The following is a 922746-nucleotide window of genomic DNA, read 5'->3' as shown; positions in this document are numbered from 1 at the left end:
GTGCGGGGACGTAGCTGGGCATCGGGGGTGTGACGACGGTGCCGATGCGGTCGGGGAATTCTTCTGGGTCGCTGGGGGTTTGGTCGTTGTCGGTGGGCTGAACGCCGGACATCGCGGGTGGCGGTGTGGAGGGTCCCGAGGTGGCATTGGAATTCGATGGTCCATGCCCGCTCGGCGGCATCGCGCCGCCCAGCGCCGTCGGCCCACTCGGCGGTACGGTGCCAGCCGGCGGGCTCAACTGGGCGTCGAGATTGCTCGGTACCGTGTCGGGGGATGGTGTGGTGTATGGCTGCTGCGGCGAGTTGGCTTGTACGCCTGGTGGATTGGAGTTCGGGGACTGGCGTGGGCCGATTTGCGGGGTCGTCGGCCGGGCGGACTCGTCGACAACTGGCGCGGAGTCGAAGAAGTCGAGATCGACGAGGGTGGCTTCGTAAGGGGCGGACGGTAGCTCGCCAGCTTCATGCGCGGCTAGTGGCTCCGCCGCGAGGTCGGTTCCGTTGTTCGTGTCGCTGAGGTCAGTGGTCGCGGCGGTATCGGCTCGGGGGGACGTCCTCGTTGTGGGCGCAGATCCCAGAGCGGTGCCGGGTTGGCCTTCAGCGGCGAGGATGGTTCCCGCGAGACCTGGCTGTTGCGTTTCGCGGCGGCTGCTGCGGAATCGGGTGGTGCCTGGGAGATCGGTTGATGACGGGCTCGCCGATGTCGTGATGGGGTCGGTCGGTGCGGGTGCGTCGTAGGTGCCCTCGGTGAGTTGTCGCAGGGCCGTGTCCCAGGCGCTCCAGCCGTGGTCGGGCGCGGGCGCGTTGCTCGGGGAGGGCGATGCTTGGGTCGAGTTCGAGGCTGATGGGGCGTCGCCGTCGTTGTCGGGTAGGCCGAGTTCCTGGAAGAGAGCACGGCTGATCGCGTCGATATCGGCAATGGTCTGTTCGTCGATTTCGGCGATGGTCTGCGCGTGTGGCCGGGGTCTGTATCCGTAGTCGGTGGTGCGCGGGTCGGACGATTCGGATTCCTGTGCGGGCAGGAGTCCGTTGCTCGAGCTGTCGTCGAGTGATCGTTCGAGCTCGGTAATAGTCGCCTCGAGGGGGCGAACCAGTGTGCCCGTGGCTCCGGTGGGGCGGACCGCCGTAGCGAGTCCGCCGCTGATCATCTGCTCGGCGAGGTTGCGGCCGCGCGGCTCGGTTCGGTTGAGCGCGGGCACGGTCATCGCACGAGGGGGGCTGGCGAGGGTGATTGCCAGGTCGCGTCCCGTTGTGCGTGCCGACTGTTTGGTCGCGGTCGAGCGCACCGGCGATGTGGCCGGCTGGGTGCGGTTGCGGCGCTCGGGAACTGGAATGGGAACCGGCGCAGGTGGTTTGACGGTCGGCTTGGGCGGTTCGGGTGGTGTCTTCGGTATGCGCTTCTTGGGCTTGACGGCCGAGGCTTGGGCCATCATCGGGACCGGGCGTGCCGGAGCCACCGGATGTGGCAAGGGCCCCGCGGGCGCGGTTGGGGGGACACCGCCTCGGGTGGGTTCGGTGGTGAGGGGTGGGATGTAGTTGGTGCTGTGGCGGTCGAGTTGCGGCGCGCCAGTGGGATCGATTGGGGCGCCCGGTGTTTCGGAGTTCGGTGTGGTGGCGTAGTGGGCAGGTGGGTTGAGTTCGGTGGGGCGGTCGGCCGGTTGGGCGGGCAGGTGCGGTGCCGGGTCGTTGGAGTGCCGGGGCAGCGGTGGTTCGGAGTCGTGGACGCGTGGCTTCTGCCCGTCCGGATTTTCTTCGGCGGGTGCGCTGGGGACAGCCGTGTCCGGGATCGGGACCTGTGGTCGGTCGGTGAGTGGTATGGCGGATCCGGTGTCGGGAATCGCCGGTGTGCTCGGGTGCGGGACGATCGGAATCGCGTTGGGGGGTGGGCCATCTGGTGCGTCCGGTTGGCCTGGAATGTTGTAAGTCGTGCCCGGTGGTTTGGTGTATTCGTCGGGTGCGTTGTTCGGGTATTCGTCGACCTGTGGTAACGCGGGGACGTAGCTGGGCATCGGGGGTTTTACGACGGTCCCGATCTCGTCCTGGTCCGGAAATTCCTTGGGATCGCTGGGACTTCGGTCGTTGTCGGTGGGCTGCCCACCGGACATCGCGGGCTGGGGTGCCGAGAGTCCCTGGGCAGCGCGGGGATCCGACGGCTCGTGCCCGCTCAGTGCCGCCGCGCCAGCCAATGCCGCAGGTGGGATCGCCTGGGCTGCAAGGTTGTTCGCCGCCGCGCCGGCAATCGGTGCTCCAGCGTGCGGTTGCTGTGGCGAGTTGGCTTGCGCGCCGTGTGGAGTGGCCTGAGGGTTCGGTGAGTTAGCGGGTGGTTGAGGTGGATTAGCTTGTGCGGCCTGCGGATTCGCGTGGGGTTGTGCGGGTGTATTGACGTGCGGTGTCGGTGTATTGGCCTGTGGTGTGGCGTGGGGTGTGGGCGTGTTCGCCTGCGGTGCGGGTGCGTTGGCCAGTGGGCTCGCGGCCGGCGCCGGAGTCGGTTGTGCTGGTGCGCCGCTGGTGCCAGCCGCTGGACCAGGTTGTGCGATAGGGCCGTTCGCCTCCGCCGAGGTGGGCGGCGCCGAACCTGGCCGGTTGCCCGGCATCGGCTCGACCGGCGTGGCGCCAGCAGTATGCGTCGCCGCGGGCGGGGTACCGGCCGGAGTGGCGGGCTCGTTGCCGACCGGCTCGGGGTCGAAATCGAGGTGCATGATGCTGGCCTCGTCGGGGTCGGGCGGCAGTTCGCCGGGCCCGCGCCCAGGTGTGTGTGAGTGCGGACCCGGTCCGCCTCCAATGGGCGAACCCCCATGTGACGCAGGTGGCCCCGCGGTGATGCCCGGACCATTTCCGCCTCCGGTGCCGCCGAGATCCTTGGCGGTGCCGAAGTGAGTGTTGTTCTCGGCGTGAGGGTTGGCGCTCATCGTCATCACCGATCCCGGTGTGGCGTTGGGCTGCCCTTCGGCGGCGAGGATGGTTCCGGCAAGGCCCATCTGCGGCGAATCGGGTCGGCTGCTGTGGAATTGGGCGGTGCCGGGAAGGTTGGTCGACGACGAGCCGCCCGGAGCGGCCATGGGATCGGCCGGTGCCGCTCCGAAGCTGCCCTCGGTGAGTTGTTGCAGCGCCATATCCCAGGAACTCCAGCCGTGGCTGGGTTCGGGTGTGCCACCGGGGGATGTCGGCGATGCGGGTGGGGTCTGGGGTGCGCCCGATGGCGGTTGGTTGGGATCCGAAGGCGGCGGGGTGCCGCCCTCATCGAGTTTGCTGAATTCTCCCTCGAGTGACTTGCCGATCCCGTCGATGGTGTCGATGGTCTCCTTGGGTGGCTGCCAGGGTGCGTGACCGTCCTCGGCGGTGTGCGGCCGGTTCGAGTAGGGCTCATGCTTCGGAAGCCCATCGCGCCCGCTGTCGTCGCGGCGCCCGCCGATCTCCGGGATGGTTTCCTCGTGGGGCCGGGGTGTATCGGCATTACTGTGCGGCCTGGCCCGATGTGGCTCTCGGGCCGGGAGGCCGTCGCGCCAGCTGTCGTCGCGGCCGCTGCGAGAGAGGCCGATATCGGGGACCGTCTCTTCGGGGGGCCGGGCGGTGCTCATCGCTCGGGTAGCACGCACCGCCGCGCCGAAACCGCTGACAGCACCACTAGTGGCACCCATCAATATCATCTGGGCGAGCTTCAGCTTGCTCTGCGTGAGCGCTGACATGGTCACCGCACCGGCGGCCCCACCCGCGGCTCCACCGGTGGCGCTGGCGAGCACGACTGCCACGGCGCGTCCCGTCGAGCGTCCCAGTTGTGTCGCGGCGTTGGCCCCGATACGGGTCAGCGCGGGCAGCACGGCACGGGTCGCCAGCGAGCCGACCAGGCCACCGGCGCCACCGGCGGCCGCCGCCACCCCCACCTGGCCCCAATCCATGCTGGTGCGGCGTCCGGGTTTGCCGTGGCCCTGGACGATTTGGGCATATTGCGCACCGGCGACGACCCCGCCCATGGAAACCGCGCCCATGATGGTCGCGCGAATGGCGAGCGCCATATGGGGGAATCGCTGCATGAAGGCGGCGGAGCGTTGGAACAGGAATGCGAGGGTGTCGCGACGGGCGGTGGTGGCGGCGACGTCAGCGGCGATGCGGTCGCTGGCGGCTTTCATCGGTACGGCGGTGTCGATGAGCAGGTTGGCGAGCAGGACCGCTCCGATACCGATGACGATGTACTGCTCGAGTTCGATCGAGTTGGCCGAGTCGTAGAGCATACCGGCCATGCCGTCGGCGAATTCGATTTGGCTGCGCGTATTGGCGACCTCGGTCTTCAGCTGTTTCTGAATCGCCTCGCCGGCCTCGCCCTCGATTGCCGAGGCAACCTCGCGCGCGAGTCGTTCCAGGTGCGCCAGTGTGACTTTGAGATGTTCAGCTGAGCGTGCCCAGGCCTCGGCGGCGGCGCGGATCTCCTCGGGTTTGCCGACCGGGAAGTGGCCGATCACCCAGCGGGTCAGCCAGTCCGGGAAATGTGGTGGGATGGTGACACTCACCGGGGCGTTGACCGCCCTCTGGCGCCCTCCACCAACAACCGATACAGCACCCGCGCCGGACCGCACGCGTCGTCGCCACGCAGTTCCACTTCGGCGAATGCCGCAACCAGTGCCGCACGCGGCTGGAACCGACCGTCGACGATGCTGCCGCCGCCCAATTGGTCTCGCCACCGCCGAAAGCCGCCGACGATGCTCGCCACAGTTTCCCCGCTGCCCCACGGGCCATCGATACGCCGATATTCGGTGATCAGGGACCGCTGCGCCATCCGCCAGACAGGCCGCCCCGCCTGCTCCGCGATGATCCGGCCGAGGTCGCCGACGATCGTCGAATACATCGGTCGCTCCTCGGATCCGGCTACAGAGTTTTCGAATTGTATTGCAGCGCGGACCTTTTCGCTGAACTGAGCGGGATTCGCGACAAGCGCGCGGTCGAGCAGGATCCACGACTCGGTGCTCACCGACTCCGACTCATCGCCGCGATTCCGGGTCACCTCGGAGATCCGGTCGCCGAGGTCGGTGATCTCGATCCCGTGGAGCTCGATGAACGGATATTTACCGAGAATGTCGTCGATGGTCGCGGCCAGTTGGGTGACCATCTCCGGTCCGATACCCGAGGTCTCGAAGCCGACGAGCCGCAGTCCGTGCCGATCGGCGAGCGCCCGCGCTGCGGCAAGCGCCGACGCATCGGTCGGCACCCGGACGAGCCCTGATCCGCGCTTCTTTTTGCGCGGCTTGTCATCTCGCTTCTGATCGGCGGGCTGCGTCGGGCCGACGCCGCCCGGGTGCGGTGCGAAGACCGATGGGCGCGCGCCTGTACGGGCTCCCGACCAGGGGGTGCCCGACGGTATCGCTGGGAACGCCGCCCCGGGTGTTCTCGACCATGGTGTGCCCGCAGGCCTGTCGGTGACGGTGGGGTCGCCGGCCTTGGGTGGCGTCGTGGCGGTCGATGGCGTCGCGCCGGGGATGGTCGGGGCTGAATCGTCAGCGAGCTGCGGTGAAGTGGCGTTCGCGCCGTCTTCGATCGAATTTTCCGCAGCGGGCTGGGTCGTGGCGTCCGGTTCGGTCGACGGTGTACCCGAATCCGGGTACCCGGGCTGCGAACCGAGAGGTATGGGCTGGCCGATCGGGTTGTAGCCCGTGGTCTCCGGCTGTGGGTAGGCGCTCGGCGCTGAGCTCGGCTGGTTGGCCGAGGTGGGAGTTGAACCGCCGGACTGTCTCGGCGTCGCGTTTGCGTTGTCCACGGTCGACCCGGAATCGGTTGTGGGCGAACTGGTTCGGGGGGCGTTGGTACCGTTCCAAGTCGTCTCCGGCGCGACGGACACCGGCTGATTCGGTCCGGTGGAGCGGATCTGTTGGCCGCCGCTGCGGTCCTGTTCGTCGAGTGCGTCGGCGACCTCGCTGACACCCTTGCTCAGCCCGCGCAGGTTGTCCACCAGGTTCTGGTACCCCTCGAGCCCCTTCTTCGCCTGTGGCTCATACACATCGCCGACCATTCGTCCCGGCTCGTCGTCACCCCATGGTTTTCCCTCGCGAGCCAGGGCGTCCTTCAGCTCGGCCAGATCGCGGTGCGCGGATTCGGCGACTGCGGCGAGTTCGGTGACGAGCGCATGGATGCGGTCGGGATCGATACGCAACGATTGGCCCATGCCCGGTCACCCTTCAACCCTCACCAGCGAAACCGAGGAGGCGATTTGCCTGCCGAAAAATATTACTGCGGCTTTACCTATACCCAGTGCTGGGAATAGATAAGGGTTATTCGTCGCGCCGCTCGACTTCGCCGTACCCGCGCAGGCTCGGCGCGCCGAGTACCAGATCGGGCAGGTCGGGCATGGTACGAACGCCCGCGGCAACCGGGTCCAGGATCTGTGCGGCCTGCTCCCGCATGCGGCGGGCCGCCTCGCGCCCCGCCTCGGTGACCGACCGGCCCAACTGTTCGGCGGTACTATGCGCGGCATTCGCGGTGAACCGCACGTCGATGAGGACACCCGAATTGTCGACGGTCACCTCCACCAGGCCGTCCGACGAGCTAGCGCTGCACCGTGCGGTATCCAACTTCCGCTTGGCCTCGGCCTGGTGGGCGCGTTGCTCGGCGAGTGCGTCGAGGATGTTCTCGACCTGATTGCGTATCCCGAAGTTGGCCGCGCGCAGGCCCTCTCGTTCCCAATGGTCCATGACTACCCCTTCGGGTCTCGGCCGTGACGCTCTGTATATCGCCGTTCGAAATCGGCGATATACGTCGGCGGATCGACGGCCGACGACGACTGTTCGAGCACACCGTCGTCGCCGAGATAGAAGATCGCCCGATCGGTCGCGACCATCCCGGCGGGCACCGGCACATGCACCATCCACCCCACGCTGAATCGCTCGGCGACCAACTGCTCGAGCGGATATCCCGTGGTGTCCAGGACGCGCCCGGTGATGTAATCACGTACCCGGGAGATCGCCTCCGCGGCGTGTATCGGCTCCGGTGTCGGCGGCGCCAATCCGGCCAGCGAATACTGGTAGAGCGCACCGTCGAGATCGAACCGGCCGTCCTCGCCGAATACAGCCACCAGCTCCCGGCGTGTGACCCGTCCGGCCTCGGCCGCCGCCAGAAGTGCGGGAATCGCTTCCCGAGTACCAGGATTCGGCTCCGTACCGAGTAGATCGGCGACGATTCCTGTCACCGTTTCCCTGGTCCAGACCCCGGGCACCGCGACGGCGCAATCCTGCGCCGACGGCGACGCTCCGCGGTACCAGCGCCCGGACTCCCACCAGTAGCAGAACGACAGCAGACCCGAGGCGGCGCGCGGGTCGAGCACGGGATCGGCCACCCAATCCGGGGCGCCCGCATAGAGATTCGGCATCGGCTCGCCGCCGTTGTAGACCGCGTTCAAGGTGGGGGCGTTCCACACCCCGCCCGAGAGCACGGCCCGTCCGGCTGGGAGCGCATGCAGCGTCGACCCGTGCAATGTCGCGCCTTCGAACACTCCCGTCCACGGCTCCATCCGCGGGCCGTGCTCGGACCGGGCGGCGACGAATGCCGCGGCGACCGTCGCCCAGCGTGCCCACATCTGTGGGAACGGGGGGAATTCGTATTCCGCCAGCGTCGCCCATACTTGACCGGATCGATCGGCGCGCGCCTGGGCGGCGGCTTGCTGCGGTGTGCGCCGTTGCCGGTCGCCGTGGCCGATGTAGGCGCCCAACCATACCGGTATCTCGGCGCGCGGATACGCCTCGAGGTCGGCGCGATAGGCCTCAGGAGCGAACAGCTGCCCGGGCGGGAACGGCTGCTCGCCGTAGTCGTAATCGATATCGATCGCGCCGGAGTCGGCCAGTACGACCAGCATGCGCCACCATGGTCCGCCGTTGGAACGGGCCGCGAGCGCCCGGATTTCCCGAACCAGAGCCAGGACCGACTCCGGAGGCGATAACGGAACAACCTGGTCGCCGACGGAGTACGCGAGCTGCCCGACCGCACCCGCGACCGTGACCGCGAATACCGCATCCGCCTGCTGCCAGCCCGCCGGTCCGAGTGCTTTCAGCGCATCGGCGAGCCGCTGTTCGGCGGCTGGTTCGCTTGGTACGTCCGCCAAACAGTCCTCCTCATGCGAGCGCGGTTCACCCGGCCCCTAATTTTGGGGTCTTCCCAGAGCTGGGACGGCGCACGAATCAGTCGGCCGAAACCTCGCTGCGGTCACCGCTCCACAGCGTGTGGTACTTGCCGGGCGCATCGATGCGCTCGTAGGTGTGCGCGCCGAAGAAGTCGCGTTGACCCTGGGTGAGGGCGGCGGGCAGCCGTTCGGCGCGCAGGGCGTCGTAGTAGGAGAGCGAGGATGCGAACGCGGGCACCGGGATGCCGAGCAGGGTGGCGGTGGCGACCACGCGTCGCCAACTGTCGATGGCCGTCTCGATCGCCGCACGGAAGTAGGGCGCGAGGATCAGGCTCGGCAGTTCCGGATTCTGGTCGTAGGCGTCTTTGATCCGGTTCAGGAAGCGGGCCCGGATGATGCAGCCGCCGCGCCAGATGGTGGCCATGTCGCCGGGACGCAGGTTCCAGTTGTATTCGGCGCTGCCCGCGGCGATCTGATCGAAACCCTGGGCGTACGCGACGATCTTCGACGCGTAGAGCGCCTGGCGGATGTCCTCGGTGAATTGTGCGACGTCTGTGGGCTTTTCGCCGAGCTTGCCAGCGGCGAGACCGACCGCGGCCTTGCGCTGCGCACGTGAGCCCGACAGTGCCCGCGCGAAGACCGCCTCGGCGATGCCGGTGACCGGGATGCCCAGATCGAGCGCGGACTTCACGGTCCAGCGACCGGTGCCCTTCTGCTCGGCCGCATCGACGATCACATCCACCAGCGGCTGACCGGTCTTCGCGTCCACCTGGTTGAGCACCTCGGCGGTGATCTCCACGAGGTAGCTCTCGAGTTCGCCGGAGTTCCACTGCGTGAACACATCGGCGATCTGCTTGGCGTCGAAGCCGAGCGCGTCGCGGAACAGGTGGTAGGCCTCGCCGATCAGCTGCATATCGGCGTACTCGATGCCGTTGTGCACCATCTTCACGAAGTGTCCGGAGCCGTCGGGGCCGATATGCGTGCAGCACGGTGTTCCGTCCACCTGCGCGGCAATGGATTCCAGCAGCGGGCCGAGGGATTCGTAGGATTCCTTGGGCCCGCCCGGCATGATCGCCGGACCGTTGAGCGCGCCCTCTTCACCACCGGAGATGCCCGCGCCGACGAAGTTCAACCCGCGCGCCTTCATGGCGGCCTCACGGCGAATGGTGTCGGTGTAGAGGGCGTTGCCGCCGTCGATGATGATGTCGCCGGGCTCCATCGCACCGGCGAGTTCCTCGATGACGGCGTCGGTCGGATCCCCCGCCTTGACCATGATCAGCACCCGGCGCGGCTTCTCCAGCGCCGCGACGAACTCCTCGATCGTTTCGGTGCGCACGAAGTTGCCGTCGCCGCCGTGTTCGGCAAGCAGTGCGTCGGTCTTGGCGATGCTGCGGTTGTGTAGTGCCACCGTGTAGCCGTGCTTGGCGAAGTTCCGGGCGATATTGCTACCCATGACCGCCAGGCCGGTAACCCCGATCTGTGCGGATGCTGTTGCGGACGCCATATATCAGCCCTCTCCGTTCGGCGTTGTCACCTTCGATGGAAGCCTAGTCCTAGTCCCGTTTCGCCTTTCGCTGGTGTTCGCGTCAGTTACTCGATATCCAGAGCGGGGACGCATCGGTCGAAGATGTGGTCGGCCATCTCGCGCACAGAGCAGAACCCCCGAGACGGTGCCGCAGCCGATCCCGCACAGTCGTCGCCGAAGCTGGTGTCGCGCGGCGCGTTCGGATTCCGGGACGGCGTAGGACAGCAGTCGCCACGCATCGCTCGAGATCATCTGGCGGAACCCGAAGATCCGTGGGTCGCCGAGGGGCTAGTTTTGTGTCATATGCCGGTCGGGCGCGACGGCGTCCGTGGCGCCGAGGCTGGCCAGCAGGCGCAGGTTGTCGTGGGATTCGCTGCCCGGTTCAGCGGACAGGACGACGAGCTCGGTGCCGGTTTCCTCCGGTAGCGCGAAGTTCTCCTGATGTAAGTCCAGGGTGCCGACCAGGGGGTGGACGAAGGCCTTGCGGCCGTGGGTTCGGGAGCGGACGTCGGCGCGCGCCCACAGCTTGCGGAAGCGGTCGCTGTGTACGGCGAGTTCGCCGATCAGCGCCGACAGTTTCGGATCGTCGGGATACTTGCCCGCCGCGAGGCGCAGGTGGCCGACGACATCGCGGGTGCAGACCTCCCACTGGGCGTAGAGCGAGCGGGCGCCGCAGTCGTCCAAGAAGATATGGCGGGCGATATTCAAGCCCTTCATGGGGCTCTGTCCGTACAGCAGTTCCGCGAGCCGGTTGCCCGCCATTACGTCGAGGCGGTGATCGACGATGAAAGCGGGTGCGTCAGGGATCAGATCCAACACCCGCCGCAATTCGGGGCGAATGCGGACATTCGGAACCGGCTTCACCGGGCGATGTGGACGGCGGGCCAGCCGGTGTAGATGCTCGCGTTCCACCTCGGCGAGGCCGAGCACCCTGGCCAGCGCATCGAGGACCTGTGCGGATGGCTGCCGGGCGCGGCCCTGCTCCAGGCGTACGTAATAGTCGACGCTTACCCCGGACAGATGCGCGACCTCCTCCCGGCGCAATCCGGCCACCCGACGGCGCGAATCGGTCGCAATGCCGACGGAGCCGGGATCCACCCGGGACCGCCGCGTGCGCAGGAAGTCGCTGAGCTCGTCCATCCCTCCAGTATTGCCACGATTTCGCGGGGCAAGGGTGGTCCTGCCGATACCAGGAAGTCCCGTCCGATGGAAAAAGCGTCCCTGAACGGCGGCCGCACAGACGCCGAATATCGAACACATCCGATCCGAAGGAGCAGCAAATGCGGACACTCATCGTTCACGCCCACCCCGAACCGCAATCACTCAACGGCACGCTCACCGACATCGCGGTGACCACCCTGCGCGAGGCCGGGCACGAGGTGCAGGTCAGCGACCTGTACGCGATGCGATGGAAGGCGACCGTCGACGCCGACGATTTCGGCGGGACGAGCGGCCCGCTGCGGGTCGCCGCGGACTCCGGCCGCGCGTACGATACCGGCACACTCACCGCCGAGATCGCGGCCGAGCAGGAGAAACTGCTCTGGGCCGATACCGTGATCTTCCAATTCCCGCTGTGGTGGTACTCGATGCCCGCGATCCTCAAAGGCTGGGTCGACCGAGTCTTCACCTACCACTTCGCCTATGGCGTCGGCGAACACAGCGACACCCGCTACGGCGACCGCTACGGGGAGGGCACCCTCGCGGGCAAGCGGGCCATGCTGTCGGTGACGATCGGCGGCCGCGAATCGCACTACACCGACCGCGGTATCAACGGCCCCATCGACGATCTCCTCTTCCCGATCCAGCACGGCATCTTCTACTACCCCGGCATGGACGTGCTGCCCCCGTTCCTGACCTACAGCACGGACCGCCTTTCGCCCGAAGACTTCACCGACACCGCCAAGGCCTGGGAGCAGCGCCTTCTGTCGATCGAACAGACCGACCCCATCGCCTTCCGCACCCAGAACGGCGGCGACTACGAAATGCCGTCCCTGCGCCTGCGTGAAGGTCTGGAAGCCAAGGGCCGCACGGGCTTCGGATTACATATTCGCGCCTGATCGGCCACGCGGCCACGGTCAAGGCGCGCCGAGAACTGCACGGGTATTGGGGGGTTGTCGGATTCGTCCATCGAAAAAGGATGCGACGTGCCGGGCGTCTTCGATCGCCGATCCCACTTGTCGAGGTGCGCCCGGGGCGCAGCCGCACCAGTGCGAAGACGCGCTCGGCATCGGCGTCGAACCCGGTTCGGGAGCTCTGCAGGCGACCCACCTTCCGCACCGAGTGAGCGGCGACTGCGGTTATGCCAAGTGGCTGAGAACTGCTGTGGCGATGTCGATTCCGAGCGCGCAGGTGTCGACGACGGGTGCCGTGTCGCTGCCCGCGCCCGCGATTGCGACCTCGACGTTGAACGATCCGCCGGTCGTTGTGGCGACGGTGATGGTGCAGCCTGCCTCCTTGCCTTGCTGGAGGGACTGGCGGATCTGGACGGCCCGATGGTCCGCGACGGTTATCGCAATCGCGCCCGGGACGGGCGGCAGCGGTGTTGTCAGATCGGAGGAGGGGTGGGGGTAGAAACTGAATCCGGTGGTGGGGGTTGTCCAGAAGCATCCGCGAGCGGCGCCGGGTTGTTCGGTGCCGGGGGCGGTGACCCCGAATCGGGTGGAATCCGCGGCATCCAAGGCGCCGCACGGGTGAGTTCCGAGATCGGCGAAGGTGTGCGGCGTGGTGCTGGTCGGGCTCACCGCCGACGAGTTGGTGCTCGGCGATGCGGGCCAGCTCGCGTCATGGGTATCACAGGCGGATGTGGCAAGCAGTATGAGCAGCCCGATGGCGGTAAGCGTTCGATAACGCGAAAGATCGAACATGATGATCGGCTCCCTCCCTGAGCGCGTACGCGACCGAATCCTATGCGAAGCAAGCCCGTGTTGGGAGGCCGTCGAAGTGGACTCACAGAGTGACCGCCGACCCACAATTGTCGATCGGTTCGATTCGGATGGCGAAGGCCAGAGCATCACCTGGCCCGGTTTTGCTGCACATCGCGGCCGGACAGACTGGACGGAGCGCAGTTGCACTGCTCGATGTCACGCATCGACCAGATGTACCGCGCGCCGCTGGGCGAAGCGCGCTATCGGCCCGATGCCGAGTCCAGCGGTCAGCAGTACGCCGCCGAGCAGAACCCATCCGGCCGGCCCGCGATCAATGCAGACCACGCTGAGCAAAGCCGGGGCGGCGGCGACGAAGACTCCCGTTCCCATGCCGAAGATTCCCTGATAGCGGCCTTGTGCATGATCCGGCGCAAGGGTGAAGCTGAGCTCGAATTCTCCTGCGGCGTGGCATATTTCGCCCAACGTGTGCACTATCACCGCGAGCGTCAGCGCCGAAGCGGCGAATACTGCCGAGCCGGTACCGCTTACGCAGAACAGCAGGCAGCTCAGCGCTAGCAGGACAGCGGCCCGACGGGTGATCGTAATCCCGTCGGCGATGGAATCGACGCGGCGGCCAGCTCGCACCTGAAGCATGACGACAAGTAGCGTGTTCGTCAGCAGCAGCGGTGAGATCAGCCAGGCCGGAGCGCGGGTATGGGAGACGATCCACAGCGGCAGCGCCACTGTGAGCACCGCATACTGCAGCGACAGCACGCCGTATACCGCGGTGACGGCCAGGAACGGCAGGTCCAACCGGCCGCGGCGCACGGTGCGGCGCTCGGGCCGTGGCAGCGGCGACTGTCGTGGAATCCGAGCGATTACCAGCGCGGTGAGCAGGAAACTCGCGGCATCGACAAGGATCAGCGCCGAATATGCTGTGCGCGTATCGGATCGGATGGCCAGACCCGCACCGGCGGCACCCAAAGCCACGCCGATATTGGTGACGGATCGCAGATAGCCACGCAGCCGCGCTCGCCTATCCCCGCCGATCCGTGCGATCAGCGCACCTCGCACGGCTCTACTGCCCTGCTCGGCAACGCCGACCGTGGCCGCGACGACCACGAAAACCGCGAAACTGTGCACCAGGACAAGACTTCCTGTGGCAAGCGCCTCGGCGGTCAGCGTGACCAGATAGATCTCGCGCGCACCGAAGCGATCGGCGAGGTGACCCACCACCGGCCCCGCGCCGAGTCCGGTCACGCCCGCCATCGTCAGTCCGATTCCCACGTCGGTGCCGCTCAGCCCGACCGAACGGGTCAGAAAGAGCACCGCACCGGCGAGATACAGACCGTTGCCGAAGGCGGTGATCAGCACTGCGCAGGCCAGTGCCCGATCGGCCCCGCTCACCACAGGACCATGGCTTGGGCAAGTCCGGGGCACGGCAGATCCGCCCATTGAACAATCGGAATCTCGGTGAGTGCGCCTATGAGTGCCAATGCCGTATTCGCGTGCGTGACCACGATGAGCCGACCGGTGCTCCGCGGCCGCCCGGCGCACTGCTCGAGCACGACGGGAACAGCCCGCCGCGCCACCGCCGCCAGTCCTTCTCTACCGTCGAATGCACCGATGTCACCAGCCAGCCAGCGGGCATAGCCGCCCGGGTTGGTGCTGGCGATTCGGCCCTGAGTGCGGCCCTCCCATGATCCGAGCGATTCTTCGCGCAGCCTGCTGCTGATCGCAATCAGGCGCGGGTCGACCCCGGCGGCTAGGGCGATTGCTTCCGCAGTCTGTCGTGCCCGGGTCAGGTCGCTGCTGACGATGCGTTCCGGTAGCGGTTGCCGCAGTGCCCTGCCGAGATCGGCGGCCCGGGTTCGCCCCTCCGCGGACAGTGGAATATCGGTATGACCGCTGAATCGCCCGGCTCGTGACCATTCGGTCGGGCCGTGCCTGGCAATGACGATCTGCCAATCAGGTACGGCCACCCGAACCGCCCGAGACATCGATGGAACTGCCGGTCACATAGGAGCAGATCGGCGAAAGCAACAGTGCTGCAACGGGAGCCACGTCCTGCGGTGTACCGAAGCGCCCCAGCAGTATCCCCCTTCGGCTCGCCTCGGACGCGCACCAGTCCTCGAAGGGCTCGGCTGTCCCGGAGGCGAGGTATCGCGCGTGCTGGCGGTCGGTCGCGATCGCACCGAGGCTGATCGCATTGACCAGAACCCCGGACGGCGCCAGTTCAATGGCGAGCGAACGGGTCAGGTTGGCCACGGCGGCCCGCGTCGCGCTGACCGCAGCCATGCCCGGCTCGGGCGCGTGCGCGGTGACACCGTTGACGACTACCACCCGTCCAGCGTCCGACTCTCGCAGCGCGGGCAGCGCCGCGGTAACGAGGTTCAGCACCGATCCCACTTTCATCTGGAACTGGTTGTGCCACTCCGATTCCGGTGTCGTCAGTACACCGCCGGGCACCCCGGCGCCCGCATTGGCCAGCACACCGTCGAGCCGTCCGAACTGTTCGAGCGCCCGCCCGACGGCCTGTTCCAGGGCCATCGCATCCCGAACGTCGGCGGTGTGTGTCAGCAGCCGGTCGGTGTGCTCAGGTGGTAGCGCGGCCCGCATCCGCTCCAGCGCCCCAGTGTCTCTGGCACAGGTCGCGACAGCGGCCCCTTCGGCGAGCAGCAGCGCAGCCACCGCTGCTCCGATGCCGCGGCTGCCACCGGTGACGTAATAGGCGCGTCCGGCGAGTCCGAGATCCATCGCGGGTCAGCACCGCCCATTCGCGGACTCGGGCAACATGTGCTCGTCCAGCCATTCGATGACGGAGTCGTACACCCGGCGCACCCCCGAATGGTCATCGTCCGCCAGCAGCGCATCGATCACATAGTCCGACACCTTCGCGGCGCGTCCGGGACGATCGTCCCGGTGGAACCGAATAACACCGGGCAGATCGCAGCGCAGACCAGCGGGCAGTGATCGCGGAGACCGCGGCACGACGATATCCCCGTAGCAGCGACCGGATTCGGGCATCGTGCGTTCCACCGGCACATCTATACCGGCCTGCCCGAGACAGGAAGCCTGGTCCAGATCGACACCGAGAGCTTCGCGCGCGATCAGGTTCACATTGCCGCCGCCCGTGCGGCAAGCGATCTCGCAGAGCATCGGGCCGTGGCGGGGATGATCGAAGAGCTCGCAATGAAAACTCATGGTCTCCTCTGGGGCAGGCAGTGCGCGCAGCAGCCGGTCGAGGTAATCGCGGGCCGAGGCGACACGCGGATCGTGGGCGTCGAGCAGCAGAATGCCATGCGGCTCCAATTCGACCAGCGAATGCAGGCAGGTCCGGGTATAGGTCCCGACCATTACGGCTTGGACCCGACCCGCTCGCATGAGTCCGTCCACCGAAAGCATTGGTGTCGCAACCCATTCTTCGACGAGGTAGTCGGCGGGGTCGTCGGATGACAGCGCGCGGGTATGTGCCCAGGCCTCGATCTCGGTTCGGCCGTGCAACACCATGACGCCGACCGAGCCCGATCCGTCGACCGGTTTGACCACGACACCATCGGGGTGGGGGTCCGCGAAGTCCATCAGGGTGGCAACCGAGTCCACGAGGCGGTGCTCCGGAATGCGCAACCCGGCTCGGCCTGCCAGCGACTTCATGACCGACTTGTTCCGGAACGCGGTGGCCGATGGCAGGATCTGCCCCGGAATACCCAGGTAATCGCGAAGTTCGGCGGCACGGACGAGATCACATTCGCTCAGCGCGATGATCCGATCGAAGGGTTGTTCGGCATGCTCAGCCGCGACCGCTTGGTCGACAGCTCGGTTGCGTTTCCAATCGCGAAAGAGGTGCCAGGTCGCGTATTGGTGTTCCCCGGACAAAAAGGTGCGACTCGCGGGCGTGTCCTCGGCGAAAAGTGTTGTCCGGAATCCCGATAGCCAGCGGTCGTACCGATGCGTGGTCAACGGCTTCTTCGACAACACCGCCACCCGGTGCGGACGCTCGCGGATCAATTCAGCCACCGCGCCTCCTCGGCCCACCAGCGCGTCGTCTCCCGGATCCGCTCGCGCACCTGTTCGGCGGTGTCGGCATGCACCGCGACCGCCGCCGCCGAGTGCGCGGCGTATTCCGGTCCTTGTGCGAAAGTACCTGCGGACATGTGCAATTCGACCTCCGCTCCGGAAACAGGGCACGCGGTTGGCGGTTCGAATCGGCCGTGTCCGGGTGGGAAGAGCACCCAGCCACCGGCGCGCCGAGGCGCGGCGGGTTGATGCGTCAGTTCGAGGCCAAGTCCACACTGTCCGCGCAGATTCTCCCGGGAAAGATGCACGCCGAACGCTTCCCGATAGGTTCGCGCAATAAGAGCACCGCCGGTCCGCGAGGCGACCTCACACAGCACCGGCCTTCCGTGCGCAGGTATCCAAGCCTCCAGATGGAAGCTCGCCGGAAACGAAGGCGTCGGCAGAGCGCGATGGACATCGGCGGCAAACTCCTGCAGCACAAAAGTTCTCGGGTCATCCGCAGCAAGCAGCACACTGGACAATTCGGACCCTGTCTGTGCGGCTTCGGCATTGCCGCTGTTGTACTGGCTCGGCCAGCAGTGCACGACTGCCGCATCGGCTATTACGCCATCCACATGGAAGAAGTCGCCGTCTATGTATTCCTCGGCGATCAACCGGCCCGAACGCTGTGGGGCCGCGGGCAATTCGCCCGATGCCAGGAATGCGGTGACATCGGATCCGTCGCGAAGGATGCGCACCCCGATGGATGCGGCGCCGCGGCGCGGCTTCACGACGACGGGAAGTCCCACCTCTTCGATGAACTCCATCAGGTCGGTTGGCCGGTCGATCGCTCGCCGCCCGGGGACCTCCACTCCGGCCCGTGCCGCCCTATCCTTCATGATCAGCTTGTCGCGGTAGGCGCACGCGGATTCCGTTGTCTGCCCGGGTAATCCGAGCCGGCCCCGCAGTCGTGCGCTGCGCAGCACATCGTCCTCGCTGGAACTGGCGACGAGTCCGACTCGGTGCTCGCGCGCCGCGCATTCGGCCGTCCATTCCGTGGACCACGACTGGTAATCCGTTACGGTCCGGCAGTCGCGAAACCGGCCTCGAACATCCGCTCCGATATCAGCCAACGCCCCGGGCACGGTGATGAGAACAGTGTCGGTCACCACCTCCGCGAGCCACTTGTGCAGTGGGCGCTCGACCAGCGGTTTACGCGAAAGGAGCAAAATCCGCTGCGGACTCATTCGGCATTGATGACAGCGAGCGGCAATAGTGACGCGGGTTTCCACTCGGGCGCGGGGTTGACCACCGCGGTGGGGGAGGACCAGTTCAGCCGGGCGGGGCACGATGCGACACCGTTGGCGTCCATGATCTTCGGATACAACTCCCGGCGGCGTTGGACGCACGCGAGCAGCCCACCGTCCTCGGGAAACCAGCTGCCGAGGTATTCGTCGGAGAAGTTGCACACCAGCGCATGGCCGCAGGGCTCACAGTAGATCTTGGCCACATTGGCGCAATCCTTGACGGTGAAGCCCAGATTCCGCGCGGGTGGATAGCAGGAGACGGTCACCTCGGGCCCCCCGGGCTGCTGGATTTCCTCGTACAGCTCTTCCATGATTCCGGTGAACCGATCGAACAGCACCGGGGGACTCAGGCTCAGCTCGGTCTGATTCGCCGCCGCGAGTCCGGACGGAATCCATGGCTTGATCTGTACGACATCGACGCCGATCTCGCGCATGATGCGATAGATCCGTGGTGCCTCGTCGAAGTTGTGCTTGCCGAGCCCGATTCGGATGAAGACCCACAGTCCGGCATCCTTGGCCAGCCGGATATTGCGCAGAATCCGTTCGGCGTCATCGGATTTCGAGCCCTTCATCAGGGCCGCCAGTCGCGCGGCATCGGCGGTGTTGTAGGTGACCTTCACTCCGGACAACTTCATATCGACAAGTCGGGCGATCCGCTTCTGGTCCAGCAACGTGCCATTGGTCACCAGGCGCGTGGTGATGCCGCGTTCGCCGAGCGGTCGGAAGACTTCCTCGACCAGATCCAGCGCCATCAGTGGCTCGCCGCCGGTGCCGTAGACCGCCTCGGGCCGCTCCGGCTCGGTGGGCGAGTCGATCCAGTCGAACAGCGACTGCGCGAAGCGACCGGTGTCCAACGGATTCAACCGTTTCCCGATGTAATCCTCGTTCACACAGAAGATGCACGACCGATTGCATCCGTCGAGAAATTTGACTTCGATGCCGTCGACGGGCAGATAGCCGGCCAAATCGGTTTGCGGGAAATTCTCGACCCTGAACTTGCGGTATCTGTCCGAGAGCGCGTCCCGCTCGCTGGTCACGATATCTCCTCTGCTGGAGTCGATTCCGCAGTCGTTGCGGCCCCACTCGGTGCTGTGACTCGTAAAGCATTGGGGTGCAAAGAAAGCGGGCCCACTTGGAGCCAGAAGAGATTGTCCGGCATCGCCCCGACAACGGCTGTTCCCTATGCTGAGAAACCAGCCGGAGATTCAGTGGGAAGCCGAGATTCGGATCACCGCCGAGTCTTCCTGGTGTTCATCGGGAGGCGCGGATCGATTTCCATATCGGTCCAGGCGCCGCGCAGCCACGTCTGCGCCGGGTCGTCGCTGATCCGCCAAGCCCGCTCCGGTCCGGGACCGGCCATGATGTTCAGGTAGTACATGTGATAGCCGGGTGCGGCGATGGATGGTCCATGATAGCCGTGCGGCACCAGCACTACATCACCGTCGCGGACCTCCTCGAGCACATCGATCGGCCGCTCGGGAGTCCCGTACACCCGGTGGTAGCCGAATCCGGGTGAATCGTCTGCGCCACGGGCGAATTCGAAGTAGTAGATCTCCTCGAGCGGAGTCTCGGTATCGGAGAGCTCATCGTGTTTGTGTGCCGGATACGACGACCAGTTACCGCTGGGAGTGATCACCTCGCAAGCGATGATCGAGTCGGCCTCGAAGGCGTCCGCGGTCGCGAAATTATGTACCTGACGGCTGCAATTGCCCGCACCGCGCAACTCCACCGCCACATCGGCGGCGGGCACGTAGCGCAGTGGCAGCTGCCGCTGCGCCCGGGCACCGCCGAGCGCGAATCGTCCACCGCTGGTGCTGGTCACGGTGTAGGAGCTGTCCCGTCCGATATACGCGAAATCTGTTGGTCCGTCGAAAACGCTATTGCGCCCGGATAATTCGTACCGCTCGCCAGCGCTGGCCACCAGGCACGAACCGGATAGCGGCACCACGACGATCTCGTCGGAACGGCTGTGCGTGCGATGCGACTGTCCCGGCGCGAGCTCGATGACGTGCAGACTGGCATGATTCCACCCGGCCGCCTCCTGGGTGAGCGCCACCGTGTACGGCGCACGGTAGGTGCGGGCGGCGGGCACGTAATGCATGCTGTGCATCGCGATCACCGCACCAGCGAAACGGCCGTATCCACCGCATCCGTGACATTGTCGTCCGGCGGATACAGCAGTGCACGACCCACGATCAGGCCCCGAACGCCTGGCAGCGCAAGGGCTTTCGCCCAGCGCGCATAGGTTTCGTCCGGGCTGGTCTGTGGGTCGCCGCCGAGCAGCAAGGTAGGCAGCGTGGTGGCATCCATGACTCGCTCCATCTCCTCGACGACGGGCAGCTTCAGCCAGGTATACGCCGAGGTGGAGCCCAATCCCTGCGCCAGATGCACGCTCTTGATGACCGCATCCGGCGACAGATCGTTGACCACCGCGGTCCCCGGCCCATCCGGCCGGTGCGATATGAACGGCTCGAGCAATGCGGTCAAACCGAGCGCGGCGAGATCATCGATGGCCGCGGCACTCGCGGTCATCATCGACAGCGTGCCCGGATCGGTGAGATCGAACCGGTTGAGCATTTTCGCGCCGTTGAGCCCGGCCGCGGCAGTGGCCCGCGCGGTATATCCGGTCATCCGGTCGTCGAGCTCGAAATCCGCACCCGCGATACCACCGCGGTTCATCGAGCTGAAGACGACCTTGTCCTCGAGTGCGCCGAGCAGCAGTAGATCCTCGAGGATGTCCGCGGTGCCCAGCACGCCGTCCACGCCCGGCCGAGCCAATGCCGTGACCAGCCGGTCCAGCAGTTCCTTGCGGCTGTTCATGGCATAGGGGTTGCCGGATGCCGACAGCGCGCCACGGGCCGGATGATCGGCGGCGATGATCATCAGCCGCCCGTCGCGGCGCACCAGACCCCGCCGGGTACGCGTCGCGAAAGCTCTGGCGATGGCGCCGGGATCGGCCGCACGCAACTCGGTCAGCTCGGCATAGGACCGCACGCTCGCCGGGGCCGAGATTGATTCGCCCTCGCCCGCCGCACGGCCACCTCTCATCGAATCGCTGCGCGGTGCTCCCTTCATTTCTGGGCCTCTCCGGTCAGTGACAGCGCGACGAGATCATCGATTTCGTCGCTGGTCGGCATGGCGGTGGAGCATTCGAGCCGGGCGGCCACGATCGCACCGGCGGCATTGGCGCGGCGCAGGATGGTCTCCAGATCCCAACCGGCCAGCAGACCGTGACACAGGCTGCCGCCGAAGGCATCGCCCGCGCCGAGGCCGTTGACCACCTCGACGGTGGCCGGTGGCACCACGACCGATTCGTGGCGGGACTTGCCGAGCACCCCGTCCGGGCCCTGTTTGACGATGGCCAGTTCGACACCCAGATCCAATAGCGCGTCGGCGGCGCGATGCGGATCGGTCTCGTCGACGGCGATGCGACACTCCTCGCGATTGCCGACCGCCACCGTCACCTGGGTCAGGGCCTCGCGTACCTGTGCGCGGGCCTGGTTCTCATCGGCCCAGAACATCGGCCGGTAGTCCAGATCGAGTACGGTCAGCGGCCGCCGTTCCCGGATCGACCAAGCATCGAAATGCGCTGCACGAGAGGGTTCTTGGGACAAGCCGGTGACCGTCGACCAGTACACGCCCGCCTCCCGGATGATGTCGGGATCTACTTGGCCGCCGGTTATCTGCAGGTCCGGTGCGCTCGGCTTGCGATAGAAGTACAGGGGGAAATCGTCCGGCGGGAAGATCTCGCAGAACGTTACCGGGGTCGGCAGGCCATCGCTGGTCTGCACGAGGGCGTCCGATACACCGAGCCGGACCAATTCGCGGCGCACATATCGGCCGAAGGGATCGTCGCCGACTCCGGACCACAGCGCGGTGCGCCGCCCGAGCCGCGCCGCCGCGACGGCCACATTGGCGGCACTGCCACCGAGGAACTTTCCGAAGGTTTCGACATCTTCCAGACCCACACCGGACTGGAGCGGATAGATATCGACACCGACCCTGCCGGTCGACACGACCTCGAATTGAGCGTTCACAGGCTGACTCCAGGGTCCGAGGGGACGGGCATCGCCGCGTATCCAGACTGTGCGCCCGTCGTATCTACTTGTCAAGACTTTGTCAGGACATACTGTTGTACAGACAATAGGCTTACTATTGTGCCTAGAAATGGACGTTGACCTGCGTCCCGCTCGCCCCGAGGAGCCGACGATGCCAGTGCCACTGGATATCGCGATCGACCGCACGAGCCCCATCCCGCTGTATTTCCAACTGGCACAAGGTATCGAGAATGCCATCCTGGAAGGTCGGCTCGCTCCGGGGGACCGCCTCGAAAATGAGCTGGACCTGGCCAAACGGCTCAGACTGTCACGGCCGACCACGCGACAGGCGATCCAGGCGCTGGTCGAAAAAGGACTCTTGATGCGTAGGCGCGGGGTGGGCACCCAGGTGGTGCAGAATCAGGTGTATCGCCCGGTCGAATTGACCAGTCTGTACGACGACCTGCTCACCGCGGGCCAGCAGCCGACCACCGAATTGCTCGACTACCAGCTCGGCGCTCCGGACCCCGATATCGCCAAGGAACTCGGTGTGCCCGAGGACGCCCGCTTCGTCACCTTCCGCAGGCTGCGCCGAGCCGGAAGTGAGCCGCTGGCCGTCATGACCAACTACGTGCCCGCCGAATTCGCGCCCGCCCCCGACCAGCTCGAACTACACGGATTCTATGAATGCCTGCGGTCCAAGGGAATTCACATCGCACTCGCGCGTCAGCGGATCGGTGCGCGCGGTGCCACCCGGGCCGAGGCGCAGCTGCTGGATGAGCGCACCAACGCGCCATTGCTGACCATGCAGCGAGTCGCCTTCGATGATTCCGGTCGTCCGATCGAAATGGGCAGGCATATGTACCGGGCCTCTAGGCATTTCTTCGACACCACCGTGCTGAGCCGCTGAGGGATCTCACCGATTTCCTTGCGTGCGCCCGGCGCGAATTTCGGCGGCAACGGTGTTACTTGATTCCCAGCAGTGAAAAGTGGGCCGCTGGTATCGACGCATAAACTCTGTCCATATGACGATGACAATGGATGCTTCGTGGCGGAACTGGTTAGCGGAAAATCTCGCACGAGGTTGTTCGGTCGAGTCGGTAATCGAATCAATGATCAGGGGCGGTTTCGACAGGGAAGTGGCCTCGGCGGCAGTGCACGGTTTGCTGGCGGGAGAGGTTCCGGCATCCTCAGGCTACGCGTACGACACGTGCCCCGTTTCGCCCGAGCGAATTATTCACGCGCACGACCGCGCGATCTACTCGGTATTGCGGGTGGAACGGCCGCAGTTGATCCTGTTCGGCAATGTGCTCTCCGCCGAGGAATGTGATCAAGTGATCGAGCTGTCTCGAGATAAATTGCAGCGGTCCACGATCGTCGACCCCGAAACCGGGCGTCCGGAGATAGTTACGAATCGCTCCAGCGAAAGCACCTCTTTTCAGTTGTCCGAGACCCCTTTGATCGACCGACTCGATCGGCGGATCTCCGCTCTGATGAACTGGCCATTGGAGAACGGTGAAGGATTGCAAATTCTGCGGTACGGGGTCGGCGGCGAGTACCGTTCCCATTTCGATTACTTTCCGCCGGATCAACCAGGCCATGCCGCTCATCTCACTCGCGGCGGCCAGCGGACGGCGACTCTCGTGGTCTACCTCAACGACGTCGAAGGCGGCGGTGACACCGTCTTTCCGGAAGCAGGCATTTCGGTTCTCCCGCGTAAAGGCCATGCGGTCTATTTCCGATACTTCAATAACCTGGGACAGCTCGACCCGGGGACAAAGCATGCCGGAGCGCCGGTCCTCGCCGGCGAAAAATGGATCATGACCAAGTGGATGCGCCGCTACCCCTACTCTGGTTGAGGTGCTCCGCACGCTCTCGCCGAAATGCCGCACGCCCTGGACGAAACGTCTTCTGCTACGGCTGCTCTCGGGTTTCGGATCGGCTCGACATGTGCACGAGGATGAGTCCGATGGCGGCGATGAGGAAGTTCTGCAGCGCCGCTGACGTGGCGTTCACCTGTTTGTTGGCCCACATCCGGAACCACTCGCCGCCGATGGTGAGGAAGCCGCCCGCGAACAGCAGCACGGCCATGGTCCAGCCGAGACTCGACAACTTCGCTGCGAGTGCGGATCTGGCCGAGTTCCGGCCGAACAGCGCCCACCAGCCGGTCGCTGCACCCGCGAGCAGCACGAAGCCGGTCAGATACTCCCAGGTAACGATAAGTATGTAGGCGATAAGGATGACCGTGCTGTTGGTGATGGCATGCCAGTCGGTACCGGAGTGGTGAATCGTGGCCTGCATCGACAGCACCGCTTGCACACCGCGCCGATTGGTATCGGTGTCGATACAGTTGGTGACCGCCACGATCAGGTAGTACAACGCGGTAATCGATGCCAGCACCGTCACGGCCGTATCCCTGCTCCCGGCCACATCCAGGAACCGCTTACCGCTCAGACCCATATCCGCCACCTCGGTCGATTGGCACAAGACTTCGATACAGCCGCCTGCGACTCCGAGCGACCGCCCGAGCCATCATACTTCACTCCCACAACTCGAAATGCCATGATCCACAAGGCCTTCGACACACCCTAAACCTCCCGCGATCAAGATCAGGTGGAATCTGCGGCGGCATCGGTCGAGAACCAACGCCACCAGTGCCACGTGATCTTGATCGGGGGTTGCCGCTGCGGGGTCGGCGGTCGCGGGATTTCGGTGGGCGGATGATTCGTCGCGACTACTCGCCGGTGCCGATGAAGGCGCGGCGGTGGGCTGTTGAGTCCATCGCCGCGCTTATGTCATCGGGGTGTGTTGGGGCGCAGGGGATTACTGGCCGGACTGGCACTGCGGTGGCGGGCCTTGCGGGTGGTCGCCGGGCGGCGGGCCCTGGTGGTCACCGGGGGGCGGGCCCTGGTGGTCGCCGGGGGGCGGGCCGTCCGGGTGGTCGCCGGGGGGCGGGCCGTCCGGGTGGTCGCCGGGAGGTGGGCCCTGCGGGTGATCGCCAGGAGGCTGGCACTGCTGTCCGGGCACCGGTTCCTGTTGTCCGTCGGCGCTCGCCGCACCGGCTCCGATGCCGAGCATGCCGAGCGCGACGGCACCGGCCGCCGCGGTCACTGCCAGCTTCGATGTGAAACTCATCTGCATTCCTCCTGTTGTCGGATCAGATCCGAAACCGTCGGCCGCTTGTCCGCGCCGACCCCGAGAATCGTTGAGGCCCAACATTTGACCATCGTTGGCGGAACTTAAGTGCCAGCTGTGAACCGACCGGTTGCCGCTTCGGCTCCGCCGACCGCCCCTGCCCGCTCCGGACGTACCATCGCCCAACTGGCGGGCCCGCCGCCTGCTCGGCTGGGGCTGCCGCTTGCCTGGCTCGGGCTGCCGCTTGCCTGGCTGGGGCTGCCGCTCATTGACCGCGGCAAGGGTCTTCTTGGTGGACCAGGTGCCCGTCTGCACGGGCTCTGGTGCGCCCCAGACCCTGTCGGGTTCCGTTGGCGGCTGTTGCGTGGGATGACTCACGGTGCTCCTTGCGGTGCGGACCGGATGAATACTCGGATCCGAACCGTGGCCCGCCTGTCTTGGAGTCGGCCATGCGCGAGTTCTGGATCGGCTGGGTATGGGCTCACAGCTGACACACAGATTCGGCACAGCTACCGCCTAGCGTCCGCGGTCATGGTAGGACGATGTCCGCGATGAGCGTCGGGAACGGCCCGGCCGAACGAGTAGTCATGTGCCGCGCCGACGGCAGCCCCATCAGCGTGCTGGTCGTCGACGACGAGCAGTGTCACCAAGGCGGGCCGGATCGGTGCCGACGGCACGCAGCGTCCGCTCTCGCATACCGCACAACAGCAGCTCGCCGCAGTACCGGCCAACGGGAAGCCGGTCGACCTCGCGCTCGACGGTCAGGGCCGCTATCGGGTGGTCGCGGATGCGGCGTGGTCGGGTGAGATCGTTGTCACCGGTATGCCGTTGACCGCTGTCGAGGCCACCCTGCTGCGCGTCTTGCTGATCCTGGGGATCGTCACGGCGATCGTGTCGATCATCGCGATCACGGTCGGCATCTGGCTCATCCGGCACGCGCTCGCGCCCCTGGATCGAGTCGCCGCGACGGCCGTGCGGGTGGCCGATCTGGAACTGGATCGCGGCGAAGTCGTACTGCCCGTTCGGGTTCCGGCCGCGGATGCCGATCCGCGCACCGAGGTCGGTCAGCTCGGTTCGGCGGTGAACCGGATGCTCGATCACATCACCAGTGCGTTGTCGGCGCGGCACGACAGCGAGACCCGGGTCCGGCAATTCCTCGCCGATGCCAGTCACGAGCTGCGCACACCGCTGGCCGCTATTCGCGGCTATGCCGAACTGGCACAACGCAAACGGGCGGAGGTGCCCGGCGAGGTGGCCTATGCCATGGGCCGCGTCGACTCCGAATCCCGGCGCATGACCGGTCTTGTCGAGGACATGCTGTTGCTCGCGCGGTTGGATTCCGGACGTGGGCTCGAACACGAGTCGGTGGATCTGACTCAGCTCACGGTGGACGCGGTGAGCGACGCGCATATCGCCGGCCCCGAACACCGCTGGGATCTGGAGTTGCCCAACGAGCCGGTCGTGACGACGGGTGACGCGGCCCGGTTGCATCAGGTGCTCGCCAATCTGCTGACCAACGCGCGCGTCCACACCGGTCCCAGCACCACGGTGCTCACGACGCTGGAATCCAATGGCGACGGGGGAGCCGTGTGGCGCGTCACCGACGACGGACCCGGCATCCCGGAAGCCTCGCAGCCGCTGGTCTTTCAGCGTTTCGCCCGCGGTGACTCGTCGCGCTCCCGACGAGCGGGCAGCACCGGTCTCGGGCTGGCGATAGTCGCGGCTGTCGTCAAGGCACACGGCGGCGATATCTGCGTCGAGAGTGCGCCCGGCCGCACCGAATTCACCGTGCGCCTGCCTGGTGCCACAGCCGCGACCTGAGTGCTGCGCCACACAGCGAACTCACAGTTACGGCAGAGCCTGCAACTACCTCCGGCCGCGACGATCGAAGCATGACAACGACATTGCTGGAAGCTCCAGCCGCCCCGGCCGTCGAGCCACTGGATGCGCGGCCAGCCGGGCGCGGCTCGCTGGCGCGGCGGGTACCGCTCGCCATGCTGCTCATAGCGACGGCACTGCTGTACATCTGGAATCTCGCTGCCAGCGGCTGGGCCAACGACTTCTACGCCGCCGCGGTGCAGGCGGGCACGCAGAGCTGGAAGGCGCTGCTGTTCGGTTCGCTGGATTCGGGCAACGCCATCACTGTCGACAAACCACCCGCATCGCTGTGGGTCATGGGCTTGTCCGGCAGGCTGCTCGGCTTCAGTTCGTTTTCCATGCTGCTGCCCCAAGCCCTGATGGGAGTCGCATCGGTCGGCTTGGTATATGCCGCGGTACGCCGCTGGACCGGCACGGCCGCCGGATTGCTCGCGGGCACCGCGCTCGCCCTGACACCCGTTGCGGCACTGATGTTCCGGTTCAACAACCCGGACGCACTGCTGGTGCTGTTGCTCGTCCTCGCGGCCTACTGCACGGTCCGCGCGACCGAGCACGGTAGTGGACGCTGGCTCGTATTGGCCGGTGCGGCAGTGGGATTCGGCTTCCTCACCAAGATGATGCAGGCCTTCCTGGTGCTGCCCGCACTCGGACTGGTGTTCCTGGTCGCCGCACCGATCGGTTTCTGGCGTCGCATGGCCAAGCTCCTCGCCGCCTTCGTGGCAATGGTGATTTCGGGTGGCTGGTTCGTCGCCCTGGTCAGCCTGTGGCCCGCTGACTCACGCCCCTACATCGGCGGCTCGACCGACAACAGCCTGCTCGACCTCGCTCTCGGCTACAACGGTCTCGGTCGTGTTCTCGGCGGTGAGGGCAATGGTGGTGGTGGCAACACCGGCTTCGGCGGCAGCACCGGGATCACCCGATTGTTCGGAGCCTCGATGGGCACCGAAATTTCCTGGCTGCTACCCGCTGCCTTGATCGGTCTGGTGGCTGGTCTGTGGTTCACCCGTCGCACCCCGCGGACCGGACGCACGCGCGCGGGCTTGGTGCTGTGGGGCGGTTGGCTGCTCGCCACCGGTGTCGTCTTCAGCTATATGCAGGGCACCATGCACCCGTACTACACCGTCGCCCTCGCTCCGGCGATCGCGGCGCTGATCGGTATCGCGGTGGTCGAGTTGTGGCGCGACCGCCAATTCGTCACGGCGCGTATCGCACTCGCGGCGATGTCCGCCTCGACCGGCATCTGGAATTTCATCCTGCTCGACCGCACACCCGACTGGTACTCGGCGCTGCGCTGGATCGTGCTGATCGGTTCGATCGTGGTCGCCGCCGTCGTCGCCGTGGGCGCACACCAACTCGGCAGGTTTACGGCAGTCGTTGCCATCGCCGGGCTGCTGTTCGGCCTCGCGGGGACCACCGCGTACGCGATCGAGACCGCGGCGACCGCGCATTCCGGTTCCATTCCGACCTCCGGCCCGGCCATTGCGGGTAAGGGGATGGGTATGGGCGGAGGGGGAGCGGCCCCTAATGGTTCCGGCGAATCAGGAACCGGTGCACCGTCATTCGATGGCGCGGTAGCTGGACAAGCGGGTGCCGAGCAAACGGGTGCCGCAGCACGGGCCGGTGCCGAGCAGGCAGGGGCCGACGCGACCGCCGAACGAGACGCCGCAGGGACGGGCGGCTCGAATTCGTCCAACACCGCACTACAGGAGTTGGTGCGCAAAACCGACACCCGCTGGGCCGCTGCGGCGGTGGGTTCGATGTCGGCGAGTGGACTCGAATTGTCCACCGGCGCTTCGATTATGGCGATCGGCGGTTTCACCGGCAGCGACAATTCGCCGACGCTGGCGCAATTCCAGCAGTATATCGCCAATGGCGATATCGCCTACTTCATCGCGGGCGGCGGTATGGGCGCAGGCCCGGGCGGCGGATCCAATAGCAGCGCAACCGAAATCACCGCATGGGTCAAGGCGCACTACACCGCCATCACGGTCGGCGGCAGCACGGTCTACGACCTGAGCCAGCCCACCTCCTGACCTTCACCACCCGAGGCGCGCCTTTCGACGGACATAGCGTGTATAATACATGTCACGTGTAGGGCGCACATTCAAGGGTGTAGCGCACGTCGTGTGTGATACACATGCGTCATAGGCGACGCGCATATCGGCAGAAGGGTCGGGATGGACAAGCCCACGCATTTGATCGAGTTCGAGACCATGCTGCTCGGCCGGTACAGCCTGGCGTCTCGGCGCGGTGCCAGTCGCATGGAACGCAGTGCCTACACCCTGCTCAATCGACTGCACGGCGAAGGTCCGATGTCCATCGGTCAGCTCAGCGAGGCGCTGGGATTGGAAGCGTCCACGCTGCGTCGGCAAACCGCCGCGATGATGCGCGCGGGTCTGATCGAACGGATCCCGGACCCCGAGGGCGGCATGGCTCGACTGTTCCGCATCACCGCCGAGGGCGGTCGCCAACTCGACTCCGACCGCACGAAGAGCGTCCGCGATCTGGACAACATCATGGCCGACTGGTCGCCCGACGATGTCGCCGCCTTCGCGGCCTATCTCGAACGGTTCAATACCGATATCGAGCGCTACCATGGCCGTCCCTGGCCGCGGCATTCCACCATCAGCCGCTGATCACGCCTCACGAAGACGCTGCCTGATCCGGTACTTCTGCACCTTGCCGCTCGGGGTGCGCGGAAAGTCCTCGACGACCAGGAGCTGCTCCGGCCATTTCTGCTTGGCCAAGCCCGCCTCGGCGAAATGCGCTTGTAGATCCGCCAGCGTCGGGGCGTTCGAACCCGGATGCAGTCGCACCACGGCGGCCACATGCTCGCCGAGCCGGGGGTCCGGCGCCGCTACAGCAACGGCCTCGGCGACCACAGGCATGGTCAGCAGGACTTCCTCGACCTCGAGGGCGCTGATGTTCTCACCGCCGCGAATGATCAGGTCGGAGGTGCGATCGGTAATGGTGAGGAACCCGTCCTCGTCGAGTACGCCGATATCCCCGGTGTGATACCAGCCTTCCTCGTCGAAAACCTTCGCGGTGAGCGCCTCATCGGTGTAGCCGAGACACAGATCCGGTCCGCGACTGAGGATTTCGCCGTCCTCGATGATCCGGATCTCGACGCCGGGCTGCGGATCGCCGTCGGTATATAGCCGCTTGGGCTCCGGGGCAGTGCAATCGGAGGCGGTGATCGAGGGGTGTTCGGTGCTGCCGTAGGAGCGATAGACGATGAGGCCGAGTTCGGTCAGCCGCTCGGTGACCGAGCTCGGCACCGATGCGCCGCCCATGCCCGCGTACTTCATGTGCAGCAGATGTTCGGCGGTGAAGTCGGGATGATCGACCAGGCTGGTGAGGTAGTAGGGCACGCCGCCCGCGACGGTGATGCCGTAGGTGGTCATCAGGGTCAGGATCTGTTCCGGATTCCAGGTGTCGACCAGGTTGACCGCGATGCCGTCCCGGATCGGAATGAGGAAGGCATTGAGCATGCCGATGAAATGGCCGACCGGCGCGGCGGTGATCTGCGGACCGAGATCGGCCGGGTAGTGCTCGGCCAGCTGGCGGGTCTCGCAGCCGAGCGTTTGATGACTGTGGATTACGCCCTTGGGTGCGCGGGTAGTGCCGGAGGTGAAGGCGATCAGCGCTGGACCGGCGGGGTCGACCTCGACGACCCCGGCGAACGGGTCCTCATCGAGCAGATTGTCGAAGGTGCGGCCTACGACGCCGACGATCGGCACATCCGCGTAGACGGCCGGGTCGTAGTCGATCGAACCGAATCGGTCGGTGGTGACGAAGACGCGCGGACGTACCGCCCCCAGGATGTAGCCGACCTCTCGAGGTCCGTAGATATGCACGATAGGAACCACGGTCGCGCCGAGAAAGGTTGCGGCCCAGAAGGTTGCCGCGGCCTCCATCCAGTTGGGCAGCTGGAAGGACACCACATCACCGGGACCGACACCCCGCTTGTGCAACCCCCTGGCCAGTCGGCGGGCGACCAGTTCCACATCACGGAAGGTTCCGGTATAGGGCCGGACCGCCGAATGCACGCGGAACCGGGCATCGGGGGCGGCGGCCAGACCGCGGGCAAGCAGGTCGCCGAGCGAATCGCGGGTCCACCACCCTTCGGCTTCGTAGCGTTCGACCAGTTCGGCGGGGATTGTGCGCATATGGACTCCAAGTACCCGGCGCGCGGGCACGAGTCGGCCACACCCGCGGCGCTGTCGGGTGGTTATGGGATGAGTGTCGGGGGCTGCCGCTCCGAATATACTATTCTCCAGAAAGTAGAATACCAATATCTGAATTGGAGAACTGACATGGTGGAGCTCGAGCTGAGCGACGGGCTTGCGGTCGTCACCATCGACCGCCCGCAGGCGCGCAATGCCATCGCGCCGGAGACGATGGAGCAGCTCGAGAAGGCGCTCGATGCGGCAGAGGGGGCTCGCGCGCTGGTCATCCGTGGCGCCGGCGACAAGGCGTTCGTCTCGGGCGGAGATCTCAAGCAGCTCGGCGCGATTCGTACCCTGGAAGCCGCCGAAGAGATGGCCTGGCGGATGCGGGGCATCTGTGATCGCCTCGCGGCCTTCCCGGCGCCGGTGATCGCCGCGATGAACGGCCACGCCTTCGGTGGTGGCGCCGAAGTCGCGGTCGCCGCGGATATCCGGGTCGCCGCCGACGACATCAAGATCGCATTCAACCAGGTTGCGCTGGCAATCATGCCCGCATGGGGTGGTGCCGAGCGGTTGAGCGCATTGGTCGGTCGCAGCCGAGCGCTGCTGCTCGCGGGTTCGGGCACTGTGCTCGACGCCGCCGACGCCGAACGCCTCGGCCTGGTGGACCGGGTGCTGCCTCGTGCGTCGTTCGAGGAGGGGTGGCTGGCGCTGGCTCGGTCGCTGGCCAACCCCTCCGCGGGTGAGATCAAGCGGGTGTTGTCCGGGGTTTCCGCCGCGGAGGCTGTGAATGCCTTTGCGCACCTGTGGGTTTCGGACGAGCACTGGGCGGCGGCGGATAAGGTGCTGAACCGGCCGCGCTGATCGCCTAAGAACCGGGAGCGCTCGTGTACGTCGCGCCGAATTCGGCGATGAAGTCGAAGGTCGCGGCGGCCTCGCGCGTGCGGCAGGAGACGACGACCCAGTCGACGCCGGCCTTGGCCAATGCCGCGAATGCCTCGCGGTGCCGGTCGGCATCGACCGCCGGGGTGCCGATGGTCGCGTCCGGATAGGAGTAGACCAGATCGATGTGCTCGCTTCGGTCTGCCTCCTGTGCCGCCGATCGCACCTCGGCCATCTTGGCGGCGAGCTGGTCGAGTGTGCCGAGTTCCGGTGTGCGCGCCGTGCTGCTCAGCTCCGCGCCGCCGGTCATCGGGATCCAGCCCTGGGCGCGCGCGGCGACCCGACGGCGGCTCAGCTTCGAATTGCCACCGATCCAGATCGGGATCGGATTCTGCACCGGCCGCGGCCGGGCGATCACATCACGGGCGCTGAAATGGCGACCCTGGTAGCTGAACGGCTCGCCGCTCCAATGCAGCGCCAGCACGTCCAGCGCTTCGTCGAATAGTGCGTTGCGCTCATCGAAATCGACTCCGAGAGCGTGGAATTCACTCTTCTGATAGCCCGTGCCGAGACCGATGATCGCCCGTCCATCCGACAGCTTGTCCAGCGTTGCCGCGGCTTTGGCCAGCAGGAACGGATTGCGGTATGGCAGGACCGCGAGATAGGTGATCAGTCGCAGGCGTTCGGTCACACCGGCGACGTAGCCGAGCGCGACGAACGGATCAAGCGTCTGATGTCCGCCGGAAGCCAGCCATCGAGCGCCCGGAATTGGATGCTCACTCAAAGACAAACCGTCGAAGCCGGACCTTTCGGCCGCGATCGCCACATCGCGCAGTGCGCCGACGTCGAGCATGTCACCGTCGTAGCCGGTGGTCTCTGGGTAATGCAGGATGAATCGCATCGGTGGGTGGTCCTCCCTGTGCCCTGCGCGCGGCGGGGTCGAGGCGTGCGAGTGCTCGCGACCGGAAAGGACCGCGCAGGCCAAGAATCACATTTCCGGTAAATGAGAACCGTACTCTTCAGCGCTGTGCACCGGCAAGCTGCTCCCCGCCGTTCGGGTCCCAGCGCTGCTCGGCCGAGAACGTCGCATGCCAGCTGCCCGATGTGGTCAGCGCGTATGTGCGCGTTCATCCTCGCCGATCGCTTCACCCCGGACCCTGTCGCCGCGGGCATGCTGCGGCGGGCGAACGATATCCGTTGGCGTAGCAGCCCGCGACCGAAAAGGCTTGTATGCCAAGGCTCGTTGCGGCGAACTGCTCAACTTCACTGGAATCGACTCACCGTATGAGACGCCGCTCGCACCTGGATGCCAGCGGTGCGTAAACCCCCGAGACGCTGGCCGATAAGGTCATCGAGCGCCTGCGACAGGCAGGCATACTCGATCCCGCCATCGGACAGTAGGGAAGTAATGGACGATCACACGCTGGCAGCGGTGCTGGCCGAGGAAGCAGGCGAACTCCTGCTCGATATCCGCTCCGAAGGCGGCGCGGTCGGCGACCGGAAGTCCAATACCCTGCTGCTGGACCGGCTGCGGGAGGCGCGTCCCGAGGACATCGTGCTGTCGGAGGAAAGTCCGGACGACCCGAGCCGCATCGAACGGTCCCGGGTGTGGATCATCGACCCGCTCGACGGCACACGGGAATACGGCGAACCGCCGCGTGTGGACTGGGCCGTGCATGTCGCCCTCGCGGTCGACGGCCGAGCCGTGGTCGGGGCGGTGGCACTGCCCGCTGCGGGACTGGTCCTACACACCGGGCAACCGCCCGCGCTGCTAGCGCCGCAATCCGGTCCCATCCGGGTGGCCGTATCGCGGAGTCGGCTCTCCGAGAACGTCGCGCATCTGATGGCCGAACTGTCGGCGACGCCGGTGCCGATGGGGTCGGCCGGCGCCAAGGCGATGGCCGTCGTGCGCGGGACCGCCGATGTCTACGCCCATTCCGGCGGTCAATACGAATGGGATTCGTGCGCCCCGGTCGCCGTCGCGGCGGCGGCCGGACTGCACGTCTCGCGCCTCGACGGCACACCGCTGCGCTACAACCGCCCCGACCCCTACCTGCCTGATCTACTCATCTGCCGCCCGGAACTGCGCGACACCGTGCTGGCTGCCATCCGTTCGAGAATGTAATTCTCTAAAATGTAAGCTATATTATCGCGGTGTTGAAGGCTCGGTTCCGCGGCATCCGGACGAGGATCCTTGTTATTGCGCTGGTGCCCAGCCTGCTACTGATCTGCCTCGGGGTGGGTACCTCGGTCTATCTGTTCAATGACGCGCGGCACGCGGAGGACTTCGCTCGCACGCTGGACAGTCATCTCACCCCGACACGCGAATTGGTCCTCGCCGTGCAACAGGAGCGACTGCTGTCGGTATCGCAGCTGGCCGGTGAGGTCGTCGATCCCGGTGCGTTGGTCGCTGCGAGGATGCGGTTCGATAGCGCGCTGAATACGCTGGCAGCCACCGAAGTCGAATTCCAACGCGTTGGCGGCAGCGCGATGGGGAACGTGGTGGCGGCCTTCGAAGAGTTGAAGACTCGGTTACCGGAGCTGCGCAGTGCGATCGACGCCGGTCGGCTTCCGGTCGCCGACACCTACGACTTTTACTGCCGACTATTGGACGGCATGGACGAGGGATCGGCGACGATCGGACAATTCGCTCCGGACGCGGCCACCGGCTCCGAACTCACCCGCAATCTCGAGCTGTTGCACGTGGTCGAATCCATGTCGCGCGCCAGCGCGCTGACCGCGGCGGCCGTCCGCCCGCGGGGCCTGCCGCCGAACCTGTCCGCCGAATACCGCAACCTGGTGAGTTACTACCACGTCGAGATGGCGCGATTGGCAACCGAACTCGACGCCGCCCACGCGCAACGCGCTGCGGACCTCACCGCTTCGCCGGCCTGGCAGCAGGTCAGCGCGGTGGAAAACGCCATTGTCGAGGTGCGGTCGACAAGTGCACCGCGGTTGCCGATCAGCGTCGCGCAGTGGCGCGCGGCCGCGGACGAGGTGAGCCAGCGGTTGGTGACTCTGTGGGTGGGGCACGCCAAACAGGGCCAACAGCACGCCGCCGACGCGGGTGCCCGGCACGCGCGCGACTCGTTGCTGGTCGCGAGTGTCGTGAGTACGGTCGCTGTGCTGGCGTTCCTGTTATCGCTGTGGCTGGCCAACCAGCTGATCGGACGCCTGAAACGCTTGCGCTCGGAAACGCTTGCGGTGGCGGAGGTTCGGTTGCCGCAAACCTTGCGTCGCCTGAACGACGGTGTGCGGATCGACCCGAAAACCGAAGCCGCACAATTGGATTTCGGTACCGACGAGATAGGTCAGGTCGCACAGGCATTCAATCGGGCGCACGGCGCCGCGGTCGCGGTCGCGGTCACCGAGGCGAATACCCGCGAGGGTGTGCGCGCGGTATTCAGCAATATCGCCCATCGCAGCCAGATCGTCGTGCACCGACAGCTGGAGATTCTCGACGCGGCCGAGCGACGACAGGAGGATCCGGCACTGCTGGAAACACTGTTCCAGCTCGACCATCTCGCCACCCGAGGACGTCGCAATGCCGAGAATCTGATCATCCTCGGTGGCGGCCGCCCTGGCCGACAGTGGCGACGTCCGGTCGCACTCGGCGATCTCGTCCGCGCCGCGATCGCCGAAACCGTTCAATACACCCGGGTGTATGCCAACGCCGGGCTGCCGTCGGTATTCGTCAACGGTGCGGTGGTAGCCGATCTCATCCATCTACTGGCCGAACTTGTCGACAATGCGACCGCGTTCTCGCCGCCGCAGTCGCGCGTGGATGTCAGCGGCACCCTGATCGACACGGGCGTTGTCGTGGTGATCAGCGATCAGGGCATGGGCATGTCGGATTCGGAACTCGAACGCGCCAACGAAATGCTCGCCGACCCACCGGGTTTCAGCGTCGCGACACTGTCGGCGGATTCTCGGCTCGGGCTGTTCGTGGTGGCGCGGTTGGGGATTCGGCACGGTATCTCGGTGCGTCTGACCGAATCCGACTACGGCGGCGTTCGCGCCATCGTCGTGATCCCGACGGCGGTGCTGGCGGCGGAGAACGCGGTCATTGCCGCGCCGACCACCGCGCAACCGTGGTGAATTCGAATCAATGGGAGCGGGCGTCGGTCATCGTGGTCAACGCCACCGGGCCGCTCCACCCGCACGGCTGCCCGCACGTGGCGACGAGTTGCGATTCGGTGGCGCCGTCGGCGAAGGTCTGGATCATCGCCGACGCGCTGGCCGGATACCCACAGCGCGGGCATTTGCCGAAGTAGTGCAGCACGTCGACGACCGAGAATCGGATGGGCGTATTCATGGATGGGCCTTAATGTTGCGCGGACTGCGCGTCCGCCCAGCGCGCGATATCGGTTTGGTCGGCGCTCGGTCCCAGGTCGGCCGCGGCGCGCGTCCACAGCTCGACGGCGCGCTCACCGAGTGCGGCCGATATACCGAGCGAAGCCGCCAGTTCGGTGGCGATGCGCATGTCCTTGAGCATGAGTCCGAGTGCGAATCCGGAATCGTAGGTTTTCGGCAGAATCGCCTGCGGGAACTTGAGTTCGGTCGCGGCACTGCGGCCGCTTGCGGAATTGATGGTCTCGATGATCACGGCGGGGTCCAGGCCGAAACGGCGTCCGGCCGCGACGCCCTCGGCGGCGGCGAGCAGGTTGACCGCGGCCAGCAGATTATTGATCGCCTTGACGGCATGACCGGCCCCCGATGCACCTATGTGGCGCAAACTGCCCAGCGGTGCCAGCACCGAATCAATGTGAGCGATAGTGTCTTTCGGGCCCCCGACCATGATGGTCAGGGTACCGTCCTTCGCCCCGCGCACACCGCCGGATACCGGCGCGTCGACCAACGTGATCCGACGCTCGGCCAGCGCCGCCGCCAGCCGCTGCGTCGACTCCGGTTCGGAGGAGCTCATATCGATCACGATCGCGTCGGGACCCAGGGCGGTCAGCACCTGTTCGTCGCCGAGTACGGATTCGACGACGGCGGAAGTGGGCAGCATGAGAATCAGGTGCGTGGCTCCGGCGGCGGCCGCGGTGGCGCTGGTCGCGACCCGTCCGCCGACAGCCGCCAAGCTCTCGCGTGCGGTGTGCGACGGATCGAATCCGACCACATCGAAACCCGCTGCTACCAACCGCCGTGACATTCGCGCGCCCATGGTGCCGAGGCCGAGGAAGGCGATGTGTCCACGTTCAGGCATCGGCGTGCTCCTCGAGAATCGGTCCGGCGATTCGGAAGGCCTCGACTCCGGCCGGGACGCCGGCATAGACCGTCGCGTGTAGCAGCACCTCCCGGATCTCATCTGGGGTGACGCCATTGGTCAAAGCGGCCCGCACATGGGTGGCGAATTCCGTGGAACGGTTCAGCGCGGTCAGCATTGCCACAGTGATCATCGACCGGTACCGGCGGTCCAGGCCGGGGCGGGTCCACACCGCGCCCCAACAGTATTCGGTCACCAGATCCTGCAGCGGCTCGGAGAATTCGGTGGCGGTGGCCAGCGCCCGGTCGACGTACTCAGCGCCGACGACCTCGCGGCGGATCTGTAACCCGGTCTCGTAGCGCGACCGTTGATCGGGATCGATTGTCATATCCGGCAATCCTTTCGGCGAATCAGTCGAGGAACAGATCAGGTGTCGGGTGCGCGCCGCCGCCGTAGCGAGACAGGTCCCGCACCCCGCCGAATCGCATCAACGCCTCGGCGTCGATGAAGCAGTTGCCGGTGATATCCCGCGCGGGCTGGGACACGATCTCCACCGCGGCATCGGCCATGATCTCCGGGCTTCGCGCGGACGCGAGTTGATTCGTACCGTCGTCGAGGTTGGCCACCGCGGAAGTGGCAATGAAGGTCTGCGGCCACAGACAGTTGAAAGCGATTGCGGCCTCGGCGAATTCGACAGCCCAGCCCTGCGAGAGCAGTGTCATTCCGTACTTCGACAGGGTGTAGACCGGGTGCGCGCCGAGCCACCGCGGGTTCATATTCACCGGCGGCGCGATGGTCAACACATGTGGGTTGGCCGAGTTGCGTAGGTGCGGCACACAGGAGTGGGTCAGCAGGAAGGTGCCGCGGATATTGATGTCCATCATCAGATCGAACGTCTTGGGCGCCAACCGCTCGGTCGGTTCGGTCGCGATGGCGCTGGCATTGTTCACGCAGATATCAATGCCGCCGAACTGTTCCAACGCGGTGCCAACGACCCGTTGCACATCCTCCTCGCGGCGCACGTCACCCACCACTGCGGCCGCCTTGCCGCCCGCGGCCTCGATTGCGGCCGCCGCGGTGTAGACGGTGCCGGGCAGTCGTGGATGCGGTTCGGCCGTCTTGGCCAGCAGCACCACGTTGGCGCCGCGCTGGGCGGCGGCGACCGCGATGGCCAGTCCGATACCGCGGCTGGCGCCGGAAATCACCATCGTGCGGTCGGTCAACGGTCGGTGCTGTTCGGGCATCGTGCTCCTCGGTGAACAGATTGTGAGAACTCACTCGCTTCAGATGGTATTGGCATTCTCTTTTTTGGCAAGTAGCGTATTCACTGATGAACGACCAAGTGCAGACCTCGTCCGGTATCCCGCTCGAACCGGTCTACGGACCGGACGACCGGCGTGCCGATCCGCCCCAGCCGGGCACATATCCCTTCACGCGTGGCAACTTCGCCTCCGGCTACCGGGGTCGGTTGTGGACGTTCCGGCAGTACTCGGGGTTCGGCACCGCCGAGGAATCCAACCGGCGCTATCGGTATCTGCTCGACCAGGGCGGTACCGGACTGTCGGTGGCATTGGATCTGCCGACTCAATGCGGCTACGACTCCGACGACCCGGAGGTGAGTGAGGAGGTCGGGCGGGTCGGCGTCGCCGTCGACACGCTCGCCGACGCCGAGGTGCTCTTCGACGGCATCCCGCTGGACAAGATCAGCACCAGCTTCACCATCAACGGCACCGCGGCGATCCTGTTGGCGTTCTACGTGGCGGCCGCGGAGAAAAAGGGGGTGCCGCGGGAAAAGCTCACCGGCACCATCCAGAACGACATCCTCAAGGAGTACGCCTCGCGCGGCACCTGGATCTGGCCACCGGAACCGTCGCTGCGATTGATCGCCGACACCATCGAGTTCTGCGCGGCCGAGGCGCCGCGATTCAACGCGATCTCGGTGGCGGGCGCGCACTTTCGCGATGCCGGGGCGACCGCGGTGCAGGAGATGGCCTTCACCCTCGCCGACGGCGTGACCTATTGCGACACCGTGGTGGAACGCGGCCGGATGACGATCGATCAATTCGCACCGCAGATTTCGTTCTTCTTCTACACCCATGGCGATTTCTTCGAGGAGATCGCGAAATACCGTGCGGGTCGGCGTCGTTGGGCCACGCTGGTGCGCGAGCGCTACGGCGCGAGTACGGACAAGGCGTCGATGTTCCGGTTCGGCTGTGTCGCCGGCGGCGCGTCGTTGTATGCGCCGCAGGCGCAGAACAATCTGGTGCGGGTCGCCTACGAGTCGATGGCCTCGGTACTCGGTGGGGTGCAGTCGATGTTCACCGCGGCGTGGGACGAGCCGTTCGCGTTGCCCAGTGAGGAGTCGGCGACGCTGGCGTTGCGCACCCAGCAGATCCTCGCCTACGAGACCGGTGTGACGCGGGTGGCCGATCCGCTGGGCGGCTCCTACTTCGTCGAGGCGCTCACCGACGCCACCGAGGAGCGCATCGTCGAGATCATGACCGATCTGGAGCGGCACGGCGGCATGGTGCGCTGCATCGAAGACGGTTATCTGCAGGGGTTGATCGCCGACGAGGCCTACCGGCTGCATCAGGAGGTCGAATCGGGTTCGCGTCCGGTGGTTGGGATGAATCGATTCGTCTCCGACGAACCCGCGCCCGATATCGGCACCTACGAACTCGACGCCAAAGGCCGGGAATTGCAGCTGAAACGCCTGGCTCGAGTGAAGGCCGAACGTGATCCGGCCGCGGTGCGCGCTTGTCTCACCGCTTTGTCGCATGCCGCCGAAGGAGACGGAAATCTGATGCACAACCTGATCGACTGCGCCAACGCGTACTGCACGGTCGGCGAGATGACCGCCGCACTGAAATCGGTATGGGGCGAATTCCAGCAGCCGGTGGTGTTCTGATGCCCGCGCGCGTACTGGTCGCCAAGCCGGGGTTGGACGGCCACGACCGCGGCGCCAAGATCGTCGCTCGCACGCTGCGCGATGCCGGATTCGAGGTCATCTACACCGGAATTCGGCAGCGCGTGGAGGACATCGTGTCGATCGCGTTGCAGGAAGACGTCGCCGTGGTCGGTTTGAGCATCCTGTCCGGCGCGCATGTGTCGATGACGACGCGCGTCGTGGACGCGCTGCGGGCCGCCGGTGCCGGGGATATCGCGGTGGTGGTCGGTGGCACCATTCCGCAGGCGGATGTGCCGCGTCTGCTGGAAGCCGGTGCGGCCGCGGTCTTTCCGACCGGTACCCCGCTGGAGACGCTGGTCACCGAGGTCCGCGCGCTGTGCTTACCCACCCCGTCGGCTCCGCCGACTGCCGTCCCCGAGTGCTTACCCACCCCGTCGGCTCCGCCGACTGCCGTCCCCGAGTGCTTACCCACCCCGTCGGCTCCGCCGACTGCCGTCCCCGAGACCGAAACCACGACACCGTCGTAATCCTGAGCGATAGCCGTCGTCTGAAAGAGCTTGGAAACTGGAGGAATCGTGCGAATCGGAGTGATGATCGGGCCGGAGAAGGGGGACTCCGCGCGCAAGCTCGCCAGGATGCTCGATGACATCGAATGGGCCGAAACCGCGGGACTGGACACCGCATGGATTCCGCAGATACCCACCGATTTCGACGCGCTGATCACCATCGCGCTGATGGGTATGAAGACCACCCGCATCGAATTGGGCACAGCGGTCGTGCCATTGCAGGCGCAGCATCCGATCGCTCTTGCCCGCCAGGCGCTTTCGGCGCAAGCCGCAGCCGGGGGTCGGCTCGCGCTCGGTGTCGGTCCCTCGCATCACTGGATCGTGCAGGACATGCTCGGGCTGCCCTATGCCAAACCGGCGGCCTACACCCGCGACTATCTGGACGTGCTGAATGCCGGTCTGCGTGGACCCGGCCAGGTCGATATCGAAAACGACAGCTTCACCGTGCACAATCCACTCGATCTCGGTCCGGTAGCGCCGGTGCCGGTGCTGATCGCCGCACTCGGGCCGGTCATGCTGCGCATCGCCGGGGAACAGGCCGACGGCACCATTCTGTGGATGGCCGACGAGCGCGCGGTGGCCGATCATGTCGTCCCGAAAATCACCAAGGCCGCCGCCGACGCCGGACGGCCCGCCCCACGCATCATCGCCGGGCTACCGGTGTGCCTGTGTGCGCCGTCGGAAGTCGACGAGGCGAAGGCGCGCGCCAACCGGATTCTCGGCGAAGCCGAGGTCTCGCCCAACTACCAGCGGCTGCTGGATCAAGGTTCGGCGCGCGATATCGGTGACATCTGCGTCGCGGGCGACGAACAGGCGATCGCGGCGGGACTGCGGCGCTTCGCCGACGCCGGTGCCACGGATCTGTCGGTGCGGTTGCTGCCCATCGGCGACACCCGCGACGAACTCATCGCCTCCAAGCGTCGAACCCGGGCGATGATCGCCGAACTGGCGAAGGAATTGCGGTGAGCGAGCCTCAGCGAGGCGCGATCGTGAGCCAGCCGGTGTCCATCGCGGCGGCCGGGCCGTTGACGGGGATCCGAATACTCGAGGTCGGCACCATGCTCGCCGGTCCCTACGCCACCATGATGCTCGCCGATCTCGGTGCCGAGGTGACCAAGATCGAACCGTCGACCGGGGAGATCTCACGCCAGGTCGGCGACTCCTATTTCGCCAGCCTCAACCGCGGCAAGCGCAGTATCCGACTCGAATTGGCCAGCACCGCCGGACAGCGTCGACTGGCCGAACTCGTCGCGCAATCCCATGCGCTGCTGGTGAATTTGAAGCCGTCGGCGATTCGTCGCCTCGGCCTGACCTACGACTCGCTGCGGCAATTCAACGAACGAATCGTGTGCGTGGCGATCACGGGATTCGGCTTGGACGGTGGTGACGACCCCGCCTTCGATTACGTGATCCAGGCGGCCGTCGGCATTGCGGCGATGACGGGCGATCCGGAGGGACCGCCCACGCTGCCTGGGTATTCCTCGGCCGACAACTCGACCGGTCTTACCGCCGCGCTCGGTTTGCTCGCTCAGATCGTCTCCGGTCGGGGCGGGCAGGTGGATGTCTCGCTGTACGAGGTGATGCTCTCGCAGCTGAACTACCATGCCTCGGCCTATCTCAACGACGGCAAACAACCGCAACGCCGAAAGTGCGGCGCACATTCGTATTACGTTCCAGCGCAGCTGTTTCCGACCGCAAACGGCCATCTTGCGCTGTTCATCACCCACGACGGTTTCTGGAAGGCCTTCGCCGCCGAGGCCGGTATCGACGGATTCCGGACGATGGCCGAGCGGGCGGCGCATCGCGACGACGTGCTCGCCGCGGTAGCCGCGGCCCTGGCCACTGATACCGCATCCAGCTGGGAATCTCGCCTGCGGCCGCTCGGCATTCCGGCGGCGGCCGTACGGACCCTGCCCGAGGCATTGGCCGCTACCCCCGAAACCGTAGTCACGGTAGGCGATTTCCGGTTGATCCGCAGTCCGATCCGGATAGCCGGATACCAGCCGCGATACAGGCCGCCGCCCGTTCTCGGGCAGCACGAGCAGTAGTCGTGCCGCTGGGCTCGGCGTGCCCGAAGGGCGGGATGAGTCAGGTTCGAAATATTGCTCACAGCTGCGGCAGCCTGCTGTGAGTTCCGTGAAATGTATCGGCCACTAATGGAAAACGGGCTGCGACCGCCGACTAACGCGACGGAAACCGACCGGTGCTGTTCTGAATACATGGAAATCATGTCATGGTTCAAGTCCAAGTCCGGCGCGGCCACGGTCGCCGAGCCCGGCACAATCTATGAGCAGATCGGGGGTCAGGAGGCGCTCGAGGCGGTAGTCGAGGACTTCTATGTCCGTGTCCTCGCCGACGAGCAGCTGGCGCCGTTCTTCACCGGTACGAATATGTCTCGGTTGAAGGGCCGTCAGGTCGAGTTCTTCTCCGCCGCGCTCGGCGGCCCGGGCCCCTACACCGGCGCCCCGATGAAGCAGGTGCATCAGGGCCGTGGCATCACGATGCACCATTTCACCCTCGTGGCCGGACATCTGACCGATGCGCTGACCGTCGCCGGGGTGCCGCCGGTGCTGGTGGAACAGATCATCGGCGCTATCGCCCCGCTGGCCGACGACATCGCATCCGGCTCGGCCTCCTAGTCATCGCGCTGACCCTGCCTCGTTGACCGCCGCCCAGGCTCGGTGAGCACAAGTTGTAGGCGTTCGGGATCGTAATGCCCTTACCTGGCAGGGAACACTGTGTGACCGGAGATGGGCAAGGGTCGCACCGCTTCGTCGGCAAGCCGAGGTATGCGACGTGGGCGATGCCTGAGAGCGACCACGACGCGGCGATCGACTGGATGATCGCGACTTTCCGAATCCGACGAATCCGGCGTGGCCGAGCTGAATTCGCCCACGAGCGGGTTCCGCGGACCGGCCCGGTGGAACCGACTGCGGCTCAGGGCAATCGCGGTGGCAGGTCGAAGAGTTGGAATACCTCCTCGACCTGGTAGGCGACCATATGCGTGATGCGGCCGCCGCCAATGGTGAAGACCTGCAAGGTGTGCAGCATGTAGCCGCTGTCGGCGTCGCGGACGTAGGCCGCCAAGGCGGGTCCGCCGTTGGCCCCGACCGGCACCAATTGCCAATCGGTGCCGCGGGTGTCGAAGACGCGGGCCATGAATCCGATGTAACCTTCGCGGCCGCGGTACCAATTGAGCATGGGCGGCATTTCCATGATCACGTCGTCGGCCAGCAGTTTCTCCAGCCCGGCCAGGTCGGCGTTCCGGAAGGCGGTGACGTAGCTGTCCAGGACGGCCCGCTGCTCCGCTCTCTCGGTGACTTCGTCCTCTCGAATTCCATTCTGGTTCAGCGCCTTCCGTGCCCGCTGCAACGCGCTGTTGACTGCCGCCGGTGTCATGTCCAGCGCCTGCGCCACCTGCGCTGTGGGCCAGTCGAGCGCCTCCCGTAGCACCAGTACCGCCCGCTGGCGCGCGGGCAACAGCTGCATGGCCGCGACCAGCGCCAGTCGCAGACTTCCCTGCGCCAGTGCGGCTTCCGATGGATCGACCAGCATGGAGTCCGGAATCGGCTGCAGCCAAGGGGTTTCCCCGCCGTGGACCAGTGCCTCGCGGGGATCGTCACCCGGTGCGTTGCCGAGGCCGGAGGGCATCGGCCTGCGCCCGCGCTGCTCCAGCGCGGTCAGGCAGGCATTGGTGGCGATCCGGTACAGCCAGGTCCGCATGCCAGCCCGGTTCTCGTCGTAGTCCGCTCGTGCCCGCCAGGCTCGCAACAGCGTCTCCTGCACCAGATCCTCGGCGTCCTGCACCGACCCGAGCATGCGATAGCAATGTGCGAGCAACTCCCGCCGATACCGGTCGGTGCCCGCCGCGAAATCCACGTCCGCCATGCCCTCAGCTCCTCGAAAACGCCCCACCGAACTTTTCTACACCGCGCGCGATGAATCGGGCACGGCCCGCCGGTAGGTACTCATGAGCCGTTCACCGCGGCCATGACCTCAGGAGGAAACCATGACCGACACCGCGATGCGCACCGACCGCGAGGCCGTCCTCGACGTGCTGAACAACCTCTACCGTGCCTGGGCGGCCAATGACGCCGATGCCTTCTTCGCCGACTACGACCCCGACGCCACCTCCATCCTGCGCGGCGTCTTCAACTCCGGCCGCGACGCCGTCCGAGACCGCATGGCCGCAGGTTTCGCCGGCCCGCTGCGCGGCTCGAAAACCGTGGACGAGCCCCAACTCGTCCGTTTCCCCACCCCCGACACCGCCATCGTGGTCAGCCGCAGCGCCGTCCTGATGGCAGGCGAAACCGAGCCACCCGCCGACCGCTGGGTCATGGCCACCTGGACGCTGATCCGCCGAGACGAGCGCTGGCTCCTCACCGCCTACCACAACTGCCCGGCCTAGTACTGCGAATGCACTGGGCGGTCCGGTGATTGGGTAGTTCGGTGCTGGCGGCGACGCCGCCAGCACCGAATCATGGCGCTCGAGCGGCTCGCGACCGGCGCGGGAGCCGCAGTCGACCTCGCCCTCTACATCGTCCGCCAGAAATGGGAGTCGATCCTAGCCGCTATCGAGACGTGTTCACCGCGCCCGAGCATCGGACACTCGGCGCTCGAACCTGGCATTGCTGGCCGGAAAGTCCGCTGTACACATGGCGCGATCTTGTTGGTGGGGGGCATTTCTGCCACTATCGCGGATGTCGAGCCAGCAGCCATGATCTTAATGTTCGCAAGAAACGCGCGAGACAAAGGAACGTACTCCATGATCGTCCGTTCACTGAAAGAGATCATGGGCACCGCACGAGAAGTGAAGGGCCCCACATGGAGCAGCCGTCGCTTGGTGCTCGCCCAGGAGAAGGTCGGGTTCTCCTTGAACGACACCGTGGTGGACGCGGGTGCCGAGATCAAGATGTGGTACGCCAACCACGTCGAGGCCGTCTACGTCATCGAGGGGCGGGGCGAACTGGTCGACGACGAGACCGGTGCAGAGCATCGTCTCGAGCCCGGGGTGATGTACTTGGTCGACGCACACCAGCATCACACTCTGCGCGCCCACACCCGGTTCCGCGCGGTCTGCGTGTTCAACCCGCCACTCACCGGCCGCGAGGTTCACGATGAGAACGGCGCCTTCCCACTGCTGACGGAAGAGGATCAGTGAGCGACACCTTTCCCGAGTCCGAGCCGCTGCGTGGTTTCGCCAGTGACAACAACGCCTCCGTGCACCCGGCCATCATGGCGGCGCTGGCCGCCGCCAACGAGGGCCACCAACCTGCCTACGGCGCGGACGTCCACACTGTTCGACTGCGCGAGCTGGTCAAGGGCCATTTCGGCGAGCGTGCCGATGTCTATCCGGTGTTCAACGGCAGTGGCGCCAATGTAGTTGGGCTGCAGGCGATGTGCGACCGGTGGAGCGCGGTGATCTGCCCGGAGTCCGCACACATCAACCTGGACGAGTGCGGCGCACCTGAGAAGGTGGCCGGGCTCAAACTGATTCCGGTATCCACCTCCGACGGCAAGCTGACGCCGGAGCTGCTCGACCGGTACGCATGGGGCTTCGGCGAGGAGCACCACGCCCAGCCGAAAGTCGTCTCGATCACCCAGAGCACCGAGCTCGGCACCCTCTACACACCCGGCGAGATCGCCGCGATCGGCGCGCTGGCGCGCGAGCGCGACATGCTCGTGCACGTGGACGGCGCCCGGCTGGCCAACGCGGCCGCCGCTCTCGACCTGCCGCTGCGCGCGTTCACCACCGACGCCGGGGTGGACGTGCTGTCGTTCGGCGGCACCAAGAATGGCTTGATGCTCGGCGAGGCGATCGTGGTGCTGAACCCGGACGCGGTGCGCGGCATGACGTACCTGCGTAAGGCGTCGATGCAGCTGGCCTCCAAGATGCGGTACGTGTCGGCCCAGCTCGTCGCCCTGCTGGAGGGCGACCTGTGGCTGCGCAACGCCCGGCACGCCAACGCGATGGCGGCCCGGCTGGCAACGGCCGTCGCCCGGGTGCCCGGCGTCGAGATCGTACGGCCGGTCCAGGCCAACGCCGTCTTCGCCATACTGCCCCCGGAAGTCACCGAGCGCCTGCAGAAACGGTTCCGCTTCCACACCTGGGACGAACGCACCGGCGAAGTCCGCTGGATGTGCTCATTCGACACCACCGCCCCCGACGTAGACGCCTTCGCCTCCGCCATAGCCCAAGAGGTCGCAGCCTGAAGGTTGCTGCTGCCGCGCACCGATTCGCGCGCCACGCATGCTTTCGACCGGCAAATTCGTGCGCGGCACCTGAAAAGGTGCGCCGCGCGGTTTCGTTGGTCGCCAAGTGTGTTCGAGGCGGCGCGGGGCTGGGGGAGGGAAGTCCCGAGCAGCGAGTCGTCGGAGGCTCGCATATTCAGCGCTTGGCGGTCAATTTGGCGATATTGGCACGGAAGTCCGCACTCTGGAACGTCAGATCCTCGGCCGCCAGGGCGTAGTCGAGCGTTGCCAGCACGGCCCGCTCTAGTTGCAGGTTGAGCACGCGCTTAGTGCTTTCCACTGCCTGCTGCGGAAGTTCGAGCATCCGCTGAGCACATGCCATCGCCTCCGCGACGGGATCTTCGACGACGTGGTTGACCAGGCCCATCTCACGTGCTCTCGCGGCGGGGATGCGCGCACCGGTGATCGCGTATTCCTTGGCCAGCAGCAGACTCGTGTGTAGTGGCCAGGTGAGCGGGCCACCGTCGGCGGCGACCAAACCGACCTGCACGTGCGGATCGGCCAGATACGCGGTTTCGGCGATGTAGACCATATCGCTCAACGCGACAAGGCTGCAGCCGAGACCAACTGCCGGGCCGTTGACCGCGGCGATCACCGGGATCCGGCAGCGGGCCATGCCGAGCACGATGTCGCGGCCGTCGGCGATGGTCTTCGTGCGCAGCGCACTGTCGCGGCTGAGTTCTTCGAGGTAGGTGAAATCGCCGCCCGCGGAGAAGGCCCGGCCGGCGCCGGTCAGCACGGCTACGCGCGCCTGCGGGTCCGCGCTGAGCCGCGGCCACAAGCGGGCCAACCCGTTGTGCAGCGGATCGTTGACGGCGTTGAGGGCATCGGGCCGGTTCAGCGTGATGATTCGGACCGGTCCTTCGGCGCGGACATCGATTTCGGCTGGCATCTCATACATTTCGAACTCCCAATCCCAGGATGCGCGCGGCGATGATGTTCTTCTGTATCTGCGAGGTGCCGCCCATGACGCTCTGTGCGCGGCTGTAGAAGTAGGACCCGAGCAGTTCCGGATCGCGAGTACCGCCGACGGCCAGCGCCGCATGGCCTACCGACTGGTCGACCCAGGTCATGAGCAGCTTGTCCAGCGACCCGTCGGGCCCGTGGGTGACGCCGTCGAGTTGTTCGGAGAGCCGGCGCCGCACGTGCAGGCGCAGCATCTCGGTCTGCACCGCCGCCCAGGCGAGTTCCTCGGGCGCCTTGCCCTCGACACGAGCGGCCAACTGGCGCACCAGCTTTCCGTATCGCGCCGCGAATCCCAAAGTGGACGGCTCGCGTTCATGTCCGACGACCGTCATCGCCAGCTGCCAGCCCGCACCGGGCGCACCGACCAGTTGATCCGCGGGCACGATAGCCCCGTCGAATTCCACCTGACCGAATTCCCGGGTCACCCCGCTGATCATCCGCAGTGGCCGCTGCCGCACACCCGGTTGCTCCATCGAGATGATGAAGGCCGAAATACCTTTGTGCCGTGGCGCATTCGGATCGGTACGCGCCAACAGCAGGCACCAGTCGGCGACATCGGAATAGCTGGTCCAGATCTTGTGGCCGTTGACCACGTAGTGATCGCCCTCGCGCGTCGCGGTGGTCGTCAGCGCGGCCAGATCCGAACCGGCCCCTGGCTCGCTGAAGCCCTGGCACCAGCGCTCGGTGCCGTTGATCATGCCGGGCAGGAACCGTTGCCGCAGTTCCTTGCTCGCGTGCCGTCCGAGGCCAGCGACCAGATAACCGAGGCTGGGCCGCGGTGGCGCGCCCGCGATCGCCAACTCCTCGTCCAGGATGACGTCGTAGATCGGCGAGAGGTCGTGGCCACCGAATTCTCGCGGCCACGACAGTCCGAAGAATCCGGCCGCGTAGAGCGCCTGGTGCCATTCGCCCTGCCGCGCCCAATATTCATCACCCGAGGTCGGAAAGGTCCCGGCCACCTCGGCCAGCCAGGCGCGCAGGCGGGCCCGGAATTCGGCCTCCTGCGGTGCGTCACGAAAGTCCAAGGTCGATCTCCTCCAGGCTGACGGGGAACAATTCGGTCGAGGTCAGGGCCCGACGCAGGTAGACGTGCGCCAGGCACTCCCAGGTATTGCCGATGCCGCCGTGCACTTGAATCGCGGTCTCGCACACCGTCCGCGCGGCCCGCGCGCAATACAGCTTCGCGATCCGCGCCGCCCGCATCGACTCGGCATGTGGCAGTTCGTCGACCGACCAAGCCGCGTGGCGTGCGACGCTGATCGATCCCTCGATCAGGGCCTGGCTCTCGGCGAGCAGGTGTGCCACCGCTTGATACGAGCCGATTGTATTGCCGTACTGCGCACGGACTTTCGCGTATTCGACGGCTAGGGACTGTGCGCCGCGGGCGACGCCCACCAGATCCGCGGTGGTTGCCACCAGCGCCAATGCCTGCCACTGAGCCACGTGCTCGGCGGACAGTTCGCCGAGGACGTCGAATCGACCGGTGAGTTCCGCATCGACCCTGGTGAGATCGGCACCGGGCAGTTCGGCACCGACGCGGCCGACAAGCAGTTGGCCGTCGTCGATCACCAGCGCGCGGTCGGCGCTGTGCGCGTCGATCGCCCGGCCCGTCACCGCCATGGTCCAGCGGTGATCGTCGTCGGCCGGGCCGCGCAGATGGTCTGCCAGGACCGGCCCCAGGAACGGCACATCGACCAAACCGCGCCCGAACTCCTCGGCCACGATCGCCACCTCGACTCCGGAGGCGCCGTCCGAACGCAGCGCCCGCCAGCCGGTCTGGTCGACCGCCTTCTCCAGCCGGGTCACCCGCGCCGCGTCGTCGAGGTCGAGCACCGAACGGGGGCCGAGGTCATCGGCTAATTTCGCGGCGGCGTCGCGCAACTGTCGTTGTTCACTCGTGAGACGAACGTCCATACTGCTCCTTGAGAATTCGGCGCAACACCTTGCCGGAGGGCAGGCGCGGGATTTCGGGGACGAAAACCACGCGGCGCGGTCGCTTGTATCCGGCCAGCCGGTCGCCGACCAGTGCGATGAGTTCGTCGGCGGTGACGGTCGCGGTGCGGGTGACTGCCGCCACGATCGCCTCCCCGTCGGCGGCGTCGGCGATGCCGAACACCGCGCAGTCGCCCACCGCGGGATGTCCGTGCAGCACGGCCTCGATTTCGGCGGGTGCCACCTGGAAGCCGCGGACCTTGATCATTTCCTTGGATCGGTCGGTCAGCTGGACCCAGCCTTCGGCGTCGATTCGGCCGATATCACCGGTCCGGTACCAGCCGTCGTCGAAGGCGTCGCCGGTCGCCTCGGCCGGTAGATAACCGGCCATCAGCGACGGCGACCGCGCCTGGATTTCACCGATCTCACCTGGACCCAAAGGTTCCCCGGTCGCCGTCGACACCACCCGCAGTTGCACGTCCGGCGCTGCTTTTCCAACGCTGTCGTACCGCACATCCCCGATCGGACTGCACGCGATGACCGGCAGCTCGGTGGTTCCGTATGCGGGCAGCCAACCGACACCGGTTCGGGCGGTGACGGTTTCGGCGACTGCGGCGGTGACCGGCGTCGCACCCCACATGATGTGGCGCAGCGAGGACAGGTCATAGGACTCGAGCTCGGGATGCGCGGCCATTGCCAAAGCGATGGGCGCGACGGCCATTTCGATGGTGATCCGGTCCTCGGCGATGCACTGCAGCATCCGTTCCAGATCGAAGCGCCGGTGCAGCCGCATCCAGGCGCCCGCTGCCAAGACGGTCACGATATTGAGCAGCCCCAGGATGTGCGAGGGCGGCGTGACGATCTGCAAGCGGTCGTAAGAGTTCAACTCCAGCACCTGGGTCCACTGCCGCACCGCCGCGGCGAGCGAGGCGTGGGTGTGCCGCACCGCCTTCGGCAATCCGGTAGTGCCCGAACTGAATACGAGCACCGCGTCGGATTCCGGATCGGGTCGCCCGAACGTGCGCGTCAGCGGGGTGATCGGGTCATCGAGGTGACGGGTCGGCAGCAGCTCGGCCAATATCGGCGAATCGCCCAGTCCGTACACCGGTTCGGTCAGCGCCAGCGCATATTCGACCTCGGCACGTTTCCAGGCCGGACTGATCAGGACCGGTGTAGCGCCCAACTGCCACGTCGCCAGCACGGCGACGACGAATTCCGGCCGGTTCGACGACATCAGCGCGACGCGATGCCCGGCGCGCACACCCCGCCCTGCCAATTCCACGGCCAGACCAGCGGCCAGCCGGTCGAGCTGCCCGTGCGTGTATTCGCGGTACTCGAAGGCCAGTGCGACCGGTTCGGTGCGCACGGTCGCGGCAGGGGCGGCACCGCGGTGGCTGTCGTTCGACCCCATTTGAGAAGATCCCGTCTCGTTGGAGAGAATACAATTCTCTTTGTACTAGAATCTTAATACCAGGAGGAGGCAGTTCATGGCGAGACCCCCGTTGTTCCAGCGCGCGACCGTAACGCGGATCGTTAAAGAGAGCGCCGACGCGCGCACGTACGTGCTCGCCCCCCATGACGGGCCGATCGCTTATCAATCCGGGCAGTTCTGCACGTTCCGAGTACACGTGGACGGTAAGGACCTGTTCCGCTCCTACTCGATGTCGAGTGCGCCGGAAACCGACCGTGAACTGATGACCACGGTCAAGCGGGTGCCCGGCGGACAGGTCTCGAACTGGCTGCACGACAATGTGGTCGAGGGCGACGAATTGGAGCTGACCAGGGCGGCAGGCCGATTCTGCTTACGACCCACCGAAGTACCGCTGCTCGGTTTCAGCGGCGGCAGCGGCATCACGCCGATCCTGTCGCTGGCCAAAAGCGCGCTGGCGAGCACCTCTAGGAGGGTGCGGCTGCTCTGCGCTGATCGCGATCGCGAGTCGGTGATCTTCGAGGCCGTGCTCGCGGAGTTGGTCGACCGCTATCCGGGGCGGCTCGAGGTGATCCGTCACCTCGATGCCGACGTGGGCTTCCTGACTCCCGACGCGATCCGCGATTTCGTCGGAGGGGACGGCAGCGGCGACAGTTATGTCTGCGGACCCGAGGCCTTCATGGAGATGGTCGAGAGTGCGGTGCTCGGACCGGGGCTGGTGTTCAGCGAGCGATTCGGCGCACCGGCTCCGGTGCTGCCCGGAGCCGTCGAAACCCCCACGGCCACAACCCGCGTCGGGACCGTCGAAACGCCCACCGTCACCCCTGGCGCGACCACTGACAACACCGTGACGATCATCCTCAACGGCAAGAAGAAATCGGTTCCACGCAAGGACGGCGAAACACTACTCGACAGCGCCCGCCGCGCCGGTCTCACGCCCCCGTTCTCCTGCGAAGCCGGTAACTGCGCCACCTGCATGGCCAAGGTGACGAAAGGCCATGCCACCCTGCGGCGCAACGACGCCCTGACCGACGACGAACTCGCCGAGGGGTATGTCCTCACTTGCCAGGCCGTACCCGACACGGACTCCATCACCGTCGACTACGAATGAGCGCTACGCACGCCCGCGCCGCCGACATTCGCCCGAAGGGGGCCTGCCGATCCGGATCGACTGCATCGTGGGTTCAACGCATATATCTGGGGCACATCATGCGTTTGGCGCGGTTCATGCCATATGGGCCATGGCGCCGATGCTTCGCCTATCTGTCGGCTGTCAGCATGTATCTCGGCCACCTGGGCCGATGGTGACCGGAGAGCCCCGAAGACCGCCCGTCTTCGGGGCTTCCCGCGCCGATCATCCCCTCGGGATCAGCACTTCCGAGCGCTGCACCGTGCCGGTGATCCCGGCCGCATCCTCGCCCGCCAACAGCACGGCGGCACGGGCGATCGTTTCCGGTGGCTCGACCATGTTCGGTGGAATTTCCTGGCCACCGCCGCCGGCTTGCCAGCCTTCGGTCAGTACGACCCGGGTCGGGCTCAGGCAGTTGACCGCGATGTTGTCGTCCTTCAGTTCCGCGGCCAGGCCGAGATAGAGGCGTTCGACGGCGGCCTTGGATACCCAGTACGCATTGGCGCCGCGGATCATATCCACGCCGGTGGTGGTGATCGCGATGAGTGAGCCACGGCCGCGGGCTTTCAGATGCGGTATGACGGCCTTGGTCGTGAGGAAGACGCCGGTCAGATTGACATTCATGCACAGCTGCCAGCGCTCGAGTGGTGTGGTCTCGATCGGGCCCAACCACATCACGCCCGCGTTGGCGACCAGGATATCGATGCCGCCGAATTCGGAAACCGTTGTGGCCACCGCGTTTTCGACCGACTCCTCGTTGGTGACATCGCACACCACGGGCAGTGCCGTTCCGCCCGCGGCAGTGATCCGGTCGGCGACCGATCCGATGGTGCCCGGCAGCTTGCCCTCGGTTTCCGAGCGCGCGGCGACGGCCACCGCCGCACCGGCACCGGCCAGTCCGGCGGCTATCGCCGCGCCGATGCCGCGACTGGCGCCGGCGACGAATGCGACCTTGCCGCTGAGTGTTTCGCCCGAACCGGGGTACGGTCGCCCGTTCATTTCGGTGGGAAGCGCAGCGCGCCGTCGAGTCGGATGATCTCACCGTTGAGGTAGTCGTTCTCGATGATCGACTGAGCCAACTGTGCGTATTCGACCGAGCGGCCCATCCGCTTGGGGAAGGGCACCTGGGGTCCCCAGTAGCCCTCCAACTGGTCGGCGGCCTTGCCGTAGGCGGGCGTATTGACCGTGCCCGGTGCGATGGTGACCACCCGGATGCCGAGCGGGGACAGGTCACGGGCCGCCACCAGAGTCATGCCGATGACGCCCCCCTTGGCCGCCGAGTAGGGGAGCTGGCCGATCTGGCCCTCGTACCCCGCGATCGAGGCGGTGTTCACGATGACGCCGCGGGCGCCCTCGTCCAGCGCCTCCGTTTTGGCGATGGCCGCGGCCGACAGGCGCAGCACATTGAATACTGCGGTCAGATAGAACTCGATGGTGGTGCGGAAACCGTCGAGTGCCAGTGGCGACCCGTCCTTGCCCACCAGGCGGCCACCGGTGGCCGGGCCACCGTGGGTGTCGACCGAAATGCGGAGCGGTCCAAGGGATTCCGCCTCGGCAATGGCGGCGAGCATCGCCTCCTCACTGGTCGCGTCGGTGTGCACGTAGCGGATGCCGAGTTCTTTCTCGAGTTCCTTGCCCTTGTCGTCGGCGACATCGGCGACCACCACCTTCGCTCCGGCGGCGTGCAGGCGACGCACGGTGGCCTCGCCGAGTCCACCGGTGCCGCCGACGACGATGGCAGCGCTCCCACTGATCTGCATATCGCAATCCTCTCTTGCAACTAACACTCTCCTATGGAGAGAATAATGTTCTCATGAATATCAGCATGATCCTAGACATGGCCGCATCGGCGGGCGATCGGACCGTGATCACGGTCGGCGATCGCTCGCTGACCGCCGCCGCCCTGCTCGGCAATGCGCGTCGCGCGGCCGTCCGGTTCCAGCGGCACCCCGCGGTGCTGTTTCTGGGGGCGAATCACCTGGCCTATCCGGTCGCGCTCTTCGGAGCGGCGCTGGCCGGGGTGCCATTCGTGCCGCTGAACTATCGACTCGGCGAACAGCAGTTGGCCACGTTGCTGGATCGTCATCCGGGGGCGCTGGTGTTGCGGCCCGAGGACCTCGACGCCTTGGTTCAGGAGGGCGACGATGTGGCTGAACTCGAGGTGCCATGGGATGGCGATGCGGTCGCCGCGATCATCTACACCAGCGGCACCACCTCCGCACCGAAGGCGGCGCTGCTGCGGCATCGGCATCTGATGGCCTACCTGCTGAACACGGTCGAGTTCGGCGCCGCGGAAGAGACGGATGCGGCGCTGGTATCGGTGCCGCCCTATCACATCGCGGGCCTGACAAATCTGCTGTCGAATCTCTACTCCGGCCGCCGCGTGGTCTATCTCGCCGCGTTCGACGCGTCCGGCTGGCTGGAAACCGTTCGGCGCGAACGAATCACCCACGCCATGCTGGTGCCGACCATGTTGGCGCGCATCGTCGCAGCCGTCGACGGCGCTGACGCGGGTGTCCCGACGCTGGCGAGCCTCGCCTACGGCGGCTCGCGCACGCCGCGCCCGGTGCTCGAGCACGCGCTGCGGGTGTTCCCGGATACCGGCTTCGTCAATGCGTACGGACTCACCGAGACCGCATCCTCGATCGCGGTACTCGGACCCGACGATCACCGCGCGGCCTTCGGCTCCGACGATCCGGCCGCCCGCGATCGACTCGGCTCGGTGGGGCAGCCGCTACCCGGGATCGAGATCCAGATCCGCGCGGAATCGGGTGAGCCGGCCATGGCGGGGGAGGTCGGGCTGGTATTCGTGCGCGGCGAGCAGATCTCCGGTGAATACGGCGCCCGCAGCGCGCTCGATGACGAAGGTTGGTTTCCCACAAGGGATCTGGGCCGCCTAGACGCCGATGGCTATCTGTTCATCGAGGGACGCGCCGACGACACCATCATCCGCGGCGGCGAGAACATCGCACCCGCCGAGATCGAGGACGTGCTGCTGGAATATCCGGGTATCACCGAAGCCGCGGTGATCGGGGTGCCGGATCCGGAGTGGGGGCAGCGCCTGGTCGCGGTGCTCGTCGGAGTCGGCGAGCCGGAGGAGATCAAACAGTGGGTCCGCACACGGCTGCGGTCGTCCAAGACGCCCGACACCATCGTGTTCCGCCGCGAACTGCCCAAGACCGAAACCGGAAAACTGCTGCGCCGCAACCTCGTCACCGAAATGGAGAACACCAATGCCTGAAGCTGTCATCGTGTCCGCCCTGCGCGCTCCGATCGGAACCGCCCGCAAGGGCACGCTGCGCGATACCAATGCCTTCGACCTGGCCAAGCATGTGGTGGCCGCGGCCGCCGATGGGCTCGACCCGGCACGTATCGATGACGTCGTTCTCGGCGAGGGCCGCTACGGCGGCGGCGTACTGGCTCGGCACGCGGCGATCACCGCTGGACTGACCAATGTCGCCGGTGTGGCGCACAACCGGCACTGCGCAGCGGGCATGGCCGCCGTGCAGACCGCGGCCGCCGGTATCCGTGCGGGGATGGACGAACTCGTCATCGCCGGTGGCGTGAATTCCGAATCCACCTCGCCGCGTGTACGTTTCCGGGTCGGCGCGGACGAATGGATCGACCCGTGGGTCGCGCCGAGCCATCCGGACCGGCCGGACGCGCCCTGCCTGGACATGTCGATCACGGTCGGGTGGAACACGGCGGTGGCGTCCGGAATCTCGCGCGCGGAGATGGATGCGTGGGCGTTGCGCTCGCACCGCAATGCCATCGCCGCCATCGACGAGGGCCGGCTCGAGGAGGAGATCGTGCCGATCGACACTCCGCACGGACTGTTCGCGGTCGATGAGCACCCGCGCAGGGACACCAGTCTGGAAAAGCTGGCCGGATTGAAGGTGCTGCACCCGGAGATCGAGGGCTTCAGCATCACCGCGGGCAATGCGTCAGGCTCCAATGACGGTGCCGCGGCCTTGGCCATTGCCAGTGACCGGCTCGGATTGCCCGCACTCGGCATCATCCGCGGGTGGGCCTCGGTCGGCGTCGATCCGCACGACACCGGGCTGGCACCGATCGAGGCGATCACCAAGGCCGTCGCGCGGGCCGGTATTTCGCTGTCGCAGGTGAGTCTGTACGAGATCAACGAGGCGTTCGCCTCGGTGCCGATCGCGGCGACCAAGGCGCTCGATATCGATCCCGATCGAGTCAACTTCAGCGGCAGCGGCTGCTCGCTCGGCCATCCGGTCGCCGCAACCGGCGCCAGGATGATCGTCACACTGGTGCACGAATTGCGTCGTCGTGGTGGCGGTTTCGGAATCGCGGCACTGTGCGCGGGTGGCGGGATGGGATCGGCCACCGTCATCGAGGTTCCGGCCCCCTAGCACGTGGGCACTATTGCGGAGCTCATCGCCGCCGCGCGGGCCGGATCGGTGCGGGCGGCGGGGCGGTTGCTGAGCGCGGTCGAGGGACCACAGCGCGCCGAGGTGCTCGCATTGCTCGACGCGGTCCCGGTTCGGGTCATCGGAGTCACCGGGCCGCCGGGCGCGGGGAAGTCGACCACGATTGCGGCGCTGGTCGCCGCCTACCGCGAGCAGGGCCTGCGGGTGGCGGTGCTCGCGGTCGATCCGTCCTCGCCGTACAGCGGCGGTGCGTTGCTCGGTGATCGAATTCGGATGGCGCAGCACATCAATGATCCCGATGTGCTGATCCGCTCGGTGGCCACGCGCGGACACCTGGGCGGTCTCGCGGCCGCGGTGCCCGCCGCCATCCAATTGCTCGGCGCGCTCGGCCATGAGCTGATCCTGCTCGAAACCGTCGGTGTCGGGCAGTCCGAAATCGAGATCGCCGCGATCGCCGACCCCACCCTGGTGATTCTGAATCCCGGTGCGGGAGACGCGATTCAGGCCGCGAAAGCGGGTCTGCTCGAGGTCGCCGACATCCTGGTCGTCAACAAGGCCGACCGGGAAGGCGCCGACCAGACGGTACGGGACCTGCATCAGGAGTCGGCCGCCCCGATCCTCGCCCTGGTCGCAGCCAAGGGCGTCGGGATCACCGAGCTGGTGGCCGCGATCGACGCGCACCACCGCGCCGACACTCTCGCCCGGCGGACCGCGCGGGCACGCGCGCAGATCCTGTCGCTGGCACAGACCCGCTTGCGGACCGATCCGGCGTTGGCGGCATTGGCGGGCTCGGTCGCGGCCGGACGGCTGGACGCCTACACCGCGGCGGAGCGACTGGTTCGCATTTCGCCGGAAATAGCGTATACATCTAATGAGAATGACATTTCCACCTGATGGAGGACGGCATGGCAAAGGCTCTCGCGCCCGATGTCTCGACGTGGCCGGCGCAGAACCCGCAGTTGATCGGCAGCCGCTGCGCCGCATGCAGCGCGGTCACCTGGCCCCGACAACCGCGCTGCCCCAGGTGCAGCGGCCCGGATATGTCCGAACGGCTGCTGCCCCGACGCGGCACGCTCGTGGCCTGGACCACCCAGGGCTTCGTCCCCAAACTGCCGTACGCGGGCAAGGAGTCGGCCGAGAACTTCGAGCCGTTCGGGATCGGTCTGGTCCAACTGGGCGATGATGTGCGGGTGGAGGCCCGGCTAACCGTGGCCGATCCGGCCGAGCTGCGCTTCGGGATGGATGTCGAGCTGGCCTTCGTCCCCCTGTATGTCGACGACGACGGAAACGACGTCGTCACTGTCGCTTTCGCACCGGCCTGACGTACGGCTACCGAGGAGAAATGACATGAACGACGTTGCCATTATCGGCGTCGGCCTGCACCCGTTCGGCCGCTTCGCCAAGTCGGCCATCGAAATGGGCGCCGACGCAATCCAATTGGCGCTCACCGACGCCGGTGTCGAATGGAAGGACATCCAGTTCGGCTTCGGCGGCAGTTATGAGGTCAGCAATCCCGATGCCGTGACCCGGCTCGTCGGGCTCACCGGAATCCCGTTCACCAATGTGTTCAATGCCTGTGCCACCGCGGCGAGTTCGATCGAACAGACCGCGGAGGCGATCCGGTCCGGACGATACGACATCGGCATCGCGGTCGGCATGGACAAACATCCCCGCGGCGCGTTCACCGACGATCCGGCCAAGCTCGGGTTGCCCGCTTGGTATGCGGAGAACGGACAGTTCGTCACCACCCAGTTCTTCGGGATCAAGGCGAACCGCTACATCCACGAGCACGGCATCTCCCAGCGCACCCTGGCCAAGGTCGCCGCCAAGAATTTCCGCAATGGCGCGCTCAATCCGAACGCCTTCCGGCGCAAGCCGATTCCGGAAGACCAGATCCTGAACTCGACGATGCTGAACTATCCGTTGACGCAGTTCATGTTCTGCTCGCCCGACGAGGGTGCCGCGGCCGTGATCATGTGCCGCGGAGATATCGCGCACCGCTACACCAGCAATCCGGTATACCTGCGCTCGACCGCGATCCGCACGCGGCGCTACGGCGCGTACGAGGTGCACAGCACCTGGGCGGCGATCGATGAGGACGTCTCGCCCACGGTGTACGCATCCAGAGCCGCCTTCGAGGCGGCCGGAATCGGGCCCGAGGATGTCGACGTGATCCAACTCCAGGACACCGACGCGGGCGCGGAGGTGATCCATATGGCCGAGAACGGTTTCTGCGCCGACGGCGACCAGGAGAAGTTGCTCGCCGAGGGCGCGACCGAGATCGGCGGACGCCTGCCGGTGAACACCGATGGCGGCCTCATCGCCAATGGCGAGCCCATCGGCGCCTCCGGTATCCGGCAGGTCTACGAACTGGTGCTGCAATTGCGCGGCCAGGCGGGCGAGCGTCAAGTGCCGGGTAATCCCCGAGTCGGCTATGCCCAGGTCTATGGGGCACCCGGTACCGCGGCGGCATCGGTTCTCAGCCTCTGACAGCGTTTCGACCCCACCCGGCAAGGAGGAGTAGCCCGATGCTGATACGTGAGGGACAGGTCGCCGTGATCACCGGCGGTGCGAGCGGCATCGGCTACGGCCTGGCCGAGGCGCTCGCCGCGCGCGGCGTACGGCTGGTCATCTCCGATATCCGTGAGGACGGCCTGATCGCGGCGGCGGCAGCATTGCGCGACGCCGAGGTCACGGCCGTGGTGGCCGATGTGAGCGATGAGACGTCGGTGCGCGCGCTGGCCGAGCGCACCATGGATGCCTACGGCCGGGTGGATCTGGTCTGCAATAACGCCGGTGTGGTGTGCCCGGCCGCGCCGCTGTGGGAGCAGGACGCGGCCACCTGGCAGCGAATGATCGGGGTCAAGATTCTCGGTGTCGTCCACGGCGTCAAGGCATTCGCGCCGTTGCTCATCGCCCAGGGCACTGGGCATTTCCTCAACACCGCCTCCTCCGGCGGCCTGGCACCGCTGCCCGGTCGCACGCCCTACACCGGCACTATGCACGCGGTAGTCGGTCTGACCGAAACGCTCGACCTCGAGCTCGAGGAGGCAGCCCCCGGGCTTGGCGCGACCGTGCTGTGCCCGGGACTGGTCGACACGCCGCTCGGGCAGAACTCCGCCGCGCTTGGCGCGATCGAACTACCGGCGGGCGCGACCCCGTCGATGCGCAGCCTCGCTGCCACCCGCGGCGGAATCCTATCCCCGCGTGAGGTCGCCGAGTCCGCGCTCGCCGCGATCGAAGCGGGCCGTGTCCACGTGGCTCCCGGCGACGGCGTGGCCGCCCGAGCGAGGGCACGGGTGGACTCGCTGCTGGCCGACATCACCGCCGCCTGACCGCGAATAGCCACTGCTGCAACACGTGCGGGCCGCCACCACTGCTCGTTGACCGCAGCGCAATGTGCAGGCATCACTGTGCCCGGTTTGCCGAATTAGTCACTGCAGCAACAGATATCACGGGCGCCCGACAACGGATCAGCCGTGTGCAGCTGTGATGTGCTCAGCCGAGCGTGACCGCGATGCGCACAATCACTGTTGCCTGTCCGCGAACTATCCACTGCGGTAATAAAACGCGTGGGCTCGACTACCGCTCAGCCGAGTGCGGCCACGAGGTACTCAGCCGAGCAGGGCCACAATGTGGCATCGCCGGTCGCTTGGCGCGCGAACTAGGGACCGCGGCAATAATTCGCATGGGCTCGACTACCGCCCAGCCGAGTGCGGCCACGAGGTACTCAGCCGAGCAGGGCCACAATGTGGCATCGCCGGTCGCCTGGCGCGCGAACTAGCGACTGCCGCAATAGATATCACGGAGCACGACAACGGCTCAGCCGAGTACGGCCGCGATATGCGGTAAGTCGAGCGTCGACCGAATCCCGGGCTCGGCGGCGCACACCGAGGGGATCGCATTGCCACCTTGTCCGCGCTGTGCACGAACAGGCCGACCAACTCCATCCGCGGATGTTCGACCACACCGCGCAGAGCGCGCGCGCCGATGGTGCCGGTGGCCCACTGCGCCACCCGGTGCTTGCGGTTTTCCTCGGCAGATCTGTCGATCACCATTCGATTCACGACCACTTCTTCACCCGACCTCGGAGGGGAAGCGCACCATGGCTTCCTGCGCGTACGAGGCGACCAATCGACCGTTCTCGGTCAGCACATCGCCGCGGCCGAAACAGCGGCTGCCCGCCATGAGCGGGCTGTGCTGACGCAGCAGCAGCCACTCGTCGGTACGGAACGGTCGATGGAACCAGATGCTGTGCGAGGTCACCGCCGAATGGAATGCGGTGCCGTTACCGCGCTGGCACACACCCTCGATCGGCCGCAGCGCCGTGCCGATGAGGTTCAGATCGGTCGCGTAGGCGGTGATCGCCGCGGCCAGTCGCGTATCGACATCCGGTGTGCGCATCCAGAACTCGAATTCGGATGGGGCGGAGGCGGTGTCGTCGAGATCGACCGCGGACCGGGTTTCCCAGGGCAGCAAGTCCCACGTCACCTTGTGCTCGGCACTCAGCAGCGCGGGCACGGCGGGCACGCTCTGATGCTCCGGCCCCGCCGCCTCCGTGTGCAGCGATACCGATGCGGTGGCCACGACCCCGTAGCTCTGCTCGGCGACGATGGTCACGGTGGCGAAGGAGCGGCCCTCGTGATGCCGGCGCACCCGATAGCGGATCGGCTCATCGGTCCTGCCCTCGCGCGGGAACAGTGCGTGCAGTGACTTGACCGATTTGTCTGGACACGTCAGATCGGCCGCGCGGATGAACTGGCCGAGTAATTGCCCACCGAAGACGCGATAGTACTCGAGCTGCTGATTGCGTCCCTCGAAGACGGATTCGTCGTCGAGGGACTGCCGAGCGGTCAGGTCGAGACAGCCGAGAAGATCATTCCAGAGGTCGGGCATACTCCCGAGTGTAAGTGAAACTCTCTCTCGCTGAGAACGATATTCTCACTCCTTGGTGAAGCCGTGCGCGCAGAAGTTCCAGACCTCGGTCGCGGTGATCGGATGCACGGTCTCCTCATCGGTGCCACCGGTGGACTGTGCGATGAACATGACCGTCTGCATGACCATCGCCCCGGTCCGTCGCGGATTCGCGTCCGAACGCAGCTGATCGGCGTCTTTGGCCTGCTCCATCAGCTCGGTGAACAGCGTGAGCAGCGGTGCGTGCGCGACCTTGACCTGCGCCGGATGGGTGACGAGCAGCTGTGGCGCGAAGTCGGTGAACAGCGGGCGCTGTGCGGCCGGATCGGGCCGGGACAACTCGAACAGCAACTCGACGGTGACTCGCAGTCGCTCCAGCGGGTCGGCCTTGGCGTCGGCGGCGGCGCGCAGTTGGTCGGCGGTGCGCACGAGCGCGTCTTCGAAAAGGGCGAGGAGTAGTTCGTGCTTGCCGTCGAACTGCAGATAGAAGCTCCGCAGCGATTGACGTGAACGATCGACGACTTCCTGCACAGTGAAGTCGGTGCTGCCCTTCTCGGTGATGATGGCCTGCGCCGCGTCGAGGAAACGCTGAACGCGCTGTTCGGCGCGCAGTTTCGCGGTTCGTAACGAGCGCTCGACGGCGCGCTGCTTCCAGGCTGGCTCTTCGCTCGGGCTGGTCACCGGCGCTCCGGTCCTCGGTCATATAGAGAGAACATGGATGCACTGTACCGGAGAACGTGGTGTCTCCGTGTTGGCTGGACGCAGTGTCAGTGAACAAAGATGAGACTATTACTTTCCGTATCCGAGAATGTTATTCTCGGATACGAGTGTGTCGGAGTGACAAGGAGGCAGGCCGGATGCTTTTGGAGTTCGACTCCGATCAACTGCTGTGGCAGCAAACCGTCCGTGAGGTGGTCGCCAAGCAGTGCCCGCCGACGCTGATCCGCGAGGTGGCCGATAAGGGCGCGGATTCGGAGGGGCTGTGGCGCACCTATGTCGAACTGGGATGGACGGAGCTGACCGACCCGGCCGACGCGGTGGAACTGGCAATCGTGCTCGAGGAGTTGGGTCGGGCCACCGACCCGACCCCCTATCTCGCTACCATGACCCAATTCACCCCTCTCGCACCGGATTTCGTACGTTCAGGGGAACCGGGTGCCGCGGTGTACGACGGGGTGTCGGCAGTGCGTGACCGGGATGGCTGGCTGCTGAGCGGCACCGCGCGTCATGTGCTCGACGGCGATCGCGCGCGGCAGTTGGCTGTGGTGACCGAGGCCGGCGTCTTCGTGGTGCCCGCCGCCGACGTGACCGTGCGGCGGGCGACCGTGTTCGATCCGGTACTGCACCTGGCAGAGGTGAGCTTTGCCGATGTGCGGGTGACCGACGATCGCTACCTGCGTGTCGATCCGAACCCCGCACGCCACCTGGCCATGACGGGACTGGCGCTGACCATGGTCGGCGCATGTCGACGGGTATTGGACATGGTGCTCGAACATGTGCGCACCCGACAGCAGTTCGGCGTGCCGATCGGCTCGTTCCAGGCGGTCAAACACAAGGCGGCCGATATGCATATCGCGATCGAAAGAGCCCGCGCCCTCGCGTATTTCGCGGCGATGACGATCCGGGAGAACGATCCGCGGCGGCGGCTGGCGGCGTCGATGGCCAAGGCCGCGGCGGGTGAATGCCAGTCGCAGGTATTCGGTCGGGGCATGCAGTTATTCGGCGCCATGAGCTTTACCTGGGAAAACGACCTGCAGTTCGCGCTCAAGCGGGCCAAAGCCGGTGAGCTGCTGCTCGGCGGCGCGGCCGAGCACCGGGCGCTGATCGCCGAGGAGTACCGTGCGTCTGACTTTTGATACCGAGGTCGAGGAGTTCCGGGCCGAATTCATCGCCTTCCTCACCGAATTCATGCCCGATGAGGCGGTGGCCGCCCAGGATCGCCCGATATCCAGTGCGGAGGTTCCGCCCTGGGCACGGGAATGGCAGCGGCTGCAGTTCGACCACGGCTGGTTGCTGCCCGGCAACGCACCGGAATTCGGCGGCCGCAATGCCGGAATCCTGCAGCAGTACGTGCATTTGGAGGAGCTGTCCAAGCGGCGCATTTATCACAGCTTCAATCCGCAGGGGCTCGGCATCATCGCCGCCTCGCTATTGTCGTTCGGCAGCGCGGAGCAGAAGAAGCAGTGGGCGGTAAGGATTTTGCGTGCCGAGATCACCGCGGCGCTCGGCATGAGCGAACCGGGTGCGGGCTCGGACCTGGCCGGGCTGCGCACCCGGGCCGTGCGCGACGGCGATTATTTCGTGGTCAACGGGCAGAAGGTATGGACCTCCGGCGCGCACGACGCCGACGTACTGCTCACCTTCGTGCGCACCGATCCGGATGCGCCCAAGCACAAGGGAATCAGCGTGCTGCTGATCCCCACCGACACTCCGGGCGTAACCCGGCGACCGTTCGCCTCCATCTGTGGGCCGCACGATCTGGACTTCAACGAGGTGTTCTTCTCCGACGTCCGGGTGCCCGCGGAAAATCTGGTCGGCCCGCTGCACGGCGGCTGGGGCGTGGCCAATGGTTCGCTCGGACATGAGCGCACCCTGCTGTGGCTCAGTTTCGCCGACCGGCTGCAGGAGCTGATCGAGGACTTCCATCCGCGCACCGTCATCGATCGCGACCGTTACGCGACGCTGGTCATGGATGCCCAGGCACTGCGGTTGCTCGGTTCGGCGGCGCTGGCGCGCGAGGCGCGAGGTCAACAGGATGTGGCCGCGCTGTCGGTGCTGAAACTGCTCGGTTCGGAGGCGGTGCAGAACGGTGCGGAACAGGCGCTGTCCGCGCAGGGGGCCGAGGGCCTGATCCATCCGGCGATGACCGCGCCGTTCAACCCGCTGAACAACGACAATTTCATCAGCAGTTGGTTCGAGCGGTATGTCCGCAGCTTCGCCGGAACCATTGCCGGCGGCACTTCCGAAATTCAGCGCAATATCGTCGCCGAGCGGGTGCTCGGACTGCCCAGGTAGCGGAGTTCGCCATGCACATCCTGTACGCCGTCGCCGATAAGATCGCGACCATCACCCTGAATCGTCCCGAGGTCGCGAACGCCCAAAACGGTGAACTGCTGGACGAACTCGATGCGGCCTGGGCGCGGGCGGCGGCCGATGACGATGTGTCGGTGATCGTTTTGCGGGCCGAAGGCAAGCATTTCTCCTCCGGTCATGATCTGCGCTCGGGCGGGCCGCTTCCGGACAAGATCACCCTGGACATGATCTACAACGTCGAATCGCGCCGCTATCTGGAATATTCGCTGCGCTGGCGAAATGTGCCGAAACCCTCCATCGCCGCGGTGCAGGGCCGCTGTATCTCCGGTGGACTGCTGCTGTGCTGGCCGTGCGACCTGATCGTCGCCGCCGAGGACGCCCTCTTCTCCGATCCGGTCGTACTGATGGGTATCGGCGGCGTCGAATATCATGGGCACACTTGGGAATTGGGGCCCCGCAAGGCCAAGGAGATCCTGTTCACCGGGCGCCCGGTCACCGCGCGCGAGGCCGAGCAGGTCGGCATGGTGAACAAGGTGGTGCCGCGCACCGAGTTGGATGCGCAGACCACCGCGCTGGCCACCCAGATCGCCAAAATGCCGCCGTTCGGACTGCGTCAGGCCAAGCGCGCGGTGAATCAAACGCTGGACGTCCAGGGCTTCTACGCCGCCATCCAGTCCGTCTTCGACGTGCACCAGACCGGTCACGGCAATGCCCTCAGCCACGCCGGGCTGCCGATTCTGGCGTATCTGGACGAGATGAAGCAAAAGATGCAGTAGGTCGACTGCGGCGTGTGCGCGTGACGGCGACCTGGGAGCTGATTCTGGTTGTGGCGGAATGGCTTTTCGCCGAATGCGGATGGTAGCGGTGTCGAATCGGCAGACAACCGAGGCGGCGAGCACTCGGCGGCGAGAACGATCTCTCGCTTGCCGATCTGGTGGCGTTGCTACCAGACGCTTGCTATCAGATCGAGCAAGAGCGGAGCAATGGCCGGGCTCGCCGCGATGGTACCTGCCGCAGTCAGGCTGTGCGGGGCCGCCATCGGAATCGGTTACGACAGCGCCACCTTCGCGTGCGATGAGAACGCCAGCGGCTTTGCCAGCCGGGACCTGTTGCGGGAGTTGGCCTCCAGTCAAAACCACTGAAAATCAGCCGGGTTCCGAGGAGATCGGTTCTACTATTTGTCATGTCTTCCACCTCCACAGTCAGCGGCCTGCCCCCGATGGTCGCCGGCCGCCTCCGGAATACCAAACATTTTGTCGTCGACCCGATCTCGTTCCTCTCCGACTCCATGACCCACCACGGTGACGTCTTTCGGTTCCAACTGATCAACGGGAGCATGGTCGGGATCACCCATCCCCACCACATCAAGTACGTCTTGCAGGAACGCATGGCGAACTTCACCCGCGAGACCCAGATGTACGACATTATCGAGCCGTTCGTGGGGCGAGGGCTGGCGACCATCGCCGACCACAACCGGTGGAGACGCAACCGGCGCCTCGTCCAACCGGCCTTCCACCACAAGAAGATCAGTGCGCTGAGCGAGATCATGGTGGCCGAGATCGACTCCATGTGTGACGAATGGGCCGAACACGCCCGCGCCGGACGGACGGTCGATATCGGTGAGCAGATGAGCCACCTCACGCTGCGGATCGTGGTGCGGGCGCTGTTCGGATTGGATCCCAACGGCCCGGAGGTCACCGGCTTCGCCCGCGCGACGCAGAAGGTGAACGCCGAGTTGGGGAAGTTCGTGCGAATGCCCTTGGTTCCCTTGAAGTTTCCGACGCCCAGCCATCGCCGTTTCTGGCGCGGGATCGCCGAAATGGATGCCATTGTCTACAAGGTGATCGACGACTTGCGCGACTCCGGCAGCGGTGGGCTGCTGTCTATGCTCATCAACTCCACGGACGCCGATACCAACGAGAAACTCACCGACCTGGAACTGCGTGACGAGGTCGTCACCATGCTCTTCGCCGGTCACGAGACCAGCTCCTCGGCGTTGACGTCGGCCATACTGCTGTTGCAACTGCATCCGGAGGTCCGCCAGCGGCTGCGCGATGACGTTGACAGCGCCTTGACCGGCAGGCATGCCACCCTGGCCGACCTGCCCACGCTGCCCTACAGCAAGCAGGTACTCGAGGAGGTGTTGCGGCTCAAACCGCCGGCATGGATGGGGCAGCGGCGCGCCGCCGAGGACGATGAGATCGGGGGCTACCACATTCCGGCAGGCACTCCGCTGATGTACAGCTTCTACCACGCGCATCGAAACCCCGAGTGTTGGGACCGGCCCGACACCTTCGACCCGGACCGCTTCGCCGCCGACGCGGTCGCCGGCCGTGACCGGAACTTGTGGCTGCCCTTCGGCGCGGGCGGACACCTCTGCATCGGCAACGCATTCGCGATGATGGAGATGCAGCTGGCGCTCTCGACCATAGTCAGCCGGTTCGAGCTGACCATCGACAACCCGGACCTCACACCGATCTCCGCGCTGACCCTCAACACCAAGTTCCCGGTCATCGCGACGGTGACCGAACGGCAATAGCCTGCTCCATCCGCGACGCTTTCCGGGCTGCACGCTGGCGGGGCTACCGGAGTTGGGTTACCGAATCCGGCACGACGGGGACTCAGCACGTGCAGAGACCGGCGTACCGTCACTGTGGGGACGTCAGGGTTATTGCTTTGCCCCGTCTAGAAATAGTCTTTGAGCATCTCGGTTGACCACGGAGCCTGGTGAATCTGTCCACGCGGCCCGAACTCCGCGAACCACGGCTTGATATCCAGCACAGGTGTTCCGTCCACCGCGTCCAACTCGGCTACGTGCAGATCCAAGCCGTCTACGCGGAGCAGTCGAGTACGCGACACCCCGAGCCAGTTGATCCGTCGCATATTGCGGTGGCCAAAGATGCCGACCTTCGGCCATGCGGGGTTGTCGCGGGCGCTGCGTGCACCGAAGTGCAGGTCAGTTGGATCGGTCAAGTGGAACCGGAAGACGATTTCGAGGTGGCTGAACGCGTCCAACCCCTGAACGGACTCTTCGGTGAACCGCGGGTCATCTATGCGGATGATCGCCTCGGTACCTCCCCAGTGATCATCTGTGGGTTCGCGACGACCGCCGACCACGTGGGCGATCGGCGTAACTTCGAACACTTCGTCTGCCATTTGACCTCTGTCCTACATTCAGCTGGCGGCTAGATAGTCTGCAGCGCGCTGATCGATCTCGCTGACTCCCGCGACCTGTCGATACGGCGCCACCGTTGCGCGTATGTCGCGGGCAATCTTGCGGGTGCGACCTGACTGGACGCCGTCCATTGCGTTGAGCGCGGATGTCCATGTGGTGCATGCCTGCTCGAGTTCGCCACTGCGGGCCTGCACGGTGCCGAGGTAGCCAAGGGTTACCGCGTGGGTTCGGGTGAACGTCGAGGCTTTGCGTTTGCGGACGCTGAGCTGGAATTGGTCGGCGGCACCGGCCAGGTCGCCCGAATCGCGTAGTGCGCAAGCGGTTTCGTGAGCAAGGCTCGCTTCGGAGAAGAAGAAGACCCGAGCGGGCTCATGATCGGAGTCGGTAGCGGCTGTGAGGTCGCGCTCGGCTTGGAGCAGGGCTTTTGCGGACTCGGCTTTCTGACCGGCTGCGCTCAATGCTTTGGCGTGCACAACCTTCAGGAGCGCGCGCTCACGTGGGCAAGCGGCTCGGTAGCGGTTGCCGCTCACTGATGCTTCGGCGAGTTGGAGCCCTTGTTGGGGGTGGCCGAGGTCGACGGCTTGGTGTGCCATGGCCCGCAGCACGTGCCCCGTCAGTGGGCCATCGTTTGCTTCGACGGAAAGTTTTGTCGCGGTGGTGAAGTAGCGCTGTGCCACTGCGTGTTCGTCGTTGTCGAACGCCATCCACCCAGCCAGATACGCCAATTCGCCGGCCGCTGTGAACATTTCACGTCGCACAGCTTCGCTGGCGAAGGAGCCGTTCAGATAGCTGGTTACCTCGTTGGTCAGATATTGGGCAACAGCCGTTCGTCCATGACCACCTCCGAGCCGTTGGTCGATCTGGGAGAACAGCGACATCACGTCTCGCACTGCGGTTACGTCGGCTTGGCCCACATGACGGAGGGCCGCGTCTTTTCTCGGTCCGATTGACGCTGCCCCGTCGAGCCATCCGGGAAGTAGCACGGACGCGCTGATAGCTGTGGAGTACCCGACACGTAGAAAAGAGCGCCGTTCCACATCAGCCCTTCCGAGGTTGAGCAAGGTTGCTACCGGGTCTTGGATGCCACCAAAACGCCTTTCGTACCACGCTATGACATCGGGTGTCAGTGAGCGCTTTCCGGTCTCGTAGTAGAAGAGCGCGGACTTGCTGTAGGGGATCTGAGCGGCCAGCGTAGCCAGAGATACCCCAGCGGCTTCGCGGGCCGCTCGGAGCTGCGCGCCGACGATAACGGCGGGACCGTCCATGCCGTCGAATCTAGCGTTTGTGAACGCAGTGTGGATGCCAACCCGTATTTCTCCCGGTACTTCCCATGGTCAGCTAGATGTGCGCCCGGAGAGACAACTCTTCTTCCCTTTCATCAGGGAGTTTGTTTCAGGGGCCGGGCGCACCTTAGCCGTCGCCGTACTGAGGGGGCACGACGTTGAACCCAGAACTACCGCATCGCACGCCGCTCGTAGGCCCGCCTGCCGCGCTCGCTGTTGATGTCCCTGCCGACGTTCTCGATCGGTACCTAGACGCCCTGCGCGAGTGGCAACCCGAGCAAACCCGTACTGACCAACCTGACCAAAGGGCCTAGAACCCATGGACCACATCCCTTTTGGCGATACTCCGGTATCGCGCTGCCACTTCTACCGGCGGGTGTGTGATCTGCCCGCGAATGTCGATCCGCCGCACCTGGGCCGCATCGTCATGAAGGCCGAACACGTGTGGGCGATGGTGCTCCCCGCCCATCTCGGCCAAGCCGTGAAAACCAATATGCAGCAGCGTGGTTCGGACATTGGTCCGATTCTGTCGCATCCGCGCTCGAACCGCTGGGCGTACTTGGTGCGGCCGGACATCCCCGATGACGTGCGCCTGTTCGCCGAAATGTTCCGGCTGAACGTGTCGGTAGTACGAACAGGCGGGACCGTGGCGTTACCGTCGCCCGCCGACCACGCCGCGCAGTTCCGGCGCTGGATCGAACCGCCCCGATGCATGTTCCGGCCGTCTGGGCTTGTGGTGGTCGACGCGATCCGCGCTTGCTCGGCACAGTATCGGCCGGTTAGGCGGTGGGCCGCTCATGTCTGAGTGTGGTTGCGGGCCGTGGATCAAGCTGTCGATGTGCGGTATCGGCAGTACTAACAGCAAGACTGGCGAATTGCCGTCGGTTCAGTGTCCGTCCCGGTTCTGCGTGACCATGGCCCCGCTGATCAACTGGAAGATCGGCGACCATGACGGCGTCATGGCCATGATGCCGCCGTTGCCGTGTGCGTGGATCGGCGTGCGGGTCGTCAATGACATTGAGCGCGATCATACGCGAAGGTGAAGCAGTTATGAACCCAAATCCCCTGGCGTCCAAAGCAATCGGCGTTCTCTCGCTCGATGTGACCGGTCCGCATCGGTTGCGGGATGAACGCGTGATCGCCGAGTTGGCGCAGCGACGCGGCTACACCCTGACCGAGCTGGTCACCATCGGCGATGACACGTTCATGCCGACCACGCTCATTGTCGTGACAGCCCACCGCAGAGGCGCGGCGGCGGTCATCGCGCCAAGCACGGCCCACTTCAACAGCCGTGTGCGGGCTATCACTGTGGTGTGTGACCTGATCACGCCGACCAAGTTCGTGGCCTGCGCGAGCACCGAAAGACGGAAGCCGGATCATGAGTGAGCGGGCTTCCCCGTTACCGGGTGATCCGGACGTGCATTTGTCGGTGTTCCTGCACGGTGCGCGGTTCGACTTCGTGGCTTGCCTCACCGCCGCGTTGATCTTCGTGCACGAGTACCAGGCGCGGCATTACGCCGATGCCGTAACGATCCACCTCGGCGACACCAGCGGTTACCAGCGGCTTCCGTGCGAGCGGCTCTACCTTGGTCCGTGAGATGAGACACTGCCCTGCGGTTTCCGACATGCCAGAGCGTCAACGGAATTTGACCGGGTCGAGAACGAGAAGCGACGGAAGCGGAGGAATCATCGTGGGCAGTGACGAGCAGTTCGGTTTGGATCTCGGCGTTCCGGTCGAGCAGACCGAATGGGGTAAATGGGTTGAGCCGGCCCGGCGCAAAGAGCAGGTCCGGAAGTTTCTGGATCGCGCCGGACTGCGCGCCATTCCGGCAAAGCCATGGCCAGAGGGCGCGCCGGAGTTGACCCAGCTCGATGGTGTTGTCGCTGAGCTGTTTCCGGATCTGGCTACCGCGATGGCTCCCGAGAACGCCGATATAGCAGACGCGTTCATTTGCTTTCTCGGTGAATGCTTCATCGAGTTCACCGGAGCGGAATGGATCGATGCCCCATGGTTCGGCCGTGAATATTCGTTCTACGACCACGTAAATCCCGCGCTGCAATACGGATTCGCTGATGCGGAGGCCGATACCGCGTGGGGTTTGATGAAAGACGTTGCCGGTGGCAACTTTTCCCGCACCGCAGGAATGCTGCGGGAGTTCGCCGACCGGTACGCAGAGGAGCGAGCCGAACGTCACTGACCGATATGTGACTAGCGGCGGCCCAACCCTCCTCTCCTGAGAAAGTCCCATATTCGGGGGTGGATACCGCCATGCCTGGCGACGGCTACGACAGAGACCGCGAAGACTTCAGGAACAACGACCGAGGACGAATCTGGGAGAACGGCACAGACAGATTCTTCCGCGACCGAGAGAACGGCTACGACAAGCCGCCGCAGTCTCGCCAATATTGGACTCCGGAAGGTTACCGCCGCTACGACAAGGAAAGAGTCGACGACAAGGGTCACGTTCGCGGAGTCGAGGATAAATCCGGATCGATGACCGGCGACAACGACAGAAAGGAACTGGAGAAGGACCGATTCCTGCTCGAGCGTGGCATTGTCGACCATCTGGTACTGAGAACCGTTGAGGGTGAACCGAAATCGAAAGAAGTGCGGGAACTGATCGACGGATTGGCCCGAGACTACCCCGACAAGTTCACGCATCAGATCATTTCGCGGTGCGACGCCCGCGAGATTTGGGCGCGGGGCTTGGAACGGGAGCCGAGTCCGCAACTCGAATTGCCTAGCGTCGGCGAGCAAGCACGCCTCCAAAAGGAGCGACAGCGGGAGGCGCGCGAACAGGCAGCACGGGAAGCGCGATTACACGTGCAACCGGCCCAGAAGAAGGAACCTCAGCAGCGGGAACGGGAGAACCCGGCGAAGAGCGAAGCGCTTGAACGAGAACCCCTGGACCCGCACGCCAGAGAAAGCGAGCGGGATAAGACGAAACCGCCCGCTGTCGCCAGCGAACGCCCCGAACCTACACCGAAAGCGAGGGAGGTGCGCGAGCGTGAGGAAGCGCAAGCGCGGGAGATGGTCGATCGCCTCGGCGGCTACCTCAGCGACCCACAGAAAGAACAAGTGCTAGCCGTACTGAGGCAAGAGCGAGACAACGAACGCAAAGACATAGCCCTCGAGCTGAAACCCCCACGCGGGCAAGAACCCCCGACGCCACCACCCATACCGCAACGAACGCCGCAGCACGAACATGAAAACGCCCTGACGCGCGCTATACAGGAACGCAACAACGCTAGAGCAGCAGCGAAAGAGGCTGGGCTGTCGCGGGAGATCATGGGCATTCTGGGGCTCAACAGCGACGACCCACCCAAGATGATCGACGTTGACCACGCGGGCATGCACGCCGAATCGGAACGGGAACACTCAATACACCAGAAGCGCGAACGCGAACGCTCCGAGCGGGAACGAGAAGGCCGACACCGGAGCGGTTAACGTGTCCACGCGAAAGTGCCGACCTCGCCGACTGGGTGACACTGCTCGCCGGTACCGGTTTACGTCGTAGTCAGGCCCTCGGATTGTTGTGGTCGGATATCGACCTGGCGGGCCGCGCGCTGCGGAGAACGGGCAAGCTTGTGCGGGTCAAGGGGCAGGGATTGGTGCGGGTTGTCGGCGACGATTATCCCAAGAATCGGCAGGGCGCTATCGCCCTGCCGACTTCGTGGTGGAGATGCGCAGCGGCGTCGCAAGGATTCGGCAGCGCGAAAACCCGCGTCACCACCGAGCAAGCCCGATCTGAGACTCCTCCGTATTCGTTCGGACAGTTTCCGATACGACGGTGATCACGGCCGTGACCTGGTCCAGTTCGCGAGGTATCACACCGCCGAAATGGATCAGGTCGGGCGCGATTACCGCGTCCGCGTTCATCTTCCGGGCCAGCGCGACAAGTTGCGTCACCGGATTGTCGGTCTTGGCGCTGAAGGCAACGGTTTTGGTGAGGTTGTAGCCGAGGCGCCCGGCTAGGCTCCGGATCTGGGTTTCGTCCCACCCTTGCCGTATTCCGGATACATCGCTGCGGAGATAGCCGATCGCGGTTGGAGCGAATTTCATGGCAGGTGCCTCGGGGGATTGGTTTACAGATGAACCAGGCGCGGTGCCGCGCCGGAGGTGCGGATACGGGTGCCCGCCTCACGGGTGAGTTCCCTTGTGCTGCCGAACAATCCGTCCAGGATCAGCACGCGGCGGATATGCCGCTGTAGGTCGTGTTCGGCGGTGAAGCCGATACCGCCGAGCGTCTGCTGACAGTGTCGAGCCGCGATCAGCGCCGCGCGTCCGGCTGCGGCTTTGGCCAGCAGGGCGCCGAAGTCGTCGTTGGCGGCCGTGAGTGTGGCCTCGGCGCCTTCGATGGCGACCAGCGTCTCGGCGAGGCGGTGTCGGATCGCTTGGAATGATGCGACTGGGCGCCCGAATTGCTTGCGGTCCAGAGCATGTCGGCGAGCCAGCGCCAGCATCGCGCGGCTACTGCCGAGCATCCACCAGGCCAGGGCGCGACGACCGGCCGCCACTCCGACAGCGTTTCCGGTTCGTACCGGGTGCAGGGGGAGTTCCTCGTCCACTGTGGTGCCGGGGTGATCGGTGCGTTCCCAGACCACCCACGTCCCGCCCGCGAATGGCAGCGGGTGCGTGGCGCCGAGCGGCTTACCGGTGGCGTGGGCGATGACGTCGTTGAGCAGCGGCGCGTGAGCGCCGGTCTCGCCCAACAGGCGGAACACCAAAGGTATTGCTACGTCCGGTATTTCGGTGAGCAGGTCGGGCCAACCGAGGTCGGTCAGCGCCCGATCGAGCTGCTGACCCGACGTCGCCGTCATCGTCTTTCGCAGTGTGTCGGTGAGCAGCTCGAGCTCGGCAGTATCGGTATCGATGCTGGTCACGGCTTACTCCTTGCCCAGGTCGAGCAGACGGCGCGCGATGATATTGCGCTGGATCTCGGCCGTGCCGCCGTAGATGGTGGCCGCGCGCGAATAGAGGAATTCGGTGCGTAATTCGGGATCGGTCAGCTCTACCGAGCCGGGCAGCACGTCGCGAATGGTGTCGAACAGTTGCTGTTCGGCGCTCGCCAGCAGCACCTTGTCGATCGAGGTTTCCGGTCCGAGGTGCGCACCGGCCGCCAGTCGCTGCTGGGTCAGCCGGGAGCGGCAGCGCAACGTATGCAATGCCAGATAAGCGGCACCGAGGTCGGCATCGTCGACCACCGTGGCCGCCGCCGCCAATCGATCGAGCCGGGTGAAAAGATAAGCGCCCCGGTGCCAGAAGCAGGTGGAGCGCTCATGCGGGAGCAGATCCATCGCGACCCGCCAGCCATCACCGGGCCGCCCGAGCATGCGGTCGCCGGGCACCACGACATCGTCGAAATACACCTCGGCGAATTCGTCGACGCCGTGCATGGTGCGCAGCGGACGTACGGTGATACCGGGGGAGTCCATATCGAGGAAGAACGCGGTGATCCCGTCGTGCCCGGGGGCGGTACGGGCCAGCAGTACACAGCGCGCCGAATACTGGGCGAGGCTGGTCCACACCTTCTGGCCGTTGACCACCCAATCAGCGCCGCGCGCGACGGCTTTCGTTGTCAGCGAGGCGAGGTCGCTGCCCGAGCCCGGCTCCGAGAAGCCCTGACACCACTGCTCACGCCCCGAAAGCAGCAACGGCACCATTTCCGCCGCCAACTCCGGGCCCGCATACGAAATCATCGTGGGCGCAAGCACTTCGACCATCGAATAGAGTCCGGGCTCGGCCAGGTCACGGGTGGCGACCTCCTCACCGAGTATCGCGCGGAGCATGGCGGGCCCGCCGAGACCACCGACCGCGGCGGGCCAGCCGTAGCGCATCCAGTCCGCGTCGAAGAGGGCTCGACGCACGCGGGCCAATTGCGCGACCTGACCGTCCAGCGAATGATCCGGACCGGGGGACAGATCGTGCTCGTCCAGCCAGGCCCGCACGCCGGACCGGAATTCGGACACGTCCATGGTCATCCGCGTGTGTTCTCGAAGGCGTGTGGGATACCCGAATCGTGCACACCGCTGCGGCGGATGAAGGTCATTCGGCGCGTTTTCAGCCGCCACCCGTCCGCGGTCCGCACGATGCTGTCGGTGTAGTAGCCGATGCGCATATCGTGAGTGCTGTGGTCGATGAAGCACAGCGTCTGGGTGCCAGCGGCCGTGTCGCCATCTATATCGAGAACCGGTGTGCCGGTGAGGAAAAGCCCCTTCGGCGCGGCCGCGACCAGATCCGGGAACAGGTCGAGGGTGTAGGTGTCACCGAATGCGCTGTAGGTGCCGTCGGGGGTGAATACCGCGAGCAGGCCATCGATATCGCCCTTGGTGATCGTCACCGCGTAGCGGGCCAGCAGCTGCTGGATCTCCAGCAGATCATCATTTCTGGACATGGACCTTGCCGCCTTTCATGACGAACCGCACGTTCTGGGTGACGGTGATATCGCGCACCGGATCTCCCGGCACGGCGATGATGTCGGCCAGTTGTCCCTCGGCCAGCCGTCCACGGTCGGTGACATCGATCAATTCGGCCGCGCGCACGGTGGCCGCCCGCAGCACATCGATCGGGCTGAGGCCGCGTTCGACCAATGCCACCAATTCGTCGGCATTGCGGCCGTGCGGAATCGCTGGTGCATCGGTGCCGACGGCGATCTTCACCCCGGCCTCGTAGGCCGCTCGCACCGACGTGCGCGCCTTCGGGAACATCTCGGCCGCCTTGGCCTGCAAGGCCGGGTCCGCCTTGGACACATCCATCGCATCGGCGAGCCGGGTGGTCGGCACCAACCAGGTGCCCGCCGCCACCATCATCTTGATCGCCTCGTCGTCGATGAGGAATCCGTGCTCGATGCAGTCGATTCCGGCCTCGACGGCATGTTTGACCGCCTCCGCCCCGTGCGTGTGCGCGGCGACCTTGAGCCCGCGCCGGTGCGCCTCGTCGACGATCGCGCGCAGCTCCTCATCCGAATAGTGTTGTGCCCCAGGGGCTCCGGTGAGCGACATGACGCCACCGGAGACACAGATCTTGATCAGCTGCGCGCCGTGCTTGATCTGGTATCGCACCGCCTTGCGCACCTCGTCGACGCCATTGGCGATGCCCTCCTCGAGGGTCAGCTTCAGCACGTCGGGCGCGAAGGCGGAGAACATGGTCGGATCCAGGTGGCCGCCGGTGGGGGTGATCGCATGTCCTGCCGGGACGACGCGCGGGCCCTCGATCCAGCCCGCGTCGATCGCCTTGCCGAGCGCGACATCCAGCAGGTAGCCGCCGGTCTTCACGAACAGTCCGAGATTGCGCACGGTGGTGAACCCGGCCCGCAGCGTGCGGCGGGCATTGCCCACCGCACGCAGCATGCGCAGTGCCGGATCGTCTTTCACACTGGAGGCCAGGCCGGTCTCGCCGCGACCGCCCATGAGGAGGTTGACCTCCATATCCATCAGGCCGGGCAGTAGCACGACGTCACCGAGATCGATGATCTCGTCGGTGTCGTCCGTGCTCGCGCCGACGCCGACGATCCGATCGCCGTCGATGCGAACGATGCCGGGTCGGATTATCTCGCCGGTGTCGATATCGAGTAGACCGGCCGCCTTCAGTGTCAGCATGGGTTAGACCACCGGCTCCTTGATGACGTCGAGGTAGGCGGCGCCGGAGTCGGGCACTCGCGGTTGCTTCCACACCTCGATCGGGAAAGACACCATCACCAGCGACTGCAGCAGGTGGAACAGGTGCCGGGCATCATCTGGCAGCTCGGACAACTCGAACTTGTCGCAGTAGTCCAGCGCCGCCTGCAGGCGCGGGAAGACGGTGTCGTACAGGTCCTGCATCTCCGCCATCGAGGAGGCCAGCCGCTTGGCGTAACGCTCGGGCTCGGTGGCCAGGATCCAGCCCGAAAACCGGTCCAGGTCGGCGAATTCGGCGGGCAGCGCCTTCTCAGTTGTTTCGGGCATCGCGGTACTCCTTGACGATCTTCTGGACGGTGAGGTGCAGGTGGCGCAGCAGCACCTCCTGGTCGTTGAGCGGGAATTCGGTGATCACACCGGTCTCGAGCATGGTCTGGGTCGCTTCGAGGGTGTTGGCGTCCTGCAGCGCGTATTCCTTGAATGTGACCGCCGCCAGCTCCTTGCCGAGGCGTTCCCGCGCGCTCTTCGACGGCACGAAGTACAGATTCGCCTCGAAGATGTGCTTGTTCACCGCGGTCGGCCAGTAGTGGTAGGTCAGATACCAACCCGGCGCCCAGATCAGGATGCCGAAGTTGGGGAAGACCTCGAATTCGTCGACGCCCCAGGCCTTGTGGCCCGCGGGATTGACACCTGACGGCAGCGGATCCAGGCCCTCGATATCGGGCCGCTCCCACGGACCGAACAGGCCGCTGCGCAGTTCCCGTTCGATCGGCTTGACCATATTGATGTCCTTCGGCGGGGCCATACCGCCCCACGAGGACACCATCGAATGCGGGGTCCAGCACTCGTAGTGCAGTGCCTCGAAGCCGACATTGAGCAGCTTATCGGCCTCGTCCTTGACCGCCTGCTTCATATGCAGCACCGGCGCGTGGTAGAACTCGGCGAAGGCATCGATGAACAGTTTCCAGTTGCTGCCGATCTCGGCCTTGTAGCTGTAGACCTCGGTCATCTCGTGGAAGGGGTAGCCCTCCAGGCCTTTCGCCCATGCACCGAGATATCCCTCCAATGGCTGGGCGTTGTCGTCGAGGTTGACGAAGATGAAGCCCTCCCACACCTCGCAGCGCACGGCCTTGAGCCCGAACTTGCTCTTGTCGAGGTCGAAGAACTCCTTCTCCTGCTGGACGAAGGTGGCCTCGCCCTCGAGGGTGTATCGCCAGGCGTGATATTTGCAGGTGAACTGTCGGCAGCTCCCGGCGGTCTCCTCGCCGGGGAAGTCGTCCCAGACCAGTTTGTTGCCGCGGTGCCTGCAGATGTTGTAGTAGGCCCGCACCTGCTGATCGTGGTCCTTGACGATGATCAGCGAAGCGTTGACGCAGGCCAGCTCCCTGGTGAAATAGCTGCCGACACGGGGCAACCGCTCGACCCGGCCGACATTGAGCCAGCTCTTTTTGAAGATGGCTTCCTGCTCGTCCTTGTAGAACTGGGGATCGGTCGAGTCGGTGAAGTCGACGACCTCGGTGCCGAGTTCGGGATAGTTTTCCGTCCAGCTGCCCGCCGTCGGTTTGGTGAAGTATGGCAAGGGATTACCTTTCAGGGTCGGGCTGTACGCCGAAGGTGTTGAGCGCGATGGCCAGCAGGATGTAGCCGCCGACCGTGAAAACCAGGTCCATGCGCTGCTTTTCATCGAGTCGTTCGGCAAGTGCCGCCCAGGTCTGGTCGGACAGTTCGGATTTGTCGTCGAGTTCGTCGACGGCGGTGAGGACGAGGCGGTCGAAGTCGTCGGCGGCCTCACCGCGGGTGACGGCCTCGATCTCGTCGAGGGTCAGTCCGGCCTCCTGGCCGAACTGCAGATGATGAGCCCACTCGTAGGCGCAGCCGCGCCGGTGGGCGACCCGCAGAATCGTCAACTCGCGCACCCGGGGCGGCAGTGTGGACCGGAACAGCAGGTAGACGCTGAATCCGAGGTAGGCCTCGGTCAGATCGGGGTGCCGGGCCAGTGGCCCCATCGCTGGGCCCGCTCCTTCCGCATTGCGGATCGCGCGCGGCAGCAGCGTCTTGAAGGCATCGCGGGTCCGATCGTCCCATTGGTCCGCGGGCAACGGCGGCAGACGCACGCCTGTCCTCCTCTCATGAGAATCAGATTCTCCAAAACTGAAGACTAGATTTCCATGGACGTCTGCGATAGTCAACGTCGGCGTGGTAACCGGGCGAAATCCCAGCTGATGATGTGGTCCGGCGTCAGTCGCAGCCAGCCGTGGCGGCCGTCGTAGCGAAATGGCCGCCCGCCCATGTACTTGTCGGCGAACAGCCGCTCCGGTTCGGTGAGGTCCTCGACCGGTGCGCCGGTGCGCGGCGTTTCGCCGACCACTTCGACGCGTCCGCGCAGTTCGACGCCGCACAACTGCAGGAAGTCGGTGCCACCGTCATCGACGATCGCGCTGATCCGTGGATCGCGGGTGATATCGGTCCATCGCTGGCTGCGCACCAGCGAGTTGAGCCATAAGGCCGTGCCGTCCCAAGCGAACCACAGGGGGCTCGTATGCGGATGTCCGCCGGGGCCGATGGTGGCGACCCGGCAGATCGGCTGGTTCTGCAGGAAGGTGTCGCGTTCGGTGGCGGTCATCGCGATGGCCCGTGCTCGTCGCTGTTCAGTCATGCCTATTTCCGATCAGATGTTGATTCTCCTATATTGAGAATATAGTTTTCAGATAGAGAGAGCGTTATGGCTGGAGAGGTCAGCCCGAGTGGAAAGGAGTCTCACCCATGACGGCGCCGATTCGTCCCGGTGAACAGTTCGCCAGCACCGTATGCGGCACGCGGGTGGTGGTGGTCCGCGCCCCGGCCGACGCTCGGCCGGACATCGCGTGCGGTGGCGCGCCGATGGTTCCCGCGGCCGCTGCCCCGCCCGCGAAATCAGCTGGGGCGGATGCGGTCACCTTGATCGGGAAGCGCTATGTCGACGCCGCGGAGACCGTTGAACTGCTGTGCACCAGTTCCGGCACCGGCGAGCTGACCTGCAATGGGGCCGCGATGACACTGAAGGCCGCCAAAGCGCTGCCTGCCTCCGACTGAAAGGGGTTGCCCCGTGCACGACGACACGAACGTCGGAGGCATGAATTTCGAACTCACCGAGGATCAGCAGCTGATTCGCGGCACGGTCGCCGAACTGTGCCGCAAGTTCGACGACCAGTACTGGATGGAAAAGGATCAGGCGCACGAATTCCCGACGGAGTTCTACAACGCCATCGCCGAGGGCGGCTGGCTGGGCATCACCATCCCCGAGGAATACGGAGGACACGGGTTGGGCATCACCGAGGCCACGCTGCTGGCCGAGGAGGTGTCACGATCGGGCGGCGGTATGAATGCCGCGAGCTCGATTCATATGTCGATCTTCGGCATGCATCCGGTGGTCGTACACGGGTCCGCGGAGTTGAAACAGCGGACGCTGCCGCGCATCGCCAGCGGTGATCTGCACGTCTGCTTCGGCGTCACCGAACCCGGCGCGGGTCTGGACACCACCCACATCACCACCTTCGCGCGTCGCGATGGCGACCACTATGTCGTCAATGGTCGCAAGGTGTGGATCTCCAAAGCGATGGAGTCGGAGAAGATCCTGCTGCTGACCCGGACCCAGCGCTATGACGAGGTCACCAAGAAGACCGACGGCATGACGCTGTTCCTCACCGACCTCGATCGCGCGCACGTCGATATCCGGCCGATCGCGAAGATGGGGCGCAATGCCGTCACCTCCAACGAGGTGTTCATCGACGGACTACACATCCCGGTTGAGGATCGAGTGGGGGAGGAGGGCAAGGGATTCAGCTATCTGCTCGACGGCCTGAATCCCGAGCGCATGCTGATCGCCGCCGAGGCACTCGGGCTCGGCAGGGTCGCGCTCGACCGGGCCACGAAATACGCCAAGGAGCGGGTGGTATTCGGCAGACCGATCGGCATGAATCAGGGCATCCAATTCCCGCTGGCCGATTCGCTGGCCCACCTGGATGCCGCGGAGTTGGTGCTGCGCAAGGCAACCTGGCTCTACGACAACGGACAGCCGTGCGGACGCGAGGCCAATACCGCCAAATACCTATGCGCCGATGCGGGATTCACCGCGGCCGACCGGGCACTGCAGACCCACGGCGGCATGGGTTACGCCGAGGAATACAACGTGGCCCGCTATTTCCGGGAGGCCCGCGTCATGCGGATCGCCCCGATCAGCCAGGAAATGATTCTGAACTACCTGGGCTCCCACACGCTGGGCCTACCCAGAAGCTATTAGCAGAGGCAGGAAATTACCGAATGGCAGCCAAGAACGGACTTTTCGAGCTGACCGGGCGGGCCGCGATGGTCACCGGCGCGGCAGGCGGCATCGGCTCCGCGGTGGCGCAGGCTCTCGCGGCGCAGGGGGCCGCGGTGCTGGTCACCGATGTCGACGCGGATGCGGCCGCGGCCGTCGCCGAGAAGATCACCGGAAACGGTGGCAGTGCGGCGAGTTTCGCCCTCGATGTGTCCGATCGGGCGGCCGCCGATGCCGCCGCGGCCAAGGCGGCCGAATTAGCCGGTGGCACCCTGCATATCGTGGTGAACAATGCCGGGGTCACCGATCCGCACATGTTCGCCGATACCAGCGTCGACTCGATGCGGCGACTGTTCGAGATCCACACGCTGGGCACCTTCAACTGCTCGCAGGCGGCCTTACCGTACCTGCCGACCGACGGCACCGGGCGCATCATCAACGTCACCTCATCGGCCGGATTGGTCGGCACGCTGGGGCAGGTCAATTACTCCGCGGCCAAGGCGGCCATCATCGGCATCACCAAATCCCTGGCTCGCGAATTGGCGCGCAAGAACATCCTGGTGAATGCGCTCGCCCCGCTGGCGGCCACGCCGATGACCGAAACCATTCGCACCGGCGACAAGTTCGCGGCGCAGATGCTGAATCGAATTCCCTTGCGGCGCTGGGCCGATCCGGCGGAGGTGGCCGGCGCCTTCGTCTTCCTCGCCTCCGATGCCGCCTCGTTCGTCACCGGGCAGGTGCTGCCGGTGGACGGCGGCATGGTGATGTGATGCCGGGTACGGCGCAGGCGGGACCGTTGGCGGGGATTACCGTCGTCACCCTGGAACAGGCGGTGTCGGCGCCGATGTGCACCCGCACACTCGCCGATTTCGGTGCCCGGGTGATCAAGATCGAAAATCCGGACGGCGGCGACTTCGCCCGGTATTACGACGATGTGGTCGAGGGACAGGCCGCGCATTTCGTCTGGGTCAACCGCGGCAAGGAATCGGTGACGCTGGATCTGAAAACGCCTGCGGGCGTCGCGATTCTGCATCGCCTGCTGGATCGGGCCGAGGTTCTGGTGTCGAATTTGGCGCCTGGTGCGACCGACCGGCTCGGTCTGGCACCGGCGGATCTGGCCGCGCGGCACCCAGAGCTGATCGCGGTATCGATCGACGGATTCGGTTCGGGCGGACCGCTGTCCCACAAACGCGCCTACGACCTGCTCGTGCAGGCCGAATCGGGAGTGTGCTCGGTCACCGGATATCCGGATGCCCCGGCGAAACCGGGCCCGCCGATGGCCGATGTCATCACGGGACAGTATGCGGCGCTGTCGATTCTGGCATCGATGTGCGGACGTCAGCGTCGGGCATCCGATGCGGGCGCGACGATCGCGGTCAGCCTGTTCGACACCATGGCCGATGTCATGGGCTATCACCTCACCTATGCCCGGCACTCCGGCATCGATATGCAACCGCTGGGGATGAGCTCCGCGGCGGTCGCACCCTACGGCGCCTACCGCACCGCGGACGGGCAGACCGTGGTGCTCGGCACCACCAACGATCGGGAGTGGCAGCGGTTGGCCCGCGACATCATCGACCGCCCCGACCTGGCCGACGACGCGGGCCTGCGCACCAATCCGGACCGTTGTCAACGGCGCGACATTCTCGATCAGGCCATCGGATCCTGGTGCGCCCGACACGATCTCGCACATATTCAGCAGCTCGCGGACGCGGCTGGAATCGGCAACTCGCGCTACAACCTGCCCAGCGAGGTCATCGCGCACCCGCAATTGTCGGCCCGCGATCGCTGGCGCACTATCGATACCCCCTCCGGTCCGATCCCGTCGCTGCTGCCACCGGCCATTGTCGACGGTTTCGACCCGCCGATGGGTGCGGTCCCCGGTCTGGGTGAGCACACCGACGCGGTGCTGTCCGAAATCGGCTGCGGTAGCGCGGAAATCGATGAGCTCCGGGCGGCGGGTGCGATCGGCCCGGCCTATCGGCAACCCGCGGAGCGGGGATGATGAGGTCGCTGCTGACCGAGGATCGTGACGGCGTACGAACCTTGATCCTGAACCGGCCACATCGCAAGAATGCGATCGATGCCGAACTGTGGCACGCGCTGGCGGATGCGCTGCGGGCGGCCGCGGCCGATCGCACTGTGCGAGCGCTGGTGCTCACCGGGGCCGGTGGCGCGTTCTGTTCCGGCGCGGACATTTCGGTGCCCGATAACGCGCATCCGGTGTATCGCATGCGCGCGTTGACCGATGTGGCGTTGCTACTGCACGAACTGCCATTGCCGACGGTCGCGAAGGTGACCGGTGTCGCCGTCGGCGGTGGATGGAATCTGGCGCTCGGCTGCGATTTGGTGGTGGCCACGCCAGAGTCCCGTTTCTCACAGATCTTCGCCCGTCGCGGGCTATCGCTGGATCTGGGTGGTTCTTCCTGGTTACTACCGAAACTGGTTGGGCTGCAACAGGCCAAGCGGTTGGCATTGCTGGGCGAGATGATTGATGCCGAACAGGCGCGAGACTTGAATCTGGTGACGTGGGTGGTGCCTGCGCACGAAATCGACACTTACGTCACCGATCTGGCCACGCGGCTGGCGGCAGGCCCACCGGTGGCCCTTGCCCAGACCAAGGCACTGCTCAATGCCGATCACACCTTGCGCGAGGCACTCGCCGGGGAGGCCGCCGCCCAGGGCCTCAATTTCGCCACCGCGGACGCCCCGGAGGCATTCGCGGCCTTCGCCGAGAAGCGGGAACCGCAGTTCGACGGTCGCTGGACCGTGCACAGACCACCGATCCGCGGCGCGGACCGGTCCGAAAAGGGGAGTACAGCAGATGCGTGAGGTAGTGATCGCCGCAGCGGTGCGGACCGCGGTCGGCAAACGCAATGGCGGATTGTCGGGTACGCATCCGGCCGATTTGTCAGCAATTGTGCTCAATGCCCTGGCGGGCCGCGCGGGCATCGACCCGGCGGTCATCGATGACGTCATCTGGGGTTGTGTCTCCCAAGTCGGCGATCAGTCCAGCAATATCGGGCGCTACGCGGTGCTCGCCGCGGGCTGGCCGGAAACCATCCCGGGCACCACGGTGAACCGGGCCTGCGGATCCAGCCAGCAGGCCCTGGATTTCGCCGCGCAGGCGGTGGCCTCCGGTGCGCAGGAGGTCGTGGTCGCGGGCGGCGTCGAGGTGATGAGTCGGGTGCCGCTGGGCGCCGCGCGCGCCGACGGCATGCCGTATGGTCCCAAAGCTATTGCGCGCTATGACGATTTCTCGTTCAACCAAGGCATCTCCGCCGAATTGATCGCGCAGAAATGGGGTTTCGACCGCACCCGGCTCGATGAGTTCTCGGTGCTCTCGCACGAACGGGCCGCCGCCGCGCGGAACCGCGGCGCGTTCGAGGAGCAGATCGTGGCCGTCGCAACCGATTCCGGGACAGTGATCGCAGACGAGGGCATCCGACCAGGCAGCAGGGTCGAGAAACTGGCCGGGTTGAAACCCGCCTTCCAAGCCGATGGCGTCATCCATGCCGGTAACTCGTCGCAGATCTCCGACGGCGCCGCCGCGCTGTTGGTGACGACTGCGGAAAAGGCGCGCGAGCTGGGGCTGACGCCGCTGGTGCGGTATCGGGCCGGTGCGGTCGCCGGTGCCGATCCGGTGCTCATGCTGACCGCTCCGATTCCGGCCACCGAGAAGGTATTGCGCAAGGCGGGTATCGGTCTGTCGGAGGTTGGTGTCTTCGAGGTGAACGAGGCATTCGCGCCGGTCCCGCTGGCCTGGCTGGCCGAAACCGGCGCCGACCCTGAGCTGCTCAATCCGCTGGGCGGCGCGATCGCCTTGGGCCACCCGCTCGGCGGCTCCGGAGCCGTATTGATGACCCGAATGATCCACCATATGCGCGACAACGGAATTCGCTACGGCCTGCAGACCATGTGTGAGGGCGGCGGCACCGCCAACGCCACCGTCGTCGAACTCGTGCACTGAAGGAGCCGACCGTGCGCCGAGACATTTTCACCCGAGACCACGAGGCGTTCCGGCAGCTGGCCCGCGAATTCATCGATAAGGAGGTGGTGCCGCACTACCCGGATTGGGAGCGGGCCGGACAGATGCCGCGCGAAATCTTCGAGCGGATGGGCGAACTCGGCTTACTCGGCACCGCGATTCCGGAGGAGTACGGGGGCGGTGGCGTACCGGACTATCGGTTCAATGCCGTGCTGCAGGAGGAGGCCTACCGCGCGCTCGTCACGCTCAGTACCGTCCGCACCCAGATCGACGTGATCCTGCCCTACTTCTTGGAGTACGCCGATGCCGAACAGCGCGATCGCTGGTTTCCGGGTCTGGCCAGCGGCAAGCTGCTGACCGCGATCGCCATGACCGAGCCGGGCACCGGCTCGGATCTGGCCGGTGTGCGGACCACGGCGGTTCGCGATGGCGAGGAGTACATACTCAACGGCGCAAAGACATTCATCACCGGTGGTCTGCTCGCGGACCTGGTGATCGTGGTGGCCCGCACCTCGTCCGATCCGGACAACCGGCGCGCGGGCCTGAGCCTGATCGTGGTGGAAAGCGGCCGAACCGGATTCACCAAGGGCCGGGTCCTGGACAAGCTGGGCTGCAAGGTGCAGGACACGGTGGAGCTGGCCTTCGACACTGTGCGTGTCCCGGTGGCGAACCGGCTCGGTGCCGAGGGACAGGCCTTCGCCTATCTCGGCCACAATCTCGCGCAGGAGCGGATCACGGTGGCCGTTGGCTCAGTGGCGCAGGCCAGGTCCGCGATCGCCGCGACCATCGAATATGTGCGCCAGCGCAAGGTTTTCGGCCAGCCGGTGGCGGCGTACCAGAACACGAAATTCGAGCTGGCCGCGCTGTCGACGGAGGTGGAGGCGGCTCAGACCATGGTCGATCGGGCGGTGCTGGAATTGGTCGAGGGGCAGCTCTCGGGTGCCGATGCCGCGCGGGTCAAGCTGTTCTGCACCGAAGTGCAGGCGCGGGTGGTGGATCGCTGCTTACAACTGTTCGGTGGTTACGGCTACATGACGGAATATCCCATCGCCCGGCTCTACGCCGATGCGCGTGTCGCTCGCATTTATGCCGGTACCAGTGAGGTGATGAAAATGATCATAGCCAAATCAATCGGGCTGTGATCCAGCGCGAAAATCGGGCGGCCTGAGACCCTTGTCACAGTCTCGAAACCAACCTACTGTGGCTTCAGTAGGTTGATCGAACGAAGGAGTTCGGTGTCCGATCCGGAAACCGGTAGCCCGCGGCCATATGAGACATTGCTGGCCAAAGGCGAGCACCGCAAGCTGCAGATTCTCGCCGTCGCACAGCGACTGCTCACGCGCAACGGCTGGCGTAATACGACGCTGGCGCGGATCGCGCGGGAGGCCGGGGTCAGTACGGCTGGGGTGCTCCATCACTTCGAGTCCAAGGAGCAGCTGCTGCATGCGGTACTCGAGGCTCGCGACACCGATGACGAACTTCACACCGACCGCCGACGCGATCTGATCGAGCAGCTCGAAAACGTCGTCGACCGGTTCCGGCGCTCGCCGGATCTGGTCGGCATGTTCACCGTGCTGCTCGTCGAGAATCTCGATCCGGATGCGCCGCTGCACGATCGCCTGCTCGGTCGGTACCGAGCCGCCGTCGCCACCATTGCCGGCGGCATCCGACGCGGCCAGCGCGCGGGCCGGTACCGCACCGATTTGGACCCTGCCGTCAAGGCTGTGGAGATAGTCGCATTTCTGAACGGGATGGAAACCTCATGGCTGCTCGACCCCTCGATACCACTGAACCGGGTCTTCACGGAGTACGTCCGCTCGCTCGAGCGCGAGCTCATGCCCGCAAGCACCCGCTGAGATATCGGCTGGCGGTGATCGCCCCCGATGTCGCCGATGTGGTGCGGTACTCAGGTGGCTGGCTGTTCGATCGGGCGATGGCCGGGTGGGAGGTGACCGTCTGCGTGGGCGACCCCACCGATATTCGACCGCTGCGCATCCTCGGGGCGACCGTGCTGGACCTGGAGAGTTCGCTGTCATCGCTATCGGATGCGGGCGTATGGCCGAACGGAATGGCCATTGCCGCAAAGGTTTTCGAATCGGATCCGCGGGTCCGCCAAGGGGTGCTGCGGAATATCGAGGATCGGTCGTTCGAGGTGACGGTCTGGGGTGCCGCCTGTCCGAGCGAACTCGACTGCCGGACAGAGGGAGTGCAGCACCGGCTGAGCGTAGCCGCGTGCGCCTTCAAGGCGCGGGCATTGGCGGCGCTGGGACAACCGGTCGACGTGCTCGAGGACGTGGAGATCTTCCGCTGCAGTGAAACTCAGGATCGCCTGGCGGCAGATCTTCTTCCCGTTGGCTGAGTGGCGCTGAAATGCATTGAGCCGCAGGGTAGTTGTGCGTCCCGTGGAATCGCCGAGAACGAACACGGGACGACACCCCGGCGAGTCGCGAGCTATTCCGGCGATTCCAGACCAGCCTCACCGTTCACCCCCTGGTGTTCGGCCCGGACAATGTCCCCGCAGTGGTCGACCTGGAGACAGCCATCAAAGACATTCCGTTGGCGACGCTCTCGGCAATCACACACGCCGCCGACGATTCCGTCATTGGTGACATAATGAGCACGCTGGCCACCGCACTGCGCGGTATCGATAAACCCGATCGCGTGATCTTTGCCGAACTCACCGCACTCGGATTGGGCAAAGGCCCGGCCGGACAGACCTGGAGGCAGTTGATGACCGTGGATACCTCGTTCTTCCGTTCCGAGTTCTGGGAAGAAGTCCGTGCTGAAGGTGAGGCCAAAGGTGAGGCCAAAGGCGAGGCCAAAGGCGAGGCCAAATCTATCTTGCGGCTGTTGGAACTGCGTGGGATCGCGGTACCCGACGACGCACGCGATCGAATAGCTGCCTGCACGGATCTCGACCAGCTGGGTGCCTGGTTCGATCGCGCCCTCGAGGCTGACACCACCGAGGACCTCTTCACGTAGGGCGCACCGACCGCTCAGGAGGTTGTTGATGACAATGCCCCCCATGTGGTTCTTCCGTTCCGAGTGGTGGCAGGCAATCCGCATTGCGGGCCGTGCTGAAAGCAGCGCTAAAGCTGCGGCCAAATGTTGGGCCCAATCCATCTTGCGAATCTTGGAACTGCGTGAGTTCGTGGTACCCGAGGATATGCGTGCCCGTATTGCAACTTGTGCCGACCTTGACCAGATGCCTATCTGGTTCGAGCGCGCCGTCGAGGCCGATTCCATCGACGAGTTCATCGCATAGGCGCCCTTGCCCACGGGTACGGCGGCTTCGGCGCAGATATCGCACCACGATGGTACGTCATGCGCGGACGTGCGACGCAGCACCATCTCCGCTGCGACTCGATCACATCGTCGATCTGGTCAGCGTGGTTCGGGTTGTGGTCAATAGGTTTTCGCTGGCTCGGACGATGCGTTCGTGCCGAGCAGAATTTTGCCGATGGCCCGCCCATCGGCGACCTGTCGTAGTGCTGCGGCGGCCTCGGTGAGTGGATACACCGCGCTGATGTGCGGGAGCACGCGGCCGGTGGTCAACAGTTCTCGCAGTTCCTCCTCGTTGCGGCGGAATTCGGCCGGTTCGAGGTCTTGGAATTGAAAGCCGAGTAGGTGAATTCCCTTGACCAGCACCAGATTCAGCGGAATCCGCGGTATCTCGCCGGAGGCGAAGCCAATGGTGACGAATCGCCCGCCGCGGCGCAGCGACCGCAGCGCGGGCTCCGACAGTCGCCCACCGACCGGGTCGATGACGGCATGGGCACCGTCGGGCAGTGCTTGCTTCAGTGCCGCGCGCAGGTCACCGCTGGTGTAGTCGATCAGCCCGGTGGCACCGTAAGCAGCTGCGGCACTCAGCTTTTCGGCGGAGGACGCGACCGCAGTGACCTCGGCACCCAAATGAACCCCGAGCTGTACCGCCGCGAGCCCAACTCCGCCACCGGCCCCTAGCACGAGCAGCCGGTCTCCGGGCTGAACCCGGGCTACCGACCGCAGTGTGTGATACGCCGTGCGGTAGGCGACACCGAACGCAGCGGCACAATGGTCGTCGACTCCGTCGGGGATGCGGCCGAGTCCGGCGGCGGGCACGGTGACCTCTTCCGCGAACGCCCCGACGATTCCGGTGCCGGTGACCCGGTCTCCGATGGCGAATTCGGTGATGTCATCGGCGGTTTCGGCTACCGTACCGGCGAATTCACTGCCCGGCACGAACGGTGTCGGCACCTTGATCTGGTATTCGCCCGCGATCAGCAGCACATCCGGGAAGTTGACCGCCGCGGCGCCGACCCGCACTCGAACCTGTCCCGATTCGAGTGCGGGCGCCGGACGGTCTTCGATGCGCACGACCTCCGGCGGCCCATAGGCCGGGCAGATCACCGCGCGCATATCACCGGCCTCGCCAATTCGGCGCGCGCTTCTCGGTGAAGGCGCGGGCCCCCTCCTTGGCGTCGTCGCTGCCGAATACCAGTGCCTGCCATTCGCCGAGCCGTTCGTTGGCTGCGGCGAAATCCGAAATAGATAGGTGGGCCAGCTCTTTCGCGGCGGCCAGTCCGAGCGGGGCATTGGCGGCGATGCGCTCGGCCATGGCCAGTGCGGTCGAGAACACGGCATCCGGTTCGGCCACTGCATTCACCAGCCCGATCCGTTCGGCGCGTTCGGCGTCGACGAGATCACCGGTCAGTAGCAGCTCGAGTGCGATGCCGAGGGGGATCCGGGTGCCGATGAAGGTACCGCCGCCGGCCGCGAAGAGTCCGCGCTTGACCTCGGGGAAGCCGAACTTCGCCGCCGCGGAGGCCACGATCACATCGCAGCCGAGCAGTAGTTCCAGTCCACCGCCGACGGCGCTGCCATTGGCCGCGCCGATCACCGGGACGCTCACCTGTCCCTTGGCCAGTCGAGCGTAGGCCTCGGCTTCCGCGCCGCTGACGAAGTCTTCGCCACTGGCGAAGGCGCGCAGGTCCATCCCCGAGCAGAAGGCGCGATCGCCGGCGCCGGTGAGCACGACGGCCCGCACCAGCGGATCGGCCTCGGCCGCGATGATCGCCGCGCCGATTCCGTGCATCATAGTGCCGGTCAACGCATTTCGCGCATCCGGACGGTTGAGCCGGACTATCATGACCGGGCCGTGCCGGTCGAGTACGAATTCCGCCTCGCTCATGACCGCATCTCGTAGGCGCTCGGCTCCGTCATGACCGACAGGTCGGCTGTGTTGATTGTTCGCTCGCTCATGACTTGTACTCCGTACTCTCGGCCAATTCGGCCGCGGCGCGCATGGTGTCGACCACGATCGGGCCGAACGCCGACAGCTTGATATCGCCCTTGGCGCGTTGGAAACCGCGCTCGAGCACGATGGCCAGCTTCCACTTGGCCAGGATCAGGTAGTAGTCGATATCGTCGACTTGACGCCCGGACACCTGCGCGTAGTGCGCGAGCATCTGCTCACGCGAGGGCATGTACTGCATATTGGCGTAGCCCTTGTCGGCCACGGCCGGGTCGCTGGTGTCCGCCGGCCACCCCTGCAGCATCCAGCCCAGATCGAGTTTCGGATCGCCGACGGTACCCATCTCCCAGTCCACCAGCGCCGCCAGCCGCGCCGGTCCGCCGTGGTGGAACATCACATTGGCGAATTGGTAGTCGCCGTGCATCAGGCCCGGGATGTAGTCGAGCGGGCGGTGGGTGCGCAGCCATTCGGTGGCCACATCCATGCCGTCGAGCGTGCGCGCGCCATCGATCTTGTCGTAGAAGCTCAGCCACCGCGACACTTGTCGCTCGTGGTACCCGTCCGGACGGCCGAGATCGTGCAGGCCCTTCGCCTGCCAATCCACCTTGGACAGCAACGCGATTCCCTCGGCCAGCTGATAGCCGAGTCCGGCCCGCGCCTGCAGGTCGGAGTCGAACGGCTCCGGCCAGACGCCGCGATGGTCCATCGGCGACCAGCCCTCGACGAAGCCCATCAGGTAGAAGGTGCGGCCGAGTATCGAGGAGTCGGTGCAGACTCCGATGGCGGCGGTATGCGGGACATCGGTGCCGTCGAGGGCCTCGATGATCCGCCACTCGCGCAAGATGCCCGCGTCCCGGTCGGCGGGCGCCTCGGCGGGTGGGATGCGCAGGACGCTGAGGTGTTCGCCGCGGCGGATCTGATAGATCTCGTTCTGGGTGCCGCCGGACAGGAACCGGGTTTCCAGGGGTTCGCTCTTACCGGGCAGGCCCTGGCCATCCATCCAATCGGCGAGCCGGGTGGTATCGATACTCACTGGTTGCCTACTTCGTGCTCGAGATATTCGGCGAACTTCGCCCGGGCGGCTTCCTGCTTTCCGGGAATCCATTCGGTGGGCCACATGCCTTCGGTGGGCTGGTAGTCGCGCAGTACCTGCTTGGCCACGGTGGTCTTGTGCACTTCGGTCGGCCCGTCGGCCAGCCCCATGACACCGGCTCCGTGGATCATCCGGAAGAACGGCATCTCGTTGGTGGTGCCCAATGCGCCGTGCACTTGCATTGCGCGCCACGCGATATCGTGCAGCACCGTCGGCATCACGATCTTTGCCGTGGCAATGTCCTTGCGGACCTTCTTGTAGTCGTTGTACTTGTCGATCTTCCAAGCGGTGTGCAGTACGAACAGTCGGAACTGGGCCAGTTGGGCGTAGGAATCGGCGATATAGCCCTGGACGAACTGCTTATCGGCCAACCGGCTGTCCGCGGTGGTACGCGACAGTGCCCGCTCGCACATCATGTCGATGGCCTTCTGCGCGAGCCCGATGGTGCGCATCGCATGGTGGATGCGGCCGCCACCGAGACGGGTCTGCGCGATGACGAAGGCTTTGCCTTCACCGCCGAGCAGGGATTCGGCAGGCACACGCACGTTTTCGTAATGGATGAGGGCGTGGCTGCCGTCGTTCATCGGCTCGCCGTAGAGGCCGACGTTGCGGACGATTTTGATACCGGGGGTGTCGGTGGGCACCAGGAACATCGACATGCCCTGGTACGGAGTCACCTCCGTATTCGTCACGGCCATGACGATCAGAAAGGAAGCTGTTCTCGCGTTGGAGGAGAAGAACTTCCAGCCGTTGATGATCCAGTCGTCACCGTCGCGCACCGCCCGGGTCTCGAACCGGGTCGGATCGGCACCGGCCTGCGGTTCGGTCATCGAATAGCTGGAGAACAGCTCACCATCGAGCAGCGGCTGCAGGTAGCGCTGCTTCTGATCGGGTGTTCCATAGTGGGCGATGATCTCGGCATTGCCGGTATCGGGCGCCTGGCAGCCGAATACTATCGGCGCCCACGAGGAACGGCCCAGAATCTCGTTGAGCAGCGCGAGTTTCAGCTGTCCGTAGCCTTGGCCGCCCAAATCCGGTCCCAGATGCGTGGCCCACAGGCCCTGTCGCCGCACCTCCTCCTTGAGCGGCTGGATCGCCTTGCGCCGCGCGCCGTCCAGCGGCACGAACTGCTCGTGCTCCCAAACGAGGTCGAGCGGTTCGACCTCCGCGCGCACGAACTCATCTGCCCAATCCAACCTCTTCTGGTACTCCGGATCGGTCTCGAAATCCCACGCCATTGCAACTCCTCTCGTCTGGTGAGAATATCCTTCTCATGATGAAGAATGCAATTCTTTCCGTGGTGGTCGCCTCATGAGGGCCGAGGATCAGTTCCACATCGGAATCGTGGCGGTGGACTTCGAGGCCACCTTGGCGACGCTGTCCGCCGTGCTCGGCAGCGAGTGGGGACCCGAAGTCGGCGGCCCCGTCGCGGTGCGGCTGCCCGACCGCGAAGCCGTCCTGGAGTTGAAATGCCGATACTCGACGACCGTGCCGCGACTGGAGGTCGTCCGCAGCGTGGCGGGCACGCTGTGGGAACCGGTGCGCGACGCCGGAATCCATCACATCGGGTACTGGTCCGATGACGTGGCCGCCGACGTCGTCGAACTCGAGAGCCACGGATACCTCATCGAGGCCACCAGGGCCGCGGACGCCGGGCGGCTGTTTTTCGCATTTCTGCGCGGCGCCAACGGGTTCCGGGTGGAGCTGGTCGATCGGTCGGCGGAATCGGGACTGTCTCGCTGCTGGGCGCACTCGGACATTCGGTAGCCACGCCGGGTTGCCGCCCGTGATCCGGCCGCGGGTGGCGGTCTCGGCGCGTCATGTGGTCAACCGCTGATTCGTGCTCCGGAGTCGAAGCCCCACAATGCCAGCGTCATCAGCAGATTGACGCAGATCATCACGGTGATGCTGGCGCGCATCGCGCGACCGGCGGCGATACCGACGCCCACCGGACCGCCCGCGGAGTAGTAGCCGAAGTAGCACTGGATGGTCGTGGTGATCACGACGAAGACGACGGCCTTCGCCAGCGAGTACACGACATCGGTCGCGCTGAGCACCATGCGGAAGTAGTGGTCGTAGGTGCCGGGTGATTGGCTGCCCGCGACGCCGATGGCGAACTCGACCGCGACGAAATTCATTGCCAGACAGACGAGATAGAGCGGGACTATGGCGGCCACCGAGGCCATGAGCCGCGTCGTCACCAGGTAGGGGATGGACCGGATGGCGAGTGTTTCCATCGCGTCGATCTCCTCGGCAATGCGCATGGCACCGAGTTGGGCGGTGAATCTGCAGCCCGCCTGTGATGCGAAGGCGATCGAGGCCATGATCGGGGCCAGTTCGCGGGTCGACGCGGTCGCCGAGACCAAACCCGTCGCCGGGCCGATGCCCAGCAATTTCAGTGCGCTGTAGCCCTCGATCCCCACCAGCGCGCCACCGCTCGCGCCGAGCACGACAATGATGCCCGCCGTACCGCCGCCGACGATGAGTGACCCGTTGCCCCAAGTGATATCGGAGATCAGACGCAGTAATTCCCTGCGGTAGTGACGCAGCACGATGGGAATGCCGGTGAGCGCGCGCAGGAAGAATATGGCCATATGCCCGAGGCGCATTGCCCCGCGCAGCGGTGCGTCCGCAACGCGGAGCACCTGCCTGATGTGCAGCGGATAGTACGGCGCGGCCATCTCAGAGCGCCTGCCGTGGGAAGAGCATCGTGTACATCTGGGTGAAGCCCACGTTCACCACCATGAGCAGCACGATCGAGGCCACCACGGTGGCATTGACCGAATTCGCCACCCCGCCGGGACCGCCCTTGGTGCTCAATCCCTTCTGGCACGAGACGACGGTCACGATGAGGCCGAACACCACCGCCTTGACCACCGCAAGATACATATCGCCGATGCGCGCGAACGAGGAGAAGGTGGCGATGAAGCTGCCGGGCGTACCGCCCTGGACATAGACATTGAACATATATCCGGCGAGGAATCCGACGAAGGCGCTCAACCCCGTCAGTCCAACCGCGACCAGCACCCCGGCGGCCACCCGCGGCACCACCAGCTTCCGCAGCACCGAAACGCCCATCACCTCGAGTGCGTCGATCTCTTCTCGGATGGTGCGTGAGCCGAGGTCGGCGCAGATCGCCGAGCCGACCGCCGCGGCCAACAGCATCGCCGTAACCACGGGTGCGGCTTGGCGGATGACCGCGAGACCGCTTGCCGCACCGGCCAGCGAGGTCGCGCCGACCTGACCCGCGATGAGCCCGAATTGAATCGAGAGGGTCGCGCTGATGGGCAATGCCACCGCGACGGTCGGCAGGTAGGAAGTCTTGATCATGAAAGCGGCCTGTCGCACGAACTCCTTGAATGCGAAACGGCCTGTGACGATGTCGATTACGAGATACTGCACGGCGCGCACACCCAGAATGAACTGGGCGCCTACCGTATCCAGCGAGGCGACGGGATGACGGTTCAGATAGCCGCGTCCCCAGTTCCTTATCCGCGTGACCGACGGTGCGGATGATTGATCGATCACATCACACCAGTTCCACTTTGCTGGCCAGCCAGCTGTCGCCGACTCGTTCCATGGTCATGACCATGCGGCTGCGGTCGATCCGCGGGTCGGGGCTCACCGAGTTGGTGACCTCCTGATCGACGAACAGCATTACCTCGACGCGGTCCTTGGTCGCCGACTTGATACTGGAGCCCACCACTTTGCCCTTGCTCACCGCGTTGTTCTGGACTAGCAGCGTCTTCAGCTGGTTACTCGACTGGGTGTAGGTGTCTTTGAATTCACCGGTCGCACCGCTGAGCACGGCCGCGAAATTCTGTTCGATGTGCTGAGAATCAATGCTGGTCAAGGTGATCGCGTAGTTCTGCGCGGTGGTCGCGGCCTGCCGGGCCGCGACATCGACCGCATCGCGATCGTGCATTTTCCAGCCGAGAATGCCCGCGACCACCGATGCCGATACCCCGACGACGGCGATGGCGCCGACCGCGGCGCGAGGTACCCAACGCCGCCAGGATGGCTGTGCGGCCTGCTCATGCACGATCGAGTCTTCGGCCACCGACTCAGAATCGGTTGTCTCGGTAGAGGTTTCCGTCTCCAGCACTGGTTGCTTCATCGAAACTCCTGGCCTTCGTTGTTATTTGCTACTTCGGCGGCACATATGCCGGAACGGGTGCACCGCCATAAGGTGCCGGGATCGACAGCGGGCCCTGCGGTGTCGGATCGGCGGTCGCCAGCGGATCGACTCCGGGCGGCGGGTGCGCGGTGTCATCGCCGGGGGGCCGTGGTGCATTGCGGGCTCCGCGCGGCACGAGCGTCGGATCCGGGTCGGTGCAGTAGGCGTACAAGTAGGGTTCGGGATGGTCGGCGACGGTCATGGGCAGGCGAGGAAGGTTGTAGTCGCACTGCTTTCGCGGATAGATGTTGGCGATCGCCCAGATCGCGCCGTCGTGGAATGCGGTGCCCAATGCGTCTGCGGCCGAACCGGCCCGGCTTGTCGGGAAGAACAGATTGTTTATGGCGGGTACGTGAACGTAGGACATCTGGGCAACGGTCGCGAGATTCCCGAGCAGTTGGACCATGGTCGGGGAGTTGTCGGCGATGATCTGGTCCATGGTCCGCAGCATCTCCGGCGCGGCGTCGAGGAGGGTTTGGAACCCGCCCGTCATCGAATTCACCCCGGCGAGCGTGTGCTCGAGATCGGCGGCGGTAATCGCGAGGCCAGGTCCGAGGTCGCGTGCGGTGCCGAGCACCACCTCGCTATGGCGCAGCAGGCTGACCGTCTGCGGAAGTACCGCACCCAGGGTGGTGATCATGAAGGCGCCGCCATCGATGATCGCCGCCAGCTTTTCCGGCGCCGCCGAACCCGCGCCCAATTCGTGCACGATCGCCTGGAGTTTGTCGGGATCGAGTTGGGCGATGGTGCCGTTGAGGTCGCCGAGCAGTTGGGCCAGTTGCACCGGCACCGTGGTGCGGTCGGCGCCGATGACCGCGCCGCCCGCGAGATACGGGCCACTGGAGGTGGCGGGCACGAAATCCAGGTATTGCTCACCGGCCGGTGACAGGCCGGCCACCCGGACCGTACTGTCGGTCGGGATCTTGGTGCCTGCCTCGATCGAGGCGACCGCGACCACTTGACCGTCCACGAGATCGACCGAAGACACCCGCCCGACACGGACACCCCGCACCGTCACATCCCGGTCGGGCAGCAGACCACCGGATTGGGCCAGGCGGACCCGGATCTGATAGGTCGAGGCGAGCGGGTTCAGCTCGAGTGAACCGAATACGACATATGTTGCGCCGACTATCAGCGTGGCCCCCAGGGCGATCAAGGAGACGACCAGCCGATGACGAGCCAACCGGTCGGTGATCGCGAGCGCCGCGCTCGCCGCCGACTCCAGGCGAACCTCGAAGGGCCGATTCGGTTCGGGGTGCTTCATCGTCCCGGCCCGATCACTCGGCCGTACAACCGGCCCAACGTGTACGCCAACGAACCGGCGAAGTTGGCCCAGTCGGTCTGGTCGGGCATCCGGGCTTCCGGATTGCCCGGGAAGTTCGGGTCGGGCACCGCGCCGAGCGCAATCTGAAAAATATCGGCGTCGACGGTGGCGGCGCTGGAGTTTCCCACCTTGCCACCGACAATGGCCATGGTGTAATTCAGCCAGTCGAGGTTGGCATTCGGATCGGTCGCGGCGGTGTTCAGTCCCGCGGCGAGATTGTTGATATCGGTGATCAGGCTGCGCCTTCCGGTGCCGTTGATCGAGGGAAACTTCATGAGCTGACCGGCGATCCGATTCAACTGGGCGGCGATATCCACGATGTTCTGCGTGCTGGCCGCCACGACATCCAGCGCCGGGCCCGCGGCGGCGACCGCGTCGTTCACCACCGACTGTTGCGCGGCCAGGGTGGCGGTGAGCGCGGCGGTGTCGTGCACTACCGCCCGGATCTGGTCCGACCGCGCCGAGAGGGTCTGGACCAAGGCGGTCGTCTGGGCGATCAGCTCACCCATGCGGTCGCCGCGCCCGCCGAATTCGGCGCCGAGACCGTTGATCACCTTCGTCAGATCGCGAATCACGCCGCCGTTGACCAGCAATGCCGCCCGCGTGAGCACCTCCTCGATGGTGGCCGCCGCCGAGGTCGACGATTGCGCAATGCTGTCACCATCGTGCAGCGCACCAGCGCCGGGAGACGGATTCGGTGGCGGATCGAGCGCGACGAACACATCGCCGAGCGGTGTGGCCGAACGCAATTCGGCGGTTGTGCCCGCCGGGAGCACGACCTCGGATCGGATCCGCAACGTGACGATGGCGGCGTAATCGCGGGCCGTCATGGACTCGACCTCCCCGACATCGGCGCCGTCGACCTTCACCTTGGCCTTGGTCGGGAGATTGAGCGCATTGGCGAAGGTGGCCGTCAGCGCGAAGCTGTGCGGGCCGACCGATGGGGCGGGCAGCGGTATCCGGTCCAGTCCGACCGAACACCCGCTCGCCGGTGCCGTGGACAGCAACATGACGGCGGCAACGGTGAATGTTGTTTTCCTCGTGGTCATTTCGGCAAACCCGCGATTCCGGCCAGCATGGCCACGATGCCGAAGTCCGGCCCCATATCCGACATCTTCCCGGTGTTGCAGCCGAGCTGTTTCAGGTCGAGCAGGTTGCACACCTGCTTCACCATTTGTCCGTCCAGGGCGACCTTGTCCACATTCACATGCACCCGACCCGCGCCCACATTCGGCTCGATCACGGCATAGGCGTTGTCGACGACCAGCGGGAACAGGTCCATGAATTCCGCGACGTTGCGGTTGTAATCCGACAGACTCTGGAAGATGACGTTCGCTCCGCTCGCCGTACCGGCCAGCGTGCCGCGGTTGCGCTGCATGAGATCGGTTGTCCGGGTGATGATTTCGTTCAGCTTTGCGCCGGTGTCGCCGGTGCCGAGGTTTTGTTCGGCGAGTAGGTCGCTCAGCTGACGGACCCCGGCGCCGAACTCGCGAATCGTCTGGTCGTTGTTCGCGGCCGCGGCGGTCAGCGTGTCCAGGTTCCGCACCAGGGTCGTTATCGCGTTCTTGGTGGCGGCGCCGTGATCGTCGCCCATACGCAGCGCTCGGGACAGTTGGTCCAGCGCGGTCTTGATCTGGTCGCCGTTATCGGTCGCCACCGCCGCGCCGACATCGACCGCATCGGCGATCGGGCCGTGCCCCTGCCCGTCGCCCTGCAGTGCGGTGGACAGCCTGTCCGCCATCGCGAGCAGACTGTCGAATTCGACCGGGGTCTTGGTCCGATCGGTACCTAACGTCGCACCCTTGGGCAGTGTCGGTCCGTCGCGGTAGACCGGAGTGAGTTCGATGTGCCGGTCGGTCAGCACCGAATCCGAAACGGTCACCGCCGTGACATCGGCCGGAATCCGTACGGAGGCATCCACATTCATCGTCACCTCGACGTATGAGCCGCGTTGCGCGACACTGGTCACCTTGCCGATCCGCATGCCGAGCACGTCCACCGGGTTTCCGACGAAGACCCCGGAGGCGCTGTCGAAATGCGCTGTGAGGGTGTTAGTTTCGCGCTTCAGCAGGGAAAGCGGAGCGCTGGCCGCACCGACGATCAGCGCGGTGGCCGCGAGCATGAGAACCAGCTTGATGGGACGGGGTAACGATCTCATCGACAGTCCTCCGAGTAGGGCGGCAGCTGGGCCTTCGCGCGGGCGACCAGCGCGCACATGAAGGAGTCGACGAACGCTCCCGAGGACGCGTTCCCATCCAGTTCGGTGCCGGAGCCGGTTGCGTCCGCCCAGCTGCGCCAGGGCACCGGAAGGATTTGCAATATGTTGCGCAGCAGATCGTCGTGCCGACTGAGCATCTGCACCAACTGGCCGAGATTATCGAGCAGGGATTGAATTTCCGGTTGGTCGTCCACGACGATCGGCTGCAGCGTTCGCACCACATTGCTGGTCGCCGCGATGAGGGCGGCGATGGCCTGCCGCTTGGCCGCGACCTCCCGCAGCAGGTCGCGGCCCTCGTCGACCAGCACGCCGAGCCCGGTCCGCTGGTTCTCGATGACCGTGGTGAGTTGGCTGGTGCTGGTCAGCAGTGTGCCGATCTGTCCGCGACGTTCGGCGATCACACCGGACAGCGTCGTGACGTTCTGCATCACCGATGGAATCAGCTGCGGTAACCCGTGCAGTTGGGTGGACAGTTCAGTGAGCGCCTGCCCGACCTTATCGGCATCGACCTGGTCGAGGGTGGTCGTGGCATCGGCAAGTGCTGACTGTAGATCGTAGGGGACATTGGTCTGCGCCAAGGGAATTCGATCATTAGGCAGTGCACCGGAGCCGGCCGGCGCCAGTTCCACGTACCGATTGCCGAGCAAGGTGGTGAGTTTGATCGTCGCGGTCGTGGCTGGGCCGAGCGCCACATTGTCGGCGATGCTCAGCGTTGCCGTCACATGGTCGCCCGCCAAGCGCAGGCCGACCACATGGCCGACCGGCACCCCCGCAACCGTCACCTGATCGCCCGCTCCGAGCTGCGCGGCCTGGGCGAAGTCCGCCTCCAGGCTTCGCTCACCGATATCGAGCGAGTTGACGGCCAGTGCGGCGACGACGGCGACGACCAGCAGGGCGATCGCGGTGAATCCGAGCCATGGTCTGTTGAGGTCTTCGAGTTGCCGACGCGGGATTCGCTTGTGGCCGTCGAGATTCCACGGTGTACGCATGTGAACTACCTGCACTTGGAGGTGTGTTGGGCTACCCCGCCGGGGGTCACCGCGTCGACTATTTGCGGAATCACCGGCGTCAGACCTGGGACGAGCGACAGGGTCACATCGCAGATGTAGGCGTCGATGTAGCCGCCCGCCTGCGATATGCGGGCCAGCCCTTTCAGGACGAACGGCAAGTTGTAGCCGAGGTACTCGAACTTGGCCTTGTTGTCCAAGAAATGCTGTGCGAATCCCGGTTCCCGATTCAGGAAGTCGACGAGGGTGGGCTGGTCGGCAGTTACGATCTCCGACGCGCGGGCGACAACCGTCGCGATCCGATCCACGGAATCGAACAATGCCTGCCGATTCTGTTGCAGGCCTTGGAAAACGGTGCGCGTCCGGTCGATCACCGTGGTCAGATTTCCGCTCTGCTGGGCGAGGTTGCCCACGATGGTTGCGAGGTTCGAGATGACCTGGCCGAGCACCTCGTCCGGCCCGGCGAACGATTCCGCCAGCCGGGTCGTCTCGGCGATCAGCGTGGTGACCGAGCCGTTGTCGCCCTGCAACGCCTTGATCAGAGCGCCGGTGATGTTGTCGACCGCGTTCCGGTCCAGTGTGCCGAACAATGGCTCGAAACCGTTGAGCAGCTTGGAGATATCGAACGACGGCTCGGTGTGGTCAACGGGGATTTCGGCGCCCGGTTTCAGTGCGGTGGGGTCGCCGTGGTTGCCCATGGCCACACCGAGATAGCGCTGACCGATCAGGTTCTGATAGGTCACCGATACGGTGGTGTTCCCAGTGAGTACCTGATCACTGTGGACACGGAAACCGACCCGCGCGAGCGCGCCCGCCAACTCGACCGATTCGACCCGGCCGACCCGCACCCCGGCCATCCGCACGTCATCGCCGACGCGTAGGCCGGATACGTTGGTGAACAGTGCGGAATATCTGGTGGTCTCGCCGCTGATGCCGCGTTCGAGGGTGACGGCGACCGACCAGCTGAGCAGTGCCGAACTGATCACGAAGACGATCAGCACGAGCAGTGAACCGCGGTAGCTCATCGCGTGCCTCCGTTCGGGTCCGGCATGATCGACACAGTGGCGCCGCGGGCCAGCGGACCGAACAGGATGTCCGCGGCCGCATTCGGTTCGCCGCCGAGGATTTCGGCGATCCGCTGCTGTTCGGCGGCACTGCCGACCGGCCCGATGTCGCTGCTCAGCAGGGAGTCCGGTGGTTGGAAGCGGCGCGGATCGAAGCCGGGCGGCAAGCCATCGGCCGGGGCGGGTGTCGCCGGAGCGCTCGCGCAGTTGGGACCGGCCAGCTCGCCGTATCGGGGGCAGTCCGCCGAGGTGTACTGCCGGTTGGGTGTCAGCTGCAGGATGACGCGTGCGTTGATCCGTTGGGTCTGCGGATTCCACAACTCGTCGAATCGGGCGATCATGCGCGTGAGCGAAACACTGATCTGTGGAAACTTGCTCGCGCCGTCACCGAGTGCGCCGAGGGCCGGTGACATGTGCGTGGTGATATCGATGATCTTGTCGGTGTTGTTGTCGAATGCGCTGCCGACGGTCCCGAGCGTGTGCAGGCCACCGGACAGCAGCGCGGTGAGTTTCGCGCGCTGCTCTGCGACCGTCTGCAGCGGCACTATCGCGTGGTGCATCGCGTCGAGTAGATCCGGTGCGGCCGAATGGAGTTCACGCATCGCGGCCGAGAGCGAGTCGAGTGTGGATGGCGCCGCATCGACAGAGACGACCTTGTCCAGTTCGACGACGATCTCCCGCAGCCGTGCCGCCGCATTCTCGATGCCCGCGCCGCGCCCCTCGGTGGCTTCGGCGAGGGTCGCCAACATGCCCACCGCATTGTCGGTTTCGTCGCGGCCGACCGCGGCGATGATCCGCCGCAGCTGGTCCAGCGAGGTCTGCAGGCGCACGGTCGCCAGGCTGTGATCCTGGCTGATCCGGGCTCCCGAAGTCAGCGCCGGTGCCGCACCGTTGTAGACGAGTTGTACCGAGGGCACCGCGAATACGTTGCTCGGCACCACCCGCGCGGTCACCGTGGCCGGAATCGTCTGCGCGAAGTGCGGACTCAGCTCGATGCGAACGTCGTTCATACCGGTTTCGGAGGCCGGGGTCACCGCCGTCACCGACCCGACGCGAAGCCCTTGGAATTTCACATCCGACTTGGTAGGCAGCCCGTCGCCCACATTCGCCATGACGGCGGTCACCGTCACGGTTTTGCGCAGTGCCCCACGGGAATTCGCGACCATCACGGTGGCGGCCGCCGCGATGACGACCGCGCAACAGAGACCGGTCAGCAGCAGGCGAACCGAGGAGGGACCTCGGCCGTCGGGTTCGAACATGATCGACACGAAACCCACTCACTGTCGCGGCGCGGATGCGTCTCGTGGCGTGAATCGGATATGCAGATCGGTGAGTCCACGCAGGATGTAGGTGGGCTCGTAGCGGTAACTGCGGTCGTCCGCGGGACCGTGCTCGTCCGCATCTATCGTGATGTCCAGCATTCGGTCGAGAATGTGTTCGAGCGAGACCCGACCTTCCACCCGGGCCAGCGGACCGCCCGGGCAGGAGTGCACACCACGTCCGAAGGCCATGTGCTCGCGGAAGTTCGCGCGATCCAAGCGGAACTCGTGCGGGTTCTCGAACCGTTTCGGGTCGCGGTTGGCCGCGCCGGGGCAGACCATGAGGGTGGATCCGGCCGGTACATCTACCCCGCCGACCTCGGTGTTCCGACGGGCGAGCCGGAAACCGCTCTTGACCGGCGCGTGCATGCGCAACGTTTCCTCGATGAATACCGGGATGCGGCTGCGATCCGCGCGCAGCGTCCGCTGCAGTTCCGGATCGTCACCGAGGACGCGCACGGCGGCCGCGAGCAGTTTGGCGGTCGTCTCCTGACCCGCGGCGAAGACGAACGTCGCCGAACGGACCACATCGAGGACCTCGGGGGTCGACCCATCCGGATATTTCGCCAGCGCCAGCGAGGTCAGCACATCATCGCGCGGCTCGCGCCGCCGATCGCTGATGTAGGCACTGAACTTCTCGTCGAGCCACTCCAAGGGATTGATGCCCATCGCTACCTTGTCCAGCGAACCGACCTGGCTGCCGGGTCGGTCAGCGCCGAGCACGGTCCGGAACTCCTGGTGGTCCTGCTCTGGAACACCGAGCAGATCGGCGATCACCAAGAGCGAGAATGGTTTCGCGTACTCGGCGACGAATTCGGAGCGGCCGTTGGCCAGGAATTCGTCGAGCTGACGGTCGGCCAACCGCCACATGAACTCCTCGTTCTCCTTCAGCCGTGCCGGTGTCAGCAGTCGGTTCAGCACCGACCTGGCATAGGTGTGCTGCGGCGGATCCATCGTGACCATGTGCTCGTACATGGGCAGCTGGGTGCGATGCTGCTCGATCTGCGCGCTGATGTCTTCGCCTTCGGGCTGGAACGGCAGTGGCGGGAACGGGCCGCCCACCGCGATGCACGAGGAGAACGTCTCGGCGTCCCGCAGTATCTCGGAGACCTCCTCGTATCCGGTCACCGCGAGGACGTCGTAGTGCGGCTCCCGGGTCACCGGGCACTTGGCGCGTAGATGGTCGTAATACGGATAGGGATCGGGCACGAGTGCCGGATCGGTGAAGTAGTCGATGGTGTCGAAATCGGTCATCGTCGGCTCCTGGGTCGGGAGGTCATGGGTATTCCACAGTGATCAAGGTGGTCTGGGGAACGGCCTGGCAGGTGAGGATGTAGCCGGCCGCGACGTCGTCGTCGGTCAGCGCGTCGTTCACCTTCATCACGACCCGCCCATCGACGAGGGTGGCCATGCAGGTTCCGCAGTTACCCGCCTCGCAGGAAGACGGTGGTGTCAGCCCGGCCCGGCGTGCGGTTTCGAGCACGGTCTCGCCGGCTCGGCGGGGCTGTGACGTCGCGGCACCGTCCAAGCGAATTGTCACAATTCCATTGGCCACCGCCGCATTGTGAGGTAGCTCCGGTTCGGCGGGCGCGGGAGTGTGCGGGATCAACATCGATCGCGAAATCACTTTCGTGGGATTATGGGGCAGCGCATGCGGAGAAAGCTGCTCGAAATCGAATCCGATTTTCCGATCCGATTTGCTACGCCGATGATTGTGCGCGTAGTCGAAGGTCGGGTCAATAGGCGCGAGCGAATATTTTCTCGGCTGTCGATTCCTTTTTTCGGCGCGCTGGAATGCACCTTCACCGCATCATAATCGGAGGGTGCCTCGTATTAGGGAACCGAAAATTTCGGTCACCCGTATAACTCAATTCTATTTCTGTTGAACGACCGGATTTCCGATCAGAAATACCACCCCCCGTTGTGGCCCGGCTGCGGTGTCGCGGTGACCCGGCCGACGGTGGGGCTGTGCTCGGGACCTGCTAGCCCGCGTTCGGTCGATGGGCGGCGTCGTCCTGCGCCGACGCGTCGGCGTCCCGGGGTCGTTCTCGTACGAAAGGTGCGGTGATCGATGGATCCAGTACTAATGGCTGCCGCTGGTCGGTGTCGCTGCGCCGCTCGCGAACGGCCCGGTCCTGATCCGTGTTGTCCGCGGTGAGGCGCCGCACGGTGCGCTCGAGTATCGGCAGGATCTCGTCGATGTCGAGGGTCTTGTCGGCGACCCGCGCGATCAGGGCGTAGATCACGTTGGTCAGTATCAGTCCGATGTCCTCGAGGTACTCGGGATCGGCACCGTCGAGGATCTGTCCGGCTACCGGCAGGACCGCGGCGAACCCGTCGACGCTCAGACGCGCCCCGCCCGGAGCCGAGTGGGCCCGGTGGAACGCCTCGAGCATCGTTGGATTCCGCTCCCACGGCTCGAACACATGTCGCAGCACGCGAATCACGCCGTCGGCGATCGATTCCTCGGGGGTGGGCGGTGCGATGTCGGGATAGGTGTTGGTGGCCATCCACTCGTGGACCGCGGCGATGATCAACGCGTCCCGGGTGGGAAACAGCTTGTACACGGTCGCGAGGGATACGTGGGCGCGCCGCGCTACCTCGCGCAGTTGAACGGCGTCGTAGCCGTCGGTCTGCAGCAGTGCGAGCACGGTTTCGATGATCTTCTTCGACGGAATCCGTACTGCTGTCCGACTCACTCGAGAACTGTAACACGGTTATCATAGTAACCGTGTTACTGTCGCGATGGAACGCTTTCGGCAGGATGGATCGGCCGATCGGTGGCGTGCGGCGGTTCGGGGCGATCCGCCGCGATGGACCGCGACGATTTCGGCTGCGATGGCGACGGCGGCCTCGCCCGAGGTCCGATCGCTCACAGGCCGGTAGGCGAGTGCGGGCGAGCCAGCTCGGTGTCGGTGAGGCCCGGTCGGGAAGCGCTTCCGGTCGCCCCGATGACGGTCGCGATCGCGTATTGCGTATCGGTCGCGTGCCAGCGCAGTAATGACGCGGTCAGTTCCCGCATGCTCGACCCTCTCGACAACATTGCGCGACGGCAGGTGCAGGTGAAAGAATCATAAGTGCCCGACAAGAGATCGTAATTTTCAGTCAAGACATATTGCGCTCTTGACACCGTTATAGATGCGGTGCTAGACAATTCATCAGCAGCGATGAGCGGCTCCGAGGGGTGTCGGGTCGCGGTGATTCGAACGGATTGCGTTGCCCTTTTTCCCTGTTTTCAGAATTTCGTTGCCGTAGTGCATATTTCTTCCGGGAGAGCGCTTCCCGACACCATTTACCCGGTGGTGGCGGAAACGCTCCGCACAGTGAATGGGAGGCCCGCCTGATGACAGATATCGGGATTCGTCAGGTGACCGAAGCGCCGCCGGCCGGATTCGTCGGCACCCGGGTCCCCAGGGTCGAAGACCTCCGGTTGGTGACCGGCGCGGGCAGTTTCGTCGACGATGTGCATCGGCCGGGCATGCTGCACGCCTGCTTCGTGCGAAGTCCGATCCCGCGTGGTCGCATCGTCGGCATCGATACCGCGGGGGCCGCGGCGCTCGACGGAGTGTATGCCGTGTTCACGGCGGCCGACCTGAATCCGGAAGTGCACGAGTTCTCGTACTCGCTGGACGCCCCCGGACTGCCGCCGGTGCCGCGGCCGCCGCTGGCCGAGGACGAGGTGCGGTTCGTCGGCGATCCGGTCGCCCTGGTGGTCGCCCTCGATCGGTATGTGGCCGAGGATGCGGTCGAGTTGGTGGTCGTCGATTACGAACCGCTCGAGCCGGTCGTCGACTACCGCACGGCACACGAAACCACCGAACTGGTGCATGCGCAGTGCCCGGGCAACCTAGCCGGCGCGCTGAGCGGTCGTCCCGCGGCAGAGCTCGACCCGATCTTCGATTCCGCCGCATATGTGGTGCGGCAGCAGATCTTTCAACAGGCGTACGCGCCGGTGCCGATAGAGACGCGGGGCTTGATCGCGCAATGGTGGGCTCCCAGCGGGGAGCTGACGGTCTGGGCATCCACCCAGGTGCCGCACGAGATCCGCGGCTTCTGCGCGCGACTGCTTGGCATCGCCGAACATTCGGTGCGGGTCATCATGCGCGATACGGGCGGCGGCTTCGGGCTCAAGGCCGCGCCATTGCGGGAGGACGTCTGCATCGTGCTGGCCGCCCGCAAGCTGCCGGTGGCGCTGAAATGGATCGAGGATCGGCAGGAAAACCTGATGGCGGGCGGTATGGCCCGGCACGAGCACGGCGATGTCAGCATGGCCTTCGATGCCGACGGCACCATTCTCGCCGCCGCCATCGACTACGTGCAGAATGTCGGCGCGTATCCGACGCCGTCACCGCTGACAGCCGCCATCCCGGTCGGCATGCTGTTCCCGGGTCCGTACCGGGTTCCTGCCGCGACTTTCGATGTGCGGCTTATGTATTCGAACACCGTGGGACGTGTCGCCTATCGCGGTCCCTGGCAGTTCGAGTCGGTGGCCCGCGAGGTGCTGTTGGATACCGCGGCGCGCCGGATGGGGATGGATCCGGTGGCGCTGAGACGACGCAATATGTTGCGCCAGGACGAATTTCCGATGTTCAACCCCAATGGCATGCCGTATTCCGATGTGTCGCCGTCCGAGACGTTCGAGCAGGCACTGGCCATGCTCGACTACGACGCCTTCCGCGATCAGCAGCGGCGCGCCCGGGCCGATGGACGCTATCTCGGGGTCGGCACCTGTACCTACCTCGAACCGACCACCGGCGGTACGCCGCTGCACAGCACCGAAGGCGCGACCATTCGGATCGAACCCTCCGGGAAGGTCAATGTGTATGTGTCGGGCGGATCGTCGGGAAACAGTCTGGAGACCACCGTCGTTCAGCTGACCGCCGATGCGCTCGGTGTGGACCTCGCCGATGTCCACACGATTCAAGGCGATACCGCACTGGCACCGTTCGGCGGCGGCACCGGCGGCAGCCGGTCGGGTTCCATGCTGGCGGGCGCGATCGCGGAGACGGCCGCCGTACTGCGTGAGCGGATGGTGGCGATCGCCGCCCACAAACTGGGCGTGCCCATCGAGGATGTGGAGTTGACGCGCGGACAGGCGCGGGTCCGTGGCGTGCCCGATGCGGCGATGACGCTGGCCGAGATAGCCGACATCGCCTATTTCAACGGATACGACCTGCCGCCGGGAGTGCCCGCGGGCTTGGAGGCCAGCGGCCGATATCGGACGCCGCACATGATGATTTGGGCCAACGCGACCCATGTGTGCACCTGCGAGGTCGATATAGAAACAGGTGCGGTGACATTGCTGCGCTACATCGTCAGCGAGGACTGCGGGCCGATGATCAACCCGGATGTGGTGGAGGGCCAGATCTTCGGCGGCACCGTCCAGGGCATCGGCGGCGCGCTGTACGAGCACCTCGCCTATGACGACAGCGGGAATCCGATCAGCACAACCTTCATGGACTACCTGCTGCCAACCGCGACCGAGGTGCCGGTCATCGAGGTCGGACATGTCGAGACACCGAGTCCCGGTCCGGGCGGTTTCAAGGGGGTCGGCGAGGGCGGCGCGATCGGGTCCGCGCCCGCCGTGATCAATGCCGTGGTCGATGCCCTGGCACCGTTCGGTGTGGAGGTCGGCCAACTGCCGCTGTCGCCCACGGCGATTGTGGCACTGGTCGACCGGGCGCGCGCCGAGGTAACCGGGACGGTGTCGGCATGAAACCCGCGCCGTTCGAATATCACGCGCCGATCTCCGCCATGGCGGCCGTCGAGCTGCTCGCCGAACTCGGTGACGATGCGAAGCTCATCGCCGGTGGACAGAGTCTGGTGCCGATGCTGGCCTTGCGGTTGGCGGTCCCCGAGCATCTGGTCGACGTGCGTCGTATCGATCGACTGTGCGGTATCGAGCCGCGCGGGGAATCGGTGTGGGTCGGGGCGGGCACCACCCACACCACGGTCGGCCGGTCCGCGGAGATCAACCGAGCGGTGCCGCTGCTGGCCCGGGCCACCCCGCTGATCGGTCATGCCCAGATCCGTAACCGCGGCACGATAGGCGGCTCGATCGCGCACGCCGATGCCGCGGCCGAATATCCGGCGGTGGCGCTGGTGCTCGACGCGCGCTTCGAGGCGGAGTCGCCGCGTGGGCGTCGCACCTTGTCCGCGTCGGATTTCTTCACCGGCATGTGGAGCACCGAACTGGCCGCCGACGAACTGCTGACCGGGATCGTCTTTCCGGCGTGGCACGGCCGGTGTGGTTTCGCGATCGAGGAATTCGCCCGCCGCAGCGGCGATTTCGCGTTGGCGGGCGCTGCCGTGGCCGTCGGCCTCGACGCCGATTCCCACATAGACCGGTGCGGTATCGGTCTTTTCGGACTCGGACCCACCCCGAGTAGGGCCACCGCCCTCGAGGCGGAACTGATCGGCCGCGACATCGCCGAAGTCGCTCCCGACGAGGTCGGTCATGCCGCAACGGAACCGTTGGACGCGGTGGCGTCCGATCTGCACGGCACGGCCGACTACCGCAAACGGGTCGGGGCGGTGATGGTGGCGCGCGCTTGGCGCCGCGCCGTTGAGGAGGCGAGCGATGACTGAGATCGATATCGAGGTGCGGGTCAACGGGCGGGGCCGGCGCCATCGGGTGCCACCTCGGCTGACGCTGGCCGACTACCTGCGCGAAATATGCGGGCTGACCGGAACCCACCTGGGCTGCGAGCACGGGGTGTGCGGTGCGTGCACGGTATTGCTGGACGGGCAGGCGGTGCGTGGCTGCCTGGTCCTGGCTGTGCAGGCCGACGGCGCGGAGGTGACGACCGTGGAGGGGATCGCATCGCCGGACGGCCGCCTGTCCCCGGTGCAGGCCGCTTTCCGTGACTGTCACGGACTCCAATGTGGTTTCTGTACACCGGGATTCATCACCAGCGTGACCGCATTCCTGCAGGAAAGCCCAGATCCATCCGATGACGAGATCCGAGAGGCATTGTCCGGCAATGTCTGTCGGTGCACGGGGTATCAGGGGATTGTGAAAGCCGTTCGTGCGGCCGCGGAATCGATCGCGAAGGAGTCCGCATGAAGTTCGAGAACACCTTCAGCATTCCCGCCCCCGCCGCACAAGCCTGGCGGGTGCTGCTCGACCTCGAGCGGATCGCCCCCTGCGTTCCCGGAGCGACCATCACCGGGCGCGACGGCGACGACTACAGCGGCAAGATCAAGGTCAAACTCGGTCCCGTCACCCTGTCCTATACCGGCACCATCAAGATCGCCTCTCAGGACGAGGCGGCCGGGATCGCGGTCCTCGAAGGCGGCGGGCGAGAGGCACGCGGCAACGGCACCGCGAAGGCGACGATTACCTGCCGACTCGTCGAATCCGATGGCGTGACAGAGGTTTTCGTCGACACCGACCTCGCCGTCACGGGTAAACCGGCCCAATTCGGCCGAGGCGCGCTCGCCGAGGTCGCCGGCACGCTCATCGCAACGTTCGCCACCAATCTCGCGGCCGAGATCACCGCGGGGAAACCCAGCGAGCCCGAATCCGCTTCGGCTGATGGGCAAGTTGGGCACAGTGCCGAATCAGGGGGTGTCGCCGAGCCTCGTGTGCCCGCCGCACCGATCGATCTGCTCGCCGCCAGCGGAATGAGCGGTGCGGCTCGCTACGGCGCGGTCACCCTCGCCGCCGTGCTGCTGACAGTTCTGCTGTTGCTGCGCCGTCGGCACCGGGCCGGCGGCCATGAATCCAGGGAGTGATACCGATGACCGGACGAGTAGAGGGCAAGGTCGCCTTCATCACGGGTGCCGCACGCGGCCAAGGTCGCAGTCATGCCGTGAAACTGGCGCAGGAAGGCGCCGACATCATCGCCGTCGATGTCTGTAAGCAGCTCGACGGTGTCACCATTCCGATGTCGACACCGGACGACCTGGCCGAAACGGTCGCGCTTGTCGAGGCTACCGGCAGGCGCATCATCGCCGTCGAGGCCGATGTGCGCGATCTGGAGACCATGCAGGCCGTGGTCGATGACGGTGTCGCGCAACTCGGTCGCCTCGACATCGTGGTGGCCAATGCCGGGTTGGCCAGCGATGGCGATGCGATGGACAAGATGAGCGAACAGACCTGGCGCGACATGATCGACGTCAATATGACCGGTGTCTGGATGACCACCCGGGTCTCGGTGCCGCATATCGTCGCGGGCGGTCGCGGCGGGTCGATCGTGCTCACCAGCTCGATCGGCGGCCTGCGCGCCGTCCCGAACATCGGCCATTACGCCGCTGCCAAGCACGGTGTCATCGGCATCATGCGCTCGCTGGCAATGGAGTTGGGAGACAAGAGCATTCGCGTGAACGCGATCTGCCCTACGAACGTGGCGACGCCGATGCTGCTGAACGAGCCCACCTTCCGCATGTTCCGACCGGATCTGGAGAATCCGACCGTCGACGACTTCATCCCGGTCGCGCAGATGTTCCACGTGCTGCCGATCGCCTGGGTGGAACCGGAAGATATCAGCAACGCGGTGCTGTTCCTTGCTTCCGAGGACGCCCGTTATATCACCGGGGTGGCATTACCGGTCGACGGCGGCATGATGCTGAAGTAGGGCAGGCCATGGACTCCACCGCGACACGGTTGTCCGTCATCCAGCGGTGGGCGCTGATGCTGTCCTGTGCGGCGGTGGCGCTTATCGTCGCGTCGATGGCCGCGCTCTACACCGCATTGCCCGAGATTGCCGCGGCGACCGGCGCTACCCAGCAGCAGCTGACCTGGATCGTCGATGGCTACACCCTCGCGCTGGCCTGTCTGGTGTTGCCCGGCGGCGCATTAGGGGACCGGTACGGACGCCGCAGGATGCTGCTCACCGGTCTGGGGGTGTTCGCGCTCTTCTCCGCTGTGCCGCTGCTGTTGGACGGTCCGATATGGCTTATCGCGGCTCGTTCGGCGGCCGGGGTCGGCGCCGCGCTGGTGATGCCGTCGACGCTGTCGCTGCTCACCGCCGGATTGCCGGAGAGCAGGCGCGGCGTCGCCGTCGGGATGTGGGCCGGTTCCGTGGGTATGGGCGCGGTGGGCGGAATCCTCGTGTCCGGTGTGCTGTTGCAGTTCTGGACCTGGCTTTCGATCATGGCGGCGATGAGCGCATCCAGCACGCTGCTTGCCGTCACCGGATGCGTCATCCCCGAATCCATCGCATCGGCACGGCCCGGTTTCGACCCGTGGGGCACACTGACTTCGGCAATCGGCGTCGGCCTGATCGTGGCGGCGGCGACCGAGACGCCTCAGCTCGGCTGGTCGCATCCGCTGGTGATCGGTGCCGCCATCGGCGGCCTCCTATCGATCGGAGCGTTCGCGCTGATCGAATTGCGGATGGCGGCGCCGCTGCTCGACGTCCGGCTCTTCGCCGACCGTCGATTCGGCACCGGGACCGCCTCCGTCGCCATTCAATTCCTGGTTTCGTTCGGCATGTTCATGCTCGTCGTGCAGTTCCTGCAATTGATTCTCGGCTACCGTCCGCTCATCTCGGCGCTGGCCATGGCGCCGATGATGATTCCGTTCGTGACCATATCGCCGATCTCGCCGTGGCTCGCCGAACGATTCGGCTTGCGGCTGCAAACCTTCTGCGGCCTCGCACTGCTGGGCGTCGGGCTCCTGGCGGTCGCCCGCTTGTCGGTTGATGGCACCTATTTCGATGTCGTCTGGCCGCTGCTGATCGTCAGTCTAGGCATCAGCCTGTCGGCGGCACCTGCCACGACCGCGATCACGGCGGGTGTACCTGCCGACCAGCACGGCGTCGCGGCAGCCGTGAACGACGTATCGCGCGAGGTCGGCGCCGCGATCGGAATAGCCTTGGCCGGAAGCATTCTCGCCGCGGGCTACGGTCACCAGATCGCGACGATCCTGCCGATGCTCCCGCAACAGATACGCGGTCCGATCTCCGGCTCACTCGTCGGCGCACTGGCCGTGGCCGAGCATCTGGGCCCGCAAGCGCAACCCCTCGCCGACGCGGCCAAGGCCGCATTCGTCCACGGCGTCCGCCAAGCAGCGGCGATCCTCGGCGCACTGACCTTGGTCGCCGCAGTTGCCATCGGCCTATTGGCTCCGGGGCGGCGCCGTGGCCGAACCCCACCCACCGCCACCACGAGTTCTCCTCAGGCGGCCGAACCCGACTAGCCTCGCCTGTGCTGCAGCGGCAGACCGAGTGAGTCGAGCTGCTGCGGGAGCGGTACGGACCTCGACGCTCATCAGCAAAGCGGCCGCCGACCCGAACCTCGGCCTCGTGCCCCACTCCCGATGGAGCGAATGAGCCACGGCCAAGGACTTACTGGATGACCGCAGGGGTCGCTACGCCGACCTCGACGCGGACTCGATCCTGATAGAAACCGATGTGTCCGCTCAATATCGCGACCTCCGGATAGGGCTCGGCGTATTCCCAGGCGATCGGATCCGGGCCATCGGACGGACGCCAGTAGCGCGCCGTGCCCTTGAACGGACAGCGCGAGGTCTGCTCATGGGGGACGAGCAGGTCGACGCGCACATCGGATGCGGGCAGATAGCACACGATGCCGTGATCCTGTTCCGCGACAAGTAGACTCGCGATCGACTCGGCGACTATCCGGTCGCCGTGGGTGACACGCACCAGATTGCGGATGCGCCGGATATCGACACGATAATCCGGCCGATCGATATAGCCCGATGGCTCCACGAGTTCTCCTGTGGGTCAGAGCAGGGTATCGGTGGTCGCGGCGCGTGGTTCGAGGCCGCGCACCATCGCGTGCACGCTGTATGAGGCGACTACGGTCCCGTCTTCGGTATGAACCCGGCCTTCGCTCTGGGCGTGGCCGCGCCCGGCGTAGGTGACGCGGGTGGCGTATAGCAGCCACCGCGTCACGTCGACATCGTCGTGGAAGGTGATGGTGGCCATGGTGATTCCGGTCGAGATCGACCGATGCGCCATCGCTTCACCGAAACCCGCGTGCGGGCGCAGCGCGGCGGCCACCGTCCAATGGGTACTGGACTGGGTCAGCAGCGCGGCATGCAGGTAGTCCTGCTCCGGTGCGTCGCGGAATCGCGTCCAGACGAACAACTCCGGCGGGCCGACCCGATTCGGATCCGGGTCGTAAGCGTCGTCGACCACCCGCATATCGCGACCGTCCACCTCGGTGCCCGGAATCGCGAGTGGGCGCAGCCGGGCAGGCGGGTCTACCCGGGGCATCGGGGCCGCCGAGCGGATCAGGTCGGGCGCGCCCGCATCGAGCAGCACGATCCCCGCGCAGCGCGGCGCATCGTGCTGGCGAATGGTGACCTGCGCGGTGGTGAAGGTGCGCCCGGACCGCAGCGCATCGACCTCGATATCGAGCGGAGCTGTATGCGCGGCCGCGCGCGAGAAGATCATCGATGCCGAGGTAACGCGCTGATGCGGCACATGTTTGGCTGCTGCCACTACCGCGTCGCCGAGCATTTGTCCGGCTTCGACTACATCGCGGGCCGTCGGACCGTGGGCCGGGGCCAGGTATCTGCCAACGGCGCGCGGCTGGACATCCATCAGGCGCTGTAGTTCCGCCTGTGTCCATGCAGGTGCCGCGATGCCTGCCCGCATATCGCTGCTCAGCATATGGCTCTCACTCAGTGGCCGCTCGGAAGATATGGAAGCAGCTCGATTTCGGGCTCGACGCCGAACGAAGGCAATGCCATAGCCACCACTGCGTAGGCGCCGACGATGAATACCACGTCCAAGCGGTATTTCGTCGAATCGCCGCGGGGCGGTGGCCTAGGTCGTACCGGACGCAACGACGGCGAGAGCTACGTATAGTTCTCCTTCTCAATTTGAGAATATCATTCTCGCCAGTCGGTATCGCCCCTAGGATGACCAGAACGAAGTCGTTCGTATCGCCGACGACAGCCCGTACGGCCTCGGGCAACGTTATGTGGGGATCTGTGGACCTGCGGTGACGCTAGCTTGCGGCATGAGTGAGGCTGTCGACTGGTCGTGGCTACGTAAACCGATCCCGGTTGTCGATATGGCCATGTACCTGGACATGCCCGAAGACGTAGCTCGGACCGTGGAAATCCGTGACGGCATGATCGTGCACCGTGAATCCCCGTCGCCGAACCATGTGGCGATCAGCGACAACATCAAGGGAGCACTGCGCGAGGCGGTGTCCAAGCGTCCCAGCGAGGCGCCATGCATGCGGGCAAGCGGCGAACTCGACATGCTGGTTTCCGAGGTGCCCTTCCATTACAAGCGGCCCGATGCGATCGTCTACCGCTGCATCGATGCGCCCCGTGGCAGATGGAAGACCAAGCCGATGGCATCGGACACGCTTTTGGTTGTCGAAGTGGTGTCTCCCAACACGGTCACAGCCGACTTGGTAGAGAAGCGAGCGGAGTACGCGCGGTTGAGCATCCCGCACTACTGGATCGTGCGCATGGTGCAAGACGATGGCCCCGTGACATCGATCGAGATGCTCCGACTCAACCACCGATGGCACCTACGTCCGGGAGAGCATGTCCCTTCGAGCCCGGGGCGATGCGGTAGCAGTCGACGTCGCCGATCCACTCGACGTGACCATCAGCTGAAATCAGCTCGACCTTGGTCTGGATTGATCTGTTCAGAAGCCGCTGCCGACGCCGGTGTGCCGCCGAGCCGTCCTCCGTCTACCGGATGGGAGCGCGTCGCTCACCGTTTTCCGGGCGGCCCGCACGGAGAGTGGAGCGCCCGCGAGAACTTCGCTGGCCGACTCGAGCGCGGTCGCCGAGACGCGGCACACCCGGTCGCGATCGTCTCCGCCGTCGAGCGTTTATTCCCCTCCGCACGGCGCAGCGACCAGGCGCCTGAGCAGTCTGCGGAAACTCAAGTACCACTATGCAATTCGCAAATGAACACACTCAACTCGGGGTGCCTACCAGATATGCGCCGGGCCGGTAGGGTCGGTTCAATGGAGTGGAGTTTTCGGTCGGCCGAACAGCTCGCGGCCGCGTTGCGTGCCGGTGAAGTGACCTCGGCGGAATTGACCGAGGAGGCGATCGCGCGGATCGAGCGGCACGACAAGGCGATCAATGCGATCTGTGTGCCGGACTTCGAACGGGCGCGTGCCGCCGCGCGTGATGCTGACGAGGCGCGTGCTCACGGCGAGGACCGGCCGCTGCTCGGTATTCCGGTGACGGTCAAAGAGTCCTACAACATGGCAGGGCTGCCCACGACCTGGGGGATGCCGCAGTTTGCGAACTATCTGCCCGCTGAGGACGCGGTGGCGGTGTCGCGGTTGAAGGCCGCGGGCGCGGTGATTCTCGGCAAGACGAATGTGCCGTTCATGCTGCAAGATTGGCAGAGCTTCAACGAGATCTACGGCACCACCAATAACCCGTGGGATCACGGTCGCACGTCGGGCGGATCCTCCGGCGGATCAGCGGCGGCGCTGGCATCGGGATTCGGCGCGCTGTCCATCGGCTCCGACCTCGCGGGTTCACTGCGCAATCCGGCGCATTTCTGCGGGGTCTACGCGCATAAGCCGACATTCGGGCTGGTCGCGAGTCGCGGTATGGTCCCCCCGCCCGCACCAGCGCTGCCGTCCGAGGGCGACCTCGGCGTCTGCGGTCCGATGGCGCGCACCGCCCGCGACCTCACATTGCTGCTGGATGTGATGGCCGGGCCGGACCCGCTGACGCTCGGCGTCGCCTACGACTTGACGCTGCCGCCCGCGCGCCATGAGCGGCTCTCCGAGTTCCGTGTCCTGGTCCTCGACGACCATCCGCTCATTCCGACCGGGTCCGCGGTGCGGGCCGCGCTGAACCGAGTCACCGACGCGCTCGTCGACGGCGGCGCCCGCGTCGAACCGCACAGTCCGCTACTACCCGACCTGACCGAAGCCGCGACGGTCTACGCACACTTGATGTTTTCGAACTTCGCCGCACGTTTTCCTGCCGAGGCATACGAGCAGCTGGTGACCCGTGCTGCTGGGCTGAGCACCGACGACCGCGGTCTCGACGCTGCGCGGCTGCGCGGCATGGTCTCGAGCCACCGCGACTGGATCGAGGCGAACCTCCGCCGCGAACTGCACCGCCAGGGCTGGCGGCAACTCTTCACCGAGTTCGATGCCGTGGTGTGTCCGATCACCCCGACTCCCGCGTTCCCACACGACCACAACCCTGGGGAACGTCGGATCGACATCGATGGTGTCGAGTACCCGTACATCGACCAGCCCGTCTGGGCGGGTCTGGCGACCATGCCCGGACTGCCCGCCACCGCCATACCGGCGGGGCGATCCCCCGAGGGCCTGCCGGTGGGCGTGCAACTCATCGGTCCGATGTTCGAGGACCGCACCCCGCTGCGGTTGGCCGAACTGCTCGAGCAGGAAATCGGGGGGTTCGAGGCACCGGAATAGGCCGCACCCCGTCGAATCCTGGTCAGTTCGCCAGTGGCGAACGGCAGCGCTCACTGTCCGGCGGCCGGTACGGCAGTCCCACAGCATTGTCGAACACCGCCGGGCGCAGCACAGCCGAGGCGCGCTCAGATCCCTTCCGGCGCAAGGATTTTATCGAGGCGGAGGGAATCCGACGGAATAATCCAGCGGTCTGAGGTGGCTTGCTCCCTCCGAACACGCTGCCGCGTCACGGGTTTCGCGGTCTACGCAGTCCCAGTATCCGGCGGCCGATGTCGAGCAGCTGTTGGTGCAGAGTCTGCTGGTCGATGTTGTTCGGTGCGCTGGACGCGGCGCCAGCCAGACCGGTCAGCACCGCGGTTGCCGCGATGACACCCGCCGGTCCTGAGGTGGGTTCTGCCAATAGCGCGACAGGGCGGTCGATCACTTCGCGCCAGTCTGCTTGCTCACGCACCACGCGAATGACGCTGGGATCGGTGGTGACGACGGCGGCGATCGATCGGCTCGCCGCGACGAGTTCGGCGTAACCGTTCAGCATCGACTCGGCGCGGGCGCGGGCGGTGCGCTGCTGTTCGGCGGTCTCGATCACCGACCGGAGTTGTTGCAGCAGTGGCTGTAACACGGCGAGGAGTAGTTGCTCGCGGGTGCGGAAGTGATAGTAGATCGCGGCCTTGGTGAAGCCCAGCTCGTCGGCGATCATTTGCAGCGAGGTTCCGGCAAAACTGTGGCGGATGAAAAGTGCCACCGCCGCGTCGATCAGGCGCTGCCGACTGTCGGCTTCACGCGCGACAACATCTGCCGTGGTCATGCCTTCCTTCCGCTGAGCTCACCGTGGTGCATACGACTGTACTTGACGATCGGCAAGGACCTTACTTTACGAACGGCTAGTGTGCTGCTATACGAACGACTAGCAATCCACTTTACGAACGACTAGCATTCACACGTGTCAGCGGCCCATTGGTCGCGGTATTCGATAGGACGGGAGCTGCAGATGCCGCATTTCGCGAAGCCCGCGGAAGGGTCGTGGACGGAGCACTATCCAGAGCTGGGCACGGGACTGGTGGCATTCGAGGATTCGATCTCGCCGGAGCACTACGAGCTCGAACGCGCGGCGATCTTCGCGCGGACCTGGCTGAATGTCGGCCGGGTGGAACAGTTGTCGCGCACGGGTAGCTACTTCACCAAAGAGCTTGCGGTGGTGAACACCTCGCTGATCATCGTCAAGGACAATGACCAGCGGATCCGCGCATTCCACAATATCTGCCGCCATCGCGGCAACAAGCTGGTCTGGGACGACTATCCGGGCCAGGAGACTGCCGGTACCTGCCGACAGTTCACGTGCAAGTACCACGCCTGGCGCTACAACCTCGCGGGCGAGGCCACCTTCGTGCAGCAGGAGCAGGAGTTCTTCGATTTCGACAAGGATCGGTTCGGCCTGAAGTCGGTGCGCTGCGAAGAATGGGAGGGCTTCATCTTCGTCAACCTCGATGACGAGGCCGCGCCGCTGAACGACTATCTCGGCAAGTTCGCCGCGGGGCTGGCGGGCTATCCGTTCACGGAGATGACCGAGGTGTACAAGTATCGGGCCGAGGTCGGTAGCAATTGGAAGCTCTATATCGACGCCTTCGCCGAGTTCTATCACGCACCGATCCTGCATGCGAAGCAGTACGTGTCCGGGGAGTCGCAGAAGCTGTCGAACGTCGGCTTCGAGGCGCTGCACTACGAACTGGACGGGCCGCACGGCATGGTGTCCTCGTGGGGTGGGATGGCCCCGCCCAAGGATCTGAATATGGTCAAGCCGATCGAAAGGGCATTGCGCAGCGGCAATTTCGGCCCCTGGGATCGCCCGGACATCCCCGCGCTGGACAATCGGCCACCCGGCCTGAATCCGGCCCGGCACCGGGCCTGGGGGCTGGACTCCTACGTCTTCTTCCCGAATTTCATGGTCGTCGTGTGGGCACCGGGCTGGTACCTGACGTATCACTACTGGCCGACCGCCTACAACAAGCACATCTTCGAGGGCACCTGTTATTTCGCCCCGGCGCGCAATGCCACCGATCGGTTGCGACAGGAACTGGCCGCCCTCACGTTCAAGGAATTCGGCCTGCAGGACTGCAATACCCTCGAGGCCACCCAGACCATGCTCGAATCACGAGTGATCGCCGAGTTCCCGCTCAATGACCAGGAGATCCTCTTGCGGCACCTGCACAAGCAGGCCGCCGATTTCGTGGCGGGGTACCAGGCGAAGTCATGATTGCTCGACCAACCGTTCGCGCAGCGAGGTGAGAGTCGAGGGCGATAATCCGGCCCGGGTACGCAGGTAGCCCTCGATACTCCCGTGTTTCTTCCGAAGTGCGGTGAACATGGCGGCCATCGCCAGGCGGGGCGCACCGAACACCGCGCGGTAGCGCGCGGGGTCGACATCTTCGGGCAGGCGGGCGAGCAGGCGGGGCAGGCGCCGCTCGGTGAAGTGGATGGCACTGAGTTCGTAGTCGTCGAGAATTGTCGTCTCGTCGACGCCGAGCGCTGCCAGCAGTAATGCGGCAGCGACACCGGTGCGATCCTTACCCGCGGTGCAATGGATGAGGGCTGGTGTACCTTGCGCATCGGCTAAGTCGGTGAGGATCCGCCCGAATATCTCGGCGTCGAAATCGACCATACGGCGGTACATTTCGGCGAGGAAGTCATCGGGAATTTCCGCGGGTCGGGTGCGGATCAGCTCGGCATTGGCCCGGGTGTGGGCTGCGGTGCCGCCGATGGTGAGCGGTATCCGACGCACGGCCGCGGGCAGCGCCGAGGGGGAGCGGTCGCGCTCTTCGTCGGTGCGCAGGTCGTAGGCGACCAGCAGTCCGAGGCGCTCGACGATGGCGAGATCCTCGAGGCTGAGCCGGTGCGGAGCGTCGGACCGATAGACCATTCCCCAGCGCGTGTATCCGCCGTCGACGGTCGGATAGCCGCCGAGATCGCGGAAGTTCGTCGCCCCTTGCAGGGTGAGGACACGCTCGGGCATTTGCGCCGACTCCTAATTCCGAGAATACTCTTCTTGTGAGTGAGAATAGCCTTGCACGTCCCGAGGTGGATGTGGTGGGCCGCATCGCAGCGCGGGCGCTCGCCAAGCGCGAGGCGACCTATGCCGATGAGGTGCGCCGCCTGCTCGATGCCGCGCTGGCTGTCATTCGCGCCAGCGGAACCGCGTCGCGACCACGCGTAGCCGATATCGTCGCGGCCGCCGGTCTATCCAATGATGCCTTCTACCGGCACTTTCCATCGAAGGACGCACTCATCTCCGCCCTGATCGAGGATGGCGCCGAGCGTCTGGTGCGCTATGCCGCCCGGCGCATGGGCACGGCCGATACGCCGGAGGACCAGGTACGCCGCTGGGTCGAGGCGGTGCTGTCCCAGGCGGCCGATGCCACGGCGACGTTGACCAGGGCGGTGCTGTGGAATGCCGGTGGATCGGCCCCGGATATCGATGCCGGCTCGCCCACGCCGAGCGGTCGGCTCGCCACACTGCTGTACCGCGCATTCGCCGACATGGGCAGCCAGGACCCGGAATTCGACGCCGGGCTCGTCGCACACGCGACCGTCGGCAGTCTGACCGATTTCCTCTGGCGCCGGGTGGAGCCCACCGCCGCCGATATCGATCGCACGACCGCCTTCTGCCTGCGCGCGATCACCCGGATCAACTCTGGAGATAGCGCAGCGGAGCGTAATTTGCCCAACCGGTTTCCGGCCAGTTGAACCAGCCCGCCGATGCCGAGGTGCCACCGTCGGGGTGCAGGGTGGTGCCGGTGAGGTAGGCCGAAAGGGCCGAGGCGAGGAAGACCACGCAATTCGAGACATCGGTGGCCTGACCGGGCCGCCCCAGTGGGATGGCGACCCGAGCCCCCGCCGGATCGGACATGGCACCGTCGCCATGTGAGAACCTGGCCAGGTTCGGCGTCGGCACGAAGTCCGGGGCCACATTGTTGACCCGTATCCCGTCCGGTGCGAGTTCGACGGCGAGGGTGCGGCCGAACTGTTCGACGGCCGCTTTCGCGGCGGCGTAGACCGCGAAACCCGGTGCGGCACGGTGCGCTTCGATGGTGGTGATATTGACGATGCTGCCACCGCGGCCACCGGCCCGCATCCGCGGCACCGCTAGTGCGCAGGCGTGGAAGACATGCAGCAGATTGGTGCGCAGCAACGCGTCCCAACCCTTCGGCGTGGTGTCGGTGAAAGGCGCACGGAAGGTGCCGCCGACCACATTGACAAGTGTGTCGAGCCGTCCCCAGCGCTCGTCGACGGCGGCGAACAGCGCCGTCAGCGTATCGGGATCGCGGGCGTCACCGACCTGCACCAGGGCGTCGTGGTCGGCGATGGCGTGCCGCAGGGCCTCGGCGGCTTCGGCATCGAGATCGAGGACCGCGGGTCGGACACCATTGGCGACCAGATCCCGCACGATCGCCTGCCCGAGACCGCCCGCGCCACCGGTGATCACGGCGACGGTGCCGTCGAGCCCGCCGCGTTGTTCGAACCAACCCATCACTCATCGACCCCGTTCGACCTTGTTGAACGGCACGTCACGGTCGGCGGCGGATTCGCGCGGCATACCGAGTACACGTTCGCTGATGATATTGCGGGCCATTTCGGTGCTGCCGCCCGCGAGGCTCCAGGCATTGCGGAACAGATAGTCGATGCCGACTTGGCCGATGCCAGGACCATCCGGATCGCCGGTCACCGCCGCCGCGCCCGCGATCGTCACGGCGGAATCGGTTTGCAGCAGGGCATTTTCGGCACTGAACAGGCGGACGATGGATCCGGCCGCAGGCGGCAGCGCACCGGTGCCGATGGCATGGGATACATGGGCGATGAGCTGATTGCGGACCACGATCATGGCCCTGGCCGCCCCGATATCCTCACGCACCCGCGGATCATCTAGTTGACCTATCGCGCGCGCCAGGTCGACAAGTGTGGTTGCTTCCGCGCCGAGATGCGGGCGCTGGCCGCTGGTGTACGGCGAGGTGCCACCCATGGCGGCCCTTTCGTGATTCAGCAGCCGCGACGCCGCCGCCCAGCCGCCGCCGACCTCGCCGATCACAGCCTCGGCGGGTAGCTGGACATCATCGAAGAACTCCTGGCAGAACTCGGTCGATCCGGTGACCTGTTTGATCCGCTGAATGGTGACCCCCGGCGTGGCGACCGGGACCAGGAATAACGTTAGCCCGTTGTGTTTCGGCACATCCCAGTCGGTGCGGGCCAGGCACAGCCCGTAGTCGGCGGCATAGGCGCCCGAACTCCAGATCTTGGAGCCGTTGAGAATCCACTCCGCACCGTCGCGATCGGCGCGGGTGGTCAGCCCCGCCAGATCCGAGCCGCCGCGCGGTTCGGACAGGAACTGGGCCAGAATTTCTTCGCCGCGCAGCACCGCTGGCAGATGTGCGCGCTTCTGCTCCGCGGTGCCCAACTCGAGCAGGGTAGCCGCGCAGATCGCGAGCGTCGGCACATTCAGCACCAGCGGCATTTCGTAGCCGAGCGACGCCTCGGTGAAAGCCTGCTGGTGGGCGGGGGTGAGTCCTTGGCCGCCATACGCTTTCGGGAAACAGATACCGGCGAAGCCGCCGTCGAAGAGGATGCGCTGCAGTTCGCGCGCGCGATTCCACACCCCGTCGTGGTCCGCGCCGGCGTAGGTCTCTGTTGCGGGCGGGAGGTTCTCCTTCAGCCAGCGGCGGGCGCGGTCGCGGAAGCTGTCGACTGGTTCTAGATCGGTGCTCATGCGGCGCCCCGGACGAGTAGGTCGGTGATGCGGCGGTGATGTTCCTGCGGGGTGCCGTACAGGGCTCGACCATAGGTGACGCGGCGTAGGAACAGATGCAGGTCGTGTTCCCAGGTGACGCCGATGCCGCCGTGGATCTGCACGCAGTCCTGGACGATCACCGGCGCTTTCGTACCGATATACGCTTTGGCGACGCTGACTAATTCGGCTGCCGTGGTGGGGTTTTCGTCGATGGCAACCGCTGCCGCGCGGGCGGTCGCGTGGCAGGCCTCCAACCAGGTCTTGTTATCGGCCATGCGATGTTTGAGTGCCTGATAGGAGGCCAGTGGGCGGCCGAAGGTGTAGCGGTCGAACATCCAGGTCATGGTCGTGTCGAAGGCGCGCCGGGTGGCCCCGACCGATTCCGCCGCGGCCAGTGCGGCGGCGACGTGTAGTTGCGATTTCGTTGCCGTACTGGCGGTTTCGCCCTTGTGGACCACGGCCTCGGCATCGATGAAGACCTTCGCGAACTCGACCCGGGCGGTACGACGCACGATGTCGAGCGTCCATGTCGGGGTGACCGTGACGCCGGGGGTATCGGCGCGCACCAGAAGCTGGATGGGCCCGTCCGGGCCGTGTGCGGTGACGAGGAACAGGTCGGCGCGGTCACCGGCTTCGACGCGGTCCTTCAGTCCGGTGAGCCGGTAGCCGGTGCCGTCGGGCTCGGCGCGGGTGCCAGGTGCACTGAGGTCCAAACCGTGGCCGGGCTCGTAGAGTGCCCAAGCGGCGATGGTGCCGCCACTGACGATCTCGGCGATCACCTCGGCGAACCGATCGCCCGCGGCCGCCAGTCCGGCGAGTACGGCGCTGGTGGGGATCAATGGGCCGGGGGCGCAAGTGCGACCGAACTCCGCGGCCACCAGCGCGAGTTCGGTCATCGGCTGGCCGGAAACCGAGCCGCCGCCGAGACTTTCGGGCACCAGCATCACCGTCCAACCCAATGCCGCACCCCGGCGCCACCACTGGTCGTCGAAACCCGTTGTGGTATAAGCCAGTTCGCGGATCGTTTCGATCGGGACGGTGCGGTCGAGGAACTCGCGGGTCGTCGTCTGGAACAACCGCTGATCGCCGGTCGGTTCGACACTCATGAATTTCGGTCCTCCGAATCACCGCTGAGTACCTGCTCACCGGGCTGAGATGCGCTGGTCGGAAACCGCGCGTCGCCGTCTCCTATTTGACGGTCTCCCGTACCGATGTGAGAATCGGATTCAACAGTTATTGAGAGTAGCATTCTCGCGTGCCGGATCGGTAGGTCGCGGGAGCGCGCGGTGGCGAAGGGAGCCATCAGTGGTGAACGACTTCGAGGAGATGGATTTCTTTCTCGGGCGGGAGCTCATAGCGGATCCGTATCCGTACTTCGACGCCATGCGCGCGCGGTGCCCGGTGGCGCGCGAGAACCACCACGGTGTGTACATGGTGACCGGCTACGACGAGGCGCTCGAGGTGCTCAACGACACCGAGCACTTCTCCTCCTGCACCTCGGTGACCGGCCCGTTCCCCGGTTTCCCGGTGCCGCTGGAGGGCGATATCGATGCGCTGATCGCCGAGCACCGCGACAAACTGCCGTTCAGCGACCAGCTGCCTACCCTGGACCCGCCGGTCCACACTCAGCACCGCGGACTGCTGATGCGGCTGATCACCCCCAAGCGCCTCAAGGAGAACGAGGACGCGATGTGGGCGCTCGCGGACCGGATGCTCGACAGCTACCTCGCACCCGGTCGCGGCGACTTCATCCGCGACTTCGCCGGTCCGTTCACGCTGTACGTCATCGCCGATCTGCTCGGTGTGCCCGAAGCCGACCAGGAGGACTTCCTACAGGCATTGCAGCGCGACCCGCACCGGGAGGGCTCGACTCTCGGTAGCACCAAGGGCGAATCCATGCACCACAACCCGATCGAATTCCTCTACGGCAAGTTCGCCGACTACATCGAGGACCGTCGCCGCGAACCGCGCGGTGATGTGCTCGGCAGCATGGCGGCCACGATGTTCCCGGATGGCTCGGAACCCACGGTGCTCGATGTCGTTCGGGTGGCCGCGAACCTGTTCTCGGCCGGTCAGGAGACGACCGTTCGACTGCTCAGCGCCGCGCTGAAACTACTCGCCGAAAAGCCCGAACTGCAGCGGTGGCTGCGCGAGGACCGTTCGCGCATACCGAATTTCCTCGAGGAGGTACTGCGCATGGAGAGCCCGGTCAAGGGTGACTTCCGCTTGTCACGGGTGCCGGTGAGCGTCGGCGGGGTCGACGTGCCCGCCGGTAGCACCCTCATGGTCGTGAACAGCGGCGCCAACCGCGATCCGCGCCGCTTCGACGACCCTTCCACCTTCGATCCCGAACGCTCGAATGCCCGGACCCACATCGCCTTCGGCCGTGGCATCCACACCTGCCCGGGCGCGCCGCTGGCCAGGGCCGAGGGCCGGGTGGCCATCGAGCGGCTGCTGGACCGCACGACCGATATCCGCATCGACGAAGCGGTGCACGGCGCCGCCGACGCGCGCGAGTACGTGTACGTGCCGACCTTTGTTCTGCGCGGGCTGACCGCGCTGCATCTGGAATTCGATATCGCGGAGGGTGGTACCCGATGAAGGTCTCGGTCGATTCCGACCGCTGCCGCGGACACGGTGTGTGCTTGTCGTTGTGCCCGGAGGTGTTCACCCTCAACGATGACGGCTACGCCGAGGTGCAGACTCCCGACGTTCCGGCCGACTTCGCCGGTGCCGTCCTGGTGGCGGTGTCGGCCTGCCCGGAGCATGCCATCACCGCGAGTTGATCGGCGCGACGCGGTCAGCTGACCGGCATCTCGAAGAAGAGCGTTATTCCATGGCCGAGAATCATATTGCCGAGCCGGGTGATCCCGTGGCGTCCGACATCGGTGTGCGGAGCACTGCGGCACCGATGACGCCCGGTTGGCACGCCGGTCGGGCACCGGATCGCCCGGCGATCGTGATGGCTTCCAGCGGTGCGGTGGTGACCTATGCGCAGCTGGAGCAGCGGTCCATCCGGTTCGCCAGGGCCCTGCGTGCGCGCGGGCTGGCGGTCGGCGACCACATCGCGATTCTCATGGAGAACAATCGCCCATTTCTCGAGATCGCATGGGCGGCGCAGCGCTGCGGTTTGTACTACACCGCGATCAACCGGCATCTGAAAGCCGGTGAGGTGCAGTACATCCTGGACGATTGCGGCGCCACCGCGCTGGTGACCAGCGAGTCCATGGCCGAGGTGGTGGCCGAGCTCGACCTGTCCGCCATCCCGGTCCGGATCGTGGCGGTGGGGCAGCTGGTCGGTTTCGAGCAGTACCAGGATGTGCTGACGGCGACATCGCCGCAGCCGCTCGGCTCCGACGAATGCGAGGGCCGGGAGATGCTGTACTCCTCGGGAACGACCGGGCAGCCCAAGGGTGTTCGCAAACCGCTGCCCGCCGCTCCGCTCGGCGATCCCGATTCGGCGCCGGTGCAGATCGCGCGAGGCCTGCTGGTGAGCGGTGCCAGCGATGATGCGGTGTATCTGTCGCCCGCACCGCTGTATCACGGTGCGCCGCTGGTGTTCTCGATGTCGTGGCAGCGAATCGGCGCGACCGTGATCGTGATGGAACGCTTCGACCCTCGGCAATGTCTGGAGCTGATCGAGCGTTATCGGGTCACCCACACGCAGATGGTGCCGACCATGTTCGTGCGCCTGCTGCGACTGCCGAAGGCTGAACGCGAACGCTATGACTTCTCCAGTCTGGTGGATGTGGTGCATTCGGCGGCGCCGTGCCCGGTGCCGGTGAAGCGGCAGATGTTGCAGTGGTGGGGACCGATCATCGGCGAGTACTACTCGGGAACCGAGGATGTCGGCAACACCTACATCAGTGCCGAGGAGTGGCAGGCACATCCGGGTTCGGTGGGCAGACCGGCGCAGGAGTGTCACATTGTCGGCACGGATGGCGAGGAGTTGCCGGTCGGCCGAGTCGGGGTGGTGTATTTCGGTGGGGGACGGCCGTTCGAATACCACCACGACGCAGCGAAAACCGCGTCGGTGACCCATCCGAAGGGGTGGCGCACCCTCGGTGATTTGGGCTATCGCGATGCCGACGGCTACCTGTATCTGACCGATCGACAAGCGCACATGATCATCTCCGGCGGCGTCAATATCTACCCGCAAGAGGCCGAGAACGTCCTCGCCGCGCACCCCGCGGTCGCTGATGTCGCCGTGCTCGGCGTACCGGACGAGGAAATGGGCGAGGCCGTGAAAGCCGTTGTCCAAGTAGTCGATCCGCCCACAGCCGGTGCCGAACTCGCGGCTGAGCTGATCGCCTACTGCCGCGCGGAACTAGCCGCCTACAAATGCCCGCGCACGGTCGACTTCGTCACCGAATTGCCACGTGACCCCAGCGGCAAACTCTACAAACGCCACCTACGCGCCCAATACTGGCAAGGCCACAACACGTTGATCAACTGACCGACCTACCCGGCGCGCATCTACTCGCCGCGCGGCGATCAAGATCAAGTGGAGCTGGTGGGGGTCCTACTCGGCCGATGCCGCCATGGTTTCCACCTGATCTTGATCGCTGGGGGCTCGAGTTGGGGCGCGCCAGGTCCGGCCGTGTAGGCGCTCGATGTCGCTGTTGAAGCGGGCTAGGTAGTGGGCGAATTCGGCGCGGTCCTCGGCGGTCCAATCCTGGGTTACCGCTGCCAGTACGTCGATGATGGCAGCGCGCTCCTGGTCGAGGCGCTCACCGCCGGCTGTGGTGACGCGGAACTTGCGCGCGATACCGCCGTCGGGGTCGGGGATGCGTTCGACAAGTCCGGTGCGCAGCAGTGTCGCCGTCTGCCGATGGAGCGTTGAAACATCCAGTCCCAGTGCGTCACTGAGCTGGCGTAGCGACATCGGGCCCTGGATTCGCAGTCGGCTCAACAGTAGATACGAGCTGCGCTCGAGCTGGTCGTCGGTGCGCCGGTGCTGCGGGCTCAGCCGGTAGTGGCCGAGTAGCAAGGTCTCGAACTCGATCAGTTGTATGCGCTTGTCCATGCCTTCCTTCCTCGGAGATGTGCATCACACACAATGCGTGTATTGTTCACGTTGAATGCATGATACACATATAGTGTACGATACACGCTAAAAGTTGTGAGTCCGAGGGAGATTTGCGTGGACAAGCCTGATTCCGCCGTTCGGCCGGGCGCCATCCTGGCGGTGCTGGCCTATACCGGCATCGTCGCGTCGCTGATGCAGACGCTCGTGGTGCCATTGCTCGGCGAGTTGCCGCAGATTCTGAATTCCTCGGCGGCCAATACATCCTGGGTGGTCACGGTCACGCTGCTGGTGGGTGCGGTCGCCACCCCGGTCGCCGGTCGCCTGGGCGATATGTTCGGTAAGCGCCGGATGGTGATCGCCTCGACGGTGCCGCTCATCGTCGGCTCGGTGGTCTGTGCCATGGCGGGTTCATTGGTGCCGATGATCATCGGCCGCGGCCTGCAGGGCCTCGGCTTCGGCACCATCCCGCTGGCCGTCGCGCTGCTGCGGGACGTGCTGCCGCCCGAGCGACTCGGCTCGGCCATCGCGCTGATCAGCTCCTCGCTCGGTATCGGTGGTGCGCTCGGTCTGCCGTTGGCGGCCGCGGTCACCGAGTACAGCAACTGGCGGGTGCTGTTCTGGGCCGCGGCGGCGTTGGTCGCGATTGCCACCGCGCTGATCACCGTGGTCGTTCCGGAGGGTATTGCCGAAGGACCGTCGGGTCGCTTCGATGGCCTCGGTGCGGTGCTGCTCGGCGGCGGTCTGGTGTCGCTGTTGCTCGCGGTGTCCAAGGGGGCGACGTGGGGTTGGACGAGCGGCAGCATTCTCGGTCTGTTCGTCGCGGCCTCAGCGCTGCTGCTGGTGTGGGGTTGGTGGGAGCTGCGTAGCGTCGAGCCGCTGGTCGACCTGCGGGTCACCGCGCGCCCGCAGGTGCTGGTCACCAATCTCGCGACGGTCGCCATCGGCGTCGGCATGTACGCGTTGCAGTTGAGTGTCCCGCAGTTGATGCAGCTGCCCAGCTCACTCGGCTACGGTCTCGGTCAGTCGATGATGGCGATGGGTCTGTGGATGGCACCCGCCGGAATCATGATGATGCTCATCTCCCCGGTCGGCGCGAAGCTCTCGGCATTGCGCGGTCCGAAGTTCACCCTTGTCGTCGGTGCCGTCGTCATGGCCATCGGCTACGGCTCCGCCCAGGTTCTGATGGGCAGCACCTGGGGTCTGCTGATCGTGAACATCGTCTGCAGCTCGGGTGTCGGTTTCGCCTACGGCGCCATGCCCGCCCTGATCATGGGTGCGGTGCCGCAGTCGGAAACCGCTGCCGCCAATGGGTTCAACACTCTGATGCGCTCGATCGGCACTTCGGTCTCCGCGGCCGTGGTCGGCGCGGTGCTCGCCCAGCTGACCGTCACCGTCGGCGGTCACAGTATCCCCACCGAGAACGGCTTCCGGGTCGCGTTCATGATCGGCTGTGGCGTATCAGTTTTGGCGGCCTTGGTCGCCATGGCGATTCCGGTTCGTCGTGCGCTGGCCGTCGAGCCGGCCGACCCGGCCGAAGCGGAAGTCCCAGCACGGGTCTGATAGCACAATCGCGCAGCGTGGCGCGTGCGAACGGCGCCCTCGAACCTGCACCGGCAGCAGGTTGGGGCGCCGCCGCATATGTGGTCGCACCGAAGTGCCGAATGATGCGGTTGTCGGCCACCGCTGCGGCGGCTCGCGCGTGTCGATCCCATTATCTGGCTTTGCGATGAACCCGGAGCCGCGTTGCGGGGGCGGCACGCATGCGCTCGACAGGCTCGGGGCGCGCGGCGGATGTGGTGTCAGTGCCGCTGGCCGATGGCAGTGTCGAGCAGGCCGAGATCGGTGCCGAGCTCGGCGGCGATCGACCGGACCGCGGCGACATCCTTACCGACGAATTCGCCTACCGATGCGCTGAATTCGGCTACCGAACCCCGACCCGCGACACCGGCCAGCGCGCGACTCGCCGCACTTCCGTGCGGCAGCGCGGCCAACAGGGTGGTCTCCGCGACGCCGAGCTGTTTTCCGAGATCCACCGCCGCGGTGAGTATTCCGAGCTGTGCGGCGAATACGGCATTGTTGACCAACTTGACGCATTGTCCTGCACCGAGCGGACCGACATGCAGAATCGGGTCCCCGTAAGCAGCCAGCACAGGCCGGATCCGGTCCACGGTCTCCGCTGGGCCACCGACGAATAGGGTGAGCCGTCCGGACGCGATATCGGGTGGTCCGCCGCTGACTGGGGCATCGAGCAGCTGGATGCCATGTGAGGCAACGGCTTCGGCGGCAATGGCCGCGGTCGTGTGCGGACTGCCGGTGGTGTGCAGGACGAGAGTCGACCCGGATGGCATGGCGGCCAGCAGCGGTGTGCCGAGACATACCGCCCGAACCTGTTCATCGGTGAAAACGCACACGATGACCAGATCGGCATTGGTCCCGACGGCCGCGTGGGCGGACACCGCGTGCGCGCCGATCTCGGTAAGGGCCTGGCGCGCTTCGAGCGACCGGCCGAGCGCGCGCACCTCATGTCCGGCGCGAACCAGCCGCTCCACCATGGGACGCCCCATCCGCCCGGCGCCGATGAATCCGACGCGCATCAGCGTGGGTGGTCGATCATCGCGAGGGTCGCGTCGGCGGCGTCGAGCACGATGCCGGGTTCGGCGCCCGCGACGGCGGCCAGATTCGCGATCAGCCCGACATCTTTGCGCAGTAGCGGCCCGGCATGTGCGGCGAGCCGGTCCAGAGTGCCGCCCGCCGAGACGATACGACCGAGGGCGAAGCTGTCGGCGGTGCCGTGCGAGATCACTTCGCCGAGGCGGATCGGATCGAGACCGACTGCCCTCCCCAGTGCGAGAGTGCTTGCCGCCGTGGCGAGATTCGCGGTGAACAGCAGGTTGTTGAGTAGTTTGGCAGTCTGTCCCGCGCCGAGCGGGCCCAGATGGACTACGGGTTCGGCGTAGGTTTCGAATACCGGGCGAGCCCGTTCGACGATATCGGTCGAGCCGCCGACCATCACCAGCAATCGGCCGTCGGCGGCCGCCGCGCCGCCACCGCTGACCGGTGCGTCGATGATCGAAACCCCCTGGGCCACCGTGATATCGGCGAGATCGCGGCAGGTGTCCGGATGCACCGTACTGTGCACGGCGAGGATCGCGCCCGCGGACAGACCCGCCAGCACGCCATCGGTACCGGTGACGACCTCGCGGACATCGGCGTCGCCGACCACACAGAGGCAGACGAGATCGCTCGCGGCGGCGAGTTCCGCGGGTGATGCGGCGACCTTCGCCGCCGTATCGGCGAACGGCTCTAGCGAAGCAGGACGCCGAGCCCACAATGTTGTCTCGTATCCGGATTCGACGATCCGGCGCGCCATCGGCCCGCCTTGGCTGCCGAGTCCGATGAATCCGACCCGCATCACACGTCGCCTTTCGCTTCGGGCCGCCAGAACACGGCGAGCAGACCCGCGGTGGCGACCAAGCCGACACCGAGGGCGATGCCGCCACCGGCCCAGCCCGTTATCTCGATATCGGCGGCGTGATCGACGGACAGCCACCCAGGGCCGAGCAGCGCCAGCGCCAGCGAAACAACCGCGAGCACGAGCACATACTCGTAACCCTCTTCGAAGACGAAGAATCCGTTGGTGCGGTGTGCGAGCAAGCCAGCGACCGTCATTACCGAGATAACCGCCGCACACGCCAGCGGGGTGAGCAGCCCGACGATCAACAACACGCCCGCACCGATTTCAGTGACGACGCTGAGCCACGCCTGCAGGGTGCCCCCGCGCAGTCCGAGGCCGCTGAACCAGCGCGCGGTGCCCGCGATCTTGCCGCCGCCCACCCAGTGATTGACTCCGTGGGCGATCATGGTGCCGCCCACGACGAGTCGCACGAGTGCCACGGCCACGTCGACGACGTCCATCAGTTCGCCTCCTGTGTGGTGCCATTGAATTGTATTGCCGGGCCGGAGAATTCGCCGAGCCCGCGGGCGACGGCGGTTTCTTCGACGAAGGCCAGCACGCCGAAGTGGTAGGCGGCGGCCGTATGTCCCATGCTGAGGTTGTGGCCGCTGTTGGGCTGGATATTGAGCACAACCCGCGGCGCGGCGGTGAACCGGGCGGCGACCGCGGCGAGTGCCTCCGGATCGTTGCGCCACACCCGTTCGTGGTCACCGACGGTGAACCGCACCGGAATCCGCACCTCGGCGGCAAGTGTGGGAAAGGTGACCGTCGGCCAGTCCTCGACCGAATTCCCTTCGTAGCGTGGACCATACGACCCGATCCGCGCACCGCCGACCAACTCGGGCGGGTACAGCCGGGCCGGATACCACAGCAGTTCGGTGACGCCGCCCGGTACGCCGTCGCGACGCAAGCGCCGTTTCCCGTGCGGATCCGGTCCCCACAGGATGTCGTAGGCCTCCTGCTGATGTTCCAGCCCGGTCCCGGCCAATTCGAGGCCGAGCAATCCGCGTCCGCGCTCGTCGGCCGCCATCCGCAGCGCCAGTTCACTACCCGCGGAATGGGCGAGCAAGAAGGTGCCCGCGCCGCGGGGCCGCGACCCGATATGCTGCTCGGCCGCCGCGTACATCAGATCGACACGGCGCTGTGGGTCGGCGAGTTCGTCCGCATGTGTATGCGAGCTGCCGTATCCCGGCCGGTCCAGGGCCAACACGGTGTATCCGGCCGCGGCGGCCAACCGCAGCAGTGACAGTCGCGGATGATCAGGGCAGTCGAAATACGCCGAGGTGGTGGCCCCGCCGTGCAGGGCGAGCAGCACCGCCCGTGGCGCCTGCGCCTCGGCCAACAAGCCCGACATCGGGATGCCGTCGACCTCGGTCACCACCGGAATCGGTTCGTCTCCGGTCAGCAGTGAGAAATCGGATTCGGTAATCGTCATGAATCGCTCCGCAGCAGCATTACCCCACCGGGCGTGAGCCCGCCGCTGGACACCACACCAACGCGGGCATCAGCAACCTGCCGCGCACCGGCTTCACCGCGCAACTGCGCAATCGCCTCGTACAGCAGGCCCATGCCGTGGGTGCGGCCGTGTGAGAGCTGGCCACCATGGGTATTCAGCGGCAGCAGACCGTCGCGGGCGATGTTCTTACCGCCGTCGAGGAAGTCCTTGGCCTCGCCGATACCGCAGAAGCCGAGTGCCTCCAGCCAGGACAGACAGTTGAAGGTGAAGCCGTCGTACAGTTCGGCGATGTCGACGTCGGTGGGGCGCAACGTGGTTCGGGTCCACAGGTGCGCGGCCGGACCGAGCACCTGTGGTTCGTGGGTGAGGGTGCTCTGATCCCATTCGATCCGCTCGATGATCTGAGTGCCGACCGCCTCCACCAGAACCGGTGGTTCGGCCAGATCGCGCGCCGCCTCCACACTGGAGACGATGACGGCGATCGCGCCGTCACAGGGCACATCGCAGTCGTAGAGGCCGAACGGGGTGGTGATCGTGCGCGCCTCGAGATAGTCCCGCATGGTCAACGGATCTCGGTAGATCGCGGTCGGCTCGAGTTCGGCATTGGCGCGCTGATTCAGTGCGATCCAGCCGAGGGTTTCGCGAGTGGTGCCATAGCGGTGGAAATGCCGTTGGGCATTCTGCGCCAGGGTATGCGCCGCCGAGGTGGCGCCGAAGGGGGCCATCCAGCCGGGTGTGCGCCCACCGGAGGGCTTGATCTTGCCCGTGCGCAGCAAGTCGTTGAAGGTGGCTTCCCACAGGGTGCGGAAACACAGCACATGCCGGGCCAGCCCGCCCGCGACCGCGAGCATGGCCGCGATGACCGCCCCACCGGGGCCGAAGGTTTCGATCCCGCCGTTGTACCAGGTCGGCCGGATGCCCAGGGCGGACTCCAGAGCGGTGACACCGCCCTCGCTGAATCCACCCATATTGCCGCCGCCGGGATAGGTCGACAGGCCGTCGATATCGTCCATCGTCAGCCCGGCGTCGGCGATCGCGCTTTCGCAGGCCTGGATCGTCAGCCGCAGCGGTGGGACCTGCAGCCGCCGCCCGATCGGTGACCTACCGATGCCGGTGAGTGCGACCCGGTCCTCGAACTTCTCCGGCCGCACCATGGGCCGCACATGCCGCCAGAACTCTTGTGGCGCGATATCGTCCACGGGCAGCGGGGCCGGTTCCGGTTGCGTTTCGACGGGCCGGAACAGCGGCAGCCAGACATCGTCGTCCTCGTGGAAGACCACTTCCAATCGCATGCCGAGGACCAGGTCGTCCGGATCGCAATCGATCACATTGGTGGTGAGCCGAACTCGCGGATCCTCCTCGATCGCGACCTGCGCCACTACATAGGGCGCGGGCAGTCCCGGCACCCCGAAACGGTGGTTGACGGTGAAGCCCGCGAGTGTGGCGAAGCCGGAGACTTCACGCACTCCCATCTGGTGTCCACGGCAGTACCGGCACACCGGCTGCGGTGGATGGATCAGTGCCGCACAGGATTCACATTCCTGTATGCGCAGCGTGCCATCGCTCCCCGAGGTCCAGAAGAACTCGTTTTCGAGGGTGAGCAATGGCAGCGGACGTCCCGATGCTTCGCCCATATCGCCTCCTCGCTGTGTCGTCAGATCTGGGCGTCGCCCTTGCGCACGGTGACCGGTTCGGCCAGCCGCTGTTCATCGCAGACGCGCTGCAGTTTCGCCAGGGTTTCGTCCAGTCCAGCGCCGAGCCGCGGTCCGGGAGTGAAGCTGGCCGGCAGATGCCGCATGCCCTGGATGACGCCGATGGTGTCGTAATGTACGGCGTCCGCGGGATCGCAACGATAGTCCGGCATCCGGTCCAGCACCGCGAGCAGCATTCTCTTGAACACCATGCGCGCCATATTGGAGCCGATGCAGCGGTGCACGCCGAGGCCGAAACTGTAGTGCCGATTGCCCCGCCGCTCCATATCGATCTCATTGGGGTTGTCGAACACCTCGGGATCCCGGTTGGCCATCGCCCAGGACAGCCACAGCCGCTCACCTTCGGCGAACCGCGTGCCCGCGACCTCGCAATCCTGGGCGAAGGTGCGACCGTCACCCGGTGCTGGGGTGAAGTAGCGCAGGAACTCCTCGGTCGCCGAATCCAGGATGAGATCGCGTTCCCGACTGAGCAATTCGCGCTGATCCGGATTCTCCGACAGCCATTCCAGCGCGTGCGCGGTGAGTGCGGTGGTGGTGTCGAAGCCGCCGCCGATAATGAGGCTGAGCATGCCGAGCGCGTCCATATCGGAGATCGGCTCGCCGTTCAGGGTGGACTCGGCGACCGCGTTCAGCATGCCAGGGCGTGGATTCTGTTTGACCTCTAAGTAATTCGTCAGCAGATCCAGGCCCATGGCGCGGTGCATTTCGGCGATGCGCGCAGTGTCCGGTGAATCGGGTGGGGTGTACACCGAGGCGTGCGCCGGTTCGTTGTAGATGGTCCACTTGTCCAGCGGGATGCCCAGCATCGCGAGGGTCAGCACGGCGGGCACGATATTGGCCAACTCGTCGACGAAATCGATGGCGCCGCTTTCGATGTGCTCGTCGATGCTGGCGCGCACGATTTCGTCGACGAACGGAATCCAACGCTGCACCGCGGCGGGGGACAGATACGGATTCAGCGCCGAGCGCAGTTCCCGCTGTTCGGGCGGGTCCATTTCCAGGATGCCGGCGCGAATGCCCTGGCCGCGTTCCGGGGTCGGAATGGAAATCCCCTTGTAGCCACGGCGTTCCCCGGTGGGGTCGTTGTCATTGGAGATGTGCGGGCAGCGGGCCAGTTCGAACACTTCGCGGTTGCCCGCGGCCACCCAATGGCCGCCGTAGGTTTCGGTCCAGGCCACCGGGCACTTGCTGTGCATCTGCTGGGTGATGTCGACGAACTGTTCGCGATATTGCGGAGTGTGTCGATCGAAATGAAATTCCGGCCGTCTGCGCTCGGCATCGGATGCGATATCGGTCATCGGCGGTTCCTCTATTCGGTGCTGGAGATCGCCCGCTCGGGGCAGGACCGGACGGCCTCGCGCACGTTGTCCTGCTGATCGGCGGGAACGTCTTCGCTGACCGGTGACGAATGTCCGTCGATTTCACTGAGCTCGAACACCTTCGGGGCGATCATCGCGCACAGCGTGTGCCCCTGACAGCGCTCGACATCGACTCGAACCTTCACGGTATTTCTTCCCTTCAGACGCGGTAGTCGTACCACTTCAGATAGCCGCCGGCATCGACGCGCAGCTGGGTGCCGGTGATGAAACGGGACTCGTCGGAGGCAAGGAACAACACCGCGTTGCTGATCTCCTCCGGCTCGACGTAGGGGACCGGCATGGCCTGCTGTACGAAGAAGGCGGGTTCGGCGTCGGCGCGGGTCGGGTGTTCGAGATCCGGGCGGAACGACCGGTACATCGGCTCGCTGTGCAGCATGGGCGTGTCGCAATTGGTCGGGTGTACGACATTGGCCCGAATACTGCTCGGCGCCAAATGGGTGGCGATCTCGTGGATATATTGCGACAGAAGGCGTTTGGCGACCATATAGGCGACACCGCCCGGATCCTTGCCCGGCTGATCTACCTTCGAAAAGTCCATCAGCGCCGCGGTCGAACCGGTGGCGATGATCGATGCGCCCGCGCCCAGATGCGGCAGCGCCGCCTGTACGGCGTTGATGACACCGAGCAGGTTGGTATCGATGACATCGGTCCAGGCCTGCCACCGCGGCTCGCCCTTCATGCCGGCGATGCCCGCCTGGGCGACGACGATGTCGAGATGGCCGAATTCGGCGATACCGCGCTCGAGAACCGCGGCGAGTTGCGGTCGGTCGCGCACGTCGGCCTGTTCGGCGATGATGCGCCGTCCGGTCTTCTCGACGAGACGGGTCGTCTCCTCCAGATCCTCCGGGCGTGATAGCGAGTATTGGATGCTCTCGATATCACGGCAGATATCGACCGCGATGATGTCGGCACCCTCTTCGGCAAGTTTTACCGCGTGGCTGCGGCCCTGGCCTCGCGCGGCTCCGGTGACGAAGGCGACTTTGCCCTGCACACGTCCCACGGGTTTTCCTTTCGGTCCTACTACTTCTGCGCGGCACGGCCTGTGCCCGGCACGGACGGGTTCAGGTATTGCGGCCTCCGTTGACGCCGAGGATCTGCCCGGTGATGTAGCCCGCATCCTCGGAAATCAGGAACGAGCACGCGGCGGCGATATCGGCGGGTCGCCCGACCCGGCGCACCGGAGTGCGTTGGATGTGGTCCTCGATGGTTCCGCCGAGCAGCTGTTTCTCCTCGGAGCGGCGCAGCATGGGGGTATCGATGAAGCCCGGCGGGACCGCGTTGACCGTGATCCCGTATGGCCCCAGTTCCAGCGCAAGGGATTTGGTGAGGCCGTTGAGTCCGGACTTGGCCGCCACGTACGCCGCCATGAACGGCTGACCGGAGTGGGTGCTCGAGGAAGAGATATTGACGATGCGACCCCAGTTCGCGGCCGTCATATCCGGCAGTACGGCCTGGACGGTGTGGAATACGCCGTGCAGGTTGACATCGATGATGTGCTGCCACTCCTGGAAGGTGAGGTTGTGGAAGCGGCGGTACTTCTCGATTCCGGCGGCATTGACCAGCACGGTGATCGGACCCAGTTTGGTGCGCACATCGGTCAGGGCCGCGGCGATCTCGTCCGGTTTCGTCACATCGGCCTGATAGGCGAAATCGTCCTCGGCGGCCGGGGTGAGGTCGAGGGTGGCGACGTTCAGGCCGTCAGCGCGCAGGCGCTCGACGATGCCGAGGCCGATGCCCGAGGCGCCTCCGGTGACCACAGCGGTTTTCACGCAAGAATCTCCCTTCCGAATGCTGAGAACCGTACTCTCGCGCTCGTCGTGTGCGCAAGACTTCCCGGGTGATGCCGGGAATCGGCATCTGAACGTCGATGTCATCCGCGCGCGTCGGGGTGTTGCCCATTTCGGAATGTTGCTACAGTCGCGCAAACATTGAACGTATGATTCTCCAATAGAGAGAATGAAGTTTCCGTTGTGCAGCCGAGGAGACCGGATGTCAGTGCAAGAACAAGTGGCCGCCCCGCCGGAAGTTCCGGCTCGGCGGCTGCTCGTCGACGGACAGTTGATCGAGACCGGGCGCACCCTCGCCTCGCTCAATCCGGCGACGGGCGAGGTGTACGGGTACGCGCCGGAGGCGGGGCTCACCGAGACGGACGCGGCCATCGCCGCGGCCCGGCGGGCCTTCGACACCACAACTTGGGCCACCGACGCCACATTCCGCGCGCACTGCCTCGAACAGCTCTACCAGGCGTTTCGCGATAACGTCGAAGAACTGCGGGCGCTGACGATCGCGGAGGTCGGCGCGACAAGGCAGCTCACGCACGGTAATCAGCTCGAGATCCCCTTCGAGATCGTCCGCTACTACGCCGAGCTGCTGCCGAAGTTCTCCTTCACCGAGGAGCTCGCCGACATCGAATTCCGCGGTCAGCGCCATCGGCGCTGGGTCGAGAAGGAGGCCGCGGGCGTGGTGGCCGCCATCGCGGCCTACAACTATCCGCACCAGCTCGCCTTGGCGAAACTCGCGCCCGCGCTCGCCGCTGGATGCACGCTGGTGCTCAAGGGCGCACCGGATACGCCGCTGGCTACTTTGGCGCTCGGTGAGATCATCGCGCGCCACACCGATATTCCCGCCGGTGTGGTCAATGTGCTCACCTCCTCGGATGTCGCTGTCGGCGAACGGATGACGACGCATCCCGATGTCGACGTGGTCACCTTCACCGGTTCGACGCCGGTGGGACGCAAGATCATGGCCGCCGCGAGCGCAACGCTGAAGCGGGTGTTCCTGGAGCTCGGCGGGAAGTCGGCGGCGATCCTGCTCGACGATGCCGACTACCGGACGGCGGCGCAGTTCGCGGCGTTCAGCATTGTCAGCCACGCGGGCCAGGGCTGCGCGCTGACCTCCCGGCTGCTGGTGCCGAGCAAGGACCACGACGCGATTGTCGAGATGGTCGCGCAGAACTTCGCCCACGTCCGCTACGGCGATCCGAGCGATCCGAAAACCTATATGGGCCCATTGATCAGTGAACGCCAGCGGGACAAGGTCGACGGTCTGGTGCAGCGTGCGGTGGCGGCGGGCGCGAAATTGGTCACCGGTGGCGAGAAGGTCGACCCGGGCTTCTTCTATCAGCCGACACTGCTGGCTGGCGTCGATCCGGACAGCGAAATCGCCCAGGAGGAGGTCTTCGGGCCCGTGCTCGCGGTGATCCCCTACGAGGACGACGACGATGCCGTACGAATCGCGAACAACTCCATCTACGGCCTGTCCGGCGGCGTATTCAGCGCCGATGAGGAGCGGGCGCTGGTAGTGGCGCGGCGCATCCGCACCGGCACCATGAGCATCAACGGCGGCAACTACTTCGCCGCCGACGCGCCCTTCGGCGGATACAAACAGTCCGGCATCGGCCGGGAGATGGGGGTCGACGGATTGACCGAATTCCTGGAGACCAAGACCTTCGCGGCGGTGGCGGTATGAGCGAGCGAACAATCAACACAGCCGGGCGACCGCTCGTGGCGGCGCCGAGCGCTAGCGAGGTGGCGGCATGAGCGAGCGGAGCGAGCGAACAATCAACACAGCCGGGCGACCGCTCGTGGCGGCGCCGAGCGCTAGCGAGGTGGCGGCATGAGCGGGCCACTCGACGGTATCCGCGTCCTCGAGGTCGCGATGTACGGGTTCGTGCCGTCCGCGGGCGCTGTGCTCTCCGACTGGGGCGCGGATGTGATCAAGGTCGAGCACGCGGTCACCGGTGACCCGCAGCGCGGCCTGCGTCAGATCGCCACCTTCAAGGTCGAGGGCGACCCCAATCCGAATGTGGAACATGCCAATCGGGGCAAGCGCAGTATCGGGATCGATATGTCGGTGCCGGAAGGCCGGGCGGTGATCCACGACCTTGCCAAGACCGCGGACGTATTCCTGACCAGTTTTCTGCCGCAGCACCGAAGCAAGTTCGGTATCGACGTCGACGACATTCGCGCGGTGAACCCGGCGATCATCTACGCCCGCGGCAGTGGTCTCGGCCCGCGCGGCGCGGAGGCCGATAAGGGCGGCTACGACATGACCGCCTACTGGTGCCGTGGCAGTGTCGCCGCGACCATCACCCCGCCCAATATCGACGGACTCATTCCCCCGCCGGGGCCGGCGTTCGGCGACACCATCTCGGGAACCAATCTGGCCGGTGGCATCGCCGCGGCGCTGCTGAAGCGGGAGCGCACGGGTGAGCCGTCGATCGTGGATGTGTCGCTGCTGAGCAGCGGGCTGTGGTCGATGGGGCACACCATCGCGCTCTCGGCGTATATGGGTGAGCCGCTGCGGGCGTTTCCGACCGGATCACACGGTTCGCCGTCGAATCCTCTGTCGGGGTTGTACGCGACCAAGGACGGTCGGTACTTGTCGCTGGTCATGTTGCAGCCCGGCAAGTTCTGGACCGACGTATGTCGTCACATCGACCGGCCGGAACTGGCCGACGATCCACGGTTCGCCGATGCCGCGGCTATCGCGACCAATACGGCTGTGGCCGTGGATATTCTGCGCGAGGTATTCGCCACCCGCACGCTCGCCGAGTGGACCGAGCGTTTCGCGACCCTGTCCGGTCCGTGGGCCCCGGTGCAGGACGCACTACAGGCCATCGACGATCCGCAGGTCCAGGCGAACGAATACGTCCGCAAAGCCGGTGAACTGCAACTGGTTTCGAATCCGGTGCAATTCGATCTCACCGCGCCCGACTTGCGTCCCTGTCCGGAATTCGCCGCCCAGACCGATGAGGTCCTGCTCGAACTGGGCCTGGACTGGGACCGCATCATCGCGCTCAAAACCGCGGGCGCGATCACGTAATTCGCTGGAGTAACCCATGACCTTCATCGCTTCGATAGGGACCTACCTGCCGTGCTGGGGCAGCCAGCGCCACCGGGTGCTCGGTGACGACGAGGACGCGATCACCCTGGCCGTGGAGGCCGGTCGTGCCGCGCTGCACGATGCCGGTCCGGTGGAACGGGTGGTCGTGGTCAGTCGCGATCTGCCGCTGGTGGAAAGCAGTAATGCCGCGGTCCTGCTGGCGGGGCTGGGTTTGGATCCGGAACTGGAGGTGATCGAGCGGCTCGGCGGCGCGCCCGCCACCCTCGACTCGCTCAGTTCCGCCCGGCCACGCACGCTGATCATCGGGGTCGATACCGAGCCCGCGGGCGCGGCCGCCGCATTGATCTCCGATCACGGCCTGCAGGTGCGCACCGCCGCACGGGTGACGCGCAGCCTACCGGTGCGTACCCGCAATACCGTTGGGGCCGTGCACGATTACGGTGATCCGCGACTGCTGCACAAGCGCGGCCTAATGGCATCGCTGGCGGCGGCCTGGTTGGACACGCCGGTGGCGGTGGCCGGCGTCGACGATAAACAGGCGGCCGCGCTGTGCCTCGGCAGCCCGCCGTCACTGCCGACGGTGGGCGCCAGCGCGGGGCTGTTCGCCTTGGCGGCCATGGCCGAATGGGGCAGTACGGGTTTGCTGGTTGGGGTAGAGCAGGCCAGTCTGTCCGGTATTACGGTGGCCGCTGGTACGGCGGTGCTGCACCGGCGGGAGTCGACGGCCAGAGACCTGCCCGAAGGTGAGCTGTGGCCCGGTTCCGAGATTCCGATCTCGCTGGCCGCCTATGAGCGCGCATTCGAGGCGAAGGTGCGCTGGGAGGCCGGAAAGCACTCCGGCAGTGACGATCTGGACTTCCCGCCGCGCTATCGGGTCGCCGCGGACGGCGGTCTGAGTACCGACTACACCCTGGTGCCGCTGCCGCGCACCGGCACGGTGTACACCGAGGCCACCGTCGCATTGCCGGTGCCGGGTCTGAAAAGTCCGTACACCCTGGTGATCGTCGAACTCGACGGTGTCGGGGTGCGGGCGCTGGCGAAGGTGACCGGCACCGATCCCGGCACTGTGGTGATCGGGGACCGCGGCCGCATGGTGCTGCGCCGGGTCGCCGTGCGGTCGGGGGTACCCGATTACGGATACGCATTCGAACCGGAGGTCGCACTATGAGGGAAGTCGCCATTGTCGGTGCGGGCATGACGCCGTTCGCCGAACATTTCGCACTCGGCGTCAAGGATCTGGTGCCGATGGCATTCGCCGAATGTGCCGCTAGCATCGATAAGGGCTTGGTCACCTCAGACCTGCAGGCGGCCTGGTTCGGTGCGATGGGGAATACCGACGGCTTCCCCGCCGGGATTGTGGCTGATGCGCTCGGCCTGCCGGATTTGCCGGTGACCCGCGTCGAAAACTCCTGTGCGACAGGTAATGACGCGGTGCGCAATGCCCTGTTCGGTATCGCCTCCGGTGCGTTCGACGTCGCCTTGGTGGTCGGTGCGGACAAACTCCGCGAAACGGCGCACAAGGACATGCTGTGGGAATGGGAGCCGATGGCGCGCGATATGGCCTGGGATTACCCCCTCGGCCTGATCGCGCCCGTCGGATTCGCGCTGCACGTAGCCCGATATCTGCACGAATCGCCGGCGACCAGAGAACATTTGGCCATGGTCGCGGTGAAGAACCACCGGCACGGTGTGCGTAATCCCAAGGCCCGCTTACGCTTCGAGATCAGTCTGGAACAGGCGCTGGCGGCGCCGATCGTCGCCGGACCGTTCGGACGCTACGACTGCGCACCACAAAGCGATGGTGCGGCGGCGCTGGTGCTCGCCGCGGCCGATGTGGTCGGCCGCTACACCGATCGCCCGGTGTGGATCCGCGGCGTCGGCCTCGGCCTGGATTCGGTGATGCACCAGCACAAGCGGGATATGACGACGTTCCCCGCCACCGTGCGCGCCGCCGAGGCGGCCTTCGCGATGGCGGGGCTGACGCCCGCCGATGTCGATGTCGCCGAGGTACACGACTTCTTCACCGGTATCGAACTGATCAGTTACGAAGATCTCGGCTTCGCCGACCGATTCGGGGCAGCGAAACTGATCGAGAGCGGGGTCACCGAGGTCGGCGGCGCGCTGCCGGTGAATCCGAGCGGCGGACTGAAGGCCAAGGGACATCCACCGGGAGCGACCGGCGTCGCCCAATGCGTCGAGTTGTTCGAGCAGCTGCGCGGCGCAGCGGTCAATCAGGTCGACGGTGCGCGGATCGGTTTGGCGCACAACCTCGGTGGGCCGACGGCGGTGTCGGCGGTGACGATCCTGGAAGGGCCCGGCGCTTGACGGCCGGGTCGGAAGCCGTCGCGCTGGTTTCGGGCAGCACGAAAAGTCGTCGTGCCGTATTGGAATGGGCCGCGCGGTGTGTCGGTCCCACCGGAACAGTGCACGTGGTCTGTGACGGGGTATCGCCGCCGGTGCTGTTCGGATCCATTGCGCTGAGCGGGCTGTTCGTCGATGCCGTCGGACTCGAGGCCATGGACTTCACCAGCACCGCCCGCATTCTCGCAGTGCACGGCTGCGGCTGGAGTTGGTGGTGGGGTCCGGTCGGCGCACATGCCGTCGCGGTGCGGCGGGCCGCGACGCTGGGCGCGGCGATGGTGTTGGCGACCCGCTCGCTGACTTTCCAGGTCCGGGTGGCCGTGCGGCTACCCGACGTCGCCCGCGACCTCGCCGCAAAGAAAGATCGGGCCAGCTAGTCCCTCGTCCAGATCTTGCTGCGCGACCGACTCCGGCTGCTCGCCCAGCGAAGTGATGGCGGTTGATGCGGAGTTGGGCGACCACCATCCGACTGCGTTCGACCGAACCGTCCCAACCGGGGCTCGATGCGGCAGAAGCTATCGGGACGTGGCACTAGTCCGGTGCGATTCCGTCTTCATGTGCCATCCAGTGCACGAAACGGTGCAGTGGATACATGGCGTCGTGTGGATTGCCGATGGTGCTCGGTCCGGCTTCGCCGAGGCGGACGATGCGCTGTGCGCCGCCGCTGGCCAGCCGGTCGCGGTAGTCGGCCATCCGGTCGAATGGAAAGAAGCCGACCGTCTGCGTTGCCACATTGACGTATCCCATCGCCGCATCGAGGCTGTCCACGCGAACCACATTGGCGGTCTTGTTGATCGGGTGGAAGTCCACCGGTTCATCGGAACGGATCACCAGTCCCGTGCCGTCGGTACGGCCCCAGACCCGGAACTCGTCGTCGAGCATTGTCAGGGTGTCGATCTGCTCGCGCAGGTCGATATCGAGCGGTCGGGAATCGCCGGATCCGGCCGCCTTGTCGACGATGTAGGCGTGCAGGCGTGCGCAGAAGCGGTCGGCGTCGTCCTGATCGGCCTCGACATAGACGAAACGGCTTGCGACACAAGCCTCCTGGTTGAGGACCATCACATCGGCGGCGGCGAGTTCGGCGGCGCGGTCGAGCGCCTCGTCCGAGGCGAAGGCCTCCCGGCCGACCATTGAGATCGAGGTCTTCGGGTCGAAGGACACCAATTGGAAGCCCGGCCCGAGGTATTTGATCACATTATCGATCGCATCACCGCCACCCCAGGCGACGATCTTGTCGAAATACTGCGGCCGATACAGCACCCGCTCGACCGTATTGTCGCCGCCGCGCCAATAGAGCGCGGACATCGACCGCACAATGGCGTGGTCGGGATCGATGTCGGCCATGGTCCGCAGTATCGCCACCGTGGTGAACGGATCACTCGAGGACATCTTGAACAGATTGACCGCCTTGACCAGTGCGCCATGGGCTATGGATTTCACCGCGACGCCGGGGGAGTTGCCGGGCAGCACATGGATCAATCGGGGTGCGAATGCCCGCACGAAACTCTGGCGGCCGGTGAAGTCGCGCTTGGGAATCCACTCGTCCAACGCCCGCGGGTCCGGAAAATTCTGTTCGACCACGGTTTCGAGCAGCCGCTTGTCGAGATAACCCGCCGCACCCATGACCTGTGCCCGCAACACGGTGCGCGGCAGCACATGGGTGGCCGACATCCGGTCGATACAGTCACGCACGAACGGGTTTTCGGGTGCGCGCAGCCGTCGACCGGTCTCGACGAGGAAATCGATGATCTCCGCGAGTGGAACGTTCAGCAGCGGCGGCACCGCGCCGCGTGGATGCACCGCACGGTCCATGGGGATGCGCGGTGTCGCGAAGGTGACGCCCAGATCGCGCGATCGGTGCGTGACGTCGTTGCCCTCGAGCACTTCGCCGCGCAGGAAAAACGGCGCGGCAGCGACGGTGTCCGCGATGGTCATGAAAGCCCCCGCACATACGCGTCGACGGTTCCGGCGCAGCCGATTTTGTCGTCGCCTTTGATATCGGCGTAGCGGACGATGTCATTGCGGACCGACGGCCCCTTGTTGCGACAGGCGCAGGGGTCGAGGTCGAGTGCGATCTTGTCGCCGGTGATGATTCCACCCCAGCGTCCGTCCAGCGAGAGGTCGAAAAATGCGGCCCGGCCTTCGATTTCGCCGGATTCGTGCGGCAACGGGTTCGCACCGTCTTCATCGAGGATGAAGGGCACGATCCATGGGGGTATGTGATACCGATCGCCCTTGCGGCACTTGGGCATTCCGGAATTCAGTTCTTGCATCGAATAGTTCTGGAAGTCTCGGTCGGGCGGGATATTGAAGGTCTGGTGGACGAATTGCTGGTAGTCCGGCGGCAACTGGGCCCGCTTGAGCCCGCCGCCGACGTAGAGGCAGTTGTCGGGGTGGAAGTCCGGGGCGGAGTAGCCCATATCCCGAACGATCGCCGCCACCTGGTAGAGCGCATTCCACATGCCCGAGATGTAGAGCTTGTCCGTGCGATAACGCACGAGCGCCTCGGCCCCGGCGATCATCGCCTTGTCGAGCGCCTCCTGCCGCTGTCGAGAGGTCCGGTCGAAATCGGCGAGTTCCTCTGGCCGGGCGGTGCCGTCGGCGATCTTCTTGCGCAGCACCACCATTGTGGTCAGCGACCCGACGGTGATCGGTGGAATGGGCAGGCGGAAACGCTCTTTGGCCGGATCACCGAACGCCGCCTGCTGAGCCGCGGCGATGACGGCGTTCTTCGGGACGGACGCGGTCGCGGCGACGCCGACCATCCGCCGGTCCTGCGCGGGCCGCACACCCGAACCCCAGGAGAAGACATTGACCGTATCCTTGCGCGACCATGCCATATCCCGCTCCGAGGCGAGCAGCATGGCGGACTTGCCTGTTGTTCCACTGGAACAGGAGACGTAGTGCCCCGCGGCCTGCAGCCGGGCGATCCAATCGTCGATGTCGGCGATGTCCGAGGTCTCGATGTGGCTGATGGGATAGGGCGATACGGTGCCGAGCCACTTGCCGAGCCGATCCCACTTCTGCTCGATCAGAAAGCCTTCCGGATAGCTCTTGTAGACCGAGTGCGGGAACAGTAGCGGGACCATATCCGCGAGGTCGCGGATCTCGGTGATACCGGCCTCCCGCGCGCGGTGCCCCAGCAGCTTGATTCGATCATGGTACTGCCGGAATTTTTCGTCGAGTGCCGCCACCTGTGTTTCGCGCAGGTCGGCGGCGGAGTGGTCGAAGCGGTCGGTGGCATCGGCCAGCCGTGTCAGGGTTTCGATGGCTGAGCTCACGGGCGAGTCCTTCCCGGTGACGTTGCCCGCTGGAAAAATGGCAACTCATGCGTATCATTATTAGCGATCGGAGGCGCGATGACGCAAGCGGCAATTCGGAGGAGGCGGGGATGACGGAGGTCGGTCCGCCGATTCGGCGCGCGGCCGGGCGGCCCACCCGGGCACAGGCCGAGGCGCGGCACGAGGAATTGCTCGATACCGCATTGGATCTGTTCCTGGAGCACGGCTACGAGCTGGCTACCATAGAGATGATCGCCGGTCGCGTGCAGATGACCAAACGCACCGTCTACGCCCGCTATCCCGAAAAGGCATCGCTATTCCTCGCCGCGGTCCGGCGCGCCATCGAGCGACAGGTCGTGCCAGCGGATGTGCTCGCTGGCTTCGACACCGGCGATCTGGCCGAGACGCTGACCGCGGTCGCCCGGCTGCGGATCGACCAGGTGATGACGCCGAATGGGCTACGCCTGCAACGCGTTATCAATACCGAGAGCTATCGCTTCCCGGAGATCTTCGTCGCCAACTACGAACTGAGCGCCGGGCCGGTGGTCGACTTCGTCGCGGGCGTCCTCGATCGCGCGATCGCCGCCGGGGCGATCGCGCCGACCAACTCCGATCAGGCCGCCCGCGCCTTCATGAGCATGGTTGTGGGTGGCCAGGTGCGCTCCATTGTGGCCGGTCGCCCACCCACTCCCGAACAGCTGGACGAGCGGGTCCACTTCACCGTCGGTCTCCTGCTGGATGGCCTGCGTCCACGCTGAAATTATCTGAGAGGCAACGATTTTGACATTCGAGGCAGACCGTCCGGTCGCGGTCGTCACCGGAGCCAGTTCCGGCATCGGTGCATCGACCGCCGAAAAGCTGGTGGCACGCGGCTGGCAGGTGATCGGTGTCGGTCGCGATCGACAGCGTTGTGCGGCCGCGCGAACGCGGATCATGGCCGCCGTGCGCGACGGCGGCAGTTTCGACATGGTGCGCGCCGACTTCACTTCGATGACGGAGGTGGCACATGTGGCCGCCGAGATCGCGAGCCGTACGGAGCGTTTGACTGTCCTGATCAATAACGCGGGTGGCGTACGGGATCGGCGGATCATCACCGCCGAAGGCACTGAGGCTACCTTCGCGACCAACCACCTCGCCCCGTTCCTGCTCACCAGGGAACTGATGCCGCTGCTGCGAAAGAGCGCGGCGGTCCTGCCGCCCGGATCGGTGCGCGTGCTCGCCGTATCGTCGAGTGCGCACCGCGCGACCGAGGGCTTCGATTGGACGGATCCGCAGGGCCTGAACGACTTTCACCCGGCGGCGGCCTACTGCCGCGCAAAACTCGCCAATATCCTGTTCACTCGCGAACTTGCGCGTCGAGCGGCCTCCGATGGCATCGTCGCGCAGGCCATGCACCCGGGTGTCGTCGCCAGTAATTTCGCCGCACACGGTGATACAGCGATGCAAGCCCATATGGCCGCCGCCGATACCGTGCCACCGGACGAACCGGCCGAGACTCTGGTGTGGCTGGCAACCGATCCCGAGGGCGGTCGAGACGGTGGGCGCTACTTCTACCGGAAGACGGTGGAAACACCGGCCCCCGTCGCCCTCGACGATGTCGCGGCCGCCCGCCTCTGGACCGAAAGCGAGCGCTTGCTCGCGGATCTCGGATTCTGACGCTTACTCCACGAGCACCGATTGCCTTGCCGCTGCGGTCAGATCGGCTCCCAGATCGTCATCCGAGTATTGGCGGGATCGATCGACGGACTGAGCCGCATCCGGCCGTCCTTGGACCGGGTCATCAGCTCCTTCATCACGATGTCGATATCGCCCTCGATGTCATAGACGGCCAGATATTCCACCGGCTGATCCCCGGTGGTCCGGAGGCGATGGCGCGTACAGGATTGCACGCCATTGATCGCGAGCATCTCGGGAACGTGGACATCGCGATACCAGGTGTTGTATTCCTCGTCCCGGCCGGGCTGTGGGCGGGAGAAAACCATCAACTTCATATCGTTCCTCGATCAGTGTGCCTGCTGGGCATAGGCTTCGGCGTACTGCTTGCGTGACTTCGTCGATATATCCCAACCCGCGGCATTCGCCCGCAGCGCGCCGACGGTGGCCTGCTCCTGCGGAATGTGCTCGAACGGATCGAAATTCAGGAAACGGCAGGCGTTCTGCCAGGTGATCTTGTTGATATCGGTGTCGTCGGCGTGGGCGGCGTTCAATTCCTGCAGCACGAATTCGGGTGCGTCGGGCCACAGCGAGTCCGAGTGCGGGTAGTCGCATTCCCAGGCGATGATGTCCATCCCGACCGCATCCCGATAGGTGAGAGCGGTCGGGTCGGTGACATAGCAGGCGATCACGTGCTCGCGGAAGACCTCGCTCGGCAGCTTGCCGCCGAAGTCACGCCGCAACCACCGCTGGTTGGTGTAATGGCGATCGGAGCGATCCAGGAAGAACGGTATCCAGCCGATGCCCCCTTCCGACAGCGCCACCTTCAGATTGGGGTAGGAGCGAAATGCGGGCCCCCACAGCAGATCCTGGACGGTGATCTGGGAGACCGTCGGCGCCAGGCACATCAGATTGTCGATCGGCGCGTCCGGCGCCAGCTTGAGGGCTCCGAATCCGGTGCCGATATGCAGGTTCATGACCAGCCCGGTTTCGTTCAGCGCCCCGAAGACGGGTCCCCAGAAGTCCTCGTCGAAATAGCTGGGGCTGCCCTGCAGGTGCGGCAGTTCCGCCATTGTGACGCCGCGGAAGCCTTTGGCGGCGACGCGATGGATCTCGGCGATGGCCAGCTGCGGATCCCACAGCGGCAGAATGGCGTTCGGGATGAACCGGCCCGGGTAGACCTCGCACCAGCCTTCGAGATGCCAGTCGTTGTATGCCTGGATCATCGCGACGGTGATCTCGTCCTTGAAGTGACTCAGGTGACCGGCACTGAATCCGGCGAAGGTGGGGAAGCACATCGAGGCCAGGATGCCGTTGGCGTCCATATCCCGTACGCGGGCGTGGATGTCGTAGACGCCTGGCCGCATTTCGGCGTAACCGGCCGGGTCATACCCCCACTCCTCCGCGGGCCAGGAAACGACCGCGTTGAGCCCGGTGACACCCGTCGGTTTCCCCCGGTAGACCCAGCGGTCGATGCCCTTGTCATCGGCGATCACCTTCGGCGCCAGATCGGCCCACTTCTTCGGTACCCGCCCGTCGAACATATCGAGCGGCTCGACGACGTGGTCGTCGATGCTCACCAGAATCATGTCGTCGATGTTCACGTGACTCCTCGCTGTTCGTGGGAACGCCGGGGGTGCGCCTCCACCCCGATCTCGACAAGCGCAGAGATGGCCAGTCTTCATTTCAGAGAATGCCACTCTCGCTGTGAGGTCGACCATACACCCCGCCTGCGGGCGCGGTCGACAAATTCCCACCGGATATCGAACGATGAGCTGTCCAAGTCGCGTGCAATCCCTGCCTGCTGCTGAACCACTACCGCCATCGGCGAGGAAGCTGTCGCCAGACGGCAACGGGATTGCGCGGCCCAGCATCCTTGTTTCCACGTCAGAATGTAATTATCGTATAAGGAGAATTACATTTCCACCTGAGTTGGTAGCGCAAACCATGACGCGGGAGTCTCCATGATCGACAACACCACCGCAGCGCCGATCGACCTGACCTGGGAGATGACCCACGCCCGCGATCTGTGCTGCATCCACTGCTCGTCCAGCACACGTGGACGCGATCCGCGCGAGCTCAGCACCGCCGAATGCAAGGCACTGATCGACGAATTCGAGCGGATGCGGATCTGCCGTGTCGATATCGGTGGCGGCGAGCCCACCGTGCGCCCCGACTTCTGGGAACTGGTCGACTATGCCACCGCCAAGCACCTCGGAGTGACGTTCTCCACCAACGGAATTCGGCTCACGCCCCATGCCGCGCGGCGGATCGCCGGGAACAGCCACATCGATGTACGGATCTGCCTCGATGGCGCAACCGAGGCGGTCAACGATGCGATGCGCGGCGCCGGGGCGTACCGGGCGGCGGTGCGTGCGATGGAGTTGCTTGCCTCGTCGGGCGTCTATGGATTCGAGCTGTCCGTCACGGTGACCAGCCAAAATGCAGGTCAGCTCGATGCTTTCAAGGCAATTGCCGATATGTTCGGTGCGCGACTTCGGCTGGCCCGGCCAACTGGCCGCGTCTCGGACGAATTGCACCCGGCGGCGGACCAGCGGCGGATGCTCGATGACTGGCTGTGCCAGCACGACGGGGATGTGCTGACCGGAGCGTTCTTCTACCGGTCCGGCTACGGTGAATCGCCGCAAGGGTCGAACTCGGAGCGGGTGATGTGTGTGATCGATCCGTTGGGCGATGTCTACTCGTGCACTGACAACAACCAGTTCCACACCGGAAACATCCGTGCCGCAGGCGGATTCGAACCCATCTGGCGGAACTCGGAACTGTTCACCGAACCGCGTAGCCAGCAGGTCAGCACGGCGTATGCGGAATATACCGAGGAATATGGTGATTCGGCGCTGGCTGGGGTCGACCGTATAGTCGCGTCGAAGCTGTCGCAGGACTCTTCGCATCGGCGGCGACCAGTTGCCGAATACCGGGCTGTTCGGAGGTCGGCGTGACTTCGCGTTCGGAGCATCGGCGAGTCGCGCTGGTCACCGGTGCGGCGCGGGGGATCGGTGCGGCAATCGTACTGGAACTGGCGTCTCGCGGCTGGTCGGTGCTCGCGGTGGATCTGGCGACCGATGATCCCGCGCTGCCCTATCCGATGGGCAGCAAACGCGAACTCGTCGCGGTGGCGACCGAGGCGAGCAGTCGAGTGAACCGGGTCGGCGCGGTGCGACCGTTTATCGCCGACGTACGCGAGCCGTCGACGCTAGAGGCCGCGGTGGCCGAGGCGGTGGGCACCTGGGGCGGGCTGGATGCGGTGGTCGCGGCGGCCGGGGTAATCGCCGGTGGAGTTCCGCTGTGGGAGATGCCGATCGAGCAGGAGCGCGCGGTGCTGGATGTCTGCCTGGGCGGGGTCGTGAACCTGGCGCGGGCGGCCGTACCGGCACTGCTGGCCCGACCCGCACCGCGATCGGGGCGGTTCCTGGCCGTCGCCTCCGCCGCCGCGACCAAGGGTCTGCCCCAGCTCGCGGTCTACTGTGCGGCGAAAGCCGGTGTGACAGGGTTGATTCGGGCACTCGGCGCGGAACTCGGCGGCACCGGGGTGACCGCGAACACGGTGAGTCCGGGCTCCGCCGATACCGCGCTGCTGGCCGAGATTGCACGCCTGTACCGAATGCCCGATCCGACGGGTTTCGCTGGCCAGCAGCCGATCGGTCGGTTGCTCGACCCGGGCGAGATCGCAAGTGTCCTGGCCTTTCTGGCCGGGCCGGACAGCAGCGCGATGACCGGTGCGACCGTCGCCGTCGATGGTGGGCTCGCGCTGTGATCAATCCAGTGCCCGAGTGGTTTTTGTTCTTGCCACAGATCAAGCTGCGCGTCGAGGACATCGTGGAACGGGCTCGCGTGGCCGAGGCCAGCGGGTTCGACGGCATCGCCTTCATCGACCATCTGGTCGCGCCCGGCGCTGAACAGTTGCCCCTGTGGGAGGCGATGACGGTAGCCGCATGGGTGGCCGCGCGGACCGAGCGGCTGCGGATCGGACATCTGGTCTTATGCGACTCGTTCCGACATCCGGCGGTGCTCGCCAAGCAGGCGGTGACACTGCAGGAGGCCTCGGGCGGCCGATTCGAACTCGGCCTCGGTGCCGGTTCGGTGCCGCACGAGCTGGCGGGATTCGAGATTACCCGGGAACGGGCGGCCGCACGCCGCGATCGGCTGCGGCGCAGTCTGGAACTGCTGCACCAGTATTGGGGCGCACCGGATACCGAGGGACCGGTGCAGGTTCCACCGCCGAGCACACCGATTCCTATTGTCATAGGCGGCACCAGCGCACCCATGCTGGACTTGGTTCGCGGCTATGCGGCCTGGTGGAATCTGCCTGCGCCGCAACTGAATCGGTTGGCGGAACTGTTGCCCGAGATCGGATCGGCGCGGGTATCCATCCAGCAGATGGTCGGATTCGTCGGCCATAACCGGGATGCCGGGGAAGTCCGTGCGCAAAGCAGTCGGCGATTCGGTCACATGGGCGAGGGCCTGGTAGCCGGTGACGCCGCGCAACTCGTCGCGCACTTCGGCGATCTCGTCGAGCGTGGCGTCGAGCGGTTCTATGTGTGGTTCACCGATTTCGCCGCACCGCGGACTTTGGCGGAATTCGGCGCGACGGTCATCCGGGAGATGCCGCGCGTCTAGCGCAGCTGATCCTTCATCACCTTCCCGGTGGCGTTCAACGGCAACGCTTCCCGGAAATCCACGAAGCGCGGAACCTTGTAACCCGCCATGCGCGTCTTGGCCCAGCTGATCAGTTCTTGTTCCGAGACGGAGCCGGTGGTCACCACGAACGCCTTGCCGACCTGCCCGAGCCGCTCATCGGGAACACCGATCACAGCAACCTGAGCGACCGCCGGATGCTCCAGCAGAACACCTTCGATCTCCGCCGGATAGGCATTGAAGCCGCCGACGATGAACATGTCCTTCTTGCGGCCGATGATCCGCAGCCGACCGGCGGAGTCGAGACTGCCGAGATCGCCGGTGTGCAGCCAACCTTCGGAGTCGATCGCCGCGGCGGTCGCCTCCGGATCATCGAGGTAGCCCTGCATGACGGAGTATCCGCGGACGAGCACCTCCTCGTCATCGGCGATGCGCACCTCGACGCCATCGCAGGCGGTCCCGACGGTCGTCGCGATCTGCTCGATGGTGTCGCCGGGGCGCGACGCCGTCGCGGTACCCGCCTCGGTGAGCCCATATCCGGTCATGATGGATCGGAACGGCAGCTCCTCGTGCACCCTGCGGATCAGTTCGATCGGAATATCGGCGGCCCCGGTGACCGCCGCCCGCAGCGACGACAGGTCGTATCGGTCCTTGGCCTGCAACAGCGAGTGATAGAGGGTCGGCGGACCGGGTAGCATCGTCACCCGCTCGCGCTCGACCAGCTCGAGCACCCGATCGACATCGAAGACCGGGACCGGCAGGATGGTCGCGCCGCGAATGAGCGACGCGATGATCCCGGCCTTGTATCCGAAGGTGTGGAAGAACGGATTGACGATCAGATAGCGGTCGCCCTCCCGCAGATCGGCCAGCTCGCACCATTCCGCATACAGCCGCAGGGTCTGCAGGTGATTCATCATGACTCCCTTGGGCTTTCCGGTTGTGCCCGAGGTGTAGATGATGTCGGCGATATCCGTGCCACGAACCCGACGTTCGAACGGCGCACCGCTGGACAGGAACTCCGACTTCACGTCGATCACCGGCACACCGCCCGCCCGCGCGTAGTCCATGCCGAGGAAACCCTGCTGGACCAGTAGCAATTTCGCGCCACTGCGGCGCACGATATCGTCGGCCTCCTCGGCCTTGAACCGGGTGTTGACCGGCACGAGCACGCCGCCCGCGCTCAGCAGACCGAACGCCGCGGTGATCCACTCGGCGGAATTGGGCGCCCAGATGGCCACCCGGTCACCGGATTCGACTCCGGCGTTCGCGAAGGCGCCCGCGGCCCGGCGGACCCGGTCGGCGAGTTCGGTGAAGCTCAACCGGAGCGGTCCGTCGACGACCGCTTCGGCCGCACCGAAGCGGTCGGCCGCGGACAGCACCATCTGCGGGATGGTCTCCCAATTCATCTGCCCAGCAGCCTCATACGCCGAGCAGACCCGCCAGGTTGCCGCCCATGATCTTGGCCTGATCCTCGACCGGCAGATGGGTGAGCATATCGGCGAAATGGGTGGGCTGGGCGAGGCCTTCGGGGTGCGGGTAGTCGGACCCGAACAGCACCCGATCAACGCCGATGAGATCGATCAGGTCGGATACGCCCTCCTCGTAGAAGGGGCTGACGAAGATCTGGTTCTTGATGGTCTCGACCGGGTTCTGCATGCCGAAGCCTTCGGGTGCCTTCTTGAAGGTTTCGGACAGTTTGTGCATCAGCGGGCCCAACCAGGCAGCACCACTTTCGATGATGGCGACCTTCAGATCCGGATGCCGCAGCAGCGCACCGTGAGTCAGCAACGAGGTCACGGCGTCCTCCACGGGACGCCATTCGTTGACCATGCTGAAGGCATTGGTGACGAAGGGCAGCATCTCGGCGTCGGCGCCGTCCCATTCCTTGGTGTAGCGGGCGTAGCCGCTGTCGGAGGTGTGCATGGTCACCGCGACGCCCAGCTCGAGCACCCGCTTCCAGAACGGATCGAATTCCGGCAGCGCGAACGAGCGCGGACCGCGGAAGCCTGGCACCGGAGCGGGGCGGATCAGAATGGCCTTGGCGCCGTGCTCGACCACCCACTCCAGTTCCTTGATGGCCTCCTCGACGATCGGCAGGGTGATCACCGGAACCGCGAAGATTCGGTCCTTGTAGTTGAACGACCACGTCTCGTGCATCCACTGGTTCAATGCGTGCACGATGGCGTGGATGGCGTCCGGATCATCGCGCAGGCGCTCCTCTACCAGGCTGGCCAGCGTGGGGAACATCAGGCTGCGGTCGACCTTCAGCTCGTCCATCAGCGCCAGGCGCGGTCCGGGTTCGCGGAAGGCGTCGATGGCCTTCATCGGCTTGCCGAAGATCTCTCGGCGGCTCTTGCCCTCCGGGTTGCCGTTCTTGAAGTAGTCCTCCATCGCGCCCGGACGCGCGACCACCTCGAAGGTGGGATTGGGGATGTACTGGCTGATCTGGCCCCGCACCGCGATCTTGGTCCGGCCGTTGACCTCGACGTACTGGATGATGCCCTCGTACCGCTTTGGCAGATAGCGGGTCAGTGCTTCTTTGGTCTCGTACAGGTGGTTGTCCGCGTCGAACAGCGGATACGGCAGCGGAGTTTGTGCCGACATGAAATCCTCCTTCGCTATTTGGGAGAATCTTATTCTCATTCGTGGTCGGTGGCAATCGTTGGTGCTGACGGCCACCTCGGATCGGCTCGGTGGTGCGGCTGCGGAAGGTCGTCGTAGACCACATTTCCCGAAACAGTGACCTTAATTCTCCTAATATGGAAAGCTGCTTTCCCAGCGGCGAGAGCGCCAGATCCGGTAGGGCGCCGCTCGATGTAGAACACGGACTCGGCTCGATCGATCTCGGATCGATGCGGCGGCGTCCATAGAGGAGGAAACGTGAAATCGCAGCGAATATTCGTTGCTCTGCTGGCAGCCGCGCTGCTGGCGGCCGGCTGTAGTCGTGGTGGTGAGGAAGTCGAGGGCACCAACACCACCAGCTCGACTGCGTCGGGCGACTTCGGTGATCTGAAGAATGTCTGCCAGGGCGGCAAGCCATCGAGTTCGCCCGCGCAGGGCGTGACCGCGGGCGAGCTCGAGGTCGGTGTCTTCAGTGACGTCGGGTTCACCAAGAACACCGAATTCGTCGATGCGGCGAACGTTTTCACCTCCTGGTGCAATGCGGCCGGCGGTATCGGCGGGCGCAAGCTGGTGGCCACCGTGCGCGATGCGAAGCTCAGAGAGGTCCGTCAGCGCATGATCGAGGCCTGCCGCGAGGACTTCGCGCTGGTCGGTGGCGGCGCCGCGCTGGATTCGCTCGGCACCGAGGATCGGTTGAAGTGCCTGCTGCCGGACTTCCCGGCGCAGGTAGTCGACGTCAAGAACACCGGGTCCGACCTGCAGGCTTCCGGGTCCGGTGCGTCGGCATCCCGCCCGTACAACCCCTACACCGGCTACCACCAGTGGCTGATCACCACCTATCCGGCCTCCGCTGGTGCGGTCGGCATCATCACCGGCGATTCGCCGTCGACCAAGGTGATGGTGCCCAAATTCCAGGAATCGATGACCGCGATGAACGCGTCGGTCGTCTACAACGAGCTCTATCCGGCCACCGGCGTCGCGGACTGGACACCGTACGCGCAGTCGATCAAGAGCAAGGGCGTCAAGGGACTGCTCTTCCTCGGCGATTTCCGCAGCCTGGCCAAGCTCGAGGATGTGCTGACCGGGATGGACTACAAGCTGGACTGGATCGACGCCAACAGCAACGCCTACAACTCGCAGTTCCTGGAGCTGGGTGGCAAGTCCCTTGCGGGACAGAATAATTTCGCCGATCTCGCCGGCATCGCGCCGGTCGAGGCGGGCGCGACGGTACCGACCGTCAAGCTGGTGAAGGACCTGTTCGCCAAGTACGCCCCCGGCAAGGACGTCACCTACCCGGTACTGCGCGCGTTCTCCGCGTGGCTGCTTTTCGCCAAATCGGCGGCGGGCTGCGGTGACCAGTTGACCCGCAAGTGCGTGTACGACGCCGCAACCAGGGAGACGGCGTGGACCGCGGGCGGTCTGCAGGCACCAGCGGATGTGCGGCCGACCGGGGGAGCACTGCCGAAGTGCTACAACATCGTGCGGGCAACACCGCAGGGCTGGCAGCAGCCCGCGGAATTCAAGCCCAATAATGGCCCTTACCGCTGCGATATGAACGCCTACGTGTACAAGAACGACTACGGCAAGGGCCTGACCCTCGCCGATGTCGGCCTCAGCATGAACGACGTCAAGTAGCGGAGTCGTTCGGCAATGGAGCAATTCCTCGCCTTCGGCATCGTCGGGCTGAGCACCGCGGCGATCTACGCGATCATCGGCAGCGGCCTGGTGCTCACCTACACCACCACCGGCGTATTCAATTTCGCGCACGGTGCGGCGGGCATGGTGTCGGCGTTCGTGTACTGGCAGTTGCATATCGGCTGGGGCGTGCCGGCGCCGTTGGCGATCGCCGCGGTACTGCTGGTATTCGCGCCGCTATTCGGCTTGGTCTTCGCGTGGGCGTTGGCCCCTACCCAGGGCCTCGGTGATGCGGAGAAGTTGGTGATGACCATTGCCCTACTGAGTGGTCTGATCCTGCTCGCCCAATGGGTGTGGGACCCCAACACGGCCCGCACCCTGCCGAAGTTCTTCGCCGAACAGCGGCCGTTGCATTTCGGCGTCATCACTCTCACCTGGCATCAGGCATTGACGATGATGGTCGCGATCGCGGTGGCCGTTGGCCTGCGGCTCCTGTTGTACCGCACCAGGACCGGGGCGGAGATGAGGGCCACGGTCGACGATCGCGCACTCGTCGGTTTGACCGGCGCCGACCCGCGGCGGGCGAACCGAGTGGCGTGGATTCTGGGTATCGAGTTGGCGGCGATCGGCGGCATCCTGGTGGCGCCGACCGTCGCGCTCGATGCGCCCCAGCTCTCGCTGCTGATCGTCAGCGCCTACACCGCGGCGATCTTCGGCCGGTTGCGCAGCCTGCCGATGACATTCCTCGGCGCGATCGTGGTCGGCTGTCTGGAGAGCTACCTCACCGGCTATCTGCCGCAGAACGAATATCTGCCGGGTCTGCGGCTGGCCGCGCCCGCGCTGCTGTTGTTCATCGCGCTGCTGCTGTTCCCGCACGGACGGCTGCGCGGCCGGGATCGGCGGCTCAGTCCGATTCCGCTGCCGACGGTTTCGGGATCGGCCGCCTTCGCGGCGGTGGTCGTGGCGCTGGGCATTCTGCTGGCCACCGTGTTGGGTGAGGCCGATCTGATCACCTACGGGCAGATCTTCGCCTTCGGCGTGATCGGGTTATCGTTCGTGCCGCTGGCCGGATACGCCGGGCAGATCTCGCTGTGCCAGCTCAGCATCGCCGGGATCGGCGCGGTCATCTATGCCCAGTACGGCGCGGACGGACAGTGGTGGGCATTGCCGCTGGCAATGGCGGTCGCCGGGGCGGTTGGTGCGGTGATCGCATTGCCCGCGCTGCGGCTGTCCGGGGTCTACCTGGCCCTGGCGACGGTGGCCTTCTCCGTCGTCCTGGACCGGTGGGTTTTCACCTTGCCGACCGTGCATATATTCGGCGTGAAGATCACCTTCTTCGAACAGGGCTCGCTGAATCTGGCCGGTCCACGACTGTTCGGCCTGCATCTCGACGGCACGGCCCAGGTGACCGTATTCGCGGCGGTATGCCTCGCGGCGGCGAGCTTCGCGATAGCGATGTTGCGGCGCAGCCGGTTCGGGCGGCGGTTGATCGCGATGCGCGACAGCGAGGCCGCCTACGCGACCCTCGGCGGCAATCTGCTGATGGCGAAGGTGCTGGTGTTCGCACTTTCGGCGGCGATCGCCGGGCTCGGCGGTGCGCTCTACGGCATGCAGTTGCGTGCGGTCACCTCCGACCACTTCAACCTGGTGTCCGGGTTGCCGATCTTCCTGATTGTCGTGATCGCCGGTCTCGGTGCGGTCGGCAGCGGCTTCTTCACCGGCGTCGCGTATGCCGGTCCGCTACTGGTGATTCCGGTGCTGTGGCCCTCGCTGCTGAACCTGTCGCAGGTGCTGCCATCACTGGGCGGTATCGCCTTCGCGGGCGGCATGCTCGGTCAGGGTGCGATTGCCACCATGCGGCAGGAATGGCTGCCGATGTTCCGCGATCGCGTAGTGCTGCCGGTGCTGCTGGTCTGCTCGGTGCTGTTGTGGGTGCTGCGACTTGTTGATGTGATCACCGGCTGGCATTTCTTCTTCGGCCTGGTGCTCGTGGTCATCGGCGCCCGCGTCTGGATCGCGAGGCAGCGGCGCGTGCCCACCGAACCCGAAGTGCCGCTCGAATGGTGGGGGATTCGGCGGCCATGGCGTAACCAGGACGAGGAGGTGCTGAGTCGTGCCACCGCTGCTGCGAGTTGACGATGTGAGCGTCATCTTCGGCGGCCACCGCGCGCTGGACGGCGCTGGGTTGGTGGCCGAAGCCGGTCGTGTCACGGGTTTGATCGGTCCGAACGGCGCCGGTAAGAGCACGTTATTCGATGTGATCTGCGGTCTGCGCAAACCGGCATCGGGGCGCGTACTGATCAATGGACGCGATGTCACCCGGCTCGGCACGGCCCGCCGTGCCCGGCTCGGGATGGCTCGCACCTTCCAGCGTCTGGAACTGTTCGGCCGGTTGAGCGTTCGTGACAATCTGCTGGTCGCCGCGGAACTCGGACCGCAGCGGCGGCACGGCGCGCGGATCGTCGACGAGATCATCGAGCGGTTGGATCTGCGCGAAGTCGCCGACAGCAGTGCCGACGCGCTACCGACGGGGACCGGCCGACTGATCGAGGTTGGCCGGGCGTTGGCCGCGCGCCCCGAGCTCATCCTGCTCGATGAACCCGCCGCCGGTCAGGACCACGCCGAGACCGAACGATTCGCGGCGCTACTGCGTTCGCTGGCCGCCGACGGCACGGCGGTGCTGCTGGTCGAACACGATATGGGGTTGGTCATGAATGTCTGTGACGAGGTCTACGTGCTCGACCTCGGTAAGGTCATCGCCTCCGGACCACCCGAAGTGATCCGGCGCGACGACACCGTGCTCGCGGCCTATCTGGGGGCGGCATGACGGTGGACAGCATCGAAACAATCACGGCGACAACGCATCCAGCCGTCGCCCCGCTATTGGAACTGCACGAGGTGCGCGCAGCCTATGACGCGATCACGGTGCTGCACGGCATTGATCTGAGCGTCGTCGCGGGCCAGGTGGTCGCTCTGCTCGGGCCGAACGGCGCGGGCAAGACCACCACACTGCAGGTCGCCGCCGGTGTCCATCCGGTCGCGTCCGGTCAACTGCGGTTGGGTGGCCGGGATATGACCGGTGCCCACCCGCGCGACCTGGCCAGGGCCGGGGTCTGCCTGATCCCGGAGGGACGCGGTGTCTTTCCCAATCTGTCGGTGCGCGACAACCTGCTGATGATGACCTTTACGGGCCGCTCACGGGAGGAGATCCAGGAGATCGCCTTCACCCGATTCCCGATTCTGGGGAAGCGGGCCGATCAGACGGCGGGCACCATGTCCGGCGGCGAACAGCAGATGCTCGCCCTGGCCCGGGGCCTGGCCACCGATCCGGCGGTACTCATGCTCGACGAGCTGTCGATGGGCTTGGCGCCGTTGGTGGTCGGCCAGCTTTACGAGCAGGTCGCGGAAATCGCCCGTCAGGGCGTGGCAGTCCTGGTCGTCGAGCAGTTCGCCGCGGCGGTGCTGGATTTCGCCGACTACGCGGCCGTGCTCGTGCGCGGTCGCATCGAGAAACATGGCCACCCCGACAGCGGTATCCGCGACGAACTGGCGGCCCTCTATTTAGGAAGTTCCGAATGACCGAAACACGTGCGGACCGCTTTGTCCGCGAACTCAGTGCGGCCAAGATTCCCGATCCGGCGGCCGGGCGGGCGGTGTTGTGGTTGCGCACCGGGGTGACCCTCATGGTGCTCGGCCTGGTGCTGGCTCTGGTGGCCTACTTCATGTCGCACGGCACCAAAGATCCCCTGGCACAACGTGATGCGATAACCCTCGCAATCGGCGGCGTGGCCGCGAGCGTGGTGGGATCGGCGCTGTTCCTGCGCTATTCGCTGACCGGATTCTTACGCTTCTGGCTGGCCAGACAGTCCTACGATCTCGCGCAGCTGGGTGACCGGCTGAACGGGACAGTGATAACCAACGACGGCGCCGCCGCACGGTAGTACGGCGGCTGCGGTCCGTAGTGCCGCGGCACCGGACGATAATGTAATTCTCATGAATGAGAGCCCGGAGCCGTTGCCCACCGAGGAGCACCACGAAGGTGGGTTTCGGCCGGCGAGGTCTCGGTCGGTGGATCGCACGCCCGATATCTCCCGTGGCGGTCCGCACTACGGCGAGTTCATCGAGCAGGTTCGGGGACTGATGGACCGTGTTCGACTGGCCTGCCCCTCCGATGACGTGGCGTTGGAGACCATCACCGCGCTGAAGGAACTCAACGGCCTGTTGGACACTGTCCTGGTCGACGAGTGGTCGGTGCCCGGTTGGGTTCGACCCGACCTGCCCGCGAACGGCAACATCACCCTGCCGCCGTTCGTCGTCGATCGCTCCGATCGCGACGGTGTGTCGGCTCGAATTACCTTCCGCCGGTTCCATCTCGGCGGCAATTCGGCGGTGCACGGCGGTTATATCGGGCTCGCCTTCGATACCGTGCTCGGCATGAGTGGGGTCGCCTATTCGGGGGCGGCGATCCGCACCGCATCACTGACCGTCGACTACCGATCCATTACCCCGCTCGACACGGAGCTGACCCTTCGTGCCAGGGTCGAGCGGCAGGAGGGGCGCAAGATCTTCTTGGGCGCGACCCTGCACGACGGCGACCGGTTGTGCGCCGAGGCGCGCGCACTATTCCTCACCTTGCTGCCCGGACAGCAGTAGTCGCCAATATTCGCAAAACCCCTCTGGCTGCCCGCATCCGTTGTAAGAATGACATTCTCCGTATGGAGAGAGAGATTCGCGCAGTGAAGAAGGAAGTTATCCCGCATGAGGAACCTCGCCGCGGTGGCCGTTCACCGGCAGAACCGCTGAGGGGCAGAAGTTGTGAACCGCCTCAGCCGACGTGTATCAGCCCGTCCGTACCCAGTGGTGCATAGCCATGCCGATCTTGCATGCGGGCATGACGCCTTTCTATTCCTTGGCCGCGCCCTTGGTCGCCTTGGCATTCTCTTTTTGTGAGATCGTGATTCTCTCTTTTTCCAGCTCGAATATCAGTGAGGCAGCAACATGCATCAGATACCCAAGGCGGCCGGATGGGCGGCCGTCGCGATTGTGGCCAGCACGATTTGCGCCGGAACCGCAACCGCCGAACCGGACCAGGCCACTACCCCATCCACCGCCGCGGTAGTCGATAGTTCCCAGCAGCAGCCCGGTGCGGCGCCCACAGATCCCGGGCAGGAGTACCTGAACGCGTTCACCTCGATCACTGGCGCCTTCGCCAACGATTCCACGGCCGGCCGGGTGGTCGGGACGACGATCGGCGTGCTGGTCGGGTGCCCGTTGGGTGCGGTGACCGGCGGGGCCCTCACGCTCCCGACGGCCGTATTGACACCGGTAGGGATCGTCGGCGGCTGCATCATCGGTGCGAGCACCCTCGGCTTCCTGGGCGGGACCGTCGGCAGCATCGTCACCGGCTCACCCGCGATGAGCAATGCCCTTGGCCAGCAATACAACTCGCTGCGTTCCAAGGGGCTGATCGCGCAAGAGATCCCGAATCCCGATTCGGCCCAGTAGCTACACCCGACCCAGGAGATATGACAATGAACCTCAAGACTCGTGGCGTGGCCGTCACCACCTTGACCGCGGCAGCGGTCGCGATCGCCGCCGGTACCGCGCGCGCCGACGCGGATACCGCGGTTGCCGTCGATGCCAAGCAGAATCAATCCGTCACCACGGATGTAGCACCCGGCGTGCATTTCAGCGACGACCTCGCCACCGGAAAGTCGGTGCTCAGTACGCCGTTCGGCACTGTAGTCATGCAACAGGGCCAATTCGATGTTCGTGATGCCACGGGCCGGACGGTCGCCGGAGCTCCCATTCAGGACGACGCCACTGCGGCACCGGCTGCCCCCGACTCGAGCACCGCACCTGCGACGCTTCCGGTCACCTCGGCCGCGGCGCCGGTCGCGGGTGACCCCATGTCGAACTTCAACCAGGCTGTCGAGGCTGCGAATCCGCATATGGGTGCCGCCTTCGCGGTGGGTTCCGCGGTGGGTTCGGTGATCGGCGCGGTGGTGGGCTGTCCGTTCGGCATGGCGACCGGCGGTACCCTGATGACGCTCATGTCGGCGGGCACGCTGACGGTCCCCGCGCTCGCGGCGACCTGCCTGATCGGTGCGGTCGCGGTGGGCGGCTTCGGAGCCACGGTCGGCGGTCTCGCCCTGGCCATCCCGGTCGGTCTCGCTGCCGGAACACAGAAGTACAACCAGCTGCAGGCTCAGCACGCCACCGATGCTCCTGCGGCTCCGGCCCATTCGTAATCGCTCATGCAGTTGCCCCAGCGGGGCGATCACCGGCTGTGCTCCGGTGATCGCCCCGCCGGTGCCGCGACCGCGCGTTGGTTCTTCGAGACCAGGGGTGTCGTCGTTCCCGGCCTCCGCGAACTCGTCGGTGCGGCGGCTCGCGGGTCGGGTCGGGTCGGTAGATCGGTTCCGGTCTGTCACCGAGACCGACGACTGAATCCGAAAAGTGCTCGCCCAGCGATCGACTCGAGCTACGGGGTGGTGGTGTATCCAGGTACACCATCATTTCGGGACCTCACTCCCTGGGCTCCCTCCTGCGGCGACCGCATTGTTGATCTCAACGAACCCGTCGGCCTCGCACCGAGCCGATATCCAGAGAGGACAGCCAGCATGGCAACGATGAAGTCGGTTCAGACCAGCACACCGGGCGCGGTTACGGTGGTCGAGCAGCAGCTCCCGACGCCCGGCCCCGCGGATGTGCTGGTGCGGATCCGGGCGTGCGGAATCTGCGGCACCGACGCGACTTTCGTGCATATGGGCGGTATGCCGAAGGTGCTCGGGCCGCAAGTCAAGGCCGAGGCTCTGACGCCGGACCAGATGCGGCCGGTGGTGCTCGGCCACGAACCCGCAGGCGAGATCGTCGAGGTCGGCGCGGACGTCACCGGACTGCGAGTGGGTGATCACGTCGTGGTCAATCCGCAGGCCGCCCCGTCGGGCATCATCGGTTGCGGCGGACCGCTGGGCGGTATGAGCGAATATCTGCTCATCGAGAATGCCGAGGTCGGTTCCAGCGTCGCCATCGTGCCGGATTCCGTGCCCTTCACCGTGTCCGCGCTCAATGAGCCGATGGCCGTATCGCGGCATGCGGTGAACCGCTCCGAGGCCGAGCCTGGAGATAAGGCGATCGTCTTCGGTGCGGGCCCGATCGGGCTGGGCGCGGTGATCTGGCTGAAGCTGCGCGGTGTCGAGCACGTCGTCGTCGCTGACGTGATCGCCTCGCGGCTCGACACCGCCCTCGCGGTCGGGGCCGACGCGGTCATCAACTCCGCCACCGAGGATGTCGCTGCCCGTCTCGGTGAACTGCACGGTCACGGTCGCAATGCCCTCGGCGCACCGCGCCCCGACACCGACATCTACATCGATGCGGCCGGCGTCGCCGCTGTCGTCAATACCGCACTCGCCAACGGCAAGTGGGGTGCCAAGCTGGTTACCGTCGCCGTGCACAAGCGACCCGAACCGATCGACCTGGGTGCCATCCTGCGCAACGAGATGACCATCATCGGCTCTCAGGGCTATCCCTCCGAGATCTTCGAAGTGACTCCCGAAATCGCCGAGCACGCCGACCGCTTCGCCCGGCTCATCAGTCACCAGGTGCCCTTCTCCGACGTGCGGAAGGCCTTCGAATTGGCCCTCACCCCGGGCGCGGCGGAAAAAGTGGTCGTCACCTACGAGTGAGCCGCGGTGTGCTCCCGCTGGACGGAAACGACGCTGGTGGGCCATCGACCTGCGAAATAGCATTCTCCAATTCGAGAGCTATTCTCCCGCCCGATCGACAAGGACTGTGAATGACCGAAGTTACGGCGCGACCGTCCGAACACGCCGAGCCCACAGTGCGCACCGCCGCGGGTTCGGTCCGTGGTCGACGGGAGCACGACGTGGTCGTCTTCCGTGGGATCCCTTTCGCGCAACCCCCGATCGGTGCCGCGCGATTCGCGGCCCCGCAGCCGGTCGCGAAGTGGGACGGTGCGCGGGACGCCTTCGAATTCGGCCCACCGCCGCCGCAGGAAACCTCGTTCGGCAACCGGTCCGGCACTGTCGCGCTGCCGGAGGGCGACGACTGGCTCACAGTGAACGTCTGGACACCCGACCCCGATCCGGCTGCACGTCGGCCGGTGCTGGTCTGGATCTACGGCGGCGCATACAAGCTCGGTTTCTCCGGCAGTCCCGGCTACGACGCGCAACACATCGCACGGGACGGCGACCTCGTTGTCGTCACGCTGAACTACCGGGTCGGTATCGAGGGCTTCGCGCGCATCGACGGCGCACCAGCCAACCGCGGTCTGCTCGACCAAGTCGCCGCCCTCGAGTGGGTGCGGGAGAACATCACCGCGTTCGGCGGGAATCCCGATCAGGTCACCGTCTGCGGGGAATCCGCTGGGGCCGGGTCCATCGCGGCGCTGCTCGCGATGCCGAAGGCCGCCGGACTGTTCCGGCGAGCGATCCTGCAGAGCATGCCGGGCACTTTTTTCTCGGATGAGCTCGGCACCGATATCGCGAGGGCCATCGCCGCGCACATCGGCCTGCGACCGACGGTGGCGGACCTGTCGGGTGTGGATCCAAGGCAGTTGACCGACGCGGGAGCCGAGGTCGGCGCATCGATGCGGCAGTACGAGCGATGGGGTGCGGTGGCCCACACTATTACCGCGTTCTCGCCCGTGGTCGACGGCGACGTACTGCCGAAGGCGCCGTGGCAAGCGCTCGCTGGCGGCTCCGCCCGCGACGTCACGGTGGTCATCGGGCACAACCGGGACGAATTCCGCCTGTTCCTCGCCCTCGGCGGCCAACTCGGCACGATCGATGACACGCAGGCAGCGGATGCGCTGCAGGTGTTCGGCCCGGGATCCGACGGCGCGGACGCGTACCGTACGGCATTCCCCTGCGCCGGACCGGAAGAACTGTTCGAACTGGTTCAGACGGACTGGCTGTTCCGGATGCCCGCGCTGCACTTGGCCGATGCCCAGGCCGCAGCCGGTGGCCGAGCCTATATGTACGAACTGACCTGGCCCGCACCCGGAAACGGCGGCGTCCTGCGCGCCTGCCATGGCCTCGACGGACCGCTGTTGTTCGCCGCCTTCGGTGCCCAGCTCGGCCCGTTGCTTCTCGGTCCCGAACCGTCGGCCGAAGCGCGGGAACTGTCGGCCTATATCCGTGCGCGGTGGAGCGGGTTCGCCAGGACGGGCGAACCTGGTTGGGCCGCTTACGATCCCGAGCAGCGTCTGACCCACATCCTCGATGTGCACCCTTCGGTCGCCCCCTATCCGGAGGAAACCTCCCGAAGTCTGTGGCGCGACCACGTCTTCTCCGCGCTGCCTCTTCATGGTCAGCGGTAGCCGACGGCGACGAGGACCGCTGGCGAGAGCGATCTCGGAGTTCGCCTGAACGGGTTGATGGTGGGTGCTCGATGGCCTGCCCCGCTCACGTCCGGCACGGCGCGGTCAGTGTGGCCCGGTGGTATCGACGGAGAAGTGGGCGAGCGGCAAATCGGGCAGGCGATCGAGATCCTCGGCCGTATATCCCTCGGGCGGTGGCACCGACCAGTCCAGCGCCGGTCGGCATCGGGTCGGCGGTCGTCGCTTCCCTCGCTCCGTTCATGGTGATCGGCTGACCGGACCAGTACTGCACCGCGAGGAAAGGCTGGATGGTGATCGCATCGTCCTCTCGGTAATCAGCGGCCGATGAAACCCGGCGCGCGTTTGGCTTTGAATGCCGCGATGCCCTCGGCGACATCAGCGGTCTCGAAGAGAGCGGACTGGCCTTCGCGCTCCAGATCGAGTGCCTGCTCCAGTTGGGCGAGGGCCATCGCATTGAACGCGCGCTTGGTGCGGGTAAATGCCGCCGTCGGCCCATCGGCGAGCTTGGTTGTCAGCCTTGCGATTTCGGCATCGTAGTCGTCATCGGGCACGAACTGGCCGATCAGGCCCCATTCGGCCGCCGCCGGTGCGGGAATGCGCTCGGCCAGCATGGCCATGCGGGCGGCGCGGGCATATCCGATCAGATTCGGGACCAGAGCGGTAGCGCCGCCATCGGGCATCAGGCCGATATTGGCGAAGGCGAGCAGGAGATAGGCGGATTCGCGGGCGACGGTGATATCCGCGGCCAAGGCCAGTGAGCAGCCGACGCCGACGGCAGGGCCGTTGATCGCGGCGAGCACGGGTTGTGGTGCTGCGCGCAGGGCGCGGATCAATCGGTTCGCCGCATCGAGGGTCGCGACCTGTGGACCGTTGCTGGCCGAGTTGGAAAGATCCGCTCCCGAACTGAAGGCCCGCCCGTTGCCGGTCAGCACGAATACCCGAACAGTCGAATCGTCGCCGAGTTTCTCGATGACCGCCGCGGCCTCGTTCATCATGTCGGTGTTGAGGGCGTTGAGCCGTTCGGGGCGGTTGAAGGTCAGCCGCACGATCGCGTCGGTTCGTTCCACGAGGACATCGGGCTGGTCGGGCATTGTCGGCCTTCCGGGTCGAGATCGGATCTGAGCTAATCTAACCAGATTAGGTATACTCTTTCCGGGCGGTTCCGGCCATCCATCAATGGAGTATCGACGCATTTTGCCGCCGTCCGCAGATGGGTCGGCGCTGACTCACACATTCGGGTGGGGGCGAAACTGGTCCTTACGCCCCTGAAAGGGCGGTGTTCACCAGCCCTCATGGGGTTGGGAGACACGCTGTAGTTTTTAGCTATGCCGCATCCGGGGATCGATCTGTTCGACGAGTTCGCGGTGGAACTCACCGCGGACGGAACTCCGGCCGCGCCCATGGCGGTGGTGCCGTTGGACGTATTCGGCACGGAAACACCGGACCGAATCGCCCGGACCGCCGAACGGATGAATCAGGCGCTACCGCTTGTGATCGGGCTGCTGCGCGGGCCTGTGACACCGGGCCTTGCACCGCTGCTGGAGGCGGCGACGCTCACCATCGCGACGGACGCCACCGCGAGTTCGCTGCCGCAGGCCGTTGTGGTGGACGATGTCGATGCCGCGCTCGATCTGCTGCGTGCGGCGGTGCGGCGTTCGCCGCGCGCGGCCGTTACCTGTGGGCAGCTGCTGCGCCAGACGGTGAGATTGCCGACCGTTCCCGCGCTGGCGGCGGAGGCGGCGGTGTACTCGATGCTCCTCGGCGGTACCGAATTCGAGCGATGGCTGGTCGAGCGTGGCGCGCCGCGCACGCTCGAACCGCCATCGCATCCATTGGTCCGGACATACCGCGGCGAAGATCGCCTGACGATCACGCTCGATCACCCGCAGCGCCGCAATGCACTCAGCATGCGGCTGCGTGAGGATCTGCTGGAGGCGGTGCGGCTGGCCGACCTCGATCCCACGCTCACCGCGGTCGAAATCAACGGGGCGGGACCGGTTTTCAGCAGCGGCGGTGATCTGGACGAATTCGGTACCGCGACGGATCTGGTGGCCGCGTATATGGTCCGGCTGGACCGGGCGCCATGGCGGATCATCGACCGCATCCGGGATCGGGTCACGGTGCGGGCCCACGGTGCCTGCATCGGTGCGGGCGCGGAGGTCGCCGCCTTCGCGGGCACGGTGATCGCCGCCCCCGATACCTACTTCGCATTCCCGGAAGTGCGAATGGGCCTGGTGCCGGGAGCGGGCGGTACCGTCAGCGTGCCGCGGCGGATCGGTCGCTGGCGCGCCGCCTGGTTGATGCTGACCGAACAGCGCTTGGCGGCGGCCGCCGCGCTGGAGTGGGGCATGGTCGATGCCGTCGAACAGACGAGGAGGTGATCGCAAACGAGTACCTCGGCTACGACGGCGGTGCTGCGGGATTGGGTGCACTCGCTGTGCCCGCCCGATGTTCTGTCGCGTGTTCTGCCGCGCCCGCTCGGAACGCAGCCGGAATGCGCGGGGCTCGGCTGGGCCGCATCCGGCGCCATGGACCTGACCGGACACCCCGACCGCGCCCCCGTCCTCTCGCCCGCCGCGGCATACGGACTGCTCCTCGAAACCACCGAGGCACTGGCACGAATCACCGCACAGCTCGGCTCCGAAGTCCGAGCCGACCCAGGACTGCTCCTGACCGGCCGAGCCGCATTCCTGAACCTTCGCCGCGGCGGTCAGCGATCAGCAGGTGGCGCCGGTCGCTTACTGCGAACCTCGGACGGCTGGTGCGCGATCACCTTGAGCCGCCAAGACGATATCGACTCGATACCCGCGATCCTGGGCGTGGATTCGATGTCCGACGATCCCTGGGAAACACTCACCACAGCTGCCCGTGAGTGGACCGCAACCGACCTCGCCGACCGAGCACAGCTACTCGGCGTTCCCGCCGCCGCGCTACCCATCGACTCGTACCCCGCCGCCGGTTACCCCGCTGGTCCACTGGCCCCCGCCGCCTCTCCTGCCGCTGCGCTGCGTGACGATGCGCCTGCCGCCGCCCCGCCTGCGGACGCTCCGCCTGCGGCCGCCCCGCCTGCGGACGCTCCGTCTGCCACTGATTCGCCCGATGATGCGGTACGCCGTGTCGTGGGGCCATCGGCCACATCGTCGGAGACGCCGGGTCCCCAATGCCCTTGGCGGACAAGTCGGATCGCCGAACCGGTCGTCGGAGCACGGCTGAACGGGGCGATGGTCGTTGACCTGTCCTCGATGTGGGCTGGGCCGCTGTGTGCGCACCTGCTCGGGCGCGCTGGGGCGCGGGTGATCAAGGTGGAGAGCACCCGACGACCGGATGGCGCACGTCGTGGTGATCCGCGCTTCTTCGATTGGCTCCACGGCGGGCACGAACAGATCGCCCTCGACTTCCATACGCCGGAAGGGCGGGAAATGCTGCGCGAGCTGGTGTCGACCGCGGATGTGGTGATCGAGGCATCTCGGCCGCGGGCGCTGGCACAACTGGGGCTCGCTCCCGGGGATCGCGTGCATCGCGACGGGCAGGTCTGGCTGAGCGTGACCGGATATGGTCGCGCCGAGCCGATGCGGGTGGCATTCGGCGATGACGCGGCGGTGGCGGGCGGGCTGGTCGGCTGGGACGGGGCTGAGCCGGTGTTCTGCGGCGACGCCATCGCTGATCCACTTACTGGAATCTGTGCCGCCCTTGCGGTGTGCTGCGCTGTTCTGGGTGGCGGGGGACAGCTGATCGATCTGTCCATGCGGGCCGCCGCCGCCGCCTTCGCCGCAGCCCCCGCACTCGCCCATGGACCGCATCGAGTGCGCGCCGATGGCGCGGATTGGGTTGTCGAGTGCCCGCGATACGGTCGTTCGCAACGGGTGCTGCGTCCGCGGGTACCGCGGCTGGGTGCCGGGACATGAACGAAATATGTTGTTCTCCATGCTGATTCGTGACGCCGAGGTATTCGATTCCGGTCGGATGGACGTGCGCACTCGCGGCGGTGTCATCGTCGAATGCGCAACCGGATTGGTTCGCCTGCCGGGTGAGGACGAGATCAACGCAGCCGGTGGCTGGTTGCTGCCCGGACTGCACGACCACCACATCCACCTGCGTTCACTCGCGGCGACCTACGAATCTGTTCCACTGGGTCCGCCGCAGGTGCGCACCGTAACGGAGCTTGCGGCGCGACTACGCGAGATTGATCGAAACCTGCAGCCGGGCAAGTGGATTCGCGGCACCGGATACCACGAGTCGGTAGCCGGACCCCTCGACCGTGCGGTGCTGGACCGGATAGTCCCGCACCGTCCGGTGCGCGTACAGCACCGCACAGGTGTGCTGTGGCAGCTCAACTCGATGGCGTGCGACCTGGTCGGACTGGACAGCAATGACGCACCGGGTGTGGAACGCGACGAGACCGGTCGGCCGACCGGGCGATTGCGCCGACTGGACTCCTGGCTAGGGGAACGAATCGGATCGCGCACAACGGATCTGGTCGCCGTCAGCGTGGCCGCGGCGGCAATGGGCATCACCGGATTCACCGACGCGACCCCGGGACTCGCACAGGCCGATATCGACCAATTGGCCGAGACGGTCGACGCCGGGCGGATCATCCAGCGCGTGCACTGCATGGCTCCTCCCGAAGTGTCCGAGCCCGACGGCGCACGTTTCACGTTGGGCCCAACCAAGATCGTGCTCGATGATTTCGATCTGCCTGCCTTCGATGAATTCGCCGACCGGCTGCGCGCGATTCATGCGGCAGGCCGGCCAGTCGCGGTGCACTGCGTCACGCGGGTGCAGTTCATCTTGACCATGGCCGCACTGGATTCGGCCGGTGTGCGCGCGGGGGACCGGATCGAACACGGCGCGGTTATCCCGCACGAATCCCTGGATTGGCTACGTGGACAGCGTATTTCGGTCGTCACCCAACCACATTTCGTGGTCGAACGAGCCGAGCAGTACCGCGCCGAGGTGCCCGCCGAGGACCTGCCGGATCTCTGGCGTCTGCGTTCGCTGCTCGATGCCGGGGTAGGGGTCGCAGCCGGATCCGATGCGCCATTCGGTGCGCCCGATCCGTGGTCGGTACTGCGTGCCGCGGTACATCGCCCGCCGGAATTCCATGCCGCGGAAGGAGTGTCGCTCCCCGCAGCGCTGTCACTGTTCTTCGGCGCACCCGACACCCCGGCGACACCGCGCCGGATCACACCAGGCGCGGTCGCTGACCTGACATTGCTGTCGGTGCCGCCGGATCAGGCCGCGCACCACCTCGATGCGGAGCTCGTATCGGCGACCATCGTGGCCGGTGGGCTGGTGTATTCGGGCCAGTAGACGCCGCACATACCCTCGATAGAGACCTCTTCGACCAGTACGTCAGCGATCCCCAAGTCGGACTCGGGCGCAGTGCCCTGTTCCGCACGCCCTTAAATCCGATATTCGTCAGTTTGTGACGAATATCGAACGTAGCGATGCCCACCAGCGGGCTCGGTTGGATCCCGGTGAGCGGGATGACCTCGAGTATGCCCGGTCTTCGCGTCGGTAACCGCTTTCCGTAATCCCGAGACAGCCTCGCCAACCTGACCCGAGCTCGGCTTTCACGACTATGATCGGCAGGTCGGGGTCGGCAGTTCAGCCTCGAGAGGTGATCGTATGTTCCGACATTGCGGCTTCGGGGGGTTCGCACACGTCGACGCCGGTCGATTAGCCGATTCGCCATGTCCGACTCCGAGAACGACCGCACTCAGCGAGATATCCAGTTCGGGATCATCGCGGAACTGACCGCCGCCGGATTCGAGGATGCCGAGGAGATCGGCCGAGGGGGTTTCGGGGTCGTCTACCGGTGTCTGGAGCGCTCGCTCGATCGCACCGTCGCGGTCAAGGTGCTGACCTCGGAGATCACCGGTGACGAACGCGAGCGCTTCGTCCGCGAGCAGCACGCGCTAGGCCGACTCTCGGGACACCCCAATATCGTTGCGGTCCACCAGGTCGATGTGACCGCCGACGGCCGCCCGTTCATCGTCATGCCGTTCCATTCGCGCGGTTCGCTGGATGCGCGATTGCGCGCGACGGGCCCGCTGCCGTGGCAGGAGTTGCTGTCGATCGGGGTGAAGATCGCCGGGGCGCTGGCCGCGGCGCATGCGGCGGGCACATTGCACCGTGATGTGAAGCCCGCGAACATCCTGGTGACCGACTACGGAGAGCCGCAACTGGCGGACTTCGGCATCGCGCATATCGGCGGTGGATTCGAAACCTCCGACGGACGCATCACCGGCACACCGGCATTCATCGCACCCGAGGTGCTGCGGGGCACCCCGCCGAGCGCGGCTGCGGACATCTACAGCCTCGGCGCCACATTGTTCACCCTGCTGACCGGGCACGCGGCCGTCGAACGCCGCACTGGTGAGGCCGTGCTCGCGCATTTCGTCCGAGTCACCTCGACTCCTGGGCCCGACCTGGGCGAAGTCGATGTTCCCGCCGAACTCCGCGCCGCGATCGAAGCGGCGATGGCCACCGATCCGGATCGAAGACCGCGTACGGCAGTCGAATTCGGATATCTGCTGCGCGATGTCCAACGCCATAGCGGACTCGATGTGGACGCCATGGCGGTGCCCGCGGACGCGCAGCAGCCGCGGTCCGGTCCGATAATGGTTCCCGCACAGCGCGGAACCGGCCCGCGCACCACGGCGCCACCGCCGGTCCCGTCGACCAAATATCGCCCGCCGACCTCGGCCCGTCCCCTGGTGGACCGGCCGCGACTGCTGCGCAAACTGCGGGAGGGCGGCAATCGTCGACTACTGCTCATCCACGCGCCGCCGGGCTTCGGCAAGAGCACGCTGGCCGCGCAGTGGCGCGATGTGCTTACCGCACAAGGGATGTCGGTCGGCTGGTTGACGATCGACCACGACGACAACAATGTCGTCTGGTTCCTCGCCCATTTGGTCGAGGCGATTCGCCGAGCGCGCCCGGATCTGGCCGGCGGGCTGGTGACAATGCTGGAGGAGCGTTCCAGCGATGCCACTCGCTACGTGCTGGCATCGCTCATCGATGAAGTGCACGACAGCGGTGCGCCGATCGCCGTCGTCATCGATGACTGGAACCTGGTCACCGATGCCGGTACCCGCGCCGCCATGGAATTCCTGCTGGATAACGGATGCCATCACCTGCGAGTGATCGTCACCGGCCGAACGCGGGCGGGATTGCCGCTCAGCCGGATGCGGGTCGGCGACGAACTGGTCGAAATAGATTCCGACGACCTGCGATTCGACGATGCCGAGTCGGCGGCGTTCTTGCTCGACATCAATCGGCTGAGGCTGGACCGATCGCAGGTCGCCGAACTGCTCGACTCGACCGAGGGCTGGATCGCGGCATTACAACTCGCCTCGCTATCGCTGCGCGGTAGCCGTGACCCCGCCGGATTCATCGATCAACTCTCTGGCCGAAATCAGGCGATCGGCGAATACCTCGTAGAAAACGTGCTCGATACGCTGGATCCGGAGCTGCTCGACTTTCTGCTGGCGACCTCGATCACCGAAAAAATCTGTGCCGGACTGGCCGAAGCGCTGTCGGGCCCTGCGGCTGCGCAGCTGTTGCAGCAGGTCAAGGCCCGAGATCTGTTCCTGCGCAATGTCGACTTCCCGGACAATATCGGCGGCGAATTCGAGTGGTTCCGCTATCACCGTATGTTCGGCGACTTCCTGCGTCGCAGGCTCGCCGAACAGGATCCCGACCGATGCCTGCGGCTGCATCGCATCGCGGCCGACTGGTTCGCCGATCACGCGATGTTGAATGATGCGGTGGATCATGCACTGGCCGCCCATGATTCGGTGGGTGCGCTGCGATTGATCGAGGATCGCGCGACGGAACTGCTCGAGAGTGCCCGCACGGCCACGCTGCTCGGGCTGGTCGCGAAACTGCCGACCGCGGTCGCGGTATCGAGTGCGCGTCTACAACTGTTCGTGGCATGGGCGAATATCTCGCTGCAGCGGCCGGTGCCTGCCGAGGCGGCGTTGGACCGGGCCGACGCGGTGCTGGGTGCCGGTCAGCCGGATGCGGACGACATCACCGATCTCCATGTCGAGGCCGCGCTGGCGCGTGCCGCGTGCCGACTCACCTCCGACCGAGTCGCGGAAATGCCGGAGCTCGTCGCGCATCGGCTCGAGACGGAGGTCAACCCGTTCATCGCGACCATCGCGGCGGGCGTTGGATCGGCGGCCGCCCTCTATCGGTTCGACTTCGACGAGGTGTACCGGTGGCAGCGGTGGGTGGCGCCGCATCGGGCCCGGGTCAAGGGACCGACCGGCTTGCTGCACAGCTACGGCTTGACCGGTGTGGCTGCCTTCGAACAACTCGATATCGCGGCGGCGCAGGCGCATCTGGAAACCGCTCGGGCGCTGGCACTGGAGACCGGCCGCTATTCCTACATCACGCGTATGACGGGCGCCTTGCTCGGTGCGCTGTGTTATTGGCGGGGCGAAATCGACGAGGCCAAGGAGCTACTAGACGAGAGCGTCAAGGCGGGGCCCGAAGGTGGTGCCGTCGAATTCATGTCGGCGACCTATGGCGTCGGCGCGCGAATCGCGGCACTGCGTGGCGATCTTGCAGCGGCGCGGGAGCGGCTTGCCGAGGGGGCGAAGATGGCGCACAATCTCGCGCTGCCCCGGTTGGCCGCGCGCATTGTCAACGAACGGATCCGCCTCGGCCTGCCCATCGCCGCGGACGAGGTCGCCGCACTCGAGCGACTGGAGCCCTACCGCGCCGAAGGCGACGGGATCACCATGCTGACCTCGGAAATCCAGTGGGATTCGGCGATCCGGCTGCTATTGGCGGATCGCTCGGCCGGAAGCATCGAAACCGCCACTGTGCTGGCCGAGCGGTTGGTGCGTGGCCTCGAACACCAGCGCCGCCCGCGGGCGCTAGTGGAGGCGCGACTGCTGTTGGCGTGCTGCCTGGCAAGCGCGGGCCGTGTGGAAGAGGCTGTCGCGGTGCTGGATCCGGTATTGGCGCAGTGCGCTGAACTCGGCCTACCCCGGTTGGCGGCTGATGCCGGAACTGCCATCGAGCCTGCCGTCGTCGCGCTCATCGGTACCGATCCGGCGCTGCGCCGGACGCCGCTGACATTTCTGACGCAGTTGCTGCCCGCCGGTTCCGGTCGGCAGTAGCCGGCGGAAGAGGTTTGTGGCGTGGATTACACTCGCCTATCTCGGGTTGGCCGCAGAGGCTATATTGAGTGCACTGAATCTGGCTGTCACTCATTCGCCGGTTATCGCGGTGCGAGGAGTGGACACATCGATGTGTTGCACGGCGAGGACACGACAATGGCTCGACACAATTCACTGACGGCGCTCGTATGCCAGCCCGAATGGCACCCGATTTCGCCGCGCCGGTCTCGCCCGTGTGGTGACGATTGCCGCATCCGAGTGCGTTTTCACGGGCACCCCACGCTGCAGTATCGCGCGGCGCGGGAGGCCGCCGAGTGTTTCGCTGCGGCCGTGCGCGGATTGGGCGTGGACGTCGACATTGATACCGAGCTCGACGAGGGGCTGCTTCCGCTGCCCTGTGCGCGGCTGTGGACCTCATAGCCGGATCCCGACAATGAGGAGTCTCTTTTCGCATGACGATGATCGATGCCGCGATCCTGGTACTCCGGCTGGTGGTCGGGCTGACCATGGCCGCGCACGGCTGTAACCACCTGTTCGGCCCGGGTGGTGTGGCCGGTACGGCGGGCTGGTTCGCCTCGATGGGACTGCGGCCGCCCCGGGTGCATGCGACATTGAGCGGTGCCGGGGAGTTGGCGGCCGGAATCGCCTTCGCGGCCGGGCTGCTCACCGCGCCCGCGGCGGCGTTCATCGTCGGCAGCATGGCGGTGGCCGCGGTCATCGCGCATCGGAAGAACGGCTTCTTCGTATTCAAGGATGGCTACGAGTATGTGCTGATGCTCGCTGTGGTAGCCGGTTGTATCGCGGCCATCGGGCCGGGTAAGGCCTCGCTCGATAGCGCGTTCGGCATCGACACGACGCTCGACGGTGGTCTCGGACTGGCCATCGCGGTAATCGGTGGCGTCGGCGGCGCGGCGATTCTGCTCGCCGTGAGTTGGCGGCCGAAAATGCAAGCAGAATAAGGGAATTCGACGGCCCCGCACCGATGGTGGTGCGGGGCTGTTCGCCAGCTCAGAACCACGCGCCCCGCTCACCCATGGCGACCAGCTCGCCGAGCGCTTCGCTGGGCAGGGCGATCCGTGGGGTGGGCGGTATATGGCGTGGTCGGTCCGGCTGCGGCGTGACGCCGAACAACTTCTCGGAAATCCCATGCGCGGAATTGGCGACCAATGGCGCCAGTCGTTCGAGTGCGGCCTGGGCGTCGCAGACGATGGATATCGCGCCGATCGGCCCGTCCGGACCGCGCACCGCCGCACCGACACAGGCGATATGCGAATAACATTCGCCGCGCTCGAAGGCCAGGCCGTTGCGCGCCCGGATCCGGCTCAATTCCTGGTGCAGAATGCCGATATCGCTGATGCTTCGGGCGGTTCGCCGCGGGATCGCGCCCTTGAATTGTTTGTCGACCCGCTCGGGTGACAACCAGGCGAGCATGCTTTTGCCGATGGCCGTGCAGTGCGCGGGAGCGCGGCCACCGACCCGCGATGGAATCTCGACCGCGGCCCGACCGCCGAACTTGTCCAGGTAGTAGACCTCGGTGCCATCCAATACGGCCAAGTGCACGACCATCTCGGTGCGCACCGCCAGCGCGTGCAGCAGGGGGAATGCCGCGGCGCGCAATGCGTTGTGGCCGTCTTCTCTACCACCGAGACCCAATGCGAGGGATCCGAGGCCGTACTCCCTGCCGTCGCGCTCGAGCCAGCGCAGTTGAACGAGATGTTTCAGGATGCGGTGGGTCGAGGACCGGGGTATGTTGGTGCGGCCGCTGACCTCCTCGAGCGTGAGGCGCGTCTGGGCGCCCCCGAACGATTCCATGATCAGTGTCATGCGTTCCACGAGCGAGGGGGATAACGCAGACTGCTCTGCGGCGTCGGCAGCTTCACTGATCCTCAACATCGAGGTCATCTCCGCGCCTCCTAACTTGGCCGGACTCGTACTTCAGCGGCCAGTCTAAGCATGCGAAGGCGCCGGATCGGCGGAAATCGCCGAAATTTATACAGATCGGTACAGAGAACTTTTTGGAACAAAGAGGATACTGATCTGCCTCCCGGCTGTTACTCGCCGCCGGGCGCTCCTGGGCTCAGCCGGAAATGGATGCTTCCGGCCGAGCCTCAGGCTACTGAATATTGCTCGTGCTCGAGCAATCTCGGGTATCGAGCCTGTCATTCGGCGGCGCCCGCGAGGTCGAGTGCCGCGAGGTAGGAGAAGACGAGAGACGACCCGACCGGTGTCCCGGCGCCCGGGTACACCCGGCCGGACATGGCGGCCATCGTGTTACCGCTCGCGTACAGGCCCGCGATCGGCTCGCCGTCCTCGCGCAGCACGCGAGCGTGCTCGTCGGTCTTCACACCACCCTTGGTGCCGATGTCGGCGAGTGCGATGGTGGCGGTGTAGTAGGGCGGAGTGTCGATCGGCGCCACGAGCGGGTTCGGGTAGCCGTTGTCGAGGGGCTGCACGTAGTTCATCACGGGTCCGGCGGGGAACCCGATGACGTACTGGGTCATCTGGTCCCAGGCGGTCTCGCCACGGTGGAACTTCTCGTCGACCCCCTTGTCGGCATAGGAATTGAACTCCTCGATCGACTTACGGAGGTTCTCGGCGGGCACGGCGATGAGATCGGCCAACTCCTCGATGGTGTCGGCCTTGCGCAGCGCACCCGATTCGAACCACTCCGGGCGGGGCGGCACGGCCGGGTCGCCACCGAAGCTGTCCCGGTCGATGTGGCGCTGATCGAAGATCCAGTGGCACGGAGTGTGCGCGACGCCGGTCTCTTTGTGCAGGCGCAGCATCTCGCGCCCGGCCCGGTCGTAGGGCAGCAGTTCGTTCATGAAGCGCTCGCCCGCGCTGTTGACCCAGATGCCGCTGCGGCTACCGGTGTGGAAGACCGGTCGTCCGCCGGGTTGCACGAGACCCGGGATGTACCACGCTTGGTCCAGCAACTCGGTGGCCGCTCCGATCGCGACGGCAGCCTGCAGCGCGTCGCCGGTGTTCCCAGGCGCGCCATCGGACCAGTCACCGTGGTACGGGGCGACCTTGTGCTTCTCGCGCAGCTCGCGATTGCGCTCGAATCCGCCGGCGGCGAGGATGACGCCGCGGGTAGCGCGAATCCGGACCCGCTCGCCCTTGCTGACCGCCTCCACGCCGACCACTCGGTCGCCCTCGACGATCAGGCTCTCGAGCGCGGTCTCGAGCTTGTAGGAGCCATTCCCGGTCTCCAGGAACGCTTTCAGCGTTCGCGCTATGAGGGCGCGGCCGCCGGTGAGCACGGACGCCGGCTCTCCGCCCCAGATCTCGATGGGCAGCTGGTCGCGGATCAGCGGGGCGAGATCACCGAGCTCGGCGGCCTCGATCTCGGCCGGGAAGATGGTGTTGCCCGCGGCCGTCGCGCCCGGCTTCTCCGCGAAGTAGTCGGGCACCGGCTGGTAGAAGAAGGACCCGAACCGCGGGTTCTGCTCGAGTTCGTCGATCAGTATCGGCCCGGTGTGCAGGTAGGCATCCTGCCTGGCTTCGCGGGACGGGTCGTCGACGATCGCGCGGAGGTAGCCGCGCACCGTTTCGACATCGTTCTCGATGCCCGCGCGGCGCAGTGGGGCACTGCCCGGAAACCACAGTCCCGCACCGGAATAGGCGGTTGTGCCGCCGAAGCGGTCGGTCTTCTCGATGACGAGTGTGCGCAGGCCACGAGATGCGGCGGCGTAGGCGCCGACCAGCCCTCCTCCGGACCCGACGACCACGACGTCGTAGGTTTCCTCGTCAGCGGGCATAACTGTCTCCTTGCTTCCGGACCGCGAATCTCCTGCCATCGCCCCGCCCAGTGACCTGGGTCACCTGGGGTGTGGACCTCCCGAGTGTGGGGGCTGTGGCAATCGGGCCGGGATCGGTTTCCGCTGTGCGGAAGCAGTGCCTCCTCCGACCAGGGCGACCGCGCGGCTCCCGGTGGGCGGAAATTCTCCTGGTGGCGCGCGCCACACGAATTAGCGTTCCTGGCCGTCAATCGATTTCAAGGAGAGCTTGCATGACTCTTTCCCACGACTACGATCCCGGCCCGCAGATCGCCCATGCCGGTGGCATCAATCTCGGCACGCCGGACCTGGAGCGTTCGCTGGGGTTCTTCCGCGACCTGCTCGGCATGGAGGTCGTCGCGCAGGCCGATGGTGTGGCCTACCTGCGCGGTTACCAGGAGCTCGTGCACCACTCGCTCGTGTTGACCCAGCAGGCCGAGGCCCGGGTGAACACCTACAGCTTCCGGGTCCAGCGCAAGCAGGATGTCGAGCTGTTCCACAAGCAGCTCGAGCAGCAGGAGATCGAGACGGTCGTGCTGCCCGCGGGTCACGAAACCGGCCGGGGCGAGGCGATCCGGTTCTTGGTGCCGGGCAGTGAGCATCCGTTCGAGCTCTACTACGACATCGACAAGCCGATCGCGCCCGAGTCGCTGCGCTCGAAGCTGCCGAGCAACAGCTCGCGCCGACGTGGCTTCGGCGTGCGCCGCCTCGACCACCTGAATGTGCAATGCAGCCCCAGCACGGTCAACGGCGCCGAGGCATGGCTGCAGAACGCGCTCGGGTTCAAGCGTCGTGAGTTCGCCATGATTCCGCAGTTCCCGGAGACACTGATGGCGTCGTGGCTGTCGGTCACACCCCAGGTGCACGACATCGCGATCGGCGTGAACGGCGAGGAGAAGAACGGCGCGTTCCACCACATCGCCTTCAATATCGAGAATTACCACGACATCCTGCGGGCGGCGGACGAGATCCGTGATCTCGACATCGATTACGGGCATGGTCCGGGCAAACACGGCATCGGTCAGGCCATGTACCTCTACATTCACGATCCGGGCTCCGGCCACCGCATCGAGCTCTACTCCGGCGGATATCACATCTTCGATCCGGACTGGCAAGCGATCGAGTGGAAGATTCCGGAGCTGCAGTACGGCCAGACGTGGTACGGAGAGGCACTCGACGTGGGCCCGGGCGGCGCATTCCTGTCCACGACACCATCGGCCGGACTGAAGCCGTGACGGCGCTTACCTATGACTCGACCCTGGTGAAGAAGGACGTCGAAGGGCTCGAGTTCGCTTACCACGAAGTGGGCGAGGGCGAGCCGCTGATCCTGTTGCACGGTTCGGGGCCCGGTGTCAGTGCCTGGTCGAACTTCCAGCACAATCTGCCCGTCTTCGGCGAACAGTTCCGGGTGATCGCGCCCGATCTGCCGGGCTTCGGCGGTAGCGCGCTGCCCGAACTCGACGAGATCTACCCGGTGGTCGCCGCGAAGTGGATCGCGCGGTTGATGGATCACCTGGGCATCGAGTCCGCGGTGTTCATCGGCAACTCCATGGGCGGGGCGGTGGTGGCGGAATTGGCCGCCCTACATCCCGAACGGGTGCGCCGGATGGCCATCATGGGCTCCGGCGGACTTTCGGTCGGCATCTTCCAGGCCGACCCGAGCGAGGGCTTTCAGCGACTGTTCGAATTCCTCGGCGATCCCACCCGCGACCGGATGATCGCCTGGATCAAGGCGATGGTGTTCAACCCCGCGCTGATCACCGACGAACTCGTCGACGAACGCATGCGCAATGCCGCCGCCGAGGGCGTGATCGACCGGATGAAGGCGATCTTCGGTTCGATGTTCGATCCGAAGCTGCGTCAGACGTATACGCCGTTGTGGACCAAGGCCGCCACCGTCACGACTCCGACGCTGATGCTGTGGGGCCGCGACGACCGGATGCTGCCCTACGACCAGGCGCACTTCGCGAACCGCTGGCTGCCCGATGTCGAACTGCACACCTTCGCCCGCTGCGGGCATTGGGTGCAGATCGAGCGCAAGCCCGATTTCGAGCGGGTGGCGATCGAATTCCTCACCCGCGAACCGTCCGCCGCATAGTCCGTCCGACTCCGGTGCACCATGCGTCTTTCCAGTGAGCGGAAAGTCCGTGGTGACCGGATGGACCAAGGAATCACAATGAGCGAATCCCCTCGCCAGATCGGCACTTTCGGTGGCCGTCGCGGCGGCACCTGTAGTTTCCCAGTAAGTAGGAGGTGTGCGTCGTGGCACACGAAGTAGTCCAACGTGTCGAGGAGCTGGGGCCGGAACTGGCCGCACTCGCCGAGGAGAACGAGAAGCTCGGCAAGCTGAGCGATAAGACCGCGGAACTGCTGCGTTCGGCCGGCGTGATCCGGCTGCTGCAGCCCAAGGAGTTCGGTGGTTATGAAGCGCACCCGCGCGACTTCGCCGAAGCCGTGATGGCGGTCGCGCAGCACGACCCCGCCGCGGGGTGGGTGTGCGGCGTCGTCGGCGTTCATCCCTGGGAGATGGCGCAGATGGATCCCCGTCTGCCGCAAGAGGTTTGGGGCGAGAACCCGGACACCTGGATCGCCTCGCCCTATATGCCGATGGGTGTCGCCGATCCGGTCGAGGGCGGCTACCGGCTCACCGGGCGCTGGCCGTTCTCCTCGGGCACCGATCACTGCGACTGGGTCTTCCTCGGCGCACTGCTCGGTGACGGCACCGGCAAGCCCGCCGGACCGCCGACCGTGCTGCACGTGGTCGTTCCCCGCGCGGACTACAAGATCATCGACGATTCCTGGGACGTGGTCGGCCTGTGCGGCACCGGCAGTAAGGACGTCGTGATCGAGGGGGCGTTCCTGCCCGACCACCGGGTGATCGTCCAGGACGAGATCATGCAGGGTGCGGCGGCGGAGAAGCGCGGGCTCACCGACACGGTGTACAAGCTGCCCTTCACCACCATGTTCCCGCTCGGGCTCACCGCCGCTGTCATCGGGATCTGCGAGGGCGGACTGGCCATTCACCTGGCCCAACAGCGCGAACGGGTCGCCGTGACCGGTGTCCAAGTGCGCGACGATCCATACACGCTCTACGCCGCGGGCGAGGCGGCTTCGGAGATCCAGGCGTCGCGGATTCAGTTGATCGAGGGCGTCAGTCGGCTCTACGACCAGGTGGAGGCCGGAAAGCCGATCACACTCGAGGACCGGTCGGATATCCGGCGCAATCAGGTCCGCTGCGCCTGGCGGGCGGTGTCGGCACTGGACGAAATCTTCGCGCGCTCAGGTGGAAACGCGGGTCGGCGCAGCAACCCGATCCAGCGGTACTGGCGCGACGCGCATATGGCACTGCAGCACATGATCCACGTTCCTGGCACGGCCTACCACGCGAATGCCTTGGTCAAGATGGGGCTCGAGCTGCCGCCGTCGATGATCGTGATGGTCTGACGTAGGTAGTCAGGAGGACGGACTGTTATGAGCAAGATCCGATCGACGCAGGAGACGGTCGTGGCGATCAATGCGCGCCACTTCCGGGATGTGCTCGGCCATTTCCCCACGAGCGTGGTCGCGATCACCACTCTCGACGACGATCAGCGCCCGCACGGGTTCATCGTCGGGACGTTCACCTCCGTTTCGCTCGACCCGCCCCTGGTGTCGTTCCTGGTGGACACGTCTTCCATGACCCTGCAACGCATCCGCGAGACCGGCCGGTTCTGCGCAAATGCGTTGGCGGGCAACCAGGAACACGTGTCGCGGCGCATGGCGTCCAGAGGACGCGACCGGTTCGAGGGCGTGCCGTGGCAGTCGTCGGCATTGGGCAATCCGGTATTGGACGGTGTTGTCGCGTGGGTGGACTGCACCGTTGCCCAGATCGTCGAAATCGGTGACCACGTCCTGGTCGTCGGGCAGGTGCACGAACTGCGGGTGGAGTCGGTGCGTACCCCGCTGCTGTTCTTCCGCGGCGGGTACGGCGACTATCTCGCCAGCGCACCGCTGGTATTGGACCGCCTCGTCGGATGGTAGTCACCTAGCCCGGTGTAACAGTGCGCAATTCGGCGACCCCGATGGCAGGGCAGGCCATGGGGGTCGCCGTCTGTTCAGACCAGCATCTCATCGACGTACAACCCGAACGAGCCGCGGCCGCACAGCGCCAGTGACGATTCGACATCGTTACCGGCGTGGATGCTGCCCGTATGCGCGTCCCGCCAGGCCCGTTCGATCGGATTGCCGCGACGTCGCGACATACCGCCCGCGGCCTGGAAAACCAGATCGATCGCGGTGATCGCGCGCTCGGTGCCGCACACCTGGTCCCGGCGGCCGCGCAGCCGTAGCTCCATCGAAATGTCTTCGCGGCGGCGCGCCCGCTCGTAGAGGTCGGTCAGGTTCCGGTGCAGCTGCAGGACGGCGGCGTCGACATCGGATTCGGCTCGTGCGACGGCGATCTGCACGGATCGGTCCGTGCTGAGACCGCCGCCGCCGAAACTCGGTCGGTTGAGATTGCGCATGCGCGTGAGGAATTTCTCCAGACAGCCTTCGGCCAGGCCGATCATCGGCGCGGTGACCGAATAGCTGTACATCGTGCCGAACGGCATGCGATACAGCGGGCCGGTATTCAGTTTCTGGCCAGGACCACGGCGATGAGTGACGTCGTAATTGCGCGTCGTTCGATAGACCGGGACGAAAATTCGATCGATGTGCAGATCATGGCTGCCCGTGCCGCGCAGGCCGACGGCGTCCCACACCCTATCGATGCGGTAGTCCGCGCGCGGTACCAGCGCGGACACGATATCCACCGGATCACCGTTGTCCGCGTAAACAGTGCCGCCGAGTACTGCCCATGACGCATGCGCGCTGCCGGATGCGAAGCGCCAATGTCCACTGAGTTCATAGCCGCCTTCGACCGGCGTCAACCGGCCGACCGGCGCATAGGACGGACAGATCAGCGCATTCGGGTTATCGGACCACACCTCGCGTTGTGCGCGTTCGTCGAAAAGCGCCATATGCCACGGAACGACTCCGAGTACCGAGGTCACCCACCCGGTGGAGCCGCAGGTGCCCGCGATCATTCGGACCACGTCGTAGAACTGATTCGGATCGGCCTCCATACCGCCGCTCCATTTCGGTTGCAGCAGCCGAAAGACCCCGGTGGCTATCAGGTCCCTCATCGTCTGTTCCGGAATTTCGCCGGTCACGTCGACCTGGGCCGCGCGTTCGGCCAATTCCGGCAGCAGCCCGCGTACCGCCTCGGCTACATCGTTGTCCATGCGGTAATCCTGCGCCTCGAGCACCGCGTACTCCAGCCGCACACCTCGGATTCGCACGCGGCTGCCGCTGAACGGGATTACCTGCCGTGGCCGTCGCAGCGGCGGTTCGGCCGTCCCGCTCTGCGGAAGTTCGCCGCCAGTCGAATGTGCGGGTCATCACACTGGGGGAGCTTTCGTCCTCAGGGGACGGAATTGATCGCGATGAGTACAGAGATCGAAGGAGATCCGTTGAAAAAATCAGTCTATTTCAGATTGCAGCGCTGGTCAGCGTGGAGCGGATTCCTGGTTCTCGTACTGATGCTCGTCGCCTACGGTGTCGGCGACTTGCTCTCGCCCATGAGTCCGACGATGTCCGCGAATGAGATTCGTGACTTCCTGGTCGAGCATCAGCACGGGATTCTGGTGTGTGTGGCCATCATGGTGCTGACCGTGCCATTCGAATATCCGTACGTCGTCGCGACCAGCATGCAGATGAGGCGGGTCGAAGGCGGCTGGGGCTGGCTGTCGATGGTCCAGCTGACCACCGGCGTCGTCGCGCCGACCGGCTTCTTCTACCCCTTGGCGATTCTGGCCGCCGCCGCATATCGGCCGGAAAGCCATTCCCCCGATGTCCTGTCCGCGATGACCGACATCTTCTGGCTGATGTATGTGGGCAACGCCTGTATTTTCGTGCTGCAGGTTTGGTCGATCGGATTCGCTTCCTACTTCGACCAGCGCGCCAAGCCGATTTTCCCGCGCTGGTACGCGCACCTGAGCATGCTGCTGGGTGTGCTGCTCATCTCGGGCGCCTTCGTCTTCCTGAACAAGACCGGCCCGTTCGCGTGGAATGGCATTCTGGCCCAGGGTATTCCAGCGATCGCCTATCTCGTCTGGAAGGTTGCCACGCCGGTGGTACTGCTGAAGGCGATCAAGGGCGAGGAAGCCGAACTCGCTGCGAAGGACGCCGTCGAGGCGGAGCCCGCGACCGCGTAGCTCTGGTGGCGCCTTTAGGGGGCCGATTCATCGACGAGCGTTGGGTGGGGTGCTGACCGAAACTGCGGCCGGGTCTCGCAATTCTCATTGCGAGACCCGGCCGCAGTCGTTGCTGCGCAGCGTAATTCGGCTAGACGGAGAGTGCGAAACCGCCTGTCACACGGAGTGTTTCACCGGTGACGAAGGACGCCTTCGACGAGACCAGATAGAGCAGTGCCTCGACGATGTCGCGTTCCTCGCCCGCACGCTGGAGAATCTGCTGACCCATGACGCGCTCGGCCTCGTCACGAGCGAGTTCGGCCCGAATGGTCTCGGTGAAGATCAAACCAGGTGCGATCGCGTTGACGCGGATGCCGTCGGGGGCGAATTCGCGGGCGAAGGACATGGTCAGGCCGCGCACGGCGAGTTTGGAGACGCCGTAGACGGTTCGGTTGCCGTATGCCGCCGACGACGAGATATTCACGATCGAGGCACCTTCGCGCCCGGTCATGGCCTTGTGCGCCGCGAGCGTGCAGTTGATCACGCCCATGACATTGACATCGAATACCCGCCGGACCTTCGCCAGGCCCAGTTCGGTGAACGGCCGGTTGTAGGCGGCGTGCAGGCCCGCATTGTTGACCAGGATGTCGATACCTCCGTGGCGTTCGGTGACGGCATCGATCATCGCCGCGACGCCGTCCTCGTCGGCGACATCGCAGGCCACGCCGGTCGCGCCGCGGCCCTGCGCGGCCAGCTCGGCGGCGGCGGATGCGGCGACCTCGCCGTCGATATCGGCGAGCACGACGTGCGCGCCCAGTTCCGACAATGCGGTGCCGAATGCCTTACCGAAGCCGCGGCCACCTCCGGTGATGACCGCGATCTTGCCATCATGTTCGGACATCGCGTCTCTCCTTCGACCAGGGCACCGTAATGCGATGCCCGACTTGAACTTTCGCGTTCGTAACTGTGATCACCTCGGGGCGAAGCGCTGGCCCGCGTCCAAGCGCAGGCACTGGCCGTTGAGCATGGGGTTGTCGATGATGGCGAGGGCGAGTTTGGCGTACTCATCCGGACGGCCGAGCCGTTTGGGGAAGGCGGCGTCCTTGACCAATTGCGCCCGCATCTCGTCCGGGATTTTGACGGTTATACCGGTGTCGAACAGGCTGGGCGCGATAGCGAGCACCCGAATGCCGAGGGAGCCGAGATCGCGGGCCATGGTGAGGCACATACCCGCGATGGCGGCCTTGGCTGCGCTATAGGCGACCTGACCGATCTGGCCTTCGAAGGCCGCGATCGACGAGGTGTTGATGATGACGCCGCGTTCGCCGGTCTCCTCGGGATCCTCCGGTTCGTTGCGGCTCATATGCGCCGCGGCGAGCCTGCTGATGTTGAAGGTCGCGACGGCGTTGAGGTCGAGCACCTGACGGAAGGTCTCGAGGTCGTGTGGACCTTCCTTGCCGAGCGTGCGCTTGGCTTTGCCGCCGCCCGCCGTGGTGATCGAGACATGCAGTCCACCAAGGGCATCCACCGCGTCGGCGAGTGCCTGCTCGGTCGCCGCGAAGTCGGTTATGTCGACGGGGTGGAAGCCGGCGCCGAGTGCGGCGGCGACCTCGGCGCCCGCCGTACCCGGGCGGTCCAGCACCGCGACATCGGCGCCGCGCGCCGCCAACAGTTCGGCACTGGCCCGGCCCATGCCGGAGGCGCCGCCGAATACGACGACCTTCTTGCCCTTGATTTCCATGAAATTCCTTCTCGCTCAGACGGATGCGGGAGACTGTTGCAGCAGGGTGCACAGCCGGTCCCGATGGACAGTGACGCCGCCGTAGAGCACAGCGTCGGTCTCGGCTCGGCGCAGGTAGAGATGCAGGTCGTGCTCCCAGGTGAAGCCGATACCACCGTGTAATTGCAGGGCGCGGGCCGTGACCTCCCCGGCGGCGGAGGAGGTATAGGAGGCGGCGACGCATGCGGCGCGCGTGGCGTCATGGGCATCGGCGGCCATCGCCGCGTAGTAGGTCGCCGCACGGGCGGCGTGCACGAACGTCGCCATATCGGCGCACGCGTGCTTTACGGCCTGGAAGGTGCCGATCGGCCGCCCGAACTGCACGCGGGCCCCGGTGTATTCGACGGTGAGTTCCAGCATGCGCGCCATGACCCCGAGGGCATCGGCACAGCGCAGCACCGAGGCGCAGTCGAGCAGCCATTGCACCTCGGCGGCTCCGACCTCGAGTCGGCGCTCGGCCGGAACGTGCACTTGCTCGAGCCGGACCTCGTAGAACGCGCGCGTCAGATCCAGGACCTGCTGACGCCGCACGGTGACCCCGGCGCTGTCCCGGTCGACGAGAAATGATGTCGGAACGCCTTCGTGCCGCGCGGTGACCAGCAGCCAGCGGGCACCGCCCGCATCCTGGACCGCGGTCTTGACCCCATCGAGGATGAACCCGTCCCCGTCGCCCCGGGCCTCGGCGTGCACTCCGTCTAGGGTCCACGGCGCCCGCGGTTCCGCGAAAGCCCAAGTGGCCCAGCTTGATCCCTCGGCGAGCGCGGGCAGCACCTCGGTCCGCAGTGCGGGCGAACCAGCGGCAGCGATCGCGGTCCCGACGACCGCGGTCGAGATGAACGGGCCGCGTCCGAGCCCGCGCCCGATCTCCTCCGCGACCAGTGTGAGCTCGACCAGGCCCTGGCCCGCACCGCCGTACTCCTCGGGTAGCGCCAGGCCGGGCCAGCCGAGCTCGGCGGTGAGCCGCCACAGCTGCGGGTCGACGTCTTCGTCGCGTTCCATCCAGGTCCGTAACGTCTCGATCGGCGCCCGGTCCGACAGTAGGTCGCGTGAGGCAGCGCACAACATCGTCTGCTCGTCGCTGAGCTCGAAGTTCATCAGTCACCACCCGATGCCGAAGACATAAACGTCATTGCGAAGGTATCCTTTTTTACATCTCGAGTCGAGATCCACCACGCTTTTCGCCTCGGATCTTTCAGGCCGCGCGCTAATAGAGTACAACGAATTATATGACTGATGCCGTTTTGCTCTCCGCCTGCCGTACCGCCATCGGCACCGCCCGCAAGGGCACCCTGCGCGATACCAGCGCCTTCGATCTCGCCACCGTCGTTGTCCGGGAGGCGGCGCAACGCAGCGGCCTGCCGCCGGACCTGATCGATGACGTCGTACTCGGCGAATCCATCGCCGGCGGCGGCGATATCGCCAGGTATGCCGCGATCGAGGCGGGACTCACCCATGTTCCCGGCTTGGCGCACAACCGCCACTGCGCCTCCGGATTGGCCAGTGTGGCGACCGCCGCGGGGAGCGTGCTGGCCGGGATGGATCGTGCGGTGATTGCCGGTGGGACACAGTCGTTCTCGACGGCGCCCGTCGCACGGCGGCGGATTCCCGGTACCGACGACTGGCAGGACCCATGGAGTTCGCCATCGCACGTGTCGACGCCCGAAGCGCCGAACAACGATATGGCGATGCTCGTCGGCTGGAATACCGCGCGGCTGGCGGGGGTGTCCCGGGAGGAGATGGACGGTTGGGCTCTCGGGTCGCACGAGCGGGCCGTCGCGGCGATCGATGCAGGCCGGTTCCTCGACGAGATCGTCCCGGTCAAGGTCACCGATCGGGACGGCGGGGTATCGGTCTTCGACGTCGATGAACATCCGCGCCGAGGTTCCAGCATGGCGAAACTCGCGGCGCTGAAGCCGCTGCACCCGGAGATCGAGGGTTTCTCGATCACCGCCGGTAACTCCAGCGGATTGAACGACGGTGCGGCCGCGGTGGTCGTCGCCAGTTCCGAACTGGCAGCCGAACACGGGCTCGCACCGCTGGCCACGGTGCGGTCGTGGGCCAGCGTCGGCGTCGATCCGGTGCGCACGGGCCTGGCACCGATCGATGCGATCCGAAAGGCGTTGGACCGGGCCGGGATCGGCATCGGCGATGTCGATCTGTTCGAGATCAACGAGGCCTTCGCGTCTGTGACCGTGGCGGCCGTGCGGGAGTTGGGTCTGGATCCCGAGCAGGTCAATCCGTTCGGCAGCGGTTGCAGCCTCGGGCATCCGATCGCGACCACCGGCACCCGAATGGTGGTGACCCTTGCCCACGAGTTGCGCCGCCGCGGTGGCGGTACGGCGGTCGCGGCGATGTGCGCGGGCGGCGGCATGGGGTCGGCACTGGTCCTGACGGTCTGACAGCGCCCTTCTCGGGCGTTGCCGGTTCACACACGAGGTGTTCGGATCTATCGCGAAGGGAAACGCAATGCCATCGGGGTAATGCGCAGCGAAGACTTGAAAGAAGGTGTTGCCGCATTCCTGGAAAAGCGCCCACCGCAGTGGCGGGGGCGCTGATCCGGTCAGGCGACGTTGGCGGGTGCCTTCTTCACGGTCTTGTCGAAGCCGACGACATCGGCCAGGGTGCCGCCCAGGATGACCGCGCGCTCGTCATCGGGAACCCCGTCGAAGTTGAAGTCGATGCATTCCTTGCTGCTGCGGAAGGTGCCTTCCGCGTGTGGGTAGTCGTTGCCCCAGATCACGGTCGACATTCCGGTGATGTGGCGGGCCTTGACGGCCACCGGATCGTCGGCGAACTGCACATGGATCTGGCGCTGGAGGTATTCGCTTGGCGCGAGCGGGTAGGGCCATTTCCCGTTGATGGCGAACAGTCGCCCCATGGTCGGCTGGTCGTTCGGCGGGCGGGTGTCGTCCCAGAACCCGAGCCACCAATCGGCGTCCTGGCCGATACCGGTCCGCCAGGATTTGTCCATCATGCCCATGAACGAGACCAGCCAACCGGCCCCGAACTCGGTCAGGTTGAAGTGCAGGTCAGGGAATCGTTCACAGACACCGCCACCGATAAGGGATGCGATGATGCCCTGCGGGCTGGCCGATGCGGTGTTCCCGCCGCCCATGGTCCGGCCCGCGACCATATCGTCGGTGAGTTGTCCCTTGCCCATATTCATGGCCGTCATCAGGCCCTTGACGGTGGTCGCCGTTTCCGACACCGACTCCTTGACCATCACCCCGCCGGTGGCGACGTGGAAGAACACCGGCAACCCGTGCGCCTGCGCGGCCGCCCACACCGGGTCGTACTCCCGCGACCAATAGGGCAGCGGTGGGATCTCCGGCAGTAGCAGGGCGCCCAACCCCATGCGCGCACATCGCTCGATCTCGGCGACCGCATCCGGAATGTCGGTGAGCGGGATCGCCGCCGTCGGGCGCATCCGATCCTTATGCGGGAGATACCGTTCGACGAGGTAGTCGTTCCACGCCCGAGCGTGCGCCATCGACAGTTCATGGTCATCGGTGAACAGGACGAACAGCGACAGGTTCGGGAACATCACCGAGGCGTCGACGCCGTCGAGATCCATATCCCGGATGATGTTCTCCGGCTCGCCGTCCGGTGTTCGCCCGCCGAGCTGGCGGTACTTGGAGATGGTCCAACCGTCGAACCCGACGGTGTGCAGCTTCTTGAACTCGGTGTGCCCGCCCGCCACGATCGGTTCGTCGAGGGTGAACTCCTCCTCCCAGAGGGCGCGGTCTCGAAGATGTTTGGGCAGCCGGGTTTTGAACAGGTCGACCGGCTCGATGATGTGCGTATCGCCCGATACGACGAAGAAATCCGACACGTTGGCACCTTGCTTTCTTGGCAGTTCCGCGCGCGGGCGCGAGTAGAGACTTTGCCTCAATACTGAGACTGAGTGTCAGAGTAGCTCGCAGTGCTCAGTTATGTCACGAAATTGCAAAGGGTAGCGTCATGCCCATGAGCGGAACCAAGCGCACGAGATTGATCGCCCGTGCCGCAGTGCGAGCCGACCTGGCACAGGTCGCCTACGAACTGACCCGTGAGCGGGGATTCCACAATGTCACCGTGGATGACATGGCCGCAGCTGCCGGGGTATCCCGCAGCACTCTCCTGCGCTATTTCGGCAGCAAGGAGGAGGCGGTGCTGAGCGCCTTCGACGCCCACGCCGACCGGTTCGCGGACGCGCTACGTGCCCGGCCCGCCGAAGAGGACGACTGGACGGCGCTGCGCCGGGCATTGGCCGGGGTCACCGAGTTCTATCTGGAGGACCCGGTTGCCGCGCTCGCCATGACGCGACTCATCTTCGACACTCCGGAGTTGTCCGGGCGGCAGTTGGAAAAACAGCACAGTTGGCGACCCGCCCTCACCGCGGCGCTGGCCGAGCGGGCGGGCGTGTCGGGACCTGTCCCCATCGCGGTGGAGATCAAGGTCGCCGCCGCGACGAGTTGCCTGAATATCGCCGTCGAGCGCTGGTCGGCGTCGAATGGCGAACTCGATCTGGCGGAGTTGCTCGATGAAGCTTTCGACGCGCTCTCTTCGGTGCGCAACGGGCGCGTCCACTAGTGAATCGGCGGGGTCGCCGGCTCAGGGGTGACCCCGCCGAAGGGTGGTCAGATGATGGAACCGACGTCTTGCGCCACGATGTGGTCGAGTGCGCGTTCGGCGACGGCGGCGATGGTCATCGATGGGTTGCAGGCAGCGCTGTTGCCCGGGATCAGCGCACCGTCGAGCACATAGAGTCCGCGCTGCCCGTGTACGCGGCCTTCCAGATCGCAGACCGGGCCCATATTCGCACCGCCGAGCGCGTGCCAGGTGGACGGGACCGCCAGGTTGGTATCGACGAGAGCGCTTGCTGGGCCGGCGATCTTCTGTACCAGCGGACCGATGGTGCCGTTCTGGATTACCGCGTCCCCTTCTTTGGGCCAGTGCAGCACGGCCTCGTCCTTGCCCGAGTCGTAGACGAAGCGTCCGCGTGCATTGCTGACGCCGTAGCCGACGAGCATGGTGGTGCGCGCATCTATGCCCGCCGGTGGGATCGATGCCTGGATGACCGTGGCCGCTTTCGTGGGATCGTCCCAGTTCAGGCTGCCGTAGACGACCGGTCCGCCTTGGGGGTAGCCGAGATCGCTGTCCAGACAGGTCCAGGTGTAGATGCGGTCGGCATTGGTGCCCCACCCGGCGCCGAGCGCGTCCGGCAGGTCCGGGATTGTTCCCTTCGCTTTGGCTCGCACCAGCAGTTTGGTGGTGTTGAGGCTTCCGGCGGCCATGACCAGCGTGCCCGCGGTGAGGATCTTGTTCTCCAGCACCGTGCCGGAGGAGTCGGTCCGGTCGACGTAGACGGTCCACCGTCCGTCCTTGGCGCGTTCGACCGCGGTGACGTGGTGGAGTATTTCGACCTGCACCTTGCCGGTCGCCTCCGCCGCGGCGATATAGGTGACGTCGACGGAGTGTTTTCCGCCGTTGTTCACGCCGAGCGCACCGTCACCGTTGGTATAGGAGGGCTTCATCTCGCCACGTAGTTCGGCGAGCGCGTAATTCCAGTCGATCGGCATCGGAATCTTCGACACCGGCAAACCGGCCTTGCGTACATGCTGTTCGAAGACCCGGACGGCCTGATAGTTCGGACTGGCGATCAGTTCGTCTGGGGCGACCGCGAGCTGCAACATCTGCGCGACGCGCGGATAGTGGACCCGGTTCATTGTCGGCCAATCCAAGCCGTCCGGGAACTGCGTGGCGAATGCAGCCTGCGATGGCTGCAGCGACATGCCTTGGTACACAAGCGATCCGCCGCCGACACCGGCCGCGCACAGCGCTGTCATATTGTCACCTGACACCGTCTCGAGGAGTCCGGCGTAGGGGTCGAACCCCACCGGCTTACCGAACAGCTCCGGCGCGGACTCGTACCAGAGAATGCGCTTATCCGGCGACGTGGCATGCGGGAACGTCTCCGCGTTCGGGCCTGTCGGCCAGCGTAATCCGCGCTCCAGCATCAAGACCGGAACTCCGGCCTGGGCTAGGCGCAGCGCGGTGACGCCGCCGCCGAATCCCGTCCCGATCACGATGACCCGATGGTCTTCGCGGACGAGCGGGACACTTCTCATATTTGTCGCGATACCGCTGCTACCGGCGGCAATTCCCGTACCCGCCAATGCGACTGCGGCACCGGCTGCGCCACCGAGAAACGACCGGCGCGTGAATGCGGACATGTTTGATCGACCTCCTGACCGCGGGGATCGGATCGGAACCCCGCGGGGATGTTGAGAGCAAGGAATACCGGCCCGCGCGGCAGTGGGTTTCGCGCGCGGGGTGTCTGGCGAGCTCCCGCGGCGAATCCCGCGGGACGTTGAGAGGAGGAAAGCTGGCCCGCGGCAGTGGGTTCGCGCGCAGGGGGTTCGAGGGACCTCCCGCGGATGTCGGTGGGTGCAGGGGGTGACGACATCCGCGGGAGGTCTGGCCCGCCGACCGGACGTGGGCTCGATGGGTGACGGCCGTCGGCGGGGGATCGGGTGTTGCGGGAGTGGGTTATTCGGCGTAGTCGGCGCCGCCACGCGCCGCTGCTCGGCCATGCCGCAGCATCACCGCCAGGACCAGTGCGACCACAGCGGTGCCCAGTGCTAGCCAGAAAGTCTGGGTGTAGCCGCTGTCGCCGAACACCTGCGGTATCGGCTGGACGGCGTGGTTGCCCATGACGTCGATGCTCGCCTTGATCGGGTTGTTGTTGAGCAAGGCAGTGACAACCGCGAGGGAGACCGACGTGCCGAGGTTGATGGTGACACCGAGCATGCCGGTACTGATGCCTTGCTGTTCCTGTGGTACCGCGTCGACGACGAGATTGGCCACGGCGGCGTAGAAGAAGCCGAACCCGATCCCGGACAGCGCGTAGAACACCGAATAGGTGGCCCAGCTGTAGTCGACCAGGAGGTAGCCGAGGCCCGCGACCACGTTGACGGCGAAGCCGAGGATCGCCGGAATGCGGGCGCCGTATCGGTGCGCCAGCCAGCCGCCGAGTGGGCCGGCGATGACGGCGACGAGCCCGGCCCAGAGTCCGACGTGCAGCGCATACTGCAACATGGTGAAGCCGTTGCCGTAGCTGTAGCTGGGATCGAGGACCACCTTCACCATGTCGACCGGGAGCGTGGCTCCGGTCATCTCATGGGCTTTGGCCACGACACCCTGTGCGACCTGGTCGCGCAGCCCGTCGGCATTCGGGGTCTGGGTCATGTACGCCAGCGTCAGCGGCTGTATCGCGATGATGCCGACACCGAAGAAGGACATCAGCAGCACCATGCTGACCTTGGGGTTCAACAACAACCGCAGGTCGACCATCGGGCGGCTCACCCGGGTTTCCACCACGAAGAAAAGTGCCAGCAGCAGCAGTCCGCCAACCAGCCAGGCGACGCTGGTCGCGCGGCCCCAACCCCAGCTTTGGCCGTTGTCCAGGTAGAGCAGAACCAGCAGCGTACCGGCGGACAGCAGCACCGCGCCGAGGGGATCGATCCGATCGCGTACCCGCAGCTTCGATTCCGGGACCACGAGCACGACCAGCAGCGTCATCACGGCGGTGAAACCGCCCAGACCCCAAAACAACGACCGCCAGGAGAAGTGGTCGAGCATCACACCGCCGATCACCGGTGCTATCGCAGCGGCAATACCGATCCCGGCGCCGACGAAGCCGAGCGCGGTCGCCACGAACCGCCGCGGCATCAGATCCCGGATCAGGCCGAAGGCAATGAACTGGCTGGCGACGGCGAACGCCTGCAGACCACGTCCGATCAGGAACAGCGTCCAGCTGTCGGTGACCGCATCGATCAACGAGCCGACGACGAACAGCACGCCGCACGCCACGAACAACCGCTTCTTGCCCCAGATGTCGCTCATCTTGCCCAGCAGCGGTGTCGCGGAGGCACCGACCAGGCCGATCAAGATGACCACCCAGTTGATGTTGGCCCCGACGTCGGGGAAGGTGGCGCTCATATCGTGCAGTGCCGGGGTGATCATCGTGTACTGCACGGGGACGACCTCGGTCATCAGCACGATGAGCGCGAGCACCGCGTAGATGCGAAGTCGCGAGGCGTTCTCGAGCCGACCGGTGTCGACGGCGACGTCGACTTCATCCGGTGGAGGAGTGGTGGTAGCGGACATAGAACGCTCCAGGGGGAGAAACGATGAGATGGGAGTCACATGAGGCGGCTCTTGGCGGCGGACGATATGAGGTCGCATCTGTCGTCCGCGCATTCGTCCTACTCACCGGAAATTCGTGCATATCCGTGCGGCGACCTTTGCTGATGCGGTCGAGACCGGGGCGCGGCGGTAGTGGTTGTCGCCCTCAGCGGTGTCGCGCCGATGAGCTACGAGCGCGCTTTGCCCGCTGAGCGGAACAACGGATATGCGATGCGTCATCGAGGGCTTTCATGTGTCTCCCAACACACCCCCTTCACAAGGACGCACCATGACCCATCTGTTCGTTCGCCGTGTACTGGCCACCGCCGGGGCCATGGCAGTGGTTTCGGCGACTGTCATCGGTTGTTCCAGCTCGAACGACGACTCCGCCAGCACCACCACGACGGCGACGAGCGCCCCGGCGGCGCAGGCCACGTCCGCGCAGGCCGATTCGAACGACCCGGCGGTCAAGGAAATCACCGACGTCTTCGTCGCATTCTTCGACGGCAAGACCCCCGCCGACACGAAAGCCGGTCTCGTGGAGAACGGTTCGACCTTCGCCGCGACGCTCGCGGCGCAGGCGAGCAGTCCGATGGCCGCCGGTTCCACGGCAACGGTGTCCACTGTGAAACTCGACGACAGCACGCATGCCTCGGTCACCTACACCGTCCTGATCAACGGCAACCCGGCCCTGCCGAATCAGGCGGGCAAGGCCATCAGCGTCGACGGGAAGTGGAAGGTCGCCGCGGCGACCTTCTGCGGTCTGCTGAAGTTGCAGGGCGGCGCTCCGGCCAGCTGCTGATCGTCGCGATACGGGTCGGTAACTCGGTTTTCTACTGAGTGAGACGGCGACCCGCGAAATTCGTGCGGTCAATAGCATCGGCCATGAGCGCAGCGCCTGGTGAAACTCGACCAGTCTGCATGGGATCCGTTGTTGTCCAAGATTTTTCGTATCACACGCCGAGTATCGGGCGGCAGCGGGTCGCCGATGCTCATTCGGCCGTCGATGAAAGGCATACACGCTGTGGTGAATGAATTAGCTGGCAAAGTCGCCATCGTTACCGGCGGTGCGGCTGGAATCGGTGCGGCCATTGTCGAGCTGTTCGCGGCCGAAGGCGCCCAGGTCGTCATCGCCGACCGGGATTCGGATGGCGGTGAACAACTGGCCGTACGCCTCGGCGCGGACGTCATCTTCACCAAGACCGATGTCGCGGATCCCGAGCAGGTCACCCAGCTGGTCGCCACCGCCGTCGAGCGATTCGGTGGTCTCGACATCATGGTCAACAACGCGGGCATTTCCGGTGCGATGCATGCCGGATTCCTCGACGACGATCTCGCCGATTTCCATCAGGTGCTCGGTGTCAACCTGCTCGGTGCGATGGCGGGAACGCGGGAAGCGGCACGCCATATGGTTGCCAACGGGGGCGGCTCGATCATCAATGTCTCTTCGATCGGCGGTATTCAGGCGGGTGCCAGCGTGATGTCGTATCGCGCATCCAAGGCGGCGGTAATACATTTCACCAAATCGGCCGCGATGGAATTCGCCGCCGCCGATATCCGAATCAATTGCATCGCACCCGGAAACATTCCGACATCCCTGCTCGCCTCGGCCGTCGCGAACATGAGTGCGGAGGAAGCCGAAAGATTTGTCGGCGCCGCCCGCGAGATCATGCGAAATACCAAACCGCTGCGGCGAGACGGCGAAGCTCGCGATGTCGCCGAGGCCGCGCTGTATTTCGGCAGCGACCGGTCGGCGTATGTGACGGGCACGATCCTGCCAGTCGACGGTGGCACCGTCGCGGGCATGAAGAGCCAGGTCAAGGACCCTCGATGAAAGTGATTGTCGACCAAGACAAATGCCTCGCCAACGGTCAGTGCGCGCTGTACGCGGGCGACGTATTCGACCAACGCGACGAGGACGGCGTCGTCGTATTGCTGAACGAACATCCGGCACCAGACCGGGCCGACGACGTCCATCAGGCAGCAGCGGCCTGCCCCGCGCGCGCCATCCATATCGAGGAATGACGGAGACCCATGTCCGAAACACCGATCGGAACCGCGACCGACGCCGCCGTGCCCCAATATCCGATGGAGCGCTCGATGCGCTGCCCCTTCGCGCCGCCACCTCAGCTGCTCGATATGGCCGCCGCGAAACCGCTCAGCAGAGTACGGATCTGGGACGGCAGCGAGCCGTGGGTAGTCACCGGATATACCGAAGCGCGGTCGCTGTTCTATGACCCGCGGGTCAGCGTCGACGATCGCCGTCCCGGATTCCCGCACTGGAACGAGGGCATGAAGGCGATGTCGCACTCGCGTCCCGCGTCGGTGTTCAACCGGGACCTGGACGAACACGCCCGGTACCGGCGCATGCTGACGAAACCCTTCGCGCTCAAGCGGGTCGAGGCATTACGGCCGGTGATCCAGAAGATCACCGACGAACATATCGACGCCATACTCGCTGGTCCGCGACCGGCCGATATCGTCGCGGCGCTGGCCCTGCCGATGCCGTCGCTGGTCATCAGTGAACTGCTTGGCGTGCCCTACGCCGACCACGAATTCTTCCAGCGTCACAGCGATGTCGGACTGGGTCGATACACCACCGCGGAGGAGTCGCAGCAGAACGTCCTCGGCCTGCTCAACTATCTGGCGGAGCTGACCGAGGTCAAGGCCGAGAATCCGGCCGAGGACGCGGTGTCGGATCTGGCGGAGCGGGTCAAGGCCGGTGAGATCGATAAGTGGGAGGCCGCGATGCAGGGCGTCGGCCTGTTGGTCGCGGGCCACGAGACCACCTCGAACATGATCGGTCTCGGTGTGCTCGCCTTGCTCGAGCATCCCGAACAACTGGCGGTCATCCGCGACACCGACGATCCGAAGGTACTCGCCAATGCCATCGAGGAACTGCTGCGGTATCTCAGCATTATCCATACCGGGCAGCGGCGAGTTGCCATGGCGGACATCGAGATCGGTGGCGAGGTGATCCGCGCCGACGAGGGCATCATTATCGACCTGGCCCCGGCGAACTGGGATCCGAACACCTTCCCCGAACCGGGCCGGCTGGATGCCGACCGCGCGAATGCCAATCAGAACATGGCATTCGGACACGGGCGGCATCAGTGCGTCGGCCAGCAGCTCGCCCGCGCGGAGCTGCAGATCGTCTTCCAGACACTGTTCCGCCGCATTCCGACGCTGCGGCTGGCGACGACCATCGATCAGATCGACTTCAAGCACGACCGGCTGGCCTTCGGGGTCTATGAGCTGCCGGTCGAGTGGTGACCAATTCCGACAAGAAATGCATGGAGGCAAGTGATGTCAAGCCCGACGAAGAACGTCTCGTTATATCCACCCGAGGGCTACGGCGCGCCGAAGGACCGGCAAGGTCACGCCACAGGTGACGTGGGTCTGCCCCCGGGGACGGAGGTGTTCTCAGCCGACAATCACATCTCGCTCTCGGACGATATTTTCTTCCAGTACCTTCCCGAGGAGCTGAAGGCTCAGGCGCCGCGGATCTGGTATGAGGAAGGTGCCTATCAGGTCGGCGCGGCCGGACATTCGTTCTTGCCGCCCGAATTCAGTGCCGTCCTGATGCAGTACGACGACCTAGTCGGCGCGGCCAGCGGCAATCTCGAGGCCCGTATTCAGCAGCTTGCCGAAGACGGCGTTTACAAGGAACTGGCGTTTCCGAACGCCGTCTTGGCGCTGTTCTTCCATTCCGACAAGGAAATGCGCGAGCGCTTGTTCCGGATCTACAACCAGTACATGGCGGGCCTGCAGGAGCGCTCCAAGGGGCGGTTCTACGCCGCGGGGCTGATCAACTGGTGGGATCCGGCCGGTACGCGTCGGACCCTGGAAGAGCTGAAGTCATTGGGGCTCAAGACTTTCCTGCTGCCACTCAACCCGGGTACGGACGCCGACGGCAACCAGATCGACTACGCCAGTACGGCGATGGACCCGGTGTGGGACGAGATCGAAGCCGCGGGCGTGCCCATTTCCCATCACATCGGGGAGACCGGGCTCAAGGCTCCCTGCGAGTTCAATACCCTCGTGGTCGGGATGATGGTCAATGTCGACTCCTTCCGGGAGATGTTTGCCAGGTACATCTTCTCCGGCATTCTGGACCGGCATCCGAAACTTCGGATCGGCTGGTTCGAGGGCGGGATTTCCTGGGTTCCGTCGGCACTGCAGGACGGCGAACATCTGTACGCGTCCTACCTGCATATGTGCGAGCCGAAACTGAAGCACGACGTCCGCTACTACTGGAACAAGCACATGAGCGCAGCGTTCATGGTGGATCCGCTCGGCTTGCAGTTGATCGACCAGATCGGCGTGGACAATGTGATGTGGTCCACCGACTATCCGCACAACGAAAGCACTTTCGGCTATTCGGAGAAGTCGCTGCAGCTGGTAATCGACGCGGTCGGCCCGGAAAAGGCAGCACAAATCGTCAGCGGCAATATCAAGAAGTTCCTGGGTATCGAATGACTAATTCTCCGACAGCGGTAGGGACGTCGATCCGGATTCCGGACGAACCGGATCGCGCCCGCATGCGGCGCGAAACCGGAGCTCGGTTACGGGCGGCGATGGCGGAGCAGGGCGTGGATGCGCTGGTTCTGCTCGAAGATCAATCCGTCATGTACGCGACCGGAGCGAGCTGGCCGCTCGGCGACGCCGGTTTGTCGCATATCGAGTGCCCGGTCGCGGTGGTTCTGGTCGATGACGAGTGGCCGCACCTGTTCCTGCCCTTCCGTGAGGGCGCGGCCACCGAAACCGAGCTGCCCGCGGGTTATGTTCACGGCCCGGTCTATCTCGAATTCGATGAAGGCGTAACCGATTTCGCGCGGATCCTGGCCGAGCTCGTCCCCAGCGGGGCACGGATGGCCGTGGACCAATCCACCGGAGCGATGCGGCGCGCGGAGCAGAGATTGTTCCGGTCCGGTCCGCCCACCGACGCGGCCCTGGTGCTCAGCGCGGCCAAATTGGTCAAGACCCAGGACGAGCTGGCCTGTATTCGCACTGCCTGCCGGATTACCGACACCGCGATGGTCGATGTCCAGGCGGCGCTGGCACCCGGAATCCGCCAGATCGACCTCTCGGCGGCATTCGTGCGGCGGGCGTTCGAGCTCGGCGCCACCGCCAATATCCTCGACCCCATCTGGCAGGTCATGCCGGAAAGCAAGCAAGCAGGCGTCTGGACCGTCCACGACGATCTTGCGCTGCCCTTGCTGACAACCGAACGGGAGCTGGCACGCGGCGATGTGCTGTGGACCGACGTGAGCATCAGCTACGGCGGCTACTGCTCCGACTTCGGCCGAACCTGGGTCGTTGGCCAGGACCCCACCCCGCGGCAGCAGGCGCAATTCACCAGATGGCGGGCGATCTTGGACGCGGTGCTCGCGGTGACTCGCGCAGGAGCCTCGCTGAATGACCTGGCCAGGGCGGCCATCGACGCCAACGGCGGCGAAAAGCCCTGGCTGCCCCACTTCTATCTGGGGCACGGTATCGGCGTCGGCCCCGCCGAGATGCCCATGATCGGCACTGACCTGGGCGAAGACTTCGACAAGAACTTCGTCCTCGCACCGGGAACGGTGGTGGTGCTGGAACCGGTGGTGTGGGAGGACGGCACCGGGGGCTATCGCAGCGAGGAGATCATCGTGATCACCGAGGAAGGCTTCATTCCGTTGACCGACTACACCTACGCCCCCTATGGCAACTGAAATCCTGGCCGACGAACGCGCACTCCGTCTCGGGCGACGGGCGCGCGTGCTGGCCCAGATGGAAGCCCACGACCTCGACCTGCTCGTACTGGGCAGGCAGGCCAATATTCGCTATGTCACCGGTACACCGCAGCTGTGGACCGCTGGGACCAGGCCGTTCGGTCCCGGATGCGTCCTCGTCCGCGAAACCGGCGACATTCACTTGTTGAGCACTTGGGACGAAGGCGTTCCCGAGGACATTCCGCACGAGAACCTGTACGGAATCATGTGGAATCCGCTCAACCTCGTGGGGGTGCTGCGCCAGATCGGCGGTGCCGCCACCGCCAGGCGGGTGGGCACCGATGCCCTGTCCCCGCTGTTCTCCCAGTTCCTGCCGATGGCATTCCCACAGGCGGAGTTGGTAGACGGCGAACAGGCTATGCGGGCCGCCCGGCGGATCAAGACTTCCGAAGAAATTGTGGTGCTTCGGGATTCGATCCGCATCGCGGAAGCGGGCCTGGCGGCGGCGGTCGCCGAACTGCGGCCCGGGGTCACCGAGAAGACCCTGACCGGAGTCATGCTGCAGGCTATGGCGGCCGGGGGCATGAGTACCCCGGCCACTCAGGACGCCGCATGGGTGACCGCAGCGGATCACCCGTGGCGGCGTGCGCCGGGTGATCGGCGTGCGCAGGCCGGTGACCTGGTTGCGTTCTCCGCGGGAGTCATCGGCAACGGTTACATCGCCCAGATCGGCCGGACCTGGCCGACGTGGGCGCCGAAAGACGGCACAACCGCGCTCTACGAGCGGTGGGATCAGCTCTGGTCGCGCCTGCTCGGTGCCTGTCGGCCGGGTCGACTCGCCAGCGAATTCCTGAGTGCTTACGAAGCCGCGGGCGAACCGCTGCCGCCGCTGCCGGTGGCCCATGCGCTGGGGCTGGGATTCGACGCACCCGTGGTATCGCCGCAACTTCCGGCAACCGCTGCCGCGGAGTATCTGGAACCCGGGATGGTGCTCGCCGTAACCGGTTATGTCTGGGAGCAGGGTATCGGTGCGGTCTTCGGGCGGGAGATGGTGCTGATCACCGCCGATGGCCCCGAGGTGCTGACCTCCGGCCCGTCGTGGAACAGCAACGCGGGCATCGCGATCGGAGCGGCGAATGAGTGAGCCCGCGCCTTCCGCGGAGGAAATCATCCTCTACGAGAAGGATCCCAAGACCAAGATCGCGACGATCACGTTCAATCGGCCCGACCACCTCAATGCGCCGACCATCGCCGCTCGGGTGCGCTATGCCGATCTGTTGCACCGCGCCAGTGTCGACGACGACGTGAAGGTACTCGTAATCCGTGGCGAGGGCGATGATCTCGGCACCGGTGCCGACCTGCCGGAGTTCATGGCGGCGCACACCAACCCCGATCAGGGGCCCAAGCTCGCCGAATTCCGTATCGGCGCGGACGAAGTCACCTATCCGCCGCAGAATTCGTTCCGGCACGGCGCCACGCTTAGCTCGTGGTATGCCAACTCCCACTCCGGAATTCGCAGTCTCCAGGATTTCAAGAAGATCAGCATCCTGGAGGTGAAGGGCTACTGCTACGGGTGGCACTTCTACCAGGCCGCCGACGCCGATCTGGTGATCTCCTCCGACGACGCGCTATTCGGCCATCCGGCCTTCCGCTATGTCGGGTGGGCGCCACGCATGTGGTGGTGGGCGCAGACCATGGGCCTGCGCAAATTCCAGGAAATGGTGTTCACCGGGCGGGCGTTCACCGCCGCGGAAATGTACCAGTGCAACTTCCTCAACAGTGTCGTCCCGCGGGACCAGCTGGAAGCGGAAGTGGACAAGTACGCACAGGCCTGTGCCAGCAACCGGCCCACGGACACCGTGTTCATGCAGAAGTCCTTCTTCGAGTTCATGAAGCAGTACCAGGGCGAATATCTGGGCAGCATGATCAGCGGACTCTTCGAGACGGTCGGCGGCTTCGCGGCACCCGACACCGACGACATGATGTTCGACCAGGCCATGAATCGCGGAATCAATAACGCGGTCAAGGACAACGACAGCAAATTCCCGCCGGAATGGCGGCTGAGCAAGCGCGCTCGGGAGCGGAAGGACTAGCTCGTGGAACCGCTCGATGGTTATGTGGTCGTCGATTTCTCCAGCGGAATCGCCGGGGCCTACTGTACGAAGCTGCTGGCCGATGCTGGTGCCGAGGTCGTCAAAGTCGAAGCGCCCGAGGGCGATCGGTTACGGAGCTGGTCGGCCTCGCACGCCGAAATCCCGTCGGGTTCCGACGGTGCGCTGTTCGGTTTCCTCGCGTGCTCCAAGCACAGTGTCGTCGCCGATCCGAACGACGCCGGTGAGATCGACTTCGTGGACCGATTGTTGGCTGGGGCGGACGCCGTGGTGTGGAGTCGCGGGTCGCGGGTGGCGGAGCATCCGTCGTTTACGCCGGAAGCCATCCACCACCGCCATCCCCATCTGACGGTCACCTCGATCACCCCATTCGGTCTGCATGGTCCCTGGCAGGACCGACCGGCGACCGAGTTCACTCTGCAGGCGTGGTCGGGCGGGATCATCGGGCTCGGCCGCGGCGCTCCCGACCGTGCCCCGGTCCACGTTGGAGGCCGAATCGGCGAATGGGTTGCCGGGGCATATGCCGCCGCCGGCACCTTGGCGTCGCGGGCACGGACCCTCGACACCGGCGTGGGCGCGCTGGTCGACCTGTCCATGCTGGAGACCCAGATCCTCAGTCTCACTTACTATTCCGTTACCTTCTTCGAGGCGCTCGGACGGCTGATGCGGCCGGGACGAGCGCTCATGGTGCCCGGGGTGGCCAGCGCCAAGGACGGCATGGTGGCCGTCGGATGCGGGACCGCCCAGCAGTGGTTCGACCTGTGCGCGATGGTCGGCCACCCGGAGTGGATCGACGAGAGCGCACCGTTTTCGATCAGTGGGCGGGCGGGCGATCTGGCAAGTGAGATCGCCCCGTGGTTTGCCGACCACACTGTCGAGGAAATCCGTGAGCTGGCAACGGCTTTCAGAATTCCGAATTCATTGGTAGCCAATGGCGAGAACATCGCGGAGATGGAGCATTACCGGGCGCGCGGGTCGTTCGTGGCCAACCCCCGCGACAGCTACATCCAACCCGCCCCGCCGTACCGCCTGGGGTCCGAACCACCGCGCGCACCCAGGCCCGCCCCGCGCCTCGACGAGCACGGGGAACGATATTCCACCACACCCCCGGCCGCTCGGCAGACGACGGCCACCGATACGGCGAAAGCATTGCCCTTCAACGGACTTCGCGTGCTGGACATGACCGCCTTCTGGGCCGGTCCGTCCTGCACACACTTGCTCGCCATGCTCGGTGCCGAAGTGATCCACGTCGAGTCGACCACCCGCCCCGACGGAACCCGGCTCATCGCCGGTGTCCCGCTCAGCGAGGAACAGTGGTGGGAACGCTCGCCGATCTTCTCGAGCCTGAACACGAATAAGAAGAGCGTCACACTGGACTTCCGGAGCGAGCGCGGACTCGAGGTGCTGCACCGGCTGATCCAGAGTTGCGATGTGATCGTCGAGAACTACACCCCGCGGGTGCTCGAGCAGATCGGGCTCGACTACGAGAAGGTGCGCGCGCTGCGCCCCGACGCGATCATGCTCCGGATGCCGGGATTCGGCCTCGACGGGCCGTGGCGGGACAACCCGGCCTTCGCCTACATCATCGAGGATGCGTCCGGACTCACCTGGTTGACCGGCCATCCCGACCAGAACCCGGTCGAGCCGTTCTCGATCGGCGATCCGAATGCCGGTCTGCACGCCCTGAATGCGCTCCTGCTCGCACTGGAACATCGGCGGCGTACCGGCGATGGCATGCTCGTCGAGGCGGCGATGGTGGATGCCGCGATGAATGTCGCTGCCGAACAGGTGATCGAGCACTCCGCATACGGGCAACTGCTTGTGCGCGACGGTAATCGGGGACCGGAAGCGGCACCGCAAAACCTCTACCGGACCGCCGATACCGACGAATACGGCGGCAACGACTCCTGGGTCGCCGTCGCGGTGGCCAGCGATGAGCAATGGTCGGCTTTGTGCGATGCGCTCGGTCGGCCCGACTGGGCGATGGAGTTGGCGCTGTCCACTGCCAGTGGGCGTCGCGAGCAGCACGACCTCATCGACAAGAACCTCGCCACTTGGTGTGGGCAGCGCAGTGCAGGAGAGATCGTCCAAATCCTTTGGGACGCAGGCGTTCCGGTGGGCAAAGTCATGCAACCGCATCGCGTCGCCGAACTGCCGCAACTCGAGTCGCGTGGCTTCTACGAGTACGTCGAGCATCCGGTGAACCCGACGGTGCGGCACAGCACGGTGCCGTTCACGCTGTCGGACGGTCCCGAACGCTGGCATACGCGCCACGCGCCCTTGTTGGGGGAGCACAACCAGGAAGTGCTGGCGGGACTCGGACTCACTGCGTCAGAGATCGCCGCACTGGAAGACGACGGTGTCATCGGGCGGGCGCCCGCAATGGGTAGGGGAAAGTGATGAACGACTGGGACCATACGACCGACTTCCTGGTCGTCGGCAGCGGCGCCGGGGTCGTTGGCGCGCTGCGTGCCCATGCCCTCGGCAAAGATGTTCTCGTCGTGGAGAAGTCCGACCTGCTCGGCGGATCGACCTGCATGTCGGGCGGTGTGATGTGGCTGCCCAACAATCCGCTGATGCAGCGCGGGGGCGTGTCCGATTCGCTCGACACCGCCTTGGCCTATTTCGACTCCGTTGTCGGTGATGCGGGCCCGGCGTCGTCTCCGGCTCGGAGACTGACCTATGTCAATTCCGGAATCGAGATGGTCGCGTTCCTCGAATCCGAGGGCCTGAAATTTCGGCGCTGCGAGGGATATAGCGACTACTACGCCGGAGTTCGGGGCATCGAAGGCGGATCCGCCCGGGGCAGATCAATCGAACCGGAGATCTTCGACAAGAAGAAACTCGGGGCGTGGTGCGATCGGATCCGGCCCGGCTTCGCTGGCAGCATGGTGATCTACACCGTGGAAGCGGCGCCGATGTCGTTGATGCGCACGCGAATCGGCATGGCAACCATCGCCAGGGTCGGACGGCGCACCGTCGGCGGACTCATTCGGGGACAGAAGTTGGCGGCCAATGGCGCGGGATTGATCGCCCGGTTGGTCGACGCGCTGCTGCGGCGCGAGGTGCCGATCTGGACCGAGTCCGCGCTCACGGATCTCGTGGTCGAGAACGGCCGGGTCGTCGGTGCCGTCATCCATCGCGAGGGCCGGGATGTGCGCGTGCGTGCCCGGGACGGAATCTTGCTCGCCGCTGGCGGTTTCGCCCGCAACGAGGCGATGCGTAAGGAGCATTCGGACGGGCTGCCGGTCGGTGCCGACTGGACCTCGGCCAATCCGGGGGATACCGGGGAGGCGATCCGGATCGCGGAGGGTCTCGGAGCCGCGACCGACATGCTGGACGAGGCGTGGTGGATGCCCTCGTGGATCATGCCCGACGGCACCCCCGGCATGTGTCTGTCCGAGCGGTGCAAGCCGGGCTCGCTCATCGTCGATGCGAAGGGCCTTCGATATTTCAACGAGGCGTGCTCGTATCAGGAGGCTGGACAGCAGATGTACGCGCGGCACCGCGAGAACGGTGCGGCGATTCCATCCTGGCTGATCATCGATTCGCGCCACCGGTCGCGCTATCCGTTCGGGATGGCACCCGCGGGCTTCACGCCTAAGCAGTTGATCATCGGCGGTACGCTGAAGCGCGCTCACACTCTGGAAGACCTTGCGCGCCAATGCGATATCCCCGCCGACACGCTCCGAGAGACGATCGACCGGTTCAATCTGTTCGCCGAAAACGGCGTCGATGAGGACTTCCATCGCGGCGAGGGCGACCACGAGCGATTCTATGGCGATCGCACTCATCGGCCGAACCCGAGCCTGGGCCCGATCGAGAAGGGGCCGTTCTATGCGGCCGCGCTGTACCCCGGAGATATCGGTACCAGCGGTGGACTGCTTTGTGATGAGTTCTCCCGGGTATTGAATACAGATTACGAGCCGATTCCCGGGCTTTATGCGACGGGCAATTGCACTGCCTCCGTAATGGGACGCAAGTATCTCGGAGCGGGAGCGAGTATCGCCGCGTCGGCGGTATTCGGTTATGTCGCAGCGGATCACGCCTCGTCGGATGCCGGGGTGTCCTAGTGCCTCGTTTGGAAACGCCTGTGCGGCACCGACCCTCGTCATTTCGGCAGGCTTTCGATCGCGGGGGTACGGTGGCGGGCCGAAAGCATGCCGGAATGCCAGGTTTCGGACCCGCCTTCGCTGCACGAGGCATCAGCGACCGGCTCGTCCCGTACCGATCCATCACCGCCCTCGATTCCGGAAGTTGTTGAAGACGTGCATCTCTCAGCGATGGTCGAGATGATCGAGTCGGGCTTCGCCGACCGTGTCCTGTTGGGCGACGCCGACCGGCGAGTGGCCGGGGCGGAACTCGGTGCGCTGGCGAGGGCCGGGGCGGCGACGCTGCGCGATTCTCCCGCGCTTGTGTATGCGGGGGAGAACCACCCGCTACTGCCGGTCGCTCTCTTGGCGGCGGCGTGCGCGGGGGTGCCGTTCGTGCCGGTGAACTACCGGTTGGACGACGCTCAACTGAACAGTTTGATCGAGCGGCAACCCGACGCTCTCGTGCTGGCGGATGCGGCGACCGCGCCGCGAGTGACGGCGCGGGCACACGTCTTCGACGACTGGCTGGCCGCTGTGCCCACCGACGTGCCACCCCTGGAGCCGCAGTTCGACGACGACGCCGTTGCGGTCGTGCTGTACACCAGCGGCACGACGGCCGCCCCGAAGTCGGCACTACTCCGGCACCGCCACCTCATGGCCTACCTGCTCAGTACTGTCGAATTCGGCAGCGCCGATCCCGAAGAGGCAGTACTGGTTTCAGTACCGCCCTACCACGTCGCAGGCGTCGCCAACATGCTGTCGAATCTGTTCGCCGGGCGACGCCTGGTGTACCTACGCGCCTTCGATCCATCGGTCTGGCTCGACACGGTCCGCGCCGAAGCCGTGACCAATGCGATGGTGGTCCCGACGATGCTGGCGCGCATCGTGGACGCGATAGGGCCCGACGGCGCGAACCTCCCGACGTTGCGCTCCCTGTCATACGGCGGTGCGAAGGTATCCGAACGCATACTGCGCGAGGCCCTTACGCGCTTCTCGGACGTCGGTTTCGTCAATGCCTACGGCTTGACCGAAACCGCATCGACAATCGCCATCCTCGGCCCCGAAGACCACCGAGCCGCCCTGCTCTCCGACGACCCGCTGATCCGAGCCCGCCTGTCCTCGGCCGGACAAGTGCTGCCCACGATCGAGATCGAGGTCCGCGACGACGACGGCCACGCACTACCACCGGGCAAATCGGGCATCATCTTCCTACGCGGCGAACAAATCTCCGGCGAATACGCCACCGGCAGCCTGCTCGACGCCGAAGGCTGGTTCTGCACCCGCGACAAAGGCCATGTGGACCCCGACGGCTACCTATTCATCGAGGGCAGAGCCGACGACACAATCATCCGAGGCGGTGAAAACATCGCCCCCGCCGAGATCGAAGAAGTCCTCCTGTCCCACCCAGCAGTAGCCCAGGCCTGCGTAGTCGGCCCCCCGAGTGACGAATGGGGCCAAACCCTCGCCGCCGCAGTAGTCCTGCGCGCAGGCGCCGTCGCGACCGACGAAGAACTACGCACCCTTGTTCGATCCCGCCTGCGCGGCTCGAAAACCCCGGAAACAATCGTCTTCCGAAACTCTCTGCCGCACACCGACACCGGAAAACTTCTCCGCAGAGTCGTCCTCGAAGACCTGAGCGCCCGTTAGAGAGGTACAACCCCATGCCCCTATCCCTGAAACCCGGTACCCGCATCTACAGTGCAGTCGACTCGACAGAACTGATCGTCGTAAAAGTCCCCACAACCCCGATCGATCTCACCATCGGCGGCGTCGCGGCAGTTCTTTCCGCCGCAGAGAAGAACGGCACCACCTCCGGCACCTCCAACGGCGGCACCGCTATCGGCAAGCGTTACACCAACGCCGATGCAACAGTCGAATTGCTGTGCACCAAGCCGGGTCCCGGTGTTCCTGCCATTGATGACGAAGTATTGGTGCTCAAGGAAGCCAGGCCCCTCCCGGCCTCGGACTGACCGAACCGCGGTCGTGGCCACTCTCGCCGCCCGAGATCTGCACGAATTCGCGGTCTCAACGCACCTACGCGCACGGTATGGCTGGGTAGCATCTTCTACGCCTTCTACCTGATCCAGCTCCCTCTAATGGCGAGCACTGCCCGTCTGGCGCGATGAATCCTGGGTGATATTCGGTTGAATGCACAGTCTGGTGACGAGGTCGGCCCACACCTCCGGATCGGTGGCCCACAGGTTGTGGTCGACTCCGGGGACTTCCTCGAACTTGCCGTTCGGGATCAAGGTTGCGAGTTGTCGCAGCGGCCAGGACGGGCGGATGTCGTGCTGCGGGGCGACGAACGTCATGGCTACGTCGGTGTCGGCCAATCGTCGCAACAGGTCGGGTTCGTGGATCCACTGCACGAATGACGCGCTCAGTGCGGTGTGAACGTCTGGTTCCCAGGCGATTTCGAGATCGGCTTCCCGATGCCGGGCCGACTCGTATGCCTGAGACCAGGTCCGGTCCTTGTGCAACCCGTGCCCGGCGACGCCGACGACGTATCTGACTCGATCGGGATGATCCAGTGCGTAACGCACCGCTAGATCCGAACCCCAGGAATGCCCGAGCGCTCCCCAGTGCCCGATGCCTTGACCACGCCGCACCGCCTCGATATCGGCGACCGCCTGAGCCAGCTCGTGCGGCCCGCCCGCCGAGCGTCCGACACCCCTTGGCTCCGGGAACCACGCCCGCATCCCACGAGGTGCCAACAAGTCGTCTTCGAGATAGTGAACGCAGCCCGGTCCACCGGACAAAACGACGACATCTGGGCCATGTCCGGTGACACCGACGTGCAGCACGGTTCCATCATCAGCTTGGACCTGCAGCGATCGCACTTTCCCCCTGGTTCGTCCCCCGACTCGACAGACGCGGCCGGATCCATTGCCCGCCCAGTCGATTTTGGCACAAACCGTTATACGCGCCACCGTAGGAATGATCTCGTGCAGGAGCGCTGAGGCGCTGATGAAGGTCCGATGGCGTTCACGGCTCGAGGTACAGGCGTTCATTCGGGAGGCGGGGTAGGCCGTCGGTGTCGCCTGGGATGATGGCTACGGCGTCGTGATAGTGGTATATGCGCCAGTCCTTCACGAACAGCAATGCCGCTGTCAGACAGGCAGCGAAATCCATTCGCACATCGTGCAAGTGGACCGACAGATGAACGTCGTCCTCGTCGGGGCGAGGTGATGTGGAACGTGCTGTCATGAAGCGCGCCTCTGGGGCGCATCACCTCCTCCACGGTTTATGGGCGAGTTGGGCACCCAACGCACGAGCGTCAGCATCGGCAGCGGTGAGGCCGTCGAGCACTTGCAGCAGCGTGTGGATGTCAGGACCGACAGTGAGCGGTGCGTCGTAATCCAGTGCGGGGAACGGCAGACCGAACACGACGGCCCACCCGAGCGCGATCATCGGTGCACCCCGCCGAGCGCTGTCCAGCGTGCGAAAGACTCACGCGGGCAAGCGCATTCGACGTCGGCAAACCCCATCAGTCGATTCAGGGTTTGCGCGTCCAGGTGCGCCGAGGACGGCAACAGCACCACGTCGACGCCTAGCCCGGCAGCCTGTTCGACCAGACCGAGCGCCGAGCCCGCGTCGGCCCAGTGCAGCACGTAGCCCAATCGCCGTGCCAGACGGCGGATCTGGGCCTCGTCCCATTCCGACGTCGGTGATGTCGGGTCTAACCACGCGAGCGCTTCCATTCCCCTGCGCCTTCCGCTGTCCGGTTGGTGTGCACCCACCGCCGAGGCAAACCGACACCCGGCGGCGGGGCTTGCACTGGAGCTTTGCAACGCAGGCACCGAACTCTGTTCCGTGATGGAACAAACGAGGTAAACAGGGACAACGCACGTATCATGTGCCTTGATGAAGCGTGGACACGCGACAGGGAAAGCGCAGGGAGCGCACATGATCGACGAACCGGGTACCTACATCGGTCAGCGGGTGCGCCAGATTCGCGCCCGGAGGGGCATCACGCAACAGGTGCTCGCCGACCGGGTCGGGATCAGCCGATCCGTGATCGCGAAGTACGAGGCAGGACTACGGCCGATCGACTCCCGCCGCACGCTGCTGGCCCTGGCCTCCGCGCTGGGGGCCACCATCGGCGACCTGACCGGTCACGAGCAAGACCGGCTCGACCCGTCAACGGCCGGTTTCCACGCGGCAGTGCCGGAACTGGAAACGGTGCTGTGGGCACGGGGCAACGTGACCGATACCCGACCGCCGTGCACTCTGGACGAGCTGGCAGCGCTCACGCGCACGGCGACCAAGCTCCGCAATGACTGCGATTACGTAGCGCTCGGGCCGATGCTCGCACCGATGCTGACCGACGCCTACCGGCATGTTCGCGATACCGATAGCGCGAACGCCGAAAGGGCATGGGACGTATTAGGAGTCGTGGCCTACGGCGTCGCATCGGCGCTGCGGGCGCGCGGCTATCATGCTCTGGCCTGGACTGCGGCACAGGAGGCCGAACGGGCAGCCGAACATGTCGGTGCACCAGCCCCGCTCGCTGCGGCTGCGTTCAGTCAAGGTCAGATCATGCTGTCGCGTCCCGGTGCGCTGCCTGCCGCATTAGCCACGACGATGGACACCGCCGAGAAGATCGCGGCCGATGTGCGCACGGTCGGCGAGATCGAGACGTACGGGATGCTGCACCTTCAGGCATCAATGGTGGCCGCGACAATGGGCGGCGACCCGGAACCTCATCTCGTGGAGGCAGCCGAACAGGCGGACAGGCTGGCCGGAGCCGAACAGAATACATCTGTGGCACACAACGATTCGTTCGTCCCGGCGAACGTCCAGCTGTGGCGCATGTCGGCCGCGATGGAACGCCGCGAGCCCGGTCAGGTACTCGCCCTCGCGCCGAGCCTTTCCCCTGTTGATCTGCCGAACGAGGGGCGGCGCGCGCAATACTTCGTAGAGATCGGCAAGGCGCACGCCATGCAGAAGAACTACCGGGATTCGCTGTACGCACTGCTGCGGGCCGAACACGCTGCGCCCCAGCATGTCCGCACTATGTCTCCAGTGCGGGAGCTCGTCGGGCACATGATGCGCACCGCGCGGCGCGATCTCACGACCGGTGATCTCGGTCGGCTGGCGCAGCGGGTCGGCGTTGTGCCCGTGTGAGGCAGTCCCACGGCCACGCTGCACACCTGGACAAATCGATGTGCACCGCATCCATTACCGCGGCCGAACGCATGCTTGATCCGGCGACCGGTGAACGCTTTGGCGAGCAGCTGTCGACGCTCATGCGATCGCCCTCCCCAGACGCCTGCATACCGGCGCTCGAGTAAATATTCGATGGTAGTCAGGCGGTTGCGGCACCCGTGTCAGCAGTTATGAGTCGGCGTTCGATCAGGATGTAGGTGTTGCCGAGAATCAGCGGCAGCGCCGCGGAACTCGGCAGTGCGGGCCCGAGCTCGTCGTCTCGAACGAGATGGGCCTGGGCGCCGTACCGCCCGAACGTCAGCGCGAGCGGTACGGCCCCCCTCTGGTCGGCGCGCCGGCTTCCCGGCGGTTCGGGGAAGCACCACTGCCAGAATCCCGCCGAGGTCGAAAAACGCAGGTCGATATAGTCGGATCGGGCCGGGCAACGATGCACGCTGTCGAGGGTGGCCGAGAGGAACGACCTTCCCGACAAGGTCGCCTGCACGGGTGCGGGTATTGGTGCCATTTCCGACTCCTTATCGCAATGCGCTGTGGCTCAGGGCAATTGGGTATTACCGGCGAGGTCGAGTGCGGCGAGATAGGCGAAGACGAGGCTCGAACCGATCGGTGTTCCGGCGCCGGGGTACGCGCCGCCCGACATGGCCGCCATGGTGTTGCCGGTCGCGTAGAGACCTTCGATCGGCGTCGCGTCCGAGCGGAGTACGCGGGCGTGCTCGTCGGTCACGAGACCGCCCTTGGTTCCGATATCGGACAGCACGACGGTGGCCGCGTAGTAGGGCGCGGTGTCGACGGGGATGAGCAGCGGGTTGGGCAGGTCGGTCGCCAGCGGCACGATGTAGTTCTGCCGGGGATCGGCCGGGTAACCGACGATGTACTGGAACATCTGGTCCCACGGCGCCTCGCCGCGATGGAAACGCTCGTCGACACCGGATTTCGCATAGCCGTTGAACTCCTCGATCGACTTGCGCAGTTTCTCCGGCGGCACGCCGATCAGATCGGCCAATTCTTCGAGAGTGTCGGCGCGGCGCAAGGCGCCCGATGCGAACCACTCCGGACGCACCGGCTGCTCCGGATCGCCCCCGAAGCCGTCACGCTCGAGCTGCCGGTGGTCGAAGACCCAGTGCGCGGTGCTGTGCGTAACGCCGGTTTCGAGTTGCAGCCGGGCCATTTCGTGCCCGGCGCGATCGTAGGGCTGCGTCTCGTTCATGAAGCGCTCGCCCTCGGCATTGACCCAGATCCCGCCGCGGGTGCCGGTATGGAAGACGGGCCGACCGTCGGGCTGCACCACCCCCGGGACGTACCAGGCCTCATCGAGCAGGTCGGTGGCCGCGCCGATCGCGCGACCGGCCAGGATCGCGTCACCGGTGTTGCCCGGCGCGCCGTGGGACCATTCGCCGGTGAGCGGCACGGGCGAATACTGCTCGCGCATCTCACGGTTGTGTTCGAAGCCGCCCGCCGCCAGGATCACGCCGCGGGTGGCGCGGAATGTACGGCGCTGGCCGCCGCTGACCGCCACCACACCGGTGACCCGGTCGTCCTCGACAACGAGGTCGGTCATGGCGGTTTCGAGCAGGTAGGAGCCGTTGCCCGTTGCCAGGAAGGCTTTCAGCGCCCGGCCGATCAGCGCGCGGCCGCCGACTAGCACCGGCCCTTCGTCGATACCCCAGCGTTCTTCCGGGACGGAGCGCCGGATGAGCGGGGCGAGTTCCTCGAGTTCGGCTACCGAGATTTCCTGCGGGAATATGGTTCGCCCGGTGGCGGTGGATCCGGGACGCCCGTAGAAGTATTCGGGCACGGGCTGGTAGGTGAAGGGCCCGAACAGCGGGTTCTGCTCGAGGTCGTCGATCAGCTGGGGCGCGGTCCGCAGATAGGCATCCTGCAGCGGTTCGCGCGAGTTGTCGGCGACAACGTCGCGCAGGTAGGTGCGGGCGGCCTCGGGATCATCTTCGATGCCCGCGCGCGCGATCGGGGCGCTGCCCGGAAACCACAGTCCCGCACCGGAATACGCGGTGGTACCGCCGATCAGCGAGGACTTTTCCAGCAGCAGTGTGCGCAGCCCGCGCGCGGCGGCCGTATAGGCGGCGATCAGGCCACCTCCTCCGGACCCCACGACCACGACGTCGTAGGTTTCCTCGTCAGCGGGCATTGCGTTCTCCTTGTCGAATCGAGGCGCTCCGGTCCCTTGCGTGGCGACGCAGGCTGACGCCGCCGAGCCCTTCGTGCACCGCGGTGTTTCGCTGATCTGCCGCAGCCGGTCGCGACGCGATATGGCCGGTGGGGTGACCTGGTTCACGGGAATTCGGATGTCGGATGAGTGTGCGACCTGCGATGTCGGGTCGAGTGCGGGATTCCGCTGAGCGGGATGGCGCCGGTCGCGGTGGGAGAGCGGTCCACGGTGGCTCGTCGGGAGCCAGCGCGTCCCAGTGTTCGGAAAGTCCGGCGTGCGCTGCCCGGTTTCCCGCTCAAACTTGCCAGCCAGCAGGACATTCCGACTCGAAGGAGAGCTCGTATGGCTGGTTCGCACGACTACGATCCCGGCCCGCAGATTGCCCACGCCGGTGGCCTGAACCTGGGGACGCCGGATCTGTGGCGTTCGATCCCCGAATCGCAGTGGGGGCAGACGTGGTACGGCGAGGCCCTCGATGTCGGTCCGGGCGGCGCGTTCCTGTCGACCACGCCGTCGGCCGGATTGTGACCAACGAGAGGAAAATCATGACGCTCGAGTCCCGAGGCGCCCACGAGGGTGTGCCCGCCTACTACTTCGACAACCGACTATCGGGCCCGCTGCTGAGCCATCACGAGCAGTGGGACCGACTCGCCAGCACCCACTCCGCATTCAGAAGCACTGTCGCACAGGGTTATTGGGTCATTACGGACGGCCAGGCGATCCAAGAGGCGCTACAGGACTGGCGGACGTTCTCCAGCACCTCGGTGACGGTGCTCGAGCCGAATCCGAAATTCCTGTGGATTCCGGAGATGCTGGATCCACCGCTGCACACCAAGTGGCGACGGCTATTGGGCAGCGAGTTCGGGCCCAAGTGGGTCGCCGCCCGCGAGCCGGAGATCCGCAAGATCGCGGCGGATATGATCGACCGGCTGCTGCCGAAGGGTGCCGCGGACGTTCTCGACGAATTCGCGCGCCGGTTCCCGACCCTGATCTTCATGCGGCTTATGGGACTGCCCGAGCAGGATCTGGACCAATTCCTGGAATGGGTCCACGAGATGCTGCACCTGCCGCACGCCGAGGATCCCGACCACCGTCGCCAGCTTGCCGCGATGACTGCTGCGTCGGCCTATTTCGAAGAGCAGATCGCGCTGCGCCGCGACGCCCCGCGCGATGATCTGCTGTCGCGCATGATGAGCTGGCGCATCGATGGCGAGCTACTCAGCGACGCCGATATGCACGCGTTCTGCATTCTGATGTTCCAGGCCGGTTTCGATACGGTCCCCATCGCCATCGGCTGGGCCATGTACCACTTCGCCGCGCATCATGAGGATCGCGCGGCCATCGTGGCCGACCCGTCGCTGATCGCCAATGGCGTCGAGGAAGTCCTCCGTGTCTATTCGTTCGTCATTCCGGCACGAAAGGCGACACGGGATACCGAGATCGGCGGCTGTCCGGTGAAGTCCGGCGACATGGTGATGCTGCCGCTCGCGGTGAGCAACCGGGATGCCGAGCGGTTCGACAATCCGCTCGAGGTGGATCTGCGGCGCGCCACGAACAACCACATCGCCTTCGGTTCGGGACCGCACCGCTGCTTGGGTTCGCACCTAGCTCGACTGGAGCTGAATGTGGCGATGGAGGAGTGGCACAAGCGGATACCGGAGTACCGGATCGCGCCCGGACAGCAGCTCGAGCAGACCGGAAACATGTATGGCCTGATGTCCTTGCGCCTCGAATGGTGAACCACGGCTCGGCACCCGATACGAAAGGCATTACCACGTGGGAATTCGTGACCGGCTGAACCGACTGCTCGCCGAGGCTCCCGCCGATGCCGAAGCGATCGAGCACGAGGAGACTTGGTGGACCTGGGGTCGGATCCAGACCACCGCGCGCTCGGTCGTGGATGCACTGGAATCCGCCGGTTTGGGCGCGGGATCCCGAGTCGGCGTGGTCCTGGAGAACCGGCCGGAACATGTCGCGGTTGTCGCCGCGCTGATCGCGACCGGTCGATGCGTCGTACTCCTCGCTCCGCTGCTACCGGCGCCGCGGCTGGCCGCCGACATCATCGCCTGTGACCTGCCCGCGGTTGTGTGCGGATCGGTGCTGCTGGCCCGCGACGGCGTACTCGATGCCGCGACGACGGCCGGTTTCGCCCTGGAACTGCGGGACGACGGTTCGGTGCGACGCGTGAGCGGCACGATCCGCGCGTCCGCCGTGACGAATCCGGGGACCGTGGTGGAAATGCTCACCTCGGGGACGACCGGCGCGCCGAAGCGCGTGCATCTACGGACCGAGCAGTTGGATCAGGCACTGACTTCCGGCGGGCAGACGGCCCGGGACGACCGATTGCTTTCCACCTCCGCGGTACTGGTGAACGCGCCGCTGGTGCACATCGGCGGCCTGTGGCGGGCACTGGCGTGCCTGGCCACCGGTCGGCGGATGATTCTCATGCCCAAGTTCGTCCTGGAACCATGGGTCAGCGCCGTGGAGCGGCATCGGTTGCGGGCCGTGAGTCTGGTGCCCGCGGCATTGCGGGCGGTGCTCGATTCCGGAGTGTCGCGGGCGCGGCTGGCGAGCCTACAGGTCGTCACCTCCGGGACAGCGCCATGCCCGAAAGAGTTGGCGGACTCGTTCTTTCGCACCTACGGCATCCCAGTGCTGATGACCTACGGTGCCACCGAATTCGCGGGCGCGGTGGCGGGTTGGACGCTGCCGCTGCACGAACAGTGGTGGGACCTGAAGGCGGGCAGCGCCGGTCGCGCCTTCCCGGGCGTCGAGTTGCGGGTGACCGGCGAGGACGGCGCCGAACTCGGCGGTTGGACGACCGGGCGGCTCGAGGTCCGCACCGCGCAGACCGCGGCGGGTGCGGGCAAGTGGGTCCAGACCAGCGATCTGGCGCGGATCGATGTCGACGGCTTCCTCTGGATTGTCGGTCGTGCGGACGACGCCATCATCCGCGGCGGCTTCAAAGTCCAGCCCGAGACCGTCAAGCGAGTTCTGGAGACACATGCGGCGGTGCGTGAGGCCGCGGTGGCCGGACTGCCCGACGCCCGCCTCGGACACGTACCCGTGGCCGCGATCGAAACCGAACCCGGACTCATACCTCCCGACAGCGACGAACTCGTCGAACTCTGTCGCGCTCACCTGCTGCCGTACGAGGTACCGGTGCACGTGGTGGTCCTGGACCAGCTACCACGCACGCCATCGAGCAAGGTGAGCAGGATGGAACTGCTCGACATCGTGCGGCAGCGAAGGAGCCGATCATGACGGCACCGACGATCGGATTCATCGGCGCCGGCCGGATCGGTGCGGCGATGGTGGAGCGATTACTGGCGGCGGGGCACCGGGTCCGGCTGTACGCGCGGCGGCCGGAGGTTCAGGACCGGCTGGGGGCACTCGGAGCGGAGCCCGTCGATCGGGCCCGGGATATCGCGGCCGCGGATGTCGTCGTCAGCTGCCTGTTCGGCGACGATCAGATATCCACGCTGCTGCCCGAGGTCGTCGGCGCGATGGGCGAGGGCACGGTACTGCTGTCGCACACCACAGGGACGCCGGAGGTGCTGGACAGTCTGGACCGGTTCGCGCCGACCGGACGGGCCGCGCTCGTGGACGCGACGTTCAGTGGCACACCGGAGGCGGTGCGCGCGGGTGAGCTGGTGGTCTTCCTCGGTGGCACGCCGGAAAACGTCGCGATCGCGCGACGGGTCGTCGAGTGCTATGCGGGAACGGTCATCGAAACCGGTGGGAGGGGGTCGGCGCTGCGGATGAAGTTGATCAACAACCTGCTCTTCGCCGCGGTCTCACAGCTCACCCTGCAAGGCCTGACTCTGGGCCGCGGGGTGGGCATAGACGAAGACGTAATGCTCGAGGCGCTCGCGGTGAGCAGTGGCGGTACGACGGCTGGACGCTATATCGCCAACCGTGGCGGATCGGAATCCTTCGCCGCCGCGGTCGCACCTTTTCTGCATAAGGACGTCGCCGCCTGCCGAGCCGCATTGACCGATTCCGGCGTAGATTTCTCGGGTCTGCTCGGCGCGGCCTGCGGCGGACCGATCGACATCGGCGATATAGCCCCTAAAGAGGAAACTTAATTCCGATATCACCATTACACAGCGGCTCTCTTTCGCTACACTCGCGCCTGAGGTTCGAGCTCCAAGAAGGAGGCTGGCCAATGGCCTCAGTGGTGAATGACAATGCGGTCGCCACCTCCGAACGGCACGAGGCGCCACCGTCGATGGTGGAGCGGATGACACTGATCATGGATTCGTTCGGTGGCCCGCAAATCCGGCTCTCGCTCGAGGATGTTGCCGGACGCACCAATCTGCCGCGCTCGACGACCCATCGCATCCTGGAACAGCTGGTTCGGCTGCGGTGGCTCGAGCGCAACGGTCGGGACTACGGCCTCGGTCAACGGGCGCTCGGGTTCGGCGGCCGGGAAGAGGGACACGGTGCATTGCGCACCGCCGCGTTCCCACTCCTGCACAACCTGTCGGTGCGCACCGAAATGGTAGTGCACTTGGCCGTGCTGGACGGCGCCGAGGCATACTACCTGGACAAGTTCGGTGGCAAGGCCGCCGTCCAGGTGCCGTCCGTCGTCGGCGGCAGGGTCCCCGCGCACTGCACGGCCGTCGGAAAGAGCATGCTGGCGTGGCTGTCGCCGGAACAGATCGACGATCTGTACCGCGATGTCCTGGTCAAGCGGACCACGCACAGCATCGGTGATCTCGAGGTCCTGCACCAAGAGTTGATTCGCATTCGTGCGCGTCGCGGTCTGGCTTTCGAGCGCGGCGAATGCTTCCAGCACATCGCCTGTGTCGGTGCGGCCGTGCGCGGTCCCAAGGGGCCGGTCGGCGGGGTTTCGCTCGTCGGCGATGTGCGAGCACCGCTCGAGCGGCTGGCACCGCTGGTCGCCAATACCGCGCACGCGATATCGGAAAAGCTGATGGGCGACACCGCGCGCAAACATTCGGCGCGCTTCGAACCAGTCGTGGTGCGGGATGAGCCGCAGCTCCCGGCACTCACCGAGACCGTCGGACGAATCGTCGCGCTCGGCGAACGTGGCGAGTGGTTCTGAGGTCCCCGCGCCTATCCGGACCGCTTTCCGCTGAGCGGAAAGAGCCCCAGGTCCACCCGGTTTCCTGACCAAACTTGCGTTCGGAGTGGGCCGTCGGCTCGATCCTTCCGCAAGAGAGGTGAGGACCCCTATGAGTCCGCTTCCGGATCCGGTGTCGATGGGCGCCAGGCGCTTCCGCGACGTGCTGGGACATTTTCCGACGAGTGTTGTCGCGATTACCACCACGGCATCCGACGGTCGTCCACACGGGTTGATCGTCGGCACCTTCACCTCGGTTTCGCTAGAGCCGCCATTGGTGTCTTTTCTGGTGAACCGATCCTCATCGACGCTGGCGATGATCCAGGAGGCGGGCGGCTTCTGCGCCAACGCGCTCGCGGGCAACCAGGAGCCGACGTCACGCCGATTGTCGGCTCGCGGATCTGACCGTTTCGAGGGCGTGGTCTGGACACCGTCACCGCTGGGCAATCCGGTGCTGGACGGCATCGTGGCATGGGTCGACTGCAAGCTCGAAAACGTGGTGGAAATCGGTGACCACTATCTGGTCGTCGGTCGGGTCAGCGATCTGAACATCGAGTCGGTGCGAACACCGCTGCTCTTCTTCCGCGGCGGGTACGGCGACTACCTCGCCAGTGCGACGCTGCTGATGGATCGTCTCGTCGGCTGGTGGTGACCGGGTCCGGATTCGGACTCACACCAACATGTCGTCGACCGGCAATCCGAATGTCCCGCGCCCGTAGAGCGTCAACGCCGTGCCGACATCGTTGGATGCGTGAATGCCCGCGATATGTGCGTCACGCCAGGCGCGCTCGATCGGATTGCGACGGCGCAGCAGCATCCCACCGGTCGCCGCGAACACCAGATCGATCGAGGTCAACGCGCGTTCGGCGCCACACGCCTGATCACGACGCGCGCGCAACCGCAGCTCCAGCGGAATCTCCTGTCGTGCACAAACGCACGCGTACAAATCGCGAAGGCTCCGGCTCATCTGCAGAATGGCCGCGTCGATTTCCGCGCTGGCCCGCGCGGCCGCGGTCGGCTGATCCGCGGTGATACTGCCGCCACCGAAACTGAGCCGGTTACTGTCGCGCATCCGGCTCAGAAAGACATCGAGGCAGCCCTGTGCCATGCCGACCATGGGTGAGCTGTTCGCGTAGGTGTACATGGTTCCGTATGGCATCCGGTAGAGCGGGCCGGGATTCGCCTTATGTCCCGGGCTCTCCAGCCGTGCGATGTCGTAGAACCGCGTTACCCGGTGTTCCGGAACGAAAATCCGCTCGGCGTACAGATCGTCGCTGCCCGCGCCGCGCAGTCCGGCCGCATCCCACACCTTCGACATCCGATAGTCGATGCAGGGCACCAGCCCGCTGACCATATCCACCGGCTGGCCGTTCTCGGCCACGATGGTGCCGCCGAGCAGCGCCCACGACGAGTGCGCACAACCGCTGGCGAATCGCCACTGGCCCGAGACTTCGTAACCTCCGGCGACCGGAACGAATCTGCCGACCGGTGCGTAGGACGAGCAGATCAATGCGTCCGGATCGTCCGACCACACATCACGTTGCGCGCGCTCGTCGAAAAGCGCCACATGCCAAGGGGTCAGGCCGAGTACCGACGTCACCCACCCGGTCGAACCGCATGCGGTGGCGACCGCACGGACCGCGTCGTAGAAGTCCAGGGGATCGGCCTCCAGCCCGCCCTGGGACTTCGGCCGCAGCAGCCGGAAGATGCCGGTACCGATCAGATCGGTCATCGTCTCGGCCGGTATCTCACCGGACTCGTCGACCCGCGCCGACCGTTCGGCCAGTGTTGGCAGCAGTTCGCTGACCGCCGCGGCTACCTCTGCGTTCATGCCGGTTCTTTCGTGTCCGCGCCCCCTACGCCAGTGGCTCCACGGCGGAGCGTAACAGGCGCCGACACTGCCCGGCCGATCAGCGGGCGGCCCAGCTGATGGCCTTGGTCTGCAGGAATTCGTCCAGCCCGAATTCGCCCCATTCCCGGCCGATTCCGCTCTGCTTATATCCGCCGAACGGCGAGCGCGGGTTGACCCCCGCACTGCCGCCGTTGATCGCTACGGCGCCCGCGCGCACGCGCGCCGCGATGTCGTAGGCGGCCTTGGTGTCGGCGCTCCAGACGGCCCCAGCCAAACCGTAGGGGCTGTCGTTCGCGATGCGGACCGCCTCGTCGTCGGTGCGGAACGGAATCACGACGCCCACCGGGCCGAAGAACTCGGTCTGGGCGATTGTCATCGAATTGTCGACATCGATGAAGAGAGTCGGCTCTACGAAGTAGCCCTTGTCCAGACCGGTCGGGCGTCCGCCACCGGCGACGATCCGCGCACCCTCCTCCTCGCCGACACGGATCAGCTTTTCGACCTTCTCACGCTGCGCCGCGGTGATCAACGGCCCCATCGTGGTGGATTCGTGGGCTGGATCGCCGACCCGAACACCGGCGAGGGCGACGCGCAGCCGCGCGACCAGTTCGTCGTGGACGGATTCGTGCACGATCGTGCGGGTCAGAATCGAGCAACCCTGGCCCGCGTGCACCGTCATGCCCATGAGTGCGGAGCGGACCGCACCGTCGAGGTCGGCATCGGCGCGGACAATATTGGCGGACTTGCCGCCGAGCTCGAGCACAACCTTCTTGATCGAGCTCGCGGCCTGCGTGTAGACCATCCGTCCGACGGTGTCCGATCCAGTGAAGCTGACCAGGTCCACCATCGGATTGGTGGTCAGCTCCCGACCCGCGTCGATATCGCCGGTCACGATATTCAGCACGCCAGGTGGCAGACCGGCGGCATCGGCGAAGTCACCGATGAGCAGGGATTCCAGCGGGGTGGTCGGCGCGGGCTTCAGGGCGGCGGTGCATCCGGCGGCAAGCGCAGGGATCACCTTCATCATGCTGAGGAAGAACGGGAAGTTGTAGGCCGCGATCAGCGCACAGACCCCGAAGCCCTCGCGCCGGATCTGCCCCTGGGAGATGCCGATACCCGGCGCGATCGTGGGTTCCATCGGGCGCTCCCACGCGAAGGTCGGCATGACGCGTTCGGCCATATCGCGCAGATGGGCAACCGGCACCCGAGTCTGCAGGGTTTCGGCCAACGAGCGGACCGAACCCGCCTCGGCGATATTGACGTCGACGAGTTCGGGCAGGCGGCGCTCCATTTCCTCGGCCATGCGCAGCAGCACCGCGGCCCGCTCGGCGGGCTTCATCCGCGGCCATGGACCTTCGTCGAATGCCTTGCGCGCGGCCGTGATCGCGCGACGCACATCCGGGATCGAGGCCTGCGGGACGTAGGCGATCGTGTCCTCCGTCGCGGGATTGCGCACATTGATGAGCTCGTCCGATTCGCCGTCGGTGCGGTGCCCGTCGATGTAGAGCTGCGTCGAGAACGAGTACGCCGTGGTCATGTTCGGTCTCCTGATTGCCGGATCTGCGTCGGACTTCTGGGCAGGCTCACCTGCGCTGCCGCCCGCACGCCGCGTCTTAAAAGTGTACTGAATAGCCGAACTGGCTGAGTCGATTGTCCAATTGCCGCTGAGTGGAAAGTGTGATTGTGTGACCCGCCGCACAGGGGTGTGCTGTCGCGTACGTCTTCGCCCCACTCCGAGCAGGGCGAACGCGATCACCAAACCAAAGCCACGGCTCGATTGCTCGGTGCGAGTCGGAAACGAGAGCTCCGTGGCAGCCCCCGAAAGGACTCGTTCTATGAGCCCTACAATGCAATTCGACGAATCGCCCGATGTCGCACGGACGCCCGATGCCGCACAGTCATGGACGCCGCGGCTGGTGCTCTCTCTGGCCTCGGTCGTGCTGACGCTCGAGATACTGACCCTCAGCTACATGATGGTGTCTATGGCGGTGCCGGAAATCTCCGTGCACTTCCAGACGACTCAGGGTGCCTGGCTGCTGACGGCATTCCTGCTGGTCGGGGCTGTGACGGGTCCGTTGCTCGGCAAGCTGGCCGATATGTACGGCAAGCGGAAGATCCTGCTGGCCTGCGTCGCCGTCTCGGTGCTCGGCTCACTGGTCTCCGCGGTCGCGACCAGCTACGCGATGCTGATCGCCGGCCGGGCGTTGATGGGGGTGCTCACGCCGTGTGTCTTCCTGGCCTACTCGCTGATTCGGGATGTGTTCCCGAAGAAGACGGTCGCGCTGGCGGTCAGCGTTACCACCAGTGGCTTGGGACTCATCGCGATACCGGCTCCGTTCATCACCGGCTGGCTGCTCGACGACTACGGTTTCCGCAGCATCTTCTGGTTGTTCGTGATCGGGCTCGCGGTCTTCGGCACCCTGATCTCGCTCACCACTGGCGAATCCACCGTGCGGGTGCGGTCGCGGATCGACTTCGCCGGTGCGCTGCTGCTCGGGTTCGGTATCGCGGGCATACTCGTCGCGGTCAGCTTCGGTCCCAGCTGGGGCTGGACGAACGGCTCGACGCTCGCGTACCTCGTCGGCGGCGCCCTCTTGGTGGTGGCCTGGTTGGTGTCGGCCGGAATCGTGCGCGACCCGCTGCTCGATCTGGATGTGGTGCGCAGGCGGCCGGTCCTGCTGATCTCCATCGGCTCTGGCATGTGCTACGGCTGCAGCGCGCTCATCACGATTCTGCTGCCGATGATGGTGATGACGCCCGCCGCAGTCGGACTGGGCTACGGATTCGGTGTCAGCGCAAAGGGATTCGCGGTCTTCCAGGCACCCATCGGCGGCATGGTCGTGGTCGGCGGTGTGGTGGTCGGCATTCTGGTCGGCCGCAATGTTCGGCCGCGGTTGCTGATGATCGCCGGCCTGCTGCTGTTCGCGCTCGCGTTCGTGCTCATCGCGGCAAAGCATGACGACAAGGCGCTGCTGCTCGTGTTCGCGGGTATGGCGGGCACCGGTATGGGGCTGGGCTACGCATCGGTTCCGAATCTCTTGATCGAGGCGGTTCCGCCGCAGTTGCAAGCCAGTACGGCGAGTGTCGCGGGTGCCGCGCAGAGTGTCATCGCTGCGGTCTTGCCGGTGGTGGCGTTCACCGTGTTGAACAATTCGTATGCCGCACCGATCCCACTCGAAATGACCCATGGCGCGGTGCTTTACACGGATAAGGGATTCCAGGTCGCGTTCCTGATCGGCGCGGTGGCCTGCGCCATCGGCGCGCTGCTCGCCGTGCTGCTGCCCCGTAAGATCGAGCAACTTCCGGCACCTGTCGCGCAGGATGCCCAGGCTCCGGCATTGGCGCACTGATCGAGTCGAGGGCGGCCGCGTGCGAACGCGGCCGTCCTTTCTCAGGGTGTGGTGCCGATCAGGGCGAGGCTGGAATGAGCATATGCCGCACGACGTTTGGGACTCACCAGATACGACGGTGGGGCGAAGTAGCCGACATCGCGGGGCAGTGCGTCGGCGCGGCGCGCGAGGGCCGCACGGGCGTCGGCGGTTGTCCCGCACAGCGCGATCTCGGCGAGCATTTCGTCGGTGACCGCCTTGACCATGCCGTCGGCATCGCCCGCCCGGAATGCCGAACGCAGTTGTGCGACATGGCTTTCCCAACCGTGATGGGCGACGTAGGGGTCGTAGGTCTTCACCGTGAGGTAGAAGGCGATCATCCGCTTCGCGTCGGCGACGGCGCGTTCCGGTGCGTTGTCATCGATGGCGGTGATGATCCAACCGTGTTCGAGTGGGCTCCGACCACTATCGGCCGCGCCGCGGTCGACCGCAGGGCGCACGATGTCGTTCCACCAGGCGCGGGTGAACAAGCCGTGGCCGATCACACCGTCGCCGACTCGGCCCGCGGTGGCGGCCATCCGGCTGTTGAATCCGGCGAGCAGCACCGGGATATCGAGGCGGCCGAGCACCGGAGCCCGGACATCGGCGTCGATCGAGTAGAACTCCCCGGCGTACTGGATCTTTTCGCCGTTTTCCGCATGCAGCCAGGCGCGCACCACATCGATGGCCTCGGCGATCCGGTCCACGGGACGATCGGCGGGGACGCCGAACCAGTCGCGGTTGATCCGGAATGCGGCGGTGCCGAGGCCGAGGAACAATCGGCCGGGCGCCTGGCGGTGCAGTTGACGCAGCGCGGTGGCGTGCGCGTACGGGGTACGCGCGAAGGCGTAGGCGATGGCCGGACCGACCAGTGCGCGTTCGGTATTGGCGACGATCTCGGCCACGGTCAGGTAGGCGTCGTGGTCGACGAAGTCTCCGGTGCAGAAGGCCTGCGCACCGGCCTGCTCGGCCTCCCTCCCGACGTCGCGGCCGGGCCACGGCATGCCGAACTTCATCGAATTCTCCTCTTGGACTTCTGTGATCGGTGATGGATGCGCGTCAGCGCAGCGTCCATTTGCTGCGCGGCACCGCTGCGCGATCGACTTCGGCCTTGCCGATGGGGTTTCCGATCTGGGTGTAGGACAGGCCGGTGCGCAGTGCCTGGGTGCGGCCGGTGTCGAGCGACTCCCAGATCGCCCGGACCGTGCCCTGGATGGCAGCGGGTGGTTTGGCGGCGATGATGCGGGCGATCTCGTCGGCGCGATCCCAGAGTTGATCGCGCGGCAGTATCTCGCTGACCAGGCCGATCTGCATGGCGCGCTCGGGGGACAGGCGCTCGTCCAGGCCGAGCAGCGCGATGCGCAACGTCTCACCCAGCGGAATGCGGCGCGCGAGCCCGATCGGTTCCAGCGCCGCGGTCAGCCCATAGCTGACATGCGGGTCGAAGAAGCTCGCATCCTCTGCGCAGATGATGATGTCGGCCTCGTTCAGCCAGTAGAACGCGCCCCCGGCCGCCATTCCGTGCACCGCGCAGACCAGCGGTTTCCACACCTGATTGAGCTTCGGCGACAACTTCTCGCCGGGATCGGTCTGCGACCAGACATTGGCATGGCGGTCGACGCCCTGCTTGACGTCCATACCGGTGCAGAATGCGCGCTCGCCCGCACCGCGCAGCACGACGACACGGATATCGTCATCGGCCTTCACCCGCTGCCAGATGCGGTCGAAGTCCTCGAGCATCTCCTGGTTGAAGCTGTTCATCGCTTCCGGTCGGTTCAGGGTGATCGTCGCGACGTGATCGGTCAGGTCGAACAGGACGGTTTTCAGCTCCATCCGGAAACTCCGATGTTCGTGGGTCGGCTGAATGCGGCGCTCCGGAGAGCGGTCGGATTAGAGTGTAACAAATTGTCCTACCTACCACGTTGGAGTGCGTGCTGGTCGCGGTTCGAATCGAACCGCTTAATATCTGGTACACAAGCAATAGCGGCAGGCCGCCCGACTCCTCGGGCTGCTGCGGATGTTACGTAAGTCGTATACTCTTCTCTGGTCTCGGTCGTTCGGATGTGTTCGTCACGCCGGCGGTCGAGGCCAGATGCACGACGAGATCCACGGAGGAAGTTGCGATGAAGCCACGCGTGGGGCAGACGCTCGCCAGCACGGTAGACACGACGACGGTCATTGTGGTGCGCGCTCCGCAGGTCGATCTGGAGATCACCTGCGGTGGTGCGGCCATGGTCGATCCGAAGGGTCCTGACGGCGTCCCCGCCGGTACCGCGGATCCCGAACAGCTCGGCGGTTCGCAGCTCGGCAAGCGCTATGCCGATGAGGAACTCGGTGTGGAATTGCTCTGCACCAAGGCGGGTCAGGGCACGCTGGCGGTGAACGGCGTCGCGCTGCCGCTCAAGAACGCCAAGCCGCTGCCAGCCTCGGACTGAAGAGCGCATCGATGAACATAGCGATGCTGTTGGATATGGCGGCCGACGGTTTCGGCGACCGAATCGTGGTCGGGCGGACCGACGATGGACTGACTCCGGTTCGGCTGCGTGAACTTGCCGCCGGTGGTGCGCGGATAGTTCGTGCGGCCGGTGCCGACGCGATCGTCTACCTCGCCGTCAACGGTCCGGCCTTCCCGGTGGCGCTGTTCGCGGCGGCCAAGGCGGGTGTGCCGTTGGTGCCGGTGAACTACCGCCTCGGTGCGGAGCAACTGGACGCGTTGTTGGCGAATCACCCACGCGCACTTGGTATCGCAGATCCTGAACAGGCCGAGGCATTGCGTCGGGCGGGGCTGTCGGTGCGCAGTCCCGAAGAGTGGATGGCTACCGCGGCCGATGCCGGTGGCGACCATGACGAGGTTGCGGCGGCTCCGGAAACACCGGCGGTATTGATCTATACGAGCGGCACGACATCCGCGCCGAAGGGTGTGGTGCTGCGGCACCACAACTTGGTGTCGTATGTGCTCGGCACGGTGGAATTCGCGGGCGCGGACGCCGACGAGGCCGCGCTGATGAGCGTGCCGCCGTACCACATCGCGGCCGTGTCGAATGTTGTGACGAACCTGTATGCCGGGCGTCGGGTGCTCACCCTCGAACAGTTCACACCGCGGCAGTGGCTCGAACTCGTGCGCGGGCAGCGGATAACGAATGCGATGGTCGTGCCGACCATGCTCGCCCGGATCATGGACGGTGACGGGCTGGACCGCTCGGTGCCGTCGTTGCGTGGGCTCGCTTACGGCGGTGCCAAGATGCCGGTACGGGTGATCGAGACCGCGCTGCGCGAGTGGCCGCATGTCGATTTCGTCAATGCCTATGGGCTGACGGAGACCTCGTCCACGATCTCGGTGCTCGGGCCCGAGGAGCATCGCGCGGCCGTCGCCAGCGATGATCCCGCGGTGCGCGCCCGCATCGGTTCGGCCGGTCGGCCGGTGCCCGGTATCGAGCTCGAGGTTCGTACCGAATCCGGTGCGCCCGCCGCACCGGAGGTGCCGGGCCAGATCTGGGTGCGTGGCGAGCAGGTTTCGGGTGAATACGCCGGGCACGGTGCCTCGGTCGACGAACGCGGTTACTTCAACACCCGTGACCACGGCCGCCTGGATGCCGACGGCTATCTCTATATCGAGGGCCGCATCGACGACACCATCATCCGCGGTGCGGAGAATATCGCGCCCGCCGAGATCGAGGATGTCCTACTGCGGCATCCCGACGTGCTCGACGCGGTGGTCGTCGGTGTGGTCGACGAGGAGTGGGGTCAGCGGATCGAGGCCGTTGTCGTGCCGCGCAGCGGGGTGGACGTCGATGCCGAGCAACTGCGCGCACAGGTGCGAAAGACGTTGCGCGGCTCCAAGACTCCCGATCGCATCACCTACTGGCCGGAACTGCCGCGCACCGTGACCGGCAAGCTGGTACGCCGGGATATCGTCGCGGCGCTGACGGCCGATCGTCAGCCGACCGCCGGGTGAGTATCAGCCATCCGGGACCGGTATCGCACGACGCCACGGTCGAGGGGGCCGTCGCATGGGTGCGGTTCGACCGGCCGGACGCACGCAACACTCTCGCCGAGATGCGCATCCGCTCGTAGGGCACCTGCAATCTGATCGCCACCGCGCCGACCGCAGTCGCGAAACACCTTCTCGCTCAGAGCCTTGTGTGGAGGCGCAGCTACGACGTCGTGAGCCTGTCGCTGAAACGCGAGCCGGCACATATGGTCCGCCGATCGTATCGACGAAAGGGTACGAGGCCGCGCATCCCGCATCGGTATCCGATGAGCCGACCGGAATACCGGGCAAGGTCGAACTGGTCGACGCCTACCAGGAGGCGCGCGGCGCCGCCCTGCGGGAACTGCCGTGGTTCGAGGCGCTCACCAAATACAAGGAGTCCGCCGCGACCGCCTTGCTGATCAAACGCGGCCGCAAGTCCGGCCAGTGGAACGACATGCACCAACGCATGCTGCCCGCCCTCCCGCTGCTGCTGGACGAGGCGATGGAACTGCTGGGCTGATACCGCCGATCTAGACGGGCGATATGGATCGGGCGCGCCGATAGCGCGAACGCGGTGAGGCACCCCCGGAACGTCGATGTCGGTCGCCGCGTTCACAATGCGGGTCGAGGGTCTCGAAATGCCCTCGGCAACTGCGTATTCCGTGGCTTTCGCTATCGCGGCCGCCAGCGTCGCCGTCGCCCGGATCCTGTCGGGCATCCTGGTGCGACGTAGGCAGCGAAGACCGCTGTCCGTGCGGTGGATCCGTCGGTTACTTTCGGGCGTGCCGGTACTCCCGGCTGAACAATTCGCGCAGCGGGGTTTTGCGCAGGTCGCCCTGGTGGGTCCGGAGGTTGGTCCAGGCCGCCGTCTCGGCGAGATTCATCCGCTGATCGTGGACCTGTCGAGGAGGGCGAGTATCTCGTCGGTGGTGCCGGTTTCCGCGATCTTGGGAAACACCTTGCGCAGCACGTAGTCGTGATCTTCCTGATCCAGATCGGTCACCGCGTCGGTGGCGATCGTGACGCTGAAGCCGTATTCGTGCGCGCCACGCGCGGTCGATTCGACGCCCATGCTGGTGGCGATACCGGTAATCACGACCTGGGTGACGTCGCGCTCGCGCAGCCACGCCGCGAGCAGGGGATCGTGGAACGCGCCCCAGACCCGTTTGATCACGGTGTGATCACCCGGGCGCGGGCCCAACTCGGACAGCAGTGCGATCGCCTCGGCCGCCGAACTAGCGGCCGCACCGCCGGACTGTCGGCCCGCCCCGCCGCCGCGGCTCGCGTCGGTACGGCCGGGTGCGACACCGGCCGCGGTGACGAGTACGACCGGGAGGTTGCGCTTCCGGAACGCGTCGGCCAGCCGGCTCGACTGCTCGACAATCGACTTCGCGGAGTGCACGGTTGGCAGCGCTACCACCGCATCCTGTAGGTCGACGACGACCAGCGCGGTGTGCGCATCTATTTCGGTCACTGGCATGTGATCACCTTTCGGTCCGAGAGCGAAGCTATTCGCCACCGGAAGTATTTATTCCGCTGTCCGGCAATCGGATCAGCGCTCAGTACAGCCCGCCGTCCACCCGAATCAGTGCGTCGGTGGTGTAGCTGGAGGCATCGCTGGCGAGGTACAGCGCGGTGCTGATGATCTCCTCCGGCTTACCCGGCCTGCCGAGCGCACTGCGGATGGTGTGTCGTTTCTCCTCCGCCCAGGCCTTGGAGATATCGGTGAGGAACGGGCCCGCCGAGATGGTGTTCACCCGCACCTTCGGGCCGTACTCCTGTGCGAAGACGGTGGTCAGCACATTAAGTGCGGCCTTGGCCCCGGCGTAAGGGCCGAATCGCGGTTGCGGCAGCAACGCCCCCGAGGAGGAGATATTGATGATCGAGCCGCCGTCGCCGTCGGCCATCCGCCGCCCGATCAGTGAGGCGAGCCGGAACGGGCCCTTGAAATTGACCCCGATCACCTTGTCGAACAGCTCTTCACTGGTCTCCTCCGAGGACGGCGCCAGCGGCGACATACCCGCATTGTTGACCAGGATGTCGACCTTGCCGAACTCCGCGTACGCCGCGTCGGTGAGTCGGCCGAGATCGTCCCAGTGACCGACGTGCGCGGCGAACGGCAGGGCGCGCCGCCCCAAATCGCGAACCTCCTCGGCGGCCGCCTCGCAGGCCTCGAGTTTGCGGCTGGTGATCACCACATCCGCGCCCGCGGTGGCGAAGGCGCGCACCATTTCCAGGCCGAGGCCGCGGCTGCCGCCGGTGACCAGCGCGACCTTGCCGGACAGGTCGAACAGCCCCGCCGTCATGCGTTCACCCCACCGCTCAGGCTGTCGTCATTGATGATGTGCGCGTAGCGCTTTCGCGCATCCTCTAGCTTCGGCGGAATGTGCTCGCTGGGGAACAGCCCCTCGGTGGGCTGGTACTTCTTCAGCATCTGCTTGGCGACCGTGGTGCGGTGCACCTCGGTCGGGCCATCGGCCAGGGCGAGATTCGGTGCGGCCATCCACCACTTGGCCAGCGGCAGTTCATTGGTGGTGCCGAGCGAGCCGTGCAGGTGCAGCGCGCGCTGGATGATGTCGTGCAGCACCTTGGCCATGGCGACCTTGCACATCGCGATCTGTGTGCGGGCGGCGCCGTGCGGCTGGGTATCGATGATCCAGGCGGTGTTGAGCACCAGTAATCGGTACTGCTGCAACTCGATCCAGGAGTCCGCGATGAACTGCTGCACGGCCTGCTTATCGGCGAGCAGAGTGCCCTGGGTGCGCCGCGAGAGCGCGCGCTCGCACATCATGTCGAAGGCGCGGGTGCATTTGCCCACCGTGCGCATGGCGTGGTGGACGCGGCCGCCGCCGAGACGCGCCTGGCCCACCTCGAAGCCCTCGCCGGGTGCGCCGAGCATGGCGTCGAGCGGAACCCGGACCTGGTGGTAGCGGATGTAGCCGTGGATGCCCTCGTCGAGGGCGTCGCGCTCATCCATGGTGCCGACATTGCGCTTGATTTCGATGCCGGGCGTCTCGGCGGGCACGATCAGCATCGACATGCGGGCGTGCGGCGGTGCGTCCGGATCGGTGACGGCCATGACGATGAGGAATGACGCGTACCTGGCATTGGAGGAGAACCACTTCTCGCCGTCGATCACCCATTCGTCCCCGTCACGCCAGGCGCGGCAGACGAACTCCTTCGGGTCCGCGCCCGCCTGTGGTTCGGTCATCGAGAAGGTGGAGACGATCTCGCCGTCGAGCAGCGGCTGCAGATAACGGGCCTTCTGCTCCTCGGTGCCGAACATGGCCAGGATCTCGGCGTTACCGGTGTCCGGTGCGGCGGTGCCGAAAACCGTTGGCGCCCAATAGGACCGGCCGAGTATCTCGTTGAGATAGGCGAGTTTGACCTGACCGTAGCCCGGCCCGCCCAGTTCGGGGCCGAGGTGACAGGCCCACAGGCCCTGCGCCCGGACCTGCTCCTGCAACGGCCGCAGGATCGCACGAGCCTTTTCATTGCCGGTGTCGTACGGGTCGCCGCCGTGCGGGAACAGCAGGTCCAGCGGCTCGACCTCCTTGCGCACGAACTCGGCGGCCCAGTCCAGCTTGGCCTGGAACTCGGGTTCGATCGTGAAATCCAGCATCTGTCCTCCGAAAGGGATCAGTGGGTGAGGTAGGTGCGGGCGGCCATGAGCAATGGCGGGATGCCGTGGCGCATCCGTTCCACTCGCTCGGTGACCTGGCCGCGGCGTACGGCGTTCTTGACCAGCAGCGCGGAGGCGGCGGCCTGTTTGTAGCGGACCAGGGCGTCGAACCAGCCGAGATCGGCGACCGGTGTGCCGGTCGCCATTTCGTACACGGCGAGCAGTTCTTCGGGTTCGAGTGTCGGGGCCGCGGGCGCGATCGCCGTCGGATGGGCGGGATCGGACATCAGTCGCAGCCACGCCAGGTCCAGGCGCGGATCGCCGACCGACCAGATCTCCCAGTCGATCACCGCCCGGATCTCGGTCCCGACGCATTGCATATTGCCCAGCCGCCAGTCGCCGTGCAGGAGTGCGGGCGGCAGTGGCTTCGGAATCGCCGCGGTGAGCAGAGTCCGGCACTTGACTTCGTCGAGCTTCGCGTCCGGTTCGCAGGTGGCGAAGGCCCGCTGCCACCGCTCGACCTCGGTGTCGAGGGTGACCGCGGGTTCGTCGATCCCCAATTCCGCGGGCCCGACGGTGTGCAGGGCCGCCAGCATGCGGGCGGCCCCTGCGGCCCGTGCGTGCACCTCGTTCGGAGCGGGGCGACGTTCGAGCGCGATATGGCGGGGTTCGTAACCTTCGCCGTCCGCGAAGGACATGACGAACAGCGGCGGGATCTCCGGCGGTGCGCCGAGGTCGGAACCGAGCACCGTCGGCACGGCTACATCGCGCACCTCGGCGAGTGCGGTGAGTGCGCGGGCTTGGCGCAGCACATCCCGATTCCGGACCGGTTCGAGACCCGGCGGGGCGACCTTGACCACGACGCGAACGCGCTCGTCGGTCACGGCCGAGTAGGTAAGGCTGGAAGTGCCGCCGGTCAGCTGGGTCAGCTCGTGCAGTGGACGGCCGATCGCCGCGGCGGCGCGCCGCGCGATATCGGCGGGATCGGCAATGCCGATTCGCGGTCCAACCACCTGTGACCCCTCGGCCATGCCCACTCCGTTCGACAGAACGCCATACCACCGTGCAAGAAAACGATTCTGGTGAATCGGTATTCGAACAGTACACTCTTTTATATGACGAGTCCACACGTCGAGGACGGCCCGGTCGATGGCGAATCCCTGGTGGCGCGGGCGGTGCGGCGGCGAACGGGGGATCGCTATGCGATCGCACGGGACGAGGTGCGCCGCCTGCTCGACGCGGGCATGGAGCTGATGCGCGATGATCCGAACGGGAATCCGCGAATCGTCGAGATCGTGCGCCGGGCAAGGGTTTCCAATGACGCCTTCTATCGTGCCTTCCGGAGCAAGGACGATCTCATGGCCGCGATCGCCGACGACGGAGCCCGGCGGTTGATTGGTCATATCCGTCGCCGATGTGCTCGATATACCGACCCGGTCGACCAGGTCAGGGCCTGTGTCCAGGTGGTTTTCCGGCAGGCGGTCGACCAGGAGGTGGCCGCGACGACCCGGGCTGTGCTGCGCAATACCTCCCGTGACGGGCGTTCGGCCTTCGGCGGAGTCGAGCTGCGTCGCCGGATCGCCGAGCTGCTCGCGGGCCCGCTCCGTGCGGCTGGGAGCCCGGATCCGGAGCGTGACGCCATGGTCGCCGCCTGTGCGATCTTCGCCGTCATGGAGCAGTTCCTGTGGACCGAGCGGGTGCCGACGGCCGCGGATGTCGAGCATCTCGTGGCCTGGATAGTGCCACCGAACCATGGGGTGGTCGATGCGGTCTGACGCCGGACAACCTTGTGATGTCCATTGAATAGCGGATACTCTTCTTCAATTACCGACGCTTAGAGGAGCTGGTTCGATGCACAAACCGATGCAGGGCGTGCGCGTACTCGAGGTCGCGCAGTTCACCTTCGTCCCGGCGGCGGGTGCGGTACTCGCGGACTGGGGCGCCGACGTGATCAAGGTCGAGCACGCGGAACGCGGCGATGCCCAGCGCGGACTGGTCCGGGTGCTCGGGTATGAGGCGAACAGTGCCGGATCGTCGTTCTTCCCGATTATGGAGGGGCCGAACCGAGGTAAACGCAGTGTCGGTCTGGCGCTGGAGAAGCCGTCCGCGCGCCGGGTGCTGGAGGAGTTGATCCGCACCAGTGACGTATTCCTGACGAACTTCCTGCCGCAGGCGCGGGCGAAACTGGGGATCGATGTCGAGGACGTGCGCGCGATCAATCCGGACATCATCTATGTGCGGGGCAGTGGGTTCGGTGTGCGCGGCGCGGAGGCGACCAAGGGCGGCTACGACAGCACCGCCTTCTGGGCGCGCGGCGGCAGCGCGGCCGGGGTAACGCCGCCAGGCGCCGACCGCATGACGCGGATGCCCGCGGGCGCCTACGGCGATTCGATCGGTGGCATGACCATCGCCGGTGGTATCGCGGCCGCGCTCTACTCGCGCAAGATGACTGGGGAACCGTCGGTCGTTGACGTCTCGCTGCTCGGCGTCGGCGCTTGGGCGACGCAGTTCACGGTGAATCTCGCATTGATGAACGGTGGTCCGCTGCCGGTGAATACGCCGCCGCGGCACGGTTCGGCCACGAATCCGCTCATCGGGGCATACCGCACTGCGGACCAGCGGTGGCTCGAATTGTCGATGCTGCAACCCGGCCGGTACTGGCCCGAATTCTGCAGGCTGGCCGGTCGCGAGGAATTGGCCGCCGACGACCGCTTCGACAGCACCGAGAAGCTGATGGCCAATGCTGCGCAGGCCGCCGAGCTCGTCGCCGAGATCATCGCGGCGCGTTCGTTCGACGAGTGGGTCGAGATTCTCGGCAGCGGGGAAGGGCAATGGGCGGCGGTGCAGAACGCGTGGGAGGTCGGTCAGGATCCGTCGCTGCGTGCCAACGATCTGATCGTTGCGGTGGTCGACGCCGACGGCGTCGACCGTGAACTGGTCGCCAACCCGGTCCAGTTCGACGAGACGCCGGTAACCCTCACGCGGGCACCGCAATTCGCCGAACATACCGACGAAATCCTGCTCGAGCTCGGTCTCACCGAGGAGGAGCTGATCGCGCTCAAGATCGACGGCGCGGTCACATAACCGGCAGGCATGCCGAGGGAACCTCTCCTCGTCAGCTGAATGTCCACCCCATGGGATAGCGCCCCGACTGGCGCTGGCTGTCAAATAGGCTGCTAATTGTGAGTTGTTTCAGGGCGCGACGGGCAAAAATCCGTCGGTATATCACAAAAGAGGTTACGGAATTAGGGTTGGCCGGTATATTGGACCAGCACAACGAGTCGAGGCATGCCGGCGTCACGGCATGCGCGTGACGTACTACGAGGCCGCGACGCGGCACGGGTGCGGCTGTAACACCCACCGGCCCGCGGAGACGCGAATACAGCGCCCGGCGCGGCGGCCTTCCAGAGAGGATCAGCGATGAGCATCGCGCTCGAGCCCGAGGGCACCTATGAGGGTGTCCCCGCGTATCACTTCGACAACCGGCTCGGCGGTCCGGTCCTGAGTCATCAGCTGCGATGGGATGAAATCGCCCGCACGCATTCCGGATTCCGGAGCACCATCGCGCGGGGGTACTGGGTCGTCACCGACGGCCGGGCGGTGCAGGAGGCGCTGCAGGACTGGCGCACCTACTCGAACACCTCGGTGACCGCACTGGAGCCGAATCCTCGATTCCTCTGGATTCCGGAGATGCTGGATCCGCCCGTGCACACGAAATGGCGGCGACTGCTCGGTAACGACTTCTCCCCGAAGACAATCGCCGCCCGTGAGGCGGAGATCCGGCAGGTCGCGATCGGGTTGATCGATCAACTGAAGGACAGCGGCAGTGGCGATGTCCTCGACGAATTCGCCCGCCGGTTCCCGACCATTATCTTCGTGCGGTTGGTCGGCCTGCCCGAGGCGGATCTGCCCATCTTCCTGGACTGGGTGCACGACATGCTGCACCTGACCTACGACGAGGATCCGGAAGGGTCCCGACAACTTGCCGCGATGCGGGCCGTTTCGGATTACTTCGACGAGCAGATCGCGCTGCGGCGCGAGGCCCCGCGTGACGATCTGCTCTCGCGGGCAATGAATTACCAGATCGATGGCGAGCCGATCAGCGATGCGGATATGCACGCGTTCTGCATTCTGCTGTTCCAGGCGGGCTTCGATACGGTCCCGATCTCCATCGGCTGGGCCCTCTATCACTTCGCCACCCATCCGGAGCAGCGCGAGGCGATCATCGCCGACCCGTCGCTGATCGCGACGAGCGTAGAGGAGATCCTGCGCGTCTACTCGTTCGTGGTGCCCGCCCGGAAAGCGATGCGCGACACCGAGATCGGTGGCTGCCCGGTCAAGGCGGGCGAGATGGTGATGCTGCCGCTGGCGGTCACCAATCGCGATCCCGAGCGGTTCGAGAATCCACTGGAGGTGGATCTACACCGCACCGCCACCAATCACATCGCATTCGGCTCCGGCCCGCACCGCTGCTTGGGCTCGCATCTGGCGCGCCTGGAGCTGAATGTGGCGGTCGAGCAGTGGCACAAGCGGATTCCGGAATATCGGATCGTGCCCGGACAGGAGCTGTCCCAGCACGGCAACATGTACGGCATCCAGTCACTGCGCTTGGAGTGGTGATCGCGGTGACGGATTCCCCTGTGACACAAATACTCCGCGCCGCGGATCTCTATCACACCGGGATAGTGGTGCCGGATATCGAGGAATGGAAAGTGCGGATGACCGAGCTCGCGGGCTACCGGTGGACCGCGACGCAAACCGCCGAAGTGCCGGTCCGGCTGGCCGACGGCGAGCGGGTGATGCGGCTGAGCTTCACCTATTCGCTCGACGCTCCGCACATCGAACTGGTGCAGGAGATTCCCGGGACACCGTGGACGGCGGCGCCGCCGCACGTCGCGACGCACCATCTCGGTTACTTCTGCGACGACGTCGCGACCACTTCGAAGCGGCTCGAGGCGGCGGGATTCGCCTTGGAGGCCTGCGCGGTGGTCGACGGCGAGCCGTCGATCTTCGCCTATCACCTGGCGCCTTCGGGTGTGCGGCTCGAGATCGTCGACCGGTCGCGGATGCCGGATTTCGATGTCTACCTGCGTTCGAAGTTGGCGCAGTGATGGCTTTTTCGTTCACGGCGGAGCAGGAAGAACTCCGCGCTACCGTGCGCCGTTTCCTGGCGGACAAATCCCCGAGTGCGGCGGTGCGGCACTGGATGGAAACCGAACCGGGCCACGATCCCGCGGTATGGAAGCAGATGGCCGAGCAACTCGGCTTGCACGGCCTGGCATTGCCAGAGGAGTACGGAGGTTCCGGCGGCGGCCCGGTCGAGTTGGGCATCGTGCTCGAGGAGATGGGGCGAGCGCTGCTGCCATCACCGTATTTCGCGACGGTCGCCTTGGGCGGCCAAGCGCTGGCAACCTGCGGTGACGACTCGGCCAAGACACGCTGGCTGCCCGCCATCGCCGACGGCTCGCTGACCGCGACTCTGGCGCTGGCCGAGGAAAGCGGCTCGTGGCGGCTCGCGGATGTCACCACTGTGGCGACGAGGGCGGAAAAGGCCTGGACGCTGTCCGGCACCAAAATGTTCGTCGTCGACGGTGACCTAGCCGATCTGCTGCTCGTGGTGGCGGTCGACGAGGCCGGACTCGGACTGTTCGCCGTGGACGCAACCGTGCCCGGGGTGACCAGAACCCGATTGGAGACGCTGGATCCGACCCGTCGACTGGCCAGGATCGACCTGAACGACGCTGTGGGGCAACGGATCAGCCCGCCTGCGGATGCGGAGGCGTACCTGCAGGGGATTGTCGATCTCGCGGTCGTCGCGCTGGCCGCCGAGCAGGTTGGTGTCGCGCAGGCATGTCTGGACGCCGCGGTCGAATACGCCAAGATCCGGGTTCAGTTCGACCGGCCGATCGGCTCGTTCCAGGCCATCAAGCACAAGTGTGCCGACATGCTGGTCGAGGTCGAGGCCGCACGCTCGGCCGCATACCATGCCGCGACCGTGGCGGCCGCCGGTTCGACCGAACTGCCGACGGCAGCCGCATTGGCGGCCGCGTACTGCTCAGCGACCGGTACCCATGCGGCCAAGGAAAACATCCAGATCCACGGTGGCATCGGATACACCTGGGAGCATGACGCGCACCTGTATCTGAAGCGCGCGAAGTCATCCGAGCAGCTTTTCGGCGGCCCGGCTTCGCATCGGGCGCGGTTGGCCGAACTCGTCGGAATCTGAGCGGCCGGACTAGGAGATGTCGACGGCGCTGGCCCGGCCCCGAATCCGCACTCTGCCAAGGCTTCCGGCGACTCGCGTGCGGAGGGCGCCGTGGTCCTGTCAGGCGCAGCATCACGCCTGGAATGCAGCGTCGGGGTGGCGGGCCAGGCCGCGTACACGCGGACATGGCGGCACGGTGTCGCCGAGATCCATGGTCTTGGTTCAGAACGGTTTCCTGGCACCGCGTGGACCGACTGCGGCAGCGGCGGGGCCCGCAGGCGTCACTCGGATGCACCGGTGTGGGATTTCGAGACCGATCCTGAGTACCAGAAGTAGTTGGATTGGGGCAGATGAGTTCGCGCGCGCTGAGGTCGAACCGCTCGACCTCGTTTGGGGCACGAGCAGTTCGTGCCGCTGGGCGGCGCGGCGCAAGGCGATCCGCGTAACCGAAGGTCGCTGTCTGCCGAGTTCGAGCTGCTGGCGCCGACCGCGCGGAGGCATCGGGGTGGGGCGGCGGGTTCGCGCGTAACCGCTGCCAGTGATCCGGTGTAGAGCCGCCGGGGATCCGCTCGGCCCTGTAACGATGTCGGCGGCGGGTGTGGGATCCGTTGATTCCGCACGGTCGGGGTATCGGTGTCCTGAAATAGGTCGGCTAGGCCAAGGTGGGCATCAGGTCCGCCGCCCTCCCTACTGGCGACGCGGTTCGTTCGCTCGCTGGAATTGGCTGGAAGATTGGAAATCTGGTGCGAACATCGGGCACCTTCATGCCGCGGGTGTGATCTATCAGGCTTCTCGGGTGTCTGTTCGAATTAATAAATCAGTGTACTCTTATTCGAGTGGTGAGCTCGTGGACTCGATCTCCGCGCAGACGGAGTGGTCCGAGCGACGGCCCGATGCGGCGCTCTCGCGCGGAGTCGAACACCCGACCGACGTTCTCGCCGAGCAGGTGCTCGGCCTTCCGAAGGGCTGATCACATGGGAATTCGCGACCGGCTGTCCCTGTTGCTGGCCGAGGCGCCCGCCGATGCCGAGGCGATCGAGCACGAGGAGCGCTGGTGGACCTGGGGAATGGTCCAACAGACCGCGCGAACCGTCGACGGTGCCCTCGATTCCGCAGGACTGCACGCAGATGCCCGTGTCGGTGTGGTGCTGGAGAACCGGCCCGAACATGTGGCGGTGGTCGCCGCGGTGATCGCCTCCGGGCGCTGTGTAGTGATGCTCAGTCCGCTGCAGCCTGCCGCCCGGCTCGCGGCCGATGTCGCCCGCTGCGAGCTCCCGATCGTTATCGCCGGGTCCGAAGCGCTCGCCCGTGCGGGCGTACTCGCCGCGGTGACCGCGCACGGTCTCGCCATGGAACTCGGCACCGACGGTGCGTTGCGTCCGACGGGTGGTACCACCGCCCCTGACGCCCCGACCAATCCCGGCGTCGCCGTCGAAATGCTCACCTCCGGCACGACCGGTCCACCGAAGCGGGTGCACCTACGCGTCGGACAGCTCGACCACGCCCTCGTTTCGGGTGGACAGACGCCGAAGCCGGGTCGGCTGCTCACACGATCGGCGGCACTCGTATCCGCGCCGCTGGTGCATATCGGCGGGCTGTGGCGGGCGCTGGCCTGTTTGGCCACCGGGCGTCGCATGATCCTCATGCCCAAATTCGCTCTGGAGCCCTGGCTGCGCGCGGTGGAACGCCACCAGTTGCGGGCGGTGAGTTTGGTGCCCGCGGCCCTGCGCACCGTGCTGGAGGCAGATGTGCCGAAGCAGCGGTTGGCGAGTCTGCAGGTGGTTACCTCCGGCACCGCGCCTTGTCCGCCCGAACTCGCCGACGCGTTCTTTCAGAAATACGGTCTGCGCGTCCTGATGACCTATGGCGCAACCGAATTCGCCGGTGCCGTCGCCGGATGGACACTGCCGATGCACGAGCAGTGGTGGGACCGCAAGGTCGGCAGTACCGGGCGCGCTTTGGACGGGGTCGAGCTGCGCGTGACCGACGAGAACGGCATCGAACTGCCGACCGGGAAGACCGGACGGCTCGAGGTCCGCACCGAGCAGACCGCGCAGGGTGCCGCGGTGTGGGTGCGCACCAGTGATCTGGCCCGAATCGACGAGGACGGCTTCCTGTGGATCGAGGGCCGCGCCGATGACGCCATCATTCGCGGCGGCTTCAAGGTGCAGCCGGAGACGGTCCAACGCGTGCTCGAAGCGCACGACGCGGTGCGGGAAGCGGCGGTGGCCGGACTGCCGGATGCGCGGCTCGGCGCGGTGCCGGTGGCGGCCGTCGAGATCGAACCCGGACGCACGCCGCCCGCGGTCGCCGAACTCGTCGCGCTCTGCCGTACTCAGCTGATGCCCTACGAGGTGCCCGCGCACATCGTCGTGCTCGACGAATTGCCGCGTACACCGTCGAGCAAGGTGAGCCGCGTGGAACTGCTGGATATCGTGCGAGCCCGACTCGCCGAACGCACGACGGCCTGACCGTAAGGATCGAGGAGGATCTGTGACGAGCACCGAGGGCAAGTCCGCCGAACAGTTCGGCGTGCTGACCGACCAGGCGATCGAGCGGTCTCGCCGCCGCCTCGGCATACCGAATCCGCAGCGCAATCCGCCGCACAACTACCAGGTGACCTGGGATGGTGTGCGCCACTTCGCATTCGGCTACGGCGACGACAATCCGCTGTACTGCGACCCGGAATACGCGCAACGCACCCGCTGGGGTTCGCTCATCGCGCCACCCACCTTCCTGTACACGATGGGCGAGGATGCCGCACCGAAGCCGGACGCCGAGACCAAGGCGCTGCTGAAGGGCGACCCCTTCGCCGGACTGGGGTCCTATCAGGCCGTAATGGAATTCGAGTGGTGGCAGCCGCTGCGCCTGGGTGACCGCAGCCGGGTCCTGCAGACACAGGTTGGCGTGCAGCCCAAGCGCAGCAGTTTCGGCGGCCGCACCGCGCACGTCACCCAGGATTACCTGTACACCAACGGGTCCGGTGAGATGCACGCGGTGCGGCGCGGTACGTGGATCAATGCCGAGCGGCACACCTCGAGTAAGCGGGCCAAGGAGAAGCTGGAGCAAACCCCTTATACGTCAGCGCAACTCGCCGAGATCGACGCGGCGTACGCGGCCGAGACCAGGCGCGGCGGCGAACCACGCTACTGGGAGGACGTGGCGATCGGCGAGGTGGTGCAACCCAAGGTGAAGGGGCCGCTGACCACCACCGATGTGGTCGTCTGGCATCTGGGCTGGGGTATGCAGCTCACCCCGCCGGGCGCATTCAAGATCGCCGCGAATATCCGGCGCAAGGCTCCGGGGCTGTACCCGGCCAACGGTTTGAACATTCCGGATACCGTGCAGCGCCTGCACTGGGAGCCCGCGCGGGCACAGGAGCTCGGCCTGCCGAACTCCTATGACTACGGCGGCATGCGCGAGACGTGGCTGTGTCATCTGCTCACCGACTGGATCGGCGACGACGGCTGGCTGTGGAAACTGCGCTGCGAACACCGCAAATTCAATTACATCGGCGATACCACCTGGGTGCGCGGCACCGTCGTCGACAAGCGACAGGCCGACGGGCGCAACGAGATTCACCTGGAGGTGCGCTGCGAGAACCAGCGAGGTGAGATCACCACCCCCGGCACCGCCGTAGTGCTGCTCCCGACGCGAGCTCACCCCGTCGAACTCCCCACGCCCCCCACCCCTGATCTGGACGGCATGGTGTCCCACGAACTGGCCCGGTTCAGCGTCACCGGCTGACCGCCCCCCGGCTCCCGATCGCCGAAGCACCCAGTGGCACGGACGAGTTTCGGTGCCATGCCGCGCATGTTCTGGCGTGACGCGCGCGAGTTTGCCCGGCGAGATCGTGCGTGGCGCGCGAATCCGTGCGCTGCACCATCACATCATGCCGAGTTGGCGGCCTGACACCGCCGTGTGGCAAGGAGGGTCAGTGCCACCAGGGGGCGAGGGCGTCGAGGTGGCGGCGCATGCGGTGCCGGGCGATTCCGGCATCACCCTGGACGATCGCGTCGAGGATGAGCTGGTGTACGTGCTCGACCTCCGCAGCGGCGGTGTCACCGGGGAGGGGCTGATCGTGTCCGGCCGCGTGGCGGCGGAAAAGCTCGGTGATAATCGACAGGAACAGCGAAAGCACCGGATTCCCAGCCAAATCGGCCAGTTCGGTGTGGAAGAGGTCGGCCTTGCGCGGGTCGTCGGCCGGACCCTCGGTCGGCCACCGGACTGCTGCCGAAAGACGTTGCGCCACTTCGTTGTCGCCGTCGGCGTAGCGCGCGGTCACCCGGGCGACGATGCCGAGTTCGATGGCATTGCGGACGATTCGCAGATCGTCTGCGGTGACGCCCTCGTATTCCAAGAACAGCGCCATCGTGTCGATACTGGCTTGCGGTTCGGGTTCGGTGACGACCAGTCCACCGCCCGGCCCGCGGCGCATCTGGGCGACCGCGTGGTATTCGAGCAGTCGGACGGCCTCGCGCAGCACCGCACGGCTGATCTCGTAGCGGGCGAGCATATCGGTCTCCGAGCCGAGCACCATGCCGACCTGCCAGCCGCGCGCGGCGATATCGTCATGAATCCTGGCGGCGACCACCTCGGCCAGCTTGGCCCTTGGCCCCTCGACCATTTCGGGTTCGATCACATTGCCAGCGACCCGCTGCCCGCGACGCACCCGATGCTTTTCGATCCAGGCGGCCACCGACTCCAGGTGTGCGGTCAGATCCGTCTGGGCTCGCGCGCCGTCGCCATCGATGACGGCCTCGATGATGGCCCGATGCGCGATACGTGAAGTCTCTTTGGAGCTCAGTATCTCGGCCTTCGAGAGCCGGCGTGAAGTATGCGCATATCGACCGGTGAGGCGGGTCAGTACATCGATGAACAAATGCAGCACCGGATTTCCGGACAATGCACCGAGCATCGGATGCAACGGATCCTGCGACTGAACCTCGGGCGCCTCGGCGTGGCGGAGTTCGTGTTCGAGTGCCGTGCGCAGAGTATCGATTCCGTCCTCGGTGATCCGCTCCGCGGCAAGCCCCGCCGCGATCGGTTCGAGCAGCAGCCGGGCCTGCAGTAGATCCGACACGCTGGTGCCGACGTATTCGAGGTAGATCACCATGGCTCGCGTCGCCGGCCCCGCATCGGGAGCGCAGACGAACAGGCCCCCATTGGGGCCGCGCCGCATCTTGGCGACCTGATGATGTTCGACCAGCCGCACCGCCTCGCGCAGCACCGCCCGGCTGACCCCGAAGCGTTCGCGCAGGTCCACCTCGGATCCCAGGGATTCGCCGACCGGCCAACCGCGGCGCATGACATCCGCCTCGATACGATGGGCTATCTGGGCCGCGAGTTTGCCGACCGGTGCGCCGGTCTCGACGGTGGTGAGGTCGGAGTCCTGCTCGCTGTCGGCGGGCTCGACGTCGACGGCAGTCACTATGGGCCAACTCCTCAATGCGGATTTTGCGGATCCTCAGTCTACTGGCCGGTTGGCCAAAAGCGCGTGCGACGTGCGGGGGGAAGTGGTGAATGACGGGATTAGGGCCACTGTTTGTCACTCACTCACCGGATCAAGCGCCCAGCATCTGCAATCCACCGCTGACCGCGATCAACTGGCCGGTCATATAGCGTGACCCCGGTCCGGCCAGGAACACCATAACGGGCCCGAGGTCGGCGTACGGATCACCGAGTTCACCACGCAGTGGGATGGTCTCGCGCAGGCGTTCGGCGAGCGCGGCCGAACCCGCGGGGCCGAGATGCTCCCGAAACCGTTCGGTGCCCGGCGTCTCGACCGCAGGTGCGAGTGCGTTCACCGTGACATCGAACTTTCCCCATGCCGCCGCCGCGGACCGGGTCCATGCCTGCACACCGGCCTTGGCCGCCGCATAGTGCGGCGCGAGCGGATTTCCGCGAATCGCTTCGCCCGAACCGAGATTGATGATTCGACCGCCGGTGTCGCGCATGCGCTCGAACGCCGCCTGATTGGTGAGGATTGTGGTCCGAAGGTTGGCGTCCAGTACGAAATCGAACTCGTCGTCGGTCAGCGTCTCGGGGGTGCTGGCCTGCCAGAGGCCCGCCGCACTCAGCAGGATATCGAGTCCGCCGAGGATCGCGGTGGCCGATTCGAAGGCGGCGGCGACGGAAGTGCGATCGCGCGCATCGCACGACAACCAGTCGCAGCGCCCCTTCAATTCATCCGGCGGGGGTGTGTGATGGAAGAGGCCGACGACATCGGCACCGGCACCGAGGAACGCGGCAACGGCCGCGGCGCCGATCCCGGTGGCCGCACCGGTCACCACGGCGCGGCGGCCGGTGAGCGGGCGGTCCGCCGCTACCTGCTCGTCCTCGGGGGTAGTGCGCATCGCAGATCCTTTCGTTAAAAAGGAGTATACTCTTTTTAATGCGTGATCAAGGTGTATCGCGGAGAATGGCGCGAATCCGTGGTTGAACCGTGGGTTAGAGTGGCCCCATCGTGGGGTGTGTGGCGCGACGATGAGGAGTAGGTAGCGATGCAGCTGGAGTCCACGCCGGAGCTCGAAGCGTTCCGAAAGAAGGTGCGGGCATTCGTCGCCGAGCACGCGCCCGGAATCAAGACCCACACCGGTGTGCGCGCGCCCGAGCCGGAACTCATGCCCGCGATCCGCGAGTGGACCGCCAAGCTGTTCGACGCGGGCTTCCTCGGCATCAACTGGCCCGCCGAATACGGCGGTCGGCCCGACGCGCATCCGCTCGAACCGTTCATTGTCGTCGAAGAGATCACCCGCGCTCGCACCTGGCAGCCCATCGGCGCGGCCGCGCTCGCCTCGGCCGCGCTGATCGAATTCGGCACCGATGAGCAGCGTGCGCGCTTTCTGCCCCGCATCCGCACCTGCGAAGACGTGTGGTGCCAGTTGTTCAGTGAGCCGGGGGCGGGCAGTGACCTGGCGGCATTGCAGACGCGCGCGCGGCTCGAGGGGGAAGGCGATGACGCCGTATTCGTCATCGACGGCCAGAAGGTCTGGACCACCAACGGCCAGCACGCGGATATGGGATATCTGCTCGCGCGCACCGACCGTGATGCGCCGAAACACAAGGGCATCACCGCATTTGCGCTCGATATGCGCAGTCCGGGCGTCGACATCCGGCCGCTGCGCGAGATCACCGGAACCACCGACTTCAACGAGGTATTCCTCGACGGTGTCCGGATTCCGGTCGCGAATGTGATCGGCCGGGTGGACGACGGCTGGCGGGTGGCGATGAGCAGCCTCGGGCACGAGCGTTCCGGCGTGGCCGCGCGTGGAGTGGAGTTGTTCGCCGCGCTCGACGATCTATTGCGACTGGCCGGGGCGACCTCGGTCGGCGGCAGGCCCGCACTCGAGGATTCGGCGACGCGGCAGGCGATCGGTGAGCTCGCCACGCGGGTCTACGTGAACGCGGCAATGGTCGGCCTCGCACAGTCCCGGATGCTGCACCACACCGAACGGCCCGCCGACGCTGGGATCGGCAAGATCTTCTTCAGCGACCTCAATTACGACCTGGTCGAATTCGGGATGCGGCTGCAGGGCACCGAGGCGCTACTGACCGAGGCCGACCCGGATGCGGTGGCGGCGGGCTGGTGGCAGGACGCGCACCTGTATTCGCGCGCCTACACCATCGCCGGTGGCGCGAACGAGATCCTGCGAACCCAAGTTGCGGAGCGGGGACTGGGGTTACCCCGAGAATCCCGGTGATGACGGTCGTCGTTCCGCGCGCGATGGAGCCGCGATAGGTAGCACACGGCCGCTCGCCGTCCGGCGCGGGCGGCCGCGCACATGCGGCATCAGAACGAGTAAGGACCGAAGCGGCCCCACGCGATCACGACGGCGAGTACGAATAGCACCACGCTGGGCGCGATTTCGGCCCACTCGCTCCGGCGCGCATGCGTCAGGGCGGCGCCGATCATGATGATCGCGGCGCCGACCGCGGCGATCGGGGTCAGTATCGGGACGATTCCGGTGAGCGCGGGCAGCACGAGGCCGAGCCCGCCGATCACTTCGACCGCGCCGATCGCCTTGACCTGCTGATCGGTGAAGCTTTCGACCCAGGACATTTTGTCGGCGAGTTTCTCGCGCGGCTGGGCCAGTTTGGTCGCGCCGGCGGCCACCAAGACCACGGCCAACAGGCCCTGCAGGATCCAGAGGAAGACGTTCATCGAGAACTCCTAGTCAATCGCTCGACCGGAGGCGGTGAGCGGGCAAACGCGAACAGAATCGAAAACGGACTTTACCCCGCTTTCATTCCCGACGGTACCTTGGAACTCGTGGAACCGACCGCCCTACACCTGGGTCTGCCGCGCAACGAACGCGGTGATGCCGCACGCAATCGACGACGTCTGCTGGATGTCGCACGGCAGTTGGTCGACGAAATCGGCGTCGAAAAAGTGACCATGGACGGACTGGCCGAACGTGCCGGACTCGGCAAGGGCACGGTATTCCGCCGATTCCGGACCAGGGCGGGCATCTTCCACGCGCTGATGGACGAGGACGAAAAAGCCTTCCAGCAATCGGTGCTGTCGGGCCCGCCGCCGCTGGGCCCCGGCGCCGACCCGATTCAGCGCTTGATCGCCTTCGGCCGCGCCCGCCTGGATTTCCTGTTCGACCACATCGCGATCGCCCGCGCATCCCTGGACGCCAACCAGCCGATCCCCGTCGGTGCGGCCACCATCTCCCAATTTCACATCCGCATGCTGCTGAACCAGGCACCCGTCGACATTCCCGACACCGATGTCCTCGCCATCCAGCTGACCGCGGCCCTGGAGGCCCCCGTCCTGCTCTATCTGCATACCGCGACCGCGGCGGATGCCGCCGCCGCGCGACATCAATTGGCTGACGGGTGGCAGCGGCTGGTCGAACGACTCACCACGCCGACCCCGTTGGACACCTGTCTCGGCGTTCCGGTAGGACGCCACGGCGGGCCTGCCGATCCTGGATAGGATTCAGGATACTCTAATAGCATCAGGGTGCGTCGGGTTCGCCTGGTCGGTCGCCCTGTGCTCAGGTCGTGACAAGTACGTGACTCGAAACTGAACCGGGACATCGGAATCGAACAATCAGGAGCGAGCGATGCGGCTCACAACGCTGGTGGCGGAGCTGGCGGATAAGCCCGCGATCGTCATGGGCGGCTCGGGGGCCCCACTCACATGCGCACGGCCCAGCCACCCCAGGCCCGGAGTTCGCCGCAACCCTGATCGCCTACTGTCGCGAAAACCTCGCCCACTACAAATGCCCGACATCGATCTCCTTCGAGGCGGTGCCTCGTCTCCCCAGCGGCAAAATCCTGCGCCGCGAACTGATGAAGGCCTACGAGGATCGGGCGTAGCTTCGACGCTGCGGTGATCGGGTGCCTACGCCCGTTTCAAAAGCATTGCCCCAGAAGGGACACCGCCTCCCGCGGTTACCACCGCGACTCGTGCGTCGTCGACCTGACGGCCGTGGGCATCACCGCGCAGTTGCAGCATCGCCTCGCGGACGAAGCCGTAGCCGTGCAGCCGACCGGCCGAGAGTTGTCCGCCGTGCGGGTTCACGGGGAGGGGGCCGTCGAGGGCGATGGTTTTGCCGCCTGCGATGAAATCGGTTGCCTCGCCAGGGCCGCAGAAGCCGAGCCCCTCGATCCAGGACAGGGCGTTGAAGGTGAAGCCGTCGTAGAGGAGGGCGACGTCGACGTCGGCGGGGGTCATGTCGGTGCGGGTCCAGAGGTGGGCCGACGGGCCGCGGGACTGTGGGGTGTGGGTGAGGGTGTCCTGGTCCCAGCTGAGCCGCTCCAGGATCGCGGTGCCGACGGCCTCGACCAGTACCGGCGGGTGCGGGCGGTCGTCGGCGGTTTCGATCGCCGAGACCACGACCGCGATCGCGCCGTCGCACGGCACATCGCAGTCGTAGAGCCCGAAGGGCGTGGTCACCATGCGGGCATCGAAGTAGTCGTCGATGGTGAGCGGGTCGCGGTAGAGGGCCTCCGGGTTGCGGACCGCGCCCGCGCGTGTGGTGACCGCGATGGCGCCGAGCGCTTCGCGTCCGACACCGTACCGGTGCAGGTAGTGCGAGGCGTTGCAGCCGATCCACTGCGCGGCCGACATGGCCCCGAATGGGGCCCGGAACTCCATCATCCCGCTCGCGCGTCCGCCGTCGGGATGCCATTCGCCCGACCGCAGCAGCGTACTGTGCGAGGACTCCCATACCGTGCGGAAGCACAGCACATGCCGACACAGCCCGGCCGTGACCGCGAGCATGGCGGCGGTGATGGAGCCGATCTGCCCCGGCACCTCGCGTGCGCCGTTGACCCAGGTCGGAGTCAGTTGCAATGCTTCGGTCAGGGCGGTGATGCCGCCTTCGCTCATCCCGCCGGGGACCGCTCCCGGATAGGTGGACAGTCCATCGATCTCGCTCAGGTCGAGCCCGGCGTCCGCCACCGCGGCCAGGCAAGCGTCGACGGTCAGCGAGATCGGGTCGACCATGAGCCGTCGACCCACTTGTGATTGCCCGACTCCGGTGAGTGCGACCTTGTCCTCGTACTTGCGCGTGGAAGCCATGGGCCGCAGCGCATTTCGTACCTCGCGCGGCTCGGGCAGCGGCCCGGGACCTTCGGCCGCTTCGGTTTTCGGGTCCGGCTCGAACAGCGGAAGGTGTACATCCTCGACCTGTTCGAAACGCACACGCACCCGCATCCCGATGTGCACGTCGTCCGGCTCACACCCCACGATATTCGTGGTCAGTCGCGCCCGATCGTCCTCGGCGAGCGCGACGACCGCAACCACATACGGCGGCGGGAACTTCGGCAACCAGGTCTGATGGTTCACACTGAACCCGACGACCACCGCCTTCCCGGAAGTCGGTGCGAGCGACACCGCGCGCCCGCGGCAGGTCGGGCATATCGGCATCGGCGGATGGAAGAACCGCCCGCAGTCGGCGCAGTGCGAAATCCTGAGCACGCCGTCGGCACCGGATCGCCAGAACTCCGCGCTCGCGAGTGTCGTTTGCGGAAGCGGACGATCCGGGGCGGAAGTCATGATGTCGGAATCCTCGAATTTCAGTGCAGCAGTTCGATAATGGTCGCGTTGGCGGTGCCGCCGCCCTCACACATGGTCTGCAATCCGTACCGCAGGTTCTCGCGTCGCAGCTGGGCCAGCAGCCGCGTCATCAGAATGGCACCCGAACCACCCAGCGGGTGGCCGACACCGATCGCGCCGCCGAGCGGATTGAGCCTTTCGGCATCGGCGCCGGTTTCGGCGAGCCAAGCCAGCGGCACCGGCGCGAAGGCCTCGTTGACCTCGAACGCACCGATATCGTCGATGGACAGTCCGGCCTTGCGCAGCACCTTCTCCGTCGCCGGGATAGGCCCGGTCAGCATCAGGATCGGGTCGGCGCCGCTCACCGCGCCGCAGTGGTAGCGCGCGATCGGGGTGAGCCCGAGTTCGCGGGCCCGTTCGCTGGTCGTGATGAGCAGCGCGGCCGCACCGTCGGCGATCTGGGACGAATTGCCCGCGTGGATCGTGCCGTCGGGCTTGAACGACGGCTTCAGCCCGGCCAACTTCTCCGCCGTGGTGCCCCGGCGCAGTCCTTCGTCCACGGTGAATTCGGTGCCGTCGACCTCGATCGGCACGATGTGGTCGTCGAACACACCGTCGTCGATCGCCGCGGCCGCCTTGGCATGCGATTGCGCAGCGAACTCGTCGAGTTGGGTTCGGGTGAAGCCCCACCGTTCGACCATCAACTCGGCACCGATGCCCTGGTTGAACTCGAAGTTGTCATAGCGGGCCAGCACCGCGGGACCGTAAGGCTGTCCCGTGGTCCGGTGCGAGCCGAGCGGAACCCGGGTCATCGTCTCCACACCACCGGCGACCACGAGGTCGTATTGCCCGGCCATGACGGCGTGCGCCGCGGAGTCGATGGCCTGCTGGCTGGAACCACAGGCCCGGTTGATCGTCACACCGGGTACATGTTCGGGCCACCCTGCCGCGAGTACCGCGAACCGCCCGATATTGCTCGACTGGTCGCCGATCTGGGTAACACAGCCCCAGACCACATCGTCCACGATGGCGGGATCGATTCCGGTGCGCTCCACCAGCGCATTGAGTACCTTCGCGGACAGATCGGCCGCGTGCACCGGCCCCAGGGTGCCGTTGCGTTTACCGATCGGGGTGCGGACCGCATCGACGATGACGGCGTCTCTCATGATGGACCTCCTCAGTCCTGTGGGTCGGCACGGTGGCGACCGGGTGTGGTGTTGGTTGCCTGCTTGGCGGCACCGCTGTGGACGAGCTCGTCGCCGCTGCCGATGCCCCAATCCTGGAATACCGCGCGGGTGTCGGCGCCGATGGTCGGTGCGGTAGCGCCTGGTCGCGCCGGGGTGGCCGAAAACCGCGGCGCCGCAGCGGGTTGGACCACACCGTCTCGAGTGATCACACTCCCGCGCGCGGCCAGATGCGGATGCGCTGCCGCCTCGGTGAGACCGAGTACGGGCGCGACGCAGGCGTCGGTCCCTTCGAACGACTGGGCCCATTCGTCGCGGGTGCGTTCGGCGAATCGTTCGGCCAACATATTTCGCAGCTTCGGCCAGGTCGAGCGGTCGTGCTGTTGTGCGGGATCGATGTCGAGGTCGAGCAGTTCGATCAGCTGCCGGTAGAACTTCGCTTCCAGCGCACCGACCGCCATGTGCCGACCGTCTTTGGTCTCGTAGACGGAATAGAACGGCCAACCACCGTCGAGTTGGTTGACTCCGCGCTCGTCGGTCCACGCGCCGCGCGCGAGTTTGGCGAAGGTGCTCGCGAGCAGATGCGCGGTGCCATCCACGATCGCCGCATCGACGACTTGGCCGCGGCCGGTTCGCTCGACGGCATACAGCGCGGCGAGCACCCCGATCACCAGATAGCAACCGCCGCCTCCGAAATCACCGACCAGATTGAGTGGGATCTGCGGTGGTCCGCCCGCTGATCCGATCGCACTCAGCGCGCCCGTGAGGGCGATATATCCGATATCGTGCCCGGCCGCGGCGGCCAGCGGGCCATCCTGACCCCATCCGGTCATCCGGCCGTACACCAGCCGGGGGTTGCGAGCCAGGCATTCGTGCGGCCCGATACCGAGGCGCTCGGTGACGCCGGGGCGAAATCCTTCGATCAAGACGTCGGCACGCTCGATCAGGTCGAGCAGCGCGGCCGGGCCCGACGGGTGCTTGAGATCGAGCACCACCGACCGCTTCCCGCGATCGGTCACATTGGTCGGGCCGCTCGCGTCCGGCTCATCGGCGCGCTCCGGTCGATCCACCCGGACCACCTCGGCGCCGAGGTCGGCGAGAAACATCCCGGCGAACGGGCCGGGGCCGATGCCGCCGAGCTCGACCACCCGGCAGCCCGCCAGCGGTCCGCCGGACATCAGCGACCTTTCCAGATCGGTGCCCTCTTTTCCGCAAAGGCGGTGGCACCTTCGACGGCGTCGGCGGAGGAGAACACCGGCTGCGCGATGTCGACCTGCTTGGCCCAGCCCTCCTCGAGGGTCCAGTCGGCGCTGGAACGGGCGATCTCTTTGGTCGCCGCGACAGCCAAAGGTCCATTCGCCGTGATCGTTTCGGCGAGCGCTAACGCGCCGTCGAGCGCGCCGCCCTCCTCGGTGAGCCGGTTGACCAGGCCGATCTCGGCCGCCCGCTCGGCGCCGATCGGATCACCGGTCAGCAACAACTCCAATGCGATAGCGAACGGCACCCGCCGCGGCAGCAGCAGTGCGGCGCCGCCACGCGCGACCAGCGACCGCTTCACCTCGGGCACACCGACGCGCGCGGTGCGGGCCGCGACCACGAGATCGCAGGCCAGCAGCAGTTCGAAGCCACCGGCCACGGCCCAACCCTCGACCGCCGCGATCAGCGGTTTGCGCGGCGGCGTCATCGTGATCCCGCAGAGGCCGCGGCCCTCGATCGCGGGACTCTCCCCGCGCAGCCACGCCTTCAAATCCATGCCGGACGAGAACGTCCCGCCGGCGCCGGTGAGCACGCCCGCCCATAACTCGTCCGACTGGTCGAGCTCATCGACCGCGGCGGCCACCCCGGCCGCGACCCCGGCATTGAGCGCGTTCTTCGCCGTCGGGCGATTGATCGTTATGACCTGGACCGCGCCACGGCGCTCCACAAGCACTTCGTCCGACACATCTTCTCCTTCGCGCACTGGCCGTCGATCGGCGCCGCTCTCGGGCCCCTCGATTCAGAACAGTATACTTAATTTGGCTAATTTTCCGAATGAATGCGTATACTGAATTCGTCGCGGCGGCCCTGGGGGGCCCTGGCGACGCGCTCGCTACGAGGAGGTAACCGGATGCGCCGGACGCTGTTCACCCAGGACCATGAGGACTTCCGCCTCCTGGTTCGCGATTACCTCGCCCGCGAGGTGGTCCCGGAGTACGAGCAGTGGCGCGAGGCGGGCCTGGTGCCCCGTGAACTGTTCACCTCGCTGGGCAAGCTCGGCATCATCGGTACCGCCGTTCCGGAGGAATTCGGCGGCGGCGGTCAGGACGACTACCGCTACAACGTGGTGCTGCAGGAGGAGTGCGCGCGGGCGGGCGTCACGCTCGGCGGCCTGCGCACCCACCTCGACATCGTCGTCCCGTACTTCCTCGGCCTAGCCGACGACGCCCAACGGTCCCGCTGGTTCCCGGGCCTGGCCTCGGGCGCGCTCTATACCGCGATCGCGATGAGCGAACCGGGAACCGGCTCGGATCTGGCGGGCGTCGCGACCAAGGCGGTTCGCGACGGCGACCACTACATTCTCAACGGAGCCAAGACCTTCATTACCGGCGGCTACCACGCCGACCTGGTCATCGTCGTCGCGCGGACCAGCACCGATCGGGACAATCGCCGCGCGGGTCTTTCGCTGCTGGTGGTGGAGAAGGGCATGCCGGGCTTCACCGTCGGGCGCAAACTCGACAAACTCGGTCTCACCGTGCAGGACACCGTCGAGCTGTCTTTCGCTGATGTGCGTGTCCCGGTGGCCAATCTGCTCGGCGCGCAAGGCGAGGCGTTCTCCTACCTCGGCCGCAATCTGGCCCAGGAGCGGCTGGCCATCTCGGTCGGCGCGGTCGCGCAGGCCAGGGCCGCGCTCGAGATGACCATCACCTACGTGCGGGACCGGACGGTATTCGGTAAGCCGGTCGCGCACTTCCAGAACACCAAGTTCGAACTCGCGGCTATCGCCGCCGAAGTCGAGGCTGCCCAGACCATGCTCGACGCGGCCATTACGGCATTGGTCGCGGGCGAATCGAGTCCCGTCGACGCGGCCAAGACCAAGCTGTTCTGCACCGAGATGCAGGGCCGGGTGGTCGACCGCTGCCTGCAACTGCACGGCGGCTACGGCTACATCCTCGAATCACCCATCGCACGGCTCTACGCCGACGCCCGGGTGAGCCGCATCTACGGCGGCACCAGCGAGGTCATGAAGACCATCATCAGTAAATCCCTCGGCTTATAAGGAGTTTGGTATGCACATCGACGGTTCCTCGGCACTGGTCACCGGTGGCGCCTCCGGGCTCGGCCTGGCCACCGCGCGTCGGATCATCGACCGCGGCGGCCGCGTCGTCCTCGCCGACATCTCCGAGGAGCAGGGCGCCAAGGCCGTCGCCGAACTCGGCGACGCGGCACAGTTCGTTCGCGCGGATGTGACCGATGAGGCCGAAATCTCCGCCGCCCTCGCTGCCGCCGAGAAGATCGGTCCGCTGCGTTTCGTCGTGCATTGCGCCGGCCGCGGCGGCGACCGGGTCCGGATCATCGACCGCGACCGCACCCCGGGCGAACTCGCGACCTTCGCCGAGGTCGTGCGGATCAACCTGATCGGCACCTACAACGTGCTGCGCTTGGCCGCCGCCCGCATGGCGGCGAACGAGATCGTCGACGGCGATCGCGGTTCCATCGTCCTCACCGCATCGGTCGCCGCATTCGACGGCCAGATCGGACAGACCTCCTACACCGCATCCAAGGCGGGCGTGCACGGCATCACCTTGGTCGCGGCTCGGGATCTGGCCAGCTGGCAGATCCGGGTGAACACCATCGCGCCGGGCATCATGGACACGCCCATGCTCGCCCGGCTGCGCGAGGACATCCGCGAAAGCCTGGCCGCCACCGTGCCGCATCCCAAGCGTCTCGGTGACGGTGATGACTACGCCCGCCTCGCCATCGAGATGTTGGAAAACCCCTACCTCAACGGCCAGACCATCCGGCTCGACGGCGCCATCCGTATGGCCCCGCGCTGAGCGCCGCATCGATCGCAACCATGGAGGAGCCAGGTGACTCTCACGTTCAGCGAGGAGCAGGTCGAGACCGATGAGCAGTTCCGGGCGCGTCTGCGGGCGTTCCTGACCGAACATCATCCCGGTCGTCGGCCCAAGGATCCGGCCGAGCGGCTGGTCTGGCAGAAAGGCTGGCTGGCAACGCTTTTCGACGCCGGATACGCCGGTCCGAGCTGGCCGCGCGAATACGGTGGGATGGGCCTGAGCTTCGGTCGGCAGGTGATCTACCAGGAGGAATACGCGCGGGCTCGGGTGCCGGGCCCGCTGGGGACCGGTCTGGGCATCGCCGCACCGACGATCATCAAATACGGCACGGCCGAGCAGAAGCAGCGCTTCCTGGTGCCCATGCTGCGCGGCGATATGGTTTGGGCGCAGGGGTATTCCGAGCCGGGCGCCGGATCGGATCTGCCCGCGCTGCGCACCTCGGCGCGGCTCGACGGCGGCGGTCCCGACGATCCCGACGCGGAGTATGTGGTCAACGGGCAGAAGGTGTGGAACAGCGCGGCCGATATCGCCGACATCATCTTCACCCTGGTCCGCACCGGCCCGCCGGGATCGCGGCAGGAGGGGATCAGCTATCTGCTCATCGATGCGCACGCACCCGGCGTGAACGTGCGACCGCTGCGTGATCTGACCGGCGACGCACACTTCTGCGAGATCTTCTTCAGCGATGTGCGGGTGCCGGTCGGCAACCGAATCGGCACGGAGAACGGCGGGTGGCCGCTGGTGCGCACCAGCCTGGGGCATGAGCGGGCGGCCGGGGCGATGAATCAGGCCGCTATGTACCGGCGCGTACTCGACGAGCTGATCGAGTTGGCGCGTGAGCGGGGGGCGACCGCGGATCCGCTGGTGCGTGATCAGTTGGCGGACTTCGAGATTCGGGTGTCGATCATGCGGCTGACCGGCATGCGCACGATCGCCGACATCATGGCCAAGGGCGAGCCGGGGCCCGCATCATCGACATCGCGATTGTTCATCGTGACCTTCGAACAGGACCTGCACGAGTTCGCCGTGGATATGCTCGGCGCCTACGGTGTGCTCGGTCGGCGCGACCCGCACGCCGTCCAGCGCGGCCGCTGGGTGTGGGGCTTTCTGCGCACCCGTGCTTCGACGATCGGTGCGGGAACCGCTGAGATCCAACGCAATACGATCGCCGAACAGGTGCTCGGCCTGCCGCGCGATCCGGCGATGCCGTCGGTTGGGCGGACCCGATGAGGGCGGCGCGCTGCACCGAATACGGTGCGCCCGCTGGACTCTCGGTCGTCGAGCTCGATGATCCCCAGCCCGGCCCCGGCGAATTGCTGATCCGGGTGCATGCCGCAGCGGTCAACTACCCGGACGTGCTGGTCATCGCGAACCGATATCAGGTATCGGCGCCGCTGCCCTTCACACCGGGCAGTGAATTCGCCGGTGTCGTCATGGCTTTGGGGTCAGGGGTAACCGGCCCGCCGGTGGGTTCGCCGGTGACCGGAGCCGCGCTGACCGGTGCGTTCGCCGAACAGATCGTGGTGCCCGCCACGGGGTTGCGCCCGATTCCGGACGGTCTCGATATGGTGCACGCCGCCGCGTTCCACGTCACCTACGCCACCGCCTACCACTCGCTGGTCACCATCGGCGAGGGGAAAGCGGGGGAGTGGGCGGTGGTACTCGGCGCGGCGGGCGGAGTCGGTTCGGCCGCGGTCGATGTCGGTACCCGGTTGGGGCTGCACGTCATCGCCGCCGCGTCGAGCGAGGATCGGCTGGTGGTCGCGCGCAAGCTCGGTGCTGAGACCGGAATCGATTATGTCCGTGAGGATCTGAAGAAGCGATTGCGCGAAGTCACCGGCGGCGAAGGTGTTCACCTGGTGATCGATCCGGTGGGTGGCGACTACTCGGAGGCCGCATTGCGTGGACTGCGGCGTGGTGGCCGGTTCGTCACGGTCGGGTACGCCGACGGGAAGATTCCCAGCATTCCATTGAATCTCGTATTGCTCAAAGAAGCCACCGTGCGGGGCTTCGAGATCCGGATGTTGCGCCAGTACGCCAAAGACGCTGTGGCATCGGGTGATCGCGCGCTCGCCGCGATGGTTCGAGACGGGATGCGTCCGCTCGTCTCCCAGGTCCATCCGCTCGCCGATATCACTACCGCGTTGACCGATGTGGCCGAACGCCGCACCACCGGAAAGATTGTCCTCGATATGACTGCTGGCTGAGAGGCGAAGCCGTCAGGCCGTGCGGGCGTCGGCGCGGGATGCCACGATATCGGCGATCGCATTCACCGCCGGGTTTCCTTTCGCGGACGGTTATTCCTGGATGGTGATGACCAGTGCTGGGCAGACCGCGGCGGCCTCTCGGACGTCGGCGGCCAGTTCCTCGGGCGGGATCGCGTCGAGCAGGATGACGATGCCGTCCTCGTCGCGCTGGTCGAAGACATCGGGGGCGACGGCGACGCACTGTCCGCAGGCGACGCACTTGTCTTCGTCGATGGTGACTTTCATGGGGAAGCTCCTTGTTTGTTGGTGCCGACGTTTGTCAGGCCCGACTGGTCGCGACCGACCGGGCGTCGACGATTTCCTGCCTGCGCAGGCGGGTCTGTTTGGGCATGTTCCAGCCGACGACGCCGGTGACTCGGCCGTCGAGGGTGTAGCGGGCGACGAACCTGCGCGTGTCGGTGGAACCGTCCACGATCTCGACCTCCGCTCCGGTCGGGAGGGTGCCGTGGACCTGGATTTTGGTATCGAACTGATCGGTCCAGAAGTAGGGGATCGGGGTGTAGCGCTGTTCGGCGCCGAGCAGATTGGCGGCGACCACGGCGGCCTGTTCGGTGGCGTTGGTGCGGTTCTCCATCCGGATCAGGCCACCCACGTGGTCGTCATACCAGCGGGCGACATCGCCCGCGGCGTAAACACCCTCGGCCACACGGCAATAGGAGTCGCACACCACGCCGTTGTCCAGCGTCAGTCCGCTGTCGATCAGCCATTCGGTCGCCGGGACCGCGCCGACCGCGACCGCGACGACATCGGCGGGCAGCTCCTCACCGGTGTCCAGCAATACGCCACTGACCCGGCCGCCGTCATTGATGAATCCGCCGACTCCGGTGCCGAGCCGCAACCGCACCCCCTGTTCGGTGTGCAGATCGCCGAGCAGGGGTGCGATCACCGGGCCGAGCTGTCCGGCCATCGGCGCCGACAGCTGGCCGACCACGGTGACGTCCAGGCCCATAGCCCTTGCGGTGGCAGCGATTTCGGAGCCGAGTACGCCTTCGCCGACGACCACGAGCCGGTTGGCACGCAGCAGATCCGCGCGCAAGACGACCGCGTCCGCGAGATTACGCAGCACGTGTACACCGGCGAGGCCGTCCGCGCCGGGCAGTGTGCGGGCGTGCACCCCCGTGGCGATCACGACGGCGTCGGCCTGCACGGCCAGTCCGGATTCGGCGTGCACGATATGGTTCACCGGGTCGAGGGCGACCGCGGTCTCGCCGAGGACCAGATCGATCGGCATCGCGGCCAGATGTGTCGTGGGGCGCAGTTGGGCCTTCTCGGGCTCCCATGCGCCCGCCAGAATCTGCTTGGACAGCGGTGGTCGGTCGTAGGGCAGTTCGGGTTCGGCGCCGAGGATGGTGATGCTGCCCTGATATCCATTGCGCAGCAAGGCTTCCGCGGTGGACAGTCCGGCCGCGGCGGCGCCGACCACCGCTATGCTGTCGGGTACATACATGGCTGACTCTCTTTCGTAGCTCTGGTGGTCGGGTCAGACGAGCTGCAGGCGCCTGCGCAGCAGGGCGGCGCCCGCACCCATCGAGACCAGGGCCATGGCGAGGCAAATGACGATCTGCTGGATACCCTCGAACCCGAGGCCCTCGGCCACCGGTTCGAAGCCGACCGCCAGCGCGATGGCGAGATTGAACAGGAACAGGAACCAGAGGGTTGGCTTCGCGGAGAGCAGCGTCTGAACGGACTTCATGGTGATTCCTTCGAGATCGGAGCCGGTTAACGTCTGGCGTAAACGATTCCGTCTCCGGCTCGTCGCAACGAGGTAGTGCGGTCCCGAAGTCGGGGTGTACCTGGCTACACCCCTCGGCGGTACCGCGCTACACCGTCAGCGGGCATCGCGTCGCATAGCCTGGTCACATGCGTAAAACGGTGCGAGGGGCGGCGCGGGCAACCGCGCAGCTGGCCAATGCCGCGGCGCTGGCCTTCGGCTCGTACCTGTTCATTGCCATGCTGTTGCTGACGCTGGTCGGTGCGCTGTCGCTGGTCGGCATCGGGATGGTGCCGGTGACGGTTCAGCTGGTGCGCCAGTTCGCGGGCAGCAAGCGGCGCCAGGTAGCGGCTTGGACCGGCCGCACCGTCCCCGAGGCGTATTCGCCGATCAGCGGCCCGCTGCGACAAAGCCTGCGCGCGGTCGTGCGCGACCCGACGACGCTCGCCGACCTGCGCTGGATGCTGGCGTATTACTGCTACGGCGCCCTGGCCTATCTGGCGATACCGCTGTGGCTGATCGGGTTGCCCATCGACGGTGTGTGGTGCGGTGTGCTCGGTCGAAAAGCGTTGGTACTGCCGTTGATCGGTCGACTCGCCGATCTGGATGCCCATTGGTCGCGGTCACTGCTGCGACCTCCGCCCAAGGCATGGCTCGTGGCACGGGTCGACGAGCTGACGCAGACCCGTGCCAGTGCGATCGCCGCACACGGCGCCGAATTACGCCGGATCGAACGTGATCTGCACGATGGCACGCAGGCACGGCTGGTATCGCTGTCCATGCGGATCGGTCTGGCGAAACGTGCCATGGACCGCGATCCCGCGAACGCGCGCAAACTGCTCGACGATGCACAGCAACTCACCGAAGAGGCGCTGACCGAACTGCGCCACATCGTGCGCGTGATCCACCCCCCGATCCTCACCGACCGCGGCCTCGCCGGCGCCATCCTGGCACTCGCGGCCGACAGTGGTCTGGACGTCACCGTAGACGTGGACGAAGTGTCGAGGGGCCCGCGCGCGCCGGCGGCGGTGGAGGCGGCGGCCTACTTCGTCGTCGCCGAGGCATTGACCAATGCGGCCAAGCACAGCGGGTCCGAGCGAGCCGATGTGCGAATCATGCGGATACCCAACCGATTACGCGTGGTCGTGCGTGACGAAGGTAAGGGTGGAGTCGAGGATATGTTGCGGGGCAACGGTTCCGAGGGGTCCGGTGTGCTCGGCATGCAACGTCGGGTCGCCGCACTCGATGGGACCTTTACTGTGACCAGCCCCGTCGGGGGTCCGACCGAAATCGAGGTGGATTTGCCGTGCGCGTGGTGATGGCCGAGGACAACGCCCTGCTACGGGAAGGGCTCGTCCTATTGCTGACCTCGGCCGGACACGAGGTCGTCGCCGTGGTGGGCAGCGGACCGGAGATTGTGCCCGCATTGCTCACTCACCGTCCGGATATCGCGGTGCTCGATGTCCGGCTGCCGCCGGCCTTCCGGGACGAGGGTCTGCGGGCTGCGCTGGCCGCACGCAAGGAGTTGCCTGGATTGCCGGTGCTCGTGCTCTCACAGTACGTCGAGGAGTCCTATGCCGCCGAATTGCTCGGCGGCGGAGCCAGCGGTGTCGGCTATCTGCTCAAGGATCGGGTGGGTCGGGTCGACGAATTCCTGGAGGCACTGGAGCGGGTCGCGGGCGGCGGCACCGCGCTCGACCCCGAGGTGGTGAGTCAACTGCTCACCCGCCGCCGGAATTCACCCCTGGACTCGCTGACGCCACGGGAGCGCGAAGTACTCGAATTGATGGCGGCCGGGCACGACAACGCCACGATCGCGGAAACACTCGTTGTCACCGAACGCGCGGTCAGCAAGCACATCGGCAATGTCTTCCACAAACTCGGGCTGCCGACGACAGATAGCGGACATCGCCGGGTGCTTGCGGTACTCGCCTACCTCAATAACGCCTAGCGGCGGGGTGGTCGAGCACGAGCGCCCCGCCCAGAGACCTGCGGCAGGTTCTCGATGAGGCGTTGAGTTCGGGCTGTTGGGGGATGAACGGTGTTACTCGATGGTGATCGCGCGCTCCGGACAGGCCATCTCACCCTCGCGCGCCGCATTCTCCAGATCCGCGGGCACTTCGCCTTCGAAAGGCAGGGCGTAGCCGTCGTCATCGAGTTCGAACAGCTCCGGGGCCGCGGCCGCGCACCGGGCGTGTCCGGAACACAGCGAACTGTCGATCGTGATCTTCATCGAACAACTCCGTTCTCGAGAGTAGAGATTTCGCCGAGATTCATCGGCCCGGCGTAGGCGATGGTCTGCAGTTCCGTCACCAACATCGCCGTCGGCGCGTGCGCCCGCCGTGATGACGGGCTCGGCATAGGCGCGCACCACCTGACGCGCCGTCGCCCCAGGAATCCGATCGTCGGGACCGCAGTCATGACCGCGCCGCGCTGCCGCTCGGCTCCGTCATGACCACGAAAGTGGCTGTGTCGGTTGTTCGCTCGCTCATGGCTTGGTGGTCGAACCCGCGTCGACGGTGAATTGCAGTCCCGTCACATACCGCGCTTCGTCGGAAGCGAGGAACAGCACGGCATTCGAGATATCCCGCGGCTCGACGTGGGTGTGCAGCGTATTCATCGCGGCCAGCGCGAACAGTGGCTCGCGTTCCTTCAGTTCCTCCATCGGCACGCCTACCGTGATGCCGGTGTCGCTGACGCCGGTGGGATGCACGGTGTTCACCCGAATCCGGTGCTTGGCAAGCTCATTGGACAACGCCTTCATCAGGCCGACCACACCGTGCTTGCTCGCCACATAGTGGGCGTAGGGCACATGGCCCCGGATACCCGCGGCCGAGCTGGTAATGATGATCGAGCCGCCCGCATCGGCGGCGATCATGCCGGGTACCGCGGCACGCACGGTATTCCATACGCCCTTGAGGTTGACGTCCATGGTGACGTCCCACTCCTCCTCGGACAATTCCCAGGCGCGACCGGCACTCATCACCCCGGCATTGGCGACAATCGTGTCGAGGTGACCGAATTCGGCCGTCGCCGCGTCCACCGCGGCCCGCATATCGCTGAACGAGCGCACGTCGGCCTGGACTACGACGCACCGCCCGCCCACGGCCTCGACCAGCTTCGCGGTCTCCTCGAGCTGTTCCTTCGTCGCCAGCGGATAGGGCAGCGCCTTGCTGATCTCCTGGCAGACATCGGTGATCACGACGGCGGCCCCCTCTTCCGCCAGCCGCACCGCATGCGAGCGGCCCTGGCCGCGCCCAGCTCCGGTGATGAGTGCGACTTTGCCCGCTACACGCCCCATACCAACCTCAGTTCCTTTGTTGTGCAATGCTTTCCGTGCCGCTGACCGACGTGATGGGTCAGCGGCCGAGCAGATCGGCGGCGGCCTCGCGCAGCGCGCGCAGCCGGGTTTCGAGCAACTCACGCTCGGCGGCGTCGGCCGCACCGAGTTCGGGCAGCCGCGCCTCGACCTCGTAGATCTCCTCCTGCAGGCGGCCGTAGGCCTGCTCGCGGGTCAGCAGATCCAGTTCCGTCCAGTCGGAGCGCTCGGACTCGGGCTTGCGGCTCATGCGGTACCTCCTGCGGCATGCTCGGGGCCGTGCGTGGCTACGCTGCGCTGCCGGCTCCAGACCCGATCGCTCATGCCGGGATGTTGTAGAGCCGACGGGTGTTCAGTTCGACCATCTGGTGCACCTCGTCGTCCGGTACCTCGGCCAGTACGTCGGCCGCGTAGGCACGGCTCTTGGGCCAGTACGAGTCGGAGTGCGGGTAATCGCATTCCCAGGTGATGCGCTCGACGCCGATGTGGTGGCGCACCTCGATGCCGAACCGGTCATCGATGAAGCAGCCGTGGAAGTGCTTCTTGAACAGCTCCGAGGGCCGAATGTCCTGATTGATGTTCTGGTAGAAGCGATGCCGCTCCCACGTGCCGTCCATGCGCTCCAGCAGATACGGCATCCAGCCGATTCCGCCTTCGGACAAACCGACCTTCAGCTTGGGGTGCCGATGGAATACCGGCGAGAACAACAGGTCCGCGGTGGCGAACATGGAGTTGCAGCCGAACAGCGAGATGGTCACCGCGAACGGGGCCTCCTCGGAGGTCTTCGGCGGTTTGCCCGAGGTGCCGAAGTGCAGGCACAGCGGCATATCGGTCTCCTCGAGCGCGGAGAACATCGGGTCCCAATAGTCGCTGTAGAACGACGGCAACCCCAGCGGCGCCGGATTCTCCGGGAAGGAGATCGCCTTCGAGCCCTTGGCGGCGACCCGGTGGATCTCCGCGACACAGGCGTGCACATCCCACAGCGGCAGAATGCTCAGCGGAATCAGGCGGTCGGCCGGACCGGCCGCGCACCACTCGTCGAGCACGAAGTCGTTCCACGCCCGCACGGACAGCAGCGCGAGTTCCTTGTCCTGGCTCTCCAGGAATACCGTGCCCGCGAAGCGCGGGAAGGAGGGGAAGCACAGCGCGCCCCAGACGCCGTCGAGGTCCATATCGCGCAGCCTGGCCTTCGGGTCATAGCAGCCCGGGATCATCTCGTCGTAGCGGGTCGGCTCGGTGCCGAACTCCTCGGGATTCTTACCCGCGACGGCATTCAGCCCGATGTAGGGATACACGCGGCCCTCGTAGGTCCACACCTCCGCGGGTGCGGCATAGCCCTCCCGAGCCTGCTCCACGATCCGCGGACCGGCCTCCCGGTACTTCGCGGGCAACCGGTCCACCCACAGCCGTGGCGGCTCGATCAGGTGGTCATCGGTCGACAGCAGCTTCATCCATGGCTGCAATGGCATCGTTGTGCTCCCTCGTCCAGATCGCGGCGCGCCGGAGCAGTCCCGCAAATGGGGCTTGCTCCGCCCTCGACATACGCAGCGCAGAGCCGAAGCCAGCTGTGTGCTGGCACACAAACTCTATATCACTCCGCTTATTGTGTACACCTGATTACTTCTCACTCAGCGGAAACTGTGCATCCGTCGACTAATCAAGCAATATTCAGTCTACCCATTTGCAGTCGAACTCACTATGCTCGTGGCACCAGCTCGCCGGGATCGTGCGGCCGCGCCGTGTCCACGGCAGCGCCGGAGTGGATCCGCGCCCGCATTCGAGCGTCCCGCCGCGCCGCGAGAGTCGATGGAAGGAAACCCACAATGGGTCGAGTACAGGACAAAGTCGTCTTCATCACCGGAGCCGCCCGCGGTCAGGGGCGCGCACACGCGCTGCGGCTCGCGGAGGAGGGCGCCGACATCATCGCCGTCGATCTGTGCGAGAACATCCCCACCAACGGTTACGCGCTGGCGAGTCAGGACGATCTCGACGAAACCGCCCGCCTGGTGGACAAGCTCGGGCGGCGCATCGTCGCCCGTAAGGCCGATGTGCGCGACCCGGCCGCATTGAAGGCCGCCGTGGCCGAGGGGGTTGCCGAGCTCGGCAGGCTCGATGGCGTTGTCGCACAAGCCGGTATCGCCCCGTTGGGTCCGCAGGACAGTGCACTGGCCTTCATCGATGCCATCACCGTAGATTTCAACGGCGTCGTCCACGCCGTCGAGGCCGCCCTGCCGCATTTGAAGGCGGGGGCCTCGATCGTCGCGACCGGATCGCTCGCCGCACTGATTCCGGCGAGCGTCGACAACCCCGCCAACGGTCCCGGCGGACTCGGTTACTCCTTTGCCAAGCGCACCGTCGCCGCCTTCATCCACGATCTCGCGACCGTGCTCGCATCCCGGCAGATCAGGGCCAATGCGGTGCACCCGACGAACGTCAATACCGACATGCTCAACAACGAGCTCATGTACCGCTCGTTCCGGCCCGATCTGGCGAGTCCGACGCGCGAGGATGCCTTGGTCTCCTTCCCCGCGACCACCGGCATGGGCAACCCCTACGTCGAACCCGAGGACATCGCCGACGCCGTGCTTTTTCTGATTTCCGAGGAATCCCGGTGGGTGACCGGCATGCAGATGCGCGTCGATGCCGGAGGTTACGTCAAGAAGCGCCCCCAGCTGCCGACTTTCTGACCGGGTGGGTGGGCAGTGGTCGGCTGCCCACCCACCGCATTCATGCTCGGGCCGAGCGCACCACATACCGTGCGATCACATTGCGCTGAATCTCGTTGGTGCCCTCGCCGATTTCGAGGATCTTGGCATCGGCATAGAAGCGCGAGATCTTCGACTCGCGCATATAGCCATAGCCGCCGTGGATCTGGACGCTGGCGCTGGCCGCCCGATTGGCCACCTCGGAGGCGTACAACTTGGCCATGGCCGCCGCCTGACCGAACGGCCTGCCCTCGTCGGCGAGCCATGCGGCGCGATAGACGAGCGCGCGTGCCGCTTCGACCTCGGTCGCCATATCGGCGAGCTTGTGCTGTACCGCCTGAAAAGCCGAGAGGGGCTTGCCGAACTGCTCGCGCTGGGACGCATGGGTGGCCGCGAGATCGAGCGCCTCTTGGGCCAGCGACAGCGCCAGTGCGGCGACGCTGATACGGCCGCCGTCGAGCACATCCAGGAACTGCCGCAAGCCGTTGCCCTCGTCGCCGATCAGGTTCTCGTCCGGGATCCAGCAATCGTCGAAGATCAGCTCCCGCGAATCCATCGCATGCCAGCCCAGCTTCTTCATCGGATGGCCGACGGTGTAGCCCGGTGTGCCGGTCGGTACGAAAAACGTTCCGTACCTTCTGTTTCCGTCATCGTCGGTACCGGTCACCGCGAGAATCGTGACACCGAGGCTGATCGCGGTGCCCGCATTGGTGATGAACATTTTGGTGCCGTTGATGAGCCATCCGGCACCGTCACGCCGAGCGGTGGTCCGGATTCCGGCCGCATCCGAGCCCGCGGTGGGTTCCGTCAGTCCGAAGGCGCCGATATGGGTGCCCTGCGCGAGCGGTGTCAGCCATGTGGCCTTCTGCTCCTCGGTGCCGAAGGTGGCCAGGGGCAGTGAGGCGATGGTGGAGTGGGCGTTCCAGCAGGCGGCCAGCGACTGATCCGCCGCGCCGATCATTTCCATGGCGGCCACATAGGAGACGAACCCGGCATCGGTGCCGCCATACTCCGGGGCGACGAGCAACCCGGTCAGGTCCAGCTCGCCCATTTTCAAGAAGACCTCGGACGGGAATCGTTCCTGCTCCGACCAGGACTCGGCGTACGGCTCGATCTCGCGTTCGGCGAAGTCACGGCACAGCTTCTGTAGCTCGATCGCCTCGGCTGGCAGGTCTAGATCCATTGCGAGTCCGTCCTGTCATCTGGTCGCAACAGCGACTCTTGTTTTTTCGAACACTCGGTATAATATTGACAGTCGGTGCCGCACGTCAACAGTCGCACCGAGCGCGAGGCCGTCGACCGATCGGTGAGAAATCCATGACAATGACTGAATCCAATTCGCGGACAACGGACTTGGGGAATGCCGCGACGCTGACCGAGCTGTACCGGAGAATGCTGACGATTCGGCGGTTCGAAGAGCACGCCGCCCGGCTCTACCGTGACAGCCGGATACCGGGTTTCCTGCATCTGTCCATCGGCCAGGAGGCATCGGCGGTCGGCGCCTGCTGGCCACTGGACGACCGGGATGTGGTGACTTCGACCCATCGCGGCCATGGCCACTGCATCGCCAAGGGCCTCGATGTCGACGGCATGTTCGCCGAGCTCATGGGCAAGGAGACCGGAACATGTAAGGGGCGCGGTGGCTCCATGCACATCGCGGATCCGCGCAAGGGAATCTTCGGCGCGAACGGCATCGTGGGCGCCGGTCTCCCGATCGCTGTGGGTGCCGGTACCGCCGCCCAACTGCACCGTAGCGGCGGCGTGGTCGTCGCATTTTTCGGCGACGGCGCCATCGCGCAGGGCGTCTTCCACGAATCGGTCAACCTGGCAGCGGTGTGGGACCTGCCCGTCATCTTCTTCTGCGAGAACAACGGCTACTCCGAATTCTCCGCGGCGGCCGACCAGCACCGGGCGACCCTGCGCGAGCGCGCGGCGGGCTATGGCGTCGAATACCACGGGGTGGACGGCAATGATGTCGTGCAGGTCGCGGCACTACAGCGCGAGCTCGTTGCTCGGCTGCGTGCCGGTGCGGGCCCGATGATCGTCGAGGCCACCACCTACCGCTGGCACGGGCACTACGAGGGCGATCCCGAAAGCTACCGGGACGCCGAAGAACTCGCCGAATGGAAGAAGCGCGATCCGCTGGTACTGCTCGGTGACACCATGCGCGGGCGCGGGATGGCCGAGCAACTGGGCGTCGTCGAGCGCGAGGTCGACGCCGTGATCGAGCACGCTATCGAGCAGGCCACCGCCGCGCCGTACCCCGCCGCCGAGACGGTCGGTGATTTTGTCACCACACCACGTGCCGACATACCGGAACCGGCCACACCGACCGGCGGATCGCTCAAGATCATGCATGCGATCACCAATGCGTTGAATCGGGAGCTCGCGGACGATCCGACCGTGTTCCTGGCGGGCATCGATGTCGGAAAGGGTGGGAATGTCTACGGATTGACGCGCGGTCTGGCCGAGAAATACCCCGGCCGCGTCCGTGACACCCCGATTTCCGAAAGCGCGATCATGGGGACAGCGGTGGGTGCGGCGATGGCGGGCTACCGCCCGGTCGTCGAACTGATGTACTTCGACTTCATCGGCGTCTGCCTGGATCAATTGATGAACCAGGCGGCCAAATTGCGATTCATGACCGGCGGTGCGGTGACCATGCCCCTGGTGGTACGCACCCAGTTCGGTGCGGGCAAATCGTCCGGCAGTCAGCATTCTCAGAGTCTGGAGGGTCTGCTCGCGCATATCCCCGGGCTGACGGTGGTGATGCCGTCGACTCCGGCCGATACCTATGGCTTGTTGCGCGCCGCGATCCAGGACCCCAATCCGGTGATCTTCATCGAGAACCGCCTGCTGTACGGCAAGAAGGGGCCCGAGCCGTCCGCGGATCACCTTGTGCCCCTTGGCAAGGCGATCGTGCGACGATCTGGCGTCGACGCGACCGTGGTTTCGTATTCGAAGATGATGTACGACTGCCTTGCCGTCGCCGACCGCCTGTCCGCCGAAGGCATCGAGGTCGAGGTCATCGATCTGCGGACCATCAGTCCGCTGGACTTCGATACCGTCCTGACCTCATTGCGCAAGACGAATCGACTGGTGGTTGTCCATCAGGCCGTCGGTGAATTCGGAGTCGGCGCCGAACTGGCCGCCCGCGCGGTCCGCGAGGGATTCTGGTACTTGGACGCGCCGGTGATCCGAGTGACGGCCGGTCCGACACCTGCGCCGTACACCCCGGCGCTGGAGCAGCTCTGGCTGCCGGACCAGGCGCGCATCGAGGCCGCGATTCGCGAATCCCTGGACGCCCATCCGTGACCGACACCGACACGGTAGTTTCTACCGACCGTTCACTCTGCGTATACTCGGTTCGCACGCGACCGCGGGAGGGATGAAATGGCTCGACCACCAGGACACGGACCTGCCTACGAGGTCAAGCGGCAGGAAATCATCGATACGGCCGCGGCGCTATTCGCGAAAAAGGGATATGCCGCGACCGGGATCATCGAGATCGGCGACACGGTCGGCCTGGCCAAGGGTGCGCTGTACTACTACATCGGCTCCAAAGAAAATCTGCTCGTTGAAATCCAGGGCAGAGTGCTCGACCCATTGTTGGTCGTCGCCGCGCGCATCCAGGAGTTGGATGCCGCGCCGCTGGTCAAACTTCGGTTGTTGTCCGAGGAATTGCTGAATGTCATATTCGAGCGCCTGGATCATATCTGGGTGTACGAACACGACTATCGCCAACTGACCGGCGAGAATCTTTCGCGCATGCTCGAGAAGCGCAAAGAAGTCGAGAATGTCGTGCGGTCCTTACTGGTCGACGCGATGGCCGACGGATCGCTGCGCAAGGCCGATCCGACCTTGGCCATGCTGCAATTTCTCAATATGCACAACCGCACCTATCAGTGGCTCGATCCGGATAAGCGGTGGGATGCGAAATTCCTGTCGAAGTCCTACTGCCACACGCTCTTCAACGGTTTCGCCGACGGCGAATGTGATCTCGAGGCGCTGGAGGCGCAGGTCGAGGCGCAGACAGTGGCGACTTAGCGCCTGGCATCTGATCGATCCGAAACGCCGCGTTCGACAACCGTGTGTTGTCCGATGCGGCGTTCGGCGTTTCCAAGGTCGGCAGGGGAGACCTTGACAGAATTGCAGTTTTAGTTTTGTATACCGAGTGTTCTAATTAATTCACCGTCCCCGACACGGGAGGCCGACATGGGTTCGAGGCTCGAAGGCAAGACCGCGGTGGTAACCGGCGCGGGTGGCGCGCTCGGCTCGGCGGTCGCGCTGCGCTGCGCCGAGGAGGGGGTTCGCGATCTCGTGCTCGCCGATCTCGATGTCGATGCCATGGCGTGGCTGGCGGATACCTTGCGCACCAAGGGAATTTCCGTGGCAACCGAACGGCTGGACGTCGCCGACGGTGACGAATTCGACGCGCTCATCCGCTCCGCCGTCGAGCGCAGCGGCACCGTCGATGTGTTGGTGAACACCGCGGGCATCGTGTCGCCGAACGCCCGCATCCACCATCTGTCCACCGAGGACTGGCAGCGCACGATGTCGGTCAACTTGACCGGCACCTTCCATGGCATCCGCGCGGTTGCCCGTGCACTGCGCAAGAAGGCGAATGTCTCCATCGTCAATATCGCCTCCGTCAGCGGGCTGACCGCTTGGGCGCATGCCGCGCCCTACTGCGCCTCGAAGGCCGGGGTGATCCACCTGACCCGCGTCGCGGCACTCGAATACGCCAAGGAGGGAATTCGGGTCAACGCGGTCTGTCCCGGCACGTTTCCGACGGCCGTGCACGAGGGCCTGCCCGCCGAAGCGATGAATGCGATCGAGGCCAAGCATCCGCTCGGATTCGGTGCGCCCGCCGACATCACCGGCGCGGTCGTCTATCTCGCCAGCGATGAATCGCGGTGGGTCACCGGGCATTCCCTTGTTGTCGACGGCGGCTACTCATTGCCGTGATGTGGCGGAACCGCCGCACATGGTTGTCTGCCGCACCGCAGTTGATTAGTCTGACCGGTACAGAAAACTTCCAGCTTCCTCTTCACAGCGAAGGCCCGTGAATGTTCAACTTCGCCGCCGTATTCGACCGGAACGCGCAACAATACGCAGCCGAAATCGCACTGTCCGAAGGCGATCGGGCCCTGACCTACGCCGAGCTGCGCACCCGAGTGCACGCGCTGGCCCTCGCACTGCGTGAGCTGGGAGTCGCACCGGGCGATATCGTCGCCGTGCTGCTGTACAACCGCACCGAATTCGTCGAAACCATGCTCGCCGCCAATCACATCGGCGCCGCGATCATGCCGCTCAACTATCGGTTGTCCCCGGCGGAATGGCAGTACATTATCGAGCATTCGAATGCCGGTGCCATCGTGACGGAGTCCGAGTTCACCACGGGCATCGACGCGTTGGCCCCTTCCTTGCCGCAGCTGCGCCACCGCGTGACGCTCGATGCCGCACCTGATTCGTCATGGCTGGAATACGACGCGCTGGTCGGAGCGAATGTCGGCCGGACGACGGACGTGGCCGATGTGGAAGCCGATGCGCTGCAACGACTTATGTACACCTCGGGCACGACCTCGCGCCCGAAGGGCGTAATGATCTCCCACCAGAACCTGACCTGGAAGAATCTCGCGCATATCCTCGAATTCTCGCTGACCCCCGCGGACAACACCCTGGTGTGCGGCCCGCTCTACCACGTAGGCGGAATGGATCTGCCGGGTCTGGCCACCTTCCATGCGGGTGGGCGGCTCAGTCTGATCCGCCGTTTCGATGCCGCCGCGGTCATCGACGCGATCGAACGGCTGCGCCCGACCAATGTCTGGCTGGCGCCGTCGATGATGAATGCCCTACTGCAACTGCCCGATATCGTCGATCGCGACACCTCATCGATTCGCTTCATCACCGGCGGTGGCGAGAAGATGCCGATTCCCTTGCTCGACCGGATCGCCGATGCGTTTACGGGTGTCTGGTTCGCCGACGCGTACGGTCTGACCGAAACCGTCTCCGGCGATACCGTCAACGATGCCGAGCACATGCGATCGAAGGTCGGCTCGGTCGGGCGGCCGGTGGCCGATGTCGAGGTCGCCATTGTCGACGAGCGTGATATTCGTGTTCCGGCCGGGCAACTCGGTGAGATCGTCATTCGCGGGCCCAAGGTGACGTCGGGCTACTGGCGTGACGAGGCAGCCACCCGCTCGGCCCTGCGCAACGGATGGTTCCACACCGGCGATATCGGCCGCCTCGATGAAGACGGCTACCTCTACATCGAGGACCGCAAGAAGGACATGATCGTCTCGGGTGGGGAGAATATCGCCACCCCGGAGGTCGAGCGGGTGCTCTACGAGAATCCGGATGTCGTCGAGGCGGCGGTGGTCGGCATACCCCACCCGCGCTGGGGCGAGGTGCCGAAGGCATTCGTGGTGCTGCGTCCCGGTAGCCACTTCGACGCCGAGGCGCTCAGGGATTTCTGTCGCACCCGCTTGGCGAAATACAAAGTGCCCGCGGAGATCGAATGCATCGACACCTTGCCGAGAACCCCTTCCGGGAAGGTACTCAAGCGCGTATTGCGCGACGGGACCGCGTGATTCGCTTACACGGCCGTCGCTATGTCGGCTCTGCGCGGAAGAGGGTGTAGTCGAGGTCTGTCGGTTTCCGAGGTCGGTCCGCACGGTTTTTCATGCTCGTCTGCACTCCTATCCGGGCGCGGCGAGACGTGCGCCGGGGAACGAGCTATGCACCGTCGTTGCCATCGCGCAGGGAATGGATCATGCTCCGCAGGATCCGGAACGCGTCTGCCTGCTCGGTCTCGGTCATCCCCGCCAGCAATCTGACCTCGACGGACCGGACCGCTACGGTCGCCTTCTCGAGGCTCCGTCGGCCGCGAGGCGTGAGCCGCGTGGGAAGAACCTTCCCGACGGGTGCCTCCGCGGGCCTGGTCACGTAGCCGTCTCGTTCCAGGGCCTGGAGCAGCACGTTCATCGTCTGCCGTGTCACGAACGCGCCCCGCGCGAGCTCGGAGTTCGACAAGCCCGGTCGTTGAGCCAGCAGCTCGAGGCAGGAATAGTGCGTCACGCTCATCCCGAGCGGCCGCAGCACCTCCTCCATGGCTGCACGCAGGGCGCTCGACGCCTCTTTCAGCAGGTAGCCCAGTGACGTCTCCAGGTCGACGCCGGCACCGTCTCGGTCTTGACTCATGTCAGCATTCTGACATAGATTGAGCCGTGTCAGAAGACTGACACGAAGAGAAGGAGCATCATCATGCCCGCCACCGGCCCCGACTTCATCTCGCTCCAAGCGCGCGACCTCGCCGCTTCGCAGGCGTTCTACGAGCAGTACCTCGGCCTCGTCCGCTCACAGACCGGACCTCCGCACGCCGTCGTTTTCGAGACCAAGCCGATCGCGTTCGCACTCCGCGACATCGTTCCCGGCACCGATCTCGCCTCCGTTGCGCAGCCCGGCATCGGTGCCGCGATCTGGCTGCACGCCACAGACGTCCAGGCCATTCACGATGCACTGGTCGCCGACGGTCACACCATCGTCTCCGCACCGATCGACGGCCCCTTCGGTCGGACTTTCACCTTCGCCGACCCCGACGGCTACCAGGTCACTCTCCACGACCGCGCCTGACAGGCCGAACGCCACCGGAGGATCACCGGCCCCGAGGACCGGGTGGCACCTAAGGCTCGAGAATCCGGGCGACACTCGTTGCCTCTCGCAGTTGACGGCCGGCGTCAGGCCCCGACTACACCCTCTATGTCCATGGAGGTCCCCTACCGGTCAGCGGCGGGCGGAGGCGACGTCCTCCCGCACACCTTTGACGCCGTCGCACAACGACTCTCCGCGCCACACGCCGCTCTGAAAACCAGAAGCTATGCGCGAACTCGGATTGACCGGGGTTGAGATCAGCGGGCGGACCCATCGTGACGTTGGGCTCGTCAGGATAGGAACGTTGTGGTGCCGGGGGGGCTCAGGCGAGGGCGAATTCTCCGTCCGTGATGCTCATGGTGAAGGCATTCCATTCGCTGGGCGTGAAGACGAACGCCGGCCCGCGTGCCCGGCGTCGGGATGGGGGCGTCGTGATGAACCCAGACGTTCTGCTCACCGCGCCGAATATCTCTGTGGCTGCGCCGAGGTCGAGTTGGCCAACGCAAAGTTGCGGCGGCACCGTGCGTGCCGCATCCAGCGGTGCGCGTGGAAGCGGGTCGCGTCCTACACACTCGTGTGGCACGGCCGGATCGTGCCATCGAAGCTGAGCCCGCCGAAAGCGCGGAATCGACTTCCCTGTCGACACCATCGACCGTGCCCTCGCCGAGGGCGCACCCGAACTCCTGACATTGCGGCAAGTGCTGGACGGGCTTGCCCAACTGGCACTGCCGCCGACTTCCCGCCGCAACGGCGGCGAGAGGTAATCGGCATTGGTGCATGGCAGATTGTGCACAGCGTCCTAGTGGTAGTCGTGTGCTGTGCGTTCGCGATGGTCGGGCGGGTCGCGTGTGGCCGATGAACCAGCCGCGCCGCGACCGACCCACCAAACGTCACTGCCGATTGCGCCCGGTCGAATGGCCGAAGGCGTGGACGTGCGGCCTGCCAGAGGAGCCGTTCACTCTCGCCGATGCCCATGCGGCGATGCAACTGCACCGCGAACACGACTGCGCCCGCGCACGCCGCCTTCGACGCACTGGTCGTAGCCGGACGCGTCCACCCCGATTCGACACGCCGACACCGATTCTGGGGCAAACCCCGGTAAACCGACACAAAAGACGCACCCCAGCAACAGCAATGCCACCCCCCCCACCCCACCGCAGATCGGATCCGAATGACGGACGGGAGTTCGCGCATACCTTCGATGCGGTCGCACATCGACTCTCCGCACGACACACCGGCCGGAAAACCAAAAGCTATGCGCAAACCCCGATTTGGCGCCCGTCCGGAGTCGGCGCCGATATCCGGCGGATACGGTCACCGGCATGAGCTGGTGGGGTTTGGTGCAGGCCAGGCTGATTCGGGACATGGTCGCACTGGTGCAGGCGGGCGTGAACATCCTCGAGGTCGCCATGTCGGTCTGCTTCGGTAGCGCGGTGCCTTCAGTCGCGCCTTCCACGCCTTCGCGGGCTGCACCTCGGTCGAGTACCGCCACCGGGTGGCCGCCCGATGAGTCGGCCATGGTGTAGCCAGGTACACCATCCATTCGGGAGCGCGCTTCCTCGCCCCGGCTTGTCGTCGTCGGCATCGTTGGGGTAGAGAACTTCCGTGTCAGACTGGAGAATATCATTCTCTTAATTTCTCGACGACGACATCGGTTTCGATGAAGCTGGTTACCTGCGTGGCGTACTTCGCACTCTCGGGCTGCCAGGCGGGGCCCGCGGCCGACAACAGGAGGATCGGATGACGACAGTAGGCATCGCGACCGGTGCGGGCCGGGGCATGGGCAATTCATGTGCGCAGCGCATGGTGGACATGGTGGACGTGCTGCTGCTCGTCGACCGGGACGAGGCGACGGTGACCGCGGCGGCCGAGGAACTGGACCAGGCCGGGCGCGCGAGCGTCGAACCGTTCGTCCTCGACATCACCGACGTCGACGGGTTGGCCCGACTCGCAGCGCGCACAAGCGAACTCGGCACACTGCGTGCGGTCGCGCACGCGGCGGGCATCTCACCGAGCATGGGGGATTGGCGCCGGATCTTCGAAGTCGACCTGATCGGCACGGCTCGGCTGGTCGAGGCGCTACGGCCGCTCGCCACGACCGGCACGGCGCTGGTGTGCTTCGCGTCCATGTCGCCGCTGCTCGATCCCAGCGTTCCCGACCCCGCCGCATTGGCGATTCTGGACGAGCCGCTCGACGAGAAGTTCCTGGAGCGCTTGCGCGAGACGCTCGGCGGATCCATCGAGAACACCGGCATCGCCTACAGTTGGGCCAAGCGCGGTGTGCACAGGTTCGTTCGGCAGGAGGCGCTGCGCCTCGGTCCGGCCGGTGCGCGCATTTGTTCGGTATCGCCCGGCATTATCGCGACTCCGCAGGGCAAACAGGAAGCCGAGAAGCATCCGATCATGGCCAGGCTGGTCGAGGGCACGCCGCTGCGGCGGATGGGCAAATCGGGTGAGGTGGCCGCCGTAGTCGCCTTCGCGCTGTCCGACCAAGCCAGCTTCCTCAATGGCATCGACCTGCTCGTCGACGGCGGCGCGTATGCCGCTGTTCAGGTCGCGGCCGAGAAATAGGTTCACTCTTTGTCGGGCTCGGCCACTCATGGCCGAGCGACCGGTACTGCTGGTATTGATTGTACCGACCGATAGGTCTAACATTCGATTGTTGCCTGGCACGAGGCAGTCGAACGGAGTCGCAGATGAGGTTTGTTCGCGAGGTAGTCGCGTGACCGCGCCGGACGGTGTGCTGGTGGTCGGTGCGTCGGCGGCCGGACTGTCGACGGTCGAATCACTGCGGCGCAAGGGTTTTCATGGCGCGATAACAGTGCTCGGCGATGAGCCGCATGCGCCCTACGATCGGCCGCCGCTGTCCAAGCAGGTGCTTTCTGGTGTGTGGGAGCCGGACCGGGCCGCGCTGCGCAAGCAGGAGGTGCTGGCGGCGTTGGATGCCGAATTCGTACTCGGGGCCGCGGCGACGGGGTTGGATCCGACGACCCGGACCGTGCGCACTGCTACCGGGCACGAATTGCGGGCGGAGGCGGTCGTACTTGCGACGGGAGTGCGTGCGCGCACCTTGCCCGGCCAGGACGGCCTGACCGGGGTGCACGTATTGCGCACACTCGACGACGCACTGGCGCTTAGGGCGGATCTACTGATCGGCTCGCGATTGGTCGTCGTCGGCGAGGGCGTCCTCGGTGCCGAAATCGCTGCCACCGCACGTACGCTCGGGCTGGACGTGACCATGACCGGCCCGCAGCCGGCCCCCATGGGTTTGCAGGTCGGGCCCATGGTGTCGAAACTGTTGGCGGACTTGCACACCGAGCGCGGTGTGCGACTGCGGCTCGGCACCGGCGTCATCGGCCTGGACGGCGTGGACGGCCGGGTTACCGGCGTGCGGCTCGGCACCGGCGAGGTGCTGCCCGCCGATGTGGTGGTGGTCGCGATCGGCGCGGCCCCGGCGACCGAGTGGCTGAAAGACAGTGGGCTGCGGCTGGATAACGGTGTGGTCTGCGATTCCCGCTGCCGCGCCGCCGAGGGAATCTACGCCGTCGGTGATCTTGCGCGGTGGCATCACGAGCTGTTCGGCGAGTTGATCCGCCTGGAGAACCGGACCAATGCCACCGAGCAGGCCGCGGCCGTCGCGGGGGTGATCATGGGGGAGGACCAGCCATACGTGCCGGTGCCCTACTTCTGGACCGATCAATTCGACGTGAAGGTCCAAGTGCACGGCAGGCTTCCCATCGGCGCCGAGGTAGACATCGTCGACGGTGACCCGGCGGGCGGAAGGTTCGTCGCGCGCTACCGCGATGCGGGTGTCGTCACCGGCGTCCTCGGCTGGAATATGCCCAAACAGACTCGCCTGCGCCGACAGGACATCGTCGATGCGCTCGCGAGTCCGGCGGCCACCAGCGCTGCGCCCTGATTGCCTTCAGCCCCAGTCCAATTCACCGAAAGACCAGGAGATACCCGATGAAGGTCGTCATCGACGAAGACAAGTGCGTCGCGGCCGGACAATGTGTCGCCGCCGCTGCCGAGGTGTTCGACCAGCGCGACGAGGACGGCATCGTGGTGCTGCTGAACGAACACCCGTCGGCCGAACAGGCCGAGGACGTCCGTCAGGCGGCGGCCGTCTGTCCCGCGATGGCGATCTCCATCGAGGAATGAAATGTCGACCCAAGGAGAGCCGATAATGGCCGAGACCGTGGATATCCCCGAGTACCCGACGCCGCGAGATGCCAAGTGCCCCTTCCTTCCGCCGCCGGAATTGCGCGAACTGCACACCGCCGGTCTGCCGCTGTCGCGGGTCCGCACCTGGGATGGCCGGACTCCATGGCTCATCGCCTCGCATGCCGCTCAGCGACAGGTCATGGCCGATCCGCGGGTCAGCGCCAACGACCATCTACCCGGATTCCCGTATATGACCCCGGCCATCGCGGAGACGATCCACGACCGGCCCAAGACGCTGTTCGACACCGACGGCGCCGAGCATGCGCGGTTGCGCCGGATGCTGACGAACTCGTTCACCCGCGGGCGGATGGAGAAGGTTCGACCGGCGATCCAGTGGGTAACCGACGAACTCATCGATAAGATGCTGGCTGGCCCGAATCCGACCGATCTGGTGGAGGCGCTCTCGCTGCCGCTGCCGTCGCTGATGATCTGTGAGCTGCTCGGTGTGCCGTATGAGGATCACGACTTCTTCGAGGAACACGCCAAGATCACCAATGGTCGGGAGGTGACCCCCGAGGAGAACAACGCCTCGAATGCGGCGCTCGGCGCTTATCTCGGCAAGCTGATCGTGGCCAAGATGGAAAACCCTGAAGAGGACGTGGTCTCCGACCTCGCGACCCGGGTCAAGGCGGGCGAGCTGGATATGCCCGGCGCCACCATCATGAGCATGATCATGCTCATCGCCGGTCACGAGACCAGCGCGAATATGATCACGCTCGCGACCGCGCTACTGCTGCAGAATCCGGATCAGCTGGCGCTGCTGCGCGAAACCGAGGATAAGAAGGTCATCGCGGGCGCGGTCGAGGAACTGCTGCGCTATCTGACCATCCCGCATCTGCTGCAGCGGCGCATCGCCACCGAAGATATCGAGGTCGAAGGCCGCAGGATCCGAGCGGGGGAGGGCATCATCAGTTCGTTGCCCGCGGCCAACTTCGACCCGAAGGCCTTCCCCGAGCCTGAGAAGCTCGATCTGCAGCGCGAGGCGCGTCATCATCACGCGTTCGGCTGGGGCCCGCACCAGTGCATCGGCCAGCAGCTCGCGCGCATCGAACTCGAGGTCGTATTCGGCACCCTCTACCGCCGTATCCCGACGCTGCGGCTGGGCGTCGACTTCGATCAGCTGCGGTTCAAGGGTGATTCGCTCGCCTACGGCATCTACGAACTGCCTGTTGCCTGGTAGCGAACAGTATCCTCATTCGACGGCGTCGATGCCGCCGTCATCTTCCCGACTCTGTCGCTGTTCGTGCTGTTCACCGACGACCACGAGTTGTCGATGGCGCACGCGTGCGTCTACAACGGTTCCATTGTCGAGCGCTCCTATACAAGGACCGGATGCGCCCGACCGCCGCCATCCCCGTCACCGATGTTCCGGAAGCGGTCGCCGAGATCGAATGCTGTGCTCGCGCCGGACTCGGGACCATCCTGCTGCCGGAGCTTCCGCCGGTGCTGCACTGGTCGCGGTATTACGACCCGATCCGGGCGGCCGCGCAGGCCAACGGCATGCCGGTGTTCTTTCATGTCGCCACCGGCAGGGTTCGGTCAAGGAGGAACCTCGCAGACAGCGGTCACCGTCAAGGCGCTGATGATGGCGGTCAATATGGGCAAGGGGCAGCTCACCGATGACATGGTGGCGGGCCGGACCATGCGCGTCGGCAATACCGCCTCGGCGATTCCACCGGGCATCATCGCCGATCTGGTCGGCGGTCGCGTGTGAACGCATTCCGAATCTGCACTTCGACCTGGTCGAGTACAGCGCGGGCCGGCTCGTCTCGTACCTGGGCGTGGTGGACCGCTCGTGGCGGTCGGGCACCGGACAGGACCCGGACTGGTGGCTCGGTTTCTGGGACGACACCCGCTCACCGAAGGATCAGCCGACCATGGGACGGCTGTTCAGCATCAATGCCAAATGGCCATGGCCGCTGAAGCCGAGTGAACACGTACAGCGCCAGATCCACGTCCAGTTCGCCGATGACCCGACCGCGGTCAAGGCCCGCCACATCACCGGGTTGTCGACGATCATGTGGGGCAACGATTACCCGCACGCCGAGGGAACTTTCCGCGGCAGCGCCGAATGCATTGCCGAGAATTTCGAAGGGATTCCCGACGACGATCGCGGCCATCCTGGGCGGCACCCTCGCCGATATCGTCGGCTTCGGCAAGTCCAAGAAGCTCGCGGAGGTTTCCGAGGGCGTCTGACCCGCGCTCGCATGCCCGGAGCGCGGCCACTCCGGGCACGTCGCGTTGTCAGTTGCCCCTCGTCGGCCGGATTCGCCGACAGGTCCACGCCATTCGGGAACCACCATGGCGCCCTTGCCGGCGAGCAGGAGTGTCGAGCACTCCCAGCAGGAGGGGGCCGCGAACCGGCTTCATCGGCGGATCCAGCTGTCAGAACAGGTAGCGTCCGCCGTTCACGCTGAGCGTCTGTCCCGTGACGTAACCGGCTTCGTCGGAGGCGAGGTAGGCGACCGCGTGGCCGATGTCCTCCGGCTGCCCGGCCCGCTTCATCGGCATATGCGCCGCCGCCGCTTCCACATCGATGGTCTGGCGGGTCAGCGGGGTGTCGATGAATCCGGGCGGAACGTGGTTGACCGTAATTCCCTGTTCGATGAACTCGACCGCCAGCGCCTTGGTCAGGCCGATCACGCCGCCCTTGGATGCCGCGTAGTGGGCCATGCCCGGGGCTCCGGTCTGCGCGGATGATGAGGAGATATTGATGATCCGGCCCCATCCGGCCGCGAGCATGTCGGGGATCAACGCCTTCGTGACCAGGAAGGGACCCTTGAGATTGATCCCGATCATCCGATCCCAAGATTCCTCGGCCAAGCTCGTGAAGGGCTCGTATGTGGTGATTCCGGCATTGTTGACCAGCACGGTGACGGGTCCGAGTTCGGCGTGGGTGCGGGCTGCCGACTCGGCGATGGCGTCGGCATTCGCCGCGTCGCCCGCCACCGCGATGGCTGTACCGGTCGCCTCGCGGATCGCGGCGGCGGTCTTCTCGGCGTTTTCGAGGTTCAGATCCCAGATCGCGACCGCGGCGCCTTTGGCCGCGAGTACCGTCGCGATGGACTTGCCGATCCCGCTACCGCCGCCGGTGACGACGGCGATTTTGCCTGCAAGTGACATTTTCGTTCCTTTGCGTCGAAATCGGTTGCCGGGCTGGGCTATTCACCCAGCGCGGCCCGGGCGGCGGTACGTGCCGCGGTCGCGCGCGGGAATCCGGCATAGCCGCTGGAGTGGTAGATGACCTCGGCGATCTCGTCCTTGGTAAGTCCGTTGGTCAAGCCGATTCGGACATGGTGGCCGAATTCGTTCTCGGCTCCGAGTGCGATCAGGATGCCGAGGGTGACCAGGCTGCGATCGCGTGGCGTGAGCCCCTCCCGGCCCCACAGCTGGGCCCAGACGCTGACCAGACCGATCTCGACGAGGTCCTCGCCGATCTGGCCGTCACGCAGGTCGATATCGCCCTCGGGAAAGACGCCGGGTAGGGCCGCGCGCATCACCGCGAGACCCTCGGTGCGCAAGTCGGTGTCCTTGGTTGTCATCAGCGACTCCCATCGCATTCTGTGGTGCTACAGGTTGCCTGCAATCTTAGAACAATCGGTCGGTACAATCAATGCTGGCGAGGCTGTTGATTCCGCTCGGATTCGCCTCTAGTCTCGTGACCAACGTCATAGACCGACCGGTCGAAACATCTTTGGCGTCGTACAGCAGGCGACCCATTCGAGAATTGGAGAACGTATGAGTGGATCGGCGAACGCCGCTGGTACGACGTCCGACGCCGTCGACGTCCTGGTGGTCGGCGCGGGCGTGACGGGCATCTATCAGCTGTACCGCGCCCGCGAGGAGGGCTTCACGGTCGAACTGCTCGAGGCGGGCGACGGCGTCGGCGGGACCTGGTACTGGAACCGCTATCCCGAGGCGCGTTTCGATTCCGAGAGCTACACCTACGGCTACCTGTTCTCCAAGGAACTGTGGGAAGAGTGGGAGTGGTCGGAGCGGTTCACCGGCCAGCCGGAGAACGAACGCTATTTCAACTTCGTGGTCGACCGATTCGATCTGCGCCGCCACATTCGATTCGGCGCTCGGGTGATCGCCGCGGAATTCGACGAGTCGGCCGGGATATGGACGGTGCGCACCGACGACGGCGCCGAGCATCACGCGCGCTTCCTCATCGCCGCGACCGGCGTGCTCTCGGTGCCGTTCATCCCGGAGGTGCCCGGATGCGAGAGCTTCGGCGGCCAACAGCATCACACCGGCCGCTGGCCCAAGACCCCGGTCGATTTCACCGGCAAGCGCGTCGCCATCATCGGCACCGGATCCAGTGGCGTGCAGATCGTTCCGGCCATCGCCGACCAGGTCGCCGCGTTGACGGTGTACCAGCGGACTCCGGACTGGTGCACGCCGCTGAACAACGCGCCGCTCACCCCGCAGGAACGGGCCGAGATCAAGGCCGACTTCGAACGCATCCGCGAGACGCTGAACACCTCGCCGAGCGGATTCCTGCATGACCTGCCCAGCCGCTTTTCCACCGACGATACGGCCGAACAGCGGCAGGCCTTCTTCGAAAAGATGTGGAACAGCCCGGGTTTCACGAAGTTGACCGAAAACTACATCGACTTCACGACCAACCCCGAAGTGAATAAGGAATTCTGCGAATTCATCGCGAACAAGATTCGCGGCATCGTCACCGATCCCGAGACCGCCGAGAAGCTCATCCCGCAGGACCACATCTACGCCGGTCGGCGTCCACCCTTCGTGACCGGCTACTTCGAGGCCTACAACAAACCGAACGTTTCGCTCGTCGCGCTCAAACAGACTCCGATCATCCGTATTACCGAGACCGGAATCGAGACGGCCGAAGGCCTGCGTGGGTTCGACATCATCATCTGGGCGACCGGCTACGACTTCGGTACCGGTGCGCTCAATCGGCTCGGCGTCCGCGGCCGCAATGGTCTTGCGCTCGAGGACTATTGGGCGGAAGGGCCCAACACCTACCTGGGCGTCGCGACGGCGGGTTTCCCGAACTTCTTCTTCCCCGGCGGACCGCACGGCGCACTCGGCAACAATCCGCGCTACGCCGGTGACCAGGTGGACTGCGTCATCGGGGCGCTGGTCCACGCGCGCGACAACGGTTACGAAGTGATCGAGGTGGACCCCGCCGCGGAGGCGGAGTGGACCGAAACGGTGAACGGCAGCGGATCGCTGTTCTTGGAGAGCAGCTATTTCTTCGGGTCGAACATTCCCGGCAAGGCGGTCAAGCAGCTGCTGAATCCGACCGGGCGGCCCAACCTGCAGCGACTGATCGCCGAACTCGCCGCGAACGATTACTCGGCATTCATCTTGTCCAAAGTCGAGGAAGCGGCCGCGTAATAGCGATCGAGCAGACAATTTGCGTTCAACGATGGAGAGAAAATGAGCGAATCCAACGAAGCCGGGATCGCGGCCGGTGTCCGTGCGGCGATCGGCGCCCATACCCAGGCGCAGGACGCGGGGCAGGCCGATGAAATCGTGGCCCTGTACGCGTCCGACGGGGTGCTAGAGATTCCGGGCATGGACCCGATCAGCGGTCACGACGCATTGCGGGCGGCATTCGAAGGCTGGGCACCGACGGCGCCGCAGCGTCACCTCGTGGCCAACACCTTGATCACCGCGGTGAGCGCGGACGAGGCGACGGCCGTCAGTGACGTGGCGTTTTTCCAACGCGGTGAGACGGGGTGGGCGGTGCAGGTCGTCGGTCGATATGAGGACACGCTGCGGCACAGCGACGGCGCCTGGCTGTTCCAGCACCGCAAGACGACATACCTGACCTAGCAGCGCCGAATCCGCCAGAAGCAGAACATCTTTGGAGAATCAATGAGCGAGTCCACCCAAGCGCAGGTCGCGCACGGGGTCCACACCGCCATCGCCGCATACGCGCATGCGCTCGACGACGGGCGAACCGACGATATCGTCGCGCTGTTCAGCCCGGATGGTGTCAGCGAGATCATGGGCGTCGGCACCTTCGAGGGCCACGAAGCCATCCGTCAGGTCTATGCCGGATTGCTGCCGACCCAACCGCAGCGGCACCTGGTGGCCAACACCGTCATCACCTCCTGGTCCGAGGATGCGGCGACCGCCAACAGCGACCTGGTCTTCCTGCAGCGCGGCGCATCGGGTTGGGCCGTGCTGATCGCGGGCCGCTACGAGGACACCCTGCGTCGCGATGACGGCGCATGGCGGTTCCAGCACCGCAAGACCACCTACGTGATGTGAGAGATAGGAGCAACCCGTGACCAAACGGTGGAAGCAACGCCCGCCCGGCTCGAACTGGGGCGATTTCGGCGACGACGATGAGTTGGGGCGGGTCAACCTGCTCACCCCGGAGAAGGTTCTGCAGGGGGTGCGCGAGGTCGAACACGGCATCACCTTCAGCCTGAGCCTACCGCTGGACTATCCGGGCGGTACCGCGCTGAACCAGCGGCGGTATCCGCCGATCCTGCGACCCACCGAGGATCTGGCGCACAACCAGGACACCTTCTACAACGTCGTCGCGCGTGACAAGATCGCCCCGAGCTTCATCGATCTGTGGAGCGACGATGTCGTGACGCTCTGGCTGCAGTATTCGACGCAGTGGGACTCGCTGGCGCATCAGGGCGCATTGTTCGACGCGGACGGTGACGGTGTCGCGGAACCGGTGTACTACAACGGTTTTCGCCCCGGGACCGATATCGTCGGTCCGCAGCAGGACGCCAAGGGTGACGGCAGCGGAAGTGTCTCCTTCGCCAAGCACCTCGGCTGCGAGCACATGGCCGCGCACGGCATGCAGGGCCGCGGCGTCCTGATCGACGTGTCGCACCTCGGGAGCGACTGGCAGCCGGTCGATTTGAAGATGCTCGAGGACATCATGGCGAAGGACAATGTCGTCGTGGAACCGGGCGACATGTTGCTGCTGCACACCGGGTTCGCCACCCAGGTTCTCGCCTGGGAGAAGAATCCGGGCCCAGAGATCCAGGCCATGTATCCCTACCTCGATGCGACGGATGAGTCGCTGTTGGAGTGGATCGCCGAATCGCAGATCTCGGCGCTCGTCTCGGACAACTACGCGGTCGAGGGCTGGGCACCGGACAGCGAGACCCCGCACACGTTGCTGCCGATCCACAACCTGTGCCTGTTCAAGCTCGGCATCCCGCTCGGTGAACTGTGGTACACCGAGGAATTGGCGACCTGGCTACGCGAACATCAGCGCAGCCGCTTCCTGCTGACTGCGCCGCCACTGCGCCTGCCCGGCACGATGGGCAGCCCGCTGACCCCGGTCGCGACCGTCTGACGCGGGCCGCCGGAATCCAGGGTTCGGTTCGGTGCGGGTGAGGCGCGAAGCCTGACCTGCACCGAACTGTTTTCGTTCGATGGAAGGGAGCGCCGCGATGCCCACCATGCGTACCGAACGCGCGAAAACCGCCCGCTACCACCGCAAGCGGGAGCAAGTGGTGGATGTGGCAGTCGAGCTCTTCTCGAAGAACGGCTATGCGAGCACCGGGGTCGCCGATATCGGCACCGCCGCCGGACTGGCCCGCGGCGCGCTGTACTACTACATCGGTTCCAAGGAAGAGTTGCTGGCCGAGATCCACGACCGCGTAATGGATCCGCTGCTCACCGAGGCTTCGGCGATCGTCCGGCTGGATATCGGTTTCCAGACCCGGCTGCGATTGCTCTCGGAATCGCTACTGCGCCAGATCGTGCACCGACAAGATCATGTGTGGGTCTTTCTGCACGAGCACCACCAACTGCAGGGTGAATACCGCACTCGATTCCGGGCCAAGCGCCAGCGTTTCGAATCGCAGATCCGCGAGGTGCTCGCCGACGGGCATCGTCAAGGCCAGCTCCGGGTGCGGGATCTGGAGCTCGCCACACTCGCGTACCTGAACCTGCACAACTACACCTATCAGTGGGTGGGTCGGCGCGCGGATCTGAAGGTGGACGAGCTCGCTCGCTTCTATTGCGAGATCTTTTCGAATGGAATCCTGGTCGAGCGGGTCGACGAGTCGGCGGCCGAAGCCGAACTGGCGCACGGCCGTTCCGTGCTCGGTGTGCTGCTCGCGAAGGGGCTCGATCACTAGCGAGCAAGCCCGTCGCTTGCCTATAGGGTGCGCCAAGCGACGGGCTGCTGCCTAGCTCTGTGTCATCTGAGCGAACTGATGCTTCAGGAATGTGGCGGACCAATTCATCAGGTCCGTCGGCACGTAGTAGTCGGTCTCGTCATTGATCGTCGCCCAGTGCGAGGCGACTTCCTCGATCGTGGCCGGGCCCGGGGCCAGGTACCCTTCGGTCGAAGCCAGGAACAGCCGCGCGAAGCGGCCCGCCCCCGCAGTGTAGATCTCGCCGTTGACCGGACAGTTTTCGTGCGCCAGGAAGGCGGCCATCGGAGCCACCGACTCCGATGGCATGACCGCTGCGGCAGCCGCGGCATTCTCGTCGCTATCGGGATCGCCACCGGCCATGCGGGTATAGGCCGCGGGCGCAAGCAGATTCACCTTGATCCCGTGCGGTTCACCCGCCAGCTTCGCGCTGCGCGCCAGGCCGATGAGGCCCGCCTTCGCCGTCGCGTACGGCAGGTTGACGTCCATGCCGAAGATGCCGCTCGAGGTGGTCAGCACGACCCGGCCATAGCTCTGATTCAGGAAATGCGGCCACGCGGCCTTCATGGTGTTGAACGAGCCGAGCAGATGCACGGCGAGGTGCCGCTCGACATTGTCCAGTTCGACATCGGGCAGGCCCGCGTACCTGACGATCCCCGCGTTGTTGATCAGAATATCGATGCGGCCGAACCGGTCCACCGCAGTGTCGATGATCGCCTGGGCTCCGGCCGGTGCCGAGACGTCGTTGCCGTCGGCCACGGCCGAACCGCCCGCCGCGATGATGCCGTCGACAACCGCCTGGGCCGGTGTGGTGTCGGCGCCTTCGCCCTCGATCGATCCGCCGAGGTCGTTCACGACGACACTGGCTCCGCGTTCGGCCAGGAGCCGGGCGTGGGCTCGCCCGATGCCGCGACCCGCGCCGGTAACCACCGCAACGCGGCCCTCGAAACTCAACTCACTCATTCGCGACTCCTGTCGTACTCCATTGTCGATCGGTGGCCCCGGTCACCGTATTTTAGACCAATCGGTCAGTACATACAATGAAAGTCAGCGACCCTGGAAGGTTGCCTTGCGCGGGCCGTCCTCGACGAAGCTGCGCAGGCCGTGCTGTCCGTCCGCGCTGGCGAAGCATCGGGTGATCAGGTCGGCCTCCAGTGCCAGCCCGTCCTCGAGCGACATGCCGAAGCCGTCATTGATCGCCTGTTTGGCGTACCTGAGTGCGAGCGGGCCGCGGGCGTAGGAGAGGCCTCGCGCTACGGCGTCGTCGAACACATCGGCGTCGTCGAGTAGTTGGTCGATGAGGCCGATGCGCAAGGCATCCTCCGCGCGCACCAGGCGTCCGGTGAGGATCAGATCCTTCGCGCCGGCTATTCCGATAGTCCGCGAAAGGCGTTGCGTTCCGCCGGAGCCGGGCATGATCCCGAGCGTGATCTCGGGCAGGCCGAGGACCGCCCCGCGACCGGCGATGCGGAAGTCGGCGGCCAGTGCCAGCTCGCAGCCGCCGCCCAGCGCGTAGCCGTTGATCGCCGCGATCGTGATCTGCGGAGCCGTCGCCAGGGCATGGAAGGCGTGTTGCAGCACGCGGTTTCGTCGACCGAACGCCGCTGGGGACAGGCCGAGCATCTCCTTCACGTCGGCACCGGCCGCGAAGTGTTCGCCGCCGGTGATCACGACCGCCCGATAGATGGTGCTGCTGTGCAGTTCCGCCGCTGCGGTTTCGAGCAGATCCCACATCTCCTGGTCGAGTGCGTTCACCGGATGGCGCTCGATGCGCAGGATGGCCAGTCGCTCGTCGACGGGGTGTGGCTCGAGCCCGACCTTTGCGGGTGCTGGATTGCTGCTCACTATTCGATGCCTCCGTTGATGTGCTACGTTCACGGTTGAGTGTACCGACCGGTCGAAGAATTTATCGGTGGATGGACGGTGAGATGCAATGGGTATGGGGCATGCCGACGTATCGGGGCGACGCGTAGTCATTACCGGCGCCGGACGCGGCCTGGGGCGGGTGCTCGCGACCGCCTTCGATGCCGCGGGGGCGCAACTGGGAGTGGTCGCGCGATCGGAAAACGCGCTGCGCGAAGTGGCCGACTCCCTGCGGGGTGAGCCTTTGGTGTGCGCGGGTGATGTCCGTGACGACGAGTTCAACGACACCGTCGCCGAACGCATGGTCGAACGCTTCGGCGGCGTCGACGTGTGGATCTGCAATGCGGGTGTGTCACCAGAGGTTTCGGAGGTGACGCAGACCAAGCCCGCCGTCTGGCGCGACATCATCGACGTGAACCTGACCGGGACCTTCCTCGGCGCGCGTGCGGCAGCGGCGGTGATGGGGGAGGGCGGCCGGATCATCGTCACGGGTTCGGTCATCGGTCAGCGGCCGCGTGCCGGACTGTCCGCATACGCGGCCTCCAAGAGCGGTTCCCATGCACTTGTCCAGGCTTTGGCACAGGAACTCGGACCGCGTGCGATCACCGTCAATGCGGTGGCGCTCGGCTGGTTCGACACCGGGATGGGAGCGCACTGGCACCGCGATGCCGAGCGCGAGAACGATATCGTCGGCCATACCGCCCTCCGGCGTTGGGGAACTCCCGCCGACTTGCCCGGCATCTATCTGTTCCTGGCCGCCGAATCCTCGGCCTACGTCACGGGCGCCACGATTACGGTCGACGGCGGATATTCACTGATGTGAGCATTGCCGCGCGCTACACGTGCTGGAACCCGCGGATATTCGGGAATCGGTACAGCATCAGCAGTCCCCTGGGGTAATAAAGTATCCTGATTTCTATCGCGGCCGCCCCGAGCAATGCATTCCCAACTACCGGCCGTGTTCGAGGAGATTCCATGAGCGTGCCGCCCGTTCTGTGTGACCGACTGCGTCTGCCCGTAATCGCGTCCCCGATGTTCATCGTGTCGAATCCGGAATTGGTGATCGCCCAGTCGACCGCGGGCATAGTCGGATCGTTCCCCTCACTCAATGCGCGCCCGGAATCCGAACTCCGACACTGGCTTACCCGGATCACCGAGGCGCTGGCCGAATTCGATGCCGAACATCCGGACACCCCGAGTGCGCCGTATGCCGTGAACCTGATCGTGCACAAGACCAACGACCGGCTCGACCACGATCTCGCAGTGGTCGAGGAATTCCGCGTCCCCATCGTGATCACCTCGCTCGGTGCTCGGCCGGAGGTCAATGACCGCATCCACGCCTACGGCGGCATCGTGCTGCACGATGTGATCAACAATGCCTTCGCCCGCAAGGCCGTCGACAAAGGCGCGGATGGACTCATCGCCGTGGCAGCGGGCGCGGGCGGTCATGCCGGAACCCAGTCGCCGTTCGCCCTGATCCAGGAGATCCGGAGTTGGTTCGATGGACCGCTGGTCCTGTCCGGATCGATCGCACATGGCAACTCGGTATTGGCCGCCCAGGCGGCGGGAGCCGACTTCGCCTATATCGGGTCGACGTTCATCGCCACCGACGAGGCGAACGCGGCGCCCGACTACAAACAGATGATCGTCGATTCGACCGCCTCGGACATCGTTTACAGCAACCTCTTCACCGGCGTGCACGGCAACTACCTGCGTGGCAGCATCATCGCCGCCGGCCTCGACCCCGACGCCCTACCCGGATCCGACTCCGCGGCAATGAATTTCGCCGGTGGCAGTGCGAAGGATGCGAAGGCGTGGCGTGATGTGTGGGGTGCCGGTCATGGCATCGGTTGCGTCGACGCGGTGCGCCCGGCGGCTGCCGTCATCGAACGCCTCATCGAGGAGTACGAGACGGCCCGGACCCGGCTTTCGGCCGTGCCCGTCCCTTCGTGACGGCGTGCGCAGGGGACTCCGCGCGCCGGTCGACCTGGTGAGTCTTTGCGTAACTGTCATGTCGCTGGGTATGGCGGGTTATGAGGGCTGGTAGCGAAGAAGGTGAGATCGTCATGATGATGGATATGTTCTGGATGGCAGTGAACTTTCTGCGTTCCATGATGGGCATGTAGTCCCGCACCACATCCAAGGCCGGTTCCTGCCGTAGCAAGGGCCGGCCGACGCCTATCCTTCCTCGGCCGCCGGTGAAAGATCTCCTCGATTCCGCGTCCGATGCCCTCGATGAGCATGGCGCCAGAACTGTCCGATGCGTCGATACAGCAACTGCGCGTCCTCTTCGGGCGAGCCCGACTCGTCCGCCGCGTCAGGCAAGGGGTGGCTCATGACGGGTCTCGAATAGTGCCGAGAGGCTATTGACAAGAATCGGCATGAGGGTGCTATACATTAGGGGAGGCTTACCTCTTTAGATGAGGCTAACCTCGTGAAGTGTCCCGCTCGCACAATGAGGCATCCGTGTACGTCTGTATCTGCAACGCCGTCTCCGAATCGGATGTGCACAGCTGTGTCGCCGCAGGCGCCAGCTCGACCGCGCAGGTCAAAAAGGCGTGCGGTTGGAAGCCCGGCTGCGGTAGCTGCACGCGCCGCCTTTCGGAGCTGGTCGGCCGGGCCTGCGCGGCCCCTGCCCAAGCCGTCGAGGTGCCCGCGGCATAGCCCGACACGATAGGCCGTCCTTACCGATTCGCCGGTTGTGAGCTGTGACACGATCACATTCATGGAAGGCGATAAGGAAATCATCTCAGTGCTCAATGAGCAGCTGACAGCGGAACTTACGGCCATCAATCAGTACTTCCTGCACGCCAAAATGCAGGAGAACTGGGGTTTCACGAAACTCGCCAAACACACCCGCCACGAGTCCATCGATGAGATGAAGCATGCGGAGGTGCTGACTGATCGCATCCTCTTTCTGGAGGGTCTGCCCAACTATCAGAAGCTGAACCCGCTGCGCATCGGCCAGACCGTCCCCGAACAGCTGCGGGCGGATCTGAAGATCGAGATGGAGGCGGTGGATCGGCTGCGCGGCGGTATCGAGCTGATGCGCTCGCGCGGTGATGTCACCTCCGCGCGCATCTTCGAGTCCATCCTCGAGGATGAGGAATCGCACGTCGATTACCTGGAGACCGAACTCGACCTGATCGAGAAGCTGGGCGAGCAACTGTACCTGCAGCGTTATACCGACATCCCCGACGGCGACTGACATCGTCACCGGTTCCGGTCGGTCGATCGTGCGCCCGGAACCGGTGCTTATCCGATGCCACCGTCAGCGGATCGGCTGCGTGACGGCCGCGTGTTCGTCGTTGACCAGATGGAATGCGATCGCGAGGTCATCGATGACCGCCTGCCACGCCGCCTGGCTGCCCTCCCCGCGGGGATCGCGGGCCAGCGCGAGCAAAGTCGTCGCGGCATCCACGGCCTGAACCGCGGCAGCCAATAGCGCTGGCACGGGAGTCGGGGCATTTCGGGAGGCGAGTGTGGCGATGTTGTGACGCAGCCACCGCGCGTCGAACTGTGCCTGCGCCGATACATCGCCCACGGCGTCTTGCTCCGCGGTCGCGGCCATCGACCAGGGGCCCATGTACTGCTCAAGCGGCGCTTGGATTACCAAGTCCCGCAGCTCACTACTGATCAAGCCGTGTAGCCGACCCGCTAGTTCGGCGCGGTCGACGGGCGGATCGGCCGACCAGCCCGGAAGCGGTTCTACGTCGGCCTGCAATACCGCCAGCACTGCTCGTAATTGCGCAGCTGTTGCCACCTACGCCCCTCTCCGTCGTTCATTCCGAGCTACCGTTGTGCGACAACACTTCGTGGACCCAAACGAACTACTTCGAACCCTCCCGGCACCATTCGCTGCGCGGCCGTTCGCGTCGAAACGCCCCTCACCCGACGGTAAGTGCAGCCATGACGATACAGAAGCAGACAATATCGAGCTACCGACAAGCGGCAGCCAATATTCGCTGTATTCGATCGAAGTGAGTGTGGGTTCCGGACCGGGCGATATCGAGGGGCCGCCGCACCGGCTCGAGATCGCCAACAACCGCTGGATCGACCAGCGTTGTGTTCGACGGATTCGTCGTCCGCAGCGCGCGGGTGCGAGGGCCGGTCGCCGATCCACAGGCTTGGCGCGGCGGTCGAGGCGAAGCGGGACATCGTCGTAGGCCGAAGTTCCGCACAGCGGTAGTGCGAACCCCCGCATGGCGTCAGGTCGGAGTGAAACCAGTGCGTTCAAGACTTGAACCGATCTGGTTGAAAACCGGGGGCGCGGTTCTCTTCCTCGGCGTGCAACCGGGCGAAATCAATTGCGCGAACGCACCTCTGATGCCTGCTGTCGTGCGGCAGGCCTGCAGGTTAATATTGGGATGATTGCTTTCACCCGAATGCGGCGCGTCCGCACGACCGAAGGCTGGTGAGTCCGCCGATGTCGGTGTCGATGTTCGATGAGGCGCTTCCGCGCGGCGAACGTGATGGGGTCGGCCTGCGCGTCGGTGCGATCATCGACCGAGGTGGGGAAGTTCTGCTACTGGAGGCCCACAGCACAGGGCCGCTCCCACTCACCCGCAAGCTTCCGGGTGCCACCGTGGAGCCGGGCGAATCGGTCTCCGCCGCACTGATTCGCGGCGTCCGTGAAGAGACCGGACTGACCGTCACCGGCATCGGCCACCACATCGGCGATTTCGACTACCTGTCGCCGGCCGGAAAGCCGGTGCGGCGCTTGCATTTCGCCGTTGAAGTGGCGGCCACCAGCCCGATCGTCTTGTCCGCCCACGCGGATTACGTATGGGCACCCCTGGACGGAGAGCTGCTCGTGACGCCATCCATCCGCGGCATCCTCGAGGCCTACAAGGATCTCCTGCTCCACTGAGTGGTCATTCGCTACTCGATATAGGTTGTGCCAGTGGGGTTCTCATGCGGTGGCCGATCGATCGAACTCGTCGTGACCACACTGAACAAGAGCTGATCTGAGAGCTCGCATACTCACGGCGCTACGAACATCAGTGGGGGACTGCCGCTAAACGTCGATTCGTCACGCGCAGTTGCCGTTGTGTGCTGTTGATCAGATCGTCGACTTGCTCCGCCGTCAACTGCCCGCACGGCTGTCCCCAGTGCAGCGCGATATCGTCCCCTGGCGCCGCATCCGGGAGCGCGGCGTAGCCGTCGGTCCACACCGGGATGGTGCGCCGTATCGTCTCCGACAGTGCCAGGTGTGCGCCGTCCCAGCGCAACCGGCGGGTCTCGACAGTGAGGTCGTCGCGGTGGCGATCGAATACTGTCGCGGCGGTGATGCGGCAGTTGTCGAGGATTTCCAAGGGCTGGTCGCCGCCGATGGCGGCCAGCAGCCTGGTCCACGGGTAGACACCGAAGACGTGGAAGCTGTGGTTCGCGGCCGCTTCCGGGGCGAGGTCGGGCCCCAGATGGGACCAGTACACACCCGCGATCGGGGCGATCAGTCGCAGCAATTCGGCAAGGAACTCGGGGCCGTCCAGCTCGGCGCCGATGCCTCCACCCAGCCAATAGGATGCGACCAGTCGCTCATCGAGCGGGTCGGCAATGCCGGTCATGCGCGACATCGCCCGTAGGTAGGGCCATGCGCCGGAGAAGCCGCGCGCCAGGACGCGCACCCGCTCGCCATCGCGTTCACGCAGGGCCGCGGTGTGCTCGGGCCCGCAGTAGCCGAGGTGGTTGGGCGCGTACGCGTAGCGCGCGAACATCTCCACACCGTCCATCAGGTCGATTCCTCCGATAGCGTCGCGCTCCAACGGCTTTCGATGTCGCCGTAATGCCAGATCGCGAATGCGGCGGCCCAGGTGAACGCGAAGAGGCCGACGATGATGAACCCCATCGTGGCGAGGTCCAGGCCGCCGATCCAGGCGAGCACCCCATTGGTGACATCGAGTTTCTCGGTGAGGATGGAGATGAGCTCCTGGACACCGATCAGCAGCGCCACCGCGACCGAGAGCCCGGTGACCACGATGTTGTAGTAGATCTTGCGGATCGGACCGGCGAAAGCCCAGCCGTAGGCGTAGTTCATGAACGCGCCGTCCAGCGCGTCGAACAGCGACATGCCCGCCGAGAACAGAACGGGCAGAACGAGAATCGCGTACCAGGGCAGCCCGGTGGCGGCCGCGCCTGCGGCGATCACCAGCAGACCCACCTCGGTGACGGTGTCGAATCCGAGCCCGAACAACACCCCTACCGGATACATCTGCCACGGCTTGCGCACCGCGCGCACGACCGGCGCCAGGACCCGGTTGAGCAGGCCACGGGAGTCCAGTGCGCGCTCGAGTTGCTCTTCGCTGTAGCCGCCGCGTCGCATAGCGCGCAAGACTTGCCAGATCCCGATCAGCGCGGTGAGGTTCAGCAGTCCGATGAGGATCAGGAAGGTGCCCGAGACCGATGTCCCGAACACCCCGGTCCACCGCTGCAATCGCGAGTCCTCGTCTTGCAGGTTCCGCGCCAACGCGGTAACTCCGAGGGCCAGCAGCCCGACGAGAACGAAGACGACGGTGGAGTGGCCCAAGGAGAACCAGAAGCCGACCGCGAGCGGTTTTTGCTTGTCCGCCACGAGTTTTCGGGTGGTGTTGTCGATCGCCGCGATATGGTCGGCGTCGAAGGCGTGTCTCATACCCAGCGTGTAGGCGGTGACGCCGAGCCCGACGCCGAATATCGCGCCGTCCACCTCGTAGCCGTCCGGTACGACCAGCGATAGCAGCGTCCCCCATCCCACGATGTGCAGTGTGACGATCGTTGCTGCCATGCCGAGGATGCTGCGACGCTGTCCGCCGTCGAGTCCGGCCCAGGTATCTCGCAGCCTCGTGGTGATTGTCGCCATCCCCACGGTCCCATCTTTCCCACTCGTTCGGCGGACCACCCGCCGTGTTCAACATATTCGCGGAAGTTGTTCTCCTGCGGGTAGGTCGACGACACGGGTACCGCCGAGGGCGGTGCGGGCCACCACCATTCCCGGATGCTCGGCAACGCAATGACCCACGATCGTCGCGCGGGCGCCGAGCGGATGCGCACGCATGGCGTCGAGGACGCGGTCGGCGTCCGCGGCGGGTACGAACGCGACGAGTTTGCCTTCATTGGCGACATACAGCGGGTCGAGACCGAGCAACCCGCAGGCATCGCGCACCCCGACGGGCACCGGAATCGCCCGTTCGTCGAGTTCGACGCCGACGCTCGCGGCGCGGGCGATCTCGTTGAGTGAGGCGGCCATTCCGCCGCGCGTGGGATCGCGCATCACGTGCACATCCGCGCCGGTGGCGAGCATCGCCGCGACCAAACCGTGCAGCGGTGCGGTATCGCTGCACAGGGTCGTGCCGAACTCGAGGCCCTCCCGGCAGCTCAGCACCGCGATACCGTGCAGTCCGATCTCACCGCTGACCAGCACGATATCGCCGGGTCTGGCCCGCTGGGGACGGATGTCGACGCCTGCTGGCACCAGTCCGATGCCCGCGGTATTGATGAAGATGCCATCGCCGTGCCCGGCGTCGACGACCTTGGTATCGCCGGTGACAAGCCGGACCTCGGCCGCGAGCGCGGCGGTGCCGACGGCTTCGGCTATGCGGGCGATCTCGGCCAGCGCGGTGCCCTCTTCGAGGATGAACGCGGTGGACAGCGCCATCGGTCGGGCACCGGACATCGCCAGATCGTTCACGGTGCCGTTCACGGCGAGGTCACCGATCGAGCCGCCGGGAAACACCAGCGGCTTGACCACGAACGAATCGGTGGAGAACGCCAGCCGCACATTGTCGAGGGTCAGCACCGCCGAATCGCCGAGTTCGGTGTCGGCGGCCGCGCCGAACGCGGGCAGGAACAGGTGCTCGATCAGCTCGCCCGACATCGCACCGCCGCCGCCGTGCCCCATCACGATATTGGGCGCGTCGCGCAGCGGCATGGGGCAAACCCAGCCGTCGATGTCGACCGGGGGCGATGTGGCTGCCCCGCTGCCGTTGGTTTCAGGCATGGGCGGCCTCCGCGGGGAGATCGAGGCGCCGGTACAGGTAGTACGCGGCACACGCGCCTTCGGAGGAAACCATTGTGGCCCCCAACGGGTTTCGCGGAGTGCACGTCGTGCCGAACGCGGCGCACTCGTGCGGTTTGATCAAACCTTGGAGCACCTCACCGGAACGACATACCGAAGACTCCGCGGTGTGCATATCCCCGACAGAGAAACGATGTTCGGCGTCATACTCCCGATAACGCGGCGACAGCCGCCACCCGCTGCGGGGGATTACGCCGATACCGCGCCACGCCCGGTCGGTGACCTCGAAGACGTCCTCGAGCATCGCCTTGGCCGCTGGATTCCCGGCTGCGGCCACCGCGCGTGGATAGGCGTTCTCGACCTCGTGGCGTCCCTGTTCGAGCTGGAGCACGGTGCGCCGGATGCCCTCGAGGATATCCAGCGGTTCGAATCCGGTGACCACCATCGGGACCTTGTATTTCTCGGCCAGCGGCGGGTATTCGCCGGTGCCCATCACCGTGCAGACATGTCCGGCGGCCAGGAATCCCTGGACTCGGCAGCTTGGCGACTCCATGATCGCCGCGATGGCGGGCGGGACGAGGACATGGGAGACCAGCAGGGAGAAATTCTCGATGCCGAGCCGTCGGGCCTGGTACACCGTCATCGCGTTGGCTGGTGCGGTGGTCTCGAATCCGATGCCGAAGAACACTACCTGCCGATCCGGATTGTTCTTGGCCAGTGCCAGCGCATCCAGTGGCGAGTAGACCACCCGCACGTCCCCGCCTTCGCTCTTGACCCGGAACAGATCCTTGCGGCTGCCGGGTACCCGCAGCATGTCGCCGAAGGAGCAGAAGATCACACCCGGCCGTGCGGCGATCTCGAGTGCCTTGTCGATCACTTCCAGCGGTGTGACGCATACCGGGCAACCCGGCCCGTGGATCATCTCGATCTGATCCGGTAACAGCTGGTCGATGCCGTGGCGGATGATCGAATGTGTCTGTCCGCCACACACTTCCATGATCGCCCACCGCTTGCTCGTGGTGGCGCGGATACGGTCGAGCAGGTGCCGTGCAAGCTCGGGATTGCTGAATTCGTCCAGGTATTTCATGACTTCGCCTCCTGGTCGTCGACGGTCGCGCCCGCTGCGGATGCGTCGGAATTGCTCGCCCCGGGCCGCGGGGCTTCGGGGTTGTCGAGACCGGCCTGCTTCGCCGCGATCGCGAAACCGTCGCCGAACTCCTCCTTCAGTACGCCGAGATGTTCGAACTCGGCCAGCGTCCGCAACGCGGATTCTTCATCCAGTCGTTGGATCGCGAACCCGACGTGCACCACGACGTAATCGCCGACCGCCACGTCCGGGATGTATTGCAGGCACACGTCTTTGTGGACGCCGCCGAAGTCGACTTCCGACATCAGCGTGCCGTCGCGTTCGTTGACGCTGAGCACCTTTCCTGGAACCGCAAGACACATCGCTCGTCTCCTTCACTCACACCGCACCGGCTACCAGGAGCTGACCGAACGCGACCCCGCCGTCGTTCGGTGGCAGTCTGCGATGACTGATGACACGGAATCCGTCGTGCCGAAGCAGACGGGTACAGCTCGACAACAACAGCGCGTTCTGGAACACGCCGCCCGACAGTGCGATCACCGACTCGGGCGCGGCGAATCGCCGAGCCGCGTCGTGCACGAGGTCGGCGACCGCGGCGTGGAATCGGGCGCCGATGACCGCGGGCGGTATGCCTACCGCGGCGTCGGCGACGACGTCGGCGAGTACCGGGGCAGGATCGATCCGAGCGGGATCGCCGTCGTGCCAGGCGAACCGGTACCGACCCGCCGCGGCATCGGCGCCGCGGGCCAGACCTTCGAGTTCGATCGCGGCCTGCGCCTCGTAGTCGACGATGTGCCGCACTCCGGTCAGGGAGGCGACCGCGTCGAACAGCCTGCCCATGCTCGAGGTCGGCGCGCAGCCGAGTCCGGTGTCGAATTGATGTGCGAGCACGGCCCGTTCGGCGTCGGGGCAGGTGTCGACCGAGGCGATGCCGGGGGACCATTCGATGCCCGCGGCGCGCAAATGCGACAGCGCCATCCGATAGGGCTTGCGGACGCTGAGGTCGCCGCCCGCCAAGGGCACATAGGACAGGTGCGCCATGCGCCGGTAGCCCTTGTATCCGGCGACGAGCACCTCACCGCCCCAGACCGCGCCGTCGGGTCCGTAGCCGGTGCCGTCGAAGGCGATGCCGAGGACCGTCTGGTTCGCATCGAGGCCGTGCTCGCCCATCACCGCGGCCAGATGCGCGTGATGGTGTTGCACCGTGTGCACCGGTCGATCGGCCGCGTGCGCACGGGCCCACGCGGTCGAACGGTAGCCGGGGTGGGCGTCGGCGGCGAGTTGGGTCGGGTGCACGCAGGTGAGTTCCTCCAGATGTGATCGCGCCGTATCGAATGCCTGCAGGGTGGCCAGATCGTCCATATCGCCGATGTGCTGACTGAGCCAGGCGTAGCGTCCGTCGGCGACGGCGCAGGTGTTCTTGAGGTCGGCGCCGACCGCCAGCGTCGGAGGAACCGGGATCGGCAGCGCCAGCGGCAGCGGCGCGTAGCCGCGGGAGCGGCGCACCGGCAGCTCGGCGCCGTCCACGACGCGCACCACCGAATCGTCGCACGGGACGAGAATGCGCCGGTTGTGGCTGAGCCAGGCGTCGGCAAGCCCGACGAGGCGGGTGCGGGCATCGGCGTCGTCGTAGCAGATCGGTTCACCGCCGAGATTGCCGGAGGTCATCACCAGCACGTCCGGGCCGGGCGGGTCACCGGGCAGGCCGAACAACAGCAGATGCAAGGGGGTGTATGCGAGCATGACTCCGAGGTCGGGGTTGCCGGGGGCGACCGCAGCGGCAACTGGCCGTGCGCCGCGCGGCAGCAGGACGATCGGCCGCTGCGGACCGCTCAGCACGGCCGCGCCGGTGGGATCGATGGTCACGATCCGCGCGGCGGTGTCCAGGTCGGCGACCATGACCGCGAACGGCTTGTCGCCGCGCCGCTTACGGCGACGCAATTCGGCCACGGCCGTTTCGTTGTCCGCGTCGCAGGCGAGGTGGTAGCCGCCAATGCCTTTGACGGCGAGAATGCCTCCGGCACAAAGTAATTCGCGCGCCGCGATGATCGGCGAGGCCGGATCGCCCGGCCCGGTGTAGGACAGGGTGGGCCCGCAGTGCGGACAGGCGACGGGCTGGGCGTGGAACCTGCGATCGGCAGGGTCGGCGTATTCGCGGGCGCAGCGCGCGCACATGGCGAAATCGGCCATGGACGTGCGCTCGCGGTCGTAGGGCAGCCCGGCGATGATGGTGAATCGTGGACCGCAATTGGTGCAGTTGACGAAGGGGTGACGGTAGCGGCGGTCGGCGGGATCGCGCAGTTCGCGCGCGCAGTCCGTGCAGATCGCCACATCGGGTGAGACCAGGGTGCGTCCGGCGCCGCCGCGCAGGGTGTCGCCGATCAGGAACCCGGTGCCGCCGCGGATTTCGACCGCGGACTGCTCGACCGAGTCGATGGCGGCCAGCGGTGGCGGGGAGTCGTGCACCCGGCGAATGAACTCGCGCACCGATGCCTCGGCGCCCTCGATCTCGATAACGACGCCGTCGCTGTCGTTGGCGACACGGCCGGTCAGTGCGAGCTCGACGGCCGTGGTGTAGACGAACGGCCGGAATCCGACGCCCTGCACCACCCCGCGCACGAGTAGGCGCCTGCGAACGCGGTCGACGCTCATGGCTGTTCTCCACTGCCCAGCAGGCGCAGCCCGGCCATCGCCCGCTCCGCACCAGCCGCGTCGGTCTTCTCGATGACGAATCCCATGTGGATGATCACCCAATCACCTGGCGCGGCGGGCTGATCCGCGTCGAGCAGACCGATATTGACCTTGCGCTTCGCACCGGACACCTCGACCACCGCGATCTGCCCGTGGTAGCCGTCCGGAATCTCCACGACCCGCCCTGGTATGCCAAGGCACATGGTCACACCTCCTGTCCAGCGCACAATTGCGCCGCGACGCGCGCGACCGCGGCTGCGGCAGGGTCGACGGCCGCGGCGACGGCGGCGCTGAGACCGATCCCCTCGGCCACCGAATCGACCTGACAACCGACGACGACGGTCGGTGGCACGACACCGCCGAGCGCGCGCACCGCGGCGAAGACCGCTTCCGGATTCATCGCGTGCCCGTCCATGGGCGTCGTCGCATCCGACTCGGGTTCGGCGCGCATGATCTGCACGCGGCCGGGCTCTCCGGTATTCGGCAGGGCGTCCACCAGTACCAGCGCATCCCACCCGTCGAGCAGGTCGAAGGCCAAGTGCAGTCCGCGGATGCCGTAGTCGACGATCCGCTGGTCCTGCGCCGACGCCGTGGGTAGCCGACGGACCACCTCGGGGCCGAATCCATCGTCGCCGAGGAAGATATTGCCGATCCCGGCAACGAGCACGCGCGTGCCCATCTCACATGTGACGAATCTTCAGATAACGCCGGAGGTCGGGGATCGACCGTATGCCGAGATACGCGCCGACCACGACAATGACGCCTACCACCGCGGTGGAGACCACGCCGACTGCTTGCATGACCGTATTCCTTTCACTCATCGCCGTTGACAATCGGTTCGAGCTCATCGGGAGCGAAATACAGGTAGCGCCCGTACCATTCGTGCAGATCGGCCGCCGGATCGTCGTCGATGACCACGCCGATATGCGTTTCGCCGTCGACGTCGGCGTGCACCGAGGTGACGCGCGCCGCCCTGCCCTCGTAGAACAGGTCGTGTGCGTCGGCGCGTCGTGTCGGGCGCAGCCGAACCCGGCTGCCCTTGCGTACCAGTACCCCGGCGATCGGAACCGCGTCGGAGTCCGGCCGCACCGCACCATCGGCTGCGGGATCCCACCAGCTCATGCCCTCCGGCACCTCGGGCACCAGGCGCGGCGCCGGCTCGCGCCACAGCCCGTGCAGGTCGTGCATGGCCTCGGGGGTCATGCGATCGCAGCGGTCGATGATTTCGGCGGCTCTCGGGTCGGTGGCGCGGGCCCGTTCCTTCTCGTCATCGGTGAGCGTCATCACGCGCAGGGTGAGGATTTCATCGATCTCGGTGGAGTCGTACAGCTGCCCCGCGCTCTGCTCGGCGATTTCGGGATGGTCGTAGAGGATGATCGGCGATACCAGGACAACGCCGTTGTGGCCGGGCGGACCGGCCAACACCGGGAAACAGCGGTGCTGGGTGCAGTGTGCGACCGCCGTCTCGGCGCCGGGTTCGGGATCGAGGAGCGAGATGAATTCTGCGCCGTCGAGTTCGGCGATCAGGTGGGCGCCGAGCATGGAGCGGGCGGTTGCGTCGTCCGAGCTGGTGGCCGCACCGCCGCTGTTGCGCAGCCGTATTCCGAGACGTCGATAGTCGCCCTCGGGGGCGACGGTCAATTCGAGTGTGCCCTCGATCGGTGCTCGGGTGCGCACCACCGTGCCCGCCATCGCTCCCGGAATCGGGTCGACCGCCTGCCGGCCAGGTACTTCGATCGGCATCATGGTATCCGCTAATGACCAAGGGCCGCAAGGGATTTCGCATTCGGTGGCCTCGTCCCAGCTGACCCATCGATGACCGTCGACGATCAGTTCGGCGCGCGCGGTCCCGTCCAGTTCGACTGTTCGGCGCTGCAATTGCAGGAACCGCGCGGTGAGCGTGATCCGCGCGGCACGGGACGCGCGGACAAGACATTCGGCGGCAAGCGAGTCGTCCTCACCGTATCCGGCCGCGGCCGCGCCGGGCGGGCCGAGCACACCGAACTGCCAGCGGGACTGGTTCTTTCGGGCGTCCGACCGGTACGGATACAGCAGGTACCCCTCATACAGCACGGCATCGGCGACGGCGCGGGCGCGGGTCATGGCGGCGTTCACGGCGCGGACTCCTCGGTGAGAAGTTTTGCGATGGCGTCGTCGAATCCGAGCAGTCCGTGCGAGGACTTGTAGGCGGCAAGTGCTTCCACATTCTCCCTGCACAACCGCACCCAGCCCGAGTTCGGATAATGCGTGTCCATGAGATCGCGCCATACGGCGACCGGCATGTCGAATTTGTCCTCGCGGTCCCATGGCACCTGCTGCACCGCGAAACCCGTTTCCCCTCTGATGAATACGGTGCCGCTGAAGAGGAAGATCAGGGGCACGGTGCCCTCGCGCAAGGCGTGCAGGTACTTCGATCCGGTGACCTCGAAGTCGTAGGTGCACGGCATCGGCAGTTCCACTTCGGCGCCGCCGGAAAAGCCGGGCACCATGGTGGCGCAGTGCATCCAGGTGAACGACTTCTGTGTTTCGTGCCAGCGTTCGCGCGGGCCGAAAAGGTCCAGCAGTCCCGCGCCCTCGGCATCGGAGTAGCCGCGCCGGAAGGGTTCGATGCGCACCTGGGCGCGCAGCGCGATCGCGTGCACCGGCTCCTCGGCCAGCGCGGCGATGCCGATGCGCGCCGACAGATTCGGGGTGACCGCGTACGGTTCGGGCCGCACCTCGAGCACCGCGAAGGTCATCGCATAGGCCGGACTCATCACGCCACCTCCGGCCGGGCTCGAGCCGACATCGTGGTGAAGAATTCCGCGATGTAGTCCCTGGCCTCCTGGCCGCCGTCGAATCCGCGCCACAGCATCCGCATCCGTCCGACGAACTCGTAGCACGCATCGATCGGCAGCAGCAGGACCGCGCCGGGACCGCCGCGCTCGGGCATCCGGATGAGCAGAGCCTCGACATCGGGCGCGAGCCGGTCGAGCTCGGGATGACGATCCAGCATCGCCCGCCAATCCCGCAGCGGCAGTTCGGATTCGGTGGCACCTGCCGGTCCCGGATAGAACGCGACAGTGCGTCCGAGCGCCGAATTGACGAAGAAGAACGCCAGGCCGACCGGGATGTCGAGGGCGTCCCATTCACTCTGACCGATCACACAGTCAGGGAAGGAGACGTAGTGGTCGGGCACCGCCCGGTAGCGCATCGCGGCATGCTGATCGGTGAACAGCAGATAGCAGCCCACGCATACGCACATCAGCTGCCTGCCTTCGATGTCCACCACATGCCGGTGCTGTGCACCGACGGGTTCGGCGCACATTTCGCATCGCTCTCCGGCCACCGCGGGCGGCGGCGGATCGGTCGCGATACGACGCAGTGCGCCCAGGCCCGGGTTCATCCGCGGACCTCCGCGGGCACCGCCACCGAGATCTCACCGGACCGCACCAGCACTGGCAGCGGCTCCAGATGTCCCTCGCCGTCCAGTCGCGTCCCGGCGTGCACCACGTCGAAATGGGCCAGGCACCTCGGACAGCGCAGCACCGCGGAGTCGGCCGGGGCCCCCATTCTTCGGTGCAGCGCGGCCCCCGCCATCGAACGTCCGCAGGCCGCGCAGCGGTCGCGATAGACGAACAGGTCCGCGCCGACCCTGCAGGCCAACACCGGCACGTCGGCCACCGTGAATCCGCCGACCTCGCCTGCCGCCAAGTCCGCGAGCTCCGGTACCGGGATCCAGCTGCCCGCGGGCGGATCACCGGTGTGCACCCGCGCGAACAGCGCTTCGGTCGGTATCACCCCTGGTTGCGCCGCCGCCGCGGCGACCACCTCGATCGCATCGACTTCCGGTGCGGCCGCGCGCACCGCGTCCTCTACCGCCAGTTCCAATGTCACCGACGACGAAGGGCAGGTGCGGCAGCTACCCGACAGTTCGAGCCGCACGACACCGTCGGCGACCTCGATGAGCGTCACATCGCCGCCGTGCGAACCCAGATAGGGGCGGACGCTCTCCAGCGCCGCCGCCACCCTCGTTCGGACGTCGTGCGGGTGCAGGCCGTGCACAAGCAGCAGGCTCGCGACCAGATCGTCGCTGGTCAACTCCTCGACGATCCGGTCGTCGAGCGCGGCCGTCATCCGGCCGAGTGCCGCGCCATAGAGGTCGACGACCTCGCGCAGGAGACGCTCGGCGCGCTCGCGCGCCACCGGGCCGCCTGCCGAACAGGCATCCAGCAGGGTGTCGATCCGATCACCCGCGCCCCGCCACTGGTTGTCCTCGGTTGGTCCGGCTCGCTGCTGCCGGCGACCATCCACGCTGTGCCTCCCGTCGTCGACCCGACCTGTCATTCCGCGATGAGCGTCTGCGTGGGTGAATGCACCTTGTCCAGGGTTAGGCCATTGCCCAGATACATGTGCACCCCACAGGGCAGGCACGGATCGAAGCTGCGCACCGTGCGCATGATGTCGATGCCTTTGAAGTGCTCCCGGTCGTTCTCCTCGAAGATCGGCTGCCCCTGTACCGCGTCCTCGTATGGCCCCGGCGTACCGAAGGAATCACGCGGATTGGCGTTCCACGGCGTCGGCGGATACGGGTGGTAGTTGGCGATCTTGCCGTCCCGGATGACCATGTGGTGCGACAGCACCCCGCGCACCGCCTCGGTGAAACCACACCCGATGCCCTCGTCGGGCACCTCGAAGTGTTCCCAGGTCTTGGTATGACCCGCCCGGATTTCCTGGAGCGCCTGCTCGGCGAAGTGCAATGCGCACGCTGCCGCATAGGCCTGGAAGTAGGTTCGCGCACGGTCGCGTTCGATCGTGTTGCTGCCGTGCGTCGGAATCTTCCATTCCAGGGTGGCCGGACCCTTCAACGCGGTCTTGGGTAGGTTGATCTGCACGCTGGATCCGGTGGATTTGACGTAGCCGATGTCCACCAGCCCGGCCAGCGCCGTCACCCACAGGCGAGCGAGCGGGCCGCCGCCGGTGTCGAGTGCGAGATGGTCTTTGCCATCGAACCAGCGCGGGGACATCACCCAGCTGTACTTGTCGTCCAGGTCGCGCTTCTGCGGTTTCGGGTTGGTGTGCTGATTCCACGGGTGGCGCCGGTCGACCGGATTTCCGAGCGGGTCGGTCGTGACGAACATTTCCTGATCGGTCCAGTCCTCGTAATACGAACTGCCCAACAGGATCCGGATGCCGAGATTGATATCGACCAGCGAGGTGGTGATCAGCTTCCCGTCCACCACGATGCCGGGGCTCACGAACATCCGCCGACCCCACTGCTCCATATCCTTGTAGTCGAAGTTGCATACCGCGGGATCCTGGAACGATCCCCAGCAGCCGAGCAGTGTGCGGCGCATACCCACCTGCTCGTAACCCGGTAGCGCCTCGTAGAAGAAGTCGAACAGGTCGTCGTGCATCGGCACGACCTTCTTCATGAACTCCACATACCGCATCAGCCGCGACATGTAGTCGGTCATCAGCTGAATCGTCGCGACCGTGCCGACCCCACCGGGATACAGCGTCGACGGGTGCACGTGCCTGCCCTCCATCAGGGAGAACATTTCGCGGGTGTACCGACTGACCTGGAGCGCTTCCCGGTAGAACTCGCCGGTGAACGGATTGAGCGCTCGCATGATGTCGGCGACTGTGCGATAGCCGTGGTCACCGGCGTGCGGCGCCTCGGAGCGCTCGGCGCGTTCGAGCACACCCGGATTGGTCTCGGCGACCATCTTCTCGCAGAAGTCCACCCCGACCAGGTTCTCCTGGAAAATGTTGTGGTCGAACATGTACTCGGCGGCCTCGCCGAGGTTGACAATCCACTCGGCGATGGCTGGTGGTTTGACCCCGTAGGCCATGTTCTGGCAGTAACACGAACAGGTCGCGTGGTTGTCGCCGCAGATGCCGCAGATGCGGCTGGTGATGAAGTGCGCGTCGCGGGGGTCCTTGCCCTTCATGAAAATCGAATAGCCCCGGAAGATCGACGAAGTGCTGTGGCACTCGACGACCTGCCGCTGGTTGAAGTCGATCTTGGTGTAGATGCCCAGGCTGCCGACGATGCGTGTGATCGGATCCCAGGCCATCTCCACCAGGGAGTCGGGTTCGATCTTGCGAAGCGACGGATCGGGAATGATCTCTGTCATCGAAATGTCTCCCTACCAGGTACGGGTCGCGCCGGTTTCGAGCTTCCCGCCCTTGTGCCGCCAGCGCGGTTCCTTGTCGACGGTGCGGCCGGTGATGTGGCGAAGGCTGCGGATCACCGACCCGTACAGCCCGGAAGCGGTCGAGGAGATCTTGCCGCCCGGTGGTTCGTCCATGAACGGCATGAACTTGTCCGGGAAGCCCGGCATCGTGCAGCCGATGCAGATGCCACCAACGTTCGGGCACCCGCCAACGCCATTGACCCAACCGCGCTTGGGTACGTTGCACTTGACGACCGGACCCCAACAGCCCAGTTTCACAATGCATTTCGGCGATCCGTACTCTTCGGCGAAATCGCCCTGTTCGTAGTAGCCCGCTCGGTCGCACCCTTCGTGCACGGTGGCGCCGAACAACCACTTCGGGCGCAACGCATCGTCGAGCGGGATCATCGGGGCTTGGCCCGTGGCCATGTAGAGCAGGTAGGTAATGGTCTCGGACAGATTGTCCGGCTGGATCGGGCAGCCGGGCACGCACACGATCGGTATGCCCGCTTTGCTCTGCCAATCCCAGCCGAGATAGTCCGGGACACCCATCGCGCCGGTCGGATTTCCCGCCATGGCGTGGATACCGCCGTACGTCGCGCAAGTGCCTGCGGCGATCACCGCGGTCGCCTTGGGCGCCAGTCGATCGAGCCATTCGCTCGTCGTTATCGGCTGACCGGTCGCAGGATTATTGCCGAAGCCGCACCAGTAACCCTCGTCGTGCAACTGCTCATTGGGGATCGACCCCTCGACGACCAGAACGAACGGATCCAGTTCGCCCCGCTCTCCTTTGAAGAACCACTCCAGAAAATCGTCCGCGCCGCCGTTCGGACCGCATTCGAAATCGATCAGCGGCCAATGCACGGCAATCTTCGGTAATCCGGGGAGTGATCCGAGTGCGATCTCTTCGATGCTCGGCTGGGTGGCGGCGGTGAGGGCCACCGAATCGCCGTCACAGCTGAGTCCGGCGTTGATCCAGAGGACGTGGATCAGGGTGTCTTCGGCTTTTACTGCTTCCTGAGTTGGCATCGGACTGCCACCTTCCGCAGCGGGGGCACGCGGACACCGCTATCGGTCAGCTACGCCGACTGGTCCGCGTGTGACTCTGATCACATGAGTCTAGGTCTGGTAGCCGACTGCTTTCAAGGTATCGGGGTGCCGACGGTTAGCTGGGCATTGAGCCAGTCGTACCAGAGGGCTAGTCCATCGCCGGTGGTCGCCGATACCGGAAGAATATTTACGTTCGGATTCACCGACAGCGCGTATTCCACGCATCGCGCGGAATCGAAGTCAACATAGGGCAGCAGATCGGTCTTATTGATCAGCACGAGTTCCGCCGCGGCAAACATGTGCGGGTATTTCAACGGTTTGTCGGTGCCCTCGGTGACCGAAATGATCACGACCTTGCCCGCCTCGCCGAGATCGAACAATGCCGGACAGACCAGATTGCCCACATTCTCCACGAACAGCAGGCTGCCCGGCGCCGGTTCCAGTGCGTCGAGAGCGCGCCGCATCATATCCGCGTCGAGATGGCAGCCCGCGCCGGTATTCACCTGTACGACTTTGCATCCGGTTGCCTCGATGCGCCGCGCGTCGAGCACGGTGGCCTGATCGCCCTCGATGACGGCCACCGGAACGGATTCGAGCTCGCGAATGGTTCGCTCGATCAGGGTCGTTTTCCCCGCCCCCGGCGAACTGGTCATATTCAGTGCCAAAATCCCGCGTTCGCGCAATCGTGCACGGTTCGCCGCGGCGAGCTCGTCGTTCTTGGCGAGCACCTTCTGTTCGAGGGTCAGTGTGGTCAGAGGGTGCTCGTGGGAATGCTCGTGTTCATGCCCGGAACCATGTTCATGGCCGCCGTGATCGTGCGGGTGATCGTGGTCCTGGTGTCCGACGGTGATCACAGCGACCCCGTCGCCCTCGCATCCGCAGGTTGCGCACATCGCTCACTCACCTCCATCGATACGATTCGAAGTTCCCGCCCCGCAGTGATCTCGACATCGGCGCTGCCGCAACGGCACAGCACTATGAGGTTCGGCAGCGGAAACTCCGTCCCGCAGCTCCGACAATGCGCCGTCCCCTCGACAACGCGCAGGTCCAGTCGCGCTCCCTGGGCGATCGTCCCCTCGGTGGCAAGCTCGAAACAGAACTGCATGGACTCGGGCACGACAGCGCACAGCGCGCCGACCTCGACCGTCACGTTGTGCACCGAGCGTCCTTGCGCCTGCGCACAGACGGCGTCGACAAGGTACTGGGTAATAGCCATTTCATGCATCCCGACCTCGCCTTTCGACAAGCCCTGAGATGGATCCTACGCCGCGCACTCCTCATGGCCGGGGTGATCGTTCAGGTGCGGCCGCCGGGCTGAGGAGATCTCGAATGCGTGCGCGGTGATGCCGGTCCGGGTTCCGGACCGGCCATGTTCGCATTCAGGACCCGTTGGTGTCGAGAAAAGTGCCGGTTCGATCGTGGTGCTCGCCCACGTGACGAACCAGGTCGGGTGGCGCACTTACAGATCCATGCGTTCAGCGTATACATCATGCCTAGCGGGCATTTCACACTGATCTGTTCGGCTCGTACGGTTCCTCGTGTGAATGATCAGCTGATCAGTGAGCGCGTGCCGAGCGCCCGGATCTCGCCGCTGCGTGGTCGGCGCGTGAGTGTGGCGGCTGCGGCCGGACTCGCCGCGGCGATGGGTGTGGGCCGGTTCGTGTTCACCCCGTTACTCCCGATCATGACCGCCTCGGCGGGCCTGAGCGCCGGCGACGGCGCGGTGATCGCGACCGGCAATTACGCCGGCTACCTGGCAGGAGCGCTGCTGCTGACGCGGATGCCGCACCTGAGCCGGCGCAGCACCTTCCTGGTGTGGTCGGTCGTGCTGATCGCCAGCGAGGCGGCCATGGCAACTACCGCACAGGTCGCGGCGCAAACCGGGCTACGGTGCGTCGCCGGCGCGGCCAGCGCGGCGATCTTCATCGCGTGCGCGGCCACGGTGGCCCACCATCGAGACGAGGGCGCCTCCCTAGGCGTGGCATTCGCCGGGGTCGGCGCCGGAATCGCCACCACCGGTGTGTACACCCTGCTCGCCGCGCCCCACCTGACATGGCAGGGCTTATGGCTCGGCTCGGCACTGTTGACCGCGCTGCTGCTGGTGCCAGCCTGGTTACTGGACATCCGCGGCGAAAAGGGCAACACCGACACCGAACTCGGCATCGACTCCGACGCCGCCCTCGCAGAAAGCCGTGCCGAAACCGCGCCAGCTGTACGACGGGTATGGCGGTTCTTGCTCGCCTGCTACTTCGTCGAGGGCGTCGGCTACATCATCGTAGGAACGTTCCTCGTCGCCGCGGTGGCGGGCCATCGCGGGTCTTCGGTGGCTGGGGCGGTTGTGTGGACGATAGTCGGGTTGGCAGCGGTTCCTGCGACTGTGGGCTGGCATGCGATCGCGCGCCGGATCAGCACCGGGCCTGCGCTCACGGCCGCCCTGATGGTGCAAGCCGTTGGTACCGCCAGCGCGGCGATATCGGGCAGTCTTGCCGCGGCAGTGGTCGCGGCGCTGGCCTTCGGCGCGACGTTCATGGGTGCGGTTGTGCTTGCCATCGATTTCGGGCATCAACTATCGGTGACCCGCGCGGCAGCGTCGCTTACCGCGGTGTACGCAGTCGGCCAAGTGATCGGTCCGCTGATCGTTGTGCCGGTCATCGGGGATTCCTTCGCCACCGCGTTCACCCTCGCCGCGGTGATCATCGCGGTCGCTGCCACGCTCGCGCTCGCCGCGACACTCCTGCACCACAATTCCGGACGAGGCGATCACCACCGCGCTTCGGCACCGAGTATTCGCGGAGGGCGCGACCGCCGCGGTAACCGACACGATGGCGATCATGCGTGAACCCGGATCAGCCGTAGACCATGTCGTGGCGGATGCGGTCCAGCATTGTGGTGCCGGTCACCGAGAGCGGACGTGGGGCTAGTGCGGAATAGAGGGCATCGAAAAATGCTCTGGGACCCGATGGATTGGACGGTATCGCTGAGATTCTCCAATTCCCTTGTGACGGAGCGTGATTGAACGGCGGAAATCGCCAGTAGTCCGGTTCCGGCCGCGGTTGACACAGCGTGGGCGGTGCGTGGAGGCAGGCAAGGCCGTCCGGAACCGCCATGCAGCCCCTGAGTTTCATCGAAACCCCAACCAGCTGATCGAGGATCGTCTGGTAACCGCCCGGCGTCCGGACCGTCTGTCATCGAAGTCGGGGATCGTGAGGTGTCCAGTTTGCGGTCGCGGACGGCGGCGTTGAATTTTTCGTCCGCGCTGTCCCGGATTCGCCGGCCTGGATGAGTTGCCGGAAAATCTGGTCAGCGGCCACTTCGGGGATACTTCATCCCAAAAGTCCACCGCGACAATGGTTCCCCGCAGTCATGCCTCGCGATGCTCGACCATCGAAAAGCGCGGGTAACGGGGAATGTATCGCTCGGGCGGCGGATCTCCCTTGCGGATCATGGCCTCCGACATTGCGTTACGGCCAATATATCGATGGCCTGTATAACTATTTCGCCAGAAACCAAGAACGCGAGCAACTTCTGGGTACCCCAGATACAAGCCGGGCTGGACCCGGAGGCACGATAAATTAAGAAGTACGACCATGCGTAGAGCAACGGCGCTCTTCGCCGCATTACTGTTGGCTATCATCCTTTCCTTCACAAACGAGATGGGACCGAAGGCGCACGCCGACAACTGTATTGGCGACTGGGCTATTGGTATCGGCGGTCTCGGCGACAACACCTCGTCGGTGTTCGTCCCCTTTGTGGATCAACCTGTCGGCTACAATTCGCTCGACCCGATGTCGGGATTGAACGAACTCGACCGCTTGTTCTGGCTGCATCGCAGCGAATGTCCGTACGACCACATCAGGTTGATCGGGCACAGTGAGGGCGCGGGCATCGTCCACGCGTGGGTCACCGCCCATCAGGATGTCGGTAATGCCAACGCTATTCTGCTGTCGGATCCCAAGCGCGCCCCCGGGCCTGGTTGGGGTGGGCTGTCGTCGACGCCCGGTAGTGGGATCGTCGGTTATCCACTGGCCGGTGTCGACGACTGGTTCGGTGACTTTCCGGTGCTGACGGTGTGCAACCACGACGACCAGATCTGCGACACCTCGGCTGGATGGTGGGGCTATCTGTTCGGTGGTGCGCATGGTCGCTACGATTTCAACGTGTGGGACTACGGTGCTTGGGATTCCGGTATCTGGTATCGGTAGCCAGCGATTCGTGGGGATCAGTAGCCTTGCGGCACTGGTCCCCATTGGCTGAACCCATGCCCCATCGATGTGCACACTGCCGCACCTAGATAGGTGATTTGGCAATTCGCTCCGGCATAAGTGATCGAATACTGTGGGTCGCGGTAATTCGCGGATGCGATGCGCGGTAGCGGCGGGTTTCCGCCTGGCACAGTGTGACTGCCGTTGGAGTTCCATTGAGGATGTGCCGGCCACATGGTCGAGTCGATGATGATGGCCGCCGCATTCGGCACCGACACCTGCATTCCGGCATACAACACATTCATGGACGGGGCCGGGACTGCGAGGTCGCAGCCCACTGTGCCGTCCGCGCCGATCGAGCAGTTCCAACCGCCCATAGCGAAATACGCTGTGTCACCGACCAGTAACGGGCCAGTTCCATCGTCGGCGTGCGCGGTGCTCACTCCGACCAGACACGCGAGAGTACCGAGAATTCCCCCGCAAACCCTTGCAGCGGTGATGTTTCCGGCCCTTAACACGACATCTCCCTCGATGCGCAGCAAGTATGAGATCTAGCCGACCATACAGAAAAACTATCACCAAACAGTCCAATGACAATAGGCCTGTCAAGGGACCTTCCACGCCGATCGGCACGCCGATCACGCGCAGCGGCATGTGGCGTCATGCCGTCCAGCTGGATGCCTTGTCGGACAATCGGTCACCGAAGGGAAGAAGCCATTCCAGCGGACTGTCGAAGCCGATCAGCGTGACAGGACGGCCGACTGCATCATCGCCAGCAGAAGGGCGCCGCCGGCCGCGAGCCGTTGATCGGCGGTGCGGGTGTCGTCGCTGGCTGTTTCGACGGTCGTCTTCAGGCCGTCGAAGGCACCGACGAGGACGGTGGCAAGCAGTGTGGCGGCGGTGTAGGACACCACGGCCGGTGTCATGATGTCGCGCAGGCCGGTGGCGTACAGGACTGGCCGGTCGAGGCGTTGCAGGTCGGTAGCCACCTGCTCGAACGGGATCGACATGTTTTTTACGATCGCGGTGATCTGGCCCTTGCCCGCTGCCTCGGACACGGCGGGCCCGCCGGTGGCTACCCGGGTGGCGACTCTGGCGAGGTATTCGTGCCCGGCGACGCGCCCTGTGTCGGTCTCGGGGAAGAACAGGTACACCAAGTCGTCGCCGGTGACCTCCGGCTTGGTCATGGTGGCCATCACATTCTGGTTCGGACCGGGTGCGCCCGGCACCTGACCGCCGGGATTGCTTGCCGCCAGCACCAGCTTGCGGACCAGGTCGGGCCGCCGCAGTGCCACCTGCTGAGCTACGGTGCCGCCCAGGGTCCAGCCGAGCAGATCGACCTGGGTCAGGCCGAGTGCTTCGATGAATTCGATTGCGCCGTCGGCGAACCCGGCGACGGAGTCACGGGGTTCACCGGTGGTGTAGCCGACGCCGATGTCGTCGAACACGATCACGTCATGCTCGGCGGCCAGGTAGTCCAGTAGCTGGGGGTCCCACCAGTCGATGGTCGCGCGAACGCGGTTCAGCAGGATCAGGGGGATACCGCCGCGGGGGCCGATGCGCCGATAGGTGAATGTGGCGGACGCGGCGTTCACGGTCAGGTTCTCGGCGGTGTCCGACAGATAGGTGCTCATGGCGAGCGTCGCTTTCTGTTGTGGTGGAAGTGTCAGGCGGGGAGCCGGTTGAGTTTGCGCAGCTGTTGGTCGAACATGCGGGTGGGCACGAGGCGGCGCATGGTGGCGACGCGAGCGGTCTGGCCGACGGGGTAGCGCAGTTTCGGCTTGGTGTCGGTGGCCGCGGTGACGATCGCCTTGGCGACAAGGGCGGGATCGTCGCCCGCCTTGACCGCCTCGGCCATGTACTCCTCGAAGACCAGTCGGTGCGTGGCATAAACGTCCAAGGGCTGGTCGGGCAGCACACTGTTCGCGTCGAAAGCGGTACTGGTCCACGCCGGTTCGATGAGCAACGCCCGGACGCCGTATTCGCGTACCTCGTGGTCGAGTGATTCGGTATAGCCCTCGATCGCGTGCTTGGACGCGGCGTAGACGGCCATATAGGGCTGCGGCATCAATCCGACGATGGAGGAGATGTTGACAATGCGTCCGCTACCGCGGGCGCGCATATGCGGAAGGACCGCGTTCGTCATTCGAATGACGCCGAAGACGTTGATATCGAAGACCTTTCGGGCCTGCGCCACCGAGCTTTCCTCGGCCGCGCCCGCCGAGCCGATGCCCGCATTGTTGACCAGGATGTCGATCCGGCCGAACTGCGCGACCACCTTCGCGACGAGGGTGGCGACCGATTCGTCACTGGTGACCTCGAGGTCGAGGAAGATCACCCCGTCGGGCGGGGTCAATGCGCTGGTGTCGCGGCCGGTTCCGATTACCTGGAATCCCGCGTCGACCAGCGCAAGGGCGGCTGACTTTCCGATACCTGAGGATGCGCCGGTGACGAGGGCTATGGGGCGTGACGTGATCATTGTGAGCTCCTGAATGTGGGGGTTTCGCTCTGCTGTCACGAGATTCGTGCGCCACCGGAGATGGCGGGGCTCCGAGCCGACTAGCTGTTCGCGACGACTTGGGGGTAGAGGATCGCCGGGTCGGCGGCGAGCCCGGCCTTGACCTGTCGTGTGAGGTCGTCGGCGATGACTTCGAGGGCGTCGGTCTCGATGCCGTCGAGGGCTTGGGTCGCGACGCTGTGCGGGGAGGTCTTGGGGGCGTCGACCCCTGCGGCCAGATCGGTGTCGACGTAGCCGACATGCAGCCCGGTGACCCCGATACCGCGCGGCCGAAGCGCGAGGCGCAGCGCGTTGGTCTGTGACCACAGTGCCGCCTTGGACGCGCCGTAGGCATCGGTGCCCGGAACCGCGATCCACGACAACGCCGAGTGAATGGTCAGGATGTGGCCGCCGCCGTTGCTTTCCAGAATCGGGGCAAGGGCGCGGGTGACGTGCAGCGCTCCGAAGAAGTTGATGTCGAACTCGCGGCGGATGTCGGTGATCGGGGAGTCGAGGAACGACGAGCCGAGCGCGGTCCCGGCATTGTTGATCAGGATCGTCACGTCGGGTGCCTGCTCGGCCAGCGCCGCGGCGGCATCCGGATCGGTGAGCTCCAACGCGAGGGGGACCGCATCCGGATGGGTGATGGTCCGCGGGTCGCGGGCGGTGGCGTAGACCTTGGCGGCGCCGCGGGCGTAGAGCTGTTCCACCAGTGCCTTGCCGATGCCCCGGCTGCCGCCGGTGACGAGTGCTACCGAATTTTTGATGCTGGTCATAGGTTGAACTCCCTGTGGAAACCGATCTGTTTCCTCAACGAAAACAGATCGGTTTCCAAAATGCAAGTGGAAGGCTAATCTGAGATCTATGCCCGACCCGACACCACCGGCGGCACTTACCGCCTCCACCCGCGACCGGTTGCTCGACGCCGCCGCGCAGCTATTCCAGCAACAGGGCGTCCACATCGGCGTCGACGCGCTGTGTAAAGCGGCGGGGGTGTCCAAGCGCTCGATGTACCAGCTGTTCAACAGTAAAGACGAGCTGGTGGCCGCGAGTCTGGAACGGATCGCGCCCGACTATCAGGCCGCCCTGCTACCGGCCGGCGATGTCGGGTCGGCGCGCGAGCGGATCTTGCACGTCTTCGAACGGTTGGAATACCTGGAACCGGCGCAAGATTTTCGCGGCTGCCCCTACGTCGCGGCGGCGGTGCAACTCAAATCACCCGAACATCCGGGCAGTCTGGTCGCTCGCCGACACAAGGACGGCCTCACCTCGTTTTTCCAATACGAGGCCGAGCGCGGCGGCGCACCCGACCCCGCCCTGCTCGCCCGGCAACTGACCCTCGTTTTCGACGGGGCCAGCGCCCGATCGGTCGTCCAAGCCCACCACCTCCACGGCCTTGCCGTGGCCACCGCCACCACACTCCTCGACGCCGCCGGTGTCGGTAATTCCCTCCCGCCCAACGGTTTCGCGCAGAACGCGACAGGCATCAACACCGGCGCGCAGGAGTGACACCGGCACCGGAGGCGGCCTCGGTGCTGCTTGCCGCGGACCGGCCTGGTGCTGGTGATCGAGCAGGCGCTCGGCGTCACCAGCAGGCACTCCGCGCGCCGTCATCGAGCGGTACATGAAGCGTTTCGCGGCCACGGACGGTCAGCTGACCCAGCCGCTGACACCCGTTGTTCACGCAGGCGGAATACCGATCGTGTCTGCGCAGCCGTGCAGACGATCACCGGGCAGCAGTGCCAGAGGTTGGACGGCGGTGCGGTGACGGTGCCTGCCCTGCCCGCGCTCCTGGCGGCGGCGAGTGCGCGATGAGAACACCAGGACGCGGGATACGCCACCTCGGCATGCACGCAATCGCCTGTGTCAGTGTGGTTTTCACCGCCACCGGATGCGACTTCCAGCCAGCTGCCCGTGCCCGGGTCCGGCGTAGGCGGGCCGACCTATCCGCTGCGGATCGAGTTCGGCAATGTGCGCGCAACCCCTCGACGGCGCGCGGACTGAAGCCTTTGGAGATGATGCGCCGGATCTTGGAGTGCTTCGGCGGATCCACGTTGACCAGCAGTGCGCTGGTGAGTTCGATCTGCTCGATGGTGATCTGCCCGGGCAGCCGGATGATGGAGCCTTTCTGCTGTGAGGAGAACAGCGCCGGATTGTGCGAGATCTCTTTAATGTCCTCGTGTTTGGTGACCACCCAGTAGCCGCCGTCGCGGACGCCTCCGGACTGCGCATCGGTCTGCGGGTTCCACCACACCGGCGCGGTGCGGCGCAACTCGGCGAATTCCTGGACGGGATTGCGGGTTTCCCAGAGCGCTGGATCGGTGAAATCGAATCCGGGGGGAATGGACGGCGCTGACACAGCTTCCTCCTGAAAGGCCGACGTCTTCGTGGACCGAAATGCGCGGGACTCACCGCCGCCGGCGGCGGTAGCGGACACGGCATGGCTGCTGCAGCTGCACCACCATCTTGGAGTGATCATTGCGATAGGTGTCCGACGGCTGTGCCAGTTCGAACTCCCAGTCCCGCAACAGAATCGAGAAGATCGCCTTGAGCTGCATGAGCGCGAACGGCGCCCCGACGCAGCGATGACGACCCGCGCCGAAAGGGATCCAGGTCCAGCGATTGATGGTGTCCTCTTGCCGAGGATCGAGGTAGCGGCTCGGATCGAAGGTGTCCGGATCCGGGAAGTCCTCCGGGATCCGGTTGGAGATCGCCGGAGTCGCGGCCACCATGTCGCCCGGCGCGATCCGGTTGCCACACACCTCGAATTCGTCGCGGGCGATGCGCATCAGGATGATCAGCGGCGGATGCAGGCGCAGCGCCTCCTTCAGCGCCGCCTCGAGATTCGGAATCTGGCGCAGCGCATTGTGGCTGACCTCCGAACCGTCCGAGTACAGCTCGTCGAGCTCGGTGACGACGCTCGCCAATGTTTCCGGGTGGCGCAACAGCTCGATGATCGTCCAGGCCGCGGTGCCGGAGGTGGTGTGGTGGCCGGCGAACATCATGGAGATGAAGATGCCGGTGATTTCGCTGGCGGAGAACCGCGGCGACCCGTTCTCGTCCTGCACCGAGATCAGGACGTCGAGCATATCGCGGTCGTCCTTGCCTGTCGGTGGGTTCGCCGCGCGCTGATCCATGATCGCCTGCACGAGTTCGACGAGCTTGACGCGGGCTTCGTCGCGGCGGCGGAAGCTCTCGATCGGCGCGTAGGGATCGACGTAGGCCAAGGCATCGGTGCCCTGCTCGAGTTCGTGATAGAGATGTGCGAAGCGGGAGTCGAGCTGATTGCGGAACTTCACCCCGATCAGGCAGGACGAGGAGGTGTAGATGGTCAGCTCGGCGAAGAATTCGAGCAGATCGATCTCGCCCTCGTCGTCCCACTGAGCCAGCATCTGGTCCACTTCGCGCGCGATGGTGACGGCGTGCCCGCGCATGTGGTCGGCACGCAGGGCCGAATTGTGCAGCATCTCTTTGCGTCGTTCGGGTGGAGCGTCGAAGACGACGCCCTCGCCGAAGATCGGCTTCATGAACGGGTATGCCGCGCCCTGATCGAGGTCCTCGTCGCTGGCGCGGAAGAAGAATTCGTTGGCCTCGGCGCCTGACAGCAGGACCACATCGCGCCCGGCGAGCACGAATGAGCCGACATCTCCGCATTCGGCGCGAACTCGCCGCATCAGCGCGATCGGATCGGTGCGGAACTCCTCCAGGTGCCCGTGCTCGTCCTCGCCTCCGGACACTCGCTGCGGCTTGACCAGCGTCATTGGAAATCCTTCCCGGGATACCTGTCCAGACAGATGGTGGACATGTGTCCGGACAGTACTATGGTTAGCGCGGTGCGACAAGGCTTCCGGTGTTTTGCCAGGCCGGTGTCACCACTGACGCTCGCTGACGACTGCCAGCGCGCTGATTTCGTCGGCCGGGGGAAGCGATGGGCAGTTGTTCGCGAAGTCCGCCCACTGCGCAGCTGCGAATGCTGTGGGTCAGCAGTACCTGTGCGATTCGCACCGCGTAGGACGGCCGCATCGTCGCGGAATGTGCCGTTGCATTGCGCATGTCCGAGGAGTCACGGGAGACGAGGGCGATGTCGGCTTGCGCCGCAGCGTATTTCAGGCGGCACGCTGCTCGAGCCGGTAAGGAGACGAAGAGAGATCCGAGGCGCCGAAGCTGCGCGGCGCAGCAGGTGATCCTATGGTCGTTGCCGCGGCATGCGGTCGACCCTCCGGCGCCAGGCGCGAGTAGGGCATCGAGACCTGACGCCGGCAACCGCACCGGACAGCGGTTCGGCCGGGCATATATCAACGTCGTCGCGTGGAGCACTCGAACACGACGAGCCGGATGCACGAAGGATCGTCGCCGTCGTCGACGATCAGTTGCCAGCGCCCGGATCGGCCAGCAGGCGCCGCGTGGAGATTTCCAGGAGGTCGGCGACCTCTTCGTAAGAGAGCAGTCCCATGCCTGCCTGCAACAGCGCGCCGGCGTAGAGCAATTCCAGCATCGAAAGACGTTCGGAGTCTTTCGATCCGAGCGCATCGGCGAGTCGGCTGCGAATCTCCCTCCCAATGCGTATCCGCAGGTGCTGTACGTCGGGATCATCGCCGAGCAGGGCATTGCTGACCGCGCTCGCCAATGCTGGTTCGTTGGCCACCAACATGGAAATCTGACGCAGGACCGCGACCACGCGTGTGGCCGGGTCGTCGTCACGAGTCTCCAGTGGTGGAGCGGCGATCAGGCGGCGCCAGTACACCTCCGAGACCAGATGTTCCTTCGAGGAGAAATACGTGTAGGCGGTGGCTGTACCGACACCCGCAGCGGCGGCGACCAGTCGTATCGTTGTGCCGGAGTATCCTTCCCGGGACAACACATCGACTGCCGCCGCGGTCAGGCGCTCGACGGTGTCGGCCTGCTTCTCCGTGAGACGCCGCCGAGTTGCTTCGATGCCGGTAGATGCGAGTTCGGACATGTGTCTGGATACTACTGTAGTCTCATGACCAGGACAATTGACGTGGGCCCGATGCCCTGTCAGGCGATTCGCTACCGATCCTCTCTTCATCCGCCCCGGTGGTCCGGGATGTGCTTGGCGGCATAGCTTTGGTCCACCGGTAGTCGGGTTTGCCGCGGGGAGAGCGGGTGATGGTTTCGGCGACCCAGATGGTGCGAGGCACCTTGCAGCCGGTGAGGTGGCTAAGCGCGTGGGCGGTCAGCGCGCCGAAGGTCCAGCGGCCCATCGCCCGCGATGGAGACCACCGCGGCGCCCCTGCTGGCCCCAGCGCTCGTGCACGATGCCGGCAACCAGAGCGTCGAACACCGGATCATGGGATTTCAGGCGTCGGTGTGCGCACCGATGGAAGCGAGGTGATCGGCCAGCCGATTGGCCCGGGCGTCGAGTTCGGCGCGGTCGAAATCCGCCATGGCAGTGGGCCTTTCAGAGAGGAACCGGCAGAGCGCGTTTCGGGATCAGGAATTACGCAGCCGGTCGTCGTAGACGCGGCGGGCCTCGCGGTCGACGCGGTCGACGAAGGTGGTGTGCACGCCGAGCCGCCTGGCGATGTACTCGCCGAGGGGGCGGGGGTGAGTTTGTTGAAGGTAGCCAGGGCACCCGCTGCGCGGGTCACCGTGACGGGTCGTCGCGGACGTGCGATGAGCGCGGTCACAGCCGCGGCGACGTCCTCTGGATCGGCCAGCAAGCCCAGCGGAGCCCGTGTCCCCGCGATGAGCTCGGTGCGGGTGAAGGTCGGCAGGACCGCCGAGAATCGAATCCCGCTGTCCCGGTGTTCCAGCCGCATCGCCTCGGTGAATCCGAGCACCGCCTGCTTGCTCGCGCAATAGGTCGCCAAGCCCGGAGTCGGGTTCTCGCCGGCCAATGAGGCGATGTTCACGATATGACCGTGTCCGCGCGCAAGCATACGAGGCAGGACCAGTTTCGTGCCGAGCATGACGCCATAGACGTTGATGCCGAGGATGCGGCGAGTGATCTCATCGGACTCCTCGGTGAACCGTCCGACCGGCATGGTTGATCAACACATCGATGGGGCCGATCGTGGATTCGACCTTGTCGAGGAAGGCCTTGAACGACAGGGGATCGGTGACATCGAGATGGTGCGCGGGGACCTGAGTCTGCTCGGTACCCGCACGGGCGACCGCGTCGCGGTCGATATCCCCGACGACGACGTGCGAGCCGGACCGTGTGAGTTCGTTCGCGATGGCGCATCCGATGCCGCCAACCGCGGCCCCTCGCGGTCATTCGGGACGCGACTGGACCACTGCGGTTCGTCGATATTGGCACTTTTCCTTGCAGGTTCGGAAATATATGGTGCATCCGTACGAGGAAAGAAATAGCGGACCGGGTGGGCGAATTCTTGTCCGACCGGGAAACAACGCCGTCCGATCCGGTGCACGACCGTATTCCGAGTACCTCGCCCGTGATGGAAAGAATAATTGTCAGGATAGAAATATGGTGGGACCCGAACAGTGGTACGGCGGCAGTAATTGTGACAGGCTTCGCGCCATTACGGCCGAAGTGCTCGAGATGAACGTCGATGCTGTCGACCTGCGGGCGCATTTCTACGAGGACCTGGGCGCTTCCTCGCTGGAAAAGGCCGAAATACTCGCCCGTATAGAACGCGAATTCTCGGTTACGCTTTCGGACGGTTCGATCGCACGCCTGGATTCACTTGGCGACGCGTTGGCGGTCGTCGAGGGCTCGGGTGGGGTGCGCCGGTGAACCTCGTCGAATTCTTCGTCGGAAGGCACCTCGATTCGCCCGGAAAAGACGCGCCCGCCTATATCGATTCCGATCTCGGTGAGATCGGTTACACAGAGCTGTTCCGGGCTGCGGGCGCATTCGCGAATCTGCTTTCCGACAATGGAGTCGTGCCGGGCAGCCGGGCCATGGTGTTGGCGGACGACTCGGTTGCCACGGTCGTGGCGGTGCTCGGGCTGTGGTGGCACGGCTGCGCAGCGGTCCCGGTGAATCCGGCGCTGTCGGACAAGGAGATCGGGTTCATCGCGGCCGACGCCGGGGTGAAGTTCGGATACGTCGACGTCCCCGGGACACGTCGCAACAGAGTTGCCGCGGTGCTGCCGGATATCGGGCAGCTCGACGGGGACCACATCCGCGAGTCGGTATTGCGGCAACGGCGCTCCGGCGCGCGGGCCGCGCTGCCGCCGCAGCAGCAGTGGCTTCCCGATCAGGAAGCCTTGGTGCAGTACACCTCCGGCAGCACCGGCGTGCCGAAGGGTGTCGCGCATCGGGCCAGCGCGCTGCAGTGGGTGCCCTCCGGGTTCGGCCGGATAGCCGCGCTGGCACCCAGCGACACCGTGCTGTCGACGGCCAAACTCTCGTTCGCGTACGGGTTCGGCAATTCCCTGTTATTGCCGCTGCGCGCGGGTGCGACGACCGTGCTGCTGAACGGCGGGGTGGACGCCCAGGTCGTCGCGAGCGCGCTGCGCCGCCACCGTCCGACCGTGCTGTTCTCGGTGCCGCGCCTCTACGCCGCGCTGGCCGAATCGTTCGAGGACCCCGACAGCAGGCTGCGCCTGGCGGTCTCGGCGGGCGAAGCGCTGCCTGCGGACCTGAGCGAACGGGTCATGCGGCGACTCGGGGTTCCGCTGGTGAACAGTCTCGGGACGACCGAAGCGCTGTACATCATGTTGGCAACGACACCCGCCGAACCGGGTCCCGGCACCATCGGTGTGCCCGTTCCCGGGGTGCGGGTCACGGTGCGCGACCAGGACGGCGAGATTCTCGACGGTGACGAGGTGCAAGGCCGCCTGCACATCGCGGGCCCATCCGTCGCGGCCGGGTATCTCGACCGGGCGGAGGCGACGCGGGAAACCTTCGCCGACGGCGGCGCGTACACCGGCGACATTGTCCGGCGCGCCCGCGGCGGTCCGATCCACTATGTCGGACGAGCCGACGACTTTCTAAATCTCGGCGGCTACAAGGTGGCGCCTGCCGAGATCGAGGGTGTCGTCCGCGCTGTCGCAGGCGTCCGCGATTGCGCCGTGGTCGGGGTGTCGGACGGCCACGGGCTGCAGGAGGCGCTGCTTTTTGTCGTCGCGGACAGTGACCGAGAGCCCGGTACCGTCCGTCGCGCTGTCATCGCATGTCTGCGTGCCGAACTCGCGTCGTTCAAGCGTCCCGGCCGCATCGAGTTGGTCGATGCCCTGCCGACGACGTGGACCGGCAAGCTCGCGCGAAACCGGCTCCGGGCGATCGGAGCGAACTGATGGCCTGGGATGTCACCGGGATGGCGGCGGTCGCGTCCGTCGGGGAGACGCCCGACGCGATCTTCGAGTCGCTGTGCGCACGGCGGAGCGGGATCTCGAAGCTGCGGGCGTTCGACGCTGCGAAATACCGGACATGCCACGCGTACGAGGTCGATGACCGCACGGCAGAGGGCGACCGGCCGTTCCGCGCTACCGAGTGGCTGCGCGCCGTGATCGAGGCGGCGCTGGCCGACGCGGGCCTCGCGGCGGCTGCCGAGCGGTATCCGGTGGTGGTCGGAACCACCCTGCGGGAACAGCGGTCCGCCGAACTCTGGTGGCGCGAAACCGGCGGAAGGACCGGGGATGTGCTCGATCCCGATCGACTCGACTTCTCTGCCGCCTTGCGGGACCTTCCCCAGGTCGGACGTGTGCACACCGTTGCCTGTGCCTGTGCGGCGTCGCTGTATGCGCTGGGAATGGCGACCGACATGATCGAACTGGGCCTCGCCGAGACCGTGGTGGTCGCGGGCACCGACTCGATCACCGAGAGCGCGTTCGGCACCATCGACCGCGTTCAGACCAGGACGCCGCAGGCGCTGCGTCCGTTCGACGCCGCACGCGCGGGCATGATCATGGGCGAAGGCGCGGTGGCAGTCGTCGTGCGCCGGGCCGGGACCGACACCGCACCACACGCACGCCTGCTCGGTGTCGGCATGAACTGCGACGCCCGCCATGCCACGGCGCCGGACCGGGAGAGCATCCGCGATGTCATCGCCGACGCCCACGAACGGGCCCGCATCGACGCCGCCGATGTAGATCTGGTGATGTTGCACGGCAGCGGAACACAACTCAACGATGCCGTCGAGGCGTCCGTGCTGACCGACGTGTTCGGCGGGCCCGCATCGACGCCGGTGATGACCGCGATCAAGTCGATGACCGGCCACACGCTCGGCGGGTCCGGGCTGCTGAGTCTGATCGTCGCGGCCATCGCCATGCGTCGCGGGCTGGTGCCACCGATTCTGGGTCTCACCGATCCGATCGCCGAGGCGGCCGGGCTGCATCTGGCTCGCGACGTCGTGCGCGCGGACCCGGCCGTCGCGCAGATCGACGCGTTCGGTTTCGGTGGCATCAATGCGGTCGCCGTCATCGGGAAGGGGACGCGATGACGACCCGGGCGACGGTGGTAACCGGAGTCGGCCTCGCCGTCACGGGCTTGCAGACCGCTGCCGATCTGCTGTCGACCGATCCGGTCGAACCGGGAGCCGGACCGGCACCCGACCTCACGGGACGGCACCTGCGACACAAGGACCGTGCGTCGCGACTGGCGCTTCGTGCGGTTGAGCAGGCGCTCGCCGACGCGAGCCTGGCCACCGACTCGACCGATCGCGCGGACACGACGACAGCCACCGTGGTCAGCTCCAACTTCGGCAACCTCGACAGCGTCTGCGAGTTCACCGACCGGATCGCCGACCAGTCCAGCGCCGCACTCAGTCCGCTGGGTCTGCCGCATGTGTCGTCCAATGCCATCGCCGGCTGGATCGCGATCCGGCACGGGCTGCGCGGACCGAATCTCACCTTGTGCAGCGGGCGGACCAGCGGGTTGGACGCGCTGTTGTGGGCCGCGACGCTCATCGGGGCGGGCCGGGCCGACGCTGCGGTCGTCGTCGGGGTCGAACCGGACACCGGACCGGTGCGCAGCTTGTTCGGACCGGGTCGGCGGGTCCTCGACGGAGCCGCAGCGGTGGTCCTCGAATCGGAAGCGCACGCGGCGAATCGGCAGGCAATCGTCCGGGCGTTGGTCGGCGGTGGTTACCACAGCGACGGTGTCGATCAGGTGGTCGCCGCCATCCGCACGGCGGCCCGGCCGCCGCGATTGTGGCTGACAGCGGCGGATGTGTCGCCGGAATTCGGTTCGCCGATTCGGATCCTGGATCTGACCCGACGGCTCGGGGAGTGCTCGGGGGCGCTCGGAGTGCTCCAGTGCGTGGTGGCGGTGGCGCAGTTCGACGGCGGCGACCGGAACCCGGTGTACGCCACCTGTGGCGATCAGCACGGCGGCGAGGTCATGACCCTACACCTGCGCGCACCGCGTGCGGCGGCATCCGTTCCGGTCGGACGCAGCGTCGGAAACCGCGAGTTCGACCTGGAGCAACGATGACCCCAAGCATCCCCGACCGGGTGGACCCGGAGGACCTGCGGCAATTGGTGGCGCGCGTGTTGGAAGTGCCCGCCACCGAAATCGGTGACCACACAAACTTCGTCGACGAATGGAACGTCGATTCGCTGCTCGAACTCGAGCTCGCGACACGCATCGAGGAGCGCTACCGCATAGCGATTCCGGAGACCGAGGTCGCTTCGCTGACATCACTGGCGAACGTCCGCGAACTCGTCGACCGCATGCTCGGTGCGGACCCGAATTCCTGAAGATGGAGAACCATGTGACCACCCCGGAATCCGTCCGAATAACAAGTGCGGTCGATCCCGTGACCGCGGTGTCGCGGTTGGCCGGCTCCGGCCGCTTCGGTGACTACGTCGTCTATGAGCGGCCCGGTCGATGGGTGTTCGCCGCCGACCCGCTCGGCCGGGTCGAGATGGACACCGATGAGCTGCGGGTGAGCGCAGCCGGAGGGTCCACTCGCGAACGCTGGACCGGCAGAGCCGTAGACGCGCTGGAGCGAGGGTTCGACTCGCTGCGGGTGGCCTGCGGCGCAGGAGCCTCGGGCACCGCCTACGGCTGGATCGCCTTCGAGTTCTGCGCCGATGCGTTCGGCGCGCAACGGCACATCACCGAGCGAACCAGCTTGGCACACATGATCATTCCGCGAATCGAGGTGACCGTCACCGAATCGGAGGTCACCGTCGACGGCGCGGCCGCCGCCGACGTCGAGGTGATCGAGCAACTGCTGCGCTCACCGGCCGAGCCGCTGCCGACACCGCATCCGGTCGACGTGCGCACGGACGTCAGCGGCTACCGTGCACGGGTCTCGACGGCTGTCGCGGAGATCGCCGCGGGCGACTACCAGAAGGTGATCCTGTCTCGCCGGGTCGAGCTGCCCTTCCTGGTCGACCTGCCTGCCAGTTACCGCCTGGGCCGGGCACACAACACACCCGCCCGGTCGTTCCTGCTGCGGCTCGGTGGGCTGGCCGCAGCTGGATTCAGCCCGGAGTTGGTGGCGTCGGTCGACGACGAGGGTGTCGTCACCACCGAACCGCTGGCGGGTACCCGGGCGCTGGGGCAGGGCGTCGCGGCAGACCTGGCCGCCCGCAATGAGCTGGAGTCGGACCCGAAGGAGATCGTGGAACACGCCGTGTCGGTGCGAACGTCGTTCACTGAGATCGCCTCCATCGCCGAACCGGGTTCCGCGGCGGTGACAGACTTCATGGCGGTCCGCGAGCGCGGCAGCGTCCAGCATCTGGCCTCCACGGTGCGCGGCAGGCTCGCCCGGCACCGGACCCGGTGGGATGCGCTGGACGCGTTGTTCCCGGCGGTCACGGCGTCCGGCATTCCGAAGCGGGCGGGTGTCGACGCCGTGTTCCGCCACGACGCTGCCCGCGGACTGTATTCCGGTGCAGTGGTGACACTTTCGGAACGCGGCGCACTGGAGGCGACCCTGGTGTTGCGGGCGGTGTACCAGGACCAGGACGCGGCGTGGCTGCGAGCGGGCGCCGGTATCGTGGCCCAGTCGCGGCCGGACCGGGAATTCGAGGAAACCTGTGAGAAGTTGGGCAGCGTGGCTCCGTATCTGGTACCCGCGGTCTCTCGTGGACCTGGGTCTACTCCGCGATCACCGATGGTGACGGGTGGCTCGCGCCACCCGCGGCGTTAGGGAATCGTCGAGTTTCGCATCCGGCGTCGTCGGTATAGCGGAGAAGTTGCGTCGCCCGTGCGTGCCTGATTACTCTCAGGCATGCTCGGCTGGATTCACCTGTGATCGCGGCACTTTCGGTTGCCCCGGGTGACGCCGGGCAGGCTTGGCGGGCTACCGGCCCTGCCCCTGTTCCATCGTCGGCCCACCGCTGAGGCCGGCTGTGGACTTGCATGTGAGCCTCACCGGTCGCGGGGACCTCGGCGGGCAGATATACCGGCAGATCAAGGACGCCGTGCTGGACGGGCGGCTGGCGCCGGGCCAGCCGTTGCCGCCTTCCCGGGAACTGGCGCGCAGGCTGGCGGTGTCGCGCAATACCGTGACCGGCGCCTACGACCGACTGGTCGCCGACGGTCTGGCCGAAAGCCGGGTCGGTGCAGGCATTTTCGTGCGCGCTATGGTCGCGCGGCAGCGGCGTCGCCCGGCCGTTCCCACATCGGTCGCGGTGGTCCACCCGTCGCCGTCGTGGGTGGACATCAAGGTGCCCACGCCCGGCTTCTTCACCGACGCGCCGCCGTACGACCTACGGCCCGGCATCCCGGACGTGCGGTTGTTTCCGTATGAGGCGTGGCGGCGGTTGACCTCGCAGGCGTTGCGGGCATCATCGATCGGCACCGGAATGCCCATCGATCCGGCGGGGCTGCCCACGCTGCGAGCGGCCATCGCCCGGCACATCGGGGTCTCGCGGGCCGTGCAGGTGACCGCGGACAACATCATCATCACGCAGGGCATCCAGCAGGCGCTGGACCTGGTGGGGCGGGTGCTGCTGCGGCCGGGCGACTGCGTGGCGATCGAGAATCCGTGCTATCCGCTTGTGCGGGAGCTGTTTCGCAGCCTCGGGGCCGACGTCGTGGGGGTCGACGTGGACTCGGAGGGCATGCGGGTCGACCTGCTGCCCGATCACACGCGGATCGTATACGTCACCCCGTCGCATCAGTTTCCGCTCGGCATGCCGATGTCGGCCCAGCGCAGGCAGGCGCTGCTGGAGTGGGCGAGTAGCCGCGATGTGGTGGTGATCGAGGACGACTACGACACCGAGTTCCGATACGGTGGCCGTCCGCTCGAGCCGCTGCACAGCATCGACCCCGCAGGCCGGGTCATCTACGTGGGAACGTTCTCCAAGGTCATGCTTCCGGTGCTGCGGATCGGTTTCGTCGCCGCTCCCGCACCGCTCTTCGCGGCATTGCGCGCCGCGAAGTACGTGACCGACTGGCATTCGCCGCAGCCAGCGCAGGCCGCGCTTCTCGGCTTCATCGAAGAAGGGATGCTGGCCAAACACATTCGGCGGATGCGCCGGGAGTACCAGGCCCGCCACGACCGGATAGTCGAACTGTTGACCACGCGCTTCGCTGACTTGCTGACGGTCATTCCGTCGGCGGTGGGCCTGCACGTGTCGGCGTGGACCCAGCCCGGTGTCGACGCGGCTGCCGTCGCGGCGCACGCGCGGGCGGACGGCGTCGGCATCTTCCCGATCTCCCGGTATCGCATGAGCGACGGTCCCGACGGCCTTATCGTCGGATACGGGGCCATCGCCGCGACCGACGTCGACCACGCGCTCGACCTGCTGCACACCGCGCTGGAGCGGAACCGGGCGACCGCGCAGCGAAGCCGGGACTGCCACGCCTAGCGGCGATTTCACTGTGCGGGTGGGCGACTATTGAACTAGTTCGGTGAGTGCCTCTTGTAGGTAGGTGGCGATGTTCCAGACGTCCGGGATGGTGTCGGTGCTGGCGAGGATGCCGAAGTCGAGGTGGCCGTTGTAGGACATGACGGTGATGTTGAGTGGGCCGGACAGGTCGGTGAGTACGGAGATGGGGTAGCTCCCGGCCACCCGAATTCCTGCGGCGTACAACGGTATCTGCGGTCCGGGCACGTTGGAAATGACCATGTTGGCCAGGGGCAGTGCGGGGGCGGCGACGCGCAGAAGTAGGCGGGTGGCCAGGCCGTGCAGGATCTGCGGTAGGGCCGCGGTGGCGTAGTGCAGCAGGGCCGGTGGGGTGGCGTGGAAGTGGTCCTTGGCAGCCAGCATGGCGGCATGGGTGAGTTTCATGCGATGTTGTGGGTCGGGTTCGCCGATCGGTAGTTCGCACAGCATGATGGAGAACTGGTTGCCCGCGGTGCCGAGTTGCTCCGGGGTGCGCACCGATACCGGGATCGCGGCCACGGCCGGGTCGGCGGCCAGCGTGTCGTGGTCGTGTAGCCAGCGGCGAAATGCGGTGGTGCACAAAGTCATTACCACGTCATTGACGGTGCCGCCGAAGCTGTTCTTGACCTGTTTGACAGTGTCGAGTGAGAGCGAGACGAAGGCGAAGGACCGGTCGGTGCCGTTGGGGCGGTTGCTCGCCAGCGTGGGATTGGCTTTGCGCATGTCGGCGAGTGCGTTCGGCAGCATCGGTCCCAGGCGCAGGGGCAGGCGCATCCGATCAGTTTGGCGGGTCATCGTGTGTGCGATGCCCCGGCCGATTATTTCGGCGGGATTGGGCGTTCGACCCAAACGCAGACCGTCGGGCGGTGGCGGTGCGGGCTGGGAGTCGGGCACGATATCGAAGAGCGCGGCCATGACCTCGGCCCCCGACACGCCATCGATCAGGGCGTGGTGGACCTTGGTGTAGATGGCTTGGCGGCCGTCGGTCAATCCCGAGACCAGGTGGCATTCCCATAGTGGTCGATCTCGGTCGAGCGGCTGCGCATGCAGACGTGCGGCGAGATCGGCCAGCGCCGTATCGGTCGAACCTTCGGGGAGGCGTGTATCGCGTACGTGATATCCGAGGTCGATGGTGTCGCTGTCTTCCCAATAGGGGAGGTCCAGCCCGAGCGGGACGGTGCGCAGTCGCCACCTCAGGGGTGCGACCAGGTGCAGTCGGCTCGCAATCAACCGCCGCAGTACGGTGATGTCCAGTGCGCGACCTGCGGTGGGTGGTTCCAACAGTGTGACCGACCCGACGTGGAGCAGCATGGTGGGTGACTCGGCATCGAGCAGTAGGACGTCGAGCGAACTGAGTTGCCGGGATGGTCCGTTCTCACCCGATAGCGGAATTCTTTGCGATGGTATCGCTGGTTCAGCGGATGTGCCGGAGGCTATTTGGCCCGGTGTCATGATGCGGACGTCGAGGTGGCGGGCGGGTTTCAGGTCGGCATGGGACATGGGGTCTCCGCGTTGTCGCTGGGTTTCAGGACAGACTGCCGATTCAGCTCAATCGGCGGCGATGGTGCCGCGCCACATTTATGGTCTGTCGATATCTGTGGGCGATGGGAACCGTTCGAGCCGCTCCGCTCTTGCGGTGACGCCGACCTCCGTGTCGAAGACGTGTCATTGAGCCTAGTGGTCGGCGAGGCGCCGTCGGCCGCGATCGTGTGCACTACACGTTAATTCTGTGCAAACGTGGGACCTCTGCTCATTACCTGCCGGTATGCCGCGTACTACTTCAGCCTTGGCGAACCACCGCAGTGGCCGCCGGAGTCCAACCAGATGCGATCGGTGGTCTCGGATTTCCGCGAAAGATATGCGACTGCTGCGGAATTCGCGCGTGTGTCGCGGCGTCGTCCCGCACGGTGCCGATGCCTTCGATGGTGACCCCCGCCTGCTGGTGAGCAACGATGGGCGCTGGGGCACACGGCAACTCGTCTCCGAGACCTATCTGCGCATGGCACGCCAGCCGTCACCCGCGAACAAGTGCTTCGGCTACCTGTTCTGGGTCGGCCTCGGATGCTCCGAGAACTCCGGCTTCCAGCCCGCCGACATGTACTTCATGGTCGGACTCGGCATGCAGAACGTTTTCATCGTGCCGAGTCTGGATTTGACGGTGGTGTGGACCGGAGTGTTCGGAAATGTCAGCAACCAGGGCATTGCGGAGGCCCTGCAGAACACCACGGAGCTGCCGCACGAATTCTTCCGCCGATTGTTCGCGGCATTCCCCGACCATCCGGTGCCCGATCCCGGTCCGTATGTCGAACCGCCGCCACGCGAGGATCCGGGCGAGTACGTGGATACGAATCTGCTGATCGCGGTCTTCGGTGTCGGGCCCGCGGCATATCCGGGCTGCGATGTCCTCAGCTGCCTGAACTACCCATTGGCACCACCATTAGCGGATAACCCGCCGGGCTGCGTCGTCCAAGTCTGCCTCGGTCCGGATCCGCGCACGCCCGGCATCCGCTGAATCAAATGCCGGAGAAAGGGATATCGCCTTCCGTCGCACCGTGCGCGAAGGGGTCCTTGGCATCGCGCAGGATCGCCGCCTGGTCCGGTCCTCCATCAGCGCGACCGTGCTCGAGGCGATCATGTTCGCGGTCGTCTCGTGTCCAGCGCTGAGCAGGATCACTGGAGTACCAACTGAGCGATCATGTCATCAGAGATGCAGCCTTCGCCGTTGTAGCAGTAGATGCCGGGACTGATTCGCGGACAACGGATTACCGCCCATACCCCGAATCCGCGAGACCTGGGACATCCCGACGGACGGATTAGTAAGATCATCGACAGACGGCTTTTCGACCGCCGACCTGCCAGGTGCAGCGGAGCCGGGCCACCGTGACAGTCGCTTGCCATGAGAACCAAGGTCGGTTGTGATATTGATGAATCCACTTTTGGCAGTTACTGATCCGTTGTTACGGCTGACCACGGGAGTATTCACTCCGGTTCCGGCCGGTGACCGATGATCGCCGTCGACACCAAAACGCAGCGCCCGGGCCCAGGTTGCTCGCACGGCAAGGTCATTACGCGCAGTGGGCAGGCGGTGATGTACCGGCCGTCGGCGATCGTACGCGCGGTCGACGAATTCCGCTGTGTCGCAACGGCACCGGGCTTCGGCGGGAGATCAGTTGTGACCGCTGATGCGAGCTGGCGCTATCCGCGCTGCCGACCTATCGCGGACACCATGCGGTCGCCGCGGTAACCACGGACTGCACCGGCTCGCGGCGCTGTCCGGATACAACGAGTCTACAAATCCTGCCGCTGACTGGCCTCCCGGAGGGCGACACCATGCAGACAACTATCGGCGGGCACGTCGCCCTACATGACGACCGCCAGCTTTTCACTGGCCCCGCAATCCTCGATCTCGGGCCAGCTGCTGCGGTTCGTCGGGTTCTGCACCGTGCCATTATCCGCCTTCCACATCCGCGCCCGAACCACCTCCAGCGTCCCCTGAGCACTGGCAAACACGCGCAGAGCCGGTGAGTGTGCCGGGCGCATTCGTATCGACACCCTGATTCGACACGGAGCTTACGATGCAGAGTAGATCACCTCTCGACCCCGCTAATATGCCCCGGCATGTCGCCTGTATTCCGGATGGAAATGGGAGATGGGCACAGCTGCGCAACGGCTCCCGTATCGGCGGGCACAACCACGGTGCACGAGTAATTCACGATCTCATAATAAGCGCATCTGATCTGGGAATCGAATGGTTCACGGTATACGCCTTCTCCGCGGAGAATTGGCAGCGTCCCGAGATCGAGGTCAGATTCATTGCAAGTACGCTCGAACGAGCCATCTACCGGTTGCTCGACGATTGCGGTCGGCATAACATACGGATCCGATGGATCGGGCGCGCGGAAATGCGCATACCGCGCGCTCTACGCAGGGCGATCGACTATGCGACATCGACGACAAAGCACAACTCCGGAATGACATTGACCATCGCATATAATTACAGTGGCCGCGATGAAATCGTCGATGCGATCCGCAAAATAATCGAGAACGGCGTGGATGCTGCGGATCTGAATAGCGAGCTGGTGAGTCGATACCTGTACGCGCCGGATATGCCCGATCCGGATCTCGTGATCCGGACATCAGGAGAGAGCAGGATCTCTAACTTCCTGCTCTGGCAGCTCGCTTACAGCGAACTGGTGTTCACACCTGCTCTCTGGCCGGATTTCACCGTTGATCACCTGTTGGATGCAATTCACGAGTATCAGCGACGAGAGCGAAAATTCGGAACCGTCGACGACGGCGATAAAAAATTGGACACGCAGCTGCGATAGACCTCTCGGTAGACATCTCACCACCGTCAATTGATTAGTTGGAGATATTTATGAGCACGGATTGGGCAGCCAAAGTCCCGAACCTACAGTTCGAGGATACCTATATCGAGGGTTCTCGCATCAGCCCCTTCTGGGAGCAGGTCGACGATAAAGCGAGGTCATTGCGCACGGAATGGTTGGGGCCGCTCACCACTACAGAAGAAGAACGGTTGCGCGGAGTAGACTGTGCAAGAGTCGCGTGTCAGATATTTCCGGACGCCGATCCCGATGACCTGGTCATACTGACGATAGTTGGCGAATGGAGCTTCTTGTTGGACGATCGAATTGGATTCGATGAATACGACTCATTGGAAGCTCTCCAAAGCGATATTTCTCGCTTCGATCGCATACTCGAAACAGCGCAGGTTGAAACAGCCGTCCCCGGACTCGAAACCACGCTCGCCAAATGTCTGCAGCGGATGTACCCCAGGCAATCGCACAGCTGGCGGAGACGAATACGGCTAAACTTTCTCGATTGCATTCTGGCCATGGGGATCGAACTCGAAAACCGGCGAGAGGGGTACGTCCCTGGTCGCCAGGAGTATATTTCGATGCGTCGAAATACGGTCGCCATGTACCTCTTTCTGGATATAGTCGAATTCATGCTCCGGATCGAATTATCAGACATGCTGTACGATAGTGGCGAAATGTGTGATTTTCGTGAAAGTTGGGTCGATATCGCAGCCTGGGTGAACGACATGGCGTCGTATCACAAGGAAGACGCGGCCGGTGAAGTGAACTTGATACACGTCGTTCGGGCAGAGAAAAATCTGTCACTCGAAGCGGCGTTCGATGAAGTGGCTGATATGATCGAATCTCGTGTGTCTGATTTTATCGAAGCTGAACGCTCATTGAAAGGCAGCGCTGTTTATAGAAACAGCACCGCCAGCGAGCGCGACGCGGTCGACATCATGGTACAAACAGTGCAGAACGCAATAGGAATGTACGTGCGCCATCACCGAGAATCGCCTAGATATGCCAGCCGGGACAGCGGGGTCTAATTAATCTATTGGTCCGAAACGGTCGAGGTGCCTACCCGAAACCCGATTACCAGCAGTAACGCTCGCCGCAGCGCAGCAACTACACGGAGCGCAAGCTGATCGCGGAGCGTCAACACAGGCTGGAGAACTCATCGCGCGGTAGATGACGGGGACGGTTTACAGGGCGGCTTGAAATAATGCCGCGTTGTTTGGCCAGTACCACGGTGGTCATGCCGATCGAGGAGGTGCCACCGCGGATCAGGATCGACTGCCCAGGTTGAGCATCCAGTCCGATCGTCAGCGATCGGTGGGAAGTTCGCGGCATCTCCGGCACCGCCCCCAGTTGCGCCCAAATCGCCTGTCGGGGTTCCTCCGGTCGTCGGTCAGGAGTGTCGGAGGGGCGGTCGGTGGTTGCCCAATGCGAGGACTTGGGCTGCGACCTCGTCGATGGCAGGCATGGTGGCCACCTCGGCCGCGACGGCGCGGGCAGCGTCGGCGAGGCGCGCGTCGGTGATCAAGGTGTGCAGGTGCGCCGCGGTGATCGTTCTTCCCGGCACCGCGATACCTGCTCCGCGGCGCTGCACCGATACCGCGTTCCACCTGCGGTCGCCTGGGGCGGGGGTCGCCAGCTGTGGGATTCCGGCGCGCAGAGCCGCTAATACCGAGCCGGCGCCGCCGTGGTTGACCATGGCGGTGCAGGTCGGGAGCACGGCGTGTAGCGCGATCCACCCGACAGTTCGGACGTTGTCGGGAAGGTTGGTGGCGCGCATGACTGTTCGGTTTGGGCGGACGATAACGATATCGGCGTCGACGTCGGGCGCGGCCCGTAGCACCGATCGGAGCATCGGGTCGGGGCCGTCGCCGAGCATGGTGCTTCGGGTTACGACGATGCGTGGTCGGCGGGGGGAGTCGAGGAGGAATGGTGGCGTGGCTGCGCCCGGTGTCGAATACGGGATGTATCGCAGGGGCCAACCCGGGACGGAGACGATGCTGGGCGGCGCGATCGATAGGGTGGCCGTGCTCGCGGGAAGGTCGGCACCGCCGAGCAGCCGCAACAGTTCCCGGCGAATCACGGTGCCGTCGTCCAGCGCGATATTGTGCAGCACTGTGGGGACGCCGAGGTGGGCCGCGGCGATGGCTGCGGCCGACGCGAAGGGTTCGTGTACCACGATGTCGGGGGCGAATCGGCCCGCCACTCGAATGAGCCTGTCGAGCATCGGTTTGTTGGTGACGGCGAACACGTGGGCGCCGCCGCGAGCGTCGGCCATTCCCGCCGCGGATCGCAGTGCGAGGACGGGGTGCAAGCCCAATCCCCGCGCGACGGCTCGGATGTGTCCGATGCGCGGTGCGACGTCGACAACCGGGACATCGGCGGAAACCGCCGTCGCGGCATCGCCGCCGGTTGCTACCAGTACCCGGTGCCCCTCCGCACGCAGATGCATAGCAAGAGGCATCATCGGGAACAGATGCCCGATCAGCGGTGTCGCTACGAACATCACCCGCATCGCAGTGCCGCCACTCCGGGGCCGACCGCGCCGGCGTTTGTCGGCGCCGCCGCTGCGACAATGCGTTGAAGTCCTTGTAGAAACTCCATCCCGTCGGCGGCCGCGTGATCGATCACCGCGTGCATCGCCACCACGGCGACCTCCACATGATCATGGTGGTTGCCTATCCCAGCAGCGCGAGAACCTGCACCGCCGGTGCGCTGCGGCAGTTCCGGCACGAGGCGCTGCAGGGTGACGCGTTCGACCCGAGCCGCCGACAACACCGCGTCATCGAAATGCCGGAAATCACCAGTGCGCACGTGAGCAACATTTCTCTCCGGGCATCAGCCGTGCCGCAAACACCCTCGTTCAACGTCAACACGTTATCAGGTGTGACCACAACAATATTCACACCCACTGCCTCATCAGTTGCAGCATCTGGATGCTGCAGACCATGCATCTGACGACCGGAAAAGGCTCCCACCAGATCAAGCGCTGGAAAGACATCCGTGATGTCACGGTCCATGATTCGCTGGCGCGACGCGCTGGTTTCTTAGGATTCTCTCAGCGGAACCCGAATTGAACCCCCGCAAGCCCTACCGGCGGTTTTGCGTCGATTTTGCCCGACACGTCATCCGCTCTACATACATAACCGCAGGTAGGCCGGGTATCGTGAAGTGCTGTCTGTGTCCGGAGGGGGACACACGCGCTAAACACACGAATCGACCTGCGGAAACAGCGCTGATGCAACCTTCACGCAGTGGCCCGTTAGCGGCACACCCCCATGCGGCGTGCTTCCCGGTAGTCGACGATCCGGTCCAAGTGGCCATTCCGGTCTCGGCCATGTGCGCTCGGTAGTTCGTGCCCTGGCAGTTGGTCTTCCGCTCCGGGGAGTGGGTTTAGCGGAGTGGCGCTTGCCAACTCAATGCTGGGATCGGCGGATTCTGCCAGCACGCGTCGAGCAACTGCGGCGCCTTCCCGAAGCACCTCAGTGGGCGTCGGGAAGGCGCCGGGCAGCGGCAGCACCCGCTCGCCGCGAGCGGGTGCTGCAGCATGTGGCGTCCGATTCTGTGGAGTAGCGGAGGAGGTTGATGCTCACCCCACCGAGTCAACCCGCGCCGGTCGACCCCGCGCTTGGACCACACGCCAAATCAAAGCCGCCGGTTTGGACTCCGATGCAATATCGATCGCGAGGGTCGGCGCGGCGGTCAGCAACTCGTGCTCGCGAGCGGATGTCATGCACGGCCACCGAATACGTGCGGTCTCGGTCGCAGCAACTGCTCGCTGGACAGTCCGGTTCAGAGCTGACGACAAGCGGTCTCGCTGCGCTCGGCTGGCATACCTGCGACGCCGAGGGCGCGGCGAGTACGCCCTCGATTGGACTATATTTTATCTGCCTCGTCCGCCGCCGCTGCGCCGTCCTCAATGCCATGCCGAAATCCCAGCAGCATTACCGAACTCCGGCAGCCGCCTGACCTCCCCGCCCAGCCCGTGGACGGGGAGCCGCATTCGCCCCGGGGGACCGGCTGGATCAGGCGTTCGAATCCTCGATACGCCGGGCCCGGGCCGGAATACCGCGCTGCCACCAATCGATAGCCTCGCCGTCATCAGCCATGCACTGAATCAGGTGCGCGGTGGCTTCCACCTGCGCTCCAGACTGGGCACAGAACGACCACAACTGACGGGCAGCCCGCTGGTACTGGTGGAACGCAACGTCGACCTCGAACGCATCCCACTCCCGGAGCGAAACCGGTGCACTGCAACATGCGCTATCAGCCCACCGACCTGCGCCTCGTGATAGTCGCCAACCGGCTTGTCCGCGGCCTCGTCCTAGTCGGGGAACGGCCACCGCGAAAGCCGTCGGCGGCCAGCCGGTTGGTGGGATGGGCTTGATGGAAAGTGGGACGGTTGTTCATGGCGATATGCAGTGAACAAGAATGAGATTGTGACCGAATCCGCGAACATGCCCGAATTGGTGCCGTCGGTGCGTAATTCCCGCGCGCTGTCGGCTGGTATCAAGCCGTTGCTGGTGTTGTCGAAGATCCGTGGGATTCTCGACGCGTTCACGTTGGCCGAGCCGGAGTTGACGTTGGCTGAGATCCGGGCGAGGACGGGGTATCCCACGTCGACGGTGCAGCGGCTGGTGGCCAATCTGGTCGCTGAGGAATTTCTGGACCGGGTCGGTGACCGGGTTCGGATCGGGGTGCGCATGGCTTATTGGGCGTCGCCGGCGACGGCCGGGTTGGATGTGCTGGATGCGGTGACGCCGGCCTTGGAGGCGCTGCGTGACCAGACCGGCGAGACCGCGTGCTTCTTTCGCAGGGAAGGCGTGTTTCGCGTCTGCGTCGCGCTGGCAGAGACATATCACGCGATCCGTCGCGAAATGCATGTCGGCAAGATTGTGCCACTGCATGTCGGTTCGGCGGGGCGGGTGTTGCTGGCTTGGGACGATACAGCGCTGAAAGAGGTTCTCGCCGAGGGTCTTCCCGGGTTCACCGACGCTACAATCACCGACCCCGAGGTGTTGCGGGCGGTGGTGGAGGACACTCGGCGTGCGGGTTTCGCGATCACGGCGGGAGAGCGTGATGAGGGAGCGTCGGGGGTGGCGGCGCCGGTGTTCGATTCGCGGGCGCGGGTGCTGGGGGCGTTGATGATCAGCGGTCCCACATTTCGGCTAACCGACGAGCGATGTCGGGAATGCGCGGAAGAGGTGGTCCGCGCCGCCGAGCAGGCGACGCGGATGCTCGGCGGCCGACTACCGTTCTGACCTCAGACTGGCGTGTGGCCCGCGGATAGATTCGTAATCGCGGCGGTGGCTGCCTCCGTGACATGGCGGCGTGTATGTGCGCCCGCGCAGCGGTCGCCGAGCCTGCCGAGTGTTCCGCGCTGGTCGCGGCCAGAAGGTCGAGGTCGCGAATTTCCCCGGCGGACAAGGTGATTCGTCCCGCCACTGCGATGGCGCGGATGTCGCCCACAGCAGGTGTCCATCCAGACCGAGGTAGTTGGCGACACGGTCGACGCCGGATGCGTAGGTGGCGTCCAGTGCCGCATGGAGACCGCCGGCGGCACCACAGTTCTCCGGTGTCGGGGTGTGATGACGCAGTCCGGACGCTTGCGCCAGCTCGATCACCGCGGTGTGACCGATCGCTGCCCGCCCTGGATCAGAATATTCATGCTGGGTTGATCTCCTCCAGGCTGCGGCGCGAGGTCCGCGGACCCAGTGTGAGCACCGCGATCACTACGATTGCCAGCGCCGCGCCCACCACCGCGAACATCGCGGTAGCGCCGTGGTCGTCGAGCACGGGAATCAGCACGAACGGCAGTGCGCCGCTGGTCAATCGTGAGAGCGAATAGGTCCAGCCGACTGCGGTGGCTCGCACCGTGGTCGGGAAGATTTCCGCCTGATAGACGTGATAGACGTTGGAGAAGATATTGCTGGTCGCAGTGGTCAGGAAGCCGAGGGCGATGATCAGCGGCACTGACGAGACCGTCGCGAAGCCCAAGCCGAACGCGGCGATCGCCACTACCGATCCGGCTACCAGGAATTTCCGTTCGATGCGGGCCAGCAGTGGGATGGCAAGCGCGGAGCCGACCGGGTATCCGATGAACGACAGCGCCGTGAACAGCATCGACGACGTGACGTTGTATCCCCGATTGACCAGCACCAGGGCGGCCAGCGTCCCGAATCCGTAGTAGCCGAAGGTCTGGAACAGGTGGAACACACCCAGCATCGCCAGCCGGCGGCGGTACGGGGCACGCCGGAGGCGGAACAGTTGGCTGCCGCTGCGCTGCGGTGTGGGGGCCTCCTGGGCCTGCTCGTCGATCGGCGCCGCCACGACGCCCGAGCCGGCGGCGAAGGTGTTCAATGTCTGCTGCGCTTCCTCGATCCTGCCCATGCCGGCCAGCCACCGTGGCGACTCCGGCAGACCTCGCCGCAGCATCAGCACGATCAGTGCTCCGACGGCGCCCAAAGCCAACAGCCAGCGCCAGCCCGCGATGCCCAGCGGTGAGCGCACGTTCAGCCAAAGCGCGAGGAACCCGACAAAGGGCACGGCCAGATACGAGCAGGTGTAGGCGTACGACGCGAGGCGCCCTCGCCGCTCCTTCGGGAGGACGTCGGAGAGGTAGGAGTCCGCCACGGGGTATTCCGCGCCCACGCCGACGCCGGCAAAGAAGCGCGCGATCACCAAGAAGGTCGGATCGGTGGCGAATGCGCCGATCAGCGACCAGGCCGAGAACCAGATCAGGTTGATCAGGAACGCACGTCGGCGCCCGATCCGGTCGGCCAGCCGCCCGAATGCGGCGGCGCCGACGAACATCCCGACGAAGGACGAGGCCAGCAGCAGCTTCAACTCGGTCCCATGCAGACCGAACTCGGTCTTCAGGGTGGTGCTGATAGTGCTGGACAGGAAGATCTCGTACATCTCGAAGAACAGGCCAAGCCCGACGGCGACGATAACCTTGCGATGCACTGCCCCAACGGGCAATCGATCTAGTTGCGCCCCAACAGAATTCGATATCTCTATGGCGACAGCCGGTGACGGGTTCATGACACGCCCTTTCGATCCGGGAACAACAGCTCGCCTACTTAGCGAGTTGAAACTCACAATGTGAGTTCGGCGACATGACTGTAGCTCTACTTGCTCGATTTGAGAAGCCCCACTTGCCACAATGTGGGTATGAATGCACTATGTGGTTATGACTAGTCCAGTTACGAACGGCGCGAACCCCGGAGGAGATCACGTGGACAACCCAGGCCGCGAGCCGCTCGATGGTGTGCGGGTACTCGAGCTCGGTAACTACATCGCCGCACCGACGGCCGGTCGGCTGCTGGCGGACTTCGGGGCCGAGGTGATCAAGGTCGAACGGCCGCATACCGGCGACGAACTGCGCAATTGGCGGCTGTACTCCGGCACGACCTCGATGCTGTTCCACACGATCAACCGTCACAAGAAGTCGGTAGTGCTGGATCTCAGGACCCAACAGGGACAGCAGGCGGTGCGGGAGTTGGCCCGCTCGTGCGACATCGTGCTGGAGAACTTCCGTCCCGGCACCCTCGAACGATGGGGTCTCGGCCCCGACGTACTCGGTGCCGACAACCCCGAACTGATCTTCGTGCGTGTGTCCGCCTTCGGGCAGACCGGTCCACGCTGTACCCAACCGGGTTTCGCCGCCGTCGCCGAGGCGATCGCGGGGTTACGGGGGCTGACCGGAGATCCCGACCGTACTCCGTCACGCACCGGCGTCTCGATCGGGGACTCGATCGCGGGACTCTATGCGGCGTTCGGTGCGATGCTGGCGCTGTTTCAGCGAGAGCGCGACCGCGCCGAACAGCGCACGACCGCGCCCGCTGACCGCACGGTAGATGTCGCCCTCACCGAGGCGATCTTCTCGATGATGGAATCGCTGGTTCCCGAATACGACGCCTACCACGTCACCCGAACTCGCTCGGGAGGCCGAATGGAGGGCATCGCGCCCTCGAACGCGTACCTGTGCGGCGATGACCGCTGGATCGTCATCGCCGGCAACGGCGACTCGATCTACCGCAGGTTCATGACCACGATCGGCCGGCCCGACCTCGCCGATGACGATCGGCTCGGCACCAATGCCCAACGCTGGCAGGCACGCGAGGAACTCGATGCCGCGATCGGCGCCTGGACCTCGACCCTGACCGCCGCCGACGCTCTGCGTGCGCTCGATGCCGCCGACGTACCCGCCGGGCCGATCAATACCGCCCCCGATATCGCGGCCGATGAGCAGTTCCTCGCCCGCGGGATGATCCAGCGGATGGACGTCTCAACCGGCACCGAGACGATCAGTGACGTGGCTTTCCCCGGGATCGTCCCGCATCTCGGCACCCGGCCGCGCCGGATCCGTTGCGTCGGGCCCGAACTCGGCGCCCACACCACCGAAGTACTTGCTGCGCTGGGCGACGGCGCCGCCGACCCGAAGGAGCTCGTCCGATGACACCTGCCACTCAACTCAGAGACGTTACGCTGCGCGATGGCCTGCAACTCACCGGGAAGCTGCTCGACACCGAGAAGAAGGTCGAACTCACCCGGTTGCTGCTCGGATGGGGAGTCGACGCGGTCGAGATCGGCGCCATGGCCCGCCCGGACCGAGTGCCGCCGATGGCCAACACGCTCGAGGTGATCGCCGCGCTGACCGCCGACGAACTGCAACACTGCTGGATCTGGGCGGCGACACCGCGCGGCATCGCGCGCGCGATCGACGCTGGCGCCCGCAACTTCGAATACTGCCTGTCGGTCAGCGACGATCACAACCTGGCCAACGTCGGGCGCAGCACGGAGGCCAGCATGGCGGCCCTGCCCGAAGCCGTAGATCGCGTCGCCGCAGTGGGCGGACAGTTGCAGTTGACTCTAGCGACCGCGTTCACCTGCCCGTATCGGGGCGTGATCGATCCGGACCGCGTGCTGGAACTGGTGACCGACCCGCGGGCAGAGGCGACCACCACCGTCGTCCTGTGCGATACCCTCGGCCAGGCCGTCCCCGACCAGGTCGAGCAGCTCGTCCGGTGGGTCCTCGGCGCGGCGCCCGGCCGCGCGGTCGTCTACCACGGTCACGACACCTGGGGCCTGGGCGTGGCGAACACCCGGGCGGCCATCGACGCCGGAGCCACCATGGTCGATGGTGCGCTCGGCGGGCTGGGCGGATGCCCGTTCGCGCCGGGCGCCAGCGGCAACACCGCCACTGAGGACCTGCTGTTCGCGCTGCGCCCGAACTGGCTCACCCCGCCGAAATTCAGCGAAATCGTTCGTGCCGCAGAACTTCTGCTCGCCGACCTCGGCGAGCCGAACCGCTCGAAGGCCGCCCAAGGCGCCCGATCCGAAGCGCGCGCGTTCGAATGGGTGATCAGCGCATGAAATTCCTCGTCACCAGAGCGATCCCCGAACCCGACACGCAGATGCTGCGCGTCGCCGGCGACGTCGTCCTTCCGTCACAGGTCGGGTCGCCGTCGTGGTTCCGCAAGAAGATCGTGGTTCCGCAAGAAGGTCGCCGGGTTGGGGCCGCACTACGTCCCCAAGACCCGGCCGACTTCCTCGGGTATCGGCCGGGTGATCAAGCGAGTGCGATCTGTGGTTCGCTCCGACGCGAATCCCGCTGGGGCCGACACCAGCATTTTTCATTGGGGGAGAAGCGGTCTCACCCGGTTTACTCACGGTGCGAGGTGAGATCGTTTCTCTCTCACGATATGTGCTCGGAACCGTTCAGCGGGCCATGTTCGGGTGGCGTTCGGGCAGCGGGGCCTCGTCGATGCGCGGCAGCACACCGGTGTCGTAGACGTCACGGCCGTCGAATATGGTGCGCAGCACCTCGGTCGCGGCCAGGTTGTCCAGGTCGGCGGTCAGCGGGTTGTGATCGACGATGGCGATGTCGGCCTGGAATCCGGGCCGCAGCGCGCCGATGCCCTCCCATTGCATGAGCCGGGCCGTGTTGACCGTCCAGCCGTCCAGCGCCTGTTGTGCGGTGATGGTGTGCGTGGCGGGGTCGTTCGGGAAGTCCGACAGCGCCAGTTCGCCGGTCTGTGCGAGCTTCATGTGCTCGAACGGGCTGAAGGGCGACCAGTCCTGGCCGAGCGAGATGGTGGCGCCGGATGCGAACTGGCTGCCCACCGGGACGACCAGATCCATGATCTCGTCGCCCATGCGCTCGCGGTACATGTCGCCCTTGCCCCAGCGGAAGCTCATGCTGATGGAGCTGTTCAGCTTCAGGTCGGCGTAGCGGCGGATGGTGTCCGGCTCGATCACCATATTGTGCTGGGTCACCCAGTCGCTCGCGCGCACCGCGTCGGCGAGACCGTCGGCGTCGACGATCTCGAGGAACTGGTTGTGGTCGAACAGGCCCGCCTGAATGAGATTCAGCCGGATCCCGTTCTCCAGGCAGTAGTGAATGACCTCGCGCTGCATCTTCTTCGTGTTGAACTCGTGGCCGGTGGTGGGGCGCCCGTACGGGTCCTTGTAGGGCTTCTCCATGCGCATCAGGCCGGCCCAGGTCGGTCCGTCGAGGCCGAAGGTCGCACCGTTGAATTGCAATATCTCATCGCCGGTGGATTGCAGCAGCGACGCGTGCGCCAGGTTCGTGCGAATACGCTCGTCGGTGAGGCTGGCGCCGAAATCCCATGGCGCGGTGGCCAATTCCAGGGATGCCACCACCCGCATCGCCAACCGGTTGTCGTCGCGCAGGCGCTTGTATCCCAGCAGGTGCGCCAGATCCATGGCGTGGCACTCGTAGGCGGCGGTGGTGCCCCAACGGTGCGCGCGGGCCTGGCCCAGCAGGCCGCCCTCGGACCACAGCTCGTCCGGCGGCGGGACGGACATGATCTTGCCTTGGATCTGCTCACGCCAGAATCGGTCCGGGTTGTAGTAGTTGACGACCGAGCCGGTGAGAATGCCGGTGGGTTCGCCGTCCTCGTCTTTCTCGATCCAGACGTCACTGACCCGGTCGGGGGTGTCGCGGTTGATCCCGAGCACCTGCAAAGCCTTGGAGTTCATCGCGACCACGTTGGGGATTACCGGGGCGAGGGCGAAGATGATGAACGGGTGGTCGGGGGCGGCGGTGTCGAGCACGCGTCGGTCGGGCAGCTTGCCTTCGGCGAGGTCCTTGTAGGAGCGGCGGACCAGGTAGTTGGGTTCACCGACGGGGGTGCCCTGGACCCATTGGCCGGCGGGTACGTGGGCGACGTGGGCGCGGATGCGAGCGACGATATCGGCGTGGTCACGCGCGTCATACAGGTTGACCGACCAGACGTCCTGCGCGCCGGTGTGCAGGAAGTGCGGGTGCGAGTCGAGGATTCCCGGCATGACGCAGGCGCCGTCGACATCGATACGCCGTGCAGTGGCGCCGCCGAGCGACGTCATGTCGTCGAGCGAGCCGGTGCCCAGTACCCGGTTCCCCTCCAGAACGATCGCCTCGTGGGTTTCGCGGCGTTCGTTCTGTGTCAGAACCGGCCCTCCGAAGAAGAGGGTTCGAGTGGTGGTGACCGGCATTACTAGCTCCTTGAGCGGGGGTGCGAGGGTTGTCGGGGGGATGAGACGGCTCTATTTGTGGCGGGCACATGGCCGACACAGGAATGCTGCATCGCGGAGCGCGGCGAGCGCAGCCATCGCACTCCACTCAGTGGAGGGCTCACGTGCGTTGCCTGCCACGGCAGCCTCCTGCGCGTCCGGCGTCTGATGTCGTATGCCGCCAGGCCGACCGCGCCTTCGAACTCAGGCGCGGGTCGATCGTTCTGCGAGCGTCAGGCGGTGATGTGGACGGTGGGGCGACGGTGCGACCAGTCGGCGGTGCGCTCGATCTGCCCGGCGAGCGCGAGGAGCACATCCTCGGCGCACATCCGCCCGACGAACTGGACCCCGATCGGAAGGCCGCCGGCGGTCTCGCCGAGGGGGAGTGACAGGGCGGGCTGGCCTGTGGTGTTGAACAGCGGGGTGAACGAGATGTCGTTCAGCACCTTCAGCGACCACGCGTCGAAGTCCAGCGCCGGATCGTTCGCGTTCTGGTACCCCAGCGGCTGGGCCGGAGTGTTCGTCGTAGGGGTGACCAGAATGTGGTAGTCCTCGAAGAACGGTGCCGTCGCGCGCGAGATCTGGTTGAAGGCGGCGTGGGCGGCGCCCAGCTCGACGGCGGTCACCGTCCGGCCGTACTCGAAGGCCGCCAGGATCGAACGCTCGAGGCTGGACTCGTCCGGTGTCACGCCGGTCAACGATTGCAGGCCGAGGACGTTCTCGGCCGCGGACGCGGCCCAGACGACCCGCTGAGCGGCCACATGCCGATCGAAGTCGTATCGAGGCGCGTCGATCTCCACGTGATGCCCGAGGTCGGTCAGCAGCTGGGCCGCTGCTTCGACGGCCGCCGCGACCTCGGGGTCGACCTCCTGGTGTGACCACGAGGAGGTGCAGACGGCGATACGCAGCGGCTTCGGATCTCGCGCCAGTTTCGATACATACGGGGCCGCGGGTTCTTGGATCCGGTACTTATCGCCGGGCACGTACCCACTCACCGCGTCGAGGAGCAGGGCGGTGTCCCGGACCGTGCGAGACACCGCGAACTCGATCCCGAGCCCGCCCAACGCTTCCTGGGCGTCAGGACCCATCGAGACGCGGCCGCGGGTCGGCTTCAGCCCGACCAGTCCGTTGTAGGCGGCCGGGATCCGGATCGAACCGGCCGCGTCGTTGGCGTGCGCGATGGGCACCGCCCCGGCGGCCACCAGCGCCGAGGATCCGCCGCTCGATCCCCCCGTCGAGCGGGTCACGTCCCAGGGGTTGCGGCTGGTGCCGTACACCACGGCCTCGCAGTTGGAGTTGAGCCCGAACTCGGGCGTGGTCGTCACCGCTGCGGTGGCCAGGCCGGCGCGGCGGAACCGCGACATCAACTCGGTGTCGTGCGGGAAGGTCACGCCGTCGGGTCCGGTCATCCGGCTGCCCATCCGGGTCGGGACGCCCGCCGCGTGACAAAAGAGATCCTTGATCGCGAAGGGTGCGCCGCCGAGCGGACCGGTGGCGTCGTACTCCAGTGGGGATTCGAACGGGCCCGCGGTCACAACGTTCAATTTCTCGTTGACCGTGGAGATGGCCTCCGTCGCACAACGGTAGACCTCGGCGGCGCTCACCTCTCCCTTGGCGATGAGATCTGCCAGCTCGGTCGCGTCACACGCGGCATACTCGGTTGTTTTCACGGCGGGGCCCTCTCTGTGGTGGCTGTGGGTGTGTTCGAGCTAGGACGTCGGGGGCGCTGCGACGCTGCCGGTGGAGGCCAGTGCGCCGCTGTCGTGGACGACCCGACCGCCCACCGTGGTGCGCAGCACCTGGGTCTCCGGGAGCGAGTCGATATCGCAGGTGATCGGATTGCGGTCCAGCACAGCGAGATCGGCGTGTGCGCCCACCCGCAGGGTCCCGATGCCGTCCCAGCCGAGGGCTTTCGCCCCGCCCGTCGTCCACATCTGGAACGCTTCGGCGCGCGAGATCACCTGTGCCGGACCGTTGTTGAAGCGGCCGCTGGGAAACATCTGGTGTGTCAAGGCCATTCGCATCGCTTCGAACGGGTTGTCGGGTCCCCAATCCATACAGGCTCCGACATTGAGTCCGGCGTCGAGTAGCGTCCGCAGGGGGTTCAGTAGCGGCAGGGCGTCTGGCCCGATTCGTTCCGCCAGCATGTCGCCCTTGCCGAAGGTGTGCCCGATGGAGATGGTCATGTCGAAGCCCAAGTCGGCGTATCGCTTGGGCTGGTCCTCGCGCAAGAAGTAGCCGTGCTCGATGAGCCAGCCGGTGCGGTCGAGGCCGTATCGGCGCATGGCCTCCTCGGTCAGGGCGATGTACTCGTCGTGCTCGGCGGGGCTGAGTGCGAGCGCGTTCAGCCGCAGCCCGGTCCGCGCGCAGAAGTCGACCGCGAACGCGATCTTCTCGGCGCTGGTCGCCCGGTTGCCGGTGGTCCGCTCGCCCCACGGTCCGGTGTAGCCCTCCGGCCACCAGAGCCGCCCACACCCGGCGGGGCCCCAGGCGCAGGTGGTCACGCCGTCGATACGCAGCCAGTCATCCTCGAGCTCCCGACCCGCCAGCGCGGTCTCGAGGGTCGCGTGGATCTCCGCCATCGACTTGGGCTGAAGTTCCGGGAGCGCGTTGCCCTCCAGTTCGTAGGACGTCTGGACGCGCAGGGTCAGTAGGTCTTGGGCACGCAGCGCGCGGTAGAGATCGACCATCGCGGGCTCCATGGCGTGGGCCTCGAAGATCGTTGTGATGCCCCGCGCGTTGTGCTCGGCCATGCCCTGGACGGTGGCCTGGACGGCCAACTCGGGCCTCATCAGCGGAGGCATCCGGCCGATCAGCTCGAGAAAGAAGGGGTCATCGTTGTAGTAGGCATTGACGCTGCCGCGCAGGATCCCGGTGGGCTCGCCGCCGGCGTCCTTTTCGATCCAGACGTTCGATACGCGGTCCGGTGTGGTGCGGTCGATCCCGAGTGCCCGCAGCGCCGCGGAGTTCACCGCGCACACGTTCGGAGTCGTCGGCGCCCACGCTTGGATCATCACCGGGTGGGTATCGGTGCCACGGTCCAAGGTATGTCGGTCCGGGAGTGTCCCCTCGGCCAGGTCCCGATACGAGCGACGGACGAAGTACTGCGGCTCTCCTACCGGTGTGGTGCAGATCCACTCGCCCGCCGGCGTGGTTGCCGCTCGCGTCCGGAGCGCCGCCACGATGTCGTCGTGACTCCCGGCACCCGTGATGTCGACCAGCGGCGCCTTGAAGAGCGAGAGGTGCATGAGATGTGGGTGTGAGTCGATCAGGCCCGGACTCACCGTCGCGCCGTCGAGGTCGTGTACTTCTACGGCCCGGCCTGCCGCGCTGCGGATCTCGTCGTCCGAGCCGACCGCCGCGATCTTCCCGTCGCGGACCAGGATCGCCGAGGCCGACGCATCGCGGGCTTCCATGAGCACCTCGCCGCCGGTATATGCGACGTCTTTCGGTCCGTCAATCCTCGGCAAGTCATTCATCCGGTCACTCCTTGACGCGTGTTCTCAGCTGGAAGCTTCATGTTGCAAGCGATGGCGCCGTCTGGTCGCTCTCCCCGGCATCGCGGCTCGCTGTTGCGGAATTGGCGGTCGGGCGGCGCGACGCGACGCGTATTAGATTTACTGATCGTTCATGGTGCTGTCAATACGTAAAGATACGTGTCCAACCGAACGGACAATTACTGTCGTCACCGCGAAACACTCTGCGTTGCACAGCAATTGAGGGCCGTCGCATTCGGGCACGCTTAGGTGCCACCGGTGCGGTTGACGGTGGCGCGATATGCCTCGGTTCCTGCGGAGGAGTTATCCGTTCGCCGCCTGAATGAGGGTGTCGGCCAAGGCTTCGGGCTGGGTGAGCTGTGATTCGTGGCTGCCCGGGGTGTAGAGAAGCGGGGCGTGGAGCAGGCGCTCGGGAAAGCGTGGGGCCCAGGCGAATTCACCCGGGGGCAGCGCGAGGTCATCCTTGGAGAGGATGTAGGTCGACGGCAGTTGCAGGCGGGCCCATTCGTCCAGGTCGAGGGATTCGTTCATGGTGTGGAAAGGCTGACGCTCCAGCAATGGGTAAAAGAGGCGCTGGGTTTCGCGCGACGCGTCCTGCATGAATCCGGCGCTGAAGGCCTCGAATGGGAACATGACGGAGTTGTCGCTCGAGGCCGCCGCGGAGGCGCGGAACATCTCGCCGTAGGGGGGCGGGCACAGATCGATCAGGGATTCGCCGCTGTGCGGGACGAAAGCGCTCCAGTACACCAGCCGGGCGATGCGGGTGGCGAGGCGAGCCGACGCGCCCGACACCGGGAAGCCGCCCCAGCTGTGGCCGACCAGGACGATGTCTGTCAGGTCGGTCCGCTCGAGGTAGTCGACCAGGTAGTCGACCGTGTCGGACAGGTGCACATCGGCGCGCTGATCTTCGGGGTTCAGGCCGGGCAGCGTGGGTGTGTACACGGCGTGGCCGTTGGCGCGCAGGAATTCGGCGACCGGGCGCCAAGTCCACCCGCCGTGGCAGGCACCGTGCACGAGGACGAAGGTGTGGGACATCGCTGTCTCCTCTTTGTGGTGAACGACCGGAGGGTGCGGTGGGAAGATACGGGCGGCCGGGGGCCGGTCTACTGGATCTCGGTGCAGACGACACGTCGCCTCGATTGGTTGACGACGCCCTCTGTGAGCTCAGTCACTATGTGACATAATGAGGTACTATGTCAATAGTTTTGATACATATCTCTGGATGCGAGGCAGGAGGAGTGGGGTGAGACCGCGCGCTCTGGTGTTCGACCTCTACGGCGAGTACTTCCGCTACACCGGCGGGGCCGCCAAGCTTGGTGCGCTCACCGCTCTGATGGGAGTTTTCGGTGTCGAACCGGCCACGGTTCGGGTGGTGATGACCCGGCTGCGCAAGGAGAGCTGGTTCGACTCGGAGAAGTCCGGGCGCGAGGTCAGCTACCTGCTCAACGACAAGAGTTGGCGGCTGCTCGACGACGGCCGCACTCGCATTTTCGATCGGCATTTCGACGAATGGGAGCGCGGGTGGGTCCAGGCTCTCGTCGATGACTCGGCGTTGGACCGAGACCAGCGCAAGCGCATCGACAAGGCGCTGACCTGGTGGGGTTTCGGCAATTATGGTGGGCCGGTGTGGTTCTCGCCGCATGACCGGGAGAAGCAGCTGCGCGAGATGCTCGCTGGCGACGACGAGCGACACCTCCAATTTCTGCGCAGTACCAGCGCCGGACTCGCCAGTGATCGGCTGATCGCGGAGCGCTGTTGGGATCTGCGGGAACTCGGCGCCGACTACCAGGGCTTCCTCGACGAATACCGGCCGCGGTTGGCCCGGTTCCGTCGCGAGCGGGACGGCGCAACCGCACTGATCGAGCGGATGCGGCTGATTCAGCACTACCGGCGCTATCCCTTCCGTGATCCTGACCTGCCCGAGATGCTGCTGCCCGCCGGATGGCGCGGCCGCGACGCGCACGCGGTTTTCACGGAGTGTCACGACATTCTGCGCGCGCCCGCCGAATCCTTCATCGCCTCCCTCGTGGCCGAGGAACCGGCTGACATGTAACTTCAATGTTGACTCGCCGGATGCCGCTGTCACATACTTTCGGCAGTTCACCCGAGATCCGGGTCATAGTCACCAAAGGGGCCGACCGCGATGTCACTCCCAGATCCCCAGCACACCCCGCCACGATCGTTGCGTGTCGCCTGTATCGGCGGCGGGCCCGGCGGGCTGTTCGCCGCGATCGCGCTGGCGCACGCGTTGCCGGGCACGGTCATCGACATGTTCGAACGCAACAGCGCCGAGGATGTTTTCGGCTTCGGGGTGGTGTTCTCCGACGCGACACTGGACAACGTCGACGCGGTCGACCCGGTACTGCGGGACACCCTGGCCGAGCACGGCCGACGTTGGGACGCGATCGCGGTGCATCTGAAGGGCGCCGCCGTGGCGGCGGGCGGCAATGGGATGTCGGCGGTGCATCGGCGCGTACTGCTCGATGCGCTGCGACGCCGTGCGACCCAACTCGGTGCCCGGCTGTACTTTTCGGCGGCAGTGACCGTCGACGAGCTCGATGCCCGCGGCGAGTACGACCTGATCGTCGCCGCCGATGGCACGAATTCCGCGGTGCGGCAGCGATTCCTGGATGAGCTCGGGCATTCGGTGGATACGGCGGCGGTCAAATTCATCTGGTTCGGCACCACCTATCAGTTCGACGGACTGACCTTTCTGCACGAGCGGTCCGAACACGGCAATTTCGCCGTGCACGGCTATCCGATCGGGTCCGGCCTGAGCACCTTTATCGTGGAGGCCGCCGAATCTACGTGGCGTCGTGCGGGTTTAGATGGGTTCGACACCGCGGCCGCGCCGGGTACGTCGGATCTGGTCACCCAGCAGTACCTCGAAAACCTGTTCAAGGAGCAGATCGACGGGCACTCGCTGGTCGCCAATAATTCGCGCTGGTCCAACTTTCGTACCCGCCGCACAAGGCGCTGGCATGCCCGGACCGCGAACGGCACGCCGGTGGTGCTGCTCGGCGACGCCGTGCACACCGCGCATTTCTCGGTGGGCTCGGGCACCAAGATGGCGATGGAGGATGCCGCGGTGCTGGCCATGGAGGTGGCCAAAGACCCCGGCGACCTGGTCGCGGCGTTGGAACGCCTCGAGCGCGCGCGGCTCCCGCAGGTCGCCAAGATCCAGAACTCTTCGCTGCCGAGCCTGTCCTGGTGGGACCACTTCGGCGAGTACTACCGGGCCTTCGAGCCATGGCAGTTCGGATTCCACTTCTTCAGCCGCGCCATCTCGGCCGAGAAGATCCGGATGCGCGATCCGCGATTCGTGGCCGAGACCGAATCGGCCTGGTACGCGAAATACGGTGCGACACCGATTGATACGCCCCTGCGCGTAGGGGACAGCATGCTGCGGTCACGGCTGTTGCGAGTACTCGACCATGATGCCGACCAGCTTCGGTTCGGCGATGACGTCACGGTACTGACCGCCTCGGCCGACGCATACGCGCTACCTCTGGTGGACGCACCGGACACCGACGGCACCACACTCGCCGCCGCCGTTCGCGGCCAGCTCGATGAGGTATGCGCGCGACGGCCGGACGCCGTCGTGGTGCGCCGCGGCACCGCCCTGTCACGTGCACTGTGCTCGGAGTATGCGCGGCTGCGTCACGGCATGGCGACCGTCCTCATCGAGCAGCCCACTGCGGTGCGGGCCCGGCGCGCCGTCGATGAACGCGACTGCGCCGCAACACTTGTCCTGTCCGGTCGAGCCGACGCCGTTGCGTTCGAACCGGCCGCTGCCGATGTCCGGGCCGACGCGGAGGTCTCGCGATGAACCGTCCGGCCATGAATTCCGAGGACTTGCCCGAGGTTCGTCCTAGGCTCGATCGGTTGTTCCGACCGTATTCGATCGCCGTCATCGGGGCGTCGGAAACGCCCGGCAAGCTCGGCGCGGTGATGCTGGACGCGGTCCGCCGCGACGCCGCGCATGCGGTATACGGCATCAACCCCAAGGTCGACGGCGACGGTTTCCTCCCCACGCTGCGCGCCGCCACCGATGCCCACGCGGACGCCATCGACCTTGCGGTGCTGTGCGTTCCGGCAGCGGCGACACCGGACACGTTGAGCGATGCCGCCGAGTGCGGCGTCGGTGCCGCCGTGATCTGCTCGGGCGGCTTCGCCGAGATCGGCGGCGACGGAGTCGGCTTGCAGGAGCAGGTGGCGAAAATTGTTGCCACCACCGGCATTCGGGTGTTGGGCCCGAATACCTCCGGATTCTTCCGGCCCGGCGCCACCACGGTGAGCTTCGTGCCGACCGTCTTGGAGCTGCGCCCCGGTTCCATCGCCGTGGTCGCGGCCAGCGGTGGTATGAACCACGCCCCTGTCATTCCTGCTGTCCGAACGCGGGGTCGGCGTGGGATTCGGTGTGGGACTGGGCAATTGCGTGGATGTGAGCACGGTCGACGTGCTCACCCATCTGAGCGGCGATCCGGAGATCTCGGCCATCGGCCTGCACATCGAATCCGTCGAGGAGGGCGAAGCGCTGTTGTCGGCGGTGCGGACGGTCAGCGCGACCAAGCCGATCGTGGCGATCGTGGTCGGGCGTAGCGACGTGTCGGCCTTCGCCGCTTCGCACACCGGTGCGCTGGCGACGTCTTGGCGGACCACGCGGGCACTGCTGGCGCAAGCCGGTGCGGTCGTGGTGGATTCGGAAACCGAACTCGTCGACGCCCTCGCCGCGCTGAGCCGGACCCGGCTGCCCGCGCGCGCCAACCCCGGCATCGGCGTGGTCACCGCACAGGCCGGTCCCGGCCTGACGCTGTTGGATCACCTACTGGCATATGGGATCCCGGTACCGGCACTGACGTCGGGAACCCAGGCCCGCCTCGGTGAACTACTGCCGCCGATGACCTTCCAGGCCAATCCCGTCGACACCGGCCGCCCCGGCCCCGGCTTCGCCGAGGTGCTCGCCGCGACCGCCGCAGATCCCGGAATCGATGCCCTGGCGGTGTACGCGCTCGCCGAACCAGACGCCGTCGACCTGGCCGATGCCGTCCACCGTTCCGGTATCAGCGGGCGCTTGCCCGTACTGCTCGGTGTCGGAGGTCCGGCCACTGCGGTCAGTGAAATAGCCAGTGCGGCAGACGAACTCGATATCCCGGTGCTACCCGGCCCCAGCGCGGTCGGTACTGCGATCCGGGCGCTCGTCCTCGACGCGAAGGCCCGGTATCTGAACATCGCCGACGGGGACCGGGACCCGGTCGACGCGCCGTCGATCGCGCTACCCGCCGACGAGGCCGCCGCGAAGGATCTGCTGGACCTGCTCGGCATCGCGACTCCGCCGCGGCGAGCGTGCGCCGATCGCGCCGCCGCGCACCGTGCGCTCGGGGAGCTGCCGACGCCGGTGGCGGTCAAGATCCTCGATCCCGCGGTACTGCACAAAACCGAGATCGGCGGCGTCCATCTGAATGTGCGCACCGCCGAGGAACTCGATCAAGCGCTGCATGCGCTCGATGTCGTTGGCGCCCCGGCCTATCTGGTCGAGTCCATGGCCGCACCGGGAGTCGACCTGTTCCTCGGTGTCCGGCGCGACCCAGTGTTCGGCCTGATCGTGGTCGCCGGGCTCGGCGGCACGGCCGCGGAGGCGATCGGTGATGTCGCGATCCGCGGTCACCACCTCACCCCTGCGGGCGCCGCCGCCATGCTGGACGACCTGCAATGCGCGCCGCTGCTCGATGGTTGGCGCGGCGGGCCGGTGCTCGACCGGACCGAATTCGCCCGTATCGCACTCGCACTCACGGCCTACCGCACCGATCACCCCGAGATCGGGGACCTCGAGATCAACCCGCTGCGCCTCACCGCGGCCGGACTGGTCGCCCTCGACGCGGTCATTGTCGCGCGGCCCGCGTCTCTCGTGCTCGAAGGAGAGCTCTCATGAAGGCAGCGCACAGCGACGCCATCGAGGGTGGCAGGCAGGCGCGGACGCCGGTGTCCATCGACGGTGTCGTGCCCTGGCCCGAGGATGTCGCCGACCGGTATCGCAAGGCCGGATACTGGCAGGGCAGGTCGTTGACCACCTATATCGCCGAACAGGTGGCCCGCCACACGAACGACGTGGCCATTATCGACGGGACCACCCGGCTCACCTGTCGACAGCTGTGGAACCGCGCCGGGGCGGGGGCGCAGGCCCTGCTCGATCTGGGGATCGGGCCCGGCGACCGGATTGTGCTGCAACTGCCCAACGGCTGGGAATTCGTCGCGTTGACGTTGGGCTGTCTGCGCATCGGCGTCGTCCCGGTAATGGCGCTGCCCGCGCACCGCAAGCATGAGCTCACCCATCTGGCTGCGCTGTCGGAAGCGGTAGCGATCGTGGTCGCCGATAACGACCGCGACACCGATCTGCGGCAGGTCGCTCAGCAGGTGTCCGCCGCAGTGCCCAGCATCCGATCGGTGCTCGTGCACGGCGACTTGTCTTCCGGTCCAATCGAATACGCGCCAGAGCGCAGCCTCGCCGCGAGTCTGGAAACCGTCGCTCGTTTCGCCGAGGCCGACTACGAGCCCGGCGGCTCCGACGTGGCCTGCCTGCTGCTCTCCGGCGGCACCACCGGCCTGCCGAAGCTGATCGTGCGGACCCATGATGACTACGCCTACAACGTGCTGTGCTGCAACGAGGTCTCCGAATTCGATTCCAGCACTGTGTATCTGGGCACGCTGCCGAGTAGTCACAATTTCCCGCTGGCCTGTCCCGGCGTTCTGGGAGCACTGTTCGTCGGTGGCCGTGCGGTGATGCTGCCCAGCCCCGCCGCCGAACGCGCGCTGCGCACCATCGACGCCGAGGGTGTGACGGTGGCCGCGGTCGTGCCCGCAGTCGCGCAGAGCTGGATCGAGTACCAGCGCGAATACCACGCCTTGCGCGGCAACACCCTCCGCGCCCTCCAGGTGGGCGGCTCCCGCATGCCGGACGAACTGGCCGCGCGAGTCGAACCGGTGCTGGGCGCGCGGCTGCAACAGGTATTCGGCATGGCCGAGGGGCTGATCAACATGACCCGCCTCGACGACGAACCGGAGATCATTCTCAATACCCAGGGCCGTCCCGTCAGTCCCGCCGACGAGCTCCTGGTGGTCGACGAGCACGGCACCCCCGTGCCCGACGGCACCCCGGGCGCGCTACTGACCCGTGGGCCCTACACGCCGCGCGGGTATTTCCGTGCGACGGAACACAATGCGCGCGCCTTCACCCCTGATGGCTAGTACGGCAGCGGCGATATCGTGGTGCGCCGCCCGGACGGCAACCTGATCGTCGCGGGACGCGACAAGGACATGATCAACCGCGGCGGCGAGAAGATCTCCGCCGAGGAGATCGAGAATTTCTCCTACCAGGTCGACGGGGTCGAGATGGCCGCCGCGATCGCCATGCCCGATCCGGTGCTGGGTGAGCGTCTGTGCCTGTATGTCACTGTGACACAAGGGCATTCGGTGTCTCTGGACGATGTGATCGCCGTCATGAACAGTGCGGGCGTGGCCCGGTTCAAAATGCCCGAGCGCCTGGTACTGGTCGACACGATGCCCACCACCAAGGTCGGCAAGATCGACAAAAAGGCCCTCCGCGAAGACATCCGGGCACGACTGGGCGGCGCGACGTAATGCCGACCGCCTGTGCTCAGTGCACGCGGCGGATAGCGCCCTCCGACCGGAGGTCGGCGATGGTGGGGTAGCCGTCGATGGCCATGAGCAGGTCGGCCTCGGCGAGGATCGACCTGATGTGGTGGACTACGCCGTCTTCGCCGCCCAGGGCGAGGGCGTAGGCGTAGGACCGGCCGATGCCGACGGCGGTGGCTCCCAGTGCCAGGGCCTTGACGACGTCGGTGCCGCTGCGTACCCCGGAGTCGAACAGCACCGGTGTGCCGTCGGCCGCGGCTACGACATCCGGCAGGGTCTCCAGTGCGGGCAGTCCGCCATTGGCTTGTCGCCCACCGTGATTGGAGCAGTAGATGCAGTCGGCTCCGAGGTCGATCGCCTTACGAACATCGTCGGGGTGATTGATGCCCTTGAGCACGACTGGCAAGCTCGTGGCCTCACGGATCCACTGCAGGTCCTCCCATGACAGCGAATAGCCGAACTGGCTCGCCCACTCCGCAGCGGCGGCCGAGACATCGTCTTCGGGTTTGGCGGCCAGCCGCCGAAGGAAGTTTTCGTCGGTGAAGTAGTTGGCCAGGCAGTATCCGCGCAGCTGCGGGAAGTTCGCTCGGTTCAAATCCCGTGGCCGCCAGCCGGTGACCCAGGTGTCGAGCGTGACGACGAGGGCCTGGTATCCGGCGGCCTCGGCGCGGTGGATCAGGCTGAGCGCGAGGTCGCGATCCTTCGGCGTGTACAGCTGGAAGAACCCGGGGGTGTTGCCCAGCGCCGGACCCAACAGCTCCATCGGATCGGTGGACAGCGTGGACTGCACCACCGGCACACCGGTGCGGGCTGCCGCGCGTGCCACATGCAGATCGCCGTGGAAATCCTGGGCGCAGATGCCGATGACACCGATCGGCACGGTGAACAATGGTGTGGGAAGGTGCATTCCGAACAGGTCGATCGACAGGTCGCGTTCATACTTGCCGTTGAACATGCGGGGGATGAGCCCCCACTTCTCGAACGCTGCGATGTTCGCCCGTTGGGTGTATTCGTTGCCGCAGCCACCCGCCACGTAGGACGGAATCCACTCCGGCAGCATCTCGGCCGCCCGGTGTTCGAGGGTGTGAAAGTCCACCGGATAGCGCGGGAGGTGCCCCTTGGTCCCGGCGCGGTAGATCTCGAGCTGGAAGTCACCGTATTGCTGTGTCACGTCTGTGTCCTTGTCGATCGGGTTGTCTTGGGGTTCAGCGAAGTTGGTCAGCGCCGACCTGGGCGAGTGCGTCGTCCACGTACCCGGCGGCTTCGTGCATCGCGTTCCGGTCGCGCTCGGGTAGCGGCCAGTCGAGCACCTCTGCCGCACCCGTCCGAGCGAGTCGGACCGGCACACCGATGGCCGTGTCGTTGATGCCGTACTCCCCGGCGAGCACCATTGACGCCGGCCAGATCTCGCCACTGTCGGACGCGATGGCGCGCGCCATCGAAGAGATGCCATTGCCCGACGTCCATACGTCTCCACCAGCGGCACATAAGCACCGTGGTCCAGCCCCCGGTCTGGCACGTCTTGCATGGAGAAGGCCGGGCTGGTCCGCCGCGGCACCGTCCCCGGCGACAGCCGCGGCGTGACCGCCACCCTGACCGACAAGGGCCGCCGCACCCTCGAGGAAGCGGCCCCGGGACACGTCACCCTCGTTCGCGACCTGCTCATCGACGTCCTCACCCCGACACAGCTGACCGACCTCGCCGATGGCCTCACTTCGCCCCGCTGTTCGTCACCCTCGGCGCGCGTTGTAACGCGGTGACCAGCGGATCCACCGGGTTCGAGGCGACGATCAGCACTCCGGGCCAGCCCGGAGCGGCCGCGAGCGTCAAGTCGACCTCGACACCCAACGCACCATCGTCGACGGCTTCTGGCACGGCCTGGCCAAACGCTCCATCCAGCTCGGCTGAATTACACACCCCCACAAGGAGTTCTATGAGTACCACCACCACCCCTGCGGCACAGGCCTCCAGCCAGCTCGGCTATGACGCCGGATTGCTGGTATTGCGCCTGGCGATCGGCCTGACCGTCGCCGCCCACGGCACCCAAAAACTCTTCGGCTGGTTCGGCGGTGGCGGCATCTCCGGCACCGGCCAATTCTTCAGCGCCAGTGGCTATCCCGCAGGCGACGCCATGGCGGTGGTCGCCGGTCTCAGCGAAACACTCGGCGGCCTCGGTCTGGCACTCGGCCTACTCACTCCGCTGGCGGCGGCCGCCGTGCTGGGCGTCCTGATCAACGCCATCGCGGTCCACGGCACCGGTTCCTTCTTCGCCCCCAAGGGTTTCGAATACGAATCGACCCTCGCCCTGGCCGCCGCCGCTCTCGCCCTCGCCGGTCCCGGCCGCCTCTCCGTCGACCACTACCTCCCCGTACTGCGCACTCATCGGCTCGTCTACGGCATCGCCGCGATCGTGCTGGCCGTGGTCGCCGCGATCGTCGTTCTGCTGGTGCGGTGCGCAACTGACCTGGGTCGCCGTTCTGTAGTTCGGCGTGCAGGGCCCTGTGCCCGCGGGCCTCAGTGCGCGCGCAGGAATGTCTCCATCGCGGTGGCGAGCGCCACCGGTGCCTCGTCCATCGCGTAATGACCGACGCCCGCCAGTACCTCGAGGTCGCACGCCGGGTACCACTGTTCGAAGGTGGCGTGTATGGTCGCCGCACCGAGCGCCGGGTCATGTTCTCCCGCAATGATTTTGATGGGCACTGGATTGCCCTCGATCTCGCGGTGGAAGTCGGTCCCGGCCCAGGCCAGCAGATAATCCGCGAACGCTCGCCGATCCGAGTTCTCGACCGAGTGCCTGGTCATCGCGTCGAGCCAGGTCCCGGTCAGACGATTTCCGGTGGTGAGATCGATGATCGCGCGGCGCAGATCGGGGTCGTCGGCAGCGCCGCTGAAGACCGTCCGCGTTTCGTCGTCGAACGCGACGCCACCGGCCGGTACGGGCGAGATCCCGAGCAGGGCGCGGACGCGGTCGGGGGCATCGGCGAGCACGCGCTGCATCACGGTTCCTCCCATCGAGTGCCCGACGATCGAGAATCGGTCCCAGCCCAGGCTGTCGGCCACGGTCAGCACATCGGCGGCGGCCTCGGCCAGCGTGTGCTCGCCGGGTTCGGACCGGCGCGCACCGTAACCACGGAAATCTGGGAAGGCGTAGCGGAATTGGTCACCGTCGAGGTGCGGGATAACCGACTCCCATGCCCCGCTGGAGCCGAGCCACCCGTGTAGGACCATCACCGGATGTGGCCCCCGGCCGATTGTTCTCGTCGCGGTGCTGTTCGTCTTCCCGTCGGGCATGGTTCGCCTCCTGGTCTATGTCCACTTAGTCGCGACATGCTCACGGCTGCGACCAGTGGTATTACGATTATCGAACATGTCATATCACTTAGCGCACAAGCGTTGAGGCAGATTGGGTCAACAACGCATGAATCGTCTGGTGGTGGTCCCGAATACCTCGCCCCGGTGTGGCCGGTTCGCCTATGCCGAATCGGCTGCTGTGAGGATCTCGGCGAGCTTTCGTGCGGCGCTGCGGACCGGTTCCGCCGCCATGTCGGTGTCCAAACCGTCGATCGCGACGACGCCGACGCTGCATTCGATGCCGGTGCCGCGGGCGACTTCCGTTGGCAGCACGACGCCGGCGGCGATTCCGACGGCGCCGGCTTCGAGTTCGCCGCGGGTGACGATGACGCCCTCGCGGCGGGCCCGCTGGACCGCGGCCGCATCGCGAGCGCTCTCCGGGCGCAGAGCCAGGATGGCGAGACCGGCGGCGCCGCGATTGAGCGGATGCCGAAGCCCCACTCGGTATCCGACGTGAATCGCCGAACCGGGGGGTGAGGCGACCATGGTCACCACGCAGTCGTCGCCGTGGGCCGTCGAGAGGAACGCGGTGGCACCCGTGCGCGCGGCCAAGTCGTCCAGCACCGGTCCGGCCTCTTCCTGGAACTGCGGCGCGAACCGGGAGGCGAGGACGGCCAGGCCCGGCCCGAGCCGAATGCGCCCGTCGGGAAGTCGGGTCACCAGCGCGTGTTCTTCGAGGGTCGTGACGATGCGATAGCAGATCGCCCGATGGGCGTCGAGTTCCTTGGCCAGTTCGGCGATGGTGATGCCGCGCGGGCGCAGCGATACGAGCTCGAGCACCCGTACCCCACGGTCGAGGGTTTGCAGCGCGCTCATCGGACCTCCTCGGTCAACAGCTCGGATCACCGCCGCCGCAGCGGCTCCCAGGCATCGAGGCTACAGCGCGAGCGTTATGGAGGAGTCGCAGGCGCGTGAGCAACAGGTCATCATGGATTTCCCGGCGGCTCGCTCGGTGTGGGTGAGCACGAGGTCGCGATGGTCCAGTGAGCCTTCGAGAACCGGCACCTCGCACGAGCCGCAGATCCCTTCCTCGCAATCGCTCTGCACATCGATATTGGCGGCCCGCAATGCTTGCAGCACAGTCTGATCCGCGGCGACCGGCACGGTGATACTCGAATCCTCCAGCACCACATCGAAGGCATGTTCCTTGTCGGGGTCGAGCTTTTCGAGCGTCGAGGTGAAATGTTCGACATGCAGGGCATCCTCGGGCCAGTCGGCCGTGGCCTCGGCGAGTGCGTCGAGAAGTCGCCGCGGGCCACACGAATAGATTTGTGTGCCCGCCTGGGGTTCTCCGAACAACGCCGATAGATCCATGCGCGCGTTCTCGCCTTCGTCACTCGGATGCGGGACGAGATGCTCGCCGTGGTCGCGGGCAAGGCGGTCGAGAAATGCCATGGTGGCGCGCGAACGCCCGGCGTAGTGAATGCGGTACTCGCCGCCCTGTGCCTTGACCTGGTCGGCCATCGCGATAACCGGAGTGATGCCGATGCCTCCGGCCACGAAGATGTATCGAGATGCCGTGGGGTCCAACGCGAAATGGTTGCGCGGCCCGCGCACTCGTACCGCGTCGCCCACCCGCAGCGTCTCGTGCACCCACCGTGACCCGCCGCGGCTGTCCGACTCCTTCAGTACCGCTATCTGCAATGCGGAGCGGTCTCGTGGATCACCGCACAGCGAGTACTGACGGGACAGCGTCCCGCACTCGATATCGATATGTGCGCCCGCCGTCCATGCCGGTACCGGACGCCCGGTCGGATCGGCGAGAGTGACACCGCGAATACCGTCGCCGACCTCATCGAGCGCGGTGACGATCAGCGTCCGGGCGAGGGCCTTCTTCGACGGCTCGCCGATCCGCACCGGATGATTCCCGCGCAGGATCGTCGCGTCGGTGCGTTCCGGGTTCGCTGCCGGATCCCATTGCACCCACACATGATTCGGGCCCCGGAACGAGGTGTTGGGGAGATACGTGAACTTCTGATCCGGAACGAGTCGCATATGCGGCAGCCGCCGGGTCAACTCCTCCAGGAAAATCTGCATCTCCATGCGCGCCAGGTTCTTCCCCATGCACTGATGGCTGCCGTACCCGAAAGTGAGGTGGTCACTGGCATTCTCGCGACGGATATCGAAATCGTCGGGCCGCTCGAAATGCCGCTCGTCGTGATTGGCCGAGGAATTGACGATGAGCAACTTCGCTCCCTCGGGAATGAATACGCCCCCGAGTTCGGTATCGGCGGTGACGAGCCGCCGCCATGAGGCCACCGAGCCCGTGTGGCGCAGGCATTCCTCGACCGCATTGGGAATGAGGTTCGGATCGTCGCAGATCTCCTGCCAGACCTCCCGGTGTTCGAGCAAGAGACGTAACGCGTTGGCGGCGGCGTTGGCCGTGGTCTCGTGCGCGGCCACGATCCCGGCCATCATCATCGAGTGCAGGTAGGAGTCGGTGACTACCTCCGGATGTTCCCGCTGCTTGCGGATGCCGTAGCGCATCCAGCCGTGCCCCTCCGGGTCCTGCCGCATCTTCTCGAGTACGGTCCCCGCGAACTGCCAGAAGTTGCCTACCGCGTGCGCGACGGCGACCTGTTCCTCGGGCGCGGGCCGGCCCCAGGTGTTCACCGTGTGAGCGATGGAGTACTTGCGCAGGGTGTCCATATCCTCTTCCGGCACACCCAGAAAGTGCAGGGCGACCGTCAGTGGGATCTGCCAGAGCATCTCGTCGACCAGATCGACCTGCCCGGTGTCGATGAAGCGGTCGACGTACTCGCGCGTCAGACGCCGGACCATGGGTTCGTGGTGGGCCAGTTCGGCGGGTGTGAAGGGCTCCATCAATACCCGCCGCCGTGGCATATGCGCGGGCTCGTCCTCATTCACGAGGGTTCGCGACATGCCGTAGTCGTATTGCGCCAGCACGGCATTCGCCTCGTCTGACGTCGGGGTGATCTTCTCGAGGGCGATCGACGGCGAGTAGCGGATGTTGTCGCGGAAGATCGCCTTGACGTCGTCGTAGCGCGTAACGACCCAGTAGCCGATCTCCGGGCTGTAGAAGATGGGTTCCTCGTCGCGGGACCAGCGCAACGACTCGGGCGGATCCTGCTGATAGCGGTCGCCGAAGGGGTCGAAGCTCGCCGCGGGCGGTGAGACCGGGCAGCCCGTCGGTGAGGTTGGCACACGTGCGATCGGGCAGCGACCGGGAGCAGGTTCGGAGTGCGCCGTAGGGTCCCCTGGAATGGCATGCATACGAATCTCCGGCCTTCTAGCTGGGTAGTTACTAATAACGCACATGTTGTTTCGTTGAGCGCACATTTCACGGTAAGGTGCGTCACATCCGCCCGTCAAGACCGCGCCCCGAGGAGCACCCGTGGCCTACTACCGGCAACTCGGCGACATTCCGCCGAAACGACACACCCAACACCGCGCCCCCGACGGCGAGCTGTATTTCGAGGAATTGATGGGCGAAGAAGGGTTCTCGTCCGATTCCTCGCTGCTCTATCACCGCCACATCCCGTCGGCGATCGTCGATGCGACCGTGTGGCACATCCCCGACCAGCGCACTACGCCCAATCACCCACTCGCGCCGCGACACCTGAAGTTGCACAGCCTGTTTCAGGAAGAGGTCATTGCCGGAACGGACGCGGTCACCGGCCGCAGGCTGATCCTCGGCAATGCCGACATCCGCATTTCCTACGTCGCCGCGGCCGCGGCGTCACCGCTGTACCGCAATAGCGTCGGCGACGAGATGGTGTACATCGAATCCGGTTCGGCCACCGTGGAAACGGTGTTCGGCGCACTGTCGGTCGCGCAGGGCGACTACGTTCTGATTCCGCGGGCGACCACACATCGTTGGCTCCCCGACGGTCCGGTGCGCGCCTACGCGATGGAGGCGAGCGGCCATATCGCCCCGCCGAAGCGATACCTGTCGAAGTACGGGCAGCTCCTGGAGCACGCACCGTACTGTGAACGCGATCTGCATGGTCCGTCGGAACCGTTGATCCGTACCGGCACCGACGTCGAGGTCTTGGTCAAACACCGGAACTCTGACGGTCTCGTCGGTACCCGATTCGTTTACGCCGCCCACCCGTTCGATGTGGTCGGCTGGGACGGATGCCTCTACCCACATACCTTCAATATCCGTGACTACGAGCCGATTACGGGACGGGTCCATCAACCACCGCCCGCGCATCAGGTGTTCGAAGGCGACAACTTCGTGATCTGTAACTTCGTACCCCGGAAGGTGGACTACCACCCGCTGTCGATCCCGGTGCCCTACTACCATTCCAACGTCGACTCGGACGAGGTCATGTTCTACGTCGGCGGCGATTACGAGGCGCGCAAGGGCGCGGGCATCGTTCAGGGATCGGTGTCCGTCCATCCCGGCGGCCACGCCCACGGGCCGCAGCCGGGAGCGTACGACCGCAGCATCGGCGTCGAATTCTTCGACGAACTGGCTGTCATGATCGATACCTTCCGTCCGCTGGAACTGGGCGAAGGCGCGCTGGCGTGCGAAGACCCCGGCTATGCGTGGACCTGGGCGGGTAGGGGAGAGGTGGCGTCATGACCGCGATAGTCGTTCCGGACGGTTCCGAATTCGGGATCAACAATCTGCCCTACGGCATTTTCTCGGTCCCCGGAAGCGAGAAGGCGGTCGGCGTACGTGTCGGTGACGCGGTGGTCGATCTTTCGAAATCCTTGGGCGACAGCGTATTCGCGCAACCCACGCTGAACGCGTTCATGGCCCGCGGGCGGGCCTGGTGGATCGAGGCACGCGCGCGGATCGTCGAGTTGATCGAGACCGACGCGGTGCCCGCCGACGCGATGCATCCCCTCGACACGGTGTCACTGCACCTGCCGTTCGAGGTCGCGGACTATGTCGACTTCTACGCCTCCGAACATCACGCGACCAACCTCGGCCGCCTGTTCCGGCCCGATTCCGAACCGCTGCTGCCGAATTGGAAGCACCTGCCCGTCGGTTACCACGGGCGCGCGGGAACCATCGTCGTCTCCGGAACCGACATCACCCGGCCCCGGGGCCAGCGCAAAGCGCCCGACCGGCCCACGCCCGACTTCGGACCGAGCCTTCGACTGGACATCGAAGCGGAGATGGGGTTCGTCGTCGGAGTTCCCTCCGAAACCCCCATCGGCACCGACGATTTCGAGAACCACGTCTTCGGGGTCTGCATCGTCAACGACTGGTCGGCCCGCGATATCCAGGCGTGGGAGTACGTCCCGCTCGGCCCCAATCTCGGCAAGAGCTTCGCCACGTCGATCTCCCCATGGGTGGTACCGCTGCTCGCACTCGAAGAAGCCCGGATCGCTACGCCGGAGCAGGTTCCCGAACCGCTCCCTTATCTGCGTGAGTCTCGGTCCTGGGCGCTCGATATCGAGCTGACTGTCGAATGGAACGGCCACGAAGTGTCGCGCCCCCCGTACCGCACTATGTACTGGTCCCCGGCGCAGATGCTCGCCCACTGCACGGTCAATGGCGCGTCGGCCCGAACCGGCGATATGTTCGCCTCCGGCACGATCTCCGGTCCGGACAAAAACCAGCGTGGAGCGTTCATCGAATTGACCTGGGGCGGAAAGGAACCCGTCACCCTCGGCGACCAGACCCGCACCTTCCTCGAAGATGGTGACACCGTAGCGATTTCGGCGAGCGCCCCGGGACCGTCGGGGACACGCATCGGATTCGGCACCGTGACCGGACGCATCACACCATCGCCGTGAGTGCCCCGGCCGATGGTCAGGCGTTCGCGGGCAGCGACTCGGAGACGGTCAGCGGTACGCCGACCATGTGGCGCAGGTCGTCGATCGAGATCCCGAAGGTCTCGCGCACCGTGGCGCCCGCGGGCCCGACGTCGAAGACCGCGACGTCGGTGTACACCCGGCTGACGCAGGCGACCCCGGTCAGTGGATAGGTGCACTCCGTGACGAGTTTGGAACGCCCTTGCTTGTCACGGAGTGTCATCATCACGAAGACCCGTTCGGCGCCGATCGCCAGATCCATGGCCCCGCCGACCGCCGGGATGGCATCGGGTGCACCCGTGTGCCAGTTCGCCAGGTCGCCCCTCGTCGAGACCTGAAGGGCCCCAAGGACACACACGTCGAGGTGTCCGCCGCGCATCATGGCGAACGAGTCGGCGTGATGGAAATACGCGGCGCCGGGCAGTTCGGTGACCGGGACCTTGCCCGCATTGGTGAGGTCGGGGTCGACCTCGTCGCCGACCGCCGCGGGACCCATGCCGAGCATGCCGTTCTCGGTGTGCAGCACGATGCCGGACTCCGGCGACAGGTGGTCGGCGATCTTGGTGGGCTGGCCTATGCCGAGATTGACGTAGGCCCCGGCGGGGATATCACGGGCGATGACGGCGGCGAGTTCGTCGGGAGTGAGTGGCATCAGCGCGCTCCTTGCACCGTGTACTGGCGGGCGTCGGCCCGGACCACCCGGTCGACGTATATTCCTGGGGTGACGACCACCTCGGGATCGAGGGTGCCGACCGGCACGATCCCGCCGACCTGGACGATTGTCGTGGTGGCGGCGGTGGCCATGACGGGGCCGAAATTGCGGGCGGTCTTGTGGTAGACGAGGTTGCCAAGGGTGTCGGCGCGATGGGCGCTGATCAGTGCGACGTCACCCTTGATCGGATATTCGAGAGTGTATGTGCGCCCGTCGATTTCGCGGGTCTCCTTGCCCTCGGCCAGCGGCGTGCCGACCCCGGTCGGGCAGAAGAAGCCACCGATTCCGGCGCCTGCGGCGCGCATGCGTTCGGCGAGATTGCCCTGCGGGACGACCTCGAGTTCGACCTCGCCCGCGCGGTACAGCGCGTCGAAGACGTAGGAGTCGGTCTGTCGTGGGAAGGAGCAGATCACTTTCCGGACCCGACCTGCCTGCAATAGGGCGGCCAGCCCGACCTCGCCGTTGCCCGCGTTGTTCGAGACGATGGTCAGATCCTTCGCGCCCTGGCGGATGAGCCCGTCGATGAGGTCGAACGGCATTCCGGCGAAACCGAATCCGCCGACGAGAACCGTTGCGCCGTCTTCGATTCCGGCGACCGCCTCGTCGACGGTGTCCAGTACCTGGGTCCGGCTCATTTCTCGGTCTCCGTGTTCTCCAATACGACGGCCAGCGCCTGGCCGACGCCGATGCAGAGCGCGGCGACGCCCCAGCGTTGTTTACGTTCGCGCAGCACCGCGGCCAGGGTGCCGAGTAGGCGACCGCCGCTCGCGCCGAGCGGATGACCGAGGGCGATCGCGCCGCCCCGGACGTTCACGATCTCGGGATCGATTCCCCACGCGTCGACGCAGGCGAGGGACTGCACCGCGAAGGCCTCGTTGAGTTCGACCGCGCCCACCTGATCCCAGGTGATGCCAGCTCGCCGCAGCGCCTGGTTGGCGGCCTCGACGGGTGCGTATCCGAAGGCCTGCGGATCGAGTGCGAATACGCCGCGGCCCGCGATGCGTGCCAGCGGATCCCGGCCGATCCGGTCCGCCGCGGCCGCGCTCCCCAGGAGAACGGCCGACGCGCCATCGCTGAGCGGTGATGCGTTGCCCGCGGTGATGGAGCCGTTCGCGCCGAAGCTCGGCCGCAGCCGGGCCAGCGCGTCCACCGACGTATCGGGCCGGATGCCCTCGTCTCGGGTCAGCCCGGCGACGGGTGCGACCAGAGTGTCGTAGAAGCCCTCGTCCCAGGCGGCGGCGGCGAGCCGGTGCGAGCGAACCGCGAACTCGTCCTGGCGTTTTCGGTCGATGTCGAACTTCTCGGCGAGCTGTTCATTGGCCGCGCCGAGGCTGACCGTCCACTCCGCGGGCATGCGTGGATTGACCAGCCGCCAGCCGAGCGTGGTGGAAACGAGCGCAGCGTCTCCGGCGGGATACGCACGGCCGGGTTTCGGGACCACCCACGGGGCCCGCGTCATCGACTCGACGCCACCGGTGAGCACGATGTCCGCGTCGCCGGTCTCGATCTGCCGGGAGCCGATCATGGCCGCGTCCAGGCTGGAACCGCACAGGCGGTTGACGGTGGTGCCGGGCACCGAGGTGGGCAGTCCCGCCAGCAGCGCGGCCATCCGGCCGACATTGCGGTTCTCCTCGCCCGCGCCATTGGCATTGCCGTAGACCACCTCATCGATCGCGGCCGGGTCGAGGCCGGGTGTCTCGGCGAGCACCGCGGAGATGACACCGGCGGCGAGGTCATCGGGCCGGACCTCCGCCAGTGCGCCATTGAAGCGGCCGAACGGAGTTCGCACCGCGGCATACAGGAAAGCGCTCATGGTGATGACGCTAGATGCTCCGGTTGTTAAGGTGAAATATCTATATCCTCCCTAATTGAGACCTCATAGATATAGGACTCGCGATGGAACTCCGGCATCTGCGCTACTTCGTCGCCGTCGCCGAGGAACGACACTTCGGACGGGCCGCCGAACGATTGCACATTGCCCAGCCACCGCTCTCGCAGCAGATTCGACAGCTGGAGGCGGACGTGGGCGTCGAATTGCTGCACCGCACGACCCGGCGGGTCGAACTGACCGAGGCCGGGGCCACGTACCTGGCCGATGCCCGCGCCATCCTCGCCGATGTCGATGCCGCGGCGCACCACGCCCGGCGGGTGGCGGCGGGCGCGATCGGGCACCTTGCCATCGGCTGTGTGGGCTCGGTGACCTACAGCCTGCTCCCGACGCTGTCGCGCGGACTGTCCACCGAACTACCCGGCGTGGACTTCTCCTTCCGCGGCGAAATGCTGGCTCCCGACCAGGTCGAAGCCCTGCGCACCGGCGATATCGATGTGGCGCTGCTGCGCCCGCCGGTCGCGGACTCCTCGCTCACCGTCACTCCATTGCGGCAGGACCGCCTGGTGGCCGCTCTTCCCGCGGGGCACGCGCTCGCGCGTCGCCGACGGGTGCGGCCGACCGACCTCCGTGATGTCGACCTGATCATCCATGCCGCCGACCGCCGCTCGGTGATGTTCGACGTGGTCCTGCGCTTGTTTCGTGATGCGGGAATCGAACCGCGCATCCGGCACGAGGTTGGCGAGACCTCGACCCTGGTCACCTTGGTCGCCGGTGGACTCGGCGCCGCGATAGTCCCTGAGGCTGTCACGGCGCTGACCCTCGAAGGCGTCACCTACCGGCCGCTGACCGGGCCCGCCACCACGGTGGAACTCGCGGTCGCCCATCGCGCCGACCGCACCGAGCCTCACCTCGTCCGTGCGGTAGAGGTGATTCAGCGACTCGTTATCGGATCTGGCTTCGCAGGCCGAGCAGGCGCAGTGGGTTCTCCTTGAACACCAACGGCGATTTTCCTCGAGCTGAGCGCCGCCAGGCCGAGACACTGCGAGCCTCGCTCAATGCGGCGTGGTCCGCCCTGCGGGACTAGGAATGCTCGATCAGCCGTCGCCGTGCGATGCCGCCAACTCTCCTCGGGAGCGAATGCCCAGCTTGGCGTAGATATTTGTCAGGTGGTACTGCACGGTCTTGGCGGATATGAAGAGTTCGGCCGCGACTTCCCGATTGGGCAGGCCCCGGGCCACCAATTGCGCGACGGCCTTCTCCTGCGGGGTCAGTTGGCTGTCCGTTCGGTCGGCCCGGCGGATATTGACGCCGCCCGCTTTCAGCTCACGGTCGCAGCGGGTGACGTAGGTCCGGGCGTCCAAGGCGGCGAAGAGATCGCGGGCGACCGAGAGTTCCGTGTCGGCTTCCCGGCGTTTTCCGGCGCGCCGCAGAATTTGGCCATAGGTGAAGCTCACCCTTGCCCGGTCGTAGCGCAGAGGTAGCCCCTCGAGCTGCTCGAGGGCGGTGTCGAACGCGTGACGGGCGCGATCCAGTTCGCCTCGGGCGCCGAGGAGATGGCCCCGCGCGGCGCTCAATCGGGCCTGCGCCGCGCGGCGTCCGAGATCGGCGGCGCGGCGTTCGTGCCGGGTCAGGAAGCGGTCGGCGTCGTCGTATCTGCCCACGGCGACAAGGGCATTCGTGTACATATCGGCCCACGGCCACTGGCCCGGGTCGTCAACCTCGCCCGCTGCCCAGGCCTGGGTCATCGGGCGCAGCGCGCGCAAGACACCCGCCGGGTCCACGCTGGCCTCCGCCCAGTGCGCATGCGCGAGATAGGAAGCAACACGCATGATTTCGTAGTCCTGTGGGCCGGAATCAGCGCGCCGCAGGGCATTTCGGGCCTCGGTCCAATCGCCGCGCGAGGAATGTATGGCCGCGGCCGTCCAGTGCAGGAGCGGATCCGGTAGGACGATTCCGGTGCGATCGACCAGTTGCACGGACTCGTGCACGGTGCGCAGCGCGTCGTCCCAATCGCCGGTGAGGAACTGGACCCGGGCCAGCCAGGCTCCGGCCCATAGCGATATTCGTGTCGAGCCGCCGAGAAACGTTGTCGGAATGGAACTTTCGAGGTCTGCCCGGGCATCGTCGAATTCATCGGCAAGCAGATGGTGCCAGCCGCGTCCCATGACGATGCGCTGCACCTGCGCCCCGGTCCGAACCCGTTCGGAAAGTTCGGCATAGGACCGCCGTGCCTCCTCGGTGTGGCCGTAAGCCAGGCCGAGTCCCCGGATCGCCGCCGCCTCGAGGGCGGCCGGGCTGCCCGCCGCGACCAACCCCGCCGTTCTGTCCGCCCACGCCACGAGTTCGCTCGGGCGGCAGCGGCACAGCGCGTGGAGCACGTACCTCTGGCAAATCGCCGCCGCGGCGTCCGGGTCGCGTTCGGCATTGACCAGCTCCCATGCGCGGGCGAGCCGTATCTCCGCCTCCGCGGGACGCCCTCGGACAATCGCCAGATAGCCCAGAACGGCATTGCGGAGCGGAGTTTCGCGCAGACTCTCCACCTCGGGAATCAGCGCGGTGGCATCGAAGACATCGCCCGCGCCGACCAGCGCGTCGACGGCTCGGGTGAGGCGTATTTCGCGGAGCAGCCGTTCGTCGGTGAGTCGGCCCGCATCCCGCAACAGTGACGCGGCAGTTCCCCACGCGCCTTCGGACGCGGCCGAGGCCGCCAAAGCGTCGAGGCGGTCGGCGAGTCCGGAGTCCGGGATCGGCGCGGCGGCCACCAGTAGGCGAAGCCGCCGCACCGGATCCTCGGTCAAGTCGGCCGCGCGACGCCGCAGGGCCGCCGTCGCGGCCGGGCCCATATCGGCGAGGACGGCTGCCCTGACCATAGGATTCACCGGGCCGATCGCTGTCAGGCCATGGGATCCGAGCTCCACCAGCTCCGCGGAGACCGCTTCGTCGACCGCGTCGAGCAGGCGGTCGTCGACCACGGCCAGCGCCGCGACATCCCGCAAGGGCGTCTGGGGTCCGAGAACGGCCGTCGATTCGACGATTCGGCGGGTTGTCGGCGAACAACGACCGAGCGATTCGCGGACCCGGGCGGCAATGGCGGCCGGGGCCGGGAGATCGGGATCGAAGTCCGACCACACCTTCGGCGGCACCTCGGACAGCAACTGGTCGATCTCGCGGGCGACCCCACCGGTATGGCGGCACAAGCGCTCCGCCATCGACGGATGCAGGGCGATGCCGCGCCGCGCGGCGAGACGAATCACCTCCGCCGCGGTGAGTGGCTTCAGTGGGACAATGCTCGCCGACACCCGTTGCAGGAGATCGAAAGTGGAGGGTGGAACACTCGGGTCCCCGGCGACCGTCGCCGCGACGACGAGCACGCGTGCGTCGGTATGGTGTCGGATGATCGAGGACAGCGCCTGGAGGGTCGGCGCATCGGCCCAGTGCGCGTCATCGATGATCGCCAGGGTGGTGTCCTTCGATGTGGCGGCCAGTTGTCGCGCGATGTCAGCGGCTACCTCGACCGGATCTCCTGCGGGCACCGATCCCGGGATCAGTTGCCGCAGCACCCCATATGAGTAGTCCCGTTCCCACGACGCGGCGGTTGACCACAGCACCGGGCCCTCGTGTGTATCGGCCAGCGTCCGCAGCAGCACGGTCTTCCCGGTCCCGGACCGTCCGGTAACCAGCATGAAGCCCGAACCCAGGGAGTCGACCTGGCGTACGCGATCCACCAGGTTCGCCAGGGCGACCGGGTGCACCACCGACGGGCCCGTTCCAGTCACTCCGTCACCGTAATCCTCGCGCTGGGGCTTCGGCGAGCATCCCGCGCACCGCCACGACCGACCGGACCGTACCGCGCCATGCGTGCGCGGTACGGCCTGGTGGGCCGAATCAGCCCAGGTCCCCACCGGCGACCGGTAGGACGGTGCCGGTGATGTAGGACGCCTCGTCCGAGGCCAGGAAGGTAATCGCGGCGGCTTGCTCGTCGAGGGTGCCGTAGCGCTTCATCAGGCTGGAGTCGAGTGTCTGGTCGATGTGCGCTTGGAACCAGGTCCGTTCCTGGTCCGTCTCCAGCGGCGACCCGCCCCGCGAAATCCGTCGCGGGGGCGCCTCGGTCCCGCCCGGGGCGGTCGCGACCACACGAATACCGGTATCGGCGTACTCGAGGGCGAGGGATGCGGTCAGCGCGTTGATTCCGCCCTTCGCCGCGGAGTACGGGATGCGGTGCACGCCACGGGTGGCGGCGGAGGAGACATTGACGATGACGCCACTGCCATGGGCCGCCATGGCGGGCAGCGTCGCGCGGCAAGAGAACAGTGTCGTCATGAGCGACCGGGTGATCTCGGCCTGAATCTGGGTCGCGGAGAATTCGGTGAACGGTTTGAACCAGATGGCGCCACCGACATTGTTGATCAGCGCGTCGATGCGGCCGTATCGCTCCACAGCACGAGACACCATGTGCTGCGCGCCTTCCCACGTCTCGAGGTCGGCGATGACCGAGACCGCCTTCTGGCCGTCCCGGGTGAGGTCGTCGGCCACCTGGTGCACCATGTCCGATCGATCGACGAGGACCACCGTGCCGCCCTCGGCGCTGATCCTTCGCGCCGTGTGCTCACCGATGCCCTGCGCGGCGCCGGTCACCAGGACGACCTTGCCGTCGAATCGACCGGGGCTGATGAATCGCGGCCGTCGCGCCCGCGGCATGCGAGAGTCCAAGGTGGGCCAGATCGGCTGTCCCGCGATCTCGCGGGCGGACCCGGTCGGCAGCAATGGCTCGCCGGAATCCATGTCGCGCACGCCATTTCCCGCGGACCACATGATCTGACCCGCGATCGCCCGGATGGCGGTCGAGTCCTCCGGCGAACGTACATCCGCGGCGAGCGACTCGTGGAGTCCGGCCTCGAAGATCCGCTGACCCGCGATCGCCTGACCGTCGCTCCCCATGGCGGTCGGCTCTGTCACCAAGCTCGCGGGTTCGGTGACCAGGATTGGCTGTGGCACAATCGTTTTCGCCGCAGCCGGTGCGACCTGGGCGACCGTGGCCGGTTCGGTTACCTCGGCCGGGCTTGCCGCGCCCGACAGGGCGAACTTCTCGAAATAGAATCCGGCCGGATCGATACCGCGAGCGGTGAAGTCCTTCCGCACCGATTCGACCATCGCGGGAGGACCGCACAGATAGACCACGGCATCGCCGCCGTACAGGTGCTCGTCCCGGATCAGACTGGTGACGTATCCCTTGTCCGGAGCCGTACTGGCCGGGTCGGCGACACAGTAGCCCCACGTGAATCCCGCCAGCCGCGAACCCAATTCGGCAATGGTGTCCATCTCGACGAGATCGTCGTCGGTGGAGACGCCGTAGATCAGATGCGCGGGCCGCGTCGAGCCGGACGCTTCCATGGTGCGCAGGATCGCGAGGATCGGGGCGAGCCCGGTACCCCCGGCCAGCAACAGCACCGGGCTCTCGCTCTCGCGCAGAAAGAAGCTGCCGTTGGGGCCGGTGAAGCTGAGTTCATCGGACACCGCTGCCCGCTCGGTGAGGTACTCGCTCATCACGCCGCCGGGCGTGAGCTTGATCAGAAAGGTCAGGCTCTTGTCATCCGGAGCATTGCTGAACGAGTAGGACCGGCTCTCGTCCGTGCCGGGCACCGCGATATTCACGTACTGGCCCGGCAGGAACGCGAGCTTGTCGCGATCGGCGATCTCCACGGTCAGGGCGACGGTCGTCGGAGACAACCGGTCCAGTCCGGTGATGGATCCGGTGTAGGTCGCGGATTGCGTCTTGGCCACCGCCGATGTACTGCGAATCTGCAGTACGAGATCGGATTTCGGTTTCATACTGCACGGCAGCACGTAACCGGCGGTGGCCTCGTCCGCGGTCAGCGCGTCATCGATATAGGTGCCACCGTCGTAGGCGCCGGACTCGCAGAACGCCTTGCAGGTGCCGCAGGCGCCGTCGCGGCAGTCCAGGGGAATGTTGATGCGCGCCCGGTACGAGGCGTCGGCCACGGTCTGGTCCGCGGCGCAGGTGATGAAGCGGGTGACGCCGTCCTCGAAGGACAAGGCGATCCGGTGAGTCATAACAGGCTCTCTCGGGGGCTCTCAGAAGTGGTAGACGTCGACGACATGGTGGATGTAGTCGTTCTTGAGCACCACGGTCTTGCGGCGGATCAGCGGAGCGGCACCGGAGAAGTCGATCGTGTAGAACGAGGTCCCGTAGTACGGGTCGACGGTCTTGTACCGGAAATACATGGTGTGCCAATTGAATCGGACATCCACGAGATCTCCGCGGCGCTCGATCACCTCGACATTGGTGATGTTGTGGCTGGTCCGTGGCTCCGGGATCGAGGTGGCCGACGAGCGTTCGGTGCGGATGCGGAAGACCCGGTCCTCCAGGCCGCCCTTGTTGGGGTAGTAGATGAGCGAGATATCGGTCTGTGGGTCCTCGGTCAGCAGGTCGTCGTCACCCCAGGACGGCATCCAGTAGACGACGTCGTCGGCGTAGCACTCCAACCACTTCTCGAATTCGCGGTCGTCGAGGTAGCGGGCCTCACGGTAGAGGAACTGCTCGATGTCGTTGTGGGTGATGAGCTTCGAGCCGGTGGACTCGGTGATGGCGGTCATGGATGGTGCTCCTCAGACGTCGGCGCGGTCGGGGTCGGACGAGTCGGCCGATCGGGCCTGCTCGCGCTCGAGGCCCTCGTGCATCCGGGTCAGCCAGTATCCGTGTTGCACCGGGAAGAGCCCCTCGTCCTCGTTCTTCACACCGGCGGAGATGACGCCGTGCATACCGAGTGATTCGGCGACCGGGTCGGGGCCGGTGAGCCAGTGTTCGGCGCCGCGGCTCATATCGTTCCAGGGCGCCGCACCGGCGCGGAAGGTGAGCTGGCAGGACCGGAATTCCTCCAGGTCGTCCGGGGTGGCCATACCGGAGGCGTTGAAGAAGTCCTCGTACTGCCGGATCCGCCAGGCGCGAGCTTCGGCGCTCTCACCCTTGGGCGCGATGCAGTAGATCGTGACCTCCGTCTTGTCCGGTGCGATCGGGCGCAGGTGGCGGATCTGGGTGCTGAACTGATCCATCACGTACACGTTGGGATACAGCAGCAGGTTGCGCGAGCCCTTGACCATGAAATCGCCGCGCGCTTCGCCGAATTGGGCCTTGAGCTCGTCGAGTCGCGGCCACAGCGGCCGGTCCTGCGGGTTGCCCGCCCAGGTCCACAGGCACAGATGTCCGTGCGGGAAGGACCAGTAGCCGCCGCCGGATTTGCCCCACTGGCCCGCGTCGAGGGTCTTGGTGTCGTTCTTGGACGCACCGGTGTTGCGGCGGGAGGTGGTGGCCGCGTAGTTCCAGTGGGTCGCGGTCACGTGATAGCCGTCGGCGCCGTTCTCCGCCTGGACTTTCCAGTTCCCGTCGAAGGTGTAGGTCGAGGACCCGCGCACTACCTCCAGGCCCTCCGGTGACTGATCGATGAGCATGTCCATGACCGCGGTGGTGTCGCCGAGGTGCTCGGCGAGACTCACGACATCGGGGTTCAGGCTGCCGAACAGGAATCCTCGGTAGCTCTCGAAACGGGCGACCTTGGTCAGATTGTGCGAACCATTCTTGTTGAACGACTCCGGATATCCCGCGTCCTCGGGGTCCTTGACCTTGAGCAGCGTGCCGTCGTTGCGGAAAGTCCAGCCGTGGAACGGACAGGTCAGGGTCATTCGATTATCGGTCTTGCGGCGGCAGATCATCGCCCCGCGATGCGCGCAGGCATTGATCATGCAGTGCAGTTGCCCGTCCTTGTCCCGCGTGATCACCACCGGCTGCCGCCCGATGTAGGTGGTGAGGTAGTCGCCCGGATCCGGAATCTGGCTCTCATGGGCCAGATACACCCAGTTGCCCTCGAAGATGTACTTCATCTCGAGTTCGAAGATCTCCTCGTCGGTGAAGATCCGCCGGTTCGCACGGAAGATGCCGGCTTCCCGGTCATCGACAACCGCGTCGGCGAGCACGCGGCTCAGATGATCGAACGTACTGGTCATGGGTCCTCCAACGGCCTCGACGACTGCCTCCGGCGGTGCCGTCGGGCCGGAAATCGGCCCCTACCCGCGGTGGCATGTTCTGTCGATCGTGACAGGGTGTGACGCCAGTCACCCCGGGTGAATGCCCAGTGTCGACCTAGGGTGCTATTGATTGGCTGCTCGTATCAATAGACTCGAAAATAGTATTTGTTACGACTCAATATTCATATCTACCGTGACTCAATACCCATCGGTCGCGGCGAAAGCGAAAGGAGAGCTCGCACATGGAGCTACGTCATCTGCGCTATTTCGCGACCGTCGCCGACACCAAACATTTCGGCAAGGCCGCCGAGCGCCTGCACATGGCCCAGCCCGCGTTGTCCCAGTCCATACGGCAGCTGGAAGCCGAGCTCGGTGCCGCGCTGTTCACCAGGACCACCCGGCAGGTCGCGCTGACACCCGCCGGGGAGTTCCTGCTCGGCGAGGCTCGCCGGGTCCTCGACACCGTCGAGGACGGCGTGCGCGGTGTCCGCCGTATCGCCGATGGTCATCTGGGCATGATTCGCCTCGGCGTCACGGGCACAGCCGCGCTGTCGCACCTGCCGCGGATAGCCCGTCGGCTGCAACGCGAATTGCCCAGTGTCGCACTGGAAATCGAATCCGATCTGCTCACCACCGAGCAGTGCGACCGGCTGTGCGCGGGCAGCCTCGACCTCGGAGTGCTCCGGCCGCCGCTCTCGGGCGACGGGCTCGATCTTCGGGTGCTCGAGGTCGAACCTCTGGTCCTCGCATTACCGGTCGATCACCGGTTGGCCGTGGAACCGGTGATCGCCATGGCCGATCTGCGCGCGGAGAACCTCATCACTTACGCGGGGCGCGGTTCGGTCATCAACGCGGCGGTCATGCGCAGCTGCCGCGCCGCCGGATTCACCCCTGATGCGACCCGCGATGCACACGGTTCGGCGGTCATGCTCGCCCTGGTGGCGGGCGGTCTCGGGGTCGCGGTCGTTCCGGCCTCGACTCGAGTGCTGTCGCTGCCGGGCGTCGTCTTCCGCGAACTGGCCGATGCCGAGACGGTCGAACTGGCCTTGGCATGGCGACGGGACGCCGAATCGTCGGTGCTCGTCTCGGTGCTGGATGCCCTGGCCGGTGACCTCACAACCGACGAACAACCCGTGGAGGCCCAGCCATGAAAATCACGCGTGTGGAGGCGATCCCGTTCGCCATCCCGTATCGCAAACCGCTGAAGTTCGCCTCCGGCGAAGTCCATATCGCCGAGCACGTGCTGGTGCGCGTGCACACCGACGACGGGATCGTCGGTATCGCGGAGGCGCCGCCCCGCCCCTTCACCTACGGCGAAACCCAGGACGGGGTTATCGCCGTGATTCGCACAATCTTCGCACCGCAACTGGTCGGCCTGAGCCTGCTCCAGCGCGAAGCCATCCACGCCCGCCTGTCCCGCACCGTCGGCAACCCGGTCGCCAAGTCCGCCATCGACATGGCCGTGTGGGATGCGCTCGGCCGCAGCCTCGACCTCCAGGTCACCGAGCTGCTGGGCGGTTTCACCGACCGCATGCGGGTGTCGCACATGCTCGGCTTCGACGAGCCCGCCGCGATGGTGGCCGAAGCGGAGAAGATGCGCGACCGCCACGGCATCACGACTTTCAAGGTGAAGGTCGGTCGGCGGCCCGTCGATTTGGATATCGCGGTGGCGCGCGCTCTGCGCGAATCTCTCGGCGACAGCATCGAGCTGTACATCGACGGCAACCGCGGATGGACCGCTTCCGAGTCGGCGGTGGCCATGAAGCGGATGGCGGACCTGAATCTGCTCTTCGCCGAGGAACTGTGCCCGGCCGATGACGTACTGGGACGCCGATGGCTGGTATCGCAGCTCGATATCCCGTTCATCGCCGACGAATCGGTGCCCACACCGGCGGATGTGACCCGCGAGGTGCTCAGTGGTTCCGCCACCGCCATCAGCATCAAGACCGCGCGCACCGGATTCACTGTCTCCCAACGCGTTCACCACCTCGCCGAAGGACTCGGCCTCGAAATCGTCATGGGTAATCAGATCGACGGTCAGCTCGGTTCGATGTGCTCGGTCGCCTTCGGCGCCGCATACCAGCTCACCGCGCGCCGGGCCGGTGAGCTGTCGAACTTCCTGGATATGAGCGACGACCTGCTCACCGAGCCCCTCGATATCCGCGGCGGTGAACTCACCATCCGCCCCGGCGCGGGACTCGGGGTCGACATCGACCCCGACAAGCTCGCCCGCTACCGGCAAGACCACTGAAACATTCAGCCCCACAACTGAATACGGCAAGGAATCAAAGGAGAATCCGATGAACGCCAGCACTACCGCCGCCGCGACGGCCGCCGACTCGGGAGCCCGCGCCACCGAGCGCTTCAAGAACGACAAGACCATTGCCGGGACCGGCACCTCGCAGGAGCGGGTGGATCTGCTCGCCCGCGAGGTACTCGATGCGGTGTACGGCACGATCCGCAAGCACAAGCTCACCTACGCCGAATACAACGCGGTCAAGGCGTGGCTGATCGGTGTCGGTCAGGACGGCGAGTGGCCGCTGTTCCTCGATGTGTGGGTGGAGCACGTGGTCGAGCAGGTCGCCACCGAACACAGGCACGGCAGCAAGGGCACCATCGAAGGCCCCTACTATGTTCCGGGCGCGCCCGAGCTCGGCTCCAGCGGTTCGGTTCCCATGCGCGACAACGAATCCGGCATTCCTCTGGTGTGGACGGGCCGGGTCACCTCGACCGATGGCACCGTGCTCGACGGGGCGAAGATCGAACTGTGGCACGCCGATTCCGACGGCCTGTACTCCCAGTTCGCTCCCGGCCTGCCCGAGTGGAATCTGCGCGGAATCTTCACCACCGATACCGAGGGCCGCTTCGATATCCACACCATGCGCCCCGCGCCGTACCAGATTCCGACCGACGGCGCGTGCGGCAAGCTGATCGCCGCCGCCGGTTGGCACGCGTGGCGGCCCGCGCACCTGCACGTGAAGGTGTCCGCCCCCGGCCACGAACTGCTCACTGCGCAGCTGTACTTCCCTGGCGACCAGCACAATGACGACGACATCGCCTCGGCGGTCAAGCCTGAACTCATGCTCGACCCGCGACCGGCAGCGGATGGCGGCCAGACCGTCGCCTACGGCTTCGTTCTCGATCCCGCCTGAGATTTCCAGCGCCCGAACACTTTTCGCTCGAGGAGACCCACCCATGCTCTTCCATGTACGGATGGACGTGCACCTTCCGCACGACCTTCCCGCCGACTCCCGCGCCGAGATCGTCGCCAGGGAAAAGGCGTACAGCCAGCAATTGCAGCACGCCGGAAAATGGCCGCAGCTGTGGCGGATCGTGGGGGAGTACTCGAACTACTCGATCTTCGACGTCGACTCGACCGATGAATTGCACGACATCCTCTCCGGGCTCCCGTTGTTCGGGTACATGACCATCAAGGTCACGCCACTGGCGACGCACCCGTCCAAGATCTGACGCGAGACCGGAGACAGACCATGTCGATTCTCACCACCGAGTTCGGTCCCGTCGGATTCTCCGACCACGGAACCGGCCCCGCCCTGGTGTTCATCCACGGCTTCCTGTTCGACAAGCGGATGTGGCAGCCCCAGATCGACCACTTCGTCCCCCTGGGGTACCGGGTGATCTGCGTCGATATGGTCGGTTTCGGCGATAGCGCAACCGACTCGAACATTGTGCTGATGGCCGTCCAGGCACGAGCCGTAGCCGCGGTATTGGACGCCTGCTCGGTCGACTCAGCGGTACTGATCGGTTACTCGATGGGCGGTCAGGTCGTGCTGGACTTCGCCGACCGGCGTCCGGGGAAGGTTGCGGCCGTTGTCCTGTCCGACACCTTCGCGGGCCTCGATCCCGACCAGGGCCGGACCGCACGGCTGGCCCTGGCGAACCGGCTGGAGCACGAGGGCGTACGGGACTACGCGGAGGAATTCCTCCCGATGGTGTTGAGCGAGCGCAGTGTGCGGGAACGACCGGCGGTCGCGGACCGCGCGCGCGAGATGATGGCCGCCGGCCGCCCGGCCGGGGCCGCCGCCGCACTGCGCGGGCGCGCCATGCGACCCGACTACACCGACAACGCCCGCCGCGTGAGTGTCCCGGCACTGGTCGTGGTCGGCGCGGAAGACGTGTTCGACCGTGGTGTGCTCGGCACCGAATTGGCCGAGAACCTGCCCCAGTCTCGGCTGACGGTCATTGCCAAGGCCGGTCACACCCCGAGCATGGAGCGGCCCGACGCGTTCAATGCCACGCTGTCGGAGTTTGTGAACTCGATTCCCTTCCCCCTGGACATCGTGGGCGTTGAGACGACTGTGCCCGGCGTCTGAACTCGAACCACGATCGCCGATCGACCTGTCCCGCGCCAGCCGCAGCGGGGCGGGTCTGTCGGGCGCTGCGCTCGTTCGCATACGAGCAAGATTCCGTGCGCGCAACGACAAGAGTTCGGCGCACCAATAGCGAAGACTTCTCACATTCGCTGGGCCGAGAAGGAGCTACTGATGCCGACCCGTACACCGCAGGGTGTGGACCATCCGCTCGCGCTGCCGACCGCCGGAGAGATCGCCCAAGTGCGGTCGATTGTCGACGCCGCCGGATTGGTCGGGGAGACAACATGTTTCGTCTACGTCGGGCTCGAGGAACCGGATAAATACACGCTTTACAACGGTGTCGGCGAGGCTGCGACCGAGCGCCGATTCCGGGTCATGTTGCACGATGTGGACCGGCCCGCCGCCCTAGATCTGGTGGTGTCGCTGACAACCGGAAAGGTGGTCGCCCGCCGCACACTCGACGCGGTGGCCGACGGCCAATTGCCCGTGCTCGACGAGGAATTCGAACTGGTCGAGAGCATTCTCGCGGTACACCCCGCATGGCTCGACGCATTGGCGGCGCGCGGGCTCGACGTGGCGCAGGTGCGCGTCGCGCCGCTGTCGGCCGGTGTCTTCGATTACCCAGGGGAGCAGGGTCGCCGGATTCTGCGCGGGCTGGCATTTCATCAGCGCCACGAGAAGGATCACGCCTGGGCCCATCCGGTCGACGGCCTGGTCGCCTTCGTCGATGTGATGGCTCGGGAAGTGCTGCGGGTCATCGACACCGGTCCGGTGGCCGTCCCGGAGGAGGCGGGCAATTTCGACGATCCCGCCGTGACCGGGCCGCCGCGCACGACCCAGCGGCCTATCGAGATCACCCAGCCGCAGGGTCCCAGCTTCACGGTGGACGGCAACCTCGTGGAGTGGGAGAAGTGGTCGCTGCGAGTCGGATTCGACGCGCGCGAGGGACTGGTGTTGCACCAGATCGGATTTCGCGACGGCGACCGGGTGCGGCCGATCATTCACCGGGCGTCCATCGCGGAGATGGTTGTGCCCTATGGCGATCCGTCGCCCGTGCGGTCCTGGCAGAACTACTTCGACACCGGAGAATACCTGGTCGGCCGGTACGCCAACGCGCTCGAACTGGGCTGCGACTGCATCGGTGACATCACCTACTTCGATGTGATAGTCGCCGACGAAACGGGTCGGCCACGCACCCTGCACAACGCGATCTGCATGCACGAGGAGGATTTCGGAGTGCTGTGGAAGCACACCGACCTGTGGACCGGTTCGCACGAGGTGCGCCGACAGCGGCGCCTGGTGATATCGTTCTTCACTACGATCGGCAATTACGACTACGGATTCTTCTGGTACCTCTACCTCGACGGCGCCATCGAATTCGAAGTCAAGGCCACCGGCATCGTCTTCACCTCCGCCTATCCCGGCCCCGGCTACCCGTATGCCTCCGAACTCGCGCCCGGACTCGGTGCTCCGTACCACCAGCACCTGTTCAGCGCGCGGCTGGATATGATGATCGACGGGCACCGCAACCGGGTGGAAGAAGTGGAATCCCAACGGGTTCCTATCGGCCCGGACAATCCGCACGGCAACGCCTTCACCCAGCGGCGCACCGTACTGGCCCGGGAATCACAGGCTCAGCGCATGGCCGACAACCGTATCGGGCGCGCCTGGCATATCGTCAATCCCGAGGTGACCAATCGTCTCGGCGGCCCCGTTGGCTATGTCCTGTACCCGGAGGGCAAGGAAACTCTGCTCGCCGCCGATGATTCCCCGATCGCCCGGCGCGCCGCGTTCGCGACCAAGAACCTCTGGGTGACTCGATTCGACCCGGCGGAGCGTTATGCCGCAGGCGATTTCGTCAACCAGCACGCGGGTGGTGCGGGATTGCCCGCGTATGTCGCGGCGGACCGGGATATCGACACCGAAGACCTGGTCATCTGGCACACCTTCGGCCTCACGCACTTCCCGCGCCCGGAGGACTGGCCGATCATGCCGGTCGACTACACCGGCTTCTTTCTCAAACCGGCCGGATTCTTCGACCGCAACCCCGCCCTCGACGTACCCCGCACAGTCTCCACTCACTGCGCGGGGTCCGCCAAACCTGAATCAGGCTGCTGCTGAAGCGAATTCGACACGCAGGTCGGCAAGTATAGCCTTGACTCCGACGACGAGGCGAACCAGGCCCGGGGTGACGCCCGCGGCTCGGGGCGTCAGTTCGGTGCGACTCCCACAATCCGTTCGATGAAGGTGGGGGAGTTGGGATCGCTGCTGGGCAATACGGTTCCGTCACGGACCGCCCGCACGGCGGCGGTGGTGCGGCACGGGACGTTCAGTTTCTGCAAGATCCGTTCGACGTGCGTCATGACGGTTCGCTCGCTGATGCCCATCATGCTGGCGATCCGGCGGTTCGTCGCACCGGTCGTCAGCGCCGTCAGCACCTCCAGCTCGCGGGGCGTCAACTGCCAAGGGAGCACGGTGCGGCGACAGGCAACTATTACCGCCTCGTCCGGTCCGTCCTCGCGGACGAGCTGCACATCGGACCAGCCGTCCGGCATCCGCCACAGGAATCGAAGGGTTCGCACCTCTTGGCGGCCGAAGCGCCGTGCGATCTCGAGGACAACAGGGTCCGAAGTGACGGTGGCGGCGGGCCGGTACGCGACAGATTCGACCGCGTCGCCGCGTACGCGAGAGACGGAGTACCCCGGAGGTATCGGTACACCGGCCGACGGCCGCGTCACGGCCTGAGCCAGCGCGGGAGTCAGCGCGTCGAGCAGCTGGCGGTGGTGTTCATCGAAATGCGCGGCCTCTGCGCTCGCCAAGTGGAGCAGCCCGACGACCGATCCCTGCGGGGTCGCCAGCGCCATCGACACACCGTCGATGATTCCCACGGCTTCGAAATGTTCACGGTAATAGCTGGATTCGCGGAAGCCGAAATCCGTGGCGAGGCACGCCGTGCCCGAGCTGAATAGATAGCGTCCGAAAACTTCATCTACCGGAAGTTTGTCGCAGACAAGTGTGGCGATAGTCGGCGAGACCCCGATCGTTGAAATCGACGTGGCGCGGAAACCGTCCCATACGTCCAGCTGCGCCATATCGGCGCGCATATACGAAGCCAGGGCCGTCAATGTGTCCGACGGCGTGCCGGCCACAATGGTCGATCCCAATTCCGCTGCAAAACCAATATCTTTCAGACCCAGCATCGCTCTGTTTCCTTATATTCCGGGGCCGATCGGTGGCACATGTTCGACAAGCCGGGTATGGGTAATCCTACCGATGGACGCGACCGGTGCCGCAACTGTTGTATCGGTGCTATGAGCAATGAATTCGAGAGTGTGGTTTTCGTCGGCGGCCGGGTGCGCGTCGACGAGAACACCACCGTGGCGGCACTGGGGGTCCGGGACCGCCGGGTGGTGGCGGTCGGCGAACGGGAAGATGTGCTGAGCCGGTGTCCCGGCGCGCGCGTGATCGACGTGAATGGCCTCCTCGTCGTGCCCGGGCTGATCGACGCCCATCCGCACGCCCTGCACTACGGCCTGTTCGAAGCGCCGTTGGTGGATATCAAGAACGCCGGGTCGTGGCCGGATATCGTGGCGGCGGTTCGGGAGCGGGCGGCGTCGACACCGGCCGGTGAGTGGATCATGACCACGCCGGTAGGCGAGGAGCACTACTTCGTGCGGCGCTCGTGGCGTGATCTCACGGAGGGGCGACTGCCCGATGCGTCGGTCCTGGACGAGGCCACGACCGACCATCCGGTCATGGTCCAGGCATGGGCGCCGGAGACCCCGAATATCGCCGTATTCAATTCCGCCGCACTCGCTTTGCTGGGAATCGATCGGGATACGCCCGACAATGAGGGCGGTGTCATCGTCGAGAAGGACGGCTCGGGTGAGCCCACCGGTCGGCTTTCGGGATCGGTGAACAATTACTACAACCACACCCAGGATCAGTTCTGGCGCAGCATCTGGACCCAGATTCCGTACATCCAGCCACCGTTGGTGCCCGCGGGATTGGCCAGTGCGATCCAGGGGCAGCATGCCCTCGGCGTGACGACGATCTACGAAGCGCACTCCATGGACGCGCAGCTGATCGGGGCGTACATCGGCATGAACCGGGCGGGGGCGCTGAACCTGCGGGTGCTCGCCTCCATCGACCTGCTCGGCAGCGCGACGACCATCGACATCCAGGTGCCGGACGAGGCGCAACTGCTCGAGGATCTGGCGACAGCCGAAGCGATTCAAGGCGACTACGGTGAGATGTTGCGCGTGCGCGGCGTGACATTGACGGCCACGGGCCCGATTCCCAACGGGCACATGGTGATGCGCCAGCCCTATGTCGACTACAAGGGCCACTCGTGCACCGGACACTGGGTCATTCCGCAGCCACTGCTCGAGAAGGCGATTCGCGCCGCGGCCGAGCGCGGGCTGCGGGTCAACTTCTGTGGCGGTGGGCTCGGTGAGCATGATTTCATCCTTGGATACCTCGACAAGCTTCGTGACGACGGCGTGATCGACGGCTCCGAACATTGGATCTTCCAGCACTCGTTTTTTCTCGCCGAGGAACAGGCCGAGCGCTACGCCGATCACGGCTTCCGGATCACGGTCGCTCCGGGCGCCACCACCGGCGACGGCCCGGTCGTTCGGGAGCGCATGGGCGCCGATCTGCTCGCCGATTGGAACCCGTTCCGTCGGATGGTCGACGCCGGGATTCCGGTCGCGGCCAGCACCGATTGGGGCCCGAAGAACCCCTGGGACTGCATGGCGCTGTCGGTGACCCACGAACTCGGCAAGGGCCCGGAGCGCAATGATGGTCCGGCGCAAGTGGTTACGCGTCAGGAAGCGTACGCCATGTGGGGGCGCAAGGCCTCGGAGGTGCTGGAGTGGGAAGGCATCGGCGATCTGCGTCCGGGCAGTTACGCGGACGTGGTGCTGCTCGATCGTGATCCGGTGGAGTGCCCGATCGAGGACCTGCCCGGGACCCAGGTGATCGCCACGCTCGTCGGTGGGCGCGTCGTGTCGGGTGCGCTGCCGGAAGTCGCACCGCGGTAGGTCGATCAGCGCGTGAAACCTACGGGTCGGACGAGACCGTTGCCCAACGCCGGTCCGCTGCTCTCGGTGAGCGTGTGCGGCGACAGCGCCAACGGCAGTTTCGGATGCCGGAGAGCGGTGGATTTGGTAAGCGGGGCTGTCCAGCGGGGGATGGACGCCGCCGTGCAGGGGTTCGACCGCACTCTCGCGCATGGAAACTCCTCGTGGGTCGAAATCAATTGCGCCGAAAGACATTCGGCCGAATCGGTTACGGGATCGGTGGAATGTCCACTCAGCATCGGCTACCCGGGATCGACTGGACGCGCACATTTTTATTGAATGAGCGACTTTCGAAGATTCTTCTGCATGGAATATAGAATTCTATTGTGAAGAACAAACCTGCGTACAGTATCGAATCGGTCGACCACGCGCTGCGGCTCGCGGTGATGCTGCAACAGGAGGGGCCGATGCGGGTCGCGGAGGTGGCGGAGCGGCTCGGGGTCGCCCGGTCGACGGCCCATCGACTGCTCGCGATGTTGGTCTACCGCGATTTCGCTGAACAGGATGACGAGCGCCGTTACATCGCGGGTGCGGTCCTGCGGCCCGCCGATCCCGGGGTGCCGGTGGCGAGACTTCGCGAGGTTGCACTGCCGGTGCTGCGGCGGCTGATGGACCGATGCGGTGAGACAGTGCATTTGATGATGCTCGCGGGGACCGAGGTCCGGTTTGTCGCCTCGGCGGAATGCGACGCCGTACTTCGAGTCGGCGACCGTGAAGGGCGGGTGCTGCCCGCCCACCTGGCCTCAGGAGGGCAGGCCATGCTCGCCGCATTGCCGGACGCCGATATCGAACGGCGCTACGCCGACACCGGAGTCGATGTGGCGGTGCTGCGCCGCGACCTGAGGAAAGTGCGGCGGAACGGATTCGCGATCAACAATCAGCGCACGGAGACCGGCCTGACGGCACTCGGCCGCACCCTCCCGGGCGCGCGGCTGGCGATATCCATCGCGATGCCGACCGCCCGCTATGACCGGCTGCGGATCCCGGAGTGGGCAACCGGTCTCGCGGCGGCCGCGGCTGATCTCGAAACGGAACTCGAACAGAAGGGTGTCCAGTTGACCTAGCCCTCCCCGGAGGTCCACTTGCTCATGGAAGCGGCTGTGGCACAGGGTGTTCCGGGAACGTCGCCGAACACCCTATGCAATACCTCTCTACAGAGGTATGGTGCGTGTCACATTCAATGCCTATCTCCATAGGTATTTCCCTCTGAGTCGCCAACTGGAGGAGCCATGACGGTCACAGATATCAAGAACTCGACCGTGAACAAGGTGCTCGGACATCCTCTCAACGCTTGGTACGTCGCGGCCTGGGATCACGAGGTCAACGCGAACTCTGGTCGCGCAGGGTCGCCGGTCGTCCGCTCGTGCTGTATCGGACCGGCGATGGACGCCCTGTCGCGCTCGCCGACGCCTGCTGGCACCGGCTTGCGCCCCTGTCGATGGGCAAGCGAGTGGGCTCCGACGAGGTGCAGTGCCCGTATCACGGTCTGCGGTACAGCTCCGCGGGCCGGTGCACCTACATGCCCGCGCAGAGCGCGATCAATCCGAGCGCCATGGTGCCGTCGTTTCCGGTGATCGAGCGGCACCGGTTTCTGTGGGTCTGGCTCGGTGATCCCACCCTCGCTACTCCTGACACCGTGCCCGATATGCATCACATGAACTCCCGGACTGGGCCGGTGATGGTTCCACGATTCCCGTCAAGGCCAACTACCAGCTGGTTCTCGACAATCTGATGGACCTGACCCACGAGGAATTCGTCCACGCCGGGAGTATCGGCCAGGCCGAGCTCAGCGAGTCGGATTTCGAGGTCACCCACGACGACCGCATGGTAACGGTCGCCAGGTGGATGCTCGATATCGAGCCACCCCCCTTCTGGCGCAAGAACATGCGCGACAAGTTCCCCGGCTTCGAGGGCAAAGTCGACCGCTGGCAGATCATCCGCTTCCAGGCGCCGTCCACCATCTGTATCGACGTCGGTGTCGCCAAGGCCGGAACCGGTGCGCCGGAAGACGATCGGAGCCAGGGTGTCAACGGCTTTGTCATGAATACGATCAGCCCGGAGACCGACCGGACGTCGAACTACTTCTGGGCATTCATGCGCGACTATTGCCTCGGCAGTCAGCTCATCACCACCCAGCTCCGCGATGGCGTCGCGCGGGTGTTCCGTCAGGACAAGGACATGCTCGTGGCTCAGCAGGCGGCCATCGACGCCAATCCCGATTACGAGTTCTACAGTCTCAATATCGATCTCGGCGGCATGTGGGTGCGACGGCTCATCGAGCGAATGCTCGAGGCCGAACAGCTCATGTCCGTGGCGAGTGGGAAGTAGGACGCCATGGCCGCGAACGCACAAGTGATCTGGCAGACGGGTCGCGTCATCGAAGCCGTGCTGGTCGCCACGGGCATCCAGCGGATTGTGGTGCGCACCGAAAAGCCTGGTGCCGCACCACCGGGATCCCACATCGATGTGGTCATTCAGGCCGAGGGTCGCAGCGATATCCGATCGTATTCGGTGGTGAGCGCCAGCCCCGACGGGAGCGAACTGGTGATCAGCGTCAACCTGGCACCGGACTCACTTGGCGGGTCACGTTTCATGCACATCCTCCAGCCGGGGGACGAACTGCGAATGACCCAGCCACTCCAGAACTTTCCACTACGTATCGGCGCACCTCGATACGTCCTGCTGGCCGGTGGAATCGGCATTACCGCCATCGCCGAGATGGCACGGGTGCTGCATCGGGTGAAAGCGCGGTACACGCTCGTGTACGTCGGCCGTAGCCGCGATCGGATGGCCTATCTCGACGAGCTCACCGAAATTCACGGCGGCGATATCCGGGTCCACGTCGACGACGAAGGCACATCCCTCGACGCGGGGGCGCTCGTCGACGAGATCGCCGCGGACTGGCCGACGGAGTTGTATATGTGCGGGCCGATCCGGCTCATGGACGCCGTTCGGCGACGATGGCACAACCGGGCCTGCCCGCCGCGGATCTGCGGTACGAGACATTCGGGAACAGCGGGTGGTACGAACCCGAGGAGTTCGTCGTCTGCCTTCCCGCGTTGGGTATCGAGACGACGGTCGGGCGCGGGCGATCCCTGCTCGAAGCGCTGGAAGACGTTGGCGCGAAAGTGATCTCGGATTGCCGCAAGGGCGAATGTGGACTGTGCCAAATTCGGGTCGTGCGTGTCGAGGGCCGGATCGACCACCGTGATGTCTTCTTCAGTGACGAGCAGAAGAAGGCATCGCCCAAGATGTGCGCGTGCGTGTCCCGTGCGGTCCTCGATCCGAGCAAAGTCGGCTCTCGTGCCGTGCTGACCGTCGACATTCCCTGATCGGATCAGCCAGGACACGCGGGCCATGCCTCGAACGCGGCCGGTGACGACAATGTCGACCTCGATCGTGAGAATGGAGTCATGAGCCTGCGTTACGCCCTCCTCGCCCTGCTCACCGCGCGACCGCTGAGCGCGTACGACATCGCGAAGCAGTTCGGTACGTCGGTGGGATTCGTCTGGTACGCACCGGACTCGCAGATCTACCCGCAGCTGCGGAACATGGAGGAGGAGGGCCTGGTCGAGGCCACCGAGTTGCCCGCAGGAGGGCGACGCGTCAAGCGGGAGTATCGAATCACCGACGAGGGTGTTCGCCAGTTTCGTGACTGGATCAATGATCCGGGGGTGTACCAGCGGGAGCGCGATACCCACCGGCTCAGGGCCGCGTATCTGGAATGGGCGCGGCCGGAATCCGCACGCGAGCATATGGAACGGCACATCGAGTTCCACCGGGAACAGATCGAACAGTGGTCGGCTGTCCGGGCCGCCATACTCGACCGGACCAACCCCACGCTGGCGGCTCGGCTGGCCAGCTCTCCTCCGGAGCAGCATGAACGGATCATCGCGTTCAAAGCCTTCGCGTACGACGGCTTGATCGAGCGCGCTCGTACCGAGATCGCTTGGGCGGAGCGTGGTTTGGAGCTGGTCGACAAGTTTGCCGCCGACCCGACGCCGACCGCTGCCCAGCGGCGAGCCTGAGCGGTTCCCGGATGACGTCGGCTTACCTATTCTGCCAATCAGAATCTTATGTTCTGTTGAGAGGAACAATGTCACCGTAGTCGCATGAGTGTTGACGACTCCCCGGTTCGCCTACAGGCAGTGGCCGCACCGGACCAACCTGATGTGCCCCCTGACCTCGAGCGGCTCTATCGCGGCTTCGAGGAGGAACTCCTGGTCCCGTTGTGGACCCAGATCGGCGATCTCATGCCCGCGTACCCGCGGTCACAGGCAGTTCCACATCTGTGGAAGTGGGAGGCCCTGCGCAAGCTCGCCGAGCAGGCGGGGGACCTGGTTCCCGTGGGCCGTGGCGGTGAGCGCCGCGCTATCGCACTGGCGAATCCCGCGCTGGGCGGGCGCCCCTTCGCGACACCGACATTGTGGGCCGCCATCCAGTACCTGCTGCCGGGTGAAGACGCCCCCGAGCACCGCCATACCCAGCACGCCTTCCGGTTCGTCGTGGAAGGGTCCGGTGTGTGGACGGTCGTCGGCGGCGACCCGGTCCCGATGAACCGCGGCGACTTCCTGCCCCAGGCCGGATGGAACTGGCACGCTCACCACAACGCGACCGCCGAGCCGATGGCGTGGATCGACGGCCTCGACATACCCTTCCAATACCTCACCGAGACACAGTTCTTCGAGTTCGGCCGCGACCAGATCAGCGCGGAGGAACGCGACACTCCGCGGCGTTCCCGCTCCGAGCGACTGTGGGGGCACCCGGGGCTGCGGCCCGTCGCCGCCCAGCATCTCACCGCTGGCAGCCCACTGCTCGCCTACAAGTGGGAATTCACCGATCGCGCTCTCGCCGACCAGCTCGCTCTCGAGCGGGAAGGGCACGGCGGCACCGTCGAGCCGGGACATGCCGCGGTCCGCTACACCAACCCCGCCGACGGCCGAGATGCCCTGCCCACCATGCGAACCGAATTCCACCGGGTGGTGCGCGGCATCGACACCGCACCGGTGCGCGAGACGGGTTCATCGGTCTACCAGGTCTTCGACGGCGCGGGCACCGTGACCGTAGGAGACACGACCTGGTCGGTGACTCGCGGAGACCTCTTCGTCGTCCCGTCCTGGGCGCCCTTCTCCGTCAAGTCCGAGGCGAGCGCCACCGACTCCGACTCCGGGGCCCTGGACCTGTTCCGTTTCTCCGACTCCCCGATCTTCGAGGCACTCCAGCTCGACCGGAAAGAGGTAACTCGATGAGGCTGGCCACAATTCGCACCACCGACGGAACGCGCGCCGTCAAGCTTGAGAACGACAGGCTGGTCGACCTCGGCGCTCCAGACCTCGGCGCGTTCCTGGCCCACGCGGAGTGGGCGACACGGGCCGGTGCGGCAACGGGCCCGACCTATGCCGTCGACGGAGCCGATTTCGCACCGCTGGTGCCGAACCCGTCGAAGGTTCTCTGCGTAGGCCACAACTACACGAACCACATCAAGGAAATGGGCCGGGAACTTCCCGAATACCCCACGCTGTTCCCGAAATTCGCCGATACGCTTGCCGGTGCCAACGACCCGATCGGCAAACCCCAGGAAACCCGCGCGCTGGACTGGGAAGTCGAGCTCGTCGTCGTGATCGGTCAGCCGGTTCGCCGGGCGACCGAGCCGGAAGCCGCCGCAGCGATCGCGGGATTCACCGTGATGAACGATATCTCCGTGCGGGACTGGCAGTTTCGCACCATCGAATGGACACAGGGCAAGATCTGGGACTCCTCGACCCCGGTCGGGCCGTATCTGGTCACTCCCGACGAGGTCGGTGGGGTGCGCCCCGCATTGCGGGTGCGCACGATCGTCGACGGCCGAATCATGCAGGAGGACAACACCGGCACCCTGCTGTTCGATCCGGTCGAACTCGTGCGGTACGCCTCCACCATCATTCGCCTCAATCCCGGGGACCTCATCGCCACCGGCACACCCGCGGGAGTCGGGCACGCCCGCGACCCGAAGGTCTACCTGGTCGGCGGCGAGACCCTGGTCACCGAGATCGAAGGTGTGGGCGCGTGCACCAACAAGATCGTCGAGGAGTCCTAGTGGCACGCGGTTTCCAAGACGGGCTCGACTGGATGCGTCATGGCACCAAGGTCCTGCTCAACGTGATAGAGCTCGGCGAATTCGACTATGCCGCAGACACTCCGCTGCCGGGCTGGACCCGCAAACACGTGGCCGCCCATGTGGCGGCCAATGCTGAGGCGCTGGGCAATCTCCTGCGTTGGGCCGCGACCGGCGAACGGACGCCGATGTACGCGTCGCCGGAAGAACGGGCGGCGGGGATCGAGGCGGGCACTCGGTTGCCGGACACCGAGCTCACCGCATGGCTGTGCTCGTCTGCCGAGCGGCTCGATGCGGCGATGGCCGACCTCGAGCCCGCCGACTGGGCGGCGAAAGTGGTTACCGCGCAGGGCCGTACCGTTGCCGCGACGGAGATTCCGTGGATGCGTGCGCGGGAAGTCTGGGTGCACGCGGTCGACCTGTCGAGCGGCCTCGCGCTCGGCGTCACCTTCGCCGACCTGCCCGCCGGTTATTTGGCGGCCCTGTGCGACGACGCTGTCGCCAAACGGTCCGCGGGATCCGGTCCCGCGCTCCTGCTGGTGGCCACCGATGTGGACAGATCCTGGGAACTCCCGGGTGACGGCTCCGCTACGAGGATCTCGGGGCCGCTCGCAGAGGTGGCCGCGTACCTGACGGGCCGACCCTGCGGCTTCTCCCACGCCCCGGCCCTGGGGCCGTGGCTCTGACGTGTACGGCCGAATGAGGCCAGGCAGAAAGGATTTGGCCCAGATGGGTGACCTGAAGCAGGACGTGATCATTGTCGGGGGCGGGATCGGCGGTCTCGCGGCTGCATACTCCCTCTCCCACCAGGGATTGCGCGTCCGGGTGCTCGAACAGGCGGCGGCGTTCGGCGAAATCGGCGCGGGTATTCAGCTCGCTCCGAATTGCACTCGTATCCTGGATGATTACGGATTGCTCGACGAGGCGAAGAGCCTCGGCGTGCTACCGGCGAACATGATCATGCGGGACGCGGTCGACGGCAGCGAGCTGACGCGGCTCGACCTGACCGATTTGGAGCGGCGTTACGGCTTTCCCTATCTGGTGATCCATCGCAGCGACTTGCACGGTCTGCTGCTGCGTGCCTGCCAACGCGCCGGTGTCGACCTGGTGACGGACCACACGGTGGTCGCTTACGAGAACACCGCCGCCGGAGAGCGGGTGCGGCTCGCCGACGGGCGGACCGAACAGGCGGATCTCGTGATCGCGGCCGACGGACTGCATTCGGTCGCCCGCGCACAATTCGTCGACGACGAGCCCGTCGATTCGGCCTATGTGGCGTACCGCGGAACCGTCCCGATAGCACAGGCCACCGTCCGCGATATCGACCTCTCCGAGGTCGTGGTCTATGTCGGGCCGCGCTGCCACTTCGTCCACTACGGCCTGCGCGGCGGCGAACTGCTCAACCAGGTCGCCGTCTTCGAATCCCCGAAGGCGCTGGCCGGCGCCGACGACTGGGGCTCCCCGGATGAACTGGATACCGCCTTCGCGCACACGTGTTCGACCGTGCGGCAAGGCCTTCCGTTCATGTGGCGGGACAAGTGGTGGCGGATGTTCGACCGCGACCCGATCATGACATGGGTCCGCGGCCGCGTCGCCCTGCTGGGCGATGCGGCGCATCCGCCCCTGCAGTACATCGCGCAGGGAGCCATTATGGCGATCGAGGACGGCTGGGTGCTGGGGGAGCACGTCGCCCGGCGGAAACGGGCGGACGGCTCGGTCGACTGGACGGCCGTCCTCGCGGCGTACGAAGCCGTGCGCTCCGAACACTGCCGCCGCGTCCTGAACACCTCGCGCGCCTGGGGTGAACTGTGGCATCTCGACGGGATCGCGCGCCTGCGGCGCAATAGGTTGCTGGTGGACCGCGACACCTACGACTACTCGTTCGTGGACTGGCTGTACGGCCCGACCGCGATCCTGCCCGAGGAGGAGCCCGCGATCTTCCAGCCCATCCCGCTCTCCGCTGTCGAGGTCGGCTGAGCCCAGGAGCTGAAACGCCGAGCGGTGCGCTGCCCGAACTACCGTCGGGCAGCGCACCGCTCGCGTGTGGGGTGGTGCCGGATCAGCTCTGCGGAGTGGTGGTCATGAGCTCTGTGATCCGCAGGTAATGCGCTCGACGTTTGGTTCGCAGCCACGTCGCGTAGCAGGCTCCGGCGGCGAAGGTGACCAGGAGCAGTGTCGGAAGCGCATTCACGAACGCATTGGTTGCGCCACTGAGCAATTCGAACTTCTCGACCGCGAGGTAGAGGGCGAAACCGAGGCCCGCGAACGCCACTAGGGGAGCGACGACCGTGGCGAAACCGGGGGTGCTCTTCACTCGACGGAAATAGCCGAAGACGGCGAGGCTCGCGAGACATTGCAGGGCGATGATCCCGACGGTGCCGAAGCCGATCCCCACGGTTCCCAGTCCGACCAGTGGATCGATAGACATTGCCGCACAAGCTAATACGATCACCGCGGTGACGGTTGAAACCACGGCGCTCGCGAGATGCGGGCTGCCGTGCCGGCCGTGCACGCGGCCGAGGGATCGCGGCAGGCAATGCTGGCGGCCCAGGGCGAACAGGTACCGGCTCGCGACATTGTGAATCGAGAGCGTCGTCGCGAACAGGCTGGTCGCCATCAGCACCGCCATCACATCGGCGACCCACGGCGCGAGATAGGCCGCGGTCAGATCGAAGTACATGGTGCCGGTCGACTGGGTGGCCGTGTCGACGATGTGGTCGGCTCCTACGGCTCCGACCGTCACCCAGGAGGTGAGGATATAGAAGCCGCCGATCACCGCCACCGACCCGAAGGTCGCGCGGGCGACGGTGCGTCGTGGATCGCGGGTTTCCTCGGAATACAGTGCGGCGGACTCGAATCCGATGAAACAGGTGAAAGCGAGCATGACGGCGATCCCCGGCGTGCCCGATGTCGCCGCACCGGTGGAGAACGAACCGATCGGAAAAGCCTGCCATCCGAGATGGATGATGACGCTGACCACCAGGCACAACAGGATCGCGAACTCACCGGCGAGCAGGACGGCGATGACCTTCGAACTGAAATCGATCCGTCGGTACCCCAAGACCGCGACGACCAGTCCGCCGATAACGGCATACAGCACCCACGACCCGTCCCACCCGGCGACCTGGATGACCGCCGTGCGGCTGAAGTACGCGACATAGCCGACCGCGCCGGAGATGAACACGATGTAGGACACGACCGCGATGAATGCCGCGCCGAGCCCGATTATGCCGCCGAGCCCTTGCACCACATACGAATAAAAGGCTCCTGTCGACACGATCCGTCGGCTCATCGCCGAGTAGCCGACGGAGAACAGTGCGAGTACGAGGGTGACGCCGACAAAGGTGACCGGTACACCCGCCCCGTTGCCGAGGCCGAACGCGACCGGCACGATGCCGATCACCGCCGCCATCGGCGCCGCGGCGGCGATCACCATCAAAATGACATTCCACGTCCCCAGGGTCTGACGAAGGTTTCCGGTCGCCACGACGCCGGGTTCGGCGGGTTCGGCCGTGGTGTTCATGTTTTCGGGCATTGTGCTGCTGGCTTTCACTAGAGGAACTTGTCCGGCGGACCGCGCGCCGCCAGGACGGCGAAGGCCGCCACCGCGCGCGCTCGACCGGTGTGGTCAGTCACGTGCGGTAGCGGCCCGTCGTTATGTCTCGTCAGGGCTTGCGGGGATCGATCGGGGTGATGATCTTCGATCGGCTTTCGATGACTTCGCCCGCTCGCAGCAGGGCATCCTCGTGAAATGCCCTGCCCGCCAGCTGAATTCCCAGCGGCGCGCCCGATGTCGGCACCACCGGTAGGCTGAGCCCCGGCAGCCCGAGTGCCGGGAGGGCGGTATTCGGCCACTGATGCCGGATGAGTTCGTGCACCCGGGCGGCCGACTGCGTGTCGTCACCGAGCGGGAAGGGCGGTTCGCCGGACAGTGGCAGCAACAGCAGCGGGTAGCGATCCATGAACTCCGAGATCTGGCGCCGCAGCAGCGAGAGTCGGGCTTGAGTCGCGAGGTAGTCCTCCAGCGCGACGGTCCCGAACGCCTCTACGACCGCTACATCGCTGTAGTCCATGAAGGCCCGGATTCCGGCGTCGCCGACACGTTCGACCTCGGCGAAAACCCCGAAGGCCCGCAATTCGGTATACGTTAGCTTCCACCACAGGGTCGCGGCTTCACCCAGGGCCTGCAGCGCCACCTCTTCCACCTCGTACCCGGCGGCGGTGAGCCAATCGCCCGCGGTCCGCACCGCCGAATCCGTTTGCGGCAGTCCGCGTCCGGCGAGTGCGTGCTCGCCGGGATCGGTGACGACCGCGACGCGCACCGGGCCCGCGTCGGGAAGGTCCTGCGCCGGTATCCACACCGGATCACGGACGTCCCCGCCCTGCATCGCCCGCAGGCCGAGACGGACATCGGCGACCGTCCGCCCCATCGGGCCCTCGACCCCGAAATGCTGGAAGGCCAACAGCATGCCGGTGCCGGGCGCCGGATGCCACAGCGGCACCCGTCCCACCGTGGGCCGCAGACCGACCACACCGCAGACCGCGGCCGGGTAGCGAATCGAACCCGCGATGTCATTGCCGTGCGCGATGCTCACCACGCCGGTGGCCAGCGCGGCCGCCGCGCCACCGCTGGAGCCGCCCGGAGTCACCGAAGCGTCCCACGGGTTGCGGGTGACACCGAAGCCGTCACTGGTGCTCGACCACATGAACGAGAACGGCGGACAGTTCGTGCGCCCGATCGGAATCGCGCCCGCCGCACGAAGATTCACCACCACCGGTGCCGACTCGGTCGCGATGTTGCCGCGATACGCCTCGACGCCGTCCGGTGTCGGGAGCCCCTCGATATCGGTATTGAGCTTGATGGCGGTCGGGACGCCGTGCAGCGGTCCGAGCCGATCGCCCCGGGCGACCGCCGCGTCGGCGGTCTTGGCCAGATCGAGAGCGTTCTCCAGCACCTCGCCGAAGGCGTTCGACACCGCGTTCGTCGCCTCCAACCGGGCAAGGGCGGACGTCACGGCCTCGGTCGAGGAGATCTCCCCGTCGCGAATCCCGCGTGCGGTCTGTTCGGCGGACCAGCGCCACAGTTCAGTACTCATGGTTCTTGTTTCCCATCGGTTCTCTGGCTGCCCGGGTCACGCCGGAAAGTTCGATCGGGCGTGGAAGCCGTAGTCGGCGACGAGTGAAACACCGTTCACCGCAATAGAATTGGGCGACATCAAGCTCAACACCAGCCACGCGATGTGCTCGGCGGTGCTCACCGGGTAGTCGACCCCCTCGAAAGACTCGATCTCCATCGCTTCTCGCGCCAGCGGTGTGTCGACGATAGAGGGGCAGACGCTGTTCACTCGAATGCCGTGCGGCGCATGCAGTTCCACCGACAAAGCCCGGGTGAATTGCACGATCGCGCCCTTGGACGCGTTGTAGGCGAGCATGCCGGGAACTGCCACGAATCCGGAATCGCTGCCGATCAGCGTGAACGTCGGGGCCGTTCCCTTCTTGAGGTGGGGCAGGACGGCCTTGGCGGTGAGGAAGGGGCCGAGGACGTTGACACGCTGCACGTCCAGGAACTCGTCCGCCGCTACCTCGTCGACCTCTTGTCCCAGTAGTCCGGCGATGCCCGCACTACTGACGACATGATCGAGGCCGCCGAGTTCCGCGGTGATCTGTTCGATGGCGGCGTTGAGCGACGCTTCGTCCGAGACGTCGGCTGTCGCGCCGACGACCTTCGCGCCAGGGTGTGCGGTACGCAGGGACGTGAGGGCGTTTTGCAGGCGTTCCGGCGATCGGCCGATGATGCCGACCCCGGCTCCCTCGCCGGCCGCGCCTTCGGCAACGGCCAAGCCGATGCCTGAGGTGCCGCCGGCGACAAGAACGTTCCGGCCGGTAATGCCGAGGGTGATCATGGTGCTCCTGGAGAGGGTTGGGTCAGGTGGGTAGCGGCAACACTACGACCAAAATGAACGATGCGTAAGTAAAACACGTGGATAGTTATGGAAATTTACATTTAGTAAACAACCGTGGGAATCTCGGCGTCGGTTCAGTGCAGGATGTCGTGCACGATCCGTCCGCCGACGATGGTCCGCAGGACTTGGGTAGCGGGCAGGGCGTCGATGTCGCAGGTGATGGGGTTGCGGTCGAGGATCGCGAGGTCGGCGTAGCTGCCGGGGGTCAGGCGGCCGATTCCGTTCCAGCCGAGTACGTCAGAGCCGCCGGAGGTCCACATGTCGAAAGCTTCCGCACGGCTGATGACCTGGCCGGGCCCGGCGTTGCAACGGTCGCTCGGCGGCGAGAAGCGGTGGGTGACGGCGAGTTGCATCTGTTCGAACGGGTTGGTCGGGCCCCAGTCCATGGAGGCGGCCAGCGGCATACCCGAGTCGATGAGGTGGCGTAGCGGGTTGAGCAGTTCCAGTTTGTCCTCGCCCATTCGGTCGGCGATCATGTCGCCCTTGCCGAAGGTGAAGCTCAGGCTTGCGGTCATGCTGAAGCCGAGTTCCGCGAACTGCCGGATGTGCTCGGGGCTGATCAGGATGCCGTGCTGCACTATCCAGGGCACGCTCGTCAGGTTGTGTTTGGCCATCATCTCGCGGGTGAGTGCCAGGTTTTCCTCGTGCTCGTCGGGGGTCAGTGACAGGACGTTGAGGCGCAGTCCATGCTCGGCGCAGAACTCGTAGAACAGGCGTGTCTTCTCGACGGAGACCTTCCGCACGCCGGTGGTGGTGCGGCCGTACGCGTCTCGGTATCCGGCGTCCATGCGGCCGATTCCGGGGCCGAAGGGGCCGGTGATCGTCGCGGTGATGCCGTCCACGCGGAACCAGTCGTCGTCGAGGCTGCGCATCGCCAGCGCTCGCTCGAGGGTCTCTCGAACCTCCTCGAGTGAGCGTGTTTCGCCACCGAATGCGTTTTCGTCGAATTCCGGTGCGGCTAGTACGCGCAGAGTCAGCAGCTCCTGCGCGCGGAGTGCGCCGTAGGCCTCGATCAATGCGAAACCCATCGCATGGCCCTCGTAGATGGTGGTGATGCCCATGGCGTTGTATTCGGCCATCGAGCCGATCATCGCCGGGAACACTCGTTCGGGGTAGATGATCGGCGGCATCTTCTTCTCGAGCTCCTTGAAGAAGGAGTCCTCGTTGTAGTACGCGATGACGCTGCCGCGCAGGATGCCCGTCGGGTTGCCGTCGCTGTCCTTTTCGATGAAGACATCGGACACTCGATCGGGCGTGGAGGCGTCGATCCCGAGCTGCTCGAGTCCGAGGGTGTTGAGTGCGATGACGTTGGGCATGCGGGGTGCCCAGGCTCGGATGAGGATCGGGTGGGTGCTGGTGGCGTGGTCGAGCACGTGCCGGTCGGGCAGTTCGCCCTCGGCGAGATCCAGGGACGAGCGGCGGAGGAAGTAGTGCGGTTCGCCGACCGGTGAGGTCTGGATCCATTCCCCCGGTGGGGTGTGTGCGGCGAGGTCGGCAATCGTCGCGACGATGTCATCGTGGCTCTTGGCATCGGTGAGGTCGAGGCTGCTCGCCTTGAACGCCGTGATGTGCATGAGATGAGGATGGGTGTCCACCAAGCCGGGGATGACCGTCGTGCCGTCCAGGCTCTGTCGCTCGATGTCGGGGCCCGCGGCCGCGAGGACCTCGTCGTTGGACCCGATCGCGGCGACCCGGCCGTCCTTGATCAGGATGGCCTCGGCGGTCTGGCCGGAGCTGACCAGTATATCGGCGTCGGTGTAGACGGTGTTCACCGGTGCGGCGGTTGAGGGTTGAATCATGGCATTGACTTCTTTCTGGGTGCGCAATACCGGGCGGCGGTCTGCTCATGGTTGGCTTTGGTCGCGATAGCTACCAATGGCTGATGAATGGAATTTGTGAATGAGCGCAGGAGCTCGAGGGAATCCAGGTGGGCGAGCCTTTTAGTTCATTCGCTTCGGCTATCTCGGATTGATAATTCGGCAATGGGGATTATCGCCGCCATAAAAGGAAGTGGCGGTCGCCCGGATAGCAAATTGTGCGATTCGTCATTTGAATCGACATCGAAGATCGTGGAATTCGAGGAAGCTGTCCAACCTGACTGAACGTTCGGTGAGGAAGACCGTAGGTGCTGGGTGAAGGCGCTGTCAAGACTTCGGTCGTGGCCAACCGGGACTTGGCCTGTGGGCGTGACTGAATGGTCAGGAGCGAGGGGTGAGGCCCTCGAATGCGAGGGCCAGCGTCATCCGGGCGATGGTGGCGGCATCGAGCGGGCCGTCGCGGCGCAGCCAATCGGTCATGGACGTCTCGATCCCGAGCAGTAGGCGTGCGAGCAGGTGAGCGTCGAGATCGTCACGGATTCCGCCCTCCGCGATCGCATCCTCCACGATCGCCGTAAGGCGCTTGGTCAAGTCACGTCGGCGATCCAGTGCCCATCGCTCCACCTCACCGCTGCCGCGTACCCGCAGCAGCAACGCAACCTCCGGCAACATGTCGAACTCGACCTCGATCGCACGGCGCAGTACGTACTGCAAGCGGTCGAGCGCCGGTCCCTCGTTGGCGGCCGGCTCCTCGAACACGCCGGCCAGTCCGCCGAGGCCACGGTCCAAACCGCGCTGGAGCAGCTCCTTCTTGCCGCCGGGGAAGTGGTGGTAGAAGTTGGACTTGTGGGTGCCCGCGGCGCGGGCGAGATCCTCCATGGATGTCGCGTTGTAGCCGCGTTCGAGGAAAACCTGCAGGGCAAGATCAGTCAATGAGTCCGGATCCCATTTCCGACCGCTCGCCGACTTCGGGCCGCGCGGAACAGTCGAACGGCCCGCTGCCGAAGGATCCGGTGTTGCACCACTGACCGCTGTCATGCCGTCAACGCTAGAACACGACCATGGGATCTGTTGCTGTCGGCGCGATACCCGGTGCGCCGCCACGGGTCGTCTCTTGACAGGTGCGAACTCACACCCCTAGCGTAATAACTAACCGAACGTTCAGTGAGGAGCCGCCTTATGACGGAGTCACCAGCCAAGGCACCGCCTGACGATGCCGTGGCCGACTTCGAGGCGCGGATCAGCCGCGACGAATCGATCGAGCCCCGCGATTGGATGCCCGAGGGCTACCGTGCGACACTCGTGCGCCAAATTGCGCAGCACGCCCATTCGGAGATAATCGGTATGCAACCGGAGGGTGAATGGATCTCGCGCGCACCGTCACTGCACCGCAAAGCGATCCTGATCGCGAAGGTGCAAGACGAGGCCGGTCACGGCGCCTATCTGTATTCGGCGGCGGAAACCCTGGGGATGAGCCGCAGTGAATTGATTCAGTTGCTGCTCGACGGGAAGCAGAAGTACTCGACGATCTTCAACTATCCGATGCCGACCTGGGCAGATGTCGGAGTCATGGGCTGGTTGGGCGATGGCGCCGCGATCGTGAATCAAGTGCCGTTGAGCCGCTGCTCCTATGGGCCATACGCACGAGCCATGGTGCGGGTCTGCAAAGAGGAGAGTTTCCATCAGCGCCAAGGCTTCGACCTCGTACGTGCCATGATGCGCGGAACCGACGAACAGCGCGCCCAGGTCCAAGACGCGGTCAACCGCTGGTGGTGGCCGTCATTGCAGCTCTTCGGTCCGCCCGACAGCGAGTCTTCGCACAGCAAGCAGTCGATGGCGTGGAAGATCAAACGTTTCAGCAACGACGAGTTGCGGCAGCGTTTCGTCGACCAAGCCGTCCCGCAGGTCGAGTACCTCGGACTGACCGTGCCCGATCCCGAATTGCGCTTCGACCCGGCAACCGGGCACTACACCTTCGGTGAGTTGGATTGGGAGGATTTCCGATCGGTAATGACCGATGGCGGACCCTGCGGGCAGAGCCGCATGGCGAATCGCCGAGCCGCCCACCACGACGGGGCCTGGGTGCGTGAGGCCGCGCTGGCCTATGCCGACAAACACCGCACCGCGGGTGCGGCCGCATGACGGTCGCCGCCTACGCGCTGCGCCTAGGTGACGACGCCTTGGTGCTGAGCCAGCAACTCGGCTTCTGGATCACTCAGGCCCCCGAACTCGAAGAAGAGCTCGCGGTGGCCAATATCGCGCTCGACCTGCTCGGACAGGCTCGTGCTCTGCTCTCCCGAGCCGGTGATGAGGACGAACTGGCCTACTCTCGCGACAGCACCGCGTTCGGCAATCTCCTGCTCGTCGAACAACCCAATGGCGATTACGCGCAAACCATGATCCGGCAGTTGTTGTTCTCCACCTTCCAGCTGGCCCGCTATCAGGCTCTGGTCGACCACCCCGACGAGACGATCGCGGGCGTCGCCGGTCGCGGGGTCAAGGAAGTGACCTATCACCGCGACCACGCCGCGCAGTGGGTGATCCGGCTCGGCGACGGCACCCGGGAAAGTCACACTCGCACAGCTGACGCGCTTACTAGGTTGTGGCCGTTCACCGCTGAAATGTTCGCCGGTGACGACCTCGACGACCACTTCGGCCTGGACCCCGCCTCCCTGCGTCCGGGGTGGCTCGACGTCGTCGGCGAGGTGTTGCGCCGGGCGATGCTCACCGTCCCACCACTCGCCGAGCCCGGGCCCACCGGCGGGCGGCGCGGACAGCACACCGCTCACCTCGAGGTACTACTGGCGGAAATGCAGTCGGTGCGCCGAGCGATCCCGCAGGGATCGTGGTGACAACGGGCGATATTCGCCACTGGTCGTGGCTGCGGGTCCCGAGATCCAATCGCACCGCTGACCTCATACCGATACACCAGTTACCCATTGAAAGGAAACCATGCCCATGATCGGCTCCAGTCCCATATTCTTCGAGGATCTCGCCATCGGGTACGAACTCGAGGGCAGCTCGATCACCGTCACCGAGGCGCACGTCGTGGCGTATGCCGGTATAGTCGGCGACTTCTACCACCTGCACATGAACGACGTCGCCGCCAAGCAGACTCCATTCGGGGCCCGGGTCGCGCACGGGCCGTTCACCTTCGCCCTCACCATCGGCCAACTCGCGCAGCGGCTGACGCACCTCGACGTTCGGGTGGAAGCGGTGGTGGCCATGAACAACTTCAGGTTCTCGGCGCCAGTGTTCTTCGGCGACACGATCACACCGCTCGGCAAGGTCGTCAGCGTCAAAGCGCGCGACACCAACGGGTCGGTGACCATCGAGATGACCGCCCGTAACCAGCACGGCAAAGACGTCTTCACCGGCGAGTTCACGCTGTTGGTGGCGCGGCGAACTAAGAATGATCAGACCGGGCGCGCGGCCGACTCCGCACTCGATGCGGCGCCCGCGCACTAGGTCTGTTCCTCTCGGTACCAGCTCAATGTATTCCGACTACACCCGGCGCACCCCGGAACGGCCGCACGTCGAAGACGGCGCACGAGGAGATATCGAATGTTAGTGCGTGACTATCTGATGCGGAACGAGGCTGTGTGGCCCGAACGTATCGCGTATGTGTCCGAGACTGCCCGGCTGAGCTGGGGGGATGTCGCCGCGCGCAGTCGCCGTCTCGCCGCGGCGTTGCAGGGGCTCGGCATCGGCAAGGGCGATGTGGTGGCCTCGATGTCCTTCGACTCCCACGAGGTCGTCGAACTGTGGTACGCCTGCTCGCTGATCGGTGCGGTCCGCGTCGGCATCAATCCGCGCTATTCCGCTGGCGAAGTTCAGCACCTGCTCTCCGACAGTGGCGCTCGTGTGCTGATTGTCGAGGGCGGCGACTGCGAGCAAACCTTCGACCGGCTCGAATCGACCGTCGCAGACCTGGTGGTGATCGGTTTCGGGTCACATCAGCGGGGCCGCGATTACGAGCAGACGCTGTCGGACCATTCGGGAGAACCGGTACTTCCCGAACTGAATGACGATGACATCATCGCCTTGTCGTACACGACCGGGACGACCGGGTTGCCCAAGGGTGCGCTCTGGCGTCAGGCCGGAGTGATCGAGTCACTGGTGAAGAGCTGGTTCCAGACCGGTGCCCGCCCCGATGATGTGTTCCTGCACTGCCTTCCGGCCGCGGGAGTCCCGGTGCTCTGGATGACTCGGAACCTGGTCAACGGTTCGCGGGTTGTCATCCAACGCAAGTTCTCCGCCCCAGCTGCGCTGGACCTTATCGCTTCCGAGCGCATCACCACCGTGGGCTGGGTGCCGACCATGGTGCTCGATATCCTGAGCGAACTCGATGCGATGGCGCGGGACATTTCGAGTCTCAGGCTGGTGGTATACGGCACCGCGCCCGCCACGCCTGCACTGGTGCGCCAAGCTACCGAAGCGCTCGGCTGTGAGATGCAGCAGTGGTACGGCTCCACGGAAGGCACCCTCGGCTGTTACGCCATCCTGAGCTGGGAAGACCACCAGAAGGCTCTCAGCGGACAACCCGAGATCCTCACCTCGAGTGGTCGCCCCACACTGCACTGCGAGGTGCGAATACTCGACGATGACCTTCGACCGGTGCTGCGGGGGCAGACCGGCAACATCTGTGTGCGTGGCGCGACCCTGATGGCCGGTTACCACAATCGGCCCGAGGAAACCGCCGCCGCACTCAGAGAAGGCTGGCTGGTCACCGGTGACCTCGGCATGCTCGATCAGCAGGGATATCTGCGCATCGTCGACCGCAAGAACTTCATGATCATCACCGGTTCCTACAATGTCTACCCGGTGGTGGTGGAGAACGTCCTGGCCGACCACGAATCGGTGCACGAGGTCTGCGTCTTCGGCATCCCCGACGAACGCTGGGGCGAGGCCGTCTGCGCCGTCGTCGTCCCGCACGGCGACAACACCGACCGTGACGGTCTGCGCGCGGACTTGATCGCGTTGGCGCGGACGCGGCTCGCGAAGTTCGAAGTCCCCAAAAGGATCGATTTCGCCGACGCGCTACCCCGAGGCACGACTGGCAAGTTGCTCAAACGCGTTGTCCGAGACAAATACTGGGCTACGGACGCGATAGCGACCGGCTAGACAGCCGCGACCGCGCCGGCTGCCGAAGCGCTGGGCGTCGCAGCGTTTCCGGAGGTCGAACACACGAAACGTGCATCACTCGGCCAGCGGAACTCGCGCGGACCTTTTGTCGCTGGCGGTGGCCATGGGTCTGTACTTCGTCCCACGGCCACCGCGGGAAACCGGCGGGGAGGTTCAGTGGAGAATGTCGTGCACGATCCGTCCGCCGACGATGGTCCGCAGGACTCGAGTAGCGGGCAGGGCATCGATGTCGCAGGTGATGGGGTTGCGGTCGAGGATCGCGAGGTCGGCGTAGCTGCCGGGGGTCAGGCGGCCGATTCCGTTCCAGCCCAGCACATCCGAGCCACCCGAGGTCCACATGTCGAAGGCTTCTGCGCGTGTAATGACCTGGGCGGGACCGGCATTCGACCGACCGCTGGGCGTAAGACGGTGGGTGACGGCGAGCTGCATCTGCTCGAACGGGTTGGTCGGGCCCCAGTCCATGGAGGCGGCCAGCGGCATACCCGAGTCGATGAGGTGGCGTAGCGGGTTGAGCAGTTCCAGTTTGTCCTCGCCCATTCGGTCGGCGATCATGTCGCCCTTGCCGAAGGTGAAGCTCAGGCTTGCGGTCATGCTGAAGCCGAGTTCCGCGAACTGCCGGATGTGCTCGGGGCTGATCAGGATGCCGTGCTGCACCACCCAGGGGACGCTGTCCAGGTTGTATTTGGCCATCATCTGCCGGGTGAGGGCGAGATTTTCCTCATGCTCATCGGGGGTAAGCGACAGCACATTGAGCCGCAGGCCGTGCTCGGCACAGAATTCGTAGAACAGGCGCGTCTTCTCGACGGAGACCATCCGTCTGCCGGTGGTGGTGCGGCCGTACGCATCGAGGTATCCGGCATCGACGAGACCGAAACCGGGGCCGAAGGGGCCGCTGATCGTCGCGGTGATGCCGTCCACGCGGAACCAGTCGTCCTCGCGGCTGCGCATCGCCAGCGCCCGTTCGAGGTTCGCGCGGATCTCCTCGAGTGTCAGTGAATCGGCCGCGAACGCGATCTCCTCGAGTTCGGGGGCGGCTTGCACACGCAGGGTGAGCAGACCCTGTGCACGCAAGGCGCCGTAGGCCTCGATCAGCTCGAACTGCATCGAATGGCCCTCGTAGATGGTGGTGATGCCCATGGCGTTGTATTCGGCCATCGAGCCGATCATCGCCGGGAGCACCCGTTCGGGGTAGATGATCGGCGGCATCTTCTTCTCCAGCTCGAGGAAGAAGGAGTCCCGGTTGTAGTAGCCGATGACGGTGCCGCGCAGGATGCCCGTCGGGTTGCCGTCGCTGTCCTTTTCGATGAAGACATCGGACACTCGATCGGGTGTGGAGGCGTCGATCCCGAGCTGCTCGAGTCCGAGGGTGTTGAGTGCGATGACGTTGGGCATGCGGGGTGCCCAGGATCGGATGAGGATCGGGTGGGTGCTGGTGGCGTGGTCGAGCACGTGCCGGTCGGGCAGTTCGCCCTCGGCGAGGTCCCGTTCCGAGCGGCGGGCGAAGTAGTGCGGTTCGCCGACCGGTGAGGTCTGGATCCATTCTCCCGCCGGGGTCTGCGCGGCGAGTTCCTGAATGGACCCCACGATGTCATCGTGGCTCTTGGCATCGGTGAGGTCGAGGCTGCTCGCCTTGAAGGCGGTGAAATGCATGAGATGTGGGTGCGCGTCCACCAGGCCCGGGATAACGGTCCTGCCATCCAAGCTCTTCCGCTCGACGTCGGGGCCCGCGGCCGCGAGGACCTCGTCGTTGGACCCGATCGCGGCGACTCGGCCGTCCTTGATGAAGATGGCCTCGGCGGTCTGGCCCGAGCTGACCAGTACCTCGGCGTCGGTGTAGACGGCGTTCACGGGTACGGCGGTTGAGGGTTGACTCATCGTATTCGCTTCCTCGGATGATTGATTGATGTGACGGGCACATTGATAATCGTTCTTCAATTAATCAATGTGGATATGCGCAGGGCCGGACACGGCCCCTTGATTGGGATTCCGGTCCGGCCCTGAAAAGTATCGGTAGCGCTACCGCGCTACTGGTTGGCGGAGAAATTCATCGGCGAGGTCGACCACCAGTGGACGGATACTCTCGAAAATGAATTCCGAGATCTCCTCGGTGGGGCGATCAGCTGCCCAGCCCAGATAAGTGAGACCTCGGGCGAGCAGCATCGGCCGCAGCACCGCGTGATCGGATTCATCGAGTGGGCGAATGCTGTTGTACCCCTCGCACAGTGCTTCCAGAATCGCATCGGCTCGTGGATGTGGCTGGTAGAAGAAGAATGCGGTGGCGAGATCGAACAGATAATATCCTTCGCCACTGTCGTCGAAGTCGATAATTGTCATACCGTCCGTGCCGACGAGTACATTCTCCGGCGTGAAGTCGGCATGGATCAATCCATATCGCCCAGGCAGGCGGCCGTACGCGTCAATGGTGGCGAGCAGGCGGGGGATGGCCTCCTCGACGATCTGACGTCCGCGCAGGTCGTCGCCGAACGCCTGCAGTGCGTCGCCCCAGACGGGACGGTCGCCGACCAAGCCGTGCGCGTCCCACCGCGCACGTATCGAGGCTGTTGCCGGTTCGAGGGATTCCACCGCATTGTGGAATCCGCCGATCAGTGCGCCGAGGGTGCGGAACTCGTCTTCGTCCACCGTTGCTTCTCCGGTAAAGGCGAGGCCGATATCGCCCAGTGGGGTAGTTTCCTCGACCCAGACCAGCATGTCCACCTGGTGCAGATCACCGTCATCGTCGGGGATCAAACAGAGCCGGTCGCCATTGGTGCAGGTGCGAACATGCGGTACCGCGACGCCTGCGGTTTTGAGGGCGGTCAGTAGCTCCAATTCCTCGATGATCTCGTCATCGCTGCGATATCCGGCTCTATGGATTCGGAGTGCGTGACTGCCGTCCGGTGTGTCCACCCGAAAAACATAGTTCTCACGGAATTTAACGAAGGTAATAACAGCTTGGGTGGCCGCAGCGTAATTATCCAGAGCTCGGCGTGCGACTCGGATCGCCGACTCGATGTCGGAAAGCATGGTGCCTGTGCCCTCTCTCTACGGCCTGTGACAGGACCTGAGCGTTGATCGGAAGCTCACGTAATGGCTGTCCTGTTCTGAAACCTACGCATGCAGGCCGTCCTCAGTCAATACTGATGGGCAGTAAAGTTTACCGTTAGTTCAGACTTTTACCGGTGCGTAACAGTTGGGTCGCAGCGACGCCTTGGCAGCAGGACTTCACAGCCCTTCTGCCAAGGCCGCCATCGCCTCCAGCACATCGGCGGCGGTCATCTTCTCGTAGGCGACGTCAGCCAGCGCTGCCCGCATGGCCCCGACGAGCAAGCCCGCGACCGCCGTCGGCGATGCCGTCGTCCGAACCTCGCCCGATTGCTGCGCCCGGCCGATATCACTGGCGATCAAATCGACAATGGTCCCGGACGCGACCCCCTGAACTGGGCGCAGCGCCTCGTCGAGCGCAGGATCGCTGATCGAGTAGAAGCGCCCGACCAGCGGTCGCTGCGCGATCGCCAGCAGGCCCTTCGTCACCGCGAGAATGCGATCGGCCAAGGTGCCTTCGGAGTCGTACACCTTGCGCACATGGTCGACCAGCTCGTCGGTGACCTCTGTGTACAGCTCGCGGAACAGCTCTTCCCTGCCCTGCGGGAAATACGAGTACACCGTGACCTTCGACGCGCCGGCCCGCGCCGCGATGGTCTCCACCGTCGCGGCGCCGAAACCGGATTCGGCGAAGACCTCGAGGGCCGCGTCGAGCAGCACGCGGCGCGTGCGAAGTCGATTGCGTTCCCTCAGCGTGAGCGGCTTACCGTCGGGACTTGCCGCCCCGTCCGCCTGGGGACGCCGCCTACCGTGCCGCTTCGTGGTGTCCACGAGAACAACATTACTTTCCGACACGCGTCGAGGGCGGGAAGCGAAGGCGTACGAGCGGACGGCCCGGCCGTTTCATGCTCAGGAAACGACCGGGAGCACGAGCTGCGAGCGCGTGAGATCGATGGTTCGATTCGACGGCGCCGTCTCGGTGGAGTGAGCGGGATCCGCCCCGGTGCCGAGATTGCGCTCCCAGCGTGGATACGAGCCACCCGCGATGACGAGGCTGATTCGGTGCCCGGCCGCGAATCGGTGCGCGACCGCATCCAGATCCAGCCGCACGTCGGTGCCGTTCGCGGCGGGATCCAGGCGGACGAAGCCCTCGCTGACATTCGTCGATCGGCCCTCGGGGTCGATATCGGACAATCGAACGAAGATATCGGCGTGGGGGTTGTCGCTGCCGTGGGCGAGCTGAACCACCGGGGTTCCGGCGATCTCGACCGCGTGTGCCAAGGCCGGGCCGGTGAAAGCCAGAGTGTCCTGCCGCCGTGCGAGTTCGCTGTCATCCTTGTACCCGCCCAGGGAGGACATCAGGCGACCGCCGATACTCGGTGTGGGATCGGTTGGGTCATAGGTGAACGATGTCAATGCCGGTGACTTGCAGACCTGATCGCCCAGCGTGCCGCCGGGCTGCGGGTACAGAGTCTCGGGCATCGTCTCCGGAGGCCAAGCCGAATCGTCTCGCCACTCCTCCGCACCCGTCACGAACACCTTGACCGGTGCGGATCGCCGCACCGCTGTGCCGCCGAAATGCGTTGCGAGCCAATCGAAGTTCTCGGCCATCAGCATCGGAGCGGCCTTGCCCTCGATGTCGAGATGCTCCCAGGGGCCGACCGTCATGGCCACGTCGACACCACGCTGCCGCAGGTGCTGGTACTGCTCCAGCGACTGCTGGAAGAAGATGTCCTGCCACCCGGTGTGGATCAATACCGGAACCTGGACACGGTCGAGCGAATCCGCGAGTCGCGTTTTCGGCCAATGCCCGGCCGTGAGATCGCGTTCGCTGATCCACTTGCGGAACCAGTCGCCCTTCTCGCCGAGCAGATCCCTGCCGCATTCGACGACGGGCAGCGTACGGAGCGGGCCTTCGATGCGTTTCGACATGCCGCTCAGGTATATCGCCCCGCGCAACAGACCCATCTCTTCCTGATGGGCCACGGCGTCCCACCAACCGAGCATGTCATTGAGTGTGAAAGCGCCACCGTTGTATGCGGCGCGCGCGAAGTCATGCGGGCCGACTTGAACGATCGCCGTGACGAGTTCGGGCGGTGGATCCTGTAGTAGGGCCCACTGAGTGAAGCCGAGGTACGACACGCCGAGTGTGGCGAATCGGCCGCCGAACCACGGCTGCCGCCGCAGCCAGGCGACAGTGTCGGCGCCGTCGTCGATCTCGTTGATCATGGGTTCCCACGCCCCGCCGGAACCGAAGGTACCGCGGCACCGGGCCAGGACGACATGGTACCCGCGCGCGGCGTAGGGCCTGGTGTAGAGGGCGGTCTGCATCTGATTGCGCCCGTAGGGTGAGCGCACCAGAATCGTCCCGAGAGCGGCTCCCGTCGGCGCGTAGTGATCGACGAGCAGCGTCGTGCCGTCCCGGGTCTCCACCGGAATGTCGGCGGTGACCGTGTATCCGCTGTCGGCGGACGGGAGTTTCAGCAGTGCGGCGGCGGCGCGGTCCAGGCCGCGCTGGACCAGGCTCGGGACCCGGGTGGAGGTTCTGATCTCTGACATGACCGCTCTCAGCCGAGAATCGCTGAGCCGATGGCGTTGTCGATACTGACCTTCCAGGTGCCATCGGTCTGGCATCGGAAGATCTCCGCCGTGCGAATTTCCGTCGTTGGTAGCCCTTCGGCCTCGAGGCGCAAGTGCCCGTGGGACAGTGCCTCGTCCCGGAGGACCAGCAGTGTCTTGTTGATGACCTCGACCTTGGTGTTCAACGCGAAGAGCTGTTCGAAACTCTTGCGGCGGGAGTCGGGCTCGTCGGCCCTCGTGCCATCCGGACCGATGAGAATCGCGTCGTCCTCGTACAGCGACAGCAGCCCGTCGATATCGCCGGCTTCGAAGTAGTCGATGAAAAGGACCGTGAGCTGGTGCGGGTCGGTGGTGCCGGGGTAGGGGGACATGAGATTCACTTTCGTTGGATGAGATGAACAGCTTTGCGATGCGGGCGAGATCACCCGGGGGGCTCTCAGTCGAGAATCGCGGAGCCGATGGCATTGTCGATGCTGTATTTCCAGGTGCCGTCGGTCTGTCGCCGCAGGATCTCGGCCGTGCGGATTTCCATCGTCGGCAGGCCTTCGGCCTCGAGGCGCAAGTGTCCGTGGGATAGTGCTGCATCCCGGAGGACGAGCAACGTCTTGTTGATGACCTCGACTTTGGCGCCCAGCGCGCAGAGCTGTTCGAACGCCTTGCGGCGGGTGTCGGGTTCGTCGGACGTGGTGCCGTCCGGGCCGACGAGGATCGCGTCGTCCTCGTACAGCGATGCCAGACCGTCGACATTGCCGGCGTCGAAGTACTCGACAAAAAGGACCGACAGCTGGTGCGGGTCGGTCGTTCCGGGGTAGGAGGACATGAGAGTCTACTTTCGGTGGGGTGACTAGCTTCACGATCAGAATAGTTCGCGAACTATCAGCAAATATATGAAACATGTAACTAGATAGTAAACGTTTACGTTCAGTAATTGAACGATTCGTTCATTGAATTGGCGGGCTCCAGTGCATCACAGCACGATCGTGACCACTTTTTCCTCGGTGTTGGCTTCGATGCCAGCCCAGCCGAGTTCGCGACCGATACCGCTGGTCTTCATGCCTCCCCACGGCAGTGCCGGGTCGATCGCGGCCCAGCCGTTGACCCATACCGCGCCCGCGCGCACCTTGCGTGCGAGGGTGTGGGCGTAGGAGACATCGCGGGTCCAAATGCTCGCGGCGAGACCGTAATCGGTGTCGTTGGCGAGGCGGATGGCCTCATCGGCGTCATCGAACGGGATCACGGTGCCGACCGGGCCGAAGATCTCCTCGCGGGCGATGGTCATATCGTTCGTGGCGTCGGCGAAGATCGTCGGCTGGACGAAATAGCCCGTGCTTCCTGCACGCGCGCCGCCCGCGACGAGGCGAGCGCCGTCTTGGCGGCCCTTCTGGATGTAGCCGAGCACCGTTTCGAGCTGCTTGGCGTTGACCAGTGCGCCCATGGTGGTCTCCGGGTCGAGCGGATCGCCGACCACCTGGGCCGACGCCGCCGCGGCGAGTCCGTCCACCACCTGGGCGTACAGCGACCGATGCACCAGCACGCGGGTGCCCGCCGCGCAGACTTCACCCTGGTTGAAGAACAGGCCCATGGCGGTGCCGTTGATCGCGGCCTCGACATCGGCGTCGGCCAGGATGATCTGCGGGGACTTGCCGCCCAGTTCGAGGGTGACGCGTTTGAAGGTGTCGGCGGCGCGCTGGGAGATCATCCGGCCGACCTGCGGGCTACCGGTGAAGCTGATCTTGTCGACGTCGCGGTGGCGAACCAGTGCGTCACCGGCCACCGTGCCCAGCCCGGGGACGACATTCACGACGCCGTCGGGCAGTCCGGCCTCCTGGAGCAGCTTGGCCAGGTACAGGATCGACAGCGGCGCGTCTTCCGGCGGCTTCACGACGAGGGTGTTGCCAGTGGCGAGCGCTGGGGCGAGCTTCCAGGCGGCGATCATCAGCGGCGTATTCCAGGGCACGATCGCGCCGATGACGCCGATCGGCTCGCGCACGGTGAACGAGTGCGTCGGCCGGCCCATGTATCCAGCCGTGGGAATGACGCTGCCGTTCACCTTGTCGGCCCAGCCCGCGAAATGCCGGAAGGTCGCCACGGCATTGGGGATATCGAGCATGGTGGGCTGACCGATCGGCTTGCCGACATCGAGGGCCTCGAGCCGGGCCAGGATGTCGGTGTCGCGCTCGATAAGATCGGCGACCTTGTTGAGGATTCGACCCCGGGCCGCCCCGGGTAGTGCGCCCCATTCGCCGTCGAGCTGGGCTCGGGCCGCGGCGACCGCCTGGTCGACATCCGCGGCGCCGGCGGCGGCCAGCACCTCGAGCTCGGCCCCGGTGGCGGGGTTGATATCGGTGAAGGTCCCGCCGTCGGTGGCCTCGCGCCACTTGCCGTCGATGAACAGTGAAGTCGGGGTGCCCTCGGGCAGGGCCGAGACGATCGTCGGCTCGGGCGATGTGTTCATGGTGCTCCTGTCTTCGCCGGGCGGCTGGGCCGGTCCGGTGGCCGGGTATGAGCCAGGCCACACGCGGTGACCTGGGTCATAACTCTGGTGAATATCCGCCGGAATTACTTGTCGCTGCGCGCACAGTCCCTAGTGCGAATGCGAACGGTCGCGCGCTCGGCGAAGACAGGAGCAGAGGAGGAGCTGGTTCGGCCTAATGGATCGAAATCACTCGGCTGTCACCGCGAAATTCGGCGATCACCCGGTGCTCCTCGTCTACCACGGTGACGTCGTAGATTCCGTTGCGGCCGAAGCGAATACGCTCCTCCGCGATGGCGGTGAGGGTTTCCCCACGTCGGGTCGGCAGAATGTAGCGGATATCGGCCCGGGCGCCCACGGCGCGTTCCCCGTGGCTGTTGCAGGCGAGGGCGAATGTCGTATCCGCCAAAAGGAATACGTACCCGCCGTGCGTGATCCCATGGCCGTTGACCATTGTTTCGGTCACGGTCATTGTCGCCGTGGCATGTCCGGTGCCTATTTCGACGATCTCGACACCCGCCGCGCGGGAGGCGACATCGTCGGCGAACATCTGGCGGGCGAGTTCGAATGGATTCGAGTCGATCGCGGTCATCCGCGGTTCTCTGTTTTCTCGTCGGGCGCGGCCGGAATCGGTTAGGCGCGAACGGATTCGACGTCCTGGATGTACATGGTCACGCCGCCGGAGGCGAAGTTGCGCACGTCTTTGCCCGCCGCCCGCATCTCGGCAGAGGCCAATGCCTTCTGTACATCCGCTTCGCTGTCGAACTGCAATTGGGCGACGGCGTAGTAGGCGGGTTCGGAGCCGTCGAGCGACTGGCACTTCGCGAAGGTGTATCCCGTCAGACCGGGTATCTGGTTCGCGAGCGGAATATGCGTTGTGCGGTAGTGCTCGTCGAATGCGTTGAGGTCGACCGGCTTTCCGTAGCAGACGGCGATCTGGTAGCTCATGCGGATTCTCCCTGGGGTTTGGCGACGAGGGTCAGCACGTCATAGGTGGCGACGGACTGCTCGTCTTGGTTGGTGACCGTGGCGTCCCAGCGGACCTCGCCGTAGTCGGCGCTGTTGCGCGGAGTGATCTGTTTGGCGGTGAGGGTGACCGTCAGCTCATCGTCGGCCTTCACCGGGGTCAGGAACCGCAGGTTGTCCACGCCGAAATTGGCGAGCACCGGTCCCGGCGCGGGGTCGACGAACAATCCGGCGGCCAGCGAGACGACCAGGTACCCGTGAGCGACGATCCCGCCGAACAGCGGATTGGCGGCCGCGGCTGCGGGGTCGGTGTGCGCGTAGAAGGTGTCCCCGGTGAATTCCGCGAAGTGAGCGATATCGTCCAAGGTCACCCGACGCGGGCCGCCGACGATCGTATCGCCCAAGCGCAGCTCGGCGAGGTTCTTCCGGAAGGGGTGCACCTCACCCGTGAGCCGCTCCGCGCCGGTCACCCAGCGTCGCCCGACCGCGGTCAGCACATTCGGCGATCCCTGGACGGCGGTGCGCTGCATTTGGTGCAGGACACCGCGGATGCCGCCGAGTTCCTCACCGCCGCCCGCCCGTCCCGGGCCGCCGTGCACCAGCACGGGCAGCGGCGAACCGTGTCCGGTCGACTCCTTGGCGTCCTCGTTGTTCAGCACGAGGATCCGGCCGTGATACGCCGCGATGCCGAGGATGAGCTCCCCGGCGACCGCCGTGTTCGCGGTGACCACGGAGGCGACGAGACTGCCCTTGCCGCGCGCAGCCAGTTCGACAGCGTCAGCGGTGTCGCGGTAGCCGATAATGGTGCTCACCGGGCCGAACGCCTCGATCTCGTGCGGTTCGGCGGCGTCTCGGTCGGCGCGCAGCAGGATCGGGGAAAGGAATGCGCCGGTGGTGGCGTCCGCGCCGACGACCTCGACGGTGTCGGGGTCACCGAAGACGATGCGCGCCGACTTGGTCAGGCCGCGGACCGCGTTGCGGACCTCTTCGCGCTGATCGAGCCCGGCCAACGCGCCCATGGTGACGCCCTCCGCGCCGGGCGCGCCGACAACCACCTTCGACAGCCGCGCCGCGGTGGCCGCCACGACCTGGTCGACGAGTGCCTCGGGCACGAGCGCCCGGCGGATGGCCGTGCACTTCTGCCCGGCCTTGGCGGTCATCTCGTAGGTGAGCTGCTTGATGTACAGCTCGAACTCGAGGCTGTCGACGGTCACATCGGGGCCCAGGATCGACGCGTTCAGCGAATCGGCCTCCGCATTGAAGTGCACGCCCTCGGAGACGACGGTGGGGTGTGCGCGCAGGAGGGCCGCGGTATCGGCGGAGCCGGTGAAGGCCACCGAATCCTGGCCGGACAGGTGGTCGAGCAGGCCCTGGGCGCTGCCGCACAGCAGTTGCACCGAGCCCTCGGGCAGCAGTCCGGATTCGATGATCCGGCGCACGACGAGTTCGGTCAGGTAGGCGGTCTGGCTGGCCGGTTTGATAATCGACGGCACGCCCGCGATGAAGGCGGGAGCCAGCTTCTCGAGGAAGCCCCATACAGGAAAGTTGAAGGCGTTGATCTGCACGGCCACACCCCGGCGCGACGTGTAGATGTGCTGGCCGAAGAAGGTGCCCTTCTTGCCCAACCGTTCGACCGGACCGTCGAGATAGACGGTGTCATTGGGCAATTCGCGGCGGGTCTTGCTCGCGTAGCTCAATACGGTGCCGATACCGCCGTCGATATCGACCGCGGAGTCGCGCGCCGTCGCACCGGTGGCGGCCGAGAGCGCGTAGAACTCCTCCTTACCGCCCATCAGCGCCGATCCGAGCGCCTTCAGCGCGGCGGCGCGTTCGTGGAAGGTCAGCCGCGCGAGCGCCGGCCCGCCAACAGTCCGGGCGTAGTCGACCATATGGCCGACGTCGAGCCCCGTCGCCGAGATGCGAGCGACTTCGCTGCCGTCCACGGCGCTGAACAGTGGTGTGCCCTCATCGGGCGCGGTGTACCAGCGCCCTCCTACATAGCTGGGTAGCAGCTCGCTCATCAACTCTCCAATCGTAACTGAACATTCGGTTGGTAATTACGATCCGGCAGAGGCTGGTGCGTGTCAAGGGGGGCCTGCCTGGGGGGGAGCGTCAGGCGTCGCTCGCACCGGCATTGCGCAGGCCGGTGAACACGATGGTGACGACGGTGTCGGCGATCTGGTCGACCGAATTGCCGCCGCGCGGGCGGTACCACTCCACGATGGAGTTGATCATCCCCCAGATCAGGCGGCTGGCCAGTGCCGGGTCGATCCCCTCCCGCAGGTCGCCCTCGGTGACGGCGGCCTGGACAAGATCGCTGACGAAGGCGTCGAATTCGCGGCGGCGGGCCAGTGCGCGCTTCTCGACCGCGGTATTTCCCCGCACGCGTAGCAGCAGGGTCACGTAGGGCAGTTCGGTGATCAGCACCTCGACGCTGCGGCGAACGACGTATTCGAGGCGGTCGATGGAGCGGCCGATGATGGCGCGCTCCTCGGTGGTCGCGGCGAACAGGCCGTTGAGGGCCCGCGACAGGGCCAATTCCAGCAGCTCCGACTTGCCGGAAACATGGTGGTAGATAGCCGATTTGGTAATGCCGAGCCGACTGGCGAGGGCTTCCATGCTGGTGCCGTCGTAGCCCTTGTCGTTGAACACCTTGACCGCCACGGCCAGCAGGGAGTCGAGGTCGTACCCGGGTCTACCGGGTCGTCCGGTGCGAGGGGCCGTGCGTGCCGTTGTCATCCGTCCATCTTGACCCATACGTGCGCCGGGATACACAAGCTCGCTCCGGAGGCTTGAAACTTACCGAATGTTCGGTTAATAATTGCGGACATGACCGGCTACACCGCCTTGCAGGTCGAGGAGCTCGACGACCGACTCGTCGTCACCCTCGACCGCGCCGCGCAACGCAACGCGATCAATGCCGAGATGATCGAGGAACTCCACGATGTCTGCGCCCACCTGGAGCGGACACCGAAGCTGCTGCTGCTGACCGGACGAGGCGAGCATTTCGCCGGGGGAGCGGATATCGGGCAGCTGCGGGCGCGGACCCGAGACGACGCCCTGGCGGGTATCAACCGCAATCTCTTCGACCGCATCGGCCGATTGCCGCTGCCGACGGTGGCCGCGGTGAGCGGTTACGCGTTGGGCGGCGGCGCTGAACTGGCGTACGCCTGCGACATTCGAATCGCTACTGCCACTGCGAGATTCGGCAACCCCGAGCCGGGGCTGGGCATTATGGCCGCCGCGGGTGCGAGCTACCGGCTCCCGGTGCTGGTCGGTGTCTCGGTCGCCAAACAGGTGCTGCTCGGGGGCCGCGTTCTCGACGCGAACGCCGCGCACACCGCCGGGCTGGTCATCGAGGTCACCGAGCCAGGAGCGCACGTAGCGGCCGCGCACCGACTGCTCGATCGCATCTCGGCATCCGCGCCGCTGGCGCTGCGCCTGACGAAAACGATCATCGACGCCCCCGGCTTTCACCCGTTCGCCGACGACATAGCGCAGGCGGTGCTCTTCGAGACCGAGGACAAACACGCCCGCATGACCGCATTCCTGGAGAAGAAGGCATGATTCGACCACAGATACCCGCCCGGGTCGCCGTAGTAGGCGGCGGGCGCATGGGCGCGGGCATCGCGCAGGTATTCGCGACGCTCGGCAGCACGGTGATCATCGCGGAGGCGGCCGATCAGGCAGCGGCACTCGGCCGCGTCGCCACCGGTCTGCGGCGCGCCGACGAGCGGGGCAAGCTGGGTGGTGCCCGGGTGGACGACGTCCTTGCCCGGGTCGTCACCGTCGCCGCACCCACGGAGCTGCCCGCCGATCTCGACCTGGTGGTCGAAGCGGTTCCCGAGAATCCGGCGCTGAAGCTCGAGGTGCTGACCGCCGTCGACAAGGCCGTCGGCTCCCAGGCCGTGATCGCCAGCAACACGAGCTCCCTGTCGATCGCGGAACTCGGTGCGGCCCTACAGGATCCGGCCCGCTTCCTCGGCATGCACTTCTTCAATCCGGTCCCGGCGTCGGTGCTGGTGGAGATCGTGCGGGCGGAGTCGACATCCCCCGAGGTGGTCAAGCGAGTGCGAGGTTGGGTCGCCGCCCTGAACAAGTGCGAAGTACTCGTGAACGACTCGCCGGGGTTCGCTACCAGCCGCCTCGGCGTCTGTCTCGGATTGGAAGCGATCCGCATGCTCGAGGAGGGCGTCGCGGACGCCGACGCCATCGACCGCGCCATGGAACTCGGCTACCGCCACCCGATGGGTCCCCTGCGCTCAACCGATCTGGTGGGCCTCGACGTGCGGCTCGCCATTGCCGAACACCTCGCCGCCACCCTCAGCCCGCGCTTCGAACCGCCCCGACTGCTGCGCGACAAGGTCGCCCGCGGCGAACTGGGACGCAAGACCGGCCAGGGCTTTTTCGCCTGGGACACCGAACGCGCAGGAGGCACCTCGTGACCGTCACCCACAGCACCGTCGGCACTACGATCGCCGACGGCCTGGCCACCATTACCTTGGCGCGGCCGACGGCCTCCAATGCGCTGGATGTACCGACCAAGCAGGCCTTCCTCGCCGCGGTGGACGCCGTCGCCGCCGATCCTGCGGTGCGTGCGGTACTGCTCGCCGCGCAGGGCACGAACTTCTGTGTCGGCCAGGATCTGGCCGAACACGTCGAGGGCCTGCGAGCGGATCCCAGCACGGCAATGGAAACCGTTGGCGTGCATTACAACCCGCTCATCAAGGCGCTGACTGAAATTCAGGTGCCGGTGGTCGTGGCCATTCGCGGGGCCTGTGTCGGCGCAGGACTCGGCATCGCATTGACCGGCGATATCCGGGTGGTGGGCGCGGGAGCCAAGTTCGCGACCGCGTTCACCGGTATCGGCCTCGCCAGCGACTCCGGACTCAGCCATGCCATGGTGCATGCCCTCGGCTACAGCCGCGCGGTGGGCCTGATGCTCCTGGGCGACCGATTCACCGCGACCGAGGCGCTCACCTGGGGTCTCGTCCACCGCGTGGTCGATGACGAGGAGGTCGAGGCCACCGCCCGCGAGCTCGCCCGGTCCCTCGCACAAGGGCCCACCGAGGCCTACCGACACCTCAAGCGGCTACTGCGGACGGACGCTGCGGGCTTGGCCGATGCCCTCGAACGAGAGCAGGCCGCCCAGGAAGCGCTCGGCGCCACCCGAGACCACAGCGCGGCGGTCGAGGCGTTTCTGACCAAGTCACCTCCGGTCTTCGAAGGCCGGTGAGGTCGATGCAAAGGAGAAGCGATATGTCCACGGACACCCCCGCGACAGCGCTGCAGGAAGGTTTCGAGGAGACGATCGCGCGCGACCAGCGCATCGAGCCCCGGGATTGGATGCCCGACGGTTACCGCAGAACACTGATCCGCCAGATCGCCCAGCACGCGCATTCCGAGATCATCGGCATGCAGCCGGAGGGGAACTGGCTGACCCGCGCACCATCCTTGCGCCGCAAGGCGATTCTGATGGCCAAGGTGCAGGACGAGGCGGGCCACGGCCTGTATCTGTACTCGGCGGCCGAGACCCTGGGCGCGGACCGGGCCGATCTGACCGAGAAGCTGATCGAGGGCAAGCAGAAGTACTCCTCGATCTTCAACTACCCGACCCTCACCTACGCCGATGTCGGCGTCATCGGCTGGCTGGTCGACGGTGCCGCGATCTGCAATCAGGTTCCCTTGTGCCGCAGCAGTTTCGGGCCCTACGCCCGCGCCATGATCCGGGTGTGCAAGGAAGAGTCCTTCCATCAGCGCCAGGGCTACGAACTGCTGATGACCATGATGGGCGGCACCGAAGCGCAGCGCGCCATGGTTCAGGAATCGGTCGACCGCTGGTGGTGGCCCGCGCTGATGATGTTCGGTCCCCCCGACGACCAGTCACCCAATACCGAACAGTCCATGGCGTGGCGCGTGAAGCGGCACACCAATGACGAACTGCGCCAACGATTCGTCGATATGAGTGTGCCGCAGGCGCGGGCGCTGGGCGTGACACTGCCCGATCCGGATCTGGTGTGGAACGAGCAACGTAACGCCCACGATTTCGGCGAACCGGACTGGCGGGAGTTCACCGATGTCATCGGTGGCAACGGCCCCTGCAGCGTCGAACGAATCACCAACCGCCGCACCGCACACGAGAACGGCGCCTGGGTGCGCGAGGCCGCGATGGCCTTCGCGGCACGGGAACGAGAGAGCGCGAACCGATGACCCAAACACACTCCGCCGCAGAGCCGGTGCGCGTGCGCGCGCAATGGCCCCTCTACGAGGTTTTCGTGCGCGGCAAGCGCGGCCTCAACCATGTCCATGTCGGTTCCTTGCACGCCGCCGACGACGAGATGGCACTGCGGCACGCCCGCGACGTGTACACCCGCCGCAATGAGGGCGTCAGCATCTGGGTGGTGCCGTCGGCGTCGATCGTCGCCTCCAGCCCCTCGGAGAAGGATCCGTTCTTCGCGCCCAGTGGCGACAAGGTTTACCGGCATCCGACCTTCTACGACATCCCCGACGACGTCCCGCACATGTGAAGGCGCACATCATGATCGATCACGACAATGCCTTCAGCGGTCTCATCGAGGGCGACGGCGACGGACAGTGGGCGTTCGGAACCAGTTTCGACGACCCGCTCGAGGGTGTCGACACCACGGTCCCCGCGGACGTCGATGCCGCCGCGCTGGCCCGCTACTGCCTGATGCTGGGTGACGACGCTCTGATCTCGGCGCAGCGCCTCGCCGAATGGAATACGCGCGCACCCGAATTGGAGGAAGAGGTCGCGCTCCAGAACATCGGTTTGGACCTGCTCGGCCAGGCCCGGCTGCTGCTGGCCCGGGCCGCTGCCGCGGATCCCGCTGTCGTTCCCTACATTTCGGATACCTCACCGGTTCCGCCCGAGGACGCGCTGGCGTTCTTCCGGCCGGAGAACCGGTTCCGGTGTGTGCGTCTGGTCGAGGTCGACAACGGCGACTTCGCCCGCACCATCGTCCGATCGCTCGTCTTCTCCACATGGCGTCTGGCGCTGTTCGACCGGCTGCGCGATTCGCGGGATCCGGTGCTGGCGGCGGTAGCGCGCAAGGGCGTCAAGGAGCTGACCTATCACCGTGACTACGCGGCCCGCTGGGCGGTCGTGCTCGGCTGCGGCATCGACGAGTCGCGGCGGCGGATGGCCGAGGCGATGGAATTCGTCTGGCCTTTCGTGCCGGAGCTGTTCATCCCGACGACGGACGAGCTGGCCTTGGCCGCGGTGGGGGTCGGCGTCGACCCGCGTACGCTGCGCGAGGAGTTCGACCAGGTGCTCGAACAGGTGCTGCACGCCGCGGAACTGGTCGCGCCACAGGGCCGTTCTATCGGTTCGGTCGGCGGCCGCTCGGGTCGACACGGTGTGCACACCGAGGCGCTGGGGCCGTTGCTGACCGAGATGCAATGTGTGGCACGGGAATACCCGGAAGGGAAGTGGTGACCGTGGCCACGGCGCGGGCGGATGCGCGGGTCCTGGCCGAGTCGGTCCTCGATCCGGAGATGCCGTTGCTGACCCTCGCCGATCTCGGCATCGTGCGCGCGGTCGAGGTCACCGCCGACAGCGTGGTCGTCACCATCACACCCACGTACTCCGGCTGCCCGGCGATCGCGACCATGCGCGACGACATCACCGGCACCCTGCGGCGGCACGGGTATCGGGAGGTGCGCGTGGATACGAGCCTGTCACCCGCGTGGAGCAGTGATTGGATCACCGAGGACGGTCGGCGCAAGCTGCGGGAATCCGGCTATTCCCTGCCAGGCCCCGCGCCGCGACGGGGGACGGGACCAATCCCCCTGACCCTCACGGTCCGGCCGCGCGAATTGACCTGCCCCAACTGCGGATCCGCCGAAACGCAAGTGGTGTCCGAATTCGGCGCGACCCTGTGCAAGGCCCAGTACCGCTGCCGGTCCTGCCTCGAACCGTTCGATCATGTGAAGGAAATCTGACATGAGTGCACCTGTCCGCGGCGACCGGCCGCGCGCGACGGCCCGCAATCGGCCGTTCCGGTCACTGGTCGTGGCGGATGTCGAGCAACTCTGCGACGACGCGGTCGCGGTCACCTTCGAGATCCCCGATTATCTCGCCGAGGAGTTCACCTTCGATCCCGGGCAGTCGCTGACCCTGCGGCGCGCCGTGGACGGTGTGGAGCACCGCCGCTCGTATTCGATCTGCGCGCCGGCGGGTTCCGCACCGCGCGTAGGCGTCCGTGAGGTGCCCGGCGGTCTGTTCTCGACCTGGCTCGTCAACGAGGTCAAGGCGGGTGATCGCATCGAGGTGCAAGGGCCCACCGGTACCTTCGCCGCGGACCCGGCCGCCGGGGGGCGGCACCTGCTGATCGCGGCGGGTTCGGGTATCACGCCGATGCTGTCGATCGCCGCGTCGCTGCTGGCGCATTCGGATGCGGAAGTCGTTCTGCTGTATGGGAATCGGCGTGTGCGGTCGGTCATGTTCGCCGACGAGATCGCCGATCTGAAGGACCGGTTCGGGCCGCGACTCGACGTCATCAATGTGCTGTCCCGCGAACCCCGGGATGTCGAATTGTTCACCGGGCGGCTCGATGCCGAACGGCTGCGTGCCATCCTGACCGCGATCGTGCCCATCGACGATATCGACGATGTCTGGCTCTGCGGACCGTTCGGCATGGTGACCGACGCGCGGACGGTCCTGACGGAATTCGGCATCGACAACAAGCGCATTCACTTCGAACTGTTCTTCGTCGAGGACGCGCCGCCCGCGCTCCAGACCCGCCGAGAGCCCGGTATCACCGGTCCGACCAGCACCGTCACCATCACCCTCGACGGACGCAGTACCACCGGGCAATTGCCGCGCGAGGTGAACATCCTCGACGCGGCCGAGCAGATTCGCTCCGACTTGCCGTTCGCCTGCAAAGGGGGCGTATGCGGCACCTGCCGTGCCAAGGTCACCCGCGGTGAGGTCGATATGCGCCGCAATTACGCCCTGGAGGAAACCGAGATTTCCGAAGGTTTCGTCCTGACGTGTCAAACGTATCCACTCGGCGAGTCGGTCACCATCGACTTCGACGCTTGATCCACCCCGGAGCCATGATGAGCAGCGTTGCCCCCGCTTCCCCGCAAACACCCCGCGCGGATATCGAATTCGCCTCCCGCGACGAGATATCGGCCGTGCAGCTGGAACGGCTGAAATGGTCAATTCACCATGCCTACGACAATGTCGCGCATTACCGCAAGGCTTTCGACGAGGCGGGCGTGCACCCGTCGGATCTGGTGGATCTTTCGGACCTGGCGAAATTCCCGTTCACCGCGAAAGCGGACCTGCGCGCGAATTACCCCTTCGGCATGCTGGCCGTCCCGCGTGACCAAGTGTCGCGGGTGCATGCCTCCTCCGGTACCACCGGGCAGCCGACCGTCGTCGGATACACCGCGAACGACCTGAACAATTGGGCCGACCTGATCGCGCGGAGTCTGCGTGCGGGCGGCGTGCGTCCGACCGACACCGTGCATGTCGCTTACGGATACGGCCTGTTCACCGGCGGTCTGGGCGCGCACTACGGTGCGGAACGGCTCGGCTGCACCGTGATTCCGATGTCCGGCGGTATGACCGACCGGCAAGTGCAATTGATCCAGGATTTCCGCCCGGACGCCATCATGGTGACGCCGTCCTACATGCTGACCATCCTCGACGCCATGATCAGCAAAGGCATCGATCCGACGGAAACCTCCTTGCGCGTGGGCGTTTTCGGCGCCGAACCGTGGACCGAGCAAATGCGCACCGAGCTGGAACAGCAGATGGCGATCGACGCGGTCGACATCTACGGACTGTCCGAGGTCATCGGCCCGGGCGTGGCCATGGAATGCGTCGAAACCAAAGACGGACTGCACATTTGGGAAGACCACTTCTACCCGGAGATCATCGACCCGGAAACCGGTGAGGTCTTGCCCGACGGAGAGGAAGGCGAACTCGTCTTCACGTCGCTGACCAAAGAGGCGATGCCGGTCATTCGCTATCGCACCCGTGATCTGACCCGCCTGTTGCCCGGTACCGCGCGGTCGATGCGGCGAATGCAGAAGATCACCGGCCGCAGCGACGACATGATCATTCTGCGCGGGGTCAACCTCTTTCCGACCCAGATCGAGGAGCTCATCCTGACTGTGCCCGCCCTGGCTCCTCAGTTCGAATGCGTACTGGACCGACCGGCCCGCATGGATACGCTGACCGTCCGGGTTGAGACGCGACCCGATATCCTCGCCGATGAGCGTATTGCCGCCGCGGCGGCGTTGCGCGGTCAGATCAAGAACCGGATCGGCGTCACGGTCGACGTGGAGGTACTCGTCCCTGGGGCGCTGGAGCGTTCCATCGGCAAGGCCAAGCGGCTGATCGACAACCGGCGGCCCTGAGGTGTGCGATGTCCCGAACCTTGACGTTCGATCCGTGGCGTGCGGCCATATCGGACACATTCATCCCGCTCGAGGCGGCGCTCGCCGCTTCGCCCGCGAATACGGTATTCGCGGGAGAGTTGCTCTCACGCACTATCGGTAGCGTCCAGCTCAGTGAGGTCTCCGGCGGCGGGGTCGTGGTCAGTCGCACCGAGGTGACCATCCGCCGGTCCGATCCGGGATGGGTCAAGATCGCGATGCAGGTGGCGGGGCGGGGCGTCATTCGCCAGGACGGGCACGAGGGCGTACTCATGCCCGGCGATTTCGCGATCTACGACACCGCCAAGCCGTACCGACTCGAATTCGACGGCCCCTTCACCAGCTTCGTCGTGATGTTTCCCCGCGCGGAACTCCGTGTCGGAGAACGAGATCTGGCCGGCGGCGTGGCCCGTTCGATTTGCGGTGAGCGGGGGATCGGCGGTGTGGTCTCGCCGTTTCTGTCCGGGCTGCGGCGGAGTCTGATCGATGAGAAGCTGCGGGATTCGCCGATGCTCGAGAGCGCTGTCTTCGATTTGGCATCCGCGGTCCTGGAGAACGAGGGATCCGGCGATCAGCGGCATTCCGGTGAGGTGCTGCTGGCGAGTGCGAAGTCGTTCATCGAGGCGCATCTGAGCAATATCGATCTGAATACCAGGTTGATCGCTGAGCGCCATCACATCTCGCCCCGCTATCTGCAACGCCTTTTCGAGGAGGACGGTGCGACGGTCGCCGGCTGGATTCGGCGGCGGCGTTTGGCGAAATGCTGCCACGACCTGTCCGATACCCGGCTGGCGCACTTGAGCATCGGCGCCATTTGCGCCCGGCACGGACTGGTCGATTCCTCCCACTTCTCGAAAATCTTCAAGGAGGAATACGGAATTCCGCCGCGCAAATACCGCAACAGTATGTTGCGCGCACCCGATGCCTTCGCATCCGGCTACGATCGAGCAGTCGGGGCCCTTTCCAGCGTCGAGAGGTAGGGCGTATGAACGGCTGCGGCGCGGTGAACTGAGCGATGGTCGATCGGGACCTCGACCGGACGCAGCGTGAGGTCGGTATCGAAGACATCGTCGCGGAACTGTCCGCGGCGGGCTTCGATGATGCGCGGGAGATCGGCCGCGGTGGTTTCGGGGTCGTGTACCGCTGTGTCGAGCACGCGCTCGAGCGCACCGTGGCGGTGAAGGTGCTCGATGCGAGCGGCGGTCCCGAGGAGTCGGCCCGGTTCCTGCGCGAGCAGCGGGCGCTAGGCCGGTTCTCCGGTCATCCGCACATCGTCCAGGTGTTGCACGCGAACGTCACCGCCACCGGTTTGCCCTTCCTGGTAATGCCGTTCCACGCATGCGGGTCGCTGCATTCCCGGATTCGCGAGAAGGGCCCGCTGCCCTGGCGGGACGTGCTCGCGGTCGGAGTGAAGATCGCCGGTGCGCTGGCGACCGCGCATGCCGTCGGCATTGTGCACCGGGATGTCAACCCCGCCAACATCCTGCTGTCCGATTACGGCGAGCCGCAGCTCGCCGACTTCGGTATCGCGCGCTTCGGCGGGGCCTTCCGGACCGGCGACGGATTCGTGGCGGGAACCCCCGCCTTCACCGCCCCGGAGGTGCTCCGAGGCAGTGAACCGAGCGCGATCGCCGACCTGTACGGGCTGGGTGCGACGCTGTTCAGCCTGTTGACCGGGCACGCGGCCTTCGAACGGCGGCGGGATGAATCACTGGTCGCGCAATTCGTCCGCATCACCTCAGAACCCGTGCCGGACCTGCGCGGGGGCGAGGCGCCCGCACAACTGTGCGCCGCGATCGAAGCCGCGATGGCACAGGACCCCGCGGATCGGCCCGCCTCCGTCCGCGAATTCGGCGACCGGTTGCGCAATATTCAGTTCTCGTGCGGGCTGACGGTGGACTCGATGGCCTTGGCCGGAGAAGCCGAAACCGTTGGGCCGCAGCTCCCCTCGCCCGCACCGGTGGGGTCCCCGCGGCTCGCGGTGTCGCCCACGCCCGCTACCAGGTACCGCCCGCCCACCACGGTGCGTGTGCCGGTGCCACGGCATCATCTGCTCGACGTGCTGCGTGAAGGACGCACACGACGGCTCGTGCTCATCCACGGCCCGGCCGGATTCGGCAAGAGTACCCTGGCCGCAGAATGGGAGAATATCCTTGCCGCGCAAGGGATACGGGTCGCATGGCTGAGTGTCGATCCGGACGACGACAATGTCGTATGGTTCCTGTCGCATGTCGTCGAGGCGATACGCCGGGCGCACCCCGCGGTGGTGGGGGATCTGGCGCGCATCCTCGAAGAACACTCCAGTGATGCCGTACGGCAGGTGCTGGCCACCCTCATCGACGCCGTGCACGACGGCGCCGAGCCGGTCGCCCTCGTCATCGACGACTGGCATCGGGTCACGAGCCCGGCCACCCTCGCGGCGATGGAATTCCTGCTCGATCACGGCTGCCATCACCTGCGCTTGATCGTCACCAGCCGCAGCCGCAGGGGATTGCCGCTGGGGCGCATGCGAGTGCGCGACGAACTCGTCGAAATCGACGAGACCGGACTGCGATTCGACACGGCGGAAACCGCCGCCTTCCTCACCGGAGCCAACGGGCTGTCCTTGGCGGACGCGGAGATCGAGCGGCTGCGCGCCTCGACCGAAGGCTGGGCTGCCGCACTGCAATTGGCCTCGCTGTCATTGCGCGGGCACGACGATCCCGGCGCGCGTATCGGCCAGATCTCCGGGCGGCATCACGCCATCGGCGAATACCTGATGGAGAACGTGATCGATACGCTCGAACCCCACATACTCGACTTCATTATGCGGACGGCGGTTCCGGATCGCGTCTGTGGCGAGCTCGCCGAGCTGCTGGCCGGAGTGGATTCCGGTCAGGAAATGCTCGAAGAGGTGCGGCAACGAGATCTGTTCCTGCGCGGTATCGATGACGATATGCGGTGGTTCCGGTACCACGCGCTGTTCGCGGAGTTCCTGCGCGGCAGGCTGATTCGCCGCCATCCCGGCCTGTTGGAAGAGTTGCATCTGCGGGCGTCGGAGTGGTTCGCCGAGCACGATCAGCTCGCCGAAGCGGTCGACCACGCACTCGCCGCCGGTGCGCCGGACCGAGCCGTCACCCTGGTCGAGACGCGGGCCGAAGACCTGATCGAACAGGCGCGCAATGCGACCTTCCTCGGGCTCGTGGCCAAGCTGCCGGGCTCGCTCACGACGCGGAATCCCATGGTGCAGGTACATATCGCGTGGGCGAGCATTTCGCTGCGCCGCCCGGCCGATGCCTCCGCCGCGCTCGATCGCGCCGCCGCGGCCCTCGCGACCGCGCCCGAGAGTGCGGAATCGGCGGCGGCTCGGCTGGAAGTGGACCTGACCCGCACTGCCGCCGCATTGGTCGTGGATCGACCGGCGTCGATTTCGGAGTCGGTGCTCGCGGCAACCAGCGGGCCGATCCGGCCGTTCCTGGCCCACGCGGTGGCGGTGACCGCGATGATATCGGCGCTGTACCGGTTCGACTTCGACGAAGTCCGCCGCTGGCACCGATGGGTCGAACCCTATCGCGAAAGTTCCCAGGGGCCCTACGGCATCCTGTACTGCGACTGCATCGCGGGCGCGGCCGCCTTCCAGCAGTTCGATATCGCCGCTGCCGAGTCGTACTTACGGAGTGCGTTGCGCCTGGCCCTGGAGACGGGCGGGCAGTCGGACGCCACTCGGCTGGCGAGTTCGATGCTCGGCGAATTGCTGTACGAAAAGGGCCAATTCATCGAGGCCGAGGAACTGCTGGCGGCCGGATTGCGCCCGGAGGGCGGTGCGGTGGAATTCCTGCTGGCGACCTACGGCACCGGGGCGCGCCTGGCCGCGGTGCGCGGCGATCGCGAGACCGCGCTCGGATGGCTCGAGGAGGGCACCAAGATCGCGACCGACCGGTCCCTGCCGCGACTCGCTGCCCGGATGGTGAACGAGCGTGTTCGGTTGGGTGCGCCGATGTCGGACGACGACAAATCCGTGCTCGACCATCTTGCGCCGTACGACGCTCCGGCCGACGCGCCGCAGCGCATCACCGCCGAACTCGCCCATGATTCAGCGATCCGCCTGCTGCTCGCCGACGGGTCACCGTCGGCGGTGGAGCAGGCCTGCCGTCGCGCGCAGGACCTGGTGCGAGGCATTGCCGCACAGCACCGGCCGCGCGCGCTGGTGAATGCCGAGCTGCTGTACGGATGCTGCCTGTCCGCGAGCGGACAGATGCTGCGGGCCACGGAGCTGCTGGAACCGGTAATACGCCGTTGCGCCGAACAAGGGCTGGTGCGCGTGGTCGTCGACAGTGGCCGACACTTCCTGCCCGTAATCGAAACGATCTACAGCGCAACGGAGTCCGCTACAACTCGGGTCTTCCTTCGGCAGGTGCTCGCGGAATTCGACCACGTGTTGCCCAACCGCAGCCGATAAGCGGGCGAGTAGTGCGCGAATAGACCAAATATCGTTCGCTCTCACACAATCGCTTTCTTCTGCACTCACTCCATGATTGTGACGGCAGCCACGGTACGAGGGTCGTTGGAGATAAATGTGAGTGAACAAAGGCGAAGCAGCGATTACATCGTGGTGGGCGCCGGATCGGCGGGGAGTGTCGTAGTCAGGCGATTGCTCGACGCGGGGCACAGCGTGCACGTCATCGAGGCCGGGGCGGTGGACAGCGACCCGGCGATCCACTCGCCACAGGGTTGGCCTGTGCTGCTCGGTGGTGCGCACGACTGGGGCCTGTTCACGACTCCGCAGCGGCACGCCGCCGATCGCCGGATCTTCTGGCCCAGGGGCAAGGTCCTGGGCGGCAGCAGTTCGATGAACGGGATGATCTATATCCGCGGTCACGCGAGCGACTACGACGAGTGGGCGCGCGAGACGGGTGATCAGAGCTGGTCCTGGGCGAATGTCCTGCCGCTGTTCAAGAGATCGGAGTCGCACGAACTCGGCGCGACCGAACACCATGGTGGTGACGGCCCATTGCCCGTCTCGCGGATCGGGACGCCCCACCCGCTCGCGGCGGCCTTCGTGGACGCGGCAATGCGCAACGGGCACAAGCTGATCGAGGATTTCAACGCCGACGAGATGGTGGGGGTCGGGTACACCCAGACCACGACGCGCGGGGGCGAGCGCATGAGCGCGTGGAAGAGTTTCGTGGGACCGATCCTCGACCATCCGCGGCTGACGGTGACCACCGGTGCGCTGGTGCATCGAGTGGTCGTGGAGAACGGGCGGGCGGTTGGCATCGAATTCTCCGGCGAGGGTGCGGAGTTGGTCCGTGCGTATGCCGACGCGGAGGTCGTGCTCAGCGGCGGGGCAATCGGATCACCGAAAACATTGCTGCTCAGTGGTATCGGCCCCAGCGCTCATCTGGCGTCGGTCGGTGTCGATGTCGTGGTGGATCTGCCGGGCGTCGGCGAGAACCTGCACGACCATGTATTGCTCAGCAATGTCTACGAATCGAAACAGCCACTCGCCGCGGGCGCGAACAACCTGCTCGAAGCGCAGCTGTACGCCCGCAGCGATGGCTGGACCGGCGCGGCCCCCGATCTGCAACCGCTGTTCATGCACATTCCCTATCCGGCCGACGGCTATCCGGTGCCGGACAACGGATACACGATCGCGCCCGGCATCGTCGCGCCGAAATCCCGAGGGACCCTGCGGCTCGCATCGTCGGACCCGTACGAGCAGCCACTGGCCGACCCCAATATCCTCGCCGATCCGTACGACCTGGAAGCGATGGTCGACGCCGTGCAGATCTGCCGCGAGATCGGCGCCTCCGAAGCCTTCGCGCCGTGGCGCAGGGGTGAGCTCGCGCCCGGTCCGGATGCCAGGACCCGCGATGATCTGCGCGAGTTCGTGCGCCGGACCGCGGGCACTTACCACCATCAGGTCGGCACCTGCAAGATGGGCTCCGCGGCGGACCCCGACGCTGTTGTGGGAACAGACCTTCGGGTCTTCGGTGTGGCGGGTCTGCGAGTTGCCGACGCGTCGATCATGCCGACGGTTCCCTCCGGGAACACCAATGCGCCGTCGATCATGGTCGGCGAGCGGGCCGCGGATCTCATATTGGGAGTTACAGGGCGCTGACCAGGGCTTCCATCGCATGCAGGATATCTCGCGACGTTGCTCGTTCCTTGGCGACCTCGGAGAGTGCCGATGTCATCGCGCCGACGAACAATTTAGCGATGGCCGCGGGCGGTGCGGTCGTCCTGAGCGACCGAAGCTCCTGTGCGGCGGCAAGGTCTTTCGCGATCAGGTCGGCCGTTACCCGGGAGGCATGTCCGCGAACGGGATTGAGGGCGGAGTCCAGCGCGGGATCGTCGATGGAGTAGAAGCGACCGATCAGCGGCCGCTCGGCAATGTTCACCAGGGCTTCGGTCGACGCCAGGATCCGTGCGCCGAAGTGGCCGTCGGTGGCGTAGATCTCGGTCACCCGCTCGATCAGCTCGTTGTTGATCTGCTCGTACAACTCCCGGAAAAGCTCCTCGCGGCCCTGCGGAAAGTAGGAATACAGCGTCACCTTCGAGGCGCCCGCCCGCGCGGCGATGGCCTCGACCGTCGCGGAGCCGTACCCGTCCTCGGCGAAGACCTCCAACGCGGCGTCGAGCAATTCCTGCCTGGTACGCAGCCGATTGCGTTCACGCAGCGACAGCGGTGCGGGCGCGCCATCGGATTTCCCCTTCGGGGGCAAGCGAGTTCTCCTTCTTCACGGAACGGTCGGCTGTTTACCATTCGGACAATACAGCCTTACTCGAGTGCTCTGCCCGGCCCGTGCGGGGTCGGCGGTCTGCCCGCCGACCCCGCACAGCGGTCTTCACAGCACTACGGTGACGCTCTTCTCCTCGGTATTGGCGAGAATCCCGCTCCATCCCAGTTCCCGTCCGATGCCACTGGTCTTCATGCCGCCCCACGGCAGCGCGGGGTCGATCGCGGCCCAGCCATTGACCCACACCGCACCGGCGCGCACCTTGCGTGCGAGAGTGTGCGCGAGGGTGACATCCCGCGTCCAGATGGTGGCGGCCAGACCGTATTCGGTGTCATTGGCCATCCGGATCGCCTCGTCGACATCGTCGAACGGCATGACCGCGCCGACCGGACCGAAGATCTCCTCGCGCGCGATCGTGCTGTCATTGCTCACATCCGCGAAAACTGTTGGCTCCACGAAGAATCCGGCTCGATTCACGCGGCCGCCGCCGGCAACCAGTCGCGCGCCTTCGGCCTTGCCCTTCTCGATGTAGGCGAGGACGGTTTCCTGCTGGCGGCGGTTGACCAGCGGGCCGATCGTCGTGGCGAGATCGAAGGGCGCACCGGGTATCTGCGAGCGGGCGGCCTCACCCAGTGCCGCGACAACCCGGTCGTAGAGCGATCGGTGCACCAGAATGCGGGTGCCCGCGGCACATACCTCGCCCTGATTGAAGAACAGTCCCATGGCGATGCCCTGGACCGCGGCGTCGACGTCGGCGTCGGCGAGCACGATCTGCGGGCTCTTACCACCCAGCTCCAGGGTGACCCGTTTGAAGGTCTCCGCGGCGGTCCGCTGGATGTCCTGCCCGACCCGCGGAGATCCGGTGAAGCTGACCTTGTCGACGTCGCGGTGCCGCACGAGCGCCGCCCCCGCAACATCACCCAGGCCGGGAACGATATTGACAACCCCCGGTGGGAAGCCCGCCTCCTCGATGAGTCGGCCCAGATAAAGAATCGAGAGCGGAGCATCCTCCGCGGGCTTGACCACCAGGGTGTTCCCCGCCGCGAGTGCGGGCGCGAGTTTCCACCCGGCGATCATGAGGGGCGTATTCCACGGAATGATCGCGGCGACAACGCCGATCGGCTCGCGAATGGTGTACGAGTGCGTCGGGCGGCCCATATAGCCGGCGGTCGGAATCGAATCGCCGTGAATCTTGTCGGCCCAACCGGCGAAGTGGCGGAAGGTCGCGATCGTGTTCGGCAGATCCAGGGCCGTCGGTTGACCGATCGGTTTGCCGATATCGAGCGACTCCAATTCTGCCAGAATCGCGGCGTCACGTTCGATCAGGTCCGCGAGCCGGTACAGCAGCGCACCCCGCTCGGCTCCCGAGACCGAACCCCAGCTGTCGTTGAATGCGGTGCGCGCCGCGCGTACCGCCCGATCGACATCGGTGGCGTCGGCCGCGCCAACGCGAGTCAGGAGCTGACCGCTGGAGGGGTCGTGGTCATCGAAAGTGCTTGTCGCCGACTGCCATTTGCCATCGATGAACAGCCCGGTCCGCAACGATTCCGGCAATCGCGCGGGCACCGTGGTCGTTTCCGCCCGCACGGGACTCCCTGGTACCGGATGGGCGGCTTCCAGTGCCTCGAGGCTCTCGGCGAGCCGGTCGACGAGCAGATCCAAGTGCTCGTGCTCGAAGACCAACGGCGGCCGGACCTTGAGCACGTTCTCGTGGACGCCGATCTTGCTGATCAGAACGCCGCGGCGGCGCATGTCCTCGACCACCCATTTGGTTTGCTGAGTCGCCGGATTCCCTTGTCCATCAACGAATTCGAGGCCGAAGAACATGCCGGTACCCCGGACGTTCCGGACGTAGGGCGATGCATCGGCGAGTTTGCCCAGCACCTCGCGGGCGCGAGAGCCGATATCCAAGGCGCTGCGTTGCAACTCGCGGTCACCCATCTCCCGCAGCACCGCCATACCCACGGCGGCTGATACGGGGTTGCCCGCGAAGGTGTTGAAATAGAGGTTCGCCGAACCGAATTCCTCCAGCAACTCGGAGGTGGTGATGACGGCGCCGAGCGGATGGCCGTTGCCCATCGGCTTGCCGAGTGTCACCAGTTCCGGTGTGAGCCGGTACAACTCGTGGCCCCACATCTGAATCCCGGAACGCCCGAATCCCGACTGCACCTCATCGGCGATAACGAGGCCACCCGCCGCGCGCACGAGGGCGGCGACGCCCTCGACATACCCCGCGGGCACCCGCAGCAGCCCTTCGGTGGAGAACAAGGGGTCGAACAGGAACGCCGAGACGCCGTGGCCCGAGGCCTGTAGCGACGCCACCGCGCCGGCGGCCTGGCCCAGCGCGTCCGCGAGCACCTGCTGCTCCGGTCGCGGATCGCTGTCGAGATCCGGAACGCGCAGGGCTCGCACGTGCTCGCCGAGCGGTTCCTTGACCTGGAGGCCGGTGGTCGATACCGCGAGGCTGGTGGTATTGCCGTGGTAGCAGAAGTCCGAGACCAGCACGCCGGTATTGCCCGTGTGCTGGCGCGCGATGCGCAGTGCCAGCTCATTGGCTTCGGATCCGCTATTGCCGAAGAACACCTTGTCCAAATGCGGCGCGAAGGTGGCCAGCAGCAGTTCCGCGTATTCGACGGTGAGTTCCGACAGGTAGCGCGTATTCACGTTGAGACGGCCAGCCTGCTCCGAAAGTGCCCGCACCACAACGGGATTGCAATGCCCCACGTGCGGGACGTTGTTATAGGCGTCGAGGTAGGAGGTGCCGTCGGCCGCCGTCAACCACACGCCCTGACCGGACACCAGATGCACCGGCTCCTCGTAGAAGAGGGGTGAGTGCGGGCCCAGTGTCGCCGTGCGGCGGGCCAGTAGGGCCCTGGCCGCCCACGTGCTGGAAGTCGTCATGGCGCCTCCTGTGACAGGTGCCCGATCGGGGCACCGGATGTTGACTACTAGTAAGAACTATATACGCATAGTAAAGAAATGTATGCACGCGATAGTCGGTCGCGTAGTCGCTGGGAGGGTCGCCGCCTGTCACACATCGGCCGACATGATGTATTCCAGCAGGCAAATCAGAACACTCTTGACCGATGCCCGGGCCCGGGCATCGCACAGCACCACCGGCACATCGGTGGGCAGATCGAGCGCGACGCGGATCTCGTCCTCGTAGTAGACATCCGCGCTGTCGAAACAATTGACGGCGACCAGGAACGGCACCCCGCGGGATTCGAAGTAGTCCACCGGCGCGAAGCAGTCTTCCAATCGGCGGGTGTCGGCGAGGACCACCGCACCGAGCGCGCCATTGGTGAGCTCGTCCCACATGAACCAGAACCGATCCTGTCCCGGGGTGCCGAAAAGGTACAGGACCAGGCTCGAATCGATGGTGATCCGGCCGAAATCCAGTGCGACAGTGGTGGTTGTCTTGTGTTCGACGCCCACCAGATCATCGACGCCGATGCTGAGTTCGGTGATCTGCTCCTCGGTCCGCAGCGGCACGATTTCACTGACGGCTCCGACCATGGTGGTCTTTCCCGCGCCGAAACCACCGGCTATCAACAGCTTTACCGCTTGGAGCGACCGCAGCCCGGGCGAGGCGTAGGAATCAGAGTTTGCGAACACCATCGAGCACCGCCTGGAGTAGTCGGGAGTCGGGGCGATTACCTGTTGCCACAGGCGATCTGACAATGACGTACCCCGAGTTGATCAGATCGCCGACGAGTACTTTGACCGCGGCGACGAGCAGATTGAGATGAGCGGCGATCTCCGCGATGGACAATGGCCGACCCTGGCACATGCGCACGATCGCGCTGTACTCCCGCTCTAGCGTCACGGCGTCGGTGTCGGTGTCGGAGCCGATGGCGACGACCAGCGTGAGGATATCGAGGTTATGTGTGCCGGAACCGGCTCTGCCGCGGGTGACGGCGAACGGTCTGATGAGCGGACCCGGATCATCCTCGTACTCCGGCCGGAAATCGCTGTCGTAGTTGTTCATGGGCGGTACGGGTACTCCCCGGAACTGCCTGGTGAGGGCATACGCGATTCGGCCGACAGCTGATCGCGGACCTGACCTACGATCACGTTCATCTCGTAGGCGATCATGCCGAGATCGGCGTTCGTTTCCGCGAGCAGCGCCAGACATGCGCCGTAACCGGCGGCGGTGACTACCAAGTAGCCTTGTTCGAGCTCGATCACCGTTTGCTGGAGGGCGCCTTTCCCGAATCGGCTGCCGACCCCGCGACCCAGGCTGAACAGGGCCGAGGCCATTGCCGCCAAATGTTCTGTCTGCTCACGGTCCAATGCTCGCGATGCCGCCAGCGGGAGGCCGTCCGCGGACAGCACGATCGCGCTCTCGGTGCCCGGGATGCGATCGACCAGCCCGTCGAGCAGCCAATCCAATCCACGTGACGAGAGCCGGGTGGGAGTTTCGTCATTCATATTCTGGTTGCTCGTTTCAGTCGATGGAATCGGGAATGGAACCGCGACCTTGGCGGGTACCGCGCTGGAAGGACATCATCGCGCCGCGCGCGGCATCCGGATTACGTTGTGTTTCACCGGAACTCGGGCCCGCGACCTTATCTGTGTCGCGCAGCTCCCGCTTCAGGTGCGTCTGGCGCTGCCGTGTCGGAAGCGGTGCGCGACCGGTGGTGACCAGAATCGGGCTGGCCGACGGTTCGCTGTCGATCGACGTGCCCCGCGTGCGGCCCGGCGGCGGCATCGGTTCGGTACGGTCGCGGCGTCGCCCAGCCGAAGGGAGCCGAGGCGTCTCGGCGGCGAGGGAGTCACCGGGAGGTTGCTGGAGCAATTCATCGGGTATCAGGACAATCGCCTTGACGCCGCCGTACGCGGACTCTTGCAAGTTGACGCCCACCTCCTGTCTGCGCGCCAGGCGTCCCACCACGAACAGCCCGAGATTTCGCCTGCCCGCCAATGCCATCTCGTGGAACTCGGGCGGGTTGCGCAGCAGTTCGTTGAGTCGTTCGCGCTCCTCGAAGCGAATGCCGAGGCCCTGATCCTCGATCTCGATCGCGACGCCGCGCCCGACGAAATTGCCGTACACCGACACCGCGGCGTCCGGCGGCGAAAAGCCGGTCGCATTGTCGATGAGCTCGGCCAACAGGTGTACGAGGTCCGCGACGGCCTTGCCCTCGACCCACACTTGCGGCACCCGGACACCGCCGACCCGGGCCAAATGTTCGGTTTCCGACACCGCACTGCGGACGATCTCCTCGAGCGAGACGGGCTGCCGCCACCGGCGAGCTGCCTCGCCGCCACCGAGGATGAGCAGGTTCTCGGCGTTTCGGCGTGCACGTGTGGTCAGATGATCGAGGTCGAACAGGTACTGGAGCTGTTCCGCGTCGTTCTGCTTCGATTCGGCGGTGTCCAGGATTTGCAGCTGTCGACGGACGACCGTTTGATTGCGGTTGGCGATATCGAGAAAGACCCGGTTGAATCCCGCCCGGGTGCGAGCTTCTCCGACAGCGGCCTCTATAGCGGCGCGTTGCGCGGTGAGGAAAGCCGCGGAAACTTGGCCGATCTCATCCCGTCGGGTGTCGAAATCCGCTGTCTCGGCGTCGATATCGATCTCGTCGCCATTGTGAATCCGCTCCAGCAGCGCCGGCAGCGTCTCCTCGGCGAGTTCGAGACTGCGGGCGCGAAGATTGCGGAGCCGAGCGATGAGCCGGTTCGCCAGGACAGCGGCCACGACCAGGGCCGCCAGTGTCATGACCGCCAGAATCGTTCCGCCGCCGATCGAACGCGTCAGCGACTTCGTCGCGGTGGAATCCGAGGCGTCGAAGGTATGAGCGCTGAATTGGCGCAGCAGCTCCAGCAATCCGGCATCGACGGATTGCGCTGCGGTGGACCACTCGTCGTACTGCATCGACAGCGTGCCGTCCTCCGCCAGATTGTGGCGTCCGAGGGCAGCGAGCTGCCATGGTCGGCCGCCGGACAGGGCTCGGTAGGTCTCCGCGGAGCGCTGCGGTAGCTGGGGCAGCACCGTCGTCAGCTGTGCGGCGAACGCGCCGTCGAGTGCGGTGATCGCGCGCTTCGCGGCGGATTCCGCGTCACCGTGGACCGCCACGAAGGCCGCCAAACCCGTTGCCCGCGAATGGAGATCCGCGACCTGAACCAAGTCGGCCATGGTGAACTCCTGCGCGACGTTCTCGTGGCTGGAGGCGTTACGGGTCGCACTCTCCTCGAGTCCGCTCGAGACGATCGCCACCAGCTTCGAATAGAAGCCGTCGATCTGTGTGGCGTCGGTACTCCTCGTGTCGACCGATTGCCGCACGAGTCTGATCTGCTGTGACAAGTCCGCGAAGTTCGCGCTGGCCTGCGCGACGGAATCGGGGTCGATGTCCCGCAATCCCGCGATCGCCCGGTTCAGCTCGCCTATCGCGGTATCTGTTCGAGCGCGCCGCGGCGCCAATTCCGCTGCGGCCGACCCGGATCCGGCCAACGTCAGCAGGCTGGTGGTCCGCTCGCCCTGGACCGCGGTGATGAAGTTCAGGTTCGGATCGGTGATCTCACGCTGGTATTCAGCCCAAGCGCGGGCCGACTGGGCTGTCGTCGCCAGCGAAATCGCCACCAGGCCGCCGGTGGCCAGCAGGACGATACTCGGTACCACGGCGATCGCGAGTACCCGGAATCGGATACTCGAACGTGGTCGGGACAGAGCAATCGCTCGAAATCGAGACGCGCGCAATGCTATTCCTTGTTCGGCTCGGCCGACGCGAGGTGACGCGCCGACGACGTGTGGTGACCGGTGACAGGAATAGGTCGGGGAAACGACCCGTCGGAACCGAGAGCAGCTCGCAGCCAAGGGATCTGATGGTCGGCGATGCTATCTGTGCGGATCGGGCGTGTCAACGGCTCGCGTTGGGTGGACAAAGCGGGATGGGTCGGCAATCATATGCACCCGACAGGGTAATGAACGGAGCGTTCGAATTTAAAACTTATAGTTCACGAACTTGCTTTGCGTAGTGATACGGCTGAGTGATCAATGGAGGTCCGGGTCGGGACTGGGCAATTGCCTAGGGTGATCGCCGTCACACACTGTCACGATCGACAGCACTCGTGCTGTCGTCCCCGAGGGGTTCGCGGCCATCCGCTCCCTCTTCCTCTTCATTCTCATTGCCCGCGTGGAGTTGTCTTATGTCTGAATCCGAACTGGAGCGCCGACGCCGGCGCACAGTCTCCTGGGTCGTCGCGCTGTCGGCCATCACTCTTGCCTTCGACGGCTATGACCTGGTGATCTACGGTGCGGTGCTGCCCATCCTGCTCGCCGACTCCTCGCAACTGGGTCCACTCGATCCGGCACACGCGGGAACCCTGGGCAGTTACGCATTGGTCGGAGTGCTTGTCGGCGCGCTCGTCGCGGGAAGTCTCGGCGACTGGATCGGCCGCCGCAAGATCATGTTGATCAACTTGGCCTGGTTCTCGCTCTGTATGGGGGCGACAGCCATGACCACGTCGGTGTCGGCCTTCGCGGTCGGTCGTTTCGCGACCGGCATCGGCGTCGGTGCACTGGTGGCTACGGTGGGTCCGCTCGTGGCGGAGTTCGCGCCCGCCGGTCGCGGCAACCGCTACAACGCGATCGTGTACAGCGGGGTGCCGGTCGGCGGGGTGCTGGCATCGCTGGTGACGATCTTTCTGGAAGACGCCGTCGGGTGGCGTGGCCTGTTCTGGATCGGTGTGCTGCCCATCGTGCTGGTGGTTCCGGTGGCCGTCGCCAAACTTCCCGAATCGGTGAAATGGCTGCAAGCGCGCGGGCGTGACGGCCGGGCCCGCGCCGTGGCGCACCGCATCGGATTGCCGCTGGTATCGGAGGAGGCCGTGCCCGCCGGCGGGAACTCGGTGGGGTTCGCCGCGCTGGCGAGTCGATCGTTCGCATGGCCGACGCTGGTGCTGGGCACTATGAGCTTCGCCGGACTGCTGCTGACCTACGGACTCAACACCTGGCTGCCGAAGATCATGTCGGACAATGGCTACGGTAAGAGCTACTCGCTCACGTTTCTGCTGGTTCTCAATCTCGGAGCGGTCGTGGGCGGTCTGTTCGCCTCCGGTTGGGCCGATCGGGTCGGAGCGAAATCGGTTGTGGTGGTGACCTTTCTGGTTGCCGCGCTCTCGCTCGCACTCTTTCCGCTGAAGCTGCCGTTCGTGGCGCTGCTGGGAATTATCGCGCTGGCGGGTATCGGCACGATCGGCACTCAGGTGCTCATCTACGGAATGGTCTCGAATTACTACCCGACGCGGGCGCGGGCCGCGGGAGTGGCGTGGTGCGCCGGGTTCGGCAGGCTTGGTGGCATCGCGGGTCCGGTGATCGGCGGCTTTCTGGTTGGCGCGGGCGCGGGTGGGACGACCGCGTTCTACGTGTTCGCGGTCGTCGCTGTCCTCGCCGCACTGGCCACGTCGTTGGTGCCGCCGCCACCGGAACGCGCTGGACCGCTCGTTGGTGCAGCTGCGCCGGTACCCGCCTGAGCGATGCAAGATGAACTCATCGTATAGTTTAATGACGTATAGTTCAGATATTCGGCACCGGTGCCGTGACAAGGTGGGAGTGGTCAGAGATGTTCACTGGATTGTCGGCGTTCCCACTGACTCCGTTCACGGAGTCCGGCGTGGACGAGAAGGCGTTTCGGGGGCTCGTCGAACGGCTGTCCGAGGCCGGAGTGGATTCGATCGGCGCCCTGGGGTCCACGGGCAGCTACATGTACCTCGATCGGCAGGAACGAAGACGAGTCGCCGAATTGGCTGTCGACGCGGCCGGAGGTACGCCGGTGATTATCGGAATCGGCGCGCTGCGGACACGCGATGTCCACGCTTGCGCGCAGGACGCTCAGAACGCGGGTGCGGCGGGGGTTCTGCTTGCGCCGGTTTCCTACCAGCAGCTGACTTCTGACGAGGTGTACACACTGTTCGAGGAGGTCACTCGGGATCTCTCGGTGCCCTTGTGCGTCTACGACAATCCCGCCACCACACACTTCAGCTTCAGCGACGAATTGCATTCCCGCATCGCGAACCTGCCGAATGTCCGGTCCATCAAGATTCCCGGTGTGCCACTCGATCCGATCGAGGCGGCCACCCGAGTGGCATCGCTGCGCGCGCGAATTCCTGCGGAGGTCACCATCGGTGTCAGCGGCGACGAATTCGCCGCGCGCGGCCTCAACGCTGGTTGCGAGGTCTGGTATAGCGTGCTCGCTGGCGTACTACCCGCGCCCTGTGTGGCGCTCACCAGGGCCGCCCAGTCCGGCGACGCCGACACGGCACTCGAGCTGTCCCATCGATTCGAGCGGTTCTGGCAATTGTTCCGCGCCTACGGCAGCCTTCGAGTCGTCTCCGTGGTCGCCGAGATTCTGGGCTTGGTGACGAATCCCAAGCTGCCTGCTCCGTTGCAAGGATTGGGCGAGGCGATTCGCGGCGAAATCGTGCTGGCCCTCGATGATCTGGGTTGATCGCACCGAGGTTCGCATTCGACCAAGAGGCTGTGCGCGTAGCGACAAGTAATTCCGGCGAATATTCATCAGAGTTCTAGACCTCTGGAAGAACGGAAAGGAGGAATATTCGTGTTCGCCGATATGAGTTCACTGATTTCTCCCCTCCCTGATCGCTATGCCCGGCTCCGTATCGATGCCGCCTTCGTATATACGGCGGATCCTCAGCGTCCGGTCATCGCTAACGGCTCCGTGCTCGTGGGTGAAGCGACCATCCTCGCTGTGGGAACCTCCGCCGAAGTCGATGACATCGAGCGGACCCTGCCGGTGCCAACGGACGGCCACACCCGCCGCATCGACGCACGCGATCGAATGGTGTTGCCCGGCTTGATCAATGACCATTGGCACGAAGCATCGGCACTGCGCGCTCACGCGGGAATGACCGTGGGAAGCGATGATTCGGGTGACGGCCCGAGCCCGTTCGGGAGCGGATATGGGGGCCGTCAGCGTCATCTTCGACGGATTCCGTGCCGTGACAGCCGCGATGCCGCCGGAACTCGCGCGGCTCGCCGCACTCGAATCGTTGACCTCCCAACTTCGTTCGGGCACAACCACGGTCGGCGACTTCGGCTCCATCAATCGGCCGGATGCGCTCGCTGCGGCGGTATTGGAAACGGGTATTCGGGCTGTCGTGACCGCCTACGGAGTCGACGGCGTGTGTACACCGGGGGAGAGCACGTTCGTCCGCACTCAGGACACCGCGGAGGTGCTGTCTCAGACCAGCGTCGTGCTCGAACGCTACAACCGCCATGAGTCGGGGCTTTTGCGGGCAATGCCATCGATCCTGACCCACATATCTGCGAGCGACGAGCTGATGCTCGGCGTGGATGAACTGGCCAGGCGATTCGATACCCCGATCGCCACGCATATCGCGGCATTGGACACCGAGAGTCACACGTCCCGCGAAGTGTTCGGTTGTCGTTCCATCGAACGATGGCATCGGCTGGGACTGCTGTCGCCTCGAATCATCTCCGCACACACCGCATTCGCCGATGACGACGAGCTCGGTTGGCTACTCGACGCCGGTGTGCACATCACACACTCGCCACAGCGATACGGGGCGACAGGCGAGAATGTGATCACCTCGACGAAGCAGATACTTCGCCTGCTGAATGCGAAAGCGCCTGTCTCGTTGAGCACCGATGGTGGTCCACTTCCGGTGGGCGGCATGCCCGAAGCGATGCGGATGGGCTGGCTCGCGTACAACGAGGCCGCAGGCGATTCGACTGTGGTCACCCCGATGCGGGCGCTCTCCATGGCCACACTGCGTGGCGCCGAAGCGCTCGGTTGGGCGGCGGAAATCGGATCGCTCTCCGTGGACAAGAAGGCCGACCTGATCACCGTGCCGATCAACGACTTCCGTTACCGCGGCATGCGCCGCCCGCTCCAATCGTTTCTGATGGCGGGAGGTAGCGGGGACGTCGACATGGTTATCGCCGACGGTCGCGTCTTGGTCGAAGATCGGAAACTCACCTTCGTCGACGAGCGGGAACTCGCGCACGAATTCTTGGCCGCCGCTACCGAATTCGCTCGCGCCCTGGGCGCGGACATCAGTAGCTGAGACGACCGTAGCGTCCAGCAGTACCTCTTTCATTTATCCCACACTAGACAAGACTGGAGAACCTTTACCCATGAGCCTGCACGTTGTCGCCGAATTTCGCGCTATCCCCGGTATGGAGGACCGCCTGCGCGCGGCGCTGGAGGAGATCGCAGCGCCTTCGGCCGCCGAGCCCGGGTGCGTGTCCTACCGCATGTACGTGAATCCGAACGACCCCACCCGGTGGGTGGCGGTGGAGGAATGGGCAGACGACGAGGCCCTCGAGACGCATCTCACGACTCCACACTTCGTGCGCGCCGCGAAGGCACTGGAGGAGCTTCTGGCCGAGCCGCTCGTGCTCCGACGCCTGGTTTCGGCGTGAGCTTGGCAGCTTCGATCATGCTCGCGCCCGCAGCCACTCGACGTCGCTGAGTTCCCAGAAGAAGCGGCAGACAAGGACACCACAGGTGGTACAGCAATACGGTGACTTCCAGCTCGAGATCTACCGGGCGGGGACCGAGGGGATCCTCCCGCGCTATCCCGTCGACTTTCAGACCCTCGAGCACCGGGCGGCCGAGATGCTGCCGGAGTGGATTCTGTCCTACGTGGCGGGTGGCTGCGGCAACGAATACACCCAACGGGCGAACATCGCGGCGTTCGAGAAATGGGGGCTCATCCCCCGCATGTTCAACGGCAAATATGAACGCGACCTGTCGATCGAACTGTTCGGAATGCACCTTCCCACACCATTGTTCACCGTTCCCATTGGTGTCATCGGCCTCTGCGCCCAGGATTTCCACGGCGATCTGCATGTGGCACGCGCCGCAGCCCGCACCGGTGTGCCGGTGGTGCAGTCCACGCTGTCCACCGACCCGATGGAGCAATTGGGTCCCGCGCTGGGCAACACCCCCGGGTTCTTCCAGCTGTACACGCCGAAGGATCGCGACCTCGCGCTCAGCCTGATCCACCGCGCCGAGGCCGCCGGATACCAGGCCCTCGTCGTCACGCTCGACACCTGGGTCACCGGCTGGCGGCCACGGGATTTGAACCGAGCGAACTTCCCGCAGCTGCGCGGATACTGCCTGGCCAACTACTTCACCGACGAAAACTTCCTTCGGCGGCTGGCCGCCAAACCCGAAGACGATGTCTCGGCCGCCGCTGCGGAGTGGGCGAGCCAGTTCGGCTATTCGCTGTCATGGGAGGACCTGCAGTGGATCCGTGAGGCCACGAGCTTGCCAGTCGTGCTCAAGGGCATCAATCACCCCGACGATGTTCGTAAGGCGATCGACCTCGGAGCCGACTGCATCTACTGCTCCAATCACGGTGGGCGACAAGCCAATGGCGGACTGCCCGCACTGGAGACCCTGCCGGATGTCGTAGCCGCGGCCGACGGCACACCGGTGCTGTTCGACTCCGGGGTACGCAGCGGCACCGACGTCGTCAAGGCCCTGGCACTGGGAGCCACCGCCGTCGGCATCGGCCGGTCCTACGCCTACGCCCTCGCCCTGGGCGGCGAAGACGGCGTAGTCCACCACATCAGGTCGATCCTCGCCGAGGCCGACCTGCTCATGGCCATCGACGGCTACCCCACCATCGCCGACCTCCGGTCGGAGGGCGCAATACGCCGGATGAACTGATCACTGAATGCTCTTGCGCGACTACCACTGGGACCGGGCCGCGTCCGCGCAGTCAGGCGATGCGGTGCGCACAATCGGACGCCAACGCGACGAATGTTCGCGGCGAAGCGCCGCCGGGTCGTCGGTAGCCGTCGGAGATGGCGGTGGAGAACTATTCGGTGCGGTCGGCGTCGAACACGGCGATGATGCTGCCGCCGAATCCTCCTTCCACCATCCGGGTGCCGTAATCTCCTGCCGCACAGGGATATTCGACGGCAGCATTGGAGTTCCGCAATGCGCACCTCGAAATCGACGCGTAGGGTGTCATGCGCGGCGGACAGGATCGGGCCAGTAGGTCGAGATACAGCTCCGCGAACTCGTTACGCTGAGCATCGTCGAGATAGGGAATGGCCAGCCCCGGCGGTTCGCAGAGAACGTGTCCAGCGGGCGGTGCTCAGGCGTGGAACACAGGCGCCCGATTGCGTCTGCACAATTGAGCGCCTGGATCCGTTACGGCGGAGGCTATTGGCGTGTACCGGTGCCGTTTTGCCGTGGGGGCTCGATGCGCACCAGTCCGGATTGGAAGGCGATGACAACGAGTTGGGCTCGGTTCTGCACGCTCACTTTCGACATGGCCCGCTGGACGTGGGTGCGCACGGTCAGCGGGCTGACGTACATCTTCTGGGCGATCTCCTCATTGGACAGGCCCTGCGCGACCATGGCGACGACTTCGCGTTCGCGGGCGGTGAGGATCTCGAGGGATTCGGCTGCGCTGACACGGCTTTCGGGGCGGGCGAGGTAGCGGGCGATCAGGGTGCGGGTCGCGGTGGGCGACAGCAGCGCGTCACCGGCGGAGACGGCACGGATGGAACGCAGAAGTTCTTCCGGGCCGACGTCTTTGCCGAGGAACCCGCTGGCGCCCGCGCGCAGGGCCTGTGCCACGTACTCATCGAGTTCGAAGGTGGTGAGGATCAGCACGCGGGTGCCGTGCAGTGCCGGGTCGGCGCAGATCTCCTGGGTCGCGGCGAGGCCGTCCACGCCGGGCATGCGGATGTCCATGACCACCACGTCCGGTTGCGCCGACCGTGCCAGTTCAACTGCCTCGCGCCCGTTTGCCGCGATGCCGACCACCTCCATGTCCTCGGCCGAATCGATCAGCAGCCGGAAGGTACCGGCGAGCAGGGCTTGATCATCGGCCAGCAGTACCCGGATGGTCATGTCTTGTCCTCGCGGTCGGGGGTTTTCGGCGGTTCGAGGGGTGGCGGTTCGAGGGGCAATTCCGTGGTGACTTCGAACCCGCCGTCGGGCCTGCGCCCCGCGTGCAGCTGCCCGCCGACCGAGACGGCGCGCTCGTTCATACCGATCAGCCCGTAGCCCTGGTGTTCTGAGATGTTGCCATCCCAATCCGGTTCGCCGCCACCGTATTCGGCCGCCGGACCGCCGCCGTCGGTCACGCTGATCGTCAGCAGCAGCCGCGAATAAACCAGCCGCACGGTCGCGGCCGCGCTGCCGGCATGCTTGGTGACGTTGGTGAGGGCCTCCTGGATGATTCTGTACGCGGTCAGGTCCGCGCCCGGGGAGAGCGGCCGCGGCGCCCCGGTGATCGATAGCGACAAGGTGAGGCCGGTCCGCTCGAAAGACGTGAGCAGATCGGGCAATTGGGCCAGTCCCGGCGTCGGTTCCAGCGGCGCGTCGGAGCCATCGTCCCGCAATAGCCCCACGGTGGCCTTCAGTTCCCGCAACGCCGCGGAGGTGGTGCCCGCCAACTGATCGAGCATCTCCTGCGCCTGATCCGGCTGACTACGCAAAAGATATGCGGCGGTGGAGGCTTGAGCGTGTGCCAGGGCCATGTGGTGGGCGACGATATCGTGCAGTTCGCGGGCGATCCGCAGCCGCTCCTCACCGACCCGCTGCCGGGCCTCCTCCTCGCGGGTGCGTTCGGCCAGTTGGGCGCGCGCGTGCAAGGCTGCCAGATAGTTTCGCCGGCTGCGCCCCGCTTCGGCGAACGCGCCCGCCACCAGCGCCGCCGCGACCAGCGTGACGCGCCCACCGGTCACCACCGGCACGAAATTGTGAAAGAGGGAGGTAACCAGCAACACCGCGCCGGAGATCACCGGCGCGACCTTGGCGGTGTACAGATCCGGCGACCAGAGCCCCAGAGAATACGCGGCGACGAACGCCGCCCCCGTAGTGAATACCGAAATCTCGAAACCCAGCGCGCCGATCACGACCCCACAGATGGTGGTAACGACAAGTACCGTGCGCGGAAACCGCCGCCGCCACAGCAACGCGAGCGAGGCCAGCGCCGACAAACCGAACACTGCCAGCGACGCCGACCGGACAACTACCGGCCCCTCCGCAGGACCATGATCGGCCAACCTGCTCGCATAGGTGGCGAAAGCACACAGCAGCACGGCGATGACCACGTCGACGGCGCGACTGTGCCGGCGCGGCCACTGCGACCATTCCGTGGCCATTTTCCTCCTCAGTCTCAGTGCACCCTAATCGGCGGGTCCCGAAGCGACCGGTAGGCCGCCTGTCCAGGGCGGCCTACCGATGCCTTTCCACTCAGGCGCGGGCGGATTCGAGTTCCTGGACCGGTTCGGCGGCCGGGGCGCGGTTCAAGCTCTCGCCCTCCACATCTACATTCGGCAGGATTTTGGCCAGCCAGCGCGGCAGCCACCACGCCTTGTTGCCGAGAAGTGCGAGCACGGCCGGGACCAGCGTCATCCGGACGATGAAGGCGTCGAAGAAGACCGCCGCCGCCAGTCCCAAGCCCATCATCTTGACCATGGGTTCGCCGCCGCCGATGAAACCGCCGAACACCGCGATCATGATGGCCGCCGCGGCCACCACCACTCGCGCGCTGTGCCGGAATCCGGTGACGATGGCGTCCTGCGCGCTCTGTCCGTGGGCGAAGGCCTCTCGCATCCGGGTGACCAGGAAGACCTCGTAGTCCATTGCGAGTCCGAATACCACGCCGATCAGGAAGATCGGCATCATGCTCATCACTGGTCCGGTCTGCTGGACTCCGATGAGGTCGGCGAGCCAGCCCCACTGGAATACCGCGACGATCACGCCGAAGGCCGCGCCCACTGAGAGCAGGAAGCCCAGTGCCGCCTTGACCGGGACCGCGATCGAACGGAACACGACCATCAGCAACAGGATGGCCAATCCTGCCACCACCGCGAGATAGGGCAGCAGCGCGTCGGCCATCTTCTGCGAGACGTCGATATTCATGGCGGTCGCACCGGTGACCAGCATGGTCGCACCGGTAGTGACCTTCAGATCGCTTGCCGCACCGCGCAATTCGTGCACGAGATCCTTCGTCGTGGTCGACGACGGACCCGTGGCGGGCACCACGGTGAGCATGGCGGCGTCACCGGCCTGATTGAACATCGCCGGCGAGACCGAGACAACCCCTTCGGTCGCCGCGAGCGTCCGGCTCGCCTGCTCGACCGCGGCCTTCGGGTCGGCTACGCCCTTGACATCCATCGCGATAGTGAGTGGGCCATTGAAGCCGGGGCCGAAGCCGGCGGCCAGTGCATCGTAGGCGCGGCGCTGGGTCGTTGAGGTCGGCTGCGATTCGTCACCCGGCATGCCGAGTTCGAGGCTCTTCACCGGCAGGGCCAGCGCACCCATGCCGACCAAGCCGATGAGGAGCACCGCCACCGGGCGGCGGATGATGAATGCGGCCCAGCGCATGCCCATGTTGGGTTTATCGTCCTGAATCGGGTCGGCCGCCAGCATATCTCGCGCGTTCGATGCCTGAGCGGCAGTGGCCTGCGCCTTGCGGAAGGCCCGCGGCATCACCGCCCGCTGGAAGAACCCGAGCAACGCGGGCAGCAGCGTCAGCGCGATGGTGACGGCAATGGCAACGGTGCCCGCCGCGGCCAGACCCATCTTGGTCAGCGCCGGAATCCCCACCACCGCCAGTCCGGCCAACGCGATCACCACAGTGAGCCCGGCGAAAACCACCGCGGATCCAGCCGTTCCGACGGCCCGGCCGGCCGCCTCCTCCGCACTGTGGCCCTCGGCGCGTTCGGTCCGGTACCGGGAGACGATGAACAACGCGTAGTCGATGCCGACCGCGAGCCCGAGCATCATGGCCAGAGTCGTTGTCGTGGTAGACAACCCGATCGCCACGATCGCGGCGATACCGACACCGATCCCGATCAGCGCGGTGAGCAACGGTAGCCCGGCGGCCGCGAACGCACCGAAGGTGATCATCAGGACAACGGCCGCGATGGCGATGCCGATAACCTCGGTCGCACCGCCCATTTCGGGCTTGGCCTGCAGCGCGGACCCACCGATCTCCACGGCCACTCCGGCGGCCTTGCCGGTGTCGGCCGCGTTCGTCAGCGCTGTCTTGGTGGAGTCGGTGAGGTTGTCACTGGTCGCCCCGTAACTCACGGTTGCATAGGCGGTCCGGCCGTCTCTACTGACCGCTCCGGTCTGGAACGGATCGAGCACGCCCTTCACCTGCGCGCCCCCCGCTACGTCCGAGACGATCTTCTCGACCGCCGCCTTGTTCACCTCCGACCCGATCTGCTGGCCCTCGGGCGCCACGAAGACGATCCGTGCTTGCGCGCCATCGGACTTTGTACCCGGGAAACGTTCGCCGAGCAGGTCGAACGCCTGCTGAGATTCGGTCCCCGGAATGGAGAACGAATCCGGCGGCGGAGTAGGCGCATTCACCGCCCCCGCCACCACAGCCGCCATAACCCCCAACCACAGCAGCAGGACCACCCGCCGCTTCTCGAACGCGAACCGACCGAGTCGGTACAGGAATTTCGCCATGCCGCCATGCTCCTTCGACGGCCCGGTAATCGGCATCGTCTGTGCGCAGGCCATCCCACGTACTGCGAACGCAGTACGTGGGATGGTCACGTACTCGATCCGCAGGATCCTCGGCGATCGGGCGACATGGAATTGACGGCCGGGCGGCCGACATAAATCGGGATCAATAACTGGAGACGCCGTTTTACGGGCAGTCGAGTCGCCGTCGATGTAGCTCGTAGATGCTATTCAGGTTCATGGCGGGTATGGCTTCATCCGCAGTCTGTCCGACGATGGGCGAGTCAATCCGCTCGAGGCGATCTGGCGTGACAGCAAAATCGGCGAGATCTACGAGGGCGCGAACGAAGTACAACTGTGGAGTATCGCTCGCGTCGCACGCGGGCGCGACCTGACCGGATAGCGGGAGCCGAATCCGGCCGCCTCGCCCGGTCAACAATGGCTTCAGCGGTCGACGAGGGCGAGGGCCGTCCACTGCACGAGATGCGGGTCGTTCGGCGGCGTCTTTTCGATCGAAGGCGTATGTCAGGGCGATCCCGCGCATGCTTGTATTGAGCAGTTCACGTGCACGCGGATAGTCCGGATGCCGGCTGATCTCGCGGCCGAACATTGAGTCTGTCGTGGCTCGAATCTTGCAGTACAACGTTCGCTCTTGGTACTCCAGTGCCGCTGCAACGAATCTGGCATGAGTACGCGCAGGCGCCGGTCAAGTTCCTGGCCGCGAGCATCACTCAACGCGTCCATCAGATCACCGAGATGCTTTCGTGCCTGGTCGAATACGAGCGCTTTGGCCGCGATCCGACCCCTATCACCCACCGCCGACACGCCATAGACGAGATCGCGGTCGGGCACCCGAACGAGCGGGTCGGCCGGTGCCGGACCATGGATCAACTTCGCCAACGGCACCTGCGGAAAAGCCAACAGCGGGATCATCGGCCACCACCCGCCAACACACCCGCCCGACCGCGGGAATCGACCCCACCAGCTAGCACTCTTGCCGACACGCCTGCCACAAAATATTGCAGGTCAGGACAGACCCTCAGTTGGCTGCAGATACGGGGGCCAACGGCGACGCCACTGCACTGGTCTGGCGCTATATGCTGAGGTACACCATCGAGCAGGACCTGTATATGGGTGAAATCGACTCGTTCAAGACTCAGCGCGAGGTGATCTCCACGGTCCCGGTGGAGCTGGCGGAAGCTGGATTCGCCGACGCCGAGGAGATCGGTCGCGGCGGCTTCGGCGTGGTGTATCGGTGCTCCCAGACGGCCTTGGATCGGACTGTGGCGGTCAAGGTTCTGACCGCCGACCTCGCGGAGGGCAACCGGGAACGGTTTGTTCGGGAGCAGCGGGCGATGGGCCGGCTGACCGGGCACCCGAACATCGTGGCAGTACTGCAGGTCGGCACCACCGCATCCGGTCTGCCCTATCTGGTGATGCCCTACTATCCGCAGGATTCCCTCGACGCCCGAATCCGTCGTTACGGTCCGCTGTCGGTGCAGGAGTCGTTGCAAGTGGGGGTGAAGGTTGCCGGGGCGCTGGAGACCGCGCACCGGCTCGGCATCGTGCATCGGGATGTCAAGCCCGCCAACATCCTGATCACCGATTACGGTGAGCCGGCACTGACCGATTTCGGGATCGCGCGTATCGCCGACGGATTTCGTACCGCCACGGGCACGATAACGGGTTCGCCGGCGTTCACCGCACCGGAGGTGCTGGCGGGAGAACAGCCGACCGCGGCGGCCGATGTCTATGGTCTGGGCGCTACCTTGTTCGCCGCGTTGACCGGGCATGCGGCGTTCGAGCGACGCAGCGGGGAGCAGATGGTGGCCCAGTTTCTGCGGATCACCACGCAGCCGACGCCGAATCTGCGCGAGCACAGCATCGACGAAGAGATCTCGACCGCAATCGAACATGCCATGGCCCGCGCTCCCGAGCAGCGGCCCGCCGCGGCGGCCTTCGGCGAGCAGTTGCAGCAACTGCAGGTCGAGCGCGGGTGGCCGGTCGATGAGATGGCGGTGCGGATCACAACGGGTGCCGAGCAGCCAGACAGAACCCCGATTCCATTGATTCCACTTGCCACCGGCCGCTCGCCGGTTCGGGGGCCCGCACCGTCTGGTTCGCGGGTCAGCGCACAGGCGTCTCTTCCTCTAGAGCTGACGAGCTTCGTCGGCCGCCGCGCCGAATTGACCGAGGCCAAGAGCCTGCTGGCGAGCTCGCGGCTGGTGACGTTGACCGGGATCGGTGGGGTGGGCAAAACCCGGCTGGCGTTGCGGGTCGCGACCGGTGCGCGACGCGACTTCACTGACGGGGTGTGGTTGGTCGAGCTCAGCGAGCTGCACGATGGTGGCCTGCTGCCGGGGGTGATCGCTGCCGCTGTGGGGTTGCGTCCGCGGGGACAGTCGGTGCTCGATGTGCTGATCGAATATCTGGCGCCAAAGCAGTTGCTGCTGGTGCTCGACAATTGCGAACAAATCGTGGATGCGGCAGCGAAGGTTGCCGAGACTCTGCTGCGGGCGTGCCCGGGGCTGCGGATCCTCGCCACCAGCCGCGAGCCGCTGGGCATCGGCGGGGAATCCGTACTGCGGGTGCGGCCGCTGACGGTTCCCGATCCAGATCGGGAACCGTCGCTGCGGGGTGCGCCCCGCTACGACGCGGTCAGCCTGTTCGTCGAACGAGCCGCCGCCGCGGTGCCCGGCTTTGCGCTCACCAAGGACAACCTCGCCGCGGTGGCCGAGATCTGCCGCCACCTCGACGGGCTGCCGCTGGCCATCGAGTTGGCGGCAGCCCGGCTGCCAGCACTGTCACCCGAACAGATCCTGCAACGGCTCACCGACCGGTACGCGCTGCTCACCCGCGGCAGCCGCAGCGCGCCGAGCCGCCAGCAGACCCTGCAGTGGTGCATCGACTGGAGTCACTCGCTGTGCACCCCGGCCGAACAGCAGGTGTGGGCCCAGCTGTCGGTATTCGCCGGCAGTTTCGAACTCGACGCCGCCGAACAGGTGTGTCGAGGCGACCTCGGAGCACAGGATCTGCTCGATGTGCTCACCGCCCTGGTCGAAAAGTCCATCCTGAATCGCGAGGAGTCGGAGTCGGTGGTGCGGTTCCGGCTGCTCGAGACGGTCCGTGACTACGGCCGCGACAAACTCGACGAAGCCGGCGAATACCTGGAATTGCGGCGCCGGCACCTGGACTGGTATCGGCAGCTCGCCGAGGACGCCGAGGCCGATTGGATCAGTCCCCGCCAGCTCGACTGGATCGCCCGCCTCGACCGCGAACAACCGAACCTGCGCGAGGCATTGGACTTCTGCTTGACCGACACCCGAGCAGGATCCGACGCCGCGTTGTCGTTCGCGGCAGCCCTGCAACTGTTCTGGTTCTCCCGAAGCCAGCTCGGTGAGGCTCGGCACTGGCTCGACCGCGCCCTCGCCGGCGCACCCGCCACTGCCACGCCGGCACGCGCCAAGGCACTGTGGCGAGCCAGCCTGGTGACCGAATCCCAGGACGATCTCCCCGCGGCATCCGCACTGGTCAGGCAGGCGCAGGCGCTCGCCGAACAGACCGAGCATCCGATCGTGCACGCGTTCGTGAACCTCACCCAAGGTCTGCACGCGGTCCGCATCGCTGACTCTGCGCGCGCCCGCGCTCCCACGGAGGCGGCCCTCGAGACGTTCACTGCACAAGGCGAGGTCTACGGGCAGGTCTGGGCCCTGCTCGGGCTCGGATGGGTGCACACATTCCGGGAGGACAGCGCAGCAGCTCTCTCGTACTTCGAGAAGGCCCTCGCGATCATCGAATCCCACGGCGAATCCGCACATCGATCATATGCCTTGTGGGGGGCGGCGATTGCCGCGTGGCGCCAGGGTGATCGCGACCGTGCGCTACAGTTGCTGCGGCAGGAGTTGCAGCTGGCCAGACAACAGAAAGACCTGCTCATGGCCGCGATAGCCCTGGAAGGTCTGGCTTGGGTCGTCGGCGCCGAGGGCAGCGCGCGACGCGCCTCGGTGTTGCTGGGCGCCGCGCAGGCACTATCTCAGGCGATTGGCGGCTCTTCCATACTGTTTGCGGGCCTGGCGGTCCACCATGAGGACTGCGAGCGAGCCGTCCGTCGCACGCTCGGCCAGCGATCCTTCGAGGCCGCCTACCGCGAAGGCGCCGCACTCGATCTCGACGCCGCGACCGACTACGCCCTAGGAGAGCAACCAAGGGCCGCGGCTGCTGATCCGGCGAAGCTGACCAGACGGGAGCAGGAGGTTGCCGACCTCGTCGCCGACGGCCTGACCAACAGGGCCATCGCCACCCGCCTGGTCATCTCGCTGCGCACCGCTGAGGGACACGTCGAACACATCCTGACCAAACTCGGATTCACCTCCCGCGCCCAGATCGCCGCCTGGGTCGCCGAGCGGAGCCGACCCGCACACGGTTGAAGGTGTCGGACTGGGTCATCCCTTTGAACGATCGGCGAGATCACCCCACGCCGCCCGTGTGATCCGGCCACTCTGTACGCGTCCTCGGAGCGGGCGAAACGCGGACGACTGTCCAGAGGAAAGCCATGCCGATGAAGCCGAGCCCGGGGTGACGCCGGAACTGATGCCGACGAGGCCATCTTGGCCTGCTGTTTTCATGCCGAATGCCATCTCGGTTGTCGGGCGAGCAGCGTGGGCCGCAAAGCGTGGGGTGGGTCGAGGAGGACGTCGTAGAGTGTGGTGCGCCGGGTCACCTGCCTGCCGAGTTCGCCGACCGTCGCCGCCGGTTCGGCTTCATAGAGTCGCCGGCCGTGGGCGGCGCCGGCGGCCTGATGTTCTCGTCCATGAGGGTGCCGACGACGTCGTCGACTCCGGCCTGCAGCAATTGCCGGACTCCGGATATGCCGGTCTACACCCACGATGCCTGGAACGCAACGACTCCTCGAAGCCTTCGCCGCTGCCCGCTGCGGCTGCGGTGGCCGAGGAGACGCACTGATCCCGCGGGACTCAGCACATGGGACCGACCATGGTCTTGACTGTCAACTTTCGTGCACAGCCTCTCCCGAGATGGCCCAGCAGGCAGGCAGGATTCCCGCCCCGCGCAGGAGCGTCACAACAGTCCCTTGAATACGTTCCGTCGACGGGTGAGCCCGGTCAGCGAGCTTGCCGCCGGCTCCTTCAGTGTGGTTGGGAGAACTTGGGGCCGGAGTAGCGAGTCCGGATCGCGGTGATCAGCTGAACGTGCTGATTTTGTGTCACGTCCGCCACGCAGAGGCGGTAGCTGCCCAGTTCTTCGGTCGCGGGGTTACGCGCGTGCAGGAGGTGGTTGGTGTCACGGCCGTAGGCGACGTCGATGGTGCCGGACCACAATTCTTGAAAGTCCTTGTCGGAGTGAAGCCGTCGTATGAGGGCATGTGCTTGTTCGCTGCCGCGGTAGCGTGCGAGAGCGCCTTTGATGGTGGCGACGGAGTAGGCGGCTTCGCTGCGCCATTGGAGGAGGACGGTCCGGGCGATCGGGCTGAACAGCCATGCCGGGATGCACTTGGTTTCATTGAGGTCAGGTGTGAGTGACCAGAATAATCCGTTGCAGGCCAGTACATTCCACATTGGATCCACGTAGGCCGCGAGTACTCCCCGTACTTCGAGGTCATGGAGGTAGGCCATGAGTCCGACATTCTCGTTCACGCACTGACGAAGGTTCTCCACTGCCGGGAGATCCTGTGCGGGAGTCCGTAGGTCCCATAGGTGACGCGCCAGCACCGGTGTGAGTTTGTAACCGGCGATGATCATTTCGAGTGTCTCGATGGATGGGGTGCGTTCGCCGCGCTCGATTTGGCTGAGATAGGAGGGGCTGATCCCGTGCCGTGCATGAGCGGTGACGCGGGATAGTCGCAGGTGATCTCGGATTAGGCGCAATGTGGTGGGTAGGGTCGGGAGATGTTGTTGCGGTGTGTATCTGGGCTTGTTGGGCCCGTGGTGACGGGAGTGCCGAGTCAGGGGTAGCTCCTCGCCTGTCGGCTGCCTTCCGTCGTGGGGAGGACTCAGGTAGGCTGAGCGGTTCGTTTTGAGGTCCATGGACCGAGTCTTGACATCCGGGCGGTGACCGTCAAGATCACTACGGGGACAACGTGTCCTGGGGCTATCTGCGAGAGTGTGTGTTGTAGGTGCGCAGCGTGCCCGCCGACAACCGCGCTTTCACCTTGGGGATGACCTCGCCGAAGGTCGGCACCGCCGCACCGGTGGTGATGAGATCGGCGGGAGAGATACCCATCTGGGTCAGCAGCACTCGCGCGGCGGCAATGGTCTCGGCGTTCGCCGCAGGCTGAGTCAGTGTCGTCATCGCCGCGCCGCCTCGAGGACGCGCAGGCTCGCGGCACACAACTCGTCGAGCGCGGCGGGCGGATGGATCAGCAACTGGTTGCGGGTGCGGTGCCCTATCAGCAGGGCACGGTCTCCGATGAACAGGCTCACCCGGCGCCGCAGCCGATACGGGATACGGAAGAATCCGCCCGCGGTGACAAGGACCGGCCCATCCGCGGCCGGGCGGGCCAGCAGCACACCCGCATCCAGGCAGCTCAACTCCAGGCGAGTTCCCGGCCGCCAGTCCAGGGCCGCGTAGGCGTGCTTGTCGATGACGCGTCCGGCTTCCCCGACGGTGCACATCCCGTAGACGACTTCACTGTTGGCGACACGCGTCGCGGTCGTGGACAGGGGGCCGTGGATGAGTTCCTGCAGCGGTGACTGGGGCGGGATGACGGGTGTGATCACCGTCGATCACCCCCGCCAGCAAACATTCCCGAGGGTGCCGCAGAGTCGATTTCCGGCAGATGTGCCACATATCGGTGCAGGTCAGAGCATGGAATCACTGGTCAACCGATGGCTGGCTGGCGAGCCTTTTCGACCGCCGACACCGCGACAACACCATCGCGGCCCTCGTGGCCGCCCACGATACCGATGACACCGACACCCATCGACGGATGCTTCGACAACGCGTCACCGACGCCGAAGCTCGACTCGCGCGCCACCTCGCCGCCATCGAGGTCGGAGTCGATCCACAAGCCCTCGTCGCGGCTATGAACACGGCACAAGCAGACAAAGCGGCAGCCGAAGCCGAGTTGAAGAGCCTGCCCAAAATCCAGCGGCTCACCGACACCGAAATCCGCAAGTTGATCGACTCGCTCGGCGACGTCCGCGCCGTCCTCACAGCAGGAGACCCAGTCGACAAGCTGCAACTGTATCGAGCACTGGATCTACAAGTGCGCTACAAGCACCAACAGCAACTCGCAATCGTTGGTGCCACCCCCTGTGGGGTTAGCACTGGTGTCCGGAGGGGGACTTGAACCCCCACGCCCGATAAAGGGCACTAGCACCTCAAGCTAGCGCGTCTGCCATTCCGCCACCCGGACCGGTGTTGCTGAGCAAGGGTAACGGATGGGTGGGGAAGTGTTGAAATCGGTTGGGTTCAGTGGGTGCCGGTGATTGTTTGCATCACTGGGCGCCAGGTCTCGACGGGGTCGCCGCTGCGTCGGGCATATTCCCGATGTCGGCGCATCCGCTCAGCAGGTTCAGCAATTCGTCGACGGTGGCGACGGATACTGCGCCCCATCTCTCCAGGTGAATGGTCTGATCAGCATGTCGTCCGCAGTTGGCTTCGAACGGGATTTCGAGGCACCTTCCACGGGGCGCATTGGGTGCTGGCCCAAACCCGATCGGCGTCGCACCGAGTTCCGAGATCGATGTGGCAGGCTGGCCGCATGCGTATTGCCGTTGTTGCCGGGCCGGATCCCGGCCATGCGTTTCCGGCGCTGGCGCTGTGCGAACGGTTCCTGGCCGCCGGTGACGATCCGGTGCTGTTCACCGGACCGCGTTGGTTCGACGCGGCCAAGCGGGCGGGTATCGCGGTGCGCAGACTCAAGGGGCTCGCGCCGCGCACGGTCGACGACGACAGTGATGCCGGACAGCGCATACATGAACGTGCGGCCCACATTTCGACCGAAATCCTGCCCGATTTGAGCGCGATGCTGCCCGAGCTCGTGGTGTCGGATGTGCTGACCGCCGGTGGCGGGATGGCTGCCGAGCGACTCGGTGTGCCGTGGGTTGAACTATCGCCGCATCCGCTGTATCTACCGTCGAAGGCGTTGCCGCCCATCGGCAGTGGCCTCGCGCCGGGGGAGGGGGTGCGTGGCCGCCTACGTGACGGCATGTTGCGCACCATGACCGCCCGCGCCATTCGCAATGGTCTGCGTCAACGCGAGCAGGCCCGTGAAAGCGTCGGACTGCCCGCCGCCGACCCGGGGCCGGCGGCCCGCCTGATCGCTACCCTGCCCGCGCTCGAGGTGTCGCGCCCCGACTGGCCCGAGCACACCCACGTCGTCGGCCCGCTGCTGTGGGAGCCGACTCCGAAAATCCTGCAACCACCGTCCGGCGACGAGCCGCTGGTGATGGTGGCGCCGTCGACCGCGCACACCGGTGTCGCGGGCATGGTCGAAACCGTGCTGACCGCACTGGACGGAGCGGGTGCCCGGGTGGCCGTTTCCATGCTCGACACCCCGCCCGCCGATCTGCCGCCATGGGCAACCGCCGGACTCGGCCGCCAAGACGAACTGCTTACTCATGCTTCGGTCGTGGTCGGTGGCGGCGGCCACGGTCTGCTGGCGAAATCTCTGCTCGCGGGTGTGCCGATAGTGACGGTTCCCGGTGGCGGCGACCAGTGGGAACTGGCCAATCGTGCTGCCCGCCAAGGCAGTTCGATCCTGGTTCGCCCGCTGACCGCCGACGCGGTGCGCTCCGCGGTGCTCGACCTGCTCAACACGCCCGGTTACCGGGCCGCGGCGCAACGGGCAGCCGCGGGCATCGCGGACGTCGCCGACCCCATTCGTATCTGTCACGGCGTGCTCAGCGTGCGGACCCACTAGTGGCCTGCTGTGCCATTTCCGAGCCGACACCGCGCGCAGATCGAGCGGCCGGAGTGAACGGCCGCATGGGCGCGAGTATCTTGAATACGGTGCGGTTGACGGAGTTCCAGGAGCTGTTGCACACCGAATTCGGTGTGGCCCGCGGCGATGCGCTGCTCGAGGACCACACGATCCCGGCGCTGGGTGGACGAACGGGGGCTGCCGCCATCGAAGCGGGTATCGACCCGCGTGATGTGTGGCGTGCGCTCTGCGCCGACTTCGACGTACCGAGATCACGCTGGTGACCGAGCGCAGGGAGGCCGCGATATACACCGCACCGCCGGTCGCGGCGGAGCCGAGCGCTGGCGAGGCGTGGCGGTGACCGACCACGGTTACCGCTTCGACGAGCGGCTGCGCATGATCCCCACCGATCATGAGGAATTGGCCGCGCGCGTTGCCGCGGCGCGGCCGGTCGACTTCGCCGAATTCCGCAAGCTCGGCATCGAGCTGATGCTCCTCGGCCGCTACGCCGAGGCCCTCGATCATCTCGATCGCGCTCTTGAACTCGCCGATAGTGACTATCGCCGGATGTCGGTCTGGATCAACCTCGGCGATGTCTACCACTACGGGGGTGACACCGTCACCGCCGAAACGCTGTATCGCCGAGCCGTGGACCGAGCCACCGATTCCGAGGTGCTTTCGTTCGCGCTGCAGCACCTGGGCAAGGCCCTCGCCGAACAGGGCAGACTGTCCGAGGCCAGGGCTCGGCTCACCGAGGCGTTGAAACTGCGCGTCGTCGAGGGGGATACCGAGCTGATCGAATCCACGCGTACCGCCCTCGACCTTCTCGACGATCTGCCCACGACCTTGCCGCCGAAGGTTGCCGCAGTGCTGGGTGACGATCCCGCGTGGTCGCGGGAACACGAGGGGATGAGCGGCGGTGTCGCGCATGTCGATGATGCCTACTGGGTCAAGCGGGGCCCGCAGGCCGCCGCTGAATTTGTGCGACTGAATTGGTTGCGGGGCAAGGGGATTCAACTACCGGACATTGCCGTGTTCGAAGAGGACGTCTTGGTGCTCACCGACGCGGGTCTGCCGAGCCTGGCCGCCGAGCCGACGGAATCGGTGGGCGCGGTCATGGGCGCACTGCTGCGGCGTCTGCATGACATTCCCGTCGCCGAATGCCCGTTCGACGGCCGGTTGGATGTAATGCTGGCGCAGGCGCGGCGCCGGGTGCTGGAGGGTTTGGTCGATGTCGACGACTTCGACGACGACCACCGAGGGCTGACGCCGGAACAGATCTACCAACGCCTGCTCGCCGAACGTCCGCTGGCGGAGGATCTGGTTGTCGCGCACGGTGATTTCACCCCGGCCAATGTGCTTGTCGGTGGTCTGCTGATCGACGTCGGCGGCTTGGGTGTCGCGGATCGATACCGCGACCTGGCCCTGGCTCGGCGCGATCTGCTCGAGGATTTCGGTGCCGACGAATTGCGCGCGTTCTATGCTGCCTACGGGCTCGCCGAGCCGGACCGACGGCGACTGGACTACTACCGACTGCTCGACGAACTCTTCTGAGCTCAGCCCTTTTTCGCGTAGTGGCGCGCGGCCTTGGTTCGATTGCCGCAGGTCGCCATCGAATGCCATCGGCGGGTGCCGTTTTTCGAGGTGTCGTAGAAGAACAGCACACAGTCCGGATGGGCGCATTGGCGGATCCGGTCGGGTGCCTCGGCCAGTAGCCGCAGCAGGTTATCGGCGGCGAGCCAGGCTGGGAGCCAAGTGGTTTCGGGTACGTCGACGATGTCGGCGGGTCCGGTATCGGTCAGGAGGCGTCGGATCCGGCCGTGGCCGAGTACTTCGTTGAGCGCGGTGTGCGAGGCATGTTTCACCACGTCGTAGATGGCGGCGCGAGCGGTGAGTACCGCTTGCAGGGTCCGCTCATCCGTCTTCGCGCGATCATCGAGTCCCGCCGTGGCGAGCCAGATGCCCAGACCGGTGACATCGATGAGCAGATCCCGCGGTCCGTCCTGGTTCCACCGAGTGTTCAGCAGGTCGAGTGCCAGCGGTTCACCGAGGTGGGGGCGTGGATCGGGCATACCTGAGGGTAACGATCTCCCCGTCGTCTCCAGGGCAACCACCACCGTTCTAACTATCTAAACCGATTTTAAAGGTTGACGGACGCAGCCCCATCGCCTAAGTTCTAACTGGTCAAATTAACTTGACCAGTTAAAAATTCCAGGAGGATCACGATGACGACAGCTATCGCGCCCGAGTTGGTCACCGGACACGTCGGCCTGAATGTCTCCGACCTGAACCGATCAGTGGACTTCTATCGGCGCGCATTCGGGTTCGAGCAGCTCGCTGCCAGTACCGACGACGACAAGCGTTGGGCTTTCCTGGGTGCCAATGGCAAGCTCGTGCTGACCCTCTGGCAGCAGTCCAATGGCGCGTTCTCCACTGAAACCCCTGGCCTGCACCATCTTTCGTTCCAGGTCGACACCGTCGAACAGGTGCGCACGATCGAGGCGCTGCTGCGGGAACTCGCGGTGAGTTTTGCCCACAATGGTGTGGTCGCGCACGGCGAGGGCGTCGCCTCGGGCGGCATCTTCTTCACCGATCCCGACGGCATCCGCCTCGAGGTCTACGCACCCACGGGCGCCGAACACGCTCCCGCGCCCAGCGGTGCCGCTCCGACCTGTGGATTCTTCTGAGCCGGAACACGTCGAACACGTCAGGAGGATCCTGATGAGCCACTTCCATTCGGGCGAGATCGCCGTGCAGCGGCGAATGGGCCAGGCGCATATCGCCGACCGGGTGGGGCGGATGATTCGCGCCGACATCCCGGATATCGCAGCCGGGTTTCTGGCGGAGCAGCCGATGGTGGTGCTCGGGGCTGCGGACCTCGCGGGAAGGGTGTGGGCAGGGTCGTTGGTCGGATCGCCGGGGTTCGTGCGTGTCATCGATGGCGAGACGATCGCGATCGATGCTTTTCCGGTCGCCGGAGATCCACTGCACGAAGCGCTGACTCGTCCTGCCCGGATCGGCATGATTGCGCTGCAGCCGCAGCGGCGAAGGCGAATGCGCGTCAACGGATCTGCGACGCCAAAACAGGCGGGCCTGCTGATTACCGTCGATCAGGTGTATTCGAACTGTCCGAAGTACATCTCGCGCAGGCAGATCGAATCGTATCGCCCCGATATAGACCTACCGGCACCCCTGCATGGCACGGAACTCGATGCGCGACAGCGTGGACTGATCGGCGCGGCGGATGCCTTCTTCGTCGCCACAGCGGATACCGACGGCAATGCCGATGCCTCCCATCGCGGCGGAAATCCCGGATTCCTGCAGGTGCTTTCACCGACTCGGCTGAGATGGCCGGACTATCAGGGCAATTCGATGTTCATGACACTCGGAAATATCGCGGTGAACCCACGCTGCGGCATCCTGATCCAGGACTGGGCCACGGGCGCAACCCTTCACCTCACCGGAACCGCCGAATTGTCCTGGGCACCCGAAACCTTCACTGCCGGAGCTCAGTGCTCGATCGACTTCACCATTACGGAAGTGGTCGAGCTCCCTGGCCCGGGCCCGCTCCGCTGGGGCCCGGCCGAACTCTCCCCAGTCAACCCATGACCTCATACCCGAGAAGGGAATTGCCATGCGACCTCCGCTGCCGCCGTTCGACCTGGAATCCGCCAAGGCCAAGGTGCGCGCCGCCGAGAATGCCTGGAACACCAGGGATCCCGAGCGCGTCGCCGCCGCGTACACCGAGGATTCGGTGTGGCGCAACCGCGCCGAGTTCTTCACCGGACGCGCGGCCATCGTCGAATTCCTCACCCGAAAGTGGTCCATCGAAAACGGGTACGCACTCCGCAAAGATCTCTGGGCCTTCGAAGACAACCGCATCGCGGTCCGCTTTCAGTACGAATGGCATGATGAATCCGGCCAGTGGTGGCGCAGTTACGGCAACGAGCAGTGGGAGTTCACCCCGGACGGTCTGATGTCGCGACGCGAAGCGAGCATCAACGATGTCCGCATCGACGAATCCGACCGCCGCATCCTCGGCCCGCGCCCGCAGGGTGACGAATCTGTTCTGCCGCAGCGGTAATCGGTAGTACCGGGGCAATCCGTCTCCTGACCGGGCATCGCGTGTACGCGGTGCCCGGTTGGTGTGCGGGGTCGATGCTCAGGCGACGACGGTCTCGGGCTGGGTTGGGACGTCGGTAAGTTGGCGCTGACGATGGAACAGGCCGAATGCGAGCATGCCGAATACGATTCCGATTGCGGCCGCGATGCTGAACGCCGCGTCCAACCCGTCGACGAACCGCGACAATGTCATTGGTCGTGTGTCATCGGCGACTTCGCGGAATACGGTGCCCAGCACTGCGACTCCGAGTGCGAGGCCGAGCTGCCGCGCGGTATTCACCGCGCCCGCGGCGATCCCGCCCTGGTGCGGCGGCACCGCGGCCATCCCCACCGCGACAAGGGCAGGCGCGTTGATGCCGATTCCGGCGCCGATCACCACGAATCCGGGAACCAATGCTGCCCAGGATGATTCGGTATCGATGATGGTCATCAGCCCGGTGCCGATACCGACCAGCACCAGACCGGCGCCGATCGTCCATTTCGGTGAAACATCGTGCAGCAGTTTGCCGAATGCGCCGGCGACCACGAACGCCGTCGCGGCCATCGGCAGCATGGCCAATCCGGCGCGCATGGGCGACATATGCAACTGCTGCTGCAGCCAGAGCGAAATAAGGGGCGTGGCGGCGAAGGCCGCGAACGTCTGTCCGGACGCGGAGACAAGGGTGGCGCCGAAATTGCGATTACCGAGCAGGGCCAGCGGGAACATCGCCGCAGCACTGCGGGATTCGAGGAATGCGAAGGCCAACAGTGCGACCGCACCGAGTGCCAGGGCGAGCAGTGTATGCCCATCGGACCAGCCGTGTTCACCGCCGCGGATGACACCGTAGGTGACCGATGTCGCCGCAGTCGCGAACGCGAGCATGCCCGGCACATCGATGGCCCGATCCGCCTGCCGCACCGACGGCTGGAAAACAATGGCGGTCAATACGATCGCCAATACCGCGATCGGCAGATTTACGAAAAAGATCCAACGCCACGACAGCGCCTCGGTGAGCACACCGCCTAGCACGACACCGATTCCAGCCGCGGCACCCGATACCGCGCCCCAGACGCCGAAGGCGACACCGCGATCACGGCCGGTATAGGTGGAGTGCAGCAGCGATAGGGTGGTCGCGAACATCGCGGCCCCGCCGATACCCTGTAGTGCCCGCGCCGCAATGAGACTCGCCGAGGTGTCGGCGATCCCGCAGATCAGCGAGGCGAGCGCGAAGACGACGAGTCCGGCGAGATAGGCGCGTTTCGCACCGACCCGGTCGGCCAACGAACCGAGCATCAGCAGCAGCGCGGCCAGCGCGAGCGCATATCCGTCCATGACCCACTGCAGTCCGGACAGACCGGTGCCGAGATCGGCGGCGATGTCGGGAAGCGCGACATTGACGATGGTGACGTCGATGAGCAGCATCAGCGTGCCAAGGCACGCGGCGAATAAGGGCAGCCATTTCCTCACGGGAGCCTCCGAGGCGATTCGAATGATATCGACACCCAGAGTGGGGCAGGCGTTGATATCCACATAGTCGCGCGGCGATGTGCGTTAGATTCCTCCTGTGCAATCCGAAGATGGCGTGGATTCCTCCATACTCGATGTCCTCGACAAGCAGATCCTGCACGCCTTGGTGACCGATGCGCGCATCCCGTTCGCCAAGCTCGGCGCGATTCTGGGGGTGTCGGAGCAGACGGTGGCGCGGCGCTACCGATCGCTGCGGCAACGCGGCATTCTGCATGTATCGGGGCAGGTCAACGCGGTGCCGCTCGGGCATGCGCGCTGGGTGATCCGGCTCCGATCGACCCCGGACAAGGCGGCCCGGCTGGCCGAATCGCTGGCTCGCTTTCCGGATCTGAGCTGGGTCACACTGCTGTCCACCGGATCCGAGGTGACGTGCGTGAGCAGGCCGCGCTCGGTCGAGCGGCGCGACAAGCTGCTGATGCAGACCTTGCCCCAGGCCAGTCAGGTGATCGGGCTGACCGCCCACGAGGTGATCCACCGCTTCCCGCTCGATGAGGAGTGGCCGCATTTCGGTCACCTGTTCACCGCGGCGCAACTGCGCGAACTCGGTCCGCGGCCGCCGTGGCGGGCCGATACGGGACCGGAAGCGCCGGTGGAACTTTCGGCGCAGGACGAGGCGATGCTGGCGCTGCTCGGCCGCGACGGCCGCGCGCCCTACGCCCAGATCGCCGCCGAAATCGGTTGGACCGCAACGAGAGTAGCGCGTCGCATGGCCGAACTCGTCGAATCCCGGGTGCTGTACTTCGATCTCGATTTCGCGATCGAACGGATGGGGTACGCGGTGCGGGCGGCGCTATGGCTGCGCACGCGGCCGGCGGATCTCGAGGCGGTGGGCACCGCGATGGCAACCCACCCGGAGATCGTCTTCATTGCCGCGACCACCGGACCGACCAATCTGATGGCGTCGCTGATGTGTCGCGATACCGCGCACCTCTACCGGTATGTCACGCAGCGGCTGGGTGCGCTCGATGGGATCGCGGATGTGGAGGTGACGCCCGCGTTGCGGGTGTACAAGCAGGCGCAGACGTTGCTGGACAGCGATCGGATTTCGCTGGTGCGGTGAGGAGGGGTTCAGCGCTCGGAAAAGGGGCTGCGATCGGCCGTAGCGCGGCGGTTGCCAGGTCGGAAAGTTCGGGGCGCGTGTTGTCGGGCGCGTCGCTTGACTCGAACACCTGTTCGTCTAGGCTGGTCATCAGAACTTGTCGGTGCCGCCCTCTAATGTGGGCGCCAACCACGAACGAGACTTACCCGGCGAAAAGGGGATCAGGATATGGCACCACAGGCGTACGACCGTGATAAGGCGCTCGAGCTGGCGCTGGCTCAGGTCGAGAAGAGCTTCGGCAAGGGCGCGGTCATGCGTCTCGGTGAGGAGGCGCGCCAGCCCATTTCGGTGATCCCGACCGGATCCATCGCCCTGGACGTTGCGCTCGGCATCGGCGGTCTGCCGCGCGGCCGCATCGTCGAGGTCTACGGTCCGGAGTCCTCGGGTAAGACGACCGTCGCACTGCACGCGGTGGCCAATGCCCAAGCCGCGGGCGGCGTGGCTGCCTTCATCGACGCCGAGCACGCGCTCGATCCCGATTATGCGCGCAAGCTGGGCGTCGACACCGACGCACTGCTCGTCTCCCAGCCCGATACCGGTGAGCAGGCGCTGGAAATCGCCGACATGCTGGTGCGTTCGGGCGCGATCGACATCATCGTCATCGACTCGGTCGCCGCGCTGGTACCGCGTGCCGAAATCGAGGGCGAGATGGGTGACAGCCACGTCGGTCTGCAGGCGCGCTTGATGAGCCAGGCGCTGCGCAAGATGACCGGTGCGCTGAACAACTCCGGCACCACCGCCATCTTCATCAACCAGCTGCGCGAGAAGATCGGCGTGATGTTCGGTTCGCCCGAGACCACGACCGGTGGTAAAGCGCTGAAGTTCTATGCCTCGGTGCGCTTGGATGTGCGCCGCATCGAGACGCTCAAGGACGGCAGCGATGCGGTCGGCAACCGTACCCGCGTGAAGGTCGTGAAGAACAAGGTCTCGCCGCCGTTCAAGCAGGCCGAATTCGACATCCTCTACGGCCAGGGCATCTCCAAGGAGGGCTCGCTCATCGATATGGGTGTCGAGCAGGGCTTCATCCGCAAGTCCGGCTCCTGGTACACCTACGAGGGCGACCAGCTCGGCCAAGGCAAAGAGAACGCCCGCAAGTTCCTGCTGGAGAACACCGACGTCCGCGACGAGATCGAGAAGAAGATCAAGGAGAAGCTCGGCATCGGCGCCGATGTGACCGCCGAGGGCGCGGCCACTGAGGTCCCCGCCGACTTCTGATCCGATGACCCCTCGGCGCCCAGCCCCGCATCCCACCCGGCCCGCACCCGATACAACGCGCCCGGACCCGGTAACCGAGGCCCGTCGCCGCCTGAACGAACTACTGTCCGCCTCAGGCCGCCCACCCATCCCAACCTCCACCGGTTCCGGCTCAGAGGAGTCCGAACCGGATCGGGTGCGATGGTCACAGAACGATTCGGAGGCCGCCGGTCTCCGGCCGAGCGAGTCCGAGTCCGGACGTGTCCGGCACTCCGCGGTTGATTCAGCGGGCGCTGGGCCGCGGACCGGTGGTTTCGAGTGGAGCCGTGGTCGGCGGTCCGAGATCGACTTGCAGGCCGATGGTTTCCAATCGACGGCGCCGGAGCTCGGACGCGGCGGATGGTCCGACGGTGGCTCAGACGCCGACCAATTTCATTCGGGTGAGTCCGAAGTAGGTCGGGCCAGGAAGCCCGAGGGTGACTCGGTGGATGCTGGTCCTCGGTTGACCGAGTTCGGTTCGGAGGCTGCGGATTTCCGGTCGGATGAGTTCGGTGCGGGGCCAGGGCGATGGTCTGAGGGAGATTCGAGGGGAGTGGGTTTTCGGGGGAGAGGGCAGGGGGATAGGCGGGTCCGGTTGGCCGAAGGTGGTTTGGCCGATTCGGACATCATGGGAACTCGGTCGAACGCGCCCGATCCGCAGCGGGCGCGTTCGACCGGGTCCCGGCGCGGTCGCGGGCGTCGGAACGAGTTCCGGCGCAACGACTCCCACTCGGCTGACTTCCAGATTTCTGAAGGCCGATGGGCGGATCCGGTGGCGGCCGGATCCGAGGAGGGTGCGCGACAAACAGGTACCGCTGTCCCCCGTGTACGCGGGGATGATCCGCGGTCCCGTGCGGAGCGCAGTCCCCAAGGCGGGACGGTCGAGCAGGCAAAGGAGGCGTGTCTTCGCCTGCTCGCCGTCCGCGCCCGCAGCCGTGCCGAACTAGCACAGCGTCTCGCCGCCAAGGGCTTTACCCCCGAGATCACCGAACGCGCCCTTGACCGCTTCACCGAGGTCGGCCTGATCGACGACGCAGCCTTCGCCGAGCAGTGGGTCCACTCGCGTCACACCTTCTCCGGCAAGGGCAAACAAGCCCTCGCCCAAGAACTTCGCCGCAAAGGCGTATCCAAGTCCGACGCAGCCTCCGCCCTCGACGCCATCACCCCCGACGACGAGGAACAACGCGCCACCGAACTGGTCCGCCGCAAACTACGCACCATGCCCACAAACCTGGACCGCGACAAAACAATCCGCCGCCTCGTCGCCATGCTCGCGCGCCGCGGCTACAACCAATCCACCGCCTTCACCGTCGTGAAAGCCGAACTCGCACAGGCCCAGTCCGACACGCCGGATCCCGACTGAGCTCTGGCAGCCCGCCCCGCCCGCGTGCGGCCTTGGTCGCCCACATGGCTCTTGCTCGAGGCGCGCGTGCGACCGCGCATGTGTCGTGGTGAACAAGGCGGCAGGTAGGGCTGCGGACTGGCCTCAGTTGTTAGAGGTGAAGGCCGGGGCGAGAACTTCTTCGCACCATTGGCGGAAGGTGGTGGGGGTTGTGGATCGGGGGGTACGCGGTTCGGTGTTGTCGAGGCCGTTCTCCTTTGCCTCCAGCATGTCGTACATGCCCTGGGCCACTGCCTCAGACATTCCGGATTCGAGCATTGCGGCTTTGTAGGCTTCCCCGGAGACTTGTTGGAACCGGATCGGGCGGCCCAGCACTTCGGACATGATTCGCGCCATGTCGTTGTTGGACAGGTCTTCCGGGCCGAGTACGGGGACGCTGTCGTATCCGCTCCACGAGTCGTCGAGCAGCAGTTCGGCGGCCACGGCGGCGATATCGCGGGTCGCGCAGGTGGGGCGTTTCAGATCGGGGGACAGCGGTGCGAAGAACATGCCCTGGCTCTTGATTACCTGGACCTGCCAGAGGAAATTGTCCATGAACGAAGGCATCGTCAGCGCACGGTAGTTCACGCCGGTGCTCGCGATCAGATCATCCATCGCCAGTGATGCCGTGACCAGTCCGGCGTTTCCAACCGACGCGGCCCCGCGCCCAAGGCCGGAAACTCCGACGACGCGCTGGATGCCCTGGCTCGTGAACGCCTCGCACGCGGGCCGGGTGAAATCCAGAAAGGCCGCGTCGAGACTGGTGGTCTGCCGATTCGGCGGAAGCAGCCAGAATACGGCATCGGCACCGGCGAATGCCTTGGTGACGACATCGATATCCCCGTGCGAACCTAGGACGACTTCGACGCGTTCGCGGATTTCGGTGGGCAGGCGTGCGGGATCACGCGCGATGACGCGGACCGGGACATCGCTGGCGAGGAGATGCGGGAGGACCTGACGGCCGATATTGCCGGTAGGGGCGGTAACAACGATCATGACGACCTCTGCTCGAGTGATGTGGCACTGGCCAGTCAAGTCGGCGTGGCACCGAACCTGAAGGACCGATTGGATAAGCGTTGATACCGTGGGGATATGAGTGATCTGGAGGTTCGGCAACTCCGATACTTCGTGGCCGTCGCGGAGGAACTGCACTTCGGACGCGCGGCCGAGCGACTGGGGATGGCGCAACCACCCCTGTCCCGGGCGATTCGGGAACTGGAACGTCAACTGGGCGTTCAACTTTTCGAGCGCACCACCCGACATGTCGTGCTCACCCCGCCCGGCGCGACCTTGCTCCGCGACGCACGGACCGCACTCGATGCCGTCGCGGCGGCCGCTCAGCGCGTCCGCCACGTCGGCCGGCCCGCGCCGGGTCTACGGCTCGCGCTCAAAGCCGACTACGACGCCGGACTCCTGCCAAAGATTCTCGAGACATACCACCTCGAGGAAGTCGCAGTTCCGGTCGAGTTGATATTGGGTGGTCGGGGCGAGCAAGTCCCGGCCCTGCTACAGGGCCGTGCGGATGTCGCCCTCGTGTCCACCCCGTACGACGACCGGGGTCTGGACGTCGAACCGCTGCTCACCGAACCCCGCCTGGTCGCGCTGGCCGCATCCGATCCGCTCGCCGCCCGGGCAACCCTCTGCCTGGCCGACCTGGCCGGTCGAACGCTGCCAGACGGAATTCCGGCCGACCGCGACGGCCTCGTGCCACCTTCGGAAACCCCGCGTCTCATCCGGGATCTGGCGCAGATCTTCAACCTGGTCGAACTCGGCAACAGCATCTGGTTCCCGCCCTCCTCGGTCGCCCGCCGCCACCCTCGCCCCGGCATCGCCTATCGCCCCGTCACCGACCTGAAACCAACGACCCTCGCGATAGCCTGGCCGCAAAACTGCCAATCACCCGCCGTGGCCGCGTTCGTCCGCGCAGCCACCGCGGTGGCAGCGGCCACCTACTGCTCCGAATCCAGCCCGCGCGCGGAAACTTTCACCTCCGCGCTCCACTCCGAGAGCGAAGAACTCGGTAGCACCGTGCCGTTGTCCTGATCATCAGCCACGCATCGACGCGCATCGACAACTTCGCGCACATGCCGAACCCCTTGGCAGCCGCACAGCCCGATTACCGAATTGTGGTCGTGACAAGCAGCAACGAAAACCGAGTCGGCCCGAAAATGGGGTCCGAGCGTGCACTTTCCGCGAAATCTGGCAATGGCGGGATTCGAGAAGCGCAGCGCTCGGACTCGGCCGGACTCAGGACTTCTGCGTGATATCCATCCCTGGAGTCGCATCGGTCAGAATCGAGTCGGCCGCCACGACAGCCGCACCCTTGGTCCGCTTGCGCGAGCGCAACCGCTGCTCCAGCTTATTGGCCACGAAAGTCAATGTGCTGTTCAGCAGAATCATCACCACGGCGACGACCATCAGTGCGGGCACCGTATTGCGTTCGGCCGCACCGAGTTGCGAGCCCTGACGCACGATCTCGAGGTAGGTGATCTGGTAACCGAGCGCCGAATCCTTCAGCGCCACAACCATTTGCGAGATCAATGCGGGCAGCATCGCGGTAATCGCCTGCGGCAGCAGGATCAACCGCATCAGCTGTCCCTTGCGTAGACCCAGCGCCACCGCGGCCTCGGTCTGTCCCTTCGGCAGCGATTTGATGCCCGCGCGCACGATTTCGGCGATGACCGAACCGTTGTAGACGGTCAACGCGATCACCACGGCCCATAGCGCGAGCTGATCGACCTTGAACACCTTGTAGTCGGAGAAGACGTAGAACAGGAAGATCATCAGGATCAGCACCGGAATGGCCCGGGCCACCTCGACGATCGCGCCGGCCACCCAGCGCACCACCCGATGATCCGACAGGCGCAGGATGCCGAAGACCATGCCGATCACGAGCGCGAAAACGATGGACATCAGCGCCGCGACGAGGGTGCCGCGCAGACCGGGCAGCAGATAGGTCTTCCAGACGTCTGCCTCGATGAACGGCTTCCACTTCTCGGCGGTGAATTGTCCCTTATCGGCGAATCCGCGATAGAACACCCAGCCGAGTGCCAGCACCGCGACAATCGCGATGACGGAATAGATTTGGTTTCGAACGCGCGCGCGGGGCCCCGGCGCGTCGAAAAGAACCGAAGCACTCACCGAGCCACCTCGAATCGCTTGGCCAGCCAGCCGAACAGCAGGCCGGTCGGCAGGGTCAGGATCACGAAGCCGAGTGCGAATATGAAGCCGATGGTGATCAGCGCGGCCTCGTTCTCGTTCATCTTGGCCATCAGGGTCGCGGCCTCGGCGACACCGATCGCCGAGGCGATCGTGGAGTTCTTGGTAAGCGCGATCAGCACGCTGCCCAGCGGGGCGATAACCGAGCGGAATGCCTGCGGCAATACCACGATTCGTAGGTTCTGGGTGAAGGTGAAGCCCAGTGAGCGGCCCGCCTCGGACTGGCCCATCGGCACCGTGTTGATACCGGAACGCAACGACTCGCACACGAATGCCGCCGTGTAGATGCTGAGTCCGAGTACTGCGTAGCGGAAGTTGTTCTGCGCCAGTGAGTTCGGACCCTCCGGTGCGAGCTTCCAGCCCATGGTGGAGTAGAGGCCGAGCGAGCAGAACACGATGATGAGCGTCAGTGGGGTATTGCGGAAGATGGTGACGTAGGCGGCGCCGAGAAAACGGGCGACCGGCACGGGGGACACGCGCATCGCGGCGACGAATGTGCCCAGGATCAGGGCCAGGACCGCCGACGACGCGGTCAGTTTGATGGTCACCCAGAAGGCGCCGAGGACGTCATACCTCGAGATCAGGTCGAACACGGTGGTCGCGTCCCTCCGATCGGATTGTGCGGCGGCCGGAGATCATCCTTCCGCGCGCGATGTACAGGTTGCTCGTAGCCAAGTGATCGGGTGGCCCGTGCGGACCACCCGATCGCGAATCTCAGTACCGGTTCACCGTCGGCGGTGTGGGCGCCTGGTAGCCGGAGGCGCCGACCGTGGAGTCGAAGGCCTTTTTCCAGGACCCATCGGCGATCATCGCCTCGATCGCGTCATTGACCTTGTCGCGCAGCTCTTTATCGCCCTTCTTCAGGCCGATGCCGTAGTTCTCCGTGGTGAACGGCTTGCCGACCACCTTGAACGTGCCCGTGCTCTGCGCGGCGTAACCGGCCAGGATGATGTCGTCGGTGGTCACCGCGTCGTACGAACCGGCCTGCAGGCCCTCGAGGCACAGCGAGTAGGTGTCGTTGGTCTGCAGCTGCGTGGCGGGGTAGTTCTTCTCGATGTTCTGGGCCGGGGTGGAGCCCTTCACCGAGCAGACCTTCTTACCCTTCAGATCATCGGGCCCGTTGATGCCGTTGTTGTCGGCCTTCACCAAAAGCGACTGGCCCGCAACATAATACGGTCCGGCGAAATCGACCTTCTGCTTACGCGCGTCGTTGATCGAGTAGGTGGCGACGATGTAGTCGACCTGACCGTTCTCGATCAGCGTCTCGCGCTGACCGGACGGGGACTCCTTGAACGTGATGTTCTCCGGTTTCACACCGAGCTTGCCCGCGACGTACTTGGCGACCTCCACGTCGAAGCCGCTGTAGGAGCCGTCCTTATTGCGCAGGCCCAGGCCCGGCTGGTCGAATTTGATTCCGACGGTGAGCTTTCCGTCCTTGGCGTTGTCGAGTGCGGACTTGTCGCTACCACCGCCACAGGCGGCGGTTGTTGCGGCCAGCGTCAGGGCGAGCGCCCCGATGCCGAGTCGAAGCGAACGGTTGATCCTCATCGTGTTCCTTCTCCCTCTGGTGATTTCGGTGGCCGAGGTCTTACGGCTGCGGTGATTACTCGGTTCAGTGGCTCAGAATCTTGCCGAGGAAATCCTTGGCACGGTCGGACTTCGGCGCGGTGAAGAACACCTCGGGTGTGTCGTCCTCGACGATCGACCCGTCCGCCATGAACAGCACCCGATTACCCGCCTTGCGCGCGAAGCCCATCTCGTGGGTGACGACCAGCATCGTCATCCCCTCCTTGGCCAACGACACCATGACGTCGAGCACCTCGTTGACCATCTCCGGGTCCAGCGCCGAAGTCGGCTCGTCGAACAGCATCACCTTCGGGCTCATCGCCAGCGCGCGGGCGATCGCGACGCGCTGCTGCTGGCCGCCGGACAGTTGCGCCGGATACTTATCGGCCTGATTGGCGATCCCGACGCGCTCGAGCAACTCCATCGCGCGCTTGCGGGCGTTCTCCTTTTTCACCTTGCGAACCTTCAGCGGCGCGAGCATCACGTTCTCGACGATCGTCTTGTGCGCGAAGAGGTTGAATGATTGGAACACCATGCCGACATCGGCGCGCAGTGCGGCAAGCGCGCGGCCCTCGGCGGGCAGTGGCACCCCGTCGATGGCGATATCGCCGGAGTCGATCGGCTCGAGTCGGTTGATGGTGCGGCACAGCGTCGACTTCCCGGACCCCGAGGGGCCCAGAACGATAACAACCTGCCCCTTGGGGACTTCGAGGTTGATATCGCGCAGTACATGCAGGTCACCGAAGTGCTTTTGCACATCGCGCATCGAAATCATCGGCGCGCTTGTGGCGGTACTGCCCTCATCAGAACTAGCTGCCCCGGTTTTGGCCAACCCGATTGTGTCGGGTGCGGTGGCGTCGTCGGTCATGGTCCAAGACCTTAAGCGGAAAACGGCGATTTGCCCGGGTTTCGGCGACACACCGTGACGCCGCGCCGATACGACACAGCGCCGTAACTCTTCCGATGCCCCCGGCCTGGGCCCGGAGCCTGCGCCGATGCGCTGAAAACCCGCATTGCCCACCCCCGTACCCTGGACGGGTGGATTCGATCGGACAGGCAGTGCTGTCTCCCGCCCCTGCGGCCGCGGACGGTGCACGCAGTTACGAGGTCCGCACCTTCGGTTGCCAGATGAACGTGCACGATTCCGAACGCTTGTCGGGCCTGCTCGAGGATGCGGGTTATGTGAAGGCCGCGCCCGGCGCGACGGCCGACCTCGTCGTCTTCAATACCTGCGCGGTGCGCGAGAACGCCGACAACAAGCTCTACGGCACCCTCGGCCACCTCGCCCCGATCAAGGCCGACCGGCCGGGCATGCAGATCGCCGTCGGCGGCTGTCTGGCGCAGAAGGACCGCGATACCGTCGTGCGCAAGGCGCCCTGGGTGGATGTGGTGTTCGGCACACACAACATCGGATCGCTGCCGGTGCTGCTCGAGCGCGCGCGACACAATGCCGAGGCACAGGTGGAGATTCTGGAATCGCTAGAGGCGTTTCCGTCGAGTCTGCCCGCCAAGCGTGAATCCGCTTATGCCGGTTGGGTTTCGATCTCGGTCGGCTGCAATAACACCTGCACGTTCTGCATCGTGCCGTCGCTGCGCGGCAAAGAGGTCGATCGCCGTCCGGGTGACGTGCTCGCCGAGGTGCGGGCGCTGGTCGATCAGGGCGTGCTGGAAGTCACGCTGCTCGGGCAGAACGTGAACTCCTACGGTGCGTCCTTCGCCGATCCCGACGAGGCACGCGATCGAGGTGCCTTCGCGAAACTGCTGCGCGCGGCCGGTCGCATCGATGGGCTGGAGCGGGTGCGCTTCACCTCGCCACATCCGGCCGAATTCACCGATGACGTGATCGAGGCGATGGCCGAGACGTCGAATATCTGCCCGCAACTGCATATGCCGCTGCAGTCCGGTTCGGATCGGGTGCTGAAGGCGATGCGCCGGTCCTACCGCAAGGCGCGCTACCTCGGCATCATCGAGAAGGTGCGGGCCGCGATGCCGCATGCCGCGATCACCACCGACATCATTGTCGGCTTCCCCGGCGAGACCGAGGAAGACTTCCAGGAGACCCTGGATGTGGTCCGGCAGGCGCGGTTCACCAGCGCCTACACCTTCCAGTACTCCAAGCGGCCGGGCACGCCCGCCGCGGAGATGCCCCATCAGTTGCCGAAGGCGGTAGTGCAGGAGCGCTACGAACGGCTGATCGCGCTGCAGGAGGAGATCTCCCTGGACGCGAATAAGGCGCTCATCGGCACCGAGGTCGAATTGCTGGTCGCCGAGGGTGCTGGCAAGAAAAACGCGGCGACCGCCCGGATGAGCGGCCGCGCCCGCGACGGCCGACTCGTGCACTTCCGTCCCGAAGGCGCTGCGGAAAAGATCCGCCCCGGCGACATCATCACCGTCGATATCACCGATGCGGCCCCGCACCATCTGATCGCTGACGCGACCATCAAAACCCACCGCCGCACCCGTGCCGGGGACGCCCACGAACGTGGCATCACACCCAAAACCGACCCCATCGGGGTCGGCCTCGGCCTTCCACGCATCGGCGCCCCCAGCACCGAGCCGGTCGCCTCTGGCTGCTCAACAGGCTGCGGCGCATGAACACTCGGCCGGGTGACGATGACCTGACGCGTGCTGGGGGAGCGGGTCTCACACCCGGTGCGTCTGGAGCGTCGTCCGAGTCGGGTTCGACTGGTGCCGAAGGGGATCGTCCGGTGCGTGCTGCCGAGGGGGCGGATCTCGAGTCCGGTCGTGCGTCCGATGCGTCCGTCGGCAGTGCGCCTGATCCGGATTCGGGGGCAGGAGCGGCAAGTACTACCGAACGTAGTGGGGTGGTTGCGGGGGATGAGGGCGGTGATGGCACAGTGGATGCGGGTATGGCAGCCGGGCAGGGATCAGCCGAAGGAGACGAGGGCGCAGTGAACTCGGTCGAGAGCAGTAATGGCTTCGAGCAGTTCAAGGACGATCTCGATGCCGTCGAGCGGCGCATTGCGGGGGAGATCGATCCGGGGGTGCGCGCGATGGTGGTCGCCGGTGCCGTTTTCCTGCTGCTGTTTTCACTCGTGCTGTCGCATGCGGGCGGCGCGCGCGGGTTCGATGTGTTGCTCGGTACCGATGCCGCACGTGCCGAGCACATCGGTCTGCCGTCGCGGATCTTCGTCTGGTTCGCCGTCGTCTTCGGCATCGGCTTCTCGCTGCTCGCGCTGATGACCCGTCGCTGGGTGCTCGCCTGGGTCGCGGTCGCCGGTTCCGCGATCGGCAGCGTGTTCGGCGTCTTCTCGATCTGGCACCGCCAGACCCCAGGCCTCGGTAACTACCACGGCGCGGGCCCCGGTGTCGGCCTCGTCCTCGGCGTCATTGCCATCGTCGTGCTGACCTTCCATTGGATCCGCGTCGTCTGGAGCCGTACCGCGCTGCAACTCGCCGCGGAGGAGCAGCGCCGCACCGCCGCAGCCGCCGCCGAGGAACGCGACCGCCGCCGCCTCACCGGCGACTCCTGACCTACCCTGAGCCCGCACTTTCGCGACGACATCGCCGAAACCGTAGTGCGAATGGGCATTTGGTGATCGACCATTGTCCAGAGGTCACTGCGGTTGCGCGACAGCGTGAGCCGGATCGATGCTGCTGGAATTGGGAAGACACCCGCTCGGCGGCGGGCAGTGACGGCCGATCATGGGCGGACAGGCCCCTGTTCATTCGACCGCAACAGGGCGCCGAGACTACGACCGAACCGGACAGGCTTCATCCGAGGCTGGCATGGCGGTGGGGTCGACCAGCGCGTCGACGAGGGGAGCCAGTCGCCGAAGTTCTTCCAGATGGGTCGCGCTGAGTCGTGCGAGGAGTGTCCGACCCGCTTCGGTCAGTGCGAGACGGACGACGCGGCGGTCCTTGCCCTCCTCCCGATTGCGCGCGACGAGGCCGAGTTGCTCGGTCCGATCGATGAGTTGCACCACACTGTGGTGCCGGGTGCACAAATATTCGGCGATTTCTCCGATGCTGGGGCCCGCTGGATGGGAATGGCCTCGAATTGCCAGCAGCAGTTGATGCTGGGTGGCAGTGAGTCCCACGTCGGCTGCTCGCCGTTCGCTCCAATGCATGAAGCGGCGGAGCCCGGCCCGGAACGCCAGCAGCCTCGAATACTCCTCGTCACTGAGGTGATCGGCCACCGACATGGACTCATATATCATGTCATGATATTATCACAGAGCGCAGCATAGGCCGAGCGGTCATGGCTGTGGGCCGTCTCCGCTCGACAGTCTCTATTCACGCACTGCGTCTGAAGGGTGGTGAAGGACATGACCAGTGAGGCCATGAGCATGAGCCGGCATCCCGACATCCTGGAGTTGCGGGCCAAGCATGAGAAATATGAGCTCGCCTCGGAGGCGCCGGCCGCTCAAGCGGTCGCCGGCCTGATGTTCCTGACCGGGCTCTATATCGCTATCTCGCCCTGGGTTGTCGGATTCAACGGGTTCACGACCTTGACCGGGAACAACCTCATCGTCGGGATCGCCCTGGCTATGCTGGCCGTCGGATTCGCTTCGGTGTACGGCCGGACCCACGGGATCGTCTGGGCCGCTCCACTGATCGGTGTATGGACGATCATCGCTCCCTGGGTGGTGAGCGGGAACGTCGATACCGCATCGACGATCTGGAGCAACGTCGTCGCCGGCGCGGTCGCGGTACTGCTCGGCCTGGGCTCGATGTTCCTCGGAATGAGCCGAATGAGCCGAACCGGCCGAATGCCAGGCCGGGCGCCTGGTACGGGCGCGGTTCAGAGCTAGGACCGCCCGGGTACTCCCAGAGGCAATGACAGCATTCGTCGTGTGGGGTACGGATATTCCGGGTGCCAGCCGGGCGAGGATGTTGCATGCGCCGACCGAGCGTCGGGTCCTGCCCGATCTCGTCGGCGCGCTCAACCACTACGCAAACCAGCCCGGCCTCGCCGCCGCTGGACGGTTGGTGAGGCTGCGGCTGTCGGCCGCCCGTGACGGCGCACCGGCTCACCCCAGCGGAAATACTGCGCGGCCTGCCTCGGCACCGCGTGTGGCCGTGGCGAATTACGCAAGCCGCCGCACCCCGATCCGCCACCTTGTCCCCGCCGCCCTACCACGACCCGCTGCCGAACTGCTCTCAGGCGCCACCGCCGGCGGCCTCGCATGATCGCCGGGGATGTGCGGATCGAGGAACCGGTGGCGGTCACCGCGTACAAGTTCCCGACACCCGAGCCCGAGGCGGACGGCACTCTGACTTGGGACGCCACGACAGCCGTCGCGGTCGACCTGACCGCGAGCGGTGAACACGGGCTCGGCTGGACCTACAGCAGCCCCGCGGCCGCCGCGGTCATCACGCACGATCTGGCGCCCGTTCTGCGGGGACGCTCACCGTTGGACATTCCCGGCTGCCGCACGGCCCTGCGGCGCGCTTGCCGCAATATCGGCACCACAGCGGTGGTGGCGCATGCGTTGAGTGCGGTCGACATCGCGCTGTGGGATCTCGAGGCCAGACTGTTGCGAGTGCCGCTGTCGGAACTCTTCGGTTCCGCGCGGCCGGCCACCCCGGTGTACGGGTCGGGCGGCTTCACCAGTCTCGCGGACGGCGAACTCGCCGAGCAGATCGCGGATTGGCTCGCGGCGGGGTGTTCTCTCGTGAAGATCAAGATCGGTCAGGATCGGGGCTGCGCGACCGACCGCGATCTCGCACGTGTCGCGAAGGCCACCGACCTGCTGGGCGGGCGCGCTCGCCTGATGGTCGACGCCAATGGTGGGTATACGGTCGGGCAGGCGCGCAGTGTCGGCGCCGAGCTCGACCGGCTCGGTGTGATTTGGTTCGAGGAACCGGTCACCAGCGACGACCCAGCCGGGATGCGGCGAGTGCGCGACGCGGTGCGCTCCGATGTGGCCGCCGGTGAATACATCTACACCCGCTATGACGCCGCGCAGCTCATCGGCGGCGTGGATTGCCTGCAACTCGACGTGACCCGATGCGGCGGCTACAGCGGATTCTTCGAATGCGCCGCCCTCGCCGCCGCCCATGGCTTGGACGTCTCGGCACACTGTGCACCGGCGCTGCACGCACCGATCACCGCGGCGGTGCCCAACCTGCGACACCTGGAATGGTTCATCGACCACGCCCGCCTGGAACCGATCCTGGTCGACGGCGGACCTGGGGTCGCCGACGGTGTCCTGCCACCGCCCAGCGGGCGGACTGGACACGGCATGTCCCTAGCCGAAACGGCTGATCCCTACCGGATTTCATGACGAAAACCTTGTGTGATGACGAATCGCTTGCGCCGATGCCGTTCGCATCAGCGCGCCCGGCGCTACCGGATCAGCGGTTGCTGACCGCACCTTCCGCGGCCTCGGCCCACTCGCGCCACTGTTTGGCCTGCTCGAGCGCCTTCTCCGCATCGCGCTTATTGCCTGCCGCGGTTGCTTTGGCGGCTTGCTCCTCGAATTGAGCGACGCGTTCACGGAATTGGGCGGCGCGGGCCATGGCCTCTGGATCGGTGCGGCGCCATTGGGCGTCGACCGCGTCACGAACGCGCTTTTCGATGGTGCGGAGTTTGCCTTCGAGTTCCTGGATGCGTTCGCGCGGGACCTTGCCGATCGTGTCCCATTTGTCCTGGAGTTCGCGCAGCGCGGCGCGGGCGGCGTCCAGACCGGTGGCCGGATCGATGTGCTGGTAGGCACGCAGCAGTTCTTCCTTGGCGGCCGCGTTGTGCTCGAATTCGGCGTCGCGCTCGGAGACGGCGGCATTGCGTGCGGCGAAGAAGACGTCCTGGGCGCTCTTGAAACGCCGCCACAGGGCCTCGTCCGCCTCGCGTGGCGCCCGCCCCGCCGCCTTCCATTCGGCGAGCAGATCGCGGAACACACCGGCCGTGCCGACCCAGTCGGTGGAGCCGGACAATTCCTCGGCGCGCACGCAGAGTTCTTCCTTGCGCGACTTGGCGGCCGCGCGTTCGCGATCGAGTTCGGCGAAGTGTGCGCCGCGGCGACGGTTGAACGCCTCGCGTGCCTTGGAGTAGCGCTTCCACAGTGCGTCGTCGACCTTGCGGTCCACCCCGCGGATGGACTTCCATTCGTCCAGAATTTGGCGCAGCCGATCGCCAGCGGCCTTCCACTGTGTGGATTCGGTGGCGATCTTCTCCGCCTCGGCACACAGCGCTTCCTTGCGCTCGGTGTGCTCGTGCCTGGCCTTTTCCTTCTCCTCCTTGGCGTGCGCGGCCGCCTCTTCGGAGTGTTCGGCGATGGCCTGTAGTCGCCGCGCCAGTCCCTCGACATCGCCGATGACCGACGCAGTGGGCAGCGATTCGGCAATGGCGACCGCGGCCGCTTTGGTCTTGCGGGCATCAGCCCCGGCGGCCAGACGGGCCTCGAGCAGCGCCACCTCGGTGGCCAGATCGTCGAACCGACGGCCGAAATGCGCCAAGCCCTCGGCGGCGTCACCGGCCTGCCAGGAGCCGACGATGCGCTCGCCCTCGGCGGTCTTCACCCACGCGGTGCCGTCGTCATCGACGCGACCCCACGCACTCGGATCGCTGACGGTCGGGACGACGACGGGATGCGGATGCTGCTGTGCGGCCGGACCCGGGGCCGGTTTGACCGCATGTGGCTTGGGGTGGGCCGCCGACCCGCCCGGTTTGGGGGTCGCGGCTGGTTTCGGGGCGGCGGATGGTTTAGGCACGGCGGCCTTCGGGGAATCCGAGGGGCGCGGCGCGCTGCCGGGGGTCGCTTTCGCCGTTCCGTTGCTCTCGCTCATTGCTCCTCGTCCCTGCCGCGCGTCACGGCTGCCTGGTTACGCCCTAGCTCACTCCATTGAACCCGGTCCGAGCCCTGTAAACCATCGATCAATGCCCTCCGACTGATGATTCCCAGGGAAATCAACCCGTGATGACCTGGGTTGTAGCACCTCGAACACTATCAATCTCGGCCGAGTTTGCGGCAGAGACACTCGAACCCCGACGTTGCGGAGCCGCGGTGGTGCTGTCGATCGCGCATTCGGCGAACGACTACGGTTACGGCGTGTTCTCCATTGCGGCTCTGGTCCCGTCGCCGCCGATCCTGGTGCCCGAACTCTGCGGCACCCTCGCGCACGCGGCCGGGTCGGATTCCGATGACGCGAGTGCGATGTTGCGGGCGGCCGCACTCACCGCTGTCGGCGCGTTGGCCGCGACGACTCGGCACTGGACCGTCGTCGGTGTGGGCTCGGCAGCGCAGGTCCTCGGACCGGACGCGGCCGGCACCTTCCGCGGTTTCGGCGCGGACGTGCAGGTCGGGCTTTCGGCGGACGCACTGTCGCGATCGCGACACACCCCCGCCGCGGCGGATCCGCAGCAGCCGCTGCCCGCCCTGATCGCCGGGTGGTTGCGTGGTCAGGTCGCACCGGATGCGGTGGCCGCGACAACCCTCGTCGCCGCCAACACCCCCGCTGACGAGTGCGCCAGGATCGGCGCGCAGTTGCGTACCGCCCTGGACGATTCGCCCGAGCAGGCCGGCGTGCTCGTCGTCGCGGACGGCGCGGCGACGCTGACACTGAAGGCTCCGGGATACCTCGACGAGCGCGCCGCCGACGTACAGCGCGAACTGGACCGTGCACTGGCCGAAGGCGATACCGCGGCACTGCTCGCCCTGGATCCGGGCTTGTGCGCCGAACTGGTGCTGTCCGGTCGCGCGGCCTTTCAGGTGCTTGCCGGACTGTTCGCCGCGGATCCGGTCGCACCATCTGTCGAAACCTTGTACCGCGACGCCCCTTTCGGCGTCGGATATCAGGTGAGCGTCTGGCGCGCATCGGGAGGTGATCGGTGCTGACACCGATCGCCGTCGTCGGTCCCACCGCCACCGGCAAATCCGATCTCGCTCTCGACCTTGCCGAGCGACTCGGCGGCGAAATCGTGAATATCGACGCGATGCAACTCTATCGCGGTATGGATGTCGGCACCGCGAAACTCCGGCCGGCCGAACGTCGGGATATCCCGCACCACCAGCTCGATGTCCTCGCGGTGACCGAAACCGCTACCGTTGCCGCGTATCAGGCCGCGGCCAGCGTCGATGTGCGCGAGATCATGGCGCGTGGCCGCACGCCGATCATCGTCGGCGGTTCGATGATGTATGTCCAAGCGCTACTCGATGATTGGGAATTTCCGGCCACCGATCCGACGGTGCGCGCGCGCTGGGAGGCATTGCTTGCCGAGCGCGGTGTCGGTGCGGTGCACGAGGCATTGAAAGCGGCCGATCCGGCTGCCGCCGCGACCATCCTGGCGACCGATGGCCGTCGCATGGTGCGCGCGCTCGAAGTCGTCGAACTCACCGGCCGCCCGTTCGCGGCCTCGGCACCCGTTATCGGAAAACCGCGCTGGAACACCGTGATCATCGGTGTGGACCGCGATACCGCCGAACTCGACGAGCGCATCGAACGCCGCACCGCGCTGATGTTCGAGGGTGGTTTGGTCGACGAGGTGCGCGGACTGATCGATATGGGTCTGCGCGAGGGTGTTACGGCGCGCCGGGCGATCGGCTACGCACAAGTCCTGTCGTATCTGGACAACGAATACGACCTGAACCACGCGCAGGAACGCACCCTGATCGGCACCCGACGCTATGTCCGCCGGCAGCGCTCGTGGTTCCGCCGCGATCCCAGGGTGCGGTGGGTGGACGGCGCCGATCCCGATCTGGTCGCGACCGCGTTGTCCCTGCTCGAGAAGGAACGGATCCCGCAGTGACACGTCGTGTGAGTACCCGCAATGCCTCGGTCCAGGTGTGGCAGGCGTACCTGAACAACCGGACAAAGCGGCACCGCGACGGCCGCTTCCTCGTGCAGGGCGTGCGCCCGATCACCCAGGCGATCGTCAACGACTGGCCGTTGGAGACGATGCTCTATCGTCTCGGCGCGCCGGAGCTGTCGGGTTGGGCCCGCGAACTGCTGGAGACCAGCGGCGTGCCCCAGGTCGGTCTGGTGCCGGAGCTGATGGCCGAACTCGGCGAAAAGTCCAGCGCCATACCGGAATTGGTAGCCGTCGCGATTTCCAGACAACCCGAGCTCGACACCTTCGAACCCGGCGAACCCGGTGATGGCGCACCCCCTGTCGTGGTGGTTTTCGATCGGCCCAACTCGCCGGGCAATCTCGGTACGCTCATCCGCTCCGCCGACGCGTTCGGTGCCAGTGGAATCATTGTGACCGGTCACGGTGCCGACCAATACGACCCGCAGGCGGTGCGCGCATCCACCGGTTCGCTGTTCGCCATGCCGGTCTTGCGCGCCGCCGGGCCCGCGCAGGTGCTCGAATTCCGTGACCGGCAGATCCAGCGCGGCATCTCGACCCGCGTTGTCGGCACCGATGAGAACGGCGCGGACGCGGTCTTCGACTACGACTTCGCCGAGGCGACGATTCTCGTCGTCGGTAATGAGACCAGCGGCATGAGCGCGGCCTGGCAGGCGGCCTGTGACGATATGGTCTATATCCCGATGGGTGGAACCGCCAGCTCGCTCGGTGCGCCCTCGGCCGCCGCGGTCGCGTTGTACGAAATTTCGCGGCAGCGCCGTACGTTGGTTCGAGGACGATAAGCAGGGAGAATGCGCGACGTGTCGGATATCGAATTCACCAAGGGCCACGGCACCGAGAACGATTTCGTGGTGCTGCCCGATCCGGAGGTTCGGCTGGACCTGACGCCGGACCGGGTCGCCGCGCTGTGTGATCGTCGCCGCGGACTCGGCGCGGACGGCGTGCTGCGGGTGGCGCGCGCGGGTGCGCTGCGGGACGCGGGTGTGCTCACCGAGATTCCCCAGGACATCGCCGAAACCGACTGGTTCATGGACTACCGCAATGCCGACGGCTCGATCGCCGAGATGTGCGGCAACGGGGTGCGGGTTTTCGCGCACTACCTGGCGGCGAAGGGGCTCGAATCGAGAACGGAGTACGTCGTCGGCAGTCGCGCAGGGGCGCGTCCGGTCACGGTGCATTCCGGAGGCCCCGCCAATGGCGAGGTCACCGTGGGGATGGGCATTGTTCGGGAGCTCGGTTCCTCGACCGCGACCATCGGTGGCTGGGCGCTACCCGGCATCGGCATCGATGTCGGCAATCCGCACCTGGCCTGCGTCGATGCCAGTATGTCGGCAGACGCGCTCGCCAAACTCGATCTCACCGTCGCACCCGGTTTCGACCCGGACCTGTTCCCACAGGGCGTGAACGTCGAGATTCTGACCGGACTGGAAGAGGGTGCGGTCGATATGCGCGTCTACGAACGCGGCGTCGGCGAAACCCGTTCCTGCGGAACCGGGACCGTCGCCGCTGCGGCGGCCGCCTTGGCCGCAGATGGTTTCCACATCGCCACCGATACCGGCGAGGTTCGTGTGCGTGTGCTCGGGGGTGAGGTCAGCGTCCGCCTCGCCGAGGGTGTGGCCTGGTTGCGCGGACCGTCGGTGCTCGTCGCGACCGGGCGGATCGCCGAAGACTGGTGGTTGTCGCTTTCAGGGAGCTGAGAGTCGTCGTCGGCGCGACGACATGATGACCCGGCTCGGCCGTGTCCAGGAATAACCGAATGCGCATCGGTCGGCACTCGTGGCAGCATGGATGGTGTATGACGAAATCGAAGACTTATGAATTCACTCCGGCCGCCGACGACAACGACCACGTCGAGGCCGTCGAGGACACGACGGAAGACACCGGCGATGTAGTCGCCGAGCACGCCGCGCGGATGCGGCGGTCCGGGTGGACCGCCGACCCGACAGTCGGCGAGATGCAGCTCGACGAGCGTTCCTCGCTGCGGCGTGTCGCGGGTCTATCCACCGAGCTCACCGATATCACCGAGGTCGAGTACCGGCAGCTGCGACTGGAGCGGGTCGTGCTGGTCGGGGTCTGGACCACTGGCACCGCCACACAGGCCGAGGCGAGCATGGCCGAACTGGCCGCACTCGCCGAAACCGCGGGTTCTGAGGTGCTCGAGGGACTGATCCAGCGTCGTGACAAGCCGGATCCGGCCACCTATATCGGTTCCGGCAAGGCCGACGAGCTGCGGGCCGTGGTACTGGAAACCGGTGCCGATACCGTGATCTGCGACGGTGAACTGACCCCGGCGCAGCTGACCGCGCTGGAGAAGGTCGTCAAGGTCAAGGTGATCGACCGAACCGCACTGATCCTGGATATCTTCGCCCAGCACGCCACCTCCAGCGAGGGTAAGGCTCAGGTATCGCTGGCCCAGATGGAATATATGCTGCCGCGACTGCGCGGTTGGGGTGAGTCCATGTCGCGGCAGGCCGGTGGTCGCGCGGGCGGCAACGGCGGCGGTGTGGGTTTGCGTGGTCCCGGGGAGACCAAGATCGAAACCGACCGTCGTCGCATTCGCGAGCGAATGGCCAAGTTGCGCCGTGAGATTCGCGAAATGAAGACCGCACGCGATACCAAACGGGCGCGTCGCACCTCCAGCGGTATCCCGTCGGTCGCCATCGTCGGATACACCAATGCGGGCAAATCCAGCCTGATGAACGCGCTGACCGGTGCGGGTCTGCTGGTCCAGGACGCACTGTTCGCGACCCTCGATCCGACCACCCGCCGCGCTGAACTGGACGACGGCCGCGAGGTCGTCTTCACCGATACCGTCGGATTCGTGCGGCATTTGCCGACCCAGCTGGTCGAAGCCTTCCGGTCCACCCTGGAGGAGGTGACCGGCGCGGACCTGTTGCTGCACGTCGTCGACGGTTCGGACGCGCTGCCCGCCGAGCAGATCAAGGCGGTCCGCGAGGTGATCACCGATGTGATCAAGCAATCGGGGGCATCGGCGCCGCCGGAACTGTTGGTGGTCAACAAGATCGATGCGGTCGACCCGGTCGAGCTCACTCGACTGCGCGGGATGCTGCCCGACGCCTCCTACGTCTCGGCGCACAGCGGCACCGGCATCACCGAACTGCGCGAGCGTCTCGCCGAGGTGCTCGGCGGTCTCGATGTCGAAATCAGTGTGCTGCTGCCCTACACCCGTGGCGATCTGCTCGCCCGCATCCATGCGGACGGTCGCATTACCAGCTCCGAGCACGAAGAGGGCGGCACTCGGGTGCATGCCCGCGTTCCGCACGCGCTGGCGGCGGCGCTGTCGCAGTACGCGCATGCCGGCGGATCGTCCGAGACGAGCGGCACCGGTTCGCCCGAAGCCGATGGGTCCGCATAATGGGCTGTGGTCACGCGCGGCCGTCGAGTCGTTATCGACGGTCACTTCGAGCGAACGAGGGCGTCCGCCGCCGCGCCCGATGCCGTTGATCGGAGTGTGCGCCGATGTGTCCTCGACTCGTGGGCCGTAAGAACCGGCGGGCAATCGCTGATCGCGGTTACCGCGCGCCGTAGGCGGTCCGACGCATTCGCGAACCGGGCGGTCGGTAGTCGATGCTCGGCACATCCGGTGCGACACAGGCGAATTCGTTGCGCTATCGTCATCGAATCGACATCAGGAGGGTTAAATGTCGCATGACCACTCCGGTGCGGCCGATTCGGGTGATCGGCAGTCCGGTGATTCGTCCCTTGCCGCCCCCGTGCTGAGTGACGGTGCGCCACTGTCGGTTTCGCTCACCGATACCGATATTCGGGTGCTCGACACCCTACTCGCGCCGTTGCGTGCGTGGACGAGTCCGCGGTTCTACGGTCTGGAGAACATTCCGGCGCAGGGGCCGGTGCTGCTGGTCGGCAACCATAATCTGATGGGCGGTATCGACGCTCCACTGTTGCTGCCCGAGGTGCTGCGCAGGCGTGGGCGACTGATCCGCGGCCTGGCCGAGAATGTGCTCATCAATGTGCCCGGCATCCGTCAGCTGCTGCACCACTTCGGCACGGTACGCGGCAACCGTCGCAACTGCTTGGCGCTGTTGGCCCGCGGCGAGGCCGTCATCGTATTTCCGGGTGGCGGTCGAGAAGCGGTGCGCCGCAAGAACGAGAAGTACGTCCTCAAGTGGGAGGGACGCTCCGGCTTCGCGCATATGGCGATCGAGGCGGGTGCGCCGATCGTGCCCGTGGCGATGATCGGCGTCGATGACGCCTACGACATCGTTTTCGACGGCGACCATCCGGTCATGCGTCCGCTGCGCTGGGCCGTCGAGGCGCTGGGCTTGAACCGGGACCTGACCCCGCCGCTGATTCGCGGCGTCGGCCCGACCGGCATCCCGCGCCCCGAGCGCTTCTATTTCTCCGCCGGTGCGCCCATCGACCCGACGCCGTGGCGCGATGCGACCGATAAGCACGCCGCCGCAGTGGAATTGCGTGACGTAGTGCGCAAGGAGCTGGAGGAGGAACTGAAGTTCCTGTTCAGCGAGCGCGATCGTGATCCTGGCCGCACCCTGTTCGGTCGACTGCGCAGTCTGTTCTGAGTCCGCTCTCAATTATTTGCCAGTAACTCTCCATAGCTTGGCCGAATGGCTGCAGCGGCACCTCCGTACCGCAACTGTCCATCGCCGTGCCGGGCCTCTAGGAACCGGTGGCCGCCGACAGCGGTTGCGCGCAGATTTCCGACTCGATCGGCGACGACTTCGTCAACACCGTGGTCGCCGCGGGCGGCGGTGATCCGGCGAATATGGATGGGCCGCAAGGCAATCCTATGTGGGCCGGCAATGACCCGTACGTGCACGCCGACCAACTGCGCGGCCTGAACCTGTTCATCTCCGACGGCACCGGCATCCCCGGCCAGTGGCACACACCGAACGGCCCGCACGCCCTGCCCGCCGTTGGCGGCTTCGTCGATCACGTCGCCGCCGGCGGCGCACTCGAAGCCGCGACCAACTATTGCACACACAGCCTGCAGACCCGCCTGAACCAACTCGGCATCCCTGCCGCCTACGATTTCCAACCCACCGGCACCACTCCTAGGGCTACTGGGAGGACGCGCTGAAGGCCCCTCCTGGCCCGTCCTCGCTCAGGGACTCGACATGCCCGCCCGACTGGACGCAAAGGCAGAGAGCGAATCTCCATGAGCGCATGCTTGCCGCTGCGCGTGTCCTTGGTGGTGGGGTTTTGGGGTGGGAAGTGAACGGGGGTTCTTGTTGCGGGTAACGTATGGGGGAACGACGGGTCGGTGTGGACCGGCCGTGGGGTTACTAGGAGGTTGGCGTGGAGCGCACACTGTTCGAGCCCGAACACGAGCTGTTCCGGGAGTCGTTCCGCAAGTTTCTCGATCAGCACGTCGCGCCGAATCACGCGAAGTGGGAAGAGCAGGGCATTGTCGACCGCGAGGTCTGGCTCGAGGCCGGTAAACAGGGATTCCTCGGCATGGCCATGCCGGAGGAGTACGGCGGCGGTGGGGTCAAGGACTTCCGCTACAACGCGATCGTGGCCGAGGAGTCGGTGCGTGGCCAGTACTCCGGCCTCGGCTTCGCCCTGCACAACGATGTGATCGCGCCTTATCTGCTCGAACTCGCCAACGATGAGCAGAAACAGCGCTGGTTGCCCGGTTTCTGTTCCGGCGAGATCATTACCGCCATCGCGATGACCGAACCGGGCACCGGCTCCGACCTCCAGGGCATCAAGACTCGTGCGGTCCGCGACGGCGACGACTGGATCCTCAACGGCGCCAAGACCTTTATCACCAACGGCATCAACTCCGATATCGTCATCGTGGTCGCCCAGACCGATCCGGACAAGGGCGCGATGGGCTTCAGCCTGCTTGTCGTGGAGCGCGGCATGCCCGGCTTCGAACGCGGCCGCAACCTCGACAAGCTCGGTCTCAAGGCGCAGGACACCGCCGAGTTGAGCTTCACCGATGTCCGCGTCCCTGGTAAGAATCTGCTCGGCACCGAGGGCATGGGCTTCATCCATCTGATGAACAACCTGCCGCAGGAACGCATGTCGATCGCCGTCATGGCGGCCGCGGCCATGGAAGCCTGCCTGGAGATGACCATCCAGTACGTGCGCGATCGCAAGGCCTTCGGCAAGCCGATCGGCGCCCTACAGAACACTCGGTTCGTGCTGGCCGAATTGGCCACCAAGACCACCGCCGTCCGTGTCCTGGTCGACCGTTTCATCGAGGACCTCAACGCGGACAAGCTGTCGGTCGAGGACGCCGCCATGGCCAAATGGTGGAGCACCGAGGAGCAGCTCGATCTCATCGACCGTTGCCTGCAGCTGCACGGCGGCTACGGCTACATGAAGGAATACCCGATCGCCAAGGCCTACATGGATGCTCGCGTGCAGACCATCTACGGCGGCACCACCGAGATCATGAAGGAAATCATCGGTCGTTCGCTGAAACTGAGCTGATACCAACCGGTTTCGCACCTCCGCCGCAGGCTCCGGTCCGCGGCGGAGAAATCGAGCCTGTTGCGCCGCCGACCGAAGTTGTCTAGTCCTGTTATCGGGCCACCGCGGCTCGACGGGCGAGTGAGAAGGTAGGTCGGGCACAGTGACAGAACAGGCCCTTGGGCAGGAGCACACCTTCGGTACGAGCGCATTCGCGACCACATCCGATGGCCGTCGACTGCACTATATGGTGCGCGGAACTGGTGGGCCGACCGTTGTTTTCGAATCGGGCATGGGTTTTTCCCGCTCGATCTGGGGCTTGGTGCAGCCAGTGGTGGCCGAGCGTATGCGCGCCGTTGTCTACGACCGCGCCGGGACCGGCCGCAGCGATGACGATCCGAACCCACGCACCCTCACCCGGATGGCCGACGACCTCGCCGCTGTGCTGGCGGAATTGGGGGATGGTCCCTTGATTCTCGTCGGTCACAGCTGGGGCGGACCCGTTGTCCGTGTCGCCGCGACCGCGGATCCGGCCCGCATCCAGGGCATCGTGCTGGTCGATCAGAGTGACGAGAACTGCGAACTGTATTTTCTGCCGTCGGCGCAAAAGCGGTACGCGATGACCCGCGTCCTGTTGCCCAAGCTCGCCCGCTCCGGCCTCTACCGTCTGCTCGGCAGCCGGATCGGCGGTAAACAGCCCGCCGATATCGCCGCTGACCACCGCGCCGAGGATTTCACTCCGCGCGCCGCGCGCACCATGATCGCCGAACAGGACCAATTCAGCGCAGGCCTGCGAACCCTGCGCGACCAGCCGCACGCACTCGGTGCCCTGGATGTCAGCGTCATCACCGGCACGAAGCTTCCGCGACTCGACAAGTCCACCCGAATCGCACTGACCGTCGCCCACCGCCGCACCGCCGCCGCCTTCCCCAACGGCCGACTGGTCGAGGCCGCGCGCTCGGGTCACCTCATCATGTTCACCGAACCCGACCTGATCGTCGACGAAATCCTGCGCATCGCGGACAACATTCGCAAGGGCCGGGGTCCCAAGGACAGCAACGGAATATGCGCTGTCGGGCAGAACGGATGACCGGCCGGATCGAGCTGCTGCGAAAGCAGGGTCGGACCGGTCTGGTCGCTATCGGATGGATCTGGACGAACTGTTGCTCGGTGCGTCAGTCGTGAGCACGTCCGCATGACCGTTGCGGCGGCACCAGCTGAGCAGGTAATGGGAGTGCACGCCGCACCACCGGTAGATCGCATTGGCGGTCAGCGGTAAGTCGGGATCGTGCTCGCAGCGTTCGAGCACGATCGGCCCGATATAGACGCTGGCCACCTTATTGGCGGTATTGAGACCGACCCGCGCGGCCTTGGCCAGTGAGACGGCGTCGGCGGCGCGGCCCGCGGCAATGGCTCCGGCCAGCCGTGCGGCGGTCTCACCGCGCTGTCCCTGGAAAAGCCGATACAGCGGTGGCGGCGCGGCCGGCGGCGGCTCGAGATGGGGCCGTCGTCCGGTCGCCGCCGGGCGAATCGCCTCCAAAAGGGCCGGGATGCCAGCGGATTTCGAGTAGAAACCGGCCAATTCCGAAGACCTCAGCAGTGCTTCGTCCAGATGGTCGCGCTCCATGCTGTGCCCCTGCGCCGCCATCAGTACTGCGGCGTGGTGTTGCGCCGAACCAAGCATGTCCAGCACATCCAGCCCATCGAAACCGTACTCCAGTGCCGGATCGTTCCAGATCACGTCGGTGATCACCACATCGAAGCGGACTTGGTGCGCGACCTCGCGGCGCACGGACTGGCGATCCACGGCCACCGCGATGGTCGAACCAGCGAATGCTTGTTTCAGTACCGGCTCGATGACCCGACCGAGCGGCGAGGCCACCAGTATTCGCAGGTGCCCCATATCCCGTTCGAGCAACGTATTGCCCGCACCCAGGCTCATCAGGTGATTCTTACACCCGCCGTACTCGTGTGCAGGCGAATTGCGGTACGGCACAGTGAATTTCCGCCGAGCCAATCCCTGCCCTTGCATGCCATCGCCAAGTCGGTGGTCGGCATAGGCTCGCTGGCCGGGGTGGTGACGGCCCTGGAGGCCGCCGCCGCCTCGATCCTCGGCGGCTGAGCCGCGCGACTCGCAACGGCGCGATCGTGTCCCCAGCCATTCACGTGGACTGAAGATCCAGCAGTGTGGCGATGGTGTCGGCGGACCAGCCGAGGTCCGCTCCGGGGCGGGTGGCGATATAGGTGGCGATCTCTTCGATCGTCCAGGCGTGGGATTCGGTGAGGCCTGCGGCGAGGTGGCGTATGTAGGCGGCCGACGGCGGGTTGCCGGGAAGGTCGGTATAGCGCCAAGGCGCGGTAATCGTGAGGACCGGACGTCCGTCGAAAGTGCCGCTACAGACCAGGGTTTCGTATCGGCCGGGACCGAGCGTCGAGCGACCGTGGGTGATTGCCTCGCCCAGGTCCAAGTCCGTGCCGGGGGTTCGGTACATCTCCTGGGCGGCGATATCGCAGAACTGATCGATGGTGACCAGGTGGGCGCGGGCGGCGGTTGCACCGGCGGCGTCGGGATCATAGAAGGCTCGGCCGCCGGTCCAGGTCAGGGATTCGGTGGCGAAATATTGCAGGCCGGGGAGCATGAGCGGTACTGAACGCAGCGGTTCGGCCCCGTGCCGGCAGCCGGGCAGCGTGATCGCGCCGCCGTCGGGGATACCGCCGGCGAGGTAGCAGCGTAGGCGGCTCAGATGCATATTCGAGCCGTACGACGCGTACCACACGGTCTCGGTCATGGCACAGGTCCGGGCATCGCACCCGCCTTCCGGTCGGAATCGCCTATAAGACGAGCATGCCACGGGTGGCGGTATCAGCGCCTTGCGGCCGCCAGCACGCCCGGCGCATTCGGCCGCAATTCGACTGTCTCGGGATGCGGTCACTCACGGCGGGGTGTAGGTGACGTTCGTCGACACGGTGGGGGTGCTACCCGGCGGCGGCTGTGAACGCGGTCAGCCTGTGTGCTCGACGCCATCGGCAGCCGCTGCCACAGGGCCGCACCGAATGCTACGGAACGAAATTCGACGCACACCCTTGTGGCCGTACGAGATTCGCGTGAGCTGGGAAAGTCGAATCCGCGGCGGGCGCGAGTCGAATGCGTACACTGACCTCGCTGGAAGCAATCTGAAACAGGCGTCCGTCAGCCGACGTTGGAGGGTAATTGTCAACACGACGCGACGACATTCTCGATGCGGCACGGGATCTGATCGTGCGCGAGGGCTACGCCGGGGCCAGTATGCATGCGATCGCGCGAGCGGCGGGCGTCACGCGCCCCGGCTTGTACGCCGAATTCAGTAATCGGGACGAACTATTCGCCGCACTGCTCGTTCGCGAGGAAGAGCGGGTACTGGCCATGGCCGCCGAGGCGACTGCGGTCTTCCAGGAGGGCGCGGACCTGGCCTCGGTCGCGGCGGACATCTCGGCCGATGCCGTCGATATCTTTCTCGATCTCGTCTCGGCCGCACCGCAGAGCTGGCGTTTCGTGCTCATGTCCGGCGAGGGGCTGCCCGACACCGCGCACGAGCGAGTCGACCGCGGCCGTGCGGCCTTGCGGGCGCGCGGTCGAGCGGTGCTCGCGCTGATCGCCGCGCGCACCGAGCAGGAGATGGACGAGGAGTTGTTGAGCCACGCGGTGATCAGTGCGAGCGAGACCGGCGCCCGACTGGTGCTCGCCGCGGACGGCGCGCATCGGCGTGCGGCAGTATCCAAGACATTGCGTTGGGTGGCACGCCGGGCAGTCGCGGCCGCCGGAGTCGGGGAGCAGTAGCGATGGTCGACGCGAAACAAGCAGCGCCCCATAGGCAATCGACACCTCCACCATCTAAACGCAAGTATGCCAAGCGCCTACAGCCCGCGGACCGACGCGAGCAACTACTCGACGCGGCATTGCGCCTTGTGGCGGAAGCGGGGTTCACCAGCGTCGGTATTGCCGCCGTTGCCGAGCGCGGCGGGGTGACCAGACCGGTCGTCTACGACTCCTTCGGCAGCCGTGACGAACTGCTCGAGGCGCTGATCGAACGCGAGACCGCCCGCATGGCGGCGGCGGTGGCCCGCTCGGTCACCGATACGGACACGACACCCGACTTCGATTCCGCCGCACCGGAACAGCTGCCCGCGATGCTCGGGCACCTTCTCACCGAGGTCTGCGCGATGCCCGACACCTGGCGACTGGTGTACTTCCCGATCGACGGTGTGCCGCCGGGACTGCGGGAACGGGTCGCCGCGGCTCGTGACGAATTGCGTGCACCGCTGCGGCAGGCACTGGGACTGTGGCTGGCGGAGCAGCCCGACGCCGATGGCGTGGATCCGGATGTGTTGGCGCAGGTCGTACAGGGCACCATCCACACCGCGGCGCGCTTGGTGCTCGACCAACCCGACGAGTTCGGCATCGACCGGATTCTGGCCCTGTTCGATTACGTGTTCTTCCGTGTGGCGTAGCGACTTTCACTGAATAGCTTCCGCGCCAACTGTAGTGGGCTGTGATTTGACCCTGACGTTACGTCAGGCTCGACGATGTGGCGGTGAACGAAACCTACCCAGCATTCGATATCAGTCCGGTTCCCGTACCCGCCCTCGATGCCGTGGCTCCGGAACTTTTCCGCGGCATCTACGGGATGCCGATGTTCGTCACGGTGCCGACGGCCGATCTGGCCGTGTCGGTGGACTTCTGGACGCGCGGACTCGGCTTCTTCGACCTGTTCTCCATTCCCGGCCGACTCACCCATCTGAGGCGCTGGGCATTCCAGGATGTCCTGCTCATATCCGCTGACCAGTCCGGGGCGGCAACCGAGCTGAGCGTGAGCTTCGCCTGCGTGCTGAGCCAGCTCGACGAGATCGCGGCCGCATGCGAGCAGCTGCTGCCCGGTTGCACGTCGGGGCCACGTCCGATGCCGTGGAGTACCGTCGATCTCGAGATCCGCACGCCGGACAACACCCGGGTGATCATGACGGCGGCGCGACCCTACGATCCGAACAGTGCCGAGGCCGAGAATTTGCGGTCCATCGGGATCGGAGAGCCGCCGGCATGAGCGTTCCTGTCAAACTGGACGGTGTGACTGATCAGGCTGATGCCGGTCTCACCGTCGGTGCGGCCGCCGCGCGAATGGGCGTCACGATCCGCACGCTCCACCATTGGGATGCGATCGAGCTCGTGTGCCCGACCGAGCGGACCGACGCCGGATACCGGCTCTACACGAGCGCGGACCTCGCCCGCATCCATCGCGTACTCATCTACCGTGAGCTGGGCGTACCTCTCGATGAGATCAAAACGGTTCTGGATGCGCCTGCCACCGATGCGACGTCATCGCTGCGCCGGCAGCGCGACGAACTCCGCGAGCGCGCCGTCCGCCTGCAACAGATGGTGGATGGCATGGACCGCATCATCGAAGCCAGAGAGTCCGGAATCCTGCTCTCCGCCGCTGAACAGGGAGCGATCTTCGGCGAGCACTGGCAACCCGACTGGACCGCGCAGGCCCACGACCGCTGGGGTGACACCGAGCAGTGGGCCCAGTACGCCGAACGCGCCGCGGACCGAACCGCCGAGGACTGGCAACAGATCGCCGATTCCGTCGACGCACTCAACGCCGATCTGGCCGCGGCCTACCGCGCGGGAGTGCTCCCCGGCAGCGACGAAGCCAACGCCCTCGCCGAACGCCACCGCGCCTCCATCGACATCTACTTCGACTGCACCCCCGCCATGCACATCTGCATCGCCAGTACCTACCTGACCGACCCGGGCTACACCACGTTCTACGACACCCTCGCCCCCGGCCTGACCCCCTGGCTAGTCGCCATCATCCAAACCAACGCTGGTCAGCCAAGAATGCCATGACGCAAGTGCTCTCTCGACATTTGCCACCAGTCGCATGGTCGAGGGTTCACCTGGTTCCGACGAGGGTGCCGCGGGCTCGGAATTCCTGGGGTGGGCAGCCTTGCCAGCGGCGGAAGGCGCGGATGAAGGATGCGGCCTCGGCGTAGCCGAGGCGGGCGGCGACCTGTTCGGTGGTCATGTCGGTGTGGTTGAGCAGTTCCTCCGACATCATCTGCCGGACTTCGTCGAGGAGGCTGCGGAAGGAGGTGCCCTCTTCGCGCAGGCGGCGAGACAGTGTGCGCGGACTCATGAAAAGTGCTGCGGCGATGGCGAGTTGGTCCGGAATCTCGCCCGGATTGTGAACCAGCAGATCACGCACCGAACCGGCGACGCCGGTGCGGGCTCGGCGCGCGGTGAGCAGATCGCGGCACAGCTGCTCGCATGTCTCGCGCGCCCATTCGTTGGCTTGGGGCGGCATGGCATCGAGATAGGCACTGTCGAAGGCCAATTCGTTGACCTCCGCGCCGAATTCCGGCTCGACACCGAAGACGGCGCGGTATCGCGTCGTATCCGCCGGAGCCCGATGGCGGAAGCTGATCCGGGTGGCGGGCACCCCGGCGGAGAACCGCTCCCGGCCGATGGACTGGATGCCGGCGATGACGCGCTCGGTCAGGAAGGTGCGCACATCCTCCGGAATCTGCGAATCGTCGAAGATGAGCCGCGACTCGGTCGGCCCCTCTTCGAAGGTCAACCCGCCGAATGCGAAGGCCAGATCGACATAACGCAACGAAACCTCGATCACCTCACGCACCGTGCGACTGCTCAGCAGCGCCAGCCCCCACGGCCCGTACAGCGATAAGTGATAGCGGTCCCCGGCCTCGACACCCAATCCGGGTTCAGCGCCGAATCGCGCGAGCAGATTCCGCACTACGCGCACCTCTTGGCGGGCCGTGATCTCGGCGTCGGGATCGCGCACCGCCTCGGGCACCAGTTTCGTGCCCTCGAGACAGTCCTGCGGCGACATGCCGCGTTCCTGTGCCAATCGCATCAGCACATGCACGCTGGAGGTACTACGCAGTAGATCCCGATCGAACACTGAACTGCATCCTCGTCGAAGCCGATCCCGTCTTGCTCTTGGCGGAACGTATCAATCCTTTCGTCCCCATCGCAGGAAAATCGGAACACCCAGCACCACGCCGACGGAAATGCCACGCTGGAGGGTGGGACAGCGTAGGAGGTGAGCCGGATGAGCACGGCGCAACAGCAGGTCGAGATCGAGGTACGCAATCCCGCCGACGGCAGCGTCACCGGCCGGGTGCCCGATGAATCGAGTGCGGCGGTGGCCGCGACGGTGCGCGAATTGCGCCTGTTCCAGCCGGAATGGGAAGCGATCGGTCCGGAAAAACGCGCCGAATGGTTGTTCCGGATGCAGGATTGGCTACTCGATAATTCCGACGAGCTCACCGATGTGGTCCAGTCCGAAACCGGCAAGACCCGCTACGACGCGGAGATCGAGGTGCCCGCCGCGGTCAATCTGATCAAATACTGGGCGCGCAATGCCGCGAAATTCCTGCGCGACGAGCATCCGGCTCCGCACAGTCCGCTCGGCCGGACCAAGCGCCTGGTCAAGACCTATCGACCGCATCCGGTCGTCGGGATCATTACGCCGTGGAACTTTCCGCTACTCAACGTGTGCTTCGATGCGCTGCCCGCCCTGATGGCCGGTGCCGCGGTGCTGGTCAAGCCGTCGGAGGTCACGCCGTTGAGTGCGGTCGCGCTGGCGCGCGGACACCGGACGCGCGGTCGTCGAGGCGGTCGATTATGTGCAGTTCACCGGCTCGACCAAGACCGGTAAGGCGATCGCCGCCGCCTGTGGCGCGACCCTGACCCCGTACAGCCTGGAACTCGGCGGTAAGGATCCGGCGATCGTGCTCGCCGATGCCGATATAGAGCGGGCGGCGGCGGGCATCGCCTATGGCGGGTTGTTCAATTCCGGGCAGGTCTGTGTGTCGATCGAGCGGGTGTATGTCGAGGCGCCGGTGTACGAGGAGTTCGTGACCAGTCTGACCGAACAGGTGCGCACGCTGCGGCAGGGGCACGACCGGCGCGGATTCGGCTTCGATATCGGAGCGATGGCAACCGAGGCGCAGCGCGATATCGTGGCCCGTCACGTCGAACAGGCCGTGGCCGCGGGCGCGCGGGTCACCGTCGGCGGCAAGGCGACCGGGGCCGGCACCTTCTTCGAACCGACGGTGCTGGTGGATGTGGACCATTCGATGGCGTGCATCAGCGAGGAGACATTCGGCCCGACCATTCCGGTACTGAAGGTCGCCGACGAGGACGAGGCGGTGCGCCTGGCCAATGATTCGCTCTACGGACTCTCGGCGACGGTGTGGACCGGAGACCGCAAGCGTGGCGAGCGGGTGGCGCGTCGACTGGAAGCCGGTGCGGTCAATATCAACGATGCCTTCGCGAATCTGTTCAGCTTCGCGCTGCCGATGGGCGGTTGGAAGGATTCCGGGGTCGGCACGCGGTGGGGTGGTGCCGCCGGAATCCGGAAATACTGTCGCCAGCAAGCGATTACGGTGCCGCGCGGGCCGGCGATGAGGCGCGAGCTGGCGTGGTACCCGGCCTCGCGAGCGCGGTTGCGAGCGGTGACCGGACTGATGCGCGCACTGGACGGGCGTGGCAAGCGCAAGTTGCCGAAGTTCTCGAGCGGCAAGCGATAGGCGCGGGCTCAGACGAGAATCGAACGCGCTATCCGGAAGCCGACATCATCGATCCGGTAGGTCGGATGGCTGCGCCGTCGCACCGAGGCCCGGCAGCTCCACTTCTCGTCGGACCACCCACCCCCGCGCAGCACCCGATATGAGTCGTACACCTCGGCGTCGTAAATGTCCCAGCACCAATCCCATACATTGCCGAGCATGTCGTACAGGCCCCAGGCGTTGGGTAGCTTGGCGCCGACCTCGTGCACGTGCTCCGCCGAATTGCCTCGATACCAGGCGATTTCGTCGAGCTCGCCATATCGCGGGCCCGAAGTGCCCGCCCGGCACGCATACTCCCATTCGGCCTCGGTCGGCAGCCGGTACCCGTCGCTATCGGCATCCCACTCGACCTCGTCGGCGTGCACGCGATACGCGGGCGGCAAACCCGCACCCAGCGACAGGCCATTGCAGAACCGGATCGCATCGAGCCACGAAACACCCTCGACCGGCAGCCGATCACCCCGAGACGCACTCGGCGCCCCGCCGGTGACCTGTTCATACTGCGACTGGGTAATCGAAAACGCCGCCAGCCCGAACCCCGCCACTTCGACCGCCCAACTTCGCTGGGTTCGCCGATCCGACAGCGTCACCTGCCCTGCGGGCAGCGCGACCATCTCGATTTCCGCACGCACAGCTAGCCGATCGTAATGCATGTGTGTCGGCTTGCGGCACCGCGACGAGCAGGGCAGGGCGTGGAGGTACAGGACCGCCGCAGCGTACGTCTCGTGCCGGTCGTCCCGGTGCAGAGCACGAATCCGGTGGTCACCCGGACCGTGGCCGCTGCCGTGTTGCCGCACCTGCCGAGCTGACGAAGCGCTGGTCCGTCGAACCCGACCTCAGCGAGTCTCGTCCGAGGCTTCGGTTGGCTGTATGAGTCGGTCGGACATGGTGCTGGTGATGAACTTGGGGATCGCTGGGGCGAATAGTTTGAGGTAGGAGTCCATCCATTCATGGCGGGAACTCAGGAATGGGAAGTCAGTGGGGGCCATATGACGAACGGCGAGCATGGGCAGTGGCGCGTCGAGTGCGGGGAAGGCCGGGTTGTGCAGCCCCGGGACGGTGCACCCCGGATAGAACTGCCCCAGCATCAGACCCTTTTCGACGAACCGAGACTTCTGTTCATGTTGAATCGCGTCGATATCGGTGTATTCGGTGAGGTCCGGGAAGACCGCGAGGAGAGCCTTGAGCCTGGACTCGGGTTCGTCCCGGGGCTCCAAGGTGGGGAACAGGCTGAACAGATCGTCGATGACTGCCGTCAGCTGCTCGATATCGATGGAACGACCTTCGATGAATGCTGCCCACAGGAAGTGGCTCGAGATGGCGCGGCTGGTGTATGGACATACCGGGCCGGATCGACCGAGGTCGGGGTGCGGCCGACACAGATATTCGACAGTCCACCTACGCAATTCGGTAGCACTGGGGTGCGAGCCGATTCGCACTGTCGTCGGATCGGGAGCGAACAGGTTGACTGGCTCGACGCCGGAACGTGTCCCGACGATTCGGTCGGTTCTCATGATCGGCTTGTCCTTGCAGAGGTGGGGGGCTCCCGTGGGGTGGTTCGGGATGACCGGAAGTGCTCGGTGAGCACGAATCCGATCGCGCGCAGCGAGTCGGGCTCGATCATCCGTTCGTGTCGGACCGGAATGCGATGTTCGGTGATCTGGCCGGTGATGAGGTTGTTCCACGCCAGGACCGGGGAGGGGCCGTCCGCTGTGTCGGCGGCAGCGCTGAAGTAGATCAGGTCACCGTCGAAGGGACTCGGCCGGTGATTCCACGTGAGGTCGACGAGCCGGGCGTAGTCGTCGTGCAGGATCACCAGATGCTCGGGGGTCACCGCAGTGAACAGTCCGCCTTGCCGGTGTAGCAGTTCGGCCGCGGCCGCGGCCGTGATATCCGCCGGGTCCGGTGGCACGTCGAGGCCGGCGAACTCGGCGAGCAGCTCCGCGATCGTAGGAGTGGGCACGCGGACGGTGCTCGCGGTGACGACGCGAGTATCCATCATGGCCAGGGTGGCGACGGTCTCACCGATGCCACGGAGTCGGACGGCGATCGCCTGCGCGATGGTGCCGCCGAGCGAGTAGCCGAGCAGGTGGTACGGGCCGTGCGGTTGGACAGTCCGGATCTCTCGGACGTAGCGGGCGGCCAGCTGGTCGAGCGTCTCGAACTGCGCGGTGGCGTCACTGAATGCCGGGGATTGCAGACCGTACACGGGGTGGTCGAGGTCGAGGTGCTGCACGAGTCCGCTGAAACCCCAAGCCAATCCGATGGCGGGGTGGACGCAGAACAGCGGCGGCGCGTCCCCGGTGGCGCGCAGGGGGAGAACGACCGACAGCGCCTCGCCGGGGTCCTGCTCGTCGAACCCATAGCGGCCGAGGTCGATGCGGCGGGCCAACGACTCGGGCGTCGGATCGGTGAAGATCCACTGCACCGGCACATTGACACCGGTCGACTCCGTCAGCCGCGCCACCAGCTCGGCCGCGGCAAGGGAGTTGCCACCGAGGGTGAAGAAGCCGTCGTCGAGGCCGACTCGCTCGAGACCGAGGGTTCGAGTGAAGGCGTCGCAGACGGTGGTCTCGAGCGCGGTGGACGGCGGCCGGAACCGAGCAGGTTGCCAGCGGGGTGTGGGTAGGGCTTTGTAATCGACTTTGCCGGTAGAGGTCAGGGCTATTCGGTCGACGGCGACTATGGCGGTGGGGATCATGTGTGTGGCCAGTCGCTTTGTGAGGTGCGCGGTCAGTGTGGCGGTGTCGGTCGTGGTGCCGGGAGTCGGCACGACATAGCCGACGAGCTGGTTGCCGCCGTTGGGTCGGGCGCGGACCGTGACAGCGGCCTGGTCGATATCGGGGTGACTGCGGAGCGCGGCTTCGATATCACCGGGTTCGATGCGGTGTCCGTTGATCTCGAGTTGCAGGTCACTGCGACCCGAGAATCGCAGAGTTCGGTTGGTCGTCCAGCTGACCAGGTCGCCGGTCCGATACATACGTGTCCCGGCCGGACCATACGGATCGGGGACGAATCGGGCTGCCGTGGTCGCGGACTGCCGGTGGTAGCCGCGGGCGAGGCCCGGTCCGGACACGTACAGTTCGCCGACCACTCCGGCCGGGACCGGGCGCAGTCTGCGGTCGAGTACGACGGCGGTGAATCCGAGCACGGGCCCGCCGATTGTCGCCGGGCCACCGCCCGTGGTTGTGGTCAAAGGAGCATGGCCGCAGCTGACGATGGTGGTTTCGGTAGCTCCATATGCGTTGAGCACGGTGCGGCCCGGCGTCCACTGTGCTGCCAGATCGGGTGGACAGGTCTCGCCGCCGAGGATCAGGGTATCGAGGGCGTCGAGTTCGTCCGGGGGCAGTGATGCGAGCACAGTGGGAGTGACGGCGGCATGGGTCACGTGTTCGGCTTTGATCAACTCGGCCAGTTCAGCGCCGGCGGCTACCGATGCGGGGGCGAGCACGAGGGTGGCGCCGGCCGTGGTCGCGCTGAGCCATTCGAGGATCGAGACGTCGAAGGTCGGCGAGGCGGCAGCCAGCATCCGAGAGGCACGGGTCAGGCCGAACCGCTCCCGTATTTCGGCGGCCAGGTTCGCTATCCCGGTATGGGTGACTACGACCCCTTTCGGGGTCCCGGTAGAGCCTGAGGTGTATATCAGGTAGGCCGGATGCTCAGGCCGTAACGGGGTCGTGCGCTCGGCATCATCGATCGCTGTGGGGTCCGCCCTCGTCGCGTCGAAGGCGGGATCGTCGAGGGCGAACCATCCGATCGCATCCGATAACCCGTCCCGGTAGGTCTCGAGGGTCAGCCCCACGGCGGCACCGGAATCGGCGAGAATGCGCGTGACGCGGTCGCGAGGATGGGTGGGGTCGATCTGAACAAACGCGCCGCCGGTCTTGGCGACCGCCCACACGGCGATGATGGCGTCGATCGAGCGCGGTAGCGCTACCGCGACTATCGCTTCCGGTCCGATCCCCATATTGATCAATGCCCGCGCCCACCGGTTGGAGGTTTCATCGAGTTCGCGGTACGACAGCCTTACGCCGTTGCCGACCAGCGCTTCCGTACCCGGCGTCGTCGTGACCGCGTCCGACAACACCTGCGGCAACACCGACATCACCGTTCCGGGCCGACCGCGGACGGGCACCAGTGTGGCCTGCTCGACCGGCGACAGCAGCTCCAGTTCGCTCAGCGGGAGGTCGATATGCGTGGCAACGGTGTCGAGCATCCGCAGCACTCGGTCGGCGAGGGCGTCGACCTGCTGTCGAGTGAACAGGTCGGGCAGGTATTCGAAAGTCAGGTGCAGTCGAGTGTCGTGGTGAACGATCAGGCCGAGCGGATAGTGCGCGGCGTCTCGTCCTTGAATGTCGAGGACGTGCATTCCGGCGATGTCGATGTCTTCGGACAGTCCGGTCCGGTCGACCGGGTAGGACTCGAAGACGGTCACGGTGTCGAACATCGCGCCGGGGCCGGCCACCTTTTGGATCCGGGCGAGTCCGAGGTGGTGATGGTCGAGTAGCGCCGTTTGTTCGGTTTGGATTCGCCGCAGTAGTCGGGCGAGGCTTTCGCGGTGGTCGAGCCGGACCCGCACGGGGACGGTGTTGACGAACAGGCCGATCATCGATTCGATGCCGGGAAGCTGTGGCGGACGCCCGGAAACGGTCGTGCCGAAGACCACGTCTTCGCGGGCGGTCGCGTTGGCGAGCACGAGCGCCCACGCCGCCTGGATGACGGTGTTGAGGGTGGCCTCTTGCTGGTTGGCCGCGGCGACCAGCGCCGCGGTGCGGTTCTGGTCGAGTTGCACTCGCACTTCGCGTGCGGCGACGGTGGGCCGGCGGCCACGGTTCGCGGGGGCCAGCAGAGTCGGCTCGGCCACACCGTCGAGTGTCTGTGCCCACGCGGTTTCGGCACCGGCCAGGTCCTGGCTGTTCAGCCACATCAGGTAATCGCGATAGGGACGCACTGGGGGCAGTGCCAAGTGGACACTGTCGCCGGCGTAGAGGGCCAGCAGTTCCCGAATCAGCAGTGGTGTGGACCAGCCGTCTATCAGGATGTGATGGATGCTCAACAGCAGGCGGTACTGCTGGGGGGCGATGCTGATCAGCGTCAGGCGTAGCAGTGGCGCCAAGGCCACGTCGAAATGGCGGTCGCTTTCCATGACCTGTTCGAGTGCGGCAGCGATGTCGTCGCGCTCGGCCAAGTCGACTTGGGCGAACGGTACCTCGACATGCCGGTACACCACCTGGACCGGCTCGTGGGCGCCGTCGCGCACGAATGCGGTCCGTAGGTTCGGGTGCCGTCCGAGGAGAGTTTGCGCGGCGCGGCGCAGCCGGTCCGCGTCGACCCGTCCGCCGAGTTCTACAGAGAGTTGCACGATGTAGGCGTCGGGTGCGCCGTCGGCGAGCTGGGCGTGGAACAGCAGCCCCGCCTGCAGCGGCGTGAGCGGCCAGATGTCGTCCAATGCGGGGTGTCGGGTCTCCAGCCGGTCGATCGCGGCTTGGTCGAGGTCGACGAGGCCGATATCGGAGGGTGTCAGCCCGCCGACACCGGGCCGGGACGCGTGCGCGGCGAGAGCCGTCACGGCGTCGCGCCACAGTTCGGCGAGGTCGGTGACTTCGGTGGAGGAGAGCACGCCGGTCGGGTAGTCCCAGGCGGCGGTCAGGGCGGGGCCGTCCGATGTATCCGCGGTGACCGCGTTGATGCCGAGCACGGCTGCCGCGGATGCGTCGGGATTCTGGCTGCCGCCGCCGTCGGTGGCGCCACCGGCGGGCATCCATCCGCTGTCGCGCAGCTGCGCGGGAATGGTGTCGAAACGACCGAGATAGTTGAAGCTCACCTGCGGGGTCGGCAGCGCACGCAGGATAGGGACGGTGTCCGCGTTCAGGTAGCGGAGCAGCCCGTAGCCGATTCCGCGATCGGGGATCGCGCGGAGTTGTTCCTTGACCGATTTGACCACCGCCGCCGCGGCAGCGCCCGCTGCGAACGCGTCGTCTATATCGATACCGGACAGGTCGAGCCGCACCGGGTAGGTGGTGGTGAACCATCCGACCGTGCGGGTGAGGTCGGCGCCGGGCAGCACCGCGTCGTGGCGGCCGTGGCTTTCGAGGGTGAGCAGCGTGTCGGTCACGTTGTCGCCGTGCCGGCGCCGCCATCTCGTCAGTGCCAGAGCGAGTCCGGCGATGAGGGCGTCTTCCACACTGCCGCGGAATATCCGGGGCAGGGTGGTGAGCACGGCGCGGGTCACCGCGGTCGGCAGCGTCACCTCGACAGCGGCGACCGTGGCTTGCACGTCCACATCCGGGTCCAGCGGGCGGGTACCGATCGTCGGATCAGCGGTACCGAGGGTGGATCGCCACCAGTCGAGTTCATCGAGGCGCTCGGCCGCGGTGCTGAGGCCGTAGGCCCAGCGTCGCATCGAGGTGCCGACGGGCGCGAGCCGCGGCCGTTGCCCGGCACTGATCTGGGCCCATGCCGAGGCGAGGTCGGGAATCAGAATTCTCCACGACACACCATCGACGACCAGGTGGTGGGCGACGACGAGCAGCCGTCCCGGCCGTTCGGCCCAGTCGAACCAGACCAGCTGCAGCACGATTCCGCTGCCGGGGTCGAGGCGTTCGGCGGCCGCGTTCGCCTCGGCGGCGGCGATCGCGGCGAAGGCGGCGCTGTCCGGTGCCGCTTGCACCGGCACGCGCCGGATCAGCCCGGCGGCGGTCATCGCGGCCGGCCGCACCTGCAATATCCACCCGGACGGCTGCGCGGGTTCTGGACGCACTCGGGCCCGCAGCATGTCGTGATGATCGATCACCGCTTGAACACTGGCCCCGATCCCGGTCATGTCTATGCCGCTCGGCAGTGTGAGCATCACCCACTGACAGAAACGGTCGAACCCGCCACGCTCGAACATCCAACACATGATCGGCGTCAGCGGTACCGGTCCCACGCCTGCTCCTGGGAGTTCCGTCGGGAGGGGGACCGCCTTCGTGCTGTCCCGGCCAGCGACCTGAGCAAGTCCGGCGACCGTCTTCCGCTCGAACACCTCCCGCGTGGAGAACACCAGACCTGCTGCCCGGGCTCGGGTTACCAACTGGATCGACATGATGCTGTCGCCGCCCAAGGCGAAGAACGAGTCATCGAGACCGACCGTGTCGATGCACAAGATCTCGGCGAACAGTCCGGCCAGGATTGTCTGCGCGTCGGTGATCGGCGCTCGGAATTCGGCTCGACCCGTGGTGAAGTCCGGCTCGGGTAGCGCGGCGCGGTCGAGCTTGCCGTTTTGTGTCACCGGCAGCGTGTCGAGCACCACTATGGCCGCGGGCACCATGTGCGAGGCCAGCCGCTGTCCGGCGAAAGCGAGGACCGCGGCTGGGGCGAGGTCGACGCCGGGCTCGGGCACCACGTACCCGACCAACCGGTCACCGGCGGCGCTCCGGTGGATGGTCGCGGCCGCGCGCGCCACGCCCGAGGCCAGCAAACCCGATTCGACCTCGCCGAGCTCGATGCGGAAACCACGGAGCTTGACCTGGAAGTCGGCCCTACCCACGTAGTCGAGCGCCAGATTCCCCTGGGGTAACCGCAGCCACCGCGCCAGGTCACCGGTCCGATACATGCGCTGTCCCGGCTCCGCGAACGGATTGGCGACGAACCGTGCTGCCGTCTGCCCCATTCGGTTGCGGTAACCACGAGCCAGCGCGGGGCCCGTGAGATACAGCTCGCCGACGACTCCGACGGGCACCGGCCGCAACCAGCCGTCTAGCACGACCTGCCCGATCCCGCGGATAGGTTCGCCGACCGTTACCGGCTCGCCTGCCACCAGCGGCGCACTGGCGTCGGTCAGGATGGTGGCCTCTGCCGGACCGTAGGTGTTGAACAATCTCCGACCCGGTGCCCACCGTAACACCAGGTCCGGTGGTGGCGCTTCACCACCGACGACGACGGTCTCGAGGTTCTCCAGCCCGACGGGGTCGACTGTCGCCAAGGCTGTCGGCGTCATCGCGGCGTGGGTCACCCGCTCACTCGACAGGAGCCGCGCCAGCTCGTTCCCGCCGTAGACGGTCGGCGGTGCGATTACCAGCCGACCACCCGAGGTGAACGCCCAGAGCATTTCCAGGACCGCCGCATCGAAACTCGGCGACGCGACATGCAGTACCCGCGCTCTGGGCTCGATATCGAACCGCGAACATTGCTCGGCCACCAGGTCAGCTATCCCTTGGTGCGACACCACCACCCCTTTCGGCACACCCGTCGAACCGGAGGTGTAGATCAGGTACGCCGCATGGTCGAGCCGGATCGGCCTTGTTCGCTCCGCATCGGTGACCGGTGCCTCGGACGTCTCGGCTTCGGCCGCCGCCTCGTCGAGGACCAACCACGGCACTGATCCCGGCAATCGACGCCGCCACTGGGACAAGGTGATTCCCACTGCCACGCCCGAATCGATGAGCATGTGTTCGATCCGGCCAGTCGGATACTGCGGGTCTACCGGCAGGAATGCCGCACCTGACTTCGCCACCGCCCATACCGCGAGCACCGACTCGACCGACCGCGGCAATCCCACCGCGACAATGGCCTCCGGCCCCACACCCCGATCGATCAGCAACCGTGCCAACCGATTCGACTGGGTATCGAGCTCTCCGTAGGTCCACCGCCGATCCTCGTACACCACCGCGACCGCCCCGGGATCCCGCTCGGCCGCCGCCGTCAACAGCTCCGGCAACAATCGTCCCGGCACCGCGGGGGAGCCCGACACCGGTGTCAACTCCCGGTATTCCGCGGCGGAGAGCAGGTTCAGCCGGGCCAGCGGTAGCTCCGGGTCGGTTGCGACGACGCCGAGCACGCGCTGGACTCGCCGCAGGGTTGCGTTCATAGTTTCGTGGTCGAACAGTTCGGGCAGGTACTTGATCTTCAGGTGCAGTCGGGTATCGACCTGTGCGACCAATCCCAGCGGATAGTGCGCGCCGTCGATGCCCGAGACGTCGACTACTCGCATGCCCGCGATATCGGTGTCCGCCGTCAGCCCGAAACGGTCGATCGGGAACGACTCGAACACTGTCATCGTGTCGAACACCGCCCCAGGCCCGGCGACCCGCTCGATTTCGGTAAGGCCGACGAACTGGTGGTCGAGCAGGGCCGTCTGCTCGGTCTGGATTCGGTCGAGCAGCTGTCCGAGGGTCTCGTCGGCGTCGAGACGGACGTGCACCGGCACTGTGTTGATGAACAGTCCGATCATCGATTCGATGCCCGTGATCCGCGGGGACCGTCCGGAGACCACGGCACCGAACGTCACGTTGTCCCGAGAAGTCAACGTGCCCAAAACGATTGCCCATGCCAGCTGGATCACGGTGTTGAGGGTGACGCCACGGCCCCTTGCGAGGCTCGTCAGCGCTGTGGTCTGCTCCTCGGTCAGCTCGCCGAGCACATCGCGGGATTCGGTGTAGCGGCGGGTGGGATCGCCCTGCGCCACCAGGGTCGGCTCCTCGGCGCCGTCGAACGCGCGAGCCCAGGCATCGAGCGCCGCGGCCGGGTCCTGCCTGGCGATCCAAGCCAGGAAGTCCCGGTAGGGGCGGACTTCGGGCAGCATCGTGGCGTCGCCGTTGGTGGCGTAGAGCACCAGCAACTCCTTCAGGAGCAGCGGCGTCGACCAGCCGTCGAGCAGCAGGTGATGATTGGTCAGCACCAGTCGGTAGCGCTGCGGCCCGGTCGTGACGAGCATCCAACGCAGCAGCGGGGCGCGAGCGGGATCGAACCTGGTTGCCCGGTCCGCCGCCAGGAGCAGCTCCCACTCGCGATCGCGTGCACTGTCATCGAGCCCGGACAAGTCGAGTTCCGACCAGGCGGCTTCGACGTCGTGCTGGATCACCTGCACCGGCCCGACATCGGCGTCGAAGGCGGTGCGCAAATTCGCATGCCGGTCCAGCAGCACTTGTCCGGCTCGGCGCAGCCGCTCCGAATCGACTTCTCCACGCAGTTCGAGAACCAGCTGGGTCAGGTAGGCGTCCACCGACTCCACCGACACCAACGCGTGGAACAGCAACCCCTCCTGTAATGGCGTCAGCGGCCAGATGTCGCTCAACGCCGGGTACCTGTTCTCGAGTCGCTCGATTTCGGCCTGCCCGAGCCGGACCAAATCGAGATCCGATGGTGTCCGTCCCCCGCCACCGGCATTGTGGGCAAAGGTCGCCAACGCGGTCAAAGCCCGGCACCACGACTGCGCCACCGCGGACACCTCGTCGGCGGTGAGCACCTCGGCGGGGTAGGTCCAGATGGCCCGCAACCGCGGCCCTTCTCCGTCGTCGCGGGTGCAGGCTTCGATGTCGAGTACCGCCGACACCGGCATATCCGGATTCCGCGCACCGACGATGTGGCCGCCGTCCACCGGCAGCCATCCGACCGCCGGAACCCCTTCGGGAATCCCGGTGGAGACGCCGCCGAGGTAGTTGAACCCGATCTGCGGCGTCGGCTGCGCACCGAGTGTCGAGCGGGTGTCGTCGTTGAGGTATCGCAGTAAGCCGTAGCCGATCCCGTGGTCCGGGATGGCGAGCAGTTGTTCTTTGACGGACTTGACCGCTGCGCCCATGGCCGGCCCACCCGCGCACGCGTCGTCGATATCGATCCGCGCCAGATCCAAACGCACCGGATAACTCGTGGTGAACCAGCCGACGGTCCGGGTCAGGTCCGAGCCGGCGACGACGTCTTCCTGGCGACCGTGCCCTTGGAGACCGATCACCATATCCGTCAGCCCCGCGGTCTCCGGCTCCCGCTCGCGCCGCCACTTCGTCACCGCCACCGCCAGTGCGGCCAGCAGTCCGTCGCCCACCCCGCCGTGGAATGTCGCGGGCACCTCGGTCAACAGCGTCTCGGTCACCTCGGGGGACAGCTCGATCTCGACCGTCCGAGCGGTGGCCGCCACGTCGATCGCGGGGTCGAGGGCTCGCGCCCCGATCAGCGGATCGGGCCCGTCGGCGGTTGCTCGCCACAGTTCGAGCTCAGCGGTGCGTTCCGGGTGTTGTGCCGCCTCGACCAGCCCATAGGACCACCTGCGCATCGACGTCCCGACCGGGGCCAGATCGGGCGGCTCGCCGGATTCGATCCGCGCCCACGCGACAGCGAGGTCGGCCACCAGCACTCGCCAGGAAGCCGTATCGATCACCGAATGATGCACCAGCACCAGGACTCGGCCCGGTTCCGCCGTGCGCACCGGATCGAACCAGACCACCTGCAGCACGATCCCGGCGTCCGGATCGAGCCGGTCGGCAGCGGAAGTCGACTCCGCCGCCGCCGATGTCGGGAACTCGGTGCTGGCTTGCATCGGCACCCGGTGGATGACGTCGTCGGCGCGAATCGTTCCTATCGGCAGCACATCCCACGCTCTGCGCCCGTCGTCGTAGGAGAGCCGTGCGCGCAGCATGTCATGCCGATCGAGTACCGCTTGCACGGTGTTCGCCAGCCGCTGCCGGTCGATTCCCCCCGGCAGATTCAGCATCATCGCCTGCGAGTAGCGGTCGTACTTCGACTCGGTCCGTTCGAGTAGCCGTCGCATGATCGGTGTCAGCGGTACTGGTCCCACACCTGCGCCGGGCAGTTCCGTCACAAGGGACGTCGCGGTGCCGTCGCGGACCGCGACCTCGGCCAGTTCGGCGACCGTCTTTCGCTCGAACACGTCGCGTGCGGAGAACGCCACACCGGCCGCCCTGGCTCGGGCAACCAGCTGGATCGACATGATGCTGTCGCCGCCGAGGGCGAAGAATGAGTCGTCGAGACCGATGGTGTCGATGCCGAGTACGTCGATGAATGCTTGGGTGATGGTGTGTTCGGTGGGTGTTCGGGGTGCTCGGAAGGGTTGGTGGTCGGTGAAGGTCGGTGGGGGTAGTGCTTTTCGGTCGAGTTTGCCGACTGGTGTCAATGGGATGTGGTCCAGGACGGTGATGGAGGTCGGGACCATGTAGGACGGTAGGTGGTGGGTGAGGTATTGGGTGAGGGTTGAGGTGTCGATGGTGTGGTCGGGTGTGGCGATGACGTATGAGATGAGTGTTTGGGTTCCGGTGTTGTTGTGGTGGCCGATCGTGATGGCGTAGGCGACGGTTTCGTGGGTGGTGAGTGTGGTGTCGATTTCGCCGAGTTCGATGCGTAGGCCGCGGATTTTCACTTGGAAGTCGGATCGGCCGAGGTGTTGGATTGTTCGGTGGGTGGTCCAGCGGACGATGTCGCCGGTGCGGTACATGCGTTGGCCGGGTATCCAGGGGCAGGCTACGAATCGTTCGGCCGTCACGTTTGTTCGATGGTGGTATCCACGGGCCAGTAAATCGCCGGCGACATACAATTCGCCGGCCACACCAACCGGTACCGGTTGTAGTCGTTGATCCAATACCCATGCCGAGACGCCGTGGATCGGGCGGCCGATCGTGACCGGCTCTCCGGCCGCCAAAAGGGTCCGCGTCGCGGTGATGGTGGTTTCGGTTGGACCGTAGTCGTTGCACAGCTTCCGGTCGCTGGCCCAGCGTTCGACCACCTCACTGCCGTAATTCTCACCGCCGACGATCAGGTGTTCCAAATCCGGTAGTGGCCAGCGGGTGTGGTCGATGGTGGACAGCGCCGACGGTGAGATAAGGGCGTGGCTGATGTGTTCGCGTTCGAGCAGTGCGGCGAGTTCATCCCCGCCGTAGACGTCGGTGGGTGCGACGACCATGGCAGCGCCGGCAGCCAGCGGCAGCAGCAACTCGAGTACCGATACATCGAAGCTGGGTGATGCCAGATGCAGCGCGCGGGAGCTGGGTTCGATGCCCATGGTAGCCCGGTGTGCCGCGGCGCAGTTGCCGAGTCCACGGTGGGTGACCGCTACGCCTTTGGGGAGTCCGGTTGAGCCGGAGGTGTAGATGAGGTAGGCGATATTGTCGATCCGCAAGGGACGAACCCGATCGCTGTCGGCGATCGGACTGCTGTCGGTCTCGTCGAGGTCGTCGAGTATCAACCAATCGGTGTCGTCGGGTAACTGCGCGTGTACGGATGCGGTTGTAATGCCGATGGCCGCTTTTGAATCGGTCATCATGTGGGTGATGCGCTCAGCCGGATAGGTCGGGTCGATCGGCAGGAAAGCAGCTCCCGACTTCGCGACCGCCCATACCGCGAGCACCGAGTCCACCGAGCGCGGAATACCAATCGCAACAACATCTTCCGGCCCGACACCACACCCGATAAGCCGCCGCGCCAACCAATTGGAGCGTCCGTCCAGCTCCCGATAACTCAAACCCTGACCATCACAAACGATCGCAGTAGCGTCCGGATCCAGCGCGACCGCCGCCGTCAACAAATCAGGCAATGTGACAGGCGATGCCGAAGACGCACCGGAGCGAGTCAACAGATCAGCCCGCTCAGCAGGTTCGAGGACATCGATCACCCCGACAGCAACTGTCGCATCGACGGTTACCGATTCCAGAATCCGAATCCACCGACGCACAACAGAATCGATCGTCGCGGGATCGAACAAATCCGTCGCATAAGTGACCGCGACAGTCATATTGCCGCTGTCATGGTTTTCCGACAGGATGAATTGCAGGTCGAACCGGGATACCTCGTTCGGCAGATCGACCATCGAGAGCTCGAGATCGGGGAGTCGCAGCGCTACCGGTTCCAGGTTCTGGAATGCCAGCATCACCTGGAACAGCGGGTGTCGTGCTGGGGACCGCTGTACGACGAGTTTGTCCACCACCTGCTCGAACGGAACGTCGGCGTGTTCGAAGGCGTCCAGATCGGTTTGTCTGATCCGGCCGAGCAGGTCGGTGAAGGATTCATCGAGATCGATCTCGGTCCGCAGTACCAGGGTGTTGACGAACATGCCGATCATGTCGTCGAGTGCGGCTATTCCGCGCCCGGCGATCGGTGTGCCGATCGGAATGTCGGTGGTGCCGCTCAACCGGGCGAGCAGCACCGCCAAGGTGCCGTGGATCGCCATGAATAGTGACGAATTATGCTGCCGCGCAAATCGTTCCAATGCCCGCACCAAACCGGCAGGCACCGAGTAATCGACCGTGGCGCCTCGATTCGACAGCACCACCGGCCGTGGCCGGTCGAACGGCAGACGGAGTTCATCGGCAATGCCGTCCAGAGCCTCGGTCCAGTATCGGAGTTGTTCGGTGCCCAGCGATTCCGGATCGCCGGGCGCGCCGAGGACAGCTCGTTGCCACAGTGCGTAGTCCGCGTACTGGACCGGTAGTGGTGCCCACGCCGGCGCCGCCCCGCGGATCCGAGCGGCATATGCGGTCGTCACGTCGCGCGCCAGCGGCGTCATGGAGAAGCCATCCGCGGCGATGTGGTGCACCACGACGGCCAGTACGTATTCCGGTTCCGTGCCACCGACAACGCGGAACAACCGGGCACGGGCGGGTGTCTGGGCGGTCACATCGAAGCCTTCGGCGACGAATTCGGTGATCGTCTCGACCAACTGGCTCGGCGCGACCGGCACCACGATCAGTTCGCGGTCCACGTTCTCGACGGGCTCGATCAGTTGGATCAGCGTTCCGTCGTGATCCGGATACCGCGTTCGCAACGACTCGTGCCTACCCAGCACGTCGACAACCGCCGAGTGCAGGGCGCCGACGTTCAAGTCGCCACGCAGCCGAATGGCGATCGGCATGTTGTATGCACCCGACGCCGTGTCGTACTGATTGAAGAACCACATCCGTTGTTGGGCTGGCGCCAACGGCACGAGATCGGGGCGCGGCCCGGCGATCAGCGGTGGGCGTCGGCGCCCTGTACCGGCATGCTGCTCTATGCGAGTGGCGAGTTCCGCGACTGTGGAAGCCTCGAACAACAGTCGCACGGGAATCTCGGCATCCAATGCGGCCCCGAGTCGCGCAGCGACGCGGGTGGCGACCAAGCTGTCGCCGCCGAGGGCGAAGAATGAGTCGTCGAGACCGATGGTGTCGATGCCGAGTACGTCGATGAATGCTTGGGTGATGGTGTGTTCGGTGGGTGTTCGGGGTGCTCGGAAGGGTTGGTGGTCGGTGAAGGTCGGTGGGGGTAGTGCTTTTCGGTCGAGTTTGCCGACTGGTGTCAATGGGATGTGGTCCAGGACGGTGATGGAGGTCGGGACCATGTAGGACGGTAGGTGGTGGGTGAGGTATTGGGTGAGGGTTGAGGTGTCGATGGTGTGGTCGGGTGTGGCGATGACGTATGAGATGAGTGTTTGGGTTCCGGTGTTGTTGTGGTGGCCGATCGTGATGGCGTAGGCGACGGTTTCGTGGGTGGTGAGTGTGGTGTCGATTTCGCCGAGTTCGATGCGTAGGCCGCGGATTTTCACTTGGAAGTCGGATCGGCCGAGGTGTTGGATTGTTCGGTGGGTGGTCCAGCGGACGATGTCGCCGGTGCGGTACATGCGTTGGCCGGGTATCCAGGGGCAGGCTACGAATCGTTCGGCCGTCACGTTTGTTCGATGGTGGTATCCACGGGCCAGTAAATCGCCGGCGACATACAATTCGCCGGCCACACCAACCGGTACCGGTTGTAGTCGTTGATCCAATACCCATGCCGAGACGCCGTGGATCGGGCGGCCGATCGTGACCAACTCGCCCACTGTCAGCGACGCGTTCAGCGTCGTGGAAATGGTGGCTTCGCTTGGTCCGTATTCGTTGAGTACGACACGGTCGCTGCCCCAGCGTTCGACCACCTCACTGCCGTAATCCTCACCGCCGACCATCAGATACTTCAGATCCGGTAGTGGCCAGTGGGTGTGGTCGATGGTGGACAGCACCGACGGTGAGATGAGGAGGTGGCTGATGTGTTCGCGTTCGAGCAGTGCGGCGAGTTCATCCCCGCCGTAGACGTCGGTGGGTGCGACGACCATGGCAGCGCCGGCAGCCAGCGGCAGCAGCAACTCGAGTACCGATACATCGAAGCTGGGTGATGCCAGATGCAGCGCGCGGGAGCTGGGTTCGATGCCCATGGTAGCCCGGTGTGCCGCGGCGCAGTTGCCGAGTCCACGGTGGGTGACCGCTACGCCTTTGGGGAGTCCGGTTGAGCCGGAGGTGTAGATGAGGTAGGCGATATTGTCGATCCGCAAGGGACGAACCCGATCGCTGTCGGTGACGGGCCGGTTGTCATCGGTGTTGGGCCGGTCGCCGGAAGTATCGAGATTGTCCGATATCAGCCAGTCCATATTGTCGGGTAGTTGCGCGTGTACGGATGCGGTTGTAATGCCGATGGCCGCTTTTGAATCGGTCATCATGTGGGTGATGCGTTCGGTCGGGTAGGTCGGGTCGATCGGCAGGAAAGCGGCCCCGGATTTGGCTATGGCCCATACCGCGAGTACCGAGTCCACCGAGCGCGGAATGCCGATGGCGACGATGTCTTCGGGTCCGATGCCGCGCTCGATGAGCTGTCGTGCCAACTGGTTGGAGTGTTCGTCGAGCTCTCGATAGCTCAGTTGTTGTCCGTCGTAGATGATCGCGGTGGCGTCGGGATGGAGTGTGGCCGCTGCCGCCAGCAGAGCGGGCAGCGTGGTAGGGGTTGTCGAAGGCGCGCCGGAGCGGGTCAGCAGGTCGGCTCGCTCGACGGGTTCGAGTACGTCGATGACTCCGACGGGAATGGATGGATCGGTCGTTATCGATTCCAGAATCCGAATCCACCGATGCGCAAGAGAATCGATGGTCGCGGCGTCGAACAGATCCGCGGCGTAGGTGACCGTGACGGTCATATCGCCGCTGTCATGGTTTTCCGACACCAGGAACTGCAGGTCGAAACGAGACGCCTCTTCGAGAAGGTCGATCCCCGACGGCGCGAGACCGGGCTCCGGATTCCGCAACGCCAGCATCACCTGAAACAGCGACTGCCAGGACCGAGACCGCTGCGGAACGAGTTCGTCCAGCATCTGCTCGAACGGAACATCGGAGTGGTCGAAGGCATCCAGATCGGTTTGTTCGACACGACCGAGCAGGTCGGTGAACGATTCATCGGGATCGATCTCGGTCCGCAGCAGCAGAGTATCGACGAATCCGTCGGTGGCATCGTCGCGCGCGGCGATCGGTGTGCCGATCAGAATGTCAGTGGTGCCGCTCAACCGGGCGAGCAGGACTGCCAATGTGGCGTGGATCGCCGTGAACAGTGACGAACTACGCTGCCGCGCGTACCGTTGCAACGCCGAAACCAGATCGGCACGCAACGGGTACCGTGCGGTCGTGCCTCGCTTCGACAGCGCCGCCGGCCGCGGCCGGTCGAACGGCAGGCGAAGCTCTTCGGGAAGGTCCGTGAGCGCGGCCTGCCAGAACGCCAGATTGTCACGGCGACGCCTGATCCGGGCACCCGCACGGGCGCTGTCGGGGTGAACCTGCTCGATAGCGGTGTCCGGCGCGGCGGCGAACGCGTCGAGGAACTCCCCGAATCTGGTGCAGTGCGCCGAGAGTTCGGCGTCGGTATAGAGGTTGGGATTGGCCAGGAAGTGCAGGATCGTCCGCGGCGGATCCCCGGTTTGATACAGGTCGATCAGCAAGTCGTCGACCGGCCCTGAGCTGAGGATATGGACTTCCCCGGTCATTGATCCGAACCGGATCTCCTGGTGGAAGAACATGACATTCACCACCGGGCCCGCGAAACGCCGCTGTCCGCCGTGGTATCCGGCGGCGGCACGGATATCGGTTAGGCCGCACCGCTGGTGCCGCAACGCCCCCACCAGATCGGACTGCACCCGCCGCGTAACTGTCGCAACGGTATCGCCCGAATCCAGCAGGAGCGGAAGGGGTGCGACATTGACGAACATCCCGCCGGAGCGGCGCAGTACGGCGTTGGTGCGACCCGAAACGGGAATATTGACCATAACCTCATCGCGGCCGGTCATCCGGGCCAGGTAGCAGCCGAACGCGGCGATTACCACCGCGGCCGGGCTCGCATTCATGGCTTTCGCGGAATGATCGATCCGCTCCACCGTCTCCGGCGAAAGTTCGGCGGTTGTCACCGTGCTGTCCGCGCGGGCCGGTGCGTGCCCGTCGACCAGGCTGGACTCGTCCCCGGCGTCGGCGAGTCTGTTCAGCCAGTATTCCTGATCGTCGGCGAATCGCTTGGACTCCCGATAGTCGCGGTCGGCCTGGTACAGGGCGCGTACGTCCGCCGCCCGGTTCGGCTCCGCCGTCTGTCCCCGCACCGCCGCGGTGTACAGCGCCGCGATGCGGTTCACGATCATCATTCCGGCGTAGCCGTCCAACGCGACATGGTGGATTCTGGTGTACAGCAGGTAATGCAGGTCCCCGACCTGGACAATCGCGGTTCCCACCAACCGGTCCCGCGTCATGTCGAGGGGCGTGGTGTACTCCCGATGCATCCACTCCAACCCCGCAGCAACGGGATCCGGTGCACCGCGTACATCGATTACCGGCCCCGCGTACTCGAGCGACGGGTCGAAGAACTGATACGGCTCGCCGTCGACCTCTACCAGCCGCAGGTATCCGGACTGGAACTCGTGGCCTGCTCGAATCGATACCTCGCGTAGGAGATCGACATCGAGATCTCCATGCAAGTCGATGTACTGTGCCTCGGAGATCGGCACATCCGGACGCAACTTCTGCGCCAGCCATAACCCACGCTGCCCAGCGGACAGCGGCACCTGCGCTATTGCTGACACGTCCGGCTCGGTAACGCCGCTCGATCCCGCCTCGGGATGCTGCGGTGGTCGCAGAACAGTCATTGAACTTTCCTCTATTCCCGACCACGGCTCAGTCTAAGCTGATTAGTTTGCTATGCAAACCCGGTTTTCGAAATTCGCATCGCGAAATGCTCACCGTATTCATAAGGGTGACACGGAATGATCTAGATTTTCAGCGAGAGCGTTAACCTGGAGGTCGGATGGGCCGAATGTAACGCCGTATGACGCAGGGCCTTCGGCGCTCGATCCGATGACCGAATGCCCTGGCCACGAAGGTGTATGGCGTATATACAAACGGGCGGAACGTGATTCGAGACGCACAAAACGATATATATTCTGCCGGGGTTGTTAACATAAGACAGCGGCGTTGCGATTGTCATCTCGTCCGAAATTGGTGATCCGGTCCGTGGAATCGCCGCACTGATGTCTCACCGGCGCGGCGGCAGTAGATTACGTGCCACCGCCCGGTTCGCGTACGGATCTCTATGGCGAGGCGGCTCGGCAGCTCGACCGGCACCGCCGAGCACGTCCGTCGACGGTGATCGAGGCCTGGAAGCTCTTGGCGCATCGATGAGTACCGGCCTAGCCTGGACTCCCACTGCGCGAAGAGGAGACGACGTGCCTGACGTCCGGAAAGTGTGGCAGAGCCGAGTCTGGGGGAATCTCGGGGCTCCGGTATACGACTTCGTGCTCGACCATCCGCGGGTGGCCCGGCCCGCGGGACAGGTGATGTGGGGCTGTGATACCCGCCGGATGTATGCGGCAATGGGTGTCGTGAATCAGCTGGCGGAGGGTTCGTCGGTGCTGGATCTGCCGGTTGGCGGCGGCGTGACGCTGCGTCGACTCGAATCCGGTCGCAAGCTCCGCTACGTGGCCGCGGACATTTCCGATGATCAATTGGCGGCGGCGCGCCGCACCGCCGAGCGCGCCGGGCTGTCCGATATCGATTATGTGCGCGCGGATGTGGTCGACCTGTCATTCGCCACGGGCGAGTTCGATCTGGTAGTGAGTTTCGCGGGGCTGCATTGTATGCCGGATCCGGCCGCCGCGGTGGCCTCGCTGGCCCGCGTACTAGCGCCGGGTGGACGTTTGGTCGGCAGTTGTGTAGTGCGCGGGGTCCGGCCACGCTTCGATCTGCACATGCGGGTGATGCGGGCGCTGGGCGTATTCGGTCCGTCCGGTACCACGGCCGAGCTGTCGGATTGGATCGCCGCAGCGGGGCTGCGCAAGGTGGAGCTGGTGTGCAATGGCGCGCTGGCGCAGTTCACGGCCGTTAAGGACTAGCTCCCTGCTCGTAGCGCGGTCCGACCAGGGCGATGGCGGTATCGACGGCGACGTCGATGATGTCGCTGATATCCTTGCCCGCTTCGACCGTGGAGGCGATCAGCTCGCGGAACCCACCGTAGAGGATGGTAGCCATCTGACGGGTCGGCGGATGCAGCCCGGGGGCTTCGAACTCCGGTGTGGTGGTGAGGCTTTGGATCAGATTGATGAAGGCCTCGGCCGCTTCGTGGTAGACCTGGCGCGCGGCCTCGCCGAGCGCGGGTGTGTCCCGAATCCAGGCCAGGGTGATCGTCGTGTCCTGATTGGATGCGTGGATCCAGGCTTCGATAGCCTGCCGGACCTGAGTGCGCCACGGCGCGGCTGGATCGACGGCATCGTAGATCTGCTGGATCGTCTCATTGTTGCGCTCGGCGAGCAGCGCGATGAAACAGTCCTGTTTGCTATCGAAATGTTCGTAGAACGTACGACGGGACGTGCGCGCGTTGCGGACCACATCGGCCACGGTTGTTTCGCGATAACCGCGATCGCGCACGGCCTCGGCCATCGCATCGAGGAGCCGACGCCGGAATGCGGATTCCGGCGCGTCCTCGGTGGCGGTACTGGCGGCGGGCTCGGCACGGGTCACGAGAATCAGGTTAGTTCGCCCCGCCGCCGCGGCGATCATGACCTCACACGCACCGGGATACGGCCGGGTGCGCCGGCCCGGCTCGCGAAGCGGATAGTGCCGTCCTCGATGCGCCCGTGGCGCAGTGCGAGCACATCGTGGGCGTAGTTCATCCCCAAGCGCCAGGGCCGTCGCGAGCCGGCCCTGGGAAAGTGGTCGATGGAACGCTGGACGTAGCCGGATTGGAAATTGAGCAGTGGCTCTGCGGCGATACTCGGATCCGGCCACGGCGTGCACTGGTCGTAGCCGTTGTCGTCCATATGGCGCAGTAATCGGCACACGAATTCGCCCACCAGATCCGCCTTCAATGTCCACGACGCGTTGGTGTAGCCGATGGTGAAGGCGAAGTTGGGGACGCCGCTCAGCATCATTCCCTTATAGGCCATGGTGTCGGGCAGTGGGATGGCCCGGCCGTCGACGCTCAATTCGATCCCGCCGAAGGCGAGCAATTGCAGACCGGTCGCCGTCACCACGATATCGGCGGGCAGCTCGGCGCCCGAGGCCAGACGCAGGCCCTCGGCGGTGAACTTCTCGATGCGGTCGGTCACCACGGCGGCGCGTCCGGCCCGGATCGCCTGGAACAGATCCCCGTCCGGCACCAGGCAGAGCCGTTGATCCCATGGCTTGTAGGTCGGTTTGAAGTGGACGTCCACCTCGTATCCGCTCGGCAATTGCGCGGCCGTCTGTTTCCGGATGAAGTTGCGCATCATATGCGGACGACGCTGGCTGAGTTGGTAGATGAGCGTGCCGATCAGCACGTTCTTCCAGCGGGTGATCGTATAGGCCCGGCGAGGTCCGAGCCGTTCGCGCAGGCGGATCGCCACCGCGTCCTCGGTAGGCACGGACATGATGTAAGTGGGGGAGCGCTGCAGCATGGTCACCTGCGCCGCAGTCTCGGCCATGGCCGGAACCAGGGTCACCGCGGTGGCTCCGCTGCCGATCACGACCACCCGCTTACCGGCATAGTCCAGGTCGGTGGGCCACTGCTGTGGGTGCACGAGTTGCCCACGGAAATCCTCGATTCCGGCGAATTCGGGGGTGTAGCCGTGGTCGTAGTGGTAGTAGCCGCTGCACACATACAGGAAGCCGCAGGTGAATGTCGAGGTGGTGCCGTCGTGTTCGACGGTCACCGTCCACTGCGCCGCTTCGGTCGACCAGGAGGCCCCGATAACCTTGTGCCCGAACCGGATTCGGCGATCGATGCCGGCTTCGGCGGCGGTGTCACGGATGTAGTCGAGGATCGACGGCCCGTCGGCGATGGCGGCGGCCTGAGTCCATGGGCGGAAACGGTAACCGAGGGTGTGCATATCGGAATCCGAACGCACCCCCGGATAGCGGAACAGATCCCAGGTGCCGCCGACTACCGTGCGCGCTTCCAGAATTGCGTAGGTGCGCGTCGGGAAGGCCGTCTGGAGATGGTGCGCCGCGCCGATGCCGGACAGACCGGCCCCGACGATCAGCACATCGAAGTGCTCGGGCCCACCCGTCTCGCGGACACCACCCACCGGGGAATCGCCGTGCGATGCGCTCATGCTGTCACCTCCGCCTTCGCGCGGGCCCGCAGACGCCGCTCCAGTACTGCGAATATGTCGTAGTAGTGCGTGGGCGCGACGCGTGCGAGTGCGTCGAAAACGTAGGCATCCGGCCCGACCAGAATCCGTGACTTCCCGCGTTCGACTCCGCGACAGATGATTTCGGCCGCCTTGTCCGGTGAGGTCAACGTCATCGCCTCGAACTCCGCCGCTATCTGCTCGCGCGAGCGACCGCGTCCCTCGGGATCCTTGCGCACCCGGGCATTTCGCGCGATGTTGGTGGTGATACCACCCGGATGCACATTCACCGCGGACACTCCCGTGCCCCGAAGTTCCTGGCGCAGTGCGTCGGTGAAGCCGCGCACCGCGAATTTCGCCGCGCAGTAGGCGCTTTGATTCGGCATGCCGAGCAGTCCGAATACGCTGGAGGTATTCACGATGACACCCTTGTCCTGTTCGACCAGGATGGGCAGGAATGCGCGAGTGCCATGGACCACGCCGTCGAAGTTGATCTGCCGCAGCCATTCATCGTCTTCGGGAACCGCGTCGAGCACCGACGAGCCCACCGCCACACCGGCATTGTTGAATACCGCCGCCAATGGCTCGGTAAGCCAGTCCTCGACCTCGGCGGCGAAGGCGAGTTGGTCGGCGGCATCGCGTACATCGAGCACGCGGACGAGTACCGGACCGGTCAGCGTGTCGGCCGTCTGTTTCAAGCCGACCTCGTCGATATCGGCAATGGCCACGGGTGACCCACGGCGCGAAAGCAATTGGGCCAGACTGCGACCGATGCCGGAGGCGGCGCCGGTGATCATGGCGGGATGGCCGGACAACGGCCTAGCGGTGCGTGGCATCGGTGCTCCTGGCGCTGCGGATGTGGGTGTCGATGAGATCGGTGAGCGTCGGCCGGACGCCGACGGGCAGGTCGTGGCCCATGCCGGGCAGGGTGTGCAGGCGCGCACCGGTGATGGCGCCCGCCGTGACGGTGCCGCCGGTGGGATTCACCATCAGGTCGCGGTCACCGTGCAGGATCAGCGTCGGGGCGATGACGGCGCTGAGTTCTGCGGTGCGATCACCGGATTTGAGGATGCCGGCGAGCTGACGGCCGACGCCCGGTGCCGGATGGGGATCGCGGTCCCAGGTCGTCGCCGCGGCGGCGCGCACCGCGTGTTCGTCGAACGGGTAACCGTGCGAGCCTATGTGGCGGAACATACGCACCGAGCGTTCGATGTGTTCGGTGCGGGTCCGGGCCGGTCGGCCGAACATCAACCGCCATGTCGACAGGGCCGGTCGCCCGACCCGTGCCGCACCGGTCGTCGACATGATCGAGGTGAGCGAGGTGACCCGGGCCGGATAGCGGGCGGCCACGGTCTGTGCGATCATCCCGCCGAGCGACATCCCGACCACATGCGCGGAGCTCAGTTCCAGCGCGTCGAGTAGACCGACGGTGTCGGCGGCCATATCAGAGAGATCGTATTGCGCTGTGTGCCACCGCTTTCGTAGGAAATCGAGCGGACTCGGCGGTGGGAAGCCGAAGTGCGTCGATTTGCCGACATCGCGATTGTCGAAGCGGATGACCTGGTAGCCGCGCGCGACGAGGAGTTCGCAGAGACCACCGGGCCAGTCGTGCAGTTGCTGTCCCAGACCGGCGACGAGCAGCAGCGCGGTGTCGCCGTCACCGAGGCGCTCGTATGCGAGTGTGACGCCGTGGCCGACATCGGCGAATTGCTCTGTCATGCCGTGACCTGTTCTGCTCTGGCCTCGGCGGTGCTGGGCTGTGGTGCGCGGCGATAGACCACGGCGCGGCCCTTCTTGGCGGGCACCAGCGCGACACCGCGGAAGTGCGTGCGCTCATCGGGTGCGTCGGTCGGCTCCAGCGTGAAATCCCTTAGCAGCGTGCGCAATACGACATTCATCTCCATGGTGGCGAAGGCCGCGCCGATGCAGCGCCGGGCGCCGCCGCCGAAGGGAATCCAGCTGAAGGTGCCCGGCCGGACACCGACGAAACGATCCGGATCGAAGGCACGGGCGTTCGGGAACAGCTCCTCGTTGTCGTGCATGAGCCGAATGCTGACCAGCACATTCTGCCCCTTGGGTAGGGTCCACCGACCAAGTTGCATCGACTCCGCGCGCACCTTGCGGAACGTCGAGTCGATGACCGGGCGCACCCGTTGCACCTCGAGCAGGGTAGCCTCGCGCAGTTCCGAACCGCCTTCGTCGACCTCGGTGACCAAGCGCCGCAACACTTCCGGATGCCTGCGCAACCGCTCGATAGTCCACGACAGTGTGGTCGCTGTGGTCTCGTGCCCGGCGGTGAGCAGGGTGAGCAGTTCGTCGGCGATCTCGCTGCGGGTCATCGCGCTGCCGTCGTCGTAGCGGGCCTGCAGCATCATCGCGAGCACGTCGTCGCGGTCGGCGAGATGACCGTCGTCGGCGGCGCGGTTGATGAGCCTGCCGACGATCTCGTCGTAATGACGGCGGTGCGCGGCGAAGCGGGCCCACGGACCGTACCGCCCCAAGAACTTTTGCGGCACCGGCAGTGCCGCAAGCGCCGAACCGACCAGCACCAGTCTGGGCAGCAGCTCGCGCAGTTCGTCGAATTCCTTACCTTCGGCGCCGAAGACGGCACGGAGGATCACGTTCAGGGTGATCCGCATCATCGAATCCATCGTCGCGAACTCCCGGCCCTGCGGCCAGGTGGCCAGCTCGCGCACTGTCTCCTCCTCGATCAGCGTCTCGTACACCGAGAGGCGACGACCGTGGAACGGCGGGGTGAGCAATTTTCGCTGTTTGCGGTGTTCGGCGCCCCGCAGCGAGAACAGTGAGCCGGGACCGAGGAACTGGCCGAGATTGACATCGACGTTATCGGCCACCTCGGAGCTCGCGGTGAACAGCGCCTTCACCTCGGCCGGTTCGGATAGCACCATGACCCGCCCGAAGCGCGGTAGGTAGACCGTGAACGCCGAGCCGTACCGCCGATGCAATCTGCGCCATGCGCGGGTGCGGCCCGCCAATACCTCTGCGGCCTGTACCAAGGCCGGGGTTGTAGGCCCGTCGGGCAAGTTCACCGTGGTCATGCGACACCTCCCAGTGGTACATCTGTGTACCAACACCACGGTACGCTCACGTACCGTGGTGTGGCAAGGGTCACTTTCGGAATTGCCGCCCGCTTCCTCGGTGCGTGTGGTTAGCGTGAGCGCGTGCGCAAGCATCGTTGGGTTACCACGGGAGGCTGGGTTCGCGGCATGGATGAGCTGCGCGGATTGCCTGATCGGCTGGCCACGCGGGGCTGGGTCGCCATCCTGGCGTCGGTCATCGTGCTGATCGGTGTCGCCGGACCCGCTCCCGCCCAGCCGCCCGCCGCCGATCTCGTCACCGTCGAGACCGGTCAGCTGCGCGGCATCGTGGCCGCGGAGCATCGACTGTTCGCGGGCATCCCCTACGCCGCCCCGCCGGTCGGCGAATTGCGCTGGCGGCCACCGGCTCCAGCCGCACCGTGGCCCGGCATTCGAGATGCCACCGTGGCCGGGCCGAGCTGCCCGCAGGACAACGACTTCTACGGGATAGTCGGTGCGAACCCGACGAAATCAGAAGACTGTCTCTCTCTGAATGTTTCGACGCCGCGCAACCTGCCCATCGACGGTAGTGGGCTCCCGGTGCTGGTCTGGATCCACGGCGGCAGTTTTGTCACCGGCTCCGGCGACGTTTACGGTGCCGAGCCGCTGATCGCGCACGGTGACGGTGACCTGATCGTGGTCACGATCAACTACCGGCTCGGCACGCTCGGCTACCTCGCCGCCTCGGCGCTCGACGATGGTTCCGGGCCCGGCAATTACGGTTACCTGGATCAGCAGGCCGCATTGCGCTGGGTGCGGCGCAATATCGCGGCATTCGGTGGTGATCCGGAGCGCGTGACGCTGGCGGGCGAGTCGGCCGGTGCGACATCGGTATGCACTCAGATGGTCGCGCCGAGCTCGCGTGGGCTGTTCCGGGCCGCGATCATGGAGAGCGGGCCGTGCAGCCCCGGTGTGCCCGCCGCGACGGCGGTGGCAGACGGTGACGCGTACGCCGCACGTCTCGGATGCGCCGGACCCGGAACCGCGGCGTGCCTGCGCGCGCTGCCGGTCGATACGTTGGTGAGCGATTCCATCACCCCGACGGTATACGGCGGCCAGTTCCTACCGTCCGCGCCGCAGGCGGCCGTGCGCAACGGCGCCTTCGCCGATGTGCCCACCCTCGTCGGTGCGAACAACGACGAGATGTCGCTGTGGGTGTACATGAAATATGGTGTGCCCCTTGGCCAGCCGCTGACCGCCGCCGGATATCGCGACGCACTGGCCGCCGCCATGCCCGACCTGACGCCGGAGCAACTCGACCGCGTCGAACAGACCTATCCGGTCGCCGCCTATCCGCAGCCCGCGCTCGCACTGTCGCGCGCCTGGACCGATCGCATCCTCGCCATGCTCGTTGTCGAATACGAAGGGCTCGGCCCGCGCACGCCCACCTACACCTACTCCTTCGACGACCCAGCGCCGCTCGGCCCACCGAATATCTTCCCGCTGGGCGCGTACCACGCCAGCGAACTGGCATCGCTGTGGAGCCTGCGCGACCTCGGCTGGCTCTACGGCGCCGCCCTGACGCCGGACCAGCAGCGCCTCGCCGCCGAAATGCGAAGGTACTGGGCCCGATTCGCCATTGATGCCCGCCCGGATCCGGCCGGTCTCGAACCGATCCCGGCCTATGATCCCGCTGCACCCCTCGTCATGTCCTTGCGGCCCAGCGGAAACCGGCTCATCGACTCCTACGCCGCGGACCATCGAGCCGATTTCTGGGCGCCCATGCTGCCGCGCTGAGCTGGGTCGGATCGCCCTGAACTGGGGTCAGATTTTGCGGATAACCGTGACCACCTTGCCGAGGATCCGCGCGTCATTGCCCGGAATCGGTTCGAACAGCGGATTGTGCGGCATGAGCCAGACATCCTTACCGGTGCGCTTGAATGTCTTCACCGTCGCCTCGCCCTCGATCATCGCGGCGACGATATCGCCGTTGTCGGCGACGTTCTGCTGGCGCACGACTACCCAGTCGCCATCGCAGATCGCGGCGTCGACCATCGATTCACCGACGACCTTGAGCAGGAACAGCGAGCCGTCACCGACCAGTTCGCGCGGCAGTGGGAAGACATCCTCCACCGCCTGCTCCGCCAGGATCGGGCCACCGGCGGCGATCCGACCCAGCACGGGCACGAAGGTCGGGACGGGCCGCCCGGTGTCGACATCCTCGGTGGTGGACGGCAGGCTGGTCACCGCGCGCACCGCCTCGTCGAGACCGCGAACGTCAACGGCGCGTGGGCGATTCGGGTCGCGGCGTAGATAGCCCTTGCGTTCGAGAGTGCGCAGCTGGTGGGCGACCGACGACGTGGAGGTGAGTCCAACCGCATCGCCGATCTCGCGGATGCTCGGCGGGTAGCCGCGCTCGCTCACGGAGGTGCGGATGACCTCCAGAACTTTGCGCTGACGCACGGTGAGATCCGCCCCGGTAACGGATGGGTCGGTGCCAACTCCGCTCTCGTCGCCCGTGTCGTCTGTATGGCTCACCGCAACCGCCCTTCTGTGTCTATTGATTTCGTCTATCGAATCTAGTCCGGTAACCCCGATGTATCAAACATCTGTTCGAGGCATGTCGGCGTTTTCTGCTGACTTTGCCGGCGAGGCGTGGTAGAAATCGAACACAAGTTCTTCGAACACATGATCGAAAAGCTACTCCACCGTCTCGCGACATACCTGAGCACCCCCTAACACCCCTTCATGGAGGTTTGTCCGATGAGCACAGCGATCCGCGCCACGAGCACCGACCTTCAGGGTGAGGTCGACGTCGATCTCGGCTTCGAATCCGTTCCGCGCGTGCGGCGCCAGCATCGCGGCGGCGTTCGTGCCCTCGAGGCCGCGCGTGCCGCGACGGATCGGCGGCCGCGCGACAGTCGGCCCGGTGGTGCTGTGGTGCCGTACGGTCGAGGTTTCATTCGAACTCCCGCGCTACGTCAGGCGCAGGGTCCGCATCCGATGGAGCGGGTCGAACGGGCGCAGGTCGGTTTCGCGGTGCTCGCGGTGTCCGCACTGTTGAGCGCGCTGGTGGTGACAGCTTTGATCGGCTTGGCGCATTGGCGTGCTGGAACTTTCGGCGGCGAGACCCCGACGACGGTGCCCGCCGTGGTCGAGCAGCAGTCGGTTCCGGATGGTGTCGGTGTGGGTGCGCCGACGTAGCTCGGCGAAAGCCGGTGTGGCGGACGGCGACCGGCTGATCCGCCACGAAGCGTGGCCGAAATTGTCGATTGCAAACTAGAACATGTTGCTACTGTGCCTGAAAACGTGACCTAGGCAACTCTCGCCGACGAACGATTTCGGGACACCCGCAATGACGCATCGCTGCACCGCTGCACACGCTCTCCGTCTGCTCGCCCGGATCGCCGGGCTGCTGGCCTGTCTTATCTTCGCGCTCACCATGATTCCGGCCGCACAGGCGGCACCCGCGTATGAGGCGTATCTAGATCTACCCGCCCTCAACGGGGACGGTGCCGGTGGAAGCGGACTGAATCCCGCGCTGCCCCTGGATGAGTCGACGTTGCGTGCGGCGCTCGACGAAGCCAGAGGCGACGGGGTGGCACCGAGCCGCTACGCCACACTGCTGCACCAGTATTGGCTGGTGGTCTCGACCCGCAATGCCGATATCGATCTCGCGGCCTGGGATCCGGCGCTCGGCGTGCGTGCCAACCAGCGCACCTTCAGTCAGGTGTACGTCAACTACTTCCGGCTGGCGAATCAGCATCAGGAGTACTGGTGGGCGGGCCTGGCCGGAATCGCGGGCGGCTCCTTCGCCTCGGGCTTCTTCGATCTCAGCGATGTCGGCATGGTGCTCGACGTGCCCGGAATCCATCAGCTCGGCGATGCGGTCGCCGACCTGTTGCGCGGCACCCCACCGGAATTGGTGGCCAAGGTGCCCGCCGATATCCGGCTGCTCGCTACCGAGGGTTCGCGGCTGAGCGCCGAGGATGTCGCCTGGTATCAGACTCGGCTGATGATCATGCAGAAGCACATATTCACCGATCTGGTCCCGATGCACGAGGCGTATGCCGCGCTCGGGATGGCCGGAATCGACGAAATGTATGCGGCCGGGGTAATCGATGCCGATATCCGCACCGCCTGGCAATCGATCGATTCCCATACCCGCGACGGATATGTGGACGCGCTCATCCGCATGACCGATCGTGAGCAGAACCGCGTCATCGCCGACCAATGGGACCTCACCTCGGCGGGGCGCGGCTCGATGGGGCGGGTCATGACCTACGTGAGCACGGTGGCGGGTAAGCCCGCCGTCCCCGGCGTCCGCGCGCCCGGTGTTTTCGCCCCCGCCACCGTCAGCGCGGATATCGCGGGACACACCGTTTCACTGCGCACCCCGCTGCCGGACTTCAACTGGGCCGATCGCGATGCCCGCTGGACCTACATCACCGGCGATCTGGTGCTGCGCCATATCGATATGGAGAGCAATCGGCCGTTCGCCGAGGTGGTGCTCGGTGAATCCTTCTGGAGCAAGCTCGCACACGGACGGATGATCGCGCGCATTCCGGATCTGATCGCCGATCTGACGACGCAATGGCAACTCGGCTGAGTGTCGATCGACGGGGTAGTTGGGACGTGTGAGACGGTTGGTGACCCCTCCCGGGTATCCTGGACCTGATATGGACGTATCGGTCTAGACCCCTGTACACGTGCTCGCCGGATCGGGACTGGCGAACCGGAGCCGATTCGGACGCGGGCGCGCGCATCGACGAAGGATCTCTCGGATGCATTGTCCCTACTGCCGACACCCCGACTCGCGGGTTGTCGACTCGCGTGAGGCCGAGGAAGGCGCGGCCATCCGCCGTCGGCGCTCCTGCCCGCAGTGTGGGAGACGATTCACCACCGTGGAGACCGCGATCCTATCCGTGGTCAAGCGCAGCGGCGTCACCGAGCCGTTCTCCCGGGAAAAGGTGATTCGCGGCGTGCGGCGCGCCTGCCAGGGTCGCGAGGTCGCCGAAGACGCGCTGAACCTGCTGGCCCAGCAGGTGGAGGACGCGGTGCGTGCGAAGGGTTCGCCCGAGGTGCCCAGCCATGAGGTCGGCCTGGCCATCCTCGGCCCGCTGCGGGATCTGGACGAGGTGGCCTACCTGCGTTTCGCCTCGGTCTACCGCTCCTTCACCTCCGCCGACGACTTCGAACGCGAAATCGCCGACCTGCGCAAGCATCGCGAGGCAGCGACGGTCGCGGCCTCCGCCGACTGATCGGGCTGTCAGAGACAGATCCCCGGCGGACACGAGCAGCCGAAGCTGCCCATCGCCTGCCCGGGACAGATGCTGACCGAACCGGTATCGAGCAGCCGAACCAACTGCCGCAACACGTCGGTATCGACGTGCACCGGTGTGGGCTGTATCGGTATGTCTGCCGAAGCGGTCGCCACCGGTGCGAGCGCGACCGCACCGGCGGCGAGGATCGGCGCGAGGAATTTCCCCATGGGCGAATACCTCTTTCCAGGATTCACGTCGGACTGCTGAACCGAAGCGGTGCGGTACTATCAGCGGCCGCAATGTTCTTGCGCGCCACCATGTCCGGCGACTGTATCGCCGGATCTGGGCTCGGTCGTGCCCCCAGAACTACCGTTGCGAGCGCAGCCAGTGCCTCGGAAACAGCCGGTGTAAATCGGATGCAGGCTGCGCCCGGTCGGCACCGTGGTGCGTGTCGGCGCCGAGGTCGACGGCATCGCAATGGGCAACCTTGTCGATCGGGCACGCTGGTAGCCGCCGTGGCATCAGCGGCGGATGGCGGCGATGGCCTTTTCGATGCGCTTGGTGGAGACCGGGTACGGGGTGCCGAGTCTCTGGGCGAACAGGCTGACGCGCAATTCCTCGATCATCCACCACATTTCGGTGACATCGGGCGCGTGCTTGCGTGCTTCGGGCAGGGCATTGACGAGGCGGGCGTATGCGGCGAGGGCGCGGTCGATTTCGATCATGCCCTGTCGGTCGCGCACCGCGGAGCCGGGTAGCGACTCCAGGCGGATTCGGGCGGCCTCCAGGTAGCGGGGTAGTTCGCGCAGGCGAGCGCCGCCCCACTCCGAGATGAAACCGGCGAAGATCAGTTCGTCGAGTTGGTGGCGGACATCGTCGGCGATATCGCGTTCGGAGGTATCGGCGAGTGCGGACGCAACCTGGTGCGCCCCGGCCAAGACCGGCACCACCAAGCGCACGATACGGGCCACAGCGGAGACGAAGTCGGGGCGTATCTTCGAGACCAAGGCTTCGAACTGCTGCGGACTGCGCACCGGCCCACCGGCGGCGGCGATCAATTCGTCCGCGGCCGCGGCGCGGCAATCCTCGATGAGCGCGTCGAGCGAACCGTACGGATTCTGGCTCAGCGCAAGCCGTTCCCGCGGTGGCAGGCTGGCGGTGACGGTGCGGACCGAGGTGGGAATCGCGCTCAACACCAGTGTGCGCGTGCCGACCCGCATAGCGGCGGCCTGCGCCGCGGGGGAGCTCAGCACGCGCACCGCGACACCATCCCCCTCGGGGACCAGCGCCGGGTAACCGGTGACCGTCTGTCCGGCCACTTCGCTGCGTACCGTCGGCTCGACCGTTCCCAGCGATTCCGAGGTCCACACGGTGGCGGGCGCACGTTCCGCACCCGCGGTGGCACGGGCGACCGAGGCCGACACCTGCTCGGAAAGCTTGGTTTTCAACTGGGCGAGGTTCTTCCCACGCGCCAGCACTCGGCCTTCGGCATCGATGGCAGCGAAGGTTATGCGCAGATGGTCCGGCAGCGCGGCGGGGTCGAGATCGCTCGGCGCGATGCTGACCGCACCGAGTCGCGACAGTTCCCTGGCAAGGCCGATGCGCAGGGGTTCGGCGCGTGGCGTGAGCGCGGCGAGTGCGGCGGCGGCGAAGTCCGGTGCGGGAACGACGGTGCGGCGCAGGGCCTTCGGCAGCGTCTTGATCAGCGCGGTGGCCAGCTCGTCACGCATACCGGGCACCAGCCAGTCGAAGCCGACGGCGCGCACATGCGCCAACTGCTCGACCGGGATCCGCACGGTGACGCCGTCATCGTCGTTGCCGGGCTCGAATTGGTAGGTGAGCGGGAAGCTCAACTCGCCTTGGCGCCAGGCGTCCGGAAAGTCGGTCGGGTCGAGCGTTGCCGCGGTTTCATTGACCACGGTATCGGTCGAGAAGTCGAGCAGCGCGGGATCTTTGCGCTTCGCGGTGCGCCACCAACTGTCGAAGTGACGCACCGAAACGATATCGGCGGGGATGCGCTTGTCGTAGAACTCGAACAGCACCTCATCGTCGACGAGGATGTCGCGGCGACGTGCGCGGTGCTCCAAATCGGCGACATCATCGAGCAGGTCGCGATTGCGGTGGAAGAACTCGTGGCGGGTCTGCCACTCGCCCTGTACGAGGGCATGCCGGATGAACAGCTCGCGCGACAGTTCCGGATCGATCCGGCCGTAATCCACCGCGCGGCTGACCACCAGCGGTACGCCGTACAGCGTGACCCGCTCGTACGCGCGTGCTGCGCCACGTTTGGACGACCAATGTGGTTCGGAGTAGGTGCGTTTCACCAGATCTCCGGCCAGCCGCTCGGCCCACTCCGGCTCCACTCGGGCTGCCATCCGGCCCCAGAGCCGGGAGGTCTCGACCAGTTCGGCCGCCATTACCCAGCGGGGCGGCTTCTTCGCCAGCGAGGATCCGGGGAAGATCATGAATTTGGCATTGCGAGCACCGAGGAATTCGCGGGTCTCTGCCTCGCGGACACCGATGTGGGACAGCATGCCCGCCAGCAGTGCCTGGTGTATGGCGGTCGAATTCCACGGGGTGCCATCGTTTTCGAGTGCCTCGGCGGCCTGGAGTTGCGAAGCGGTGGTGTTGTCGCGCGCGCGGCCACTGCGGTTCGCCTTCGTGCGAGACGAGTCCGCGCCGCCCGAGTCCGCGTGCGCCGAATCGGCGTCATGCCTCTTGCGCTGTCCACCATCGGAATTGCGACTGTCCGCAGCGGATCGTCTACGGCGCGAATCGCTTTCCGAGCCGTCGCCCTGCACCGTCCAGCCGAGCCCACGAGTGATGGTCCGCAACTGCCCGTGCAGATCCTGCCACTCCCGGATCCGCAGATAGTGCAGGAACTCGTCGCGGCACATGCGTCGGAACTGATTGGACGACAGCGACTTGCGCTGTTCGGTCAGATACTCCCACAACCGCAGGTAGGCCAGGAAATCCGAACCCTCGACCACGAAGCGGGCGTGTTTGGTGTCCGCGGCTTGCTGATGCTCCGCTGGACGTTCGCGTACATCCTGAATGGACAGCGCCGCGACGATGATCAGCACATCGGCGAGCACGCCGTTGCGGTGGGCTTCGACCAGCATGCGCGCCATTCGCGGATCCACCGGTATCTGCGCCATTTCACGCCCGGTAGGGGTGAGCGTCAGCGTCGCGTCGGAGACTTTTTCCGCTCGGCCTCTTTCGGGCGCGGTGCTGTCGGTCGGCTGGTCCGAGGGGATTGTCGAATCAGCCTGCTGCCGAGCCGGTTTCGCCGTCGCGCGCGGAGCGAGCGCACCCAATTCCTCCAGCAGCGCGACACCGTCGCGAATCGCCCTGCGGTCGGGCGCCTCCACGAACGGGAACTTCTCGATATCGCCGAGTCCGAGCGCGGTCATCTGCAGGATGACGGCGGCCAGATTGGTCCGCAGGATCTCCGGTTCGGTGAAGGCGGGGCGGGCTTCGAAGTCTTGCTCGGAGTACAGGCGAATGCAGATGCCATCGGCGACGCGGCCGCAGCGGCCCGCGCGCTGGCGGGCCGAGGCCTGCGAGACCTCTTCGATAGGCAGGCGCTGCACCTTGGTGCGCATCGAATAGCGGGAGATGCGGGCGGTGCCGGGATCGATGACGTAGCGGATGCCGGGGACGGTCAGCGAGGTCTCGGCGACATTGGTGGCCAGCACGACTCGTCGCCCCGGATGCGGGGCGAAGACACGATGCTGTTCGGCCGTGGACAGGCGCGCGTAGAGCGGCAGGATCTCGGTGCGTGGAATCCGCAAGTCGCGCAACGCATCCGCGGCATCGCGGATCTCGCGCTCACCGGATAGGAAGACCAGCACGTCGCCGTCGCCCTCGGCGAAGAGTTCGCGCACCGCCTCACCGATGGCGTCCACCGGGTCGCGGTCCACGATCCGGGTGTCCTCATCATCGTCATCGGTGGCGACGGGTAGCTCGAGCGATAGCGGCCGGTATCGGATTTCGACCGGATAGGAGCGGCCGGACACTTCGACAATCGGTGCGGGAGTGCCCGATTCGTCAGCGAAGTGGCGGGCGAACAATTCCGGATCGATGGTCGCGGAGGTGATGATCACCTTGAGGTCCGGTCGGCGCGGCAGCAATTGCTTCAGGTAGCCGAGCAGGAAGTCGATATTGAGGCTGCGTTCGTGCGCCTCGTCGATGATGATCGTGTCGTAGCGGCGCAGCAGTCGGTCGCGCTGGATTTCGGCGAGCAGAATGCCGTCGGTCATCAGCTTGACCAGGGTGCGATCGGAGGCCTGATCGGTGAAACGCACGGTGTAGCCGACGACATCGCCCAGTTCGGTGCCCAACTCCTCGGCGATGCGCTCGGCGACGGTGCGCGCGGCCAGCCGGCGTGGCTGGGTGTGCCCGATCGTGCCGCGGATGCCACGGCCCAGTTCCAGGCAGATCTTCGGAATCTGGGTGGTCTTACCCGATCCGGTCTCACCGGCGACGATGACGACTTGGTTGTCCAGGATCGCCTTGGCGATATCGTCGCGGCGTGCGGAGACGGGTAGCTGCTCCGGATAGCGGATTTCGGGTACCGCGGCACGGCGGGCCTCGACGCGCTGCTCGGCCGCCGCGATCTCGGCCGTGATACCGGTGAGATCGCCGCCGCGGGCCCGGTCCAGGTTGCGGCGCAACCGGTGTTCATCGCGGAGGGTTACGGCGGCCAGGCGGGTCCGAAGCTCGCGGAGATTCGCGTTGGCTGTCCTGGTCATTGCGTTCACCAGGGTAGCGAAACCGGCGCGTCGAATCCGACTCGGGCGTGGGCATCCGGTGAGCACACCGGCGAAGCGGCCGCCGACACTGTTGCTGACGTGCGGCCATCGAATCCTATGTGCTCGGCGTCATAGTGTCGCCGATCGCGGGCTCCCGTGACCTTACGCGGTACTGCTGGCGCACATCTGCGTGCGAGACGGACCGGGGTGGGTGGATAAGGTGGTGCAGCGCATCATGCCAATGGTGATGATCGTGGACTAGGTGCTGGCGCCGGTCGCGCTGAGCTATTTCCGGGCGGCTGATCGCGGGCTGGCTGGTCTACCCGCTCGACTACGGTGCATACATCCTCATTCGTGGCCGGATCGTCGACTGGTATCCGTTCCTCGATCCACGGCATCAGGGTTATGTGTCGATGACGATGGGCCTGGTGGTCCTGGTCATCGGATTCGCGCTGCTCGCCGTCGCGGTGGCCGGGCTCGGTGCGCCGTGCGGCCGTCGGCACGGTGCCGGGCCAGCCGGGGGAGCGAAGTGAGATAGTTGTCGAATAGAGGTGGTTGATATGGGCGCGCTATGGCATGGTTTCGCCGACATGGGTGCCGTGGAACGCGACGGCGCATTCGTCGTGGCGCGTGGCGAGGGTGCCTACATCTACGACCAGGCGGGCACCAGGTATCTGGACGCGACGGCCGGGCTGTGGTTCACCAATGTCGGGCACGGACGCGCCGAGATCGCCGATGCCGTCGCCGCACAACTGCGCACGGTCGCGCACTATTCGAATTTCGGTGATTTCGCCGAACCCGCCACCCAGGAGTTGGCGGAGAAGTTGGCGAGCATCGCACCGGTGCCGGGCAGCAAGATCTTCTTCACCTCCGGCGGCTCGGATTCGGTGGATACCGCGGCCAAGCTCGCCCGTCGCTACTGGCACCAGCTCGGGCGGCCGGATAAGACCATCGTGGTCGGAAGACAGCGCGCGTATCACGGAATGCATGTCGCGGGAACGGCTTTGGCGGGGATTGCGGTCAACCGCGAGGGCTACGGCGAGCTGATGGCCGATGCCCGCACCGTCGAATGCGACGATGCGAAAGCGTTGCTCGCGCTCATCGAGGAGATCGGCGCGGAGCGCATCGCGGCCTTTTTCTGCGAACCCATTATCGGCGCGGGCGGAATCTACCTGCCGCCGGACGGCTACCTCACCGAGGTCCGTCGCATCTGCCACGATCACGATATCCTCTTCGTCGTCGACGAGGTCGTCACCGGTTTCGGCCGCATCGGCGGATCTTGGTTCGCCGCAACCCGTTTCGAGCTCGAACCCGACCTCATGACCACCGCCAAGGGTCTCACATCCGGCTATATCCCGATGGGTGCGGTCTTCATCGCCCCGCACATCGCCGATCCCTTTTTCCGCGGCGGCGTCTGGTGGCGCCACGGCTACACCTACGGCGGCCACGCCGGCGCCGCCGCAGCAGCCCTGGCGAACCTCGCCATCATCGAACGCGAAAACCTCCTCGACGCAGCGAAGCGCCTGGAGTCTGCCCTCGACGAAAAGCTCGCACCCCTCGCGGATCATCCCCGCGTCGCCGAGGTCCGCAGTGGTCTCGGCGCCGTCGCCGCCATCCAACTCGCCGACCCCGCCGAAGCTCTGCCGTTCGTGAAAACTCTACGCGCCCATGGCATTTCCGGACGCGCGGCGGGTCAGGGTGCCATGCAGATCTCCCCGTCATTTGTCATGACCGATACCCAAGTCGACGAACTCGTCGAGGGCTTCACCCGTGCCCTGGGCTGAGCCCTCGATGTCGATGCAATGACGCGTGGGTCGCGCCGGACAAAGCAGCCCGCGACATGGCTTGTGGCGGATCAGTCCAGCCGAGCGCACAGCAGCCAGGCCGGAACCGACTTGCGGCCACCGGGTTCGTCGCGGATGCCCTCGAACCGGAACGTCGGGCCGCCCGCGGGCGACTCGATGTCGCCCGTGGGCAGGTTGCCATGGATTCGTGCGGGCCTGATCTCATCGATCGTCCAGTACTTCTGCACCGCCGCCCGGAGCTCGTCGGCGGTGACCGGTGCCGGGCCGGGTCCGGGCACTTCGGGCAGGGCGGCCCGGTCGAACACCAGCGCGAAATACGACGCACCCGGTGCGGCGGCGCGCACGATCGACTGCTGGTATCCCTCGCGCGACTCGACCGGGATCGAATGGAACAGCGTGCTGTCGACGATGGTGCCGAAGCGGCCGTCGTAGCCGGTGAAGGAGGTGATGTCGGCGACCTCGAAGGAGGCGTTGGTCAGGCCACGCCTGGACGCCTCGGCGCGGGCCAGCTCGATCGCGGTCGCCGATAGGTCCAGCCCCACCGTGGTGTAGCCCCGCTCGGCCAGATGCAGCGAGATCGCCGCCTCCCCGCATCCGACATCGAGGACATCGCCATGGAATCTGCCCTGCTCGATCAGCGTGGCGAGTTCGGGTTGGGGTTCCCCGATGCTCCACGGCGGTTTGACACCCGGCCCGAAAGGACCGGCCGTGCCTCGATAGATGGCTTCGAAATCGAAATCATCCGACGCTGTCATAGCATATGAGTATCACGGCAGCGGTGAACTTCCCGTCAGCCACGCGGCCGCAAGGCGGATGCCATCAGCTTGTGGTCGGCTCGATTGTCGAGGCCGACGAGTGGCGAACGAGTCGCTCAGGTTGCGCCTAGCTGGTGATTCGCTTCCGAGTAGGTCTCGCCTCGAGGTGTCCGGGCGGGGCCGGAGCGGCTGCAAGCCACGTTCTTAACTTGCAGTTTCTGAAAAATTGCAGTTTGTGCTACTTTGGCGAACATGTCCAAGGACGAGCGCCCGATCGGGTTGCGGGAGCAGAAGAAACGCCAGACCGAGCTCGATCTCTGTCTAGCCGCGCGACGGCTCGCGGTCGAGCGCGGACTGGACGCGACGACCGTCGAGGACATCGCCAGAGCGGTCGGCGTCTCGCCCCGCACTTTCTTCAACTACTACGAGACGAAAATGGATGCGGTCGTTGGGCCGATCGGCGAGATCGGCACTCCACAGTTGCGCGAGCAGTTCATCGCGGGCGGACCGAGCGGCGTGCTGATGGACGACCTCGCCTGGTTGTTCGTGCACGGCTTCGAATCCGAAAGCGAGGTGCGCGAGGGTATCGCGCTGGTTACCGAGATCATCAAGACCGAGCCGCGGGTACTCGCGGCCTTCGTCGCCTCGGGCGCTCGCTTGCAGAGCGTTATCGCAGACCTTCTCACTGCTCGGCTGGGCAGTGCGGTTTCTCCCGAATTCGCCGGTCTGGCAGCGGGATTCGTGACGAACATCACCTCGCTGGCGGCGATGACCACGGTCGGAGATCCGACCGTATCGCTGGCGGCGGCAGTACGCGAACACTGCGCAATGGCCGCGCGGCTGTTCGAACAGCACGACGGCAAGAAAGAGAGACGGAAGAGATGACCATCACGGCCGAATCGCCACCTGCGCCGATTATTCTGACCCAGAAGCGGATCTGGCTCATCTTCGGCGCGTTGATCGCGGGGATGTTCCTGGCCAGCCTGGACCAGACCATCGTCGGCACCGCGATGCCGACCATTGTCGGCGATCTGGGCGGCATCTCCCATATGGCTTGGACCGCAACGTCGTATCTGCTCGCGACCACCATCATGATGCCGATCTACGGCAAATTCGGCGATCTTTTCGGACGGCGCTGGCCGTTCCTGTTCGCCATCACCATCTTCACCGTAGCTTCCATCGGCGCCGCGGCGTCGACGAGTTTCTGGGAGTTCATCACCTTCCGTGGCCTGCAGGGCGTCGGTGGTGGTGGTCTGATGATTCTGGCGCAGGCCATCATCGCCGATGTGGTGCCCGCCAAGGATCGCGGCAAGTACATGGCCCCGATGGGTGCGGTCTTCGGCATCACCTCGGTCGCGGGGCCGCTGCTCGGTGGTTTCTTCGCCGATCATCTCGGCTGGCGCTGGTGCTTCTGGATCAATGTGCCGATCGGAGTTGCCGCGTTGTTCATCGCCTTTCGCTACCTGAGCATCCCCAGCCACCGGCCCAAGACCCGGCCGGACTATCTCGGTGTGGTGTTGATGTCGGCCGCGACCACGCTGCTGATCCTGATCACCGACTGGGGCGGTAAGCAATACGCTTGGGACTCAACGGTTATGGTCACCATGATGGCGGCGTTCGTTGTGGTGGTCGCGGCCTTCGTGCTCGTGGAGGCGCGCGCCGAGGAGCCGATGCTGCCGCTGTGGTTGTTCCGCAATCGCACTTTCGTGCTGACCTCCGCCATCGGCTTCGTGGTCGGCCTGGTGATGTTCGCCGCCCTCGCCTTCATCCCGACCTATCTCCAAATGGCAACGGGCGCTTCGGCCTCGGTTTCGGGTCTGCTGCTGATTCCGATGATGGTCGGTCTGATGATCACGCTGATCGCCTCGATGACGATGATCACCAAAACCGGCCGCTACAAACTCTATCCACCCCTCGGCGCGGTCCTGATGTTCGCGGACATGCTCTGGTTGACCCGCTTGGACGCGGACACCCCGATGTGGGTCGTCTCCGCCATGCTGTTCGTCATGGGTGCGGGCCTCGGCCTGATCATGCAGATCATCGTGCTGGTCGTCCAGAATGCCGTCGCCCCGGACCAGATCGGCACCGCCACCAGCGCCAACAACTACTTCCGTGAAATGGGCGGCGCGCTGGGTGTAGCGATTTTCGGCTCCATCTTCACCAACCGTCTGACCGAGGGCCTCACCGATGTCTTCGTCTCGCACGGCCCTGAAGCCGCGGCCGCGAAACTGGATCCGGGCGCACTGGTGCCCTCGGTGGTCAAGCATCTGCCGGACGGGCTACACGACGCCATCGTCGGCGCCTACGTGGATGCGTTGGTCCCCGGCTTCTGGTACCTGATCCCGGGCGCGGTAATCGCCTTCGTACTCGCCCTGTTCATTCCCCATATGAAACTCGCCGATGAGGCAGGCATGGTCGCTCGCGGCGAGGCGGTCATGGCCGAAGACGCGGATCGGCAACTCGTCGGCGAACATTGAGGCAGGCGAGGTATGCGACGGGCCCGGGCGGAATCCGCCCGGGCCCGTCGCGTGGTTTGCCCGGCATGGGCAGTTGCTTGGGGGTGTGAGTCCCGTGGAGGAAGAGGTGATGCTAACTCCGAGGCGGAGGCAAGGGCGTCGTGGTGAGGCGGGGTCTGAAGGAAGCCCGAGGCGAAACCCTGCACCGTGGAACACGAATCGCGTATGAGGCCGGATGGATCTGGGTGAGCCTGCCACGGAAGGTGAAGCCCGTCATCATCGACAGGATCGTCAGGTAGACGCGGCGGCGGCAGGGGGAAAGTGACTGTTCTTAACCGGGGAGGTCTGTTCGGGTGTCGGTTGTGCTCGAGGTGGTCGCCGCGCCGACGGTCGTGGTCGTGAGGTCGTGACTGGCCGGGCAGAAGTCAGCAGAGGTCGTAGTACCGGTGAGGGGAACGGACAATCAGCCGGGAAGGACCGAACGTGGAGTGGGACAGAGGAATTGGTATTGCTCGTGCTGGTCGCGATGATCGCAGCCATCCCGCGTGAACGCGGGCCCATGGTGGGAGGGGCTGGTGAATCCCGGTGAGTACCACGGTGGAGCGTAGCGGCCGGTCGGCGCATGCGGAGGAGGATGTTCTCCTGGGGCTGGAGATCTCGTTGTGGGAGCGGTTGCTTTCACCGGAGAACCTGTCGCGGGCGTTGAGGCGTGTCGAAGCCAATCGGGGCGCGTCTGGTGTGGACGGTGTGACCATGGAGGCGTTGCGGCCGTGGTTGCGCGAGCACTGGGCGGGTGTCCGGGAGGCGTTGGACGCGGGCACCTTTGAGCCCTCGCCTGTCCGCTGGGTGGTGATTCCCAAGCCCGGGGGCGGACAACGGTTGTTGGGGGTGCCCACTGTGCTGGATCGGTTGATCCAGCAGGCGATCGCGCAGATCCTGACGCCGATCTTCGATCCGGGGTTTTCGCAGTTCAGTGTCGAACATCATGCTCGATGATCTAGACGCCGAGTTGGCCGCACGCGGTCACAGGTTCGTGCGCTACGCCGATGACATTCGTGTTTTCGTGCGTAGCGAACGGGCTGCTGGCAGGGTATTGGGCTCGGTCACCGATGTGGTCGAGCGGCGATTGAAACTCCTGGTGAACCAGGAGAAGTCCTCGGTCCGGCATGCGCGCGAGGCGAGGTTGCTGGGATTCGGGTTCTACTTCTCCCGATCCGGGGTCAAGATCCGGGTCGATCCGAAAGCGATAGCACGCTTGAAGATGCGGATCCGGGAGTTGACTTCTCGGCGGTGGAGTGTGTCGATGTTCTGCGGAATCGACAGGCTCAACCAGTTCATCACGGGATGGATGGCCTACTTCCGGCTCGCCGATCTGTCACACCGGTTACGCGAGCTGGACAAGTGGCTTTATCGCCGGATGCGGCAGATCCGTTGGAAGGAATGGAAACGCTACTCGGCCAGACGCCGGAACCTGCGCCAGCTCGGCATCGGTGACCGCACCTCGCGGGAATGGGCTGCCAGCAGCAAAGGTTACTGGCGCATAGCCGGGTCGGCCATCCTCCAACGATCGCTGACCACGTCCTACTGGGACGACCTCGGCCTGCTGGGAATGCAAGGAACCTGGCGCAGGCTCAGAACAACGGCTTGACGAACCGCCGGATGCGGGCCCGCATGTCCGGTGGTGTGAGAGGGGGGCCGGGCAACCCGGCCCTCCTACTCGATCGCAAATCCGGTGTCAGCGTACGACTTCGACCACGTCACCGGGGTTGAGATAGCGGTAGGTCGCTTCGGCGCCTTCCGGGGTCATGCGGATGCAGCCGTGCGACTGCTCCTCGATGGGGCCGATATGGGTGGCGATATCGCCGTTGAAGAAGACCGCCCACTTCATCGGAGCGTTGTGCATGGTGCTCCAGAAGTCTTCCCGCTTGAAGGCGACCTTGAAGACGCCCGGCGGCGTCTCATATCCGGGGCGTCCGTGCGAGATCGGCGTCGGACCGTAGGTGACCTTGCCGTTGTCCATCAGCCAGGCCTCGTTCGTCGACAGCCGCATGCACATGCGCGCGGTCTCGCCACACGGTGCGTAGACGGGAGCCGGCGGAATTGGTGGGATGATCGCCGGTGTACCGATATCCGGACCACCAGGCCACAGTGGTTCGGCCTGTGCCGTTCCCGCCATCAGCAGCCCTGCGGAAACGGCACCGATGAGCGCCACGGATCTTACCGACAACTTTCGAAAACGTCTGCTGTTCTTCACGCTTCTGACCCCTCTGATGCCGGCACCCTGGGCGTGGATCGCCAGGGTGGTGATGGGACCAACTTCGTCCGATAAGCATAGAACCGGCACTAGGTGAAAGTGATCATTTTCGTTTTCTACCTCGGTGTCCGTGGAACCGGGCCGGCGCCGCATAAGCGATCGATCCGGCGGCATAGACTTCCAGCGGAACGAAAGGATCCGCGCGCGCATTGCTCGGGTCCCAAGTACGCTCGGAGTGTCGAAATGTGACGCGACAGATTGGTTTCCGTATTAAGGGGGAACAGTGGACGCGCTGAAGCTCGACCCGGCGGCGATGGCCGCCTACACCACGATCGCGAATACGGTGTCGCAACAGCTGGCCTCGGCGTCGGCGGTCGCGGGTGGTGCGGTGAATCCCGAGCGGCTGGCCGCCGACCTCGGTCAGGTCGGCGCCGGATTCGTGGCCAGGTTCACCGAGAAGGTGAACGAACACGTGCAGGCGCTCTCGACCGCGGGACAATTGGTTGCCGCCTACGGGCAGGTGCTGCGCGATTACAGCGCGGACATGCAGGGTATCGATGTCGATTCCGCGGGCGCGCTGGCCCGGCAAGGGGAGGCGCTGCCATGAGACGACTGCTTCGACGGCGGCCGGCGAACAACGCCTCCGATACTCCCGCGAGCACGTCTGTCGATCCGAATGTGGATCCGCCGATCGTGACGGCCCTGGTCGAACCGATGCTGCAATTGCGCGCCTCGCTCGGCAGCGGCGTCGCGACTCCGGACCAGTCCGTCGTCAACGCGCTGTCCTCCGCGTCCACGCAGGCCGCCGATGCCGAGGGCCCGCACCGCGAGGGCCTGCACGCCCTCGAATCGACCTGGACCTCCCGGGCCGCCGACGATGCCGTTCCGGCATTGCGCACCACGCAAACTCAGATCGGTGATATCACCGACCGCGGACCCGAGTACCTGTCGGTGCTCGGCGATGCCCATGCCACCAGCGCCCGCGCCGCGCGGAAGGTGGACCAGATCATCGCGGACTTCCGTAGGGACGCCAAGCAGATCATGAGTACCGCCAGCGCATCCTCGGATACCGATGCGGTGATCGCGCGGGCGACCCAGGCGCTGCGCGATGCGGTCACAGCGGTCAGCACGGCGCAGTCGGAAATGGACGGCCACACCGCGCGGCTGGATGCGATGGGACCGCTCACGGTCACCACACCGCAGGGTGTCGGCACCGCCCAGCAGACGGTCGCGCCGGGTATCACGAACGGCACGACCACCGCGGGCGTGACGACAACGACGCCACTGGATCCGGTGCAGGCGGCCCAGCTCCAGTTGCAGCAGTATCTGATCAACGCGGGCGTCTCGGTCGGCACCGCAGCCATCGATGCCGGGGTCAATATCGGCACCCACCTCATCGACAAGATCGCCGAAGTCGGCACGCACGCCATGGACACTGTGGCCGCCTCCGCTGACAAGGCCATCGATAAGGCGATTCCCGAACTCATCCATCCTGGGAGCACCACGAATTCGCCCACCGGCGGTGACAGCGCGAGCAAGCCAACGAATGTCATCGACTTCGGTGGTGGATCGGGTCAGTCGTCCAAGCCCGCGCCGAATATCGGAACCAACTCGGTGATCCCGCCGAGCCCGGACGGTCCGACCGCGACCAAACCCGCTCCCGCGCCACAGGCACCGGCCACGAGCGCGGACACGCCGCCATCGCGCCCGTCTGGTCCGGAACCAACGAATCAGCCCGGCACCACCGGTGGTCTGGCCATGCCGCCGTCGTCGCAATCCGATGAGGACCGCCGACCGCGTGACGGTCAACTCGGTGTCACTGTGCCGACCGCATTGGCGACCGTCCCGCCTGCGGTGATCGGCGAATTCGACGATGACGAGCTCTGATTCCGGCTCATCGAGCCAGAACCAGGGCAATCCGTTCGATACCGGGCTGCCCATGGTCCGGCCCGCCGCCGCGACCCCGAAGCGGCGCCGCCGCTCCAATTCACGCCGCGGTTCGGGCCAACGCCGGACGCCGCTGGCCGATGCGCTCGATCCAGCCGAGCCGCCGCGCCGGCCTCGCCCGGCCGGGGATTGGCAGGAGTGGCTCGAACCGCGCCGTCCCGCGACGGCGCCTCCGGAGGCGGAGCGCAGTCGGCCTCGCACGCGTGCGGTAGTCGCCGAGGCTGAGCTACCGGCCGAGACCAATTCCGTCGTGCCGACGATCATCGATCGGTCCGGCGGCAATCCCGGTCCGGCACTGCGGCATCCGCCGCGTCGTCGCGATCCGCAATCGAACGGTGGCGGCAACCGAGTTGTCGCAGTGCTGATCGTGCTCGGTGTGGTGTTGGCCGTCGTCTCGGTGCTGATGTTCGTTTTCGGCGGTTCCGGCGATCACAAGCGACCGGCCGCGGCGACGACCCAAGCCGCCCTGGGGGGAACAGCCGGGCGTGCCCAGGCAACGACGGCACCGAGCGACCAACCGTCGGCGATCGCCACCCCGGGCTGCGAACAGCGGCGCACCGGTGATGTCATCTCCGGCACCGATCCCGGCGGCACCAGCGATGGGCCATCGGCGATCCTCGCATTCGAGCGTGCCTACTATGTACAGCGTTCCGGATTCGCCGCGCGCGGCGTAGTCGACAATGACGCGAATGTGCCTGCCGCCGACCAGATCCAGCGCGGGATCAACCAGCTACCGATTGGCACTCTCTACTGCGTGCAGATCACTCGCGCGGGCAGCGATGCGGGACAGGCGCATTGGGAGGTCCAGCTGATCCAGCAGCGGCCGGGCGAGGAGCCGCAGACCTTCACACAGATCATCACGACGCGAACGGCGGGCAATCGCACGCTGATCACCGCGATCAACGCGGCGTGACCGATCCGCCAAGCGTCGCCTATCCGCATGACGGGCGCTGAAGGTCAGCGAGGTCCGTTATTGCGTGGCATCAGAGGATGCGCGTCAGCAATCCGAGCAACCATGCGCCGAAGGTCGACAACGCTCGTCGGGTATGCGGCGTCAGAGGGTGCGCGTCATGAAGACGCTGTGCGGATCCTCGACGTAGTCGGCGAAGGGGGCGCGGATCTCGAAGCCGTGGCGGGCGTAGAGCCGTTGCGCGGGGGCGAAGTAGTCCGATGCCCCTGTCTCCAGGCTCAGGCGCTGGTAGTTGCGTGCGCGGGCCTCGGTGATCAGGTGGTCGAGCAGGGCAGAGGCGATGCCGCGGCCGGTGCGATCGGTGGCGGTGCGCATCGACTTGATCTCGCCGTGGGTGGGGTCGAGTTGTTTGAGTGCGCCGCAACCAGCGAGTTCGTCGTCCTCCCAGGCACTCCAGAAGGTGACGTCGGTTCGACGGAGCGCGTCCAGGTCCAGTGCGTGCACGCTGTCTTCGGGCGAGTTCTCATACATCTCGGCCAGATGCTGGGTGAGCAGGGCGGCGACCTCGGGACCGGACAGATCATCGAGGGCGATCCGGAGCCTGGCGGCCGGTGCGGTCGGCCGCGGAAGGTGTTCGCCGATATCGCTGGACATCCGTCCATCATGGATCGCGCCTGCGTGGGCACTGCTGTCTGGGTCGGTACTCGACGAACCCGCCGGTGACGCTTTACTGTGAGGGCACTCGCCCTCACCTAGGTGGACAACGATGCCGATATTCGAGAAGTTCGCGTCGCGCATGCATAGTGCGCTGATCGAGCCGAAGGCCTGCGCCGAATGCGGATATCGGGAGCGTACGAACTCATCGATGTACCCGAGGATGCGCTCGGCGGCTTGTCGGGGCTGCTGCCCAGCGCACTACCCGCTCCGATCCGACATCCGCGTCTTCCACTGGTGCCCTCTCCCCGTCGCTGGCCGAGCGGGCGCGGTGCTGATCGCCGACAGGCGCGGACGAATCGAACGCTCTGCCTCGGCGGTCGAATCGGCTGCGACCGAAGGGGTTCGGGTCGGCGAGCGGTTGGGTGGATTAGGCGTCAGGATCGAATCATGAAGTTTGCGAACAAGGTCGGGGCGCTGGCCGCAGCGGCGGCGCGTCGGGCCGCCGATGAGACCTATTACGCCGCCCTGACGGTTCGTGCCGGGCTCGCGACCCCTGAACGGCCGGATCGACTCGCCCTCATGGGTGCCGCGGTGCTGCGGTCCGGACTGCTCGGCGGGCTGACAACCGTTGCCGCCCTGCGCTATCGCGACCGCACCGCCATCATCGATGAACTCGGTCGCGTCAGCTTTCGTGAACTCGACGAGCGCAGCACCGCGCTCGCGAATGCTTGGCGGGCGCGCGGACTGCGCGACGGGGAGGGAGTGGCGGTCCTGGCACGCAACCATCGCGGCTTCCATTACGCGGTCTTCGCCGCCGCGAAATGCGGTGCTCGAATCATCCTGCTCAATACCGACTTCGCGGCACCGCAACTGCGCGAAGTAATGACCCGCGAGGGCGCCGATCTGCTGATCTTCGACGACGAATACGCCAGTATGCTCGGCGATTTCACACCGCGCCGCGGCCGCTACCGCGCCTGGGCCGATAAACCAGGCGTCGACACCATCGATAATCTCATCGCGGGCGCGGCCCGCACGCCACCGCGCAAGCCCCGCACCCCAGCCCGCATCATCCTGTTGACCAGCGGGACGACCGGCACCCCGAAAGGTGCGCCGCGCGGCAGCGAGCCGACCTCGCTCTCGCCGCTGGGCGCCATTCTGGGAAAGGTGCCCTTCCGTGCCCGCGAAATCACCGAATGCCCTGCGCCGCTTTTCCATACGCTCGGCTTCGCGCACGCGGTACTCGCCATCGGGTTCGGGTCCACGCTGGTGATCCGTCGGCGTTTCGATCCTCAGGCAGTGCTGGACAGCCTGGACCGGCACGGGTCCACGGCGATAATCGCGGTGCCGGTGATGTTGCGGCGGCTCGTCGATGCCGGACCGAAAGCCTTTGCCGGGCGTGACCTTTCGCGGTTGCGGATCATCTTCGTCGCGGGCTCGCAGCTCGGCGCCGACCTGTGCGTCCGGGTGACCGAGGCATTCGGGCCGGTGGTGTACAACGTGTACGGGTCCACCGAGGTCGCCTACGCGACCATCGCCACGCCAGCGGATTTGGCGGTCGAGCCGGGCTGTGTCGGCTCGCCGGTGCCCAGCACCACGGTGAAGATCTTCGACGACAACGATCGAGAAGTAGGCACCGGCACTACCGGACGCATTTTCGTCGGCAACAACTACCAATTCGGGGGCTATACCGGAGGTGGTGACAAGGCGCGCATCGCAGGATTGATGTCCACCGGTGATGTCGGCCATTTCGACAGTGCTGGAAGACTTTTCATCGACGGGCGTGACGACGACATGATCGTCTCCGGCGGCGAGAACGTTTTTCCGGGCGAGGTGGAGGAACTGCTCGCCGCGCATCCAGCAGTGGCGGAGGTCAGCGCATTCGGGGTGCCGGACGATCGCCACGGTCAGCGCCTGCGTGCGGTAGTGGTTGTCCGCGAAGGCTATTCGCTCACCGCAGACGAGGTGCGTGCGCATGTGAAGACCCACCTGGCCCGCTTCAAGGTCCCGCGCGACGTGCTGTTCGTCGACGAACTCCCGCGCAACCCCACCGGAAAGGTACTCAAACGGGTTCTACGCGAGCTCCCGGCGTGACGGCCTCCGGATCGGGCGCATAACCGGGCGCTCGGGCCGCCGTGGTTTCCACGTGATCATTCGTTCACCTGGTGCGGAAATGCGCGGGCGGACGGGGTGGAGGGGTGCGAGTATGGAGGCGAGGATTTGGGTCGGGAGGTGGGTGTGGTGGAGTTCGCGCAGGAGTATGCCGCCTTGCGGTGGTCGGTGGTGGTGGCGTTTGTATTCGCGGCTGCGGTGGTGGTTGGGCGGTTGGCGGTACCCGCCGACGTCAGGGGGGTCGAATCTGTTCGGTTGCAGGCGAATTCGCCTGGCGCGGCGGCATGTCACGAATCCGATGCCGCTCATCTGATCATGTGCATGGTCATGCTCGCGATGCTGGTCTTTCCGATGGGAGCCGATCCGGTCGTGTTGCGCGGTGTGCTGATCGCGCTCATTATCGTATTCGCAGCCTTGCTGATAGATCGAATTGTGCAGTGGCGCAATATGACTCGTGCGCTACCCGATGATCGGATGCTTGCCCTCGGCTATCATATCGCCGTCGCGGCAACCATGCTGTACTCGATGACGGGACATAGCGGGGGCATGCACATTGATGGGCCAGCCCCGGTACCGGCGCTGACACTGGCCGCGTTCTTCGCCGCCGACGCACTCGCGTTGATCGTCGCGGCGAGTACCGGCCGTTGCCGACGCTGGCTCGGTCACCCGATCGGCATCCGAACCGACTCGCAGCAGTCGACTTCTTTCATCGGCCGCGCACTGACAACGGCGCTCGTGCCACACATCGTGATGGACCTCGGCACGGCCTACATGCTGATCGCCGCTGCCTCCGAATAAGCTCGGGTCGTTGTCCGATCAGGCTGTGAGACGTGGGAACAGGGCCTCGGCGCTATCGCGATTGATCGCATCGAGTTGGTGAGGCTTTCACGCCCACCGAACGGAACCAGCTCGTCGCCCGCTACGCCGCCTCGCCGAAGTCGTCCCTGATTCCGACCGCCATCCGCAGCCGCCGGGGTAGGTTGGCCGCCCGCAATCCGAAGAGTTTCGATGCCCTGGTCAGCGTCCCGAGGACTGCCCGTCGGGTACTCGCGGTCTACAGGTCGACGACGGAGTCCGCGACGACGCGGCCGCCGAGTCGAACCCAACCATCGGAATCCCATTCGGTGAAGATCTGTGAGCCCTTGCCCTGGGTGATGATCAGGCCGCGGCGCAGTAACGCGGTGAGGGCGACGGCGGCGGCTCCGGTGGCTTCGTCCTCGGGGACGCCCATGGCGGGAGCGAACATGCGCGAGCGCAGGGCGCCGCGGTGCTCGTCGGTCCAGGTCCAGAGGTAGTGCGAGCCACTGTCGAAATCGTCGGGGCGCAGATTCGCCAGCTCGTCGAGGTCGTCGAGTTGATGAAAGGTGAAGTCCGGGGCCCATTCGCCGCGTGCGGTTATCCAGACCATGCCATCGGTGAGTTCGACGGCGACGGGCCCCGCCGTCACCTGCAGAATTCGCACCGGTTGGCCCTGCTCCGCGAACCACCATGCGGTACCCACCGAAGGATGCCCGGCGAACGGCAGCTCCACCGCGGGGGTGTAGATCCGCACCTTGGCGATCTCGTCGACCGGGTCCTCGACGATGACGGTTTCACTGAATCCCGCCTTCGCCGCCAGCGCTTGGTGGTCGACCTCGGCGACGTCCGCGGCGCGAGCGATACCGAGCTCGTTGCCGCCCCGCCCGGTCGGGTCCGTGAAAACGCGCACGACCTCGACACGCGTACCGATGCCCTCTGGTTCACCCTGTGTGCCCATGTTCGCGAGCCTACCGGCCGACGAGAAGTGGTTAATGCGCCGCCGCAGAAGTTCCGTCTGGATGAGTCCCTCTCCGATGTCCCGATTGCTGGTTACGTCTGTGGATGCAGGCCGCACAGCCACCCGAGATCGCGCAGGATTTCCGATGCGGTGACCTGGCTGAGGTCGGCGAAGGTGGCGGAATTGCGGCCCGCGAGCGCGGCGTACCTGAGCTCGTGCACGGGAGTGACCGCTTCGAACGGCTCCATGCCCGCAGCGATCCCAATGCTGAAAACCCTATCGTTCGGCAGCCGCTTGTCGAAGGTATCGATGCGAACGCCGTCGCCGCGTTCGGGTGGATTCCAACCCCTATCGGTCAAGCCGTGGATGCGGCCGAGGGGACGGTGGCGTTCGGCGGAATCGGTACGGAGGAACTGGCGAGCAACTTCGGATCCAGATGATGCACCTCCCGCCTGAGCTGTGGAAATGGTTGCAGGAGTCGGTAATCGGCGAGCACATCGGCCCAGGCAGCGGTCAGTTCGGTCCCGAGGTGGAGCGGATGGGCGATGCCGATGACGGCGTCCTCGGCGATTTCGAGTGCGGCGTCGTCGGTGTCGGCAAAGAAGTTGTCCTCGGCTATGCGGAACGAGTCGAGCACTTGGTCGTCGCGATAGGTCGCCCAGATCAGTCGGCGAGTCAGGTTGATGCGCACCGGATGTGCGATGTATAGAGTGCGCAGTTCATCGAGGGTGAAGCGGCGTTCAGTGACCATGGCGCGTTCGAGTCGCCGGATCTGGTCGGCAGCGAACTTCTTGACCGACTTGCGGATCGAGCGATACGTCGCGGTCGCCGCTGCGGCCTTGTAATCGTCGTCGCGAACTCCGGCCTTGGGCAGTGCCTGGTAGCGGGTGCCGTCGGTACCGGTAATGGTGGGGCGTAGCTGTTCATCGAAACCGAGCACGAACTGACGCGGTCCGAAGTCGAGCAGCGCCGTGCCGTCGGGGCGCAAGCCGAGATCCGGGACCATGCGATCGGCGAGTTGATCCTCGCTCAAACCCAATTCGTCCGCGACATCGGTGACCCGGGTCTGCGCCGCATCCCGGACAGCCGCGTTTCGGCCCTTCTCGCTCAATATGATCAACGCCGACAGCGCGTGGTCGGTACCGATGGCGGCGAGGGTGTCGAGCGCATTGTCTTTGGCCCCGCTCCAGAGAATATTCCGCAGCAGCTCCTCGACGGTCTCGTCATTTCCGAAGGCGGCCAACGCTTCCCAGACCCAGGCGTCCTTCGACGGCGCGCCCGCCCTGGTCCACTGGCTGTAGATCGCAGCGGCGGCCGCGGCCGAACTAGCCGGGTCGCACTCTTGGCGTACCTGTGTCAGTGCGGCATGTGGCATGCCAGGTTCCGACATCATCATGAAAGTAACGAGATTGGCGACCGCATCGGGCGGCAGCACATGGCCGTCGGGCAACCCGATCGCGGGCAGATCGGAAATCGACAACCATTGCGGGAGAACGGGAATCCGGGCGAGCACGATCTCGGCAGGATCGGTATCGAGCAACTCGCGCACCGCCGCGGTGGCGTTGTATGCGGCCGCGGCGGCGATGATGGCATCGGTGTGACCGAGTGTGACGAGAGTGCGCAATGCCGCGGTATGCGTGCGTCTCGCCTTGCGCGCCTTGCCGATCGCGCCCGGAATGAACGCGGTCGCGGCGTAGGCTGGATGGCGGCGCAGCCAGTCCAGTGCGATGCGGCGGCGCGAGCGCAGGCGCAGCCAATCCGCGACCAGTTCGGCGACGACCGGACTTTCGAAAGGAGCGATGGCCGCGGCGTGCTCGCGCGGGCGCTTCGTGGCAGTGTCGAGGACCAGATCGTGCGTTGCGGCGCCATGTTTGGCTGTGAGTGCGAGCAGGGGAGTGGCGGACCACAGTCCCCAACCCACGGTACTTGTGCGCAGATATGGTTCCGCGATCGCGAAGTCGACCTGGGCGAGCGCGTCCAGCATCCAGTCGTTGACAAAGTCATTGCCCGGCGGAATGCGCTCGAGCCGCTCGCGAATCTCCCCCTCCGACAGCGTGCCGATGCTGTCGAGCCATTTCTCCCGTTCGCCATCGCGCCACGAAGTATCAATGCCCGCAGGAACTTCCAGCGCTATGGCGGCGATCGGCTTACGGCGCGGTCGCTGCCATGGCGGTGTGCGCAGGATCGCAGGAATCAGATCGGCGGGAGTCGTATGGATCGTCGGCTCCACGGGCAGACTCTCGGCGATCAACCGGCGCGCGGATTCGGGCAGTTCTTCGCACATGGCAACGGCGAGGTCGGGATGGCGGCGGACATGCTGGCAGAAGTCGGTGACGTTGTCCTGCTGAGAGGTTCGCGCGCCGAGCACGCGTATGGCACGTGCTGGAAACCGTTGTGTCGAGGCGAGCAGCGCCGCAGTGGTCACATTGCGCCACGAATGCCCGGCAAGGAAGTCCATCGCTTCGTCAGCGGGAATGTGGGCGAGAATGCGCGACAGGGTTTCCGGTCCCGGCGCGGAGCTATTGCCCTCACCGGCCTCCCACAGACGAATGAGAACCGAGGCCGCATCGGCACCGAGATGTGCTGCGACACTGTAGATCAGCGATTTGTTGTCCCGCAACAGGTGCCAATGCCAGCCGAGTAGATCGAGGATGCGGTGCGCGTGCGCGGAATCGGTCACCGAGGCGAGTAGGAAGATCGATCCGAAGCCGTCGCTTAGTGTCGGATCGGCGAGATCGGTGGTGACCCAATCCTGTTCGGTGGGAAACAGGTACGAGGTGAGCAATCGGATCGAGAGCGGGCCGCGGCGCAGCTGCCGTGCCTGGTCCAGGGCGTCGGCGTAATCCATCTCCCCGGCGGCGGCCAGGAGCGTGCGCATGCGGCGGACCAGGGTGGCGGGCGGATCGCAGGGACGTGAAACCAGCAAGCGATTCGATTGCCCGCCCCAGGTATCCGATGCTTCAGCGCAGATGCCGCTGAGCGCGGCCACGGTCGCCACGGCACATCCGAGACCGTGGGTGTCGACCAGATAATCGGCCAGATCCGTGTGGTTGTCGTAGTAGCGGCCGAGGGCGTTGTCATCCCACAGCTTGGTATCCATGCCGATCGCGGCGCACACGGCTGCGCCGAGCGGGTCGGCATGCCGATCGCCCAGATATCGCGCACCCCGTTCGGCGAGTACCTTGTTGGAGCCGGAATGGCTCAGGATGGCGCGGATCCGATCCGTGGACTGCGCCAACTTGTCGGAGATCCGCTGTGCCGCAGCCGCGTTGGCAGCGACTTCGCGCGCGGGCCACCGGCCGCGGAATGGATCGGTTTTCGACCACCAGGCGGTGGGTACCACCCAGCTGTCCTCATCGGTCGGCGGCGTGCGGACAGCCATCGGCCTGCTCCCTTGTTCGCGAGGTGCGTATCGCGGACAGGCTAGCGAGGCGCACCGACACGTGCCGGTCGGCGCGGAAACGATAACGGCCCCGTCCAAGACGGGGCCGTTATCGTTTCCGGCGAAAATGTCAGACCGCGGCGGTGGCCAGCGTCTCCGTGGATTGCACTGCCTGGCCGATACCGGCGACGATCGCGGCCGCGCGCAGCGATTCGAAGATCACCTCACGCGAGACGCCCGCCTCACGCAGCGTCTTCTCGTGCGCCTCCAGGCAGTGCGCGCAGCCGTTGATCGAGGAGACCGCGAACGACCACAGCTCGAAATCGGCCTTGTCGACACCCGGGTTGCCGATGATATTCATCCGCAGACCGGCCCGCAGATCGTCGTAGCGTCCTTCCAGAAACGCTTTGCCCCGATAGAACACATTGTTCATGCCCATGATCGAGGCGGCGCCGAGTGCGGCGTTGTATGCCTGCGCCGACAGATTGTCCGCGGCTTCCTCGGCGATTTCGCGCAGCGTCGTCGCGGACCGGGTCGCGGCCGCCGACGCGAGCAGCGTGCCCCACAGCTGCTGTTCGTTCAGCACGGTGGTGCGTGCGATGGACGACAGATTGAGCTTGAGGTCCTTTGCGTACTCGGGAAGGGAGTTCTTCAGGGTCTCAATGCTCATTCGGCGAATCCTCTTCTCGTTCGGGGGTTTTCAGATAGCGCGGAGAGTGCTCAGACGCTCGCGGCGAGCAGTTCGCCCGCGTTGATGGTCGGGTCGCCCTTCTTCCAGTTGCAGGCGCACAGCTCGTCGGACTGCAGCGCGTCCAGCACGCGCAGCACCTCGTCGACATTGCGGCCGACCGAACCCGCGGTCACCGAGACGAACTGGATCTCGTTGTTCGGGTCGATGATGAACGTGGCGCGGTCGGCGACGCCGTCGGCATTCAGAACGCCGGTGGCGGTGGCCAATTCACGCTTGAGGTCGCTCAGCATCGGGAACGGCAGGGTCTTGAGATCCTCGTGCTGGGCGCGCCACTGGAAGTGCACGAACTCGTTGTCGACCGAGGCGCCGAGCACCTGCGCGTCGCGATCCTCGAACTCCTCGTTGAGCTTGCCGAAGGCGGCGATCTCGGTCGGGCAAACGAAGGTGAAGTCCTTGGGCCAGAAGAAGACGATGCGCCACTTACCGGCGTGATCGTCGGAGGTGATGCGGGTGAAGTAGTCGTCAGGCTGCTGAGCGTCGACCTTCGACAGGTCACCGCCGATTACCGCGGTGAGATTGTATGCCGGGAACTGGTCGCCGATGGTCAGCAAAGCCATGCTTGTCTCCTCGTCAGTCGGTTTGCTAGAGCGAGTGGATCGAAAGCTCATAACGATCTTGCCCAAAGGCCAGTGAAAGGTAAACGTGATCAGTCGCACTACACTGATAGGAGTGACTGATCAGACTTATCAGCCGACCCTGTCGCAGCTGCGTGCGTTCGTGGCCGTCGCGGAGTACCGCCACTTCGGCACCGCGGCCGCGCGGCTCAATGTGAGCCAGCCCACGTTATCGCAGGCCCTTGCCGCATTGGAACACGGGCTCGGCCTGCAACTGATCGAGCGCAGCACCCGGCGGGTGCTTGTCACCGCGGCGGGTATGCGGCTGCTGCCGCAGGCGACGGCGACCCTCGAGGCGGCCGATCGATTCGTCGCCTCGGCGACCGGTGACAGCCTGGGGGGCACCCTACGGATCGGCATCATTCCGACGGTTGCCCCGTATGTGCTGCCGGATCTGCTGCCGGAATTTCGCACGACATTGCCCGCCTTGAATCCTCAAGTGATCGAGGACCAGACCACCCGCCTGCTGGAGGGATTGCGCACCGGCGTCCTGGATGTCGCCCTGCTCGCACTACCGACCGAAGTGCCCGGACTGGTCGAGATCCCGCTGTACACCGAATCATTCGTGCTGGTAACACCGCGCGGTCACGAGTTGGCCGGTCGCACCGATATCGCACCCGACTCCTTGGACGCGCTGCCGCTGCTGCTGCTCGACGAGGGCCACTGTCTGCGTGATCAGACTCTGGAATTCTGTCGATCCGCCGACGCTCATCCAGGTGCGGTCGGCGATACCCGCGCCGCGTCGCTGGCGACCGTGGTCCAGTGCGTCGCGGGAGGTCTCGGGGTGACATTGATTCCGGAGATGGCGGTGGCGGCCGAAACCGCGCGCGGCACACTGGAAACCGCGCACTTCGCCGCACCCGCGCCGGGGCGAACGCTCGGTCTGGTGTTTCGCGCTTCGACGGCGCGCGCGGACGATTACGAACGACTGGCGCAGATCATTCGGTCCCAGCGCCCCGGAAACTGAGTTCGCGCGATCAGGGTGCGGCGTCGCCGAGGAGGTCGGTCGCGGTGCGGTGGATCTTGCGCAGAGCGCTCATGAGGTGACGGCGTTCGGTGGGGGTGAGATCGGCGGTCACCTTGTCCTCCAATGCTTGTCGTTGTGCCTCGATCGGCCGTTGCAGGGCGCGGCCCTTGTCGGTGAGCCAGAGGCGGACCAGACGGTTGTCGTGGTCGTCGCGTCGGCGCTCCAGCAGCTGCGCGGCGGTCATCCGAGTGGCCATTTTGACGACGGTCGGTGTGGTGACATTCAGTGCGGCGGCGACCTCGCCCGGCGTCCGGCCGTCCTGCTCCCACAGCAGTGCCAGGACGTGATTCTGGCCCAGATGCAGTCCGTGCGTGCGCATTTCGCGGTCCGCGAGTGCGCGCAGCACCTTCGAACTGCGGCCGTGTAGGTCGAGGAACTCGGGCACCTGTCGGATCTCCTCCGCGTTGACGAATTGATCGTTAGCCGTCTAACGTTCTTTTCGTTAGACGGCTAACGACATGGAGGTCTGATGATAGTGGTGACCGGTGGCACGGGAAATATCGGTCGTGAACTCGTCGGCGAACTCGCTGCCAGAGGTACGGAATTCCGCGTTCTCGTGCGCGATCCGTCTCGTGTCGCGGATCAGGGTAGGGGAGAGTTGCTCGTCGGCGATTTCGACGATCCGAGGACCCTCGCGCCCGCATTCGACGGTGCCGACGCGCTGTTCCTCTTGGTTCCCGGCATCGGCCTGGAGCACACCATCGATGCGGTGAACGTCGCGCGAGCGGCTGGAGTGCGCCATATCGTGCAGTTGTCGTCGTTCAACGCGATGGGTGATCCGGTACCGGCCATGGGGCGTTGGCATCGTGAGCGCGAGCGGATCGTCGCCCGATCCGGCATACCGGCGACCGTGCTGCGGCCCGGTGGTTTCATGACGAATGCGCTGGCGTGGGCGCAGACGATCCGCTCCGGCGGTGCGGTCCTCGACCCCACTGGTCCCGGCCGCTACGCGCCGATCGACCCCGCCGATATCGCCGCGGTGGCCGCCGAGGTGCTCACCGGCGACGGTCACCACGATATGACCTATACCCTCACCGGTTCGCAAACTTGCACTGTCGCAGAACAAGTCGCGACCATCGCCCGCACGATCGGTCGCGCCATCGCGGTACACGAGGCGGCCACGCCGCAGGAGGCGTTGGAATCGCGCTATCCGGGTGGTGCGCCACCGGCGTTGGCGGCGGCGATCATCGAGGGGTTCGAGTTGATGCGCGCAGATACCGTCGGGTTGCGTACCGACACTGTGCGAGAGCTGCTCGGCCGAAGTCCGCGAACCTTCACCGAGTGGTGTGCGCGCAACGTCGACGCGTTCGTATGAGGACGCTAATGGCAGGTTTCGAATTCGGTGCGGAGTCGGCGCTGCAGGGCGATGGCGTCGGTAGTGAGGTAGTGCTCGGGGTGGGCGTCGGCGGCGGTGGCCTGGTCGGAGCACCCGGCCACGTCGACACTTCCGGTGAATTGTTTATCAGGCGAATAGCCGCCCCAGTTCCACCGCAGGTCTATCGGATGCCCAGGTGTTGGTCGAGTTGCCGCGATGACGGCGGTGAGGTCCTGGTAGGCGGTTTCCGGGCTGTGCACTTCGACAGAGAGATTCGCGAGATACCCGTCAGCGATGCGGACATAGGCGACGGAAACGGGCAGCGCGGTCAGCAGGGTCTGCATGTCTTGTTCCTGCTGGATGCCGAAGGGGAGGTCGACGGTCCAGACCGGCTGCCGGTCGGCGGGCCGGATGGTGACCTGTGTCGGATCGGTGCCGAGCACGGTGCGTACCACTGCAAGAGAATCCCTTGTGGGCGGGGCCTTTTCGATTTCGATACCGGAGCTGGTCCAGGTGATGGCTGCTCCGGGCAGGCTGGTACCGAGTTGGCGTAGCTCGCGGGTGTGGGCGGTGATGAGGTTGGGGTCCAATTCGGCGCCCAGCTTCAGTTCCAGTCGGTCGCCGACGACGAAGTCGGTCGATTGCTGGTAGGAATCGAAGTCGCGCTGCTTGATGGTGTTGATCCGGTCGACGACTTCGGTGATCTGCGCTTCGGCGGCCGCGCGCATCGATAGGTCCAGGTCGAGATAGGTGCCACGGGTGAAGTCGTTGGAGTAGTCGACCGAAATGCTTTGCACGCCCGGCATCGCGCCGACCTCGGCGCGCAGCCGATCCGCCTGCTGGCGGCGGTCGGGTGTGGTGGTGCATCCGGTCAGCGCGACCGAAACGATGGCGACGGCAATCCCCGTCGCGAGCATGCGCGGGAGCATGGGTGCCTTCCTGTAGCGGCCACGGGCGGTCGCGGCCCGGCGGGCGTGTCGGCTCCTGTGGCACGGTACGCGTACGGACGCCGATTTCACGGTAGCCCGGCCTCGGTGTCGGACGGATTCTGTCTGCGTTCGGCGTAATCTCCGCTGGTAGGCAAGTGGAGAGGGGGCATGGTGGACGAGTTGGGTACCGATATATCGCCCGAGACGCAACAGCGCCTCGGGCGCTCGCTCGCCCACGATGATCGGCTGTTCGTGTACGGGACATTGCAGTTTCCCGAGGTGCTGATCGAACTGATCGGGCGGTGTCCGGATTCGGTGGCGGCGGAGTTGACCGGGTGGCGCGCGGCGGCACTGCCGGGGCGTGTATATCCGGGCTTGGTGCCCGCCGCTGGTGCGGTTGCGCAAGGTGTGGTGCTGTCGGGGCTGGACGCGGGGGAGTGGGCGGTGCTGGATGCGTTCGAGGATGACGAGTACGAGTTGCGGCAGGTTGGGCCGGGTCCGGTGGCGTCGACGTGGACATATGTGTGGACTTCCGCTGTCGCGCAGAATGATTGGTGTGCCCAGCGCTTCGCGGCCGAACATCTGGACCTATTCGTGGCCGGGTGCGCTGAGTGGCGGAGGCTGCTCTGAATTGATTTGCCATTCCAAGACGACCGGTCATATATTAACTTCATGGCGCGACCGCGACGCAGTGATGACACTCGCCAGCTTCTTGTGGAGCAGGGTGCTACCGGGTTCCTGACCAACGGCTACCACGGGACCGGCATCAAGCAGATCCTGGATGCGGTCGGCGTGCCGAAGGGGTCGTTCTACAACTACTTCGATAGCAAAGAGAGCTTCGGGCAGGCCATCATCGACCACCATTCGCTGTGTGTGCAGCGGAATTTGGCCGAGGCACTCGGGAGGTCGCCGGATCCGGTGGCCGGGTTGCATGCGTTCTTCGAGCGGCTCATGGACGATTTCGTACGGGCGGAATTCAGTGGTGGATGCCTGATCGCGAACCTCGGCGGCGAGCTCGAGGGCAGTGACGTACTGCGGGGATCCTTGGCGGCAGCCTGGAATTCCTGGCGGGACGCAGTGGCGGCGGCGCTGCGACGAGCGCAGGAGCTAGGGAGGATTCGCGAGGATATCGACGCCACCGAATTGGCTGATCTGCTGTTGGAGTCGTGGGAGGGGGCGGTGATCAGGATGAAGATCGAGCGCTCGCTCGAACCGCTGCACAGGTGTTTGCGCCGACTGCTGGATGACTATTTCCGACCCTGACCTGTAGATATTGGACGCCATGCGCGGCTGTGCGCCCATTCCAAGACGACCGGTCGTATCGGTACATGCCGCGAGGAAGAGAGAAAGATCATGGTCAAGACGGTCATCGTTACCGGATCCTCCAGTGGGATCGGGCGCGATATCGCTCGGGCCTTCGTGGAGCGTGGCGACAATGTGGTCCTCAACGGACGGGATGCGGACAAGCTCGTGGCGGTGGCGGACTCGTTGGGCGCGCCGTCACAAGTGGCGGTTTTCGCTGGTGATATCGGTACGCCCACCACGGGTTCGGAGCTGGCTAGCCTTGCGGTGCGGCGGTTCGGTCGAGTGGATGTGTTGGTGAACAATGCCGGGATCTTCGGCGCGAAGCCGTTCGTCGATGTCACCGCAGCGGATCTGGACAGTTACCTGAACGCAAATCTGAAGGGGACTTTCTTCACCACACAGGCAGTCGTACGCCAGCTACAGGCGCAGAAAAGCGGTGGCAGCATTGTGAATATCGGAACGGTGCTGATCAACCACGCGCTCGCGGGGCTGTCCGCCTCGGCGGCGCTGGTCAGCAAGGGCGGCGTCCACGCGTTGACGACGAGCCTGGCAGCGGAACTCGCCGCCGACGGAATCCGAGTCAATGCCGTCGCGCCCGGCATCATCCGCACACCGCTGTTCGGTGACGGCGACGAAAGTGCCTCGGGCCGATTGGCATTGCTCAACCGAATCGGCGAGGTGAGCGAAACCACCGCGGCGGTGCTGTATCTCGCGGACGCCACTTTCACCACCGGCCACATCTTCCCCGTCGACGGCGGATTCAGCTCGGGGAGGCTCGCTTAATGCCCCTACGTCGTTGTCGAAGTCACCGACGAGGGCATCACGAGGTTCGGTCGGCGGTTTCGTCGCCGGTATCGAGGATGCACGGATCGTGTCGTCCGATGACCGCACTCACCTGAGCACCGGCAGGCTGGCAATCGCTCAGCTTGCTGATGCGGCGATCAGCACCGGCAACGCGCGCTGACCAACGCACGCCGCTTGAATGCCGAATCGCACCGGCTCCACGGGAATTCCTTGGGGAGCCGGTGCGATTCGATTTACCGCTGAACTCGCAACGCGTGCGGTTCGATCGCGCCGCGCACCAGCGCCCGCGCATCGATCGTTTCCGCGCGGTAGGGCAGCGTGCCCAGCCGCTCGATCATCGTCTGCACCGGGTCATCGATTCGCTCGTTCAATCCGAACAGGAATGTCCACTCGTGCTCATCGCTGCCGTACTGCACCACGGTGTCGAACTGCTCGTGGAAGCGCTTCCACGACCGCTTCAGCGTCTCGTTGCGCCACATCGTCGCGCATCCGGCCTGTGCGCTGAGCACGCCGCCAGATGCGAGCAGTGCCCGACATCGCGACAGGAACTCCGACTCGTAGAGCCGGTTGTGCTGCGCGTCCTCGACCCGCTCATCGGGCAGATCGATGACGATCACGTCATAGCGGGTGCCCGCCTCGGTCGCGTTGGCCAGGAAGTCCCAACCGTCGGCGTAGTGCACCTTGACCGGTCCCTCACCCTGCACCGCGGCGGCCAGCTCATCGCTGGTGTAGCCGTAGGGCAGGTGCTCGGCGCACAATTCGACCTCGCGCTGGTCGATATCGACATGGTCCACCAGCGTCGCGCCCGCGGCGACCGACATCTGACTGGCCACACCCTCACCCGAACCGATGATCAGCACCTTCTCCAGCTTCGCGGCCAGCGCGAAGGCGGGAACCATCATCGCCTCGTGATAGGTCAGCTGGGAGAACTCCGTGGACTGGCGATCATCGTCGGAGAACAGGCTGATGCCCTGTTCGGTGCGTGCGATCACCATGTGCTGGAACGGAGTGTGGGTGTCGACGATGACGTCGTGCAGATCCCAGATGCGGGTCAGGCCATTGCCCACCGGCTCCTCGATCCGCGTCGAGCCGTGCCCGCGCTGGATGACCTGCATGCGAACAGTCTTGGGAGACAACTTATCCCGCAGCAGTTCGACGGCTTTCGACGCGCCTGCGCCGATACTTCCGCAGGTGAATACGTCGACAAAGATGTCGCCGGACTCCGGATAGGTGTGAATCGAGGCGTGAGACTCCGACAACAGCGCGAGGACGGTCACCCCCTGCGGATCGAACTTTTTGTGTACGACATCGCAGATGGTGACGCCCGCCGCGATCAGAGACTCACGCAACGCCGATTCGAGTCGTTCGAGATCGTCGCAGAGATCTGCGTCGACACCACCGAACTCGGCCAGCACATGCCAGCCGGTGAATTCCGCCGTCATAGGCAAACTCACTCTCGCTCAGCGCCCGAGACATGAACGGTCAAGGGCGGAAAACCATTGAAGGACACCGACGAATAGCTCGCGGTATAGGCGCCGGTATCGAGGATCTTGATGCGATCACCGGCTCGCAACGAGGTCGGAAGAAGGACCTTCGTGCGTTGATACAGTACATCGTCGCCATCACAGGTCGGTCCGGCCACCACCGCCTCGTCCACGGGGTCTCCGTCACGTTCGGTGACGAAGCGGTATGCGATGTACTCGTTCTCGGTCTCGGCCATCCCGTTGTAGCGGCCGATGTCGAGATACACCCAGCGCCGTCCGTCCGGCGCGATGCGCACGCCGATGACCTCGGCGTGAATGGTTCCCGCCGAACCTACGAGCGCACGGCCGGGCTCGATGACGAGTCCGGCGGTCTCGGGCAGGAATGCTGCGGTGGCGGCCGCGATGACCGCGCCGATATCGTCGAGTGCGGGTGCTGCCTCGGCGTACGAAATGGGCAGGCCGCCACCGATATTCACCGAGCGCACCGGAATATTCTTGTCCGCCAACGCTGCCACGATGCGCCCTGCCTGTTCGATACCGATGCGCCAGGCCCTCGGGTCGGTCTGCTGGGAACCGACATGGAAGTACGGACCGCCGACGATCAACCCGAGATCGCGTGCGCGCACCAGCAGGCGCAGCGCCTCGGTGGGCGAGCAGCCGAATTTGGTGCCGAAGGGTGTCGTGGACTGCGGCGCCGAGGACAGGAACCGGCACTCGACCTCCGAGCCCGGCGCGTGCTCGACGATGCGCAGCAGATCGTCCTCGGTGTCGAAGGCGTAGCGGCGCACGCCCACGGCGTAGGCGGCGGCGATATGGGTGGCTTTCTTGATCGGGTTCCCGTAGCACATGCGGGTCGGGTCGACACCTTCACGCAGGCACAGCTCGATCTCACCGACGCTGGCGACGTCGAACTCCGCGCCGTGACGGTCGAGCAGACCGATGAGTTCCGGGACCGGACTCGCCTTGACCGCGAAGCGAATTCGGGCTTCGGGTACCGCGGCCTGGAGTGCGCGGTAGTTCTCGCGCACCCGCTCTGGGTGGATGGCCAGATAGGGCGATTCGGGCAGGTTTGAGCCGGTCAATCTAGGGGAACTCTCCGTCATTTGGGGGTCGGCCGTCGTTCGGGCACCGCGCGAGAGAGTATCAGCGCGATGCCCCCAGTAACCAACTCGTTGACGACACCTTGATCATGATCACCCCGCGACTACCGTGACCTCGTCGAATACGACCTCGCCCGCGGCATCGGACTCGGCCAGATCGACCACAGCCGCCAGTGCCCAGCCGTGGTCCCCGGCGGGATCGTCGAGCACCTGGCGCACCTGCCAGAAACCGGGGCGTTGTTCCACCTGGAACAGTTGTGGACCGCGAGCGTCCGGGCCGGTGCCGATGTTCTCGTACTCCTCGAAGTAGGGGGTCAGTTCGGCCGCCCAGTCCGGACCGGTGCCCAGGTCGGCGAGTGCCTCCCAGCGGCGCAGCGCGGCGAGTTCGACGCGGCGGAACATGGCATTGCGGACCATCACCTTGAACGCGCGTTCGTTGGCCGAGATCGGCCGCACCGATTCCGCGCCGAAGGCGAGCTGATCGGCATCGGTCTCCGCGCCCGGATTGGTAAGCTGCTCCCATTCGTCGAGCAGACTCGAATCCACTTGGCGCACAAGCTCGCCCAGCCATTCGGTCATATCGTCGAGATCCTCGGTGCGCGCCGATTCCGGGACGGTGCGCCGTAGCGCGCGATAGGCGTCGGCGAGATAGCGCAGCACCACGCCCTCGGAGCGGGCCAGTTCGTAATGCGAGATCAGCTCGGCGAAGGTCATCGAGCGTTCGATCATGTCGCGGACGACAGATTTGGGGGACGGGGCGAATTCCGACATCCAGGGGTGCCCGGCCCGGTAGGTCTCGAAGGCGGGTTCGATCAGCTCGGCCAGGGGTTTGGGCCAGGTGACCTCTTCGAGCAGCTCCATGCGTTCGTCATATTCGATGCCATCGGCCTTCATCTCGTTGATCGCCTGGCCGCGGGCCTTGTGCTGCTGGGCCATGAGCAGCTGACGCGGATCCTCGAGTGTCGATTCGACGAGGGAGATGACGTCGAGGGTATAGCCGGGGCTGTCCTTGTCGAGCAGCTCTAGTGCGGCGAGAGCGAAGGGGGACAGGGGTTGGTCGAGGGCGAAATCGCGCTGCAGGTCGACGGTGAGCCTGGCGCGGCGGCCGTGGGCGTCGGGCTCGGGAAGCTGTTGCACCACACCGGCGTCGCGCAGCGCGCGGTACAGGCGGATGGCGCGCAGGATGTGGCGGCGTTGTGCGGGGCGGGGCTCGTGATTGTCCTCGAGCAAATGGCGCATGGCGTCGAAGCAATTGCCCGGGCGGGCGATCACGTTGAGCAGCATGGAGTTCGTCACGTTGAAGCGCGACACCATGGGTTCGGGGCTGGCGGCGACGAGCCGGTCGAAGGTCTCCTCGCTCCAGGAGACGAAGCCCTCCGGCGGTTTGCGGCGCACCACCTTGCGCTGCTTCTTGGGATCGTCGCCCGCCTTGGCCAGCAGTCGGGTGTTCTCCACCTCGTGGTCGGGCGCCTGCACGACTACGGTGCCCATAGTGTCGTAGCCGGCCCGGCCCGCGCGGCCCGCGATCTGATGGAATTCGCGGGCCTTGAGCCTGCGGGTGCGCACACCGTCGAATTTGGTGAGGCCGGTAAGCAGTACCGTGCGGATCGGCACGTTGATGCCGACGCCGAGGGTATCGGTGCCGCACACCACCTTCAGTAGTCCGTCCTGGGCAAGGCGTTCCACCAGTCGGCGGTACTTGGGCAGCATGCCCGCGTGATGTACGCCGATACCGTGGCGGATCAGCCGGGACAGGGTCTTGCCGAAGCCCGAAGAGAAGCGGAAACCGCCCAGTGCCGTTGCGATGGCGTCCTTTTCGGCGCGCGTGGCGAAGTTGACGCTGGTCAGCGCCTGGGCGCGTTCCAGGGCGGCGGCCTGGGTGAAATGCACGACATACACCGGTGACTGGTTGGTCGTGACAAGATCTTCCAGGGTTTCGGTGATCGGGGTGCGCGCGTAGGAGAAGCTGAGCGGGACAGGACGTTCGGTACCAGCGACAATGGCGGTCGAATTGCCGGTCCTGCGCTCCAGATCGGCGGCGAAGAAATCGACCTCGCCGAGCGTGGCCGACATCAGCAGGAATTGGGCGCGCGGAAGTTCCAGCAGCGGTACCTGCCAGGCCCAGCCGCGGTCCGGATCGGCGTAGAAGTGGAATTCGTCCATCACGACCTGGCCGACATCGGCGGCCGCGCCCTCGCGCAGTGCCATATTCGCCAGGATCTCGGCAGTGGCGCAGATGATCGGCGCCTCCGGATTCACCGCCGCGTCACCGGTCACCATGCCGACTCGGTCCGCGCCGAAAACGTCGCACAGGGCGAAGAATTTCTCGCTGACCAGGGCTTTGATGGGTGCGGTGTAGTAGGTGCGCAGGCCGCGGGCCAGCGCGAACAGATGTGCGCCGACCGCGACAAGGGATTTACCGGAACCGGTGGGAGTGGCCAGGATGACATTGGATCCGGACGCCAATTCCAGCAGCGCCTCGTCCTGCGCCGGATACAGCGGGGTGCCCTGCTCGGCCGCCCACGCACCGAAAGATTCGTAGAGCGCGTCGGCGTCGGTTCCCGGTATCTCGAGCAGTTCGGTCAGATCCACTCCGACCACCCTACGGGCAGCCGTCTACGGCCCAGTCAGGGTGATCGGGTCAGTTGGACTGTTCGCCCTCGTCGCCGTCGTAGCCGCCCTGCTCGGCCAGGAAGCGCTCGAATTCGGCGCCCAATTCGTCGCCGCTTGGCAGTTCACCGTCGCCGACCAGCAAGCTCGACTGACGTTCCTGGGAGGTGACGAAGCTGTCGTACTGGCGCTCGAGCGCGTGCACCACCGTCTCGACCTCGGAATTGCCCGCGATGTGCTCGTTGACCTGTTCGCGCACGCGCGCGGCGGCCTCACCGAGCGCGGCCAGCGGGAATTCCAGGCCCGCGTTGTCGGCGACGTGCTCGAGCAGGGTCTGCGCGGCCTCCGGGTATGCGGTCTGTGCGAGGTAGTGCGGCACGTGCACCGAGAAACCGACGGATTCGTGGCCGTGCTGGGCCATCCGGTACTCCAGCAGCGAGGAAGCGCTGCCAGGCACCTGTAGTTCGCCGGGCCAGCGCTGATGGTCGGCGATGAGGTCGCGGTCGGAGGAGTGCGCGGTGACGCCGAGCGGGCGGGTATGCGGGATCGCCATCGGGATGGCGCTCAGACCGATACTGCGCCGCACACCGAGCTGTTCAGCGAGCAGACGCACCGCGGTGGTGAATTTCTCCCAGCGCAGATCCGGTTCGAGGCCGGAAAGCAGCAGGAACGGGGTACCCGAAGTGTCACGCAGCGCCCAGAGATTCAGCTCGGGTTCGGCGTAATCCGAGAAATGGTCGGTCTTGAACGTCATCAGCGGACGACGCGAGCGGTAGTCCAGCAACTCGTCGACATCGAACGAGGCGACCAGCTCACTCTCGAGACTCTCGCGCAGGTGCGTCGTGGCCAGCCGCACCGCATGCCCGGCATCGGTGAAGCCCTCCAGTCCGTGTACCAGGACCGGACCCAAGCCATCGTCGTTCGACAGCTGCGGAGCTGGGAACTCCAACTCGTACATTCGCGACTCGTGGTCCATCGCGTCTCCTTCCTGCGCGGTTCACCGACGCGAGCTTCCAGGTTCACAGGCCTGTTGGGCAATTCGCGGCGGTCAACCACTGTCCATTGTCCCCCATGGCCCCGATACACGTTGCCACGGGCGACACCGACCCATAAGACAGGGCAACATCGGTGGTACCCCATGCATTCCCGCCTCACTCCGAGAATCGGCGTGGCATCGCGGGCGGGCACGGGGAGTTTGGCACAGTGGAGCGGTGACTGTGCCGAATTCGACGTGCAGCGGACCACGCGGATTCGGGGTCTCGGGTTGGGTGCCCATCGCCGCGGGTGCGGTGCTGCTCGCCGGCTGCGCGTCGTCGGTGATCGGACATCCGGTCGGCTCCCGGCCGAGTACGGTGACCGGGCATGTGGCGGCAGAGCTTTCGACGCTGCTGCCCGATCCGGGGAAGTTTCCGGCCGAATACGAGGCCGTGGTGTTGTCGCCGGAGGCGGCCGCGCAGGCGGCGGGGGATCTGACCGGGGTCGGGCGCGGTGCGACGGTGCAACCCGAGGGATGTATCCCGCCCGCTCAGCAATTCGGTCAGAATCAGACGGCCATCGCGGTGGGTACCGACAACCGGACGCGCGCCACGCTGACCGTGGAATTGACCAGGACCGGACAGCCATTATCGGCGTTGCGCGAACATTTGAAGCAGTGCCAGCAGGTGCACGTGAGCCGGGCGGGGACGACAACGATAGTGACCACCGAATTGCAGCAGCCGCCGCCGATCGATGCCGACGACACGCTCGCGCTGCGTCGCATGGTGGTGCCACAGGTGAGCGCCGCGGGGTTGACTCAGTCGATGCAGACGCTGACCGGGCAGGTCATCGATGTGCGAGTCACGGTGACGTACATGACATTCGGCGATGCGAGGCCGGATACAGCGGCGTTGGACGAGCTGTTCACTACGGCGGTGCGGAAGGTCGAGAAGGGATGAATGCGGGGAAGTTCCAGCGAGCGGCCGCTGGAGCTCGCGCCGGACAGTAGCAGGTGGCACCGACATGGCCCCCGCCGTTCTGGTCTCTGATTCCGGATTCGTCCACAATCCAAGTGTTTTCCACAGGGCAATTCGGTCCCGCGATATCCCCAGGTCAGCGTCTCGGGCTCCGAGATGGGTGCGCGCACTCTCGATGCATGACGACTTCCACGAACGCCGCTCCCGCCTTCGGCGACCCAGGTGATGGCGCATATCAGCGCGCCGGTTTTTGCCCGAGCCCCGCCGTTCACATCCGCAATTCCGCCCACCCGTCGCGTTTCGGCGACTCGGGTCTACGCGATGTCGAGCATCCTCGCGACGGTCTGGCCACGGGCGGCGAGATGCGAATCGGCCAACCATCGGAGATGTCTGATGCCATATGGCCCCGTAGCGATGCTGGTGCGGATCATGGCATGGATACCGGCAAGCCGGGGGACTATCGAGCCGCCGGTCATCCCGGTGCGGCCACGGGCGTAGCGGACCCCGGGGTACAGGTTGACGAGCCAGATGACATCGCGGATTCGACTGACATTACCCATGTGGCGCGTTTTGCTGAACCAGCGGGCGACAGCCTTGGGGCGCAGGCATATCCCATATGGCCAGTGGACGAGGTCTCGGCCCGAATCGATTCGATGTCCTTCTTCGACCCGGATGTCGACGACGAATCGCCGGAATGCACACGTGGTTTCGGAAAAGAGATGCGCCTGGGAATCTGTGCGGAACCGCCGCCGGAATTCGGGGATCGAATTTCGGGAGATTCGCTGCATGTCGATGATCCCGGTGAATTGATTGTGGCGGTGCCCGCCATGGTCGGATTCGTGCCGGAGCGGTCGCTGGTGGTGGCGGTGCTACACGGTGCGACCGACGCGGAGCAGAGTCCGATCATCGATGCGGTGGTGCGGTTCGATTTGGATCAGGAGGGTGGTAGTCGACGCGGCCTCGCAGCGGCGTATGCCGAGTGTGTTTCACATATCTGTGCCGCGGAGGGGGCGACGGAAGTGCTCGCCGTGATCGTCGATGACCGGGCGCGCGAACCGCGACGCACGCGCCGAAACGGGACGGGGAGTACGGGGCCGTGGGGCGCGCTCATCGCGGCGTTCGCTCGGCGACTGGCGCGGGCCGAGGTATACCTCGAGGGAGCCTGGGCGGTGCGCGCCATCGAGGCGGAGCAGCGATGGTGGAGTCTGCTGGACGCGAACCACCGTGGGACGCTGCCGGATCCGGCGACGTCGATGGTGACGGTGGCACATGTGCTCGAAGGACGGCCGATCCGGGGAACCCGCTCGGAACTCACCGATCTGGTCGCACCGGATGATGAGCTGGCCCAACAGGTCGCGGTCCATCTCGACAGCGCCCGCGCACTCGCGCACGAGCGATATGCGGCCGCCGTCCGGCGCGGTGATCCCGACGTATATCACCGCCGGGCGCTGGAACATATGCTGTGGCAGATCGCCAACATCGACTCCGGTGTGGCCCTCGCCGCCCGCGAATACGCGGAACTGGCCGCGGCATTGCGCGATCGGACAGTGCGCGACTCACTGTTCGGACTGGCGGTCGGAGCTCACGCCGCCCCAGCCGAAACCCTGTGGGTGGCATTGACACGTGTGCTGACGGGCAGCGACCGTGCCGACGCCGCAACACTTCTCGGCTACAGCGCATACATCCGCGGTGACGGACCGCTCGCAGGCATCGCGTTGCAAGCGGCTCTAGACGCCGACCCTGCTCACTCCATGGCGAGTCTGCTGGAGATCTCCCTGCGCACCGGGATGCGCCCGGATACGCTGCGCCGCCTTGCCTACTGCGGGCTCGGGATCGCTGCGGACCTCGGGATCGAACTGGGGCCGGTTGTTCGGTGAACCCAGGCTCGGGCGGTCAGCGGTGAGTCACATGGTGGTTGAGGCAAGTACAGCACCACCATGTGACCGCGCTCGATAGTGAGCCGACTTACTTCGCGCTGTGTGCCAGCGGACCGAGATCCCGCAGGAATTCCCAGGCATCGGCGACGATTTCGTCGAGATCGTTGTGCTTGGGCTGCCAGCCGAGGTCGGTGATGGCGCGATCACTGGACGCGATCAGCGTGGCCGGGTCGCCGGCGCGGCGCGGTGCGTCCTCGGCGACGATGGGCAGGCCCGTGACACGCTCGCAGGCCGAAATCACCTCGCGGACCGAGAAACCGGTGCCGCTACCGAGATTGAAGATGCGATGGGTACCGGACTCCGCCGAGCTGAGGGCCAGCAGGTGGGCATCGGCGAGATCGCGGATGTGGATGTAATCGCGGACCGCGGTGCCGTCGGGCGTGGGCCAGTCGGTGCCGAAGACCGAGATCGCCTTGCGATGACCGAGGGCGACCTGAAGCACGAGGGGGATCAGATGGGTTTCTACCACCCGGTTTTCGCCGAGGCCGCCATAGGCGCCCGCGACGTTGAAATAGCGCAGGCTGGTCGCGGCCAAGCCGTGCGCGATCGCATAGGAAGTGATGGCGTGATCGATGGCCAGCTTGGAGGCACCGTAGGGGTTGGTCGGCCGGGTCGGCGCGTCCTCGGTGATCGGCACCTGTTCGGGTTCGCCGTATACGGCAGCGGTCGAGGAGAAGACCAGTCTCGGCGTTTCGGTGCGACGCATCGCCTCCAGCAGCTCGAGTGCCTTCACAACGTTACCGTGCCAGTACTTCTCCGGCTGCAGCACCGACTCACCGACCAGCGACTGCGCCGCGAAATGCAGAACGCCGTCGAAGGATTCGGCCTCGAGCAGTTCGGGCGCGGCGACTGCGACGTCACCCTCGACGAACCGAGCCTCGGTGGGCACACCCTCGGCATTGCCGGTCGACAGATCATCGACCACCACCACCTCGTGCCCCGATTCGAGCAGAACCTGCGCGCAGACGCCACCGACATAGCCCGCGCCGCCCGTGACCAGAAGTTTCACGCCTCAGACCAACTTCACCTGGACGGCGTGGGCCATTTCGTCCGAGAGCTCGAAACCCGTGTGGCCGGGCACGGTGATAACCACCGAACCTGGCTTGGTCTCGACCGTCACACGGGCGTCGGGCACCACGCCCGCCTCCCGCAGCTGGCCGATGACCTCGGGATCGGTCTGGATGTGCTCGGCGAGGCGACGCACCACGACCGCGTGCACCTGTCCGTGCGGCAGATCCGACAGCCGCACCAAGGTCTCGTCCGCTCCGCTCGACGGGATGATGCCCAGTTCGTCCAGCCCCGGAATCGGGTTGCCGTAGGGGGAAGTGGTCGGGTGGTTGAGCACCTCGACCAGCCGCCGCTCGACATCCTCACTCATGACGTGTTCCCAGCGGCACGCCTCGGCGTGCACGTTCTGCCAGTCGAGCCCGATGATGTCCACGAGCAGCCGCTCCGCGAGGCGATGCTTTCGCATGACCGCGACCGCCATGCTGCGGCCCTTCTCGGTCAGTTCGAGATGGCGATCACCGGCGACAAGCAGCAGACCGTCGCGTTCCATCCGGGCGACGGTCTGGCTGACCGTCGGGCCGCTTTGCTCGAGGCGCTCGGCAATGCGCGCACGCAGGGGCACCACGCCCTCTTCCTCGAGGTCGTAGATGGTACGGAGATACATCTCCGTGGTGTCGACCAGATCCTTCACCTGTTACCCCTTCGTCGGCACGAATTCTACCCACGCACGTCGGCACCCCCGCGTGCCGCGTGGTCTCGCGCTACACCCGTGACTGCGCTGTGGGAATCCTGTCGGCGCACGGCCTGTCACCGTGTTCGCTCTTGCATGTATTTCTACTGCATACGAACGTCCAACGGGGCGGTTACCTTCCCGCGTAGCGTTGCGATCATGGCCACTGCACCGCACGGCGAACAGTCCGCGCCGCTCGACGAAGGTGATCTCGAGGCGCGATCCGGAACCGTCGTCTGGACCGATCGTTTCCTCGATTACGCGTGGACGCCGGAGCACCCCATGAAACCGGCACGCCTGCAGTTCACCATGGCCTTGGCGGAAAGTCTCGGATTGCTCGACGGTGTCGAGCGATTGGTGCCCGAGCGGGCCGAAGTGTCCGATTTGCTACGCATCCACACCGCGGACTACATCGAAGCCGTCGAACATGCCACACCGCCCGCGGGTGCGCCGCTCGCACCTCCGTACGGCCTCGGCTCACCGGACAACCCGGTATTCCCGCGGATGCATCAAGCGGCCTCGGTGATCGTCGGCGGCACATTGACCGCCGCACGCGAGATCGCCCAGGGGCGGACCCGCCGCGCGGTGAGCATCGGCGGCGGCATGCATCACGCGATGCCGGATTCGGCGGCCGGATTCTGCATTTACAACGATGCGGCCGTGGCCATCTCCTGGCTGCTGGAAAACGGATTCGATCGGATTGCCTACATCGATGTCGATGTGCATCACGGCGACGGCGTTCAGCGCGCCTTTTACGGCGACCCGCGGGTGCTGACGATCTCGATTCATCAGCATCCGGCCACCCTGTGGCCCAATACCGGTTGGCCGGAGGAGACCGGCCACGGCGCCGCCGAGGGCACCGCGATCAATCTGGCGGTCCTGCCGGGCATCCGGGATCCTCAGTGGCTGCGCGGCTTTCACGCGATCGTGCCCGGTGCGCTGGCGGCCTTCCGTCCGCAGATCGTGGTCAGCCAATGTGGTGTCGATACCCATCGTGAGGACCCACTGGCCGATATGGAACTCACCGTCGACGGCCAACGCGCCGCCTTCATCGCGATGCGCGATCTCGCCGACGAATACGCCGAAGGCCGTTGGCTCGCCGTGGGTGGCGGTGGCTACGGCCTGGTGCGGGTGGTGCCGCGTGCCTGGACGCACCTGCTGGCGACCGCGCTGGATCGCACTATCGCACCGGAAACCGCGGTGCCGCAGGACTGGATCGATATGATCCGATCCGCGGCGCCGAGCGTAGACCCACCGCGCACCATGAGTGACGGTGGTGACACCGCCTACCGCCCATGGGATGGTCCCGGCGGCACCGGGGAAACTGGAGACGCGCGCATCGACCGTGCGCAACGTGCAATCGATACGGCCGTATTGGCTACGCGCCGAGCGACCTTCGGGTTGCTCGGCCTGGATCCGGAGGACCCCCGTGACTGAAACCCCGCCCGTCCCGGACTCCCCGAGCACGCCCGCGGTGCCGCCACCGCCGCCGCAGCACTGGTTCGCCGATGTGCTCGCCTCCGATGGCGGCGTGGTGCGACTGCGCCCGATCACGCCCAATGATGCCGAGCGGCTGCAGGAATTCCACGCGGCGCTATCGGATCGTTCTCGATATCTGCGCTACTTCGGTCCGTACCCTCGCATTTCCCCCAAGGATCTGTACCGCTCCACCCACGTCGACCACCACGACCGGGTCGGACTGCTGCTGGTACTCGGTGAGGCGATTATCGCGGTCGGCCGCTATGAACTGCTGACCGACCGCACCGGAGCCCGCGCCGCCGAAGTCGCGTTCGTGGTGGCCGACGAACACCAGGGACGCGGACTCGGGTCGATTCTGCTCGAACATCTGGCGGGGGCGGCCGCGGAGAACAAGATCGAGACGTTCGTCGCGGAGGTGCTCGCGGAGAACACTGTGATGGTCACCGTATTCCGCGACGCGGGCTATCAAGTGGAGCGCGCTAGGGACGGTTCGGTACTGCATCTGGAATTCGCCATCGATCCCACCGAAGCCCTGCTCTCGGTGCGGGATTCGCGTGAGCGCGCTTCCGAGGCGCGCAGTGTCGGTAATCTGCTCGCGCCGCGTTCGGTCGCGGTGATCGGCGCCACCATGGGCCCGGCCCGGGTCGGCGGAGTGATCTTGGCCAATTTGCTGTCCGGGGTGTTCCAGGGGCCGGTGTTCCCGGTCAATCCGAATCGGCGATCGGTGCGTGGGGTACGGGCCTACCCGACGGTGCGCGATGTTCCCGATGAAGTGGATCTCGCGGTGGTCGCCGTGCCACCCGAGGCGATCAGCTCGGTTCTGGACGACTGTATGGCCAAGGGCGTCAAGGGATTGGTGGTGCTCACCGCGGGCTTCGGGGAAACCGGCGAGGATGGTGTGGTTGCCGAACACGAGTTGGTCGCCGCGGCGCGCGGACACGGAATGCGGGTGGTCGGGCCGAGTGCGCTCGGCATCGCCAATACCGATGCCTCGGTTGCATTGAACGCGACCCTGGCCTCGGTGCTGCCCGGGCGCGGGCGCATAGGGTTCTTCTGTCAGTCCGGGCCGTTGGGTGCGGCCATCCTCGGTGAGGCCGCCGCGCGCAACCTCGGGTTGTCGACCTTCGTCTCGGCGGGTAATCGCGCGGATGTGTCCGGCAACGACTTACTGCAGTACTGGGACAGCGACTCGGCCACCGATGTGATCCTGCTGTATCTGGAGAGCTTCGGTAATCCGCGCAAATTCTCCCGGATCGCGCGTCGGGTCGCGCGGAGTAAACCGATCGTCGCGGTAAGCAGTGGACGTTTGGCAGCGCGGTCCCAGCCGACCGGTGATATGGACCGATCCATTGTGCGTGACCTGTTCGCGCAGTCGGGAATCGTTCAGGTGGATTCGATTTCGGAGCTGTTCGACTGTGCGGCGCTGCTGGGTTATCAGCCGCTGCCGGCGGGGCCGCGGGTCGCTGTGATCGGCAATAGTGCGGCGTTGAACTGGCTGGCCGTCGACGCCGCGCGCGGTGAGGGGCTCGAGGTTCGACGACCCGCCGCCGTCCCGTACGACGGCGTTCGGCGCCCGCGCCCGACCGAGCGCGGGGTGGACGAGGAGTCGACCGGCGATCCGGTGAGCCTGGGGCCGGACGCGACGCCCGGTGCCTACCTGGACGCGGTGGTCGCCGCGCTGCGCTCGGATGAGATCGACGCGGTCATCGTGGTTTTCGCGCCGCCGGTGCCGCTGCCGATGGCCGGATTCGCCGATGCCATTCGCGAGGCCGCGGCGGCCGTGCCCGATGCGGCGAAACCTATTCTCACCACTTTCGTTGCCGAGCAGGGGATTCCGAATCTGCTGGCCATGCGTGGTCCGGCCGGTACGGCGGTGCGTGGCTCGATACCGTCCTATCCGGATCCCGAGCGCGCCGCACGAGCGCTGGCCAGGGCGCATCGGTACGCACAGTGGCGCACGAAACCGGTGTCGACGGTGGTGCGTCCGGCGGGTATCGACGCGGAGCGGGCCGAGCGGCTGGTCGCGCGCTGGATGAGCGAATCCGACGGGCGTTGGCTCACCGACCTCGAATCCGTCGATCTATTGGATTGCTACGGAATTCACGTCGTCGAATTCCGCGAGGTCCGCAGCGCCGATGAGGCGGTCGCTGCGGCCGAGGAACTCGGCTATCCGGTCGCGGCCAAGGCGACCGGCGAAATGTGGCGGCGGCGACCGGATCTCAGCGGAGTTCGATTGGACCTGTGGCGACCGGAGGCCGTTCGGCAGGCCTATTCGCATCTGGTGGAACTATGCGGTGATCCCGCCGTGCACATCCAGAAGATGGCCAGCCCTGGCGTCGGCTGTGTGCTGCGAGTGCAGGACGACCCGTCCTTCGGTTCGGTCATCGAATTCGGACTCTCCGGCATGATTATCGAACTCCTCGGGGACCGCGCCTACCGCGCCCTCCCACTCACCGCCGACGAAGCGACCGCCCTCATCGACGCCCCGCGGGCGGCCCCCCTCCTCTCCGGCACCCCCGCAAGTCCCCGCGTCGATAAACCCGCCCTGGTCGAACTCGTCCAACGCGTCTCGGCCCTCTTCGACGACCTCCCCGAAATCCGAGAACTATCCTTCGATCCCGTCCTCGCCTCCGCCAACGCCGCCGCAATCCTGTACGCCCGAGCCCGCTTCGGCCCCCAACCCAGCCGCTTCGACTCCGGCCCTCGCCGCCTCGGCTGAGGTCCCGTCCGCCCCCGACCATGCGAGCCCGCCGTCACTCAATGCGCCGATCTGCCACCAACGCGCGCATCGAAGTCCCATGTCAGCGGTGCGAATCGCCAGCGGGTTCACACCTGAAGCAACCTGCCCGCCATAGCGCGCAGATACCGCCAGCGCAGGGGCAGATATCTCCGCTCTCGCCGGATAGCTACTTCAGCGGTATCCGCCGTGGTTTCTGGCATCCCGCCGCGTCGACTGTTTGCTGCGCCGGTGGCGAGTGATCCGTGGCGACGGGTGTGGGAGATTCGCCTTCACTCGCCACCAGACCCCGACCTTCGTAAACCTCTACTGCACAGCGACTTTCACCCGATCCTGTTGCGTAAGGATGTCGATCTGGGGCGCGGCGTGCCAACTCGACGTGCCGATGCCGCTCGCTAAGGCAAGCGCACAACTTGTCTTGGCCAGCATCGGCAACGGCCGCGGGGAAGAGGATTTCGCGATTCTGCCGATGCGCAGGCCGAGAACTCCGCACTCGCACTGACACCGGAGAACCTCACGGTCGACGATGGACTCGGGGGTCTTGAATGAGGTTCGCCGACCGGCTCGCGCGAACCCGGAGGGGACGGGACGCGCGGACACCGGTCGGCGTTTCGAGGTGACCGTCTCGGGTCACCGAGCCGGACGCCGGACCGGCCTCGGAGCAGTCCGGCGTCATGGGCACGTGCCGGGATGACCGGTACGAGTTATTGCGGGATCAGCTGGCGTAGGCGCGCAGGCGATCAGCCCGCTCACCCTTGCGCAGCTTCGACATGACCTCACGCTCTATCTGACGAACACGCTCGCGGGAGAGTCCGAAGAGCTTGCCGATCTGGTCGAGGGTGCGCGGCTGGCCGTCGTCCAGGCCGAAGCGCAACCGGATGACCTGCTGCTCACGCTCGTCCAGGGTGGCCAGCACGCTGCGCACATCGTGATGCAGGAGTCCGGCGATCACGGCGGATTCGGCCGAGGTCGCCTCGGAGTCCTCGATGAAATCGCCCAGCGGGGCCTCTTCGTCGTTGCCGACCGGCATATCCAGGCTTACCGGGTCGCGGCTGTGGTCCAGCAGATCCGAGATCTTGTCGACCGGAATACCGGACTCGTTGGCGAGTTCGGCATCGGTTGCCTCGCGACCGAGCTGCTGATGCAGTTCGCGCTTGATCCTGGCCAGCTTGTTGACCTGCTCGACCAGATGCACGGGCAGGCGGATGGTGCGGCTCTGATCGGCCATACCGCGGGTAATGGCCTGGCGAATCCACCAGGTGGCATAGGTGGAGAACTTGAATCCCTTGGAGTAGTCGAACTTCTCCATTGCCCTGATCAAGCCGAGGTTGCCCTCCTGGATCAGGTCCAGCAGCGGCATACCGCGGCCGGTGTAGCGCTTGGCGAGGGAGACCACGAGCCGGAGGTTGGCTTCGAGTAGATGCGAGCGTGCCGACTGGCCTTCGCGAACGATAATGGCCAGATCGCGCTTGCGGGTGGCCGACAATCGCTTGCCGGTCTCCAGCAGATGCTGCGCATAGAGGCCCGCCTCGATGCGCTTTGCCAGCTCGACCTCGTCGGCTGCCGTGAGCAGTGCGGTACGGCCGATCCCGTTCAGGTACACACGTACCAGGTCGGCTGCAGGGCTCTGGGCGTCGAGGTCCGAATCGCTGGTGCGCACACGAGTGGTGGCGGGGCTTGTCATGACTTGCCTCCTGTCGGTGGTGTCTCACTCCGAATAACGGACCCGACAGGTAGAAAGTTCCCCGCTATTGCTCCGATAAACCGCTCTGAACTGCGGTTTCCGTCACTTGCGTCTGAGAAGTTCCTGAGAACCCCACCCTGTCGGAACAACCCGTGCGCGAAGCGTCGGGCGGGACCGGAGTGGTTGCCGCTTCGTTACACGGGTCGCACCAAACCGTGGCGAACCAATCCGGCCACCACGGATAATGCGTCGGCCGCGAACTCCTCGGTGATTTCGCCCGATCCGTGGGCGAGCGCGAGCAGTTCTATCAGCTCTTGTAACGGCAAACCCTCAGCGCGCATTCCCGCGACGAGTGCGATGGTGGACTCGTCCACCTCATGCTGCCAGCGTGGACCGTCCCCGCGGTGCAACCGTGCGACCTGCTGCTGCCAACCGAATTCGCCGTGCAGATAGACCCGTTCCAGCGCGGTCGCGGAATCGACCACGAAACGTGTTGACCAGACGAGGTTTTCCTCGGCGGCGGCGCGGCGCAACCAGGCCGAGCGTTCGAAATACGCGGTGGCCTCGGCGCCGAGCGGATCGTCGAAGCCATGCATCAGATCCTCGGCGAGCAGTTCGGTCGGACCGTCGATGGCGTGCAGATAGACGAAGCCGAAGCCGATGGCATCGACATCGGCGGCGCTGAAGGCGTCGAGCCACTGTTCGGCGCGAGCCTGTGCGGCCGGGTCGCGCGGATCCAAACCCGCGTCACGCAGCCATGTTCCGACGTAGAGGGCCGGATCGGCGACATCGCGTTGGACCACCCAGGCATCCACGCCGTGCGCGGGCAGCCATGACGAGACGCGCTGACGCCAGTCCTCGCCGTCCACATGCACCCAGGCGGCGAGCATCGCGGCGGTGCCACCGGGGGCGAGCAGGTTGGCGGCCTGTGAGATCACCAATTCGCTTGCGCCGTCGAGGGCGAGCCCGGAGTCGCGGTAGGTGTGCTCTATGCGGGCTGGTCCGACGACGAAAGGCGGATTGGCCACCACCTGGTCGAAGCGCCGACCGGCCACCGGTTCGAACCAGGAACCAGGCAGCAGTTCGATATCGAGTCCATTGAGTGCCGCAGTCGCCTCGGCCAACCACAGGGCGCGCGGATTCACGTCGGTCGCGGTCACCCGGTCCGCATACGCGGCGGCGTGGACGGCCTGAACGCCGCAGCCGGTACCCAAGTCCAGAACCGAACCGACGCGGCGAGTCGGAGTGGCGCGCAGCAGCGAGAGGGACGCGTGGCCGACGCCGAGCACATGATCCTCGGTCAGGGTGCGTCGCGACATCGAATCGTCGAGGTCGGACAGGATCCAGCGAGTGCCTTCGCCCGCGTCGAGCGGACGAAGGTCGAGTGCAGCGCGCACATCGTCGACGTCACGGGTGAGCAGGCCGGCCGCCACCGCACGGTTGATATCAACCGGTGCCAGTGCGGCCGCGACCTCGCGTTCGGGCAGTGCGTCACCGAGCAGCAACAGGCGGATCAGTGTGCCGAGCGTGCCAGCCCGGCGAGCGGCTCGTCGCACCGGTACCGGCTCGGAGCGGCCCAGGGCGGCGTGCACGTCGGGGCCGAGCACTTCCAGCAGGATGTCGGCGTTGTACCCGACGCGGGTCAGCGCGGCCCGAAGATCGGGGCACAGCGCGGTGAGCAGCGATCCGGTGGTCGTCTGGTTGGTAGGCACACCGGTACTCTGCCACCGCGACACACCGGCAACCGAAACGTGCTCCTCGTGTCACATGGACAGCGCCCGATCTCAGACGCCGTTCGGGTCGCGTCCGGTAATGCAGTAGGGCGCGTCGGCCGGATCGGACATGACGATCCACTGTTCATGGCGCTCGACCAGCGTCGCGCCGAGGGACTCGTGCCATGCGGCAGTGGCGTCGACATCGGCGGAGGCGAGGTCGATGTGCGCGCTGGCGGGCCGGTCCGCGCCGAGGCGCTGCAGCAGAAGCTGGACGGGCATCGGCTCCTTCGCGCGCAGCCGGGCGAATTCGGGCAGGCGGCCCTGCGTCAGGTCCCAGTTGGTGAGGGTTGTCCAGAAGCGGGTTTCGGCGGCGTAGTCGGTCGGGCCGATGTCGAGGCAGACCTGATCGAGGCGGGTGAGAGTGCCCTCAGGCGCGCGCACGGCCGGGGCGGGAGTACCCTTCGCGCGACCATTCGGGGTGAAGCAGAAGATCTGACCGCCTGGGGAGCGCAGCACCGCGTAGCGCTTGTGGTTGGCGACCAGTTCGGCGTCGAGGTCGAGTGCGACGCGGACCGCGGCGGCGACATCGTCGACGTCGAGATCCAGGTGCACCCGGCCGAGTCCGGTCACCGCTTGCATCTTGACGCCCGCATCGGCGAAGAGTGCGGGATCCGGTAGGAGCGTGAGGAATTCGTCGTTCTCACCGCGTCGCGGCGAGAGTTGGGTGTCGGTGATCGTCGACCAGAATGTCGCGCATTCGTCGAAACGTTGCGTCGGGCGGTCGAGGAAGGCCCAGACCCACCGAATCATGCTTTCTCCTGTTTCCTGGCGGGAGTTCCCGTGCCGCCATCGGCGTGCAGTTGTCGCATCTTCCGGCGATTCGGTGCCGCCCGCGCCGAGTTGGCGCGGATGTGTCGCACATCACTGATGTTGAGAGACTTCCCGTCTCCTACCCCCGCCACAGAGTAGGTGTTCGCCCGCGAAGCTGTCGAGCCGGTTTTGGATCGGCCGTATCTGGCACGATCTTGGCGGTTTATGGCATTGCGGCCACTCGTTCGACGGGCGACATTCCGGCACGCTCAGCGGGTGACTGAACTGCAGACGCCTCCGGTACTTGTCGATTCCGTGCCGAGGCGGCTGCATCCCGCCTGGATCGTCGCCGGTGTTGGATTCATCGCGCTCTTGGGCGCGGCGGCGTTCCGGTCGGTGCCGAGTGTGCTGCTGGATCCGCTGCACGAGGAGTTCGGCTGGTCGCATGGCACCATCGGGGCGGCGGTCTCGCTGAACCTGCTGTTGTACGGGCTGATTTCGCCGTTCGCCGCGGCGCTGATGGACCGTTTCGGTATCCGCCGGGTGGTGGCATGCGCCCTGGTACTCGTCGCGGCGGGTAGCGGACTGACCGTGTTCATGACCCAGCCTTGGCATTTGGTGGCGACTTGGGGCCTGTTGGTCGGGGTCGGAGTCGGATCGATGTCCATGCCGTTCGTCGCGACGATCACCGGCCGCTGGTTCGTGCGCCAGCGCGGACTGGTGACCGGTGTGCTCACCGCGGCGGGTGCTACCGGGCAGCTGGTCTTCCTGCCGCTGGTATCCGCGGTGGCACACGCACACGGTTGGCGGGTGCCCTCGCTGATCGTCGCGGGTGTCGCGCTCGCGGTGGTGCCGCTGGTCCTGCTGTTCATCCGCGACTTCCCCAGCGACGCAGGCGTTTCCGCGTACGGTGCCGAACCCGGCAGCACGGTGGGACTGCGCGTGCAGGCGACCGGCGGTGCGACCCGCGCGCTGACGGTCTTGGCCACGATCGCACGCAGCCCCGGATTCTGGCTGCTCGCAGGCGGATTCGCGATCTGTGGCGCATCGACCAACGGCCTGGTCGGTACCCACTTCGTCAGCGCCGCACACGATCACGGCATGCCGCCAACCACCGCCGCTGGCCTGCTGGCACTGGTTGGCATCTTCGATGTGGCGGGCACTATCTTCTCCGGCTGGCTCACCGACCGGGCCGACCCCCGCTACCTGCTGGTGGGCTACTACACACTGCGCGGACTGTCGCTGCTGATCCTGCCCTCGTTGTTCGCGCCGGACGCCCAGCCGAGCATGTGGGTGTTCATCGTTTTCTACGGCCTGGACTGGATCGCCACCGTCCCGCCCACGGTCATGCTCTGCCGCGAACTCTTCGGCGCCGACGGCCCCGTCGCGTTCGGCTGGGTCTTCGCCTCCCACCAAATCGGCTCCGCCATAGCGGCGACCGGCGCCGGCATCATCCGCGACGTCCAGGGCTCCTACAACCTCGCCTGGTACATCGCCGGTGCGCTCTGCGCCGCCGCAGCACTCATGTCCGCAGGGATTCGCCGCCACCCCTGAATCCGGCCCCCGGGAATGCGCTGGTGGCGAGCCCTCTCGAAGAGGCAACTCCACCAGCGCATGGTGATCGCTCGTCCAGCTCGGTATCGGTGTGTCGGCGCCCGTGTGTGGCGTTATTTCTCGTGCCCGGGCCTCTGCACGGCCTTCGGCTGGCGGCTTGTCTTCGACCTGCCGGCCGTCGAACCTCGCCCCGAGACCGTCGTCAGGAGTCGATAGCCCGGTGCGGCCGCGATTCGATCGCCGTACGCGGCCGGTCCCAGCGACTGGGCTCGTCCTTACGGCGCGGCGGCCGGTCATTCGCGATCAGGACCGCGATCCAAGGCAACGGAATCGAGGCGGCGATGATCAGGATCGAGAGCAGCGCATTGCTGAAAGCGCTGTAGGCGATCGCTGCCAAGATCAGGCAGGGAATGCGGAACGCCATGATGATGGTGTAGCGGCGGACCCTGGAGCGGTGCTGATCGTCCAGTGACGGCGCGGCCTCGGTGATCAGCACCGGGTGCTTCTCGTCATTGCCGGGGAAGTAGCCGGTGGTCTTGCGGGGTGACGTCGGCATCGTCACGTCCGGGCGATCACCGCTGCCGATGTCGTCGGCGTCGGGGGTGTCGCCGTACTGCTGCATACCCTGAGTCTTCCACTGTCGAGGGCACACCGCACATGGCCTGGTCAGCTGGATTAATACCGACCGTCGTCAGCCGAGCCGGCGAGTATGCGGCATCATGGAATCCGTGAGTACCGACACTCTGGTTCGCCCGGATACGACCACCGACGAGACGACGGGCGACGACACCCCGAAGTTCTTCCACTACGTGAAGAAGGACAAGATCGCCGAGAGCGCCGTCATGGGCACCCACGTGGTCGCCCTCTGCGGTGAGGTCTTCCCCGTGACGCGCTCGGCGAAGCCCGGCTCGCCGGTCTGCCCGGAGTGCAAGAAGGTCTACGACGGCTTGCGGAAGGGCTGAGAAGGTGACGAACCGCCCGGCGCGCTGAGCCGTGCCCGGGCGGCACCGACGCCGTTGTCCCCTGTCTGCTCGGTCGGCCGCTGAGCCTCCGGGGGTTTCTCTGCGCCCGGATCATCGTGGTCGGTATCGGAGTCGTCCCCGCCCAACTGGTTGGACAACCATTCCTTCACTTGATCGATGCGAGTGCTGCGTGCGGGCCAAAATTCCTGCACCGCGGCATTGAATTCCGCGCCGAGGATGACCGCGAAGCCGAGGAAGAACGTGAAAAGTAAGAACGCGATCGGGGTCGCGAGCGCGCCATAGCTGACGCCGGTCCTGGTGACCCAGGCCAGATAGCGGCGCAGCCCTTCGCTGGCGGCCATGAAGAACACGCCGGCGACCAGCGCCCCGCCGAATAAGCGATGCCACGGCAGCGATTTGTGCAGCGCCAGCTTGTACAGCGTGGTGAGCCCGATGATCAGCACCAGGCCGACTCCGGGGTAGTAGAACGAGTCGATCAATCGCAGCCCGGGTTCGCGCCACGAGTCCGGCAGCACCCGTCCGATCAGTGTCGGACCCAGCGCGATCAGCGGCAATAGGAACACCGCGACCACAAGGAACAGCACATACAGCAGCAAGGCGAAGATGCGCTGCCAGACCGGATGCCGGGCATCCTGCTGCCCATGCGCCTCGACTATCGAATCCACGAAGGTCGACATCGCCGAGGATCCGGCCCACAGCGACATGACGAAACCCACCGAGACGAAGGCGGCGCGTCCGCGACTGAGTACATCGGTGACGGTCGGTTCGATCAGATCGCTCACCACACTCGTACTGAACAGGTCCCGGCTGAACGCGATGATCTTCTGCTGGACGATCTGCACGGTGTCGGGTCCGAACCACTCCCCGACGTAACCCAGGCTGCCGAGCACCCCGAGCAACAGCGGTGCCAGCGACATCGTCTGCCAGAACGCCGCGGCTGCGGATTTGGCGAAGATCGAATCGTCCCATGACTTCACTGCCACCCGCACGACGAGTTTGCCACCCTGTCGCGCAACCCGCGTTGCGACCCTGCGGATATAGGTCGCCGCGGTGGGTTCCGCGCAGCCGCCGCCGCTGTGGATCGGCTGGTCGCCGGTCCCCGAGGGGCGGTGCGGTAGGGCACTGTCGTCGGTCATGATGCCTACAAGCATCGCGCATCCGAGCATATTGTTCCGGTTTGCCATGGCATCGAGTCGATGGGAAGCAGATGAATACGGCGTGGCGCACGGCTCGGCGTGTGATGCCGGTCGCCCACGCCGCGTCGGTTTGGCGACACACCATGGGAGACAGCTAGGGTCGTCTGCGTGACTGTGTCGGGTGGCGCCGCTGTGGCGGGAGAAGCGGAAACACCGGGCGATTCGCAAAAATCGAGCGCCGCGGGTTCCACCGGTGGTTCGCTACGCGCTTGGCAGCGCCGGGCTCTGATGAAGTACTTGTCGACCAAGCCGAGGGACTTCCTCGCGGTGGCGACGCCGGGCGCGGGTAAGACCACCTTCGCCCTGCGGGTCGCGGCCGAACTGCTGGCCGACCGCACCGTCGACCAGGTCACCGTGGTCGCCCCGACCGAACACCTCAAACACCAGTGGGCCCAATCCGCGGCCCGCGTGGGCATTCAGCTGGATTCGCGCTTCTCCAACGCGACCGGTGCGACCTCCGGCGACTATCACGGCGTCGTGGTCACCTACGCGCAGATCGCCTCGCATCCCGCGCGGCACCGCGTCCGCACCGAAAGACGCAGAACCCTGGTGATTCTGGACGAGATCCACCATGCTGGCGATGCGAAGTCCTGGGGTGATGCGACCGCCGAGGCTTTCGGTGACGCCACCCGCCGACTCGCGCTGACCGGCACCCCGTTCCGCAGCGATGACAGTCAGATCCCGTTCGTCACCTATGAACCCGATGAGGGCGGTTTCCCGCGCTCGCGTGCCGACCACTCCTACGGCTACGCCGAGGCATTGGCCGACGGCGTCGTCCGACCGGTCGTCTTCCTGGCGTATTCCGGCGAGGCACACTGGCGCGACAGTGCGGGGGAAGAGTATTCGGCCCGTCTCGGTGAGCCGCTGAGCGCCGAACACACCGCCCGTGCCTGGCGCACCGCCCTGGATCCGGCCGGCGACTGGATGTCGAAGGTGCTAGTCGCCGCGGACACCCGGCTGCGCCAGTTGCGTGCGACCGGTATGCCCGATGCCGGTGGTCTGGTGATCGCCACCGACCAGGAGCGGGCCCGCGATTACGCCGAACTGCTGGAACATATTTCGGGGGAGCGCCCGGCGGTGGTGCTGTCGGATGATCCGTCCTCCTCGGACCGGATCGCCGAATTCAGCAAGAACACCCAGCCCTGGATGGTCGCGGTGCGCATGGTGTCCGAGGGCGTCGACGTGCCGCGTCTCGCGGTCGGCGTCTATGCGACCAGTGCCTCGACACCGCTGTACTTCGCCCAGGCCATCGGCCGGTTCGTGCGTGCGCGCAAACCCGGCGAGACCGCTAGTGTGTTCCTGCCGTCGGTGCCGGTGCTGCTCGATCTGGCCGCGCAGCTGGAGCTGCAGCGCGATCACGTCATCGGCAAGCCGCACCGCGAGCAGAACGGCCTCGAAGACGCCCTGCTGATCGATGCGAACAAGCAGAAGGACGAGCCGGGCGAGGACGAGAAGCCTTTCGTCGCACTAGCCGCCGACGCCGAGCTCGACCAGGTGATCTACGACGGGTCCTCCTTCGGCACAGCCACTTTCGCGGGGAGCGCGGAGGAGGCGGACTACCTCGGGATTCCCGGACTGTTGGATGCGGAGCAGATGCGGGCGCTGCTGCGGGAACGTCAATCCAAGCAGCTAGCCGAACGCGGTGAGGCGGCGACGCCCGATCCTGGCCCGCAGGTCGCCTCGGCCGCCGAGCGGGTCGCGACCGCGGACAAGCTCGGTGAGCTGCGTCGCGAACTCAACAGCCTGGTCGCCATGCACCACCATCGCACCGGCAAGCCGCACGGTGTGATCCACGGTGAGTTGCGCCGCGAATGCGGCGGTCCGCCAACGGCATTGGCCACCGCTGACCAACTCGGTGAGCGTATCGCCGCCCTGCGCCGGAAGTAATCACGGCGCCATTGCGTACGGCTGTGACTGCATATGTGCAATTGCTTGGGCCAACAGGTCCTAGCTATCAGCGTGCGATGGCCGGTGCGGGCCACACCGCCATGGCGCAGTCGATGGATTGGGTGAGTTCGGCGTGTGACGCCCCGTCGCGGGCTCGGATGGACAGGCCGTACAGCACCGTGGTGTAGAAGCTGGCGAGGGCCGCGGTATCGGTATCCGGCGGTAGATCACCTTCCGTGACACCGCGATCCAGGCGTTCGCGGATGTCTTCGATTGTCTGGCGGCGTTTTTCGACCAGGAAGTCGCGGATGGTTTCGCTGCGCGTGGTGTAGGTGGAACCTGCCAGCACGACCATGCAGCCGTGCGGTTTTTCCTCGTGGGTATAGGCCATGGCGTTGTCGCGCAACATGGCTTCGATGCTCGCGCGAGCGGTGGGTTCCTCGCGCAAGGCGCGTGCGGTGTAGCCGCCTTCGGTCTCGCCGTACAGCCCGACTGCCGCGCGGAACAACTCTTCCTTCCCACCGAACGCGGCGTACAGACTCGGTGAATTGATGCCCATCGCCGCGGTGAGATCGCTCATCGACGAGCCCTCGTAGCCGTGCTCCCAGAACACCTCCATGGCGCGACGCAGCGCGACCTCGCGATCGAATGCGCGTGGACGTCCACGTTCGGCCATGGCCCGTTCCTTTCTGTGTCGATCGTTAAATATACCTCTTGACCCCGTCGCCGCCGATGCGCTTAGCTACTTATGTACTGATCGACACAGAATTAGGAGGAGTAGCGATGTCGGATCTGACGGGCAAGGTGGCGTTGGTGACCGGGGGCAGCCGGGGGATCGGAGCGGCGATCGTCCGGCACCTGGCCGCCGCAGGCGCGGACGTGGCGCTGACCTACCAGCACAACGAGTTGCAGGCGAAATCGGTGGTCGCCGAGGCGGAATCGGCGGGGCGACGCGCGATCGCCATCCAGGCGGACAGCGCCGACGCGGGCGCGGTCGTCGCGGCGGTGCATCGGGCCGCGGCCGAACTCGGCAGACTCGATGTGCTGGTCAACAACGCGGGCATCTTCCTGGCCAAGCCGTTCGAGGAGTTCACCGTCGAGGAGATCGACCGCGCGCTCAACATCCACGCGCGGGCGGCATTCGTCGGTGCGCAGGCAGTGGTCGAACATATGACCGAGGGCGGGCGCATCATCAGTATCGGCAGCAACCTGTCCGAGCGCGCCGCGTTCGGTGGACTCGCGCTGTACAACCTGAGCAAATCCGCACTCAATGGATTCACGAAAGCCCTTGCGCGTGAACTCGGACCGCGCAGCATCACGGTCAATCTGGTGCAGCCCGGCTCCACCGACACCGATATGAACCCCGCGGACGGCGATCACGCCCCGTACCAAATCGGCCTGACCGCCCTCGGCCGCTTCGGCACCACCGACGACATCGCAGCCACCGTAACCTTCCTCGCCGGCCCCTCCGGCCGCAGCATCACCGGCGCGACCTTCACCGTCGACGGCGGCACCAACGCCTGATTCCGCTGCGATTACCCGGCGAAGTAGCGGCCGGGGGAGATGCCGACGGTGCGGCGGAAGGCGGCGACGTAGGCGCTGGGGGTGGCATAGCCGACGCGGCCCGCGACGCGGGCGATCGGCAAGCCTTCGGCGAGCAGGGGGAGCGAGGCTGCTAGGCGGATCTGGGTTCGCCACTGGCCGAAGGTGATTCCGGTTTCGGCGAGGAACAACCGGGCCAGGGTGCGGGGACTGGTGGCGGCGTCGGTGGCGAGTTCGTTGAGGGTGCGGGAGTCGGCGGGGTTCCGGGTCAAGACGTCGGCAACCCGGACGGCTCGGGCATCTATTGGTCGGCGCGCGCCTACGGGAATCACGTCGACCGGCTCGAGAAGATCGAAGACCACCGCTTCCGCGCGTTCGCGTCGTGCGAGGGCGGTGTCGAGTCCGGTGAGATGGTCGAACAGTTCGCGCAGCAACGGCGATACGCGCAGCATCGTCGGCGTGGTCAATGAGACCGGGCATCGATCGGGTGCCACATAGATGCCCCGCATGGTCGCGCCCTGGGTGGTTCCGGTTCGGTGCCGGGTGCCGCCGGGGATCCACAGGGCGCGGGTCGGTGGCAGCACCCAGTATCCGTCGCCGATTTCGACGGCGATGACACCCCGTGCCGCCCAGGCTATTTGGTGCTGCGGATGTTCATGGGTGTCGAACCAGTAGCCCGCGGACATGACGCCAGCGCCGAAGACCATGGCGGTATCACCGACCGCGGCCCGGAACACCATGGACCCGTCGTCCGGCTGGGGTGTGCCGGGTTGGCCGGGCACCAGGAATTGGCTGTTTCGCGACACAACTTGTCACCGTAGCCTGTCGTGGTCACCGTCGGCCGCTCCTAGCGTGAATCGCATGGCGATGAACTACCTCCACACAATGGTGTGCCGATCGGCGGCGTGGGAACGTACGAGTACGACGCGGATCGTCCCGTGGGCGCTGTCCGGCCTCGACCTGGGTGCGTCCGCACTCGAGATCGGGCCCGGCTACGGTGCCAATATCCGCGCCTTGCGAGCACGCGCCGATACGCTGACCGGAGTCGAGATCGATCCGGTGCTCGCCGATCGACTGCGTGCTCGGCACGGCGCCGCGATGACGGTGATCCAGGCCGACGGCGCGGATATGCCCTTGCCGCCGAGGCAATTCGACTCGGTCGTGTGCTTCACCATGCTGCACCACGTACCCACTGTCGGTGCACAGGACGCGCTGTTCGCCGAAGCCCTACGCGTCCTGCGTCCTGGCGGTGTATTCGCAGGCAGCGACGGTCTCGACGGCCGCATATTCCGCCTGCTGCACCTCGGCGACACCTGCGTGCCGGTACCGCCCGAGCATGCCGCCGACCGGCTCACCCGAGTCGGCTTCACCGATGTCGAGATCGAAACCGGCGAACGTAGTTTTCGCTTCCGCGCCCGCCGTCCGGAGTGAGAAGGTCGAGCACTGACCAGCCCGTGGCCCTTGGCGACCTGATCGTGTTCGGCGTCGAGCTGACCATCCGTGGCTCGGCCCAGGGACAGCCACCGGAAAACGTTTCAGCGCATGGTTATTGTGGCCTCGAAGTATTCGACAGGATCGAGTGCATTGATCGACGTCCAGCGGGGTGACTCGACCGGAGCCGCCGAATCTTCAGGCGCGGCTTGGAAATAGCCCTGGATCTCCAGTGCCAGCCGAGGATTCTCGTCCACGCGTCGCGCCATGTCGTAGTGCACCGCGAGGACGTGCACGCACCGGGCAGTGCGGGCCGAACAGGAACAGTCCGTTCCGGCCGGATCCGGCGCCGGTCTGATTCCAGCGTCGACCAATGCCCGATGCATTTCGTCGGTGAGAACTGTTGTGTCCGGAATGATTTCGGCGATGGCCGTGATGGCCGAGCGGGGCAGCGGCGCGACTTCGAGATGTATTACCGAGGCCTGCCCACCGCGGTGGATGGTGGCATGCACGATGCGGCCCTCGATGCTCGCCTGGACACCGTTGTTGCGGGCGATGCTGCGAGCACGGGGGAGTAGCGGGTCCGGCCGGGTCTGGCGCAGCGGTTCGGCAAGCCGGACCCAGTCTCTACCCCACGCCGTATAACCGAATTCGTTGTCCGCCATCAGTTCTCCCTCTTGCGGCGCAGGATCTCGACGAGCTGGTCGTCGTCGAGGCGGGCCAGTGCGGCGATGCCCGCGGAATCGCTGAGGTCCGCGAGCGCGGATTTGCGGTCGTGCATGCCCGCGATGTGTTCCTCGACGGTGGTGCCCGAGGTCAGAGTGGTAATGGTGACGGTGCGGGTCTGCCCGATCCGGTGCACCCGGTCGGAGGCCTGGGCTTCCACGGCCGGATTCCACCACCGGTCGAAATGGATGACGTCGGCGGCACGCGTCAGGGTGAGCCCGGTGCCCGCGGCGCGCAGACTCAGGATCAGCACGGGCGGACCGTCTTCGGCTTGGAAGCTCGAAACGATCTCGGCGCGCTCGGCCTGGTCGAGTCCACCGTGGAAGAACGGTGCCCGCACGCCGAATTGCTCGTGCAGGTGGCGGACCAGCAGATCGCCGGTGGCACGGTACTGGGTGAATATCAGTGTCGGATCACCGGTTTCGAGATTGTTGGCCACGATATCGGTGCACAGGTCCAGCTTTCCGGATCGGCCCGCCAATTCATCGAGCTCACCGGTGATCAGCCCCGGATGGTTGCAGACCTGCTTGAGGGCGGTCAGTGCCGCGAGCACCCGGCTCTGTCGTTGTGCGCCGTGGCCGAAGCCGTCATCGATGGCCTTATCGAGTAGTTGGTCGTAGCGCCGTTCCTGTTCGATTGTCAGATCGCAGAGCAGATCGCTGTGGATTTTCGCGGGCAGCGACGCGGCGACCTGAGCCTTCTTACGCGCCAACAGCACCGGTTCGAGCGCATCTCGCAGCCGGGTCGCAGCGGCCGCTGAACCCTCGTGGATTGGCCGGACGAACCGTCGTCGGAATTGCGTGCGATGCCCGAACAGCCGTGGCGCCACCAGATTCAGCAGTGCCCACAGCTCCTCGAGATGGTTCTCCACCGGCGTACCCGTCAGCGCGACCTTCGCATCAGCCGTCAATGCCCGCGCCGCCTTGGATACCTGGGTGCGCGGATTCTTCAGCGCTTGCGCCTCATCGAAAACGACTGTCGCCCAAGATCGACCGGCCAACACGCCACCGTGCAACCGCAACATCGGATACCCGGTCACCACAACGGTCCCGGCCTCATTCGCGACCTCACCCCCACGCCATAGCAGCGGCCGCAGTCCCGGCGCGAACCGTGTGATCTCATGCACCCAGTTCCCGACCAATGACGTCGGACAAACCACGAGCTGCGTCCCACACTCGGCTCGCCCGAGCAGAAATCCGATGGTCTGCACCGTCTTTCCGAGACCCATCTCATCGGCCAACACCGCCCCGCCGTGCGCCGCGACCGTCTCGTGCAGCCACCCCGTGCCTCGCACCTGATACGGCCGCAACTCCGCCTTCAGCCCCGCCCGCAATTCCGCACCCACGGACCGCGTTTCACGCAACACCCGGGCCGCGCGTTCGGTGGACACAATCGAGGTTCCGGCGGCGTCAGGGACAGCGTGCGCCGCGATGGGCAGCAGCACCGAATCGTCCGGACGACCCACTGACGCCGACCGCGATATGCCGCCCACCGGATCAGACGCGGTCTCGCACTCGAATTGTGCCGCGGCTTCGCGACGAGGTGTGTTGAGTACCGGGGAGTGCTGGGTCCGAGTGGTCACCCCTGAATGCGTCTGCGCATCGCATGGTTCGGGTCCGCCCAGCAGGACCGCGCGCCAAGCATGTACGGACGGGCCCGCGTCATCGAGGTCCAGCTTCAACAGTTCGTCGGGATCAACGAGTGCGCACTCGACATCGGTGACGGCGATCGTGCCCTGAGTTCCCGTGGGCACCGCTAAAGGAAGCGTTTCCCGATCGCCGTCGGGCGCGCGGCCGGGCGTGGAGCCGGTCCACGTCCACAGCGCGAACATGTGGCGGTCGGGTAGGTAGGTGGCCTGTGTGCTGGGCAGAGCGGTCCCCTAGATCGTCGTATTGTGTACGGAGTATTATAACAACGTACCGCGTACTGAATTAATTCCGAGAGGACCGCGTGACCGACCAGGCGAAACAGCTGATGAGCCTGCTCTGGCGGCATGCGGTGCCACCGCGACCGGGCACGCGCGGCCCGAAACAGACGGTGAGCGTCGACGCGGTGATCGCCGCCGCGATCGACCTCGCCGATCGGGAGGGGTACGAGAAGGTGTCGATCCGCGCGGTTGCCGCCGAACTCGGCCTGCGCCCGATGAGCCTCTATACCTATGTGCCGAGCAAAGAGGCTTTGACCGTGTTGATGGTCGACACGGTTGCTCTAGCGGACGTGCCCATCCCGACCGATATCCCGGTCCGTGACCGTATGTCCGCGATCGCTGAGCAGGTCCGTGCGGAATTGATGGCGCATTCGTGGTTGCTCGAGGTACCACCGTGGCGGCTGGTGCTCGGTCCGGGCCGGATGCGCCGCTATGAACGACAGCTGGGCGCGATCGAGGGGATCGGCTTATCCGATCTGGCTATGGATCGGGTGATCGCGGTGCTGTCGGAATTCGCGACCGGAAATGCGCGGATGGCGATCGCCGGAATTCGCGGTACCGCGGAGGTGACCGATGCGCAGTGGTGGGAGCAGCACGGCCCGCTGCTCAGCGAGGTCATGTCGGCCGAGGAGTTCCCGATAGCCTCGCGGGTCGGTGCGGCGGTAGGCGAACGCTATCAAGCGCCGTCGGACCCGGAGGGCGACTTCGCCTTCGGTCTCGGGAAGCTCCTCGACGGCATCCTGTCCGGAATAGTGGGATCGGACACGCCGACAGCGGGCGACCTGTAGGTCGCCCGCTGTCATCTATCAGCGCTGTTCTGTTTTTCGATGCTGTTGTGTCGGGACGCGAGGATAGGTCAGAGCGCGGGAGCCGATTCCGTATCGATCACGGCTTCGAGCTCACGCAAGCGATCCATGTGTTCATTCGCGTGGTGCTGGCAGAAGAGCAACTCGCCACCTGCGGGCAATACGGCACGAACTCGTGCGGCAGCACCGCAGCGGTCGCAACGATCGACCGCGGTCAGTGGGGTGCTTGTCAGGGTTCCTGGCATGACTCCTCCGTCCTGGCTCCCGGCACTACAGTCCGTTCACCTGGTGTGGGGCCCGTGGTCACTCCGCGGGCTCGCTACCGCTACTTCCCAGCAGGGGTATGACTACTCTGTCAGACGTTCGGGACGGGGGCTTTGTTCCCGGAAGTGATTCTGTGTGTTTTCGATAACACCACCTGGGATTTCGCTACTGGCGAACATCACTGGTCAGGTATCGAACTCCACTCGACCACGATCACGAACAGGCCTATCCAGTTGTCTACCGGGAGATTACCCGTGATCCATGACACTCACACGCTCGTTCACATTTGCACTCTCGCCGAATGGCTGACCGCCCGGCAAACCGGCGAGTACCGCCCGGAATCGTTCGCCGAGATCGAATTCATCCATCTCTCCACGCCACAGCAGGCGCATCTGCCTGCCAATCGACTGTTCGCCGGACGGCGGGATATGGTGCTGCTGCGCATCGATCCAGCCCGCGTCGGCGCGCCGGTGAAATGGGAACCGGGCGTGCCCACCGATCCTGAATCGATGCTGTTCCCCCATCTGTACGGTCCGCTGCCCGTCGGCGCGGTCACGGCGGTGGTCGAGTACCAGCCCGGTCCGGACGGCACCTTCGCCGCGCTCGACCCGAACTTTCCGGAGTCCTGACCTACCGGTCCCTGGCCTCGCGCGCCACGATGGCGGCCTGAACGCGAGACCGCACACCGAGTTTGGTGAGTACGCGCGAGACATGTGTTTTGACTGTTGTCTCACCGATGAACAGCCGCGCGGCGATCTGCGCATTGGAAAGACCGTCGCCGAGGCAGTCGAGCACTTCGCGTTCGCGTTCGGTCAGCTCGTCCAGACCGTCCGGCGCGGGCTGACTCGATTCACCATCGGTCGAGGCGAACGCATTGATCACCGCGGCGGTCACCTCGGGGGCGAGCACGCCGTCACCCGCGGCCACCGCGCGCACCGCATCGACAAGTGCTTGTCCCGACGCGGATTTCAGCACGAAGCCGGACGCACCCGCGCGCAGCGTTCGGAAGACGTACTCGTCCAGATCGAAGGTCGTCAGGATGAGCACCCTGGCCAGGCCGTCATCGGTGATGCGGCCGGTGGCGGTGATACCGTCGACGCCCGGCATGCGGACATCCATCAGCACCACATCCGGGCGCAGCGCCCTGGCCTGTGCCACCGCGATATCGCCGTCGGCGGCCTCGCCGACCACCTCGATGCCATCGGCGGTCTCCAGGATCATCCGCAGTCCGGCCCGGATCGCGCCGTGGTCGTCGGCGATCAGTACCCGGATCATCGCACCTCCGTCATCGAGATCGGAAGCCGTGCAAGGACTTCCCAGCCGTCGGCGCCGGGACCAGCGGTGAAGGTGCCGCCGAGCGCCACGGCTCGTTCCCGCATATTCATCAGGCCGCTGTGGCGCGCGTCGTCGGTCGGTCGATCGCGCACAAGTATGGGATTGCGCACCGCGAGGGTCAAATCCGTTGCCTCCGTGTGCACGTCGATATCGACCTCCTGTCCCGGCGCGTGTTTCATGGCATTCGTCAATGCCTCTTGGACGATTCGGTAGGCGGCTTGGTCGACCGCGCTCGGCAGTGCCGTCCCGTTCAGCGAATCCCGCACGCGCACGGTGATTCCGGCGGCGCGGGCCGCATCGACGAGGATCGGCAACTGGGCCAGTTTGCGCGGTGCGGACGCATCGTCCTCGGCGCCGTCGTCGCGGCGTAGCAGACCGATCATGGTGCGCATCTCCTGCAGCGCGCTGACACTATTGGACCGGATCGACGACATGATCCCGGCGACAGTGGGATCGGTGTCCTGCAGGGCCAGCACGCCGAGCGCCGCTTCGGACTGGATCGCGATGGCCGACAGATGTCCCGCGATCACATCGTGCAGATCGCGCGCCATCGTCTTGCGTTCATCGGCGATGGCGGCGCGCCGATCCAATTCGGCGACCAATGTCATCGCCTGTGCGCGTTTGCGTTCGGCCTCGGCGATTTCCTTGTGCCCGCGCACCGACAGCGCCCACCATAGCGGGGTCGCGACGAAGGCGAACAGCGCGGCGATAGTGATCACCGCGACCCGCCAGTCGCCGAGCAGCAGCGCCAGCACGGTCAGTACCGCCGAGACCGCCCCGCAGACCGTGACCAGCAAGCGTGAACGCACGGGCGAGGCATACAGCACGCCCGCATAGATCAGATCCGAATAGATGAGCCAGACCGGCACCGTCGGGCCGAGTGCGAAATCGATGGCGAAGGGGATCAGCCCGATACCGAGCGCCGATATCGGCATGCGCCGCCGCAGGAAGGTCGCCACGCAGACCAGCGCGAGAACCGCGAACCGCACCGCAAGTGACGGGTCGCGGCTCAGATCACTGGCCATCTCGAACAGCCCGGTCAGATAGAGCGCGGCACCCAGTACGAGCGCGAAGGCGGCGACCAGCGCGTCCTGCGCGGTCGCCGACAAAGCATCCCACTGCCGTCGCATCGCCCCATCACAGCACATGCCCGCGCGTCACCGGGTCCGCCGAAGGAATGAGTCCCGGTCGATCAGACGACCAACCTGATCGGACCAGCTCGGGCGATCAGTCCTTTTTGCCGGTTAGGGTGTAGGTGTGAACGTCGATGTCACCGCCCTACCCGGGATCGGGGTACGCAAAGACTTCCAGCTGCGATCGGGTCGCTGGATCGGTGTGGTCGACCACCGTGACGGTGGCATCGATCTGATCGTCTCCAAACCCGATGACCCGGACTCATGCGCCGCACAAGTGCCGCTGACCCAGGACGAGGCCTCGGTGCTCGCCAACCTACTCGGCTCGCCACAGCTGGTGGCGAAGCTACGGGAGGATCACCGCGACCTACCCGGGATCACCACCCGCCAGCTACCCATAGGCGAGGATTCGCCGTATGAGGGCCGCACCCTCGGCGAGACCGGAATGCGCACACGCACCAAGGCTTCCATCGTCGCGGTGATGCGCGCCGGGCAGCTGCATCCCTCGCCGGGACCGGATTTCACCTTCACCGCCGATGACATACTCGTGGTCGTCGGTACTCCCGACGGTCTGGACGCGGCCGCGAAGATCCTGACGCACGGGTGAGAGCGTGAACGCAACCGCGCTCGCCCTCGTCGAGCTCGGGGCGGTGTTATTCGCCCTAGGAATGCTCGGGAGAGTGGCGGCACGATTCGGCATGTCCCCGATTCCGCTATATCTGCTCGGTGGGCTGGCTTTCGGCCAGGGCGGATTCATCCAACTGGGCGCCGCGAACGAATTCGGCCATATCGCAGGCGAAATCGGCGTGGTGCTGCTATTGCTATTGCTCGGCCTCGAGTACACCGCCGCCGAGTTGGTGACCGGATTGCGTCGTTCCTGGGCGGCAGGTCTGGTCGATCTCGTCGCGAACGCGACACCTGGCGTGGTGGTCGCCCTGGTTCTCGGCTGGGGGATGACCGGAGCCATCACCATGGCCGGAGTCACCTACATCTCGTCCTCGGGCATCGTCGCCAAGGTGCTCAACGACCTCGGCCGCCTTGGTAACCGGGAAACCCCGGTTATCCTGTCGATTCTGGTCTTCGAGGATCTCGCGATGGCGATGTATCTGCCCATCCTCACCGCGGTCCTGGCCGGTACGAGCCTGCTGAGCGGGCTGACCGTGCTCGGTCTAGCGCTGGCTACTGTGACCGTCGTGCTGGTCGTCGCGCTGCGGTATGGCCGGTACGTCTCGGCGATCGTGGACAGCGCCGACCGCGAGGTGTTCCTGTTGAAGCTGCTGGGCGCCGCGCTGCTGGTCGCCGGATTAGCGTCGGCGCTGAATGTTTCGGCGGCGGTCGGCGCATTCCTGCTCGGCATCGCGATCTCTGGTTCGACCGCCCACGAAGCGACGAAATTATTGGAACCCATCCGGGACCTGTTCGCGGCGATCTTCTTCGTGGCCTTCGGACTCAGCACCGATCCCGGTGCTATTCCGCCCGTGCTCGGTTGGGCGATCCTGCTCGCGGTGATCACTGTGGTGACCAAGATCGCGACCGGCTGGTGGGCGGCGAGTCGACAGGGCATCCGCCGGATGGGCCGCGCCCGCGCGGGCACGGCGCTGGTCGCGCATGGTGAATTCTCCATCGTCATCGCCGGTCTGGCGGTGAGTATGGGTGGGGTAGACGGCCAAATCGCCGGACTGGCCTCGGCCTACGTGCTACTGATGGCGGTGCTCGGCCCGATCGCGGCCCGCGTCGTCGAACCGGTCATCGGCGTGGTGCAGCGCCGCTTCAGCCCCGCTGTCAGCACCGGATAATGGCTGCGCCGCAACGGACCTCGACCCGGAATCGCCACTGGCCGCGGGAATTCGAGCGGCCGTAAGCGGATTCGTCGCTGTCGCCGGTATCGGCGCGGCGGAAGTCTCACGTTCGGCGCGCAGGCGTTCGATCCGTCGCCAGAAGGTCGATGCGACGAATCCGACCGCCAAACCGATCAGCGCCGCGCACATATGCCCGTAGTCGGTGAAGGTGGGGCCGATCATGAGCGCCGAGCCGAGGAAAACGACGATGACACCCGCCCACAGCGCGCGGACCACACCGCGGAAATGGAAGGCCATGGCCGCCAGCACGGCGGTGAATCCGTAGCTGGTGCCGACATCCGCCGCGTACTGCACGCGCACCGGAATGACGTGATGGTCGATGGCATGGTCGATCGCGGTGACAGTGAGCAGTGTCGCGCCGATATGGCCGCTCGCGAACAGCAGAATCCAGCGGCTGGTGCCGAGCCAGCGCTCGGCGAAGCCCATTATCACCAGGATCTCGGCGATGGTGATCCACGGAAATTGGCCCTGGGTCCAGAACGCCGATGCCACCAGCACCTGGATCGGGTTGTGCTGCATGTTGTAGAGATTGGTGGAGGCCGAGAAGATGAGTCTGCGTTCCACCGAATCGCCGACCCCGCGCAGCGTCCACCACGTGACGAACAAGGTGAACGCATAAGCCGTGCTGGCCGGTGCGCCGGACAGGTGCTGGCGCAGTTCCGGCAGCAGTCGGCGCAGCAACCGGGGCCGACGCGCCCAGGACCAGATCGCGCGCAACTCGTCCCCGAGGTCGACGGTCTGCGTCCAGGGGGAGTGGAGTCGGCGCAAAGTGGGGGCAACCACATGCACAAGTCTGCCGGTTCCGAGGCACTTCTGCCCGCAGACCCGCCCGGTCTGTGTCCTGGCTCACCTGAGCTGGTCTTTCCGGATCTGTTGGCGATTCATGTCCGGCTCCGCAGAGTCGGTCCGCCGACCAAGGGCGTGACTGTTGGACCGTTCTCCTCGCCGCTGCGCGCATGAGCGGTCGCACTGGCCTCGCGCTGCCGCACGATCAGCAACCGGCGAAACGCTGCCCGCCCGATCCGACGACGCCCGCTCGCTCGGCGACATGCGATCGGCCTTCGGTGCCGGGTATGACGATTCCGACCGCGAATACATCGTGCTCGGTGACGCCGGCCGACGAATCGCCAAAGGTACGACCCTGATGTCCACCACCTTCGGCAACCTCTGCTGGTTCGCACGCTAATACTGCCGACGGGTGCCGAGCACACGACGCTGGTCAAGTCCGGTTGGCGACTGAGGCTGATCCGGCTCGGCGGTCCTGGGCCGCAATGTGACTCGGCATGTGTACCGAAATGCTGCGATGTTCTTGCAGATGTGCGAACGCCCGCCGTGGACTGTCGCATTCGCGAGATGCATTGTGTCCCAGCAATATCGGTGCTGATCGATTGCCAGAAGCGGGCAATCTGCAAGATTCGGGGGCGGGGAACCGTTCGGTATGTATGGGACACGTGGGTCACCGCCGGGTAGCTGGCGCCGTCTTACTGACTGGATTCATCCCATGACAAATTTAGCGGACGGTAGTACTGTAAATCGCCTACCTGCTGGTTTGTACAAGCGGGCGGGCTCGTGCTGTCACGATAATGGCCGAGGTCTGCCCAACGAGGGAGTTCGCGTGCTGGAAATCAACCACTTCAGCCACGGGTTGCTCACGCCGGTTGTGGCCTATCTGATGTCATTCACCGGATCATTGCTAGGGCTGCGGTGCGTGGTCCGAGCGCGGGCCGGTAGCGGCCACGCCGGATGGCTCGTCGCCGCCGCGGTCGCCATCGGCGGCACCGGTATCTGGGTCATGCATTTCATTGCCATGCTGGGCTTTTCGATCCACGGCGCCTCGATCCGCTACGACGTGCCGATCACCCTGCTCAGCGCGGTGATCGCGATGGTGGTGGTGTGGATCGGCTTACGGGTCGCGCAGATGCCGGGCTTGGAGCCGGTGGCGCTGTACATCGGCGGTGCGATCACCGGTGTAGGCGTCGGCGCCATGCACTATTCCGGCATGTACGCGATGAGATCCGATGCGGTCATCGAATACGACGGACGAATCGTGTTGGTGTCCATGGTGATCGCGGTGATCGCCGCGACGGCGGCACTGTGGTTCGCGCTACATGTCCGCGGCACCCTGGCCACCATCGGTGCTGCGCTGGTGATGGGCGTGGCGGTCTGCGGCATGCACTACACCGGCATGTTCGCGATGCATGTGCAGAACGGCCACCATATGCATCCGCCCGCTGGCGCTGGCGCGACCCAACTGCTTACTCCGCTGACGGTCGGCGTCGGCATGGTGACCATGATGCTGCTACTGCATATCGGCATCACCGATGTCGAGGATCCGGCCTACGACGGTGCACGCGGACCGCGACCGGCGCGCTATTGGCCGACAAGGGACTGAGTCCACATCGCATCACTCAGTCAGCTTGTCGCGCGGGCGATTTCGCTGAACTCAGGGACGCGGGCACCTCGGTCCGGATGGGCCAGTACGCCGTCGCGGACGGCATCATCTCCGACTGCACGGGTGGCAGCGGCGGTAGCGGATCGAGTTTGGCGCGTGATGCGATGCGCAGCGGCGGCAGTTCGATACTTCGGTCGATCTCGGTCAGGCTGACGCTGATGAGCAGGAGCATGGTCACCACGCTGGCCACCACAATCAGTGGTGCGATCAGATCCATGGCACCGGCCCCTTCGGGGACGTGGGCATCTCCGGTGTGCGCGTGCATCGCCGACATTCCGGTGTAGTGCATCCCGCAGACCGCCACGCCCATGATCAGTCCGGCACCGACGGTCGCCACAAATCCCTTGACCCGCAACGTGAACCACAGCGCAACCGTGGCCGCGACCACCGCGATGACCAGTGATAGCCCGACGCGGCGCGCGTCGTAGGTGATCATCGCATTCGACTTCAGCGCGTACATACCCATGTAATGCATGGCCCCGACGCCGAGCCCAGTGATCGTGCCACCGCTGAGCAGGCCGAGCAGTGAGGGTTCGGGTTTGACGACGATGAAAAGCCCGATTCCGACCACGGCGATCGCGGTGATCGCGCTGAGCAGAGTGAGTGGAATGTCGAACCGTATCTCCGAGCCGCGGATCGAAAAGCCCAGCATGGCGATGAAATGCATGACCCAGATACCAGTGCCGCCGATCGCGACCGCGGCGCCGAGCAGCCAGCCGACCCGATCCTTACCGGTGCGGCCCCGCGCGGCGCACTGCAAGCCGAGCAGGCATCCGGTCACCGACATGGTGTAGGCCAGCAGTGGGGTCAGCAGACCGTAACTGAAATGGTAGATATCGAGCACGCACGCCCCCATTGCCGAAGAAAAACATCGGCGATTGAAACAACAGAGGGTCAGACGATACGACAGCGATCGAACCGGCGGGGGTCTAAATTTGGTTTCGCAGAAGTGGTTTCGGTCACTTTTGGGTTTGATTGAAACCCGAATTGGTTAACGGAACGGACGCTGTCTCGGTTGCCGCCACATGGCTGGTCGATTGCCCCTCAGAACGCCGAAAGATTCTGTGGCAGAAGCGGTTCGGCTCAACAGTGTGGAAAACCGCAATAGGCACAGTCTGATTCGGCGGTAGCCGGGGCGCAGGCGGATCGAATGCGGGCAGAGTTGCCGGTCGATGCAATGACAAGGAGACCGGAGTGTGAAAAGCAAAGCGCCCGCGCTATTGGGCGCGGGCGCTTGGCGAAAATCGAGCAGAACGAACTAGTCGAGGTAGTCGCGCAGGACCTGTGAGCGGCTCGGGTGGCGCAGCTTGCTCATGGTCTTCGACTCGATCTGCCGGATGCGCTCACGGGTGACCCCGTACACCTGGCCGATCTCGTCGAGGGTGCGCGGCTGGCCGTCGGTCAGGCCGAAGCGCAGCCGGACCACTCCCGCCTCGCGCTCGGACAGCGTCTCCAGGACCGACTGCAGCTGATCCTGCAGCAGCGTGAAGCTCACCGCGTCCACCGCGACGACGGCCTCGGAGTCCTCGATGAAGTCGCCGAGCTGGCTGTCGCCCTCATCGCCGATGGTCTGGTCCAGCGAGATGGGCTCACGTGCGTACTGCTGGATCTCGAGGACCTTCTCCGGCGTGATGTCCATTTCCTTGGCCAGCTCCTCCGGGGTGGGCTCGCGGCCCAGATCCTGGAGCAGCTCGCGCTGGATGCGGCCGAGCTTGTTGATGACCTCGACCATATGCACCGGGATACGGATGGTGCGGGCCTGATCGGCCATGGCGCGGGTAATGGCCTGCCGGATCCACCAGGTGGCGTACGTGGAGAATTTGTAGCCCTTGGTGTAGTCGAACTTCTCCACCGCGCGGATCAGACCGAGGTTGCCCTCCTGGATCAGGTCCAGGAATGCCATACCGCGACCGGTGTAGCGCTTGGCCAGCGAGACCACCAGACGCAGGTTGGCTTCGAGCAGATGGTTCTTGGCGCGGTTGCCATCGCGCACGATCCAGGTGTAGTCGCGGCGCATCGCGACCGGCAGCTTCTCACCCTGCTCGGCGAATTCGCGCACCTTCTCCGCCGCATAGAGACCGGCCTCGATCCGCTTGGCGAGTTCGACCTCCTCTTCGGCGTTGAGCAGTGCGACCTTGCCGATCTGCTTGAGGTAGGCGCGCACCGAGTCGGCCGATGCGGTGAGCTCGGCATCCTTGCGAGCCTGGCGCAGGGCCTCGGATTCCTCCTCGTCCCAGACGAAGTCGCCGGAGGCCTTGTCCGCGGCGGACGGTTCGTCGGCCTCGGCCTCCTCGGCGACCTCCTCCACCAGTTCCTCGGCCTCGTCGGCGAGGTCGTCCTCGGACACCTCGAGATCGCCGAGATCCTCCAGATCCAGATCCTCGGTCTCGACGTTCTCTTCGCCGCCGGGTTCGCCCTCGGGACCGGCCTTCTTCGGTCCGGCCTTCTTGGCCGGGCCCTTGGTGGCCTTCGCGGCGGCCTTCTTGGCCGGAGCCTTCTTGGCGGCGGCCTTCTTGGCCGGAGCCTTCTTCGCGGCAGCCTTGCGGACCGGCCGTGCTTCGGTTACATCTGCGGAGTCGGCATCGGCCGATTCGGCGGTCTGACGGGTCGTGGCTACCACGTACGCCCTTTCGTGACGGTCTCGTGCGGCGTCACGCCAGAGTGGTGTTCCGGCGGAGCGGTCTGTCGGGTTTCACCGGCTGAGCGCCGGGTCTGGGGTTTCCGGCTCGCGGCCGGAGTACGTTCCATTGTAACGATCGAACCAGGGTACCTACGGCACGATCCCAGCAACGGCTAATGCCACACCCTCCGCGCGTCTACGGTGCGATGCCGGCATCGATCGCCATGGCCGCGCCGACGATGCCCGCGGTGTTCTCCAGTCGCGCGGGAATCACCGGGGTTCGGTTGGTGAGCAACGGAATCCATTGCTCGGCATCTCGACTGATGCCCCCACCTGCGACGAAGACCTTCGGCCAGAACAAATTCTCCAGCCCACTGAGCACAATGCTGACCTGTGCGGCCCACTGCTCGTAGGTCAGGCCGTCGCGATCCTTGATCGAGGCAGCGGCGCGGTGTTCGGTCTCCATCCCGCCGATCTCCAGATGGCCGAGTTCGGTGTTGGGCACCAGCGTGCCGTGGAAAAGCAGCGCAGAGCCGATGCCGGTGCCGAAGGTCAGTAGCAGCACCAGACCGTCGAAATCTTTTGCCGCCCCGTAGTGATCTTCGGCCAGTCCGGCCGCGTCGGCATCGTTGAGCACGGTGACGGTACGACCGTCGAGCGCGGAGGAGAACAGCGCCCGCGCGTCGGTGCCGATCCACGCTTTGTCGATGTTGGCGGCCGTCTGCGCGACGCCCTCCAACACGACCGAGGGCAGCGTGATGCCGACCGGGCCGTCCCAATCGGCCTGGGCGACCAGTTTGGCGACCGCGTCGGCGACCGCCTGCGGTGTCGAGGGATGCGGTGTCAGAATCTTTATCCGCTCATGGACCAATGCTCCGGTGGTCAGATCCACCGCGGCGCCCTTGACGCCGCTGCCACCGATATCGATACCGAATGCGTGCCCCCGAGCGGACATGACGTTCCCTCGTTCCCTGTGCTGGCCGATGTGATGAACGCGCCGCCGCGCAGGAACGCACCACCGGCTGGTCGCGGAGCATGCGGTGATGTGCCCGACGACGGCGTTGTGTCGTGCACGACAAGAGTAATGCGCGGGCATCGGTTCCCGTTCGCCGAGGATCTGTGATGGCATGGGGGCATGCCGGAGACCAGAGCGTCAGTTACCGCCCGACCGACCGCGACGCCATCCGAGGACGTTGCCGAATTGCGTCGGATCGCGGTCCAACTCGCCGAAACCGCGGCCGCGCATGTGCGCTCGCGCCGCCCCGAAGTATTCGGTCCGGAGGGTGCGCGCGATGGGGCCGTGCAGACCAAGGGCCACCCCACCGATCCGGTGACCATCGTCGATACCGAGACCGAGGAGCTGATCCGGCGCCTGCTCGGCGAAGCGCGCCCCGGCGATCCGATCCTCGGTGAAGAGGGCGGCGGCAGTCTGACCGGCGGTGACGAGGACACCGTGCACTGGGTGGTCGATCCGATCGACGGCACCGTGAACTTCCTGTACGGCATTCCGGGCTACGCGATTTCGGTGGCGGCGGTACGCGACGGACACCCCATCGCCGGTGCGGTCGTCGATGTCGCGCGAGCGGCGACCTACAGCGCCGCGGTCCGGATGGGTGCCACGAAGGTGACCGGTGACGGCACGGTGGAGCATTTGCGCTGTACACCGGTGCGATCAGCGGCGATGGCGTTGGTGTCCACCGGGTTCGCCTACGGCAAGCACCGCAGGGCCAGGCAGGCGGAACTGATCGCGCGGATCCTGCCGGAAATCCGCGATATCCGTCGTCTCGGCGCGGCGGCACTGGATTTGTGTTTCGTCGCCGAGGGCCGCATCGACGCGTACTACGAGCATGGACTCAACGCCTGGGACTGGGCCGCGGGCGCGTTGATCGCCGCCGAGGCGGGTGCACAACTGCGCTTGCCCGCGGCGACCAGCCCCGGTGCGGCAGGTGAATTGGTTCTCGCCGCCGCACCGGGCGTCGCGAACGAATTGACCGAACTGCTCGAACGCGTCGGCGCGACCACCGCGATCCCGGACGCCTGAAATAACGGATCGCCCCGGTCTGCCGAAGCGGCACACCGGGGCGATGAAGGTCGGTTCAGGAGAGGTCAGCAGCGCGCCGTACGCGCCGCTGACAACAGTTTGGGATCGATGGAAGGGGATCCGCCAGGCGCCGGATTCTTCAGCGATTTCAGCACTTCCTCGGCGTCGGGGCTCGGCCGCAGCGATTCGCCGAATACCGCACCGAGCACCAGGTCCACGGTGTCGTCGTTGCGCTGATCCTCGATCAGTTCTGCGCACGGGGCGACCAGCTGAACCGAGGCGGCGGCCGGTCGGCCGTTCACACCGAAGCGGATCTGGCCGGTACAGGTCAGGTCACCGTTGACATAGACCGGATCGTTACCGAATTGCTGCCCGGGCGCGCTCGCGAAGCCGAGATCACCGAGCGCCGAGGCGATGTGCGAGGCCTGACCGCTCTTGTTGTTCGCGTTCAGCACGCGGACCTTGGACGAGGCCAGCGCCGCTGGTTCGACGTCGGTCAGTCGTGATTGGCCGACCCGCTGACCCAACGGGGCCGGTTGGGGCGATTTCGCGTCGGTGGCCGGGCTCGGCGAATTGCACGCCATCGCGGTTCCGCTGCTGTCCTCGGTGGTCAGGGCCTTGATCCACACCACGGTGCAGATCAGGAGTAGGACGCCGACCAGGATCAACCATGGCTGGTTGCGTCGCCGGACGAAGGGTTGACCCGTTCGATCCGTTGCGCTGCCTTCGGTGATGAGTGAAACCACGTGCACACTCTACGAAAACGTTTCCCGACTGGGGGATGGCAGGCCGACGGAGTCGGCCGGGGGTGGGTAAATGCAGCGGGATGGCAGGCCGACGGAGTCGGCCGGGGGTGGGTAAATGCAGCGGGATGGCAGGCCGACGGAGTCGGCCGGGTGGGTAAATACGGGGTGGGTAAATACAGTGCGTAAGGTCTCGGCAAGTTCACGGTTGGTGTCGATTACCGCTCAGTTTCGAATCGTCTGTGTTTTGATTGCGACTTTTGCTCTGGGGTCCGCTATTGTCTGGCGGCCCAGATCGAAACACCGCAGCCCGAATCGGTGGTCGGTCGCGGGAACAAGAAGGGCATGTCCTGCGTTTACCGAGCGCTATCAAAGGTGGGTCCGCATGATCCGCCCTGATAGGGGACCGGTGTACGTGTGACGTGCACCACCGGCGGGGCGGTGCTGGTCATTCCGATTCCAAGGAATCGGTGTGAGTGGCCCGGTCCGGGATATACGGAGTAAGGACGAGGGGAAGACGACATGGCAACCGACTATGACGCACCGAGGCGCACTGAATCCGACGAGGTGTCGGAAGATTCGCTGGAGGAGCTGAAGGCTCGTCGCAACGAGGCACAGTCCGCCGTCGTGGATATCGACGAATCCGATACCGCGGAGTCGTTCGAGCTTCCCGGCGCGGACTTGTCCGAGGAAGTCCTGACAGTTCGGGTGATCCCGAAGCAGGCCGACGAGTTCACCTGTTCTAGCTGTTTCCTGGTCCATCACCGGAGCAGGCTGGCCAGTGAGAGTGGCGGTCAGCTGATCTGCATGGACTGCGCAGCCTGATCTGCGGCGCGAGATCTGATCTCGAGCCGAGATCAACGGTCAGCCCGCGCTCGGCACGCCCGGCCTCAGCCAGGTATGCCAAGCGCGGCCAAGACCCGGTCCGGCCGGCGCGTACTGATCAGCCAGTACGGCGTCGGATCGTCCGGGTCATCGAGTACAAGTAGCACCATCGGCCCCACCCATGGCCGGTGTTGGACATAGGCGGCGGGGTCGAGCTGGCGGCCCAGCGCCGCGCTCTTCGCGGTGGGGGCCACCGTGGCCGATCGGGCCACGAAGTTCACCGGCAGATGCGCGCGATCGGCGCGGAGTTCGCGGATACCGGAGCCGTCCTGGGCGACTTCCACCCGATGACGGCTCAGCCACAACAGCACCCACACCGGCACCGGAAACAGCAACGCGTAGGGCAACCAGGCGCGCAGACCTGGTGCGCCCATATGGATTTCGGCGGCCAGCAACCCGGCGATGGCGAACGCGATGGGCCACCACCACAGCGGCACCCATAGGCGCTCGCGATAGGGCTCGAAGCTTCGCTGTTGTTCGTCCATAGTCACTGGGTTGGGCTGGTCCGACACGACTCAACACTAATTCACTGAGGTCGGGAGCGTACGCGTAGGCTCGGGCAATGTGAGCGAGCGCAGCGAGCGAGTAATCAACACAGCCGCCTGGGCGGTCATGACGGAGCCGAGCGACAGCGAGGCGCAGTCATGAGCGCCCTATCATCCATACCTTTGCTGCGGCTTGATCCCGGCATTCCCGTGCCAACCCGTGCCCACCAAGGAGACGCGGGCGTCGACCTGTGCACTACGGAGGACGTCATCATCGAACCGGGGGAGCGCGTGCTGGTCGGCACCGGTGTCGCGGTCGCACTGCCGGTCGGTACGGTCGGCCTGATCCATCCCAGGTCTGGGCTCGCCGCGAAAACCGGTCTGTCGGTGGTGAATACGCCGGGCACCGTGGATGCGGGCTATCGGGGCGAAATCAAAGTGTGCCTGATCAATCACGATCCGCGCACCCCGATCGAACTGCGTCGCGGTGATCGGATCGCGCAGCTGCTGGTGCAGCGGGTGGAACTGGTCGATTTCGTGGAGGTCGAGGCACTCGACGACACCACGCGGGGTGCGGGCGGTTACGGGTCGAGCGGTGGCCATGCGAGTCTGGCCGCCTCGGCCGACGAGGCGGGCACTCTCGGCAAGGAGGCATGACGGGAATGTTCGGAAAGAGACGCAAGGCCGGCGGACGTGAGGAAAACGTCGAGGAGCGCTACGACGACGAGTACGCCGATGAGTACGGCGAGTACGCCACCTACGGCGATACGGATTACGACGATGAGCCGATCACCGACGAGAACCCCATCATCGATCCGATCACCGACGAGAATCCGATCGTCCCGGCTGAGTACCTCGTACGGCACTACGACGACGAACCCGAATACGACGAATCCGAGTACGACGCCGCCGACTACGCCGATGACGACGTCGTGGAAATGCCCCAATCCGGCCCCTACGACTACGACGAAGTGGCCGAGCTGCTGGACAATGTCTCCGGTCAGCGCCTCGATCTGGGTTCGGTGATCCTGCCGGTACCGCCGGGCGGCCAACTACAGGTCGAGATGACCCCGGACGGCACGCCGCAGGCGGTGCACATGGCGACCGAACACGGTCGGATCACCGTCGCGGCCTATGCCGCGCCCAAGTCGGCGGGCCAATGGCGTTCGGTGGCAGCCGATCTCGCCGAATCGCTACGCAAGGACGGTGCCAGGGTCGCGGTGGAGACCGGACCGTGGGGCCGGGAACTACTCGCCATCACCGAAGGCGCGGACCTGCGTTTCATCGGGGTGGACGGTCCGCGGTGGATGGTGCGCCTGGTGGCCGCGGGTCCGCAGGGCGCCGCCGATGACAGTGCGCCGCTGGTGCGGGCCGCGCGAGCGATCTTGAGCGAGACCGTGATTCGGCGCGGTGACGATCCGATGCCGGTGCGCGAGCCGCTGGCCGTCGTGCTCCCGCCGGAGCTGGCCGAGCAGCTGGCCGCCGCGCATCAGGCGCAGGTGGAGGCCCAGCAGCAGGCGATGGCCGCCCAGCAGGCCGCGGTCCAGCCCACAGCCCAGCCGCTGGTCCCGCCGCGCATGCCGAATGAACCGCGCCGCGGCGCGGGCGGCTCGGCCATGCAGCAGCTCGGACTGAACTAGACCGCCGCGAGTCCCGTGTATCCGAGAATCGCGGGATTCGCGCCCAGTTCATCGAGGGTGATTCGGATCAACTCGGCACGCGGGATCAGGTCGGCCCATTCCTCGGCGACCGCCACCGGATGCACCGGATCGTCGACCGCGGTGACGATGGCGACGGGCACCTCGACTGTGCCGAGTCGTTCCGCCTCGGGCCATTTGTAGTCCGCGGCCTCCTGCAGTGCCTCTGGCAGCCGTGGCCATTGCGAATGCCAGGACTGAGTGAGCGCGTCGGCGAGCCAGCGCGGACTGCTCGCACGCATGCGTTCGACCACCGCGTCCAGCCCGTCCGCACGCAACTGGGCCGCGGTGGCGGCGGCACTGAGTGCGGCTGGGCAGGTGGCGGTGTCGGGTCCGGTCCAGGCCGGGAGCGCCGCCACCACGCCGATTGCTGCTCCGGGGTGTTCAGCCGCCCATTCGAGCGCGACCGCCGCGCCGAGGGAGATCCCGGTGGCAAGGACCGGGCCGCGTCCAGCGGCCGCATCGAGCGCCGCCCGATATCCGGCAACCACTCCGCGCGGGTCGGGCTCGACAGCGATGAATTCGATTCCGCGTGCCGCACAAGCCGGTCCGAAGGCGCGGCGGGCGAAATCGGCATCCGATCCGGTTCCCGGCAACGCCACGGCGATCGGGGCCCTTGCGCCGCGATCCGGCGCGAAATGTGGGGAGTCGAACACCGGTCCGAGCGTAGCGGGGGGAGGGTTGCCCATCTACAGTGGCGGGTATACGGCCTTAAGCCGGTCGTCGCCGGAACAACCACGATGGCGTGTGACCCACGTCGTCTTGCTCCACGCAGGAGAGCGTCAAATGTCATCAGCCGCCTCAGGTTATTTTCGCCGTCTGAGCCGCAGGCTGACCGAGGATATCGATCAGTTGGACGCCGAGGAACTCGCCGAATCAGCCGATGCGTCGGGTGCCTGCCGGGCCTCGGACTGTCAGCGTGGGGACGAAGCGACCATGCTCGGCCGACTACGCAGTGTCGAGGCATGTCCGAAGTCCGTCGGCGCCAGTGTCCAGGCAGAATTCTTCGACGGCACCGACGCCATCAGTCTGGTGTGGATCGGTCGCCGCCGCATTCCCGGTATCGAACCGGGACGCAAGATCCTCGTCCGAGGTCGTGTAGGTGACCGAGATGGTCGTAAGGTGATCTACAACCCCTACTACGAATTGCGTGAGAACAGCTGACGTATGCCATCGAGCAACGAGAACGCCGCCGAGATCCACACCGCAGGTCGTGAGCCGATCGGCGTGGGCCCGTCCGATGCCGTAGATCGCTCTGTAGACGCCGAAAACGAAGAGGTCGAACAAACCCTGCTGGAGCAGTTGGGCGGCTTCAGCGGGCTGATCTACTCCACGCTGCCGGTGCTGGTTTTCGTGCCCGTGAACACCTTTGCCGGGCTCACCGCGGCGATCTGGTCGGCATTGGGCGTGGCCGCCGCGATTCTGGTGTGGCGGCTGGTGCGGCGCAGCCCGATCCAGCCCGCGATCTCAGGCTTCCTCGGGGTGGGCATCTGCGCGTTCATCGCCTATCGGATGGGTGAGGCGAAGGGCTTCTTCCTGTTCGGCATCTACACCAGCCTGGTGTACGCCGGGGTGTTCCTGGTGTCGATGCTGGTGCGCTGGCCGTTGGTCGGCGTGATCTGGGGTGTGCTCAACGGCCACGGCACCGAATGGCGCTCCGACCGTCGCGTCGTGCGCCTCTACGACCTCGCGACCACCACCTGGGTGATCGTGTTCGGCACCCGCTATCTGGTGCAGTCCCAGCTCTACGACACCGATCGCACCGGCTGGCTGGCCTTCGCGCGCATCGCCATGGGCTGGCCGCTGACCGCCGTCGCGCTGGCCGTCACGGTATGGGCGGTGCGCCGGGCTGGACATCTGCCGGTCAGCCGGGGTACGGCCGCCGGAACGGCGTAGGAATTCCCGCCCGAATTCCGCTGGGGTGTTAACGAATCGCCGCCGGAGGTGGTGCAGTACCCACCCTGGGGTGCCTGGTTGGGCGACCGAGTTCATCAGACGATCAGTGCAAGCGAAAAAGCACGATCGGCGAGGAAGGACTCGGACGTTGGCTACCGAGCACAGCATTGCGGCAATGTCGAAGAATCAAACCCACCACAACCCGGCACTCTCGGAGAGCCGTCGGGTATCGGGCGAACTGGATAAGTTGATCGCTCCGGCGGCCGCGGGCGACCGTGCGGCGGTTTCCGAGATCATCCGGCTGGTCCATCCGCTCGTGCGCCGGTACTGCGGTGCGCGCCTTGGCAATACCGCACATCTGCACGTCACGGCCGACGATGTGGTGCAGGAGATCCTGCTGGCCACCGTCAACGCCATTCCGCGCTACCGCGATCAGGGCAAGTCGTTCCTGGCCTTCGTCTACGGCATCGCGGCAAATAAGGTGGCCGACGCGTTCCGGCGTTCGCAGCTGCACCCGATGTACCCGGTCGCCGAGCTTCCCGATACGGCATCGACCTCCGCCGGTCCCGAGGAGTGGGCGATCGCCTCCGAACGTCGCGAGGCGACCCGGGAGTTGATGAAGATCCTGGCGCCCGCGCACCGCGAGGTCCTGGTGATGCGGATCGTGCTCGGTTGGACCGCGGCGCAGACCGCCGAGGCCATCGGGACCAGTCCCGGCGTGGTTCGAGTGATGCAGCATCGCGCGCTGAACAGGCTGCGCGCGAAGCTCGCGGCCGCATCCTGAAGTAGGCAAGGCGCTGATCCGGATCACAGCCTTGCCGGGGTGTCAGGGTTTGATGCCGTGCGTGGCCAGCGCCACCCGCAGATCTTCCTCGGCCTCCACGGAGGTCACGAACAACAGCTCGTCATCGCCCTCGAAAGGGTCGTCGGGCTGCGGCACGATCACCCGGCCGCCGCGCAGAATCGTCACCAGGGCGGCGTCGCGCGGCAGGGTGAGCGTGCGGACGGGCTTGCCCGCCAAGGCGGTATCACTGGGCAGGGTGATCTCGACCAGATTCGCCTGACCCTGCCGCAGCGTCATCAAGCGGACCAGATCGCCGACCGAGACCGCCTCTTCCACCAGCGAGGCGAGCAGCCGTGGTGTCGACACCGCGACATCGACGCCCCAGGATGCGTCGAAGAGCCATTCATTGCGTGGATCGTTGACCCGCGCCACCACCCGGCGTACGCCGAATTCGGTCTTGGCGAGCAGGCTGTGCACCAGATTCGTCTTATCGTCGCCGGTGGCGGCGATGACCACCTCGTAGGTCTGCAGACCCGCGTCCTCCAGCAGCGCGAGTTCGCACGCATCGGCATGGACCCAGACGGCATCCGGGATGGCGGCGGGGTCGATGTGGTCGAGCTGGCGCTCGAGCAGCATCACCCGGTGGCCGCCGCGCAATAGCTCCTTGGCTATCGATCGGCCGACGGCGCCGGCTCCGGCGATCGCCACTTTCATGTTCAGTCCTCGCTTGCTGGGGGCTTACCGGCCAAGGCGACGGTCTCGCCGACGGAGCCGGAGGTGGCTGCGACATAGACGATGTCGTCGGCCTGGACCACGGTCTTGCTCTCGGGAAGCAGGCCCTGACCGAACCGGATGATGAAGGCGACCCTGGCACCCACATTGCGTTCCAGATCGCGCACGGTGCGCCCGTACCACTCCTCGTGCAATGTCAACTGGGCTACCGCCACGGTGCCCGTCGGATCGCGCCAGGTGGTGGTGCCGCCATCGCCGATCAGCGTGGTGAGGAAGCGGTCGGTGGTCCACGGCACGGTGGCGATGGTCGGAATGCCGAGGCGTTCGTAGACCGCGGCGCGCTTGGCGTCGTAGATGCGCGCGACCACGCGCTGCACGCCGAACATTTCCCGGGCCACCCGCGCGGAGATGATGTTGGAATTGTCGCCGGAGGAGACCGCGGCGAACGCGTCGGCCCGCTCGATTCCCGCGCGGGTCAGCACATCACGGTCGAAGCCGACGCCGACCACCCGTTCGCCGGGAAAGTCCTCGCCGAGACGCAGGAAGGCGCTGGGGTCCCGGTCGATCACGGTGACCTCATGGCCGACCCGGACCAGGGCGCGTGCCAGCGAAGAGCCGACCCGTCCGCAACCCATGATCACTACGTACACCGCAACCTCGTTCCTGGAAACTGTGTTCAATTGGCGGCGCTCGCGGGCCCTACGTGGTAACGCAAGCTTCCTCTTCCGGCCCTGAGCTCACGCCGCAGGGCGTTCGGTTTGCTTACCTCGGCATCGAACCGTACCCGCCAGATGTTTCCATGGCCCAATCTTCCCCCTCCGCCTGTCAACCAAACATACGACGCGAACCGGCCGAGGGAGCGCCGCATCCTGCGGGGATCTATGCTCGCTCCAGTGTCCAAGTTGACGACGGCAGCCAAACGTGTGCTGCTGGGCAGGCCTTTCCGTAGCGATGCGCTGGGCCATACCCTGCTGCCGAAGCGAATCGCTCTTCCGGTGTTCGCCTCCGATGCGATGTCCTCGGTGGCATACGCTCCAGAGGAAATCTTCCTTGTCCTGTCGGTGGCAGGCATCTCTGCCTACGCCTATGCGCCCTGGGTGGGTCTGGCAGTCGCATTCGTGATGGCGGTGGTGGTCGCCAGCTACCGGCAGAATGTGCACGCCTACCCCTCCGGCGGAGGCGATTACGAGGTGGCTACCACGAACTTGGGTCCGAACGCGGGTCTGACCGTCGGCAGTGCGCTGCTGGTCGACTACGTGCTGACGGTTGCGGTGTCGATGTCGTCGGCGGCATCGAATATCGGGTCGGCGATTCCCTTCGTCGCCACCCACAAGGTGCTGTTCGCGGTGGCCGCCATCGCGATATTGACCGCCGTGAATCTGCGCGGGGTGCGCGAATCGGGCGCCGCCTTCGCCGTGCCGACCTACCTGTTCATGTTCGGTATGTTCGCGATGTTGATCTGGGGCTTCCTGCGCATCGAAGTATTCGGCGACGACGTGCGCGCGGAGTCGTTCGGTTTCGAGCTGAAGGCCGAGGATTCGCATCTATACGGGATCGCGTTCGTCTTCCTGATCGCCCGCTCGTTCTCCTCCGGCTGCGCCGCGCTGACCGGTGTCGAGGCCATCAGCAATGGTGTGCCCGCATTCCGAAAGCCGAAGTCGCGCAATGCCGCGACCACCCTTCTGTTGCTTGGCTGCATCGCCATCACGCTGTTTCTCGGCATGATCGTGCTGACGCAGAAGGTCGGTGTGGTGATCGCCAACGACAATTCGGATCTGCTCGGCGCACCAGCGGACTACGACCAGAAGACCCTGATCGCACAGCTCGCGCACGCGGTCTTCAGTGGGTTTCCTGCCGGGTTCTTCTTCATCACCACGGTGACCGCGCTGATCCTGGTGCTGGCGGCGAATACCGCGTTCAACGGGTTCCCGGTGCTGGGTTCGATTCTGGCGCAAGATCGTTACCTGCCGCGGCAGTTGCACACCCGCGGTGACCGGCTGGCGTTCAGCAACGGCATCCTGTTCCTCTCGGGTGCCGCCGTCGCATTCGTCGTGGTGTTCGGCGCCGAGGTGACCAAGCTCATCCAGCTCTACATCGTCGGAGTGTTCGTCTCGTTCGTGCTCAGCCAGACCGGCATGCTGCGGCACTGGACCCGGTTGTTGCGCACCGAAACCGATCCCGCGCAGCGGGCGCGGATGAAGCGGTCCCGGGTGATCAACGCGATCGGGCTCAGCGCCACCGGGACGGTGCTGGTCATCGTGTTGATCACCAAGTTCTTCGCCGGTGCCTGGATCGCGATCTGCACCATGGTGTCGATCTTCGTTGTGATGAAACTCATTCGAAGGCACTACGATTCGGTCTCCCGTGAACTCGAGGAGCAAGAGTGGGACGGCGTGCTGCCGAGTCGGTCGCATTCGATCGTCTTGGTATCCAAACTGCACCTGCCGACGCGCCGGGCGCTGGCGTACGCGCGCGCGACCCGCCCCGATACCTTGGAGGCGGTGACGGTGAATGTCGACGAGGCCGACACCAGGGCGCTGGTGCGCGAGTGGGAGCGCAGTGATATCACGGTGCCGCTCAAGGTGATCGAATCGCCCTATCGCGAAATCACCAAGCCGGTACTGGATTACGTCAAGCGGGTGCGGCGGGATTCGCCGCGCGATGTGGTGACCGTATTCATTCCCGAATACGTTGTCGGACATTGGTGGGAGCAGATTCTGCACAACCAGAGCGCGTTGCGGCTCAAAGGCAGATTGCTGTTCGAGCCCGGGGTCATGGTGACGAGTGTGCCGTGGCAGTTGACGTCGTCGGCAAAGGCCAGGCAGGCCGGTGTGGTGTACGCCCCGGGTGCGGTGCGGCGCGGATACGAGGACCAAGGGTGACCGACTGGCGCTCGAACACTTTCGAGGTCCGGCTCGGACCTCCCGGGCACGGCGGGTTCTGTGTCGCCCGGCACGAGGGCCGCGTGGTCTTCGTGCGGCACGGGCTGCCCGAGGAACTGGTTCGAGTGCGGGTCACCGAGGATCGCGGGGGTTCGTTCTGCCGGGCCGGTGCGATCGAGATCCTGGAGCCATCCCCGGATCGCGTCCCCGCCACCTGTCCCGTCTCCGGTCCCGGTGGCGCGGGCTGCTGCGATTTCTCCTTCGCCACGCCCGCTGCGCAGCGGGCGCTGAAGGCAGCGGTGGTCGCCGAGCAGCTGCGCCGCATCGCCGGAATCGAACGCGATATCACCGTCGAACCGATCGCCGGATATCCGGCCGACGCCACCGGCGGCTGGCGCACCCGCGTCCGGCTGGCCGTCGACGCCGCGGGTCGAGCCGGAGTGCACGGGTACCGCAGCACCAAGGTGATCACCGATTTGCGCTGTCCCCAACCGGTTTCGGGTGCGATGGACGGTATCGCGGACCGAATGTGGACGCCCGGCGCGGATTTGGTGGTCGCGGTGGACGGCGATGGGGTGCGCCACATCGTCGAGTTGGCGCCGTCGGCGGTTGCGGGACGTGCTGAGCGTGAACGGCCTTCCGCACGCGGTGGGGATCGGCGCGGCAGGCGGGAGTCGGATCGGCGCGCGGGCAGAGATCGCACTGCCGAGCGGGGACCCTGGCCGAGTACGGGTGCACGCGGCCGGGGCGACGAAGGCCGTCGGGGTGGGTCGCAATGGCGGCATCTCGACGACGGCGACGGACGTCAGGACCTGCCGGGTGATCCGGATGGCGTCGGTCGCGATCATGCCGCGGAATCGGGGCACGATGGCGAGTGGAGTCGCGATGGCAGGCGTCGGGATCGGTCTCGTCGCGATGAGTTCGGCGGTGCGGGCTCGCGAGCGAATCAATCCGGATCGGTTGGCGGCGAGGGGGTTCGACGGAGGGCAGCGGCACGGCGGGCGGCGACGCATGCGGCTCGGGACGAGTGGGTGATGGGCGGTAGCGGTCGGACGGTCGAATATGTGGCCGGGCGGCGGTGGGAGCTGTCGGCGACCGGATTTTGGCAGGCGCATCGCGGTGCGGCGCAATGCTATTCGGATCTGGTCGCCGAGTGGGCCGGACTCCGTCACGGGGAGCGGGCATGGGATCTGTACAGCGGCGTGGGGGTTTTCGCGGCCCGCTTGGCGGAGCAGGTCGGTCAGACCGGCTCGGTGCTCGCGGTGGAGTCGACGCGGTCCGCGGTTGCCGACGGCAATGCCGCGCTGCGCGATCTGCCCTGGCTGAACCTGCGCGTCCAGCGCGTCGAGCACTGGCTGGCCGAACACGCCAGCAGCGCCGCCCCGGAGGTGGTCGTCCTGGATCCACCTCGTGCGGGCGCGGGCAAGGAAGTCGTCAACGCGGTGACCAGCAGCGGCCCGTCGCGCATCATCCACATCGGTTGCGATCCGGCCTCTTTCGCCCGCGACCTCGGCCTCTACCGGTCGGCCGGCTACCACCTCGCCGACCTACGCGCCTTCGACGCCTTCCCCGCCACCCACCACGTCGAATGCCTCGCCCTCCTCCACCGCTGACCCCCTACGCGCCGGTCCACATCAAGATCAGGTGGAATCCATGGCGGCATCGCCCGAGAAGCCTCATGCGCCAGTGTCACTTGATCTTGATGAGGTCCGATGCTGCCTGTCGATCCACGGTTTCATTGTCCGGTTCCCTCGATCATGGAGCTGGAGGTGCGGCTTAGAGTCGCACCATGACCGTGTATGTCATCGCGCAGCTGAAGTTCACTGATCGTGGCGCCTATGATCGCTACCGTGCACGCTTCCTCGAGGTGTTCACCCACTACTCCGGCACCCTGCTTGCTTCCGATGAATCCCCGCAGGTGATCGAGGGCGATTCGGATCGTGAGAAGGTCGTGCTGATGTCGTTCCCGGACGAGCCGTCGTTTCGCGAATGGGCGGATTCGCCTGAGTATCAGGAGATCTCGAAAGATCGTCACGCGGGGGCGGATACGGTGACATTGCTGGTCAAGGGCATAGACCGGCGCTCGTGAAGGTCAGTCTTCGTACACTGGTGGCCGACGGTCGCGCCGGGCCCGGATGGCCTCGTCGAAATTCTCGGTGGTGAGACGGACGTAGAGCTGGGACATCCCCTCGTGCTGCATATGGGATTCGAAACCGCCGGCCTCCATCCCGCTCCACAGCATGCGTTTGGTGAGCTCGGTGCCGACGCGGCTGAAACTGATGATCCGCTCGGCCAGGTCGTAGCAGGTGTCGAGAAGTTTCGCGGTGGGCACGACGCGCGAGACGAGACCGATGCGTTCGGCCTCGACCGCGTCGACATCTCGCCCGGACAGCATGATTTCGAAGGCGCGGGATGCACCGATGGCGCGCGGCAGCAGATAGCTGATGCCCAATTCCGCTGAGGTGAGGCCGTTATTGATGCCCGCCGCACGAAAGTAGGCGTCCTCGCCCGCGATTCGGATATCGGTGGCCACGCCGAGACAGAATCCGCCGCCGATCGCCGCGCCATTGATCGCGCCGATGACCGGTTGATTCATTCGTCGCAGCGTGATCATCACATCGTTGAGCAGATCCATCGACCGCCGCGCGACGCTGGTCTTGGTCAGGCCCTCGGTATTGGGAATCCGGCCGGCATTCTGCAGATCCGCGCCTGAGCAGAAGCCGTCGCCCGCGCCGGTGAGCACCACGACCCGCACCTCGTTATCGGCACTGACCGTTTCGAGGGCCTCGCGCAGCGGGATCATCACATCGAAGGCCATCGCGTTCATCCGCTCCGGCCGATTGAGCGTGACCAGTGCGACCTGCGGTCGTGGCTTCTCGATGAGCACGAAAGACATGCGGACCCCTAATCAGACGCGATGAGGCCCTCACTATACCCAAGCAAGCGTTAGGTTAGATGGAATCAGTCGAGCTGCCAGGTCGCCCGGATGGTCGCCGAGATTTCGGATTCGCCGAGTTCGACCGGAACCGGAGCGCCGCCGTACGACTCGTTCATCGGGGCCGACATGGCCATGAGCCGGGGCGTGGCGGGCGGGGTAGAGGTGGCGTTCTCGGTGATTTCGAGCACCGTGCCGAGGCTGCGCCGCGCGCGGCCCGCGTACTGTTCGGCCTTGGCGTGCGCGTTGTCCCACGCGGCATCGCGGGCACGAATGAGCAGGCTCTCCTGATCGGCGAAACCGAGATTGAGACCGCCTAGGCGAACGTCGTCACCACCGGCCTCGACACAGTTGGCGATGATAGCGGCGGGGCCAGGATCCGCCGTTTCGCCGATATCGCGCAGCACGACGGTGAGGTCGGTGGTCGCGACGTATCCGGTGATCTTGGAGCCGCCGCCTTCGAGCCAGACGGTTTCGGTGCGCACCGACAGTCCGCTGGTGGTGATATCGGTGCCGGGAACGCCATCGGAGCGCAGCGAATCAGTGACGGCTGCAACGCGCTCACCGGCTTGGCCGTAGGCGAGCGCGACCTTACTGGCCCGGGTTTCGACGGAGATGGTGACGCGCATCAGATCCGGGGTGGCGCGGGCGCTGCCCGATCCGAAGGTGGTGACTGTGCCAGCGGTGTCGTCGGACTTCTTCTTGCTCACGGCGCTCTCCTGACTTCCTCGGTCGCAAATGCAACGGTCGATACTTCGGAAATGTCCCCTCGGGGCGGGCGAAACCGGTCAATACTCGCCGTCGCGAACAGTGATCGCGCGCGGGATGGTTCTCGATCGGCGGGGATGTGCACGCGGGTTCATCGGTGGCCAGGCACAGTCCGAACGAATCGGGTTGTACTGCAGCCAGTTCGGGGATGCAGACGGCGAATTCTCCGGAATTGTCGGCGCGGCACAATTCGTAGACATCGGTGACGATGCGTGCCACGACGCCGGGGTCGACCGTTTGCGGAACCTTCTGCTCGGGCAGGGGCCACATGTCCACTCTAAGCTGGGTAACGTTGGGTCGACCGGCGAACTCATCCGCCCGAGCGTGTCTTCGGATGGGCTGGCGATTCGTGTGGAGGCTCACACTTCCGTGCGAAGTCGGCTGGTGGCGGGGCATTGTCGTGCGAAGCCGCTCGCGCGGCTCCGTAGACTGATCGGATCAGATGCGCTATCCGGAGGGAGCGAGTTCAGGTGGGAGTGCTTTCCCGGGTCGACACGCCCGAAGACCTGCGACGGCTGACCGTTGCCGAATTGGGTGAACTGGCGGAGGAGATTCGCGAGTTCCTGGTGCAGAAGGTCGCCGTCACCGGCGGGCACCTCGGCCCCAATCTCGGTGTGGTCGAGCTGACCATCGCACTACACCGGATCTTCGACTCGCCGGCCGATCCGTTGATCTTCGACACCGGGCATCAGGCCTACGTGCACAAGATCCTGACCGGTCGCAAGGATCAATTCGACACGCTGCGCAAGCAGGGCGGGTTGTCCGGCTACCCGAGCCGATCCGAGAGCGCCCACGACTGGGTCGAGTCCTCACACGCCTCGGCGTCGCTGTCCTATGCCGACGGTCTAGCGAAGGCCTTCGCGCTGACCGGACAGAACCGGCATGTGGTCGCGGTGGTCGGCGACGGCGCGCTCACCGGTGGCATGTGCTGGGAGGCGCTGAACAATATCGCCGCCGCACCGGACCGGCCCGTCGTCGTGGTGGTCAACGACAACGGGCGCTCCTACGCCCCGACCATCGGCGGCCTCGCCGACCGGTTGACCGCCCTGCGCACCCAGCCCGCCTACGAGCATGCGCTGGATGCGGGTAAGCGGATCCTCAAGAGCATTCCGCGCGTCGGTGAATCCGCGTACTCGATGGTGCATGCCGTGAAGGCCGGGATCAAGGATGCGGTGAGCCCGCAGGAGCTGTTCAGTGATCTCGGGTTGAAGTATGTCGGGCCGGTGGACGGCCACGACACTGTCGCGCTGGAGGCGGCACTGCGGCGGGCGAAGGATTTCGGCGGGCCGGTGGTCGTGCATGTGGTGACGCAGAAGGGGCGCGGCTATTCGCATGCCGAGAACCACGTCGCCGATCAGATGCACGCCTGCGATCCGATCGACCCGCTCACCGGTCGTCCGCTCGGCGGCCCGAAGGCGCTCGGGTGGACGTCGGTGTTCTCCGAGGAGTTGATCGCGCATGCGGACAAGCGCGACGATATCGTCGCGATCACCGCGGCCATGCCCGGACCTACCGGTCTGGCGGCATTCGGGGAACGCTTCCCGGAGCGGATGTTCGATGTCGGCATCGCCGAACAGCATGCGATGGCATCGGCCGCCGGACTCGCCCTCGGCGGCATGCATCCGGTGGTGGCCATCTACTCGACCTTCCTCAACCGTGCCTTCGACCAGTTGCTGATGGATGTCGCGCTGCTGAAGCAGCCGGTGACGGTGGTACTGGATCGCGCCGGAATCACCGGTCCCGATGGCGCCTCGCACAATGGCATGTGGGATCTGTCGGTGCTCGGCATCATTCCCGGCATGCGCGTCGCGGCCCCGCGTGATGCGGCGACGTTGCGTGAGGAGTTGGCTGAGGCGCTCGCGGTGAGCGACGGGCCGACCGCCATCCGTTTCCCGAAGGGAAGTGTGGCCGAGGATATCTCGGCCATCGAGCGGCTCGATGGGGTCGATGTGCTGCGGCTGCCCGAGCGTGAGGGCGGGTCTGCCCGAGCTCAGCGCGGTGATGTGCTGCTGGTCGCGGTCGGGCCCTTCGCGTCGACCGCGGTCGCGGTCGCGGATCTACTGGAACCGGAAGGTATTTCGGTCACGGTCATCGATCCGCGTTGGGTGCTGCCGGTTTCCGACACCGTCGTCAAGCTCGCCGAAAACTACCGTCTCGTGGTGACTTTGGAAGACGGCGGTCTGCACGGCGGGATCGGGTCCACCGTTTCCGCTCGATTGCGCGGCGCGGGCTTGGATGTGCCCACCCGTGATCTCGGTGTGCCGCAGCACTTCCTGGACCATGGTTCCCGGAATGAGGTGCACGAGGAACTTGGTTTGACGGCTCCAGATATCGCTCGGCGCATCTCGGGCTGGCTCGACGCGCGCTGAGGGCGTATGCCGCGCGGCGCTGATCGGTCTGGGCGGCAATATCATTGGTGCCTTCCGCCGGTGATCGCGGCATTGCCGACGGGCACCTGATGCCAGTCCGATTCGGCACGCTCCTGTCGTCATTCCACGGGCGATAGCCTTTTCGCGTCTGCCGATGTGGATGATCATCGCCGCTTTGGTGCTGGCAGTCGTGAGTTCATGGCCGCCTCGCGTCGGCGACTAGCGTGCCGCGTTACGGCGATGGGAAGCACGGACTTTCACACGGTTACCGCATACGTCCATGGAACACCAGGTGCGGCCGCGGTTGCGGGAGTGGTCGAAGAAGGCCCAGCGGCAGCTCGGTTCTCGGCAGGTCTTGAGACGTGACCAGGTGCCTGCCGCGACGGCGGTGGCGACGTCGGCGAGCAGGGTGGTCAGGGCGTGGTCGACCACATCGTCGGTATTCGGGACGAGGCTGGGCGGGGTGCTGGTCACGTTCAAAGTCAGCGGGAGCGTCGCGGTGAGTGCGGCGAGTTCGGCGCGTGCCGCCGGGTTCAGGCCATCCGGTCGCGGGCTGGCGACGGGTTCGGCGTTGTTCGTGGCCAGTAGTGCACGTAGGCCCTCGCGGATACGGACGGCTCGCTCTTGTGCGGCAGTATCGGCGGTGCCCTCGGGCAGCAATTCGTGTGCGCGTAGCCAACTCGTCAATTCTTCGGGTGTCCCGAGGGTGTCGCCGTCCGCGCGGCGGGTGTTGACGAATTCCACCAGACGAGCGAGCGCCGCGGGTGCGGCATCGACTGTGTCGGACATGCGATCCATAGTAACTCCCCATTGACGATGGCTGGTTACCTAACTACCGTTTTGAAAACACTAGTTATCACGAGCGGGACACCGCTCCGGTATAGGAGGGTCAGTCATGGGATCGGTCGAGAGAGAGATCATCGTCGAGGCGCCCGTCGAGCAGGTGTGGGCGATCATCGGCGACTTCGCACATGGCCCGATCCGAATGGCGCCCGGCTTCGTCACCGACAGCACTCTCGATGGTCCGGACCTGCGCATCGTCACCTTCGAGAATGGCACGGTGCTGCACGAGCGGTTCATCGCACTCGACGAAGCCGAGCGCAGGATCGTGTTCTCCATCGTCGGGGGGAGTGTCACTCCGGCGCACGACAACTCGTCCATGCAGGTATTCCCGCACGCCGACGGCAGCCGTTTCGTCTGGATCCACGACACCCTGCCGCACGAACTCGCCGACGCATTCGGCACGTCCATGGAGCATGGCTTGGAGGTCTTCAAGCAGACCGTCGAGAACGCCGTCTCGACCGCATACTGAACGCGGAGTTCGGCCTACGCGTCGGGGGTCGGGATCAGGGCGGCAGCCAGTCGGGGGACCGCGAGTTCGCGTTGCCATGGTCGGGCCCCGCCCGACTTGAGGAATCCATCGATCGCGGCGGAGAGATCGTCGAGCTCGCCGACATGGTCGTAATCGGGCAGTCCGTCCCAGCACAAGCGGCGCACCAGATCGGGGGAGAGCAGATTTTCGACCGGAATCGCGTACTCGATGGACAGTTCACCCATTGCCGCGCGCGCTCGAGTCAGTCGTGCGGCGGCGACCGGATCGCGGCGCTCCCAGCGGTTCACCGGCGGCGGACCTTCGAATGGTTGGGTAAGGGCTGGTAGGTCGGTGTCGGCGAGGGTACGGCCGCGGTCGACCGCGGCGAGCCAGTCGCGGGAGTAGCGGCGTTGGCGCGGTCCGCCAAAGATCGGCAGGGTGCGCAGTTGGGCGATGGTGCGCGGTTCGGCATTCGCGGCGGCGATGATCGCGGCATCCGGGAGAATGCGGGCCGGTGCGACATCGCGGGTGCGCGCGAGGGTGTCCCTTGTGGTCCACAGTTCGCGCACGATGGCCAGTTGCCGGGTGCGGCGCAGGGTGTGGATGCCGGAGGTGCGCCGCCATCGATCGGCCTTCGGCGTACCGGGTTCGGTGGTCCGAACATGCTCGAATTCCTGTGCCGCCCAGTCGGTCTTGTGCTGGACCTCGAGCGAGGCGGCCACCTCGTCGCGCAGCTCGAGCAGCAATTCGACATCGAGTGCGGCGTAGTTCAGCCAATCGTCGGGCAGCGGCCGAGTCGACCAGTCGGCCGCACCGTGACCCTTGCGCAGCGCCCGGCCGAGCAGTCGTTCCACCATGGCCGCCAGTCCGACGCGCTCGAATCCGGCCAGTCTGCCGCCCAATTCGGTGTCGAACAGGCGCGCCGGGCGCAGACCGAGTTCGGCGAGTCCTGGCAGATCCTGGTCCGCCGAATGCAGCACCCATTCCAGATCGTTGATCGCGGCGGCCAGCGGTTCGAGCGCATCGGCGACCGGAATCGGATCGATCAGGAAGGTGCCCGAACCGGCCCGTCGCAACTGGATCAGGTATGCGCGCGCCGAATACCGGAAACCGGAGGCGCGTTCGGCATCGACGGCCAGCGGACCGGTGCCCGCGGCGAGCCGAGCCGCGGCATCGGCGACCTCCTCGGCGGTGACGAGCACGGGCGGCACACCGTCGGCGGGCACGAGCAGCGGCTCCGCCGTGCTTTCTGGTGGCGTGTTGCTTCGCTCGGACTCGTCTGCTACCGACATAAACCTGAACTTTACGTGGCGATCAGGTGTGGTCGTTGCTGGTATACGACTCCGGTCGCAGATGGGTGATTCCGGCGGGTGGTAAACCGGCCGCATAGGCCAGTACTTCGCAGAAGCCTTCCACATGCGGGCGCATATCGGTGGTCATCGCGGTCCACGAGGCGCGCAGCTCCAATTGGTGTGCGCGCGGTGGTCCGGCGATATCGCCGTAGCGCACCGAACTGGTGGAGGTGACGGTGCCGCCGAGTGCGGTGAACGGTTCGCCGCGGAATTCCAGCGCGTCGACCAGCCAGCTCCAGGCGACCTCGGGCAACAGCGGGTCGGTGGCCAGTGCGGCATCGATATCGGCCTGGATGTAGGCGACCAAGCGGAAGATGCCGTGCCAGGCCTCGGCGCCATCGGGATCGTGCAGCAGGATCAGCCTGCCGAAAGCATCGCCCTCGGAATCGACCGGCACCACATTTGTTTCGGCGTGTTTGACTTCCGCGCCCAGTGCGTAGGAAAAGGGTGCCAGGCGTTGAGGCGGTCGGATCGGTGCCAGCTCGATTCGAGGGTGCACGGTTGCGGTGCCCATCGCATCGACCGCGGCGCGAAATTGAGCTGGCTCGCCGTTGGGTCCTTCGGTCGGTGCGGCTCCGTCGCGGAAGTCGAGCGGTGTCACGGAAGCGACGGTAGACCTTGCGTGCCCGGCGCAGTCGGAGGCGCGCCGCTAGCGGGCCTTGCGGGCCGCATACGATAGGCGGTGATGAGCACTCATACCCGTCGCCGGTTGACCGATGCACCGTTCCTGGCCGCCGCCACCGGCGCCGCACCGAGCCGTCGTCCGGTGTGGTTCATGCGCCAGGCCGGACGGTCGCTGCCCGAGTACCGCGAACTGCGCAAGGGCATCGGCATGCTGGAGTCGTGCTTCGATCCGGAGCTGGTGTGTGAGATCACCCTGCAGCCGATCCGGCGCCACGGTGTCGATGCGGCGATCTTGTTCTCCGACATCGTCGTTCCGCTGAAGGCGGCCGGTATCGATCTCGATATCGTGGCCGGTGTCGGACCGGTGATCGCCGCACCGGTGCGCACCATCGCGGATGTGCGCGCACTGCCGCGGCTGCGCCCCGAAGAGGTCGGCGCGGTGACCGATGGTGTGCGGCTACTGACCGACGCGCTCGGCGACACACCGCTGATCGGATTCGCCGGTGCGCCTTTCACGCTCGCCTCGTATCTGGTCGAGGGTGGGCCGAGCAAGAACCACGAGCGCACCAAGGCGATGATGCACGCCGACCCGACGACCTGGCACGAGCTGCTCGGTGTCCTGACCGATATCACCATCGCATTCCTGCAGGCGCAGCTGGCAGCCGGTGTGGACGCGGTGCAGCTGTTCGATTCCTGGGCCGGCGCACTCTCGCTGACCGACTATCGAGAATTCGTGCTCCCGCATTCGGAGCGGGTATTCGCGGAGGTGGCCGAGGCCGGCGTACCGCGGATCCACTTCGGGGTGGGGACCGGTGAGTTGCTCGGTGCGATGGGGGAGGCGGGCGCCGATGTTGTCGGCGTCGATTGGCGGGTGCCGCTGACCGAGGCGGTGCGTCGGGTCGGACCCGGAAAAGCGTTGCAGGGCAATCTGGATCCCGCCGTATTGTTCGCCGGATCCGTCGCCATCGAAGCCCAGGCCCGGCGCATCGCGCACGAGGCCGATGAGGCGATCACGATGGGTGCGGCGGGTCATATCTTCAACCTCGGACACGGTGTGCTGCCCGATACCGATCCGGGTGTGCTGACGGCCCTGGTGCAATTCGTCCACGAGCTGTGATCGACTAGTCGTGGGTGCGAATCTTCGACCGGTGTCGCCGGGCAGGAGTCCGACCCGCGAGGAGGTCGCAGGTCGGGTCACCATCAGCTCGCCGCGACTCGGTTCGACCCGCCTGGTGGCGGTGGACGGACCGGGCGGGGCAGGAAAGTCGACCTTCGCAGCGTCTTTGGCGGCGCTGTGCCATGGGCAGGTGGTGCACACCGATGACTTCGCGGACGGAAATAACGAACTTCCAGGGTGGGCGCGGCTGGAGGAGCAGCTGCTGGAGCCGATCGGTCAGGGCCGTACCGGTCGATATCAGCGATATGACTGGGATGAGCGGTCTTTGGCCGAATGGCACGATGTCGCACCCGGGGGAGTGCTCATTCTCGAAGGCGTCTCCTCGGCCCGCGCGGCCGTCCGCGATCGGCTGTCGCTGGCGGTCTGGATCGACACCCCGCGCGCGGTGCGTCTGGCGCGCGGCCTCGAACGCGACGGTGCCCACACCTTGCCACTATGGGAGCAGTGGATGGCCGCCGAAGACGCTCACTTCGCCGCCGAGCACACCCGCGACCATGTGGACCTGATCATCCCCGGTGCGCCTAACCTCTCCGCAGACGAATGACGTAAGGGACGGGTCGCGCAGATTGCGCCGAGGGTGTGGCCGTAAATGGCTGTGCGACAGCGCAATCCGGAGATCGGCTAGGGCTCGCCCGGTCCGATCACCACGTCGAGCACAGCGGCCGCTTCGGTGGCGAGTGTCTCGCCGGCGTCGCTTTGTCCGGCGAGTTTGCGCAGCAGTGCCTGTTGGAACAGTCCGTCGAAAATGGCGTAGGCCGTGGCGGAGGGGACCAAGAGTGGTCGACCAGACAGCTCGGCGAAGCGGTCGACGACGTTACGGATCATCTCTTCGCGATGGCCGTCGATTTCGAGCACGTCCTCGCGGAAGGACTCCTCGAACAAACTCTGGTTGCGCAGGTCGTACCAGAGCCGGTGCAGCGGCGCGTCGGCGTCCAGCGTGGCCGCCATCGCGGCGCCGAAGTCGTGCCGGAGCTGTTCGGCCGTTGTCGCGGCAGTGACGATGTCGTCGTAACGGGTGACGCACACCTGCTCGTACTGTCGCACCGCGTGGGTGATCAGTTCGACCTTGTCGTTGAAGTAGTAGTGCATCACCCCGTGGGTGAACTCGGATTTTTGCGCGATCTCGCGCAGGCTGGTCCGGGCGTAACCGAGTTCGGCAAGGGTGTGCAGCGCGGCGGCGGCCAGCTGTGCGCGCCGCTCGCCGAACTTGTCGACCTGCCGGCGCGCGATGCGATCCCGCCTGGTCTCGACGATTTCGGTCATCGTGGCTTCTCTCCGTCACCGCTCATATGAATTCGCCCAGTGTATCGCGGCATCGGCAAGGAGCGCCCCGCTGGTTTAACGACCGTGTAAGAAAAGCTTGACGACTGTCATAAAAAGTCTTGACAGTCGTCAAGGATGCGCGCAGACTGTGATCCACGTCGCATCCGATCGGTCGAATGCGAAAGCCGAATGGACGATCTCGAGGAGGAGATGGGCGGATGAGTGGGTACGACCTGACCGGGCGCACGGCCCTGGTAACCGGTGGTGCGCGAGGACTCGGCGCGGGTATGGCCGAGGCGCTGGCCCGCGCCGGGGCTGCGGTCGCGATCGGCGATGTGCGCGAGGACCTCGGCAAAGAGACCGTTGAGGCATTGCGGGCCGCCGGCGCGACGGCCGAGTTCGTGCCGCTCGATATCACCGAGGACGCGCAGTGGGCGCAGGCTGTCACCGATACCGTCGCCGCGCTCGGCGGCCTGGACATCGTGGTGAACAACGCCGGTGTCGAAATCACCAGTCTGATAGTGGATCTCGACCCGGAAGAAGTGCGCAGGATGCTCGAGGTGAATGTGCTCGGGACCGCGCTGGGCATCAAGCACGCGCTGCGCGCGATGCGCCCCGGCGGCGCGGCGGGACGCGGTGGCGCCATCGTGAATATCGCCTCGGTCGCCGCCACCATCGCCTTCCCCGGCATTTCGGTGTACTCGGCGACCAAATCCGCAGTGGACCGGCTCACCAGAGTCGCGGCGATGGAATCCGGCAAACTCGGCTACGGCGTGCGCGTGAACTGCGTGTATCCCGGACTCGTTCCGACCGAGATGGGTGCTCGGTTGGCCGACGATGTCGCGCGAATCGGGTTGTTCCCCAGTGCCGAAGCCGCGGTCGGCGCGGTCGTCGAGCAGACACCGCAGGGCCGCCTGGGGGAGGTCACCGATATGGCCGATGCCGTGGTTTTCCTCGCCTCCGATGCCGCGCGCTTCATCACCGGTGCTGGTCTGCCGGTCGATGGCGGCATGGGCATGTGACCACAGACGACAACGAAAGGTTCGAGATCTCATGAGCACCGATAAGCCCGTAGTCGTCTACGGCGCATCCGGATACACCGGCCGTCTGGTCTGTGAATATCTCCGCGAATTCAATATTCCGTTCATTGCCGCTGGCCGGGACAAGACCCGGCTACAGGAGGCGATCGACAAGATTCCCGGCATCGACACCGTCGCGCACGATGTTGTCGAGGTGGCGCACGATGTGGCACCGCTGAGCGAGCTGTTTCGTGGTGCCGCGGTTGTCTGCAATACCGTCGGGCCGTTCGCGCAATACGGCCACGAGGTGGTGCAGGCCTGCCTGGCCGCGGGGACCCACTACCTCGACACCACCGGCGAACAGGATTGGCTCATCGACTGCGATGAGCAATACGGCGCCGAGATGGCCGCGCGCGGTCTGCTGCTCGCGCCGGGCGTCGCGCAGATGTACACCACCGGCGAGATCGCCGCGAACATCTGCTTGGAAACACCTGGTCTGGACACGCTCGATATCCAGGTCTTCTGGAAGGGCTTTCCGACGGTCGCGTCCACCAAGACGATCCTGGTCAATGCCGCACTGTCCAAGGCCTATTACCTCGAACAGAACCACTATGTGGAGTGGGCCGCGGATGCAGGACTCTACGACGTGGTGGTGCCCGGTCAGCATGAGATCGGGCTCGCATTGCCCTGGGGCGGTACCTCCCATCCGGTGTGGTTCAAACGCGATCCGCGGGTCGCGAATGTGAAGGTGCTTGGCGGCGTATTCAATCGGCCCTTGATGCAGGGCGTGCCGCAGATCGTGCAGGCGGTCGTCGAACAGGTGAAAGACCTTCCTGTGCAAGAGAAATACCGGGTCCTCGCCGAACAGGCCGCACTGGTTCGCGACGAGATGCCGCCGCGGGAGAATCCGCGCATCAATACCTCGCTCGATTCGGTGCACGCGTCCGGACCGCTGGGACGTGCCCACTGCGTGATTTACGGGAACTGCAACTACAAGCAGACCGGTCTGCTGCAGGCGTTTGCCGCGAACGCGCTGTTGCAGACGGCGCCGATGCGAACCGGGTTTGCCTCGGCATGCCAGGCCTTCGGCCATCGAGAACTGCTGGGGGCGTTGCGGGGTTTCGGGCTGGTCGGTGAACCAGTACTGAACGTGCACCGTTGATCGTGGCCTCGGGCCACGGGTGGGTCGGCCCACCCGTGGCCCGAATTGGCCACTCCCACAACAGCTTATACAGAGGATTACCGTGCGTTTGACCGACTATCTCGACAAGGGGGCCTCGCTCGGCGAGACCGCACCCTGCCTGACCATGAACGGGCACACGTTGACCTATGCGCAGGTTCAACGATTGTCGTGGCGCGTCGCCCGTGCACTGGCGCGATCGGAAATCCAGGCCGGTGAACGGGTCGCGATCTTGTCGGCGAACGACACACTCGCGTTTGCTTGCGTTTTCGGCATAGCCCGCGCCGGTGCGGTGTGGTGTCCGATCAATCCACGCAACGAGGCGGCGGAGAATCGCGAACTGCTCGACCTCTTCGATTGCACCTGCCTGATATTCCAATCCGCCTTCGCGCCACTGGTTTCCGCCATCGCACCGCGACTACCGGGGCTGCGGACACTGGTCTGTTTGGACGGAGATGCCGCCAATGCAGCATCTTTCGACGACTGGGTGCGCGAATGTCCCGATGGTCCGTGGCAGGTCGAGCCCATCGATGATCTCGCCATGTTGGTCGGCACCGGTGGCACGACCGGACGGCCGAAGGGGGTCCGGCTCACCGGCCACAATATCGAGACGATGACCGCATTGACCCTGATGAGCTATCCGTTCGAACCCCGGCCACGCTACCTGGCACTGGCACCCCTGACCCACGCGGCGGGCGTCCTGTGCTTCCCGATCCTGACCCTCGGCGGTGAGATCGTGGTGATGCCCGCCCCGGAACTCGGTGAATTCCTCACGCTGATCGAACGCCATCGGATCACCCACACCTTCCTGCCGCCGACGCTCATTTACATGCTGCTTGATCATCCGGCGTTGTCGGACGCGAATCTCAGCTCGCTGCGGTGCCTTTGGTATGGCGCCGCGCCGATGTCGACCGCCCGGCTCGCCGCGGCGCTGGATCGGATCGGACCGGTCATGGGCCAGCTGTTCGGACAGTCCGAAGCGCCCATGATGGTTGCCACGCTGGCACCGAAAGATCACTTCCGTCCCGACGGCTCGATCGCTACCGAGCGACTGTCATCGGCCGGACGGGCGACCCCGCTCACCCAGGTGGCCATCATGGCTGCTGATGGTCGACTGCTTCCGGCGGGTGAGCGCGGTGAAATCGTCGTCAAGGGTCCGCTGGTGATGGCCGGGTACCACAAGAATCCGGATGCCACCGCCGAGGTGTCACGGTACGGCTGGCATCACACTGGGGACATCGGTTACCTCGATGCCGACAACTACCTGTACATCGTCGACCGCGCCAAGGACATGATCATCACCGGCGGATTCAATGTGTATTCCGCCGAGGTCGAACAGGCGTTGCTGACTCATCCGGCGGTCCAGGACTGCGCGGTCATCGGACTCCCCGACGATAAGTGGGGCGAGCGAGTCACCGCCGTCGTGCAATTGCATCTCGGCCATACCGTGACCGGCGACGAACTGCGCGAGCACACCAAGGCGCGCCTCGGCGCAGTGAAATCTCCCAAACAGGTGGAGATCTGGGCCGATCTGCCGCGCTCCAAAATCGGCAAGGTGCTCAAGCCGGAGATCCGAGAGCGGCTGCGCGTCGACCGTTGAATACATCCGTCCGATGTTCGGGCTGGGGGTGGGTGCCGACCGTGTGTTCGGTCACGAAGGTGAGGGGTCTGGTCGGTGTGGATCCGTCGGCGGGCTACGGTCGCGATATGAGAATCGCGGTGGTCGGCGGCGGGATCAGCGGGCTTGTCGCGGCGTACCGGTTGCGGGGACTGCTGGGCGCGCAGGCCGAGATCGTGGTCATCGATCGGAGCGCGCGGCTCGGCGGGATTCTGTATACCGGCGAATTAGCCGGGGAGCCTTTGGATCTCGGGGCGGAGGCGTTCGTCGGGCGGCGGCCGGAGGTGCCCGCGCTCCTGCGCGAACTCGGGCTGGAATCACAGTTGGTGGTGCCCGCGGGATTGCGGCCACTGGTGTGGGCGCAGGGCAGCGCGCATCCGCTGCCCGAACGCACGCTGATGGGCATCCCATCGGATGCCGAGTCGATGCGCGGGTTGGTCGATGCCGAAACGCTCGAGCGGATCGAAGCGGAGGCGCGGCGGCCGCTGGCCTGGTATCCGGGCGCCGATATCGACGTATACAGCCTGGTCGCCGACCGGTTCGGTGCGCAGGTCGCCGAGCGCAGCGTCGATCCGCTGCTCGGTGGCGTCTATGCGGGCAGTTCGCGCTCCATCGGAGTGCGCGCCGCACTGCCGACCCTGGCCGCGGCCCTCGACAACGGTGCGTCGAGCCTTACCCAGGCGGTGGCCGCCGCTATGCCGCCGCCCTCGAACGCGCCGGTTTTCGGCGGCCTTCGCGAGGGCTACCGGGTTCTGCTGGATGCGTTGGCCGCGAAATCCGAGGCGGAATTCGTCACCGCGGCCTCGGCCACCCATCTCACCCGCGCGACCCACGGTTGGGTACTCGAACCGATCGGTGTGGTGGATGCGGTGGTGCTGGCGACCCCGGCTCCGGCGACCGCGAATCTGCTGCGCTCCTTCGCACCGGCCGCCGCATCGGCTGCCGCGGGCATCGAGCTCTCCTCGTCTGTCGTTGTGGCTCTTGCCCTCCCGCGTGAGACCGCGCTGCCGCAGAACTCCGGCATCCTGGTTGCTACCGGAGAATCTTTGCGCGCCAAGGCATTCACCTTGTCGAGCCGCAAATGGACCCACCTCGCCGACCGCGAAACCGCAGCCGTCCGAGCATCATTCGGCAAATTCGGCGATGACTCTACCCAGGCCTGGTCCGATGCCGACCTCATCGCCGCCGCCACCGAAGACCTCGCCGCCGTCACCGGGGCCACCATCGAACCGATCTCCGCAGCGGTCCAACGCTGGCCGGGTGGCCTCGCTCAATACGCACCGGGCCACCTCGACCGCGTCGCCGAAATCGAATCCACTACAGCTGATTTCGACGGCCTCGCCCTGGCAGGCGCCTACCTCCACGGCGTCGGCGTCCCCGCCTGCGTAGCCTCCGGCACCGCCGCCGCCCACCGCATAGCCACCACCCTGACCCACACCAGCACATCCTGATCGGGTCCGCGATACCGCGAATTGCCGCCATGCGATAGCCGTGACGGATACGGGTGTGCGGGATCGGTGTGGCCCCGTCGGTCCGCGCCCAATTGCTCGGCGGGGCGTACTCGAGGAACGCATTCACATCCAACAGTTCACCCCGACCGACTGGCGAGTGGACGCTTGCTAGAGGTAACCGGCAGTCTGCTCGCGCCGGAAACCCGGTGCGAGCATCCCCGTCGGGCCGGCCCACACGGATGCCTCGATGCGGCACAGTGGCACGATAGGAATCATGGCGCGACTCGACTATCAAGCACTCAATTCCACCATCCGCTACCTGATGTTCTCGGTGTTCCAGGTGCAGCCGGGGGTGCTGGGGGACGACCGCGAGGCCGCCATCAAGGAGGCGCGGGCATTCTTCGATGGGCTCGCCGAGCGCGATGTCGTGGTGCGCGGCATCTATGACGTCGCGGGGATGCGTGCCGATGCCGACTTCATGATCTGGTCGCATGCCGAGCGGGTCGAGGAGTTGCAGTCGGCGTACGCGGATTTCCGGCGCACCACCGAACTGGGCCGGGCCAGCGCGCCGGTCTGGAGCAATGTGGCGCTGCATCGGCCCGCCGAATTCAACAAGAGCCACATTCCGGCGTTCCTGGCCGGTGAGGATGCGGGCAACTACATCTGCGTCTATCCGTTCGTGCGCTCCTACGAGTGGTACCTGCTGCCCGATGAGGAGCGCCGCAAGATGCTCGCCGACCACGGCAAGGCCGCGCGCGGCTACCCGGATGTGCGTGCCAATACGGTGAGCTCGTTCGCCCTCGGGGACTACGAATGGATCCTCGCCTTCGAGGCCCCGGAACTGCACCGCATCGTCGACCTCATGCGCGACCTGCGCGCCACCGAGGCCCGCCTGCACGTGCGCGAAGAGGTGCCCTTCTTCACCGGTCCGCGCGTCGAAATCGAAAAACTCATCGCCGCGCTGCCCTGATCACCGATCGCTCGCGCATGCCCGAATTTTTGGGGGCATGCGCAACAAGCCGATCGGTCTGTATCTTTCCTTCGGCGCCGCGTTCGTTCTACTCTGCTGCACTGCCCGAGGGGTGTAGTTGCAGAGCGATGGAGTTGATGCAATAGCGCTTATCAGTGGGCGTGCCGTATCCCTCGCCCTCGAAGACGTGGCCGAGGTGGCTGTGGCAATTCGCACACAGCACTTCGACCCGGTGCATGCCGAGTGTGTCGTCGGAGCGCAGAATCACCGCCTCCGACTTCGCCGGGTCGAAGAACGAGGGCCAACCGCAATGCGAATCGAATTTCTCGGTGCTGCGGAACAATTCGGCCCCGCACGCTCGGCACACATAGACGCCCTCGGTCTTGGTGTCGGTGTACTCGCCGGTGAACGGACGTTCGGTCGCGGCCTGTCGCAGCACCGCGTACTCCTCCGGATTCAGCTTGGCCTTCCACTCCTGTGGGGTCAGCTGAATCCGGGGCGCGGGCAGGGACGTGTCGGCGTCAGAACTCATTGCTCCACGCTAATAGGTTTTCCACGCCCGTGCCGACTGTCCCATCGCTATTTGAGCGCACTCGCCCGCGGTTCATCGAGCAATTCGCTGCCGTTTGTCGCCTCGTCGGGAGTGCTTTCGTATGCCGTCTCCGGCTCGACCACCCGCGGCGCCTCCTCGGCGGCATTCCGCGAATCCGGGGCCGAGCGCATCCACGCCGGATCGATTCCGAATGGCAGCCGACCTTCCCGTCGCGCCGCAAGATAGCGGTCGACCAGCACACACGCGATGACGATCAGCAGCAGACCCCAGCCGAAGGTGATGCGCAGATATTCCAGGTTGCGTCCGAAGCCCTGCCAGCGATCCGAGAGCCACTTGTCGTAGGACATGAATCCGAACACCGCCAGCCACGCCGGCCAGTTCCGCATCACCGAATTGCGCAGCACCACCGACATCAGCAGCGGGAACAGCATCATCGAGTAGTACATCTGCCCCAGTGAGGACAGCAGGAACGAGGCGGTCATCAGCACACCGGAGGAGGTCGTCACGAAGAACAGTTCATCCTCGCGGTAGTAGCGGTACAGCAACCACAGCGTGATGGCGACGACGACGCCCATGACGATCCGGACACCCCAGGTCAGCCACAGCGGCAGACCGTAATACGCCGCGTTGCCGACGATCGCGCTGTTGAAGTAGTCCCGGGATTCGAAGATGTAGCGCGCGGTGCGGGTGAAGAACTTGTCCGCGTCCTTCGACAGTGGCCAGGCGATAGCGGTGAGCGCCACCGGAACACCGATGGCGGTGTAGAAAACCTTCCACTGTCCGCGCGCCGCCGCGATCAGTACCAGCGGTGCGAGCGTGGGTTTCACCGCGATACTCAAACCCAATATCGCACCGGCCCACAGATCCTGCCGCGTGAGCAGCAGCATGATGAAGGCCACCTCGGCCAGCAGTACGCATCCGTTCACATTGGTGAAAACCAGTGTGTTGATAACGGTTTCGGAGCTGAACATGGCGAGCAGCAGCACCGGCGCCGCCACCGACGACAGAGTGAACTTGAACAGCTTGAGCAGCAGATACCACGCCAGGATGATGGCGGCGGCATTGAGCAGGATGAAGCACCAGCGCGACTTCTCCGGGTCGATCAGCGCCAGGGGCGCGATCAGCAGCGTGCCGCTCGGGGGATACAGATAGTGCGGATCCACCAGGTTGTAATTCGCCGTGTACACCGGTCGGTGGTTGAGGAAGGCCAGCGACGCGTTGTAGACCGGTTTGAAGTCATCGGTGATGAACCCGTTGACTGCCTTGATGAAGATCCGGTTGAGCACAGTCATGACCGCAAGGGGCCAGAGTGCGAACTTGATCACCTCGGCGGTGGTGCGAGCGGTGCGAGGCTCGAGCTGTCGAAGTAACACTGGGGCACGGTACACCGGATCCGTACGCGACGGTTGCCGGGACCTACCTGGCGCGCCGATGTTAGGGGATGTGTCTTTGATTCGCTCGCGTTATGCGGGGCACGCCGTCCCATCGGCAGGCAGCTTGGCGTCCTTCAAATAGTCGGTGAGGGCCCGTTGTGCACAACCGGAATGGGCGAAGACCGGATGTCCCCAACCCTGCCAGGTGATCGCGGCCTTGCGCGCGCCCGCGGCGCCGAGCGCCCCGGTCACCGAGGCCTGACCGCCATCGCCCACCAGTGGATCCGCCACCCCACCGAGTACGAGAACCGGCAGGTCCAGCTTCTCCGGCAGCGGCGGTGCGGCACTGACCGGCCACGCGACGCATTCCATCATCCCGATCGCGGCCGACCTGCCGAACACCGGATATTTGGCACCCCAGGTGTCGGCGAGTTCCTTGGCCTTGGTGGGGCTCGGCGGCAGCTGGTTATCGGTGCAGCGGTTGACGAACTGACCATCGGCCGCGGTGGCGGCGGTTTCGCGCTGGATCAGCGTCCCGAGCGGGCCGCGATCGCCGCGCCCGGCGGCCGAGAGCGCGTCGGCGAGTTCGGCGATATGCGCTGACTGGTCGCGCGGACCGGCGAGGAACCCCGACAAACCAGTCAATAGCGCGTTCGCGGAGATATCGCCGAGTCCGCCGCTGCCCGCCTTGCGCACCAGATCGATGATCGCCGCTCGTGGGTCGGCGCCGAGTGAACAGTTGACTCCTGTGCAACGCTGGGCGAATGCGGTAACCGCCGCCTCCGCGCCCTGAACGCGCTGTTCGGTGCGGGTGACGGCATCGGTACCGACGGCCTCCGGCGAGTCCAGCACCAGACGCGCGAGGTGGTCGCCGAATTTCCGCGCGTAGCTGAGCGCGACCTTCGCGCCGTTGCCCGATCCGAGCAGGTCGATCCGATCGACCTGCCACTGCCTGCGCAACTGTTCGATGTCATCGGCGGCGTGCGGTGCGTCGAAGGTCCCTTCATAGGGCTGCAGGAAATCGCGGCAGGCAATGGTGGCGTCCTGGCTGAATCCGGTCACCGCTTCGATCGGATCGCGCGCGCCCGGTCCGAATTGCCCGTTATCGGCGAGGCCGCGGCGGGACTCCACGCTCATGCAGTCGATCGGTTGTGAGGTGCCGAGGCCGCGCCGGTCTACCGCGACGATCGGGCGGGTGGCCAGCAGACCGTTGGCCGCGCCGACAGCGAACCCGGCCAGTGTCGCGGTCGAGGAGCGGTCCGAGCCGGAGGTGATGACCAGCGGAGCGACATCGGTCGGGGTCTGCGCCAGCCGGGCACGCATGGCGCCGGTGCGGAAGTTGCCGAGCACGCCGCCGGTCGAATCAATCGGCGTGGTGTATTCGGCGCAGTCCAGGACCAGGCCGGACGGCGCGGGGCCGAGGCTGAGTAGGTCGAGCGTCGGTGTCGTGCAATCGCGCCAGGCCAGATCGGTTTTCGGGACACCGGCATCCGGCGGTGGCGCGATGACCGTGGTCGGGTGCGGACCCGCCCCGCCCTGTGGCGCGCGCTCGACGGCGACGCCGGGGCGATCGGAAGGTCCCGCACCGCATCCGGCGATCATGATCGAGAGTGTCGATGCCAGCACGACGGCCCGAGTCCAGCGCATGCGCTACAGCCTGCCAGGTTCGTGCGGTGTGTTCATGAACGGGTCCAGCGGGTCAGCATGGTGCCGTCGTCGTCGAGCAGGATATGGCCGCGCACCATCGGTACCCGGAATTCGTGTGCCGACAGCGAGATTCGGCGCGCGGTGCCGCCCACCAGGATCGGCGAGGTGGTGACGCACAGTTCGTCGACCGCATCCGCCTCCAGCAGCTCACCGAACAGATGCGGGCCGCCCTCACACAGCACGCGCCGCAGTCCGAGATCGGTGAGTGTGGTGATCAGGCCCTGCGGGGTGACCGCGACACCGCCCGCCTCGATGACATGCGCGCCCGCCTCGGCGAGTTGCTGTTTGCGATCCTCCGGTGCGGTGCTGGTCGTGATGATCAGCGTCGGAACTTTGGTCTCGGTGAACAGCCGCGCACCCGGCTCCAGCGAAGCGCTCGCGGTGACCACGGCGATCGGTGGCGGTGCGCCGTCGCGATGTCCGCCGATGCCGCGGTCGTACAGTGCCCGCCGGAAGACCGGGTCGGTCCCGGCGCCACCGTAGTTCTCCGCCCGCGCGGTGCCCGCGCCGACCACGATCACATCGGCCAATTGGCGCAGCAGCATGAAGACGGTTTTGTCGGCGGGGGTGCCGAGGCCCTCGGAGACATTGTCGCTGGTTGCGGAGCCGTCGATGCTGGAGACGAAATTGGCGCGGACCCAAGGGGCCTGGAGTTCGGTGGGGTACGCGTACAGGTCGGCCAGGTCCTCGCGGCTCAGTCCTGTGAGCTGGATCGCATTGTGGATACGCTGCATGAACAAAGATCACACCACGTCATTAGGCTTCCAGCATGCAAGAACGCCTTGTCGATCGCCATCCGGAGGTTCCGGCGGACCAGTTGGTCGCCCAGATGGTGCCACCGCCCATGTTCGACGAGGTCAGCTTCGCCTCCTACATCCCCGATCCCAATGAGCCGTCCCAGGCGGCCGCGGTCGGCAAGGCCGAGGGGTTCGCCGGTCAGGTCGCCAAGATCCATCAGGCGGTGAACAAGAAGAGCCTGTTCGGGAAGAAGAAACCGATCAGCGGTGCCGGGCTCTACCTCGACGGCGGCTTCGGTGTCGGCAAGACCCACCTGCTGGCCTCCGTCTTCCACAGCGCGCCCGCGCCGAAATCCTTCGGCACCTTCGGTGAACTCACCAATCTCGTTGGCGCACTCGGCTTCAACAACGCTCTCGAGCGGCTCGCGGCGAACAGCGTGCTGTGCATCGACGAATTCGAACTCGATGATCCCGGCGACACCATGCTGGTCTCGCGGTTGCTGACCGAGCTGTCGGCGCGCGGTGTCTCCATTGCCGCCACCTCCAATACCCTGCCCGGCCAGCTGGGGGAGGGTCGCTTCGCGGCACAGGACTTTCTGCGCGAGATCAAGAAGCTCGGTTCGATCTTCGAGGCGGTACGGGTCGACGGTCCGGACTACCGGCATCGCGATCTGCCGCCAGCACCCGAACCCAGCTCGCCGGAGTCGCTCACCGAACGTGCCGCTGCCACAACGGGTTCCACGCTCGACCAATTCGATGCGCTGCTGAAGCATCTGAGCACATTGCACCCGTCCAAGTACGGCGCGCTGATCGCCGGTGTGTCGTCGGTGTACATCTCGGATGTGCATCCGGTGACCGATCAGGCGGTCGCGCTGCGGATCGTCGTGCTTGCCGACCGTTTGTACGACGCGAGTGTCCCGGTGACGGTTTCGGGTGCGAAGTTGGATGAGATCTTCTCCAAGGAGATGCTCGACGGCGGATATCGCAAGAAGTACCTGCGTGCGATTTCGCGTCTGCTGGCGCTTTCGCGCTTCGAGGTTGCCGCGTAACCGTCGAGGATCGACCTACGCGGCCGAGCCGAACAGGAAAGTTGACCAACTCATACTTCACTTGATTGTGTAGTGGGCGTTCACGCCGAGTGATTGGAGCAGGCATGGTCCGTCGTTCCGTTCGGGTTCCGGTCGCGCTCGCCGCCGGTCTCACCGTCGCTTTCGGTCCAGTGGCGGGTGTCGCACCGGCCGACCCGGTCAGCGTCGCCGATCCGGTGACCTTCGATCGCGCACTGCCCCTGCAGGGCGTGCAGAACGGCCGCGACGCGGGCGGCTACCGCACCACCGACGGCCACTGGGTACGCACCGGGCTGGTCTACCGCACCGGTCAGCTCAACAATGCGACTCCGGCCGATCTGGCGGTGCTGACCGACCGTCAGGTGCGCGTGGTCGACGATCTGCGCACCGTCTACGAGCGGACCATCGCGGCCGACCGCGTGCCCGCGGGTGCGGTCGCGAATTGGAACGACGTCATCGGGCAAGCCCCGCCGCAAACTCTGATCACCACCCTCACCGGCGGCAATGACCTGTATCGCGCGTTCATCACCGCGCCCGGTGCGAACGAGGCGTTCGCCGCGGTGCTGCGCGACATCGTCGACGCCGACGGCGCCGTGCTGTTCCACTGCACCGCCGGTAAGGACCGTACCGGCTGGTCTTCCGCCGTCCTGCTGACCGTTCTCGGCGTGGACCGCGACACCGTCATGCGGGATTTCCTGCTGTCCAACCAGTACCGCGATGCCAGCCCGAACGATCCGCTCAATGGTGTTTCGGCCGCCTGGCTGGATGCCGCCTTCGATCAGGCAGACCGCAGTTACGGCAGTTTCGACAATTACATCCGCGAGGGATTGAAGCTGTCGGCCACCGATATCGGCGCACTGAAGGCGAAGCTGCTCGCCTAGGCGTGCTCCGCGTACCACCGATCGATCAGTGCGGGTAGCTCCTTACCCATCCACACGAAGAACTCGTGCATATCCCGAACCCGTTCGGCATCAGTACCATTCGGGTCGTCGAATAGGGCGAGCCCGCGCGCGGTCATATTGGTGAGATCGGTGTACATACCGCTCTGCTGGCGGGTCAGCTCGGGCAGGATTCCTGGCCGGATCGAGTAGTAGTCCTTGCGATCGCCCGGCTTGGAGATCTTGTCCACCCAGCGCATGGTGACCAGCGTCTTGAGTGCCGACGAAATGGAGCCCTTGGAGGCCTGCAGCGCATCGGCGATCTGGCCGAAGGTCTGTTCCGGCGGATCGCTGACCAGCAACCACCCCGCGGCCCGACCCGTCATCCGGACCAGGCCCATCCGCTCCAGTACGAGCGCGAAATCCTCGACGAATGCCAACTTTTCCGGAGTCGGTTCGGTGGCCTGCTCGTTGTCGGTGGTGCCCATCGGAGAAGTATCCCTTCCAGAATACGGGTAGCGGTATCGGGGCGGACCGAGTATGCCCGCCCCGGAGCGGTCGATCAGACCGCCAGATCGCGGCGATCGAAGGCACCTAGCCCCAGCACTAGGGCGGCGGCGGCCACGATGACGAGCACCGTCAGGTGGATACCGTTCCAGCCGTGCACGAGCGGCGCGCCGCCATTGGCCCAGTAGAAGGGTGAGAACTTGCGCACCGAGTCATCGCCGAGATTATTGGCCAGATAGCCAGCCACCGCGATCAGCGACGCCGAACCCAGTGTCACCGAACGCTTTCCGGTGGCCGCGCCGATCAGCAGCGTGATCGCGCCCACGACCAGCGCCAGCAACCCGAGCCCCGCGCTTGCCGCCACGATATTGCCGGTGGGTACGTTCAGCCCACCCTGGTCGACCCCCACGATCACGCTCAGGGTGAGCACGGCGGTCGCGCTCGCCGTCTGCACGGCCAGCGCGGCGAATCGCTGCAGCAGCAGATTCATCCGGTTGATCGGTTGGGCGAGAAGCAGATCCAGCATCCCGTTCTCCTCCTGCACCACCGAACGGCTCGCGAAGGTGACCGCGAAGATCAGCATCAGCAGCAGACCCATCAACGAGTACACCGTGGCGTTCAAATAACCACTGGCGCTGGCGAAATCGCTGACGCCCATCGCGTCGTACATCTTGTTCTGCTTGATATCGAGCGAGCCCTGCTCCTTCAGCGACTGATAGGACGGCAGGTACATCAGCGGGATGATGGCGAAGCCGATCGACCAGCCGATCAGGCCGCGCCGCTGTTCCTTCAAGGTCTGCGTGAAGATCGAGCGAGTCATGACGAATTCCCTTGTGCACTAGATGATTCAGGTAATAGAGGATCAGCGGCCGTAGCGGCTGAAGAAGATCTGTTCGAGATCCGGCTCGGTGGACAGCACACTCACCAGTTGGTATTTCGCGGCCATCTTGAACAGGCCGTCGACCTCGCCTTCGGTGGTGCAGCGCAAGGTTTTTCCGTCGACGAACACATCGCGCACGCCGGGCAGTTCGGCGAAGTCGTCGCCGAGGATGTCCTCGACGAAGACCAATTCGACCGAGCGCGGCGAACGCCTGCGCAGATCCTCGACATTCTCGGTGCCGAGCAGTTGACCGGCGCGCATGATGACCGCCCGGTCGGCGCTCTGCTGCACCTCGCTGAGAATGTGCGAGGACATGAACACCGTCTGCCCATTGCGCTTGGCCGCGCCGACCAGCTCGAGAAAGCGTTGCTGCAGTAGCGGATCCAGTCCGGAGGTGGGTTCGTCGAGGATCAGCAGATCCGGATTGTGCATGAACGCGGCGATAATGCCGACCTTCTGCTTATTGCCCTTGGACATCGCACCGACCTTCTTGGACAGATCCAGATCGAGCAGATCGGCAAGGTCGGTGATCCGCCTCGGTGCGACATCGCCGCGCAGGTCGGCCAGAAAGGTGAGCAGCTCACGAGCGGTATTGCGGCCCTCGATCTCGAGTTCACCCGGCAGGTAACCGATGCGCTTGCGCAATTGCGCACCGCCGACGCGCGGGTCGATGCCGAGCACCTCGACCCGGCCTGCGGTCGGTCGGATCAGATCCAGCAGGATCCGGATGGTGGTGGATTTGCCCGCACCATTGGGCCCGAGAAACCCGAACACCTCGCCCCGGCCGACCTCGAGATTCAGCCCGGTGAGTGCGACATGCTTGCCGTAGTGCTTGGTCAGGCCCTCCGTGCGGATCGCGGTGGTGGTCATGAGGCTCCTTAAAGAGATTTCTGATCCCGAGAAGTTCAGTGGAAACTGATGTGTTCAGTAAATGCTGAACACATCGAACTTGTCAAACCTGCTATCCGGCTACGATCCGGTCATGACGACGTTCAAGACCTGGGACGGACTGGAGCTCAACTATCGCGTGTGGGAGGGCGCAGGCATTCCGGTCGTACTGCAACACGGGGTAGTGGCCGATACGAATGCCAACTGGATGGCCACCGGGGTAGTCGGTGCCCTGCACGCCGCCGGGCACACCGTGGTGTCACTCGATGCGCGCGGGCACGGTCGTTCCGAGAAACCCCATGATCCGTCGCGGTATTCATGGGCGGGGATGGCACGCGATGTCAGCGCGCTCTACGACGAACTCGGCTTCGATCGCGTTGTGCAGGTGGGCTATTCGATGGGCGCGATCATCTCGCTGCTAGTGGCCGGCTCCGACGAGCGGGTGAGCAAGCTGGCGGTGGGCGGCATCGGCTCCGGTGTGCTCGATTGCGGCGGCGTCGACCGGCGCGTCATCGATATCGATGATCTGCGCGCCGCCATGCGCGGTGATGGCGCGGGCACACCACCGATCGCGATGATGTTCCGAATTCTCGCCGACGCGGTACGCGCCGATCGCGAGGCCATCGAGGTGGTCGCGACCGGCCTTGATGACGAGCCCATAAAGACCTTGGCCGATATCACGATACCGAGCCTGGTTCTGGCCGGCGATAACGACCCGTTCGCCGCGGAGCCCGATCGGCTCGCGGCCGCACTACCCGAGGCGACGTTGCGGATCGTGCCCGGCGATCATCTGATGGCCGTGGTGGATCCGAATTTCCATGCGGCGCTGGTCGAGTTCGTGGCCTGATTCGGTCAGAAGACCCGCCGCATAACGAAATCGTGGTGCAACTGGCTGCCCACCATGAATGTCTTGGCGCCGACCCGTTCGAATCCGTGCTCGAGATAGAAACGTTGGGCGCGCTCGTTCTCCTGGTTGACCCCCAGCCACACCGCGGCGACCGCCTCCTCGCGGGCCAGTTCCAGCGATGCGTTCATCAGCGCCTTCGACACCCCGGCGCCATGGTGGCCGGGCAGTACGTACATCTTGCTGATCTCGACGGCCGGCCGCAGGTCGACGGCCTTGGCGACGTCGGGATCGGCCGGGTCGCCGTGGTTCAACATCGCATAGCCGACGATATCGCCGTCCGCCATCGCCTTGAGCACGATCCGGGCGGGGTCGGTCAGATATTCGCCGAAGCGTTCACCGGAGAGCGCCTCGGCGATGAAGATCTCGATATCGTCCGCGGTGACGTGCGGCGGACAGGCCAGCGGAAAGGTCGCGGCCGCAACGTCACTGAGCGCCTCGGCGTCCCATATTCCGGCCCGGTCGACGGTGACTGGGATGTTGCTCATGTGTCCAGTACAGCACGACCATCGCTGGGCGCGGAAAGTTCATCCGGTTCGGAACGGGAATGGAATACCCGCGCGAGTGCGATTACGAGCGCCATGAACAGGACGGGAATCGCGAAACCGATCCGATGTCCGAACCCGGCGGCGATCGCGCCAACCAGCCCGCCGCCGACGAGTGTGCCCGCGTAGTTGAACAGATTCAGGCGTGCGATGAGTGCGTCGAGCTGGCGTCCGCTGGTCAGTTGTCCGGCCTCGCTGAAGCATAGCGGTGCGACGACGCCGGTCCCGAAACCGCCGATCAGGAAGCCGAGGATCGCGACAACCGGCCCGGGCGCGGCGACCGCGACGGTCAGTCCGAGTACGCCGATCGTCCCCGCGATGCGCACCACCCGGCGTCCGCCGAGCCGCCGCACCCACAGATCGCCGCTGAGTCGGGCGGCCAGCGACGCGCACTGATAGACCGCCAGCGCCAACGCCGCCGCGGACGAAGTGGCCAGCAGATCCTCCTTCAGATACAACGCCGACCAGTTGCTGACCGCGAGATCGATGGCGAATACGAGCGAGGCAGCGATGCCGAAGGCCAGGTACATGCGCAGCGGGACCATCCCGGATGCCCCGGATTCGCTGTCGGCCACTTCGGTCGGGCCGGATTCGGCTTCCGCCGCACCGAGTAGGCGTGGACCGAGCATCAATCCGATCACGAGAACGATGCCCGCCGCCGTCAACAGCGATTCGCGCAGCGTGACATCCATTGCCTCGCAGGCGGATACGAACAGCGCGCCGAGTATCGATCCGGCACTCCAGATCGCATAGAACGAGGACAGGATGAAGGTCCCGTATCCGTGCTGAATGAACACCCCCTGCATATTGGTGCTCGCGTCGACGATGCCGACCGCGATTCCGTAGAGCCCGAGGGTGATCAGCAGTGCGGGGGTGTTCGGGGCCAGCGCGATGGCGCATCCGGTGACTGTGATGCCGAGCAGGCCGATCCGCACCGTGACTCGACTCGACCATCGCGTGGCCACCTGCTCGGCCGCGACACTGCCGAGGCCCGCGAGGATCGAAACCAGCACCACCGAACCCGCGATCAGGCCATCGGACAGGCCGAAGCGATCCTTCTGCTGGGGCAGTTCGGTGAGCACCACCGCGAAGAAAAAGCCCTGCAACCCGAAGGCGAGCGAATTCGCGATCCGGGCTCCGCGCAGAACAGGAGAAATCGGTCCCATCCGCGGAGAGTATCGGCCCCGCCGTGGCCGTGCGTGGTGAATCTGTCGCGGTCATCCTTTCGTCGGATGCGATGCGCGCGAAGGTCATCCTCTGGTCAGATTCGGTGGCTACCGTCGGCGCGCGGGTAGTCGAGATCGGTGTCGCGTGCCACTATCGAAGGGGCGCAAGACAACTCGTGAACGGGAAGGGCCGTCGAATGAGAAAGCTGCCGCAGGACTTCTTTCATACACCGTATGCCTTCTACGAGGAGTTGCGCGCCGAAGGACCCGTGCACCCAGTCGAGTTGAATACCGGCGTCCGCGCTTGGCTGGTGGTGGATCTGGACGTCGCGCGTGAGGTGCTGCGCCATCCGGCCATCCGCAAGGATCCCCGCACCGCCGCCAGCCGCAAGGCCCGCGGCCTGCCCACCGATGACACCGGCGTCGGCGCGGTGAATGCCCGGATCAGCTACCACCTGTTGAATACCGATCCGCCGGGGCACGCCCGGCTGCGCCGATTGGTCGCGCCCGCATTCGCGCCCGCCCGGATCGAGGCGCTGACCCCGCGTGTGTTGGCGATCGCCGACGAACTCCTCGACCGGATCGCCGCGGGCGGCGCCGGCCGGGTGGATTTGTTGTCGGAGTACGCATTCCCGCTGCCCATCACCGTCATCTGCGAACTGCTCGGTGTGCCGGTGGCCGATCGCGCGGATTTCCGGGAGTGGTCGCGCATCATCGTCGAGCTGTCCACCGCGACGCCCGAGCAGGTCCGGCAGGCGACCGATGCCATCGCCGACTATTTCGAGCGGCTTGTCATTCGACGGCGGGCCGAGGGGCCGGGGGCGGATCTCGTCTCGGACCTGATCGCCGCCAACGCCGACGGTGACCGTCTCACCGACGACGAGCTGATCTCCATGGTGTTCCTCATCCTGGTCGCGGGACACGAGACCACGGTCAATCTGATCGGCAATACGGTGCTCACCCTGCTATCGGATCCGGCGCGCTACCGTGCGCTGCACGGCAACATCGAGGCCGTGCCCGCCCTGATCGAGGAGATGCTGCGCTACGACGGTCCAGTGAACGTCGCGACCTTGCGCTACACGACCGAACCGATCACGCTGGGCGGCACCGAAATCCCCTCGGGCGAGATGGTGCTCGTCGCACTGGGTTCGGCCAACCACGACGAACGGCACTTCGCCGACGCGGCAGAGTTCGATCCGCAGCGCTCCGCTTCGGGCCACTTGGCGTTCGGCCACGGCATCCACTACTGCCTGGGTGCGGGCCTGGCCAGGCTGGAGGCGCGCATCGCGATCACACGGTTGGTCGAGCAGTATCCGGATCTGCGTTTGGCCGCCGATGGTGGGGAATTGCGTTGGCGGGAGAGCATGCTCATTCGGGGATTGCAGGATCTTCCGGTCGAATTGGCCGGAGCACCAGCGCTGCGTTGAGTCCGGTATGGGTGTGCGTCTATCTGATGGACGGTCCCGTTGATCAGGGTGTGTGCCTCAGGGGCTTCCGTCATGCCGGACAACTGTGGGACAGTGCAGCGAACCGGTCGTAACGATGCGTCCGGTGCTGGATGCGGAGGGAAGATGACTGCGGCGTATCCACCCGGTCCGCCGATTCCCGCATTCCTGCAGGGCCTGCTGTATATCCGTAATCGCGCCCAGGTGCTGCCGCCGTTGCGGCGGCGCTACGGTGATGTCTTCTCGCTGCGTGTGCCGCCGTTCGCACAGAACCTCGTCGTATTCAGCCGCCCCGAAAACATCAAGGAAATCTTCGCGGGCGACCCGCGCGACCTGCACGCGGGCGAAGGCAATCAGATCCTCGGCCCGGTCATGGGCGAGCATTCGGTGCTGCTGACCGATGAGGCCGAACACGCCAGGGCCCGCCGATTGCTCATGCCCGCATTCAACGGCGCGGCCCTGCGCGGCTACCGCGATCTGGTCGCCGAGATCGCGGCCGCGGAGGTCGACCACTGGCCGTCCGGTTCGACGGTGATCACCCTCGACCGGATGAACGCGCTCACCCTCGAGGTGATCATGCGGGTGGTCTTCGGCGTCACCGATGGACGCACCCGGGCCGCGCTCGCACCGCGCCTCGGGCGCATCGTCGGTGTCGGTCCACTGCAGTACCTCGGCCTGATGAAACCGGCGCTGCAGAAGTATCCGCCGTGGAGATCCTTCCACGGCAATATGGCCGCCATCGATGATCTGCTGTATGCCGAGATCGCGGCCCGGCGCACCGCACCCGACCTCGCCGAACGCACCGACGTGCTGTCCCGGCTGCTGCAGGCGGGCGGCGATACCGATGCCGATCCGCCGCTGACCGACCCCGAATTGCGCGATCAACTCATGACCCTGCTGCTCGCCGGTCACGAAACCACCGCGGCGGCGCTGTCCTGGGCCCTACACGAATTGTCGGTCAACCCGCGGGTACAACGCGACGCCTACGAAGCGGTCCACACCGATGACGACAAGGCGCTCGAGGCCGTCATGAAGGAGGCGATGCGGTTGCGCACCGTCATCCCCGGCGCGGTCCGCAAACTCACCCGGGATATGACCATCGGCGGTTGGGAGCTGCCCGCGGGCACTGTGGTCAGCTGTTCGATCCTGCTCGCGCACCGCAGCCCGGCCAACTATCCCGATACCTGGACTTTCCGTCCGTCGCGCTTCCTCGACGGCGAGGTCGAACCGAATACCTGGCTGCCCTTCGGCGGTGGGGTGCGCCGCTGTATCGGCGCCGGATTCTCGCTGATGGAGGGCACAACGGTGCTGCGCGAGATCCTGTCCCGCTACACCCTGGCCGCGCCCGAGGGGGCGAAATCAGAGCGCGCACGGGTGCGCAATATCACCACTGTGCCGCGCGCGAAGGCCAGGATTGTAGTCACCCCACGTTCAACTTCGTGAAATCGCACCGAGGCTTTGCCGCATCCGCGTGAGCGACGTAATCTCCGTGCCATGACGAGCGGGAACCGCGTCGCAATCGTAGGTGCGGGCATCGCAGGCCTTGCCTGCGCGAAAATATTGCGCCAGGAGGGATTTCCGGTCGAGGTATTCGATCGGACCCCGGACGTCGGCGGAGTTTGGAGCGCGACGCGCCGGTATCCCGGTTTGCGCGCACAGAACAGCAAAAACACGTATCACTTCTCCGACTTCCCGATGCCCGACGACTATCCGCGGGTGCCGGACGGGCAGCAGATGCAGCAGTACCTCGACGGGTACGTGCGGCACTTCGGATTCGGCGAGAGCCTGCGCTTGGGCACCGAGGTGGTGGCGGCCGATCCGGTGGACAGCGGCTGGCTGCTGGAGATCCGTGACCACATCGGCGTTCACCGCACCTCCTGCGACCATCTGGTCATCGCGAACGGAATATTCAGTGAGCCCGCGGTGCCCGACTATCCGGGCATCGAGCGGTTCCGGCAGGCGGGTGGACAGGTCGGGCACACCTCGGAGTTCCTGGATGTCGAGTGGGCGCGTGGGAAATCGGTCGTGGTGGTCGGCTACGGCAAATCTGCCTGCGATATCGCCGAGGCAGTAAGCCATGTCGCGGCTTCGACGAATGTGGTCGCCCGGCGGCTGCTGTGGAAGATGCCGCGCAAGTTGGCGCGGGGGCTGGTCGACTACGAGCGGCTAATGCTGACCAGGCTGGGCGAGGCGCACTTCCGCTATCAGGAGCTCGGGCGGATCGAGCGGTTCCTGCACGGTTCCGGACGTAGCTTCCGCGAAAGCAATTTCGATGTGATTCAGGAGCTCGTCACCAAGAACTCGCATCTGCGCGAACTGGGTCTGGTGCCCGATGGACGCTTCGAGGATATCGCTGAGAGCACGGTCAGCCTGGTCACCGAGGATTTCTTCGAGCGGGTGGGGATGGGAATGATCGCGGTGCACCGCGACAGCACCATCACCGAGTTGGCCGCGAACCAGGTGCGACTGTCCAACGGCACGACCCTGCAGGCCGATATCGTCATCTGCGCGACCGGATTCCATCAGCGGGTGCCGTTCCTCACCCCGTATGTGCAGCGCCAGCTCACCGACGACGACGGCAATTTCCGCCTGTATCGGCAGATCCTGCCGATCGGCGTGCCCAATCTGAGCTTCGTTGGGTACAACTCCTCGGTCATCAGCACACTCAGCGCCGAGGTCGGCGCGCAGTGGACCGCGGCACTGCTGCGCGGCCGTCTTGCTCTGCCGACGCAGGAAGAAATGACCGCGCACGTCGACGAGCGGCTGCGCTGGATGGCCGAACGCACAGGCGGCCATCACGCGCACGGCGGCGCCATCACCCCGTTCTCGATCCACAATCTCGATGAGATGCTGGCCGACCTGAAATTCCGGCTGCCGCGCAGGACCCGTGCGGCACAATGGTTCCGGACGATCAAACCGTCTTCGTATCGTGGGCTCGCCGAGCGGTCGAAGGGGCCGGTGCTTGCCCCCGCGCCGGAAGCCGCGCCCGCGGTCTCCGTCGAACAGCGCACGCCCTAGGGCGATTGCCCGCAATGCGCCCGGCGATGGCTGGGCGCTCCTCGATGCTGTCGCGTTAGATCTGGTTGCGGCGTCGAGCGGACGTGCGTACTGCCCCTGCGCGGGTTCTATCGGCATCGCCGATCGCGCGGAGGGATCTTTCGGTCTTCACCAGCCGATGCCGATCGTGGCAGCGGTCACCGGGGGAATGCGGGAACGGAACAGAGTCCGGCCGCATGTCGATTTCGCAGTGCCACTGTGGGTTTCGAGTCGAAGCAGTGCACAGTGTGACCGACGCCGCATCAGATGCGCGGTCATTCCGACCAGACTCTGTGATCGGATGCGCCAACGCATCGAGGTCCACGCGACGGATTATCAACCAGTGCAATATTGGTCACCAGCCATTCCATTCTGGATAATCCAGGAGTGGACGCCCTCGACATGAATCTGCTGGTTGCTCTGGATGCGCTGCTGGAGACCAACAGCGTCACTCGGGCCGCCGAGCGGATGCACACCTCGGCGCCCGCGATGAGCCGAACGCTGGCAAGGCTGCGCCGGGTGCTGGGCGATCCGCTGCTGGTGCGCGTGGGCCGCAACCTGGTGCCGACGCCGCGCGCACTCGAATTGCGTTATGAGGTCGGCGTTCTGGTGGAGCGGGGACGGACGCTGCTCGCCCCGCGCGGCGCACTGGACCCGACCACGCTGAAACGCGACTTCGCGGTGCAAGCCGGCGATATGGTTCTCGGCGAATTGGCGACGCCACTGCTGGCGGCCGTCCGTGCGCAGGCGCCCGGCGTGACACTGCACCTGCTTCCGGACCGCGACGAGGGCACCGCCGCGCTGCGCGATGGCCGCGTCGATATCGAGGTCGGTGTCATCGAGCACACCGATCCCGAGACCACCGTGCAACGCGTACTGCGCGACCGCGTAATCGGTGTGGCGGCACCGAAACATCCGCTGATCACCGACCGCGTAACCGTGGCCCGGTTCGCCGCGGCCGCCCAACTCGGCATCTCCCGCCGCGGCCGCGGCCGTAGTCCCATCGACGATCGTTTGGCGCTGCACGGTCGCACCCGCCGCGTCGTGGCCACCGTTCCCGACCTGACCAGCGCCCTGCTAGCGGTCCGTTCCGGTGATCTGGTCTGCCCGGTCCCCGCCGCGCTCACCGCGACCACTCGCACCGCACTCGGCCTGTGCGCCTTCGAAATCCCCCTACCCCTGCCCGAAATCGCCATCGCCATGGCGTGGCACCCCCGAAATACCGCCGACAACGGCCACCGATGGCTGCGCGAATTGATTCGCGGCACGCTCGCCGGTCTGGACTCGTCGGGTCGGTGAGTTGCTCAGCCCTCGGTACGGATCGCGAAGTTCGGGTCCACCCCGGGTAGCTCGTTCGCCGCGGCGGTCGGTTCGGGGCTGCCGAACGGGCCGTTGGGATTGCGCTTGAGTTCGTCGAGCATGGCCTGCAACTTGTCGACGTGGGAGTTGTCCTCCCCGGTACTCGCGCGGTGTGCGCCAGGGGTCAGTGCGCCGTTGTCCTCGGCGCGGGGTGCGGTCATGCCGGAATCGGGACGGGTTGTGGGCGTTGCGGCCTCGTAGCCGTTGCGGGGCGAGGTGAGCGGCTCCAAGCGGCCGTTGCTGGTGCCGATCGAGCCGTATTCGAGCCGGTCGCCTGAGGTCGCCGGCTGCGAGTTGGTATATGTCGGCGCGGCAGGTTCGGTGCTGGCCGACGTGCTCGAGTCGAGCCAATCGGGGCGCGAGGCGGGTGCGGACAGCGGTTCACTGCGGTAGGTCGCGGGGACAGGGGGCGGCACAGGCTGCGGTGTCCGCGCCGGGAGGGACAGCGAGTCGTTGGGCGTCGCGGGGCCGAAGGGTTCGAGGTGTTCGGTGCGAGTGATCGGCGCGGTGAATTCGGTCCGTGCGGGGCGGGGGCTCGCGTGGTCTTCGGGAGCTTCCAGCCGTTCGTTGCGTCCGGTCGCGGCGTCCAGACGTCCCGTCGGGCTCGCTAAGCGTCCGTTGGTTCCGGTCGTGGGCGTGCTGCGCTCATTGCGGGCGGTCGCGGGTTCGAGGCGCTCGTTTGTTGCGGTGGTGTCGGAGCGGTTGTTGCGTCCGGTCGGCGTTTCGCTGAGCACAGTCGTGATATCCGGGAGGTCGTTGCGACCGCTTTCGGTGCGCGCACTCGTGGTGTCGGCCCGTCCGTTGACGGCATCGAGACGGTCGCGACGCGATGGAATCGGTTCGCGCCGTTCTCTGGCCATGGGTGCGGGCTCCGGACGGATGAGCGGGGCGGGCCCGGCCGGTTCGTCACCCGGTTCGACGGTGACGACTTGCTCCAAACGCGACCCGATCTTGGAAACATCCTCCCCCGTGCGGAAAGCCCACGCCTCCAGCTTGGCCAAGCGACCGGCGAGATTACGATCGTCGTCCACGTGCGCGGCAACGGCGTCGAGTTTATTGCTCACCTCGCGCAGAGTTGTCGCGAGACTCGACAAGAGCGCGCCGATCGATTCGCCACTCCGCTCGTCGTGGTCCATCCCATACCTTCTTCCCCGTATTGCCCGAAACTCCGCTCGTGGCCGGCCGATTCTATCTGTCGATCGGTACCGACGCCGGTTCGAGTACCGGCCCCGACCCCGCCGTGCACGATTCGTCCGGTTTCGTCCGCTGGGTTCGACAACATTGATCCGGGCCCCGCCGTGTTGCAGGAATGGCCACAACTATCAATCATCGGAATAACTGTGGCGATGCTCTCGCGTGTCGCAGGAAATCGCTTGTGAGACAGCGCACATCGGCTGGTCGGAGCGTATTCGCGGGTTGTGGCGCACCCGAGCGCGGGGTAAAGGGGGCTGGCGGGCGAGCCAAAGCTGACGCACTCTTGATCTATGGCGTAGGTCGTACCTGACCTGCGGTGGTTTTGGGCAGGGGTGAGGTCGCGTGAGAACGAAGCAGCGCGTCGAGCGGGCGTGCGGGCGTCGGGCGATGCTCGCCGAATTGGGGTTGTCGGACGGTCGCGTCGCGGACATCCGGGCGCCGGATGGCCGCACAGCGGTCCGGGCTGGGGGATACGGTTGCACATGTCCGGAATGTGCCGCCGCGCAATGGGATATCCAGCGGCTGAAGTATTGGCTGTGCGGTCGGCTCGTTTCCTACGGTGCGGACCTGGCCGAGGTGGATCGCCGGGTAGGTGAAGTCCCGGTGGACGTGCTCTGGCGCGGCGGCGAGCGGCAGTACGCCATCGAGGTCCGCACCGGACCGCTGGATCGGGAATCCGCGCAACATCACACGACGCGCCTGCGCACCTCCGGCTGCGACGGGGTGCTGTGGCTGTGCCCGCCGGGCTACTGGGTCGGGCATCTGCCCGCGCTCGGCATTGCCGATTTCGCGCCGCCCGCCTGCGATTACCGGGTCGAAGACGGCATGTTCGACGCCTCGAACAGCGCGCTCGTCGTGCCGCGCCGGGAACCCTATGAACTGCGCGATTTCCTGTACGGCTGGGTGCGGGGTGAAATCGCTTGGGGCTACCGCGATGTGATGACAGGAGGATGGGCCACCGTGACCGACTGGGAACACCACACGAGGACGCAGGCCAGCGTCATCGCTCGGCAGCGCCAGGAGTTGGTCAACCAACGCACCACCTTGGCTATGTCCCGAAAAACCGTGCGGGACAAGCAGAAACAGATCATGAAGCTCAGCACCCGGCTGGAACGCGCCGAGGAATCCGCACAGAAACGCGCGGACTCGCTGGCCGAGGTCAGGCGCAAGCTCGATGATCATCACCGCATCGACGCCAGCCTGCGCGCCACCATCGTGAGCATGCAGAAGGCGATCGGTCACTGGCAGCTGATCACCTATTGCGCGATGATGCTGATCGTGACATTCATCGCGGGGGCGATGTTCGTGCGCTGAGCCGGTTCAGCTCTGGTGCGTGCCGCTCAAGCGGAATGGCGCACGGTCCCAACGCCATTCGTTGCGCAGCACCAGCGCGATCAGGTCCAGTACATCCAGTTCCACCTCATCGCGCAATTGTCGCAGCGCGGACCAATACACCGGACCGCGCTCGACCAGCTCCCGCAGTCGACTTTCGGCCGGCGCAGCTACCTTGCGTCGCAATAGGTCTGGAATCCCGACCTTGCTGCCGGTCCACACCAGCCAGCCCCAGCCGTTGGCGTGCGCATGGGCACGACCTGCCGCCGACTTGATCCGATTGATGTGGAAGCCGACGTGTCCCAGCGGTTCGACATCGATAAGGATCACGCGCCCATCGGCAAGTCGTGCGGCGATGGTGGGGTAGTAGATCCGGTCCGCGCCGTCTATTTCGTAAGTGACCGCACTCGGTTGCTCCTGGAACGTCTCGACCAGGTCGCTGGCATTCACCGTACGCAGCAGCCGAGCCTCCAGACCGGAATCGAAGCCGATATCGCGTCCGACCTTGTCGAGATAGAATCTCCCGCGTCCTTCGTCATCGCCATCGACCGTGCGCGCCGAGGCGATCGGCAGGGGAGCGGGACCCGGTGCGGAGGCGGGCCATTCGACCTGGTCCAGCCATGAATTCAGCTCCCTCGTCGCCAGCGGCTCGTGCAGTTTCGCCAACCGCCGATTCGTCTTCTTCTGCCACGCCATGATCCGCTGCATGACATATCCGGCGACCCGCTTGGCATCCTCGCCGGCGTGCCCCGCCAGCCGCAGCTTCAGATAAGCCAACTCATTGGCGGCCAGATCGGTATCGGTCGCGTAGGTCTCCACCAACAGCGCCCGCACCAACTGCTGATCCCGCGTCCCCACCGGATACCGCGCCCCGAACACCTCGGCCGCCCGATGTCCGCTCAACTGCGCTTCCCGCAGAATCTGCGCCACCGCCCGGGTATGCAACTGCCGAACCCGATCCCGCGACAGATCGAATCGGGCACCGATCCGCGCCAATGTCTCCGGTGCCTCCCCGCTCACCCCCAGCCGAAACCCCACGATTTCGGCATCGCGCCGCTTGCGGTCACCCCGCATCTCGATCAATTCCCCCAAAAGCTCGTTGATCTCCTCGAGATCGAACGACACATCCCCGGCGATATCGTCGAGCACCTCGGGATCGACGTCCGCGGCGGCGCGATCGCGCCCATCGACCTCGCTTGCCGTCACCTGCACCCCTGACCACGACTCGGCTTCACTCGACATGTGCGACAAAGCCTAATGCCGACCACCGACAACCCGGCCCACGACGGGGTTTCTCTGCGTCCGCCAGCTCGATGTCGCTGTCGTCGATATTTCCTGATCGTCATCGGAAACGGTTCTATGTTCCCCATCAGCCAGGACCGCCCCTCGACAGCGCCGCCGCCGAACCCGACCTGCCGACACCGCACCGACCCCATCCCGACTCGCGCCGCAATTCCCGCGGCGCGAGTCGGTTCGACGCGGACTAGCGCTCTACCGCCCGAAGGATCAGGTCGGCGACCGCCTGGGGCTCGGATACCGAAACCGCATGCGAGGCGGAGATTTCGACGGTGTCGGCCCCGGCGCGCTCGGCCATGAATCGCTGCACCTCGATGGGGATATTCTGATCATCGGTGGTCAGCAATGCGAACGTGGACACCGACTTCCACGCTGCCGCGGTAGCAGTCTGCTGCAGCGCGGCAAGGGCGACCGGTCGCTGCGTGGCGGCCATCAGTTCAGCTGTTGCCGCCGGGACGTCGGCGGCGAACTGCCGGTGGAACTGATCCTGGCGGATGTAGAGCTCGGTCCCCGTGCTGCCATCGGACAGCGGGTAACTCGCGGGACGGGTGTTCGGTCCCAAGGTGGAGCCGGGGTACTTGTCGGTCAGTTGTAGCGCGCTCTCGTTCTCGTCGGGAATGAACGCGGCAACGTAGACCAATGCGGTGACGTTGGCCTTCCCTTCGGCCGCCACGGTGATGACACTGCCACCGTAGGAGTGGCCGACGAGCACGCACGGGCCCTCGACGCTATCGACGACCGACGCGATGTAGGCCGCGTCGCTTTCGAGGCCGCGCAGCGGATTTGCGGCGGCGATCACGGAATGTCCTTGTGCGCGTAGACGTTCGATGACGCCGTTCCAACTGGAAGCATCGGCGAACGCGCCGTGGACGAGCACGATGGTTGCAGCGGTCATGGATTGCTCCTGATCTGTTTGCGGACGAGGTCGATCACGCTGTGTGCAGGGCGCCCTTGAGCGTCGCAATAGCCTGTGCGACAGCGGCTTTAGCGGCGTGGGTATCGTGCATCGCGTTCACCATGACGAAGTCGTGGATGATCCCCCCGTAACGCACCTGTGTCACCGGAACACCCGCCGCACGCAACTTGCCCGCGAAGGCTTCGCCCTCATCGCGCAACACATCTGCCTCGGCGGTGATGACCAGCGCGGGCGGCAGACCGCTCAACTGCTCTGTGCTGGCCCGCAGCGGTGACACGGTGATCTGCGCACGGTCTTCGGCGCTGGTGGTGTATTGCTCCCAGAACCACTGCATCCCGTCGCGAGTCAGGAAGTATCCCTCGGCGAACCGCTGGTACGAACCGGTGTCGAAGTTCGCGTCGGTCACCGGGTAGAACAGCACCTGCTGCGCGAACGAGAGGTCGCCGCGCTCCTTCGCCATGAGCGTCAGCGCGATGGCCATATTGCCGCCGACCGAATCACCCGCGACCGCGATCCGGGACGCGTCCAGGCCGTGCTCGGCACCGTCGGTCGTCACCCACTGGGCGACCCGGTAGGACTGCTCGTTGGCAACCGGATAACGCGCCTCCGGGGACCGATCGTATTCCGGGAAGACAACGGCCGCGCGCACCCCGACGGCGAGATCGCGCACGAGCCGGTCGTGGGTGTGTGCATCGCCGAAAACCCAACCCGCACCATGGGTGTAGATGATCACCGGCAACACCTCGGTGACCCCCTGTGGCTTGACGATGCGTGCCCGCACCGAGCCGGTCGGGCCGCCCTCGACGGTGACCCATTCCTCATCGATCTCGGGCTTGAAAATCGGCGAATCCTGCACCGAATCCACCGCCTTGCGGCCCTCCTCCGGGGCGAGCTGGTAGAGGAACGGCGGCTGGGACGTGGCGTCGACGAACTCCTGCGCCGCCTGCTCGAGCGAGATGCCCAACGGATTACCGGACATGGTGGTGCCTTTCTCTCGTGTTGTGGATCAGGACAATTCGGCGATCGCGCCGGTGATGACGGACGCGACCCGGTCCGGATGGGTCCGCATCACCAGGTGCGGTGCCTCGATCTCGACGACCGACCGCAGCCCGGCCCGTCGATAGCCGTAACGCTCGACGTCCGGATTGATGGTGCGGTCGGCGCTGGACACAATTCCCCAGCCCGGCTTGGTCTTCCATGCTGCGGCGGTGGCGGGCTCGCCGAACGCGGTCGCCGAAAGCGGACGCTGCGACACTGCGAGCACCCGCGCCTCCGCGGCTTCGACTCCGGCCGCGAAAATGGCCGGGAATGCGTCGATTTCGACGGATACATCGGTTCCGGTGGTTTCGCCGCCGACCGGATACGAGCTGTAGATCAGATGTGCCGCCAGCTCGGAATCCGGGAACTGGCCCTGCAGTTGGCCGAGGCTCTCGCCCTCCTCCAGCGCGTAACCGGAGACATAGACCAGACCGATGACATTCTCGGCCACACCCGCCACGGTGATGACCGCGCCGCCGTAGGAATGCCCGGCCAGCAGCACCGGCCCATCGATCTGTTCGACTACCGACCGGATGTACGCGGCGTCGGCGGACAGGCTGCGGTTGAACACGGGCGGCGCAACCACCCGGTGGCCCTGGTCCAGCAGCCGCTGGGTGACCGGTGACCAACTCGACCCATCGGCGAAGGCGCCGTGCACGAGTACAACGGTCGGGGGTGATGCGAGGGACATCGCGGTCCTTTCTGATCTGACGCTGTGGCCCTGAGCAGTTTCCGCTGCCTCCTCTCACCCGCGCCCCCCTGCACCGGCCGCAAATGCCCCCGATCAGGACACGGCCGCCGCGAACTCGGTGCCCATGGTCGATCCGGTTGTTCGGAAACGCTGCTGATACTTGCGCGGCGAAATGCCGAGCCGCGCCACGAACGCCCGCCGCAATGCCTCGCTACTGCCGTATCCGGCGGACATCGCCGCCTCGGTCACGCTGTATCCGGCGTGCAACATATCCCGGGCCACACCGAACCTGATGAATGCTACGTACTCGGCGGGCGAACGTTCGAGTTCCGTGCGGAACAGCCGGGTCAGGTGCCGGACACTGACGCGCGCGTGTTCGGCGAGGCTTTGCACGGTATGCGGGAACGCGGGATCGGCGCAGATCAGATCGACGACCCCGCGCAGCAGTGGACTGCGTGGTGCAGGTCCGCTCAGTAATGCCGAGAACTGCGACTGTCCACCGGCGCGCTGCATGTACACCACCAGAGACTGTGCCACCCGTCGAGCGACATCGGCACCATGATCCTCCTCGACCAGCGCCAGCGCGAGATCCACACCGGCCGCGACGCCCGCCGAACTGTAGAGGTTGCCGTCGCGCACAAAAATCGCATCCGGTTCCACCAGTACCGACGGAAACCGACGCGCGAGGTCGGCGGTGAATTTCCAATGTGTGGTCGCCCGCCTGCCGTCGAGTAGTCCGAGTTGGGCCAGCACGAACGCGCCGCTGCAGATCGAGGCCATCCGTCGGGTACGCCACGACAGGTGCCGTGCCGCGGCCAAAACCTCGGGCGTCGCGAACTTATCCACGGGCAATTCGCTGCCCGGAATCACAACCGTGTCGAAGCGACCGGCATCGGCCGCCGCGCAGCTCACCTGCGTGCGCGCACCGATCGAGGTGTGCACGTCCCGCCCGTCGGCCGAAACGAGCACCACCTCATAACCTGTCACCGACTGATTCGCCTCGACGAATACCTCTGCCGGACCGACGAAATCGAGCATCTTGACGCCGTCGAAAACCAGCACACCGACCCGCCTGCGGGCGGTACCACCGAAACTTGCGGACATGTCAACCAGTATTATGGAGGAACGCCTCCAGAACAAATGAGGTGCTCGACATCACGGCTCGATTGGTACGGTGAGCGAATGGGACGGCCACGACAGTTCGATGAATCGAACCTGCTCGACGCCGCGACGGAACTGTTCTGGTCGAAGGGTTTCGACGAAACATCGGTGGAGGACGTGTCCCGCGCGACCGGCGTCGGGAACGGCAGCATCTACGCCGCTTACGGCAATAAACGCGGCCTGTTCCTCACCGCCTTCGAGCGCTACTGCGAACGCCGGGCTCGCTTCGTCCGCGAGGTCGTCACATCCGCTTCCGGCCCGCCGAGCATCGCCGTCCGCGCCCTGTTCCAGGCGGTCATCGATGACTGCGCCGCCTACCCCGACCGCCGCGGTTGCCTCATGATCAACAGCATCGCCCAACTCGGCACCCGCATCCCCGAAGTCGCCACCATCGGCGCCCGCACAACCACCGCCATGGAAGAAAGCGTCGCCGATCGCCTACGAACCGCCCGCCCGGAAGTTGATCGGGCCACCCTCTCCGCCCTCAGCGCTCACATCATCGTCATCTCCCAGGGTCTGATCCAATTGAGCCGCTTAGGAATCACCTCCGCCCGCCTCCAGGAAATCGCTGAGGTGTCGAGCGCCGCTCTGCCATCCCCTTGGACCGACCATTTGGTCCATTGACATCGGTCATGCGTTCGAGGAGCCGCTGAGGTCGCGCTGCTGTCGTCATCGGTCGAGCGTCGTTCGACGGCGCGGTATTCGATCGTTGCCGTTGGGGCCATCGCCACCTGGATCGCTTACCGTTTATCCGGCTACGTGCGGGGCAACCGGGAGACAACACGTCGTCTACCTCGGAGGGCTCGCCATGGTCGATTTATCTGCCGCAGTCGTGCGAAGCGCGTTCGCAGCCGGGGCCAAGCTCCGGCATGCGCGGGTCCTCCATCCTGACGGACTGCACCTGTCGGGTAGGCTGCACGCCGAATACCAGTTCGAGAACCTGTTCGGCAGCGGTGAACGGGCCGTCATCGCCCGTATGTCGAAGGGCACCGGGCTACCGGGGGCCGTGCCGGATGTGCTCGGGTTCGCCTTTCGCGTCCTGGATCGTGACGACAGGCCATGGGACTTCGCCCTTGCGACCACGGGCCGCAGCACGGTCGGTCGGTTCGTGATCACCGTCGCTACCGGCTGGGCCCGCGCCAGGTACGGCAGCCTGATGCCGTACCGTTTCGGCGATTCGACGCCTACCTGGGTATTCGCCGAACCCGATGCGGCACAACCGAAATCGGCATCCATCGAAGCACTCGAAGAATACCTGGGCGAACACGAGGTACATCTCGATCTGATCGGCAGCCCCATCGGCGGCCCGACCACCAAACTCGCTGAGATCAATCTGCGTTTGGCCGAGGGTGAGCACCGGACCGACTATTTCGACCCGATGATCAATCATCCCGGCGAGGTCGAGATGGTGCCGAAAGTAATCCGACAGCTACGCGAGGTGGCATATGCGGGTAGCCGCCAAGGGCGTGGCGAGGCACCGTGACGCGTCCCAGCTTCCGCAAGGCCGGGGTTGGGCACAAACAAAATCAGACCCGGTGAAAACCGGGTCTGACCTGGAGAAACGGTGGTGCGCGATACTGGGATTGAACCAGTGACCTCTTCCGTGTCAGGGAAGCGCTCTCCCGCTGAGCTAATCGCGCGAGGTGGAGACGGGAATCGAACCCGTGTGCACGGCTTTGCAGGCCGTTGCCTCACCACTCGGCCACTCCACCGTGCGAAGGGGGAAGGCTTTAACTATTGCCTGGCCCTACTCCTCGAGCGGATGACGGGATTCGAACCCGCGACCCTCACCTTGGCAAGGTGATGCGCTACCAGCTGCGCTACATCCGCATTTGCATCTCCGGCAGCCTTGCGGCCCTCCGTGGTGCGAGACAGAACATTAGCCGACGTTCGGCGCAACCTACAAATCCGCTGGTAGAACGGCGCGAAGTTGAATTACATGAGTGTCATTCGCGGGGTTCGATAAGACGCATCGCGGGGTGAAGGCGCTCGGAGCGACCGAGTCGCGCTTCGCTCGGGCGCATCGGGCGGGAATAGTGGCATAGCGGTATCGCACTCGTTGGCACGAGGCCGCCAGACGGGATCGAAGCTGAACTCCGCGCACTCGGATGCCATAGCCCCGCGAAGTGCGCTGGGTGATCCCGTTCCATGCATGTGCGCAGCCCCTCCGGGATCAGCTGCACTCCTTGGTAATTCACGATCCGACGCCAACAACAGTCACAATGTTCGACGGCTGATCGCCCGTGTGGGGGTGGCGATTTGGTGGGACGCCGGTAGTGCGTGCTAAGGTTCCATCTCGTTCGAACGGCTGCTCCCCCGCCGCTCGAACGTCGATTCGGTCCCATAGCTCAGTGGGAGAGCGTCCGCCTCACACGCGGAAGGTCGCTGGTTCGAAACCAGCTGGGACCACTCATCAACCAGGTCGGTGCACCATGTGGTGCCCGGCCTTTTTCTTGTCGGCGCAACGTCCGCCCCATCTCCGGCTGCCCCTCACAGGGGATCGCCGCTGCCGTGCTGTGACTTGGGTCACATTTTGATAGCGGTTAGCCACATCTGCACCATAAATCTTTCCAAACGCTTTGCGAAGTCTTTACTATTGCGTCTGACCTTCGCGCCATGGGGTCACTGCTCCACGAAGTGCTCCAGCGGAGCACAGGTAGCACCCAGCGTTCTCCAGAAAGCTTCGCCCGCCGCTCGCTTTCGATGCCAGTAGATGTTCGACCGATGAACCGATCGGCTCCAAGCCGTTTCGGCGAAGGAGAGTAATGTCCACCGACACCGATCCCGTAACACGGACGTCGCCGCTTCGCGCAAGTCTTCCAGCAAGTCTCGCCGCCGTCGGCCGCCACGACCTACCCGCTTCTGTCGTGGTTTTCCTTGTCGCACTACCACTTTCACTCGGCATCGCGGTCGCCTCGGGCGCGCCGGTTGCCGCCGGACTCATCGCCGCCGTGGTCGGCGGTGTCGTCGCCGGCCTACTAGGTGGCTCGGCCGTACAGGTCAGCGGGCCGACGGCCAGTCTCACCGTCGTCGTCGCCGAGAGCGTGCACCAATTCGGTTGGGCCGCTACCTGTTTCATCACCATTGGTGCGGGCCTATTGCAGATCATGTTCGGGCTCAGTCGCGTTGCGCGTGGCGCACTCGCCATCGCGCCGGTGGTGGTCCATGCGATGCTCGCCGGTATCGGCGTCATCATCGCGCTACAGCAGGTCCATATTCTGCTCGGCGGCAACTCGCTGAGTTCGTCCTACGCCAGCCTCATCCAGCTGCCGCATCAGCTGATGTCGGTGCACCGCGGCGATCTGTTCGTCGGTCTGGTGGTGATCGTCATCCTGACCGGCTGGAAGTTCGTTCCGCCCACGATCCGCGTCGTACCTGGCCCGCTTGTTGCCGTGGTGGTCGCCACACTCCTGTCGCTGGTACTGCCGACCCATGTCGAGCGCGTCGTGCTGAACGGGTCGCTGCTCGATTCGATTGGTTTGCCCGCGATCCCGTCCGGCGGTTGGTTCGCCGTGGCGATGGCGATGGTGACGATCGCGCTGATCGCCAGCGTGGAGAGCCTGCTCTCGGCGGTCGCGGTGGACAAGACGCGGCCCGGCCATCGAACCAATTTCGATCGCGAGCTGATCGGGCAGGGCTCGGCCAATGTGGTGTCGGGTCTGCTCGGTGGTCTGCCGATCGCGGCCGTGATCGTGCGCAGCATTACCAATGCCAACGCCGGGGCGCGGACCAGGGCTGCGACGGTACTGCACGGCGTGTGGATCCTGCTGTTCGCCGTCGCGCTGGCCGGGCTGGTACAGCAGATTCCCAAGGCGGCCCTGGCGGGGCTGCTCATCCTGATCGGTGTTCAACTGGTGAAGTTGGCCCATATCCGGTTGGCCCGGCGCAACGGCGACCTGTTCGTCTACGTGGTCACGGTGCTGGGTGTGGTGTTCCTGAACCTGTTGCAGGGCATGGTGATCGGGCTCGGACTCGCCTTCGGCCTGCTGCTGTGGCGGGTGGTGCGGGTGGCCATCCACGCCGAACCGGTGCCCGATGCCCGCCGCTGGCTGGTCACCATCGACGGCACCTGCACCTTCCTCGCGCTGCCCAAGCTGACCGCCGAACTCGCGAAGGTCCCCGCCGAGGTCGACGTGACCATCGAGATGACGGTCGACTTCCTCGATCACGCTTCCTGCGAACTGATCACCGACTGGGCCGGTCTGCGTCGAGCTGGCGGCAGCACAGTCGATTTCGTCGAACTCGGCAGCGCGCGAATGGCGACGGCGGTTGCTGGTCCGCCGGAGCGTGGGCGCTCGCGTCAGGTCATCGATGAGGTCATCGGGCCGTGGCGGCGGACGGGAAATCGGGCGGATCCGATCGCGGCCGGTATCGCCGCCTATCATCGCGGCAATGCCCATTTGATGCGCCCCCATTTGCATGGATTGCGCAACCGGCCCGACGCCGATACCTTCTTCCTGACCTGCGCCGATGCCCGTATCGTTCCGAATGTCATCACCAATAGCGGGCCGGGCGATCTGTTCACCGTTCGCAACGTGGGCAATCTGGTCCCGGCTGGTGGCAGTGATGTCTCGGTGGAGGCCGCGCTGATCTACGCGCTGGAGAAGCTGGATGTGCGGGCCGTGGTGGTCTGCGGGCACTCCGGTTGCGGCGCGATGGAGGCACTGCATCGAGAGGTGCGCAGCGGATCGGGGCTCGGCGACTGGCTCGCCTACGCGCGGCCCAGCCTGGACCGATTCCGGCTCGGGCATCCGGTCGCGGCTGCCGCGGAATTCGCCGGATTCGGCACGGTCGACCAGCTCGGCATGGTGAATGTGGCGGTGCAACTGGAGCGGTTGCATGCCCATCCCGTGGTCCGGCGCGGGATAGCGGAGCGGGGCGTGGTGGTGTCCGGACTGTTCTTCGATCTCGCGACCGCCCGCGTCATCGAGGTGACGATGGACGGCATCGCCGAGTTCGACGACGAGTTGACGGTAGCGGCGTTCGATGAGTTGGTCGAGGTGCGGGGGGTGGCAGCCGAGCCCGTCTAGTCGCGTGCTGTCGGGCCGAATAATGCGGCCCGACAGGCCAACTCGGTACGCATGTGTCGCGTTTCACACCGATTCGGAGGTATGGATTCGAGCACTTTTACCGACTTCTCAGGCTTTGCTAAGTCTTTACCAATAGCCTTGATGCGATTTACCTCTCGATCCATCGCTGTGTCGGGAACTGCTTCACCGCGAGATGCCGGTTCGCGGTCTGTGCCCTGCTGGACATTTTGATCGTCAACCGACCTCGGCGTTCGCGCCGAGTCGGCGAAGGAGAAGTCAATGGCTATTGATAGCGCTGTAGCCGCACCACCGTTACCGCCCACTGAACAGGGCAAGGGCCATCGCAGTTCCGAACCTCTGTCCGATCGACTGACATCGATTCTGCGCCACGATCTGCCGTCCTCCATCGTGGTCTTCCTGGTCGCGTTGCCGCTGTCCCTCGGCATCGCCGTCGCATCCGGCGCACCCGTCGCCGCCGGACTCATCGCCGCCGTTATCGGCGGCATCGTCGCGGGCACGCTCGGCGGTTCGATGCTGCAGGTCAGCGGACCCGCCGCGGGCCTGACCGTTGTCGTTGCCGAGTCCATCAATCAATTCGGTTGGCGTACAACGACATTCATTGTTGTCGTGGCCGGTGTGCTGCAAATCCTATTCGGGCTCAGCCGGATTGCGCGGGCCGCATTGGCCGTCGCACCGGTGGTGGTGCACGCGATGCTCGCGGGCATCGGCATAACCATTGCGCTGCAACAGGTTCACGTGCTGCTCGGTGGGGCTTCGCGCAGTTCCGCCTGGAACAACATCACCCAGTTGCCGTCGCAGTTGTTGTCGCTGCACGGTGATGACGCCATCATCGGCGCGGTTGTCATCGCGATCATGCTCGGCTGGCGCCGGGTGCCAGCCAAGGTGCGGGTGGTGCCGGGACCGCTGGTGGCGGTCTTGGTCGGCACGGTGATGTCGCTGGTGCTGCCGTTCGAGGCCGAGCGAATCGTGTTGAACGGCTCGCTGTTCGATGCCATCGGACTACCGCAGATACCCAGCGGCGACTGGTCCGCGGTGGCGCTGATGATTCTGACCATCGCGCTCATCGCCAGCGTCGAGAGCTTGCTGTCGGCGGTGGCCGTGGACAAGATGCACACCGGTAAGCGAACCAATTTCGACCGCGAGCTGATCGGTCAGGGCTCGGCCAATGTGCTCTCGGGTCTACTGGGTGGTCTGCCGGTCACCGGTGTGATCGTGCGCAGTGCCACCAATGTGCAGGCGGGTGCGCGCAGCCGCGCATCGGCCGTGCTGCACGGCTTCTGGATTCTCCTGTTCTCGGTCGTCCTCGCTGGGGTAGTGCAGCAGATTCCGAAGTCCGCGCTCGCGGGTCTGCTGATCGTCATCGGTATCCAGCTGGTCAAGCTGGCCCACATCAAGATGGCCAGGCGTACCGGCGATCTGCTCATCTATGCCGTCACCATCGTCAGCGTGGTCTTCCTGAATCTGCTGGAAGGCGTGATCATCGGTCTGGCACTGGCTTTCGGACTGCTGTTGTGGCGTGTCGTTCGAGTTGCCGTGGCGGCCAAGGCGATTTCGGGCTCGCAGCGCTGGCTACTCACGATCGACGGTTCCTGCACCTTTCTCGCACTGCCGAAGCTGTCCGCGGAGTTCGCGAAAGTACCGGCAGGCGCGGACGTTACCGTCGAGATGACGGTCGACTTCCTCGACCATGCCGCCTTCGAGGCCATCGAGGACTGGGTGCGTCAGCAGGAAAGTGGTGGCGGCACAGTGGATTTCGTGGAAATCGGCAGTGCGCGAATGGCGCACGCGACCGCCGGTCCCCCCGCCCGCGGGTTCGGGCGCGCGGTGCTCGACGAAATCCTCGGCCCATGGCGCGGAGATAACGAGAATGCCGACCGGGTGACCTCGGGTGTCGCCGCTTACCACCGCAGCCACGCCCATGTAATGCGGCCGCATCTGGACGAGCTGCGTGACCGTCAGGATCCAGATACCTTCTTCCTGACCTGCGCTGATTCCCGGGTGGTTCCGAACGTCATCACCAACAGCGGTCCCGGTGACATGTTCACCGTGCGCAATGTGGGCAATCTGGTGCCGGACAGCGGCGACGCGTCGGTGGAGGCCGCACTGGTCTTCGCACTCAATGAATTGAACGTGCGGTCCATCGTGGTGTGTGGCCATTCGTCCTGCGGTGCGATGAAGGCGCTGCACTCCGGCACCGACGATGGACCGGGGATCGGGCCGTGGCTCGCCCATGCGCATCCGAGCCTGGAGCGGTTCCGGGTCGGACACCCGGTGGCGCAGGCGGCCGCGGCCGCCGGATTCGGCGAAGTCGACCAGCTGAGCATGGTAAATGTTGCCGTGCAGTTGGAGACGCTGCACCGCCATCCCGCGGTGCGCGCGGCGATGGCCGAGCGTGATGTGACGGTATCGGGGCTCTTCTTCGATATCGCCAGCGCACGTGTCGTCGAGGTGACCGTGAACGGCCTGGCCCATATCGATGACACCGGTGCGCGCATAGCACCGGAACTCGTCTGAGCCGATGACAGCTGGACCCGCCCGGGCCTGGTCGGGCGGGTCCAGGCAAGTCGCTCGTAGGCTGGTGGAGATGAGTGTCGAGTTGGAGTCCGAACCCACGCGCACCGGATGGCGTGCCTTCCGCGCCCGGCTGGGCGCGCGGCCTACGCTGAACCTCGCCTACCGAATCGGGGTCGCGGTGGTCGGTCTTGCGGTACTGGGCCTCGGAATCCTGGCGATTCCCTATCCCGGACCCGGCTGGGCGATCGTTTTCGCCGGACTTGGCATTCTCGCCACCGAATTCGCCTGGGCGCGCCGGGTGCTCGGCTGGCTGCGTGACAAGTATCGGCAGGGTATGGCGTGGTACTCCGCACGAGGCCCGGCCATGCGGGTGTTCGCGGCAATGGCGACCTTCGCGCTGGTCCTCGCGACACTGTGGGTGTTGGGAACATTCGGGTTGGTCGGCGGCTGGATCGGAGTCGAATGGCAGTGGTTGCGCAGTCCCCTGAAGTGGTGAACACGGTCCCCGGCCGCACCCTGACCGAACCGGACTGGCTGTCGGCGCGCATCGCGGAAATGGGCCGCTCCTGGGGCGCCATCGAACCGCGCGTCTCGGGCACGCTCTGGTGGTGCATGGTCGCCTCGGCACTGGTCGAACAGCTCGCTTGCGCCTACGCGAACGACAAACCCGCGCCGGAGCCGTTCTTGGACAACCTCGACTGCGTGGTGCGCCCGGACGGCGGCATAGAACGCGTCCATATCCATGCGGTCGCAGGTCGAGGCGCGCTGGGGGACAGCGGTGCGCCGCAGGAGAGCGACGCCGCGCTGGGACATGCCTGCGCGGAGGCGTTGCGGGAGACTTTGGCGGCCGTAATCGGCCCCGTAGCGGCGGCCTCTGGTGCGGGAGTGCCGTCACTGTGGGCGATTGCCGCCGATGCCATCGGGAACCGGGCCCTCGATGCGGGGAATCCCGAAGCTGGGGCGCGGCTTGCCAGCCAAGTCGGAGGGAAACTGCCGGTTCCCCGGTTCGTGGACGTCGACGGGCGCACCTTTGTCCGCCGGATATCGTGCTGCCTGGTCTTCGAGGTGCCCGGCTGCGAAATGTGCACCAGTTGCCCGAAGCGGCCGTCCGCTGAACGCACGACGCTCCTGGCTCGGCTCGCCGCCGAAAGCTGATCGCCCGCAAGGCTTTCGGTGTCCCACATGAAACTCGGTGAGTCCGGCCCGGGTGTGGCAGAAATCGCCGGTTCGGCCCGACTACGAACGCGTCGACGCGCTGCCGGGAACACAGCATCCAAAACCGAACCGCGTGCGCGGCTATGGCAGACAGAATCAGCGCTGGATTGGTCCCGGCATGCGCGACCGTGCGAAGCCGGGCTGCTCGCGCGAACTCGGCGGCAATCACCGGAGCGGCCCGAATGTGCATGATCAGCGCGATCCCTCCGAGCCCACGGCCGCGGGCCCCGGCGTCGGATCCGAACGAGACCGGGTCCGCGCAGCCGCCGAGCGCCCCGCATCGAACCGGCGGCGGTCGGATGGCCGAACCGACTGCCCGATGTCACGTTCTGGTCTCGCGCAACCGCAGCGGCCGAACCGCGAGGCGGCGATCCGAGTCCATCGACGCGGGGCCGTCGTGGTGCCGATAGCATGGTCGCGCCGGAGCAAATCGCCTCCGACGATGACCCGTGGGCAACCGCCCGCACCAACGCGGGAACACGCCCGCCAGCCAACGCCAAGGAGTCTCTCGCCGTGACCACCTCAGCACCTATCACCCCTGTCGCCCTCGTTCGGGTGCCGGCCGGGACGACGGCGGGTGCCGCGGTGCGCGAGGCGGGGTTGCCGACGAAGGGGCCGGACACCATCGTCGTGGTTCGCGATGCGGAGGGGCTCAAGGACCTGTCCTGGACGCCGGATACCGATGTCGAGGTCGAGGCGGTCGCCGCCAATACCGAGGACGGCCGCAGCGTGATCCGGCATTCGGCCGCGCATGTGCTGGCCCAGGCCGTGCAGCAGGAGTTCCCGGACGCCAAACTCGGCATCGGGCCGCCGATCAAGGACGGCTTCTACTACGACTTCCAGGTCGAGCGGCCGTTCACCCCCGAGGATCTGGTCAAGCTGGAATCCCGGATGAAGAAGATCGTCAAAGGCGCGCAGCGGTTTTCGCGCAGGGTCGTAGCGATCGATGAGGCGCAGAGCGAACTGGCCAAGGAGCCGTTCAAACTCGAGCTGATCAGCGATAAGTCCGGTATCGACGATCCGGAGGTCATGGAGGTCGGCGGTAAAGAGCTGACCATCTACGACAACCTGGACCCCCGCACCGGTGAAAAGGTCTGGGGCGATCTGTGTCGCGGCCCGCACATCCCGACCACCAAATTCATCCCCGCCTTCAAGCTGACCCGTAGCTCCGCCGCCTACTGGCGCGGCGACCAGAACCGCGAGGATCTGCAACGCATCTACGGCACCGCCTGGGAATCGCAGGAGGCCCTCGACGAGCATCTGCACCTGCTCGACGAGGCCGAGCGCCGCGACCACCGCAAACTCGGTCTGGAGCTGGACCTGTTCAGCTTCCCGGATGAACTCGGCTCCGGCCTGCCGGTCTTCCACCCCAAGGGCGGCATCATCCGCAAAGAGCTCGAGGAATACTCGCGCCGTCGCCACGTCGCCGCGGGCTATGAATTCGTCAATACGCCGCACATCACCAAGGGCCATCTGTTCGAGGTCTCCGGTCACCTGGACTGGTACAAGGACGGCATGTTCCCGGCCATGCACCTGGACGCCGAACTCAACGAGGACGGCACCGTCCGCAAGCCCGGCCAGGACTACTACGTCAAGCCGATGAACTGCCCGATGCACAATCTGATCTTCCGCTCGCGTGGCCGGTCCTATCGAGAACTGCCGCTGCGGATGTTCGAATTCGGCTCGGTCTACCGCTATGAGAAGTCCGGTGTCGTGCACGGCCTGACCCGGGTGCGCGGCATGACCCAGGACGATGCGCACATCTACTGCACCAAGGAGCAGATGCACGCCGAGCTGACCAGCACGCTGCAATTCGTGCTCGGGCTGCTCGCCGACTACGGCCTCGACGACTTCTACCTCGAACTGTCCACCAAGGATCCGAAGAAGTTCGTCGGCTCCGACGAGATGTGGGAGGAGGCCACCGAGACCCTGCGCAAGGTGGCCACCGACTCCGGACTGGAACTGGTCCCGGATCCGGGCGGCGCCGCCTTCTACGGGCCGAAGATCTCGGTGCAGGCCAAGGATGCGCTCGGTCGCACCTGGCAGATGTCGACCATCCAGCTCGACTTCAACCTGCCCGAGCGCTTCAACCTGGAATACACCGCCTCCGACGGCACCAAGCAACGGCCGGTAATGATCCACCGCGCCCTTTTCGGTTCCATCGAACGTTTCTTCGGCGTGCTCACCGAGCATTACGCGGGCGCCTTTCCCGCTTGGCTCTCACCGGTTCAGGTTGTCGGTATCCCAGTTGCGGAAACCTTTGCGCCGCATCTGGATTCGGTCATCGAACAGCTGCAGGACGCGGGCATCCGCGCGCAGGTCGATCGCAGCGATGACCGGATGCAGAAGAAGATCTTCAACAACACCGCGCAGAAGATCCCGTTCATGCTGCTCGCCGGTGAGCGCGATGTGAACGCGGGCGCGGTCAGCTTCCGCTTCCGCGACGGCACCCAGGTCAACGGCGTCCCGGTCGCCGCCGCAGTGGCCACGATCGTGGAATGGATCGCGAACCGGGAGAACGCCTCGCCGACCGCCGATGGTTTTGTGGTGAAGGGCGGAGCATGACTGAGCGCACGGTGCCGGACGGGCTCGCGGATTTGAACGCGGACTCGGACGAGCACGGCAGCATCGTGGATACCGGGGCGGGTGAGCCGGATCGGCTGCAGCGGCTGTGGACTCCGTACCGGATGTCCTATATCGCCGAGGCGGCCACCTCCAATCCGAAAGACACCACGGGCCATCCGTTTACGGATATCCCGAAGATGTCGGATGAGGACGGTCTTGTCATCGCTCGCGGCGAGCACGTCTACGCGGTACTGAATCTCTACCCGTACAACCCGGGGCACATGATGGTGGTGCCCTACCGCAAGGTGGCCAACCTCGAGGATCTGACGCTCGAGGAGAGCGCCGAACTGATGTCTTTCACCCAGCAGGCGATTCGGGTGATGAAGCGGGTCTCGCGACCGCACGGTTTCAATGTCGGACTGAATCTCGGTGGGGTGGCCGGTGGTTCACTCGCCGATCACCTGCATCAGCACATCGTGCCGCGCTGGGGCGGGGATGCCAACTTCATTACCGTCGTCGGCGGTGTGAAGGTCATGCCGCAGTTGTTGCGGGAAACTCGGGCGCTGCTATCGGCGGCGTGGAAGGAAGTCGAGTAGGGTGCTCAGCTTCTTCGGCCGCGAGACGTTCTCCAAAGCGACTGCGCCGCTGGGCAGAGCGCTTGTCAGCACCGGACTCACTCCCGACGCGATGACGGTGGTCGGCACCGTCGCCTCGATCACGGCCGCGGTCACCCTGTTCCCGACCGGACATCTGTTCTGGGGAACCATGGTGATCTGGCTGTTCGTCATGTTCGACATGCTCGACGGCGCCATGGCAAGAGCGCGTGGCGGCGGTACGAAATACGGTGCGGTACTGGACGCGACCTGTGACCGGGTCGCCGACGGCGCCATTTTCGCCGGGTTGGCCTGGTGGGCGGTGTATCACGAGAACAGTAAGCCGCTATTCCTGGCGACACTGGTGGTTCTGGTTACGTCCCAGGTGATCTCGTACGCGAAAGCGCGTGCGGAGGCGAGTGGACTATCCGCGGACGGTGGACTCATCGAGCGGCCGGATCGGCTGATCATCGTTTTGGTCGGCGCGGGATTCACCGGTATCGGTGGGTATTGGGGGATCGAATGGCTGACCTGGGCCGTACACGTGGCGATGTGGATTCTGGCGGTGTTGAGCATTATCACGGTGTTCCAGCGGGTATTGGCGGTCCGGAATTCGCCCGGCGCGCGGGACGTGATTCCGCCGGCGCCGCCGCAGAATCCGGCCGACGCGACGGAGTTGCCCTCGTGAGTTCGCAGTCCGAAGGCGTCGGCTCGCGGATCAAGTCGAGACTGACGGATTGGGCCTATGCGGCAGGTTGGCGGGGTGTGCGCGCGCTGCCTGAATCGACGGCGCGGCGGGTGTTCGATTGGGGTGGCAATTGGGTCGCGGACAAGGCGAATCGAGCCTTCCGTGCCGGTGGTGAACCCAATCAGTTGCGGCGCAATCTCGCTCGCGTGCTCGGTGTGACTCCGGGCGAGGTGCCCGATGAGCTGATCCGAGCCAGCATGCGTTCGTATGCCCGCTACTGGCGCGAAGCCTTCCGGCTGCCCACGATGGATCACTCGGCACTGATCGGTTCGTCGGTGGAGGGTGTGGAGAATCTGGATGCCGCATTGGCGCGGGGACGCGGTGTGGTGTTGGCACTGCCGCACTCGGGGAACTGGGATGCGGCCGGGGTCTGGCTGGTCAGCCACAGCGGTACCCTCGCCACCGTCGCCGAACGGCTGAAGCCGGAATCGTTGTTCGAACGGTTCGTCGCCTACCGGGAGAGTTTGAATTTCGAGGTATTTCCGCTGACCGGTGGTCAGCAGCCGCCGTTCGCGGCGCTGGCCGCTCGGCTGCGCGCGAACAATGTCGTATGCCTGATGGGCGAGCGCGACCTGACGGGTAAGGGTGTGCCGGTGACCATGTTCGGCGAGCGCACCTGGCTGCCCGCGGGTGCGGCGAAACTGGCCATCGGGACCGGTGCCGCGCTGATCCCGGTGCACCTCTGGTTCACCGTCGATGCCGACGGTCGCGAGGGTTGGGGGATGAAGACCGAAGCACCACTGGATGTTTCGGGTGGCATCGCGGCGACCACCCAGGCGCTGGCCGACCGGTTCGCGGCCAATATCGCCGAGCACCCGGCCGATTGGCACATGTTGCAGCCACAATGGGAGCAGGACCTCTCGGCGCAGCGGCGAGCCAGAATCGCCGCGGCGCAAGCCGGGATGGATGGCGCCCAAGGGGAGAAGACACCATGAAAATCGGCATGGTCTGCCCCTATTCGTTCGATGTCCCCGGCGGTGTGCAGGCCCATGTCGTGGAATTGGCGCGGGTATTCATCGAACGCGGCCACAAGGTGAGCGTGCTCGCACCCGCATCCGAGGACACGCCGCTGCCGGATTTCGTGGTGTCGGCCGGTCGCGCGGTGGCGATTCCGTACAACGGTTCGGTGGCCCGGTTGTCCTTCGGGCCCATGGCCTACACCAGGATTCGGCGCTGGATCGATGGCAACGACTTCGACGTGCTGCACCTCCACGAACCGAACGCGCCGAGCCTGTCCATGCTCGCGCTGAAGATCGCCGAGGGGCCGATCGTGGCTACCTTCCACACCTCGACCACCAAATCGTTGGTGCTGAGCACCTTTCAGGGTGTGCTGCGGCCCTATCACGAGAAGATCAGCGGCCGGATCGCGGTCTCCGAATTGGCGCGGCGCTGGCAGGTGGAGGCGCTCGGTTCGGATGCGGTGGAGATCCCCAACGGTGTCGATGTGCCCGCCTTCGCGCGGGCCCCGATGCTGCCCGGATATCCGCGTACGGGCGGGACGGTGCTGTTCCTCGGGCGCTATGACGAACCGCGCAAGGGGATGGAAGTCCTGCTCGGCGCGCTGCCCGCATTGGTGCGCGGACATCCGGATGTCGAGATCCTCATCGTGGGGCGTGGTGACGAGGATCGACTGCGCCGCGAGGCCGGGCCGCTCGCTCGCCACCTGCGCTTCCTGGGCCAGGTATCGGACGAGGACAAGGCCTCGGCGATGCGCAGCGCGGATGTGTACGTCGCGCCGAATCTGGGTGGGGAGAGTTTCGGCATCATTCTGATCGAGGCGATGGCAGCCGGAACCGCCGTGGTGGCAAGCGAATTGGACGCCTTCCGTCGGGTATTGCGCGACGGCACCGCGGGAATGCTGGTCCCGGTGGGGGATTCGGCTCGGCTCGCCGCGGCGCTGGACGCCCTGCTCACCGATGAGGTGCGCCGCGAAGCCCTGATCCATACCGCCAATCAGGTAGTCGGCGAATACGACTGGCCGGTGGTCGCCGAACAGATCCTGCGGGTGTACGAGACTGTCACCGTGGGTGATACGCGAGTGCGAGCCGCCGGATGATCCTCTCGTGACCGCGTCATTCGCGACCATGGATCATGTTCGGGCGGATGCGCCGGTCGTTGTCGGCGATAGCAAGGTGAGGGCTGTTCGATGATTACCTTTTCCGCGACAACGGTACTCGTACTAGCGCTCATCGCGGCGGTGGTCGTCGCGATCGGTCTATGGGCGGCTTCGACGGCGAACCGGCTCGACCGGCTGCACGTGCGGTCGGATCAGTCCTGGCAGGCACTCGACGGTGCACTGGCACGGCGGGCGGTGGTGGCCAGGTCGGTCGCAGTGGCCATTGCCGGGCCGAGCGCCGATTCCGCACTCGTCGAGCACGCCAAACGGCTGACCACACTGGCCGATCGGGCCGAGCGTGCGGGCCGCGCCGACCGCGAAACCATCGAAAATCAGCTTTCCGCAGCACTTTCCACGATCGATATCGCCCAGTTACGCCCACAGCAGGTCGCCGAACTCGCCGATGCCGAGGCCCGGGTGCTCATCGCGCGCCGCTTCCACAACGACGCGGTCCGCGACACCCTTGCGCTGCGTACCCGCCGCCCTGTCCGCATTCTGCACCTTGGCGGTACCGCGCCGCTCCCGACGTACTTCGAGATCAGCGAACGCGCCACCCCGGCGGCCGCGACCGGCCTGGACGTCGATACCGTGCGCACCTCGGCGCGCGTGGTGCTGCTCGACGAACAGGACCGCGTACTGCTCATGCGCGGCAACGACCCGAAAACCCCCGACGTCTCCTTCTGGTTCACGATCGGCGGCGGTGTGGAACCGGGGGAGACCTTGCGCAGTGCCGCGGTGCGCGAGCTGTGGGAGGAGACTGGATACACCGCGGATCCGACCAGTCTGCGCGGTCCCATGTGGCGGCGGGTGGCGGTATTCCCGTTCGACGGCGAACTCATCCGCGCCGAGGAACTGTTCTTCGCGTTGCGCGTCCGCGCCTTCGATCCCAAACCGGGCAATCTGACCGCGGTTGAGCGACGCAGCATCACCGACAACAAATGGTGCACCGGGTCGGACATCGTCGCCTTGGACCACACCGGCGAAACCGTCTACCCCTACCACTTGGACCAGCTGCTTCCCGAAGCTGCCGCGGCTGCGTCGGGTGATTCCGATCCCGAGGTGCGGTCTATCCGGTGAGCGCCACGCCCGCGATCGGCGTGCGCGCCTGGATCTTTCGGCTGTGATGTGTTTCACGATCGTGATAGCGTCGCGACTGGATTGCCGCCGCCCTGGGTAGTGCTGCTGGGGGAGCGCTACCTGGAATTCTGGTGGTACTTCCACTGCAGTGAGAAGGTCCGTTGGCGTGTGGAAGGTAAGCAGTACATGTCCTACCTGTTGTTCGATTTCCTGTTGCCATTGTTGGGTTCCGACGCCGCGGGGTATTGGGCCCAGTTGCTGGTAGTCGGCCCGCTCTAGTTCTTGTCGGGTATTCGTCGGGGCGGCGCAAGACTTGCGTCGGCCCGACGGATCCGGCTCGTGACCGGGTCCAGTGGCCGCGGACCGGATGCAGACTCGCTGGTCGGGGCAAGGCCAGTGCTGTGCAACTGGCTATCAAGTGGCCTGATCGGTCCGCCTAGAATCGGTGGCGTTAGTTCCAAGCGACCCGATTGGCGCACATGACTCAGGAGTTTGCCGTGACCACGCCCGAGACCACCAACACCATCGGCACCGCCCGCGTGAAGCGCGGGATGGCCGAGATGCTCAAGGGCGGGGTGATCATGGATGTCGTCACCCCCGAGCAGGCCAAGATCGCCGAGGACGCCGGCGCGGTCGCGGTGATGGCCCTGGAGCGTGTTCCGGCCGATATCCGTGCCCAGGGCGGCGTTTCCCGGATGAGCGATCCGGACATGATCGACGGCATCATCTCCGCCGTCTCCATTCCGGTCATGGCCAAGGCGCGTATCGGCCACTTCGTGGAGGCACAGATCCTGCAGAGCCTCGGCGTCGACTACATCGACGAATCCGAGGTGCTGACCCCCGCCGACTACGCCAACCACATCGACAAGTGGAACTTCACCGTGCCGTTCGTATGCGGTGCCACCAATCTGGGTGAGGCGCTGCGCCGGATCACCGAGGGCGCGGCCATGATTCGCTCGAAGGGTGAGGCGGGCACCGGTGACGTCTCCAATGCCACCACCCACATGCGCAAGATTCGCGCCGAGATCCGCAAGCTGTCGTCGCTGCCCGAGGACGAGCTGTTCGTCGCCGCGAAGGAACTGCAGGCGCCGTACGAGCTGGTTCGCGAGGTCGCCCAGACCGGCAAGCTGCCGGTGGTGCTGTTCACCGCGGGCGGTATCGCCACCCCCGCAGATGCGGCGATGATGATGCAGCTCGGCGCCGAGGGCGTCTTCGTCGGCTCTGGCATCTTCAAGTCCGGTAACCCGGCGGAACGCGCCGCGGCCATCGTCAAGGCGACCACTTTCTACGACGACCCGGATGTGCTGGCGAAGGTCTCGCGCGGTCTGGGCGAGGCCATGGTCGGCATCAATGTCGAGGAACTGCCGGTCGATCACCGGCTGGCCGAGCGCGGTTGGTGAGCCTGCGCTACCGCTGAACCGAATCGACGCCCGCGGCAGAGGGATTGATCCACTGCCGTGGGCGTTGCTCGTCCTGCCCGATGGGCAGAAGCTGTCGCGGCCTTCACCGTTGTCTTATGCCCGCCACAGAGCTGGTGGCTAGCTTTGGGTTCGTGCACGTCGGCGGCCGTGCGGGCAGTTCGCGCGGCACCGTCGGGGGCGCGGACCTCGCGCCTCGCTGTGTCTCAGATCGCAAATACCCACAGCTTCTTACGAATTCGCATCCTGTGGAGGGAACGAATACTGGAGAGCGGTTCGGGGCGCCTGAGGATTGATTCATATCGATACGCAGATATGCGCATTCAACTATGTCTTCGAGATAAATACAAAAGTGACTGTCTCCCAAAACAAATCGCAAAGGAGGGGAGAGGCGGCCAGGGTCTGGGATGGGGCACGACTACCGACGAGCGGTGTCGTCTATGCGGAGTGCCGGACGATCCGGGTGGTCCCATCGGATGAAAAATGTTGGGGCGCTGGAATTGTCGCGGTCATGGTGTAGAAGGGCGGGGATGGTCCACAGGTCGTCGGCTGGGGTTCGTCGGCGCAGGGCCGGTTCGGACATGTCGAGGTGGACGGTGAGATCGAAGGCGAGGCCGCGGCCCAACAGCATGGGACCCGCGACGAACAGGACGGTGTCGGTGACCGCGGTGCGGATGGGGGAGCGGGCCGAGCGGTCGCGGGCTTCGTTCCACAGTGCGGGGAGCCACCGGGCATCGCGGCGTAGCGCCTGGATGACTTCGCGGTCGAGTGCGGCGTAGTCGAACCAGGCGGTGCGATAAGACATTTCGTCGGTGCGGCCGAATTCCATACGAAGCGAGGCCGGGCGAATGTAATCGTGCAGGGCGACGACCTCGGCGGTGCGTCCGGTGTCGCGCAGTGCGGTGGCGATGCCGTGCGCCATCGTATCGGGCTCGGCCGCGTCGGCGCCGTCGATGGCGACCAGCGCCCGCTCGCCGAGCTCGCGGACGCGGACGACGATGAGTTCGACTAGTCCGTCCTGGGTGATCGGATCGAAATGCGGCACCGATCCATTCCATCAAATAATGCCGTGCACCACATTCTGGGTGGCGGGCGCGGCCATTGCCGAGAGGTCACCATCGGGCCGCATCGGCGCTCGGGTTAATCTCGGCCCCATGGCGACAATCGAAGAGGCGCTGGAGATCGAGCGGCTCGAGCGGGACATCTTCCGTGGCGCATCCACCAAGACCCAGCTCGTACGCACATTCGGCGGACAGGTTGCCGGCCAGGCGCTGGTATCGGCGGTACGGACGGTGGAGCCACGGTTTCAGGTGCATTCGCTGCACGGATATTTCCTGCGGCCGGGCAATCCGGAGGAGCGGACGGTGTACCTGGTGGAGCGCATTCGCGACGGCCGGTCCTTCTGCACCCGCCGGGTCACCGGCGTACAGGACGGCGCCGCGATATTCACCATGTCGGCGTCGTTCCACGTCGGTGACTCGGGTCCGCAACACCAAGACGAGATGCCGCAGGTGCAGGGGCCGGATGAGCTGCCCGATGCCAGCATCACGATGACTCCCGAGCGGCTATGGGCGATGCGCGAATGGGAGCACTGGGATATCCGCACCGTGCCGCAGGATGTGGTGACCCGCCGTGACGGCGTCGTCTCCCCGCAGCAGGTGTGGTTCCGCTACCGGCATGCGCTACCGCATGACCCAGTCGTGCACGTCTGCACTCTCGCCTACATGAGCGATATGACCCTGCTCGGTTCCTCCAAGGTCACTCATCCGGACGAACCGACTCAGAACGCCTCGCTCGACCACGCCATGTGGTTCCTGCGCCCCTTCCGCGCCGACGAGTGGCTGCTCTACGACCAGTCCTCCCCGTCCGCGGGCTTCGGTCGCGCACTGACCGGCGGCAAGATTTTCAACCGCGAGGGCCAGTTGGTTGCCGCGGTTGTGCAAGAGGGCTTGATTCGCACCTTACGCGGGGAGTGAGCGCCGAAACGCTCAGTTTTCCCAGTGACGTGAAATGCCGAACGGTCTGTATTTTATTCGGGTAGCTCGTAGACTGCCGCGCAAAGAAGTCGCCGACCAGGAACGACGGTTTCGATGCGTCAAGAATGGAGGCAGGAATGTGGCTGTCGGAAGCTTTACCTACCAGAACGGATCGGGCTATTCGGACCGGATCGATAATCCGGACGAGTACCGCACTTACAACATAGCGATCGGCCGGGGAGCGGTGGACAACCAGACGAACGCGACGGTCTGGCTGTACGCGCGCGGCGACGGTCAAGGGGATTCGATCTATGTCAATCCGGGCGCCAGCACCTACGTGAGCACCGGCTACCAGAGCTGCAAATTCACCAGCTGACCCCGGCCGGATGATCCGGGTCCGACACCTCGCCCGTCTGCAGCGTGCGTAGCTAGTCGACCACCTGGCTAGTCCCACTGACCTGCGCTAATGCCGTAGTCCCGGCCGTGGCGGCGCTGTTCGGTTGCTGTGTTGTGCTCGGACCAGCGCAACGCGCAGGTGGCGGACCACGGTGTGGATCCCAGGGATGCGCGTTCGAGTTCGTCACGGCGGTGACTGGCAGCATCCGGTCCCTGGCCGATCGGTACCTCGATCTCGGCGATGACAACGACGTTGCGCCGTCCGGCGAAGCCGTGAGCAGGGCCACAGCGTCGCGCCTCGTAAGCTCGTGGCGTGAACGCATCGGTCGCCTCGCCCGCAACAGGCGCGCAGCACAGTCCCGACCGGCCCACCATCGGCGTGCTGGCCTTGCAGGGGGACGTGCGCGAACATGTCGCCGCACTCGCGGAATGCGGTGCGCACCCCGTGCTGGTGCGTCGCGCCTCCGAACTGGCCGCGGTGGATGCGCTGGTGCTGCCCGGTGGCGAATCGACCGCGATCAGCAAGCTGCTCGAGGTCTTCGAACTCCTGGAGCCGGTGCGTGCGCGGCTGCGGGAAGGTATGCCCGCCTTCGGATCCTGCGCCGGGATGATCCTGCTGGCCTCCGAAGTGCTCGACACCCGCCCGGATGCCAAGCATCTGTCCGGTATCGATATGACGGTGCGGCGCAATGCTTTCGGTCGCCAGGTCGACTCGTTCGAGACCGATCTGGACTTCGCCGGTCTGAGCGACGGTCCGGTGCGCGCGGTGTTCATCCGGGCGCCGTGGGTGGAGCGGGTCGGCGCGGGTGTCGAGGTGCTCGCGACGGTTCCCAGTGGTCCGGCCGCCGGGCGCATTGTCGCGGTGCGGCAGGGGAAGGTGGTCGCGACGTCGTTCCATCCGGAGGTCACCGGCGATTTGCGGGTACACCGGATGTTCGTCGATCTGGTTCGCGACGGCGAGTAGTCGCCCACAGGAATGCGACGTAACCGGACGAGTAGGCTGGCAGAGTTGTCTACCCGGCCGGTGCGGGTACCGTGCGCACGATCAGAACGTGCTGTCGACTGGAGGAAGTAGGGAATGAGCGGCCACTCCAAATGGGCCACCACCAAGCACAAGAAGGCGGGGATCGACGCGAAGCGCGGCAAGCTCTTCGCCAAGTTGATCAAGAACATCGAGGTGGCGGCACGCACTGGTGGCAGTGACCCGGCGGGAAATCCGACGCTGTACGACGCCATCCAGAAGGCGAAGAAGTCGTCGGTTCCGAACGACAACATCGAGCGTGCTCGCAAGCGCGGCGGCGGTGAAGAGGCCGGCGGCGCCGACTGGCAGACGATCATGTATGAGGGCTACGGCCCCAATGGTGTCGCGGTGCTGATCGAATGCCTCACCGACAACCGCAACCGCGCCGCCGGTGAGGTGCGCGTGGCGATGACCCGCAATGGCGGCAATATGGCCGACCCGGGTTCGGTTTCCTACCTGTTCCACCGCAAGGGCATTGTGACTCTGGAGAAGAACGGGCTGTCCGAGGACGATGTGCTGATGGCCGTGCTCGACGCGGGCGCCGAGGAGGTCAACGACCTCGGTGAGTCCTTCGAGGTCATCAGTGACCCGTCGGATCTGATCCCGGTGCGCAAGGCGCTGCAGGATGCCGGAATCGATTACGATTCCGCTGAATCCGGCTTCCAGCCGTCGGTATCGGTGGCCGTCGACGTCGATGGCGCGCGCAAGGTATTCAAGTTGGTCGACGCGCTCGAGGACAGCGACGACGTACAGAACGTCTACACCAATGTGGATATCTCCGATGAGGTCGGCGCCCAGCTGGAACAGGACTGATGCTCAGTTTGCCGGTGCATCGGGCACTTTGACGTGTAGAACGTCATTGCATCCGACGGTGGAGATCTGATGCCCAGCTGGAACAGGGCTGACGCGAAATATCATTGACCGGTGCCTCGGGGCGGTTCGCGGAGATGCGGACCGCCCCGAGTGCGTTTCGCATCCGGCGCGCGGAGGTCATTCCGCGATTCGTGTCCGATCGGACCACTCGTAGACCCGCAGTCGCCCCTCGGGCGTATCGGCCTCCCGATTGGTGACCTTGAAGTGCTCGTATCCGCCACGGTATTCGACCTTGAGCTCGACGCCGGGCGGCGTGATCGCAACGATGCGTGCGGGCAAGTCTTTCGGCCCGCCTTCCAGGACAGCCTTGGAAACATTGCTCATTCTTCGGATGGTAGGTCTCCTCTGTGATGCACGCCACAAACGCGGCCGAACAGCCATGTTCCGCTGAGGGAATTTCCGCATCCCGGCGTCGAGATAGTCTCTCCGACCGGTCGAAGATTGCTAAATGTTTACTGTCGGCATCTCCGGTATTCGGCGCACTGATCGCACACTGTCGATCTCGGCGGTGTAACGGTTGCGGCTTGATTGCTGATAGCAGATCGAGTGCCGCGACAGCATGCCGCGGCCGCCCGATCATGCTCTGCGCACCGAGAACTTATTCCGCCCGGAAAGAGACGAGCCATCGTGAGTCGATTCCTTGCCGATGAGTGTCCCGGCGATTCAACCGCCCTGAATATCACCCTCGCGCCGCTCGCGGTCGTGACCGGGCTGATCCTGCTCGTCGCCGCATTCGCGACGGTGCACCGGATGCCCGGCTGGGCAGCCGACTACGGCGCCAGCCTGGTGTATTTCGCGATCTTCCTATATGTGGCGATCACCGGCCGACTGACTTGGTGGGGCGCCTACATTCTGATCAACCACGGTAGGAAACGCTGACGGGCGTTCACGGCACCGTGAGCACCAATTTGCCTACGGTGCGGCCGGTTTCGCCGAGTGCGTGCGCCTTCGCCGCCTCCTCGAGTGGGAAGACTCCGGCAATGGCGGGGCGCAGCGTCCCGGAGTCGGCGAGTTCTGCGAGCGCAGTCATCCCGGCATGATCGTCCTGCACCAGCATGCGCACCGCTCGTAGGCCTAATTGCTTTGCTTCGGTGGCTAATTCGGTCGTGCCAAAGGCGCGTAGCGATACCAGCAGTCCGCCCGGGCGGAGTGTGCGCAGGGAGCGCAGACTGTTCTCGTCATCGATCGAGTCCAGCACGACATCGATATTGCCGATCGCCTCGGCGAAATCGGTTGTGCGGTAATCGATCGTCTCGTCCGCGCCGATTTCACGGAGGAATTCGTGGTTGGCCGCGCTGGCGGTGCCGATGACGTACGCGCCGCGCGCCTTGGCGATCTGAACGGCGAAGTGTCCGACACCACCGGCGGCCGCGTGGATCAGGATGCGGTGTCCGGCCTGTAGTTTCGCGGTATCGATGAGCGCTTGCCAGGCGGTGAGGGCGGCCAAGGGGATGGCAGCGGCCTGAATGTGGTCCAGGTTGACCGGCTTCGGGGCGAATGCGCGGGCGGGGCCGACGACGTATTCGGCGAATGCTCCGTGTCCGTACGGATAGGGCAGCATGCCGAAGACCTCGTCGCCCTGTTCGAACAGAGTGACACCGATACCCGCGGCCACCACTTCGCCCGATACATCCCAGCCCAGCACGAAGGGTGGTTCGCCGAGGAAGAGTCCGGAGACGCCGCGATGCCGCCAATCGGTTGGGTTGAGACCGGCGGCTCGCACCCGGATCAGAATCTCGCCCGGGCCGGGCGAGGGGATCGGCAGTTCGACTTCGGTCAGTACCTCGGGGCCGCCGATCGCGTCCTGGCTGATCGCGCGCATGGTGGTGTCGTTCATATCGCCCAGCCTGCCGTCGGCGGCGATGCGAGAAAATGGCACAAATGCCAATATTCGATATGATCGTGCCATGGTTGCTGGCTCGGATGGGCAGGCGGCGCGACATCGGGTGGTCGTGCTCGCATTGGATGGGGTGTATCCATTCGAACTCGGCATTGCGAGCCGGGTCTTCGGCACTGCCGCGGATCTGTACGAAGTGAGCACGTGCTCGATCGATGGCGCACCGGTACCGAGCCGAGCCGATTTCGCCATTGCCGTCCAGCACGACAGCTGGGCGCTGGCAACCGCCGACACCGTGGTCATTCCGGCCTGCGATATCGATATGACGCTCGGTGGCACACTGCCGTCCCCGGCGGCCGTCGCCTTAGCCCGCATCCGACCGGGCACCCGCATCGTCTCGATCTGCACCGGCGCATTCGTCACCGCCGCCGCCGGATTGCTCGACGGTCGTCCCGCGACGACGCACTGGAATGTGGCCGAGCTGTTCCGGCGCACCTTTCCGCGGGTGCTGCTGAACACCGATGTCCTCTACGTCGACGACGACGATGTGCTCACCTCGGCAGGTGCGGCGGCAGGCATCGACCTTTGCCTGCACCTGGTGCGCCGCGATCACGGCAGTGCGGTCGCCAATACGGTGGCGCGCCGCTGCGTCGTACCACCGTGGCGCGATGGCGGCCAAGCCCAATACATCGAACAGCCGGTGCCGCCGTCGACCTCGGTCGGCACCGCGGCTGCCAGACAGTGGGCCCTCGAGAACCTCCGATCGCCTTTGACCATCGATGATCTCGCCATCCAGGCCCGAATGAGCAAGCGCACCTTCGCCCGCCGCTTCCGTGACGAGGTCGGTATGAGCCCGGGGCGCTGGCTCATCCAACAGCGCGTCTTCCGAGCCCGCCAACTCCTCGAATCGACCGATATGACCGTGGACCGCATCGCGGGCGAAGTCGGCTTCGCCACCGGCAGCTCACTACGCCAACACCTGCACGATTCCATCGGCGTATCACCGTTGGCTTATCGCCGAACCTTCCGCGCGGAGTCGGTCGCACCGGCCGCAGCCCTGGGCTGAGTAACAACTCAATTCATCAACCATGGAATAGGTTTCAGGTCGCGTCGGGCACCAGAAGGCCGACGCGGGCGACGATCCAGGGGAATGACGAGCTGAACGCGGCCGAGGCGAACTGCCAGGTGTGGCCGCCCTGGGTGGTGTGGATGGTGCAATCGATACCGACTGCATGGCCTGCGGCGCATAGCTTTTCGGCCGCGCCGACCTCGCCGGTGTCGAAAACTCCGTCGTGACCGCCCATACCGACGTTGTCGTCGTCGGCTGCGGAGTGCTGATGTGCGCCATGGGATCCGGGACCGGATTTGGGCGGGCTGAGATCGTTGAACAGGCCTGCCATGCCAGTGTATGAACCATGTTCGGCCATGACGGTGAGCGGATCGAAGGCGGCCCAGCGGTCGGCGTCGCCGCCGAAGAGCCTTCGGATCGTTTGTTCCTTACTGCCTGAGGCCGGACCGAGATCGCCCGCGATATCGACGAAGGTGCGCACCAATTCGGGATGCATGACCGCCAGATCGACCGCGCAGGTACCGCCCATGGACCAGCCCACCACCGCCCAGCTGGCCGGATCCGCGGCGGCGCCGAACCGAGATTCGATAAAACTGGGCACATCTCGGGTCAGGTGGTCGGCGGCATCGCCGCGCGGACCGTTCACGCATTCGGTGTCATTGTTGAAACTGCCGCTGGAATCGACGAAGACGAGAATCGGTGCGCGACCGCCATTGGCGGCGGTGAACTTGTCCACCTCGGGCATGATCTGGCCGCTGCGGATCCAGTCGGCGGGGGTATTGAATTCACCGCCGATCATCATCACGACCGGCAGTGTCGGCGGAGTCGGACCGGCGAACCAGGCCGGCGGCAGGTATACATATTCGGTTCGATGCGGAAAACCGCTGGCCGCGTCCGGAATTTGCACCGGCACGATCTTGCCGGTGCTGACATCGGTATTGCGCAGTCCGGGCAGCGCATCGATATCGGTCTGATTCGGCAGCGGACCCGCGGTGAGCGCGTTCCATGCCGACTGCACGGTGGGGTAGTAGCCCACCCACTGATTGAGCACGATGCCGGTGCTCATCACCGCCAGCGCAATGGCGATGACCGAGACGCCGCGCCGCCACCACCTGGCACTGCGCCAGCCGAGCGCGGCAATCGCGATGGCCGCGACCGCGACGCCGACACAGGCCCACAACTCGACCGGCGCCGGATCCGAGGCCAGCCCTTGATCGTTCACATACGCCCACGCGGCCACCGCACCCGCCGCACCGAGTACGACGCAGACCGGCAGTAGCACCAGCCGCCAGCGCCGGGTCCGCCAGCCGATCGCCAGGATCAATGCGGCCACCGCGACCAACTCGACAGTCACCGGCAGCCAGCCGTGCAGCAGCGATATGCCGTGGTGAAAGCCGTTCTGATAGTTCGGATTCAGATTCGCCGAAGGTAGCCGCGGTGGTGGCGGCGGCGTCACGGGGGTCGCGGGTGCGGCGAGCGGGGCACGGACTACGGGCACCTACGGCATTGTCGAGACCGTTCCTCGAGAAAGCCTGTGAATTCCCTCCGATGAGCCTGGGCGACGCTGAAACGCTGGTCGATGGCAGGTCGATAACCGCACAGGTGAACCGGGCTCCGAACAGCCGTGTCCGGTAGAGTCCAGTGTCCGGTCGTGCAGGGATTCAGGAGGGGTGCACATGACTTATCAACCACCACCGCAGTACCCGGGTTATCCGGGGCAGGGGTATCCGGGCTACCCGGGATATCCGCCGCAGCCGCCCAAAGGTAAGCCGGTGTGGCCGTGGGTCCTCGGTGGTGTTTTCCTGGCGATCGTGCTCACCGTCGGTGGCTGCGTCGCGGTATTCGGATCCGTCATCTACCGGATCGACAAGGAGTCGAAGAAGGAAACTTCGATCACCTATGAGGTCACCGGCTCCGGCTCCGCCGATATCTCCTACAACACGGGCGATTTCGACACCACCGAGGCCAATGATTCGCCGCTGCCGTGGACGAAGGCGGTGACGGTGACCGGATACGTCCGCACGGGCCGGGTGACGGCGACTGTCAGCGGATCCAGCGGCGGCACGGTGACCTGCCGAATCCTGCAGGACGGCAAGGTGGTCGTCGAGGACTCGGACTCCGGCAGCTACGCGTATGTGAGCTGCTACCACTCGTTCAGCTAGCCGAATCCCGGACGGCCACCGTGTCGTTGGTGAACGTAGGTGCGCCGTCTACTAGACTCTCGAACAATTGTTCGTGCCTTCGAGAGGGGATCGCGTGCGGGTGATGGGCGTCGACCCGGGACTCACTCGGTGCGGCCTCAGCATCGTCGAGGGCGGGGTGGGTCGGAAAGTGACGGCGCTCGACGTAGACGTGGTGCGCACACCCGCGGATATGGACCTGGCACACCGGCTTATGGGTGTTGCCGACGTCGCCGAACATTGGATGGACACCCACAAACCTGACGCGGTCGCGATCGAGCGGGTATTCGCGCAGCACAATGTGCGCACCGCGATGGGGACCGCGCAGGCCGGTGGAGTGATCGCGCTGGCGGCGGCGCGCCGCGGAATACCGGTGGCCTTCCACACCCCCAGCGAGGTGAAGGCCGCTGTCACCGGCAATGGAACCGCGGACAAGGCTCAGGTGACGGCGATGGTGACGCGTATCCTCGGCCTCCAGGTCGCGCCGAAACCGGCGGATGCGGCCGATGCGCTGGCCCTGGCGATCTGTCATTGTTGGCGGGCGCCGCTGATGGCGCGGATGGCCGAGGCCGAGGCGCGTGCCGCCGCGGCGCAGCGGCGGTATACACAGCGGCTTGCCGAACAACGGAAGGTGGTGCGTGGGTGATCGCGTCGGTACGCGGTGAGGTGCTCGAGATCGCGCTCGATCATGTGGTGATCGAGGCGGCGGGCGTTGGCTACCGGCTCAATGTCACCCCGGCGACGCTGTCCACGCTGACCCGCGGCGAGGAATCCCGGCTGTTCACGGCGATGATCGTGCGCGAGGATTCGATGACGCTGTTCGGATTCGCCGATACCGAATCCCGTGACCTGTTCGGCCTTTTACAGACCGTCTCCGGAGTCGGTCCCCGGCTGGCCATGGCGGTGCTCGCGGTGCTCGAGCCCGAGGCGTTGCGCAAGGCGCTGGCCGAGAGCAATGTCGCGGCGCTCACCCGGGTGCCCGGCATCGGTAAGCGCGGCGCCGAGCGCATGGTCGTCGAGTTGCGTGACAAGGTGAATCTCGTTCCGGTGCAGGCCGGTCCGCCCGGCAGCGCACCGACGCCGGTGCTCACGCCGGTGCGCGAGCAGGTCGTCGAGGCGCTGGTCGGACTCGGATTCCCGGTCAAACAGGCCGAGCCCGCGGTCGATGCGGTGCTCGCCGAGAATCCCGCCGCCGATACGTCGAAGGCGCTGCGGGCGGCGCTCGGCTCGCTGGGGAAGAATCGGTAAGACGTCATGGATCAGGATCCAGAGCACGACACCGAATCCCAGGTCAGCGCAAGCTATCTGAATTCCGACGGGGAGATCGAGGCCAGTCTGCGCCCGAAGTCCCTGGACGATTTCATCGGCCAGCCGCGCGTGCGGGAACAGCTCGCGCTGGTGCTGCGCGGCGCCAAACAGCGCGGCGGTACCCCCGACCATGTGCTGCTGTCCGGGCCGCCCGGACTCGGCAAGACCAGTATGGCGATGATCATCGCCGCCGAACTCGGTACGGCACTGCGCATAACATCCGGTCCGGCGCTGGAACGCGCGGGTGATCTCGCCGCGATGCTCAGCAATCTGGTCGAGGGCGACGTGCTGTTCATCGATGAGATCCACCGGATCGCCCGGCCCGCCGAGGAGATGCTCTACCTCGCCATGGAGGATTTCCGCGTCGACGTGGTCGTCGGGAAGGGCCCTGGGGCAACGTCGATTCCACTCGATATCGCGCCGTTCACGCTGGTCGGCGCGACCACCCGCTCCGGTGCGCTCACCGGACCGCTGCGTGATCGCTTCGGCTTCACCGGCCATATGGATTTTTACGATCCCGAAGAACTCCTGCGCATTTTGCAGCGCTCGGCTCATATCCTCGGTGTCGCCATGGATCGCGATGCCGCCGCCGAGATCGCGGGTCGCTCCCGCGGCACTCCCCGCATCGCCAACCGCCTGCTGCGCCGCGTCCGCGACTATGCCGAGGTTCGCGCCGACGGCGTGGTCACCCGCCCCATCGCTCAGGCCGCACTCGAGGTCTACGACGTAGATGCCCTCGGCCTGGACCGGCTCGACCGCGCTGTCCTCGGCGCGCTCGTCCGCAGCTTCGGCGGTGGGCCCGTTGGTGTTTCGACCCTCGCGGTCGCCGTCGGAGAGGAGGCCGCGACCGTCGAAGAGGTCTGCGAGCCCTTCCTCGTCCGCGCGGGCATGGTCGCCCGCACCCCACGCGGCCGCGTCGCGACCGCCGCCGCCTGGGAACACCTCGGCCTAGTGCCGCCCCCCGACCTCGTCTTCGGCTCCATCGAAGTCCGCGGCCGCGAACCCCACCCCACCCTCGACCTCTTCGACTAACACCCAGGCCGCTGGATCAAGCTCAGGTGGGGCTGGTGGCGTGGCTGCTCGGGCGATGCCCCCGATGGATTCCATCTGATGCTGATCGGCGGTGGGGTTCAGTGGTGGTTGTTTTGGAGGGCGGTGATGACGAGGTCGAGGAAGGCGTCGACCTCATCGCGGGCGTAGCCGCGGGTGCCGAGGCGGGCCTCGGTGAAGCGGACGGCGCGGACGTCGGTGACGGTCAGGCTGCCGGGACTGCCGTGTGCGAGGGTGGCGGCGACCAGATCCAGGAACGCGTCCACTTCTTCGGTGTCGTAGCCGCGGCGGCCGACAGCGGCTTGGGTGAACTGCATGCGGTGTACGTCGTCGGGGGTGAGCAGCGCGGGGCCGGAACCGTTGCCACCGTCCGGGACCGGGCGAGACCCGCGCTGGCGGAACTCGAGTTCCACGCGGACCCGATCGAGGAATTCGTCGACCTGATCGGCCTGATAGCCGCGGCCGCCGAAGCGCGGGGCGTCGAAGGCGACGTGCCGGATATCGTCGGCGGTCAGCGCCCCCTTGCCGGCCAATGTCGCCGAGACGAGTTCCAGGAACGCGTCCACCTCATCGGCGTGATATCCGCGGTGCCCCACGGGTGGCATGGCGAAGTGGATTCGGCTCACGTCGTCGGGGGTCACCCGCGACATTGTTCCAGGGTCGCTGCCCTGCTCGCGTCGAATGCGGTTTTTTCGAACTAGGCGGTCTCTGCCGAACACGTGTTGCCCCCATTGGCCGGTCGATCCGGGTCCCACCCTAGCCGGAATCGGGTCACCTGGCCGCTGGCGATTTGCCGGACATCAGTCCTTGCGCACGCCGTCGATCAGCAGCCGTCGGATTGCCTCGTTCAATTCCTGGACCGCGGCCTCGTCCGGATGGCGCAGCCCGTGCACGATGCCCGCGAGCAGCATGCCGGTCACCGCCTTGGCGGTGTATTTGGTATCGAGATCCGCACGCAGATAACCGAGTTCGACGCCGTGCGACAAATACCCCGCGGTGAGCGCATCGGCCATATCGAGCAGGCCATAGAGCCGGGTGGTGAGTTCGTCATCGATTCCGGTGGCATGGAACAGCAGTAGTTGGGCGACGCGTCGGTCGTCCACCAGGATCCGGGTGAGCGCGGCGCCGATGCGATCTATCTGGGCGCGATATTCGTCGAGGGAGGTGGCGGCGTCGGGCGCGTTATCGGTGCCGAGCGCCTCGATGATCCGGGTGGCTAGATCGTCGATGACCACGTCGATGATCTCGCGCTTATTGCTGAAGTACCGGTAGAAGGTGCCGTGGCCGATGCCCAATTCGCTGGCGATATCGGCGATTCCGGTGGCGTGATAGCCCTTCTCGGCGAAGCACACGAAGGCGGTATCGATGATCTCCTGCCGCAGTTCGGCCTTGCGTCGCTGGATCGCATTTCCGGCCGCTGGGCGGGGCGCACGCGTGGATGGCTTCGTCACCTGTCCGATGATACGGTGTTCACAAACGGAATGAGATGTCATTCTGTGAGAGATGGTTCCTACATTCGCGATGGAATGTTGAGCAGGAGGTTCGACGTGGCGCCTCAATACGACGCGGTCGTGGTCGGTGCGGGCTTCGGCGGCATGGGCGCGGGTATCCAGCTCGACCGGCTGGGTCTGAGCAATTTCGTCATTCTGGAGCGCGAGGACGACCTCGGCGGCACCTGGCATGTCAATCACTACCCGGGGCTCGCGGTCGATATCGCCTCGGTGACCTACTCGTATTCCTTCGAACCCAACCCGTATTGGACGCGCCTGTTCGCACCTGGCAAGGAGCTCCAGAAGTACGCCGCCCACGTCGCCGACAAGTACGGCTTGCGCCGCCGGATGCGTTTCGGCACGGTGGTGGACGGCGCTCGCTGGGACGAGGAGCACCAGCACTGGATCGTCTCCATCGCCGGTGGTGAAACCCTCACCGGCCGTTATCTTCTCACCGCAACCGGCTTCCTGTCCCAGCCCTACACACCACCGTTTCCCGGCATCGATTCGTTCGCGGGCAAGATCATCCACACCACCGCGTGGGAGGACGACTTCGACCTGACCGGCCGCAAGGCCGCCATCATCGGCACCGGCGCCACGGCCGTGCAGTTGATACCCGAGGCCGCGAAGAAGACCGAGGAACTCACCGTATTCCAGCGCACACCGATCTGGGTGGTGCCGAAGATCGACACCGCGATCCCCGCGCCGGTGCAGAAGCTGTTCGCGCGAGTGCCCGCCACGCAGAAGGCCGCGCGCCTGGTCAACACCAGTCTGCTCGAGGCGCTCATGGTGATCGGGGTACTGCACTTCAAGCAGGCCAAGCCGCTGAATATGGCCGCGGGCGCACTCGCCAAGGCGCATCTGCTTGCGCAGGTGCGCGACAAGGAGATTCGCAGGCAGCTCACCCCGCACTACGACTTCGGCTGCAAGCGCCCCACCTTCTCCAACCAGTACTTCAAGACGTTCAACCAGCCCAATGTCCGACTGGAGACCAACGCGATCGATCACATCGAGGCCGACGGCATCGTCACCGCCGACGGGCACAAGACCGAGATCGATACGCTGATCCTGGCCACCGGCTTCAACCTGTGGGATGTGAACTTCCCCGCCATCGAGATCATCGGCCGCGACGGCGTGAATCTCGGAAAATTCTGGCGCGACAACCGTTTCCAGGCCTACGAGGGCATCACCGTGCCGAAGTTCCCGAACTTCCTCAGTCTCAACAGCCCGTACTCCTACAGCGGCCTGTCCTACTTCACCACCATCGAGGCCCAGATGAAGCACATGGGTCGGCTGCTCGGTGAGATGTTCCGGCGCGGCGCGACCACCTTCGAGGTCACCGAGCAGGCCAATACCCGGTTCCTGGACCGCGTCACCGAGAAGTTGGGTTCGTCGGTGTTCTACGGCGGCGACTGCGCGAGCGCGCGCAGTTATTACTTCAACCAGCACGGCGAGGCCGCGCTACTGCGCCCGACCAGCACCATCAATGCCCACCGCGAGGCGGTGAGCTTCCCGCTCGACGACTACACCTACGGCAAGACCGCCTAGGACGCCGCGTTGCGCAGCCCGCGACCCTTGCTGGGTCGCGGGCCTCATGCTGTTCCGGATCGGCTCGATATCCGGATTCCGGGACGTCAAGGGTGTGCCGGTGTGGTGGTGACGACATGAGCTGGCAGACTGTTGGGGTAATAGCCCATTCCCACCCACAGACTAGGGACTGACTTCGACGATGGAACTTCTGTTTCCGCTCCTACTGGTAGCCCTGCTCGTGCCCATGTTCCTCGGTGTGCGCCGCCAGAAGCGCGAGGCCGAGAAGGTCACGACCATGCAGGAAAGCCTGAAGGTCGGCGATCAGGTCACCACCACGTCGGGTCTGTACGGAACCGTGGTCGATCTCGACGACACCACGGTCGATCTCGAGATCGCCGAGGACGTCATCACCACGTGGTTGCGTCAGGCCATCCGGGATGTGCGCACCGAGGACGAGACCACGGATGAGACCGTGACCGACGAGGCCGAGGCCGGTCCCGTCGAGGAGTCCGCGCAGCAGACCGAGACCCGGCTGACCAAGGACTGATCGGTTTGCTGGTGGGCCCGCGTGCTGCAGATCGCCGCGGGCCATCCGTCCGGGTGCCCGGCCGTGCGCGCCCGCCTGTTCCACCTCGACTTCCGCCTAGGAGATGACGAACTGTGCCACCTTCCCAGGGATCGGCGCATCCGCTCCGGTTGCTCGGCGTCTACGCCGTGCTGCTGGCCGTGATCTATGCGCTGGTGTTATTCGCCGGTGACCATTCCCCGACTCCCAAGCTCGGCATCGACCTGCAGGGTGGTACCCGCGTCACGTTGACCGCGCGCACTCCCGACGGCAGCAAGCCCAGCCAGGACAGCCTGCGCAGGGCGCAGACGATCATCGAGAACCGTGTCAACGGCCTCGGTGTCTCGGGTTCCGAGGTCGTCATCGACGGCGACAACCTGGTGATCACGGTTCCGGGTGACGACGGCGGTCAGGCCAAGGCGCTGGCGACGACCGCCAAGCTCTACGTCCGTCCGGTGCTGTCGGCGGTGCCCGCGACCGGTGGCAAGGCCACGCCACAGACGGGTACCGCGGCGACGCCGGGCACGGTTCCGGACGCCACCCAGCTCAACCCGGACGGCACCGTGCCGACTCAAACCGCGCCCACCACCGAGCCGGCGCCGACCACGGAGTCCGCGCCCGCGGCGGAATCGACCCCCCAGCCGCGCGTATTCCCCGCACAGGCCCCGACCTCCCCGCCGGCCCCGCCCGGCGGTCTGACGCCGCAGGAACAGGCGAAGAAGGAGATCGCCGACGCCAAGGCGACCAGGCAGAGCACCGATTCCACGGTGCAGCAGGCCGCCATGGCCGCGATGGACTGCAACAAGTCCGATCCGCTCGCCGGTAACGACGATCCGAATCTGCCGCTGGTCACCTGCTCCACCGACGGCAAGGAAATCCTGCTGTTGGACAAGAGCCGCATCGACGGCCAGGAGATCAAGGACGCGACCTCCGGGCTCAACCAGCAGCAGGCGCGCCACGAGGTGAATCTCGAATTCAAATCCGGTGGTAGCGATGCCTGGGCCACGCTGACCGGTGAGTACATCAACAAGCGGGTCGCATTCGTACTCGACTCGAAGGTGGTCAGCGCGCCAGTCGTGCAGTCGGGTCCGCAGCAGGGCGGCCGCACCACCATCTCCGGTAGCTTCACCGCGGCCAGTGCCAAGGAACTCGCCAACACCCTGAAGTACGGTTCGCTGCCGCTGTCGTTCCAGACCTCCGAGGCCGAGACGGTTTCGGCGACGCTGGGTCTGTCCTCGCTGCGCGCGGGTCTGCTCGCGGGGGCGATCGGCCTCGCGGTGGTGCTGCTGTACTGCCTGCTCTACTACCGGATGCTCGGCTTCCTCGCCGGTTTCTCGCTGATCGCTTCGGGTGTCGCGGTGTACGGCATCATCGTGCTGCTCGGCCGGTGGATCGGATTCACGCTGGACCTGGCCGGTATCGCCGGTCTGATCATCGGTATCGGTCTGACCGCCGACTCCTTCGTGGTGTTCTTCGAACGCATCAAGGATGAAATGCGCGAGGGGCGCAGCTTCCGTTCGGCCGTGCCGCGCGGTTGGCAGCGGGCCCAGCGCACCAACCTCTCCGGTAAGACCGTCAGCCTCATCGCCTCGGTGGTGCTCTACATCCTGGCCGCCGGTCAGGTGAAGGGATTCGCCTTCACCCTCGGTATCACGACCGTTCTCGACGTGATCGTGCTGTACCTGGTGACCGCGCCGCTGATGATGTTGGCCTCGCGCTCGTCGTTCTGGGCGAAGCCGTCGGTCAACGGGCTCGGGGCGATTCAGGAAGTGGCCAGGGAGCGTAGGGCCGGCGAGGCGCTGGTTAAGGAGACGGCACGATGACGAACTCGACCCTGGAGCCGTTCGCTGACGAGGTGAACGATTTCGAGACGCCCAAGCACAGCGTTTTCGAGCGTCTCTACACCGGTACCGGCGGATTCAAGATCGTCAGTAGGCGGCGTTTCTACTACGCGCTGACTGCGGCCTTCGTGCTGATCTCGTTGCTGAGTATCGGACTTCGCGGCTTCACTCTCGGCATCGACTTCGCGGGCGGATCGCGCATCCAGTTGCCCGCGGCGGGCACGGCCACCACGCAGAAGGTCGAGGACATCTACAACCAGACCATCGGCCACGCGCCGGTGACGGTGCAGAAGGTCGGATCCGGCTCTGCGGAGACCATCCAGGTCCGCTCGGACACACTGAGTGCCAGCCAGACCGATGCGCTGCAGAGCGCGCTGTTCAACGCCTTCCAGCCGAAGGACAAGGACGGCAACGTTTCCCGCAACGCGATCAGCATCGCCGAGATCAGCGAGACCTGGGGTAGCCAGATCACCAAGAAGGCTTTGATCGCGCTGGTCGTGTTCATCGTGCTCACCATGGTCTACATCGCGATCCGCTTCGAACGGGATATGTCGATAGCGGCGATCGCCTCGCTGTTCTTCAACATGGTCGTCACGGCGGGCATCTACTCCCTGGTCGGCTTCGAGGTGACACCCGCCGCGGTGATCGGTCTGCTGACCATCCTCGGTTACGTGCTCTACGACAACGTCGTCGTCTTCGACAAGGTCGAGGAGAACACCCGCGGAGTGGTCAATACGACCCGGCGCACCTATGCCGAACAGGCGAATCTCGCGGCGAACCAGACGTTGATGCGGTCGATCAACACTACGGTCATCGGCATTCTGCCGATTGTCGGCATGCTCGTGATCGCGGTGTGGCTGCTCGGTGTCGGCACGCTGAAGGATCTGGCGCTGGTGCAGCTGGTCGGCATGATCGTTGGCGCGTATTCGTCGATCTTCTTCGCGGTGCCGCTGCTGGTGTCGATCAAGGAGCGGTGGGGTCCGGTCGCGGCGCACACCAAGAAGGTGCACAACAAGCGGGCCGGGCTGGCATCGGCACGTGCTGGCGCCGAGGCGCAGCGGCGCGCGGTCGCGGCGACCGGTCGGGAGCTGGGCGCGCGTCCGGTTCGCGATGTGGGACAGACTCCGCGTCCGGGCGCCCGTCCTAGCGGAAAGCGGAATAAGCGCAGGCACTGACACCGACGGCAGGGGTTTGCATATATGAAGCAGTCGCTAGCGGCACGTCTGATCGGAGCGGTGGCTGCGGGCACCGTGGCCGCCACGGTGATGGCCGGATGCTCCAGCCAAAACCAGGTACCCTCCATCGGCTATGCCGTCGACTCGGTGATCGCCACTTACAACGGCGGTAACACGCTCGGTGCGAGCAGCGGTTCTGCCGCGGTATTCGCGCGGGTGCTGACCGGGTTCTTCTATACCGGACCGGATGGTCAGCAGGTCGCCGACACCGATGTCGGTACCGCGAAAGAGGTGCCGGGCGAGGCGCAGACGGTGCAATACCGGCTCAATGCGGACGGGGTGTACTCCGACGGGGTGCCGACCTCATGTGACGATCTGGTGCTCGCCTGGGCCGCGCGCAGTGGTCGCTACACCAAACCCGGTGACCGCGGCCAGGTTCCGCTCTTCGATGCCGCGAGCACCGCGGGATATGCCGATATCGAGCGGGTGGACTGTCAGCCCGGATCCAAAGACGCCACCGTCGTGTTCCGCGCGGACCATCGCTATCTGCCGTGGCGCAATCTGTTCACCGCGGGGCAGTTGATGCCCGCGCATGTGGCGGCTCGGGTGGCGAATGTTCAGAATGTGGTGATGGCCGTACAGTCCGGTGATCAGGCATCTCTGCAGCGGATCGCCGACTTCTGGAACAACGGGTGGACCATCGGAACAGACAAGATGGATCTTTCGCGGTTCCCGTCGTCGGGACCGTATCGGATCGATTCCTACTCCGCCGAGGACGGTCTGGTGCTGGTCGCCAACGAGCGCTGGTGGGGCAATAAGCCCGAGACCGGGCGGATCGTGGTGTATCCGAAGACCGCCGATCTGAAAGCGAAGGTCGGTGACAATGCGGTCGGGGTCGTCGATATCGGCGCCGGCTCGGTGAAAGATATCAATCTCGGCGGATTCTCGGTGCGGACCGTGCCGGGGCGCGGTGCCGAGCAGTTGGTGCTGGGTACTTCGGGAGTCTTCGCCTCGGCCGACGCGCGGCGCGGCTTCGCGTTCTGCGTGCCGCGCCAGGACCTGTTCGACAAGCTCGGAAAGGCCAAGGACGCGCCGAAGAGCGGACTCGGCACCGCGGTGTTGAACTCTCGTATCACACAGCAGGATTCGCTGTACTACCCGAACGTCATCGGTGCGGCCGACAAGTACCGCGGCGGTGATGCGACGGCGGCGTCCGCGGCCAGTTCGGCCAAGCCGACCATTCGGATCGGATATGTGAAACCGGACGACCGCCGCACGCAGACCGTGCAGATGATCGCGGATGCATGCAAACCGGCAGGTATCAATGTGGTGGATGCCGGATCCGTCGATTTCACGCCGTCCCAGCTCACCGAGGGCAAAGTCGACGCCGTCCTCGGCAGCACCGCATCGGCCCCGGGTCCGGCCGGATCTGAGACCGGAGTGGCCGCTACCAGTGCGTTGCGCACAGGTAGCGGGCTCAATTTCGGTCGCTACGGTAACGGCCGCTACGATTCGATCACCGATCAGCTTGCGGGCGACGACAACTCGACCGCAACGCTGAATCTGCGCACCGAGGCCGAGAACCTGCTGTGGGCGGAGATGCCGAGCATTCCGTTGTTCGTCACACCCCGCACCATCGCGTTCGGCGACGGTCTGCGCAACGGCATAGCCGGTCCCACCCAGGCGGGTACCGGCTGGAACATGGACCGCTGGGTGTTGAAGCGGTGACAGGTGTTGGTGGGTGAGGAACCATGGAGAGGTGTCGATGAGCAAGCATGCGGCGGTGGAATCGGACGACGTTCTAGCCGAGCGGACAGGTAAGGCGGCCGAACTGGTCGAACGCCTGACCCGCTGGCGCGACGATTTCCCCTCTCCCGGCATCCGCTTCGCCGATCTCACGCCGGTATTTGCCGATCCGGAGGGTTTCCGGGCCGTCATCGACTGCCTTGCGGCGTGCGCGCCCGATGCCGATCTGGTTGCGGGCGTCGACGCTCGCGGATTCATCATCGCGGCCGGCGTTGCCGCGACGCTGGGAACCGGTGTCATGGCGGTGCGCAAGGCCGGAAAGTTGCCGCCGCCGGTCGTCTCACGTGAGTACAGCCTCGAGTACGGCACCGCATCGCTCGAGATTCCGGCCGACGGGGTCGACCTCGAGGGTCGGCGCATTCTGCTGCTCGACGATGTGCTGGCCACTGGCGGTACCTTGGCCGCCGCCGCGGATCTGTTCCGGGCCACCGGGGCCGAAATCGTAGCCGCCGCAGTAGTTCTGGAATTGGGCTTCCTGAACGGACGAGATCGCCAAGGCGATTACCCGCTGACCTCGGTGGTGCGAGTCTAGGTCGCACGTCCGCGGTTTGCCCGTTCGAAATCGTCCTGCCAGGATCACCGAGTGGTTGATTCCGTGCCGATGCGCCAGATTCGTGCAACGTATGACGACTCGACAGTAGTTGTCTATCAAGCGTATTCGCCGCATATCGCCGAGCCGGCCCTCGCCGCAGGGACTTTCGTGCCACCGTTCAAGCGGGAGCGAATGACATGGATCAAACCGTCGTTCCTGTGGACGATGTATCGCTGCGGATGGGCCCGCAAGCCCGGACAGGAGCGCGTACTCGCGATCACCATGACGCGCACCGGATTCGAGTGGGCGCTGGCGCGTGCCTGCCTGAGCCACTATGTGCCGGAACTGTATTCGGATCGCCGTGAGTGGGCCCATCGGTTGCGGACGAGTCCGGTGCGGATCCAATGGGATCCCGAACGCGACCTGCATCACCGACCGCGGGGTTACCGATCGCTACAAGTCGGCCTGAGCGGTGAGGCGGTCGACGCGTATGTGGACACCTGGATCACCGGGATTCGAGATGCGACCGATCAGGCGCGGCGAATCCACGACTTGGTGACCGCCGGACAACTATCCGCAGCTGCTGATGCCCTTCCGGCCGAGCGGCCGTATCCGCTCGCTGGTGAGACCGCGCGGCCCATCGGCGCGATCGGTTAGCGCCGACGGAGATGCTGGTTGGGCGTGGTGGTCAGGGATTACGAACCGCGCAGTCGAGGTGGCGGCCGATGAGGTCGAGCCGCCGCGGCGGTGCCGACGTAGTGTGTGATCGCAATATCAGTGGCGCGACAGCCGGGGATGTGTTTAATCTAGACGGGTCTTATCCCCGTTGATCGGAGTCATGTCGTTGCTCTCATGAGGTAGCCACTCGGGCGGCCCGCATCCTGTGCGCCGCATTCCCGCGCGACCTCTGGGGACCACATGACCAATCTGTCTATTTCCGATCTCACTTTCTCCTGGGCCGATGGCACTCCCGTCTTCGACGGTCTGGACGCAGTGCTCGGACCGGGCCATCTCGGTCTGGTCGGTGGCAACGGTGCGGGCAAGTCCACCCTGCTGCGGCTGATCGCGGGTGAGCTGACACCCGCGCGTGGTTCGATCACGGTCACCGGGCGGCTGGGTTATCTGCGCCAAGATCTCGGCCTCGGCGACGGTCAGCGTGTCGACGCGGTGCTGGGCATCGCCGAAACGCGAAAGGCACTGCACCGCATCGAATCCGGCATCGGCGAGGAGGCCGATTTCGATATCGTCGGCGCGCAGTGGGATGTCGAGGAGAGCGCCATCGCGCTGCTCGGTCGCCTGGGTCTGCACTACCTCGCCGACTCCACCGAACAGCTGGACCGCCGCTTGGAAACCCTCTCCGGTGGTGAGACAGTGCTGCTCGGCTTGGTCGCCGAGCTGCTGCGTGATCCGGACGTGCTGCTGCTCGACGAGCCGACCAACAACCTGGATCACCTTGCTCGCCAACGCCTCTACGAGGTTCTTACTCAGTTCTCCGGCACCGTCCTCACGGTCAGCCACGACCGCGAACTGCTGGAACGAATGTCCACCATCGCCGAACTGCGGCAGGGGGAATTGCGTTTGTTCGGCGGCAATTTCAGCGAATACGAACGGATCATCGAAGCAGAGCAGCAGGTGGCACGGGCCGCGATCCGGGACGCGCGCAGCGACGTTCGCAAGCAGGCGCGCGAACTGGTCGAAACCAGGATCAAACTCGATCGCCGAGCGCGCTACGGGCAGAAGATGTTCGAGAACAAACGCGAGCCTAAGATCGTCATGGGCGCACGCAAGCGGGCGGCGCAGGTATCGGCGGGCAAGCTACGCAATAACCACATCGAAAAGTTGGACACCGCGAAGGAACAGCTGCAGCAGGCCGAGGATCAGTTGCGTGACGACCGACAGATCCGGATCGACCTACCGGGCACCCGGCTCTACCCGGGCCAGGACGTCATTGATCTCGAGGAGGTCGAACTGGCCTGCGGTCCGACCGTGACATTGCGGATTTCTGGTCCGGAGCGAATCGCGCTGACCGGCCGCAACGGCGCGGGAAAAACCACGCTGCTGAACCGCGTCGCCGCCGAACCGCCGCAGGTGCCGTGGCGCATGCTGCCGCAGCGCCTCGACATCTTCGACGAGCGGCGCACGGTCTTCGACAATGTCGCGGCGGCCGCACCCCACGCGGCCGCGGAACAGATCCGAGCCCAACTGGCCCGCTTCCTGTTCCGAGGCAGTGATGCCGATGTCGCGGCGGCAGCCCTGTCCGGCGGGGAACGCCTGCGCGCCGCCCTAGCCATGCTTCTGCTCGCCGATCCGGCACCGAAGCTCCTCCTGCTGGACGAGCCAACCAATAATCTCGACCTGCCCAGCCTCGACCACCTCACCCAGGCGCTGGCCAACTACGAGGGTGCACTGATCGTCGTCAGCCACGATCCCCGTTTCCTCGACGATATCGGGGTGACCAGACGTCTCGAACTAACCGGCGACGGGCTTGTCGAAACGTGATAGCGCGCGCCGCATGACGCTCGGATGACGAAGTAGGCGCGGTCCCAGCTTCACCGCCAGCAGGGTCAGTGGGAGCCAGGGCCGAAGGTGCGGTTCGAGTCGGCGGATGCGGCCGTCGGCGGCCAATTCGAGGATCATGGCCTCGGTCATCCGGAATGGTCCTACGGCGGCCTCGGCGAGTAGAACTCGGCGGGCGCCGTCGCCGATGTGCTCGGTCCAGCGCAGTCGGCCGAGGCTGCCGTAGGCAGCGGTCAGCAGTATGCGCAAGTCGTCGTGGCCTCGGAATACCAATCTGCCCGAGACCGGCGATGTCAGCTCGGCATCGGGGGCCAGGGTCGTCATCAGCGCATCGAAATCGCTGGCTTCTGTTGCCTCGCGAAACCGTGTCACAGTATCCGACATCATCTCGATCACCCCTTCACAGTTTGCTCGTTCGCAACGTATCGGAGTCGCTTGCGAAAAGCAATGAACTACGATGGGTGGGTGCCCAAAGCTGCCATGTCCGACATTGTGTGCTCGATCGCGCGAACCCTGGACGTGGTCGGGGAGCGGTGGACGCCCTTGATCCTGCGGGATCTGTTCGTCGGGGTGAACCGGTTCGAGGACCTGCGCCGCGATCTGGGCGTTGCCACCAATGTCCTGACCGCGCGTCTGGACGTGTTGCGGCAATACGGGATCGTCGAGACCAGGGCCTACCAGACCAATCCGGTGCGCCACGAATATGTGCTCACCGAGCAGGGGCGCGATCTGTATCCGGTGCTCACAGTGCTCATCTCATGGGGCGATAAATGGCTCGCCGGGCCCGCGGGGCCGCCCGCACTTGTCGTGCATCGCGATTGCGGACACCCGACATCCGGTGTGGTGGTCTGCCGCGAATGCGGCGCGCCGCTGACCGCCGACAATGTGTACTGGCGGCACGGGCCCGGCGCCCATCGCGGACCGGGAACCATGCTGATCGGTGATCATCTGGAACCGGCACCGTAGATCCGTCGGTAACGCAAGTGTTTCGCTCGAGTTGATCGACGTGCTCAGCTGCAGCATGATCAATCCGATGGATCCGGTGTTGCGGGCGATAGCCGATATCGATTGGGTCGAGCTGGAACATGCTTACGGCCCGGCGGTGGATGCTCCGACGCACCTGCGGGCCCTGATCGACGGTGATGCCGAGGCCTGTGTCGACGCGGTCGGCTATCTCGACGCCGCGCTATTGCATCAGGGCAGTGTGTACTCCGCGACCGCGCCGTTCGTCGCGATCGTGGCCGAACTGCTGGCGCGTCCGCACACCGAGATGAAGGTCGAAGACATACTGCCGTGGGATCCGGGGCCGCGACCGTTGCGCGTCGCGCTACTGGACTACCTCGAGGTCTTCGCGCAGGGATGTTGTTCGGGAATCTCCGATGAGCAGCTGTATGCCGAGGCATATCCACCCGGGCGCACCGAGGAGGATCTGCAGCGCGTCAAAGCGAATCGGCGCGCCGGGTTACTGGAATTGGGGCCGGATCCGGCGAATGCCCTTTTGGTCGAACATGTTCCGACGCCACCGGGTTTGTTGGCGGCCATCGATGATCACGTATTCCGTGCGGCGATGCGGGCCAGGGACGAGATCGCCTGTCGCGCAGTTATTCCCGCCGTGATCGAGGCGGTCGAGCCGCTGGTCGAGGATCCGGACGTGATGGTGCGCATGGCCGCGCTGCGGGCGCTGATCGAACTCACCGCGCATCCGGCCTATGCCGAGAAGCGGGTCGCGCTGCTGCGGCAGCTGGACGAGATCGCGCCGACCATCTCGGACCCGACCGACCGCGCCACCGCCGCACGTATTTCCGGCCTCAACGGCGGCCGTCCGGAGCAACTGCTCGCCGATGCCCATCCCGGTGTGCGCACCTGCGCCGCTCTCGCACCCGCATTCGCCGGCGAGCAGCGCGCCACCGACGAACTACTTGCCGCGCTGGAGCATCCGGAGGTCATCGACCGGTGGTTCGATCGTCATCTGCCCGGACAGGACGGGTGGTTGCGCCACGACGTCATCCGCGAACTCGTCAGTCGTGTCGGTGATTTCGAGACGTTGCTGCCCGCCGCGATCGAAGCGGCCTGGTCCGCGAATCCCAGCACCGTGCACTCCGACTGTATTTCCTTCCTGCACAGAGCCTTTCCGGATCCGATCGGTATCGATTCGCAGCTGTCCGCCGCCCAGCTGTCGTTCCTAGCGGTGCTGGTGGAGATCGATGATCTATGGCAGCTCGGTCAACTCGAACACTGGCTCGATAACGCGGGTCTGCCCGGCGGGCGGGACAGTTGCCGTCGGCTCGTCGAGCAGTAGTTCAGTCAATCCAGCTGGGCCGCAAGCCGTTTCGGTGCGACCTTCCGGTATGCGTCATGAATGATCCCGGTGATCTCCGCCCAATCGGGATCGACTTCGAGCCGCACGCCGATCCATCCGCGATGCCCGACATACGGTGGTACGAAAAACCGTTCGGGTTCGGCATCGACGAGTTCGGCCTGCACGCCCTCCGGGGCCGGACACCAGATCGTGGCACCAGGTTCGCGGTGATGATCCTCCATATACATGGTGAACGCCGTTTTCGACCGCACGAAGAAATTCGGGCAGCCGTGACTGAGCCGCTCGCTGCTCTCGGGCAGTGCCAGGCAGATCGCCCGGATCCGCGTCAACGGGTCCACGTCCGCAGTGTAGGTGTAGGGTCCTGACTTTCGCCGCCGGAACGCGGACACAAGGATGTGTATCCATGGGAATCGAGTTGCACGCGGCGGGGGTATGCCGCGCGCCCGCCGCGGACTTCCTCGATCAGGTGGGGGAGTGGTTGCGGACCGGCCCCGCCGGTGCGCGGGTCGACTGGACCGCCACGTCCGCGCCACTGCGGAAATCGGTGGAGGTATCCGGAGATCGCCTGCTTGCCGTGCTGCATCCGGCGGCCGAACCGGTCGATCTGCGTGCGGCGCACGGGCAAGTGGTGGTGAGTGCGGGTTGTGCGTCGGCCGGGCCGGGCTATCACCGGCACGTCGCGGCGGTGCTGCACGAAATGGGTCGGCGATTCGACATCGTGTGGGACGAGGGGACCGAGGATCCGCTCGGATTGGGCGATGACCGCGCCGAGGTCGAACGCGACTATCTGGTGTGGATCCGCGGCCTCGCGGAGACGGTGCTGACCGAGGTTCCTACGGAGGGCGCCTGGGTTTCGATCGGATTGTCACTCGGTAGTGACCGTTTCGACTACGACGGGCTGGCCGCAAGCTGGCTTGGACCGCGCGATCGCGACTGGTTCCAGGCGGTCCGCGATGGCGACGAGGCGGCCGCGCGCGCATTCTTCCCATGGTGGGAGGACGGCTGGACCGCGCCGACGATTCGTAATACCGCGATCGGCATCATGTGGAACGACGTGCGGTGGCGCGCGCCATCGGACGCCGATGACACGCCAGCGCTGCACCAGGCCGACGCTTTGCTTGCCGAGGCGCACCGGCTCGATGCCGAGCTGGAGTTGCCGTGGGCGGCCTGGCACGAATTACGGCTGCTGCTCGCGGATTCGGCCACTGCGGTCGGGGCGCCCGCCGATCTGCCCGCGCGCGCCGCCGCGACGGACCAGATGCCGGTGGGCTACCGCCGCCGCCCGGTGCACACCACACCAGTCTCCGGGTGGAGTTTGCGGATTCCCGGCGATTTCACCTACGGCTGGGACGGCGATCGATGGTGGGCATGGGACGGCATCCGCCAGATCGAGATCACCATCCTACGCGTCGGTGACCCGAAAACCGGGCCACCACCGGCCGCGATGCTGCAATACGGTGCCAACGCGACCGCGGGTCATCGCGGCGAACCGGTGACCGGCGGACCCGGTGACGGATGGTGGCTGCCCTCCGAGGACGGCGCGGAGGTCGGCGTGCAGGGGATCGCCAGCCGCCGCAATGGTGAGTTGCTGCTGGTGACGATCAGTGTGCCAGGAACGCAACTGGATTGGGCGATCGAGGCCTGGCGCTCGCTGCAGTACAACGGGGACTGACCGCACGTTTGTGGAAGCGGATGCGCGCCCGGGCGGAGCATGCTGGCCTTCCGACTCGAACAGGAGGTTCCCTTGGCCATTGCTGTCAATACCGTTGTCGGTGTGTTCTTCCTCGCGATGGGTGGCTATGCCCTCGCTGCCCCCGCGGCGCTGATCCGTCCCTTCGGCATTCGCCTCGAGCAACCCGAGGCGCGCTACGAGATTCGTGCCGTCTACGGCGGATTCGGTCTGGCGATGGCGGCGATGCTGGCGGTGGCGGCAACCCACGACGGAGCCCTACGCACCGGAATCATGATCACCATTGGTGTCGCACTCGGCGGAATGGCATTCGGCCGCATCGTATCCGCGGTGCTCGACGACCGAATCACCTTCTACCCCAACTGGTTCTACTGCGTTGTCGAAACGGTCGCAGCGGCGGCTCTGGTGTCGGCTTCCTGAGCTGGCGGCGTCACCGAATCGGCCGCTCCGGTCACGTTGCATCGTCTTCGGGTGCCTGGGCGAGCGGAAACATGATCGGGCTCAGCAGGTATGGCGCGCGGTCTCCTGTCGCCGCGTTGGACAGTCGGGGCAGGATCGCTGCCCGCAGGTCGGTGATGAGTTCGGTGAGTTCGTCGTGGCTCAGCCATACCGCATGCTGGCGATAGCCGACCAGGTCGCCGGTCGGGTCTGCGCCAACGCTTTGCAGGTAGGCCTGGAATTCGGTCAGCAAGGTGGCCATGGCGATCGGGAAGATCCGGCGATGGTCGGCGGTGGTTGCGGTTTCGGCATCGACCACCGCGCGTTCGCGGCGCAGGCGATAGCCGCGTTCCACTACGCCGCGCACTCGTTGCGCACGGGCCACTTCGAGGATGCCGTGCTCGGCCAGCAGGTCTATGTGTCTGTACACGGTGGCTTTCGAGATGTCGGGCATGCGGGCGCTGAGCTGGGCGGTCGTGAGCACGCTGCCTCCCGACATGGCATGCACGATCCGCAGTCGCACCGGGTGGGCGAGTAGCTCCATCGGGTCCATGGAGCAATGTTCTCATCTCTGATACTGTTCGCAAAGTTGAGATCAATGCCGGGCTGATGGCCCTGACCGCAGGAGGATTCGATGTCGTCGATCGCACCTACTCGCACCGGCATCGAGGTGGTCGAGCACTTGTGCTCGGGTCGGTATGGGCAGGTGCACGAGATGTTCGCGGCGCAACTGCAAGCGCTCGTCTCGGCCGAAAAGCTTGGCGCGGCTTGGGAATCGGTCCTCGATCGATGCGGATCGGTAGCCGAGGTGGGAGCCGCAGTGAGCGAGGCCGGCGCGGTGCGGATGTCCGTGCGGCTCGAACGCGGCGAGGTGGTGGTCGGGATGACGATCGACGACGCGGGTCGCCTCACCGGCCTGCAACTGACGCCGCCCACGGCGCCGTGGCAGCCACCCGACTACGCCGACCCGGAGTCCTTCGACGAGAAGGACGTCGCGATCGGGCAGGCGCCGTTCGTCGTTCACGGCACCATCAGCCTGCCGCGGCGACCGCGGCCGTGTCCGGCGGTTGTGCTGCTGGCGGGCGGGGGACCTTTCGACCGCGATATGACAACGGGTTCGAATAAACCGCTCGCGGATATTGCCTGGGGGTTGGCCAGCCGCGGTATCGCGGTGTTGCGTTTCGACAAGGTCACCCATGCGCATGCCGGTGTGGTCGCCGGACTCGCATCCTTCACTATGACCGATGAATACGTGCCTCATGCTGTCGCGGCTGTCAACGTCCTGCGCGAGCACCCGGCCGTTGATGCGGATCGGGTTTTCGTGCTCGGGCACAGTATGGGTGGGAAGGTCGCGCCACGGGTCGCGGCCGCGGCACCGACGGTGGCCGGGCTGATCGTCTTGGCCGGTGACACCTCGCCGATGCACTGGGCCGCAGTGCGGGTCACGCGCTATCTCGCGGCGTTGGAGCCCGATGGGGGTGCCGGTTCGCAGCCCGCGATCGAGGCGATCGTTCGGCAGGCGCAATTGGTCGACAATGCGTTGACGGTGTCGACTCCGGCCAGTGAGCTACCCCTCGGGCTGCCCGCGTCGTATTGGTTGGATTCGCGGGACTACGACCCGGTCGCTGTCGCCGCGATACTGGGGAAGCCGATGTTCATTCTGCAGGGCGGACGGGACTATCAGGTCACCATCGATGACGACTTGTCGCTGTGGCGGGCTGGTCTGGCTGATCGGGCAGAGGTGACGATCCGGGTGTACGACTCGGATAACCACTTGTTCTTTCCGGGTGCGGGACCCTCGACTCCGGCGGAGTACGCGGCGGCGCAACATGTTGATCCGAAAGTGATTGTCGATATCGCCAGCTGGCTCGAGGCCCCGGTATAGATCGGACCACAGCGGACCCGACACGCCGTCTTCGGCGATACCGTGTCGGCCTGACTTCGCGATCAACCAGTAGTGAGCATTCGTGCCTGTGACGAAACGAATTCGCCGTAGGGGATTTCGGCGGCCCGGCAATCGGGGCACTCTGGAAGAGAACCTCTGATCCGAGGACAGGAACCAGATCGTGACACATGCCTTGACCCAGCTGGAGTTGCTGACCGAACTCGAACCCGTTGCCGAACAAAATCTCAACCGACACCTATCGATGGCCAAGGACTGGCATCCGCACGACTACGTGCCGTGGGACCAAGGCCGCAATTTCGCCGAGATGGGCGGAATCGATTGGGAGCCAGCGCAATCCCAGTTGAGTGAACTGGCCAGGGCCGCGATGGTAACCAGTCTGCTGACCGAGGACAATCTGCCGTCCTATCACCGACTGATCGCCGAATCCTTCTCCCAGGACGGCGCCTGGGGCACCTGGGTGGGGCGGTGGACCGCCGAGGAGAACCGGCACGGAACCGTCATGCGCGACTATCTCGTCGTTACCCGGGGCGTGGACCCGGTGGCGCTGGAACAGTCGCGAATGGTCTGCATGACAGCCGGGGTGCAGCACCCGACCGGGGTGGACGAGAATGGATTCCTGCCTGGTATCGCTTATGTGACCTTCCAAGAACTGGCGACCAGGGTCAGTCATCGCAATACCGGCCGGGTCTGCAACGATGCGGTCGCCGACCGGATGCTGCAGCGTATTTCCGCCGACGAGAATCTGCACATGGTCTTCTACCGCAACCTCTGCGGTGCGGCCATCGATCTGGCACCCGACCAAGCGTTGGCAGCGATCTCCGCGATCATCCGCAACTTCCAGATGCCCGGTGCGGGCATGCCGGACTGGCGTCGCAATAGCGTGCTGATGGCCAAACACGGCATCTACGATCTGCGCCAGCACCTCGAGGACGTCATCACGCCGGTGCTGCGCAAGTGGAATATCTTCGAGCGCAATGACTTCGGTTCTCGCGGTGAACGGGCGCGCGAGGAACTCGGCCTATTCCTGGAGCAGCTCGGCAAGGATGTGCTCAGATTCGAGGAGCAGCGTGACCGTGCCCTGGCACGCGAGGCGCGCAAGCGCGAGTGGCAGGACGCCTGAGCGGCTTCCGCTGAGTCGATGATCTTGGTCCGACCAGCGGACTCTTGACGATCTAAGTTTTAGTCTTCTACACTAAAACGGAGCTGGAGAGGAAGTGATGACATGGGATACGGACACTGGGACGACACCGCCTACCGCGCGGCCAAGACCTTCCGTGCCAGTCGAGGTCTGGCAGACTTCGGATACACCGCCGAGATGCAGGGGCAGCCGTACGCGGATTGGCGAGCGCATCCCGCGCTCGAACCGCTCGGCGTCACCGTGCGCGAGTGTCGGGATTCGGCCGAGCACGGCAACTCGCTACCGATCGCGGTGCTGTTCGACGTCACCGGATCGATGGGGCGCGTGCCGCGGATCATGCAGGACAAGCTCGGCAAGTTGCACGGGCTGCTGCGGCGCAAGGGCTACGCGCAGGATCCGCAGATCATGTTCGGCGCCATCGGCGATGCCGACTCCGACCGCGTACCACTGCAGGTGGGGCAGTTCGAATCCGACAACCGGATGGACGAGCAGTTGCGCAATATCCTGCTGGAGGGTGGTGGCGGCGGACAGAAATCCGAAAGCTATGAATTAGCAGCGTATTTCATGGCCACCCATGTCGAGACCGACGCATGGGAGCAGCGCGGTAAGCGCGGCTACCTCTTCATCATCGGTGACGAGCTGAACAAGGCGAAACTGGCGGGACGGCACATCCGCGCCGTCATCGGCGATCACGTGCGCACCGATATCGAGGTCGCATCGATCTATCGGGAACTGGCCCAGCGCTGGCATGTGTACTACATCTTGCCGAACCAGTCGAGCTACTTCGACGATCCCGAGATCGCCGAGCACTGGCGGGGATTGCTCGGCCAGAACTTCATGAAACTCGACGATCCCGCCGCGGTCTGTGAGCTCATCGCGCTCACGATCGGACTGGAGGAAGACCGCATCGACGTGCACGCCGGACTCGCGGATCTGCGTGATGTGGGGTCGATGGCCGAGGCCGATTCGGTCGGAAAGGCGCTTGGCGTCAAAGCGGGACCGAGCATTCGCGCCCTGTCACGGGGGCGCAGCTGAATCCGGCAAGTGTTGGAGTGCTGCGGCTCCGATGCGGAGTTCGTCTCCGGACGGCTACCGCGCGGGCATGCTGCTGATCTGCAGCGTTGAGGACGGTGACCGACGCCGCAGTGGCACGCGGATGGCGGTGCGCAAGGCCGAACCGTGCTGCGTAGCCACCGGGGCGGACTGTCTGCGCTCTCGGATGAATCATTGGAAAGGTAAGGGCGAAAGGGTGATTCAGTCGCACATCATCGTGCTCGATCTCGGATTCGGGGATGCGGGCAAGGGGGCGACCGTCGATTGGCTGTGCTCGCCGGAGGCAGGGCTGGACGTATCGGCGGTCGTGCGATTCAACGGCGGTGCGCAGGCGGCGCACAATGTGATCGCAGACGGTCGCCATCACACCTTCGCGCAGTTCGGGTCCGGAACTTTTTCCGGGGTGCTCACGCTGCTTTCGCGGCACATGCTGGTCGAGCCGATCGCGCTGGCCGGTGAATCGCGGCAGCTGGCCGCACTCGGTGTGCCGGATCCGCTGTCGCTGTTGCGGATCGACGGTCGCGCACTGCTCACGACACCGATCCATATCGCTGCCAACCGTGCCCGAGAGGACACGCGGGGTTCCTCGCGACACGGTTCCTGCGGCCGTGGCATCGGCGAAACCGCCAGTTACGCATTAGAATACGACGCACCGACCGTCTCGGATTGCCTGCACCCCGACATCCTGTACGCCAAGCTGCAGGCAATGGCGGCACACTACGGACCGCTGATCGCGCCCAGTGCCCACCGCTACGAAGCGATCCGCGATCTGGTCGATATGTACCGTGAATTCGCCGCCGCCGTTCGCATAGTCGACGGCGCCGAACTCACCCGCTTCGCGCAACGCGGCCGCCTGATTTTCGAAGGGGCACAGGGTGTTCTCCTCGACGAATGGCGCGGCTTCCATCCACACACCACCTGGTCCACCGTCGAACCGCGCAACGCCCGTGCCCTACTCGCCGAAATCGACGCCACCGCTTTCACACTCGGCGTCACGCGCACCTACATGACCCGCCATGGCGCCGGTCCCTTCCCCACCGAAGACCCCACTATGAGCATCCCCGAACCCCACAACGCCACCGGCTCCTATCAGGGCCACTTCCGTCGAGGCCGCCTCGACTCCGTCCTGCTCCGCTACGCCATCGAGGTCTCCGGCGGCATCGACGGGCTCGCCCTCACCCACCTCGACGCATCCGGAACCGGCTACGCCGCAACGGGATACGAGACCGCGCGCGGGGCAATCGACCGCCTCGGACCAGGCCGCTGGCAAGACCTCGACCACCAGCGCGACCTCACTGCCCTACTGACCACGGCCGACCCGATCCTGACAGCAGTGCCAGCCGACCCAGTGCCGTGGCTGGAGCGCGAACTCGGCACCCCGGTTGTCCTGACCGCCAACGGCCCGGACCGTCGCGACCGACTCCAGACCCGAGTTGTCGCGGCCGCCTAGCACTATGGAGCTGGCTCGGCCGACACGGCAACGGGTGACCGGCGCGCATTCTCGCGCTCACGCCGCGGCAAGGCACTCGGCGACTGGCGTTCGCTCTCGCGTCCGCGCCGAGTCATGGCGCATCGAGTGGCACTCGCTTGCGGAAACCTCGATACGGCGGCTCGATAGTGTGCCACTCGCTGCGAGCTGGCCGGAGTGCGGCAGGATGGGGTCGCGTGGAGCAATCCGTGGTTTCGGTTGATGTGGTGGCATTGCGGTTCTGGGCCGACGATGCCGAGGTGAGCGTGGGTATCGCACCGCGAGAGATGGAGCCGTTCACCGGGCATCTGGCGTTGCCGGGCGTGCTGCTCGGGCGAGGGGAGCGGTTGGTCGCGGCGGCGCGGCGGGCGGTGCATACCAAGCTGGGCGTGCCGGAGGCGGCGATCGGGGCGGCCGGTCAGTTGGTGACCTTCGACGAACCGAATCGCGACCCGCGCGGGCCGACGCTGTCCATTGCCATGTGGGCGGTGGTCGGGCCGCATGAGGGCCCCGCGCAATGGGTTTCGTTCGATGCGGTACCCGAATTGGCCTTCGACCACAACCGCATCGTCTATGCCGCACGCGACCTGCTGGCCCGTCTGCTCTGGAAGGATATGGCTTTCACCAGAGCACTGACCGGCGACGAATTCCCGGCGACCCGCGCGGTGGAACTCAGCTCCTCCGTCCTCGGCGCCCGCCCCGACCCGGCGAACCTGAACCGCACCCTGGCCGCGATCCCCGGACTGGCACGCACCACCGAACGCCGCCGCGTCAAAGCCACCGGGCGCCCCGCCGCCGTCTGGGCCTTCACCCCCGACGCATAGCGCTACACCTCATAAACCGCATACGTGCGTCCGAGTACCGGATAGGACACATTCCGCACCGGCACCCCGCCCGCGGTGCGTCCGAATTCCGTGCCTCCGTGCGCATGTCCGTGAATTGCCAGTGCCGCGCCGCCCGCGTCCACGGCCGCACCCAGGTCGTGACAGCCGAGCCCCGGGTAGATCTTCGGCGGCTCACCCACCAGTGTGTCGATGATCGGCGCGAAATGCATCAGGGCGATGCGTGTTTCGCACTCCAGCGATTCCAGCGCCTGACGCAGCCGAAGTGCGTCCAATGGCCCGCGTCGCATCCTGGCCCGGTGCTCGGCGCTGCCTTCATCGGGTGTGCCCGGGTAGTCGGGAAACCCACCGCTACCACCCATCACACCGGCGATTCCGAGCTGTCGCCCGCGCAGCTCGAGGGTGATCGCATCGCCATCGAGCACATGCGCACCGAGTGCGGTGAGCATTGCCGCGATGCGGTATCCGAGTCGCCGGTCGTGATCGTGATTGCCGAGCACCGCGACCACCGGGATCGCGAGTCCCGCGATCTCAGCGCACAGCAGATCCGTCGCGTGCGGACTTCCGCCCTCGGTGAGATCGCCGCCCAGCAAGAGCACATCGGCATCCAGGCGCAGGAAGTCCGGGCGGAAACGTCCCGCGACGGCGTCGCGCATATGCAGATCCGCGACGGCGGCGATCCGGACAGGTGCGGCAGGGGACATGGCGGCCAGCCAGCCACATGCCGGAAGGCGTGTCAACCGGTTTCTACTGTTCACCTCGCCGATACATGCCAGTGAACAGTATGAATAGCTATGCGCTATCGCCAGTTCAATGGTTGTTCAGCAAGGCGACCGGTGATGGCGAGACCGATGAAGCGTCCATGAACAGTGACTCGGTGCGCTACCGAAAGACGCTGTAGTACTGGATCGTTCGGGATATGAGCGCGCGAACCGTAGCCACCACGCCCCTCGCACGCAGGCAACTGTTGTCCGGCGCCGTTGCCGCCGCGGCCGTTTCGACCGTCCTCGCCACCGGCCGCGCACAGGCCGCCATCCGAGGCGACAAGGTCGTACTCATCGGACTCGACGGCACGATGTATCGCAAGATCGAGGAGGTGCGGGCGCCGAACCTGTTGCGGCTCAGCGCCGAAGGCACCCTCGGCCGCCGGTCCATCGCCCCGCATATCTCCATCTCCGGCCCCTCCTGGGCCACCGTGCTCACCGGCGTGTGGGGCAGTAAACACGGCATCACCGACAATAATTTCGACGCCACCCCGTTCGCGAAATATCCAACGGTCTTCACCCGACTCGAACGTCACGATCCGACCCTCAAAACCCAGTCCATCGCCACCTGGGATCAGATCGCCATCATGACGGCCAGCGGCGATCCGCGCGCCGACGTCGTCATCTCCACCCCACTCGTGCCCGATGACGACAACGAAAGCGCCACCGACGCTGCCACCACCGACAGCGTGGTCACCGCCATCACCAAGTACGGCCCGGACTTCCTGTTCACCCACCTCGACCAGGTCGACCGGGCCGGTCACCAGCACGGCGGCGCGTCCGGCGAATACCGCGCGGCCATCACGCGCATCGATGCACTCGTCGGCCGCATAGTCGCCGCCGTGGACGCGCGCACCCGCGCCAACCCCGCCGAACGCTGGACCATCCTGGTCACCACCGACCACGGCCATCGGCCCAAGGGCGGCCACGGCGGTCAAACCCCCGACGAGACAAGCAGTTTCGTCATCGCCCGCGGCCCCGACTTCCTCGCGGGCGTGACCAGTTCCAGCTTCTCCCTGGTCGACATCACCCCCACTGTGCTGGATATCTTCCACGCCCCGCTCGACCCGGATTTCGACGGAAAATCGCGCATCCGCCAGCCCGTCGAACCCGTCACCAGCCGATAGGGGCACCTCCCGCGCACTTCGCTCGTTGTCGCAGCATACGATCGCCAGCGCCGCAATTCACCCGCACAACCGGGCCATTTCCGACTCGGCAACCTCGCAACGGGCAGGTGACCTGCGCGCGGACTAAAGTTGTGGTCTGGGCGGTTGCAGCGGTCGGATACTGTGGTCCGATCGCGGCGTGGAGAGGTGGTGGCATGACTCAGCATCTGGGCGAGGCGAATGTCGAGCAATCGGCAGGCGCTCCGCAGTCGAATGGTGCGGCCGGCCCCGCTGCGACTACGTCGAAACCCCAGGTGAGCGGCAATGCCGCAGCCGCGCGTCAGCCCGGGACCACGGCCGCGGTCCCGACCTCCGCCTCGCGGCGGGTGCGCGCCCGGCTGGCCCGGCGCATGACCGGCCAGCGCGGTATCGCGGCGGTCAAACCGGTGTTGGAGCCGCTGGCCAGTGTGCACCGCGAGCTCTATCCGAAGGCCAATCTCACGCTGTTGCAGCGCGCCTTCGACGTCGCCGACGAGCGCCACGCCCACCAGTTCCGCAAGTCCGGTGACCCCTACATCACCCACCCGCTCGCGGTCGCCAACATCCTTGCCGAACTGGGCATGGACACCACCACACTGGTCGCGGCACTACTGCACGACACCGTGGAGGACACCGGCTACTCGCTCGAGCAGCTGACCGAGGACTTCGGCGCCGAGGTCGCGCATCTGGTCGACGGCGTCACCAAACTCGACAAGGTCAACCTGGGCGCGGCCGCCGAGGCCGAGACCATCCGCAAGATGATCATCGCCATGGCGCGCGACCCGCGCGTGCTGGTGATCAAGGTGGCCGACCGCCTGCACAACATGCGCACCATGCGCTTCCTGCCGCCGGAGAAGCAGGCCAAGAAGGCCAAGGAAACCCTCGAGGTGATCGCGCCGCTGGCACACCGCCTGGGTATGGCCACGGTCAAATGGGAGCTCGAGGACCTCGCGTTCGCGATTCTGCACCCGAAGAAGTACGACGAGATCGTGCGCCTGGTCGCCGATCGCGCGCCCTCGCGCGATACCTACCTGGCGCGGGTGCGCGCGGAGATCGTGAATACCCTTGCGGCGTCGCGGATCAACGCGATCGTCGAGGGCCGCCCCAAGCACTACTGGTCGATCTACCAGAAGATGATCGTCAAGGGTAAGGACTTCGACGACATCCATGACCTGGTCGGCATCCGCATCCTGTGCGACGAGGTGCGCGACTGCTATGCGGCCGTCGGTGTCGTGCATTCGCTGTGGCAGCCGATGGCGGGCCGGTTCAAGGACTACATCGCCCAGCCGCGCTACGGCGTCTACCAGTCCTTACACACCACGGTCGTCGGCCCCGACGGTAAGCCGCTGGAAGTGCAGATCCGCACCCAAGACATGCATCGCACGGCCGAATTCGGTATCGCCGCACACTGGCGCTACAAGGAGACGCGCGGCAAGCATTCCAACGACTCCACCGAAGTCGACGATATGGCGTGGATGCGACAGTTGCTCGACTGGCAGCGAGAGGCCGCCGATCCGGCCGAATTCCTGGAGTCGCTGCGCTTCGACCTGAAGTCGCCGGAGATCTTCGTGTTCACCCCGAAGGGTGATGTGATCACATTGCCGCAGAAGTCGACTCCGGTCGATTTCGCGTACGCCGTGCACACCGAGGTCGGGCACCGCTGCATCGGTGCGCGAGTCAACGGCCGCCTGGTCGCCCTGGAACGTCAGCTCGAAAACGGCGAGGTCGTCGAGGTATTCACCTCGAAGGCGCAGAACGCGGGGCCCAGCCGCGACTGGCAGAACTTCGTGGTCTCCCCGCGCGCCAAGGCGAAGATCCGGCAGTGGTTCGCCAAGGAACGCCGTGAGGAGGCCTTGGAAAGCGGTAAGGAGCAGATCTCCAAGGAAGTCCGCCGCGTCGGGCTGCCGCTGCAGCGGTTGATGAGCGTGGACGCGATGACCGCCGTCGCGCACGAACTGCACTACACCGACATCTCCACCCTCTACACCGCGGTGGGCGAGCATCAGGTGTCCGCGCATCACGTCGTGCAGCGGTTGATGGCGCAACTCGGCGGCATCGGTGATGTCGAGAACGAACTCGCCGAGCGCTCCACCCCCTCGACGACGCCGAGCCGTCAGCGCGTGACCGGAGACGCGGGGGTGCTGATCCCCGGTGCCTCGGGCACGGTGGCCAAGCTCGCCAAGTGCTGTACGCCGGTCCCCGGTGACGAGATCATGGGCTTCGTGACCCGTGGCGGCGCGGTGAGCGTGCACCGCACCGACTGCACCAACGCCGGTTCACTGCGCGAACAGGCCGAGCGCATCATCGACGTGGAGTGGGCGCCCTCGCCGTCCTCGGTCTTCCTGGTCGCGATCCAGATCGAAGCCCTGGACCGCACCCGGCTGCTCTCGGATGTGACCAAGGTGCTCGCCGACGAGAAGGTGAACATCCTGTCCGCCTCGGTCGCCACGCACGGTGACCGGGTCGCGATCAGCAAGTTCACCTTCGAGATGGGCGATCCGAAACACCTCGGCCACTTGCTGAATGTGGTGCGCAATGTGGAGGGCGTCTACGACGTCTACCGGGTGACCTCGGCCACCTGAGACACCCGTCAATCTCGCTGGACATAGCTGGCGTACCCGCATGGAAAGTTGCGGCTGCCTGCCCTCGCGTAGCGATCGCCGGAATGCGAAGTCCAGGTTGATGTTTCGAAGCATCGAAGGGTCGCCCACAGGTTGCGGGGCGATTTCCGTCGTCGGAAACTTGTTGGACAATCCAGGATGGCACGCCGTGAACTGCCATGCGCCATTCGGCGGTTCCCGCAAACTTTTCGCCGAAGCCGCAGCAAGAGTCGGAATCTGTTACGGTCTATTGGGTTTCATGGCGTTGAGGTTATGTGCGGCAACACGAATTGATTGCGGATCGCTATGATGAGCTACACGGCGCGGATCTCGGGAATGCTGATCGCATTCGCCGTTGCTGTGGCGACCGCAGGGACCGCCGTAGCCGAACCCTCCGATTCCGCGGGACCGACGACGAACCTCGCCATTGGTACGTGTCCGGCACTGTACGCCTTGGGAATTCAGGGCACAGGCGAATCGTCACCGGATGCCGCGCCGACCACCGATACCGGCATGCTTTCCACGGTCTTCATGCCGATGCTGGCTGAGGCCGATCCCGGTCTGGTCGACCGCGCCTATGTCCCATACGAATCCGGCTTCGGCGGCGCGACCGCCGGTGGCACGGTGTCCTATGCGGAGTCGGTGATCGGCGGGCTGCTCCGGCTGCGCTCGATGGCCCAGGATGTCACCGCCCGCTGCACCGAGACCCGGTTGGCGATCGTCGGCTATTCGCAAGGCGCCCATGTGGCTTCGATGTTCGCCCAGGAGGTCGGTCAGGGCCACGGCGTGATCCCGCCCGAGAAGGTCGCCGCGGTCGCCCTGTTCGCCGATCCGACCCGCAATCCCGGTGCGCCGCTATTTCCCGGCTCGCCGGGCAAGGCGACACCGGATCCCGCGCCTGGCACGGCGGGGGACCGGATCGCATCCGTCGCGGCACTGCCGCAGGAGCCCGCGAGCGGCGGTGGTATCGGGCCGGAACGCGATAAGGTCCCCAATTTCGCCGCGCTCACCGGGCGTGTCGCGAGCTTCTGTGCCGCAGGCGATCTCGCGTGCGATGCGCCGGAGGGCGCGCCAATCCTGAAGGCAGTCGCGTCTATTGCGGGACAGTCCAAGTTGAGTGGCGGCGATCCGATCACGTCATTGGTTTCGATTTCCCAGGCGCTGGCGTACACGTCGATCAAGACCGCCGCCAAAGTCGTCAACGAGGACGTCCAGGGCAACTCCCTCGCGAATTTGTCGATTTCACCGCAGAAGTCGATTTCGCAACGCCTGGCCGATGCTGCCGATCCGCGCACGCCGTTGAATATTCCCGCAGCACTTCAGGCATTGTTCAAAGTCGGCACGATCGGACTGAATGCGGTCTCCGCTGTGGTCAAGTCGGTCATCAATGCGGCCAATATCAGCCAACTGGCGACCGCGGGGCTAACCGATCCGATCTCCGGAATCCTGTTGTTCGGCACGAAATTGCTCGGCGCGATTCCACAGTTGGTGCCGCCGACAACCGGTGCCCGATTGGTTACTCAGGCCTTCGACGCGGTTGTCCAGAACATCACCGATAACAGCGAACTGCTCAATGTGACAACCTGGGTACGGTATTGGGATACCGTGCAGCGCCACGGCGCCTATAGCACCGCGGCGGTCACCGCGACCGGTGATGCGCCCACTCGATTCGTCGCGGACTGGTTCGCCGCGGCGGCGCATGATCTGGCCGACAAATTCGGCAGCCGCGCTGTGCCTATCGGTGGCAGCACAAAATCGACCACCGGATTCTTCGGAGAAACTTCCGGCGCGTCGACTACGCCGAATTCGTCCGGTACGGGACAATTTCCGTTCGGGACAGGAGCCGATGGCGCCTCATCCGGCGGCGCGACGTCGACTCCGCCCACCGTAGTACCCGGCACCGTAAACAACACCTACCCGTTCTCCACGAACTGATCGCAGAGAGGGTCCGATATGCATGTGCCTTGCTCTGCGGGAATGGGGGAATGTTGAAGTCGTACAAACAGCTGTCGCGCTGGTACGGCGCGCTGGAGCCGGAGACGGGGGTGGCTGCCGCGCATCCCGACGAGCCGGGATTGCGCGAGCCCGGTGACGAGGACGGTGCGCCCCGGTTTCCGCACTACATCCGCGAAGAGGATCCCGACGAGGTGCGCGCGCGCAACGAAGTGCCTGCCGATCTTGCCTCCAATCGCAGCGAATTCACCGGTGGGTGGTCGGACTGGGTGGCCGGGCGGGCCCCCGGCCCCGACGACGACTACATCGGTCCGCGCGATGGCGAACTTGTACAGTTCCCGTGGCCGGAGGACGACCATGACAACGACGACGCTCCGCGCGGAGAGTCGACGCGCGTGACGCGCGCCCTGCGCCAGGAGGCGCGCGATCATCCGGCCGCACGCCGTGCCCGGGTGCTCGTGGTACTCGTCGTTGCGGTGCTGCTGTTGGCCGCGGCCGCCGCCGGCGCGTTGTACCTCCTGCGTTCGTCCGGTGATCGCGGCGCCGCCCCGGTCGTGCCCTCGATGCAATTCACCGCGGGCAGTGTCCAATCCCGTGGTATCGCCGACTGTCCGACCGAACGCGGTGACCGCATCGTGCGCAGTGCCGAACCCGGCGGCACCGATTCGGGACCGGAGGCGATCCTGGCGTTCCAATACGCCTACTACGTGGAACGCTCCGGCGAGCGAGTCCGGGCGGTGGTGGCACCGGATTCGAATATCTCCTCGGCCGCGGTGATCCAGCACGGCATCGACACTATTCCGCTGGGCACCACGCACTGTGTGCGGATCCAGACGATCACCGATGACCGGTATTCGGTCGAGGTCACCGAGTACCGACCCGGCGGCGCGCCCGCCACGTACAACAAGCAGACCGTCACCACGGTGGTGGTCGACGGTCGCACGCTCATCTCGGGCGTCGCGGCCGGATGATTAGGGAGAGCTGATAGCGATGGGAGACGACTGGAGCCGCTGGCTCGACGAGGCGCCCGATGAGGGCGATTCGTCGGACCGGCCCGCGCCTTCGAAGGCTCCGGTGGTGCGTCTGCGGCGTAAGGGCGGAGACAGTGAATCCGCCGAACCGAAGCAGCGTTCGATTCTGGTGGTCGGCGGCTGTGGTGGTGCGGGGACCACGACCACGGCATTGGGCTTGGCCGGTGAACTCGGCACGACGGGCACCTCGACGGTGGCGGTGGACGCCACGGCGGCGGGCAGCGATCTGGCGCTGCGCGGGGCGGATGAGCACCTGCATCCGATCAGCCTGCAATCGTGGTTGTACGGGCGCGGCAACGACGAACCGGCGCCATTGAAGGAGTGTCTGTCGCTGGCGAGCTCGGGCATCGGCCTGCTGTGGCGCGACGCCGCGCCGTTGCGTCGACGTGCCACATATCTCACAGTCGCGCGCGCGATCTATGACGCTGGGTACACTGCGGTCTACGACGGTGGCAACCCGATTGCCGGACGGCAACTGCGGCCGCTGCTCGATGACGCTGATGTCGCTCTGGTTCTTGCCATTCCGGCGCGTGCCGATGCCGCGAATCGACTGCGGGTGACGCTGGAATGGCTCGACGACCAGTTCGGCGATTCGGCCGAGGGGCAGGGCGGCGGCATCGTCGGCGATACCACAATCGTTGTCTCGCACCAACTTCCCGGCACCGATTCCCATGTTGCCGACCATTTGCGCGAACATCTTTCGGGCTGGGTCCGTGACATCATGGAGATTCCCTACGATCCGCATCTGGCGCGCGGGGAACTCGTTCGCCACGCATCGCTGGCTTCGCAGACGCGCCGGGCCTATGGGCGGCTGCTCGCCGGAGTGGCATCATGACGGCCGCCATGAAACTTCGTCGCCAGTCCGAAGCCGCCCAGGCCGGTGTGATCGCACCGCCGGAGTCCCGTCGCGCGCCCATTTGGGACCGTCCCGTACCCGGTGTCGGCCGGGCGCCGCTGTGGTGGCTGCTAGGTGTGCACGGCGGTGCCGGAGCCAGTAGCCTCGCGCGTGTGCTTGCGCCCGCGGCGGATTCGGGCCGCCGCTGGCCGGGCGTCTTCGACCGCGAATCGCCCTTCGTCGTCCTGGTGGCCCGCGAGACCATAGCCGGACTTGCACGCGCACACGATCTACTGCGCCAACATCATTCGGGTTTCGCCGGTTCCAGCGAGGTCCTCGGACTGATCACGGTAGCGGCCCGCCCCGGCCGCATGCCAGCCGAAATCCGCCGCTATCGCGACGTGGTCGGCTCCCTGGCCGGTCAGGTCTGGCAGGTCCCGTGGTACGAGGAATGGACCCTCGTCGAACCGGAGTCCCTGCCCATCTGGACCCCGGGCGATGAGATACCGCAGAAGAAGAAGAGGATCGACCCGCTCGAGGAAGTTCCGCTCGAGATCCGGGAGCTCGGGGCCGATATTGTTGCGGTCGTGCGCGAAAACCTGGACAACGGTGCATCTTTCGAGGAGGACCAGCGTTGATCACCACAACCAAGAAAGGCAGCCGATGAGCATGATTCTCCTTGCCGTGCAGGACACGTACGGCACTGTGCTCGCTCAGGTCGGTAACCCGACACCGGAGGCGCCTCCCGGCTCGGAGAAGATCCTGCAGCTGGTCCGCTACCTCACCTGGTTCGTGTTGCTCTCCGGTATTTGCGGAATCACTTACGCGGGTGGCAAATTCGCGTGGGAGAAATGGACCGGTGGTGGGCTCGAATCGCCGAAAATGGTGGCGGGGGCCATGATCGGCGGCGTCGTCGCGACGAGCGCGGGCACCATCATGAACGCCGTCATCGGAACCTGATGTACGCGATGGCTACCGTGCGAATGTCGGCGGCGGAACTGCTTGCCTACAAGCAGATGCCCGCCGAAGTGCTGCAACCGCTGATGCAGCTGCTGAACTGGCTGCTCTGGTTCGTACTGCTGGTGTGTCTGGCATGGATGATCGTGTCCGCGGGCCGCCTCTGGATCGCGTTCCGCAGCGATCTGGCGATGAACGACGCCTCGCACGGTGTATTGATGAGTCTGCTCGGGGCAGCGGTGGCGAGCACTGCCTCGGGGATCGCGTTGGCGTTCCTGCCGACGTGAACGGGGATGGGGACGACCCTGGGATGATTTCCACTGTTGTGCGAGAGCAACCCGGCGTGTGGCGCCGCGGCATCCGCAAGCCCGCCGGTGCGGTCGGTGCTGCCCTGCTGTTGGCGGCGGTAGGTTGCGGCGGCGGTGACGGCGATTCCGGCCCGAACCTTGCGGCCGCGCCGACCCACGTGCGGTGGCAGCCGTTCCAGGGTGTAGCGCTGCCGAGCGCCGACCAAGGGCCGAAGCAGGTAACCGACGGCGCTGCAACGGGTTTCGAGCATTCGCCGATCGGTGCCGCGCTTGCGGCGATCGTGCACACGGTGCGCTTGTCGGTGGCCGCCGACAGTCAATGGGCCGAGATCGTGCGCCAAGAGGTGGTGCCGAACAAGGCCAGAGACGAGTGGGCGGTCAACCGGGTGCAGCTGGCGATCACCGGCCCTGCCGCGCCCGAATACGCGCCGAGAGTGCTCGGGTACAAGATCATCGGCTACACCGACGCGGCCTCCGCCGTCGACGTCTATACCGAATATTCGGACAACTCGAAGGCGGTGAACCACACCACTGTCGAATGGTCGGGCAACGACTGGAGATTACGACTGCCGGACCCTGACTCGCCCGTCCGGCCCATCGTGGCAGTCGACGAATTACCTACGGACATAGTAAAATTGGAGGCGCCGAAGTGAGTGAGAAGGAGTCGTACGCGCGCGATCGCGTCTCCTTCGGTGCCATCGCGTCCGCTGCCGTATTGGTGCTCATCGTGGTCGTCGGCATCTTCGTATACGTGAGCCGCGACGACTCGGGTTCGGGTAGCGACAAGGCCGCCGCCGCGGCCAATTCCGGCGGTGAGGGCTTCGCTACCCCCGAGGTGGATATTCTCGGCAGGCGCGTCGATATTCCGAACAACCCTGCCGGACAACCACTTCCGCAGGATCCGACCCGGCAGCGCAGGCCGTCGGACGCAGACTGGCTGACCGCGGCGCCCGAGGGCACTACGGCACCGCACGGTTGGCAGCGGGTCTACGGCGCCTCGGTCCCGTTCTCCACCTCCGACGGACCGACCCGCATCGAAGATGGTCTGGCAGTTGGCTATTCGCACACCCCGCAGGGCGCGGTGCTCGCGGCGGCTCAGATCACCTACCGCCTCAACGCCCGTCCCGCCGACCGCGACCTCTACGTCCGCCAGGTCCGCGTCTCGGCCCAGCAGATCGCCGCCTACGACAAGGCCCTGTCCCAGGACAAACTCCCCCAACAGCAGCCGGAGAAGGTGACCAAGTACTTCGTCGCTTCGGATGCGTTCAAGGTGGAGAATTATGCGGATGATCTGGCGATCATCCAGCTGGCCACCCGTGGCCAGGTGGTCGACGGCAAGCAGCTGTGGGCGGCCTTGCGATTGGTGATGATCTGGGACGCGGGGGACTGGCGGCTGAAACCGGCGACATCCAATAGCCCGCAGACCGAATACATCGAGTCGTTGAACGGGTGGACCAAATGGTGACCACGGGGCCTGGATCCGGTCCGGCAGGCAAACGGTCGCCGCTCGTGCTGCTAGGCGTCGGCGCGGTGCTTGCGGTGGTAGTCGCGGTCGCGGTGACGGTGGTCGCGATGCGAGACAATGCCGCCGGGGGTGACCAGATATCGAAGACCGGCACGGGTTCGGGCAGTGCGCCGGCCGCCGCCGCGGGTGGCACCGGATTCAGCGGCTCCGATGTGGATTCGTTCGGGCATCGTTTCGATATTCCGAACAACACTGCCGGACAACCGCTTTCGGATTCCGTTACGCCGCGTCGGCCCGCCGACGCCGACTGGCTGTCCGGCGCTCCGGGCGGCACGGGGCAGCAGGGTGGTTGGCAGCGTGTGTACAGCGGCCCGGTGATCCCGTTCTCGACCACCGACGGCCCGACCCGCATCGACAACGACATTCCGATCGGATTCACTCGGACCCCACAGGGCGCCGCGCTCGCGGCCGAGCAGATCTACTGGCGCACTGTGGCACGTCCGACGGATCGGGCCCTGTGGCAGGAGCTGGTGATCCTGTCCGACCAGGAGCTGGCCGATCGCGACCGAAAGATCGCCGACGGCAAGATTCCCGATGAACTACCCGACAACATCAAACCGTTGTTGTTCGCCTCCGACGCATTCCGAATCGAAAGCTATGGTGACGATTTCGCTGTGGTACGTATCGCCCGCAAGACCCGTGATTTCCTGCACGGCGGGCGCAGTTGGGTAGCCATGAGACTGAATGTGCTCTGGCGCGATGGTGGTTGGAAACTCAAGTCGTCGACGAGTGATGCACAGCCACTCGAGACGATCGACTCGATCGATGGGTGGACACAATGGTGAGGCGCGTTGTCACGATCCTCGCGGTCATCTTCACTGTCATGATCGCGACGCCGACGGTGGCATACGGTCAGACTTACGGATTCGACGATACGTGCAACGAATTGCACGACACGCTCGACAACGTCGGTCTGCCCGGCTTCTCGCTCGGTGACGCCGCGTCGGCCGCGTGCAAGGCGGGCAATGCCGCTTCGCACCCGGGCAGCGCCGCGAACGCGGTCAAGGACAAGGCATGGGATTCGACCTTCGGCAAGGTCGTCGATTCGCTGATGAACGGCCTCGGCGAGGCCATCATGCTGGCACTGACCTTTTGGATGAAAGTCCCCAACGAGGTGGCCAGCGATTCGGGTTCGTTGTTCGTCAAGATCAACGACTACACCTATCAAGCGCAGATATTGCTGCTCATAGCCTCGGTGATACTGTCCGGCGCCAGATTGGCCGAGGCCAGACGGGGCGCCGTCATGAACGAGGCGGCCGAATCGTTCCGCATGTTCACCCGGGTGGTTTTCAGCTCCTGGATGCTCGGCGCGGTCATCGTCGCGGGCACTCAGGCCTCGGATCGCTTCTCCGAGTGGATCATCAACGACTCGACCAATGGCAATGCCAAGGATCTGGCCGAGCTGATGGTGAAAACTAGTAAGCTGCAGGCATTCTCGCCAGGTCTGGTGTTGATCATCGCGATCGTCGGACTGCTCGGTGCGCTGGCACAGATCGTGCTCGCCATCGTGCGGCAGGGGCTGCTGATCATCGCGGCGGGTGTGCTGCCATTGGCCGCGGCCGCGTCCGGGATGAATATCGGTAAGCAGTCGTATCAGAAGCTGATCGGCTGGATCATCGCGTTCATCCTCTGGAAGCCGGTGGCCGCCATCGTCTACATGATCGCGTTCACCACCGCGGGCCATGTGGATTCGCTGACCGATACCGGCGGACTGCCCGAAGGCGAACAGGCACAACGGATGTTGGTCGCGATCGTGCTGCTGTGCAGTGTCGCGTTCGTGCTGCCCGCGCTGATGCGGTTGGTCACGCCCGCGGTCGCGATCGTGGGTAGCGGTGGTTCCGGTCTCACCGCGGCCGGTGGCACGGTTGTGGGCGCCATGGCGCTCGGCGCGGTCGGCACCAAGGCGGTCTCGGTCAGGGGTGCCGCACCAGGTTCGGCGGGGTATGTCAGCGGCACATCCGCGGGACCACGCCCGCCCGGCGGTGCCGGCGGTCGCGGCGGTGGTGGCGCTCCGCGTCCGACTCCGCCCCGCGGCGGTGGTGGTGGTGGTGGCGGCGGTGCCGCGGCGAGCGGACCACCGCGCGCCTCCGTCCCACAGGGCGGCTCGGGAGTACCGTCCGGTGCGTCGAGGGCGGTGGGTGCGATCGGCGTGGCCCGCGCGGCGACGTCCCCGCTGAACCGCGCCGATGACGCCATGGGCGATGTGGCGGGCGACCGTTGGGCGAACCGTTCGCCCGACCTCGGGAGGAGCACCATTCCGCGATGACGATGACGACGAGCGATACCTACGAGCGCCGTTCGTACGGGCTGTGGCAGAAGCCGCGTAGCGCAGGCCTTTTCGGTCTGCGCTGGGAAGAGACCGTCATCGGCTTCGTCGTCGTGATCACGGCCCTGATCTGTGCCATGGTCGGCGGTTTCAAATGGGGTCTGATCGTGGGCGGCACCGGGGTCGTCGTGATGGTTCCACTGGTGTGGCGGACCGGAGGCCGCTCCGGATACGAGAACGGATTGATGATGTTCAACTGGATGCGCTCACGCAACCGCGGTGAGCATGTGTATCGCGGTGGGAGGTTCTCGCGGATTCCGGGCGGCGTCACGCGGCTACCCGGTCTGCTGGCGCCTTCGAAACTCTACGAGGGCATCGACGCGGGCGGCTACAGCTTCGGCATGATCCACCTACCGCAATTCGCCCAGTACACAGTGGTTTTGCGGGCTTGGCCGCAAGGGCACGAGGCGGTGGACCAGCCGGTTATCGACCGCTGGGTCTCGGCCTGGGGCACCTTCCTCGCCTCGGTCGGCCAGACCAGTGACATCGTCGCCGTCGTCCCGGTGATCGATACTGTGCCCGAGACCGGGAACCGCCTGCTCACCGAGGTTTCCACGATCACCCGCCCGGAAGCGCCGGAGCTGGCGCAGCAGGTGATGTACGAACTCGCCACCGAGCTGCCGCAGGAGCGGGTGCAGCTGCTTCCGCGCGTCGCGATCACCTTCAAGGCGACCACCGCCGAGCGGCGCAAGAATCCGGCCGAGGAGGCCGTCGAGATCGGGCGCAGGCTCCCCGGCATCTGTGCCGCGCTGGCCGAGGCGGGTGTACGGGCCCAGCCGATGTCTGCCGATGAGGTCATTTCGTTCATCCGGCGCAGCTACGATCCGGCCTCGCAGGCCGATCTCGAGGTCGCCGCGGGCGAACCCGAAGGGCACGGGCTGGATTGGGCCGATGCCGGGCCGGTTTCGCACGATGAGAAGTGGGATCACCTGGTGCACGATGGTGGCCGCTCGGTCACCTGGGAGATGGACGCGGCACCCGAGGGCGCGGTGGACGAGCGGGTGCTGCAGCGGCTGCTCGCACCGAATCCTGAAGTGCCGCGCAAGCGCATCGCCATCGTGTACCGTCCGCATTCGGCCGCCGACGCCGCCGAAATCGTCGACGACGATTTCAAGAACGCGCTGGTGGCCCAGCAGAGTGAACGCGGTGTCGTCTCGGCGGCCGCGACCCTGCGGGTGGGTGCCACCCAGCAGGCCCGTGAGGAACAAGCCCGGGGTCACGGTGTGACCCGCTTCGGGGCGCTGGTGACTATCACCGAGCCTCTGCGTGGCGATCTGCCGCGTATCGAAGCCATTACCCGCGACCTGTCCACGCAGGCGCGGTTGAAGATCCGGCGGTGCTACCGCTACCAGGCGGCGGCCTTCGCGGCCTCGCTCGGCTGCGGGGTGATCCTGCCGGAACACGCGACAATTCCGAAAGCCTTGGCGGGGTGAGCGATACATGGCAGGTGAGTACGAGCCACCCGTGCGCGAACGGGACGATGCACCGGCGCGGCGCAAGCGGCGCCCCGACGACGTGGCATGGGAACGGCCCGCGGACGAACGCGCGCAGCGGCCCACCGGGGGCCGGGTGGAGCGCTCGGGTATCGAGGAGATGCCCGACCGGGATCGGCGGTCCGCGCGGAGCCAGGCGCGAGTGACCGACGGCGAGCGGACCGGCATCGGCGAAACGTCCGATCGGGAGCGGCGACCGTCGCGCGATGCGGCCGAGCGCCGGGCGCGACCCGGCGCCGCAACCGCGGACGGTGGCCGTGCCGATCGGCCGCACCATGATCGCGGGCGCACCAGGTCGGAAAACGGCCGTAGTGAACGGACTTCGGCCGAGCGTGGCCGTCTCGACGGTGCCAGGACCGCTCGCCCGCGCGATGGCGCACCGCAACGATCGGTACGGGGGGAACGCGTGACACGACCGGAACGCAATGGCTCGCGGACGAGTCGCGAGGCACAGCGCGCGGCCAAGATCGACTACACCGCCGACCGCGCCATGGGCACCCCGCAGATGGACAAGGCCGCGCGACGCGCGAAGGCCAGATCGGACAAGCGCAAACAGTCCGCTCCGCCACTGCTCGACGATGCGACCAGGGCGAAACTCGAGCAGATCAGCCGAGAGGGCACCGGCCTGCGGGCGGCCTTCGCGACCTTCCGCATCCGCACCGACGATATCCGCCGCCGCAATTACGCTGCCCGCGCCGAACAGGTCTTCGAGGACGGATTCGATCGCAGCACAGCCCAACTCACCGATCGCGGCTATATGGGCCCCGGCGGCGGGCGAATGAATGTGGTGGGCCGCCCGGTCGAATACCGGGCCACCACCGCCCAGGTGGCCGGTCTGTGGCCGTGGTCGGTCGGTGCGGGCGCGCCATTGATCGGCACCCCGCTCGGTTCGCATCTGCATACCGGCGCACCGGTCTGCTTCGACCCGATGAACTGGTTCCTGCGCGGCAGCTTCATCACCGCGCCCAGCCTTTTCGTCCTGGGACTCAACGGTTTCGGTAAGTCCTCGCTGGTGCGCCGGATCGTGCTCGGCGGAATCGCACAGGGCATCACTCCGCTGATCCTGGCCGACGTGAAACCGGACTACCGCAAGTTGGTCGAACTGGTCGGCGGCCAGGTGATCGACCTCGGTTACGGCCACGGCAAGCTCAACCCGCTCGCCGCCGGTGTGCTCGGTTCGGTCGTGCCGATGCTGGATGAGTTTCCGGCACTGCAACTTCAGGTGCTGCAGGATCTGCGCGCCCGCCAGGTCACGCTCATCGCCGGTCTGGTCGAACTCGTGCGTGGCGCACGGGTGCGCGACTACGAGGAGACGCTGATCGCCACCGCACTGCGTATCCTCTACCGACCGGGCAGCGGCTACACGCCCGACCAACCGCCCATCATGGAGAACCTACTCGAGGTAATCGTCGCCGGAGGTGACGAATTGCAGCTCGATGCGGGTGCGGACGATCCGAACGAATACCAGGTCGCCATCAAGGGTCTGCGCCGCTCGCTGCGCGCGTTGACCCAGGGCCCGTTCGGCGCGATCTTCAATGGGCAGACCACCGTTCCGATCGATACCAGCGCGGTCGCGGTCTGTATCGACGTATCCCATATCCCCACCGGCGATAAGAAGCTCAAGGCCGCTGTGATGCTGGCCTGCTGGGCCGACGGATTCGCCTCGGTGGAGGCCGCGCATGTGCTCGCGGATGCGAAACTCGGTCCGCAGCGCTATTTCCAGGTGGTGATGGACGAGCTGTGGCAGGTGCTAGGTCTCGGCGACTTCATGGTCGACCGGGTCGATGAGCTGACCCGTCTGCAGCGCACCATCGCTACCGCGCTGATCATGATCAGCCACACCATCAAGGACCTGCAAGCACTGGGATCGGAAGCCGCCATCGCCAAGGCGCTCGGCTTCCTCGAACGCGCGCGCGCCAAGATATTCGGCGCGCTGCCCGGCGAGGAGATCAAACGCCTGGACAGCGTGGTTCCGTTCACATCCGCCGAGGAGGAGATGGTGACCGGATGGTCCGCACCGCAAGCGCTGACCGGCGAGGCGCTCAAACCTGGTCAGCTGCGCCCCTCACCGCCGGGTACCGGCAAATTCCTGCTGAAGATCGGTGAGGATCGTCGTCCCGGCATCCCGTTCCATATGGAATTCACCTTGTCCGAGAAGGAGAGTGGGATCCACGAGACCAACCAGCGCTTCTCGGAGTTCACCGAGTCGACTTCGCGCGGTGGCGATTCACCCAGTGGGAGTGCCGCATGAGGGGCCTCGCGCCGCTTGCGACTGTGTGCGGGTCGCTGAAAACAACACAGCTTTCGAGAACGGCGGATGGCTGCGGGAGGTGGGGCGCATGATGCCGCACCGGTCCTATCGGAGAGTATCGCCGGAGGTACGCAAGGCCGCGGTCGAGCAGGTGATCGCACTTACCGGCAAACTGAGCAGCGAATCGGAGGCCTGCCGAGTGGTCGCCGAGCAGATCGGCGTGCATACCAACTCGGTGCGCAACTGGGTGCGTGCCGCCGAGGGACCGAGTCTGGAGCGGCTGGACGCGACGGCGCTGCGCCGCAAAGTCGCACTGCTACAACAACAATTGGCCGCCGCCGCGGAGATGAACCGCACCCTGGCCGATACGCTCAACGAATCTCGGCGGCAAACGTGAACGTGCTCGCTTCGGTCCGCGGTCGTTCGGCGCTGCCGGGGATTCGGTGAACGGGCGGACCCTCCTGTATGTGGCGCTGGGGAGCGTACTCGCGCTGATCACACTGGTGGTCGTTATCGTGATGCCCGCTGTGGACGACGCCTGCGAGGGCACCTCGGTGCTTGTATCGTCGAGTGTGCTGGCGCCGCTCGGCGGATCCGCGCCGGGTAATTCGCGGGTGGCCGGCACGCCCACTTCCACGCGTACGACCGGCAATCCGACTGCAACCCAAGCTCATTCGGCCGCGACCGGTGCACCGTCGCTGGCCGCGGGCGTCGGCCCGATCCGCCGCACGCTGCCGCTGGCCGCAGGCACATTCACCGTGTCGGATGTATTCGGCGCGCGCGGCGGCGCCCATAAGGGCGTCGACTTCGCCGCGACCGACGGCACCACCATCTACTCGGTCTCCGACGGACGTGTGGTAGCGGCGGGTCCCGCTTCGGGTTTCGGCAATTGGATCGTCGTCGATTCCGTCGATACGAACGGCCGTGCGTATTCGGCCGTTTACGGTCATATGTGGGACAGCGGCGTGCGTGTGCGCGTCGGCGATACCGTCGCGGCCGGTCAGCCCATCGCGCAGGTCGGCTCGGCCGGCGAATCAAGCGGCCCGCACCTGCATTTCGAGATCGTGCCCGGTGGACGCTTCACCGGCGGTCGGCAAATCGACCCGCTGCCCTGGCTCGATGGCGCACCGACTCCGGATGTCGGTGGTGCGCAGGCCTTTTCTTCCGATCCGCGCTGCAATCGCGGCTTCGGCACCGCGGGCGGTGCGCTGGCCGCGGGCAAGGTGCCGCAGGAACTCGAAATCTGGTATCGCCGTGCCGGTTCCATCTGCCCGCAGATCACTCCGTCGCTGCTGGCCGCACAGGGCAGGCAGGAGTCCGGATTCCGGCGCGGCGCCGCCTCACCCGCTGGCGCGCAGGGTCTGGCCCAGTTCCTGCCCGGCACTGCGGCAAGTATCGATCCCGATGACGGTCAGCCCTATGTCATCGATGCCGACGGCAACGGTGTCGCGAGCGTATGGGATGACGGCGACGCGATCATCGGTCAGGGCCGCTATATGTGCGCGATCGCGCACAAGATCATGGCGTGGGAGTCCGAGGGTCGCGTGCAGGGCGACGTCGTCGCGCTGACTCTGGCCGCCTACAACGCCGGTGAGGGCGCTGTGCTCGCCTCTGGCGGTATGCCGAACCAGGTGGCCGCGCACTACGCCGAGACGCAGCCCTACGTCGCGAATATCCTTGCGATGGAACCGCAGTACCGCGCCCAGGGCTCCAATGGCCGCTTCACCCCGCAGGAGGGTGCGGGTGGGGTCCAGGTCCTCCAGGCGGCCCAGCAATGGCTCGGCACGCCGTACGTGTGGGGCGGTGGCGGTCCACAGGGCCCGAGCGGCGGCGGTATGGACGGTCCCGGCCTCACTGCGGCGTCGGTGTTCGCGGCGTCGTCGGGGACGGTGACATTGCCGCGAACAGCCGAACAGCAGTGGGAGGCGGGTGTCGAAGTCCCGCTGAGCAAGCTGCAACCGGGTGATCTGGTGTTCAGCTCATTCGGCCCGCGGGGACCCGCCCAGGTCGGAATCTATTCCGGCAACGGCAGAATGATCCAATCCGTGCCCGCCGCATACGGGCATTCCAGTGGCGTGACCCAGGTCGCGGTGCCGGGTGACGGCCGCGGAAGGAGGGTGCTGTGAGGACAACCGATACCGCAGCGGGCGAACACGCCGAAGCACAAGCGGCGATCGGACCGCGCAAGTGTCGGTCCCGACGGCTAGCCTTGAATAACACGGCGGCGCGAGCGACGGACCCGGAGGCGGTAGCGGAGCGTGACCACGAAGGGGCCCGCGAACGCCGCATATCGAACACTGCACGCGCGAAACTGGTGGTGATGCTGGTGGTGAGCGTCGCGATGTCGGGTGCGGGGTGCGCCAGCTCGGATCGGGAGTCGGATTCCGGTGCGCCGCAGCCACCCACGTCAACGACCCGATTGCTGGAGGAGGTGCCCGCACCCGATCCGGTGACGCCCGACGGCGTCGCGGTGGCCGCGCTGAAGGAGATCTATTCCTGGCACCCCGCCACCGAGGCCCAGGGCGCGTCGCTGTCGCGCGCGCGGAAATGGCTGGGCCCCAGTCTGATCCGCATGCTGGACAGCACGCCGACCAGTGTCGAGACACCGAAAGCGACGCTGCAGTGGGCGGACTGGGCCAAGGCGCAGGCACATATCGAGGCCTTTACGTTCGCATCGGGGGAGCGCCCGCCAGCGAGCGCCGATCCGAACGTGCAACAGTTCAAGATCGGGATCGAGCAAACGGTCGTCTACCCGAACGGGCGCAAGGAATCCCTGCCGCCCGCGACGGTTATCGCGACCGTGGTGCGCACATCGGAAGGTTGGCGGCTCGACGCCTTCCGCTGAACCCGCACCAGCGACAACCACATAGCTAGGGCCTAACAGGAGGCAGACATGGCGAAAAAGAAGAAGGTGCAGGATCCGGCCGTGGTCGGACCCGATCTGACCCTCTACATGATCTACGCCGGTTTCGCGACTCTCGGAACCCTGTGGATCGCCCTGCATCTCGGCAACGCGATGGCTGTCACCCCGCAGGACATTCCGATCAACCCGATCGCGATCGTCGCCGATCTGGTCAAGGGCAAATTGCACTGGCCGCGCGCTTCCACGGTGATCGTGCTGCTCGTGGTCGCGGCGATCCTGGCCTATGTGGTGGTACGCAAACGGCTCGCCGCCCGCCGGTCGGTCGGGCGGCTCACCGTAGACGACAAGGCCGATGTGATGGGCAGCGGTAGTGCCATCAAATCCCTCACCGAGGCGGGGGTGCGGGCGAAGGCCGAAATGCTCGGCGTGCGGCTCGGCTACAACGATAGCCCGGGCGTGCCGATCGGCGTCGGTGTCGCCGATGGTGTGATGCTCTACGGCTCCTATGAGGATCTGCACCTGGACATCTGGGGGCCCCGCCAGGGCAAATCGACCTCGCGGGTGATCCCGGCGATCCTGACCGCGATCGGGCCGGTGTTGTCCACCTCGAATAAGCGCGACGTGGTCGATGCGACCCGAGATGTGCGCGAAGCCAAGGGAAGTCGCACCTTCGTCTTCGATCCGCAGGGTGTCGCGGGGGAGGAGCCGACCTGGTTCTGGGATCCACTCGCCTGGGTCGACGCACATCACGACGGTGCGGAGATGCGGGCCGCGCGGCTGGCCGGACACTTCGCCGATGCCGACAGCGGTTCCGATGCCAAGGGTGATGTGTTCTTCGACCCGGAGGCCGAGGATCTGCTCGCCGGGCTGTTTCTGGCGGCCGCGCTCGGTGGTCGCCCGATCGTTCAGGTCTGGGACTGGGTGACCAATCCCAACGACTCCGAACCCATCGAACTGCTGCGCAATTCGAGTAAGCACTACACGGCCTCGGGCCTCGCGATGCAGTACAACGCCGATCCGCGCACCAAGAGCGGTATTTTCGGCACCGCGAAGAAGATGATCCGCTGCTTGCAGCTGTCCAATGTGCACCCGTGGATCCTGCCGGGCGACAACCGCTTGCAGTTCGATGAGCTCGAATTCATCGAGAACAACGGCACGCTGTACAGCCTCTCGCTCGAGGGCCGCGGTTCGGCGGCGCCACTGGTCAGTGCGCTCACCGAGGCGGTTGTCGATGTGGCCATGCGCAAGGCCACGCATTCGCCCGGCGGTCGGCTGCCGATCCCGATGCTCGCGGTGCTGGACGAGGCGGCGAATGTGGTGCGGTGGAAGGATTTGCCCAAGCAGTACAGTCACTTCGGCTCGCGCGGCATCGTGGTGATGACGGTGCTGCAGTCCTGGGCCCAGGGTGCGCGCTGCTGGGGTGATGACGGCATGCTGGCATTGTGGTCGGCGGCCAATATCAAGGTGCTCGGTCCAGGCGTCGACGATATGAACTTCCTGCGCGACCGCTCCGAGGCGATCGGCGAATACGACTCGATCTCGTCTTCGGTCTCGGAATCCAAAGGCGGCAAGAGCTATTCGCGCTCACTCGGCTCATCCAAGACGTTCACCGTGAACGCGCTGGCGACTCTGCCGCAGGGCCGCGCGATCGTGTTCACCTCCGGCCAGCCCGCGGTGCTTGTGCGTACGGTGCCATGGTGGGAGGGCGACTACGCTGACGACGTGAAGAAGTCGATCTCGCACCATCTTCCGGGGCGTAAGACCGAGATCGCCGACCTGTTCGGCTCGCCCAACCTGACCAAGGCTGCTCCGCCACCCGAATACGGTCAAATCGAGGAGGTCCGGCCACTGTGAGCGAGCGTAGCGAGCGAACCATGAGCACAGCACTATCGGTCGCAGCGGAACCGAGCGTCAGCGAGGTGCGGCTGTGACCGAACAGCAGGAACAGCCCATGATCTACACCAATGTGGTGGAGTTCGTCGAGAACTATCTCAGCCTGGTGTACCGGCGTCAGGTCACCGACATCAGTGAAACGGTGTGGTGCCCGGAGTGGTGGAAGCATGCCGAGGCGGTCGCGCGACTGGATGCGCTCTGGCGCGCATGGGAGCATTACCGGCTCGAGCCGAGCACTGGATTGAGCGTCTGGTTCCTCGACCATGCCGATCCGCATATGACCAAACTCTTCGATCCCCGTGGACCGTTCAAGTACTGCAGTGTCCGCAACGGCCACAAGGATATGCTCAGCCCACTGCCGCTGAAGTCCCCGGCCCAGGGACTCTTCGGCGACCCGACCGTCGGCGACTTTCGCATCTGAGGAGCTCAAAACACCGAAACGCCCGCTGATTTCAGCGGGCGTTTCGGTTTCGGTCTCGGGCTACTGTCGGACGCGTTCCAAACCGCGTGCGTCCTGTTCCCGGCCTCGGGCCGCGGCCGCGCGGGCGGCTTCGTCGCGAATGCGTACCGCTTCTTCGGGCGGTTGCCCCTGTCCTACCTCGATGAGCATCCGCACCGCTGCCAGTTCCGGTGCGATACCGATCCGGGCGAGATGTGCCGCGATCGCCTGCCGACGTTCCTGGGAGTCGTAGCGGACGAGCGGTTTGGACTGAGCCGACGCTGTTGCGGCCATCCGGCTCGCTTCGGCCTGTGCCGAGAACCGATCCTTCTCCAACGAGATACCTTTGGCCGGAACCGATTTCTCGACCATGCGGGCCAGTTCCAGATTGCGTGGATCTTTCGCCTTGGCGTCGCGAGCCTCACGGATCTGAAGTTCCCGGGCTTCCTTGATGCGGGCCTCGGTGATCTTGACGCGGGCTTCGGCTTCTTTCTGACCACGCTCGCGGGTCCGCAGTGCGACAAGGGTCGCTAGCTGCAACATTGTCCTCATCATGGCCGCGGTTTCCCGGCCGATGTCGTCCAGTTCCTCGGACATGGCTGCTCCCCGATGCTGCAGTGATCACTATGGTTGTTGTGGTGCTTCGTCACGGACGCCGCCACGCCGAACTGTAGTCCGCCACGGCGGTGCCCCACCTGCAAACGTGGACACCCGGAGGACTCGTTGCGCGGCATTCCCGGTGGGGATCGTCCGGTCAGGGATGACTACGCTACGCGTTCTCCTTCATTCGAGATTACCCGAGAAAGCTCGGCACCAACCGTGTAGGCGTGCCGCTAAACAGCATATGTCGCACAATTCCGGCGGGTAGGGGAAAGCTTCGGAGGATCTCCGGCGTTAGCGCAACCTTACCGAACGATTAGGGTCGCCTACCCTGGCTTGGTCGGAAGAGGGTTCGGGCCCGCTGCTCATGGTGCGCAGCGGGCCGAACGAAGCGACGGATCGGCGTGTCGCTCAGTCGATGCGGACCGACTGGATGGTCACCGGGAGATTGGGCTTGCCGTCGCCCTGGCCGTTGGAATTGTCCTGACCGCCGGCGGCGATCTTGTCCAGCGTGCCCATGCTGTCGGGATCTACGGTGCCGAAGATGGTGTAATTCGGCGGCAGTTTGGAATCGCCGTACACGATGAAGAACTGACTACCGTTGGTGCCGCCGCCGGTGACCTGATCCGGTCCCGCATTGGCCATGGCGAGCGTGCCGCGCTGGTAATCCATCGGCTGCTGCAATGCGGGGTCGGCGGGGTTGTAGCGATTGGTCGGGTACTCGTTGTCGAACTGGTAGCCAGGACCACCCGTGCCGGTGCCGGTCGGGTCACCGCACTGCAGCACCTTCAGGCCCTCGTCCGCGGTCATGCGGTGGCAGATGGTGTTGTCGAAGTAGCCCTGACCGGCCAGGCTGGCGAAGCTGTTCACGGTGCACGGCGCCTTGGCATTGTCCAGGGTCATGCCGATGGGGCCCTGGGTGGTCTCCATGCTGACGCTGAGACTCGCGTTGTCACCGGTGTTCTCGATGCCGCTGGTACGCGGCTTGTTCACCGGCTTATCGGCGGGTTTCTGACTGTCTCGGTAGTCGCAGCTGATGGCCGCGGGCTTGTCGTCACTCTTGGTCAGGAAGTAGACGCCCACGGCGGCCGCCGCCACGACCACCACGCCGAGCGCCGATCCGGCGATCGTGAGTCGCTTGCGCTTGCGCGCCCGATCGGCCCGGTTGGCCAGCTGGCGTTCCAGCTTGCGTTTCGCCGCTGCCCGTCGCTGTTCGTTGCTCGGCACTCCCACGTTCCTCCCGTATCCGTTACGTACGGCACAGGATTGTGCCATCTATTCCTGAGACTGCTCAGCAGGCCATTTCGACCAGTCGTGACGCTGTACGAACCCGTGGCGGCAAACCGGTTGGACTTGACGGGCCGTAGTGGTGGAAACTGGACCATCGTGACCAAGACCAGCAGCTTCTCCGCCCCGAAGGGGGTTCCGGATTACGTGCCACCCGGTTCGGCCGAGTTCGTCGCGGTGCGCGACGGTTTGATCCGCGCCGCCCGACTCGCCGGGTACGGGCATGTTGAGCTGCCGATCTTCGAGGACACCGCGTTGTTCGCCCGCGGCGTCGGTGAATCCACCGATGTGGTGACCAAGGAGATGTACACCTTCGCCGACCGCGGCGATCGTAGTGTCACTCTGCGGCCGGAGGGCACCGCGGGCGTCATGCGCGCGGTGATCGAACACGGACTCGACCGGGGCCAGCTGCCGGTGAAGCTCGTGTACTCGGGTCCGTTCTTCCGCTATGAGCGCCCGCAAGCCGGTCGGTACCGGCAACTGCAGCAGGTCGGCGTCGAGGCGATCGGCATCGATGATCCGGCGCTGGATGCCGAGGTGATCGCGATCGCCGATGCCGGATATCGCGGACTCGGACTCGATGATTTCCGGCTGGAGATCACCTCGCTCGGTGACGAGACCTGTCGTCCGCAGTATCGAGAGCTGTTGCAGGAGTTCCTTTTCGGGTTGCCGCTGGATGAGGAGACCAAGCGGCGGGCACAGTTGAATCCGCTGCGAGTGCTCGACGACAAACGGCCCGAGGTCCGCGAGATGACCGCGAATGCACCATTGATGATCGATCACCTGTCGGAGTCGGCGAAAACACACTTCGAGCAGGTGCTCGGCTATCTGGACGCACTCGGCGTGCCCTATGTGGTGAATCCGCGGATGGTGCGCGGCCTGGACTACTACACGAAGACGACCTTCGAATTCGTCCACGACGGGCTCGGGGCGCAGTCCGGTATCGGCGGCGGCGGCCGCTACGACGGGTTGATGGCCGAACTGGGCGGACAACCTTTGTCCGGCATCGGCTTCGGGCTCGGTGTGGACCGCACCATTCTGGCACTGCATGCCGAGGGTAAATCGGCGGGCGATCCGGCGCGGTGCGAGGTCTACGGCGTATCGCTCGGCGATGCGGCCAAGCAGCGGTTGGTCGTGCTCGCGGCGCAGCTGCGGGCCGCGGGCATTCGGGTTGATCTGGCCTATGGAGGTCGCAGCGTCAAGGGGTCGCTGAAGGCCGCGGATAAGTCCGGTGCCAGATTCACCCTGGTCCTTGGTGACCGTGACCTGGCCGAGGACACCATCGGTCTGAAGGATATGGCCACCGGTGACCAGCGTCAGATCCCACTGGACGAGACGGTGACCGCCGTCGCCGCCGCGCTGCGCACGGGCGAGTAGCACGGTGCCGGGGCACACCCGCACCACGACGAATGGGCAGCCGTGCCTGTAGAACCCACGAATCCCGGTGCAGCCCAACCGGTTCCGGCTGTCGGACTCGATCTCGTCGCGCCGGAAACCTACGCACCCATGCTGCGGCGACTCGCCCTCGCCGCGGTAGGGGTTGGTATCGGTGCGGCATTGCTCGCCGCGCTGCTGGTGCCCTGGTCGATCGCGATCGCGATCGGCCTCGTCGTCGGTGCGCCCACCGTGGCCTATGCCATAGCGCTGCGTCGGCGACGGATGTGGTTGGCCGGGAACACCATTCACGCGCGCCGGGTGATCGGCGAGCGTCGGGTCGATATCGCGGCCGCAAGCGGCGTCGAAGTCCTCGTCTTTCCGGCCCGTTTGAGCCGCATCGTCCTGCGGATTACCGCGGGAGCGGACTCTCAGGTCGTCCCGCTCGCGATGTACACCGACGCGGGCAGCGGCCGCGAACTCCACCTGCTGGGTCTCCGCAAACTGGCCGACGCACTGGCCGCGAGCGAACTCGCCGCGGCCGTAGCGGTTTCGACCATGCTCGTCCATCAACTGCGCGCCGAGGCCCGAGACGCCGGATTGGAGGAGCGACCTTTGTACCGCGCGGTTCGGCTGGCCCGGGCGAAGGACTACATTTCGCCCATCGTCCTGACCGATCAGGAAGTCGCGGGGCTGTGCTGATGCGCGAGACGCGTTGCATGACACGTGAACCGGTGTGCGATGTGAGATCGCATGCGATGCGCGGTTGCGTGCTGCGCTGAACATTCGCACCCGCTGTCGGGATCGTACCCGTTGTGGATGCGCGAATCTCGGTACGGACTCCGATGTGGCGGCTCGGCGCCCAACGGTCAGGGCATCCCGGGTGGGGATGGTCGGTCCGTCGGGGCCGCGGTGCCGACGGGAAGCTTGTCGTTAGCTGGGGCGGTTGGATGGGTACGGCGAGGTGATTGTCGCGTAGCTCACCACTGCGGTTCGGGGGCCGTGAGAGTCGTTAGGGTGGGGATCGAGTGTCCGTCTATCGCAAGGAGTTTCTCGTGAGCACCGCTGCTCGGACCGCGCCCGTGACCGTCGCCGTGACCGGAGGTGCGGGGCAGATCGCCTACGGTCTGCTGTTCCGGATCGCGTCCGGGGCGCTGCTGGGGTCCGAGACGCCGGTACGGCTGCGGTTGCTGGAGATTCCGGCTGCGGTGGCATCGCTGGAGGGGGTGGCGATGGAGCTCGAGGACGGTGCGTTCCCGCTGCTCGAGTCGATCGATATCAGTGACGATCCGTGGGTCGGGTTCGCGGGCGCGAATGTCGCGCTGCTGGTTGGTGCCCGGCCGCGCACGGCGGGGATGGAGCGCTCGGACCTGCTGGCCGCCAACGGTCCGATCTTCACCGAACAGGGCCAGGCGATCAACGCCAGCGCCGCCGACGACGTCAAGGTGCTGGTGGTCGGAAATCCGGCCAATACCAACGCCTTCATCGCCATGAGCAATGCCCCGGACGTCCCAGCCGAGCGTTTCAGCGCGATGACTCGTCTCGACCACAACCGCGCCATCGCGCAGCTGGCCAAGAAGACCGGTGCGCCCGCCGCCGGTATCACCCGCGTCGCCATCTGGGGCAACCACTCCGCCACCCAGTATCCGGATATCTCCCACGCCACCATCGCGGGCCGTCCCGCCCCGGACCTCGTCGACCAGACCTGGGTGCGCGAGGCGTTCATCCCCACCGTCCAACAGCGTGGCACCGCCATCATCCAGGCCCGCGGTGCCTCCTCGGCCGCCAGCGCGGCCAGCGCCGCCATCGACCACATTCACGATTGGTCCCTCGGCACCCATGCCGACGACTGGACCTCCATGGCTATCCCCTCCGACGGCTCCTACGGCATTCCCGAAGGCCTCATCACCTCGTTCCCCGTCACCTGCGCGGCCGGCGAATACTCGATCGTGCAGGGCCTGAAGCTCGACGAATTCTCCCGCGCCCGCATCGACGCCAGCGTCGCCGAACTCGAACAGGAACGCGACGCCGTCGTCGACCTCGGCTTCGCCAAGCACGGCTGACTCACGCCCGAAGTCGTGGCTCAGGCCGCGACTGTGGCGGAGCGACTTCTGTCGAGGGCCAACCGACCCGCGGTGGCGAGATGAATGAGCGCGAGCACGCTGCCGCCGACCATCATGCCCGGAATTCCTTGCGCGGCGCCGATGGCGACGTCGCCGAGCTGTACCGCGCCCGACACGGTCAACAGCGGTAGGAGAGCGCGCTTGCGGCGGCTGGCCAGGCTGAACAGCAGCGCGGCACCCAGCGGTATCGCGCGGGCCGCATAGGCCTGGGCATACAGATCCATACCGGGCGAGTCCGCGCTGCCGGATACCGCGAGGGTCGGATCGACAAGAGTCGCGATGCTGAATGCCACGGCGGCACCCGCGCCGATCGCATTGACAATGATGGCGGTGCTGTTGAGCTTCTGGTCCTGCATCTTTCACATCCTAAATCGTTCAGACTATGAATGGTTTAGTGGTAGTATTATGCTGGCTATGAAGAACGTCAAGGCGGAAAAGCTGCCGGAGACCGTCATCTTCCGGCTCGGACTGCTGGGTGCGTTCCTGACCGACCGCTTCAGCGCCGATGTGTCGAGTCTCGGGCTCAAGCCGAAGCATGCCGGGATGCTGAATGTGTTGGCGGCCAGTGGGCCGACATCGCAGATGGAGATGGCACAGATACTGCGCGTCGCGCCGAGTCTGGTAGTCGCGCTGGCCGACCACCTCGAGTCCCTCGGGGCCATCGAACGATTACGGGATCCGGCGGATCGTCGCCGTCAGAACCTGAGTCTGACCTCTCACGGGCGCGTACTGCTGCGCAAATGCCTCGACGCCGCGGAGGCGATCGACGCCGAGACCACCGGGGACCTCACCGCCGTCGAGCGTGCCGACCTACATCGCATCCTCGGCACGCTCGCCGATCGGCTTGGTCTGCCTAGCTGATAGTCCAGGTTTCCGAGCCGTTGAGCAGGGATTGCAGCGAATCATCGTGTACCGGTTTGCGTTCCCGCGCCATGGCGGTTTGGTTGCGCACCGCATCGTCATAGGTGGCACGGGTGACATTGCGGAAGATGCCGGTGACCACGTGGCCGAGGTCCTGGTCGGACAGGCGCGAGAGCGCGTAGGCGTACTCGGGATTGTCGGTGTAGGCGTCGTGCACGATGATGTCGGACTCGCCGACCTCGTCGGCGCGCACCACCGCGAGCCCGAAACCGGCACGCACCACGGCGAATTCGCCATTGACGCCGAAACGGATCGGCTGACCGTGGTGCAGTGGGATCAGGCGGGATTCGGCATCGCCCTTGCGCAGCACATCGAAGGAACCGTCGTTGAAGATCGGGCAGTCCTGCAGAATCTCCACGAACGAGGTTCCGCGATGTTCGGCCGCCGCGCGCAGCACCTCGGTGAGACCCGCGCGATCGGAATCCAATGCGCGCGCGGCGAAGCTGGCTTCCGCGCCGAGCGCGACCGAGAGCGTGTTGAAGGGGTGGTCGACCGAGCCCATCGGCGTGGACTTGGTGATCTTGCCCTCTTCCGAGGTGGGGGAGTACTGCCCCTTGGTAAGTCCGTAGATCCGATTGTTGAACAGCAGGATCGTCATATTCACATTGCGGCGCAGGGCATGGATCAGGTGATTGCCGCCGATCGACAGCGCGTCACCGTCACCGGTCACCACCCACACCGACAGGTCCGGCCGGGTCACCGCGAGTCCGGTCGCGATGGCGGGCGCGCGGCCGTGAATGGAGTGGATGCCGTAGGCCTCGAGGTAGTACGGGAACCGGCTCGAGCAGCCGATCCCGGAGACGAACATCAGATTCTCCCTGCGCAATCCGAGTTCGGCGAGGAAGCCGCGCACGGTCGCCAGGATCACGTAGTCGCCGCAGCCCGGGCACCAGCGCACCTCCTGGTCGGAGGTGAAGTCCTTGACCTTCTGCGGGCCGTCCGCGGATGGTACTCCGGAGAGTCCGGTGAGACCCAGATCTGTTCCGACGAGCGATGTTTCGACGATGGTCATCAGTTGCCCCCAGTCGAGTACGTGGCCCGTGCCCGTGCCGCGAACGCCTTATCGTGTTCCATATCCTCGATCGAGCCGTCCAGTGCCGCATCGATGACACCGACGAGTTCCTGCGCGGAGAATGCCGTTCCCGCGATCTTCGTCCACGGTCGCACATCCACCAGATACTTCGCCCGCAGCAGCATGGCCAGCTGACCGCCGTTCATTTCCGGCGCGACCACCGTCGAATAGCTGCGCAGTACGGCACCGAGGTTGGCGGGCAATGGATTCAGATATCGCAGATGCGCGTGCGCGACCGGGACACCACGTCGGCGGGCGCGCCGACACGCCTCACCGATCGGGCCGAAGGAACTGCCCCAGCCGATCAGCAGCAGGTCGGCCCGCCCATCCGGATCATCGACCTCGAGATCGGGGACGGTGATGCCATCGATCTTGGCCTGCCGCAGGCGAACCATGAGTTCGTGATTGCCGGGCTCATAGGAGATATTGCCGCTGCCGTCGGCCTTCTCCAGTCCGCCGATCCGATGTGCGCGACCGGCGGTGCCCGGCACCGCGAGGGGCCTGGCGAGAGTGTCGGGGTCACGGGAGTAAGGCTGGAACGGCGTGCCTTCTTCGGCTTCGGATTCGAAGCGCGGATCGATCGGCTCCAGCTCGGTCACCCGCGGAATCGACCATGGCTCAGAACCGTTGGCGATCGAGCCGTCAGAGAGCAACAGCACCGGCGTGCGATAGGTGAGGGCGATGCGCGCCGCCTCCACCGCGGTGGCCAAACAGTCGGCGGGGGAGCGCGGCGCGAGTACGGCGACGGGTGACTCCCCGTTGCGGCCGTAGAGCGCCTGCAGCAGATCGGCCTGTTCGGTCTTGGTCGGCAGTCCGGTGGACGGGCCGCCGCGCTGCACGTCGACGATCACCAGCGGCAGTTCCGTCATCACCGCTAGTCCGATGGTTTCGCTCTTGAGTGCCAGTCCTGGGCCAGAGGTACTCGTGACGCCCAGCGCGCCGCCGAGCGAAGCGCCGAGGGCTGCGCCGATGCCCGCGATCTCGTCCTCGGCTTGGAAGGTGGTGACGCCGAAGTTCTTGTGCTTGCTGAGCTCGTGCAGGATGTCGGAGGCGGGCGTAATCGGATAGGTGCCGAGAAAGACCGGCAACCCGGACAATTGTCCTGCGGTAACGAGGCCGTAGGCGAGCGCGGTATTGCCGGTGATCTGGCGATAGGTTCCCGGCGGCAGCTTGGCCGGGGCCACTTCGAAGGTGGTTGCGAAGCTTTCGGTGGTCTCGCCGTAGTTCCAGCCCGCGCGGAAGGCGAGTAGATTCGCCTCGGCGATATCGGGTTTCGCGGCGAACTTCTCCCGCAGAAAGCGTTCGGTGCCGCCGATCGGACGTCCGTACATCCAGGACAGCAGGCCGAGTGCGAACATATTCTTCGCCCGCTGAGCGTCCTTCTTACCGACACCGGTCGGCTCGGTCGCGCCGAGGGTGAGTGAGGTCATCGGCACGCGGTGGACCACGAAATCGCTCAGCGTGTCGTCGTCGAGCGGATCGGTGGTGTAGCCGACCTTGCCGAGATTGCGTTTGGTGAACTCGTCGGTGTTCACGATGAGGGTGGCACCGCGCGGCAGATCCTCGAGATTGGACTTCAGCGCGGCCGGATTCATCGCCACCAGCACGTCGGGCTGGTCGCCCGCGGTCAAGATGTCATAGTCGGCGATCTGGATCTGGAAGGACGAGACGCCGGGCAGCGTGCCCTGTGGCGCCCGGATTTCGGCCGGGAAGTTGGGCTGGGTGGCGAGGTCGTTGCCGAATGCGGCCGCCTCGTGCGTGAAGCGATCACCGGTGAGCTGCATTCCGTCACCGGAGTCCCCGGCGAACCGAATTACGACCTTTTCCAATTTCGCTGTGCCGACATCTCTTTGGTCCGAAACCATATGCCTGCTTCACTTCCTCGTCCGATGGGAGGTGCCATTGGCCAACCTACTCCGCCGTGTGCGGGAATTGCTTGTGAAATGCTTTACGCGAACAGTGCCAGCTGCGTGTCGTTGGGCAGCGGCGTCGAGAGTTGTGTCTCCGGCTCCGGGGTGTGCTCGCGGGTGAGGCCGTGTCGCTGGAGCAGAGGCTGCACCCGCTCGCGTAGCCAGGCCGCATATTCCGGTGTCACATAGGCGCCGCGGCCATAGAGCTGGCGATAGCGGCGCACCAGTGCGGGATGTTCCTCGGCCAGCCAGCTCAGGAACCAGCCTCGGGTGGCGCCGCGCAGATGCATCGGGAATGCGACCACCGATGCCGCCCCGGCCTCGGCGATCGCACCGAATAGTGCGGTCAGATGGGCGCGGCTGTCGGTGAGATAAGGGATCACCGGCGCGACCATGACGTTCACCTCGAACCCGGCATCGGTCAGCGCCCGCACCATCTCCAACCGCGCCTTGGGCGATGGAGTGCCCGATTCCAGGCTGCGGTGTAGATCCGCATCCAGGATCGCGATGGAGACCGCGATGCTCACTCGGACCTGCCGCGCCGCCGCCGTGAGCAGCGGCAGGTCCCTGCGCAGCAGCGTGCCCTTGGTGAGAATGGAGAACGGCGTGCCGGAATCGGTCAACGCGCGAATGATGCCCGGCATCAACCGATATCGGCCCTCGGCGCGTTGATACGGATCGGTATTGGTGCCAAGGGCGACCGGTTCGTGATGCCAGGACCGCCGGCCGAGTTCCTTGCGCAGCACCGCGGCGATATTGGTCTTCACCACGATCTGTGAATCGAAATCCCGGCCCGCGTCCAGGTCCAGATACTCGTGAGTGGGGCGCGCGAAACAATAACGGCAGGCGTGTGAACAGCCGCGCATCGGATTGATCGTCCAATGGAACGGCAGATTCGATGCCTCCGGCATCTTGTTCAGCGCGCTCTTGCACAGCACCTCGTGAAACGTGATGCCCTCGAAGTCGGGGGTCTGCACGGTGCGCACGAAACCCGCCCGGTCGAGACCGGGCAGGGCGCCGTCGTCGGCATCCAGGGTTTGGCTTTGCCACCGCACCCCATCAGTCGAACATGTGTTCTAAGCGGTGTCAAGCAATCTGTCGGGCGTCGGACGCGGTGAGCTGCTTCGGATCGGCGAAGAAAGTCACCAAATCGCGCACGGTCGCCTCGATGGGCCTTGGCTGATAACCGATTTCGCGCTCTGCCTTGCCGTGGTCGACGATCGGTGCGGAGACCAGCGCGCCGAGTGCGGCCTTGGACACGATGTCGGTCTTGAGCAATCTGCCTACCGGTGCCAGGACTGGAATCAAACCGTTGACGACCTTGGGGGAGATCGAGAACTTCGGTCCCTTCTTGCCGCCGCATGCCGCCGCGATGCGACACAGGTCGAGCATCGAGATCATCGAACCGCCGAGCAAATAGTTCTCGCCGGTCCGGCCCCGTTCCCCGGCCAGGATCAGGCCCTTCGCGACATCGCGGACATCGACCAGATCGAAGCCGCCGCCGATCATCGCGGGCACCCGGCCGCGCGCCGCGTCCTTGAGGGTGCGATTGATCCTGGACAGCGGGGTGCCGTAGTCGAGGGGGCCGAAGACTCCGGTGGGATTGCAGATCACCGCGTCCAGACCCTGCTCGATCACCTTGCGCAGTTCGATCTCGCCCGCCCATTTGGAGCGGTCGTAGACAGGCAGGCCGGGATCGGTCGAACGCGCCGAGGTCTCGTCGATGCGGCCGCCGCAGGTGTACTGGTTGAAGGCGTGGATGGAGCTCGCGTGCACCATACGGCACACGCCCAGATCCAGTGCTGCCTCGGCGACGACGCGCACGCCCTCGGTATTGACCTTCCATGCGAGATCGTGCTGGTCGGCCAGGGTGATCACGGCGACGAGGTGGTAGACGATCTCCGCGCCGGCGAGCACGGACCGCATGGATGCCGGATCGAGCACATTGCCGGAGACCCACGTGACGTTCGGGTCCGTCCGCTGCTGCGGAACGACGCGATCGATTGCTGTGACCTCGTGTCCTCGTTCGACCAGCAGGCTGAGCAGATTCGTGCCAAGGTAGCCGGCTGCGCCGGTCACTGCGACCTTCATGCGATCGAGAATATAGAACTTGTTCTAATTTGCAACATGTTCTAGTTCCGCTGGGCGGCCACATTGGGCTCGAAACTTGCCGGTGGGGTCGGCTATATTGAGCGCAACCGCAGCGGCGCCGGTCCGGTCTCGCAGCTGCGTAGGGGCCCGATCGCAGCCGAGCTGCCGGTCGGGCAGGGAGTAGACATTGATCGATGCTATGAACACTGAACTGCAGTTCACGACGATTTGGGGGGTGCAACTCGATGGCTGATCTGTCGGTGGAAACCGATGCGGTCCGAGCATTCGCGGCGACTAATGCGGGGGTCGCTGGCGAGATCGCCGGTGCGGCCGATTTCGATGCCATACAGAACGTTGTCGCGCTCACGCCGGTATTCGGTCTGATCGGAGCCGACTACCTTTTGGCGTTCGCCGCGGCGCAGGTATTGCAGGCCAAGGACATCAATGATCTGTCGGCCAAATATGACAAGCTCTCGAAGTCGGCGTTCACCGCGGCTGCCGCCTTCGACACCACCGACTCCGGCAACGCGAGCGTACTGAGCGCGATCACCAACCAGGTCGGGGGCGGAGTATGAGGCCGATGGATACGGGCGCGACCGGCGTAATCGCACCTGACCAGAGCGCGGCGATCGAAGAGGCAGTGATCGCGACGCAGAACACCGCCGTGGACGCACTGCAGAACGCGTCGCAGGGATTGAGCGATCTGTCGCTGCCGCAATTGCCCGCGGATCTGCCGCCGATCGAGCCGCCCGAATTCGTGCTCGCCCGCAAGATCACCGAGGATTCGCCGCAGCTGGGGACCATGCCAACCGGCATGCCGGGGCTCAACGGCAATTCGACGCCGGACGCGAGTTCGATTCTGTCCGGTGCGGTGCCGCCGGATGTGTCGCAGGCACTCACCGATGCGCAGACCGCGATCAGCCATGCGGCCGCTCCGGTGGTGCAGGCCGCGCAGAGCGCGGCTCAGCAGGCGCAGAGCGCCGTGAGCAGCGCGCTCGGCGGGGCGGGCAACCAGGGTGCGGCCGCGGCGACCACGAATATTCCGTCCGATCCGGCCGCGGCGCTGATGCAGGGACTGTCGATTCCCGGAATTCCCGGCATCGACACGCTGTTCCAGCCGATCCTCGAGCTGCTCAACAGCTTCGGCACAGGCGTCATCGGAGCCTTCGACCCGACCGCGATCCTCAGTCAATCATCCAAGATCATCGAGGCCGCGGTATCGGTCGGCAAGGGCGGCTTGCAGACCGTCGAGCAACTGTGGCAGGGCCAGTCCTCCCGGGAGGCGCAGGCCGCGAGCAACACCGCGCAGGCCCAGGGGCAGGACACCAGTCAGCGCGGTATCGATATCTCCGAACTCACCCAGCGCGCCGCCGCGGTGGTGCAGCAGGGTAATGCGCAATTGCTCGGCATAGCGGGCGAATTCGCCACGCAGGCAACCGCACTCGTGCCGGTAGCGCTGACGCCGCCCGGCCAGGCCGTGCTCATCGCGACCGCTACCGAACATCTGGGCTCAGCAGTCGCGGTCGCCAATGCGACCCGCGGTGACCTGGCAGGCAAGACGGCCGAGCTGACCGGTCTGGTGAATCAGCTGCTCGGGACCAGCGGTCTGCCCGCGCCGCAGGAGGTCGCGCAGGCGGTCATGCAGAACATCGGCGAGCCGATCATGGAACAGGCACAGTCGGTCGCGCAGGATGCGTCGACCAATGCGGCCAGTCTGTTGGACGGTTCCAGCACCTCTGGTTCGCCGAGCACGTCCACCACGGCGGCATCGTTCAATACCGGGCATACCACGTCGGGGAGTTCGGGCATCACCGGTATCGGAAGCCATTCCGGTTCGCCGAGCACATCGGGCTCGCCGTCGACGCAGAAGGTGACCGGCACTCCGGGCAGCAGCGTATCGCCCATCAGCCGGGTCTCGGGCCTGTCGGGCACATCCTTGGGCACGGGTACCTCGACCAGCGCGGGCAGCACCGGTAACTCGTTCATGGGTGGCAGCCCCGGTGCCACCGGCCAACGCGGCGGCAGTGACGACGAGCACTCGCGCAATGTGGACCCGTACCACAGCCGCACCGGCAACGACGACCTCACCGGGCCACTCGGTGAGTCCACCCCTGACGTCATCGGCGCGACCCACCCGGATGAACTGGTCAGCTCCGACTACGAACAGGACCAGTTCTAGTCGACAGCAGATCTCCAGTACCCCTGCTCGGTTTCGAGTGGGGGTACTGGTGTTCCGGCCCCACATACGCCCTTGTACCACCTCGATCCCGGTGAATATCGAAGACGCACAAAGTTCCTCGTGGTTGCATACCGTCGCAGCATTTCGTGGCCGAGAGCTCACCGTCTTCGCGCGAGCGGGTCTGGGTGCTGCCGAAGTACGTGAGCGGCAATGGCCTTCGAGGTCGACACCCGGTTCAGTGGTCTCGGGTGAAGGCGTCGAGCAGTTTTCGGTAGAGGTCGGTGAACCGCTTGCGGTTGGCTTGTTGGTCGGACGTGAGGTTCTCGGTCGCGTCGGGGGCGTACATGAGCAGATGGACATCTTGGTCGGGCGGGGTCTGCATGAGATCGATGATCTCGGTGCCCTGGTCGGTGGCACTGGGCATGCCGAGGTCGAGCGCGGCGAGCGATTTCGTTTCCGCCAGTGCGGCATTGAGGACGTCGCTGGGGATGGTGCCGGTGAGCCGCTGGGGTGGGGTGTCGGCGGCGCGGGTGGTGGATGCCGCGTCGGGGTGTTCGACCGCGTGGCCGTCAGGGTAAATCTGCAGCAGCGGACGAAGGTCGACGCGCTCGGACCAACCGCTGGGGATGGTGGTGAGTGTCAGCAGCGCCGTGGCGGGCGGTTGTGGTGTGTCGGCGGCAGGTTCGGCCGAGGCGACGCCCCAGCTACCCGCGAGTGCCACGACGAGAACCAGCAGTGCCGACTTCGTTATCCGCATGAAATCCCTATCTACGCTGTGCCACAGTCCAATTGGTCTCGGTTACCAAGGCCTCGATCATCTCAGCGCGTGGGCACGGACTCGCACGGCGCGCCGACGTGTCGCTCGAATTCCTGTCGCTGAGCCTCGGTCGACCTGCACCGCATGCACAGCGCATCGCCGTAGGAGACCATCTAGCTGCATCCGTTGACTGATCAGCGCAAGGCAGACGGGTTGTTCAGGTCCGACGCCGAGTATGTGTCGCACGCTTGGACCTGGCCGGTCTTGTAGCCGGTGAGGAACCATTTCTGGCGTTGGTCCGAGGAACCGTGGGTCCACGCCTCCGGGTTGACGCGGCCTTGAGCGGCGCGCTGGATTCGGTCGTCACCGACGGCGGACGCGGCGGAGAGCGCGTCACGGATATCGTTGTCGGACAGGGTTTTCAGGAAGGGCTGGTTGGTGCCGGGGGCGGGCTGCTTATCGGCGAAGTGGGCCCAGATGCCGGCGTAGCAGTCGGCCTGGAGTTCGGTGCGGACCGCGCCGGATTCCGCGCCGCGCGGATCCTGTTGGGCCCGACCGATATCGCCGAGCAGATTCTGGATGTGGTGGCCGACCTCATGGGCCACCACGTACTCCTGCGCGAGCGGACCGCCGCTGGAACCGAAGCGGTCGACCAGTTCCTGGAAGAAGGCGGTGTCGAAGTAGGCCGTCCGGTCGCCCGGGCAGTAGAACGGGCCGACCGCGCTGGTCGCATTGCCGCATCCCGTCGAGACCGCGCCGGAGAACAGCACCAGTTTCGGCTTCGAGTACTTCTTGCCGGTCTGCTGGGGCAGCTGTGCCGCCCACACCGCGTCGAGGCTCTGCGCGGTGAGCACCACCCGGCAGTCGACGTACCTATTGGCGTCCGCGCCGGTCTTGCAGTGCGCGGGCGTGCCCGCGACGCCGGGCTGGACGGTGCTGTTCTCGCTACCATTCAATTGTCCGAGCAGCGAACCGGGGTCTCCGCCGAGCAGCAGGCCGATTACCAGCAGGATGAGACCCCCGGCACCACCGCCGAGGGCGAGTTTGCCGCCCATGCCGGGTCCACCGCCGGAAGAAGCCCGATCCGGGTCGATCTGGAGGCCTTCGTTGAAGGTCATCTGCTTCGCTTTCTGTGTTGGATTTACGGCGCCTGCGGCGCCGCGTATTCGCGGCCCCCGCTGTCTCGCATCCGAGCGGCCGAGACTCGCGCCTGCGGCGCTGTGGCCACTCGGATGCGAGACGGGCCGCGAACGGCGCTCGTAAGACTCGCATCCTGGTGGGACGTGTGCGGTACTGCCCGGTTTCGGCCCAAATCCGCGGACCGACGACCTGATGTCTACAGCTTCGCACGCGGCGCGGTGATATCGGTTTCCTCTCGGGATATGTGTCTCACTACGATGGCAACCGCACCGGATCGCCCTGCCGGTGTCACATCCGTCGAAAGGAATCCCGTGCTGCGCACCCACTTGGCTGGTTCGCTGCGAAGCGAGCACGCCGGTCAGACCGTCACCCTCACCGGCTGGGTGGCCCGGCGTCGTGACCACGGTGGCGTGATCTTCATCGATCTGCGCGATGCCTCGGGTGTGGCGCAGGCGGTGTTCCGCGAGGGTGAGCCCGCTGCTCAGGCGCACAAGTTGCGTGCCGAATTCTGCGTACAGGTGACCGGTGTGGTCGAACAGCGGCCCGACGGCAATGAGAATCCGGAGCTGCCGACCGGTTCCATCGAGGTCAACGTCACCGAACTCGAGGTGCTCAACGAGAGTGCGCCGCTGCCGTTCCAACTCGACGAGCAGCCCGGTGACGAGGCTCGCCTCAAGTACCGCTACCTCGACCTGCGCCGCGAGGCGCCGGGGAAGGCCATCCGGCTGCGTTCGAAGGTCAACGCGGCCGCCCGCGCGGTGCTGGCACGTCATGAATTCGTCGAAGTCGAAACCCCGACGATGACCCGGTCCACGCCTGAGGGCGCCCGCGACTTCCTGGTTCCCGCGCGCCTGCAGCCGGGCAACTTCTATGCACTGCCGCAGAGCCCGCAGCTGTTCAAGCAGCTGCTGATGGTCGCCGGTATAGAGCGGTACTACCAGATCGCGCGCTGCTACCGCGACGAGGACTTCCGCGCCGACCGCCAGCCCGAATTCACCCAGCTCGACCTCGAGATGAGCTTCGTGCGCCAAGAGGACGTGATCCTGGTCGCCGAGGAGATCATGGAGTCGCTGTGGAAGCTGGTCGGCCACGAGATCCCGTTCCCGATTCCGCATATGACCTACGCGGAGGCGATGCGCCGCTTCGGTAGCGATAAGCCGGACCTGCGCTTCGGCGTCGAGATCACCGAATGCGCCGAATATTTCAAGGAGACTCCGTTCCGGGTTTTCCAGGCGGAGTATGTGGGCGCGGTCGTGATGCCGGGCGGCGCGAGTCAGCCGCGGCGTCAGCTCGACGCGTGGCAGGAATGGGCCAAGCAGCGCGGTGCCAAGGGGCTGGCGTATGTCCTGGTACAGGAGGATGGCACGCTCGGCGGTCCGGTCGCCAAGAATCTCAGCGAATCCGAGCGGGAGGGCCTGGCAAAGCATGTCGGCGCGGTACCGGGTGACTGTGTGTTCTTCGCGGCCGGTCCGGCCAAGGCGCAGCGTGCGCTGCTCGGTGCGGCGCGCGGGGAGATCGCGCGCAAATGCGGTCTGATCGATGAGAACGCGTGGGCGTTCGTGTGGATCGTGGATGCACCGATGTTCGAACCCGCCGCCGAGGCGACCGCGAGTGGCGATGTGGCACTTGGTCATTCGGCATGGACCGCGGTGCACCATGCGTTCACCTCGCCCAAGCCGGAGTCGCTGGAGACCTTCGACACCGACCCGGGATCTGCGCTGGCCTACGCCTACGACATCGTCTGCAACGGCAACGAGATCGGCGGCGGCAGCATCCGTATCCACCGTCGCGATGTGCAGGAACGCGTGTTCAACGTGATGGGCATCGGGCACGACGAGGCGCAGGAGAAGTTCGGCTTCCTGCTCGACGCGTTCTCCTACGGCGCCCCGCCGCACGGCGGCATCGCCTTCGGCTGGGATCGGATCACCGCGCTGCTGGCCGGAGTGGATTCGATCCGTGAGGTCATCGCCTTCCCGAAGACCGGTGGCGGGGTGGATCCGCTGACCGATGCGCCCGCGCCGATCACGGCGCAGCAGCGCAAGGAAGCGGGCTTGGACTTCAAGCCGGAGAAGAAGGACGAGGGCGGCGAGGCGGTTCGCGCTTCGGAATAGCGCGGGCTGCCGCTGGAACGGTACTTTCTGGTCAGTTTCATCGATCCTGACCACAAGGGGTTCCAGTGCTGCACTTGCGCATGATCAGCCCGCCCGAACTCACCGACAAGGCGATGGCGGTGCTGAGTGCCGATCCGGGCGTCACCCATGTGACGTTGGCCCGGGGTGTCGCCGTCGAACCCGTCGGTGATCTGATCCAGGCCGATGTCGCGCGTGAGGCCGCCAACGATGTGCTCGCCGATCTGACCACGCTCGGGATCAAGCACACCGGCGGCATCACCCTCGTCCCCGTCGAGACCATGATCTCCGATGCGGGCGAGCGGGCGATCGAGGAGGCGCCCGGTGATCCGACCGATGCGGTGGTGTGGGAGGAACTGATCGCGCAGACTCATGAGGAGTCCGCGCTCACCCTGAGCTTCGTCGCGTTCCTCACCATCGCCTGCCTGCTCGCGGCGGTCGGTGTGGCTACCGACTCGCCGGTGACGATTGTCGGCGCGATGGTGGTCGGGCCGGAGTTCGGGCCGCTGGCAGCCTTTTCGGTGGGGTTGTGGCGGCGCGATTTCCGGCTCGCTCGCAAGTCAGCGGTCGCGCTGCTGGTGGCGTTTCCGGTGGCGATGGTCATCACGCTGTTGGCGACCGTGCTGTGGGAGCAGTTCGGCTGGATCACCTTGACCGGTGTGGACGCCATCAAGAATGTCGACTTCATCTATGAGGTGGGGCCGTTTTCACTGGTGGTGGCGCTGCTGGCGGGCGCGGCGGGCATGTTGGCGCTGGTAACCGCGAAATCGGCGGCGCTGGTCGGGGTGTTCATCTCCGTGACGACCGTGCCCGCGGCCGGATTCGCGGTGATCGCTGCGACTCTGGGGGAGTGGCATATCGCGTTCATGTCAGCCGGGCAGCTCGCGGTGAACTTGGCGGGCATCGTCACTGCTGGGGTGCTCGTGCTGGCGCTGCGCCCGCGCGCGGGTAGCGAGGGCGGTCCGATCGCACGGTTCAAGCAGTGGTGGTGGCTGCGGACACTGCCCGCTAAGTGACGACCAATTCTGTTGCAGGGCCGGGCTTCCGGAGCGCTGGGGGCCGATGCGCCCAGCGCATCGAATGTTAGGTCACGGACACGGTGCCGCCAGTAAGTGCCCGGTAGGCGTAGGTCACCGCGATCGTGCACACCGGCCCGGCGATGAGAAGTCCGATGCCGCACAGCAAAGTCGCGACAATGACGATGACCAACACCGCGATGGCAAGCAGCAGCACCTGCCCGATATTGGCGATGACCAGCGTCGCGCTGGACTTGATCGCGTCGAATGGACCCTGCTCCTGATCGACGACGAAGTGCAGCGAGAACATGCACAGCAATCCCGCGATCAGACCGGGTACGAAGCATAGCGCCGCGCCGATCCAGGTGAGCACGAAGGCGAGCAGGGCTGTCAAGAGGACATTTCCCGCATTCACGAAATGGAAGTAGGACGCGAAAGTCGGTTTGTTGCCATCGGTTTCATACAGCGCGCCGCGGATCATGGCGGCCTGCAGCAGCCAGATCGCGGCCATCACCGCGAGGAAGATCAGCAACAGACTGAACAGCGAATTCGGTTGCACGACCTGGACGATGAGCACGAAGGCGAGATAGATGATCACGCCGACCGCGGTAATGGCCAGCCAGGGGCCGAAATTCGAGCGAAACTTCTCCCAGCCGTAGCTCAGGGCATTACCGACATCGAGGGTGATCGGTGTGCCGGGGGCGGACTGATAGCCGTAGGCCGGCGTGCCGGGCTCGGAGCCAGGGGGCATAGCGCCGGGAGGAGGCATCGTGCCGGGCGGCGGCATGATGCTGGGTTGTGGTGCGCCGGGTGGCATCGCGCCTGGGGGCATGGTGCCGGGCGGCGGCATGGTGCTGGGTTGTGGTGCGCCGGGTGGCATCGCGCCTGGGGGCATGGTGCCGGGCGGCGGCATGGTGCTGGGTTGTGGTGCGCCGGGTGGCATCGCGCCTGGGGGCATGGTGCCGGGCGGTGTGGTGCTGGGTTGTGGTGCGCCGGGTGGCATCGCGCCTGGGGGCATGGTGCCGGGCGGTGTGGTGCTGGGTTGTGGTGCGCCGGGCGGCATCGCACCCGGCGGTACGGCACCGGGCGGCGTCGTGTGGGGCTTCGCCAGGCCGGGCGCTGCCGCGCCAACCGATCCGACACCGGGTTGCATTGCGCCCGGCGGGGCCGCGCCTGCAGGTGTTGTGGCAGCTCCGGACGGCATCGCACTAGGCGGCACAGTTGCCGGATGTGGCGTGCCGGGACCGGTTCCTGGTGGACCGTCGCTCGGCTGTACCGGTTGTCCCGGCGCGCCGACCGCCGGTGGCGGCTCGAGCGGTTCACCGCCGTACTGCGCCGCGCCGGGACCCTCGAACCGTGGGTAGCCAGCGGGCCCGGCCATCTCGTGCCTGCTGTGTCCGGTGCTCGCTTGCGTCGGTTCCGGGTCGGTACTTTCGTGCTGACCCGGATGCGCTGCGACCTGTTCACCTCTCGCCTCGTCGGGCGCGCCGCCGCTCGGTTCGGGCGAGCCAGTTGGTTCGTTCGGCTTGGGCGACGGTGAGTCGGACATTGTCTGCAGACCTTTCGACGCAACTGGTTTGCGGTGTGGCGCACAGCAGTTGACGATGAGAAAACCGGACAGCCGCAATGGTGTCAAGCAAGCAGCGCCCGTTCCGCAACCTTGACGCAGACACGCCGAACGACGCGGAAAGGTTGTGTAACCGCTCGCTAGAAGTGACCCGGTGCGAGTAGCTTGATTAGCGATGACCGCACTATTGGCCGAACGCGCCGCCGAAGTCGTGTCCGCAGCACAGCAGTTGCTCACAAAGCGAATGGGTGCTCCGGTAAAGCTGAGCGATCCGATGGAACTCAGCGGTAGTGGTAGGACGACAGTCCTACGCGTGCGCGTTTCAGAGAACGCCTACTCCCTGCCCCGGACGCTCATCATCAAGCAGGTTCGCGGGTCCGCGGCGGACCGCACGACGGGTGGTCTAGCGCCCGGCGTCGCCAGCATCGACTCCGCATTCCTACGCGAGGCCGTGTCGTATCAATTCACCACGGCGCTGAGCCGCGATCAGCGGCCCGGCGCGTATCTGATCGCGCACAGCCTCCCGGACCGGCTGCTCGTCCTGAGTGACCTCGGTGAGAATTCACGGATGACGCAGGTGCTGCAGGCGGGTGCGCAACCGGTGACACGCAATGCGCTCATGGCCTTCGCACAGGCACTGGGTCGGATGCATGCGGCAACCGTCGGGCGTGAAGCGGATTTCGTCGCGCTGCTGCGCCGGGTGGATGTAGTGCACCGGGTCGACGGCATCGCGCAGCAGGCCGAGGCCGCCATCTCCGAGGTGCCCGGTATGCTGCAACGCGAGCTCGGCATCGAGGTGCCCGGCGAGATCGCCGAGCGGATCGTACGAGGCAATCGTCTTTTCTCCGCAGGTCGCTTCCGGGCATTCAGCCCCTCGGACCTGTGCCCCGATAATGTGATCCTCAACGAGGAAGGCGCGCGCTTCCTCGACTACGAATGGGGCGGCTACCGCGACGCCACCCTCGATATCGCCTACGCGCTGGTGTCCTTCCCCGGCTGCCTCTGCGACTTCGAACTGTCCCGCGATCGCGCCAAGCAAATGGTCGATGCGTGGCGCGCCCAGGTCGTCGGTGTCTGGCCCGCACTGGCCGACGATGCCGTGCTCGCCGAACGCATCCTGGAAGCTCGCCTCATCTGGGTGTGGCTCACCACCTACTGGTTCCTGCCCGCCGACCACACCCGCATCGCCGCCGCCCGGGAACACGGCCTGTCGGTTCCGCGCTCGGAAGCCCTCATCAACCGCTGGGCCGCGCTGGCGGAAGACGCGCGCTGCACCGGGGACGACGCGGTGGGTGATTTCGCCGAGGATGTGTCGGCGATGCTCGAAGAGCGCTGGTCGGAATAGGTCAGGAGACCTCGCGCTGCTACTCGGCGGTGAGCTCGGATAGGCGCGATTCGAGGTGGGCTCGTTCTATGGTGTTTTCGGTCAGGAGTAGCGCGGATTCGTAGGCTCGGGCTGCTTCGGTGATGCGGCCCAGCTGGGTCAGCAAGGCCGCGCGCGAGGCTTCGAGGTAGCCGTAGGTGGCGAGGGACGGTTCTGTGGCGAGGTTGTCGAGCAGGTCGAGGGCTCGGGTCGGGTTGCCGGAAAGGCCAACTGCCACCGCGTGATTGAGGCGCACCACCGGGGACGGCCAAATTCGCAATAGCAGTGCGTACAGACCGGTGATCTCACGCCAGTCGGTTTCCCTCCAGGACGGTGCCTCATCGTGCACGGCGGCGATGGCAGCCTGCAGCGTGTATCGATCCGTATGTGGCAGAGCGGTTTTCACCAATGCGATGCCCGCGGCGATGGCTGCGCGATCCCAGCGGGAGCGGTCTTGGTGTTCGAGGGTGCATAGTCGGCCTTCGGCATCCACGCGGGCCTCGCGTCGTGCGTCGGTGAGCAGGATCAGGGCCAGCAGGCCGGTGACGGCAGGGTCGTCCGGGACGAGTGCGTGCATCATCCGGGCAAGCTGGAGCGCCCGTTCGACCAGATCGGCACGCACCAGCGCGTCACCCGACGGCGCGGTGTGACCGGTGGTGAACAGCAGATGGATGACCGCGCAGATGGCGTCGAGGCGGTCGGGGAGTTCGCGCACCGATGGCACGCGATACGGAATGCGCGCCACCGCGATCTTCTTCTTGGCGCGCGTGATTCGGGCCGCCATGGTCGATTCGCTGGTGAGGAAGGCGCGGGCGACCTCGGCGGTGGTGACACCGCAGACCAGTCGCAGGGTCAGTGCCACCTGGGCTTCACGGGCCAAAGCCGGGTGGCAGCAGGTGCTGATCAGGCGCAACCGGTCGTCGGGGATAGCGGAGGCCGAATCCAGTTCCGCGAGCGCGAGGTCGGCGGTGTCCTCGGCCTGGTCGGTGACCAGCATGGGCAGTGTGCGCTGCAAGGTGGAGTCGCGGCGCAGCAGGTCGAGGCCGCGGCGGCGGGCGACGGTGGTCAGCCAGGCGCCGGGTTTCGCCGGAACGCCGTGCGCGGCCCATTCGGTGAGCGCACGCGCATAAGCATCCTGGACGCATTCCTCGGCGAGGTCGAAGTCGCGGACCAGCCGCACCGTCGCGGCGAGCACGAAGGCCCATTCGCGACGGTGCGCCTGGTCGACAGCGGCGACCGCATCGGTGTCGACCGGCACAGGTCTAGTCGAAGGTCATGATCGGACGCACCTCGACACCGCCGAAGCGGGCGGGGACTTGCTTTGCCACTGCGATCGCGGCGTCCAGATCCGCGGCCTCGATCAGGTAGTAGCCGCCCAGGGCCTCCTTCGCCTCGGCGAATGGGGCATCGGTCACGGTGAAATCGCCGTTGTCGTTCTGCCGGATGGAGGTGGCGGTGGTGGTCGGTTGCAGTGCGTTACCGCCTTGCACCGCGTCGCCCGCGATCTCCTGGAAGGTCACGTGCGCCTGGTAGACCTCGCCCATAACCTGCTCCGATGCGCCTGCATACGCGCTTTCGTCCTCGTAAATCAGCACCAGGTACTGGCTCATGATCTCGCTCCTTCGGGTTCGGCCGGCCCGCCGATCGGGCCGTCGTATTCGTTCCGACGAGCGAGCTCGGCGGAAATCGACAACCTGTCGCGAGAAAATTCTGCTCCTGGAATCGCGTGGAGTCTCGCGAGTCGCGCCGATGCGGACCGGAGCAGCACACCCATCATGGTCGTAATGGCTCGGTGGTCGCCGGTTCCAGCCGCGGGAACACCAGCGGCGCGCTCATCACCGAATTGCCGACGAGCGTGCACCGCACAGGCAAATCGGCACACGCGCCGGAGCTGTCGGTCCCCCTCGGTAACGTGCTCGGTGTGAGCGAAGGCTTATTCGACGTGCCCGGCGACGAGGTGCCGACCGGACACTCCATCGACAGTGTGGTGCGCCGCGATGCCGGTGCGCCGCTGGCGGTGCGGATGCGCCCCGCGACATTGGACGAGGTGGTCGGTCAACAGCATCTGCTCGGGCCCGGCTCACCGCTGCGGCGGTTGATCGAGGGTTCGGGCGCGGCGTCGGTGCTGCTGTATGGACCACCGGGAACCGGTAAGACGACACTGGCTTCGCTGATTTCGCAGGCCACCGGTCGTCGATTCGAGGCGCTGTCGGCCTTGTCGGCCGGTGTGAAGGAGGTGCGCGCGGTCATCGATGTGGCCCGCCGTCGTCTCACTGCGGGCGAGCAGACCGTGCTGTTCATCGACGAGGTGCATCGCTTCTCCAAGACGCAGCAGGACGCATTGCTGGCAGCGGTGGAGAATCGAATCGTGCTGCTGGTCGGCGCGACGACCGAGAATCCGTCGTTCTCGGTGGTCTCGCCGCTGCTGTCGCGTTCGCTGGTGCTGCAATTGCAGTCGCTCACCGCGGCCGATATTCGGCTGGTGCTCGACCGCGCCCTCGCGGACCCGCGCGGTTACGACGGCGCGTACACGGTGACCGAGGCAGCACTCGAGCACATCGTGCGGATCGCGGGTGGTGACGCGCGCCGGGCGCTCACCGCACTGGAGGCATCGGCGGAATCCTCGTTGGACGGTACCGTCGATGTGGATCTGGTCGAGGCCAGCGTGGACAAGGCCGCCGTCCGCTACGACCGTGCCGGTGACCAGCACTACGACGTGGTGAGTGCCTTCATCAAATCCATCCGGGGCTCGGATGTCGATGCGGCACTGCACTACCTGGCCCGCATGCTCAGCGCGGGCGAGGACCCCCGCTTCATCGCCCGCCGCCTGGTGATTTCGGCGAGCGAGGACATCGGCATGGCCGATCCGATGGCGCTGCAGACCGCGGTCGCGGCTGCGCACGTCGTGCAACTCATCGGCATGCCCGAAGCTCAACTCACCCTGACCCACGCGACAATTCACTTGGCCACGGCCCCCAAATCCGGTGCGGTACCCGCCGCGCTCGGCGCTGCCCTGGCCGATATTTCGGCAGGCAAGGCGGGCGCGGTCCCAGCACATCTGCGCGACGGCCACTATGCGGGAGCCGCTGCCCTCGGCAACGCCCAAGGCTACAAATACCCGCACGACGATCCGGATGGCGTATTGGCCCAGCAGTATCCGCCCGACGAAATCGTCGGCCGTGACTACTACACCCCCACCGATCACGGCGTCGAACGCGATATCCAACGCCGTGTCGAGAAGCTGCGCAGAATCGTCCGCGGACGATGAACTCGCAGACCGGGTCCAGCTCGGCGCCGGCGGATGCAGACCACCCCGGGCGCTGAAAAAAGGGATGCGGGACACCGGTAGGCTGGATATCTGTGCAGACCCACGAGATCCGACGGCGATTCCTGGACCATTTTGTCCGTGCCGGACACACCGAGGTGCCCAGTGCCTCGCTGATCCTGGCCGACCCGACCCTGTTGTTCGTCAACGCGGGCATGGTTCAGTTCAAGCCGTATTTCTTGGGCCAGGAGGCGCCGCCGTTCCCGCGGGCGACCAGTGTGCAGAAATGCGTCCGCACCGGCGATATCGAAGAGGTCGGCGTCACCACCCGGCACAACACTTTCTTCCAGATGGCGGGCAACTTCTCCTTCGGTGACTACTTCAAGGAGGGCGCCATCACCCTCGCTTGGGAGTTGATCACCAAGTCGCAGGAGGACGGCGGCTACGGTTTCGATCCCGAGCGGATCTGGGTGACGGCCTACGAATCCGATCCGGAGGCCGCCGAGATCTGGCACCGAGTCGCGGGGATCCCGAAGGAGCGGATCCAGTTCCGCGACGGTAAGGACAACTACTGGGATATGGGCGTGCCCGGTCCGGGCGGCCCGTGTTCGGAGGTCTACTACGACCGCGGTCCCGACTACGGCAAGGATGGCGGCCCGGTCGCCGACGAGGACCGCTACCTGGAGATCTGGAATCTGGTCTTCATGCAGGACATCCGCGGTGAGCAGAGTCCCAAGCTCGGCTACCCGCCGGTCGGGTCGCTGCCCAAGAAGAATATCGATACCGGTATGGGCGTCGAGCGCATCGCGCTGCTGCTACAGGGCGTCGACAACGTATACGAGACCGACCTGCTGCGCCCGATCATCGATAAGGCCGAGGAGTTGACCGGCCGGTCCTACGGTGTCGAACACGAGGACGACCGGCGCTTCCGCGTCATCGCCGACCATGCCCGCACCTCGGCCATGCTGATCGCCGACGGCGTCAATCCGGGCAACGAGGGCCGCGGCTACGTGCTGCGTCGCCTGCTGCGCCGGATCGTGCGCTCGGCCCGGCTGCTCGGTGCGGACAAGCCGGTGATCGGCGAATTCATGACCGTCGTCAGCGAGCTGATGTCGCCGTCGTATCCGGAGCTGGCCACCGACTTCGCGCGGATCGAGAATGTCGCGGTGGGCGAGGAGACGGCGTTCCTCAAGACCCTGAACACCGGCTCGCGGCTGTTCGCCGACGCCGTGGACGAGGTTGCGGCCAAGGGTGGCAAGACGATTCCGGGTTCGGACGCCTTCAAACTGCACGACACCTACGGCTTCCCGATCGAGCTGACCCTGGAGATGGCGGCCGAGGCCGGACTGTCGGTCGACGAGGAGGGCTTCCGCTCGCTCATGGCCGAGCAGCGCAAGATGGCCAAGGAGGATGCCCAGGCGCGCAAGCACGGACATGCCGACCTGTCCATCTACAAGGAGCTGGTCGACCGCGGCGCAACGGAGTTCACCGGCTTCGACGAGCTGACCTCCGAGGCGCACGTCCTCGCGCTGATCTCCGACGGCGTGCGGGTGCCGACCGCCACCATCGGCCAGGACGTCGAGATCATTCTGGACCGGAGCCCGCTGTACGCGGAGTCCGGTGGTCAGATCGCCGATCGCGGCACCATTACGGCGCAGGGCCTCAAGCTGCGCGTCAACGATGTGCAGAAGATCGCCAAGAAACTGTGGGTGCACAAGACCACGGTCGAACAGGGCCAGATCACCGAGGGTGATGTCGTACTCGCCCAGGCCGATCCGGCCTGGCGCCAGGGCGCAACACAGGGCCACTCGGGCACGCATATGGTGCATGCCGCGCTGCGGCAGGTACTCGGCCCGAACGCCGTGCAGGCCGGTTCGCTGAACAAGCCCGGTTATCTGCGCTTCGACTTCAACTGGCAGGGCCAGCTCTCCGAACAGCAGAAGGCCGATATCGAGACGGTCTCCAATGACGCGGTCGGCGCGGATTTCCCGGTGAACACCTTCGTCACCGATCTGCCCAAGGCCAAGCAGATGGGCGCGCTCGCGCTGTTCGGTGAGAACTACGGCGACCAGGTGCGCGTGGTGGAGATCGGCGGACCGTTCTCGATGGAGCTGTGCGGTGGTACGCACGTACAGCATTCCTCGCAGATCGGCCCGATTACCGTGCTCGGCGAATCGGCGATCGGTTCCGGCAAGCGACGCGTTGAGGCCTTCGTCGGCCTGGACTCCTATAAGTATCTGGCGAAGGAGCGTGCGCTGCTGGCCGGTGTCGCGTCCTCGCTGAAGGTGCCTTCGGAGGAGGTGCCCGCCCGCGTCGAGCAGCTCGTGGAGCGGCTGAAGGTGGCCGAGAAGGAGCTCGAGCGCACCAAGATCGCCGCGGTGCTCGCTTCGGCGGCGAAGTTCGTCGAGGAGGCCGAGCGGATCGGCAGCGTGCTGCTGGTTGCGGCCGCCGCGCCCCTCGGCGTGACCGCCGGTGACCTGCGCACCCTCGCCACCGATATCCGTGGCCGGTTCGGCACCGAACCGGCGGTCGTGGTGCTGCTCGGCAATGCCGATGGCAAGGTGCCCTTCGTCGTGACGGTTAATAAGAGCGCGCAGGTTCTCGGCTTCAAGGCCGGAGATCTGGTCGCCAGCTTCGGCCCGAGCATTTCCGGTCGCGGTGGCGGCAAGCCGGAGATGGCGCAGGGCGCGGGTTCGGACCCCTCGGGCATCGAAGTCGGTCTGGCCTCGGTCCGTGCTCGGGTGGCCGAACTGGCCGGGTGATGGGCGACTCGGAGAGTCATCGTCCCTCGCCCGATACTGATCCCGGCCGCGGCAGGCGGATCGGCATCGATGTCGGCAGTGTCCGAATCGGGGTCGCCTCCAGCGATCCGGACGGCATCCTCGCCACACCCGTGGAAACGGTGGCGCGCGCGAAGCCGAATAAGCGCGCGCCCGGACCGGCAAGCGACATTTCCAGAATTGCCGAAATTGTGCGGGAGTACGAGGCGGTCGAGGTCATCGTGGGTCTGCCACGGACATTACGCGGGGAAAAGGGGATCGCTGCCGATGCGGCTATAACATTCGCGGAGCGTTTGCGCGCAGTCATAGCACCCGTGCCTATCCGACTTTCCGACGAACGTTTGACTACGGTGTCAGCTGCACGTGCATTGCGAGACAGTGGAGTTCGCGCGCGTGGCCAGCGGCAGGTGATCGATCAGGCGGCCGCCGTAGCGATCCTGCAGGGATGGTTGGACGAACGGAGTGCGGTGTTGAAGTCGGCCGAAGCGGCGTCTGAGTCCGGAGACGGTGCATGACGGATCGATGGGCGCGAGCCGAGGAACGTTTCCGTCAGCGCGAGGCCGAACGGCGTTACCAGCGAAACGACCAGGCATGGGAGGACTACGACGACGACACCACGGTCATTCCGCGCTACACCGACGAAGATTACGACGAGGAACTCGCGGCCGAGCGTTCGCGGCGCGCGGCCGCGCAGCGTGCCGAGCGTACGGAACCGCGGCGCGGGCGTCCGCAGCGTGGCGAGAGTGCGCCGCCGCGGCGGACGCGCGGTGACGGGGCGGGGGGTGGCCGCTCCGGTGCCGCGTCCGCGCGGTCCGGTCGCGGCAGGTCCGAGCGCGGCGGGAGTCGCAGCGAGGAGCGTACGGAGTCCCGCTCGGAGCGTTCGCGCAGTGCGCCCGCGCGCGGCCGCCGGTCGCGAGCGGCTTCCCGCAAGGCCGCCGAGCGGAAGAAGCGTCGCCGGAATCTGTGGTTGATGGGTGCGCTGTTTGTGGTGCTGTTCGCCGGTGCCGCGGTATTCGCGGGATTGAAAGTAGTCAAGATGTTCGGCGCACCCGAGGATTTCTCGGGTCCGGTCGGACCGCTGGTGGTGGTGCAGGTGCATCCGGGCGACACCTCGAACCAGATCGCGGAGGAGATGCAGAAGAAGGGGGTCGTCGCGAGCAGCGAGGCCTTCTTCCAAGCGGCCGTGCGCAATTCGAATATGAATTCGGTGCAGCCCGGGTACTACGCGATCCCGAGTCACAGCCCATCCACCCAGGCGGTGACGGTACTGCTCGGCAAGAGTTCGCGGGTCGGCAATCTGGTCGTCTCCGAGGGACGGCAGCTGCACGACCAGCAGGATGTGAATACCGGCTCGCGCAAGGATGGGATCTACCGCAAGATCGCCGACGCCAGCTGTGTCGGCACCGGTACGAATCAGAAGTGCATCACCTATGACCAGCTCGATGCCGCCGGTGCGGGCGCGGATCTGACCGCCCTTGGCGTGCCGAGCTGGGCCGAGCAGCGGGTGCGCGACGTGCCGGACCGCAGCAGGCAACTCGAGGGCCTGATCGCGGCCGGCACCTGGGATTTCGATCCGAGCGGTACCCCGGAGCAGATCCTGAAGCAACTGGTGAGTGCGAGTTCGCGCAGCTACGAGTCGACCGGCCTGCTGCAATCGGGCGCCGAAACCAAGCTGAATCCGTACCAGACCCTGATCGCCGCCTCGCTGGTGGAACGCGAAGCGTTGCCGCAGGATATGGGCAAAGTGGCGCGGGTGATCGTGAACCGGCTCGCGGCCAACCAGCCCCTGCAGTTCGACTCCACGGTGAACTACGCGCTGGACCGCACCGAGGTCGCGACCACCGACACCGACCGTGCCAAGCGCACGCCGTGGAACACCTACGCCATGCCCGGACTGCCCGCGACGCCGATCTCCGCGCCGTCGTTGAATGCGATGCGCGCGGTGGAAAATCCGGAGCCGGGGACGTGGTTGTACTTCGTGACCGTCGACAAACAGGGGACCACCTTGTTCACCGAGAGCTACAGCGAACATCTGCGCAATATCGAAAAGGCCAGGCAGAGCGGAATTCTCGACAGTGGGCGGTGAGGCGATGCCGACAACGCGCAAGGCGGCCGTGCTGGGTAAGCCGATCGCGCATTCGCGGTCGCCGCAGCTACATCTGGCGGCCTACCGTGCCCTCGGCCTCGACTGGACCTATGAGCGGATCGAATGTTCGGCCGAGCAGTTGCCCGGTCTGGTCGATGGGCTCGGCTCGGAATGGATCGGGCTTTCGGTGACGATGCCGGGTAAAGAAGCCGCCCTCGCATATGCGAGCGAACGCACGGAGCGTGCGGTGCTGGTGGGCTCGGCGAACACCTTGGTTCGGACCGGTTCGCGGGGTTGGCGTGCCGACTGCACCGACGTCGACGGGGTACTCGGCGCATTGCGCGGTGCTGGTGTCGGCGAATTGACCGAGGCCGTCGTGCTCGGTGCGGGCGGGACCGCGCGTCCGGCGCTGCTCGCGTTGTCCGAACTCGGGGCGAAAACGGTGACGGTTGTCGCCCGCGATGCCGAAAGGGCGCGCAACGCGGTGGATCTCGCGGAGCGGCTCGGTATGACCACCGCCGTGATCGGCTTCGACAAGGACGCGTTGCGCGGGGCGTGCGCGGATGCCGGTGCCGTGGTGAGCACGATCCCGGCAGAGGCGGCCGCGGTCGTCGCCGAGGCAGTGGCGGCGGCCCCAGTGGTGCTCGACGCCATCTATGATCCATGGCCGACGCCACTGGCCGTTGCGGTCGTGCGGGCCGAGCACACGGTGGTCGGCGGGCTGGAGATGCTGCTGAATCAGGCCTATGGGCAGGTCGAACAGTTCACCGGCCGCCCGGCGCCGCACGCGGAAATGGCCGCGGCGATAAATCTGTAACCGGTTCTCATTTGGATCCGGCCGACTCGAGGCTATGGTGTTGACCATGAATGGTTGGGTGTTGCGGGCCATCGGGCTCGGTGCGCTGGTCGTTTTCCTGCGTGCCGCGCTGGGATTCGCGATGGTGTACTGGCCGACCCAGGGCAGTTGGATGCGACCGCTGTGCCTGGTGGTGCTGCTCGTCGCGGTCGTGTTCTGGGGTGTGCTCGATGGCCGCCGAGACCGTGAGGTCCATCCGGATCCGGAGCACGGCTCCGACCTGACCATCCTGTGGCTCGAGGCCGCGGTCGCCGCGGGTCTGGGCAGCGGCGTGGTCTCGTGGCTGCTGGACTGGCTGCCCCGATTCGATCTCGGCGATAACGGTCTGCTCTTCGAACTGACCGCGGGGGCGTCCTTCATCGTTCTGCTGGTCTTCATCCCGGGTCTTATCGGCATCGGCATCGGCCGCATCATTGCCGACCGCCAGATCAACAAGTCCGCTGATCGGCCTACACCCCAGGCACCTGGCGCCGCCGCGACTCCCGCGTAGCGGCTCACGTATTCGACTGGAGGCGACCCTGATCGGCCGATACGGCCGACCAGGGTCGCCTTCGTTTTCCAGCTGGGCCGCAATCCTGTTCGCTGCGGGCGGTTCCGGTCGGCCTGTTCACCGTGGACATGGTCGACGAGGACGGTTGCGGAGTCCGCCCATGCAGCCGGTGGGGCGATGTCGGCGTCGTGACGAAGCGGCGCAGCCGACTCGGATGCGCCGCCTCAACGTTCGTGTTTACAGCAGGATCGCGCCGCCGCTGGCGCTGTCCTCGCGCGCGATGGCCGAATAGGCCGCGGCCAGCAGGGTGGGGTCCGGACCTTCGAGGCGGCCGGGTTTGGCGAGGCCGTCCAGGACCACGAACCGCAGCACGCCGGAGCGAGTCTTCTTATCGGTCTGCATGGCGTCGAGGAGTTGTGGGAGGGCGTCGGCGTCGTAGCTGGTCGGCAGGCCGACGCTGGCCAGAACGCTGCGGTGCCGGTCGGCGGTGGCATCGTCGAGGCGTCCGGCGAGGCGCCCGAGTTCGGCGGCGAAGACCAGACCGACCGAGACGGCCGCACCATGCCGCCAGCGGTAGCGCTCGCGGCGCTCGATGGCGTGGCCGAGGGTATGGCCGTAGTTGAGGATTTCGCGCAGGCTGGCTTCCTTGAGATCGGCGGCGACGACATCGGCCTTCACCTGGATGGCGCGGCGGATCAGTTCGGGCAGCACATCGCCGGTCGGGTCGAGTGCGGCCTCCGGATCGCGCTCCACCAGGTCCAGGATCACCGGGTCGGCGATGAAACCAGCCTTGATGATTTCGGCCATACCCGCGACGATCTCATTGCGCGGCACCGTTTCCAGGGTCGCTAGATCCACCAGCACCGCGGCCGGTTCGTGGAAGCTGCCGACGAGATTCTTGCCCGCCTCGGTATTGATACCGGTCTTACCGCCGACGGCCGCGTCGACCATGGCCAGCAGCGTGGTCGGCACATGCACGATATGCACCCCGCGCATCCAGGTGGCGGCGACGAATCCGGCCAGATCGGTGGCCGCCCCGCCGCCGAGGGATACCACGACGTCGTTGCGGGTCAGGCCGATGCGGCCGAGCACCTCCCAGCAGAAGCCGGCCACGGCCAGATCCTTACCCGCCTCGGCATCCGGGATTTCGACGCGGTGCGCGTCGACACCCTTGTCGGCCAAGGCTTTGCGCACCACCTCTGCGGTTTCGGCAAGGGGCGGTTGATGGAAGATCGCGACGGTGCGTACGCCGGTGGTCGCGCCGACGACCGACTCGACGAGCTCACCGAGCAGGCCGCGGCCGATGATCACCGGATATGGATCGGCGGTGCGGACCTCGATGCGACTCGGCTCGGTTGGGCTTGTCGGCTGTTGCTCAGCTGGGCTGATAGCTCGCTCGCTTCGCTCACTCACGTGTACTCGGCTCCGATTCTGTGCGTGCTGTTTGTTTGAGCGCTCGCGCGCGGGCGCGCCGGGCCCGGGTGCGGCGGGACCGGCTTCCAGGTGTTGGCGGGTCACCGGATCCTTCGGAACCGGCACGGCCATTGGCGATTTTGCCGGTTGGCTTCGGGCGGTCGACTGTGGCGGTATCGGTCGTGATTCGGTTGCTCGCGGTGATCTTGCCCGTGGGCTTGATCCGCTCGGACGCCGCGGATTCTGCGCCATCCGCCTGTGCGGCGGCGGCCCGACGACGGGCAGCCGCCCGGGCCCTGGCAGCGCGCCGAGCACGAGATCTATTGCTGCCCTGTGGTTTCGGCGCTACGGCAGCCGCCGGGGGTCCGCTCGAATCGGGCTCCGAGTCTTGCGGCAGCACCGATTCCATGCCCAACTTCACCATGATCATCCGCACCACCCGGCCCGGACTGCGACCGTCGGTGCGCACCCGCACCGTGGCGACCTCCCGGTACAGCGGCCTGCGCTTGCGCATCAGTTCCCGATATTTCGCACCCGGATCCGCACCGTTGAGCAGTGGCCGCTGGGTACTCGCGCCGGTACGCCGAAGTCCTTCGGCCACACTGATTTCCAGATACACCACAGTGCGATTGCGCAGCAGCGCCCTGATGTCTTTGGACAGTACAGCCCCACCACCGAGTGAGACCACACCACGTTCGGCGAGGATCGCCCGGCGCACCACCTGCTCCTCGATCCGGCGGAATTCCGGTTCGCCGTCCTCGGCGAAGATCTCTGGGATGGTGCGTCCGGTCTCGCGTTCGATTCCGGCATCGGTGTCGTAGAGCTCGACACCGAGTTCCCTGGCGAGCTTGCGGCCGATCGTCGACTTCCCCGCCCCCGGCGGTCCGACCAGCACCACGCGCGGTGCGCGCGGATCGGACTGTACGATCATTGCCGCACGTGTGGTCGGGTGCCGACGCGCTTGACGTAGCTGGTGATGTTGTCAACGGTCTCGACCAGCGAATCCCCGCCGAACTTCTCCAGCGCGGCCTGCGCGACGACCAGTGCGACCATGGTCTCGGCGACCACACCCGCGGCGGGCACGGCACAGACGTCCGAGCGCTGGTGGATGGCGACTGCCTCCTCGCCGGTGGTCATATCGACCGTGGCCAGCGCGCGCGGCACAGTCGAGATCGGCTTCATCGCGGCGCGCACGCGCAGCGGCTCGCCGTTGGTCATACCGCCCTCGAGGCCACCGGCGCGGTTGGTCGAGCGCAGCACGCCGTCCGGTCCCGGCTTCATCTCGTCATGGGCTTGGCTGCCGCGGCGGCGCGCGGTTTCGAAACCATCGCCGACCTCGACGCCCTTGATCGCCTGAATCCCCATGAGCGCGCCCGCGAGTCGCGAGTCCAGCCGATCCGCGCCGCTGATGAACGAACCCAATCCGACCGGTAGTCCGTCCACGACCACCTCGACCACACCGCCGAGGGTGTCGCCGTCCTTCTTCGCGGCCTCGATCTCGGCGATCATCGCGGCCTCGGCGTCCTTGTCGAACGCACGCACCGGACTCTCATCGATCGCGGCCAGGTCGGCGGCGGTCGGCACGATACCGGTGGTATTGGCGGCGGTACCGATCGAGACGACGTGCGAGATGACCTCGACGCCGAAGGCCTGGCGCAGGAAGTTCCTGGCGACCGTGCCCGCCGCCACCCGCGCGGCGGTCTCGCGGGCGCTGGCCCGCTCCAATACATTGCGGGCGTCGTCGAAGTTGTACTTGAGCATGCCCGAGTAGTCGGCATGGCCGGGCCGCGGCCGGGTCAGTGGTGCATTGCGGGCCAGATCCGCGAGTTCGTCCTCGTCCACTGGATCCGCGGACATGACCGTCGTCCACTTGGGCCACTCGGAGTTCGCGATCTCGATGGCCACCGGACCACCCATGGTGCGCCCGTGCCGCACCCCGCCGATGACGGTGACCTTATCGGCCTCGAACTTCATCCGGGCGCCGCGCCCGTACCCGAGCCGGCGGCGTGCCAACTGAGCGGAGATCTCGTCGGATGTCACCTCGACACCGGCCACCATCCCTTCGAGGATGGTGACAAGAGCGGGACCATGGGATTCTCCGGCAGTTATCCAGCGCAACACGCTGTCCATCTTCCCATGTCGGCGCGGGTGCTCCGGCACGCGGCCCGCCGTGATCACCGGCACGGTGGCGCTACGGCATCGGCTGGCCATATGCCGCCGCCAGGCTCAGCGCCGTCGCAAGGCACATGGCTGGCCCATGGGGTAACGCAGGTGGTCCGGCCCGATCAGCACCGGATCGAATCCGCCAGTGAGCCAATACGGCGAGCCCGAATGCCGCGGTCAGAATCGGTGCGACGAGCGCCGCCCGCACCCACACCTGCGCGCCGCCGAGTGCGGCGACCGCGCCGAGCCCGACGGCCAGTTTCACATCACCGGCCCCCAGTGCGGCCGGTGCGATCAAGTGCACCAATAAATATGGCATCGTCAATAGGACCGAGCCGACCACCGCGGCGGTGAATTGTGTTGTGAACAGCGCGTATCCGAAAATGATCACTGCGCCGGAGGCGGTGAGCGCATTGGGTAGTCGACGCTGTCGGATATCGAAGACGGTGAGCACTGAGCACCAAGTCGCCAGCAGGGCAAAAGCGATGGGGGACATGGCTTTCAGCCTCGTCCGCCCCGATCGTGGAAGCAGCCCCCGATTCCGAATTGGGGATAACCGATCGATATGTGAACATCGATCGCCTCGCTCGAATACCGCTAGACCGGTGTTTTATGCGGGATCTACGGTGTGTCGGCGGTAGTTTTGAGACATGTCTGCTGATCACGTGGGCCCTGGGCCCGACTACGCTACGCGCCGTAGCGCACTGCGCAGTCTGCTGGTGGAGAACGAGGTCGACGCGCTGTTGGTCACCGATCTGGTGAACATCAGGTACCTGACCGGCTTCACCGGGTCCAATGCCGCACTATTGGTGACCTCCTGGGATATCCGTAATTCCGAAGAGCGCACCGTGATCGGTACCGACGGGCGCTATCTGAGCCAGGTCGTCGAGCAGGTGCCCGACCTGCGCGCCGAAATCGCGAGGGCCACCGCCCGACGAATCGTGGAACTCGCGGGAGAGTGGCAGCTCGGCCGGGTCGGTTATGAGAGCCACATCGTCACCGTCGACCAGCATCGCGGATTCATCGAGCAGAAGACCGGTCTGGAATTCGTCGCCACTCCTGGGCTGGTCGAACAGTTGCGGATGGTCAAGGACGGTTACGAGATCGAACAGTTGCGTGCCGCCTGCGCCGCGGGTGATGCCGGGCTGGCGACCCTGCTGGAACGCGGCGCCCTGCGCCCCGGCCGTACCGAACGTCAGGTCGCCAGGGATCTGGAGTGGGCGATGTTCGAACACGGCGCCGATGCGGTCGCCTTCGAGACCATCGTGGCTACCGGTGCGAACTCCGCCATCCCGCATCACCGGCCCACCGGGGCGGTCCTGGCAATCGGTGATTTCGTCAAGATCGACTTCGGTGCCGTGGTCGGCGGCTACCACTCCGATATGACCCGCACCTTCGTACTCGGCACCGCATCCGACTGGCATCGGGAGGTGTACGCGCTGGTCGAGGCGGCGCAGCGGGCCGGGCGCGAGGCATTGAGGCCCGGTGCGCCGGTCACCGATGTGGATGCGGCGGCGCGTGCGGTGATCGAGGAGGCCGGACACGGGAAGCTATTCGTGCACGGTCTCGGACACGGTGTCGGCTTGCAAATCCACGAAGCGCCGGGAATCGCCAAAACCGGAACCGGTACACTTCTGTCTGGCGTGGCGGTGACCGTCGAACCAGGTGTGTACTTCCCCGGCCGCGGCGGCGTCCGGATCGAGGACACGCTCGTGGTGCGCGAGGGGGGCCCGGATCTGCTCACCAACACCAGCAAAGAGCTGACCGTCGTCGAATGACGCCGGTCACCGAGACCGCATATCCAGAACTAGGAGATCCGAGAACAGTGGCGGACACCAGCGACTTCAAGAACGGCCTCGTGCTGAAGATCGACGGTCAGCTCCAGCAGATCGTCGAATTCCAGCACGTCAAGCCGGGTAAGGGCCCTGCCTTCGTGCGGACCAAGCTGAAGAACGTGCTGTCCGGCAAGGTCGTCGACAAGACCTTCAACGCGGGCGTCAAGGTGGAAACCGCCACCGTCGACCGTCGCGATATGACCTACCTGTACCACGACGGCTCGGATTACGTCTTCATGGACGGCCAGACCTTCGACCAGATCTCCATCTCCGAGGACACCATCGGACCGGGCGCGCGGTTCCTGCTGGAGAACATGGTCGTGCAGGTCGCTACGCACGAAGGCGCGCCGCTCTACGTCGAACTGCCGGTCACGGTCGAGCTCGAGGTGCAGCACACCGATATCGGTCTGCAGGGCGACCGCTCCACCGGCGGCACCAAGCCCGCCACCCTGGAGACCGGCGCCGAGGTACAGGTCCCGCTGTTCATCAACACCGGTGACAAGCTGCGCATCGATTCGCGCGATGGCAGCTACCTCGGCCGCGTGAACGCCTGATCGCCGGTCCTTCGCGGCAGTAGCGATGGGCCCGGAGGAGGCAGCGGAGCGTGACCAGGGGGCCCGCTGCTACCGCCATCAAACAAGTGACAGGGATAATGACTGCTGTGGCGGAACAGCCCGTAGACAAGAAGTCCACGTTCAAGAAGCTCGGCGCGCGCCACAAGGCCCGCCGCCGGGCGGTCGATCTGCTCTTCGAGGCCGAGGCCCGCGATGTGGACGCGGCCGACCTGCTCAGCGAGCGGGCCGAGCTGGCCACCCAGGATCAGGCGGTAGCCCCGCTGCATGCCTACACCCACACCCTGGTCGAGGGCGTCGCCGATGATCTGGATCGGGTGGACGGCACCATCGAGTCCTACCTCAAGGACTGGGAGCTGTCCCGACTGCCCGCGGTCGACCGCGCCATCCTGCGGATCGCGGTGTGGGAGTTGTTCCACGCCAACGATGTTCCGCCGGTCGTCGCGGTCGACGAGGCGGTGGAGTTGGCCAAGGAGCTGTCCACCGACGATTCGCCGGGATTCGTCAACGGTGTGCTCGGTCAAGTCGTGCTGGTCGCCCCGCAGGTGCGTGCGGCCGCCGCGGCGACCAGGGCACCGCGTCCGGAGTCGCAGGCGTGACCAACAAGTACCTGGTCATGGCGATGCGCAAGTCGTCGTTCGACCCGGCCGTGATCGAACCGCATAGGCAGTTCCTGAACGAGTTGCTCGAACGCGGGCAGTTGGTGGAGAGCGGTCGGTTCACCGACGGCACCGGCGGTGCGTACGTGATCCATGCCGAGAGTCTCGAAGCCGCAAGGGAAATCGCGTTCACCGATCCGGTGCACACCACCGGTTCCTCGGAACTCACCGTGTACGAGTGGGAGATCGCGGTCTCCGCCTGATTGCCGTTGGCGCGGCCGCATGCCGAAATGGTCTGCGGCTGTTGATGTTTCAGACGACGTGCCGCGACCGATGCCATTGCCCCGTGCTCCCGCTGGTGGGTGTACTGGCCCAGCGGGAGCCAACCCGCGAGCCGCCGACGCTGACCGGCTCGCGGAATCGGGTGTACCCGGCTCAGCGGTGTGCACCGACGGATGGTGCGGACCGCATTCGGTGAACCTGGGCACGGTCGATCCTGGTTCCTCAACCGCACTCGAGGTCAAGGTTCCGGTATGTGGTCTAGGTCGCTCACGGCGAATACGATCTCCCCGCTGGTTCGGGCCTGTTCTACGAGGCGATGTGCTTCCGCCACCTGCTCCAGCGGCAGCACCGTTTCCACGTGTGGGCGCAGCTGACCCTTATCGACCAGATCGGTCAGTGTTTCGAGGTCGGCGCGGTCGGTTCCATCAGGTAGCCGCTGGCGCGCACGCCGAGGGTTCGGCCGCGCACTCGGCCGGTTCTGGTGTCCATGCCGCTTGCGCGTTGACGAGAATGCAACCGGGACACAAGGTTTCGAGCATGCGCAGCGCCGGTTCGCCGCCGTGCATCTGGATCACGGTGTCGCGGACGGTCGCGGCGATATCGATCGTTGTGGAGTCGATGGTCTCATCGGCGCCGAGTGCGGCGAGGAATCGTGCTCGGTCGCGCGTACGGTGCCGATGACATGGCCCCGAACGACTTTGCGATCTGCACGGCGCAGGTGGCCGACGCGCGTACCCGGGAAATGCTGGCCGCCAGCGGCCTTACTCCGCGCCATCGGGGCTATCCGGGTAAACCGTCCGCAGCGTCTCGTGCCGAGCGACCACATCTTCCAGGTGGCGTTGACCTTCCAGAACTTCGGCGAATCGGCGCCCTACGATCGGGCCCGCCGTATCCTCGCCGCGCGACGGGACGCCGTCTCCGCCAGTGGGACTCGACGGTTCGCTCGCTGCGTCGACACCGGTGCACCTATCCTGGGTAGAAACCCTAGGGGAGGCCGAAAACCTATGGCACGGGTGCTGATCTGGTTGCGCAACAATATCGACGGTCTCGTCGCATTGGTGCTCGCGGTGATTTTCGGCGTGATATCGCTGATCGATATCGGCCTGTTCGATTCGGATCTGATCAACGCGGTCATTCTCCTGGTACTCGGCCTGCTGGCCACCACGCTCCTGCGCGATCGGCACTTGTCGGCCAGGGCCATTCGCGATACGACCTCGGTGCAGTTGCTCTACGGTCCCGAGATCGGGCACGCGCATACGCTGGCCCGGCGCGGTACCGAACAGTGGCTCTTCAAGGGCGGCACCGGAACCTATCTGCGCGCGGTGACGCTGCGGGAGTGCGTGGAAAACGCGCGCCGCGAACAACGTCCGCTGCGCATCCAGGTGGAGGTGCTGGATCCGACCAATGAGCAGCTGTGCAAGACCTACGCGCAGTTCCGCTCCTCGCTAGTGCCCGAGGCCGACCGCACCGGCGAATTGTGGACTACCGAGCGGACCCGCAAGGAGTCCTTCGCGACGGTGCTCGCGGCGTGCTGGTACCGGCAGCGGTTCACCTTCCTGACCATCGATGTCGGACTCTCGACGGTGATGACGACCTTCCGCTGGGACCTCTCCTCGAGTTGCGTCATTGTCACGCAGGACAACCCGAATACTCCGGCCCTGATGTTCGAGCGGGACAAGCCCTACTACCGGGACTTCAACCGCGAACTCGTGGCCAGTTTCAAGCAGGCCAGACAGGTGCCCCTGAGCCGGAGCGAGGAACTCGCGCTCGCCGACGAGCCGTCGGTCGATCAAACTCGTGCGTTATTCGATCTGCTCGGTCTCGCGCTCCCGGCTTCCTATACCGATCGCGATGTCGCCGATATCGTGCGACGCGCACTGCAGCCGAGGAATCCGTACTGAATGAACGACTACACGCGACTACGTAAGCTGATCGGCTCCGATGCGGCGGGCCCCGCGGTGCGAGGCTGGGCGCGTGATTTCATGACCGCGGTGCTCGACGGTCGCGTCGAGGTCGGCGCGGTCCGGCATCCGTTGGGGTTCTTGTGTTTTCCCGCGTGGCGCGACGGCGGACTCGGCGTCTGCGTGCACGTCTGGACCGAAGGACTGCGCTCGCATCCGACGACCTCGGCGATGCACGCGCACAGTTGGGATCTGCTCAGCGTCGTCTTGTACGGCGAGGTCGGCAACGAAATACTCGAAGTGGAGAGCTCTGCGGACCGCGCGACCCATCGCATCTTCGAAATCCACAGTGGCGCCGACGGTGACGTGGTCCGCGCGACCGATCGTCTGGTTCGCTATCGCACCCGGTCCACTGAGCATTTCCGCGCGGGCGAGGTATACACCCTCCCACACGGGGTATTTCACCTCTCCGACGTGCGCGGCGAGGCGGCCACCGTGGTACTCGGCGAAGTTCGCCGCGGTCGAACGGACCGATCTCTCGGCACCATCGCCACTGTCGACCACTGGGTGCACCGAACCGGTTGTACCCCGACCGAGATCCGGCGCGCCGCGCAAACGGTGCTGGACCAGCTGTACTTACCCACCCTGCCGGCTCCGCCGGCCGCCGTCTCCCAGCAGGAATCCACCCTGCCGGAACAACTGGAGGACCGATGCGAGCAGGTGACGTAGCGAACCTGGTGCTGCCACCGGACGGTCCGGCGCTGCCCGATCCGGATCCGATCAGCCCCTTCGACCGGCTGGACACCATCCTGATGACCGCTGCCGAGGTTGCCAGCGAGGCGGCGATCGAGGCGGGTGGGGCGATTCGAGAGGGTCTGGCCGGATCACTCACGGTCCGCACCAAGGACGCCAGCGGTGATCTGGTCACGGATCTGGACCTGCGCGCGGAACATATCATCGTCGGCCATATCCGCCGGGCCTTCCCGCACCATCGCATCCTCGCCGAGGAATCCGGGCTGCACGGCGCCGACGATTCCTGGTGCTGGGTCGTCGACCCGCTGGACGGCACCAATAACATCGCCATCGGACTGCCGGTCTGCACGATCGGTATCGCGCTGTGCCATAACGGAGTTCCGGTATTGGGCATCGTCCACGAACCATTGGCCGAGCGCACCTGGTCCGCCGTGCGCGGATCCGGAGCGACCGGTCCGGACGGCCCGCTGTGGCGACCTCGGCACCGTCCCTCCGAATCCGCCCCGACCCTGGCCTGGCTGCAGGGCTATCCGGTGGCCCGCACCGACACGACGGCCCGCGCGCTGCGCCTGGCCCTGGAATCAGGCTCCCGTCGCCTGATCCAACTGTGGTCTCCGCTGCTGTGCTGGGTCATGTTGACCCGCGGCGATATCGATGGATTCGTCGGTTACCGAGCGGGTTTGGTCGATCTGCCCGCAGGCATCCTGCTGGCCCGCGAATCCGGTATCCACATCACCGATTTCGACGGAGCACCGCTCAACGACCATCTCGAACTTCCCGGCGGCGAAGTGGACTTCATTGCCGCCAGCGCCGAGATGCTGCCGGAGCTGGCATTGCTGGTGAAGGCCGCTGCCGAGGTGAGCGTGACGGGGCTGCCGGGCTGAGCTATCCCGTCGCGAGCAGCGCGGCTACGGCACCGGTCGTGGCGACGAGCGCGAGCCCGAGTCCGGTGAGCACGAACCGCGGCATCGGCACCCGAACTCCGTGGGAACGGCAGAACTCCAGACAAAGCAGGGTCGCCAGTGACGCCCACGGCGTCACGATCGGCCCGACATTGACGCCGATGAGCAAGGCCAGCAACTGATTTCGATTTTCCGCTGGCACTACCGCCTCACCTGCGGTGTAAGCCGGAAGATTGTTGGCCACATTGGACAATCCGGCACCCGCGCCCGCCGCGCGGTACGCCCCGACTACTCCGGAGTCGTGTCCGATCAGCGCCCGCATGACATCGGCGAGTCCGAACCTGCTGAGCGTCGGCACCACCAGGAACAACCCGACCACGAAAACCAGCAACTGCCATGGGATCAGCGATAGTCGCACTGACGAACGATCGAAGATGGCAAAGGCGACCACCGCAATGGCGGCGGCGAGGGTGGCGGCGATACCGATCCGGTCACCCACGAACGGGATCGCCAGAATGAACAGCAGACACGCGCCTGCCGTTGTGTAGAGCAGCGTGCGCTCCCTGGCATTGGCCGGACGAATCGGTTCCGGCGGTACGTACCGGTCGGCTTCACGTCGCCCGCGCCGCCAGTACCAGACCCAAAGGCACACCATGGTTGCCGTGATCGACACCAGCTGCGGTGCCCACATCCGCGTCGCGAAATCCGTGGCGCGCAGCGCGACCCGGTCGGCGGCGAGCAGATTGGTGAGATTCGAGACCGGCAGCAGCAGACTCGCCGTATTGGCCAGCCAGAGCGTGGTCATCGCCAACGGCAGCGGTGGAATGCGGGCCGGTACCGCCAGCGCGAGCATGACCGGAGTCAGCAAAACGGCAGTGGTATCGAGATTGAGTAGAATCGTTGTCGCCGCTGCGAAAAGCACACAGAGCAGGAACAACGCCGGATAGTAGCCGCGGCCGAGAATGGCGAGCCGGTGTGCGATCACATCGAACACCTTCGCCTGCCGCGTCAGCTCCGCGAGAATTATCACACTGCACAGGAAAAGCAACAGCGGACCGATCCGCCGCATATTGTCGGCGGCCTCGGCGCGCGGCAGCAATCCGGTCGCCACGCAGAGCAGTCCAGCCGCGAGCAGTCCGAGCCGGACCCAATCCAGTGTGCTCAGTGCCCGTCTCGGCGGCGCGGACACCAGGGCACTCGACGGCTGGTTCGCCGCGGCGGAATCGACCTGTTGTTCGGACACATGCCCATCATGCAGCATGTCGACTGGGGTACTTCCGCATTCGGTCCGCCTGGTAATGATCTTCTTCCGTTTGGCGCGGCGCCCCGTCGGGGCATACTGATGCTGTGACTTCGGGTGGGCGGCGGGACTTCTTCATCAGTTATTCACCGGCCGACGAGCGATGGGCCACCTGGCTGGCTTGGCAGTTGGAGACCGCGGGCTACAGCACCCTCATCCAGGCGTGGGATTTCGTGCCCGGCACCAACTTCATCGACTTCATGGATCGCGGCGTGCGCGATTCGGCGGTGGTGCTGGTGGTGTTGTCGCAGAACTATCTGGGTTCCTACTACGGGACCATGGAATGGCAGGCCGCCTACCGCACCGACCCGGGCAAGTTGATGCCGGTGCGCATTGCCGAATGCACGCTGGAGGGTCTGCTCGCCACCATCACGTATCTCGACCTGGTGCGGGTGTCCACCGCCGAGGAGGCGCGCCGAATCCTGCTGGAGCGAGTCGGACATCTGCTCGCGGGGCGGGCGAAGCCGCCGTCGGAACCTGGCTTCCCACACGATGGTCCGGACCGATTCGCCATCGAAACCATCACGGACACACCCGAATCCGTAGTGTCGCGCCGCGCACCGGTTGCGGCCCCTGCCTTTCCGGGTGCCAACGACCATGACGAGCCGCGTACCAGCGTCTCCGTGCTGCATGTCGCGGGTCCGCGTTTCGGTCGCGGGTTGCTCGCGCCGGACGAACCGAGCACCGCCGCCGAATTGCAGGCGCACATCCACGCCAATGTCACTCATCTGGTGAACCAAGGTGTGGCCAAACCGGACCTGATCGTGGTGTCCGGCGATATGACCGAATCCGGCCGTCCACGCGAGATCGACGAAGCGCTGACCTTTCTGAGCGGATTACGCATGCTGCTCGGCCTCGGTCCGGAGCGGCTAATCGTGGTGCCCGGCAATCACGACGTCTCGAAACCCGCCTGTCACGCGTACTTCCTGAACTGCGAGGCTCGCGATCGCAAACCGCAGCCACCGTACTTCCCCAAGCTCGAGCAGTACGCTCGAATGTTCGGTGCCCTATATCAGGGCCTGGATCACCTCGTCTTCGATATCGGTCAGCCGTGGACACTGTTCCCGATTCCCGAATTGCGGGTGGTGGTCGCCGGACTGAATTCGACCATGGCCGCGACCCATCTGCCCGAGGACAATTACGGCCGGATCGGCGAACCGCAGGCGTCCTGGTTCGCCGAACGGCTGCGCCCGTTCGAGGAGAACGGGTGGTTGCGTCTCGGCGTCGTCCGGCACGATCCGCTGCCCGGGGCGAGCACGCCCGCCCATGATCCCGATCTGCTGCGCGATGCGGATACGCTGTCTCGGCTGCTGGGTGGACGGTTGAATCTGCTGCTGCACGGCCCGGGACCCGGTGGGCCGCATCTGGATCGGCTCGACGAGACGCTGCCCGTCCTGCCCGCCGCCGCTGCGGGGCGCGACGAGATCATCCAGTTGACGGCCGCGGGACTCGCCAGGTTCTCCGGGCGCGGAGAGTCCACCGCGCAATTCGACTTCGATTGGTTGAAGGTGACCGCGGCGCTGCCGACTGCCAAACAGCCCGAGCTCCTCGGAACGGACGAACCGGAGCTTGCGGACCCACCTACCGAAACTCCCACGGTCGATCCGCATGGGCGGCTGCTGGAGCGTGTGGCCGAGGTGTGCGAAACCCGTTATCCCGGTGCGAAAGTCCGGCGGGTCGAGGTTGACCCGCCGCATCTGCTGATCACCAAGGAGGACGACGAGGTCATCGCCCAGTGGCGCGTCGGTGTGCACGTCGGTGATATGACCAGGCAGGTGGTGGAGGACTTCCTCGGCCACGATCCGGAATACGGTTCCGAACTCGTGTACCGCGGTGCGGCGCCGCCGCGTTCGCTGCGCGAGGAGGCTGCCAGCCACGGTCTGCGGGTGCGCAGCTTCACTGAATTCCAGGGACTGCTCGATCTGGACGACTATCTCACGCAGCAGGCGGCGCGGTTACGCGCCGATCGCACCTATCCGCCGGATCTGTATGTGCCGCAGCGCTTCCGGATCCTCGAACACGGTGATCAGCAGATCCGTGACGATCTGGTCGGCGAACTGATGAAGGTGATCGCGGCCGACCACGGCCGATTCATCCTGATACTCGGTGATTTCGGGCGCGGGAAAACTTTCGCGCTGCGCGAGTTGGCCCGCCGCATCACCGAAACCATGCCCGCGCTGATCCCAATCCTGATCGACCTGCGGGCCTTGGACAAAACCCATTCGGTGGACGGTCTGGTCGCCGCACATCTGGCCAATCACGGCGAGGACCGGATCGATCTGAAGGCGCTGCACTACATGCTGCGCGAGGGCCGGGTGGTGTTGCTGTTCGACGGCTTCGACGAACTCGTCACCCGAATCAGCTACGACTTCGCCGCCGATCACCTCGAAACTCTGCTGCAGGCCGCCGTCGGTAAGGCCAAGATCATCGTGGCCAGTCGCACTCAGCATTTCGAATCCCGCGCCCAGGTGCTCACCGCGCTCGGTGAACGCGTTGGTCTGCTGCAGGATCGGCGCATAGTGAGCATCGAGGATTTCGCGCCCGCCCAAATCCACGCCTTCCTGACCAATCGCTACGGCGGCGATATCCGGCGCGCCGACGCCAGAATGGGGTTGATCACCGGTATCGAGGATCTGCTCGGGCTGGCACAGAATCCCCGAATGCTCGGCTTCATCGCCGATCTGGACGAGCGGCGGCTTCGGGCAGCGGCGGGCGCCAAACAGGCGGTTGGTCCTGCTGGGCTGTATCGGGAGATCTTGGAGTCCTGGCTCACCTACGAGGCCGACCGGACCGCGGCCGTGGCCGGTGCGCTGCCTGGGCTGCGCCTGCACGAATTATGGCTCGGTGTCACGGCATTCGCGCTGCGCGTCTGGGAAACCGGCGAACCATATCTGCGGCTGTCCGAATTGACCGAGGTGGCAGCGGATTCGGCCGAGCTGACCGGATCGAGCCGGATGTCGGTGCAGCAGTCGGCGCACGCCATCGGCTCGGGCAGCTTGCTGGTGCGCACCGAGGACAACCTGTTCGGCTTCATCCATTCCTCGGTGATGGAATGGTTGGTGGCCAACCACATTGCCGAACAATTCGAGGTCGGCACCCTCGCGCCCGCCCAGTTGAGCCAGTCTCCGCTATCCCAACTCTCGATCGACTTCCTCTGTGACCTCGCCGATAACGGGGCACTGCGTACGTGGGCCGAGGGTGTGCTCGCCGACCAAGCGGCCGACGAAGTGTCGCGCACCAATGCCATTCGAGTGGCGACCCGGTTGCGCACCGCACCGACAGCGGATCTGCGCGGTGCGAGCCTGGCGGGGGAGGATCTGTCCTATCGGGATCTACGCGATGTCGATCTCACCGGAGCCGATCTCAGCGGCGCCCGATTGGTCGGCACGAACCTCGATCGGGCCGTACTGCGCGGTGCGCGGTTGGTCGGCACGCGTCTGGACGAGGCCAGCCTGGTCGGTGCGGATCTTGGGGAGGCCGATCTCACCCGCGCCCGCCTGGTGCACACCGATCTGACCGGATCTCGGGCAAGCGGTAGCCGCTGGTCCCGCGCGGCACTCATCGAGGTAACCGGCACCCCGACCGGCACTGATCTGCGCGGTGCGGCGTGGGTGCCAGGAGTCGCGGCGCAGACCGAATTCGCACCTGCCGCGATCGGAGTACGGCACGGCTTCCACGCCAGGCACGGCCGACTGCCACAGCCGGTCGCTTACAACCCGGACGGCGGTACGCTGGCCATCGGCAGCGATGACGGCGGTGTGCTCATCTGCGATGCCGAAACCGGTAGGCCGCTGCGCACCTTGCAGACCCACCGTGACCGGACGTTCGCGGTGGCGTTCACCGATACGGTGCTGGTGACCGGCTCCGGCGACGGCACTGTGGGCATCTGGGATGCCGACACCGGCGAACTGCGCCGAATCCTATTGGGGCACAAGAACTGGCCGTGGCCGGTGGTGCTGAGCCCCGCCGGTGATCTGCTGGCCACCGGTGACGCCGATGGCGTGCTGCGGCTGTGGACGTTGCCGAGTGGCGAACTGCGACACGAATGCCGTCCCGCGGCTGGCGGTGGGGAACTCGTCTACAGCTTGGATATTCGTGGACCGCTGGTCGCCGCCTCGTATCGCGATGGCACCGTGCGGCTGTGGGATATAGAAAGTGGGAGGGAAAGCGGGGAATTCAGCGGTGCGTCCGGTTCGGTGTTCCGGGTGGCGTTCAATCCGACCGGCGAGCTGCTCGCGGTCGGTGGCGTCGATGGCACGCTGACGCTGTGGGATCCGTTGAATTGCCGCAAGATTCGCGATCTCTCGGGCCACACCGGGCGGGTCTATACGGTGGCCTTCCATCCTCGCCTCCCGATCGTGGCGAGCGGGGATACCGATGGCGGACTGCGTTTGTGGGATGCGGACACCGGCGTGCAGCGGCAGTCGCTAACCGAACATACGGCGGCGATCTACTGGCTCGGTTTCGATCCGGCGGGTGATCTGCTCGCCTCGGGCGACAGCGCCGGACTGGTCTGTCTGCGCGCCAGCGAGACCGGGGAGTTGCGACACCGGCTCACCGCGCATACCGGTTCCATCTGGCCCTTCGCCTTTCGCCCGGACGGTTCCCAATTGGCCATTACCGACGACCAATTCAGCACAAGGCTCTGGGATCCGGTGACCGGCATCTGCAAACACACATTGACCGGCCATAGCCGCCAGGTCCGCACGGTCAGCTTCAATGCGGATGGCACCCTGCTCTCCGGCGTTGGTAACGATGGTGTGGTTCGGCTGTGGGACCCGGTGACCGGGCGATTGGTACGTCGACTGATCGGCAGCGAAGACCGCTTGCTCACCTTCGAATCGGCGATATTCAGCAAACTCGGCCGCCATCAGCTCGGTCTCATCGGCAACGACGGGCGGCTCAGCCTGTTCAACCTCGACGCCGACTTGTACGAGCGGCACATCAATGTCGAATCCGCACCGATCTGGGCCGCTGCCTTCGACCCGACCGGCGACTATGTGGCGACCGCCAATGACGACGACACGGTGATCATCTGGGTGCGCACCACCGGCGCACTGCATGCCGTGTGCGCCGAACATCGCGGGCGGGTGCGGTCGATCGCGTTCAGCGCCGACGGTGCGCTGATGGCGACCGGCTGCGACGATTCCGTGGTTCGGCTGTGGGATGTGCGCTCCGGACGGTTCCTGCGGGCGCTGAGCGGACATCGTGACCGGGTGTACACGGTCGCCTTCCACGAAGACCGCCTCGCCAGCGTGTCGTGGGATACCACCGCCCGCATCTGGGATGTCGAATCCGGTGCTGCGCTGCATACGCTGACCAGGCATACCGGCAGGCTCTGGACCGCCGCGGTCGATCCGCGCACCGGCACATTGGCGACCGGGGGCGATGATCTGGTCGTTCGGTTGTGGGACATGGCATCCGGACGTCATCTGCATACCCTCGAAGGGCATAAGCGCCGAGTCTGGTCGCTGAGCTTCGACCCGTCCGGCAAGCTGCTGGCAAGCGGCGGCGACGACGGAAATATCCTGCTGTGGTCGCGGCCGGAGGATGACGCGCCGTCGATTCGCGCGATCCTGCTCGGTCTGCCCGAAGGATGGGCGGCGCTCGCGCCCGATGGTCGATACAAATTCGAGGGCAATATCGCCGGGCAGTTCTGGCATGTCATCGGCATGTCGCGGTTCGAATCCGGCGAACTCGACCCCTACCTGCCGGAAGTGGGTCAGCTGGCCGCCGACGCACCCTTCTGAGCGGCTCGAGATGAGAGATTGACCGGTTGCGGACCTTGTGCTCGGCTGCGACATACCATTGAAGTCGGCCCAAGGTATCGCTACATCCGCGCCCGCGGAATGTCCGTCCGGCGCGTGCGCACGGAGGGAGGTCGGGGCAATGCAACGTACGACGTGTCTGGTGGTTGGTGGTGGACCGGCTGGAATGGTGCTCGGGCTGCTGCTGGCCCGCGCCGGTATCGATGTCACCGTTCTGGAGAAGCATAATGATTTCCTGCGCGACTTCCGCGGCGACACAGTACATCCCACGACCCTGGACCTGCTCGACGAATTAGGCCTCGGCGAGGAATTCGCGAAACTGCCCGCGCGCAAGCTGCAGCAGATCCAGCTGCCGATCCGCGGTTCGGTGCAGACGGTGTTCACGCTGGAACATTTGCCCGGTACGCACAAATACATCGCGATGGTGCCGCAGTGGGATCTGCTCGACCTGTTGGCCGGAGCGGCCGACCGGGAGCCGAGCTTCCGGCTGCGTATGAATACCGAAGCGACAGCGGTGATCCGGGAGGACGGTCGGGTCGCGGGTGTCACTTACCGCACCAGAGCCGGCGAAACCGGCGAAATCCGCGCCGATCTGACAGTTGCCTGCGATGGCCGCGATTCGGTGCTGCGGGCCGAAGTCGGCCTCGGGTCCCGTAGTTGGCCGACGCCGATGGATGTGTGGTGGTTCCGCCTGCCGCGCACCGATATCGACCCCGCCGGTTTGATCGGACTGCTCAGCGCCAACCGGGCCGCGGTCATGTTCGACCGCGGTGACTACTGGCAGGTCGCGACGCTCATCGCGAAGGGAGGCGATGCGACGGCCAGACGTGGTCCGGCCACCGAAATCGTGCGCAGCATGGCCGAATCCGCACCGTGGCTGCGCGACCGGGAGGATGCGCTGCGCGACTGGGACGAGGTGAAACTGCTCAACGTGAAATTGGACCGCCTCACCAAGTGGTACACCGATGGTCTGCTCTGCATCGGCGACGCCGCCCACGCCATGTCCCCCGCCGGTGGGGTCGGAATCAACCTCGCGATTCAGGATGCGGTCGCCACCGCGAGAATCCTTGCTCCACTATTGAGTTCGGGCACCGTGACCACCCGTGATCTCGCCAAGGTGCAGCGTCGCCGTACCCTCCCGACCGCCGTCACTCAGGGCCTGCAACGCATCCTGCACGCCGCCGTAATAGGGCCCGCCCTATCCGGCCGCATCAATATCGCCAATGCCGCAACTACGCCCTTGCCGCTACGCATCCTGCGCCGAATCCCCATCCTCCGCACCATTCCCCCCTTCCTGATCGCTCGAGGAATACTCCCCGAACATGCCCCGACTTTCGCCCGCCGCCACTGACCCGCGGATGCACTCGGTGCAACAATGCAGTCGACGCACCGGATGCTCCACGGGAAACATCAACGGCGACAGTTCATTTCAATCCGGCGTGCCATGCGGAACGTCCCATGAGATTCCGCCTCTGCTTGGATGCGCAGCGCCGACGAGCGCTTCCGAGGAGAAGAGTGCCGCTGGGGTGACGGCTGCGATGTGTCAGGGACGCAAAACGATCTTGCCGATGCAGGAGCGCTGCTCGACGAGTTGGTGTGCTTTGGCCGCCTCGTCGAGGGAAAGCACGGAATCGACTTGGGGAGACAGGGTTCCGGTGGTAGCTCGGTTGAGGACGGCAGTGCCGCAACGGGATACCTCGGCGAGCCAGGCCGGTCCGGCGCAGGCGGTGAGCGTCAGGCCGTAGGGGAGTAGATCCGCTGTGGAGATCTGGGCTGGGGCTCCAGAGAGCCATCCATAGCTGAGGATTCGGCCGCGTACCGGGGTCATGACCGCCAGTAGGTCTCGGGCGGTGGTGCCGCCGATGGAATCGAAGACGACGTCGATGGTTGTTCCGTCGAGGGTTTCGCGCAGTCGGGTCGGCCAGTCCGGCGCGTTGTGGTCGATGACCTCGTCCGCGCCCAATGCCGATGCGTGCGCGGACTTTTCGGGACCACCAGCGGTTGCGATGACGCGCGCGGCACCGAATTCCTTGGCGAGTTGGGTCAGTGCGCTGCCGATTCCTGTTGCGGCGGCCTCGATCAGGACCGTTTCGCCGCCGGCGAGCGCCGCGGTCGCGAGCAGCGGCAGTGCCACCGATCCGTCCATCAGGACGGCGGCAGCGTCGACGGACGTGAGGGTGTCCGGTATCGCGGTCACGGAAGCTGCTGGGGCGCAGACGAATTCGGCATAGGAGCCGAAGCCCCGGGTCGCCACCGTGACCCGTCGGCCCAACAAGGCCGCATCGACTCCGTCCCCGATCTCGACGACCACTCCGGCGGCCTGAAAACCGAAGACAACGGGTGGTTCGACCGCCATCGGGAATTCACCCGAACGCAGCTTGGTCTCCGGGAACAGCACCGGAATCGCCTCGGCGCGGATCACCAATTCGCCGGTGCCTGGATGCGGTACGGCGACATCCTGTGCGACCAGGACCTCGGGTCCGCCTACGCCCGTCATTACGATTGCCTTCATCGATAACTCCATAACTTGACTGTCGGTCCAGATATTTGGAACGATATGGACCGGCGGTCAAGTTGTCAATGAAGGTGGTGGAATGACCGACGAACGCCCGAGGGAACGGGCGGATGCCGCCCGGAATAGGCAGGCGATCCTGTCCGCGACCGCCGCACTGCTGGCCGAGCACGGCGCCGACGCGCTCACCATGGATCGGGTCGCGGCGGCCGCCGGGGTCGGTAAGGGCACGATCTTCCATCGCTTCGGTAATCGCGCCGGATTACTGCACGAGATGATCGCCGAGAGCACCTTCGCCGTGATGGATGCCGTCCGGAGCGGCCCGCCGCCGCTGGGCCCAGGGGCACCGGCCGGGCAGCGACTGCTGGCCTTCTTCGACGCCTTCGTGCGAATGATGACCGACAACATCGAGGTCACGGTCGCCTACCTGCAGGGTCCGCCGCATCCACGCGCCGCCGAAATCCACGAATTCTGGGACGCCCATATCACCGCGCTGCTGCGCGAGGCCCGTCCGGACCTGGATGCCGAGGTGGTCGGCAGGCTCCTGCTCGGCGCATTGGGTGGCGAACAGGTGCCGCGACTCGCACGTGCGGGACAGACCGAACGACTGCTCGCGGCGGTTCGTGAACTCGTCGAATCGGTGCTGCGCGCGCCTTAGTCCCTGGCGAGTATGGCGTCGAATCGTTCGTCGGCGCTGTCGAGTTGGTGCAGGATATGTCGTTTGACGTGCTCGGCGAGCGGAGTATCGGCGCGGGTGACGAGATCGCGGTAAATATTGGTGAGCGGGCGGTACTTGGTGGCGAGTTTGCGCATAGACGGACCCTCGGCATAGAGGATCCCGACACCGTTATCGGTGAAGTCGGAGAGTTTGACAATGCGGGCCCATGGCGCGCGATCGAGATTGGCCGCCACATGTTCGCGGTATTGCGCGTGCCGATCGCTATCCGGATCCGGTTGCGGATTGGTGACGGCGGCGACGAGTTCGGCGACCCGGTCGCCGAACCGGGCCGAGAGTTCGGCGAGGGCGGCCTCAGTCGGCGACCCGGGACGCGCGCCGGCCAGTTCGACCGGATGATCCTCGACCGAATCGTGCAGCAGCCCGGCCGCGACGACGTCCGGGTCCCGCACCTCGTAGTGGCTGACGATCCGAATGGCAACGCGCAGTAGGTGACTCAGATACGGTTCGCGCCCGTAACGATCGTCGCGGTGCAATTCGGTAGCCAGATCCAATGCCTCGTTCAGCCGTTCGGTATCCGACAGTTCGGCTATTTCCAGCAGTAGTCGTTCGCGCAGTCCGCTTTCGCCGTAGACCTCGCTGATCGTATGCAGCGGCATCACGGCTAAAACCCCCGCCCCGGGATTGCTCATATGGCCAATGTATCGGGGCTGGGCGCGCACCGCTGTGCTCTGGACCACTGTTCAACTGCGCGAAAATAATCCGTTGCCGCGCGGTGGCGACCATGGTCTCCTGGAATGCACGCGAGGCAGAAACTGGAGGTGAACGTGGCCGCGCAGAACAAACGGCCGCGCACCGGTTCGGCCACCGACAAGATGGCGAAACTGCATCGACGCACCATGGTGCTCGACGGGCGGGTGTATACGGTGCTGAGCCTGCGCCCCGGCAGCGATTTCCGCTTCGCCACCAACCATTTCCATGAGACCTGGCATGTGCTCTCCGATTGGCGCGGTGCGCGGATGCTGGGTCGACTGCTGTGGGGCCTGGCATATCAGCGGCGGCCGGGCACGATCGTCGTCATCGATCCGGCGCATCTGGATCCCAATCCGTTCGACGCCGCACCTTCGGATCCGATCGTGCTGGTGCCCGCTGACCTGACCGTCTTCACCCGCGCCGCCGCCGTCGCCTTGCGTCGGCGGCTGCCATTCCGCGACGGTTCACAGGGCACGGTGCGCTGGCAGACGTTCGGTCTGGATACCGCCGTGGACGAGCTGCGGCAGTGGCGGGCGAAGGGGCCGGGGGAGCGCGACTGGAATTTCGCCGATGTGCCGACCGGCTGGGAACGGATCGACCGCCTCGGCGGCATGGTCACGATTTTCGGTGCGCGCGACCAGCTGCGTTCGTGGGCAACCTCGCTCGCGACACTCGGGACATACGCCTACTACGGCATGGACTACGAGTACCTGGACGAGGACCGCAACGGCGAGGTACAGATCTTTCGGCAGTACCGCAGGAAGGTGAATATCGCACGGCAGGCCCGCGCCGAAGTGCTGGTGCGATTCGACGGACATGCCTCGAAGGAGGAGGTCGAGCAGGCCATCTGGTCGCACTGCGCGACCGTTCGCCGCCGTCGCTTCCCGACGCGGGAGGAACGGCTCGCCGCGCCCCCGAATTGAGGGCTATTTCGCCTGTGGGATCAATGTGTTCTGCCGCGCCGCCGTCCACCACCGACCGTTCTCTTTGACCAACACGTACAGCGCGATCATCGCGTGGTCGATATCGATCAGCTCACCCTCGGCCGTCGTCGCGCGGGCGAGCTTGTGCGCGATCGCGATATCGGGGCGCAGGAATACGATGTCGGCGACCTCGTAACGGACATACTGGTCCTTCAGGAATCCCGCCAGCCCCCGCCGATTCGCCTCCAGCAATGCGTCTTTTCCGACGGTGAGCGCGCCGACCGCATTGACCACTGCCGCATTGGCAGTGACGTCGGCGGTCATCAGTTCAGCGTCGTTGGTGTTGTATGCGGTTTCGACATTGGCGATGATCTGCTCGATGGCCGCAATGTCTTCGGTGTGGTCGACAGTAGTGTCCGTGACCACTGGCTGAATTGTTGTTGCGCTCATGGACATCAGCGTCTTATCTCAACCCTGGTTGAGGTCAATAGGCTCGGTTACGGAGTCAGCGCACACCCCGGGGCCGAAATTGAATGCTGATTCGCGGCCCGGTCGGTCTGCGCGTCTTCGGTACGGCGTGTTCCCAGGTGCGCTGGCATGAGCCGCCCATGACCAATAGATCCCCGTGTCCGACGTGAAATCGAAGACTCCCGCCGCCACCGCGCGGTCGCAGTAGCAGCGCACGTGGCGCGCCGATCGACACAATGGCGACCATGGTGTCGTCGGTCGACCCGCGCCCGATGGTATCGCCGTGCCAGGCCACGCTGTCGCTTCCGTCGCGGTAGTAGCACAACCCGGCTGTGCGGAACGGCTCGCCGAGTTCCTCGCGGTAGTGCGCGGACAGCGCCTCCCGTGCCTCGTCCAGTGTCGGATCCGGCAGCTGTGCACCCTCCTCGTAGAAGCACAGCAGTCGCGGCACATCCACTACCCGGTCGTACATCGGCCGCCGCTCCGCGTGCCACGGCACCGCGTCCGCCAACCGTTCGAACAGCACGTCCGCCCCCGACAGCCAACCGGGCAGCAGGTCGACCCAGGCCCCGTGACTCAATGCGGTCCGGTGCACGCCATCGAGCCCGCCCACCCCGATGTCCCCGAACCCGTCGAGCAATGATCCCTGCAGCAGTGTCGACATGCCGCCGAATCTACGCCTTATCGAACATATGTGCTAGCGAGAATCGGTCATTGATTCTTGGTAAGGATGTCCCGGGCGATATCTACGGCGGCGGCGTAGCACTCGTCGTCGGTGAGTGGGAGATCGCCCATCATGGCAGTGCTCCAGCTGATGGCGAGCAGCGCCTCCCGGGCGCGGAAGACGGCGAGTGGCTGGTGGTCCGAACCCGCCATCAGGTCCGCGAGCACGCGGAACTGATAGCGCATGCTCGAGCCGAAGTCGAGCTGGCGGAAGGCGGGCTGGTTCTCGTGCCAGAACCGGACCATGCTGCGGCCGATGCCGTGCAGGAGTGCGCCGTAGCGGGTGAGGATTTCGTTGGCCCGGGCCGTGCCGGGCGGTGTGCTCTCGGCCCAGGTCACGATGTCGTCGATGCCGCGGCGCAGGTCGTCGGAGAGGCTGGCGACGATATCTTCCTTGGTGCGGAAGTGGTAGTACAGCGCGGCCTTGGTGACGCCGAGGCGGTCGGCGATCTCGCGCAGGGAGGTCTTCTCGTAGCCGCGTTCGGAGAACAATTCCATTGCGACAGTACGAATCCGCTCACGCGTATCGCTGCGACGTCCGTCCATGGCGTCCTTATCTTTTTGCTTGACGACCGGCTAGTGAAAGCCTAGCGTCTTCGCTGAGCCCGAATTACTAGCCGGGCGGCAAGTTAGCTATTGGGGAGGCAGTAATGACCGAAACGCATCCGAAGGTGCCGATGGCGGGTGTCGCATTGACCGCGATCGGTGTCGCGGTCATCCGGGCGAAGGAGTCCGTGCGCACAGACCGCCTGTACGACGACCCGTTCGCGCAGTTGTTCGTCGACGCCGCACGCGACGCCTACCGTGAGGTCGAGGGAGGACTCGAACGGTGGGCGCGGCTGGAAGAGGTCGCGGATATGTTCTTCGAAGGGCGCACGGTCGGCGTCCGGCTCGTCGACGACCGGGTCGCCGAGGCCGTCGAACAGGGGATACGCCAGATCGTGCTGATCGGTGCGGGCTTGGACACCAGGGCATTCCGCCTGGCGCTACCCGCTGACATCCGAGTGTTCGAGATCGATCTGCCGGAGCTCTTCGCATTCAAGGAACCGATCCTCGCCGCGGCGCATGCGAAACCCCGCTGTGATCGCGCGGTGCTGGCCATCGATCTGCGGGAGGACTGGGCAAAGCTGCTCCGGGAGCACGGATTTCGGCCGGATCTGCCCACGCACTGGGTGGATGAGGGCGTCCTGGGCTATTTGACTCACGAACATGCTTTGCACGTGGTCACTACCCTTACCGAATTATCCGCTCCGGGAAGTCGTTTCGGCGTCAGCCGCTTCGCCGTCGACGAAGATGCCCGGCCTTATGCCGAACTCGAACGCCTGGTCCGTGGTGACGAAGGCGCGGACCGTCCACGCACCGACCTCGGCGCCGACGCCAGAACCTGGCTGGACGAACACGGCTGGCATACCGAATTCCATAGCTGGGACGATATGGTCGCCGCCTTGGACCGGCCCGTCGCTTCGGGTGATCCGGACATCGGAGTCGTGATGGCGGTCCGTGAAGCCTGAACCGCCCGAATGCCCGGAGTGTCCTAACCGTACGTGGCCCCGCTCACAGCGGGATATGCCTGGTTAAAACGGTGCGTACGGCGCTGCTAGGCTGCATGCCGTAAAGACATCCTTTAACGGACCGTCCGGTGAGGCGGGGAAGGAGGTCGGCATGGCCGTGCCCGAGGAACGGGCCGCCAAGTCCGGCGCTGCCGAAACGTCGCAGCGACACACCCCGGAGTGGGTGAGCGCGGGACGCGAATTGCTGTCTCCTTCCGACGTCGGCCGGACCATCGCGCGTATCGCGCATCAGATCATCGAAAAGACCGCCCTCGATGCGGGCGAGCTGGACGCACCGCGCGTGGTGCTGATCGGCATTCCCACTCGCGGTACCACGCTCGCCGCGCGACTCACCGACAAGATCGAGGAATTCTCCGGCGTCCGCCCGGCCCTCGGCTCGCTCGACATCACCCTCTATCGCGACGATCTACGCACCCGCCCACACCGGCCACTCGAGCGCACCTCGGTGCCCGAGGGCGGCATCGAGGACGCACTCGTGGTCCTGGTCGACGACGTGCTCTTCTCCGGTCGCACCGTGCGCTCCGCCCTCGACGGCCTGCGCGATCTCGGCCGCCCCCGCGCGGTCCAGCTCGCGGTGCTCATCGACCGCGGCCACCGCGAACTCCCGATCCGTGCGGATTTCGTCGGCAAGAACGTGCCGACCTCCCGCAGCGAGGATATTTCCGTATTGCTCACCGAACACGACGGCCGTGACGGCGTCTATTTGCATCAGGAGGAAGCGCAGTGAACCGGCTCGCCGGAGCGAGTGTCAGCGAGGCGGAGTCGTGAGACACCTGCTGACGGTGACCGACCTCGATCGTGCCACCGCCACCGAACTGCTCGACGAGGCCGAACGCTTCGAACAGGCGCTGCTCGGCCGTGAGGTGAAGAAGTTGCCGACGCTGCGCGGTCGCACCGTGATGACGGTGTTCTACGAGAACTCGACTCGCACACGGGTGTCGTTCGAGGTCGCGGGCAAGTGGATGAGCGCCGATGTGATCAATGTCAGCGCGAGCAGTTCCTCGGTCGCCAAGGGCGAGTCACTGCGCGACACCGCGCTGACGCTGCACGCGGCGGGAGCCGACGCGCTCATCGTGCGGCACCCGGCCTCCGGGGCGGCGCATCAGATCGCGCGCTGGATGGATGGGTGGGCGGTCGCCGAGGGGCGGCAGGGCCCGGCGATTATCAACGCCGGTGACGGCACCCACCAGCATCCGACGCAGGCGCTGCTGGATGCGCTGACCCTGCGTCAGCGTCTCGGCGATATCGAGGGCAAGCGGATCGTCATCGTCGGCGATATCCTGCACAGCCGGGTCGCGCGCTCGAATGTCTTCCTGCTCGATACTCTCGGCGCCGAGGTCGTACTGGTCGCACCGCGCACGCTGCTACCGGTCGGTGCGGATCTGTGGCCCGCCCGGATCTCGTCATCGCTGGACGCCGAATTGCCCGGCGCCGATGCGGTGCTGATGCTGCGGGTGCAGCAGGAGCGGATGAACGGCGGCTTCTTTCCGTCGGCCCGCGAATATTCGGTCAACTACGGACTTTCCGAGCGCAGGCTCGCACTGCTGGACGAGAACGCGGTCGTCCTGCATCCCGGTCCGATGCTGCGCGGCATGGAAATCGCCTCGCCCGTGGCTGATTCCCCGCAGGCGGCGATTCTGCAACAGGTGACGAACGGAGTGCATATGCGGATGGCTGTGCTGTTCCGGCTGCTGGTCGGCACTCAGGAGGCTGTCGCATGAGCGAACGAAGTGAGCGAATCATCATGTGCCAGCGCGCATGGTACATGCCGGAGCCGAGCGCCAGCGAGGTGAAGGCATGAGCCTGCTGCTCAAGGGTGTTCGGCCGTACGGCGAGGGCGAGCCGGTCGACGTACTCGTGCGCGATGAGGTAATCGCGGCCATCGGAACCGATCTCGGCATTATCGACGCCGACGTCATCGACGCGCAGGGCCAGATATTGCTGCCAGGCTTCGTCGATCTGCACACTCATCTGCGCGAACCCGGCCGCGAGGACACCGAGACCATCGAAACCGGCTCCGCCGCAGCGGCACTCGGCGGTTACACTGCGGTCTTCGCCATGGCCAATACCAACCCGGTCGCCGACTCGGTGGTTGTCACCGATCACGTGTGGCGGCGCGGCCAAGAGGTCGGCCTGGTCGATGTGTATCCGGTGGGCGCGGTCACGGTCGGCCTGGGGGGCAAGCAACTCGCCGAAATGGGTACCATGGCGGCCGGTGTCGGCGCGGTGCGCATGTTCTCCGATGACGGCCACTGCGTCTACGACCCGCTGCTCATGCGCCGCGCACTGGAGTACTCGAACTCCCTTGGCGTCTTGATCGCACAGCATGCCGAGGAGCCGCGCCTGACCAAAGGCGCTGTCGCGCACGAAGGTCCGACCGCGGCCCGCCTGGGTCTGGCCGGTTGGCCGCGTGCCGCCGAGGAGTCGATCGTGGCCCGCGACGCACTGCTGGCCCGCGACGCGGGTGCCCGTGTGCACATTTGCCACGCCTCCACCGCGGGCACGGTCGAGCTGGTGAAATGGGCCAAGGCCCAAGGTATTTCGATCACCGCCGAAGTCACCCCGCACCATCTGCTGCTCGACGACTCGCGCCTGGAGACCTACGACGCGGTCAATAAGGTGAACCCGCCGCTGCGCGAGGTCTCCGACACCATCGCGCTGCGGCAGGCACTCGCCGAGGGCGTTCTCGACTGCGTCGCCACCGATCATGCTCCGCACGCCGAACAGGACAAGTGCTGCGAATTCGCCGCCGCCCGCCCGGGCATGCTCGGACTGGAGACCGCGCTGTCGATCATCGTGCAGACCATGGTCGAATCCGGCCTGCTGGACTGGCGCGGTGTCGCCCGGGTGATGAGCGAGCGTCCGGCCGAAATCGTCGGCCTCGACGGCCACGGCCGCCCGCTCGAGGTCGGCGAACCGGCCAATCTGACGCTGGTCGATCCGGATGCGACCTGGACGGTGCGGGCCGCCGAACTCGCCAGCATTTCGAATAACACGCCGTTCGAGGACATGACGTTCCCGGCTCGGGTGACAACGACGTTGCTCCGCGGCCGGGTAACCGCCCGTGAGGGCAAGGCGGCGGGAGGTTCGTAAGTGGAAAGAGCACTCTGGGTGGTCGGACTGCTCGCACTGTTCGCGCTGTGCATCTGGTTGATGTACCGAGGCTGGCACAACCGTGCCGCGCGGCAGGCGGCGCGGATCGGCGAACTACCGCACGTGCCGGGCGATCTCGGCGCTCAGGTACTAGAGCCGACCACCGGAATGTATCTCGGCAGCACCATCGCACCCAGCTGGCAGGACCGGATCACGGTGGGCGACTTGGGGTTTCGGGCCACGGCGGAACTCACGCGGTTCGAACGAGGGATTCTGCTCGAGCGCGACGGTGCGACGGTGCTCTGGATTCCAGAGAAATCCATTACCGCAGTGCGGACCGAACGCGGACATGCGGGCAAGGTTATGACGGAAGATGGTGTGCTGGTAATTCGCTGGAAGCTGCCGACCGGAACCGAGATAGATACCGGTTTCCGAGGTGACGACAAGACGGTGTACCCAGCGTGGGCCAGGGCGATGACGGGAGACGACGAGGGATGACACAACAGGCAGCATTGGTGTTGGAGGACGGTCGGGTTTTCCGCGGCACGGCCTTCGGCGCCGTGGGTGAAACACTCGGTGAGGCGGTGTTCTGCACCGCGATGACCGGCTACCAGGAGACCCTCACCGACCCCAGCTACCACCGCCAGATCGTAGTAGCCACGGCCCCGCAGATCGGCAATACCGGCTGGAACGACGAGGACGACGAATCCGGCAAGATCTGGGTCGCCGGATACGCGGTCCGCGACGCCTCGCGCGTCGCGTCGAACTGGCGCTCGACCGGGACTCTGCAGGACCAGTTGGACCGCCAGCAGATCGTCGGCATCGCGGGTATCGACACCCGCGCGCTGGTGCGTCACCTGCGCACCCGCGGTTCGATGAAGGCGGGCATCTTCTCCGGTTCGGCGCTGGCCGACGCTGATGAACTGCTGGCCCGGGTGAACGGACAGCCTTCGATGCTCGGCGCGGATCTGGCCGAAGAGGTCAGCACCGACGCGCTGTACACGATCGAACCGAATGGCGACCCGCGCTTCACCGTGGTCGCGGTCGACCTCGGCATCAAGACGAACACTCCGCGTATGTTCGCCCAGCGCGGCATGCGGGTGCATGTGGTGCCGTCGACCGTCGGGCTGGACCAGATCCTGGAGCTGAAGCCGGACGGTGTCTTCCTGTCCAACGGTCCGGGCGACCCGGCCACCCAGGACGGCGCCGTCGCCATTACCCAGGGTGTGCTGGAACAGGGGCTGCCGCTGTTCGGGATCTGCTTCGGGAACCAGATTCTGGGCCGCGCCTTCGGTCGCAAGACCTACAAGATGAAGTTCGGCCACCGCGGCATCAATATCCCGGTCGTCGAACACGACACCGGCCGGATCTCGATCACCGCACAGAACCACGGCTTCGCACTGGAGGGCGAACAGGGCGAACAGTTCGATACCCCGTTCGGCAAGGCCGAGGTCAGCCACGTCTGCGCTAATGACGGCACCGTCGAGGGCGTGCGCCTGGTCGATGGCCGCGCATTCTCGGTGCAGTACCACCCGGAGGCCGCCGCCGGACCCCATGACGCCGCCTATCTCTTCGACCGTTTCGCCGGTCTCATGGAAGGAGCCTGATGCCTCGCCGCGAGGATCTGAAGCATATCCTGGTGATCGGCTCGGGCCCGATCGTCATCGGCCAGGCGTGCGAATTCGACTACTCCGGCACCCAGGCGTGCCGGGTGCTGCGGGCCGAGGGCCTGCGGGTATCGCTGGTGAACTCCAACCCGGCGACCATCATGACCGATCCGGAATTCGCCGATTCCACCTATGTGGAGCCGATTACCCCGGAATTCGTCGAGAAGGTCATCGAAAAGGAACGCCCCGACGCTATTCTCGCCACTCTCGGTGGGCAGACCGCATTGAATACCGCGGTCGCCCTGCACGAGCGCGGTGTGCTGCAGAAATACAATGTCGAACTGATCGGCGCCGATTTCGAGGCCATTCAGCGCGGTGAGGACCGGCAGAAGTTCAAGGACATCGTCGCCAAGGTGGGCGGGGAGAGCGCGCGTTCGCGGGTCTGCCACACCATGGACGAGGTCCGCGAAACCGTTGCGGAACTGGGCTTTCCGGTGGTTGTGCGGCCGTCGTTCACCATGGGTGGGCTCGGCTCGGGCATGGCATACAACGACGAGGATCTGGATCGGATCGCGGGCGGCGGTCTGGCCGCCTCGCCGACGGCCAATGTGCTCATCGAGGAATCCATCCTGGGTTGGAAGGAATACGAACTCGAGCTGATGCGCGACGGCCGCGACAATGTCGTGGTGGTCTGCTCGATCGAGAATGTGGACCCGATGGGTGTGCACACCGGCGATTCGGTCACCGTCGCACCCGCCATGACCCTCACCGACCGCGAATACCAGCGTCTGCGCGACCTTGGCATCGATATCCTGCGCGAAGTCGGCGTCGATACCGGTGGCTGCAATATCCAGTTCGCGGTGAACCCGCGTGACGGTCGACTGATCGTCATCGAGATGAACCCACGTGTCTCGCGCTCGTCCGCATTGGCGTCCAAGGCGACGGGTTTCCCGATCGCCAAGATCGCGGCCAAGTTGGCCATCGGCTATACCCTGGACGAGATCGTCAACGACATCACCAAGGAAACCCCGGCCTGTTTCGAGCCGACCCTGGACTATGTGGTCGTCAAGGCGCCGCGTTTCGCCTTCGAGAAATTCCCCGGCGCCGACGCCACGCTGACCACCACCATGAAGTCGGTTGGCGAGGCGATGTCGCTGGGCCGCAACTTCAGCGAAGCGCTCGGCAAGGTGCTGCGCTCGCTCGAGACCAAGGCCGCGGGCTTCTGGACCCAGGACGACGGGAAATGGACCGATTCCGAGGCCGTCCTCGAAGATCTGCGCACCCCGACCGAGGGTCGCATCTACCAGGTCGAACGGGCACTGCGGCTGGGCGCGAGCATCGAGGAGGTCGCTGCGGCCTCCGGGATCGACCCCTGGTTCGTGGCCGAGGTGGCCGGACTGGTCGAGTTGCGCCGGGAGGTCATCGACGCGCCCGTACTCGATGAACCACTGCTGCGTCGCGCCAAGCACTATGGCCTCTCCGATCGCCAAATCGCCGCGCTGCGACCGGAATTGGCTGGTGAGACCGGCGTGCGCGCACTGCGGCACCGGCTCGGTATCCGTCCGGTCTTCAAGACCGTCGACACCTGTGCCGCGGAGTTCGAGGCCAAGACTCCGTACCACTACTCGACCTACGAGCTCGACCCGGCGGCAGAGTCGGAGGTCTCTCCGCAGCGCGAACAGGACAAGGTGATCATCCTGGGTTCCGGTCCGAACCGGATCGGCCAGGGCATCGAGTTCGACTACTCGTGCGTGCATGCGGCGCAGACCCTTTCGCAGGCCGGATACGAGACGGTCATGGTCAATTGCAATCCGGAGACCGTCTCCACCGACTACGACACCGCCGATCGGCTCTACTTCGAGCCGCTGACCTTCGAGGATGTGCTCGAGGTCTACCACGCCGAAACCGAATCGGGCACCGTTGCCGGTGTGATCGTGCAACTCGGCGGGCAGACCCCGCTGGGTCTGGCGCAGCGCCTCACCGATGCCGGTGTGCCGGTGGTCGGCACCAGCGCCGCCGCCATCGACTTGGCCGAGGATCGCGGTGAATTCGGTGACGTGCTGGTCGCCGCGGGCCTGCCCGCGCCGAAGTACGGAACCGCGACCACCTTCGCACAGGCCAAGAAGATCGCCGCTGGCATCGGCTACCCGGTCCTGGTGCGTCCGTCCTATGTGCTCGGCGGACGCGGTATGGAGATCGTCTACGACGAGGCCTCGCTGGAGGGCTACATCTCCCGTGCCACCGAACTCAGTCCGGAACATCCGGTGCTGGTCGACCGCTTCCTCGAAGATGCCATCGAGATCGACGTGGACGCGCTCTGCGACGGTGACGAGGTCTACCTCGGCGGTGTGATGGAGCACATCGAAGAGGCGGGCATCCACTCCGGCGACTCCGCCTGCGCACTGCCGCCGATCACGCTGGGCCGTAGCGATATCGAGGCGGTGCGTCGCTCCACCATCGCGCTGGCCAACGGCATCGGCGTCAAGGGCCTGCTCAATGTGCAGTACGCGCTCAAGGACGATGTGCTCTACGTCCTCGAGGCGAACCCTCGGGCGAGCCGGACGGTCCCGTTCGTTTCCAAGGCCACCGCGGTACCGCTGGCCAAGGCGGCGGCACGGATCACCATGGGCGCCACCATCGCCGAACTGCGCAAGGAAGGCATGCTGCCCGCCGAGGGCGACGGCGGACATGTGCCGCTCGACGCCCCGGTCGCGGTGAAGGAAGCGGTGCTGCCGTTCCATCGGTTCCGCAAGGCCGACGGCAGCGGCGTGGACTCGCTGCTCTCACCGGAGATGAAGTCCACCGGTGAGGTCATGGGCATCGATGCCGACTTCGGCACCGCCTTCGCGAAGAGTCAGGCGGCGGCCTACGGATCGCTGCCGACCGAGGGCACGGTCTTCGTCTCGATCGCCAACCGCGACAAGCGTGCCATGGTGTTCCCGGTCAAGCGCCTCCACGATCTCGGCTTCCGGATCCTGGCCACCGAGGGCACCGCGGAAATGCTGCGCCGCAACGGAATCCCGTGCGAACAGGTGCGCAAGCATTCCGAGGAGGGTCCCGCCGAACAGCCCACTATCGTGGAGCAGATCCGCGACGGCGAGGTCGACATGGTGTTCAACACCCCGTACGGCAACTCCGGGCCGCGCGTGGACGGCTACGAGATCCGCACGGCGGCGGTCGGTGTGAACATCCCGTGCATCACCACGGTGCAGGGTGCGGCCGCGGCGGTGCAGGGCATCGAGGCGAGCATCAACGGCGGCATCGGGGTGCGTTCGCTGCAGGAACTGCATTCGGTGCTGCGTGGCTGACCAAGGAGATGCGGCGATGAAGACGTTCGGTGCCCGACTGCAGCACGCCATGCGGCATTTCGGGCCACTGTGCGTCGGCATCGATCCGCATCCCGGCCTGCTCGAATCGTGGGGTCTTACCGACGATGTCGATGGCGTCGAGAAATTCGCCGAGATCTGCGTCGAGGCCTTCGACGGCCTGGTCGCGCTGATCAAACCGCAGGTCGCTTTCTTCGAGGCCTACGGTTCCGGCGGGATCGCGGTGCTGGAGCGCACCATCGGGGTGCTGCGGGCCTCGGGCACCCTGGTGCTCGCCGACGCCAAGCGCGGCGATATCGGCTCCACCATGGACGCCTACGCACGCGCCTGGCTGGGCGACGGACCGCTCGGCTCGGATGCGCTGACGGTCTCGCCGTATCTCGGATTCGGTTCGCTCGCACCGGCTTTGACACTTGCGCAGGCGAACGGTCGCGGTCTGTTCGTACTTGCCGCCACCTCGAACCCGGAAGGCGCACAGGTGCAGCGGGCGCTCGCCGCGGACGGTCGCACGATCGCGCAGACCGTGGTCGATGCGGCGGCGCAGTGCAACGCGGGCCAGGAATTCGGATCGGTCGGCATTGTGCTCGGGGCCACCCTCACCGAGGCGCCGGATCTTGCTTGGCTCAACGGTCCGATCCTGATGCCGGGTGTCGGCGCTCAGGGTGGCGGTCCGGAAACCGTGCGTGAGCTCGTGCCGGAGCAGTTGTTGCATGCCGCGGTGCCGAATGTTTCGCGGGAGGTGCTCGGCGCCGGTCCGTCCGTCTCGGCACTGCGTGCCAAGGTGAGCGCACTGCAGCAGGAATTCGCCTTCCTACGGCGATGAGGTGGTGATGATCGCAATGGACCGACGCTTAGCCGTCGGTCCATTGCGCGTTTCCGGGTAGGAGAGCCGTTGACACGGCATGACGTGTCATATCGAACAGCTGTGCGGCCCGCTGCGCCGATTTTCCTGTTTCCGGCATGCCTGGTGGCCGGGGCGGCGTCCTGATCGATCACGGAGCCAACTGGACCGGCACACAGTGCCGCTCGCTCTCGCCGCGCCGCGGTCCAGGCAAAGGCCGGGATTTTTGTGGCGAGCACACGGGCGTGGCATGTGCGGTAGCCCGAAATCGGTCATTTCCCGTGTCGACACGCGCAAGAACAACGCGACACGCGGAAAAATCCTAGAAAGTTCCAGGTCGGACACATGACCGGTTGCTGGTCCGACGCGGGATGTCACCGCAACCAGTCCGCTAACCCCGTTTCGGCATGAAAAGCCCCTGCTAGCGGGGTATTTCGCAATTCCGGCGGTAGGATCACCGCAGCGATCGACGCGCTGCGCGCATCCCGCCCGGCCCGCCCCTACGACATCGGCGAATCATGCGCTGACCTGGGGGGTGGGTTCGCAATCGAGCAACGTCGTGGGTACGGTCGCTGAGACTGCTGGGTTACCGGCAGGAGTTGATGCAATGAACGATGAGACGGAGGAACCGTGGCCCTTCCCCAGCTGACTGACGAGCAGCGCGCCGCTGCTTTGGAGAAGGCGGCTGCCGCTCGCCGTGCTCGGGCGGAGCTCAAGGAGCGCCTGAAGCGTGGCGGCACCGACCTGAAGCAGGTCCTCACAGACGCCGAATCCGACGAGATCCTCGGCAAGATGAAGGTGTCGGCGCTGCTGGAGGCCCTGCCCAAGGTGGGCAAGGTCAAGGCGGCGGAGATCATGAGCGAGCTGGAGATCGCCCCCACCCGGCGTCTGCGCGGACTGGGTGATCGGCAGCGCAAGGCGCTGCTCGCCCGATTCGACTTCGCCTGACCACCAAGGTGGTCGAACACACGCGGAAGGGTCGACTGGTAGTACTGGTCGGCCCCTCGGCCGTGGGCAAGTCGACCGTGGTCCGCTGCGTCCGCGAGCGGCTGCCCCAACTGGTCTTCAGCGTGTCGGCGACAACCCGGGCCCCCCGGCCCGGGGAGGTCGACGGCCGCGACTACCGGTTCGTGTCCCGGGAGGAGTTCGACGCCATGATCGCGGCGGGCGAACTCCTCGAGTGGGCAGATATCCACGGGGGCCTGCAGCGCTCGGGCACTCCGGCCGCACCGGTGCGTGACGCACTCGCCGCCGGCCTGCCGGTGCTCGTCGAGGTGGACCTCGAGGGCGCGCGGTCGGTACGCAAGGCCATGCCGGAGGGGCTGCTGGTATTTCTCGCCCCGCCGAGCTGGGACGAACTGGTTTCCCGGCTGACCTCGCGGGGCACCGAATCACCCGAGGTGATCGCCCGCAGGTTGGAGACCGCCAGGACGGAATTGGCGGCCTGTGACGAGTTCGACATCGTCATAGTGAACGACGAGGTGACCAGCGCCTGTGAGCAGTTGGTATCGTTGTTTGTTAGCACAAATTCGAGTTCGTGACCCGCACTCTCGGAAAAACGACCCAGCCCGAAGAACCGATCCCCGCAGGAGCCCTCTCAGTGAGCAGTACGGACATCAAGCCCGCGCCCGCATACGACACTCCGGTCGGCCTCACCAACCCCCCGATCGACGAGTTGCTCGAGCGCACCTCGTCCAAGTACGCGCTGGTGATCTACGCGGCCAAGCGGGCCCGTCAGATCAACGACTACTACAACCAGCTCGGCGACGGCATTCTCGAATACGTCGGTCCGCTGGTCGAGCCCGGCCTGCAGGAGAAGCCGCTGTCGGTCGCGATGCGTGAGATCCACTCCGACCTGCTCGAGCACTCCGAAGGCGAGTAACAACCACATCTAGGCCGGAGGCGTAGTGACCACACGGATCGTCGTCGGCGTCGGCGGGGGGATCGCCGCCTATAAGGCCTGTTCGATCGTGCGCCGGTTCACTGAGACCGGGCACCAGGTACGGGTGATCCCCACCGAGTCGGCGCTGCAGTTCGTCGGCAAGGCAACCTTCGAGGCACTGTCCGGGAACCCAGTGCACACCGATGTGTTCACCGATGTGCCCGAGGTGCCGCATGTGCGGTTGGGTCAGGAGGCGGACCTTGTCGTCATCGCCCCGGCGACCGCCGATTTGATGGCGCGTGCCGCACAGGGGCGCGCCGACGATCTACTCACCGCCACGTTGCTGACGGCCCGATGTCCGGTGTTGTTCGCGCCCGCGATGCATACCGAGATGTGGGAGCATCCGGCCACCGTCGCCAATGTCGCGACACTGCGCGCGCACGGTGCGATCGTCATGGAACCCGCATCGGGCCGGTTGACCGGTACCGATACCGGTCCAGGACGGTTACCCGAGCCGGAGGAGATCTTCGGTCTGGCAACGCTGCTGTTGGAACGCGCCGATGCCATTCCGCGTGATCTGGTGGGCCGTCGCGTGGTGATCACCGCGGGCGGTACCAGGGAACCGCTGGATCCGGTGCGTTTCCTCGGCAATCGTAGCTCCGGCAAGCAGGGCTACGCATTGGCCAGGGTCGCCGCACAGCGCGGCGCCCATGTCACGTTGATCGCGGGCAATACGATCGAGATGGCCGCGCCCGCCGCCGTCGACCTCGTACACATCACCACCGCCGAACAGCTCAAGACCGCCGTTGAGAAGCATGCGCTCGGGGCGGATGCGGTGATCATGGCCGCGGCCGTCGCCGACTTCCGGCCGACCACCGTGGCCGCGGCCAAGATCAAGAAGGGCGCACACGAGCCCGATGTGATCCCGCTGACCAAAACCGACGATATTCTCGCCGGACTGGTTCAGACGCGTCGCGACGGTCAGCTACCCGGAACCGCCATCGTCGGCTTCGCCGCCGAAACCGGTGACGAACACGGCGATGTGCTCACACATGCGCGGGCCAAACTGGCGCGCAAGGGCTGTGATCTGCTGGTCGTCAACGCGGTCGGTGAGGGCAAGGCGTTCGAGGTCGACACCAACGACGGCTGGCTGCTCGGTGCCGACGGCACCGAACAGGCGCTCGACCACGGATCGAAGGCATTGCTCGCGAGCCGGGTGCTGGATGCACTCGGTCCGCTGCTGCACTGAGACCCATTGCCGCGCTTGGTTTGCTGGGCATTGAGAGTGTCCGGTGGATACGCCGCCGAGTGATGGTTAGGCTGTTGTCGACCGCAACCCGGACTGGTCGATGTGTTGGAGGCTGGAGCCCCGGCCCGATATGTCGACGGATTTCAATAGTCTGAGACAGTTGCCTGTCGTCAAACCCGTCGCGTCGGTGGTTTGGAATAGTCTGAATGAAGGGTTGTGCGGTGGCCACATCGCGTTACCGTCGCAATCCGATATGAGTAACCCGTTGAGGGAGAGGGAAGAACTGTGCCCACGTCCGGCAGCCGCCTTTTCACCAGTGAGTCCGTGACCGAAGGTCATCCGGACAAGATCTGTGACGCCATCAGCGATTCCATCCTCGACGCACTGCTCGCGGCGGATCCGCGCAGCCGGGTCGCGGTGGAAACTCTCGTTACCACCGGCCAAGTCCACGTCGCGGGTGAGGTCACTACATCGGCTTATGCGGATATTCCGAAAATCGTCCGCGAAAAGGTTCTGGAAATCGGATACGACTCGTCGGCAAAGGGATTCGACGGAAATTCCTGCGGTGTGAATATTGCGATCGGCGCGCAGTCGCCGGATATCGCACAGGGCGTCGATACCTCGCACGAGGCGCGCACCGCCGGATCGGATGACGAGATCGAGCGCCAGGGCGCGGGCGACCAAGGCCTGATGTTCGGCTACGCCAATACCGATACTCCCGAGCTGATGCCGTTGCCGATCGCACTCGCACACCGGCTTTCGCGTCGGCTGACCGAGGTCCGCAAGTCGGGTGTGCTGCCATACCTGCGTCCGGATGGCAAGACCCAGGTGACCATCGAGTACGACGGGAATCGCCCCGTTCGCCTCGACACGGTCGTCATCTCCACCCAGCATGCCGCCGATATCGACCTGGACAACCTGCTGGCACCCGATATCCGCGAGAAGGTCGTCGACGTCGTGCTGGCCGATCTCGATCTGCCCGCGCCGCTGGATGTCTCCGATATTCGCCTGCTGGTCAACCCCACCGGCAAGTTCGTCCTCGGTGGTCCGATGGGCGATGCGGGCCTGACCGGTCGCAAGATCATCGTCGACACCTATGGCGGGATGGCGCGCCACGGTGGTGGCGCATTCTCCGGTAAGGATCCGTCGAAGGTGGACCGTTCGGCCGCCTACGCCATGCGCTGGGTCGCCAAGAATGTGGTCGCGGCCGGTCTTGCGGACCGGGTCGAGGTCCAGGTCGCCTACGCCATCGGCAAGGCCGCACCGGTCGGCCTGTTCGTCGAAACCTTCGGCACCGAGAAGGTCGATCCGTCGCGCATCGCCACGGCTATCACCGAGGTCTTCGATCTGCGCCCCGGCGCGATCATCCGCGACCTCGACCTGCTGCGCCCGATCTACGCGCCGACCGCCGCGTACGGCCACTTCGGCCGCACCGATGTCGACCTGCCCTGGGAGCACACCGACCGTGCGGACAAACTGCGTGCGGCCGTAGGCCTGTAGGAGCGGCTGAGAAGGATATGTCGACCTGTCTTGGGAGGCCCTGCCTGATGCGTGCGGACAAACTGCGTGTGGCCGTGGGCGTGTAGGAGCGGCTGAGAAGGATATGTCGACCTGTCTTGGGAGGCCCTGCCTGATGCGTGCGGACAAACTGCGTGTGGCCGTGGGCGTGTAGGAGCGGCTGAGATGGATACGTCGACCTGTCTTGGGAGGCCCTGCCTGATGCGCGCGGCCGTAGGCCTGTAGTTAAACGGGGCCGCGTGCACCAATCCACAGCGGATCTCACCGCCACGGCTCCGATGGAAGCCGGAGCCGCGACGACGCACGATTCGACAGCAGCGGGACACCCGATCGCACGGGTGCTCCCGCTGCTGTCGCCTGCTCACCTGGACCGCGACTTCGACTATCTGGTGCCGCCGGAATTGGACGAAATCGCCCAACCCGGTGTCCGAGTCCGCGTCCGCTTCGCGGGGCGACTCGTCGACGGGTACCTGCTGGCCCGTCTGTCCCAGAGCGACCACACCGGCAAACTGGTCAAACTCGAACGCGTGGTCTCGGCCGAACGCGTTCTGACCCCGGAAATCCTGCGCCTTGCCACCGCCGTAGCCGCCCGCTACGCAGGCACCCGTGCTGACGTCCTACGCCTCGCGATTCCGCCGCGCCACGCGCGCACCGAGAACGGCGGCTCGAAGAAGGTGGTCGAACCCGAAGAGCCGCAGCAGGATTCGGCCGACTCAACTGACGACGGCCCCGAGAGGTCTATTAGTCGAGCGACACGGACGCCGATTCCTTCGCGCGGGCCGGCTCGCGCATCCGGAACCTTGCGCGCGTCGCTCGATCGTCGACTTGCCGACGATTCCGCAGTCGAACCGCCCGCGGCCGCATCGTCGTCGCAGAGTTCGTCGTCGCAGGATCCGGTGCCGGTAGGCGACTCGGCGGCGTCGCAAGCCGAGACCGTCCGGCCCGCCGAAACTCTGAATGCCGCAGCGGCCGTGGTGGATTCCAGCGACCCGCAGTCGGTGGGTGATGCTGCTACAGCGGACGAATCTGGCGAATCCGCTGCCTCCGTTGATGTGATCGCAGAGCTCGATTATTCCGCCGATGCGCGTACGGCACGGGGCGAGGCGGTCGATGTAGCACAGGTTCGATCCTCTACTGGTTCGGTGCCCGCGCGGTCGGCAGACAGTGTGGCTGGGGCGCCGGTGTCGGATCCGATCGAATTGATGGCGGATTCTGGTGCTGTGGCGTCGGTAGGGCCGGCGGGTGCAGGTTCTGCCGATGCTGGCAACGCAAGAGATGCGGAGGCGGCGGGGGCTGGGGCGGAGGCGCTGTCGGATTCGATCGAATTGATGGCGGATTCTGGCGCTGTGGCGTCAGCAGGGCAGGCTGGTGCTGGTCCTGGCGCTGCCGGAGCAGGGGCGGCTGCGCCGGAGGGTTTGCGCGTTGTCGATGCCGCCGAAGCGGCGAATACTGCTGCGGCGCCGGCTGATTCGAGCGGCAGGGAGCTGCCGGACGGGGTGGATCTGCAGATTTGGGAGCGATACATTCATGGGGCAGCGTTTGTATCAGCGCTGGGGCAGGGGAAAGGGGTGCGGGCGGGGTGGCAGGCGGTACCGGGAGAGGATTGGGCGCGGCGGTTGGCGGAGTTGGCGGCGGTCGTCGTCGGTCGGGGGCGCAGTGCGATTCTGATGGTGCCGGATCAGCGGGATCTGGATCGGGTATTGGCCGAATGTGTTCGGCTGGTGGGCGATTCGGCGGTCGGATTGGCGGCGGGGTTGGGACCGGCGGCGCGGTATCGGCGGTGGTTGGCGGCATTGCGGGGAACTGCGCGAGTGATTGTCGGGACGCGCAGTGCGGTGTTCACGCCCGCGGCCGACCTCGGGCTGATCGCGATCTGGGATGACGGGGACGACACCTATGCCGAGCCGCGCGCGCCGTATCCGCATGCGCGCGAGGTCGCGATGCTGCGGGCACACGAGACCGGTGCGGCCTTCGTAGCTGCCGGATTCGCCCGGACGGCGGAGATCCAAGCGGTGGTCGATTCGGGGTGGGCCCACGATCTGGTCGCCGATCGTGCCGTGGTGCGTAAATTTTCGCCGCGTATCAGTGCGCCGGGCGACTCGGATATCGCGATGGAGCGAGACCCGGTCGCGCGGGCGGTCCGCATTCCTGCCGTTGGTTACGCTGCCGCGCGATCCGCACTCGCGGAAGGGGCGGCGGTCCTGGTGCAGGTACCGCGGCGCGGCTACATTCCGGCGCTGGCCTGCGCGAAATGCCGCACGCCCGCACGATGTCGGCACTGCAACGGCCCGCTCGCCCTGCCGGATGGGCGAGCCGGGCATCGCAGCGAGACGGCGCATAGTCCCGCGTGCCGCTGGTGCGGAATCACCGAGGCCGCATACCGCTGTCCGGTGTGCGCGTCCCGGGCGCTGCGCGCGGTGCTGATCGGCGCGGTTCGCACCGCTGAGGAGCTCGGTCGGGCTTTTCCCGGTGTGCCGATTCGTGGGTCCAGCGGCGGCGCGATACTCGACACGGTGGAACCGGGCCCGCAGGTAATTGTCGCGACTGTCGGTGCGGAGCCGGTGCTGCCCGGCGGCTATGGCGTCGCGCTGCTGCTCGACGGTTGGGCGCTACTGAGTCGCGCGGACCTGCGCGCCGCCGAGGATACGCTGCGCCGCTGGATGTCGGCCGCCACCCTGGTGCGCAATCACGGTCAGGTCATCGTCATGGCCGAACCCTCGCTGCCCACCGTCCAGGCGTTGCTGCGCTGGGACCCACTCGGCCACGCCCGCGCCGAGGTGGCCAGCCGCGCCGAAGTCGGCTTCCCGCCCGCCGTGCGGATGGCCGCGATCGACGGGACTTCCGATTCCGTCGCCGAATTGCTCTCCGCCGCAAAGCTTCCCGACAATGTCGACCTACTCGGCCCGGTGCCACTCCCGCCCGGCGCGCGCAAACCCTTCGACAGTGGCGATACCCCGGCCGAAGTCGAACGCATGCTCCTGCGCGTGAACCGCAGCTCCGGCGCTGCCTTAGCTCGCGCCCTCACCGCTGCCCAGGCCGTCCGCAGCACTCACCGCTCCGACGCCCCTCTCCGAGTCCAAATCGACCCGGTCGACATCGGCTGAGACCCGAACCGCAGCCCGGCGCGCACCGTCGCCTACGACCACTTCCAACTTGCCCGGAACAGGCGCGAGCAGCACATATCGTGCGTAGCCAGCGGCGCCGTTTTCGCGAGGTTGCGGACATGGTCCCAACAGATCGAAAGAGACTGCCCCCGTCCACTTCGTGCTACAGATCCGAGTGCCCCCGATATCGAACGGCTCCGGGGCGAGCAGAACGATCCGTATCGCGCGGAGTCCCCGGCCGGATCGATGGGCACCCAGAGACCAAGCGGAAATCGATACGCCGATGCGCTTCAATAGGCGAGCAATGGCGGACAACAAGCCTTCGTCGATGATCTCGACGAGTCGCTGCTCGCCCTCGGCGTCGATGTGCGAGATCGCCAGGGCGAGCAGCAAATGCGCAACGGTGGCCAGTGTCAGCCGAAGATGGCGCGATTGCGTTGCGCCCATTCGGCATACGAGGTCGCGCGCCGCCCGAGTACCCGTTCGACATCGGTGCTGACCTGCTGCTCGGCGGGCGTCGGTGTGCCGAGGATATCGAGCGTGCCATCCGCGACATCGTCCGGCATGAATCGCAACATGCCGGAACGCGCCTGCTCGCGGGTCAATTCGACGAACCGCAGCGGGGTTCCCAACGCGGCTTCGACGACACGCGCCTGCTGACGCGGACTGATCGCGGCGGGACCGGTCAGTTCGTAGGTGCGTCCGGAATGTCCGTCCGTGCGCAATACGGTCGCCGCGACTTCGGCGATATCGCCGGGATCGATCGCGGGCAGCGCGACATCAGCGAAGGGTGCGGCAATCAATTGCTCGGCCCGGATCGACTCGATCCACGCGTAGGTGTTGGAGAAGAATCCGGTGGGCCGCAGAATCGTCCAGTCCACCTCCGATCGCTGCAGCGCGGACTCGAACGCATGCAGTCGCGCATGTGAGGCGAGTCCCGGCCGCGTACCCGTCGCCTGCGACGAGAGCAGCACCATCTTCTTGACTCCGCCCGCCGCGGCGACCTCGATGAACCGCACCGGATCGGGTCCGGTCACCAGTTGAGGTCCGGTCAGCAGCAGGAAAAGGGCCTCCGCGTTTTCGACTGCGGGGGAGAGGCTTTCGGGATCCGCCAGATCAGCCCGCCGATGCCGAACGCCGTCGGGCACCGCGATGTCCTGAGTCCCACGGGATACGGCGGTCACCTGCTCGCCGGCGGCGGCAAGGTGCTGGACGAGGGTTCGTCCGATATTGCCGGTCGCTCCGGTCACTACGATCACGTTCACTCCTGAGTTAGTTAACTGACTAAATCGACCGTAGCCGATGTAGCGCAAGCTTGTCTATAGTTAGTTGTATGACTAACTCGGTCGAAGGTCGGCGCATGACGCCCAAGGCGGGCAAGCGGGAACGTCTCGCCGCCGCGGCCGCCCAGGTGTTCCACGAGCAAGGTGTCGAGAAGACGACCATCGCCGATATCGCGCGGGCCGCCGAGGTTCCGCTCGGCAATGTGTACTACTACTTCAAGACCAAGGATCAGCTGGTGGAGGCCGCACTCGGCGCACATGCGCGGACGCTGCAGGAGTTGATCAGCGCGCTGGAGTGCTACGACGAGCCGCAAGACCGGCTGAAGGCGCTGGTTCGCGGCTGGGTCGACCAACGAGACAGTGCCGCGCAATTCGGTTGCCCCACCGGAACTCTGGCCTCGGAGCTGGGCAAACGTGGCGACGGGCTGGAGCTGGCGTCGGCGGCGAGTATTCGCAGGCTGCTCGAGTGGATCGAGCAACAGTTCATCGCGATGGGTCGCGCGGATGCGAGGGAGCTCGCCGTTGCGCTGTTCGCCGCCTATCAGGGGATCTCGTTGCTGACCAATACTTTCCGCGACCCTCAACTCATGGTGACCGAGGGGCTTCGGCTCGAGCGCTGGATCGATTCGCTTGCGTCCTAACCGCTGCGGTTGCCAGCCGCAGGTGCCGACCGGCATTCGGCAGTTCGTTGGCAACTTGCTCAACCGGCGCATTCCGTGCATGTGACAAGTCCCTACACGGCTTGGTCGACGAAGTGTGGCCGTTCCTCATATCGGAGCACCCGGTCGGTTCGTGTCGCCTATCACTCTTGCGTGCGATGCATTGCCGATATATCGTCGATAATGTGAGATATACACGAGAGCCCAAGGAGGCTGACATGGAAAACATCGAATACGGAGAATTCAGAGGTCGGGGTCGCTGGCGCAAGCCGGGGCACGACGAGGGTGACGCCGGTCGTCGCCAGCATCGCCGCGGTGGGCGGCACGGTTTCGGACCCGAGTTCGGACCGGGTTTCGGTCCTGGTTTCGGGCCGGGCTTCGGACGTGGGCGCGGTCGCGGCGGTCGGGGCAGGCGCGGCGACGTACGTGCCGCGGTGTTGTTGCTGCTCACCGAGCGTCCGATGCACGGCTACGAGCTGATTCAGCAGATCAGGGAGCGCAGCGATGATGTCTGGCGCCCGAGTCCGGGATCCATCTACCCGGCGCTCGCGCAGCTCGAGGATGAGGGGCTGGTGCTCATCGAGAAGGTCGCCGGTCGCAAGACCGCCAAGCTCACCGATGCGGGCGAGACCTATGCCGCCGAGCATCGCGACGAACTCGGCGATCCGTGGGCTGATGTCAAAGAGGATGTCGGCACCCAGGCAATGGATCTGCGCGCGCTCATCGGACAGCTGATGGGTGCGGCTGCTCAGGTCGCGGCGGCGGGTACTGCGCAGCAAGCGACTCGGGCCGCGGAGGTGCTGACCGAGGCGCGCAAGTCGCTATACCGCATTCTCGCCGAGGACGACGCCCCCGAAAAGTGATGGCAATGTGAAATATCGCCTGAGCGTGCACTTTTCGAGCCGATCGGGTACATCATTGTGATATGGAACAGCCAAGTTGGTCGTGGGGTTGGGGAGTATCACAGTTCAGGCGTGCGGTGTCTGCCGGTGTCTTGGCCGGAGCCGTCTTCATCGGCTTCGGCGCGGCACCCATAGCGGGTGCCGAACCAGCTGATCCCGCGCCGGTGAGTGCGCCGATCGCCGGATATCGCCCGCCGGATGTACCCACCCAGACCGGCCCGTTCCAATCGGACCATCTGGCAGCCGCGGTGTATCAGAAGGCGCACAAGAACATTGCCCCGGCCGGTACCAACGACTTCGATTGCAAGCCGACGCGCGAGCATCCCCGCCCGGTCGTCCTCGCACACGGCACCGATTCCTCGGCCTACTCCGACTGGGCGGCCATCGGTCCGCAGATTTCGGCGCTCGGCTTCTGTGTCTTCGCACTCAATTACGGCGGTGCACCCGGCAAAGACACCTGGGGCACCGAGGACATGTGGGTCAGCGCCTACCAGTTCGGCGCATTCGTCGACCAGGTACTGGCCGCTACCAATGCCACCCAGGTCGACATCGTGGGATTTTCCCAGGGCGCCAACGTCACTCGCTACTACGTGAACAAGCTCGGCGGCGCGCCGAAAGTCGGTCAGTGGATCGGCCTCGCATCGCCGAGCTACGGCGGGGTGATGTACGGACTGGTGCCGATGGCACAGTCGATTCCGGGTGTGCTGCAGGCATTCGCGCAGGTCACCTCGCTCGCCGCGGTGCAGCAGGTGCAGGGGTCGTCGCTGATGGTCGAACTCAATGCGGGCGGTGACACCGTGCCCGGCCCGCACTACGTGACCATCGGCAGCCGTGTCGACGAGATGATTCAGCCGTTCAGCAATATCGCCCTGCATGGCCCGAACGCGGAAAATATCGCACTGCAGGACGAGTGTCCGGTCGACCAGACGGGGCACTTCCACATGGTCTACGACCCATTCGTGCAGGAACTGCTGCTGCGGACGCTGGACCCGGTCCACGCACCCGCTCCCACGTGTCGGGAGGTGCCGCTCGGCACTGGCATCCCCGAGGTCATCATCGCCGGACATTCCTGAATCCTGGCGACCGGGCGGAGGCATCGATCCTTCGCCCGGTTTTTGCTGTCCGTACCGCACTTACGCCGTATGGGAGGATTCGTAGATGCCCGCCGAAGTCGAGTCTCGAATCCCGTTGAGCCGGATGCGAGTACTTTCCGCGGCGATCGGCATTGCCGACGAGAGTGGTATCGAAGCGCTGACGATGCGTCGGTTGGCAGAACTGCTCGGGGTCGAGGCGATGTCGCTGTATCACCACGTGGCCAATAAGGAAGACGTGATCGACGGCATGGTCGATGTCATTGTGGGGGAGATCAACCAGGCCGTTTCCGACATCGATGCGCCCGCTGCCGCTGCCGCCTGGAAGCAAGCCGTGCGGCAGCGGATTCTGTCGGCGCGCGAGGTGCTGCTCAGACATCCGTGGGCGCCTGGTGTGTTTCAGACGCGGACCAATACCAGCCAGGCCGTGCTGCGCTACTACGACGGCCTGCTCGGGCTGATGCGCGCGGGCGGTTTCTCCTACGACCAGACTCACCATGCGATGCATGTGCTCGGTAGTCGGGCACTGGGTTTCACCCAAGAGTTGTTCGATCCCAGCGACGGAGCCGTCGATGCGGAAGCAGTTGCCGCGCTCGACACAATGGCCGAGGCGCTCCCGAATCTGGTCGGGATGCTGCGCGAGGTCGCCCACGACGATCCGGACTCGACGCTCGGTTGGTGTGATGACCAGTTCGAATTCGAATTCGCGCTCGATCTGATTCTCGACGGTCTCGACCGTTTGCGTGAGGCTGCTTGATCCGCAATGACTTGGGTCGGCGTGACTCGGCGCGGCCATTGACTAGCCTTACGACGTAAGTTTACCTTACGTCGTGAGGCTCATGAGCGCGGGCTGCGTCTCGGTGCCGAGATCTGAGGAGAACACGATGAAGGCCTATGTCCTTCGTGCATTCGGGCCACCGGAGCAGCTGACTCTCACTGATATCGATCGGCCGGTACCCGCCGACGACGAGGTATTGGTTCGCGTGCGGGCAACCTCGGTACAGCCCTATGACTGGCATTTCCTGCGCGGAGAGCCATATATCGCGCGGTTGATGGGTGGGGGCGTCGGATTGCGTAAGCCGTCCATCGCCATCCTCGGCGCCGACGTGGCGGGCGTGGTCGAAGGCATCGGCAAGGCGGTGACCGGATTCCGGCCCGGCGATGAGGTATTCGCGATGCTCAGAGGCGGTGGCTTCGCCGAGTACGTATGTGTCAGGGCAAGCGACTTGGCGCCGAAGCCGAAGAATCTGTCGTTCGAGCAGGCGGCCGCGGTACCGCTGGCGGCAATTACCGCGTTGGTGGCACTGCGTGACGAGGGACGGATCGAAGCTGGGCAGCGGGTATTGATCAATGGCGCCTCTGGAGGCGTCGGCACGTTCGCCGTGCAACTCGCGCATGCGTTCGGCGCGGTCGTCACCGGTGTTTGCGGCACGCGGAACATCGCGCTGGTCCGCTCGCTCGGCGCGGATGCGGTGATCGACTACACCGCAGCGGATTTCACGCGCAATGGGCAGCGTTACGACCTGCTGGTGGATATCGCGGGAAGCCGCTCGATGTCGGCATGCCGCCGCGTGCTGACTGCCCAGGGCACTTATGTCGCGGTTGGCGGCCCGGCGGGTCGTTGGCTGCAACCTGCCGGACGGATGTTCGCGGCCTTGGCGCTCGGGCCGTTCATCTCGCAGCGAGTGGCATGGGCGGAGGTGACCCGATGCACTCGCAACAGGGAAAATCTCGTGGCGCTTACCGAGCTCATCGAGGACGGAAAGATCACCCCGGTCATCGACCGGACCTATCCGTTCATCGAAATACCCGCGGCCGTGCGATACCAGAGCAAGGCCATGCCGCGGGAAAGGTGGTCGTGGTCGGCGACTAGCGGATCAACGGCGCCTGCCGTGCAGGTAGTCGCTGACCACTGCGGCACCGAGTCCGTCCAGATCCGGCGCCACCACCCGCCCGCCGCTGCGCCGTGCGACCACATCGACGAATGCGGCCAGGCTCGGGTCCTCGCCGAGCATGAAGACGGTAACCGATGCGCCGAGTTTGGCCAGGGCATCGACCTGGGCCATCGTCACGGCCAGCGTGCGCGGTGCGGTCGGCCAGTTGAAGTAGGCCGCGCCGTTCGGCTCCAGGTGCGCGGTCGGCTCCCCGTCGGTCACCACGAGCACGACGGGCACCGCGTCCGGATGTCTGCGCAGATGGCGTGCGGCCAGCAGCAGTGCGTGGTGCAGGTTGGTGCCTTGTTCCCAAACGCCTTCCAGCGCGGTCAGTTCGCCGATATCGACGGTGGTGGCGTGCCGACCGAAGGTGATCAGACTCAGTGCGTCGGAGCGGAATCGGGTACTGATCAACTGATGCACCGCGAGGGCGGTGCGCTTCATCGGCAGCCACCGGCCTTCCTGCACCATCGACCACGAGGTGTCGACGCAGAGTGCGACCGCAGCCCGCGAGCGCTGCTCGGTTTCCATGATCTCGACATCGGATACATCGAGCCCGACGCTGCGACTGCCCACCGACATCGAACGCAATACCGCATTGCGCACGGTCTTCGGTACGTCCCACGGTTCGGTATCGCCGAACTGCCAGGCCCGGGTAGCGCCCGTCGGCTCGCCCGCCGCACCGGCCAACCGGGTGTCCCGCTCGCCGCGCCGAGACCGCAACTGCCCGATGACATCGCGCAGCGCGGTCTCGCCGAGCCGTCGTAAAGCCTTGGGCGTCAACCGCAATGACCCGTCCGGTGCCCGTTCGAATACGCCCTGTCTGCGCAGTTCGCGTTCCAGTTCGGCCAGTCGCGCGGCATCCACACTGGCATCGTCGCCGAGTTGGCGGGCCAGGGCGTCCAGATCGATATCCTCGAGACTGGCACCCGGATACGACTGGCTGAGCTGCTCGGCGAGCGCATCCAGTTCGGCGAGATCCTGCAGCGCTTGGGTGCCCGCACCGAGGCCCAACGGGTCGTTGCCGCGAAACCGTTGGCCGGAGTCCCAGTCCTCGCCAGGCCGCAGTTCCCGGAGGGCGGCGTCGAGGGCGGTGACCTGCTGGGCAATGCGCGGATCGCCGAATGCCTGCCCGATCAGTTCGGCCAGTTCGGCTTGCTGCTCGGCCGACATCGAGTTCAGCATGCGCTGTGCGGCGGCGGACCTGGCGGCGAGCGCATCGATCAGCTCATCGATATTGCGCGGATTCTCTGGGAAGAATTCGCCGTGTTCGGCCATGAATTCGGCGAATTGCTGTTCGGTGTCCTCGCCGCGTGCATGCGCGGCGAGCAGGTCGTTCAGATCGGACAGCATCCGTCCGACGCGCTCGACGTCCTCGGGTGTGGTGTTCTCCAGCGCCTGTTTCATGCCCTGGAACCGGGATTCGAGCAGTTCCTGACCGAGCAGGTCACGGATCTTCTGGTAGTTCGCCCTGCCGGTTTCGGATCGCCACTGGTATTCGGCCAGCTCGTTGACCGCGGCCGCGGTGCTCGGCGGCAATGCGTCCAGCTGTGCTTCGGCGAATCTGGCGTCGTCGGAGGGATCCGGGAACAATTCGCGGCGTTCCGCTTTCAGAGCCTGCTCGAGCAGTTCACGGACCTGTTGCAGGGTGCCGTCGAGCCGGTGTCGTCGACTGATCTCCGCGCGGCGCTGCCACACCTGCCGGGTGAGCTCATCGAGCCCCCGCATTTCCCGCATACCGCGGCGCAGCAGCTCCTCCAATGCGGTGCGGGGCGAACTGCCCTCCATCACGTCGCGCCCGATCTGGTCCAGCGCTTCGCGCAGATCCAGCGGGGGCGCGAGCGGATCGGGCCCATCGTGATACGGCCCGTAGGCGTAACGGTCCGGGGCGGTCACGAGCCGTACACCGCGACGCCGTCGTCGGAATCCTTGGCGATCTGGCGAGCCAAGTAGAGGGCTTCCAGCGCGAATTCGACCGCCGATGCAATCCGAGCAGGCGGTTCGTCCGCGCCGACCCCGAGCCGACGCGCGACCTCGTGCAGGACCGGCAGTTCCGGCAACGCGGACAGCACATCCTTGCCCGGTACGCGTTCGCCGGTGGTGACCAGATGACCGTCGCCGACCGCCTCCGCCAACGGCCGCAGATTCAGCCCACCCAGCAGTGCACTCCCGGCCTCGGCGAATGAACGCCGCATCAGGTGTGTGAGGTGCTCCTGCTCGCGTCCTTCCTCACCGGACTCGAATTCCAGTTTGCCGCGCAATACCGCGGGTACGGATTCCAGGTCGACAGGCCGTGCGACGGCGGGGTGTTCGCCGGTCAGCGCCGACCTGCGCAGTGCGGCAGCGGCCACCGTTTCCGCGGCGGCGACCGCGAATCGAGCGGACACACCGGAGCGCTGGTCGATCGCGGACGATTCGCGCAGATGCCGTACGAACCGGGCGAGTACCTCTATCAGCGGGTCGCCGACCTCGGCGACTAGTTCGGCCTCCTGCCGGACCAGCGCCACCTCGGCCGACACGCTCAGCGGATAGTGGGTGCGGATCTCCGCGCCGAACCGGTCCTTCAGCGGGGTGATGATACGGCCGCGGTTGGTGTAGTCCTCGGGGTTGGCGGTGGCGACGAGCAGCACGTCCAGCGGTAGTCGCAGCGTGTAACCGCGGACCTGGATATCGCGCTCCTCCATCACATTGAGCAGCGCGACCTGAATGCGTTCGGCGAGATCGGGCAGTTCGTTGATAGCGACAATGCCGCGGTGGGCGCGCGGCACGAGTCCGAAGTGGATGGTCTCGGGGTCCCCCAGGCTGCGCCCCTCGGCCACCTTGACCGGGTCGACATCGCCGATGAGGTCACCGACGGAGGTATCCGGCGTGGCGAGTTTCTCCGCATAGCGCTCGGCGCGATGCCGCCAGGTGACCGGCAGGTCATCGCCCAATTCCTCGGCCAGTCGGCGACCGGCCGGGCTGATCGGCGCGAGCGGATGCTCGCCCAGTTCGGTACCCGCGATGACCGGGGTCCACTCGTCGAGCAGGCCGATCATGGTGCGCAGCAGCCGGGTCTTGCCTTGGCCGCGCTCACCGAGCAGGACGACATCGTGGCCGGCCAGCAGCGCACGTTCCAGCTGCGGCAGGACGGTTCGATCGAAGCCGACGATGCCCGGCCACGGATCGTCGCCGGAACCCAACCGGGACAACAGGTTCTCGCGAATCTCGGACTTCACGCTGCGCGGCAGATGGCCGCCAGCGCGCAACTCGCCGACCGTGGTCGGCAGGTGCTCAGGAACAATCACCCCATCGACGCTACGTCGGTTCGGCGATGTGGTCGACGTTCAGCCGCGCTCGAAACACGCCGGAAATAACCTTGACAGGCACCGGCCGTCGGTGCTGTTTCCATGATCGGCCTACGGGTACGTCGACATGGCACAGGTCGAGCAAGAGGGCGGTTCCGATGCGGAATGACGACACCGCAGAACCCGAGGAGCACCACACCCCTCGCGGGACGGAGCGGGGCCACCGGGACTTGGTCGCGCAACCCCACACCACCGACGAAGGCGGACCGATCGTTACCGCGGAAGCGGCGGCGGCGCGGGCCAGTACGGCGCAGAACCCGCTTGGCAAGCCAGGGCGACGATTCGATCCGCGATCGCCGTTCATGGTCGGCATGGCGGGCGCCGCCGGAGTGGCGGTGACCTACGGCGCGATCCAAGCACTTATCGCAGTGAGTCAAGTTCTGGTCTTGATCACCATCGCGTTGTTCCTGGCAATAGGGTTGGAGCCGGTCGTGTCGTGGTTGGTTCGGCCGTGGTTTCCACGATGGGCTGCCGTGACCGCCGTGTTCCTGGTCGCGATGGGATTGCTGGCCGGGTTTCTCGCGGCCGCGATACCGCCACTGATCACCCAGGGCAGCGCGCTGGTCCACAATGCTCCGGACTACGTCGACCATCTCGCGCAACGATATCCACTGATCGATACGCTCAACACTCGCTTCCATCTCCAGGACCGCGTCCAGCAAGGACTCGGATCCGATCCCTCGAAGCTGGCCGGTGGCATCCTCGGCGCGGGCCGTCTCGTATTCAGCATCGTCAGCGGCACGGTGGTCGTCACGGTGCTCACCGGCTACTTCATGGCTAATTTCGCACAGGTTCGAACTTCGATCTACCGGCTGTTTCCGCGCTCGCGCCGACCTCGGGCGATCCTGATCGGCGACGAGATCTTCGTGAAGGTCGGCGGCTACATCCTCGGCAATCTGTTCATTTCGCTGATAACCGCGGTGTTGACCTTCGTCTGGCTGCTGATCTTCGACGTGCCCTATCCGCTCTTATTGGCCGTCCTGGTTGCCGTCCTTGATTTGATCCCGGTGGTGGGCTCCACCCTGGCCGGAATCATCGTCGCCATGGTCGCGCTCACCGTATCTCTGCCCGTCACGGTGGCAACCATCATCTTCTTCATCGTCCTGCGGTTGTTCGAGGACTACGTACTGGTGCCCAGAATCATCGGGAGAACCGTGCAGGTGCCGGCGATCGTGACCGTCGTGTCGGTTCTGCTCGGCGGTGCTTTGCTCGGGATCGTCGGTGCTCTGCTAGCCATTCCGGTCGCTGCCGCGGTGCTGCTGATTTTCAGTGAAACGGTGTTGCCTTCTCTGGATGAGCGCTGACTACCTCTGCTGCTTCGCACGGAAATATGCGGTCGCCTTCGGGCGGCCGGGCGGAGGGCTGAACACCCCGCCCGGACCGCACTGGAGTTCTACCAGCTTTTTCCCGTTCAGTCGGGGAGATCGGTGTGAACGGTGTCGCTCTCTAGAATGAGTCGACCGTATTCATCGTTTTGGGGAGCCGCCACCGTGACCATTCAGCCCGTTCGCCTCTTCGGCGATCCCATCCTGCGATCACGTGCGGCGGAGGTCACCGAATTCGATCGTGAGCTGCGGCAGTTGGTCACCGATCTGACCGAGACCATGCACGATGACGGCGGGGTCGGGATGGCCGCTCCGCAGATCGGCGTCGGTCTGCGGGTTTTCGTCTACGACACCGAGGACGCCAGCGGACATTTGATCAATCCGACCTACGAGGTGGTCGGAGCGGAGGAGCAGGTCGGGCCCGAGGGCTGCCTGTCGATTCCCGGGCTGCGCTATGACACGCGTCGCGCCCTGCGGGTACGGGCCGCCGGTGTCGACGTGAACGGTAAGCCGGTGGAATTCGCGGCCGAGGGCCTGCTGGCCAGGTGCGTGCAGCACGAGACCGATCATTTGGACGGTGTGCTGTTCATCGATCGGCTCGATCCCGCCCAGCGCAAGGAGGCCATGCGCACCATTCGCGAATCCGATTGGTTCAGCGCGGGTATCACCGTGCGGAGTTCGCGTGCACTCGGCTCGACCGAGGCCGGACCGTTCGGACGGGGTCGCTGATGCGCATCGTCTTCGCGGGCACACCGGAACCGGCCGTCCCGCCGCTGCAGCGTTTCATCGATTCCGAGCGGCACGAGGTGCTCGCCGTGCTGACCAGGCCCGATGCGATCGCCGGGCGCGGGCGCAAGGTGCAACGGTCGCCGGTCGGGCGGCTCGCCGATGAGCACGGCATTCCGGTGCTGACGCCACGGCGCCCCGCCGAGCCCGAATTCATCGAGCAGCTCACCGAATTGGCGCCCGACTGTTGTCCGGTGGTGGCTTACGGTGCGCTACTGCCGCAGCAGGTCCTCGATATTCCGCGCTTCGGTTGGATCAATCTGCACTTCTCGCTGCTGCCCGCGTGGCGTGGCGCGGCGCCGGTGCAGGCAGCCATCGACGCGGGCGACGAGATCACCGGCGCGTCCACGTTCCGGATCGAGGCCGGCTTGGACACCGGGCCGGTCTTCGGTGTCGTGACCGAAAAGATCGCGGTGACCGATACTGCGGGCGCGTTGCTCGACCGGCTCGCGAACAGCGGGGCGGTACTGCTCGAGAAGACGCTCGACGGCGTGGAAGACGGGACGCTGCAAGCGGTTCCCCAAGCCCAGGACGGTGTTTCCTATGCGCCCAAGGTACCGGTCGAGGCCGGACATATCCGCTGGGATCAGCCCGCGCTGGCGATCAACCGCCGCATTCGCTCGGTCACTCCCGCACCCGGTGCCTGGACCGAGGTCAACGGCACCCGCTTGAAGGTCGGTCCGGTCGAGATGGTCGAGGAAGTCCTGCCAGAACGGACGATCGAGGTCCGCAAATCCGGCGTCTTCGTCGGCACCGCGACTACCGCGGTCCGCCTCGATCAGGTCCAGCCACAGGGCAAACGCATGATGTCCGCTCTCGACTGGGCCCGCGGCGCACGCCTGCAGCCCGGCGCGGTGGTCGAATGACCACGAATCGCAAGTCCGCCGAGAAATCCGTCGACGGCGGTTGGCTCGCCCGCGCGTCGTCATCGAAAAGTGGTGCACAACGCAAGACTTCGCAGACTACGCCGCGCGACGACGAAGCCCGACCGTCGCGCACCGACCAGAGCCGTGGCGATGGGCCGCGGACCAGAGCAGAGCGGCGGAATATGACCGAACAGCGAAAATCCGCATCATCGGGGGACGGTTCGTCCCAGCGCAGAGACTCGACTTCGGCGCAGCGCAAAGGCTCGGTGCGCGGTGGATGGCAGGGCAGCACCGCGCGGGTCGATCGGGAAGGTACCGCTGCCGGACAAAGGGATCTGGCGAAGCCCGGGAACTCGGCGGCCTCGCCAGACCAGAGTGCGCGTTCGCAGGGCAGCGGTGTGGCATCCGGCGGGCAGCGACGGGGTAATCGGTCGGATTCGGCGAAGTCCGGTTCCGCGGGAGGACACCAAGGGCGGCCGGGTAAGCGGTCTATGGGCGGTGATGAGCGACGGTCGAATCGTGCCGGGAGTTCGGCTTCGACCGCAGGCGGCAGGGCTGGCGGTACTTCGGATCGGACCGCAAATGCACCGAAAGGCCGTGGGCGGCAAAAGGATTCAGTAACCCATGGCGATCCGGTGCGGCTGGTGGCGCGGGATGTGTTGCGGGCGGTGCGGGAGCGGGAGGCTTACGCGAATCTGGTGCTGCCAGGACTGCTGCGCGAGCGGCGGATTTCGGGGCGGGATGCGGCGCTGGCGACCGAACTGACATACGGGGCCTGCCGTTCGCTCGGGTTGCTCGATGCGGTGATCGCGGCGGGCGCTGGGCGGCCGGTTGACGAGATCGATGGGCCGCTGCTGGATGTGCTGCGACTCGGGGCATATCAGTTGCTGCGCACCCGGATCGGGGCGCATGCGGCAGTGGATACCTCGGTGGCCTTGGCGCGCACGGAATTCGGTGCGGGCAAGGCGGGTTTCGTGAATGCCGTGCTGCGGCGGGCGGGGGAGAAGTCCGTCGACGCGTGGGTGGATGAACTCGCGCCGCGAGATCCGGTGGGGCGGTTGGCTTTCGAGTTCGCGCATCCGGTGTGGATCGCGCAGGCGTTCGCGGATGCACTCGGCGCTCGGGCCGGCGAACTGCGGGATGTGCTGGCCGCCGACGATGCTCGTCCGATCGTGCATCTGGTGGCTCGTCCTGGCGATATCACCGCCGAGGAGCTGGCACTGGTGACGGGTGGCGAAGAGGGCAAATGGTCGCCGTACGCGGTCTACCTCGACGGTGGCGGCGATCCCGGCAAGCTGGAACCCGTCCGCGAAGGGATGGCGGCAGTTCAGGACGAGGGCAGTCAGCTTGTCGCGCTCGCACTGACCCGCGCGGAACTGGAGGGTCAGGACAACGGCCGCTGGCTCGACCTGTGCGCCGGGCCCGGCGGCAAAGCGGCCCTGCTGGGTGCGATCGCCGCCATCGACGGCCATCGCGTCGACGCGGTGGAACCGGCCGAACACCGCGCCGAACTCGTCCGCAAGATCGTGCATGACCTACCCGTCGACGTACATGTCGCCGACGGTCGCGAGAGCGGCCTGACCCCCGGCTACGATCGCATCCTCGTCGACGCCCCGTGCACCGGCCTCGGCGCACTGCGTCGCCGCCCGGAGGCGCGCTGGCGGCGGACCCCGGCCGATGTCGCCGAACTGGTCGTGCTGCAACGCGAACTCCTTGCCGCCGCATGGGATCTCCTTCGCCCCGGCGGCGTGATCCTCTACTCGACCTGCTCCCCGCACCTGCTGGAGACCGTCGCGGTGGTGGCCGACGCGGCCCGCCGCACCGACGCCATCCAACTCGACACCCGCGACCTCCTCCCCGGCGTCACCGATGTCGGCGACGGCCCCGGCGCGCAACTGTGGCCGCACCGCCACGGCACCGACGCCATGTTCCTCGCGGCCTTACGCAAGCCTCTCGCGTAGCACCAGACCTCAGATCGCGCGTCCGCCGCGACCGTCGGCCGTGCGACGGTGACAGGTCGCGGGCGGAAGGTGCGAGATGGCGGAGAAGGAGGCCACGGTCGCTTCCGGTGGCCCGGCCTTCTACGCCACCCCACTACGACGGAAACCCCGACATCCTCATCGACCTCGACCGGATCGAGCCCGATCAACTCCGCGAGCTGCTCGACGCCGCCTGGTGGTTGTCGGTGCCCGCGAAACGTCGCAAACGGCAGGCACGCTGACGCGGCTCAGTCGCGGGCGGACTGTTCGCGCAGGCGAGCAAGGGTTTTCGCGAGAATGCGCGAGACGTGCATCTGCGAAATACCCATGCGCTGAGCGATCTGGGTCTGCGTCATCGATTCGAAGAACCGCATGGTGAGTATGCGGCGTTCGCGTTCCGGGAGTCCGGCGAGCAGCGGACGGATCGCCACATACTCCTCCACCCGGTCGAATTGGGATTCCTCTTCGCCGAGGGTGTCCAGTAGCGATGCCTCGGTATCGCGCCCGAGTGAGGCGGCATCGATGGAACTCGGCTGGTAGGCATTGCCGGCGATGACAGCCTGCGTCACCTCGTCGGGATCCACATCGAGTTCGGCCGCAATCTCTTTCGCGGTAGGGGAGCGGCCGAGGGTCTGCGAGAGCGCGTCGATGGCCGCGCCGATGCGCAGATGGGTCTCCTTCACCCGTCTCGGCACCCGCATGGCCCAGGTGTTGTCGCGGAAATAGCGACGCACCTCACCCATGATCGTCGGCACCGCGAACGATAGGAAGTTGGAGCCGCGCGAAATATCGAAGCGGTCCACCGCGTGCACCAAACCGACCCGCGCCACTTGCGTCAGATCGTCGAACGGCTCACCGCGACCACTGAATTTGCGTGCGATGTGATCCGCGAGCGGAATGCACCGGCCGATCAGCTCGGCACGCAGTGCGGTATGCCGCGCGGTGCCCGGTGTACTTGCGGCGAGCTGCTCGAACAGCGCGCCGACATCGTCGTACCCCGCGCCGGACGCCTGGAGGGTTTCGACTTCCTCCGCGGCCTCTTCGGTCAGCACGGGTTCGGTGTCGTCCTGCTCGGCGTCGGACACGATGTTCTCGTCCGCCACTACGCTTTCCCCCGGACCCGACGGAACTCCACCGTCGTCGGATATCCGGATGCGGCCGAGTCGAATGGGTCCTGTGTCGCGTGTACTTCATCGGTGAGCGTGCGCAGTACATGCCAGCCGAAGCTGCGCTGATCCGGCAGCCCCTCCTTCCCGGCGAGGCCGGTCACCTTGACGAGCAATTCGGTATCACCCACGGTGAACCGGCAGTGCAGGCTGGTCGCCGGTGCCGCGACCGCGATCAGCGTCGAGCACACCTCATCCACGGCCAACCGAATATCGGCCACCTCGTCGAGGGTGAAATCGCTGAGCAGCACCAGTGTTTCGGCGAGCCCGCGCACGATCGGCAGCTGCGTCACCGACGCAGCCACCCGAATCTCCACCGGGGTGCTGTAGAGCCCCTGTTCCGCCGAAATGTTGATCACCCTATGCAGGCTACCCACTCCCGGCCGGAGCAACCCTAGGTACCGGTAAGCTCCCGCGATGTGTCCTCTTCGACGTTTACGCGCCCGACCACGCCGATGATCGCCCCTTCCATCCTCGCCGCCGACTTCGCCCGCCTCGCGGATGAGGCGAAAGCAGTGCATGGCGCCGATTGGTTGCATGTCGATGTGATGGACGCGCACTTCGTGCCGAATCTCACCCTCGGACTTCCGGTGGTCGAAAGTCTGTTGAAAGCCACCGACATTCCGCTCGACTGCCATCTGATGATCGACGATCCGGCCCGCTGGGCTCCGCCCTACGCGGAGGCTGGTGCGTACAACGTCACCTTCCATGCGGAGGCGACCGACGATCCGATCGCGGTCGCGCGCGATATTCGCGCGGCCGGCGCCAAGGCGGGTCTTTCGGTGAAGCCGAATACACCGATCGAGCCGTATCTGGAAATTCTGCGGCACTTCGACACATTGCTGGTGATGAGCGTGGAGCCGGGCTTCGGCGGGCAATCGTTCATTGCGGACGTGCTGGAAAAGTCGCGCATCGTGCGCCGACTGGTGGACGCGGGCGAACTGCGTTTGATCGTGGAAATCGACGGTGGCATCAATGCCGACACGATCGAGGCCGCCGCGGAGGCTGGCATCGATTGTTTCGTCGCCGGATCCGCGGTCTACAACACCGCCGATCCGGGTGCGACCGTCGAAAAGTTGCGGCAGCAGGCCGCGGCGCTGCGCAGTTCCTAGCTCGCGAAACTGCTAGCGGGCGGGCGCTTTCCGGCCGCCGATGGCGCGCGTCGCCTCGATCACCGCGCTCAGCGGTGGCAGGGTCTTCGCGTTCTCCGGCGGCTGGATCCAGGTGCGATAGCCGGTGCGCTCGTCGGCCGGTGAGGGCAGCACAACCTGACTCCCGGTGCAGGCAACGGTCGCGTACAGCCGGAACAGCTGCGCGGAGACGGCCGCGCTGAGGGTATCGGCACGGGTCGGACCGGTAATGAAGGTCCAGCGCTCGGCTCGCGGGTGGTGCACCACTGGTGCGGCGATCTGTGCCTGGATGAGCTGCTGCTGCACCTGTTCGCCCAGTTCGGCGGGCATCGTGATCGCGCCGTAATGGACGCCGATATGGAGCAGGATGCGGCGGGACGTCGGGTCGATTGATGCCGGCATATGAAATTCGCGCCGGTACTGCGCGCAGCGAACTTCCAGCGTCGAATCGACAAGGGTGGTCACGCAGCACCCCGATAAGTGTCGAACCTGTTTTGACCCACGGCTGTCTCTGGCTTCCTCGAGTGGTGAATGTCCCTGGATCGAACTCACCGGACCGCGGCGGACCGGGTGGAACCGTTCCGGACTGCATTGCTGGGGTCGAAGTTGAACGGTAGGAATCAGCTGCATAACAATCTTGCGACCATTTTCGGCGCTGCGCAAGGTTTTGGTGTAATCGTGTCTCCGTTGGGTATTAAGACCTGTTCGACGTCAAGTGTGCCGGATGAATTCCGTTCGCGTGGTTGTGAAAATGGGGAACTAATAATCATTGTCGCCGGGGAAACGGCGATATTTCCGCACGGATGCGTAATATTTCGCGTCGAAAAATAATTGCCGCTGGTTCGATGTGAGCCACGCGGCCCTGCGGTCCGCTTTCCCGGCTACTTGCCGAACCTCGGTATATCCACCGACCGTTGGCTGGAACCGCCGTGCCGTCTACGACTCCGCGTCGTTAGGCTGAGGAGGACCGGCGTACCGGCGGGAATAGTCGCCGGATCCCGGTTGTTCGGCAACCGTAGAAACCACGCGACAGGGAGTCAAGGCATGTTCACAGGCATCGTCGAGGAACTCGGCGAGATCGTTGCCACCGAAGAGCTGGCCGATGCCGCTCGGCTGACGATCCGGGGCAAGCTGGTCACTTCCGATGCTGGACACGGTGATTCGATCGCCGTCAACGGCGTCTGCCTGACCGTTGTCGATGTGGTCGACGGTGATTCGTTCACCGTCGACGTGATGCAGGAGACACTGAATCGCTCCAGCATCGGCGGACTCGGCACGGGTTCGCGGGTGAATCTCGAGCGTGCGGCCGCGCTGAACAGCAGGCTCGGAGGCCATTTGGTGCAGGGCCACGTCGACGGTACCGGGACTGTGCTCGCGCGCACACCGTCGGAGAACTGGGAGGTCGTGCGCATCTCGCTGCCCGACGCGATCGCCCGGTATGTAGTGGAGAAGGGTTCGATCACCGTTGACGGTACTTCGCTGACCGTCTCGGGCCTCGGCATCGCCGACGCACCGGCCGCCGACGGCAATCGGGACTGGTTCGAGGTCTCGCTGATCCCGACCACCCTGTCCATGACGAATCTGGGCGCCGCCACCGTCGGCACCACGGTGAACCTGGAAGTCGATGTCATCGCCAAATACGTCGAACGCCTCCAACAGCGCTCCGTCTGATTTGCCGCGCCTGCGGCGCATGGGCTCGGTCCACTCGAACCCGAGACGGACCGCGAACGGTCGCTGGTAAGACAGTAATGATTGCTGAGTTCCCGTGGTGGCCGTCCTGACTCACCGTAAGACTGGCTTCGGGCCTTCAGCGAGATCTGTCGGTCGACCACCACGGGCACTCAGGTACTCACCGGACGTGGTGTTCGTGACTTCATAGGAGCCTGTTCGCACCAGTCACCCATTACTGTCTTGTCCGCCCGCCCGGCTGGTGTGTGCCGTCCTCAACCCCGGTCGAGAGAAAAGGGCAGGCACATTCCCACCATGACACACGCGGTGATCGAAGTCACCGCCGGCATCGACACCCACAAAGACACTCATACCGCGGCTGCGATCGATGCTGCCGGCCGGACGCTGGGTTCGGGCCAGTTCCCCGCCACCCCCGCCGGATACGCACAGTTGCTGTCGTGGTTACAGACACTGGGCACGCTGGTGCTGGTCGGTATCGAGGGCACCGGCGCCTACGGCGCCGGTGTGGCTCGTTACCTGGCGATCAAGAAGGTGGCGATCGTCGAGATCGACCGGCCCGACCGCAAAACCCGCCGCATGCAGGGCAAATCCGATCCGATCGATGCCCTGGCCGCGGCCCGCGCCGCGTTGGCCGGTGAGCGCACCGGCACACCCAAACAACGCGACGGCCTGGTGGAGGCACTGCGTAACCTGCGCGTCGCACGCCGCAGCGCCGTCGCGCAGCGGTCGGATACCCAACGACAGATCAAGTCGTTGATCATCACCGCGCCCGCGCAGCTGCGCACGCGACTGGCGCCGCTGACCGACAGCGAATTGATCAAAACCTGCCTCACCGCACGTCCGGACATACGCAAGGCCGGTGACCCCGCCCACGCTGTCAAGATCACACTCCGACACCTCGCACGCCGTCACAGCGCGCTGAGCGAGGAAATCACCCAACTCGACGCCACAATCAAACCCATTGTCGCCCAAATCAACTCACCACTACTGCAACTACTCGGTGTCGGCCCCGACATCGCCGGCCAACTGCTGGTCACCGCAGGAGACAACCCCGACCGGATACGCTCCGAAAGCGCGTTCGCGATGCTGGTCGGGACCGCACCACTGCCCGCCTCTTCCGGACGCATCGATCGCCACCGCCTCAACCGAGGAGGCGACCGGCAAGCCAACTCCGCGATCCACCGCATCGTCGTCGTCCGCATGCGCTGGGACCCACGAACCCGCGCCTACACCGAACGCCGCACCCAACAAGGCCTGTCCAAAAAAGACATCATGCGCTGCCTCAAACGACTCGTAACACGCGAGATCTACCACGTCCTCAAAACCCCGAAAACCACCACACCACCCCCGAACACAAACACTTGACATCTATAGGAGCATCTCGCTCCGTGGTGGCCGAGCGAGCGGTCGGGGTTCGCCTCAACCCGTCGACTACTGTAATGGGGCACCTATTTCGAGATGGAGCACAACAGACGTGACCAGGTTCGACACCATCGAGCGCGCAGTCGCCGATATCGCTGCCGGTAAGGCGGTCGTCGTCGTCGACGACGAGGACCGTGAGAACGAGGGCGACCTCATCTTCGCGGCGGAAAAGGCGACGCCCGAGCTGGTCGCCTTCATGATTCGCTACACCTCGGGTTATATCTGTGTGCCGCTCACAGGCGAGGATTGCGATCGGCTCGGCCTGCCGCCGATGTACGCGCAGAACCAGGACAAGCACGGCACCGCCTACACCGTGTCGGTCGATGCCAGGGAGGGCATCACCACCGGTATCTCCGGCGCCGACCGTGCCACTACCATGCGACTACTCGCGGACCCGAATGCGAAGGCCGACGATCTGACCCGTCCCGGTCACGTGGTTCCGTTGCGCGCCAAGGAGGGCGGCGTGCTGCGTCGCCCCGGCCACACCGAGGCCGCGGTCGATCTGGCGCGAATGGCCGGATTGCAGCCCGCCGGTGTCATCTGCGAGATCGTGAGCCAGAAGGATGAGGGCCATATGGCCCGCACCGAGGAACTGCGCGTCTTCGCCGATGAGCACAACCTGGCGCTGATCTCCATCGCGGAGATGATCGCCTGGCGGCGCAAGCACGAGAAGCAGGTCATTCGGGTCGCCGAGGCCAGGATCCCCACGGCGCACGGCGAATTCAAGGCCGTCGGCTATCAGAGCATCTACGACGATGTCGAACATGTCGCGCTGGTGCGCGGCGATATCGATGACGGCGACGATGTGCTGGTGCGGGTGCATTCGGAATGCCTCACCGGGGACGTCTTCGGTTCGCTGCGCTGCGATTGCGGTCCGCAGTTGGACGCGGCACTGGAGATGGTGGCCCAGGAGGGTCGTGGTGTGGTGCTCTACATGCGCGGACACGAGGGGCGCGGCATTGGTCTGATGCACAAGCTGCAGGCCTACCAACTGCAGGATTCGGGTCACGACACCGTCGATGCGAATCTGGAGCTCGGCCTGCCCGCCGACGCCCGCGACTACGGCACCGGTGCGCAGATCCTGGTGGATCTCGGGATTCGGTCCATGCGCCTGCTCACCAATAATCCGGCCAAGCGCGTTGGACTGGATGGCTACGGGCTGAAGATCACCGAGCGGGTGCCGATGCCGTTGCGCGCCAACGCCGAAAATCTGCGGTACCTGCGCACCAAGCGGGACCGGATGGGCCACGACCTGATCGGACTCGACGAACTCGATCTCGGCGAGACCGCACAGTGATTTCTCACATCGCCGCAGCCTGGAGAGGATACCGATGAGTGGCACTGGCGTACCCAGCTTCGAGCTATCGGATGCGAAGGATCTGAAGCTCGGCATCGTCGCCTCGCGTTGGCACACCCAGATCTGCGACACGTTGGTCGCGAATGCGGAGAAGGTGGCCAAGGACGCGGGAGTCGAGCACATCACCGTGGTGCGCTGTGCGGGGGCGATGGAACTGCCTGTGGTCGCTCAGGAATTGGCCAACTCACATGACGCGGTAGTCGCGCTCGGCGTGGTGATCCGCGGTGGCACACCGCATTTCGAATACGTCTGCGATGCGGTGACCGCCGGTCTGACCCGGGTGTCGCTCGACGCGGGCACGCCTGTCGCGAACGGTGTGCTCACCACCAATAACGAAGAGCAGGCGCTGGATCGGGCCGGACTGCCTGGTTCCGCCGAGAACAAGGGCGAACAGGCCGCCGCGGCGGCGCTCGACGCCGCGCTCACCCTGCGCGCCCTGCGGCAGTCCGCGTAATCATGCCGGTCGTCCGTATCTGGCGCAGAGGTCCCGCCTCGCCCGGCCAATCGGAATCCGGCGAGTGGGAGCTCGAGGTGCGTCCGTATCGCGCGGTGCGCACCGCGTGGACCGTGGCGGTGCTGCTCGTCGCCGGTTTCACCGCGGGCGGCATCCTCTTGCGCCACGGTTCGACGGGCGTGAACTTCCGGCTCGCGGATCAGTTCGCGATGTTCGGCATCGGCGTACTCGGTGCGGCGGCAGTGCTCCTGCTGACCCGCCCGCGCGTCCGTGTCGGCAAGCGCGGCATCTCGGTACGGAATATCCTGGGTGATACCGAATTTCCCTGGGAGTACATCCGCGGCGTCTCCTTCCCGGACCGAAAGTCCTGGGCCCGCCTCGAACTCGTCGACGACGACTACGTCCCGCTCATGGCAATCCGATCCAACGACAGGCAACGCGCCGTCGAGTCCCTGGACAAGCTGCGCGCGCTTGGCGCGAAATACACTGCCGCACAGGACTAATCGGCGTATCGGCTGCGACAGGCGTTACCGGCCGTCAAGCGGATCGATGGTGTTCGGCCCGAACTCCGCATCTGCGGCCATCGGAACCCGGCTCGACGCACAGTGCATGGGTATCGTGCCGGCGTTTATCGAGATCCATCTATCCGGTGCCACGGACCCGTGTTTCCTGGTGGCGACCGAACTATCGAATGTGCCGTTCTATGAGCGTGCGGATTCGAACGGCAAGGCGACCTGGCGCTCGATGACGGCCCGGTGCTCTATCCGATGCCCCTGATCGGATAGAGCAGCCGCACGTCAGCGGGTGTCGCCCAGGACGGCGCCTTCGCGTCGGGGGTCCGCGCCACCGATCCACCCGTCGCTGCCGTCACGTTGCAATGCACTGAGGCCGCTGGATTGCGGGGCGACCGAGACCTGGTGGCCGAGTTGGCGTAGGCGTAGGACCAATGGGTCGTGGTCGCCGTTATCGGTGGCGTTGATGGCGGGGTGTTCGCCGCCAACGCCGGTTGCCGGACTATTTCCGGCGCCGAACGCGACCGCGGAGACCGACTGCTGTGGGTCCAGGCCCCAATCCAGGACGCCGATCAGGGCTTTCACGACGAACTGGATGATCACCGAACCGCCGGGAGAGCCCGCGACCTGAGTCAGATCGCCGCGGGAGCCATCGGCATTGTGGTCGAAGACCAGAGTCGGGCTCATCGAGCTGCGCGGCCGCTTACCCGGCTGCACCCGATTGGCGACGGGGGCGCCATCGGTGCCGAGCGGGTCGGCGGAAAAATCGGTGAGCTGGTTGTTCAGCACGAATCCGTCGACTAGATGGAATGATCCGAAGGCCGATTCCACCGTTGTGGTCATTGAGGCGGCGTTGCCGTATTTATCGACCACCGAGATATGGCTGGTGCCGTGCTCGGGCGGCTGCGGCCCGATACCGAGTGGAACCGGTCCGAAATCGCCGGGCTGCGCGGTGCCCATGCTGTGGCCGGGATCGATGAGACCGGCGCGCTGCTTCAGATAGTCCTTGTTGAGCAGCGTCTGCGGCGAATTGCCCGGCAGCGAAATGAAATCGGTATCAGCGACGTACTTGTTCCGATCGGCGTAGGCGAGCCGCTCGGCCTCCGATATCAGATGCACCGCTTCGGCCGTTGGTTTGCCGCCGTTGCGGTCGATATTGTTCGGCTTCAGCGCGGACAGGTCGAAGTTCTCCAAGATACCGAGGGTGGCCGCGACGGTGATGCCGCCCGAGGACGGGCTGGGCATGCCGCAGATCTCGTGCATGCGGTAGGTCGTGCAGAGCGCGGTCCGCTTCTTGGCCTGATATCCGGCGAGATCATTGGCGGTGATCAGGCTCGGGGTGCGTCCTCCCGCCGTGGACCCGGCCGCGTCCACGATGTCATGGGCGATCGCGCCGGTATAGAAGGCATTGGCGCCATCGGTGGCAATGGCGTTCAAGGTCTTGGACATTGCCGGGTTGGTCAGTACGGTGTCGGCCCGTTTCGGGGTGCCGTCCGGATTGAGGAAGTAGGCCTTCGCGGACTCGTCCACAGCGAGATCCTTAGCGGATTCCGCGATCTGCCCCGCCAGCCGCGGACTGATCGGGAAGCCGCGATCGGCCAGTCCGATGGCCGGATCGAACAGGTCCCGCCATGCGGTCTTGCCATGGTCGCGATGCGCCAACTCCAGCATGCGCAGGGCACCGGGCACGCCGATCGAGCGTCCGCTCGCACGGGCACTCGGCTTCGGCTCGGTCCGATCGGTATCGCTGATCCAACGCAGATAATTCTCGGTCGCCGCCGCCGGGGCGATCTCCCGACCGTCGTACGCCTCTACGCTCTTGCTGGCCGCATCGTAATAGAGCAGGAACGAGCCACCGCCGATGCCGGAGGCCTGCGGCTCGACCAACCCGAGTACCGTCTGCGCCGCGATGAGCGCATCCGCGGCAGTGCCGCCATTGCTGAGCACCTCACAAGCGGCCTTGGTAGAGAGTGGGTTGGCCGTCGACACCGCATAGGTCTTGGTGCGCACCGCCGTCATATCGGACCGATAGCCGGTCGTGATCTCGGGATTGGTGCTCAGATCCTTGGTCGCCCCGGGGGCCGCACCCGCTGAGGTCGCGACCACCGGGGTCCCGTTCGGCGTCGCACTACACGCCGCATTCGCCGGAGTGTCATCGGATGAACATCCGCTGACAACGCCGACGATGAGCGTGAGCGCCGCCGCGGCGCTGACCCAGGTTCCTCGCGTGCCACTCATGGACGGCACTGTATCGCCGATCATCGAGCGTCGTGGGAAATCCGGTGCCCAGCACTGGTGAGTTCAGCGAAAACGGTTAGCTGGCAACCGCATTGAGCAGCCACTCGAATGCGGTTTCCGCGGGCACGAGCGATGGGGCCGCCGCTCGAAGCCGGCCGTCGGTAACCTGGCACGGTGGCGATCGAGGCAGTGTTGTTCGACTTCTCCGGCACGCTCTTCCGGCTGGAACCCGATGAAACCTGGGCCGATCTGGTCGGGGCCGATGGCAAACCCCTGAACCGGTCGCAGCAGGACGCGATCTTGGATCGCATGACGAGGCCGATCGGTGACGGCGCGGTCTTCGACGCCGAGGGCCAGCTGGCCTGGGAGCGGCGGGATCTGGATCCGGCAATGCACCGCACGGCCTATCGCGAGGTGCTGCGCCAAGCCGGACTGCCGACACCGGCGCTGGTCGAGCGGCTCTACGACTGGATGCTCGATCCGCTGGTGTGGACGCCGTACCCGGATACCGGTGTGGTTCTGAAAACCCTAGCGGCACAGGGTATCCCGGTCGCGGTAGTGAGCAATATCGCCTTCGATATCCGCCCGGCATTCGCCGCCAATGATTGGGATCGGCTCGTCGCCGCCCGCACGCTGTCGTTCGAAGTCGGTGCGGTGAAGCCGGATCCACGGATTTTCCTGACCGCGGTGGAAAAACTCGGCGTGCGTCCCGAATCCGCGCTCATGGTTGGCGACAGTGCCGTGGCCGATGGCGGCGCGGTCGCGGCGGGCTGCCGTTTCGCGCTGGTTGATCCGTTGCCGACGGATGAGCGCGCCGAAGGTCTGCTCGAGGTCTTGCGGCGGCATGAACTGGCCTAGCGTCCATTATGTGACCTGTGACACACTCTGCCGGTCCTGAACGCCGATGCCCCCGAACTGAATTAGCTTGCTGTGACGCCCACCACATCGTGGTGCGTCAGCTCGACGGGGAGTGGCCATGGATGAAGCCGAGGCATATTTCGAATCGTCGGCCGTGCGGACAGCGCGTCCCGTCGGCCTGCCCGAATCGGTCCGCCAGGCCAGAGAGGCCGCATTGGGCCTCGCGAGCTTCGGCCTCGCCTATCCGGTCGTCATGGGTCTGATCGCAGGGGATGCGGCGGCAAGATCCGCGGCCCTGCAATTCGGCTGCAGCTGGCTGCTCGGTCTCGCGGTACTCGTTATCGGTCGTGGGCCGCGGGTGCGCCGTGTCGCGGTCGTATCGGCCGTGCTGCAGTCCATCGCGGTGCTGCGGATTCATGTCGAGGCTGTCCCGGACCTGGCAAGGTTGGTCGTCGTCCTCTTCGTGTTGGGTGCTTCGGCGACGATCGTCTACCAGCTGTGGCGACCGGAGGCCAAGGCGTGGTTCGACCTCCGGGTCACCGGCGCGCAGTGGTGAACGCTTCGGATCGGGCGGGTTGAACGGAGCTCGAGTCGAGCGCCGTACAACAGGAAAAGCACACCGATCGCGACTTTGGTGATCCAGTCGAACGCGTCGCCCGCCATACCCCGCGCGGGCAACACCGCGGCCGCCGCCCCGATGCTGGCCAGGATGTTGAGCATGAACGCATCGCTCCGGAGTTCGGCGAGGAACTTCACGCGCCGGCACTGCGACTCCGCACATTGAGCGCGATAGGTCCGCATGGAAACCGGCCAACTCGACCTCGTCGTCGGCAAACGCCCGCCCGGTGATCCCGGACGGCCTGCGCGTCCTCGCCGACCCGCGGCTTCCAGTTCTCGGCGACCTCGAATTCGTCCTGATGCGCCGTCGCGCGCCCCTGTCCACGGCCGAGCAGGCGCGTGCCAGGCGAGCGTCGCCGGTGCTCGCCGCTTCGGCTGAGCCGCCCGTGCGGATGTGTCGGGGCCGGTCGATAGGCTTGGATCCGTGGCAGATCCCGCGACCTACCGGCCGAAGCCGGGCACGATTCCCGTTGAACCCGGTGTCTACAAATTCCGGGACGCGTACGGGCGTGTGATCTATGTCGGCAAGGCGAAGAGCCTGCGCAGCAGGTTGAATTCGTACTTCGCCGATGTGGCTTCGCTGCATCCGCGGACCAAACAGATGGTCACCACAGCGGCCAGCGTCGAATGGACCGTGGTCTCCACCGAAGTGGAAGCCCTTCAGTTGGAATACAACTGGATCAAGGAGTTCGATCCGCGATTCAACGTGCGGTATCGGGACGACAAGTCGTACCCGGTACTGGCGGTCACCTTGAACGAGGAGTATCCGCGGCTGTTCGTCTATCGCGGCGCGCGCAAGAAGGGCGTGCGCTACTTCGGCCCGTACGCACATGCCTGGGCCATTCGGGAGACCCTCGATCTGCTGCTGCGGGTCTTTCCCGCGCGCACCTGTTCCAACGGAGTTTTCAAGCGGCACAACCAGATCGGGCGACCGTGTCTGCTCGGCTATATCGACAAATGCTCGGCCCCGTGCATCGGCCGCGTGGATGCCGACGAGCATCGCCGGATCGTCGAGGACTTCTGCGACTTCCTGGCCGGGCGCACCGATCGCATGGTCCGCGAGTTGGAGCGCCGGATGCACGCCGCCGCCGAGGGCCTGGACTTCGAAACAGCGGCACGGTTGCGTGATGACGTCCAAGCGCTGCGGCGGGCGCTGGAGAAGCAGGCCGTCGTCCTCGGCACCGGTACCGATGCCGATGTGGTCGCCTTCGCTATCGATGAATTGGAGGTGGCGGTCCAGATCTTCCACGTCCGCGACGGGCGGGTGCGCGGTCAGCGCGGCTGGGTGGTCGACAAATCCGGCGACGCCATCGACGGCCATGAGGCCGGTGGCGAGGTCGCCGCACTGGTCGAGCAGTTCCTCACCCAGTTCTACGGTGAGCAGGCCGCAATGGCCGAACAGGGCGAGGACGAACAACCGGCCACCGCGGTGCCACGGGAGGTGCTGGTACCGGAACTGCCCGCCGACGCCGAACAGGTACAGGAATGGCTGAGCGGACTGCGCGGCTCTGCGGTGCGGCTGCGGGTGCCGCAGCGCGGTGACAAGAAGGCGCTCGCCGAAACCGTGCAGCGCAATGCGATGGAGGCGCTGGCCCAGCACAAACTCAAGCGCGCCGGCGATCTGACCTCGAGATCCGCTGCACTGCAAGATATTCAAGACGCACTCGAGTTGGACAGCGCCCCGCTACGAATCGAGTGTGTGGATATCAGCCACGTGCAGGGCACCGATGTGGTTGCTTCGCTTGTGGTGTTCGAGGACGGACTGCCGCGCAAGTCCGAGTATCGCCACTACGCGATCAAGGAGGCCGCGGGCGAAGGCCGCTCCGACGATGTCGGCAGCATCGCGGAGGTCACCAGGCGGCGGTTCTATCGCCTGCGCCGTGAACGCGATGAACTGGCCGCCGAGGAGCTGGCATCCGGTCCGCAGAACGGACACGCCGACGACGAGCTCGAACTCACGTCACGCCCCGGCATCGACCCACGCACCGGCCGTCCGCGGAAATTCGCCTACCCGCCCAATCTCTATGTGGTCGACGGGGGCGCACCTCAGGTGGCTGCCGCCGCTGAGGTCCTCGACGAACTCGGCATCACCGATGTCGCGGTGATCGGGCTGGCCAAACGGCTGGAGGAGGTGTGGGTGCCGGGGGAGAGCGACCCGGTGATCATGCCGCGCAATAGCGAGTCGCTATATCTTCTGCAGCGGGTGCGCGACGAGGCGCACCGCTTCGCCATCACCTTCCATCGCAGCAAACGCTCCCGCAGGATGACCGCATCCGCATTGGACTCGGTGCGCGGCCTCGGTGAGTCCCGCCGGACCGCGCTCGTCACCCATTTCGGGTCGGTTGCCAAACTGAAGGAAGCCACCGTCGAGCAGATAACCGAGGTGCCCGGCATCGGTGTGGCGACCGCTAAGGCCGTTTTGGCCGCATTGCGGGAGGAATAAGCCACCTACGTTGTGTGTCTGCGCCCGATACCGGAACCGGTGCGGGATGATCGACAGGCACCCTGACACAGATCCGGTAGGACATGACACGCGTCGAATCGAACAACAGTGCGGGCAGCCCGCGGTCGACCGCTGGGCGGCCCGGCCCGGCGGGCACCCTCGGCGCATCTGTCGAACGCGGCGACGGCAACCCACCGCCGAAGGTCGAGGTGGTCATCGTGACCGGCCTATCGGGTGCGGGTCGCGGCACCGCGGCCCGCGTACTCGAGGATTTGGGTTGGTATGTCACCGATAACTTGCCGCCGGAGCTGATCGGCCGGATGGTGGAACTCGGCGCCTCCGCCGAACCGCCGATTCGCCGCCTCGCGCTGGTCATGGATGTGCGCAGCCGCTTCTTCACCGGCGATCTCTCGGCGGTCACCGATCAGCTGCGGTCCACGGGCGTGCCGACCAGGATCCTGTTCCTGGAGGCCTCCGATGACGTGCTGATCCGGCGCTTCGGCTTCGCGCGCCGACGCCATCCGCTGCAGAGCGAAAGCGCCGACGGTACGCTCTCGGCGGGCATCGCGGCCGAACGGATACGGCTGTCCGCCGTGAAAACGGCGGCTGACCTGGTGATCGACACGACCGAACTCTCGATCCACCAGCTACACCGCAAGTTGGAGGAGGCCTACGGCGGCGGTGCGCCGACGGCACTGCAGCTGACGGTGCAGTCGTTCGGATTCAAGTACGGGGTTCCCCTCGATGCGGACATGGTGTTGGATGTGCGTTTTCTACCCAATCCGCATTGGATACCGGAACTTCGGGAACATTCGGGACAGGAGACCGTGGTCAGCGAGTATGTATTGTCGCGTCCCGGCGCGGCCGATTACTTGAGCACCTGCCACCACCTGGTCGACCTGACGACGAATGGTTACCGCCAAGAGGGGAAGCGATACATGACGGTGGCAGTGGGCTGCACCGGAGGCAAACACCGCAGCGTTGCGATCGCCGAGGCGCTCGGCGAACTGATCGGCTCCGCGGTGTTCGATTCACCGCATGCGGAGAAATCTGCCGGGGCCGATGTGGTACGGGTCGTGCACCGGGATCTGGGGCGCGAATGACGGGGTGGGAATCGGATCCCGCCATAGTTGCGCTCGGTGGCGGGCATGGTCTGTACGCGACACTCACCGCGGTGCGGCGGCTGACCAGAAAGATCAGCGCGGTGGTGACCGTCGCCGATGACGGCGGATCATCCGGCAGACTGCGCGCCGAACTCGGTGTGCCACCGCCTGGCGATCTGCGCATGGCCCTCGCGGCGCTGGCCGCCGACGGTGACGATGTGTGGACGCGCACAGTGCAGCATCGCTTCGGCGGCACCGGCGCGCTCGCCGGCCATTCGGTCGGCAATCTGATCCTCGCGGGGCTGACCGAGGTGCTCGGCGATCCGGTCGCCGCGCTCGACGAGGTCGCCAAGATGTTGCGTATCACCGGTCGGGTGCTGCCGATGTCGCCCATCGCCCTCGACATCGAGGCGGACGTTTCTGGGCTGGAAGCAGATCCACGCGTGAGCCGCTGCATCCGCGGCCAGGTCGCCATCGCGACGACACCGGGTAAGGTGCGGCGCGTGCGGCTGATTCCGTCCGATCCGCCCGCCAGTCCGGAGGCCACCTCGGCCATCGAACACGCCGATGTCGTTGTGCTGGGCCCCGGGTCCTGGTTCACCAGCGTCATTCCGCATGTGCTGGTGCCCGAATTGCGTGACGCACTGGTGTATACCAGAGCGCGCAAAGTCCTGGTGCTGAATCTGGCTGCGGAGCCGGGAGAAACGGCAGGTTTCTCCGCGGAACGCCATCTCCATGTATTGTCCCAGCACGCACCGGAATTCGTGGTCGATGAGGTACTGGTCGATTCCGGGTCGGTGCCGGAGGGTCGCGAAAGAGAACATGTGGCCAGGGCTGCCGAACAATTGCGGGCACGAGTAACCTTCTCCGATGTCGCCGAAGCGGGAACCGACCGGCATCACCCCGGAAAGCTTGCCGCCGCACTGGATCAGCTGATCCGGCAACCTCGGCCACATATGGCAGGGCTTCGAGTCGAGGGACGGCACATGGGTCAGGATGTGCGTTCCGGGTTGGGTGGAAAGGAGCGCGTCTCGTGGCGATGACAGCCGAAGTGAAGGACGAGCTGAGCAGGCTCACAGTCTCGCAGGTGAGTTCTCGCAAGGCGGAACTGTCTGCGCTGCTGCGGTTTGCGGGCGGCCTGCACATCGTCGGCGGGCGGGTGATCGTCGAGGCCGAGGTGGATATGGGCTCCATCGCGCGCCGGCTACGGCGGGAGATCTTCGAGCTGTACGGCTATGGCTCCGATGTGCACGTGCTCGGCGCGGGCGGTCTGCGCAAGACCTCGCGCTATGTGGTGCGGGTGTCCAAGGAGGGTGAGGCGCTGGCCAGACAGACCGGTCTGCTCGATGTGCGCGGGCGTCCGGTGCGCGGTCTACCCGCCCAAGTGGTCGGCGGCAGCATCGGCGATGCCGAAGCCGCCTGGCGCGGAGCTTTTCTCGCGCACGGCTCGCTCACCGAACCGGGTCGCTCCTCGGCGCTCGAGGTCAGCTGCCCCGGTCCGGAGGCCGCGCTGGCGCTCGTCGGTGCGGCTCGGCGGCTCGGCATCACCGCCAAGGCGCGTGAGGTGCGTGGCACCGATCGGGTGGTAGTCCGTGATGGCGAGGCGATCGGCGCGCTGCTGACCCGGATGGGGGCCCAGGACACCCGGATCGTCTGGGAGGAGCGCAGGCTGCGCCGCGAGGTGCGGGCCACCGCGAACCGCCTGGCCAATTTCGACGATGCGAATCTGCGCCGCTCGGCCCGTGCCGCGGTCGCCGCTGCCGCGAGAGTCGAACGCGCACTGGACATTCTGGGCGACGAGGTGCCCGACCATTTGGCCGCGGCTGGCAAGCTGCGGGTGCAGCACCGACAGGCTTCACTGGAGGAACTCGGCCAGCTCGCCGATCCGCCGATGACGAAAGACGCTGTGGCGGGGCGGATTCGACGGCTGCTGTCCATGGCGGACCGCCGGGCAAAGGAGTTGGGGGTACCCGATACCGAATCGGCCGTCACTGCCGAACTGCTCGACGAAGCGTGAGTCGGATCGCCGCCCCACGGGGCGGCGATCCGATTCGATCGGACGCTACATGTCCATACGTCTCGAGACGCATATCGGTGGTATCCACCTGGCGGTGCAATGAGTTATCCGACAACGAACTCGCTGCACGACGGGCCTGTTCCGGCCTGGTCGACCACAACGGAGCGAGTCTTACGAGCGATGTTCGCGGCCCGTCTCAGGTCCGAGCCGTCGAAGCGCATGCGCGGTAGGCGCGAGTCTCGACGGCTCGGACCCGAGACACCGGGGGGCCGCGAACACGCAGCGCGGAGGCGCTGCAAATCGAACACAGCTCGGGCACTACTGTGGTTATGGCATCGGAATGAATCCGCTTGAAAGCTGAGGAGCGATAACGTGACTGTCCGGGTTGGCATCAACGGCTTCGGCCGTATCGGACGTAACTTCTTCCGGGCGGTGGAGGCGCAGAAGGCGCTCGGCACCACCGACATCGAGATCGTCGCGGTCAACGACCTCACCGACAACGCGACGCTGGCCACGCTGCTCAAGTACGACTCGATCCTGGGCCGCTTGCCGCAGGACGTGTCGCTCGACGGCGACGACACCATCGTGGTCGGCGACCAGCGGATCAAGGCGCTGGCAATCAAGGAGGGCCCGGCCGCCCTGCCGTGGGGCGACCTCGGCGTCGACGTGGTCGTCGAATCCACCGGCATCTTCACCGACGCGACCAAGGCGAAGGGGCACATCGCCGCGGGCGCCAAGAAGGTCATCATCTCCGCGCCCGCCAAGGGTGAGGACCTGACCGTCGTGATGGGCGTCAACGACGACAAATACGACGGCAGCCAGAACATCATCTCGAACGCCTCGTGCACCACCAACTGCCTCGGTCCGCTGGCGAAGGTGCTCAACGACGAGTTCGGCATCGTCAAGGGTCTGATGACCACCATCCACGCCTACACCCAGGACCAGAACCTGCAGGACGGCCCGCACAAGGATCTGCGCCGTGCTCGCGCCGCCGCGCTGAACATCGTGCCGACCAGCACCGGCGCCGCGAAGGCTATCGGTCTGGTGCTGCCCGAACTGAACGGCAAGCTGGACGGCTACTCGCTGCGCGTCCCGATCCCCACCGGTTCGATCACCGACCTGACCGCGGACCTGGCCAAGAAGGCCACGGTCGAGGAGATCAACGCCGCCTTCAAGGCCGCCGCCGAGGGCCCGCTGAAGGGCATCCTGAAGTACAGCGTGGACCCGATCGTGTCCAGCGATATCGTCACCGACCCGCACTCGTCGATCTTCGACGCGCCGCTGACCAAGGTCATCGACGACCAGGTGAAGGTGTACTCCTGGTACGACAACGAGTGGGGCTACTCCAACCGCCTGGCCGACCTCATCGGCCTCGTCGGCAAGTCGCTCTGACATGGCGGTCAAAACACTGCGGGATCTGCTGAACGAGGGTGTCGAGGGTCGGGGCGTGCTCGTGCGTTCCGACCTGAACGTCCCTCTCGACGAGAACGGCGAGATCACCGACCCGGGCCGCATCATCGCCTCGGTACCGACGCTGCGGGCGTTGGTCGAGGCCGGCGCCAAGGTGGTCGTCGCGGCGCATCTGGGCCGGCCGAAGGGTGAGCCGGATCCGAAGTTCTCTCTCGCCCCGGTCGCGGTGAAGCTGGCCGAGCTGCTGGGCCGCAATGTCCAGCTGGCCGGTGACGTCGTCGGCTACGACGCGCTGTCGCGCTCGGAGGGTCTGACCGACGGCGATGTGCTGCTGTTGGAGAACGTCCGCTTCGATGCGCGCGAGACCAGCAAGGACGATGCCGAGCGGGCCAAGCTGGCGGCGGCGCTGGTCGAGCTGGTCGGCGACGACGGTGCCTTCGTTTCCGACGGCTTCGGCGTGGTGCACCGCAAGCAGGCCTCGGTCTACGATGTGGCCAAGCTGCTGCCGCATTACGCGGGCACGCTGGTTGCCGCCGAGGTCGAGGTGCTTGCCAAGCTGACCGCGAACTCGCAGCGCCCGTACGCGGTCGTGCTCGGTGGATCCAAGGTCTCCGACAAACTGGCCGTCATCGAGGCATTGGCCCCGAAGGTCGACACCCTGGTGATCGGCGGCGGCATGTGCTTCACCTTCCTTGCCGCACAGGGCCTTTCGGTGGGCGCCTCGCTGCTGCAGGAGGAGATGATCGAGACCTGCAAGGGGCTGCTTGAGCGTTACGCGGACGTCATTCACCTGCCGCGCGATATCGTCGTCGCGAATAAATTCGCGGCCGACGCGGACTCGAAGGTGGTTCCAGCCCACGAGATTCCCGATGGTTGGCTGGGACTCGATGTCGGTCCCGAGTCGGTGGACCGGTTCGCGGTACTGCTCACCGAGGCCAAGACGGTGTTCTGGAACGGCCCGATGGGCGTATTCGAGTTCGAGAACTTCGCCGCTGGTACCCGAGGTGTCGCCGAGGCGATCGTGACCGCGACGGGCAAGGGTGCCTTCACCGTTGTCGGCGGTGGCGATTCGGCCGCGGCCGTGCGCGCGCTCGGACTGCCCGAGGACGGTTTCTCGCACATCTCCACCGGTGGCGGCGCATCCCTGGAATACCTCGAGGGCAAGGAACTGCCCGGTATCGCGGTATTGGAGGACTGAACCATGGCACGCAAACCGCTCATCGCGGGCAACTGGAAGATGAACCTCAACCACCTCGAGGCCATCGCCCTGGTGCAGAAGATCGCCTTCGCGCTGCCGGAGAAGTACTTCGCCAAGGTCGACGTCGCGGTGATTCCGCCGTTCACCGATATCCGCAGCGTGCAGACTCTCGTCGAGGGCGACAAGCTGCTGCTCACCTATGGTGCGCAGGATGTTTCGACGCATAATGAGGGCGCGTACACCGGTGAGATCAGCGCCGCGATGCTGTCCAAGTTGGGCTGCACCTTCGCGGTCGTCGGACATTCGGAGCGGCGGCAGTACCACTCCGAGGACGACGCCATCGTGCTGGCCAAGACCAAGCAGGCGCTGAAGTACGGGATCACCCCGATCGTGTGCATCGGCGAGGGGCTCAATGTCCGCGAGGCGAAGACCCACGTCGAGTACAACCTCGAACAGCTGCGTGGTTCGCTCAAAGGCCTGACGGCCGAAGAGATTTCGAAGATCGTCATCGCCTACGAGCCGGTCTGGGCCATCGGAACCGGTAAGGTCGCCACCCCCGCCGACGCGCAGGAAGTCTGCGGTGCGATTCGCGCGGAACTCGTCGAACTGGCCTCCGCCGAGGTCGCGGCGGGTGTGCGGGTGCTCTACGGTGGTTCGGTGAATGCCAAGAATGTTGGCGAGTTGGTCGCGCAGACCGATATCGATGGCGCGCTTGTCGGCGGTGCGTCGCTCAAGGGCGACGAATTCGCCACGCTGTCCGCGATTGCCGCGGGTGGTCCGCTGCCCTAACGGGTAGGAATGTTCAAACCAGCCCGGTAGCACGCCTGATTGCGTGCTACCGGGCTGATTTGCGTTGGGACTTCCCGCTCGGGGCGAGGTGTACCGGTGCCGGGGGTGCGATGCTGTTCGCGTCTGAAGATCCAGTTGGCCGACAAGGACTTTCACGTGAGATCAACTAAGGCGCGCGCACTGGTCACGGTTGCGCTAATGGCGTGCACCGCGTTCGGGACCGGATGCTCCGACGGCTCCGCCTCGCCGGTGGGAATCGTATCCAGCTCCGAGGTGGCTCCCACCAACCAGGATGCCGGGCACCAGAAGCTGAATCAGCTGGTGGGCGAATGGAACGGCGCGAAATCGACCTTCATCGCGGGCGGTACCGCGGATAATCCGATCAAGAGCGATATCACCTCGCGCTGGCACTGGATCGGCAAGACGGGCAATAACTTCATGCAGGAGGAGGCCGAGGGGACCTTCGGCGGCAAACCGTACTACCGACTCGGCACGCTCGGTTATTCGCCGACCGACGACCGCTACGAATGGTCGACGGTGGACAGCGTGACGCCGATGATGATGACCTACAAGGGCGCCAAGGGCAGCGGTGGCGCTGCGGACATCGAGGTGGTCGGGGAGTTCACCGATCCGGGTGTGCTCGGTCCGCAGTTCGTCGGCAAGACGATTCCAATGCGGACGGTGATCGAACTGGAGTCGGCGGATCGGGTGACCATGGAGCTCTACTTCGCGCCGCCCGGGGAGGCGGAGCGGATTGCGGACCGAGTGATCCTGACGCGGAAGTAGTCGGAATCAGAGGTGATTCACGATGAAGCCGCTGGCGGTGAGTGCCAGCTCGAGTGGCTCGTCGTGTGGATCGGTCGAGATCTCGGCGGTCCGCACGTCCGGATAGTGCACATGTAACCGGTACAGGGTGCCGCGCAAGAGGTGGGCGAGTTCGGCGGGTTGCTTGGTGGCGCGCACGATGTACAGCCTGGCCTTGGTGCCGGAAATGCCGACCGAGCATTCGGCCAGTAGCGCGCCATCGGGGTCGATGAATCCCAAAGTGAAGATGGTGTCGAGGAATTCGTCTCGCGCTGCTATTAATGCGGCGACGGTATCCATATCCCAGCCGCCGTCTTCCGTGCGGCGGGTGCGCCCGGCGGCGGTGTATAGCTCGGCGTAGCGCACGAGGGTTACCGGTGACGGCGGTGCGGGCAGCTTCTCGATGTGGGCGGACGGAAGATCCGGCCATGGACCGATCTCCACATGCCAGGTGCGCTTGCGGTCCGGGTGGCGCAGATCCGGTGTGCGCGAGGCGTTTTGGTTCATGGCTATGCCGCGCGCAAGGTCAGGCCGAAGCCGTTGGTATTGCGCAGGATCAGCGTGTCCGCGTCGATGGTTGCGGACGTCTTGCCGTCGAGTGCCTTCAGCACCGCCTGCTCGACCTCCATGATCTCTGGTGCGCACGCCATCTTCGTGGTGCCGATCTGGAACGTGACGTCCGGACCGTTGGCGGTCGGGGATGCAGTGGCGTGACCGGTCATGCGATTGCATCCGGCGTTGCCGGAGACCCCACCATCGGCCGCGATGTTGAGCGTGGGCTTCACATCGTCCAGCGTCTGCGAACGGATCTGTGCATCGGGCGTCATCAAGGCGGAGATGATCCATGTCGTGCCGGTGAGCGGCTTATCTGGCTGGGCGATCTTTTTGTCCAGCAAAATGACCGTGGTTTCCTTCCCGGTCAGCGTCAGTGTCGAATCGTCGATCCGCCATTTGGGCAGTGAGGTCAACACGTTGTCCTGCCAACTATCGGCCTGACTACGTTCGTCCGGACAGGCCAGCAATGTGCTCGCGAGCGTTCCGACATGCAGGATCCCATCGGTCAGATCCACCGTGGCATCGGCCGTATTACAGCCGGAGTTCGCCGAGATCCTGCCATCGGCGAAGGTAAGAGTCATCGGTCCGCCGCCAGGAATCTGCCGCCCCTCGACCCCGGTCGAGATAAAGGTACGCCCCATCGGTGAGACTGCCGGTTTCTCCTCATTCTTGTCGTCATTCGAACATCCGGCCATCAGACTGGCCGCGATGGCCAGCAGGCTTCCGACGCGCACCGCTATAGCCGACATGTAGCCGATGGTACGGGCGTCGCCGCTGGAAACCGCGCAAATCAGCTGGCCGTTCCGGCGGGTGCGTCCGTCGAAACAGGTAGTCGGTTACTCATGTCGGCGCATCGGGGTGGGCACAGACTTGATTCCGAGGCACGGATCGATGCTCGGCGATCCGCGTTTTCGAAAGAGGCAGTTATGAGAAGTGAGGCGCGAGCGCTTCTTGTCACGGTGGCCGCGGCGGTGGTGGTGGGCGCGGTGTCGGTACCGATCGCGGTGTCGGAGCCTACGCCGACCACATATGCCCCGACCACATATGCGTCGACCACGCCTGCGTCGACCACGCCTAGGCCAACCACAGGACGGGCGGGTGCGTGCACTACAACTCCCACAGCGGTGGGGGAGACTTGTAAGCGTCCCGACCCCACTTTCAACGGTGTGCCAGCTCGTGCGGAACGCGGCACACGGTTCACCGTCAGCGGCGATTACTGGCGCTGTATCGAGGTTCGGATTACTCCGAGCTGGTCCGGTTCGCCGAAAAACGTGACCGTCTCCCAGGGTTCGTTCGAAACCTCGATCGACGTGTCCAATCAGGCCGCAACCGGACCGCAGACGATCAGCGCCGCGTGCGGCGAGAAAGAATCCGCGGTCCGGCAGATCACGATCGCCCCTCGGTCCGGGTCGACCACCACAACCACCACCAAGCCGATCACGACGACCACCACACAAGCAGTTGTGGAAGCATCCGATACGCCGACCGTAGGGCCAACGGCGGATGATCCGCAGCGGGTGAACCACGTCGGGGAAGTGTTGGGAATCGGCGTGTTCCTTCTCGCCCTCGGTGTGGCGACGTTCGTACTGCGCCGACGGCGTCAGCAGGCGGGCGATCCGTCGCGCGCGGGCCGTAGCGATCCGCGTCTGCCGCTGGTTCGCGTGCAGGTGGCCGGGGACCTCAGGCCGATTATTCATATTCGCGAGTTCACACGCCACGCTGTTCCGGCCGTTCGGGTTCGGCTGAGCGCGGGTGAACCGCGGCTACACATCAGGGAGGTTTCGCGATGACGAGACCGATATCTATCACGGCTCGGGCGGTGTTATTCGGTCGAGCGGCGCGCGAGGTCGTTGAGAGGGAGTTGGCCGAGCGCCTGCGCGAGAGCGGTGTCGAGCAACTGGCTTTGCGGAGAACACCGCTAGCGACCGAGACGCTGCGGTCGGCGGCATTGCGTGCGGTGGCCCGGGCGGTGGACGGGCTGCTCGAGGTCGACCTCGGCGGGGTCGCGGTGGCGGGCTGGCAGCGTTACCAGCGGCTGCGCAGTGCGGCGATGCGAACCCGCGCGGGCGGCGTCGAGCAGGTCGAGTTGTTCGAACACGAAGTCACTCAGAGCTACTGCCCGCGCCTCGAGGTCACCGTCGACGGCAGCCTGGCGGGCGAATTCGAGCTCGAGCTCTGTGTCGCGTTGCTGGTTCGCCCGCTCGTGGCAACTGTTCGCGATGGCATGTTGGCGGCATTGGGTCCCGGCGACTGCACGGTTACCGTCTCGATCGGTGCACCGGAAGTGGGGCCCATCATCAAGCGCGAACACCCGATACCGCTGGCGACCATGGTCGACCTGCGGCGGCCGATCCCGCTGGTCGACTACCAGCCGCCCGCTGCCGCCGCAGGTAGCCGAGCCGCGCCTCGGTCATCAGCTCCGCACCACTGAGGGAAATTGCGAACGGCAGGTATTTCGACCCGTAGCTATGCTCGGGCCCGTGACCACTGCCGATGCGACGACACCATTATCCACCTGGGCGCCGTTACGGTCGCGAATCTATCGGGCGCTCTGGATCGCGCAGCTGGTTTCGAATCTGGGTACCTGGATGCAAACCGTTGGGGCGCAGTGGATTCTGGTCGATGCGCCCAATGCCGCGACATTGGTGGCGTTCGTGCAGACGGCGACGACATTGCCGGTGATGCTGTTGTCGATTCCGTCGGGGGTCCTGGCGGATCTATTGGATCGACGCAGGTTGTTGGTGGGCGCGCAGTCGGCGATGGCGGTATTGGCGGCGGTGCTCGCGATATCGACGGCGACCGGGCACACCACGCCAGGGGTGCTGTTGACGCTGCTGTTCCTACTCGGGTGCGGGCAGGCGTTGACGGGGCCGTCTTGGCAGGCTATTCAACCGGAACTCGTTGCGCGCGAAGAGATTCCGTCTGCCGCAGCGCTGGGCAGTATGAATATCAATATCGGGCGCGCGGTAGGTCCGGCCATCGCGGGTGTGCTGGTTTCGGTGTCGGGGCCGACGTTGGTATTCGCGCTGAATGCGGTCTCGTTCGTCGGCATTGTCGCGGTGCTGCTCAGCTGGCGCAGACCGACGAAGGAATCGAAGCTGCCCAGTGAACGTCCGCTGGCCGCGCTGCAGGCGGGGACCCGGTTCATTCGTGCCGCGCCCGCGATCCGGCGGGTGCTGTTGCGCTCGATTCTGTTCATCGCCCCGGCCAGCGCGGTGTGGGCGCTGCTCCCGGTCATCGCCCGTGACGAGTTGGGTTTGTCCTCGTCCGGCTACGGACTGCTGCTCGGCGCGCTCGGGCTCGGCGCGGTGACGGGCGCGGTCGGCTTGGGGCGGATTCGCGCCCTGCTCACACCGACACAACGCTTGACCGCGGCCGCGATCCTGTTCGGCATCGCCTCGGCGGGTGCGGCGTTGCTGCACAGCGTGCCGGTGGTGCTGGTGCTGTTGGTCGGAGCCGGATTCGCCTGGCTGCTCGCGATGTCGACGATGAACGCGACCATGCAATTGCTGCTGCCCGCGTGGGTGCGGGCGCGCGGGTTGTCGGTCTACATGCTGGTGTTCATGGGTGGCCAGGCACTCGGTTCGCTCGTGTGGGGTCTGGTCGCCGGCGCGGTGGGGCCGGTGGCCGCACTGCTTGCGGCCGCGGTGCTGTTGGCGGGTTCCGCGCTGAGTTCGGTCTGGCTGCCGATCCGCCACAATGCGGAGGAGATGGATCTGAGCCCGAGCGTCTTCTGGCCGGAACCGCAACTCGTGGTCGAACCGGATCCCGAGGACGGACCTGTGCTGGTGCTGCGCACCTACGACGTCCCGCCGGAGAAGGTCGACGAATTCCTGTCCGCGATGGTGTTCGTCGGACGGTCTATGCAGCGCACCGGCGCGATGGAATGGCGGCTGTATCGTGACGTCGGGGTGGTCGACCGCTATGTGGAGGCATTCGTGGTGCGTTCGTGGTCGGAGCATATGCACCAGCATCAGGTGCGGCTGACCGCCCAGGATCAACTGCGCGAACGCGCCGTCGCGGAGTTCATGATCGGCCAGGACACCACCACACACCTGGTCGCGGTAGACACTCCGTAGGTCGCGTCGAGCCGGGGTGATTATGCGGGTGCCGATGCGCACCCATAGACTGTGCGGCATGCGGATGTTCCTGGATATCCTCCTGATCATCACCAGCGTGCTGCTGGTGCTGCTGGTGCTGCTGCACCGCGCCAAGGGTGGAGGTCTGTCCAGCTTGTTTGGTGGCGGTGTGCAGTCCAGCCTTTCGGGTTCGACCGTCGTCGAGAAGAACCTCGACCGCATCACCATCTTCACCGGCCTCATCTGGCTCATCGCCATTCTCGGTATCGGCCTGGAGATCAAGTTCGCTTGATTTGCTTGGCGGCGATGACGGCGGGCGCCGTCGCCGCCACCATGAGGGTGGCGATGACGAAGACCATCCCATAGCGCATTGCCGATTACCGGTGTGAAGAGTGGACCCAACATCTGCCGGCTCCATGGCCCGAGGCTAGTGTGGCTGCGGCCCGATGGTCGGCCAATTCGATGCCGATCTGGATCGCGGGCGTGTAGATCGCCATGAAACGTCACGCCGAACAGCGGCGCTGCGAAGATCGCACCCACATGGTCTTCGTCGAGCAGCGCTGACGACGCGCACTGCGCGAGCGCCAGGACGGTAGCGGGCGTCCAGCGATTCGCGGCCATGCTGCAAAGGACCGCGCACAGGATCCGACGGCATGTTCCACTGACAAACCTCCGAAATGCTTGCTGTGCGCGATGTATACGCTCGACGCATGGATATCGAGCTGCGGCACCTGCGCGCGTACCTTGCGCTCTGCGAGGAAGCGAACTACACCCGCGCCGCCGCCCGGCTGAACCTGAGCCAGCCCGCGCTGACCCGAACCATCCAGCAGTTGGAGCGCGTGGTCGAATGCCGGTTGATCGAGCGCACATCCCGGCGCTTCGAGCTGACCTACGAGGGAGCCGAACTGCTCGACCACAGCCGGCGCATCATCGGCGATATCGAGACCGTCAAGGCGGATCTGCGCATGCGCGCCACGATCGAGGTCGGATTCTCCTGGCTGTTGCCCGATGTCTGGTTCGCTGCGATCCGCACTCGCTTTGAGGCGCTGGGCGGCCGGATTGCGCTGCGCCGAGTGGAGGATCCGATGGCGGCACTCGACGACCGCTCGATCGATATCGCGATCCACCGCAACGATATCTGGCTGCCGCACCATCTCGAATCCCGCGAAATCGATTCGGAGCAGCGGGTGCTGGCGGTTTCGGTGCATTCGCCACTGGCAAACGCCGTCGAGGTGCGCTGGGCCGATCTCGCGCACTATCCACTGGTGGCCAATACCGTTTCCGGCACGACCAATGCCGAATCGTGGGATTCGCCCGATCCGGATCGCGCCGTCATCACCTGTACGAATTTCGACGAATGGATCGAACTCGTCGCGGCGGAACGCGGTATCGGGATTGTGCCGGTGCTGGCGCGCACCCGGGCACCGCATCCGGGCGTGGTCTATCTCGACATCGTGGATGCGCCGCGCTCGCGTATCTATCTGACCTGGCGGGTCAAGCCGACGCCGTTGCGATCGGTGCAGCGCTTCCTGAGTCTCGTCTGAATCTCAGTCGTTGCGTGGGATACGGCCGTCGACGTCGGTGAATCCGTACTCTTCGGCGAGATCCGCTATGCGCCAAGCCGATCCGGAGCGTTGGCAGCGGTCCGGATCGGCGGCGAGTGCGACGACGGCGCGACCCGGAAAGCGTGGCGACTCGGCATTGTCGAGGTCGTAGGCGCCGTCGCCGGGCAGCGTGACGACGCGGCGGCCGTCCTTATCGCGTGGCACCATTTGCAGCAGTTCGGTATCGACGATGCCGGGCCAGAGCGAGACCACGGTGACGCCCGAATCGGCGAGATCATCGGCCATATCCGAGGTGAGCCGGTCCAGCGCGGCCTTCGCGACGCCGTATACCGCGTTGTGCAGATAGCGCTCGGCACCTGGGGAGGAGATATTGGCGATCAAGCCCGCCGATTCGATCAGCAGGGGAGCCGCGAAAACGCTTGCGACATAATGTGATCGGACACCGACGTCGAAGGTCTCATCCCAGGCCTGTGGCGGCACCTCCCAGAACGGTTTGCCCAGCCAACGCGCGGCGGCGGGGGCGTTGTAGACATTGTTCACCAGCACATCGAGGCGGCCGTGCTCGTTGCGGATCCGCTCGAATAGTCGCTCGACCGCATCGTCGTCGCGATGATCGCAGACAACCGGAACGCCTGCACCGCCGAGCAGGTCGATCTCGGCCGCGGTCGCGTGCACGGTTCCCGGTAGGCGTCCCGGTACGGCCGAGCGCCCGGTGACGTACACGGTGGCGCCCGCCGCACCCAACTCCAGCGCGATGCCCTTGCCGATGCCACGGCTCGCGCCGGTCACCACCGCGACTCGGCCGCCTAGGGCCTGAGGTATTCCGTTCACGATCCCGGGATATTACCGTGAAACAAGAACACGTTCTAGCTATTGGAGGCCGTAGTGGAATTGATCCATCGGTTCGTGACGAGCAACGGCATTCGCATGCATGTCGCAGAACAGGGCGAGGGTCATCCGGTGATCTTCTGCCACGGCTTTCCGCATACCTGGTTCATATGGCATCGCCAGCTCGCGGCTGTCGCCGCGGCGGGCTACCGGGCCATTGCGCCGGATTTGCGTGGATACGGGCGTACCGATGTGCCTACCGATATCGAGGATTACAGCAACCGCGCCGTCATCGGCGATCTGCTCGCCCTGCTCGATGACATGGACGCCGAGCAGGCGGTGTTCGTCGGCCTGGACTTCGGGGCGGCACTGGTGTGGGAGCTGGCATTGCGCGTGCCCGAGCGGGTGAGCGGTGTCATCGTGCTCAATAATCCGTTCGCCCCGCGCCCGCCGCGCGCGCCATCGCAGTTGTGGGCAAAGGCCGCCCAGCGCCACTTTCTGCACCTGGACTACTTTCAGAAACCCAGTGTGGCCGATGCTGAACTGGGCGGGCGCACAAGGGAATTCCTGGCTCGCGTCTACTATTCGCTCAGCGCCGACTATCACTACCTCGACACCTGGCGCTTCCCCGCGGCGGGCACCGGCTACCTCGATGTTCTACCTGAGGCGCCACCGCTGCCGTGGCGCTGGCTCTCCACCGCCGAATTCGACATCCTGGCAGGGGATTTCGAGTGCACCGGCTTCACGGGCGGCCTCAATTGGTACCGGGCGCTCGATCGGAACTGGGAACTCACCGCCGAATTCGCCGACGCCGAGGTCTGTGTTCCGACGTATTTCCTCTATGGAGACCGAGACCCGGATATGGAGGGATTCAGCGGCCGCGATCCGCTGGCGACTCTGCGCGCGAACGTTCCCGACCTGCGCGCCGTCACCAAGATCGCGGATGCGGGTCACCTCGTGCAGTTGGAACGCACCGACGAGGTCAATGCGCTGATCACCACTCACCTTCGCGACCTGGTCGCGGATCCAGCTCTCACACAATGACCGTTCAACGATATTCGTTGGTCAATTCGGGGTAGTCGGCCCAGCTGGGGAGGGGGCGTCGGTCCAGGTAGGCGGTGAGGCGGTCCAGCAGGTACTGCCAGCGCGGGCCGACCGAGCTGGCCTCGGCCGGGCAGACGTGGCGGCGGATCAGTTCGAGATTGGTGACGACGCCGACCTGGGTCATATGCAGTTCGAGGATGCCGCCGTCGATATGGATCACCAGGTCATGTGGTGCGCGGCAGTCTTCGACGCGGATCGCGATGGGGCCGGGGACCGGTCCGTCGAACGGTTCGATGGTCAGGTTGCCGTTGCCGCTGGTGACTTTGCCGAACCAGCGATCCAATTGCCGGAGCTCGACGCAAGCGGACCATACGTCGAGGACAGGCATGCGGAATGACCGCAGAAAGTGCAGGAGCACCCGGCCTTCCTCGATCGCCCGATCGTGTTCGGGTCGTACCTCGCCGAGCATGGACATCGTGGTCATAGCCGTGCCCTTTCGCCGCTGGTCACCGTATGTCCACTGTATTTCCTCGGTCACGCCGCCGAATCCGATTCACGGGAAGTGGGCCACCGCGTGTCGGATCCGTCGGCGTTATCGGGAGGTACTCAGGCGGCGATGAATCGCGCGCAATCGAATTCGTGGTTCAGCACACCCTGCCGGAAGGCGTCGAACTCGGCCTCGTCGAAGCGTAGTTCCACGCCAGCGATCAGCTGGGGGATGGCGGCCTGGAAAACATATCCGCCGTCGCGGCGCGATATCGCCAGATGCAGATCCTCGACGCGACCCGCCCGCATACCGACCTGGAAGGCGTCGAACTGATCGTCGGTGAAGACGAGCAGTTCGTTGTCGGGCAATGACATTTCGGGCGTGTAGCGCTCGTCGGCGAGCTTGTCGTCCCATACCGCGGTCCACCCGTTCCTACGTGCGACGCGCACGCAGTTCTGGTTGGGCGAGCTGAAGGTCGCCTTGCGGAATTCGGCGACGGTGAAGGTGGGCTGCGTCATTGCATGTCCTTTCAACAGGTGGAGCAGGAGTCGCGCAGGGTTGGCAGGCCCGTCGCTAGTCCTTTAAGCCTTATAGCCAACGGCGGCGAAATTACACGGCCGCGCCTTATCGTCCAGGTCGACCGGTTGGTCCGGACGCCAGTCCGGCGCGTAGGCGATACCGGGTTCGATCAGGTCCAGTCCGTCGTAGAGCGCAGTGAACGCGGCGCGGGTGCGCAGGGTCACCGGATCGGAGGTTTCGTCATAGAGTGCGGCGGCAGCGGCCATTTGCTGCTTGATCTCCGGCCCGGCGTCGTCCAGGGACACGTGGGTCATCGCGATATAGCTGCCCGAGGGGAGTCGATCGCGCAGTCGCGCCATCAGCGCGGGCGGATCGGCGGCGTCGGGTACAAACGGCCAGACGCTGACGATCAAGAGCCCGAGCGGTTGCTCGAAGTCGATCAGCCGACGGGTATCCGGATGGTCAAGAATCAGGTCGGGATAACGCAGATCGGCCTCGATGATGGCGGTGTTGTCGAGGGCATCGCCGTGCAGTAGCAGGTCGTGGGCACGATTGACCGCTTCCAGATCGTTGTCGACATACACAACGCGCGAATCCGGCGCGACTTCCCGCGCAACCTCGTGTGTATTGCCGACGGTGGGTAGTCCGGAACCGATATCGAGGAATTGCCGGATACCCTGCTCGACCATGAATCGTGTTGCGCGGCGCAGGAATCCGCGATTGTGATGGGCCCACACATCGAGGAATGGAAGTATTTCGAACAGTCGCTCACCGAAGATCTTGTCGACCTCGAAGACGGCTTCCCCGGACAGATAGTAGTGATACATGCGGGCGGCGGATGGTCGGCTCGCATCAATTTCGCGGGGCTCGAAGTCGGCGGACATCCGGGTACTCCTGATTCGTCAAGTGCTGCTGAATGTCTTGCGGCGCAACGATCGTGCGACGTGCTCCATGAATTTCCGGGAGTCCTCGGCGCCGAGAGCGGCGGCACTGAGCCGGGACCATACCGTTTCGCGGGCGGCCACCGCGGGTTTGTCATCGATGTAGCGGATATCGCCCTGACTCTCCACGATCGCCATCTCCAGATCGCCCGCTGCACCCGGTGACGGCACCCGTACCAGGGTGTAGCGGTCCTCCATCCCCGCCCCGCGTGTGGTGACGGTGAATGGGAGCACCTGGATCAGGATGTTGGGTCGTCTGGACAGATTCGACAGATGCTCGAGTTGTTCGAGCATCACCTCGCGTCCGCCGTATTCGCGGCGTAGACAGGATTCGGACAGGATCGCGCGGAACTGCGGTGGGTCCGCCTCGATCAGCACCTGCTGCCGCGCCAGTCGCGCCTGCACCGACTCCTCGACGGTGACGCCGGCCGTCGCGACCGGCTCGTGTAGTGCGCGAATGTAGGACTCGCACTGGATGAGCCCCGGCATGATCTCTGCCTCAGCGGTGCGCAACAGGCTGGCATGCGCCTCCAGATCGACGAGTAGCCGCAGATCCTCGACGTAGGCGCGGCGGTGGCCGGTGGTCCAGAATCCGCGCTTGTGATTGTCGCGGCGCAGTTCTTTGAGCGTCTCGATATAACCGGGGTCGGTGAAACCCAATGTGGTCGTGAGAAGTTCGAGATCACCGACGCTGATGGCACCGATTCCATTGATCAACTGGTTGATTCGGCTCTGGGTCGACTCGATGATCTTCCCGGCTTCGGTCTGACTTACGCCCGCGGTGCGGACCATGTGCTCGATTTCGCGTCCCAGCAACAATTTTCGCGCGGTCCGCAATCGAGTTCCCATGGCTCCCCAGCGTATCGGTCCGACCCGACTCATCCGATTCACTACCTGGAGCGTGATAATCACGCTAGCATTACCACACCAAAGATATCACGGCAGGCCGAGGCGGTGGGGCGTCATCGAGGACGATCCACCGCGTCGCGGGGCAGAGGGGTGTCGGATGACGACAGCCACGAACGATTGTCGGATGGTGTGAAATGCCAAGTAGCGCAGAGACAACCACGCAACGCTGCCGGCACTATCAACGTGATCTGGGACTGCCCGCGGTGATCATGCCCGAGGCCGAGACGCGGATCATCGTGCAGACCGGATCGGTCGGCGCGGTGGTGATGCCCTCGGGGCTGGCAACGGAATTCGTTGCCGATCAGCAGGGGCAATTGGGGCCGGTGATCGAGCACCCTGCGTCACGGCGGTGGTCCTTTCTGACCGGACCGTCCGGGCCATGTCCGGAGAGTCTGACGCCCGCACTGCTGCGCTGGAATATCGGCGTTGCGTCGAAATACATTGTGCTGCCGTCTCCTGATGATGAGCGACGCGGGTTTCGACGGTGGATCCACGAGCCACGCACCGGGTTTCGGCCGTCGATGCGCGAAATTCTGGAAGCGGTACTGCGGTTGCGGCGATAGCCGACCAACGGGCGCGCGGTACTCGCCGATTCGAGGGGTTGGCGAGTACCGCGTGAGTTCAGCGGTTGACGAGTTCGCTGGCTGCTGCTTCGATTCGGGGTTCGTCGAGGAGGACGGTGCTGGCCGCATGGCCCAGCGGGATGAAGGAGTCTTCGCTGGTCACGCGGGTTATTGAGCCGTTGAAACCGACGTCGATCAGGGCGGCGCAGAGGGATTCGGAGACGCCGCCGGTGTGGCGCGTTTCGTCGGCGATGAGGACTCGGCCGGTGGCGTTGGCGTGGTGAAGAAGGTCATCGAGAGGGAGCGGGGATAGCCATCGGAGGTCGAGCACGCGAGTTCGGATACCGTGAGATGAGAGGCGTTGGGCCACCCGTAGGCTCATGGGCACGCCGTTGGCGAAAGTGACGATGGTGAGGTCGGTGCCATCGCCGTAGACGCGGGCGCGTCCGATGGCGATGTGGTCGTTATCGGAAGGTGTTGCGAGCCAGGCACTATCGCCGGGACGGTGTAGGTCACGGGTGTGGTAGAGGGCGATGGGTTCGAGGTAGACGCAGACGCGGCCGTCGACGCGAGCGGCGCAGACGCAGGTGCGCAGCATGGCTGCGGCGTCATCCGCACGAGCGGGGGAGGCGATGATCAGGCCCGGGATATCGCGCAGTGCCGCAATGGAATTGTCGTTGTGGAAGTGGCCGCCGAACCCTTTCTGATAGCCGTACCCGGCGATGCGCACGACCATCGGATTCCGGTATTGCCCCTGGGAGAAGTACGACAGTGTGGCGGCTTCACCTCGCAATTGGTCGGCGGCATTGTGCACGTAGGCCAGATATTGGATCTCCGGAATCGGCACGAATCCGGCGAGTGCGGCGCCAAGGGCCGTGCCGAGCACGCTCTGTTCGTCGAGCAGCGTATCGAAGACACGCCGTACTCCGAACTGCTTCTGCAGGCCCTTGGTGACGCCGTACACGCCGCCTTTGCGGCCGACATCCTCGCCGAACACCAGGACGTCGTTGTCGCGGTCGAGCAGCGCGGCGAGCGTTTGATTGATCGCCTGCGCCAACGTCGCCGAACCTTCTTGTGTAACTGTTTGTTCCGCTATGGTCCGGCGGCCCTTGTGGCGGTCGCGGGCGGTCGTGCCGCTCATCGCGACGTCGCGAACGATGGTGTCGACGGTCTCCTGCGCGTCGCGTCGGCCATCGCCGAGCTCGCCGGCGCCACCAGACCCGAGCGGGCCTCGACGCAAGGCATCGGCCCGCACCCGGTCCGGATGTAGCGGGGCCAACGGTTCCATCACCGCAGCGGCGGAGGTCAACTTCGGTTCGCGGCACACCGATTCGGCCATGGCGGCGACTCGGACGCCGATGTCGTCGTAGCGTGCGATGACTTCGGCCGGGGCTGCGAGGCCGGAGGTGACCAGGAGGCGACCGGTTGCGGTCACCGGGTCTCGGCGCAGGTCGGCGGCGATGTCGGTGGGGCTGCGGTAGGCGGACTCTACGTCGGATCCAGCGTGTCCCATGAGCCGTACGGTGCTCAGGTGGAGAAAGGCGGGTTTGCGGTGTTCGCGCACCCAGTCGACCGCCTTGGTCGCGGTTGTCGCGGCGTCGAGGAGATCGCAGCCATCGGCGTCGAAATACTGCAGACCGAGGCGAATGCCGTAGGACTGTTCGATCCAGTCGGGCGGGGTCGCGACGCTGATGCCGATGCCGTTGTCCTCGCAGACGAACAGCAGGGGTAGCGGAACCCCTTGGCGCGCAGTGTGAATCGCGGCATTGATGGCGCCGGCGGCGGTGGAGTGATTGGCCGACGCGTCGCCGAAACTGCACAGCACCACCGAATCCGACGGCCATTCGCACGCGACGCCGAGCCGGGCCGCGCGTTCGATCGCGAAGGCGAGCCCGACGGCGCGCGGCAGATGTGATGCGATGGTGGAGGTCTGTGGGATCACCGCGGCCGGTTTGCTGCCGAAAACCTTATGACGGCCGCCCGATATCGGTTCAGTGCTCGCCGCCACCACGCCGAGCAGCACATCGCGGATCGGATCGAGACCCGGCACCTGCCTGGCCCGGTGCACGAAGAATGCTCCGGAGCGATAGTGCAGCAGCGCGGGATCGGTGGGGCGCAGGGCGGCCGCGACCGCCGCATTGCCCTCGTGTCCGGCGGATCCGATGCTGTAATAGCCGCGCTTGGCGCTGCCCAATCGGCGTGCCGCGAGATCGAGATGCCTACTGGTCGCCTGTGATTCGAACAGGTCCAGGCATTGGGCTCCGGTGAGCCCGACACCATCGAGCGGCTGATCGACGGGACGGCTCGGCCGTGGCTCCAGCGCCGATAGCTCGGCACGGAACCGCTCCTCGAGGTCGACTCGCTGTTCGGTCACGCTGTGATCATCTCCGACGGATGCCGCTCGAGGAAGTCGATTCCGGTACGATTTCAGAAAATATTCTGATTATCTCGGCGATTGCAAGAAATTTCTCCGAGAACTGCGGTGTCGAATCGCGTATTTATCGGCTTGGTCGAGCACAGTATCAGCCGGACCGCTCGGTCTGCGTGATCGTCCGTCGCAGCAGATCGCGAGCGACATCGAGCTCGACGGCCCGACGGTCCAACTCCGCCAGCCGATCCCGCAGCGCGGGCAATACGCCAGGACAGGCCCGCAACGTGCCATCGTCGACAGCGCACGGCAGCAGCTGCCCGATCACCCGGGTCGAGAGTCCCGCGGCGAGCAATGCGCGAATCTGTCCGACACGCTGTTCGGCAGCCGCGTCGTACTCGCGATACCCATTGTGGCGGCGTTCGGCCGACAGCAGCCCGACCCGCTCGTAATACCGCAGCAGCCGCTCGTTGGTGCGGGTCCGGCTCGCCAGCTCACCGATCAGCATGATTTGACCTTCCCATGGTGTCAGGGATCAACACTCGAGTCCGCAACTCGATTCCGTCAGGAGAAATGTTGATCATCGACGCACACAGCCACGTCCACGACCCGCTCACCGACCACATCGCGCTACTCGACGAGGCGGGCGTGGACAAGACCGTCCTCTTCATGACCCGACCGCATCCGGAGCGGGCCGGAACCCTCACCGAACTCCGCACAGAGATGGACCTGCTGACGCGGGCGCTAGCCGGTAGCGCTGCCCTCGGTCGCGAAACGGCACGGCGCGAACTCGAGGCTGCCCTCGACGCCTACCCGGACCGCTTTGTCGGCTTCGCCTCGGTGCCGCTCGACGCACCCGATGCCGATGCGCTCGTCGAACGCGAGGTAGTCGGGCGCGGAATGCGCGGCATCGGAGAGTTGACCCCGCCGCCCGACCAGGCCGCGCGCATCGAGCCGGTACTCCGTGCCGCCACCGACCAGGGTGGACTCCCTGTCGTCGTACACGGCGCAGCGCCCACGACCGCCGCCGACCTGCGCACCATGACCGACCTCGCACGCCGCTATCCACGCGTGCCGCTCGTGGTCTCCCAACTCGGCGGAGCGCATTGGATGGACGCGATCGAACTGGTCCGCGACAGCCCGAATATGTACCTCGAACTGTCCACTGCCAGCATCGTTTTCGCGGTGCGCCTGGCCATATCCGAAATTCCCGAGCGCACTCTGTTCGGCTCGGATGCCCCCTACGGCGACCCGGTCATCGCACGTACCACCGTCGAACGCGCCACCCGCTCACCGCAGGTACGCGAATTGGTCCTCGGCGCAACCGCGCGGGAACTGCTGGGTTAGCTCGCGGTACCCGGCAATGCCGCGGCGGCATCCCGATCCAACAGCCACGTAGTGGATTCCGACCCGACGGCACCCGCCGCGGGAATCTCCACCGGATCCGCACCCGCCACCGCCGCGGCAACGGCTTCGGCCTTGGCCGCACCACCGACGACCAGCACAACATGGCGACTGTGCCGCACCGCGGGCAGCGTCAGCGTGACCCGCACCGGCGGCGGCTTGGGTGAATTCGGCACCGCGACAACGAGTTCGTGCTGTTCACGCACCGCATCGGTATGCGGGAACAGCGAATTCACATGTCCCTCACCGCCCATTCCGAGCAGATGCAGATCGAAGGCCCCGTACTCCGCCAAGTGCGCGTGCACCGCCGCAGCATACTCGGCGGCGGCCTCGACCGGATCCGGATACTCACCATCGGAGGTGGCGACCGGATGCACCCGCGACGGGTCCACCGACACATGATCCAGCAGCGCCTGCCGTGCCTGCAGATCATTGCGCTCGGAATCGCTCGCCGGCACGAATCGCTCGTCGCCCCAGAACACATCGAGCCGCGACCAGTCGATGTCGCCGGGTGTCTTGCGGACCAATTCCAACAGTCCGATCCCGGTCCCACCGCCGGTCAACACCACCGATGCGGAGCCGCGCGCCGCCTGTGCGGCCACCACGACCGCGACGAATCGCGCGGCCGCGGCGGCAATCAAGGCGTCGGTGTCGTCGTATACTTCGACGGTGTTCGCGGGGAAGCTCGCGCGCTCACTCATAGATCACCTTCTCGATTCCGGCGAGCGCCTCGGCATAGATCTCGTCGGCATCCAGCCGTCGCAGTTCCTCGGCGAGGCAGTCGCGAGTTTCCCGGCGCGCCAACGCGATCCGCTGATCCGGGTCACCGGTGCGGGTCAGTGTCGCGGTGCGCCCGGTCTGTGGTCGCTCGATGGCGATCGATACCGTCGGGCGATGCACTTGCACCCGCAACGCACCCGAACGACGACGCACTGGGCAGTCGAGGCGGGCGGCCAACCAGCCCGCGAGCATATCCAGCGCGGGTTCGTCGCGCAGTCCGGAGACGGTCACCGAATCCACCGGCTCGAACGGCGGTTCGTCCATGGCGGCCGCCAACAGCGCCCGCCAATAGGTGATGCGACTCCACGCCAAATCAGTATCCCCGGAGGCATAGGAGCCGAGGCGCTTCTTGATCGTCGCCTGCGGATCGGCCGCGAAGGTGGCGTCGGTGATGCGGCGAGTCGCCAAGCGTCCCACCGAATCCTTCGACGGGAACTCCGGTGCGCCACGTGGCCACCAGGCCACCACCGGGGTATCCGGCAGCAGGAACGGGATGACTACGCTGCTTTCGTGGTTGATCAGATCACCCTGCAGCCGCAGCACTATCACCTCGGCCGCACCCGCGTCACCGCCAACGCGGATCTGGGCATCCAACCGGGTCTCGGCATCGCGATCGCCGCGCGCCAAAACCACCACGCGACAGGGGTGTTCACGGCTGGCGTCATTGGCGGCGTCGATGGCGTCCTCGGCCTCGGAGCTGTCCAGCGTGCACACGACCAGCGTCAGCACCCGGCCCATGGTGATCACACCATTGCTCTCGCGAAGGCGAACCAGGCGTTTGGTGACTTCAGAGGTGGTGGTCTGCGGCATATCGACGATCATGGCCGCCGCCATTCGCGCCCGGTGCGTGCCAACACCTCGTCAGCCGAGGCCGGACCCCAAGTGCCCGCCTCGTACTGTTCGGGCTTACCGTCGGCGGCCCAGTGCTCGAGCACCGGATCCAGGATGCGCCAGGACAATTCGACCTCCGCGTTCACCGGGAACAGGGACGGCACCCCGAGCAGCACATCGAGGATCAGGCGTTCGTAGGCCTCGGGGGAGGATTCGGTGAACGCCTCGCCGTAGCTGAAATCCATATTGACGTCGCGCACTTCCATGCTCGACCCCGGCACCTTCGAACCGAATCGGGTGGTAATGCCCTCATCGGGCTGCACCCGGATGACCAGTGCGTTCTGCCCGAGATCCTCGGTCATGGTCTGGTCGAACGGCAGATGCGGGGCCCGTTTGAACACCACCGCGATCTCGGTCACCCTGCGGCCCAGGCGTTTTCCGGTGCGCAGGTAGAACGGCACACCCGCCCATCGTCGGGTGTCGACCTCGAGGGTGATCGCCGCGTAGGTCTCGGTGCGCGATTGCGGGTCGAAACCCTCCTCGTCGAGCAGTCCGACCACATGCTCGCCGCCCTGCCACCCCTCCGCGTACTGTCCGCGTGCGGTGGTTTCATCGAGCGGCTCGACGAGTTTGGTCGCCGAGAGCACCTTGATCTTCTCCGCCTGCAGCTGTTTGGGCTCGAAGCTGATCGGTTCCTCCATGGCAGTCAGCGCGAGCAACTGCAGCAGGTGGTTCTGGATGACGTCGCGGGCCGCGCCGATACCGTCGTAATAGCCTGCGCGCCCACCCAATCCGATGTCCTCGGCCATGGTGATCTGCACATGGTCGACGTAATTGGCATTCCAGATCGGCTCGTAGAGCTGGTTGGCGAAGCGCAGTGCCAGGATGTTCTGCACCGTCTCCTTACCGAGATAGTGATCGATGCGGAATACCGTCTCCTCCGGGAACACCCGGTTGACCAATGCGTTGAGTTCGACCGCGCTGTCCAGATCGTGACCGAACGGCTTCTCGATCACCACTCGGCGCCACGGCTTGCGTCCCTCGCCATCGGTTTTCGTCGGTTGCGCCAGTTTGTGCTCGGAGAGCTGATCGAGCACCACCGGGAACATATTCGGCGGAATCGACAGGTAGAAGGCGTGATTGCCGCCGGTGCCGCGATCCTTGTCCAGCTTCGCCAACACATCGGCGAGTTTGGCGAAGGCGGAATCGTCGTCGAAGGAGCCCTGCACGAATCGGATGCCTTCGGCCAGGTGGTCCCAGACCTCCTGCCGAAATGGGGTGCGTGCGTGCGCTTTCACCGCGTCGAGCACAACCCCCGCGAAATCCTCGTCCGCGTAGTCCCGGCGCGCGAAGCCGACCAGTGCGAAGCCCGGGGGCAGCAGCCCCCGGTTCGACAGATCGTAGATGGCCGGCATCAGTTTCTTCCGGGACAGATCGCCGGTGACGCCGAAGATCACCATGCTGCACGGTCCCGCGATGCGGGGAACTCGCTTATCCCGCTCTTCGCGCAGCGGATTCTTCCAGGTATTCGTCTGAGTGCCGGCCATCGGGTCAGTTATCCCCGGTCTTGGCCAGTTCGCCTGCCGTGGCGGAAAGCAACTCCTCCCACGACTTCTCGAACTTCTCCACACCCTCGCGCTCGAGTACCTCGAACACGTCATCGAGGTCGACACCGACCGCGGTGAGCTTGTCGAAGATCTCCTGCGCGGCGGCGGCGGTACCGCTGACCATGTCGCCACGGACCTCGCCGTGATCGGCGACCGCCTCCAGAGTCTTTTCCGGCAGCGTGTTCACCGTATTCGGTGCCACCAGCTCGGTGACATAGAGCGTGTCGGAGTACTCCGGATTCTTCACACCCGTCGAAGCCCACAGCGGCCGTTGCCGATTCGCACCGGCGGCGGCCAGATGGTTGTAGGTCGAGGTGTGCGCACCACCGTCGAAGACATCCTGGTATTCGGCGTAGGCCAGGCGCGCATTGGCGACACCCGCCTGTCCGCGCAGTACCAGCGCCTCCGGCGTGCCGATCGCGTCGAGTCGCTTATCGATCTCGGTGTCCACCCGGGAGACGAAGAACGAGGCGACCGAATGGATTTTGGCCAGATCATGGCTGGCGGCCTTGGCATTGCGCAGACCATCGAGGTAGGCGCCCATCACCTCGCGGTAGCGCTTGACCGAGAAGATCAGTGTCACATTGACGCTGATGCCCTCCGTGATCACCCGGGTGATCGCGGGCAGGCCCGCCTCGGTGGCCGGAATCTTGATGAACAGGTTGGGACGGTCCACCGTCTTCCACAGGTCGATGGCCTGCGCGACCGTCTGGTCGGCGTCGAAGGCCAGACGCGGGTCGACCTCGATGGAGACCCGGCCGTCGACGCCATTGCTGGCCTCGTAGGCCCCGGCCAGCACATCGCAGGCCGCACGCACATCGTCGGTGGTGATGGTGCGGATCGCGGAATCCACATCCGCGCCTTGGGCGGCAAGCTCTTTCACCTGGCCGTCGTAGGCGTGGCCCTGACTCAGGGCGACCTGGAAGATGGTCGGATTGGTGGTTACGCCGACGACGCTGCGGGTTTCGATGAGCTCGGCCAGGTTGCCGGACTGGATCCGGTCCCGCGACAGATCATCGAGCCACACCGAGACGCCGGCGGCCGAGAGGGCGGCGAGGTTTTCGTTCTGTGCCATGAGCTCTTATCCCTTCACGTTTTCCAGCGTGCGCTGCGCGGCAGCCACTACGGCTTCCGCGGTGATCCCGAACTCGCGGAACAAGGTCTTGAAGTCGGCCGAGGCACCGAAGTGCTCGATCGACACGATCTCACCCGCATCACCGGTGAACCGGTACCACGGCATCGCGATACCGGCCTCGACGGCCACGCGAGCGGCGACCGCCGGCGGCAGCACCTCGTCCCGATATGCCTTGTCCTGCGCGTCGAACCACTCCACGCACGGCATCGAGACCACGCGGGTGCCGATGCCCTGCGCCTCCAGCGTAGTGCGGGCGGCGACCGCGAGCTGCAGCTCGGATCCGGTCGCGATCAGGATTACCTGCGGGGTACCGGTGGACGCCTCGGCCAGCACATAGCCGCCCCTCTTGACACCTTCGTAGCTGGTGCCCTCGACGATCGGCAGGTCCTGACGGGTCAGCGCGAGTGCGGAAGGTCCGTCCTGGTGGGCGGGTTCGGAGACCGAGAAGTGCGAAGTGTGCTCGCTGCTGTCGCGCTCGAGGATGGTGCGCCAGGCGTAGGTGGTTTCGTTGGCGTCGCCGGGGCGGACCACGTTCAGCCCCGGAATCGCGCGCAGCGCGGCCAGATGTTCGATCGGCTGATGCGTCGGGCCGTCCTCGCCGAGGCCGATGGAGTCGTGGGTCCAGACGTAGATCGCGGGCACCCGCATCAGCGCGGCCAGGCGCACTGCCGGGCGCATGTAATCGGAGAACACCAGGAAGGTGCCGCCGTACGGGCGGGTCGGGCCGTGCAGGGCGATGCCGTTGAGGATCGCGCCCATGGCGTGCTCGCGCACACCGAAGTGCAGGGTGCGGCCGTACGGGTTGGCCTTCCACATACCGGTCGAGATCGATTCCGGACCGAAGCTCGACGCGTCGGGCATGGTCGTGTTGTTGGATTCGGCGAGGTCGGCCGAACCGCCCCACAGCTCGGGCAGCACCGGCGCCAGCGCGGCGAGTACCTTGCCGGAGGCCTTGCGGGTGGCCATTCCCTTCGGGTCCGGCTCGTAGGTCGGCAGGTTCGCGACCCAACCAGCGGGCAGATCACGCTTGGCGAGCCGATCGAACAGCGCCTTGTTCTGCGGGTTCGCCGCGGCCCACGCGTCGAACTTCTGCTGCCAGGCCGCATGTGCCTGCTGGCCGCGCTCGATGACCTTGCGGGTGTGCGCGATGACGTCGTCGTCGACCTGGAAGTTCTTCTCCGGATCGAAGCCGAGGATCTTCTTGGTGGCGGCCACTTCGTCGGCGCCGAGCGCGGCGCCGTGCGCGGCGCCGGTGTTCATCTTGTTGGGGGCCGGGTAGCCGATGATGGTGCGCAGCACGATGATCGACGGCTTGCCGGTCTCCGCCTTGGCCGCGGCCAGCGCCGCCTCGATGGCGACGACGTCCTCGCCGCCCTCGACCACCTGCACATGCCAGCCGTAGGCCTGGTAGCGCTCGGCGACATCCTCGGTGAAGGCGATGGTGGTGTCGTCCTCGATGGAGATCTTGTTGTCGTCGTAGATCACGACGAGGTTGCCCAGCTGCTGGGTGCCCGCCAGCGAGGATGCCTCGGAGGTGACGCCCTCCTCCATATCACCGTCGGAGGCGATCACGTAGATGAAGTGGTCGAATGGGCTGGTGCCCGGCGCGGCGTCTGGATCGAACAGCCCGCGCTCGCGGCGCGCCGCCATGGCCATGCCGACCGCGGAGGCCAGCCCCTGGCCCAGCGGGCCGGTGGTGATCTCCACGCCGTCGGTGTGGCGGAATTCCGGGTGGCCGGGGGTGAGCGACCCCCATTTGCGCAGATGCTCGAGATCGTTCAGCTCCAGACCGTATCCGGCCAGGTAGAGCTGGATGTACTGGGTGATGCTGGAGTGACCGCAGGACAGCACGAAGCGGTCGCGGCCGACCCAGCTCGGATCGCTCGGGTCCAGGCGCATGGTGCGCTGATAGAGCGTGTAGGCCAGTGGTGCGAGGCTCATCGCGGTGCCGGGGTGCCCGTTTCCGGTGTTCTGCACCGAATCGGCGGCAAGAACCCGAACGGTGTCGACGGCCTTGGTGTCCAGATCCGTCCAGTCGTCCGGGTGGTTCGGCTGAGTGAGGGCGCGGATGTCGTCTGTGACTGACACGACCGAGGTTCTCCTGACATTGGTTTCGTCGACGGTGGCGCAGGGTGCACGCACGGCAGCTGTGGAATGCGAACCGGTTTACCCCAACTACCCTAGATGTGCCCGGTGACCGGCATGTGACGAACCCGGCTTACTCCGGGTGTCGAATCGCTGCGACAGGGTGCCGGAGCGAGGGGCTATGGAAAGAAGGCTGTGCGGCTGGGTCTACCATCGTCTGTAGTAGTTGCCGCCTCGCACCAGCTCGAGCAGGGGGAGCGCGGTAGTGGTACATGCCGGATGCGATGCACAGCGTGCGAGGAGAGATAGTGCGGATTGGGCAACAGCCGGGTGGCAATGGCGCACACGGCTCCTCCGCGACGGCGCTGGCCGACCGGTTGACCGGCGATGGCCTGCTGTCCCGACTACTGCGGCGACCGCTCGCCTATATCGCGTTGACCAAGCCGCGCGTCATCGAGCTGCTGCTGGTCGCGACGATTCCGACGATGCTGCTGGCCGACCGGGGCCACGTCGATATCCGACTGATCCTGGCCACGCTGTTCGGCGGTTGGATGGGTGCCGCGAGCGCCAATACGCTCAACTGTGTCGCCGACGCCGATATCGACAAGGTGATGAAGCGGACCGCGAAGCGCCCGCTGGCCAGGGAGGCCGTGCCGACCTCACACGCCTTCGTCTTCGGGGTGACGCTCGGCATCGGTTCTTTCGCCTGGTTGTGGTGGCAGGCAAATCTGCTCAGTGGACTCCTGGTCGTCGCGACGATCCTGTTCTACGTCTTCGTATACACCCTCGGCCTGAAGCGCCGGACCTCGCAGAATGTGGTGTGGGGCGGAGCGGCCGGATGTATGCCCGCGCTGGTCGGCTGGTCGGCGGCGACCGGAAATATCGGTTGGCCCGCGATCGCGCTGTTCGGCGTCATCTTCTTCTGGACACCGCCGCACACGTGGGCCTTGGCCATGCGCTACAAGGAGGACTACCGGGCCGCCGGTGTGCCGATGCTGCCGGTCGTGGCCACCGAGCAGGCCGTCACCAAGCAGATCGTCATCTACACCTGGCTCACAGTGCTGACCACTCTCGCGCTGGTGCCCGCGACCGGTGTGGTCTACGCGGCCGTCGCGCTGGTGGCCGGAGCATGGTTCCTGCTCATGGCGCATCAGCTGTACTCCGGAGTGCGCCGCGGTGAGTCGGTGAAGCCGCTGCGACTGTTCCTGCAGTCCAACAACTATCTGGCCGTGGTGTTCTGTGGTCTGGCGGTGGATTCGGTGCTCGGGTGGGACACGATCGGCAGCTTCTTCGGGTAGGTCAGCCTAGATATCCGTCGGGCCGGACTCGTATGGTGGTGCCGTCGATCGCGGCATAGGCGGCGAACGCGTGACCGTCGACATCCACAGCATATTGTCCGTTCGCCTGAGCGCCTGGGCGGATCACCCTATAGACCTCGGCACCGGGTTCGGACGGTACGTCGGTTTCGCCGAATGACAGCAGGGTCGCGTGCGGTCCGCGGAACAGGTCGAACAGTCGAATCGGCCGCCCTTCGGCATCTTTGACCGGTGCGTCGGGTGCGTGATCACCCGCGACGAGCACGCCGCGGTCGGCGGGATCGCGGTAACTGATATCGAGTTGACGCGTCTCCTCGCCGCGCTGCATAGCGTCCGCCGTACCGTCGACTAGGTTGTCCAGCAGTTCGGTGTTGATGCATGCAACGCGAAGACGACGTGGCGACCAGCGCGAAAGCCATATCGCCTGGGCGGGAAACGGAAGGGCCGTAAGGTTTCTCCGCCTCGGTACCGGTCCCGCAAAGATCATCGGCAGGCGATTCGGTTCACCGCCAATGCCCGCTTCACGGTCACTGATGGCGGGAAGTTGCGATTGCCGAAGATCGGCGATATTGCGGTGCGGTGGTCTCGGGAACTGTCCTCGGCCCCGTCGTCCGTCACGATCGTCCGCGACGCTGCCGGACGGTATTTCGCGTCGTTCGTGGTGCAAACCGATGATCAGCCGCTGCCCGAAGTCGATACGGAAGTAGGTATCGACCTGGGGCTGAGTACCTTCGCGGTCCTATCTGACGGGAGGGTGATCGAGTCTCCGAAGTTCTTCCGCCGCGCCGAACGCAGACTCCGCAAGGCCCAACAGGCACTGTCGCGGAAGCAGAAAGGCGGCCATAACAGGGCCAAGGCCCGTCTGCGGGTAGCGCGGGCACATGCGAAAGTCGCTGATACGCGCCGGGATTGGGCGCACAAACACGCCACGACGATCATCCGCAATAACCAAGCGGTGTATGTCGAGGATCTGTGCATCACGGGCATCGCGCGTACCCGGTTGGCGAAGTCCGTGCACGACGCTGGGTCGGGCATGTTCACCCGGCTGCTGGAGGAGAAAGCCGCCCGTTATGGACGGTACTTCACCCGGGTGAGCCGGTTCTTCCCGTCGTCGCAGCGGTGTTCGGTGTGCGGGGTGATCGATGGGCCCAAGCCGTTGTCGATGCGGACCTGGATATGCCGGTGTGGTGCGGTCCATGACCGGGATCGCAACGCCGCCGACAACATTCTCGCCGCCGGGCAGGCGGAGAGGCGAAACGCTTGTGGAGTGCGGGTAAGACCGGAACCTGTTCCGGCACCGCGCGGTGAAGCAGGAACCCGCCGACAGGCCGCAACGGTCTAGTAGGAATCGCCTCCATTCACGGAGACGAGGATGCCAATTGAACACCAAGATCATTTTTTCGGTTTGATTTCAGTGATCCGAAGGCGGTGCGATATCCCACCGTCGGATATGGGGCCTTCCCGCGCAACACGCGCCGGTGCTGCGGGCGATCACTCAGGCTGCGATCGTCAGCGAGGATTTCGCTCGCATACTCGGACAGTTCGGGGTCGAACAGCGCGCGGATATCGCCGATCATCTGGATGGCCTGTCCGGCAAGGGACTACGTCTGCCGAGCAGCATCGATGCCAGGTCTGGCGATGATGTTCCAGGTCGCCCAGGGCATGTTGGCGCTGGTCGAGGACGGCACTGCGCACTGACCGATGAGCAGGCGATCGAGGGGCTGACGCGGTTCATCTACCGTGGTCTGACCGGACGGGACTACTGACCCGGCCGAGCCCGGGATCAATTCTGATCACGGCAAATGATCGTCGGGCACGGTGCACGGTATAGCAGGTTCTGGCTGGTCGAATCCAGTAGCAGCCCCGTGATGGGGTTGCCTCCGTGGCTGCCGGTGACGAGTAGTTGCGCACGGAAGGCGTATTCGAGCATCGCCTGGGTGTACGACCGAAGCCGGTTCGGCGACTTTGTGCTCGGCCGTAGTACGCGATCGTGACCGCGGTAGGTGATCCGTCGATACCGACGACGATCGACCGCCGATCGGCGAGCGTTATCGCCATTCCACGGTCTTACCCGACACCGATATGCGAATCGGGCCGCTAGGCATCGGATTCAAGGACCAATGGCCTCGCCGCCGCAGGGACGCCGATCATGCGTTACGGCAGCAGAACGATCGAGCCGGTGGTCTTGCGGCCCTCGAGATCGCGGTGCGCCTGCTCGGCCTCGGCCAGCGGATAGGTGGCACCGATCCGCACATGCAGCGTGCCGCTGGCGATCGCGTTGAAGATATCGGTCGCACGCCACAGCAATTCGGTGCGATCACGGGTGTAGTGCACCAGCGTGGGGCGGGTGACGAACAGCGAGCCCGCCGGGTTGAGCCGCTGCAGATCGAAAGGCGGGACCGGGCCGCTGGCCGCCCCGAAGAGGGCGAGCATGCCGCGTACCCGCAGCGATGCGAGGCTGGCCTCGAAAGTGGCCGCGCCGACACCGTCGTATACGGCCGCGACGCCGACGCCCTCGGTAAGTGCGCGAACTCGATCGGCAAGATCATCGGTGTAGCGCAGGACCTCACTCGCGCCCGCCTCGCGGGACAGCTTCTCCTTGGCGTCCGAGGAGACGGTGGTGATCACCCGGACACCGCGCGCGGCGGCGAGCTGGGTGAGCACAAGGCCAACGCCACCCGCGCCCGCGTGCACCAGCACGGTCTCGCCGGGTTCGGGCTTATAGATCGATTCGATCAGGTAGTGCGCCGTCATACCCTGCAGCAGCGCTGAGGCGGCGACCGGTGCGTCGACACCTGCGGGCACCTTGACCGCGACCGCCGCCGGTACCGCGACCCGCTTGGCATAGCTACCGGGCGCGGCCGCCCAGGCGACTCGCTCTCCAACGGCGAATTCGGTCACATTCGCCCCGACCTCGGCCACCACGCCGGTGCCCTCGGCGCCGGGAATATAGGGAACTGCCTGCGGGTAGCGGCCGGTGCGGATATAGGTGTCGATGAAGTTGATCCCGATCGCCTCGGTGTCGACGAGCAGCTGATCCGCACCGATCTGCGGATCCGGCACCTCGACGTAGTTCAGGACTTCGGGACCGCCGTGCTCGGAAACCTGAATAGCGCGCATGAGATCCGTTCTACACCCACGGGGGCTGGACCCGAACGTACCGGTCAGTAAACTAGCCGGCATGAGTGTTGAAGCCGCCGCCCCAGTGCGGCTGTCGGGTTCCCTGGTGGATTCGGTCAAGGGATTCGTCGCCGAGCACGGCGGCTCCGCCACCGCCGTACTGCAGCCGATCGGCCGCGCGGGCGTGCGCGTCACCCTGGTCGGCTCCGACGGTGTCCTCGGCGACCGTGTGATCGACGATCTGGCGACAGCCAAGGAATTGGTCGAAACTGTCAACGGCCTTACCGAGGCCGACGAATGGGATCGCGAGCTGATTTCAGTGGTTACCCCCCGCAAGGGGCACTGGGCCAAGATGGCCGGTTGGGTCGCCCGGCAGACCCGCTTTCCCAAGGCGCGCAACGAGAACTGAGCCGTTCAGGCTCGCGTAGCCGCGCCGTCCAATTCGCGAGACCCGCGTGGGACGGCGCGCAGGACCAGCCGAACGACCGGGCCCGCGAAGATGCCCGCGAGCCGGGTGAAGGGCCAGATACCGAGGATCAGCAGCAGGATCAAGCCGCGCGCCTGGTAGATGAGCGGTGCATACTGCATGGCCTCGGGATGCGGATCGATGGTGCACAGCGAACGGAACCAGGCGAAAAGCGTTTCCCCAGTTCGATATTCGCGTGCCACTGTGGTCGGATCGTATTCGATGATCACCCCGGACAGCAGCGCGGCCGACAAGGCCGGGAAGGTGATTCGGTCCAGCGGCGTGATCACCGGATGCGACGGACCCGCGATCAGATCCGGTACGAAAAGCAACACCGCTCCGACCGAGGCCGCGGCGACACCGCCGATCTGCACGATCGTGGTGACCACGTGTAGCGCACCGGAGGGGCGGGCATGCGGTTCGGCGGTGAACACCTTGATCAGGCGGATCAGGACTATGAGGCAGACTCCGGACCGGAATGCTGTGGATCCGAACCGCTGGCTGCGGTCCATCTCCGGATAGCGGGTGTAATTGCGGAAACCGTCGCGCCGGTAGCGCCACACGTGACCGAGCACGAACGACACGAACGCGCTGTAGGGCAGCGCGATCCACAACAGTGATGTCACGGGTAGTTCGCTTTCGGCTTGCAGACGATCGGACGCATCACGGTCGCAGAGACACCGAAGTCGGACAAGGGACCAACGTCCCTTACCGAGGGGTACTTCGGGAGTCGGCGGCGCGCCGTTCGACGATCGCCGCCGACTCGCGGTCTAACTCGGGAGTTCGACCTCGCTGTTGTGCGCATTCCCCGATGGACCGATAGTCCTCACCGATCTTGTAGACCATGGCCCGGCCAGCCGCAAACTGATCTTCTGCTGGCTCACACAAGGGTCAGTGACGTGGCTTTCGTATGCTCCAACGAGATTCAGCGCACCTTGATCGAGCCGGGCGCGACCAAACTGCCGCGGCCGGTGACGACCCGGAAGCCCACGCTCGCGCCGAAGGTCTGTCCTTCACCCGCGCGGAATCCGGAGATAATCAGTGCCTCATCGGTTCGGCGACCCCGCCAGGACACCCGCCCGAGGAGGATGGCCGTAGCGGATCAGGCGGCAACGCGTGGCATCCAGCACCGCCGCGGTCCAGGAGGCGTCAGCCAAGGGTTTTGACGATCTCCGCCGCGAGCGGCGCCGACGATGCGGGATTCTGACCGGTGTAGAGATTGCGATCGACCTCGATATGCGGTGCCCACGGCTCGCCCTCACGGAAATCGACGCCGAGCTCGACCAGTCGATCCTGCAGCAGCCACTTGGCCTTGTCGGCCAAACCAGCTTGTGTCTCTTCGGCATTGGTGAAACCGGTGACCCGATAGCCGACGAACGGGGAATCACCATCGAGGGCGGTCGCGAGCAGCGCGGCGGGCGCGTGGCAGACGACGCCGAGCGGTTTGCCCGAGGCCAGCGCGGCATTGAGCAATGCGCCGGAGTCGGTGTTCACCGACAGATCTTCCATCGGGCCGTGTCCGCCCGGGTAGTAGACCGCGTCGTAGTCGGCCGAGTCGACATCCTCGAGCCGGATCGGACTGCGCAGTTCCGCCGCGTCGGCCAAGGTCCGGGCGATCTGTGCGGCACCGTCCGCGCCGCCGTTGACCTCGGGCGCGAGACTGCCCTGGTCGACGGTCGGTACGACACCGCCGGGAGTCGCAACCACGATCTGGTGACCCGCCGCCTTGATGGCCTTATATGGTGCCACCACCTCTTCGGCCCAGTAGCCGGTCGGATGTTTGGTGCCATCGGCCAGCGTCCAGTGATCGACGCCGGTCATGACGAAGAGAACCTTCGACATAGTGTGCCTCCTGATCGGAAAATTGGGCGACGCACTGGTGCCAATCCAGTGCCAGTTCGTAGCGATGTCGACGTTAGGTACCCATTCATCGGACCACCAATACGAACGCCTATAAGAGACATCAAAATGCTGTGCGTCTCCGGTTGCGGGTGTGGGCGACGTCCAGATCGTAAAGTAGGGGACGATGAACGCGGATAAGGCAAGCGAGCTGGCGGCTCGGCGGGTCGGCGCCGCGCATTCCGACGCGCAGCGGCGTGTCGCGCTCGCCGAAAGCTTCTATCCACCGCAACTCCGCGCCTATGGTCGGGCCGAAGTCGCCTTCCTGCAGTGGGAACTCGCCCGCGGCGTGCTGCACGCCGAGGCCGGCAGCCCGTGGTGGCGGGCCATCAACGACCGCCTGCTGCACGACAAGCTGGAGGCCGCGCTGCTGCATCGTGCCGGTGCGCGCGATGGCTCGACGCCCGGGGCCCGGCTGTGGCTCGACTTCCTCACGACCCCTTCGCCCGCTGCGTGGTACCGGGCGCACAATCGCAGCATTGTCGCAGGTTATCTGGAACATCAGGAGTTGGCGGCGGCCGAACTGCCCGCCGAACGGCTGATGATCAATGTGACGCTCATGCGGGTGCTGTTCACCCACGTCCTGGTGGCGCGACCGACGCTCGCCCTCGGCCGGTTGGGGGGCCTCGGCGGCTGGTCGGCTGATCCGCGCCGCAGCTCGGTTCGGGTGTTTCTCGACCTGCGCAATGTCTTTCCCGAGGTGTATCCGCTGGTGAATATGTCCGTCGATGCGGTGCTCGCGATGGAGGGGCGGGTGGCACGTGCGCTCGACTACGGGCTGATCGTGCCGAAGTTGGAGCAGATATACGCCTTCGCCGCAGAGCAATTGGATGAGCCGATGATCGTCGGGCTGGTCGACAACGGCGAGCCGTGCTACGCCGGGCTGCGGATCGAACGTGGGCAACTGGCATCGGATGCGTTGATCCGAACGCTCGCGCGCGTCACGCGGCCGCGGTTCACATAGTTGCCGCCGTGCCTGCGTGGGGGGCGAGGATCGCGCCGTCGGCGATCTTCGCCAGGAATTCGGCCTCGACCATACCGATAATCTGAGCGGTCACCCCGAGATGCTTGCGCAACCGCTCCATATCCGCGATCAGATGGTCAGTGGTGTTGTGCGCCATATCCGCAGCGGGATCCGAGGCATGCGGGAGGCTTTCCCCTCAGCGCGCTGGTCGAAGATCACGATCCGATACAGGTTGGGATCGAACAACTTTCGCGATCCGCGCTGACCGCCGCTGCCTGGTCCGCCGTGCACGATGAGCGCGGGCTTGCCGTCGGGGTTGCCGCTGATCTCCCAATAGACCCGGTTTGCGTCGCCGACATCGAGCAGTCCGCGCTCATACGGCTCGATATTCGGGAACGGTTGTGGCGCTTCGGTACTCGACGCTGATGGGCCTATCCGTACAGCGTGTCGGAGGTGCTATGCCAACTGTTCGGTGGAGTTGGGGATCGGGGCTGAGACGCGTTCGCGGCTGCGCAGGCCCGCCCAGAGGGCGGCGGTGGCGGCGGTGCAGGCCGCGGCGCCACCGACGTGAGTGGCGACCAGGGCGGCGGGAACGTCGGTGAAGTACTGGACTACGCCGACCAGGGATTGGGCGCTGACCAGCCCGAGCAGGACGAACAGACGAGTGCGGACGGCGGGGGTGATGCCGACGGCGAAGAGTCCGAAGGCCAATCCGATGAGCAGTGCGAGATAGCCGACAAGCAGCTGCGAGTGCAGATGCACCAGGGTGACGATCTCGACCTGCAGGCGTTCGACCGGTCGTTCGATGCTCTTATCGCCCGCGTGCGGTCCCGCGCCGGTGACCAGCGTGCCCGCGATGAGGACACCGGCGAGCGCGACACCGCTCAGTCCGGTGAGCCAGCGCAGAGGTGCGGGCGCTTGGATCACCTCGATGCCGTCATCGGGTTCGCTCACCTTCGCGAACATCACCACCGCGACCCACACCATCAGCATCGACGTCAAGAGATGCACCGACACCGTCCACCACAGCAAACCGCTGCGCACGGTGATACCGCCGATGATCGCTTGCAGTACCGTGCCGCCGGGCATCAACCACGCGTACACCAGCACCGCGCGACGGCGACGGGCCCGCGTGACGGCGAGCACTATGAGCGCCGCGCACAGCGTCACCGCGAAGGTCAGCATGCGGTTGCTGAACTCGACGGTCTGATGCAGCACCGGAACCTCGGCCACCCCGGTCGGGGTGAAGCTGCCCGGGAAACACTGTGGCCAAGTCGGGCACCCGAGCCCAGACGCCGTGACCCGCACGATCGCCCCCGTGACGGCGATTCCCGCCTGTGACACGATGACCGCGACAGCAATCAATCGCTGCACCCGCAACGAGGGCAGCGGAAGTAAATCGACGAGCCGCAGAAACGCGCGATACAGCACCCAACAATCGTAGCGGGACCCCTCCCACCCCCCGCACCCGGTCTACTACATTCCGTCGTTGCCCCTCGATCAAGATCAGGTGCACATTGTGGCGGCGTCGCGCGAGAAGCGCGCGCCACCATTACCACCCGATCTTGATCGGGTCAGTCGAAGCGGAAGAAGCGGGTGGCGAGGAAGGCGGAGATGCCCCCCCATGCGGCGAGGACGGCGATGCCGAACCAGTCGATGGTGGTGCGCATGGCGTCTTCCAGCGTGTCGGCCAGCGCTCCGGATGGCACCAACCGCACCAGCCCATTCACGGCTGCGGGCAGATCATCGGAGGCGAACACGATGCTCGCGATGCCGAGCATGACGAACCAGAGGATATTCGCCAAGGCCAGCACGATTTCCGCCTTGAGTGTGCCGCCGAGCAGCAGGCCCATTGCCGCGAAAGCCGCTGTGCCGAGCGCGATCACCAGCGCGCCGAGCCCGAGTCCAGCGAGTTCCGGTCGCCAGCCGAGTCCGAATCCGATGGCCCCCAACAGAATTGCCTGCAGTACGACCACAATCAGTACTGCGGCGCTCTTGCCCGCCACGATGCCCCAGCGGGGGAGTGGGGTAGCGCCGAGTCGCTTGAGCGCGCCATAGCGCCGGTCGAATCCGACCGCGATGGCCTGTCCGGTGAAGGCGGTCGACATGACCGCGACCATCATGACCGCGGGCACGATCTTGTCGACGCGGTCCTCCCCGAGATCCCCGAACGGCAAGAGGCTGAGCCCGACCAGCAGTGTGATCGGAATGAACATGGTGAGCAGCAACTGTTCGCCATTGCGCAGCAGCAGGATCAACTCGAGCCGGGTCTGCGCGGTCATCATGGCGACGCGACCGCTCGGACGCGGATCGGGGGTGAAAGTGCCCGGCGCGAAGCGGTTTCCGGCGAGATCCGGCTGATTCATCCGCGCAGGTCCCGTCCGGTGAGTTCCAGGAAGACATCCTCGAGCCGACGCTGATCGATCCGGATATCGGTCGCCAGCACATTCTGCTGCGCACACCACGCGGTCACCGTCGCCAGCACCTGCGGATCGATCTCGCCCTCGACGAGATATTGTCCGGGAGTCGTCTCGCGCGGCGAGAAGCCTTCCGGCAGGGCGGTTTTCAGCAGGTGCAGATCGAGTTTGGGTGGCGCGGTGAAGCGCAGTTGGCCGGCCGCGCCGTGTGCGGTCACTTCGGCGGGTGTCCCGGAGGCGACGATCTGTCCGTGATCGATGATCACCAGCTGGTCGGCCAGTTGCTCGGCCTCGTCCATCATGTGCGTGGTGAGCAGCACCGTAACGCCGTCGCGGCGCAGTGCGTCGATCAGCTCCCACACGATGAGCCGGGCCTGTGCGTCCAGACCCGCGGTGGGTTCGTCGAGGAAGACGATGTCCGGCTTCCCGACCAGCGCGCAGGCCAGGGCGAGCCGCTGTTGCTGGCCGCCGGACAGACGCCGGTACGGCGTGCGCCGATTGTCCTGGAGGCCAAGGGTCTTCAGTAACCACTCGGGGTTGAGCGGATCGGCGGAGTAGGCGGCAACCAGGTCGAGCATCTCACCTGCCCGCGCACCCGGGTAGGCGCCGCCGCCTTGCAGCATGACGCCGATGCGCGGCCGCAATCGGTCGGAGTCGGCAATCGGATCCAGCCCGAGCACCCGCACCGAACCGGCATCCGGGGTCAGGAATCCCTCGCACATTTCGACCGTCGTGGTCTTACCCGCGCCGTTGGGGCCGAGTAGGGCCAGCACTTGTGCCTGCTCGACGACGAAGCTGATCCGGTCGACGGCTGTGGTCTCGCCGTAACGCTTGACGACGCCGTCGATGCGGACGGCGGGTTCCGAGGCCGCGGTCACCATCGCGCCTCGGTGCTCGGCTCGGTCGCGTCCAAGGGTGCTGTGCCCATTGTTCGCTCGCTTCGCTCCCTCACGGTGTCACACCGTAAGCCGTCGACGGATGTGACCCGGACGACACCCCTGCCTCGTCAACTCTGCGGTCCGGCGGGACCGGCCGCGGTGGGCGCCGTATCCGCGCCTAGCTGGTGTAACCGCCACGGCAGCGACTTGCGGGTGGCCAGAATCATCAGTGTGCAGGTGAGCACGGTGATGCAGGCCGCATAGATAAGGACGAAGGGCGGGATTTCGCTGCCCGATGGCATGAGCATGACACTGATTGCCGCGGAAGCGATCGTGGCCGGCACCCGGAAGGCGGAGCGGCTGGCCCATGCCGCCAGCGGGACGATGCCCCAGAGCAGATACCAGGGTTGCACCACCGGAAACAGCAGGACGACCGCGCCGAATGCGACGCCGAGTGCACCCACCGGATGTAGCCGACCCCGCCAGGTGGCCACCATGAGCCGCACCACGACCAGCGAGGCGGCAAGCGCCGCGATCGGTCGGGTGATGCTCAACAGTGCCGTGGTGTGGTCGCCCAATCCCAGTAGCACGCCGCCGAATCCGGTAGCGACACCGAGCGCGGTGGGCAGCGACATCCAGCTGCGCACCGAGTTGGCCATGGTCAGGGTGTCTATCCAGCCGAAACCGAGTCCGCTGCCCAGACATACCGCGAGCATGACGGCGCCGGTGACACAACCGAGGAATAGCGCGGCTCTGAGCACCGCACGCAAATCGCCGCCCCATTTTCGGCTCAATGCCATCCAGACGAATGCCAGTGCCAGCATCGATGGAATCTTGACCATCGCGGACAGCGCGATCAGGGTGGTGCCCGATAAAAGCAGCACGAGTGCGTGTCCGCGTATCGGGCCGATATTGCTCAGGGCCGCCAGACAATATTCCAACCCGACCAGCATCAGGCCGAGCATCATGGCCTCGTTGTGCACACCGGATACCAGATGGAATATCACCAGTGGGTTCACGGCGCCGAGCCACAATGCCGCCACGGGCGATACTCGACACCGCTGGGCCAGTCGCGGCAGTGCCCAAACGATGCAGGCCACGCCCAGCAGCGCCAGCATTCGGTGCAGCAGGACACCGGCGAGCATATTGTCGCCGACGATCTCGGCGATGCCCTTGCCCAGCCAGATGGAGAGCGGGCCATATGGCGCGGGCGAATTCTGCCAGATATTGGGGACGCTGCGCGTCAGTATGTGGTCCTGGCCGAGTCCCTGTACCGGGCCGACATCGTAAGGATCCAGTCCGCTCGCCGCGATTTCCCCCTGGGCCAGATAGGAATAGACGTCCTGGCTGAACATCGGCGGGGCGACCGACAGTGGGATGATCCACAGCAGCAGCGTGCGGTCCAGTTGCGATCGGCTGATGCGGCGAATGCGGTTGGACTGCAAGCCGAGTGCGAATCGGCCGAGCAGCAGCCAGGCCAGCATCACGATGACCGTGCCGACCATGGTCGTCGCCAGCCCCGAATTGTGCACTCGCGCTGGCAGCCCGAGAATCGCCTTGCCGTAAGTCGGATTCTGCAACGTGGGTTGGGCGCCGAGACCGAGAGCGCCGATGGCCATCATGACCGAACCCGTCGCGCCCAACAGGCGGACCCGGCGCAGTTGCGCGGTCTCCTGCGGGTTGAGTTCCGCGGCTTCGGGTTCGTTGATGTGCAGGGTGTCGCCGACGGTGTGGTCGGGTGCAACATCCAGGCCGATGATCCGACGCCCCAGCGCGACAGCGGTACTGATCGGCGCGGTCCGACGCAGGCGAGTCAGGGTTCCCGAGGTGGTCGACCGGCTGCGTTCGACACCCGGTTCGCCGTGTTCGCCTGACATCACGCGGCCAGCGTAGCCGATACCACCGGTGTATCAGGTGCCCCGCGGAACGGACCGCGGCGCTTGTTCGCGCTGCGTTCGGCCGTCGCTCGTCACCGATCGGATCACGCCGTGGAAGCGCTGCGCTCGGTCCCGATGAAGCTGGTCACGGTGCGCGGACGAATTTTCGTCACCGATGTGTGTCCTAAATCGCACTCGTAATTCTGTCGCGGGCTGGGGCTGGTCGTCGCGCAAGACTCGCAGGTCGTGAACCTGCCGCATCCGAGCGCCGCCCGAAAAACGCTCCGGTGCAGGTCATCGGCCCAGTCGACTCAGGGCACCCTTATTGGATTCCGGGAACGAATTCCGTCACACTGGTGTTGTGAAAACCGTGGGTTTGCCGCACGACGAGGATCGAGGGGCCGGTCGCCGTACCGGTGCCGGGTCCGTTGCTGCGCCCGAGCCCCTGGTCGCGGGCGGTGAGGGACATACTCGCGCCGCCGTGGTCAAGCTGCTGCTCGAAGAGGGGCCGATCACGGCGACCGCGATCGGCACCAAGCTCGGCCTGACGCCGGCCGGTGTCCGTAGGCATCTGGACGCGCTGATCGAATCCGGTCAGGCGCGGGCCAGTCGCTCGGCGCCGTGGCAGCAGAAGGGTCGCGGCCGCCCCGCCAAGCAGTATCAGCTGACCGCCGCGGGTCGGGGACGGCTCGGCCACGCCTATGACGATCTGGCCGGTGCGGCCATTCGCCAGCTCGGTGCGATCGGTGGCGAGCAGGCCATCGCCGATTTCGCGCGCACCCGGGCGCGCACCATTGTCAAAGGCATCGAACCGGTCGCCGAACACACCGCCGAATCCACCACGGCCAAGGCGGACGAGATCGCCGATGCCTTTACCGACGCCGGATTCGCCGCATCTACCCGCAAGGTCGGCGCTGGTGTACAGATCTGCCAGCACCACTGCCCGGTGGCCCACGTCGCCGAGGAATTCCCGCAGTTGTGCGAGGCCGAACTGGAGGCCTTCCGGGACCTGCTCGGAACTCACGTACAGCGGCTTGCGACGATCGCCAACGGCGACTGCGCCTGCACGACCCATGTGCCGCTGTTCGTTCTCCCTATCACCGATAACGCTTCCCCTGAAACCGCTGCACAGCCCGTAGCGGGACGTACGAACGACTCCGGAAGGAGTGCCGAATGACGACGACCACCGACCAGGTGCAACCGCTCACTCAGGAAGAAACCATTGCTTCCCTGGGCAAATACGGTTACGGCTGGGCCGATTCGGATGTGGCCGGTGCCAGTGCGCAACGAGGCCTGTCCGAGGCTGTCGTCCGCGACATCTCGGCCAAGAAGAACGAGACCGAGTGGATGCTCGAGCACCGGCTCAAGGCGTTGCGCATCTTCGATCGCAAGCCGATGCCGAACTGGGGATCGAACCTGGACGGCATCGACTTCGACAACATCAAGTACTTCGTGCGCTCCAGCGAGAAGCAGGCGGAAAGCTGGGAAGACCTGCCAGAGGACATCAAGAACACCTACGACAAGCTGGGCATCCCGGAGGCGGAGAAGCAGCGTCTGGTCGCCGGTGTCGCCGCGCAATACGAGTCCGAGGTCGTCTACCACTCCATCCGCGAGGATCTGGAGAAGCAGGGCGTCATCTTCCTGGACACCGACACCGGTCTGCGCGAGCACCCGGAGATCTTCGAGCAGTACTTCGGCACGGTCATCCCGGCCGGTGACAACAAGTTCTCCGCGCTGAATACCGCCGTATGGTCGGGTGGTTCGTTCATCTACGTGCCGCCGGGCGTGCACGTCGACATTCCGCTGCAGGCCTACTTCCGGATCAACACCGAGAATATGGGCCAGTTCGAGCGGACGCTGATCATCGTCGACGAGGATGCCTACGTGCACTACGTCGAGGGCTGCACCGCGCCGATCTACAAATCCGATTCGCTGCATTCCGCGGTGGTCGAGATCATCGTGAAGAAGGGCGGCCGCTGCCGCTACACCACCATCCAGAACTGGTCGAACAACGTCTACAACCTGGTCACCAAGCGGGCCAAGGCCGAGGCGGGCGCGACCATGGAATGGGTCGACGGCAATATCGGCTCCAAGGTCACCATGAAGTACCCGGCGGTCTGGATGACCGGTGAGTACGCCCGTGGTGAGGTGCTGTCGGTGGCCTTCGCCGGTCCCGGTCAGCATCAGGACACCGGCGCGAAGATGCTGCACCTGGCGCCGCACACCTCCTCCACCATCATCAGCAAGTCGGTGGCGCGTGGCGGTGGTCGTGCCTCCTACCGCGGTTTGGTGCAGGTGAACAAGGGTGCGCACGGCTCCAAGTCGACCGTGAAATGTGATGCGCTGCTCGTCGATACCATCAGCCGCTCCGACACCTACCCCTACGTAGATATCCGCGAGGACGACGTGACGATGGGCCACGAGGCGACCGTCTCGAAGGTGTCCGAGGATCAGCTGTTCTATCTGATGAGCCGCGGCCTCACCGAGGACGAGGCCATGGCGATGGTGGTGCGCGGGTTCGTCGAGCCCATCGCCAAAGAGCTCCCGATGGAATACGCGTTGGAACTGAACCGGCTCATCGAGCTGCAGATGGAAGGGGCCGTTGGCTGATGGCGACTGGCGTAATTGGAGCGGTCGAGGGCGAGAATCCCACGGCCAAGCCGATTCAGAACCCGGGCGCAGGAGCCGCGACCAACAAGGGGGAGGTCTTCACCTCCTACGACGTGAACGCCTTCGAGGTGCCTTCGGGCAAGGACGAGGCGTGGCGGTTCACCCCGCTGCGGCGTCTGCGCGGTCTGCACGATGGAACCGCGGTCCGCGACGGTCAGGCGACGGTCGCGGTCTCCTCGGTCGATGGCGTGCGGGTGGAGACCGTGGAGCGCACCGATGCTCGCCTCGGTGCGGCCGGCGTCCCGTCGGATCGTGTTGCAGCCCAGGCGTATTCGGGTTTCGAATCGGCGACGGTCGTGTCGGTCGACTCGGAGACCGAGGTCGCCGAGCCGGTCGTCGTGACGGTCACCGGTCCCGGCGAGGGTAAGACCGCCTACGGGCACCTGCAGATTCGCCTCGGCAATTTCGCCGTCGCCACCGTGGTCATCGACCAGCGCGGCAGCGGAACCTACGCCGAGAACGTCGAATTCGTGCTCGGTGACAGCGCGAAGTTGACCGTCGTCGCGGTCCAGGACTGGGCCGACGACGCCGTGAATACCACCGCGCACCACGCCAAGCTCGGTCGCGACGCCACCCTTCGGCATATCGCGGTGACACTGGGCGGCGATCTGGTCCGCCTCACCGCGAACATTCGCTACGACGGTCCCGGCGGCGACGCCGAACTGCTCGGCCTCTACTTCGCCGACGCCGGTCAGCACTTCGAGCAGCGCCTGCTCGTCGATCACGCGGTGCCGCACTGCAAGTCCAATGTGCTGTACAAGGGTGCGCTGCAGGGCGATCCGCATTCGCGCAAGGGCGATGCCCGCACGGTGTGGGTGGGTGATGTGCTCATTCGCGCCGCCGCCGAGGGCACCGACACCTTCGAGGTGAACCGCAATCTGGTGCTCACCGACGGCGCGCGCGCCGATTCGGTGCCGAACCTGGAGATCGAGACCGGTGAGATCGTCGGTGCCGGACATGCCTCCGCGACCGGTCGTTTCGACGACGAGCAGCTGTTCTACCTGCGCGCTCGCGGCATCCCGGAGGATGTGGCCCGCCGCTTGGTCGTGCGCGGCTTCTTCCACGAGATCATCCAGAAGATCGCGGTCCCCCAGATCCGGGAGCGGCTGGAGGCGGCCATCGAGGCCGAACTCGCCGCGATCGGCGTCTAACCGACTGAAACCTACTCCCCACAAAGGAATTCGAATTCGATGACCACCCTGGAAATCAAGGACCTGCACGTCGAGGTCGCCAACCCGGACGAGTCCGGCGAGCCCATCAAGATCCTCAAGGGCGTGAACCTCACCATCTCCTCCGGTGAGACCCACGCGATCATGGGCCCCAACGGCTCCGGCAAGTCGACCCTGTCGTACGCGATCGCCGGGCACCCGAAGTACACGGTGACCTCCGGTTCGATCACTCTCGACGGCGAGGACGTCCTCGCGATGTCCGTCGACGAGCGGGCGCGCGCGGGTCTGTTCCTGGCCATGCAGTACCCGGTCGAGGTCCCCGGTGTTTCGATGTCGAACTTCCTGCGCACCGCGGCCACCGCTGTCCGCGGCGAGGCCCCCAAACTGCGCACCTGGGTCAAGGAGGTGAAGGAGTCGATGAACGAGCTGGAAATCGACGCCGCCTTCGCCGAGCGCAGCGTAAACGAGGGTTTCTCCGGTGGTGAGAAGAAGCGCCACGAGATCCTGCAGCTGGGCCTGCTCAAGCCGAAGATCGCCATCCTCGACGAGACCGACTCCGGCCTGGACGTCGACGCGCTGCGCATCGTCTCCGAGGGCGTCAACCGCTACAAGGAGCGCGAGAACGGCGGCGTGCTGCTGATCACGCACTACACCCGCATCCTGCGCTACATCCAGCCCGAATTCGTGCATGTCTTCGTCGGCGGCCGCATCGTCGCCGAGGGCGGCGCCGAGCTGGCCGAAGAACTCGACGCGAACGGCTACGTACGCTTTACCCAGACCGCTACCGCTGGAGCCTGATATGACCGCCATGGTCCGCACCCTCGACGTCGCCCGGATCCGGGCCGACTTCCCGATCCTGAACCGCACGGTTCGGGACGGGAAGCCGTTGGTGTACCTGGACTCCGGCGCGACCTCGCAGCGTCCGCTCGCGGTACTGGACGCGGAACGGCAGTTCCTGATCGAGAGCAATTCGGCTGTGCACCGCGGTGCGCACCAGCTCGCCGAGGAGGCGACCGACGCGTACGAGGGCGCGCGTGCCGATATCGGCCGATTCGTCGGCGTGGACGCCGATGAGATCGTATTCACCAAGAACGCGACCGAATCGCTGAACCTGGTGACCTACTCGTTCGCCGACGACCGGTTCCCGTATCATGTTGGCCCCGGCGACGAGGTCGTCATCACCGAGCTCGAGCACCACGCGAATCTCGTGCCGTGGCAGGAACTCGCGCGCCGTACCGGTGCGACTCTGAAGTGGTACGGCATCACCGAGGACGGCCGGATCGATCTCGATTCGCTCGAATTGTCACCTGCCACAAAGGTTGTCGCGTTCACCCACCAGTCGAATGTGACTGGTGCGGTCACCGATGTCGCCGAACTGGTGCGTCGGGCAAAGGAAGTCGGCGCGCTCACGGTGCTGGATGCCTGCCAGTCGGTGCCGCATATGCCGGTGAACTTCCGTGAGCTCGGGGTCGATTTCGCCGCGTTCTCCGGGCACAAGATGCTCGGCCCGTCCGGTGTCGGCGTGCTCTACGGGCGGCGCGCGCTGCTCGAGGAGACCCCGCCGTTCATTACCGGTGGTTCGATGATCGAGACCGTCACCATGGAGGGCAGCACCTACGCGCCGCCGCCACAGCGTTTCGAGGCCGGTGTGCCGATGACCTCACAGGTGGTCGGATTGGGCGCGGCCGTGCGGTATCTCGAACAGATCGGCATGGAAGCCGTTGCGGCACACGAGCAGACGCTCACCGGTGCGGCGCTGGAGGGACTCGCGGCGGTCGCGGGCGTGCGGATCGTCGGCCCGACCGAGAATATCGATCGGGGCGGCGCGGTGTCGTTCGTGGTCGAGGGTATCCACGCCCATGATGTCGGGCAGATTCTCGACGACGAGGGTGTGGCCGTGCGCGTTGGCCACCACTGCGCTTGGCCGCTGATGCGTCGTCTCGGCATTGCGGCCACCGCGCGTGCGTCCTTCGCTGTTTACAACACTCTCGATGAGGTAGATCAGCTGGTAGCCGCGGTGCGGAAGGCTCAGAGCTTCTTCGGAGTTGCATAAGACATGCGCATGGAGCAGATGTACCAGGAAGTGATCCTGGATCACTACAAGCACCCGCATCACCGCGGGCTACGGGAGCCGTTCGGTGCCGAGGTGCACCACGTCAACCCGACCTGCGGTGACGAGGTGACCTTGCGCGTCCAACTCGACGACAACGGTGACGTCGCCGATGTGTCCTACGACGGTCAGGGCTGTTCGATCAGTCAGGCCGCCACCTCGATCCTCACCGATCAGGTGATCGGACTCCCGGTGCAGCAGGCACTGAAGGTGGTCGACTCCTACAACGAGATGATCTCCAGCCGCGGCACCGTCGACGGCGACGAGGACATGATCGGCGATGGTATCGCGCTGAGCGGGGTGTCCAAGTACCCGGCGCGGGTCAAATGCGCACTGCTGGGCTGGCTGGCGTTCAAGGACGCGGTGATCCGGATAAGCTCAGCGGAAGAGACCAAGCGGACCATGGGCAGCGATATCTCCACGAATGGAAAAACGTCATGAGTGAGACACCGGCTACCGAAACGACCGAACAGGTCGAACTTTCGGCCGAGGACATCAAGCAGCTCGAGGATTTGGAGGAGGCGATGCGCGACGTCGTCGATCCCGAACTCGGCATCAATGTCGTCGACCTCGGCTTGGTCTACGGCATGAGCGTCGACCAGGACAATATCGCCACCCTCGATATGACCCTCACCTCGGCGGCCTGCCCGCTGACCGATGTCATCGAGGACCAATCCCGCAACGCGCTGGTCCGCTCCGGTCTGGTCGAAGACCTCAAGATCAACTGGGTCTGGATGCCCCCGTGGGGGCCCGACAAGATCACCGAAGACGGTCGCGAGCAACTGCGCGCCTTGGGCTTCACGGTCTAGGACCGCTAACTCACTGCGGCGACAGCAGCGCTGATCAGCACTGCTGTTGGAATGGGAAACACCGTGCCGCGGGTGGCTCGGACGTGGCTGGCAGTTTCAGCTGCCCTGCCGGTTCCGTGCTCGATTCCGGCCGGGGCTCTATGACAGCTGCTTTCGGGTGCATCCCTTCGGAGATAAGTAACCAGGTCGTGGCGATTATCGCCCCGACTACCACCGCCGTTATGAGCAGTTGCGGCAGGCCCGCGATGAGTTTCATCCCGGTGGCGGCCACGGCGACAAAGCAGCGGCGCACCGCGGCCGCCAGCCGAGGAGCCGAAGTCCGATGCGGACGCGGGGCGGGAGCGTTGCCCGGCTGCGACAATCGCACCGGTCGCGGCTGGGCCTTCGTCGGTGGTTGCGCCTCGAACGCCGATGAACGCGGTGGTGCTTGTGCCGAAACCGGCTGCGCCTCAACCATCACCGGAGGTTGGGTCTGTGTCGGTGACAAGGGCTGCGGCTCAATGTCCGGCAAAGACCCGGTCTCGGTCGAACGCCGCGGCCCCTCTGCCGATCCAGGCTCCTGCGCGACCGAAGCCGGAGGCTGATTTCTCGCTGCCGCCGTTGCCACAAGAATCGGTGAGATCGGTTTCGGCAGCCAATTCCGCAGGCGCGGCTCTCGGTGCGAACGACCTCGGCGGTCGAGACCACGGCGCGGCGCAGGCTCGTCCAACGATTCATCGGACTCGATCCATGACGACCAACTGTCGGTGAATGCCGAGGACAACTGGGCATCCGACTGCGCCTGCATCGCGTCTGGATGGTCCAGCGATTGCGACTCTGCCTGCGGCGGGGCGGATACCAGGGCGTGCGGCTCGATTTCGGGCCGCGATAGTGCCTCGTTTTCCGGCGGCTCTTCGTCGATCTCGGTCGGCAGCCATGGTGGGTATGCAGCTGACCGCTCCGACGACATACGAGCGTCGGTGGGAAGTGCCGCGGCACCGACCGCGGCCGACGCATAGGCTGGCACCAGCACCTTCGACGCGGGACGCTTGGGTCGTCCGGTTTGCGACGGGAACCCCTCGACCACCAGCTCTTCGACCGTGACCACATGCGAAAGGCCGAGCTCGCCGAGCAATTCGTATGCCTGCTCCGCGGTCCAGATCAGCTTCCGGTTCGCCGTTCGAAGGAACCACGCGCGCAGCTCCGTCGACGAGCCGACCGCGGTACCGCCGGACTTCCGTGATTCGCGCTCCGTTGTGACGGCCGCTTCTCCGGGCTGCACGGCCACGACCAGCCGATCGACGAAGGCATCCGGATGCTGCCTGCGCACCAGCCGGCTCAGGTCGAGTGGATCATCGTCGCGCAGCGGAACAGACTCCGCATCGGTGTTCTGGGCTTCGATCACGACCACGGCGCGCGGAGTGATGACCACCACGTCCGTCTGCCGTATTGCGTCACGTGTGTCGTCATCGGGGATGGGATACCCCGAAACAGCAAGCCCCACAATGACGTATTGACCATTCCAAGTCCGTATCCATTCGAGCACACACTGTTCGGCCCCTTGTATGTCCTGTTCGTTGACAACCAGCATCGAGGGTCACCCTCCATCTCGCCTGCACAGTCGACCTCCCAACGGTATTCATCACGGACGGCCCGCGAGAATCCGAAAGGCACTCAAAGAGCAGGGTTTTGGCGACAAAAGGTGTCACTATATCGGCGCGTCGGCAGGGGTGTCGCGGCGGACCGGGGCTTCGCAAACAAGGTCTGACCCGCGCCTACGTTTTCGGGTCCGACTATTCGGAGAAGTTCGTGGAGTGGGGATTTCCTCCGAAAACGCGGTTCGTGGTCGACGGGCTGGAGTTGATCGCTGCCGTGCTGCTGGTGCTTCCGCGCCGGGAGAGCAACGTCTCGGGCACGGCCATGCTGGGACTGGTACCGACCGGCGCGGTGACCACACATCTGATCGATGACGCGCCGTTCTGGCAGGGCACTTGGCGCCGATCCACCTGGTGATCATGATGGTCGTCGCGCTAGCGAATTCGACTGCGGACTGGCGAGAGGTGCTGCCGCCGTGGAGCCGCCGTATGACATCGCCGGCGCGAGATACTGTGGCGTTGGGAGGTCGCTGCCCAACCGATGTCCAGCCCTGGTGATACAAAGATTTGGACAATTCGGATCGGAGCGGTCAGGATTCGAGCGAAGCTATTTTCGGAACTGGGGAGCGCAACACATGTCACTATCGTCCAAGGCTGCCATGGGTCTGGTGGCCGCGTCCGCGGGTGCGTTCGTCGCTGGCGGGGCCGGTGCCGCGCAGGCGGAGGATGGTCTCTACGGCTCGCTGGCGATTTCGGTGTCCGCTCGCGGCGATGCGACTCTCGGATGGGCGTACAACTACTCGAACTGGGCGGATTCGGATCGTGCCGCGGTGCAGCAATGCGGACTGTCCAGCTGCCATGTCATCGTGCAGTTCGCCAATTCGTGCGCGGCCGTGGCCCGCAATGGCGATGATCACTTGGGCTGGGCTTGGGCGCCGACACGGGCCGAGGCCGAGCAACAGGCGATCGCCAATGCCGGGCCGACGGCACCGCCGCCGCTGCTGAACTTCGGCAGCTCGGCGCCGCGCGAACCCCGCATCGTCGATTCGCAGTGCACCGCGAACGCGAGCTGAGGTAAGCCGCACTCGCTTGTGGCCGCGCCGAGGGCTCAGCGGCGATTCGGCAGCGCGAGCGGGCCGCAGCGGCGATGATTTCCGAGTGGACGACATCACCTATCAGGACACCCGGCTCGCGCTGCACGCGGTGGGGGAGTTGTTGATCGCGGGCCCACAATATCGGCGGTACGGGACCATCCGACTACGGGTGGTGCACGGTGGTTTCGGTGGTGCGCAGTGGCCGGTGTCGGTGGTCGGCACCGATCTGGTGTGGCCGGAAGGCCGGGTCGCGCTCGCGGGCACCTTCGACAAGGTCGCCGCCACCGCGGGCTTCCAACCCGAGTCGCCGGCCGCTGTCTACGCCGACACCACCGGAGTCGACCCCGGTGATCAGCTCGCTGTCGATCCAGAGGCCGCGCGCATCATCGCGGACTGGTTCGCGCTCGGGGATTCGACGCTGCGCTGTACGGCGCCCGATGTCATCCCGGTGCTGTGGCCGGAGCATTTCGATCTGTCGAGCACCGTCAATGAGGTCAATTACGGTGTGTCGCCTGGAGACTCGGTGCATCCGGGACCGTACGCCTATGTCGGCCCGTGGGCACCGCGCACCGGCGAATTCTGGAATGCACCGTTCGGCGCGGTGCGTGCGCGCGAGGAGGTCGACAACGCTGCCGCCCTGCTCGACTTCTTCGAGGAAGGCAAAGCGCGGGCCGCCGAGTCCTGAAGATCACCTGGCGAGCGCGTGCAGGTATGCGCTGGTGGTTTGATCGGCAGGAAAGTAGGACTCGATGGCGATCTCGTCGAGCGTCACATCGAAGGCGGCGCCGAACCGCATGATTGTGTTGAACAGCGACAGCTGGGTGCCGCGATGCTCGAGCTGGATCGGCAGCGCTAGCTCGGACGGATCGACCTGCGGAAAAACGCCTTCCGATGCGAACGCACTCAGTTCCCTGTGCAGCGCTGCCAATTCGGGGTCGCCGGATAGTTCCGCCTGCCGCGCGAGGCGTGGCAGCAGGAACCCACGCACCTGTTCGATATTCCGCACACGCGGCGCGAATCCCTTGGGATGCAGACCGATTCGCATCATATTGATCGGTGGCTCCAGCAGTTCCGCGGCCACGCCCTCGAAGAACACGTCCGCCGCCGTATTGGCGAACAACAGATTCCACTGTCGATCGATGGCAAGCGCCGGAAACGGTTCGTGGGCATCGAGTACCCGCCGGACCGCGGCCCGCGCCTGCACAAGATCCGGATCGTCGAGTGCGCGATGCTGGTATGTCGGCGCATACCCGGCCGCGACCAGCAGCCGATTGCGTTCACGCAGCGGGATGTCCAGATGTTCGGCGAACCGCTCGACCATCGCCGGGCTCGGAATGGTGCGCCCGTTCTCCACGAAACTCACATGCCGTGTCGAAATGCCCGATTGCACGGATAAATCGAGCTGACTGAGCCGGCGCCGCAGCCGCCACTCGCGCAACAGCGCCCCGACCGGTCGTTCGCTATTCACCTGGCCAGTATCGCCACGCCGGGTGGGGCGCCGCCATTACATGTCGGGTAATGGACAGGCTTACCACGCTCTTGGGACGGTAACCGGCATGACGAACAACCTGCCAACCCGCAATAAGGATCTCCTACTGCACGGCCTCGCCGAATTCAGTCGGGGCAATATCGAAATACTGCGAAACCTCTTGCACGAGAACTTCATCGAGCACAGTCCGGGCAATCCGTCCGGCCGAGACGCCTTCATCGAGTTCACCGCGAACGCACCCGTCGCCACCGCCCGACTCGACATCAAACGGGTCATCACCGATGCCGAATATGCCGTCGTGCACTACCACATGATCGCGCCCGACGATGATCGTGGCGTGGCGGTTGTGGATATCTGGCGGCTGGTCGACGGCGTGATCACCGAGCACTGGGATGTCGTACAACCGGTGCCCGACGCCGACCAGCTCCCGCACGGCATGTTCTGATCCGGGCTAGCGGGCGCCCCGCATCGGCCAATCGGCCGCAGCGGATCAGCGCCCGCTTGGTGCCTGGCGCCGCCGCGGGCAGGGCGGCGTCCGTGGGATCGAGTTCGGGCTCATTCCGATTCGGACGGACGAACAGCGTCACCGATGCGGCGGGGAGGAACCTTTGCGGGTCATCGGCGCCGCCGAGGCGGTATCGCGCTGCGCGATATCGGTGACGACGCGCCTGGCATCGCGAGCGAACAGCGCCTCCGAACAGGTATCGACGAGGCGGCGGGCGATTATGCGCCCTTGCGGGCCGCCGCCTTCTTCGCGGTCTTCTTGGCGGGCTTGGCGGCGGTCTTCTTGGCCGCGGTCTTGGTGGCCTTCTTCGCCGGTGCCGCCTTTGCCTTGGGCTTGGCAGCGGCCTTGCCCGAACTCTCCGCGGTCCGCCGCCCACTGGCCTCCAGACTGCGTTGCAGTGCGGCTACCAGGTCGACGACCTCCGCGTCCATCGCGGCGGGCGCCTCCTCGGGCTGACTGACCACCTTCCCGGTGCCGCTGGCGATGGCCTCGTCGAGCACCTTCTGCAGCTCGATCTGGTACTCGTCGGTGTATTGCTCGGGATCGAAGTCGTCGGACATGGTCTCCACCAGCGTCTCGGCCATCTTGATCTCCTGCGGCTTCGGCTCGGCGACACCGTCCAGGGATTCGAAATCGACGGAGCGGACCTCATCGGGCCACAGGAGCGTCTGAAGCACCAGTACACCGTCGCGTACTCGCAGCGCCGAGAGGCGGGTCTTCTGTCGGAGCGTGAAATGCACGAGCGCGGTCCGATCGATGCGCTCGAGCGTCGTCGCCAGCAGCACGTAGGCCTTGGGGGTGTTCGAGTCGGGTTCGAGGTAGTAGCTCTTCTCGAACAGGATCGGGTCGATCTGGTCGTTGGGTACGAACTGCAGCACCGGAATCTCATGCTTCTCGGCGGCGGGCAGCTTCGAGAAGTCCTCGTCGGTCAAGATGACCTTGTCACCCTCCGGGGATTCATAGGCCTTATCGATATCGGCGTACTGCACGGACTTGCCGCAGACCGTGCAGACGCGGTCGTATTTGATCCGCCCGCCGTCCTTGGCATGCACCTGGTGGAACCGAATGTCGTGGTCCTCGGTGGCCGTATACACCTTGACAGGGACGTTTACCAGCCCGAACGCAATCGAGCCCTTCCAGATAGCTCGTGCCATTACTCCATCATGGACGAACCAATTCGAATAGGCGAGCGAATCGGAATCCCGAGTGTCGCGGTCGCGACGCGCCGACGCAGTGGTGCGGGCAGGGCGACGAAGAGCGTGCGCATGGCGGCGACGGTGCCGCCGAGATCGGTGCGGCCCGATAGATAGGCCCGTTGCATTCGCGGCGGCAGGGTGAAGAAGGCATCGAAGAACACGGGGAGGTCGTCGGGCGGTAGCGCGAGCAGCGCGCGCAGGCCCGCGGACCGCAACGCGTATACCGCTCGCCCCTGAGCGGGCCATGCCGACGAATCGAGAGCGACGGTGTCAGCGGCGGCAAGGGATGCGATGACGCTGTATCCCGTTGCGGGATGGGTGAATGCACCCGCCGCGCCGAACCGCCGCCGTCCGGGTCGGCCGCCCTGCACCGGGAACCGTACGCGTTCCACAGGTTCGGTTCCGGTGAGTTCGATTCCGCGCGAACGCAACCGGTGGTGCAGTCGGTCGCACAGCACGGCGGTGTCGAGGGCGGGGCGACCGGCGAGGCAGGTCTCCTCCAGCAACATCGTCTCCGCGCTCAACGGTACTGCGTACAGAAACGACCGTGGCGCACCGGGTTCCGCGCCGTTGTCGGCGCGCCAGTCCATGAACAGAGGTGTGATGTCGGCGTCGCGTCGCACGATTACGCCGTACGCGGTTTGCTCGGCGAGTGCGGTGGAGCGGTGAATTCCTCGTGCGTCGATAACACGTTTGCCGCTGATTTTTGTTTCCGAAGCCAAAGTCACTGTGTTGTGCCGAATTTCGACAACGCGATCGGTAACTATTTGCGCGCCGTCGAGATTCAGTGCATCCCGCAACCGCGCGGAGTCGAAGACGATATAGGTTCGGTCGAGTCGATGCGGTCTGGTGCCCCAGGCCGTCGGATGCGCCACGGTGGTGGCGATAACCGACGGATCCAGCCATCCCGGCAGCTCGTCGTGCCAGCCCGCATACGTCGCCGACCAGCGGCGATCAGGCACCGGATCGATTGCGGTGACCGACATTCCGTGTGTGAGACAGCGATGTGCGAGTGCGCGACCGGCGGGGCCGAGCCCACAGACGATGAGGTCCACGGTCATCGCATATCCCATACGGAACGTGGATGTTGGTGTGGCGCAGCGAGTTCGGTGGTGTGCAGGGTGGGCCCTTCGTGGTCGGCGCGGTTGGTCGGTCGTGCGGAGCTTACTGTCGTCACCGTTGCGCTGTGATAGTTCACGGATATCGACGGTGACATTCTTCATAATGCGATCATGTCAGATCTCGCTTTTCCAGCAACGATGTGACTCGCCAGTAGCGCCGTGTGATCGTCCGGCTGGTCACCGTGTCCTGTACGCCGTATGCTCGGCGTTGTCGAACGAATTGCCCAGGGTCGGGCAATTCGGATCCGATTGCCGAAATCAATGTTGATTTCGGAACTTTCTGTTCTCTCGATCCTGTGAACGGAATTCCCGCATCGTCTGCCCGCGGCCATTGTCGTGCCAGCCGGGGAGTTCGTGCCGCCCGTCTCCTTCGAAAGGACCGCTACGGTGAATTCTTCCCGATTACGCGCCCTTGGTGCTGCCCTCCCGGCCGGCGAATACACCACTTCGGAAGTACTGAGTCGAATGACGAGCGGCGGCGATTTCGACGTCGAGCGAATTACTGGCATCGGTCATCGCTATATGGTCGACCGCACCAGCGAGGACACCCTGACCCTTGGTGCGCGGGCCGCGCAGGACGCGCTGGCGAAGTCCGGTTTGGGCGCCGCTGAACTGGATATCATCATCTGCGGCGGCACCACTGTGCACGATGGATTCCATATGGTGTTCGAGCCGTCGGCAGCCCAGGAGATCGCCCGGCGCATCGGCGCGGTCAATGCCTCCGGCTATGACGTGGCGAATGCCTGTGGTGGCACTATGACCGGAATCTATCTGCTGGACAATCTGATTCGCGCCGGTGCGGTGCGCAATGGCATGGTCGTCACGCCCGAGGTGATCTCGCCGGTAACCGAAGGCGCACTAGCCGAAGCCGTCGATGCGCGCGATCCACAGTTCGCCGCACTCACTCTCGCGGATGCCGCGGTCGCGGTCATCCTCGACCCCGCGGTCGACGAGGAAGACGTGCTGCACTACGTCGATCTGACAACTTGCGCCGAGTATTCGCCATTGTGCATCGCCAAACCGAGCGATGCCAGCGAGAACATGATCATGTTGACCGACAATCTCACCATGCAGGCCGCGCCGCGCCGGGAAACATGGGCGAAATTCCACAGCGATATCCTCGCAAAGCGCGGAACCACATTTGCCGACGAGAAGTTCGACTTCATCGTGTTCCATCAGCTCGGCGTCGGATTCACGGAGAAACTAGCCGAATCCGGCAGCAAGATTCACGGCACCGAGCTTCCGCCACGGTTGGCGACCGTCGAAAAGTATGGCAATACCGGGGCGAGTACGCATTTCCTGGTACTGCACGACTACATTTCCCGAGGTGAGCTCCCGAAGGGGTCCAAGATCTGTTTCGTGCCGACCGCCTCCGGAATGGTCTTCGGTGTCCTTTCGGCAACTATCAGTGCATTGGTGGGATGATATGACGTTCATTATTCGGCGGTCCGCCGTCAGCGCCGACCCCACCCTTGGTTCCATCGACCATGCCGTGTGGGCGGCCGCTGAGTGCCTCTCCGGCGCGGGTGTCGAGCCGAACGATATCGACGTGCTGATCAATGTCGGCGTCTACCGTGACAGCAATATCGTCGAACCGTCCAATGCCGCCCTGATCCAGAAGGAATTGGGGATGCATCTGGACTACCGGGTCGGCTCCTCACGGGCTGGTTTCTCGCTCGATCTGCGCAACGGGGCGTGCGGCGTACTCAATGCATTGCAGGCGGCGGGTGGGCTGCTGGAGAACGGCACCGTCGAGCGGGTACTGATCGTCAGCAGCGATGCTCACCCGGGCGGCATCGCACACGCGCCGTCCGACTTCCGCTATGCCGCGGTCGGTGCCGCATTGCTGGTAACCAAGGGGATCGATGAGGGCACCGGCTTCGATCGCGTGCACATTCCGGCGCCGCTGCCGCGCGCGGTCAGCACCCATCCCGGTGTCGCCGGGTACCTCGATCTGAAGTCCATGGGGAACGACGGCCAGCGTTCGATCACCATCGATGTCGCCGACGACTACGCCGAATTGGTCAGTGGCGCGGCGTTTGCCGCCGTTCGCTCGTATCTCGCCGAACGTCGCGAGCGGCAGCGTGTGCTGGTCACCAATAATCCAGTGCCCGAGTTCGCGGCCACCCTGGCGAGCGAATTCGGTTTCGCCCGAACGCATCAGGCAGCGACCGGCGAACTGGATGGGGGTAGCTCGGGCTTGATCATCGGCTACCACCAGTTGCTCGAGGCCGGTGAGCTGTCGGCCGGTGACGAATTGCTCCTGGTCGCCGCCGGATCGGGTCCGATCGCGGGCTGCGTAAGCTACACCGTGCCCGCGGGCGGTGCGGGGTGAGTCAAGAGACCGCGGATCTGAGCGCGCTGCTGGAGCACCAGATCCGACAGCGCGCCGACCTGCCCGCCATCAGCTATCCGACGGTGGCCCATCCAGAACGTGCCAAGCGCGCAACGGATCTCGACTTCGCGGTGCTGACCTTCGCCGAACTCGGCGCGCGGGTCGAGGCCTATGCCGCCGCATTCGAACGAATCGGAATCAGCAAGGGCGTCAAGACCATTGTCATGGTCGAACCCGATCCCGATCTGTTCGCGGTGATCTTCGCGCTGTTCCGGGTCGGTGCGGTACCGGTGGTGGTGGATCCGGGTATGGGCGTTCGCCGCATGCTGCATTGCTTTCGCAGTGTCGGTGCGGAGGCGTTCATCGGCATACCGCTGGCGCATCTGGTGCGGTTGGTGGCGCGGCGCACTTTCGCTTCGGTGCGGCTGCATGTGACGGCCGGACGCTCGTTCTGGGGTGGGCACACTTTGCTCGCCATGCGGCAGACGGCCGGTTCCGTCGCACCCGAGTTGGCCCATGCGCCCGACGATCTGTTGATGATCGCCTTCACCACCGGCAGTACCGGACCAGCCAAGGGGGTGGAGTTCACCAGGGCCGGATTCGCTGCCTCGCTGCGAGTGATCGAGCAGTTGCACGGTCGCCCAACAGGTTTCGTCTCGCTCACCTCGGTGCCGCTGTTCGGTATCTTCGATCTGCTGCAGGGTGCGCATGTGGTGCTCGGGCCGGTCGATCCGGTGCGGGTGTCCAAGGCAGATCCGGCATTGCTCACCGATGTGGTCCAGAGTTTCCAGGCCACGGATGTCACCGCATCGCCCGCGCTGCTCGGTCCGCTCGGCGAATACCTGAGCAGAACCGGGACCAGGTTACCGAGTTTGGTTCGGGTGATCTCGATGGGTGCGCCCGCGAATCTGGATGCGCTGGAAGATGTTAGAGCCGCGCTCGGTGAGTCGGCATGCGTATTCACCACCTACGGCGCCACCGAGGCGTTGCCGCTGACCACCCTCGAGTGGTCCGAACTCGACGAAACCCGCAAGCAGACCGCCGAAGGCGCGGGCACGTGCGTCGGGCGCCCGATCGCGGAATCCGACGGTGATACACGGGTGCGAATCATCGCTATCTCCGATGACGAAATTCCCGCCTGGCATGACGGTCTCGTGCTACCGCAGGGGCAGATCGGCGAAATCGTCGCCACCGGTGCGCAAGTCAGCAGCGCCTATCACCGCAACCCGGCCGCCGATGCCCGCAACAAGATCGACGAAACACGACCGGACGGCACCCTGCGCCGCTGGCATCGCGTCGGCGATCTGGCCTGGCAGGACGACTCCGGTCGGCTGTGGTTCTGCGGCCGCTCGGCCCAGCGGGTCCGCACCGCGGCCGGTGACCTGTTCACCGTGCAGTGCGAGCAGATCTTCAACACCCATCCGGATGTGCACCGCACCGCGCTCGTCGGTGTCGGCGAGCCGGGTGCACAGATCCCGGTGCTGTGCTTCGAATTGCGGTCCGGGGTTGCGGAATCCGAGATTCCGCGGGTGCAGCGGGAGCTGTGGTCGATCGCGCGCGAGCGCGAATTCACCAGGCCGATCAAGGTGTTTCGCGCCCATCCCGGATTTCCGGTCGACATCCGGCACAACGCAAAGATCGGGCGTGAGGAATTGGCCGTATGGGCCGGAAAGAGTATGACGCGATGAAGGCATTGGTCACCGGAGCGACCGGATTCCTCGGCAGTCATATCGTCGACGCCGCGGTGGCCGCGGGCGATGAGGTGCGCGCCATCGTCCGGCCGTCGAGCAATCTCGGCTACCTGTCGACAGTGCCCGAACTCGAAACGGTGGCAGGTGATCTCGGAGACTACGAATCGCTGGTCACCGCGTGTAAGGGCGTAGATGTGGTCTATCACAGCGCCGGGCTGGTCGCCGAGGTCGGCGGCCGAGCGCAGTTCTGGGAGGCCAATGTCGAGGGCACCCGGCGGCTGATGCAGGCCGCCCAGCAGGCCGGTGTCGGCCGGTTCGTCTTCGTCAGCAGCCCCTCGGTGGCGACCTCCTATGACGCCGACCGCTTCGGCATCGACGAATCCGAGCCCTACGTGAGTGCTCCGAAGAGTCTGTACGTGGAAACCAAGGCCGCCGCCGAACAGCTCGTATTGGCCAGCAACACCCCCGATTTCGTGACCTGCGCGCTGCGACCGCGGATGATCTGGGGACCACGTTCCTCGGGCTGGATGACGCTGCTGCTACGAAAGTTGAAGTCCGGCAAGCTGCCCGACCTCTCCGGCGGCAAGAACGTCATGGTGTCGATCACCTATTGTGAACATGCCGCGCAGGCCTGTCTGCAGGCGGCGCGCTCGGATCAGGTCGCGGGCAATGCCTACTTCCTCGCCGATCCCGAAGACGTCGACCTATGGAAGTTCGTCAAAAACCTCGCCGTCTGGCTGGACCTGACGCCACCCACCCGCACCATTCCGAAACCGGTTTTCGACGCCGCCATCGCGGTTTTCGACACCATATGGCGGGTTCCCGCGATCAGGGGGCGCTACGCGCCGCCGCTGTCCAGTTGGACCACCGCGGCGCTGACCGTCTCCAGCACCTACGACACCAGCGCCGCCACCCGGGATTTCGGCTACGCGCCGACGGTCTCGCTGACCGACGGACTGACCGCCTACGTCGACTGGGTCGGACAGATCGGCGGCGTGGACGCCGTCATCGCCCGCGGATGATCGACGGACGACGCCACGTATTCGAGCGAAAGTCGCTGCACGCTCAGGAGATTCGCATGATGACCAACCGGCTCGCCAGCCGCCCGACCGGCACCGCCCGGGTGCCGACCGCACCGCGCGCCCTACCCCTGATCGGACATTCCCACCGCCTCGCCCGCAGGCCCTATCGGTTCCTGCAGACGCTGTCAGATCTCGGACCCGTGGTGCGGGTGAAGATTCCGGGCTACGACACCTATGTCGTCACCGAACCGGAGCTGATCCGCGAGGCGTTCGTCGGGCTGTCCGATCAGGGTTCGATGATCGATCGGGCGCAGGCGCTGCTCGGCGCGGGCGTCACCGTCTTGTCGGGTCCGCAGCACAAGCGGGAACGTCGCATGATCGCCCCGGCTTTCGCTCGCGGTCGCATCGCGCAGTACGCCACCGTGATGACGCGTCTGGGCGCCGAACAGGCCGATGCCTGGCGCGACGGTCAAATGGTGGTCGTCAATACGGAGATGCACGATCTCGCGCTGCGCACCGTCGCTGGGGCGCTGTTCAGCGGCGACCTTGGTGCGGAAACCGGCGCGGAAATACACGAGATGCTCACACCGGTCATGACGCTGCTCGCCCGCCGCGTCACCCGTCCGGCCTGGATCGACAAGCTGCCACTGCCCAGCAACCGTCACTTCGAAGGCCTTGTCGCCGGTATGAAGTCGGCGACCAGCAAGATCATCGCCGCTTACCGCGCGGATCTGGCGGCCGATCCGAATCTGGATCACGGCGACCTGCTCGACACCCTGATCAAGGCCCGCGACGAGGACGGTGTCGCACTCACCGATGCCCAGGTGCACGACGAGCTGATCAACTTCCTGGTCGGTGGCACCGAGGCAACCGGAATGACGCTGTCCTGGGTATTCCATGAGCTGGGTCGAAATCCCGAGCTGGAAGCCGCTTTCCACGCCGAGATCGATGCGGTGCTCGGCGGTCGCCCGGCCGAATTCGCCGATCTCGGTCGGCTCGACCTGACCAAGCGGATCGTCACAGAGACCCTGCGCATGTACTCCCCATGGCTGACCGTTCGCGATGTGCCCGCGAACTATGAACTCGGCGGCAGGGCGTTGCCGAAGGGCGCCATGTTGCTTGTGTGTCCCCTTGCGGTGCACCGGGATCCGGCCATCTTCCCGAACGCCGATGAATTCGACCCGGACCGCTGGCTGCCCGCGGCAATGGAGTCCCGGCCCAAGGGCGCGTACCTGCCGTTCGGTATGGGCACCCGGCAGTGTCCCGGAAATGCGTTCTCGCTCACCGAGGTTGCCCTACAGGTTGCTACGATCGGCGGGCGCTGGCGCCTGCGTCCGATGCCCGGTATCGCGGTGCGAGAGACGGTGATCGGCGCCCTGGTGCATCCGAAGTATCTGCCGATGCGGGTGGTGGCCAGGCAGGTGCGAACCGGGCACGTCGTGGATTCGTCGGACAGCGAACGCGGCGCGGCTTAACGAGTGATGAGGGTGTGGCGGTGTTCGAACTGACCAAGCTGACCATTTCGAGCGACCTGCAAGCAGTCGCTACGCGGCGCAGCAAATGGATTCTCGGCATCTTTGTCGGGCTTGCGCTGGTGATGGGAATGCTCAGCTCGACGTTGTTCGACAAGGTGCAGGGCGGTGGGTACAGCGATCCCGGCGGCGAATCCAGCCGGGCCACCGAGATGCTGCGGGGTACCTTCGGTCAGGCGCCGCCGAACTTCGTGCTGCTCGTGCACACCGACACCTCGATCGACGATCCCGAATCGGCCACGGCCGCAGTGAAATTGGCCCTGAAACTCGAGGATGAGCCGGGCGTCGCGGGTGTCATGTCGTATTGGATGGACTCTTCGCCCGCGCTGCGCAGCGCCGATGGTAAATCGGGGCTGATCGTCGCGAGCATTCTCGGCGAGGAGGGTGCGGTCGACCAGAAGGTCGGGGGTCTGGCGGACCGCTACGGCGGCACGCACGGCCCGGTGCAGGTGCGCGTCGGCGGTTACGCGATGTTGTTGCACGAAACGGTGCAGCAGAGCGAGAAGGACGCTGTCCTCGGCGAATCCATTGCCTTCCCGATCACCCTGATCGCCTTGCTGTTCGTATTCGGCGGTTTGGTGGCGGCCAGCCTGCCGTTGGTCATCGCCGCGGTGACCGTGATGATCACCATGGGCGCGCTGTGGCTGATCACCCTGTTCGCCGATCTCGCCGCCACCGCGACCAATGTGGCCACTTTGCTCGGCCTCGGTCTTGCGATCGATTACAGCCTGTTGATCATCAGCCGCTACCGCGACGAATTGGCCGCAGGCGCCGCGACCGCTCCGGCCGTCGCGGCGACCATGCGTTCAGCCGGACGCACCGTCGCCTTCTCGGCCGTCACCGTCGCGGTCGCGCTGTCGGGATTGCTGTTCTTCCCGCTGCTCGCGGTGCGTTCCATGGGGTATGCGGGTCTGGCGGTCGCGGCGATCGCGGCCACGGTATCGCTGACGGTGCTGCCCGCGATTCTGCTGTTGCTCGGCAGCCGCATCGATCGTGGCCAACTGGGTTGGTTCTTCCGTCCACAGCGCCCCGCGCCGGGGGAGGGTTTCTGGCATCGGCTCGCGGTATTCGTCATGCGCAAGCCGGTGCCGATCGGTCTGGCCGTCGCGGCCCTCCTGTTGCTGCTCGGGACGCCGTTCCTCGGTGTGAAACTCGGCTTCCCGGATGAGCGGGCATTGCCGGAGTCGATGAACAACCGGCAGATCACCGAGACAATCCAGCGTGAGTTCGCCGCCACCGACACCAACGGACTTTTCGTGGTGCTGCCCGACGGCAAGTCCGGCCTGGACGCCTATGCCAGGAAGCTCTCCGAAGTCGACAATGTCCGCCGCGTCGACACCGCCACCGGAAGCTACGCCCACGGCGGGCAGCTCACCCCGGCCACGGCACCGCACGCGCGGTTCGAAACCAAGGATGCCGCATATCTTTCGGTGACACCGGATACCAGCGATCCGGCGCTGCTGGACCGGGTGGCCAAGGAGTTGCGCGCGGTGCCCGCACCCTCGCAGCGGCTGGTCGGCGGTATCGCCGCCGCGAGCGCCGATTCCCTCGACGCGGTGACCTCGGCCCTGCCCGTGGCGCTGGCGTACGTCGTGATCATCATGTTGGTCGTACTGTTCCTGTTGACCGGCAGTGTGGTATTGCCGCTGGTCGCGATCGTGCTCAGCGCGCTCAGCCTCACCGCCACCTTCGGCGCGCTGGTCTGGATCTTCCAGGACGGGCATCTGTCCGGCCTGCTCGATTTCACCGTGACCGGCGATCTGCCACCGACCGTGCCGGTCATGCTCTTCGGTGTCGCCTTCGGTCTGGCCATGGACTATCAGGTATTCCTGCTGTCGCGAATCCTCGAAGAATACGAACGCACCGGCAAGAACGAATCCGCCGTTGCCCATGGCCTGGAGAAGATCGGTCGAATCGTCACCGCGGCGGCGGTCCTGATTTCCTTGGTGTTCTTGGGATTCCTTGCCTCGGATATCACCTTCATGAAGTCGTTCGGCATCGGTCTGCCGTTGGCGGTGCTGGTCGATGCGACCCTGGTCCGCGGCTTCCTGCTGCCCGCGGTGATGAAGCTGCTCGGCGACTGGAACTGGTGGGCACCCGGCCCGCTCGAAAAGCTGCACGAGCGCTTCGGATTCGATGAAGGACCGTCCGCGCCGTCGCTGCCCGATCCGGATGCCCTGCGCCAGCCCGCGCGGGTGTAGAAATACCGATGGCCGCGCGGTATTCGCCGCACGGCCATCGATGTTCTTGGGAAAGTTGGTTTCGTCCGTTGCTCAGCGGATTACCCTGGTGCGGCTCAGATTCCGCCGGTCGAGAGCAATCCGCCATCGACGCGGATCGTCTCACCAGTGATCCACTTGGCTTCATCCGAAACCAGGAATCCGATTAGCTGCGCCACATCCTCGGGCGTGCCGAGTCGCTTCATCGGGTACACGCTCGCGGCCCGCTCCTCATCCGCCGAGTACAGCGCATCGGCGAACTTGGTCTTGATCACGCCCGGCGCCACCGCGTTCACCCGGATATTCGGGCCCAGCTGCCAGGCCAGTTCGTCGGTGAGCCGGATCAGCGCGGCCTTGGAGGCGCCGTAGGCCGCGATCACGCCGGTCGAGCGGAGCCCGGCAACACTGGCCACATTCACCACCGCACCGCCGTGATCGCGCATCCACGCCCGGTATGCCTCCTGCACATAGCCGAGTGCGGCGACGACGTTGACATCGAAGATCTTGCGCACCGCCTCCAGATCGGCATCCATGAGCGAGCCGTAGACGGGATTGATGCCGGTGTTGTTGATCAGGATGTCCAACGAGCCGAATTCCGAAACCACCCGACCCACCGCGGCGGCCCGGCTGTCCTGATCACCGGAATTGCCCGCCAGCGCGCTGACCTCGCCCGGATGACCGAGCGCCCGCAGTTCGGCGGCGGCCGCTTCCAGCGGATCCGGCTTACGGGCGGTGATCAGCACATTGGCGCCGCGCCGCAGCAGTTCCGCCGCGACGGCCTTGCCGATGCCCCGGCTGGCTCCGGAAACGAGTGCGCTCTTGCCCAACAGATCGGTCGTCATGTGATGGCACGCTACCGCTGTTGAAATTCCGCCGAGCGGACCCGGTCGGGTTCGCGCGATTTCGACCCGGAACGACTGTTCCCACCGGCGGGGACCCGATGGTCGAAGCATAGCGTCTAGCTGCGATTAAGCTGCCGGAGAGGTATCGACGGAAGGTGAGATATGACTGCCGAGGCTGTCGACACATCGCTGCCGCCGCGCCCGGATGCACCTATCCTGAACGCCTTCATCAGCCACATAGAGACTGTGCTGGCGAAGTTGGTGAAGGCTGTGGGCGACGGCTCGGCGAAGTCGATTACGGTCGAGGGTCTGAACGGCATGGGGGAGTCGCAGCTGAAGGACGGCGAACTCGTCGCAAAATATCAGGCCAAACAAAGCGACGACACGAAATATAAAGATGATCTGAACTCGCTGGACGGCAATATCGCCCAGATCGCGGCGAAATCGGCCGATGTGTCCAACACCGTGACCAAAGAAGTCAAGGAACTGGTGGGCGAGATCAAGGAGATTGTGGCCGGTGTGCCGAATCTGACCGATGTGCCGCTGCCGCGCAGCATCGAGTTGCAGATGGCGGCCATCGGCAAGATAGATGAGAAGGTCGAGAATGCGGCGACGGCAGTCTCGGACGCGTACAACGCCTTGGACGACCACGCCGGAAAGATCACCGACCCGGAGTCGACCGACAGCGGAAGTGCCCCGAATTCGATCGGTAGCGGTAACCAGTTCCCCGCTTATACCGGCGGCGGTGGAAACAGTCGCAACACCAGCGGACCCGCAGGTCTCGGCAACCGCGCGAGTGCTCAACCCATCAGTGGCGGTAAGAAGGCGACGGCCAGCGAAATCTATCAGTACCTCCTGAGCAAGGGCTTCACACCGGCGCAAGCGGCGGGCATCTTGGGCAATATGCAGGTGGAATCGGGTTTCGATACCGGTGCCTACAACCCGGGCGAAGGAGCCATCGGCCTGTGCCAATGGGAAGGTGGTCGACGAACGAATCTCGAGGCATTCGCCGCCTCGCAGGGCAGATCCGTCACCGACTGGCATACCCAAGTCGATTTCATGATTCACGAGCTGAAGGGCAGTGAGTCGGGTGCGTACAGTCATCTCACATCGGCGAACTCGCCAGGTGCGGCGGCGGCAGCGTTCGATCAGTACTACGAACGCAGCTCCGGCGAGGCCCGTGGTCAGCGCGTCGCGAATGCCAACAGCATCGCGTCGAGCCTGGCCGGGGTGTCGGTCTAGCGCCGAGCGGAGAGTTAGTGCGGTCACACCTGGATCGCGGGTGTAAGGAGCACCTCCTGAGCCGGGTAAAATCGGTGGTTCTTGTGCGCCTCCGCGTCGCACAATCGAGCGAACAACCGACCAGCACCACGTACCCGTAGGAGAAGCCTGTGATCACCGCGACGGACCTGGAGGTCCGGGCCGGAGTCCGCACCCTGCTGTCGGCCCCCGGACCTGCGCTGCGGGTGCAGGCCGGCGACCGGATCGGACTGGTCGGACGCAATGGCGCGGGCAAGACCACCACGCTGCGCATCCTGGCGGGCGAGGGGGAGCCCTACGCCGGAAAGATTTTGCGCTCCAGTGATATCGGTTATCTCCCGCAGGATCCGCGGGAGGGCAATCTGGATGTGCTCGCGCGCGATCGGGTGCTCTCCGCTCGCGGCCTGGACACCCTGCTGCGCGATATGGAAAAGCAGCAGGCGCTGATGGCCGAGGTGGTCGATGATGCCGAACGTGAGAAGGCGGTGCGCAAATACGGTCGGCTGGAGGAGCGCTTCTCGGCGCTCGGCGGCTATGTGGCCGAGAGCGAAGCGGCGCGCATCTGCAACAGCCTCGGCCTGCCCGATCGTGTGCTCGGCCAAGCGCTGCGCACGCTCTCCGGCGGTCAGCGCCGCCGAATCGAGTTGGCGCGCATCCTGTTCGCCGCCTCCGATGGCAGCGGCGGACGCTCGGACACCATCCTGCTGCTCGACGAGCCGACCAACCACCTCGACGCCGACTCCATCACCTGGCTGCGCGGCTTCCTGCAGAACCACGACGGTGGCCTGATCGTGATCAGCCACGATGTCGAACTACTCGGCGATGTGGTGAACAAGGTCTGGTTCCTGGACGCAGTGCGCGGGGAAGCCGACGTCTACAACATGGGCTGGCAGAAATACCTGGACGCGCGTGCCACCGATGAACAGCGCCGTCGTCGCGAACGTGCCAATGCCGAGAAGAAGGCCAGCGCTCTGCGCGCCCAGGCCGCAAAACTCGGTGCCAAGGCCACGAAAGCCACTGCGGCACAGAACATGGCCAAGCGCGCGGATCGCTTGATGGCCGAACTCGACGAGGTTCGGGTGGCCGACAAGGTCGCGCGGATCAAATTCCCCGAGCCCGCGGCCTGCGGTAAGACGCCGCTGATGGCCGAGAACCTGACCAAGGTCTACGGCTCGCTGGAGATCTTCACCGGCGTCGACCTGGCCATCGACCGGGGCAGCCGCGTCGTCGTACTCGGCCTCAACGGCGCGGGTAAGACCACCCTGCTGCGCTTGCTCGCCGGCGTGGAGACGCCGACGGCGGGCGGTCTCGTGCCCGGTCACGGCCTCAAGATCGGCTACTTCGCCCAGGAACACGACACCCTCGACGATCAGGCCACGGTGTGGGAGAACATCCGCCATGCCGCACCGGATGCGGGGGAGCAGGAGCTGCGTGGCCTGCTCGGTGCGTTCATGTTCTCCGGACCGCAGCTGGAACAGCCCGCAGGCACCCTCTCCGGCGGTGAGAAGACCCGTCTGGCGCTGGCCGGGCTTGTGTCCTCGGCGGCGAATGTGCTGTTGCTCGACGAGCCGACCAACAACTTGGACCCGATCTCGCGTGAGCAGGTCCTCGATGCGCTGCGTACCTATGCGGGCGCGGTCGTCCTGGTCACCCACGACCCGGGTGCGGCCGAGGCGCTGTCCCCGGAACGGGTGATCTTGCTGCCGGACGGCCAGGAAGACCACTGGTCGGCGGAGTATTTGGAGCTGATTCAGCTGGCCTGATCCGGACCGTCCGGTCGGAGTTTCCTTGCGGGCGGTGGGTTTTCACTGCCTTGGATCGCGTCGTCGGTGATATTCATCACAAAGACCCGTTGATCACAGCTTCCCGAGTGTCTAGCCTGGAATGACGCGGCTCGGCGACTCGGAGGAAGCCATGAGCGACAGGCCCACACAAGTCAAGGCCACACTGGGTAAGGGCACACGCGTCACGGGGAAATCACGCGACCGTCTGCAAACCCAGCTGAAGAAGCAGTACGAGGCGGGAGCCAGCATCCGATCGCTGGCCCGGTCGACCGGCCGCTCCTACGGTTTCGTCCATAACGTGCTGGTGGAGTCACACGTGCAACTCCGCAGTCGCGGCGGTGCGAACCGCCGCAAGAGCCAGTAGCGTTCTGGACCTGAATCCCGGTGTCGGCGAATCGGTTTCGCCGACACCGAGGGGGATCGAGCGCGCTAATAGCCTGGCACCGCAGCGTCGCCGTTGACCAGCAGGTTGGCGAGGCTGCGGAACATCGGCAGGCCCGTCTTGATCTCCAGATACGCGAACTGGCCCTGGGGGTTGACCTCGAGGAAGTAGTACTCGCCGTCGAGGCCAAGCCGTAGATCCAGCACGCCGAAGCTCAGGCCGAGTGCGCCCATGAGCGTGGCCAGCGACTTGCTGACCGAGGCCGGCAGATGCTCCGGTGCGAAGTCGACGGTGGTATCGAGCCGGGAATCGACCCGCCCGACCCCGGACTGCGAGTCGATGCGTACCGCCCATTCGACGCCGTCCATCCACACCACCCGCAGATCGCACCGCGCCTCGACATAGTCCTGGAAGGTGGTCGGCGCGGAGCGGATGCCCGCGAGGCGCCCGAAGTCGGCCTTGGTGATGATTCGGGTCTCGGCGAATTCGGCGCGTCCGGTGCCGGTTCGCTTGTAAACCACTGAGCCCGTACGTGATTCGATGAAACTGCGCGCCTCGTCCGGATCGTTGGTGATGAGCGTTTCCGGTATCACGAAACCGGCTCGCCGCGCGGTCTCCAACTGCACGATTTTGCGGCTCGCGGTGCGGTCGGCGCCGGGATCGTTGACCCAATACGCGGGAATCGACCACAGCAGGCCCTGGATGAAGCCATCGCATTCGGCTTGGCGGTAGGCGTCGTCCGAGGCGCGCACACCGGCCGGAACCTGCGCGGGATGTGGTCTGCGCCACCAGACCGAGCGGACGTCGTCGAGCCCGATCACATGCGACAGCGATCGCCCGGTGCCGTGCCGATCGAGCCGGAAACTTCCGGATTCGCGCGGAAAGTCGCGCAGGTCGAGCTGAATCGGGCTGAGCCCGTGGTGTTCTCGCAACGTCGCCGCCATCGCGGTGCCGTGCAGATCATCGGATTCGGAGACGATGAGGACCGAACCTGTCCGGCGCGCCGCCATGCGCAGTCCCGTTCAGTCGAGACTGTCGCAGTTTATGCCGTCGTCGCTTGTCGCGAGCGATTTGGTTTGGCAGTAGGTGAAGGTCGCTCCGCTGGCGCCCGAGCACTCCGCGAGTTGCAGGCTGTCGGCCCAAGATGCGGTGAGTTGTTGCAGCGCTTCATCTCCCAGTGCCGCGGAGGGTTCCACGGCCAGCGTCATCGGACGGTCGACGAGGTCGATTCGCAGGCGGCGGGTGAAGTCGGCGGTGGCGCCGGGGCGGATATCTATCAGCACGGGGCGGCCGTCGCGTTCGGCGGTCGCGCCTTCGGTCCAGTCGAGGACCCGCAGCACATCGTCGCGACGGAAGGTCCAGGTTCCTTCGGTCACTTTGACCGTGAAATCTCGTTCCGACTCGGCCACCAGCAGTCCCTGCAACGCGGGGACGCGGTCACCCGCCGGCCCGGTACCGGGGAGGTGGATTGCGTCGGTCATAGTGAGCTCTCCGATCTGCTCGCGATTTGCCAGGACCCCCGAGCGGGAACTGGATCATATCGCGCAAGGGGTCTCGCACGGTTCGGATCGCGAGATTTGACCGCCGCTGGCAAACCGAATTCAGGCTCGGGATGCGCTTGCGCCGAAAGATTTTCGGCGCAAGCCCGAATGGGCATCGGCAACCATTGAGCTACTTTCGAGCGGTGTTGCGCGGTGGATATTGCCCGGGATTGGCGGCCGTGCATTTGGTGCGTACGCCCCTCCGCTGCGACAGTACCGTCGAACATGTCGATTTCCTCGCGGATTCGAAAGATCTGCGGCGCTTCATCACTCGTGCCGGTTGGCGTTGCGCTCGGCCCACCATTCGGGCGATTCGACGAACCAGTTATCGAATTCCTCCTGCGATGCCGCCAGATCTTCGAAGCTGGCCTCGCCCTTGACCAGCCGGTCGAGCAGACGGAAGTAGCCGAAGCGTTCCACCGCGGGCATGAGTGCGATCAGGATTCGCGCGGGGCTGTCGGGGGCGGCACCGAAGGCGTGCGGCATGAGCTTGGGTACCACAATCGACCCGCCCGCGCCCACGGTGACGATCTTATCTCCGGCCAGTACCTGCAGTTCGCCGTCCGCGACGTAGAACAGCTCGTCCGACTTGGTGTGGTAGTGCGGCGCCGCACCGTCGGCGCCCTTATCCATGGTGACCTCCAGGTGGCTGACCGCGCCGCCAGCCTCGTTCGAGTCGATGAGCAGGCGCATGGTGACCGACGGGGTGATGAGGGTTTCGGCATCCTGCGACTGGCGGATGGCGAAGGTGCGGTCGGTGGTGGCGTTCACGATGTACTCCAAACGGTTCGCTGGTTGATAATTCGCTACCGAACTATATTACGGCGAATAGAATCTTGTCCATGGGTGAGATCGAACGGGATCCGGTGGATGCGATCGTCGAGCAGTGGCGCCGGGAGCGGCCGGACCTCGAGTTGGAGGCGATGGGCGTGATCGGACGCCTGGGTCGACTGCTTGTGGTCGCGCAGCGGGATATCGAGGCGGTGTTCATCGCGCACGACCTGCAGCGCGGGGAGTTCGATGTACTTGCCGCACTGCGTCGTTCGGGCGAGCCGTTCGAATTGAACCCGTCGGTGCTCGCCGACACGCTGATGATGTCGCGCGCCGGAATGACCGGACGGCTCGACCGCCTGGAGTCGGCCGGACTGGTCCGGCGCATCGCGGATGCCCAGGATCGCCGTGCCATCCGGGTCGCGCTCACCGACGCTGGTCGCGCGCTGATCGACAAAGTCGTCACCGCGCATACCGAGAACGAAACCAGGATGTTGTCGGTGCTGTCGGCGAAGGATCGTCGCGACCTGGATCGGATCGCTCGGGTGCTGCTCGGCAGCCTCGAGGGCGGCGCGAAATGAGGTAGTTCGCTACTCGGGTGGTGCGACGGTCATCGGTTCACCATAGGGTGATGATCGATATCATCACCCTCCGCGGCACGGGTGAACCGCGGAATACCAATGGGACGCCCGCCGGGATGCTGCGCGATGTCACAAAACTGCTCGATCCCGACCGTTTCACCGCCTTCGAGCCGGATTGGCCCGCCTCGGTGGGTCCGAGCCCGGAACTGTGGGGCCCTTCGCTGGACACCTCGATCCGGCTCGGTGTCGCGGCGGGCGTCAAAGCGATTCAGGACTCGCCGAACGTTTGCGGACTTTTGAGTTATTCGCTCGGAAGTATCTGCGCGAGCAAGATCCTGGAGGGGGTGCGGTCGGGTCAGTACAAGAACGCCGACGGCTCGCCCCTGGAAATCGCCTTCGCCGTCAATATCGCCAACCCGCTGCGCAAACACGGCCAGTCGGTCGGCAATCTCTGTCCGGCAACGACGTACGGCTTGCACGGCGAACACGGCGCTTGGCCCGCACTAGATGTCAAGGAGTACGCGAATCCAGGCGATATCATTACCGCGTCACCGGGTGACTCGCCGCTGCGGATCATCGATATCGGAATTTCGCCGTTCTCGTTCGTCGAGGGCGCCCGCATCGGCAATGTGGGCCCGCTGATCTTCGCCGAGTTGCTGCGCTTCCTGATGAACGATCCGATCGGCAATCTCGATCGCTACGCGGCCGCGGTCAACGGTGTCATCGGCTATCTGACGCCGTGGCCGGATGGCCAGCACGTTCTGTACTCCGGACACACTATGCCCGGCACGGATGTCCTGTGGACGACCCATGCCGCCAACTATCTGAACGCCAACTACTGATCCGCTCCCGGGGTGATTTCGTACCTGGAGTCCGAGAATGCCGGACGGGTACGCGTATTTCGGTGACTACCTGCGTCATTGTGCGGAGTAGCGTGCGTCACAGTCCCTAATTCGTTGGAAAAATGCGGTGTATTCGGGTGGTCGCGTCGTACAGTCTGAATTCGCTGATGCGTCATCGGGTTTCGATCGAGGGGTCATGGAGGCGTCCGTGACTTCCTCCGACGGCGGGGAGGCGACAGGTCGTTCCCTTTGTCGACCTGTACCCGCGCCGTCGGCCAGCGAGGGCGCGGTCTCGGATAGTCGGCGCCGCCGGGGACGGGTCCACCATCATCCCCACTTCCCCGGCGGCGTCGTGCTCGAACTATTTGCCTCAATCACCCTGTGCCGCAGCGGAAATGGGCTGCCATTCGCGCCACAGCGCCAGGCGGGATTCGTAGTCCGCTGTAGCGATGGTCAATGGCGCCTCGCCGAGGAAAATGCGCAGCGGCGGCTCGGGCGCGTCGATGACCGCGAGGATGGCGGCGCGAGTCGCGGCCGGATCACCCTGGCGCACCGCCGAACGCTGGGCGGCTCGGGCGGCCCTGGCCGCATCGTAGGCGGGAAGCGGGTTGGCATGCCGCGACGAGGGGCCCGCCCAGTCGGTGCCGAATCCACCGGGTTCGATCAGGGTGACGTGGATGCCGAAGGGGGCGACCTCCTGCGCGAGCGCCTGGGAGAAACCCTCCAGCGCCCACTTCGACGCGTGGTACGCGCCGAGGTTTTGGAAGGCGGAGATGCCGCCGATGCTCGAAACCTGGACGATGTGGCCGCTGCCCTGGGCTCGCAGGATCGGCAGCGCCGCCTGGGTGACCCACAGTGCGCCGAAGACATTGGTTTCCAACTGTGCGCGGAACTCGTCCTCGCTGAGCTCCTCGATCATGCCGAACTGGCCGTAGCCGGCATTGTTGATCACGATATCGAGCCGCCCGAAGCGCTCGGCGGCCTGCTGCACCGCGGTGAAATCGCCGTCCCGGTCGGTGACGTCCAAACGCAGCGGAAGGAAGTTGTCCGGATATTTCGCGACGAGATCATCGAGTGTGCTGGTATCGCGCGCCGTACCGGCCACCTGATCCCCGCGTTCCAGCGCGGCGAGTGCCCATTCACGGCCGAATCCTCGTGAGACTCCGGTGATGAACCAAACTTTGCTCATGGACCCACGCTAGCGACCTGGAGTGCACTCCAAGCAAGTGTTCAACGCGGACGCAGCGTAACGGGCAGCGCCGAGGGCGACAGGACGAAGTCTCGATTGGAGGCACGTACCGTGTAGTTCGGGTCGGGTGTCGGCCGCCAGCGGGCCAGCAGCGCAGCGGCGGCGAGGCCGATTTCGATCATGGCGAAATGGTCGCCGAGGCAGCGGCGACGGCCGACGCCGAACGAGAGGTTGGCCTTCTTATCGATATCGGCGGCGCGTTCGGGCGACCAGCGGTCCGGGTCGAAGGATTCCGGATCGGCGTAATAGCGCTTGTTGTGCTGAACCAGGTAGGGGGAGAACATGATTGCCGTGCCGTCGGGAACAGTCAGTCCGCCGATGGTGACATCGCCGTCGGCGGTGCCCGCGCTGATCCATGGGCCCCAGAACCGAAGTGTTTCCGCCACAACTTGTTTCAGGTACGGAAGTGCGCCGAGATGGTCGGCTCGCACCCGGCCCGCTCCGACGACGGAATCGAGTTCTGCGTACAAGCGCTCGGCGATCTGTGGGCGGCGCATGACCTCGTGCCAGAGCCAGCCGGTCAGTGATGCCATCGAGCCGACGCCACCGGCCAGCATGAGAATCGCCTCATCGATGATGTGCTCATCGGACAGAGTCGCACCGGTCTCGCTGTCGGTGTGCCGGATCAGCGCCGATACGACATCATTGAAATCCTCGTCGCGGCGGCGGTATTCGACGATGACCGCACCGATGGCGGTGCGCAGGTGTCGGGCCTTCGTGCGCCAGCGCCAGTTCGAAATGAGCCGCAGTCGGCGCACCTGCGGCGGGAGCGCGGTGCGCAGAATAACCTGACTGAGCAGCCACGGCACACTGTCGCGGATCTCACGCCGTGCGTCATCGCTGAAATCGGCGGTGAACAGCGTCGAGGAAACCGTGTCGAGGATCAGGCCGTGTGCCTCATCCATCAGATTCACCTGACCGCCCGAAGGCAGACTAGCCGACCAGGTTTCGGCGATATCGGCCGCCGCCCGCGTGTACTCGGCAAGGCGGCTCTGTCGCAGCGCTGGTGAGATCATGCGCCGCCGCAGCTTGTGCTCATCACCGCGCAAGACATTGACCGATCCGCCCGCGACGTCCTCGATGGCCTCGCGCAGATCATCCCGATTGAGTTCAGCATCACCGAGCCCGACTTCGCGGACGAGATCCGGTGTGGTGAGCAGATATCCGGTCTTCTGGCCGAACTTCAGGCGCACGATCGGGCCGAGATCGGCCAGCGAAGTGACGAAGCCCGGAGCATCGCGCAGGGCCCGCAGGCTGTGGCCGACCAGTGGCAGCTGACCGGGCGCGGTAGGAACCTCCGAAAGCGATTGTGGCATGACCAGTTCCGGGCTACATGCGGAGTCGGCCCGGGCTTGTCGATAGATTTCGAGCACCGTCCCGATGTGCTGGGACTGACGCACCGAGTCGCCGTATTTGCCGAGGATCTGACGCATTTCCGCGAGCGCCCAGCGATCGGCGTTGAGCTCGGCGATGCTGGCGGCGATCGCGACGGGCGATGGATCGGCGGTGCGAATGCCGCCCCCGGGTGGAACCGATTCATCGAGATCGGGATCGCAGTAGATGATGGGCAGGCCGACCGCGACCGCCTCCAGCAGGACCATGCCCTGCGTGTCGAAACCATGGGAGGGGAACAGCAGTGCGTCGCCTTCGGACATGGCGGCCAGGCATTCGGCTCGAGTGGCCCTGCCGTGCAGACGGATTCGGTCCACGAGTCGATACTCGGCGATGGCGGCGGCCGCCTCGGCTCGCTGGTCGCCGTCACCGTAGATATCGAGAGTGCAGTCGTCGAGATACCGCATGGCCTCGATCGCGGTGAGCAGCCGCTTCTCGGCCGATAGCCGCCCGCACCAGATCAGCCGAAGTGGTGCGTCGGCGGCGCGCTCGATAGCCGCTGTGCCGCCGCAGTTTTCGATGAGATCGTCATCGACACCATTTGATACCACCCGAAGCGGCCGGGTCAGCCCGTGCGCGAGCAGTTGGTCAGCGAAGTGCTGGGTCGGCGCGATGACCCGATCCGCGGCTTGGGCCTGACCGACGATCGTCCACCAGGCATGGCGTGCCGCACGGCTTTCGGCGCGCTGCGGCATCTGCTGATCGTGCGGTACGAACCGGCCGTGCAGTCCACGCAGGGCCAGCGCCGCCGGATACGGTGCGGGCGAGGTGTTCTCGATGAACGCGTCATCGCGGCTCTGGGCGGTATGGATGAGCGGAATACGGTGTCGGCGTGCGGCTCTCATGCCAGCGATGGCTACACCGTAGGTGGTGTGGGTGTGTACGAGGTCGATCGGGCCACGGGCGGCGAAGGCGGCGTCGATGAGTTGGGCGTTGCGCTTGGTCGGCAGCACGACCGGGAATCCGTTCACCGCGAGACCACCTGCGGCGCGCAGCGGCACCACATTCGGGAGCTCGTCGGCGTCCGGCTGCGGTCCGACGAATAGCGTGACGCTGTGACCTGCGCGTTCGAGCCCACGGCACAGCGAAGCGACCGCGGTCTGGATTCCACCGAGAGTGGCCGGGTGGTAGTCCATGAACATCGCTATGTGCACAATGGCACTGTACTGACACATCGCCGCCGTGCGGAGCCCTTAATTCTGTGGACTATCCAGTCGGCGTCAGGGCCCGATACGAAAGAGTGCCGTGAAAATAGCGATTCCGCTCACCGGAACCCGCGGTGATATCCAGCCCGTCGTGGCCTTGGGACTCGAACTGCGCCGCCGCGGGCATGATGTGCTGCTCGGTGCGCCGCCGAATCTGGTCGAATTCGCTACCGCCACCGGACTTGCCGCCGTCGCCTGCGGACCGGATGTGCAGCGGCTCTACAGTTCCGACGCGGGACAGCGGGCGTTGGCGGCGGGCAACACCCTGCGGCTCATGCAATTGGTTGCCCGGCAAATGGCCGATTACGCCCAGCAGATGAATCGGGAAGTCATCGACGTTTGCACGGGCGCGGATCTGATCGTGGCGAGTACTGTCACCGAGGATCGGGCCAGTTCGGTTGCCGAGGCGATGGGGGTTCCGCTGGTCAGCCTCCATTATTTCCCGTGCCGGAGTAATAGCGCCTATCCGTTTCCGGGTGTGCTGCCGCCGCGGTGGAATCCGCCCGCGGCCGTCAATAAGGCGACCTGGGTGTTCGCGGAAAATCTGCGCCGAGTGGTGTTCATGCGCTATCTCAACGATCTACGCGCGACACTCGGACTGCCGAAATCGCGGGCGAGTACCGCCGCGGTATTGGCGCGTGCGCATGTTCCCGAAGTGCAGATCTACGATCCGGCGCTGGTTCCGGGACTGCCGGAAGAATGGGATGAGCGCAGGCCGTTCACCGGATTTCTGACGCTCGATCACGCTGCTCGACAGGCCGTCGGGGATTTGGCGGGCGACCATGCGGGAATTCTGTCGTGGATCGAGGCGGGGGAACCGCCGGTGTTCTTCGGATTCGGCAGTATGCCAATTCGGGATACGGCCGCGGTGCTGGCGATGGTTACCGAAGTGTCCGCTCGTTCGGGTGTGCGTGCGCTGGTCAGCGTTGGGTGGAGTGATCTGGATATCGCCGATGCACAGGCGGGACCTGATGTGAAGGTTGTGGGTCCGTTCGCGCACGACCTGGTTTTTCCGTATTGCGCCGCGGCGGTGCATCATGGCGGTATCGGAACGCTGTTCGAAAGTCTGCGCGCCGGACTGCCGACCTTGGTGTGCTCGGTGTCGTTCGAGCAGCCGATGTGGGGCGGGCAGGTCGAACGGCTCGGTGTGGGTGCGCATCTGCCGTTCACACGACTGACAGAGGCGCGGCTGGAACAAGGCGTCGCGGCGCTGCTGACATCCGAACGTCGCTCTCGCGCAGCAGAATTCGCGAAGTCACTGAGCACCGAGAACGCCGCCGCCCGCACCGCCGATATCATCGAAGCCGCCGCCCGGTGACCGACGTCTTCGCCGACACTCTCGTCATGTTCCGCCGCTGTCTCCGGCACACCCTGCGCAGCCGCGACACCCTGATCATTTCGCTGCTCATGCCGATTCTGGTGATGCTGCTTTTCACCTACGTTTTCGGTGGTGCCATCGATGTCGGTGGACCCTATCTCGACTATGTCGTACCCGGAATCATGTTGCTGTGCACGGGTTTCGGCTCATCGATCACCGCAACCGCGGTCTCCACCGATATGACAATGGGCAGCATCGACCGCTTCCGCACCCTGCCGATGTTCCGTCAGGCCGTACTCGCCGGCCACGTCGCCGAGGGCGTTGTCCGTAATCTCGCGGCCATCGCGATCGCGGTCACGGTGGCGCTCACACTCGGCTACCGACCCCAGGCCGGTCCGCTCGGCTGGCTAGCGGCCCTGGCGGTCATCACCCTGTTCGTCACGGCTATCTCCTGGATCGCCGTCGCCCTCGGACTGGTCGCCAAGAACCCGGAAGCCGCGGGCGGCCTCACCTACGCCATCATGTTCATCCCCTACATCAGCAGCGCCTTCGTCCAAACCACCACCATGCCGCCCTGGCTTCGCGGCTTCGCCGACTACCAACCCGCCACCCCCATCATCGAAACCGTGCGCGGACTCCTGAACGCCATCGACACCGCCCACCACGCCCCTCTCGCCCTCCTCTGGTGCGCCCTCCTCGGCGCCCTGGGATTCACTAGCGCCAGCATCGTATTCAGTCGCCTGTCCCACCACTGACCGGCCCATATGAGCCGACGATCGGCTTTTGTGCCGCTGACGAAGCTGAGCGACGCTGTATCGCGGGAATGTCTCACATCCCGTCGTCGGGCTCAACGCATGTCGCGATGACCAGCGGCTAGTTCGGTCATTACCTTGTCGGCTCCGAAGAGCCGCTGAACGCGGGTCGAGAGATTGGGGGCGATCAGCGCCAATGTCGCGCCGAGGCGGACCGGGAGGGGGGCTACGTCGGTTTCGGCGATGTTCCGTTCGATCGCTCGGACGACGGCGTTCGCGACGTCTTCTGGGCTTCGGGTGCCGACGCCTGGTGGTACGGCCGCGCCGGATTTGACGAACATGCCCGCGTCCCTGACGAATCCCGGGTAGATCGAGGAGACACCGACGCCACGGCTTTGCAGGTCGGCGCGCAGGGCCAAGGCGAAGCCGCGCAGTCCGAATTTGGTCGCGTTGTACATCGCCGCCTTACCGGATGCCGCCTTGCCGGACAGGGAATTGATGAAGACCAGGTGTCCCTTGCCGCGTTCGGCCATCTGCGCACCGGCAAGGCGGGCAAGCAAGATCGGGGCGCGCAGATTGACCTCCAGCGCCCGATCGATCTCGGTCACCGAATAGTCGAGTAGGTCGCCCGAACCGGGCAGTGCGGCATTGGCGATGACGACATCGAGCTCACCGGCCTCCTCGAGCAGCTTCGCGGCGTCACCCGGCACGGCGAGATCCGCGACCGCCGCACGCGCGCCGAACCGGGTCGCGACCTGGTCGAGTGCTTCGGCTCGCCGTCCGGACAGCACTACGTTCGCGCCCCGTGCGGTGACCGCGGCGGCGTTCGCGACTCCGATCCCACCCGTCGCGCCAGTGATCAGGACGCGTGCTCCGTTCAGTTCCATGTCGAGGATTATGGTCGAGATTCCGCATTCCGTGACGCATCCGCGGTTGCACGGTGTCGCCGTGACCGGCGGCTGCCGTCAGTCCTGGCCCCTGTCGCGCACGATGGATTTCGCGCCGCTGCCGGACGATCCGCCCAAGGGATGCAGCGGCCGACTCACTCCTTCCGGCGGACCGAGGCTTCGACGAGATCCAGTACCGCGGACAGGTTTTCGTTGGTGTGGCCGGAAGCTATGCGGGCGATGAGCCCGTCCAGCACCAGATCCAGGTAGCCGAGGAGGACGTCGGTCGGGACGTCGTCGCGCAAAGCGCCCGCGGCCTTGCGGCGTTCCAGGCGGGCCAGGGTGGCGGCGGTGAGTTCGGCGGAGCGCTGGGTCCAGCTCGCGCGGAATTCCGGATCGGTGCGCAGTCGGCGCGCGATCTCCAAACGGGTTCCGAGCCAATTGAATTGCTCCGGGTGGGCGAGCATATCGCGCATGACCTGCACCAGACCCTGATTGGCCGCGACATCGGCCATCCGGTCGGCATCTTCTTGGGCCAGAGCGAGGAACAGGGCGTCCTTGTCCCGGAAATGATGGAAGATCGCGCCGCGCGACAGGCCGATAGCTTCTTCCAGGCGCCGCACGGTCGCCCCGTCGTACCCGTATTCGGCGAAACAGGCCCGCGCCCCGTCCAGAATCTGACTACGCCGGGCGGCGAGGTGATCATCACTGACTTTGGGCATTTCGGCGGGCTCCTCCGAGCGAAGCGGGCAATGCAATGTGAAGAGGTCCGCGCACCGCGGGTGACGCGGTGCGCGGACCTACTACAGCACAGGTGTTCAGCCGCGAATCATGTTGCGCAGCACGTACTGCAGGATGCCGCCGTTGCGGTAGTAGTCGGCCTCACCGGGGGTGTCGATCCGCACCACCGCGTCGAAGGTGACCACATCGCCGTCCTCCTTGGTGGCGGTGACCTTCAGGGTCTTCGGAGTCACACCCTCGTTCAGCTTGGTGATGCCCTCGATTTCGAAGGTCTCGGTGCCGTCCAGCTTCAGCGACGCGGCCGACTCACCGGCCGGGAACTGCAGCGGGATAACACCCATACCGATGAGGTTCGAGCGGTGGATGCGCTCGAAGGACTCGGTGATGACGGCCTTGACACCCAGCAGCGAGGTGCCTTTGGCGGCCCAGTCACGCGAGGAACCCGAACCGTACTCCTTGCCGCCCAGCACGACCAGCGGGATGCCGGCGGCCTGGTAGTTCTGCGAGGCGTCGTAGATGAACGCCTGCGGGCCACCGTCCTGGGTGAAGTCGCGGGTGTAGCCGCCCGAGACATCGTCGAGCAGCTGGTTGCGCAGCCGGATGTTGGCGAAGGTGCCGCGGATCATCACCTCATGGTTACCGCGGCGCGAGCCCAGGGAGTTGTAGTCCTTGCGCTCCACGCCGTGCGAGTCGAGGTACTGCGCGGCCGGGGTGCCCGGCTTGATCGGACCGGCCGGGGAAATGTGGTCGGTGGTGACCGAGTCACCGAGCAGCGCGAGTACGCGCGCGCCCTTGATGTCCTCGACCGGCGCCGGCTCCATATCCATGCCGTCGAAGTACGGCGCCTTGCGGACGTAGGTCGAGTTCTCGTCCCATGCGAAGGTGTTGCCCTCAGGGGTGTTCAGGCCCTGCCAGCGCTCGTCGCCCTGGAAGACGGTGGCGTAGGACTTGGTGAACATATCCCGGCTGATCGCCGACTTGATGGTGTCGTCGATCTCCTGCGGGGACGGCCAGATGTCCTTCAGGAAGACGTCGTTGCCGTCGGTGTCCTTGCCCAGGGCGTCGGTCTCGAAGTCGAAGTCCATGGTGCCCGCGAGCGCGTACGCGATGACCAGCGGTGGCGAGGCCAGGTAGTTCATCTTCACGTCGGGAGAGATACGACCCTCGAAGTTGCGGTTACCGGACAGTACCGCGGTGACCGACAGATCATTGTCGTTGATCGCCTTGGAGATCTCCTCCGGCAGCGGACCGGTGTTACCGATGCAGGTGGTGCAGCCGTAACCGCCCACGTAGAAGCCCAGCTTCTCCAGGTACGGCCACAGACCGGCCTTCTCGTAGTAGTCGGAGACGACCTGCGAGCCCGGGGCCATGTTGGTCTTGACCCACGGCTTGGACGACAGGCCCTTCTCGACCGCGTTACGAGCCAGCAGGGCCGCGCCCAGCATGACCGACGGGTTGGAGGTGTTGGTGCAGGAGGTGATACCTGCGACCACGACCGCGCCGTGATCGAGCACGAAGTCACCGCGCTCCGGATCGGAGACCTTGACCGGCTTGGACGGACGGCCGACACTGCCGTTGGCGGCGGACGGCAGGATCGCGTCGTCGTCGGCGAAGGACAGCACGGCCGGATCCGAGGCCGGGAAGGACTCCTCGATGGCCTCATCCAGATGCGTGTGCGGGGTGGTGGCGGCCGGGCCGGACTCCGCGTCGTTGGTGTAGTTGTGGATGTCCTTGCGGAACGCGGTCTTGGAGTCCGACAACAGGATTCGGTCCTGCGGACGCTTCGGACCGGCGATGGACGGCACCACGGTGCTCAGGTCCAGCTCGAGGTACTCCGAATAGGCAGGCTCGTTGTCGGCGTCGTGCCACAGGCCCTGTTCCTTGGCGTACGCCTCGACCAGCGCGAGCTGCTCGTCGGTGCGGCCGGTGAGGCGCAGGTAGTTGATGGTCTCGCCGTCGATCGGGAAGATCGCTGCGGTGGAACCGAATTCGGGGCTCATGTTGCCCAGGGTGGCCCGGTTGGCCAGCGGCACCTCGGCGACGCCCTTGCCGTAGAACTCGACGAACTTGCCGACCACACCGTGCTTGCGCAGCATATCGGTGACGGTGAGCACCACGTCGGTGGCGGTCACGCCCGGCTTGATCTCACCGGTCAGCTTGAAGCCGACGACGCGCGGGATGAGCATGGAGACCGGCTGCCCCAGCATGGCCGCCTCGGCCTCGATACCGCCGACGCCCCAACCCAGTACGCCCAGGCCGTTGACCATGGTGGTGTGCGAGTCGGTGCCGACGCAGGTGTCGGGGTAGGCCTGGCCGTTGCGGACCATGACCGTGGGGGCCAAGTATTCGATGTTGACCTGGTGCACGATGCCGACGCCCGGCGGGACGACCTTGAAATCGTCGAAGGCGCCCTGGCCCCAGCGCAGGAACTGGTAGCGCTCGCCGTTGCGCTGGTACTCCAGGTCGACGTTGCGCTCGAGGGCGTCGGCGCGGCCGAACACGTCGAGGATGACCGAGTGGTCGATGACCATGTCGGCGGGGGAGAGCGGGTTGACCTTGCTCGGGTCGCCGCCGAGGGTGGTGACGGCCTCGCGCATGGTGGCCAGGTCGACGATGCAGGGCACGCCGGTGAAGTCCTGCATGATCACGCGGGCGGGGGTGAACTGGATCTCGGTGTTCGGCTGAGCCGACGGATCCCAGCTCGCGATGGCGCGGATGTGATCGGCGGTGATGTTGGCGCCGTCCTCGGTGCGGAGCAGATTCTCCGCGAGGACCTTCAGTGCGTAGGGGAGTTTTTCGGTGCCGGGCACGGCCGAGAGACGGAAGATCTCGTAGGAGTTGCTTCCGACCTCGAGGGTGCCCTTGGCGCCGAAAGTATCGATACTTGTCGTCACGTCAGCTCCACTCGTCTGTGAGGGTGGCCGCGGGCGGGGCTGTGCCCGCGGCTGGTTTTTTCGAGCGACCTGCAGGCAGTCGCTACGGTTACGTGTTCGGAGGATCCCACCGCTGGAACACACTGGCTCCTCGCGGCTCCGAGCCTAACAGTACGCTTGTCCTGTGAAACGCGCGGGTGCCGTTGGAGGTGCGGCCCGAAGGTGCGCCGACACTCCGTCGCGTACTGTGCTTTCGAGTTGTTCGGAGTGACCGGCGGGCCTGCGCCGGTTCTCCCAGCAGTGTTGGATGCCCGTCGCCTCGCGTACCGATGCGGCTCGACAGACCGGATGGAAGATGACCGTCTCGCACACCTCGGTGTTCACGCCCATGCGCGCCGAACTCCCCCCTGGTATCGACGACAAGACGTTGTCCCAGATCAAGGAGGATGTGGCCGACAACCATGTGGCCACGCCGAAGGGTAGGGATCAGGACGCGCTCGAGGCGGTCGTCGCCGATGCCCGAGCCCACGGCATCGAGCTCAGCATCGTGGTGATTCCCGGGAATCCAGGTCACGATTCCAATCTACGTGACCTGGCCACCGAGGTCGGCAAGACCGAGCACGGAACCGTCGTGGCGCTCAGCGACGACTGGGTCGGCACCTACAGTGATTCGATCAGCCGGGTGAAACTGGAGTGGGCCGAGGACGCGTCCAAGAGCACGCAGGGGCATTCGGCGCAGGCCGCGCAGATTTTCGTCGATCGGCTCGAGCAGCCGGAAAAGTTCTCGTGGACCGCGATCACCAGCGTGTTGCTTGTGGGCACGGCGGTGGTGGTCGGTGGACTCTACTGGGTGAAGTCGCGCCGTTCTGCCGAGCGCGCTGTGCCGGTAGAGGTTTCAGCTCGCGGCGACGACCGGGATCTCACCTCGTAGCGAGTATCCGCTCAGTTACCTTTCCTGCCGGTCGGTTTGTTTTTTCCGGCCGAATCCCCGTACTCATACGGCTATTTCTCAGCAACAGGCAAATTACGCGGCTGTAGTTCTGTTGCTGGAGTTTCTTTGGTGAATGATGTGACGTACGGTTCGAATGATCGCTGATGGGGAAAGAGTGTTCAGAGAGCTATCTGTGCACCACTGGGCGTGATGGTTCGCAGGGGGCTCGTGAGGTTAAGCCTGATCGGGTCCTTTGGAGGTGCGATGCGCAACAACGGCGTTGCCGGTTCTCGGCATCCGCTGTGGGTCGCTCTAGGGTTGCTGGTTGCTGCCGCCGTGCTCGTCACGGCCGGGCCGGTCGCCGCCGTGCCGCCTGCCCCACCCAACCCGAGCGATAGCCAGATCGCCGATGCGGGGGCACAAGTCGACGCCAGAGTGACCGAGGTCGGCGCGCTGATCAACCAGGTCGCGGCGACGGATCAGAAGCTGCAGGAACTCGACGCCGCTATCGCCCAGAAGCGCGAAGAAGTCAACAAAGCGCTGGTTGATCTGCAAGACGCCCGCAACGCCGCCGATGCCGCCGCGGCCGCGGTGGTGCAGACCCAGCGCGAACTGAGCGAGGCCGGAACCCAGGTCGACCAGGCCAGGCGCAACTTCGACCAGTTCGCGGTGCAGGCGTATACCCGGCCCGCCGCGAGCTCCGTGATCACCTATCTGTCCTCGGCCACCCCGGATGTCGCGCTCAACCGCGCCCAGGTATTCACGCTGGTATCGAAGAATCAGCAGTCGGTGCTCGACTCGCTGCGGCGTGCTCAGATCACCCAGGGCAATAAGAATGCCAGTGCGCGCCAAGCGAAATCGGCCGCCGACGCGGCCGCCGCAGTGGCCGAACAGAAGAAGACCGACGCCGAAAACGCCGTCGCCGCGGTGAAGTCCGAACAGGATCAGCAGGCGGCGCAGCGGGAGGGCCTACTACGCGAGCGTACGGCGGCGCAGGGTCGATTGGACCAGGCGCGCGCGAATGTGGCCGGACTGCAAGGACAACGCGAGGCCTATCTGGCCTGGGACGATCAGCGCAAGGCGGAGGAGGCCGCCATCCGCGCCGCCGCCGCGGCGGCCGCCGCACGTGCGGCCCAGGACCAGGCCGCCAAGGACCGGGCGGCGCAGGCAGGTGCGGGAAAGCGGCCGCATATTCAAATGGATGATTCGTCGCCGCCGCGCCAGACCAGGCCGCGCGTCACCGGGCCGACGATGCCGTCCATTACCGGCTCGGAGGCGATCGAAACCGTGGTCGATCGGGCCATGTCGCAGATCGGCGTCATCTATGCGTGGGGCGGTGGCGACGAGGACGGGCCGACCCTCGGCATCCGCGACGGCGGTGTCGCCGACAGCTTCGGCGATTACAACAAGGTCGGGTTCGACTGCTCGGGTCTGATGATCTATGCCTTCGCGGGTATCGGCGTCTCACTGCCGCACTACAGCGGCTACCAATACAACGCGGGAACCAGGGTGCCCGTCGCCGAGCGCAGTCGCGGCGACATGCTGTTCTGGGGCCCGAACGGCAGCGAACATGTCGCGCTCTACCTCGGAAACGGGAAGATGGTGGAGGCGCCGCAATCCGGCGAGGTGGTACGGGTATCTCCGGTGCGCGAGGGCGGCATCATGCCGTACGCGGTGCGGATCGTCACCTGACCGCTGGGCTCGTCTGGTAACCCCTAGGCTGGGCCGCACGCCGCGAACCCGACCGCGAACCTGTTGATTTGCCATGATCTCGGGTCCGGTTGCGGCATATGCGGCCATTACCTGGAATAGTTGTGGCAGCACGCACAGGACCAAAGCGAAAGCGGGGATGTTGGTGACTTCGACGGACGGTGTGAGCGGGGCAAGTTTGGCGAAAGAGGCCGCTGCTCCCGCACCCAGCACCCTGGAGCGTGACGTCCAGACCCTGGAGAAGGCGATATACGAGGTCAAGCGCGTTATCGTCGGCCAGGATCGGCTCGTCGAAAGGCTGCTCGTCGGGGTGCTCGCACGCGGCCACGTATTGCTCGAGGGTGTGCCAGGCATCGCCAAAACCCTTGCGGTGGAGACCTTCGCCAAGGTGGTCGGTGGTTCGTTCGCCCGCGTCCAGTTCACCCCCGACCTGGTGCCCACCGACCTGATCGGTACCCGCATCTACCGCCAGGGCCGCGAGGAGTTCGACACCGAACTCGGTCCGGTCGTGGCCAACTTCGTGCTCGCCGACGAGATCAACCGCGCGCCGGCCAAGGTGCAGTCCGCACTGCTCGAGGTGATGGCCGAGCGGCATGTGTCGATCGGCGGCAAGACCTACCCGATGCCCGATCCGTTCCTGGTCATGGCGACCCAGAACCCGATCGAGAGCGAGGGCGTGTACCCGCTGCCCGAGGCGCAGCGCGACCGCTTCCTGTTCAAGGTGGTCGTCGACTATCCGTCAGTGGAGGAAGAGCGCGAGATCATCTACCGGATGGGTGTCACCCCGCCGGAGGCCAAGCCGATCCTCGAACCGTCCGAGCTCATCCGCCTGCAGCGGGTGGCCGCTAATACGTTCGTGCACCATGCGCTGGTCGACTACGTGGTCCGGGTGATCGCGGCGACCCGCAAGCCCGGCGATTTCGGCATGCAGGATGTGGCGAGCTGGATCGCCTACGGCGCCTCGCCGCGCGCCAGCCTCGGCATCATCGCCGCAGCGCGCGCCGTGGCGCTGATTCGCGGCCGCGACTACGTGGTGCCGCAGGATGTCGTCGAGGTGATTCCGGATGTGCTGCGCCACCGCCTTGTGCTGTCCTATGACGCGCTCGCCGATGAGATCAGCCCCGACGACGTGATCAAGCGCGTGCTGCAGACCGTCGGCCTGCCGCAGGTCGCACCGCACGCGGTCGCCCCGGGTGGTCAGTCCGCACCCGTTCCGGCCGCACCGCCCGCCATGGGGCCGCACAGCGGGCAGTCGCCGATCCCGCAGCCGCCCGCACCTCAGGACGCGGTGCCGCAGCCGTCGGTCGCGCAGATGTCTCCGGCCGCCGGCAATAACCAGCCGAAGTGACCTCGGCATCGGCTGTGCCTGATTTGCCAGACGACGAGGTTCCACCAGTGCCGATGTCTCCACATGCACCACCGTCTTTCCGATCGGGCGAGCTGTCCGACCCCAAGCTGACGGCGGCGCTCCGAACGCTGGAACTGACCGTCCGTCGTCGGCTCGACGGTGTGCTGCACGGTGATCACCTCGGCTTGATTCCTGGCCCCGGCTCTGAGCCGGGCGAGGCCAGGACGTATCAGCCGGGCGACGATGTGCGGCAGATGGATTGGTCGGTCACCGCCCGCACCACCCATCCGCATGTGCGGCAGATGATCGCGGACCGGGAACTGGAGACCTGGATGGTGGTCGATCTGTCGGCCAGCCTCGACTTCGGCACCGCACTGTGCCAGAAGCGCGATCTCGCGGTCGCGGCCGCCGCGGCGATCACCCACCTCACCAGCGGCGGCGGGAACCGGATCGGTGCTGTCGTCGCGACCGGTGAGCAATTGACCCGCATCCCCGCGCGCAGCGGCCGGGTGCACGCGCAGTCGATGCTGCGTGAGATCGCGACTACGCCGCACGCCCGCGACGGTGTGCGTGGCGATCTGCGCGAGGCGATCGAATCCTTGCGCCGCCCGCAGCGCAAGCGTGGACTCGCGGTGGTCATCAGCGACTTCCTCGGTGATATCAACTGGCAGCGCTCGCTGCGCGCCATCTCCGCGCGCCACGATCTACTCGCGGTGGAGGTGCTCGACCCGCGCGATCTGTCGCTGCCCGATGTGGGTGATGTGGTGCTGCATGATCCCGAGACCGGGCGCACTCGCGAATTCAGCGTGACGCCAACGCTTCGCGCCGATTTCGCGGCCGCCGCCGAACGTCATCGCGTTCAGGTCGAACAGGCCCTGCGCAGTTGTGGCGCACCGGTGCTCACCCTGCAGACCGACCGGGACTGGATCTCCGATGTGGTCCGGTTCGTGTCCACCCGGCGTCACGCATTCGGCGCCCCGAGCGGACGGGCGCCGCGCCAGTGAGTATTTCGCATTTCACCGCGCTGGTCTGGCTCGGCTTCCTCGCTGTGGTCTTGCTGATCGCATTGGGATACATCCTTGTTCAGCGCAGCCGCCACCGGCACATGCTGCAGTTCACGAACATGGAGCTGCTGGAGAAGGTCGCTCCGTCGCGGCCGAGTCCGATGCGGCATGTGCCGATCGCGCTGCTGGTGGTCGGTCTCGTATTCCTCACCATCGCCGCCGCGGGGCCGACGGCGGTCAAGAAGGTGCCGCGCAATCGCGCGACAGTCGTTCTGGTGATGGACGTTTCGCTGTCCATGGAGGCGACCGATGTGCCGCCGTCGCGACTGAAGGTGGCGCAGAAGGCCGGTAAGGAATTCGTCGACGGACTGCCGCCGGGTATCAATCTCGGCTTTGTCACCTTCGCCGGCACCGCCTCGGTTATGGTGCCGCCGACGACGAACCGCGAGGCCGTCAAGGCCGCCATCGACAACATCAAACTCGCCGAGCGCACCGCCACCGGTGAGGGCATTCTCACCGCGCTGCAGTCGATCGACACCATCGCCACCGTGCTCGGCGGTGCGGAAACGCCGCCGCCCGCGCGCATTGTGCTGATGTCCGACGGTAAGCAGACGGTGCCCGATGACAAGGATGTCGACAATCCACGGCACGGTTTCACCGCGGCTCGCCTCGCGAAGAATAAAGGCGTTCCGGTGTCGACGATTTCGTTCGGCACCTCCTGGGGGACGGTGGAAATTCCGGACCAGGATGGTGGGGGCGCTCAGCGCGTCAAGGTGCCTGTCGACGACGATGCGCTGCGCGAGATCGCCAAACTCTCCGGCGGCGACTTCTATACCGCTTCGAGTCTGACCGAGTTGACCGCGGTCTACGACACGCTCGAAGAGCAGATCGGTTATGAGATGACCAGGGGCGATGCCAGCAGACCATGGCTTTTGCTCGGCATGCTCGTTGTCGCTGCTGGTGTAGTTACCGGCTTGCTCTATCGTCAACGCCTGCCGTAGTCGTCAATGCCTGCCGTTGCGACGCGCCCGGTTCTACATAGAGCCCTATGTGTGGCCCGGGCGTGGCGCACGAATCCGAACAGATAGGTTGGTCCTCATGTCGAACATCACATCCCGGTCGGTCCTGGTGACCGGTGGCAACCGCGGTATCGGACTCGCGGTCGCGCAGCGTCTGCTTGCCGACGGGCACAAGGTGGCTGTCACGCATCGTGGGTCGGGGGTTCCGGACGGTCTGTTCGGGGTGAAATGCGATGTGACGGATGCGGATTCGGTTGACGCCGCCTTCAGTGAGGTGGAGGAGAAGCAGGGGCCGGTCGAGGTGCTGGTCGCCAATGCGGGCATCACCGATGACACCCTGCTGATGCGGATGAGCGAGGAGCAGTTCACCAGGGTCATCGATGCGAACCTGACCGGTGCGTTCCGCTGCGCCAAGCGGGCCAACCGTGCCATGCTGCGGGCCCGCTGGGGCCGAATGATCTTCCTCGGCTCGGTCGTCGGCCTCGGCGGCGGTCCCGGCCAGATCAACTACGCCTCGTCGAAGGCCGGTGTCATCGGTCTGGCGCGTTCCATCACCCGTGAACTCGGTTCGCGTTCGATCACCGCGAATGTGGTCGCGCCCGGCTTCATCGAGACCGATATGACGGCCGAATTGCCCAACGATCTGCGCGACACCGCGAAGAAGTTCATTCCGCTGCAGCGCCTCGGTCAGCCAGAAGACGTCGCCGCCGTGATCAGCTTCCTGGCTTCCGACGATTCGGCCTACGTATCCGGCGCGGTGATCCCGGTCGACGGCGGCATGGGCATGGGCCACTGACCCAACCGAAAGCCGACGTGTTCGGCGGTCGCGTAACCAGTTGAACTTCGACTACAGGAGAACCGAAAACCCATGGGCGGATTGCTCGAAGGCAAGACCATCCTGATCACCGGCATCATCACCGATTCCTCGATCGCGTTCCATGCGGCGGCGGTCGCGCAGGAGCAGGGCGCGAAGGTGATCATCACCGGCATTCCGGAGCGGCTGCGGTTGATCGATCGGATCGCCAAGCGCCTGCCGCAGGAGGTCGCCCCGGCCATCGGTCTGGACGTCACCAGCGAGGAGAATCTGGCCTCCCTGCCGGAGAAGGTGCGCGAGCTGGCTCCCGAGGGCATCGACGGCGTCCTGCACTCCATCGCCTTCGCGCCGAAGACCCTGATGGGTCCGGACGCGGTGGCCTTCCTGGACGGCCCCGGCCCCGACGCCGCCAAGGCCTTCGAGATCTCGGCTTGGTCCTACGCCTCGTTGGCCCGTGCCGTGCTCCCGGTCATGAACGAGGGCGGCTCCATCGTGGGCATGGACTTCGATCCCCGCACCGCCATGCCGTACTACAACTGGATGGGTGTGGCCAAGGCCGCCCTCGAATCGGTGAACCGCTACGTGGCGCGGGAAGTCGGCAACGCCAAGAAGGTTCGCTCGAACCTGATCGCCGCGGGCCCGATCAAGACCCTCGCTGCCAAGGCCATCGCGGGCACCGCGACCGATGACGCCAAGCAGCTGAATATGCTCAATGAGTACTGGGACGGCGCCTCCCCGATCGGCTGGGATGTCGACGACCCGACCGTGGTCGCAAAGTCCATCGTGACGCTGCTGTCGGACTGGCTGCCCGGCACCACAGGTTCGATCATCTACGTCGACGGCGGCGCGAGCCACAACACGTGGTTCCCAGAAAACGGGTTCGCCGCCAACTGAAGCCGGAGGAGGAGCCGTGGCCGCGGATGCCGCTGCCGGGACAGTGGATGCGCTGCTACTGCTGTCCTTCGGCGGTCCGGAACGCCCAGACGACGTTATGCCGTTCCTGGAGAATGTCACCCGGGGCAGGGGAGTGCCACCGCAGCGGCTCGCCGAAGTCGCGCAACACTATCTGCACTTCGGCGGGGTGTCACCGATCAATGCTCTGAATCTCGACATAATCAAGGCGATCGAGAGCGAATTCGCTTCGCGCGGAATCGATCTGCCGGTGTACTTCGGCAACCGCAACTGGCATCCGATGGTGGAGGACACCGTCGCGCGAATGGCGGCGGATGGGGTGCGGTCGGCTTTGGTATTCCCGACGTCGGCGTGGGGGGGATACTCCGGGTGTCTGCAGTACGACGAGGACATCGCGAGGGCGCGCGCGGCTTTCGGGGGGAATGCGCCTGATCTGGTGAAATTGCGGCAGTACTTCGATCATCCGCTATTGGTCGAGGCATTCGCCGCGGCGATTCGGGCTGCGGTGGATTCGCTTCCGGCCGAGCGTCGGGACGGTGCCCGGCTGGTTTTCACCGCGCACTCGATACCGGTGTCGGCCGATATTTCCGCGGGGCCGCCTGCCGATGGTGGCCGTCTGTACAGTCGTCAGGTCGCTGAGGCGGCGCGATTATGTGCCGTCGCGACGGGATTCACCGATTACGACGTGGTGTGGCAGTCCCGTTCCGGCCCGCCGCAGATTCCCTGGCTGGATCCGGACATCGTCGATCATCTCGAGGATCTGTCGGGCAAGGGGGTGGATGCGGTCGTCGTCTGTCCGGTCGGGTTCGTCTCCGATCACCTCGAAGTCATCTGGGATCTGGACAACGAGGCCGGGGAGAAGGCCGAGGAACTCGGCATGGCGTTCGCCAGGGCTGCCACTCCCGGTACCGATCCCCGCTTCGCCCAGTTGGTCGTCGAACTGATAGACGAGCACATGGCCGGTAAATCGCCACGCCGACTCGGCGACATTCCAGGCTACGGCTGCACCGTTAACGGTGCAGCCTGCGCAATCGACTGCTGCACTCCGCCGCGACGCCCTGCCGCGGCAACCTAGACGTCGACGGCAACCAGTCGCCGGTTAGTCAAAGCGTCGCCTTGCGGGCACCGCGGCGCCGTGGGCGCAGTTGATACAGGCGGTACCAGGCCAGCGCGAGGAAGACGGCCCCCAACCCTGCGACTACTCCCATATCGAGCAGCCACGTGCCCATGGTGTGTTTCCAGAGCGGATCGGCTGCGCCCGTATGCGGTGTGAGAGTGTCCAGGTCGAGGGTGGCGGCTCCCGCGCCGAACCCCCAGCGCGACGGCGATAGGTAGGCCAGTTGTTCCAGGCCGAGTGTGCCGGGGAGCCGCACTAGCCCGCCGGTGAGCACCAGTTGTGCCATCGATAGCACAATCAGCAGTGGCAGTGTCTTCTCCGAGGTGTTCACCGACACCGATACCAGTAAGCCCAATGCCAGCGATGCGATGCCGAGCAGCGCCATCGCCAGGATCAGCTCCAGCTCGACCATTGTGAAAAGCCCCTTGGGCGGCATGTCCACACCGATGGTGCCGATCAGGACCAACACCGCCGCCTGAAGGGTGGTGATCACGCCCAGGACCAGCAGTTTCGACATCAGATAGACCCCTGCTGACAGGCCTGCCGCGCGTTCTCTGCGGTAGATCGTCTGCTCCTTGACGATCTCGCGAATCGAGTTGCCGGTGCCGACGAAGCAGGCCGCGAACGCCAAAACCATGAGCTTGGTCGGGGCGTCGACGTTGGATCCCGGCGGCCCGGCGAAGCCCTCGCCCGACGGCACTGCAGCGATCAAGCCACCTAGGAGTATGGGCATCACCCCGAGCAGCGCCATATAGCTTCGGTCCGAGGCAATCACCGCAAGATATCGCCGGCACAACGTACTGAGCTGGGCAAGCTTGGACTGCTGCGCGGGCGGTGGCGCCGGTGGGCGCACCTGCGCTGGGCCGACATCGTCGGTCAGTCCGACCGCCACATAGTTCTCGAAGCGTGAAGACCTCTGGAACTCACCGGCCCAGTCGCGGTCTTCCTCGCGGTCGAATGCCTGGAACACCTCGGCCCAAGTGCGCTGTGCGAACTGCTGCAGCCCCTCCTCGGGCGGCCCGTAATAGGCCAGCCGACCGCCGGGCACCAAGACCAGCAGGCGGTCGCAGGAATCGAGATTGGCCACACTGTGCGTAACGACGATGACGGTCCGCCCGTCGTGCGCCAATTCGGACAGCATTTCCATGACCGTTTTATCCAGGCCAGGGTCGAGGCCGGAAGTCGGTTCATCGAGAAACAACAGGGACGGTTTAGTCAGCAACTCCACTGCGACACTGACACGTTTGCGCTGCCCGCCCGAGAGTTTGTCGATGCGTGTTTCGGCGTGCCGCGTCAAGCCGAGTTCTTCTAGGACCTCGTCGACCCGCTGCTCGCGCTCCTCGCTGCGCGTGTCACCGGGGAAGCGCAGCTCGGCCGCGTAAAGCAGCGCGCGCCGTGTCGGAAGCTGGTTGTGCAGGATGTCCTCCTGCGGGACCAGCCCGATCCGGTGCCGGAGTTCGTCGTAATTGGTGTACAGGTCGCGTCCGTCGTAGCGGACCGTCCCCTCCGTCGCGGGTCGCAACCCGGTGACCGCGCCGAGCAGCGTCGACTTGCCCGCTCCGCTGGGCCCGATCACCCCGACAAGCGAGCGCTGCGAGATGGGGAATCCCACCCCATCCAGGAGCACCTTGCCCTCAGGCGTCCGCACGGTCAGGTTCTGCACCGAGACCGACACGTCACCGGTGTCGACGAACTCGCGCAGCTCGTCGCCGACCAGCCGGAACGTCGTGTGCCCCATACCGATCAAATCGGATTCGGAGAGGTCCGCGGCGTCGATCCGGTGGCCGTTGACGTAGGTGCCGTTGTGGCTGTCGAGGTCGACGATCCGGTACCTGCCGTCGCCGATCGTGCGCAGCTCGGCGTGGTGGCGGGAGAGCATGAGGTCGTGCGCGACGATGTCGTTGTCTGGCGCGCGTCCGATCCGAAGCGTGGGCGAGGTGATCCGGACAACCGCGCTGGGTCGGGCCGTCGAGGGTGCCGATCGCGAAACTTTCCTGGGCTGACCAGCATGGAACTTCGTGACCGTTGCTTCGTCCGCGAGGTTGTAGCCCGGATCGGAGACGATCATCGTGTCTCCACCGAAATCGTCATCGGACTTCTGGGCGGTTTGTCCTTCTTGCCCCTCGATGGACACGGCCAATTGCTCACCGTCCACGGCGTGACCCAGCTGGAACGTCTCGTCATGGTCGATCAGCATTCGATCGACGCGATGACCGTCGAAGAAGGTGCCGTTGAGGCTGCCCGCGTCCTCGATTTCCCAACCGTCCGCACCCCGCTCCAGCACGGCGTGCAACGAAGATGCGCGCGGATCGGTCACGATAACGTCGGATGCCGGATCGCGACCGACGTTATATGCCGTCCCGGCATGTAGCCGATAGACGCGTTCCCTTGTCTGCACCACGAGAACTGGTGCCTCGGGGAATTCGATGGATGACCGGTCATCCGCCATGAGCCGAGTATACCGACTGGTCCGCCGCGTTTGGTCAGAAACTCACGGTGGTGAGGTAGGCGTAGACACCTGGGTACCCTGGGCGGGCGCTGCCCTTGCCCCATGAGGTGAGGCCGATCAGGCGGCCCGCGACCAGCAGTGGATCACCGCTGTCGTATTCGGCGGTATCGGCGTCCGAGGATCCGGCGCAGAGCATATCGGCGGGGTCGAAGGCGGGGCCATAGGCGGCGGCGCACGTGGCGTTGGGGACGATAGGGACGGCGGCGGATCGCAGGAGCGTATTCGAGATGTCGTTCTCAGAGGTCGCGCCCCAGCCGACGATGGTGCCGGTGTCGCCATATGCGCGCGGATCGCCCTGTGGCGCTGCGATTTCCAGGAACGGCCCCGGTCTCGGCTCGTCGAGGACGACCATCGCGATATCATTGTGGTGCACGGTCTCGCCCTCGAAATCGGTTTCCCGAAAATCCGGGTGGATGCGAATCTCCTTGACCCCCACCGTGACTCCGTCATGCGAGCGCAGGTCGGTGCGGCCGAAGGTGACCGTGATCGCCTGCGGCAGCAGCCGTGCCAACTCGACGCAGTGCGCCGATGTCACAAGCCGATCAGGTGCGATGAGCGCACCGCCGCAGAATTGCCCGGATGGCCGCAAGAAGTACAACGGGCTGCCGATAGCGGCGAGCCACGGGTAGGCGCCCGCCTCGATGGCATTTCCACCCACGATGGCCGTGGCGGGAACGGTAGGGGCGCCGAGAGCGACGATCAATGCGGCGGTCACAGCCGCGGCGATACGAGGTATGCGAAACATGCCGCCTCCCGGACGTTTCAGGCGATCGCTCGGCCTATTCAACCAGAGGATGCTGGTGTTCTCGCGCCTACAGTACCGGTGGCCGCCTTACGCCGGTCTTTTACGCATTGCCGCGAGCCGCGGCGTGCACCGCGACCAACCGGGCAGCGCGGATCGCGTCCCACAGTGGACGTAGGAGGTCCTCTTGGGCGCCGATGGCGGTGGCGGAGGTGGGAGAGGACGCCGGTTCGCGTTGGGCGACAGTGAGGATGGCGGCGACGTGGTCGGCGCTGTCGAGGATTCGTCTGGCGCGCAATGGGATCGAATCCGGATAGTCGTGGCGCGAGTAATCCGCGAGCTCGGCCTCGATGAGTTCGCGCGGGTCGGAGTCGACGGTTGCGCCCGCACCGGTGGTGTGCAGGCGCATGAGGGCGTCGGCGGCATCGCGCACCGCTTCGCGCATCGTGTACTCCGCCTCGCCCAGCGACATATCCGGGCCGGGCACGGCCGGAATCGGGGTGCTGTAGACGGTCCATTGCAAGGTATCCTCATCGGCCCACTGCGGGATCAGTCCGGTGCCCTCTTCGCCCGGCACACCGAACAGCAGTCCCTCACCCGCCTCGATCGCATCCGCACCGAAGGCGGTTCCAGTGGGCAGTCCGCGCACATCGCCGGGCACCGGCAGCACCAAGCGCAACTGCGCATCGGGTTGTGCCATCGCCTCGCGAATCACCTTGAGTAGCGCCATGACTCCGGTTCCGGACACATTGTCGCGGGAGGACCAGGGCAGGTCGTCGCGACCGCCGGTCAGTGGATCGCCCGCGGCGATGGTGTGCCGCGGCGCCCAAGCGTACAACGCCTCGAGGATGTCGTCGGGCGCGCTGCAACCGGCCAGCCAGGAGCCGGCCCACACCGTCAGCGTGGCACTAGGAGAGCACATAATTATCGAGCATAAAGGAGGGGCGCGACTCGGGGGCGTCCATGCCGGATACCCCGTGAGCTGCGCGCATCGGTCCGCCGCCCGGTACTGCGAGTACCGGAAAAACAAGTGTGCCACAGTCGTAGGCGTGCGGGCCGAATTCCGCGAAATGGGACATGATTTCAGCCATTGGGCCCGGTAACGATGATCACTCCGGTTCGGTGACGAAGTCGATGAGTCGCTCCACCGCGCCGATCAGGGGGGATTCCAGATCGCGGAAGGATTCGACGGCGTGGTAGACCCGCCGCCACCCCTGCTGCGGTGTGCCCCAGCCGAGCCGACGGCAGATGCCGGTCTTCCAATCCTCACCGCGTGGCACCTCGGGCCATGCCGCGATGCCGACCGCCGCGGGGCGCACGGCCTGCCAGACATCGATATAGGGATGCCCAGTGACCAGCACATACTTACCGAGACCGGTGGTCAGCTGGGTTTCCTTGGAACCGGTGACCAGATGGTCGACCAGTACACCGACGCGCCGCCCCGGTCCGGGCGCGAAGTCGGTCAGCCGCTCGGCCAGATTGTCCAAACCCTCGAGGTGTTCGACGACCACGCCCTCGACGCGCAGATCGTGTCCCCAGACCCGCTCGACGAGCGCGGCATCGTGGACGCCCTCCACCCAGATCCGGCTGGTCTTGGCGACCTGCGCGCGCAGCCCCTCCACCCGAGTCGAACCCGATGCCGACCTGGTCGGCTTCTTGGGCGTCGCGGCTTTGGGCCGGATCAGCGTGACAGGCGCACCGTCGATCAGGAACGCCGCCTCGCGCAACGCGAATAACCGCACCGCGCCGCGCGCATCCTCCAACTTGACGAATTCGCCGTCATAGCTGCGGTCGAATCCCACCACGGCACCGCAGAATCCGGTGGCCGCATCCTCCACCACGAGATCGCGTTCGGCCTCGACCACCGGCACGGTTTGTTTCTTCGATCGCGTATGTCCGGAGAAGATATCGCCGCCATACATGTCACGCCCGCTCACCCGCCCGAAATTAGCACCGCCGGTTCGGGTCGTGACGCAAGCGAGTTGGTGTGCCGATCACAGACTGTTGGCGAACAGCGCGTATTGCGCGGCAACCTTCTGTCGAACGTCGGCTTCGTTATCGCTGACGTTCGCGACATAGCGCTTGTAGGTGACGTAGCAGCTGTGTTTGGACTGCTTCTCGGTATCGCCGCGGCGATGGAGTCGCTGGCAGATCGCGCCGGGTACGTCCGTGGGCGCATCGATCGGATCGTATTCGGTTCAGCGGATTGCCGCGGCGTCGGGGTCTAGATCGAAATCACGAGGCGCACAGTCGTTTCGGCTTCAACGGCTGGCTGATACGACAAGGGGCGCGGCGAAACTGCCGAAGGTGATCTCGGGTCTGTCGCGCCACAGAAGTGGTTCCGGCCACTACAGTGGGTCTGTGGCCGCAATCGTTTGGCTGGTCGCGGGCCTGCTGCTCGCGGCGGCGGAGATGCTCACCGGAGACCTCACGCTGCTGATGCTGGGCGTCGCCGCGCTCGGAACCGCGGGCGTCAGTGCCGTGGCCGATACCGGGCTGGTCGCCGATGCCGTGGTATTCGCGGTGTCGGCGCTGGTGCTGCTGCTCGGGGTGCGGCCAGTTCTGCGGCGCCGCTTCGGAACTCCGCCGCCGATCCCGACGAATGTCGACGCGCTGCCGGGTAAGCAGGCGCTGGTGTTGGAATCGGTCGGCGCGCACAGCGGCTTGGTCAAGATCGGTGGCGAAGAGTGGACCGCGCGGCCGTTCGATTCGACAGTCGAATATCCGAAGGGAACAACGGTGTACGTCATGAAGATCGACGGCGCGACCGCCGTCGTCTGGAAGGAGCCGTAGATGGCTGTGCTCATCGTTGCCGCCGTGCTGGTGCTGTTGGTCGTGGTGGTGGTCTTCAAATCGATCGCCCTGGTGCCACAGGCGGAGGCAGCCGTCATCGAGCGACTCGGCCGATATTCGCGCACCGTCTCGGGGCAATTGACGTTCCTGGTGCCTTTCGCCGACCGGATCCGGGCGAAGGTCGACCTGCGCGAGCGCGTGGTGTCCTTCCCGCCGCAGCCGGTGATCACCGAGGACAACCTGACGCTGCATATCGACACCGTCGTGTACTTCCAGGTGACGAGCCCGCAGGCGGCGGTATACGAGATCAGCAACTACATCGCGGCCGTCGAACAGCTCACCGTGACCACCCTGCGCAATGTGGTCGGTGGCATGACCCTCGAGCAGACGCTGACCTCGCGCGACCAGATCAACGGTCAGCTACGCGGGGTGCTCGACGAGGCCACCGGGCGGTGGGGGCTGCGGGTCGCGCGGGTCGAACTCAAGAGTATCGATCCCCCGCCATCGATCCAGGAGTCGATGGAGAAGCAGATGAAGGCCGACCGCGAGAAGCGGGCCATGATCCTCACCGCGGAGGGTACCCGCGAATCGCAGATCAAGACGGCCGAGGGCGCCAAGCAGGCGCAGATCCTATCCGCCGAGGGCGCCAAGCAGTCCTCGATCCTGGCGGCCGAAGGTGAACGGCAGAGCCGGATTCTGCGCGCCCAGGGTGAGCGGGCCGCGGCCTACCTGAACGCACAGGGACAGGCCAAGGCCATCGAAAAGGTTTTCGCCGCAATCAAGTCCGGTAAGCCGACGCCGGAACTGCTTGCCTACCAGTACATGCAGACCCTGCCGCTGGTCGCGCGTGGTGACGCGAATAAGGTGTGGCTGGTGCCGAGTGATTTCGGCAAGGCGCTCGAGGGTTTCGCTCAGAACTTCGCGACCAAGGGCGAGGACGGCATATTCCGCTACGAGCCCGCCCCGGCCGACGATGTGGAGAGTAAGCCCGAGGACGATTCCGATGTCGAGGGCTGGTTCGATACGGCTCGCGATCCGGCCATCGAACAGGCGGTGCGCGCCGCGGAGGCCGATGCGCGGGCGTCGGTGGAGGGCGTGGCCACTCCGGTCACCCGAACCCAGCCCTACCCGCACCAGCAGGTAATGCCAGTGCAGCAGGAGACCCCGCCGCAGCAGATTCCGCCGCACCAGCCGCCATACCACCCGGACGGGCCGCAGGGACAGTCTTGGCAGCCGCCGTCGCAGTAAATCGCGAACACCGCGGATTTTTGTCGAGGTCCAGGGTGGTTTACGGCGCGAGATCGATGGTGAGCGTTGCCAGCTGCGCAAAGCGCAAGATTACGACGTGCGGATCGACCCAACCATCGCGCTCGAACCCGCCGAAAGGGCCCTTGCGCTGGAACTCGACGCCTACGGCACGGTCGTCGCCGAAGTCGCGGTCACCCTCGAACCCCACCGACTGTGCGGCTACCTCTACGACCTCGCCCGCGACTTCACCGCTTTCTACGAGGCCTGCCCGGTCCTCACCACGCCCGGACAGACACGGAAAAACCGTCTCGCACTGTGCGATTCGACTGCTCGGACGCTAGCGCACGGACTCGGCCTGCTTGGCATCGCCGCCCCCGAACGCATGTAGCCAGGATTCGGACGCGCGAGTTCGCCGTGTGCGCGCTGTTGCGCGACTGGTTGACCGACCGCTGTGGCCGCGAGCGCGGCACCATGTCGCGGATGAATGTGGCGGAGCAGATCGTAGCGTGGGTGCAGGCGACCAAGCTGAATGGGCGCACGGCTTTCTCGCCACCGCGGTGATGACCCCTGGTGGCCGTGGCGATTCCGCCGGTCTACATCGAACACCGGGCTGGCTGTACTGCGATTGTGATCGCGGTCTCGGTGATGGGTGTCGGTAGCGCGGTGTGAGCAGCCACCGACCCGCGCCGGATCGGTACCGAAACACCGCCGCAACGGATTACGGTGCGCCCATGACGACTGCCGCAACCGCCGCCCGCCATCTGCGGCCGCGGGCCTGGATCGCCCCGATCGCCGTGGTTACCCTGCTCATGTCGCTGCTGGCCACGATGTATCTGGCGTATGTGGTCAATCCGACGAAGAATCTGCACGATTTCCCGGTCGCGCTGGTCAATCAGGACGACGGGGACACCCTCGGCGGTAAGCC

General features: G+C 65.6%; 846 protein-coding genes, 5 tRNA genes and 17 pseudogenes (2 of these 868 only partly in view). 491 read left to right on the top strand and 377 right to left on the bottom strand.

Translation table 11 applies throughout. The features are described 5' to 3' along the window. The 7 genes from ACQP2U_RS30045 to ACQP2U_RS30015 form a co-directional block, all read right to left on the bottom strand. A protein-coding gene (locus ACQP2U_RS30045; RefSeq protein ID WP_433710551.1) for a LuxR C-terminal-related transcriptional regulator crosses the window boundary here: on the bottom strand, window positions 1-4501 show its 5' portion. 38777 nt of this gene lie to the left of the window's left edge; the window shows 4501 of its 43278 coding nt (coding positions 1-4501); its start codon is at window positions 4499-4501; its stop codon lies beyond the left edge, outside the window. After that, window positions 4498-6147, bottom strand: coding sequence for a hypothetical protein (locus ACQP2U_RS30040; protein ID WP_433710550.1), 1650 nt, complete (start codon window positions 6145-6147; stop codon window positions 4498-4500). Before ACQP2U_RS30040 ends, ACQP2U_RS30045 begins: the two co-directional genes overlap by 4 nt. A gap of 106 nt (window positions 6148-6253) precedes the next feature. Further along, complete coding sequence (locus tag ACQP2U_RS30035) at window positions 6254-6673, bottom strand: YbaB/EbfC family nucleoid-associated protein (protein ID WP_433710549.1); 420 nt, start codon at window positions 6671-6673, stop codon at window positions 6254-6256. Between the two features lie 2 nt (window positions 6674-6675). Beyond that, window positions 6676-8076, bottom strand: coding sequence for a hypothetical protein (locus ACQP2U_RS30030; RefSeq protein WP_433710548.1), 1401 nt, complete (start codon window positions 8074-8076; stop codon window positions 6676-6678). Window positions 8077-8152: 76 nt separating this feature from the next. Continuing rightward, window positions 8153-9598: an NADP-dependent phosphogluconate dehydrogenase gene (gndA, locus tag ACQP2U_RS30025; RefSeq protein ID WP_433710547.1), complete on the bottom strand. Its 1446-nt coding sequence runs from the start codon at window positions 9596-9598 to the stop codon at window positions 8153-8155. 3 nt (window positions 9599-9601) lie between these two features. Further along, on the bottom strand, window positions 9602-9871 hold the full coding sequence (locus ACQP2U_RS30020) for a hypothetical protein (protein ID WP_433710546.1): 270 nt from the start codon (window positions 9869-9871) through the stop codon (window positions 9602-9604). A gap of 36 nt (window positions 9872-9907) precedes the next feature. After that, window positions 9908-10759, bottom strand: a complete 852-nt coding sequence (locus ACQP2U_RS30015; protein WP_433710545.1) for a helix-turn-helix transcriptional regulator — start codon at window positions 10757-10759, stop codon at window positions 9908-9910. A gap of 140 nt (window positions 10760-10899) precedes the next feature. Between ACQP2U_RS30015 and ACQP2U_RS30010 the strand changes: the two genes are divergently transcribed. Continuing rightward, the gene (locus ACQP2U_RS30010; RefSeq protein WP_433710544.1) at window positions 10900-11676 is read left to right on the top strand and encodes an NAD(P)H-dependent oxidoreductase; all 777 of its coding nucleotides are present in this window, start codon (window positions 10900-10902) and stop codon (window positions 11674-11676) included. Between the two features lie 240 nt (window positions 11677-11916). Here the strand turns inward: ACQP2U_RS30010 and ACQP2U_RS30005 are convergent, their stop codons facing one another. The 10 genes from ACQP2U_RS30005 to iolC form a co-directional block, all read right to left on the bottom strand. Beyond that, window positions 11917-12483 (bottom strand): DUF3558 family protein, encoded by a 567-nt coding sequence (locus ACQP2U_RS30005; protein ID WP_433710543.1) that lies wholly within the window; start codon window positions 12481-12483, stop codon window positions 11917-11919. Window positions 12484-12699: 216 nt separating this feature from the next. Further along, window positions 12700-13890 carry an MFS transporter gene (locus tag ACQP2U_RS30000; protein WP_433710542.1) on the bottom strand — a complete coding sequence of 397 codons (1191 nt, stop codon included), beginning with the start codon at window positions 13888-13890 and terminating at the stop codon, window positions 12700-12702. Continuing rightward, window positions 13887-14465 (bottom strand): histidine phosphatase family protein, encoded by a 579-nt coding sequence (locus tag ACQP2U_RS29995; RefSeq protein WP_433710541.1) that lies wholly within the window; start codon window positions 14463-14465, stop codon window positions 13887-13889. Before ACQP2U_RS29995 ends, ACQP2U_RS30000 begins: the two co-directional genes overlap by 4 nt. Next, window positions 14452-15240, bottom strand: a complete 789-nt coding sequence (locus ACQP2U_RS29990) for an SDR family oxidoreductase (RefSeq protein ID WP_433710540.1) — start codon at window positions 15238-15240, stop codon at window positions 14452-14454. The genes ACQP2U_RS29995 and ACQP2U_RS29990 overlap by 14 nt, the downstream gene beginning before the upstream one ends. Before the next feature lie 6 nt (window positions 15241-15246). After that, complete coding sequence (locus ACQP2U_RS29985; protein ID WP_433710539.1) at window positions 15247-16500, bottom strand: ATP-grasp domain-containing protein; 1254 nt, start codon at window positions 16498-16500, stop codon at window positions 15247-15249. Beyond that, on the bottom strand, window positions 16488-17726 hold the full coding sequence (locus tag ACQP2U_RS29980; protein WP_433710538.1) for an ATP-grasp domain-containing protein: 1239 nt from the start codon (window positions 17724-17726) through the stop codon (window positions 16488-16490). The genes ACQP2U_RS29985 and ACQP2U_RS29980 overlap by 13 nt, the downstream gene beginning before the upstream one ends. Further along, complete coding sequence (locus ACQP2U_RS29975) at window positions 17723-18823, bottom strand: radical SAM protein (protein ID WP_433710537.1); 1101 nt, start codon at window positions 18821-18823, stop codon at window positions 17723-17725. The genes ACQP2U_RS29980 and ACQP2U_RS29975 overlap by 4 nt, the downstream gene beginning before the upstream one ends. Before the next feature lie 191 nt (window positions 18824-19014). Next, on the bottom strand, window positions 19015-19896 hold the full coding sequence (gene iolB, locus ACQP2U_RS29970) for a 5-deoxy-glucuronate isomerase (RefSeq protein ID WP_433710536.1): 882 nt from the start codon (window positions 19894-19896) through the stop codon (window positions 19015-19017). Between the two features lie 5 nt (window positions 19897-19901). Next, window positions 19902-20834, bottom strand: a complete 933-nt coding sequence (locus tag ACQP2U_RS29965) for a Cgl0159 family (beta/alpha)8-fold protein (RefSeq protein WP_433716619.1) — start codon at window positions 20832-20834, stop codon at window positions 19902-19904. Window positions 20835-20857: 23 nt separating this feature from the next. Next, window positions 20858-21823 (bottom strand): 5-dehydro-2-deoxygluconokinase, encoded by a 966-nt coding sequence (gene iolC, locus ACQP2U_RS29960; protein ID WP_433710535.1) that lies wholly within the window; start codon window positions 21821-21823, stop codon window positions 20858-20860. A 172-nt stretch (window positions 21824-21995) separates the two neighbouring features. On the opposite strand from iolC, the gene ACQP2U_RS29955 reads away from it, so the two are divergent. Then, entirely contained in the window at window positions 21996-22733 is a 738-nt protein-coding gene (locus ACQP2U_RS29955) for a GntR family transcriptional regulator (RefSeq protein ID WP_433710534.1), read from the top strand. 115 nt (window positions 22734-22848) lie between these two features. Continuing rightward, complete coding sequence (locus tag ACQP2U_RS29950; protein ID WP_433710533.1) at window positions 22849-23682, top strand: 2OG-Fe(II) oxygenase; 834 nt, start codon at window positions 22849-22851, stop codon at window positions 23680-23682. A 55-nt stretch (window positions 23683-23737) separates the two neighbouring features. Here ACQP2U_RS29950 and ACQP2U_RS29945 read toward each other — a convergent pair whose 3' ends face one another. Both ACQP2U_RS29945 and ACQP2U_RS29940 read right to left on the bottom strand, forming a co-directional pair. Next, window positions 23738-24283 carry a DUF2165 domain-containing protein gene (locus tag ACQP2U_RS29945; protein ID WP_433710532.1) on the bottom strand — a complete coding sequence of 182 codons (546 nt, stop codon included), beginning with the start codon at window positions 24281-24283 and terminating at the stop codon, window positions 23738-23740. Window positions 24284-24646: 363 nt separating this feature from the next. After that, a complete protein-coding gene (locus tag ACQP2U_RS29940; protein WP_433710531.1) occupies window positions 24647-24958 on the bottom strand; it encodes a hypothetical protein in 312 nt (103 codons plus the stop codon). 551 nt (window positions 24959-25509) lie between these two features. Here ACQP2U_RS29940 and ACQP2U_RS29935 point away from each other — a divergent pair. From ACQP2U_RS29935 to ACQP2U_RS29920, 4 genes and pseudogenes are all read left to right on the top strand, one after another. Then, window positions 25510-25596 (top strand): annotated as a pseudogene (locus ACQP2U_RS29935) (DNA-binding response regulator); the annotation flags it as partial. 13 nt (window positions 25597-25609) lie between these two features. After that, window positions 25610-26779 (top strand): annotated as a pseudogene (locus tag ACQP2U_RS29930) (sensor histidine kinase); the annotation flags it as partial. A gap of 71 nt (window positions 26780-26850) precedes the next feature. Further along, window positions 26851-28869, top strand: a complete 2019-nt coding sequence (locus ACQP2U_RS29925; protein WP_433710530.1) for an ArnT family glycosyltransferase — start codon at window positions 26851-26853, stop codon at window positions 28867-28869. 144 nt (window positions 28870-29013) lie between these two features. Beyond that, window positions 29014-29472, top strand: coding sequence for a MarR family winged helix-turn-helix transcriptional regulator (locus tag ACQP2U_RS29920; protein ID WP_433710529.1), 459 nt, complete (start codon window positions 29014-29016; stop codon window positions 29470-29472). Here the strand turns inward: ACQP2U_RS29920 and ACQP2U_RS29915 are convergent, their stop codons facing one another. After that, window positions 29473-31005, bottom strand: coding sequence for an AMP-binding protein (locus ACQP2U_RS29915; RefSeq protein WP_433710528.1), 1533 nt, complete (start codon window positions 31003-31005; stop codon window positions 29473-29475). A 147-nt stretch (window positions 31006-31152) separates the two neighbouring features. Here ACQP2U_RS29915 and ACQP2U_RS29910 point away from each other — a divergent pair, with 147 nt between their 5' ends. Continuing rightward, window positions 31153-31869 carry an enoyl-CoA hydratase/isomerase family protein gene (locus ACQP2U_RS29910; protein ID WP_433710527.1) on the top strand — a complete coding sequence of 239 codons (717 nt, stop codon included), beginning with the start codon at window positions 31153-31155 and terminating at the stop codon, window positions 31867-31869. A 4-nt stretch (window positions 31870-31873) separates the two neighbouring features. On the opposite strand, the gene ACQP2U_RS29905 is transcribed toward ACQP2U_RS29910, so the two are convergent. Then, window positions 31874-32788: an LLM class F420-dependent oxidoreductase gene (locus ACQP2U_RS29905; RefSeq protein WP_433710526.1), complete on the bottom strand. Its 915-nt coding sequence runs from the start codon at window positions 32786-32788 to the stop codon at window positions 31874-31876. A gap of 187 nt (window positions 32789-32975) precedes the next feature. On the opposite strand from ACQP2U_RS29905, the gene ACQP2U_RS29900 reads away from it, so the two are divergent. The 3 genes from ACQP2U_RS29900 to ACQP2U_RS29890 all read left to right on the top strand — a co-directional run bounded on the left by ACQP2U_RS29900 (window position 32976) and on the right by ACQP2U_RS29890 (window position 35985). Continuing rightward, on the top strand, window positions 32976-33233 hold the full coding sequence (locus ACQP2U_RS29900) for an adenylyl-sulfate kinase (protein ID WP_433710525.1): 258 nt from the start codon (window positions 32976-32978) through the stop codon (window positions 33231-33233). A gap of 62 nt (window positions 33234-33295) precedes the next feature. After that, window positions 33296-34012: a 3'(2'),5'-bisphosphate nucleotidase CysQ gene (locus ACQP2U_RS29895; protein WP_433710524.1), complete on the top strand. Its 717-nt coding sequence runs from the start codon at window positions 33296-33298 to the stop codon at window positions 34010-34012. A gap of 29 nt (window positions 34013-34041) precedes the next feature. Further along, entirely contained in the window at window positions 34042-35985 is a 1944-nt protein-coding gene (locus ACQP2U_RS29890) for a sensor histidine kinase (RefSeq protein ID WP_433710523.1), read from the top strand. 7 nt (window positions 35986-35992) lie between these two features. On the opposite strand, the gene ACQP2U_RS29885 is transcribed toward ACQP2U_RS29890, so the two are convergent. Genes ACQP2U_RS29885 through ACQP2U_RS29870 form a run of 4 tightly spaced genes read right to left on the bottom strand, consistent with a single transcriptional unit; the run spans window position 35993 to window position 38340 of the window. Next, window positions 35993-36202, bottom strand: a complete 210-nt coding sequence (locus ACQP2U_RS29885) for a hypothetical protein (protein WP_433710522.1) — start codon at window positions 36200-36202, stop codon at window positions 35993-35995. 9 nt (window positions 36203-36211) lie between these two features. After that, entirely contained in the window at window positions 36212-37096 is an 885-nt protein-coding gene (locus ACQP2U_RS29880; protein ID WP_433710521.1) for an NAD(P)-dependent oxidoreductase, read from the bottom strand. Then, the gene (gene pcaC, locus ACQP2U_RS29875) at window positions 37089-37484 is read right to left on the bottom strand and encodes a 4-carboxymuconolactone decarboxylase (RefSeq protein ID WP_433710520.1); all 396 of its coding nucleotides are present in this window, start codon (window positions 37482-37484) and stop codon (window positions 37089-37091) included. Before pcaC ends, ACQP2U_RS29880 begins: the two co-directional genes overlap by 8 nt. A gap of 22 nt (window positions 37485-37506) precedes the next feature. After that, complete coding sequence (locus ACQP2U_RS29870; protein ID WP_433710519.1) at window positions 37507-38340, bottom strand: SDR family oxidoreductase; 834 nt, start codon at window positions 38338-38340, stop codon at window positions 37507-37509. An 86-nt stretch (window positions 38341-38426) separates the two neighbouring features. On the opposite strand from ACQP2U_RS29870, the gene ACQP2U_RS29865 reads away from it, so the two are divergent. From ACQP2U_RS29865 to ACQP2U_RS29845, 5 genes and pseudogenes are all read left to right on the top strand, one after another. Then, on the top strand, window positions 38427-40004 hold the full coding sequence (locus tag ACQP2U_RS29865) for a methylmalonyl-CoA mutase family protein (RefSeq protein WP_433710518.1): 1578 nt from the start codon (window positions 38427-38429) through the stop codon (window positions 40002-40004). Further along, window positions 40004-40381, top strand: a pseudogene (locus tag ACQP2U_RS29860) (cobalamin B12-binding domain-containing protein); the annotation flags it as partial. The gene ACQP2U_RS29865 and the pseudogene ACQP2U_RS29860, both read left to right, overlap by 1 nt. Window positions 40382-40579: 198 nt before the next feature. Then, window positions 40580-41536: an LLM class F420-dependent oxidoreductase gene (locus tag ACQP2U_RS29855; protein WP_433710517.1), complete on the top strand. Its 957-nt coding sequence runs from the start codon at window positions 40580-40582 to the stop codon at window positions 41534-41536. 41 nt (window positions 41537-41577) lie between these two features. After that, on the top strand, window positions 41578-42618 hold the full coding sequence (locus ACQP2U_RS29850) for a CaiB/BaiF CoA transferase family protein (RefSeq protein ID WP_433716618.1): 1041 nt from the start codon (window positions 41578-41580) through the stop codon (window positions 42616-42618). Between the two features lie 180 nt (window positions 42619-42798). Beyond that, window positions 42799-43209: a group I truncated hemoglobin gene (locus ACQP2U_RS29845; RefSeq protein WP_433710516.1), complete on the top strand. Its 411-nt coding sequence runs from the start codon at window positions 42799-42801 to the stop codon at window positions 43207-43209. A 298-nt stretch (window positions 43210-43507) separates the two neighbouring features. Here ACQP2U_RS29845 and ACQP2U_RS29840 read toward each other — a convergent pair whose 3' ends face one another. After that, complete coding sequence (locus ACQP2U_RS29840) at window positions 43508-44458, bottom strand: sigma-70 family RNA polymerase sigma factor (RefSeq protein ID WP_433710515.1); 951 nt, start codon at window positions 44456-44458, stop codon at window positions 43508-43510. 121 nt (window positions 44459-44579) lie between these two features. Here ACQP2U_RS29840 and ACQP2U_RS29835 point away from each other — a divergent pair, with 121 nt between their 5' ends. From ACQP2U_RS29835 to ACQP2U_RS29825, 3 genes are all read left to right on the top strand, one after another. Next, window positions 44580-44978, top strand: coding sequence for an SgcJ/EcaC family oxidoreductase (locus tag ACQP2U_RS29835; RefSeq protein ID WP_433710514.1), 399 nt, complete (start codon window positions 44580-44582; stop codon window positions 44976-44978). Window positions 44979-45335: 357 nt separating this feature from the next. Beyond that, window positions 45336-45731, top strand: coding sequence for an ectoine synthase (locus tag ACQP2U_RS29830; RefSeq protein ID WP_433710513.1), 396 nt, complete (start codon window positions 45336-45338; stop codon window positions 45729-45731). Next, the gene (locus ACQP2U_RS29825; RefSeq protein WP_433710512.1) at window positions 45728-46783 is read left to right on the top strand and encodes a threonine aldolase family protein; all 1056 of its coding nucleotides are present in this window, start codon (window positions 45728-45730) and stop codon (window positions 46781-46783) included. The genes ACQP2U_RS29830 and ACQP2U_RS29825 overlap by 4 nt, the downstream gene beginning before the upstream one ends. Window positions 46784-46958: 175 nt before the next feature. Here ACQP2U_RS29825 and ACQP2U_RS29820 read toward each other — a convergent pair whose 3' ends face one another. The 4 genes from ACQP2U_RS29820 to ACQP2U_RS29805 are packed head-to-tail and all read right to left on the bottom strand — an operon-like array spanning window position 46959 to window position 51131. Beyond that, the gene (locus ACQP2U_RS29820) at window positions 46959-47723 is read right to left on the bottom strand and encodes an enoyl-CoA hydratase/isomerase family protein (protein ID WP_397027920.1); all 765 of its coding nucleotides are present in this window, start codon (window positions 47721-47723) and stop codon (window positions 46959-46961) included. Further along, entirely contained in the window at window positions 47716-48813 is a 1098-nt protein-coding gene (locus ACQP2U_RS29815) for an acyl-CoA dehydrogenase family protein (RefSeq protein WP_433710511.1), read from the bottom strand. Before ACQP2U_RS29815 ends, ACQP2U_RS29820 begins: the two co-directional genes overlap by 8 nt. Beyond that, window positions 48800-49702 (bottom strand): acyl-CoA dehydrogenase family protein, encoded by a 903-nt coding sequence (locus ACQP2U_RS29810; RefSeq protein ID WP_433710510.1) that lies wholly within the window; start codon window positions 49700-49702, stop codon window positions 48800-48802. The genes ACQP2U_RS29815 and ACQP2U_RS29810 overlap by 14 nt, the downstream gene beginning before the upstream one ends. Then, window positions 49680-51131, bottom strand: coding sequence for a class I adenylate-forming enzyme family protein (locus ACQP2U_RS29805; protein ID WP_433710509.1), 1452 nt, complete (start codon window positions 51129-51131; stop codon window positions 49680-49682). Before ACQP2U_RS29805 ends, ACQP2U_RS29810 begins: the two co-directional genes overlap by 23 nt. 76 nt (window positions 51132-51207) lie before the next feature. Here ACQP2U_RS29805 and ACQP2U_RS29800 point away from each other — a divergent pair, with 76 nt between their 5' ends. After that, on the top strand, window positions 51208-52260 hold the full coding sequence (locus ACQP2U_RS29800; RefSeq protein WP_433710508.1) for a 2Fe-2S iron-sulfur cluster-binding protein: 1053 nt from the start codon (window positions 51208-51210) through the stop codon (window positions 52258-52260). Between the two features lie 243 nt (window positions 52261-52503). Here ACQP2U_RS29800 and ACQP2U_RS29795 read toward each other — a convergent pair whose 3' ends face one another. Then, on the bottom strand, window positions 52504-53277 hold the full coding sequence (locus ACQP2U_RS29795) for an SDR family NAD(P)-dependent oxidoreductase (protein ID WP_433710507.1): 774 nt from the start codon (window positions 53275-53277) through the stop codon (window positions 52504-52506). After that, window positions 53274-54038 (bottom strand): SDR family NAD(P)-dependent oxidoreductase, encoded by a 765-nt coding sequence (locus tag ACQP2U_RS29790; RefSeq protein ID WP_433710506.1) that lies wholly within the window; start codon window positions 54036-54038, stop codon window positions 53274-53276. Before ACQP2U_RS29790 ends, ACQP2U_RS29795 begins: the two co-directional genes overlap by 4 nt. Window positions 54039-54091: 53 nt before the next feature. Here ACQP2U_RS29790 and ACQP2U_RS29785 point away from each other — a divergent pair, with 53 nt between their 5' ends. The 6 genes from ACQP2U_RS29785 to ACQP2U_RS29760 are packed head-to-tail and all read left to right on the top strand — an operon-like array spanning window position 54092 to window position 60010. Beyond that, a complete protein-coding gene (locus ACQP2U_RS29785) occupies window positions 54092-55519 on the top strand; it encodes a class I adenylate-forming enzyme family protein (protein WP_433710505.1) in 1428 nt (475 codons plus the stop codon). Then, complete coding sequence (locus tag ACQP2U_RS29780) at window positions 55512-56657, top strand: thiolase family protein (protein ID WP_433710504.1); 1146 nt, start codon at window positions 55512-55514, stop codon at window positions 56655-56657. The genes ACQP2U_RS29785 and ACQP2U_RS29780 overlap by 8 nt, the downstream gene beginning before the upstream one ends. Window positions 56658-56660: 3 nt before the next feature. Further along, window positions 56661-57569: an ArgK/MeaB family GTPase gene (locus ACQP2U_RS29775; RefSeq protein WP_433710503.1), complete on the top strand. Its 909-nt coding sequence runs from the start codon at window positions 56661-56663 to the stop codon at window positions 57567-57569. Window positions 57570-57580: 11 nt separating this feature from the next. Then, window positions 57581-57997 carry a Zn-ribbon domain-containing OB-fold protein gene (locus tag ACQP2U_RS29770; protein ID WP_433710502.1) on the top strand — a complete coding sequence of 139 codons (417 nt, stop codon included), beginning with the start codon at window positions 57581-57583 and terminating at the stop codon, window positions 57995-57997. Window positions 57998-58022: 25 nt separating this feature from the next. After that, window positions 58023-59165: a thiolase family protein gene (locus ACQP2U_RS29765; protein WP_433710501.1), complete on the top strand. Its 1143-nt coding sequence runs from the start codon at window positions 58023-58025 to the stop codon at window positions 59163-59165. A gap of 38 nt (window positions 59166-59203) precedes the next feature. Beyond that, a complete protein-coding gene (locus ACQP2U_RS29760) occupies window positions 59204-60010 on the top strand; it encodes an SDR family NAD(P)-dependent oxidoreductase (protein ID WP_433710500.1) in 807 nt (268 codons plus the stop codon). Window positions 60011-60752: 742 nt separating this feature from the next. Here the strand turns inward: ACQP2U_RS29760 and ACQP2U_RS29755 are convergent. Together ACQP2U_RS29755 and ACQP2U_RS29750 are read right to left on the bottom strand one after the other, a co-directional pair. Continuing rightward, the gene (locus ACQP2U_RS29755) at window positions 60753-61571 is read right to left on the bottom strand and encodes an acyl-CoA thioesterase (RefSeq protein WP_433710499.1); all 819 of its coding nucleotides are present in this window, start codon (window positions 61569-61571) and stop codon (window positions 60753-60755) included. A gap of 45 nt (window positions 61572-61616) precedes the next feature. Then, the gene (locus ACQP2U_RS29750; RefSeq protein WP_433710498.1) at window positions 61617-62270 is read right to left on the bottom strand and encodes a TetR/AcrR family transcriptional regulator; all 654 of its coding nucleotides are present in this window, start codon (window positions 62268-62270) and stop codon (window positions 61617-61619) included. A 176-nt stretch (window positions 62271-62446) separates the two neighbouring features. Between ACQP2U_RS29750 and ACQP2U_RS29745 the strand changes: the two genes are divergently transcribed. The 4 genes from ACQP2U_RS29745 (at window position 62447) to ACQP2U_RS29730 (ending at window position 67161) form a co-directional block, all read left to right on the top strand. Next, complete coding sequence (locus ACQP2U_RS29745) at window positions 62447-63445, top strand: acyl-CoA dehydrogenase family protein (protein ID WP_433710497.1); 999 nt, start codon at window positions 62447-62449, stop codon at window positions 63443-63445. Further along, window positions 63429-64604 (top strand): acyl-CoA dehydrogenase family protein, encoded by a 1176-nt coding sequence (locus ACQP2U_RS29740; protein WP_433710496.1) that lies wholly within the window; start codon window positions 63429-63431, stop codon window positions 64602-64604. The genes ACQP2U_RS29745 and ACQP2U_RS29740 overlap by 17 nt, the downstream gene beginning before the upstream one ends. Before the next feature lie 11 nt (window positions 64605-64615). Further along, window positions 64616-65398, top strand: a complete 783-nt coding sequence (locus ACQP2U_RS29735) for an enoyl-CoA hydratase (RefSeq protein WP_433710495.1) — start codon at window positions 64616-64618, stop codon at window positions 65396-65398. Between the two features lie 407 nt (window positions 65399-65805). Next, entirely contained in the window at window positions 65806-67161 is a 1356-nt protein-coding gene (locus ACQP2U_RS29730) for a cytochrome P450 (protein WP_433710494.1), read from the top strand. A 146-nt stretch (window positions 67162-67307) separates the two neighbouring features. Here ACQP2U_RS29730 and ACQP2U_RS29725 read toward each other — a convergent pair whose 3' ends face one another. Together ACQP2U_RS29725 and ACQP2U_RS29720 are read right to left on the bottom strand one after the other, a co-directional pair. Then, window positions 67308-67778, bottom strand: a complete 471-nt coding sequence (locus ACQP2U_RS29725; RefSeq protein ID WP_433710493.1) for an SAM-dependent methyltransferase — start codon at window positions 67776-67778, stop codon at window positions 67308-67310. An 18-nt stretch (window positions 67779-67796) separates the two neighbouring features. Continuing rightward, entirely contained in the window at window positions 67797-69062 is a 1266-nt protein-coding gene (locus ACQP2U_RS29720) for a helix-turn-helix domain-containing protein (RefSeq protein ID WP_433710492.1), read from the bottom strand. 337 nt (window positions 69063-69399) lie between these two features. On the opposite strand from ACQP2U_RS29720, the gene ACQP2U_RS29715 reads away from it, so the two are divergent. Continuing rightward, entirely contained in the window at window positions 69400-69885 is a 486-nt protein-coding gene (locus ACQP2U_RS29715; protein WP_433710491.1) for a DNA-directed RNA polymerase subunit beta, read from the top strand. 81 nt (window positions 69886-69966) lie between these two features. Here ACQP2U_RS29715 and ACQP2U_RS29710 read toward each other — a convergent pair whose 3' ends face one another. Then, on the bottom strand, window positions 69967-70098 hold the full coding sequence (locus ACQP2U_RS29710; protein WP_433710490.1) for a hypothetical protein: 132 nt from the start codon (window positions 70096-70098) through the stop codon (window positions 69967-69969). A 32-nt stretch (window positions 70099-70130) separates the two neighbouring features. Here ACQP2U_RS29710 and ACQP2U_RS29705 point away from each other — a divergent pair, with 32 nt between their 5' ends. The 4 genes from ACQP2U_RS29705 (at window position 70131) to ACQP2U_RS29690 (ending at window position 72528) form a co-directional block, all read left to right on the top strand. Continuing rightward, on the top strand, window positions 70131-70466 hold the full coding sequence (locus tag ACQP2U_RS29705; RefSeq protein ID WP_433710489.1) for a hypothetical protein: 336 nt from the start codon (window positions 70131-70133) through the stop codon (window positions 70464-70466). Beyond that, window positions 70459-70677, top strand: coding sequence for a hypothetical protein (locus tag ACQP2U_RS29700; RefSeq protein ID WP_433710488.1), 219 nt, complete (start codon window positions 70459-70461; stop codon window positions 70675-70677). Before ACQP2U_RS29705 ends, ACQP2U_RS29700 begins: the two co-directional genes overlap by 8 nt. A 94-nt stretch (window positions 70678-70771) precedes the next feature. Beyond that, window positions 70772-71278, top strand: coding sequence for a hypothetical protein (locus ACQP2U_RS29695; RefSeq protein ID WP_433710487.1), 507 nt, complete (start codon window positions 70772-70774; stop codon window positions 71276-71278). Window positions 71279-71337: 59 nt separating this feature from the next. Continuing rightward, window positions 71338-72528 carry a hypothetical protein gene (locus ACQP2U_RS29690; protein WP_433710486.1) on the top strand — a complete coding sequence of 397 codons (1191 nt, stop codon included), beginning with the start codon at window positions 71338-71340 and terminating at the stop codon, window positions 72526-72528. A gap of 279 nt (window positions 72529-72807) precedes the next feature. On the opposite strand, the gene ACQP2U_RS29685 is transcribed toward ACQP2U_RS29690, so the two are convergent. The 9 genes from ACQP2U_RS29685 to ACQP2U_RS29645 all read right to left on the bottom strand — a co-directional run bounded on the left by ACQP2U_RS29685 (window position 72808) and on the right by ACQP2U_RS29645 (window position 79353). Next, window positions 72808-73143 carry a hypothetical protein gene (locus ACQP2U_RS29685; protein WP_433710485.1) on the bottom strand — a complete coding sequence of 112 codons (336 nt, stop codon included), beginning with the start codon at window positions 73141-73143 and terminating at the stop codon, window positions 72808-72810. Window positions 73144-73166: 23 nt separating this feature from the next. After that, the gene (locus ACQP2U_RS29680) at window positions 73167-73901 is read right to left on the bottom strand and encodes an acyl-CoA dehydrogenase family protein (RefSeq protein ID WP_433716617.1); all 735 of its coding nucleotides are present in this window, start codon (window positions 73899-73901) and stop codon (window positions 73167-73169) included. A 66-nt stretch (window positions 73902-73967) separates the two neighbouring features. Beyond that, complete coding sequence (locus ACQP2U_RS29675; RefSeq protein ID WP_433716616.1) at window positions 73968-75056, bottom strand: acyl-CoA dehydrogenase family protein; 1089 nt, start codon at window positions 75054-75056, stop codon at window positions 73968-73970. Window positions 75057-75058: 2 nt separating this feature from the next. After that, on the bottom strand, window positions 75059-75475 hold the full coding sequence (locus ACQP2U_RS29670; protein WP_433710484.1) for a nuclear transport factor 2 family protein: 417 nt from the start codon (window positions 75473-75475) through the stop codon (window positions 75059-75061). Beyond that, window positions 75462-76679: an amidohydrolase family protein gene (locus ACQP2U_RS29665; RefSeq protein ID WP_433710483.1), complete on the bottom strand. Its 1218-nt coding sequence runs from the start codon at window positions 76677-76679 to the stop codon at window positions 75462-75464. The genes ACQP2U_RS29670 and ACQP2U_RS29665 overlap by 14 nt, the downstream gene beginning before the upstream one ends. Before the next feature lie 3 nt (window positions 76680-76682). Further along, window positions 76683-77024 carry a hypothetical protein gene (locus tag ACQP2U_RS29660; RefSeq protein ID WP_364342953.1) on the bottom strand — a complete coding sequence of 114 codons (342 nt, stop codon included), beginning with the start codon at window positions 77022-77024 and terminating at the stop codon, window positions 76683-76685. After that, a complete protein-coding gene (locus ACQP2U_RS29655; RefSeq protein WP_433710482.1) occupies window positions 77008-78276 on the bottom strand; it encodes an aromatic ring-hydroxylating oxygenase subunit alpha in 1269 nt (422 codons plus the stop codon). The genes ACQP2U_RS29660 and ACQP2U_RS29655 overlap by 17 nt, the downstream gene beginning before the upstream one ends. A 4-nt stretch (window positions 78277-78280) precedes the next feature. Next, a complete protein-coding gene (locus tag ACQP2U_RS29650) occupies window positions 78281-78811 on the bottom strand; it encodes a carboxymuconolactone decarboxylase family protein (RefSeq protein ID WP_396958081.1) in 531 nt (176 codons plus the stop codon). A gap of 71 nt (window positions 78812-78882) precedes the next feature. Next, entirely contained in the window at window positions 78883-79353 is a 471-nt protein-coding gene (locus ACQP2U_RS29645) for a pyridoxamine 5'-phosphate oxidase family protein (protein WP_433710481.1), read from the bottom strand. Window positions 79354-79460: 107 nt separating this feature from the next. Between ACQP2U_RS29645 and ACQP2U_RS29640 the strand changes: the two genes are divergently transcribed. The 11 genes from ACQP2U_RS29640 (at window position 79461) to ACQP2U_RS29590 (ending at window position 88247) form a co-directional block, all read left to right on the top strand. Beyond that, on the top strand, window positions 79461-79769 hold the full coding sequence (locus ACQP2U_RS29640) for a hypothetical protein (RefSeq protein ID WP_433710480.1): 309 nt from the start codon (window positions 79461-79463) through the stop codon (window positions 79767-79769). 40 nt (window positions 79770-79809) lie between these two features. Beyond that, complete coding sequence (locus tag ACQP2U_RS29635; protein ID WP_433710479.1) at window positions 79810-80976, top strand: acyl-CoA dehydrogenase family protein; 1167 nt, start codon at window positions 79810-79812, stop codon at window positions 80974-80976. Window positions 80977-80996: 20 nt separating this feature from the next. Then, window positions 80997-81764 (top strand): SDR family NAD(P)-dependent oxidoreductase, encoded by a 768-nt coding sequence (locus ACQP2U_RS29630; protein WP_327100712.1) that lies wholly within the window; start codon window positions 80997-80999, stop codon window positions 81762-81764. Beyond that, window positions 81764-82999, top strand: coding sequence for a CaiB/BaiF CoA transferase family protein (locus ACQP2U_RS29625; RefSeq protein WP_433710478.1), 1236 nt, complete (start codon window positions 81764-81766; stop codon window positions 82997-82999). Before ACQP2U_RS29630 ends, ACQP2U_RS29625 begins: the two co-directional genes overlap by 1 nt. Next, window positions 82996-83826 (top strand): enoyl-CoA hydratase/isomerase family protein, encoded by an 831-nt coding sequence (locus tag ACQP2U_RS29620; protein ID WP_433710477.1) that lies wholly within the window; start codon window positions 82996-82998, stop codon window positions 83824-83826. Before ACQP2U_RS29625 ends, ACQP2U_RS29620 begins: the two co-directional genes overlap by 4 nt. After that, on the top strand, window positions 83819-84964 hold the full coding sequence (locus tag ACQP2U_RS29615) for a thiolase family protein (RefSeq protein ID WP_433710476.1): 1146 nt from the start codon (window positions 83819-83821) through the stop codon (window positions 84962-84964). Before ACQP2U_RS29620 ends, ACQP2U_RS29615 begins: the two co-directional genes overlap by 8 nt. Before the next feature lie 11 nt (window positions 84965-84975). Further along, the gene (locus tag ACQP2U_RS29610; protein WP_433710475.1) at window positions 84976-86124 is read left to right on the top strand and encodes an acyl-CoA dehydrogenase family protein; all 1149 of its coding nucleotides are present in this window, start codon (window positions 84976-84978) and stop codon (window positions 86122-86124) included. Window positions 86125-86217: 93 nt separating this feature from the next. Next, on the top strand, window positions 86218-86838 hold the full coding sequence (locus ACQP2U_RS29605) for a TetR/AcrR family transcriptional regulator (RefSeq protein WP_433710474.1): 621 nt from the start codon (window positions 86218-86220) through the stop codon (window positions 86836-86838). A gap of 14 nt (window positions 86839-86852) precedes the next feature. Next, window positions 86853-87341, top strand: coding sequence for a hypothetical protein (locus tag ACQP2U_RS29600; protein WP_433710473.1), 489 nt, complete (start codon window positions 86853-86855; stop codon window positions 87339-87341). Between the two features lie 134 nt (window positions 87342-87475). Beyond that, complete coding sequence (locus ACQP2U_RS29595) at window positions 87476-87964, top strand: hypothetical protein (RefSeq protein ID WP_433710472.1); 489 nt, start codon at window positions 87476-87478, stop codon at window positions 87962-87964. A gap of 43 nt (window positions 87965-88007) precedes the next feature. Then, window positions 88008-88247, top strand: a complete 240-nt coding sequence (locus ACQP2U_RS29590; protein ID WP_433710471.1) for a hypothetical protein — start codon at window positions 88008-88010, stop codon at window positions 88245-88247. Between the two features lie 140 nt (window positions 88248-88387). Here the strand turns inward: ACQP2U_RS29590 and ACQP2U_RS29585 are convergent, their stop codons facing one another. The 4 genes from ACQP2U_RS29585 to ACQP2U_RS29570 form a co-directional block, all read right to left on the bottom strand. Then, the gene (locus ACQP2U_RS29585) at window positions 88388-89380 is read right to left on the bottom strand and encodes an NADPH:quinone oxidoreductase family protein (RefSeq protein WP_433710470.1); all 993 of its coding nucleotides are present in this window, start codon (window positions 89378-89380) and stop codon (window positions 88388-88390) included. A 1-nt stretch (window position 89381) separates the two neighbouring features. Continuing rightward, on the bottom strand, window positions 89382-90152 hold the full coding sequence (locus ACQP2U_RS29580) for an enoyl-CoA hydratase-related protein (protein ID WP_433710469.1): 771 nt from the start codon (window positions 90150-90152) through the stop codon (window positions 89382-89384). Between the two features lie 67 nt (window positions 90153-90219). Continuing rightward, window positions 90220-91215, bottom strand: coding sequence for a phosphotransferase family protein (locus ACQP2U_RS29575; RefSeq protein ID WP_433716615.1), 996 nt, complete (start codon window positions 91213-91215; stop codon window positions 90220-90222). A gap of 29 nt (window positions 91216-91244) precedes the next feature. Next, window positions 91245-92546 (bottom strand): acyl-CoA dehydrogenase family protein, encoded by a 1302-nt coding sequence (locus ACQP2U_RS29570; RefSeq protein WP_433710468.1) that lies wholly within the window; start codon window positions 92544-92546, stop codon window positions 91245-91247. A gap of 73 nt (window positions 92547-92619) precedes the next feature. On the opposite strand from ACQP2U_RS29570, the gene ACQP2U_RS29565 reads away from it, so the two are divergent. Further along, window positions 92620-93075: a VOC family protein gene (locus ACQP2U_RS29565; RefSeq protein WP_433710467.1), complete on the top strand. Its 456-nt coding sequence runs from the start codon at window positions 92620-92622 to the stop codon at window positions 93073-93075. Window positions 93076-93134: 59 nt separating this feature from the next. Here the strand turns inward: ACQP2U_RS29565 and ACQP2U_RS29560 are convergent, their stop codons facing one another. From ACQP2U_RS29560 to ACQP2U_RS29500, 13 genes are all read right to left on the bottom strand, one after another. Further along, a complete protein-coding gene (locus ACQP2U_RS29560; protein WP_433710466.1) occupies window positions 93135-93989 on the bottom strand; it encodes an MlaE family ABC transporter permease in 855 nt (284 codons plus the stop codon). A 1-nt stretch (window position 93990) separates the two neighbouring features. Then, the gene (locus ACQP2U_RS29555) at window positions 93991-94833 is read right to left on the bottom strand and encodes an MlaE family ABC transporter permease (protein ID WP_433716614.1); all 843 of its coding nucleotides are present in this window, start codon (window positions 94831-94833) and stop codon (window positions 93991-93993) included. Window positions 94834-94837: 4 nt separating this feature from the next. Next, entirely contained in the window at window positions 94838-95425 is a 588-nt protein-coding gene (locus ACQP2U_RS29550) for a hypothetical protein (RefSeq protein ID WP_433710465.1), read from the bottom strand. 28 nt (window positions 95426-95453) lie between these two features. Next, window positions 95454-96749 carry an MlaD family protein gene (locus ACQP2U_RS29545; protein WP_433710464.1) on the bottom strand — a complete coding sequence of 432 codons (1296 nt, stop codon included), beginning with the start codon at window positions 96747-96749 and terminating at the stop codon, window positions 95454-95456. Continuing rightward, window positions 96746-97858 carry an MCE family protein gene (locus ACQP2U_RS29540; protein WP_433710463.1) on the bottom strand — a complete coding sequence of 371 codons (1113 nt, stop codon included), beginning with the start codon at window positions 97856-97858 and terminating at the stop codon, window positions 96746-96748. The genes ACQP2U_RS29545 and ACQP2U_RS29540 overlap by 4 nt, the downstream gene beginning before the upstream one ends. Further along, entirely contained in the window at window positions 97855-98967 is a 1113-nt protein-coding gene (locus ACQP2U_RS29535; protein ID WP_433710462.1) for an MCE family protein, read from the bottom strand. Before ACQP2U_RS29535 ends, ACQP2U_RS29540 begins: the two co-directional genes overlap by 4 nt. After that, a complete protein-coding gene (locus ACQP2U_RS29530) occupies window positions 98964-100016 on the bottom strand; it encodes an MCE family protein (RefSeq protein ID WP_433710461.1) in 1053 nt (350 codons plus the stop codon). Before ACQP2U_RS29530 ends, ACQP2U_RS29535 begins: the two co-directional genes overlap by 4 nt. Window positions 100017-100021: 5 nt before the next feature. After that, window positions 100022-101059 (bottom strand): MlaD family protein, encoded by a 1038-nt coding sequence (locus ACQP2U_RS29525; protein WP_433710460.1) that lies wholly within the window; start codon window positions 101057-101059, stop codon window positions 100022-100024. Further along, window positions 101056-102357, bottom strand: coding sequence for an MlaD family protein (locus ACQP2U_RS29520; RefSeq protein ID WP_433710459.1), 1302 nt, complete (start codon window positions 102355-102357; stop codon window positions 101056-101058). Before ACQP2U_RS29520 ends, ACQP2U_RS29525 begins: the two co-directional genes overlap by 4 nt. An 18-nt stretch (window positions 102358-102375) precedes the next feature. Continuing rightward, window positions 102376-103671 carry a cytochrome P450 gene (locus tag ACQP2U_RS29515; RefSeq protein WP_433710458.1) on the bottom strand — a complete coding sequence of 432 codons (1296 nt, stop codon included), beginning with the start codon at window positions 103669-103671 and terminating at the stop codon, window positions 102376-102378. Window positions 103672-103693: 22 nt separating this feature from the next. Continuing rightward, window positions 103694-103972, bottom strand: a complete 279-nt coding sequence (locus tag ACQP2U_RS29510) for a 2Fe-2S iron-sulfur cluster-binding protein (protein ID WP_433710457.1) — start codon at window positions 103970-103972, stop codon at window positions 103694-103696. A 427-nt stretch (window positions 103973-104399) separates the two neighbouring features. Then, entirely contained in the window at window positions 104400-105116 is a 717-nt protein-coding gene (locus ACQP2U_RS29505; protein WP_433710456.1) for a TetR family transcriptional regulator, read from the bottom strand. Window positions 105117-105289: 173 nt separating this feature from the next. After that, window positions 105290-105439, bottom strand: a complete 150-nt coding sequence (locus ACQP2U_RS29500) for a hypothetical protein (protein WP_433710455.1) — start codon at window positions 105437-105439, stop codon at window positions 105290-105292. A gap of 321 nt (window positions 105440-105760) precedes the next feature. On the opposite strand from ACQP2U_RS29500, the gene ACQP2U_RS29495 reads away from it, so the two are divergent. The 6 genes from ACQP2U_RS29495 to ACQP2U_RS29470 are packed head-to-tail and all read left to right on the top strand — an operon-like array spanning window position 105761 to window position 112561. Next, window positions 105761-108133, top strand: coding sequence for a xanthine dehydrogenase family protein molybdopterin-binding subunit (locus ACQP2U_RS29495; protein WP_433710454.1), 2373 nt, complete (start codon window positions 105761-105763; stop codon window positions 108131-108133). Further along, a complete protein-coding gene (locus tag ACQP2U_RS29490; RefSeq protein WP_433710453.1) occupies window positions 108130-109005 on the top strand; it encodes an FAD binding domain-containing protein in 876 nt (291 codons plus the stop codon). Before ACQP2U_RS29495 ends, ACQP2U_RS29490 begins: the two co-directional genes overlap by 4 nt. Then, on the top strand, window positions 108998-109483 hold the full coding sequence (locus tag ACQP2U_RS29485; protein WP_397028009.1) for a (2Fe-2S)-binding protein: 486 nt from the start codon (window positions 108998-109000) through the stop codon (window positions 109481-109483). Before ACQP2U_RS29490 ends, ACQP2U_RS29485 begins: the two co-directional genes overlap by 8 nt. Beyond that, window positions 109480-110154, top strand: a complete 675-nt coding sequence (locus ACQP2U_RS29480; protein ID WP_433710452.1) for an SRPBCC family protein — start codon at window positions 109480-109482, stop codon at window positions 110152-110154. Before ACQP2U_RS29485 ends, ACQP2U_RS29480 begins: the two co-directional genes overlap by 4 nt. Window positions 110155-110159: 5 nt before the next feature. Continuing rightward, window positions 110160-110996, top strand: a complete 837-nt coding sequence (locus ACQP2U_RS29475; RefSeq protein WP_397028013.1) for a mycofactocin-coupled SDR family oxidoreductase — start codon at window positions 110160-110162, stop codon at window positions 110994-110996. 8 nt (window positions 110997-111004) lie between these two features. Continuing rightward, window positions 111005-112561 carry an MFS transporter gene (locus tag ACQP2U_RS29470; protein ID WP_433710451.1) on the top strand — a complete coding sequence of 519 codons (1557 nt, stop codon included), beginning with the start codon at window positions 111005-111007 and terminating at the stop codon, window positions 112559-112561. Between the two features lie 148 nt (window positions 112562-112709). Here the strand turns inward: ACQP2U_RS29470 and ACQP2U_RS29465 are convergent, their stop codons facing one another. Together ACQP2U_RS29465 and ACQP2U_RS29460 are read right to left on the bottom strand one after the other, a co-directional pair. Beyond that, window positions 112710-113093 (bottom strand): DUF427 domain-containing protein, encoded by a 384-nt coding sequence (locus ACQP2U_RS29465; protein ID WP_433710450.1) that lies wholly within the window; start codon window positions 113091-113093, stop codon window positions 112710-112712. Window positions 113094-113108: 15 nt separating this feature from the next. Next, window positions 113109-114002 (bottom strand): acyl-CoA thioesterase, encoded by an 894-nt coding sequence (locus tag ACQP2U_RS29460; protein ID WP_433710449.1) that lies wholly within the window; start codon window positions 114000-114002, stop codon window positions 113109-113111. 352 nt (window positions 114003-114354) lie between these two features. Here ACQP2U_RS29460 and ACQP2U_RS29455 point away from each other — a divergent pair. Next, window positions 114355-114807: pseudogene (locus ACQP2U_RS29455) on the top strand (Uma2 family endonuclease); the annotation flags it as partial. 519 nt (window positions 114808-115326) lie between these two features. After that, entirely contained in the window at window positions 115327-116772 is a 1446-nt protein-coding gene (locus ACQP2U_RS29450; protein WP_433716613.1) for an amidase, read from the top strand. A gap of 226 nt (window positions 116773-116998) precedes the next feature. Here ACQP2U_RS29450 and ACQP2U_RS29445 read toward each other — a convergent pair whose 3' ends face one another. Continuing rightward, entirely contained in the window at window positions 116999-117577 is a 579-nt protein-coding gene (locus ACQP2U_RS29445) for a TetR/AcrR family transcriptional regulator (RefSeq protein WP_433710448.1), read from the bottom strand. A gap of 183 nt (window positions 117578-117760) precedes the next feature. On the opposite strand from ACQP2U_RS29445, the gene ACQP2U_RS29440 reads away from it, so the two are divergent. Continuing rightward, window positions 117761-119023 carry an aromatic ring-hydroxylating oxygenase subunit alpha gene (locus ACQP2U_RS29440; protein WP_433710447.1) on the top strand — a complete coding sequence of 421 codons (1263 nt, stop codon included), beginning with the start codon at window positions 117761-117763 and terminating at the stop codon, window positions 119021-119023. On the opposite strand, the gene ACQP2U_RS29435 is transcribed toward ACQP2U_RS29440, so the two are convergent. After that, complete coding sequence (locus ACQP2U_RS29435) at window positions 119018-119779, bottom strand: tyrosine-protein phosphatase (RefSeq protein ID WP_433710446.1); 762 nt, start codon at window positions 119777-119779, stop codon at window positions 119018-119020. The two genes, ACQP2U_RS29440 and ACQP2U_RS29435, sit on opposite strands and share 6 nt — an antisense overlap. Before the next feature lie 35 nt (window positions 119780-119814). Between ACQP2U_RS29435 and ACQP2U_RS29430 the strand changes: the two genes are divergently transcribed. Then, window positions 119815-120510 carry a TetR/AcrR family transcriptional regulator gene (locus ACQP2U_RS29430; protein WP_433710445.1) on the top strand — a complete coding sequence of 232 codons (696 nt, stop codon included), beginning with the start codon at window positions 119815-119817 and terminating at the stop codon, window positions 120508-120510. Here the strand turns inward: ACQP2U_RS29430 and ACQP2U_RS29425 are convergent. The 3 genes from ACQP2U_RS29425 to ACQP2U_RS29415 are packed head-to-tail and all read right to left on the bottom strand — an operon-like array spanning window position 120452 to window position 123651. Further along, complete coding sequence (locus ACQP2U_RS29425; RefSeq protein ID WP_433710444.1) at window positions 120452-121294, bottom strand: SDR family NAD(P)-dependent oxidoreductase; 843 nt, start codon at window positions 121292-121294, stop codon at window positions 120452-120454. The genes ACQP2U_RS29430 and ACQP2U_RS29425 overlap by 59 nt on opposite strands. A gap of 3 nt (window positions 121295-121297) precedes the next feature. After that, the gene (locus tag ACQP2U_RS29420; protein WP_433710443.1) at window positions 121298-122524 is read right to left on the bottom strand and encodes an acyl-CoA dehydrogenase family protein; all 1227 of its coding nucleotides are present in this window, start codon (window positions 122522-122524) and stop codon (window positions 121298-121300) included. Beyond that, window positions 122521-123651: an acyl-CoA dehydrogenase family protein gene (locus ACQP2U_RS29415; RefSeq protein WP_433710442.1), complete on the bottom strand. Its 1131-nt coding sequence runs from the start codon at window positions 123649-123651 to the stop codon at window positions 122521-122523. Before ACQP2U_RS29415 ends, ACQP2U_RS29420 begins: the two co-directional genes overlap by 4 nt. 199 nt (window positions 123652-123850) lie before the next feature. On the opposite strand from ACQP2U_RS29415, the gene ACQP2U_RS29410 reads away from it, so the two are divergent. The 3 genes from ACQP2U_RS29410 (at window position 123851) to ACQP2U_RS29400 (ending at window position 127001) form a co-directional block, all read left to right on the top strand. Beyond that, complete coding sequence (locus ACQP2U_RS29410) at window positions 123851-125146, top strand: cytochrome P450 (protein WP_433710441.1); 1296 nt, start codon at window positions 123851-123853, stop codon at window positions 125144-125146. Continuing rightward, window positions 125143-125331, top strand: coding sequence for a ferredoxin (locus ACQP2U_RS29405; protein ID WP_357466207.1), 189 nt, complete (start codon window positions 125143-125145; stop codon window positions 125329-125331). Before ACQP2U_RS29410 ends, ACQP2U_RS29405 begins: the two co-directional genes overlap by 4 nt. A 125-nt stretch (window positions 125332-125456) precedes the next feature. Then, window positions 125457-127001 carry an acyl-CoA synthetase gene (locus tag ACQP2U_RS29400; RefSeq protein WP_433716612.1) on the top strand — a complete coding sequence of 515 codons (1545 nt, stop codon included), beginning with the start codon at window positions 125457-125459 and terminating at the stop codon, window positions 126999-127001. 66 nt (window positions 127002-127067) lie between these two features. On the opposite strand, the gene ACQP2U_RS29395 is transcribed toward ACQP2U_RS29400, so the two are convergent. Next, window positions 127068-127571: a MarR family winged helix-turn-helix transcriptional regulator gene (locus tag ACQP2U_RS29395; protein ID WP_433710440.1), complete on the bottom strand. Its 504-nt coding sequence runs from the start codon at window positions 127569-127571 to the stop codon at window positions 127068-127070. Window positions 127572-127688: 117 nt separating this feature from the next. On the opposite strand from ACQP2U_RS29395, the gene ACQP2U_RS29390 reads away from it, so the two are divergent. Then, window positions 127689-129134 (top strand): MFS transporter, encoded by a 1446-nt coding sequence (locus tag ACQP2U_RS29390; RefSeq protein WP_433710439.1) that lies wholly within the window; start codon window positions 127689-127691, stop codon window positions 129132-129134. 239 nt (window positions 129135-129373) lie between these two features. Here ACQP2U_RS29390 and ACQP2U_RS29385 read toward each other — a convergent pair whose 3' ends face one another. The 9 genes from ACQP2U_RS29385 to ACQP2U_RS29345 all read right to left on the bottom strand — a co-directional run bounded on the left by ACQP2U_RS29385 (window position 129374) and on the right by ACQP2U_RS29345 (window position 137344). Next, a complete protein-coding gene (locus ACQP2U_RS29385; protein ID WP_433710438.1) occupies window positions 129374-130168 on the bottom strand; it encodes an NAD(P)-dependent oxidoreductase in 795 nt (264 codons plus the stop codon). Next, the gene (locus tag ACQP2U_RS29380; RefSeq protein ID WP_433710437.1) at window positions 130168-130986 is read right to left on the bottom strand and encodes an NAD(P)-dependent oxidoreductase; all 819 of its coding nucleotides are present in this window, start codon (window positions 130984-130986) and stop codon (window positions 130168-130170) included. The genes ACQP2U_RS29385 and ACQP2U_RS29380 overlap by 1 nt, the downstream gene beginning before the upstream one ends. Further along, window positions 130986-131489: a DoxX family protein gene (locus tag ACQP2U_RS29375; RefSeq protein WP_433710436.1), complete on the bottom strand. Its 504-nt coding sequence runs from the start codon at window positions 131487-131489 to the stop codon at window positions 130986-130988. The genes ACQP2U_RS29380 and ACQP2U_RS29375 overlap by 1 nt, the downstream gene beginning before the upstream one ends. Further along, the gene (locus tag ACQP2U_RS29370; RefSeq protein WP_433710435.1) at window positions 131489-132463 is read right to left on the bottom strand and encodes an alpha/beta hydrolase; all 975 of its coding nucleotides are present in this window, start codon (window positions 132461-132463) and stop codon (window positions 131489-131491) included. The genes ACQP2U_RS29375 and ACQP2U_RS29370 overlap by 1 nt, the downstream gene beginning before the upstream one ends. Beyond that, window positions 132460-134118: a thiolase C-terminal domain-containing protein gene (locus tag ACQP2U_RS29365; RefSeq protein WP_433710434.1), complete on the bottom strand. Its 1659-nt coding sequence runs from the start codon at window positions 134116-134118 to the stop codon at window positions 132460-132462. Before ACQP2U_RS29365 ends, ACQP2U_RS29370 begins: the two co-directional genes overlap by 4 nt. A 20-nt stretch (window positions 134119-134138) precedes the next feature. Next, window positions 134139-135494 (bottom strand): cytochrome P450, encoded by a 1356-nt coding sequence (locus ACQP2U_RS29360; RefSeq protein WP_433710433.1) that lies wholly within the window; start codon window positions 135492-135494, stop codon window positions 134139-134141. Between the two features lie 11 nt (window positions 135495-135505). After that, window positions 135506-135700: a ferredoxin gene (locus ACQP2U_RS29355; RefSeq protein ID WP_433710432.1), complete on the bottom strand. Its 195-nt coding sequence runs from the start codon at window positions 135698-135700 to the stop codon at window positions 135506-135508. A gap of 14 nt (window positions 135701-135714) precedes the next feature. Beyond that, window positions 135715-136575, bottom strand: coding sequence for a mycofactocin-coupled SDR family oxidoreductase (locus ACQP2U_RS29350; protein ID WP_433710431.1), 861 nt, complete (start codon window positions 136573-136575; stop codon window positions 135715-135717). A 61-nt stretch (window positions 136576-136636) separates the two neighbouring features. Then, a complete protein-coding gene (locus tag ACQP2U_RS29345; RefSeq protein WP_433710430.1) occupies window positions 136637-137344 on the bottom strand; it encodes an SDR family NAD(P)-dependent oxidoreductase in 708 nt (235 codons plus the stop codon). Between the two features lie 220 nt (window positions 137345-137564). Here ACQP2U_RS29345 and ACQP2U_RS29340 point away from each other — a divergent pair, with 220 nt between their 5' ends. The 5 genes from ACQP2U_RS29340 (at window position 137565) to ACQP2U_RS29320 (ending at window position 143158) form a co-directional block, all read left to right on the top strand. Next, the gene (locus ACQP2U_RS29340) at window positions 137565-139043 is read left to right on the top strand and encodes an aldehyde dehydrogenase family protein (protein WP_433710429.1); all 1479 of its coding nucleotides are present in this window, start codon (window positions 137565-137567) and stop codon (window positions 139041-139043) included. A 147-nt stretch (window positions 139044-139190) separates the two neighbouring features. Then, window positions 139191-140399, top strand: coding sequence for a CaiB/BaiF CoA transferase family protein (locus ACQP2U_RS29335; RefSeq protein ID WP_433710428.1), 1209 nt, complete (start codon window positions 139191-139193; stop codon window positions 140397-140399). A gap of 16 nt (window positions 140400-140415) precedes the next feature. Beyond that, on the top strand, window positions 140416-141588 hold the full coding sequence (locus tag ACQP2U_RS29330; protein ID WP_433710427.1) for an OB-fold domain-containing protein: 1173 nt from the start codon (window positions 140416-140418) through the stop codon (window positions 141586-141588). Then, the gene (locus ACQP2U_RS29325; RefSeq protein WP_433710426.1) at window positions 141585-142745 is read left to right on the top strand and encodes a thiolase C-terminal domain-containing protein; all 1161 of its coding nucleotides are present in this window, start codon (window positions 141585-141587) and stop codon (window positions 142743-142745) included. Before ACQP2U_RS29330 ends, ACQP2U_RS29325 begins: the two co-directional genes overlap by 4 nt. Beyond that, window positions 142742-143158, top strand: coding sequence for a hypothetical protein (locus tag ACQP2U_RS29320; protein ID WP_433710425.1), 417 nt, complete (start codon window positions 142742-142744; stop codon window positions 143156-143158). The genes ACQP2U_RS29325 and ACQP2U_RS29320 overlap by 4 nt, the downstream gene beginning before the upstream one ends. 154 nt (window positions 143159-143312) lie before the next feature. On the opposite strand, the gene ACQP2U_RS29315 is transcribed toward ACQP2U_RS29320, so the two are convergent. Both ACQP2U_RS29315 and ACQP2U_RS29310 read right to left on the bottom strand, forming a co-directional pair. Continuing rightward, window positions 143313-144716 carry an acyl-CoA reductase gene (locus ACQP2U_RS29315; RefSeq protein WP_433710424.1) on the bottom strand — a complete coding sequence of 468 codons (1404 nt, stop codon included), beginning with the start codon at window positions 144714-144716 and terminating at the stop codon, window positions 143313-143315. Then, window positions 144713-146062 (bottom strand): hypothetical protein, encoded by a 1350-nt coding sequence (locus tag ACQP2U_RS29310; RefSeq protein WP_433710423.1) that lies wholly within the window; start codon window positions 146060-146062, stop codon window positions 144713-144715. Before ACQP2U_RS29310 ends, ACQP2U_RS29315 begins: the two co-directional genes overlap by 4 nt. 110 nt (window positions 146063-146172) lie before the next feature. Between ACQP2U_RS29310 and ACQP2U_RS29305 the strand changes: the two genes are divergently transcribed. Together ACQP2U_RS29305 and ACQP2U_RS29300 are read left to right on the top strand one after the other, a co-directional pair. Continuing rightward, entirely contained in the window at window positions 146173-146820 is a 648-nt protein-coding gene (locus ACQP2U_RS29305) for a TetR/AcrR family transcriptional regulator (RefSeq protein ID WP_433710422.1), read from the top strand. Between the two features lie 22 nt (window positions 146821-146842). Next, window positions 146843-147718, top strand: a complete 876-nt coding sequence (locus ACQP2U_RS29300; RefSeq protein WP_433710421.1) for an SDR family NAD(P)-dependent oxidoreductase — start codon at window positions 146843-146845, stop codon at window positions 147716-147718. Between the two features lie 38 nt (window positions 147719-147756). On the opposite strand, the gene ACQP2U_RS29295 is transcribed toward ACQP2U_RS29300, so the two are convergent. Together ACQP2U_RS29295 and ACQP2U_RS29290 are read right to left on the bottom strand one after the other, a co-directional pair. After that, window positions 147757-148053 carry a hypothetical protein gene (locus tag ACQP2U_RS29295; RefSeq protein ID WP_433710420.1) on the bottom strand — a complete coding sequence of 99 codons (297 nt, stop codon included), beginning with the start codon at window positions 148051-148053 and terminating at the stop codon, window positions 147757-147759. Window positions 148054-148065: 12 nt separating this feature from the next. Beyond that, entirely contained in the window at window positions 148066-149319 is a 1254-nt protein-coding gene (locus tag ACQP2U_RS29290) for an amidohydrolase family protein (RefSeq protein ID WP_433710419.1), read from the bottom strand. Window positions 149320-149679: 360 nt separating this feature from the next. Between ACQP2U_RS29290 and mftC the strand changes: the two genes are divergently transcribed. Genes mftC through ACQP2U_RS29275 form a run of 3 tightly spaced genes read left to right on the top strand, consistent with a single transcriptional unit; the run spans window position 149680 to window position 152353 of the window. Beyond that, a complete protein-coding gene (gene mftC / locus ACQP2U_RS29285) occupies window positions 149680-150675 on the top strand; it encodes a mycofactocin radical SAM maturase (protein ID WP_433710418.1) in 996 nt (331 codons plus the stop codon). Next, entirely contained in the window at window positions 150672-151490 is an 819-nt protein-coding gene (locus tag ACQP2U_RS29280) for a mycofactocin-coupled SDR family oxidoreductase (RefSeq protein ID WP_433710417.1), read from the top strand. Before mftC ends, ACQP2U_RS29280 begins: the two co-directional genes overlap by 4 nt. 8 nt (window positions 151491-151498) lie before the next feature. After that, window positions 151499-152353, top strand: coding sequence for an LLM class flavin-dependent oxidoreductase (locus tag ACQP2U_RS29275; RefSeq protein WP_433710416.1), 855 nt, complete (start codon window positions 151499-151501; stop codon window positions 152351-152353). Here the strand turns inward: ACQP2U_RS29275 and ACQP2U_RS29270 are convergent. After that, window positions 152350-153777, bottom strand: coding sequence for a FadD3 family acyl-CoA ligase (locus ACQP2U_RS29270; RefSeq protein ID WP_433710415.1), 1428 nt, complete (start codon window positions 153775-153777; stop codon window positions 152350-152352). The genes ACQP2U_RS29275 and ACQP2U_RS29270 overlap by 4 nt on opposite strands. Before the next feature lie 13 nt (window positions 153778-153790). Next, a complete protein-coding gene (locus ACQP2U_RS29265) occupies window positions 153791-154975 on the bottom strand; it encodes an amidohydrolase family protein (RefSeq protein ID WP_433710414.1) in 1185 nt (394 codons plus the stop codon). A 276-nt stretch (window positions 154976-155251) separates the two neighbouring features. Here ACQP2U_RS29265 and ACQP2U_RS29260 point away from each other — a divergent pair, with 276 nt between their 5' ends. From ACQP2U_RS29260 to ACQP2U_RS29215, 10 genes are all read left to right on the top strand, one after another. Further along, complete coding sequence (locus ACQP2U_RS29260; RefSeq protein ID WP_433710413.1) at window positions 155252-156628, top strand: ABC transporter substrate-binding protein; 1377 nt, start codon at window positions 155252-155254, stop codon at window positions 156626-156628. Between the two features lie 15 nt (window positions 156629-156643). Next, window positions 156644-158764 carry an ABC transporter permease subunit gene (locus tag ACQP2U_RS29255; RefSeq protein ID WP_433710412.1) on the top strand — a complete coding sequence of 707 codons (2121 nt, stop codon included), beginning with the start codon at window positions 156644-156646 and terminating at the stop codon, window positions 158762-158764. After that, the gene (locus ACQP2U_RS29250) at window positions 158742-159455 is read left to right on the top strand and encodes an ABC transporter ATP-binding protein (RefSeq protein ID WP_433710411.1); all 714 of its coding nucleotides are present in this window, start codon (window positions 158742-158744) and stop codon (window positions 159453-159455) included. Before ACQP2U_RS29255 ends, ACQP2U_RS29250 begins: the two co-directional genes overlap by 23 nt. Continuing rightward, window positions 159452-160207 (top strand): ABC transporter ATP-binding protein, encoded by a 756-nt coding sequence (locus ACQP2U_RS29245; protein WP_433710410.1) that lies wholly within the window; start codon window positions 159452-159454, stop codon window positions 160205-160207. Before ACQP2U_RS29250 ends, ACQP2U_RS29245 begins: the two co-directional genes overlap by 4 nt. Beyond that, on the top strand, window positions 160204-160569 hold the full coding sequence (locus ACQP2U_RS29240; protein ID WP_433710409.1) for a hypothetical protein: 366 nt from the start codon (window positions 160204-160206) through the stop codon (window positions 160567-160569). The genes ACQP2U_RS29245 and ACQP2U_RS29240 overlap by 4 nt, the downstream gene beginning before the upstream one ends. Before the next feature lie 52 nt (window positions 160570-160621). After that, window positions 160622-161281 carry a PaaI family thioesterase gene (locus ACQP2U_RS29235; protein WP_433710408.1) on the top strand — a complete coding sequence of 220 codons (660 nt, stop codon included), beginning with the start codon at window positions 160622-160624 and terminating at the stop codon, window positions 161279-161281. A 345-nt stretch (window positions 161282-161626) separates the two neighbouring features. Then, on the top strand, window positions 161627-162133 hold the full coding sequence (locus ACQP2U_RS29230; RefSeq protein ID WP_433710407.1) for a hypothetical protein: 507 nt from the start codon (window positions 161627-161629) through the stop codon (window positions 162131-162133). A gap of 26 nt (window positions 162134-162159) precedes the next feature. Beyond that, window positions 162160-162879, top strand: a complete 720-nt coding sequence (locus tag ACQP2U_RS29225; RefSeq protein ID WP_433710406.1) for a hypothetical protein — start codon at window positions 162160-162162, stop codon at window positions 162877-162879. Window positions 162880-163260: 381 nt separating this feature from the next. After that, entirely contained in the window at window positions 163261-164316 is a 1056-nt protein-coding gene (locus ACQP2U_RS29220; RefSeq protein WP_433716611.1) for a zinc-dependent alcohol dehydrogenase, read from the top strand. A 110-nt stretch (window positions 164317-164426) separates the two neighbouring features. After that, the gene (locus ACQP2U_RS29215) at window positions 164427-165971 is read left to right on the top strand and encodes a carboxylesterase/lipase family protein (protein ID WP_433710405.1); all 1545 of its coding nucleotides are present in this window, start codon (window positions 164427-164429) and stop codon (window positions 165969-165971) included. Between the two features lie 335 nt (window positions 165972-166306). Here the strand turns inward: ACQP2U_RS29215 and ACQP2U_RS29210 are convergent, their stop codons facing one another. Continuing rightward, the gene (locus ACQP2U_RS29210) at window positions 166307-167083 is read right to left on the bottom strand and encodes an enoyl-CoA hydratase (RefSeq protein WP_433710404.1); all 777 of its coding nucleotides are present in this window, start codon (window positions 167081-167083) and stop codon (window positions 166307-166309) included. Window positions 167084-167317: 234 nt separating this feature from the next. Here ACQP2U_RS29210 and ACQP2U_RS29205 point away from each other — a divergent pair, with 234 nt between their 5' ends. From ACQP2U_RS29205 to ACQP2U_RS29185, 5 genes are all read left to right on the top strand, one after another. Then, window positions 167318-168373, top strand: coding sequence for an enoyl-CoA hydratase/isomerase family protein (locus ACQP2U_RS29205; RefSeq protein WP_433710403.1), 1056 nt, complete (start codon window positions 167318-167320; stop codon window positions 168371-168373). A gap of 30 nt (window positions 168374-168403) precedes the next feature. Further along, a complete protein-coding gene (locus ACQP2U_RS29200; RefSeq protein ID WP_433710402.1) occupies window positions 168404-169897 on the top strand; it encodes a CoA transferase in 1494 nt (497 codons plus the stop codon). A gap of 19 nt (window positions 169898-169916) precedes the next feature. Further along, on the top strand, window positions 169917-171302 hold the full coding sequence (locus ACQP2U_RS29195; protein WP_433710401.1) for an amidohydrolase family protein: 1386 nt from the start codon (window positions 169917-169919) through the stop codon (window positions 171300-171302). Window positions 171303-171685: 383 nt separating this feature from the next. Next, window positions 171686-175129 (top strand): protein kinase domain-containing protein, encoded by a 3444-nt coding sequence (locus ACQP2U_RS29190; RefSeq protein WP_433710400.1) that lies wholly within the window; start codon window positions 171686-171688, stop codon window positions 175127-175129. Between the two features lie 452 nt (window positions 175130-175581). Beyond that, window positions 175582-176088 carry a DoxX family protein gene (locus tag ACQP2U_RS29185; protein ID WP_433710399.1) on the top strand — a complete coding sequence of 169 codons (507 nt, stop codon included), beginning with the start codon at window positions 175582-175584 and terminating at the stop codon, window positions 176086-176088. Window positions 176089-176137: 49 nt separating this feature from the next. Here the strand turns inward: ACQP2U_RS29185 and ACQP2U_RS29180 are convergent, their stop codons facing one another. Together ACQP2U_RS29180 and ACQP2U_RS29175 are read right to left on the bottom strand one after the other, a co-directional pair. Then, window positions 176138-177031 carry an IclR family transcriptional regulator gene (locus ACQP2U_RS29180; protein ID WP_433710398.1) on the bottom strand — a complete coding sequence of 298 codons (894 nt, stop codon included), beginning with the start codon at window positions 177029-177031 and terminating at the stop codon, window positions 176138-176140. A 257-nt stretch (window positions 177032-177288) separates the two neighbouring features. After that, window positions 177289-178890 carry an FAD-dependent oxidoreductase gene (locus ACQP2U_RS29175; protein ID WP_433710397.1) on the bottom strand — a complete coding sequence of 534 codons (1602 nt, stop codon included), beginning with the start codon at window positions 178888-178890 and terminating at the stop codon, window positions 177289-177291. 251 nt (window positions 178891-179141) lie between these two features. On the opposite strand from ACQP2U_RS29175, the gene ACQP2U_RS29170 reads away from it, so the two are divergent. From ACQP2U_RS29170 to ACQP2U_RS29155, 4 genes are all read left to right on the top strand, one after another. Beyond that, complete coding sequence (locus ACQP2U_RS29170) at window positions 179142-180143, top strand: VOC family protein (RefSeq protein ID WP_397028107.1); 1002 nt, start codon at window positions 179142-179144, stop codon at window positions 180141-180143. Continuing rightward, window positions 180140-181006 carry an alpha/beta fold hydrolase gene (locus tag ACQP2U_RS29165; RefSeq protein WP_433710396.1) on the top strand — a complete coding sequence of 289 codons (867 nt, stop codon included), beginning with the start codon at window positions 180140-180142 and terminating at the stop codon, window positions 181004-181006. Before ACQP2U_RS29170 ends, ACQP2U_RS29165 begins: the two co-directional genes overlap by 4 nt. Before the next feature lie 164 nt (window positions 181007-181170). After that, a complete protein-coding gene (locus ACQP2U_RS29160) occupies window positions 181171-182352 on the top strand; it encodes a hydroxylase (RefSeq protein WP_433710395.1) in 1182 nt (393 codons plus the stop codon). A 27-nt stretch (window positions 182353-182379) separates the two neighbouring features. Continuing rightward, entirely contained in the window at window positions 182380-182928 is a 549-nt protein-coding gene (locus ACQP2U_RS29155) for a flavin reductase family protein (protein ID WP_433710394.1), read from the top strand. Window positions 182929-183002: 74 nt separating this feature from the next. Here ACQP2U_RS29155 and hsaA (ACQP2U_RS29150) read toward each other — a convergent pair whose 3' ends face one another. Then, window positions 183003-184169 carry a 3-hydroxy-9,10-secoandrosta-1,3,5(10)-triene-9,17-dione monooxygenase oxygenase subunit gene (gene hsaA, locus ACQP2U_RS29150; RefSeq protein ID WP_433716610.1) on the bottom strand — a complete coding sequence of 389 codons (1167 nt, stop codon included), beginning with the start codon at window positions 184167-184169 and terminating at the stop codon, window positions 183003-183005. A gap of 228 nt (window positions 184170-184397) precedes the next feature. On the opposite strand from hsaA (ACQP2U_RS29150), the gene ACQP2U_RS29145 reads away from it, so the two are divergent. Beyond that, window positions 184398-185141 (top strand): hypothetical protein, encoded by a 744-nt coding sequence (locus ACQP2U_RS29145; protein ID WP_433710393.1) that lies wholly within the window; start codon window positions 184398-184400, stop codon window positions 185139-185141. A gap of 130 nt (window positions 185142-185271) precedes the next feature. Here the strand turns inward: ACQP2U_RS29145 and ACQP2U_RS29140 are convergent, their stop codons facing one another. The 3 genes from ACQP2U_RS29140 to ACQP2U_RS29130 form a co-directional block, all read right to left on the bottom strand. Next, on the bottom strand, window positions 185272-186021 hold the full coding sequence (locus ACQP2U_RS29140; protein ID WP_433710392.1) for an SDR family NAD(P)-dependent oxidoreductase: 750 nt from the start codon (window positions 186019-186021) through the stop codon (window positions 185272-185274). 69 nt (window positions 186022-186090) lie between these two features. Then, window positions 186091-186861 (bottom strand): SDR family NAD(P)-dependent oxidoreductase, encoded by a 771-nt coding sequence (locus tag ACQP2U_RS29135; protein ID WP_433710391.1) that lies wholly within the window; start codon window positions 186859-186861, stop codon window positions 186091-186093. Between the two features lie 15 nt (window positions 186862-186876). Then, window positions 186877-187995, bottom strand: a complete 1119-nt coding sequence (locus ACQP2U_RS29130; RefSeq protein WP_433710390.1) for an acyl-CoA dehydrogenase family protein — start codon at window positions 187993-187995, stop codon at window positions 186877-186879. Window positions 187996-188126: 131 nt separating this feature from the next. On the opposite strand from ACQP2U_RS29130, the gene ACQP2U_RS29125 reads away from it, so the two are divergent. Further along, entirely contained in the window at window positions 188127-189299 is a 1173-nt protein-coding gene (locus ACQP2U_RS29125) for a thiolase family protein (protein ID WP_433710389.1), read from the top strand. A gap of 161 nt (window positions 189300-189460) precedes the next feature. On the opposite strand, the gene ACQP2U_RS29120 is transcribed toward ACQP2U_RS29125, so the two are convergent. Then, complete coding sequence (locus ACQP2U_RS29120) at window positions 189461-190732, bottom strand: amidohydrolase family protein (protein WP_433710388.1); 1272 nt, start codon at window positions 190730-190732, stop codon at window positions 189461-189463. A 134-nt stretch (window positions 190733-190866) separates the two neighbouring features. Here ACQP2U_RS29120 and ACQP2U_RS29115 point away from each other — a divergent pair, with 134 nt between their 5' ends. Then, window positions 190867-191472: a TetR family transcriptional regulator gene (locus tag ACQP2U_RS29115; RefSeq protein WP_433710387.1), complete on the top strand. Its 606-nt coding sequence runs from the start codon at window positions 190867-190869 to the stop codon at window positions 191470-191472. A gap of 47 nt (window positions 191473-191519) precedes the next feature. Here ACQP2U_RS29115 and ACQP2U_RS29110 read toward each other — a convergent pair whose 3' ends face one another. Together ACQP2U_RS29110 and ACQP2U_RS29105 are read right to left on the bottom strand one after the other, a co-directional pair. After that, window positions 191520-193115, bottom strand: a complete 1596-nt coding sequence (locus ACQP2U_RS29110) for a GMC oxidoreductase (RefSeq protein WP_433710386.1) — start codon at window positions 193113-193115, stop codon at window positions 191520-191522. A 316-nt stretch (window positions 193116-193431) separates the two neighbouring features. Then, window positions 193432-195051 (bottom strand): MFS transporter, encoded by a 1620-nt coding sequence (locus ACQP2U_RS29105; protein ID WP_433710385.1) that lies wholly within the window; start codon window positions 195049-195051, stop codon window positions 193432-193434. Window positions 195052-195358: 307 nt separating this feature from the next. Between ACQP2U_RS29105 and ACQP2U_RS29100 the strand changes: the two genes are divergently transcribed. The 12 genes from ACQP2U_RS29100 (at window position 195359) to ACQP2U_RS29045 (ending at window position 208955) form a co-directional block, all read left to right on the top strand. After that, window positions 195359-195871, top strand: coding sequence for a hypothetical protein (locus ACQP2U_RS29100; protein ID WP_433710384.1), 513 nt, complete (start codon window positions 195359-195361; stop codon window positions 195869-195871). 222 nt (window positions 195872-196093) lie between these two features. After that, window positions 196094-196903, top strand: a complete 810-nt coding sequence (locus tag ACQP2U_RS29095; RefSeq protein WP_433710383.1) for an SDR family NAD(P)-dependent oxidoreductase — start codon at window positions 196094-196096, stop codon at window positions 196901-196903. After that, a complete protein-coding gene (locus ACQP2U_RS29090; RefSeq protein ID WP_397028129.1) occupies window positions 196900-197094 on the top strand; it encodes a ferredoxin in 195 nt (64 codons plus the stop codon). Before ACQP2U_RS29095 ends, ACQP2U_RS29090 begins: the two co-directional genes overlap by 4 nt. Before the next feature lie 9 nt (window positions 197095-197103). Continuing rightward, complete coding sequence (locus ACQP2U_RS29085) at window positions 197104-198342, top strand: cytochrome P450 (RefSeq protein ID WP_433710382.1); 1239 nt, start codon at window positions 197104-197106, stop codon at window positions 198340-198342. A 33-nt stretch (window positions 198343-198375) separates the two neighbouring features. After that, entirely contained in the window at window positions 198376-199548 is a 1173-nt protein-coding gene (locus tag ACQP2U_RS29080; protein ID WP_433710381.1) for an amidohydrolase family protein, read from the top strand. After that, a complete protein-coding gene (locus ACQP2U_RS29075) occupies window positions 199545-200780 on the top strand; it encodes a M24 family metallopeptidase (RefSeq protein WP_433710380.1) in 1236 nt (411 codons plus the stop codon). Before ACQP2U_RS29080 ends, ACQP2U_RS29075 begins: the two co-directional genes overlap by 4 nt. Next, entirely contained in the window at window positions 200770-201924 is a 1155-nt protein-coding gene (locus ACQP2U_RS29070; protein WP_433710379.1) for a M24 family metallopeptidase, read from the top strand. The genes ACQP2U_RS29075 and ACQP2U_RS29070 overlap by 11 nt, the downstream gene beginning before the upstream one ends. Next, window positions 201917-202873 (top strand): enoyl-CoA hydratase/isomerase family protein, encoded by a 957-nt coding sequence (locus tag ACQP2U_RS29065; RefSeq protein WP_396958152.1) that lies wholly within the window; start codon window positions 201917-201919, stop codon window positions 202871-202873. Before ACQP2U_RS29070 ends, ACQP2U_RS29065 begins: the two co-directional genes overlap by 8 nt. Window positions 202874-202876: 3 nt before the next feature. Continuing rightward, window positions 202877-205291, top strand: coding sequence for a CaiB/BaiF CoA transferase family protein (locus ACQP2U_RS29060; protein ID WP_433710378.1), 2415 nt, complete (start codon window positions 202877-202879; stop codon window positions 205289-205291). Next, entirely contained in the window at window positions 205291-206964 is a 1674-nt protein-coding gene (locus ACQP2U_RS29055) for an FAD-binding protein (protein WP_433710377.1), read from the top strand. Before ACQP2U_RS29060 ends, ACQP2U_RS29055 begins: the two co-directional genes overlap by 1 nt. A gap of 210 nt (window positions 206965-207174) precedes the next feature. After that, window positions 207175-208632: a class I adenylate-forming enzyme family protein gene (locus ACQP2U_RS29050; protein WP_433710376.1), complete on the top strand. Its 1458-nt coding sequence runs from the start codon at window positions 207175-207177 to the stop codon at window positions 208630-208632. Window positions 208633-208646: 14 nt separating this feature from the next. Next, on the top strand, window positions 208647-208955 hold the full coding sequence (locus ACQP2U_RS29045) for a hypothetical protein (protein ID WP_433710375.1): 309 nt from the start codon (window positions 208647-208649) through the stop codon (window positions 208953-208955). Between the two features lie 123 nt (window positions 208956-209078). Here the strand turns inward: ACQP2U_RS29045 and ACQP2U_RS29040 are convergent, their stop codons facing one another. The 4 genes from ACQP2U_RS29040 to ACQP2U_RS29025 all read right to left on the bottom strand — a co-directional run bounded on the left by ACQP2U_RS29040 (window position 209079) and on the right by ACQP2U_RS29025 (window position 210686). After that, window positions 209079-209789, bottom strand: coding sequence for an alpha/beta fold hydrolase (locus ACQP2U_RS29040; protein ID WP_433710374.1), 711 nt, complete (start codon window positions 209787-209789; stop codon window positions 209079-209081). Window positions 209790-209970: 181 nt separating this feature from the next. Further along, complete coding sequence (locus ACQP2U_RS29035; protein ID WP_433710373.1) at window positions 209971-210192, bottom strand: hypothetical protein; 222 nt, start codon at window positions 210190-210192, stop codon at window positions 209971-209973. 21 nt (window positions 210193-210213) lie between these two features. After that, window positions 210214-210396, bottom strand: coding sequence for a hypothetical protein (locus tag ACQP2U_RS29030; protein WP_433710372.1), 183 nt, complete (start codon window positions 210394-210396; stop codon window positions 210214-210216). Then, complete coding sequence (locus tag ACQP2U_RS29025; RefSeq protein WP_433710371.1) at window positions 210393-210686, bottom strand: hypothetical protein; 294 nt, start codon at window positions 210684-210686, stop codon at window positions 210393-210395. Before ACQP2U_RS29025 ends, ACQP2U_RS29030 begins: the two co-directional genes overlap by 4 nt. A 205-nt stretch (window positions 210687-210891) precedes the next feature. Between ACQP2U_RS29025 and ACQP2U_RS29020 the strand changes: the two genes are divergently transcribed. Then, entirely contained in the window at window positions 210892-212112 is a 1221-nt protein-coding gene (locus ACQP2U_RS29020) for a helix-turn-helix domain-containing protein (protein WP_433710370.1), read from the top strand. A 181-nt stretch (window positions 212113-212293) separates the two neighbouring features. Here the strand turns inward: ACQP2U_RS29020 and ACQP2U_RS29015 are convergent, their stop codons facing one another. Both ACQP2U_RS29015 and ACQP2U_RS29010 read right to left on the bottom strand, forming a co-directional pair. Continuing rightward, a complete protein-coding gene (locus ACQP2U_RS29015; RefSeq protein ID WP_433710369.1) occupies window positions 212294-212659 on the bottom strand; it encodes a hypothetical protein in 366 nt (121 codons plus the stop codon). A gap of 30 nt (window positions 212660-212689) precedes the next feature. After that, entirely contained in the window at window positions 212690-214300 is a 1611-nt protein-coding gene (locus ACQP2U_RS29010) for an FAD-dependent oxidoreductase (protein WP_433710368.1), read from the bottom strand. Between the two features lie 40 nt (window positions 214301-214340). Between ACQP2U_RS29010 and ACQP2U_RS29005 the strand changes: the two genes are divergently transcribed. The 7 genes from ACQP2U_RS29005 to ACQP2U_RS28975 all read left to right on the top strand — a co-directional run bounded on the left by ACQP2U_RS29005 (window position 214341) and on the right by ACQP2U_RS28975 (window position 220062). Then, the gene (locus ACQP2U_RS29005; RefSeq protein ID WP_364342568.1) at window positions 214341-214511 is read left to right on the top strand and encodes a hypothetical protein; all 171 of its coding nucleotides are present in this window, start codon (window positions 214341-214343) and stop codon (window positions 214509-214511) included. Between the two features lie 152 nt (window positions 214512-214663). Next, a complete protein-coding gene (locus ACQP2U_RS29000) occupies window positions 214664-214849 on the top strand; it encodes a hypothetical protein (RefSeq protein ID WP_433710367.1) in 186 nt (61 codons plus the stop codon). A gap of 17 nt (window positions 214850-214866) precedes the next feature. Then, window positions 214867-216060, top strand: coding sequence for a cytochrome P450 (locus ACQP2U_RS28995; protein WP_433710366.1), 1194 nt, complete (start codon window positions 214867-214869; stop codon window positions 216058-216060). A 37-nt stretch (window positions 216061-216097) separates the two neighbouring features. Next, window positions 216098-217585, top strand: a complete 1488-nt coding sequence (locus tag ACQP2U_RS28990) for a class I adenylate-forming enzyme family protein (RefSeq protein ID WP_433710365.1) — start codon at window positions 216098-216100, stop codon at window positions 217583-217585. After that, window positions 217582-218409 carry an NAD(P)-dependent oxidoreductase gene (locus tag ACQP2U_RS28985; protein ID WP_433710364.1) on the top strand — a complete coding sequence of 276 codons (828 nt, stop codon included), beginning with the start codon at window positions 217582-217584 and terminating at the stop codon, window positions 218407-218409. Before ACQP2U_RS28990 ends, ACQP2U_RS28985 begins: the two co-directional genes overlap by 4 nt. Window positions 218410-218489: 80 nt before the next feature. Beyond that, window positions 218490-219392, top strand: a complete 903-nt coding sequence (locus ACQP2U_RS28980) for an IclR family transcriptional regulator (RefSeq protein WP_433710363.1) — start codon at window positions 218490-218492, stop codon at window positions 219390-219392. A gap of 130 nt (window positions 219393-219522) precedes the next feature. Next, entirely contained in the window at window positions 219523-220062 is a 540-nt protein-coding gene (locus tag ACQP2U_RS28975) for a flavin reductase family protein (RefSeq protein WP_433710362.1), read from the top strand. A gap of 18 nt (window positions 220063-220080) precedes the next feature. Here the strand turns inward: ACQP2U_RS28975 and hsaA (ACQP2U_RS28970) are convergent, their stop codons facing one another. Together hsaA (ACQP2U_RS28970) and ACQP2U_RS28965 are read right to left on the bottom strand one after the other, a co-directional pair. Further along, on the bottom strand, window positions 220081-221241 hold the full coding sequence (gene hsaA, locus ACQP2U_RS28970; protein ID WP_433710361.1) for a 3-hydroxy-9,10-secoandrosta-1,3,5(10)-triene-9,17-dione monooxygenase oxygenase subunit: 1161 nt from the start codon (window positions 221239-221241) through the stop codon (window positions 220081-220083). 79 nt (window positions 221242-221320) lie between these two features. Next, window positions 221321-222799, bottom strand: coding sequence for an aldehyde dehydrogenase family protein (locus tag ACQP2U_RS28965; RefSeq protein ID WP_433710360.1), 1479 nt, complete (start codon window positions 222797-222799; stop codon window positions 221321-221323). A gap of 298 nt (window positions 222800-223097) precedes the next feature. On the opposite strand from ACQP2U_RS28965, the gene ACQP2U_RS28960 reads away from it, so the two are divergent. Continuing rightward, window positions 223098-224612, top strand: coding sequence for an MFS transporter (locus tag ACQP2U_RS28960; protein WP_433710359.1), 1515 nt, complete (start codon window positions 223098-223100; stop codon window positions 224610-224612). Between the two features lie 41 nt (window positions 224613-224653). Here the strand turns inward: ACQP2U_RS28960 and ACQP2U_RS28955 are convergent, their stop codons facing one another. After that, window positions 224654-225646 carry an LLM class flavin-dependent oxidoreductase gene (locus ACQP2U_RS28955; RefSeq protein ID WP_433710358.1) on the bottom strand — a complete coding sequence of 331 codons (993 nt, stop codon included), beginning with the start codon at window positions 225644-225646 and terminating at the stop codon, window positions 224654-224656. Between the two features lie 43 nt (window positions 225647-225689). Next, a complete protein-coding gene (locus ACQP2U_RS28950; protein ID WP_433710357.1) occupies window positions 225690-226463 on the bottom strand; it encodes an enoyl-CoA hydratase/isomerase family protein in 774 nt (257 codons plus the stop codon). A 290-nt stretch (window positions 226464-226753) separates the two neighbouring features. On the opposite strand from ACQP2U_RS28950, the gene ACQP2U_RS28945 reads away from it, so the two are divergent. The 3 genes from ACQP2U_RS28945 (at window position 226754) to ACQP2U_RS28935 (ending at window position 229123) form a co-directional block, all read left to right on the top strand. Further along, the gene (locus ACQP2U_RS28945; RefSeq protein WP_397028176.1) at window positions 226754-227065 is read left to right on the top strand and encodes a hypothetical protein; all 312 of its coding nucleotides are present in this window, start codon (window positions 226754-226756) and stop codon (window positions 227063-227065) included. A gap of 11 nt (window positions 227066-227076) precedes the next feature. Continuing rightward, window positions 227077-228585 (top strand): class I adenylate-forming enzyme family protein, encoded by a 1509-nt coding sequence (locus ACQP2U_RS28940; RefSeq protein ID WP_433710356.1) that lies wholly within the window; start codon window positions 227077-227079, stop codon window positions 228583-228585. Window positions 228586-228772: 187 nt separating this feature from the next. Next, window positions 228773-229123, top strand: coding sequence for a hypothetical protein (locus ACQP2U_RS28935; protein WP_433710355.1), 351 nt, complete (start codon window positions 228773-228775; stop codon window positions 229121-229123). Between the two features lie 360 nt (window positions 229124-229483). On the opposite strand, the gene ACQP2U_RS28930 is transcribed toward ACQP2U_RS28935, so the two are convergent. The 4 genes from ACQP2U_RS28930 to ACQP2U_RS28915 form a co-directional block, all read right to left on the bottom strand. After that, a complete protein-coding gene (locus ACQP2U_RS28930) occupies window positions 229484-230083 on the bottom strand; it encodes a cysteine hydrolase family protein (protein ID WP_433710354.1) in 600 nt (199 codons plus the stop codon). Window positions 230084-230162: 79 nt separating this feature from the next. Further along, window positions 230163-230909 (bottom strand): SDR family NAD(P)-dependent oxidoreductase, encoded by a 747-nt coding sequence (locus ACQP2U_RS28925; RefSeq protein WP_433710353.1) that lies wholly within the window; start codon window positions 230907-230909, stop codon window positions 230163-230165. Beyond that, complete coding sequence (locus ACQP2U_RS28920) at window positions 230906-232225, bottom strand: acyl-CoA dehydrogenase family protein (RefSeq protein ID WP_433710352.1); 1320 nt, start codon at window positions 232223-232225, stop codon at window positions 230906-230908. The genes ACQP2U_RS28925 and ACQP2U_RS28920 overlap by 4 nt, the downstream gene beginning before the upstream one ends. A gap of 17 nt (window positions 232226-232242) precedes the next feature. Further along, window positions 232243-233256 (bottom strand): phosphotransferase family protein, encoded by a 1014-nt coding sequence (locus ACQP2U_RS28915; protein WP_433710351.1) that lies wholly within the window; start codon window positions 233254-233256, stop codon window positions 232243-232245. A gap of 84 nt (window positions 233257-233340) precedes the next feature. On the opposite strand from ACQP2U_RS28915, the gene ACQP2U_RS28910 reads away from it, so the two are divergent. From ACQP2U_RS28910 to ACQP2U_RS28875, 8 genes are all read left to right on the top strand, one after another. Further along, window positions 233341-234000 carry a TetR/AcrR family transcriptional regulator gene (locus ACQP2U_RS28910; RefSeq protein WP_433710350.1) on the top strand — a complete coding sequence of 220 codons (660 nt, stop codon included), beginning with the start codon at window positions 233341-233343 and terminating at the stop codon, window positions 233998-234000. Between the two features lie 76 nt (window positions 234001-234076). Then, on the top strand, window positions 234077-235309 hold the full coding sequence (locus ACQP2U_RS28905; RefSeq protein ID WP_433710349.1) for a CaiB/BaiF CoA transferase family protein: 1233 nt from the start codon (window positions 234077-234079) through the stop codon (window positions 235307-235309). 336 nt (window positions 235310-235645) lie between these two features. Beyond that, window positions 235646-236845 (top strand): cytochrome P450, encoded by a 1200-nt coding sequence (locus ACQP2U_RS28900; RefSeq protein WP_433710348.1) that lies wholly within the window; start codon window positions 235646-235648, stop codon window positions 236843-236845. A gap of 20 nt (window positions 236846-236865) precedes the next feature. Continuing rightward, window positions 236866-237336, top strand: a complete 471-nt coding sequence (locus ACQP2U_RS28895) for a VOC family protein (RefSeq protein WP_433710347.1) — start codon at window positions 236866-236868, stop codon at window positions 237334-237336. Then, complete coding sequence (locus ACQP2U_RS28890) at window positions 237336-238451, top strand: acyl-CoA dehydrogenase family protein (protein WP_433710346.1); 1116 nt, start codon at window positions 237336-237338, stop codon at window positions 238449-238451. The genes ACQP2U_RS28895 and ACQP2U_RS28890 overlap by 1 nt, the downstream gene beginning before the upstream one ends. Before the next feature lie 826 nt (window positions 238452-239277). Next, window positions 239278-239400, top strand: a complete 123-nt coding sequence (locus ACQP2U_RS28885; protein ID WP_433710345.1) for a hypothetical protein — start codon at window positions 239278-239280, stop codon at window positions 239398-239400. A 4-nt stretch (window positions 239401-239404) separates the two neighbouring features. Further along, window positions 239405-240901, top strand: coding sequence for a class I adenylate-forming enzyme family protein (locus tag ACQP2U_RS28880; RefSeq protein WP_433710344.1), 1497 nt, complete (start codon window positions 239405-239407; stop codon window positions 240899-240901). Between the two features lie 22 nt (window positions 240902-240923). Then, entirely contained in the window at window positions 240924-242177 is a 1254-nt protein-coding gene (locus ACQP2U_RS28875; protein WP_433710343.1) for an FAS1-like dehydratase domain-containing protein, read from the top strand. 187 nt (window positions 242178-242364) lie between these two features. Here the strand turns inward: ACQP2U_RS28875 and ACQP2U_RS28870 are convergent, their stop codons facing one another. Beyond that, window positions 242365-243765, bottom strand: coding sequence for a FadR/GntR family transcriptional regulator (locus tag ACQP2U_RS28870; RefSeq protein ID WP_433716609.1), 1401 nt, complete (start codon window positions 243763-243765; stop codon window positions 242365-242367). Between the two features lie 229 nt (window positions 243766-243994). Beyond that, window positions 243995-244786, bottom strand: coding sequence for an SDR family NAD(P)-dependent oxidoreductase (locus tag ACQP2U_RS28865; RefSeq protein ID WP_433710342.1), 792 nt, complete (start codon window positions 244784-244786; stop codon window positions 243995-243997). Between the two features lie 147 nt (window positions 244787-244933). Between ACQP2U_RS28865 and ACQP2U_RS28860 the strand changes: the two genes are divergently transcribed. Beyond that, window positions 244934-246133, top strand: a complete 1200-nt coding sequence (locus ACQP2U_RS28860; RefSeq protein WP_433710341.1) for an acyl-CoA dehydrogenase family protein — start codon at window positions 244934-244936, stop codon at window positions 246131-246133. Between the two features lie 89 nt (window positions 246134-246222). On the opposite strand, the gene ACQP2U_RS28855 is transcribed toward ACQP2U_RS28860, so the two are convergent. Continuing rightward, window positions 246223-246594: a DoxX family protein gene (locus ACQP2U_RS28855; protein WP_397028203.1), complete on the bottom strand. Its 372-nt coding sequence runs from the start codon at window positions 246592-246594 to the stop codon at window positions 246223-246225. A gap of 108 nt (window positions 246595-246702) precedes the next feature. Here ACQP2U_RS28855 and ACQP2U_RS28850 point away from each other — a divergent pair, with 108 nt between their 5' ends. After that, a complete protein-coding gene (locus ACQP2U_RS28850) occupies window positions 246703-247374 on the top strand; it encodes a TetR/AcrR family transcriptional regulator (RefSeq protein ID WP_433710340.1) in 672 nt (223 codons plus the stop codon). 411 nt (window positions 247375-247785) lie between these two features. On the opposite strand, the gene ACQP2U_RS28845 is transcribed toward ACQP2U_RS28850, so the two are convergent. Genes ACQP2U_RS28845 through ACQP2U_RS28830 form a run of 4 tightly spaced genes read right to left on the bottom strand, consistent with a single transcriptional unit; the run spans window position 247786 to window position 252570 of the window. Next, window positions 247786-249444: a thiolase C-terminal domain-containing protein gene (locus ACQP2U_RS28845; protein WP_433710339.1), complete on the bottom strand. Its 1659-nt coding sequence runs from the start codon at window positions 249442-249444 to the stop codon at window positions 247786-247788. Between the two features lie 20 nt (window positions 249445-249464). Then, entirely contained in the window at window positions 249465-250610 is a 1146-nt protein-coding gene (locus ACQP2U_RS28840; protein WP_433710338.1) for a thiolase family protein, read from the bottom strand. Window positions 250611-250621: 11 nt separating this feature from the next. Further along, window positions 250622-251806: a CaiB/BaiF CoA transferase family protein gene (locus ACQP2U_RS28835; protein WP_433710337.1), complete on the bottom strand. Its 1185-nt coding sequence runs from the start codon at window positions 251804-251806 to the stop codon at window positions 250622-250624. After that, complete coding sequence (locus ACQP2U_RS28830) at window positions 251806-252570, bottom strand: crotonase/enoyl-CoA hydratase family protein (protein ID WP_433710336.1); 765 nt, start codon at window positions 252568-252570, stop codon at window positions 251806-251808. The genes ACQP2U_RS28835 and ACQP2U_RS28830 overlap by 1 nt, the downstream gene beginning before the upstream one ends. A 165-nt stretch (window positions 252571-252735) precedes the next feature. Between ACQP2U_RS28830 and ACQP2U_RS28825 the strand changes: the two genes are divergently transcribed. The 4 genes from ACQP2U_RS28825 to ACQP2U_RS28810 are packed head-to-tail and all read left to right on the top strand — an operon-like array spanning window position 252736 to window position 256890. Beyond that, a complete protein-coding gene (locus ACQP2U_RS28825) occupies window positions 252736-253884 on the top strand; it encodes an acyl-CoA dehydrogenase family protein (RefSeq protein WP_433710335.1) in 1149 nt (382 codons plus the stop codon). Between the two features lie 10 nt (window positions 253885-253894). Next, a complete protein-coding gene (locus tag ACQP2U_RS28820; RefSeq protein WP_433710334.1) occupies window positions 253895-254662 on the top strand; it encodes an SDR family NAD(P)-dependent oxidoreductase in 768 nt (255 codons plus the stop codon). Window positions 254663-254695: 33 nt separating this feature from the next. Beyond that, window positions 254696-255913, top strand: coding sequence for an acyl-CoA dehydrogenase family protein (locus ACQP2U_RS28815; protein WP_433710333.1), 1218 nt, complete (start codon window positions 254696-254698; stop codon window positions 255911-255913). Then, window positions 255910-256890 (top strand): NADPH:quinone oxidoreductase family protein, encoded by a 981-nt coding sequence (locus ACQP2U_RS28810; protein WP_433710332.1) that lies wholly within the window; start codon window positions 255910-255912, stop codon window positions 256888-256890. Before ACQP2U_RS28815 ends, ACQP2U_RS28810 begins: the two co-directional genes overlap by 4 nt. Before the next feature lie 90 nt (window positions 256891-256980). Here the strand turns inward: ACQP2U_RS28810 and ACQP2U_RS28805 are convergent, their stop codons facing one another. From ACQP2U_RS28805 to ACQP2U_RS28795, 3 genes are read right to left on the bottom strand one after another with little or no spacing between them, the layout of a single operon-like run. Continuing rightward, window positions 256981-257175, bottom strand: coding sequence for a ferredoxin (locus tag ACQP2U_RS28805; protein WP_433710331.1), 195 nt, complete (start codon window positions 257173-257175; stop codon window positions 256981-256983). A gap of 34 nt (window positions 257176-257209) precedes the next feature. Then, entirely contained in the window at window positions 257210-258397 is a 1188-nt protein-coding gene (locus ACQP2U_RS28800) for an NAD(P)/FAD-dependent oxidoreductase (RefSeq protein ID WP_433710330.1), read from the bottom strand. A 33-nt stretch (window positions 258398-258430) separates the two neighbouring features. Continuing rightward, window positions 258431-258643, bottom strand: coding sequence for a hypothetical protein (locus ACQP2U_RS28795; protein ID WP_433710329.1), 213 nt, complete (start codon window positions 258641-258643; stop codon window positions 258431-258433). A gap of 167 nt (window positions 258644-258810) precedes the next feature. Between ACQP2U_RS28795 and ACQP2U_RS28790 the strand changes: the two genes are divergently transcribed. Together ACQP2U_RS28790 and ACQP2U_RS28785 are read left to right on the top strand one after the other, a co-directional pair. Further along, window positions 258811-259980 (top strand): histidine kinase, encoded by a 1170-nt coding sequence (locus ACQP2U_RS28790; RefSeq protein ID WP_433710328.1) that lies wholly within the window; start codon window positions 258811-258813, stop codon window positions 259978-259980. Next, window positions 259968-260612 carry a LuxR C-terminal-related transcriptional regulator gene (locus tag ACQP2U_RS28785; RefSeq protein ID WP_433710327.1) on the top strand — a complete coding sequence of 215 codons (645 nt, stop codon included), beginning with the start codon at window positions 259968-259970 and terminating at the stop codon, window positions 260610-260612. The genes ACQP2U_RS28790 and ACQP2U_RS28785 overlap by 13 nt, the downstream gene beginning before the upstream one ends. A 93-nt stretch (window positions 260613-260705) precedes the next feature. Here the strand turns inward: ACQP2U_RS28785 and ACQP2U_RS28780 are convergent, their stop codons facing one another. The 4 genes from ACQP2U_RS28780 to ACQP2U_RS28765 form a co-directional block, all read right to left on the bottom strand. Further along, entirely contained in the window at window positions 260706-260894 is a 189-nt protein-coding gene (locus ACQP2U_RS28780; RefSeq protein ID WP_357465927.1) for a ferredoxin, read from the bottom strand. Window positions 260895-261149: 255 nt separating this feature from the next. Then, window positions 261150-261962 carry a mycofactocin-coupled SDR family oxidoreductase gene (locus tag ACQP2U_RS28775; protein ID WP_433710326.1) on the bottom strand — a complete coding sequence of 271 codons (813 nt, stop codon included), beginning with the start codon at window positions 261960-261962 and terminating at the stop codon, window positions 261150-261152. Between the two features lie 58 nt (window positions 261963-262020). Continuing rightward, window positions 262021-262230, bottom strand: a complete 210-nt coding sequence (locus tag ACQP2U_RS28770) for a hypothetical protein (protein WP_433710325.1) — start codon at window positions 262228-262230, stop codon at window positions 262021-262023. Window positions 262231-262300: 70 nt separating this feature from the next. Beyond that, entirely contained in the window at window positions 262301-263449 is a 1149-nt protein-coding gene (locus ACQP2U_RS28765; protein ID WP_433710324.1) for an amidohydrolase family protein, read from the bottom strand. 354 nt (window positions 263450-263803) lie between these two features. On the opposite strand from ACQP2U_RS28765, the gene ACQP2U_RS28760 reads away from it, so the two are divergent. Further along, a complete protein-coding gene (locus ACQP2U_RS28760) occupies window positions 263804-264667 on the top strand; it encodes a mycofactocin-coupled SDR family oxidoreductase (protein WP_433710323.1) in 864 nt (287 codons plus the stop codon). 40 nt (window positions 264668-264707) lie between these two features. On the opposite strand, the gene ACQP2U_RS28755 is transcribed toward ACQP2U_RS28760, so the two are convergent. Next, window positions 264708-265868 (bottom strand): acyl-CoA dehydrogenase family protein, encoded by a 1161-nt coding sequence (locus tag ACQP2U_RS28755; protein WP_433710322.1) that lies wholly within the window; start codon window positions 265866-265868, stop codon window positions 264708-264710. 38 nt (window positions 265869-265906) lie between these two features. On the opposite strand from ACQP2U_RS28755, the gene ACQP2U_RS28750 reads away from it, so the two are divergent. From ACQP2U_RS28750 to ACQP2U_RS28735, 4 genes are all read left to right on the top strand, one after another. Then, on the top strand, window positions 265907-268000 hold the full coding sequence (locus ACQP2U_RS28750; RefSeq protein WP_433710321.1) for an alpha-ketoacid dehydrogenase subunit alpha/beta: 2094 nt from the start codon (window positions 265907-265909) through the stop codon (window positions 267998-268000). Window positions 268001-268078: 78 nt separating this feature from the next. Further along, complete coding sequence (locus ACQP2U_RS28745; RefSeq protein WP_397028242.1) at window positions 268079-268732, top strand: TetR family transcriptional regulator; 654 nt, start codon at window positions 268079-268081, stop codon at window positions 268730-268732. 168 nt (window positions 268733-268900) lie between these two features. Beyond that, window positions 268901-269653 (top strand): SDR family NAD(P)-dependent oxidoreductase, encoded by a 753-nt coding sequence (locus ACQP2U_RS28740; RefSeq protein WP_433710320.1) that lies wholly within the window; start codon window positions 268901-268903, stop codon window positions 269651-269653. 101 nt (window positions 269654-269754) lie between these two features. Next, window positions 269755-271278 carry an acyl-CoA synthetase gene (locus ACQP2U_RS28735; RefSeq protein WP_433710319.1) on the top strand — a complete coding sequence of 508 codons (1524 nt, stop codon included), beginning with the start codon at window positions 269755-269757 and terminating at the stop codon, window positions 271276-271278. A gap of 145 nt (window positions 271279-271423) precedes the next feature. Here ACQP2U_RS28735 and ACQP2U_RS28730 read toward each other — a convergent pair whose 3' ends face one another. Continuing rightward, window positions 271424-271888, bottom strand: coding sequence for a MarR family winged helix-turn-helix transcriptional regulator (locus ACQP2U_RS28730; RefSeq protein ID WP_433710318.1), 465 nt, complete (start codon window positions 271886-271888; stop codon window positions 271424-271426). A 63-nt stretch (window positions 271889-271951) separates the two neighbouring features. Between ACQP2U_RS28730 and ACQP2U_RS28725 the strand changes: the two genes are divergently transcribed. The 7 genes from ACQP2U_RS28725 (at window position 271952) to ACQP2U_RS28695 (ending at window position 278276) form a co-directional block, all read left to right on the top strand. After that, on the top strand, window positions 271952-272320 hold the full coding sequence (locus ACQP2U_RS28725; protein WP_433710317.1) for a VOC family protein: 369 nt from the start codon (window positions 271952-271954) through the stop codon (window positions 272318-272320). A 1340-nt stretch (window positions 272321-273660) separates the two neighbouring features. Continuing rightward, window positions 273661-273864, top strand: a complete 204-nt coding sequence (locus ACQP2U_RS28720) for a hypothetical protein (RefSeq protein ID WP_433710316.1) — start codon at window positions 273661-273663, stop codon at window positions 273862-273864. A 214-nt stretch (window positions 273865-274078) separates the two neighbouring features. Then, window positions 274079-274909, top strand: coding sequence for an SDR family oxidoreductase (locus ACQP2U_RS28715; RefSeq protein ID WP_433710315.1), 831 nt, complete (start codon window positions 274079-274081; stop codon window positions 274907-274909). Window positions 274910-275060: 151 nt separating this feature from the next. Next, on the top strand, window positions 275061-276257 hold the full coding sequence (locus ACQP2U_RS28710; RefSeq protein ID WP_433710314.1) for an NAD(P)/FAD-dependent oxidoreductase: 1197 nt from the start codon (window positions 275061-275063) through the stop codon (window positions 276255-276257). A 47-nt stretch (window positions 276258-276304) separates the two neighbouring features. Further along, complete coding sequence (locus ACQP2U_RS28705) at window positions 276305-276499, top strand: ferredoxin (RefSeq protein ID WP_433710313.1); 195 nt, start codon at window positions 276305-276307, stop codon at window positions 276497-276499. Window positions 276500-276524: 25 nt separating this feature from the next. After that, complete coding sequence (locus ACQP2U_RS28700; RefSeq protein WP_433710312.1) at window positions 276525-277742, top strand: cytochrome P450; 1218 nt, start codon at window positions 276525-276527, stop codon at window positions 277740-277742. A gap of 336 nt (window positions 277743-278078) precedes the next feature. Then, window positions 278079-278276: a hypothetical protein gene (locus tag ACQP2U_RS28695; RefSeq protein ID WP_433710311.1), complete on the top strand. Its 198-nt coding sequence runs from the start codon at window positions 278079-278081 to the stop codon at window positions 278274-278276. 142 nt (window positions 278277-278418) lie between these two features. On the opposite strand, the gene ACQP2U_RS28690 is transcribed toward ACQP2U_RS28695, so the two are convergent. From ACQP2U_RS28690 to ACQP2U_RS28680, 3 genes are all read right to left on the bottom strand, one after another. Continuing rightward, entirely contained in the window at window positions 278419-278682 is a 264-nt protein-coding gene (locus ACQP2U_RS28690; RefSeq protein ID WP_433710310.1) for a hypothetical protein, read from the bottom strand. Window positions 278683-278947: 265 nt separating this feature from the next. Next, window positions 278948-279685 carry an SDR family NAD(P)-dependent oxidoreductase gene (locus tag ACQP2U_RS28685; protein WP_433710309.1) on the bottom strand — a complete coding sequence of 246 codons (738 nt, stop codon included), beginning with the start codon at window positions 279683-279685 and terminating at the stop codon, window positions 278948-278950. Between the two features lie 38 nt (window positions 279686-279723). Next, window positions 279724-280104 (bottom strand): carboxymuconolactone decarboxylase family protein, encoded by a 381-nt coding sequence (locus tag ACQP2U_RS28680; RefSeq protein ID WP_364342383.1) that lies wholly within the window; start codon window positions 280102-280104, stop codon window positions 279724-279726. Between the two features lie 196 nt (window positions 280105-280300). Here ACQP2U_RS28680 and ACQP2U_RS28675 point away from each other — a divergent pair, with 196 nt between their 5' ends. The 5 genes from ACQP2U_RS28675 to ACQP2U_RS28655 all read left to right on the top strand — a co-directional run bounded on the left by ACQP2U_RS28675 (window position 280301) and on the right by ACQP2U_RS28655 (window position 284658). Beyond that, window positions 280301-281932, top strand: a complete 1632-nt coding sequence (locus tag ACQP2U_RS28675) for a flavin-containing monooxygenase (RefSeq protein ID WP_433710308.1) — start codon at window positions 280301-280303, stop codon at window positions 281930-281932. 42 nt (window positions 281933-281974) lie between these two features. Continuing rightward, on the top strand, window positions 281975-282373 hold the full coding sequence (locus tag ACQP2U_RS28670) for a nuclear transport factor 2 family protein (protein WP_433710307.1): 399 nt from the start codon (window positions 281975-281977) through the stop codon (window positions 282371-282373). Between the two features lie 42 nt (window positions 282374-282415). Continuing rightward, window positions 282416-282814, top strand: a complete 399-nt coding sequence (locus ACQP2U_RS28665) for a nuclear transport factor 2 family protein (protein WP_433710306.1) — start codon at window positions 282416-282418, stop codon at window positions 282812-282814. A gap of 16 nt (window positions 282815-282830) precedes the next feature. Further along, window positions 282831-283868 carry a cyclase family protein gene (locus ACQP2U_RS28660; RefSeq protein WP_433710305.1) on the top strand — a complete coding sequence of 346 codons (1038 nt, stop codon included), beginning with the start codon at window positions 282831-282833 and terminating at the stop codon, window positions 283866-283868. Between the two features lie 97 nt (window positions 283869-283965). Then, entirely contained in the window at window positions 283966-284658 is a 693-nt protein-coding gene (locus ACQP2U_RS28655) for a TetR/AcrR family transcriptional regulator (protein WP_433710304.1), read from the top strand. Window positions 284659-284709: 51 nt separating this feature from the next. Here the strand turns inward: ACQP2U_RS28655 and ACQP2U_RS28650 are convergent, their stop codons facing one another. Further along, window positions 284710-285639 (bottom strand): SDR family NAD(P)-dependent oxidoreductase, encoded by a 930-nt coding sequence (locus tag ACQP2U_RS28650; RefSeq protein WP_433710303.1) that lies wholly within the window; start codon window positions 285637-285639, stop codon window positions 284710-284712. Between the two features lie 84 nt (window positions 285640-285723). Continuing rightward, window positions 285724-286521 (bottom strand): enoyl-CoA hydratase/isomerase family protein, encoded by a 798-nt coding sequence (locus ACQP2U_RS28645; protein WP_433710302.1) that lies wholly within the window; start codon window positions 286519-286521, stop codon window positions 285724-285726. An 88-nt stretch (window positions 286522-286609) separates the two neighbouring features. Here ACQP2U_RS28645 and ACQP2U_RS28640 point away from each other — a divergent pair, with 88 nt between their 5' ends. From ACQP2U_RS28640 to bfr, 4 genes are all read left to right on the top strand, one after another. After that, on the top strand, window positions 286610-287362 hold the full coding sequence (locus tag ACQP2U_RS28640; protein ID WP_433710301.1) for an SDR family NAD(P)-dependent oxidoreductase: 753 nt from the start codon (window positions 286610-286612) through the stop codon (window positions 287360-287362). 152 nt (window positions 287363-287514) lie between these two features. Beyond that, a complete protein-coding gene (locus ACQP2U_RS28635) occupies window positions 287515-288492 on the top strand; it encodes an NAD(P)H-dependent flavin oxidoreductase (protein WP_433710300.1) in 978 nt (325 codons plus the stop codon). A 486-nt stretch (window positions 288493-288978) separates the two neighbouring features. Further along, a complete protein-coding gene (locus ACQP2U_RS28630) occupies window positions 288979-289203 on the top strand; it encodes a (2Fe-2S)-binding protein (protein WP_433710299.1) in 225 nt (74 codons plus the stop codon). 61 nt (window positions 289204-289264) lie between these two features. After that, window positions 289265-289747, top strand: coding sequence for a bacterioferritin (gene bfr, locus ACQP2U_RS28625; protein ID WP_397028275.1), 483 nt, complete (start codon window positions 289265-289267; stop codon window positions 289745-289747). 63 nt (window positions 289748-289810) lie between these two features. Here bfr and ACQP2U_RS28620 read toward each other — a convergent pair whose 3' ends face one another. After that, window positions 289811-290302: a hypothetical protein gene (locus ACQP2U_RS28620; protein WP_433710298.1), complete on the bottom strand. Its 492-nt coding sequence runs from the start codon at window positions 290300-290302 to the stop codon at window positions 289811-289813. A gap of 651 nt (window positions 290303-290953) precedes the next feature. On the opposite strand from ACQP2U_RS28620, the gene ACQP2U_RS28615 reads away from it, so the two are divergent. Continuing rightward, on the top strand, window positions 290954-291409 hold the full coding sequence (locus ACQP2U_RS28615) for an NUDIX hydrolase (protein ID WP_397028278.1): 456 nt from the start codon (window positions 290954-290956) through the stop codon (window positions 291407-291409). Between the two features lie 130 nt (window positions 291410-291539). Here ACQP2U_RS28615 and ACQP2U_RS28610 read toward each other — a convergent pair whose 3' ends face one another. From ACQP2U_RS28610 to ACQP2U_RS28530, 17 genes are all read right to left on the bottom strand, one after another. Beyond that, complete coding sequence (locus ACQP2U_RS28610) at window positions 291540-292271, bottom strand: DUF6390 family protein (RefSeq protein ID WP_433710297.1); 732 nt, start codon at window positions 292269-292271, stop codon at window positions 291540-291542. Next, a complete protein-coding gene (locus ACQP2U_RS28605; protein ID WP_433716608.1) occupies window positions 292271-293377 on the bottom strand; it encodes a HoxN/HupN/NixA family nickel/cobalt transporter in 1107 nt (368 codons plus the stop codon). Before ACQP2U_RS28605 ends, ACQP2U_RS28610 begins: the two co-directional genes overlap by 1 nt. A gap of 48 nt (window positions 293378-293425) precedes the next feature. Beyond that, complete coding sequence (hypE, locus tag ACQP2U_RS28600) at window positions 293426-294514, bottom strand: hydrogenase expression/formation protein HypE (protein ID WP_433710296.1); 1089 nt, start codon at window positions 294512-294514, stop codon at window positions 293426-293428. Further along, window positions 294507-295619: a hydrogenase formation protein HypD gene (hypD, locus tag ACQP2U_RS28595; RefSeq protein ID WP_433710295.1), complete on the bottom strand. Its 1113-nt coding sequence runs from the start codon at window positions 295617-295619 to the stop codon at window positions 294507-294509. Before hypD ends, hypE begins: the two co-directional genes overlap by 8 nt. Further along, on the bottom strand, window positions 295616-295981 hold the full coding sequence (locus tag ACQP2U_RS28590; protein WP_433710294.1) for a HypC/HybG/HupF family hydrogenase formation chaperone: 366 nt from the start codon (window positions 295979-295981) through the stop codon (window positions 295616-295618). Before ACQP2U_RS28590 ends, hypD begins: the two co-directional genes overlap by 4 nt. A 16-nt stretch (window positions 295982-295997) precedes the next feature. After that, window positions 295998-298271, bottom strand: coding sequence for a carbamoyltransferase HypF (hypF, locus tag ACQP2U_RS28585; protein ID WP_433710293.1), 2274 nt, complete (start codon window positions 298269-298271; stop codon window positions 295998-296000). Then, the gene (locus ACQP2U_RS28580) at window positions 298268-298513 is read right to left on the bottom strand and encodes a HypC/HybG/HupF family hydrogenase formation chaperone (RefSeq protein ID WP_397028291.1); all 246 of its coding nucleotides are present in this window, start codon (window positions 298511-298513) and stop codon (window positions 298268-298270) included. Before ACQP2U_RS28580 ends, hypF begins: the two co-directional genes overlap by 4 nt. Window positions 298514-298515: 2 nt before the next feature. Beyond that, the gene (locus tag ACQP2U_RS28575) at window positions 298516-298989 is read right to left on the bottom strand and encodes a hydrogenase maturation protease (protein WP_433710292.1); all 474 of its coding nucleotides are present in this window, start codon (window positions 298987-298989) and stop codon (window positions 298516-298518) included. Window position 298990: 1 nt separating this feature from the next. Continuing rightward, entirely contained in the window at window positions 298991-299110 is a 120-nt protein-coding gene (locus tag ACQP2U_RS28570; protein ID WP_387291949.1) for a DUF6893 family small protein, read from the bottom strand. Between the two features lie 13 nt (window positions 299111-299123). Beyond that, window positions 299124-300425 (bottom strand): hypothetical protein, encoded by a 1302-nt coding sequence (locus ACQP2U_RS28565; RefSeq protein ID WP_433710291.1) that lies wholly within the window; start codon window positions 300423-300425, stop codon window positions 299124-299126. Beyond that, entirely contained in the window at window positions 300422-301066 is a 645-nt protein-coding gene (locus ACQP2U_RS28560) for a DUF6084 family protein (RefSeq protein WP_433710290.1), read from the bottom strand. Before ACQP2U_RS28560 ends, ACQP2U_RS28565 begins: the two co-directional genes overlap by 4 nt. Continuing rightward, window positions 301066-301695: a DUF5947 family protein gene (locus tag ACQP2U_RS28555; RefSeq protein ID WP_433710289.1), complete on the bottom strand. Its 630-nt coding sequence runs from the start codon at window positions 301693-301695 to the stop codon at window positions 301066-301068. The genes ACQP2U_RS28560 and ACQP2U_RS28555 overlap by 1 nt, the downstream gene beginning before the upstream one ends. Then, window positions 301692-302603: a NifU family protein gene (locus tag ACQP2U_RS28550; protein WP_433710288.1), complete on the bottom strand. Its 912-nt coding sequence runs from the start codon at window positions 302601-302603 to the stop codon at window positions 301692-301694. The genes ACQP2U_RS28555 and ACQP2U_RS28550 overlap by 4 nt, the downstream gene beginning before the upstream one ends. A 29-nt stretch (window positions 302604-302632) precedes the next feature. Further along, window positions 302633-304429: a nickel-dependent hydrogenase large subunit gene (locus tag ACQP2U_RS28545; RefSeq protein ID WP_433710287.1), complete on the bottom strand. Its 1797-nt coding sequence runs from the start codon at window positions 304427-304429 to the stop codon at window positions 302633-302635. 12 nt (window positions 304430-304441) lie between these two features. Next, the gene (locus ACQP2U_RS28540; protein WP_397028303.1) at window positions 304442-305497 is read right to left on the bottom strand and encodes a hydrogenase expression protein HypE; all 1056 of its coding nucleotides are present in this window, start codon (window positions 305495-305497) and stop codon (window positions 304442-304444) included. 113 nt (window positions 305498-305610) lie between these two features. Next, window positions 305611-306411, bottom strand: coding sequence for a hydrogenase nickel incorporation protein HypB (hypB, locus tag ACQP2U_RS28535; protein WP_433710286.1), 801 nt, complete (start codon window positions 306409-306411; stop codon window positions 305611-305613). Further along, window positions 306369-306743, bottom strand: coding sequence for a hydrogenase maturation nickel metallochaperone HypA (locus ACQP2U_RS28530; protein WP_433710285.1), 375 nt, complete (start codon window positions 306741-306743; stop codon window positions 306369-306371). The genes hypB and ACQP2U_RS28530 overlap by 43 nt, the downstream gene beginning before the upstream one ends. A gap of 315 nt (window positions 306744-307058) precedes the next feature. Here ACQP2U_RS28530 and ACQP2U_RS28525 point away from each other — a divergent pair, with 315 nt between their 5' ends. Both ACQP2U_RS28525 and ACQP2U_RS28520 read left to right on the top strand, forming a co-directional pair. After that, on the top strand, window positions 307059-308357 hold the full coding sequence (locus ACQP2U_RS28525; RefSeq protein WP_433710284.1) for a YbfB/YjiJ family MFS transporter: 1299 nt from the start codon (window positions 307059-307061) through the stop codon (window positions 308355-308357). Window positions 308358-309105: 748 nt separating this feature from the next. Beyond that, window positions 309106-309720: a hypothetical protein gene (locus ACQP2U_RS28520; RefSeq protein WP_433710283.1), complete on the top strand. Its 615-nt coding sequence runs from the start codon at window positions 309106-309108 to the stop codon at window positions 309718-309720. A gap of 740 nt (window positions 309721-310460) precedes the next feature. Here ACQP2U_RS28520 and ACQP2U_RS28515 read toward each other — a convergent pair. The 3 genes from ACQP2U_RS28515 to ACQP2U_RS28505 all read right to left on the bottom strand — a co-directional run bounded on the left by ACQP2U_RS28515 (window position 310461) and on the right by ACQP2U_RS28505 (window position 312993). Further along, window positions 310461-311354 (bottom strand): alpha/beta hydrolase, encoded by an 894-nt coding sequence (locus ACQP2U_RS28515; protein ID WP_433710282.1) that lies wholly within the window; start codon window positions 311352-311354, stop codon window positions 310461-310463. Window positions 311355-311386: 32 nt separating this feature from the next. Continuing rightward, the gene (locus tag ACQP2U_RS28510; RefSeq protein ID WP_433710281.1) at window positions 311387-312199 is read right to left on the bottom strand and encodes an oxidoreductase; all 813 of its coding nucleotides are present in this window, start codon (window positions 312197-312199) and stop codon (window positions 311387-311389) included. An 80-nt stretch (window positions 312200-312279) separates the two neighbouring features. Continuing rightward, the gene (locus ACQP2U_RS28505) at window positions 312280-312993 is read right to left on the bottom strand and encodes an SDR family oxidoreductase (RefSeq protein WP_433710280.1); all 714 of its coding nucleotides are present in this window, start codon (window positions 312991-312993) and stop codon (window positions 312280-312282) included. Between the two features lie 88 nt (window positions 312994-313081). On the opposite strand from ACQP2U_RS28505, the gene ACQP2U_RS28500 reads away from it, so the two are divergent. After that, complete coding sequence (locus ACQP2U_RS28500) at window positions 313082-313726, top strand: TetR/AcrR family transcriptional regulator (RefSeq protein WP_433710279.1); 645 nt, start codon at window positions 313082-313084, stop codon at window positions 313724-313726. 217 nt (window positions 313727-313943) lie between these two features. Here ACQP2U_RS28500 and ACQP2U_RS28495 read toward each other — a convergent pair whose 3' ends face one another. From ACQP2U_RS28495 to ACQP2U_RS28480, 4 genes and pseudogenes are all read right to left on the bottom strand, one after another. Beyond that, window positions 313944-314576, bottom strand: coding sequence for a hypothetical protein (locus tag ACQP2U_RS28495; protein WP_433710278.1), 633 nt, complete (start codon window positions 314574-314576; stop codon window positions 313944-313946). Window positions 314577-314625: 49 nt separating this feature from the next. Beyond that, the gene (locus ACQP2U_RS28490; protein WP_433710277.1) at window positions 314626-315978 is read right to left on the bottom strand and encodes a cytochrome P450; all 1353 of its coding nucleotides are present in this window, start codon (window positions 315976-315978) and stop codon (window positions 314626-314628) included. Window positions 315979-316583: 605 nt separating this feature from the next. Further along, the gene (locus ACQP2U_RS28485; protein WP_433710276.1) at window positions 316584-317177 is read right to left on the bottom strand and encodes a TetR/AcrR family transcriptional regulator; all 594 of its coding nucleotides are present in this window, start codon (window positions 317175-317177) and stop codon (window positions 316584-316586) included. A gap of 349 nt (window positions 317178-317526) precedes the next feature. Further along, window positions 317527-318418 (bottom strand): annotated as a pseudogene (locus tag ACQP2U_RS28480) (SDR family NAD(P)-dependent oxidoreductase). Window positions 318419-318668: 250 nt separating this feature from the next. Here ACQP2U_RS28480 and ACQP2U_RS28475 point away from each other — a divergent pair. The 7 genes from ACQP2U_RS28475 to ACQP2U_RS28445 all read left to right on the top strand — a co-directional run bounded on the left by ACQP2U_RS28475 (window position 318669) and on the right by ACQP2U_RS28445 (window position 325918). Next, on the top strand, window positions 318669-318938 hold the full coding sequence (locus ACQP2U_RS28475; protein WP_433710275.1) for an acyl carrier protein: 270 nt from the start codon (window positions 318669-318671) through the stop codon (window positions 318936-318938). Next, on the top strand, window positions 318935-320446 hold the full coding sequence (locus ACQP2U_RS28470; RefSeq protein ID WP_433710274.1) for an AMP-binding protein: 1512 nt from the start codon (window positions 318935-318937) through the stop codon (window positions 320444-320446). Before ACQP2U_RS28475 ends, ACQP2U_RS28470 begins: the two co-directional genes overlap by 4 nt. Beyond that, complete coding sequence (locus ACQP2U_RS28465; RefSeq protein ID WP_433710273.1) at window positions 320446-321591, top strand: beta-ketoacyl synthase N-terminal-like domain-containing protein; 1146 nt, start codon at window positions 320446-320448, stop codon at window positions 321589-321591. Before ACQP2U_RS28470 ends, ACQP2U_RS28465 begins: the two co-directional genes overlap by 1 nt. Beyond that, the gene (locus ACQP2U_RS28460; protein ID WP_433710272.1) at window positions 321588-322583 is read left to right on the top strand and encodes a beta-ketoacyl synthase N-terminal-like domain-containing protein; all 996 of its coding nucleotides are present in this window, start codon (window positions 321588-321590) and stop codon (window positions 322581-322583) included. The genes ACQP2U_RS28465 and ACQP2U_RS28460 overlap by 4 nt, the downstream gene beginning before the upstream one ends. Continuing rightward, entirely contained in the window at window positions 322580-322849 is a 270-nt protein-coding gene (locus ACQP2U_RS28455) for an acyl carrier protein (protein WP_433710271.1), read from the top strand. The genes ACQP2U_RS28460 and ACQP2U_RS28455 overlap by 4 nt, the downstream gene beginning before the upstream one ends. A gap of 2 nt (window positions 322850-322851) precedes the next feature. Then, entirely contained in the window at window positions 322852-324252 is a 1401-nt protein-coding gene (locus ACQP2U_RS28450) for a salicylate synthase (protein WP_433710270.1), read from the top strand. A 214-nt stretch (window positions 324253-324466) separates the two neighbouring features. After that, window positions 324467-325918: a PLP-dependent aminotransferase family protein gene (locus ACQP2U_RS28445; RefSeq protein ID WP_433710269.1), complete on the top strand. Its 1452-nt coding sequence runs from the start codon at window positions 324467-324469 to the stop codon at window positions 325916-325918. 27 nt (window positions 325919-325945) lie between these two features. Here ACQP2U_RS28445 and ACQP2U_RS28440 read toward each other — a convergent pair whose 3' ends face one another. Beyond that, window positions 325946-327436, bottom strand: coding sequence for a WS/DGAT/MGAT family O-acyltransferase (locus tag ACQP2U_RS28440; protein WP_433710268.1), 1491 nt, complete (start codon window positions 327434-327436; stop codon window positions 325946-325948). Between the two features lie 358 nt (window positions 327437-327794). Here ACQP2U_RS28440 and ACQP2U_RS28435 point away from each other — a divergent pair, with 358 nt between their 5' ends. The 3 genes from ACQP2U_RS28435 to ACQP2U_RS28425 all read left to right on the top strand — a co-directional run bounded on the left by ACQP2U_RS28435 (window position 327795) and on the right by ACQP2U_RS28425 (window position 331304). Continuing rightward, complete coding sequence (locus tag ACQP2U_RS28435; protein WP_433710267.1) at window positions 327795-328448, top strand: hypothetical protein; 654 nt, start codon at window positions 327795-327797, stop codon at window positions 328446-328448. A 1096-nt stretch (window positions 328449-329544) separates the two neighbouring features. After that, complete coding sequence (gene uppS, locus ACQP2U_RS28430; protein ID WP_433710266.1) at window positions 329545-330264, top strand: polyprenyl diphosphate synthase; 720 nt, start codon at window positions 329545-329547, stop codon at window positions 330262-330264. 50 nt (window positions 330265-330314) lie between these two features. Next, window positions 330315-331304 (top strand): terpene synthase family protein, encoded by a 990-nt coding sequence (locus ACQP2U_RS28425; protein WP_433710265.1) that lies wholly within the window; start codon window positions 330315-330317, stop codon window positions 331302-331304. A gap of 362 nt (window positions 331305-331666) precedes the next feature. Here ACQP2U_RS28425 and ACQP2U_RS28420 read toward each other — a convergent pair whose 3' ends face one another. Then, complete coding sequence (locus ACQP2U_RS28420; protein WP_433710264.1) at window positions 331667-332779, bottom strand: glycosyltransferase; 1113 nt, start codon at window positions 332777-332779, stop codon at window positions 331667-331669. Beyond that, entirely contained in the window at window positions 332779-333087 is a 309-nt protein-coding gene (locus ACQP2U_RS28415; protein ID WP_433710263.1) for a hypothetical protein, read from the bottom strand. The genes ACQP2U_RS28420 and ACQP2U_RS28415 overlap by 1 nt, the downstream gene beginning before the upstream one ends. Window positions 333088-334712: 1625 nt before the next feature. Here ACQP2U_RS28415 and ACQP2U_RS28410 point away from each other — a divergent pair. Further along, complete coding sequence (locus ACQP2U_RS28410; protein ID WP_433710262.1) at window positions 334713-335534, top strand: IclR family transcriptional regulator; 822 nt, start codon at window positions 334713-334715, stop codon at window positions 335532-335534. Window positions 335535-335937: 403 nt separating this feature from the next. Here the strand turns inward: ACQP2U_RS28410 and ACQP2U_RS28405 are convergent, their stop codons facing one another. Then, entirely contained in the window at window positions 335938-337239 is a 1302-nt protein-coding gene (locus tag ACQP2U_RS28405) for an MFS transporter (RefSeq protein WP_433710261.1), read from the bottom strand. Window positions 337240-337510: 271 nt separating this feature from the next. Here ACQP2U_RS28405 and ACQP2U_RS28400 point away from each other — a divergent pair, with 271 nt between their 5' ends. Both ACQP2U_RS28400 and ACQP2U_RS28395 read left to right on the top strand, forming a co-directional pair. Continuing rightward, complete coding sequence (locus tag ACQP2U_RS28400; protein ID WP_433710260.1) at window positions 337511-338734, top strand: CaiB/BaiF CoA transferase family protein; 1224 nt, start codon at window positions 337511-337513, stop codon at window positions 338732-338734. Then, window positions 338731-339651 (top strand): hydroxymethylglutaryl-CoA lyase, encoded by a 921-nt coding sequence (locus tag ACQP2U_RS28395; RefSeq protein ID WP_433710259.1) that lies wholly within the window; start codon window positions 338731-338733, stop codon window positions 339649-339651. Before ACQP2U_RS28400 ends, ACQP2U_RS28395 begins: the two co-directional genes overlap by 4 nt. A 345-nt stretch (window positions 339652-339996) precedes the next feature. On the opposite strand, the gene ACQP2U_RS28390 is transcribed toward ACQP2U_RS28395, so the two are convergent. From ACQP2U_RS28390 to ACQP2U_RS28375, 4 genes are all read right to left on the bottom strand, one after another. Continuing rightward, window positions 339997-341775: an amidohydrolase gene (locus ACQP2U_RS28390; protein ID WP_433710258.1), complete on the bottom strand. Its 1779-nt coding sequence runs from the start codon at window positions 341773-341775 to the stop codon at window positions 339997-339999. A gap of 251 nt (window positions 341776-342026) precedes the next feature. Then, complete coding sequence (locus ACQP2U_RS28385; protein ID WP_433710257.1) at window positions 342027-343463, bottom strand: amidase; 1437 nt, start codon at window positions 343461-343463, stop codon at window positions 342027-342029. 39 nt (window positions 343464-343502) lie between these two features. Further along, window positions 343503-345272 (bottom strand): amidohydrolase, encoded by a 1770-nt coding sequence (locus ACQP2U_RS28380; RefSeq protein WP_433710256.1) that lies wholly within the window; start codon window positions 345270-345272, stop codon window positions 343503-343505. A gap of 321 nt (window positions 345273-345593) precedes the next feature. Beyond that, on the bottom strand, window positions 345594-346325 hold the full coding sequence (locus tag ACQP2U_RS28375) for an alpha/beta fold hydrolase (RefSeq protein ID WP_433710255.1): 732 nt from the start codon (window positions 346323-346325) through the stop codon (window positions 345594-345596). Between the two features lie 208 nt (window positions 346326-346533). Between ACQP2U_RS28375 and ACQP2U_RS28370 the strand changes: the two genes are divergently transcribed. The 6 genes and pseudogenes from ACQP2U_RS28370 to ACQP2U_RS28345 all read left to right on the top strand — a co-directional run bounded on the left by ACQP2U_RS28370 (window position 346534) and on the right by ACQP2U_RS28345 (window position 352928). Further along, a complete protein-coding gene (locus ACQP2U_RS28370; RefSeq protein WP_433710254.1) occupies window positions 346534-347343 on the top strand; it encodes a PaaX family transcriptional regulator in 810 nt (269 codons plus the stop codon). Between the two features lie 90 nt (window positions 347344-347433). Continuing rightward, on the top strand, window positions 347434-349119 hold the full coding sequence (locus ACQP2U_RS28365) for an FAD-dependent monooxygenase (RefSeq protein ID WP_433710253.1): 1686 nt from the start codon (window positions 347434-347436) through the stop codon (window positions 349117-349119). Next, window positions 349116-349499: pseudogene (locus tag ACQP2U_RS28360) on the top strand (CoA-binding protein); the annotation flags it as partial. The gene ACQP2U_RS28365 and the pseudogene ACQP2U_RS28360, both read left to right, overlap by 4 nt. 235 nt (window positions 349500-349734) lie before the next feature. Continuing rightward, a complete protein-coding gene (locus ACQP2U_RS28355) occupies window positions 349735-351222 on the top strand; it encodes an acetate--CoA ligase family protein (RefSeq protein WP_433710252.1) in 1488 nt (495 codons plus the stop codon). Then, window positions 351219-352535, top strand: a complete 1317-nt coding sequence (locus ACQP2U_RS28350) for an AMP-binding protein (RefSeq protein ID WP_433710251.1) — start codon at window positions 351219-351221, stop codon at window positions 352533-352535. The genes ACQP2U_RS28355 and ACQP2U_RS28350 overlap by 4 nt, the downstream gene beginning before the upstream one ends. Window positions 352536-352553: 18 nt before the next feature. After that, window positions 352554-352928 (top strand): AMP-binding enzyme, encoded by a 375-nt coding sequence (locus ACQP2U_RS28345; RefSeq protein WP_433710250.1) that lies wholly within the window; start codon window positions 352554-352556, stop codon window positions 352926-352928. Window positions 352929-352944: 16 nt separating this feature from the next. On the opposite strand, the gene ACQP2U_RS28340 is transcribed toward ACQP2U_RS28345, so the two are convergent. After that, window positions 352945-354114 (bottom strand): alpha-hydroxy-acid oxidizing protein, encoded by a 1170-nt coding sequence (locus ACQP2U_RS28340; RefSeq protein ID WP_433710249.1) that lies wholly within the window; start codon window positions 354112-354114, stop codon window positions 352945-352947. A 34-nt stretch (window positions 354115-354148) separates the two neighbouring features. After that, the gene (locus tag ACQP2U_RS28335; RefSeq protein WP_433710248.1) at window positions 354149-354382 is read right to left on the bottom strand and encodes a hypothetical protein; all 234 of its coding nucleotides are present in this window, start codon (window positions 354380-354382) and stop codon (window positions 354149-354151) included. 87 nt (window positions 354383-354469) lie between these two features. Here ACQP2U_RS28335 and ACQP2U_RS28330 point away from each other — a divergent pair, with 87 nt between their 5' ends. Both ACQP2U_RS28330 and ACQP2U_RS28325 read left to right on the top strand, forming a co-directional pair. Then, the gene (locus tag ACQP2U_RS28330) at window positions 354470-354703 is read left to right on the top strand and encodes a MarR family winged helix-turn-helix transcriptional regulator (RefSeq protein ID WP_433710247.1); all 234 of its coding nucleotides are present in this window, start codon (window positions 354470-354472) and stop codon (window positions 354701-354703) included. Between the two features lie 173 nt (window positions 354704-354876). Further along, a complete protein-coding gene (locus ACQP2U_RS28325) occupies window positions 354877-355524 on the top strand; it encodes a DoxX family protein (RefSeq protein WP_433710246.1) in 648 nt (215 codons plus the stop codon). Here ACQP2U_RS28325 and ACQP2U_RS28320 read toward each other — a convergent pair. From ACQP2U_RS28320 to ACQP2U_RS28310, 3 genes are all read right to left on the bottom strand, one after another. Further along, window positions 355458-356234, bottom strand: a complete 777-nt coding sequence (locus tag ACQP2U_RS28320; protein WP_433710245.1) for an alpha/beta fold hydrolase — start codon at window positions 356232-356234, stop codon at window positions 355458-355460. The genes ACQP2U_RS28325 and ACQP2U_RS28320 overlap by 67 nt on opposite strands. A gap of 180 nt (window positions 356235-356414) precedes the next feature. Continuing rightward, on the bottom strand, window positions 356415-357110 hold the full coding sequence (locus ACQP2U_RS28315; RefSeq protein WP_433710244.1) for an IclR family transcriptional regulator: 696 nt from the start codon (window positions 357108-357110) through the stop codon (window positions 356415-356417). Window positions 357111-357170: 60 nt separating this feature from the next. Further along, window positions 357171-359528: a cytochrome P450/oxidoreductase gene (locus tag ACQP2U_RS28310; protein WP_433710243.1), complete on the bottom strand. Its 2358-nt coding sequence runs from the start codon at window positions 359526-359528 to the stop codon at window positions 357171-357173. Window positions 359529-359649: 121 nt separating this feature from the next. Here ACQP2U_RS28310 and ACQP2U_RS28305 point away from each other — a divergent pair, with 121 nt between their 5' ends. After that, window positions 359650-360846 (top strand): homogentisate 1,2-dioxygenase, encoded by a 1197-nt coding sequence (locus ACQP2U_RS28305; RefSeq protein WP_433710242.1) that lies wholly within the window; start codon window positions 359650-359652, stop codon window positions 360844-360846. Continuing rightward, window positions 360843-362012, top strand: coding sequence for a fumarylacetoacetase (gene fahA / locus ACQP2U_RS28300; RefSeq protein ID WP_433710241.1), 1170 nt, complete (start codon window positions 360843-360845; stop codon window positions 362010-362012). The genes ACQP2U_RS28305 and fahA overlap by 4 nt, the downstream gene beginning before the upstream one ends. A gap of 16 nt (window positions 362013-362028) precedes the next feature. Here the strand turns inward: fahA and ACQP2U_RS28295 are convergent, their stop codons facing one another. Genes ACQP2U_RS28295 through ACQP2U_RS28285 form a run of 3 tightly spaced genes read right to left on the bottom strand, consistent with a single transcriptional unit; the run spans window position 362029 to window position 364555 of the window. Then, window positions 362029-362682, bottom strand: a complete 654-nt coding sequence (locus ACQP2U_RS28295; RefSeq protein WP_433710240.1) for a 3-oxoacid CoA-transferase subunit B — start codon at window positions 362680-362682, stop codon at window positions 362029-362031. After that, window positions 362682-363377, bottom strand: coding sequence for a 3-oxoacid CoA-transferase subunit A (locus ACQP2U_RS28290; protein WP_433710239.1), 696 nt, complete (start codon window positions 363375-363377; stop codon window positions 362682-362684). The genes ACQP2U_RS28295 and ACQP2U_RS28290 overlap by 1 nt, the downstream gene beginning before the upstream one ends. Then, window positions 363374-364555: a thiolase family protein gene (locus tag ACQP2U_RS28285; RefSeq protein WP_433710238.1), complete on the bottom strand. Its 1182-nt coding sequence runs from the start codon at window positions 364553-364555 to the stop codon at window positions 363374-363376. The genes ACQP2U_RS28290 and ACQP2U_RS28285 overlap by 4 nt, the downstream gene beginning before the upstream one ends. Before the next feature lie 83 nt (window positions 364556-364638). Here ACQP2U_RS28285 and ACQP2U_RS28280 point away from each other — a divergent pair, with 83 nt between their 5' ends. Further along, window positions 364639-365565 (top strand): LysR substrate-binding domain-containing protein, encoded by a 927-nt coding sequence (locus ACQP2U_RS28280; RefSeq protein ID WP_433710237.1) that lies wholly within the window; start codon window positions 364639-364641, stop codon window positions 365563-365565. 102 nt (window positions 365566-365667) lie between these two features. Here the strand turns inward: ACQP2U_RS28280 and ACQP2U_RS28275 are convergent, their stop codons facing one another. The 4 genes from ACQP2U_RS28275 to benA form a co-directional block, all read right to left on the bottom strand. Beyond that, entirely contained in the window at window positions 365668-368349 is a 2682-nt protein-coding gene (locus ACQP2U_RS28275; RefSeq protein WP_433710236.1) for a LuxR C-terminal-related transcriptional regulator, read from the bottom strand. A 109-nt stretch (window positions 368350-368458) separates the two neighbouring features. Further along, window positions 368459-370645: a benzoate 1,2-dioxygenase electron transfer component BenC gene (benC, locus tag ACQP2U_RS28270; protein ID WP_433710235.1), complete on the bottom strand. Its 2187-nt coding sequence runs from the start codon at window positions 370643-370645 to the stop codon at window positions 368459-368461. Between the two features lie 21 nt (window positions 370646-370666). Further along, window positions 370667-371188 carry a benzoate 1,2-dioxygenase small subunit gene (benB, locus tag ACQP2U_RS28265; protein ID WP_433710234.1) on the bottom strand — a complete coding sequence of 174 codons (522 nt, stop codon included), beginning with the start codon at window positions 371186-371188 and terminating at the stop codon, window positions 370667-370669. A 12-nt stretch (window positions 371189-371200) separates the two neighbouring features. After that, complete coding sequence (gene benA / locus ACQP2U_RS28260) at window positions 371201-372592, bottom strand: benzoate 1,2-dioxygenase large subunit (RefSeq protein WP_433710233.1); 1392 nt, start codon at window positions 372590-372592, stop codon at window positions 371201-371203. 263 nt (window positions 372593-372855) lie between these two features. Here benA and ACQP2U_RS28255 point away from each other — a divergent pair, with 263 nt between their 5' ends. From ACQP2U_RS28255 to ACQP2U_RS28230, 6 genes are all read left to right on the top strand, one after another. After that, entirely contained in the window at window positions 372856-373764 is a 909-nt protein-coding gene (locus ACQP2U_RS28255) for a LysR substrate-binding domain-containing protein (protein WP_433710232.1), read from the top strand. Continuing rightward, a complete protein-coding gene (locus ACQP2U_RS28250) occupies window positions 373761-374864 on the top strand; it encodes a mandelate racemase/muconate lactonizing enzyme family protein (protein WP_433710231.1) in 1104 nt (367 codons plus the stop codon). Before ACQP2U_RS28255 ends, ACQP2U_RS28250 begins: the two co-directional genes overlap by 4 nt. 49 nt (window positions 374865-374913) lie before the next feature. Further along, window positions 374914-375765, top strand: a complete 852-nt coding sequence (gene catA / locus ACQP2U_RS28245) for a catechol 1,2-dioxygenase (RefSeq protein ID WP_433710230.1) — start codon at window positions 374914-374916, stop codon at window positions 375763-375765. A gap of 43 nt (window positions 375766-375808) precedes the next feature. After that, window positions 375809-376084: a muconolactone Delta-isomerase gene (catC, locus tag ACQP2U_RS28240; protein WP_433710229.1), complete on the top strand. Its 276-nt coding sequence runs from the start codon at window positions 375809-375811 to the stop codon at window positions 376082-376084. A gap of 20 nt (window positions 376085-376104) precedes the next feature. Then, entirely contained in the window at window positions 376105-376947 is an 843-nt protein-coding gene (locus ACQP2U_RS28235) for an alpha/beta fold hydrolase (RefSeq protein WP_433710228.1), read from the top strand. 171 nt (window positions 376948-377118) lie between these two features. After that, window positions 377119-379068 carry a primary-amine oxidase gene (locus tag ACQP2U_RS28230; RefSeq protein ID WP_433710227.1) on the top strand — a complete coding sequence of 650 codons (1950 nt, stop codon included), beginning with the start codon at window positions 377119-377121 and terminating at the stop codon, window positions 379066-379068. An 89-nt stretch (window positions 379069-379157) separates the two neighbouring features. Here ACQP2U_RS28230 and ACQP2U_RS28225 read toward each other — a convergent pair whose 3' ends face one another. Next, a complete protein-coding gene (locus ACQP2U_RS28225) occupies window positions 379158-380147 on the bottom strand; it encodes a response regulator transcription factor (RefSeq protein WP_433710226.1) in 990 nt (329 codons plus the stop codon). A gap of 111 nt (window positions 380148-380258) precedes the next feature. Between ACQP2U_RS28225 and ACQP2U_RS28220 the strand changes: the two genes are divergently transcribed. The 9 genes and pseudogenes from ACQP2U_RS28220 to ACQP2U_RS28180 all read left to right on the top strand — a co-directional run bounded on the left by ACQP2U_RS28220 (window position 380259) and on the right by ACQP2U_RS28180 (window position 390102). Further along, window positions 380259-381992 carry an amidohydrolase gene (locus ACQP2U_RS28220; RefSeq protein WP_433710225.1) on the top strand — a complete coding sequence of 578 codons (1734 nt, stop codon included), beginning with the start codon at window positions 380259-380261 and terminating at the stop codon, window positions 381990-381992. A gap of 365 nt (window positions 381993-382357) precedes the next feature. Continuing rightward, on the top strand, window positions 382358-383095 hold the full coding sequence (locus ACQP2U_RS28215) for an IclR family transcriptional regulator (protein ID WP_433710224.1): 738 nt from the start codon (window positions 382358-382360) through the stop codon (window positions 383093-383095). Between the two features lie 165 nt (window positions 383096-383260). Further along, window positions 383261-384359, top strand: a pseudogene (locus ACQP2U_RS28210) (aromatic ring-hydroxylating dioxygenase subunit alpha). Between the two features lie 6 nt (window positions 384360-384365). Then, window positions 384366-385363 (top strand): annotated as a pseudogene (locus tag ACQP2U_RS28205) (PDR/VanB family oxidoreductase). Window positions 385364-385444: 81 nt separating this feature from the next. Further along, window positions 385445-386059: a PadR family transcriptional regulator gene (locus tag ACQP2U_RS28200; protein ID WP_433710223.1), complete on the top strand. Its 615-nt coding sequence runs from the start codon at window positions 385445-385447 to the stop codon at window positions 386057-386059. 84 nt (window positions 386060-386143) lie between these two features. Next, complete coding sequence (locus tag ACQP2U_RS28195) at window positions 386144-387280, top strand: cupin domain-containing protein (protein WP_433710222.1); 1137 nt, start codon at window positions 386144-386146, stop codon at window positions 387278-387280. Continuing rightward, window positions 387277-388107, top strand: a complete 831-nt coding sequence (locus ACQP2U_RS28190; RefSeq protein WP_433710221.1) for a fumarylacetoacetate hydrolase family protein — start codon at window positions 387277-387279, stop codon at window positions 388105-388107. The genes ACQP2U_RS28195 and ACQP2U_RS28190 overlap by 4 nt, the downstream gene beginning before the upstream one ends. Next, window positions 388107-388811 (top strand): maleylpyruvate isomerase family mycothiol-dependent enzyme, encoded by a 705-nt coding sequence (locus ACQP2U_RS28185; protein WP_433710220.1) that lies wholly within the window; start codon window positions 388107-388109, stop codon window positions 388809-388811. Before ACQP2U_RS28190 ends, ACQP2U_RS28185 begins: the two co-directional genes overlap by 1 nt. Window positions 388812-388854: 43 nt before the next feature. Continuing rightward, window positions 388855-390102 (top strand): FAD-dependent monooxygenase, encoded by a 1248-nt coding sequence (locus tag ACQP2U_RS28180; RefSeq protein WP_433710219.1) that lies wholly within the window; start codon window positions 388855-388857, stop codon window positions 390100-390102. 82 nt (window positions 390103-390184) lie between these two features. Here the strand turns inward: ACQP2U_RS28180 and ACQP2U_RS28175 are convergent, their stop codons facing one another. The 5 genes from ACQP2U_RS28175 to ACQP2U_RS28155 form a co-directional block, all read right to left on the bottom strand. After that, window positions 390185-391648, bottom strand: coding sequence for an APC family permease (locus tag ACQP2U_RS28175; protein ID WP_433710218.1), 1464 nt, complete (start codon window positions 391646-391648; stop codon window positions 390185-390187). A gap of 142 nt (window positions 391649-391790) precedes the next feature. Then, a complete protein-coding gene (locus ACQP2U_RS28170) occupies window positions 391791-393221 on the bottom strand; it encodes an amidase (protein ID WP_433710217.1) in 1431 nt (476 codons plus the stop codon). 36 nt (window positions 393222-393257) lie between these two features. Further along, on the bottom strand, window positions 393258-394028 hold the full coding sequence (locus ACQP2U_RS28165; RefSeq protein WP_433710216.1) for an SDR family NAD(P)-dependent oxidoreductase: 771 nt from the start codon (window positions 394026-394028) through the stop codon (window positions 393258-393260). Window positions 394029-394162: 134 nt separating this feature from the next. Further along, window positions 394163-395887 carry an amidohydrolase gene (locus ACQP2U_RS28160; protein WP_433710215.1) on the bottom strand — a complete coding sequence of 575 codons (1725 nt, stop codon included), beginning with the start codon at window positions 395885-395887 and terminating at the stop codon, window positions 394163-394165. A gap of 399 nt (window positions 395888-396286) precedes the next feature. Beyond that, window positions 396287-396943 (bottom strand): TetR/AcrR family transcriptional regulator, encoded by a 657-nt coding sequence (locus tag ACQP2U_RS28155; protein WP_433710214.1) that lies wholly within the window; start codon window positions 396941-396943, stop codon window positions 396287-396289. 141 nt (window positions 396944-397084) lie between these two features. Here ACQP2U_RS28155 and paaA (ACQP2U_RS28150) point away from each other — a divergent pair, with 141 nt between their 5' ends. The 4 genes from paaA (ACQP2U_RS28150) to ACQP2U_RS28135 all read left to right on the top strand — a co-directional run bounded on the left by paaA (ACQP2U_RS28150) (window position 397085) and on the right by ACQP2U_RS28135 (window position 401029). Next, window positions 397085-398047, top strand: coding sequence for a 1,2-phenylacetyl-CoA epoxidase subunit PaaA (gene paaA / locus ACQP2U_RS28150; RefSeq protein ID WP_433710213.1), 963 nt, complete (start codon window positions 397085-397087; stop codon window positions 398045-398047). Further along, window positions 398044-398757, top strand: a complete 714-nt coding sequence (gene paaC / locus ACQP2U_RS28145; protein ID WP_433710212.1) for a 1,2-phenylacetyl-CoA epoxidase subunit PaaC — start codon at window positions 398044-398046, stop codon at window positions 398755-398757. Before paaA (ACQP2U_RS28150) ends, paaC (ACQP2U_RS28145) begins: the two co-directional genes overlap by 4 nt. Window positions 398758-398863: 106 nt before the next feature. After that, window positions 398864-399373 carry a MaoC family dehydratase gene (locus ACQP2U_RS28140; protein ID WP_433710211.1) on the top strand — a complete coding sequence of 170 codons (510 nt, stop codon included), beginning with the start codon at window positions 398864-398866 and terminating at the stop codon, window positions 399371-399373. A 96-nt stretch (window positions 399374-399469) separates the two neighbouring features. Then, complete coding sequence (locus ACQP2U_RS28135; protein WP_433710210.1) at window positions 399470-401029, top strand: class I adenylate-forming enzyme family protein; 1560 nt, start codon at window positions 399470-399472, stop codon at window positions 401027-401029. Window positions 401030-401203: 174 nt separating this feature from the next. On the opposite strand, the gene ACQP2U_RS28130 is transcribed toward ACQP2U_RS28135, so the two are convergent. From ACQP2U_RS28130 to ACQP2U_RS28080, 11 genes are all read right to left on the bottom strand, one after another. Further along, window positions 401204-402925, bottom strand: coding sequence for an amidohydrolase (locus ACQP2U_RS28130; protein ID WP_433710209.1), 1722 nt, complete (start codon window positions 402923-402925; stop codon window positions 401204-401206). Window positions 402926-403066: 141 nt separating this feature from the next. After that, entirely contained in the window at window positions 403067-404074 is a 1008-nt protein-coding gene (locus ACQP2U_RS28125; RefSeq protein ID WP_433710208.1) for a phosphotransferase enzyme family protein, read from the bottom strand. Between the two features lie 198 nt (window positions 404075-404272). Then, window positions 404273-404923 carry a TetR/AcrR family transcriptional regulator gene (locus ACQP2U_RS28120; RefSeq protein ID WP_433710207.1) on the bottom strand — a complete coding sequence of 217 codons (651 nt, stop codon included), beginning with the start codon at window positions 404921-404923 and terminating at the stop codon, window positions 404273-404275. A 78-nt stretch (window positions 404924-405001) separates the two neighbouring features. After that, the gene (locus ACQP2U_RS28115) at window positions 405002-406651 is read right to left on the bottom strand and encodes a CocE/NonD family hydrolase (protein WP_433710206.1); all 1650 of its coding nucleotides are present in this window, start codon (window positions 406649-406651) and stop codon (window positions 405002-405004) included. An 8-nt stretch (window positions 406652-406659) separates the two neighbouring features. Further along, a complete protein-coding gene (locus tag ACQP2U_RS28110; RefSeq protein WP_433710205.1) occupies window positions 406660-407043 on the bottom strand; it encodes a YybH family protein in 384 nt (127 codons plus the stop codon). Window positions 407044-407108: 65 nt separating this feature from the next. After that, complete coding sequence (locus ACQP2U_RS28105; RefSeq protein ID WP_433710204.1) at window positions 407109-407492, bottom strand: YybH family protein; 384 nt, start codon at window positions 407490-407492, stop codon at window positions 407109-407111. Between the two features lie 147 nt (window positions 407493-407639). After that, the gene (styD, locus tag ACQP2U_RS28100) at window positions 407640-409127 is read right to left on the bottom strand and encodes a phenylacetaldehyde dehydrogenase StyD (protein WP_433710203.1); all 1488 of its coding nucleotides are present in this window, start codon (window positions 409125-409127) and stop codon (window positions 407640-407642) included. Window positions 409128-409320: 193 nt separating this feature from the next. Continuing rightward, window positions 409321-409737, bottom strand: coding sequence for a hydroxyphenylacetyl-CoA thioesterase PaaI (gene paaI / locus ACQP2U_RS28095; protein WP_433710202.1), 417 nt, complete (start codon window positions 409735-409737; stop codon window positions 409321-409323). Window positions 409738-409778: 41 nt separating this feature from the next. Beyond that, a complete protein-coding gene (locus tag ACQP2U_RS28090) occupies window positions 409779-410093 on the bottom strand; it encodes an EthD family reductase (RefSeq protein WP_433710201.1) in 315 nt (104 codons plus the stop codon). Continuing rightward, on the bottom strand, window positions 410090-412132 hold the full coding sequence (gene paaZ / locus ACQP2U_RS28085) for a phenylacetic acid degradation bifunctional protein PaaZ (RefSeq protein WP_433710200.1): 2043 nt from the start codon (window positions 412130-412132) through the stop codon (window positions 410090-410092). The genes ACQP2U_RS28090 and paaZ overlap by 4 nt, the downstream gene beginning before the upstream one ends. Before the next feature lie 91 nt (window positions 412133-412223). Next, window positions 412224-412850 (bottom strand): TetR/AcrR family transcriptional regulator, encoded by a 627-nt coding sequence (locus ACQP2U_RS28080; protein WP_433710199.1) that lies wholly within the window; start codon window positions 412848-412850, stop codon window positions 412224-412226. A gap of 90 nt (window positions 412851-412940) precedes the next feature. On the opposite strand from ACQP2U_RS28080, the gene ACQP2U_RS28075 reads away from it, so the two are divergent. The 12 genes from ACQP2U_RS28075 (at window position 412941) to ACQP2U_RS28020 (ending at window position 426621) form a co-directional block, all read left to right on the top strand. Then, a complete protein-coding gene (locus ACQP2U_RS28075) occupies window positions 412941-413678 on the top strand; it encodes an enoyl-CoA hydratase/isomerase family protein (protein ID WP_433710198.1) in 738 nt (245 codons plus the stop codon). After that, window positions 413675-414556 carry a 3-hydroxyacyl-CoA dehydrogenase family protein gene (locus ACQP2U_RS28070; protein ID WP_433710197.1) on the top strand — a complete coding sequence of 294 codons (882 nt, stop codon included), beginning with the start codon at window positions 413675-413677 and terminating at the stop codon, window positions 414554-414556. Before ACQP2U_RS28075 ends, ACQP2U_RS28070 begins: the two co-directional genes overlap by 4 nt. Continuing rightward, complete coding sequence (locus ACQP2U_RS28065) at window positions 414553-415347, top strand: enoyl-CoA hydratase/isomerase family protein (RefSeq protein WP_433710196.1); 795 nt, start codon at window positions 414553-414555, stop codon at window positions 415345-415347. The genes ACQP2U_RS28070 and ACQP2U_RS28065 overlap by 4 nt, the downstream gene beginning before the upstream one ends. A gap of 23 nt (window positions 415348-415370) precedes the next feature. Continuing rightward, window positions 415371-416321 (top strand): 1,2-phenylacetyl-CoA epoxidase subunit PaaA, encoded by a 951-nt coding sequence (gene paaA, locus ACQP2U_RS28060; protein ID WP_433710195.1) that lies wholly within the window; start codon window positions 415371-415373, stop codon window positions 416319-416321. Then, on the top strand, window positions 416318-416638 hold the full coding sequence (gene paaB, locus ACQP2U_RS28055; RefSeq protein ID WP_433710194.1) for a 1,2-phenylacetyl-CoA epoxidase subunit PaaB: 321 nt from the start codon (window positions 416318-416320) through the stop codon (window positions 416636-416638). Before paaA (ACQP2U_RS28060) ends, paaB begins: the two co-directional genes overlap by 4 nt. An 11-nt stretch (window positions 416639-416649) precedes the next feature. After that, the gene (gene paaC, locus ACQP2U_RS28050) at window positions 416650-417567 is read left to right on the top strand and encodes a 1,2-phenylacetyl-CoA epoxidase subunit PaaC (RefSeq protein ID WP_433710193.1); all 918 of its coding nucleotides are present in this window, start codon (window positions 416650-416652) and stop codon (window positions 417565-417567) included. Beyond that, a complete protein-coding gene (gene paaD, locus ACQP2U_RS28045; RefSeq protein WP_433710192.1) occupies window positions 417531-418073 on the top strand; it encodes a 1,2-phenylacetyl-CoA epoxidase subunit PaaD in 543 nt (180 codons plus the stop codon). The genes paaC (ACQP2U_RS28050) and paaD overlap by 37 nt, the downstream gene beginning before the upstream one ends. Before the next feature lies 1 nt (window position 418074). Further along, window positions 418075-419175, top strand: coding sequence for a 1,2-phenylacetyl-CoA epoxidase subunit PaaE (paaE, locus tag ACQP2U_RS28040; RefSeq protein ID WP_433710191.1), 1101 nt, complete (start codon window positions 418075-418077; stop codon window positions 419173-419175). 17 nt (window positions 419176-419192) lie between these two features. Further along, window positions 419193-420503 carry a phenylacetate--CoA ligase PaaK gene (gene paaK / locus ACQP2U_RS28035; protein ID WP_433716607.1) on the top strand — a complete coding sequence of 437 codons (1311 nt, stop codon included), beginning with the start codon at window positions 419193-419195 and terminating at the stop codon, window positions 420501-420503. Window positions 420504-420511: 8 nt separating this feature from the next. Beyond that, complete coding sequence (locus tag ACQP2U_RS28030) at window positions 420512-421501, top strand: helix-turn-helix domain-containing protein (protein ID WP_433710190.1); 990 nt, start codon at window positions 420512-420514, stop codon at window positions 421499-421501. Between the two features lie 35 nt (window positions 421502-421536). Next, complete coding sequence (locus ACQP2U_RS28025) at window positions 421537-424959, top strand: protein kinase domain-containing protein (protein ID WP_433710189.1); 3423 nt, start codon at window positions 421537-421539, stop codon at window positions 424957-424959. Window positions 424960-425076: 117 nt separating this feature from the next. Beyond that, window positions 425077-426621, top strand: coding sequence for a GMC family oxidoreductase (locus ACQP2U_RS28020; RefSeq protein ID WP_433710188.1), 1545 nt, complete (start codon window positions 425077-425079; stop codon window positions 426619-426621). Here ACQP2U_RS28020 and ACQP2U_RS28015 read toward each other — a convergent pair. The 7 genes and pseudogenes from ACQP2U_RS28015 to ACQP2U_RS27985 all read right to left on the bottom strand — a co-directional run bounded on the left by ACQP2U_RS28015 (window position 426608) and on the right by ACQP2U_RS27985 (window position 433859). Continuing rightward, window positions 426608-427225, bottom strand: coding sequence for a TetR/AcrR family transcriptional regulator (locus ACQP2U_RS28015; RefSeq protein ID WP_433710187.1), 618 nt, complete (start codon window positions 427223-427225; stop codon window positions 426608-426610). The two genes, ACQP2U_RS28020 and ACQP2U_RS28015, sit on opposite strands and share 14 nt — an antisense overlap. Before the next feature lie 123 nt (window positions 427226-427348). Then, the gene (gene styD, locus ACQP2U_RS28010) at window positions 427349-428827 is read right to left on the bottom strand and encodes a phenylacetaldehyde dehydrogenase StyD (protein ID WP_433716606.1); all 1479 of its coding nucleotides are present in this window, start codon (window positions 428825-428827) and stop codon (window positions 427349-427351) included. 57 nt (window positions 428828-428884) lie between these two features. After that, a pseudogene (locus ACQP2U_RS28005) lies at window positions 428885-430141 on the bottom strand (aspartate aminotransferase family protein); the annotation flags it as partial. Window positions 430142-430270: 129 nt separating this feature from the next. Further along, the gene (locus tag ACQP2U_RS28000) at window positions 430271-430858 is read right to left on the bottom strand and encodes a GTP-binding protein (protein ID WP_433710186.1); all 588 of its coding nucleotides are present in this window, start codon (window positions 430856-430858) and stop codon (window positions 430271-430273) included. Continuing rightward, entirely contained in the window at window positions 430839-431228 is a 390-nt protein-coding gene (locus ACQP2U_RS27995; RefSeq protein WP_433710185.1) for a DUF742 domain-containing protein, read from the bottom strand. The genes ACQP2U_RS28000 and ACQP2U_RS27995 overlap by 20 nt, the downstream gene beginning before the upstream one ends. Then, window positions 431225-431671 carry a roadblock/LC7 domain-containing protein gene (locus ACQP2U_RS27990; protein WP_433710184.1) on the bottom strand — a complete coding sequence of 149 codons (447 nt, stop codon included), beginning with the start codon at window positions 431669-431671 and terminating at the stop codon, window positions 431225-431227. Before ACQP2U_RS27990 ends, ACQP2U_RS27995 begins: the two co-directional genes overlap by 4 nt. Window positions 431672-431687: 16 nt before the next feature. Next, window positions 431688-433859 (bottom strand): sensor histidine kinase, encoded by a 2172-nt coding sequence (locus ACQP2U_RS27985; RefSeq protein ID WP_433710183.1) that lies wholly within the window; start codon window positions 433857-433859, stop codon window positions 431688-431690. A 527-nt stretch (window positions 433860-434386) separates the two neighbouring features. On the opposite strand from ACQP2U_RS27985, the gene ACQP2U_RS27980 reads away from it, so the two are divergent. From ACQP2U_RS27980 to ACQP2U_RS27960, 5 genes are all read left to right on the top strand, one after another. Next, window positions 434387-435712, top strand: coding sequence for an MFS transporter (locus ACQP2U_RS27980; RefSeq protein ID WP_433710182.1), 1326 nt, complete (start codon window positions 434387-434389; stop codon window positions 435710-435712). Between the two features lie 89 nt (window positions 435713-435801). Then, complete coding sequence (locus ACQP2U_RS27975; protein ID WP_433710181.1) at window positions 435802-436686, top strand: dihydrodipicolinate synthase family protein; 885 nt, start codon at window positions 435802-435804, stop codon at window positions 436684-436686. A 472-nt stretch (window positions 436687-437158) separates the two neighbouring features. Next, a complete protein-coding gene (locus tag ACQP2U_RS27970; RefSeq protein WP_433710180.1) occupies window positions 437159-438286 on the top strand; it encodes an amidohydrolase family protein in 1128 nt (375 codons plus the stop codon). Window positions 438287-438356: 70 nt separating this feature from the next. Beyond that, on the top strand, window positions 438357-438644 hold the full coding sequence (locus tag ACQP2U_RS27965) for a putative quinol monooxygenase (RefSeq protein WP_433710179.1): 288 nt from the start codon (window positions 438357-438359) through the stop codon (window positions 438642-438644). 85 nt (window positions 438645-438729) lie between these two features. Next, window positions 438730-439899, top strand: a complete 1170-nt coding sequence (locus ACQP2U_RS27960; protein ID WP_433710178.1) for an alpha-hydroxy-acid oxidizing protein — start codon at window positions 438730-438732, stop codon at window positions 439897-439899. 151 nt (window positions 439900-440050) lie between these two features. On the opposite strand, the gene ACQP2U_RS27955 is transcribed toward ACQP2U_RS27960, so the two are convergent. The 4 genes from ACQP2U_RS27955 to ACQP2U_RS27940 form a co-directional block, all read right to left on the bottom strand. Then, on the bottom strand, window positions 440051-440173 hold the full coding sequence (locus tag ACQP2U_RS27955; protein ID WP_433710177.1) for a hypothetical protein: 123 nt from the start codon (window positions 440171-440173) through the stop codon (window positions 440051-440053). A 227-nt stretch (window positions 440174-440400) separates the two neighbouring features. Next, the gene (locus tag ACQP2U_RS27950; RefSeq protein ID WP_433710176.1) at window positions 440401-441096 is read right to left on the bottom strand and encodes a response regulator; all 696 of its coding nucleotides are present in this window, start codon (window positions 441094-441096) and stop codon (window positions 440401-440403) included. Further along, window positions 441093-442355 (bottom strand): sensor histidine kinase, encoded by a 1263-nt coding sequence (locus tag ACQP2U_RS27945; RefSeq protein WP_433710175.1) that lies wholly within the window; start codon window positions 442353-442355, stop codon window positions 441093-441095. Before ACQP2U_RS27945 ends, ACQP2U_RS27950 begins: the two co-directional genes overlap by 4 nt. Window positions 442356-442446: 91 nt before the next feature. Further along, entirely contained in the window at window positions 442447-444678 is a 2232-nt protein-coding gene (locus ACQP2U_RS27940) for an MMPL family transporter (RefSeq protein ID WP_433710174.1), read from the bottom strand. Window positions 444679-444898: 220 nt separating this feature from the next. On the opposite strand from ACQP2U_RS27940, the pseudogene ACQP2U_RS27935 reads away from it, so the two are divergent. Together ACQP2U_RS27935 and ACQP2U_RS27930 are read left to right on the top strand one after the other, a co-directional pair. Continuing rightward, window positions 444899-445078: pseudogene (locus tag ACQP2U_RS27935) on the top strand (acyl-CoA dehydrogenase family protein); the annotation flags it as partial. Window positions 445079-445805: 727 nt separating this feature from the next. Further along, a complete protein-coding gene (locus ACQP2U_RS27930) occupies window positions 445806-449102 on the top strand; it encodes a protein kinase domain-containing protein (RefSeq protein ID WP_433716605.1) in 3297 nt (1098 codons plus the stop codon). 717 nt (window positions 449103-449819) lie between these two features. On the opposite strand, the gene ACQP2U_RS27925 is transcribed toward ACQP2U_RS27930, so the two are convergent. The 3 genes from ACQP2U_RS27925 to ACQP2U_RS27915 form a co-directional block, all read right to left on the bottom strand. Then, the gene (locus ACQP2U_RS27925; protein WP_433710173.1) at window positions 449820-450716 is read right to left on the bottom strand and encodes a helix-turn-helix domain-containing protein; all 897 of its coding nucleotides are present in this window, start codon (window positions 450714-450716) and stop codon (window positions 449820-449822) included. 64 nt (window positions 450717-450780) lie between these two features. Next, complete coding sequence (locus ACQP2U_RS27920; RefSeq protein ID WP_433710172.1) at window positions 450781-450981, bottom strand: hypothetical protein; 201 nt, start codon at window positions 450979-450981, stop codon at window positions 450781-450783. Next, complete coding sequence (locus tag ACQP2U_RS27915) at window positions 450978-451409, bottom strand: hypothetical protein (RefSeq protein WP_433710171.1); 432 nt, start codon at window positions 451407-451409, stop codon at window positions 450978-450980. The genes ACQP2U_RS27920 and ACQP2U_RS27915 overlap by 4 nt, the downstream gene beginning before the upstream one ends. A 74-nt stretch (window positions 451410-451483) precedes the next feature. Here ACQP2U_RS27915 and ACQP2U_RS27910 point away from each other — a divergent pair, with 74 nt between their 5' ends. Continuing rightward, the gene (locus ACQP2U_RS27910) at window positions 451484-451981 is read left to right on the top strand and encodes a hypothetical protein (RefSeq protein ID WP_433710170.1); all 498 of its coding nucleotides are present in this window, start codon (window positions 451484-451486) and stop codon (window positions 451979-451981) included. On the opposite strand, the gene ACQP2U_RS27905 is transcribed toward ACQP2U_RS27910, so the two are convergent. Next, window positions 451960-452047 (bottom strand) — tRNA-Leu (locus ACQP2U_RS27905). The genes ACQP2U_RS27910 and ACQP2U_RS27905 overlap by 22 nt on opposite strands. Before the next feature lie 348 nt (window positions 452048-452395). On the opposite strand from ACQP2U_RS27905, the gene ACQP2U_RS27900 reads away from it, so the two are divergent. From ACQP2U_RS27900 to ACQP2U_RS27890, 3 genes are all read left to right on the top strand, one after another. Continuing rightward, window positions 452396-453556 carry a glycosyltransferase gene (locus ACQP2U_RS27900; RefSeq protein WP_433710169.1) on the top strand — a complete coding sequence of 387 codons (1161 nt, stop codon included), beginning with the start codon at window positions 452396-452398 and terminating at the stop codon, window positions 453554-453556. An 89-nt stretch (window positions 453557-453645) separates the two neighbouring features. Beyond that, window positions 453646-453840 (top strand): DUF3046 domain-containing protein, encoded by a 195-nt coding sequence (locus ACQP2U_RS27895; RefSeq protein ID WP_433716604.1) that lies wholly within the window; start codon window positions 453646-453648, stop codon window positions 453838-453840. A 73-nt stretch (window positions 453841-453913) separates the two neighbouring features. Beyond that, window positions 453914-455110 (top strand): tetratricopeptide repeat protein, encoded by a 1197-nt coding sequence (locus tag ACQP2U_RS27890; protein ID WP_433710168.1) that lies wholly within the window; start codon window positions 453914-453916, stop codon window positions 455108-455110. A 2-nt stretch (window positions 455111-455112) separates the two neighbouring features. Here ACQP2U_RS27890 and ACQP2U_RS27885 read toward each other — a convergent pair whose 3' ends face one another. Further along, a complete protein-coding gene (locus ACQP2U_RS27885) occupies window positions 455113-455628 on the bottom strand; it encodes a CGNR zinc finger domain-containing protein (protein WP_433710167.1) in 516 nt (171 codons plus the stop codon). A gap of 153 nt (window positions 455629-455781) precedes the next feature. Between ACQP2U_RS27885 and ACQP2U_RS27880 the strand changes: the two genes are divergently transcribed. Genes ACQP2U_RS27880 through ACQP2U_RS27870 form a run of 3 tightly spaced genes read left to right on the top strand, consistent with a single transcriptional unit; the run spans window position 455782 to window position 457640 of the window. After that, a complete protein-coding gene (locus ACQP2U_RS27880) occupies window positions 455782-456243 on the top strand; it encodes a VOC family protein (protein ID WP_433710166.1) in 462 nt (153 codons plus the stop codon). Between the two features lie 34 nt (window positions 456244-456277). Then, on the top strand, window positions 456278-457165 hold the full coding sequence (locus tag ACQP2U_RS27875; protein ID WP_433710165.1) for a pyridoxamine 5'-phosphate oxidase family protein: 888 nt from the start codon (window positions 456278-456280) through the stop codon (window positions 457163-457165). 25 nt (window positions 457166-457190) lie between these two features. Beyond that, the gene (locus ACQP2U_RS27870; protein WP_397028337.1) at window positions 457191-457640 is read left to right on the top strand and encodes a nuclear transport factor 2 family protein; all 450 of its coding nucleotides are present in this window, start codon (window positions 457191-457193) and stop codon (window positions 457638-457640) included. Window positions 457641-457718: 78 nt separating this feature from the next. Here the strand turns inward: ACQP2U_RS27870 and ACQP2U_RS27865 are convergent, their stop codons facing one another. Further along, window positions 457719-459125 (bottom strand): MFS transporter, encoded by a 1407-nt coding sequence (locus tag ACQP2U_RS27865; RefSeq protein ID WP_433710164.1) that lies wholly within the window; start codon window positions 459123-459125, stop codon window positions 457719-457721. A gap of 97 nt (window positions 459126-459222) precedes the next feature. Between ACQP2U_RS27865 and ACQP2U_RS27860 the strand changes: the two genes are divergently transcribed. From ACQP2U_RS27860 to recX, 3 genes are all read left to right on the top strand, one after another. Next, window positions 459223-460245 (top strand): Lrp/AsnC family transcriptional regulator, encoded by a 1023-nt coding sequence (locus tag ACQP2U_RS27860; protein ID WP_433710163.1) that lies wholly within the window; start codon window positions 459223-459225, stop codon window positions 460243-460245. Window positions 460246-460452: 207 nt separating this feature from the next. Continuing rightward, a complete protein-coding gene (gene recA, locus ACQP2U_RS27855) occupies window positions 460453-461499 on the top strand; it encodes a recombinase RecA (protein WP_433710162.1) in 1047 nt (348 codons plus the stop codon). A 790-nt stretch (window positions 461500-462289) separates the two neighbouring features. Further along, on the top strand, window positions 462290-462880 hold the full coding sequence (recX, locus tag ACQP2U_RS27850) for a recombination regulator RecX (protein ID WP_433710161.1): 591 nt from the start codon (window positions 462290-462292) through the stop codon (window positions 462878-462880). A gap of 123 nt (window positions 462881-463003) precedes the next feature. On the opposite strand, the gene ACQP2U_RS27845 is transcribed toward recX, so the two are convergent. Beyond that, window positions 463004-463894 (bottom strand): NAD(P)H-binding protein, encoded by an 891-nt coding sequence (locus tag ACQP2U_RS27845; protein WP_433710160.1) that lies wholly within the window; start codon window positions 463892-463894, stop codon window positions 463004-463006. A gap of 96 nt (window positions 463895-463990) precedes the next feature. Here ACQP2U_RS27845 and ACQP2U_RS27840 point away from each other — a divergent pair, with 96 nt between their 5' ends. Continuing rightward, window positions 463991-464941, top strand: coding sequence for a LysR family transcriptional regulator (locus ACQP2U_RS27840; RefSeq protein ID WP_433710159.1), 951 nt, complete (start codon window positions 463991-463993; stop codon window positions 464939-464941). A gap of 204 nt (window positions 464942-465145) precedes the next feature. Here the strand turns inward: ACQP2U_RS27840 and ACQP2U_RS27835 are convergent, their stop codons facing one another. The 4 genes from ACQP2U_RS27835 to gluA form a co-directional block, all read right to left on the bottom strand. Further along, on the bottom strand, window positions 465146-466039 hold the full coding sequence (locus tag ACQP2U_RS27835; RefSeq protein WP_433710158.1) for an amino acid ABC transporter permease: 894 nt from the start codon (window positions 466037-466039) through the stop codon (window positions 465146-465148). Further along, window positions 466036-466710: an amino acid ABC transporter permease gene (locus ACQP2U_RS27830; RefSeq protein WP_062985899.1), complete on the bottom strand. Its 675-nt coding sequence runs from the start codon at window positions 466708-466710 to the stop codon at window positions 466036-466038. The genes ACQP2U_RS27835 and ACQP2U_RS27830 overlap by 4 nt, the downstream gene beginning before the upstream one ends. A 121-nt stretch (window positions 466711-466831) precedes the next feature. Continuing rightward, window positions 466832-467665, bottom strand: coding sequence for a glutamate ABC transporter substrate-binding protein (locus ACQP2U_RS27825; protein ID WP_397028351.1), 834 nt, complete (start codon window positions 467663-467665; stop codon window positions 466832-466834). A 64-nt stretch (window positions 467666-467729) separates the two neighbouring features. After that, window positions 467730-468458, bottom strand: coding sequence for a glutamate ABC transporter ATP-binding protein GluA (gluA, locus tag ACQP2U_RS27820; protein ID WP_364352041.1), 729 nt, complete (start codon window positions 468456-468458; stop codon window positions 467730-467732). 263 nt (window positions 468459-468721) lie between these two features. Between gluA and miaB the strand changes: the two genes are divergently transcribed. Both miaB and ACQP2U_RS27810 read left to right on the top strand, forming a co-directional pair. After that, window positions 468722-470278 (top strand): tRNA (N6-isopentenyl adenosine(37)-C2)-methylthiotransferase MiaB, encoded by a 1557-nt coding sequence (gene miaB / locus ACQP2U_RS27815; protein WP_433710157.1) that lies wholly within the window; start codon window positions 468722-468724, stop codon window positions 470276-470278. Between the two features lie 275 nt (window positions 470279-470553). Continuing rightward, entirely contained in the window at window positions 470554-471177 is a 624-nt protein-coding gene (locus ACQP2U_RS27810) for an Rv2732c family membrane protein (protein ID WP_433716603.1), read from the top strand. Between the two features lie 219 nt (window positions 471178-471396). Here the strand turns inward: ACQP2U_RS27810 and ACQP2U_RS27805 are convergent, their stop codons facing one another. After that, complete coding sequence (locus tag ACQP2U_RS27805) at window positions 471397-471864, bottom strand: MarR family winged helix-turn-helix transcriptional regulator (protein ID WP_433710156.1); 468 nt, start codon at window positions 471862-471864, stop codon at window positions 471397-471399. Window positions 471865-471972: 108 nt separating this feature from the next. Here ACQP2U_RS27805 and ACQP2U_RS27800 point away from each other — a divergent pair, with 108 nt between their 5' ends. The 3 genes from ACQP2U_RS27800 to ACQP2U_RS27790 are packed head-to-tail and all read left to right on the top strand — an operon-like array spanning window position 471973 to window position 473934. Next, on the top strand, window positions 471973-472458 hold the full coding sequence (locus ACQP2U_RS27800) for an SPW repeat protein (protein WP_433710155.1): 486 nt from the start codon (window positions 471973-471975) through the stop codon (window positions 472456-472458). A gap of 25 nt (window positions 472459-472483) precedes the next feature. Further along, a complete protein-coding gene (locus ACQP2U_RS27795; RefSeq protein WP_433710154.1) occupies window positions 472484-472837 on the top strand; it encodes a hypothetical protein in 354 nt (117 codons plus the stop codon). Beyond that, window positions 472834-473934 carry an enolase C-terminal domain-like protein gene (locus ACQP2U_RS27790; RefSeq protein ID WP_433710153.1) on the top strand — a complete coding sequence of 367 codons (1101 nt, stop codon included), beginning with the start codon at window positions 472834-472836 and terminating at the stop codon, window positions 473932-473934. The genes ACQP2U_RS27795 and ACQP2U_RS27790 overlap by 4 nt, the downstream gene beginning before the upstream one ends. Before the next feature lie 70 nt (window positions 473935-474004). Here ACQP2U_RS27790 and ACQP2U_RS27785 read toward each other — a convergent pair whose 3' ends face one another. Then, window positions 474005-475435 carry a DUF349 domain-containing protein gene (locus ACQP2U_RS27785; protein WP_433710152.1) on the bottom strand — a complete coding sequence of 477 codons (1431 nt, stop codon included), beginning with the start codon at window positions 475433-475435 and terminating at the stop codon, window positions 474005-474007. A 218-nt stretch (window positions 475436-475653) separates the two neighbouring features. On the opposite strand from ACQP2U_RS27785, the gene ACQP2U_RS27780 reads away from it, so the two are divergent. The 9 genes from ACQP2U_RS27780 (at window position 475654) to ACQP2U_RS27740 (ending at window position 484968) form a co-directional block, all read left to right on the top strand. Beyond that, a complete protein-coding gene (locus ACQP2U_RS27780) occupies window positions 475654-476484 on the top strand; it encodes a class III extradiol dioxygenase subunit B-like domain-containing protein (protein ID WP_433710151.1) in 831 nt (276 codons plus the stop codon). After that, window positions 476478-477395: a tRNA (adenosine(37)-N6)-dimethylallyltransferase MiaA gene (gene miaA / locus ACQP2U_RS27775; RefSeq protein ID WP_397028367.1), complete on the top strand. Its 918-nt coding sequence runs from the start codon at window positions 476478-476480 to the stop codon at window positions 477393-477395. The genes ACQP2U_RS27780 and miaA overlap by 7 nt, the downstream gene beginning before the upstream one ends. Next, window positions 477392-478237 (top strand): TrmH family RNA methyltransferase, encoded by an 846-nt coding sequence (locus ACQP2U_RS27770; protein WP_433710150.1) that lies wholly within the window; start codon window positions 477392-477394, stop codon window positions 478235-478237. The genes miaA and ACQP2U_RS27770 overlap by 4 nt, the downstream gene beginning before the upstream one ends. Window positions 478238-478264: 27 nt before the next feature. Next, window positions 478265-479152 (top strand): diaminopimelate epimerase, encoded by an 888-nt coding sequence (gene dapF, locus ACQP2U_RS27765; protein WP_433716602.1) that lies wholly within the window; start codon window positions 478265-478267, stop codon window positions 479150-479152. A 215-nt stretch (window positions 479153-479367) separates the two neighbouring features. Beyond that, window positions 479368-480831: a GTPase HflX gene (gene hflX, locus ACQP2U_RS27760; protein WP_433716601.1), complete on the top strand. Its 1464-nt coding sequence runs from the start codon at window positions 479368-479370 to the stop codon at window positions 480829-480831. 286 nt (window positions 480832-481117) lie between these two features. Then, the gene (locus ACQP2U_RS27755; RefSeq protein ID WP_397028371.1) at window positions 481118-482017 is read left to right on the top strand and encodes a lysophospholipid acyltransferase family protein; all 900 of its coding nucleotides are present in this window, start codon (window positions 481118-481120) and stop codon (window positions 482015-482017) included. 107 nt (window positions 482018-482124) lie between these two features. Further along, a complete protein-coding gene (locus ACQP2U_RS27750; protein ID WP_433710149.1) occupies window positions 482125-482535 on the top strand; it encodes a hypothetical protein in 411 nt (136 codons plus the stop codon). Between the two features lie 218 nt (window positions 482536-482753). Next, window positions 482754-483899 (top strand): acyl-CoA dehydrogenase family protein, encoded by a 1146-nt coding sequence (locus ACQP2U_RS27745; protein ID WP_397028373.1) that lies wholly within the window; start codon window positions 482754-482756, stop codon window positions 483897-483899. Between the two features lie 142 nt (window positions 483900-484041). Then, window positions 484042-484968, top strand: a complete 927-nt coding sequence (locus ACQP2U_RS27740) for an alpha/beta fold hydrolase (protein ID WP_433710148.1) — start codon at window positions 484042-484044, stop codon at window positions 484966-484968. A 48-nt stretch (window positions 484969-485016) separates the two neighbouring features. Here the strand turns inward: ACQP2U_RS27740 and ACQP2U_RS27735 are convergent, their stop codons facing one another. Next, entirely contained in the window at window positions 485017-485820 is an 804-nt protein-coding gene (locus ACQP2U_RS27735; RefSeq protein ID WP_433710147.1) for a response regulator, read from the bottom strand. A 3-nt stretch (window positions 485821-485823) separates the two neighbouring features. Between ACQP2U_RS27735 and ACQP2U_RS27730 the strand changes: the two genes are divergently transcribed. After that, the gene (locus ACQP2U_RS27730) at window positions 485824-486000 is read left to right on the top strand and encodes a hypothetical protein (protein ID WP_433710146.1); all 177 of its coding nucleotides are present in this window, start codon (window positions 485824-485826) and stop codon (window positions 485998-486000) included. Between the two features lie 40 nt (window positions 486001-486040). Here ACQP2U_RS27730 and ACQP2U_RS27725 read toward each other — a convergent pair whose 3' ends face one another. Then, window positions 486041-486667 carry a histone deacetylase gene (locus ACQP2U_RS27725; RefSeq protein ID WP_433710145.1) on the bottom strand — a complete coding sequence of 209 codons (627 nt, stop codon included), beginning with the start codon at window positions 486665-486667 and terminating at the stop codon, window positions 486041-486043. 422 nt (window positions 486668-487089) lie between these two features. On the opposite strand from ACQP2U_RS27725, the gene ACQP2U_RS27720 reads away from it, so the two are divergent. From ACQP2U_RS27720 to ACQP2U_RS27705, 4 genes are all read left to right on the top strand, one after another. Further along, window positions 487090-487695: a helix-turn-helix domain-containing protein gene (locus ACQP2U_RS27720; RefSeq protein WP_433710144.1), complete on the top strand. Its 606-nt coding sequence runs from the start codon at window positions 487090-487092 to the stop codon at window positions 487693-487695. A 2-nt stretch (window positions 487696-487697) separates the two neighbouring features. Further along, a complete protein-coding gene (locus ACQP2U_RS27715; RefSeq protein WP_433710143.1) occupies window positions 487698-488366 on the top strand; it encodes a TetR/AcrR family transcriptional regulator in 669 nt (222 codons plus the stop codon). Window positions 488367-488449: 83 nt separating this feature from the next. After that, window positions 488450-488956, top strand: coding sequence for a VOC family protein (locus ACQP2U_RS27710; RefSeq protein ID WP_433710142.1), 507 nt, complete (start codon window positions 488450-488452; stop codon window positions 488954-488956). Window positions 488957-488979: 23 nt separating this feature from the next. Beyond that, the gene (locus tag ACQP2U_RS27705; protein ID WP_433710141.1) at window positions 488980-489759 is read left to right on the top strand and encodes a MerR family transcriptional regulator; all 780 of its coding nucleotides are present in this window, start codon (window positions 488980-488982) and stop codon (window positions 489757-489759) included. A gap of 46 nt (window positions 489760-489805) precedes the next feature. On the opposite strand, the gene ACQP2U_RS27700 is transcribed toward ACQP2U_RS27705, so the two are convergent. Beyond that, window positions 489806-490834 carry an AraC family transcriptional regulator gene (locus ACQP2U_RS27700; RefSeq protein WP_433710140.1) on the bottom strand — a complete coding sequence of 343 codons (1029 nt, stop codon included), beginning with the start codon at window positions 490832-490834 and terminating at the stop codon, window positions 489806-489808. A 150-nt stretch (window positions 490835-490984) separates the two neighbouring features. Here ACQP2U_RS27700 and ACQP2U_RS27695 point away from each other — a divergent pair. Beyond that, a pseudogene (locus ACQP2U_RS27695) lies at window positions 490985-492467 on the top strand (aldehyde dehydrogenase family protein). 8 nt (window positions 492468-492475) lie between these two features. Here ACQP2U_RS27695 and ACQP2U_RS27690 read toward each other — a convergent pair. From ACQP2U_RS27690 to ACQP2U_RS27680, 3 genes are all read right to left on the bottom strand, one after another. Further along, window positions 492476-493120 (bottom strand): formylglycine-generating enzyme family protein, encoded by a 645-nt coding sequence (locus tag ACQP2U_RS27690; RefSeq protein ID WP_433716600.1) that lies wholly within the window; start codon window positions 493118-493120, stop codon window positions 492476-492478. Between the two features lie 222 nt (window positions 493121-493342). Continuing rightward, window positions 493343-494020: a DUF6875 domain-containing protein gene (locus tag ACQP2U_RS27685; protein ID WP_433710139.1), complete on the bottom strand. Its 678-nt coding sequence runs from the start codon at window positions 494018-494020 to the stop codon at window positions 493343-493345. After that, window positions 494017-511155, bottom strand: coding sequence for an amino acid adenylation domain-containing protein (locus ACQP2U_RS27680; protein ID WP_433710138.1), 17139 nt, complete (start codon window positions 511153-511155; stop codon window positions 494017-494019). Before ACQP2U_RS27680 ends, ACQP2U_RS27685 begins: the two co-directional genes overlap by 4 nt. 576 nt (window positions 511156-511731) lie before the next feature. On the opposite strand from ACQP2U_RS27680, the gene ACQP2U_RS27675 reads away from it, so the two are divergent. Beyond that, entirely contained in the window at window positions 511732-512397 is a 666-nt protein-coding gene (locus ACQP2U_RS27675) for a class I SAM-dependent methyltransferase (protein WP_433710137.1), read from the top strand. Here the strand turns inward: ACQP2U_RS27675 and ACQP2U_RS27670 are convergent. Genes ACQP2U_RS27670 through ACQP2U_RS27650 form a run of 5 tightly spaced genes read right to left on the bottom strand, consistent with a single transcriptional unit; the run spans window position 512387 to window position 517670 of the window. Continuing rightward, entirely contained in the window at window positions 512387-513022 is a 636-nt protein-coding gene (locus ACQP2U_RS27670) for a TetR/AcrR family transcriptional regulator (protein ID WP_433710136.1), read from the bottom strand. The genes ACQP2U_RS27675 and ACQP2U_RS27670 overlap by 11 nt on opposite strands. 35 nt (window positions 513023-513057) lie before the next feature. Continuing rightward, a complete protein-coding gene (locus tag ACQP2U_RS27665) occupies window positions 513058-514593 on the bottom strand; it encodes a flavin-containing monooxygenase (protein ID WP_433710135.1) in 1536 nt (511 codons plus the stop codon). After that, window positions 514590-515447, bottom strand: coding sequence for an SDR family NAD(P)-dependent oxidoreductase (locus tag ACQP2U_RS27660; RefSeq protein WP_433710134.1), 858 nt, complete (start codon window positions 515445-515447; stop codon window positions 514590-514592). Before ACQP2U_RS27660 ends, ACQP2U_RS27665 begins: the two co-directional genes overlap by 4 nt. Further along, window positions 515431-516330, bottom strand: a complete 900-nt coding sequence (locus tag ACQP2U_RS27655; RefSeq protein WP_433710133.1) for an alpha/beta fold hydrolase — start codon at window positions 516328-516330, stop codon at window positions 515431-515433. The genes ACQP2U_RS27660 and ACQP2U_RS27655 overlap by 17 nt, the downstream gene beginning before the upstream one ends. Beyond that, a complete protein-coding gene (locus ACQP2U_RS27650) occupies window positions 516327-517670 on the bottom strand; it encodes a cytochrome P450 (RefSeq protein WP_433710132.1) in 1344 nt (447 codons plus the stop codon). Before ACQP2U_RS27650 ends, ACQP2U_RS27655 begins: the two co-directional genes overlap by 4 nt. A 123-nt stretch (window positions 517671-517793) precedes the next feature. Here ACQP2U_RS27650 and ACQP2U_RS27645 point away from each other — a divergent pair, with 123 nt between their 5' ends. Next, on the top strand, window positions 517794-519446 hold the full coding sequence (locus tag ACQP2U_RS27645; protein WP_433710131.1) for a carboxylesterase/lipase family protein: 1653 nt from the start codon (window positions 517794-517796) through the stop codon (window positions 519444-519446). Window positions 519447-519473: 27 nt separating this feature from the next. Here the strand turns inward: ACQP2U_RS27645 and lexA are convergent, their stop codons facing one another. Beyond that, window positions 519474-520187: a transcriptional repressor LexA gene (gene lexA / locus ACQP2U_RS27640; RefSeq protein ID WP_433710130.1), complete on the bottom strand. Its 714-nt coding sequence runs from the start codon at window positions 520185-520187 to the stop codon at window positions 519474-519476. Between the two features lie 225 nt (window positions 520188-520412). Between lexA and ACQP2U_RS27635 the strand changes: the two genes are divergently transcribed. The 3 genes from ACQP2U_RS27635 to nrdR all read left to right on the top strand — a co-directional run bounded on the left by ACQP2U_RS27635 (window position 520413) and on the right by nrdR (window position 522910). Further along, window positions 520413-520853 (top strand): hypothetical protein, encoded by a 441-nt coding sequence (locus tag ACQP2U_RS27635; protein ID WP_433710129.1) that lies wholly within the window; start codon window positions 520413-520415, stop codon window positions 520851-520853. A 151-nt stretch (window positions 520854-521004) separates the two neighbouring features. Next, window positions 521005-522258 carry a hypothetical protein gene (locus ACQP2U_RS27630; protein ID WP_433710128.1) on the top strand — a complete coding sequence of 418 codons (1254 nt, stop codon included), beginning with the start codon at window positions 521005-521007 and terminating at the stop codon, window positions 522256-522258. Window positions 522259-522433: 175 nt separating this feature from the next. Further along, the gene (gene nrdR, locus ACQP2U_RS27625; RefSeq protein WP_364494438.1) at window positions 522434-522910 is read left to right on the top strand and encodes a transcriptional regulator NrdR; all 477 of its coding nucleotides are present in this window, start codon (window positions 522434-522436) and stop codon (window positions 522908-522910) included. Between the two features lie 8 nt (window positions 522911-522918). Here nrdR and ACQP2U_RS27620 read toward each other — a convergent pair whose 3' ends face one another. Continuing rightward, on the bottom strand, window positions 522919-523140 hold the full coding sequence (locus tag ACQP2U_RS27620; RefSeq protein WP_433710127.1) for a hypothetical protein: 222 nt from the start codon (window positions 523138-523140) through the stop codon (window positions 522919-522921). 294 nt (window positions 523141-523434) lie between these two features. Further along, window positions 523435-527667, bottom strand: a complete 4233-nt coding sequence (gene hrpA, locus ACQP2U_RS27615) for an ATP-dependent RNA helicase HrpA (protein ID WP_433710126.1) — start codon at window positions 527665-527667, stop codon at window positions 523435-523437. Window positions 527668-527954: 287 nt separating this feature from the next. Between hrpA and ACQP2U_RS27610 the strand changes: the two genes are divergently transcribed. Beyond that, window positions 527955-528200: a Pr6Pr family membrane protein gene (locus ACQP2U_RS27610; RefSeq protein ID WP_433716599.1), complete on the top strand. Its 246-nt coding sequence runs from the start codon at window positions 527955-527957 to the stop codon at window positions 528198-528200. Window positions 528201-528227: 27 nt separating this feature from the next. Beyond that, window positions 528228-529451 carry an aspartate aminotransferase family protein gene (locus ACQP2U_RS27605; protein ID WP_433710125.1) on the top strand — a complete coding sequence of 408 codons (1224 nt, stop codon included), beginning with the start codon at window positions 528228-528230 and terminating at the stop codon, window positions 529449-529451. Between the two features lie 71 nt (window positions 529452-529522). Here ACQP2U_RS27605 and ACQP2U_RS27600 read toward each other — a convergent pair whose 3' ends face one another. Continuing rightward, on the bottom strand, window positions 529523-530227 hold the full coding sequence (locus ACQP2U_RS27600; protein ID WP_433710124.1) for a class I SAM-dependent methyltransferase: 705 nt from the start codon (window positions 530225-530227) through the stop codon (window positions 529523-529525). Window positions 530228-530479: 252 nt separating this feature from the next. Between ACQP2U_RS27600 and ACQP2U_RS27595 the strand changes: the two genes are divergently transcribed. The 4 genes from ACQP2U_RS27595 (at window position 530480) to ACQP2U_RS27580 (ending at window position 534331) form a co-directional block, all read left to right on the top strand. Then, window positions 530480-531112 carry a TetR/AcrR family transcriptional regulator gene (locus ACQP2U_RS27595; RefSeq protein WP_433710123.1) on the top strand — a complete coding sequence of 211 codons (633 nt, stop codon included), beginning with the start codon at window positions 530480-530482 and terminating at the stop codon, window positions 531110-531112. Then, a complete protein-coding gene (locus ACQP2U_RS27590) occupies window positions 531109-532704 on the top strand; it encodes an MDR family MFS transporter (RefSeq protein WP_433710122.1) in 1596 nt (531 codons plus the stop codon). Before ACQP2U_RS27595 ends, ACQP2U_RS27590 begins: the two co-directional genes overlap by 4 nt. Before the next feature lie 564 nt (window positions 532705-533268). Continuing rightward, window positions 533269-533679, top strand: a complete 411-nt coding sequence (locus ACQP2U_RS27585) for a hypothetical protein (RefSeq protein ID WP_433710121.1) — start codon at window positions 533269-533271, stop codon at window positions 533677-533679. Then, the gene (locus tag ACQP2U_RS27580; protein WP_433710120.1) at window positions 533669-534331 is read left to right on the top strand and encodes a group II intron maturase-specific domain-containing protein; all 663 of its coding nucleotides are present in this window, start codon (window positions 533669-533671) and stop codon (window positions 534329-534331) included. The genes ACQP2U_RS27585 and ACQP2U_RS27580 overlap by 11 nt, the downstream gene beginning before the upstream one ends. An 87-nt stretch (window positions 534332-534418) precedes the next feature. On the opposite strand, the gene ACQP2U_RS27575 is transcribed toward ACQP2U_RS27580, so the two are convergent. Next, the gene (locus tag ACQP2U_RS27575) at window positions 534419-534910 is read right to left on the bottom strand and encodes a L,D-transpeptidase (protein ID WP_433710119.1); all 492 of its coding nucleotides are present in this window, start codon (window positions 534908-534910) and stop codon (window positions 534419-534421) included. Window positions 534911-535220: 310 nt separating this feature from the next. On the opposite strand from ACQP2U_RS27575, the gene ACQP2U_RS27570 reads away from it, so the two are divergent. Genes ACQP2U_RS27570 through ACQP2U_RS27560 form a run of 3 tightly spaced genes read left to right on the top strand, consistent with a single transcriptional unit; the run spans window position 535221 to window position 537797 of the window. Next, window positions 535221-535544, top strand: coding sequence for a hypothetical protein (locus ACQP2U_RS27570; RefSeq protein WP_397028422.1), 324 nt, complete (start codon window positions 535221-535223; stop codon window positions 535542-535544). Next, window positions 535541-536824, top strand: coding sequence for a hypothetical protein (locus tag ACQP2U_RS27565; protein WP_433710118.1), 1284 nt, complete (start codon window positions 535541-535543; stop codon window positions 536822-536824). The genes ACQP2U_RS27570 and ACQP2U_RS27565 overlap by 4 nt, the downstream gene beginning before the upstream one ends. Then, on the top strand, window positions 536811-537797 hold the full coding sequence (locus ACQP2U_RS27560; RefSeq protein WP_433710117.1) for a hypothetical protein: 987 nt from the start codon (window positions 536811-536813) through the stop codon (window positions 537795-537797). Before ACQP2U_RS27565 ends, ACQP2U_RS27560 begins: the two co-directional genes overlap by 14 nt. A 141-nt stretch (window positions 537798-537938) precedes the next feature. On the opposite strand, the gene ACQP2U_RS27555 is transcribed toward ACQP2U_RS27560, so the two are convergent. Next, the gene (locus ACQP2U_RS27555) at window positions 537939-538448 is read right to left on the bottom strand and encodes a GNAT family N-acetyltransferase (RefSeq protein WP_433710116.1); all 510 of its coding nucleotides are present in this window, start codon (window positions 538446-538448) and stop codon (window positions 537939-537941) included. 450 nt (window positions 538449-538898) lie between these two features. On the opposite strand from ACQP2U_RS27555, the gene ACQP2U_RS27550 reads away from it, so the two are divergent. Beyond that, complete coding sequence (locus ACQP2U_RS27550) at window positions 538899-540542, top strand: acyl-CoA synthetase (RefSeq protein ID WP_433710115.1); 1644 nt, start codon at window positions 538899-538901, stop codon at window positions 540540-540542. Window positions 540543-540668: 126 nt separating this feature from the next. Then, window positions 540669-541358: a DUF5134 domain-containing protein gene (locus tag ACQP2U_RS27545; protein ID WP_433710114.1), complete on the top strand. Its 690-nt coding sequence runs from the start codon at window positions 540669-540671 to the stop codon at window positions 541356-541358. A gap of 256 nt (window positions 541359-541614) precedes the next feature. Here ACQP2U_RS27545 and ACQP2U_RS27540 read toward each other — a convergent pair whose 3' ends face one another. The 5 genes from ACQP2U_RS27540 to ACQP2U_RS27520 form a co-directional block, all read right to left on the bottom strand. Further along, window positions 541615-542316 carry a PhzF family phenazine biosynthesis protein gene (locus ACQP2U_RS27540; RefSeq protein ID WP_433710113.1) on the bottom strand — a complete coding sequence of 234 codons (702 nt, stop codon included), beginning with the start codon at window positions 542314-542316 and terminating at the stop codon, window positions 541615-541617. Between the two features lie 92 nt (window positions 542317-542408). Beyond that, the gene (locus tag ACQP2U_RS27535; protein ID WP_433710112.1) at window positions 542409-542675 is read right to left on the bottom strand and encodes a hypothetical protein; all 267 of its coding nucleotides are present in this window, start codon (window positions 542673-542675) and stop codon (window positions 542409-542411) included. Then, window positions 542672-545698 carry a DUF4132 domain-containing protein gene (locus ACQP2U_RS27530; RefSeq protein WP_433710111.1) on the bottom strand — a complete coding sequence of 1009 codons (3027 nt, stop codon included), beginning with the start codon at window positions 545696-545698 and terminating at the stop codon, window positions 542672-542674. The genes ACQP2U_RS27535 and ACQP2U_RS27530 overlap by 4 nt, the downstream gene beginning before the upstream one ends. 130 nt (window positions 545699-545828) lie before the next feature. Further along, window positions 545829-546368, bottom strand: coding sequence for a carboxymuconolactone decarboxylase family protein (locus tag ACQP2U_RS27525; RefSeq protein WP_433710110.1), 540 nt, complete (start codon window positions 546366-546368; stop codon window positions 545829-545831). Window positions 546369-546418: 50 nt separating this feature from the next. Then, the gene (locus ACQP2U_RS27520; protein ID WP_062989062.1) at window positions 546419-547006 is read right to left on the bottom strand and encodes a peroxiredoxin; all 588 of its coding nucleotides are present in this window, start codon (window positions 547004-547006) and stop codon (window positions 546419-546421) included. Between the two features lie 112 nt (window positions 547007-547118). Here ACQP2U_RS27520 and ACQP2U_RS27515 point away from each other — a divergent pair, with 112 nt between their 5' ends. Then, window positions 547119-548030, top strand: coding sequence for a hydrogen peroxide-inducible genes activator (locus ACQP2U_RS27515; RefSeq protein WP_433710109.1), 912 nt, complete (start codon window positions 547119-547121; stop codon window positions 548028-548030). Between the two features lie 10 nt (window positions 548031-548040). On the opposite strand, the gene ACQP2U_RS27510 is transcribed toward ACQP2U_RS27515, so the two are convergent. After that, window positions 548041-548475 carry a MarR family winged helix-turn-helix transcriptional regulator gene (locus tag ACQP2U_RS27510; RefSeq protein WP_433710108.1) on the bottom strand — a complete coding sequence of 145 codons (435 nt, stop codon included), beginning with the start codon at window positions 548473-548475 and terminating at the stop codon, window positions 548041-548043. A gap of 84 nt (window positions 548476-548559) precedes the next feature. On the opposite strand from ACQP2U_RS27510, the gene ACQP2U_RS27505 reads away from it, so the two are divergent. Next, window positions 548560-549405, top strand: coding sequence for an NAD(P)H-binding protein (locus tag ACQP2U_RS27505; RefSeq protein ID WP_433710107.1), 846 nt, complete (start codon window positions 548560-548562; stop codon window positions 549403-549405). Window positions 549406-549410: 5 nt separating this feature from the next. Here the strand turns inward: ACQP2U_RS27505 and ACQP2U_RS27500 are convergent, their stop codons facing one another. After that, window positions 549411-550334, bottom strand: a complete 924-nt coding sequence (locus ACQP2U_RS27500; RefSeq protein WP_433710106.1) for a hypothetical protein — start codon at window positions 550332-550334, stop codon at window positions 549411-549413. Between the two features lie 168 nt (window positions 550335-550502). Here ACQP2U_RS27500 and ACQP2U_RS27495 point away from each other — a divergent pair, with 168 nt between their 5' ends. The 3 genes from ACQP2U_RS27495 to ACQP2U_RS27485 all read left to right on the top strand — a co-directional run bounded on the left by ACQP2U_RS27495 (window position 550503) and on the right by ACQP2U_RS27485 (window position 552422). Next, window positions 550503-550964, top strand: a complete 462-nt coding sequence (locus ACQP2U_RS27495; protein ID WP_433710105.1) for a gamma-glutamylcyclotransferase family protein — start codon at window positions 550503-550505, stop codon at window positions 550962-550964. 42 nt (window positions 550965-551006) lie between these two features. Next, entirely contained in the window at window positions 551007-551597 is a 591-nt protein-coding gene (locus tag ACQP2U_RS27490; protein WP_433710104.1) for a TetR family transcriptional regulator C-terminal domain-containing protein, read from the top strand. Between the two features lie 90 nt (window positions 551598-551687). After that, window positions 551688-552422, top strand: a complete 735-nt coding sequence (locus ACQP2U_RS27485) for an SDR family NAD(P)-dependent oxidoreductase (RefSeq protein WP_433710103.1) — start codon at window positions 551688-551690, stop codon at window positions 552420-552422. 254 nt (window positions 552423-552676) lie between these two features. On the opposite strand, the gene speD is transcribed toward ACQP2U_RS27485, so the two are convergent. From speD to ACQP2U_RS27465, 4 genes are all read right to left on the bottom strand, one after another. Continuing rightward, window positions 552677-553885 carry an adenosylmethionine decarboxylase gene (gene speD / locus ACQP2U_RS27480; RefSeq protein WP_433710102.1) on the bottom strand — a complete coding sequence of 403 codons (1209 nt, stop codon included), beginning with the start codon at window positions 553883-553885 and terminating at the stop codon, window positions 552677-552679. 8 nt (window positions 553886-553893) lie between these two features. Beyond that, window positions 553894-554994, bottom strand: a complete 1101-nt coding sequence (locus ACQP2U_RS27475; protein ID WP_433716598.1) for a type III PLP-dependent enzyme — start codon at window positions 554992-554994, stop codon at window positions 553894-553896. Window positions 554995-555120: 126 nt separating this feature from the next. Beyond that, window positions 555121-557619 (bottom strand): DEAD/DEAH box helicase, encoded by a 2499-nt coding sequence (locus ACQP2U_RS27470; RefSeq protein WP_433710101.1) that lies wholly within the window; start codon window positions 557617-557619, stop codon window positions 555121-555123. Between the two features lie 49 nt (window positions 557620-557668). Next, window positions 557669-558613, bottom strand: coding sequence for a proteasome assembly chaperone family protein (locus ACQP2U_RS27465; protein WP_397028456.1), 945 nt, complete (start codon window positions 558611-558613; stop codon window positions 557669-557671). Window positions 558614-558848: 235 nt separating this feature from the next. Between ACQP2U_RS27465 and ACQP2U_RS27460 the strand changes: the two genes are divergently transcribed. Continuing rightward, window positions 558849-559571, top strand: a complete 723-nt coding sequence (locus ACQP2U_RS27460) for a sensor domain-containing protein (RefSeq protein WP_433710100.1) — start codon at window positions 558849-558851, stop codon at window positions 559569-559571. Between the two features lie 332 nt (window positions 559572-559903). Here ACQP2U_RS27460 and ACQP2U_RS27455 read toward each other — a convergent pair whose 3' ends face one another. Further along, window positions 559904-560149, bottom strand: coding sequence for a hypothetical protein (locus ACQP2U_RS27455; protein WP_433710099.1), 246 nt, complete (start codon window positions 560147-560149; stop codon window positions 559904-559906). Between the two features lie 63 nt (window positions 560150-560212). Between ACQP2U_RS27455 and ACQP2U_RS27450 the strand changes: the two genes are divergently transcribed. After that, on the top strand, window positions 560213-561466 hold the full coding sequence (locus ACQP2U_RS27450; RefSeq protein WP_433710098.1) for a DUF4192 domain-containing protein: 1254 nt from the start codon (window positions 560213-560215) through the stop codon (window positions 561464-561466). Between the two features lie 88 nt (window positions 561467-561554). Here the strand turns inward: ACQP2U_RS27450 and galE are convergent, their stop codons facing one another. Then, on the bottom strand, window positions 561555-562535 hold the full coding sequence (gene galE / locus ACQP2U_RS27445) for a UDP-glucose 4-epimerase GalE (protein WP_433710097.1): 981 nt from the start codon (window positions 562533-562535) through the stop codon (window positions 561555-561557). A gap of 3 nt (window positions 562536-562538) precedes the next feature. After that, on the bottom strand, window positions 562539-563225 hold the full coding sequence (locus ACQP2U_RS27440; RefSeq protein WP_433710096.1) for an iron dependent repressor, metal binding and dimerization domain protein: 687 nt from the start codon (window positions 563223-563225) through the stop codon (window positions 562539-562541). A 198-nt stretch (window positions 563226-563423) separates the two neighbouring features. On the opposite strand from ACQP2U_RS27440, the gene ACQP2U_RS27435 reads away from it, so the two are divergent. Then, window positions 563424-564701, top strand: coding sequence for an acetoin utilization protein AcuC (locus ACQP2U_RS27435; protein ID WP_433710095.1), 1278 nt, complete (start codon window positions 563424-563426; stop codon window positions 564699-564701). Next, window positions 564694-567462 carry a GNAT family N-acetyltransferase gene (locus ACQP2U_RS27430; protein WP_433710094.1) on the top strand — a complete coding sequence of 923 codons (2769 nt, stop codon included), beginning with the start codon at window positions 564694-564696 and terminating at the stop codon, window positions 567460-567462. Before ACQP2U_RS27435 ends, ACQP2U_RS27430 begins: the two co-directional genes overlap by 8 nt. Window positions 567463-568195: 733 nt before the next feature. On the opposite strand, the gene ACQP2U_RS27425 is transcribed toward ACQP2U_RS27430, so the two are convergent. The 3 genes from ACQP2U_RS27425 to ACQP2U_RS27415 all read right to left on the bottom strand — a co-directional run bounded on the left by ACQP2U_RS27425 (window position 568196) and on the right by ACQP2U_RS27415 (window position 571689). Continuing rightward, complete coding sequence (locus tag ACQP2U_RS27425) at window positions 568196-569164, bottom strand: sigma-70 family RNA polymerase sigma factor (RefSeq protein ID WP_397028468.1); 969 nt, start codon at window positions 569162-569164, stop codon at window positions 568196-568198. Between the two features lie 194 nt (window positions 569165-569358). After that, the gene (locus ACQP2U_RS27420) at window positions 569359-570876 is read right to left on the bottom strand and encodes a DUF7059 domain-containing protein (RefSeq protein ID WP_433710093.1); all 1518 of its coding nucleotides are present in this window, start codon (window positions 570874-570876) and stop codon (window positions 569359-569361) included. A gap of 72 nt (window positions 570877-570948) precedes the next feature. Next, on the bottom strand, window positions 570949-571689 hold the full coding sequence (locus tag ACQP2U_RS27415; protein WP_433710092.1) for a VOC family protein: 741 nt from the start codon (window positions 571687-571689) through the stop codon (window positions 570949-570951). Between the two features lie 276 nt (window positions 571690-571965). Here ACQP2U_RS27415 and ACQP2U_RS27410 point away from each other — a divergent pair, with 276 nt between their 5' ends. Further along, complete coding sequence (locus ACQP2U_RS27410) at window positions 571966-573243, top strand: MFS transporter (RefSeq protein WP_433710091.1); 1278 nt, start codon at window positions 571966-571968, stop codon at window positions 573241-573243. 202 nt (window positions 573244-573445) lie between these two features. On the opposite strand, the gene ACQP2U_RS27405 is transcribed toward ACQP2U_RS27410, so the two are convergent. Further along, window positions 573446-573799: a DUF3099 domain-containing protein gene (locus tag ACQP2U_RS27405; protein WP_397030160.1), complete on the bottom strand. Its 354-nt coding sequence runs from the start codon at window positions 573797-573799 to the stop codon at window positions 573446-573448. Between the two features lie 172 nt (window positions 573800-573971). Here ACQP2U_RS27405 and ACQP2U_RS27400 point away from each other — a divergent pair, with 172 nt between their 5' ends. Beyond that, window positions 573972-574205, top strand: coding sequence for a DUF3039 domain-containing protein (locus tag ACQP2U_RS27400; protein ID WP_062989131.1), 234 nt, complete (start codon window positions 573972-573974; stop codon window positions 574203-574205). Here ACQP2U_RS27400 and ACQP2U_RS27395 read toward each other — a convergent pair. Beyond that, window positions 574181-575362 carry a YihY/virulence factor BrkB family protein gene (locus ACQP2U_RS27395; RefSeq protein ID WP_433710090.1) on the bottom strand — a complete coding sequence of 394 codons (1182 nt, stop codon included), beginning with the start codon at window positions 575360-575362 and terminating at the stop codon, window positions 574181-574183. The two genes, ACQP2U_RS27400 and ACQP2U_RS27395, sit on opposite strands and share 25 nt — an antisense overlap. Window positions 575363-575650: 288 nt before the next feature. Between ACQP2U_RS27395 and ACQP2U_RS27390 the strand changes: the two genes are divergently transcribed. Further along, entirely contained in the window at window positions 575651-577309 is a 1659-nt protein-coding gene (locus ACQP2U_RS27390) for a DEAD/DEAH box helicase (protein ID WP_433716597.1), read from the top strand. A 67-nt stretch (window positions 577310-577376) separates the two neighbouring features. On the opposite strand, the gene ACQP2U_RS27385 is transcribed toward ACQP2U_RS27390, so the two are convergent. Further along, window positions 577377-577985 (bottom strand): TetR/AcrR family transcriptional regulator, encoded by a 609-nt coding sequence (locus ACQP2U_RS27385; protein ID WP_433710089.1) that lies wholly within the window; start codon window positions 577983-577985, stop codon window positions 577377-577379. 107 nt (window positions 577986-578092) lie between these two features. Here ACQP2U_RS27385 and ACQP2U_RS27380 point away from each other — a divergent pair, with 107 nt between their 5' ends. Next, a complete protein-coding gene (locus tag ACQP2U_RS27380; RefSeq protein ID WP_433710088.1) occupies window positions 578093-578833 on the top strand; it encodes an SDR family NAD(P)-dependent oxidoreductase in 741 nt (246 codons plus the stop codon). Window positions 578834-578844: 11 nt separating this feature from the next. Here ACQP2U_RS27380 and ACQP2U_RS27375 read toward each other — a convergent pair whose 3' ends face one another. Next, a complete protein-coding gene (locus ACQP2U_RS27375; RefSeq protein WP_433710087.1) occupies window positions 578845-579657 on the bottom strand; it encodes an AraC family transcriptional regulator in 813 nt (270 codons plus the stop codon). A gap of 55 nt (window positions 579658-579712) precedes the next feature. Between ACQP2U_RS27375 and ACQP2U_RS27370 the strand changes: the two genes are divergently transcribed. After that, window positions 579713-580282 carry a class I SAM-dependent methyltransferase gene (locus ACQP2U_RS27370; RefSeq protein ID WP_433710086.1) on the top strand — a complete coding sequence of 190 codons (570 nt, stop codon included), beginning with the start codon at window positions 579713-579715 and terminating at the stop codon, window positions 580280-580282. Between the two features lie 104 nt (window positions 580283-580386). Here the strand turns inward: ACQP2U_RS27370 and ACQP2U_RS27365 are convergent, their stop codons facing one another. Next, on the bottom strand, window positions 580387-580947 hold the full coding sequence (locus ACQP2U_RS27365; RefSeq protein ID WP_433710085.1) for a hypothetical protein: 561 nt from the start codon (window positions 580945-580947) through the stop codon (window positions 580387-580389). Beyond that, window positions 580947-582839, bottom strand: coding sequence for a DEAD/DEAH box helicase (locus tag ACQP2U_RS27360; protein ID WP_433710084.1), 1893 nt, complete (start codon window positions 582837-582839; stop codon window positions 580947-580949). Before ACQP2U_RS27360 ends, ACQP2U_RS27365 begins: the two co-directional genes overlap by 1 nt. A gap of 143 nt (window positions 582840-582982) precedes the next feature. Between ACQP2U_RS27360 and ACQP2U_RS27355 the strand changes: the two genes are divergently transcribed. Continuing rightward, window positions 582983-583723: a TetR/AcrR family transcriptional regulator gene (locus ACQP2U_RS27355; protein WP_433716596.1), complete on the top strand. Its 741-nt coding sequence runs from the start codon at window positions 582983-582985 to the stop codon at window positions 583721-583723. A gap of 68 nt (window positions 583724-583791) precedes the next feature. Here the strand turns inward: ACQP2U_RS27355 and ACQP2U_RS27350 are convergent, their stop codons facing one another. Beyond that, window positions 583792-583986, bottom strand: a complete 195-nt coding sequence (locus ACQP2U_RS27350) for a DUF7455 domain-containing protein (RefSeq protein ID WP_029903635.1) — start codon at window positions 583984-583986, stop codon at window positions 583792-583794. A 273-nt stretch (window positions 583987-584259) separates the two neighbouring features. Here ACQP2U_RS27350 and ACQP2U_RS27345 point away from each other — a divergent pair, with 273 nt between their 5' ends. Continuing rightward, on the top strand, window positions 584260-584634 hold the full coding sequence (locus ACQP2U_RS27345) for a DUF952 domain-containing protein (protein WP_433710083.1): 375 nt from the start codon (window positions 584260-584262) through the stop codon (window positions 584632-584634). Between the two features lies 1 nt (window position 584635). On the opposite strand, the gene ACQP2U_RS27340 is transcribed toward ACQP2U_RS27345, so the two are convergent. Together ACQP2U_RS27340 and ACQP2U_RS27335 are read right to left on the bottom strand one after the other, a co-directional pair. Then, window positions 584636-585280: a response regulator gene (locus ACQP2U_RS27340; RefSeq protein ID WP_397028487.1), complete on the bottom strand. Its 645-nt coding sequence runs from the start codon at window positions 585278-585280 to the stop codon at window positions 584636-584638. Next, window positions 585277-586470 carry a sensor histidine kinase gene (locus ACQP2U_RS27335; protein WP_433710082.1) on the bottom strand — a complete coding sequence of 398 codons (1194 nt, stop codon included), beginning with the start codon at window positions 586468-586470 and terminating at the stop codon, window positions 585277-585279. Before ACQP2U_RS27335 ends, ACQP2U_RS27340 begins: the two co-directional genes overlap by 4 nt. A gap of 127 nt (window positions 586471-586597) precedes the next feature. Between ACQP2U_RS27335 and ACQP2U_RS27330 the strand changes: the two genes are divergently transcribed. Then, the gene (locus tag ACQP2U_RS27330; protein ID WP_433710081.1) at window positions 586598-587080 is read left to right on the top strand and encodes a cation:proton antiporter regulatory subunit; all 483 of its coding nucleotides are present in this window, start codon (window positions 586598-586600) and stop codon (window positions 587078-587080) included. A gap of 4 nt (window positions 587081-587084) precedes the next feature. Next, window positions 587085-588269, top strand: a complete 1185-nt coding sequence (locus ACQP2U_RS27325) for a cation:proton antiporter (protein ID WP_433710080.1) — start codon at window positions 587085-587087, stop codon at window positions 588267-588269. Here the strand turns inward: ACQP2U_RS27325 and ACQP2U_RS27320 are convergent. Next, window positions 588171-589115 (bottom strand): rhomboid-like protein, encoded by a 945-nt coding sequence (locus ACQP2U_RS27320; RefSeq protein ID WP_433710079.1) that lies wholly within the window; start codon window positions 589113-589115, stop codon window positions 588171-588173. The two genes, ACQP2U_RS27325 and ACQP2U_RS27320, sit on opposite strands and share 99 nt — an antisense overlap. Window positions 589116-589947: 832 nt before the next feature. Between ACQP2U_RS27320 and ACQP2U_RS27315 the strand changes: the two genes are divergently transcribed. Next, a complete protein-coding gene (locus ACQP2U_RS27315) occupies window positions 589948-590724 on the top strand; it encodes an MHYT domain-containing protein (protein ID WP_433710078.1) in 777 nt (258 codons plus the stop codon). 16 nt (window positions 590725-590740) lie between these two features. On the opposite strand, the gene ACQP2U_RS27310 is transcribed toward ACQP2U_RS27315, so the two are convergent. The 3 genes from ACQP2U_RS27310 to ppgK form a co-directional block, all read right to left on the bottom strand. Next, window positions 590741-591628, bottom strand: coding sequence for an MHYT domain-containing protein (locus ACQP2U_RS27310; RefSeq protein WP_433710077.1), 888 nt, complete (start codon window positions 591626-591628; stop codon window positions 590741-590743). Window positions 591629-592042: 414 nt separating this feature from the next. After that, entirely contained in the window at window positions 592043-593404 is a 1362-nt protein-coding gene (locus ACQP2U_RS27305) for an RNA polymerase sigma factor (protein ID WP_433710076.1), read from the bottom strand. Window positions 593405-593600: 196 nt separating this feature from the next. Further along, entirely contained in the window at window positions 593601-594359 is a 759-nt protein-coding gene (ppgK, locus tag ACQP2U_RS27300; protein ID WP_433710075.1) for a polyphosphate--glucose phosphotransferase, read from the bottom strand. A gap of 180 nt (window positions 594360-594539) precedes the next feature. Here ppgK and ACQP2U_RS27295 point away from each other — a divergent pair, with 180 nt between their 5' ends. Beyond that, the gene (locus ACQP2U_RS27295; RefSeq protein ID WP_433710074.1) at window positions 594540-595445 is read left to right on the top strand and encodes an inositol monophosphatase family protein; all 906 of its coding nucleotides are present in this window, start codon (window positions 594540-594542) and stop codon (window positions 595443-595445) included. A 65-nt stretch (window positions 595446-595510) separates the two neighbouring features. Here ACQP2U_RS27295 and cei read toward each other — a convergent pair whose 3' ends face one another. Then, window positions 595511-596191 (bottom strand): envelope integrity protein Cei, encoded by a 681-nt coding sequence (gene cei, locus ACQP2U_RS27290; protein ID WP_397028501.1) that lies wholly within the window; start codon window positions 596189-596191, stop codon window positions 595511-595513. Window positions 596192-596710: 519 nt separating this feature from the next. On the opposite strand from cei, the gene ACQP2U_RS27285 reads away from it, so the two are divergent. Further along, window positions 596711-597013: a DUF4193 domain-containing protein gene (locus ACQP2U_RS27285; protein ID WP_040692543.1), complete on the top strand. Its 303-nt coding sequence runs from the start codon at window positions 596711-596713 to the stop codon at window positions 597011-597013. Window positions 597014-597078: 65 nt separating this feature from the next. Here the strand turns inward: ACQP2U_RS27285 and ACQP2U_RS27280 are convergent, their stop codons facing one another. After that, complete coding sequence (locus tag ACQP2U_RS27280; protein ID WP_063043606.1) at window positions 597079-597558, bottom strand: DUF3093 domain-containing protein; 480 nt, start codon at window positions 597556-597558, stop codon at window positions 597079-597081. Window positions 597559-597717: 159 nt separating this feature from the next. Between ACQP2U_RS27280 and dut the strand changes: the two genes are divergently transcribed. Both dut and ACQP2U_RS27270 read left to right on the top strand, forming a co-directional pair. Beyond that, entirely contained in the window at window positions 597718-598215 is a 498-nt protein-coding gene (gene dut / locus ACQP2U_RS27275) for a dUTP diphosphatase (RefSeq protein ID WP_397028503.1), read from the top strand. 5 nt (window positions 598216-598220) lie between these two features. Continuing rightward, window positions 598221-599198 carry a DUF3710 domain-containing protein gene (locus ACQP2U_RS27270; protein WP_433716595.1) on the top strand — a complete coding sequence of 326 codons (978 nt, stop codon included), beginning with the start codon at window positions 598221-598223 and terminating at the stop codon, window positions 599196-599198. Here ACQP2U_RS27270 and ACQP2U_RS27265 read toward each other — a convergent pair. After that, on the bottom strand, window positions 599195-599911 hold the full coding sequence (locus ACQP2U_RS27265) for an alpha/beta fold hydrolase (RefSeq protein ID WP_433710073.1): 717 nt from the start codon (window positions 599909-599911) through the stop codon (window positions 599195-599197). The genes ACQP2U_RS27270 and ACQP2U_RS27265 overlap by 4 nt on opposite strands. Window positions 599912-600041: 130 nt before the next feature. Between ACQP2U_RS27265 and ACQP2U_RS27260 the strand changes: the two genes are divergently transcribed. The 3 genes from ACQP2U_RS27260 (at window position 600042) to shbA (ending at window position 601935) form a co-directional block, all read left to right on the top strand. Beyond that, window positions 600042-600419 carry an OB-fold nucleic acid binding domain-containing protein gene (locus ACQP2U_RS27260; RefSeq protein WP_040692536.1) on the top strand — a complete coding sequence of 126 codons (378 nt, stop codon included), beginning with the start codon at window positions 600042-600044 and terminating at the stop codon, window positions 600417-600419. A gap of 3 nt (window positions 600420-600422) precedes the next feature. Then, window positions 600423-601151 carry a DUF3159 domain-containing protein gene (locus ACQP2U_RS27255; protein ID WP_433710072.1) on the top strand — a complete coding sequence of 243 codons (729 nt, stop codon included), beginning with the start codon at window positions 600423-600425 and terminating at the stop codon, window positions 601149-601151. 175 nt (window positions 601152-601326) lie between these two features. After that, a complete protein-coding gene (shbA, locus tag ACQP2U_RS27250) occupies window positions 601327-601935 on the top strand; it encodes an RNA polymerase sigma factor ShbA (RefSeq protein ID WP_433710071.1) in 609 nt (202 codons plus the stop codon). 42 nt (window positions 601936-601977) lie between these two features. Here shbA and ACQP2U_RS27245 read toward each other — a convergent pair whose 3' ends face one another. Further along, window positions 601978-602649, bottom strand: a complete 672-nt coding sequence (locus tag ACQP2U_RS27245; protein ID WP_397028511.1) for a potassium channel family protein — start codon at window positions 602647-602649, stop codon at window positions 601978-601980. A gap of 2 nt (window positions 602650-602651) precedes the next feature. After that, window positions 602652-603317 (bottom strand): potassium channel family protein, encoded by a 666-nt coding sequence (locus tag ACQP2U_RS27240; protein WP_397028512.1) that lies wholly within the window; start codon window positions 603315-603317, stop codon window positions 602652-602654. Window positions 603318-603560: 243 nt separating this feature from the next. Here ACQP2U_RS27240 and ACQP2U_RS27235 point away from each other — a divergent pair, with 243 nt between their 5' ends. From ACQP2U_RS27235 to ACQP2U_RS27225, 3 genes are all read left to right on the top strand, one after another. After that, complete coding sequence (locus ACQP2U_RS27235) at window positions 603561-605549, top strand: APC family permease (RefSeq protein WP_433710070.1); 1989 nt, start codon at window positions 603561-603563, stop codon at window positions 605547-605549. Then, window positions 605546-607162, top strand: a complete 1617-nt coding sequence (locus ACQP2U_RS27230; protein ID WP_433710069.1) for a class I SAM-dependent RNA methyltransferase — start codon at window positions 605546-605548, stop codon at window positions 607160-607162. Before ACQP2U_RS27235 ends, ACQP2U_RS27230 begins: the two co-directional genes overlap by 4 nt. A 176-nt stretch (window positions 607163-607338) precedes the next feature. After that, window positions 607339-607638 (top strand): DUF1330 domain-containing protein, encoded by a 300-nt coding sequence (locus ACQP2U_RS27225; RefSeq protein ID WP_397028518.1) that lies wholly within the window; start codon window positions 607339-607341, stop codon window positions 607636-607638. 3 nt (window positions 607639-607641) lie between these two features. Here the strand turns inward: ACQP2U_RS27225 and ACQP2U_RS27220 are convergent, their stop codons facing one another. After that, the gene (locus tag ACQP2U_RS27220; protein ID WP_433710068.1) at window positions 607642-608445 is read right to left on the bottom strand and encodes an enoyl-CoA hydratase; all 804 of its coding nucleotides are present in this window, start codon (window positions 608443-608445) and stop codon (window positions 607642-607644) included. A gap of 65 nt (window positions 608446-608510) precedes the next feature. Then, window positions 608511-609194 (bottom strand): SIMPL domain-containing protein, encoded by a 684-nt coding sequence (locus tag ACQP2U_RS27215; protein ID WP_433710067.1) that lies wholly within the window; start codon window positions 609192-609194, stop codon window positions 608511-608513. Window positions 609195-609722: 528 nt separating this feature from the next. Here ACQP2U_RS27215 and dxs point away from each other — a divergent pair. Then, window positions 609723-611621, top strand: a complete 1899-nt coding sequence (gene dxs, locus ACQP2U_RS27210) for a 1-deoxy-D-xylulose-5-phosphate synthase (protein WP_397028526.1) — start codon at window positions 609723-609725, stop codon at window positions 611619-611621. Between the two features lie 219 nt (window positions 611622-611840). Here the strand turns inward: dxs and ACQP2U_RS27205 are convergent, their stop codons facing one another. After that, window positions 611841-612410 (bottom strand): CGNR zinc finger domain-containing protein, encoded by a 570-nt coding sequence (locus ACQP2U_RS27205; protein ID WP_433710066.1) that lies wholly within the window; start codon window positions 612408-612410, stop codon window positions 611841-611843. 106 nt (window positions 612411-612516) lie between these two features. Here ACQP2U_RS27205 and ACQP2U_RS27200 point away from each other — a divergent pair, with 106 nt between their 5' ends. Continuing rightward, on the top strand, window positions 612517-612933 hold the full coding sequence (locus ACQP2U_RS27200) for an SRPBCC family protein (protein WP_433710065.1): 417 nt from the start codon (window positions 612517-612519) through the stop codon (window positions 612931-612933). Window positions 612934-612947: 14 nt separating this feature from the next. Here ACQP2U_RS27200 and ACQP2U_RS27195 read toward each other — a convergent pair whose 3' ends face one another. After that, window positions 612948-614225, bottom strand: a complete 1278-nt coding sequence (locus tag ACQP2U_RS27195; protein WP_433710064.1) for an HRDC domain-containing protein — start codon at window positions 614223-614225, stop codon at window positions 612948-612950. A 22-nt stretch (window positions 614226-614247) separates the two neighbouring features. Then, window positions 614248-614799, bottom strand: coding sequence for a DUF3000 domain-containing protein (locus ACQP2U_RS27190; RefSeq protein WP_433716594.1), 552 nt, complete (start codon window positions 614797-614799; stop codon window positions 614248-614250). A gap of 171 nt (window positions 614800-614970) precedes the next feature. On the opposite strand from ACQP2U_RS27190, the gene hemE reads away from it, so the two are divergent. Then, window positions 614971-616026, top strand: a complete 1056-nt coding sequence (hemE, locus tag ACQP2U_RS27185; RefSeq protein ID WP_433710063.1) for a uroporphyrinogen decarboxylase — start codon at window positions 614971-614973, stop codon at window positions 616024-616026. 31 nt (window positions 616027-616057) lie between these two features. Further along, window positions 616058-616630: a uridine kinase family protein gene (locus ACQP2U_RS27180; RefSeq protein WP_433710062.1), complete on the top strand. Its 573-nt coding sequence runs from the start codon at window positions 616058-616060 to the stop codon at window positions 616628-616630. 77 nt (window positions 616631-616707) lie between these two features. Here ACQP2U_RS27180 and ACQP2U_RS27175 read toward each other — a convergent pair whose 3' ends face one another. After that, window positions 616708-617349, bottom strand: a complete 642-nt coding sequence (locus ACQP2U_RS27175; RefSeq protein ID WP_433710061.1) for a TetR/AcrR family transcriptional regulator — start codon at window positions 617347-617349, stop codon at window positions 616708-616710. A 218-nt stretch (window positions 617350-617567) separates the two neighbouring features. On the opposite strand from ACQP2U_RS27175, the gene ACQP2U_RS27170 reads away from it, so the two are divergent. The 5 genes from ACQP2U_RS27170 (at window position 617568) to hemQ (ending at window position 623587) form a co-directional block, all read left to right on the top strand. Further along, window positions 617568-618371, top strand: a complete 804-nt coding sequence (locus ACQP2U_RS27170) for an SDR family NAD(P)-dependent oxidoreductase (RefSeq protein ID WP_433710060.1) — start codon at window positions 617568-617570, stop codon at window positions 618369-618371. Window positions 618372-618402: 31 nt separating this feature from the next. Next, window positions 618403-619530 (top strand): DUF5938 domain-containing protein, encoded by a 1128-nt coding sequence (locus ACQP2U_RS27165; RefSeq protein ID WP_433710059.1) that lies wholly within the window; start codon window positions 618403-618405, stop codon window positions 619528-619530. A gap of 82 nt (window positions 619531-619612) precedes the next feature. Then, the gene (locus tag ACQP2U_RS27160; RefSeq protein ID WP_433710058.1) at window positions 619613-621148 is read left to right on the top strand and encodes an acyl-CoA synthetase; all 1536 of its coding nucleotides are present in this window, start codon (window positions 619613-619615) and stop codon (window positions 621146-621148) included. Between the two features lie 107 nt (window positions 621149-621255). Beyond that, entirely contained in the window at window positions 621256-622617 is a 1362-nt protein-coding gene (locus ACQP2U_RS27155) for a protoporphyrinogen oxidase (protein WP_433710057.1), read from the top strand. A gap of 274 nt (window positions 622618-622891) precedes the next feature. Further along, entirely contained in the window at window positions 622892-623587 is a 696-nt protein-coding gene (gene hemQ, locus ACQP2U_RS27150; RefSeq protein ID WP_433710056.1) for a hydrogen peroxide-dependent heme synthase, read from the top strand. Window positions 623588-623675: 88 nt separating this feature from the next. Here hemQ and msrB read toward each other — a convergent pair whose 3' ends face one another. The 4 genes from msrB to ACQP2U_RS27130 form a co-directional block, all read right to left on the bottom strand. Continuing rightward, window positions 623676-624119, bottom strand: coding sequence for a peptide-methionine (R)-S-oxide reductase MsrB (gene msrB / locus ACQP2U_RS27145; protein ID WP_397028544.1), 444 nt, complete (start codon window positions 624117-624119; stop codon window positions 623676-623678). Window positions 624120-624166: 47 nt separating this feature from the next. Continuing rightward, a complete protein-coding gene (locus tag ACQP2U_RS27140) occupies window positions 624167-625513 on the bottom strand; it encodes a glycosyltransferase family 87 protein (protein ID WP_433710055.1) in 1347 nt (448 codons plus the stop codon). A 90-nt stretch (window positions 625514-625603) separates the two neighbouring features. Next, a complete protein-coding gene (locus ACQP2U_RS27135) occupies window positions 625604-627160 on the bottom strand; it encodes an alpha/beta hydrolase (protein ID WP_433710054.1) in 1557 nt (518 codons plus the stop codon). A 32-nt stretch (window positions 627161-627192) separates the two neighbouring features. Then, window positions 627193-627954, bottom strand: coding sequence for a pyrimidine reductase family protein (locus ACQP2U_RS27130; protein WP_433710053.1), 762 nt, complete (start codon window positions 627952-627954; stop codon window positions 627193-627195). A gap of 35 nt (window positions 627955-627989) precedes the next feature. Here ACQP2U_RS27130 and zapE point away from each other — a divergent pair, with 35 nt between their 5' ends. Together zapE and ACQP2U_RS27120 are read left to right on the top strand one after the other, a co-directional pair. Beyond that, complete coding sequence (gene zapE / locus ACQP2U_RS27125) at window positions 627990-629006, top strand: cell division protein ZapE (RefSeq protein WP_433710052.1); 1017 nt, start codon at window positions 627990-627992, stop codon at window positions 629004-629006. A gap of 104 nt (window positions 629007-629110) precedes the next feature. Next, window positions 629111-629905, top strand: coding sequence for a tyrosine-protein phosphatase (locus tag ACQP2U_RS27120; protein WP_433710051.1), 795 nt, complete (start codon window positions 629111-629113; stop codon window positions 629903-629905). Here ACQP2U_RS27120 and ACQP2U_RS27115 read toward each other — a convergent pair. The 3 genes from ACQP2U_RS27115 to ACQP2U_RS27105 form a co-directional block, all read right to left on the bottom strand. Continuing rightward, window positions 629902-630390: a GbsR/MarR family transcriptional regulator gene (locus ACQP2U_RS27115; RefSeq protein WP_397028552.1), complete on the bottom strand. Its 489-nt coding sequence runs from the start codon at window positions 630388-630390 to the stop codon at window positions 629902-629904. The two genes, ACQP2U_RS27120 and ACQP2U_RS27115, sit on opposite strands and share 4 nt — an antisense overlap. A gap of 74 nt (window positions 630391-630464) precedes the next feature. Next, window positions 630465-631229 carry an ABC transporter permease subunit gene (locus ACQP2U_RS27110; protein ID WP_433710050.1) on the bottom strand — a complete coding sequence of 255 codons (765 nt, stop codon included), beginning with the start codon at window positions 631227-631229 and terminating at the stop codon, window positions 630465-630467. Window positions 631230-631271: 42 nt separating this feature from the next. After that, on the bottom strand, window positions 631272-632159 hold the full coding sequence (locus ACQP2U_RS27105; RefSeq protein WP_433710049.1) for an ABC transporter ATP-binding protein: 888 nt from the start codon (window positions 632157-632159) through the stop codon (window positions 631272-631274). A 112-nt stretch (window positions 632160-632271) separates the two neighbouring features. Between ACQP2U_RS27105 and ACQP2U_RS27100 the strand changes: the two genes are divergently transcribed. Further along, a complete protein-coding gene (locus ACQP2U_RS27100; protein WP_433710048.1) occupies window positions 632272-633024 on the top strand; it encodes an alpha/beta fold hydrolase in 753 nt (250 codons plus the stop codon). A 5-nt stretch (window positions 633025-633029) separates the two neighbouring features. On the opposite strand, the gene ACQP2U_RS27095 is transcribed toward ACQP2U_RS27100, so the two are convergent. After that, window positions 633030-633569 (bottom strand): GNAT family N-acetyltransferase, encoded by a 540-nt coding sequence (locus ACQP2U_RS27095; protein ID WP_433710047.1) that lies wholly within the window; start codon window positions 633567-633569, stop codon window positions 633030-633032. Then, on the bottom strand, window positions 633566-634792 hold the full coding sequence (locus ACQP2U_RS27090; RefSeq protein ID WP_433710046.1) for an MFS transporter: 1227 nt from the start codon (window positions 634790-634792) through the stop codon (window positions 633566-633568). Before ACQP2U_RS27090 ends, ACQP2U_RS27095 begins: the two co-directional genes overlap by 4 nt. A gap of 197 nt (window positions 634793-634989) precedes the next feature. Between ACQP2U_RS27090 and ACQP2U_RS27085 the strand changes: the two genes are divergently transcribed. The 4 genes from ACQP2U_RS27085 (at window position 634990) to ACQP2U_RS27070 (ending at window position 640572) form a co-directional block, all read left to right on the top strand. Then, on the top strand, window positions 634990-636219 hold the full coding sequence (locus ACQP2U_RS27085) for a cytochrome P450 family protein (protein ID WP_433710045.1): 1230 nt from the start codon (window positions 634990-634992) through the stop codon (window positions 636217-636219). A gap of 144 nt (window positions 636220-636363) precedes the next feature. Beyond that, window positions 636364-637680, top strand: coding sequence for a cytochrome P450 (locus ACQP2U_RS27080; RefSeq protein ID WP_433710044.1), 1317 nt, complete (start codon window positions 636364-636366; stop codon window positions 637678-637680). Between the two features lie 51 nt (window positions 637681-637731). Continuing rightward, entirely contained in the window at window positions 637732-639255 is a 1524-nt protein-coding gene (locus ACQP2U_RS27075; protein WP_433710043.1) for a flavin-containing monooxygenase, read from the top strand. Window positions 639256-639660: 405 nt separating this feature from the next. Then, complete coding sequence (locus ACQP2U_RS27070) at window positions 639661-640572, top strand: LysR family transcriptional regulator (protein WP_433710042.1); 912 nt, start codon at window positions 639661-639663, stop codon at window positions 640570-640572. 5 nt (window positions 640573-640577) lie between these two features. Here the strand turns inward: ACQP2U_RS27070 and ACQP2U_RS27065 are convergent, their stop codons facing one another. Next, on the bottom strand, window positions 640578-641768 hold the full coding sequence (locus ACQP2U_RS27065; RefSeq protein WP_433710041.1) for a hypothetical protein: 1191 nt from the start codon (window positions 641766-641768) through the stop codon (window positions 640578-640580). A gap of 400 nt (window positions 641769-642168) precedes the next feature. Here ACQP2U_RS27065 and ACQP2U_RS27060 point away from each other — a divergent pair, with 400 nt between their 5' ends. After that, complete coding sequence (locus ACQP2U_RS27060) at window positions 642169-643140, top strand: hypothetical protein (RefSeq protein WP_433710040.1); 972 nt, start codon at window positions 642169-642171, stop codon at window positions 643138-643140. 6 nt (window positions 643141-643146) lie between these two features. On the opposite strand, the gene ACQP2U_RS27055 is transcribed toward ACQP2U_RS27060, so the two are convergent. From ACQP2U_RS27055 to ACQP2U_RS27035, 5 genes are all read right to left on the bottom strand, one after another. Beyond that, the gene (locus ACQP2U_RS27055; RefSeq protein ID WP_433710039.1) at window positions 643147-644400 is read right to left on the bottom strand and encodes a sigma factor-like helix-turn-helix DNA-binding protein; all 1254 of its coding nucleotides are present in this window, start codon (window positions 644398-644400) and stop codon (window positions 643147-643149) included. Window positions 644401-644641: 241 nt separating this feature from the next. After that, complete coding sequence (locus tag ACQP2U_RS27050; RefSeq protein ID WP_433710038.1) at window positions 644642-645349, bottom strand: alpha/beta fold hydrolase; 708 nt, start codon at window positions 645347-645349, stop codon at window positions 644642-644644. Between the two features lie 34 nt (window positions 645350-645383). Then, complete coding sequence (locus ACQP2U_RS27045) at window positions 645384-646349, bottom strand: alpha/beta hydrolase (protein ID WP_433710037.1); 966 nt, start codon at window positions 646347-646349, stop codon at window positions 645384-645386. Window positions 646350-646376: 27 nt separating this feature from the next. Next, window positions 646377-647099 (bottom strand): alpha/beta fold hydrolase, encoded by a 723-nt coding sequence (locus ACQP2U_RS27040; protein ID WP_433710036.1) that lies wholly within the window; start codon window positions 647097-647099, stop codon window positions 646377-646379. A 93-nt stretch (window positions 647100-647192) separates the two neighbouring features. Then, entirely contained in the window at window positions 647193-648203 is a 1011-nt protein-coding gene (locus ACQP2U_RS27035) for a GlxA family transcriptional regulator (protein ID WP_433710035.1), read from the bottom strand. A gap of 78 nt (window positions 648204-648281) precedes the next feature. Between ACQP2U_RS27035 and ACQP2U_RS27030 the strand changes: the two genes are divergently transcribed. Together ACQP2U_RS27030 and ACQP2U_RS27025 are read left to right on the top strand one after the other, a co-directional pair. Continuing rightward, on the top strand, window positions 648282-648884 hold the full coding sequence (locus tag ACQP2U_RS27030) for a TetR/AcrR family transcriptional regulator (protein WP_433710034.1): 603 nt from the start codon (window positions 648282-648284) through the stop codon (window positions 648882-648884). 184 nt (window positions 648885-649068) lie between these two features. Beyond that, window positions 649069-649743: a phosphodiesterase gene (locus tag ACQP2U_RS27025; protein WP_433710033.1), complete on the top strand. Its 675-nt coding sequence runs from the start codon at window positions 649069-649071 to the stop codon at window positions 649741-649743. An 82-nt stretch (window positions 649744-649825) separates the two neighbouring features. Here ACQP2U_RS27025 and ACQP2U_RS27020 read toward each other — a convergent pair. The 3 genes from ACQP2U_RS27020 to ACQP2U_RS27010 form a co-directional block, all read right to left on the bottom strand. Beyond that, window positions 649826-649900 (bottom strand) — tRNA-Val (locus tag ACQP2U_RS27020). A 1-nt stretch (window position 649901) separates the two neighbouring features. Beyond that, window positions 649902-649972, bottom strand: a tRNA-Cys gene (locus tag ACQP2U_RS27015). Window positions 649973-650017: 45 nt separating this feature from the next. After that, window positions 650018-650090 (bottom strand) — tRNA-Gly (locus ACQP2U_RS27010). 507 nt (window positions 650091-650597) lie between these two features. Here ACQP2U_RS27010 and ACQP2U_RS27005 point away from each other — a divergent pair. The 13 genes from ACQP2U_RS27005 (at window position 650598) to pdxS (ending at window position 665539) form a co-directional block, all read left to right on the top strand. Next, window positions 650598-650669, top strand: a tRNA-Val gene (locus ACQP2U_RS27005). Window positions 650670-651025: 356 nt separating this feature from the next. Next, the gene (locus tag ACQP2U_RS27000) at window positions 651026-653290 is read left to right on the top strand and encodes a SulP family inorganic anion transporter (protein WP_433710032.1); all 2265 of its coding nucleotides are present in this window, start codon (window positions 651026-651028) and stop codon (window positions 653288-653290) included. Window positions 653291-653569: 279 nt separating this feature from the next. Then, the gene (locus tag ACQP2U_RS26995) at window positions 653570-655825 is read left to right on the top strand and encodes a SulP family inorganic anion transporter (RefSeq protein WP_433710031.1); all 2256 of its coding nucleotides are present in this window, start codon (window positions 653570-653572) and stop codon (window positions 655823-655825) included. 70 nt (window positions 655826-655895) lie between these two features. Then, window positions 655896-656321, top strand: a complete 426-nt coding sequence (locus ACQP2U_RS26990; RefSeq protein ID WP_433710030.1) for a TIGR02611 family protein — start codon at window positions 655896-655898, stop codon at window positions 656319-656321. Further along, window positions 656318-656980 carry a (2Fe-2S)-binding protein gene (locus ACQP2U_RS26985; protein WP_433710029.1) on the top strand — a complete coding sequence of 221 codons (663 nt, stop codon included), beginning with the start codon at window positions 656318-656320 and terminating at the stop codon, window positions 656978-656980. Before ACQP2U_RS26990 ends, ACQP2U_RS26985 begins: the two co-directional genes overlap by 4 nt. Before the next feature lie 573 nt (window positions 656981-657553). Further along, window positions 657554-659605, top strand: coding sequence for a threonine--tRNA ligase (gene thrS / locus ACQP2U_RS26980; protein WP_397028584.1), 2052 nt, complete (start codon window positions 657554-657556; stop codon window positions 659603-659605). Beyond that, window positions 659602-660201: an HIT family protein gene (locus ACQP2U_RS26975; RefSeq protein WP_397028585.1), complete on the top strand. Its 600-nt coding sequence runs from the start codon at window positions 659602-659604 to the stop codon at window positions 660199-660201. The genes thrS and ACQP2U_RS26975 overlap by 4 nt, the downstream gene beginning before the upstream one ends. A 1-nt stretch (window position 660202) precedes the next feature. Then, the gene (gene pgsA / locus ACQP2U_RS26970) at window positions 660203-660886 is read left to right on the top strand and encodes a phosphatidylinositol phosphate synthase (RefSeq protein ID WP_397028587.1); all 684 of its coding nucleotides are present in this window, start codon (window positions 660203-660205) and stop codon (window positions 660884-660886) included. Beyond that, entirely contained in the window at window positions 660883-661881 is a 999-nt protein-coding gene (locus tag ACQP2U_RS26965) for a phosphatidylinositol mannoside acyltransferase (RefSeq protein ID WP_433710028.1), read from the top strand. The genes pgsA and ACQP2U_RS26965 overlap by 4 nt, the downstream gene beginning before the upstream one ends. Continuing rightward, a complete protein-coding gene (locus ACQP2U_RS26960; RefSeq protein WP_433710027.1) occupies window positions 661878-663002 on the top strand; it encodes a glycosyltransferase family 4 protein in 1125 nt (374 codons plus the stop codon). The genes ACQP2U_RS26965 and ACQP2U_RS26960 overlap by 4 nt, the downstream gene beginning before the upstream one ends. Before the next feature lie 93 nt (window positions 663003-663095). Further along, a complete protein-coding gene (locus tag ACQP2U_RS26955; protein ID WP_397030169.1) occupies window positions 663096-664139 on the top strand; it encodes an NUDIX hydrolase in 1044 nt (347 codons plus the stop codon). A gap of 81 nt (window positions 664140-664220) precedes the next feature. Beyond that, window positions 664221-664418, top strand: a complete 198-nt coding sequence (locus ACQP2U_RS26950) for a hypothetical protein (RefSeq protein WP_397028593.1) — start codon at window positions 664221-664223, stop codon at window positions 664416-664418. A gap of 218 nt (window positions 664419-664636) precedes the next feature. Continuing rightward, complete coding sequence (gene pdxS / locus ACQP2U_RS26945; protein WP_040692437.1) at window positions 664637-665539, top strand: pyridoxal 5'-phosphate synthase lyase subunit PdxS; 903 nt, start codon at window positions 664637-664639, stop codon at window positions 665537-665539. A 436-nt stretch (window positions 665540-665975) separates the two neighbouring features. Here the strand turns inward: pdxS and ACQP2U_RS26940 are convergent, their stop codons facing one another. After that, on the bottom strand, window positions 665976-666602 hold the full coding sequence (locus ACQP2U_RS26940; RefSeq protein WP_433710026.1) for a hypothetical protein: 627 nt from the start codon (window positions 666600-666602) through the stop codon (window positions 665976-665978). 109 nt (window positions 666603-666711) lie between these two features. Here ACQP2U_RS26940 and ACQP2U_RS26935 point away from each other — a divergent pair, with 109 nt between their 5' ends. The 4 genes from ACQP2U_RS26935 (at window position 666712) to ACQP2U_RS26920 (ending at window position 669763) form a co-directional block, all read left to right on the top strand. Next, the gene (locus ACQP2U_RS26935) at window positions 666712-667533 is read left to right on the top strand and encodes an acyl-CoA thioesterase (protein WP_433710025.1); all 822 of its coding nucleotides are present in this window, start codon (window positions 666712-666714) and stop codon (window positions 667531-667533) included. Window positions 667534-667672: 139 nt separating this feature from the next. Then, complete coding sequence (locus ACQP2U_RS26930) at window positions 667673-667909, top strand: hypothetical protein (protein ID WP_433710024.1); 237 nt, start codon at window positions 667673-667675, stop codon at window positions 667907-667909. 333 nt (window positions 667910-668242) lie between these two features. Then, window positions 668243-668893: a pyridoxal 5'-phosphate synthase glutaminase subunit PdxT gene (gene pdxT / locus ACQP2U_RS26925; protein ID WP_433710023.1), complete on the top strand. Its 651-nt coding sequence runs from the start codon at window positions 668243-668245 to the stop codon at window positions 668891-668893. 114 nt (window positions 668894-669007) lie between these two features. Further along, window positions 669008-669763 carry a YebC/PmpR family DNA-binding transcriptional regulator gene (locus ACQP2U_RS26920; RefSeq protein ID WP_062988892.1) on the top strand — a complete coding sequence of 252 codons (756 nt, stop codon included), beginning with the start codon at window positions 669008-669010 and terminating at the stop codon, window positions 669761-669763. Window positions 669764-669940: 177 nt separating this feature from the next. Here the strand turns inward: ACQP2U_RS26920 and ACQP2U_RS26915 are convergent, their stop codons facing one another. Next, entirely contained in the window at window positions 669941-670147 is a 207-nt protein-coding gene (locus ACQP2U_RS26915) for a DUF5988 family protein (protein WP_364340014.1), read from the bottom strand. 303 nt (window positions 670148-670450) lie between these two features. On the opposite strand from ACQP2U_RS26915, the gene ACQP2U_RS26910 reads away from it, so the two are divergent. Further along, the gene (locus tag ACQP2U_RS26910) at window positions 670451-670702 is read left to right on the top strand and encodes a hypothetical protein (RefSeq protein ID WP_433710022.1); all 252 of its coding nucleotides are present in this window, start codon (window positions 670451-670453) and stop codon (window positions 670700-670702) included. A gap of 7 nt (window positions 670703-670709) precedes the next feature. Here the strand turns inward: ACQP2U_RS26910 and ACQP2U_RS26905 are convergent, their stop codons facing one another. After that, on the bottom strand, window positions 670710-671702 hold the full coding sequence (locus tag ACQP2U_RS26905) for an NADP-dependent oxidoreductase (RefSeq protein ID WP_433710021.1): 993 nt from the start codon (window positions 671700-671702) through the stop codon (window positions 670710-670712). Window positions 671703-671730: 28 nt separating this feature from the next. On the opposite strand from ACQP2U_RS26905, the gene ACQP2U_RS26900 reads away from it, so the two are divergent. Then, on the top strand, window positions 671731-672726 hold the full coding sequence (locus ACQP2U_RS26900; protein WP_433710020.1) for a GlxA family transcriptional regulator: 996 nt from the start codon (window positions 671731-671733) through the stop codon (window positions 672724-672726). 34 nt (window positions 672727-672760) lie between these two features. Here ACQP2U_RS26900 and ACQP2U_RS26895 read toward each other — a convergent pair whose 3' ends face one another. Beyond that, on the bottom strand, window positions 672761-674227 hold the full coding sequence (locus ACQP2U_RS26895) for an alpha/beta hydrolase (protein ID WP_433710019.1): 1467 nt from the start codon (window positions 674225-674227) through the stop codon (window positions 672761-672763). Between the two features lie 178 nt (window positions 674228-674405). On the opposite strand from ACQP2U_RS26895, the gene ACQP2U_RS26890 reads away from it, so the two are divergent. The 4 genes from ACQP2U_RS26890 to ruvB all read left to right on the top strand — a co-directional run bounded on the left by ACQP2U_RS26890 (window position 674406) and on the right by ruvB (window position 677249). Next, complete coding sequence (locus ACQP2U_RS26890; RefSeq protein ID WP_433710018.1) at window positions 674406-674891, top strand: MmpS family transport accessory protein; 486 nt, start codon at window positions 674406-674408, stop codon at window positions 674889-674891. 94 nt (window positions 674892-674985) lie between these two features. Beyond that, on the top strand, window positions 674986-675555 hold the full coding sequence (gene ruvC, locus ACQP2U_RS26885) for a crossover junction endodeoxyribonuclease RuvC (protein ID WP_433710017.1): 570 nt from the start codon (window positions 674986-674988) through the stop codon (window positions 675553-675555). Further along, window positions 675552-676157 carry a Holliday junction branch migration protein RuvA gene (gene ruvA, locus ACQP2U_RS26880; RefSeq protein ID WP_397028611.1) on the top strand — a complete coding sequence of 202 codons (606 nt, stop codon included), beginning with the start codon at window positions 675552-675554 and terminating at the stop codon, window positions 676155-676157. The genes ruvC and ruvA overlap by 4 nt, the downstream gene beginning before the upstream one ends. 6 nt (window positions 676158-676163) lie before the next feature. Then, a complete protein-coding gene (ruvB, locus tag ACQP2U_RS26875) occupies window positions 676164-677249 on the top strand; it encodes a Holliday junction branch migration DNA helicase RuvB (RefSeq protein WP_433710016.1) in 1086 nt (361 codons plus the stop codon). A 98-nt stretch (window positions 677250-677347) separates the two neighbouring features. Here the strand turns inward: ruvB and ACQP2U_RS26870 are convergent, their stop codons facing one another. Next, window positions 677348-677917 carry a DivIVA domain-containing protein gene (locus ACQP2U_RS26870; RefSeq protein ID WP_433710015.1) on the bottom strand — a complete coding sequence of 190 codons (570 nt, stop codon included), beginning with the start codon at window positions 677915-677917 and terminating at the stop codon, window positions 677348-677350. A gap of 150 nt (window positions 677918-678067) precedes the next feature. Next, entirely contained in the window at window positions 678068-678718 is a 651-nt protein-coding gene (locus tag ACQP2U_RS26865) for a TetR/AcrR family transcriptional regulator (RefSeq protein WP_433710014.1), read from the bottom strand. Window positions 678719-678814: 96 nt separating this feature from the next. Here ACQP2U_RS26865 and ACQP2U_RS26860 point away from each other — a divergent pair, with 96 nt between their 5' ends. The 8 genes from ACQP2U_RS26860 to ACQP2U_RS26825 all read left to right on the top strand — a co-directional run bounded on the left by ACQP2U_RS26860 (window position 678815) and on the right by ACQP2U_RS26825 (window position 688705). Continuing rightward, window positions 678815-680305 carry a flavin-containing monooxygenase gene (locus ACQP2U_RS26860; protein WP_433710013.1) on the top strand — a complete coding sequence of 497 codons (1491 nt, stop codon included), beginning with the start codon at window positions 678815-678817 and terminating at the stop codon, window positions 680303-680305. A gap of 181 nt (window positions 680306-680486) precedes the next feature. Next, window positions 680487-680834 carry a preprotein translocase subunit YajC gene (gene yajC / locus ACQP2U_RS26855; RefSeq protein WP_397028622.1) on the top strand — a complete coding sequence of 116 codons (348 nt, stop codon included), beginning with the start codon at window positions 680487-680489 and terminating at the stop codon, window positions 680832-680834. Between the two features lie 113 nt (window positions 680835-680947). Then, a complete protein-coding gene (secD, locus tag ACQP2U_RS26850; RefSeq protein ID WP_433710012.1) occupies window positions 680948-682675 on the top strand; it encodes a protein translocase subunit SecD in 1728 nt (575 codons plus the stop codon). Continuing rightward, on the top strand, window positions 682672-683868 hold the full coding sequence (gene secF, locus ACQP2U_RS26845; protein WP_433710011.1) for a protein translocase subunit SecF: 1197 nt from the start codon (window positions 682672-682674) through the stop codon (window positions 683866-683868). The genes secD and secF overlap by 4 nt, the downstream gene beginning before the upstream one ends. A 24-nt stretch (window positions 683869-683892) precedes the next feature. Next, a complete protein-coding gene (locus ACQP2U_RS26840; RefSeq protein WP_433710010.1) occupies window positions 683893-685596 on the top strand; it encodes an ABC transporter substrate-binding protein in 1704 nt (567 codons plus the stop codon). A 37-nt stretch (window positions 685597-685633) separates the two neighbouring features. Beyond that, window positions 685634-686206: an adenine phosphoribosyltransferase gene (locus tag ACQP2U_RS26835; RefSeq protein WP_433710009.1), complete on the top strand. Its 573-nt coding sequence runs from the start codon at window positions 685634-685636 to the stop codon at window positions 686204-686206. Between the two features lie 51 nt (window positions 686207-686257). Next, window positions 686258-686863 carry a DUF4291 domain-containing protein gene (locus ACQP2U_RS26830; protein ID WP_433710008.1) on the top strand — a complete coding sequence of 202 codons (606 nt, stop codon included), beginning with the start codon at window positions 686258-686260 and terminating at the stop codon, window positions 686861-686863. Window positions 686864-687124: 261 nt separating this feature from the next. Further along, window positions 687125-688705, top strand: a complete 1581-nt coding sequence (locus ACQP2U_RS26825; protein WP_433710007.1) for an ABC-F family ATP-binding cassette domain-containing protein — start codon at window positions 687125-687127, stop codon at window positions 688703-688705. Here the strand turns inward: ACQP2U_RS26825 and ACQP2U_RS26820 are convergent. Continuing rightward, complete coding sequence (locus ACQP2U_RS26820; RefSeq protein WP_433710006.1) at window positions 688676-689110, bottom strand: nuclear transport factor 2 family protein; 435 nt, start codon at window positions 689108-689110, stop codon at window positions 688676-688678. The two genes, ACQP2U_RS26825 and ACQP2U_RS26820, sit on opposite strands and share 30 nt — an antisense overlap. A gap of 78 nt (window positions 689111-689188) precedes the next feature. Between ACQP2U_RS26820 and ACQP2U_RS26815 the strand changes: the two genes are divergently transcribed. Both ACQP2U_RS26815 and ACQP2U_RS26810 read left to right on the top strand, forming a co-directional pair. Continuing rightward, entirely contained in the window at window positions 689189-689689 is a 501-nt protein-coding gene (locus ACQP2U_RS26815; protein ID WP_433710005.1) for a winged helix-turn-helix transcriptional regulator, read from the top strand. Further along, on the top strand, window positions 689664-691022 hold the full coding sequence (locus ACQP2U_RS26810; protein ID WP_433710004.1) for a HEAT repeat domain-containing protein: 1359 nt from the start codon (window positions 689664-689666) through the stop codon (window positions 691020-691022). The genes ACQP2U_RS26815 and ACQP2U_RS26810 overlap by 26 nt, the downstream gene beginning before the upstream one ends. Window positions 691023-691027: 5 nt before the next feature. Here the strand turns inward: ACQP2U_RS26810 and ACQP2U_RS26805 are convergent, their stop codons facing one another. Continuing rightward, window positions 691028-691381 (bottom strand): MmcQ/YjbR family DNA-binding protein, encoded by a 354-nt coding sequence (locus ACQP2U_RS26805; RefSeq protein WP_433710003.1) that lies wholly within the window; start codon window positions 691379-691381, stop codon window positions 691028-691030. Between the two features lie 65 nt (window positions 691382-691446). Between ACQP2U_RS26805 and ACQP2U_RS26800 the strand changes: the two genes are divergently transcribed. Beyond that, window positions 691447-692715: a hypothetical protein gene (locus ACQP2U_RS26800; protein ID WP_433710002.1), complete on the top strand. Its 1269-nt coding sequence runs from the start codon at window positions 691447-691449 to the stop codon at window positions 692713-692715. Window positions 692716-692787: 72 nt separating this feature from the next. Then, complete coding sequence (locus ACQP2U_RS26795; RefSeq protein ID WP_433710001.1) at window positions 692788-693153, top strand: DUF4345 domain-containing protein; 366 nt, start codon at window positions 692788-692790, stop codon at window positions 693151-693153. Between the two features lie 31 nt (window positions 693154-693184). Here the strand turns inward: ACQP2U_RS26795 and ACQP2U_RS26790 are convergent, their stop codons facing one another. Further along, the gene (locus tag ACQP2U_RS26790) at window positions 693185-693724 is read right to left on the bottom strand and encodes a helix-turn-helix domain-containing protein (protein WP_433710000.1); all 540 of its coding nucleotides are present in this window, start codon (window positions 693722-693724) and stop codon (window positions 693185-693187) included. Window positions 693725-693805: 81 nt separating this feature from the next. On the opposite strand from ACQP2U_RS26790, the gene ACQP2U_RS26785 reads away from it, so the two are divergent. The 5 genes from ACQP2U_RS26785 to ACQP2U_RS26765 all read left to right on the top strand — a co-directional run bounded on the left by ACQP2U_RS26785 (window position 693806) and on the right by ACQP2U_RS26765 (window position 699560). Continuing rightward, window positions 693806-695056: an alpha/beta fold hydrolase gene (locus ACQP2U_RS26785; RefSeq protein WP_433709999.1), complete on the top strand. Its 1251-nt coding sequence runs from the start codon at window positions 693806-693808 to the stop codon at window positions 695054-695056. A gap of 181 nt (window positions 695057-695237) precedes the next feature. Beyond that, complete coding sequence (locus ACQP2U_RS26780; protein ID WP_433709998.1) at window positions 695238-696197, top strand: acyl-ACP desaturase; 960 nt, start codon at window positions 695238-695240, stop codon at window positions 696195-696197. Window positions 696198-696299: 102 nt separating this feature from the next. Then, window positions 696300-697250, top strand: a complete 951-nt coding sequence (locus tag ACQP2U_RS26775) for a hypothetical protein (protein WP_433709997.1) — start codon at window positions 696300-696302, stop codon at window positions 697248-697250. 184 nt (window positions 697251-697434) lie between these two features. Next, a complete protein-coding gene (locus ACQP2U_RS26770; protein WP_433716593.1) occupies window positions 697435-698718 on the top strand; it encodes an adenylosuccinate synthetase in 1284 nt (427 codons plus the stop codon). Between the two features lie 215 nt (window positions 698719-698933). After that, entirely contained in the window at window positions 698934-699560 is a 627-nt protein-coding gene (locus tag ACQP2U_RS26765) for an NUDIX hydrolase (RefSeq protein ID WP_433709996.1), read from the top strand. Window positions 699561-699562: 2 nt separating this feature from the next. On the opposite strand, the gene ACQP2U_RS26760 is transcribed toward ACQP2U_RS26765, so the two are convergent. Next, on the bottom strand, window positions 699563-700318 hold the full coding sequence (locus tag ACQP2U_RS26760) for a metallophosphoesterase family protein (protein ID WP_433709995.1): 756 nt from the start codon (window positions 700316-700318) through the stop codon (window positions 699563-699565). 179 nt (window positions 700319-700497) lie between these two features. On the opposite strand from ACQP2U_RS26760, the gene ACQP2U_RS26755 reads away from it, so the two are divergent. From ACQP2U_RS26755 to ACQP2U_RS26665, 19 genes are all read left to right on the top strand, one after another. After that, entirely contained in the window at window positions 700498-701469 is a 972-nt protein-coding gene (locus tag ACQP2U_RS26755) for an alkaline phosphatase family protein (protein WP_433709994.1), read from the top strand. Between the two features lie 194 nt (window positions 701470-701663). Then, entirely contained in the window at window positions 701664-704069 is a 2406-nt protein-coding gene (locus ACQP2U_RS26750; protein ID WP_433709993.1) for a RelA/SpoT family protein, read from the top strand. A gap of 324 nt (window positions 704070-704393) precedes the next feature. Then, window positions 704394-706022, top strand: a complete 1629-nt coding sequence (locus ACQP2U_RS26745; RefSeq protein ID WP_433709992.1) for a cutinase family protein — start codon at window positions 704394-704396, stop codon at window positions 706020-706022. 50 nt (window positions 706023-706072) lie between these two features. Continuing rightward, complete coding sequence (locus ACQP2U_RS26740) at window positions 706073-707011, top strand: hypothetical protein (RefSeq protein WP_433709991.1); 939 nt, start codon at window positions 706073-706075, stop codon at window positions 707009-707011. Window positions 707012-707030: 19 nt separating this feature from the next. Beyond that, window positions 707031-707906: a MinD/ParA family ATP-binding protein gene (locus ACQP2U_RS26735; protein WP_433709990.1), complete on the top strand. Its 876-nt coding sequence runs from the start codon at window positions 707031-707033 to the stop codon at window positions 707904-707906. Then, window positions 707903-708544, top strand: coding sequence for a hypothetical protein (locus ACQP2U_RS26730; RefSeq protein ID WP_397028664.1), 642 nt, complete (start codon window positions 707903-707905; stop codon window positions 708542-708544). Before ACQP2U_RS26735 ends, ACQP2U_RS26730 begins: the two co-directional genes overlap by 4 nt. Window positions 708545-708569: 25 nt before the next feature. Then, a complete protein-coding gene (locus tag ACQP2U_RS26725; RefSeq protein ID WP_040692318.1) occupies window positions 708570-708866 on the top strand; it encodes a hypothetical protein in 297 nt (98 codons plus the stop codon). Window positions 708867-708874: 8 nt separating this feature from the next. After that, window positions 708875-709150 (top strand): hypothetical protein, encoded by a 276-nt coding sequence (locus ACQP2U_RS26720; RefSeq protein WP_245567243.1) that lies wholly within the window; start codon window positions 708875-708877, stop codon window positions 709148-709150. Between the two features lie 23 nt (window positions 709151-709173). After that, on the top strand, window positions 709174-709824 hold the full coding sequence (locus tag ACQP2U_RS26715; RefSeq protein ID WP_433709989.1) for a hypothetical protein: 651 nt from the start codon (window positions 709174-709176) through the stop codon (window positions 709822-709824). After that, a complete protein-coding gene (locus ACQP2U_RS26710) occupies window positions 709821-710636 on the top strand; it encodes a hypothetical protein (protein WP_433709988.1) in 816 nt (271 codons plus the stop codon). Before ACQP2U_RS26715 ends, ACQP2U_RS26710 begins: the two co-directional genes overlap by 4 nt. Then, complete coding sequence (locus tag ACQP2U_RS26705) at window positions 710630-711481, top strand: hypothetical protein (protein ID WP_433709987.1); 852 nt, start codon at window positions 710630-710632, stop codon at window positions 711479-711481. Before ACQP2U_RS26710 ends, ACQP2U_RS26705 begins: the two co-directional genes overlap by 7 nt. Continuing rightward, window positions 711475-712962, top strand: coding sequence for a hypothetical protein (locus tag ACQP2U_RS26700; RefSeq protein WP_433709986.1), 1488 nt, complete (start codon window positions 711475-711477; stop codon window positions 712960-712962). The genes ACQP2U_RS26705 and ACQP2U_RS26700 overlap by 7 nt, the downstream gene beginning before the upstream one ends. A 2-nt stretch (window positions 712963-712964) precedes the next feature. After that, the gene (locus ACQP2U_RS26695; protein ID WP_063825095.1) at window positions 712965-714455 is read left to right on the top strand and encodes an SCO6880 family protein; all 1491 of its coding nucleotides are present in this window, start codon (window positions 712965-712967) and stop codon (window positions 714453-714455) included. A gap of 7 nt (window positions 714456-714462) precedes the next feature. Beyond that, window positions 714463-716766, top strand: coding sequence for a hypothetical protein (locus ACQP2U_RS26690; RefSeq protein WP_433709985.1), 2304 nt, complete (start codon window positions 714463-714465; stop codon window positions 716764-716766). A gap of 88 nt (window positions 716767-716854) precedes the next feature. Beyond that, window positions 716855-717163 (top strand): transposase, encoded by a 309-nt coding sequence (locus ACQP2U_RS26685; RefSeq protein WP_397028675.1) that lies wholly within the window; start codon window positions 716855-716857, stop codon window positions 717161-717163. A 46-nt stretch (window positions 717164-717209) separates the two neighbouring features. Beyond that, the gene (locus tag ACQP2U_RS26680) at window positions 717210-718892 is read left to right on the top strand and encodes a peptidoglycan DD-metalloendopeptidase family protein (protein ID WP_433709984.1); all 1683 of its coding nucleotides are present in this window, start codon (window positions 717210-717212) and stop codon (window positions 718890-718892) included. Further along, complete coding sequence (locus ACQP2U_RS26675) at window positions 718889-719611, top strand: hypothetical protein (protein ID WP_433709983.1); 723 nt, start codon at window positions 718889-718891, stop codon at window positions 719609-719611. The genes ACQP2U_RS26680 and ACQP2U_RS26675 overlap by 4 nt, the downstream gene beginning before the upstream one ends. 48 nt (window positions 719612-719659) lie before the next feature. Continuing rightward, on the top strand, window positions 719660-721483 hold the full coding sequence (locus tag ACQP2U_RS26670; RefSeq protein ID WP_433709982.1) for a type IV secretory system conjugative DNA transfer family protein: 1824 nt from the start codon (window positions 719660-719662) through the stop codon (window positions 721481-721483). Window positions 721484-721556: 73 nt separating this feature from the next. Next, window positions 721557-721943 carry a DUF4913 domain-containing protein gene (locus ACQP2U_RS26665; RefSeq protein WP_397028682.1) on the top strand — a complete coding sequence of 129 codons (387 nt, stop codon included), beginning with the start codon at window positions 721557-721559 and terminating at the stop codon, window positions 721941-721943. A gap of 60 nt (window positions 721944-722003) precedes the next feature. Here ACQP2U_RS26665 and ACQP2U_RS26660 read toward each other — a convergent pair whose 3' ends face one another. Together ACQP2U_RS26660 and ACQP2U_RS26655 are read right to left on the bottom strand one after the other, a co-directional pair. Beyond that, entirely contained in the window at window positions 722004-722558 is a 555-nt protein-coding gene (locus ACQP2U_RS26660; RefSeq protein WP_397028684.1) for a hypothetical protein, read from the bottom strand. A gap of 414 nt (window positions 722559-722972) precedes the next feature. Beyond that, window positions 722973-723788 (bottom strand): peptidylprolyl isomerase, encoded by an 816-nt coding sequence (locus tag ACQP2U_RS26655; RefSeq protein WP_397028686.1) that lies wholly within the window; start codon window positions 723786-723788, stop codon window positions 722973-722975. Window positions 723789-723947: 159 nt separating this feature from the next. Here ACQP2U_RS26655 and hisS point away from each other — a divergent pair, with 159 nt between their 5' ends. The 3 genes from hisS (at window position 723948) to ACQP2U_RS26640 (ending at window position 727285) form a co-directional block, all read left to right on the top strand. Beyond that, window positions 723948-725225: a histidine--tRNA ligase gene (gene hisS / locus ACQP2U_RS26650; protein WP_433709981.1), complete on the top strand. Its 1278-nt coding sequence runs from the start codon at window positions 723948-723950 to the stop codon at window positions 725223-725225. 42 nt (window positions 725226-725267) lie between these two features. Continuing rightward, complete coding sequence (locus ACQP2U_RS26645) at window positions 725268-725924, top strand: hypothetical protein (RefSeq protein ID WP_433709980.1); 657 nt, start codon at window positions 725268-725270, stop codon at window positions 725922-725924. A gap of 353 nt (window positions 725925-726277) precedes the next feature. Further along, window positions 726278-727285, top strand: coding sequence for a malate dehydrogenase (locus ACQP2U_RS26640; RefSeq protein ID WP_433709979.1), 1008 nt, complete (start codon window positions 726278-726280; stop codon window positions 727283-727285). Window positions 727286-727305: 20 nt separating this feature from the next. On the opposite strand, the gene ACQP2U_RS26635 is transcribed toward ACQP2U_RS26640, so the two are convergent. Next, window positions 727306-727701 carry a hypothetical protein gene (locus ACQP2U_RS26635; RefSeq protein ID WP_433709978.1) on the bottom strand — a complete coding sequence of 132 codons (396 nt, stop codon included), beginning with the start codon at window positions 727699-727701 and terminating at the stop codon, window positions 727306-727308. 58 nt (window positions 727702-727759) lie between these two features. Here ACQP2U_RS26635 and ACQP2U_RS26630 point away from each other — a divergent pair, with 58 nt between their 5' ends. Next, on the top strand, window positions 727760-728206 hold the full coding sequence (locus ACQP2U_RS26630; protein ID WP_433709977.1) for a MarR family winged helix-turn-helix transcriptional regulator: 447 nt from the start codon (window positions 727760-727762) through the stop codon (window positions 728204-728206). Here the strand turns inward: ACQP2U_RS26630 and ACQP2U_RS26625 are convergent. The 4 genes from ACQP2U_RS26625 to ACQP2U_RS26610 form a co-directional block, all read right to left on the bottom strand. Further along, window positions 728199-729278: a 2-oxoacid:ferredoxin oxidoreductase subunit beta gene (locus ACQP2U_RS26625; RefSeq protein WP_433709976.1), complete on the bottom strand. Its 1080-nt coding sequence runs from the start codon at window positions 729276-729278 to the stop codon at window positions 728199-728201. The two genes, ACQP2U_RS26630 and ACQP2U_RS26625, sit on opposite strands and share 8 nt — an antisense overlap. Beyond that, window positions 729278-731203 (bottom strand): 2-oxoacid:acceptor oxidoreductase subunit alpha, encoded by a 1926-nt coding sequence (locus ACQP2U_RS26620; RefSeq protein WP_433709975.1) that lies wholly within the window; start codon window positions 731201-731203, stop codon window positions 729278-729280. Before ACQP2U_RS26620 ends, ACQP2U_RS26625 begins: the two co-directional genes overlap by 1 nt. An 83-nt stretch (window positions 731204-731286) precedes the next feature. After that, complete coding sequence (locus tag ACQP2U_RS26615) at window positions 731287-732303, bottom strand: Rv2578c family radical SAM protein (RefSeq protein WP_433709974.1); 1017 nt, start codon at window positions 732301-732303, stop codon at window positions 731287-731289. Between the two features lie 31 nt (window positions 732304-732334). Then, window positions 732335-733339, bottom strand: a complete 1005-nt coding sequence (locus ACQP2U_RS26610; RefSeq protein ID WP_433709973.1) for an NAD-dependent epimerase/dehydratase family protein — start codon at window positions 733337-733339, stop codon at window positions 732335-732337. Window positions 733340-733584: 245 nt separating this feature from the next. Between ACQP2U_RS26610 and ACQP2U_RS26605 the strand changes: the two genes are divergently transcribed. Together ACQP2U_RS26605 and ACQP2U_RS26600 are read left to right on the top strand one after the other, a co-directional pair. Next, the gene (locus ACQP2U_RS26605; RefSeq protein ID WP_433709972.1) at window positions 733585-733914 is read left to right on the top strand and encodes a type VII secretion target; all 330 of its coding nucleotides are present in this window, start codon (window positions 733585-733587) and stop codon (window positions 733912-733914) included. A gap of 5 nt (window positions 733915-733919) precedes the next feature. After that, window positions 733920-735518 (top strand): hypothetical protein, encoded by a 1599-nt coding sequence (locus tag ACQP2U_RS26600; protein WP_433709971.1) that lies wholly within the window; start codon window positions 733920-733922, stop codon window positions 735516-735518. 235 nt (window positions 735519-735753) lie between these two features. Here ACQP2U_RS26600 and ACQP2U_RS26595 read toward each other — a convergent pair whose 3' ends face one another. Together ACQP2U_RS26595 and ypfJ are read right to left on the bottom strand one after the other, a co-directional pair. Continuing rightward, entirely contained in the window at window positions 735754-736275 is a 522-nt protein-coding gene (locus ACQP2U_RS26595; RefSeq protein WP_433709970.1) for a hypothetical protein, read from the bottom strand. 194 nt (window positions 736276-736469) lie between these two features. Beyond that, on the bottom strand, window positions 736470-737393 hold the full coding sequence (gene ypfJ, locus ACQP2U_RS26590; RefSeq protein WP_433709969.1) for a KPN_02809 family neutral zinc metallopeptidase: 924 nt from the start codon (window positions 737391-737393) through the stop codon (window positions 736470-736472). Window positions 737394-737726: 333 nt separating this feature from the next. On the opposite strand from ypfJ, the gene aspS reads away from it, so the two are divergent. Beyond that, window positions 737727-739526, top strand: a complete 1800-nt coding sequence (aspS, locus tag ACQP2U_RS26585) for an aspartate--tRNA ligase (protein ID WP_433709968.1) — start codon at window positions 737727-737729, stop codon at window positions 739524-739526. 65 nt (window positions 739527-739591) lie between these two features. Next, the gene (locus ACQP2U_RS26580; protein ID WP_433709967.1) at window positions 739592-740560 is read left to right on the top strand and encodes a DUF389 domain-containing protein; all 969 of its coding nucleotides are present in this window, start codon (window positions 739592-739594) and stop codon (window positions 740558-740560) included. Window positions 740561-740627: 67 nt separating this feature from the next. Here ACQP2U_RS26580 and ACQP2U_RS26575 read toward each other — a convergent pair whose 3' ends face one another. Continuing rightward, the gene (locus tag ACQP2U_RS26575) at window positions 740628-741311 is read right to left on the bottom strand and encodes a hypothetical protein (protein WP_433709966.1); all 684 of its coding nucleotides are present in this window, start codon (window positions 741309-741311) and stop codon (window positions 740628-740630) included. A gap of 19 nt (window positions 741312-741330) precedes the next feature. On the opposite strand from ACQP2U_RS26575, the gene ACQP2U_RS26570 reads away from it, so the two are divergent. Both ACQP2U_RS26570 and ACQP2U_RS26565 read left to right on the top strand, forming a co-directional pair. Beyond that, the gene (locus ACQP2U_RS26570) at window positions 741331-741924 is read left to right on the top strand and encodes a hypothetical protein (protein WP_433709965.1); all 594 of its coding nucleotides are present in this window, start codon (window positions 741331-741333) and stop codon (window positions 741922-741924) included. A 378-nt stretch (window positions 741925-742302) separates the two neighbouring features. Further along, the gene (locus ACQP2U_RS26565; RefSeq protein WP_433709964.1) at window positions 742303-743472 is read left to right on the top strand and encodes a phosphotransferase family protein; all 1170 of its coding nucleotides are present in this window, start codon (window positions 742303-742305) and stop codon (window positions 743470-743472) included. Window positions 743473-743491: 19 nt separating this feature from the next. Here the strand turns inward: ACQP2U_RS26565 and ACQP2U_RS26560 are convergent, their stop codons facing one another. After that, a complete protein-coding gene (locus ACQP2U_RS26560) occupies window positions 743492-744748 on the bottom strand; it encodes an RNA polymerase sigma factor (RefSeq protein WP_433709963.1) in 1257 nt (418 codons plus the stop codon). Window positions 744749-744752: 4 nt separating this feature from the next. Then, window positions 744753-745100 (bottom strand): YciI family protein, encoded by a 348-nt coding sequence (locus tag ACQP2U_RS26555; RefSeq protein WP_433709962.1) that lies wholly within the window; start codon window positions 745098-745100, stop codon window positions 744753-744755. 311 nt (window positions 745101-745411) lie between these two features. Here ACQP2U_RS26555 and ACQP2U_RS26550 point away from each other — a divergent pair, with 311 nt between their 5' ends. The 6 genes from ACQP2U_RS26550 (at window position 745412) to ACQP2U_RS26525 (ending at window position 752967) form a co-directional block, all read left to right on the top strand. Next, the gene (locus tag ACQP2U_RS26550) at window positions 745412-746758 is read left to right on the top strand and encodes a replication-associated recombination protein A (protein WP_397030172.1); all 1347 of its coding nucleotides are present in this window, start codon (window positions 745412-745414) and stop codon (window positions 746756-746758) included. A 92-nt stretch (window positions 746759-746850) separates the two neighbouring features. Then, a complete protein-coding gene (alaS, locus tag ACQP2U_RS26545; protein ID WP_433709961.1) occupies window positions 746851-749517 on the top strand; it encodes an alanine--tRNA ligase in 2667 nt (888 codons plus the stop codon). Then, a complete protein-coding gene (ruvX, locus tag ACQP2U_RS26540) occupies window positions 749517-750050 on the top strand; it encodes a Holliday junction resolvase RuvX (protein WP_433716592.1) in 534 nt (177 codons plus the stop codon). The genes alaS and ruvX overlap by 1 nt, the downstream gene beginning before the upstream one ends. After that, entirely contained in the window at window positions 750047-751621 is a 1575-nt protein-coding gene (locus ACQP2U_RS26535) for an endolytic transglycosylase MltG (protein ID WP_433709960.1), read from the top strand. Before ruvX ends, ACQP2U_RS26535 begins: the two co-directional genes overlap by 4 nt. 4 nt (window positions 751622-751625) lie before the next feature. Next, a complete protein-coding gene (locus ACQP2U_RS26530) occupies window positions 751626-752438 on the top strand; it encodes a shikimate dehydrogenase (protein ID WP_433709959.1) in 813 nt (270 codons plus the stop codon). Window positions 752439-752484: 46 nt separating this feature from the next. After that, window positions 752485-752967 carry a B-4DMT family transporter gene (locus ACQP2U_RS26525; protein ID WP_433709958.1) on the top strand — a complete coding sequence of 161 codons (483 nt, stop codon included), beginning with the start codon at window positions 752485-752487 and terminating at the stop codon, window positions 752965-752967. Between the two features lie 237 nt (window positions 752968-753204). On the opposite strand, the gene aroB is transcribed toward ACQP2U_RS26525, so the two are convergent. The 4 genes and pseudogenes from aroB to ACQP2U_RS26505 form a co-directional block, all read right to left on the bottom strand. Further along, window positions 753205-754380: a 3-dehydroquinate synthase gene (gene aroB, locus ACQP2U_RS26520; RefSeq protein WP_433709957.1), complete on the bottom strand. Its 1176-nt coding sequence runs from the start codon at window positions 754378-754380 to the stop codon at window positions 753205-753207. A 256-nt stretch (window positions 754381-754636) separates the two neighbouring features. Then, window positions 754637-755311 (bottom strand): annotated as a pseudogene (locus ACQP2U_RS26515) (shikimate kinase); the annotation flags it as partial. Continuing rightward, complete coding sequence (aroC, locus tag ACQP2U_RS26510) at window positions 755308-756501, bottom strand: chorismate synthase (protein ID WP_397030174.1); 1194 nt, start codon at window positions 756499-756501, stop codon at window positions 755308-755310. The gene aroC and the pseudogene ACQP2U_RS26515, both read right to left, overlap by 4 nt. 70 nt (window positions 756502-756571) lie before the next feature. Continuing rightward, the gene (locus ACQP2U_RS26505; protein WP_433709956.1) at window positions 756572-757039 is read right to left on the bottom strand and encodes a prepilin peptidase; all 468 of its coding nucleotides are present in this window, start codon (window positions 757037-757039) and stop codon (window positions 756572-756574) included. Between the two features lie 154 nt (window positions 757040-757193). On the opposite strand from ACQP2U_RS26505, the gene ACQP2U_RS26500 reads away from it, so the two are divergent. From ACQP2U_RS26500 to ACQP2U_RS26485, 4 genes are all read left to right on the top strand, one after another. Continuing rightward, a complete protein-coding gene (locus ACQP2U_RS26500; RefSeq protein WP_433709955.1) occupies window positions 757194-758321 on the top strand; it encodes a M24 family metallopeptidase in 1128 nt (375 codons plus the stop codon). A gap of 47 nt (window positions 758322-758368) precedes the next feature. Further along, complete coding sequence (efp, locus tag ACQP2U_RS26495; RefSeq protein WP_433716591.1) at window positions 758369-758932, top strand: elongation factor P; 564 nt, start codon at window positions 758369-758371, stop codon at window positions 758930-758932. A gap of 107 nt (window positions 758933-759039) precedes the next feature. Continuing rightward, window positions 759040-759549 (top strand): transcription antitermination factor NusB, encoded by a 510-nt coding sequence (nusB, locus tag ACQP2U_RS26490; protein ID WP_397028729.1) that lies wholly within the window; start codon window positions 759040-759042, stop codon window positions 759547-759549. Continuing rightward, window positions 759546-759812 (top strand): YciI family protein, encoded by a 267-nt coding sequence (locus tag ACQP2U_RS26485; RefSeq protein ID WP_433709954.1) that lies wholly within the window; start codon window positions 759546-759548, stop codon window positions 759810-759812. Before nusB ends, ACQP2U_RS26485 begins: the two co-directional genes overlap by 4 nt. 257 nt (window positions 759813-760069) lie before the next feature. Here the strand turns inward: ACQP2U_RS26485 and ACQP2U_RS26480 are convergent, their stop codons facing one another. Further along, window positions 760070-760219: a zinc-binding dehydrogenase gene (locus ACQP2U_RS26480; RefSeq protein ID WP_433716590.1), complete on the bottom strand. Its 150-nt coding sequence runs from the start codon at window positions 760217-760219 to the stop codon at window positions 760070-760072. A gap of 616 nt (window positions 760220-760835) precedes the next feature. Here ACQP2U_RS26480 and ACQP2U_RS26475 point away from each other — a divergent pair. The 3 genes from ACQP2U_RS26475 to ACQP2U_RS26465 are packed head-to-tail and all read left to right on the top strand — an operon-like array spanning window position 760836 to window position 763369. Next, on the top strand, window positions 760836-761732 hold the full coding sequence (locus ACQP2U_RS26475; RefSeq protein WP_433709953.1) for a hypothetical protein: 897 nt from the start codon (window positions 760836-760838) through the stop codon (window positions 761730-761732). Further along, window positions 761733-762461, top strand: coding sequence for a hypothetical protein (locus tag ACQP2U_RS26470; RefSeq protein ID WP_433709952.1), 729 nt, complete (start codon window positions 761733-761735; stop codon window positions 762459-762461). It begins immediately after the preceding gene. Continuing rightward, the gene (locus tag ACQP2U_RS26465; protein WP_433709951.1) at window positions 762443-763369 is read left to right on the top strand and encodes an inositol monophosphatase family protein; all 927 of its coding nucleotides are present in this window, start codon (window positions 762443-762445) and stop codon (window positions 763367-763369) included. Before ACQP2U_RS26470 ends, ACQP2U_RS26465 begins: the two co-directional genes overlap by 19 nt. A gap of 1 nt (window position 763370) precedes the next feature. Here the strand turns inward: ACQP2U_RS26465 and ACQP2U_RS26460 are convergent, their stop codons facing one another. Continuing rightward, complete coding sequence (locus tag ACQP2U_RS26460; RefSeq protein WP_433709950.1) at window positions 763371-764630, bottom strand: SLC13 family permease; 1260 nt, start codon at window positions 764628-764630, stop codon at window positions 763371-763373. A gap of 104 nt (window positions 764631-764734) precedes the next feature. Between ACQP2U_RS26460 and ACQP2U_RS26455 the strand changes: the two genes are divergently transcribed. Both ACQP2U_RS26455 and ACQP2U_RS26450 read left to right on the top strand, forming a co-directional pair. After that, window positions 764735-770437 carry a TIR domain-containing protein gene (locus ACQP2U_RS26455; protein ID WP_433709949.1) on the top strand — a complete coding sequence of 1901 codons (5703 nt, stop codon included), beginning with the start codon at window positions 764735-764737 and terminating at the stop codon, window positions 770435-770437. Window positions 770438-770576: 139 nt separating this feature from the next. Then, window positions 770577-771806, top strand: a complete 1230-nt coding sequence (locus tag ACQP2U_RS26450; RefSeq protein ID WP_433709948.1) for an FAD-dependent oxidoreductase — start codon at window positions 770577-770579, stop codon at window positions 771804-771806. Window positions 771807-771998: 192 nt separating this feature from the next. Here the strand turns inward: ACQP2U_RS26450 and ACQP2U_RS26445 are convergent, their stop codons facing one another. Next, window positions 771999-772967: a quinone oxidoreductase family protein gene (locus ACQP2U_RS26445; RefSeq protein WP_433709947.1), complete on the bottom strand. Its 969-nt coding sequence runs from the start codon at window positions 772965-772967 to the stop codon at window positions 771999-772001. A gap of 82 nt (window positions 772968-773049) precedes the next feature. Here ACQP2U_RS26445 and ACQP2U_RS26440 point away from each other — a divergent pair, with 82 nt between their 5' ends. Further along, a complete protein-coding gene (locus tag ACQP2U_RS26440; protein WP_397028744.1) occupies window positions 773050-773625 on the top strand; it encodes a TetR/AcrR family transcriptional regulator in 576 nt (191 codons plus the stop codon). On the opposite strand, the gene ACQP2U_RS26435 is transcribed toward ACQP2U_RS26440, so the two are convergent. Further along, window positions 773622-774335: an HD domain-containing protein gene (locus ACQP2U_RS26435; protein ID WP_433709946.1), complete on the bottom strand. Its 714-nt coding sequence runs from the start codon at window positions 774333-774335 to the stop codon at window positions 773622-773624. The genes ACQP2U_RS26440 and ACQP2U_RS26435 overlap by 4 nt on opposite strands. A 105-nt stretch (window positions 774336-774440) precedes the next feature. On the opposite strand from ACQP2U_RS26435, the gene ACQP2U_RS26430 reads away from it, so the two are divergent. Next, on the top strand, window positions 774441-775319 hold the full coding sequence (locus ACQP2U_RS26430; protein WP_433709945.1) for a hypothetical protein: 879 nt from the start codon (window positions 774441-774443) through the stop codon (window positions 775317-775319). Between the two features lie 3 nt (window positions 775320-775322). Here ACQP2U_RS26430 and ACQP2U_RS26425 read toward each other — a convergent pair whose 3' ends face one another. Genes ACQP2U_RS26425 through ACQP2U_RS26415 form a run of 3 tightly spaced genes read right to left on the bottom strand, consistent with a single transcriptional unit; the run spans window position 775323 to window position 777056 of the window. Continuing rightward, window positions 775323-775769 carry an SgcJ/EcaC family oxidoreductase gene (locus tag ACQP2U_RS26425; RefSeq protein WP_433709944.1) on the bottom strand — a complete coding sequence of 149 codons (447 nt, stop codon included), beginning with the start codon at window positions 775767-775769 and terminating at the stop codon, window positions 775323-775325. 55 nt (window positions 775770-775824) lie between these two features. After that, window positions 775825-776451 (bottom strand): alpha-ketoglutarate-dependent dioxygenase AlkB, encoded by a 627-nt coding sequence (locus tag ACQP2U_RS26420; protein WP_433709943.1) that lies wholly within the window; start codon window positions 776449-776451, stop codon window positions 775825-775827. A gap of 47 nt (window positions 776452-776498) precedes the next feature. Continuing rightward, window positions 776499-777056: a TetR/AcrR family transcriptional regulator gene (locus tag ACQP2U_RS26415; protein WP_433709942.1), complete on the bottom strand. Its 558-nt coding sequence runs from the start codon at window positions 777054-777056 to the stop codon at window positions 776499-776501. 104 nt (window positions 777057-777160) lie between these two features. Between ACQP2U_RS26415 and ACQP2U_RS26410 the strand changes: the two genes are divergently transcribed. The 15 genes and pseudogenes from ACQP2U_RS26410 to ACQP2U_RS26340 form a co-directional block, all read left to right on the top strand. Then, the gene (locus ACQP2U_RS26410; RefSeq protein ID WP_433709941.1) at window positions 777161-778021 is read left to right on the top strand and encodes an SAM-dependent methyltransferase; all 861 of its coding nucleotides are present in this window, start codon (window positions 777161-777163) and stop codon (window positions 778019-778021) included. Window positions 778022-778172: 151 nt separating this feature from the next. After that, window positions 778173-778808 carry a bifunctional pyr operon transcriptional regulator/uracil phosphoribosyltransferase PyrR gene (gene pyrR, locus ACQP2U_RS26405; RefSeq protein ID WP_397028758.1) on the top strand — a complete coding sequence of 212 codons (636 nt, stop codon included), beginning with the start codon at window positions 778173-778175 and terminating at the stop codon, window positions 778806-778808. 37 nt (window positions 778809-778845) lie between these two features. Then, complete coding sequence (locus tag ACQP2U_RS26400; RefSeq protein ID WP_433709940.1) at window positions 778846-779802, top strand: aspartate carbamoyltransferase catalytic subunit; 957 nt, start codon at window positions 778846-778848, stop codon at window positions 779800-779802. Between the two features lie 76 nt (window positions 779803-779878). Continuing rightward, complete coding sequence (locus tag ACQP2U_RS26395) at window positions 779879-781174, top strand: dihydroorotase (protein WP_433709939.1); 1296 nt, start codon at window positions 779879-779881, stop codon at window positions 781172-781174. Next, window positions 781175-781672 carry a transporter gene (locus ACQP2U_RS26390; RefSeq protein ID WP_433709938.1) on the top strand — a complete coding sequence of 166 codons (498 nt, stop codon included), beginning with the start codon at window positions 781175-781177 and terminating at the stop codon, window positions 781670-781672. Further along, window positions 781669-782781 (top strand): glutamine-hydrolyzing carbamoyl-phosphate synthase small subunit, encoded by a 1113-nt coding sequence (gene carA, locus ACQP2U_RS26385; RefSeq protein WP_433709937.1) that lies wholly within the window; start codon window positions 781669-781671, stop codon window positions 782779-782781. The genes ACQP2U_RS26390 and carA overlap by 4 nt, the downstream gene beginning before the upstream one ends. Then, complete coding sequence (gene carB / locus ACQP2U_RS26380) at window positions 782781-786089, top strand: carbamoyl-phosphate synthase large subunit (protein ID WP_433709936.1); 3309 nt, start codon at window positions 782781-782783, stop codon at window positions 786087-786089. The genes carA and carB overlap by 1 nt, the downstream gene beginning before the upstream one ends. A 16-nt stretch (window positions 786090-786105) precedes the next feature. Continuing rightward, window positions 786106-786930, top strand: a complete 825-nt coding sequence (gene pyrF, locus ACQP2U_RS26375) for an orotidine-5'-phosphate decarboxylase (protein ID WP_433709935.1) — start codon at window positions 786106-786108, stop codon at window positions 786928-786930. A 648-nt stretch (window positions 786931-787578) separates the two neighbouring features. Continuing rightward, window positions 787579-787896, top strand: coding sequence for an integration host factor, actinobacterial type (mihF, locus tag ACQP2U_RS26370; RefSeq protein ID WP_040692163.1), 318 nt, complete (start codon window positions 787579-787581; stop codon window positions 787894-787896). Between the two features lie 8 nt (window positions 787897-787904). After that, a complete protein-coding gene (gene gmk / locus ACQP2U_RS26365) occupies window positions 787905-788489 on the top strand; it encodes a guanylate kinase (RefSeq protein WP_364340211.1) in 585 nt (194 codons plus the stop codon). Window positions 788490-788548: 59 nt separating this feature from the next. Continuing rightward, a complete protein-coding gene (rpoZ, locus tag ACQP2U_RS26360; RefSeq protein ID WP_040692158.1) occupies window positions 788549-788830 on the top strand; it encodes a DNA-directed RNA polymerase subunit omega in 282 nt (93 codons plus the stop codon). 25 nt (window positions 788831-788855) lie between these two features. Continuing rightward, window positions 788856-790079 (top strand): bifunctional phosphopantothenoylcysteine decarboxylase/phosphopantothenate--cysteine ligase CoaBC, encoded by a 1224-nt coding sequence (gene coaBC, locus ACQP2U_RS26355; protein WP_433709934.1) that lies wholly within the window; start codon window positions 788856-788858, stop codon window positions 790077-790079. Window positions 790080-790364: 285 nt separating this feature from the next. Further along, window positions 790365-791579, top strand: coding sequence for a methionine adenosyltransferase (gene metK / locus ACQP2U_RS26350; RefSeq protein WP_397028773.1), 1215 nt, complete (start codon window positions 790365-790367; stop codon window positions 791577-791579). Between the two features lie 296 nt (window positions 791580-791875). Then, window positions 791876-794701, top strand: a complete 2826-nt coding sequence (locus tag ACQP2U_RS26345; RefSeq protein WP_433716589.1) for a hypothetical protein — start codon at window positions 791876-791878, stop codon at window positions 794699-794701. Between the two features lie 333 nt (window positions 794702-795034). Beyond that, window positions 795035-795091, top strand: a pseudogene (locus ACQP2U_RS26340) (hypothetical protein); the annotation flags it as partial. 23 nt (window positions 795092-795114) lie between these two features. Here ACQP2U_RS26340 and ACQP2U_RS26335 read toward each other — a convergent pair. After that, window positions 795115-795960 carry an NAD(P)H-binding protein gene (locus ACQP2U_RS26335; protein WP_433709933.1) on the bottom strand — a complete coding sequence of 282 codons (846 nt, stop codon included), beginning with the start codon at window positions 795958-795960 and terminating at the stop codon, window positions 795115-795117. A gap of 74 nt (window positions 795961-796034) precedes the next feature. On the opposite strand from ACQP2U_RS26335, the gene ACQP2U_RS26330 reads away from it, so the two are divergent. The 5 genes and pseudogenes from ACQP2U_RS26330 to ACQP2U_RS26310 form a co-directional block, all read left to right on the top strand. Continuing rightward, entirely contained in the window at window positions 796035-796625 is a 591-nt protein-coding gene (locus ACQP2U_RS26330; RefSeq protein WP_433709932.1) for a TetR/AcrR family transcriptional regulator, read from the top strand. A 236-nt stretch (window positions 796626-796861) separates the two neighbouring features. Next, a complete protein-coding gene (locus tag ACQP2U_RS26325) occupies window positions 796862-797506 on the top strand; it encodes a PadR family transcriptional regulator (protein ID WP_433709931.1) in 645 nt (214 codons plus the stop codon). A gap of 62 nt (window positions 797507-797568) precedes the next feature. Further along, window positions 797569-798618 (top strand): esterase/lipase family protein, encoded by a 1050-nt coding sequence (locus ACQP2U_RS26320; protein ID WP_433709930.1) that lies wholly within the window; start codon window positions 797569-797571, stop codon window positions 798616-798618. Window positions 798619-798703: 85 nt separating this feature from the next. Next, window positions 798704-799393: a TetR/AcrR family transcriptional regulator C-terminal domain-containing protein gene (locus ACQP2U_RS26315; RefSeq protein ID WP_433709929.1), complete on the top strand. Its 690-nt coding sequence runs from the start codon at window positions 798704-798706 to the stop codon at window positions 799391-799393. Between the two features lie 82 nt (window positions 799394-799475). Further along, window positions 799476-800408: pseudogene (locus ACQP2U_RS26310) on the top strand (NAD(P)-dependent alcohol dehydrogenase); the annotation flags it as partial. Window positions 800409-800513: 105 nt separating this feature from the next. Here the strand turns inward: ACQP2U_RS26310 and ACQP2U_RS26305 are convergent. Beyond that, complete coding sequence (locus ACQP2U_RS26305; RefSeq protein ID WP_433709928.1) at window positions 800514-802466, bottom strand: VWA domain-containing protein; 1953 nt, start codon at window positions 802464-802466, stop codon at window positions 800514-800516. Continuing rightward, window positions 802463-803857, bottom strand: a complete 1395-nt coding sequence (locus tag ACQP2U_RS26300; protein ID WP_433709927.1) for an ATP-binding protein — start codon at window positions 803855-803857, stop codon at window positions 802463-802465. The genes ACQP2U_RS26305 and ACQP2U_RS26300 overlap by 4 nt, the downstream gene beginning before the upstream one ends. A gap of 158 nt (window positions 803858-804015) precedes the next feature. Between ACQP2U_RS26300 and ACQP2U_RS26295 the strand changes: the two genes are divergently transcribed. From ACQP2U_RS26295 to ACQP2U_RS26275, 5 genes are all read left to right on the top strand, one after another. Next, window positions 804016-805221, top strand: coding sequence for an AI-2E family transporter (locus ACQP2U_RS26295; RefSeq protein WP_433709926.1), 1206 nt, complete (start codon window positions 804016-804018; stop codon window positions 805219-805221). A gap of 186 nt (window positions 805222-805407) precedes the next feature. Beyond that, window positions 805408-805971 (top strand): peptide deformylase, encoded by a 564-nt coding sequence (def, locus tag ACQP2U_RS26290; protein WP_397028794.1) that lies wholly within the window; start codon window positions 805408-805410, stop codon window positions 805969-805971. Next, window positions 805971-806894, top strand: a complete 924-nt coding sequence (gene fmt, locus ACQP2U_RS26285) for a methionyl-tRNA formyltransferase (protein WP_433709925.1) — start codon at window positions 805971-805973, stop codon at window positions 806892-806894. The genes def and fmt overlap by 1 nt, the downstream gene beginning before the upstream one ends. Before the next feature lie 491 nt (window positions 806895-807385). Then, window positions 807386-808855 (top strand): RsmB/NOP family class I SAM-dependent RNA methyltransferase, encoded by a 1470-nt coding sequence (locus ACQP2U_RS26280; protein WP_433716588.1) that lies wholly within the window; start codon window positions 807386-807388, stop codon window positions 808853-808855. Between the two features lie 107 nt (window positions 808856-808962). Then, complete coding sequence (locus ACQP2U_RS26275) at window positions 808963-809115, top strand: hypothetical protein (RefSeq protein WP_433709924.1); 153 nt, start codon at window positions 808963-808965, stop codon at window positions 809113-809115. Window positions 809116-809121: 6 nt separating this feature from the next. Here the strand turns inward: ACQP2U_RS26275 and ACQP2U_RS26270 are convergent, their stop codons facing one another. Together ACQP2U_RS26270 and ACQP2U_RS26265 are read right to left on the bottom strand one after the other, a co-directional pair. Beyond that, window positions 809122-809976, bottom strand: coding sequence for an RNA polymerase sigma factor SigF (locus tag ACQP2U_RS26270; protein WP_433709923.1), 855 nt, complete (start codon window positions 809974-809976; stop codon window positions 809122-809124). Beyond that, window positions 809976-810398 (bottom strand): ATP-binding protein, encoded by a 423-nt coding sequence (locus ACQP2U_RS26265; protein ID WP_397028800.1) that lies wholly within the window; start codon window positions 810396-810398, stop codon window positions 809976-809978. The genes ACQP2U_RS26270 and ACQP2U_RS26265 overlap by 1 nt, the downstream gene beginning before the upstream one ends. 96 nt (window positions 810399-810494) lie before the next feature. On the opposite strand from ACQP2U_RS26265, the gene rpe reads away from it, so the two are divergent. After that, window positions 810495-811151, top strand: coding sequence for a ribulose-phosphate 3-epimerase (gene rpe / locus ACQP2U_RS26260; RefSeq protein WP_397030180.1), 657 nt, complete (start codon window positions 810495-810497; stop codon window positions 811149-811151). 12 nt (window positions 811152-811163) lie between these two features. Here rpe and ACQP2U_RS26255 read toward each other — a convergent pair whose 3' ends face one another. Then, window positions 811164-811634, bottom strand: a complete 471-nt coding sequence (locus ACQP2U_RS26255) for a hypothetical protein (protein ID WP_433709922.1) — start codon at window positions 811632-811634, stop codon at window positions 811164-811166. 579 nt (window positions 811635-812213) lie between these two features. Between ACQP2U_RS26255 and ACQP2U_RS26250 the strand changes: the two genes are divergently transcribed. The 5 genes from ACQP2U_RS26250 to ACQP2U_RS26230 all read left to right on the top strand — a co-directional run bounded on the left by ACQP2U_RS26250 (window position 812214) and on the right by ACQP2U_RS26230 (window position 816594). After that, window positions 812214-812840, top strand: coding sequence for a riboflavin synthase (locus ACQP2U_RS26250; protein ID WP_433709921.1), 627 nt, complete (start codon window positions 812214-812216; stop codon window positions 812838-812840). A 312-nt stretch (window positions 812841-813152) separates the two neighbouring features. After that, complete coding sequence (locus ACQP2U_RS26245) at window positions 813153-814223, top strand: IS110 family transposase (RefSeq protein WP_433709920.1); 1071 nt, start codon at window positions 813153-813155, stop codon at window positions 814221-814223. A gap of 109 nt (window positions 814224-814332) precedes the next feature. After that, on the top strand, window positions 814333-815577 hold the full coding sequence (locus ACQP2U_RS26240; RefSeq protein ID WP_040692104.1) for a bifunctional 3,4-dihydroxy-2-butanone-4-phosphate synthase/GTP cyclohydrolase II: 1245 nt from the start codon (window positions 814333-814335) through the stop codon (window positions 815575-815577). 34 nt (window positions 815578-815611) lie between these two features. Then, window positions 815612-816091, top strand: a complete 480-nt coding sequence (ribH, locus tag ACQP2U_RS26235; RefSeq protein WP_397028806.1) for a 6,7-dimethyl-8-ribityllumazine synthase — start codon at window positions 815612-815614, stop codon at window positions 816089-816091. A gap of 2 nt (window positions 816092-816093) precedes the next feature. Next, window positions 816094-816594, top strand: coding sequence for a PH domain-containing protein (locus ACQP2U_RS26230; protein WP_433709919.1), 501 nt, complete (start codon window positions 816094-816096; stop codon window positions 816592-816594). 294 nt (window positions 816595-816888) lie between these two features. On the opposite strand, the gene ACQP2U_RS26225 is transcribed toward ACQP2U_RS26230, so the two are convergent. Then, the gene (locus tag ACQP2U_RS26225) at window positions 816889-818841 is read right to left on the bottom strand and encodes a gamma-glutamyltransferase family protein (RefSeq protein ID WP_433709918.1); all 1953 of its coding nucleotides are present in this window, start codon (window positions 818839-818841) and stop codon (window positions 816889-816891) included. Window positions 818842-819015: 174 nt separating this feature from the next. Between ACQP2U_RS26225 and ACQP2U_RS26220 the strand changes: the two genes are divergently transcribed. The 10 genes from ACQP2U_RS26220 (at window position 819016) to ACQP2U_RS26175 (ending at window position 830063) form a co-directional block, all read left to right on the top strand. Beyond that, the gene (locus ACQP2U_RS26220) at window positions 819016-819699 is read left to right on the top strand and encodes an HAD family hydrolase (protein WP_433709917.1); all 684 of its coding nucleotides are present in this window, start codon (window positions 819016-819018) and stop codon (window positions 819697-819699) included. Window positions 819700-819817: 118 nt separating this feature from the next. Further along, the gene (locus ACQP2U_RS26215) at window positions 819818-820255 is read left to right on the top strand and encodes a hypothetical protein (protein ID WP_433709916.1); all 438 of its coding nucleotides are present in this window, start codon (window positions 819818-819820) and stop codon (window positions 820253-820255) included. Between the two features lie 486 nt (window positions 820256-820741). After that, window positions 820742-822760, top strand: coding sequence for an excinuclease ABC subunit UvrC (uvrC, locus tag ACQP2U_RS26210; protein ID WP_433709915.1), 2019 nt, complete (start codon window positions 820742-820744; stop codon window positions 822758-822760). 83 nt (window positions 822761-822843) lie between these two features. After that, window positions 822844-823863 (top strand): RNase adapter RapZ, encoded by a 1020-nt coding sequence (gene rapZ, locus ACQP2U_RS26205; protein ID WP_433709914.1) that lies wholly within the window; start codon window positions 822844-822846, stop codon window positions 823861-823863. Further along, complete coding sequence (locus ACQP2U_RS26200; protein WP_063043214.1) at window positions 823860-824906, top strand: gluconeogenesis factor YvcK family protein; 1047 nt, start codon at window positions 823860-823862, stop codon at window positions 824904-824906. The genes rapZ and ACQP2U_RS26200 overlap by 4 nt, the downstream gene beginning before the upstream one ends. Then, on the top strand, window positions 824897-825880 hold the full coding sequence (gene whiA / locus ACQP2U_RS26195) for a DNA-binding protein WhiA (RefSeq protein ID WP_364340266.1): 984 nt from the start codon (window positions 824897-824899) through the stop codon (window positions 825878-825880). Before ACQP2U_RS26200 ends, whiA begins: the two co-directional genes overlap by 10 nt. 372 nt (window positions 825881-826252) lie before the next feature. Further along, window positions 826253-827272, top strand: a complete 1020-nt coding sequence (gene gap / locus ACQP2U_RS26190) for a type I glyceraldehyde-3-phosphate dehydrogenase (RefSeq protein WP_397028820.1) — start codon at window positions 826253-826255, stop codon at window positions 827270-827272. A gap of 1 nt (window position 827273) precedes the next feature. Next, the gene (locus tag ACQP2U_RS26185; protein ID WP_433709913.1) at window positions 827274-828488 is read left to right on the top strand and encodes a phosphoglycerate kinase; all 1215 of its coding nucleotides are present in this window, start codon (window positions 827274-827276) and stop codon (window positions 828486-828488) included. 3 nt (window positions 828489-828491) lie between these two features. Next, window positions 828492-829277, top strand: a complete 786-nt coding sequence (gene tpiA / locus ACQP2U_RS26180) for a triose-phosphate isomerase (RefSeq protein WP_433709912.1) — start codon at window positions 828492-828494, stop codon at window positions 829275-829277. A gap of 156 nt (window positions 829278-829433) precedes the next feature. After that, the gene (locus ACQP2U_RS26175) at window positions 829434-830063 is read left to right on the top strand and encodes a DUF1579 family protein (protein WP_433709911.1); all 630 of its coding nucleotides are present in this window, start codon (window positions 829434-829436) and stop codon (window positions 830061-830063) included. Between the two features lie 6 nt (window positions 830064-830069). Here the strand turns inward: ACQP2U_RS26175 and ACQP2U_RS26170 are convergent, their stop codons facing one another. Together ACQP2U_RS26170 and ACQP2U_RS26165 are read right to left on the bottom strand one after the other, a co-directional pair. After that, window positions 830070-830588 carry a hypothetical protein gene (locus ACQP2U_RS26170; RefSeq protein ID WP_433709910.1) on the bottom strand — a complete coding sequence of 173 codons (519 nt, stop codon included), beginning with the start codon at window positions 830586-830588 and terminating at the stop codon, window positions 830070-830072. A gap of 2 nt (window positions 830589-830590) precedes the next feature. Continuing rightward, window positions 830591-831331 (bottom strand): META domain-containing protein, encoded by a 741-nt coding sequence (locus ACQP2U_RS26165; RefSeq protein WP_433709909.1) that lies wholly within the window; start codon window positions 831329-831331, stop codon window positions 830591-830593. A gap of 471 nt (window positions 831332-831802) precedes the next feature. Here ACQP2U_RS26165 and ACQP2U_RS26160 point away from each other — a divergent pair, with 471 nt between their 5' ends. From ACQP2U_RS26160 to ACQP2U_RS26140, 5 genes are all read left to right on the top strand, one after another. Next, window positions 831803-832426, top strand: coding sequence for a hypothetical protein (locus tag ACQP2U_RS26160; RefSeq protein ID WP_433709908.1), 624 nt, complete (start codon window positions 831803-831805; stop codon window positions 832424-832426). Then, window positions 832423-833067 carry a hypothetical protein gene (locus tag ACQP2U_RS26155; RefSeq protein WP_433709907.1) on the top strand — a complete coding sequence of 215 codons (645 nt, stop codon included), beginning with the start codon at window positions 832423-832425 and terminating at the stop codon, window positions 833065-833067. Before ACQP2U_RS26160 ends, ACQP2U_RS26155 begins: the two co-directional genes overlap by 4 nt. A gap of 37 nt (window positions 833068-833104) precedes the next feature. Beyond that, a complete protein-coding gene (locus ACQP2U_RS26150; RefSeq protein WP_433709906.1) occupies window positions 833105-834715 on the top strand; it encodes an MFS transporter in 1611 nt (536 codons plus the stop codon). Window positions 834716-834773: 58 nt separating this feature from the next. Then, window positions 834774-835007, top strand: coding sequence for a preprotein translocase subunit SecG (gene secG / locus ACQP2U_RS26145; protein WP_062991810.1), 234 nt, complete (start codon window positions 834774-834776; stop codon window positions 835005-835007). A gap of 418 nt (window positions 835008-835425) precedes the next feature. Next, window positions 835426-836259 carry a LysR family transcriptional regulator gene (locus ACQP2U_RS26140; protein WP_433709905.1) on the top strand — a complete coding sequence of 278 codons (834 nt, stop codon included), beginning with the start codon at window positions 835426-835428 and terminating at the stop codon, window positions 836257-836259. A 3-nt stretch (window positions 836260-836262) separates the two neighbouring features. Here the strand turns inward: ACQP2U_RS26140 and ACQP2U_RS26135 are convergent, their stop codons facing one another. Then, window positions 836263-837111: an SDR family NAD(P)-dependent oxidoreductase gene (locus ACQP2U_RS26135; protein ID WP_433709904.1), complete on the bottom strand. Its 849-nt coding sequence runs from the start codon at window positions 837109-837111 to the stop codon at window positions 836263-836265. 54 nt (window positions 837112-837165) lie between these two features. Between ACQP2U_RS26135 and ACQP2U_RS26130 the strand changes: the two genes are divergently transcribed. Next, on the top strand, window positions 837166-838152 hold the full coding sequence (locus ACQP2U_RS26130) for an alpha/beta fold hydrolase (RefSeq protein ID WP_433709903.1): 987 nt from the start codon (window positions 837166-837168) through the stop codon (window positions 838150-838152). A 4-nt stretch (window positions 838153-838156) separates the two neighbouring features. On the opposite strand, the gene ACQP2U_RS26125 is transcribed toward ACQP2U_RS26130, so the two are convergent. From ACQP2U_RS26125 to ACQP2U_RS26110, 4 genes are all read right to left on the bottom strand, one after another. Further along, the gene (locus ACQP2U_RS26125; RefSeq protein ID WP_397028840.1) at window positions 838157-838636 is read right to left on the bottom strand and encodes a hypothetical protein; all 480 of its coding nucleotides are present in this window, start codon (window positions 838634-838636) and stop codon (window positions 838157-838159) included. 122 nt (window positions 838637-838758) lie between these two features. Next, on the bottom strand, window positions 838759-839157 hold the full coding sequence (locus ACQP2U_RS26120) for a DUF397 domain-containing protein (RefSeq protein WP_433709902.1): 399 nt from the start codon (window positions 839155-839157) through the stop codon (window positions 838759-838761). Between the two features lie 63 nt (window positions 839158-839220). Further along, a complete protein-coding gene (locus ACQP2U_RS26115; RefSeq protein ID WP_433709901.1) occupies window positions 839221-840042 on the bottom strand; it encodes an SAM-dependent methyltransferase in 822 nt (273 codons plus the stop codon). A gap of 18 nt (window positions 840043-840060) precedes the next feature. After that, window positions 840061-840948: a Scr1 family TA system antitoxin-like transcriptional regulator gene (locus tag ACQP2U_RS26110; RefSeq protein ID WP_433709900.1), complete on the bottom strand. Its 888-nt coding sequence runs from the start codon at window positions 840946-840948 to the stop codon at window positions 840061-840063. A 194-nt stretch (window positions 840949-841142) separates the two neighbouring features. Here ACQP2U_RS26110 and ACQP2U_RS26105 point away from each other — a divergent pair, with 194 nt between their 5' ends. Next, window positions 841143-841571: a hypothetical protein gene (locus tag ACQP2U_RS26105; protein ID WP_433709899.1), complete on the top strand. Its 429-nt coding sequence runs from the start codon at window positions 841143-841145 to the stop codon at window positions 841569-841571. Between the two features lie 58 nt (window positions 841572-841629). Here the strand turns inward: ACQP2U_RS26105 and ACQP2U_RS26100 are convergent, their stop codons facing one another. Beyond that, on the bottom strand, window positions 841630-843945 hold the full coding sequence (locus tag ACQP2U_RS26100; protein ID WP_433709898.1) for a thiamine pyrophosphate-dependent enzyme: 2316 nt from the start codon (window positions 843943-843945) through the stop codon (window positions 841630-841632). 148 nt (window positions 843946-844093) lie between these two features. Next, the gene (locus ACQP2U_RS26095; RefSeq protein WP_433709897.1) at window positions 844094-844447 is read right to left on the bottom strand and encodes a MerR family transcriptional regulator; all 354 of its coding nucleotides are present in this window, start codon (window positions 844445-844447) and stop codon (window positions 844094-844096) included. 65 nt (window positions 844448-844512) lie between these two features. Between ACQP2U_RS26095 and ACQP2U_RS26090 the strand changes: the two genes are divergently transcribed. After that, the gene (locus tag ACQP2U_RS26090; RefSeq protein WP_433709896.1) at window positions 844513-845286 is read left to right on the top strand and encodes an amidohydrolase family protein; all 774 of its coding nucleotides are present in this window, start codon (window positions 844513-844515) and stop codon (window positions 845284-845286) included. Here ACQP2U_RS26090 and pgl read toward each other — a convergent pair. Genes pgl through tkt form a run of 5 tightly spaced genes read right to left on the bottom strand, consistent with a single transcriptional unit; the run spans window position 845283 to window position 851784 of the window. After that, window positions 845283-846044, bottom strand: a complete 762-nt coding sequence (pgl, locus tag ACQP2U_RS26085) for a 6-phosphogluconolactonase (protein ID WP_433709895.1) — start codon at window positions 846042-846044, stop codon at window positions 845283-845285. The genes ACQP2U_RS26090 and pgl overlap by 4 nt on opposite strands. Beyond that, window positions 846037-846945, bottom strand: coding sequence for a glucose-6-phosphate dehydrogenase assembly protein OpcA (gene opcA, locus ACQP2U_RS26080; protein WP_397028855.1), 909 nt, complete (start codon window positions 846943-846945; stop codon window positions 846037-846039). Before opcA ends, pgl begins: the two co-directional genes overlap by 8 nt. Then, window positions 846942-848501, bottom strand: coding sequence for a glucose-6-phosphate dehydrogenase (gene zwf, locus ACQP2U_RS26075; protein WP_397028856.1), 1560 nt, complete (start codon window positions 848499-848501; stop codon window positions 846942-846944). The genes opcA and zwf overlap by 4 nt, the downstream gene beginning before the upstream one ends. A 4-nt stretch (window positions 848502-848505) precedes the next feature. Next, a complete protein-coding gene (tal, locus tag ACQP2U_RS26070; RefSeq protein WP_433709894.1) occupies window positions 848506-849636 on the bottom strand; it encodes a transaldolase in 1131 nt (376 codons plus the stop codon). A gap of 6 nt (window positions 849637-849642) precedes the next feature. After that, window positions 849643-851784, bottom strand: a complete 2142-nt coding sequence (gene tkt, locus ACQP2U_RS26065; RefSeq protein WP_433709893.1) for a transketolase — start codon at window positions 851782-851784, stop codon at window positions 849643-849645. 305 nt (window positions 851785-852089) lie between these two features. Between tkt and ACQP2U_RS26060 the strand changes: the two genes are divergently transcribed. After that, window positions 852090-853079, top strand: a complete 990-nt coding sequence (locus ACQP2U_RS26060) for a heme o synthase (RefSeq protein WP_397028861.1) — start codon at window positions 852090-852092, stop codon at window positions 853077-853079. Window position 853080: 1 nt separating this feature from the next. Here the strand turns inward: ACQP2U_RS26060 and ACQP2U_RS26055 are convergent, their stop codons facing one another. Continuing rightward, complete coding sequence (locus ACQP2U_RS26055) at window positions 853081-853425, bottom strand: hypothetical protein (RefSeq protein ID WP_433709892.1); 345 nt, start codon at window positions 853423-853425, stop codon at window positions 853081-853083. Between the two features lie 78 nt (window positions 853426-853503). Here ACQP2U_RS26055 and ACQP2U_RS26050 point away from each other — a divergent pair. Continuing rightward, window positions 853504-854439: pseudogene (locus ACQP2U_RS26050) on the top strand (RNA-guided endonuclease InsQ/TnpB family protein); the annotation flags it as partial. Window positions 854440-854575: 136 nt separating this feature from the next. Further along, entirely contained in the window at window positions 854576-854863 is a 288-nt protein-coding gene (locus ACQP2U_RS26045; protein WP_433709891.1) for a hypothetical protein, read from the top strand. A gap of 17 nt (window positions 854864-854880) precedes the next feature. Here ACQP2U_RS26045 and ACQP2U_RS26040 read toward each other — a convergent pair whose 3' ends face one another. Both ACQP2U_RS26040 and ACQP2U_RS26035 read right to left on the bottom strand, forming a co-directional pair. Beyond that, on the bottom strand, window positions 854881-855027 hold the full coding sequence (locus tag ACQP2U_RS26040; protein WP_433709890.1) for a universal stress protein: 147 nt from the start codon (window positions 855025-855027) through the stop codon (window positions 854881-854883). 224 nt (window positions 855028-855251) lie between these two features. Continuing rightward, window positions 855252-856217 (bottom strand): quinone oxidoreductase family protein, encoded by a 966-nt coding sequence (locus tag ACQP2U_RS26035; protein ID WP_433709889.1) that lies wholly within the window; start codon window positions 856215-856217, stop codon window positions 855252-855254. A 61-nt stretch (window positions 856218-856278) separates the two neighbouring features. Between ACQP2U_RS26035 and ACQP2U_RS26030 the strand changes: the two genes are divergently transcribed. Continuing rightward, window positions 856279-856626, top strand: coding sequence for a hypothetical protein (locus ACQP2U_RS26030; RefSeq protein WP_433709888.1), 348 nt, complete (start codon window positions 856279-856281; stop codon window positions 856624-856626). Window positions 856627-856631: 5 nt separating this feature from the next. On the opposite strand, the gene ACQP2U_RS26025 is transcribed toward ACQP2U_RS26030, so the two are convergent. From ACQP2U_RS26025 to ACQP2U_RS26015, 3 genes are all read right to left on the bottom strand, one after another. Continuing rightward, the gene (locus ACQP2U_RS26025; RefSeq protein WP_433709887.1) at window positions 856632-857309 is read right to left on the bottom strand and encodes a respiratory nitrate reductase subunit gamma; all 678 of its coding nucleotides are present in this window, start codon (window positions 857307-857309) and stop codon (window positions 856632-856634) included. Window positions 857310-857608: 299 nt separating this feature from the next. Beyond that, complete coding sequence (locus ACQP2U_RS26020) at window positions 857609-857758, bottom strand: hypothetical protein (protein ID WP_433709886.1); 150 nt, start codon at window positions 857756-857758, stop codon at window positions 857609-857611. A 74-nt stretch (window positions 857759-857832) separates the two neighbouring features. Further along, a complete protein-coding gene (locus ACQP2U_RS26015) occupies window positions 857833-858525 on the bottom strand; it encodes a type 1 glutamine amidotransferase domain-containing protein (RefSeq protein ID WP_433709885.1) in 693 nt (230 codons plus the stop codon). Window positions 858526-858709: 184 nt separating this feature from the next. Between ACQP2U_RS26015 and ACQP2U_RS26010 the strand changes: the two genes are divergently transcribed. Further along, the gene (locus ACQP2U_RS26010) at window positions 858710-859546 is read left to right on the top strand and encodes a hypothetical protein (RefSeq protein ID WP_433709884.1); all 837 of its coding nucleotides are present in this window, start codon (window positions 858710-858712) and stop codon (window positions 859544-859546) included. Window positions 859547-859637: 91 nt separating this feature from the next. Here the strand turns inward: ACQP2U_RS26010 and ACQP2U_RS26005 are convergent. The 5 genes and pseudogenes from ACQP2U_RS26005 to mptB form a co-directional block, all read right to left on the bottom strand. Further along, window positions 859638-859981: pseudogene (locus ACQP2U_RS26005) on the bottom strand (alpha/beta fold hydrolase); the annotation flags it as partial. 21 nt (window positions 859982-860002) lie between these two features. Further along, a complete protein-coding gene (locus ACQP2U_RS26000; RefSeq protein WP_433709883.1) occupies window positions 860003-860977 on the bottom strand; it encodes a COX15/CtaA family protein in 975 nt (324 codons plus the stop codon). A gap of 143 nt (window positions 860978-861120) precedes the next feature. Beyond that, complete coding sequence (locus ACQP2U_RS25995) at window positions 861121-861912, bottom strand: ABC transporter permease (RefSeq protein ID WP_433709882.1); 792 nt, start codon at window positions 861910-861912, stop codon at window positions 861121-861123. Continuing rightward, window positions 861909-862844, bottom strand: a complete 936-nt coding sequence (locus ACQP2U_RS25990) for an ABC transporter ATP-binding protein (protein WP_433709881.1) — start codon at window positions 862842-862844, stop codon at window positions 861909-861911. The genes ACQP2U_RS25995 and ACQP2U_RS25990 overlap by 4 nt, the downstream gene beginning before the upstream one ends. A 125-nt stretch (window positions 862845-862969) precedes the next feature. Next, entirely contained in the window at window positions 862970-864718 is a 1749-nt protein-coding gene (gene mptB, locus ACQP2U_RS25985; RefSeq protein ID WP_433716587.1) for a polyprenol phosphomannose-dependent alpha 1,6 mannosyltransferase MptB, read from the bottom strand. Between the two features lie 361 nt (window positions 864719-865079). On the opposite strand from mptB, the gene ACQP2U_RS25980 reads away from it, so the two are divergent. Genes ACQP2U_RS25980 through ACQP2U_RS25950 form a run of 7 tightly spaced genes read left to right on the top strand, consistent with a single transcriptional unit; the run spans window position 865080 to window position 871476 of the window. Beyond that, window positions 865080-865895, top strand: a complete 816-nt coding sequence (locus ACQP2U_RS25980) for a helix-turn-helix transcriptional regulator (protein ID WP_433709880.1) — start codon at window positions 865080-865082, stop codon at window positions 865893-865895. Beyond that, entirely contained in the window at window positions 865892-867328 is a 1437-nt protein-coding gene (gene sufB / locus ACQP2U_RS25975) for a Fe-S cluster assembly protein SufB (RefSeq protein WP_397028884.1), read from the top strand. The genes ACQP2U_RS25980 and sufB overlap by 4 nt, the downstream gene beginning before the upstream one ends. Next, window positions 867328-868539 (top strand): Fe-S cluster assembly protein SufD, encoded by a 1212-nt coding sequence (gene sufD / locus ACQP2U_RS25970; RefSeq protein WP_433709879.1) that lies wholly within the window; start codon window positions 867328-867330, stop codon window positions 868537-868539. The genes sufB and sufD overlap by 1 nt, the downstream gene beginning before the upstream one ends. A gap of 39 nt (window positions 868540-868578) precedes the next feature. Then, on the top strand, window positions 868579-869355 hold the full coding sequence (gene sufC, locus ACQP2U_RS25965) for a Fe-S cluster assembly ATPase SufC (protein ID WP_433709878.1): 777 nt from the start codon (window positions 868579-868581) through the stop codon (window positions 869353-869355). A 1-nt stretch (window position 869356) separates the two neighbouring features. Then, a complete protein-coding gene (locus ACQP2U_RS25960; RefSeq protein WP_433709877.1) occupies window positions 869357-870610 on the top strand; it encodes a cysteine desulfurase in 1254 nt (417 codons plus the stop codon). 3 nt (window positions 870611-870613) lie between these two features. Next, complete coding sequence (gene sufU, locus ACQP2U_RS25955; RefSeq protein WP_433709876.1) at window positions 870614-871108, top strand: Fe-S cluster assembly sulfur transfer protein SufU; 495 nt, start codon at window positions 870614-870616, stop codon at window positions 871106-871108. Continuing rightward, window positions 871105-871476 (top strand): metal-sulfur cluster assembly factor, encoded by a 372-nt coding sequence (locus ACQP2U_RS25950; protein ID WP_433709875.1) that lies wholly within the window; start codon window positions 871105-871107, stop codon window positions 871474-871476. Before sufU ends, ACQP2U_RS25950 begins: the two co-directional genes overlap by 4 nt. A gap of 34 nt (window positions 871477-871510) precedes the next feature. On the opposite strand, the gene ACQP2U_RS25945 is transcribed toward ACQP2U_RS25950, so the two are convergent. Further along, on the bottom strand, window positions 871511-873046 hold the full coding sequence (locus ACQP2U_RS25945; protein ID WP_433709874.1) for a hypothetical protein: 1536 nt from the start codon (window positions 873044-873046) through the stop codon (window positions 871511-871513). A gap of 98 nt (window positions 873047-873144) precedes the next feature. On the opposite strand from ACQP2U_RS25945, the gene ACQP2U_RS25940 reads away from it, so the two are divergent. From ACQP2U_RS25940 to ACQP2U_RS25930, 3 genes are all read left to right on the top strand, one after another. After that, on the top strand, window positions 873145-873468 hold the full coding sequence (locus ACQP2U_RS25940; protein ID WP_433709873.1) for a DoxX family protein: 324 nt from the start codon (window positions 873145-873147) through the stop codon (window positions 873466-873468). A 217-nt stretch (window positions 873469-873685) separates the two neighbouring features. After that, window positions 873686-874123, top strand: a complete 438-nt coding sequence (locus tag ACQP2U_RS25935; RefSeq protein ID WP_397028899.1) for a DUF4189 domain-containing protein — start codon at window positions 873686-873688, stop codon at window positions 874121-874123. Window positions 874124-874208: 85 nt separating this feature from the next. Beyond that, the gene (locus ACQP2U_RS25930; protein WP_433709872.1) at window positions 874209-874829 is read left to right on the top strand and encodes a hypothetical protein; all 621 of its coding nucleotides are present in this window, start codon (window positions 874209-874211) and stop codon (window positions 874827-874829) included. Window positions 874830-874832: 3 nt separating this feature from the next. On the opposite strand, the gene ACQP2U_RS25925 is transcribed toward ACQP2U_RS25930, so the two are convergent. Further along, window positions 874833-875612, bottom strand: coding sequence for a helix-turn-helix domain-containing protein (locus ACQP2U_RS25925; protein WP_433709871.1), 780 nt, complete (start codon window positions 875610-875612; stop codon window positions 874833-874835). An 88-nt stretch (window positions 875613-875700) separates the two neighbouring features. On the opposite strand from ACQP2U_RS25925, the gene ACQP2U_RS25920 reads away from it, so the two are divergent. Further along, window positions 875701-876078, top strand: coding sequence for a nuclear transport factor 2 family protein (locus ACQP2U_RS25920; RefSeq protein ID WP_433709870.1), 378 nt, complete (start codon window positions 875701-875703; stop codon window positions 876076-876078). A 278-nt stretch (window positions 876079-876356) separates the two neighbouring features. Here the strand turns inward: ACQP2U_RS25920 and ACQP2U_RS25915 are convergent, their stop codons facing one another. Beyond that, window positions 876357-877292 carry a Ku protein gene (locus ACQP2U_RS25915; protein WP_397028916.1) on the bottom strand — a complete coding sequence of 312 codons (936 nt, stop codon included), beginning with the start codon at window positions 877290-877292 and terminating at the stop codon, window positions 876357-876359. Beyond that, the gene (locus ACQP2U_RS25910) at window positions 877292-878395 is read right to left on the bottom strand and encodes a lycopene cyclase family protein (RefSeq protein WP_433709869.1); all 1104 of its coding nucleotides are present in this window, start codon (window positions 878393-878395) and stop codon (window positions 877292-877294) included. Before ACQP2U_RS25910 ends, ACQP2U_RS25915 begins: the two co-directional genes overlap by 1 nt. A 447-nt stretch (window positions 878396-878842) precedes the next feature. Between ACQP2U_RS25910 and ACQP2U_RS25905 the strand changes: the two genes are divergently transcribed. The 6 genes from ACQP2U_RS25905 to ACQP2U_RS25880 are packed head-to-tail and all read left to right on the top strand — an operon-like array spanning window position 878843 to window position 887236. Further along, the gene (locus ACQP2U_RS25905) at window positions 878843-879880 is read left to right on the top strand and encodes a 3-oxoacyl-ACP synthase III family protein (RefSeq protein ID WP_433709868.1); all 1038 of its coding nucleotides are present in this window, start codon (window positions 878843-878845) and stop codon (window positions 879878-879880) included. A 1-nt stretch (window position 879881) separates the two neighbouring features. Further along, the gene (locus tag ACQP2U_RS25900) at window positions 879882-880790 is read left to right on the top strand and encodes a hypothetical protein (protein ID WP_433709867.1); all 909 of its coding nucleotides are present in this window, start codon (window positions 879882-879884) and stop codon (window positions 880788-880790) included. After that, window positions 880787-882478: a fatty acid CoA ligase family protein gene (locus ACQP2U_RS25895; RefSeq protein WP_433709866.1), complete on the top strand. Its 1692-nt coding sequence runs from the start codon at window positions 880787-880789 to the stop codon at window positions 882476-882478. Before ACQP2U_RS25900 ends, ACQP2U_RS25895 begins: the two co-directional genes overlap by 4 nt. Further along, window positions 882451-883503, top strand: coding sequence for an NAD-dependent epimerase/dehydratase family protein (locus ACQP2U_RS25890; protein WP_433709865.1), 1053 nt, complete (start codon window positions 882451-882453; stop codon window positions 883501-883503). Before ACQP2U_RS25895 ends, ACQP2U_RS25890 begins: the two co-directional genes overlap by 28 nt. A 56-nt stretch (window positions 883504-883559) precedes the next feature. Continuing rightward, a complete protein-coding gene (locus ACQP2U_RS25885) occupies window positions 883560-884978 on the top strand; it encodes a cytochrome P450 (RefSeq protein ID WP_433709864.1) in 1419 nt (472 codons plus the stop codon). Window positions 884979-884998: 20 nt separating this feature from the next. Continuing rightward, a complete protein-coding gene (locus ACQP2U_RS25880; protein WP_433709863.1) occupies window positions 884999-887236 on the top strand; it encodes an MMPL family transporter in 2238 nt (745 codons plus the stop codon). A 95-nt stretch (window positions 887237-887331) separates the two neighbouring features. Here ACQP2U_RS25880 and ACQP2U_RS25875 read toward each other — a convergent pair whose 3' ends face one another. Then, window positions 887332-888096: an SDR family oxidoreductase gene (locus ACQP2U_RS25875; protein WP_433709862.1), complete on the bottom strand. Its 765-nt coding sequence runs from the start codon at window positions 888094-888096 to the stop codon at window positions 887332-887334. Between the two features lie 162 nt (window positions 888097-888258). Between ACQP2U_RS25875 and ACQP2U_RS25870 the strand changes: the two genes are divergently transcribed. The 3 genes from ACQP2U_RS25870 to ACQP2U_RS25860 all read left to right on the top strand — a co-directional run bounded on the left by ACQP2U_RS25870 (window position 888259) and on the right by ACQP2U_RS25860 (window position 891504). After that, a complete protein-coding gene (locus ACQP2U_RS25870) occupies window positions 888259-889338 on the top strand; it encodes a phage tail tip lysozyme (RefSeq protein ID WP_433709861.1) in 1080 nt (359 codons plus the stop codon). 149 nt (window positions 889339-889487) lie between these two features. Continuing rightward, on the top strand, window positions 889488-891119 hold the full coding sequence (locus tag ACQP2U_RS25865) for an ABC-F family ATP-binding cassette domain-containing protein (RefSeq protein WP_062991893.1): 1632 nt from the start codon (window positions 889488-889490) through the stop codon (window positions 891117-891119). Window positions 891120-891270: 151 nt separating this feature from the next. Continuing rightward, on the top strand, window positions 891271-891504 hold the full coding sequence (locus ACQP2U_RS25860) for a helix-turn-helix domain-containing protein (protein ID WP_040692003.1): 234 nt from the start codon (window positions 891271-891273) through the stop codon (window positions 891502-891504). A 65-nt stretch (window positions 891505-891569) separates the two neighbouring features. Here the strand turns inward: ACQP2U_RS25860 and ACQP2U_RS25855 are convergent, their stop codons facing one another. From ACQP2U_RS25855 to ACQP2U_RS25845, 3 genes are all read right to left on the bottom strand, one after another. Next, on the bottom strand, window positions 891570-892532 hold the full coding sequence (locus ACQP2U_RS25855) for a hypothetical protein (RefSeq protein ID WP_397028935.1): 963 nt from the start codon (window positions 892530-892532) through the stop codon (window positions 891570-891572). A gap of 12 nt (window positions 892533-892544) precedes the next feature. Beyond that, entirely contained in the window at window positions 892545-893003 is a 459-nt protein-coding gene (locus ACQP2U_RS25850) for a hypothetical protein (protein ID WP_433709860.1), read from the bottom strand. 327 nt (window positions 893004-893330) lie between these two features. Then, complete coding sequence (locus ACQP2U_RS25845; protein ID WP_433716586.1) at window positions 893331-893756, bottom strand: cupin domain-containing protein; 426 nt, start codon at window positions 893754-893756, stop codon at window positions 893331-893333. A gap of 149 nt (window positions 893757-893905) precedes the next feature. Between ACQP2U_RS25845 and ACQP2U_RS25840 the strand changes: the two genes are divergently transcribed. Together ACQP2U_RS25840 and ACQP2U_RS25835 are read left to right on the top strand one after the other, a co-directional pair. Next, window positions 893906-894415 carry a MarR family winged helix-turn-helix transcriptional regulator gene (locus ACQP2U_RS25840; protein ID WP_433709859.1) on the top strand — a complete coding sequence of 170 codons (510 nt, stop codon included), beginning with the start codon at window positions 893906-893908 and terminating at the stop codon, window positions 894413-894415. A 50-nt stretch (window positions 894416-894465) separates the two neighbouring features. Next, window positions 894466-895257 (top strand): hypothetical protein, encoded by a 792-nt coding sequence (locus tag ACQP2U_RS25835; RefSeq protein ID WP_433709858.1) that lies wholly within the window; start codon window positions 894466-894468, stop codon window positions 895255-895257. Between the two features lie 370 nt (window positions 895258-895627). Here ACQP2U_RS25835 and ACQP2U_RS25830 read toward each other — a convergent pair whose 3' ends face one another. Together ACQP2U_RS25830 and ACQP2U_RS25825 are read right to left on the bottom strand one after the other, a co-directional pair. Further along, the gene (locus ACQP2U_RS25830) at window positions 895628-896446 is read right to left on the bottom strand and encodes an SDR family oxidoreductase (RefSeq protein ID WP_433709857.1); all 819 of its coding nucleotides are present in this window, start codon (window positions 896444-896446) and stop codon (window positions 895628-895630) included. A 41-nt stretch (window positions 896447-896487) separates the two neighbouring features. Beyond that, a complete protein-coding gene (locus tag ACQP2U_RS25825; protein WP_433709856.1) occupies window positions 896488-899052 on the bottom strand; it encodes a cytochrome P450 in 2565 nt (854 codons plus the stop codon). Window positions 899053-899143: 91 nt separating this feature from the next. Here ACQP2U_RS25825 and ACQP2U_RS25820 point away from each other — a divergent pair, with 91 nt between their 5' ends. Both ACQP2U_RS25820 and ACQP2U_RS25815 read left to right on the top strand, forming a co-directional pair. Then, window positions 899144-900421, top strand: coding sequence for a glycosyltransferase (locus ACQP2U_RS25820; RefSeq protein WP_433709855.1), 1278 nt, complete (start codon window positions 899144-899146; stop codon window positions 900419-900421). A 26-nt stretch (window positions 900422-900447) separates the two neighbouring features. Next, window positions 900448-901176, top strand: coding sequence for an ABC transporter permease (locus ACQP2U_RS25815; protein WP_433716585.1), 729 nt, complete (start codon window positions 900448-900450; stop codon window positions 901174-901176). A 92-nt stretch (window positions 901177-901268) separates the two neighbouring features. On the opposite strand, the gene ACQP2U_RS25810 is transcribed toward ACQP2U_RS25815, so the two are convergent. From ACQP2U_RS25810 to ACQP2U_RS25800, 3 genes are all read right to left on the bottom strand, one after another. Then, window positions 901269-902060 (bottom strand): SDR family NAD(P)-dependent oxidoreductase, encoded by a 792-nt coding sequence (locus ACQP2U_RS25810; RefSeq protein WP_433709854.1) that lies wholly within the window; start codon window positions 902058-902060, stop codon window positions 901269-901271. 155 nt (window positions 902061-902215) lie between these two features. Beyond that, window positions 902216-902782, bottom strand: coding sequence for a TetR/AcrR family transcriptional regulator (locus tag ACQP2U_RS25805; RefSeq protein WP_040691943.1), 567 nt, complete (start codon window positions 902780-902782; stop codon window positions 902216-902218). 96 nt (window positions 902783-902878) lie between these two features. Continuing rightward, entirely contained in the window at window positions 902879-905695 is a 2817-nt protein-coding gene (locus ACQP2U_RS25800; RefSeq protein ID WP_433709853.1) for an aconitate hydratase, read from the bottom strand. Window positions 905696-905981: 286 nt separating this feature from the next. On the opposite strand from ACQP2U_RS25800, the gene ACQP2U_RS25795 reads away from it, so the two are divergent. The 8 genes from ACQP2U_RS25795 (at window position 905982) to ACQP2U_RS25760 (ending at window position 914487) form a co-directional block, all read left to right on the top strand. Continuing rightward, complete coding sequence (locus tag ACQP2U_RS25795; protein ID WP_433709852.1) at window positions 905982-906605, top strand: Rv1476 family membrane protein; 624 nt, start codon at window positions 905982-905984, stop codon at window positions 906603-906605. Window positions 906606-906941: 336 nt separating this feature from the next. Then, entirely contained in the window at window positions 906942-908297 is a 1356-nt protein-coding gene (locus tag ACQP2U_RS25790; protein WP_433716584.1) for an NlpC/P60 family protein, read from the top strand. A 157-nt stretch (window positions 908298-908454) separates the two neighbouring features. Continuing rightward, window positions 908455-909663, top strand: a complete 1209-nt coding sequence (locus tag ACQP2U_RS25785) for an AAA family ATPase (RefSeq protein ID WP_433709851.1) — start codon at window positions 908455-908457, stop codon at window positions 909661-909663. 53 nt (window positions 909664-909716) lie between these two features. After that, window positions 909717-910667 (top strand): DUF58 domain-containing protein, encoded by a 951-nt coding sequence (locus tag ACQP2U_RS25780; protein ID WP_062989694.1) that lies wholly within the window; start codon window positions 909717-909719, stop codon window positions 910665-910667. Next, complete coding sequence (locus ACQP2U_RS25775; protein WP_433709850.1) at window positions 910664-911668, top strand: VWA domain-containing protein; 1005 nt, start codon at window positions 910664-910666, stop codon at window positions 911666-911668. Before ACQP2U_RS25780 ends, ACQP2U_RS25775 begins: the two co-directional genes overlap by 4 nt. 97 nt (window positions 911669-911765) lie before the next feature. Next, window positions 911766-912482 carry a 3-oxoacyl-ACP reductase FabG1 gene (fabG1, locus tag ACQP2U_RS25770; protein WP_433709849.1) on the top strand — a complete coding sequence of 239 codons (717 nt, stop codon included), beginning with the start codon at window positions 911766-911768 and terminating at the stop codon, window positions 912480-912482. 72 nt (window positions 912483-912554) lie between these two features. Then, window positions 912555-913394, top strand: coding sequence for an NADH-dependent enoyl-ACP reductase InhA (gene inhA / locus ACQP2U_RS25765; protein ID WP_397028961.1), 840 nt, complete (start codon window positions 912555-912557; stop codon window positions 913392-913394). A 16-nt stretch (window positions 913395-913410) separates the two neighbouring features. Continuing rightward, on the top strand, window positions 913411-914487 hold the full coding sequence (locus ACQP2U_RS25760; protein WP_433709848.1) for a ferrochelatase: 1077 nt from the start codon (window positions 913411-913413) through the stop codon (window positions 914485-914487). 28 nt (window positions 914488-914515) lie between these two features. Here the strand turns inward: ACQP2U_RS25760 and ACQP2U_RS25755 are convergent, their stop codons facing one another. From ACQP2U_RS25755 to ACQP2U_RS25730, 6 genes and pseudogenes are all read right to left on the bottom strand, one after another. After that, entirely contained in the window at window positions 914516-916141 is a 1626-nt protein-coding gene (locus ACQP2U_RS25755; protein WP_433716583.1) for an ABC transporter ATP-binding protein/permease, read from the bottom strand. Between the two features lie 159 nt (window positions 916142-916300). Beyond that, a pseudogene (locus ACQP2U_RS25750) lies at window positions 916301-916978 on the bottom strand (FHA domain-containing protein); the annotation flags it as partial. A gap of 34 nt (window positions 916979-917012) precedes the next feature. After that, window positions 917013-917783 carry a S1 family peptidase gene (locus ACQP2U_RS25745; protein WP_433709847.1) on the bottom strand — a complete coding sequence of 257 codons (771 nt, stop codon included), beginning with the start codon at window positions 917781-917783 and terminating at the stop codon, window positions 917013-917015. Between the two features lie 100 nt (window positions 917784-917883). Further along, window positions 917884-918702, bottom strand: a complete 819-nt coding sequence (locus ACQP2U_RS25740; RefSeq protein ID WP_433709846.1) for a hypothetical protein — start codon at window positions 918700-918702, stop codon at window positions 917884-917886. Between the two features lie 187 nt (window positions 918703-918889). After that, entirely contained in the window at window positions 918890-919717 is an 828-nt protein-coding gene (locus ACQP2U_RS25735; RefSeq protein ID WP_433709845.1) for a DUF3097 domain-containing protein, read from the bottom strand. Between the two features lie 57 nt (window positions 919718-919774). Next, window positions 919775-919963 (bottom strand): DUF7373 family lipoprotein, encoded by a 189-nt coding sequence (locus ACQP2U_RS25730; RefSeq protein ID WP_433716582.1) that lies wholly within the window; start codon window positions 919961-919963, stop codon window positions 919775-919777. Window positions 919964-920141: 178 nt separating this feature from the next. On the opposite strand from ACQP2U_RS25730, the gene ACQP2U_RS25725 reads away from it, so the two are divergent. From ACQP2U_RS25725 to ACQP2U_RS25710, 4 genes are all read left to right on the top strand, one after another. Next, on the top strand, window positions 920142-920573 hold the full coding sequence (locus tag ACQP2U_RS25725; RefSeq protein WP_397028972.1) for an NfeD family protein: 432 nt from the start codon (window positions 920142-920144) through the stop codon (window positions 920571-920573). Continuing rightward, window positions 920574-921821 (top strand): SPFH domain-containing protein, encoded by a 1248-nt coding sequence (locus ACQP2U_RS25720; RefSeq protein ID WP_397028974.1) that lies wholly within the window; start codon window positions 920574-920576, stop codon window positions 921819-921821. A 16-nt stretch (window positions 921822-921837) separates the two neighbouring features. After that, window positions 921838-922209, top strand: a complete 372-nt coding sequence (locus ACQP2U_RS25715; protein ID WP_433716581.1) for a DALR anticodon-binding domain-containing protein — start codon at window positions 921838-921840, stop codon at window positions 922207-922209. Window positions 922210-922552: 343 nt separating this feature from the next. Further along, on the top strand, window positions 922553-922746 hold the start of the coding sequence (locus ACQP2U_RS25710) for a YhgE/Pip domain-containing protein (RefSeq protein ID WP_433709844.1). The gene runs 1114 nt beyond the window's last position; only the first 194 of its 1308 coding nucleotides appear in the window; the start codon lies at window positions 922553-922555; its stop codon lies beyond the right edge, outside the window.

The organism is Nocardia sp. CA-084685, assembly GCF_050955785.1.
Taxonomy (GTDB): Bacteria; Actinomycetota; Actinomycetes; order Mycobacteriales; family Mycobacteriaceae; genus Nocardia.
This window is presented reverse-complemented; position numbering and strand designations above follow the sequence as displayed.

Excerpts from the sequence above, each read along its gene's own strand:
- ACQP2U_RS30040 (WP_433710550.1), bottom strand. The coding sequence starts at position 6,147 with ATGGGCCAATCGTTGCGTATCGATCCCGACCGCATCCATGCGCTCGTC.
- ACQP2U_RS30035 (WP_433710549.1), bottom strand. The coding sequence starts at position 6,673 with ATGGACCATTGGGAACGAGAGGGCCTGCGCGCGGCCAACTTCGGGATA.
- gndA (WP_433710547.1), bottom strand. The coding sequence starts at position 9,598 with ATGGCGTCCGCAACAGCATCCGCACAGATCGGGGTTACCGGCCTGGCG.
- ACQP2U_RS30020 (WP_433710546.1), bottom strand. The coding sequence starts at position 9,871 with ATGATCTCGAGCGATGCGTGGCGACTGCTGTCCTACGCCGTCCCGGAA.
- ACQP2U_RS30015 (WP_433710545.1), bottom strand. The coding sequence starts at position 10,759 with ATGGACGAGCTCAGCGACTTCCTGCGCACGCGGCGGTCCCGGGTGGAT.
- ACQP2U_RS30010 (WP_433710544.1), top strand. The coding sequence starts at position 10,900 with ATGCGGACACTCATCGTTCACGCCCACCCCGAACCGCAATCACTCAAC.
- ACQP2U_RS30005 (WP_433710543.1), bottom strand. The coding sequence starts at position 12,483 with ATGTTCGATCTTTCGCGTTATCGAACGCTTACCGCCATCGGGCTGCTC.
- ACQP2U_RS29990 (WP_433710540.1), bottom strand. The coding sequence starts at position 15,240 with ATGGATCTCGGACTCGCCGGACGCGCCTATTACGTCACCGGTGGCAGC.
- ACQP2U_RS29980 (WP_433710538.1), bottom strand. The coding sequence starts at position 17,726 with ATGAGTCCGCAGCGGATTTTGCTCCTTTCGCGTAAACCGCTGGTCGAG.
- iolB (WP_433710536.1), bottom strand. The coding sequence starts at position 19,896 with ATGCACAGCATGCATTACGTGCCCGCCGCCCGCACCTACCGTGCGCCG.
- ACQP2U_RS29965 (WP_433716619.1), bottom strand. The coding sequence starts at position 20,834 with ATGAGAGGTGGCCGTGCGGCGGGCGAGGGCGAATCAATCTCGGCCCCG.
- ACQP2U_RS29955 (WP_433710534.1), top strand. The coding sequence starts at position 21,996 with ATGCCAGTGCCACTGGATATCGCGATCGACCGCACGAGCCCCATCCCG.
- ACQP2U_RS29950 (WP_433710533.1), top strand. The coding sequence starts at position 22,849 with ATGACGATGACAATGGATGCTTCGTGGCGGAACTGGTTAGCGGAAAAT.
- ACQP2U_RS29945 (WP_433710532.1), bottom strand. The coding sequence starts at position 24,283 with ATGGGTCTGAGCGGTAAGCGGTTCCTGGATGTGGCCGGGAGCAGGGAT.
- ACQP2U_RS29940 (WP_433710531.1), bottom strand. The coding sequence starts at position 24,958 with ATGAGTTTCACATCGAAGCTGGCAGTGACCGCGGCGGCCGGTGCCGTC.
- ACQP2U_RS29925 (WP_433710530.1), top strand. The coding sequence starts at position 26,851 with ATGACAACGACATTGCTGGAAGCTCCAGCCGCCCCGGCCGTCGAGCCA.
- ACQP2U_RS29920 (WP_433710529.1), top strand. The coding sequence starts at position 29,014 with ATGGACAAGCCCACGCATTTGATCGAGTTCGAGACCATGCTGCTCGGC.
- ACQP2U_RS29915 (WP_433710528.1), bottom strand. The coding sequence starts at position 31,005 with ATGCGCACAATCCCCGCCGAACTGGTCGAACGCTACGAAGCCGAAGGG.
- ACQP2U_RS29910 (WP_433710527.1), top strand. The coding sequence starts at position 31,153 with ATGGTGGAGCTCGAGCTGAGCGACGGGCTTGCGGTCGTCACCATCGAC.
- ACQP2U_RS29905 (WP_433710526.1), bottom strand. The coding sequence starts at position 32,788 with ATGCGATTCATCCTGCATTACCCAGAGACCACCGGCTACGACGGTGAC.
- ACQP2U_RS29900 (WP_433710525.1), top strand. The coding sequence starts at position 32,976 with ATGCCAGCTGCCCGATGTGGTCAGCGCGTATGTGCGCGTTCATCCTCG.
- ACQP2U_RS29895 (WP_433710524.1), top strand. The coding sequence starts at position 33,296 with ATGGACGATCACACGCTGGCAGCGGTGCTGGCCGAGGAAGCAGGCGAA.
- ACQP2U_RS29885 (WP_433710522.1), bottom strand. The coding sequence starts at position 36,202 with ATGAATACGCCCATCCGATTCTCGGTCGTCGACGTGCTGCACTACTTC.
- ACQP2U_RS29880 (WP_433710521.1), bottom strand. The coding sequence starts at position 37,096 with ATGCCTGAACGTGGACACATCGCCTTCCTCGGCCTCGGCACCATGGGC.
- pcaC (WP_433710520.1), bottom strand. The coding sequence starts at position 37,484 with ATGACAATCGATCCCGATCAACGGTCGCGCTACGAGACCGGGTTACAG.
- ACQP2U_RS29870 (WP_433710519.1), bottom strand. The coding sequence starts at position 38,340 with ATGCCCGAACAGCACCGACCGTTGACCGACCGCACGATGGTGATTTCC.
- ACQP2U_RS29865 (WP_433710518.1), top strand. The coding sequence starts at position 38,427 with ATGAACGACCAAGTGCAGACCTCGTCCGGTATCCCGCTCGAACCGGTC.
- ACQP2U_RS29845 (WP_433710516.1), top strand. The coding sequence starts at position 42,799 with ATGTCATGGTTCAAGTCCAAGTCCGGCGCGGCCACGGTCGCCGAGCCC.
- ACQP2U_RS29840 (WP_433710515.1), bottom strand. The coding sequence starts at position 44,458 with ATGGCGGACGTGGATTTCGCGGCGGGCACCGACCGGTATCGGCGGGAG.
- ACQP2U_RS29835 (WP_433710514.1), top strand. The coding sequence starts at position 44,580 with ATGACCGACACCGCGATGCGCACCGACCGCGAGGCCGTCCTCGACGTG.
- ACQP2U_RS29830 (WP_433710513.1), top strand. The coding sequence starts at position 45,336 with ATGATCGTCCGTTCACTGAAAGAGATCATGGGCACCGCACGAGAAGTG.
- ACQP2U_RS29820 (WP_397027920.1), bottom strand. The coding sequence starts at position 47,723 with ATGTATGAGATGCCAGCCGAAATCGATGTCCGCGCCGAAGGACCGGTC.
- ACQP2U_RS29810 (WP_433710510.1), bottom strand. The coding sequence starts at position 49,702 with ATGGACGTTCGTCTCACGAGTGAACAACGACAGTTGCGCGACGCCGCC.
- ACQP2U_RS29805 (WP_433710509.1), bottom strand. The coding sequence starts at position 51,131 with ATGGGGTCGAACGACAGCCACCGCGGTGCCGCCCCTGCCGCGACCGTG.
- ACQP2U_RS29800 (WP_433710508.1), top strand. The coding sequence starts at position 51,208 with ATGGCGAGACCCCCGTTGTTCCAGCGCGCGACCGTAACGCGGATCGTT.
- ACQP2U_RS29795 (WP_433710507.1), bottom strand. The coding sequence starts at position 53,277 with ATGAACGGGCGACCGTACCCCGGTTCGGGCGAAACACTCAGCGGCAAG.
- ACQP2U_RS29790 (WP_433710506.1), bottom strand. The coding sequence starts at position 54,038 with ATGCAGATCAGTGGGAGCGCTGCCATCGTCGTCGGCGGCACCGGTGGA.
- ACQP2U_RS29785 (WP_433710505.1), top strand. The coding sequence starts at position 54,092 with ATGAATATCAGCATGATCCTAGACATGGCCGCATCGGCGGGCGATCGG.
- ACQP2U_RS29780 (WP_433710504.1), top strand. The coding sequence starts at position 55,512 with ATGCCTGAAGCTGTCATCGTGTCCGCCCTGCGCGCTCCGATCGGAACC.
- ACQP2U_RS29770 (WP_433710502.1), top strand. The coding sequence starts at position 57,581 with ATGGCAAAGGCTCTCGCGCCCGATGTCTCGACGTGGCCGGCGCAGAAC.
- ACQP2U_RS29765 (WP_433710501.1), top strand. The coding sequence starts at position 58,023 with ATGAACGACGTTGCCATTATCGGCGTCGGCCTGCACCCGTTCGGCCGC.
- ACQP2U_RS29760 (WP_433710500.1), top strand. The coding sequence starts at position 59,204 with ATGCTGATACGTGAGGGACAGGTCGCCGTGATCACCGGCGGTGCGAGC.
- ACQP2U_RS29755 (WP_433710499.1), bottom strand. The coding sequence starts at position 61,571 with ATGCCCGACCTCTGGAATGATCTTCTCGGCTGTCTCGACCTGACCGCT.
- ACQP2U_RS29745 (WP_433710497.1), top strand. The coding sequence starts at position 62,447 with ATGCTTTTGGAGTTCGACTCCGATCAACTGCTGTGGCAGCAAACCGTC.
- ACQP2U_RS29735 (WP_433710495.1), top strand. The coding sequence starts at position 64,616 with ATGCACATCCTGTACGCCGTCGCCGATAAGATCGCGACCATCACCCTG.
- ACQP2U_RS29730 (WP_433710494.1), top strand. The coding sequence starts at position 65,806 with ATGTCTTCCACCTCCACAGTCAGCGGCCTGCCCCCGATGGTCGCCGGC.
- ACQP2U_RS29725 (WP_433710493.1), bottom strand. The coding sequence starts at position 67,778 with ATGGCAGACGAAGTGTTCGAAGTTACGCCGATCGCCCACGTGGTCGGC.
- ACQP2U_RS29720 (WP_433710492.1), bottom strand. The coding sequence starts at position 69,062 with ATGGACGGTCCCGCCGTTATCGTCGGCGCGCAGCTCCGAGCGGCCCGC.
- ACQP2U_RS29715 (WP_433710491.1), top strand. The coding sequence starts at position 69,400 with ATGGACCACATCCCTTTTGGCGATACTCCGGTATCGCGCTGCCACTTC.
- ACQP2U_RS29710 (WP_433710490.1), bottom strand. The coding sequence starts at position 70,098 with ATGTCATTGACGACCCGCACGCCGATCCACGCACACGGCAACGGCGGC.
- ACQP2U_RS29705 (WP_433710489.1), top strand. The coding sequence starts at position 70,131 with ATGAACCCAAATCCCCTGGCGTCCAAAGCAATCGGCGTTCTCTCGCTC.
- ACQP2U_RS29700 (WP_433710488.1), top strand. The coding sequence starts at position 70,459 with ATGAGTGAGCGGGCTTCCCCGTTACCGGGTGATCCGGACGTGCATTTG.
- ACQP2U_RS29685 (WP_433710485.1), bottom strand. The coding sequence starts at position 73,143 with ATGAAATTCGCTCCAACCGCGATCGGCTATCTCCGCAGCGATGTATCC.
- ACQP2U_RS29680 (WP_433716617.1), bottom strand. The coding sequence starts at position 73,901 with ATGACGGCGACGTCGGGTCAGCAGCTCGATCGGGCGCTGACCGACCTC.
- ACQP2U_RS29675 (WP_433716616.1), bottom strand. The coding sequence starts at position 75,056 with ATGGACGTGTCCGAATTCCGGTCCGGCGTGCGGGCCTGGCTGGACGAG.
- ACQP2U_RS29670 (WP_433710484.1), bottom strand. The coding sequence starts at position 75,475 with ATGTCCAGAAATGATGATCTGCTGGAGATCCAGCAGCTGCTGGCCCGC.
- ACQP2U_RS29665 (WP_433710483.1), bottom strand. The coding sequence starts at position 76,679 with ATGCTGACACTGAAGGCGGCCGGTCTACTCGATATCGACACCGGCGAG.
- ACQP2U_RS29660 (WP_364342953.1), bottom strand. The coding sequence starts at position 77,024 with ATGCCCGAAACAACTGAGAAGGCGCTGCCCGCCGAATTCGCCGACCTG.
- ACQP2U_RS29645 (WP_433710481.1), bottom strand. The coding sequence starts at position 79,353 with ATGACTGAACAGCGACGAGCACGGGCCATCGCGATGACCGCCACCGAA.
- ACQP2U_RS29640 (WP_433710480.1), top strand. The coding sequence starts at position 79,461 with ATGACGGCGCCGATTCGTCCCGGTGAACAGTTCGCCAGCACCGTATGC.
- ACQP2U_RS29635 (WP_433710479.1), top strand. The coding sequence starts at position 79,810 with ATGAATTTCGAACTCACCGAGGATCAGCAGCTGATTCGCGGCACGGTC.
- ACQP2U_RS29630 (WP_327100712.1), top strand. The coding sequence starts at position 80,997 with ATGGCAGCCAAGAACGGACTTTTCGAGCTGACCGGGCGGGCCGCGATG.
- ACQP2U_RS29625 (WP_433710478.1), top strand. The coding sequence starts at position 81,764 with ATGCCGGGTACGGCGCAGGCGGGACCGTTGGCGGGGATTACCGTCGTC.
- ACQP2U_RS29620 (WP_433710477.1), top strand. The coding sequence starts at position 82,996 with ATGATGAGGTCGCTGCTGACCGAGGATCGTGACGGCGTACGAACCTTG.
- ACQP2U_RS29615 (WP_433710476.1), top strand. The coding sequence starts at position 83,819 with ATGCGTGAGGTAGTGATCGCCGCAGCGGTGCGGACCGCGGTCGGCAAA.
- ACQP2U_RS29590 (WP_433710471.1), top strand. The coding sequence starts at position 88,008 with ATGTGGTTCTTCCGTTCCGAGTGGTGGCAGGCAATCCGCATTGCGGGC.
- ACQP2U_RS29585 (WP_433710470.1), bottom strand. The coding sequence starts at position 89,380 with ATGCGCGCGGTGATCTGCCCGGCCTATGGGCCGCCGGAGGTCGTGCGC.
- ACQP2U_RS29580 (WP_433710469.1), bottom strand. The coding sequence starts at position 90,152 with ATGAGCGAGGCGGAATTCGTACTCGACCGGCACGGCCCGGTCATGATA.
- ACQP2U_RS29575 (WP_433716615.1), bottom strand. The coding sequence starts at position 91,215 with ATGGATGGCCAGGGCCTGCCCGGTAAGAGCGAACCCCTGGAAACCCGG.
- ACQP2U_RS29570 (WP_433710468.1), bottom strand. The coding sequence starts at position 92,546 with ATGGCGTGGGATTTCGAGACCGATCCGGAGTACCAGAAGAGGTTGGAT.
- ACQP2U_RS29565 (WP_433710467.1), top strand. The coding sequence starts at position 92,620 with ATGAGGGCCGAGGATCAGTTCCACATCGGAATCGTGGCGGTGGACTTC.
- ACQP2U_RS29560 (WP_433710466.1), bottom strand. The coding sequence starts at position 93,989 with ATGGCCGCGCCGTACTATCCGCTGCACATCAGGCAGGTGCTCCGCGTT.
- ACQP2U_RS29550 (WP_433710465.1), bottom strand. The coding sequence starts at position 95,425 with ATGAAGCAACCAGTGCTGGAGACGGAAACCTCTACCGAGACAACCGAT.
- ACQP2U_RS29545 (WP_433710464.1), bottom strand. The coding sequence starts at position 96,749 with ATGAAGCACCCCGAACCGAATCGGCCCTTCGAGGTTCGCCTGGAGTCG.
- ACQP2U_RS29540 (WP_433710463.1), bottom strand. The coding sequence starts at position 97,858 with ATGACCACGAGGAAAACAACATTCACCGTTGCCGCCGTCATGTTGCTG.
- ACQP2U_RS29535 (WP_433710462.1), bottom strand. The coding sequence starts at position 98,967 with ATGAGATCGTTACCCCGTCCCATCAAGCTGGTTCTCATGCTCGCGGCC.
- ACQP2U_RS29530 (WP_433710461.1), bottom strand. The coding sequence starts at position 100,016 with ATGCGTACACCGTGGAATCTCGACGGCCACAAGCGAATCCCGCGTCGG.
- ACQP2U_RS29525 (WP_433710460.1), bottom strand. The coding sequence starts at position 101,059 with ATGAGCTACCGCGGTTCACTGCTCGTGCTGATCGTCTTCGTGATCAGT.
- ACQP2U_RS29520 (WP_433710459.1), bottom strand. The coding sequence starts at position 102,357 with ATGTTCGAACCCGACGGCCGAGGTCCCTCCTCGGTTCGCCTGCTGCTG.
- ACQP2U_RS29515 (WP_433710458.1), bottom strand. The coding sequence starts at position 103,671 with ATGACCGATTTCGACACCATCGACTACTTCACCGATCCGGCACTCGTG.
- ACQP2U_RS29500 (WP_433710455.1), bottom strand. The coding sequence starts at position 105,439 with ATGCGGGAACTGACCGCGTCATTACTGCGCTGGCACGCGACCGATACG.
- ACQP2U_RS29495 (WP_433710454.1), top strand. The coding sequence starts at position 105,761 with ATGACAGATATCGGGATTCGTCAGGTGACCGAAGCGCCGCCGGCCGGA.
- ACQP2U_RS29490 (WP_433710453.1), top strand. The coding sequence starts at position 108,130 with ATGAAACCCGCGCCGTTCGAATATCACGCGCCGATCTCCGCCATGGCG.
- ACQP2U_RS29485 (WP_397028009.1), top strand. The coding sequence starts at position 108,998 with ATGACTGAGATCGATATCGAGGTGCGGGTCAACGGGCGGGGCCGGCGC.
- ACQP2U_RS29480 (WP_433710452.1), top strand. The coding sequence starts at position 109,480 with ATGAAGTTCGAGAACACCTTCAGCATTCCCGCCCCCGCCGCACAAGCC.
- ACQP2U_RS29475 (WP_397028013.1), top strand. The coding sequence starts at position 110,160 with ATGACCGGACGAGTAGAGGGCAAGGTCGCCTTCATCACGGGTGCCGCA.
- ACQP2U_RS29470 (WP_433710451.1), top strand. The coding sequence starts at position 111,005 with ATGGACTCCACCGCGACACGGTTGTCCGTCATCCAGCGGTGGGCGCTG.
- ACQP2U_RS29460 (WP_433710449.1), bottom strand. The coding sequence starts at position 114,002 with ATGCTGAGCAGCGATATGCGGGCAGGCATCGCGGCACCTGCATGGACA.
- ACQP2U_RS29450 (WP_433716613.1), top strand. The coding sequence starts at position 115,327 with ATGGAGTGGAGTTTTCGGTCGGCCGAACAGCTCGCGGCCGCGTTGCGT.
- ACQP2U_RS29445 (WP_433710448.1), bottom strand. The coding sequence starts at position 117,577 with ATGACCACGGCAGATGTTGTCGCGCGTGAAGCCGACAGTCGGCAGCGC.
- ACQP2U_RS29440 (WP_433710447.1), top strand. The coding sequence starts at position 117,761 with ATGCCGCATTTCGCGAAGCCCGCGGAAGGGTCGTGGACGGAGCACTAT.
- ACQP2U_RS29435 (WP_433710446.1), bottom strand. The coding sequence starts at position 119,779 with ATGCCCGAGCGTGTCCTCACCCTGCAAGGGGCGACGAACTTCCGCGAT.
- ACQP2U_RS29425 (WP_433710444.1), bottom strand. The coding sequence starts at position 121,294 with ATGGGTTGGTTCGAACAACGCGGCGGGCTCGACGGCACCGTCGCCGTG.
- ACQP2U_RS29420 (WP_433710443.1), bottom strand. The coding sequence starts at position 122,524 with ATGAGCACCGATCTAGAACCAGTCGACAGCTTCCGCGACCGCGCCCGC.
- ACQP2U_RS29415 (WP_433710442.1), bottom strand. The coding sequence starts at position 123,651 with ATGAGTGTCGAACCGACCGGCGATCAGCGGTTGTTCCAGACGACGACC.
- ACQP2U_RS29405 (WP_357466207.1), top strand. The coding sequence starts at position 125,143 with ATGAAGGTCTCGGTCGATTCCGACCGCTGCCGCGGACACGGTGTGTGC.
- ACQP2U_RS29400 (WP_433716612.1), top strand. The coding sequence starts at position 125,457 with ATGACGCCCGGTTGGCACGCCGGTCGGGCACCGGATCGCCCGGCGATC.
- ACQP2U_RS29395 (WP_433710440.1), bottom strand. The coding sequence starts at position 127,571 with ATGGACAAGCGCATACAACTGATCGAGTTCGAGACCTTGCTACTCGGC.
- ACQP2U_RS29385 (WP_433710438.1), bottom strand. The coding sequence starts at position 130,168 with ATGCGCGTCGGATTCATCGGCGCCGGGCGGATGGGGCGTCCCATGGTG.
- ACQP2U_RS29380 (WP_433710437.1), bottom strand. The coding sequence starts at position 130,986 with ATGCGGGTCGGATTCATCGGACTCGGCAGCCAAGGCGGGCCGATGGCG.
- ACQP2U_RS29375 (WP_433710436.1), bottom strand. The coding sequence starts at position 131,489 with ATGGACGTCGTCGACGTGGCCGTGGCACTCGTGCGACTCGTCGTGGGC.
- ACQP2U_RS29370 (WP_433710435.1), bottom strand. The coding sequence starts at position 132,463 with ATGACGATTACCGAATCCGATTTCTCACTGCTGACCGGAGACGAACCG.
- ACQP2U_RS29365 (WP_433710434.1), bottom strand. The coding sequence starts at position 134,118 with ATGGGCGAAGCATCGGGACGTCCGCTGCCATTGCTCACCCTCGAAAAC.
- ACQP2U_RS29360 (WP_433710433.1), bottom strand. The coding sequence starts at position 135,494 with ATGACCGATATCGCATCCGATGCCGAGCGCAGACGGCCGGAATTTCAT.
- ACQP2U_RS29340 (WP_433710429.1), top strand. The coding sequence starts at position 137,565 with ATGTCAGTGCAAGAACAAGTGGCCGCCCCGCCGGAAGTTCCGGCTCGG.
- ACQP2U_RS29335 (WP_433710428.1), top strand. The coding sequence starts at position 139,191 with ATGAGCGGGCCACTCGACGGTATCCGCGTCCTCGAGGTCGCGATGTAC.
- ACQP2U_RS29330 (WP_433710427.1), top strand. The coding sequence starts at position 140,416 with ATGACCTTCATCGCTTCGATAGGGACCTACCTGCCGTGCTGGGGCAGC.
- ACQP2U_RS29325 (WP_433710426.1), top strand. The coding sequence starts at position 141,585 with ATGAGGGAAGTCGCCATTGTCGGTGCGGGCATGACGCCGTTCGCCGAA.
- ACQP2U_RS29315 (WP_433710424.1), bottom strand. The coding sequence starts at position 144,716 with ATGACCATCGCGGACACCGTCGCTGCCGCGCCGTTTTTCCTGCGCGGC.
- ACQP2U_RS29305 (WP_433710422.1), top strand. The coding sequence starts at position 146,173 with ATGACGGAGGTCGGTCCGCCGATTCGGCGCGCGGCCGGGCGGCCCACC.
- ACQP2U_RS29295 (WP_433710420.1), bottom strand. The coding sequence starts at position 148,053 with ATGAAGTTGATGGTTTTCTCCCGCCCACAGCCCGGCCGGGACGAGGAA.
- mftC (WP_433710418.1), top strand. The coding sequence starts at position 149,680 with ATGATCGACAACACCACCGCAGCGCCGATCGACCTGACCTGGGAGATG.
- ACQP2U_RS29270 (WP_433710415.1), bottom strand. The coding sequence starts at position 153,777 with ATGAATTGGGAGACCATCCCGCAGATGGTGCTGTCCGCGGCCGACCGC.
- ACQP2U_RS29265 (WP_433710414.1), bottom strand. The coding sequence starts at position 154,975 with ATGTCGGCACAAACTCCGCTGCCGTATCCGCTGTTCGACGCGGACAAC.
- ACQP2U_RS29255 (WP_433710412.1), top strand. The coding sequence starts at position 156,644 with ATGGAGCAATTCCTCGCCTTCGGCATCGTCGGGCTGAGCACCGCGGCG.
- ACQP2U_RS29245 (WP_433710410.1), top strand. The coding sequence starts at position 159,452 with ATGACGGTGGACAGCATCGAAACAATCACGGCGACAACGCATCCAGCC.
- ACQP2U_RS29240 (WP_433710409.1), top strand. The coding sequence starts at position 160,204 with ATGACCGAAACACGTGCGGACCGCTTTGTCCGCGAACTCAGTGCGGCC.
- ACQP2U_RS29235 (WP_433710408.1), top strand. The coding sequence starts at position 160,622 with ATGAATGAGAGCCCGGAGCCGTTGCCCACCGAGGAGCACCACGAAGGT.
- ACQP2U_RS29230 (WP_433710407.1), top strand. The coding sequence starts at position 161,627 with ATGCATCAGATACCCAAGGCGGCCGGATGGGCGGCCGTCGCGATTGTG.
- ACQP2U_RS29225 (WP_433710406.1), top strand. The coding sequence starts at position 162,160 with ATGAACCTCAAGACTCGTGGCGTGGCCGTCACCACCTTGACCGCGGCA.
- ACQP2U_RS29220 (WP_433716611.1), top strand. The coding sequence starts at position 163,261 with ATGAAGTCGGTTCAGACCAGCACACCGGGCGCGGTTACGGTGGTCGAG.
- ACQP2U_RS29215 (WP_433710405.1), top strand. The coding sequence starts at position 164,427 with ATGACCGAAGTTACGGCGCGACCGTCCGAACACGCCGAGCCCACAGTG.
- ACQP2U_RS29210 (WP_433710404.1), bottom strand. The coding sequence starts at position 167,083 with ATGCCCGACCAGCCCGATGTCCTCGTGGAACGAACCGACGCGATCGTG.
- ACQP2U_RS29205 (WP_433710403.1), top strand. The coding sequence starts at position 167,318 with ATGCCGCATCCGGGGATCGATCTGTTCGACGAGTTCGCGGTGGAACTC.
- ACQP2U_RS29195 (WP_433710401.1), top strand. The coding sequence starts at position 169,917 with ATGCTGATTCGTGACGCCGAGGTATTCGATTCCGGTCGGATGGACGTG.
- ACQP2U_RS29190 (WP_433710400.1), top strand. The coding sequence starts at position 171,686 with ATGTCCGACTCCGAGAACGACCGCACTCAGCGAGATATCCAGTTCGGG.
- ACQP2U_RS29185 (WP_433710399.1), top strand. The coding sequence starts at position 175,582 with ATGACGATGATCGATGCCGCGATCCTGGTACTCCGGCTGGTGGTCGGG.
- ACQP2U_RS29180 (WP_433710398.1), bottom strand. The coding sequence starts at position 177,031 with ATGACCTCGATGTTGAGGATCAGTGAAGCTGCCGACGCCGCAGAGCAG.
- ACQP2U_RS29175 (WP_433710397.1), bottom strand. The coding sequence starts at position 178,890 with ATGCCCGCTGACGAGGAAACCTACGACGTCGTGGTCGTCGGGTCCGGA.
- ACQP2U_RS29170 (WP_397028107.1), top strand. The coding sequence starts at position 179,142 with ATGACTCTTTCCCACGACTACGATCCCGGCCCGCAGATCGCCCATGCC.
- ACQP2U_RS29155 (WP_433710394.1), top strand. The coding sequence starts at position 182,380 with ATGAGCAAGATCCGATCGACGCAGGAGACGGTCGTGGCGATCAATGCG.
- hsaA (WP_433716610.1), bottom strand. The coding sequence starts at position 184,169 with ATGGACAACGATGTAGCCGAGGCGGTACGCGGGCTGCTGCCGGAATTG.
- ACQP2U_RS29140 (WP_433710392.1), bottom strand. The coding sequence starts at position 186,021 with ATGTCCGAACATGATGGCAAGATCGCGGTCATCACCGGAGGTGGCCGC.
- ACQP2U_RS29135 (WP_433710391.1), bottom strand. The coding sequence starts at position 186,861 with ATGGAAATCAAGGGCAAGAAGGTCGTCGTATTCGGCGGCGCCTCCGGC.
- ACQP2U_RS29130 (WP_433710390.1), bottom strand. The coding sequence starts at position 187,995 with ATGAACTTCGAGCTCAGCGACGAGCAGACGATGTTGTGCGCTGCCTCA.
- ACQP2U_RS29125 (WP_433710389.1), top strand. The coding sequence starts at position 188,127 with ATGACTGATGCCGTTTTGCTCTCCGCCTGCCGTACCGCCATCGGCACC.
- ACQP2U_RS29115 (WP_433710387.1), top strand. The coding sequence starts at position 190,867 with ATGAGCGGAACCAAGCGCACGAGATTGATCGCCCGTGCCGCAGTGCGA.
- ACQP2U_RS29110 (WP_433710386.1), bottom strand. The coding sequence starts at position 193,115 with ATGTCCGCATTCACGCGCCGGTCGTTTCTCGGTGGCGCAGCCGGTGCC.
- ACQP2U_RS29105 (WP_433710385.1), bottom strand. The coding sequence starts at position 195,051 with ATGTCCGCTACCACCACTCCTCCACCGGATGAAGTCGACGTCGCCGTC.
- ACQP2U_RS29100 (WP_433710384.1), top strand. The coding sequence starts at position 195,359 with ATGACCCATCTGTTCGTTCGCCGTGTACTGGCCACCGCCGGGGCCATG.
- ACQP2U_RS29090 (WP_397028129.1), top strand. The coding sequence starts at position 196,900 with ATGAAAGTGATTGTCGACCAAGACAAATGCCTCGCCAACGGTCAGTGC.
- ACQP2U_RS29085 (WP_433710382.1), top strand. The coding sequence starts at position 197,104 with ATGTCCGAAACACCGATCGGAACCGCGACCGACGCCGCCGTGCCCCAA.
- ACQP2U_RS29080 (WP_433710381.1), top strand. The coding sequence starts at position 198,376 with ATGTCAAGCCCGACGAAGAACGTCTCGTTATATCCACCCGAGGGCTAC.
- ACQP2U_RS29075 (WP_433710380.1), top strand. The coding sequence starts at position 199,545 with ATGACTAATTCTCCGACAGCGGTAGGGACGTCGATCCGGATTCCGGAC.
- ACQP2U_RS29070 (WP_433710379.1), top strand. The coding sequence starts at position 200,770 with ATGGCAACTGAAATCCTGGCCGACGAACGCGCACTCCGTCTCGGGCGA.
- ACQP2U_RS29065 (WP_396958152.1), top strand. The coding sequence starts at position 201,917 with ATGAGTGAGCCCGCGCCTTCCGCGGAGGAAATCATCCTCTACGAGAAG.
- ACQP2U_RS29055 (WP_433710377.1), top strand. The coding sequence starts at position 205,291 with ATGAACGACTGGGACCATACGACCGACTTCCTGGTCGTCGGCAGCGGC.
- ACQP2U_RS29050 (WP_433710376.1), top strand. The coding sequence starts at position 207,175 with ATGGTCGAGATGATCGAGTCGGGCTTCGCCGACCGTGTCCTGTTGGGC.
- ACQP2U_RS29045 (WP_433710375.1), top strand. The coding sequence starts at position 208,647 with ATGCCCCTATCCCTGAAACCCGGTACCCGCATCTACAGTGCAGTCGAC.
- ACQP2U_RS29035 (WP_433710373.1), bottom strand. The coding sequence starts at position 210,192 with ATGACAGCACGTTCCACATCACCTCGCCCCGACGAGGACGACGTTCAT.
- ACQP2U_RS29030 (WP_433710372.1), bottom strand. The coding sequence starts at position 210,396 with ATGATCGCGCTCGGGTGGGCCGTCGTGTTCGGTCTGCCGTTCCCCGCA.
- ACQP2U_RS29025 (WP_433710371.1), bottom strand. The coding sequence starts at position 210,686 with ATGGAAGCGCTCGCGTGGTTAGACCCGACATCACCGACGTCGGAATGG.
- ACQP2U_RS29020 (WP_433710370.1), top strand. The coding sequence starts at position 210,892 with ATGATCGACGAACCGGGTACCTACATCGGTCAGCGGGTGCGCCAGATT.
- ACQP2U_RS29015 (WP_433710369.1), bottom strand. The coding sequence starts at position 212,659 with ATGGCACCAATACCCGCACCCGTGCAGGCGACCTTGTCGGGAAGGTCG.
- ACQP2U_RS29010 (WP_433710368.1), bottom strand. The coding sequence starts at position 214,300 with ATGCCCGCTGACGAGGAAACCTACGACGTCGTGGTCGTGGGGTCCGGA.
- ACQP2U_RS29000 (WP_433710367.1), top strand. The coding sequence starts at position 214,664 with ATGGCTGGTTCGCACGACTACGATCCCGGCCCGCAGATTGCCCACGCC.
- ACQP2U_RS28995 (WP_433710366.1), top strand. The coding sequence starts at position 214,867 with ATGACGCTCGAGTCCCGAGGCGCCCACGAGGGTGTGCCCGCCTACTAC.
- ACQP2U_RS28985 (WP_433710364.1), top strand. The coding sequence starts at position 217,582 with ATGACGGCACCGACGATCGGATTCATCGGCGCCGGCCGGATCGGTGCG.
- ACQP2U_RS28980 (WP_433710363.1), top strand. The coding sequence starts at position 218,490 with ATGGCCTCAGTGGTGAATGACAATGCGGTCGCCACCTCCGAACGGCAC.
- ACQP2U_RS28975 (WP_433710362.1), top strand. The coding sequence starts at position 219,523 with ATGAGTCCGCTTCCGGATCCGGTGTCGATGGGCGCCAGGCGCTTCCGC.
- hsaA (WP_433710361.1), bottom strand. The coding sequence starts at position 221,241 with ATGAACGCAGAGGTAGCCGCGGCGGTCAGCGAACTGCTGCCAACACTG.
- ACQP2U_RS28965 (WP_433710360.1), bottom strand. The coding sequence starts at position 222,799 with ATGACCACGGCGTACTCGTTCTCGACGCAGCTCTACATCGACGGGCAC.
- ACQP2U_RS28960 (WP_433710359.1), top strand. The coding sequence starts at position 223,098 with ATGAGCCCTACAATGCAATTCGACGAATCGCCCGATGTCGCACGGACG.
- ACQP2U_RS28955 (WP_433710358.1), bottom strand. The coding sequence starts at position 225,646 with ATGAAGTTCGGCATGCCGTGGCCCGGCCGCGACGTCGGGAGGGAGGCC.
- ACQP2U_RS28950 (WP_433710357.1), bottom strand. The coding sequence starts at position 226,463 with ATGGAGCTGAAAACCGTCCTGTTCGACCTGACCGATCACGTCGCGACG.
- ACQP2U_RS28945 (WP_397028176.1), top strand. The coding sequence starts at position 226,754 with ATGAAGCCACGCGTGGGGCAGACGCTCGCCAGCACGGTAGACACGACG.
- ACQP2U_RS28940 (WP_433710356.1), top strand. The coding sequence starts at position 227,077 with ATGAACATAGCGATGCTGTTGGATATGGCGGCCGACGGTTTCGGCGAC.
- ACQP2U_RS28930 (WP_433710354.1), bottom strand. The coding sequence starts at position 230,083 with ATGCCAGTGACCGAAATAGATGCGCACACCGCGCTGGTCGTCGTCGAC.
- ACQP2U_RS28925 (WP_433710353.1), bottom strand. The coding sequence starts at position 230,909 with ATGACGGCGGGGCTGTTCGACCTGTCCGGCAAGGTCGCGCTGGTCACC.
- ACQP2U_RS28920 (WP_433710352.1), bottom strand. The coding sequence starts at position 232,225 with ATGCTGGATTTCACGATCGAACCCGAGTTCCAGGCCAAGCTGGACTGG.
- ACQP2U_RS28915 (WP_433710351.1), bottom strand. The coding sequence starts at position 233,256 with ATGGCCGAGGGGTCACAGGTGGTTGGACCGCGAATCGGCATTGCCGAT.
- ACQP2U_RS28910 (WP_433710350.1), top strand. The coding sequence starts at position 233,341 with ATGACGAGTCCACACGTCGAGGACGGCCCGGTCGATGGCGAATCCCTG.
- ACQP2U_RS28905 (WP_433710349.1), top strand. The coding sequence starts at position 234,077 with ATGCACAAACCGATGCAGGGCGTGCGCGTACTCGAGGTCGCGCAGTTC.
- ACQP2U_RS28900 (WP_433710348.1), top strand. The coding sequence starts at position 235,646 with ATGAGCATCGCGCTCGAGCCCGAGGGCACCTATGAGGGTGTCCCCGCG.
- ACQP2U_RS28890 (WP_433710346.1), top strand. The coding sequence starts at position 237,336 with ATGGCTTTTTCGTTCACGGCGGAGCAGGAAGAACTCCGCGCTACCGTG.
- ACQP2U_RS28880 (WP_433710344.1), top strand. The coding sequence starts at position 239,405 with ATGGGAATTCGCGACCGGCTGTCCCTGTTGCTGGCCGAGGCGCCCGCC.
- ACQP2U_RS28865 (WP_433710342.1), bottom strand. The coding sequence starts at position 244,786 with ATGCGCACTACCCCCGAGGACGAGCAGGTAGCGGCGGACCGCCCGCTC.
- ACQP2U_RS28860 (WP_433710341.1), top strand. The coding sequence starts at position 244,934 with ATGCAGCTGGAGTCCACGCCGGAGCTCGAAGCGTTCCGAAAGAAGGTG.
- ACQP2U_RS28855 (WP_397028203.1), bottom strand. The coding sequence starts at position 246,594 with ATGAACGTCTTCCTCTGGATCCTGCAGGGCCTGTTGGCCGTGGTCTTG.
- ACQP2U_RS28845 (WP_433710339.1), bottom strand. The coding sequence starts at position 249,444 with ATGACTTCCGCCCCGGATCGTCCGCTTCCGCAAACGACACTCGCGAGC.
- ACQP2U_RS28840 (WP_433710338.1), bottom strand. The coding sequence starts at position 250,610 with ATGAGAGACGCCGTCATCGTCGATGCGGTCCGCACCCCGATCGGTAAA.
- ACQP2U_RS28835 (WP_433710337.1), bottom strand. The coding sequence starts at position 251,806 with ATGTCCGGCGGACCGCTGGCGGGCTGCCGGGTGGTCGAGCTCGGCGGC.
- ACQP2U_RS28825 (WP_433710335.1), top strand. The coding sequence starts at position 252,736 with ATGCGCCGGACGCTGTTCACCCAGGACCATGAGGACTTCCGCCTCCTG.
- ACQP2U_RS28820 (WP_433710334.1), top strand. The coding sequence starts at position 253,895 with ATGCACATCGACGGTTCCTCGGCACTGGTCACCGGTGGCGCCTCCGGG.
- ACQP2U_RS28810 (WP_433710332.1), top strand. The coding sequence starts at position 255,910 with ATGAGGGCGGCGCGCTGCACCGAATACGGTGCGCCCGCTGGACTCTCG.
- ACQP2U_RS28805 (WP_433710331.1), bottom strand. The coding sequence starts at position 257,175 with ATGAAAGTCACCATCGACGAAGACAAGTGCGTCGCCTGCGGACAGTGC.
- ACQP2U_RS28800 (WP_433710330.1), bottom strand. The coding sequence starts at position 258,397 with ATGTATGTACCCGACAGCATAGCGGTGGTCGGCGCCGCCGCGGCCGGA.
- ACQP2U_RS28795 (WP_433710329.1), bottom strand. The coding sequence starts at position 258,643 with ATGAAGTCCGTTCAGACGCTGCTCTCCGCGAAGCCAACCCTCTGGTTC.
- ACQP2U_RS28790 (WP_433710328.1), top strand. The coding sequence starts at position 258,811 with ATGCGTAAAACGGTGCGAGGGGCGGCGCGGGCAACCGCGCAGCTGGCC.
- ACQP2U_RS28780 (WP_357465927.1), bottom strand. The coding sequence starts at position 260,894 with ATGAAGATCACGATCGACAGTTCGCTGTGTTCCGGACACGCCCGGTGC.
- ACQP2U_RS28775 (WP_433710326.1), bottom strand. The coding sequence starts at position 261,962 with ATGGGGCGTGTAGCGGGCAAAGTCGCACTCATCACCGGAGCTGGGCGC.
- ACQP2U_RS28770 (WP_433710325.1), bottom strand. The coding sequence starts at position 262,230 with ATGAGCCGCAAGCCCGAGTCCGAGCGCTCCGACTGGACGGAACTGGAT.
- ACQP2U_RS28765 (WP_433710324.1), bottom strand. The coding sequence starts at position 263,449 with ATGCCATTGCAGCCATGGATGAAGCTGCTGTCGACCGATGACCACCTG.
- ACQP2U_RS28760 (WP_433710323.1), top strand. The coding sequence starts at position 263,804 with ATGGGTCGAGTACAGGACAAAGTCGTCTTCATCACCGGAGCCGCCCGC.
- ACQP2U_RS28755 (WP_433710322.1), bottom strand. The coding sequence starts at position 265,868 with ATGGATCTAGACCTGCCAGCCGAGGCGATCGAGCTACAGAAGCTGTGC.
- ACQP2U_RS28745 (WP_397028242.1), top strand. The coding sequence starts at position 268,079 with ATGGCTCGACCACCAGGACACGGACCTGCCTACGAGGTCAAGCGGCAG.
- ACQP2U_RS28740 (WP_433710320.1), top strand. The coding sequence starts at position 268,901 with ATGGGTTCGAGGCTCGAAGGCAAGACCGCGGTGGTAACCGGCGCGGGT.
- ACQP2U_RS28735 (WP_433710319.1), top strand. The coding sequence starts at position 269,755 with ATGTTCAACTTCGCCGCCGTATTCGACCGGAACGCGCAACAATACGCA.
- ACQP2U_RS28730 (WP_433710318.1), bottom strand. The coding sequence starts at position 271,888 with ATGAGTCAAGACCGAGACGGTGCCGGCGTCGACCTGGAGACGTCACTG.
- ACQP2U_RS28725 (WP_433710317.1), top strand. The coding sequence starts at position 271,952 with ATGCCCGCCACCGGCCCCGACTTCATCTCGCTCCAAGCGCGCGACCTC.
- ACQP2U_RS28720 (WP_433710316.1), top strand. The coding sequence starts at position 273,661 with ATGAGCTGGTGGGGTTTGGTGCAGGCCAGGCTGATTCGGGACATGGTC.
- ACQP2U_RS28715 (WP_433710315.1), top strand. The coding sequence starts at position 274,079 with ATGACGACAGTAGGCATCGCGACCGGTGCGGGCCGGGGCATGGGCAAT.
- ACQP2U_RS28705 (WP_433710313.1), top strand. The coding sequence starts at position 276,305 with ATGAAGGTCGTCATCGACGAAGACAAGTGCGTCGCGGCCGGACAATGT.
- ACQP2U_RS28700 (WP_433710312.1), top strand. The coding sequence starts at position 276,525 with ATGGCCGAGACCGTGGATATCCCCGAGTACCCGACGCCGCGAGATGCC.
- ACQP2U_RS28695 (WP_433710311.1), top strand. The coding sequence starts at position 278,079 with ATGTCGCCACCGGCAGGGTTCGGTCAAGGAGGAACCTCGCAGACAGCG.
- ACQP2U_RS28690 (WP_433710310.1), bottom strand. The coding sequence starts at position 278,682 with ATGGCCGCGATCGTCGTCGGGAATCCCTTCGAAATTCTCGGCAATGCA.
- ACQP2U_RS28685 (WP_433710309.1), bottom strand. The coding sequence starts at position 279,685 with ATGTCACTTGCAGGCAAAATCGCCGTCGTCACCGGCGGCGGTAGCGGG.
- ACQP2U_RS28680 (WP_364342383.1), bottom strand. The coding sequence starts at position 280,104 with ATGACAACCAAGGACACCGACTTGCGCACCGAGGGTCTCGCGGTGATG.
- ACQP2U_RS28675 (WP_433710308.1), top strand. The coding sequence starts at position 280,301 with ATGAGTGGATCGGCGAACGCCGCTGGTACGACGTCCGACGCCGTCGAC.
- ACQP2U_RS28670 (WP_433710307.1), top strand. The coding sequence starts at position 281,975 with ATGAGCGAATCCAACGAAGCCGGGATCGCGGCCGGTGTCCGTGCGGCG.
- ACQP2U_RS28665 (WP_433710306.1), top strand. The coding sequence starts at position 282,416 with ATGAGCGAGTCCACCCAAGCGCAGGTCGCGCACGGGGTCCACACCGCC.
- ACQP2U_RS28655 (WP_433710304.1), top strand. The coding sequence starts at position 283,966 with ATGCCCACCATGCGTACCGAACGCGCGAAAACCGCCCGCTACCACCGC.
- ACQP2U_RS28650 (WP_433710303.1), bottom strand. The coding sequence starts at position 285,639 with ATGAGTGAGTTGAGTTTCGAGGGCCGCGTTGCGGTGGTTACCGGCGCG.
- ACQP2U_RS28640 (WP_433710301.1), top strand. The coding sequence starts at position 286,610 with ATGGGTATGGGGCATGCCGACGTATCGGGGCGACGCGTAGTCATTACC.
- ACQP2U_RS28635 (WP_433710300.1), top strand. The coding sequence starts at position 287,515 with ATGAGCGTGCCGCCCGTTCTGTGTGACCGACTGCGTCTGCCCGTAATC.
- bfr (WP_397028275.1), top strand. The coding sequence starts at position 289,265 with ATGGAAGGCGATAAGGAAATCATCTCAGTGCTCAATGAGCAGCTGACA.
- ACQP2U_RS28610 (WP_433710297.1), bottom strand. The coding sequence starts at position 292,271 with ATGGACGGTGTGGAGATGTTCGCGCGCTACGCGTACGCGCCCAACCAC.
- ACQP2U_RS28605 (WP_433716608.1), bottom strand. The coding sequence starts at position 293,377 with ATGGCGACAATCACCACGAGGCTGCGAGATACCTGGGCCGGACTCGAC.
- hypE (WP_433710296.1), bottom strand. The coding sequence starts at position 294,514 with ATGCCTGAAACCAACGGCAGCGGGGCAGCCACATCGCCCCCGGTCGAC.
- hypD (WP_433710295.1), bottom strand. The coding sequence starts at position 295,619 with ATGAAATACCTGGACGAATTCAGCAATCCCGAGCTTGCACGGCACCTG.
- ACQP2U_RS28590 (WP_433710294.1), bottom strand. The coding sequence starts at position 295,981 with ATGTGTCTTGCGGTTCCAGGAAAGGTGCTCAGCGTCAACGAACGCGAC.
- hypF (WP_433710293.1), bottom strand. The coding sequence starts at position 298,271 with ATGAGCGTCGACCGCGTTCGCAGGCGCCTACTCGTGCGCGGGGTGGTG.
- ACQP2U_RS28580 (WP_397028291.1), bottom strand. The coding sequence starts at position 298,513 with ATGTGCCTTGGCATACCAGGGCGGGTCGTGGAGATTCCGGACGGCTAC.
- ACQP2U_RS28575 (WP_433710292.1), bottom strand. The coding sequence starts at position 298,989 with ATGGGCACGCGCGTGCTCGTTGCCGGGATCGGCAATATCTTCCTCGGC.
- ACQP2U_RS28570 (WP_387291949.1), bottom strand. The coding sequence starts at position 299,110 with ATGCAAGCAGTCGGCGTGGTCTCCACCGCGGTGGTAGGCGTCATTGTC.
- ACQP2U_RS28560 (WP_433710290.1), bottom strand. The coding sequence starts at position 301,066 with ATGAGTCCGGCCTATGCGATGACCTTCGCGGTGCTCGAGGTGCGGCCC.
- ACQP2U_RS28555 (WP_433710289.1), bottom strand. The coding sequence starts at position 301,695 with ATGAACCCGGGCCTGGGCGCACTGCGTCGTATCGCGACCGATCCGCCG.
- ACQP2U_RS28545 (WP_433710287.1), bottom strand. The coding sequence starts at position 304,429 with ATGACAGAGATCATTCCCGATCCGTCGCTTCGCAAGATCGAACCCGAC.
- ACQP2U_RS28540 (WP_397028303.1), bottom strand. The coding sequence starts at position 305,497 with ATGCCAACTCAGGAAGCAGTAAAAGCCGAAGACACCCTGATCCACGTC.
- hypB (WP_433710286.1), bottom strand. The coding sequence starts at position 306,411 with ATGTGCGCAACCTGCGGATGCGAGGGCGACGGGGTCGCTGTGATCACC.
- ACQP2U_RS28530 (WP_433710285.1), bottom strand. The coding sequence starts at position 306,743 with ATGCATGAAATGGCTATTACCCAGTACCTTGTCGACGCCGTCTGTGCG.
- ACQP2U_RS28520 (WP_433710283.1), top strand. The coding sequence starts at position 309,106 with ATGCGTAGAGCAACGGCGCTCTTCGCCGCATTACTGTTGGCTATCATC.
- ACQP2U_RS28515 (WP_433710282.1), bottom strand. The coding sequence starts at position 311,354 with ATGAGCACCTATCTGTCGGACACCGCCGAGAACCTGACCGTGAACGCC.
- ACQP2U_RS28510 (WP_433710281.1), bottom strand. The coding sequence starts at position 312,199 with ATGATCACGTCACGCCCCATAGCCCTCGTCACCGGCGCATCCTCAGGT.
- ACQP2U_RS28505 (WP_433710280.1), bottom strand. The coding sequence starts at position 312,993 with ATGACCAGCATCAAAAATTCGGTAGCACTCGTCACCGGCGGCAGCCGG.
- ACQP2U_RS28500 (WP_433710279.1), top strand. The coding sequence starts at position 313,082 with ATGCCCGACCCGACACCACCGGCGGCACTTACCGCCTCCACCCGCGAC.
- ACQP2U_RS28490 (WP_433710277.1), bottom strand. The coding sequence starts at position 315,978 with ATGACGCTGGTCAAGCCGCAGCGAGTGTCCGGAGGCGAGGACGAGCAC.
- ACQP2U_RS28485 (WP_433710276.1), bottom strand. The coding sequence starts at position 317,177 with ATGTCCGAACTCGCATCTACCGGCATCGAAGCAACTCGGCGGCGTCTC.
- ACQP2U_RS28475 (WP_433710275.1), top strand. The coding sequence starts at position 318,669 with ATGGTGGGACCCGAACAGTGGTACGGCGGCAGTAATTGTGACAGGCTT.
- ACQP2U_RS28465 (WP_433710273.1), top strand. The coding sequence starts at position 320,446 with ATGGCCTGGGATGTCACCGGGATGGCGGCGGTCGCGTCCGTCGGGGAG.
- ACQP2U_RS28460 (WP_433710272.1), top strand. The coding sequence starts at position 321,588 with ATGACGACCCGGGCGACGGTGGTAACCGGAGTCGGCCTCGCCGTCACG.
- ACQP2U_RS28455 (WP_433710271.1), top strand. The coding sequence starts at position 322,580 with ATGACCCCAAGCATCCCCGACCGGGTGGACCCGGAGGACCTGCGGCAA.
- ACQP2U_RS28450 (WP_433710270.1), top strand. The coding sequence starts at position 322,852 with ATGGAGAACCATGTGACCACCCCGGAATCCGTCCGAATAACAAGTGCG.
- ACQP2U_RS28440 (WP_433710268.1), bottom strand. The coding sequence starts at position 327,436 with ATGTCCCATGCCGACCTGAAACCCGCCCGCCACCTCGACGTCCGCATC.
- ACQP2U_RS28435 (WP_433710267.1), top strand. The coding sequence starts at position 327,795 with ATGCGACTGCTGCGGAATTCGCGCGTGTGTCGCGGCGTCGTCCCGCAC.
- uppS (WP_433710266.1), top strand. The coding sequence starts at position 329,545 with ATGCCCCGGCATGTCGCCTGTATTCCGGATGGAAATGGGAGATGGGCA.
- ACQP2U_RS28425 (WP_433710265.1), top strand. The coding sequence starts at position 330,315 with ATGAGCACGGATTGGGCAGCCAAAGTCCCGAACCTACAGTTCGAGGAT.
- ACQP2U_RS28420 (WP_433710264.1), bottom strand. The coding sequence starts at position 332,779 with ATGTTCGTAGCGACACCGCTGATCGGGCATCTGTTCCCGATGATGCCT.
- ACQP2U_RS28395 (WP_433710259.1), top strand. The coding sequence starts at position 338,731 with ATGACACCTGCCACTCAACTCAGAGACGTTACGCTGCGCGATGGCCTG.
- ACQP2U_RS28390 (WP_433710258.1), bottom strand. The coding sequence starts at position 341,775 with ATGCCGGTCACCACCACTCGAACCCTCTTCTTCGGAGGGCCGGTTCTG.
- ACQP2U_RS28380 (WP_433710256.1), bottom strand. The coding sequence starts at position 345,272 with ATGAATGACTTGCCGAGGATTGACGGACCGAAAGACGTCGCATATACC.
- ACQP2U_RS28375 (WP_433710255.1), bottom strand. The coding sequence starts at position 346,325 with ATGTCCCACACCTTCGTCCTCGTGCACGGTGCCTGCCACGGCGGGTGG.
- ACQP2U_RS28365 (WP_433710253.1), top strand. The coding sequence starts at position 347,434 with ATGTCACTCCCAGATCCCCAGCACACCCCGCCACGATCGTTGCGTGTC.
- ACQP2U_RS28350 (WP_433710251.1), top strand. The coding sequence starts at position 351,219 with ATGAAGGCAGCGCACAGCGACGCCATCGAGGGTGGCAGGCAGGCGCGG.
- ACQP2U_RS28335 (WP_433710248.1), bottom strand. The coding sequence starts at position 354,382 with ATGGCGCGCGCCATCGCGTCCGACAGTGGCGAGATCTGGCCGGCGTCA.
- ACQP2U_RS28330 (WP_433710247.1), top strand. The coding sequence starts at position 354,470 with ATGGAGAAGGCCGGGCTGGTCCGCCGCGGCACCGTCCCCGGCGACAGC.
- ACQP2U_RS28325 (WP_433710246.1), top strand. The coding sequence starts at position 354,877 with ATGAGTACCACCACCACCCCTGCGGCACAGGCCTCCAGCCAGCTCGGC.
- ACQP2U_RS28320 (WP_433710245.1), bottom strand. The coding sequence starts at position 356,234 with ATGCCCGACGGGAAGACGAACAGCACCGCGACGAGAACAATCGGCCGG.
- ACQP2U_RS28315 (WP_433710244.1), bottom strand. The coding sequence starts at position 357,110 with ATGAGCGCGCTGCAAACCCTCGACCGTGGGGTACGGGTGCTCGAGCTC.
- ACQP2U_RS28310 (WP_433710243.1), bottom strand. The coding sequence starts at position 359,528 with ATGCATGCCATTCCAGGGGACCCTACGGCGCACTCCGAACCTGCTCCC.
- fahA (WP_433710241.1), top strand. The coding sequence starts at position 360,843 with ATGACCGCGATAGTCGTTCCGGACGGTTCCGAATTCGGGATCAACAAT.
- ACQP2U_RS28295 (WP_433710240.1), bottom strand. The coding sequence starts at position 362,682 with ATGCCACTCACTCCCGACGAACTCGCCGCCGTCATCGCCCGTGATATC.
- ACQP2U_RS28290 (WP_433710239.1), bottom strand. The coding sequence starts at position 363,377 with ATGAGCCGGACCCAGGTACTGGACACCGTCGACGAGGCGGTCGCCGGA.
- ACQP2U_RS28285 (WP_433710238.1), bottom strand. The coding sequence starts at position 364,555 with ATGAGCGCTTTCCTGTATGCCGCGGTGCGAACTCCGTTCGGCCGCTTC.
- ACQP2U_RS28280 (WP_433710237.1), top strand. The coding sequence starts at position 364,639 with ATGGAACTCCGGCATCTGCGCTACTTCGTCGCCGTCGCCGAGGAACGA.
- benC (WP_433710235.1), bottom strand. The coding sequence starts at position 370,645 with ATGACTCACCGGATCGCCTTGTCCTTCGAGGACGGCGTCACCCGCTTC.
- benB (WP_433710234.1), bottom strand. The coding sequence starts at position 371,188 with ATGACCGCCATCACCGAGTCCACCGGCTCGAAGCTCATCACCCACAAC.
- benA (WP_433710233.1), bottom strand. The coding sequence starts at position 372,592 with ATGACCAGTACGTTCGATCATCTGAGCCGCGTGCTCGCCGACGCGGTT.
- ACQP2U_RS28255 (WP_433710232.1), top strand. The coding sequence starts at position 372,856 with ATGGAGCTACGTCATCTGCGCTATTTCGCGACCGTCGCCGACACCAAA.
- ACQP2U_RS28250 (WP_433710231.1), top strand. The coding sequence starts at position 373,761 with ATGAAAATCACGCGTGTGGAGGCGATCCCGTTCGCCATCCCGTATCGC.
- catA (WP_433710230.1), top strand. The coding sequence starts at position 374,914 with ATGAACGCCAGCACTACCGCCGCCGCGACGGCCGCCGACTCGGGAGCC.
- catC (WP_433710229.1), top strand. The coding sequence starts at position 375,809 with ATGCTCTTCCATGTACGGATGGACGTGCACCTTCCGCACGACCTTCCC.
- ACQP2U_RS28235 (WP_433710228.1), top strand. The coding sequence starts at position 376,105 with ATGTCGATTCTCACCACCGAGTTCGGTCCCGTCGGATTCTCCGACCAC.
- ACQP2U_RS28230 (WP_433710227.1), top strand. The coding sequence starts at position 377,119 with ATGCCGACCCGTACACCGCAGGGTGTGGACCATCCGCTCGCGCTGCCG.
- ACQP2U_RS28225 (WP_433710226.1), bottom strand. The coding sequence starts at position 380,147 with ATGCTGGGTCTGAAAGATATTGGTTTTGCAGCGGAATTGGGATCGACC.
- ACQP2U_RS28220 (WP_433710225.1), top strand. The coding sequence starts at position 380,259 with ATGAGCAATGAATTCGAGAGTGTGGTTTTCGTCGGCGGCCGGGTGCGC.
- ACQP2U_RS28200 (WP_433710223.1), top strand. The coding sequence starts at position 385,445 with ATGAGCCTGCGTTACGCCCTCCTCGCCCTGCTCACCGCGCGACCGCTG.
- ACQP2U_RS28195 (WP_433710222.1), top strand. The coding sequence starts at position 386,144 with ATGAGTGTTGACGACTCCCCGGTTCGCCTACAGGCAGTGGCCGCACCG.
- ACQP2U_RS28190 (WP_433710221.1), top strand. The coding sequence starts at position 387,277 with ATGAGGCTGGCCACAATTCGCACCACCGACGGAACGCGCGCCGTCAAG.
- ACQP2U_RS28180 (WP_433710219.1), top strand. The coding sequence starts at position 388,855 with ATGGGTGACCTGAAGCAGGACGTGATCATTGTCGGGGGCGGGATCGGC.
- ACQP2U_RS28175 (WP_433710218.1), bottom strand. The coding sequence starts at position 391,648 with ATGAACACCACGGCCGAACCCGCCGAACCCGGCGTCGTGGCGACCGGA.
- ACQP2U_RS28170 (WP_433710217.1), bottom strand. The coding sequence starts at position 393,221 with ATGAGTACTGAACTGTGGCGCTGGTCCGCCGAACAGACCGCACGCGGG.
- ACQP2U_RS28165 (WP_433710216.1), bottom strand. The coding sequence starts at position 394,028 with ATGATCACCCTCGGCATTACCGGCCGGAACGTTCTTGTCGCCGGCGGC.
- ACQP2U_RS28160 (WP_433710215.1), bottom strand. The coding sequence starts at position 395,887 with ATGATTCAACCCTCAACCGCCGCACCGGTGAACACCGTCTACACCGAC.
- ACQP2U_RS28155 (WP_433710214.1), bottom strand. The coding sequence starts at position 396,943 with ATGACAGCGGTCAGTGGTGCAACACCGGATCCTTCGGCAGCGGGCCGT.
- paaA (WP_433710213.1), top strand. The coding sequence starts at position 397,085 with ATGACGGAGTCACCAGCCAAGGCACCGCCTGACGATGCCGTGGCCGAC.
- paaC (WP_433710212.1), top strand. The coding sequence starts at position 398,044 with ATGACGGTCGCCGCCTACGCGCTGCGCCTAGGTGACGACGCCTTGGTG.
- ACQP2U_RS28140 (WP_433710211.1), top strand. The coding sequence starts at position 398,864 with ATGATCGGCTCCAGTCCCATATTCTTCGAGGATCTCGCCATCGGGTAC.
- ACQP2U_RS28135 (WP_433710210.1), top strand. The coding sequence starts at position 399,470 with ATGTTAGTGCGTGACTATCTGATGCGGAACGAGGCTGTGTGGCCCGAA.
- ACQP2U_RS28130 (WP_433710209.1), bottom strand. The coding sequence starts at position 402,925 with ATGAGTCAACCCTCAACCGCCGTACCCGTGAACGCCGTCTACACCGAC.
- ACQP2U_RS28125 (WP_433710208.1), bottom strand. The coding sequence starts at position 404,074 with ATGCTTTCCGACATCGAGTCGGCGATCCGAGTCGCACGCCGAGCTCTG.
- ACQP2U_RS28115 (WP_433710206.1), bottom strand. The coding sequence starts at position 406,651 with ATGTCAGAGATCAGAACCTCCACCCGGGTCCCGAGCCTGGTCCAGCGC.
- ACQP2U_RS28110 (WP_433710205.1), bottom strand. The coding sequence starts at position 407,043 with ATGTCCCCCTACCCCGGCACCACCGACCCGCACCAGCTCACGGTCCTT.
- ACQP2U_RS28105 (WP_433710204.1), bottom strand. The coding sequence starts at position 407,492 with ATGTCCTCCTACCCCGGAACGACCGACCCGCACCAGCTGTCGGTCCTT.
- styD (WP_433710203.1), bottom strand. The coding sequence starts at position 409,127 with ATGAACACATCGCCCGAGCCGACGATCGTCTCGGCCCTGCCCGAGGGC.
- paaI (WP_433710202.1), bottom strand. The coding sequence starts at position 409,737 with ATGACCGCGATCGACTCGAATCCATTCGAACTCGCCCGCCAGATGTTC.
- ACQP2U_RS28090 (WP_433710201.1), bottom strand. The coding sequence starts at position 410,093 with ATGAGCTACCAGATCGCCGTCTGCTACGGAAAGCCGGTCGACCTCAAC.
- paaZ (WP_433710200.1), bottom strand. The coding sequence starts at position 412,132 with ATGAGCGAGCTGCTACCCAGCTATGTAGGAGGGCGCTGGTACACCGCG.
- ACQP2U_RS28080 (WP_433710199.1), bottom strand. The coding sequence starts at position 412,850 with ATGACAACGGCACGCACGGCCCCTCGCACCGGACGACCCGGTAGACCC.
- ACQP2U_RS28075 (WP_433710198.1), top strand. The coding sequence starts at position 412,941 with ATGACCGGCTACACCGCCTTGCAGGTCGAGGAGCTCGACGACCGACTC.
- ACQP2U_RS28070 (WP_433710197.1), top strand. The coding sequence starts at position 413,675 with ATGATTCGACCACAGATACCCGCCCGGGTCGCCGTAGTAGGCGGCGGG.
- paaA (WP_433710195.1), top strand. The coding sequence starts at position 415,371 with ATGTCCACGGACACCCCCGCGACAGCGCTGCAGGAAGGTTTCGAGGAG.
- paaB (WP_433710194.1), top strand. The coding sequence starts at position 416,318 with ATGACCCAAACACACTCCGCCGCAGAGCCGGTGCGCGTGCGCGCGCAA.
- paaC (WP_433710193.1), top strand. The coding sequence starts at position 416,650 with ATGATCGATCACGACAATGCCTTCAGCGGTCTCATCGAGGGCGACGGC.
- paaD (WP_433710192.1), top strand. The coding sequence starts at position 417,531 with ATGTGTGGCACGGGAATACCCGGAAGGGAAGTGGTGACCGTGGCCACG.
- paaE (WP_433710191.1), top strand. The coding sequence starts at position 418,075 with ATGAGTGCACCTGTCCGCGGCGACCGGCCGCGCGCGACGGCCCGCAAT.
- paaK (WP_433716607.1), top strand. The coding sequence starts at position 419,193 with ATGAGCAGCGTTGCCCCCGCTTCCCCGCAAACACCCCGCGCGGATATC.
- ACQP2U_RS28030 (WP_433710190.1), top strand. The coding sequence starts at position 420,512 with ATGTCCCGAACCTTGACGTTCGATCCGTGGCGTGCGGCCATATCGGAC.
- ACQP2U_RS28025 (WP_433710189.1), top strand. The coding sequence starts at position 421,537 with ATGGTCGATCGGGACCTCGACCGGACGCAGCGTGAGGTCGGTATCGAA.
- ACQP2U_RS28000 (WP_433710186.1), bottom strand. The coding sequence starts at position 430,858 with ATGGTGTTCGCAAACTCTGATTCCTACGCCTCGCCCGGGCTGCGGTCG.
- ACQP2U_RS27995 (WP_433710185.1), bottom strand. The coding sequence starts at position 431,228 with ATGAACAACTACGACAGCGATTTCCGGCCGGAGTACGAGGATGATCCG.
- ACQP2U_RS27990 (WP_433710184.1), bottom strand. The coding sequence starts at position 431,671 with ATGAATGACGAAACTCCCACCCGGCTCTCGTCACGTGGATTGGATTGG.
- ACQP2U_RS27980 (WP_433710182.1), top strand. The coding sequence starts at position 434,387 with ATGTCTGAATCCGAACTGGAGCGCCGACGCCGGCGCACAGTCTCCTGG.
- ACQP2U_RS27975 (WP_433710181.1), top strand. The coding sequence starts at position 435,802 with ATGTTCACTGGATTGTCGGCGTTCCCACTGACTCCGTTCACGGAGTCC.
- ACQP2U_RS27970 (WP_433710180.1), top strand. The coding sequence starts at position 437,159 with ATGGGGGCCGTCAGCGTCATCTTCGACGGATTCCGTGCCGTGACAGCC.
- ACQP2U_RS27965 (WP_433710179.1), top strand. The coding sequence starts at position 438,357 with ATGAGCCTGCACGTTGTCGCCGAATTTCGCGCTATCCCCGGTATGGAG.
- ACQP2U_RS27950 (WP_433710176.1), bottom strand. The coding sequence starts at position 441,096 with ATGACCATCCGGGTACTGCTGGCCGATGATCAAGCCCTGCTCGCCGGT.
- ACQP2U_RS27945 (WP_433710175.1), bottom strand. The coding sequence starts at position 442,355 with ATGGCCACGGAATGGTCGCAGTGGCCGCGCCGGCACAGTCGCGCCGTC.
- ACQP2U_RS27940 (WP_433710174.1), bottom strand. The coding sequence starts at position 444,678 with ATGGCGAAATTCCTGTACCGACTCGGTCGGTTCGCGTTCGAGAAGCGG.
- ACQP2U_RS27930 (WP_433716605.1), top strand. The coding sequence starts at position 445,806 with ATGGGTGAAATCGACTCGTTCAAGACTCAGCGCGAGGTGATCTCCACG.
- ACQP2U_RS27925 (WP_433710173.1), bottom strand. The coding sequence starts at position 450,716 with ATGGACCTCAAAACGAACCGCTCAGCCTACCTGAGTCCTCCCCACGAC.
- ACQP2U_RS27920 (WP_433710172.1), bottom strand. The coding sequence starts at position 450,981 with ATGACGACACTGACTCAGCCTGCGGCGAACGCCGAGACCATTGCCGCC.
- ACQP2U_RS27900 (WP_433710169.1), top strand. The coding sequence starts at position 452,396 with ATGCGTATTGCCGTTGTTGCCGGGCCGGATCCCGGCCATGCGTTTCCG.
- ACQP2U_RS27885 (WP_433710167.1), bottom strand. The coding sequence starts at position 455,628 with ATGCCCGATCCACGCCCCCACCTCGGTGAACCGCTGGCACTCGACCTG.
- ACQP2U_RS27880 (WP_433710166.1), top strand. The coding sequence starts at position 455,782 with ATGACGACAGCTATCGCGCCCGAGTTGGTCACCGGACACGTCGGCCTG.
- ACQP2U_RS27875 (WP_433710165.1), top strand. The coding sequence starts at position 456,278 with ATGAGCCACTTCCATTCGGGCGAGATCGCCGTGCAGCGGCGAATGGGC.
- ACQP2U_RS27870 (WP_397028337.1), top strand. The coding sequence starts at position 457,191 with ATGCGACCTCCGCTGCCGCCGTTCGACCTGGAATCCGCCAAGGCCAAG.
- recA (WP_433710162.1), top strand. The coding sequence starts at position 460,453 with ATGGCACCACAGGCGTACGACCGTGATAAGGCGCTCGAGCTGGCGCTG.
- ACQP2U_RS27845 (WP_433710160.1), bottom strand. The coding sequence starts at position 463,894 with ATGATCGTTGTTACCGCCCCTACCGGCAATATCGGCCGTCAGGTCCTC.
- ACQP2U_RS27840 (WP_433710159.1), top strand. The coding sequence starts at position 463,991 with ATGAGTGATCTGGAGGTTCGGCAACTCCGATACTTCGTGGCCGTCGCG.
- ACQP2U_RS27825 (WP_397028351.1), bottom strand. The coding sequence starts at position 467,665 with ATGAGGATCAACCGTTCGCTTCGACTCGGCATCGGGGCGCTCGCCCTG.
- gluA (WP_364352041.1), bottom strand. The coding sequence starts at position 468,458 with ATGATTTCGATGCGCGATGTGCAAAAGCACTTCGGTGACCTGCATGTA.
- ACQP2U_RS27810 (WP_433716603.1), top strand. The coding sequence starts at position 470,554 with ATGGCAGCCGGGCAGGGATCAGCCGAAGGAGACGAGGGCGCAGTGAAC.
- ACQP2U_RS27805 (WP_433710156.1), bottom strand. The coding sequence starts at position 471,864 with ATGATATATGAGTCCATGTCGGTGGCCGATCACCTCAGTGACGAGGAG.
- ACQP2U_RS27800 (WP_433710155.1), top strand. The coding sequence starts at position 471,973 with ATGACCAGTGAGGCCATGAGCATGAGCCGGCATCCCGACATCCTGGAG.
- ACQP2U_RS27795 (WP_433710154.1), top strand. The coding sequence starts at position 472,484 with ATGACAGCATTCGTCGTGTGGGGTACGGATATTCCGGGTGCCAGCCGG.
- ACQP2U_RS27790 (WP_433710153.1), top strand. The coding sequence starts at position 472,834 with ATGATCGCCGGGGATGTGCGGATCGAGGAACCGGTGGCGGTCACCGCG.
- ACQP2U_RS27785 (WP_433710152.1), bottom strand. The coding sequence starts at position 475,435 with ATGAGCGAGAGCAACGGAACGGCGAAAGCGACCCCCGGCAGCGCGCCG.
- hflX (WP_433716601.1), top strand. The coding sequence starts at position 479,368 with ATGCGGCGGTCCGGGTGGACCGCCGACCCGACAGTCGGCGAGATGCAG.
- ACQP2U_RS27755 (WP_397028371.1), top strand. The coding sequence starts at position 481,118 with ATGTCGCATGACCACTCCGGTGCGGCCGATTCGGGTGATCGGCAGTCC.
- ACQP2U_RS27735 (WP_433710147.1), bottom strand. The coding sequence starts at position 485,820 with ATGAGCCTGGGTGCGGGCAATACGTTGCTCGAACGGGATATGGGGCAC.
- ACQP2U_RS27725 (WP_433710145.1), bottom strand. The coding sequence starts at position 486,667 with ATGACCGAGACCGTGTGGTACGCGTCGTACGGCTCGAATATGCATCTG.
- ACQP2U_RS27715 (WP_433710143.1), top strand. The coding sequence starts at position 487,698 with ATGGTCGACGCGAAACAAGCAGCGCCCCATAGGCAATCGACACCTCCA.
- ACQP2U_RS27690 (WP_433716600.1), bottom strand. The coding sequence starts at position 493,120 with ATGGTCGCGCTGCCCGCAGGGCAGGTGACGCTGTCGGATCGGCGAACC.
- ACQP2U_RS27685 (WP_433710139.1), bottom strand. The coding sequence starts at position 494,020 with ATGAGAACCGACCGAATCGTCGGGACACGTTCCGGCGTCGAGCCAGTC.
- ACQP2U_RS27680 (WP_433710138.1), bottom strand. The coding sequence starts at position 511,155 with ATGACTGTTCTGCGACCACCGCAGCATCCCGAGGCGGGATCGAGCGGC.
- ACQP2U_RS27665 (WP_433710135.1), bottom strand. The coding sequence starts at position 514,593 with ATGAGCGCATCGCACGGCGATTCCCCGGTGGGTGGTGTCCGCGAGACG.
- ACQP2U_RS27660 (WP_433710134.1), bottom strand. The coding sequence starts at position 515,447 with ATGCCACGCACCGCTAGGCCGTTGTCCGGCCATCCCGCCATGATCACC.
- ACQP2U_RS27655 (WP_433710133.1), bottom strand. The coding sequence starts at position 516,330 with ATGACAGAGCAATTCGCCGATGTCGGCCACGGCGTCACACTCGCATAC.
- ACQP2U_RS27650 (WP_433710132.1), bottom strand. The coding sequence starts at position 517,670 with ATGACCACGGTGAACTTGCCCGACGGGCCTACAACCCCGGCCTTGGTA.
- ACQP2U_RS27635 (WP_433710129.1), top strand. The coding sequence starts at position 520,413 with ATGAGCACAGCGATCCGCGCCACGAGCACCGACCTTCAGGGTGAGGTC.
- ACQP2U_RS27630 (WP_433710128.1), top strand. The coding sequence starts at position 521,005 with ATGACGCATCGCTGCACCGCTGCACACGCTCTCCGTCTGCTCGCCCGG.
- nrdR (WP_364494438.1), top strand. The coding sequence starts at position 522,434 with ATGCATTGTCCCTACTGCCGACACCCCGACTCGCGGGTTGTCGACTCG.
- ACQP2U_RS27620 (WP_433710127.1), bottom strand. The coding sequence starts at position 523,140 with ATGGGGAAATTCCTCGCGCCGATCCTCGCCGCCGGTGCGGTCGCGCTC.
- hrpA (WP_433710126.1), bottom strand. The coding sequence starts at position 527,667 with ATGACCAGGACAGCCAACGCGAATCTCCGCGAGCTTCGGACCCGCCTG.
- ACQP2U_RS27605 (WP_433710125.1), top strand. The coding sequence starts at position 528,228 with ATGGGCGCGCTATGGCATGGTTTCGCCGACATGGGTGCCGTGGAACGC.
- ACQP2U_RS27600 (WP_433710124.1), bottom strand. The coding sequence starts at position 530,227 with ATGACAGCGTCGGATGATTTCGATTTCGAAGCCATCTATCGAGGCACG.
- ACQP2U_RS27595 (WP_433710123.1), top strand. The coding sequence starts at position 530,480 with ATGTCCAAGGACGAGCGCCCGATCGGGTTGCGGGAGCAGAAGAAACGC.
- ACQP2U_RS27590 (WP_433710122.1), top strand. The coding sequence starts at position 531,109 with ATGACCATCACGGCCGAATCGCCACCTGCGCCGATTATTCTGACCCAG.
- ACQP2U_RS27580 (WP_433710120.1), top strand. The coding sequence starts at position 533,669 with ATGCTCGATGATCTAGACGCCGAGTTGGCCGCACGCGGTCACAGGTTC.
- ACQP2U_RS27565 (WP_433710118.1), top strand. The coding sequence starts at position 535,541 with ATGAGACGACTGCTTCGACGGCGGCCGGCGAACAACGCCTCCGATACT.
- ACQP2U_RS27560 (WP_433710117.1), top strand. The coding sequence starts at position 536,811 with ATGACGAGCTCTGATTCCGGCTCATCGAGCCAGAACCAGGGCAATCCG.
- ACQP2U_RS27555 (WP_433710116.1), bottom strand. The coding sequence starts at position 538,448 with ATGTCCAGCGATATCGGCGAACACCTTCCGCGGCCGACCGCACCGGCC.
- ACQP2U_RS27550 (WP_433710115.1), top strand. The coding sequence starts at position 538,899 with ATGAAGTTTGCGAACAAGGTCGGGGCGCTGGCCGCAGCGGCGGCGCGT.
- ACQP2U_RS27540 (WP_433710113.1), bottom strand. The coding sequence starts at position 542,316 with ATGGGCACACAGGGTGAACCAGAGGGCATCGGTACGCGTGTCGAGGTC.
- ACQP2U_RS27530 (WP_433710111.1), bottom strand. The coding sequence starts at position 545,698 with ATGGCTGTCCGCACGCCGCCGACCGATGAGGACAGCTGGGTGGTACCC.
- ACQP2U_RS27525 (WP_433710110.1), bottom strand. The coding sequence starts at position 546,368 with ATGAGCATTGAGACCCTGAAGAACTCCCTTCCCGAGTACGCAAAGGAC.
- ACQP2U_RS27520 (WP_062989062.1), bottom strand. The coding sequence starts at position 547,006 with ATGGCTTTGCTGACCATCGGCGACCAGTTCCCGGCATACAATCTCACC.
- ACQP2U_RS27505 (WP_433710107.1), top strand. The coding sequence starts at position 548,560 with ATGATAGTGGTGACCGGTGGCACGGGAAATATCGGTCGTGAACTCGTC.
- ACQP2U_RS27500 (WP_433710106.1), bottom strand. The coding sequence starts at position 550,334 with ATGCTCCCGCGCATGCTCGCGACGGGGATTGCCGTCGCCATCGTTTCG.
- ACQP2U_RS27495 (WP_433710105.1), top strand. The coding sequence starts at position 550,503 with ATGGTGGACGAGTTGGGTACCGATATATCGCCCGAGACGCAACAGCGC.
- ACQP2U_RS27490 (WP_433710104.1), top strand. The coding sequence starts at position 551,007 with ATGGCGCGACCGCGACGCAGTGATGACACTCGCCAGCTTCTTGTGGAG.
- ACQP2U_RS27485 (WP_433710103.1), top strand. The coding sequence starts at position 551,688 with ATGGTCAAGACGGTCATCGTTACCGGATCCTCCAGTGGGATCGGGCGC.
- speD (WP_433710102.1), bottom strand. The coding sequence starts at position 553,885 with ATGACGGCGGAATTCACCGGCTGGCATGTGCTGGCCGAGTTCGGTGGT.
- ACQP2U_RS27465 (WP_397028456.1), bottom strand. The coding sequence starts at position 558,613 with ATGGACCACGAGTCGCGAATGTACGAGTTGGAGTTCCCAGCTCCGCAG.
- ACQP2U_RS27455 (WP_433710099.1), bottom strand. The coding sequence starts at position 560,149 with ATGGGTAATGTCAGTCGAATCCGCGATGTCATCTGGCTCGTCAACCTG.
- ACQP2U_RS27435 (WP_433710095.1), top strand. The coding sequence starts at position 563,424 with ATGGCCACTGCACCGCACGGCGAACAGTCCGCGCCGCTCGACGAAGGT.
- ACQP2U_RS27425 (WP_397028468.1), bottom strand. The coding sequence starts at position 569,164 with ATGACAAGCCCCGCCACCACTCGTGTGCGCACCAGCGATTCGGACCTC.
- ACQP2U_RS27415 (WP_433710092.1), bottom strand. The coding sequence starts at position 571,689 with ATGATTCGGTGGGTCTGGGCCTTCCTCGACCGCCCGACGCAACGTTTC.
- ACQP2U_RS27405 (WP_397030160.1), bottom strand. The coding sequence starts at position 573,799 with ATGCCGACGTCACCCCGCAAGACCACCGGCTACTTCCCCGGCAATGAC.
- ACQP2U_RS27395 (WP_433710090.1), bottom strand. The coding sequence starts at position 575,362 with ATGACCGACGACAGTGCCCTACCGCACCGCCCCTCGGGGACCGGCGAC.
- ACQP2U_RS27390 (WP_433716597.1), top strand. The coding sequence starts at position 575,651 with ATGAAGTACTTGTCGACCAAGCCGAGGGACTTCCTCGCGGTGGCGACG.
- ACQP2U_RS27385 (WP_433710089.1), bottom strand. The coding sequence starts at position 577,985 with ATGGCCGAACGTGGACGTCCACGCGCATTCGATCGCGAGGTCGCGCTG.
- ACQP2U_RS27380 (WP_433710088.1), top strand. The coding sequence starts at position 578,093 with ATGTCGGATCTGACGGGCAAGGTGGCGTTGGTGACCGGGGGCAGCCGG.
- ACQP2U_RS27370 (WP_433710086.1), top strand. The coding sequence starts at position 579,713 with ATGGCGATGAACTACCTCCACACAATGGTGTGCCGATCGGCGGCGTGG.
- ACQP2U_RS27365 (WP_433710085.1), bottom strand. The coding sequence starts at position 580,947 with ATGGCGGACAACGAATTCGGTTATACGGCGTGGGGTAGAGACTGGGTC.
- ACQP2U_RS27360 (WP_433710084.1), bottom strand. The coding sequence starts at position 582,839 with ATGTTCGCGCTGTGGACGTGGACCGGCTCCACGCCCGGCCGCGCGCCC.
- ACQP2U_RS27355 (WP_433716596.1), top strand. The coding sequence starts at position 582,983 with ATGAGCCTGCTCTGGCGGCATGCGGTGCCACCGCGACCGGGCACGCGC.
- ACQP2U_RS27350 (WP_029903635.1), bottom strand. The coding sequence starts at position 583,986 with ATGCCAGGAACCCTGACAAGCACCCCACTGACCGCGGTCGATCGTTGC.
- ACQP2U_RS27340 (WP_397028487.1), bottom strand. The coding sequence starts at position 585,280 with ATGATCCGGGTACTGATCGCCGACGACCACGGCGCGATCCGGGCCGGA.
- ACQP2U_RS27335 (WP_433710082.1), bottom strand. The coding sequence starts at position 586,470 with ATGCGACGGCAGTGGGATGCTTTGTCGGCGACCGCGCAGGACGCGCTG.
- ppgK (WP_433710075.1), bottom strand. The coding sequence starts at position 594,359 with ATGTCCGCTCGGGGGCACGCATTCGGTATCGATATCGGTGGCAGCGGC.
- ACQP2U_RS27295 (WP_433710074.1), top strand. The coding sequence starts at position 594,540 with ATGCCGGAGACCAGAGCGTCAGTTACCGCCCGACCGACCGCGACGCCA.
- ACQP2U_RS27285 (WP_040692543.1), top strand. The coding sequence starts at position 596,711 with ATGGCAACCGACTATGACGCACCGAGGCGCACTGAATCCGACGAGGTG.
- ACQP2U_RS27280 (WP_063043606.1), bottom strand. The coding sequence starts at position 597,558 with ATGGACGAACAACAGCGAAGCTTCGAGCCCTATCGCGAGCGCCTATGG.
- dut (WP_397028503.1), top strand. The coding sequence starts at position 597,718 with ATGAGCGCCCTATCATCCATACCTTTGCTGCGGCTTGATCCCGGCATT.
- ACQP2U_RS27270 (WP_433716595.1), top strand. The coding sequence starts at position 598,221 with ATGTTCGGAAAGAGACGCAAGGCCGGCGGACGTGAGGAAAACGTCGAG.
- ACQP2U_RS27260 (WP_040692536.1), top strand. The coding sequence starts at position 600,042 with ATGTCATCAGCCGCCTCAGGTTATTTTCGCCGTCTGAGCCGCAGGCTG.
- ACQP2U_RS27255 (WP_433710072.1), top strand. The coding sequence starts at position 600,423 with ATGCCATCGAGCAACGAGAACGCCGCCGAGATCCACACCGCAGGTCGT.
- shbA (WP_433710071.1), top strand. The coding sequence starts at position 601,327 with ATGTCGAAGAATCAAACCCACCACAACCCGGCACTCTCGGAGAGCCGT.
- ACQP2U_RS27245 (WP_397028511.1), bottom strand. The coding sequence starts at position 602,649 with ATGAAAGTGGCGATCGCCGGAGCCGGCGCCGTCGGCCGATCGATAGCC.
- ACQP2U_RS27225 (WP_397028518.1), top strand. The coding sequence starts at position 607,339 with ATGACCGTGTATGTCATCGCGCAGCTGAAGTTCACTGATCGTGGCGCC.
- ACQP2U_RS27220 (WP_433710068.1), bottom strand. The coding sequence starts at position 608,445 with ATGTCTTTCGTGCTCATCGAGAAGCCACGACCGCAGGTCGCACTGGTC.
- ACQP2U_RS27205 (WP_433710066.1), bottom strand. The coding sequence starts at position 612,410 with ATGTCCGACACAGTCGATGCCGCACCCGCGGCGCTCGCTCGTCTGGTG.
- ACQP2U_RS27200 (WP_433710065.1), top strand. The coding sequence starts at position 612,517 with ATGGGATCGGTCGAGAGAGAGATCATCGTCGAGGCGCCCGTCGAGCAG.
- ACQP2U_RS27195 (WP_433710064.1), bottom strand. The coding sequence starts at position 614,225 with ATGTCGGTAGCAGACGAGTCCGAGCGAAGCAACACGCCACCAGAAAGC.
- ACQP2U_RS27190 (WP_433716594.1), bottom strand. The coding sequence starts at position 614,799 with ATGGGCACCGCAACCGTGCACCCTCGAATCGAGCTGGCACCGATCCGA.
- hemE (WP_433710063.1), top strand. The coding sequence starts at position 614,971 with ATGAGCACTCATACCCGTCGCCGGTTGACCGATGCACCGTTCCTGGCC.
- ACQP2U_RS27175 (WP_433710061.1), bottom strand. The coding sequence starts at position 617,349 with ATGACCGAAATCGTCGAGACCAGGCGGGATCGCATCGCGCGCCGGCAG.
- ACQP2U_RS27170 (WP_433710060.1), top strand. The coding sequence starts at position 617,568 with ATGAGTGGGTACGACCTGACCGGGCGCACGGCCCTGGTAACCGGTGGT.
- ACQP2U_RS27165 (WP_433710059.1), top strand. The coding sequence starts at position 618,403 with ATGAGCACCGATAAGCCCGTAGTCGTCTACGGCGCATCCGGATACACC.
- ACQP2U_RS27155 (WP_433710057.1), top strand. The coding sequence starts at position 621,256 with ATGAGAATCGCGGTGGTCGGCGGCGGGATCAGCGGGCTTGTCGCGGCG.
- hemQ (WP_433710056.1), top strand. The coding sequence starts at position 622,892 with ATGGCGCGACTCGACTATCAAGCACTCAATTCCACCATCCGCTACCTG.
- msrB (WP_397028544.1), bottom strand. The coding sequence starts at position 624,119 with ATGAGTTCTGACGCCGACACGTCCCTGCCCGCGCCCCGGATTCAGCTG.
- ACQP2U_RS27135 (WP_433710054.1), bottom strand. The coding sequence starts at position 627,160 with ATGCGCTGGACTCGGGCCGTCGTGCTGGCATCGACACTCTCGATCATG.
- ACQP2U_RS27130 (WP_433710053.1), bottom strand. The coding sequence starts at position 627,954 with ATGCAGCGTATCCACAATGCGATCCAGCTCACAGGACTGAGCCGCGAG.
- zapE (WP_433710052.1), top strand. The coding sequence starts at position 627,990 with ATGCAAGAACGCCTTGTCGATCGCCATCCGGAGGTTCCGGCGGACCAG.
- ACQP2U_RS27120 (WP_433710051.1), top strand. The coding sequence starts at position 629,111 with ATGGTCCGTCGTTCCGTTCGGGTTCCGGTCGCGCTCGCCGCCGGTCTC.
- ACQP2U_RS27115 (WP_397028552.1), bottom strand. The coding sequence starts at position 630,390 with ATGGGCACCACCGACAACGAGCAGGCCACCGAACCGACTCCGGAAAAG.
- ACQP2U_RS27110 (WP_433710050.1), bottom strand. The coding sequence starts at position 631,229 with ATGACTCGCTCGATCTTCACGCAGACCTTGAAGGAACAGCGGCGCGGC.
- ACQP2U_RS27105 (WP_433710049.1), bottom strand. The coding sequence starts at position 632,159 with ATGACCACCACCGCGATCCGCACGGAGGGCCTGACCAAGCACTACGGC.
- ACQP2U_RS27100 (WP_433710048.1), top strand. The coding sequence starts at position 632,272 with ATGACGACGTTCAAGACCTGGGACGGACTGGAGCTCAACTATCGCGTG.
- ACQP2U_RS27095 (WP_433710047.1), bottom strand. The coding sequence starts at position 633,569 with ATGAGCAACATCCCAGTCACCGTCGACCGGGCCGGAATATGGGACGCC.
- ACQP2U_RS27090 (WP_433710046.1), bottom strand. The coding sequence starts at position 634,792 with ATGGGACCGATTTCTCCTGTTCTGCGCGGAGCCCGGATCGCGAATTCG.
- ACQP2U_RS27085 (WP_433710045.1), top strand. The coding sequence starts at position 634,990 with ATGAGAAAGCTGCCGCAGGACTTCTTTCATACACCGTATGCCTTCTAC.
- ACQP2U_RS27080 (WP_433710044.1), top strand. The coding sequence starts at position 636,364 with ATGACTGCGGCGTATCCACCCGGTCCGCCGATTCCCGCATTCCTGCAG.
- ACQP2U_RS27075 (WP_433710043.1), top strand. The coding sequence starts at position 637,732 with ATGACGAGCGGGAACCGCGTCGCAATCGTAGGTGCGGGCATCGCAGGC.
- ACQP2U_RS27065 (WP_433710041.1), bottom strand. The coding sequence starts at position 641,768 with ATGGACCACGACGAGCGGAGTGGCGAATCGATCGGCGCGCTCTTGTCG.
- ACQP2U_RS27055 (WP_433710039.1), bottom strand. The coding sequence starts at position 644,400 with ATGTCGAGTGAAGCCGAGTCGTGGTCAGGGGTGCAGGTGACGGCAAGC.
- ACQP2U_RS27050 (WP_433710038.1), bottom strand. The coding sequence starts at position 645,349 with ATGACCGCTGCAACCATCGTGCTCGTCCACGGCGCGTTCGCCGATGCT.
- ACQP2U_RS27045 (WP_433710037.1), bottom strand. The coding sequence starts at position 646,349 with ATGTCCGGTAATCCGTTGGGCATCTCGCTCGAGCAGGCGGCGCAGGAG.
- ACQP2U_RS27040 (WP_433710036.1), bottom strand. The coding sequence starts at position 647,099 with ATGTCCCTCGCATCACCCCCGACCGTTGTACTCGTGCACGGCGCCTTC.
- ACQP2U_RS27035 (WP_433710035.1), bottom strand. The coding sequence starts at position 648,203 with ATGTCCGCAAGTTTCGGTGGTACCGCCCGCAGGCGGGTCGGTGTGCTG.
- ACQP2U_RS27030 (WP_433710034.1), top strand. The coding sequence starts at position 648,282 with ATGGGACGGCCACGACAGTTCGATGAATCGAACCTGCTCGACGCCGCG.
- ACQP2U_RS27025 (WP_433710033.1), top strand. The coding sequence starts at position 649,069 with ATGGTCGATTTATCTGCCGCAGTCGTGCGAAGCGCGTTCGCAGCCGGG.
- ACQP2U_RS27000 (WP_433710032.1), top strand. The coding sequence starts at position 651,026 with ATGTCCACCGACACCGATCCCGTAACACGGACGTCGCCGCTTCGCGCA.
- ACQP2U_RS26995 (WP_433710031.1), top strand. The coding sequence starts at position 653,570 with ATGGCTATTGATAGCGCTGTAGCCGCACCACCGTTACCGCCCACTGAA.
- ACQP2U_RS26990 (WP_433710030.1), top strand. The coding sequence starts at position 655,896 with ATGAGTGTCGAGTTGGAGTCCGAACCCACGCGCACCGGATGGCGTGCC.
- ACQP2U_RS26975 (WP_397028585.1), top strand. The coding sequence starts at position 659,602 with ATGACTGAGCGCACGGTGCCGGACGGGCTCGCGGATTTGAACGCGGAC.
- ACQP2U_RS26960 (WP_433710027.1), top strand. The coding sequence starts at position 661,878 with ATGAAAATCGGCATGGTCTGCCCCTATTCGTTCGATGTCCCCGGCGGT.
- ACQP2U_RS26935 (WP_433710025.1), top strand. The coding sequence starts at position 666,712 with ATGGCGACAATCGAAGAGGCGCTGGAGATCGAGCGGCTCGAGCGGGAC.
- ACQP2U_RS26920 (WP_062988892.1), top strand. The coding sequence starts at position 669,008 with ATGAGCGGCCACTCCAAATGGGCCACCACCAAGCACAAGAAGGCGGGG.
- ACQP2U_RS26915 (WP_364340014.1), bottom strand. The coding sequence starts at position 670,147 with ATGAGCAATGTTTCCAAGGCTGTCCTGGAAGGCGGGCCGAAAGACTTG.
- ACQP2U_RS26900 (WP_433710020.1), top strand. The coding sequence starts at position 671,731 with ATGGTTGCTGGCTCGGATGGGCAGGCGGCGCGACATCGGGTGGTCGTG.
- ACQP2U_RS26890 (WP_433710018.1), top strand. The coding sequence starts at position 674,406 with ATGACTTATCAACCACCACCGCAGTACCCGGGTTATCCGGGGCAGGGG.
- ruvB (WP_433710016.1), top strand. The coding sequence starts at position 676,164 with ATGGATCAGGATCCAGAGCACGACACCGAATCCCAGGTCAGCGCAAGC.
- ACQP2U_RS26870 (WP_433710015.1), bottom strand. The coding sequence starts at position 677,917 with ATGTCGCGGGTGACCCCCGACGACGTGAGCCGAATCCACTTCGCCATG.
- yajC (WP_397028622.1), top strand. The coding sequence starts at position 680,487 with ATGGAACTTCTGTTTCCGCTCCTACTGGTAGCCCTGCTCGTGCCCATG.
- secF (WP_433710011.1), top strand. The coding sequence starts at position 682,672 with ATGACGAACTCGACCCTGGAGCCGTTCGCTGACGAGGTGAACGATTTC.
- ACQP2U_RS26840 (WP_433710010.1), top strand. The coding sequence starts at position 683,893 with ATGAAGCAGTCGCTAGCGGCACGTCTGATCGGAGCGGTGGCTGCGGGC.
- ACQP2U_RS26835 (WP_433710009.1), top strand. The coding sequence starts at position 685,634 with ATGAGCAAGCATGCGGCGGTGGAATCGGACGACGTTCTAGCCGAGCGG.
- ACQP2U_RS26825 (WP_433710007.1), top strand. The coding sequence starts at position 687,125 with ATGACCAATCTGTCTATTTCCGATCTCACTTTCTCCTGGGCCGATGGC.
- ACQP2U_RS26820 (WP_433710006.1), bottom strand. The coding sequence starts at position 689,110 with ATGATGTCGGATACTGTGACACGGTTTCGCGAGGCAACAGAAGCCAGC.
- ACQP2U_RS26800 (WP_433710002.1), top strand. The coding sequence starts at position 691,447 with ATGGGAATCGAGTTGCACGCGGCGGGGGTATGCCGCGCGCCCGCCGCG.
- ACQP2U_RS26790 (WP_433710000.1), bottom strand. The coding sequence starts at position 693,724 with ATGGACCCGATGGAGCTACTCGCCCACCCGGTGCGACTGCGGATCGTG.
- ACQP2U_RS26785 (WP_433709999.1), top strand. The coding sequence starts at position 693,806 with ATGTCGTCGATCGCACCTACTCGCACCGGCATCGAGGTGGTCGAGCAC.
- ACQP2U_RS26775 (WP_433709997.1), top strand. The coding sequence starts at position 696,300 with ATGGGATACGGACACTGGGACGACACCGCCTACCGCGCGGCCAAGACC.
- ACQP2U_RS26770 (WP_433716593.1), top strand. The coding sequence starts at position 697,435 with ATGAATCATTGGAAAGGTAAGGGCGAAAGGGTGATTCAGTCGCACATC.
- ACQP2U_RS26755 (WP_433709994.1), top strand. The coding sequence starts at position 700,498 with ATGAGCGCGCGAACCGTAGCCACCACGCCCCTCGCACGCAGGCAACTG.
- ACQP2U_RS26750 (WP_433709993.1), top strand. The coding sequence starts at position 701,664 with ATGACTCAGCATCTGGGCGAGGCGAATGTCGAGCAATCGGCAGGCGCT.
- ACQP2U_RS26745 (WP_433709992.1), top strand. The coding sequence starts at position 704,394 with ATGATGAGCTACACGGCGCGGATCTCGGGAATGCTGATCGCATTCGCC.
- ACQP2U_RS26740 (WP_433709991.1), top strand. The coding sequence starts at position 706,073 with ATGTTGAAGTCGTACAAACAGCTGTCGCGCTGGTACGGCGCGCTGGAG.
- ACQP2U_RS26735 (WP_433709990.1), top strand. The coding sequence starts at position 707,031 with ATGGGAGACGACTGGAGCCGCTGGCTCGACGAGGCGCCCGATGAGGGC.
- ACQP2U_RS26730 (WP_397028664.1), top strand. The coding sequence starts at position 707,903 with ATGACGGCCGCCATGAAACTTCGTCGCCAGTCCGAAGCCGCCCAGGCC.
- ACQP2U_RS26725 (WP_040692318.1), top strand. The coding sequence starts at position 708,570 with ATGAGCATGATTCTCCTTGCCGTGCAGGACACGTACGGCACTGTGCTC.
- ACQP2U_RS26720 (WP_245567243.1), top strand. The coding sequence starts at position 708,875 with ATGGCTACCGTGCGAATGTCGGCGGCGGAACTGCTTGCCTACAAGCAG.
- ACQP2U_RS26715 (WP_433709989.1), top strand. The coding sequence starts at position 709,174 with ATGATTTCCACTGTTGTGCGAGAGCAACCCGGCGTGTGGCGCCGCGGC.
- ACQP2U_RS26705 (WP_433709987.1), top strand. The coding sequence starts at position 710,630 with ATGGTGACCACGGGGCCTGGATCCGGTCCGGCAGGCAAACGGTCGCCG.
- ACQP2U_RS26700 (WP_433709986.1), top strand. The coding sequence starts at position 711,475 with ATGGTGAGGCGCGTTGTCACGATCCTCGCGGTCATCTTCACTGTCATG.
- ACQP2U_RS26695 (WP_063825095.1), top strand. The coding sequence starts at position 712,965 with ATGACGACGAGCGATACCTACGAGCGCCGTTCGTACGGGCTGTGGCAG.
- ACQP2U_RS26690 (WP_433709985.1), top strand. The coding sequence starts at position 714,463 with ATGGCAGGTGAGTACGAGCCACCCGTGCGCGAACGGGACGATGCACCG.
- ACQP2U_RS26685 (WP_397028675.1), top strand. The coding sequence starts at position 716,855 with ATGATGCCGCACCGGTCCTATCGGAGAGTATCGCCGGAGGTACGCAAG.
- ACQP2U_RS26670 (WP_433709982.1), top strand. The coding sequence starts at position 719,660 with ATGGCGAAAAAGAAGAAGGTGCAGGATCCGGCCGTGGTCGGACCCGAT.
- ACQP2U_RS26660 (WP_397028684.1), bottom strand. The coding sequence starts at position 722,558 with ATGTCCGAGGAACTGGACGACATCGGCCGGGAAACCGCGGCCATGATG.
- ACQP2U_RS26635 (WP_433709978.1), bottom strand. The coding sequence starts at position 727,701 with ATGCAGGACCAGAAGCTCAACAGCACCGCCATCATTGTCAATGCGATC.
- ACQP2U_RS26630 (WP_433709977.1), top strand. The coding sequence starts at position 727,760 with ATGAAGAACGTCAAGGCGGAAAAGCTGCCGGAGACCGTCATCTTCCGG.
- ACQP2U_RS26625 (WP_433709976.1), bottom strand. The coding sequence starts at position 729,278 with ATGACCATCGTCGAAACATCGCTCGTCGGAACAGATCTGGGTCTCACC.
- ACQP2U_RS26620 (WP_433709975.1), bottom strand. The coding sequence starts at position 731,203 with ATGGTTTCGGACCAAAGAGATGTCGGCACAGCGAAATTGGAAAAGGTC.
- ACQP2U_RS26610 (WP_433709973.1), bottom strand. The coding sequence starts at position 733,339 with ATGAAGGTCGCAGTGACCGGCGCAGCCGGCTACCTTGGCACGAATCTG.
- ACQP2U_RS26605 (WP_433709972.1), top strand. The coding sequence starts at position 733,585 with ATGGCTGATCTGTCGGTGGAAACCGATGCGGTCCGAGCATTCGCGGCG.
- ACQP2U_RS26600 (WP_433709971.1), top strand. The coding sequence starts at position 733,920 with ATGGATACGGGCGCGACCGGCGTAATCGCACCTGACCAGAGCGCGGCG.
- ACQP2U_RS26595 (WP_433709970.1), bottom strand. The coding sequence starts at position 736,275 with ATGCGGATAACGAAGTCGGCACTGCTGGTTCTCGTCGTGGCACTCGCG.
- ypfJ (WP_433709969.1), bottom strand. The coding sequence starts at position 737,393 with ATGACCTTCAACGAAGGCCTCCAGATCGACCCGGATCGGGCTTCTTCC.
- ACQP2U_RS26575 (WP_433709966.1), bottom strand. The coding sequence starts at position 741,311 with ATGCCCCCTGGCTCCGAGCCCGGCACGCCGGCCTACGGCTATCAGTCC.
- ACQP2U_RS26565 (WP_433709964.1), top strand. The coding sequence starts at position 742,303 with ATGACCGCACTATTGGCCGAACGCGCCGCCGAAGTCGTGTCCGCAGCA.
- ACQP2U_RS26555 (WP_433709962.1), bottom strand. The coding sequence starts at position 745,100 with ATGAGCCAGTACCTGGTGCTGATTTACGAGGACGAAAGCGCGTATGCA.
- ruvX (WP_433716592.1), top strand. The coding sequence starts at position 749,517 with ATGGGCGACTCGGAGAGTCATCGTCCCTCGCCCGATACTGATCCCGGC.
- ACQP2U_RS26535 (WP_433709960.1), top strand. The coding sequence starts at position 750,047 with ATGACGGATCGATGGGCGCGAGCCGAGGAACGTTTCCGTCAGCGCGAG.
- ACQP2U_RS26530 (WP_433709959.1), top strand. The coding sequence starts at position 751,626 with ATGCCGACAACGCGCAAGGCGGCCGTGCTGGGTAAGCCGATCGCGCAT.
- ACQP2U_RS26525 (WP_433709958.1), top strand. The coding sequence starts at position 752,485 with ATGAATGGTTGGGTGTTGCGGGCCATCGGGCTCGGTGCGCTGGTCGTT.
- ACQP2U_RS26505 (WP_433709956.1), bottom strand. The coding sequence starts at position 757,039 with ATGTCCCCCATCGCTTTTGCCCTGCTGGCGACTTGGTGCTCAGTGCTC.
- ACQP2U_RS26500 (WP_433709955.1), top strand. The coding sequence starts at position 757,194 with ATGTCTGCTGATCACGTGGGCCCTGGGCCCGACTACGCTACGCGCCGT.
- ACQP2U_RS26475 (WP_433709953.1), top strand. The coding sequence starts at position 760,836 with ATGGCACGGGTGCTGATCTGGTTGCGCAACAATATCGACGGTCTCGTC.
- ACQP2U_RS26470 (WP_433709952.1), top strand. The coding sequence starts at position 761,733 with ATGAACGACTACACGCGACTACGTAAGCTGATCGGCTCCGATGCGGCG.
- ACQP2U_RS26465 (WP_433709951.1), top strand. The coding sequence starts at position 762,443 with ATGCGAGCAGGTGACGTAGCGAACCTGGTGCTGCCACCGGACGGTCCG.
- ACQP2U_RS26450 (WP_433709948.1), top strand. The coding sequence starts at position 770,577 with ATGCAACGTACGACGTGTCTGGTGGTTGGTGGTGGACCGGCTGGAATG.
- ACQP2U_RS26445 (WP_433709947.1), bottom strand. The coding sequence starts at position 772,967 with ATGAAGGCAATCGTAATGACGGGCGTAGGCGGACCCGAGGTCCTGGTC.
- ACQP2U_RS26440 (WP_397028744.1), top strand. The coding sequence starts at position 773,050 with ATGACCGACGAACGCCCGAGGGAACGGGCGGATGCCGCCCGGAATAGG.
- ACQP2U_RS26435 (WP_433709946.1), bottom strand. The coding sequence starts at position 774,335 with ATGAGCAATCCCGGGGCGGGGGTTTTAGCCGTGATGCCGCTGCATACG.
- ACQP2U_RS26430 (WP_433709945.1), top strand. The coding sequence starts at position 774,441 with ATGCACGCGAGGCAGAAACTGGAGGTGAACGTGGCCGCGCAGAACAAA.
- ACQP2U_RS26425 (WP_433709944.1), bottom strand. The coding sequence starts at position 775,769 with ATGAGCGCAACAACAATTCAGCCAGTGGTCACGGACACTACTGTCGAC.
- ACQP2U_RS26420 (WP_433709943.1), bottom strand. The coding sequence starts at position 776,451 with ATGTCGACACTGCTGCAGGGATCATTGCTCGACGGGTTCGGGGACATC.
- ACQP2U_RS26415 (WP_433709942.1), bottom strand. The coding sequence starts at position 777,056 with ATGGACGGACGTCGCAGCGATACGCGTGAGCGGATTCGTACTGTCGCA.
- ACQP2U_RS26410 (WP_433709941.1), top strand. The coding sequence starts at position 777,161 with ATGACCGAAACGCATCCGAAGGTGCCGATGGCGGGTGTCGCATTGACC.
- pyrR (WP_397028758.1), top strand. The coding sequence starts at position 778,173 with ATGGCCGTGCCCGAGGAACGGGCCGCCAAGTCCGGCGCTGCCGAAACG.
- ACQP2U_RS26395 (WP_433709939.1), top strand. The coding sequence starts at position 779,879 with ATGAGCCTGCTGCTCAAGGGTGTTCGGCCGTACGGCGAGGGCGAGCCG.
- carA (WP_433709937.1), top strand. The coding sequence starts at position 781,669 with ATGACACAACAGGCAGCATTGGTGTTGGAGGACGGTCGGGTTTTCCGC.
- carB (WP_433709936.1), top strand. The coding sequence starts at position 782,781 with ATGCCTCGCCGCGAGGATCTGAAGCATATCCTGGTGATCGGCTCGGGC.
- pyrF (WP_433709935.1), top strand. The coding sequence starts at position 786,106 with ATGAAGACGTTCGGTGCCCGACTGCAGCACGCCATGCGGCATTTCGGG.
- ACQP2U_RS26345 (WP_433716589.1), top strand. The coding sequence starts at position 791,876 with ATGGAAGCCGGAGCCGCGACGACGCACGATTCGACAGCAGCGGGACAC.
- ACQP2U_RS26330 (WP_433709932.1), top strand. The coding sequence starts at position 796,035 with ATGACTAACTCGGTCGAAGGTCGGCGCATGACGCCCAAGGCGGGCAAG.
- ACQP2U_RS26325 (WP_433709931.1), top strand. The coding sequence starts at position 796,862 with ATGGAAAACATCGAATACGGAGAATTCAGAGGTCGGGGTCGCTGGCGC.
- ACQP2U_RS26320 (WP_433709930.1), top strand. The coding sequence starts at position 797,569 with ATGGAACAGCCAAGTTGGTCGTGGGGTTGGGGAGTATCACAGTTCAGG.
- ACQP2U_RS26315 (WP_433709929.1), top strand. The coding sequence starts at position 798,704 with ATGCCCGCCGAAGTCGAGTCTCGAATCCCGTTGAGCCGGATGCGAGTA.
- ACQP2U_RS26295 (WP_433709926.1), top strand. The coding sequence starts at position 804,016 with ATGCGGAATGACGACACCGCAGAACCCGAGGAGCACCACACCCCTCGC.
- fmt (WP_433709925.1), top strand. The coding sequence starts at position 805,971 with ATGCGCATCGTCTTCGCGGGCACACCGGAACCGGCCGTCCCGCCGCTG.
- ACQP2U_RS26280 (WP_433716588.1), top strand. The coding sequence starts at position 807,386 with ATGGGCGGTGATGAGCGACGGTCGAATCGTGCCGGGAGTTCGGCTTCG.
- rpe (WP_397030180.1), top strand. The coding sequence starts at position 810,495 with ATGATCGCCCCTTCCATCCTCGCCGCCGACTTCGCCCGCCTCGCGGAT.
- ACQP2U_RS26250 (WP_433709921.1), top strand. The coding sequence starts at position 812,214 with ATGTTCACAGGCATCGTCGAGGAACTCGGCGAGATCGTTGCCACCGAA.
- ACQP2U_RS26245 (WP_433709920.1), top strand. The coding sequence starts at position 813,153 with ATGACACACGCGGTGATCGAAGTCACCGCCGGCATCGACACCCACAAA.
- ribH (WP_397028806.1), top strand. The coding sequence starts at position 815,612 with ATGAGTGGCACTGGCGTACCCAGCTTCGAGCTATCGGATGCGAAGGAT.
- ACQP2U_RS26230 (WP_433709919.1), top strand. The coding sequence starts at position 816,094 with ATGCCGGTCGTCCGTATCTGGCGCAGAGGTCCCGCCTCGCCCGGCCAA.
- ACQP2U_RS26225 (WP_433709918.1), bottom strand. The coding sequence starts at position 818,841 with ATGAGTGGCACGCGAGGAACCTGGGTCAGCGCCGCGGCGGCGCTCACG.
- ACQP2U_RS26215 (WP_433709916.1), top strand. The coding sequence starts at position 819,818 with ATGGATGAAGCCGAGGCATATTTCGAATCGTCGGCCGTGCGGACAGCG.
- rapZ (WP_433709914.1), top strand. The coding sequence starts at position 822,844 with ATGACACGCGTCGAATCGAACAACAGTGCGGGCAGCCCGCGGTCGACC.
- ACQP2U_RS26200 (WP_063043214.1), top strand. The coding sequence starts at position 823,860 with ATGACGGGGTGGGAATCGGATCCCGCCATAGTTGCGCTCGGTGGCGGG.
- ACQP2U_RS26185 (WP_433709913.1), top strand. The coding sequence starts at position 827,274 with ATGGCGGTCAAAACACTGCGGGATCTGCTGAACGAGGGTGTCGAGGGT.
- tpiA (WP_433709912.1), top strand. The coding sequence starts at position 828,492 with ATGGCACGCAAACCGCTCATCGCGGGCAACTGGAAGATGAACCTCAAC.
- ACQP2U_RS26170 (WP_433709910.1), bottom strand. The coding sequence starts at position 830,588 with ATGAACCAAAACGCCTCGCGCACACCGGATCTGCGCCACCCGGACCGC.
- ACQP2U_RS26165 (WP_433709909.1), bottom strand. The coding sequence starts at position 831,331 with ATGGCCGGATGTTCGAATGACGACAAGAATGAGGAGAAACCGGCAGTC.
- ACQP2U_RS26155 (WP_433709907.1), top strand. The coding sequence starts at position 832,423 with ATGACGAGACCGATATCTATCACGGCTCGGGCGGTGTTATTCGGTCGA.
- ACQP2U_RS26150 (WP_433709906.1), top strand. The coding sequence starts at position 833,105 with ATGCTCGGGCCCGTGACCACTGCCGATGCGACGACACCATTATCCACC.
- secG (WP_062991810.1), top strand. The coding sequence starts at position 834,774 with ATGCGGATGTTCCTGGATATCCTCCTGATCATCACCAGCGTGCTGCTG.
- ACQP2U_RS26140 (WP_433709905.1), top strand. The coding sequence starts at position 835,426 with ATGGATATCGAGCTGCGGCACCTGCGCGCGTACCTTGCGCTCTGCGAG.
- ACQP2U_RS26125 (WP_397028840.1), bottom strand. The coding sequence starts at position 838,636 with ATGACCACGATGTCCATGCTCGGCGAGGTACGACCCGAACACGATCGG.
- ACQP2U_RS26120 (WP_433709902.1), bottom strand. The coding sequence starts at position 839,157 with ATGACGCAGCCCACCTTCACCGTCGCCGAATTCCGCAAGGCGACCTTC.
- ACQP2U_RS26115 (WP_433709901.1), bottom strand. The coding sequence starts at position 840,042 with ATGTCCGCCGACTTCGAGCCCCGCGAAATTGATGCGAGCCGACCATCC.
- ACQP2U_RS26110 (WP_433709900.1), bottom strand. The coding sequence starts at position 840,948 with ATGGGAACTCGATTGCGGACCGCGCGAAAATTGTTGCTGGGACGCGAA.
- ACQP2U_RS26105 (WP_433709899.1), top strand. The coding sequence starts at position 841,143 with ATGCCAAGTAGCGCAGAGACAACCACGCAACGCTGCCGGCACTATCAA.
- ACQP2U_RS26095 (WP_433709897.1), bottom strand. The coding sequence starts at position 844,447 with ATGCTGATCGGTGAGCTGGCGAGCCGGACCCGCACCAACGAGCGGCTG.
- ACQP2U_RS26090 (WP_433709896.1), top strand. The coding sequence starts at position 844,513 with ATGTTGATCATCGACGCACACAGCCACGTCCACGACCCGCTCACCGAC.
- pgl (WP_433709895.1), bottom strand. The coding sequence starts at position 846,044 with ATGAGTGAGCGCGCGAGCTTCCCCGCGAACACCGTCGAAGTATACGAC.
- opcA (WP_397028855.1), bottom strand. The coding sequence starts at position 846,945 with ATGATCGTCGATATGCCGCAGACCACCACCTCTGAAGTCACCAAACGC.
- zwf (WP_397028856.1), bottom strand. The coding sequence starts at position 848,501 with ATGGCCGGCACTCAGACGAATACCTGGAAGAATCCGCTGCGCGAAGAG.
- tal (WP_433709894.1), bottom strand. The coding sequence starts at position 849,636 with ATGGCACAGAACGAAAACCTCGCCGCCCTCTCGGCCGCCGGCGTCTCG.
- ACQP2U_RS26055 (WP_433709892.1), bottom strand. The coding sequence starts at position 853,425 with ATGCAGCGCGGCGAGGAGACGCGTCAACTCGATATCAGTTACCGCGAT.
- ACQP2U_RS26040 (WP_433709890.1), bottom strand. The coding sequence starts at position 855,027 with ATGCTCGAATACGCCTTCCGTGCGCAACTACTCGTCACCGGCAGCCAC.
- ACQP2U_RS26035 (WP_433709889.1), bottom strand. The coding sequence starts at position 856,217 with ATGCGCGCTATTCAGGTTTCCGAGCACGGCGGTCCCGAAGTCCTGAAC.
- ACQP2U_RS26030 (WP_433709888.1), top strand. The coding sequence starts at position 856,279 with ATGAGTGTTGAAGCCGCCGCCCCAGTGCGGCTGTCGGGTTCCCTGGTG.
- ACQP2U_RS26015 (WP_433709885.1), bottom strand. The coding sequence starts at position 858,525 with ATGTCGAAGGTTCTCTTCGTCATGACCGGCGTCGATCACTGGACGCTG.
- ACQP2U_RS26010 (WP_433709884.1), top strand. The coding sequence starts at position 858,710 with ATGAACGCGGATAAGGCAAGCGAGCTGGCGGCTCGGCGGGTCGGCGCC.
- ACQP2U_RS25995 (WP_433709882.1), bottom strand. The coding sequence starts at position 861,912 with ATGAATCAGCCGGATCTCGCCGGAAACCGCTTCGCGCCGGGCACTTTC.
- ACQP2U_RS25990 (WP_433709881.1), bottom strand. The coding sequence starts at position 862,844 with ATGGTGACCGCGGCCTCGGAACCCGCCGTCCGCATCGACGGCGTCGTC.
- mptB (WP_433716587.1), bottom strand. The coding sequence starts at position 864,718 with ATGTCAGGCGAACACGGCGAACCGGGTGTCGAACGCAGCCGGTCGACC.
- sufB (WP_397028884.1), top strand. The coding sequence starts at position 865,892 with ATGACGACGACCACCGACCAGGTGCAACCGCTCACTCAGGAAGAAACC.
- sufD (WP_433709879.1), top strand. The coding sequence starts at position 867,328 with ATGGCGACTGGCGTAATTGGAGCGGTCGAGGGCGAGAATCCCACGGCC.
- sufC (WP_433709878.1), top strand. The coding sequence starts at position 868,579 with ATGACCACCCTGGAAATCAAGGACCTGCACGTCGAGGTCGCCAACCCG.
- ACQP2U_RS25960 (WP_433709877.1), top strand. The coding sequence starts at position 869,357 with ATGACCGCCATGGTCCGCACCCTCGACGTCGCCCGGATCCGGGCCGAC.
- sufU (WP_433709876.1), top strand. The coding sequence starts at position 870,614 with ATGCGCATGGAGCAGATGTACCAGGAAGTGATCCTGGATCACTACAAG.
- ACQP2U_RS25950 (WP_433709875.1), top strand. The coding sequence starts at position 871,105 with ATGAGTGAGACACCGGCTACCGAAACGACCGAACAGGTCGAACTTTCG.
- ACQP2U_RS25945 (WP_433709874.1), bottom strand. The coding sequence starts at position 873,046 with ATGCTGGTTGTCAACGAACAGGACATACAAGGGGCCGAACAGTGTGTG.
- ACQP2U_RS25935 (WP_397028899.1), top strand. The coding sequence starts at position 873,686 with ATGTCACTATCGTCCAAGGCTGCCATGGGTCTGGTGGCCGCGTCCGCG.
- ACQP2U_RS25920 (WP_433709870.1), top strand. The coding sequence starts at position 875,701 with ATGACGAACAACCTGCCAACCCGCAATAAGGATCTCCTACTGCACGGC.
- ACQP2U_RS25915 (WP_397028916.1), bottom strand. The coding sequence starts at position 877,292 with ATGGCACGAGCTATCTGGAAGGGCTCGATTGCGTTCGGGCTGGTAAAC.
- ACQP2U_RS25910 (WP_433709869.1), bottom strand. The coding sequence starts at position 878,395 with ATGACCGTGGACCTCATCGTCTGTGGGCTCGGCCCCGCCGGTCGCGCA.
- ACQP2U_RS25900 (WP_433709867.1), top strand. The coding sequence starts at position 879,882 with ATGACGTTCATTATTCGGCGGTCCGCCGTCAGCGCCGACCCCACCCTT.
- ACQP2U_RS25890 (WP_433709865.1), top strand. The coding sequence starts at position 882,451 with ATGGGCCGGAAAGAGTATGACGCGATGAAGGCATTGGTCACCGGAGCG.
- ACQP2U_RS25885 (WP_433709864.1), top strand. The coding sequence starts at position 883,560 with ATGATGACCAACCGGCTCGCCAGCCGCCCGACCGGCACCGCCCGGGTG.
- ACQP2U_RS25875 (WP_433709862.1), bottom strand. The coding sequence starts at position 888,096 with ATGACGACCGATCTGTTGGGCAAGAGCGCACTCGTTTCCGGAGCCAGC.
- ACQP2U_RS25870 (WP_433709861.1), top strand. The coding sequence starts at position 888,259 with ATGACTGCCGAGGCTGTCGACACATCGCTGCCGCCGCGCCCGGATGCA.
- ACQP2U_RS25860 (WP_040692003.1), top strand. The coding sequence starts at position 891,271 with ATGAGCGACAGGCCCACACAAGTCAAGGCCACACTGGGTAAGGGCACA.
- ACQP2U_RS25855 (WP_397028935.1), bottom strand. The coding sequence starts at position 892,532 with ATGGCGGCGCGCCGGACAGGTTCGGTCCTCATCGTCTCCGAATCCGAT.
- ACQP2U_RS25850 (WP_433709860.1), bottom strand. The coding sequence starts at position 893,003 with ATGACCGACGCAATCCACCTCCCCGGTACCGGGCCGGCGGGTGACCGC.
- ACQP2U_RS25845 (WP_433716586.1), bottom strand. The coding sequence starts at position 893,756 with ATGCGCCTGCTCATCGACTCGAACGAGGCTGGCGGCGCGGTCAGCCAC.
- ACQP2U_RS25840 (WP_433709859.1), top strand. The coding sequence starts at position 893,906 with ATGGGTGAGATCGAACGGGATCCGGTGGATGCGATCGTCGAGCAGTGG.
- ACQP2U_RS25835 (WP_433709858.1), top strand. The coding sequence starts at position 894,466 with ATGATCGATATCATCACCCTCCGCGGCACGGGTGAACCGCGGAATACC.
- ACQP2U_RS25830 (WP_433709857.1), bottom strand. The coding sequence starts at position 896,446 with ATGAGCAAAGTTTGGTTCATCACCGGAGTCTCACGAGGATTCGGCCGT.
- ACQP2U_RS25815 (WP_433716585.1), top strand. The coding sequence starts at position 900,448 with ATGTTCCGCCGCTGTCTCCGGCACACCCTGCGCAGCCGCGACACCCTG.
- ACQP2U_RS25810 (WP_433709854.1), bottom strand. The coding sequence starts at position 902,060 with ATGGAACTGAACGGAGCACGCGTCCTGATCACTGGCGCGACGGGTGGG.
- ACQP2U_RS25805 (WP_040691943.1), bottom strand. The coding sequence starts at position 902,782 with ATGCCCAAAGTCAGTGATGATCACCTCGCCGCCCGGCGTAGTCAGATT.
- ACQP2U_RS25795 (WP_433709852.1), top strand. The coding sequence starts at position 905,982 with ATGCCCGTCGCCTCGCGTACCGATGCGGCTCGACAGACCGGATGGAAG.
- ACQP2U_RS25785 (WP_433709851.1), top strand. The coding sequence starts at position 908,455 with ATGTTGGTGACTTCGACGGACGGTGTGAGCGGGGCAAGTTTGGCGAAA.
- ACQP2U_RS25780 (WP_062989694.1), top strand. The coding sequence starts at position 909,717 with ATGTCTCCACATGCACCACCGTCTTTCCGATCGGGCGAGCTGTCCGAC.
- fabG1 (WP_433709849.1), top strand. The coding sequence starts at position 911,766 with ATGTCGAACATCACATCCCGGTCGGTCCTGGTGACCGGTGGCAACCGC.
- inhA (WP_397028961.1), top strand. The coding sequence starts at position 912,555 with ATGGGCGGATTGCTCGAAGGCAAGACCATCCTGATCACCGGCATCATC.
- ACQP2U_RS25745 (WP_433709847.1), bottom strand. The coding sequence starts at position 917,783 with ATGTTTCGCATACCTCGTATCGCCGCGGCTGTGACCGCCGCATTGATC.
- ACQP2U_RS25740 (WP_433709846.1), bottom strand. The coding sequence starts at position 918,702 with ATGTGCTCTCCTAGTGCCACGCTGACGGTGTGGGCCGGCTCCTGGCTG.
- ACQP2U_RS25720 (WP_397028974.1), top strand. The coding sequence starts at position 920,574 with ATGGCTGTGCTCATCGTTGCCGCCGTGCTGGTGCTGTTGGTCGTGGTG.